Here is an 859,147-nt window from a genome sequence, read left to right as displayed (position 1 = left end):
CAAATTGCGGTGTGTGAAGACGAAACGAACCGAAAGTTCGAGACGCTCAACCGCAACGCACAAACTATCGCATACCCATTCGCTGGAACGTGACCGCAAGGCACGCGCCGGCTACCGAATTTCTTGACGACCATAGAGCATTGGAACCACCTGATCCCATCCCGAACTCAGAAGTGAAACGATGCATCGCCGATGGTAGTGTGGGGTTTCCCCATGTGAGAGTAGGTCATCGTCAAGATTAAATTCCGAAACCCCTATCTGCTGATGCAGGTAGGGGTTTTGTTTTGCCCATCATAAAAGTCTGCGAACGCTCGTAATAAATTTGCACAGTTATTTTCGAGCTGGAGCACTAGAATAGCCCCACCTTAGCTGAGCCTGAGCTGTTTATGCCCGATCCGTCAGACACTGATAGGTTGCCAGATCTTCCTCTGGGCGATTTGGTTGCGTGTCATGAGTGCGACTTGTTGATGCGCAAGCCCCAACTGGCCCATGGCGAAAAAGCCGAGTGCCCCCGCTGCGGTTATGAGCTTTATGCTCACCGGCACAATGTCGTCGAACGCAGTCTTGCGTTGGTGATCGCCGCCCTGCTGTTATATGTGCCGGCCAACTTCTTACCCATCATGCAACTCAATCTGCTTGGGCAGTCCTCCCAGGACACCGTCTGGAGTGGGGTAGTGGGTCTGTTTGATACCGGCATGCAAGGCGTCTCGGTAGTCGTGTTCCTGTGCAGCATGGGCATCCCGTTACTCAAGTTGCTTTGTCAGTTGGCTGTGCTGCTGACCATTCGCCTGGACGTTGGCCGTAGCTACGGTTTGTTGCTGTACCGCATTTATCACCATCTACGGGACTGGGGAATGCTCGAGGTTTACCTCATGGGCGTGCTGGTGGCCATCGTCAAGTTGGCAGACATGGCAGCCATCACCGTAGGCCTTGGCTTGGTGTGTTTCATCAGTTTGTTGCTGGTCCAGGTCTGGCTGGAGGTGGTGATGTCACCGCATCAGATCTGGCAGGCGTTATCAGGAGAAGATGCCCATGCGGGCGATTGATGCCGGCATTCTGGTTTGTACGGAATGCCATGAATTGAATCGGCAGGACGCTGAAGCCGATAAACAAACCTGTACTCGCTGCGGCGCGCTGATCCATCCCCGTCGCCCGAACAGCTTGATGCGAACCTGGGCATTGTTGATCACGGCCGCGATTCTTTATATCCCGGCCAATATGCTGCCGATCATGACTATCAACTCACTGGGCCAGGGCGCCCCGAGCACCATCATGGCCGGCGTCATCGAGTTGGTTCACCACGGCATGATTCCTATCGCCGCCGTGGTGTTCATCGCCAGCATCCTTGTGCCGACCTTCAAGCTGGTGGGCATCGCTTTGTTATTGTTTTCCGTGCAGCGGCACCAGCCCATGTCGGCACGGCAACGCATTCTTATGTACCGTTTCATCGAGTTCATTGGTCGTTGGTCGATGCTGGATATCTTCGTGATCGCCATTCTGGTGGCGGTGGTGAATTTTGGACGGCTCGCCAGTGTCGAAGCCGGTCTCGGCGCGATTGCTTTCGCCAGCGTAGTGATTTTGACAATGATTGCCGCAGTAACCTTCGATCCCCGACTGATTTGGGATAACACGGAGTCGGATAACGACCATGACTGATTTGCCTACCGCTAAAACCCGACCGGCTTCGAACTGGTCAGCCATCTGGGTCTTGCCGCTGATCGCATTGATCATCGGCGGCTGGCTCGGCTGGCGGGCTTATAACGAGACCGGAATCGAGATCACTGTGCGTTTTGAGAGTGGCGAAGGCATCCAGGTCAACAAAACCGAAGTCGTCTACAAAGGGATGACAGTCGGTAAAGTGACGGCGCTTACACTCGACGACGAAGGCAGTTCCAAGGGTGTGGTCGCGACCGTCGAGATGAACAAGGACGTCGAGCAGTACCTCAAGACCGGCACACGTTTCTGGCTGGTCAAGCCGAGCGTGAGTCTGGCCGGGATCACAGGCCTGGAAACCCTGGTTTCGGGTAACTACGTGGCGATCAGTCCGGGTGAAGGCGAGTCGACGCGCAAGTTCAAGGCCCTGGCCGAAGAGCCGCCGCTGTCGGACGCCAAGCCGGGTTTGCACCTGACCATCAAGGCTGACCGGTTGGGGTCGCTGAACCGTGGCAGTCCGGTGTTTTACAAGCAGATCCAGGTCGGTCAGGTGAAAAGCTACCTGCTCTCCGAAGACCAGCGCACTGTGGAAATCAAAGTCTTCATCGAGCCGACCTATGCCAGCCTGGTGCGTAAACACACACGTTTCTGGAACGCCAGTGGCATCAGCATCGATGCCAACCTCTCGGGCGTCAAAGTGCGCAGCGAGTCCCTGGCCAGCATCGTGGCGGGAGGTATCGCGTTTGCCACGCCGGAAAACCGTAAGGACAGCCCACCGACAGACCCAAGCCTGCCGTTTCGTCTGTACGAAGATTTCGATGCCGCTGCCGCGGGGATTCGCGTCAAGGTCAAGCTCAGCGACTTCGAAGGATTGCAGGCTGGCCGTACGCCGGTGATGTACAAGGGTATCCAGGTCGGCAGCCTGAAGACTTTGAAAGTCGATCCTGACCTGTCCAGCGCCAGCGCGGAGTTGACCCTCGATCCGTTGGCCGAAGATTATCTGGTGGCCGGCGCTCAGTTTTGGGTCGTCAAGCCATCGATTTCCCTGGCGGGCATCACTGGCCTGGAGGCGCTGGTCAAGGGCAACTACATTGCCGTACGTCCAGGCGATAAAGGTGGCGCGCCGCAACGCGAGTTCGAAGCCAGGGCGAAGGCGCCGCCGTTGGACCTGCGTTCACCGGGACTGCATTTGGTCCTGTTGACGGAGAACCTCGGATCGCTGGAGGTCGGTAGCCCGATTCTCTACAAGCAGGTCAAGGTCGGATCGGTACAGAGCTACCAGTTTTCCCGCAAGAAAAAACAACTGATCATCGGCGTGCATATCGAGAAGGAATATGAAGGCCTGGTCAACGGTTCGACGCGATTCTGGAACGCCAGCGGCGTTACCCTCACGGGCGGCTTGACCGGCGGGATACAGGTCAAGAGCGAGTCCCTGCAAAGCCTGATGGCCGGCGGGATCGCCTTCGAAACACCGGAACCGAACGTGCCGTTGAAAAGGCGCATCCCACGTTTTCGTTTGCATGCAGATCGTGAAGCCGCACAGCAGAGGGGCACGGTCGTGACGATCAAGGTCGACCGCGCCGATGGTTTGCGCAGCGGTACGCCGGTCCGTTTCAAAGGGCTGGATGTGGGCAAGATCGAAGAGGTCGATCTCAGCGCCGACATGCAATCCGTGTTGCTCACTGCGCGTATCACCGAAGTGCCGGAGCGTATCGCCCGGGTCGGGTCTCAGTTCTGGGTGGTCAAGCCTGAGTTGGGGTTGATGAAGACCTCCAACCTGGAGACGCTGGTCACAGGCCAATACATTGAAGTGCAGCCTTCGGCGAAAAACCTCGGGCCACAAAAAAGCTTCGTGGCCTTGGCCAACCCACCGGAAAGCGCTGTACCCGAAGCGGGGCTGAGCCTGGTGCTGAGTGCGGCCCGCCGTGGTTCGTTGAAGATCGGCGTGCCGGTCACCTATCGCGAGATCACCGTGGGCAAGGTCACCGGTTATGAGTTGGGCCAGACGGCGGACCGTGTGTTGATCCATATCCTGATCGAGCCCAAATATGCGCCACTGGTGCGCAGCGGCACGCGCTTCTGGAACAGCAGTGGCTTCGGTTTGGACTTCGGTCTGTTCAAGGGCGCGACAGTGCGAACCGAGTCGCTTGAAACGCTGATCCAGGGCGGTATTGCGTTCGCAACGCCGGACGGTGAACGAATGGGCAATCCGGCCCGAGCGGAGCAGACCTTCCCGTTGTTCGATAAGTTTGAAGACGAATGGCTGACCTGGGCGCCGAAGATCAGTCTTGGCAAGTAGTTGTGACGCTATCGCGGGCAAGCTCGCTCCCACAGGGATGCAGGATCGTTCATCCAGAGACAGTCCAATGTGGGAGCGAGCTCGCTCGCGATGAGGCCTTCCGTTGCACTGAAGACTCAAAACTAGCGTAATAAAAAAGGCCGCGGTCCATTTGGATCGCGGCCTTTTTCATGCCCGGCTATTCACTTCACACCGGATCCAGCTCCGGCTCATCGGCCTGCACATTCACCGTGGCCTTCACCGCATCGTGACGACGGATGTATTTCCAGTCCGCTTCGTCGATGTAGATGCCGTTCGGGCCGCTGCCGCCTTCCAGGTCGATGGCGACACTGGCGCAGACTTGCGGTTTCACGCTGGCGAGGATCGGCACGAAGCCCAGTTGCAGGCTGGTTTCCAGCAGTGCCGCCTGGTTTTTCTCGTCGATGTCCGCCGCTTCGTCCAGGTAGTAAGGCAGGCGCACGCGGCCGGCCTGTTCGCGGTCCATCAGGTGCAGCAACAAGTACATGTTGGTCAGCGCCTTGATGGTCATGGTGGTGCCGTTGGACGCCGCGCCGTCGATGTCGGTGTGGATCACGGGCTGACCATTGACCTTGGTGATCTCGAACGCCAGTTCGAACAGGTCCTTGAGACCGAGCTGGTTGTGATTCGCCGCCACCAGCCGCGCCAGGTATTCCTTGGCTTCTTCGTTCTTGTTGTCCTGCTCGGCGCTCTGGCTGAGATCGAACACCGACAGCGTCTCGCCTTCCTCGTACTGGCCAGCGCTGTGGATGATCTGGTCGATATGCTTGAGCGCTTCCTTGTTCGGTGCCAGGACGATGCGGAAGCTCTGCAGGTTGGACACCTGACGCTTGTTGATCTCGCGGTTGAACAGCGCCAGTTGGTGCTCGAGGCTGTCGTAGTCGCTGCGGATGTTGCGCAGGGTCCGGGCGATGTCGGTCACGGCGGCACGGCGTGCCTTGCCCAGGGTCAGTGCTTCGTCGGTGCGGTGGGCATAGGCGTTGATCAGCAGTTGCAGGCGCCGCTCCATGTCATCTTCGCTGTCGAACTTGGCCACGCCCTTGAGGCGCACCTGGGCATACAACGCTTCGATCTGGCCATCGACGCGCAGCAGCCCTTGCCAGCTGTCCTGGTAGTCGTTGAGCAGCGGCAGCAGGTTGTCCATGGAGTCGTCGACCGGGTCCATGAACGGCGTGCCGAACGGCAGGTCCGCCGGGAGCAATTGACGACGGCGCAGGGCGTCGTCGAGGGTGCGTTGCTTGGCTTCCATGTCGGCGATCTGCCGGCCCACCAGTTGCAACTTGGCGGACAATTGCTGGACGCGTTCGGTGAAGGCATCGCTGGAGCGCTTGAGTTCGTCCTGGGCGGCTTCCATCTGCGCCAGTTGCTCGAGCTTCTCGCCTTCCTCGGCGCTCAGGGTCTGGCTGCGACGGAAGTCTTCCAGGGCTTTTTGCGCATCGAGGACCTGCTGGTACAGCGCCTCGGTCTGGGTCTTGCTCGCGGCGCGGTCGGCGGCCACGGCTTGTTGGGTCTTGAGCTGCTTGAGTTCTTTTTCCAGACGCTCTTTCTGGTCCCGCAGCGCGGCACGGTCGGCCAGGGCTTGCAGGGCGGGCGGCTCGATGTGGGACAGGTCGATGGACAGTCCCGGCACTTCGAAGCGCTCACCCTTGAAGCCGTCGAGGATCAGCTCCATGGATTTGACCCACTCGCCGTTCTCGTCCAGCGCGATGCCGTGTTCGCCCAGAGGCAGGCTGAACAGGGCGCTGTTGAACAAGCGCATCAGGCGTTCGACATCCTGCTGCGAGAATTCTTCCCGCAGGCGGGCATAGCTGTTGTTGTCGGCGTGATCGAGCTGCTGCTTGACCGACTTCAGGCGTTTTTCCAGGTCCCGCAGGCGCTCTTCCAGGTCTTCGGCGCTGAATTGCCGGGACTGGGCCAGGGCGCCGGCCAGTTCGTCATGGGCGTCCTTGGCGGCGAGCAATTGTTGCTCCAGGACCTTGACGTCGTCCACCAGGGCGAAGCGGTTCTTGAGCACCGCCAGTTCGCCGAGCCAGCGCTGGATGCCGCTGATTTCCCGTTCCAGGCGCATCAGTTCCTGAGTGCTGCCGCGCTGGTCGTTCTGCAAGGCATCCTGTTCGTTGCGGTAGTGCTCGGCCTGGATGGTCAGCTCTTCCTTGCGAGCGCCGGCGTAGTCCGACCAGGTGCCCAGCAACGAGTCGAGCAGTGGCGAAAGGCGATGCAATTTGCCGCGCAGGATATCGCGCTGCTTCACGCCATTGGCCAGGGCTTCAACCAGCGGGCCGGCGGCCACGAGGGAGTTGTAGTCCTGTTCCATGCGACGTACGTCGCGGAAGGCTTCTTCGCACGCGGCAATGTAGTCCACGCTACCGGAGCGCAGGCTGTGTTCGAACGCGTCGAGGAACAGTTGCTTGAGCTTGGCCGCAGTGATTTCGCGCATGTGCAGCAGGTTGATGAACAGCGCGCGGAAGGTCTTGAGGCTTTGCTCGCTGGTGGAGCGCAGCGGGATCAGCGTCAGGTCCAATGGGATTGAGGTGTGCCCACCCACCAGCAGGCGCCGCAGTTCATCCGGCTTGAGCTCGTAGGCCTTGAGGCCTTCGCGTTCCAGGTTGGTGAACAGCTCTTTCTGCCGCAGGCACGTGTCATTTTTCTGATAGTGGGCCAGGTCCAGCTTGCCGGCGTAGGCAAAGAACTGGTGACCGAAACCGCCGCCGGGGCCGCGGCCGACCACACCGATGACGTGCGGGCCGTGGGGCAGAGCGACTTCCACCAGGATGTAGCTGGTGTCCGAGGCAAAGTAGAAACGCCGGGATTGCTCCAGGCTGTACTTGCCGAAGCTCATGTCCGACATGCGCGCCAGGATCGGGAACTGCAAGGCGTTGATCGAGGCGGATTTACCCAGGTTGTTCGCGCCGTACACCGACAGCGGTTCTTCCAGTGGGAACAAGCCAAGGCTGTAGCCGGCGGTGTTCAAAAGGGCAAAGCGGCGGATGCCGTAGCGTTCCTTGCTCATGCGTCGGTCTCCTGTTCTTCGGCAATGGCGCGGGCCAGGGCGTCTTCTTCGCTTTCACCTTCGAATTCGCTGAGGTCCAGCGGATCATCGGTCTGCAGCAGTTTTTCGTCGCTGTCTTCGTCGATCAATACCGGTACCGGCAACGGCAGCACGCTGTGCAGGCTGGCGGCCAGGTCGCGGTCCTGCTGGACCGACAGGCAGACGTCGAGGAAGCGGTGCATCGGCGGCAGGAAGCGGTACACGCCGTTTTCTTCGCTGGCAAAACCCAGTTGGGTCATGCGGCGCATGATTTTTTCTTCCAGCTCTTCCTGGGTCTGTACTTCGGCCTGGATGAACAGGTCGCGGTATTTTTCCAGCAGCGAAGGCAGCTCGTCGCGGCCCAGGCTGCCGCCGTCGAGTACGGCGATCGGGTCGCGGCCCTGGTCGGCCAGGTGCTCGACCAGGATGAAGGTGAACAGGGCCAGGCGCTGGGCGGTCTTGTTCACCGCCGCGGCGGCCAGGTCCGGCACGAAGTAGTAGAAACCCCGGGTATCGCACACCAGTTCGAAGCCCAGGGCCTTGAACAGCGTGCGGTACTGGTCCTGGAAGTTCGACAGTTGCGCGTACAGCTCCGGGTCGCGGCGGCTGACGTGGTAACCCTTGAACAGCTCGCGGAAGATCGGCGCCAGCTGGGACAGTTCGGATAGATCAAGATGCATGGGGGATGCTCGCAGAATCCTCGGCGGCGGTGTCGCCGGCCGAGAGCAGGGCGAAGGAGCGCAGGCTGACCTGATGCTCGTGAGTGTGGTAGTCGCGGCGCTCCAGGCGCTCGCGCTTGAAGCGTTTTTCCCGCGACAGGCGCGAGAACCAGTACAGCAATTCGTCGGTGGCGCCGTCCGGTTCCTGTTCCAGCAGCCAGGTCATCAGGTCCGGCATCGGCAGGGCGTCTTCGCAACGCTCGACCATTTCGCGCACGGTGCGTGGCGCGCGCGGTGCTTCGCCACCCTTGTGGGTCTTGTGAGACTTGGGGAAACGCGCCGGTTTCGGCTCGAAACGGGCCAGGGCATAGACATAGGCTTCGACCTGGCTGGCACTGCCCAGGAAGGTGCTTTGCGGCCGGGTGAACAGCGGCATGGCGGCTTGCGGCACGGCGTCGATGCCTTTGCGTCGAATGGCGGCCAGGGCCAGTGCGGCGCCACGGGTCACGGCGTTGTGGCGGCGAGCCTCCTCGCGCAGCGGCAGGAGCAGTTCCCGGGCATGGCGCAAGGTCAACTGGGCGCTGGTCTGCATCTCGAGGATGCGCGCGTGGGTACGCAGCAGCATGTCGTCGTCCACCAGGTGGCCGAGGCGCTGCTGTTCGGTGAGCATGCGCAACAGCACGTTCTCGACCTTGCGCACGCCTTGCTCGAAGGCGCCGTCGGCGTTCACCAATTGGATCATCGGCTCGACGTATTCGTCCCAGGTCGCCAACACTTCGGCATAGCGTTGACGCAGCGGGATCTGCCGGTCGCTGGTCTTGGCCCGTTCGGCCACGGCCACCAGGGCCTGTTCGTCGTTGGCGAGTTTCTTGAGGACGTCGCGCACGCGCATGTCCAGCAGGCGCAACTGGCGGGCCAGGTCGTTGCCGTCGCGAATGTCGAAGGCGTCCTGGATGTAACCGGCCAGGCGCTCGAGGTGGCGCAGGTAGGCTTCGATTTCCAGGCACAGGCCCAGGCGGTGTTCGCGGCGCAGGTAGGCGAGAAAATCATGGATCTGGGCGTTGAGCTCGAAACGGTTCGGGCTTTTCGCCACCGGTACGAGGATGTCCAGGCGGATCCACACGTCCAGCAGGCTGGTGATGTCCTGGGGCGTGCTGTCCAGTTGTTGGGCGGCCAGCTGTGAACGCAATTCGTTGAGGCTCAGGGTGCCCTGGTCGAAGTGCTCGCACAAAGGTTCCAGCAATGCCCAGTGTTCAGCGAGGGCGCGCAACACGCGCTTGGGTTCGATCATCGCAATGGCCGTCGGGTTGGCAATTAAAAGCGGCGATTGTACTGCATCGAGCCGGTTGCGATTCACCCCTTGGACGGACTGTTGTTCTCTATCGATCAACAATTGCTCCAACAGGGAAGCGATCCGCGTCGAAGGGCGGTAGAATCGCTTCCACTTTCAGTTATCCACAAGTGGCCGACCCTTGCTTATCGAGTCCCGTCGCCGCGCCTATCTGACCGCCATGCAGGTGGTCAACTGGCTGCCGCGTACCGAATTGCCGTTCGCCGCCCCGTCGCGGCCCGAGCTGTTGGAAGCGCCCGAGCCCGAGTACATCGCGCCGGCCATGACGGCACCTGTGGCCAAGACGGTCGCCGAGCCGCCAGCGCCAGCCCCCGAGCGGCCAAAAATCGAAGTGCCGCGCCCGAGCCTGGCCTCGACCCGCACCAATGCCAAGCCGGTGGAGGAGGTGGTCGAGGCGCCGCCCAAGGCTGCCTACGTCGCCCCGCCGCGTTTCGCCCTGCAACTGCTGCGGGCCGGACGTTGCCTGCTGTTGGTGGAGTTGCCCACGGGCGAGCCGTTCCAAAGCCGCGATCCGGCCTACTTGCTGCTCAAGGACATGCTGCGTGCCGCCGGTCTGCCGGACAGCCCGCAAATCATCGGCGAGCCGGTGCGTTGGCCGTTGTTGTCACGCGGCACCATGGACCAGGGGCCGGAAGCGGCGCGGGATTTCGTCCAGGGCTTCGTTTCGGCGCGGCTCGAAGACGAGCCCTGCGTGTGCCTGTGGCTGATCGGCCTGCCAGCGGTGAAGTTTGCCGGCGAGGCGGATGCCGAAGCGTTCAATCGCGAACTGCAGGTCGAAGGCCTGGGCTCGGCCTGGGCGTTGCCCGGGTTGGAACTGTTAATGGAAACGCCACAGCGCAAGGCTGATGTCTGGCAAGCCATGCGCCGGCTGATGGCGCGCTGGAAAGAATCGAATGAGTGACGCTGTATCGTTCCGCCCGATGACCGAGGCGGACCTCGACGCTGTACTGAAAATCGAATACGCGGCCTACAGCCACCCCTGGACCCGCGGGATATTTCTCGACGGGCTGGGCAAATATCAGATCTGGCTGATGTTCGAAGGCCAGCAGCAAGTGGGCCATGGCGTGGTGCAGATCATCCTGGATGAGGCACACCTGCTCAACATTACCGTCAAGCCGGAAAACCAGGGCCGTGGCCTGGGGTTGCGCCTGTTGGAACACCTGATGTCGATTGCCTACAAGGCCGAGGCCCGGGAATGTTTCCTGGAAGTGCGCGACAGCAACCGCACGGCGTTCCGCTTGTATGAGCGCTATGGCTTCAACGAAGTGGGCCGACGCCGGGATTACTACCCGGCGGTGGGTGGGCGCGAGGATGCGGTGGTCATGGCCTGCACCTTGGTGGACTGAAGCGCCGTGACCCCATGTGGGAGCGAGCTTGCTCGCGAAGACGGCGGTACATTTGACATCGATACAAACTGATCCACCGCTATCGCAAGCCAGCTCGCTCTCACAAGGGTTTGTGTTTGATCACAAACTTGATGTACACCACCAGGCCCCTGTGGGAGCGAGCTTGCTCGCGATGGCGATTGCCGGGTCAACGCTTGCCATCCAACGGATCGATATCCGCCATTTCCGCCTCATCCAGCCCGTCGCCCCCGCCAATGTCGTTTTCGTCCACTACGCTCAGGTCCCAGTCGGCTTGACCATCGTCACCCGCTTCGTGGGCATCGCGCGCGCCGTCTTCGCGGATGAGGGTTTCGGGGCTCATGTCGTCGTCGGTCGGTTGGTGATCGTCCGTCGAAGCCCCCGTCATGCCCGCTTCACGCACGCGTTCACGAGGCATCAGCTGTTCGCGTTCGTCTTGCGGCAATTCGTCGCCGATTTTCGCGCTGGGCTGCTCGTCGTCGAACTCCAACTCATGCATGGAACCCATGCGATCTTCATTGTCGTCGATGGGTTCCGGTTGCGTCGCATCGAAAGGGCGTCGTGAATCATTCATGGCAATTCCTCATACTGTGGGCCTTACTGGTGTCGACCGACAGCGCAGCCAGGAATTCCAATGCATCGCCGACGTGACCTCGACCGGCGGTCGTCTGTCACAGTTGCGCACTCTCTATCGAGGCTAGACAGCATGAACGAATTACAAGATCTGATTGATAACAACGCGCGCTGGGCCGATGCGATCAAGCAGGAGGATCCTGACTTTTTCGCCAAGCTGGCTCGTCAGCAAACCCCGGAGTATCTGTGGATCGGCTGTTCCGATGCGCGGGTGCCGGCCAACGAGATCGTCGGCATGCTGCCGGGCGATCTGTTCGTGCACCGCAACGTGGCCAACGTGGTGCTGCACACCGACCTCAACTGCCTGTCGGTGATCCAGTACGCGGTGGACGTGCTCAAGGTCAAACACATCCTGGTCACCGGCCATTATGGCTGTGGCGGCGTGCGCGCCTCGATGCAGGACCGCCAACTGGGCTTGATCGACGGCTGGCTGCGCTCGATTCGCGACCTGTATTACGAGCATCGCGACGCGTTGGGCCAGTTGCCGACCGAAGAAGAACGGGTCGACCGCCTGTGCGAACTCAACGTGATCCAGCAGGTGGCCAACGTCGGCCATACCAGCATCGTGCAGAACGCCTGGCACCGTGGGCAGAAACTGTCGATTCATGGCTGCATCTACGGCATCAAGGACGGACGCTGGAAGAGCCTGGACACCACGATCAGCGGCTTCGAACAGTTGCCGCCGCAGTATCGGTTGCGTCCGGTCGGCGCACCCTGACGCCGGCTCGTCAGTCGCGGTGACACTGACGACGCCAGTGCCGTAGAAAGGTCATTCCCTGCTCATTGGGCGGTTCGTCATAGCCGGTAATCCAGCCATGACAGTTGTACGAACCGCACCGGCAGGCGAACTGTCGGTACAGTTTCTGTTCGGTACTGGCGTAGTCCATCGTCAGGCAGTCGCCTTCATCGATACGGGCCAGTGACCACAGCCACAGTTCGCTCATGTCGAGGAACACATTCGGGTTGCAGGAGTGCAGCAGCAATCCGGCGAAGCGTGGGTCATACATGTGCACGCCCGGCAGGATCTGCAACGTGTGCAGGCGCCGTCGGCTCACCAGCAACCCCGACACCCTGCACATCCTCGTCATGGGCGCGAAGGACTTGCGGGCGATGATGCCCTGGCCGCGCCCGTCGCTCGTCTGGTGCACTTCAAAATCGTGCACAGAGGGATAGCCCAGGCGGGTGCTGAGTTGTTTTTCCGGGTAGATGCAGTCCCGGCGTTGGGAACAGGTGTCATCGCGGATGAACAGGCTCATGACAGTCCTTGTCGGTGATAGACACTCGACTTGCTGGCGCTGGCGATCCTGCCGGCGGTCGTTGAAAAGCTTTTGATAGCTTCTCCCAAGTCGAGGGCCGTATCTACTGTCGAGTCTGACAGGAGCCAAAAGCGCTTTCCCGTGTCAGCGCAAGCTTACGCGGGAAGGCGCCTCAAGGTTTACACCGCCTCGGCAGGCAGCGGCATGGGCACTTTAAGTTGCGGAAGTTGCGACTTGATCGCCGGCGTTTCGCATTTTTTCGCTGCATCTGCTTCGCTCAGCTTGCGCACCGAGGTGTAGAACAACTCGCAGGTCTTTTCCTTTTGCGTGACCTGCCAGGTCTGCGTGCACTGGTTCAGCAGGGTGCTCGGGTCGGTGCCCGGCTTGCTGCCCATGCCGGCTTGCCAGCAGGCGGCGCTCAGGTCCTGGCCCATGACTTTCAAGCCGGCGGCATCGGCCTTGGCTTCGTCACCGTCGTAGTTTTCCTTGTCAGCGGCATACCAGATATAGCTCGGATGGTTGGAGCCCAGCACCGGGACCTTGACCCCCGCGGTCGGCGTGATGGTCGCCAGGCCGAGCACGCCCACAGTCTGCCCGTACTGAGTCTTGATCCAGTTCCGAACGGGCGCTCCGAAGGCCACCATCGGCAATGCGGCGCCGCTGGCGGTTTGGGTGACCTGTGTGACCATGGTGGTCTGGTAATCGTTGAAGTAGCTGTAGAGCCCCTCCAATGTGCTGCCAGCATTGGACGGCGCTGCGATGGGCGCGATGTCGATGATGGTCTGGTAGGCCGGCGTCTGTTCAACGGCAATGCCGTTGACAGTCAGCAGCGTGGCCCAGCGATCAGTGGTCGCCGACTCCAGGTAATCCTGGGCCTGGGTCAGGGAGTAGTCCGGCGGGAAGTGCAGCAACTCGACACTCTTGCGGTTTTCCAGGGCCATGCCCAGCGGCAGGAACAGGTACCAGTTGTAGGACCATTTCTTGTCGCTGTTGAGTTTCGAGGCCCCGTTGTACGCCAGGTCCCCGGCGTCGAGCAGCGCCTTCAGTGGTTGGCCGTAGCTCTTGGGCACGCCGTCGATGCTGGCATAGACCTTATCGTTGTCGATGTTGACCTGGACCTTGGCAGTGTCGTAGCCGTCGCGCTGCACACTTTGGGTCAGGTAATGCTCGACGGTCTGCTCCAGGGTCCAGTCGCGAAAACAAATGACGTTGCAGTTGTTGGGGTAGGCGAAGAGGCGGGTGACGCGCTCGGTGCTGCCCAGCTGTACGTCGATCTTGGTAACGTCGGCGGCGTGGGCGGTGGCGCTCAGGGTAAGGGCGGCAAGAGGAAGTACTGCAAGTTTGAACATGCTCAGATCCTTTTCAGCGTGAGGGACCCTCAAAAGCAGGGCGTATCCATACTGAAACAGACCGAGCCGAAGAAGAAGTGGGCCGATGGAAATATCGGCCCTTTTTTATGGCTTTATGGCATCACTGGCGGCAGATAACTCAATGTTGTCCCCAGCGCCCACAGCAGCGCCAGTACCAGTGGTGTATGCACCAGCAACTGCACGAAGGAAAAACCGATCAAATCCCTCGCCTTCAGCCCCAACACCCCCAACAACGGCAACATGTAGAACGGATTGATGAGGTTGGGCAGCGCTTCGGCGGCGTTGTAGATCTGCACGGCCCAGCCCAGGTGATAGTTCAGGTCGTTGGCCACCTGCATGACGTAGGGCGCTTCGATAATCCACTTGCCGCCGCCGGAAGGAATGAAAAAGCCCAGCACCGCCGAATAGACGCCCATCAGCAAGGCGTAGGTGTCATGGGAGGCGATCTGGACGAAAGAGGTCGAGATATGGTGGGCCAGGGTCTGGGCATCGCTGCCCTTGACCGTGGTCAACAGCGCGGCGATCGAGCCGTACAATGGAAACTGGATCAGCACCCCCGTGGTGGTCGGCACCGCGCGGGCCACGGCGTCGAGGAAGCTGCGCGGCCGCCAGTGCAGCAAGGCGCCCAGCATGATGAACAGGAAGTTATAGGTGTTGAGCCCGGAAATGGCACTGATCGCGGGCTTGGTCGAAAACTCGTGGAATAGCCAGCCGGCGGCCAGCAGTACCAGGGCGATGGTCAGCAGCGGACTGTGCTCCAGCCATTCTCCCGGCCGGGTACGGGGCTGCAACGCCGGCATGCTGAAACTCGGGTCGATCCCGCAAGCGGCGGCGTCACGGGCGCTGTTGGGGCCGGGAGCGGTGGCGTAGGCGACAATCAACGAGATCACGATCAGCGCCAGCAGCATCACGCCCGATTGCCAGAGGAAAATCGTCTGGGTGAACGGAATGACGCCGGTAATCGACAGAATCGAAGGCGGCAGACTGGCCGGGTTGGCCTGCAATTGCGCCGCTGACGAAGACAACCCCAGCGCCCACACCGCGCCCAGGCCCAGGTAGGCGGCGGCACCGGCGGCGCGATAATCCATCTTCAGGTCGGTGCGCCGGGCGAGGGCGCGCACCAGCAAACCGCCAAATACCAATGACAGGCCCCAGTTGAGCAACGACGCGACCATGGAGATCAGCGCTACCCACGCTACCGCGGAGCGACCGTTAGTCGGAATACGCGCCAGGCGATCGATCAACTTGACGGCGGGTGGCGAGCTGGCGACCACGTAACCGCCAATCACCACGAAGGCCATTTGCATGGTGAACGGGATCAGGCTCCAGAAGCCGTCGCCGAACGCCATGGCCGCTGCCGTGGGCGTGGCGCCGATGAATTGCGTCGCCACGGCGACCACCAGCACCGCCAGTGCGGCGAAGACCCAGGAGTCGGGGAACCAGCGCTCGGCGAAACTGGAGCAGCGCAAGGCGAAGCGGGCGGAACGGCTGTCTTCGATGTCAGTGGTCACGGACAATTACCTCGTTTTTATGGTTATGGGTTATTGATGGCGGCAAGGCTTCAAAGGTCAGGGGCAACAGTAGAACAATCCAGTGACCATGGGCGGTTTATCGGGTTCGAGGTCACCCGGGAATATTTTCGCGCTCTTTAGAAAAAAAATGCCGGGCCGATGGCAAGGGAACAGCCAATTAATTGTTCTGCTGTTCCTGGAGCTGCCCATGTTCAACAACCGCCTGAAGCAGGAGCTACTGGCTCTTCGCCAAGAACTGTCCAGCCTTGTGCAAGTCAAGGAAAGCCTGGACCGTGAAATGCTTGGTCTCACCCTGGATGCCGATGGAAGGATTCAATCGGTCAATCAGAATTTCCTCGACGAGATGCACTACAAGAGCCAGGACCTGATCGGCCGGCCTGTGGATGAGTTGGTTCCCGCGTATTTGAAATCCAATGAATTCCAGATTCGCTTCAAGTCGGCGCTGACCCGTGGCGAGCACTTCTCCGGTGCCGTGCGCTTGCTGCGGGGCAATGGCCAGGAGGCCTGGCTGCGTTCGATCCTCCAGCCTGTACGGAATGCCGACGGGCGGATCCGCTTTTTTTCGATGTATGCCAGTGACCTGACCCGCACCATCGAGGCTTCCCGTGAGCATGAAAACCTCATCGGTGCGTTGGTGCGTTCAACGGCGGTGATCGAGTTCGATCTGGGCGGCCACGTACTGACGGCCAACGATCGCTTCCTCAATGCTATGGGCTATAACCTCGCGCAGATCAAGGGCAAGCATCACCGCATGTTTTGTGAGCCCGAGGAGTACAACAGCGCGGACTACCAACAATTCTGGAAGCGGCTGAACAGTGGCGAGTTCGTGGCCGGGCGCTTCAAGCGCATCGACAGCAACGGCCGCGAGGTCTGGCTGGAAGCCTCCTACAACCCGGTGCTCGATGCCAACGAGCGACTGTACAAAGTGGTCAAGTTCGCCACCAACATCACGGACCAGGTCAATCAGGAAAAAGCCGTCGCCGAAGCGGCCAACATTGCCTATAGCACCTCGTTGCAGACCGACAACAGCGCCCAGCGCGGCACGACTGTGGTGACCCAGGCCGTGGATGTGATGCGCGACCTGGCCCGGCACATGCAAACTGCTGGCGAAGGCATCGAGGCGTTGAACGAGCAATCCCTGGTGATCGGCACCATCGTCAAGACCATCAGTGGCATCGCCGAGCAGACTAACCTGCTGGCGCTCAACGCCGCCATCGAAGCGGCCCGGGCCGGCGAGCAAGGGCGGGGCTTTGCGGTGGTGGCCGATGAGGTGCGCCAACTGGCTTCGCGCACCAGCCAGGCGACCGATGAAATCGTCGGCGTGGTCCGCCAGAACCAGGACATGGCCCGCAACGCCGTGGCGCTGATGACCGACGGCCAGCACCAGGCCGAACATGGCCTGGCCCTGGCCGCCGAGGCGGGGACGGTGATCGTCGAGATCCAGGACGGGGCGAAGAAGGTGGTCGATGCCGTGAGCCAGTTTGCCAATCAGTTGTCCACTTAAGTATTTTATTGTTTTTTACATATTAATTATTGTTTTGCGATAATTTAACGGCTATGTTTTGGGCTCCCATATTCTATTGGAGCCTCACATGCATTCGAATCGTCTTGCTCTGTACAGCCAGCGAATGGCCGCCGTCACCCTTGTTCTCATGGTCGCGATGATGGTCGTCAACGCCGTGGCCTGGCTGTATCCTGAAGCGGCCTCTCGATACGGCCTGGGGTTTGCCCTGACCGAGCGGCAGCTGTCGAGCTTGCCTGAAGAGGCGATGCAATTGACGGGGTGGCAGTGCCTGGGTGGGATACTGTTGACGAGCATTCCCTTGCTGGCCCTGGCGGTCGGGCTCACCAACTTGCGCAGGCTCTTCAAGCACTACGCCCAAGGGCAATACTTTTCCACCGCGGCAGCGATTTACCTGGGAAATGCGGGGCGCGCGGTGGCGTTGTGGGTGCTGCTGGACTTCATCTGCGAGCCGTTCCTCAGCTTGCTGGTGACGATCAATGCGCCGGTCGGCCAGCGATTGCTGACCTTCAGTATTACCGCGCCGTCTTTCGTCGCTTTATTTCTGGCCGCCTGTATTGCGATCATTGCCCGGATACTGTCCCAGGCCAGTGAAGTCGATTCAGAAAACAGAACATTCGTTTGAGATTCCCATGCCCATCGTTATTCAACTCGATGTGATGCTGGCCATGCGCAAGGTCAAATCCAAGGACCTTGCTGCAGCAATTGGCATTACTGAAGCCAACCTTTCCTTGTTGAAGCAAGGAAAGGTCAAGGGCATACGCCTGGCGACCCTCGAAGCCATTTGCAGTTATCTGCAATGTCAGCCTGCGGATCTGCTGGTCTATCAGCCCCAGGGCGAGGGCGATCAGTCGCCCAGTGCTTGACCCTCACGCCTTGGATCCGCACCGCCGGCCAACGAGGTTTTCCCTTGCGCATCACGCACCCGGACAATCGCCTGGGTGCCGCTGTTCATATCGATCTCGCTCACCTCATGGCCTTTGTCTTTCAGCGCCTGGATCAGTGCCGGGCTGAATTGGCCCCGCTCCAGTTCGGTAGGGCCGTTGCGGCTGCCGAAGTTGGGAAGGTTGATGGCGGTTTGCGGATCGAGGTCCCAATCCAACAGGCCAATCATGGACTTGGCGACGTATTCGATGATCTGAGAGCCGCCGGGGGAGCCGACAGCAGCCACCAATTCCCCCCGGCGATCAAAGATCAGCGTCGGTGCCATGGACGAGCGCGGGCGTTTGCCGGGCTCGACGCGGTTGGCGACTTTTTGTCCATTCTCTTCGGAAATGAACGAGAAATCGGTCATCTGGTTGTTGAGCATGAAGCCCTGGACCATCAAGTGTGAGCCGAACGCCGATTCCACGGTCGTGGTCATGGACACGGCGCCACCCTGGTCATCCACGGCCACCACTTGCGAGGTGGAAATACGCAGGGGTGAACGGTCCGGGGCGTAGGCCACCTGGATGCCCGGTGGTGTGCCGGGCTTGGCGACGCCCATGCTACGAGGGCCGATCAGGCTGGCGCGGCTGGCCAGGTAGCCAGCATCGACCAAGCCTTTGAGCGGCACGGCGACAAAATTGGGGTCGGCAATGTATTGGGCGCGGTCAGCATAGGCCAGGCGCTCGGCTTCGGCGATCAGGTGCACCGCTTCGGGGGTGGGTTCAATGCCGGCGGGGTTGGCGGTCTTGACGGGTTTCAAAGGCGCGAGGGCCGCATGGCTATCGCGCTGTTCCAGGGCCTGCAACGTCCCGAGGATCTGCGCCACGGCAACCCCGCCCGAAGACGGTGGTGGCATGCCGCAGACTTGCCAGCGCTTGTAGTCGGTGCACAACGCTGGCCGCTCTCGTGCGGTGTAGCCTTGGAGGTCATTGAGCGAAAGACTGCCGGGGTTGGCGTGGTTTTGTACCTTGGCGACGATCTCCTCGGCGATCGGGCCTTTGTACAGCGCATCGGGGCCTTCGCTGGCGATGCGCTTGAGCACGCCGGCCAAGGCTGGATTCTTCAGCACCGTGCCAACTGCCTTCGGGCTGCCATCGGCGTTGAGAAAGTAGGCGGCCATGTCTGGCGAGCCCGGCAAGGACGGATCGGTAGCGATCAACGTGTGCAGGCGGGGGGAAATCGCAAAGCCTTGTTCCGCCAGCGTGATGGCTGGCTCGAACAGCGTCGCCCATTTGAGACGGCCATGTTTGCGATGGGCCAATTCCAGCCCGCGCAACACCCCCGGTGTACCCACGGAGCGACCACCGATCTGGGCGGCGGTAAACGGCATGGGTTTGCCGTCAGCTTGCAGGAAAAGTCTTTCGGTGGCGCCAGCCGGTGCCGTTTCGCGCCCGTCATAGGTACGCACAGCCTTGCCATCCCACAGCACAATGAACGCACCGCCACCGATGCCCGAGGATTGTGGCTCCACCAGGGTCAGCACGGCCTGCATCGCAATCGCCGCGTCGATGGCCGAGCCGCCGCGCCGCAACATCTCCCGCCCGGCCTCGGCCGCCAAAGGATTGGCCGCAGCGGCCATGTGCTTGTCGGCGTAGCGGGTCTGCAGATCGGTACGGAAGCCGGAGACGACCTCCGGTGGGGCGGGCAGTGCCGGTGTCGCTGTGGAGGAGGGTGGCGCCTTACAGGCCGCGAGTGTTAGAGCGACAGCCAGCAGCGAAACGGCTGACAGGCGATGAAGGTTCGGTTTCAGATCTGTAAGCACGTGTCGCTCCATCCGTGGGCTCGGGGTATGGAGATCGACTGTAGCGATGCGAGGCGTGTGGTGCAAATCCACCATGGGCTCGGCACAAGAGGGGAAACCCCTGAAGGAGCTGGTATGTCAGTTGCTTTTTCCCGAGGCATAAAAAAACGGCCTATCTTTCGATAGGCCGTTTTTAGTACTTGGTGGCTACACAGGGACTTGAACCCCGGACCCCAGCATTATGAATGCTATGCTCTAACCAACTGAGCTATGTAGCCAAGTGGCGCGCATTATTCGCCGGTAACGAAGATGTGTCAAGCGTAAATCTGAAATATTTCTCTGCGCTTTCAACCGCTTAACAATCCCCACCGCAAATCCCTGTCAGCTGAGCTGAAATCTCCCTGTGTTGGCGCTCAAGGCCTTGCTTCCCTGACTCAAGGTATCTGCCGCCACGTTCACGGCCCGTGCACCTTCGAGCAAGCGCATGGCCGCCTGGTCGACCTGCTGGATATTGCCGCTGACCTCGTCGGCGGTGCTGGCTTGTTCATCCACGGCAGTGGCGATTTGCGCCAAGGTGTCGGTGACGCTTTGCACGGCGCTGGCAATTTCTCCCAGCCGTTCGCCCAGGCCGGTCACGGCTTCGGCGTCGGTCTGGGCCTGGCCGCAGGCGGCCTCCATCAGGCTGACGGCTTCGTTGACTGTGGCGCGCAGGCTGTCGACAGTGCCGGCAATCTGTTGCGTGGAGGACTGGGTGCGTTGCGACAGGCTGCGCACTTCATCGGCCACCACGGCGAAACCACGGCCCTGTTCCCCGGCGCGAGCCGCTTCGATGGCGGCATTGAGGGCCAGGAGATTGGTCTGCTCGGCCACGCCACGGATGGTATCGACCACCAGTTGGATCTGCTGGCCTTGTTCGCTGACTCGCCCCAGTGCGGCGGCGGTTTCGTTGAGTCGCTGGTTGAGCTGCTGAATGCTCGCCGTGGTGCGCTGGCTGTCACGGCTGCTGTCGGCGGCGATGCGGCGGGTCTGCTGGGCACTATCGGAGGCCTGTTCACAACTCTTGGCCACGCCCTGGGAGGTGGCGGCCAGTTGCGTCGCGGCGGCGGCGATCTGGCTGATTTGCATCTGCTGGGCTTCGACTTCTCCCAAGGCGCCGCTGGAGTGTGTATTGAGGGTGCGCACGGCATTGCTCAACTGCAACGTTTCGTGGTCCACCCCCAGCAGGCTGTTGCGCAACTGCACCACGGCGACGTTGAGGGCGGTGCTGATGGCCGCCAGTTCATCGCGCCCTTGCACCGGCACTTGCAGGCTGAGATTGCCGTCGCGCAGGGCCTCGGCCAGCAGGGTGATGCCGCTGGCGCTGCGCCGGATCGACGCTTGCAGGCACACAAAGAGATACAGCGCCGCCAGCAGCAGGCAGCCCAGCACCGTCGCGACCAGGATGAACTGGCGAATCGCCGAACCCTGGTAGTGATCCAGCCGCGTGTCCAGCGCCACCAGCGATTGTTGCCGCAGGGTCGCCAGATCGGCGAGAAGGGCGTCCATGTGTTTTTCGAAGTCTTCCGGCTTCAGGTTGATGGAGCCGCCGAACACGCCGTCATCCAGCACTTTCAGGCCGGCGTCCAAGTGCTTGAGGCTGCCTTGGAATTGTCCGGCCCAGGTTTGCAAATCGCTGGGCAGGCGGGTTTCCAGCAATGCTCCGGTCTTGACCAGTTGATCCCGGGCGTCACCGATACGGCTGCGCAGGTCCCGCAGTTGCAGGCGACTCTGCAGCGTGAACTGGCCCGACACCACGGAGGCCTGGCCAACGCTGGCCAGGCGGCCGACCCGTTCGATCAGGTCCGGTGTCTGTTGGGTGGAGATCTGGGTCAGCAGATAAGTTTCCAGCCAAGAGGCGAGGGTCAGGCGGTTATCCATGACCATCTGCTCGCGCAACGCCTGCAGGGCGCTGAGGGCCGTGGTGAAGCGGTCGTAGCCATCTGGCCACCAGCCCACGCCGCCCAGGCTTTTCGAATCCAGCCCGTTGAGGCTGGTTTGCAGGGTTTGATAGCGGGTGAGGGTATCGGGTTCGGCCCCTTCGGTTTGCAGGGTATTGGCCAGGTCATTGGCCGCCTGGTTGAGGGTGGGTTGCACGGCTTCGTACGCCGCCATCGCAGCCAGTGTCGCGGGTGTCGGCTGCCGATTGGTCTCGGTGGCACGCCAGCGGGCGGCGCGGTTGCGCTGGGCGGTGAGCAGGTTGTCGAGATTATCCAGTGCCAGCAATTGGCGAACCCCGGCGCGTTCTCCGGAAATCAGGCTGAGTTTGTCGCGATAGTCCTGGCCGATGAGCCACAGGCTGCCCATGAGCGGCAGGATAAAAAGCAGGAACAGCAATTGGAATTTGCGGGCGAAGCCGAAATGCCCCAACAACCTGATTCCCGGTGATAGAAAAGCCTGCATGCCCATACTCCCCTGAACACCCCTGCACTGTTTTTGTGCGTTTTTACACAGTGCAAAAACGGGTGCCCTTTTAAAAGGCCACGAAAGTTTGTCCAAATCGGCTTGGTAGGCCAGCTCTGTAGCGAAACTTCCCATTCTCGGTCTCCTTTGTAAGGAGCCGCGTTGTAGCTCATTAACAAGGCAAGATTCAGACCATGGCGTTGAGCTATCACCTTGGTATTCGACAATTTTTTCAAGGTCGATAGCAAGCTAAGGGGATAGCCTTGTCGCACCGAAAAATGGCACATTGGCGCACCTGCCCCTGTGCACCCTCTGTCGTATGGAAACTCCTATGGCTACCAGCAATACCCAGGCCGCCACCCCATCCGTTGCCGCCCCGGCGCAAAGCAGCCCGTTGGTCATGCGCATCATCGGCGCCGTGGCGCTGGCGCACCTGATCAACGATTTGATCCAGGCAGTGCTGCCGTCGATCTACCCGATGCTCAAGGACAGCTATGGCCTGACCTTCACCCAAGTTGGCCTGATCACCCTGACGTTCCAGTTGACCGCATCTTTGTTGCAGCCCTGGGTCGGCTATCACACGGATCGACATCCCAAGCCCTGGCTGCTGCCGGCCGGGACGGTGTGCACGTTGATCGGCATGGTGATGATGTCCATGGTCGGCAGTTTTGCCTTGATCCTATTGGCGGCGGCATTGATCGGTATCGGCTCGTCGACCTTCCACCCGGAAGCATCGCGGGTGGCACGACTGGCTTCGGGTGGGCGCTACGGGCTGGCGCAATCGACGTTCCAAGTGGGCGGTAACGCCGGCTCGGCCTTCGGCCCGCTGCTGGCGGCGGCAATCATCATTCCCTACGGGCAAGGCAATGTGGCCTGGTTCGGGTTGTTCGCCCTGTTTGCGCTGTTCGTGCTGTACCGCATCAGCCGCTGGTACGCCAACCACTTGAACCTGTTCAAGCTCAAGCAAGGCCAGGCGGCCACCCATGGTCTATCCAAGGGCCGGGTCCTGAGTGCGCTGGTGGTGCTGGGGCTGCTGGTGTTTTCCAAGTACTTCTACATGGCCAGTTTTACCAGCTACTTTACGTTCTACCTGATCGAGAAGTTCGACCTGTCGGTGGCCTCTTCCCAGTTGCACCTGTTCCTGTTCCTCGGTGCAGTGGCGGCGGGGACCTTTTTTGGCGGACCGATTGGCGACCGGATCGGGCGCAAGGCGGTGATCTGGTTCTCGATCCTCGGCGTGGCGCCGTTCACCCTGATCCTGCCTCACGTCGACCTGCTGTGGACCAGCATTCTCAGCGTGGTCATCGGCTTCATCCTCGCTTCGGCGTTCTCGGCTATCGTCGTGTACGCCCAGGAGCTGGTGCCGGGCAATGTCGGGATGATCGCCGGGGTGTTCTTTGGCCTGATGTTCGGTTTCGGCGGGATTGGCGCCGCGCTGCTGGGGCATCTGGCGGACATCCGTGGCATCGAGTATGTGTATTGGTTGTGCTCGTTCCTGCCGTTGTTTGGGGTGTTGGCGATTTTCTTGCCGAGGACTAAAAAAGTCTGATCCGCATCCAGATGGCCGTTTACCAATGAGTGTTGGGTTTTATGCTGAAAAATCTTTTGATCAGGACGGTGACCGCCGCCATGGGTAAGCGTAAACGCAAGACACTGCCGAAGGATTTCGGTCAATTGCTGGAGCAGGCCTCGTTTGCCGAGCTGGTCGCCGTGTTCGATGCGTGCGAGCTTGAAGCCACGGGCGGTTACAGTAAGAGCACCGCGCTGGGCTTTTACAACTGTCCCGACGAACTGGCGCGCTGGCTGGTGGAGCAGGGCGCCGATATCAATGCCCGTGACACTTACCAGCGAACACCCTTGCACCATCGTAGTTCGAGTTGGATCGGGGGTATCGACCTGCTGCTGGATTTGGGTGCCGATATCGAGGCGCAGGATTACCAGGGCTACACGCCGTTGCATGCCGCGGCCAACAGCCACAAAGCCGAGGCCATCGCTGCCCTGATCCGCCGTGGCGCCAATGTCGATGCCAAGAGTCGGCAAGGGCACGGTGTCCTGCATATTGCCCTGGCGACTACCCGCAACGCCGATATCGAGGCCACCGCGACAATCGCCCAGACCCTGTTGGCGGCAGGGCTGCAGCGCGATGAGGGCATGCTCGTTGAAGTGCAGCGCATCGGCCGTGAATTCGAATTTCACCGGGCCTCTTTCAATCCGGACTACCTCGAGGCAACGGATGCTGCCCTGACCTGTCTTTATCGCCTTTTCGACGTCGAGCCCGTTGCTTCTCGCAAGGTTCACGACGGTCAGGCTGCCATCGTCGTGACGGCCAGTGGCTGGCCAGACCAGCATCAACAACTGTGGGAGCTGCTGGTGCCATCCTCGGGCGCCGCAGCGACGGCGCAGGGTGAGGTGATCCGCATCAGTGGCCGTATCTCCCGAGAGATTCACCACAACGGATCGGCCAACTGGGACGCCGATTTCAAAGCGATGTTGGTGGCTCTGGTTGACCATCTGGGCAGCGCCGTGCCCTTGCCTGAGGCCGACCTCGCTGAAGCGAGGGCACTGGCTGCCGTTCTACGGGGTGGCAACGATAACGGCGAGCAGACTGATCGTCTCTGTGAATTGGCCGTGCGTTGGGTGATCGCCAACCCGCAGCCAGTCCCATTGGCAGCGCCTTCCTACGGCAGGTGACGTCAGGATCGAAATAGCCCGGCGTGACACCTCGTGCGTCGGTGCTCATCTGCATGTCGCGCTTGTATTGAATTACGACCAAAGTACTGTTTTGTATAACGCCTAAGTTCGATTTTGTATAAAAGTCGACCGTGTTAATTTGCCGTTGTGGTTATTGGTCTGAATGGATTCTGCGAAATTGTTCAAGCGTGACCCCAGGGTTACTGGAAAAGCAGGGATCGCACATTCTTCCACCTATCGCCCTTACTGCCCTGGCACCTAAGGCCTTCGGTTCTTGATTTGAATACCTCTAGCTGCTTTTCAGGTGGATAGAGCGGATTTACGCCCCAACCTGCCACGTTTCAAATACTTAAAGTGCTGTATCGCTGTGCCCTTTCCAGGCGATTGCCTTGTGGACAGCGTAAACAGCCGTGATCGATTGTTATTTGCCGCGTCGTGCATAAGTTAGAGACCGTCGTCTCTAGCGTTGGCAATAAATAGAATCAGGCAGGGGATGATATGAAGTTCAAGTCATTGCAGGCACGCATTTGTGTCACGGCAGGCATTTGCCTGTTTGTTTCATCCATCAGCCTGGTTGTCTACGGGCTCTTTACCGCTCGGACCAATGAGCAATATGTCGCTTCCGAAGTCTCGGCGCTGGTTGAACAGTCAACGATCCGGGAAATCCAGAACCTGGCCGAGTCCCGTGCCAATGCCATCCAGGTCAAGCTGCAGAATGCCCTGGACGCGGCCCGCACCATGGCCAACACCTTTGCCGCCAGCAAGGCCGCGCAAAGTCCCTTGGCGTTGGGGCGTGAGCAGATCAACAGCGTATTGCTCAGCATCCTCAAGGATAATCCGGACTTCAACGGTACCTACTCTTGCTGGGAACCCAATGCGTTGGACGGCCAGGATCCGGCGTTCCGTAATGCTACCGATGGCAATAATCCCCTGACCGGACGCTTCACGCCTTACTGGACTCGCAGTGCCGACGGTCATGTCGCGGTGCAGCCACTGGTCGAGTATGACTCCCCGGATCGTCATCCCAACGGCGTGCCCAAGGGTGGCTGGTACAGTGGCCCGCGCGACACCCTGAAGGAGAGCGTGCTCGATCCCATTCCCTATGTGGTTCAGGGCAAGAACGTCTGGCTGACCACCCTGTCGGTGCCAATCGTGGCCAACGGCAAGTTCTACGGTGTGGTCGGGGCTGACTTCGATATCGCCTTTATCCAGAAACTTAGCGAACAGATGTCTGCCGAGCTCTACGGCGGCAAAGGCACGGTTTCGATCCTGAGTAACCAGGGCTTGGTGGTCGCGGACAGCCAGCGCACCGACCTGATCGGCCAGCCGATCAAGGCCTTGTTACCCGACTCCTGGGAAAAAGTGCTCAGCGATATCCAGGGCGGTCGGGGTGACGGTCTGCTCAATCCGCAAACCCAGAATATCGAAGTACTGATGCCCATTGCCCTCGGTCGTACGGGCAAGCCCTGGGCGGTGCTGATTCGCTTGCCCAAGGCCGTGGTCATGGCCCAGGCCATCGCCCTGGAGCAGGAGTTGCAAGCGCGCAGCATCAACAACAGCATCTGGCAAGTGTCGGTAGGACTGGGCATTTCCCTGTTGGCGTTGGTCGCCCTCTGGTTCGCCACGGCGAAAATCGTCGGGCCGATCCGCGAGGCCGCGGCGTTGGCCGCCAACATCAGCCTGGGCGATTTCTCGCGCCGCCTGGTGCAGCAATCCGAGGATGAGGTCGGGCAACTGTCTGCCGCACTCAATGACATGTCCGAAAGCCTGCAGCGGCAGGTCAGGGTGGCCGAGCGTATTTCCGAAGGGGATCTGGATTTGGAGGTCCGCTTGTCGTCACCCCACGATACCCTCGGCAAGTCACTGGAGAAGATGGTCAGCAACCTGAACCAGTTGATTTCCGAGGTGCAGACCAGCGCCACCCAGATTACCGGCAGCTCGGCGCAGGTCACCGATCTGAGCCAATCGTTGTCCGATGGTGCGTCGAATTCCGCGTCGTCCATTACCGAAATCAGCGCGGTGATGACGCAAATGGCTGCGCAGACCCGGGACAACGCCGCCAACGCCAAGAAAGCCGATGAGCAATCCCAGGCATCACGGGCCGATGCGGGGGAGAGCGATAAGTTGATGAGCGAACTGATTGCCGCTATGGCCGAAATCGACAACTCGGGAAAGGACATCACCGCGATCATCACCACCATCGACAATATTGCCGCTCAAACCAATCTGTTGGCGCTGAACGCGGCCATCGAAGCCGCCCGGGCGGGTGAGCTGGGGCGCGGTTTTGCCGTCGTCGCCGACGAAGTACGCAGCCTGGCCGCCCGCAGCGCCGAGGCCGCCCAGCAGACGGCGGCATTGATCGCCGATTCATCGAGCAAGACCCAGCGCGGCATGATCATCGCCGGCCGGACCGCCGAATCGCTGAAAAACATCGTTCATGGCACCAGCGCGGTTTCCAACCTGGTTTCGCTGATCTACCAGGCCTCCAGCGAGCAGGCTTCGGGCTTGCAGCAGGCCAGCATCGGCTTGGAACAGATCGATGAAGTGACGCAGAAAAACCAGTCCAACTCACAAGAGTGCGCGGTGGCGGCCAAGGACCTTTCGGAGCGGGCCTCACTGATGCAGCGTGTGCTGGGTCGTTTCAAAGTCAAAAGGGGTTAGTGGTTTTCCAGCCGGCTCCAGGCGAATCTGTAATGTAATGATGCAAAATCCCCGTATCAGCCAATGTTGACGGGGATTTTCTGTTTCAGCGCTTGGCCGGGCTGGTTTGACTGACTGACCGTAAGTGATCGCAATTGCATTGCTTTGACCGATGGGGCCTCGATAACGCTCTTGAGGGTGTACTATCGATATCTGCCCATCGGATATCAGTTAGCCATGTCCACGCTAAGCGAAGAGAGCCGTCAGATCGTAGCTTCTCTGACGCACCGCGTTGGCCCCAACGCTGACATTGCAAAGACCGCCCACGCGATCATTTCAATTTTGCAGGATATAGAGGCGGCCCTCACGCCCGTCATTGGTCAACAAGGCGTTGCTGCGCTTTATCGCCGCAGTTTGCATCTGTGTGGGACCAATCATCCGCGTCTGTCCAGCCCCTGCGACAGGGTGCAGGCCGGCCAGGTGCTGACTGCCCTTAAATCCGTACTCGTTGAGCAAAGCGAGGCCGATGCGCTGTTTTTCGGTGAAATGTTGCTGACCATCTTCTACGAGTTGCTGACCACGCTGATCGGGCCCTCGCTCACCGCACGTTTGCTTCGTGGCGTGTGGGAACCTTCCTTGAGCGACACCCCTTCGCAGGAAAATTCGCCATGAGCACCAAAGTGACTATCAACCGCTTGGCCACCGGCGTGCCAGGACTGGACGAGGTCTTGGGCGGAGGATTGCCGGAGTTTTCGTTCAATCTGATCGCCGGTCCGCCGGGTTGCGGCAAGACCACCCTCGCGCACCAGATGATGTTTGCCCTGGCGACCCCCGAGCGTCCCGCGCTGTTTTTTACCGTGCTGGGCGAGCCGCCACTGAAGATGCTGCGTTATCAGCAGCAGTTCGATTTCTTCGACAGCGAAGCGATCAATCAATCGATCCGTTACGTCAATCTGGCTGACGACACCCTGGCCGGGGACCTGGACGAGGTGCTGCGGCGCATTGTCAGCGAAGTGGAGGCTCACTCCCCGGCGCTGGTGTTCGTTGACTCGTTCCGTTCGGTGGTGCTGGCCAGCCAGACCCAGGACAACCCGAATAACAACCTGCCGCAGTTCGTCCAGCAACTGGGCATGCTGATGACCACCTGGCAGGCCACGACGTTCCTGATCGGCGAGTATTTCACCGAAACCGATACCAACCCGATTTTCACCGTGGCCGATGGGCTGATCTGGCTGCGCCAGAGCGTTCAGCGCAATTCCATGGTGCGCAAGATGGAAATCATGAAGATGCGCGGCCAGCCGACACTGCCGGGCCTGCACACCTTCCGTATTGCCTCGTCGGGGATCAAGGTCTTTGCTCCCGCGGCTTTCAACCCGGTCGAAGCCCCGCTGGAATTCCCCATCAAGCGCCTGGCCATGGGCGTGCCGCAGCTCGATGAAATGCTTGGCGGTGGCTTGCCACGTGGTTATTCGCTGTTAGTGGCGGGCCCGTCCGGTTCGGGCAAGAGCATTCTGGCGGCGTCCTTCCTCGCCGAAGGCGCGCGCAACGGTGAGACCGGTGTGATCGCGGTGTTCGAACAACGTCCCAATCATTCCCAGAACGCCACGCTCGCCAACTTGATTCAATGCGGGAAAGTCGGGCTGGTGGATAGCCGGGCGCCGGACCTGTCCATCGACGAAATCGTGCACCTGCTGCTGGGCGAGATCGCCCGCCTGAACGCGACCCGCGTGGTCATTGATTCGCTGTCGGGCTTCGAGCTGGCGCTGGCGCCGACCTTTCGCGAGGACTTTCGCGAGTCGCTGTCGCGCATGGTCACGGCGTTGACCAGCGCTGGCGTCAGTGTCTTGCTGACCTCGGAGCTGGAAGACCGCTACACCGACTTGCGCTTCAGCCCTTACGGCACGGCCTTTCTCACCGACGCCATCATCGTCCAGCGCTATATTGAAGTGCAGAGCCGTTTATTGCGCATCATGGCGGTGGTCAAGGTGCGGGCCAGCGCCCATTCCGATGAATTACGCCTGTATCGCATCGATGACGGCGGTTTGCAGATCGGTGAAATGTTGCCGGACCAGGAGGGATTGCTCGGCGGCCGGCCTACCCGGCAGCTTGCTGTCACCGACAGTGAATGAGTCAGAATAATGGATGAGGCCAATGGCAAGAATGAGCAAGCGATGGCCACGGTCGCTCGCGAGCTGTTCCTGCTCGGCCAGAAAACCGTCGAGGCGCGGGCGGTGCTGGCGGCGTTGCACAAAGAGCTGAGCGACGCCAACACCCAGCTCGCCGATAAGCAACAGATCGAGCAATTGATCGAGGCCAACCAACAATTGGTGCTAGCGATCCTGTCGGCCCAGTCCGAGGCGCAGAAGCCAAACACCACGCCGGTCGAACAACAGTTGTACCTGGATATGCGCGAAGCCAATGAGCTCCTGGTCATCGCCGCCCTCAGTGCGCAACACCTGAGGACCTCGGCCGAACGCGCGCTAGAGCGTCAACGTAACGTTCTTGCCCTGGTCGCCCATGAATTGCGCAATCCGCTGACCCCTATCAGCATGATTGCCGGCCGACTGGTACGGGTGCCCAGCGAGGAACTGCCGCGCATGCAGAAGGTGATCGAAGCCCAGGTGCGGCATATGTCCCGTTTAGTCGAAGACTTGCTTGACGTCTCTCGCGTCAAGACCGGCAAGCTGCGTCTCGATTGTCAAAGGATCGATCTGCTGCAGGTCATTGATGAGGCCATGGATCTCTGTGAGCCGGTCATGCTCTCCAGGGACTTGCATTTCATTGCCAAACTGCCCGAATGTGCCTTGTCGTTGAACGGCGATCCGGTGCGGCTTGCGCAGATTCTCGGCAATCTGCTGGGCAATGCGGCCAAGTACACCCCGGCAGGTGGCACCGTCGTACTTTCGGTCACCGCCGAAAGCGACACCGTGGAAATAAGCATCCGCGATACCGGCATCGGTATCTCGCCCAAGGCACTGCCGTTCATCTTCGAGCCTTTTGTACAGGATGTTCATGCCATCGGGTTCAATGGCGCGGGCCTGGGCATTGGCCTGACGGTGGTGCGCGAGTTGGTCGAAAGCCACGGCGGCACGGTGATCGGCAAGAGTGCGGGGGATGGGCAGGGTAGCGAGTTCGTGGTGAGGTTGCCGTTGGTGAGTCAACCCACCGGCGAGGAAGGGCTAAAGCACAAGACTTCCGATTGAAAAAGCGGATAATGGCCGCCTATTTTTTGCTCGTTATGCTGGTAATCCCGTATGGAAATCAAGGTCAACTTTCTCGACAACCTTCGACTTGAAGCCAAGTTTGATGACTTTACGGTGGTGGCCGATCAACCTATCCGCTACAAAGGCGATGGCTCGGCCCCCGGGCCGTTCGATTACTTTCTGGCTTCGTCGGCGTTGTGCGCGGCTTACTTTGTGAAGTTGTATTGCCAGACGCGCAATATTCCCACCGAAAACATTCGCCTGTCGCAGAACAATATTGTCGATCCGGAAAATCGCTACAACCAGATCTTCAAGATCCAGGTCGAGCTGCCGGCGGATATCAGTGACAAGGACCGCCAAGGTATTCTGCGTTCCATCGACCGTTGTACGGTGAAGAAGGTCGTGCAAGCCGGGCCTGAGTTTGTCATTGAAGAGGTGGATAACCTCGACGCCGATGCCCAGGCGTTGCTGATGCCCAATTCGGTTTCCCAAGCCGGCACCTATATCGCCGGCAAGGACCTGCCGCTGGAGCAGACCATCGCCAATATGTCGGGTATTTTGGCGGACCTGGGCATGAAGATCGAGATCGCTTCGTGGCGCAATATCGTCCCCAATGTGTGGTCGCTGCATATTCGCGACGCCCACTCGCCGATGTGTTTTACCAATGGCAAGGGCGCGACCAAAGAGAGCGCGCTGGCGTCGGCGTTGGGCGAGTTTATCGAGCGTCTGAACTGCAACTTTTTCTACAACGATCAGTTCTGGGGCGAAGACATCGCCAACGCGGCGTTTGTGCATTACCCGGATGAACGCTGGTTCAAGCCTGGTCGTAAAGATGCGCTGCCGGCGGAAATCCTCGACGAGTACTGCCTGAAAATCTACAACCGCGACGGCGAGCTGCGTGGCTCCCACCTGATCGACACCAACTCGGGTAATGAAGAGCGCGGTATCTGCTCGCTGCCGTACGTACGCCAGTCGGACGGCGAGGTGGTGTATTTTCCGTCCAACCTGATTGAAAACCTGTTCCTGAGCAACGGCATGAGCGCCGGTAACACGCTGGCCGAGGCTCAGGTGCAATGCCTGTCGGAGATTTTCGAGCGCGCGGTCAAACGCGAGATCATCGAAGGTGAATTCGCACTGCCCGATGTACCGGCCAACGTGCTGGCGAAGTATCCGGGAATCATGGCCGGTATTCAGGCGCTGGAAGAGCAGGGGTTCCCCGTCCTGGTCAAGGATGCCTCCCTGGGGGGCGAATTCCCGGTGATGTGCGTCACGTTGATGAACCCGCGTACCGGCGGTGTGTTTGCCTCGTTCGGCGCACACCCGAGCCTGGAAGTGGCGCTGGAACGCAGCCTGACCGAATTGTTGCAGGGCCGCAGTTTCGAAGGCCTCAACGACTTGCCCCAGCCGACGTTCGAAGGTCATGCGGTGACCGAGCCGAATAACTTCGTCGAGCACTTCATCGACTCCAGCGGCGTGGTGTCGTGGCGCTTTTTCAGCGCCAAGTCAGATTACGAATTCGTGGAGTGGGACTTCTCCGGCCAGGGTGAAAACTCGAATGCCGAGGAAGCCGCGACCTTGTTCGGCATTCTCGAAGGCATGGGCAAGGAAGTGTACATGGCGGTCTACGAGCACATCGGCGCGAAAGCGTGCCGTATCCTGGTGCCGGGCTATTCGGAAATCTATCCCGTGGACGATCTGATCTGGGATAACACCAACAAAGCGCTGTTTTTCCGCGCCGACATCCTGAACCTGCATCGCCTCGACGAAGACGAACTGCAAGCGCTGGTGGAGCGTCTGGTGGAAAGCGAGCTGGACGACTACACCGACATCACCACGTTGATCGGCATCGAGTTCGATGACAACACGGCTTGGGGCCAGTTGACGATCCTGGAATTGAAGCTGCTGATCTATCTGGCCTTGCAGCAGTTCGAAGAGGCGAAGGAAGCGGTGGAAACCTTCTTGCAGTACAACGACAACACGGTGGAGCGTGGGTTGTTCTACCAGGCCGTGAATGTGGTGCTGGAGATGAAGCTGGACGAAGACCTGGAACTGGAAGACTACGAGGCCAATTTCCGCCGGATGTTTGGCAACGAACGGATGGATGCGGCGATCGGCTCGGTGGACGGCAGCGTGCGCTTCCATGGCTTGACGCCGACCAGCATGAAGCTGGAGGGGCTCGATAGACACCTGCGCCTGATCGACAGCTACAAAAAACTCCACGCGGCGCGGGCCAATGTGTCGGCTTTATCTTCTGGACTCGCCCCGTCGATTGGCTAAATCCCGGCTCTTGCATGGGTTCGGTTTTTTCCGAACCCCGAGATTCAGTCAAACGGAACGAAATCGCAGGATCTGCGCGCCGTCGAAAGGGTCGATCAGGTAATGAGCATGCACGCCGAACGTATCCTGCAAGCGTTGCGGGGTCAGCACCTCAAGAGGTTTGCCTAGCGCCACCAACCGGCCCCGTTCCAGTACCGCCAGGCGATCACAGGTTAACGCCTGGTTCAGGTCGTGCAGGGCGATGACCGTCGTGACAGGTAGCGCTTGCACAACGTTCAGGATGGCGAGCTGATGCTGGATATCCAAGTGATTGGTGGGTTCGTCCAGCAATAGAATCTGCGGACGTTGAGCCAGGGCCCGAGCGATGTGAACACGCTGGCGTTCACCGCCGGACAGACTGTGCCAGGTGCGGTTTTTCAAGTGCGCCGCATCGACGTCCCACAGCGCCTGCTGGACGATGGCAGCGTCTTCGTGTGACCACGGACTCAAGGCTGACAGCCACGGCGTTCGACCCAAGGCAACGGCATCGAACACGCTGATCGCATCCAGTGTGTCGGCCTGTTGCTCAACCACGGCCAGGGTCTGCGCCACGGTTCGCCGTGCCAGCGTCTTGAGGGGCTGGTTGTTGAGGCGAATGTCGCCCCGGCTGGGGGCGCGCACGCCCGCCAGCAGTTTGAGCAGTGTGGATTTTCCCGAACCGTTGGGCCCGACGAGGCCCAGGGTTTCGCCCCGGCGGATGTCCAGGTGGATATCGTGCAACAACTCGGCGTCGCGCACTTGGAACCCGAGGCCGGAACAACTCAGCACGGAGTCGCCGATAACAGAGCTGACGGCATTCATCGGGCATTGCTCCGACCGATCAGGATCAACGCGAACACCGGAGCGCCCACCAGTGCCGTGATAACGCCGACCGGGATCACTTGGCCTTTGATCAGCGTTCGAGAGAAGACGTCGGCGGCGATCAGAAACACCGCGCCACCCAGCGCACTCGCCGGCAACAGGCGCGCATGCCGGGTGCCCAGCAACAAACGCACGGCATGGGGAATGACCAACCCGACAAAACCGATGGAGCCCACAATCGATACCATCACCGCTGTTACCAGCGCCGCGCAACTGATCAGCAGAAATTGCACCCGGCGTACCGGAATGCCAAGGGAGGCGGCCGAGTCGGCGCCAAAGGTAAAGGCGTCCAGCGCCCGCCGATGCCACAGGCACACCGCGAGACCGATCAATGCCACGGGCACCGACAGCCACACCGACGGCCAACGCACCCCACTGAGATTTCCCAGCAACCAGAACATGATGCCGCGAGCTTGTTCGGAGCTGGCGGACTTGGTAATCAGAAACGCGGTGAGCGCATTGAACAACTGCGAGCCGGCAATGCCGGCCAGGATGATCTGCCCGGTGCCAGCGGGTGAGCGGCTGGCACGGGCCAGCAAAACGACCAAGGCGAACGCGGCAACGGCCCCGATAAAGGCCCCGACCGACAACGAAATCAGCCCCGCCCCAATGCCCAGTAGCGCCACCAGTACCGCGCCTGTCGAGGCGCCGGCGGAGATGCCGAGCAGGTAAGGATCGGCCAACGGGTTACGCAACAGCGATTGCAAGATCACCCCGCAGGTCGCCAGGCCCGCACCGCAGGCCGCCGCCACCAGCGCACGGGTCAGCCGGTAGTTCCAGACGATGCCTTCGTCTATCGGGTCGAGGGCATAACCTGCGGCCCACAGTTTGTTGGCCAGCACCTGGAACACCACATTCGGTTCAATACTCGTTTCACCGATGGCCACACCGACAATCACTGCCAGGAGCAGCGTCATCAACGCCAGCAACGTTCGAATCAGCGTCGAAGTCATTTCGGCAGGTCGTAGCCGCTGATGGCCGTCGCCAGGGTTTCCAGGCCGCCGAACATTCTGATGCTGGCTTGCATGGCCATGGCGTCGAGAATGATGATGCGGTTGTTTTTCACCGCGTCCATATTGCGGGTCACCGGGTCACTGCGCAGAAATTGCAGCTTCTTTTCATGGTCATCAGCCGGAAAGCGTCGGCGGTCCATGCGGGCAATGACCAGGAAGGTCGGATTGGCCTTGGCGATGGTTTCCCAGCCGACGGTCGGCCATTCCTCGTCGGACTCGATCACGTTGCGCACGCCCAGGGTACTGAGCATGAAGTCTGGAACGCCTTTGTGCCCAGCCACATAGGGATCGATATCCAGGCTGGCGCTGGAGAACCAGAACAGCGCGCTCGTCTGCTTCAGATCCTTGGCCTGCACCGTGGCGATAGACTTCGCCAGGCTGGCCTTGAGTTGGGCGTTCAACTGCTGGCCACGCTCTTGTACGTCGAAGATCTCAGCCAGCTGGCTGATGCTCTTGTAGATACTGTCGATGCGAAACGCCTCCAGTCGCGTGCCATCCGCACCGACCAGATTATCCTTGGCCTCGCAGTCGGAGGGCATCAGGTAGGTGGGGATCTTCAGTTCGTGAAACTGCTCGCGGGTACCGACCACGCCTTGGGGGCCGACCGTCCACTCCAGTTCCGCCACCACCAGTTGCGGGCGTTTGCCGATCACCGCCTCGAAGCTCGGCTCGTTATCGGCCAGGCGTTCGATCTTGTCGTTCTGCGCCTGGTATTTCACCGGCACATCGTTGAACCAGAGCGAAGTGCCGACCACTTTGTCGCTCAACCCCATGGCATAGAGCATTTCAGTGCCGGCCTGGCCGATGGTCACGGCGCGACTGGGGGACTGCTCAAAGGTCAGCGTGCTGCCGCAATTCTCGAGGGTCAGGGGATAGTGAGTCGGGGCCGCGTGGGCGAGGCTCGGCAGACCCAGGGCAATGACGAGGGGGGCAAGGCGCGGCAGCAGCATGATGCAAACTCCAGTTGACCGTACACGGAGCAGGGACGGACTGGAAAACACATCATCGAACGCTGCCGCTGAAGCACTGAAGTGCCGATCGGCCCAGTGACGCGCAACGCAAGGATGCCCTTCCCGGACACCCCGCCGGTTAGTGATTGACTTGGCCGGCAGGTCTCCTGACTGATGCGTCATCGCCTGGCTCCAGCCTTCCCGGGGCAATCCCAGTGGCCATTGAGGAGCAGGCTCAGCACCTACAGTTGCGGGGGCAGTTCCGTTTGATGCCATGCGAGCATCTCGGATTCCCTATTAGTCCCGTGGGGGAACCGGCGATCGGCATGGTAGTCGATCAGGGTGTTTATCACCACTCGCCACTGAGGGTCATCTCCTGGCGTCGTGCGATTGCGGGAATGATTTTCGGGAGGTGCGGCATAGCGCCGCTTCTTGCTATTCTGATCGCCCTCTTCATGGACGAACACTGAGACAAGCCATGGCTAACGACACCCCATCACACATCGGGAAGATATTGCTGGGCCTGCTGTTTGCCCTGATTGGTATCGGCCTGTTGAGCATTGCCATCAATCTCATGCTTGAGCGACGCGAGTTTCTCGACCGCGCACAGACCGCCGATGGCATCGTCAGCCACTTGAATGCCGGTGGTTCGCATCCTGAGATCGCCTTCACCACGAGCAGTGGTGAAAAAATCTCCTACCCCCAGGGCGGCTTCATCTTCGGCTATCAGCAGGGTCAGCCGGTGCGGGTGCATTACCTGCCCGAGCAGCCGGCCAACAGCGCCATCGTTGATGACTCGGGCGCGCTGTGGGGCACTTCCGGGGGCCTGGGTCTTATCGGTCTGGTGTTCACGCTTGTCGGTCTGGCAAAAGCTATCCGTCAGCGCGGTCGCGGTGCGGTTCATTCACATAAAGGACTTTAAACGTATGAGCTACAACATCCCGATCCCGGTCAATGAAAGTCGCTGGCAGTATCAGACCGCTAGCGGTGGCGGCCTGACCGTGGTCATGGTGGCGGGCAGCGGCGGTTCGATCATCCTGCGTTCGCCCCAGGGCGAGGACGTCAGCTACCGCTACGGCGGCGTCGGGGTAGGTGCCGGATTTGGCGCGCGGCTGCCGCGTTTCGGCAAGATCAACATCCAGATCAAGGGTAAGAGTGTTGGTGGGGCGGGGGCAGCTGAGGCTTTTCCCAGCACCGGCAAGGTGTTTGTCAGCGACGCGTTGGTCAGTCGCGACCTGACCAGTGACGACATCACCGGGCCTTGCATGTACACCGAAGTCGGGGTGGGCCTGGGAATCGGTGGTTCGGCCACGGCGCTGTTGTTCGGGCTTGATCCCAAGTTGCTGGCGTTGTCGATGGCACTGAGTTCCAACCCGGCGACTTCGCTCATCGCTTCTACCTTGGTCAACCAGCGGTTGGCGAAGTCGGCCAAGGGGGCGGTGGTCATGGCCGGCATGAACGCTGGCCTGCAGGCCGGTGGTGGCGTCGCGGTTTACATAGGCTATCTGTTCTAGCCTGGGGCGAGGCCACGGTGCCGATTAGAAAAAACTGTGCTTCTTCCTGAGGGGAAAGCGCTGTTTTTTTGGGGCTTGTCTTGGATTTTTGGGTTTGTGTGTATATCCGTTTCTGCGGTAACGGCTACTTATGGTTCCGCCCTTACGGCGGCTCACTTTTGAGAAGCGCAAAAGTAAGCAAAACGCTTTAGCCCCACCACTCGGTGCCTCGCCTAGGCTCGGCATGCCCTCTCTCCGGCATTGCTCCGTGGGCCCGCCGCGAAGGGCCATCCATGGCCCAGCGCGGCTATCCCGGCATCCATGCCGGGATGCCCACTCCACAATGCCTGCGTTCGGCCAGCGTGGTTAACGGGGCGCCGAGATCAACGTCCACCGCGAGGCGGCCTTATAGCCGACCTGGTTCTTGATGGGGACCGCGCTTCTCCTGTGGGAGCGGGCTTGCTCGCGAAGGCGATGTCACTGTCGATGAAGATGTTGAAGGGGCTGGCCTCATCGCGAGCAAGCTCGCTCCCACAGGTTTTTTGTGTTGTGTGCAGATGCTGTGAACACCTGGCGAATCCATGTGGGAGCGAGCTTGCTCGCGATAGCGGTAGTTCAGCTACAAAGATGCCGGATGTGCCCCCGTTCTTGCTTTGCTTTGCTTTGCTTTGCTTTAGATCTTGATCTCGATCTCGGCGCCCCATTAACCACGCTGGCCGAACGTAGGTATTGCGCAGTGGGCACCTCGGCATGGATGCCGAGGTAGCCGCGCTGGGCCACGGATGGCCCTTCGCGGCGGCCCACGGAGCAATGCCTACGTTCGGGCATGCCGAGCCTAGGCGAGGCACCGAGTGGTGGGGCAAGAGCGCTTTGGTTACTTTCGCGCTTTTCGAAAGTGACCCGCCGTAAGGGCGGAACCGCCAGCGGCCGTTACCGCAGAAACGGATATACACCCAAACCTAAATCCTGAGAAGAATCAGCGAAGCCAAGCGCCTACAACAAACCACCGGTCGGACTCTGCTGGTGCCAACGAGGGGGCGGCGTGCGAATCCTTATTGCTCTACTAGAGTGACGGGTCCAGCACCCGTTAAAGGATTAACCCATGGCAACCACTGACAGCGCGATGGCAAATACCCATACCGTGAGAACTGGCCCGGGCACTGTCCAGGTCGACCTCACCGGCCAATTCGATGATAACCAGAGCATCATTATCCAGCCGGACGGCAAGATACTGGTCGGAGGCTATACCGAGTACCTGGCATGGGGATACCCCGGGGCGCCGGGCGAGGAGAGCTACGGCTACGAACAGAACCATTCCGTTATCCGCCTGAACGCGGACGGTAGCCTGGACACCAGCTTCCATGAGGGTGGCGTCGACAGCATCCCTGCCGCCATAGCCCCGGCGTCGCGCTACGAGCTGACGGCGGTACAGTCCGATGGCAAGGTGCTTATCGCCATAGCGCTGGACACCGGCGTACAGGTGGAGCGCTTCAACAGCGACGGAACACGCGATGCCACCTTCGGCCAAAACGGCGCTATTACGGTCGACATCAGCCATGACTTCAAGGACATCGACCTGACGGCCAATACCGATGGCACATTCCAGGTCAGCGCCCGCGGGTTTGACCAGGCCACAGTGACCAGGATTGGCAATGACGGCACGTTCGTCGATGGCTTTGGCAACCATGGCGTGCTGACCGTCGACATTCCCGAAGATGCCTACTACAACGGCGGGATTTCTACTGCGGTGCAGGCAGATGGAGGCGTTGTAGTCGGGGCTGCATACAATGCCGTTGCTGGGGGCGATCCGACGTACGCCTTGCAGCGCTTCAACTCCGACGGCCAGCCAGATACCCATTTCGGTGATGGCGGAGTCCTCTACTTGAGCAGCGCCATGGGGTTTGGCGAAGATTCAGTGGTCACCGTACAGGCTGATGGCAAGATCATCGTGATGGGGCATGGCGAAGGCAGCACCTTGGCGACTGTAGCGCGGCTTAACGCTGACGGCTCCTTTGATACCGGCTTTGGCTCCAATGGCACGGTGACCTTCGAGGCCGACACGCCTGTGGCTCTGACGGTACAGGGCGATGGCAAGATCCTGGCTGCCGGCACGAGCAATGGGGACTTCAGCGTCATCCGCTTGAACGCGGATGGCAGTGTGGATAGCCGTTTCGGCAGCCAGGACGGCAAGCTCCATGTGGACGGATATGCCGGTGAAGAAATCTTGCAGGGGACCGATGCTGCCGAAATCATCCACGGCTTGGCGGGTGACGATGTACTCCAAGGCAACGGCGGACGCGACTTTCTGCAAGGTGGCGCTGGCGCTGACATCTTGCGTTTTACCGAACTGAACGACAGTTTCCGCACGGCAACGCAAAACAACAGCGACCGGGTCCAGGACTTCGACGCCGCTGAGGACCGCATCGACCTGATTGCCCTGGGCTTCACCGGCATTGGCGACGGCCATGACGGCACCTTGGCCATCACGGCCAGCGCGGACGGCACTCGCACTTACCTCAAGAGCTACGACGCGGATGACTCCGGGCAACGGTTTGAACTGGCCTTGGACGGCAACCTGGTGGGGCAACTGGACAGCTCCAACCTGGTGTTCACCGCGCCCACTGTTGAAGGTACGTCGGCCAACGATACGATTACCGGTTCTGCCTTGTCGGAAATCATCTATGGCCTGGGCGGCAATGACCGTATCAACGGCGGTGCGGGGGCTGATGTCATTATCGGCGGCGCCGGCGCTGACCGCCTCAACGGCGGGGATAGAAGCGACATTTCGTTGTGGACAGATAACCATCAAAACGACGACGTGTTCCGCTATACCTCTACCGAGGACAGCTACCGCACTGACAACCAGAGCTTTGCCGACCTGATCGAAGGCTTCACGGTTGACGACAGGATCGATGTATCGGCCCTGGGTTATACCGGTTTCGGAGAGGGTACGGGCACTACGTTGGAGATGGTTTACAACAAGGAGCTGGACCGCACTTATCTGAAGGATGCGGAAGCGGACGCACAAGGCCACTGGTTCCAGATCGCGATTGCCGGGGACTGGCGGGAAAACCTTGGAGAAGACGACATGATCTTTGCCCCCGACGGGGAGGTAGGGCTGATTGGGGTTGCCCCGGAGGTCGATCCAGGGCATCTATTGACCTGACGGCCACATGAGAAGTTGCGTGGCAGTGATTGCTGCCACGCCCCGGCAGCTAGCGCCTCCACGCTGAATGGATTCTGGAGATCGAGGCATGCCAGTCATGCACATCACTGGAAGGTGATTTCGTGACCAGTTGCAGATGAAGTGCGCAGTGTACGCAGCCCCAGAAGCACTATCAGCACCATGGCCAGGCCCGCGACAATCGCGACGCCGAACCCTGCCTGCGCGCCATAGACGTCGATGACCAAGCCCGCCAATACGCCGCCGAGCGCCACGCCGATGCTGACACCGGTCGACATCCACGTAAACCCTTCGGTGATCCTGGAAGGCGGAACAATCATCGTACCGAGATTCATGATGATGACCATCGTTGGCGCAAACGACATGCCTGCCAAAAATAGCATTCCGGAAAGGACATAGACGTTCGGTGAAAGAATGGGCAACACAGCAGTGACTGCCGTTACCAGCGAGCCGATAAAAAACTGCTGATCCATCGGCATGGAAACCCTTAAGGCGCCGAACGTCAGGCCTGCGATCAATGAGCCGAGGGCATAGGTTGCCAGGATGAAGCTGGCAGACGCCGGCCAGCCCTGTGCGTTGGCGAAGGCGACAACCGCCACGTCAACGGATCCTCCAATGACGCCCATCGCCAACAGTGCCAGCACGATGGTAGGAACGCCGGGGATAAGCAAGGTCGACCCTGTGCTCCTCGTCGTGCCCACGACCACCTTCGGTTCCGTCTGCCGCTGCATGAGAAACGCCGTCACGCCGACGATCAACAACAAGACCGCAGCAAGGGGTCCGGCTTGGGCGAAAAAACTGATGCTCAAACCAATGGCAAGTGGTGGGCCGATGACAAAGGCTAGTTCAGTTATAACGGTATCCAGGGAAAAGGCTGTGTGTAGCAGTGGCTTGCCACGGAAAAGTTGTATCCAGCGTGCCCTTATCATGGCGGGCATGCTGGGCATCGTGCCCGCCAATGCCGCGAGAATAAAAAGTAGTGTGGCCGGAGCGCTCATATACACGGCAATGATCAGCGCGAGCAGCATACTGGTGCTGAAGGCCGCCAAAGGGGGCAGAACCCGGCGTTGCCCCCGCCGGTCGACAAGTTTCGATACTTGCGGACCGATAAGCGCAGTCGCCAGGGTATAAGTACCGGCGACCGCGCCTGCCAGCCAATAAAGTCCTGTCTGCTGCACCAACATGGTGATGATGCCAATGCCGATCATTGCCTGTGGCAGACGGGCAATGGCGCTCGTCATCACTAGCCCGATGGCGCCCGGGGCGGAGAACAGTTCGCGGTAGGGGTTTGCCATGATGCTTCCTTTATCATGTGACACTGATGAATAACCCGCTGCCTGTGACACAAACTGATGGGGCGGCAAACCGGCGGCTGGTTATTTGAGCACGCCTGCGAATGGGCCGTTATACGTTATTTGGACAGGACAACACGGTACACGTCGCTGCTGTTCAAGCAAACGAAGGCCAGGGGGATCGGGCGACGGATTGATATCGGACGGTTCTGGATTGCAATGAGATGCTCCAACGCAAAAGCCCCGCATCGCGGGGCGATAACGGGGCTTTTTGAATGCTGCGTGGAAGCGGCGTAGCGGGTTAGACGTTAAAGCGGAAGTGCATCACGTCGCCGTCCTTGACGATGTATTCCTTGCCTTCCAGACGCCATTTACCCGCTTCCTTGGCGCCTGCTTCGCCCTTGTACTGGATGAAATCCGAGTAGGCGATGACTTCGGCACGGATGAAGCCTTTTTCGAAGTCAGTGTGGATCACACCGGCGGCTTGCGGTGCGGTGGCACCCACGCGGACGGTCCAGGCGCGCACTTCTTCGACACCGGCGGTGAAGTAGGTCTGCAGGTGAAGCATCTCGTAGCCGGCGCGGATCACGCGGTTCAGGCCAGGCTCTTCCAGGCCCAGGGCCTCGAGGAACATGTCTTTCTCTTCACCGTCGTCCAGCTCGGCGATTTCCGCTTCGATCTTGTTGCAGACCGGAACGACCATGGCGCCTTCTTCCTCGGCAATGGCCTTGACCACGTCCAGGTGCGGGTTGTTCTCGAAACCGTCTTCAGCGACGTTGGCGATGTACATGACCGGCTTGGTGGTCAACAGGTGGAAGCCCTTGATCACCAGTTTCTCGTCGGTGCTCATGTTCTTCATCAGGCTGCGCGCAGGCTTGCCTTCGGTGAAGTGGGCGATCAACTGCTCCAGCAGGCCTTTCTGCACGACTGCGTCCTTGTCGCCGCCCTTGGCGTTGCGGGCAACTTTCTGCAGTTGTTTTTCGCAACTGTCGAGGTCGGCGAAGATCAGTTCCAGGTCGATGATTTCGATGTCGCGTTTCGGGTCGACGCTGTTGGAGACGTGGATCACGTTCTCGTCTTCGAAGCAGCGCACCACGTGGGCGATGGCATCGGTTTCACGGATGTTGGCCAAAAACTTGTTGCCCAGGCCTTCGCCTTTCGACGCGCCAGCCACCAGGCCTGCGATGTCGACGAATTCCATGGTGGTTGGCAGGATGCGCTTGGGGTTGACGATAGCCGCCAAGGCCTCCAGGCGCGGATCGGGCATCGGCACGATGCCGCTGTTCGGCTCGATGGTGCAGAAGGGAAAGTTCTCGGCCGCGATACCGGATTTGGTCAGGGCGTTGAACAGGGTGGACTTGCCGACGTTAGGCAGGCCGACGATGCCGCAATTGAATCCCATGGTGTTTCCCCTCGGATAAGTGTCAGGCCTTCTGGCTGTGCAGGTTTTTCATCGCGCGGTTCCATTCACCGGCGAGAATATCCGGCAGCACGCCGAGGGCAAAGTCGATGCTGGCATCGAGTTTTTCCTGTTCGGCGCGAGGCGCACGACCCAGGACAAAGTTAGAAACCATACTGGCAACGCCCGGGTGGCCGATGCCAAGCCGCAGGCGGTGAAAGGTATTCTGATTACCCAGTTGCGCGATGATGTCGCGCAACCCGTTGTGACCGCCATGGCCGCCGCCTTGCTTGAGCTTGGCAACGCCCGGAGGCAGGTCGAGTTCGTCGTGGGCCACCAGGATTTCTTCAGGCTTGATGCGAAAGAAACCGGCCAATGCCGCCACGGCCTGGCCGCTGCGGTTCATGTAGGTGGTGGGAATCAACAGGCGAACATCCTGACCCTGATGCGAGAAACGCCCGGTCAGGCCGAAATACTTGCGATCGGCTGCCAGGCTGACGCCTTGTGCGTGCGCGATGCGCTCAACAAAAAGGGCCCCTGCGTTATGCCGGGTCTGTTCGTATTCAGCGCCTGGATTTCCCAGGCCAACGATCAGTTTAATGGCAGTCACGATAGGGGCCCTTCCTGGAGTGTGGATAACGATGTCGCAATCAGGCGGTGTTGCGACAGTGGACGAAAATGGCGGATTTACCGTTAAGTAAACTTCGCGTTCTCGCCCGCTGTCTCGCTACGTTCCAGTCCGCGATGTTTCCGGTCACTCCGGCGACAGAGTGAAATTACTCTGCAGCGCCTTCTTCAGTGGCTTCTGGAGCAACACGTGGAGCGTGGACGTTGGCAACAGCCTTGTCATCGCCGTGTGCCAGAGCAACAAACTCAACGCCTTTAGGGGCCTTGAGGTCGGACAGGTGAATGATCGTGCCGACTTCGGCGTCAGCCAGATCGACTTCGATGAATTCAGGCAGGTCTTTCGGCAGGCAGGAAACTTCCAGCTCGGAAGTCACGTGCGAGATCTCGCCGCCTTTCTTGACCGGAGCAGCTTCGTTGATGAAGTGCACTGGAACAACAGCAGTCAGCTTCTGACCGGCAACAACGCGGACGAAGTCAGCGTGCATCACGTGGCCTTTGGCCGGGTGACGCTGCAGGGCTTTGATCACGACGTTTTGCTTGGTGCCGCCAACGTTCAGCTCGATGATGTGGCTGTAGGCCGCTTCGTTTTCGAGCAGTTTGGCAACTTCTTTGGCCAGCATGCTGATGGACTCAGGGGCTTTGTCGCCACCGTAGACTACAGCTGGAACCAGGCTTGCGAGACGACGCAGGCGGCGGCTCGCACCTTTCCCCAGGTCGGAACGCACTTCAGCATTCAGAGTAAAATCGTTCATGTTGTATCTCCAAAATAGCCATGACCGAGTGACGTTTGCGACCAGCGCCAGGCACGGTATGGGCAAAAAAGCCCCGCCCCGACAGGTGATGTCGGGGCGGGGCGCTTTTCGTCAACGAGGTGTCCTGGAAAGGGCAGGGCCCTTAGCGGAACATCGCGCTGATCGATTCTTCATTGCTGATGCGGCGAACCGCTTCGGCAACCACCGGTGCGATATCCAGTTGACGGATACGCGCACAGGCTTGTGCTGCAGCGGACAGCGGAATGGTGTTGGTCACCACCAGCTCGTCCAGCACGGAATTTTCAATGTTCTCGATTGCCCGACCGGACAGCACAGGGTGTGTGCAGTAGGCAAAGACCTTGGCAGCGCCATGCTCTTTCAGGGCCTTGGCCGCGTGGCACAGGGTGCCGGCGGTATCGACCATGTCATCGACCAGGATACAGGTGCGCCCTTCGACGTCGCCGATGATGTGCATCACTTCGGAGTGATTGGCTTTCTCACGGCGTTTGTCGATGATACCCAGATCCACACCCAAGGATTTGGCAACAGCCCGTGCACGCACGACGCCGCCAATGTCCGGGGACACGATCATCAGGTTTTCGAAGCGCTGATCTTCAATATCATCCACCAGGACGGGGGAGCCGTAGATGTTATCCACGGGAATATCGAAGAACCCCTGAATCTGGTCGGCATGCAGATCAACCGTGAGGACACGGTCGATGCCGACTACGGTGAGCATATCAGCCACGACTTTCGCGCTGATGGCCACACGTGCGGAACGCGGACGGCGATCCTGACGGGCATAACCAAAGTAAGGAATAACAGCAGTGATACGAGTAGCCGAGGAACGGCGGAAGGCATCAGCCATCACGACGAGTTCCATCAGGTTATCGTTGGTCGGAGCGCAAGTCGGCTGAATAATGAAGACGTCTTTACCGCGAACGTTTTCATTGATCTCGGCAGTGATTTCGCCGTCGGAAAATTTACCGACAGAAATGTCACCGAGAGGGATATGCAGCTGACGTACGACACGTCGAGCCAGATCGGGGTTGGCGTTCCCCGTAAAGACCATCATCTTGGACACGCGCAGTACCTGAAGGCTGAGGGTATACCTGGATGAGTATAGGAAAATGGCAGGGGCGGCTGGATTCGAACCAACGCATGGCAGGATCAAAACCTGCTGCCTTACCGCTTGGCGACGCCCCTGTATCTGTTGCTGCGAGTGCCCAGCACTCGATTCCTTTTAGAGCAGGTCTTGCAGCTTGCGATGCAACATCGAAACGTTGCTTCCTTTTGCTACAAACCCTGTAAGGGTCTCTGTAAGAAGGGCCGAGACTTTATCAGCTTCAGCTTTGCTTGGGAAGCCCCCAAACACACAACTTCCAGTTCCGGTGAGTTTTGCTTCGGTAAATTTACCTAACAAATTCAAAGCGTTACGAACATCTGGATAACGCCTTGCTACCACCGGTAAGCAGTCATTTCGACTGTTTCCCTTGGGAACGGGGCGCACTTTAATGGGAGGAGAGTTACGTGTCAACAGTGGATCTGAAAAAATTTCTGCTGTACTTACAGATACTTGCGGCACCAGCACCAAGTACCAGGGTTCCTCGGGTTCCACTGGGGTGAGTTTTTCCCCGACGCCCTCGGCGAAAGCGGCGTGGCCACGCACGAAAACCGGCACGTCGGCGCCCAGCGTCAGGCCCAGGGCAGCCAGGCGATCGATGTCCCAGCCAAGCTGCCACAAATGGTTGAGGCCCAATAAAGTTGTCGCCGCATTCGAGCTGCCGCCACCGATGCCGCCGCCCATGGGCAGGATTTTTTCGATCCAGATATCGATGCCCAGCGTACAACCGGATTGCGCCTGGAGTTGTTTCGCGGCCTTGACGATCAGGTTGCTGTCGTGGGGCACGCCTTCGAACTCGGTGTGCAGATGAATCACGCCGTCGTCGCGCACGGCAAAAGTGATGTCGTCGCCGTAGTCCAGGAACTGGAAGATCGTCTGCAACTCGTGGTAGCCGTCCGGACGACGGCCAAGGATGTGCAGCATCAGGTTGAGCTTGGCCGGGGAGGGCAGGGTCAGGCGTGCAGCGGTCATGTCATTGCCCCAGCTTGCGCGGCTGCCATTGCTTGATCACCAGCGTGACGTCGAGGTTGCTGCCGTGCAATTTGATGCGCTCGGGCAGCCAGTAGCCGTTCTGCTGGGCATAGCTGAGGTATTCGATCTGCCAGTCATCCTGTTCCAGGTTGGACAGGCGGCTGTCGGCGTCGAGGGTCAGGCGACTTTTACTGTCCGGTGCCGGCAGCCCGCGAACCCACCAGGTCAGGTGGGAGACCGGCAGTTTCCAGCCCAGCTGTTCTTCCAGCAGCGCTTCGGGGGTTGGGGCTTCGTAGCGTCCCTGATTGGCGACTTCCAGGGAAACCTGGCCCGGCCGGCCCGTCAGGCGGGCCGCGCCGCGACCCAGTGGGCCCGACAGGCGAATGTCGTAGTAATCCTGGCGTTGCAGCCAGAACAGCGTGCCGCTGCCCGAGTCTTTCGGGGCGCGGATGCCGATCTTGCCGTCGATCTGCCAGCCGTCCAGGCCGCTCAGTTGTTGCTTGTGCTCGCGCCACTGGGCCTGGTTGCCCTGGCCCTGGACGGATTCACGGGCGCCGAAGCCCGCGCAACCGGCGAGCAAGGCAATGAAGCTGAAAACGATGAGATGGCGCAAAAACATAATCTTAAAGAGTCTCGGATCCGGTCAGGCGTTTGATGGTGCTGCGCAAGATAGGGCTGTCAGGCTGATCCTTGAGGAATCGGCTCCAGATCTGCCGGGCTTCGCGTTGTTTGCCGTTGGCCCACAGGACCTCGCCCAGGTGAGCGGCGACTTCCTGGTCGGGAAAACGCTCCAGTGCCTGGCGCAACAGGCGTTCGGCTTCGTCGAGATTGCCCAGGCGGAAATTCACCCAGCCAAGGCTGTCGAGTACCGCCGGGTCTTCGGGATTGATCTGGTGGGCCTGTTCGATCAGCACCTTGGCTTCGTCATAGCGGGTGGTGCGATCCGACAAGGTGTAACCGAGGGCATTGAGGGCCATGGCGTTGTCCGGGTCGCGCTGGATGATCAGGCGCAGGTCTTTTTCCATCTGGGCCAGGTCATTGCGTTTTTCCGCCAGCATGGCGCGGGTATACAACAGGTTCAGGTCGTCCGGGTACTGCTTCAAGGCTTGCTGCAGTACGTTCCAGGCCTTGTCGCCCTGATTGTTGGCCGCCAGGGTTTCGGCTTCGATCAGGTACAACTGGATGCCGTAGTCCGGCTGGGAGTCGCGTTGTACCGCGAGGCGGCTCTGGGCATCGGCGGTCTTGCCATTGCTGATCAGGATATCGGCCTGGCGCAACTGCGCCGGCAGATAGTCGTTGCCCGGGCCGACCTGGGCGTACTCGATCAGTGCGCTCTCGGGGTCGTTGCGTTCCTCGGCGATGCGACCCAGGTTCAAATGGGCCGAGTCGACATGGCTTTCCCGGGCGATCAGGTCCTCCAGGTACCCCTTGGCCTCTTCCCAAGCCTTGGCCTCCAGGCAGACCAGCGCCAGGGAATAGCGCAACTCGTCGTCTTCCGGGTATTGCTGGACCAGGCTGGAGAACTCCACCTTGGCGTCGTCCATGCGGTTGTTTTCCACCAGCATGCGGGCGTAGGTGAGGCGCAGGCGTTTGTCGTCCGGGTACTTCTTGATGCTTTTTTCCAGCAGCGGCAAGGCTTCATCGCCGCGGTTCAAGCCTTGCAGCAGGCGAGCACGCAGCAGGATCGGCGCTACTTCGCCGGCTTCCGGCGGGTTGTCTTCCAGCAGGGTGAGGGCGCCCTGGGTGTCGCCATCCTGTTGCAGCAGCAGGGCCTTGCCGAAAATCAGCTGGCCGTTATTCGGGTGGCGCTGCAACAGGCGATCGAAGCTTTTCATCAGGCCGTTGCGGGTTTCCTGATCGGTATCGGCGGCGGACAGCGCCAGGAAGTCGAAATGGGTGTCGCCCTTGCCCAGCAGGACTTTCTCCATGTAGACCATGGAGTCGTCGTAGCGCCCGGCCCGGGCCAGTTGCACGGCGGCGGCGCGCTGCGCTTCCAGGTCATCGGGGGCGTTCCTGGCCCAGATCAGCGCGGTATCGAGCGCGGGCTGGTCGGCGCCCAGGTATTCGGCAATGCGAAATGCCCGTTCGGAGATGCCCGGGTCCTGGGTATTGATGGCCTGGGTCACGTAGTTGTCCAGCGCAATGTCGAAACGATTGCGCTGGCCTGCCAGTTCGGCGCTCAACAGGCTGAAGACGGTTTCTTCGCTGAACGAGCCATAGACCTTGGGTTTTTCAGGGGCCTGCACGCTGTTTTCGACTGGCGGCGTACCGTCCGTCGAAACGGGGGCCATGGACTGGCAGCCGCTGAGCATGGCAAGGGCGAGGAGCAACGCGGAAGATCTATTCATATAGGAAGAGGACGACTAACCTGCGGTCGGATCATCATGACACAAGCCTTGGGTCAAACATAACCGCCCCGTCGATTTACAACCCAGGGCAGGGCGATAGAGATCGAGTGGTTGTTCTGAATCTGACGAAGTAGGACAATTGCCGGCTTCACGTCACCATCAGCGACCTTGAATGGCCTTCCTTGCACTCGGTATTAACCACAAGACTGCTTCAGTAGACGTCCGCGAGCGCGTGGCCTTTACGCCTGAGCAGCTGGTTGAGGCCCTGCAGCAGCTCTGCCGACTCACCGACAGCCGCGAAGCTGCGATCCTCTCCACCTGCAATCGCAGTGAGCTTTATATAGAACAGGATCACGTTTCGGCCGATTCAGTGCTGCGCTGGCTGGCCGAATATCACAACCTGAGTCTTGAAGAGCTGCGCGCCAGCGCCTATGTGCACGAAGACGATGCGGCCGTTCGTCACATGATGCGCGTCGCCTCGGGGCTCGACTCGCTGGTGCTGGGCGAGCCGCAGATTCTCGGCCAGATGAAGTCGGCCTACGCCGTGGCCCGCGAGGCCGGCACCGTCGGCCCGCTGCTGGGGCGCTTGTTCCAGGCCACATTCAATGCCGCCAAGCAGGTGCGCACCGACACCGCCATTGGCGAGAACCCGGTGTCCGTGGCGTTCGCCGCCGTCAGCCTGGCGAAACAGATTTTCAGTGATTTGCAACGCAGCCAGGCGCTGCTGATCGGCGCCGGTGAGACCATCACCCTGGTCGCTCGTCATCTCCATGACCTGGGGGTGAAACGCATTGTCGTCGCCAACCGGACCCTGGAACGGGCCAGCACCCTGGCCGAACAGTTCGGTGCCCATGCGGTGCTGCTGTCGGACATACCCGCCGAACTGGTGCACAGCGACATCGTCATCAGTTCCACCGCCAGCCAGTTGCCGATCCTCGGCAAGGGCGCCGTGGAAAGTGCCCTGAAGCTGCGCAAGCACAAGCCGATTTTCATGGTGGACATCGCCGTTCCCCGGGACATCGAGCCGGAAGTCGGCGAGCTGGACGACGTTTACCTCTATAGCGTCGACGACCTGCACGAGGTGGTGGCCGAGAACCTCAAGAGCCGGCAGGGCGCAGCCCAGGCGGCGGAAGAGATGATCAGCGTTGGTGCCGAGGACTTCATGGTGCGCTTGCGCGAGCTAGCGGCGGTGGATGTGCTCAAGGCCTATCGTCAACAGAGCGAACGCCTGCGCGACGAGGAGCTGCAAAAGGCCCAGCGCCTGCTGGCCAACGGCGGCAGTGCCGAAGAGGTGCTGGTGCAGCTGGCCCGCGGCCTGACCAACAAGTTGCTCCACGCCCCCAGTGTCCAGCTCAAGAAGCTGACTGCCGAAGGCCGCCTCGATGCGCTGGCCATGGCCCAGGAACTCTTTGCCCTCGGTGAGGGCTCACCGGATAGCTTTTCGGATAAAAAACCGCAATGAAAGCGTCACTGCTCAACAAACTGGACATCCTCCAGGACCGTTTCGAAGAATTGACCGCCTTGCTGGGCGATGGCGAAGTCATTGCCGACCAGAACAAATTCCGCACCTATTCCAAGGAATACGCGGAAGTCGAGCCGATTGTCGCCACCTATAAACAGCTGCTTAAAGTACAGGACGACCTCGAAGGCGCCCAGGCGCTGCTCAAGGACAGCGACCCGGACATGCGCGAAATGGCCGTGGAGGAAGTGCGCGAAGCCAAGGAACAGTTGCTCGAACTGGAAAGCAACCTGCAACGCATGCTGCTGCCCAAGGACCCGAATGACGGGCGCAACGTGTTCCTCGAGATCCGTGCCGGTACCGGCGGCGACGAGGCGGCGATTTTTTCCGGCGACCTGTTCCGCATGTATTCGCGTTATGCCGAGCGTCGCGGTTGGCGGGTGGAGATCCTGTCGGAGAACGAAGGCGAACACGGCGGCTATAAAGAAGTCATCGCCCGGGTCGAAGGCGACAATGTCTACGGCAAGCTGAAGTTCGAATCCGGCGCCCACCGCGTGCAGCGCGTGCCGGCCACCGAGTCCCAGGGGCGTATCCACACTTCGGCCTGCACCGTGGCGGTATTGCCCGAACCGGACGAGCAGGAAGCCATCGAGATCAACCCGGCGGACCTGCGGATCGACACCTACCGCTCCTCCGGCGCGGGCGGCCAGCACGTCAACAAGACCGACTCGGCGATCCGCATCACCCACTTGCCCTCGGGCATCGTGGTCGAGTGCCAGGAAGAACGTTCCCAGCACAAGAACCGCGCGCGGGCCATGGCCTGGTTGTCGGCCAAGCTCAACGACCAGCAGACCAGCGCCGCTGCCAATGCCATTGCCAGCGAACGCAAATTGCTGGTGGGCTCGGGCGATCGCTCCGAACGGATCCGTACCTACAACTTCGCCCAGGGCCGGGTCACCGACCATCGCGTCAACCTGACCCTGTATTCCCTGGACGAGATCCTGGCCGGTGGTGTCGATGCGGTCATCGAGCCGTTGCTGGCCGAGTACCAGGCCGACCAGTTGGCGGCGATTGGCGAGTGAGCACAGGTGAATAAATGACCATCATCGCCAGTCTGTTACGCGCCGCCGAGCTGCCGGATTCGCCCACGCCGCGGCTGGACGCCGAGTTGTTGCTGGCCGCTGCCCTGGGCAAGTCCCGCAGCTTCCTGCACACCTGGCCCGAGCGGATCGTGCCCAGCGAGGCGGCGTTGCTGTTCTCCGAATACCTGCGTCGCCGTCGCTCCGGCGAGCCGGTGGCCTACATCCTTGGGCAGCAGGGCTTCTGGAAGCTCGACCTGGAAGTCGCACCCCATACGCTGATCCCGCGTCCCGACACCGAGTTGTTGGTGGAAACCGCATTGGCCTTGCTGCCCGCGACACCGGCCCGGATCCTGGACCTGGGCACCGGCAGCGGCGCGATTGCCCTGGCATTGGCCAGTGAGCGTGCGGCCTGGAATGTCACGGCGGTCGACCGGGTGCTGGAGGCCGTGGCCCTGGCCGAACGCAATCGCCAGCGCCTGGACCTGCGTAATGTCACGGTGTTGAGCAGCCACTGGTTCAGCGCCTTGGAAGGCGAGCGTTTCCAGTTGATCATCAGTAACCCGCCGTACATCGCGGCCAGCGATCCGCACCTGGCCGAGGGCGACGTGCGTTTCGAGCCGACCAGTGCCTTGGTGGCCGGGCCGGACGGGCTCGATGATCTGCGCCAGATCGTGGCCCAGGCGCCGACGCACCTCGAACCGGGTGGCTGGCTGATGCTCGAGCATGGTTACGATCAGGCCGAGGCGATGCGCGACTTGCTGGGCGCCCAAGGATTTGTTGAAGTCCACAGTCGCAAGGATCTGGGGGGGCATGAGCGCATCAGCCTGGGGTGCCTGCCGTGCTGAACGATCAGGAGCTGTTGCGCTACAGCCGGCAGATTCTGTTGCAGCACGTCGACATCGACGGCCAATTGCGTCTCAAGCAAAGTCGCGTGCTGATCATCGGCCTCGGCGGGCTCGGCGCTCCGGTGGCGTTGTACCTGGCGGCCGCTGGCGTGGGCGAGATGCATCTGGCGGATTTCGACAGCGTCGACCTGACCAACCTGCAACGCCAGGTCATTCACGACACCGACAGCGTCGGCCTGAGCAAGGTCGATTCGGCGATGCGGCGCCTGGGGGCGATCAACCCCGAGGTTCGGTTGATGCCTCACCGGTCCGCCATGGACGAAGACAGCCTGGCCGCTGCGGTCGCTGCGGTGGATGTGGTGCTCGACTGCTCGGACAATTTCTCGACCCGCGAGGCGGTAAACGCGGCCTGTGTCGCGGCGGGTAAGCCGCTGGTCAGCGGCGCGGCGATTCGTCTGGAAGGGCAGTTGTCGGTGTTCGATCCGCGTCGCCCTGAAAGCCCTTGCTACCACTGCCTCTACGGCCACGGTAGCGAAGCCGAGCTGACCTGTAGCGAAGCCGGTGTGATCGGGCCGCTGGTGGGGTTGGTGGGCAGTCTGCAAGCCCTTGAAGCCTTGAAGTTGCTGGTCGGTTTCGGTGAGCCGCTGGTGGGGCGCTTGCTGTTGATCGATGCCTTGGGCACGCGATTCAGAGAGCTGCGGGTCAAGCGTGATCCAGGTTGCAGCGTGTGTGGTGATCAACATGAGTAAAGCGCCGGTCGGAGTGCTCGACTCGGGCGTCGGCGGGCTGTCGGTGCTGGGCGAGATCCGTCAGTTGCTGCCCAATGAGTCGCTGCTGTACGTGGCTGACTGTGGGCATATTCCCTACGGTGAGAAAACCCCAGAATACATCCGACAGCGCAGCACGATCATTGCCGACTTTCTCCTGGGCCAGGGCGCCAAGGCGCTGGTGGTGGCCTGCAACACCGCAACGGTCGCGGCCGTTGCCGACCTGCGCCGTGATTTCCCCCACTGGCCGATCGTCGGCATGGAGCCGGCGGTCAAACCGGCGGCCGCCGCGACCCGCAGCGGTATCGTCGGCGTACTGGCGACCACCGGCACCTTGCAGAGCGCCAAGTTCGCCGCCTTGCTCGACCGTTTCGCCACCGATGTGCGCGTGATCACCCAGCCGTGCCCGGGCCTGGTCGAGTTGATCGAAGCGGGGGACCTGCACAGCCAGGCCTTGCATCAACTGCTGCAACATTACGTCGAGCCGTTGCTTGCAGCCGGTTGCGATACGCTGATCCTGGGGTGCACCCACTATCCATTCCTCAAGCCATTGCTCAAGCCAATGATTCCGGCCCACATCAGCCTGATCGACACCGGTGCCGCCGTGGCACGCCAACTTCAACGGCTGTTGGCCGAGCGAGACCTATTGGCCGAAGGGCCGGCCCGCGAGACCGAGTTTTGGACAAGTGCAGATCCGATACATTTTAGAAAAATCCTACCATTGCTATGGCATTCGTCTGGCGTTGTGCGAAGCTTCGAACTGTAAGAAAAACGTGAAAATTGTGTGAAACGGGCTGAACTTCTGTTTTACCGCGGATTTCTATAGCTTTGTCTGTTTGTAACTAAACTAACTAAGTCTGTTCGGAAAGGATGTTCTAATGAAGCGCTTATTCTGCTTTGCCGCGTTTGCGGCTGCATTGCTGGGGCACACTTACACCGCTCAGGCGGCGGGTGTGGAGTTTGGGGTTGGCCAAACTAGCGACTCGACCATGACCTATCGCTTGGGCATGCAGTTCGACTGGGACAAGAGTTGGTGGCAGAGCGATGTCGGTCGCCTGACCGGTTACTGGAGCGGCGCCTATACCTATTGGGAAGGGGACGAAACTTCCAGCAACCATAGCCTGTCGTTCTCGCCCGTATTTGTGTACGAGTTTTCCGGCCAGAACGTGAAGCCTTACATCGAGGCGGGGGTAGGTGTTGCGCTGTTTGCCAACACCGAGGTGGAAACCAACAAGTTGGGCACGGCTTTCCAGTTCGAGGACCGCATCGGTTTCGGCTTGCGCTTCAATGGTGGACATGAAGTGGGCATTCGCGCCACTCACTACTCCAACGCAGGTATCAAGTCGACCAACGACGGTGTGGAAAGCTACGCGCTGCACTACACGATGCCGCTGTAACACCTGACAATTGTGGGAGCGAGCTTGCTCGCGATAGCGATAGACAGCCACCCTGAAGTTGTCTGACCTGCCGCTATCGCGAGCAAGCTCGCTCTCACAGGTTTTTCGCCTACCGATACGCCGTCGCAATGCCCTGGCGCTCTTCCAGGCATTCCGGCGCGCCCATCTCGAACTCGCGGCAGATCAGCGGGCGCTTTTCGTAGATGGTACACATCATGCTGTCGCGATCCAGGGCCGCGCACCAACCGTCGTCGAGCCGCAGCATCACTTCCCCACCCCAATCGTCCGTGTCGATAAAACGCTCCGGGACCCCGGTGTCGGTAATCAGCATCACTTCCAACTGGCAGCAGCACGCCGCGCATGTCGAGCATGTGACGGCCGGTGCCGGGATTTCATGGAGGGGGATGGTTTTCATGGCGCGCAGTGTAAGGCAATCGGCGGCTCAGGGTCGTCCCTTGATCGGATAGCCGTTTTTTGCCTGGCATGAGTCGATGTCGGCCGGCAGGGTTTCGGTGGATGAAGGCAAGGGCCACAGTGCGGTCATGGACGCGATGGGAAGCGCGACTTCCCGGGGGCGTTCGACCAAGTGATCCAGCACATGCCGCGCCGCTTCTTCTGGCGACCAGTGGGCCGGGAATGGGAAACAATCGCCGGGCCCCTGCGATGGGTCATCGTAGCCAGGGTGCACCAATGTCACATCCACGCCCGCAGAGGCCAGCTCTGCCCGCGTCGACTCGAACAGATGGCGGATCCCGCTTCCACCCGCTTCGATGCTCGAGGGCGGCAGATAAGTCGCCGGGCTGGCAATACCCACCAGATGAGGTTGGGTCCCGACGCGCAACAAGGGCATGGCCACTTCGATGCAGAAACTGGCGGCCAGCAGGTTACTGCGCACGATACGCTCGATCAACGTGTGGTCAGTATGCTGTTCGTCAACATACTCAGCCGTTCCAGCATTGAGGATCACCTGATCCAGTGCACCCCATTGCCGGGCGATCTGTTCACCGATCTCGCGCACGGTCTGGCTGTCGGTCAAATTGCCGGGCACGATCAGCACTTGTCCTGGATAACGTACCGAAAGGGTTTCGCACGAGCGGGGCGAGTGTGAACTGACGGCCAGGTGTGCACCTGTCTCGAGTATCGCTTCAGCCAACGAAGCGCCGATTCCGTTGCCGGCCCCGGTAAGCCAATAGCGCCGGGGCAGTCTTAAACCCATGCCGTACTCCTTTCGATTGCCTACCGCTGATACACGACTTTCAGTAGAGTTCGTACGATTAGTACGACTATATGTTATCGGGTAAATATTGCATCCCGCGCCACGGCAATTTCATGTCCGCTAATCGCCCACCCCTTCAACGGCTGCATTCTGTCGCGTCGGCAGGTTTCTGAACGCTGCCAGCGCACGCGCCCTGGACTCGCGCAAATCGACGATCGGTGCCGGATAATCCACTGCGCCAAACAAGCCGCCCTGGCTATTTGGGCTATGGACCTGTTGCCTATCCAGATCGTTCAGTTCAGGTAACCAGTACTTGATGAACAGGCCCTCGCGGTCAAATTTTTCCGACTGGCTCAACGGGTTGAAGATGCGGAACCAAGGCGCCGAGTCGGTGCCGGTGGAGGCGCTCCACTGCCAGCCGCCATTATTGGCGGCCAGGTCGCCGTCGATCAGGTGCTGCATGAAGAAACGCTCGCCTTCACGCCAATCGATCAGCAGGTTCTTGGTCAGGAACATGGCGACCACCATCCGCAAACGGTTGTGCATCCAGCCGGTTTCCAGCAATTGGCGCATGGCCGCATCGATAATCGGCAGGCCGGTGCGTGCCTGTTTCCAGGCCTCCAGTTCGGTGGGGGCCTTGCGCCACGCCAGCGACTCGGTTTCCGGGCGGAACGCGCGGTGGCGCGATACACGTGGATAGCCCACGAGAATGTGTTTATAGAACTCGCGCCAGAGCAATTCATTTATCCAGGTCACGGCGCCGACGCTTCCACTCTCGAATTCACCCCGGTTGGCTTGTAGCGCGGCATGCAGGCACTGACGTGGCGACACCACCCCGGCTACCAGGTAGGCCGAGAGCTGGCTGGTGCCGGGCCGGGCCGGGAAGTCCCGTTCGTGCTGGTAATCGTCGAGGTGCTGGTCGACAAAACTGTCCAGTCGCCGTCGAGCTTCGGTTTCACCGGCGGGCCAGAGGGCACGCAGTGTTTCGCTGGGCGAGGCGAACCCATCGACCTGCGTCGGCACCGGATCGCGGGCAATGCCGGTGCGGGCCTGCTGGAGCGGTGTGGCGACCAGGCTCGGCAGCGAAAAATGCAGACGGTTGTAGCAGACCTTGCGGAACTGACTGAACACCTGGAAATAATTGCCGGTCTTGGTCAGTACGCTGCCAGGCCTGAACAGCAGTTGATCGAGGTGACGGTGAAGCTCGATGCCCTGGTCATTCAACGCACGGGCGACTTCGGTGTCACGCTGCGTTTCATTCAGGCCGTACTCTTCGTTGACATGCACGGCGCCAACGTTCAGTTCGCGACATAGCTTGAGCAGCACGTGCGGCGCCTGGTGCCAATGCGTTGCCTCGCGAATCAAGAGCGGGATGTTCAATTCATCCAGGGCCGTGCTCAATACGCCGAGGTTGCGCAGCCAGAAATCGATCTTGCACGCTGCGTCGTCATGGGCACGCCATTGTTCGGGGCTGGTCAGGTACACCGCCACGCATGGCCCTTGAGCTGCGGCCGCCGCGAGGGCGGTGTTGTCGTGCAGGCGCAAGTCGCTGCGCAGCCAGATCAGTTGCAGGCTGTTTTCCATCTAAAGGAGTTCTCTGCGGCTCAGTTCGCGATGAGCCGATAGCGGGTCTTCGGCCCAGGACAGGTCAATCATCGAAACGCCTGTGGATAACCGGGCGTGGTGGATCGACGCGGCCGGGCCGGCAATGATGATCGGGCAATCGATTCCACCCAGTAGCTTGGGCAGTTGGGACAGGTTGATGGCGTGACTGGAGTACAACAGGACGCCGCGAGCCTTGAGGCGTTCGACCGCCAGGGCCAGTTCGCCTGCCGGTAGCGGGCTGTCGAACACCTCCACCGGGCAATCGGCGCTGCTGGCCAGCCAAGCGGTGAGCCACAGGTGCGGTTCCTGGGGCAAGTCCGAATGATTGACCAGCAACAGTGGCGCGCCGCGCAACTGACGGTTGTTGTGGTAGATCCGGCTGCCAAACTTGCTGCGCAGCCACGAGTACAGGAAGACCCGTTCCAGTTGCGCGCCGAACTGGCCTTGCCAGCGCGAGTGCAGCTCGGCCAGCAACGGCAAGAGCAATTGCTCGCACACGGACCAGGGCGGATACAGCGCCATCGCCTGGTTGACCAGATCATCGATCTGACGCTCGGCAAGTTGCGTCACCGCCAGCACCAACGCGTGGCGCTGACGCTGCCAGTCGTCTTCCGCCGGCTGCATGGGTTCCGTCGCCAGCGGTGGTGTGTCCAGCAACGGCTTGATCTTGCTTACTGCAACGCCACGATCAATCCAAGTGAGGATACTCAGGATCCGTTGCACATGCTCGGCATTGAACAGCCGGTGGCCCTTGGGCGTGCGATGGGGCACGATCAGTCCGTAACGGCGCTCCCAGGCCCGCAGCGTGACGGCGTTGACACCGGTCTGCCGGGCGACTTCGCGTATGGGCAGCCAGCCTTGCGCCAAGGCCTTGGCAAAGTCGGCACCCAGGTCTTCGCGGGCGCTGGAATCGGGGGTGTTTTTCATTAAATGGCGTTTCGCAAACTGAGGTTTTCCGGGTGTGGTTGCAGGTAGACCTGCTGCGCCAGGTAAGGGTCAGGGTGCTGGCGCAGGTGATGCTTGAGCAAAGTTAGCGGCACCACCAAGGGCACAATGCCGAGACGGTATTGCCCGATGAGATGTTGTACCTCCTGCTTGTCCTCGGCATCGATGGCGCGCTTGAGGTAACCGCTCAGATGTTGCAGCACATTGGTATGGGTGCGGCGGGTGGCGCATTTCTTCAAGGCGGCCATCAATGCACTGAAATAGCGTGGGCCCAGTTCATTGGGATCGGCCTTGCCCATGTCGCCCAGCAATTTCCCCAGGGTCTTGTACTGTTCGGGGTTGTGAGCCATGAGCAGGTATTTGTAGCGCGAGTGGAATTCGAGCAGGTCGCGCCGGGTCAGGCCCTGGCGGCGCAAGGGTTGCCAGGCGGCATAGGCAAACACCCGGGTCAGGAAGTTCTCCCGCAGTACCGGGTCGTTGAGGCGACCGTCTTCCTCCACCGGCAGATCGGGATGGCGTTCACAAAAGGCTTGGGCATAGATGCCGCGCCCGCCGCCTTCCTGGGGCACACCGTTATGGTCATAGACCTTGACCCGCTCCAGTCCGCAGGACGGCGATTTCTGCATGAAGATGTAGCCGCAGAGGTCATCCAGTTCCTCGGCCATTTGCTGCCCATAGTCGGCCAATGGCCGGGTCACATCGAGGTCGCGATTCACCGTACCGAGCGCCTCGGGGTGTTCAGGATTGCCCACCAGGCGAATCGGCTCCCGGGGAATGCCCAGGCCGATGGCGACTTCGGGGCACACCGGCACGAAATCGAAGTAATCGATGAGGGTGCGGCTGCACAACGGCGATTGCTTGTGCCCGCCGTTGAAGCGAACTTCGGCACCCATCAGGCAGGCGCTGACGGCGATTCGGGGTTTGGCGATGGCTGCGCTGGGCATGGGCGACCTCTGATGGCTTAATCTTGTACAAGTTTATATTTATGTACAATATTTTCATCATAGGTCCGAATGCACACAAGTCAACCGGATTCATAGAGGGACTGGTGACGTCAGTGGTGCTGCGGGCAGGCTGCTGTCTCTTTCGACAGCAGCGAAGAGCGATGGGTGACGCGTCTACTGCAGGCTTGCGTGCAGGCGGCGTGCAGCCTCCTGGCCGCTGAGCCATGCGCCTTCGACCCGGCCGGACAGGCACCAGTCACCACACACGTACAGCCCCAGGTCGGCATCGGCCAGGGCGCCCCATTCATGGCTGCCGGCGGGGCGGGCATAGAGCCAACGATGGGCCACGCTGAAGCTTGGTGCGGGCATCGCGCTGTGCAGCAGTTCGGCGAAGGCACCGTGCAGGTGTTCGATCACCGCTTCCTTGGACAGGTCGATGTGCTGCCGGCTCCAGTCGCTGGTGGCGTGCAGTACCCAGGTGTCGAGCTTGCTGTCGCGTCCCGGTTTGCTTCGGTTGCGCGCCAGCCAGTCCAAAGGGCTGTCCTGTACGAAGCAGCCTTCCATGGGCGTATCCAGCGCTGCTTCGAAGGCCAGGGCCACAGCCCAGGTCGGGTCCATCTTCACGCCGGCAGCCACGGCGGCCAGCTTCGGTACGGCCGCCAGCAATGCGGTAGCCTGGGGCGCGGGCGTGGCGATCACCACGTGGCCGAAGGGGCCGTGGGTGAAACCTTCCGCGTCCTGCAGATGCCAATGCTCCTGGCCGCGGTACACCTCGGTGATCCGGCAGGAAAACTGCACCTGCAGTTTGTCGAGCAAGGCACGGGTGATGGCGCTCATGCGCGGGGTGCCGACCCAGCGAGTCTGTTCGTCCGGCGATGGGCTCAATTGCCCATTCTGGAAGTTGTAGAGCTGCGGGTTCCATTCCGCGGCCCAGCCGTTGGCTTGCCAGCGCTGGACCTCCGTGACAAAGCGGCGATCGCGGGCAGTGAAGTACTGCGCGCCCATGTCCAGTGCGCCAGCGTCGCTGCGCTTGCTCGACATGCGTCCGCCACTGCCATGGCTTTTATCGAAGAGTTGAACGACATGCCCAGCCTCCGTCAGGGCCTGGGCGGCTGAAAGTCCGGCGATGCCGGTGCCGATGATCGCGATAGGTACAGTCATGAGGGCCTCGTTTACCTTTCTGTACAGACTACGCCGTCGTTTAAACCTGTACAATTCGGGTTTTTGGTATAAGTTTTACCGTTCGCGTTTGGACAGGTTGTCCTATTGTTAAACACAGACCCCGTCCGATACGAAAAATCCCTGCTTATAAAAATAGACTAATGGGCCGGGTAAAACGCGATTCGAGGAACATCTCATGCACATATTGCTGACCGGCGGTACTGGTTTGATCGGGCGTCAGCTCTGCCGCCTCTGGTTGCAGCAGGGACATCGCCTGACGGTTTGGAGCCGCCGCCCCGAAGAGGTGGCGAAAATCTGCGGGACCTCGGTGCGGGGCGTGGCCAAGCTCGACGAAATTGACGAGCCGGTGGACGCGGTGGTCAACCTCGCCGGCGCCCCCATCGCCGACCGCCCCTGGAGCCACAAACGCAAGATGTTGTTGTGGAGCAGTCGTATCACGTTGACGGAAATTTTGCTGGCGTGGCTGGAGCGTTGCGAACAGAAACCGCAGGTGCTGATTTCCGGTTCCGCGGTGGGCTGGTACGGCGACGGTGGTGAGCGTGAATTGACCGAGGAATCGGGACCGGTGAGCGAAGATTTCGCCAGCCAGTTGTGCATCGCCTGGGAAGAAACCGCGCAACGGGCCGAGGCCTTGGGCCTGCGCGTGGTGCTGGTGCGTACCGGTCTGGTTCTGTCCGCCGAGGGCGGCTTTTTGTCGCGGCTGCTGTTGCCATTCAAGCTGGCGCTGGGCGGGCGTATCGGCAATGGTCGGCAGTGGATGCCGTGGGTTCACATTGACGATCAAATCGCCCTGATTGATTTTCTTCTGCATCGCACCGATGCCAGCGGTCCTTATAATGCATGCGCGCCGAACCCGGTGCGCAACCGCGATTTTGCCAAGGCCCTGGGGCGCGTATTGCATCGGCCGGCCGTAGTGCCGATGCCGGAGCTTGCGCTGAAGGTCACGCTGGGGGAGTTGTCCTTGCTGTTGCTTGGCGGCCAGCGCGCCACGCCGGCCCGATTGCAGGCGGCTGGCTTCACATTCCGGTTCACTGATTTGCCTGCGGCCCTGGAAGACTTGTCCAGCCGCCTTTGAAATAGGACGTTGCATGACCGATCACGCGTTGCTTCTGGTGAATCTGGGTTCGCCTGCCTCCACCTCGGTGGCCGATGTGCGCCGCTACCTCAATCAATTCCTGATGGACCCGTATGTCATCGACCTGCCATGGCCGGTGCGGCGCTTGCTGGTGTCGCTGATCCTGATCAAGCGGCCCGAACAGTCGGCCCACGCCTACGCCTCGATCTGGTGGGAGGAAGGATCGCCGTTGGTGGTGCTCAGTCGCCGGCTGCAACAGGCCATGACCGCGCAGTGGACCCAGGGTCCGGTGGAGCTGGCGATGCGTTATGGCGAGCCGTCCATTGAATCGGCGCTGGTGCGGCTGGCGAGTCAGGGGCACAAGAAGATCACGTTGGCGCCGTTGTATCCGCAGTTCGCCGACAGCACCGTGACCACGGTGATCGAGGAGGCCAAGCGGGTCGTACGGGAAAAGAAGCTCAATGTGCAGTTTTCGATCCTCCAACCGTTCTACGATCAGCCCGAATACCTCGACGCCCTGGTGACCAGCGCCAAGCCGTACCTGATGCAGGAGCACGATCATCTGTTGTTGAGTTTCCACGGCTTGCCGGAACGGCACCTGACCAAGCTCGACCCGACGGGATTTCATTGCTTCAAGGATGCCGACTGCTGCAAGAATGCGCCGCCGGAAGTCATGGCGACCTGTTACCGCGCGCAATGCATCCGCACTGCCGAACTGTTTGCCCAACGCATGGGGCTGGCGGATGGCAAATGGTCGGTGTCGTTCCAGTCGCGGTTGGGGCGGGCCAAGTGGATCGAACCCTACACCGAGGCGCGCCTGGAAGAACTGGCCAAAAGCGGCGTGAAGAAAGTGCTGGTGATGTGCCCGGCGTTCGTGGCCGACTGCATTGAAACCCTGGAGGAAATCGGCGATCGCGGTTGCGAGCAGTTCCGCGCGGCAGGGGGGGAGGAGTTGGTGCTGGTGCCTTGCCTCAATGATGAGCCGCAGTGGGCGCAGGCGTTGAGTACTCTCTGCGAACGGGCTCCGATAGCGTTGTGAGGCTCAAGGGCCTCATCGCGAGCAAGCTCGCTCCCACATGGGCTCTGCGGTGTACACAAATGTTGTGACCACCCGAGATCCACTGTGGGAGCGAGCTTGCTCGCGATGGCTGTCAGGCCGACAACAAAGCCTTCAAGCTTGAGTCAGATCAGCGGCTCATCCGCCTTCTTCTGTTTCCAGCCGTCATTGCCCGGCAGCAGCAGGTTCAGCGCGATCGCCACCACCGCGCACAATGCGATGCCTTTGAGGCCGAAGTCGTCCGGACCGGTGCCCGTGCCCACCAGTACGCCGCCAATGCCGAACACCAGCGTCACCGAAACGATCACCAGGTTGCGCGCCTCGCCCAGGTCGATCTTGTGGCGGATCAGCGTATTCATGCCCACCGCCGCAATCGAACCGAACAACAGGCACAGGATCCCGCCCATCACCGGCACCGGGATGCTTTGCAGCAGCGCGCCGAACTTGCCGATGAACGCCAGGCTGATGGCAAAGATCGCCGCCCAGGTCATGATCTTCGGGTTGTAGTTCTTGGTCAGCATCACCGCGCCGGTCACTTCGGCGTAGGTGGTGTTGGGCGGGCCACCGAACAGCCCGGCGGCGGTGGTGGCAATGCCGTCACCCAGCAGGGTGCGGTGCAGGCCGGGTTTTTTCAGGTAGTCGCGACCGGTCACGCTGCCCACGGCAATCACGCCGCCGATGTGCTCGATGGCCGGTGCCAGGGCGACCGGCACGATGAACAGGATCGCCTGCCAATTGAACTCCGGTGCGGTGAAGGCTGGCAGGGCGAACCAGGGGGCGGCGGCGATTTTCGCGGTGTCCACGACCCCGAAGAAAAACGCCATGGCAAAGCCCACCAGCACGCCGGAAATGATCGGCACCAGGCGGAAAATGCCTTTGCCGAACACCGCCACGATCAGGGTGGTGAGCAGGGCCGGCATCGAAATCATCATCGCGGTCTGATAATGAATCAGCTCGGTGCCGTCGCCGGCCTTGCCCATTGCCATGTTGGCGGCAATCGGCGCCATGGCCAGGCCGATGGAAATGATCACCGGACCGATGACCACTGGCGGCAGCAGCCGGTCGATGAACCCGGTGCCCTTGATCTTCACCGCCAGGCCCAGGAAGGTGTAGACGAAACCCGCCGCCATCACCCCACCCATGGTCGCGGCCAGGCCGAACTGGCCTTTGGCGAGTATGATCGGAGTGATGAAGGCAAAGCTCGAGGCCAGGAACACCGGTACCTGGCGCCCGGTGACGAGCTGGAACAGGATCGTTCCCAGGCCGGCGGTGAACAGCGCCACGTTAGGGTCCAGGCCGGTGATCAGCGGCATCAATACCAGCGCGCCGAAGGCGACGAACAGCATCTGTGCGCCTGACAGGACCTGGCGCCAGAGCGGATCGTTGAACTCATCCCGCATGCTCAAGCGTCCTTCTGCTTGGTGCCGAAGATCTTGTCGCCGGCATCGCCCAGGCCCGGGATGATGTAGCCATGTTCGTTGAGTTTCTGGTCGATGGACGCGGTGTAGATGGTCACATCCGGGTGGGCGTCCTGCACGGCCTTGATGCCTTCGGGGGCAGCAACCAGCACCATGGCGCGGATGTCCCGGCAACCGGCCTTTTTCAACAGGTCGATGGTGGCGACCATGGAGCTGCCGGTGGCGAGCATCGGATCGATGATCATCGCCAGGCGCTCGTCGATTTCCGGCACCAGTTTTTCCAGGTAGGTGTGGGCTTGCAGGGTCTGCTCGTTGCGAGCCACGCCCACGGCGCTGACCTTGGCCCCCGGGATCAGGCTCAGCACGCCTTCGAGCATGCCGATACCGGCGCGCAGGATCGGCACCACGGTGATTTTCTTGCCGGCGATTTTCTCGACCTGGACCGTGCCGGCCCAGCCATCGATTTCGTAGGACTCCAGCGGCAGGTCCTTGGTGGCTTCATAGGTGAGCAGGGCACCGACTTCCTGGGCCAGTTCACGGAAGTTCTTCGTGCTGATATCGGCGCGGCGCATCAGGCCGAGTTTGTGTCTGATCAGCGGATGGCGGATCTCGAGGATGGGCATGGGGAAGGCTCCGGCGGCGGGCAAAAAAACCGGCCTAGATTAATCTATCCGAGGGTGTTGTCCTATAGACAATACAGAACGTTAGTCCACAAACGCTTGATCTGGCCGGGCGGGATGCGTACCTTTGCCGGCTTTTCCGAACCCTGCCACCCCTGGAGAGCGCCATGTCCGCTGATCTCGAGCATATCCGTCAAATCATGCGAGAGGCTGACTGCCTGTACACCGAAGCCGAAGTGGAAGCGGCCATCGCCCGTGTCGGTGCGCAAATCAACGAGCAACTGGCCGATGCCAATCCGGTGGTGTTCTGCGTCATGAACGGCGGCCTGATTTTCTCCGGCAAGCTGCTGACCTATCTGAACTTCCCCCTGGAAGCGTCCTACCTGCACGCGACGCGTTATCGCAACGAAACCAGCGGCGGCGACCTGTTCTGGAAAGCCAAGCCGGAAGTTTCGTTCATCGACCGCGATGTGCTGATCATCGACGACATCCTCGACGAAGGTCATACCCTGGGTGCGATCATCGACTTCTGCAAACACGCCGGCGCCCGCGCCGTGCACACCGCCGTGCTGATCGACAAGGACCACGACCGCAAGGCGCGGCCGGACTTGAAAGCCGATTTCGTCGGCCTGCCGTGTATCGACCGCTACATTTTCGGCTACGGCATGGACTACAAAGGTTACTGGCGCAACGCCAATGGCATTTTCGCCGTCAAGGGGATGTAGTCGATGACTCGGCCAAGTTTCCTGGAACAAGCGTTGTTCGATGAATTGGCCGAGAAAGCCGCGGCCAGTCCTCGCGGACGACAGCACCATAATTTCCATGAGATGGATGAGCCGTGCCACCGCATGGCGGTTGGCTTGCAGCCTTGCACCTACATCCCGCCGCACCGTCACCTGAGCGCCGATAAGGCGGAAACCTTGCTGGTGCTCAAGGGGCGGCTGGGGGTGTTGATTTTCGACGAGGCCGGTGCGGTGGTGGACAAGCGCATCCTGCAGGCCGGTGGCGATTGCCTCGGTGTCGACCTGCCGGCCGGTGTGTATCACGGATTGGTGGTGCTGGAAGCCGACAGCTTGATGTTCGAGTGCAAGGCCGGTCCTTACCGGCCCGTGGGCGAGGGCGAACTGGCCCACTGGGCACCCCGCGAGGGCGAGGCGGGCGTGGCCGAGTACCAGGCCTGGATGCGCGCTCAGTTCGACTGAGCACCGAATCAGGCAGGGCAGCGGAGATTTTGTGGCGAGGGAGCTTGCTCCCGCTTGGGGGCTTGGCACCCACCTGCAATTGGGGCTGCTGCGCAGCCCAGCGGGAGCAAGTTCCCTCGCCACAATTCAAGCAAGTCTTGGATGAGCGGTGCTGCCGCCGGCCAACCACTGCTCACTCTTGACCCGCGCCTGCTCCAGGGTCTGCACATAGGCCAATTGCCGCTGTTCGCGATGAATGCCGGCGCGGCGCAGTTTCAGGCGCACCCTGGGCGCGGTCGCCACCAGGATCAGGCCGATGCCGTGCTTGCGGTAATCCTTCAGGATATTTTCAAACGCAGCCAGCGCCGTCATGTCCAGCATGGGCACGGCACTCATTTCCACGACCACCACCCGAACGGCCGGGTCGAACCGGCGCAGCACATCCAGGGCTTTTTCAGCCGCGCCAAAGAACAACGGTCCACGAATGGCGTAGCAGCGAACATGCCCGGGCATGTCCAGCAGGGCCTGGTGAAAATCGCGCGGCAATTCGGCGCTGTCGGTCAATTCGCTCATGCGCTTGATGAACAGCCCGGCGGCCAGCAGCAGGCCGACGGCGACGGCCAGGACCATGTCGAACAGCACCGTCAGGCCCAGGCAGGTCAGCAGCACCAGCACGTCGCTGCGCGGGGCGATGCGCAGGGTGTGCAGCACATGCCCGGCTTCGCTCATGTTCCAGGCGACCATCACCAGTAGCGCGGCCAGTGCGGCCATGGGCAAGTAACTGAACAGCGGCGCCAGCAGCACAATCGCCACCAGCACCACGAGGCTGTGGATGATCGCGGCCAGCGGTGAAAAGGCGCCACTGCGCACATTGGTGGCGCTGCGGGCAATGGCGGCGGTGGCGGTGATGCCACCGAACAGCGGCGCCACCAGGTTGCCCAGGCCCTGGCCCATCAGCTCGGCATTGGGATCGTGCTTGCTGCCGGTCATGCCGTCCGCTACCACCGCGCACAACAGCGATTCGATGGCTCCGAGCATGGCGATGGCGAAGGCGGGCGCCAGCAATTGGCGGATCAGGTCATAGGACAGGATCAACGGATGTCCCTGGCTGTCCGGCAGGTTCCAGGGCCAGTCGAAGCTGGGTAGAAAGGGCGGGATGCCCGGGTGAGCGATGCCATCGATGACGTAGCTGAAACGTTCGCCCAGCGTCGCGATCGGCCATCCGCCGCGCTCCATCGCCAGCCCCAGCAACGTGCCCACCAGCAGCGCCACCAGATGCCCGGGCACCCGTGGCACCCAGCGCGGCCAGACGATCAGCACCGCCAGGCACACGGCCCCGATGGCCCCATCGCCGAGACGGGCACCGGGCAGCGCCACGATCAATTCGCCCAGTTGTTCGATGTAGTGTTTGGCTTGGCCTGCGGTGGTCAGCCCCAGCAGATCCTTCAGTTGCAAAGTGGCGATGACCACGCCGATGCCCGCGGTGAAGCCGAGGATGACCGGATAGGGGATGTACTGGATCAAGCGGCCGGCGCGTATCAGGCCCAGGGCGATCAAGATCAGGCCGGCGAGCATGGTGCACAGCAGCAGGCCGCCGAGGCCGTATTGTTGGGTGATGGGCAGCAGGATCACCACGAACGCCGCTGTCGGCCCGCTCACGTTGAAGCGCGAGCCGCCGGTGAGGGCGATCAGCGGCGCCGCCACCAACACCGTGTACAGGCCGTGCTGTGGCGGCACGCCGACGGCAATCGCCAGGGCCATGGCCAGGGGGATGGCGATGATGCCGACGGTCAGCCCGGCCACCAGGTCGCCGCGCAGGCGTTCCAGGGTGTAGCCGGCACGCCAGGTCTGGCGCCAGGCGGCGAACAACGGTGGGGCGGAGAAAGACATGAATACTCCTCGCAAGGGGGCTGGCACTGGCCGTGGCGAGGGAGCTTGCTCCCGCTCGAGTGCGTAGCGCTCGCAATATCCTGGGGCGGCTGCGCCATCCAGCGGGAGCAAGCTCCCTCGCCACAAAGGCAGGCGCCAGTGAGATCGACGCTGATGGCCTCTTTGAGTATGCCGCGCCCGCTGTCCGGATGTATTGATCCGAATCGCTTATTTTTACTATTCCTGCTCATGCTAGAGTGCCCGGCCAAGATTCTGGAGGTTGTCATGCGTGTATCGATCCGTCGCTGCGCCACTTCACTGTTGATCGCCAGCCTGCCTTTGATGGCCGTGGCCGCGCCGATGCACAGCCAGTTCCTGCCGCCGGATGACCTGGTGGTGCGCCAGGAACAGCCCGAACAGCAACAGTTACTGCAAGTGACCGAGTATTCGGTGGTGCTGGGTAACCAGCGCCAGTCCAACCAGCAACCGATCCCGGTCACTTCGCCCTTGCTGGTCCGTCTCAAGGGCAAGTCTTTGAACAAGGGGGCGACCATCAGCCAGGTGATCCTCAACTTCGACGGCGAAAGCAAAAGCTTGAAGAAACCGGCCTTCGACGAGGCGAGCAAGACCCTGACGCTGTCTTATCCACAGGCCCAGTACCGGGTGGTCATCGATCTGTTGCGCAACAACACGGTCTACGTGCAGTTCCTCACCTACGCCAACGGCCATATCTGGGCCGACCTGCACACCGGCACCGAACGCCCGCGTTGAGCCCTGAGGCCTGCCGGGGGTAAACTGCCCGCCCCGTGAATTGTGCGAGTTGGAGCCGGCAATGCGTAAAGACAAGAAACAAGTGATTGGCGACGAGATTGGCGACGAGCAGATCAAGCTGTTCCTCAATTTCGAACCGGTCGATGCCACTTCGCCGTCGTTGCACAAACTGATCAAGGCCTACCGTGGCCTGCGGGTCGATGATTTCGAGCGCTTCTTGACGTTCTTCGTCGAGGCCGGCCATGACCTCGACGGTAAGGACGAGCACGGCAACGATTTCGTTGCGCTGATCCAGGACCAGCGCAATGCCGAGGAATACATCGAATTGATCAACAAGGCGCGCCGCTGAATTGAACCCCTGTCAACGCTCTTCGGAGCGTTGCATCGTTCGGGCTGATCGCAACTAATTTCTTATTCTGCAAGTTGCTCCGAAAGGTTATGTCACCATTCGAGCTGTTTTGTTTTATTTGAATTTCCATTACTTTTGCGTCGAAGCCAAGTGGCTTTGACGTCATCGTTTAAATGGAGCTGTATTCATCATGGAAGATCAAAAGAAGTGTATCGTCGGGGTGTTGTTGTCCCTGGCGGCGTGTCTGGCAAGTTCAGCTTCCAGTGCGCGGGATGAAATTGTCAATGTTGAAGTCTACAACGCAACCGCCGCCGTCATCGTTCCTGGCAGCGATTTTACCTGGACGCAGAATCCGGCCAATGCAGGCCACAGCTTTTCGATAAACCCGGGCGAGAGCCAGGAATTAACCTACTACCTGCCCCAGTCACGCGCCGAGCGAGAGGCCTTCAGCTATACGCAAGGCAGCCGCACCTGTCATTTCAGCTTTGGACATGTCGCAAGGGCACCGGGCAATGATAAAGAGGCAATGCCTTATCATCGCTGGGTCAAGGCGGAGCCGGCGGGTTCCTGTGTCGCTGAATTGTTTTATGTTGAAGATGATGACGATTATGTCAGTCACGGTGGAACACGCGTCAAATTCAGCATGAACTAACACCGAGGAAATAAAAAAAGCCTCCCGTCTGCACGGGAGGCTTTTTTATATTGACGGCAAGGTATCAGGCGTAACTTTTAGCCTTGCTGTCTTCAACCAACTCCAACGCAATGTTGTTCTGCGCGTTGATCTTGCGATACAGCGCCGCGTCGGTTTCCAGCACTTTTTCCCGGGCCGGGAAGATCTCTGCGAGCTTGCCAGCCCACTCGCCCTTGGCCTTGTCCGGGAAGCAGCGCTCGATCAATTCCAGCATGATCGATACGGTCACCGAAGCACCCGGCGATGCGCCGAGCAGGGCGGCGAGGGTGCCGTCCTTGGCCGCCACCAGTTCGGTGCCGAACTGCAGGACGCCACCTTTCTTCGGGTCTTTCTTGATGATCTGCACCCGTTGGCCGGCCACTTCCAAGCGCCAGTCTTCGGCTTTCGCCTCGGGGTAGAAGCGACGCAGGGATTCCAGGCGCTGCTCCATGGACTGCATCACTTCGCTGATCAGGTACTTGGTCAGGTCCATGTTGTCCCGGGCCACGGCCAGCATCGGGCCGATGTTGCCGGCGCGTACCGACAGCGGCAGGTCCATGAGCGAACCGTGCTTGAGGAACTTGGTGGTGAAACCGGCGTATGGCCCGAACAGCAGGGATTTCTTGCCGTCGACCACGCGGGTGTCCAGGTGCGGCACCGACATTGGCGGCGAGCCCACGGCGGCCTGGCTATAGACCTTGGCCTGATGGTGCTTGACCACTTCCGGGTTGTCGCAACGCAGCCACTGGCCGCTGACCGGGAAGCCACCGAAGCCCTTGCTTTCCTCGATGCCCGAGGCTTGCAGCAGCGGCAAGGCCGCGCCGCCGGCACCGAGGAACACGAACTTGGCGTCGACTTCGCGGGTGCTGCCGGAATTGACGTCCTTGATGCTCACGGTCCAGCCGTTGCCGTTGCGCTTGAGGCCGGTGACGCGCTTGCAGTATTTGACCTGGGTGTCCGGGGCGCTGGTCAGGTGCTTGAGCAACTGATTGGTCAGGGCGCCGAAGTTGACGTCGGTACCGTTCATGACGCGGGTGGCGGCGATGACTTCATCGTCCGGCCGGCCAGGCATCATCAACGGCATCCACTCGGCCATCTGGCCTTTGTCTTCGGTGTATTCCATGTCGGCGAAGGCGTGATGCTGGCGCATCAGCTCGAAGCGCTTCTTCAGGAACGCCACGCCTTTCTCACCCTGTACGAAACTCAGGTGTGGCACCGGGGCGATGAAGGACTTGGAAGAGCCGAACGTGCCTTTCTGGGTCAGGTACGTCCAGAACTGCTTCGACACTTCGAACTGGGTGTTGATGTGCACGGCTTTCTTGATGTCGACCGTGCCGTCGGCCGCCTGGGGCGTGTAGTTGAGCTCACACAGCCCGGCGTGGCCGGTACCGGCGTTGTTCCACGGGTTGGAACTCTCCGCGGCACCGGAGTCCATCAGCTCGACGACTTCCAGCGAGATCGCGGGATCGAGCTCCTTGAGCAGCACGGCCAGGGTGGCACTCATGATGCCGGCCCCTACCAGAACTACATCGACTGCTTCGTTATGCGCCATTTAACGCGTCTCCAAAATCTGCAGCACCAAATTGTCGGCATAGCGGCCAGGAGTGGCGGGGCAGGTCAGTTGCGCCCCAGTTATCCATGGCCAGGATCGCCATGTCCGAATCTTCGCAATTTTTCGCACCTACTGCGGATGCATGCAGCCTGGCCTCAAGAGTCACATGAACTCATTTAAGCGCCGGGCGGGCAATTCGACTTATGGCCGAGACATCCGTTCGTGCAACCAAATCCGTAGCGGACAGGCTTCAGGCGCCGGTTCTCGAGCGATATCCGGTCCTGTGTCGTTGGGCTGTTTCAGACGCTAATGGTGCTTGTTCAGACGCAAAACTCTTCATTTGCTCGCCACACTCTCGTGAAGTTGTGAAAACCCGTTTTTTCACGCTCTTTTGAAGACGTGAACCTCAAAAAAGGGCTGTCCCAGCCTGGCACCGTGCCCGGTTTGGTTGCCCCCATGTAGTACATGACAGGCAAAACAGGCAGACAGCTCAGTGACCGAGCGTAATGACAGCTCTGCAGATTCGCGAAAAGTGGTGATTTGCCTGGAGAACAGCAAGCGCGCCAGCTTCACTCGATCTGTGTGGGCGGCTCTCTGTGGGCGGTGCGGGGTGCCAATACCAGCGCATCAGCGGTGTTGCGAGGCCCGATCAGGAGACGTCCTTATAATCGGGGGGAGATTGTATCGAAGAAACGCAGGGAAATGGTCGTGTTTAATGACTTTTATTAGCCGTCCGGTCAGATGGTCAACAGTTGTCGGTTGCGTGCGCGGGCACGAAGCGGTTGCACGCGGGCGCTGGCGGGCAATGGCTGGTGCAACCAGTTGAGGCGGATTTCGTCGATTTCCACCCAGCCCTCGCCCATCGGTTGCAGGCTGCACTGCTTGAAGGCCTGGCAACGGCCGTTGCGATCGAGCAGGGCGAAGCTGCGGTGATGGGGACGCGGGGTGAACAGGGAAATGAGGAAGCGCATGAGCGGATACCGGGTCAGGAAGCTTGAAGCAAGCCTGACAGCGGGCCATGACATACCGGTGTAAGGACCGTGACAATGGGGTGACAGGAACCGGCAATCACGGCCCGTGTCAGACATTTCAGTATTCATCGTAAGGCGCTAGTTCACTGCGATGGCGCACCGCTATACTGCCGGCCTGTTTGTGCCCGATTCTGGAGAGAAGAGCATGTTGCAACGCCTGTTGTTCGGTTTGATCGCTGTGACCAGTCTGACCCTCGTCGGCTGCGCCCACAGCCCGCAACAACTTAACCCGGAGCCCAAGCTCAATGCCCAACTGGCGCCTGTGGGTCGTGGCCAGCCGGTGGTGGTGCGGGTCGTGGACGGGCGTCCGTCGCCGACCCTCGGCACCCGTGGCGGCCTGTACCCGGAAACCAGCGTGATCACGGTGCAGGGTGCGCAGATCCTGCCCAAGCTGCAGGCCCAGGCTGAAGCCGCGGTGCGTTTGCTGGGCTTCACGCCCACCGCCAACGCCTTGAATGCACCGCAACTGACCGTGACCCTGGCCGAGCTCAAGTACCAGTCGCCCAAGGAAGGCATGTACGTGACCGAAGCCACCATCGGCGCGACCTTCCGCTCCGACGTGCAGAACGCCAACCGCCGCTACAGCGGTCGTTACGGGGCGTCCCTGGACCAGCGCTTCGGCATGGCGCCGAACCAGGACACCAACACCAAGCTGGTCAGCGACGTGTTGAGCGATGCCCTGACCCGGCTGTTCAAGGACCCGACCATTGGCCAGGTGCTGGCTGAGTAAGCATTAAGTCCTGTAACCCTTGTGGGAGCGAGCTTGCTCGCGATAGCGGAGTGTCAGCCATCTCGATGTTGGCTGATCCACCGCTAGCGCGAGCAAGCTCGCTCCCACAGTTTTTCAGGCGGCCTGGGAATAGAATTCCAGCACGCTGATCCCGGTCAGTAGGTCTGTCTCAGGCAGGTCGGCATGTTGATGGCCGCCGAGGGCGCAATACACCAGCCAATGGCGGTCCTGCACATTGAAGGACAGGCTGTCGACGAGGTTCTGCTGTTCGTCGCTTGGGCTGATGAGATAGAGGCGATCCTGGTTTTCGGCGTGGAGCATGACGGGTTCCGTGCGGGTTTGAAGGGCGACAGAGTGGCCTAATCAGATGACGAAACCGTGACGGGGGAAATTAAGCCAAGGCTTGATTGCGGAGCCTGTGGCGAGGGAGCTTGCTCCCGCTGGGCTGCACAGCAGCCCCCGACTAGCGTCTCGGTGTGTCAGGTTAATCGTGCAAGCTTTTTTTGGGACTGCTGCGCAGTCCAGCGGGAGCAAGCTCCCTCGCCACGAAGTCACCAGGCCATTATCCCTGCCGTTCGTTACTGGTCGGAAAAAACGGTGCAGGGCGGCGGGCTTTCGGTAGAATCCGCGCCCTGTTCGTAGGCCACGGGCGTGTCAGTCCTGTCCGTTATCGCTTGAGGTTCGTGATGTCGTTGCATCTGTTTTCGTTGTTCGCTGCCCACCCCGCCAAATTGATCAACCTGCTCGCGTTGCTGTTTGCCTGCCCGGGCGGCTGGGTACTGCACGCGACGCGTCGCCGTGAACAACGGGCGCGAGCCTGCCTGCAAGCACGAAATGGCAATGGCGAGGAGCGCTTCGAAGCATTGTTGGACCTGGCCACCCAGCGCATGAACCGGTTCTTCTATCGGTTCGGCTTTGGCTGCCTGGCGCTGGCGTTGCTGGTGTCGTGGATCAGTACGCAGTTCTGATGAGATAACCGTTTTGATCGGGGCATGGTGGCCTGTGGCGAGGGGATTTATCCCCGCTGGGCTGCGCAGCAGCCCCAAACCCTGACAGCTCGGTAAGTCTGGTCGATCACATCAACCTGATCAGGGCTGCTACGCAGCCCAACGGGGATAAATCCCCTCGCCACAGCAAGCTCCCTCGCCACAGGGAGCCCATGTCCTCAGACCTATCGCTTAAAGCGCCAACCCCGCCTTGACCCGATACTGATTACGTACCGGCGTCGCATATTGCAGCACCAGGAACGGCCGGTGTTCCGGCGGGCAAGCGTGCAGCCGACGCTGCCATTCTTCCTGGGCCTTGGCCAGTTCATCGGCGCCAAACACTTCGGCTGCCGTCGGTACCTGCAACTGCGGGTCGGCGTCGGCCCATTGGGCGTAAGCCAGGTAATGCACCGGGAACAGGCGGTAACCGCCGAGAATCTGCCGGTCCATTTCCAGGGCCAATTGCTTGGTGTCCTCGAACAGCTCGGTGATGGGCGCGGCGAAGTTCACGTGGACCCGGCCCTTGTAGCCGGTGATGCCCTTGGCGATGCTCACGTCATCTTCGCCCGGTGCCTTGGTGTAGGTGCCGGTGGTGGCGCGGATGTACAACTCGCGGGCCTTGGCCTGGTCGCACGGGTCGTATTCGTAGCTGATCGACACCGGCGTGAGGTTCAGCGACTGGATCACCTCGCCGAACGGCTCGTCCTTGCGGCTCATGTGGAACATCTTGAGGATCGCCGATTCGGTCCGGTCGTCACCGTCCTTGGCCCGCCCTTCGGCCTGGGCGATCCAGATCGAGGCGCAGTCGTTGCGGATCGAATGGTTGATGTACGCCGACAGCAACTGGTACGCGGCCATTTTTTCCCGCCGTCCGGTGATGGAGCGGTGCACGATGAAGCTCTTGTTCAGGCGCATCAGGTCGCTGACAAAAGGCTTTTGCAGCAGGTTGTCGCCGATGGCGATGCGCGGCGTCGGCAGGCCGGCGTGGTACACGGCGTAGTTGACGAAGGCCGGGTCCATCACGATATCGCGGTGGTTGGCGATGAACAGGTAGGCGCTGCCGGACTTGAATTGCTCCACGCCGGTGTAGGTCACGCCATCGGTGGCGCGCTCGATGGTGTGGTCGACGTAGAACTCCACCTTGTCCTGCAAAGTGGCGACCGACGTCACACCGGCGAACTCACGGCGCAATCTTTGCGCTATAAGGGGTTTGAGCATCCAGCCGAAGGCGCCGGCCAGGCGTGGGAAGCGGAAGTGGGTGAGGATATCTAGAAACGCCTTGTCGCCGAGCAGCCGTGCCAGCACCGCTGGGACTTCGCTGTCGTCGTAAGGTCGGATGGCATCGAATTCGCCCATCATGCTCTCTTGTTGGAAACGGCTAGGGTAAGTAAAGGTTCGATCGAAAAAACGACGGGGCACGGCCTGGAAGATAAGCCAGACGAAAATAGCCCTGCAAATAGACCGGCGATTATACGCACAAGTCACTTGGGAGACCGCGATGCTGGAGCAGGCTCATTATGATTGTCCCTATTGCGGGGAGAATGTGGAGACAACCGTGGACTTGTCCGGCGGCGACCAGACCTACATCGAGGACTGTCAGGTGTGCTGTCGACCGATCACCTTTGTGCTGCAGGTCCATGGCGAGGAATGGCATCTCGAAGTCTTCAGCGAAAACGAATGATGGGGCGCCCATGCAGCGAATCTACGAACTGGAAAACCTGATGGAAGGCGAGTTGTTGCAAGGGATGCTTGCGAGCGAAGGCATCACGGCGCATCTGGTGGGGCGTGATTTGCTGGGCGGCGCGGGGGAGTTGCCCATGCAGGGCCTGCTGGGGCTGGCGGTGGAGGACGAGCAGGCGCAATACGCCCGTGAGTTGATCGCCGCGTACAATGCCGCGCTGCCGCTGCCCGGCGACGAACCGGACAGCTACCCTGGCACGCTGGTCTGTTAGGCTGGCGGTCGTTCGATCAAGAGTTGTGTTGCCCCATGTGTGGACGTTATGCCCTGTTTCGCTGGAACCCCACCTTTGCGGCCCTGCCCGGTTTTCCCGCCGATCAGAAGGCCCAGTGGAATATTTCGCCCAACGATTCGGTGCTGATACTGCGGGCCGGCGCCGAGGGCCAGCGCGAGCTGGCTCGGGCGCGCTGGGGCCTGACGCCGCCGTGGCTGACCGACCTGTCCCGCACCCCTGCCCACGCCCGGGCCGAAACCGTGGCCGAGCAGCCGATGTTTCGCGAGGCCTTGCGCCTGCGCCGCTGCCTGCTGCCGGCCAACGGCTTTTATGAGTGGCGCGGCGGCACGCGCAAGCGTCCGTACTGGCTGACGCCGGGGGAGGGCTCGTCGTTGTTTTTTGCCGCGATCTGGGAAGCGTATCCGGTGCAGGAGCAGGTGTGGCTGAGCACGGCGGTCATCACCCAGCCGGCGGCGGGCCAGCGCCGGCCGTTGATCCTGGACGAAGAAGGCCAGCGCCTGTGGCTCGACCCGCAGACACCGCTGCATGCCTTGCAAGGGTTGCTGGCAAGCGAGCCGGCGCCACTGCGCGAGCGGGTATTGGCCAATATGGTCAATGATCCGAAGCTCAATGGGCCGGAGTGCTTGACGCCTGCTTGAGTTTTGCGGTGATTGTGCCGGCCTCATCGCGAGCAAGCTCGCTCCCACAGTGGGTTACTGGGGTGTTCACAAAAAATGTGTTCACCGCCTCTCCCTGTGGGAGCGAGCTTGCTCGCGATGGCGTCGTGTCAGTCAACCTACTCGTGATGCGGTTCGCCCAGGAAGGTCAGTGAGGTGAACACGCCGCGGGTGGCCACGTCCTTGTTGTCCTTGAGCGCAATTTCCATCTGCGCCGCGATCACATTCAGGCCCTCGTTGCGCACCAGCACTTTGGCTCGGCCTTCTGCGTCGGTTTCAGTCGAAACCGTGTTCGGCGCGCTGCGGTAGTCGCCCACCAGTTTCACACCGGCCGCCGGTTTGCCATCCAGCAGCACCCGTACCGGCAATGACTGGCCCGGGCCTACGGTCAGCGGGTCGACTTCCGGCAGGATCACGAATTTGATCGGTGCAAGCGTCGGCAGTTTCGCCCCCGGCTCATAGATTGCCAGGCTGTACTTGAACGTCTGGGTCGACTCGATCGCCCCGGGCACTTTGCTGCGGCCTTCGTTGATCCACTTCTTGTCCGCGGTCTGGGACCACATGCCATTGTCCAGCGCCACTGCCAGCACGGCGGGCGGCTTGAGCGGTTGCAGGCGGGCGTGGTCCGGCAGGCGCTCTACGGTGACCGGAATCATCTTGCCGCCCAGGTCATAGGCCCAGGCACCGCTGATTTTCTGCGCCTTGAAGGCATTGTCTTCAGCGCCGTGGCCGTAGATCACTTCGATGTTGCCGCGACGCTGTTCGGTCCACAGGCCATGGGCCGAGGCCTGTGTGGCCAGGAGCAGGCCGAGCAGGGCGAAGGTCTTGGGGTGTTTCATGCCGTTTTTCCTTTTACAGAGCGAGGGTGAGGCTGACGGTGAAGTTGCGTGGCGCGCCGGGGGTGACCCAGTAGTTGCTGTAGGCGCGCTCGTAGTATTTTTCGTCGAAGACGTTATTCAGGTTCAGGCCCACAGTGACGTCGTCGCTGGCCTTGTAATGGGCCAGCAGGTCCACGGTGTGGTAGGCCGGCAATTCGAAATCCTTGCCGGCTTCGCCCGAGCGATCCCCGACATACGTGAACGCCGCGCCGAGATCTGAACCGCGCAGGTGCCCGTCCTGGAACTCGTAGACTCCCAGCACGCTGCCGCTGTGTTTGGCGACGCCGAGGATCCGGCTGCCGCTGGGATTTTCCCGGTCACCCTGGGTCACTTCGGCATCGATGTAGGCATAGGCGCCGATCACGCGCACGGCGTCGGTCACCTGCCCAGTCACTTGCAGGTCGATACCCTGGCTGCGGGCCTTGCCGATGGCGCGGCTGAAGTCGGTCCCGGCGACCGGGCTCAGGACGTTTTCCTTCTCTATATGGAATGCCGCCAGGGTGGTGCTCAGGCGATCGTCGAACCACTCGCTCTTGATCCCCACTTCATAGCCGACCCCTTCCTCGGGATCGAAAGTCTTGCCGCTGGCATCCAGGCCGTTGTTGGGCTTGAACGAGGTGGAGGCGTTGGCGAACAGCCCGACGTCGGGTGTCAATTGATACAACAGACCGGCCCGCTGCGTCAGGGTGTCGTGGCGCTGGCGGCTGGTTTTACCGCGGGTGTGGTCGTCGATGCTCTGCTCGAAATGCTCATAACGCACGCCGAGCATGCCCCGCAGCTTGTCGGTGAAGATGATCTGGTCCTGCAGGTTCAGCGCGCGGCTTTGCACATGTTCGAAAAAGTCTGTGCCGGTCCGAGCACCATTGGGTTTCGGCTGGCCGTAGATTGGGTGATAGATGTCTATGGGATAGGTGATGCCACCGATGCTGGTTACGCGCTCGTTTTTGCGGTAGTCCTCGTATTCGCTGCCGACCAGTAGTTCGTGTTGCCACGGGCCGAGGTCGAACAGGCCGCGTAATTCAAGCTGGGTGATGCTGTCGTGCCAATTGTTCTCGCGCTCGCGATAGCGGCGGTTCACCGTGTGGCCATCGGCGTTCAGCGGGCGCGCTTCAGAGGCGAAGCCCCAGAGTTCACCTTGTTTGTAGTGGCTGGCCAGGCGCAGTTGCCAGGTGTCGTTGAGCTGATGCTCGAGGGCGGCCTGGAGCATGTTGTTGTGATTGTCGATATCGCCGTCGTTGGGTTCGCCCAAAAAGGTCGAACGGGAAACGCCGCTCCAGCGATTGTTCGGGGCGACGATGCCACGGTCGAATGTCGAGCTGTGGCGCACGATTTCGCTTTCCACCAGCAACCGCGTGTCGGGGTTCAACTGCCAACTGATGGAGGGCGCGACGAAGACGCGTTTGCTGTCGACGTGATCGCGAAAGCTGTGATTGTCCTCCACCGCCAGGTTGACCCGCGACAGCAATTGGCCCTCGGCGTCCAGTGGTGTGTTGACATCCAGTGCGGTGCGGTAGCGGTCCCAACTGCCGGCGCTGGTCTGCAGGGTGGTGAAGGCTTCCGGTTGCGGTTTCTTGGTGACAATGTTCACCGTACCGCCGGGATCGCCCCGGCCATACAGGCTGGCGGCGGGGCCCTTGAGCACTTCGATGCGTTCGATGTTCGCGGCGTCCGGCGTGCTCGGATAACCGCGGTTGGCGCTGAAACCGTCCTTGTAGAACTCCGAGGTGGTGAAGCCGCGCACGCTGTATTCGTAGAGCGTCAGGCCGCCGAAGTTGTTCTGCTTCGACACACCACCGGCATATTCCAGGGCCCGCTCGACGCTGGTGCTGCCCAGGTCCTTGAGCACGCTGGCGGGAATTACGCTGATCGATTGCGGGATGTCGCGCAGGGCGGTGTCGGTTTTGGTGGCGCTGGCCGAGCGGGTGGCGCGATAACCCGTGACAGGTCCGGTGGGGGATTCGTAGTCGGACGTCACGGTGATGGCGTCCAGTTCCAGTGACTGGGTTTCTTCGGCGCAGGCCGGATCGCCCAGTAGGCCCAGGGCAAGGCTGGCAGCTGAAATCCGTTTTATGGATGACATGTTATGTTGTTCCAATTTTTAGTATTGAAACAATATAACACTACTAATGAGAATTTATGCTATCTGTATTTTCGGTGGAAACCGAACCGGACACTGTTTTTGGGGGGAGGGAGCCAGCTCCCTCACCATGGGATCTGGGAGGCTTATTGCTCTTCCTTGAGCACCACCGGCGCCGGCGGTGGGCGCAGGCCGATTTCAGCGGTGAGCTTGAGCTCCTTGCCGTTGCGCATGACCTGGATCGTCACCTTGTCGGTGGGCTTGATCCGCGCCACCTGGTTCATCGAGCGGCGGCCATCGCCGGCCGGTTCGCCATCGATGCTCAGGATCACATCGCCCAGTTGCAGGCCGGCCTTCTGCGCCGGACCGTCGCGGAAAATCCCCGCCACCACGATACCGGGCCGCCCGGACAAGCCGAAGGACTCCGCCAGCTCCTGGGTCAGCGGCTGGACTTCAATGCCCAGCCAGCCACGGATCACCTGGCCGTGTTCGATGATCGACTTCATCACCTCCATCGCCAGCTTCACCGGAATGGCGAAACCGATGCCCTGGCTGCCGCCGGACTTGGAGAAGATCGCCGTGTTGATCCCGGTGAGGTTGCCGTTGGCATCCACCAGCGCGCCACCGGAGTTGCCGGGGTTGATCGCGGCGTCGGTCTGGATGAAATCCTCGTAGTTGTTCAGGCCCAGCTGATTGCGCCCGGTGGCGCTGATGATGCCCATGGTCACGGTCTGGCCGACGCCGAACGGGTTGCCGATGGCCAGGGCGACGTCACCGATGCGGATGCTGTCGGAGCGACCGATGGTGATGGCCGGCAGGTTCTTGAGGTCGATCTTCAGCACCGCGAGGTCGGTTTCCGGGTCGCTGCCGATCACCCGGGCCAGGGTTTCACGGCCGTCCTTGAGGGCCACCACGATCTGGTCGGCACCGCTGGTGACGTGGTTGTTGGTCAGGATGTAGCCTTCCGGGCTCATGATCACGCCCGACCCCAGGCTCGACTCCATGCGTTTCTGCTTGGGCGAGTTGTCGCCGAAGAAGCGCCGGAATTGCGGGTCTTCGAACAGCGGATGGCTGGGTTTGTTGATGACCTTGGTGGTGTACAGGTTCACCACGGCCGGCGCGGCGGTGGTCACGGCGTCGGCATAGGACACCGGCCCCTGCTGCACCGCCTTGGTTTGCGGCGCCTGCTGCAGGTTGACGTCGAGGCTCGGCAGGCCGACCCATTCCGGGTAGCGCTGGATAATCAGTAGAGCGACAAGCACGCCGGCCAACAGCGGCCAGCCGGAAAAACGCAGCGCCTTGAGCATTAAGCACGTCCTACAAAGGTTGCAGGCGGTATGAGACCGCCCATAATGTCGCGCATTATACGAGGCCGCGCGCGCCTCTGAACGGGATATTTAGGAGTCTTTTATGGCCGTAGCCCTGAACACCCTGGTTGAAGAAGCGGACCGTTACCTGGCCAGCAGCCGGATCGCCGATTATTGCCCCAACGGCCTGCAGGTCGAAGGCGCGCCCCAGGTGATGCGCATCGTCAGCGGTGTCACCGCCAGCCAGGCGCTGCTCGATGCCGCCGTCGAGGCCGAGGCCGACCTGGTGCTGGTGCATCACGGTTACTTCTGGAAGGGCGAGAACCCTTGCATCACCGGCATGAAACAGCGTCGCCTCAAGACGTTGCTCAAGCATGACATCAGCCTGCTGGCCTATCACTTGCCCCTGGACCTGCACACCGAGGTGGGCAATAACGTGCAGCTGGCCCGCCAGTTGGACATCACCGTCGAGGGACCACTGGATCCGGATAATCCCAAGGTTGTCGGTTTGGTCGGCTCCCTGTCCGAACCAATGACGGCGCGGGATTTCGCGCGCAAGGTCCAGGAAACCCTGGGGCGCGAGCCCTTGCTGATCGAAGGCGGGCAGATGATCCGCCGAGTTGGGTGGTGCACCGGTGGCGGCCAAGGTTATATCGACCAGGCGGTGCTGGCCGGGGTCGACCTGTACCTCAGCGGCGAGGCGTCGGAACAGACCTTCCACAGCGCCCGGGAAAACGGCATCAGCTTCATTGCCGCCGGGCACCATGCGACCGAGCGCTACGGTGTCCAGGCATTGGGCGACTACCTGGCGCGACGGTTTGCCCTGGAGCACATCTTCATCGATTGCCCGAATCCCATCTGACTGCTTGTAACCCCTGTGGGAGCGAGCTTGCTCGCGATGGCGGTGGGTCAGTCAACCTCAGTGCCGACTGATACACTGCCATCGTGAGCAAGCTCGCTCCCACAAAAAGCGGTTGCAATACCCGAACCCCCAGGCATATCCATATGCTGTTTCGATCTAGTTGGCGCCCTGATTAGAAGAGGTCGCTGTGCTAGGATTCCCCGCTCGAACACGGCCCGCTGGCCGTTCATAAGAAAGTTTTCGTGAGTAGCCATGGTCGACAAACTGACGCATCTGAAACAGCTGGAGGCGGAAAGCATCCACATCATCCGCGAGGTGGCCGCCGAGTTCGATAACCCGGTGATGCTGTACTCCATCGGTAAAGACTCCGCCGTGATGCTGCACCTGGCACGCAAGGCGTTCTTCCCGGGCAAGCTGCCGTTTCCGGTGATGCACGTCGACACCCGCTGGAAATTCCAGGAAATGTACAAGTTCCGCGACCGCATGGTCGAGGAACTGGGCCTGGACCTGATCACCCATGTGAACCCGGACGGCGTGGCGCAGGGCATCAACCCGTTCACCCATGGCAGTGCCAAGCACACCGACATCATGAAGACCGAAGGCCTCAAGCAGGCCTTGGACAAATATGGTTTCGACGCCGCGTTCGGCGGTGCCCGTCGCGATGAAGAGAAGTCCCGCGCCAAGGAGCGCGTGTACTCGTTCCGTGACAGCAAGCACCGCTGGGACCCGAAGAACCAGCGTCCGGAGCTGTGGAACGTCTACAACGGCAAGGTCAACAAGGGCGAGTCGATCCGCGTATTCCCGCTCTCGAACTGGACCGAGCTGGACATCTGGCAGTACATCTACCTCGAAGGCATCCCGATCGTGCCGCTGTACTTCGCCGCCGAGCGTGAAGTGATCGAGAAGAACGGCACGCTGATCATGATCGACGACGAGCGCATCCTCGAGCACCTGTCCGACGAAGACAAAGCCCGTATCGTCAAGAAGAAAGTGCGTTTCCGTACCCTTGGCTGCTACCCGTTGACGGGGGCGGTGGAGTCCGAGGCCGAGAGCCTGACGGACATCATTCAGGAAATGCTCCTGACGCGAACTTCCGAGCGCCAGGGCCGGGTCATCGACCACGATGGCGCAGGCTCGATGGAAGATAAAAAACGTCAAGGTTATTTCTAAGGGGCTGTCATGTCGCATCAATCTGATTTGATCAGCGAGGACATCCTCGCCTACCTGGGCCAGCACGAGCGTAAAGAGCTGCTGCGCTTTTTGACCTGCGGTAACGTCGACGACGGCAAGAGCACCCTGATCGGGCGCCTGCTGCACGACTCCAAGATGATCTACGAAGATCACCTGGAAGCCATCACCCGCGATTCGAAGAAAGTCGGCACCACCGGGGACGATATCGACCTGGCGTTGCTGGTCGACGGCCTGCAGGCCGAGCGCGAGCAAGGCATCACCATCGATGTCGCCTACCGCTATTTCTCCACCGCCAAGCGCAAGTTCATTATCGCCGATACCCCGGGCCATGAGCAGTACACCCGCAACATGGCCACCGGTGCCTCCACCTGTGACCTGGCGATCATCCTGGTGGATGCCCGCTACGGTGTGCAGACCCAGACCCGTCGCCACAGCTTCATCGCCTCGTTGCTGGGTATCAAGCATATCGTCGTGGCCATCAACAAGATGGACCTCAAGGACTTCGATCAGGGCGTGTTCGAGTCGATCAAGGCCGACTACCTGAAGTTCGCCGAAGGCTTGAAGATGAAGCCCACCAGCATGCACTTCGTGCCGATGTCGGCCCTCAAGGGCGACAACGTGGTGAACAAGTCCGAGCGTTCGCCGTGGTACACCGGCCAGTCGCTGATGGAAATCCTGGAGACCGTGGAAGTGGCGGGGGACCGCAACTTCACCGACCTGCGTTTCCCGGTGCAGTACGTCAACCGTCCGAACCTGAACTTCCGCGGTTTCGCCGGCACCCTCGCCAGCGGCATCGTGCACAAGGGCGACGAAGTGGTGGTGCTGCCGTCGGGCAAGAGCAGCCGCGTGAAATCCATCGTCACCTTCGAAGGCGAGCTGGAGCATGCCGGTCCAGGCCAGGCGGTCACGCTGACCATGGAAGACGAGATCGACATTTCCCGTGGCGACCTGTTGGTACATGCCGACAACGTGCCGCCGGTCACCGACAGCTTCGAAGCGATGCTGGTGTGGATGGCTGAAGAGCCGATGTTGCCGGGCAAGAAATACGACATCAAGCGCGCCACCAGCTACGTGCCGGGCTCCATTGCCAGCATCGTCAACAAGGTGGATGTGAACACCCTTGAAGAGGGCCCGGCCAGCGCGCTGCAGCTCAACGAAATCGGCAAGGTGAAGATCGCCCTGGATGCGCCGATCGCCCTGGACGGTTACGAAAGCAACCGCACCACCGGCGCATTCATCGTCATCGATCGCCTGACCAACGGCACGGTCGGCGCCGGTATGATCGTCGCCCAGCCGCTGGCCCATGGCAGCAGCACGCACCACGGCAAACTGGCCCACGTGTCGGTGGAAGAACGTGCCCAGCGCTTCGGCCAACAACCGGCCACGGTCTTGTTCAGTGGCCTGTCGGGCGCGGGTAAAAGCACGCTGGCCTATGCGGTTGAGCGTAAGTTGTTCGACTTGGGTCGTGCGGTCTTTGTCCTCGATGGCCAGAACCTGCGCCATGACCTGAACAAGGGCCTGCCCCAGGATCGTGCCGGGCGGACCGAGAACTGGCGCCGTGCGGCGCATGTCGCTCGTCAGTTCAACGAAGCCGGTTTGCTGACCCTCGCCGCGTTCGTTGCACCGAGTGCCGAAGGGCGTGAGCAGGCCAAGGACCTGATCGGCCGTGAGCGTCTGTTGACGGTCTACGTCCAGGCCTCGCCAACAGTGTGTGCCCAGCGTGATCCGCAAGGGCTGTATGCCGCCGCCGGCGACAACATCCCGGGCGAGTCCTTCCCGTATGACGTGCCACTGGATGCCGACCTGGTCATCGACACCCAGGCGCTGACACTGGAAGAGAGCGTCAAGCAGGTGCTGGATCTGCTGCGCAAGCGTGGGGCGATCTAAGGAACGTCGCTGTAAATAAAAAGCCCGCGGATGAGTAATCATCTGCGGGCTTTTTCATTTCCAGAGGGTCGCTCGATCAAATGTGGGAGCGGGCTCGCCCGCGAAGACGGTGGAACATCCAACATCTCCATGAGCTGATCCACCGCTTTCGCGGGCAAGCCCGCTCCCACATGGATTAACGGTGGTCTGGATACTCGCGGTGCATCTGCTCCAGCAACGCATCCTTATCCTGCCATAGCTGGTTGATCCAGCCCTGGAACTCCAGGCGATACGCACCGTCCTGGTCGTAGTTCTTGCCGATGAACTGCGGTGGGATCTTCAGTTCCTGGAAATGCACCACCACTTCACCAACGTTGCCGCAGAGCAAATCCCAGTACCCCGGACGCCCGCCCGGATAATGGATGGTCACGTTGATGATCGACTCCAGTTGCTCACCCATGGCATCGAGCACGAACGCGATGCCACCGGCCTTGGGCTTGAGCAGGTAGCGAAACGGTGACTGCTGTTGGGCATGCTTGCCGTCGGTGAAACGCGTGCCTTCGACGAAGTTGAAAATGCCCACGGGGTTGTTGCGAAACTTCGCGCAAGTCTTGCGAGTGGTTTCCAGGTCCTTGCCTTTCTTTTCCGGGTGCTTTTCCAGGTACGCCTTGGAGTAGCGCTTCATGAACGGGAAGCCCAGGGCCCACCAAGCCAGGCCGATCACCGGGACCCAGATCAGCTCCTGCTTGAGAAAAAACTTCAATGGGCGGATGCGCCGGTTCAGCACGTACTGCAACACCATGATGTCGACCCAGCTCTGGTGGTTGCTGGTGATCAGGTACGAATGCTGGTAGTCCAGACCCTCCAGGCCACTGAGGTGCCAGTGGGTACGGCGCAGCAGGTTCATCCAGGCCTTGTTGTTGCTGATCCACGCCTCGTGGATATGGCCCATCAGCCAGTCGGTGAAGCGTTGGGCAGCGGGGAAGGGCAGCAACAGCTTGAAAATCGCCACGATGAACAGCGGCGTGCAGCAGGCGATGGTGTTCAGCGCCAACAGCAGCGAGGCAATGACGCCGCGCAAAGGGGGAGGCAAGAAGTCCAGCATTTAAATATCCAAAGGTCGGTTGGCGGCTTGGATCGCGGTCAGGGCGATGGTGTACACGATGTCGTCGACCTGGGCGCCGCGGGGCAAGTCGTTCACCGGTTTGCGCAGGCCTTGCAGCATCGGCCCGAGGCTGACGCAATCGGCGCTGCGCTGCACGGCCTTGTGGGTGGTGTTGCCGGTGTTGAGGTCAGGGAAGATGAACACCGTCGCCCGGCCGGCCACTTGGCTGTTGGGTGCCAATTGCCGCGCCACGGTTTCATTGGCGGCGGCGTCGTATTGCAGCGGACCGTCGATCAGCAGGCCATGCTGGGCTTCGTGGGCCAGCAGGGTGGCTTCACGGACTTTTTCCACTTCTTCACCACTGGCCGACTCGCCGCTGGAGTAACTGAGCATCGCCACCCGCGGCGTGATGCCGAACGCGGCGGCCGAGTCGGCGCTTTGCAGGGCGATTTCCGCCAGTTCCGCGGCGCTGGGGTGCGGGTTCATCACGCAGTCGCCGTAGACCAGCACTTCTTCGGGAAACAGCATGAAAAACACCGAGGACACCAGGGAGCAACCCGGCGCGGTCTTGATCAGTTGCAACGCCGGACGGATGGTGTTGGCGGTGGAGTGGATGACCCCGGATACCAGCCCGTCCACTTCATCCAGGGCCAGCATCATGGTGCCGATGACCACAGTGTCTTCCAACTGCTGCTCGGCCATTGGCGCGTTCAGGCTCTTGCTCTTGCGCAACCTCACCATCGGTTCGACATAACGCTCGCGAATCGAATCCGGGTCAAGAATCTCCAGCCCCGGTGGCAGCTCGATGCCTTGGGCGCGGGCCACCGCTTCGACGTCGGCCGGTTTTGCCAGCAACACGCAGCGGGCAATGCCCCGGGCCTGGCAAATCGCGGCCGCCTGGACGGTCAGCGGCTCACTGCCTTCGGGCAGCACGATGCGTTTGTTGGCGGCTTGGGCGCGCTGGATCAACTGATAACGGAACACCGCCGGCGACAAGCGCATTTCCCGCGGGGTGCCGCAGCGCTGGTGCAGCCACTTGGCGTCCAGGTGGCTGGCGACGAAATCGGTGATGATCTCCGCACGTTCGCGGTCATCGATGGGAATTTCCTTGTTCAGGCCGTTGAGCAGGTTGGCGGTGTCATAGGAGCCGGTGCTCACCGACAGCACCGGTAACCCTGCCTGCAAGGCGCCGCGGCACAGGTCCATGATGCGTGGGTCGGGCAGGGTGTCGCTGGTCAGCAGCAGGCCGGCCAGTGGCACGCCGTTGATCGCCGCCAGGCTCACGGCGAGGATGATGTCGTCGCGATCGCCGGGGGTCACCACCAGTACGCCGGGCTTGAGCAGTTCCACCGTGTTGCGCATGGTGCGGGCGCAAATGATGATGTTGCTCATGCGCCGGGTTTCGTAGTCGCCGGCATTGAGCACTTGGGCGCCCATCAGGTCGGCCACGTCGCGGGTGCGCGGGGCGTTGAGTTCGGGACGAAACGGGATGCAACCGAGCAGGCGGAAATCGCCGCTGCGCAGCAGGGGCGAGTGCTCCTTGAGGCGTGCGGAAAACGCCTCCATGCTTTCCTCGGTGCGGACCTTGTTCAGGATCACCCCGAGGACTTTCGGGTCCTTCGGCCCGCCGAACAGCTGCGCCTGCAACTCCACCCGCCCGGAAAGCTCGGTCAGGACTTCGTTCTCCGGCGCCGATACCAGGATGACCTCGGCGTCGAGGCTCTTGGCCAGGTGCAGGTTGACCCGGGCGGCGTAGCTGGCGTTGCGGGTCGGGACCATGCCTTCGACGACCAGCACGTCCTTGCCGATGGCCGCTTGCTGGTAAAGGGTGATGATTTCTTCCAGCAGCTCATCGAGCTGGCCGTCGCCGAGCATGCGCTCGACGTGCGCCAGGCCCAGGGGCTGCGGGGGCTTGAGGCCATGGGTGCGGGCCACCAGCTCAGTGGAACGCTCCGGCCCGGTGTCGCCGGGGTGCGGCTGGGCAATGGGTTTGAAAAAGCCGACTTTCAGCCCGGCCCGTTCAAGAGTACGCACCAGCCCGAGGCTGATGGAGGTCAGACCCACACCAAAATCGGTGGGCGCGATAAAAAAAGTTTGCATGCGGATTCTCTAAAGGAGCATGGCAATGGCGCGGCCTATGTCTGGCCGTCTACCCACAATTCAGACGCCAAGGTTATCGCTAACCGAGCCTTGAGCGCACCAGCCGCAAGCAAAGGGCTGGCCTATTTTTTCAATACGTTGCACAGGGTCCAGCACCCAGGCCCGGGACTGCCAGGGTGGCTGGTGGCGCAGGTGCTGGGTATGGCCGCAGGACAGCTCGGCCACCCAGTGCCCGTCCTCATCCTGACGGAAGCCGGTGACCGTCGGTCTGTTCGAGCAGGCCCGTTTGTCCGGGTTCCGTTCGCTTTCGGGCAAATCCTTGTTTAGACTTGTCCGTTCTTCATTCTTATGCAAAAGGTCTCGCCCCATGCTGATCGCCGCCAATAAGGCTGTCTCCATTGACTATACCCTGACCAACGACGCTGGTGAGGTCATCGACAGCTCTGCCGGCGGCGCTCCGCTGGTCTACCTGCATGGCGCAGGCAACATCATCCCGGGCTTGGAAAAAGCCCTGGAAGGTAAAGCGGTCGGTGACGACCTGAACGTTGCCGTCGAGCCGGAAGACGCTTACGGTGAATACTCCGCCGAACTGGTCAGCACCCTGAGCCGCAGCATGTTCGAAGGTGTGGATGAGCTGGAAGTGGGCATGCAGTTCCACGCTTCGGCGCCCGATGGCCAGATGCAGATCGTCACCATCCGCGACTTGGAAGGCGACGACGTGACCGTTGACGGCAACCACCCGTTGGCTGGCCAGCGCTTGAACTTCAAGGTCAAGATCGTCGACATCCGTGACGCCAGCCAGGAAGAAGTCGCCCATGGTCACGTCCATGGCGAAGGTGGCCATCACCACTGATTTGTGCGCTACGCTCAAGTTGACTGGAGAGGCGCCCTATGGCGCCTTTTTAGTCGCTTGCTGTTAGCATCACCCATGGCTGTTTCGAAAAGATCCGCAAACCTGGAGTTCGTCATGAGTGCTTTCCACGACCTTAAACTCAAAGCCCTGGATGGTCAGGAGCTTGCTCTGGCGCCGTTCAAGGGGCAAGTCGTGCTGGTGGTCAACGTCGCCTCCAAATGTGGCCTGACGCCTCAGTACGCGGCGCTGGAAAATCTTTATCAGCAATACAAGGACAAGGGGTTCAGCGTGCTGGGCCTGCCCTGCAATCAGTTCGCCGGGCAAGAGCCGGGGACCGAGCAGGAAATCCAGGAATTCTGCAGCCTCAACTACGGCGTGACGTTCCCGCTGTCCAGCAAGCTGGACGTGAACGGTCATGATCGCCACCAGTTGTATCGCCTGCTGGCGGGCGAGGGGGCCGAGTTTCCCGGGGACATTACCTGGAACTTCGAAAAATTCCTGCTCGGCAAGGACGGCCGGGTGCTGGCGCGCTTCTCGCCGCGTACGGCGCCGGATGACCCCACGGTGATCCAGGCGATCGAAAAAGCGTTGGGTTGAAAGCCCCGCACTGACCCCCTGTGGCGAGGGGATTTATCCCCGCTGGGCTGCGAAGCAGCCCCAAGAGCAAGCGACTTGCTTAGGCTGACACACCGAGATATCAATTTTAGGGCTGCTGCGCAGCCAGCGGGGATAAATCCCCTCGCCACAAGTTCTGCATCCGGCTGTGCATTCGGTTCAGTCCACCCAATCGCGATCCGTCTGCTCCCTTCTAATCCTTAATCATTCAAATCAATAGTGCTACCCAGCGCTCCCCATGCTCCATATTATCGTCGTCATATCCGATCTGTGACTTCGTCCCGTGGAGTGCCCCATGCCTGCAAAAGCCCTGTTCAAACCCTTCCACCTCGGCGCGTTCGAGTTGCCAACGCGGGTGGTGATGGCGCCGATGACCCGTTCCTTTTCGCCGGGTGGCGTGCCGAACGCCAAGGTGGTCGAGTACTACCGTCGCCGTGCGGCGGCCGGGGTAGGCCTGATCATCACCGAGGGCACGACGGTCGGGCACAAGGCCTCCAACGGTTATCCAAATGTGCCGCATTTCTATGGCGACGCCGCGCTGGCCGGTTGGAAGAAAGTGGTCGATGCGGTGCACGCCGAAGGCGGCAAAATCGTTCCACAGTTGTGGCATGTGGGCAGTGTGCGCCGCATCGGCACCGAGCCGGACGCCAGCGTGCCCGGCTATGGTCCGAGCGAAAAACTCAAGGACGGTCAGGTAGTGGTCCACGGCATGACCCAGGCCGATATCGACGAGGTTATCGCTGCGTTCGCCCAGGCGGCGAAAGACGCCAAGAGCATCGGCATGGATGGGGTGGAAATCCACGGCGCCCACGGCTACCTGGTGGACCAGTTCTTCTGGGAAGGCAGCAACCAGCGCACTGACGGTTATGGCGGCAGCCTGGCCAACCGCTCGCGCTTCGCGATCGAATTGATCCGTGCCGTGCGAGCGGCAGTGGGCGAGGGTTTCCCGATCATTTTCCGCTTCTCCCAATGGAAGCAGCAGGATTACACCGCACGCCTGGTGCAGACCCCCGAAGCCTTGGGCGAATTTCTCAAGCCGTTGTCCGAGGCGGGCGTGGACATTTTCCACTGCTCGACACGGCGCTTCTGGGAGCCGGAGTTCGAAGGCTCCGAGCTGAACCTGGCCGGCTGGACCCGCAAGCTCACCGGCAAGCCCACCATCACCGTCGGCAGCGTCGGCCTGGATGGCGAGTTCCTGCAGTTCATGGTCAACACCGACAAAGTCGCGCAACCGGCCAGCCTGGAAAAGCTGCTGGAGCGTTTGAATAACGATGAGTTCGACCTGGTGGCGGTGGGGCGTGCGTTGCTGGTGGATCCGGACTGGGCGCAAAAAGTCCGTGAAGGGCGGGAGCAGGAGATCTTGCCGTTCAGTCGCGAAGCCTTGATGACATTGGTTTAAGCGACGCCTGATCTGACGCTATCGCGAGCAAGCTCGCTCCCACATTTGATCTGCAGCGAACATGAGTCTGGTGTTCGACAAAGACCCCCCTGTGGGAGCGAGCTTGCTCGCGATGGCGATCTCAATATCGCCGAAGACTCAGCGCACAGTCGGCGCAACAGGCATCACCTGCTCACCCACGCAAACCCCTCGCAGCTGCGCTTCAAATTGCTCGATCACCGCCGCCCAACCCTGGCGACTGGCATGCTGGCGCGCATTGAGCCGCACGCAACGCAAGGTCTCGCGCTCCTCCAGCAGCCAACGGGCGGCATCGCAGAACGCCTCTTCATCCCCCGGCATCGCCAGCACGCCGTTATAGCCGTGGCGAATGTGTTGCGCAGCCGCGGCCTGATCGTAGGCCACCACACCCAGGCCGGACGCCAGCGCCTCCAACACCACGTTACCGAAGGTTTCGGTCAGGCTCGGAAAGACAAACACATCCCCGGACGCATAGTGGCTGGCCAGCGCCTCACCGCGTTGCGAGCCGCAAAAGATCGCCTCGGGCAATTCCTGCTCCAGCTCGGACCGCTGCGGGCCGTCGCCGACCACGACCAGCTTCATCCGTCGTCCCGGAAAAGCGCTGCACAGCGTGTCGAAACTGCGCTTGAGCAGCCCCAGGTTTTTTTCCGGTGCCAGACGTCCGACATGGAGCACGGCGATGTCGTCGTCGCCCAGGCCCCACGTTTCGCGCAGGCTCGACGAGCGCTTGATTGGGTGAAACAGTTGGCTGTCCACGCCGCGGGACAACAACGCCACGCGTTCGAAATGCCGTCGTTCCAGTTCCAGGCGCTGGCTGAGACTGGGCACCAGGGTCAAGCTGGAGCGGTTGTGAAACCAGCGCAGGTAATGGGTGAGCACGCGACTCAACAGCCCGAGGCCGTACTGTTGGGTGTATTGCTGGAAATTGGTGTGGAAACCACTGACCACCGAGATGCCCAGGCGCCGTGCCGCCCGCAGCGCCGACAAACCCAGCGGCCCTTCCGTGGCGATGTAGAGCACGTCCGGACGATGACGTTTCCAGCGCCTGAGCAGCTTGTGCATCGACGCCTGGCCCCACTGCAAACCCGGATAGCCCGGCAGCGGCCAGCCCCGGCACAGCAGCAACTGCTCGTCACCGGCTTGGCGTAAGTCGTCGGCCTGGCGAGGCCGTATCAACTCGACCTGATGCCCGCGGGCGCGCAAGCCGTCGCACAGGCGGCCCAAGGTATTGGCCACGCCATTGATTTCCGGCGGGAAGGTTTCGGTGATCAGGGTAATGTGCAGGGGTGTGGTCATGACCCCAGTGTCGACCGGGGCCATTTCGTCATTGTGACGCCAGGATGATGGATTTGTGACGGCTCAGCCCTGACGGGCCAAGGCAGTCTCGGCGCCTTGCTCGCGCACCCAGAACAAGGTCGCCCCGGCCACCGCTGCTGGCATCATCAGGATGTTCACCACCGGGATCAGCAGCACCAGGTACACGCTGCCGCCAAAACCCAGGCTCTGCCAGCGTTTTTCCCGCAGCCAGGCGAGCATTTCGTTCCAGCCCAGCTTGTGGTTGTCCGCCGGGTAGTCGATGTATTGGATCGCCATCATCCACACGCCGAACAGCAGCCACAGCGGTGCCGCCACCAGATTGACCACAGGAATGAACGACAGCACGAACAATCCCAGGGCGCGGGGCAGGAAATAGCCGAGTTTGCGCGCTTCCCGCCCCAGGGTCCGGGGGATCATGGCAATCAACTCGGCCCAGCTGAAGGCCGGGAAGTCGTCGGTGCCACGGACGACCACTTCGACTTTTTCCGCGAGAAAACCGTTGAACGGCGCGGCGATGATGTTGGCGAGCATGGTGAAGGTAAAGAACACCATCAGCACGACGAGTACCACGAACAGCGGCCAGAGCACATAGCTGAGGAAACTCAGCCACTCAGGCAGCGACGGCATCAGCGTATCGACCCACAGGCTGAATTGATGGCCGGCCAGGTAAATCAATCCGACGAACAGCACCAGGTTGATCGCCAGGGGCAAGAGTACGAACAGACGCAGGCCCGGGCTCAGGACCAGCTTGAGGCCTTCTCGCAAATATTGCGGGCCGGACAGGACGGGGGCGGGCATAGGTGACTCCGAGCGAAGGTGAACGCGCCGACCTTACCGGCTTTACCCAGCGCGGGAAAGCGGCGACATGGCGCGTAACAACCTTTATTGCAGCGAATGCGCCTATTGAAGGGGCCGCTGGGGATAGAGCTCACCTATGAGCTGGATTGTTAAACCGTATTTCCTTAATCTTCGCTGCCTCGATACGCTGCACCCATTCTTTTCCAGGACTGTCGAACCCAAGCCTTCCCCAAGTGCGTCAACGGTCCTTTTTTATTCACGCCGCTCACCCGGCGTTCCGGCCCGTAAGGTCCGGTCAACAGGAGCAGGTCATGTCTGAAGTGCGTCATTCGCGAGTGATTATCCTTGGTTCCGGCCCTGCCGGTTACAGTGCTGCGGTTTATGCGGCCCGTGCCAACCTCAAGCCGCTGCTGATCACCGGCATGCAGGCCGGCGGTCAATTGACCACCACCACCGAAGTCGATAACTGGCCGGGCGATGTCCATGGCCTGACCGGCCCGGCCTTGATGGAGCGCATGAAGGAACACGCCGAGCGCTTCGAGACCGAGATCGTTTTCGACCATATCAATGCCGTGGACTTCGCCGCCAAGCCATACACCCTGACCGGCGACAGCGCGACCTACACCTGCGATGCCCTGATCATCGCCACCGGCGCCAGCGCGCGTTACCTGGGCCTGCCGTCGGAAGAAGCCTTCATGGGCAAAGGTGTGTCGGCTTGCGCCACCTGCGACGGTTTCTTCTACCGCAACAAGCCAGTGGCTGTGGTCGGTGGCGGCAACACCGCGGTCGAGGAAGCGCTGTACCTGGCCAACATCGCCAGCACGGTCACTCTGATCCACCGTCGCGAAACCTTCCGCGCCGAGAAGATCCTGATCGACAAGCTCAACGCCCGCGTCGCCGAAGGCAAGATCATCCTCAAGCTCAACGCGACCCTGGACGAAGTGCTGGGCGACAACATGGGCGTGACCGGTGCCCGCCTGAAGAACAATGACGGCAGCTTTGACGAGATCAAGGTCGACGGCGTCTTCATCGCCATCGGCCACACGCCGAACACCTCGTTGTTCGAAGGCCAGCTGGAGCTCAAGGACGGCTACCTGGTGGTCAAGGGCGGCCGCGACGGCAACGCCACCGCCACCAGCGTCGAAGGTATCTTCGCGGCCGGCGACGTGGCCGACCATGTCTACCGCCAGGCGATCACCTCGGCCGGTGCCGGTTGCATGGCAGCCCTGGATGCCGAGCGTTACCTGGATGGCCTGCAGAACGCTTCGTTCTGATTCATCGGGCATGAAAAAACCGGCTTCGGCCGGTTTTTTCATGCCCGAATACCTGGCGATGTCCCCTTGTGGGAGCGAGCTTGCTCGCGATGGCGGTGCATCAGTCAACATTGATGTCGGCAGACTTGACGCTATCGCGAGCAAGCTCGCTCCCACAGGGTTTCTGGTGCCGTCACATGACAGTACTCAGGCCAGCTTCGCCAGGCACGCCTCCAGAATATCCAACCCCTCTTCCAGCACTGCCGGCTCGGTCGTCAATGGCGCCAGCAGCCGCACGATGTGTCGCGACTTGCCACTGGGCATCAGCAGCAGGCCCGATTCCCGTGCCAGGGCCAGCAGTTGCGTCAATTGTGCCGAGGCCGGAGTGCCGTCGGCGTGGCTCAGCTCGATGCCGCGCATGGCGCCGATGCCGGTCAGGCGGCCCAGGTAGGGACTTAGCCCGCGGCTGCGCCAGGATTCGTAGCGGCTGACGATCGCCTCTTGCTGTTGCACGCCCCAGGCGTGCAGGTTGGCGTCGGTCATTTCGTCCAGGGTCGCCAGCGCGGCGGCGCAGGCGATGGGGTTACCCGAGTAGGTGCCGCCCAGGCCACCCTTGGGCAGGTTGTCCAGCAGCGCCTTGCGTCCCACCACCGCACCGAGGGGCACGCCACCGGCAATGCTTTTGCCCAACAGGATCAGGTCTGGTTCGATGCCCAATCGGGAGAAGGCAAAGCGCTGGCCGGTGCGGCCGAAGCCGGACTGGATCTCATCGATGATCAGCACAATGCCCTTGTCATCACAGAACTGCCGCAGGGCCTGGGCGAAGGACACGTCCATCGCCAGGAAGCCGGCTTCGCCCTGCACCGGTTCGACAATGAAACAGGCCACGTCATTCACATCGATCTCGACGCTGAACAGCCGCTCCATGGCCTTCAAGGTCTCTTCGCAGGTGACGCCGTTGTCCTGGCTGGGGTACGGCAGGTGATACACCGGCCCGGGCAGGACACCGACTTTCTGTTTGTAAGGCGCGACCTTGCCGTTGAGGTTGAGGGTCGCCAGGGTGCGACCGTGAAAGGCACCGTCAAACGCGATCACGGCGGTACGGCCGGTAGCGCCCCGCACGATCTTCAAGGCGTTCTCCGCCGCCTCGGCACCGCTGTTGGTGAGCATGCCGCTGACCGGGTAATCCACCGGGACAAACGCCGCCAGGCGTTCCATCAATTCAATGTAGGGCGCGTGAGGGGCGGCGTTGAATGCGTAGTGAGTCAGCCGCGTAGCCTGTTCGCGGATCGCCTCGACAATGCGCGGATGACAATGGCCGAGGTTCAACACACCAATGCCCCCGACAAAGTCGATGTAGCGTTTGCCGTCAGTGTCCCAGACCTCGGCGTTCCTGCCGTGGCTGAGGCTGACGGGATGCACGATGGAGATCGATTGGCTGATGGTTTCGCTGCTCATGGATGACGGCCCGGATGAAGGAGAAATTTCCGTTATCTAAGCCGCGAGCAGAGGGGCCCGGCAAACGAAATAAAGTTGCCGGGTCAATCTTAAAAGTCGGGATGTGGTGAGGCGCCGCTCACTTGGACTGAGCCTGTGGCGAGGGAGCTTGCTCCCGCTGGGGCGCGAAGCGGCCCTGAAACCTGGCAACCCGGTGTGCCAGGCAAATTGAGTTTGACTGTCTGGGTTTGCTGCGCAGCCCAGCGGGAGCAAGCTCCCTCGCCACAAAAGCGGGCCTCACCACACAGGAAGAGCCGATTAGCGCCGTTGCAGCGGCGGTGCCTCGAACGTCACACCTGCCAGGCCATGGACCATCAGCGCGCGGATGTTGCCATGATCACTGCCTTCGGGCGTGGCCAGTACCGAACGGTAATGTTCGCCGAATGCCAGCAGCGCTTCTTCATCGCTCAAGCCCTCGAGCAGTGCCAGGCCCAGGGTCTTGCACGAGCCTTCGTTCTGCCCGGCGGCGTTTTGCACGCCGCCGTTATTGAAGGCCCGGGGCTGATAATCGTAGCCGGCGGCGATAAAGGCCAGGGTGTCGGCGAAGGTATGTTCGCCGCTCTTGAGGCGGCTACGCAGGGTATTGAGATCAGGCATCGGGTTTTCCTTTGGCGAACGCCGCCTGTTGTTCGGCGCTGGCTTCTTTCTGGTATTGGGCTTTCCATTCTGCGTACGGCATGCCGTAGACCACTTCGCGGGCGTCGTCGAGGCTGACCTCGACCTGACGCTCATCGGCGGCGGCCTTGTACCACTTGGACAGGCAGTTGCGGCAGAAACCGGCGAGGTTCATCAGGTCGATGTTCTGCACATCCTTGCGGCTGTCCAGGTGGGCAACCAGCCGACGGAAAGCGGCGGCTTCGAGTTCGAGGCGTTGTTGGTCGTTCATGGAGGTCTCTGCGAGGCAGCTTCAAGGGGCAAGCTTCAAGCTGCAAGAGTGGATTTGCGGTGGTCAGGCTTGAAGCTTACAGCCTGAGGCTTGCAGCTGCTACGAAGTAGCCCGACTTGCTGCGAGCGTAATCGACACTGATTCGGCGAATCGCAAGGCGTGGGGCTTGTCGACTTCGACTTCGGCGTACAGCACCGACTCGTTGGCCATGACCAGGTCGAGCAATTCCTGGGTCAGGCGTTCGAGCAGGGCGAAGCGGTTGCCTTCCACATGGGCGATGATCGCCTTGGTGATGGTGCGGTAGTTCAGCGCGTGGTCGATGTCGTTGTCGCGCACCGCCTCCTGGGCAGCATAGAGGATGGTCAGGTTGATCAGCACATCCTGCTTGTTGAGGATTTCATCCTCGTTGATGCCAATGAAGGTGCGCAGGCGCAGGTCCTTGACCTTGATGCGTGCCATGGCTGGCTGAAGTTGTGGCATTTACTTGCTCCGTCGAATCAATTGCAGGAACTCCTGGCGCGTGGTGCTGGAATCGCGAAAGGCGCCGAGCATCACCGAGGTGTTCATGGTCGAGTTCTGTTTTTCGACACCGCGCATCATCATGCACATGTGCTGGGCCTCGATCACCACCGCCACGCCAGCGGCCTGTGTGACCTGCTGCACCGCGTCGGCGATTTGCCGGGTCAGGTTCTCCTGGATCTGCAGGCGGCGGGCGAACATGTCCACCAACCGGGCGATCTTCGACAGCCCCAGGACCTTGCCGGTAGGAATATAAGCCACATGGGCCTTGCCGATGAAGGGCAACAGGTGATGTTCGCACAGGGAATAGAGTTCGATGTCGGCGACGATCACCATTTCATCGCTGTCAGAGGCGAACAGCGCGCCGTTGACGATCTGCTCGACGCTTTGTTCATAGCCGTGGCAAAGGTACTGCATGGCCTTGGCGGCACGCACCGGGGTATCGAGCAAACCCTCGCGCTCGGGGTTTTCCCCCAGGCCAATGAGGATCTCGCGGTAGTTCTGGGGCAGGGATAGCGTCATGGTGCATCCTCGAAACAAGGCTATTTGACGTGCCGCCCGCCGTTGACGGTCAGGGTCGTGCCGGTGACATAAGGGTTGTCCAGCAGATAACGCAGGCTCTGGTAGATCACTTCGCTGCCGGGTTCGATACCCAATGCGGACTTGGCCAGGGCCTTGGCGCGGTAAGCCGCGTCGTCTTCGGGGTTGAACAGTAGCAGGGCCGGGGCGATGCCGTTGACCTTGATCGCCGGGGCGAACTTGGCCGCGAACGACAGGGTCAGGCTTTCCAGGCCGGCCTTGGTGGCGCAATAGGCGATATGTCGGGCGCTGCCCTTGCGGGTCACATCATCGCTGATGTGCACGATATCCGCCGGCGTTGAACGCAGCAGCAACTCGGCGCAATGCAGGTTGATCAGGTAAGGTGCAAGCATGTGCACACCGAACATGGCGCTGAAGGCCGCCGATTCGCTGCCAGGCTCCTCGGTCATCCAGGCCGAGGCGTTGTGGACGATGGCTCGCAGCCGGTCGGTGTGCTGCTTGAGTTGTTCGATAAAGGCGAGGATCCCCGTTTCGCTGGAGAAGTCGGCGAACAGCACCACCGCCCCCAGGTCCCGCAACGTTTGCACGCCAGGGCGTTCGGTACGATAGGTCGCGATCACCGGGTGCCCGTCCTCCAGCAAGCGCCGGGCGCAATGCAGGCCGACGCGCTGGGCTGCACCAGTGATCAGGATCGGGGCGGTGGCGCTGGACATGGGACGGCTCGGTTCACGGCAAGAGCAAAACTATAACAGCGACGCGGGGCGCGTCCTATGTACAAAGTCAACCCGGTCGTGACCGGTTGCCCACTGTGGGAGCGAGCTTGCTCGCGATAGCGGTGTGACAGTCAATGAGGATATTGAAGGTCAGGCCGTCATCGCGAGCAAGCTCGTTCCCACAGGATGGCTGTCGAGGCAGGTGGCATCAATGATTGCGCGTAGCCGGCACCGCCCGCTGCGGCGCGCCGTTGAGCCAGTTCGCCAGCAGATGGGTCGACATCGGGATAAACAGGTAGACCATCAGCGGTGTCAGGATGGCGGTGCTGATGAGCACGCGGCTCAACAGGCCCAGTTCGCCCAGCAGTGGTCCCAACAGGAAATTGAACAACAGCGACACGGGAAAGAACGCAAGCCAGATGGCCACGGCCTGTTTCCAGCGTGGCGGCCGCTGGCCGACCGAGCCGAACCAGCCATCGATGCCACGCACCCGATGTTCGGAAGGATGGGCAAACAGATCGCTGCCGCGCCCCAGCCAGGCCGTGCGCGAGGCGGAGTGTTCCCAGGCGTGCAGTGTTTGCTCGTCGGCAAAACGGAAAATGATCTGGAATTCATCGTCCTGGGGCGGTGGCGCGAGTACGCCAGACCCCAGGTAACCTGGGAAATCGGTGGCCAATTGTTCGCCTTCGCGCAACCAGGCAATCAGATCCCGATAGCGTCCATTGGCGACGCGGCGGGCTACCATCAAAGTGACGGGTGAGGTCGACATTATGTATCTCCGTAAGACAGGCGCAATGCTCCGGGTAGGAGGTTTGCGAGGGACGCCCCCGGGGTGGTGGGTTGCGTCTGGTCGCCAAAAAACAGGCAAGGATTATTCCCGATGGCGCTTGAAACAACAAAACCGCACATCTGAATACGTTGTCCTTGTCATGCCGTGCCTTGGAGGGGAAGATAGGATCCAATTTTCCAGTCGGAATTGTCTGCCAAAATGAGCGTAATCACAGAGGATAGCTTTGTTTTCCAGGCAACCGCCTTGAAAAGGGAAGATCTGTTCCCCATTCGTGAAGTCGCGCGCATGACCGGCGTGAATCCCGTGACCCTACGCGCATGGGAGCGGCGCTACGGTTTGATCCAGCCCACCCGCACCGAAAGCGGGCATCGCCTGTACTCGTTGAGCGATATCGAAAAGGTGCGCAGTATCCTGGCGTGGATCGAGCGCGGGGTGGCAGTCAGCAAAGTGGGCAAGATCCTGGCCAAGACCGAGGCGGTGCAACCGGTCTCCACGCTGCTTTCATCCGACCTGGCCAAGGCTGATCACGTTCGCTGGCAGCAACAGGTGGCGGACGCGGTTGGCAACTTTGACGATGTGGAACTGGATCGCGTCTACGGGCAAGTCTTTTCCACCTACACCGTGCCGGTCGTATTTCAGGACATCCTGATGCCGCTTTGGCGACAAATGCTATATCGCCAGCCAGAGTTCGGGCAAATCAGTGAATGGGTGTTTTTCGACGGCTTCCTGCGTTCGCGCATCATCCAGCGGCTTTTGTTCAAGCGCGAAGGTCAGTCGCCGCGGGTCCTGGTCTGCGCTTTGGCCGGCCAGTGCCGTGAGCTGGAGCTGCTGGTCACGGCGCTGTTCCTGTCCAGCGCGGAAGTGGGCGTCAGGGCGCTGTCGATCGGCCTGCCATTCAACGAACTGACCTTGGTGTGCCAGAAGGTCCAGCCGCTGGCCTTGGTGCTGGTTTCCAATCATGCGCCGGTCCCGGACTTGCCCAAGCGCCTGGGCAAATTGGCGCTGAGCCTGGATTGTCCGTTGATGCTGGCCGGTGAAGCATCCGACCTGGTGCAGGAAAGCCTGGCTGGCTCGTCGATCGGTTGCCTGGGTAATGAAGGAACAGTGATGCGCCAGCGCCTGCGTCAATTTCTGGCAGGCAACCTCGACACCTAGAGATGCATGGAGGGGTGGGTGAGGCGATGTTGCTGCAGAATGTACTGGCGCAGGCGCTCAGTCTCGTCCTGGTCATTCTGGTTCAGGTGATAGGCCAGCAAACCTCGATCGGTTTCCCGTTCGAAGCCGCCACGCAACGAAATTCTTTCGTAGCCTGAGGGGCTGAACCACAAGGCAAACTGCTTCGGTGGCTTGGTCCGGCTGCGGTTTTCCAGCAATACACCCTTGCAGGACACTTCGTGGACCCAGAGCGGTCCCGGCTGGCCCTTGATATTTTCCAGCGCCACCGGCTCGTCGAGCGTCAGGCGCCACGGGCGTATCTTCGGTCCGTCTTCGTAGATGCTCGGCACACCCAGGCGCAGGTGCATCGCATGGAATTCGTCTTCCACCAGGTGCAACGGAAACGTCATTTGCTGGTTTTCGAAATTGGCTTGCAGGGTGACCTGCTCATTCGCCGCCAGACGCGTCAACAAGTCACGGATCTGCGACCCACCGTTGACCAGCAAGCTCGACGTGACATCCCGCTCGTTCAACTGCGGGTTATGTTGCATGGTCCGGATGAAATCCAGTTCATCCTGCGTCAGAAGGGCATCGCGCTGCATGGTCGGCTCGAAATGATAATTTACATTTTCACTGGTGATTGTAGTGACTGACCATTAATTCGTGGTTTTGTTTGCACCATTCGTCGCTTCAAGCCGGGCAATCGTTGCCCGGGCTTCGGCCAGCTCCTTTTCCAGCTGGGCGACGCGTTGTTGAGCCTTAACCTGGGTCGTGACGTCTTTTTGCACGCCAACGAAATAGGTATATCCGTCAGCCTGGTTTTTTACCGTGGACAATGACAGCTCATTCCAGAACGGCGTGCCGTCCTTGCGGTAGTTGCGCAGCACTTCTCGACAGGCACCGCCCTCTCGCAAGGCCTTGCGAATCGCCTCCAGGGACGGTTGGTCCCGATCACCTGACTGCAGGAACCGGCAATCCTGGTAAAGGATTTCGTCGCGGTGATAGCCGGTCAGGCGTTCGAAGGCCGGGTTTACGTAGATCAGGATATTGTCTTCGCCTTCTTTTTCGGCGATGACAATCCCGTCGTTGGAAGCATTGATGACCAATTGCATCAATTGAGCGTTGATCATTGGAAAGAGTCCTTCTGAACATCCGTGTTGAACCAACATTCTAGAAGAAATCGAAAGGCTGTCCACTGGCCATTATTGCCGTTGAGAGCCATTCGCAGCCTTGTGGGTGCAACTGTTACTATCCCGGCTCTTTTTTCAGTATCAGGATCAGATTGATGAAAGTCGCCATTCTTTCCGGCTCAGTGTATGGCACCGCCGAAGAAGTCGCCCGGCACGCCGCCAAACTGCTTCGCGACGCGGGCTTTGACGCCTGGCACGACCCTCGTGCGACCCTGGCGGATGTCCAGGCATTCGCGCCAGAAGCCTTGCTGGCGGTGACTTCTACGACCGGCATGGGCGAGCTGCCAGACAGTCTGATGCCGTTGTATTCGACCATCCGCGACCAATTGCCAGGGTTCTTTCGCGGCTTGCCCGGCGCGGTGATTGGCCTGGGCGACGCCAGCTACGGGGATACCTTCTGTGCCGGCGGCGAGCAGATGTGTGAACTGTTCGCCGAACTGGGCGTTCGCGAGCTGCTGCCGATGCTGCGTCTGGATGCCAGCGAAAGCGTCACCCCGGAAACTGACGCCGAGCCGTGGCTGGCTGAGTTGATTGACACGTTGCGGCCTTGAAGCGGGGGGCGCTGACTCGTTTGGCCAGTAAGCTGGCTGCCAATGCAACTACCGCCTCTGAAAGACCTGACTAGACTGAGTTTTCTTGCGTACGACGTTTTGATGACAAGACTCCTATAACAAGAAATCAGAGGTCAGAGCCGTGAGCGTAGCGCCCGTCCAAACGACACTCAGTATCAAGGAACAGGTCAGTGCGGCCGAATGGCAAACCCGGGTGGACCTTGCCGCCTGTTATCGGCTTGTCGCGCTGCATGGCTGGGATGACCTGATCTTCACCCATATTTCCGCGAAGGTCCCCGGCACCGAGGATTTTTTGATCAACCCGTTCGGGTTGATGTTCCATGAAGTCACCGCTTCGAGCCTGGTCAAGGTTGACCAGGCCGGCAACAAGTTGATGGACAGCCCCTACGAGATCAATCCGGCCGGCTACACCATCCACAGCGCGGTGCATGAGGTGCGCCATGATGTGGCTTGTGTGCTGCACACCCACACCGCCGCCGGCGTCGCGGTATCGGCGCAGAAGCAAGGCGTGTTGCCGATCAGCCAACAAGCACTGTTCGTACTGTCGAGCCTTGCCTATCACGCTTACGAAGGGGTGGCCTTGAATCACGAAGAAAAGGCGCGCTTGCAGGCTGACCTTGGCGAAAGCAATTTCCTGATGCTGCACAACCATGGCTTGCTGACATGCGGCGGGACCATCGCCGATACCTTCCTGATGATGTTCACCTTTCAACGAGCCTGTGACATCCAGGTACTGGCCCAGAACGGCGGGGCCGAATTGATTGCCATCGAACCGCAGATTCTGGCCGGCGCCCGGGCGATGATCGCCGGGGTGACCAAAAGCGCCCAAGGCATGGGCGGCGCGCTGGCCTGGCCGGCGTTGCTGCGCAAGCTCGACCAACAAGACACCGGGTATAGAAGCTGATGCTCCTGGCCCAGATTCCCCTGCGTATCTGGCGCCAGCGCAGCCAGACTTTCCTGTTCCGTGGCCACGCCATCCGTTATTGGGTGGCGGGCCAGGGCGAGCCGCTGTTGTTGATCCACGGTTTTCCCACCGCCAGTTGGGATTGGCATTACCTGTGGCAACCCTTGGCGCAACGCTACCGGGTGATCGCGTGCGACATGCTCGGTTTCGGCGATTCCGCCAAACCGATGGAGCACGTCTACAGCCTGCTGGAGCAAGCCGATCTGCAGCAGGCTTTGCTGGCGCATCTGAATGTGAAGGGCGCGGTGCATGTGCTGGCCCACGATTACGGTGACAGCGTGGCCCAGGAATTGCTCGCTCGGCATTACGAAGCACGCATCCACCTTGAGAGTTGTGTCTTTCTCAATGGTGGCCTGTTCCCCGAAACCCACCGCCCGGTATGGGCTCAGAAACTCTTGTTGAGCCCCCTGGGCTGGCTGCTGGGGCGGATGTTCTCCCGGGAAAGCCTAGCCTGCAACTTTCGGCAGATTTTCGGCCCCAGGACCGGCCCTACCGAAAGCGAGCTGGATGACTTCTGGAGCCTGGTGGCGGCTCATCACGGTCCGCGAATCATGCACAAACTCATCGGCTATATTCCCGAACGTCGTGTGCAGCGTGATCGCTGGGTGCTGGCGATGCAGCGCGGCGAAGTGCCGTTGCGGGTGATCGACGGCGCGGTCGATCCGATTTCCGGTGAACACATGGTGGCGCGCTACGAGGCCCTGATCCCGAACCCGGACACGGTGTTGTTGCCCGACATCGGTCATTACCCGCACACCGAGGCACCGGTGCAGGTGCTCAAACATTACCTGGCGTTTCGCGAAGCCATCGCCGCGCCGCGCAGACAAATGGCCTGTACCTGACGACTTGGCATTGAGGAGCGAACCTGTGTGGGAGCGGGCTTGCTCGCGAAGGCGCCAGCACAGCCAACATCCATTCTGACTGGAAGACCGCTTTCGCGAGCAAGCCCGCTCCCACAGTTTTCGGGCGTTTACAAGATTGCGTTCCACTGCAAATCCCTGTGGGAGCGAGCTTGCTCGCGATAGCGGTCCTCCTGCCAACAGGAAAGTCGAATACGCCGCCGTGGCTCGGGCCTGCATCATCCCCCCGCCTTATCGGCCACCATTCACTGCCAATCGTGTTGATTGTGACCGGCCGACAGGTGCCGGACACTCGTGGTCATTGTCCTATCCGCCTGCTGGAGTTCTGCCATGAGTGAGTCTGTGCGTTTCGAAGATAAAGTCGTGATCGTCACGGGAGCCGGCGGTGGCCTGGGGCGCGCCCATGCGTTGCTGTTCGCCAGGCAAGGCGCGAAAGTGCTGGTCAACGATCTTGGCGGTTCGGCGCAAGGGGAAGGGGCCAATGCCTCGGCAGCGGATCGGGTGGTTGCCGAAATCCGCGAGGCGGGCGGCATCGCCGAGGCCAACCACGACTCGGTCACCGATGGCGACAAGCTGGTGCAAAACGCGCTTGATGCGTTCGGTCGCGTCGATGTGGTGGTCAACAATGCCGGGATCCTGCGGGACAAGACATTCCACAAAATGGACGACGCCGATTGGGACCTGGTCTACCGCGTCCATGTCGAGGGTGCCTACAAGGTGACCCGGGCCGCTTGGCCGCACCTGCGTGAGCAAAACTACGGGCGGGTGATCTTCACCGCGTCCACTTCGGGCATCTACGGCAACTTCGGTCAATCCAACTACGGCATGGCCAAGCTCGGCCTTTATGGCCTGACCCGCACCCTGGCCATCGAAGGCCGCAAGAACAACATCCTGGTCAATGCCATCGCCCCCACTGGCGGCACCCGCATGACCGAAGGCCTGATCCCGCCGCAGGTGTTCGAACAACTCAAGCCCGAACTCGTCAGCCCGCTGGTGGTGTACCTGGCCAGCGAGGCCTGCCAGGAAACCTCCGGCTTGTTCGAGGTGGGCGGCGGCTGGATGGGCAAGGTGCGCTGGGAGCGCAGCCTGGGTGCGGGCTTCGACCCGCGCAAAGGGTTTTCGCCCGAAGACGTCGCCGCCCATTGGCAGCAGATCTGCGACTTCGAGGGTGCGGTACACCCGAACGACAATCTGGAAGCGTTGAAGGAAATGATGGCGAATCTGCAACACCACGCCATTTAACGGTTATAGCCCGCGCCTGTTGCTGTCAGCGCAGTAACCGGTTCAGGGAAAATACTTCTTCACCAGGGCCGCCAGGTTCGCGGCGGTCTCGACGTCTATCACACCGTCATACTTGGCCGGGCGAAAGTGCAGCTGAAATGCTCTTACCTGGCGCTGGAAACCTGCACCCGTCGTGGCCGCCGAAGTGTCATAGCCGTATCGTTTGAATAGCCCGACCAATTGTTCGCGAAGAGGAATTCCATTGGCTCGATACGCCTGCATGAATTCTTCTTGAGTGGTGTCATCGAACCATGCACCAATGCCCTTGAGATACAACGCGTGCCAGGGGAACATCGGACCCGGATCGCTCTTGCGCCCGGCGGCGATATCCGAATGCGCCACACATTGACTGGGCTGATGTCCGGGTATCGCTTGAGAATATCCACCGTCAGAAATTCGATCGCCTCGATTTGCTGAGCGTTGTAGGTTATAGCCTTTTTGAACGATAGCTTGTGTTGTTTATTTGCGTTGTCGATAACTCACTGGGAAATAAATCGGAGCGAAATGCTGCGATTGCTTTCAGCGTAACAGTGGGTTTTTTGTGCGCGTAGTTGGATTCTGGCTTTGTTGTAGGACCGGGCGTTTTGATGGATGGAATTAAGCTCATTGGCTGAGCGTCAAGATGCGTAGGCCGATGTCAAATAGCCGCCGAAAACTGTGCAGCGACCATACAAAATTTCACAAGATTTAGGATAAAGATTTTTTGATGAGCAGCGGCCTGATATCTCTTTCAGGGTTTTTTGGTGGTCTTCTTCGAGAAGCAAGCGCATATAAAAGGCCGCGAAAAAAAACAGCGGCCTAGGGGAACCACTGCAAAAAAATCGCAGCGGCGAATGATATATGAAGTATTCGTCGGATCAGGTATGTCTTTTTTCTTTCATGAAATCCGGTGCTTTCCAGTTCGGACCTTTGATGGCGACGGGCCCCTCACCATTTGCGAGTACCCCCTCCTCAAATAACCTTGTATAGGTCCTTAGTAGCTCTCCATTTGCTACAGCCTCAAATCGATAGCGAGCGATCATTCTGTCGAGTGACGGATATGCTAAGCCGATACCGAAAGCAGAGACGATGTCTGTGATCGATTCGTTTTTTACGAGTTGCTCGATAGTGTTCATCAGAATTCTCCTTTCAACAGTCGCTTGTATATTTCTTCCGTTTGCTTTTCAGCCGCCTCGAGCGCTTCCAAGGAATATAGCAATGATTCGCTACTGCCAAGTTTATAGTCCTCTAACGTCGCAGTATGGGCATTGTTCCATTCGGCCGATCCGTTGCTCGGAATGAAGTCATCTGTGAGGCCTTGTGCCCTAAATCTCTCCAGCTCTCTTGTCTCGTGAGTGTAAAAGCGTTTGTCGACATCGGCTATAGCAATTTCGCTTCTCAAAATTCTCTCAAGCCTCTCGATCATCACTTCATTGGCATCAGACTGATCGAGCCGAGCGATGTGCAATTTTACAGCGTCAATTCCCTCCTTAGTGATCGTCGCGCTTCTCCAATCCAAGTCCAGAATAGGCCCGCCAGCCTGCTCCGGGTTAAAGTCGCGCCCACTGTGCTCGCCTTTGGTCGTTGCTCCTTCATAGGGACTACTGAAAACGGTATAGAACGGCTGGATACCCGACTCAATTGGGAATACCGTAATGAATCCACCAAAACTGTAATTATCCAATTCCGGATGTGTATCCATTCGCCCGTCAACAGCCACTGGAGTCGCACCACTGTAGGCAGTAAGGTTTGGTGCGTTCACCGGTAGGTAAGTGGACGCATTACCTGGTCTTGCAATGGGGGTCCAGGTCATCCCGATTGACTCGGTATCCGGGCTGCGGGACCAGTAGAAGTCACCATGTGGATCAAGCGTGGCTAGCCGGACCGGCACTTTGGAAGGTATCGAGGTTCCTGTACTGCCAGCGACGACAAACTCCCGCTTATTGACCGCAGTTCTGGAGCCGATAACGACAGGCAGTTTGATTTCACCCTGTGTCGCTGCGATAGCGTACAAATCATCACTGTTGTCAGGTAGGAGTTCCGCCAGTGGGACGCTTAGGGCGTAAAGATCTCCGTTGCCTAATTGTGATGGATAAAGCAGCGCGGCAAACCCTCCGATAACAGGTGTTGCCACGGCAGAGATAGCTTCGATGACGGCCGGAATTGCCGTACGTAGCATCGTGTTGATTGCCAGGGCGGTTGTCGGACTTATGGCGAGCTCGCCCTTCGAAAAGCTGAATGATGGAGCAGCGGCGACGGTAGGGGTTGATACGGGAAATGTACGAGCGGCGAAGGCTTTTTCACGCGCCTTTTCAGCTTCTGCCAGTTGTCGGGCTTCTGTCGCCGCGACAGCTGCTATCTTTGCTCGTTCTTCCGCTTCACGTAGGGCTTGAGCCACCTTTTGTGCTCTTTCAGCAGCCAAACGCTGCGCTTCTTTTTGCACCTGCTCTTGGGCCTGCACCGCAGCGAGCCATTTGAGTACTTCGACTTGCTGCTGATTCAGCATATTGATGGCTTGGGACAGCAGCCTTGCCTCGTACGCTGCCTTGAGCGATGCAGTCCAGGCTTGTATCGCAATACCGTTCGGGGGGACTAGTCTCTCTAGGGTCAGTGCTTTCGGATAGAACGCCTGTAATGGCTTACTAATTGGATCGACGCCGTAGAAACTATTGGCAAGCGCTGTTTTTTGATGAAATTGGGCGGTTTTTCGCGCCAGCAGTGTGTTGCGTACGCCCAATTCGCGAGCGATTGCCGCTGCGGGGGGAAGAGAGCGTGTCGATCCCTCAAGCCTAATCGCCGCCAGATCGTTCTCGATCGTTTGCGGCAGCCTGCTGAGCTGGGTTTGGTACGTACTTTCTGCAGTTTTGGTGGTGCTCTTCAACCTAAGCAAAACCATTCCAATCGCAGGCTCAAACCCAGCATGGCTATAGTCAGAAAAGCTCTGCGAATTTGAACCGTCACCACCGGTGTCTATATGAGTCCTGCCTATCGAGCGATCCGGTATGCCGCCATGTCCATGATTGGGAGATGGAGAAGAGGAAGGTGGCGTGCGAGGTATACCTCTATCCACAAGGATATTTTTCTCTTGCTGCATATCGAGTTCCTTTCGAATCGAGTCTGAATAGCCAAACCGTCATTCAACACACGCGGTCATTCATGGCTATTTGTGTAATCCCCCATCTTGGGCGACCAAGGAAACTATAAGTTCGATCTCTAAAGGCAGGCAGGTGAGCCTTTCCGACAACAACGTAGGAAACAAGAAGTTTTAACTAGGAAATAACCGCACATAAAAAAGGCCGCTGCAAAAAGCAGCGGCCTAAGCGTGACGTTGCAAAGGAGCTACAAACCAACGTCGATGAACACGGGATGATGGACCGATGCGCCAATCCATCCGAATGACGGTGCGCCAGGCGGGAAGGATGCCGTGGCGACTTGCGCCTGCAGGCCCGTTGCCCTGCAAGCCCGGCCAGCATAGAGATCGAGCCCGACGGGAAACAGCCCGGATCCGGACATGCACCGTTGCAGGGCGCGTAACAGTCGCAGGCCGGGCAGGAATATGCGTGGCGCTGATGGATCATCATCCAGTCCGTCCATGGGGCGCGCAAACGCCCTTCCCGCGGGGGCTGTAATCCTTTTGAGGTACAGCGCGAATACCTCCTTGGTGCGCTTATCGCCCATGGCGTGCGGCAGTAGGGTGAAGCCTCTGTCACTCACCGGGGAAGACGCATGACAACAATAACAATGCGCGCCATCTTCAAGCCGCAGGCGCTGGCCGTCGCGGTGGCCTTGGGTTGCTCTGCCCAGGCGCAGGCCGTTTCATTCAACATTGGCGAGATCGAGGGTCAGTTCGATTCGTCGCTGTCCGTGGGCGCGAGCTGGGGCATGCGCGACGCGGACAAAGACCTGGTCGGCACGGTCAACGGCGGGCGGGGCCAATCCTCCACCGGTGATGACGGACGGCTGAATTTCAAGAAAGGCGAAACCTTTTCCAAAATCTTCAAGGGCCTGCACGACCTCGAGCTCAAGTACGGCGATACCGGTGTGTTCGTGCGCGGCAAGTACTGGTATGACTTCGAGCTCAAGGATGAGGGCCGCGAGTTCAAGGACATCAGCGACAGCAATCGCAAGGAAGGCGCCAAGTCCTCAGGGGCACAGATTCTCGATGCCTTCGTCTATCACAACTATTCCATCGCCGATTTGCCAGGCACCGTGCGCGCCGGCAAGCAGGTGGTCAGTTGGGGGGAAAGCACCTTCATCGGCAACTCCATCAACAGCATCAACCCGGTGGACGTGTCCGCGTTCCGTCGCCCCGGTGCGGAGATCAAGGAAGGCCTGATCCCGGTGAACATGCTGTTCGCCTCCCAAGGCCTGACCGACAAGCTCACCATCGAAGGTTTCTACCAGTTGGAGTGGGATCAGACCGTGGTGGATAACTGCGGCACGTTCTTCGGCAACGACGTGGTGGCCGACGGTTGCACCAGTGGCTACACCGTGGGCAGTCCGGCGATTGCGCCGTTCGTGCCTTTGACCCAGGCATTCGGCCAGGAGATCCAGGTGTCCAGCGAAGGGGTGATCATTCCCCGTGGCGGCGACCGTGACGCCCGCGACTCCGGCCAGTGGGGCACGGCGTTGCGCTGGCTCGGCGATGACACCGAGTACGGCCTGTACTTCATGAACTACCACAGCCGTACGCCTACCGTCGGAACCACCACGGCGGGGCTTTCGACGCTGGCGGCGTTGCCGGGAATGGTCGCGATCGCCAACGGCCTGGCCCCTGGCAGCGGTGCGGGTCTGGCGCAAAGCGTGATGCTGGGCCGTGGTGGGTACTACCTTGAATACCCGGAAGACATCCGCCTGTACGGCGCCAGTTTCTCCACGACGTTGCCCACCGGCACCGCCTGGACCGGGGAAATCAGCTACCGTCCCAACGCGCCGGTGCAGGTCAATACCAACGACCTGACCCTGGCCTTGGTCAACCCGATTGCCGGTGGCGCGGCATCGCCTATCGCGACCGCACCGGGTGCCGACAACACCGGTTATCGGCGTAAGGAAGTGACCCAGGTCCAGAGCACCCTGACGCACTTCTTCGATCAGGTGCTGGGGGCCGATCGCCTGACGCTGGTTGGCGAAGCGGCGGTGGTGCATGTCGGTGGCCTGGAGTCCAAGGACAAGCTGCGTTATGGCCGTGATTCGGTCTATGGCCAATACGGCTTTCAGGGCGACACCGATGGTTTCGTCACCTCGACGTCCTGGGGCTATCGCGCCCGGGCGATCCTCGATTACTCCAACGTGATCGGCGGGGTGAACTTCAAGCCCAACGTGTCCTGGTCCCACGATGTGGCCGGCTATGGCCCCAACGGCCTGTTCAACGAAGGCGCCAAGGCCATCAGCGTTGGTGTCGATGCCGATTACCGCAACACCTACACCGCCAGCTTGAGCTACACCGACTTTTTTGGCGGCGATTACAACGTTCTCGAAGACCGCGATTTCCTCGCGCTGAGCTTCGGCGTGAACTTCTGATCTGGCTGACAAGGAAAACCCAATGCGCAAGATGATCCTGCAATGCGGTGCCCTGGCCTTGAGCCTGCTGGCGGCGAACGTGATGGCGGCGGTTTCGCCGGAGGAAGCGAACAAACTGGGCACCAGTCTCACCCCCATCGGTGCGGAAAAGGCGGGTAACGCCGATGGCTCGATCCCGGCCTGGACCGGCGGCATTGCGAAAAACGCTGGAGCGGTGGACAGCAAGGGTTTCCTGGCGGATCCGTTCGCCAATGAAAAACCATTGTTCACCATCACCGCCGCGACGGTTGACAAGTACAAGGACAAGCTGTCCGAGGGGCAGGTGGCGATGTTCAAGCGCTACCCGGAGACCTACAAGATCCCGGTCTATCCGACCCACCGCAGCGTTTCCCTGCCGCCGGAAATCTACGAGTCGGCCAAGCGCAGTGCGCTCAACGTGGCGTCCATCAACGACGGTAACGGCTTGTCCAACTTCACCGGCAACCGCTACTACGCCTTCCCGATCCCCAAGAACGGCGTGGAAGTCATATGGAACCACATCACCCGTTATCACGGTGGCAACCTGCGACGCATCATTACCCAGGCCACGCCACAGACCAATGGCAGCTTCACGCCGATCCGCTTCGAAGAAGAAATCGCCGTGCCGTTCCTGATCAAGGATGCCGACCCGGAAAAGGCCAGTAACGTGCTGACCTATTTCAAGCAGGAGGTCACCGCCCCGGCACGCCTGGCCGGTAATGTGCTGTTGGTGCACGAAACCCTGGACCAAGTGAAGGAGCCACGCCTGGCCTGGATCTACAACGCCGGCCAGCGCCGTGTGCGTCGTGCCCCGCAAGTAGCCTACGATGGCCCGGGCACCGCCGCCGACGGGTTGCGCACCTCCGACAACTTCGACCTGTTTTCCGGTGCGCCGGACCGCTACGACTGGAAGCTGATCGGCAAGAAGGAAATGTACATCCCGTACAACAGCTACAAGCTCGATTCGCCCAGCCTCAAGTACGACGATGTGATCAAGGCCGGCCACATCAACCAGGACCTGACCCGCTATGAACTGCACCGGGTCTGGGAAGTGGTCGGGACGGTCAAGCCCAGCGAGCGGCACATCTACGCCAAACGCCACATGTACTTCGACGAGGACAGCTGGCAGGCCGCCCTGGTGGACCACTACGACGGTCGCGGCCAACTGTGGCGGGTGGCCGAAGGTCATGCCCAGTTCTACTACGACCATCAGAACCCGGCCTACACCCTGGAGGCGCTCTACGACATCATCGCCGGCCGCTACATCGCGCTGGGGATGAAGAACGAGGAGAAACACAGCTACGAATACGGCTTCGAAGCCCGGGCAGCCGACTATACGCCGGCGGCGCTGCGCTCGACCGGGGTTCGGTAAGGGGCCGACTGTTGGAAAGAGAACGGTGGCGAGGGGATTTATCTGTGGGAGCAAGGCTTGCCCGCGATGGCCGCACCGCAGTCTGAAAGCTGAACCGCGTTATCGTTCATCGCGGGCAAGCCTTGCTCCCACGGTGAATCCTTTCCCCACAAGGTTGTGTCTGACTTGATAATCGTGATCGACCGGCAGCCCCCTCTGCCGGTCGTTTTTTTATGGGTGCCAATCAGCGCGCTGAATACTTCTCCAAAGGTCGGCGACACAGGACTAGGGTGGTGAGATAACAATAAACAGGATCACCCACATGACCGCCATGACTCCGTGTCCGGACCGTCCAGGATTGCTGCCTCGCCTATCCTCGACGCATCTGCCGCGGCGGTCCTTGAGCGAGCCGCTGCTGGCTTCCGAGGCGCGGGTAAAACTGCTCTGCGCGCCGGCGGGCAGCGGCAAGAGTGCGTTGTTCGCCGAGTGCTTCCTGCAAGCGCCCAGTGACTGTCGGTTGCATTGGTTGCCCTTGGGGGGCTCGGCGTTGAGCGCCGCGCAAATGTGCGAGCACCTGGCGCAGACCCTCGGGCTGCCGGTGCTGGATGAAGCGGGTTTGTTGGCCCACCTGGCGCGTTTGCAAACACCCACCTGGTTATTTCTGGACGACTATTGCCGGGTGCCGAATCCCGAGCTGGATCAACTGCTCGACCGTTTATTGAATACCAGCAGCCCGGCATTGCACCTGTGGTTGAATGGCCGCCGCCGCCCCCACTGCAATTGGCCGCGACTGTTGCTCGATGACGAACTGCACGAGTTTGACCCACAGGCATTGTTCTTCACCCCTGATGATATCCAGCCACTGCTTCGTCATCTGCCCGGCCCCCAGGCTGCCCGCACGGCTCGCGAGGTGATTCAGCGCAATGGTGGCTGGTGTGCCGGGGTGCGTATCACCCTGCTTGAGCGCTGCGAATGGGCGCGCAGTCATGCGACACCGGGGAGGCCGGGGACCTTGCTCGACTACCTGGAGTACGAGCTGTTCAGTACGCTGACCCCGGAGCTGGCACAGGCCTGGCGCGTGCTGGCGCATCTGCCGCGGTTCAATGCCCGGCTGTGCGAGCACTTGTTCGGCGACACGGTGGGCGCCCAATGCCTGCCGTTGTTGCTGGAGCTGGGGTGTTTTATCGAGCCGTGGGAGCAGACCTCGGACTGGTTGCAAATCTTCCCGGCCCTGGCCCGGTTGGTGCGTGAAGAGCCCTGGTCCCAGGGGCGCTCCTGGCATCGCCGGGCCTGCCAGTGGTTTGCCGCCGAGCAGGACTGGCAAATGGCGTTCGAGCAAGCCATGTTGGCCGAGGAGTTCGAGACCGCCGTCAGTTTCTTGCAGCATTTGAATTTCGAGCACGTCTTGCAGCGCCGTAACGTGGTGCTGTTGCTGAGCTTGCACGATCAACAAGGCGAAGCGCTGACCCTTGATACGCCGCAGTCGGTGGGGCTGGTCACCGCTGCGCTGTTGTTCGCCGGACGCTTCGATGAGGCATCGACGTGCATCGAGCAACTGGCCAGGTTCCTGCCGCAACCTTCGGCCTGTCGGCAGCGACAGGTGTTGGCAAGGTGGCTGGTCCTGCGCGGCTGGTTGCTGCACCTCTCTGGCGATGGCGAACCGGCGCGCGAACATTTCCTCCAGGCCCAGGCCAGCCTGGAGCCCGAGGCCTGGTCCCAACGGGTGCTGTGCCTGGGTGGGCTGACGCAGCAGGCGTTGCTTGCTGGCGAACTGGCCTCGGCGCAATGGATCAACCGCCAGGCGTTATGCCTGGCGCGTGCGCAGGGTTCGCTGGTCTTTGAAGGATTACTGGAACTGGACCACGCCCAAGTCCTGGAGCAACGCGGCGCGCCGCATCGGGCCGATCATTTGCTGGCCGCCGTCCAGACACTGCTGGATAAACCGGGCCAGGACTTTTCCGCGTTGTTGGGACGGATTGCCTTGCGGCGCGGGCGCCTGGCGCTGCGCATGGGGTTTGAGGAACGGGCCGCCGAGCACTTTCAAACGGGTTTGGAAACGGGCCTGCACAGCCAGGACAAACAGGTGCTCTATGGCTTTCTCGGCAAGGCCTGCCTGGCTGCCAACCAGGGCGACTACGGCGAGGCCTTCATGCATCTGCGCGATGCCGAGCGGATCATGCAGCAGCGCCACATCCCCGACACCGTTTACCGTGGCGTGTTGTTGCAAACCAGCTGCCAGTTCTGGTTGCAACAGGGACGGGCGGAACTGGCCCATGAAGCCTTGACCCGCGTCTTGCGGCATTTTCGCGGACCCCAGGCCAAGCACGCGCCTCCCGCGACCCTGGAGCTTATTGCGCGACTTGAATACCTGCTGGTGCTGGCCGAAGTCTACTTGCAGCGGGCGCAGGCGCCACAGGCGCGCCTGCAGGCCATGATCGCCCAGGCGCAGCACGGTGAAATGCACAGCCTGGAAACCGAACTGCACCTGGTGCTGACGGAGGTCGTCTGGTTGTCCGGCGATCGTGCCCAGGCCCGCTCACTGCTGCAAGAGGGGCTCAAGCGAGTCACCTGCTGGCGGGCCCAGCAAGCGTTGTGCGAACTGCGCTTGCGCCAGCCCGAGTTGTTGCGCTGGGGGCAATCGGCAGAACCGGCCGAGTCGCCCGTCACCGCCGAGGAGACGTTGCTCAGTCATCGCGAGCTGGAGGTCCTGGAACTGATTGCCCAAGGGCATTCAAACCAACAGATAGCCGAACAGTTGTTCATCTCGTTGCACACGGTGAAAACCCATGCGCGTCGAATCCACAGCAAGTTGGGTGTGCAGCGACGTACCCAGGCGGTGGCAAAAGCCAAGGGCATGGGGGTGATGGGTTAGATGCAATGAGTTGAAACTTCACGCACGCTTACACTTGCCTTTTTTACAGTCGGGCGCTGGCCTGTGTATAACGGCCTGACTGAAGTTCAAGTCTCAAGTTGCCGCTTCAGTTGACCGATGCCATGTTGTTGCATCAGGCGCACACCCCATAACGGCTCGAACAGGACGTTCGAGCCTATGAAATGACAAGGATGTCTTATGAATAACCCGTTGTTTTCTTCTCACTCCGAAAGACTTCTAGCACTGAAAAACACGCGCGTGGATTTCGCCGTGCAGCTGCTATTGGATCATTACCTGGAGCCATTGGACGTCAATCCATTCACGGCCTATGTGAATACGTTGATGGACTTCCCCAAGCTCGAAACAGCAACTTCTCGAACGTTATTCGAGGAAACGCTGACCTGGGTTGAAAAGCAAAGCCTGCCAACGTATACGCAAGGAATCAGTAATGTGTTCAACAGGCGTTATTCCTTTGCTGCCGAAGATCGGATAAAGACGCTGGACTTGATCGCATTTGAAAAAATCGTCACAGACATCGTGGCCAGTTTGACGGAAAAACCTGCAATCGATTTATCCCCGCGCCCCCTCAGGCCATTGACCGCCGAGGATGTGCATGGTGCTTTGAAAGTTCATGCGCCCAACATCTATCCGGAGGGCGTGTACGTGACCAGTTTTATTGACCATGGCCTCGGCAGGCGTATGGTGTCGTCTTCCGAGAGGCTGGTTGAGTATCTATTGGGCAATTTCAACAACGATGTGATTCCCTTCCATTCGAAGGGCAGCCACCAAGGCATTTATACCGTCGGCTTCAGCGGGGAAGAGCGCCACCTCCATCCGCAACTGATCACCCCACATCTCAATGATCTAGTGATCAGGATTGTCCCGGATTTCCTGGGCTGATCCTGGACCCGCCTCATACCCCATCCGCCAACTCACGGCCCGGGTCGCCGCCAACAGTCGTTGCGCCGCCGGGCCGTTTTCGTCGGCGTGGAACAACGAGGTCGGGCCGACCACGGTCATCACTGCCTTGACCTCGCCGATCGCATTGAAGACCGGGGCGGACAAGGCGTCCACGCCCGGCATCAGCAAGCCATGCACATGGTGCAGGCCACGGCTGCGAATCTGCTCGCACAGGGTGGCATAGGCGCGATCATCGGCCAGGGCATGGTGCTCGGTGCCTTGTACTTCCTGCTCGCGCAGGCCAACCGTCTCGCGTGCTGGCAGATAAGCGCTGAACACCAGTCCCGTGGACGAGCTGAGCAGCGGCAACACCGAGCCCAGTTGCGTCACCACGGTCACGGCCCGCACGGCGGGCTCGATGCGCACCACGGTCGCGCCATGGTTGCCCCACACCGCCAGGAAGCAGGTTTCGTTCAAGTCATCGCGCAACTCGGCCAGGGGGAGGGCGGCCACTTGCAGCACGTCCATGCCGTTCAACGCGGCCAGGCCCACGCGCAGGGCTTCGCGGCCCAGGCCGTAGTGGTTGGTGGCGGCGTTCTGCTCGGCAAACCCGCTGGCGATCAAGGCCTGCAAGTAGCGATGGACCTTGCTCGCCGGCATCTGCACGTGCTCGGCCAGGCGCGACAATGACGTGGAGGGGGAGAGTTCGGCCAGGGCCTTGAGAATGTCGGTGCCGACTTCGGCCGAGCGGACTTTCTGTTTACCGTTGCTGAGCGGGGTTTCCATGGAGGCGCAGGGTCCAGAGGCGAATGGGCGTCTTTATAGCTTGACGGTCGCTGCCGAGCAAATTACGTTATGCGTAATTGAATTACGATAAAAATAACCCAGTGCGCCTCAACCACTCCGTTGAGTGACAGGCCGCACTCCCAGGAGGCTCCATGAACCTCGATTCCACAACGTCGGACCTGGCTTACCAGTCAGGCTTGGGCAACGAATTTGCCAGCGAAGCCTTGCCCGGCGCCTTGCCCATCGGCCAGAACTCCCCGCAGAAAGCCCCGTACGGTCTCTACGCCGAGTTGTTCTCTGGCACGGCGTTCACCATGGCCCGCAGCGAAGCGCGGCGTACCTGGATGTATCGGATCCGGCCGTCGGCCAATCACCCGGCCTTCACCAAGCTCGAACGGCAATTGGCGGGTGGCCCGCTGGGTGAGGTCACGCCCAATCGCCTGCGCTGGAACCCGCTGGACATTCCCGCCGAGCCCACCGATTTCATCGACGGCCTGGTGTGCATGGCGGCCAATGCCGGCGCGGACAAACCGACCGGTGTCAGCCTTTATCACTACAGGGCCAACCGCTCCATGGAGCGGGTGTTTTTCAATGCCGACGGTGAGTGGCTGATCGTGCCGCAACTGGGACGGCTGCGGATCGCCACCGAACTGGGCGTGCTGGAACTGGCGCCGCTGGAAATCGCCGTACTGCCCCGGGGCCTGAAATTTCGCGTTGAACTGCTCGACCCGCAGGCCCGTGGTTACCTCGCCGAAAACCATGGCGCGCCGCTGCGCCTGCCGGACCTGGGGCCCATCGGCAGCAACGGCCTGGCGAACCCGAGGGATTTCCTGACGCCGGTCGCCCATTACGAGAACCTCGCGCAACCGACCACCGTGGTGCAGAAATTCCTCGGTGAGTTGTGGGGTTGCGAACTGGATCATTCGCCTCTTGACGTGGTGGCCTGGCACGGCAACAACGTGCCGTACAAATATGACCTGCGCCGCTTCAACACGATTGGCACGGTCAGCTTCGATCACCCGGATCCGTCGATTTTCACCGTGCTGACCTCGCCTACCAGTGTCCACGGCTTGGCCAATCTCGACTTCGTGATTTTCCCGCCCCGCTGGATGGTGGCGGAAAACACCTTCCGTCCGCCGTGGTTCCACCGCAACCTGATGAACGAATTCATGGGCCTGATCCAGGGCGCCTACGATGCCAAGGCCGAAGGTTTTCTGCCGGGCGGTACATCCTTGCACAGTTGCATGAGCGCCCATGGCCCGGATGGTGAGACCTGTACCAAGGCCATCAACGCTGATCTTCAGCCGGCGAAAATCGACAACACCATGGCCTTCATGTTCGAGACCAGCCAGGTATTGCGCCCAAGCCGTTTCGCCCTGGACTGCCCGCAACTGCAAACCGACTACGATGCTTGTTGGGCCTCGCTGCCTGTCACGTTCGACCCGACCCGGAGATAACCATGACTCAAAGTTCCCCTGCCCGTAGCTGGGTCGCCAGTGCCAACGGCCACGCCGACTTCCCCTTGCAGAACCTGCCATTGGGTGTCTTCAGCGTCGATGGCGGTGCCTTGCGCTGCGGCGTGGCGATTGGCGAGCGGATTTTCGATCTGCAGGTTGCGCTGCAAGCGGGCTTGTTTGATGGCGCGGCGCAACAAGCCGTCGAAGCCATGGCCGGCGGCCAGTTGAACGGGTTTTTCGACCTGGGCCGCAGCGCCCGGGTTGCCCTGCGTGAACGACTGCTGGAGCTGTTGCGCGAAGACAGTCCGTTGCGCGGCCAAGTTGAAGCCCAGGAGGCGAAGCTGCTGCTCCTCGCTGCCGACTGCCAGATGCACCTGCCGGCCAGGATCAACGACTACACCGATTTCTACGTGGGTATCGAACACGCGCAGAATGTCGGCAAGCTGTTTCGCCCCGATAATCCATTGCTGCCCAACTACAAATACGTGCCCATCGGTTACCACGGTCGCGCTTCGACCATTCGCCCGTCCGGTACCGACGTGCGCCGTCCCAAGGGCCAGACCCTGCCGGCCGGCCAGACCGAACCGACCTTCGGCCCGTGCGCGCGGCTGGACTATGAGCTGGAACTGGGTATCTGGATCGGCAAGGGCAATGCGCTGGGCGAACCGATCCCCATTGGCGATGCCGCCGAGCACATTGGCGGGTTCTGCCTGCTCAACGACTGGTCGGCCCGGGATATCCAGGCCTGGGAATACCAGCCCCTGGGGCCGTTTCTGTCGAAGAGTTTCCTGACCAGCATCTCGCCTTGGGTGGTGACGGCCGAGGCCCTGGAACCGTTCCGCGGCCCGCAACCGGCGCGTCCGCAAGGCGATCCGCAACCGCTGCCGTATCTGCTGGACACGCGTGACCAGGCTGGCGGTGCTTTCGACATCGAGCTGGAAGTCCTGTTACTGACCGAGGCCATGGTCGAGCAGAACCTGCCGGCCCAGCGCCTGACGCTGAGCAACACCCAGTACATGTACTGGACGGTGGCGCAAATGGTCGCGCACCACAGCGTCAACGGCTGCCAGTTGCAGGCCGGCGACCTGTTTGGCTCGGGCACCTTGTCGGGCCCTGAAAACCATCAGTTCGGCAGCCTGCTGGAAATCACCGAAGGCGGTAAGAAACCGATCGAACTGGCGTCTGGCGAAGTGCGCCGATTCCTCGAGGACGGTGACGAAATCATCTTGCGGGCCCGTTGCCGCCGCGAGGGTTTCGCCTCCATCGGTTTCGGCGAGTGCCGGGGCAAGATCCTGCCGGCGCGTTGAGGGGGAGTGCATGGAACTCTATACCTATTACCGCTCCACCTCGTCCTATCGGGTGCGCATTGCGTTGGCACTCAAGGGCCTGGATTACCAGGCCTTGCCTGTCAACTTGATCGCTGCGCCCGGGGGCGAGCATCGCCAGCCGGCCTACCTGGCGATCAACCCCCAGGGCAGGGTGCCGGCGCTGCGTACCGATGAGGGCGCATTGCTGGTGCAATCGCCGGCCATCATCGAGTACCTGGAGGAGCGTTATCCCCAGGTGCCGCTGCTCAGCGCCGACCTGGGGGTGCGCGCCCGCGAGCGGGGGGTCGCCGCGTTGATCGGTTGCGACATTCATCCCCTGCACAACGTCAGCGTGCTCAACCAACTGCGGCAGTGGGGCCACGATGAAGCGCAGGTGACAGAGTGGATCGGGCATTGGATCAGCCAGGGCCTGGCGGCGGTGGAGCAGTTGATTGGCGATGAGGGGTATTGCTTCGGTACCGTGCCGGGGTTGGCGGATGTGTTCTTGATCCCGCAGTTGTACGCTGCCGAGCGGTTCAATGTTTCCTTGCAGGGGTATCCACGGATCCGTCGGGTCGCGGCATTGGCGGCCGGACATCCAGCGTTCCAGCAGGCGCATCCGGCGAAGCAGCCGGATACTCCGGCTTGATATTGCTGTAGGCCGTTCCATCGCCATCGCGAGCAAGCTCGCTCCCACATTTGATTTGCGTACACTGGGATCTACTGTGGGAGCGAGCTTGCTCGCGATAGCGATTCAAAAAGTAACCTGAATCTGCATGCCTGCCACCGCTCAATGCACCACCGAATTCGGCGGCAAATGTCCCAGCCGCTCCGTCAGCCGAATTCGCTGGATCGGATCGTCGCTGAGCATCAGGGCATGCTCCAGGTCGAAACGTTCGGCGTTGGGGCAATCGAGTCGCTGATACAGGCTGGCGCGGGCCAGGTAATCGGCGGCGCTGGCGTTGCCCAGTTCCAGCACCCGTTCGGCGTCGATCAGGGCCGCGATGTAATCGTCGTTCGCCAGATGCAGTTGGCGCAGATTGCGCGACAGGCGCTGCAGCATCTGCATCGGCTCGGCGTTGACCAAGTGCTCCGCCTTGAGCAGCATGTTCGCGCCATATTGGCGTTGTAGCAGTTCCCGGCAGTCATTGGGGTACAACCGGCGCCCACCGCACGGGTCGAGCAGGTGATCGGCACCGGGCACTTTCAACAGGAAATGCCCGGGGAAATTGACACCGACCATCGGAATTTCCAGCCCTCGGGCCAGTTCCAGGGCAATCAGCCCGAGTGCCAGGGGTTGCCCGCGCTTGCGTGCCAGGACCTGGTTCAGCAACGCCGCGCGTGGTCGCAGGGGGGTGAAGTCGTCTTGGGCGAAACCCAGGTCATTGAGCCGTCGCAACAGGGGCTGGCCCAGTTCGCTGACAGGCAGCATCGGCAGGTCATGGCTGACCCGCTGTTGCAGCTCCTTGAAATCCTTCAGCAAGGCCGGGACGTCGACGTCGCGATCATGTTCGGCAGCGATCCACAACGCCGCTTCGAACAGCGCCGGTGGTGAGCGGTGCAGACAGTCAAAAAAGGCTTGGCGCGGTTTCATCGAACTCTCCGGGCTATGCTCCCGTTTTAGCCCTGCCGTGGATTTTCGTCCAGTCTCGAGCAGCCACTGCCACAGGTTATGCCGAAAACGACTGACACCCTGGTGGCTTATTCCGGCGTGCTCCAGCAATTTTCGACTGCACGCCTATACTGGCGAAACAAACAAAAGTGATTCGGGAGCCTTACAATGTTTGCTCTCATGCAAAGCTCCCGCCTTGAATCGCTGCACCTAAGCGTAGACCCGACGACCGGGTTGAAGGCGGTGATTGCTATCCATTGCAGCCGTCCCGGGCCTGCCCTGGGGGGCTGTCGTTATCTTGCCTACCCCGACGACGAAAGTGCCGTGGCAGACGCCGTGCGCCTGGCTCAAGGCATGAGCTACAAGGCGGCGCTGGCCGGTTTGCCCGTGGGCGGCGGGGTCGCGGTGATCATGCGTCCGGCCCATGTCGAGAGTCGGGCGGCGCTGTTCGAAGCCTTTGGTCGTTGTATCGAGCAATTGGACGGGCGCTACATCACGGCCATCGACAGCGGCACGTCGGTGGCCGACATGGATTGCATCGCCCAGCAGACCCGCCATGTCACCAGCACCACGGCTTCGGGAGACCCCGCGCCCCACGCGGCAATGGGCGTCTTTGCCGGGATCCGTGCCACCGCCATGGCCCGTTTGGGCAGCGATAACCTCGAAAGCCTGCGGGTGGCGATCCAGGGGCTGGGCAATGTCGGTTATGCCCTGGCCGAACAGCTGCACGCGGCGGGCGCCGAACTGCTGGTCAGCGACATCGATCCTGGCAAGGTGCAACTGGCCATGGAGCAACTGGGCGCCCATCCGATCGCCAACGACGCGCTGCTCAGCACCCCCTGCGACATCCTCGCCCCCTGCGGCCTGGGCGGAGTGCTCAACAGCCACAGCGTGGCGCAACTGCGCTGCTCGGCCGTTGCCGGCTCGGCCCACAATCAGTTGAGCAGCCTGCAGGTGGCCGACCAGTTGGAAAGGCGCGGGATTCTTTATGCGCCGGACTATGTGATCAACTCCGGCGGGCTGATCTATGTCGCGCTGAAGCATCGCGGCGAAGAACTGTCGACGATCACCGCGCATTTGTCGAAGATCGGTGCCCGGCTCACGGAAGTCTTCGCCCATGCCCAGGCGGAGAAGCGATCACCGGCGCGGGTGGCCGATGAGTTGGCGGAGCGTCTGCTGTACCGCTGAAAATCCAATTGTGGGAGCGAGCTTGCTCGCGATTGCGGCCGTGCATTCAACGTCTTTATCGACCGTCACACCGCTATCGCGAGCAAGCTCGCTCCCACAGTTTTGCTTGCCTTTATTTCTTGCGTTAGGCGTCCTGCCCTTATCCTGCCATTACCTCAGCAGATACACCGGAAAGCATTTACACAAATGCATCACCCGACGTCGGATGTTATCCAGGTGTGCCGCATTGTCCGGTTGTTCCAGCAGGCCGGCGATCAGATCTGCGTCGTTATTACTAAAAGATCGCAGCCTTCGGCAGCTCCTACACGGTTGTTCCATGTGGGAGCTGCCGAAGGCTGCGATCTTTTTTGGTTACTCGTCCGACGGGTTGAGCAGTTCGGACAAAGCGTCCGGCTGGCTCTTGAAAGCCTTGGCGAACACATCCCGATTCTTCGCCATGTAGATCCCGGCTTCTTCGACCTGTTGCTCGCTCAGCGATGGAACGGCTTTTTGCAACACTTCGGCCAGCAATTCGGCGAGCTCCAGCATTTTGTCATGACGGTCAGCTTCGGCTTTATCCATGAACAAGCGCTCCAGATCTCGGCTGCTGCGGTATACCACTTCGACGGCCATTCACCACCTCACATGCCTTCACATTGGTTTGTCTTTGCGACTACTGTATTTATATACAGGCAAAAGAATAAGCGAATCCTGTTGCTTTGGATAGTGGCTTTTTAATGTAGACCGATTTCGGCATGTGAGAGCGAAGCGTGTGGGGGCAAAACTTGTGTGGGAGCAAGGTTTGCTCGCGAAAAGGCCGCATGAAGCGCCCAAAAAGTGCCGGATACCAGCCTATCGCCATCTCACCTTCAGTCGCTGGCCTTTTTTCTGCATGCAGAACAACCGTCACGTCCAACCCGCATCATCCGGTCGAGCCGACCTAAGGAAACTACATCGTGAAAATAAACTGGGCCGAGAACCTGCGCCAGAACGTCCATCAACTGGCCGAGTCCCTGGGAAACCTGTTCGTCGAGACCTTCCACTACCTGGCGCTGTTCGCCATCGGTGCGGTCACCGCGTGGGCGGCGGTGATGGAGTTCTTGCAGATGCTCGAGGCGGGGCACATCAAGATCGACGACATCCTGCTGCTGTTCATCTACCTGGAATTGGGGGCGATGGTCGGGATCTACTTCAAGACCAACCACATGCCCGTACGGTTTCTGATCTACGTGGCGATCACCGCGCTGACGCGCTTACTGATTTCCAACGTTTCCCACCACAGCCCACCCGATCTGGGGATCATCTACCTGTGCGGTGGCATCCTGCTGCTGGCGTTTTCGATCCTGGTGGTGCGCTACGCTTCGTCGCAGTTCCCTTCGGTGAAGATCGAGCACCCGCACCGCAAGGTCGGCGCGGGTTCCAGCGAACATGCCGAAGTGGAGAAGGGTGAGATTTAAAGGCCGGCGGCAGAAGGTGCCGCACCCTGTGCATGCGGTGGTGGCAGCTTGATGTTGTCGCCGCCGGTCATGGCTTCGAGGATGGCCACGGCGCTGTGGCCCTGCTCGATGGCGATGCCGAACTGAATGCTTTGCACCAGGCGCTTGAGCCGTTCCGGGTCGTTGCGTTGCTGGGCGCTGATCATGCGTTTGGCGACGATGCGCCCGCTCTTGGACAGGGTCAGCATGATGCTGCCATCCAGGCCCTGGATACTCAGGTTGATTTGATAGTGCGGCGCAAAAGCGTCGGTAATGATCTGAAAAGGGTTGTCCATGATGCGTCACCGCCTGATTGAACGTGCAGTTGTTGACCGGCCGTGATCGGGATTAGTTCGCAACACCGGACCATCGGCCATTCCATGATCGTGTTCATCTCCAGATTCCTGGGGCCGGGCAGGTCTCAGGATCAAAAGATCGCAGCCTGCGACAGCTCCTACAGGGTGTTAGCAAGTGGCATGCCGGAAAAACCGTCGGACAATGATCCCGGCGCCCAGGCGCCGAACGCTCTGGAATGCGGCTGCCCGTTTCGGGGCAATAACGTGCGGATGTTCGTTGACGGTGCAGGAAGGGAGGCGATTTGCGGCGGGTGGGCAGGGCGGGGCAACTCCCGACATTAACAGTGCCTTTGCCTGTTGTCCGGCTTTATTTGCAAATGGATATTTATATTTTTCCAGGGGTTGAATTGTTCTTCCGCCAGCCCGACTCTGTATTCAAGGGGCCGTTGCATTCACGTCGATGGCCCCCGGCGAGCTAGCTGAAATAAGGGATGAACTATGCAAATCCAAGTCAACAGCGATAACCATATTCAAAGCAGCATCCGACTGGAGGAGTGGGTACGTACTACCATCGAAAGCACGCTCGAACGTTATGAAGAAGACCTGACACGGGTCGAGGTTCATTTGCGGGACGAGAACGGCGACAAACCCGGTCCCCATGACCTGCGTTGCCAGCTCGAAGCAAGGCCAAAGGGCCATCAGCCGATTTCCGTGACACACAAGGCCGATTCGCTGGAACTGGCGATCGAAGGCGCCGCCACCAAGCTTGAAAACGCCTTGGAGCATTTGTTCGGCAAACTGCGCGGCAAGCGCGCTGCCATTGCGGCACCGACCGAATCCGTTGCCTTGGCCGATGCGCTATTGGAAGAAGAATTCCTGGAGAACGAACGGGCCGCACTCAACGGCTGAGCCCGATCGCTTAAAATCACTCACCGAACAAACGGGCCTGCAATTGCAGGCCCGTTTTGCTTTTATCGGTCCGGTGCGGCAAATAAGCCCACTCCTGCATTGATCCTATTCCCCTGTGTGCGGGGCTTGCTCGCGAAAGCGGTGGGTCAGCTTGCGAAGTTGTTGAATGTCCTGACGCCATCGCGAGCAAGCTCGCTCCCACAGAAGGGATTTGTGTCGAATGGTGATTTTGTGACCGCCCCGAGCGAGCTTGCTCGCGATGGCGATAGTCGGGCTAGCGCAAGAACGCCTGTCGATATTCCCCGGGGCTCGCCCCCAGGGTCTGGCGAAAACGGTTGGTGAAGTGGCTGGCGCTGGCAAATCCGCAGGCCAGTGCCACTTCGCCCAACGGTTGTGAGGTGGTGCGCAGCAGGTGTTGCGCGCAAGCCAGGCGCCGGGCCAGTACATACTGATGGGGCGGCAGCCCGAAGCTTTCGCGGAACATCCGCGCGAAGTGGTATTCGGACAATGCGCACAGTGCCGCCAGTTGCCCAAGGCTGATGGCCTCGGCCAGGTGGCTGTCGACGTAATCCACCAGCAACCGTCGCTGGTGAGCCGCCAGGCCGCCTTTGAGGCGAAGCCCCTGGCGCTGGCCAACCTGGCTGAGCAGCAGGTGGTTGAGCAGGTCATGGGCCAGGCTGGTGGTCAGCAGGCGTTCAGCGGGTTCGTCCCAGTTCAGCGCGATCAACTGGCGAAAGCGCTGTGCCTGTTGCGGGTCGTCGAGGAATGTCTCCTCGTGCAGTTGTACTTGCCGTGGTTCGCGGTCCAGTAGCGTGATGCACCCAAGGGCGAATTGTTCAGCGCTGAAATACAGATGGGCGAGGCGAATGTCGCCGTTGATGACCCAGGCCGATTCATGTCCGGCGGGTAGTACGCAGAGTTTGCCCGGCGCCCCTGTGGTATCAGGTCGTTCACGGCGAAACGTACCGGTGCCACCGGCGATGTAGCAGGACAACGTATGGTGGGTCGGCGCCTCGTAGTCCTGGGCGTCGTGATGGTTGCTCCACAAAGCGGCCGCCATGCCGTCCCCGAGCTCGGCGCTATGCTCCAGGCGAGCGTTGGGCGAGCTGTTGAGGGCTTGAAAGACTTGCAGGGTTTGCAGTGTCGGCATGATCGGTTCTCTCCGACTCGAATCCTACTCCGTCGGCCGACCCATGCCAGCCTGCAAACCGATAAAAGCGCAAGTTTACGCAAGTGCGGAAGGGACAACGGCGTGACACTGAGGGTCATTGTCAGGAGTTGTCACCATGAACCTCTCGTTGTACCTGCTTACCGTGCTCATCTGGGGCACCACGTGGATTGCCCTGAAACTGCAGTTGGGCGTTGTCGCCATCCCAGTGTCGATTGTCTATCGCTTTGGCCTCGCGGCCCTGATTCTGTTTGTGATGCTGTTGCTCAGTCGGCGCCTGCAGGTGATGAACCGGCGCGGCCATTTGATTTGCGTTGCCCAGGGCCTGTGTCTGTTCTGCATCAACTTCATGTGTTTCCTCACGGCCAGCCAGTGGATTCCCAGCGGGTTGGTTGCCGTGGTGTTTTCCACCGCCACGCTCTGGAATGCTTTCAATGCCCGGGTGTTTTTCGGCCAGCGGATCGCACGTAACGTGCTGTTGGGTGGCGCCTTGGGGCTGCTGGGATTGGCACTGTTGTTCTGGCCGGAACTGGCCGGCCACAGCGCGAGCCCACAGACGCTGCTGGGGTTAGCATTGGCGTTGCTGGGCACCTTGTGTTTCTCGGCGGGCAACATGCTCTCGAGCCTGCAACAGAAGGCCGGCCTCAAGCCGTTGACCACCAATGCCTGGGGCATGGCTTATGGTGCGGCGATGTTGGCGGTGTGGTGTGTTTTCAACGGCATCCCGTTCGATATGGAATGGAACGCGCGTTACGTCGGCTCGCTGTTGTACCTGGTGATCCCGGGCTCGGTGATCGGCTTTACCGCCTACCTGACGCTGGTGGGGCGCATGGGGCCAGAGCGTGCGGCCTATTGCACCGTGCTGTTCCCGGTGGTGGCGTTGAATGTCTCGGCGTTTGTCGAGGGCTACCAGTGGACAGGGCCGGCATGGGTGGGGTTGGTGCTGGTGATGCTGGGGAACGTGCTGGTGTTCCGCAAGCCGCGGCCGGTGGCGACGAATGTCGCGCTGGGTGCACGTTGAGACAGAACGCCTAGCGATAATCCCGTGGCGAGGGAGCAAGCTCCCTCGCCACGGTGTGTTCCCCCGGGGGCTTTTGCGGAGGATTTATTTCCAGACTTGCGGGTTGACCAGGTTCTGCGGTCGCTCGCCCAACAAGGCACTGCGTAAGTTATCCACAGCAAGATTGGCCATGGCCTCACGGGTTTCGTGAGTCGCCGAGCCAATGTGGGGCAGGGTCACGGCGTTTTTCAGCTGGAACAGCGGCGATTCGGCCAATGGCTCTTTCTCGTAGACATCCAGCCCGGCACCGCGGATGCGGTTGTTCTGCAATGCTTCGATCAGCGCGGGTTCGTCTACCACAGGGCCGCGGGAAATATTGACCAAGATGGCACTCGGCTTCATCAGGCCCAGTTCACGCTGACCGATCAGGTGGCGGGTCTTCTCGCTCAACGGCACCACGAGGCAGACGAAGTCAGCTTCGGCCAGCAATTGGTCCAATTCGCGAAATTGTGCGCCCAACTGGTTTTCCAGTTCGATCTTGCGACTGTTGCCGCTGTAGATAATCGACATGTTGAACCCCAGCCGGCCACGCCGGGCAATGGCTGCGCCGATGTTGCCCATGCCGACGATGCCCAGGGTCTTGCCATGCACGTCGCTGCCGAACAATTGCGGGCCGACCGTCGCTTGCCATTGCCCGGCCTTGGTCCAGGCGTCCAGTTCGGCCACGCGCCGGGCGCTGCTCATCAGCAGGGCGAAGGCCAGGTCGGCGGTGCTTTCGGTGAGCACGTCGGGGGTGTTGGTGAGCATGATCCCGCGTTCATTGAAGTAGGCCAGGTCATAGTTGTCGTAGCCCACCGACACGCTGGAGACCACTTGCAGGTTCGTGGCGCTCTGCAGTTGCTCGCGGCCGAGCTTGCGACCGACACCGATCAGCCCGTGGACGTGAGGCAAGGCTTCGTTGAACTGCGCGTTGATGTCGCCGTTCGACGGGTTGGGGACAATCACTTCGAAGTCCTGGCGCAGGCGTTCGATCATGGGGGGCGTGATACGGCTGAAGGCAAGTACGGTTTTTTTCATCGTGCAAGGCTCATCTGCAGGGAATACCAAGCACGCTAACATTCCTGGTGCGGGTTAGGCGAGAGGGGAGGTGTAATCGCAGCGCCGGCAGTCTTCTGTGGGAGCGAGCTTGCTCGCGATAGCGCCAGCCCAGTCACTCGCAATTGATTGGCAGACCGCTATCGCGAGCAAGCTCGCTCCCACAGGGGATCTCTACACTCAGGCGGCCCGTAGGGAAATGAAGGCGTAGGTAACCGGTGCTTCAGTGACCACCCGCGCGCCGCTGGCCGAGACCTGGTTGGCCACGTCCTCGCCGGACAGGTGGAACTGCCATTCGCCAGCCGCTTGGTCCAACGGCTGCGAGCGGGCTTGATCGATAGCGGCGGCAAACGCCGCCATGTTCGGCAGGTAGGCCGTGAATCCGTCGCCCTTCAACGCCGTCGTGTGGATGCCCAGGGACATGCAGATGCGTTCCTTGATCGCGATCTCCTCACGATCGGCCTGGCGTGAACGCTCGATCAACCGGGCCAGTTCCAGGTCCACCAATTCACCGCCAAGTATCAACTGCGGCCCCGTTTCCCACGACTCCGGTGGGCAATCCTTGGCGGCGGTATCGAGCGGGATGTGTGGATTGATTTCCATGGGATAAATGCGGCACACCAAGGGCCTGCGCTCATAGATGCGGCACAGGTTTTCGTCGTCCAGATTATGGCAACGATCCACGTTATAAGCGGCGAACGTGATCGCCACCAGCGCGTCGCTCGTGCCGCTGCGGACCACTGCCGAGCGTCGTTCGGCATGTTCACGTTGCGCCACCGGAAGGCCGAGGCCATTGGGCAGGAAGGCCTCGACCAGGACAATCACCTGGCCGCCGTCATTGGCCCACATCCTGGCTTCGTCGAGGGTCAGGGGCACGTGATGGCCGGTACAGCATTTACCGCACCCTACGCAGGAAAACGTTGTGTTCATTGATCGACCGAGGGCAATAGGTTGAAAGCGGCGACAGAAAAACGCCGCGATAAGCCCTGAGAAGCAAGTTATGCGCCATTCATCGAGGGGCGTCGGTCGTTCGGATCGAGTCCCATTCGGTGACGAAGGCGGTCCTGGTTTTCTTGCGGTAGAGGCACAACTCGGTGCCGGTTGCGCCTTTCATGTGTTTCTGTGGGTATTGGCCTTGCAGCAACAGAGCGGTGTATCCCACCCGGTCGTCGAATTGCGCGGCGGTGCCGACGGGTTCGGGCTCTTTAAGGCCGCTGGCCTTCAGGCAACTGGCGAGTACTTTTTTGTCGTAGGCGGCCCAGGCGTCGGGGCTGGAAGCCTGAGCCGGAAAGGCCATGGCGGCAGTGAGACCGAGGAGCATCAGCGCAGGGGTTTTCATCAACAATGTCCTTGTTCAGGGGGAACCAGGACAGAAGTATGCCTGAGGTTGGAGCAGTGTTCAGAGGCCGCGAGAATCGCAGCCTCCTGGCGCTCGGCCTGCCTTGCCGCGGGTGGGTATCAGCGCCCTTGTTCGGCGACGGCCTTGGCCGCGGTGATCAGGCACTTGGTCAATTCGGGTGACGAGAATTTGGTGAGTACCCCGTTTGCGCCGGCCAGCCGCGCTTTCTCACTGTTCATGGCGCTGTCGAGCGACGTGTGCAGCAACACGTAGAGGTGAGCGAAGTCCGGTGTTTCGCGCAGGGTCCGGGTGAGGGCGTAGCCGTCCATTTCCGACATTTCGATATCGGAAACGATCAGGTTGATTTCCTGCGCAGTGCCCTGCAGCTCCAGCAGACAGTCGATGGCTTCCTTGGCGCTGCGGGCTGTATGGCATTGCAGACCCAGGTTGCGCAGGGTGTGCACCGATTGCTGCAATGCCACCTGGCTGTCATCGACCACCAGGATCCGGGCGTTGCCCAGGACCTCGGCGTCTTCCATGCTCAGTTCGGTCGGCGCGGTTTCGATCTGCGCCGGTGCGATGCCGTGGATCACCTTTTCGATGTCCAGCACTTGCACCAGCGTACCGTCAACCGAGGTCACGCCGGTGATGAACGCACGCACGCCGCCGGAACCGTAGGGCGGCGGTTTGATGTCGGTGGTCAGGCAATGCACGATCTTGCTCACCGCCTGCACATGCAGGCCCTGTTTGGAACGGCTCACGTCGGTGACGATCAGGCAGCCGCCGTCCGGATCTTCCAGCGGCCGCTCGCCAATGGCGCGGCTCAGGTCGATCACCGACAACGACGTCCCACGCAGGGTGGCGATGCCTTTGACGTGCGGATGGGACTCCGGCAGTTTGGTCAACGGTGGGCAGGGAATGATTTCACTGACCTTGAGCAGGTTGATCGCCATCAGCTTGCCGCTGCGCAAGGTAAACAGCAGAAGCGAAAGTGAATCTGCGCGGGCTTTGTTGGAAGACATAAAAACCTTCTGTGGAAAAAGGTGGGGCGAGCACGAAGATCGCCAAAACAGCTTTTGATATTGGGTTATCGACTTGTCGGGGGCAGGCTTTAGGACGAAAGCTGTCGACAACAGGGATCGTTGTCACAAGATCCCTGTGGTGGGGAGTTTTTGTGGCGAGGGAGCTTGCTCCCGCTCGAGCGCGCAGCGGTCGCCCAATCAACATCGCGCCGCAGCTGATAGGGAGTGCTTCGCACTCCAGCGGGAGCAAGCTCCCTCGCCACGGGAAAGCGCACGGTCGATCACTTCAGCCCCAACCGCCTGGCCATCCGCCCCAGGTTTGCCCGATCCAGCCCCAGTTCCCGGGCGGCGCTGGCCCAGTTGTGCTGGTGACGTTCCAGGCTGGCGGCGATCAAATTGCGTTGGAATTCGTCCACGGCTTCGCGCATGTCTCCCGTCGCGCCCACCCGGGCCGGTGCCGGGCCGGTGGACGATGGGGCAGGGCTATCCACAGGAGCTTGGGGCAAATCCAGGTCCTGGGCGCTGAGGCTGAGGATTTTCGGGCGCGTCGGGCAGCGGCCCAAAGCCTTCAGGGCACTGCGGCCAATCAGGTGTTCCAGTTCGCGTACGTTGCCCGGCCAGTCGTAGGCCAACAGTGCGGCCTGGGCGTCGTTGGTCAGGCGCAGGCTGCCCAGGCCCATGCGTGAACGATTCTGTTCCAGGAAGAAGCCACTGAGCAGCAGTACGTCCCGTCCGCGCTCACGCAGCGCCGGTACCTGCAATGGATACACACTCAAGCGATGGTAGAAGTCGGCCCGATAACGGCCGTTGCGCACTTCTTCGGCGAGGTCGCGATTGGTGGCCGCGATCAGGCGCACGTCGACCCGGTGCTCCTTGTCCGAACCCAGGCGCTGCAGTTGGCCGCTTTGCAACACCCGCAGCAACTTGGCCTGGACAGTCAGGGACAACTCACCCACCTCATCGAGGAACAAGGTGCCGCCGTCGGCCAGTTCGAATTTGCCGCGCCGGTCGTTCGTCGCCCCGGTGAACGCGCCCCGTACGTGGCCGAAGAGTTCACTTTCCACCAGCGTATCCGGCAGGGCGGCACAGTTGAGGCTGATGAGCGGCTGCCCGGCGCGTTTCGACGCGGCATGGATGGCCTGGGCAACCAGTTCCTTGCCCACACCGGTTTCGCCCGTGATCAATACGGTCAGGTCGCTGCCGCCCACCAGCGCGATCTCTTCCACCAGGCGCTTGTGGGCCTTGCTCTGTCCGACCATGTCGCGATGTTGCTGGCCGCTGGCCTGGCGATAGACCTCGGCGCGGCGGTGCTCATCCTCGGCCTTCAAGGCCAGGCGCTCGATGCGTTCGGCGGCGCTGACCGTGGCGGCGGCGAGGCTGGCGAAGGCTTGCAGGGCGCTCAGATCGATGGCTTCGAAGCGTTCCGGGTCCAGCGAATCCAGGGTGAGCAGCCCCCAGGGGCGCTCGTCGACGAACAGCGGACAACCCATGCAGTCATGGACCTCCAAGTGCTCGGCCAACCCCTCGACCAGCCCGTCGTACGGATCGGGCAGGCCGCTGTCGGCGGCGAAGCGGGTGGGCTGCGGGTTCGCCAGCAGCGCTTCGAAGCGTGGGTGTTCGCTGATCCGGAAGCGTCGGCCCAGTGTATCGGTGCTCAACCCGTCCACCGCCAGGGGCACGAGGCAGTCTCCGTCCAGGCGTAGCAGCGCGGCTGCGTCACAGGGCAGCAGCGCCCGCAGGGCGCCCAGCAAGCGCCGATAGCGCTCGCCTTCAGGCAGTTCGCGGGACAGGTCCGCCACCAGGGGCAACAAGGCTGTAAGTAGAGAGGTTGCAGTCATAAAGACTCCATGTAGTCAGAAAGACTATAAAAGGTTCCGTGTCTTTATGACTATTTTTTATTTAACTGATTGAAAAATAACAAAATAAATAATGGCACGGAAACTGATGGTAAGGCTGTAGTTGTTATTCAAGTCCTCGCATGGAGTCACCTTATGCTCAGCCAAGAAGAACGCGCCATCATTCGCTCCACCGTGCCATTGCTTGAAAGCGGTGGTGAAGCGCTGATCACTCACTTCTATCGCATGATGCTGTCCGAATACCCGCAAGTGCGCCCGCTGTTCAACCAGGCTCACCAGGCCAGTGGCGATCAACCCCGTGCGCTGGCCAACGGCGTGTTGATGTATGCGCGGCACATTGACCAGCTCGATCAGTTGGGCGACCTGGTGGCGAAAATCGTCAACAAGCACGTTGCCTTGCAGATCCTGCCGGAACATTACCCGATTGTCGGTGCGTGCCTGCTGCGAGCCATTGCTGAGGTGTTGGGCACAGAGATCGCCACGCCCGAGGTGATTGCGGCGTGGGGCGCTGCCTATAACCAATTGGCCGATATCCTGATCGGTGCCGAAGCCGGCATGTACGACAAGAAGGCCGAGGCACCGGGCGGCTGGCGTGGCGAGCGTGAGTTCATCCTGGCGGCCAAGGTCCAGGAAAGCTCAGAGATCACCTCGTTCTACTTCGAACCGGCGAACAAGGGCCCGATCCTGGTGGCCGAGCCGGGCCAGTACATCGGCATGAAGCTCATCCTCGATGGCGAGGAAGTGCGCCGTAACTATTCGCTGTCGGCCCTGGCGGACAATGGTCAGTATCGGATCAGCGTCAAGCGCGAGCCGGGCGGGCGGGTGTCGAACCATCTGCATCATCATTTCGACGTCGGCAATCGTATCCAGTTGTTCCCGCCGTCCGGGGATTTCTACCTGACCGCCAGCGACAAGCCGCTGGTGCTGATCAGCGGCGGCGTCGGCATCACGCCGACCCTGGCCATGTTGCAGGCGGCACTGCAAACCGAGCGACCGGTGCATTTCATTCACTGTGCACGCAACGGCCGTGCCCATGCCTTCCGCGACTGGATCGACGACTTGGCCAAGCGGCATCCGCAACTCAAGCGCTTCTACTGCTACGACGAAGACGACGGCTTGAGCCCGGCGGCGGATAAGGTGGGACTGCTGAGCCAGGAGCAATTGGCGCAATGGCTGCCGGAGCAGCGTGACCTGGACGCCTATTTCCTTGGGCCGAAGGGTTTCATGGGCGCCGTCAAGCGCCACCTCAAGGCCCTGGGCGTGCCGGATCGGCAGAGCCGCTACGAATTCTTCGGTCCGGCGGCGGCGCTGGAGTAAGGTCGTCGCGGACCGGGAGACCGGGTTGCCTTCATCGCGAGCAAGCTCGCTCCCACAAGGGATTAGCGCTGGACACAACGCCTGTGAACACCGCAAAAAGCTGTGGGAGCGAGCTTGCTCGCGATGGCATTGGCAATTCAACATCAATGCAAGCTGACCCACCGCTATCACGAGCAAGCTCGCTCCCACATGAGATGCGCAGGTCTGGTCGTCAGCACTGATTCTTTTGTGGGAGCGAGCTTGCTCGCGATAGCGGTAGCAGCTCCATCCCTGTCCAACTGTCAGAATTAATCCCTGCTTAACCTTCTTGCGGTCTATTCCCCTTCAATGTCGACGCCCGCTGCTCGTTCACTGTCATGGTCAGCGTGTAGACTTCGATACATCCGAACGCGCACCGGGTGTCGCGAGGCTGCGCGTCGATCCATGCAGACAAAGGGAAACGCAATGAGTGAGGAAATGATGCGGTTAGGCCGTGAGCGGCGCTATCTGGTGCTGCTGGGGCTGATCTGCCTGGCGCTGATTGGCGGTGCGCTGTACATGCAGGTGGCCCTCGGCGAGGCACCGTGCCCGCTGTGTATCTTGCAACGCTATGCGCTGTTGCTGATCGCGATCTTCGCCTTCATCGGCGCCGCCATGCGCACCCGCCGCAGCCTGACGATCTTCGAAGGCCTGGTAGTGCTCTGTGCCCTGGCCGGTGCCGGTGTGGCAGGGCATCACGTGTACACCCAGTTCTTCCCCGCGGTCAGTTGCGGTATCGACGTATTGCAACCGATTGTCGATGACCTGCCGCTGGCCAAAATCTTCCCGCTGGGTTTCCAGGTCGATGGCTTTTGCTCCACCCCCTACCCACCGATTCTGGGCCTGTCCCTGGCGCAATGGGCGCTGGTGGCCTTCGTGCTGACGGCGGTGCTGGTGCCGTTGCTGGTGTCGCGTAACCGCAAAGCACTTCGCTGAATCGCCTCGATGACACGCCCCGGTTCTCTGATGGAGGGCCGGGGCGTTTTACGTTTCACGCTCAAGCCGGAACGACCTTGATCCGAGGCAAGAATGACCTGCGGCAATGTGCGACACGTTGTCACATATCTTGCGGCACTCAGCCTTTGCGAGGGTGATAAAGCACGTTTTCCTGTAACAAAAAAATGTCTGGTTTCGCAACTGGCGTATCGCCTGCAGCAGGCATTTTTAACAGCGGCGCGTCAGACGGCGCAGGCCCCGAAAACTGGGCCCTTGCCGAGCAAAAAACCTCTTGATGAGTCTCCCGAGCTGTCTAAATCGGGCGTAGTAGACCTACGTTTTTTGGGGTTCTTGTTGAGAATTAATTTCGATAACATGCTGGCCCGTTGCAATATCGGCAAGAGATTGTTGCCGGATCGGATAAAAATTATTTCGGGATGAGACATGGTCTACAGCGCGTCACCTCACTACAATCGCCCGCACCGATTTTCCGACCCGGCTCAGACTTGAGCATGAGAGTGGTCGAAGGGCGCCAGCGCCCCATGCGACCCCAGGTGTCGGTGCCTCCAACTACCCGCACCAAATGGAATTGGGCTTGAACTAGGCCTTTTGACCAACGAATAAGAACTCACTGCTGGCCCGGGATGTGTCGAACAGCCGCTGACGTTCGATGGGCAGCCCTTATTCAATCCAAGAAATGCCAACCCTTGGCAGGGTGAAGTGTTGGCGATCAAAACCCAACTGCATTGCGCAAGCTGCTTTAGAGGTCGTGAGATGAGTAAAAACAGGTACCCCCGATTACTAGGCTTGTTGCCGCTGCTCGGCACGTTGCTGCTGGGAGGCTGCAACATGACCTTGCTCGATCCCAAGGGCCAGGTCGGCCTGGATGAACGAAACCTGATCATCACTGCCACACTGCTGATGTTGCTGGTCGTCGTGCCGGTCATCGTCATGACCTTCCTGTTCGCCTGGAAGTACCGCGCAACCAACACCAAGGCCACCTACACGCCGAAATGGTCCCATTCGACCAAGATCGAAGTGGCGGTATGGACCATTCCGGTGCTGATCATCATTGCCCTGGGTTATGTCACCTACAAGTCGACCCATGCCCTGGACCCGTATCGTCCGCTGGACTCCGACGTCAAGCCGATCACCATCGAAGTGGTCTCGATGGACTGGAAGTGGCTGTTCATCTATCCGGAACAAGGCATCGCCACGGTCAACAAGATCGTGTTCCCGGCCCACACGCCGATCAATTTCAAGGTCACCTCCGACACCGTGATGAACTCGTTCTTCATCCCGGGCCTGGGCGGCCAGATCTATGCGATGGCCGGCATGCAGACCAAGCTGCACCTGATCGCCAACCAGAACACTGAACTCGAAGGTATCTCCGCCAACTACAGCGGCGCAGGTTTCACCGGCATGAAGTTCAAAGCGACCGCCACCACCCAGGAAGAATTCGACGCCTGGGTCAACGAAGTGAAGAAGGCACCTAAACAGCTTGAAAAAGCTGAATACGAAGCCCTTTCCAAGCCGAGCCAGAACAACCCAGTCGAACTCTACTCGTCGGTCACGCCGAACCTGTTCCAGACCATCATCGACAAGTATGAAGGGATGAATCCGGGCAAGCCGATGCATCACGAGAAGAAAGAGAAGGAAGTGGCCCACAACATGGAAGGGATGGACATGAGCTCGCATTCAGCTGCCGGGGCAGAGGAGTAAACGATGTTAGGTAAATTAAGTTGGGAAGCGATCCCGTTCCACGAGCCGATTGTCATGGTGACCCTCGCCATCATCGCGCTCGGTGGTCTGGCATTGTTTGCAGGCATCACGTATTTCAAAAAGTGGACCTACCTGTGGACCGAATGGCTGACCTCGGTCGACCACAAGAAAATCGGCGTGATGTACATCATCGTCGCCATGGTCATGCTGCTGCGCGGCTTTGCCGACGCCATCATGATGCGTACCCAGCTGGCCATGGCCACCGAGGGTTCGCCTGGCTACCTGCCGCCTGAACACTATGACCAGATCTTCACCGCCCACGGTGTGATCATGATCATCTTCATGGCGATGCCATTCTTCACCGGCCTGATGAACCTTGCAGTGCCGCTGCAGATCGGCGCGCGCGACGTTGCCTACCCATTCCTGAACTCCCTGAGCTTCTGGCTGCTGGTGTCCGGCGTGGTGCTGATCAACGTTTCCCTGGGTGTTGGCGAGTTCGCCAAGACGGGTTGGGTTGCCTATCCGCCGTTGTCGGGGCTGCAATACAGTCCGGGCGTGGGGGTGGACTACTACATCTGGGCGCTCCAGCTATCCGGGTTGGGGACAACGCTGACGGGGGTCAACTTCCTGGCCACCGTGCTGAAAATGCGTACCCCTGGCATGAAGCTGATGGACATGCCGATCTTCACCTGGACCTGCACCTGGGCCAACGTGCTGATCGTCGCTTCGTTCCCGATCCTCACGGCTACCCTGGCTCTGCTGACGCTTGACCGCTACATGGATTTCCACATTTTCACCAATGAACTGGGTGGAAATCCGATGATGTACGTCAACCTGTTCTGGGCCTGGGGTCACCCTGAGGTGTACATCCTGATCCTGCCGGCGTTCGGTATTTTCTCCGAAGTCATCTCGACCTTCTCCGGCAAGAAGCTGTTTGGCCACCACTCGATGATCTACGCTTCCGGCGCGATCTCGGTATTGGGCTTCATGGTCTGGCTGCACCACTTCTTCACCATGGGTTCGGGTGCCAGCGTCAACGCCTTCTTCGGCCTGGCGACGATGCTGATTTCGATCCCGACGGGGGTGAAGCTGTTCAACTGGCTGTTCACCATCTACCAGGGCCGCCTGCGTTTCACCAGCCACGTGCTGTGGACCCTGGGCTTCATGGTGACCTTCGCCATCGGCGGCATGACCGGCGTACTGCTGGCCATTCCGGGTGCTGACTTCGTGCTGCACAACAGCCTGTTCGTGATCGCACACTTCCATAACGTGATCATCGGCGGCGCCGTGTTCGGCTACATCGCAGGCTTTGCGTTCTACTTCCCGAAAGCGTTCGGCTTCAAGCTGCACGAAGGTTGGGGCAAGGCTGCGTTCTGGTTCTGGATCTCCGGCTTCTTTGTCGCGTTCATGCCGCTCTATGCACTGGGCTTCATGGGCATGACCCGTCGCCTGAACGCTACCACCAACCCTGAGTGGGTGCCGTACCTGTACGTCGCCATGTTCGGCGCGGTGATGATTGCCGTCGGTATCGCCTGCCAGTTGATCCAGCTGTACGTCAGCGTGCGCGATCGCAAGAAGCCGGAAAACATGTGTGAACACGGCGACCCGTGGAATGCCCATACCCTGGAATGGTCGACCTCTTCGCCTCCGCCGTTCTACAACTTTGCCGTGCTGCCAAAAGCAGACGTCATCGACCCGTTCACCGAAGCCAAGGAAGCCGGCACCGCGTACCAGGCTCCGACCAAGTACGAGCCGATCCACATGCCCAACAACACCGCCACCGGTGTGGTCATGGGCGCGCTGTTGACCGTGTTCGGTTTCGCGATGATCTGGCACATCTGGTGGCTGGCCATCGCCAGCCTGGTCGGCACCGTGGTGTATTTCGTGATCCATGCCGCCCGTGACGATCAGGGCTACATGGTGCCGGTGGATGTCATCGAACGCATCGAAGCCGAGCAGCACAAGCGCCTGGTCGCGGCCGGGAAAGTCCCCGCCACTGCCACCCGTGTTGAAACCTCGTTGGAACAGGCTTAAACCATGTCGAACTTAGTGACCAATGTTGGACACGCCCATGGTCATGACCATGGGCACGATGACCATCACCACGACTCGGGCGAGATGACCGTATTCGGTTTCTGGCTCTACCTGATGACCGACTGCATTCTGTTTGCGTCGATCTTCGCGGTATACGCGGTGCTGGTTAACAACGTCGCCGGTGGCCCGTCGGGCCACGAGATCTTCGAACTGCCGTACGTACTGGGCGAAACCGCGCTGCTGCTGTTCAGCTCGATCACCTACGGCTTCGCCATGCTGGCGTTGTTCAAGGGCAAGAAAACCCAGGTACTGGGCTGGCTGGCCATGACCTTCCTGTTCGGTGCCGGCTTCATCGGCATGGAGATCAATGAGTTCCACGTATTGATCTCCGAAGGCTACGGTCCTAGCCGCAGTGGCTTCCTGTCCGGGTTCTTCACCCTGGTCGGTACCCACGGTCTGCACGTGACCAGCGGCCTGATCTGGATGGCGATCATGATGTACCAGGTCCAGAAGAACGGCCTGACTGCCACCAACAAGACGCGCCTGAGCTGCCTGAGCCTGTTCTGGCACTTCCTGGACGTGGTGTGGATCTGCGTATTCACCGTTGTTTATCTGATGGGGACCCTGTAAATGGCTAACGCACATTCCCATGATGGCCATGACGCCGGCCACGGCAGCGTCAAGTCCTACGCCATCGGTTTCATCCTGTCGGTGATCCTGACCGTCATTCCGTTCGGCCTGGTGATGTACCCATCGCTGCCCAAGAGCCTGACCCTGTGGATCATCCTGATCTTCGCCGTGGTCCAGGTATTGGTGCACCTGGTGTACTTCCTGCACCTGGACCGCTCCGCCGCCCAACGTAACAATGTGGTCGCGTTTGTCTTTGCCGCGATCGTGATTGTCCTGCTGGTCGGCCTGTCGTTGTGGATCATGTTCAGCATCCACACCAACATGATGGCGCACTGAGGAAAGTCCGGATGTCCCTGAAGCACTTTATCCAAATCACCAAGCCGGGGATCATTTTCGGTAACGTGCTTTCTGTGGCAGGCGGGTTTTTCCTGGCCTCGAAAGGGCATGTCGATCTGGCCATCTTCCTGGCGGCGATGATCGGCACTTCTCTGGTGGTGGCGTCCGGTTGCGTGTTCAACAACTGCATCGACCGCGACATCGACATCAAGATGGAACGCACCAAGAATCGGGCGCTGGTCCAAGGCCTGATTCCGGTGCAACTGGCCCTGGCATTCGCCACGGTGCTGGGCGTGGCCGGGGTGGCGCTGTTGTACTGGGTGGCCAATCCGTTGGCGGCGTTGTTCGCGGTGATCGGTTTTGTCATCTACGTCGGCCTCTACAGCCTGTACCTCAAGCGCAAGTCGGTCCACGGCACGCTGGTGGGCAGCCTGTCGGGGGCTATGCCGCCGGTGATCGGCTACGTGGCGGTGAGCAACAGCTTCGACATGGCGGCGCTGACGCTGCTGGTGATGTTCAGCCTGTGGCAGATGCCGCACTCCTACGCCATTGCGATCTTCCGCTTCAACGACTACCTGGCGGCCTCGATTCCGGTGCTGCCGGTCAAGCGCGGCATCCGCGTGGCCAAGAAGCACATCCTGCTCTACATCCTGGCCTTCCTGGTGGCAACCTTGATGCTGACCTTCAGCGGCTATGCCGGCATGAGCTACCTCGCCGTCGCCGCCGCCATGGGCATGTACTGGCTGTACATGGCCTGGACCGGCTACAAGGCGGTGGATGACACGGTCTGGGCACGCAAGCTGTTCGTGTTCTCGATCTTCACCATCACCGCCCTGAGCGTCATGATGTCCCTGGACTTCAAAGTGCCGAGTGAGCTGCTGCTGACGTACGCGCCTTAAGCTTCAGATGCTGCATGAAAAAGCCCCGCCTTCGAGAGAAGCGCGGGGCTTTTTGTCTATAAAGGGGCGTGGATTGGCTGTCATTCGTCGCAATAGATTAGGGTTTGTTGAACTGTAAGCAATTTGCCTATAGTTTCTGCCATGCGTACCCTATTTTTTGAAACGACTACGTTCACCGCCACAGTTGGCGATTACCTGGCTGACGATGAATATCGCCTGCTTCAGTCCTATATGTTGCGGCATCCAGAGGTCGGTGACGTCATGCCACGTACCGGCGGCTTCCGTAAGCTGCGCTGGTTCGATGAACGTCGCGGCAAAGGGAAGCGAGGTGGGCTGCGAGTCATCTACTATTGGCTCATGAGTGATCGTCAGTTCTGGATGTTCGCGATTTATGACAAGGACGAGTTGGAAAACCTGACCACCGAGCAAGAGAAGATGCTCAAGCGCGCCATAGAAGCTGAGTTGAAAGTGCGAGGTACCTTATGAAAAAACGTGATCTGTTTGCCGAGATGATACAAGGCGTTGAGGAGATGGCCGCTCATAGGGAGGGCAAGATCACCCTTCGCCAGCTATCGATCGAGGAGAAACCGGTGCCCGAGGTGTCGGCTCAGGAAATCGTGGCATTGCGCGACAAGCTTCGCATGTCTCAAGCCGTTTTCGCCAAGAGCATCAGGACCAGTCCTGGCACCCTTAGGAACTGGGAGCAGGAAAAATCCAAACCCAATGCCCAGGCGGCTTTGTTGATCAAACTGGTCGAGAAGTTTCCAGACATGGTCGAGCGGCTCGGCGCTGTTTGAGGCATTCATACCTCCCCCATGAAAAAGCCCCGCCTTTGAGAGAAGCGCGGGGCTTTTTCATGGGGGTTGCGGGCTGTCGATGTTCCTATGGGAGCGAGCTTGCTCGCGATAGCGGTGGTTCAGCCTGCATGAGTGCTGAATGTGGCGGCCTCATCGCGAGCAAGCTCGCTCCCACAGGGGCCTCGGGTGAGGCTTATTGCTGGGCGATGCTGTAGCCGTCGAAGGCTTTCTGCTGTAGCAACGCAGTGACAATGCCTTTGCGGGTGGCCGGTTGTTCGGTGCCGTCATTGTCCAGGAAGGTTTCGCTTTCCAACTCGGCGTCGTCGCCTTCGCCTATGAAGTTGAAGCCCAGGAACTCGAAGGCTTCGCGGTCGACGTTCGGCTTGGTGCGTGGTGTGCGCAGGGGCAGGGTGACGCTGATGCCGTCCTTGCTGATGACAAACACTTCGGCTTCCTTCTTGGCCCGCGAGGCCTTGCCCTTGCTGCCGCTCGGGTTGCTGATGGCCTGGTGGGTCTGATTCAGCACTTTCAGGGCCAGGCCGTAGACCAGTTCCTGGAACGTCGGATCGTCCTTGTAGCTGGAGAGGATGCGGCTGATCGGGAAGCGGCTGCTCAGGTCTTCCAGGGCCGCGAAGTCGGCGGCTTCGGCGTCCTTGAGCTGTTTGAGCTGGCCCATCAGTTCGTAGGCCTTGTCATCGTCGAAGGCATCGTGGGCCTGACGGATGGCGTTGCGCAGTTCGCGGATCTGGTCGCTTTCGCGGTTCGACTGGAACGCATCGAGGACCATTTCGCTGATGGTTTTGGCCTGGGGCAGATGCTGTGAAAGATTGATGGAGTTTTCGTATTCCGCTTTGGACGACAGGGTGACTACGGATTCAGCGGTGTTGGAATCGGACATTGAAATTTCACTACTTCTGTTAGCGGGATGAGGCGAGAAAGGCATTGAGCTTTTTTCCGGTCGCCTAATCTATTGGACCCGAGCGGTGTTGTCACGGTCGGACCGGCAGCAACTGACCATTTGTTGCCGGTAGCGGCTTTGCGTCTAGCATCAGGCCCATCAAGCGCAACGCGTCGGCGGTCGCGGCGCCACTGGCGGTGTTGTCGAAGATGCACCAGGTCGGTGTGTCGGGGTCGGCTTGCAACGTTTGGGCGAGGCGCTCCAGCCAGGCGTCTTCGTAAGCTGAGTAATAGATCCTTGGCGAACCGTGCAACCGGTAGTAGCGAATGCCAGGCCAGCCAGCGGGTTGATCGCCGCCGGGCAAGGGTGACGGATCTGCGGCGACCCGGCCGATGCACGCCTCATGCAGGATCGTTGCGGCCTGGGGGGCGAGCCAGCTCGGGTGTCGCGGCTCAAGCACCGCATGACCTTGATAACGGTCCCGCAAGGCCTTGAAGAAGACTTCGGCCACGGCCGCCTCGAAGGCCAGCGACGGCGGCAATTGAATCAACAGGCAGCCAAGCTTCTCCCCCAGTTGCGAGCATTGCCCGAGGAATTCATCCATAAGCCCTTCGCAATCGATCAGCCGCCGTTCATGAGTCATCTGCTTGGGCACCTTGACCGAGAAGCGAAAGTCCCCGGCAACGCTGCCGGCCCACTTGGCATACGTGGCGGGGCGGTGCGGGCGGTAGAACGAGCTGTTGATCTCCACAGCGGGAAATCGGCTGCTGTAGCGCTGCAAATGCGTCCCGTCGACAGTAAAGGCCGGCCAATGCTCCCGGGGCAGCGACCAGCCGGCGCAGCCCAGGTAAAGGCATGAGGAGGAGGGAGGTCGAGTTGGCAAGGGCGAAGGCCTGATCGCAAGAGATACAGCCTATGACCGCTGCCAACGCATCATGTCTGCATTCTTTTTTGTGTTTGGGCCGGGGTACCGTTCATTCGCAAATCACATTCTTGCCCGCCATCTTGGAGCGATACAGCGCCTGGTCCGCCCGGTGCAGCAACGCCGAGTGCTGTTCATCCTCCAAGCGCTGCACCACGCCAAAACTCATGGTGATCTGGAAGTCGCCCACCGGCAGCAGATCGGCCAGGCCACGACGAATGCTTTCCGCCAGCAGCCGAGCGTCGGCCAGGGTGGTGTTGGGCAAGATCATGATGAATTCGTCACCGCCCCAGCGCACCAGCAAGTCGCTGCCGCGCTCGCAGCGCTTGACGCTCTGCACCACTTGCACCAGCGCGGCGTCACCGAAGGCGTGGCCGTAGCGATCGTTGATGTCCTTGAAGTCATCGACGTCCATGGCGATCAGCGACAACGGCTCGCGGAAACGCTGTGCGCGCTCACAGGCCAGCGGCAGCGCTTGGTCCAGGCGGTAACGGTTGGCGACCCGCGTCAGGGCATCGGTTTCGGCAAGCCTGCGGTTCTCGTCGAGTTGGAGCTGCAGCTGATGGTTGACCCGGGACAGTTCGCGGGTGCGTTCTTCGATGATGGCTTCCAAGGATTTGTTACGCCGTTCCAATTGTTCGAACAGGCGCTTCTTGTCATCGATGCTGCGATGGGCACCGATCATGCGGGCCACCGTGCCGTCCGGGTTGCGGACGATCACGTAGCCGCGATCCTCAATCCAGATGTAGGACCCGTCGCACATACGGCAACGGTACTCGGCCTGGTAGCGGTGGGATCGTTGCTCCAGGTAGTCGTCGAACAATGCCATGACCCGTGGGTAATCTTCCGGATGGATCACGCTTTCCCAGGTCAGTACGGTGTTGTCCAGTGAATGAGGCAGGTAACCAAGCATCGTGTACCAGCCGGGGTTGCGGTAGACGAAGCCGGTGTTGGCATTCCAGTCCCAGATGCCATCGCTGACCAGTTCCAGGATAGTGTGCAGTACGCCTTCGTCCAGATCGGACAGGTCGAACCGCAGCATGTCGATGTTCGAGGCATCTCCCATCGTCGTTTCCTCATCAGCCTTGATATCAAAATGCTCGTCCAAGGAGGAAGAGTAGCTGATGGGGGGGTGGGGAACTAGCGGCGGATGTTCAGACGGGGTTTGCTTTTGTGGCGAGGGGATTTATCCCCGCTGGGTCGCGTAGCGGCCCCCTCAAAAGTCATCAAACCCGTCATCACCTGCGATGTGAACCGACAGTCTTGGGGTTGCTGCGCAACCCAGCGGGGATAAATCCCCTCGCCACAGCATCATTGGGCTGGGGGTTGGGGTTTGCCCCATTTCTCCAGTGCAAATTCGACAAAACTGCGCAGTTTCGGCAAACGGTAGCGATCCTGCGCGTACATCAGGCTCATCGGTCGATGGGGCAATTGGTAGCCCTGCAGCAACGCCACCAAGTGCCCATCCTTCAGGTCCTGGGCCACCAGGGCATCGGGCAGCATCACCACGCCCATTCCGGCCAGGGCGGCGCGATGCAGGCCCGAGGAGCTGTTGATCAGCATCGGTCCGTTCACCGCCACCTTGATTTCGCCGTCCGGCCCGTTGATGGGCCAGTGATCCTGGGCGAAGCGCCATTCGTCTGCTGCCGAATAGGCGAACGACAGGCAGTCGTGTCGTTGAAGGTCCGCCGGTTGTTTCGGCGTGCCGCGCCGGGCCAGGTAGGCAGGGGAGGCGCAGATGGTCAGGGTGTAGTCCAGCAACGGACGGGCTATCAGTTTCGGGTCGGGATGGCCGAGGCGGATGGCGACGTCGAAGCCATGGTCGAGCAGGTCCAGGCGCTGGTTGGTCAGCACCACGTCGAGCTTGACCTGGGCGAAGCGCTGGCTGAATTCGGCCAGCGCCGGCGAAAGGCGTTCGGTACCAAAGGTCAACGGTGCAGTGATGCGCAGGGTGCCGGTGGGCTCGCCTTGGGTCTGTTCGGCCAGGCGTTCGGAGTCGGCCACCAGCCCCAGTACTTCCAGGCAGCGCTGGTAGTAGGTCGAGCCGAATTCTGTCAGGCGCTGGCGCCGCGTCGTACGGTTGATCAGGCGTACGCCGAGGCGTTGCTCCAGGGCACGAAGATGATTGCCCACCATTGTGGTGGACATTTCGCACGCCTGGCCCGCTGCCGTCAGGCTCCCGGTTTCTACCACCTTCACGTAAACGGTCATTGCCTGGAACAGGTCCATTATCAAGCTCAACTTTTAAATGATTGAAGTAAAGCAGCGTTTATCCAGTCTTGGTGGCTAACCATACTGGAAAAAACCACCCGATGGAGCTTGATGCCATGACCGCTGCCTGCCTGATGACCACCTACCAACCCTTGGCGCTGAATTTCACCCATGGCTTGGGGACGCGCCTGTGGGACCAGGACGGTCGTGAATACCTCGATGCGGTGGCGGGCGTGGCGGTGACCAATGTCGGCCATTCCCACCCGCGGCTGGTGGCCGCCATCAGCGAGCAGGCCGGCCTGCTGTTGCACACCTCCAACCTGTACAGCATCGATTGGCAGCAACGCCTGGCGCAAAAGCTCACCCGGCTGTCGGGGCTGGAGCGGGCGTTTTTCAATAACTCAGGTGCCGAGGCCAACGAAACCGCACTGAAGCTGGCGCGCCTCTACGGCTGGCACAAGGGTATCGAGCAGCCCTTGGTGGTGGTCATGGACAACGCGTTCCATGGGCGCACCTTGGGCACCATGTCCGCCAGTGACGGTCCGTCCGTGCGGCTGGGCTACAACCGGTTGCCGGGGGATTTCATCAAGGTGCCGTTCGGCGATCTCGCGGCGCTGGAACAGATTCAACAGGCTCACGCCGAGCGCATCGTCGCGGTGCTGGTGGAGCCGATCCAGGGTGAAAGCGGTGTGCAACTCGCCCCACCGGGGTACTTCAAGGCTTTGCGGCAGTTGTGCAGTCGGCGCGCCTGGTTGTTGATGCTCGACGAGATCCAGACCGGCATCGGTCGCACCGGCCAATGGTTCGCGTTCCAGCACGAGGGCATCGTGCCGGATGTCATGACCCTGGCCAAAGGCCTGGGCAACGGTGTGCCCATCGGCGCCTGCCTGGCACGGGGCAAGGCTGCCGAGCTGTTTACCCCCGGCAGCCATGGCAGTACGTTCGGCGGCAATCCGCTGGCCTGTCGGGTCGGCTGCACGGTGCTGGACATCATCGAGGAGCAAGCGCTGGTGGATAACGCCAGGCATCAGGGCGAACAATTGTTGAGCCGCTTGCAGACCGAGCTGGCGGACAACCCGAATGTCTTGGCGATTCGCGGCCAGGGCTTGATGATCGGCATCGAACTCAAGCAGCCGGTCCGCGACCTGACCCTTCGCGCCGCCCGGGACCACGGTCTGCTGATCAATGTCACTCGGGGCCAGACCATCCGCCTGCTGCCGCCGCTGACGATTGATGGGCGGGAAGTGGAGATGATCGTCGGGGGCGTGAGCCGCTGTCTGGCGCAGGGCTGAGGCAGCCCGCCCAGACGACGGTTTTTTCTGAAGCAGCCGGGCGAAGCGCAACGCAGCGGGACGGAATTTTTAACGATTGCCGCGTTCCAACGCCTGCCAGAGTCGATTGCCTACGCCCTGGCACTTCAGACTGAAAACCAGGAGCATTCCATGTTCACCTCGCGTCGCTTGATCGTTGTCGCTACTGCTGTGGCCTTGTTGTCCGGCTGTGCGTCGCCTAACCCCTATGACAACCAGGGCCAGGCCTCTACCGAATCGTCGGGCATGAGCAAAACCGCCAAGTACGGCGGCCTCGGTGCGCTGGCGGGGGCGTTGGCCGGTGCGGCCATTGGTCACGATAACCGGGGCAAGGGTGCGTTGATCGGTGCGGCGGTGGTGGGCGCTTCCGCGGCCGGCTACGGTTACTACGCCGACCAGCAGGAAAAGAAACTGCGCGCCAGCATGGCCAATACCGGTGTTGAAGTGCAGCGCCAGGGCGACCAGATCAAGCTGATCATGCCGGGCAACATCACCTTCGCCACCGACTCGGCGAACATCGCGTCCAGCTTCTACCAGCCGCTGAACAACCTGGCCAACTCCCTCAAGGAGTTCAACCAGAACCAGATCGAGATCGTCGGCTACACCGACAGCACTGGCAGCCGCCAGCACAACATGGACCTGTCCCAGCGCCGTGCCCAGAGCGTGGCGACCTACCTGACGTCCCAGGGCGTGAGCGGTGCCAACCTCTCGGCCCGTGGCGCCGGCCCGGACAACCCGGTGGCCAGCAACGCCGACGTCAATGGCCGCGCGCAAAACCGCCGTGTCGAGGTCAACCTCAAGGCGATTCCCGGCCAGCAATACCAGGAGGCGCCGCAGCAGCAGGGGCAGACTTACCAGCAGTACCCATAACGGCTGGGCGGTAAATAAAAAGGGGGGCCATGCACACATGGCCCCCCTTTTTTTGGCTGGCTATCGCCAACCCTGTCTGGTCCGGGGCATGGTTAACCCACACACAACCTGTGGCGAGGGAGCAAGCTCCCTCGCCACAAAGGTGTTCACTTGAGTGATGGGTGGAGGTCAATTCGCCTCTTTCACCGCACTCAAGAACGCACACGTACGTTCCTGCTGCGGGTGCTCGAAGATCTGCGCCGGGGTGCCTTGTTCATGGATCTGTCCCTTGTAGAAGAAGCACACCCGGTCGGCGAATTCCCGGGCGAAGCCCATCTGGTGGGTCACCATCAACATCGTCAGGTTGTGTTCAGCCCCCAGTTTGCGGATCACGTTCAGCACCTCGCCGCACAGCTCCGGGTCGAGCGCCGAGGTCACTTCGTCGAACAGCATCACCTTGGGCCGCATCGCCAGCGCCCGGGCAATCGCCACCCGTTGTTGCTGGCCGCCGGACAACTGCGACGGGTAATGGTCGAGCTTGTTGCCCAGCCCCACCAGTTCCAGCAGGTCAGCGGCGCGCTCCCGGGCTTCTTTCGGGTTCATGCCCAGCACCTGCACCGGCGCCTCGATCACATTCTGCAACGCGGTCATGTGGGGGAACAGGTTGAAGCTCTGGAACACCATGCCGATCTTGCCGCGCACCCGGCGTATGTGTCGGTCGTTGGCCGGTACCAGCACGCCGTTGCGGTTGGACATGTGGGTCAGTGAGTCATCCTCGACGCGGATCTGGCCCTGGTCGATGCCTTCCAGGGTCATCAACACCCGCAGCAGCGTGGACTTGCCCGAGCCGCTGGGACCGATGATCGCGACCTTTTCACCGGGCGCGACATCCAGGTTCAGATGGTCGAGCACCGTGAAACTGCCGTAGCTTTTGGTCACGTCCTGGAAACTCACAATCGGCCGGGACGGTGTCGGAATTTGCATGGCCGGGGCCTCCTGCTGCGACGCCAGCGTGCTGCGCCGGGACAAATCGGTGGGCGTGGACAGAGGTAAAGTCATTAGCGTAGCTCCATGCGCGTTTCAAGGCGCCGTACCAGATAAGCCAAGGCAAGGCTCAGGGCGAGGAAGAACAGACCAACCATGGTGATCGGTTCCAGGTAACGGAAATTCTCCGAACCGATGTTCTTGGCCTGCTGCATGATTTCCACCACGGTGATCGCCGACAGCACCGGCGTGTCCTTGAGCATCGCCACCAGGTAGTTGCCCAGGGGCGGCACGATCGGTCGCAGCGCCTGGGGCAGGATGATGTTGCGGTAGGCGTCGTACGGCGCGATGTTCAACGCCGTCACCGCTTCCCACTGCGCCCGCGGTACCGCGTCGAGGCCGCTGCGATAGACCTCGGCGATGTAGCAGGCGTAGTGCAGGCCGATGCCGAGGATACCGACCTGCATGGCCGTCAGACTCAAGCCGTAGTTGGGCAGCACGTAGTAGAGGAAATACACCTGGATCAGCAACGGCGTGCTGCGGATGAACTCGATCACCGCCGTGGCCGGCCACGACAACCAGAATTTGCGGCTGCGCCGACCAATCGCCAGGAAGAGTCCCAGGACGATCGCGATCAGGAAGCCGATCAAGGTAATGCCCACGGTATTGAGGGAGGCGCGCAGCAGGTCCGGCAGGATGTGCGCGGCGTAGGACCAGTCGAACAGCGTCATGACAAACCTCCACGCATCCGGCCCCGGCTCAGCCGTCGTTCGAGGTGGCGCATGCCGAAGTTGATGGCTTGGGCGAGGATGAAATACAGCACCAGCGCCAGGCTGAAGACCTCCAGGGTCTGGAACGTCGCCTGATCCAACTGGCGCGCCCGGAAGCTCAAGTCGGACAAGGTGATCAGCGACACCAGCGAGGTGTTCTTCAGCAGCTCGATCAACAGGTTGGTGCCCGGTGGAATTGCCGCCAGCAACGCCTGCGGCAGGATGATCCGCTTGAAGCGGGTGAAGGCGCTGAAATTCAACGCCGTGCAGGCTTCGTATTGGCCCTTGGCGACCGAGCTGATGGCGCCGCGCATCACTTCCGCACCGTAGGCGCCAATGTGCAGGCCCAGGCCGACAATGGCCACGGCGTAAGGGCTCAGCTCAATGTTGAAGGGCGGTAGTGGCAGCACGAAGAACAGCCAGAACAATTGCACCAGCAACGAGGTGCCACGAAACACTTCGATGTAGGTGATGGAAAACCAGCGCAACGCCCGCCACGGCGAAAGCCGCCCGAGTGCTGCGAGTACCGCCGCGACAATCGCCAGCAGCGAGCCAAAGAAGGTCACCTGGAGCGTGACCCAGGCCCCTTGTATCAATAACGGAAGTAATTCGCCCATGGTTCGACCCGATCTCCGATGAAGCAGGGAACAGGCATCACGCTCTACGCGTCATGCCCGTTTCGGCACGCCAGTCTTGTCGACTACTGAGCGCAGAGCTCGGCCGCGGTCTTGCTGGTCACGTTGGATTTGTCGAAACCGAATGGCGCAACCGTCTTGAGATGCTCTTCGGAGCCCAGCCACTTTTTCAGCTCGGCATTGACCGCATCGCGCAGGTCTTTGTCTTCTGGGCGGAAGGCCAGGGCGCCATAGCCGATGTGGGACGGGTCGTCCTTGAACGCGGTCATCGCCTCGACTTTTTCACCGCCCTTGCTGGCGAGGCCTTTCATGGTCAGCTGCGTGCCGACGGCAGCGTCCGCACGACCGGCGCGCACCGCTTGCAGTTGTGCGGTGGTGTCGGGGACTTGGAGGATCTGCTCATCCTTGACCCCGGAATCGCGGGCATAAGCCAGGTTCACCGTGCCGGCCATGATTGCCAGTTTCACATCCGGTTGCTTGGCGATGTCTTCATAGCTGTGGAGTTTTTTCGGGTTGCCCTTGGCCACGAGCAGCGCGTCGGGCAACTGGTACTGCGGATCGGTGAACAACACTTGCTTGCAGCGCGCCGGAGTGATGTACATGCCGGCGGCAATCACGTCGAAGCGACCTGCCCGCAGGCCCGGGATCAGCGAACCCCATTCGGTGAGCACGCCATTGACCTGCTTGATGCCCATCCTGGCGAAAATCACCTTGGCGATCTCCGGCGACTCACCGGTGACGGTGCCGTCGGTTTCGGTGAAGGCGAACGGGGTTTCGTTGGCGTAGCCGATCCGAATGCTGCTGTTGCTTTTGACGGTATCCAGGGCAGCCGCTTGAACGCTGCCGGCCAGGCCCAGTACGGCACAGGTCAACAAGAGCCGACGCAAGGGCGCGCAGGTGCTGGGAAGAAAATTGCTCATCGATAAAATCTCCTGTTTCTTGTGGATCCGTCGTTGACGGCTCTGTGGTAGGAGGCAGTGTTACAAGAGCAAAGCGTACAGCGGCGGATCCGGGCGTGGCCTGGAATCGGGAACGGCGCCGGTACAGGTCGATCCGGCTTTTTGTCGGGGCAATGAACCCGCCTGGATGCCGACCTTGAACCGAGCATACAAAAGCCCCGGCATCGATTGCATTGCACTAGGACAATTGCTTTGCCGCGATGGCCGCGCAATGCTGTGCGCACCCCCTACACACGCCGGTTGCAGCTGTCATGGATAAGTGGAAGTCAGCCTTGGACCTCGCCCGCAGCGGTGAATCCAAATACAAGATTCTGGTGCAGGCCATTGCCGACGATATCGAACAGGGCAGCCTGGCCAATGACCAGCGCCTGCCGCCGCAACGGCAGGTGGCCGACGCCATGGGCATCAGCGTGCAGACCGTCACCAACGCGTATAAGGAGCTGGAGCGCCAGGGACTGGTGCGCTGTGAGGTTGGGCGCGGCAGTTTCGTCTCGCGGCGCATGAGCGACCGGGTGGCGACTTACATTCTCGACAGCCCCGAGCGGGCGCTGGTGGATTTTTCCATCACTCGAATCCTGCACACCCGCGAGCATGACCAGGCCTGGCGGGATACCTGCGCGGCGCTGAGCACTGAAGAAGACCAACCGTGGATTCACGCCTTTCGCCCCATCGCCGGTTTTGAATCCCATCGCGAAGCGGCGGCGCAGTGGATCGGCCGGCAAGGGTTGAAAGTCGACCGTAACGATGTGCTGATCACCAACGGCGCGGCCCACGGGATTTTCCTCGCCCTCGCGTCCTTGGCGGGGCCCGACGATGTAGTGCTCTGCGAAGGCTTGACCGACCATGGCGTGATCGGCAATTCCCAGGTGCTGGGCTTCACCCTCAAGGGCCTGGAGATGGACCGCTATGGCATCGACCCGGAACATTTCGAAGACATGTGCAGCAACGAGCGCATCACCGCGCTGGTGTGCACGCCGAACCTGAACAACCCCACCACCAGCCTGATGCCCGACGCCCGCCGCCGGGAAATCGCCGAGATCGCCCGGCGTTTTGGCGTGCACATTATCGAGGACGATGTGTACGGTCCGTTGCTGGACGAGCGCCGGGCGCCGCCCATCAGTCATTACCTGCCGGAGCTGTCGTTCTATTGCACGAGCATGACCAAGTCGGTACTCACGGGGCTGCGCACCGGTTACCTGGTGGTGCCCAAGCGGCTGGCCTTGCGCACCGAAAGCATCCTGCGGGTCAACAGTTGGATGGCCACGCCCATGGTCTCGGAGATCGCCACCCGCTGGATTCGCGATGGCCGCGCCGAGTCGCTGCTGCAGTTGCAACGCCAACTGCTGGCCGGGCGCCAGGCGATGGTCACCGAGTACATGGGCGAGCATCTGCTGGGCCAGCATCCCCACGCCTTGAACGCCTGGATCGGCATCCCGACCCATTGGGAGGTGGACAGTCTGGTGCGGGCGCTGCGGCACAAGCACATCGCCGTGACTTCCCCCGACCCGTTCACCGTGCGCGGCACCCCCAGGCCCCGCGCGGTGCGGGTCTGCGTCGGGGCTGAGTGCAACGATGAGGAAATGCGCCATGCCCTGGCGGGGATGCGGGACATCTTCAACCAGTACCCGCAGATCCATGATTTCTGAAATGCCGAATTTGTGAACACCACATCCCCCTGTGGGAGCGAGCTTGCTCGCGATAGCGGTGTGTCAGCCACCAGAGATGTTGAATGTGAGGGCCCAATCGCGAGCAAGCTCGCTCCCACAGGGGATTGGCTACCGTTCAAGCAAAGTCATTAAATTGCCCTAGTACATTCATCACCGCAATCCAGCCCTCTTAGACTGCGTCCAACACATCCGCTCGGGACGCAGTCATGACAGGGTTGCAGCTTCAGGATATCTACCTCGCTCGCCAGCGTATCGAGTCGCTGGTGCGGCATACGCCTATGGAGCATTCCCCGAGTCTGTCGCGGTTGATGGGCGTGGCGGTGTACCTCAAGCTCGAAGCCCTGCAAATCACCGGCAGCTTCAAGCTGCGCGGGGCGAGCAATGCTGTGGCGCAGCTCAGTCCCGAGCAAAAGACCAAGGGTGTGGTCACGGCTTCGACCGGCAATCACGGTCGGGCGCTCGCCTATGCCGCCTCGCAGCAGGGCGTCAAAGCGATTGTCTGCCTGTCGAACCTGGTCCCGGCCAACAAAGTGCAGGCGATTCGCGATTTGGGCGCCGAGGTGTGCATCGTCGGCCAGTCCCAGGACGATGCCCAGCGTGAAGCCGAACGCATCGCCCGGGAGCAGGGCGCGACCTTTTTGCCGCCTTTCGATCACCCGGCGATCATCGCCGGCCAGGGCACCCTCGGCCTGGAGATCCTCGAGCAGCAACCGGAGGTGGCCCAAGTGCTGGTGCCGTTGTCCGGTGGCGGTCTGTTCGCCGGCGTTGCCCTGGCCCTCAAACGTGCCAGCCCAGCGATCCAGGTCCACGGCATCAGCATGGCCCGAGGTGCGGCGATGCACGCCAGCCTCGTCGCGGGGCAGCCCGTGGACGTCGAAGAGCTGCCGACGCTGGCCGACTCTCTAGGCGGCGGTATCGGCCTGGACAACCGCTACACCTTCGCCATGACCCGACAGCTGCGCGATGACCTGCACCTGCTTTCGGAAGCCTCCATCGCCAATGCCATCCGCCACGCTTATCACCACGAACGCCTGGTGCTCGAAGGCGCTGCGGCAGTGGGCATCGCGGCGCTGCTCGACGGCTTGGTCGAGCCGCGCGGCCCCATCGTTCTGGTGGTCAGCGGGCGCAATGTCGACACCGAACAACATGCCCGTGTGATCGCCGGTGCCAACGCTTGATAACCCGTTAACGGAGCCAGTCATGAGTGAAGTCATCCTATTGAGCGAAGCCGACCTGCGCAGTTGCGTGGCCCTCGACCTGGCCAGCATCGACGCCATCGAGCAGGCCTTCGTATTGTTGGCCACCGCCGCCGTGGCGATGCCGCCGATCCTGCGCTTGGACATTCCCGAGCACAACGGCGAAGTGGATGTGAAAACCGCGTACCTGCCGGGCCTGGAACGCTTCGCCATCAAGGTCAGCCCGGGCTTTTTCGATAATCCCGCGCTCGGCCTGCCCAGCCTCAACGGCATGATGATGCTGCTCTCGGCACGCACCGGTCTGCTGGAAGCCCTGCTGCTGGACAACGGTTACCTCACCGCCGTACGCACCGCGGCGGCCGGGGCGGTGGCAGCGCGTTGCCTGTCTCGTGTGCAAAGCCGCAGCGTCGCGCTGATCGGTGCTGGCGAACAGTCGGCTCTGCAGCTTCAGGCGCTGCGCCTGGTGCGGCCCATCGACGAGGTGCGGGTCTGGGCGCGGGATGCGCAAAAGGCCCAGGCGTTCAGTCAGGCACTGGCGCGTGACAGCGGACTGGCCGTCATGCCATGCGCCTCCATTGACGATGCCCTGGAAGGCGTGGACATCGCCATCACCTGCACCCCCAGTCGCGAGCCGTTGATCCAGGCTCGCCATCTGCACCCCGGCCTGCACATCACGGCGATGGGCTCGGACGCGGAACACAAGAACGAAATTTCCCCGCAAGCCCTGGCGGCCGTCGACTGCTATGTCGCCGATCGCCTGAGCCAGACCCGCGTGCTCGGCGAACTGCACCACGCCCTGGCGGCCGGCACCGTTGGCGATGAGGTCGCGTTGCGGGAGCTGGGCCAGGTGCTGGCGGGGCAGTGGGCCGGGCGTACCGACGAAGCGCAGGTCACCCTGTGCGATCTCACCGGCACCGGCGCCCAGGACACCGCCATCGCCAACCTGGCGTTCGAGCGGGCACGGGCGGCGAGCAAGGGCTTTGCGTTCGGCCGCTAGATCATTTTTCTCATGGGTCATTGAACAGAGGGCAGGTGGATGTCAGAGATCGTCGTCAATCTTCCGTTCCAGCGGGAGGAATATAGCCAACGCCTGGCGAAGGTTCGTGCGGCCATGCAGGCCCAGGGCCTGGAGTTGCTGGTGGTGACCGACCCGTCGAACATGGCCTGGCTCACCGGCTATGACGGCTGGTCGTTCTATGTGCACCAGTGTGTGCTGGTGGCGCTGGAGGGCGAGCCCGTGTGGTTCGGGCGTGGCCAGGATGCCAACGGCGCCAAGCGCACGGTGTTCATGCAGGCCGACAACATCGTCGGCTACCCGGACATCTATGTGCAGGCCCGCGAGCGCCATCCCATGGACTACCTGTCCCGCGAGGTGATCATCGCCCGTGGCTGGGGCGCGCTGAGCATCGGCGTGGAAATGGACAACTATTACTTCAGCGCCGCGGCGTACCTGTCGCTGCAAAAGCATTTGCCCGAGGCAAAACTGGTGGATGCAGTGGGTCTGGTGAACTGGCAGCGAGCGGTCAAATCGCCCCAGGAAATCGCCTACATGCGCATCGCCGCGCGCATCGTCGAAAACATGCACAGCCGGATCCTGGAGCGGATCGAGCCGGGCATGCGCAAGAACGAACTGGTGGCCGAGATCTATAGCAGCGGCATCCTCGGCGTCGATGGCCATGGCGGTGACTATCCGGCCATCGTGCCACTGCTGCCCACTGGCGCCGATGCCAGCGCGCCACACCTGACCTGGGACGATTCGCCGTTCGAACAGGGCGCCGGCACCTTCTTTGAAATCGCCGGTTGCTACAAGCGTTACCACTGCCCGCTCTCGCGCACCATTTACCTGGGCAAGCCACCGCAACATTTCCTCGACGGCGAAAAAGCCGTGGTCGAAGGCATCGCCGCCGGCCTGGATGCGGCCAAGCCGGGCAACACCACGGGCGACATTGCCGTGGCGTTTTTCAAGGTGCTGGAGAAATTCGGCATTCACAAGGACAGCCGTTGCGGCTACCCCATCGGGATCAGTTATCCGCCGGATTGGGGCGAGCGCACCATGAGCCTGCGCCCCGGCGACAACAGCGTGTTGCAGCCGGGCATGACCTTCCACTTCATGCCGGGGCTGTGGATGGACGATTGGGGCCTGGAAATCACCGAAAGCATCCTGATCACCGAGACCGGCGTCGAGACGCTGTGCAACGTGCCTCGTCAACTGTTCGTGAAGGATTGACCCATGCCTGACGTGCCCAACAATCCCATCAGCGCCACGGTCGACTTCAGCCGCGAGGGCGTGCAGCACGGCTTTCTCAAACTGCCGTATTCGCGGGACGATTCTGCCTGGGGCGCCGTGATGATCCCCATCACGGTCATCCAGCGCGGTAGCGGTCCGACGGCGCTGCTCAGCGGTGGCAACCATGGCGATGAATACGAAGGCCCGGTGGCCCTGAGCAAACTGGCCCAGCAACTGACCGCCAACGAAGTCAGTGGGCGGGTGATCATCGTGCCGTTCATGAACACCCCGGCGTTCCATGCCGGGCGCCGGACGTCGCCCATCGACAAGGGCAACCTGAACCGCTGTTTTCCCGGCAGGCCGGATGGCACCGTCACCGAGAAAATCGCCGACTACTTCAATCGCACTTTATTGCCCTTGGCCGACATTGTCCTCGACATTCATTCCGGTGGCCGGACCCTGGATTTCCTGCCGTTCGCCGCCTGCCACGTATTGCCGGATAAACCGCAGCAGGCGCGCTGCGAGGCCGGGATGCTGGCGTTCAACGCGCCGTATTGCATGCGCATGCTGGAGCTGGACGCTGGGGCGATGTACGACACGGCGGCCGAGTCCCAGGGCAAGGTGTTCGTCACCACGGAGCTGGGCGGCGGCGGTTCGTCGACCGCCCGCAGCGTGGCGATTGCCGAGCGTGGGGTGCGCAACCTGCTGATCCACGCTGGCATCCTGCGGGGCACGATCGAGTTGCAGCCGTCGCTGGTGCTCGACATGCCGGACGCCAGTTGTTTCATTGCCAGCGAGCACGACGGTTTGCTGGAAATGTGCCGCGACCTGGGGGAGCACGTGACCCACGGCGAGGTGGTGGCACGGATCTACGACATCACCCGCAGCGGCGTCGCCCCGGTCGAATACCGCGCCGCCCGTAGCGGCCTGCTGGCGGCCCGACACTTTCCCGGGTTGGTGCAGTGTGGCGATACGCTGGCGGTGATTGCGGATGTGTTGGCTTGATGACAGCCAGCCACCAATCCCCTGTGGGAGCGAGCTTGCTCGCGATAGCGGAGTCTCTGAGACGGCGATGTTGAATGTGCGGGCCTCATCGCGAGCAAGCTCGCTCCCACAAAGGCTTGCGTTGAGTCTGAGTTTTTAACTGTCCGGAGCCCTGCCCATGCACAAGCTCGATCGCTACGACCTCAAGATCCTGCAGATCCTCGCCGAGGATGGGCGGATCACCAAGTCGAGCCTGGCCGAGGCCATCAACCTGTCGGTGACGCCGGCCTGGGAGCGGGTGCGCAAGCTGGAAGCGGCGGGCCTGATCGTCGGCTATCGAGCGCAGATCGATTGGGCTGCGGTGTTCAAGCGTCAGCAGGTGCTGGTGGAAATCACCCTGGCCCGGCACACCGCCCAGGACATGCGCCGTTTCGAGCAACGCATGATCGCCGCGCCCGAGGTGGCATTCTGTTACGCCACCGGCGGCGGGGTCGATTACCTGGCGATGATCCAGGCGCCGGACGTCGATGCCTACCAACGCTTCGTCGACCAACTGCTGCTGGAGGACCTGGGCATAGAACGCTATTTCACCTACATCGTCACCAAGACCATCAAGACCGCCGGCGCCTTGCCGGCGGAGCTGGCGCCATCCTCCTGAGCACCACGGAAAACACTTTTTCGCAGGTCGTTTCCAGAAAAAAACCAAGGTCTGCCCCCGCTCAAACACCCGATAACCCAAGCACCGCTGCCCTAGCATGGATTCACGCACACGCTCTGGAGTGAACGTCATGCCTTACCAACATCCGCTGTTGTTCAAAGCGCTCTGCTACATCGATGGCCATTGGGTCCACAGCGACAGTGGCCACAGCGTGGCCGTCCACAACCCTGCCACGCGCACGGTCATCGGCCATGTGCCGATGCTCGATCAGCCACAGATCGTCGCGGCGGTGGACGCGGCGCACCGTGCATTCCCTGCGTGGCGCGAACAGAGCCTGGAGACCCGTGGCGCGATCCTGCGGCGCTGGGCAGCGTTGATCAGCGAACACAGCGAAGACCTCGCGCGCATCCTCAGCCTGGAGCAAGGCAAGCCACTGGCCGAGTCCCGTGGCGAAATTGCCTATGCCGCCAGTTTCATCCCATGGTTCGCCGAAGAGGCTCGGCGCCTGTACGGTCAGAACATCCCCAGCCATATCCAGAATGCGCACCTGGGCACGATCAAGGAGCCGGTGGGTGTCTGCGCGCTGCTCACGCCGTGGAATTTTCCTTCGGCAATGATTACCCGCAAGGCCGCCGCCGCCCTGGCCGCCGGTTGTACGGTGGTGATCAAGCCGGCCCACGAAACGCCTTACTCAGCGTTGGCCCTGGCGCAACTGGCCGAGGAAGCCGGCTTTCCCGCCGGGGTCTTCAATGTGGTCTTGGGTGAGCCGCAAATGGCCATGGAAACCCTGGTCAAGGACCGTCGTGTTCGCTCGGTGAGCTTCACGGGCTCGACTCGGGTCGGCAAGCTGGTGCTGCAGGCGGCGGCCCATGACGTGAAGAAAGTCGCGCTGGAACTGGGCGGCAACGCGCCGTTCATTGTCTGCGCCGATGCCGACCTGGCGCTGGCAGTGAAAGTCGCCGTGGAGGCGAAGTTCCAGACCTCGGGGCAGGACTGCTGCGCGGCCAACCGGATCATGGTGCAGCGTCCGGTCTACCAGGCGTTTCTCACGGGATTTGCCGCGGCGGTGCGGGCCTTGCGAGTCGGCCCGGCCATGGTCGATCAGCAGGAGCAGGCGGTGGACGTGGGCCCGCTGATGCATCAGGCTGCGTTCGACGTGACCGCCGACCGCGTCGCCGATGCCCTGGCCCTGGGCGCGCAACGCCTGGTGGGCGGTGAGGCCCATGCCCTGGGCGGACTGTTCTACCAGCCGACGGTGCTGGCCGACGTCACGCCGCACATGCGCATCTACCGTGAAGAAAACTTCGCGCCCATCGCCGGGGTGATGCCGTTCGACACTCTGGACGAAGCCATCGAAATGGCCAACGACACCGAATACGGGCTGGCGGCCTATATTTGTTCCAACCGCCTGGACGTCATCTATCCGCTGATCCGCCGTCTCGACCACGCCATGGTCGCGGTCAACGGCGTCAAATTCACCGGCCACCCGATTCCCTTCGGTGGCATGAAAGCCTCGGGCCTCGGCCGCGAGGGGGGCAGCGAGGGCTTCGAGCCCTTTGTCGAAACCAAATATTTTTGCCTGCACCATCAAGGCCAGTTCCCAGGAGAGTCCGCATGAGCCAAGCATTCAACACGCTGTTCGAACAAGACCGTGCGCATTTCATGCACCCCTCGACCCACGCTCACGACCATGCCAGCGGCGCGCTCAAGGGGCGGATCATCAAAAGTGCGTCAGGCGTTCGCATTCGCGACCATGAAGGCCGTGAGTTCATCGACGCCTTCGCCGGCCTCTATTGCGTGAACATCGGCTACGGGCGCACCGAGGTGGCCGACGCCATCTACAAACAGGCCAAGGAACTGGCCTACTACCACACCTACGTCGGCCACTCGAGCGAGGCGATCATCGAGCTGTCCAGCCGCATCATGGACTGGGCGCCGGAAGGGATGAAGAAGGTCTATTACGGTTTGTCCGGCTCCGATGCCAACGAGACCCAGGTCAAGCTGGTGCGCTACTACAACAACGTACTGGGTCGGCCGCTGAAGAAAAAAATCATTTCACGGGACCGCGGTTACCATGGCTCAGGCATCATGACCGGCAGCCTGACCGGCCTGGCGACCTTCCACCAACATTTCGATCTGCCGGTGGAAGGGGTCAAGCACACCGTGTGTCCTCACTGGTATCGCAAGGCTCCGGCGGGCATGGACGAGGCAGCGTTCGTGGGTTACTGCGCCGACGAACTGGAAAAAATGATCCTCGCCGAAGGCCCGGACACCGTGGCGGCGTTCATTGGCGAGCCGTTGATGGGCACCGGGGGCATCATCGTTCCTCCCGCCGGTTATTGGGATGCAATCCAGGCCGTGCTGAAAAAATACGACGTGCTGCTGATTGCCGATGAAGTGGTCTGCGCGTTCGGCCGCCTGGGCTCGAAGATGGGCAGCCAGCGCTACGGCATGAAGCCGGACCTGATCACCACCGCCAAAGGCCTGACCAGTGCCTATGCACCGTTGTCGGCGGTGATCATCGGGGAAAAGGTCTGGAGCGTGATTGAAAAAGCCTCCCAGGCCGAAGGTGCCATGGGCCATGGCTGGACCTATTCCGGACACCCGATCTGCGCAGCCGCGGCGTTGGCCAACCTCGACATCCTAGAACGGGAAAACCTTACGGCCAACGCCGAGGACGTTGGCGGTTACCTCAATCGTCGCCTGCGTGAAACGCTTGAGGGGCATCCGCTGGTGGGCGAGGTGCGCGGCGACGGCATGCTGGCGGCGGTTGAGTTCATGGCCGACCGTGAACAGCGTACGGCGTTCGACCCGGCGCTCAAAGTCGGCCCGAAGGTCTCGGCCGCCTGCCTGGAACGCGGCATGATCGCCCGCGCCATGCCCCACGGCGACATCCTGGGCTTCGCCCCGCCCCTGATCCTGACTCGCGAAGATGCGGAACTGATCGTCGACATCACCAAAGAGGCTATCGATCAGGTGGCGGGTGAGGTGTTGGCCTAAGCCCCTTTATTTAAATGTGGGAGCGAGCTTGCTCGCGATAGCGGTCTGTCTGAACCGGTGATGTGGGATGTGCTGCCGTCATCGCGAGCAAGCTCGCTCCCACAGGGAGATTTTCCTGGGCTAAAAAAAGCCCGCCCGATCATGTGATCGGGCGGGCTTTTGGGTGTCGCTCGCAGATTACTTCTTCAAACCGTAATGCTCATCGAGCATGCCGGGCGAATTCGGGGCCTTGGGGGCGTAGTCCCGCGGCGGTTCCTGGATCCCTTTAGGTGGGGTCAGGCGTTCCCGTGGCGTCTGTGCCGCATCGGCTTGCAGGGCGGCCAGCAGGCGCTGGCGAGTCTGCTCGTCCAGGGCCAGGCGATTGGCCCCCTCGGACAAATGATCCTGGACATCCTGGTAGCTCTGGGTGAGTTTTTTCACCAGAGAAGCGGTGCTGTTGAAGTGGGTGACCACTTCATTCTGATAACTGTCGAAACGTTCCTGAATGTCGTCCAGCTGACGTTGCGTGCTGTTGGGCACCGCATTGGGCAGCAGTCGGGCAAGCAGGAATCCAATGGCGACACCGGCAACCAGGGCAAGAGTCGGCAACAACCAAACTAAGAGCGAGTGTTCCACGAGTCCTTCCTCTATAAACGGCTTTGCTTTACGTTAACGGCTCGGACCTGCGCTGTATACCGCGAAGAACATCGCAATCATGCCAGGCACAGACTTTAGCTAGACGAGTCGACCCAATTCGGGGTCACGGAGTTCTTTCCCTTGCTTATGCGCGAAACCCCTGTCGTCATCGATGGCCCTGTGGGCCAACTGGAAGCCTTGTACCTGGACAGCGAGGCCCCCCGTGGCCTGGCGCTGATCTGCCACCCGAACCCGGTGCAAGGCGGGACCATGCTCAACAAAGTGGTCTCGACCCTGCAACGCACTGCCCGTGATGCTGGGCTGGTTACGTTGCGTTTCAATTATCGTGGCGTGGGGGCCAGCGCCGGCACTCATGACATGGGCACCGGCGAAGTGGATGACGCCCAGGCTGTCGCCCAATGGTTGCGTGGAAAATACCCGCAATTGCCCCTGACCCTGTTCGGTTTTTCCTTCGGTGGCTTTGTCGCCGCCAGCCTGGGCGGGCGCCTGGAAGCCCAGGGGCAACCGGTCAAGCACCTGTTCATGGTGGCCCCGGCGGTGATGCGCCTGGACGAGCAATCGCCCTTGCCGACCGGTGGCGAGTTGACCGTGATCCAGCCGGAAACCGACGAAGTGGTCGATCCGCAACTGGTTTACGAATGGTCCGACACGCTCCAACGCCCCCATGAGCTGCTGAAAGTGGCAGAATGCGGACACTTTTTTCATGGCAAGCTGACCGATCTCAAGGATCTGATCCTGCCGCGCCTCTCGAATTGACAGCAGTCTGACAAGCGATAACCCATGACGACGCGTACCCGTATCCTGACCGGCATCACCACCACCGGCACCCCGCACCTGGGCAACTATGCCGGCGCCATCCGTCCGGCGATCCTCGCCAGCCGCGACAGCAACGCCGATTCGTTCTACTTCCTGGCCGACTACCACGCCCTGATCAAGTGCGATGACCCGCTGCGTATCCAGCGTTCGCGCCTGGAGATCGCCGCCACGTGGCTGGCTGGCGGCCTGGACGTGGACCGCGTGACGTTCTATCGCCAGTCAGATATTCCCGAGATTCCGGAACTGACCTGGCTGCTGACCTGCGTTGCGGCCAAGGGCCTGCTCAACCGTGCCCACGCCTACAAGGCCTCGGTGGACAAGAACGTCGAGGCTGGGGAAGACCCGGACGCCGGTGTCACCATGGGCCTCTACAGCTATCCGATCCTCATGGCCGCCGACATCCTGATGTTCAACGCCCACAAGGTCCCGGTCGGTCGCGACCAGATCCAGCACGTGGAAATGGCCCGTGACATTGGCCAGCGCTTCAATCACCTGTTCGGCCAGGGCAAGGAATTCTTCACCATGCCCGAGGCGCTGATCGAAGAAAGCGTGGCCACGCTGCCGGGCCTCGATGGCCGCAAGATGTCCAAGAGCTACGACAACACCATCCCGTTGTTCAGCAGCGCCAAGGACATGAAGGACGCGATCTCGCGGATCGTCACTGACTCCCGTGCCCCGGGCGAAGCCAAGGATCCGGACAATTCGCACCTGTTCACCCTGTTCCAGGCCTTCGCCACTGCCGAACAGTCCGCCGAGTTCCGCAGTGAACTGCTGCAAGGCCTGGGTTGGGGCGAAGCCAAGAACCGCCTGTTCCAGTTGCTCGACAGCGAGCTGGGTGAAGCACGCGAGCGCTATCACCAGTTCATCGAACGTCCGTCGGACCTTGAAGACATCCTGCAACTGGGCGCGAGCAAGGCCCGGGCCGTGGCGACGCCGTTCCTCAACGAACTGCGCGAGGCCGTTGGCCTGCGTTCGTTCGTCAGCCAGGTCCAGGTGGCAACCCAGACCAAAAAGAAAGCGGCCAAGGCGGCACGTTTCGTCAGCTTCCGCGAAGATGACGGCAGTTTCCGTTTCCGCCTGCTTTCTGCCGATGGCGAGCAACTGTTGCTCTCGAACAATTTTGCCGACGGCAAGACCGCAGGGCAGGTGACCAAGCAATTGCAGTCCGGCCAGCCCTTGGACGTACGCAGCGACGACCTGGGTTTCAGCGTCTGGCTCGACGGTGAGTGCGTGGCGAACAGCCCGACCTTCGCCGACAGCGTCGCCCGGGATGCGGCCATCGATGCGCTGCGCGTTGCCCTGACGCCTGCCCAGGACTGATTGCGGCGCGTTACCCGGCCATCGGCCCGAAAAAGGGCCGATTGCCATTCCTCCGGGCCATCGCTACAGTGACGGCCCGTTTTTGTTGCCTTGCTAACGAATATGACGCCCCTAGAACGATATCAAGCTGATCTGAAACGCCCGGAGTTCTTCCACGACGCAGCCCAGGAAACGGCAGTGCGGCATTTGCAGCGCCTGTACGACGACCTGGTCGCGGCCTCGAACAACAAGCCGGGCCTGTTGGGCAAACTGTTCGGCAAGAAAGACCAGGCGCCGGTCAAGGGCCTGTATTTCTGGGGCGGCGTTGGCCGTGGCAAGACCTACCTGGTGGACACCTTCTTCGAAGCGCTGCCGTTCAAGGAAAAGACACGTACGCACTTCCACCGCTTCATGAAGCGTGTGCACGAGGAAATGAAGACCCTGGGAGGCGAGAAGAACCCGCTGACCATCATCGCCAAGCGTTTTTCCGACGAGACCCGGGTGATCTGTTTCGATGAGTTCTTCGTTTCCGACATCACCGACGCCATGATCCTGGGCACTTTGATGGAAGAGCTGTTCAAGAACGGCGTGACCCTGGTCGCCACCTCGAACATCGTGCCGGACGGCCTGTACAAGGACGGCCTGCAGCGGGCGCGGTTCCTGCCGGCCATCGCGCTGATCAAGGAACACACCGAAATCGTCAACGTCGACAGCGGCGTCGACTACCGCCTGCGTCACCTCGAGCAAGCGGAGTTGTTCCACTTTCCGTTGGATGCCGCCGCCGAAGAAAGCCTGCGCAAGAGCTTCCGCGCCCTGACGCCGGAATGCACCCAGGCGGTGGAAAACGATGTGCTGATCATCGAAAACCGCGAGATCCGCGCCATCCGTACCTGTGACGACGTGGCCTGGTTCGACTTCCGCGAACTGTGCGACGGCCCGCGCAGCCAGAACGACTACATCGAACTGGGCAAGATCTTCCACGCCGTGTTGCTCAGCGGCGTCGAGCAGATGAGCGTCACCACCGACGACATCGCCCGTCGCTTCATCAACATGGTCGACGAGTTCTACGACCGTAACGTGAAGCTGATCATTTCGGCCGAAGTCGAACTCAAGGACCTCTACACCGGCGGTCGCCTGACCTTCGAATTCCAGCGGACCTTGAGTCGTTTGCTGGAGATGCAATCCCACGAATTCCTGTCGCGGGCGCATAAGCCGTAGGGCGATTCGCAAAGCAAAAAAAGGCCTGCGATTGCAGGCCTTTTTTTGTACGCTCGAATCAGTCGTTCACTGTAAAACCCTGTGGGAGCGAGCTTGCTCGCGATGGCGTCTTGTCAGTCAACATCAGTGCTGCTGAACCACCGCCATCGCGAGCAAGCTCGCTCCCACAGTGGATCGTTGCCAGCCCCTCGGGCTACGCCGCCTGCTGAAACTGCTGCCGATACTGATTCGGCGACAGGTCGGTATGTTGCCGGAATAACCGTGCGAAAAAGCTCGCGTCGTCGTAGCCGACTTCGTAGCTGATGGTCTTGATGCTCTTGCGGCTGCCGGAGAGCAGGCCCTTGGCGGTTTCGATCCGCAGTCGTTGCAGGTAATGCAGCGGCTTGTCGCCTGTGGCGGTCTGGAAGCGGCGCATGAAATTGCGGATGCTCATGCCATGCTCCCGGGCAACATCCTCGAAGCGGAATTTATCGGCGAAGTGCTCTTCGAGCCATTGCTGGATCTGCAGGATGATCACGTCCTGGTGCAGTTTCTGCCCGCCAAAGCCGATCCGTCCCGGCGAATAGCTGCGTTGCACTTCATACAGGATGTCCCGCGCCACGGCCTGGGCCACGTTGGCGCCGCAGAAGCGTTCAATGAGGTAAATGTAGAGGTCGCAGGCTGAGGTCGCGCCGCCGGCGCAAAACAGGTTGTCGGCGTCGGTCAGGTGCTTGTCCTGGTTCAGGTGCACCTGGGGGAAGCGCTCCTTGAAGGCATTGAAGAAGCGCCAGTAGGTGGTCGCTTCCTTGCCGTCGAGCAGACCGGCCTCGGCCAGCCAGAACACTCCGGTGGCTTCGCCGCAGAGTACCGCGCCGCGAGCGTGTTGTTCGCGCAGCCAGGGCAGTATCTGGGGGTAGCGTTGGCAGAGGCTGGCGAAATCATCCCAGAAGGCCGGCAGGATGATGATGTCGGTGTTTTCCAAGCCACCGTCCACCGGCATGATCACATCGCTGAAGCTGTTCACCGGTTTGCCATCGGGGCTGACCAGCCGGGTTTCAAACGCCGGCGTCAGACCGTGGCCCAGTTGTTTGCCATAGCGCAGGCTGGCCAGGTGGAAAAAATCCTTGGCTTGCATGAGGGTGAAGGCGAAGACCCGGTCGATTGCCAGGATGCTGACGCGCCGCAAGGGCGTGGAGGCGTGCATAGACATAATTCATCTTTTATTTTTATAGGGGAAAGTGGTCACTAGACGGCTGGATCGTCTTATTTTTTGTCGGATGTGTCCAGTGTCCTGTCGTACACCGCAGGCTTAGGCTCTATCGGATAACCACGTCCAACAATAATCAAGGTGAGCCATGATCCCAAGAACACTGTTCAGTCCCGAGCACGAATTGTTCCGCGACAGCGTACGAACCTTCCTCGAAAAAGAAGCTGTGCCGTACCACAGCCAGTGGGAAAAACAGGGGCATGTCGATCGCCAGCTCTGGAACAAGGCGGGGGAGGCGGGCATGTTGTGCTCGCACCTTCCAGAGGCTTATGGCGGGCTGGACGCGGACTTCCTCTACAGCACGGTGGTGATCGAGGAGATCGGCCGCCTGGGGCTGACGGGGATCGGTTTCTCGCTGCATTCCGACATCGTCGCGCCGTACATCCTGCATTACGGCAGTGAGGCGCTGAAACACAAGTACCTGCCGAAGCTGGTGTCCGGCGAAATGGTCACGGCCATCGCCATGACCGAACCGGGCGCCGGTTCCGATCTGCAAGGGGTGAAGACCACGGCGGTGCTGGACGGTGACGAATACGTCATCAACGGCTCCAAGACGTTCATCACCAATGGTTTTCTGGCGGACCTGGTGATTGTGGTCGCCAAGACCGATCCCAAGGCTGGCGCCAAGGGCACCAGCCTGTTCCTGGTGGAGGCGGGCACGCCGGGCTTCGAAAAGGGCAAGCGCCTGGAAAAAGTCGGAATGAAGGCCCAGGACACGTCGGAATTGTTCTTCCAGGATGTCCGCGTGCCGAAGGACAACCTGCTCGGACAGGCCGGAATGGGCTTTGCCTACCTGATGCAAGAGCTCCCCCAGGAGCGCCTGACCGTCGCCATCGGCGGCCTGGCTTCGGCCGAAGCGGCGCTGCAATGGACCCTGGACTACACCCGCGAGCGCAAGGCATTCGGCAAAACCATCGCCGACTTCCAGAACACCCGTTTCAAGCTCGCGGAAATGGCTACCGAAATCCAGATTGGCCGGGTCTTCGTCGACCGCTGCCTGGAGTTGCACCTGCAAGGCAAGCTGGACGTGCCGACGGCGGCGATGGCCAAGTATTGGGGTACCGACCTGCAATGCAAGGTGCTCGACGAGTGCGTGCAGTTGCATGGCGGCTATGGCTTCATGTGGGAATACCCGATTGCCCGGGCGTGGGCGGATGCGCGGGTGCAGCGGATCTATGCCGGGACCAATGAAATCATGAAGGAGATCATTGCGCGGTCGCTTTGATGCGGTGGTGAACTTGGGTCCGCTATCGCGAGCAAGCTCGCTCCCACATGGGGTTCCCGTTACCGCAGAAACCCTGTGGGAGCGAGCTTGCTCGCGATGGGGCCTATGAATCAATCAAGGAGCAGGGTTCGGCTGATCCTTGTGAATCGCCTCGATCCCCGCCAGCACTTCGTCCGACAGCTTCAGGTCGAGGCTGGCGATGTTGCTGTCCAGTTGCTCCAGCGTGGTGGCGCCAATGATGTTGCTGGTCACGAATGGCTGCTGGGTGACGAACGCCAGGGCCATCTGCGCCGGGTCCAGGCCATGTTCGCGGGCCAGGGCCACATAACGGCTGCAGGCCGCTTCCGATTGCGGATTGAAGTAACGCATGAAGCGGCTGTACAGGGTCAGTCGGCCCTTGGCGGGTCGTGCGCCGTTTTCGTATTTGCCCGACAGGAAGCCGAACGCCAGGGGCGAATAAGCCAGTAGGCCGCATTGCTCACGAATGGCGATTTCCGCCAGGCCGACCTCGAAGCTGCGGTTGAGCAGGTTGTACGGGTTCTGGATCGACACCGCCCGCGGCCAGCCACGGGCTTCGGCCAGGGCCAGGAACTTCATGGTGCCCCACGGTGTTTCGTTGGACAGGCCGATATGGCGGATCTTGCCGGCGCGGACCTGCTCGTCCAGGGCTTCGAGGGTTTCCTCCAGCGGCGTGAACGTTTCGTCGGCCTTGTGCTGGTAGCCCAGTTGCCCAAAGAAGTTGGTGCTGCGCTCCGGCCAGTGCAGTTGGTAAAGATCGATCCAGTCGGTCTGCAGGCGCTTGAGGCTGGCGTCCACGGCTTCGACGATGTGCTGACGGTTGTGTTTGAGGTTCTTGTCGCGGATGTAGTCGATGGTGTTGCCGGGACCGGCGATCTTGCTCGCCAGGATCCAGTCGGCACGGTCGCCGCGGCTTTTGAAATAATTGCCGATGTAGCGCTCGGTGGTGGCGTAGGTCTCGGCCTTGGGGGGCACCGGGTACATCTCGGCGGTGTCCATGAAATTGATGCCGGCGCCCTTGGCGCGTTCGATCTGGGCGAAGGCCTCGGCCTCGCTGTTCTGCTCACCCCAGGTCATGGTGCCGAGGCACAGGGCACTCACGCTCAGATCGGTACGGCCTAGCTGGCGATAGTCCATCGGGAACTCCTTGGGCAAAACAATCATAAAAGCAGGTTGAAATATTTTTCGCAATCTGCATAATTGCGCACCTCTTTCTGCAGTGGAAGTGATGCGCCGCCGCCGAAGAATCTTGCCGTTGAACGGACGCGCCGACCCGAGCCCCCGAAAGCGTCTGTATCCGGCTGCCTTTGACTTGTCAAAGTACGCACTATTCAGTAAGATCCGCCGTCTAATTTACAGGGCGGCCCCTGAGGCTATAAAGAATGAAAACTTTTACTGCTAAACCGGAAACAGTAAAGCGCGACTGGTTTGTCGTCGACGCTGCTGGTCAGACCCTGGGTCGTCTGGCCACCGAAATCGCGAGCCGTCTGCGTGGCAAGCACAAGCCTGAGTACACCCCTCACGTTGACACCGGTGACTACATCGTCGTGATCAACGCTGAGCAAGTACGTGTTACTGGCGCTAAAACCACTGACAAAATGTACTACTCCCACTCCGGTTTTCCTGGCGGCATCAAGTCGATCAACTTTGAAAAGCTGATCGCCAAAGCCCCTGAGCGCGTGATCGAGACCGCGGTTAAAGGCATGCTGCCTAAGAACCCACTGGGTCGCGACATGTATCGTAAGCTGAAGGTTTATGCGGGCGCTGCTCACCCTCATACTGCTCAGCAGCCCCAAGAACTGAAGTTTTAACGGAATAGTTCATTATGTCGGCGACTCAAAATTACGGCACTGGCCGTCGCAAGACTGCAACCGCACGCGTTTTCCTGCGTCCGGGCACTGGTAACATCTCCATCAACAACCGCTCCCTGGATAACTTCTTCGGCCGCGAAACTGCCCGCATGGTAGTTCGTCAGCCGCTGGAACTGACCGAGACCGTCGAAAAATTCGACATCTACGTCACTGTTATCGGTGGTGGTGTAAGTGGTCAAGCTGGCGCAATCCGCCACGGCATCACTCGCGCCCTGATGGATTACGACGAGACTCTGCGTGGTGCTCTGCGCAAAGCCGGCTTCGTAACTCGCGATGCTCGCGAAGTTGAACGTAAGAAAGTCGGTCTGCGTAAAGCGCGTAAGCGTCCGCAGTACTCGAAGCGTTAATTTCGCTTCCGCTTTCAAAAGGCGCCCAGTTCCTCACGGAGCTGGGCGTTTTTTTATGGGCAAAAGAATTGCTCTGTGACAACTTGCCACATTCGTAGAGCCCCTATACTACAAGGCTTGGCGGTTTGGCCGCTTGGTAATTACCTTGTCAGAATTGGGGCTTTTCATTACCATTCGGCAAAATTTTTATAAGTTCAGATTTTTACTTAGTAGACGCCTGATCTAACAGGCCACAAAGCTGATGGGAGAGGACTGAATGAGCAATGACGGCGTGAATGCAGGCCGGCGTCGCTTCCTGGTAGCAGCCACATCCGTGGTGGGTGCTGCAGGAGCGGTGGGGGCTGCGGTCCCGTTCGTGGGGTCATGGTTTCCCAGCGCCAAGGCGAAAGCCGCAGGTGCACCGGTGAAAGTGAATGTCAGCAAGATCGAGCCAGGCCAGCAGATGATTGCTGAGTGGCGCGGCCAGCCGGTGTTCATCGTCCGCCGTACAGAGGAAATCCTGGGGAATCTGAAAAAGATCGAGGGTCAGTTGTCCGACCCGTCCTCCAAGAACTCCACGCAACCGACCTATGTCGACCCGCAGACGCGTTCGATCAAGCCAGAGGTCCTGCTGCTGATCGGGATCTGTACGCACCTGGGTTGCTCACCAACGTTCCGCCCTGAAGTGGCGCCTGCCGACCTGGGCAAGGACTGGGTCGGTGGTTATTTCTGCCCTTGCCACGGCTCCCACTACGACCTGGCGGGTCGCGTCTACAAGTCGCAGCCTGCACCTCTGAACCTGCCAGTTCCCCCGCATTCCTATGAGACCGATGACATCATTGTCGTTGGCGTCGATACGGAGAAAGCGTGATGAGCAAATTCATGGATTGGGTTGATGCGCGCTTTCCCGCGACCAAGATGTGGGAAGACCATCTCAGCAAGTACTACGCTCCGAAAAACTTCAACTTCTTCTACTTCTTTGGCTCCCTGGCACTGCTCGTTCTGGTCAACCAGATCGTCACCGGTGTCTGGTTGACCATGAGCTACACCCCGTCGGCGGAAGAAGCGTTTGCCTCCGTCGAATACATCATGCGCGACGTCGAGTACGGCTCGATCCTGCGTCTGTTGCACTCCACTGGCGCTTCGGCGTTCTTCATCGTGGTCTACCTGCACATGTTCCGTGGTCTGCTCTACGGTTCGTACCAGAAGCCTCGTGAGCTGGTGTGGGTCTTCGGCATGCTGATCTACCTGGCGCTGATGGCCGAGGCCTTCATGGGCTACCTGCTGCCGTGGGGCCAGATGTCCTACTGGGGCGCCCAGGTGATCATCTCGCTGTTCGGTGCGATCCCGGTCATCGGTGACGACCTGACCCAGTGGATCCGTGGTGACTACCTGATCTCGGGCATCACCCTGAACCGCTTCTTCGCCCTGCACGTAGTCGCCCTGCCGATCGTGATCCTCGGCCTGGTGGTGCTGCACATCCTGGCGTTGCACGAAGTCGGCTCGAACAACCCGGATGGCGTGGACATCAAGAAACACAAGGACGAGAACGGCGTACCGCTGGATGGCATCGCCTTCCACCCGTACTACACCGTGAAAGACATCGTCGGCGTGGTGGTCTTCCTGTTCATCTTCTGCTCCATCGTGTTCTTCTTCCCGGAAATGGGTGGTTACTTCCTCGAGAAGCCGAACTTCGAGCAGGCGAACGCGTTCAAGACCCCTGAGCACATTGCCCCGGTCTGGTACTTCACGCCGTTCTACGCGATCCTGCGGGCGATCCCGGACAAGCTGCTGGGCGTTATCGCCATGGGCGCGGCCATCGCCGTGCTGTTCGTCCTGCCGTGGCTGGACCGCAGTCCCGTCAAGTCGATGCGCTACAAAGGCTGGCTGAGCAAGATCTGGCTCGTGGTGTTCTGCATCTCGTTCGTGATCCTGGGCGTGTTGGGCGTACTGGCTCCGACTCCGGGACGCACGCTGCTGTCGCAGGTTTGCACCTTCCTGTACTTCGCCTACTTCATTCTGATGCCGTTCTACACCAGGCTCGAGAAGACCAAACCGGTTCCGGAAAGGGTGACTGGCTGATGAAAAAGCTATTTGCTGTACTGATTCTTGCTGCTATGCCTGTACTGTCCTTCGCGGCTGAACACGGTGGTCCGGAGCTGGAAAAAGTCGACATCGACGTTTCCGACAAAGCGGCCATGCAGGACGGCGCACGTACGTTCGCCAACTACTGCATGGGTTGCCACAGTGCCAAGTTCCAGCGCTACGAGCGCGTTGCCGATGACTTGGGCATCCCCCACGAGCTGATGCTCGAGAAGCTTGTGTTCACCGGTGCCAAGCTGGGCGATCACATGAACATCGGCATGCAGCCTGCGGACGCCAAGACCTGGTTCGGCGCCGCGCCGCCGGACCTGACCCTGGTTGCCCGTGTCCGTGGCACCGACTGGCTTTACGGTTACCTGCGTTCGTTCTACGAAGATCCTGCACGTCCTTGGGGCGTGAACAACAAGGTCTTCCCGAACGTCGGCATGCCTAACGTTCTGGTCGGCCTCCAGGGGCGCCAGGTGGTAGGCTGCAAACAGGTTCAGATCGTTGAAGACGGTAAAAAGCAATTCGATCCGCTGACCGGCTCCGCTTTGACCCATGAAGCCTGCGACCAGCTGACCGTATTGCCAAACACCGGCAGCCTGACCCCGGAGCAGTTCGATGAGAAGGTCAAGAACTTGGTGACCTTCCTGGCCTACTCGGCCAACCCGGTGAAGCTGGAGCATCAGCGCATCGGTACCTATGTATTGCTGTACCTGGCGTTCTTCTTCGTATTCGCTTACCTGCTCAAGCGTGAATACTGGAAAGACGTGCATTGATAAAGCTGTAAGCCATTGCTGTTAATCGTGCGCGCCCAAGGGCGTCTCTAGACATGTAACGAGCCTGGCCTGCCAGGCGTTACGGGAGACGCCCTCTGGGCGCGCTCGTTTTTCCGTTTTTCGATAATTTCAACAAGCGAGGAGGATCGCCATGGGCGTGACCAATCGGTTGGCCTGTTACTCCGACCCCGCCGACCACTATTCCCACCGGGTACGCATCGTACTGGCAGAGAAGGGTGTCAGCGCCGAGATCATTTACGTCGAAGCGGGGCGTCAGCCGCCGAAGCTGATCGAAGTGAACCCTTACGGCAGCCTGCCCACATTGGTCGATCGTGACCTGGCATTGTGGGAGTCGACCGTGGTGATGGAATACCTGGATGAGCGTTATCCGCATCCACCCTTGCTGCCGGTTTATCCTGTCGCGCGTGCCAACAGTCGTTTGCTGATCCATCGCATCCAGCGTGACTGGTGCGGGTTAGTGGATCTGATCCTGGATTCCCGGACCAAGGAGCCAGCGCGGGTCGTGGCGCGCAAGGAATTGCGTGAAAGCCTGACGGGCGTATCGCCGCTGTTCGTCGACAAGCCGTTTTTCCTCAGTGAGGAACAAAGTCTGGTGGATTGCTGCCTATTGCCCATACTCTGGCGTTTGCCGATTCTGGGTATCGAACTGCCGCGGCCTGCCAAGCCGCTGCTTGATTATATGGAGCGCCAATTTGCGCGTGAGGCATTCCAGGCGAGTCTGTCTGGTGTCGAACGCGACATGCGCTAAGGCTTAGGGAGCCGCTATGAACTCCAGTCGACCTTATCTGGTCCGCGCGCTCTACGAGTGGATTGTGGACAATGATTGCACCCCGCACATGCTGGTAAACGCCGAGTTTCCATCGGTGCAGGTGCCGCAGGGTTTTGCCAATGATGGGCAGATTGTCCTGAACGTGTCGCCAGCCGCTGTGCGTCACTTGCACATGGATAATGATGCCGTTAGCTTTGAAGGGCGCTTCGGTGGTGTGCCGCACACCTTGTACGTGCCTGTTGCTGCGATTCTGGGGATTTATGCCCGGGAGAATGGCCAGGGCATGGTGTTTGAGCTGGAAGCGCCGCTGGACGGTGAAGAAGAGTTCGAGCCGGATGATGACCTGCCACCACCGGATGACGAGCCGCCGCGGCCTAGTGGTCGGCCTAGTCTTAAGGTGGTGAAGTAGCGGAGCAGGTAATCTGTTCGCTGAGGAAAATGCCCGTGTCGTGAGATGCGGGCATTTTTTTGGCTGTATTCACTGGTGGATTGGTGTGTATATCCGTTTCTGCGGTAATGGCTGCTGGCGGTTCCGCTCTTACAGCGGGTCACTTTTGAAAAGCGCAAAAGCAAAAGCGAGGCGGCCTGGCGGCCAACCTGTCTCCTCCGGCCGTGCCCGCTCCCATTGTGGGAGAGAGCTTGCTCGCGATGGCGTCAGGTCAGAAGCATTGATGTTGGCTGATACACCGCAATCGCGAGCAAGCTCGCTCCCACAGTTGGATTGGGGTGCAGTCGGAGAGACAGGTCGGCTGTCCGACTGCCTCGCTTTGGCTTTCGATCTTGATCTTCGCACCCCCAACCAATCAAAAAAAACGGCGCTCCCCTGTATGAGTGAGCACCGTTTTTTCCAGCCGCATGCGGCCTCAGGAGCCGCGAGTAGCCTCAGTCAATATACTCAAACAACTTGACGATTTTCTGCACGCCGGAAACCCCCTGCACCAGGTTGGTCGCCTGTGCGGCCTCCTGCTTGGTCAGCAGGCCCAGCAGGTAAACGATGCCATTCTCGGTCACAACCTTGATGCGCGAGCCAGGAATGCTGGCGTCAGTGAGCATCTGAGTCTTGATCTTGGTGGTCAGCCACGCGTCGTTCTGGCGCGCCAGCAGCGAGGAGGGTTGCAAGACTTGCAACTCGTTATGCACGGTCTTGACCCGCTGCACGGCGCTGGCTTCCTGCTCGGCCTTGGCCTTGAGGTCGGCGCGTGGGGTCTGGCCGGCCAGCAGTACGACACCGTTGAAGCTGGTGACGACGATGTGCGAGTTGTTGTCCAGGTCCGGGTCGGCCTTGGCGATGTTCACACCGACCTTGGTTTCAATCAGGGAGTCGTCGATCTTGCTGCCGAAGGTGCGGGTGCCGCGGTCGTCTTCAATCGGCTTTTCCCGGCTGGCGTTAACCACCGATGTGCAGCCGCTGATGCCGAGGCATAGGGTCAGGGCCAGAAGGCCTAGGCGATTAGGGGTCATTCTTCACTCCCGAACAGTTGGCTGTCGATCAAGTCGCAAAGGCAGTGGATCGCCAGCAGGTGGACTTCCTGGATACGTGCGGTGACATTGGCCGGTACGCGGATTTCGACGTCTTCGGGCAATAGCAGTGATGCCATGCCACCGCCGTCACGACCGGTCAATGCTACGACAATCATTTCGCGATCATGTGCGGCCTGGATCGCTTGAATAATATTGGCCGAGTTGCCGCTGGTGGAAATCGCCAGCAGCACATCGCCGGGTTGGCCCAGGGCGCGGATCTGTTTGGAGAAGACTTCGTTGTAGCTGTAGTCGTTGGCGATCGAGGTGATCGTCGAACTGTCGGTGGTCAGGGCGATCGCCGGCAGGCTCGGGCGTTCGCGCTCGAAGCGGTTGAGCAGCTCCGATGAGAAATGCTGGGCGTCGCCGGCCGAGCCGCCATTGCCGCACGAAAGCATTTTGCCCTCGTTGAGCAAGGCGTTGACCATCACTTGGCTGGCTTGCTCGATGTGCGGTGCAAGTACGTCCATCGCCTGTTGCTTGGTGTCGATACTGGCCTGAAAAAGCTGGCGAATTCGCGATTGCATGTCCATCTGTGTGACCTTAAGTAGCGCGGCTTATGGGCACAAACATGTGCGGCGCGCAAAGCAAAGAGCAAAAAAGTTAGGTGAAGGTGTCCGGCTCGGCGTGGGCGCTCAACTGTCGAAGGCGTTCTGCAGCCAGTTCAACTGGGCGGCGTCGCTGTCGATGGCAACCACGTCGAAGCGGCAGGGATAATCGGCCCAGCGAGACTCGCGTTGCAGGAAATACTGCGCGGCGAATACCAGCTTCTGGCGCTTGCGCTCGTCAATGCTGTCGAGCGCGCCACCCCATTGGGTATTTTTTCTGTAGCGGACTTCGACGAATACTACTGTATCGCCGTCAAGCATGACCAGATCAAGCTCGCCGCGTTTGCACAACCAGTTCTGCGCCAACAGCCTCAGGCCGTGTTGCTGGAGATGCGCGAGGGCCTGGCCCTCGGCATCCCGTCCGCTTTGCTGGCGTGATCGGTCAGGCATCAGCGCTGGGTGTCCGGCAGGCGCTGCACCTGGCCGTTGACGAACTCGGCCCAAGGCAATTGACGCTGTACGCGCTGGGTGGGCGACACGGCCAGGCTGCCCGACAAACCTTCGATGCGACTGTCTGGCAGTGTCTTGAGCTGGCCCAGGCGCGGTGCCAGGCGATAGGCGTCCGCGCCCATCGCGTACAACCGACCCAGGCTGCCACCCGCCTGGGGCCACTGCGCGGTGACCTGCTTGCGCAGCGGGTCATTGGCGTCGAGCAGCCACGGGGTTTCGCAGAAGCGGATGCCGCTCATGTCGTTGTACTGGTTCTGGTCGCCACTGGCGCTGAACACCGAAGACGTCGCGTAGACCGGCACGTCGCCGGCGTATTGGAAGTTCAGGGTGGGCTTGATCTGCTGGGCCTGCTGCGGTGTCGAGGCCAGGAAGATGAACTCGATGTCCTGGCGACGGGATGGCTGGGCCGCGACCGTGGTGCCAACCGTGCTTTGCAGGCTCTTGGCGCGACCTTCGCTCTGGCGCAACTGGAACATGTCGGCGATCTGCTGGGCCAGTTGGACCGGCTGGTCGACCCGTTCGATCGCGACGATGGTGCCGCCATTGGCCTGCCAATCCTGGCTGAAGGCTTTGAGTACGCGATCGCCCCATTCGCCCTTCGGTACCATGGCGGCGGCGCGGTGCAGGCCATCGGCGCGGGCGCGACGGGACACTTCGCGAGCTTCATCCTCGGGGGCCAGGCCGAACTGGAACAGTTGCGGTGGCCCTTGCTCGCCTTCGCTGTAGTTCAGCGCCAGGGTAGTGATTGGCAATTGCGGGCGGGTGCTGATCTGCTTGACCAAGGGTTTTTCCAGCGGGCCGATGACCAGTTGCACGCCGTCGGCCTGGGCCTTGCGATAGAACTCGTCCATGGAGGTCAGGCTGGCGCTGTCATAGAACTGGATGCTGGGCGGCGTTTGCCCGGCCTGCTGGGCCTGGTAGTGCGCGGCCATGAAACCCTCGCGCAAGGCCTTGGCAACCGCTGCCAACTGGCCACTTTGTGGCAGCAACAGGGCGATCTTGCTCAATGGCTGGCTGGCCAGTTCCTTGAGCTTGACCAGGGGCGTCGGCAGTTGCAGGGCGGCGGGGTGTTTCGGGTTCTGTTCGCGCCAGTGGTCGATGGCCGCCTGCTGCTGTTCCAGGGTGCCGGCGGTCTTGACGGCCTGGGCCAGGCTCAACCAGCCGCCGAGGTCGTCGTTGGAGGCGGGCTGCAACTGGTCGGTGGGCAGTGAGGCGATCAGCGACCAGATGGCTTCGTGGTTTTTCGCCGCGGCGTCTTCCTTCAGCAAGGGCGCGATGAAGATGCGCTCCTTGGCGGCGGCCAGGGTTTGGCCGTCGGCTTCGAGGGCGCGGGCACGGACGGTGCCGGTGCGGGCCTGCTGCTCCACTGGCATTTCGCTCAGGTGTTGCAGGCTTGGGTGGCTCAAGGCGGTGAGCGCAGCCTTGGGCTGGTTGCGGGTCATCGCAAGTTCCGCCGACAGCGTACTGGCAAAAATCTGCTGGCCGGGCTTGAGTTGTTCCATCGGCACTTGTTGCAGGATCTGTGCGGACTGACCGGCATTGCCCTGGCGGTAGGCCAGGTCTGCGGCGCTCAGGCGCAGCAGGGCGGCTTTTTCCGGGGTTTTGCTTTGGGTGGCCTGTTCGAGCAACTGCTCGATACTGGCATCCGGGGTCCGTGGAAGTTCGCCAAGGCTGGACGAGGGCGAGCTGGCGCAGGCCGCCAGGAGGGCAGCGAGGCAGAGGGCGGAGAGCAGCCGCAGGCAAGCGATCATGTAAGTGTTCCTGATACGAGATCAAATTAGCGTCGAATTGTACCCAAGCACTGGCCGGGGCGCGATGTTACTGGTGTGAATCGATCAATTTAGGTATTTCAAAGGGTGCGGCATGCCACAGAAGACGCTACTCACTCAGGCGGCGGCACTAAACCTGTGGCGAGGGGATTTATCCCCGCTGGTCTGCGCAGCGGCCCCAAGACCTCCCGCCTCGGTGTGTCTGGCTGAATGGTTTCCAGTCTTTTTCTGGGGCTGCTGCGCAGACCAGCGGGGATAAATCCCCTCGCCACAATGGCTGATGCGAACAGCTGAGACGGCTGGCACACGCTACAATGGCGGTTTTTACCATCATGAGGTGCGCGTTTTGACTGCTCCAGGTGCTTTGAATTCCGCTGCCGGCTCGCTTTATGTGGTGGCGACGCCCATCGGCAACCTGGACGATATCAGTGCTCGGGCGCTGAAAATCCTGCAGGAGGTTGCACTGATCGCGGCTGAAGACACCCGCCACTCCCAGCGCCTGCTGCAACATTTCGGTATCTCCACGCCGTTGGCGGCCTGTCATGAACACAATGAGCGGGATGAAGGCAGTCGTTTCATTACCCGGCTGTTGGCGGGCGATAACGTTGCGCTGATTTCCGATGCGGGTACGCCGTTGATTTCCGACCCCGGCTATCATCTGGTGCGCCAGGCCCGGGCGGCGGGTATCAGCGTGGTGCCGGTGCCGGGGGCTTGTGCGTTGATCGCGGCGCTGTCGGCAGCAGGCTTGCCGTCCGACCGTTTCATCTTCGAAGGTTTCCTGCCGGCCAAGGCGGTGGGGCGGCGGGCGCGCCTGGAAGCTATAAAGGAAGAACCGCGCACGCTGATCTTCTATGAGGCGCCGCACCGCATTCTGGAGTGCCTGCAGGACATGGAACTGGTGTTCGGTGCCGAACGCCAGGCGCTGCTGGCCCGGGAGTTGACCAAGACCTTTGAAACCCTCAAGGGGCTGCCGTTGGCCGAGCTGCGCGCCTTTGTCGAAAGCGACAGCAACCAGCAACGCGGCGAGTGCGTCGTGCTGGTGGCAGGCTGGACGCCGCCGCAAAGCGAGGACGCCGTCAGCAGCGAAGCGATGCGCGTCCTGAACCTGTTGCTCGAGGAAATGCCCCTCAAGCGCGCCGCGGCCCTTGCGGCGCAGATCACTGGCGAGCGCAAGAATGTGCTGTATCAGGTCGCACTGGAAAAACAGAAAGACCAGTGAAACCGGGACACGGTGCTGGCCTGGGGCTTTTAGCGCTTGTTCTTCAAGCGCTCTACCGTTAACCTTCGCGGCGGAGAGTCGATCGGACAGTCGCTGCCCTCTATGAGAATTAGGGGGGGGAGGAAAGTCCGGGCTCCATAGGGCGAAGTGCCAGGTAATGCCTGGGAGGCGTGAGCCTACGGAAAGTGCCACAGAAAATAACCGCCTAAGCGTTTCGGCGCCGGTAAGGGTGAAAAGGTGCGGTAAGAGCGCACCGCACGGCTGGCAACAGTTCGTGGCTAGGTAAACCCCACTTGGAGCAAGACCAAATAGGGTCCCAAGGCGTGGCCCGCGCTGGGACCGGGTAGGTTGCTAAAGATGTCCAGTGATGGCCATCGTAGACGAATGACTGTTCAAGACAGAACCCGGCTTACAGATCGACTCTCCACCTTTTCCCCTCCTGCCGAAATCACTGGCAGACGCAGTTCCTAATACCAAAAAAATCTTACTCTTAACAAATCACTTTAACTTGTGCGCGCAGTCCCCTGTGCTGCTTCAGGTTGCAGCGAATTTTCCTACGTCAGATTCTTGTTACCCCTCCTGAAACGCTCCTAAATCTCCGATCTATAAGGCTTTTCCTTCATTACGCGCCTTGACGGTGCGGTGGGCGCATTCCTATAGTGTGCGCAAGTGGCGGAAAGTGGCATGAAGTGGGTTTTTTTGAAGGTAAAACGCCAAAAAGTGGAGAAACGCTGACGTGTTTCGCGGAGCTAACGCTATCAGTCTCGATGCAAAAGGCCGGCTCGCCATGCCCAGCCGGTATCGTGACGAGCTCGTTTCGCGAAGTTCAGGGCAGTTAATCGTCACGATCGACGCCGTTGACCCATGTTTGTGTGTTTACCCTCTGGATGAGTGGGAAATCATCGAAACCAAACTGCGCGCACTGCCTTCGCTGCGTGAAGAAAACCGCCGTCTGCAACGCTTGCTGATCGGTAACGCCGTCGACCTCGAGCTCGATGGCAGCGGTCGTTTCCTGGTGCCACCGCGCCTGCGCGAGTACGCCAAGCTGGACAAGCGCGCGATGCTGGTGGGCCAACTGAACAAGTTCCAACTGTGGGACGAAGATGCCTGGAATGCGGTTTCTGCCGCCGACCTTGCTGCTATTCAACAACCGGGCGCCATGCCTGATGAACTGCGTGATTTGATCCTGTGACTATTGATAGCGGCTTTAACCACATCACCGTACTGCTTGACGAAGCCGTCGAGGCTCTCGCCGTACGTCCTGATGGCTGCTATCTGGACGGCACGTTCGGGCGTGGCGGACACAGCCGGCTGATTCTCAGCCAGCTGGGTCCGGACGGCCGGTTGCTGGGGTTCGACAAGGATCCTCAAGCGATTGCCACCGGGCAAGCGCTGGCGGCCGAAGACGGCCGCTTTGTCGTTGTGCAGCGCAGCTTTGCCGAGCTGGGCGCGGAAGTTGCCGAGCGTGGCCTGGCCGGGAAGGTCAGTGGCGTGCTGCTCGATCTGGGTGTGTCGTCGCCACAACTGGACGACCCGGAGCGCGGCTTCAGTTTCCTCAATGACGGTCCGCTGGACATGCGCATGGACCCGTCCCGTGGGATCAGCGCCGCAGAATTCGTCAACACCGCCCCGGTGGAAGAAATCGCCCGTGTCTTCAAGGAATACGGTGAAGAGCGTTTCTCCGGCCGCATGGCCCGCGCCGTGGTCGAGCGCCGTGACATCAAGCCCTTCGAGCGCACCGGCGACCTGGCCGAGGTGTTGAAAGTGGCCAACCCGGCCTGGGAAAAGGGCAAGAACCCGGCGACCCGGGCCTTCCAGGGCTTGCGCATTCACGTCAATAACGAACTGGGCGATCTGGAAGTGGGTCTCGAAGCGGCGCTTGAGGCGCTGGAGATCGGCGGTCGCCTGGTGGTGATCAGCTTCCATTCCCTGGAAGACCGCATCGTCAAGCTGTTCATGCGCAAGCTCGCCAAGGGTGAAGCCGATAACCTGCCGCGCAACCTGCCGGTGCGTTTCGAAGCCTTCGTGCCGAAAATCAAGATCCATGGCAAAGCGCAGTTCGCTTCCGAAGCCGAACTCAAGGCCAACCCACGTGCCCGTAGCGCCGTCATGCGCGTCGCGGAGAAGTTGCGGTGAGCAAGCTCTTCGCCAAGCCCCTGCCCGGCGGCAGCTTTTTCATGCTGCTGTTGTTTATCGGCGTGCTCGTGTCGGCCATCGCCGTGTCCTATAGCGCGCATTGGAACCGGCAGTTGCTCAATACCCTTTATAACGAACTCAGCGTGCGCGACAAGGCGCAGGCCGAGTGGGGTCGGTTGATCCTGGAACAGAGCACTTGGACCGCCCACAGCCGTATCGAAGTCTTGGCCACCGAACAGTTGAAAATGCGCATTCCCGGCGCCGCTGAAGTGCAGATGGTGGCGCCATGATGAAACTCGAAGGGGCGCTGTTCCCGTGGCGGTTTCGTCTGGTCCTGGGCTTGCTCGGGATCATGGTGGCGGCGATTTCGTGGCGCATCATCGACCTGCAGGTCGTCGACCGTGACTTCCTGAAGGGGCAGGGCGATGCCCGCAGTGTGCGGCATATTCCGATCCCGGCTCACCGTGGCCTGATCACCGACCGCAATGGCGAACCCCTGGCCGTGAGTACCCCGGTGACCACCTTGTGGGCCAACGCCAAGGAAATGCAGTTGGCCAAGGAAAAATGGCCGGCCTTGGCCGCCGCCCTCGGGCAGGACCCCAAGGCCCTGGCCGAGCGCCTCGAAGCCCAGGCCAACAAGGAATTCATTTATTTGGTGCGCGGCTTGACGCCCGAGCAGGGCCAGAGCGTGCTCGACTTGAAAGTGCCCGGTGTCTATGGCATCGAAGAGTTCCGGCGTTTCTACCCGGCCGGTGAAGTCACGGCCCACATGGTCGGGTTTACCGACATCGATGACCGGGGCCGGGAAGGCGTCGAACTGGCCTATGACGAATGGCTCGCCGGGGTCGCTGGCAAGCGACAGGTCATCAAGGACCGTCGCGGCAGGCTGATCAAGGATGTCCAAGTCACCAAAAACGCCAAGGCCGGCAAGCCCTTGGCGTTGTCCATTGACCTGCGCCTGCAATACCTGGCCAACCGCGAGCTGCGCAATGCCATCGTCGAGAACGGTGCCAAGGCTGGCAGCCTGGTGATCATGGACGTGAAGACCGGCGAGATCCTGGCGATGGTCAACCAGCCGACCTACAACCCGAACAACCGTCGCAACCTGCAGCCGGCGATGATGCGCAACCGTGCGATGATCGACGTGTTCGAGCCGGGTTCGACCATGAAGGCCGTGTCCATGGCCGCCGCCCTGGAAACCGGGCGCTGGAAGCCGAGCGACACCGTCGAGGTGTACCCGGGCACCCTGCAGATCGGCAAGTACACCATCCGCGACGTGTCCAAGACCGAAGGTCCGGTGCTCGACCTGACCGGCATCCTGATCAACTCCAGTAACGTCGGCATGAGCAAGATCGCCTTCGATATCGGCGGCGAAACGATCTATCGCCTGGCCCAGAAAATCGGCCTCGGCCAGGACACCGGCCTGGGCTTCCCGGGCGAGCGTGTCGGCAACCTGCCGAACTACCGTGACTGGCGCAAGGCTGAAACCGCGACGTTGTCCTACGGCTACGGTGTTTCCGTGACCGCGATCCAGTTGGTCCACGCGTTTTCCGCCCTGGCCAACAACGGCCGCATGGCACCGCTGACCCTGATCAAGACCGACAAGGCGCCGCAGACCACCCAGGTGATCCCGGAAAACGTCGCCAAGACCATGCAGGGCATGCTGCAGCAGGTGATCGAGGCACCGCGCGGTGTCTATCGCGCCCAGGTGCCGGCGTACCACGTGGCAGGCAAATCGGGTACGGCCCGTAAAACCTCCGTGGGCACCAAAGGCTACGCCGAGAATTCCTACCGTTCGTTGTTTGCCGGATTCGGCCCGATGAGCGACCCGCGCTACGCCATCGTCGTGGTCATCGACGAACCAAGCAAGGCGGGTTACTTCGGTGGCCTGGTTTCGGCGCCGGTGTTCAGCAAAGTGATGTCCGGCACCCTGCGCCTGATGAACATTACCCCGGATAACCTGCCGCCGACCCAGCAGGCCAATACCGCACCGGTCGTTCCCTTGAAAGCCGAAGGAGGGCGTGGCTGATGTCCCTGAGCCTGAACAAGATTTTCGCCCACGCCGGTCACGATCTGCTGATTCGTGAATTGGCCCTGGACAGCCGCAATGTACGTGCCGGGGACTTGTTCCTGGCGGTGCCGGGCGCCCGTGTCGATGGCCGTGACCATATCGCAGACGCCTTGAAACGTGGCGCGGCTGCCGTGGCTTATGAAGTGCAAGGCGCAACCGTGCTGCCCATCACTGACGTGCCCTTGATTCCGGTCAAGGGCCTGGCGGCGCAACTGTCGGACATCGCCGGGCGTTTTTATGGCGACCCGAGCCGTCACCTGAACCTGGTGGGCGTGACGGGTACCAACGGCAAGACCAGCGTGACCCAACTGGTGGCCCAGGCGTTGGACCTGCTCGGGCAGCATTGCGGCATTGTCGGCACCTTGGGCAACGGTTTTCATGGCGCGCTGGAAAGCGGCCTGCACACCACGCCGAACCCGATTGCCGTGCAAGCGACCCTGGCGGACCTGAAGAAGGCCGGTGCCAAGGCTGTTGCGATGGAAGTCTCGTCCCATGGCCTGGACCAGGGCCGAGTGACGGCGCTGGCCTTCGATGTGGCGGTGTTGACCAACCTGTCCCGGGACCACCTGGATTACCACGGCACCATGCAGGCCTACGGTGAAGCCAAGGCCAAGCTGTTTGCCTGGAATGATTTGAAATGCCGGGTCATCAACCTCGATGACGAGTTCGGTCGGCAACTGGCCGCCGACAAGCGTGAGTCCCGGTTGATCACCTATAGCCTGGAAGATGCTAGCGCCTACCTTTATATACGTCAGGCGCAGTTCAATGACGAAGGCGTGCGCGCCACGCTGGTCACGCCCCAGGGCGAGCACCACGTACGCAGCACCTTGCTCGGCCGTTTCAACCTGAGCAACGTATTGGCGGCCATCGGCGCCTTGCTCGGCCTGGACTACGCGCTGGACGAAATTCTCAAGGTATTGCCAAAGCTGGAAGGGCCAGCCGGGCGCATGCAGCGCCTGGGCGGTGGGGCGCAACCGTTGGTGGTGGTCGATTACGCCCATACCCCCGACGCGTTGGAAAAAGTCCTCACGGCCCTGCGTCCTCACGCCAAGGGCAAGTTGCTGTGCCTGTTCGGCTGCGGTGGCGATCGCGATCGCGGCAAGCGCCCGTTGATGGCCGAAGTCGTGGAGCGGCTGGCAGACGGTGTGCTGGTCACCGACGACAACCCGCGCAGCGAAGACCCGCTGCGGATTTTCGACGACATCCGCGCCGGTTTTACCGCTGTGGATAACGTCACCTTCGTCGCCGGTCGCGGCCAGGCCATCGCCCAGTTGATCGCCAGCGCTTCGGCGGACGATGTCATCGTCCTGGCGGGCAAGGGCCACGAGGACTATCAGGAAATCAACGGCGAACGCCATGCGTTCTCCGATCTGGTGGAAGCCGATCACGCCCTGACCGCGTGGGAGGTGGCCCATGCTTAAGGCCCTGAAACTCAGCGAACTGACCAACGCCCTGAATGCGCGCCTCATCGCGGCGGACGCCAGCTTCGACGGCGTCAGCATCGACAGCCGGGCCATTGCTCCGGGGCAGCTGTTCGTCGCCCTGGCCGGCCCGCGTTTCGACGGCCACGATTACTTGAACGAAGTCGCCGCCAAAGGGGCGGTCGCGGCACTGGTCGAGCGGGAAGTGACCAACAGTACGCTGCCGCAGTTGCTGGTCGCTGACACCCGTCAGGCCCTGGGCCAACTGGGCGCGTTGAACCGCGCCGGGTTTGACAAGCCGGTGGCGGCCATCACCGGCTCCAGCGGCAAGACCACGGTCAAGGAAATGCTCGCCAGCATCCTGCGCACCCGCGGTCCGGTGCTGGCGACCCGGGGCAACCTGAACAACGACCTCGGCGTGCCGCTGACTCTGCTGGAACTGGCGCCGGAACACAGCGCTGCCGTCATCGAGCTGGGGGCTTCGCGGATCGGCGAGATTGCCTACACCGTGGCCATGACCAAGCCTCACGTGGCGGTGCTCAACAACGCCGGTACTGCCCACGTCGGCGAGTTCGGCGGCCCGGAGAAAATCGTCGAGGCCAAGGGCGAGATCATCGAGGGGCTGGATGCCAATGGCGTCGCCGTGCTGAATCTCGATGACAAGGCTTTTGAAATCTGGAAGACCCGTGCGGGTGAGCGCAAGGTGCTGACCTTTGCCCTGAGCAACCTCGCCGCGAATTTCTATGCCAGCGACCTGGACCGTGATGCCCGCGGTTGCCCGGCCTTCAACCTGCACAGCCCCGACGGCGCCGAGCGGGTCCAATTGAACCTGCTGGGCACCCATAACGTTGCCAACGCCCTGGCCGCCGCGGCTGCCGCCCATGCCCTGGGCGTATCGCTGCCGGGCATCGTCGCCGGGCTGAACGCCGTGCAGCCGGTCAAGGGGCGCTCCGTCGCGCAACTGGCCAGCAACGGCATGCGCGTCATCGACGACACCTACAACGCCAACCCGTCGTCCATGTGCGCGGCCGTGGACATCCTCGCTGGTTTCTCCGGCCGCACCGTGCTGGTGCTGGGGGATATCGGTGAACTGGGCGAATGGGCGCAACAGGGCCATCACGACGTTGGTGCCTATGCACGCGGCAAGGTCGATGCGCTGTATGCGGTCGGTCCGATGATGGCCCATGCGGTCGCCGCGTTCGGTGAACACGCGCGGCATTTCACCACTCAAGCCGAACTGATCCAGGCCCTGGGTGCCGAGCAGGACCCGAACACTACCTTATTGATCAAGGGCTCACGCAGCGCAGCGATGGAAAACATCGTCGCGGCACTGTGCGGCGCCTCCACGGAGAAACATTAATGCTGCTGCTGCTAGCGGAGTACCTGCAACAGTTCCACAAAGGCTTCGCGGTCTTCCAGTACCTGACCCTGCGCGGGATCCTGGGTGTGCTGACCGCGTTGTCGTTGTCGCTGTTCCTGGGCCCGTGGATGATCCGCACCCTGCAGAACCTGCAGATCGGTCAGTCGGTCCGTAACGATGGTCCGCAATCGCACCTGTCCAAATCCGGCACCCCGACCATGGGTGGCGCGTTGATCCTGTCGTCCATCGGCATCAGCACCTTGCTCTGGGCCGACCTGGCGAACCGTTACGTCTGGGTCGTGTTGTTGGTGACTTTGCTCTTCGGTGCCATCGGCTGGGTCGACGACTACCGCAAGGTGATCGAGAAGAACTCCCGTGGGCTGCCAAGCCGCTGGAAATATTTCTGGCAGTCGGTGTTCGGCCTCGGCGCGGCGATCTTTCTTTATATGACCGCCGCCTCGCCGGTGGAAACCACCCTGATCCTGCCGATGCTCAAGGACTACAGCATTCCGTTGGGCGCCGGCTTCATCGTGCTGACCTATCTGGTCATCGTTGGCTCGAGTAACGCAGTCAACCTCACCGACGGCCTCGACGGCCTGGCGATCATGCCGACGGTCATGGTCGGCGGCGCGCTGGGGATCTTCTGCTACCTGTCGGGTAACGTGAAATTCGCTGAATACCTGCTGATCCCCTATGTGCCGGGGGCGGGCGAGCTGATCGTGTTCTGCGGAGCGCTGATCGGTGCCGGCCTGGGCTTTTTGTGGTTCAACACCTACCCGGCGCAAGTCTTCATGGGCGACGTCGGCGCGCTGGCCCTGGGCGCGGCCCTGGGCACCATCGCTGTCATCGTTCGCCAGGAAATCGTCCTGTTCATCATGGGCGGCGTGTTCGTGATGGAGACCCTGTCAGTCGTCATTCAGGTTGCTTCCTTTAAATTGACCGGCCGCCGCGTATTCCGCATGGCGCCGATTCACCACCACTTTGAACTCAAGGGCTGGCCCGAGCCGCGTGTGATCGTCCGTTTCTGGATCATCACCGTGATCTTGGTGCTGATCGGCCTTGCCACCCTGAAGCTGAGGTAGAACGAGTGTCCCTGATCGCTTCTGACCACTTCCGCATCGTTGTCGGCCTCGGCAAGAGCGGCATGTCCCTGGTTCGCTTCCTGGCGAACCGGGGCGTGTCGTTTGCCGTGGCCGATACGCGGGAAAATCCGCCTGAGCTGGCCACGCTGCGCCGTGACTATCCCCAGGTGGACGTGCGTTGTGGCGAGCTGGACGTCGAGTTCCTGTGCCGCGCCGATGAGCTCTACGTGAGCCCTGGCCTGGCCCTGGCGACTCCGGCCCTGCAGGCGGCGGCTGCCCGTGGTGTGAAATTGTCCGGCGATATCGAGTTGTTCGCGCGTAACGCCAAGGCGCCGATCATTGCCATCAGCGGTTCGAACGCCAAGAGCACCGTCACCACCCTGGTGGGCGAGATGGCCGCGGCGGCCGGCAAGCGCGTCGCCGTTGGGGGCAACCTCGGTACACCGGCCCTGGACCTGCTCAGCGACGACGTCGAGTTGTACGTGATGGAGCTGTCGAGCTTCCAGCTGGAGACCACCGACCACCTGGGCGCCGAAGTGGCCACCGTGCTCAACGTCAGCGAAGACCACATGGACCGTTACAGCGGCCTGCCGGCGTATCACCTGGCCAAGCACCGGATCTTCCGTGGGGCCCGGCAAGTGGTGTTCAACCGCCAGGATGCCTTGACCCGTCCGTTGCTGGGCGAGGGCATGCCGTGCTGGTCCTTCGGCCTGGGCGTTCCGGATTTCAAAGGCTTCGGCTTGCGTGAAGAGAATGGCGAGAAATACCTGGCCTTCGAATTCCAGAACCTGATGCCGGTGCGCGAACTGAAGATTCGTGGCGCCCATAACCAGGCCAATGCCCTGGCCGCGTTGGCCCTGGGACATGCGGTCGGCCTGCCGTTCGACGCCATGCTGTCGGCCCTGCGCACGTTTGCCGGTCTCGAGCACCGCTGCCAGTGGGTGCGCGACCTCGATGGCGTGGCCTGGTACAACGACTCCAAGGCTACCAACGTCGGTGCCGCGCTGGCGGCCATCGAAGGGCTGGGGACGGACATCGAAGGCAAGCTCGTGCTGATCGCCGGCGGCGATGGCAAGGGCGCCGACTTCAAGGACCTGCGTGACCCCGTGGCAGCCAACTGCCGTGCCGTGGTGCTGATGGGCCGCGACCGCGAATTGATCGCCCAGGCCCTGGGCGATGCCGTGCCTCTGGTTCGCGTCGGTTCGCTGGACGAGGCGGTGCAGCAATGCCGCGCTCTCGCGCAACCGGGCGACGCGGTGCTGCTGTCACCGGCCTGCGCCAGTTTTGACATGTTCAAGAACTACGAAGAACGCGGGCACCTGTTCGCCCGGGCTGCGGAGGACTTGGCATGAGCCTGATGAATATCATCAAACCGTACCCGTCGCCGTTGATCACCGGGCGCGGCATCGACCTGGATTTCCCGATGCTCGCTGGTTGCCTGGCATTGCTGGGCCTGGGCCTGGTGATGATCACCTCCGCGTCGTCGGAAGTGGCGGCCGTGCAGTCGGGCAACACCCTTTATCACATGATTCGCCACCTCATCTACCTGGTGATCGGCCTGGGCGCGTGCATCGTCACCATGATGGTGCCGATCGCCACCTGGCAGCGCCTGGGCTGGATGATGCTGCTCGGGGCCTTCGGCCTGTTGGTGATGGTGCTGTTGCCGGGCATTGGCCGCGAGGTCAACGGTTCCATGCGTTGGATCGGCTTCAGTTTCTTCAACGTTCAGCCTTCGGAGATCGCCAAGGTCTTCGTGGTGATCTACCTCGCCGGTTACCTGGTGCGTCGCCAGAAGGAAGTGCGCGAGAGCTGGATGGGTTTCTTCAAGCCATTCATCGTGTTGCTGCCCATGGCGGGCCTGCTGCTGATGGAGCCGGACTTCGGCGCCACGGTGGTGATGATGGGCGCGGCGGCGGCGATGCTATTCCTGGGTGGCGTCGGGCTGTTCCGTTTCACCTTGATGGTCGTGCTGGCGGTGGCGGCGGTGACGGTGCTGGTGCAGGCGCAACCGTATCGGATGGCGCGCCTGATCACCTTTACCGACCCGTGGGCCGACCAGTTCGGTTCCGGCTATCAATTGACCCAGGCACTGATTGCCTTCGGTCGCGGCGAATGGTTGGGCGTGGGCCTGGGCAACAGCGTGCAGAAGCAGTTCTACCTGCCGGAAGCCCACACCGACTTCGTGTTCTCGGTCCTGGCCGAGGAACTGGGCGTCGTCGGCTCCCTGTGCACCGTCGCCCTGTTCGTCTTCGTCTGTGTGCGCGGCATGTACATCGGCTTGTGGGCCGAGAAGGCCAAGCAGTTTTTCGCCGCTTACGTGGCGTATGGCTTGTCGTTCCTGTGGATCGGCCAGTTCCTGATCAACATCGGTGTGAACGTCGGGCTGTTGCCGACCAAGGGTCTGACGCTGCCGTTCCTCAGTTATGGCGGCAGTTCCCTGGTGATCTGCTGCGCCTGCCTTGGTTTGTTGCTGCGCATCGAATGGGAGAGCCGAACCCACCTGGGCAGCGAAGAGATGGAATTCCAGGAGAGCGACTTCGCCGAGGAGCCGACTCATGGGCGCTAACGTGCTGATCATGGCGGGCGGTACCGGCGGGCACGTGTTCCCGGCGCTGGCCTGTGCCCGGGAGTTCCAGGCGCGGGGCTACACCGTGCACTGGCTGGGTACGCCGCGAGGGATCGAGAACGAACTGGTGCCTGGCGCCGGCCTCGAACTGCACCGGATCGACGCCAGCGGCCTGCGGGGCAAGGGCAAGTTGTCGTTGCTCAAGGCGCCGCTGATGCTGCTCAAGTCGATCTGGCAGGCGCGAGCGATCATTCGTCGGTTGCGCCCAGTGTGCGTGGTCGGGTTCGGTGGTTATGTGACCGGTCCTGGCGGGGTTGCGGCAAAACTGGCCGGTGTGCCGGTGATCGTTCACGAGCAGAACGCCGTGGCCGGTACCGCCAATCGGTTACTGGTGCCGTTGGCCGCCCGGGTCTGTGAAGCCTTTCCCGACACCTTTACCCTGTCGGGCAGCCGCCGTACCACCGGTAATCCGGTGCGTACCGAGCTGTTCCTGGAGACACCGCGCCCGGCCCTGGCTGGACGCAAGGCGCGTTTGCTGATCCTGGGCGGAAGCCTGGGGGCGGAACCGTTGAACAAATTGCTGCCCGAAGCCTTGTCGCTGGTCGCTCCCGACCTGCGGCCGGAAGTGTTTCACCAGGCTGGCAAAAACCACGATGAAGTGACCGCCGAGCGCTATCGCGCCGCCGGCGTCGAGGCGCAAGTACAGCCTTTCATCAAAGACATGGCCCAAGCCTATGGCTGGGCCGACCTGGTGGTTTGCCGCGCAGGCGCGCTGACCATCAGTGAACTGGCTGCCGCCGGTCTGCCCTCGATGCTGGTGCCTTTGCCCCACGCCATCGACGATCACCAGACCCGTAACGCCGATTATTTGGCCCGTGAAGGCGCTGCCTTCCTGATGCCGCAAAGAACGACTGGCGCCGCGGATCTCGCCGCCCGCCTGACAGAGGTTTTGATGCAGCCGCAACGACTTGAAGACATGGCCCGCGCCGCCCGCCGCCTGGCCAAACCCGATGCCACGGCCCAAGTGGTCGATACCTGCCTGGAGGTGGCCCATGGTTGAGAATCGCAAAGCCATGCCGCAACCGGAAATGCGCCGTATCCGCCGCATCCACTTCGTCGGTATCGGCGGCGTGGGCATGTGCGGGATCGCCGAGGTGTTGCTGAACCTGGGTTACCAGGTCTCGGGTTCCGACCTGAAAGCTTCCCCGGTCACCGAGCGCCTGGAGTCCTTCGGTGCGCAGATCTTTATCGGTCACCGTGCCGAGAACGCCGCCGATGCTGACGTGCTGGTGGTTTCCAGCGCCGTGAACACTTCCAACCCGGAAGTCGCCACCGCCCTGGAGCGCCGTATTCCGGTGGTGCCACGGGCTGAGATGCTCGCCGAGCTGATGCGCTATCGCCATGGCATCGCCGTCGCCGGTACCCACGGCAAAACCACCACCACCAGCCTGATCGCCTCGGTGTTCGCGGCCGGTGGCCTGGACCCGACGTTCGTGATCGGTGGTCGTCTGAATGCCGCGGGCACCAATGCCCAGTTGGGCACCAGCCGCTACCTGATCGCCGAAGCCGACGAGAGCGATGCGAGCTTCCTGCATCTGCAACCGCTGGTGGCCGTGGTGACCAACATCGACGCCGACCACATGGCGACCTACGACGGTGACTTCAACAAACTGAAGAAAACCTTCGTCGAGTTCCTGCACAACCTGCCGTTCTACGGTCTGGCCGTGGTGTGCCTGGACGACCCGGTGGTGCGTGAAATCCTGCCGCTGATCAAGCGTCCGACCGTGACCTACGGCTTTGGCGAAGACGCCGACGTGCGCGCCATCAACGTGCGTCAGCAAGGCATGCAGACGTTCTTCACCGTCTTGCGCCCTGATCGCGAGCCGTTGGACGTGTCGGTGAACATGCCCGGCAACCACAACGTGCTCAATTCCTTGGCCACCATCTGCATCGCCACCGACGAAGGCGTCAGCGATGAAGCCATCGTCCAGGGCCTGTCCGGGTTCCAGGGCGTAGGTCGACGCTTCCAGGTCTATGGCGAACTGCCGGTGGACGGCGGCAACGTGATGCTGGTGGACGACTATGGCCATCATCCGACCGAAGTCGCGGCGGTGATCAAGGCCGTGCGCGGTGGCTGGCCGGAGCGGCGCCTGGTGATGGTCTACCAGCCGCACCGCTATAGCCGTACCCGAGACCTGTATGACGATTTCGTCCAGGTGCTGGCCGACGCCAACGTGCTGCTGTTGATGGAAGTCTACCCGGCCGGTGAAGAACCGATCCCCGGGGCCGACAGCCGCCAGCTGTGCCACAGCATTCGTCAGCGCGGCCAGTTGGACCCGATCTACATCGAACGTGGCGTAGACCTGGCGCCGCTGGTCAAGCCGTTGCTGCGCGCCGGCGACATCCTGCTGTGCCAAGGGGCCGGTGACATCGGTGGCCTGGCCCCGAAACTGTTGAAAAGTCCGTTATTCGCCGGAGCAATCGTGGCCTCCAGCGAGGGGAAATTGAAATGACTGCTGCCTACGCCAACCTGGTCTCGACCCTCGATCCGAAAGCCTTCGGCCGCGTGGCCGTGCTGTTCGGTGGCAAGAGCGCCGAGCGCGAGGTATCCCTCAAGTCCGGCAACGCCGTGCTGCAAGCCTTGCAAAGCGCCGGCGTCGACGCCTTCGGCATCGACGTGGGCGACGATTTCCTGCAGCGCCTGCTGAGCGAAAAGATCGATCGCGCGTTCATCATCCTCCATGGTCGCGGCGGCGAAGACGGCAGCATGCAAGGCCTGCTCGAATGCCTGGGGATCCCCTACACCGGCAGCGGCATCCTGGCATCCGCCCTGGCGATGGACAAACTGCGCACCAAGCAGGTCTGGCACAGCCTCGGTATTCCGACGCCGCGTCACGCTGTGCTGGCGTCCGAGGCCGATTGTATTTCGGCGGCCACGGAACTGGGCTTCCCTTTGATCGTCAAACCGGCCCATGAAGGTTCAAGTATCGGCATGGCGAAAGTGAATTCGCTGCCTGAGTTGACCGCGGCATGGAAGGACGCCAGTTCCTACGATTCGCAAGTGTTGGTCGAACAATGGATCACCGGTCCCGAGTTCACCATCGCCACCCTGCGTGACCAGGTGTTGCCCCCGATTGCGCTGGGTACGCCCCACACGTTCTACGACTACGACGCCAAGTACATCGCCAACGATACCCAGTACCGCATTCCCTGCGGGCTGGATGCTGCCAAGGAAAAAGAACTGATGGACCTCACGGCCAAGGCCTGTGAGGCGCTGGGCATCGCCGGTTGGGGCCGGGCAGACGTGATGCAGGACGCCGATGGGCAGTTCTGGTTCCTGGAAGTCAACACCGCTCCAGGCATGACCGATCACAGCCTGGTACCGATGGCGGCCCGCGCCGCCGGTCTGGATTTCCAGCAACTGGTGCTGTCGATCCTGGCGGCCAGTGTCGGCACTCAAGAGCCAAGAGGTTAAGCCATGCAAGGCGCATCGCTTCGTCATCAGCCATCCGCACCCGGTCGCAAGCCGGTGCCGCGGGGTGCCAGCCGAATGGTGGCCAAAGAGCCGATGTCGGCGCGCTTGCCGAAAGCCAATTTTGGTTTCCTCAAGAGCCTGTTCTGGCCGGTGCTGCTGGTGGCGTTGGGGTTCGGCACCTATGAAGGCGCGCAACGGTTGCTGCCTTATGCCGACCGACCGATCGCCCGGATCAACGTCCAGGGCGACCTGAGCTACATCAGCCAGCAGGCCGTGCAGCAGCGGATCGCCCCGTTCGTCGCGTCGAGTTTCTTCACCATCGACCTGGCGGGCATGCGCACGGAGCTGGAGCAGATGCCCTGGATCGCTCACGCCGAAGTCCGGCGGGTGTGGCCCGACCAGGTGTCGATTCGCCTGGAAGAGCAATTGCCGGTGGCCCGTTGGGGCGACGAGTCGCTGTTGAACAACCAGGGCCAAGCGTTTACGCCGCGAGAACTGGCCAACTATGAACATTTACCACAACTGTTCGGTCCACAGCGGGCCCAGCAGCAAGTGATGCAGCAATACCAGGTGTTGAGCCAGATGTTGCGGCCGTTGGGCTTCTCCATCGCACGCCTGGAATTGCGTGAGCGCGGCAGTTGGTTCCTGACCACTGGCGCGGGCAGCTCGGGGCCGGGCATCGAGCTGTTGCTCGGGCGCGGCAACCTGGTGGAAAAGATGCGCCGCTTCATCGCCATCTATGACAAGACGCTCAAAGAACAGATTACGAACATTGCGCGCATCGATCTGCGCTACGCCAACGGCCTGGCCGTTGGCTGGCGGGAACCTGTAGCGCCGACGACGGCCGAACCCGCCGTCGCGAAGAATTAAGAAGAGGCAGGACCCATGGCAAACGTGCAAAGCGGGAAAATGATCGTCGGTCTCGATATCGGCACTTCCAAGGTGGTGGCGCTGGTAGGCGAAGTCGCGGACGACGGCACGCTGGTCATCGTCGGGATCGGTACACACCCGTCCCGCGGCTTGAAAAAAGGCGTGGTGGTGAACATCGAGTCCACTGTGCAATCGATCCAGCGCGCCATCGAAGAGGCGCAGCTGATGGCCGGTTGCCGGATCCACTCGGCGTTTGTCGGCGTGGCGGGCAATCACATCCGCAGCCTGAACTCCCACGGCATCGTGGCGATTCGTGATCGCGAAGTCAGCTCCGCGGACCTTGAGCGCGTACTCGACGCGGCCCAGGCCGTGGCGATCCCGGCCGACCAGCGTGTGCTGCACACCCTGCCGCAGGATTACGTGATCGATAACCAGGAAGGCGTACGTGAACCCCTGGGCATGTCCGGCGTGCGCCTGGAAGCCAAGGTCCACGTGGTGACCTGTGCGGTGAACGCCGCGCAGAACATCGAGAAATGCGTGCGTCGCTGCGGCCTGGAAATCGACGACATCATCCTCGAGCAACTGGCCTCGGCCTACTCGGTGCTCACCGACGACGAGAAAGAACTGGGCGTATGCCTGGTGGACATCGGCGGCGGCACCACCGACATCGCGATCTTCACTGAAGGCGCGATCCGCCACACGGCCGTGATCCCGATTGCCGGCGACCAGGTGACCAACGACATCGCCATGGCGTTGCGCACCCCGACCCAGTACGCCGAGGAAATCAAGATCCGTTACGCCTGCGCCCTGGCGAAGCTGGCCGGTGCCGGTGAAACCATCAAGGTGCCGAGTGTCGGCGACCGTCCACCGCGCGAACTGTCGCGCCAGGCCCTGGCCGAAGTGGTCGAGCCGCGCTACGACGAGCTGTTCACGCTGATCCAGGCCGAACTGCGTCGCAGCGGCTACGAAGACCTGATCCCGGCCGGCATCGTGCTGACCGGCGGTACGTCGAAGATGGAAGGCGCGGTCGAGCTGGCCGAAGAGATTTTCCACATGCCGGTGCGCCTGGGCGTGCCCCATGGCGTCAAGGGCCTGGATGACGTGGTCCGCAACCCGATCTATTCCACCGGCGTGGGCCTGTTGATGTACGGCCTGCAGAAACAGTCCGACGGGATCTCGTTTTCAGGGATTGGCAGCCGCGACAGCTACAGCAGCGACGAGCCGAAGGCACCGCTGTTCGAGCGGCTCCAGGCTTGGGTCAAGGGCAACTTTTAAACAGTTTCAAAGCTTCACGCGGCAGGTTTCAGGCTTGGCGCTGGAAGACGCAGCAAACGCAGTAGGCGAAAAAAACTAGAGAATGAAAGGAGAGGGAAAATGTTCGAACTCGTAGACAACATCCCCGCTAGCCCGGTTATCAAAGTAATCGGTGTCGGCGGTGGCGGCGGCAACGCTGTCAACCACATGGTCAAGAGCAACATTGAAGGCGTTGAATTCATCTGCGCCAACACTGATGCCCAGGCGCTGAAATCCATCGGCGCGCGGACCATCCTGCAACTGGGCACTGGCGTGACCAAAGGCCTGGGTGCCGGCGCCAACCCTGAGGTCGGTCGTCAGGCCGCTCTCGAAGACCGTGAGCGCATTGCTGAAGTCCTGCAAGGCACCAACATGGTGTTCATCACCACCGGCATGGGCGGCGGCACCGGTACCGGTGCGGCACCAATCATCGCCGAAGTGGCCAAGGAAATGGGGATCCTCACCGTTGCGGTGGTGACCCGTCCGTTCCCTTTCGAAGGCCGCAAGCGTATGCAGATCGCCGACGAAGGTATCCGTCTGCTGTCTGAAAGCGTCGACTCGTTGATCACCATTCCCAACGAGAAGCTGCTGACCATCCTGGGCAAGGACGCAAGCCTGCTGTCGGCTTTCGCTAAGGCTGACGACGTACTGGCCGGTGCCGTTCGCGGTATCTCCGACATCATCAAGCGTCCAGGCATGATCAACGTCGACTTTGCCGACGTACGGACTGTCATGAGCGAAATGGGCATGGCAATGATGGGCACTGGCTGCGCCAGCGGTCCGAACCGTGCTCGCGAGGCCACCGAAGCGGCCATCCGCAACCCGTTGCTCGAAGACGTGAACCTGCAAGGTGCACGCGGCATCCTGGTGAACATCACCGCCGGTCCTGACCTGTCCCTGGGTGAGTACTCCGACGTGGGTAGCATCATCGAAGCCTTCGCTTCCGAGCACGCGATGGTCAAGGTCGGTACCGTTATCGATCCGGACATGCGCGACGAGTTGCACGTGACCGTGGTTGCCACCGGTCTGGGCGCGAAAATCGAGAAGCCTGTGAAGGTCATCGACAACACCGTTCACACCTCCATGGCTTCGCAACCGCAACAACAAGTGGCTGCGCGTCAGGAAGCGCCTGCGGTGAACTACCGTGACCTGGACCGTCCGACCGTCATGCGCAACCAGGCCCAGGCCGGTACTGCGACTGCCGCGAAGATGAATCCGCAAGACGATTTGGATTACCTGGACATCCCGGCTTTCCTGCGTCGTCAGGCCGATTGATGAAATGTATCAGGGGGATACGGGTGATTGGTGTTCAGCAAAGGTCTGGTCTGCTATCATCGCCAGCCTTTGTTGATACCAGTTCGCAATTTGCGCTGAAGCGGCCCATGCCATGATTAAACAACGCACCCTGAAGAATATTATCCGTGCCACAGGTGTCGGCTTGCACTCCGGCGAGAAGGTCTACCTGACCCTCAAGCCCGCGCCTATCGACACCGGCATTGTGTTTTGTCGTGCCGACCTCGACCCTGTGGTGCAGATTCCTGCTCGCGCGGAAAACGTTGGTGAAACCACTATGTCGACCACACTGGTCAACGGTGACACCAAAGTGGATACGGTGGAGCATTTGCTCTCGGCCATGGCTGGCCTGGGCATCGATAACGCCTACGTCGAGCTCTCCGCGTCCGAAGTCCCGATCATGGATGGCAGTGCCGGACCCTTCGTATTCCTGATTCAATCGGCTGGCCTGGAAGAGCAGGACGCAGCCAAGAAGTTCATCCGCATCCTGCGGGAAGTGACAGTGGAAGACGGCGACAAGCGCGCCACTTTCGTCCCTTTCGAAGGTTTCAAGGTGAGCTTCGAGATCGATTTCGATCATCCGGTTTTCCGTGACCGCACCCAGAGTGCAAGCGTGGATTTTTCCAGCACTTCGTTCGTAAAAGAAGTCAGCCGCGCCCGTACCTTTGGTTTCATGAGTGATATCGAGTACCTGCGCAAGCACAACCTCGCACTCGGCGGCAGTGTTGAAAACGCGATCGTGGTCGATTCCGATGGTGTCTTGAACGAAGACGGTCTTCGTTATGAAGACGAATTCGTCAAGCACAAGATCCTCGATGCAATCGGCGACCTCTACCTGCTGGGCAATAGCCTGATTGGTGAGTTCAAGGGCTTCAAGTCCGGCCACGCACTGAACAACCAGTTGCTGCGCAAGTTGATTGAGCAGAAAGATGCTTGGGAAGTCGTGACGTTCGAAGACGCCAGCACCGCACCAATCTCTTACATGCGCCCTGTCGCGGCTGTGTAAGCAAAAAACCTCTCTAGTTTTTAAGGGCTGCCTTTGGGTGGCCTTTTTTTATGGCTGTTTCCTGAGGATCAGCTAAGCCCTGTGGCGAGGGGATTTATCCCCGCTGGGCTGCGAAGCAGCCCCAATGCAGACGACTCAATCAGCCTGGCGCACCGAGTTGCAGTGGGTAGGACTGCTGCGCAGCCCAGCGGGGATAAATCCCCTCGCCACAGAGCGCGCCGTGTCCATAGCCTTTGGGGGTTGCGGTGTTACATTGCGCAGACCACACGGTTGCGTCCGGTGGCCTTGGCCTGGTACAGCGCCTTGTCGGCGGCGAACAAGAGTTGTTCGAGTTCGCCATATGGCCCTTGTGCCCAAGTGGCGATGCCGATACTGACCGTCATGGGCGCTTCCCCCTCGGACACCGGTGGCAGTTGTTCCACCGCGTCGCGAATATGCTGGGCCATGGTGAAGGCGCCAGCGGTGGTGGTTTCCGGCAGCACCACCGAGAACTCCTCACCGCCATAGCGCGCCGCCAGGTCGGCGGGGCGTCGGACATGCTGGCCGATCAATTGCGCCAAGGTGCGCAGGGCCTCGTCACCCTGTTGATGACCATGGCGATCGTTGAACGCCTTGAAATGATCGGCATCGATCATCAGCACAGACAACGGTTGGCCCGAACGTTGGGCGCGCAGCCATTCCTGTTGCAACGTCTCGTCCAGTGTCCGTCGGTTGGCCAGACCCGTGAGGGCGTCGACGGACGCCAGTTGGGCCAATTCCCGTTCAGCTCTGTAACGGCGGCGCAATTCGCGGCGCAGCAGCCAGGTGAGCCAGAGCAAACCGATGCACAGCGCGCCGGTGGCGCCGCTGACCAACAATGCCGTGCGTCGCCATGAGGCGAAGACCTCTTGGGAGGAGAGCGCTACCACGACGATTAATGGCAAGTCGCCCACCTGGGAAAAGGTGTACAGGCGCGGCTTCTGGTCCTGACCGGACACGCTGGTGAAGCTGCCGTTGCCTTCGCGCAGGATGCGCACGAAGTTCGGCCGCTTACTGAAGTCCTTGCCCGTCAGGTCTTCTGCCAAGGGCGGCTCTTGCGCCAATAGAATGCCGTCTCGGCTGACCAAGTTGACTGTGCCGCCATGACCGATGTTCAGGCTCTTGAACAATTGGTTGAAGTAATTCAAACGCATCGCGGCCTCGGCCACGCCCATGAACTCACCCTGGTCGTCGCTCAGTCGATAGCTGAAGCTGATGCGCCAATCTTGCGCGTGACTCCTGGAACGGAACGGGCGACTGATCATCATGCCCAGGCTCGGGTCCTGGACATGGGACTGGAAATACTCCCGGTCGGCGTAATTGCCTTTGCGCGGTTCGACCGAAGCGGAGTCGGCGATGACATCGCCATGCTTGTCGAGCAGCAGGATATCGCCTTTGTAGGGGGCGGCGGTGGCGCGGTCGAACAGCGCCAGATGGCGAATCGTCGGCGAAACGTCTTTCAGGTCGTCGCGTTTGGCGGCGGCGACCAGGCCTTGCAGCGACAGATCGTAGAGTTCCACGTTACGCAGCACATCGGCGTCAATCAATTGCACGATATTGGTCGCCGCACGGGTCGCAGCCTGTTGTGCGGCGGCATGTTCGCGGATCAACAGAAACGTCACGATGCTCAGGATGGCAATGACAACCAGCGAGCTGGCCAGTACGAGTACCCGTTCCGAACGTCTCGAAAGCGGGGTGTTGCCGGGTGTCGCACTGCGCGCGCTCATGGTTCCGATGTCTGCATTGTCATGTGGCTGGGATCCGTCCCAAAGGATTGCAAACCGGCAATGACCCAGATGCTGGCCTTTTGCTGATTGTGCTTGGATCAATGAGAGCGGGCAATCAGTGTTTGCGCAATTACCCGGTAATTAATGAAAGCTGGGGGGCGCGTTCGGACGGTATTCGGATTTTGCTACAGTTGGCTTTCGCCCAGCATTCATTGGCCTGGAAAGATCTGATGATGCGTACGAACCTATGGCGGGAGGGGCGTCAGGCTGGCAAGCGGATCCCGAACGTGTTGGCACCCTGGTCGCTGTGCACAAACACATCGCCACCATGCATCAGTGCAATGGCCTTGACGATGGCCAGCCCCAGCCCATGGTTGGCGCCACTGTTGCTGCGCGAGGCATCGACGCGATAGAACCGTTCGAACAGGCGTGGCAGATGCTCGCCAGCGATCGGTTCGCCGGGGTTGGTGACGGCAAGGGTGATCTGGTCGCCAAGGGCTTCGATGTGCACGTCGATCACTTGCCCGGGCGCGGTGTGCTGCACGGCGTTGCTGAGCAGGTTGATCAGCGCCCGCCGCAGGTGAGCGATCTCGATGTTGGCCTGTGCGTCGCCGCTGACCCGGACCTGGACCTGGGCATCCTCCAGAATGAAGTCCAGGTAATCAAGGGTGGTCGCCACTTCGCCGGCCAGGGATGCGCTGGTCAACTTGGTGGCCTTGCTGCCCTGGTCGGCACTGGCCAGGAACAGCATGTCGTTGATGATCGAGCGCAGCCGCTCCAACTCCTCGAGATTCGATTGCAACACTTCGAAGTAATGTTCAGCCGAACGCCCACGGGTCAGCGCCACCTGGGTCTGGCCGATCAGGTTGGTCAGGGGCGAGCGTAATTCATGGGCGACGTCGGCGTTGAACGACTCCAGCCGCGAGTAAGCCTGTTCGACCCGGTCCAGGGTGGCGTTGAACGAACTGACGAACTGGCTCAGCTCCGGCGGCAAGGGCGACAGTTGCAAGCGCCCGGACAGGCGGGGTGGGGCCAGGCGCCGGGCTTCCTCGGACAGCTTGATCAGCGGTTTGAGACCGATGCGTGCGACCCAGTAGCCCAGCAACGAGGCCAGGAGCACGCCGACAATCGCCAGGCTCACCAGCGCCACCAACAGGCGATGCTGGGTCTGGTAGAAGGTTTCGGTGTCGATGCCGATCATGAAGCGCAGCGGCGGGCGTTGGTCCTTGGCTGGGAATTGGCTCACCAGCACTTTCATCGGGTAATGACGATGGGGCAACGTCAGGTCGCGTTTACCCAGCGGGCCTTGGGCAAAGGTGCGGATCTGCGCATCGGGATCGCCGTATTCAAAGCGCGGATCGTCGCTGACGATCCAAAAATGGATGCGCTTGTCTTCTTCGCCAAGCAATCGCAGCTTGTTGTTGATCTTCACCCAGTGTTCAGGCGTGCCGTAGCGGCCGACGGTGGACTCCAGGACACTGTAGCGGGCATCGAGCTCGGCTTCGGGCAACAGGCCCAGGCCCTTGCCGACCTGTTGGTACAAACCGCCCCCGATCAACAGGAACACCAGCGCCGCCACCAGGGTGAACATGGCGCTCAAGCGCAGGGCGATGCTGTCAGGGACGCTCATCGCTGCGACTCTCCAGCACATAACCCATGCCGCGAATGGTGTGCAGCAACTTCTGTTCGAATGGCCCGTCGAGCTTGGCCCGCAAGCGTTTGATCGCCACTTCCACCACGTTGGCGTCACTGTCGAAGTTGATGTCCCAGACCATTTCGGCAATGGCGGTTTTCGAAAGGATTTCGCCCTGGCGGCGAGCCAGAACGCTGAGCAGGGAGAACTCCTTGGCGGTCAGGTCCAGGCGCTGGCCGGCGCGGGTGGCCTTGCGGCTGATCAGGTCGATCCACAGGTCGGCGATGCTCACCTGCACTGGTTCATGGCCACCGCTGCGGCGGGTCAGGGCTTGCAGGCGGGCCACCAGCTCGAGGAACGAGAAGGGCTTGCCCAAGTAGTCATCGGCCCCGTCGCGCAAGCCCCTGATGCGGTCCTCGACCCGTTCCCGGGCGGTGAGCATGATCACCGGTGTCTGCTTGCGGGCGCGCAAGGCCCGCAGTACGCCGAAGCCGTCCAGGCCCGGCAGCATCACGTCGAGCACGATCACCGCATAGTCGGTTTCCAGGGCCAGGTGCAGCCCTTCGATGCCGTCCGGCGCCACGTCCACGGTGTAGCCCTGTTCGGTCAGGCCGCGGTGCAGGTAGTCCGCGGTTTTTTCTTCGTCTTCGATGATCAGAACGCGCATGGCCCCGCCTCAGTGGTCTGTGCTCGCCAGCGCCGCCGTCGGCGCCGACCCTGGCTGCTGGGCGGGCCGATGGAACACTCGCTCGAGCCACAAGTATATGACCGGTGTCGTGAACAGCGTCAGCGCCTGGCTCACCAACAGGCCGCCCACCACCGCGATGCCCAGGGGCTGACGCAGTTCCGCGCCGGGGCCATAGCCGAGCATCAGCGGCAGGGCACCGAGCAGGGCCGCCAGGGTGGTCATCATGATCGGGCGGAAGCGTGTCAGGCATGCCTGGAAAATCGCCTCCTGGGGGGCTAGCCCTTTGTTGCGCTGGGCGTCGAGGGCGAAGTCGATCATCAGGATGCCGTTCTTCTTGACGATCCCGATCAGCAGCACCAGTCCGATCAGGGCCATGATCGAAAAGTCCTGGCCCAGCAGCCAGAGCATGATCAGCGCGCCGAGGCCGGCCGAGGGCAGGGTGGAGATGATCGTCAACGGGTGCACGAAACTCTCGTAGAGCACGCCGAGAATGATGTACACGGCCACCAGCGCAGCGAGGATCAGCCACGGCTGGCTTGCCAGCGAGCTTTGGAAGGCCTGGGCCGCGCCCTGGAAATTACCGGTGATGGCGGCCGGCATGCCGATTTCGTTCTTCGCCTGGTCGAGCAGGCGCACCGCGTCTCCCAGGGCCACGCCAGGCGCCAGGTTGAACGACAGGTTGGCGGCCGGGAACATGCCGTCGTGGGCAATCGACAGCGGGCCGTTGCTCGGCGCATCGAAGCGGGCCAGGGCCGAGAGCGGCACCATTTCCCCACTCAGGGGCGAACGCAGGTAGAAATACGCCAGGCTTTCGGCCTTGCCCCGCTGCGCGGTATCGAGCTCCAGGATCACGTTGTACTGGTTGGTCTCGGTCTGGAATTCATTGATCTGCCGCTGGCCGAAGGCGTCGTACAGGGCCTGGTCGACATCGGTGGCGGTGAGGCCGAAGCGCGCCGCCGCGCTGCGGTCGATGTTGATGTGGGTGATGCTGCCGCCCAGTTGCAGGTCGTTGGAAATGTCACGGAACGCCGGGTTGCCGCGCAGCTTGTCGGTGAGTTTTTGCGTCCAGGCGTTGAGGCTCGGCCCGTCATTGCTTTTGAGCACGTACTGATACTGGGCGCGGCTGGGACCGGAGCTGAGGTTGATGTCCTGTCCGGCCCTGAGGTACAGCACCACGCCGGGGATTTTCAGCAATTGCGGGCGGATCCGGTCGATGAAGCCGCTGGCCGACACGTCACGCTCGCCCCGGGGCTTGAGGGCGATCCAGAAACGGCCGTTGGCGATGGTCTGGTTGTTGCCCGAGACACCGACGGAGTGGGAGAAGGTCTGTACCGCCGGGTCGGCGGCGACGATGTCGGCCAGGGCCTTGTGCTTGGCCACCATGTCCGGGAACGACACATCGGCGGCGGCTTCGCTGGTGCCCAGCACCAGGCCGGTGTCCTGTACCGGGAAGAAGCCCTTGGGAATGAACACATAGCCCACCACCGCCAGTGACAGGGTCAGGCCGAACACGCCGATCATCAGTTTCTGATGGGCCAGGGCCTTGCGCAGGCCCCGCTCATACCCGCCCAGCAGGCGTTCGCCGAACCCCGCCTTGCCATGGGCGTGATGGACCGGGGCGCGCATGAACAACGCGGCCAGGGTCGGCGCCAACGTGAGGGACACCACCACCGAGATCAGGATGGTCGAGGTGGCGGTCAGGGCGAACTCCTTGAACAGGCGCCCGACCACGCCGCCCATGAATAGCAGCGGAATGAACGCGGCGATCAGCGAGAAGCTGATGGAGACCACGGTAAAGCCGATTTCGCCGGCCCCCTTGATCGCCGCCTCGCGCATGTCGTCGCCGGCCTCCAGGTGTCGGTGGATGTTCTCCACCACCACGATCGCATCGTCCACCACGAACCCTACCGAGATGACGATCGCCACCAGGGTCAGGTTGTTCAGGCTGAAACCCATCACGTACATCAGGGCGAAACTGGCGGTCAGCGACACCCCCAGCACCGCCGAGACGATCAGGGTCGCCGAGAGCTGGCGCAGGAACAACGCCATCACCGCCACCACCAGCAGCACCGCGATCAGCAAGGTGATTTCCACTTCGTGCAGCGAGGCGCGGATGGTCTGGGTGCGGTCGATCAGCACCTTGACCTGCACCGCGGCGGGCAACATGGCTTGCAGGGTAGGCAGGGCCGCCTGGATGCGGTCGACGGTCTCGACGATATTGGCCCCCGGTTGCCGGAAGATCACCAGGTTGACCCCGGGCTCGTTGTCGGCCCAGGCCTGGACGTAGGCGTTTTCCGAGCCGTTGACCACCTTGGCGATGTCCTTGAGGTGGACCGGTGCCCCGTCCCGGTAGGACACGATCAGCTCTCCGTACTCCGCGGGCTTGAACAACTGGTCGTTGGTGGACAGGGTGGAAATGCTCGACTCACCGTACAAGGCGCCCTTGGCCAGGTTGAGGCTGGCCTGTTGGAGCGCCAGGCGAATGTCCGCCAGGGTCAGGCCGATGGCGGCGAGCCGGTCGGCCGAGGCCTGGACCCGGATCGCCGGACGTTGCTGGCCGGTGATGTAGATTTGTCCTACGCCATCGATCTGGCTGATTTGACGGGAGAGCAGGGTTTCGACGTAGTCGCTCAGTTCGGTGCCAGGCATCAGCGTGGAACTGATGCTGAGGATCAGCACCGGGCTGTCGGCGGGGTTGACCTTGCGCCAGGTCGGCAGGTTCGGCATGTCGTTGGGCAGTTTGCCGGCGGCGGTGTTGATCGCCGCCTGCACTTCCTGGGCGGCGGTGTCGATGCTTTTATCGAGGCTGAATTGCAGGATCAGGTTGGTGGAGCCCAGGGCGCTGCTGGAGGTCATCTGGGTAATGCCGGGAATGGCACTGAATTGCACTTCCAGTGGCGTCGCCACCGACGACGCCATGGTTTCGGGGCTGGCCCCGGGCAACTGGGCGTTGACCTGGATAGTCGGGAATTCCGCCTCCGGCAAGGGCGCGACGGGCAGGCGAGGAAACGCGATCACCCCCAGCAGCAACAGGGCGAACGTCAGCAGTACCGTGGCGATGGGGTGGTCGATGCACCACGCCGAAACCGAACCGCGCCCCTTCATGGCTGCGGCTCCGCGGTCTTGGCCAGGGCGGGTGGATCGCTGAGCACCTGGATGTGGCTGCCCGGCTTGAGCCGCGACTGGCCGTCGCTCACCAGTTGGTCGCCGGCGTTCACCCCCTTGATGATGTGCAGGTCGCTGTCCTGGTAAACCATCTCCACCGGCACGCTCTCGACCTTGTCGCCCTTTATGCGGTACACGAAGTGTTGCTCCAGGCCGCGCTGGACCACGGTAGGCGGTACCACCAGGGCGTCCTTGTCGATGGCGGTCTGGATTTTCAGTGTCACCAGTTGCCCCGGCCACAGCCGTTGCGCGGCGTTGTTGAATTCAGCCTTGGCCCGCAGGGTTCCGGTGTTGGCGTTGATCTGGTTGTCGATGAGGCTCAGGCGCCCCTCGCCGAGCAGTTCCCCGGTGGCGCCATCGGCGCCGATATAGGCCTTGACCAAGGCTTGCTCGGGGGCGGCGATCAACCGTTGCAAGGTGGGCAGCATTTGCTGGGGCAGGGAGAACTCCACGGCGATGGGGTCGATCTGCGTCACCGTGAACAGGCCTTCGGCGTCGCTGGTGCGCAGGAAGTTGCCTTCGTCCACATTGCGAATGCCGACGCGACCGCTCACCGGGGAGCGGATCTGGGTGTAGGACAGTTGCACCTGTGCCGAGTCGATAGCCGCCTGGTTGCCCTGGGCGGTCGCCTTGAGCTGGTTGACCAGCGCCTGTTGCTGGTCGTAGGTCTGCTTCGAGACGCCGTCATCGACGCTCAGCAATTTGTAGCGCTTGAGATTGACCTGGGCCACCGCCAGCTGTGCCTGGCTTTCGCCGAGCTGGGCCCGGGCCTGGTCGAGGCTGGCGCGGATCGAGCGGTCGTCGATGGTCGCCAGCAGGTCACCCTTCTTGACCAGTTGCCCTTCCTTGACCAGCAGCCGGGTGAGGATGCCGTCGGTCTGCGGGCGGATCACCACGCTGTGCAGCGACAGCACCGTGCCGATGCCGCTGGCAAAGCGTGGTACATCCTTTTGCATCACGCTGACGGCCCGTACCGGAACGGCGGCGGGAGCGCCGGGCCTGGCGGTCACAGGCTTGAGCACAAACCAGAGGGCGAGGGCCGCCAGGGCGATCAACAGCACGACAATCAGGACAGTTTTTTTCTGGATGCGCATGGATATGAAGGGCCGGTTCGAGACGCAAGAGTTTGAGCTTTCTTATATAGCGTTGCGAGCCGGTCAGGAAGGTGACGGCTAACTGACGGGCTTGTCAGCTTTGTCCCGGCTTGCTGTCGGATGAATGCATATACCGGATGAAACTGCCAGCGTGCGGTGATATCGGGCAGGTATACTGCCGCCTTTCGCGGCTCGCCCTTCGGGCCCGACTTGCATGCATGACCCGGAGCCTTACATGACTTCCCCGACACCTTCGCCCGCGGACGATCTCCCCGGCGGCGAACAGGCCGATTTGCCCGTCAGCGATGTTTCCAGCAGCGAGGACATCAAGGCGGCGATCCCTGCTTTCAAATTCCCGTTCAAACCCGGTGAGCTGGCGGCGGCCAAGGGCGCCGGGCAACAGCCGTGGTACAAGAACGGCGCGAAGAATGGCCATACCAAGACCCCGGGCGCGGCGCCTCCCGGCACGCGGCGTTCCATGGGCAAGCGCTGAATTGCACCTTCAAGCACGGGGACGACTTCAGCTCGTGACCCGTGCGCCTGCCAGGCTGCCACTCAATTCGTAAGCCGTCAGCTCAGCCTGGTGCGCCGCGAGGATTTCCGGCAACGAGCCGCGCAGGTACTCGACCCAGGTCTTGATCTTCGCATCCAGGTATTGGCGCGACGGGTAGATGGCGTAGAGGTTCAGTTCCTGGGAGCGGTAGTTGGGCATGACCCGCACCAGCGTGCCGTTGCGCAAGCCTTCGATGGCCGCATACACCGGCAATACCCCCACGCCCATGCCGCTGGTGATCGCGGTTTTCATCGCATCGGCGGAGTTCACCAGGAACGGTGAGCTGTTGATGGTGACCATCTCTTGGCCTTCCGGGCCGTCGAACACCCATTTTTCCAGCGGGATGACCGGGCTGACCAGGCGCAGGCAAGCGTGGTTGAGCAGGTCGCTGGGTTTTTGCGGGCAGCCGCTGGCTTTCACGTAGGCGGGCGAGGCGCAAACAATGCTGTAGGTGATCCCCAGGCGCTGAGAGACGAAGCCCGAATCCGGCAGTTCGCTGGCGAGCACGATGGAGACGTCGTAGCCCTCGTCTAGGATGTCCGGTACCCGGTTGGCCAGGGTCAGGTCGAAGGTCACGTCTGGATGCGTCTTGCGGTAACGGGCGATGGCGTCGATCACGAAATGCTGGCCGATGCCGGTCATGGTGTGGACCTTCAACTGCCCGGCCGGTCGCGCATGGGCGTCGCTGGCCTCGGCTTCCGCTTCTTCGACGTAAGCCAGGATCTGCTCGCAACGCAGCAAGTAGCGTTTACCCGCCTCGGTCAGGGCAATGCGCCGTGTGGTGCGGTTGAGCAGGCGGGTTTGCAGGTGGGCTTCCAGGTTGGAAACCGCGCGCGAGACGTTGGCTGTGGTGGTATCCATCTGCGCGGCGGCGGCGGTGAAACTGCCGGCTTCGGCCACACAGCTGAACGCGCGCATGTTTTGCAAGGTGTCCATGGAGGGCTCTCTTGGGAGGTGGCAAATTGTGACATGAAGTTACAGAGATGCGGGACCCGACTAATGGATTATCGCGTTAACGGTAACAAAGATTCGCAGAAAGGTCGGCTTATCGCCGGAGAGGGCGATGCCTAGAATTGCCGCCACAGCAGGAGCGGGCCTTGGTGGGTACCTGTGGGAGCGAGCTTGCTCGCGATGAGGTCATCACATTCAACATTTGAAGTGAATGTCTGGACGCCATCGCGAGCAAGCTCGCTCCCACAAGTTTGCATTAACAGGCAGCCATCCTCGTCGTCATGCCCCCCTCAGGAATTTTGCGCAAGTGCCGCGTTGCATCAGCAGAGAGCTGAAGACTCTCAGTGTTTGGGTTTTGACATTAGCCATCAGCGGTTGCGTCGGCACAGGTGGTATTGCGCCGCAAGGCCAGGTATTGCCGGCCAATCAACTGGCGACCGATGCCGCCATCCGCGAGGCCGCACGCGACGCCCACTGGCCCACCCGCCAGTGGTGGCAAGCCTATGGCGATCGGCAACTGGATCGCTGGATCGATCTGGCCGTGCAAGGCAGCCCTGGCCTGGCAGTGGCCGCGGCGCGAGTACGCCAGGCCAAGGCCATGGCCGGCATTGCCGAGGCCGCCGAGTCGTTGCAGATCGATGGCGAGTCGACCCTCAAGCGCCATAACTGGCCCTCCGATCAGTTCTACGGCCCGGGCGAGTTGGCCGACACCACGACCTGGGACAACAATGCTTCCCTGGGCTTGAGTTATGCCCTGGACCTGTGGGGACGTGAGCGCAATGCCAGCGAACGGGCGGTTGACTTGGCCCACGTCAGCGTCGCTGAGGCACGACAGGCGCAACTGGAATTGCAGAACAACATCGTGCGCGCCTACATCCAGTTTTCGTTGCACTACGCCCAGCGCGATATTGTCGTCGCGACCCTGCGCCAACAAGAGCAGATTCTCGACCTGGCGCAGAAGCGTCTGGACGGAGGCATCGGCACCCATTTCGAAGTCAGCCAGGCCCAGGCGCCCCTGCCCGAGACTCATCGCCAACTCGACGCCCTGGATGAGGCCATCGCCTTGAGCCGCAATCAATTGGCGGCCTTGGCGGGCAAGGGACCGGGAGCGGGTGCGCCGTTGCAACGTCCGACCCTGGTCCTCGGCGCGCCCTTGAAGCTGCCGTCGGCCTTGCCTGCCGAGCTGCTTGGCCAGCGTCCGGATGTGGTGGCCGGGCGTTGGCAGGTGGCGGCCCAGGCCCGGGGCATCGATGTGGCCCGGGCCGGCTTCTATCCCAACGTCGACCTGGTGGGAAGCCTCGGTTACATGGCCACCGGTGGCGGGGTGCTGGAGTTTTTGACCGGCAAGAAACTCACCTACAACGTCGGGCCGGCGATCACGTTGCCGATCTTCGATGGCGGACGCCTGCGTTCGCAGTTGGGCGAGGCGGCCGCCGGGTATGACATCGCCGTGGCGCACTACAACCAGACACTGGTAAACGCGCTCAAGAGCATTTCCGATCAGTTGATCCGTCGCGAATCCATGGACAAGCAGCGGGCCTTCGCCGCCGAGTCGGTGGCCGCGGCCCAGCGTACCTACGACATCGCAAAGGTGGCGTTCCAGCGTGGCCTGACGGACTACCTCAATGTGCTCAACGCCCAAAGCCTGCTGTTCAAGCAGCAACAGGTGCAGCAACAGGTGGAAGCGGCGCGCATGAGTGCCCATGCCGATCTGGTGACGGCATTGGGCGGCGGACTGGACTCTGTAGGAGCTGTCGAGTGCAACGAGGCTGCGATCTTTCCCCAGACACTTGAGTCTCAAGCGAAAGATCAAAAGATCAAAAGATCGCAGCCTTCGGCAGCGCCTACACAGCACCTACACAGCGCCGACAAGGCACAACCCAAGCGGGAGCAAGCGCCCTCGCCACGATGCGTAAGCAGCATCCAATGACGCCCTTACTTGCCCCCGCACGCCGGCTGTATCGCCTCGAATGGCGCCGTGGTTTCTTCGACTGGGCCCGCAGCGACGGAGTGACCTGGGTCTATATCTTCAAGGTCCTGTTCGCCGCGTTCCTGACCTTGTGGCTGGCGATGCGCCTGGAATTGCCACAACCGCGCACGGCCATGATCACCGTGTTCATCGTCATGCAGCCCCAGAGCGGGCAGGTGTTCGCCAAGAGCTTCTACCGTTTCCTCGGCACCCTGGCGGGTTCTGCGGTGATGGTGGCGCTGATCGCCCTGTTCGCCCAGAACACCGAGCTGTTCCTTGGCTGCCTGGCGATTTGGGTCGGCATCTGTTCGGCAGGGGCGGCGCGGTATCGTAACTTCCGCGCCTATGGTTTCGTGCTGGCTGGCTACACCGCAGCGATGATCGGCCTGCCGGCCTTGGCCCACCCCGAAGGGGCGTTCATGGCGGCGGTCTGGCGGGTGCTGGAGATTTCCCTGGGAATTCTCTGCTCGACCCTGGTCAGTGCCGCGATCCTGCCGCAAACCGCCAGCGCCGCCATGCGCAACGCCTTGTACCAGCGCTTTGGCGTGTTCGCCCTGTTTGTCACCGACGGCTTGCGCGGACGAAGCAAGCGGGAGGCCTTCGAGGCCGGTAACGTGCGCTTCATCGCCGAAGCCGTCGGCCTGGAGAGCCTGCGTAGCGTGACGGTGTTCGAAGACCCGCACATGCGTCGGCGCAATGGTCGGCTCAGCCGCTTGAACAGCGAATTCATGGGTGTCACCACCCGTTTCAATGCCTTGCACCAATTGCTCGAACGCTTGCGCGGCGGGACGGCGGATCATGTGGTGAACGCCATCAAGCCTGGTTTGCAAAACCTTGCCGAGCTGCTGGACGGCTTTAGCGCGCGGGCCTTGACCGACGCCGACGCAGCGCGGTTGGCGGCGGCGCTGGCGGACTACAAGGCTGACCTGCCGGCCCAGGTACGGCGCTTGCGGGCAGCGTTCCAGGACACCGCGCCAAGCGATGGCGAGCAGTTGGACTTTCATACCGCTTATGAGCTGCTTTATCGCTTTGTCGACGACTTGCACGGCTACGCCCTGACCCATGCCTCCCTGGCCGAGCATCGCCACGAGCGCGAGCGCTGGGACGAACCGTTCGTGCCCCAGACCAACTGGCTGGCCGCCACGGCATCGGGGTTTCGCGCCGCTTTCATCCTGCTGGTCCTGGGCGGCTACTGGGTCGCGACGGCCTGGCCGAGCGGCGCGACCATGACCATGATCGCCGCGGCCACCGTGGGTCTCTCGGCCGCCACCCCGAACCCCAAGCGCATGGCTTTCCAGATGGCCTGCGGTACGTTGTTCGGGGCGCTGGTCGGCTTTGTCGAGATGTTTTTCATTTTCCCGCTGATCGATGGTTTTCCGTTGCTCTGCGTGATGCTCGCCCCCGTCATCATGTTCGGTTCGTTCCTCAGTTCCAGGCCGCAGTACGCCGGGGTCGGGCTGGGGCTGCTGATCTTTTTCTGCACCGGCTCGGTGCCGGACAACCTGACGGTCTACAACCCCTACGCCTTCATCAACGACTACATTGCGATGATCCTTGGCATGTTGGTGTGCGCCGCTGCCGGGGCGATCATCCTGCCGCCCAACAGCCGCTGGTTGTGGCATCGATTGGGGCAGGACCTGCGTGAGCAAGTGGTGTTCGCCATTAGCGGTCGTCTGAAGGGGCTGGCCTCGGGTTTTGAAAGCCGCACCCGCGACCTGCTGCACCAGGCCTACGGTCTGGCGGCGGGGCAACCCCAAGTGCAACGGGACTTGCTGCGCTGGATGTTGGTGGTGCTGGAAGTCGGTCACGCGATTATTGAGTTGCGCAAGGAGCAGGCAACCTTGCCGGTGCATCCGGCATATGCCGAAAGCCAGCCATGGCGCCAGGCGATTCGGGGGATGGGGCGGGCGCTGGTGCGGCTATTCCGCCAGCCGAGCCAGAGCAATCTGGAGCGTGCGTTGGTGGCGGTGGATCATGCCATCGGCCGCGTGCAGGCCACCGACGAACCCTTCGCCCCGCATTTCGACACCTCGGCCCTGCGTCGGGTGAAAAGCTACCTGCATTTCATCCGCACTTCGCTGCTGGATCCGCAATCGCCATTGGCCGGCTATGCCATGGCGCATGCCACATCGCTTCCCCAGGAACCTGAACATGCCCCGTGAGATCGCCTTCCATGGCGTGTACATGCCCACCATGACCCTGATGTTTTTCATCGCCGCCGGCCTGGCCTGGGCCTTGGACCGCTTCCTGTCGGGGTTGGACCTGTACCGTTTCTTCTGGCACCCGGCGTTGTTGCGCCTGAGTCTGTTTACCTGCCTGTTCGGCGCGCTGGCGCTGACGGTCTACCGTTGAGATCGATGCGATGAAAAAGTTTTTCAGCCTGCTGGCGACGCTGTTGGTACTGGCCCTGGCGTTGTGGATCGGCCGTACGCTGTGGGTCCATTACATGAACACGCCCTGGACCCGTGATGGCCGGGTGCGGGCCGACATCATCAATGTGGCCGCCGATGTCAGCGGCGAGGTGGTCGAGGTGTCGGTGCGCGACAACCAGTTGGTGAAAAGGGGCGACTTGTTGATGCGCATCGACCCCGAGCATTACCGCATCGCCGTGAAGCAGGCGCGCTCCCTGGTGGCGTCGCGCAAGGCCACCTGGGAGATGCGCAAGGTCAACGCCCATCGACGTGCCGACTTGGACAGCCTGGTGATTTCCCGGGAAAACCGCGACGACGCCAGCAACATCGCCGACTCGGCCCTGGCCGATTACCAACAGGCCCAGGCCCAATTGGAAGCCGCGGAGCTGAACCTGTCGCGCACCGACGTTCGCGCGGCGGTGGATGGCTACGTCACCAACCTCAACGTGCACCGCGGCGACTATGCGCGCATCGGCGAGGCGAAAATGGCCGTGGTGGACATGCATTCGTTCTGGGTCTACGGCTTCTTCGAAGAGACCAAATTGCCCAAGGTGCGGGTCGGCGATTCGGCGCAGTTGCAGTTGATGAGCGGTGAGATGCTCAAGGGCCATGTGGAAAGTATTTCCCGAGGCATTTACGACCGCGACAACCCCGAAAGCCGCGAACTGATCGCCGATGTGAACCCCACGTTCAACTGGGTTCGCCTGGCCCAGCGAGTGCCGGTGCGCATCCATTTGGATGAAGTGCCGGACGGCGTGCTGCTGGCGGCGGGGATGACTTGCACAGTGGTGGTCGAACCCCATGCCAAGGGCTGAGGCATTGCATCATTTGTGGGGGTGATGGTGAGATTTGGTGTACACCGCAAATCCCCTGTGGGAGCGAGCTTGCTCGCGATAGCGGTGGTTCAGCCGCATCGACGGTGGCAGACACTCCGTCATCGCGAGCAAGCTCGCTCCCACATTTTTCCGGGGGTGATGGTGAGATTTGGTGTACACCGCAAATCCCCTGTGGGAGCGAGCTTGCTCGCGATAGCGGTGGTTCAGCCGCATCGACGGTGGCAGACACTCCGTCATCGCGAGCGAGCTCGCTCCCACAGGAATTGACGTTCAGCCTCGCCACAACCGCAAAAAAGCCAGCGTTGATTACAGCGATTTTCCCAACCCGAACCGCTTCATCAACCCCTTCTCCAGCAACCCTTTGGGCAACACACCCGCCATCAACGGCAGCGCCCGGCTGCCGTTGCCCAGACGCAGCAAGCGGGGTGGCTTGGGTTGTTGAACCGCCTTGAGCAGCGCCGCGGCGAATTCGTGGGCGGGGGTCGGGTTGTCCTGGGAAGCCTTGGCCCGGGCGCGGATGCCATCGCGCAGGGGCCACCAGGGCGATTGTTCGCTGATCAACTGTTCGGCTTCATGGCCGGCATTCTTGGCGAAACTCGAAGCAATGGCGCCAGGCTGCACTTCCATCACGCGGATACCGAACGGTGCCAGTTCCATGCGCAAGGCATCGCTCAAGGCATGCACCGCCGCCTTCGAAGCGCAATAGGCGCCCGCGAATGGCGTGACCAGCACTCCGGAAACGCTGCCGATGTTTACCACCAGCCCCCTGGCCCGACGTAACACCGGGAACAGCGCCCGGGTGACCCCGACGATGGCGAACACGTTGGTTTCGAACTGACGCTGCATGGCCGGCACGCCGCCGTCCAGCAGCGGGCCCATGGCGCCGTAGCCGGCATTGTTGACCAGCACATCCAGGCCGCCACATTGCTGGTTGATCCGCTCACCCAGTTGTTCCAGGGCCTGGCCATCGTTGACGTCCAGTGGCACGGCGGTGAACCCGGCCGTGGCGAGTGTCGCCACGTCTTCAGCCTTGCGCGCCGTGGCCCAGACCTGATAACCCGCGGCCTTGAAGGCATCGGCGAGGGCGCGGCCAATGCCGCTGGAACATCCGGTAATCAACGCAACAGGCATGGCGCGTTCCTTGTGCAAAAAGTTGGGGGAGGGCAATCAGTTGGAAAAGCTACCGTGCAATTGCTCGGCGCGAAACTCCAGGGTCTGCGGGCGATAACCCGGGCGCAGGGGCGGCAGCGGCAGGCAGTCTTGCCAGTCGGCGCCGGCTTGCAATTCGCCTGGGCCATGGTAGCGCGGTGCGTTGTAGGGGCTGTCGGCCAGGTTGATGGTGTCCCCGGGCGCATAGGCCGCGACCCGCCAGCGCAGCTCGATCAGCGGCACGTCGTTGTTGTTTTTCAGGGTCAGCGACAGCGGCCGGTCGGCGGGGCATTGTTCGGGGGCATAGCGCAGGCGCAGTTCCAGGCGCTCCAGTTGTCGGGTTTCGCGGCTTTCCTGCCAGAGCACCCACACGGCGACCAGTCCCAGCCCGATGAAGGCCGCCAGGGAGACCGGCAAGGCCTTGGCCGGGTAGCGCAAGAGCAGGATGAGCCAGGTGATGACCAGCAAAACGCCGATAAGCATGGTGGAAGCCTCCGTTACCGTAGGCACATCCTACCGAAGGGCGCGGGCAATGTTGAAGCAATGATGCCAGGCCATCACTGGCCACAAAAAAAAGCCCCCACCCAACCCACTGCGGATAGGGGACGCAGTGGGCTGGACGGGGGCTTCTTGTACCGCTGATCTTTACTGAACGTTGCCGATCATTACTGGGCGATGGTTTTCACCGAGACGCCGCGTTCGATCGGGGTGGAGCGACCGTAGATGTCTTCGAAACGCTCGATGTCATCTTCGCCCAGGTAGCTGCCGGACTGCACTTCGATGATTTCCAGCGGGATCTTGCCCGGGTTGCGCAGACGGTGCACCGACGCGATCGGGATGTAGGTCGACTGGTTTTCGCAGAGCAGGAACACGTTCTCGTCGCAGGTCACTTCGGCGGTGCCGCTGACCACGATCCAGTGTTCGGCGCGGTGGTGGTGCATCTGCAGCGACAGGCACGCGCCCGGCTTGACCGAGATGTGCTTGACCTGGAAACGACCGCCCATGTCCACCGAGTCATAGGAACCCCACGGACGATAGACCTCGCAGTGGTTCTGGGTTTCGGTGCGGCCCTGTGCGTTGAGGGTGTTGACCATCTGCTTGACGCCTTGGACCTTGTCCTTGTGGGCGATCATCATGGCGTCCTTGGTTTCGACCACCACGATGTTGTCCAGGCCGATCACCGACACCAGCTTGCCGTTGCCGTGGATCATGCAGTTGCGGCTGTCCTGGACGACCACGTCGCCCTTGGTGACGTTGCCGTTGGCGTCCTTGGCATTGACTTCCCACAGCGACGACCAGCAGCCGACATCGCTCCAACCGGCCGACAGTGGGACCACACAGGCGCGCTGGGTCTTTTCCATCACCGCGTAGTCGATGGAGTTGTCCGGGCAGCAGGCGAAGGTGGCTTCGTCGAGGGTAATGGTGTCGGCCGTCTGCTCACTGCGCTCCAGGGTCAGCAGGCAGGTGTCGTAGATGTCCGGATCGTGCTTTTTCAGCTCTTCGAGGAAGCGGCTGGCGCGGAACAGGAACATGCCGCTGTTCCAGAAGTAACCGCCGGCCTCGACGAACTCGGTGGCACGCTTGACGTCGGGTTTTTCGACGAAGTGCGAGACGCGGCTCACGCCTTCGGGCAGCAGCGCATCGTTGGTCGACTTGATGTAGCCATAGCCGGTTTCCGGTTTGGTGGCCGGTACGCCGAACAGCACCATCTCGCCACGCTCGGCGGCCACCGTGGCCAGGGCCAGGGCGCGTTGCAGGGCTTTCTGGTCTTCCAGCACGTGGTCGGCCGGCAGCACCAGCATCAACTCGTCGCGGCCTTCGTTGACCAGCATCATCGCCGTCAGCGCCACGGCCGGTGCGGTGTTGCGCCCGAACGGTTCCATCAGGATGCGCTGGGCTTCGAGCTTACGGTTGGTCAACTGTTCGTTGACGATGAAACGGTGGTCTTTGTTGCAGACCACGATCGGCGTGTCCATGCCTTCGAACACCAGGCGCTCGAGGGTCTGCTGGAACAGGGTGTGTTCACCGGTCAGGGCCAGGAACTGTTTAGGGAATTGCTTGCGCGAAAGCGGCCAAAGACGTGAGCCACTACCACCTGACAAGATCACCGGAATCATGTTTGTTACTCCTTGAAGCGAAATGGTTGTTAGAGCTACTGCGTTCTGTCGTTTCACTCTCTTGTTGTTGTTCCGTACCCGAATGACACCTGTGTCCAGTGTGGGAGCGAGCTTGCTCGCGATGGCGGCGTATCAATCGACATCCATGTTGAATGTCAGATAGCTATCGCGAGCAAGCTCGCTCCCACAGGGCACAGCGTCAGTCAGGAAAACTCATCAGCGGGTCGACACAGGGCGTTTCACCCACACTGGCGACAGGCTGCTGCCCGAACCGGTGACGTACAGCACGGCCGCTTCGCCGCGCTCCAGGGCCACGGGCTTGAGGTCGCCGACTTTCTTGTCGCCTTCGAACAGGGCCAGGGACACTTTCACCGGGTTGATCTCACGTTCGCCACGGCCCTTGGCGGCCACGTTCGGCACCACTTCGGTCTTGCCGTCGGCGGTCTTGAGGGTCAGTGCCTTGTCGCTGAGGTTCTGTACGCGGACCAGGGACTTCTGCTTGTTCTTGAATGGCGGTTCTTCGATCAGTTGCGGCTGCCCAGTGGCGTTGTTGACCAGGGTGTAATAGTGATCGGAGGCCAGTTTCACCGGCACGGTCTGGCTGCCAACCTTGGCGCTGTAGTCGCCACCGGGCATGAAGCTGAAGTCGCTGCTGGCCAGGGGGGCTACGTCGCTGATGTTGGTGCTGCCGACGGTGGCGCTGACTTCGGCGTTGGCGGCGTTATAGACCCGCACGAAGCTCGAGCCTTTTGGCGCGACCGGGCCGTACAGGGCCGAGTCACCGGCAAAGGCGGACAGTGAGAGGGCGCTCATGCTGGCGACGAGGGCAACAGCCTTGAAGGAGCGAGCAGCGAGACGGCGAGGAGTAGTGTTGAAAGTCATGGTGGACCTCTCTTTCAGTTTTGCGCCCGTTCGGGCGTCTCGGATGGGGTGTTGGCGGCTACGTTCTGTTGGCGAGCGCCGGCTTGCTTGAGCTCTGCGACCCACTGTGGGTCGGCGTCGCCGATTTCGTTGTTTACAGGCAGATAACGTTCAGGGAACTCCCAGATCAGCACCTGTGGCGGGCTGTTCTTGAAGGCATCGCTCTTGAGGTAGCTGAGCATTGGCAGAATCGGGCCGTGGCCGTCTTCGGCGTAGTTCACGACGTCGCTGTGCAGGGCTTGCTTGAGTGCACCGACGAAGTTCCAGTTAGGGTTGGCGCTGTAGCTGGTGCCGATCAGGGCCACGGGCACCTGGGCATCGGCGAACAGCGCGTCGTCGCCGGCCGGCTGGTCGTCGGCTTCGCGGGTGTTGCGCTTGACCAGCGGCTCCTGGGCTGGCATCAGGTTTTCGAACAGCGGGTCCAACGGCAGGAACTGGCGCAGGTCGCCCTTGTGGGTGATTTTTTCTGCAGGCTCGGTGACGAAGCGCTGCGGCTCGCCGTTGAGCGGCGCGCGTTCGGCAATGGCCTTGGCCAGGTTCTCGGCAGCGACCTGGGCGCCTTCCGGGGTCCAGTGGGTGTCGGTGCGCAGGAACACTTGCTGGCCGTTCTGCTTGGCCTGTTGCAGCGGGCCAAGCAGGTCAGGGGCGAGGATCTTGTCGGCCGCGACGCGAGCGTGGAAGTCCTGGTAGAGGTTGGTGTGAATGCTGGACGGCTTCACTTCACCCAGGTGCTCCGGATAAAGCCGCGCCTTGGCCGGCACGATCGCCATGACCAGGGTGATGCCTTGTTCCTTGAGCTTCTGGCGCACGCCTTCGACCAGCGCGTAGTTGCCTTGCAGGTTCAGCTCTTCGTTGACGATCGGGTTGAACTCTTCGTCGCTGTACAGCCACTGGTCGCGGCCCAGGACCACGCCTTTGCGGCCTTCGTTGAACAGCTTGTAGTCCAGCGCGGCCCAGATGTTGGTGCCCAGGCGCTTGATCGGGAACTCGTCGTCGTAGTGCGTTTCCACAGCCTTGGCCCAGCGCCCGTTGAGCACGGTCGCGTCGGGGTTGGTGCTGAAGCCGAAGAAGCTGCGCATCGACCACAGGCCCAGCGCTGTCAGGATCGACATGAACAGTGCGATGTAAAAGATGCGTAATGAGCGGGTCATGTTCAGATCCCTCAGAACTGGAAGTAAAGGAACGGCGAGAAGCTTTGCGCCGAAAGTTTGAGAATCGAAGCGATGAACAGCAGCAACACGAGGGTGCGCATCACGTAGCGTGACCAGTCCACGGTCCAATAGGCCGGTTGCACCTGGGCTTCGACACCCACGGTGTAGCCGGGTTCGTGGATCGATGCCGGGTTGTCGCCCGGTACCGCCTTGATCATCCCCGGTTGCGCGGTGGCCGGGCCGTTGGCCTCGGTGGTGACCTCAGGCTTGGCCTTGACTGGCGGACGGTTGGTGTAGAAGTCCCGCAGGCCGAAGAAGGCGAGGGTGACGTAGGCCACCACCAGCGTGGCGATCTGCAGGCCGGTGAGGTTGGCGCGGGTCAGTTCCGACAGCGACCAGTCGCCGAAGCTGAACATGGCGCCGTACATGCGACCGGCCACGTGCAGGTTCTCGGCCCGGAAGATCACCCAGCCCATCACCACCAGCAGGAAGGTCAGCGCCCAGCGGATCGGGTTGATGCTGCGTGGCGTGGTGTTGATGCCCACCGCTTTCTCGATGGCCAGCCACATGCCGTGCCAGGCACCCCAGATCACGTAGGTGATGTTCGCACCGTGCCACAGACCACCGAGCAGCATGGTCAGGAACAGGTTGCGATAGGTCATCAGCGTGCCTTTGCGGTTACCGCCCAGGGTGATGTAGAGGTAGTCACGCAGCCAGGTCGACAGGCTGATGTGCCAGCGGCGCCAGAACTCGGTGATCGACTGGCTGATGTAGGGTTGCTTGAAGTTTTCCATGAAACGGAAACCCATCATCAGGCCCAGGCCGATGGCCATGTCGCTGTAGCCGGAGAAGTCGAAGTACAGCTGCGCGGTGTAGGCCAGTGCACCGAGCCAGGCATCGCCCGTGGTCGGGTTCTGCAAGGCGAAGCAATGGTCGGCCACCACCGCCAGGGTGTCGGCGATGAACACTTTCTTGATGAAGCCCTGCATGAAGCGGGTGCAGCCTTCGGAGAACTTGTCCAGCGTGTGGGTGCGGTTGTTGAACTGGTCGGCCAGGTCGCGGAAACGCAACACGGGGCCGGCGATCAGGTGCGGGAAAATCGCCACGAACGCTGCGAAGTCGATCAGGTTGCGGGTCGCCGGCGTGTCACCGCGATAGACGTCGATGATGTAGCTGATGGACTCGAAGATGTAGAACGAGATCCCGATTGGCAACAACACGTGGGTCAGGATGAACGGGTTGAGACCGAAGCCGGTGATGATGGCGTTGAGGCTGTCCACGCCGAAGTTGGCGTACTTGAAATAGCCCAGGATGGCCAAGTCCACGCCCACGCCGAGCAACAGCCAGCGCTGGGCTGGTTTGGTGCGCACACCGGCGGCACCGACTTTCAGGCCGATCCAGTAGTTCCACAGGGTCACGCCGGCGAACAGCGCGAGGAAGTCCACCCGCCACCAGGCATAGAACACGTAGCTGGCGATCAGCAGCAGCAGGTTGCGATAGCGTTGCCCGCTCAAGTAGTACAAGCCGAGAAAGATCGGCAGGAACAGGAACAGGAACACGTTGGATGAAAATACCATCCCGATCTCTCCATGTTGAATCAACAGTCAAGGGCCAGAGCCCCCCCAAACCCCCCCATGAAACCGGGAGGCTATTGCATTCGAAACAGACCACATTCCCTGTGGAAGCGAGCTTGCTCGCGATGACGGTGGTTCAGTCGACATCCATGGCGAATGTCAGACCGCTATCGCGAGCAAGCTCGCTCCCACAGGGTTTCCCTGCCAGGCAGAGAGTAGGGTGTCAGCTTCCTTTCTCACCTTTATCCCGCGAAGGGTCGTACACCTTGGTCAAGTCCCCGCCGAGGCGGAAGGTCTTGAACGGTTGCATTTCATGCTTGCGCTCCAGCACATCCTCGGTGCAGGTGTAGAGGCTGCAGAACGGTTCGAGCCAGGCGAATTTCGAATCGACCTTCAGGTCTTTCATGTCCTGCTCTTCGCCGTTCTTCTCTTCGAAGATGTCCGGGTCTTTCACCCCGGCCAGCACTCGGTCACCCAGTCGCTTGAGGGCGCCGTTGTTTTCCTGACGCAGGTCCACACCGTTGACCTGGGCGAAGCTGGCGATCATCGCCAACGGCGGCAGGGCATAGTTGTGGTAGGACAGGGCCCGTTGCTTGCGCTTGAGTTCGTTAGGCAGGAAACCGTCGGCATCGACCTGGTTGACGCCGACCTTGTATTCCTTGACAGCCCAGTCGAACAGGTCACGGCGGTTGGTTGCCACGGAGGTGGCCATCACCGACCAGGCGGCCCAGTAGGAGTGGTTGTTGGTCTTGTCCAGCGGCAGGTTGTCCCAGTCGCTGACCACCTGATCGGCCATCCGGCTGAACCAGCCTTCGATCAGTTGCGCCTGCCCCTGGTGGTTGGCCAGTGGGCGCGACTCGGAGAATTTCAGGCGCACATAGGCCGAAGCCATGCTGCCCAGCGCCCATTTGCGCATGGACTTGCCGGTGTGGTTGAAGTCCTTGGACATCAGCGCATCGGCCTGGGCCCAGGCGGTCAGCCAGTTCAGCGTGCATTCCAGCTGCTCGGGGCGGCCGTCACGCATGAACTGCATGACTTGCTTGCTGACGCCACGCTCGATCTTGGTGATGTCGGCGGTGCTGTCGCGGAAGGCTTTTTCCGATTGCACGTTCAACGTCGAGCGGGCCTTGTCGGAGCCCTCGTATTTGCTGCGAAATTGCAGGGAACCGGTGTAGGGCGTCGGCGTGGCGTCGCAACCTTTGGCAGCGTCGCCGGCCTTGACCTTTTCGATCGGTGCGAAATAGCCCTGTGGCGGGCGCAGCGGGGCCGCGGCCTGCGTGGCCCCGGCGAACAGCGCCAGGGTCAGCAGGGAGGGCGCCAGCAGCGTTTTCAACGTTCGGGTGCGCGTGGTACTGGTCATGAGACGAGACCTCATTGTCCGATTTGAGCCGTTTGTTGCCCGGCTTGCGGAGATGCGTTGCGTTTGCAGATTTTCGCTTCGATTTGCAGTGGTTCTTTACCGGCTTCAGGGCCCTGGACTTCAACGGCTAGCAGGTTCTGCGAAGCCCAGTCCTCGTCGGTGCGCAATTGGAAGGCGAAACGTCCGTCGGTGTCGGAGGTATCCGGTTTTTCGATCTTGATATCCTCGTGGCGCCCATTCATGTACCAGAGGGTGGCTTGCAAGGTTTTCACCGAGGTGTCGGCGAAGCGGATGTCGACCTGGTGGCTGCTGTTACGCAGATCCATGTTCTTGCTATTGACCATCAATTCGTTCTTGCCTGGCTTGAGCGCGGTCTTGCTGCTCATGAGTGCCGGCTTGCCTTCGCAACCGTTGTTGTCCAGCAGCGCCATCATCTGGCGGTAGATGGTTTCCTGGTCCAGGCGATACAGCGGCGAGAATTCCCAGATGAGGATTTTCGGCGGGCTCTTCTGGAACTCTTCGCTGCCCAGGTACTGGATCATCGCGCCTTCCAGACCGCCGCCAGGGAAGGCGACGTTGAGGATGTCGGCGCCGATGGCTTCTTCCAGGAAACCGGCAAAGTTGTAGTTCTTGCCGCTGTGACTGGTGCCCACGAGGGTGATCTGCGGGTTGCCGGAATCGCTGAACAGGTCGCCGTCGCCAGCCTCGCCCTTGGGTTCGGTGGTGAACTGGTCCATGTACTGGATCGCATAGCTGGTGCCGCACAGCTGCCCGGCCATGTTGTGCAGGGTACCGGTCTTGCCCATGCGGCCGGACTTCTTGGTCTCGAACTCACGCTTGGGGATGTCGGCGAAGGCCGGGATCTGCTTGACCTTCTCGGCGACGATCTTGGCCGTGCGCTGGGCGCCATACGGTGTCCAGTGCTGGTCGCCACGGAAATAGAAATCGTGGGCTGGCAGCGTCTCAGGCAGGTTTTCGTTGGTCAGCGGCGACAGGTCCGGCACCACATAACCCATCTGGGCGAAGCGGCCGAGCATGGATTTGTAGTTGGTCAGGGCTTTCTCGTAGTCGAAGGCGGCCTTTTCCTGTGGGTTGAGCTTGTTGCGGTTCACCAGGCCCCGGGTCGGCTGGTAGACGATCACCAACTCGACGCCTTTTGCCTTGAACGCATCGTGCAACTGCTGCATGCGCTTGTAGCCGGCGGGGGTGGTGTTGAACTCGGTGCGCAGGTCTTCCTGGGTCCGGAACAGCCAGTCGCCCTGGGCCTGCACCAGCGTGGTGAAGTTCTGCTGGTAGCGCGTGGTGTAGTTCTTCGCGTCATGGGCCGCGGGGCACAGGTTGCAGCACGGTTCGGCGGTGAAGCTCGGTGCCTTGATTTCATCGGCGCGCGCGCCGCTTGCAGCGGCGAGAATGCCGGCAGTCAGGGCGGACAGGCCCAGGAGTTTGATCATTTGTGGGTTCATAAAGGTCATCCTCAGTCCCGCAATTCGGTCTGGCGTTCGACAGGGTCAATCAGCACGGCTTTCTGCTGGCGCACCAGCAGGTCGAGAATTTCATCCTGGCGTTCGCCCAGGATCCCCGTGAAGCTGATGCCGCTGGATTTGGTCGGCGCGAGCATGGACACGCGGTACAGCTCGACGCTCAACGGTGAGTCGATGGACAGCGGGCCACTGCCGTTGGCAGCCAGTTCGCCGCCGACCACGATCAGCGAGACTTCGGCGTCGAACGGGTCGAGCTTGATGTCACGGTCGGTGTCGGACAGGTCCTTGATGTGACCGTAGATACCGGTCAGGCCGTTGGCCATGGACACGTTTTCGTAGAGGCGGATGTTCACGCTGTTACGAATCCGGATGCCGTGGCGGCGATTGCTGATCACCTTGTTGCCCCACAACAGGTTGTCAGCACTCTCATAGAGCGTGATGCCGTCGGTGTGGTTCTTGTAGATCTCGTTGTAAGCGATCAGGTTGTTCACGCTGTTACGGTCGATCACCAGGCCCGAGAGTTTGTTGTCGTAGCTGCGGTTGTTGAAAATGAAGCTGTCGTTGACCTCACGGGAAACAATGATCCCGTGCTTTTTCTTGGTCCCGTAGACGGTGTTGTCGGCGATGATCAGCCGATGGGAACGGTCATGGGGGTCGATGCCGTAGACGATGTTGTCTTTGTACGTGTTGCCCTTGACCACGAAGTCGCGGGTTTCGTAGCAGTAGAAGCCGTACCACATGTCCGAGAACTCGGAACCGATGATCCAGCCGGTCGGTTCCGGACGCTTGAGGACCTTGGCCATGTTCGGCGTGTACTGGGAAATACTCACCCCGTACGACTTACTGTTGGCGTAGCCGAAACTCGCCATCTTGGTGTTGACGATGTAGGTCTCGGTGCCACCCCAGGCCAGCAGGAACGGACGGAATTCCTTGGGCGAGCGGAACGTGGCGGGGCCGTTGTCCTTTTCACGCCAGCCGGTGACCTTGGTATCGCGGATGAACATATGGCCATCGTTGACCAGGAACGAGCCGCCCTCTTGGGACAGGCGCAGTTCCTGGGTCTGTTTGTCGATTTCCAGGATGCCTTTCTGGCCGACCACGATCGGAATCTTTGCCAGGTAGATACCCGGCGAAGTTTCGATGATGTACTTGGGCGCCTTCTTGGCCAGGTCCTTGAGGTTCATGTAGCCGTCGTCGAGGAAGATGGCCTGTGGGATACCGTGCTGACGCACGACCCACTCGGCCATCTTGTTGTCGCCGCCGATGAAGTCCTTCAAGGCGTTTTCCTGCATCATCCGGCGCACGCTGACCTTGCCGGGCTTGGTGCGGACGATTTTTGCCGCGACCGCTTCGGCGGTGTAGCCGGAGAGGTCGGGCAGGGTTGGCTTGGCCAGTTCCAGTGGTGCGGTCGGTGCACTGTTGACGGTGTAGGTCTTGGCCCGTTGCAGTTCCTTGACCACGTTGCCCGGTTTGACCACCGGTTCAACGTTGGCGAACGCCGGCGAGCCGGCCAGCAGCATCGCTGCGACCAACAGGCTGATCGAACCTTTCATCGCCTGGCTGTTCCTGAGGTAGCGGTTCATATCGGGCACTCCCATGGCCATTCGCATCAGAAGCGCCAGATCACGTCGACAAAGGCGCGATGCATGTACGAATCGACCTCTTTGCCGTAGGCGTCGCCTGGCTTGAACACGCCGCCACGAAAGCGCACCAGCGCCGACGGCTCATCAATGGACTGACTCAGCGCGGCCGGCAGCAGGCCTTGCTTGAAGTACTTGGTGACGACCAGGTCGACTTCCTGGCCCAGGTCCTTGTCACCGTCACGCAGCGGCAGGGTCGAGGTGGACAGGATCGCGCCGGTCACGTCATCGGTGTCGTTTTCCACGGCGTTGATGCCGTTGCTGCCCACCGGCTTGTTGCCGTCCACGCGCCAGAACTTGTGGTACACCAGGCTGGCGTCGTATTCGTCACGTAGCTGCCAGGAACCGAACAGGCTGGCGCTCTGGGTGTTGGCCATTTCGCCCCGGAACGCTTCGCCGAAACGGTGGACCCGCGAGCGGGTGCCGGTGAAGTTCGAGCGGTTGCTTTGCAGGCCGTTCTGTTGGTACTCATCGCTGGCGCGGGCATAGGCCGCACCGACTTGCCATTGCGGGTCGAGACGCAAGCGGATACCCAGGTCAGTGGCCCAGCCGTCCACATCGTCGCTGTGCTTGGCTTCTGTCGGGCGCGTGCCGTCGGCGTTGAGTGGGTTGACGGTGTCGCGCTCGCCGCTCATGCCGGTGATGCTGGCCCAGTAGTTGACGGTGTTGGTGTTGCGCCAGTTGTAGGCGTCGCTGTTGGCTTCCAGGCCGAGCCAGGTCAAGTCGCCGTTCTGGGTCTTGTCCAGGGTGTCGGTGGGCTCGCCCGGGGTCGGGTAGTCGAGGCTGCCGTTGTCATGGGAGTGGTGGGCGCGGATACCGGCCCACTGGCCTGGCATCCACTGGTAACCCACGTCGCCGTAGACGTGCATACGATCCTTGTCCTTGGGGGACAATTCCTTGAGGTCGGTGCGGTATTCGCTGAAACGCTCGGCAATGCCGAGGTTGGCCCGCAGCAAGGTGGTGTCGAAGGTCCAGTTCAGGGCTTCGATGTTGGTGTCGCGCCATTGGCCGTCGTCATTGCGCAGGCGTTGGCGACCGAACTTCAACTGCTCGCCCGGGTAGGGGGTCAGGCCGCGGTAGCCGATCCAGAACTCGCGCATGGCCAGGTAGCTTTTCTTGGCTTCGCGATCGCCGCTGTCGGTTTGCTGGGTGCTGCCATCGGACTGCTGCAGGGTGTCGGTCTCGATGATGTCGGAGGACGTCACGGCCTGGGCCATGGCGTAGGCGCTCCAGGCACCGCTTTCGCTTTCACCGTAGACCCAGGGACGCAGGTCCAGGCCGACACCGTTGACGTCGCCACCGCTCTGGGTGCCGAGGTCACGGTCGTCTTCGGACTGGCCGGTAATCTTCACTTCCAGGCCGAAATTCTTGCTCTCGGTCAGTGCCGCCAAGGTCGGGCAGGACCACAGCAGGGCAAACGACAGGCCAATACCAGCCTGCACAAAAGGATTGAGCTTCAAAAGCTTCATAGAGGTTCCTCGCCGTCATCTTCTTTTAGGGCTTGCAGTTCCAGCGTATCGGGGCTCATTGCGCCGCGAATGGCCTGCTCTTGTTGTAGCAGGCGTTGCGCTTGTGCAAGTTGTTCCGGCGGTAATTGTGCTTCGAGGGTTTGGGCAAGCTCGGTGGCTTGCGGGGTGTTCTGCACCTTGGCCAACTGGCTGAACACATAAGCGTTGACCGGGTTGGGCTTGGTGCCCTTGCCCTGGGAGAACAGCTGGGCAATGGCGAAGTCGGCGCTGTTCTGGCCGTTGCGGGCGGCCTTGAGCAGGTGGTCCAGGGCTTTTTGCGAGTACACCTGGCCCAGGTAACCGCGGCGATAGATCTGGCCGAGGTAGTAATCGGCAGCCACTTCGCGGCCAACGGCTTTCTGGAAATGTGCCTCGGCGGCCTTGGCATCGGCCGGAACCCACTTGCCTTCGTAATACAGCTTGCCCAGCAACAGCTCGGCGCGAGGCTGGTCGGCGGCGCGGCCGTTCTCCAGGTATTGCATCATCTTGTCGACGTCCCCCAGTTCCGGGAAGTCGTAGAGCAGTTGCGCCAGGCTGACCCAGGCTGCGGGATAGCCAGGGGCGATGCCTTCGAGCAACGACTGGGCGGTCTTTTCGTCGGTCTTGCCCAGGCTCGCATCGGCCAGGACACGGGCGACGCTGTCCACGCGCTGGGCGGATACGACGCCACGGGCGTGACCGTCCTGCATCTGCTTGAGCAATTCGGCCTGCTGTTCCGGCTGGCCGCGTTTTTGATAGACCGTGGCCAGTTCGACGTAGCAGATGTCCGTGGTCGCCAGCGCGGCTTTGCAGACCTTCTCGACTTCATCCAGATGCTGGTCGTAGGTGCCCTGGGTACGGTAGAGCAGAATCTGCGCCAGGCCCGCTTCCGGGTAGCCGGCGCTGCGCCATTGGCTGATCTGCTGTTGGGCGTTGACGTTCGGGAAGCTGTGGGGATATTGCAGGTACAGCATCGCCAGCGGGATCAGGGTGTTACCTTCTCCGTTGGCGAAGGCTTTCTTCAACAGGCCTTCGGCTTCGTGTTTTTCCGCTTCGGTGGAACCGGGCTTGGCCACCAGCAGGCGACCCAGGCGAGCCTGGGCTCGTGGCGAGATATCGGCCGCGGCGCGGTAAGTCGCCTCGGCTTTTTTCATCTGCTCGGGGTCGCGGCTGTCCACCTGGATGTCGGCCAGGCCCACCTGGGCCTCGCTGTAACCCAGGTCGGCCAGTTGCTGATAGTTCTGCTGTGCCAGCGCCGTGTCGCCGCGCTTGAGCGCTTCGTTGGCCAGGCGCTGGTCGGGCAGGCCGGCGCAACCGGCCAGGCTGACGGCCAAGGCCAGGGCACACAGTGTTCCCATGGGTGAACGAGCTTGCGGCATACCATCCTGACCGCGTGGATCCTTTCGCGAGCAAGCTCGCTCCCACAGGGTCTGTGGGCTGTTCAGGATTTTTATAATGGTCACGGGCATATCCTCGACTTAAATACCGACAGCCATGGCTTTGTCGATCAGCCAGTTCAGGTTCGGGCCACGGTCGCTGGTGACTTCTACCGGACGGCCGGCCAGCGAGCTGTCCAGGGGTTCGTCAGGTTGGATCAGCACACGGATATCGGAGGACAGGTCGGCACTTTTCAGGCTGGTGCTGCTGACGATCTTGCCGGTACGGGTGGTGTCTTCGCCGGCGACCTGGAAGCTGACCGGGGTGCCTGGGCGCACGTCGCCGAACTGGCGATAGGAGAAGCGCGCTTCGACGTTGGCTTCGGTGCCCCGTGGGACCAGTTGGAAGATCACGTCGCCCTTGCTGGCGTACTGGCCGTTGGCGACCAGTTGCTGGGCCACGATGCAGTCGCACGGGGAGGTCAGGGTGCCGGTCATTTGCTTGCCGAACAGCTCCTCGACCTTGGCCGGCTGCAACTGGTTGTCGTCCAGGTGACCCTTGAGCACGTCGAGCATGCTGGTGCTGAAGGTCGCGAGCGGGGCGCCCTTGGCGGCCACGCCGTCGGCCTTGACCAGGCTCTGCACGGTGCCGTCGCGCGGCATGGTGATGGCCATGCCCGGTACGTTCACCAGGCCGGCCTGGGCGTGGCTGACGAAGTACATGCCGTACACCGACTTGAAGATGAAACCGAACGCCGCCAGGCCAACGACGAAGACCCCCAGGCTGAAGGTCACGGCGCGCAGACGACCCATGGCACTCATGCCACCGTTTTCGTCTTTCTGCTTGCGGGCCTTGGTGAAGTTGTCGCGCTGCAGGGTCGCCAGCACGTCACCGACACCGACGATGTCGCCGGCCAGGTGCGAGGTGATGATGTGACGCAGTGTCGAGATGTCCCGCGGCTCCAGGTTCTGGAACTGGCAACCGGTGCGGCCGGTCTGGCGGTCGTAGGAACGGATCTGCAACTCCACGTCCATGGCCAGGCCAAGGTTGTCGATCACGAACTGCAGGCGAGCCTTGTAGGTCTCGCCAACCTTGAGCGGCAGTTGGCCGGCGTTGAAGCACAGCCCACCGGCGGACAGGTCCAGGACCTTGACTTCCATGGGGGTACGGTCGGGACCGAAGAAGCGCAGCTTGGCCGGGATTTTGACCCGGGCATGTTGGCGCTGGGCTTCGGATTCATGCACTACGTTGACATTCACGGCGGTGTTCATAGGGGCGATTTCCTAGTTAATTCATTCAAGTCCGGTCAGACCATCGTCAGCAGCACAGCGACAAAAATGCTGCCGGCGGAGAAGGTCATGGTCCGAGACGACCAAGTGTTGAACCAACGTTGAAAGCTGGCGAGATCACGGGTCAGTGAGGTGGGCTGGCGGGTCCAGGACTGCTGGTCGAGGCGGAAGAACACGTAGATCTTCACCAGGGCCCCGACGATCTGGTTGTAATAGAGAATCGCCGGGTAGGCAGGGCCGATCTTGTGTCCCGAGCACGACAGCAACAGGGTCAGCAGCAACCGGGTGATGCCGATCCACAGCAGGTACACCAGGATGAACGCGGTGCCGTACTTGAAGCTGGCGATCAGTGCCACGGTCAGGCCCAGCAGCGAGGTCCACATCGACACGCGCTGGTCGAACAGCACCACCGAGGTGAACAGGCCCAGACGGCGCATGCCCAGACCCAGTGCCCGGGAGTTCTGCCGCAGGTTGTTGCCGTACCAGCGGAACATCAGCTTGCGGCTGGCCTTGATGAAGCTCTTCTCCGGCGGATGCTCGACGGTGTTGATCGCCGCGTCGGGCACGTAGAAGGTGTCGTAGCCCAGGCGCATCAGGCTGAACCAGCTCGACTTGTCGTCACCGGTCAGGAACTTGAAGCGGCCCAGGCGCCAGTGTTGCAGCGAGTCGCTTTCCACGTCGGCGATGAAGTCCGGGTTGGTGACCACGGTGGCGCGGAACACCGACATGCGCCCGGTCATGGTCAGCACACGCTTGGACAAGGCCATGGAGCACATGTTGATGTGCCGCTGGGCGAAGCGCAGTTTGTGCCACTCGCTCATGATGTAGCCGCCGCGCACTTCGCAGAACTCGTTGGTGGTCAGGCCGCCGACGTTGCCGAACAGCTGGAACCACGGCACGGTCTTGCGCACGACGCCTTCGGCGAGCACGGTGTCGCCATCGATCACGGCGACCACGGCGCGATCGTCCGGCAAGTGGCGGGAGATGGCGCGGAAGCCGTAGGCCAGGCCGTCACGCTTGCCGGTGCCAGGGATACGCACGAAGTCCAGCTTGACCCGCTCAGGCGGGTTCATACGGCTCCAGAGACTCTTGACCAGCAATTCGTCGGACATTTCCACGATGGAGCAGACCACGGTGGTGGGCAGCCCGCAGTCGATGGCCTCGCGGATCACCGAGCCATACACCTGGGCAGTGGTCAGCGCGTCGATCCGGAAGCTGGTGACCATCAGGTACACGTGGGACGGATCCGCCGCCTTGCCCAGCTTGCGGACCTTGCGGCGCAGGTGTGGGTAGACGATGTACAGGAAGATCATGCCGCGCACGAAATGCGTTGCTCCCATGGAGTAACGCCAGATGCCCACGGCGCCGATCAGGAAGATGAAATCCTTGGATTCGGAGTCGAACGTGGACGTGGGCAGCGCCATGGCGATGCCCATCAATAAACTCAAGTAAAACAGCCAACCGGCGGCCTGAAGCAGGCCGTTCTTTAGCCTGTGCATAATCTGCATCCGTCTCTATCTCGGGCGGGCCTTGTGGGCGGCCCGATGGGTTAAGGCAGGCGAAAGGCCGGCCGAGGCATGCCCCGGCCGGCAAACAGACTTACCAGCAGATGCCTTCGGTCCGGCCACTCGGGTTGGTGGCCTTGGACATGAAGCCGACCAGGTCGATGACCTGCTTGCCTTCCGGTACGTTTTCGGTCAGCGCGCGGAACTTCTCGTCGCGGTTACCCAGGATGATGATGTCGGAGCTGTCGATCACCGAGTCGAAGTCGGCGTTGAGCAAGGACGAGACGTGAGGAATCTTCGACTCGATGTAATCCTTGTTCGCACCGTGGACGCGGGCGTATTCGACGTTGCTGTCGTAGATCTTCAGGTCGAAACCCTTGCCGATCAGCATTTCCGCCAATTCCACCAGCGGGCTTTCACGCAGGTCGTCGGTGCCGGCCTTGAAGCTCAGGCCCAACAGGGCGACTTTGCGCTTGTCGTGGCTGGAAACGATGTCGAAGGCGTTCTGCACCTGGGACTCGTTGCTGCGCATCAGCGAGTTGAGCAGCGGCGCTTCCACGTCCAGGGCACCGGCGCGGTAGGTCAGGGCGCGAACATCCTTGGGCAGGCAGGAGCCGCCGAAGGCGAAGCCTGGGCGCATGTAGTACTGGGACAGGTTCAGGGTCTTGTCCTGGCAGACTACGTCCATCACTTCACGACCATCGACGCCGACGGCCTTGGCGATGTTGCCGATCTCGTTGGCGAAGGTCACCTTGGTGGCGTGCCACACGTTGCAGGTGTACTTGATCATCTCGGCGACGGCGATGTCCTTGCGGATGATCGGCGCATCGAGTTCTTCATACAGCGACTGCAGGACGTCACCGGAGGCGGTGTCGAACTCACCGATAACGGTCATCGGCGGCTGGTCGTAGTCTTTGATCGCGGTGCTTTCGCGCAGGAACTCAGGGTTGACCGCGACACCGAAATCGACGCCGGCTTTCTTGCCGGAGCAGTCTTCCAGGATCGGGATCACAACGTTTGCCACGGTGCCCGGCAATACGGTGCTGCGAACTACGATAGTGTGGCGGGTGGTCTTGTCACGCAGGACAAAACCAATCTCGCGGCACACCGCTTCGATGTAGTTCAGTTCCAGATCGCCGTTCTTTTTGCTCGGTGTACCGACGCAGATCATCGACAGGTCAGTATCGCGAATCGCCTCGGCGAAGTTGGTCGTGCCGCGCAGTCGGCCAGTTTGAATGCCTTGCGCCAATAGCTCACCAAGACCAGGTTCAACGATCGGCGATTTACCGGCGTTGATCATGTCGATTTTGTCTTTGGCGACATCCACGCCAACTACATCATGGCCCCGTGCAGACAGGCAACCGGCACATACTGCACCGACGTAACCCAAACCAAATATGCTAATGCGCATCGCATTTACCTCTGTTTTCACGCCATTAAATGGCCGGAGTTAATAGTGTTCAGCGGTCATCGAGCACTCGGAAGTGTGGAATGCAGGCGCCACAGTGCCGTGTGCAGGCATACTTAAGTTCCGAGTGTCTAAATAAGTGCACTCAAGTTGTGCGCAAAGCGGCCTAGTTGTTATGACCTGCCCTGTTATGCAGCCAGTCCCTGTAAATCAAGAACGCTCGTGCAAAAGTCTCTCACCTCTGATCCCTGGCAAAAGCCCACAAAATCAGAAGCTTGTGTGCTCGGGTGAGCACGTTATAGGGGCGCAGCCTTGGCCTTGTAGGGGATAGTAATGGTGCGTTATCTCCTGTCCTTTATAAGATGGATCCAAATAGGCGACCGTTTCGCTAAATTGCCATGACAACTTGGTTACTTCGATCGACGGCCTATGTAAGTCATCTCTTACACGCTCCGTGAGAATCGTTACGGGTGGTATGAGCCGTGCAATTTCACATAGTTCCGATCCGCTCATCGCGATTTTCGAAATTTTTCGAAATATTATCCAAGATGGCACTGCCCTCAATATGATGGCACTTGCCGTTTCATCCTTTGTTAATGGGGAGTTAGGAGGGGTAGATAGTTTTGTGCCACTACGGATAAAAATTTTTGGTGCCACTACGCAAAAAACTGACGAGTGTCGAGTGAAAGAAAAGTTAGTGGGAGAGTAGGGCGATTTATTGACGTCACGAAACTGGCGAAACAGGCGGAGAACTAAGATGACAGATCGGGGCTTGATCGAAGCCCCCGATCAGGGGCGATATAAGGTTATGCCTTATTCGGGAGCGTGATCGCGCAAGAACACTAGTTTGTCCTGGCTCGATTGTTGTGCGTTGAAGCGATAACCCTGAACATCGAATTGGCTGAGTGCCGCAGGGTCGTTGATGCGTTCTTCAATGACGAAACGACTCATCAGGCCTCGGGCTTTTTTGGCGTAGAAGCTGATGATCTTGTACTGGCCGTTTTTCAAGTCGCGGAATTCGGTATCGATGACGCGCGCTTTCAGTGCGCTGCGCTTGACCGCCGAAAAGTATTCATTGGACGCCAGGTTCAGCAGTACGTCGTCGCCTTGGTCGGCCAAGGCTTCGTTCAGCCATTCGCTGATGCGCGTGCCCCAGAAGGCATACAGGTCCTTGCCGCGGGCATTGGCCAGCTTGGTGCCCATCTCCAGGCGATAGGGTTGCATCAGGTCCAGTGGGCGCAGCAGGCCATAGAGGCCGGAGAGCATGCGCAAATGTTGCTGGGCATAGTCGAAGTCGGCTTCGCCAAGGCTTTGCGCATCGAGGCCGGTGTACACGTCACCCTTGAAGGCCAGCAGCGCCTGCTTGGCGTTGGCTGGGGTGAACGCCGGCGTCCAGCTGCCGAATCGCGCGGCATTGAGGCCGCCGATCTTGTCGGAGACGTGCATCAGCTCACTGATTTGTGCTGGCGAGAGTTCGCGCAACTGTTCGATCAGTTCCTGGGAGTGATCCAGGTACTGCGGCTGGGTAAAGCGCGCGGTGGCCGGCGGTGTTTCGTAATCGAGGGTCTTGGCGGGGGAAATCACCATCAGCATGCAATCGTCTCCTTGAAGGTTCGGCGATTCTAGGGGGTTGTCCGGGTGGACTCCAGCTATTGGGGCGATAGGTGATGGGTGGGCGAGCATTGACGGGCTTTTGTGGCGAGGGAGCTGTGGGAGCAAAGCTTGCTCGCGATGAACGATGACGCAGTCTTGCAGATGGACCGTGTCGCCTGCATCGCGAGCAAGCTTTGCTCCCACAGGTCTGCTCCCCAAGTCCACTGACCGCAAGGGTATTGCGCCAGGATCGGCTATGATGCCGCGCGAGTTTCGTTATGGAGACATCCCTTTTGCGTATCGCCCTTCTGCTATCGGCCTGGTTGTTGAGCCTGGGCGCCAGTGCCGCGCCCAACGACGTCGCCACCCTGGACCGTACGACCTGGCCGGAACAACTCACCAGCCCGACGCTGTTCGACGTGGCTTCGCGGGCCGAGATCCTGATGTTCGCCCGGGGCTTGCTGGACGTCGATGCCATGGACGAAATCGCGCTCAAGCAGTACCTGGGGCTGCGCACGGTCAATATGGCCGCGATCGACGCCCTTCGCGCCCGGCTGTGGCAACGGTTGTTGAGCAACTACAACTTTGCCCAGCGCAGTTGCGATCAGGATGCGTCTTTCTGTTATCTGGTCGAGGACATGGCGACCCTGCGTGAAGAGGCCCGCAGGTTCCATCTCGATGACGACTCCTACTACATCAAATGGGCGGCACCGAGTCAGATCTTTCATACGCAATATCGTGATGAACTGCTGCGCAAAGCCGCGCTTTTTCCGCAAACCAGCAGTGAAATCGCCCGTTTTGGCGAATACGAGCGCAACGGCGAGGACATGAACGACCGGCTGTTCCTGTTGACCTTCGACAGCGCCGCCAACGTCGTGCCGGACAACACTCCGTGGCTGACCGAATACCTGCGCAAGGCAAACATGAACGGCACCTTCTTCGTGCTGGGCAAGGACATCCAGGCGCGGCTGGAAGAGCGTTCGGTCAACAGTCTCCAGATGCTGTATGCGGGACAGTGCGTGGGTGTGCAGGGCTGGGAGTTCCGTTCCCACAGCCATTGGCAGGACTGGCAAGACTCGGTCCGGCGCAGTGTCGAGCTGGTCAAGGGCAAGCTGCCCGAGAATTATGTGCCGCTGTTCCGCCCGCCCCAAGGCCAGCGTCGTGGCGATGCCGAAGGATTTTTCCGGCAGCAGGGCCTGCAGGTGGCGCTGTGGGACATCGATCCCCAGGACAGCGGCAATCGGCTCAAGCCTGAGCAAAGCGCCCAGCGTGTGCTGACCCTGATGCTGTTGTGGCGCCACGGGGTGATCAATTTCAACGCCAAGCAGGATGGGGTGAAAACGGCGATGCCCTGGCTCATGGCGCAGACGGCGCAGAGCGGGATCGGTTGGGCGGACTGTCAGGAGGCGTTTCGCTGAAACCGGGAAAGGCCCGGAAACATTGGAGAAGGAGGAAAATCCGGGACACATTCATGACAACCGGACTTCCGACTTTAACGGGGCGACGGCGGTACGCCAAGGGTTATTCGTCACTCTGAAAAATAAACTTCAAAAAAGCGTCAAAGTGCTTTTTCCTGTCATGGTTTTTGGAGTATCAAGAAGTCAGACCGCCGAAACCTGCAACACAGGTGGCGTCTTCCAAGACCCAGATTGTGTGCAGTTCACCTGAATCCTCGCGGGTGAATTCGGTGGCTACCTCGAGGCGCAGCACTGTCACGGTATTGCGTCGAATGGCCCCCACATAGGTGACCGAGTATGGATGACCACGGACGTAGCCCTTCCTCCAACCAGCCAATCCTCTATGTACTCGATACCAACGTATTGATCCACGATCCAAACGCGCTCCTGAACTTCGAAGAACACCACGTCGCCATCCCGATGACCGTGCTTGAGGAGCTGGACAAGCTCAAGAGCGGGCACCACAGCGTTGCGGCCGAATGCCGGCAGGCGATCCGCCTGATCGACAAGACCTTGGGGGATGCTTCCCCGGAAGACGTTGAGCTCGGCGTGCCGATCCAGCGCGGCAAAAGTGGTCCCAAGGGCCTGCTTTCTATCCTGATGAGCAAGCGCACCGAGCCCAACCTGGTGCTGCCTGAACACCTGAACGACAACATCATCATCAACCAGTTGATCGACCTGCACGCGCGCAACAAGGACCAGGCCGTGGTGTTGGTGACCAAAGACATCAACATGCGCCTCAAGGCCCGCGCCTGCGGGATCGCGGCGGAGGACTACAGCACCGACCAACTGGTTGACGACGTTTCGCTGTTGCCCAACGGCTACCACACCATGACCGGCTCCTTCTGGGACCGTGTGAGCAAGGTCGAGACTCGCCAGGACCATGGCCGCACCTGGCACCAGGTGCAACTGATCGACAACCTGCCGGCCGTGCACATCAACGAGTTCATCATCGACGAACAAGGCTTCGTCGGCTGGATCAAGGAAATCCAGGTCGACAAACTGCTGATCCTCGACCTGCACCAGGAACCGCTGCTGCACCAGGAAGCCTGGGGCCTCAAGCCTCGTGACATCTACCAGAGCCTGGCCCTGTTCGCCTTGCTCGACCCGGATATCCACCTGGTCAACCTGTCCGGCGCCGCCGGTTCCGGCAAGACCATCCTGGCCCTGGCCGCCGCCATCGAGCAGACCATGGTCAGCAAGCGCTACCGGCGCATCATCGCCACTCGCAGCGTGCAGGGCCTGGACCAGGAAATCGGTTTCCTGCCCGGCACCGAGGCGGAGAAAATGGAGCCGTGGCTGGGGGCGATCACCGACAACCTCGAAGCCTTGCACATGGATGATGAAAGCACCCATGGCAGTGTCGACTACATCCTCAGCAAAGTGCCGTTGCAGTTCAAATCCCTCAACTACATTCGCGGACGCAGCTTCCAGCAGAGCCTGATCCTGATCGACGAATGCCAGAACCTGACCCCGCACCAGATGAAAACCATCATCACCCGCGCCGGCGCCGGTTCCAAAGTGGTGTGCCTGGGTAACCTGGCGCAGATCGATACCCCTTACTTGTCCGCGACCAGCTCCGGGCTGACCTACCTGACCGAACGCTTCAAGGACTTCCCCAACGGAGTCCACATCACCCTGCAGGGCGTGCCGCGCTCGATCCTGGCCGAATACGCCGAATCCCACCTGTAACCCCAACCCAACCGGGCGGCCTTCAAGCCGCCCGGTTTTTTATGGCTGTACAAAAAAAACCTGTGGGAGCGAGCTTGCTCGCGATGACGGTGTATCAGATAAAAAATAAGTGTCTGACCCACCGCCATCGCGAGCAAGCTCGCTCCCACAAGGTTTTGCGCTGACTTTCGAATCCGATACGCAAGTGGGGTGCGACAATCAACCCTGCCGGAATCTGACCCACAGGTTTACAATCGACATTCCCGATCAGGAGTAACCCTGTGCTGACTCATCTCGATTCCCAAGGTCGCGCCAATATGGTCGACGTGACCGACAAGGCCGTGACGTTCCGTGAAGCCACGGCCGAGGCTTTTGTGCGCATGCTGCCCGCCACGCTGCAGATGATCGTCAGCGGCGGTCACCCCAAGGGCGATGTGTTCGCCGTCGCGCGCATCGCCGGCATCCAGGCTGCCAAGAAAACCAGTGACCTGATTCCGCTCTGCCACCCGCTGCTGCTCACCGGCGTCAAGGTCGAGCTCAACGCCGAGGGCGAGGACCGGGTGCGCATTGTCGCCCGCTGCAAACTGTCGGGACAGACCGGGGTGGAGATGGAGGCCCTCACGGCCGCCAGCGTCGCCGCGCTGACCATCTACGACATGTGCAAGGCCGTCGACCGTGGCATGACCATCGAAGGCGTACGAGTGCTGGAAAAACTCGGCGGCAAGAGCGGCCACTTCCAGGCGGATGCATCATGAACATCACTGTGAAGTTCTTTGCTCGTTACCGTGAAGCGCTCGGCGTGGATTCGGTCAGGGTAGAAGGCGATTTCGCCACGGTCGACGACGTGCGCGTGCTGCTTGCCCAGCGTGACGGTGCCGACGTGCTGAAGGAGCAGAACCTGATGTGCGCACGCAACGAAGACCTGTGCCAGCTCGACGAGCCCCTGGCGGACGGTGACGAAGTGGCGTTCTTTCCTACCGTGACCGGAGGCTGAGCCATGGCGATTCGTGTGCAGTCCGAGCCGTTCGATCCGGGGGTGGAAGTCAACGCGATGCACGCGGCCAATGTCGGCGTGGGGGCGGTGGTGAGCTTCGTCGGTTACGTGCGCGACTTCAATGACGGCCTCGACGTGTCCGGGATGTTCCTGGAGCACTATCCGGGCATGACTGAAAAGGCCTTGGGCAAGATCGCCATCGAAGCCGAGCAGCGCTGGCCGTTGCTCAAGCTGGAAGTGCTGCACCGCATCGGTGCCCTGGAGCCGGGCGAGCCGATAGTCTTCGTCGCGGCCGCCAGTGCTCATCGCCAGGCGGCCTTCGACGCCTGCGCCTTTGTCATGGACTACCTCAAGACCCGCGCGCCGTTCTGGAAAAAGGAAAACACCGTCGACGGCCCGCGCTGGGTTGAAGGGCGGGACAGTGATCATGCGGCGGCGGATCGCTGGAAGCAGTAAGTCCCCTGTTGTTGTTTCGCAAGCCATGAGTCCGTCATCGCGGGCAAGCTCGCTCCCACACTGGATCTTCATGCACCAAGGATCCCCTGTGGGAGCGAGCTTGCTCGCGATGAGGCCATCAGCCACTCATCACATCCCCCTGCCTACCGATTGACGATATGTACATTAAAGTCCAGTATGGATTTATAAGTACAAAACAGATGCGCCCACCTTTCTCTGCCAAACCAACAACAACCCGCGAGAGAACATCATGAGCACACTCCCCCTCATCACCGGCCTGGCCTTGAGCCTGTTGGCCTCCAGCAGCCTGTTCGCCGCGGAGAAAACCTTGCGCATCGGCATCGAGGCGGCTTATCCGCCGTTTGCGTCCAAGACCTCGGAAGGGAAAATCGAGGGGTTCGACTACGACATCGGCAATGCCCTGTGCGCGCAGATGCAGGTCAAGTGCGAATGGATCGAGGGTGAGTTCGACGGGCTGATTCCGTCGCTCAAGGTGAAGAAAATCGACCTGGCGCTGTCGTCCATGACCATCACCGAAGAGCGCAAGAAGTCGGTGGATTTCACTCACAAGTACTACTTCACCTCATCGCGCCTGGTCATGAGGGAAGGGGCGGTGGTCGATGACCAGTACGCCAGCCTCAAGGGCAAGACCGTGGGCGTGCAACGGGCCACCACCACTGACCGCTACGCCACTGAAGTGCTCGAACCCAAGGGTGTGATTATCAAGCGCTACAGCAACAACGAAGAAATCTACATGGACCTGGCGTCCGGTCGCCTGGACGCGATTTTCGCCGATACCATCCCGCTGGAAGACTTCCTGTCGATGCCCCGTGGCAAGGGCTACGCGTTTGTCGGTCCCGAACTCAAGGACCCGAAATACGTCGGTGAGGGCGCCGGTATCGCGGTGCGCAAAGGCAATACCCAACTGGTGGCGGACTTGAACAAGGCCATCGATGGGATTCGGGCCAATGGGAAGTACCAGGAGATCCAGGCCAAGTATTTCAAGTCGGATATCTACGGCGACTGATAAATCGCTATCGCGAGCAAGCTCGCTCCCACAGGGGATTGGTGTCGTACACGATATCTGTGTGCAATGAGATCAAATGTGGGAGCGAGCTTGCTCGCGAAGGCGTCAGCCCAGGCTATACAAATCCTACCCCTTCAACTCCTTCAAATGCTTGTACACCGTTGCCCGCCCCATGTTCAGCACATTGGCCACATAGTTGGACGCGCTCTTGCCCTTGAAGGCGCCTTCGGCATGCAGCGCCAGCACCAGCTCGCGTTTGTGATCGCGGGTCAGCAGGTTCAGGCTCAGCTGACGCTCGCGCATCCAGGCGTGCAGGAAGGTGTTGATCCGCTCCTGCCAGTCATCGCGAAACAGTGAATCCGGCTGGGGAATCAACTTGCCCGGCGACAGGAACAAATCCAACGCGGCCTTGGCATTCTCGAACAGCGAAATATTCAGGTTGATGCACAGCACCGCCAGCGGATGACCGCTGGCATCGTGCAATACGCTGCTGAGGCTGCGGATCTTCTGGCCGTCCCAGTTCAGTTTTTCATACGGCCCGATATTACGTTCGCTGACGTCCTCGCTGAGCATGTCTTCCAAGGACGAATCGTCGCCAATCTCGCGCTTGGACAGGTTGTTGGCGATGTAGTCGACTTTCTGCGTGCGCAGGTCATGCAGCACCACTTCGGCGTGGGGGTAGAACAACGTGGCGATGGCGTCGGCGATGGTGCGGAAGTTTTCCAGCGCCGGATCGGATGGCGAAGCGGTCATGACAGGGCTCCAGGCAGCGTCAGCGCCCCGTGGAACAGGGGCGCGGGAAGTGTGCCGCAATCGTGGCGGTGCGTCACGCCGGTTGGCTCACCCCAAACGCTTGGGGGAGAGCATGGCGCTGCTCAGGCCGAAACGGGCCAGGGCTTCGGGCAGCGGTTCGCCCCGCACCAGCGCCGCGCTGGCCTGGCCCATGGCCGGTGACGTCTGGATGCCGTAGCCGCCCTGGGCCGCTACCCAGAACAGTCCGGGCACCTGTGGATCGAAACCGCACAGCAGATCACCGTCGTGGACGAAACTGCGCAACCCGGCCCAGGTGCGGGTCGGGCGGCGGATGGTCAGGGTGGTGGCTTCTTCGATCTGGTAGATGCCCGTGGCGATGTCCAGCTCCTCCGGCTGAACGTCGTGAGGCTCCACCGGGTCGGCGTTGGCCGGCGAGCCGAGGAACATGCCAGCGTCGGGCTTCATGTAGAAGGATTCGTCCAGGCTCACCAGCATCGGCCAGTCATGGATATCCACGCCTTCGGGGGCGGCGAAGATGAACGCCGCACGCCGCTTGGGTTGCAGCCCCAGCTTCCGGGCGCCAGCCAGGTCGGCCACCTGATCGGCCCAGGCGCCGGCGGCGTTGATCACGATGGGGGCGGTGAAGCGTTGGCTGGCGGTCTTCACCTGCCAAAGTCCCTGGTCGTCGCGGCTCAGGCCCAGCACTTCACTGTCGGTGTGCACTTCACCGCCATTGCGGCGAATACCGCGCAAGTAGCCCTGGTGCAGGGCGTCGGTGTCGATGTCGCAGGCCGTCGGGTCATAGATCGCCCCGTGGACCTTGTCCCGCCGCAGGATCGGCAGCCGCACGCAGGCTTCATCGGCACTGAGCAGTTGCATCTGCGGCACCGTGGCCTTGGCGCTCAGGTACTGGTTGTTCAGCTCGGCCGGGTCGTCGGTGAAATCCACGGTCATTTCGCCCCGTGGACTCAGCAACGGGTGCTCGCAGAAGCCGGCCGGCGGGGTGTCGAAAAAAACCCGGCTGGCCTGGGTCAGCGCCCGCACCTGCGGGGTGCCGTAGGCGGCAGTGTACAGCGCCGCCGAACGTCCGGTGGAGTGATAGGCCGGATGGGATTCGCGTTCGAGCACAATCACCCGGCCGTGGGGCGCCAGCCAGTAACCGGTGGAAGCACCGGCAATGCCGCCGCCGATGATGATGAAGTCTGCTGAGGTCATGAAGCTCTCCTGTAGAGCACATTGCCAGGACTCTGGAAAAACTGTGGGAGCGAGCTTGCTCGCGATGGCGGCCTGAGAGTCGACATCGGCGGTGACTGACCCACCGCCATCGCGAGCAAGCTCGCTCCCACAAGGGAATGTGGTGTGTCAGTTGCGAAGTCGGTACAGCGCATTCGCCAGCGCAACATCCTCCAGCCCCAGGCCGATGGAGCGGAAGAATACGTGGCGTTGGTAGTCGGGACGCGCCACGTGTTCGCTGAGTAATTCAGGCAAGTCGCCGACGATGCGCGATGCCTCCCAGCCGTGCTGTTCGCCGGCGATCAGCATTTCACCGGCCGAGCCCGGGGTGGTCTGACGATAGTCGCAGAACACGTCCATGTCGTTGAGGCGCTGGGGCGGTATTTCGTGGGCGCGTGGGGCATTGGTGCTGATGGAAGTGATCAGCGCCGGTTTGCCCAAAGTCTGTGGGTCGAACACGGCTTTGGCGGACGAAGTGCAGAGCATCACCACATCGGCGTCGTGCAGCGCCGCTTCGAGGGTGTCGGCGATTTGCAGGCGCGGATCCAGGCCGGTGAGCGAGGCACGTTCCTGTGCCGACTTGGTCTTCAAGCCTGGCGAATAGAGGCGGATGCCTTGCCAGTCCCGCAGGTCCTTGACGTAGTGCACGTGCGCCTGGGCCACCGCGCCGCTGCCGATGATCGCCAGGCGCCTGGCGTTGTGCGGGGCAAGGGCATCGACGGCGACGGCGGTGGTGGCGGCGGTACGGGCGGTGGTCAGCTCGGCGGCGTCGCACAGGAGCAGTGGTTGGCCGGTCTGCATCGACATCAGCAAGGTCCAGGCGGTCACCAATGGGCCTTGCTCGCGCACGATATAGGGCGAGGTCTTGACCCCATAGACCTGGTCTTGCGCCAGCACGCCCAGGTAGTTGATGAAGTCCCCGGCGCCTTGGGGAAACACCACCAGTTGCTGGGGTGGCTGCACCGCTTGCCCGGCCGCGAGATCACGAAACAGCTGGCGCAGGATGTGCGGCACGTCGATTTGTCCGAGCAGTTCACGGGCTTGGGCTTGGGTCATCACATAGGGCGTGCTGGACATGGAGGCTCCGGGTGCTTTGTAAACTAATTTGTCCATTATGGACTTTTAGTTTAATCGAGCAATATCCTGGGGCAAAAAAAAGCGCAGCCTGTCCTGGCTGCGCTTTTTGCTCTGGTAGACGATTAAGGGCGCTTGCGCTCGACCGGCCGCAACAGGTGGGTCGGTGGCATTTCACAACTGATTTTGCGCCCCAGCAACGCCTCGATCGACGGCAACTGGTAGGAGTCATCTTCACCGGCGAAGCTGATCGAAACCCCGGCGGCCCCGGCACGCCCGGTACGGCCGATCCGGTGCACGTAGTCGTCCGGGACTTCTGGCAGGGTGAAGTTGATCACGTGGCTGATGCCGTCGATGTGGATGCCGCGACCGGCCACGTCGGTGGCAACCAGTACGCGGATCTTGCCTTCGCGGAAACCTTCGAGGGTCTTGATGCGCTTGTGCTGGGGTACGTCGCCCGAGAGCTGAGCCGCGTTGACGCCATCGCGCACCAGGCGTTCTTCGATGCGTCGCACTTCGTCCTTGCGGTTGGCGAACACCATCACGCGCTCCCAACCGTTGTCGTTGACCAGGTTGTAGAGCAGCTTGTACTTGTCGGCACCGGCGACCGCGTAGATATGTTGCTCGACGTTTTCGCTGGCGACGTTCTCGGCTTCGATCTCGACGATGGCCGGGTCGGTGGTCCACTGCTTCGCCAGGTTCATCACGTCCTCGGTGAAGGTGGCGGAGAACAGCAGGGTCTGTCGTTCGCTTTTGGGTGGGGTCTGGCGAATGATCTGGCGCACTTGCGGGATGAAGCCCATGTCGAGCATGCGGTCGGCTTCGTCCAGTACCATCACTTCGACCATGTCCAGGTGCACGTCGCCGCGCTGGTTGAAGTCCAGCAGACGGCCCGGCGTGGCGACCAGGATGTCGCAATGGCGAGCTTCGAGGTGCTTGAGCTGCTTGTCGAAATCCATGCCGCCCACGAACGTCATGACGTTCAGACCGGTGTATTTGGTCAGGTCGGCGGCGTCCTTGGCGATCTGCACCACCAGCTCGCGGGTCGGCGCGATGATCAGCGCCCGTGGTTCGCCCATGTAACGTTCTTTGGGCGGCGGGGTCTGGAGCAACTGGGTGATGATGGAAATCAGGAACGCGGCGGTCTTGCCGGTGCCGGTCTGGGCGCGACCGATGGCGTCTTTGCCGGCGAGGGTGAAGCCCAGCACCTGCGCCTGGATCGGCGTGCAATATGGGAAACCCAGGTCCTGGATGGCATGCATCAGTTCCGGGGCGAGCTTGAAGTCGTGGAAGCGCGTCTTGCCTTCCTGGGGTTCTACGGCGAAGTCCTCGAGTTTCCAAGCGACGACCGGCGGTTTCGGTGCGCGTTCGCGGCGTGGCCGGGGGGCTTCGTTGCGTGGTGTCTCGGGCTCGGGGGGCGTAACAGGCTGGGCGACGGGTTCTTTTTTCGCCTGTGCGACGGGGGCCGTCCGGCGCGGTTGTTGTGCATCGGTACGGCTCGGGCCGTGGGTCGGTGCAGTGGAGCCAGGCGCGAGTTGCTCGGCCTCGCTTTTACCGAACATCTTCTTGAGTGCTTTGAGCACGGTCATCTCATCGATTGGTTAAGGAATGTACGCCGGCCAGTGTAATGCAAGAAACGGGCGCGGCGTAGTGTGATCGTCAAAGGACCGGCGTGGCGATTGGCCTTTTAGCGCAACCGTTCGGCCAGCCAGGTGCCGATGTCATGAATCTCCTCGGGTAACACTTCGTGGCCCATTGGGTATTCCTGCCATGTCACGGTGACACCATGTTGCTTCAAATACTCTTTCGCGGTCCGGCCCATGGGGTTGAGTACCACTTCGTCGTATTGGCCGTGCAGGGCCAGGACCGGAATGCGTTGCTGGCTGGCCGACAATTGCAGTTCATCGCTGAACGTCGGTGCATAAGTAGACAGCGCGATCACGCCGCCCAGTGGCCCCTGCCATTTCACGAAGGCGGTGTGATAGACCACCGCGCCACCTTGGGAAAAACCGGCGAGGAAAATCCGCGAGGCGTCTATTCCGCTGGCTCGCTGGGTTTCGATCAGGTCGATGACCCGTTGCGCCGAGGCTTCGAGTTGTTGTTCGTCAATGGCCCGCGCCGGGCTCAAGGCGCGAATGTCGTACCAACTGGGCATCTCATAGCCGCCGTTGATCGTTACTGGCTGGGTTGGCGCCTGGGGTAGAACGAAACGAGTGGTGAGCAGTTTTTGCTGCAGCATTTCCGCCACCGGCAGGAAATCAAAACGATCGGCGCCCAGGCCGTGGAGCCAGATAACGCACGCGTCGACAGTGCCGCTGGGCTCGAGAATCAAGGGGTCGGTCATGGTTGTGCTCCAAATCTGTGCGGGCGCGCCCAATCAGTGCGTGATTACAGTGCGTTCCCGGTGCCTCAGTTAATTAGATGTCGCAAAGTTGAAAGTTTTTGTCTTGACGTGTTCTACATGGCCCAAGCGCAGCGGTCTGGTACGGGCTTTGCTATGGGTGTAGCTGAGTGATGATTCTTACGCTGCGCGGTAACACTATCAGTTAGACGCGCCGCATGGGATATCAGAAATCCGGTGATGAATGTTCGCCAATAGCCGCTACGGGCTTCGCGAACGTGAAGGGCTACAGCCCGTTCGGCCGATTGGTGAGGGATGGGCATGACCACTGTTTACGGACATCCTCATTATTAGACTCATAGCGAAGGTCCAGACGTCGGTTGACCCTAAAAAAAGCCAACAAGGGTCGGCAATGCCTCAAAAGGGTGCGACAGGATCCGAGCTCCGACACAACAAGAGCAAAACTGGAGGTTTGAATGAAGTTACTGAAATCCACCCTGGCAATCGTCACTGCAGCAGCAGTACTGGGTGTCAGCGGGTTCGCTCAGGCGGGTGCAACCCTGGATGCCGTGAAGAAGAAAGGTTTTGTGCAATGCGGTGTGAGTGATGGTCTGCCAGGTTTCTCGGTGCCTGATTCGACCGGCAAGATCGTCGGTATCGACGCGGACTTCTGCCGTGCCGTCGCCGCTGCGGTATTCGGCGATGCGACCAAGGTCAAGTTCAGCCAGTTGAACGCCAAGGAGCGCTTCACCGCGCTGCAATCCGGCGAAATCGACATCCTGTCGCGCAACACCACCATGACCAGCTCCCGTGATGCCGGCATGGGCCTGAAATTTCCAGGCTTCATCACTTATTACGATGGTATCGGCTTCCTGGTTAACAACAAGCTGGGCGTCAAGAGTGCCAAGGAACTGGACGGTGCAACCATCTGCATCCAGGCCGGTACCACCACCGAGCTGAACGTTTCCGACTACTTCCGCGGCAACGGCCTGAAATACACCCCGATCACCTTCGACACCTCCGATGAAAGCGCCAAGTCGCTGGAGTCCGGCCGTTGCGACGTGCTGACTTCCGACAAGTCCCAACTGTTCGCCCAGCGCAGCAAGCTGGCTTCGCCGAAGGACTATGTGGTTCTGCCGGAAACCATCTCCAAGGAGCCTCTGGGTCCGGTCGTGCGTAATGGCGATGACGAGTGGCTGGCCGTTGTGCGCTGGACTGGCTATGCCATGCTCAACACTGAAGAAGCCGGTATCTCTTCGAAAAACGTCGAAGCTGAAGCCAAGGCCACCAAGAATCCTGACGTCGCGCGTATGCTCGGTGCAGACGGGGAATACGGCAAGGACCTGAAACTGCCGAAAGACTGGGTCGTGCAGATCGTCAAGCAAGTCGGCAACTACGGTGAAGTGTTCGAGCGTAACCTCGGCAAGGGCACTCCGCTGGAAATCGATCGCGGCCTGAACGCTCTGTGGAACGCTGGCGGCATTCAATACGCACCACCAGTGCGCTGATGGTTCTATCACCCGGTGGGCCAACCACCGGGTGATGTTCTGTTCCATTCCTTGCGGGGCACTTCATGCAAAATTCAATCGGCGCACCTAAGCAGAGGCTCAGCCTCAGCGATCCACGAGTGCGTGCGTGGGTATTTCAGATCGTCACCATCGTGGCGGTTATTTCGCTGGGCTGGTTTCTGTTCGATAACACGCAGACCAACCTCGAGCACCGGGGCATCACTTCCGGTTTCAGCTTCCTGGAGCGCAGTGCCGGTTTTGGCATCGCTCAAACCCTGATCGACTACACCGAGGCGGACAGTTATGCCCGCGTCTTTGTCATCGGGTTGCTCAACACTCTGCTGGTGACGTTCATCGGCGTGATCTTGGCAACAATCCTTGGTTTCATTGTCGGCGTGGCCCGACTGTCGAAAAACTGGATCATCGCCAAAGTGGCAACCGTGTATGTGGAGGTTTTCCGCAACATCCCACCGCTGCTACAGATCCTGTTCTGGTATTTCGCGGTGTTCCTGACCATGCCGGGGCCGCGCAACAGCCATAACTTCGGGGACACCTTCTTTGTCAGCAGCCGCGGCCTGAACATGCCGGCAGCGTTGGTGGCGGAAGGATTCTGGCCGTTCGTGGCCAGTGTCGTGCTGGCGATCGTCGCCATCGTGCTGATGACCCGCTGGGCCAACAAGCGTTTCGAAGCGACCGGCGAGCCGTTCCATAAATTCTGGGTGGGCCTGGCGCTGTTCCTGGTGATCCCTGCGTTGTGCGCGCTGATCTTCGGCGCTCCCGTGCATTGGGAAATGCCGCAGCTCAAGGGCTTCAACTTCGTCGGTGGGTGGGTACTGATTCCCGAGCTGCTGGCCTTGACCCTCGCCTTGACCGTGTACACCGCGGCGTTCATCGCCGAGATCGTGCGCTCGGGCATCAAGTCGGTCAGCCATGGCCAGACCGAGGCGGCTCACTCGCTGGGCCTGCGCAACGGTCCGACCTTGCGCAAGGTGATCATCCCGCAAGCCCTGCGCGTGATTATCCCGCCGTTGACCAGCCAATACCTGAACCTGGCGAAAAACTCTTCGCTGGCGGCCGGTATCGGTTACCCGGAAATGGTTTCGTTGTTTGCCGGTACGGTGCTGAACCAGACCGGGCAGGCCATTGAAGTCATTGCCATCACCATGAGCGTGTACCTGGCGATCAGTATCAGCATTTCCCTGCTGATGAACTGGTACAACAAGCGCATTGCGCTGATCGAGCGGTGAGGAAACGCGCATGACATCCCATACTTTCAAACCTGACATGCCCCCTCCGAGCAACAGCATCGGCGTGGTGGCGTGGATGCGCGCGAACATGTTCTCCAGCTGGCTCAACACCTTGCTGACGTTGTTTGCGTTCTACTTGATCTACCTGGTGGTTCCGCCGATTCTCGATTGGGCGATTCTCGATGCCAACTGGGTCGGCACCACCCAGGCCGACTGCACCAAGGAAGGCGCCTGCTGGGTGTTCATCCAGCAGCGTTTCGGCCAGTTCATGTATGGCTACTACCCGACGGACCTGCGCTGGCGCGTAGACCTGACCGTGTGGTTGGCGGTACTCGGTGTAGCGCCGCTGTTCATCTCGCGCTTCCCGCGCAAGGTGATCTACGGCCTGAGCTTCCTGGTGCTGTACCCGATCATTGCCTGGTGCCTGTTGCACGGCGGAGTGTTCGGCTTGGCCGCGGTGGCAACCAGCCAATGGGGCGGCCTGATGCTGACCCTGGTGATCGCCACCGTCGGTATCGCCGGCGCGCTGCCGCTGGGTATCGTCCTGGCCCTGGGCCGGCGTTCGAACATGCCGGCGATCCGTGTGGTCTGTGTGACCTTCATCGAGTTCTGGCGCGGTGTGCCGTTGATCACGGTGCTGTTCATGTCGTCGGTGATGCTGCCGCTGTTCCTGCCCGAAGGCATGAACTTCGACAAGCTGCTGCGAGCACTGATCGGGGTGATCCTGTTCCAGTCGGCCTATGTGGCCGAAGTGGTGCGTGGCGGCCTGCAAGCCATTCCCAAGGGCCAGTACGAAGCGGCCGCGGCGATGGGCCTGGGGTACTGGCGCAGCATGGGCCTGGTGATTCTGCCGCAAGCTCTGAAGCTGGTGATCCCGGGTATCGTCAACACCTTCATTGCGTTGTTCAAGGACACCAGCCTGGTAATCATTATCGGCCTGTTCGATCTGCTCAACAGCGTGAAACAAGCTGCCGCCGACCCGAAATGGCTGGGCATGGCCACTGAAGGCTATGTGTTCGCCGCCCTGGTGTTCTGGATTTTCTGTTTTGGTATGTCCCGCTATTCCATGCATTTGGAACGCAAGCTGGACACTGGCCACAAGCGTTAGGAGCGTAGTTTATGAGTGAAGCGATCAAACAGCCTGTGAGCCCTGAAGGCATTATTCAGATGCAGGGCGTCAACAAGTGGTACGGCCAGTTCCACGTGTTGAAAGACATCAACCTGAACGTCAAGCAGGGCGAGCGTATCGTGCTGTGCGGCCCGTCGGGCTCCGGCAAGTCCACCACCATCCGCTGCCTCAACCGTCTGGAAGAGCACCAGCAGGGTCGCATCGTGGTCGACGGCGTGGAACTGACCAACGACCTCAAGCAGATCGAAGCGATCCGCCGTGAAGTTGGCATGGTGTTCCAGCACTTCAACCTGTTTCCGCACCTGACCATCCTGCAGAACTGCACCCTGGCACCGATGTGGGTACGCAAGATGCCCAAGCGCAAGGCCGAGGAAATCGCGATGCATTACCTGGAGCGCGTGCGCATTCCAGAGCAGGCGCACAAGTATCCTGGCCAGCTCTCCGGCGGTCAGCAACAGCGTGTGGCCATCGCCCGTGCCCTGTGCATGAAGCCGAAAATCATGTTGTTCGACGAGCCGACCTCGGCCCTCGACCCGGAAATGGTGAAAGAGGTGCTGGACACCATGATCGGCCTGGCCGAAGACGGCATGACCATGCTCTGCGTGACCCACGAAATGGGCTTCGCCCGTACCGTGGCCAACCGCGTGATCTTCATGGACAAAGGTGAAATCGTCGAGCAGGCCGCGCCGAACGACTTCTTCGACAACCCGCAGAACGACCGCACCAAGCTGTTCCTGAGCCAGATTCTGCATTGATCCGGGCTTAGGCAGTGAAACAAACCCGGACGTGTCCGGGTTTGTTTTTAATGGGCCGCTCAGCAAGCCGTGAGGGTCTCGTGTTCCTTGTGTACCGTCGTTTTGAATTGCCGCAAGTCTGCGTCTTCAGCGAAGGCATGGACATCGGCAAGCAAATGCGGATAGCGATCAAGCAGGCGCATCAGCAAGATCACCGCCTTGGGTGGCACTACCTCGCCGCGCTCGTAGCGGGAAAACGCATTGTGTCCACCGCCCGATAGCAGCAGTACCGCTTCCTTTTGCGATAGATGCAGTTTGCGCCGGACACGTTTGATCTCTTCGCCGATCATTCGCCTGGCCGCGTTGACCAGCTCATCACCTGCGTGGTCGTAGCGATCCGAGCAGCTTGAATCGAGCTCGACTTCGCCGCACATCTGACATTCCCAGCCAGACAAGTCATCGACCCGGCGCTCCAGTCCCTTGACGCTCATGGTTTCGCCGCGGCCTTCGAAATGCAACATGCCTTCCGGGGCACCACAGCTGAAGCATTGCTGGTGTTTCATGAGTTTTTCTCCTTGAAGGAAATTACCGGTGGGCCTCCGCTGGGGCGGTACGTCACCTTCAGGTAAATCTGCAGACCGTGTGAATTGGCGTGGTAGACGTCATGCCAGACTCGATGATCGTCATAGGTGGCCATCGATTTGTAGAACTGTTTTCCCTCAAGCCCATGGATGACCTGCTGCATGTCCGAGACGTTTAAACCGAGCGTCCGAGCAGTGTTCTTCGCAGTGCTGGTGAAAGCTTTCCCTTTAAGCCGCCTGACATCTGCCTGTATCGCCGCCAAGGCGTAGTGGGGTGTGTTCTTTTCCATAGAACGGCGTGCCTTGTCCTTAAAATTACCCTCAAAGGGTAATTTTGACTAATCGAAAATCTCGTTTCTTTACCTCCCGTTGTCCCTAGGCGGTTGCCGTCCTACGCGAAGCTGACTAACATGTCAGAAAATTCATCCTATGATTGGATGAAAGGGTGAATTCCATGTCAGACATTTCTCCATTAATTAAGCGATCCCTGGTCGATCAAGCCCTGGACCAACTGCGCCAGCGCATCAGTGATGGCGTGTGGGTCGTGGGCCAGCGTTTGCCCACCGAGCCCGAGTTGGTGGCCGAGCTGGGTATTAGCCGCAACACCGTGCGCGAAGCCATGCGCGTGCTGGCGTTTTCCGGGCTGATCGAGATCCGCCAGGGCGACGGCAGTTATGTACGGGCCACGGTGGACCCGCTCGATACCCTCAAGGTGCTTTCGCGCTGTTCGCTGGACCAGGCCCGGGAAACCCGGCATATCCTCGAAGTCGAGGCCATCGGCCTGGCCGCGCTGCGGCGTACCGAAGATGACTTGCTGGCCTTGCGCAAGGCGCTCCAGGCCAGTGGCGAGCATTACCATGGCGACTTGGAGCATTACATCGCCTGCGACTTGGTGTTCCACCGTCTGCTGGTGGATGCCGCGCACAATCCAACGCTCAGCGAGCTTTATCGTTACTTTTCCAGCGTGATCGGCGCGCAGTTGCGCCAGAGCCTCAATATTGTCCCTCGCCATCAGCATGTGTTCGACCTGCACGTCGACATTCTCGAAGCGGTCGAACGCCAAGACCCGGAGCAGGCCAAGGCCCTGTGCCGGCAGTTGATCAATGAACCCTGAACCCGAGCTTTCCATGTCCCGCGATCTGCTTGCCCCTGCCACCTCGACGGCGTCCAAACGCGCCGCCGAACTCGAAGAACTGTTGATCGACGCCGAAGCCGACGACGCCCAGGTCCAGCAGAGCCAGCCGTTGGTGCGCCGGCCCTGGCTGTTGCTGCTCGGGCTGATCCTGGTGGCGCTGAACCTGCGGCCGGCGTTGTCGAGCATGGCGCCGCTGCTCAGTGAAGTGTCAAAAAGCCTGGGCCTGTCGGCTGCCCAGGCCGGTTTGCTGACCACGTTGCCAGTGCTTTGCCTGGGCCTGTTCGCGCCGCTGGCGCCGGTGCTGGCGCGGCGCTTCGGGGCCGAGCGCGTGGTGCTGGGGATCTTGCTGACACTGGCGGGCGGGATTGTCCTGCGCAGTGCGTTCGGTCAGGTTGGGCTGTTCGCCGGCAGTATCCTGGCCGGTGCGAGCATCGGCGTGATCGGCGTGCTGCTGCCGGGCATCGTCAAGCGTGACTTCGCCAAACAGGCCGGCGCCATGACCGGTGTCTACACCATGGCGCTGTGCCTGGGTGCGGCGATGGCGGCCGGGGCGACAGTGCCGTTGAGCGAGCACCTTGGCCACAGCTGGGCCTTGGGCCTGGGGTTCTGGGTGGTCCCGGCACTGCTGGCCGCGGTGTTCTGGTTGCCGCAAGTGGGCCAGAAACACGGCGCCCATCAGGTGGCGTACCGGGTCCGCGGCTTGCTGCGCGATCCCCTGGCCTGGCAAGTGACCTTGTACATGGGGCTGCAATCGTCCCTGGCCTATATCGTCTTTGGCTGGCTGCCCTCGATCCTGATTGGACGTGGCCTGACCCCGACCCAGGCCGGGCTCGTGCTGTCCGGCTCGGTCATCGTGCAGTTGATCAGCTCCCTCGCGGCACCCTGGCTGGCAACGCGTGGCAAAGACCAGCGCCTGGCCATCGTGGTCGTCATGGTCATGACCCTGGGGGGGCTGTTCGGTTGCCTCTATGCCCCCATCGATGGTTTGTGGGGCTGGGCGATATTGCTGGGCTTGGGGCAGGGCGCAACCTTCAGCCTGGCGCTCACGCTGATCGTGCTGCGTTCGCGGGATGCCCATGTGGCCGCCAACCTGTCCAGCATGGCCCAGGGCTTCGGTTATACGCTGGCGTCGCTGGGGCCTTTCGCGGTGGGGGTGGTCCACGACTTGACCGGTGGCTGGAGTGCCCTCGGCTGGATCTTCGGCCTGGTTGGCCTGGGGGCGATCATCGCGGGCATCGGCGCAGGCCGGGCGCTGTACGTCGGGGTCGAGAGCGAACGAGTCACCGACCTTCGTTGATATCATTTTCATGGCGAATGACGATAGTTTTCCCCGCGTTGGCAGATTATCGTGCAGGCCTACTGAAACGTTTTTCGGAGCCGGTCCATGAGTGATGCCCACAACGCCTTGATCACCCGTTTTTATCAGGCCTTCCAGCGCCTGGACGCTGACGCCATGAGCGCCTGCTACACCGACGACGTGCTGTTCAGCGATCCGGCGTTTGGCGAACTGCGCGGACGCGATGCCGGCGACATGTGGCGCATGTTGACGGCCCGGGCCAAGGACTTTTCCCTGACCTTCGATAACGTGCGCAGCGACGAGCGTACCGGCGGTGCTCACTGGGTGGCGACGTACCTGTTCAGCCAGACCGGCAACATCGTGATCAATGACATCCAGGCGCGCTTCGTATTTCGCGATGGCAAGATCTGCGAGCATCATGACAGCTTCGACCTGTGGCGCTGGTCCCGTCAGGCGTTGGGCGCCAAGGGTCTGCTGCTGGGGTGGACGCCGCTGGTGCGCAACGCCATCAGGGCCCAGGCGGTGAAGGGGTTGCGGGCGTTCCAGGCCAGTCGCTGATAAGATCGCGGCTTGTCTTTGCCCACCTGTTGAACATCTTGTGACGACCGCCGACCTCTCTCCCGATCTGCCTGCGCAAGGTCCCTCCGAAGCGGACAAACCCTGGTTCGTCTACTTGGTGCGGGCCGCCAATGGCTCGCTGTACTGCGGCATCAGTGATGACCCTGTGCGGCGCTTCGCCAAGCATCAAAGCGGCAAGGGCGCGCGCTTCTTCCTGTCTAGCCCGGCAGTGGCCCTGGTGTATACCGAGGCCTGTCGTGACAAGGGCGAGGCCCTGCGCCAGGAGCGACTGATCAAAAAGCTCAAGAAAAGCGCCAAGGAATGCCTGGTGGCCAGTGCGCTGTCGCTTCATCAGCCTGGCTGATAGGCCTTTATCAGGCCGGTAGGCTGGCCCGGTCAGTCGCGCTAAGCTGCAAGACTTCATTCCTGCAGCGGCGAATCTCATGTCAGAGCTGATTCTTCATCATTACCCAACGTCTCCTTTCGCGGAAAAGGCCCGGCTGCTGCTGGGCTTCAAGGGCCTATCCTGGCGTTCGGTGAGCATTCCACCAATGATGCCCAAGCCTGACCTGACGGCACTGACGGGCGGCTATCGCAAGACGCCGGTATTGCAGATTGGTGCGGATATCTATTGCGACACATCCCTGATCGCTCGTCGGCTGGAGCAGGAAAAAGCCTCGCCGGCCCTGTTCCCCGAAGGCCGGGAAATGCTGGCCGCGTCCTTTGCCGCCTGGGCCGACTCGGTGGTGTTTCAGCATGCGGTGAGTCTGGTGTTCCAGCCTGAATCGGTGGCGGTGCGTTTCGCCAAGCTATCGCCTGAAGCCATCAAGGCGTTTATCAGCGACCGCGCCGGGCTGTTCAGTGGCGGTACGACCACACGCTTGCCTGTCGACCAGGCCAAGCACCAGTGGCCGACGATCATGGCGCGCCTGGAGCAGCAGTTGCAGCGCGAGGAGGGCGATTTCCTGTTGGGTGATCCGTCGATTGCCGACTTCGCCATGGCCCATCCGCTGTGGTTCCTCAAGGGCACCCCGGTGACCTCGCCGCTGGTGGACGCGTATCCAGCCGTTTCGACATGGTTGGCACGGGTGCTGGGTTTCGGCCATGGTGCGTCGAGCCAGATAAGTGCCGAAGAAGCCTTGGACGTTGCCCGCAACGCGACACCGCAAGCGCTGCCGGATGAGTCTTTCGAAGAGCCGAACGGGTTCACCTCAGGGCAGCAGGTAACCATCGCCGCGACGGACTATGGCGTTGACCCGGTGGCAGGGGAGTTGTTGTTTGCGGGTAGCGAAGAGTTGATTCTGCGTCGCGAAGATGAGCGTGGCGGGGTGGTACATGTGCACTTTCCGCGGTTCGGGTTTCGGATCGAGGCTCGCTGAGCAACGAATGACCTGTGGGAGCGAGCTTGCTCGCGATGGCGGCGACACATCCAGCATTGATGCAAGCTGACCCACCGCTATCGCGAGCAAGCTTGCTCCCACAGGGGATTTGCGATGATGACTAGCTGGCAGACAACGCCTTGAGAATATTCTCCGGCTCGTACCCACGAATCAACGTGCCGTTCACATCGAGGATCGGAATCCCCCGGCCACCCAGCGCCTCGTAGGCCTTGCGCGCCTCGGTGTCCTTCTCGATATCGAACTCGCGAAACGGCACGCCTTTCTCATCCAGGAACCGTCGGGTGGCCTTGCAGTAGCCGCACCAGTCGGTGGCATACAGCACCACGCGGGCATTGCTGCGAATCTGTTCTGAAACCATCTGCGACGGGTTGAACAGCCGCTCGATCTTGCCCCAGTTCTGGTACGCCGCCACCACCAGCAAGACCAGCAGAACTTTCTTCAGTACCCCACCGAGCATCAATTGCGCCGCTTGAGCTGATCCGTCAGCGACGTCGGCAACCCCTTGATGATCAACGTACCGGCTTCCTCGTCATACTCGATCTTGGAGCCCAGCAAGTGCGCTTCGAAGCTGATGGACAAGCCTTCGGCGCGACCGGTGAAGCGGCGGAACTGGTTGAGGGTGCGTTTATCCGCCGGGATTTCCGGCGACAACCCGTAGTCCTTGTTGCGGATGTGGTCGTAGAAGGCTTTCGGGCGATCTTCGTCGATCAACTCGGACAGTTCTTCCAGGCCCATGGGCTCGCCGAGCTTGGCCTGGCTGCTGGCGTAGTCCACCAGGGTCTTGGTTTTTTCCCGGGCATCGTCTTCCGGCAAGTCTTCGCTTTCGACGAAGTCACTGAAGGCCTTGAGCAGGGTGCGGGTCTCGCCGGGGCCATCGACGCCTTCCTGGCAGCCGATGAAGTCGCGGAAGTACTCCGAGACCTTCTTGCCGTTCTTGCCCTTGATGAACGAGATGTACTGTTTCGATTGCTTGTTGTTCTGCCATTCCGACACGTTGATCCGCGCCGCCAGGTGCAATTGGCCCAGGTCCAGGTGACGGGACGGGGTCACGTCCAACTCATCGGTCACCGCCACGCCTTCGCTGTGGTGCAGCAGGGCGATGGCCAGGTAGTCGGTCATGCCCTGCTGGTAATGCGCGAACAACACGTGGCCGCCCACCGACAGGTTGGACTCTTCCATCAGTTTTTGCAGGTGTTCCACCGCCACTCGACTGAACGCAGTGAAATCCTTCCCGCCGTCCAGGTACTCCTTCAGCCAGCCGCTGAACGGATGCGCCCCGGACTCGGCATGGAAAAAACCCCAGGCCTTGCCTTGCTTGGCGTTATAGCTTTCGTTGAGGTCGGCGAGCATGTTCTCGATGGCCGTGGACTCTGCCAGTTCGGAGTCGCGGGCATGGAGCACGGCAGGGGTGCCGTCGGGTTTTTTGTCGATCAGGTGGACGATGCAATGACGGATCGGCATGGATTTCTCGGCTGATGAAAGAGAGGAGGGCGTGCTCCCCGAAAAAGGCCCAGTGTACCGCAATCACTGGTTTTGGAACCCTGCAAGGGCCCTTTCGGGCCTGTCCGACGGCCTATATGCATTTTTTTAACGTTTTAGCGCAAGAAAGCTGACCAAATGGGTAGCTAGAGGCGGATATTTCAGAGGCGTTGTGCTAGTTTTGCCCGGTCTTACGCGAAGTCACTGCGTTAAGCGTGCATTCAGCATTTGTCAGGTCGAACCAAACCCGGTTTTCGGCATCTATTACCCCGATCCGTCGTGGTGATTGCCGAGGGTGCCTGATCCAGAGAGATCGGGCTCGATGGCTGACACTGCACTCTGCAATCCATATGAATTTGATAGGGAAGGAACACTACATGGCTCTTACTAAAGACCAACTGATCGCTGACATCGCTGAAGCCATCGACGCGCCAAAAACCACCGCGCGTAACGCTTTGGACCAACTGGGCCAAATCGTTGCCGATCAGCTGGAAAACGGCGGCGAAATCACTCTGCCAGGTATCGGCAAGCTGAAAGTCACCGAGCGTCCTGCCCGTACCGGCCGTAACCCTTCGACTGGCGCTGCCATCGAAATCGCTGCCAAGAAAGTGATCAAGCTGGTTGTGGCCAAAGGCCTGACCGACGCGGTCAACAAGTAAGATCGCTAAAAAAACCGTGCCTCGGAGCGATCCGGGCACGGTTTTTTATTGCCTTGGAAAAAGTGGTCTGTGGTGAGGGGATAAAATCCCTTTGCCAAAGCTCCCTCGCCACAGGAGTGGGCGTTATGCCGATTCAGCCCTTACGGACCCAGCGCGCCTGGCGCCAGGCCTGTTGCTGCGCCTCGGTCTGGAAGGTCCAGGCCACGAAACGACTCTGCTTCTGGCCCTGGGACATCTCCACCACGTGGCTGTGCAGCGCCCCAGCTTTTTTCAGCGCTGCCTGAATCGCCGGCAGGTTCGAAGCCTTCGACACCAGCGTACTGAACCACAGCACTTGCTGGGCCAGCTGCGCGCTTTCGCTGATCAGCTGTGTGACGAACCGAGCTTCCCCACCCTCGCACCATAGTTCGGCTGCCTGGCCGCCGAAGTTCAGCACCGGCAGTTTGCGTTTCGGATCGGCCTTGCCCAGCGCCCGCCATTTGCGCTGGCTGCCCTTGGTGGCTTCCTCCAGGGACGCGTGGAACGGTGGATTGCACATGGTCAGGTCGAACCGCTCGGCGTCCTCCAGCAAGCCCAGCAAGATCTGCTTGCGGTTGGCTTGCTGGCGAAGCTGGATAGCCTTGTTCAGCCCGTTGGACTGGACAATGGCCTTTGCCGAGGCGATGGCCGTCGGGTCGATCTCCGAGCCGAGGAAGTGCCAGCGGTAGTCGCTGTAGCCGATCAGCGGATAGACGCAGTTGGCGCCCGTGCCGATGTCCAGCACCTTCACTGCCGCACCCCGAGGGATCTCGCCTTCGTTATGGCTGGCGAGCAAATCGGCGAGGAAATGCACATAGTCGGCGCGGCCGGGCACCGGCGGGCACAGGTAATCGGCCGGAATGTCCCAATGGGCGATGCCATAGAAGGATTTGAGCAGCGCCCGGTTGAACACCCGCACCGCGTCGGGGCTGGCGAAGTCGATGCTTTCCTTGCCATACGGGTTGATGATCACGAACTTGGCCAATTCAGGCGTGGACTTGATCAACGCCGGGAAGTCGTAGCGGCCCTGGTGACGGTTACGCGGGTGCAGGCTGGCCTTCTCTCGCGGCGCCACAGGTTTGGCCTCGGTGGCGGGCTTGGGCTTCTGGCGGACAGGTTTTGGGGAGCGCGGGGCAGTCATGGGCGGGTCGATTCGGGGATGGCTCAAAAAGTGGCGGGTATTGTCCCACATCCAGACTGGTCTTGATGACTGCGCAGTTCAAATGTGGGAGCGAGCTTGCTCGCGATGGCGGCGACACATCCAGCATTGATGCAAGCTGACCCTCCGCTATCGCGAGCAAGCTCGCTCCCACAGGGGGGCTCAGCACGAGTAGGAAAGTGCCAGGCAGAAAAAAGGAGGCCACCAGGGCCTCCCTCTTCAGTGACGAACCGCCGTTACAGGCTGGAGATCCGCGCATGCTGCTCGGCCAGCTTGCCCAGGGCCTGTTCGGCCTCGGCCAGTTTGGCCCGTTCCTTCTCGATGACTTCGGCCGGGGCCTTGTCGACGAAACCGGCGTTGGACAGCTTGCCGCCGACCCGCTGCACTTCGCCTTTGAGGCGCAGGATCTCCTTGTCCAGGCGCGCCAGTTCGGCGGCCTTGTCGATCAGGCCGGCCATCGGCACCAGTACTTCCATCTCGCCGACCAGGGCGGTGGCCGACAGTGGCGCTTCTTCGCCGGCGGCCAGCACCGTCACCGACTCGAGCTTCGCCAGCTTCTTGAGCAGCGCTTCGTTTTCGTTGAGGCGGCGCAGGTCTTCGGCGCTGGCATTCTTCAGGAACAGGGTCAGCGGCTTGCCCGGGCCGATGTTCATTTCGGCGCGGATGTTACGCAGGCCCAGCATGAAGGTCTTGAGCCATTCGATGTCGTCCTCGGCTGCCGGATCGATGCGGGTCTCGTTGGCCACCGGCCACGGTTGCAGCATGATCGTCTTGCCCTGGATGCCCGCCAGCGGTGCGATGCGCTGCCAGATTTCCTCGGTGATGAACGGCATGAACGGATGCGCCAGGCGCAAGGCCACTTCCAGCACGCGAACCAGGGTGCGGCGGGTGCCGCGCTGGCGCTCGACCGGTGCGTTTTCGTCCCACAGCACCGGCTTGGACAGCTCCAGGTACCAGTCGCAGTACTGGTTCCAGATGAACTCGTACAAGGCTTGTGCGGCCAGGTCGAAACGGAACTGGTCCAGTTGGCGGGTCACTTCGGCTTCGGTGCGTTGCAACTGGGAAATGATCCAGCGATCGGCCAGGGTCAGTTCGTAGGCTTCGCCGTTCTGCCCGCAGTCTTCGCCTTTATCCAGCACGTAGCGCGCGGCGTTCCAGATCTTGTTGCAGAAGTTGCGATAGCCTTCGACGCGACCCATGTCGAACTTGATGTCGCGACCGGTGGACGCCAGCGAGCAGAAGGTGAAACGCAGGGCATCGGTGCCGTAGCTGGCGATGCCCTCGGCGAATTCTTCGCGGGTGGCCTTCTCGATCTTCTTCGCCAGTTTCGGCTGCATGAGGCCGGAGGTGCGTTTCTGCACCAGGGTTTCCAGGTCGATGCCGTCGATGATGTCCAGCGGGTCCAGGACGTTGCCCTTGGACTTGGACATCTTCTGGCCCTGGCCGTCGCGCACCAGGCCGTGGACGTAGACCGTCTTGAACGGCACTTGCGGGGTGCCGTCCTCATTCTTCACCAGGTGCATGGTCAGCATGATCATCCGGGCGACCCAGAAGAAAATGATGTCGAAACCGGTGACCAGCACGTCGGTGGAGTGGAATTTCTTCAGGAACTCGGTCTGCTGCGGCCAGCCCAGGGTCGAGAAGGTCCACAGGCCCGAGCTGAACCAGGTGTCGAGGACGTCGTTGTCCTGCGCCAGGGCGATGTCCGGACCGAGGTTGTGCTTGGCGCGGACTTCGGCTTCATCGCGACCGACATAGACCTTGCCCGATTCGTCGTACCAGGCCGGAATGCGATGGCCCCACCACAGCTGACGGCTGATGCACCAATCCTGGATGTCGCGCATCCACGAGAAGTACATGTTTTCGTATTGCTTGGGCACGAACTGGATGCGGCCGTCTTCCACGGCGGCAATCGCCGGCTCGGCCAGCGGCTTGGTGGACACGTACCACTGGTCGGTCAGCCACGGCTCGATGATGGTGCCGGAGCGGTCGCCTTTCGGGACCTTCAGGGCGTGATCGTCGACGCTGACCAGCAGGCCAGCGGCCTCGAATGCCGCGACGATCTGCTTGCGCGCCTCGAAACGGTCCAGGCCGGCGTATTCGGCCGGCAGCGTGCCGTCGACGCTTTCGTTCAGCGTGCCGTCGAGGTTGAACACCTGGGCCGCCGGCAGCACGTTGGCGTTCTTGTCGAAAATGTTCAGCAGCGGCAGGTTGTGGCGCTTGCCGACTTCGTAGTCGTTGAAGTCGTGGGCCGGGGTGATTTTCACGCAGCCGGTGCCGAATTCAGGGTCGCAGTAATCGTCCCCGATGATCGGGATGCGCCGGCCAACCAAAGGCAGTTCCACGAACTTGCCAATCAGGGCCTTGTAGCGCTCATCGTTAGGGTTCACCGCCACGGCGGCATCACCGAGCATGGTTTCCGGGCGTGTGGTGGCGACGATCAAGCAATCCTGGCCTTCGGCGGTCTTGGCGCCGTCGGCCAGGGGGTACTTGAGGTTCCACAGGAAACCTTTCTCGTCGTGGTTCTCCACTTCGAGGTCGGAAATGGCCGTGTGCAACTTGGTGTCCCAGTTGACCAGACGCTTGCCGCGATAGATCAGCCCGTCTTCATGCAGGCGCACGAAGGCTTCCTTCACCGCTTCCGAAAGACCGTCGTCCATGGTGAAGCGCTCGCGGCTCCAGTCCACGGACGAGCCGAGGCGACGGATCTGGCGGCTGATGTTGCCACCGGACTCGTCTTTCCATTCCCAGACTTTCTCGAGGAATTTCTCGCGACCCAGGTCGTGGCGATTCTGGCCTTGGGCTTCGAGGCGGCGTTCTACCAGCATCTGCGTGGCGATACCGGCATGGTCGGTGCCCGGCTGCCACAAGGTGTTGCGGCCTTGCATGCGACGGAAACGGATCAGGGCGTCCATGATCGCGTTGTTGAAGCCGTGGCCCATGTGCAGGCTGCCGGTGACATTCGGCGGCGGGATCATGATGGTGTAGGAATCGCCCGCGCCTTGCGGAGCGAAATAATTCTCGGACTCCCAGGTGTTGTACCAGGAAGTTTCAATGGCGTGCGGCTGGTAGGTCTTATCCATGCGCGGCGGGACCCTATTGGCATTTATTCAGGAAAAGCCGGGAAGTATAGCGGGCGGGGCTGGTGCAAGCCACAAGCTGCGAGCGAGAAGCCGGATGGAGGAGCGCAGTTGAACCCTGTGGGAGCGAGCTTGCTCGCGATGGGGCCGGCACATTCAATACCTATGCAGGCTGAGCCACCGCTATCGCGAGCAAGCTCGCTCCCACAGGAAGTGCAATCAGTCAGGCGTCGGAGGTTACTCGTAGTGGCTCAGCAACCGCTCCATCCGCGCATCCAGCCGGCGCTTGATCTCGGTTTCGATGTGGGGGGCGAAGTCGTCGATGACGTCTTGCATGATCAACTGTGCCGCAGCGCGTAATTCGCGGTCCAGGTGCAGCAGGGCGTCGGGGCCCTTGGCTTCGGCCTTGGCGGCAGGCTCGGGTTCAGGCTGGCCGTTGATCGGATCGAACAGCAGGGGGATCTGCTCGTCATGCACCGGCTCGGGCACGACCGTGTCGGTCAACAGCGGTGGCTGCAGGTTGTCGTCGCCGAGCAACTGGCGGATCGACTCGAGGTCATCCAGCAGGTGCGCGGGCTTTTGTGGCGATTTTGGAGTGTCCATCGTAGGGCTCAGAGTCGCTGTAAACGGTGGTCTTGCAGAGGATAGCCCTGTTCGCGGTAGAAACGGAAACTCTCCCGCGCGGCTTGTCGGATGGCCGGGTCTTCCACCACCACTTCCGCCACACGGGCGAAGCGTTGGGCAAAGGCCGGTACTTTCAGGTCGAGGTTGACCAGCAGGTCCTGGTGCTGGCCGCAGTCATCTCCCAGCCCCAGCACGATCAGCCCCTCGGGTTCGCTTTCGGCCGGGCCGTGGGGCACGAAACTCTCGCCCTTGAACGCCCACAGGCGTGCGTCCAGGTCATCGCGCTGGGCGGCATCGCTGCAATGCAGGTAAATGCGGTGCCCCATGCGCCAGGCTTTTTCGACGAGCTTGCAGGCGAAATCCAGCCGCGCCGACGGATCGGCGCTGGGCAGGATATAGAAATCGACTTTGGTCATTGCGGTTCCTGAGCCGCCGTTGGCGCCACCCGAGGGCGACGCCGACGACGGTCATTGGTGTCAGGCCTTGGCGCGGTCCAGCAGGTACTGGGTCAGCAGGGGCACTGGGCGACCGGTGGCGCCTTTGTCCTTGCCGCCGCTGGTCCAGGCCGTGCCGGCGATGTCCAGGTGCGCCCAGTTCAGGTTCTTGGTGAAGCGCGACAGGAAGCACGCCGCGGTGATGGTCCCGGCTTTCGGGCCGCCGATGTTGGCGATGTCGGCGAACGGGCTGTCCAGTTGTTCCTGGTACTCGTCGAACAACGGCAACTGCCAGGCGCGATCGTCGGCTTGCTGGCCGGCGCTGAGCAATTGGCTGATCAGTTCATCGTTGTTGCCCAGCAGGCCCGAGGTGTGGGCACCGAGGGCGACGACGCAGGCGCCGGTCAGGGTCGCGATGTCGATCACCGCTTGCGGCTTGAAGCGCTCGGAGTAGGTCAGGGCGTCACACAGCACCAGGCGGCCTTCGGCATCGGTGTTGAGGATTTCCACGGTCTGGCCGCTCATGGTGGTGACGATGTCGCCCGGACGCGAGGCCGTGCCGCTGGGCATGTTCTCGGCGCAGGCCAGGATGCACACCAGGTTGATCGGCAGCTGCAGTTCGAGCACGGCGCGCAGGGTGCCGAACACGCTCGCGGCGCCGCCCATGTCGTACTTCATTTCATCCATGCCGGCGCCTGGCTTGAGACTGATGCCGCCGGTGTCGAAGGTGATGCCCTTGCCGACCAGTGCGTATGGCTTCTCGGACTTCTTGCCGCCGTTGTATTGCATGACGATCAGGCGCGGCGGCTGGGCGCTGCCCTGGCCGACGGAGTAGAACGAGCCCATGCCCAGGTCCTTGATCTTCTTTTCGTCGAAGACCTCGACTTTCAGACCCTTGAATTCCTTGCCCAAGGCCTTGGCCTGTTCACCCATGAACGTCGGGTGGCAGATGTTCGGCGGCAGGTTGCCCAGGTCACGGGTGAAGGCCATGCCGTTGGCAATCGCGGTGGCGTGGGTCACGGCGCGCTGGACTTCAGCCTGGGCGGCCTTGATGGTCAGCAGGGTGATTTTCTTCAGGGCGCGGGGTTGGGCTTTCTCGCTCTTGAACTGGTCGAACTGGTATTCGCCGTCCACCAGGGTTTCAGCCAGCAGGCGGTTCTTGCCGTAGCTGTCGCGACCCTTGACCACCAACTCGTCCAACGCCAAGACAGCATCGGTGCCGCCCAGGCCCTTGAGGGTGCCCAACACGCCGGCGATGATTTTACGGAACGGACGGTCGCCCAGTTCGGCGTCCTTGCCCACGCCCACCAGCAGCACCCGATCGGCCTTGAGGTTGGGCAGGCTGTGCAGCAACAGGCTCTGGCCGACCTTGCCGGCCAGGTCGCCGCGCTTGAGCACGGCGCTGATGGCACCGCCGCTCAGGCTGTCGAGCTGGGTGGCGACGACGCCGAGCTTGCGGTTTTCACCGACGGCAACCACCAGCGTGGCGGTTTTCAACGTTTCTGGGCTGACGCTTTTTACAACCAGTTCCATGTCCGGATCCCTGAGTGAATGGTCAAGAGGCCAGGCGCCGACACAATGGCGCGCTGAGCGAGCTTCTTCTATATAAAGAAACGCCGGTGTTTGCCGGCGACAAAGGCCGCAGTTTGAACCTCGGCGCCTGAGCCTGACAACCCTCGACGGCGCTAACTTTTGGCTTTAAGCACCGGTTTAAAGCGTGCGAAGTGACAGGCGCCTCCAATCACAGGATAATGCGGCTCTTTTTTCGGCGGTTCGCGTTGGCGGACCGGCTCGATACGTTTGCTTGTTTGGCCGCCTTAAGGGTTTGTATGAAAAGTCGCCGAGCGGCGATCAGGCAAGGCGAAAACAGGCGAGGAAGCGGAGTTGACTGGCTGTCAATGCGCATTCCGAGCCAGTTTTCAACGCTGCATGATCGTCGCGCAGGCACTTTTCATACAAAACCCAGCCTGACAACCCTGGAGTGTCTGGTGTGATCGTTTTTCGTTATCTATCCCGCGAAGTCCTGCTGACCCTGAGCGCCGTGAGCGCCGTGCTGCTGGTCATCATCATGAGCGGACGCTTCATCAAATACCTTGCCCAGGCGGCCTCCGGCGCCCTGGATCCGGGCTCCCTGTTCCTGATCATGGGGTTCCGCCTGCCGGGCTTCCTGCAACTGATCCTGCCGCTGGGGTTGTTCCTCGGCATTTTGCTGGCCTATGGGCGCCTGTACCTGGACAGCGAAATGACTGTGCTGTCGGCCACGGGCATGAGCCAGCAACGGCTGTTTCGCATGACCCTGTTCCCGGCCACATTGGTGGCGCTGGTGGTGGCCTGGCTGAGCCTGAGCCTGTCGCCCCAGGGCGCCAACCAATTCCAACTGCTGATCAACCAGCAGGACGCCATGACCGAATTCGACACCCTGGTGCCAGGGCGTTTCCAGGCCCTGCGCGACGGTACGCGGGTGACCTACACCGAACAGCTCTCGGATGACCGGATCGACCTGGGCGGCGTCTTCATTACGCAAAAGAACCTGTCTTCGGACACCAAGAAGGACCGTGGCATTTCCGTGCTGGTGGCCGAGAAGGGTCGGCAGGAAATCAACCCAGACGGCAACCGCTACCTGATCCTGCACAATGGCTATCGCTACGATGGCAAGCCGGGGCAGGCCGACTACCGGGCCATCAAGTACGACACCTATGGCGTGCTGTTGCCCAAGCCCGAGGTCAGCGACGAAGTCACCGATCGCGACGCGATGCCGACCGCCAGCCTGCTGGGCAACAAGGACATTCGTGCCCGCACCGAGCTGCAATGGCGCCTGTCGTTGCCGCTGCTGGTGTTCATCGTGACACTCATGGCGGTCCCGTTGTCGCGGGTCAACCCGCGCCAGGGCCGTTTCCTCAAGTTGCTGCCGGCGATTCTCCTGTATATGGCTTACCTGACCATCCTGATTTCCGCCCGCGGCGCCCTGGAGAAGGGCAAGATCCCGCCGGCGCTGGGTTTGTGGTGGGTGCATGGCATCTTCCTGGCCATCGGCCTGGGGTTGCTCTATTGGGAGCCCCTGCGCCTGAAGCTGGCCAGTCGTCGCAGCGCGCTGGAGGTGGCCCGTGGTTAAGCTCGACCGCTACATCGGCAGCAGCGTGTTCATGGCGATCCTCGCGGTGCTGGGGATCATCCTTGGCCTGGCGACCCTGTTTGCCTTCATCGATGAAATGAGCGACGTCAGCGACACCTATACCCTGACGGACGTGGCGAGCTACGTGCTGCTGACCGCGCCTCGGCGCCTGTACGACATGCTGCCGATGGCGGCGCTGATCGGCTGCCTGATCGGCCTGGGCAGTCTGGCCAGCAACAGCGAACTGACCATCATGCGCGCCGCAGGCGTGTCCATTGGTCGGATCGTCTGGGCGGTGATGAAGCCGATGCTGGTGCTGATGCTGGTGGGTGTGTTGATCGGCGAATACATTGCCCCGGCCACCGAGAACACCGCCCAGGCCAACCGTTCCCTGGCCCAGGGCGGCGGTGATGCGCAAAGCGCCAAGCACGGCCTGTGGCACCGCCAGGGCGACGAGTTCATCCACATCAACTCGGTCCAGCCCAATGGCATCCTCTATGGCGTGACCCGCTATCGTTTCGACGACCAGCGGCACATGCTGTCAGCGAGCTTCGCCAAGCGCGCGAATTTCGCCGAGGACCACTGGCAACTGAGTGATGTCACCACCACCCTGTTCCATGACAAACGCACCGAGGTGGTCGCCGCCCCGCAAGAGCGTTGGGACGTGTCGATCAGCCCGCAGTTGCTCAGCACTGTGGTGATGGCGCCGGAGTCGCTGTCGATTACCGGTTTGTGGGGCTATATCCACTACCTGGCGGACCAGGGCCTGAACAATGGCCGCTACTGGCTGGCTTTTTGGGTCAAGGTGTTGCAACCGCTGGTCACCGCCGCCCTGGTGTTGATGGCGATTTCCTTCATTTTCGGCCCGCTGCGTTCGGTGACCCTTGGTCAACGAGTGTTTACCGGCGTGCTGGTGGGCTTCACCTTCCGTATCGCCCAGGATCTGCTGGGGCCGTCGAGCCTGGTGTTTGGTTTCTCGCCGCTGTTTGCGGTGCTGGTCCCCGCGGCTGTCTGCGCGTTGGCCGGGCTCTGGTTGCTGCGCAGGGCGGGTTGACCCCAATTCTTGTGGCGAGCAGGCTTCATGTGGCGAGGGGATTTATCCCCGTTGGACTGCGCAGCAGTCCCCAGCATCCTCCCTGGCGCATCGCCAGGGCTGATAGGTCCAGGGCTGCTTCGCAGCCCAGCGGGGATAAATCCCCTCGCCACAATGGCGTCTGTATCAGGTACAATTCCCGGCTATTTTTCGGCGGGCCATGCCTGCAGCCTTTTTGAGTGTTGATCCGTGAGTGATTTGAGTCATATCCGCAATTTCTCCATCATCGCCCACATTGACCATGGCAAGTCGACGCTGGCTGATCGCTTCATCCAGATGTGCGGCGGCCTGGCCGAGCGTGAAATGGAAGCCCAGGTCCTGGACTCCATGGACCTCGAGCGTGAGCGCGGGATCACCATCAAGGCCCACAGCGTTACTCTCTATTACAAGGCCCGCGACGGCGTCACTTATCAGTTGAACTTCATCGATACCCCGGGCCACGTCGACTTCACCTATGAAGTCAGCCGCTCGCTGGCGGCCTGTGAAGGGGCGTTGCTGGTGGTCGATGCCGGCCAGGGCGTCGAGGCCCAGTCGGTTGCCAACTGCTATACGGCCATCGAGCAGGGTCTGGAAGTCATGCCGGTGCTGAACAAGATCGACCTGCCCCAGGCCGATCCGGACCGCGTGAAGGAAGAAATCGAGAAAATCATCGGCATCGACGCCACCGACGCGGTCACCTGCAGCGCCAAGACCGGCCTGGGCGTGGATGAAGTGCTCGAACGCCTGGTCACCACCATCCCCGCGCCAACCGGCAACATCGAAGATCCGCTGCAAGCGTTGATCATCGACTCCTGGTTCGACAACTACCTGGGCGTGGTCTCCCTGGTTCGCGTGCGCCATGGCCGCGTGAGGAAGGGCGACAAGATCCTGGTCAAGTCCACCGGCAAGATCCACCTGGTGGACAGCGTCGGGGTCTTCAACCCGAAACATACCGCCACCGTCGACCTGAAGGCCGGCGAAGTGGGCTTCATCATCGCCGGCATCAAGGACATCCACGGGGCGCCGGTCGGCGATACCCTGACCTTGAGCTCCACCCCCGACGTCGATGTGCTGCCCGGTTTCAAGCGTATCCAGCCGCAGGTCTACGCCGGCCTGTTCCCGGTCAGCTCCGACGACTTCGAGGATTTCCGCGAAGCCCTGCAAAAGCTGACCCTGAACGACTCGTCCCTGCAATACACCCCGGAAAGCTCCGACGCCCTGGGCTTCGGCTTCCGCTGCGGGTTCCTGGGCATGTTGCACATGGAAATCATCCAGGAGCGCCTGGAGCGCGAGTACGACCTGGACCTGATCACCACGGCGCCGACGGTAATCTTCGAGCTGCTGCTCAAGAACGGCGAAACCCTCTACGTCGACAACCCGTCCAAATTGCCGGACCTGTCGGCCATCGAAGACATGCGCGAGCCGATCGTGCGGGCCAACATCCTTGTGCCTCAAGAGCACCTGGGTAACGTCATTACCCTGTGTATCGAGAAACGCGGCGTACAACACGACATGCTGTTCCTCGGCACGCAGGTCCAGGTGACCTACGACCTGCCGATGAACGAAGTGGTGCTGGACTTCTTCGATCGTCTCAAATCCACCAGTCGCGGCTATGCTTCGCTGGACTATCATTTCGATCGTTACCAATCGGCTAATCTGGTGAAACTGGATGTGCTGATCAACGGTGAGAAAGTCGATGCCCTGGCATTGATCGTGCACCGTGACAACGCGCACTACAAAGGTCGTGCATTGACCGAGAAGATGAAGGAACTGATTCCGCGGCAGATGTTCGATGTGGCAATCCAGGCCGCCATTGGTGGGCAGATTGTGGCGCGTACAACCGTCAAGGCGCTCAGAAAGAACGTATTGGCCAAATGCTACGGCGGCGACGTCAGCCGTAAGCGCAAGCTGTTGGAAAAGCAGAAGGCCGGTAAAAAACGCATGAAGCAGGTCGGTAACGTGGAAATTCCACAGGAAGCCTTCCTTGCGGTGCTCAGGTTGGATAGTTAGGTCCTATGTCGCTAAATTTCCCGCTGTTGCTGGTTATCGCCGTGTTTGTCTGCGGCCTGTTGGCGTTGCTTGATCTGTTGTTCCTGGCGCCTCGGCGCCGGGCGGCCATCGCCTCTTATCAGGGCAGCGTCAGCCAGCCTGATGGTGTGGTGATCGAAAAGCTCAGCAAGGAACCGCTGCTGGTCGAATACGGCAAGTCGTTCTTCCCGGTGCTGTTCATCGTCCTGGTGCTGCGCTCGTTCCTGGTGGAACCGTTCCAGATTCCGTCCGGTTCGATGAAGCCGACCCTGGATGTGGGCGATTTCATTCTGGTGAACAAGTTCTCCTACGGAATCCGCCTGCCGGTGATCGACAAGAAAGTCATCGAGGTGGGTGATCCGCAACGCGGCGATGTCATGGTGTTCCGCTTCCCGAGCGACCCGAACGTCAACTACATCAAGCGCGTGGTCGGCTTGCCAGGCGACACGATCCGCTACACTGCCGACAAGCGTCTGTTCGTCAATGGCGAATCAGTGGCCGAACAATTGCTTGGCTCCGAGCCGGGTACGTTGGGCAGTGCCGAACTCTACCGGGAAAAACTCGGCGAGGCCGAACACCTGATCCGCAAGGAAATGAGCCGCTACCGCGCAACGCCGGACCGTTCGTGGACCGTGCCGGCGGGGCACTATTTCATGATGGGTGACAACCGCGACAACTCCAACGACAGCCGTTACTGGGATGATCCGAACATTCCCAAGGACCTGCTGGGCATGGTCCCGGACCGGAACATCGTCGGCAAGGCCTTTGCGGTCTGGATGAGCTGGCCGGAACCCAAACTCAGCCACCTGCCGAACTTCTCGCGGGTTGGCCTGATCAAGTAATCCCACACGGCGCTGTTGAACACAGCGCCGAATGCTTTTCTGGAGCCTGCACAAGGTTGCCCGGAGGCATGAAGCCAACGATAGTCAGGACGTCATTTTTGAACACAGCGTTAATTGTCCCAAGCCAACGGTGCCTTGCCACCGTGGCGGTGGAATCCAGCCACGAACTCAGCGTGGGTAAACCGTGAGCGTTTCTCTAAGCCGTCTCGAGCGTCAGCTCGGCTACACCTTCAAGGACCCGGACCTGATGCTCCTGGCCCTCACTCACCGCAGTTTTGCCGGGCGCAACAACGAACGCCTGGAATTCCTTGGTGATGCCATCCTCAACTTCGTGGCCGGCGAGGCGCTGTTCGAGCGCTTCCCGCTGGCCCGCGAAGGCCAGTTGTCGCGTTTGCGCGCGCGTTTGGTAAAAGGTGAGACCCTGGCCGTACTGGCCCGTGGTTTCGACCTGGGCGAATACCTGCGCCTGGGCTCCGGTGAATTGAAAAGCGGCGGTTTCCGTCGCGAGTCGATTCTGGCCGATGCCCTGGAAGCGTTGATTGGCGCGATCTACCTGGACTCAGGCATGGACATGGCGCGCGAACGCGTGCTGGCCTGGCTGACTTCAGAGATCGACAGCCTGACGCTGGTGGATACCAACAAGGATCCGAAGACCCGTTTGCAGGAATTCCTGCAATCGCGCAGTTGCGAACTGCCGCGCTACGAAGTGGTGGATATCCAGGGTGAGCCGCATTGCCGAACCTTCTTCGTCGAATGCGAAGTTGTCCTACTGAATGAAAAAAGCCGGGGTCAGGGTGTGAGCCGTCGTATTGCCGAACAGGTAGCGGCCGCCGCAGCACTGATTGCCCTGGGCGTGGAGAATGGCAATGACTGATACAACCGTCACCCGCTGCGGCTATGTCGCCATTGTCGGTCGGCCGAACGTGGGCAAGTCCACGCTGCTGAACCACATCCTGGGCCAGAAACTGGCGATCACCTCGCGCAAGCCCCAGACCACTCGCCACAACATGCTGGGCATCAAGACTGAAGGCGCCGTGCAGGCGATCTACGTCGACACCCCGGGCATGCACAAGGGTGGCGAAAAGGCCTTGAACCGCTACATGAACAAGACTGCCTCGGCGGCGTTGAAAGACGTCGACGTGGTGATCTTCGTGGTCGACCGCACCAAATGGACCGAAGAAGACCAGATGGTCCTCGAGCGTGTCCAGTACGTCACCGGCCCGCTGATCGTGGCACTGAACAAGACCGACCGCATCGAAGACAAGGCTGAACTGATGCCGCACCTGTCCTGGTTGCAGGAACAGTTGCCCAACGCCCAGATCATCCCGATCTCTGCCCAGCACGGCCATAACCTCGACGCGCTGGAGCGGGTGATTGCCGAACACCTGCCGGAAAACGATCATTTCTTCCCTGAAGACCAGATCACCGACCGCAGCAGCCGTTTCCTCGCCGCCGAGCTGGTGCGCGAGAAAATCATGCGGCAGATGGGCGCCGAGCTGCCGTACCAGATCACGGTCGAGATCGAAGAGTTCAAGCAACAGGGCAAGACCCTGCACATTCATGCGCTGATCCTCGTCGAACGTGACGGTCAGAAGAAAATCATCATTGGCGACAAGGGCGAGCGCATCAAGCGCATCGGCACCGAGGCGCGCAAGGACATGGAGCTGCTGTTCGACTCCAAGATCATGCTCAACCTGTGGGTCAAGGTGAAGGGCGGCTGGTCCGATGACGAGCGTGCGCTGCGTTCGTTGGGTTACGGCGACCTCTGATCAGGTGGCTGGATGTACCAAGAACCTTGTGGGAGCGAGCTTGCTCGCGATGAGGGCCTGATATTCAACATGGATGTTGACTGACAGACCGCTATCGCGAGCAAGCTCGCTCCCACATTGGTTTGGGGTTATTGAAAAACTCTGCTCGTCTATTGAGAACTCTGATTTCCATGCCCCCAGCCCAACCCACCGGCCAGCCCGCCTACGTCCTCCACAGCCGCGCCTACCGCGAAAGCAGTGCCCTGGTGGACTTCCTCACGCCCCAAGGGCGGCTGCGGGCGGTGTTGCGGGGCGCGCGGGGCAAAGCCGGCACGCTGGCGCGGCCGTTCGTGCCGCTGGAAGTCGAATTTCGCGGACGGGGCGAGTTGAAGAACGTCGGGCGCATGGAAAGCAACGGCGTCGCCGCCTGGCTCAACGGCGAGGCGTTGTTCAGCGGTTTGTACCTCAATGAATTGCTGATCCGCCTGCTGCCCGCCGAAGATCCTCACCCGGCCGTCTTCGACCACTACGCCGCCACGTTGCTGGCCCTGGCCGAAGGCCGTCCGCTGGAGCCGCTGCTGCGTTCGTTCGAATGGCGGCTGCTGGATGACCTGGGCTATGGTTTCGCCTTGAGCGCCGACCTGCACGGCGCGCCCATCGCCGCCGACGGCCTCTACCGTTTGCAAGTGGATGCCGGCCTGGAGCGGGTCTACCTGCTGCAACCGGGGCTGTTCAATGGCGCCGAGCTGCTGGCCATGGCCGAGGCCGACTGGAGCGCGCCGGGTGCCTTGTCGGCGGCCAAGCGTCTGATGCGCCAAGCCCTGGCCGTGCATCTGGGCGGTCGGCCCCTGGTCAGTCGCGAGCTGTTTCGCAAGCCCTGATCAACCCGTATGCTGTGGGCCGACTATCTGTCCCTTCAGGAGCCTTTTTGTGAGCACCAGCAATCGCATTCTTCTCGGCGTGAACATCGACCATGTCGCCACCCTGCGCCAGGCCCGCGGTACGCGCTACCCGGATCCGGTCAAGGCCGCGCTGGACGCGGAAGAGGCGGGGGCCGACGGCATCACCGTGCACCTGCGTGAAGACCGTCGCCACATCCAGGAGCGCGACGTGCTGCTGCTCAAGGACGTGCTGCAGACCCGCATGAACTTCGAAATGGGCGTGACCGAAGAAATGATGGCGTTCGCTGAGCTCATCCGCCCGGCGCACATCTGCCTGGTGCCGGAGACGCGCCAGGAACTGACCACCGAAGGCGGCCTCGACGTAGCGGGGCAGGAATCGCGGATCAGCCTGGCGGTGGAACGTCTGTCGAAGATCGGTGCCGAGGTATCGCTGTTCATCGATGCCGACGAACGGCAGATCGAAGCGTCCAAGCGGGTCGGCGCCCCGGCCATCGAACTGCACACCGGTCGTTACGCTGATGCCGAAACCCCCACCGACGTGGCTGACGAGCTGCAACGGGTCGCCGATGGCGTTGCCTTTGGCCTGGCCCAGGGCTTGATCGTCAACGCCGGCCATGGCCTGCACTACCACAACGTCGAAGCCGTCGCGGCCATCAAGGGCATCAACGAGCTGAACATCGGCCACGCGCTGGTGGCCCATGCGTTGTTCGTCGGGTTCAAGTCGGCGGTGGCGGAAATGAAAGCGCTGATCCTGGCTGCCGCCAAGTCCTGACCGCAGCCACCATCCCCTGTGGGAGCGAGCTTGCTCGCGATGAGGGCCTGACCTTCAGCATTGATGTTGACTGTCAGTCCGCTATCGCGAGCAAGCTCGCTCCCACAGAGGATGTGGTGACTTAATTAAAGCTGCGGGGATTCCTGGTTCGGCTTGCTCTTGTCCACGCCCGGCACGTGCAGGTTGCCCTCGGCCACCTGGTCGCCTTCGAGCTGTGGCTGCGTGACCCAGGTCAGGATGTCGTAGTAGCGGCGGATGTTCGCCACGAAATGCACCGGTTCGCCGCCCCGGGCGTAGCCGTAGCGGGTCTTGCTGTACCACTGTTTCTGAGACAAGCGTGGCAGGATCTTCTTCACATCCAGCCACTTGTCCGGGTTCAGTCCTTCCTTGGCCGCCAGTTTGCGGGCGTCGTCCAGGTGGCCGCTGCCAACGTTGTAGGCAGCCAGGGCGAACCAGGTGCGGTCGGGCTCCTCGATGCTTTCGTCCAGTTGGTCCTTCATGTAGGCCAGGTACTTGGCGCCGCCCATGATGCTTTGCTTCGGGTCCAGGCGGTTGGACACGCCCATGGCCTGGGCGGTGTTCTGGGTCAGCATCATCAGGCCGCGCACGCCGGTCTTGGACGTGACTGCCGGTTGCCACAGCGACTCCTGATAGCCGATCGCGGCCAGCAGGCGCCAATCGACTTTTTCCTGCTTGGCGTAGGCCTTGAAGTGCTGTTCGTATTTGGGCAGGCGTTGTTGCAGGTGCTGGGCGAACGTGGTGGCGCCCATGTAGCCGAGGACATCGACATGGCCGTAGTAGCGGTCCTTGAGGCGTTGCAGCGTGCCGTTCTTCTGCACTTTGTCGAGGTAGCTGTTGATCTCGTTGAGCAGGCTGTTGTCTTCGCCAGGGGCCACTGCCCAGCTCTGGCTGCGGGCATCGCCGAGGTCGAAGGCCACGCGCACGTTGGGGAAGTACACCTGGTTCATCGCCACTTCGTTGGAGTCCACCAGGGTGAGGTCGATCTGGCCCTCGTCGACCATGCGCAGCAGGTCGACCACTTCAACCGCGTCGGACTCTTCGTATTCGATGCCCGGGTATTGCTGCTTCAACTGTGCCAGTTGTTCGGCGTGGGTGCTGCCCTTGAGCACCATGATCTTCTTGCCCGCCAGGGCCGCTGCGTCGGTGGGGCGAGACTGGCCGTTGCGGTAGATGACCTGCGGGGTGACTTCCAGGTAGGCGTGGGAAAACCGCACCTGCTTCTTGCGCTGTTCGCTGCTGACCAGGCCTGCCGCCGCCAATACCGGGCCGTTGGGCTTGCCGATCTGGCTGAACAGGTCGTCGAGGTTGTCAGCGGTCTCGATCTTCAGCTCCACCCCCAAATCGTCGGCGAAGCGCTTCACCAGCTCGTACTCGAAGCCGGTTTCACCGTTGCGATCCTGGAAGTAGGTGGCAGGGCTGTTTCGGGTAACCACCCGCAGCACGCCATCCTCCTTTACGCGCTCCAGTGTGTTGGGTTTCTCAACACAACCACTGAGCACCAGGAAGAGTCCGGTTGCGATCAGCCATTTGGCATATCGCGGACGCAAAGCCGTTGGGGAAAACATCTGCGCAGTATACGCAAACGGCCCCTACCGCCATATCTCGACAGCAAAAGGCCAGTCTGCTAGCAGTTGCAAAACATGTCCGCAACACCGGCCGGCCGTGGTGTGGCGGGCTTTGTGCCACTGAAAAATATCTCTGCGTGAACCTTGGTATGGGGGCCCAATACCCCCGCATGTGCAAAGACCGACATTCGGCCAGCACCGTGCGTGCCGTTTCGGGTGCCGTTGCCGGCGGTTTAGGCTAGAATGCACGGCCTCAAAGCACACCCCCTTCCCGAGGCTGTCCCGAAGATGTTGATCCTGCGCGGCGCTCCTGCCCTTTCTGCCTTTCGCCACAGCAAACTCCTTGAGCAACTGAGCCAAAAGGTTCCGGCTGTCAGTGGCTTGTATGCTGAATTCGCTCACTTCGCCGAAGTCACCGGCGGTTTGACCGGCGACGAACAGCAGGTGCTCGCGCGCCTTCTGAAGTACGGCCCCAGTGTTCCCGTCCAGGAGCCGGCCGGTCGCCTGTTCCTGGTGCTGCCGCGTTTCGGCACCATTTCGCCGTGGTCGAGCAAGGCCAGCGACATCGCCCGTAATTGCGGTCTGGCGAAGATCCAGCGCCTGGAGCGCGGCATTGCCTTTTATGTCACCGGTGAGTTCAGCGAGGCCGAGGCCCGGTTGATCGCCGAAGGCCTGCATGACCGCATGACCCAAGTCGTGCTGGGCAACCTGGAGCAGGCCGCGGGCCTGTTCAGCCATGCCGAGCCCAAACCGCTGACCGCCATCGATGTGCTGGGCGGCGGCCGCGCCGCGCTGGAAAAAGCCAACGCCGAACTGGGCCTGGCCCTGGCCGAAGACGAGATCGATTACCTGGTCAACGCCTTCCAGGGCTTGAAGCGCAACCCGCACGACATCGAACTGATGATGTTCGCCCAGGCCAACTCCGAGCACTGCCGCCACAAGATTTTCAACGCCAGTTGGGACATTGACGGCCAGAGCCAGGAAAAAAGCCTGTTCGGCATGATCAAGAACACCTATCAGATGCATAACGAAGGTGTGCTGTCGGCCTACAAGGACAACGCGGCGGTGATCGTCGGCAACGTTGCCGGTCGCTTCTACCCGAACCCCGAGACCCGCCAGTACGGTGCGGTCCAGGAGCCGGTGCACATCCTGATGAAGGTCGAGACCCACAACCACCCGACCGCCATTGCGCCGTTCCCGGGTGCGTCCACCGGTTCCGGTGGCGAGATCCGCGACGAAGGCGCCACCGGGCGCGGTGCCAAGCCCAAGGCCGGCCTGACCGGCTTCACCGTGTCGAACCTGCAGATCCCGGGCTTCGAACAGCCGTGGGAAAAGCCCTACGGCAAGCCTGAGCGTATCGTCAACGCCCTCGACATCATGATCGAAGGTCCCCTGGGGGGCGCGGCGTTCAACAACGAATTCGGCCGTCCGGCCCTGACCGGCTACTTCCGTACCTTCGAACAGTCCATCACCACCCCCCGTGGTGAGGAAGTCCGTGGTTACCACAAGCCGATCATGCTCGCGGGTGGCATGGGCAACATCCGCGCCGAACACGTGCAGAAAGGCGAGATCCTGGTCGGCTCCAAGCTGATCGTCCTTGGCGGCCCGGCCATGCTGATCGGCCTGGGTGGCGGCGCGGCGTCCTCCATGGCCACCGGCACCAGCTCGGCCGACCTGGACTTCGCCTCGGTCCAGCGGGAAAACCCGGAAATGGAACGCCGTTGCCAGGAAGTCATCGACCGTTGCTGGCAGTTGGGTGAACACAACCCCATCAGCTTCATCCACGACGTCGGCGCCGGCGGCCTGTCCAACGCCTTCCCGGAGCTGGTCAACGACGGCGGCCGTGGTGGTCGCTTCGAACTGCGCAACATTCCGAACGACGAGCCGGGCATGGCCCCGCACGAAATCTGGAGCAACGAATCCCAGGAACGTTACGTCCTGGCGGTCGGCCCGGCCGACTTCGAACGCTTCCAGGCCATTTGCGAACGTGAACGCTGCCCGTTCGCGGTAGTGGGTGAAGCCACCGCCGAGCCGCAACTGACCGTCACCGACAGCCACTTCGGCAACAGCCCGGTGGACATGCCGCTGGAAGTGTTGCTGGGCAAGGCCCCGCGCATGCACCGTTCGGCGGTTCGCGAAGCGGAGCTGGGCGATGATTTCGATCCGTCCACCCTCGACCTCGCCGAGTCCATCGAGCGGGTGCTGCATCACCCGGCCGTGGCGAGCAAGAGCTTCCTGATCACCATCGGCGACCGCACCATCACCGGCCTCGTGGCCCGTGACCAGATGGTCGGCCCATGGCAGGTGCCGGTGGCCGACGTGGCCGTGACCGCCACCAGCTTCGACGTCTACACCGGCGAAGCCATGGCGATGGGTGAGCGCACGCCGCTGGCGCTGCTGGATGCCCCGGCCTCGGGCCGCATGGCGATCGGCGAGACCCTGACCAACATCGCGGCTTCGCGCATCGGCAAGATTTCCGACATCAAGCTGTCGGCCAACTGGATGTCCGCCGCCGGTCATCCAGGTGAAGACGCCCGCTTGTACGACACCGTCAAGGCCGTCGGCATGGAGCTGTGCCCGGAGCTGGGCATCACCATTCCGGTGGGCAAGGACTCCATGTCCATGGCCACGCGCTGGAACGACGAAGGCGTGGACAAGAGCGTGACCTCGCCGCTGTCGCTGATCGTGACCGGTTTCGCCCCGGTCACCGACATCCGCCAGACCCTGACCCCACAACTGCGCATGGACAAGGGTACCACCGACCTGATCCTGATCGACCTGGGCCGTGGCCAGAACCGCATGGGCGCCTCGATCCTGGCCCAGGTGCACGGCAAGCTCGGCTCGCAAGCGCCGGACGTCGACGATGCCGAAGACCTGAAGGCGTTCTTCGCCGTCATCCAAGGCCTCAACGCCGACGGTCATCTGCTGGCCTACCACGACCGTTCCGACGGTGGTTTGCTGACCACCGTGGTGGAAATGGCCTTCGCCGGGCATTGCGGCCTGAGCCTGACCCTCGACAGCGTGGCCGAGTCCACGGCTGAAATCCCGGCCATCCTGTTCAACGAAGAGTTGGGCGCGGTGATCCAGGTTCGCCAGGACGCTACCCCGGACATCCTCGCCCAGTTCAGCGCCGCCGGCCTGGCCGATTGCGTCTCGGTGATCGGCCAGCCGATCAACAACGCCCATATCAACATCACCTTCAACGGCGACACCGTCTTCGAAGGCCAGCGCCGCCTGTTGCAGCGCCAGTGGGCTGAAACCAGCTACCAGATCCAGCGCCTGCGCGACAACGCCGAGTGTGCCGAGCAGGAATTCGACGCGCTGCTGGAAGAAGACAACCCGGGCCTGAGTGCCAAGCTCAGCTACGACGTCAACCACGACGTGGCGGCGCCCTACATCAAGAAAGGCATTCGCCCACAAGTGGCGGTCCTGCGCGAGCAGGGCGTCAACGGCCAGGTGGAGATGGCGGCGGCGTTCGACCGTGCCGGCTTCAACGCGATCGACGTGCACATGAGCGACATCCTGGCCGGTCGTGTCGACCTGAACGACTTCAAGGGCATGGTCGCCTGCGGCGGTTTCTCCTACGGCGACGTGCTCGGTGCCGGTGAAGGCTGGGCCAAGTCGGCGCTGTTCAACAGTCGCGCCCGCGATGCGTTCCAAGGCTTCTTCGAGCGCACCGACAGTTTCACCCTTGGCGTGTGCAACGGTTGCCAGATGATGTCCAACCTGCACGAGTTGATTCCGGGCAGCGAGTTCTGGCCGCACTTCGTGCGCAACCGTTCCGAGCAGTTCGAAGCGCGCGTGGCGATGGTCCAGGTGCAGGAATCGAACTCGATCTTCCTGCAGGGTATGGCCGGTTCGCGCATGCCGATCGCTATCGCCCACGGCGAAGGCCACGCGGAATTCGAAAGCGAAGAAGCCTTGCTCGAAGCCGACCTGTCCGGTTGCGTGTCGCTGCGTTTTGTCGACAACCACGGCAAGGTCACCGAAACCTACCCGGCCAACCCGAACGGCTCGCCGCGCGGGATCACCGGCCTGACCAGCCGCGACGGCCGTGTCACGATCATGATGCCGCACCCGGAGCGGGTGTTCCGCGCGGTGCAGAACTCGTGGCGTTCGGATGACTGGAACGAAGACGCACCTTGGATGCGCATGTTCCGTAACGCCCGCGTCTGGGTGAACTGAGGCGGTGTACAAGCTCTGCTTCTTCGTCCCGGCCAGCCACGTGGACGAGGTCAAAAGCGCCGTATTCGCTGCCGGTGGCGGGCGAATCGGCGACTATGACCACTGTGCCTGGCAAGTGTTGGGCCTGGGCCAGTTTCGCCCTTTGGACGGCAGCCAGCCGTTCATTGGCGAGGCGGGCCAGGTCGAGCAGGTCGAGGAGTGGAAGGTAGAGCTTGTCGTTGCCGATGAGCTGATTCGTGGGGTGGTGAACGCGCTGAAACAAAACCATCCCTACGAGACGCCAGCGTATGAAGTATGGCGACTGGAGGATTTTTGATCCTTCGCGCGTCGAATGAGGAACCCGCTGATTCAATCAGCGGGTTTTTTGTTTAAGAGCTAAAACCATGCCCGCCAGCGCAAGCCGATTCCCACGTTCCAGTGGATCCAGAAACTGTGGGAGCGAGCCTCCAGGGGCCGAAAATATGTGCTCGACGCCAATGAACTGTGGGAGTGGGCTTGCCCGCGAAGGCGTCGGGTCAGCTTGCATTGATGTTGGATGTACTGGCCTCTTCGCGAGCAAGCCCGCTCCCACAGGGGCTCTACCTAGCCCGTCTATTGATGCCGGTTCTCGAGTCGGCAAGCTTCCTTCTCGATGCCAATGCACTCGACTGGTTCACTGACGCCTTTCTCGAAGCGGCGGGCGTTCATCAATAGGCCTCCTTTGATACCGCCAATAAATGCGAAGGCGCCTTCACGCGAGCCGACGTTAGGTACGGACAAATCTACTGCCACGCTGTTGGGCCTAACTTCATAGACCCAGCCCCCGTTGGCGGCTTCTTGGGTTGCCCAGAACTTGGCTTCGCTATAATCGCTGAATGCCACAACGACCGATTGAGCTAGGGGGGACTCCGGCCAGATCGATTGTCGCAGATTCGGTGTCAGAGAGTTCCAGGCCCGTAGCCCTCGGGCCAGCGCATCCGCTCCCTGCGTGGGATTGATTGTCGTAGAGCCGACTGCCCAGAGGGACTGCTTGTTCGTTATCCATGCCAGGCCCTCCGGAGGCACCACTCGGTTCCACTCGATGGACATTGCAGCGATCTCCAGCCTCGTCTCGCGGCCAGTGGGTTCACGGTAGTTTGGGTTAGTTACGCATTCGGTAAAATCGGGTGCCCGGCAGGCATTTTTGATGAAGCGCCCCTTTACACCGCCTGGGAAGCTGATTTCCTCCTCGCCGGGAAAATGCCCTCCCGATAGCGGCTGATCGACGCCATGGGGGGCATTGAGTTCGTACAGCCATTCGCTGGCGTAGTGCTCGGCGATGGACTTACTGCGCGTTGTGCTGCTGTATATCGATTTTGCGATCCCGCCCCCATGACTGTACCAGTCGTATTTCCATTCATTCTCGGGGAAGCCCACGGCTTTGGGCAGTAGCCCGTCCCGGAAGGCATTGAGGCCTTGACCCGTTGTATCTCCTCGATAGAGCGTATCCATGTCGGTACGCCAGCGTAACGAGGGTACGGTCTTGCGGATATCCACGCTCGAGTCCGCGGTGACCTGCAGCCAGGCCTGATACCAGGGTTCATCTTTCTGCACCGAGTCCTGAGTAGCGGCCCAAGTATTCGGGGCCACTTGCCAGGCGCTTGCCGTTACCACGGCGACAGTCGCCACCCGTACAAAACCGTTGCTTCTACTCATGATTTGGACACCTCAGCTTGAAACGAGGACGCCAATCGAATCACATACTTCGTTACGACATATTCTTCGAATTGACAGTTTAACTACCTGTTGCGCAGTTCGATGGCGCCGCTGGGGTGCGCATCGGTTCACTGTGTGGGGATAAGGATAGTTGACTGTTCTGCGCTGTAACGTCTGATTTTGTAACAAGCGGCTCAGTTGGGTGCATTGGCGAATAATCAGGTTGTGTTGTTGGTTGTAATCCGTCTGGTTTGTCCGTTACCTGTTATTTCTGACAGTTGCTAGGTTCTGCTTGATGACCTTTAATCGAGGGTTTTGTCTTGGAGGCGCTCGCTAAATTTTCGGTTGGGTACAGATCTGGACTTGATGCAACAAGTACCGGCCTCATCGCGAGCAAGCTCGCTCCCACAAGAGGCAGGTGTCGATCACAGGTTTTGTGAACAACCATCCAGCCACTGTGGGAGCGAGCTTGCTCGCGATGAATCGAAAGATGAATACAAAAATCCCGGTAGAACACTGGGCCCGTGGTGAGGGAGCTTGCTTCCGCTGATCCGCGAAGCGGCCCTGGAACTGATGGCGCGGTACGACGAGAAACGCGAATAAACAGCTGAGGGGCTACTGTGCAGCCCAACGGGGATGAATCCCCTCGCCACAGGTGCGGTGGTCTGTCAGACGCACCGAAGTTTCCGACAAGACTTTAGGGTTGTTCCTCGGAAGCGAGGGATCTAGCCTTTGGGTGTCGCTGCCAATTCAGCGACCGGGCTTGACCGACCGAAGAATCACAGGACACCGGCCCGGACAATTTGTCCTGGGCTCCATTTATTTAAGGAGTTTTCCTTTGAAAGATGATTCGGACGTTCGCAAGCCCATATCCACCTTCCCCTACGGCGACTACGCCCCCGAAAAGCTGCAAGAAGCCGCTGACCGTGCGCTGGACCATTACCTCAAACCCGAGGGAGACCCGTCAGAACCCAAGCCCTCCCCACAGTTGTTCACCGTGAGCGATGCTGTCGATACCGAAGTCCTCCTGGCCAACCTCAGCGAAACCCTGGCTTCGGCCAATGCGATGATCAGCGACCTGGCTTTTGATATGGATGGCTCTCGGCGGCATGTGTTGTTGGGGGTGGTTCAGATAATTGAGCTGGGGACACTCCTGGCGGACAAGGCTTTGGATCGGGTAGAGCTTCGGACTTGATGCAACAAGTGCCGGCCTCATCGCGAGCAAGCTCGCTTCCACAAGAGGCAGGTGTCGATCACAGGTTTTGTGAACAACATCCAGCCACTGTGGGAGCGAGCTTGCTCGCGATGAGTCGAAAGACGAATACAAAAATCCCGGCAGAACACTGGCCCCGTGGCGAGGGAGCTTGCTCCCGCTGGGGCCGTAGGAGCTGCCGGAGGCTGCGATCTTTTGATTTTGATCTTTCGCTTGGGATTCAAGTGTCTGGGGAAAGATCGCAGCCTCGTTGCACTCGACAGCTCCTACACAGCGCCTACAACGCAGTCCAGTGGGAGGACGGTGGTGCTAGGCCCCGGCATCGACCTTGCGGCCATGCGTCAGGCCATCCAACGCCTGCCATAACTTCGGTGCCTTTTCCCCCAGCAGTAAGTGCCAGACACCGCCCTCCAACGAGCTCATACCCTGACACCCCAACCCTTTGAGCCGGCTTTCCGACAAGCCCTTGTCATCGGCCAGCCGCACCCGTAGCCGGCTCGTCGCCACGCACTCGAGTTGCAGGACATTGTCCTGGCCTCCGAGGGCGTCCAGCCATTGTTGCGCTTCGGTGCTGGAAAGGGCGGCAGGTGTGGTCGGTGCAGGGACATTCGGCACCGGCGCGGTGACCGGGCGAAGGGAGGAGGGCATCGCCAGGCGGATTTCATCGGCAATGCTGTCGGCCATCGGCCCCACCACCACCTGCAGGCTCCCGCCGTTACCGGGGCGTACCACGGCCATGGCGCCGAGGGCCTTGAGCTGGGCGTCGGACGCCTTGTTGCGATCCACCATGTCCAACCGCAAGCGTGTGGTGCAGGCACCGATGGTGATCAGGTTGTCGGCGCCGCCCAATGCCTGGATGTAGGCCGCGGCCCGCTGGTTTTCGGCGATGGCCGGTTTGTCGCCTGCCGGCACCTCTTCACGCCCCGGGGTTTTCAGGTCGAAGCGGCGGATGCAGAAGTCGAACACCAGGTAATAGATTGCCGCGTAGGCCAGGCCCACCGGGATGACCAACCAGCCGTTGGTGGATTTGCCCCAGCCCAGGACCATGTCGATGAAGCCGCCGGAGAAGGTAAAGCCCAGGTGAATGTCCAGCAGATTGGTCACTGCCATCGATACACCGGTCAGCAGCGCATGGGCCAGGAACAACAGGGGCGCGAGGAACATGAAGGCGAACTCGATCGGCTCGGTGACACCGGTCAGAAACGAGGTCAGCGCCATGGACAGCAGGATCCCACCCATGACCTTGCGCCGCTGGGGCAAGGCATTGCGGTACATCGCCAGGCACGCCGCGGGCAGGCCGAAGAGCATCACCGGGAACATGCCGGTCATGAATTGGCCGCCCTTGGGGTCGCCGGCGAAATAACGGCTCAGGTCACCGGTCACCACCGCACCGGTGGCGGGGTCGGTGAAACTGCCGAAGATGAACCAGGCCATGTTATTGAGGATGTGGTGCAGGCCAGTAACGATCAGCAATCGATTGAACACCCCGAACACGAAGGCGCCGAAACTGCCGCTTTCCATCAGCAAGGCGCCGAAACCGTTGATACCCTGCTGGATCGGCGGCCAGATAAGGCCGAACACCACGCCCAGCCCGACGGCGCTGAAACCGGTGACAATCGGCACGAAGCGCCGGCCACCAAAGAACGCCAGGTATTCCGGCAGCTTGATGTCCTTGAAGCGGTTATACAGCGCCCCCGCCAGCAGGCCGCTGATGATCCCGGCGAGCATGCCCATGTTGATGCTGGCATCGAGCACCTTCAGGGTGGCGATCATCACCAGGTAGCCGATGGCCCCGGCCAACCCCGCCGTACCGTTGTTGTCCCGGGCGAAGCCCACGGCGATGCCGATGGCGAAGATCATCGCCAGGTTGGCGAAAATCGCCTGGCCGGCGTCGTGGATGATGGCGATGTTCAACAGGTCGGTGTCGCCCAGGCGCAGCAACAGGCCGGCGATGGGCAGGATCGCGATGGGCAGCATCAGTGCCCGGCCGAGGCGTTGCAGCCCTTCGATGAAATGCTGGTACATGGCGTCTCTCCCTTTATTGTTCTTCGACGTGGCTCAGCCCAGGGGCCAGTGTTGATGGCAGGCACGGCGTACCGCGAGTGCGCTGCCCAGGTTCAGCAGTTCGCTGCTCAAGCGAGCGCACTGCGCGGCGTCGAGGTGGCGCACGCGGTCCTTGATTTCGCCGATCTGCGGCGGGCTGACCGACAGTTCGCGTACACCCAGGCCGATCAGTACGGGCGTGGCCAACGGGTCCGAGGCCAGGGCCCCGCACACGCCGACCCAACGCCCATGCTTGGCGGCACCGGCACAGGTCTGGGCGATCAGCCGCAGCAGCGCCGGATGCAGGGCATCGACCCGGGCGGCGAGGCCGGCGTGGTCGCGGTCCATGGCCAGGGTGTATTGCGACAGGTCATTGGTGCCAATGGAGAGGAAATCCGCATGTTCGGCCAATTGCTCGGCCAGCAACGCGGCGGCCGGCACTTCGATCATCACCCCCAGTTGCGGGCGTTCGCCCACGCCCAGTTCGGTGCCAAGGGCATCGAGGCGTTGGCGGATGTGCAGCAGTTCGTCGACTTCGGTGACCATGGGCAACAGGATCCGGCAGCGGTCCAGCGGACGGGTTTGCAGCAAGGCGCGCAGTTGCTGGTCGAGCAGATCCGGTCGCACCTGGGCCAGGCGAATGCCCCGCAGGCCCAGTACCGGGTTGGCTTCGCTGGGCAGTGGTAGGTAGTCCAGTTGCTTGTCGCCGCCCACGTCGATGGTGCGAATGATCACCGGCCTGTCGCCCATGGCATCGAGTACGGCTTGATAGGCCTGGCGCTGCTCTTCTTCGTCGGGGGCGGTGTGGCGGTCGACGAAGAGAAATTCGGTGCGCAACAAGCCAACGCCATCGGCACCGTTGGCCAAGCCTGCGCCGGCTTCGGCGCTGGAGGCCACGTTAGCGGCGACTTCCACCTCCACGCCATCGACGGTTCGCGCCGGCGTGTGGGCGAGGGTCTGTTGTTGGGCGCGCAGGGCCGTGCGTCGGCTCTGTGCTTGCTGCACCTGCGCCAGGCGCTCGGCGGTTGGCATGAGTTCGAGGCGGCCACCGTCTGCGTCCAGCACCACTGATTGCCCTGGCGCCTGTGCAAGCAGTGCTTCGCCCAGCGCCACCAGGCACGGCAGGCCTTTGCCCCGGGCCAGGATCGCCACATGGGACGTCGCGCCGCCCTCGACCATGCACACGCCGGCCACGCCTTGGGCGCTGAGTTGCAGCAGGTCCGACGGGGTCAGTTCCTGGGCGGCGACGATGGCGCCCGCCGCGACGTCGAATTGCCAGGCTCCACCGAGTAACGCCCGCAGGACCCGTTGGCGCAAGTCACGCAAGTCGTTGGCGCGCTCGGCCAGCAGCGTGCTGCCCAGTTGTTGCAGGACCTGGCATTGAGCGTCGATGGAACGGCTCCAGGCCTGGGGCGCGGCACTGCCTTGTTCGATGAAGAGGCCGGCGGCATCCAGCAGTACCGGGTCTTCCAGCAGCGCCAGGTGGGCACTGAAGATCGCCTCTTCATCGCGGTGCTGCCTGGCCCGGGCGTGCTCCAGCGTGAGGTGGATCTCGCCACGGACCTGGGCCAGGGCTTCATTCAGGCGTTGTCGCTGGTCTTCGATGGCATGGCCGCCGGTGTCTTGCGGCAATTGAATGCCATTCAACCGAACCAGCGGCCCAGTCACCAGGCCGGGCGCGGCACATACGCCGTGCAACACGCCCGCTTCGGCATTAGCCCGTGGTGGTTCGGGCGGCGGCGCGCTGGCATGGGCGTCTTCCACCAGGGCAGTGGATAAGGTCGCCAGCAAGGCTTGCAGCGCCGCCTCGGCATCGCTGCCCCGGCAACTGACGTGCACGTGCGCCTGTTCGGTGATGGCCAGCCCCATCATGCCCATGACGCTGTCGCAGGAGGCCGACTTGCCACCGAAATGCAGCTGCGAGCGGCTCTTGAAGCCTTGCGCGGTCTGGCGCACCAGGGCTGCCGGGCGGGCGTGAAGACCGCCGCGATGGGCGATGCGGACCTGGCCGAACACTTCAATGCCACAATCCTGTTCGTGATGTTCCGCCTGACCGCCGGTCTTGGCGAGGATGTGCAACAGCGGGTCGCCGACCTTCACCCCTTTGAGCGTGATGGGACGTGCCTGGAAATGCTCGCCGTTGGTGATGACCAGCAGGCTGACCAGGCTCTTGCAGCGCAGCGCCACTTTATCCACGTCATAACGCAGCAACGGCTGGCCATGGCTCACCCGTGCACCTTCCTTGACCAGCATGGAAAACCCGTCGCCTTGCAGCTCGACCGTATCCAGACCCAGGTGCAGCAGCAGTTCGGCGCCATTGTCGGCCCGCAGGGTCACGGCGTGGCCGGTGCGGGCGACGTGGATCACTTCACCGTCGCAAGGCGCATAGAGGGTGTCGTTCAGCGGGTCGATGGCGATCCCATCGCCCATGGCGCCGCTGGCGAACACCGCGTCCGGGACATTGGCGAGGGTGAGCACCGGGCCGCTGAGGGGGGCGCTGAGGATCAGCTCTTTATTGTTGTTGGGCATGGGCTCGCTCTCTTCAGGCTCTTGTTTGAAAAGCAGTCGGATCAGTGTGTACGGGTGACCTTGCTCAGGTGCCGTGGCTGGTCCGGGTCCAGGCCTCGGGCCACGGCCAGGCTCGCGGCCATCGCGTAGAAGCTCTGGATCGCCAGGATCGGGTCCAGGGCCGGGTGTTCGGCGCGGCTCAAGGTCAGGTCGCGTTCGACAATGTCATCAGGTGCCGCCAGCAGGACCCGGGCACCGCGCTGGCGCATGTCCGCGGCCAGGCTCAACACGCCGGCCTGTTCGGCACCGCGCGGGGCGAACACCAGCAGCGGGTAGTCATGATCGATCAGCGCCATGGGCCCATGACGAACTTCGGCACTGCTGAAGGCTTCGGCCTGGATCGCCGAGGTTTCCTTGAACTTGAGCGCCGCTTCCTGGGCGATGGCGAACCCGGCGCCCCGGCCGATCACCATCAACCGCTGACAGTCGCGCAGGGCGTCGACAGCGCTGTGCCAGTCCTGGCGGGCGGCCTCGCGCAGGCCCTCGGGCAGGGCGCCGCCGGCTTCGAGCAACTCGGCGTCAGCTTTCCAGTGGGCCACCAGTCGCGCACTGGCGCTGAGGGTGGCAATGAAGCTCTTGGTCGCGGCGACGCTGCTCTCGACGCCGGCACACAGCGGCACGCTGAATTCACAGGCGGCTTCCAGAGGCGAGTCGGTGGCGTTGACCAGGGCCACGCTCAAGGCGCCACGCTTGCGCAACAAGCGCAGGCTGTTCACCAGGTCCGGGCTCTGTCCCGACTGGGAAAACCCGAACGCCACCTGGCCGCTGACCTTCAGCGGCGCCTGTTGCATGGTCACCACCGACATCGGCAGCGAGGCCACCGGGATGCCCAGCTGCTGCATGGCCAGGTAAGCGAAATAGCTGGCGGCGTGATCGGAGCTGCCGCGGGCGACGGTCATTGCCACTTGCGGTGGCTGGCGGCGCAGGCGTCCGGCGATTTCCTCGAGGACCGGGTCCAGTCGCTGCAACTGGCGCTCGACCGCTTCATGGGAGGCCAGGGCCTCTTCAAGCATTTTGGAAGTCAATGGCTTCTCCTTCGACCATCACGTCGGTCAGGGTCAGGGAACGGTCAAGGCGTACGCAGTCGGCCCAGGCGCCGGGCTGCAGGCGACCGCGCTCGGGCAGGCCGAGGTAGTCGGCGGGAAACTGGGACAGGCGCTGGGAGGCTTCGGCGATGGGTAGGCCGATTTTCACCAGGTTGCGCAGGGCCTGGTCCATGGTCAGGGTGCTGCCGGCCAGGGTGCCATCGGCCAGGCGCACCCCGCCCAGGCACTTGGTCACGGTGTGGCTGCCCAGCTTGTATTCGCCGTCGGGCATGCCGGCGGCGGCGGTGGAGTCGGTGACGCAGTACAGGCATGGGATCGCCCGCAGGGCCACGCGCATGGCGCCGGGATGCACGTGGAGCAAGTCGGGGATCAGCTCGGCATATTGCGCATGGGCCAGGGCCGCGCCGACGATCCCCGGTTCGCGGTGATGCAACGGGCTCATGGCGTTGTACAAATGGGTGAAACTGCTGGCCCCGGCGGCCAACGCCGCGACGCCTTCTTCGTAGCTGCCCAAGGTATGGCCGATCTGCATGCGCACGCCCCGGGCGCTGAGGGCGCGGATCAAGGCATCGTGACCGGCGATTTCCGGGGCGATGGTAATCACTCGGATCGGCGCCAGGGCCAGGTAGCTCTCCACCTCGGCCAGCAGCGCGGTGTGGGCGAAATTCGGTTGCGCGCCCAGTTTTCCAGGGTTGATGTAAGGGCCTTCCAAGTGCACGCCCAAGACCCGGGCGCTGCCGTTCGGACGCCGCTCACAGAACTCGCCGAGGGCCTGCAGCACGCTGGCGATCTCTTCGCTGGGCGCAGTCATGGTCGTGGCCAGCAGCGCGGTGGTACCGAAACGCACGTGGGTGCGGGCGATGGTCTCGAACGCCGAGGCGCCTTGCATGATGTCCTTGCCGCCACCGCCGTGAACGTGCAGGTCGATGAAACCGGGCAGCAGGTAGGGCAGGTCATTGCTGGCCGGATCGCAGGGCTGGCCTTCGATGGACACGACTTTGCCGTGCGCATGGATCAGGCGGCCGCGAACCCAGCCGTCACAGGTGAGGATGTTGTCTTCGGACATGGGAATTCTCTGGTCGTCTAGCGCCGCAGTTCTGCGACAAAGTCGTAGTAGTCGTTGCGGCAATAGGTGTCGGTGACTTCGATGGGGGTGTTGTCTTCCAGGTAGCCGACCCGGGTCATCAGCAACATCGCGGTGCCGGGGGCGATGCCCACCAGGGCGGCGAATTCGTCCGAGGCATTGATGGCCTGGATGTGTTGCAAGGCGCGCACCACCGGCTTGCCGATGCCGTCGAGAAATGCGTAGAGGGAATCGCCCACGGCCTGTGGCTTCGGAATGATCGAGGCGGGCAGGGTGCTCATCTCGATGGCCATGACCGTGTCATCGGCTTTGCGCAAGCGCTTGAGCCGCGCGACCTTGTCGGTGGGCGACAGGCCCAGGCGGATCAGCTCTTCGTGGGTGGGCGGGGTGATGTCCCGCTCCAGCCATTGGGAACCGGGCACAAACCCCTTGAGCCGCAGCATCTCGCTGAAGCCGCTCAGGCGTGACAGCGGCTGTTCCAGGCGCGGGGTAATGAACGTTCCCGAACCCTGGTTGCGGCGGATCAAGCCTTGTTCGAACAGCACTTCCAAAGCCTTGCGGGCGGTGACTCGGGAAATGCCCAGTTGCTCGCTCAAGCTGCGCTCGGACGGCATCGCCTGCTCGGCTTTCCACTGGCCAGCATGAATCGCCGTCTCCAGGTTACGCGCCAATTGCAGGTACAGCGGCGTGGGTTGGGTGTCGTCAGGGCGCAGGGTCAGGATGTCATTCATATCGGTGTCCGATGCGGTTATTGAGTTGTTGTCGCTCGGTAAGTGGGGTGGAAGCTAATACCACTTGAATACCATGTCAACGTCGCTTTCCTGGGTTCCAGAGGCATTGTTAGAAGGTTTTATCGGGGTGGGATTGAAGTGGTATTAGGGGGATGGGATTCGAACGCAAAGATCTTCAGCTGCGACAACGCCTACCGGATGAACTGGTATTCATCTGTAGGCAATTTCTGAAGATGGGATTTTTTGATTTTATTTTTCGATGCTGACGGGCGGTCGTCCGAGGCTACGCAGATGATTGAGTTGGGGGTTTTGGTAGCGAAAGGCCTTGGACCGGGTAGAGCTTCGGCCTTGATGCAATAAGTGCCGGCCTCATCGCGAGCAAGCTCGCTCCCACGGGGGCAGGTGTCGATCCCAGGTTTATGTGCAACACAAAACTACTGTGGGAGCGAGCTTGCTCGCGATGAGGCCAGATCAGGCAACGAAGATTTGATGCTGGGTCAGAGAGCTTTTGTGGCGAGGGAGCTTGCTCCCGCTAGGGCGCGAAGCGGCCTCAAAACCTGACAACCCGGTGTGTCAGGCAAATTGAGTTGTCTGCTTTTGGGGCTGCTTCGCAGCCCAGCGGGGATAAATCCCCTCGCCACAGATAAATCCCCTCACCACAAGGGCTACGGACGAATTTCGATCATCGTGCCATCCGGCACCAGATTCCAGACTTCGCGCATGTCCACATTGCGCATGGCGATGCAGCCATCGGTCCAGTCCAGCGTATGGAACAGCTGTTCAGGGTTTTCTTCCGAATCAGGCGTGCCGTGGATCATGATCATGCCTCCCGGTTCCACGCCTTCGCGCCGGGCGCGGGCGGCGTCGCTGATGTTGGGGTAGGAAATGTGCATCGACAGGTAGAACCGGTCACTGGTCTTGCGCCAGTCGATCCAGTAGAAACCCTCGGGGGTGCGCTTGTCGCCCTCGATCAGCTTGGGGCCTTTCTTGGCGCCCTTGCCCAGGGAAATGCGATAGGTCTTGAGTGGCTTGCCGTCGTTGATCAATTGCAATTGATGGGCGGACTTGAGCACCAGCACTTTTTCGATGACCTTGCCGTTGTAGGTTCCCACCGCGGCGGCCTGGGACACAGCGGTGAACGACAAGCAGAACAGGACAAGCAACCAGCGCATTGAAACGATATCCCTAGAGGTGTTTCGACTGTATGGGTTTTCAGGTGTTGGCCGGCTGAGCCAGCGGCGGGATCGATTCGGATCGCACCGGGTAATCCTCGGCCCGGCGGTCGGCATAGAAATACTCCAGGGTGCGGCCCACCGTACGGAAAGCCAGCTCGTCCCAGGGAATGTCTGCTTCTTCGAACAACTTCACTTCCAGGCTCTCGGGCCCGGCGGCGAAATCCTCGTCCACCAGTTCGGCGCGGAAGAATACATGTACCTGGCTGATATGCGGTACGTCAATCAGCGTATAGATGCTCAAGTTTCGCACCCGGGCGCAAGCTTCTTCGGCGGTTTCCCGTACGGCGGCCTGTTCGATGGTCTCGCCGTTCTCCATGAAACCTGCCGGAAGGGTCCAGTAACCGCGCCGCGGCTCGATGGCACGCCGGCACAACAGGACTTTGCTACCCCAAGTCGGTACGCAACCGGCCACGATGTTGGGGTTCTGGTAATGGATGGCGTGGCAGGTGTCGCAGACAAAGCGCAGGCGCGAGTCGCCTTCGGGTATGCGCTGGGTCACCGGGTTACCGCACTGGCTGCAGAATTTCATGCTTGGGTTCCTGAATGCTGCGCCTATCTTGGCGTGCGCGGGCAGGTGTCGGCAAGTTGTCGTTTCGCGACACGACGCGGTGCGGGGGTTGGGCCGCTTGAATGATTGGTGCATGATGCAAGGTAGCGAATAAATCGAGAAGTCTCATGCTGGACGAGCTACTGCATCGAGTAAGCAACCACACCCCACGCGACCTGCAGGCCGACCGACGTTTCCCTGAAGCCGCGGTACTGGTGCCGATCACCCGCAGTGACGAACCGGAACTGGTACTGACCCTGCGCGCTAGCGGGCTATCGACCCATGGCGGCGAAGTGGCGTTTCCCGGCGGGCGTCGCGACCCGGAAGACCCGGATCTGATCTTCACCGCCCTGCGCGAAGCCGAGGAGGAAATAGGCCTGCCCCCTGGCCTGGTGGAAGTGATCGGCCCCCTCAGCCCGTTGATCTCGCTGCATGGCATCAAGGTCACGCCGTATGTCGGGGTGATTCCGGACTACGTCGAATACCAGGCCAACGATGCCGAGATCGCGGCGGTATTCAGCGTGCCGCTGGAGTTTTTCCGCAAGGATCCACGCGAGCACACGCACCGGATCGATTACCAGGGCCGCAGTTGGTATGTGCCCAGCTATCGGTTTGGCGAGTACAAGATCTGGGGGCTGACGGCGATCATGATCGTCGAACTGGTCAACCTGCTGTACGACGCCGAGATCGACTTGCACACCCCGCCAAAGAGTTTCATCAATACCTGATGCCCCGAGGATTCCCATGAAATACCGCCTGGGCGATGCCCGTGTCGACACCCACCCACAGAGCTGGGTCGCACCCAACGCCACGCTGGTGGGCAAGGTCCGCCTCGAGGAGGGCGCCAATGTCTGGTTCAACGCCGTGCTGCGCGGCGACAACGAGCTGATCCTGATCGGCAAGGACAGCAATGTGCAGGACGGCACGGTGATGCACACCGACATGGGTTATCCACTGACCATCGGCACCGGCGTGACCATCGGCCACAACGCCATGCTCCATGGCTGTACGGTGGGCGACTACAGCCTCATCGGCATCAACGCAGTGATCCTCAACGGCGCGAAGATCGGCAAGCACTGCATCATCGGCGCCAACGCGCTGATTGGCGAAAACAAGGAAATTCCCGACGGCTCGCTGGTGATGGGCTCGCCCGGCAAGGTGGTGCGTGAATTGACCGAAGCCCAGAAGAATATGCTCGTGGCCAGCGCGGCGCACTATGTGCACAATTCCCAGCGCTATGCCCGCGACCTGGCCGAGCAGGAACCATGAGCGCCCCTGAGCGCCCGGTGCCTTCGCCCTGCGTGAACATCTGCGCGCTGGACGATGACGATATCTGCACCGGCTGCCAGCGCACTGTGGCGGAAATCACCCGGTGGAGCCGGATGGACAACGACGAACGGCGCGAGGTCTTGGCGTTGTGCCATGAACGGGCCAAGGCCAGTGGGTTGGTGTGGATGTTGCCGGCCAGGCGGTGATGTCGGAGATGGAACACAACCCCTTGTGGGAGCGAGCTTGCTCGCGATAGCGGTGGTCAGCGCGAGGCACTGTTGAATGTGCCTCCGCCATCGCGAGCAAGCTCGCTCCCACAGGGGATCATGGTGTTTCCTTGAGTCCTATCCACCGATCCAACCCCACCACCCCCAACGCAATCCCGACGAATCCCGCCAGTATCCCTCCGGCATTGATGAACACCTGTGGATAACCCAGGCTCGCCACGTCGATGAAAGGGTAGGGGTAGGCCGCCAGTAAATCCCCCCGCAGCAGGAGATAGGCGAAATAGACCAAGGGGTAAATCATCCACAGCCCGATGTGGCCCAGGCGCAAGCGGCCTTTGGGCACCCACCGCCACCAATAGGCGATGTAGAGCAAGGGCACCACGTCATGCAGTAATTCGTCGGCCACGAACTGCCAGCCTTCGGGTTGCCAGAGGTGGCGCAGAAGCAGGTTGTAGGCCAGGCTGACCAGGGCGATGCTCACGGCGACGCCGCTGCGTACGCTGGGCTGCAGGAACCAGCGGCGGGCCGGGGCTGGGCGAGGGGTCAGCTCCCAGGTCAGGACCACCGCCACCCACAGGTTGGTCAGCACCGTGAAGAAACTGAAGAAACTCACCAACCCGCCCAGCAGGCTCGCCCCCAGTTCCCAGCGCCCCAGCAGGATCAGATACAGCTGGATGCTCAACCCCGCCCAGGCCAGCAGCGCCGTTACCGAAACGAAGCGCTGGCGCAGGGTGAGGCCAGTACCTCTATCAATCCCCACGACGGCTCAGACCGGCCGTTTGGTGCGCATCAACTTGATGTACAGGCGTTCGACTTTTTCTCGCGCCCAAGGGGTCTTGCGCAAGAAGGTCAGGCTCGACTTGATGCTCGGGTCGCTTTTGAAGCAGCGGATATCGATGCGTTCAGCCAGGCCCGACCATTCGTAGTGCTGCACCAGGGCGTTGAGGATCTGCTCCAGCGTCACGCCGTGCAGCGGGTTGTTGTTGGGTTCGGTCATGGGAGGTCTTCGCGCAAAAAAGGGTAAAGCCGCGCACCTTAGCCGAGGTGCTCTTGTGGTGGAAGCATAGCGTTCATCGTGAGGCTCCAGCGCCAGGCGTACTGTTACCAAATCCGAGATGATCCATGTCAACAAAAGCCCTTTCTCAATCTGTAACAGGACATTATCCTTGCGCCGTTTGCTGAAACGCTTCTTTTGTTATGCCCAAGCCTCTGCGTCCAGCTCATTCCTGCTGAAAGAAGTGATGAATGCCCAATGTCCTGATCCTGAAAGACAGCGCTGTCTTGGTGAATTCCTGTGGGAGCGAGCTTGCTCGCGATAACGATTGCACATCCAACATTGAAGCCGACTGACACGCCGCCATCGCGAGCAAGCTCGCTCCCACAGGGATCGCGGCAGCCAATTTGCTTTTTCAACTGAACCATGCCCCTTCAAGATCGTCATCTACAGTGACTACTTGCGCGGGCCTCCTTAAAACATCACGGAGAATCACACTATGAGCACTGAGGGTGCTTTGAGTCGAAGCCGTCTGCTTCCGAGCCTGCTCGGCATTCTGCTTCTATTGATGGGCTTGGCCCTGCTGGCCGGGGGAGTCAAGCTGAGCACGCTTGGCGGCTCGTGGTATTACCTGCTGGCCGGTATTGGCCTGACGCTGACCGGCGTGCTGCTGATCATGGCCCGCCGCGCGGCCCTGGGCTTGTACGCACTGGTGCTGTTCGCCAGCACCGTGTGGGCGCTGTGGGAAGTCGGGCTGGACTGGTGGCAACTGGTGCCGCGCCTGGCGATGCTGTTTGCTCTGGGCATCGTCATGTTGCTGCCGTGGTTCCGTCGCCCGCTGTTGACCGCCGATGCCTCGGCCATGGGCACCCGTGCATTGGGCGCCGCCGTGGTCATCGCCGGTATCGCCGCGCTCGCCAGCCAGTTCACCAACCCGGGTGAGATCAAGGGCCAACTGGACCGCGACAGCGTGCCAGGCATGACCAACACCGCACCGGGCATGCCGGACGGCGACTGGAACTCCTACGGGCGCAGCGCCCACGGCGACCGCTATTCGCCGCTGGCGCAGATCACCCCCGAGAACGTCAGCAAGCTGAAAGAAGCCTGGACCTACCGCACCGGCGACCTGCCAGGGCCGAACGACCCGGGTGAAACCACCGCCGAAAACACCCCGCTGAAGGTCAACGGCATGCTTTATGTGTGCACGCCTCACAGCCAGGTGATTGCCCTGGAGCCTGAAACCGGCAAGGAAATCTGGCGTTTCGATCCGAAGCTTTCCACGCAAAAAGCGGAAAACTTCAAGGGTTGGGCCCACATGACCTGCCGTGGCGTGACCTACCACGATGACGCGGTGTACGCCTCCGCCGAACAGAGCCCCACCGGCACCGCCAGCACCACACCGCCCAGCACCGTCTGCCCGCGGCGGATCTTCCTGCCGACCGCCGATACCCGCCTGATCGCCCTCAACGCCGACACCGGCAAGATGTGCGAAGACTTCGGCGACAAGGGCCAGGTCGACCTGAGCGCCAACATCGGCGGCTTCACGGCCGGCGGTTACTACTCCACCTCGCCACCGGCGGTCACCCAGAACCTGGTGGTGATCGGCGGCCACGTCACCGACAACGTCTCCACCGACGAACCAAGCGGTGTGATCCGTGCCTACGACGTGCACACCGGCAAGCTGGTATGGAACTGGGACAGCGGCAACCCGGACGACACCACGCCGATTGCCGAAGGCCAGACCTACACCCGCAACTCGCCGAACATGTGGTCCATGTTCAGCGTCGATGAAAAACTCGGCATGCTTTACCTGCCGATGGGCAACCAGACCCCCGACCAGTTCGGTGGCATGCGTACCCCGGAGTCGGAAAAGTACGCCGCCGGCCTGACCGCCCTGAACATCGCCACCGGCAAGGTGCGCTGGTACTTCCAGTTCACCCACCATGACCTGTGGGACATGGACGTCGGCGGTCAACCGACCCTGATGGACATGAAGACCGCCGATGGCGTGAAACCCGCCGTCCTGGCGTCGACCAAGCAGGGCAGCATCTACGTGCTGGACCGCAGCAATGGTCAGCCGATCGTGCCGATCAAGGAAATCCCGGTGCCGCAAGGCGCGGTGGAGGGCGACCACACCTCGCCGACCCAACCGATGTCCGACCTGAACTTCGTGCCGCCGGTCCTCAAGGAACGCGACATGTGGGGCGTGACCCCGTTCGACCAGATGTTGTGCCGGATCGACTTCAAGTCGCTGCGTTATGACGGCATGTTCACCCCACCGTCGCTGCAAGGCTCGATCGTCTACCCGGGCAACTTCGGTGTATTCGACTGGGGCGGCATTTCGGTGGACCCGGTGCGCCAGATCGCTTTCGTCAACCCGAGCTACATGGCATTCAAGTCGAAGCTGGTGCCAGCGGCTGAAGTGGCCGGTGGTCCGGGTCGCAAGAGCGAAACCGAAGGCGTGCAGCCGAACAAGGGCGCGCCCTATGGCGTGATCCTCGAAGCGCTACTCTCGCCGATGGGCCTGCCTTGCCAGGCGCCTGCGTGGGGTTATGTCGCGGCGGTGGACCTGACCAACAACAAGACCCTGTGGAAACACAAGAACGGCACCGTGCGCGACAGCTCGCCAGTACCGATCCCGCTGAGCATGGGTGTTCCGAGCCTGGGTGGTACGTTCACCACTGGCAGCGGCCTGGCATTCCTCAGCGGTACGCTGGACCAGTACCTGCGTGCGTATGACGTGAAAAACGGCAAGCAGCTGTGGGAAGGCCGCCTGCCCGCCGGTGCCCAGACCACGCCGATGACCTACACCGGCAAGGACGGCAAGCAATACGTGCTGGTCGTCGCCGGCGGCCATGGCTCCCTGGGGACCAAGCAGGGTGATTATGTGATTGCCTACAAGCTGCCGGATTAAGTCCAACCGACGCTCATGAAAAAGGCGACACCTTGGCGGGTGTCGCCTTTTTTTGTGCCGATGTCAGTCAGGTTAGGCTGCACCCGGCTTTTGTGGCGAGGGGATTTATCCCCGCTGGGCTGCGCAGCAGCCCTAAAACCTGACAACTCGGTGGATCAGAAAGATTGAGGTGACTGCTTTGGGGGGCTGCTTCGCAGCCCATCGGGGATAAATCCCCTCGCCACAGATAAATCCCCTCACCACAGGGGGACTGTATCCCGCCCAGTTTTACAACTCGATCTTCACCGCCTGTGAAGCCCGGGTCGCCTTGGCACGGGCCGCTTCGATGGATTCGTCGCGGGCCAGGGCCACGCCCAGGCGGCGCTGGCCGTTGACTTCCGGTTTACCGAACAGGCGCAGGGCGGTGTCCGGTTCGCTCAGGGCGGCGCCGAGGTTGGCGAACGCGGTCTGGGTCGATTGGCCTTCCACCAGGATCACCGACGACGCCGACGGGCCGAACTGGCGGATCAGCGGGATCGGCAGGCCAAGGATGGCGCGGGCGTGCAGGGCGAACTGCGACAGGTCCTGGGAAATCAGCGTCACCAGGCCGGTGTCGTGGGGGCGTGGCGAGACTTCGCTGAACCACACCTGGTCACCCTTGATGAACAGCTCGACGCCAAACAGGCCACGACCACCCAGGGCCTCGGTCACGGCCTTGGCCACGCGCTCGGATTCAGCCAGGGCCGCCGGGCTCATGGCCTGGGGTTGCCAGGATTCCTGGTAGTCGCCTTTTTCCTGACGGTGGCCGACCGGTGCGCAGAAGGTGGTGCCGCCCACATGACGCACAGTGAGCAGGGTGATTTCATAGTCGAAATCGATAAAGCCTTCGATGATCACCCGGCCCTTGCCGGCGCGGCCACCTTCCTGGGCGTAGTCCCAGGCTTTCTGCACGTCATCGCTGCCGCGCAGCAGGCTCTGGCCCTTGCCCGAGGAGCTCATCACCGGCTTGACCACGCAGGGGAAGCCCAGGGTTTCCACGGCCTTGCGGTAGTCTTCGACGGTGTCGGCGAAGAAGTACGGCGAAGTCGGCAGGCCCAACTCTTCGGCGGCCAGGCGACGGATGCCTTCACGGTTCATGGTCAGCTGTGCGGCGCGAGCGGTGGGGATCACGGTGAAGCCTTCGGCTTCCAGTTCCACCAGGGTCGCAGTGGCGATGGCTTCGATTTCCGGCACGATGAAGTGCGGCTTCTCGGCCTCGATCACCGCACGCAGGGCGGCGCCGTCGAGCATGTTGATCACATGACTGCGGTGGGCCACTTGCATGGCCGGTGCGTTGGCGTAGCGATCCACGGCAATCACCTCGACGCCCAGGCGCTGCAGCTCGATTACCACTTCCTTGCCCAGCTCACCGCTGCCACACAACAAAACGCGGGTCGCGGTGGGCGACAATGGGGTTCCGATACGGGTCATCTGAAGGTCCTCAAACAGGAGCGGATCATCGGGGCGCGCGCCGGGCGAGCTTCCCATGGGGAGAAAGCGCGGCATTTTACATGAACCGCAGGGTTTGGCTTCAGGTGGCGACGGTTTGCTTGCGCAAACGCCAGGCCATGATCAGCCAGACGACCGTAACCCCGGCGAATTTCGAGGCCAGGGCGGTGATCACCACGCCTGGCGTCAGGGCATCGATCAGGCCGAAGAAAATGAAGGTGTCGAGGGGAATGCTCAGGGCCGAACTGATCCACAGCCGATCATGGAGCGGGCGCTTGGTGATCGTGAACACCAGCCAGTCGATGCACTCGGACACGGCGAATGCCGTGGCGCTGGCCAGGGCGATGGTCGGGTCCGAAGTGACGTAGGACAACACCAGCGCCGCCAGCATCGCCACGATGGCACCGTGGCCGAAGCGGGTCTGCACCATGTCCCGCAGGATGAACACCAGCCCACCCCAGGCCGACCAGATGATGTCCAGGTGCGGCGCGGCGGAAAACGCGAAGTTGATCAGCACGACGCTGGCGATGTAGGCGAGGAGGAAGAGCATGGGGCGGAGTCTCTGGTGGGATGTTGGTAAAGCGCTCAAGGACAACGATAGCCCTTATGGTAAGGGCCATTTATCTGTGGAGAGGTACTTATCTGTGGCGAGGGGATTTATCCCCGCTGGGCTGCGAAGCAGTCCCAAAACCAGACAACTCGGTGTATCAGATAAATTGAGGCGGCTGCTTTGGGGGCTGCTGCGCAGCCCAGCGGGGATAAATCCCCTCGCCACAGGGGGCTGTGTTGTCCAGTGGACAGGGTAGTTCAGCCGCCGCCGGTCTCTCAATCCTCCTCACTACCTTCCGCCTTCCAATACCCCACCGCCTTCACAAAGTCCTGGTCCAACCCTTTCTCCTCCAGCAACACCTTGCGGATCTGCCGCGACACCTTGCTCTCGGTCGCGACCCAGGCGTACAGCTTGCCGCCGGGCATTTCCAACTGTTGCACGGTTCGCAGCAGGTTGTCCTGGCGGCCTTCGCGCAATACCCAGATCACGTGGACCTGCGCCGGGCTCTGGAGGATCTGTTGTTCGGCGCCGTTTTCCACTTCCACCACCACCAGGGCCCGTCGGTTCGGCGCCAGGCCTTCGAGGCGGCGGGCGATGGCGGGCAGGGCGGTTTCGTCGCCGACCAGCAGGTAGCTGTCGAAGATGTCCGGCACGATCATCGAGCCCCGGGGCCCGGCGATATTGAGGTATTGCCCGGGTGCGGCCTGGGCCGCCCAGGTCGAGGCCGGGCCGTCGCCGTGGAGCACGAAATCGATGTCCAGCTCCAAGGTGTCCAGGTCATAGCGGCGTGGCGTGTAGTCGCGCATTTCGGGCATCGGGCCCTGGGCTTTGCCCGCGCTGGGGTTGAAGTTATCCAGGGCGGCCTGTTCCTCGGCGTTCTGCGGGAACAGCAATTTCACATGGTCGTCCGTGCCCAGGCTGACAAACCCGGCCAGTTCCGGCCCGCCGACGGTGATGCGGCGCATGCGTGGGGTCAGGTCCACCACCCGCAACACCTGCAGGCGGCGACGCTTGATCTCGTGGCTGACGCGGTGAATGGTGTTTTGATCGTGTTCAGTCATTGCTTGACTCCGAAACTGAGGGACGGGCAGGGCCGTCGACGATGGCTTTGACGGTGTCGTTGAGCAGGCCGCGCACCCGCAGGATTTCTTCCGGGCTCCAGCGGCCCTGATGCATCTGTAGCGCGTCACGCAGGTGACCCACCGCTTCGTGGATCTCGGCAGGCCGATCCTGGTCACGCAGGGTGCGCTTGCTGGTTTCGATGCGCATCCGCACGCCGTCCAGCGCTTCGGCCTGGTCTTGAATGAATAGACGTCCGGCATCGGTCGCGCTGTAACACTTTTTTCCACCCTTGGCGTCGCCGCTGATCATCTTACCCATTTCAAGGTGGGTCAGGGTCGGGTAGATCACGCCGGGGCTGGGGCTGTAGGCCCCGTTGAACATGGACTCGATCTGCCGAATCAGCTCGTAGCCGTGACAGGGTTTCTCGGCAATCAGGGCCAGCAACAGCAATTTCAAGTCGCCGGCGGCGAAAACCCTTGGGCCGCGGCTGCCGCGCTCGCGACCGGGCGGGCGTCGTTCGAAGCCATCCTGACGACCCTGTTCATGAGTGGAAGGGGGATAAAGGACTGTCATGTGTTTGCTCTCTGTTCCGCATAAATAGAACCGAGATATATCTTTGACTTCAGATATATCTTTGGCTATATAGATATGTCTTGAAAGGAAGATATATCTTAGTTGGGGCCTACAAGGAGTGAAGTGTGACCTTACCTGAATCCCTTAAGTTTGCGGGACGAAAACGGGTGGGTGTTGGGAAGTATTAACCGCAACTAGTGGGAATGTGGGAATGCTCTTACATTAAAAGTTACGGTTTATCGAAAAGCGCGTATTTTTCTCTGTGTTGTATGTTCGCTTTACTACAAGCCTATGCGAACTTTCCTGCTTATTTTTAATTAAAGAGCGACGATCATGCACCGGCGTTGAAGGGGCACGCCAAGCTGTATTTGGCCTGCAACTTCAGCCCTTCCCTCTTTATTGCTATGAACAGGTGTTAACAATGCTCATGAAAATCGTAACCGCAGCTTCCCTGACCGCCGCGGCCCTGAGTTCTTCGCTGGCGTTCGCCCTCGATGATGCGCGCTCCTCCATCCACATCACGGCGAATATTCCGACCCAGCAGTTCCACGTGCAGCCACGTGACGCGAACTGGGGTAAGGATGAAACCATGACCTACAACACCGTCAGCGGGACCCTGACGTCGCTGCGCCAGACCTACGACGTGAAGAACACCGAGGGTTCGGTTAACGCCTACATCGAAGGCGGCCCGGCCGCGCTGTACAACGGCAGCGATGCCATCGCCCTGACCACCGCCTTCAACGGCGTCACCCTGACCGGCATGTCCCAGGAAGTGGTGGACGACGCGACCTCCACGCCAGGCACCCAGGCTGACATGACCATCACCCCGGCCAAGCCTCTGGCTACCCAGAACGGCCTGTACACCGCTGACATGACCGTCATCTTCGACGCCATGCCGCGCCCGTAATGCCCTTTGCCGCCCGGTGAGTTCCACCTCGTCCCGGGCAGCGCGACAGGCCTGCCGGCGCTCCCCAGCCGGCCGGCCTGTACCTGGAATGCCTTGATAGCTCGCTGATAATGAGAGTCCCGTTGATGTTTTCGATGACACCCATCGCAGGTGCGCTCGCGCTATTGTTGTGCGCCAATGCATTGGCCGCGCCAACTGCACCCGGTACCACACCCACGAGCCTGCTGTCCCAGGCCAAGGGGTTGCCGGCGGAGTTTGAAGCCCACTTCTTCGATGTGCCGCTCGCGGTTCGTATTGAACTCAATCAACAGTATCTCGGCGAGGCCATGGTGGTCTTGACGCGAGATGATCGTATTACTTTGCTCGAATTCACCGACACCCAGGAAAGTTCGATCAAGGCTGTCGAACGCGAGCAATGGGAACAACGCCTGAAGCAGGGCATCGCACTCGGCGCCTGTGAGACCAATTGCTCGGCGGGGTTGCTGGCCGTGCATTACAGTCTCGAGAATTCCTTGGTGTCGATCCTGACCCAAGACGTCGAGCGCTCGACCGAGCCCCGGCGTTTTTACGACCAGCCCAAAGAGGGCAGCTTCGGTCTTATATTCAATAACCAACTCAATCTCAATGGTGGCCAGGAACAGGACACGGGGGGACGCTACGGCCTCAACGCCAGTTCCAGCGTGGGCAACTGGAGCCAGTCCCTGGACCTTCAGCTCTCGCGCCTTGGCGGGCCGGACGACAAGATTTACCACGCCGTCCACGAGCTCTATACCCAACGGGAGTTGGAAGGACAATTTTTCCGCCTGGGTTATTTCACGCCCAGCTCCGATGGCCTGAACCGTCAGATCCGTTCGTTCGGCGCCAACCCGGACACCGCGCTGGGGGTGATGTTCGGCAGTTCCGACAGCCTGGTCGTCGATAATCCCAAGCCCAGTGTCTACCCCATTTATGTCACCGCCAGCCGTCAGGCGTCGGTGGAGATTTATCGCAGTGGCCTGCTGATCAACACCCAGGCCGTCAGCGCCGGCTTGCAGAGCCTGGACACGCGACCATTGCCCGGCGGTATCTACGAAGTGGAAGTCCGGCTGATCGAGGACGGGCAAACCACCGCCACCAGCCAGGAACTGGTCTACAAACCCAGCAATTGGAGCAGCACGGAAGATCGCTGGCGCTACAACCTGTTCGCCGGCCGGGAAACCCGGTTGTGGAGCAACTGGGACGACCAGCCCTCGGGTTTCACCACGGCGGGCCTCGGCGTCAACTACCTGCTGCACCCACGGGTGATCCTGGGGGGCTCCATGCGCCAGGTGCAGGACAAACTGCAAGTGGGCACTTCAGTGGACTGGACGCTGGCCAGCAGTACCAGCTTGTATGCCAATGTCTACCAGACCCAACAGTACGGCACTGGCATGGACTTGCAGGGCATGTACAGCTATGGCAATGGCAGCGTCGTGGCCAGCCACAACCGCAGTTGGCTGGACACCCGCAACACTTACGAGACCCTGCCGGATGGCACCCGTATCCGCCAGCGCAACGTGTACGTCGGTCAAACCAGCAACTCGTCGCTGTCGGTCAATCATCGCTTGAGCAACAAGACCTCCATCAACGGACGACTGGCCTACAGCGAAGGCAATGTCCAGGGCACGGGCCTGGACCTGGGCTGGACCCAGCGCGGCAAGCTGCGGGGCAGCGATGCCAACTGGCGGTTGTCGGTGTTCGACCGCCCTGGCACTTCGAGTACCAATGACCGGCGTAATCGCGGTGTGGACCTGAGCCTCAGCGTGGCCTTGGGCGGCCCGGGCGAGTACTGGTCGGGCAGCATCGGCACCCGCACCTCCCGCGAGGGCGACCGGGACAACAATGCCTCGCTGACCTATCGCCGCGACCTCCAGGACCACGTGTTGCAAAGCGTCTCCGCCACGGCGCTGGCCGATACCTATGGCGTGGGCCTGTCCGGCCTCGCCAGCTTCAGTACCGACTCGCTCTATGGCGATGGTTTCATCCAGCGCTCGTCCTACAACGACAATCTCACCGGCGGCCTGAACCTCAGCAGCACGGTCGCCGTGGGCGGCCAGAAAGCCGCCTTCACGGGTGTGCCGCAAGGTCGCGGCGCCGGGATGATCGTCGACGTCGAGACCGACCTGGACAACATCGTCCTGCGCGCCGACGACCTGACTGGCGGCAGCACCACGTTGCACCCGGGCCGTAACTTCGTGCCGATCACCGCCTACAAAAACAGCATGGTCACCTTCGACTTCGAGGGCGTCCATCCGCCGGCGGCGAGCATCGAGCCTACACGTACCCGCTATCACCTGAACAAGGGCGGTGTGGACTACCGCAAGGTCAGCGTGATGAAAACCGTGACCGTGCTCGGCCGTCTGCTGGACGAACAGGGCCAGCCGCTCAAGGGCCATCACGTGATCAACCACGCCAGCCGCGGCGTCAGCGAGGTGGACGGGTTCTTCTCCATGGAAATGAATGCCGCGTCCCCGACCCTGGAAGTGCGTTACGGCAACGAGTTGTTCTGCCGCTTCCGCCTCGACCCGGAAACCGCCACCGAGGAAGGCGACGTGTTGATGATCGGCGACCTGCGCTGCACCCCGGACAGTTTGGCTGACAGCTCGCTGGCTGCGACTGACCCGGCGAAGCAGCGCTCATGAGCTGTGGGAGCAAGGCTTGCCCGCGATGAACGATAACACCAACGCACCAGGAGACCGGGGCGCCTGCATCGCGGGCAGGCCTTGCTCCCACGGTGAAGTTTTCCCCAACTTGCAAGGATTCGCATTGATGTATGAGGTTGTATAGATGAAACCTTTTTCGGTAGCCGTGCGCAGCGTGGTTTCGGTGTTGTTGTTTGCTTGCGTGCCGGTGGCCAATGCGCTGAGCCAGGACGTCAGTGCGGTGTTCAGGCCTGACCCTTCGAAGCCTCAAGAGAATACGTTTCTCAATACCACACCCGTCAGTGGTTATTGCGCACAATTTCCGGCGGAATGCCGGACGACAAAGATGTTCAGCATTCGTTTACCGCTGACCGCCGCTTCGGCCGGTCCCATTCAAGCCCTTCATACAAACCATCGGCAAGGTGCGATGTTTAAAGTGCCTGCCAATTGGCGAACATTACAGGTTACCCATGCGGATACGGGAGAGACGGAAACCGTTGAAGTGCGCTGGACCGGTTTCGGTTCGCGATACGAACTTTCCCAGAATGCGGTTGATCTGGTAGGTGGAGGTGTGAGCTTCCTGAGGGCTCATGAAATGTTATGGAGTGCCGGCTGGGTATATGCCGCCTCGCCCTGCCAATACAGTGGGGTAGGGTCTGCTGGTTCGAAGGTCTACACATTTTTCTGGAAGGCTCCGGTAGAAAGCTCTTGTGCCAAAAAGGCTTACTTCTTGATTCCCGAGCTCAGATTTTCCTACCTGGATTTCGCTTACGAGCTTCGTACTCCTAATCCCTTGAAAATGTCGTCCGGGCGATACACCGGTTCGCTGACGTATAGCGTCGGGCCAGGGCAGGACATCGACATGGGTGACATCATGATTCCGAACGATTCCGTGTTCACTCTCAATTTCAAGCTCGACGTCGAACACACCCTCAAGGTCGAGGTACCCCCCGGTGGCAACCGCGTCGAGCTGGTGCCCCAAGAAGGTTGGCAATCCTGGCTCAACAGCGGCCGTAAACCGACGCGACTGTTCCGCGACCAGCGCTTCCATATCTCCGCCTCTTCCCGTTTCAAGATGGGGCTCGAATGTCAGCACATCAGCGGCAATACCTGCGCGATCACCGAAACCGCCACCGGCCATGCCGTGCCAGTGGACGTCAGCGTGACCCTGCCGGATGGCTTGATGGACGCCAGCGGGCAACCGGTCAACCGTCGCCGGCTGTTGCGCGATGGCAGTGGCACCGAGTTGTTCCAGCCCGGCTTATATGTCGACCGCAGGCCGGGAATGCTGCACTTCGAGGTCGGCCGGAGCAGCGTCGAAGAGATGCTGGACGGCGGCGCCACGCGCTATAGCGGCGACGTCACGGTGATCTGGGATTCGGAAGTTTAAGGGCATGGATTGTCCAGCCTGAGGCGAAAGGACGGTGAGGTATCGATGAAACATTTACCGATGGCAGTGCGTAGTGTGGTTTCAGTGGCGTTGTTGGCGTGCGCCTCGACGGCCAGTGCCGCGAACAAAGATATCACCGCAGTCTACAGGCCGGATCCTTCGAAGCCCAATGACAACACCTTCCTCAACACTACGTCACCCTCGGGGTATTGCCAGCTTTTTGCAGCGCTCTGTGAAAGGGAGAAAATCTACAGTGTGCAATTCCTGCTCAAGGCCCACTCGAACGCACCTATCCAGCCGGGACACAGCGATTCGCGACAGGGGGCGATGTTCCATATGCCTGCCACTTGGCGTCCGGCGCTGGTGACGCATACGGGGACCGGTGAAACGGAAATCGTCCAAGTACGCATAGCCGGCATAGGGTCGTACTACCAGCTCCCCGTCAGTGTAATCGACCTGGTCGGTGGCGGCGTGGATATGGGAACCGCCCATTCGAAACTTTGGGGCGGTTCTTCCTGGAAGTATGCCCCTTCGCCCTGTCAATCCTCGGGGCACTCGGGTCTGAATACCCTCGTCTACACATTCTTCTGGAAGACTCCGGTCGAAGGGGTGTGTGCCAAAAGGGCCAGTTACCTGATTCCCAGCATGACTTACCACGGCTTGGACTTTGCCTATGAATTGCGCACACCCAATCCATTGAGAATGTCGTCCGGTCAATACATCGGTTCTGTGTCCTATGGCGTTGGCCCGGGGCAAGACCTGGACATGGGCGACGTCATGATCCCCGATGACTCGGTGCTCACACTCAATTTCAAACTGGATGTGGAGCATGCCCTCAAGGTGGAAGTACCCCCTGGCGGTAACCGGGTTGAGCTGGTGCCCCCGGAAGGCTGGCAGGCCTGGCTGAACAGCGGGAGCAAACCGACGCGTCTGTTTCGTGACCAGAGGTTCCATATCTCAACGTCCTCGCGTTTCAAGATGGCAATCGAGTGCCAGACCATCAGCGCCAATACCTGCGCGATTTCCGAGACTGCCACCGGTCATGCCGTGCCGGTGAACGTCAGCGTGACCCTGCCCGAGGGTTTGACGGATGCCGCAGGGCAACCGGTCGCCCGTCGCCCGTTGTTGCGTGACGGCACTGGTACCGAATCGTTCCAGCCCAATTTCTACGTCGACCGCCGGCCCGGGATGCTGCATTTCGAAGTGGCTCAAGGCAGCGTCGAAGAGATGCTCGGCAGTGGCGCCAAGGCCTACAGCGGCAACGTCACCGTGGTCTGGGATTCGGAAGTTTAAACGGCCTGTCGGCCAGGTTTTTTAGTGAGTTGCGTTAAATGCATGAGGTTGGAAAAGCGATGAAACATCTATTGGCATGGGTTGGACTCTATCTGTTTTGCGGCGTGGCCCAGGCCGGTCCGCAAATCGGCGTCGGGGTGGTCTACGACTACCTGGACGGCAACAAGACCACCTACATGAAGCGGATCTTCAACGGCGGCACGTCCACGGCGTTCGTCAAGGTCAACATCCTGGAGATTATCTACAACGAGGACGGTAGCTATCAGGAAGTGCCGCTGCAGAACCAGGCCAGTGCCCAGGCCAAGGACGGGTTGATGGCCAGCCCGGCGCGGCTGATCGTGCCGGCCAACGGGGTGCAGGGCACGCGCTTGCTGTTCATGGGCAACCGCGACAAGGAACGGTACTTCCGCGTGCGCTTCGTGCCGGTGGTGCCGGAGGCCGAAGACGAGTTCGCCATCAGCAAGGAGGAGCGCGAGGAATACAAGAAGGAGCGCATCGGGGCGGGGGTCAAGGTACTGGCGGGCTACGGCACGGTGTTCTTCGTACGGCCCAAGGACACCCGCTTCGAGACCGTGATCGATGACAGCGCCAATCGCTACCAGATACGCAACAACGGCAACAGCGTGCTGGTGATCGATGAGTTCAAGGACTGCGAAGCGAAGAAAGAGAACGAGTGCCGGCCCACCACCAAGCACCACATCATGGCCGGCCGGACGTTTTCGTTCGACAAGGAGGCGGGGCGCGAATATCGCTTCACGCTGATCGAAGGCAGCGAGCAGAAAAACGTCGAGATCAAAGGTTGACGGTCGCCGTCGCCGAACCGTCGCTGACGCCACAGGTAATCAAAATATGTTCAAGACACTGGTACGCCCCCTCGCACTGAGCGCCCTTATGTTGCCCTGGGTCCAGGCCTGGGGCGCGGTCGAACGGGAAACCTTCGAGGTCTACGTGACCATCCCGACCGCCGACTTTCATGTGGTGCCCCTCGACCCGCAACTGGTCCAGCGCGAACAGCGCTTGCCCTTCAGCACCATCACCGGCGGGCTCAGCCCGTTGCGGGCCACCTACGAGGTGAAAAACACCAACGGCGCCATCGGTGCCCGCCTGGGGGAAGAGGCGTACCTGTCCAATGGACGTGAGCGCATCGATCTGCGGGTGACCTTCAATGGTGTCGTACTGACCCTGGATTCGGCCCAGGTGGTCACGGCCACCGAAGCCCGGCCCGGACGCCAGGTGCCGCTGGAAATTGCCGCCATCAGGCCCGATGACGATTACAAGCCGGGGGACTACTACGGCACGGTGCACATGGTGTTTGACGCCACGGCGCCGTAGGGCGATCGATGCATGGCGAGACTCAGGGAAACACCACAAAAGATCATTGAATCAATACAGACCTTGTGGCGAGGGCGCCAGTAGTGCTGGTGCCGACGCCGCTTCTCTAGAAGTAACGCTGAAGTAAGGTAGCAACATGTTCACGAAACTTGTATCCGCCATGGCCTTGGGTGCTGCGATCTTGAGCCCCGCACTGGTATTCGGAGCGGATGATGCGCGTTCATCCATTCATATCGGGGCCAACATCCCGACACAGCAGTTCTACGTACAACCCCAGGATCCCGAGTTCGGCAAGCACGAGGTCATGCATTACAACCCGCTGAACGACGACTTGGGGGTTTTGCGTCAGATCTTCAATGTGAAGAACTCCGACGGCTCGATTCACGCCTACATCGAGGAAGGCCGGGCATTTCTGTCCAACGGCAACACCATGATTCCGTTGCGAGTCAAGTTCAACGGCGTTCGTCTGGACAACATACCCCGAGAGGTCGTGGATGACCTTTCCTCAACACCCGGCACGCGGGTCGAGATGACCATTCGTACCGATGCCATGCCGGTCCAACACAGGCCAGGCTATTACACCGGTGATTTCACCGTGATCTACGACGCGGTGCCGAGGATCTCCGCTTAACCCACTCTGTTCCTTCACTGCTAAAAAGGTATTTGGCATGTTCAATAAAAATGTAACTGCAATTGCTCTGGGCGCTGTCGCCATGAGCGCCTCACTGGCGTACGCGGCCGATGACGCGCGTTCGTCGATCCATATCTCCGCGAATATTCCGACCCAGCAGTTTCACGTGCAGCCGCGCAATCCGGATTTTGGTAAGGACGAATACATGTATTACGACCCTATCAAGGATGACATGAGTTTTCTGCGCGAGACTTTCGACGTGAAAAACACCGACGGTTCGATCCATGCCTATCTCCCGGCAGGTCAGGCTGCGCTGACGAACGGCCGTGACTACATTCCCCTGCTCGTCAGGTTCAACAATGTCACTTTGTTGGCTACGCCGCTGGAGGTAGTGGATGACGCAACGTCAACGCCGGGGACGCAGGCCGAGATGGTCATCCGGGCGGCGGCCAGGCCGGATCCTACCCAGACAGGCCTATACAACGCCGACTTCACCGTGATCTTCGACGCGGTGCCTCGGGTCAATCCCTGATTCTGTGGCGGCGGGGTGCAGGCGTGCTCTCACATTTCCATAACGATAAAAAAGAGATTTCAACCATGTTCGACAAATTTGTATTCATCGCTGCCCTGGGCGTTGTAGTCCTGGGGCCTTCGTCGGTGTGGGCGGCGGATGACGCACGTTCATCGATCCATATCACCGCGAACATCCCGACCCAGCAGTTCCACGTGCAGCCGCGCAATCCGGATTTTGGCAAGGACGAATACATGTATTACGACCCGGTCAAAAATCATCTGAGCGTCCTGCGCGAGACCTTCGACGTGAAAAACACCGACGGTTCGGTCCATGCCTATCTCCCGGCAGGCCAGGCTTCGCTGACGAACGGCCGTGATTACATTCCCCTGCTCGTCAGGTTCAACAATGTCACTTTGTTGGCTACGCCGCTGGAAGTGGTGGATGACGCTACGTCAACGCCGGGGACGCAAGCTGAGATGGTCATCCAAGCATCATCCTTGCCGCTCCCGGACCAGACAGGCCTATACAACGCCGACTTCACCGTGATCTTCGACGCGGTGCCTCGGGTCAACCCCTGATCTCGGGTCAATTCTGTCTTTGTGGCGAGGGAGCTTGCTCCCGCTGGGTGGCGAAGCCGCCCCCTGCTTTTTTTAGGGGCTAGGCAGGGGTGCGGCTGCTGCGCAGCCGAGCGGGAGCAAGCTCCCTCGCCACAGGTACCTGCCCCAACTTGCCGTGACTCATTGCCCCGCCACCAACGGCTTGCACTGGGTATGGCTTCCCGGTTGCAGGTAGGGGGAGAGAAACGGCGCCATGCCCTTGAGTACTTGTACCGGCAAGGCCGAGGTGAACTTGAAGTTCTGCGCCGACGCGCCTGGTACATAGGCGGTGAGGGTGCCGAAATGGCTGTCGCCGATGTAGAACACGAAGGTGGCGGTGCGGTTGATCGATTTGGAACTGATCACTCGTCCACCGGAGCCGACCGCTTCGATGCGGTTGTCGCCGGTGCCGGTCTTGCCGCCCATGGCCAGCGGCGTGCCGTCGGCCAGCTTGAAACTGCCGGCCACGCGTTTCGCGGTGCCGGCATCCACCACCTGGGACAGCGCCCCGCGCAAGGCCCGGGCCACTTCCACCGGCATCACGCGCTTGCCGTTGTCCGGGTTGTTCACCAGCCGTGTCTCGTAAGGCGTGCCGACGGCGAAGTCGAGGCTGTCCACCCGCAGCGCCGGTTGGCGGATGCCATCGTTGAGGATGGTGCCCACCAGTTCTGCAAGCGCAGCCGGGCGGTCACCGGAGCTGCCGATGGCGGTGGCCAGCGACGGTACCAGGTGGTCGAACGGATAGCCCACTTGCTGCCAGCGCTGGTGGATATCCAGAAAGGCTTCGATTTCCAGCATGGTGCGGATGCGACTGTCGCGGGCGCTCTTGTGCCGGCTCTTGAACAGCCAGCTATAGACTTCCTGGCGCTCGAATTGGCTGGCCTTGACGATCTGGCTGAACTTGGCGTCGGGGTTGTTCAGCAGGTAACCCATCAACCACAAGTCCAGCGGGTGGACCTTGGCGATGAAGCCCTGGTCCGGCAGGTCATAGGCGCCGGGGCCATAGCTTTGGTAGAGCCGTTCGAGGCGTTCGTCGGTGAGTTTTTCGGCGCTCTTGGCCGACTTCAAGTGGGCGCGCACGAAGCGGTTGAAGCTCTCCTGGCTGTCGTTGGGAAAGAAATAGCGGTGTACGGCGGCCAGACGGATAGCGGTAGGGCGCATGCCGTCGAGGAACGTTTCCAGGCGCTGGGCGGTGTCCTTTTTCTGGTATTTCTTCCAGAACCTGAGCAGGAACGAGGTGCCTTCGCGGTCGGCGAACTGGGCCAGGTATTCCTGGCGGCGCGGGTCCTTGTCGTCCTTGAGCAGTTCGGAGCTGTTGTTGGGCCCGGCATAGGTGGCGTAGCGCACCAGGTCGCGCATCAGGCGGATGAACGGCAGGTTGATGGATTCTCGCAAGGCGTCGCGCAGCGTGGGCAGGCGACCGTCGTCTTCCCTGCGGAAGTTGTGGAAGGTGTGCAGCCCGCCGCCGGTAAAGAACGCCTCGCCGGGGCTGGCTGAATAGGTCCGGTCCAGCGCGGCCTCGAGCATCGTCGGCAAGCTGCGGTCGGTGTTCTGGATCAGGTAGTCGACGGCCCAGCGGGAGAGGCGGTCCTGCTCGGCGATTTCGGTTTTCTTCAACGCCGCCGGGGTTTGCTGGGCGTAACGCTCGTGCAGTTCGGCGATGATCTGCAGGTAGGTGGTGAGCACCCGCAACTTGGCGGTGGAGCCCAGTTCCAGCTTGCTGCCTTCGTTGATGTCGAAAGGCTGGTCGGTGCTGTCGGTCTGCACCCGCACGCGCGAGCCATCGGGGGTCAGTTCCAGCAGGGTGAAGCTGTAGCGCACCTGGGTGGTGCTGGTGGGGGTCAGCAGGCGTTCGCCCATCAGGCCGATCTCGGTCGCGAAGGCCGGGTCGGCCAAGCGTTTGAGGTAGTCGGTGGCCTGGGCCTGCAAATCGCTTTGCAAGGTGCTGGTGGCGGACAGGTCGAGGCGATCGAGGTCGTACAGCGGACGATTGAGCAGGGCGGCGAGGCGACTGCGGGCGGCGCTGATGCCTTTGTTGGTTTCGTTGGGCTGCACGGTCGGGTCCTGGACCCAGTCGCGATAGCTGACCTTGCTCGCCAGGGCCGCGGCGGCTAGCGCTGCGTCGATCACGCCGTTCTGTGCCAACAGGCGGATGTGGCTGTCGGTCAGGCGCGCCAGTTCATCGTGGCCCTTGGACAGGTAATGGGAGGGCCGGCGCTGGGCGATCATCAACGACAGCATCTCGCGCAAGGCCAGGCCTTTTTCCGCCAGGCTCTGGGGATCGGTCGCGGTGCTGGCCAAGCGTTCATTGGCCCGATTGAAGTCGGCGCCATACCAGACCCGCAAACCTTCGGCCATGCCGTGGACTTCACCATGTCCCGGCACGGCGGAAAGCGGCACGCTGTTGAGGTAGTCGCGGATGATCCGCTGCCGCGCCTCGAGGGTTTGCGGGCCGGCCTGGTAAGCGCGCACGCTGGCGGAAATCATCTGGCGGATTTTCTCCGCGCCGGACACGGTCAGGCCCTCAGGCGAGTGACGGTATTTCTCCAGTTGTGTGGCCAAGGTGCTGCCCCCGGCGGATTGCCCCGGCAGGTTCAACAGCTTGGCGACCTGCGACCAGGCCGCCATGCCGAAGCGCGGCCAGTCCACGGCCGGGTTGGCCAAGGGTTGCTTGGGGTCGAGCAGAAAACGGTTCTCGATGAACAACAGGCTCTGCACCACCACGGGCGGGATCGCTTCGAAGTTCGCATACAGCTGCTGCGGGTACTTGAACTGATAGACCGGCGCGGCGCGGCAGTCGGTGATGGTCAATCCAGCCTGGATCTTTTCCGCGTAGGGCACGAACAGGCCTTTTTCGACGTAGCCCATCAATGCCGGCGAAAATCGCGCCTGGGCCTGGATGACGTAGTCACGCTTGAGCAGGCGCGGCAGGAACTCCCCCAGCGCGCTGTAGCCCAAGCGCCGGTCGAACGGGCCTGCGCCAGGGTAGACGATGGCATCGCTGGGCCCCGGCTGCACCGAGTAGCTCAGGGACGCGGCATACTTGCTGAGCTCCCGGGCCTGAAACCGCGACGTGCGCATTTCCTTGGCCACTGCGAGGCCGACCACCACCACGATAATCAGCAACAACAACCAGAATGCCCGCCAGCCATGCCGTGCGCGGCGTTTTTTTTGAGGTAAAGGCGCTTCTTCCATACGTTCAGTCGGGACCACAGGTTCATTTGAATCGGTTTGCCACAAAGCGCCCATAGTCGACTGATCCATTAAGCAGATTGATCGGACTTGCTTGAAGCTTAGACGGTGGTTGGCGTGGGGGAGGGGAAATTGTGGGCAACGGTCTGCCCTGGCCAGTAGCATCCCTTTGTGGCGAGGGGATTTATCCCCGCTGGGCTGCGAAGCAGCCCCAATGCAGATAACTCAATTGCCAGATACACCGGGGTGCAATTGGGGGACAGCTTCGCAGTCCAGCGGGGATAAATCCCCTCGCCACAGATAAGTCCCTACGTCACAAGTACTACATAAGCTTCGGAGTATTCGCTCGACCTTCTCAGCGTCGATCAAACAACAGCATGGCTACGCTGCATCCAAACCCTCTCAAAGGAAGCAAGGAATGCATCCACGCCCCAATTCACATCGCTTGCGTCGAGGACGTTATTCGGAACAAGGACGCGCCTACCTGGTGACAGCCGTTACTCATCAGCGCCGTCCTGTTTTTGCCAACTGGAAGGTTGGAAGATTGTTGGTTGCAGAATTCAAATGGGCCCATGATTCTGGCCTGGTGAACTCTTTAGCCTGGGTGGTGATGCCGGATCATTTCCACTGGTTGCTGCAACTCCACGACGGCCATCTGAGTCGTGTCATCGGTGCCACCAAAGCTCGATGCACCCATCGCGTCAATAGCATGACCGAAACCTCTGGTCCGCTTTGGCAAAGCGGCTTTCATGACCGCGCGATTCGTGACAATGAAGAGCTGCGGCACTCCGCCGACTACATCATTGATAATCCGCTGCGGGCTGGGCTGGTGAAATGTATTGGCGATTACCCTCTCTGGGATACTGCCTGGCTTTGAAGTGACTCATGTTGCCTGTCTGGACCGGGGAACATGGATTCCCTGTGCTGAGGAGATGTAGCTGCGGTGGGATTCTGTGGCGAGGGGATTTATCCCCGCTGGGCTGCGAAGCAGCCCCAATACAGGCAACTCGATTGTTCAGAAATACCCGGGCTGCGGTTGAGGGGCTGCTGCGCAGCCCAACGGGGATAAATCCCCTCGCCACAAATAAATCCCCTGCCACAGATAATCCCCATCATAACGGGCAGTGGTGTCCGGAAAGCCTTGCGCTAGAGCCATCGCTCCATGCCAAAACATGACGCTGCACCATCTCTGTGCAATACTCGGCGGCGTTTCCGAGTGACCCGAATCCAAGACAACACCTCTCCAAAAGCCGATTCTGGCGGAGGCTTATCCCTGAATTTCCCTGGTTTTACAGTGAATCTCTCTATCCCTGGCTTTTTATACTGCACGACCCGCTGATCCTGAGGTTGTCGTTCCACAGGACGGTCTGCCCACAAGACAGACCCGGTTTCGGCAAGGCGGCAGGCTTACCGGCCTGTGGCTTTGGACACTCGGTGGCTAATCCAATAACAAGACGAGGTTATCCCTATGCCTGTCGGCAATCATCTGCCCCATGGCGAGACCGCCCAGGGCGGTCCGCTCAAACGTGAGCTCGGCGAGCGGCATATCCGCCTGATGGCGCTTGGCGCCTGCATCGGTGTCGGGCTGTTCCTTGGTTCGGCCAAGGCCATCGAAATGGCCGGCCCGGCGATCATGCTGTCCTACATCATTGGCGGCCTGGCGATCCTGGTGATCATGCGCGCCCTCGGTGAAATGGCCGTGCACAACCCGGTGGCCGGTTCGTTCAGCCGCTATGCCCAGGATTACCTCGGCCCACTGGCAGGTTTCCTGACCGGTTGGAACTACTGGTTCCTGTGGCTGGTGACCTGTGTGGCGGAGATCACCGCCGTGGCGGTGTACATGGGCATCTGGTTCCCCGACGTGCCCCGCTGGATCTGGGCCTTGGCGGCACTGGTCAGCATGGGCTCGATCAACCTGATCGCAGTCAAGGCCTTCGGTGAGTTCGAATTCTGGTTCGCCCTGATCAAGATTGTCACCATCATCGCCATGGTCATCGGCGGCGTCGGCATCATCGCCTTTGGCTTCGGCAACGACGGTGTGGCCCTGGGCATTTCCAACCTCTGGGCCCACGGCGGCTTCATGCCCAACGGCGTGTCCGGCGTGTTGATGTCCCTGCAAATGGTCATGTTCGCCTACTTGGGCGTGGAGATGATCGGCCTGACCGCCGGTGAAGCGAAGAACCCACAGAAAACCATCCCCAACGCCATCGGTTCGGTGTTCTGGCGGATCCTGCTGTTTTACGTCGGCGCGTTGTTCGTGATCCTGTCGATCTACCCGTGGAACGAGATCGGCACCCAGGGCAGCCCGTTCGTGATGACCTTCGAGCGCCTGGGCATCAAGACCGCCGCTGGCATCATCAACTTCGTGGTGATCACCGCCGCACTGTCGTCCTGTAACGGCGGCATCTTCAGCACCGGGCGGATGCTCTACAGCCTGGCGCAGAACGGTCAGGCCCCGGCTGGTTTCGCCAAGACCTCGACCAACGGCGTGCCGCGTCGCGCATTGCTGCTGTCCATCGCCGCGCTGCTGCTGGGCGTGCTGCTCAATTACCTGGTGCCGGAAAAGGTCTTCGTCTGGGTGACCTCCATCGCCACCTTCGGCGCGATCTGGACCTGGGTAATGATCCTGCTGGCCCAGCTCAAATTCCGCAAAAGCTTGAGTGCTTCGGAGCGTGCGGCCTTGAAGTACCGGATGTGGCTGTACCCGGTCAGCTCGTACCTGGCGTTGGCATTTTTGGTGCTGGTGGTGGGGCTGATGGCGTACTTCCCTGATACACGGGTGGCGTTGTATGTCGGTCCGGCGTTCCTGGTGTTGTTGACGGTGTTGTTTTATGTATTCAAGTTGCAGCCGACGGGCGAAACCCACGGCTCGGTGCGGTCAGTGTCGTAAATTAACCGCGATATAAAAGAAAGCCCCGGTCAGTGACTGGGGCTTTTTCATTGAGCTGTGATTGACCGTCCGTCGAAGACTGTAGCTGACCTGTAAGTTCTGACAGTAGACCCGCATCGGACCGCAGTCTAGCTTGGAAGCTTGCCAACAGGGGAATGGCAAGGCACCAAGATGAAAGATCTATCTGCACTGTTGGCGATTGCACGAGTAACCTATGCGAATAACGAAGGTACTTAGCAAAAAAGAGGTGCTATTGTTTTTTACGGTAGCTTCTTTTGTGTACGTATACCCTATTGTTCATGCCGATTACGCCTATGTAGACGATAGTTGGCGGGAAATATTGGCGATCGATGACTGGTGGAGAATTCACGGCAGAGTGCTGGCTGAAGTAGTTACGAAGCTTATGGCGTTTAACAATGCAACCATTAATATTTTCCCGCTTCCATTGTTAATTGCTACTTTTGCATTTGCATGTGCGATGACTAGGCTGACGTTATGGTATTTTCCTCGCCCCGAGTGGACAGCGTGTCTCGTAGTGCTCCCACTGCTCTGTAATCCTTTTTTTTTAGGTAACATTAGTTTTCAATATGATGGGCCGGGTATGATGTTAGCAGTTGTGGCTGCTGTTTTTTCTATAACCTGTCATGTTCGCAATAGTTACCTGCGAGGGTGCGTGTCGGCTATTTTAATAGCGGTGCTGCTAAGTATTTATCAATTGGTGATTACAGTTTTTATTGGGTTGTGCTGTATGGAGTGTTTGTGGAATGTTAGAAATGGAAAGCCGGCGCAGGAAGTGTTGAGAGAAATTGGGTTGCGTGGTTTACAGCTTTTTTTGGGGGGGATTTTTTATTATTTTACCGCTTTCAAACTGACGAGCGATAGGCGCGGTTCGCTGGCAGAGTTCGATTCGCACTGGCTTGGAGAGGTCGTTAGGAAATTTAAGTTCTCTATGGAAAAAGTGTTCGAGTTGATCAACGCCGGAAATGGATTTTTTTCTATTTTAATGGTGATCGTAGCCGGCGTGGGATATGTCCTAGTCATTAAGAATGTTTTAGCACTGGCCGGTGGTAGGGGCGAAAAAATTTTAGTTTTAGGGGCCTGTCTATGCGTACCGCCTGTGCTGATAGTTTGTGTCCCCGGTCCGATGTTATTCGTGCTGGATCCTAATTTGGAAGCGCGGAACTATCTGGGGTTTTCTGTAGTATTGTTTTTTTTGCTGCTGATGAGTCGTGAAGTTTTGGGGCGTGCTGGGTTGCGAATGCTTTTGGTGATACCAGTTTTGGCGATGTATTCGTTTAGTTACGGCTATGGGCAAGTTCTTATCGCAAAAAAAGAGCTTGAGACGGCCATGGCAATGTTTATAGCTTATGACATTATCGCAACAAAAGAATTTCGCAATTCCCCTGTGCTTTATTATATTGAGCCCCCTATTAATGGGAAGTGGTTGCCCAAAGCGCAGGGTGCCATAAATTATATGCCGGCGTTGCGCTACCTTTTGAGCAGCTCCAGTATGGTGCTCCGCCCAAATACTTTACCTCAGTACGGTATTAATAATGTGGTTTCAGAGGGGCGCGCCGCTTTTGATGCGGCGACGGCTGAGGGCAAGACTTATAGGCGGGTGGTAGACAGGAAGTTCTATTCATTTTATGTCACTGAGTCAGGTGATTTTATTGTCATGAAAGATTTAACAGGTTCCGAAGGGTACATTAGGGGATGGTGGCGATAGTCACGCTGCCACTATTTTCTCCGGCTCAAAACTATCCGCCCGAGCCATCTGCCACATCCGCGAATAAAACGCCCCATTGACCTCACCCGTGAGCAATTCCCCCGGTTTCAAAAACACATGCAACTCAGAGAACAACTTGACCTCGGTAGCCGACATCCGCCGCACCAAATGCTTGGGCTGCAATTGCGACGGGTGCTCGAGCCCGGCGGCGGCGAGCATTTCGGCCAGGGCCTTGAGGGTGTTGCGGTGGAAGTTGTAGACCCGCTGGGCCTTGTCCGGGACGACCAGGGCGCGCTGGCGCAGGGTGTCCTGGGTGGCGACGCCGGTGGGGCATTTGTTGGTGTGGCAACTCTGGGACTGGATGCAGCCGATGGCGAACATGAAGCCGCGCGCGGCGTTGGCCCAGTCGGCGCCGATGGCCAGGACGCTGGCGATGTCGAAGGCGCTGACGATCTTGCCACTGGCGCCGAGCTTGATCTTGTCCCGCAGGTTCAGGCCCACCAGGGTGTTGTGCACGAACAACAGGCCCTCGCGCAGCGGCACGCCAATGTGATCGGTGAACTCCACTGGCGCCGCGCCCGTGCCGCCTTCCTTGCCGTCCACCACGATGAAGTCGGGCAGGATCCCGGTTTCCAGCATCGCCTTGGCGATGCCCATGAATTCCCAGGGATGGCCCAGGCAGAATTTGAAGCCCACCGGTTTGCCCCCGGACAGCTCACGCAGTTGCTGAACGAACTGCATCAGTTCGATCGGCGTGGAAAACGCGCTGTGGCATGACGGCGAAATACAGTCCTCACCCATGAGGATGCCACGGGTCTCGGCGATTTCCCGGGTGACCTTGTGCTTGGGCAGGATCCCGCCGTGGCCGGGCTTGGCGCCCTGGCTCATCTTGATTTCGATCATCCGCACCTGCGGGTTCTGTGCCTGGACGGCGAAACGTTCGGGGTCGAAGCGCCCGTCGCTGGTGCGACAGCCAAAATAACCGCTGCCCAGTTCCCAGGTCAGGTCGCCACCGTGTTCACGGTGGTAGGGGCTGATGCTGCCTTCACCGGTGTCATGGGCGAAGTTGCCCAGCTTCGCGCCCTGGTTCAATGCCCGGATGGCATTGGCGCTCAGGGAGCCGAAACTCATGGCCGAGATATTGAACACCGACGCTGAGTACGGCTGCGTGCACTGCGGGCCGCCGACGGTCACGCGAAAACCGCTGGGGTCGCTCAGCGGGGCCGGGCGCATGGAATGGCCGATGAATTCGAAGCCGGTCTGGTACACGTCGATCAAGGTGCCGAACGGTTTGTCGGCGCTTTCGTTCTTGGCCCGGGAGTACACCAGCGAGCGTTGGGCCCGGGAGAAGGGCAGGGCATCGCTGTCGGATTCGAGCAGGTACTGGCGGATCTCCGGGCGGATGCCTTCGACCAGGTAGCGGATATTGCCCAGGATCGGGTAGTTGCGCCGTACGGCATGGCGGCTTTGCAGCAGGTCGAACACCCCCAACAGGCTCAACAGCCCGGTCACCAGCGTAATGGGCCAGAGCCAGTCGTGTTGCAGGAATGGCAGGCTGGCGAGGGTGAAGATGACACAGCCAGCAAAGAAGGCGTAACGACTCAGCAGAGACAGGCTCATACGGTTTCCTTGGGGGAGAGCGATTGGCGAGACATTAGCTTGGAATGCAGCTCCCTTGCCACAGGGGCTGTATGTTGGCTGGAAAAACGAGCGCCGGAAAAACCTGTGGGAGCGAGCTTGCTCGCGATGGCGGTCGCCCACTCGACCCCCGCATTGACTGACCCACCGCTATCGCGAGCAAGCTCGCTCCTACAATTGAATTGGCGGCGATGCTCGGCAGTTGTGGTGAGGGAGCTCGCTCCCACCGTTTGAACCGCCGGGGTGGCTCAGCTCGCCTGCTTCATCTGCCGCAACGGTAACTCCACGCGGAAGGTGGTGCCGACGCCGACTTCGCTGCGTACGGTGATCTCGCCGTTGTGTTTTTTCACGATACCGTAGGACAACGACAGCCCGAGCCCCGTGCCTTGGCCGATGGGTTTGGTGGTGAAGAATGGGTCGAAGATTTTCTGCAGGGTCTCGGGGGGAATGCCCGAGCCGTTGTCCGCCACTTCGATCCAGACGGTTTCTTCACCGACCCCGTTGCGCAGGGTGATGGTGCCGCGTTCGGGACCGATGGCCTGGGCGGCGTTGACGATCAGGTTCATGATCACCTGGTTGATCTGCGACGGCAGGCATTCCACCTCCGGCAAGGGTGTGTATTCCTTGACCACGTCGGCCTTGTACTTGATTTCATTGGCGACGATGTTCAACGTCGAATCCATGCCCTGCTGCAAATTGGCCATCTGCCATTCCTGGCTGGAATCAACGCGGGAGAAGTCCTTCAGGTCCTTGACGATCTGCCCGACCCGGCCAATGCCATCCTTGGATTCCTTGATCAGCAGGGGGATGTCTTCGACCAGGAAGTCCAGCTCCACCTGTTCGCGCAGCTTTCTCAAGTTCACCACCAGCTCCGGCGAGGCGATGGCCTCCTCGGCGCTGCCGTAGGCGGTGAGCATTTCCTGGAGTTTGCCGAAGTAGCCGTCCAGCGCCCCCAGGTTGGAAGAAATGAAGCCGATCGGGTTGTTGATCTCGTGGGCCACCCCGGCCGCCAACTGGCCCAGCGAGGCGAGCTTTTCCGATTGCACCAACTGGGTTTCCAGCATCTTGCGTTCGTCGATCTCCATCTGCAGCAGTTCGCTGGCCTGTCGGAAGGCCTGGGTGCGTTGTTCTACCAGGTCTTCGAGCTTGTTCATTTTCAGTTGCGCGCGAGAGGTCATTTCCCATTTGGTGGTCAGGGTGTTGGCCATCTGCTGGACTTCGATGTTGTCGAACGGCTTCTTCAGGATCAGCAAGCGGTCGTGGCCGTTCAGACGGTCGAGCAATTCATCCCAGGAGTAATCCGAATAGGCGGTGCAAACCACCACTTGCAACTGCGGGTCGCGCTTCCAGAGTTCTTCGATGGTCTTTGCGCCATCCCAGCCTTCGGGCATGCGCATGTCGACAAAGGCCAGGGCATAGGGACGCTCCTTGGCCATGGCCTCCAGCAATTTGCTCAGGCCTTCCTGCCCACCGTAGGCCGAGTCGAGTTCGAACACGGTGGCGGCAGGTTTCGGCGCTTCGCCAAACAGCGCGCTTTCCATGTCCTGCAAATCCGTGTTGCTTTCATCCTCCGGGGTGAGGATCTTGCGAAAATCTTCATGAATGGCGGGTGTATCGTCGATCAACAGGATGCGGCGGTTACTCATGCTGTTCATGGTTCACCTTCTGCAAGTTTCAGGGGCACTTGCAATTGGAATGTCGCCCCTTTGCCTGGCCCCTCACTGTGGGCGGTGAGGTGGCCGTTCATTTCGATGGCCGCCAATGCGCAGCTGTGCAGACCAAAGCCGTGGCCTTCCTTACGCGTGGTAAAACCATGGGCGAAGATGCGCGTCATGTTTTCCTCCGGGATGCCTTCGCCTTCGTCCTTGACGCTGATTTGCAGGGTCTGGCCATCGACGACGGTGGCCTTGAGGGTCATGTTCCGCGCATCGTTGGACACCCCGGCCATGGCGTACTTGGCATTGCTGATCAGGTTGATCAGGATCAGCAGCAAACGGTGCTTGTCGCCCATGATCCGCGGCACGTCGCCGTATTCCTTGATCACCGTAACATGATGGCGGGTCAGGGCGCCGGAGTTCATGCGCAAAGCGTCTTCGAGCAGTTCGCTGACCACCAGGGGCTCGAGCAGGCTGCTGGCGCCAGCATAGGATTGCTGGGTGGAGACGATGTCCTTGATGTGGTCCACGCTCTTGCTCAATTGGGCCAGTTCTTCGGTCAGGCTCTGCTGCTCCGATGCGATGGCCTCCACCAGCTGGTTGAGGTAACCGGGCAGCAACTTGCCCTTGGCGTCCTCGGTGAGGAAGTGTCCGAGGTCATCGGTGTGTTCGTTGATCAATTGCATCGCCTTGCCCAGCCCCAGGGCCTTGCTGCTGCGCAGTTTGCGGCTGACCAGGTCGGCGGAGATGTTCACGCTGTTGAGGACGTTGCCGACGTTGTGCAACACGTTGGTGGCGATTTCCGCCATGCCGGCCTGGCGGGCGGTGTCCATCAACTCGCTCTGGGTGTCCTTGAGCTGGCGGGTACGCTCCTCGACCCGTTGTTCCAGCTCGTCGTTGGCGCTCTGCAGGGCGCTGTTGACTCGATTGATTTCGGCGAAGCTGCGTATCAGGCGAATCGCCAGCCAGATCAGAATCAGCACCAGGAACGTGGCGAACACCAGCAAGTAAATGTGGTTGCGCTCGTATTTGGCGGCGGCTTTTTCCTGGTCTTTCTCGAGCAGGTTGGTGATGGTGTCCAGGCGATCGGCCACGGGGATCGCTTCGATGCCCAGCAATAACTCATTGACCTTTGGCTGTTCGCGCAGGATCACCCCGATGTGTCTGCGCAGGACTTCGATGGAGTTGAGCAACCCCTCAGGCAGGCGTTCCTTGTTGACATCCAACTGGTTCAAGCCCAGCAGGACCTCGGCTGCGATCTCCGGGGAGCTGACCTGGGCGAACTCCATACTGCTGAGCAACAGGTCGTAAGTGTCGATGGCAACGTTCTGCAACTCCAGTTTGTACGTGTCGGGCAGCCGGGCGAACTGGCCCTGGATGTCGTCCTCACCGGTGGGCAGAAAGGCCAGGGAGTTACGCAACACCGCGTTATGGGACTTGAACTGTTCTATCAGGCGGGTTTTTTCCTTGACCAGCTTGAGGTATTCGTCGCGCTGGGCCTCCCAGAGTGACGCTCCGTGGCGTCCCGGTTCCGATTCGATGGCGTCCAGACGCTGCCACAGGCGTGCCATTTCGTGCAGGGGGGAGACCAACGGGTCGTAGTTGTGGGTCAGGGCGATTCGCGACTTGAGGACTTCGTTGTCCCAGATGGCGTCCTGTTGCTTGAGCAGGCGGATCAGGTCACGGGATTCAATGTACGAGGCGGCCTGCTGGGCCCCCGAATTGACGTACATGAACAGCAGGACCGAAGCCAGTAACAGGCCGATGAAGGCAAGACCGAGGCGGCGCAGAGTGGTCATAGGGGCTTGCCCTCCGATTCACCTGTCAGGGTCTTGAGGAACTCGACGATCAGTGTCGTATCGTTCTTGAGAGGCTCACGACCCAGTTGGTACTTGAACATCACCTCCACCGCGTGTTCCAGAGTCGTCGCCGACCCGTCATGGAAATACGGCGCGGTGACGGCCACGTTGCGCAGGCTGGGCACCTTGAAGACCTGGCGGTCCGCTTCATCGCCGGTGATGTTGAAGCGTCCTTCGTCGGCGCGGGTGGGGTTGCCCCGGTCGCCGATGTAGTCACCCATGACGCCGAATTTCTGGAACATGTTGCCGCCGATGTTCACGCCCTGGTGGCAAGCGATGCAGCCGTACTCCTTGAAACGCTGATAACCGAACTTTTCCCGGGGCGTGAGGGCGTCGGTATTGCCCAGCAGGTACTGGTCAAAACGCGAATTGGGTGTTTGCAAGGTGCGTTCGTAGTCGGCCAGGGCGCTCTGGATATTGGGCTTGGTCACGCCATCGGGATAGGCGTCCTTGAAGTCCTTGGCGTAGCCGGGGTCATCGGCGATACGCTTGACCACCGACTCCCAGGTGCTGCCCATTTCCACCGGACTGGTCACGACCTCGTGGACCTGTTCTTCCAACGTATCGACGCGGCCATCCCAGAACTGATGGAAGTTCAGGCCGGCGTTGAACACGGTAGGTGTATTGACCTCCACCGGCTTGCCGTCGAAGCCCAGGGAAAACGGTTTGTCGTCGGCGCCACCCTTGTCCAGGCGATGGCAACTGGCACAGGACAGGGTGTTGTTGACGGATAGCCGTGGGTCATTGAACAGCCGCAGCCCCAACTGGACGCGCTTGGGGTCCAGGGCCGGCACCGGGGGCAGGGGCTTGAGAGGTTCATCCAGGGGGGCGGCGTGAGCGGTTACGCTTGCTCCCACGAGCAGGCCGAGCGCCAGAATCAGTCCATGTAACGCCATGGGATGTTTTCCTTGAAACTTTGGTTGAGGACTCAGTTGTTCACGAAAACGGGTTCTGGCGTTTTTCCCACTCGGTCATCCAATCGGCAAAGGCCTGCGGTTCGACGGCCTTGCTGAAGTAGTAACCCTGGGCTTCCTCGCATTGGTGCTTCTTGAGAAATTCAAGCTGCTCAAGGGTTTCCACCCCTTCGGCGATGATGTGCAGGTTCAGGCTCTTGCCCAGGCTGATGATGGTGCTCACCAGCTTGGCGTCATTGCTATCGATGCTCAGGTCACCGACGAACGACTGGTCGATCTTCAGCACATCCACCGGAAATTTCTGCAAGTAGCTCAGGCTCGAATAGCCGGTGCCGAAATCGTCGATGGCCAGGCGTATCCCCTGTTGTTTGATGGCCTTGAGGATGGCGACCGTGGTATCGATGTTCTGCATCAGTACGCTTTCGGTGATCTCCAGTTCTAACTGTGTCGGGTCCAGGCCGGTTTCCTTGAGGGTGCGGGCGATGCCTTCGACGAAGCCGCGCTGGCGAAAATCGATGGCCGAGATGTTCACCGACAGGCACAGCGGCCGCATGCCCTGGGCTTGCCAACGGCAGGCCTGCTGGCAGGCTTCCTGGAGTACCCATTGGCTCAGCGGCACGATCAAGCCGCTGTCCTCGGCCACCGGAATGAAATCCGCCGGGTAGACCAGGCCATGTTCCGGCCTGTTCCAGCGCACCAACGCCTCGACCCCGACCACCTTGCCGCTCTTGAGATCGAGCTTGGGTTGGTAATGCAGCACGAATTCCTTGCGCTGCAGGGCCAGGCGCAGGCCCGATTCGATGGTCTGTTGCTGCCGTGCCCGGCGGTTCATGTCCTCGGTGAAGAAACGGTAGTCGTTGGGGCCGGTTTCCTTGACGTTGCGCATTGCCGTCTCGGCTTTCTTGATCAGCGCCACGGCGTCGAAGCCGTCGCTCGGGTACACGCTGATGCCCAGGCTCGCGGTGACGCTCAGGTCATGGCCGTCGATAGGCTGGGGGGTGCTGATGGCCGCCAGCAGTTTTTCGGCCACGCCTTTGGTTTGCTGCGCCTCGGCGATGTCCCCCATGATCACCACGAATTCATCGGAACCGTAGCGGAACACCGAATCGGATTCACGCACCACGCTCGCCAGCGCCCGGGCCACGCGCTTGAGCATTTCGTCGCCCACCGGATGGCCCAGCGCGTTGTTGATGCGCTTGAAACGGTCCAGGCCGATGAACATCACCGCCAGTTGGCGGTCGTGCCGACGGCACTGGGCCATGGCCTGGGTCAGGCGATCGCCAAGCAGCATGCTGTTGGGCAACTCGGTGAGCACGTCGTATTGCAGCAGGTGGGACACCTTGAGCAATTCCTGGACGCGCTCTTCGATCGTGCGTTCCAGGCTACGCATTTTCCGCGCCGCGTCCTGGGCCAGTTGCCATTTCCAGGTCATGGCGCTGGCCATCTGGCGGATTTCCAAGGTGTCGAACGGTTTCTTGAGAATCAGCAATTGATCATCGAACTCGATCCGTTCGGACATGGTTTCCCAGGAGTAATCCGAGAAGGCCGTGCACAGGGCGATTTGCAGGCGCGGGTCGGCTTTCCACAATTCTTCGATGGTTTGCAGGCCATCCCAGCCCGGTGGCATGCGCATGTCGGCGAACACCAGCGCATAGGGCTGGCCTTCGGCCTGGGCGCGCTTGACCAGTTCCAGTGCCTCCTCGCCCTGGTAGGCCGAGTCGATCTGAAATTGCAGCCGGCTGACCTGTGGGGTGCCGAACAGCAGGCTTTCGGTGTCGTCCAGCGAGTCATCGCTGCCGGCGCTGGGGCTGAGGATCTTGCGAAAGTCCTGGTGGATCGCCGGCGTGTCGTCCACCACCAGGATCCGCCGGTTGGCAGGCACCGACATGGGGTTCATGGATTGCTCTCCGATAGCTGGCTCGCTGGTCGGGTCCAGTGGTCTGTCGCGGGAATGATCGTGCCGGCCTTGAGCAGTTCGGCGGCCTGGCCGCTGTCGACCACGGTGCTGAAGTAATGCCCCTGGGCCTGCATCGCGCCGCCGCTGGACATCAGTGTGGTGCGTTGCTCCTGGGTCTCGACGCCCTCGGCAATGATCCCGATGCCCACGTCCCGGGCGAAGTTGATGATCGCCCGCAACGTCGTGGCGTTCTCCGGGTCGTCGTTGGCGCTGTCGAGAAAGCGCTGGGCGAGCTTGAGGTGATTGACCCGGTAGGTCTTGAGGTAATCGAACGAGGAATATTCGGTGCCGAAGTCATCGATGGCGATTTGCACGCCCAATTCGCAGAGGCGCGGCAGCACGTCGTTGTGAGTCCACTTGGTCTGGGCCAGGGTGGCTTCGGTGACGTCGAAACGCAGGTCCCAGGGTGCCAGCTCCCAGCGGGCGGTGGTGCGCAGCACGTCGTAGATCAGTTCCGGGCCGGTCTTGAGCTGGGTCAGGGACAGGTCGATGGCGATCACCGGCGGCGCCATGCCCTGGTCGCGCCATTGGCGCATCTGTTGGCAGGCCTGGTCCAGCACCCAATGTCCCAGGCCAATGATGATCCCGGTCTTCTCGGCCGCTGGCATGAAGGCCTCCGGTTCCAGCCAGCCCCGTTGGGGGTGGTTCCAGCGCACCTGCACGCCCATGCCGAGGATCTTGCCGGAGCCGAGGTCGACTTCGGGCAGGTAGTGCAGGTGCAGTTCCTGGTTTTCGATGGCTTGGCGCAGATCGTTGGCCAGGGCGACCCGGTCGGTGACTTCCTGGTTAATTTCCTCATTGTGAAAGTGATACTGGTTGCGACCCTTTTCCTTGGAGCGGTACAGGGCCATGTCGGATTGCGCCATCAGGCTGTCGGCGCTCAGGCTCTGCGGGGTGTACAGGGCGATGCCGATGCTCACCGAGATTCGCACGTCGTTGCCGTCCAGGGAGTACGGCGCCACGAGGGCATCGCGGATCTTGCCCGCCAGCGCGGCGCAGTGGGTCGCTTCATGGACGTCCAGTTGCAGCAGGGCGAATTCGTCGCCGCCCAGGCGCGCCACCACATCGTTTTCCCGGGTACAGGATTTGATGCGGGCGGCGACTTCCTGCAGCAGCAGGTCGCCGATGGGATGGCCCAAGGTGTCGTTGATGCGTTTGAAGTGGTCCAGGTCCAGGTAGAACATGGCAAACGGCGCCGCTCCCCGACGAGCGGCGGCAAAGGCCTGGTGCAGGCGCTCGATCATGGTGGCGCGGTTGGCCAGCCCGGTCAGGCCGTCGGTGCGGGCGAGCAGGGCGATCTTCTCTTCGGCCAGCTTGCGCTCGGTGATGTCGAGGATGATGCCTTCCACTTCCAGCAGCAGGCCCTGGTCGTTGCGCACCGGAATGTAGCGGTTCTCCACCCAGCGGAACGTGTCGTCGCCAGTGCGCATGCGAAACTCGATGGAAGCCCCGGCAGTGTCACGGTCGAGGACGCGGACCATGGCCTCCTGGACTTTGTCCTGGTCGTCGGGATGGATCAGGGTTTGCGCCCAGTCCGGCGCGTTGATCAGTTGCGCCGCGGAATGACCGAACTTGGTGATGTTATGGGAGATGTACATCAACGCGAACGGCGGCTCGCCCCGCAGGCGATAGAGAATGGTCGGGCTGTTCTGCACGATGATGTTGGCGTCGGCCAACTCGCGGGTGCGTTCCTCGACCGCCCGTTCGAGCATGTCCATTTTCAGCGCCGCGTCCTCGGTCATCTGCCATTTGACGGTCAAGGCGCTGGCCATCTGGCGGATCTCGATGGCGTCGAAGGGTTTTTTCAGGATGAGCAGACGGTCGCCCAGTTCGAGGCGCTCGGAAATGTCTTCCCAGGAATAATCCGAGTACGCGGTGCACAGGGCCACTTGCAGCTTGGGGTCGGCGCGCCACAGCCGTTCGATGGTTTCCAGGCCGTCCCAGCCCGGCGGCATGCGCATGTCGATGAACGCCATGGCGAAGGGCTGCCCTTGGGCCAGCGCCGTCTCGACCTTGTTCAACGCTTCCATGCCCTGGAACGCCGAATCGAGCACGAAACTCATGGCGGCAACGGCCACCGGCGCGCCGAACAAAGCCTCTTCGGCGCTGCTCAGGTTGTCTTCGGCGTTCATCTGGGGGCAGAGGATCTTGCGAAAATCCTCATGGATGGTCGGGGTGTCGTCGACGATGAGGATCCGCCGATTGGTTTTATCCAAAGGCAGGCTCATGTCCGTGCACCACTTTGATGCTGACTATAGAACCCTGGGAACATCTGATATCCCTTTCGCTGGCATGAGTAATCGGCCTGTACATGGCCCTTCATGGGGTAGAGCATAGTCGCCTCATCGCGATGCGCTCGGCCACTGATGGCAAATGTGTCGAAATTTTCGCAATCTACTAGCCTGTATTTTGGGGCTAAGGTAGAACGGTTGCCGTGAACAGGAGGGGGTTTCAAATGGAAGATCAATCGCCGGACGTTCCGGTAAAGAAGCCGACGGTGCTGCTCGTCGATGACGAAGAATCGATTCTCAATAGCCTGCGTCGGCTATTGCGCAGCCAGCCGTACGAGATCCTGCTGGCCGACAGTGGCGCCAAGGCCCTGGAGATTCTCAAGGAACGGCCGGTCGACCTGGTGATGACCGACGCGCGCATGCCGAACATGGACGGTGCTACGTTGCTGGCCGAGATCCGCAAGTTGTATCCATCGACGTTGCGTATCCTGCTCACCGGTTATGCCGATGTGGACATGATGACCAAGGCCATCAACGAGGGGCAGCTCTATCGCTACCTCAGCAAGCCCTGGAACGATGAGGAGCTGGTGCAGGCCTTGCGCCAGGCCCTGGCCCACCAGCATTCCGAAAGCGAGCGCCAGCGCCTCGAAGCGCTGAACCGCGAGCAGAACCAGCAACTCAAGACCCTGAACGCCACCCTGGAAAAACGCGTGGCGTCGCGCACCTCCGAGTTGCAGCAGACCGCCGACATGCTCGACCTGGCCTACGACGAGCTCAAGCGCAGTTATGTGACCAGCACCGAGGTGTTTTCGCTGATCGCCAACCTGCGCCTGCCCAAGGCCAAGCAGACCAACCGGCAGATCATCGAGTTGATCAGGGTCTACAGCCGGCTGCATTTCCTCGATGAGTCCACCGACCGCGACCTGACCATGGCCGCGGCGCTCTACAACATCGGCAAGCTGAGCTGGACCGACAATATGATGGTCACGCCCGCCGACTTGCTGCACCACAATGAGCTCGATCTCTATCGGGCCTATCCGAAGCAGAGCGAATCGCTGCTGATGACCCTGGACCCGATGAAGGACGCGGCCCGGATCATCCGCCATCACCAGGAGCGCTGGGACGGCAGCGGTTTCCCAGAGCACCTCAAAGGGGAAGCTATTCCCTTCGGCTCGCGACTGTTGAAACTGGCGGTGGATTTCATCGAGCTGCAGCGCGGGTTGATCCTCGAACGACAGATGAACAGCGACGAAGCGCTGGTCTACATCCGCAAATACGCCGGCAAGCTGTACGACCCGGACATGGTCGAGGACTTCATCAAGGCCTGCGGCGAGTACCTGGAAGACGTGACCTTGTCGGACCCTACGGTGAAGGTCATGTCCACCCGGGAGCTGGCGGCTGGCATGATCCTGGCGCGCAACCTCAACGCCGACAACGGCATGCTGCTGCTCAACGCCGGCAAGGTCCTGAGCGGTCCGCTGGTGGAAAAGCTCATCGCCTTCGAATCGATGGAAGGGGCCCGGTACAGCGTGTTCGTGAAGATCCCCGAAGAACAGGCCGATCCTTCGGCGCCGAAGCCGATGTTGGGGTGATGCGGTTCTGAAGATGCCACTGTTCAAACTGTGGGAGCGAGCTTGCTCGCGATAGCGGAGTGTCAGTGACTGCAGTGTCGACTGACCGGACGCTATCGCGAGCGAGCTCGCTCCCACAGGGGGAATGTGTTGATTTCAGTCCAGCCCAGGCTTTGCCCCTGGGGCTTTGGTCTGTAATCTCCCTGGCATTTTTCTGCCCAAGGCTTTGACTCATCATGACCACTTCCCTCATCCGCATCGCCGCCGCCCTGTTGCTCGGGCCGGACGGGCGAACCCTGCTGGTGCGCAAGCGCGGCACCCGGGCCTTCATGCAGCCGGGGGGCAAGATCGAGGCCCATGAACAACCGTTGCAGGCGCTGGCTCGGGAGCTGGAGGAAGAGCTTGGGTTGCGGATCGACCCGGCCCAGGCCCACCACCTGGGCGTGTTCAGCGCGCCGGCGGCCAACGAACCGGGGTTTATCGTGCAGGCCGAGGTGTTTTTGCTGAACATCGACGCCCCGGTTTCGCCGGCGGCCGAAATCGAAGAGGTGTGCTGGATCGACCCGGCCGGCGACAGCGATCTTGTACTCGCACCGTTGACAGGCGAGGTGATCCTGCCGTTTTATCGAGCGACACACCTCGCCACTTGCTGATTCATGCCTCAAGGACTGACGCCCATGATTCCACTGCCGGACCTGTTGATTTTCGCCGCCGCGGCGTTACTGATGGTGCTGACGCCCGGCCCGAACATGATCTACCTGATTTCCCGTTCGATCTGCCAGGGCCGCAAGGCCGGCGTCACGTCGCTGTTGGGCGTGGTGGCGGGGTTCTTCGTGCACATGTTCGCCGCCGCTGCGGGGCTGACGGCGGTATTCCTGGCGGTGCCCATGGCCTATGAAATGTTGAAGTGGGCTGGCGCGCTGTACCTGTTGTGGCTGGCCTGGCAGGCGGTGAGGCCGGGCGCGCGTTCGCCCTTCGAGGCCCAGCAGTTGCCGGCGGACTCGACACGCAAACTGATCACCATGGGCTTTCTCACCAGTGCGCTGAACCCCAAGATCGCGGTGTTCTATCTGTCGGTGTTCCCGCAGTTCATCAGCCCGGAACACGGTTCGCTGTTCACCCAGAGCATCATCCTCGGGCTGACCCAGATCAGCGTCAGTTTCAGCGTCAACCTGCTGATCGCCCTGTTCGCCGCCGGCATTGCCTCGTGGTTTGTCCACAATCCGCGCTGGCTGGCGGTGCAGCGCTACTTCATGGGGTTTGTCCTCGGTGCCCTGGCGCTGCGCCTGATGCTTGAGCAACGGCGTTCAGCGTGAACATTCGACGCCTGCGGGCCGGCGATGCCCTGGTGTATCGTGAGCTGATGCTCCAGGCGTACGCCTTGCACCCCCAGGCCTTCACCTCCAGCGTCGGCGAACGGGCGAAGTTGCCCATCAACTGGTGGGAGTCACGCCTGGGCAGCCGGCTCGATGTGCTGTTGGGGGCGTTTGTCGAGCAAGAACTGGTCGGTATCGTCGGCCTGGCCCTGGAACCCCGGGAAAAAGCCCGGCACAAGGCGCTGCTGTTCGGTATGTACGTCGCCGACGCACATCGCCATCGGGGCCTCGGCTACCAACTGGTGCAGGCGGCACTCGACGAAGCTCGGCGCCACACCTTCCTGCGCCTGGTGCAACTGACCGTCACCGCGGGCAACGACCCGGCGCTCAAGCTCTACCAGCGCTGCGGTTTCGTCCTGTACGGTCTCGAACCGATGGCGATCCGCGTGGGCGACGAGTACCTCGACAAAATCCACATGTGGCTCGAGCTGTAAACCAATCGGCCATGACTGTTGAGCTTTATTTGTGGCGAGGGGATTTATCCCCGCTGGGCTGCGAAGCAGCCCCCAAACCAGGAGACTCGGTGGGGCCGGAAGATTGAGTTCGCTGCTTTAGGGCCGCTTCGCAGCCCAACGGGGATAAATCCCCTCGCCACAAGGAATGCGCTTCACCGAACGGCACTGACACCGTCGAGTGTGGAAAACGACGTGTCCTTGGCCGTCAGCAAAAAATCGCGCATGTACGGCGCGTCGAGCATGTCGGTGCGCACCGCCGCGTACAGCGTGGCGAACAAACCTTTCTCCCCCAGCCGCTTGGCCTTCACGTAGCCCCGCGAGCTGTATTCATGCAGCGCCCAGTGCGGCATGCCGCAGACGCCACGACCGCTGGCCACCAGTTGCATCATCATCACGGTCAGCTCGGACGTGCGCACTTGGGCCGGTTCGATGTCGGCCGGTTCCAGGAAACGGGTGAAAATGTCCAGCCGGTCGCGCTCCACCGGGTAGGTGATCAGGGTTTCGCTGATCAGGTCCTCGGGCACGATGTAGGGCTTGCCCGCCAACCGATGCTGGTTGGCGACGGCGAGCATCGCTTCGTAGGTGAACAGCGGCACGTACGTGATGCCGGCCAGTTCCAGCGGGTCGGAGGTCACCACCAAATCGAGATCGCCCCGGGCCAAGGCCGGCAAGGGGGCGAAGGCGAAACCCGAGGCCAGGTCCAGCTCGACTTCCGGCCAGGCATCGCGGAACTGGTCGATGGTTGGCATCAACCATTGGAAGCAGCTATGGCACTCGATGGCCATGTGCAGGCGTCCGGCGGTGCCGCCCGCCAAGCGGGCGATGTCCCGTTCAGCACTGCGCAGTAACGGCAGGGCGGCATCGGCCAGTTGCAACAGGCGCAGGCCGGCGCTAGTGAAACGTACGGGCTTGGTCTTGCGTACGAACAACTGCATGCCCAGGCGCTCTTCCAGTTCTTTGAACTGGTGGGAGAGGGCGGACTGGGTCAAGTGCAGGCGTTCGGCGGCTTCGACCAGGCTATCGGCTTCGCGCAGGGCGTGCAGGGTCTTGAGGTGACGGAGTTCAAGCACCGGAGTTGCTCCATGAGTAAAACTTGTGATCAACACGAAAAGGTTGAGTTTGTCTCATGCAGGTCGAGCTGTCGACAATGGCGCCATCTTTTACAGGAGGACGCACACCATGGCCCTGGCCCACACCCTCGGTTTTCCCCGCATCGGCGCCGACCGCGAACTGAAGAAAGCCCTCGAAGCCTACTGGAAGGGCGACCTGGCCCCGGCTGCCTTGCAAACCGTGGGTCGTGAACTGCGGGCGCGGCACTGGCAACTGCAGAAAGACGCCGGCATCGACCTGCTGCCGGTCGGCGACTTTGCCTGGTACGACCAGGTGCTCAGCCACACCTTGACCCTGGGCGCCGTCCCGCAACGTTTCCACGGCACCTTGAATGCCCAGGGTCGGCCGACCCTCGACACCCTGTTCGCCATGGCCCGTGGTGCCACGGCCAGTTGCTGCGGTGCCGAGCGCGGCCAGGCGCAATACGCCCAGGAGCTGACCAAGTGGTTCGACACCAACTACCACTATCTGGTCCCGGAGTTTTCCGCCGACCAGACCTTTGCCCTGAGCTGGGAACAGTTGTTCGACGAAGTGGACGAGGCCCATGCCTTGGGCCATCAGGTCAAACCGGTGATCATCGGCCCGTTGACCTACTTGTGGCTGGGCAAGGCCAAGGGCGAGGCGTTCGACAAGCTCGGCCTGCTGGAGCGCCTGCTGCCGGTCTACGGTGAAATCCTCAACCGCCTCAAGGCCCAGGGCGTGGAGTGGGTGCAGATCGACGAGCCGATCCTCACCCTCGACCTGCCCCTGGCCTGGAGGAGCGCCTTCGAGCGGGCTTATCACATCCTCCAGTACTCGCCGTTGAAAAAACTCGTGGCCACCTATTTCAGTGGCCTGCAAGACAACCTCGGGCTGGCGGTGAGCCTGCCGGTGGACGGCTTGCACATCGACGCGGTACGTGACCCGGAACAACTGGGCCAGGTGCTGGACCGCCTGCCGACCTACAAGATTCTCTCGGTGGGCCTGGTCAACGGTCGCAACGTCTGGCGCTGCGAACTGGAACAGGCGCTGGCGCAATTGCAACCGGCCCAGGAGCGCTTTGGCGACAACCTTTGGGTCAGCACCTCGTGCTCGTTGTTGCACAGCCCGGTGGACCTGGAGCGTGAGGACCGGCTCGACCCCGAACTCAAGAGCTGGCTTGCCTTTGCCGTGCAGAAGTGCGGTGAAGTCGCGGTGCTGCGCGATGCACTGAACGATCCACAGGCACCCGCCGTGCAACAGGCGTTGAGCGACAGCCGCGAGGTGCAGGCCCGTCGCGCCGGCTCGGCGCGCATTCACAAAGCCGAGGTCCAGGCGCGTCTGTCGGCGATCGGGCCACAGGACAGCCAGCGGCATTCGCCGTTTGCCCAGCGCATCGAACGCCAGCGCGCACGCCTGGCGCTGCCGGTCTTTCCTACCACCACCATCGGTTCCTTCCCACAGACTCCGGCCATTCGCCTGGCCCGTCAGGCCTACAAGCAGGGCAAGTTGTCGGCCAACGATTATCAGGACGCCATGCACACCGAGATCCGCCACGCCGTGCAGATCCAGGAACGCCTGGGCCTGGACGTGCTGGTGCACGGTGAAGCCGAACGCAACGACATGGTGGAATACTTTGCCGAGCAACTGGACGGCTACGCCTTCACCCGTTTCGGCTGGGTACAGAGTTACGGCTCACGTTGCGTGAAACCGGCGATCATCTACGGCGACATCAGCCGTCCGAAAGCCATGACCGTCGACTGGATCCGTTACGCGCAAAGCCTGACCGACAAGGTCATGAAAGGCATGCTCACCGGTCCCGTGACCATGCTGATGTGGTCGTTCCCCCGCGAAGACGTGTCGCGCCAGGTCCAGGCCCGACAACTGGCCCTGGCCCTGCGCGACGAGGTGCTGGACCTGGAAAAGGCCGGGATCAAAATCGTGCAGATCGACGAGGCGGCGTTCCGCGAAGGGCTGCCACTGCGTCGCGGGCAATGGCAGCACTACCTGGACTGGGCCGTGGAGGCTTTCCGCTTGTGCGCATCGGGCGTGGGTGATGACACCCAGATCCATACCCACATGTGCTACAGCGAGTTCAATGACGTGATCAAGGCCATCGCCGACCTGGACGCCGATGTCATCACCATCGAGACTTCCCGTTCGGACATGGAGTTGCTGGAAGCATTCGAGGCATTCGACTACCCGAACGACATCGGCCCGGGCGTCTACGACATCCACTCGCCACGGGTGCCGGACACCGCAGAGATGGTTGCGCTGATGAGCAAGGCGGTGAAACGCATCGCCGCCGAGCGGCTGTGGATCAACCCTGACTGCGGGCTGAAGACCCGGGGCTGGCCAGAGACGGAAGCGGCGCTGGTGAACATGGTGGCGGCGGCGCGGCAGTTGCGGAGCCAGTTGGCCTGAGGCCCCACGAGGTTTGCACCTCCCTGTGACCTTGCACCCTGTGGCGAGGGGATTTATCCCCGTTGGGCTGCGAAGCAGCCCTGAAGCCAGGCGCCTTGTTGTATCAGGTGGATTGCGTCCAGCTTTTTCTGGGGCTGCTTCGCAGCCCAGCGGGGATAAATCCCCTCGCCACAAGGGGTAGTATTCGGTTTTATTGCTCCCCTTGACCGGGCAACCATCACCACTCGGCAATCTTCATCAAACTGTCACGCAACTGTGGCAGCGCGCTTGAACAAACTTCATCAGACTCGCGTTCTACTGGGGTTCTGCGTTTCGGTGTTTCTTCATGCGTGTACTTATTTTCCTGGCCGCGTTGTTTTTCGGCCTGCCGTCGATGGCGGCGTCTCGTTGCGATGTCAATGTTGCGACCCAACGGGTCGATCTGGATCAGGTCAGCCTGGCCTACCAGAGCATTGGCCGTGCCTCGGATCCTGCATTGCTGTTGGTGATGGGCCTGGGTGGGCAGTTGATCCATTGGCCGGACGAAGTGGTGGTCGCCCTGTGCGAGCAGGGTTTCCGGGTGATTCGCTACGATAACCGCGATGTCGGCCTGAGCACCTGGCGCCAGACGCCCGGCAGCGCCAACCTGACCTTCGAAGCCCTGCGCTACAAACTCGGCTTGCCCGTGGCCGCGCCCTATACCCTCACCGACATGGCCGACGACGGGCTCGGGCTGATGGACGCGTTGCATGTGCAAAGCTTCCACGTACTGGGCGCGAGCATGGGCGGGATGATCGCCCAGCACATGGCGGCCATGGCGCCTGAGCGGGTTGAAAGCCTGACCCTGATCATGACCAGTTCCAGTGCCGCCGGCTTGCCTGCGCCCAGCGAAAGATTGGTGCAACTGTTGTCCCGGCGCGGTGCTCCGAATCGCGAAATGGCCCTTGAACAGCAGGCCGATCTGCTGGCCGCGTTGGGCAGCCCGATGGTGGTGGATGATCGCCAGGCCTTGCTGCATCAGGCTGCACTGGCCTATGACCGGGCCTTCAACCCCGAAGGCGTGAAGCGCCAGATCATGGCGATCATGGCCGAGCCGAGCCGGGTAGCACTGCTCAATCAACTGCGGGTGCCAACCCTGGTCGTCCACGGCACCGCCGACCCGTTGCTGCCGGTGATGCACGGCGTGCACTTGGCGGCGCACATCCAAGGCAGCCAACTGAAACTGATCCCGGGCCTGGCTCATCGCTTCCAGGACGCGTTCAAGGCGCCGTTGCTGGGGGCGGTGTTGCCGTACCTGCAGCAGCACCGCGAAGACACGTCCCATTGGGCGCAGATCGAACCGGTGCAGGCGCCGAATCTGCTCTGATAACCCTGATGGCTGGCTTTTGTGGCGAGGGAGCAAGCTCCCTCGCCACAGTTTCATTCACCCTCGAATGGGCAGTCGCTACCGCACCTGCGCCTGCGCCACCAACCAGTCCATCAACTCCAGCAACGGCGCCGAGGCCTGGGGCTTGCGCGGGTGCACCAGGTGATAACCCAGCCCGGTCTTGACCTTCAGTTCGAACGGCATCACCAGCCGGCCGGCACTCAGGTCGTCGCCGATCAGCGACCAGTCGCCAATCGCCACGCCCGTGCCCTGGGAGGCCATGGACATCGCCAGGTCCAGGGTTTCGAAATGCTGGCCCTTGCTGACGTGGTTCAAGTGCACATCGGCCGCCGCCAGCCAGGCGTTCCAGTCGCGCTCGTCAAGGGCCGGGTGCAACAGCAAGTGGTGCTGCAGGTCGGCGGGTTCATGCAGCGGCACCGGTCCTTGCAGGGTCGATCGAGAGCAGACAGGCGTTAGCTGTTCATCGAACAGGTGCAGGCACGCCAGCGAGGCATCCGGTGGTGGGCCATAGACCACCGCGGCGTCGAAGGCTTCGCGCTGGAAATCCACGCCGTGCTTGACCGTGGTGGTCAATTCCACCGGCACGTCCGGTCGTTCCTTTTGCCATTGCAACAGGCGCGGCAGCAACCAGCGCATCACACAGGTCGGGGCCTTGAGCTGTAGGGTCTGGCGCTTTTCGCCGATCTGCTGGACCGCTTCGCCGATCAGGCTGAACACCTGCTGCACCCGTGGCAGCCACGCCTGGCCCTCGGCGGTCAGGCTCAGGCCGCGTGCCTGGCGCTGGAACAACGCATAACCCAAGTGATCTTCCAGCCCGGCGATCTGCCGGCTCACCGCGCCCTGGGTGATATGCAGTTGCTCGGCGGCCCGGGTGAAGTTGCAGCATTGGGCCGTGATCAGAAATGTGTGCAGCGCCGGCAACGGGGGGAGTCGTTTCATTTCGATCCAAGCCATGACGTGAGGACATGGCTAGTATGACTTTTTATCCATTGTTGTCGCCATGCCCCGCCCGTTCCAATAACGCCATCTCCAAGACAAAAGGGGCCCGTTCCATGGGCTGCGCGGCCCTTTACCCGACCAGAAAAAGGCAATGGCAATGGCGACGTGCGGCGAAGTATTGGTCAAGTTACTCCAAGCGTATGGCGTGGAGCAGGTGTTCGGCATTCCCGGTGTGCACACCGTCGAGTTGTACCGCGGGCTGGCCCGTTCCAGTATCCGCCATGTGACGCCGCGTCATGAACAGGGCGCAGGTTTCATGGCCGACGGTTACGCCCGGGTCAGCGGTAAGCCCGGCGTGTGTTTCATCATCACCGGTCCGGGCATGACCAACATCACCACCGCCATGGGCCAGGCCTACGCCGATTCGATCCCGATGCTGGTGATCTCCAGCGTGCAGTCGCGCAGCCAGTTGGGCGGCGGTCGTGGCAAGCTGCATGAACTGCCGAACCAGTCTGCGTTGGTAGGCGGTGTCGCGGCGTTTTCCCACACGCTGATGTCCGCCGCCGAATTGCCCGGCGTGCTGGCCCGGGCGTTCGCGGTGTTCCAGGCCGGGCGCCCGCGACCAGTGCACATTGAAATCCCGCTGGACGTTTTGGTCGAAGACGCCAATGCCTTGCTCGCCAGCGTGCCGGTGAATATCAGCCGCGCCGGTGCAGCACCGGCTGCGGTAAAACAAATGGCCGACCTGCTGGCGACGGCTCGGCGGCCTCTGATCCTGGTCGGTGGCGGGGCCATTGACGCGAGGACCGAATTGACCGAACTGGCCGAACGTCTCGGCGCGCCAGTGGCGTTGACCATCAATGCCAAAGGCCTGCTTCCTGCGCGTCATCCGTTGCTGATCGGCTCCACCCAGAGCCTGGTGGCCACCCGTGCGTTGGTGGCCGAGGCGGACGTGGTACTGGCCATCGGCACCGAACTGGCCGAAACCGATTACGACATTACCTTTGCCGGTGGCTTCGAGATTCCCGGTGCGCTGCTGCGCATCGACATCGACCCGGACCAGACCGTGCGCAACTACCCGCCGCACCTGGCGCTGGTGGCCGACGCTGGTGTCGCCGCCCGGGCCCTGCTCGACGAATTGGACCGGCGACCCTTGGCCGAACGCCAAGCCGATTGGGGACCGGCGCGTGCCGCCCGATTGCGCGCGGAGCTTCAAGGCAGTTGGGACGCTGCGACCCGCGCCCAGACCGTGTTTCTCGAGACGGTCTTGCAGACGCTACCGGAGGCGGTGTTCGTCGGCGATTCCACGCAACCGGTGTACACCGGCAACCTGACGTTCAACCCGGAGCAGCCGCGCCGCTGGTTCAATTCCTCCACCGGCTACGGCACCCTTGGCTACGCGTTGCCGGCGGCCATCGGCGCCTGGCTCGGCGGCAAGGACCTGGGCCACGGCCGCCCCGCGGTGGTGTGCCTGATCGGCGACGGCGGGTTGCAGTTCACCCTGCCGGAACTGGCCAGCGCCGTGGAAGCGCGCACACCGGTGATCGTGCTGCTGTGGAATAACCAAGGCTACGAAGAGATCAAGAAATACATGCTCAACCGCGCCATCGAACCGGTAGGGGTGGACATCTACACCCCGGATTTCATCGGCGTCGCCAAGGCCTTGGGCTGCTTTGCCCAAGCCATCGACGATGTGCCGTCGCTGCGTGCCGCGTTGCTGGCGGCCCGCGAGCGGCAGGGACCGACATTGATTGAGATTGACCAGGGTGTTTGGACATCGAAGTGTTGAGGTGTTTTTACTGGCCTCATCGCGAGCAAGCTCGCTCCCACAGGGATCCTTAGTGAACACAGGTTCTCTGTTCACTACAGACTCAGTGTGGGAGCGAGCTTGCTCGCGATGGGGCCCGCCCAGTCAACGCAAAACCCAGGTCAAACGGTCATCCGCAACCGCGCCAGATCTCGCAATGGCGGCGCGCCGAACAATCGGCTGTACTCGCGGCTGAACTGCGAAGGGCTTTCATAACCCACCCGATACCCCGCCGCCGAAGCTTCCAGCCCTTCGGCCAGCATCAGCCGACGAGCTTCCTGCAAGCGCAGTTGCTTCTGGTATTGCAGTGGGCTCATGGCCGTCATGGCCTTGAAGCGGTGATGCAGGGTCGAGACGCTGAGGTTCACTTCCCGGGCCAGGTGATCGATGCGCAGCGGCTGTTCGAAATGGCCGTTGAGCCATTTGATCGCCTGGCTGATGCGATGGCTCTGACTGTTGGCGATGGCGATTTCATACAGCCGATAGCCTTGTGGACTGCGCAGCAGGCGATAGAGGATTTCCCGGCGCACCAAGGGCGCGAGCATGGCGATGTCCTTCGGCGTGTCCAGCAGCCGTGCCAGACGCAGCACAGCGTCGAGCATCGGCGTGTCCAGGCGTTCGACATACAGCCCACGTCCGGCGGGGCGGGTCGGCACGCCCAATGGGCCGGCATCGGCGATCAACGCAGTGATTTCCGCCGGGTCGATGTCCAGGCGCAGGGCCAGGATCGGCTGCTCGGGCGAAACGTCGGCGATGCAACCGCTGAGCGGCATCGAGACCGAGACCACCAGGTAATGGAGCGGATCGTAGTTGAAGAGCTCATCCGCCAGACGCACCTGTTTGCTGCCCTGGGCCATGATGCACAGCGCCGGTTGCGCCAGCACCGGGGCGAATTTGTGCGGCTGGCTGTGCCGCGACAGGTTCAGCGAGCCGATGGCTGTGGCGTAGCTGCCGTCTTCGCTGGTGTTGCGGTCGATGATCGATGCCAGTTCGGCGCGCTGTTGTTCCAGGTACGTGTCCAGCGGGACGTGGGCGTGATCGAGTGGCGACATGCCGGGTTCCTCAGGCGATAGGAGCGATGAACAAAGCTTATGTTTGTGCAAGGCACAGCGGTAGCAACATCCTGTTAAAAGCTTGCCTGATCCTGCACGGCGCAATGGGCCATGACGGGGCAAGGCGGGCGAAACTTGCTTGAAACCTTTTGTTTCAAGTTCACGCCTGGCAACCGGTTCGACGGTGGATTTTGTGCGACCGATGCGCAGGATTGTGCAACGGGTCGGCAGGAATCGACTAACGAAGCTGGCGTCGTGACGCTTAACCTTTGATCCTGTCGCAGCCTGTCCCCGGCTGCACAACGGATTACCTGGGAGGGTTGAACATGACTACACAGATCCCCGTCAGCCACATGGCTTTTGTCCGGGCCCGCAGTGGTTGCTCCAAGCAACTGGGTGCACGCCTGAGCACGCTGATCGCGCCTTCGCGCCAGGCGCCCGGCTGCCTGCACTTTGCCTTGCAGCAATCGCAATGCGACGCTGATTTGTGGCTGGTGTCCGGGCTCTGGGTCAATCAGCCGTCGATGGACGCCTACTTCAACTCACCGGCCATGGCGATTTTCGCCGAGCTGGTGCAAGACCTGGTGGTGAGCAGCCTGGATTTCCACACCTTCAGGGAAGTCTCCGCCGCCCAGGCGACCGAAGGGTGCCGGGCACAGGTACACAAACTGGCCGGTTGAAGGTTTAATGACCGTCATTTTCCACCGCCAGGATGCACAAGAGATGGCACGTAAAGCCTTTGAAACCTTTGAAGCTGTTTCCGCCGTTGTTCCCAAGGAGGGCGGCGGTTACCTCGCCGCCATTGCCACCAAGGCCATCGGCGGCTCAGGTGCGCCACGTTTCAACAAGGTGCTTGAAGACCAGAGCTTCAAGACCGCGACCGAAGCCGATGATGCCGCTGCCGTGCAGCTCACCCATCTCCAGGGTGTCGACGACGAGGGCGGGCTGGTCTGGTAAACCCGTGTCACCTGTTGGGATGACCTACACCTGTGGCGAGGGGATTTATCCCCGCTGGGGCGCGAAGCGGCCCTAAAACCAGTCCAGGCAACTCAGTGTCAGGAAGGTATTGGGGCTGCTCCGCAGCCCAGCGGGGATAAATCCCCTCGCCACAGAGTGTGGTGGGCAAGCTTCTATTTGGGGCGATGCATCTTGAACAACGCCTCAGGCCCCAGTTGGAAATAATCCGCCGGCCCACCCCCGCGCAAAATTGGCTCGGCGGCGGCGGTGTCGTACACCCCATCCTTCAGCAGCCACTGGGCGATATGCACGGCGACCACTTCGCCGAGGATCAGCCAGCTCGGCACCAGCCCTTTGTCCGCCCGCTGCAATTGAATGATCTGTGTGACCTTGCATTCGAAAGACACCGGGCTTTCGGCGACGCGTGGCACCTGGATCACCCGTGATGGGGCGGCCGTCAGGCCCGCCAGTTCGAACTCATTGACCTCTGGGCCGACCATCGCGCAGCTCTGGTTCATCTGCTCGGCGAGTGGGCGGGTGGCCAGGTTCCAGGCGAACTCACCGGTCTGTTCGATGTTGTTCAGGCTGTCTTTGCGCCCGACGCTGGAGAACCCAATGATCGGTGGAATGTAATTGAAGGCGTTGAAGAAACTGTAGGGCGCCAGGTTCAGGCGGCCTTCGCCATCCTGGGACGAAATCCAGCCGATGGGCCGTGGGCCGACGATGGCGTTGAACGGATCGTGGGGCAGGCCGTGGCCGTTGGCGGGTTCGTAGAAGTGGATGTCATCGGGCATTGGGTACAGATCCTGGGATGGATTTTGAAGAGTTCGACGATAGTGCAGGGGGCAGCTGTTTTTGTCAGCACCGAGAACCTTGCGGGAATGGGCTCGCTCGCGAAGGCGCCGGAACATTCAATATTGCTGCAAGTTGGGCCACCGCTTCCGCAAAACCTGCGTCCGCTGTTCTTCTGCATATCCCAAAAACAACTAAGCCCGGCCGAAGCCGGGCTGTGAGAGGGGCTCCGTGGCAATTAGCTGATGGCGGCAGCGCCAGTGCGGTCGAAACCATCTTCAGCGACGGTGGCGCCGTTAGTGCGGTCGAAGCCGTCTTCAGCAACGGTGGCGCCGTTAGTGCGGTCGAAACCATCTTCAGCGACGGTGGCGCCGTTAGTGCGGTCGAAGCCGTCTTCAGCAACGGTGGCGCCGTTAGTGCGGTCGAAGCCGTCTTCAGCGACGGTAGCGCCGTTAGTGCGGTCGAAGCCGTCTTCAGCGACGGTAGCGCCGTTAGTGCGATCGAAGCCGTCTTCAGCGACGGTAGCGCCGTTAGTGCGGTCGAAGCCGTCTTCAGCGACGGTGGCGCCGTTAGTGCGGTCGAAGCCGTCTTCGGCAACGGTGGCACCGTTAGTGCGGTCGAAGCCGTCAGCAGCAAGGGTAGCAGCGCCAGTGCGGTCGTAGCCATCAGCGGCGATGGCCGAGCTGGTGCGGTCGAAACCATCGGCAGCAAAAGTATTGGCGGCCAGTACGGACAGGGTCAGGGCGATGATCAGTTTGGTTTTCATGGTCGTGCTCCAGAATGTTTGGCGTTAGGCGCCTTGGGTGTGGAGTTCATATTACGCTCGCTAATTAGATTAAAAAGCGCAAATAAATGCTAAAAACAATCGATTAAATAGATTGATTGGAAGTTGCCGCAGAACGGTCAATGAGGCCCATTACCGGCGTATCGAACGGCGTTCTGTTGAGGATGAGGATGGAGGTCAGGCATTAACCAGAGATTAATGTCGGATAAATCTTTAGACATGGAACAAAAAAAGGGGCGACCCCGTCAGGTACGCCCCTTTTTGATCCAGCCCTGAAACAGGTGTAAACCTTAGCCAGGACTCGACATGCGACTTGAGATCAGTCGGTCACGATCCGCGAATGCTTACGGGTATCTTTCATGGTGATGTACACCAGCAGCGATACGGCGATGCAGGCCGTCACGTACCAGTAGTAGCCGGTTTCCATGCCGATGCTCTTGAACCACAGGGCGATGTATTCAGCGGTGCCGCCGAAGATCGACACGGTCAGTGCATAGGGCAGGCCGACGCCCAGGGCGCGGATTTCGGTGGGGAACAGCTCGGCTTTCACCACGGCGTTGATCGAGGTGTAGCCGCTGACGATGATCAGCGCCGCCATGATCAGGAAGAACGCGCCCCACCAGGTCTGGATGGTGTGCAGGGTGGTGAGGATCGGCACGGTGAACAGGGTGCCGAGGATGCCAAAGGCGATCAGGATCGGCCGGCGCCCGATCTTGTCCGACAGCCCGCCGATCACCGGTTGCAGGCACATGAACAGGAACAGCGTGGCGGCGGAAATGGTGGTGGAGTCGGAAATGCTCATGCCGACGGTGTTCACCAGGTATTTCTGCATGTAGGTGGTGTAGGTGTAGAACGCCAGCGTGCCGCCCATGGTCAGGCCGACCACGGTCATCAGTTCCTTGGGATGGCGCAGCAAGGTGCGCATGGCGCTTTCCTTGGACTTCTCTTTCTTGGTGAACGACTCGGTTTCTTCCATGCCGCGCCGCAGGTACAGCGCCACGACCGCGCACAGTGCGCCGATGGCGAACGGGATGCGCCAGCCCCAGGCGTACAGCTGCTCGGTGGTGAGGAACTGTTGCAGCACGATCAATACGCCCAAGGCGATGAGCTGGCCGGAAATCAGGGTCACGTACTGGAAGCTGGAGAAGAAGCCGCGACGCTCCTTGGTCGCCATTTCGCTCAGGTAGGTTGCCGAGGTGCCGTACTCGCCCCCCACCGACAGGCCTTGGAGCAGGCGGGCAAACACCAGCAGGATCGGCGCGCCGACGCCGATGGTTTCGTAGCCGGGGCTCAAGGCAATGATCAGCGAGCCGAAGCACATCAGGTACACCGAGGCCATCAACGCACGTTTGCGCCCGGCGCGGTCAGCGTACAGGCCCATCAACCAGCCGCCGATCGGGCGCATCAGGAAACCCACGGCGAAGATCGCGGCGGTGTTGAGCAACTGGGCGGTGGTGTCGCCCTTGGGGAAGAAGACTTTGGCGAAGTACAACGAGAACGCGGCGTAGACGTACCAGTCATACCACTCGACCATGTTGCCGACCGAGCCGCTGAAGATCGATTTGATCCGGCTGGCGGTGGTTCTTTCACGGGCGGGCGCGGCAGCCGACCCAATGGGTAGGGCGTTGGAGTTGTCCATTGAAGGATCCTTCATTTAATTGTTTTTGTGGAGCGCGTGGGAACGCAGCCTGACAGGGCTATAGCAGGAGCTGTGCCAGCGGTTGGAGGGCCGGTCTAGAGGGGTTTGCGGTGTTGAGTGAGCGGAAATCCGCTTGTTTTTGATTGGCGGTGAGCGGGAATCCGCTTATTCGGGGGTGTTTGCTCCGGCCTCATCGCGAGCAGGCTCGCTCCCACTGGGTGATGTGGACACAGGACAAAATTTGGGAGCGAGCTTGCTCGCGATGGCGCCAGTGCAGGCGCCACAGAAACCTACAAAAACATCTCCCGACTCAACCCGTGCCGCTGCATCTTTTCATTGAAGGTGCGGCGTGGCAGTTGCAGTTCTTCGAGCACGGCTTTCACATCACCTTTGTGTCGCGCCAGGGCGGCGCGCAGGCATTGGGCTTCGAAGGCTTCCTGCTGGGCCGCGAGGGACTGGCCAGGCCCCGTCTCCAGGACGGGCAGTTGATCCAACCCCAACACCTGGCGTTCGGCGACGTTGGCCAGTTCCCGCACGTTTCCCGGCCAGTCGTGGCTGAGCAGATGGCCCAACTGCGGGCCGCTCAGGGGCGCGGCGGGGCGGCCCAGGCGTTCGGCGGCGTTGTGGGTGAAGTGTTCGAACAGCAGGGGTATGTCCTCGCGCCGTTCTCGCAGCGGCGGCAGGCGTAGCTCGGCGATGTTCAAGCGATAGGCCAGGTCTTCGCGAAAACGCCCGGCCCGGGCTTCGTCCAGCAGGTCGGGCTTGGTGGCGGCGATGATGCGCAGGTCCACGGCGATGCTCTGGTTGGAGCCCAGGCGTTCGAGCTTCTGTTCCTGCAACACCCGCAGCAACTTGACCTGCTGGGCCAGGGGCATGCTTTCGATTTCGTCGAGAAACAGCGTGCCGCCGTCGGCGTATTCGAGCTTGCCGATGCGCTTGCCCTGGGCGCCGGTGAAGGCGCCGCTTTCGTGGCCGAACAGCTCCGCCTCGAACAGCGGTTCGGGAATGGCCGCGCAGTTCAACGCGACGAAGGGCTTGCTCGCCCTTGGGCCGAAGTCGTGCAGGCAGCGGGCGACCAACTCCTTGCCGCTGCCGGTTTCGCCGCGGATCAATACGTTGACCGGCAGTGCCGCCAGGTCCAGCACTTGGCGCCGCAGGTTTTGCAGCGCACGGGAAACCCCCAGCAGCGTGCCATCGAGGCGGGCGCGAGCGTCGGCCTGTTCATGCAGACGGCGGTTTTCCAGGACCAGGGTGCGCTTGTCCAGCGCCCGGCGCAGGCTGCCGAGCAGGGCTTCGGGGCTGAAGGGTTTTTCCAGGAAGTCGTAGGCACCGTCGCGCATGGCCTCGACGGCCATGGGCACGTCACCGTGGCCGGTCAACAGAATCACCGGCAGGTCCGGGTCGCGGCGGCGTACTTCGGCCAGTAGCTCCAGGCCGCTGAGGCCGGGCATGCGCACGTCGCTGAGGATCACCCCGGGGAAATGCTCCGGCAACCGGGCCAGGCATTCGTCGGCGCGACTGAACAGCTGCACCTGGAACCCCGACAGGCTCAACCATTGTTCGACGGCACTGCGGATGCTGCCTTCGTCATCCACGACCATGACTGAATCAAGCATGCAGTTGTGCCTCCTGATCGATGGGCAAGGTCACGCAGAATACCGCGCCGTTCTCGTGGTTGTCCGCGCTCAGGCGTCCGCCGGATTCATGGATGATTGCAAACGAAACCGCCAGCCCCAAGCCCAGGCCATCGCCCACGGGCTTGGTGGTGAAGAACGGATCGAACACCTGGGTCAGGTGTTCCTGGGCGATGCCGGTGCCGCTGTCGCTGACGGTCAGGCGCCACAATTGGTCATCGGCCTCCAGGCGCACTTCCAGGCGCTTGAGGGGCTGGCCGGCCATGGCATCGAGCGCGTTGCGCAGCAGGTTGATCAACACTTGTTCGAGGCGGATCGCATCGCCGCGCACCCACGCTGGGCGGGTCAAGTGCAACACGGTGCTGACCTGCTCGTCCCGCAGGCGCGTGTCCAGCAATTGCAGCGCCTGGTCCACCACCGCCGCCAGGTCCAGGCGTTCGCGCAGGCCGCTGGGGCTTTTGCGGGCAAACGTCTTCAAGTGGCCGGTGAGGGCGGCCATGCGGGTCAGCATGTCGTCCACCGGCTTGAGGGCCTTATAGGCGTCATCGACCCGACCGTGATCCAGCAGCAAGCGCAGGGTTGCCAATTGCATGCGCTGGGCGGTCAAGGGTTGGTTGATTTCATGGGCCAGGGCTGCCGACATCTGCCCCAGCGCCGCCAGCTTGGCCGATTGCACCAGCCCGTCCTGGGCGGTGCGCAGGTCCCGGGTCCGCTCCTCCACCAGCCGTTCCAGCTCTTCGCGGCTGCGCTGGCGCAACTTTGCCAGGCGCCAGCGCTGGTTGAGAAACAGCAACAGGAACACCAGCGCCAGCCACAACCCGGCGGCGGCGAGCCCGGCGTTGCGCAGGTCCTCGACGGCGATCTGCGGACGGCGCAGCAAGTGCAGGGTCCAGCCTTCGGCGCTCAACGGCAAGGATTCCCACAGGTAATCCGCCGAGCCATCGGGGGCCTCGACCCGGGCCAGGTGGCTGTTGTCGTCGAAGCGTCGCAGCGGTTCATGGGCCAGGGCTTGCAACGGTTGTTTGTCGTATTGGCGGGTGGCCTTGAGTTCGGCGCGGTCGCTGTCGGTCAGCGGCTGCAAGTGGCGATAACGCCAGCCCGGGCGGTTGGCGATGAAGATGATGCCCCGGGCATCGCTGACCAGCAGGGTGTCGCTGCCCTGGCGCCATTCGCGCTCCAGCTCCGGAAATTCCAGCTTCACCACCATCGCGCCAAGGAACTCGCCGTTGTCGCCGGTCACGGCGCTGGAGAGGAAGTACCCCGGGATGCCGCTGGTCACGCCCACCGCATAAAACCGCCCGGTGCCCTGGGTGCGGGTCTGGATGAAATAGGGGCGAAAGCCATAGTTGTGCCCGACATAGCTGCTGGGTAGGCGCCAGTTGCTGGCCGCGACGGCCAGGCCGCTGTGGTCGAGCAGTTCCAAGGTGGATGACTGGGCGGCACCATTGATCTGTTCGAGCTTGCGATTCAACGCATCCTGCTGCGCCGCGCTGACCGGTCCCTTGAGGGCCGAGCGCAACTCCGGATCCAGCGCCAGCACGGCGGGCAGGGCGCGGTAGCGTTCGATCAGGGTGTGCAACGAATTGGCGTACAGTGACAATTGCTGGCTGGCACGGCTGGCATCTTCTTCCAAGGCCTCGCGTTCGGCGTGGCGCACGGCCAGGGTGGCGGCAACCGCCGCGCCGGCGAGGATCAGCAAGGTGTACAACGACAGACGCAAGGTACGGGTGGTCGGCAGCATGCTGGCGTAAACCAGTGGAAAGTCGGGCGGGCACGATAGCATGGCGGTTGCTTCGAGCGATCATGTACTTCAGGCCTGCACCTGATCCTGTGGGAGCGGGCTTGCCCGCGAAGACGCCGGCACATCAACATTGATGCAAGCTGATCCACCGCTTTCGCGAGCAAGCCCGCTCCCACAGGGATCAGTGGTGGATATTAAATATTGTGAGCACAAAAAAAGACCGGTGGGGTTGTTGCCCTCCGGCCTTTTCTATAACGCCACAGTGCGTGTTACTGCACTTCGACCGCCAGGCTGTCACTGATCTTTTTCTGCCAGATGGCAGGGCCGGTGATGTGCACCGACTCGCCTTGGCTATCGACCGCAACGGTCACCGGCATGTCCTTGACCTCGAACTCGTAGATCGCTTCCATGCCCAGTTCAGCGAACGCCAGGACCTTGGATTTGCGGATCGCCTGGGCCACCAGGTAAGCGGCACCGCCGACGGCCATCAGGTAGACGGCCTTGTTGTCCTTGATCGCTTCGATAGCGGTCGGGCCGCGCTCGGATTTGCCGATCATGCCCAACAAGCCTGTCTGCTCGAGGATCTGGCGGGTGAACTTGTCCATCCGCGTGGCGGTGGTCGGGCCGGCCGGGCCGACGACTTCATCGCCTACCGGGTCGACCGGGCCGACGTAGTAGATGAAGCGGCCCTTGAGGTCCACTGGCAAGGTTTCACCCTTGTTCAGCATCTCGACCATGCGCTTGTGCGCCGCGTCGCGGCCGGTGAGCATCTTGCCGTTGAGCAACACGGTTTCGCCCGGCTTCCAGCTTTGCACGTCCTCTGGCGTCAGGGTGTCGAGGTTGACGCGACGAGCCGACGGACCGGCTTCCCAGACGATTTCCGGGTAAGCGTCCAACGGAGGCGCTTCCAGCGACGCCGGGCCGCTGCCGTCGAGCACGAAGTGGGCGTGACGGGTGGCGGCGCAGTTGGGGATCATGCACACCGGCAGGGAGGCGGCGTGGGTCGGGTAGTCCATGATCTTCACGTCGAGCACAGTGGTCAGGCCACCCAGGCCCTGGGCGCCGATGCCCAGTTGGTTGACCTTCTCGAACAGCTCCAGGCGCATCTCTTCGATACGGTTCTGCGGGCCGCGGGCCTTGAGCTCGTGGATGTCGATGGACTCCATCAAGACTTCCTTGGCCATGACCGCGGCTTTCTCGGCGGTGCCGCCGATGCCGATGCCGAGCATGCCCGGTGGGCACCAGCCGGCGCCCATGGTCGGAACGGTTTTGAGCACCCAGTCGACGATGGAATCGGACGGGTTGAGCATGGCCATCTTCGACTTGTTCTCGGAGCCGCCACCCTTGGCCGCCACGTCCACTTCCACGGTGTTGCCCGGGACGATGGAGTAGTGGATGACCGCCGGGGTGTTGTCCTTGGTGTTTTTACGCGCGCCGGCCGGGTCGGCCAGGATGGAAGCGCGCAGAACGTTTTCCGGCAGGTTGTAGGCGCGACGCACGCCCTCGTTGATCATGTCGTCCAGGCTCATGGTCGCGCCATCCCAACGCACGTCCATGCCCACGCGCACGAACACGGTCACGATGCCGGTGTCCTGGCAGATCGGCCGATGGCCGGTGGCGCACATGCGCGAGTTGATCAGGATCTGCGCCATGGAGTCACGGGCCGCCGGCGATTCTTCGCGCAGGTAGGCCTCGTGCATCGCCTGGATGAAATCCACGGGGTGGTAGTAGGAAATGAACTGCAGGGCGTCGGCAACGCTCTGTATCAGGTCATCTTGCTTGATCACGGTCATGAGTCGCGCTCCTCTCTAAAGACGGGAACATTCAATAAGGTGCCGCCCGTTTGGGTGCATCGGTCGACGGACGACACCTCTTAAGGCACGCCGGGCATGCTGGCGCGACGCTAAAAAGGCGCGGCAGTATATCGCAGGCGGGCATCCTGTGGGAGCGAGCGGCCTGTATGGAGGGGGATTTATCTGTGGCGAGGGGATTTATCCCCGCTGGCTGCGAAGCAGCCCCAAAAGACAGATGGGCATTAACCTGACCCACCGCAGTGGCAGCTTTCAGGTCTGCTTCGCAGCCCAGCGGGGATAAATCCCCTCGCCACAGGGGGCATCTGCCAGCACTCAACAATGCGTCAATTGGGCCATTGCTTTGACGCCATTTTTCTGCTCCAGAATTGAATGGTCATTTGCCCTACACGCCACTAAAGTGGCGTCTGGCCTGTAGCGTAGGACGCCTCCTGTCAGTTTCCTTTCCCATGGTGAGTCAACGATTGACCCATAACGCCATTCAACGTCTTTTGCTGAAACGCTTCGCTTTGGCGGCCGCGACGTACGCGCTGGCACTGGTTTTGTTGTGGCTGGCATTTTTCAGTGGGCATTACCTGGACTCGTTGCGCGGTGTCATCATTGGCAGCGTGTTGGTCGTGCTGTGCCAGGCCGGGCTGTTCGCGCTGTTTATCACCGACCGCAACCTGCGCTTCGCCGACCCCAGCCTCACCGAAGTGCAGGTGTTGATCGGCCTGGGCTGGCAGACCTGGATGATGGCGCACCTGGACCAGGCCCGGGGCGTGTTCCTGGTGTTTTATGTGCTGATCCTGCTGTTCGGGCTGTTCCACCTGTCGCGCCGGGCCTTTGTGCGCTGCGCGTCGCTGGTGTTCATCAGCTTCGCCGCGATTACCCTCTGGGACGGTTACTTCTTCAGGCTTCCCGATCCCACCCTGGCCGGGTTGCAGGTGGCCGTGCTGTTTCTGGTGCTGGTGTGGCTGGTGTTTTACGCCCGCTACGTCCAGACCTCACGTCAGCGCATGCGCCAGCGGCGGTTTGCTTTGCAGGCGCACCAGGACACTTTGCGCGGGATGATGCGCCAGCTCGAAGACCTGGTGGCCACCGATGAACTGACCGGGCTGTTCAATCGCCGGCACTTCCTGCGCCTGGCCTCCCGCGAACTCAACACCCTCAGGCCCGGCGTCGCCCATGGCCTGGCCCTGATCGACCTCGACCATTTCAAGCGCATCAACGACCTGCATGGCCATGCCGCGGGCGATCAGGTGCTGCAGGCGTTTGCCGCGGTGGCCACGGCGTGCCTGCGCGAGGGCGATGTACTGGCCCGTTATGGCGGCGAGGAATTCGTCATGCTGCTGCCCGCTTGCGACCCTCACCGCCTGACGGCCTGTTGCGAGCGGTTGCGGCTGGCGTTCACCGAAGTCGAGCTGATCGGCCTGCAGGTCGGTGCCCTCAGCCTGTCGGCGGGCATGACGATGCTGGAAATGGGCGATGACCTGGACAACGCGTTGCAGCGTGCCGACCAGGCCCTGTACCGTGCCAAGCGAGACGGCCGCAATCGTTGCGCCGCCGCCTGGGAGAACGTCGATGCCTGAACTGACAGTCGCCGGTCGGCAATGGACGGTGGCGGCGGGCAGTAACCTGCTGGACGCCTTGAACGGCGCTGGCGTGGCGGTGCCCTACAGTTGCCGCGCCGGGAGCTGCCACGCTTGCCTGGTGCAGTGCGTGGGAGGCGATGTGCGCGACAGCCGCCCCGACGCCTTGAGCCCGACGCAGCGCGACCAGGGTTGGCGGCTGGCCTGCCAATGCCAGGTGGTCGAGGATGTGCGGATCCACACCTTCGACCCGCAACGCGACGGCCAGGCCGCCCAGGTGATGGCGGTGGATTGGCTGGGCGGTGAGGTGCTGCGTCTGCGCGTCACCCCCGAGCGGCCGCTGCGGTATCGGGCCGGGCAGCATCTGGTGCTGTGGACCGGCGAGGTGGCCCGGCCGTATTCCCTGGCGAGCCTGCCCGAAGAAGACCGTTTCCTGGAGTTCCACCTCGATTGTCGCGAGCCCGGCCAGTTCATCGAGGCGGCCCGGCAGATGAAGGCCGGCGACCCGATCCGCCTGGGCGAACTGCGAGGCGGTGCCTTGCACTATGACCTCGACTGGCACGCCAGACCCCTGTGGCTGCTTGCTGCCGGCACGGGTTTGGCGCCGTTGTTCGGCCTCCTGCGCGAAGCCTTGCGCCAGCATCACCAAGGCGCGATTCGCCTTATTCACGTGGCCCATGATACGGCCGGGCATTATCTGGCCAAACCCCTGGCGGCGCTGGCGGCCAAGCATGAAAACCTCTCGGTGGAGCTGCTGACCGCGGCCGAGGCGCCGTCCGCCTTGGCGCAACTGCGGCTTGTTTCCCGGCAAACCCAGGCCTTACTCTGCGGCCATCCCGACCGGGTCGAGGCCTTTGCCAAGCGTTTGTACCTGGCTGGTTTGCCGCGCAATCAACTGCTGGCCGACGTCTTCCTGCCCCGTGGTTGAGCGCTGATTTCCAGACGCGAGACCGATCATGACCGAAACCCTGTTGCTCGACTGTCAACGCGGCCTGCTGACCGTGCGCTTGAACCGCCCGGACAAGAAAAATGCCCTGACCCGGGCCATGTACGGTCAATTGGCCCAAGCCCTGGCGATGGCGGACAACGACCCGCAGATTCGCGCGGTGCTGCTCAGCGGCTCCAGTGACTGCTTCACCGCCGGCAACGACATCGTCGACTTCCTCGAACAGCCACCGAACGACCTCGATAATCCGGTGTTCCAGTTCATGCTCAGCCTGCTCGATTGCCGCAAACCGGTGATCGCCGCCGTGGCCGGACCGGCGGTCGGCATCGGCACCACGTTGCTGCTGCATTGCGACCTGGTCTACGTCAGCCGGGACGCGCGGCTGCGCATGCCGTTCGTCAACCTGGGGCTGTGCCCTGAATTCGGTTCCAGCCTGATCCTGCCGCGGCTGCTGGGCCAGGCCAGGGCTGCGCAATTGTTGCTGTTGGGTGAGGGCTTCAGTGGCGAACAAGCGGTGGCGTGGGGCATTGCCACCGAGGCGCTGGACAGCGGTGAAACGGCACTGGCCAAGGCGCGGGAGGTGGCGTTGCGCTTCGAATCGCTGCCGCCTGACGCGGTGCGCATCAGCAAGCAACTGATGAGGGCGCCGGACCGGGAACTGTTGCGCAAGGTGATTGAAGAAGAGGGCAAGCTGTTCACCCAACGCCTGCGCTCGCCCGAGGCGGTTGCGGCGTTGTCGGGGTTTATCAACAGGCATTGAATTCTGTAGCGCCTGGCCTGGCCCCATCGCGAGCAAGCTCGCTCCCACAGGGGGGGCATGAACACCACAAACCTACTGTGGGAGCGAGCTTGCTCGCGATGGCGGCAGACCAGACCGCACAAACTTCAAGCAAAAACCAAAAAGCCCCACCATTCACATGGCGGGGCTTTTGTTTTTCAGCGCTCGGTCACTCAGACCATCGGGTCGCCAACATGCAGGATTTTCATCCCGTTGGTGCCGCCGATGGTGTGGTAGCTGTCGCCCTTGGTCAGGATGACCCAGTCACCGGTCTGCACGACGCCGCGCTTGACCAGCTCATCCACCGCCGCCTGGCTGACTTCGCCCGGTTGCAGGGCCGCCGGGTCGAACGGCACGGTGTAGACGCCACGGAACATGGCGGCGCGGGCCTGGGTTTCGCGGTGCGGGGAGAACGCGTAGATCGGCACCGAGGAGCGGATGCGCGACATGATCAGCGGCGTGTAGCCACTTTCGGTCAGGGCGATGATCGCCTTCACGCCCGGGAAGTGGTTGGCGGTGTACATCGTCGCCAGTGCGATGCTTTCGTCGCAGCGCTCGAAAGTCTTGCCGATGCGGTGGCTGGAGGTCTTGCTGGTCGGGTGCTTTTCAGCGCCGATGCAAATACGCGCCATGGCTTGCACCGCTTCGAGCGGGTAGAGGCCGGCGGCGCTTTCGGCCGAGAGCATCACGGCGTCGGTGTAGTCGAGCACGGCGTTGGCTACGTCGGACACTTCGGCGCGGGTCGGCATCGGGTTCTGGATCATCGACTCCATCATCTGGGTCGCGACGATCACGGCCTTGTTGTGGCGGCGTGCGTGCAGAATGATTTTCTTCTGGATGCCCACCAGCTCGGCGTCGCCGATTTCCACACCGAGGTCGCCACGGGCCACCATCACGGCGTCGGACGCCTTGATCAGGCCATCGAGGGTTTCGTCATCGGCCACGGCTTCGGCGCGTTCGATCTTGGCCACCAGCCAGGCAGTACCGCCGGCTTCGTCGCGCAGTTGACGGGCATATTCCATATCGGCGGCGTCACGGGGGAAGGACACGGCGAGGTAGTCGACTTCCATTTCCGCGGCCAGCTTGATGTCGGCCTTGTCTTTTTCAGTCAGGGCCGGCGCCGTCAGGCCACCACCGCGACGGTTGATGCCTTTGTGGTCCGACAGCGGGCCGCCGATGGTCACGACGCAGTTCAGTTCGGTGGCGGTGGCGGTTTCGACGCGCATCACCACGCGACCGTCGTCGAGCAGCAGCTCGTCGCCTACGCCGCAATCCTTGACCAGGTCCGGGTAGTCGATGCCGACCACCTGCTGGTTGCCTTCGGTCAACGGATGGCTGGTGGAGAAGGTGAATTTGTCACCGATCTTCAGCTCGATGCGCTTGTTGGCGAATTTGGCGATACGGATTTTCGGGCCTTGCAGGTCACCCAGCAGGGCAACGAAGCGGCCGTGCTTGGCGGCGAGGTCGCGCACCAGCTTGGCACGCGCCTTGTGTTCTTCGGGAGTGCCGTGGGAGAAATTCAGACGGGCAACGTCCAGGCCAGCCAGAATCAGCTGTTCGAGAACTTCCGGCGAATTACTGGCCGGGCCAAGGGTAGCGACGATTTTGGTGCGACGGACGGACATGCAAGACTCCTCAAGTTCAAGCGCCAGCGAAGGCTACTATGCTCTTTGGGTGTAGTCATTGTTCATATGCACTACTTTTTCGTTTGTTTTTCGAAATGAACATTCTTGAAAATTTTCACGCCTTGGATGAACTGCGGTGGAATGACCTGTGGGAGCACAGCTTGCTCGCGATGGCGATCTCGAGTACGCCATCGCGGGCAAGCCTTGCTCCCACAGGCCTTCATTCCCATCCTATAGCTCATCATTCTTCTTGCCAGAGAGACAGCGTCCGGTTCATTTTCAGGCTGAAGATTTTCCCAGCCAGGTCGATACAGGGCTCAAGACAGGAGAACCTCCCATGCGATTCGTGCTTTTTGTTGCCCTGGCCCTGAGCGTCACGGGCTGCACCCGTTGGTCGATGAACCACCACATGAACCTGGCCTACAAGGCCTATGACCGTGGCAATTGCGAGCAGGTCATGCTCGAGTTGTCCAAGGTCGACCGCGCCAGCCGTGCCCGCCGCTACATGCAGCCGGAAGTCTCGATGCTGCGCGGCCAGTGCCTGGAGCGGCAGAAGCTGTTCATCGATGCGGCACAGACTTACCAGTTCATCATCACCCAGTACCCTAACAGCGAATACGCGTTCCGTGCCCGCGCCCGGCTCGAAACCCTGCAGAGCCTGGGCCACTACCCGACCCGTAGCGCCTCGGCCATCCGTCCAGCTTCTTGAACCGCCCGCTGCCCGGCGTGTCGATGAAAATTAATCCATGGGACTGGTTGTCACCTGACCTTGGGCTATATTTGTACAAGTCGTAGTTAGAGCTAGATCTCTACTTTTTAGAAGCACCTGAGACCGGCAGAGGCAGGCCCAAGACGATCGATAGCGTCTGGCACCGGGATTGGGGAGAGCGGGTTCGTTTGGGCTCGTTCCGAAGTGATCGGTCGGCCCTGTGCGTGGCCGCTAAAAAAGCGATACAAGACATGTACAAAGAGCGTCGGATCGAACGGCATCAGTTGCCGTATTTCCTCAGGGTGTTTAACGGTATCAACGACAAGCCTATCGGTTTTCTAGGCAATGTTTCTGAAAATGGGCTGATGCTGATCAGCCAGCTTCCGCTGATGATCGGTGCGGATTTTGACCTGCACCTGAAAATCCCCGCTGATGAGGGGCCACAGCAAAACGTCAAGTTGAAAGCCAGGTGCCTGTGGTGCCAGGAAGACGTGACGCCGATGCATTTCGACGCCGGCTTCAGCGTGACGTGGGCGCCGCCGGAGTACGGGCAACTGGTCAATGCGTTGCGGCAATATTTCAGTTTCTATCCGTTGCCGGAATCGGCTTGAGCATTACGGGCTACCGACTTTGTGGGAGCGAGCTTGCTCGCGATGGCGGCGGTACATTCAATATTGCCGCAAGCTGATCCACCGCTATCGCGAGCAAGCTCGCTCCCACAGGGCTGTCATCTATCCTGTTTCTTACAGGTCATTCGGCCTTCAGCGCTGAACCTTCGCTTCGTTATCCAGCATCCGCTCCAGCAGCAACACCCCCATCTCGCCCATCTGGTGAATCGCCAGGGCCAGGTTGCGCGGGGCGCCTTCCAGATCTTCCGATAAATCCAGGATCAGCGTGCTCACCGAGCAGAAGGTTTCGTAGGTGTGGGCGAGCATGCCTTCGGGGTCGGCGTCGGGGGCGACGATGAAGTAGTCCGGGTGTTTGGCGGTTTTCTGGTCGGGCTGGCCGTTGTTGGGCTTGAGGTAGTAGTCCAGGGCTCTTTGGGCGGCTTCGTCGAGCTTTTCGGGATCGAGGGTTTCGTGGGGGGAAAGCGGGTCGGCTTTCGGGGGATTGGGAGTAGCCTTGAACATAATCGTAATCCTCTGAATGGAGCTGCCACCTACTCGCGACTAAACGAGGGGTGGCGGCTGAACGCAGGTTAGTCGACCGGGAGGAAAACGAAAAACCGGCGCGCCCAAGGGCGCCCTGCGCACAGCCACCATTAAGTACGGGGATAGGGGAACCCGACTCGATGATGCTCATGCACTTCGTTAACCTCCCTGGCGACTAAACCCGATCGCCGGATATCAGCGACGCGAATCAAGTTACGGGGCAAGGCCAAGGTGCACAAGCCGGCGGATTCTGGCGGATCTGTAGTCCGTTGCGCAAGGCGCTGTAGTCACCTGGAGCTTCGCTGGCTCGCTGTAGGACCTAGGCGGTGCCGGCCTTTTTCCAGGCCAGGTATTGGGTCACCAGGTCCGCCCCCAACTCGCTGGGGCGCGAATCCAGGGTTGGCACACCATGGGCGGCCAGTTGCTTATGCAGCTCGGCCCGGGCATTCAAGTAATCCACCGTCCCGCAATAAGCCAAGGCTTCAGGCAGGCTTTGCACCGGCGCCTGGCGCAAGCGGTCGAGGGCTTCTTCCCGCAGGCTGGCCACCAGCACCCGATGCAGTTGCCCCAGCCGTTTCACGGCGGCGAGCAGTTGCGCATCGTCTTCATCCCGCAGGTTGGTCACCAGCACCACCAAGGCCCGGCGTTTTTGCCGGGCCAACAGTTCAGTGACGGCGGCCTGGTAGTCGGCGGGGCGTTGGCTGCTGTCGAGGTCGTACACGGTGTTGAGCAGCACATTGAGCTGGCCGGTGCCTTTGACCGGGGCCAGGTAGCGGCTTTGTTCGCTGGCAAAGGTGCTCAGGCCCACGGCATCGCCCTGGCGCAGGGCGGTATAGCTGAGCAACAGGCATGCGTTGAGGGCGTGGTCGAAGTGCGACAGTTCGCCGTCCTGGCTGCGCATGCGCCGGCCGCAGTCGAGCATGAAGATGATCTGCTGGTCGCGCTCATCTTCGTATTCCCGGGCAATCGGTGTGCGGTGGCGGGCGGTGGCTTTCCAGTCGATCTGGCGCAGGCTGTCGCCCTCGCGAAATTCCCGCAGTTGATGGAATTCCTGGCCCTGGCCACGACGTTGACGCTGGCGGATGCCGAGTTGGCTGAGCCAATTGTCCACCGCCAGCAGTTGCCCGTCGTAGAGCCGGGCGAAGTCCGGGTAGACACGGGTGTGGTCGACGGCCTCCAGCAGGCGTTTGTCGGTCCACAGGCCCAGCGGGCTCGGCAGGTTGGTTTCGCATTGGACGAAGGTGAAGTGACCGCGCTTGAGCGGGCGCAGACGGTAGCCGACTTGGCTGCGCTGGCCGGGTTGCAGCTCGACCGACAGCGGCAAGTTTTCGAAGTCCAGGCCGTCGGGTACATGATCGAAAAGCTGCACCTGCAGCGGCTGGGCAAAGTCATGGCTGATGTCCAACCGCACGTCACCCCAGCGACCCAGGGCCAGGCTCCCAGGCATCTGCCGTTGTAGCCGGGGCGAGGGCAGGCGCCGGACGCGCACCGCGTCGAGCAGCGCCAGGGCCAGTACGGCCAACAGCAACCCCCAGTTGATCGACAGCAGCGTCGCTGGCACCGTCACGCCGAGTGCCCGCAGTGCGCCCAGCACAATGCCGAGGGCCAGCAGCAGCGCGAGCCAGATCAAGAGCAGGCGCGAGGGTTTCATGGGTGCATTCCCCTTGGAGACATGCAGAGCGCGCTTTTGTGGCGAGGGGATTTATCCCCGCTGGGGCGCGCAGCGGCCCCTTGCAGTGTGTCAGACAAAACCAGGGGGCCGCTTCGCAGCCCAGCGGGGATAAATCCCCTCGCCACATTGAGTCCCTCCATCACGAAGTGCGTATTCACAACCGCGGCGCCGGCACTTGATCGAGCAGTTGCCCCAGCACCTGGTCCACCGACAGCCCTTCGATGTCCAGTTCCGGCGCCAGCCGTACCCGATGGCGCAGTACGGCCAAGGCGCAGCCCTTGATGTCGTCCGGCACCACGAACTCGCCGCCGCGTAACAACGCCCGCGCCCGGGCACACCGTACCAGGGCAATCGACGCGCGGGGCCCGGCGCCGAGGGTCAGGCCCGGCCAACTGCGGGTGGTGCGGGCCAGGCGCACGGCGTAGTCGAGCACCTGGTCGTCCATCGGCAGGTCGCTGGCGATGCGTTGCAACGCTTGCACGTCCTTGGCCTGCAGCACCATGCGCAGTGGTTGCACGTCGAGCATGTCGGCACGGGTCGAGCGGCTTACCTGGCGCACCATGTCCAGCTCCTGGTCGGCGTCCGGGTAGTCCATGCGCACCTTGAGCATGAAACGGTCGAGCTCGGCTTCCGGCAGCGGGTAGGTGCCTTCCTGTTCGATAGGGTTCTGGGTGGCCAGCACCATGAACGGCTGGCTGATGGGCAGGGCGCGGCCTTCGAGGGTGACCTGGCGTTCCTGCATGGCTTCGAGCAGCGCGGCCTGGGTCTTGGCCGGGGCGCGGTTGATCTCGTCGGCCAGCAGCAGGTTGGTGAACACCGGGCCCTTGCGCAGCTTGAACTGCTCGGTCTGCAAGTCATACACCGCGTGCCCGGTGACGTCGCTGGGCATCAGGTCGGGGGTGAACTGGATGCGCGCGAACTCGCCGTTGAAACAGCGAGCCAAGGCCCGCACCAGCAACGTCTTGCCCAGCCCGGGAACGCCTTCGAGCAGCACGTGGCCGCCGGCGATCAGTGCCGTGAGCACATCGTCGATCACGCTGGCCTGGCCGACCACCGCCTTGCGCAGCTCGGTGCGGATCGCCTGGGCCAACTGACTGGCGCGCTGGCGCTGTTGGGCGGCGTGGGCCTGGCCGTCGGTAGGTTCGTTCTGTTCAGTCATAAGGCATTCCTGAGAGTTTGCAAATGGACGACCTGGCGGCAGAACTCTGCGCTGGACATACGCTGTTTCGGCCGTGGGCTCAAGGCCTGGCTGATGGCCCGCGTGGGTTGCCGAGTCAGGCGGGCGAGTACTTGCCATTGTTCGGCGACGGCCAGTTGTTCGAAGCCTGGGTGAAGATGGCGGGCCCGGCGCAGCACGTCTTGTTGCAAGGCGTGCAACAGGTGCTGCTGGCCGTTGTGGCGCAGGTGGAAACCGGCGCTGGCCTGTACGTGCTCTTCCAGCTGGCGCCGGGCCTGGGAGGCCGGTGGTTGCAGCGGGCCGTGGCGCACCGCCGAATGCCAGAACCACAGGGCAACCAAGGCCAGCAGTGCCACCAGCGCCTGGGGGAAATAGCGCAGCAACAGGGTCAGCAAGGTGTCGTGGTCGGTATTGAACAGCAAGGTGACGTCCGTGTCGGCGCTCAAATACCAGAGCAGCCAGGCGTTGTCGTACTGGTCGATGGCGTCGTTCTTCCACAGCTCGGCGTCGGTGATCACCGTGATCGTGCCGAGGCCGAGGTTCAATTGCATCATGTGGGTCGACAACGCGCTGTTGGCCCAGGCCTGGGCCAGGTTATGCGGGTCTTCGAGGTGGAAGTCGGTGTCGAAGCTGGCATACGCTGGCGCTTCTTCGTCTTCCAGGTAGAGCTTGGTCAGTTCCGGGTAACGGTCCTTGATCAGTTCGGGCGCGGGCTCCTTGAGGTCTTCGCTCAGCAGTTGGCGCAGGCGCACGCGGTCGAGCAGCAGGTCGCCGCTGCTGCCGGTGTTCTTGTCCCACAAGGCTTCGGCCACAAAGACTAGGCGTCCGCCGGCCCGGGTCCAGTTCATCAACTGTTCGACTTCCCGTGGCGTCATGTGGGTGCGCTCGCCCAGCAACAGCAGGCTATGCTGGCGTGGCTCCAGGGTGGGCAGCACCTCCAGACTGTTGGCGTGCTCGACGTTGATCCCCCGCTGGCGCAGGAACAGTTCGGCGGCCAGGTAAGGGTTGGCCTGTGCTTGCGGGGAGGGGCCGTGCTCGACGACCTCTTCATAGGGCACGGCCTGGGTGTAGAGATAAAAACCGAATGCGCACACCACGGCGGCCAGCACGGCGCCGATCAGCCACCCCGCGTGCCGGCTCATCGAGACGCTCCCGGCCCGAACAACCCGCGCCAGCCGTCACACAGTTCCTGTTGCAGGTGGGGCGGCGGCGGGCGATGCCCATAGGCAATATTCTGCCAATGCAGGGTCAGGCTTTTGCTGAAGCCCAGCAGGTTGTCCTGCTCGAGCTGTTCGACGCGTTGCAGCACCTGGCCTTCGGTGTCGGACGGTTTCAAGGGGATCTTGAAGTCATGATGCAACCGGCTGAGCAGCGCCCGGTACAGCAGGCCCAAGGCCTCACGGGGTTGCGTGGCCCACAGCTGTTCGACGCTGGCGGCGACGTCGGTCGGCAGGCTTTCTTCACGAATATCCAGGCCGAACATATGTGCCGGTGCCGCTTGTTCCACGGGCAGGCGTTGCGTCGACCGCCGATTGACCAGGGCTTTGAGTCGTTCCCGGTAGTGCCAGGCCAGCCAGACGATCGCACCTGCCAGGCAGGCCCATAGCGCGACCTGGATCAGCGCGGCGGCGATGTCGAAGCGTTGGCCGCCGAGCCATTTGAACAGGGCCTTGAGCCAGTTCGGTTTTGCCTCGGTCTGGTCGGTGGGTTCGGCGGTTTCTTCGCCGAAACGATAACGGGTGACGGTCTCCGGGTTCTTGAACGGCGCGGCCTCGAGGATCGCCTTGATACCGGCCCGGGAGGCTTCGCTGGTCAGGGGCTGGTTGAGCAGCCGCGGGCTGTCGGGGGCGTTGGGCTCCTCGTCGGCCCACGCCGGGGGCGCCAGCGGCAGCATCACCAGGGCCAGCAGCAACAATGCCGGGGCCATGCCGCTCAGGCGCTGGCGCAGGCGCCGGAACACCAGTTCGATGTCCCACGCTTCGAGGATCGTGCGCCGGTTCAGGTAGAGGCTGAAGCCGCAGGCGACGTACACCGGCTCCCACAAGATCAGCAGCAGCGGGTAGAGGAAGTTGACCAGGTGTTCGAACCACAACCAGTCGTGCTCGGCTGCTGACACCAGCGTCTCCCAGTCCCATTGCAGTTCGACTTGTTGCGGCACGAACAGATAGAACAGGGCCATCAGGCCGAACCATAGGGCGGTTTCCAGGTGCATGCCGATGATGGTCAACCATTGCGCCGCGCCGCGGTTGCGTTGCAGCAGTACCCGTATGCGTTGCTCCCGCGCCTGACCGGCGAGCCCTTCGAGTTGCACCACCGGCAGCAGGAAGCTGCGGCTCAGGCTCAATCGGCGCCAGGTCAGGCTCGCCAGCAACTGGGGCTTGAGCAGCGCCGGCCATTGGCGCAAGGCCTGCCTCAAGGTGGGGGTTTCACCAAACAGCGCCTTGGAGAGGATGTACAGCGGCAGACGGTCAAAGGCCGGTTTCAACCACCAGAACAGCATCACCACCAGGGACGGTGAGTCCCACAGCAGCAGGGTCAGCAACAGGTACACCGGCAGTGTGATGATCGCCCAACTGGTCATCAGCAAGCGTCGATGCTGCTGGCTCATCAACACGCCAAGGTCCATGGCTTCCCAGGTGGTGCGTGGGCGGATGACGACGGTGGCATCACTCAGGCGCATGGCGGGCCCGTCCGGCAAGCGACAGATAGCTGATGACCAACAGCCACAACAAGCCGCCCACGGTGTATTTGGTGGCGGGCGTTACCGCGCTGGAAGACCAGTAGGCCTCGATGAACGCAGCGATGAGCAGGAACAGCATCACGCCGCCGATCATCAGCACGCTTTTACCCGCCGCGAGCCGCAAGGCCTCGCCTCGGGTGAGGCGTCCCGGGGCGATCAACGCCCAGCCCAGTTGCAGGCCCGCGGCACCGGCCAGGGCGATGGCGGTGAGTTCGAAAGCGCCGTGACCGATCACGAACGACCAGAACGTTCCACCGGAACCGATCTGGGTCAGGTGTCCGGCCACCGCGCCAATGGTCAGGCCATTGAAAAACAGGAAGAACGCGCTCCCCAGCCCAAACATCAAGCCACTGGCGAACGTCTGAAAGGCAATGCCGATGTTGTGCATGATGTAGTAGCCGAACATGACCCAGTCTTCGCTGGCGGCCCGTTCGACCGAGCGCCCCAGGTGCCCGGAGGTCGGGTCATACATGCTGCGGATCTGGCTGATTTCGTCGGCGCCCAACACGCTGTAGACCAGCTCCGGGAACAGATAGACCAGCAGCCCGATGCCGACCAGACTGCCCAGGAACATCAGGCTGGCAGCCAGCACGAAGCGCCATTGCTCACGCACCAGTCGAGGGAAACCGACCAGGATAAAGGCCGAAAGGCTGGCCGATGGTCGGCTGCGATCCCGGTAGAGTTGCTGGTGACCGCGCAGCGCCAGTTGTTGCAGGGTGTCCACCAGCAAGCTGCTGTAGCCCCGGGCCTGGGCCAATGCCAGGTGATGGCAAAGCCGTCGGTAGGCGGCAGGGAAGTCACTGCTCTGGGGTACGTTGCGGCTGCGCTCCAACTGATCGAGTTGCTGGGCCAGGTGCTCCCATTCTCCTTGGTGGCGGCTTTCGAACAGGCTTTGCTTCATGTCGGCCCCAGCAGGCCGCGGGCGATGCCATTGAGTTCGGCGGTGGCGTTCGGCACCTGGACGTTCAGGGGCGCGGCCAGGATCGCGGCCAGTTCGTTGACCCGCGCCTGGGACAGCTCTGCCTGGCGTTCGGCGAAGCCCAGCACGGCGCGTTGCTCATGCAGGTTCAGGGTGAAAGGCGTGCGTATCGGCGGGGCCATGGGCAATGCGGGGCGTTTGACCGGTTGCTCGCGATAGACCACCAGCGTACCGGCCGCGAGATCGCCCAGGCGCTTGAACGCCGGATGCTGCAAGCAGCAGATGGCCCCGAAGGTGTAGCCGAAGGGCAGCATGTCGACGAAACGCAGCAGGTTACGGATCAACGACGCCGACCAGCCGATGGGCCGGCCATCGTCCTGCACCACGCGCAGCCCCATGATCTGCTTGCCGGGAGAACGCCCCTGGTTGAGTACCTCGAACAGCACCATGTACCACCAACTGACGACAAACAGCAGGATGGACCCCAGGCCGAGCCCCAGCTCGCCGAAAAACGCCAGGACCAGGAAAAAAACACCCAGGACCAAGCCGCGTATGCCCAAATCGATGGTGAAGGCGATTGCACGCGGCATCAGCCCCGCCGGGCGCAGTGGCAGGTCGATGCCCTCCGGCGTTTCCACCTGATAACGCGTGTCCAGGGGCGCGGGCAGCGTCGCGTTCCTTTGCAGTGCTGGTGTCTCGAGCATGGGCAACCTGTGATGGGCCGATCCGAACATTCAATCTCGGCCCCGATGCTAGCAGTCTTCGTGCGGGCAAACGATAGAACTGTGCAGGTCATTTCAAGGTTTGCAACAGGATTGAGAAGGCGAACACTGGCTGCATCATCGGGAGGGATTGAACATCGCAGCGATGAGCAGCGGAGTTCAACTGTGGGAGCGAGCTTGCTCGCGATGACGGCAGCCCATTCAATATTGATGCAAGCTGGACCACCGCTATCGCGAGCAAGCTCGCTCCCACATGGGGTCGTGGAACCCCACACTGGCATTCAAAAGTTACAGCACTGCTGGCCGCAGGCAGGTTCGAGCGCCTAGACTTCGCCAGTCTTCAGTTCAGGAACAGCCCGTGACTTCCATCTTCTGGTACGACTACGAAACCACCGGCATCAACCCGCGTTGCGACCGGCCCTTGCAGGTGGCGGGTATCCGTACCGATTTCGAGCTCAATGAAATCGACGAACCGGTGAACCTGTATTGCCGGCCCAGCGATGACATCCTGCCGCACCCGGCGGCCTGTGCGATTACCGGCATCACTCCGACATGCCTGGCCGAAAAAGGCTTGAGCGAAGCCGATTTCATGACCCGTGTCCATGGCCAACTGGCCGCGCCCGGTACTTGTGGCGCCGGCTACAACACCCTGCGTTTCGACGATGAAATGACCCGCTACAGCCTCTATCGGAATTTCTTCGACCCGTACGCACGGGAATGGCAGGGCGGCAACAGTCGCTGGGACTTGATCGATCTGGTGCGCACGGCCTATGCGCTGCGCCCGCAAGGCATTGTCTGGCCCCAGGAGGACGGTCGCGTCAGCCTCAAGCTCGAACGTCTGACTGCCGCCAATGGCATCGATCATGGCCAGGCCCACGATGCGTTGTCGGACGTGCGCGCGACCATCGCCCTGGCCCGCCTGATCCGTCAGCGGCAGCCGCGGCTCTACGACTGGCTGTTCCAGTTGCGCAGCAAGCAGAAGGTGATGGACCAGATCCGCCTGCTGCAGCCGATGGTGCATATTTCCGGTCGCTTCTCGGCGGCGCGCAATTACATCGGAGTGGTATTGCCGTTGGCCTGGCACCCGAAAAACCGCAACGCCCTGATTGTCTGCGACCTGCACCTGGACCCCCAGGGCTTGTTGGACCATGACGCCGAAAGCCTGCGCCAGCGTTTGTATACCCGTCGCGAAGAACTGCTCGAAGGTGAGTTGCCGGTGCCGCTCAAGCTTATCCATATCAACAAATGCCCGGTGGTCGCGCCGTTGTCAGTGCTGCGCGTCGAGGACCAACAGCGGCTGGAGCTGGACATGGAGGGTTATCAACAGCGCGCATTGCGGCTAACTGACGCACAGAAAGTTTGGCAGGATAAACTTCAGGCTATTTATGGCCGCGAGGACTTCACCGCCAGCGAGGATCCCGAGCAACAGTTATACGCGGGCTTCTTGGGCGATCGCGATCGGCGTTTATGTGAACAAGTGCGCATGGCGGATCCGGCGCAATTGGCTCAAACGCAATGGCCTTTCGATGATGAGCGTCTGCCGGAACTATTGTTCCGATATCGTGCACGCAACTTTCCAGACACCTTGAATCCCGAAGAACAGGGGCGCTGGAGAATTTTCTGTCAACAACGTCTGTCCGCCCCGGAATGGGGAGCGCCTAATACCTTGCAAAGTTTTGACGAGGCGATGGGAGAGTGGCTGGCCCTGTCTACGCCGAGGCAGCAAGAAGTACTCGTGGAATGGCAGGGCTACAGCCAGCAATTGCGCAAACGTTTAAGCCTTGAATCGCAATGAGATGAAAAGATAACAGGCATAAAAAAACGCCAGTAATCACTGGCGTTTTTTTGTTCGCAAAGAAGCTTGCGCCGCGGCGAGGCTTAGCCCAGCAGGGTTGCCCAGCCTTCTACCACGTCACCGCCCCACTTGGCTTTCCACTCTTTCAGAGTCTTGTGGTTGCCACCTTTGGTTTCGATGACTTCACCGTTGTGCGGGTTCTTGTATTGCTTAACTTTGCGAGCGCGCTTGGTGCCGGTAGTTTTCACGGCGCCACGTGGGGCTTTGCTCGACTTGGCTTCTGGATCCAGCAGGGCAATGATGTCGCGCAGCGACTTGGAGTATTCGCCCATCAGCGTGCGCAGTTTGCCTTCGAACTCAAGCTCGGTTTGCAGTTTGTCGTCTTGCGACAGGTTTTTCAGGCGAGCTTGCAGTTCTTTGATGGCTTCTTCTGTGGCGCGGTATTCATTGATCAAGGACATGTGGACTACCTTATGTAGGACGCGGGTGACAAGGAGACAGTGCGGCAATAGTAATCAGACAGTTTCATCAAGTAAACATTTAACCGGTGTTTTATTTAATTAATTAGTGCTGCGCCACAAAAACGCCTGTTGCAGTTAAATACCGCGACAGTGTCTTCACATCTGTTCACATATAATCTGCCTTCCCGGGCCTCGCCGGCCATGGCCTGGGACTGTCGACCAGGATCCGGCGTGTCATCGATACTGCAGTTTTGCCGCGCAATGGCTAGAATGGCCGCCTTTGCGAAGTTCTGGAGTTCCCCTAATGCGCACTTTTCGTCTGGTGATTGCTTGCCCGGACCGCGTCGGTATCGTTGCTAAAGTCAGTAACTTTCTGGCGTCCCATAACGGCTGGATCACCGAAGCGAGCCATCACTCGGACAATCAAAGCGGTTGGTTTTTCATGCGTCACGAGATTCGTGCCGACTCGCTGCCCTTCGGCATTGAAGCCTTTCGTGAAGCGTTCGCCCCTATTGCCGAAGAGTTCTCGATGGACTGGCGTATCACCGACACCGCGCAGAAAAAACGCGTGGTGCTGATGGCCAGCCGCGAGTCTCATTGCCTGGCTGACCTGCTGCACCGCTGGCACAGCGATGAGCTCGATTGCGACATCGCCTGTGTGATTTCCAACCATGATGACTTGCGCAGCATGGTGGAATGGCACGGCATCCCGTACTACCACGTGCCGGTCGACCCGCAGGACAAGCATCCGGCGTTCGCCGAGGTCTCGCGTCTGGTCAAGCAGCACGATGCCGAGGTAGTGGTGCTGGCTCGCTACATGCAGATCCTGCCGCCGGCCTTGTGCAGCGAATACGCCCATAAGGTCATCAACATCCACCACAGTTTCCTGCCGTCGTTCGTCGGGGCCAAGCCGTACCACCAGGCGTCGATGCGCGGTGTGAAGCTGATTGGCGCCACCTGTCACTACGTGACCGAAGAGCTGGATGCCGGCCCGATCATCGAGCAGGACGTGGTGCGCGTCAGCCACAGCGACAGCATCGAAGACATGGTGCGTTTCGGCCGTGACGTAGAGAAGATGGTGTTGGCCCGCGGCCTGCGTTATCACCTGGAAGACCGGGTGCTGGTGCACGGCAACAAGACCGTGGTCTTCTGACCGGGTTTGGGGCGCTTGTAGGAGCTGCCGAAGGCTGCGATCCTTTGATTTTCTCTTTAGCTTGAGACTCAAGCGGTAGGGGAAAGATCGCAGCCTCGCTTCGCTCGTCAGCTCCTACAGGCGCAGCCGAGCGGGAGCAATCTCTGGGCACAATGATTCGGGCAACCTTCTTACGAGAGCACGCGCCATGACCGATCCATTGGACAAAGCCACCTCCAAGGCGCCAGCCACCCTGGGCGAGGGCTGCCTCAGCCGCTATGACCCCGACGCGTTGAGCCCGGAGGATGGCACCGAGTTTCCCGACGCCGCGCAATTGTGGGAGCAATTGCATCCCCAGGACGAGCCCGAACAGACGCCGTGACCGGTCAGGCTTGCCTGAGCCTGATCAGCTTCTTGATCAACGGCCGCCCGACCATCAGGAAGAACACCGGCCCGCCGGCCACCAGGTAAAAGTAATAGGTCACTGCCCGCCAGATCAGGATCGCCGCCGCTGCGGTGGACTTGCCCACCATGGGAGCCAGCAGCGCCGCCGACGTCAGCTCGGCCGCCCCGGCACCGCCCGGCAGCAGGCTGAACTGTCCCGCGCTCAAGGACAGCATCTGGATCAGGAAACTCCAGGCCCACTGCAGGTCCGCGCCCAGCCCCTTCAATGCCAGGTACAACACGCTGTAGCGCAGCGCCCAATGCAGGCAGGTCAGGCCGAAGACCTGGAACAGGGTCTGTCGTGGCAATTTCAAGGTGTCGGTGAAGGCCGCGAGGAAGTTCAGGATCTTGCGGCCCCAGCGTCGGCGTGTGGCGGTCTTTACCCGCAAGTGCCGCAGCACACGAGCCCCCAGCAGAATCAGCCGGCGGTGATAACGGGCCACCAGCACGCAGCCGAACAGCCCGCCAAACAATGAAATCGCGCTCAACGCCAGCATCCATTCCAGGCGCTGGCTGAGGTTCTGGAACAGCGCGTAGAACAGAATGCCCACCAAGGCGCAGAGGAAGAACAGCAAGTCGCTCAGTTGGTCCATGGCGAACACCGCGCTGCCATGGGCCGGGCGCACACCGTTGCGCGCCAGCAGAGCCATCAGCGTCAGCGGGCCGCCACTGCCTCCGGGCGTCGCGCACATGGCGAATTCGGTGGACATCACCACGCCCATGCTTTTCCACCCGCCGATGCGCCCACGGTATTCCCCCAGCAGCAGGCGCAGGCGCAGGGAGTTCAAGCCCCAGCACAGCACGATCATGCCGAGCATGGCCAGCAGCAGGGACAGGGGAAAGCGTTGCACCCGCGACCACATTTCCCCGCCGCCGACCAGCAGCGGCACCAACAGCGCCGTGAGCAGGGCGGCGCCCAGCCAGATCAGCCGTTTCATGCGGCGCTGCGGGCCCGCAGCCCCTGGGTTGCCAGCCAGCCGACCTTGGTCATCGGCACGCGACCGTCGTTGAGCAGGCGTTCGAGGGTGCGCAGCCAATAGTCCCGGGAAAATCCGTGGCGCATGTCCACCGGGTGCAGGCCCAGACGAATCACCGGGGCCTGGCGCCAGCGTTGTTCACGCTGGTCGCTGATGACCTTCGACAGGCCACGACGCCAGGCACTGCGGGCACTCCAGACCAGGCCCGGCGCGTCGATGGCGCTGAAGTCGGGCAGGCGATAGAGGTGTTGGGTGTCACTGGTGTAGCTCAGCGGTAATTGGCGCAAGGCTTGGCGTGTGCCTTCGCTCATCAGCCAGGCTGGGGCGACGAAACCTTCCAGCGGCCAATGGTAACGCTCAAAGGTGTCGATCCCGGCGCGCAGGCGGGCGAGGGCGGCGGCCTCGGACAGGTGGTAGAACTCCCCTTCATGGGTATAGACCCGGCGCATGAACCAATCCTTGGGGTGGCGGGCGGCAGGGCCGTCGTCGCAATGATAGTAGCCATGGAGCACCAGCTCGTCGCCGCGCTCGACCCGACGGTCGAGCAGGCGGCGAAAGTCGGGGTGAGCTTCCAAGGCATTGGTGCGGTGGAAGTCCGGCACCACCAGCCATGTCATCGGCACCTGGCCGAGGGCATCCACGGCCTCGACGAAGGGCTGGTAGTCGGGCCAGGTTTGCGGTGCTACGTCATGCAACACCAATAGCACGCTGGGCGAAGAACTCATCGACACGGTCCTCGCCTCAACCATTGGCCAGCAACGGCATTTGTTCGCCGAGCACGGCGTAGTAGTGCCCCAACAAGCTGTTGACCACGGTGTCCCAGGCGTAATGACGCTCCACATGCCGGCGTGCCAGCAGGCCACGGCGTTCGCAGCCTTCGCTGAAAAGTTGCCGCACGGCATTGGCCATGGCTTGCGGATTGTTGGGTGTGCACAGCAGGCCGCAGTCCTCGTGGACGATTTCAGTGAAAGCACCGGCCGCCACCGCCACCACGGGAATACCGCTGGCCATGGCTTCGAGGATCACCAGGCCGAAGGTCTCCTGATCGCCGGCGTGCACCAGGGCATCGGCGCTGGCCATGAGCCGGGCGACTTGCGGCGCCGGGCAGAACTCGTCGACCACCGTGACGTTGTCCGGCACCACGGCGGGCATCGATGAGCCCACCAACAGCAGGTGATAGCGCTCGCCCAGGCGTTTCATGCACTTGAGCAGCACCGGCAGGTTTTTTTCCTTGGAACCGCGACCGGCGAAAATCAGCAGGCGCGCGTCTTCGGCGATACCCAGCTCGGCCCGCAGTTCCGGGTCGCGGGCGGCGGGGGTGAAGGTTTGAAGGTCAACGCCCAAGGGTTGCACATAGACGTTCTTGACCCCCAGCCCGGTCAGCTTGTCGGCCATGACCTGGCTCGGCGCCAGGACCCGGTCGAAATTGCCATACAACTTGCTGACATAGGCTTCGATATTGGGGGTGAACCAGTTGCCCATGCGGTTGCTCACCAACAGCGGCAGGTCGGAGTGATAGAAGCCGATGACGGGCACGTCGAGCTGACGGCGGGCATCCAATGCGGCCCAGGCGGTGAGGTACGGATCGCCGACTTCGATCAGATCCGGTTGCAGATCGCGCAGGACATTGCGCCACGGCGCCAGGCGAAGGGGGAAGCGATAGCCCTTGCCGAACGGCAGCGCAGGGGCTGGCACCTTGTAGATTCCGTCGTGCTCGCTCAAATGCGCGCCGGGGATCAACAGGCTGTGGCGAATACCGGGCCGATCGCCCAGGCGCCGGTGCTTGGCATCCAGATAAGTGCGCACGCCTCCGCTGGCGGGGGCGTAGAACATGGTTATGTCCGCTATATGCACGATGAACGTCCCTCCGGTCTGTGTTCTCCTGTGTTGACCTTTATGAAGAATAGATGTTCGGTTGGGGTTGTGGGGTGGGTGTGCTGCCAGTGGAGTATTGCTGGGTTTGACAGGGCCTCATCGCGAGCAGGCTCGCTCCCGCGGAGATTTGGGGCGGGGCACGGATCCCATGTGGGAGCGAGCTTGCTCGCGATAGGGCCAGCCCAGGTTGGCAGCTATTATTCCTGCTGCCAGGGCCTTAATGCGCCAGGCATGCTTTTATATAAGCGTGCAAAATGGCGTCATATCGCAAACACCACGGGTGACCACATGCCTGACTCATCGCAACTCGTTATCGGTGCCGACCTCAGCGGCCAGCCCATCGCCCAGGCCATGCGCCTGGCGAACCGTCATGGCCTGGTGGCGGGTGCCACCGGGACTGGCAAGACCGTCACCTTGCAACGCCTGGCCGAAATGTTCAGCGATGCCGGCGTGGCGGTGTTCGCGGCGGATATCAAGGGTGACCTGTGCGGCCTGGGTGCTGCCGGCAACCCCCAGGGCAAGATCGCCGAGCGCATCGCCGGCATGCCCTGGCTCAACCACAAGCCCCAGGCTTATCCGGTGACCTTGTGGGATATCCACGGCCAGTCCGGGCATCCACTGCGCACCACCCTGAGTGAGATGGGGCCGTTGTTGATCGGCAGCCTGCTGGAACTCACGGACAGCCAGCAGTCGGCGCTCTATGCCGCGTTCAAGGTGGCCGATCGAGAAGGTCTGTTGTTGCTGGACCTCAAGGACCTGAAGGCGCTGCTCAATCATCTCAAGGACAACCCCGAACTGCTGGGGGACGACGCGGCGCTGATGACCACCGGCTCCAGTCAGGCGCTGCTGCGGCGCTTGTCCACTTTGGAGCAGCAGGGCGCGGACGCGTTGTTCGGCGAGCCGGCGTTGCAGCTCGAAGACATCCTGCAACCGGCCAGCGATGGCCGTGGCCGCATCCACTTGCTCGACGCCAGCCGCCTGGTCCACGAAGCGCCGAAGGTCTACGCGACGTTCCTGCTGTGGCTGCTGGCCGAGCTGTTCGAGCAGTTGCCCGAGCGCGGCGATGCGGACAAGCCGCTGCTGGCGCTGTTCTTCGATGAGGCGCATTTGCTCTTTGCCGGTACGCCCAAGGCTTTGCAGGAGCGCCTGGAGCAAGTGGTGCGCCTGATCCGTTCCAAGGGCGTGGGGGTGTATTTCGTGACCCAGTCGCCGGGCGACTTGCCGGACGATGTGCTCGCCCAGTTAGGGTTGCGCATCCAGCACGGTTTGCGGGCCTTCACGGCCAAGGAACAGAAATCCCTGCGGGCGGTGGCCGACGGGTTTCGGCCCAACCCGCAGTTCGATGCCCTGGCGGTGCTGACCGAGCTGGGCATCGGTGAGGCCCTGGTGGGCACCTTGCAGGAAAAAGGCACGCCGGAAATGGTCCAGCGGGTGCTGGTGGCGCCCCCGCAATCGCGCATCGGGCCGCTGAGCGAGGCCGAGCGCGCCGGGTTGATCGCCAGTTCGGCGCTGCAAGGGCGCTACGACAAGCCCATTGATCGCGAGTCGGCCTACGAAGTGCTGATGGGACGCAAGGGGCTGGAGCCCCAGGCCGAAGCGGTGCCGGGCAAGTCCACCGCCGAAGAACCCAGCTTCACCGAAAAGGCCGGCGAGTTCCTTGGCACGGCAGCCGGCCAGGCGCTCAAATCGGCGATGCGCCAGGCGGCCAATCAACTGGGCCGGCAGCTGGTGCGCGGGTTGATGGGGTCGTTGCTGGGGGGCAGCAAGCGGCGCCGGTAGTCGGGGCCGAGTTGCCCCCTTCGCGAGCAAGCTCGCTCCCACAAGGGACGGCGTTGTACACAAAATAAGTGGCCGCTGCAGTTCCACTGTGGGAGCGAGCTGGCTCGCGAAGGCGGTTTGGCAGGCGAAAAGTGTGCCGGCTGAGCTGCCGCTAACGCGAGCAAGCTCGCTCCCACAAGGGATCGGCGTTGTACACAAAATAAGTGGCCGCTACAGATCCACTGTGGGAGCGAGCTTGCTCGCGATCGCTATATAGCCAACGCCGAAAATCTCAATCCTTGGGCCGCGCATGTGCGGCCAACCGCTCCAGCGCCGCCCGCAGGTTAGGATCGGTGATGCCGTCGGCGGTGGCCTGGATGGTCGCCGCGGCGTCGGTGGACAGATCCAGCGTATGGCCCTTGGCGCCAACCTGGACAGTGGGCGGTTGCACCTTGAACAGGATCCGCGTCAAGTTGGCGAATTCTTCGAACGCCTGGAGTTGGCGCAGCAGGCGTTTTTGCTGGTAGCGCAGGCGCGTAGCCCAGTGGCCGTCGGTGACGATCAACAGCAGGCTGCCTTCGCGCCAGGACGCCACGTGGCAATGCTCGCGCGCGGCCGGTTGCAACTGGCTGTCCAGCAGGCGCTGCAAATGGCCCAGGCGTTTGGCGTGGCCGAAGATGGCTTTCAGCGGCTTGGCTTCGCGCAGCAGAACGGCGGGCGCCTTGGCTGGAAGAGGGCGGAAGGCCATGAATGAATACCGCAAGTGACAGAGGCGCCATGGTAGCAGAAAGCGCCGGACGCGCCTCGACCCTCTCGTCCAGCGGCTTTTGGCTACGCAATCAATGAATAACTTCTGCGCTTTGTGGGTTGAAGTTCGCGCAAAAGCCCTTATTTTAGGGTGGCCCCGTCACAGCGCTGTGCCAGCATCGTGGAATAACGCCACTTTCCTCTCCATCGTTTCCGGGTAGAATGCTCGTTCGCATGCGGCCATGAGGGCTGCACGGGCGACTCATGGGGCCGCCCTCCATCCCTTTAGTGTGGAAGATCCTGCCGATATGTTTGCGCCTTTGTTAAAGAAACTTTTTGGAAGCAAGAACGAGCGTGAAGTCAAGCGCATGCTCAAGACGGTACAGACTGTCAATGCCTTCGAAGAGCAAATGGTGGCCCTTTCGGACGATCAGTTACGCGCCAAGACTGCCGAATTCAAGGACCGCATCGCCAAGGGGGAAACCCTTGACCAGCTCCTGCCCGAAGCCTTTGCGGTCGCCCGTGAAGCCGGCAAGCGGATCATGGGCATGCGCCACTTCGACGTTCAGTTGATCGGCGGCATGACCTTGCACGAAGGCAAGATCGCCGAAATGCGTACCGGTGAGGGCAAGACCCTCGTGGCGACCCTGGGTGTGTACCTCAACGCACTGTCCGGCAAGGGCGTGCACGTGGTGACGGTCAACGACTACCTGGCTCGCCGCGACGCCAACTGGATGCGCCCGCTCTACGAATTCCTCGGCCTGACCGTCGGCGTCGTCACGCCGTTCCAGCCGCCGGAAGAGAAGCGCGCCGCCTATGCCGCCGACATCACCTACGGCACCAACAACGAATTCGGCTTCGACTACCTGCGCGACAACATGGCGTTCAGCATGGAAGAAAAATTCCAGCGTGAACTCAACTTTGCCGTGATCGACGAAGTCGACTCCATTCTCATCGACGAAGCTCGTACCCCGCTGATCATTTCCGGTCAGGCTGAGGACAGCTCCAAGCTGTACATCGAGATCAACAAGCTGATCCCGCAGCTCAAGTTGCACGTCGAAGAAGTCGAAGGCGAAGTGACCCAGCCTGGGCACTACACCATCGACGAGAAGACCCGCCAGGTCGAACTCAACGAGGCCGGTCACCAGTTCATCGAGGAAATGCTCACCCGCGTCGGCTTGCTGGCCGAAGGCGAGAGCCTGTACTCAGCCCATAACCTGGGCCTGCTGACCCACGTCTATGCCGGCCTGCGTGCCCACAAGCTGTTCCATCGCAACGTCGAATACATCGTCCAGGATGGCCAGGTCGTGCTGGTGGACGAACACACCGGCCGTACCATGCCGGGTCGTCGCCTGTCCGAGGGCCTGCACCAGGCCATCGAAGCCAAGGAAGGCCTGAACATCCAGGCCGAGAGCCAGACCCTGGCCTCGACCACCTTCCAGAACTACTTCCGCCTGTACAGCAAGCTGTCCGGCATGACCGGTACCGCCGACACCGAGGCGTTCGAATTCCACCAGATCTACGGCCTGCAAGTGGTGGTGATCCCGCCGAACAAACCGCTGGCCCGTAAGGACTACAACGACCTGGTGTTCCTGACCGCCGAAGAGAAGTACGCGGCGATCATCAACGACATCAAGGAAGGCATGGCCCAGGGCCGTCCGATCCTGGTCGGCACCGCCACCATCGAGACCTCCGAGCACATGTCCGCCTTGCTCAACAAGGAAGGCATCGAGCACAAGGTCCTCAACGCCAAGTTCCACGAGAAGGAAGCCGAGATCATCGCCCAGGCCGGTCGCCCGGGTGCGCTGACCATCGCCACCAACATGGCCGGCCGTGGTACCGACATCCTGCTGGGCGGCAACTGGGAAGTGGAAGTCGCCAGCCTGGAAGACCCGACCCCCGAGCAGATCGCGCAGATCAAGGCCGACTGGCAGAAGCGTCACCAGCAGGTGCTCGAGTCTGGCGGTTTGCAGGTAATCGCCTCCGAGCGTCACGAATCGCGTCGTATCGACAACCAGCTGCGTGGCCGCGCCGGTCGCCAGGGCGACGCCGGTTCCAGCCGTTTCTACCTGTCCCTGGAAGACAGCCTGATGCGCATCTTCGCCTCTGACCGGGTGAAGAACTTCATGAAGGCCCTGGGCATGCAGCCCGGCGAGGCGATCGAGCACCGCATGGTGACCAACGCCATCGAGAAGGCCCAGCGCAAGGTCGAAGGCCGCAACTTCGATATTCGCAAGCAACTGCTCGAGTTCGACGACGTCAACAACGAACAGCGCAAAGTGATCTATCACATGCGTAACAGTTTGTTGGCCGCCGAAAACATTGGCGAAACCATCGCCGATTTCCGCCAGGACGTGCTCAACGCCACCGTCAGCGCCCACATCCCGCCGCAGTCGCTGCCGGAACAGTGGGACGTCGCCGGCCTCGAAGCCGCCTTGCAGAGCGATTTCGGCGTGGCATTGCCGATCCAGCAATGGCTCGACGAAGACGATCACCTGTACGAAGAAACCCTGCGTGAAAAACTGCTGGCCGAACTGATCGCTGCCTACAACGAGAAGGAAGACCAGGCGGGCGCCGAGGCACTGCGCTCCTTCGAGAAACAGATTGTGCTGCGGGTACTGGACGATTTGTGGAAAGACCACCTGTCGACCATGGACCACCTGCGCCACGGTATCCATTTGCGTGGTTACGCCCAGAAGAACCCGAAGCAGGAGTACAAGCGCGAGTCCTACACGCTGTTCTCCGAGTTGCTCGATTCGATCAAGCGCGACTCGATCCGCGTGCTGTCCCACGTACAGGTTCGCCGCGAAGACCCGGCCGAGGAAGAAGCCCGCCTGCGCCAGGAAGCCGAAGCCCTGGCTGCGCGCATGCAGTTCGAGCACGCCGAAGCCCCTGGCCTGGAAGTGGTCGCCGAAGAGGGCGTCGATGTGGATGTCGCCCTGGCGACCGCACCGGTGCGCAACGAGCAGAAGCTGGGCCGTAACGAACTGTGCTATTGCGGTTCGGGCAAGAAATACAAGCATTGCCACGGGCAGATCCAATAAACCCGTTTCAAGGCTGAACCACCCGCGCCGCGACTGGCAGTGGCCTGTGTGGCTAGTGCGTTAGTTCAAGTTCGGATGCCAGAAGTCCATAGCCAAGGCGCTGTGACGAGTCATAGGCCGCTATGGCGAGGAGCAGCAACGCAGGATATGGACTTCTGGCGCCGAAGTTGACTAACAGCACTAGCCATACAGACCACCTTCCGTCGCGGCGTTTTGCCATTTTGATTCGCCGTCCCAATGGGTGCGGCGTCGATAGACATCTAATTTAGGAGCGCATTCATGGCTGTTGGTCTTGGTCCGTTGCCCACGCTGCACCCGGTTGCCGGTTTTGAACTCGGTATTGCCTCGGCGGGCATCAAGCGCCCCGGGCGCAAGGACGTCGTGGTCATGCGTTGCGCCGAAGGCTCGACGGTGGCGGGTGTGTTCACCCTCAACGCCTTTTGCGCCGCGCCGGTCATCCTGGCCAAGCAACGCGTGCAGGGGCCGGTGCGTTACCTGTTGACCAACACCGGTAACGCCAACGCCGGCACCGGCGCGCCAGGCCTGGCCGCCGCCGAGCGCACCTGCGCCAAGCTGGCGGAATTGACCGGCGTCGACGCCAGCCAGGTGCTGCCGTACTCCACCGGCGTGATCGGCGAACCGCTGCCGGTCGAGAAGATTGAAGGCGCGCTGCAAGCCGCCCTGGACGACCTGTCGGAAAACAACTGGGCCGCCGCCGCCACCGGCATCATGACCACCGACACCCTGCCCAAGGGTGCGAGCCGTCAGTTCGAGCATGACGGCGTGACCATCACCGTCACCGGCATCAGCAAAGGCGCTGGCATGATCCGGCCGAACATGGCGACCATGCTCGGCTACATCGCCACCGACGCCAAGGTCTCGCGCCAGGTGCTGCAAGACCTGATGCTCGACGGCGCCAACAAGTCGTTCAACCGCATCACCATCGACGGCGACACCTCCACCAACGACTGCTGCATGTTGATCGCCACCGGCCAGGCCAACCTGCCGGAAATCACCGAGGCCAGCGGCCCGCTGTTCGAAGCCCTGAAACAGGCCGTGTTCGACGTCTGCATGGAAGTGGCCCAGGCTATCGTGCGTGACGGTGAAGGCGCGACCAAGTTCGTGACCGTGCAGGTCAACGGCGGTGGCAATCACCAGGAATGCCTGGACGTCGGCTACACCGTGGCTCATTCGCCGCTGATCAAGACCGCACTGTTCGCCTCCGACCCGAACTGGGGCCGCATCCTCGCCGCCGTCGGCCGGGCCGGCGTGCCTGAGCTGGACGTGAGCAAGATCGACGTGTTCCTCGGCGAAGTCTGCATCGCCAGCCAGGGCGCCCGCGCTGCAACCTACACCGAAGCCCAGGGCGCGGCGGTGATGCAGCAGGAAGAAATCACCATCCGTATCGAGTTGGGGCGGGGTGATTGCAGCGAAACCATCTGGACCACCGACCTGTCCCACGAGTACGTCAAGATCAACGCTGAATACAGGACTTAACAGGTTCGGGACCGAGTTGCTGCCATCGCGAGCAAGCTCGCTCCCACAGGGATTTGCGGGGTGACTGACCGCCGATCCCCTGTGGGAGCGAGCTTGCTCGCGATGGCGGTACAGCCTCTACAAAACCACAAGAAAGGAATCCAGGCATGAGCCTGCACCTGATCATTGGCGACCAACGCATTTCTTCCTGGTCCCTGCGCGGCGCGCTCGCCCTGGCCCTGACCGGCGCGAAGTACACCGAAGAACTGGTCAGGCTCGACCAGCCCGACACCCGCGAAAAACTGCTCAAGTATTCGGCCACGGCCAACGTCCCGTTGCTCAAGACCGAATTCGGCGTGATCGCTGATTCCCTGGCGATTGCCGAATACCTGGCCGAACAGTTCCCGCAGGCCGGTCTCTGGCCCAAGGATGTGGCCGCCCGGGCCCAGGCACGCTCGGCCTGTGCGCAAATGCACAGCGGTTTTTTCGCCATCCGCAGCCACATGCCGTTTGACCTGCTGTGCGATGCACCGCCGTCGCCCATGCCGGCTGAGGTCCAAGTGGAAATCAAGCGGATGCTGGCGCTGTGGGCCGAATGCCGTGCCGCGGCGACCGAGGCCGGTCCCTATCTGTTTGGCCGCGTCAGCCTGGCCGACGCGTTTTTTGCCCCTGTTGCCGTGCGCTTGCGCACTTATCAGGTGAAACTGCCCGAGGTCGATGAGGCCTACGTCGAAACCCTATATCAATGGCCAGCGTTCAAGGCGTGGCAACAAGCTGGCCTGGAGGATACTGCGCGGTGAAACGAGTCCATGTGGCGGCAGCGGTCATCCGCGATGCCGCTGGCAAAATCCTGATCGCCCGACGGGCCGACACCCAGCACCAGGGCGGCCTGTGGGAATTTCCTGGCGGCAAGGTCGAGGCCGACGAATCCGTCGAAACCGCCCTGGCCCGTGAACTCCACGAAGAGCTGGGCATTGTCGTCGACGCCGCCCGGCCGTTGATCAAGGTGCGTCACGATTACCCGGACAAGCAGGTGTTGCTGGATGTCTGGGAAGTCTCGGCGTTCACCGGCGAGCCCCATGGCGCTGAAGGGCAACCGTTGGCCTGGGTGACGGCCCGCGACCTGATGAATCATGAGTTCCCGGCGGCCAATCAGCCGATCGTCGCGGCGGCCCGTTTGCCGGCTGAATACCTGATCACCCCGGAAGGCCTTGAGACGCCGGCCTTGCTGCGCGGCATGCAGAAGGCGATTGCCGGCGGGATCAAGTTGGTCCAGCTACGCGCCCCCAACGGCTACGACCCGCAATACCGCGACTTGGCGGTGGATGCGGCGGGGTTGTGTGCTGGCAAGGCCCAACTGATGCTCAAGGGGCCGTTCGAATGGCTGGGGGATTTTCCTTCTGCTGGTTGGCATATCACTGCCGCACAACTGCGCAAGCATGCCCCGGCCGGTCGACCGTTCGGCAAGGACCGCTGGCTGGCGGCCTCCTGCCATAACGCCGAGGAGCTGTCCCTGGCGCAGCAAATGGACGTGGACTTCGTCACGCTTTCGCCGGTGCAGCCGACTCAGACCCATCCCGATGCACAGCCGTTGGGGTGGGCAGAAGCGGCGCGGTTGATCGAGGGCTTCGACCGGCCGGTTTATCTGTTGGGTGGGGTCGGGCCCGGTGAACGGCAAAAAGCCTGGGAAGCCGGGGCGCAGGGTGTGGCGGGGATTCGGGCGTTTTGGCCAGAAGCTTGAGAATGTGGTGCAGCAGCTGACGCCATCGCGAGCAAGCTCGCTCCCACAGGGGGGCTGTGAACACCGCAGATCCAGTGTGGGAGCGAGCTTGCTCGCGATGGCGGCCTGGACAACTTTCTGATCAGTCCCCAGGCTTGGCCGCCGCTTCCCACAGCACCTCCGCCACTCCTTGCCGCCGGGCAATGACTCGCGCGGCCACGAACAGCAAGTCCGACAACCGATTGATATAGGCCAACCCCGGCCCCGTCAGCGGCTCTACCGCGTTCAATTGCTGACAACGTCGCTCGGCACCGCGGGCAAGGCTGCGGCAGACGTGGGCCTGGGCGATCAGCGTCGAGCCACCGGGCAGGATGAAATTTTCCAGTGGTCCCAATTCCTCGTTCCACACATCGATCGCCGCTTCCAGCCGCTCGATTTCCGCCACGTTCAAGGCTTGGTAGGCTGGCATCGCCAGCTCACCGCCCAGGTCGAACAATCGATGCTGACAAGGCCCCAGCACTTTGCTGACTTCCTTCAGCGCCGGGTACCGGGCCGTTTCGACGGCGAGCCCGGCCAGCAACAAGCCCAACTGACTGTTCAGCGTGTCCACTTCGCCGATGGCCTCGACCCGTGGGTGGTCCTTTGCCACGCGGCGACCATCGCCCAACCCGGTTTCACCTTTGTCGCCGGTGCGGGTGTAAATCTTCGACAGGCGAAAACCCATGCTCAACGCTCCAGTTGTTTGTTTTCCTGCGTCACCATTGAGGTGCCCGTCAGGGGCAGGCGCAGGGTGAAGCAGGTGCCTTGGCCTGGCGCCGACTGCACTTCCATCTGGCCCTTGTGGTTGTTGGTGATGATGAAATACGAGACCGACAGCCCAAGGCCAGTGCCCTGGCCGATCTCCTTGGTGGTGAAGAAGGGCTCGAAGGTGCGCTTGCGCACGTTCTCGCTCATGCCGATGCCGTTGTCCTCGACCTGGATTTCAGCCCATGGAGGATTCAGCCGCGTACGCAGGATAATGCGCCCGGGTTCGCTGTCGTCCTGGCGTTGATGGATCGCCTGGGCGGCGTTTTTCAGCAGGTTGAGCAGCACCTGTTCCAGTTCGTTGGCCGTGCCGGGCACCGGGCCCAAGTTCGGGTCGAACTGACGGATGATCGCTTGGCCTTTGAAGTCGAAGCCGATCGCCAGGTCGAAATCATTACCGGCGATTTCCACCGCCTGGTCGATCAGCGCCGGCAGGTCGCAGGGCGCCATCTGCCGCGTGCTGCGCCGGCTGAAGCTGAGCATGTGGGTGACGATTTTCGCCGCCCGGGCGCCGGCCTGCTGGATGCCGTCGAGCAATTGCGGGATTTCCCGGCTTTCCAGGTAGCGGTTGACCACCGGCAATTCGATGCCCAGTTGCTCGGCCTGTTCAAGGTTCTTGGGCAGTTCCGGTGACAGGCGACGGCGGATGTTCTGCACGTTGTGCAGGATCGCCCCGAGCGGGTTGTTGATCTCATGGGCCATGCCCGCCGCGAGGCCGCCGACCGAGAGCATTTTTTCCGATTGCACCATCATTTCCTCCAGCGACAGGCGCTGGGTGATGTCGTCGATGCGGATCACCACACCCCGCCCGGCGCCGCCCATCAGTGGATAGAACGTCAGGGCGTAATGCCGGGCCTCGTCGTCCTTGGTCCAGGTGACGCGTTCGATCTTGGCCACCGTATGTTGCTCCACAGTCTGCTTGAGCTGGGGCAGGTACGGCTTGAGCGGTTCGAAGGCGAGGAAGATCGGTTGGTTCAGGGCCTCGTCCAGTCGCGTACCGGAGAGGGCGCTGGCTTCCTGGTTCCATTGGGTGACGTAGAGTTGCTCGTCGAGGGCGATGAGGGCCGACGGCATGGAGTCGATGATGCTGTTGAGGTAATTCTGGAAGCCCGTGAGTTTTTTCTCGATCTTGCTGCGCACCTGGACTTCCAGTTCCAGCTTGCGATTGGTATGGCGGGTTTCTTCCGCCAGGCCCTGGGCCTGGTCGTAGGCGGCCTGGGAGTCGTCCCGCGCGCGCTTGAGTTGCTGCTCCCGGGCTTCGATTCGCGAGAGCATGGTATTGAATGCCTCGGCCAGGCTGCCGATCTCATCGTGGTTGCCCCGTGCGGCGCGCAGGGCATAGTTCTCCTCGCGGGTGACCTGGCGGGACAGCTCTTCGAGTTGATGAATCGGTTGGGTGATCAGGCGTTTGATCTGTTGGGCGATGATCAGCCACAGCAACACGCTGAAAATCAGGATGCCGAGGCTGGCGGTCAGGGTGCCGGTGTAGAACGCAGTCGGCAATTCGCTGCTGGCCACCAGCAACAGATGGCCCGGTGTCGTGCCGGGGCGGGGCAGGGTGATGACCTGGTTACTGCGAAACTCATTGGCCTGCCAGGCTTGTATGTTGCGGAAATGGTCCGGCAGCTTGAGCTTTTCGCCCTGTTGCAGTTGTGCCAGGCGATCGCCCTGGCCGTCGTACAACGCCGCCGCCCGTAGCGGTGCGTAGCTGTTGAGCTCGTCGAGCAGGCGCTGGGCGCTTTGTGGCGATTGCAGGGCGTCGGAGATCAGGCTCGGGTTGGCGATCAGTCGACCAATGGTCTGCAGGGCCTGGGGCGCCATGCTTTCCTGGGAGATGTAGTAGGCGGCGCTGATAAAGGTCAGGTTGGCCACCAGCAGGACAGTGGTCAATAACACCAACAGGGCGGCCAGCAGTTTCTGGCCGACCGGGAGGTTTTCAAGGCGCTGGCGCAATGGCATCAGACTCGTCGCTAAGAAGGAACACGAGGGCCAGCGTAGCCGCTGCTCAGTCGCTGGGCAATCCGAGGTTGTCCAAGTGGACAATCAGTCGCTGGCGCAGTTGTTCCAGGTGCGGCACGCTCAGCTCATGGCGCTGGGCAACCTTGCAGGCGTGGCCGAGCAAATAGCTGATTTCGGTACGGCGCCGATTGGCCACATCCTGGTACATCGAGGAGTAATTGGCGGCCGTGGCCTGGATCACCCGTTCGACCTCCGGTTGCAAATCCTCGGCCGCCGCGGGCTGGCCGCACCGTTCGAGCACATCCGTGAGTTCCGCGCACAGGGTCGCCACTTCGCAGTGGTGTTCCAGCAGGCCGCCGTTCTTGCAGTGATGCAGCACGGTCAGTGGATTGATTGCGCAGTTGAGTGCCAGCTTGCGCCAGAGGCGGGTGAGGATGTCGGTGCTCCATTCGTGGGGGATGCCGGCGGCGACCAGGTCGTCCAGCCAGAACGGCGCCACCGGGTGAGCCGGATCGCCCAACCAGGTGTAGCCATGGCCGGCGAATATCACGCGCCAGTCACCGTCGCGGAACGCACCTTCGGTGCTGGAGGCACTGATGCAACGCGCCAGGGGCACGCAATTGGCCACTGCGTCCTGGCTGCCGAGGCCGTTCTGCAACAGGATCAGTTCCGATTCGGCGCTCAGGCGATGGGCCACCGACGTCACCGCCGCTTCCGCGTCGTAGGCCTTGCAAGCCAGCAGCAGGCGCCTGATCGGCTCCGGGCTGTCTGCCGTTTCGCCCGGTACCGGGTAGCACTGCGCCTGGCCCTGTTCCACCAGCGTCAGCCCACCGGCGCCGCGGTAGGCCTGCAAGCGTGCTTCGTTGCGCAGCACCAGTCGCACCGGTAATCCGGCCCGGGCCAGGCGTGTGGCCCACAACGTGCCGAGACTGCCGGCCCCGAGGACATGCCAGGTGGTCGACATCAGTTTTTTACTCGGATTGGCGCAGGCATCTGAGGGCTCGCAGTGTCGGCAGGAAAAGAGCCGTTATAATGAGCCCGATTTTAACCACAAGCCAAGCGCGCGCCGTTGATACTGGCGCGCCTTTTTATTTGGAGAACACTACATGCCGTCATTCGACGTGGTATCCGAACTGGACAAACACGAAGTCACCAACGCGGTTGAAAATGCCGTCAAGGAACTCGACCGTCGTTATGACCTCAAGGGCAAGGGCAGTTTCGAGTTCAAGGAAAAAGACCTGACCGTGAACCTGACCGCCGAGGCCGAGTTCCAGCTCGAGGCGATGATCGAGATCCTCAAGCTGGCGCTGGTCAAGCGCAAGATCGATGTGCAGTGCCTCGAGGTCAAGGACGCTTATGCCTCGGGCAAGCTGATGAAGCAGGAAGCCGTGCTCAAGGAAGGCATCGACAAGGAGCTGGCGAAGAAAATCGTCGCTCATATCAAGGACGCCAAGCTCAAGGTGCAAGCCGCCATCCAGGGCGAGCAGGTGCGGGTCACCGGCAAGAAGCGTGACGACCTGCAGGAAGCCATTGCGGCACTGCGCGGCAAAGAATTCGGCATGCCCCTGCAATTCAATAACTTCCGCGACTGACCCCTGGTTGTCTGCATGTGGCGAGGGGATTTATCCCCGCTGGGCTGCGAAGCAGCCCCCAAAAGCTGATCATGTCCCTGATACACCACGGCGCAGGCTTTAGGGCTGCTCCGCAGCCCAGCGGGGATAAATCCCCTCGCCACAATGTGTTTCGACTGGTCTTTCGCGGTAACAGGAACAAAGGAGAGAAAGATGGACTTGAATGCTGAAGTGGACAACCTGGTCAAGGCTTCCCAGACCTGGATCCCCATGATCATGGAGTACGGCAGCCGTGTGCTGCTCGCTGTCATCACCCTGGCCATCGGCTGGTGGTTGATCAACAAAGTGACGCAGAAACTGGGTGCGCTGCTGGCCCTGCGTAACGCCGATCTGGCGCTGCAAGGGTTCATCAGTACCCTGGCCAACATCATTTTGAAGATACTGTTGATCGTCAGCGTCGCTTCGATGATCGGTGTGGAGACCACTTCGTTCGTCGCCGCCATTGGTGCCGCCGGCCTGGCGATCGGCCTGGCACTGCAAGGCAGCCTGGCGAACTTCGCCGGTGGCGTGCTGATCCTGCTGTTCCGCCCGTTCCGCATCGGTGACTGGATCGAAGCCCAGGGTGTGGCCGGTACGGTCGATAGCATCCAGATCTTCCACACGGTGTTGCGTACCGGTGACAACAAGACCGTCATCGTGCCCAACGGCAATCTCTCCAACGGCATCATCACCAACACCAACCGTCAGCCGACCCGCAAAGTCGTATTTGATGTCGGCGTGGATTACCAGGCGGACCTGCAAAAGGCCCGGGAAGTGTTGCTGGAGTTGGCCAAGGATGAGCGTGTGCTGGCCGATCCGGCACCTGAAGCGGTGATTTCCACCTTGGGCGACAGTTCCATCACGGTGTCGCTGCGTATCTGGGTGAAAACAGCGGATTATTGGAGTGTGATGTTCATGCTCAATGAACAGGCCCGGGACCGTTTGAAAGAGGCGGGTATTGATATTCCGTTTCCACAACGAGTGATTCGGGTCGTTCAGGAAGGGCCAGCGCAATAACGAGTCGACTATATAACTTGGCGCTGAAGTCAGGTTATGTTTAGTTAGCTTGCTATTTAATAAGTTGCATTAAAGCTGACAGTCAATGGACATAAAAAAACCGCTCACCTGATCCAGGTGAGCGGTTTTTTGTTTGTTGCGGGTACGGCTATCGAACTAGCACTGAATTACAAGATGCTCAGTGGGTATTCGATGATCAGACGGGTGTCATTGTTGTCGTTGCCGTTGATGGCGTTATAGTCGCTGTTGGCGCGGTAGAACGCAGCACGTACGCGGAAAGACAGGTCCTTGGCTGGACCGCTTTGCATAACGTACTTGGTTTCGAAGTCCCACTCGTGCTCTTTACCTTCGGAGCCGCCAGTCTCGATGTTGTCACCGGTAACGTAGCGAGTCATGAAGCTCAGGCCAGGTACGCCATAAGTCTTCATGTTCAGGTCGTAGCGAGCCTGCCAGGAGCGCTCGTCCTGACCGTTGAAGTCGGAGTATTGGATGGAGTTGGCGAGGAAGATGGTGCCGCCGCCGTCAACGCCATACACATAGCCGGTGTCACCGGAGGAGCGCTGGTGAGCCAGGGTGAACTTGTGGGCACCGATGGCATAGGCTGCTGCGAGGGACCAGATACGGTTGTCAACGTCGCCGCTGAGTTTCTGGCCCTGATCCTGGCTGTCATAACCGTTGAAGTCGAAGTTCAGGGACTGATCTTCGTTGATCGGCAGGGTGTAGTTCAGGTTGATGTATTTCTTTTTGTAGTGATCTTCAACGTCGGAAGCCGCTACGCCTGCTACGAAATTGTCGGTGAACTGGTAGGTTGCGCCAACGATGTCAGCAGATTTCAGGCCAAGACCGTCATCTCCCATGCCAGTTTGCGAGCTGATGGCGTTGAAATGACCTGCGCTCAACTCCAAGCCTTTGATTTCTTTGCTGGTGATCAGCGTACCGGTGGCAACTTCTGGCAGCAGACGGCTGTCGTCAGTCGAGAAAACCGGGCTGGTGGTGAACTGGTTACCGTATTTCAGAACGGTGTCGGACAGACGGAATTTAACCGCGCCGCCAACCTTCGATTGTGTGTCTTCCAGGTTGCCGTCGCTGTCACGAGCGAACAGACCGTTACCGGCACGACCGCTACCGCCATCGATGCGAACGGTGCCGAATGCGAAGCCGTCAACGCCTACACCAACGGTACCTTGAGTGAAGCCCGACTCGTAAATGGCACGAGCGGCAACACCAGACTCTTCACGATAACTTTGTGAAGTGCTTGGGTTGTTCTTGAAATCACGGTTCATGTACAGCGCACGGGTCAGAACAGTCAAGCTCTGATCTTCAATAAAACCCTTGGATTCCTCTTGGGAGGACGCCACTGCGAACTGCGAAACGCTGGCCGATACAGCCAGTGCGATCATGCTCCACTTCATCACGCGCATCGTGATTTGCTCCTTTGGTTTTTAGAAGAGTACTGCCGTCCCACCTGTTTTTTTATCTGGGCGGCTCTTTCTTTTTGTGTCGGCGCAAACTTATATCACGTCGACATTCTTTGGCGATACTTGCCCATTCAACCTTTCAGCTTCTTTACGACCATGTCGCCAATGGCTCGATCCATGTCGCATTTCAGCTGTTCCGACGCAACCGTATTCACAACTTTGATGTTGTTTTTTCTTTCCGGCATCGGTGTAAAGAGTCCGTCATTACCGCGCTTGAAGCTCCTGTGGGCAGCCTTGCCGCTTTAATTTTTATGTCGACAGGTACTCGCTTCCGGCGAGGCCCTTTGGACAGTGCGGGTATGAATGCAACAAGCATGCTCAAACCCGAATTTCGTTTACATTTTTTTCACATTTCAGCAGTTGACGCGGTGAAACCTCATGAAACCGGGCCCCAAAGGCCTTGTTTTAAATAGGGTTGACGCATGTATGGCTCTCGTGTTTGCCAGTGAAAAACGTGGCAAGACAACCAAAAACGTTACCGGTTCACCCTACCCAGTGAGTAAATCGCGGATGCTTTGTGCACTGAGCGTAGACGCCCTGTGCTGTTTTGGTGCAAAAAAATTTCAGGTTGTACGAAAATCTTACAGCGTCGAGGCTTTGCCTGGGCCCTGGCACGGTCCTTTCGAGACCTTGCCGTGCTGCTTGCGCTGTGTTGGTGCGTCAGCTTGCACAGGTTGATGCTTGTGGTGAAAAAAATCCTTCGCGGGACGGGCATCGGGACGTTGCGCCGTGATCGATCCGGCGTTCGCAGGTATGCTGCGCATCTGTGCCCGATGCAGGCCTGCGGGTCGCTGAGCCGGGCAGAATCGATAACGAGGAGTACGCGCGGTGTTTGCCTTAGATCCACGACTGCAACAAGACACATTGCCCATCGGCGATTTCCCGTTGTGCCGTTTGCTCTTGTCCAACGACGCCAATTACCCGTGGTTCATCCTCGTGCCGCGGCGAGAAAATATCAGCGAATTGTTTCAGTTGGATGACACAGATCAATTACAGCTGTGGAAAGAAACCACGGCGCTGGCCGAAACCCTCAAGGATTCGTTCGATGCCGACAAGATGAACGTTGCAACCTTAGGTAACGTCGTCAGTCAATTGCATATGCATGTCATCGTGCGCAAACGTGATGATGCTGCCTGGCCTGCGCCGGTCTGGGGCAAGCACCCGGCCCAGCCTTATAATGCAGAGCAGGTCTCGGCCATTCGCGAACGGTTGCGAGTGGCCCTGGCCGATGATTTCAAGTTTCTGGAGGGCTGAACCATGAACCTTGAAGAACGCGTAACCGATCTGGAAAGTCGTCTGGCGTTTCAGGATGACACCATCCAGGCATTGAATGATGTGCTGGTAGCGCAGCAGCGGATTGTCGAGCGGCTGCAGCTGCAGATGGCGGCGCTGCTCAAGCGCCAGGAAGAAATGGCCGGACAATTCGAGTCGTTCGAAGAAGAGGCGCCGCCCCCTCACTACTGATGTGGCCGATTGCCGTTTGACGGGCAATAAAAAACCGCGAGCAGCCAGGCTGCATCGCGGTTTTTTTACGCTTGGATCAGCGGCGCGGCAGCGCAGCGATCACGTCTTCGGCCTGCAGGCCTTTGTCGCGGTTCATCACGGAGAATTCCACGCGCTGGCCTTCCACCAGGACGCGATGGCCTTCGCCACGAATGGCCCGGAAATGCACGAAGATGTCATCGCCGGAGTCGCGGGAAATGAAGCCGAACCCTTTGGACGTGTTGAACCACTTCACCGTGCCGGTATCGCGGTTGGACATGTCGTAGTTCTGCGCAGCGGCGGCCGGCGACGACTTCTTGTAGAAGCTGACGGCCAGGTGCAGTGCCACGGCGAGCAGTGACGCGCCCAGGCTGAACAGAATGGCCGGATGACCGCCAATTTCCGGCATGGGCGCCAGCAGTGCCAGGGTTTGGAGGGCTACGGCCAGCACCAGCAGGGCGCTGACAAGGTTTTGCAGTTGGTGACGTGGACCTTTGTTCCAGTAAGGGATGACAGGAGCAAGGGTCAGGTTGAGCAGGCCGAAAAAGGCCAGGTACAGTGCATCGGGGTGTTGCAGGTAAGGTGTGGCTTCGGAACCCAGGCTAGGGATGAAGGACAGCAGCAGGGCAGCTGCGCCCATTAGCAAGTGGACGATTTTCAACATTTTGATTGGCTCACGGTTAAGACAGATCACAAGGAAGAGCGGGTCGGGCACGGTTCGCTTCGAAACAATGAGAGGCGTTGGACACGTACCCGAATCAGCCTATGCGTTACGCCCGGAAAAATAAGCGTAGCGACACACTGCCTATTTAACAGCAAAGCTCGGGCCTTCTCAAACCCGTTACGGGCGCGGACCGCGCTGTTCGTCGGCCAGAAAAGCCCCGTGGCTGCTTGAACGCGCCAGGCAAGCGGCGTTGAATTTCCCAGGTGCCGGAACCGTCGGTCATCCTGGCTTGTCGGTTCTGAAGGGCTGGCAATCTGTCGCAGGCCGTAGGCGGCCAGAACCACTACAGTGGGTAGGGCCGTTGTCGAATTCATCACCTCAGGAGATCAAACCCCATGGCAATTGATATCGGTATCAGTGAAGAAGACCGCAAGTCCATCGTCGACGGGCTTTCGCGCCTGTTGTCGGATACCTACGTGCTGTATCTCAAGACCCACAATTTCCACTGGAACGTCACAGGGCCGATGTTTCGGACCTTGCACCTGATGTTCGAGGAGCAATACAACGAGCTGGCCCTGGCGGTGGACCTGATTGCCGAGCGAATCCGCGCCCTTGGCTTCCCGGCCCCGGGTGCCTACTCGGTGTATGCACGCCTGTCCTCTATCAAGGAAGAGGAAGGCGTGCCTGCTGCCGAAGACATGATCCGGCAACTGGTCGAGGGCCAGGAAGCGGTGACGCGTACGGCCCGTGGCATCTTTCCTTTATTGGACAAGGTCAGCGATGAGCCCACGGCCGACCTGCTGACCCAGCGCATGCAGGTTCACGAAAAGACCGCGTGGATGCTGCGGGCGCTGTTGGAAAACTAATAAGGTGTCGTGGCGAGGGAGCTTGCTCCCGCTGGGCTGCGCGGCGGCCCAAACCCGCCAGACACAGGTCTTACGACTGCTGCGCAGCCGAACGGGAGCAAGCTCCCTCGCCACAAGGGCGATATCGCCTGCACGCTGGGTGTAGGACGGCGTAATTCATCGCTGGCCTTCTGTTGGCTTGTCCTACATCCATGGTCATAAAGTCGTCTGGAACTGGCGATGCCGTTGAGCTTCCATAGAGCCACAGATGGGTTGATCCAACCCAGAGGCTCGTATGGCAAAGGAGTGTCAACGGTATGATTCAAGGAAAAGAACCCGGGGAAGGGCGGTTGGGGCGTTTTCAGCCCATCAGCGTCGACCCGTTCATCCGGGGGTTCGATATGCAACTGGCCCGGCCCTTGGCCCGATCCATTCGCCTGAACGGGTTCGCCACCTGTCTGCGGCTGGAACAGGTCTATTGGGATATCCTCGGTGACATGGCCGAGCTCAACCGCTGCTCCATCAGCACGTTGCTGTCCCATGTGGACAGGGAAGTGCACCTGCGCCATGGCGGGGTGCGCAATTTCAGCGGGCTGGTGCGCGTAGTCTGCGTGGTGCACAGTTTGAAGGAAACCGGGATGGATCATGGTGCGGCGTAGGCGCTGCCGAAGGCTGCGATCTTTTGATCTTGCGCTTGGGACTCAAGTGTCTGGGGCAAGATCGCAGCCTCGTTGCACTCGTCAGCTCCTACATGGCGTTCACTCGGCAATGGCTGTGCGGTCTTACGGCTGCAAAGGCCGCATTTAATGGATATAATCCCGCTCTTTGCCGCAAAGCCCCGCCTTTGCGCGAGTAACCTGATCGCCGAGACAACCCCATGCCGATGTACGACTATCAATGTGCTTCCTGTGGTCATCAGATGGAAGCCATTCAAAAGATCAGCGCGGCACCGCTGGTCGACTGCCCTGCCTGCCAGGCGCCGGAACTGAAAAAGATGCTCTCCATGCCTGGTTTCCGCCTTGGCGGCACGGGCTGGTATGAAACCGACTTCAAGACCGGCGCCAAGAAAAACCTGGCCGGTGGCGACAAAGCTGATTGAGTTGAATACGCGCGAGTTCTTGCACGGGCAGGGCCTCCAACCGAATGTCGAATTACGAGAAGTGAAACCACTACCATGATGCGCAGCCATTATTGCGGCCAACTGAACGAAAGCCTGGAAGGTCAGGAAGTTACTCTTTGCGGATGGGTCCATCGTCGCCGTGACCATGGCGGGGTGATTTTCCTCGATATCCGTGATCGTGAAGGCCTGGCCCAGGTGGTGTTCGATCCGGACCGCGCTGAAACCTTCGCCACCGCCGACCGCGTGCGCAGCGAATACGTCGTCAAGATCACCGGCAAGGTGCGCCTGCGCCCGGCCGGCGCCGGCAACGCCAACATGGCGTCGGGCATGATCGAAGTGCTGGGCTACGAGCTGGAAGTGCTCAACGAGTCGGAAACCCCGCCGTTTCCACTCAACGAATACTCCGACGTGGGCGAGGAAACCCGCCTGCGCTACCGCTTCATCGACCTGCGTCGCCCGGAAATGGCCGAGAAGCTGCGCCTGCGCTCGCGCATGACCACCAGCATCCGTCGTTATCTGGACGAAAACGGCTTCCTTGACGTCGAGACGCCGATCCTGACCCGCGCCACGCCGGAAGGCGCCCGCGACTACCTGGTGCCGAGCCGTACCCACCCCGGCAGCTTCTTCGCCCTGCCGCAGTCGCCACAGCTGTTCAAGCAACTGCTGATGGTGGCCGGGTTCGATCGCTACTACCAGATCGCCAAGTGTTTCCGCGACGAAGACCTGCGTGCCGACCGTCAGCCTGAGTTCACTCAGATCGACATCGAGACCAGCTTCCTCGACGAAAAAGACATCATGGGCCTGACCGAAGGCATGATCCGCAACCTGTTCAAGGAAGTGTTGGGTCTGGAGTTCGGCGAGTTCCCGCACATGACCTTCGAAGAGGCCATGCGCCGCTACGGTTCCGACAAGCCGGACCTGCGTAACCCGCTGGAACTGGTGGACGTGGCCGATCAGCTCAAGGACGTCGAGTTCAAGGTGTTCAGCGGCCCGGCCAACGACCCTAAATGCCGTATCGCGGCCCTGCGTGTTCCAGGCGGCGCCAGCATGCCACGCAAGCAGATCGACGATTACACCAAGTTCGTCGGTATCTACGGTGCCAAGGGCCTGGCGTACATCAAGGTCAACGAGCGCGCCGCCGGTGTCGACGGCTTGCAATCGCCTATTGTAAAAAACATCCCGGAAGCCAACCTCAATGTGATCCTCGATCGCGTGGGTGCGGTTGACGGCGACATCGTGTTCTTCGGCGCCGACAAGGCCAAGATCGTCAGCGAAGCCCTGGGCGCGCTGCGCATCAAGCTGGGCCATGACCTGAAGCTGCTGACGTGCGAGTGGGCACCGATGTGGGTCGTTGACTTCCCGATGTTCGAAGAAAACGACGACGGCAGCTTCTCCGCGCTGCACCACCCGTTCACCGCGCCGAAGTGCTCGCCGCAAGAGTTGGAGGCCAACCCGGCCACCGCTCTGTCGCGCGCCTACGACATGGTCCTGAACGGTACCGAGCTGGGTGGCGGTTCGATCCGTATCCATCGCAAGGAAATGCAACAGGCGGTGTTCCGCCTGCTGGGCATCGACGAAGCCGAGCAGGAAGAGAAGTTCGGCTTCCTGCTGGACGCGCTGAAATACGGTGCACCGCCCCACGGTGGCCTGGCCTTCGGCCTGGACCGCCTGGTGATGCTGATGACCGGCGCCCAGTCGATCCGTGAAGTGATCGCGTTCCCGAAAACCCAGAGCGCGGCCGATGTCATGACCCAGGCGCCGGGCGTGGTGGACGCCAAGGCGTTGCGCGAGTTGCACATTCGTCTGCGTGAACAGCCAAAGGCTGAGTAAGGCTGGCACCTGAGAGGGCGCATCTTCGGATGCGCCTTTTCATTGGGGTCGATATTTCTGATTGCCGGCCACTGCCCACGCGCAGGGCGGGCAATGTTCCAAAGAGAAACGGAGCGAGTTATGGCAGGTCATTCCAAGTGGGCGAACATCAAGCACCGCAAAGAACGTCAGGATGCCAAGAGAGGCAAGATCTTCACTAAGTGGATCCGTGAGCTGACGGTCGCGGCCCGCCAGGGTGGCGGCGATCCGGGTTCCAACCCGCGTCTGCGCCTGGCCCTGGACAAGGCCTTGGGTGCCAACATGAGCCGCGACATCATCGACCGGGCCATCGCCCGTGGCGCCGGTGCGACCGAGGCCGACAACGTTGAAGAGCTGACCTACGAAGGGTATGGCCCGGGCGGCGTGGCGGTGATGGTCGAATGCATGACCGACAACCGCAACCGTACCGCTGCCGCCGTGCGTCACGCGTTCAGCAAATGTGGTGGCAACCTGGGCACCGATGGCTCGGTGGCCTATCTGTTCGAGCGCAAGGGGCAAATCAGCTTCGCCCCGGGCCTCGATGAAGATGCCCTGACGGAAGCGGCCCTGGAGGCCGACGCCGATGACGTGGTCAGCCATGAAGACGGTTCGTTCGACGTGTTCACCTCGTTCGCCAGCTTCTATGCCGTGCGCAATGCCCTGGAGGCGGCCGGTTTCAAGCCCGCCGACGCGGAAATCGTCATGCAGCCGACCACCAGTGCCGAACTGGACCTGGAAGGCGCCGAGAAGGTGCTCAAGCTGATCGACATGCTGGAAGACCTGGATGACGTGCAGAGCGTTTATTCCAACGCCGATATTCCGGAGTCGGTGGCCGAACAGCTGGGCTGATGGGCGTAATGCTGCTCACTTAAGGCCTGTTTGAAATCATTGTGGCGAGGGAGCTTGCTCCGCTGGAGTGCGAAGCACTCCCAAAAAAGGTCTGCTGCGCAGCCCAGCGGGAGCAAGCTCCCTCGCCACGGATCCACTGCAAGTCCTTGATGAGCTGTATCCTCTTGTAACCGCATTACCTTTCGCAGGCGTTATGACTTTAATCCTTGGTATCGACCCAGGTTCGCGCATCACCGGCTACGGTGTGGTTCGCGATACCGGGCGCGGCTGCGTGTACGTCGCCTCTGGTTGCATCCGCACCGGTGCGGGCGAGCTGCATGAGCGCCTGCAGATCGTTTATCGCGGCGTGCGCGAAGTCATCCAGACCTACGGCCCGGTGACCATGGGCATCGAACGGGTCTTCATGGCGCGTAACGCCGATTCGGCCCTGAAGCTGGGGCAGGCCCGGGGCGCGGCCATTGTGGCTGGCGCCGAGGAAAACCTGGAGATCGCCGAGTACACCGCGACCCAGGTCAAGCAGGCGGTCGTCGGTACAGGGGCGGCGAACAAGGAGCAGGTGCAAATGATGGTCATGCACCTGTTGAAACTGGTCAGCAAGCCGCAAATCGACGCCTCCGACGCCCTGGCCATCGCCATTTGCCATGCCCATACCCGTTCCAGTCTGTTGCCTCATGGTCTGGGGACTGCACGCAGTCGTGGCGGGCGCCTGCGTCTCTGATAGCATCAGCGCAATCTTCGTGAGCCCGAGCATCTTGCGCCTGTGTCGTCGGCCTTCTTGCCCGGGCTGTTATTCGCCAGCCCGCGGGCTGGCCAACACCCAAGGATCTGAAACGTGATTGGACGCTTGCGCGGCACCCTGGCTGAAAAACAGCCGCCGCACCTGATTCTGGATGTAAATGGCCTGGGTTATGAGCTGGAAGTGCCCATGACCACGCTGTATCGCTTGCCGTCGGTCGGCGAGCCGCTGACCCTGCACACCCATTTGGTCGTGCGCGAGGATGCGCAGTTACTCTATGGCTTCGTCGGCAAGCGCGAGCGGGATTTCTTCCGCGAGTTGATCCGTCTCAATGGCGTCGGCCCGAAACTGGCCCTGGCCTTGATGTCGAGCCTGGAAGTCGACGAACTGGTGCGCTGCGTGCAGTCCCAGGACACCTCGGCGCTGACCAAGGTGCCGGGGGTGGGCAAGAAAACCGCCGAGCGCCTGCTGGTCGAACTCAAGGATCGCTTCAAGGCCTGGGAGGCGGTGCCGGCGATGTTCGCCTTGGTGCCGAACCAGCCGGACGCGCCGGTGCCGGCGGTCAGCGCCGAAAACGATGCGGTCACCGCGTTGATCTCCCTGGGCTACAAGCCGCAGGAGGCCAGCAAGGCGATTTCCGCCATCAAGGAAAAAGGCCTGAGCACCGAAGACATGATTCGCCGTGCCCTGAAGGGAATGATTTAAGTGATTGAAGCTGACCGTCTGATCGCCGCCACGGGCGCACCCCGTGACCGCGAGGAAATCCAGGACCGCGCGATTCGTCCTGTCAGCCTGGCCGACTACATCGGCCAACCGACCGTGCGCGAGCAGATGGAGCTGTTCATCCAGGCGGCCCGTGGGCGCAGCGAGTCTTTGGACCACACCTTGATCTTCGGCCCGCCGGGCCTGGGCAAGACCACCCTGGCCAACATCATTGCCCAGGAAATGGGTGTCTCGATCAAGAGCACGTCGGGGCCGGTGCTTGAACGGCCGGGCGATCTGGCGGCGTTGCTGACCAACCTTGAGCCCCATGACGTACTCTTCATCGACGAAATCCATCGGTTGTCGCCGATCGTCGAGGAAGTGCTGTACCCGGCCATGGAAGATTTCCAGCTCGACATCATGATTGGCGAAGGGCCGGCGGCGCGCTCCATCAAGCTGGACCTGCCGCCCTTCACCCTGGTGGGCGCCACCACCCGTGCCGGCATGCTGACCAACCCGCTGCGGGACCGTTTCGGTATCGTCCAGCGCCTGGAGTTCTACAACAACGCCGACCTGGCGACGATTGTCAGCCGCTCGGCGGGCATCCTCGGGTTGCCGCTGGACCCCGACGGTGCTTATGAGATCGCCCGGCGTGCCCGGGGTACGCCGCGGATCGCCAACCGTTTGCTGCGCCGGGTCCGGGATTTTGCCGAAGTCCGGGCCAAGGGCCACATCACCAAGCCGATTGCCGACCTGGCGCTGAACCTGCTGGACATCGACGAGCGTGGTTTCGACCATCAGGACCGGCGCCTGCTGCTGACCATGATCGAGAAGTTCGACGGTGGCCCGGTGGGCGTGGACAGTCTGGCGGCGGCCATCAGCGAAGAGCGCCACACGATTGAAGATGTGCTGGAACCGTACCTGATCCAACAGGGCTATATCATGCGCACGCCTCGCGGGCGCGTGGTGACCCGCCATGCTTATCTGCACTTTGGCTTAAACATCCCGACACGAATGGGCGAGATGCCGGTGGTAGACGAATTCCTCGATGCCGTGGACGATTGAACGAGCTCTGTACGCCGACTTTTTTCCGGTTCGTGCTGTCCCAGACGACGCCTGGAGCGTCAATGCGTTCGAGAATGAAAAAACAGTTGCCTGGCCGATTGGCAACCTGAGGAGTAAGCACTAGAGTATGCGCGCGCAAAACGGGCTGGAGTCGTTCGCACATCGCTGTCGCGTTTATTACGAGGACACCGATGCTGGCGGCATCGTCTACTACGTCAATTACCTCAAGTTTATGGAACGGGCTCGAACCGAACGGCTGCGGGAACTGGGTTTTGCCCAATCCGCGCTGGCAGGGGAGGACCTGTTATTCGTCGTGCATTCCAGCGAAGCGCGTTACCACGCGCCGGCGCGACTGGACGACGAACTGGTGGTAAGTGCCGATGTCATCGAATTGAACCGTGTCAGCCTGCGCTTCAAGCAGCAGGTCAGGCGGGCTACGGATAACGTGCTGCTCTGCGAAGGGCAGTTTTTGGTGGCCTGTGTGCGCACCCATAGTTTGAAACCCCGGGCCATTCCCGAAGCTCTACGTGCGGCCTTTGCCGGCGTGAGCGGCGCGGGTACACACTCAGAGCAGGAGATAAAGCGTGGAAGCTAACGTCGTCGACCATTCCTCCATGTGGAGCCTGGTCAGCAATGCCAGCGTCGTGGTGCAACTGGTAATGCTGACCCTGGTAGCCGCATCGGTGACCTCATGGATCATGATCTTTCAGCGCAGCAACATGCTGCGCGCCGGTCGCCGTGCCCTGGAGAGCTTCGAAGAGCGCTTCTGGTCTGGCATCGACCTGTCCAAGCTCTATCGCCAGGCCGGCAGCAACCCGGACCCGGACTCGGGCGTCGAGCAGATCTTCCGGGCCGGCTTCAAGGAGTTCTCTCGCCTGCGCCAGCAGCCGGGCGTCGACCCTGAGGCGGTGATGGAAGGTGTGGCCCGTGCCATGCGCGTCGCCATTTCCCGCGAGGAAGAAAAGCTCGAACAGGGCCTGTCCTTCCTGGCCACCGTTGGTTCGGTCAGCCCGTACATCGGTCTGTTCGGTACCGTGTGGGGGATCATGAACTCCTTCCGTGGCCTGGCTTCCGCCCAGCAAGCGACCCTCGCCACTGTGGCCCCGGGCATCGCCGAGGCACTGATCGCCACCGCCATCGGTCTGTTCGCGGCCATTCCGGCCGTGATCGCCTACAACCGCTTCGCTGCCCGCAGCGAGATGCTGACCGGCCGTTACTACACCTTCGCCGATGAATTCCAGGCGATCCTGCACCGTAAAGTGCACACCAGCGAAGAATAAGCAGGTATTTCCCAATGGCTTTAATCGCTCGAGCCCGAAAAAAGCGCAAGCCGGTCGCCGAGATGAACGTGGTGCCCTACATCGATGTGATGTTGGTGCTGCTGGTCATCTTCATGGTGACCGCGCCCATGCTCAATCAGGGCGTGAAGGTCGATCTGCCCAAGGTTTCCAGCGAAGCCTTGCCGCAGGACAACAACACCCAGGTACTGACCATTTCGATCAAGGCTGACAAGACCTACTACTGGAACCTTGGCAGTGAAGTGGACACCGAGAAGCAGCAGGACCGGGCCATGACCTTGCCGCAGATGACCGATGCGGTGACCAAGATCATTCGTGTCGGCAACGATGCCGGCAAGCGCACGCAAGTCTTCATTCGCGGCGACAAGACCGTCGACTACGGTGCCGTGATGGGGGCCATGGGCGGCCTGCAGAAAGCCGGGGTCGGTAATGTTGGCTTGATCACTGAGGCGCCCTGATGCAGCAACAGCGAGAGCCGTCCGCCTCGGAAAGCTACTTCTGGCCCAGTGTCCTGGCTATCGGCCTGCATGTGCTGGTGTTCGGCATGCTGTTCGTCAGTTTTGCCATGACCCCGGAGTTGCCACCGGCCAAGCCGATCGTGCAGGCGACGTTGTACCAGCTCAAGTCGAAAAGCCAGGCTACGACCCAGACGAACCAGAAGCTTGCCGGTGAGGCGAAGAAATCCGCCGCGCGCCAGACTGAAGTCGAGCAGATGGAACAGAAGAAGGTCGAGCAGGAAGCGATAAAGGCCGCGGAACAAAAGAAAGAGGAAGCGGCTCAAAAGGCCGAGGAAGCCAAGAAGGCCGATGAGGCGAAGAAAGCGGACGAGGCGAAAAAGGCTGACGAAGCCAAGAAAGCCGACGATGCGAAGAAAGCCGAGGCCAAGAAGGCAGAAGAGAAACAATTGGCTGATATAGCCAAGAAGAAGGCCGAAGACGAAGCCAAGAAAGCGGCTGAAGAAGAGGCCAAGAAAGCGGCCGCTGAAGAAGCGAAGAAAAAGATCGTCGAGGACGCCAAGAAGAAAGCGGCCGAAGACGCCAAGAAAAAAGCTGAAGCTGAAGAGGCGAAAAAGAAAGTCGCCGAAGACGCGAAGAAGAAAGCCGCCGCCGACGCCGCCAAGAAAAAGGCCCAGGACGCAGCGCGTAAGTCCGCCGAAGACAAAAAGGCCCAGGCCTTGGCAGATCTGCTTTCCGACACGCCGGAGCGCCAGCAGGCCTTGGCCGATGAGCAGGGTGATGAAGTTGCCGGCAGCTACGATGATCTGATTCGCGCCCGGGCGGCGGAAGGCTGGGCTCGTCCACCTTCGGCGCGCAAAGGCATGACGGTAGTATTGCAAATCGGCATGTTGCCCGACGGTACGGTTACCTCGGTCAGCGTCGCCAAGTCCAGTGGTGACGGTCCGTTCGACGCTTCGGCGGTCGCAGCGGTCAAGAACATTGGGCGTTTGACGGAAATGCAAGGAATGAAACCGAGCGACTTTGCTCCCTATCGTTCATTCAAGATGACATTCACACCTGAGGATCTAGCCTTGTGAGAAACCTTCTTCGATCAATGCTGGTCGTTATCTGCTGCCTGGCAGGGATAGCGGTAGCAGAGGAAAAGAACATCCTGGTCACCAGCGGCAGCGACCGGGCCACCCCGATCGCCGTCGTACCGTTCGGCTGGCAGGGCGGTAACGTCCTGCCGGACGACATGGCGGAAATCATCGGCAACGACCTGCGCAACTCGGGTTACTACGCGCCGATTCCGAAGCAGAACATGATCAGCCTGCCAACCCAGGCCAGCGAAGTCATCTACCGTGACTGGAAGGCCCTGGGCGCCCAGTACATCATGGTCGGCAGCATCGTTCCGGCCGGCGGTCGCCTGCAGGTGCAGTACGCCCTGTTCAACGTCGCCACCGAGCAGCAAGTGCTGACCGGCAGCGTGTCGGGCAGCGTCGATCAGTTGCGCGACATGTCGCACTACATCGCCGACCAGTCGTTCGAGAAACTCACCGGCATCAAGGGCGCGTTCTCCACTCGCATGCTCTACGTGACGGCCGAGCGTTTCTCCGAGAACAACACCCGCTATACCCTGCAGCGTTCCGACTACGACGGCGCGCGTGCGGTGACCTTGCTGCAATCGCGCGAGCCGATCCTGTCGCCGCGCTTCGCCCCCGATGGCAAGCGCATCGCCTATGTCTCGTTCGAGCAGAAGCGTCCGCGTATTTTCGTGCAGCACATCGACACCGGTCGTCGTGAGCAGATCACTAACTTCGAAGGCCTCAACGGCGCACCAGCCTGGTCGCCGGACGGTTCGCGCCTGGCGTTCGTACTGTCCAAGGACGGTAACCCGGACATCTATGTGATGAATCTGGCTTCGCGCTCGATCTCTCGCGTCACCAACGGCCCGGGCATCAACACCGAACCGTTCTGGGGCAAGGATGGCTCGACCATCTACTTCACCTCCGACCGTGGCGGCAAGCCTCAGATCTACAAGACCAGTGCCGGTGGCGGCGGTGCCGAGCGCGTGACGTTCGTCGGTAACTACAACGCCAACCCTAAACTGTCGGCGGACGAAAAGACCCTGGTGATGATCCATCGCCAGGACGGTTTCACCAATTTCAAGGTGGCGGCCCAGGATTTGCAGCGCGGAAGTGTAAAAATCCTCACTGATAGCACTCTGGACGAGTCACCCACTGTTGCGCCCAACGGCACCATGGTAATCTACGCCACCCGCCAGCAGGGCCGGGGAGTCTTGATGCTCGTGTCCATTAATGGACGCGTGAGGCTCCCGCTTCCTACCGCACAAGGCGAAGTCAGAGAACCGTCCTGGTCCCCTTACCTGAACTGACGCGGCGCAATACGTTTTACTTAACACACTGGGGTTCATTAGGAGTTTCACGATGGAAATGCTGAAGTTTGGTAAATTTGCTGCGCTGGCTCTGGCCATGGCTGTAGCTGTAGGTTGCTCGTCCAAAGGCGGCGACAATGCCGGTGAAGGCGCTGTTGATCCAAACGCTGGTTACGGCGCTAACACTGGTGCCGTTGACGGCTCCCTGAGCGAAGAAGCTGCTCTGCGCGCAATCACCACCTTCTACTTCGAATACGACAGCTCGGACCTGAAGCCAGAAGCCATGCGCGCTCTGGACGTTCACGCCAAGGACCTGAAAGCGAACGGCGCTCGCGTTGTTCTGGAAGGCAACACCGACGAACGTGGTACTCGTGAGTACAACATGGCACTGGGCGAGCGTCGTGCGAAAGCCGTTCAGCGCTACCTGGTACTGCAAGGTGTTTCCCCAGCTCAGCTGGAACTGGTTTCCTACGGCGAAGAGCGTCCAGTTGCCACCGGCAACGACGAGCAGTCCTGGGCTCAAAACCGTCGCGTCGAACTGCGTAAGTAATTCGTCATGCGAACGTGCCGTCGTGCTGTAACTGTTCTGGCTCTCAGCCTCGCGCCGCTTGCGGTGTGGGCTGCGGTTCCTGTGGTCGATAACGATGCCGGCTATAACAATAGCGGGAGCAGCTATCCGCCTGCGGGTTACGGTACGAACGGCGCCTATGCCGGGGGAGGGGTTTCGGCCCCTGTCTCGGCACAGGGCCAGCTGTTCAACCAACTGCAGCAAATGCAGGATCAGATCTCGCGCCAACAGGGTGTGATCGAAGAACTGCAAAATGATATTTCGCGCATGAAGCAGGAAAGCCTGGAGCGATACCAGGATCTTGATCGGCGCATAGGATCCGGCGTTGCACCTGCCGCGACTCCTGAGAATTCTCCAACCGGTGGCGACTTGAATGCCCCCGGTGCAGCCGCAGGCGCGGGGGCAGCTGCTCCAGCAGCGCCTGCCGCCGGTGGCGAGCCGGCTGATCCGGCGAAGGAAAAGCTCTATTACGATGCTGCCTTCGACCTGATCAAAGCCAAGGATTTCGACAAAGCCAGCCAGGCCTTTGCCGCTTTCCTGCGCAAATACCCAAACAGCCAGTACGCGGGCAATGCCCAATACTGGCTGGGTGAAGTGAACCTGGCCAAGGGCGACCTGCAAGGTGCCGGCCAGGCGTTCGCCAAGGTTTCGCAACTGTATCCCAAGCACGCCAAGGTGCCGGATTCGCTGTACAAGCTGGCTGACGTGGAGCGCCGTCTCGGTCACGCTGACAAGGTGAAAGGCATTCTGCAGCAGGTGGTGGCCCAATATCCGGGTACATCCGCGGCTCAGTTGGCCCAGCGTGATCTACAGCGCATGTAAGCCGGTTTGACCTGTTTTGAAGAAACCCGCGCCTGTCGCGGGTTTTTTCGTTAGAATTCACGCCCTTTTTTATGAAACACGCTTTTTGGGATCTGCGCGTTGGCGGGGTTCCTTGAAGTGCCTGACGGAGGCGGACAGCCTGTTTAGCTGTTACGCCCGTGGCGACTATGCAAGACACATTGAGAATCACCGAAGTTTTTTACTCGTTGCAGGGTGAAACGCGAACGGCTGGGCTGCCCACGGTATTCGTGCGCCTCACCGGTTGTCCGTTGCGTTGCCAATACTGTGACAGCGCGTACGCCTTCAGTGGCGGCACCGTGCGAACCCTCGACGATATCCTGGAACAAGTGGCCAGTTATCGTCCGCGTTATGTCTGTGTCACGGGCGGCGAGCCCTTGGCGCAACCCAACGCCATCCCCTTGCTCAAGCAGTTGTGTGATGCCGGTTACGAGGTTTCGCTGGAAACCAGCGGTGCCCTGGATATCTCGGCCGTCGACCCGCGTGTCAGCCGCGTTGTGGACCTGAAAACCCCAGGCTCCAAGGAGGCGCACCGCAACCGCTATGAAAATATCGAACTGCTGACGCCCAACGATCAGGTCAAGTTCGTGATCTGTTCGCGGGAGGATTATGACTGGGCCGTGTCCAAGTTGATCCAGTACGGGCTCGACCAGCGGGCCGGCGAAGTGTTGTTGTCGCCGAGTCATCACGATTTGAACGCCCGGGATCTGGCGGATTGGGTGGTGGCGGATAACTTGCCGGTGCGCCTGCAACTGCAGCTGCATAAATATCTTTGGAACGACGAGCCGGGGCGCTGAGATGACTGAACATTCGAACATGGCTGAAAAACGTGCGGTCATCCTGTTGTCCGGTGGCCTGGATTCGGCCACGGTCGTGGCCATGGCTCGTGCCGAAGGCTACCGCTGCTACACCATGAGTTTCGACTATGGCCAGCGCCACCGCGCTGAGTTGCACGCCGCGGAACGGGTTGCCCGGGACTTGGGCGTGGTGGAGCACAAGGTGATCGGCCTGAACCTCAATGGCATCGGTGGCTCGGCCCTGACCGACAGTTCCATCGACGTGCCCGAGGCGCCTAGCGAGGGTATTCCGGTGACGTATGTGCCTGCGCGTAACACGGTGTTTCTTTCCCTGGCGTTGGGGTGGGCCGAAGTGCTGGGCGCCCGTGACATTTTCATTGGCGTCAATGCCGTGGATTATTCCGGCTACCCGGATTGCCGCCCGGAGTTCGTCGAAGCGTTCGAGCGCATGGCCAACCTGGCGACCAAGGCCGGTGTGGAGGGGCAGGGTTTCCGCATCCAGGCGCCGTTGCAGAATCTCAGCAAGGCCGACATCGTCAAGGCGGGCGTGAAGCTTGGCGTGGACTACGGGCTCACCGTTTCCTGCTATCAGGCCGACGATCAGGGCCGCGCTTGCGGCAAATGCGACAGCTGCCGCCTGCGTGCAGAGGGCTTCGCCGCGGCGGGTGTAAGCGATCCAACCCGTTATTTTTGATTTATTTCAAATTAAGTGTTGAATAGTCCTTAGAAATCAGTATTATACGCGCCACCACACAGCGGGTCGTTAGCTCAGTTGGTAGAGCAGTTGGCTTTTAACCAATTGGTCGTAGGTTCGAATCCCACACGACCCACCATTTTTAGCTGTTTTAAAAGTCTGGAAGGCCCACGAAAGTGAGGATTTCCGGATTTTTTTTTGCCTGATGAAAAGTCAGAGTCTGAACCGCTCGACGACTCGAGCGGTTCTCGGCGGATTAAAGCAGGCCGTCCTCGGCACAGACCTTGATGATCTGTTCGCGAAACCAGCTGTTGGCGCTGTCCTGGCTCGGTTTTTCGCTCCACATCATGTCCAGCGTGAAGTTCGGCAGACCTGCCGGTGGGCGACGATGGCTGAACGTGTTTTCGTCGCAGGTCAGCGCTTGAATGCGTCGAGGCAAGGTCAGGATGAAGTCGGTACCGGCGATCATGTTCAATGCCGCTACGTAGCTGTTGGCTCGGGCGACAATTTGGCGGTTATAGCCTTGCCGGGCGAGCCATCCATCGATCATGTTGGTATCGGATGTCCAGGGTGTCGGAAAAACATGCTGGCAGGCGACGAACGTTTCCAGGCTGAACGCCTCTTCCGCCAAAGTGAAGTTCTTATCGACCACACAAACCAGTTCATCTTCCAGTAGTACTTGTGAGCGCAGTCCCTTGACGCCGCGATGGAAGTTCGGGCCGAAACAAATAACCAGATCGAAACGCCCCTCCATCAACTCATCGGCTGGAATGTCCCTGTGGAACTTGGTGATATTAATGATGACTGGGAAGCGGCTGCCAATAAAACGCTTGACCAGCTTGGGCAGAATGAGGAGTTCAAAGTATTCCGGTGCGCAGACATTGAAGGTTATCTCTTTCTGAGTTGGATCGAATGCCGGAATACCAGAATGACATGTGTTTATTATCTTGAGGATACTAAGTATATGAGGGTACATGGCTGTGGCTTTGCTTGTCGGCAACATGCCACTACGGGTATTAACAAAAAGTTCATCTTCGAAGCTCGTGCGCAGCTTCTTCAGGCAATAGCTTACGGTTGACTGGCTGACACACAAGGCTTCGGACACCTCGGTGACGCTGCTCTGCTCGTACACCGCGACAAACACCATCAAGTCCTGCATATCCAGCTTTCTAAGCATATTACTATTAAGCATAAGATCCTTCTTGGCGCATTCCGTTGGCTAGCATCCCCGGTTTTTATGACAGGAACGTTTATTTATATATTAGCGGAAGCAATTTATTTTTTAAATGGCCTGTAGGAAATTTCCCCAATATGCTCGCCTCGCTTTTTGTAGAAATCCTGTACATGGACGGAGGAGGACGATATGCAAATACGTGTCGCGGAAACTAAGACACCGTTATGGGTGCAAGCCACAGAAGTTGTAAGGGATAAGTTTCGCAGTTCTTATTCGGCCTCAGTTGAACCGAATCCGCAGTACTTTGCAGTTACTCAGGATCCGGCCGATCGTATTCTCGCCTGCGCCGGTATTACTTTTGCCGATCACCGGATATTGTTTTCCGAGCAATACCTGACGCAACCTATCGACGAGATTTTGTCCCAGCGTTTCGAGAAAACCATCGAGCGCTCGAACATTGTTGAAATCGGCAACCTGGTCTCCCATCACCTGACGGCCGGAATGATCCTGGTCAATATGATTCCATTGTTGGCCTGGTGCATGGGCGGGCATTACCTGTTGTGCACCGTGACGCCTCGCGTACGGCAAATGATGGAAAGTTGCCAGATCGATTTCGAGCCCCTGCTGACCGCAGACCCAACGCGCCTGGCCGACGACGGCGGCAAGAATTGGGGGAGCTATTACGCCAAGTTGCCCGTCACCGGTTTCATCCGGGTCGACCCGCAACGTTCACGTTTCGCCGCCATGACGCTCAATACCTCGTTCACTCAACTGCCCGGCGACGTCATGGCGAGGGCACAGCCATGAGCGGCGGGTTTATCACTCAGTTGCAACGGGCGTTGCAAGACAATCGCCAGGCCGTCTGTGCGGTTGACTGGTTGGAAGCGGGCAAAGAGTCGGTGACGCTGACCTACGGCGAGCTGGAGCACCGGGCCCTTAACCTGGCGGCCGAACTGCAACGGCGTTTCCCAGAGCCGGCCTATGGCGATCATGTGGTGTTGGGGATTGCGACGCGCAACAGCAGCGACTGGCTGGTCGCCGACCTGGCGTGTCTGTTCGCCGGGATCACCGCGCTGCCTCTGCCGCTGGCGTTCAGCCAATCCCAGGCCGAACACCTGGCATCACGTTGCGATGGATTTCTGGTGGATGCGGCAGGGCAGCGAACGCTGGCTCAGCGTTGGAAGCTGAATTTTCCGGACAATCGCCTGCGCCGCCTCAACGAGCCGGTGATCGAACAACCTTTGCTACGACGGCCGGACGGCGAGGGTGACTGGATCTGCAAGATCATTCACACCTCGGGTACCACCAGCCGGCCAAAGGGGGTGCGCCTGAGCAACCGGGCGGTCGGCGCGGTGCTCGCCTCGCTGCGCCAGAGCATGCCGGTCGGTGCTCATCGTCGTTATCTGTCGCTGGTGCCCCTGAGTCTGCTGCTTGAGCAAGTCACCGCCGCATACCTGCCATTGTTGGCGGGTGGCACGGTGCATTTCCTGTCGTCGGACGAAGCGTTGCTCGGCGAGCCAGGGGCGTCGGCACAGCGGCTGGTCGACTGGATCCTGCGGGTCCAGCCAACGGCCCTGACGGTTCCGCCGGTCATGATCAATCGTTTCCTGGAGCAATTGAACGAAGGGGGCGGGCAGGGCGAGCGGCTGGCGCGTTACCTGCAATCGGGCGCGCATATCACCTGCGGCGGTGCGGCGGTGAGTATCGATGCCCTGCGTGGCTTGGCTGAGCAAGGCATCGAGGTGTACCAGGGCTACGGGCTTTCGGAGAACGCGTCGGTGGTCAGTGTGAACACCTTCGAACAGCAGCGTCTTGGCAGCGTTGGCAAGCCGTTGCCCCATGTCCAGGTGCGCATCGGCGCCGACCATACCATCGAGGTCAAGAGCAGCTCATTGTTCAGCGGTTACTCAGGTACGGACCCGAGTGCCTGTTCCATGTCGGACGACGGCTGGATGGACACCGGTGACCTGGGCGCGCTGGATGCCGATGGCTACCTCTATGTGCACGGGCGCAAGAAGAACGTGATCTGTCTGCCCAATGGCCGCAACGTCAGCCCCGAGCAGGTTGAACTGGAGTACCGCAAATACCCCGGCGTGAGCGACGCCGCGGTGTTTTTTGATGAGCAGCACGGTCTGGTGGCGTTGCTGTGCGTCGAGTCGACACCGGCGCGCGATGAACTGCTCGCCTGGTCGGCGGGGCGCTTCTCCGACATCGAACGCCCGGACCGGCTCTGGTTGCTGACCCAGGACGATCCGTTGCTCGAGCAACTCTACACCGTTACCGGGCGGCCAAAACGCGCCGATATCGCCAGTGTCTTCTCCACTCTGCAAAGGAATGCATCCAATGAGCACACCTGCCTTTCACTTTGAGAACCCGGACATCTCCATCGTTGAGTCGCGCCACTTCGCCAGCCTGGGCAAGGCCGAGTTGTATGAGCTGCTGGGGCATTACGGCGTCGTGCTGTTTCGCAACTGTATTCACAACGCCGAGGATTTCAGTGCCTACGTGAAGCAAAACAGTTCGCGGTTGAGCCTTGACCCAGCCCGGGTCATGGTCGGCGGCGCGGCGCAATTGGTGGACGCCGGGCGCCAGGCGGTTGGCCTGCACTGCGAAAATGGCAACTCACCATTCTGGCCGGACATGACCTGGTTCTATTGCCAGGAAGCACCGCGCAAGGGGTCGCAAACCACCCTGTGTGACGGCGAACGGGTGCTGGAAAAACTGTCCCCAGGCTGCCGCACGTTCTTTGAAGAAAATCCGATTCGTTACAGCCGCACCGTGGCGGGGGAGAAATGGCGCCGGCTGGTCTGTCATTACTCGCCAACGTTGTCGGATCCGGCGGCCGTCGCGATCGAGGACCTGTTGCAGATCATCGGTGACGATCCGCAAACCCTGATTTCCTTCAACCCGGCCGATGACTCGATCCATTACGCCTTCAGCACGTCGGCGATCCTGACGTCCCCTTTCAGCCGGCGTCAGGCCTTTGCCAACAGCATTCTGGGGCCTTCCTTCAACTACGAGGCGCCGGTCATCGATACGGTGGCCGGGCAGCCGATCCCTGCCGAGTTCCTGGCTGAAATCGCTGAGGTTTCTGCCCATTACACCTGCCCGGTTGGCTGGCGTGACCACGACGTGGTGATGATCGATAACCGTCGGGTCATGCACGGTCGGGAAACCATCGTCGACGAGCGTCGACGCATTTTCAACGCCTTGAGCTATCGCTGAGAGCCTTCATGAAAAACAACAAACAGATTATCGGCGGGCAGTACGAGACCTATCTCGACGGCGAGGGTCGGGAGATCATTGACCTGACCGGTGGGTTTGGCTTCCAGGTGCCGTCCGTGATCGAGGCGGTCACCCGCCAGGCAGAGATCATGGGCCTGTCCAATCGGGTGCTGATGTCCGAACCGCTGATTGCCTTGTGCCGACGCCTGGCTGAGCTGCTGCCCGCCCCGCTGGTCAGTTCTTATGTGTGCAGCTCCGGCGACGAAGCGTTCGAGGGGGCCTTGAAGTTGTGCAAAGGGCTCAAGCCCAAAGGCAACACCATCGTGTTCATCCAGGGCGGCGACTACGGCTCGCTGACGTACGGGCGCTGCCTCAATGCCGCGCAAGGTGACCTGGGTGTCCAGGCGTTCCTGGGGTTCAAGCGAGTGGCGATCCGTCACCTGGCTGACCTGGACACGGTGGACTGGAATGATTGCTTCGCGGTGTGCCACAGCAATACCCGCACGGATGCAAACGGCCGGTTGCAATTGCTCGATGCCGATTTGATCGAGCAATTGCATGCTCGCGCGGCAAAGGCGTCGGCACCGGTCATTGCGGTGGATACCCACAGTTGCCTCGGCAGCCTGGGTTCGCTGTTCGGCTTCCAGCGTTATCGTCCGACTCCGGACATCGTTGTACTCGGCGGGTCCCTGGGCGGCAGTGCAATTCCCATCGGCACCTATACCTGCAGCGAACACATGGCCTGGCAGGTTTATGGGCGCAGCAGCCCCGCCAAACACGGCAGTACAACTGCCGGTAATCCCATGGCCTGCGTGGCAGCCCTGGCCGCGCTGGAGTACGTGCAGGCCCACGACTCGCCCCGGCATTGTCAGGAAAACGGCCAGTACCTGGCACAAGCCCTTGCGTCATTGGGGGCTGTGGCCGTCGGCGCCTGGGTCAGCTTGCCGCTGGCTGACGACCTGCAACCGGCCGTGCTGTGCGAGGCGCTTTACCAGCGAGGGGTCTATGTCAGTACGCCCCGTGGCCGCGAAGTCATTTTGCGTTGCCCGATCACTGCACGCCCCGAGCAGATTCAACGTGCCGCACTTATCATCAAGGAGACGTTAAGCCATGTCCTTACTCAGGCCGCATGAACAATTGCTGGACGATTGCCAGCGCCACTGGAGTGCGTCGGCGGCCAAGCTGTATCGCCTTGGCAAGACCACTGTCGAACAGCAGACCGATGGCATCCACGTCACTGACCACACCGGCAAGCGCTTCATCGACTGCGCGTGCAGCTACGGGGTGTTTATCGTCGGGCATCGCAACCCGATGGTGCGTGAGCGGGTGCAGGCGCAATTGAATCAACTGGCCTGGGTGCCGGAAGGCCGGCGCCATCCGCTGCAGGACACCTTGTCCGAGCGACTGTGCCAGTTGGTGTCGGGGGAGTGGGGCGACGTGCAATTCATGGTCTCGGGCGCCGAGGCCGTCGAGCAGAGCCTGCGCTATGTGCTGCGGATCCAGCCTCAACGGCGTGGCATCGTGGTGATGAGCGGCTCCTACCACGGCAAGACCCTGGCGGCGATGAGCATCCTGGGCCAGCAACAGAACCATGGCAGCTATGGCATCGATCCTCCCGAAGTGACCTGCGTGCCCTACGGTGATTTCGCCGCGTTGCAGAAGGCCGTGGGCGAGGGCGTGTGTGCGGTGTACGTCGAGCCGATTCTGGGCGGGGCTCATTTGCAGGTGCCGCCGGTGGGCTACATGGCCAACATTCGGGCCCTGTGCGACGCCACCGGCACCCTGTTGGTGGCCGATGAAATCCAGACCGGTTTCGGTCGCTGCGGCAAATGGTTCGCCGTGCAATACGATGACGTGGTGCCCGACATCATGATCCTCTCCAAGGGCTTGACCGGCGGCTACACCTCGTTTGCCTGTGCCATGTACAGTCAGCGCCTGGTCACCCAGTACCCCCTCAGTGATATCGAGCCGGATACGCGCACCAACGGTGGGCACCCGGTCGCATGCGCATCGGCGCTCGCGGCCATCGATTACATCGAGCAAAACAACCTGGTGGAGCTGTCCCGGGTCAACGGTGGCGTGTTGCGCCACGGCCTGCAACGGTTGGCCCTGCGCTATCCGCACATTGTCGAAGACGTGCCGGGCGTCGGCTTGATGACAGGCCTGCGTTTGCGTGGCTCGGTTTATGAAGCCTTGATGAGCATGGAATTGGGCAAGCGTGGCGTGCATGCCGGGCATTCGATGAATGAGAAGGCCGAACGTCCGGTGCTGCGCTTCTATCCGCCGTTGAATATCGAACCCGAAGCGTTGCGGCATGTTCTGGCGATGATCGAAGAGGCCCTGGAAGCCATCGACCAACGTCCGGCACTGGCGGTAAAGGCGTTTTCCCTGGTGGTGCGCAATATGTATCAGTTGCCCAATAAGTGGTTGCGCAGCAAGGAGGCGTCTTGAGTATGTACAACCCCGACACGCTGACGTTGCGGGAAATGGCCGGTCTGCTGCGCCGGGGCGTGCTGACCAGCGTGACGTTGCTGGAGTTCTACTTGCAACGCATCGCCGAGCGTAACCGGCAGATCAACGCATTGATCCAACTGGCGCCGGTCGAGGAACTGCGGCGCCAGGCCCGAGAGGCGGACGAGATGGCGCGTATCGGCCAGATCAGCGGTCCGCTGCACGGCATTCCCATCACTGTCAAAGACGTCCTCCATGTTCGCGGATTCAAGATGTCCCGCGGCGTGGGGGAACTGATGGGGGAGGTCAGCCAAGAGGACGCGACGGCTGTCGCCCGACTTCGGCAGGCCGGCGCGATCATTCTGGGCATCAGCAATGTGCCGGAACTGTGCATGGCCTTCGAGACCGAGAACCTGATCTACGGGCGCACCCTCAACCCCCACGATCTGCTTCGCTCGGCGGGAGGCAGCAGTGGCGGTGAAGCGGCTGCCATCGCCGCCGGATGCTCGCCAGCGGGGCTGGCGTCCGATGCCTGCGGCAGTGTGCGGATTCCGGCGCATTTCAATGGCATCTGCGGCCTGAAACTGACCCAGGGACGAGTGCCGTTGACCGGCCAGTTCCCCAATGACCGTTCCGGGCTGTTTCACCTGACCTCGGCCTTTGGCGTGATGGGGCGCTATGTCGATGACCTGGCGCTGCTCGGTCCGCTGATCAGCGGTGCCGACGGCCATGATCCAGACACCGTCGATGTGCCGTTCGCTGCCAGCGAGCCCCTGGCCGACCTGCGTATCGCGCTGTTCTCGGCGTCGAGCCGAACCCCCGTCAGCGCGGCGGTGAGCCAGGTGTTGCAGCAGGTCGAACGATGCTTGAGCGCCGTGGTGGCGCAGGTGAGCGAGGTCGCGCCGCCGATGCTCGACGAAGCCTGCGATGTCCTGTGGCGGGTGTTCATCACGGGGGCTGACGCCGGACGCGGCTGGCGGCGTTTGTTCGAGTCCATGAACAAGCGCAGCTTTACCCCGGCGATCGCTCAGTTGCTGGACATGAGCGAGGCCGTGGAGTTGAGCGTGGATGAAGTCAAGCGCGACTGGATCATGATCGATACCTTCCGCTATCAGTTGGCGAAGTTCTTCAAGCAGCACGATCTGTTCATCTGTCCGGTCTTCCCGGATGTCGCGTTCCGCCATGGGGAATCCCTGGAAGACCGCGATCAGTATGCCTTCGTGTTCCCGTTCAGTCTCAGCGGCTCACCCGCGGTGGTGATCCGCGCCGGCGTCGACCCATCCACCGGTATGCCCATCGGCATTCAGATTGTCGGGCCTCACTGGCAAGAGGAACGGTTGTTGGCGGTAGCGGCTTTCCTTGAGCGGGAACTGGAGCGCTGGAGCCCGGTTTCGCCTCGCCCGGTATCGACGTACTGAGGGGACTCAAGCCGTAACGGTTCTGGCGTTACGGCTGCTGACCACCAATGCCAGCATGCCGCCGCCCACCAGCGCAGCACCGATGATCTCGATCATCATCGGTTGCTGTCTGAGCCAGAACCAATTCAGCAGGGTGACGAACAGGGTGTTGAGGTAAACGTAGGAAATCACCGTGGAGGGCGAGATCACCCCGATTGCCCGGTGCAGCAGCCAGAACGTGGCGAGGGTGCCGAACAAGGCCAGGTATACCAGCCAGCCGATGTCCAGCGTCGACAACTGCAGGCCGCTGCGCCACCCGCCGCTGGCCAGGCAGAACACCAGCAGGAACAGCGAACCGAACAGCATGTTCCAGAATGTCATCGCCACCGGATCGCGGCCCTGCAACGCTGTTGCCTTGAAGCGCTGGCTCAGCGGCGAATACAACGCCATCGCCAGGCAACCGGCACCGAACACCAGCACCGGATAAAGCGCCGGCATTTGCCCCGGAGCCGAGCCCTTGAGCGTCAGCAACACCGCACCGACTGCCGCCACCAACATGGGCAGCAGGCGGGTCTTGAGGCTGGGACTGGGCAGCAGGAATACCTCGAAAAACAAGGTCATCAAGGGCACCAGCGTGTACAGCGTCGCGGTGTTGACCGCAGAGGTGTAGCGCAGCGCTTCGAACAACGAACCAAAGTAAGTCGCCAACAGCAGGCCGAGCACGGCGTGGGCCAGCAGGCCCCGGATGGAAATGGGGGAGGTGTTTTTCAGGAGCAGCAGCGGCAGGAACATCAGTGCGGAAAACAGCAGCCGCAGGCCTGTGAGCAGGATCGGGTCGATCGTCTGGCTGACCTGGGCCGCGGCAAAGAACGACGAGGCGATGAGCATTGCCCAAATGAGCATGCCCCAGTGAGCGGCGGCAAAACCGACGTTTTTCATCAAGGTCTTATTCCTGTGTGCGGATCGGAACGTCATGATGGGCAAAACGGTCTGCCGTCATGGGTGAACTGTCAAAACCGGGGCTGCATCGAATGCAGCCCCGGGCGCGAGTGGCCGGTCTTTGACGACTAGCTGATATGCCGCGCGTATTGCTTGGGATTGAAGCGCAGGACCATCAGGAGCATCAACGCCATGACGACGGTGAGCGACCACCAGGCCCATTCGAAGCTGCCCAACTGATCGCGGATCATCCCGGCAATCAATGGCGAGAGCCCGGCGATCAGGTAGCCGATGCCTTGCACGAACGCGGTCAGGCCACCGGCCCGTCGCGGGTTGTCCAAGTGGTCGAGGGACACGATCAAACTCATCGGGAACAGGCCACCGATGCCCAGGCCCAGCAGGCAAGGCCACAACAGGCTGAAGCGTTCCGGGCTGAGGATCAGGCCGCAGAAGCCGCCCATGATCAGGACCAGCAGCACGGCTAGGACCATGCGCTTGTCCTGGCTGCGGTTGGCGATCGCCGGGGTGACGAGGCCGGACAGCACTTCCATGGCCGTGAGGAACCCCAGCAGCAGGCCCGCGTGTTGTTCACTCCAGCCCTTTTCCACGTAGTACGGGGCCAGCCAGGCCAGTACACAGGTGTAGGAGGCGGTGCCCAGGCCGAAGAAAATCGCCAGCAACCAAGCTCGGGAATTGCTGAAGAATGACTCTTGCTGTTGGACAGGGGCTGCGGGTAATGGGGTCACGGCCGAGCGCTGGGCGTACCAGCAACCCAGGGCGACCAACGCCAACAGCGCCCAAATCGCCAGGCCGATGCGCCAACTGCCGGTCTGCGCCAGGACAAACGGCGAAAACGATGCGGCAAGCGCCGCGCCGCCCATGATCGACGTGACATACAGGCCCATGAACAGCGAGACGTTGTCGGCGTAGCGCGACTTGATCAGCGCTGGCATCACCGCCTGGATCAGTGCGATACCGAGTCCGGCCAGCACCGCGCTGATGATCAGCTCGGCCGCGCTGTCCAGGTACAAGCGCGATGCGGTGGCGATACCGATGATCAACAGCGACAGCACAATGGTGCGGTGTTCACCGATGCGCAGGGCGATGCGCATGCCCAGGAACATCGCCAGGCCCATGGCCATGACCGGCAACATGGTCAGCAGCGAGGCCGTGCTGAAGCTCAGGGGGACCTCGCCGCGAATGGCTGACAGCAACGGCCCGACCGCGGCCATCGAGGGCCGCAGGTTCAGCGCCACCAACACGATGCTGACCATCAGCCAGACGGCGTGGGTGCTTGAGGTTCGAACGTTTTCCATAACAGAGCCTTGGTTAACAAAGCGTCATTTAGGCTGGGGTGGCCTGTTATGGGCAAACTGAAAACTGGCGGGGGGTATTGAAAAATTAAATGCTGCAGGTAATGGTAATCAGTGAAGGGATCAGAGTTTTTGTGGCGAGGGGATTTATCCCCGCTGGGCTGCGAAGCAGACCTGAAAAGTATGGACGCAACTTGCCTGACACACCGAGCGCTCAGGCTTGGGGGTTGCTTCGCAACCCAGCGGGGATAAATCCCCTCGCCACACTGTAGCTCACAACCTCTTATTCCATCCCCGGGCTCAACGTCCCCAACCAGGCCACCAACCCCAGGATGACCACCGCCACGGCGAACTCCAGGACCATGCTGCGCCGCAGGGCCTTCACCGCAACCCCGTGCTCGCCGCTCTGTCGGGCCTGTTCCAGCAGCGGGCTCAGGTGAAAACGATTCAGCGCGGCGAACACCAGCATGGCCGCGAACAAGATGAGTTTGAGCGTCAGCAACTGACCGTAGGTGCTGTCGAGCAACCCTGTGACACTGGGGCCGACGATGAACAGATAATTGACCACCCCAGTCACGCTGATGACCACCACGATCACCGCACCGGCGGTTTCGAACCCGGTCAATGTCCGGGCCAGCACCGCCAACGCAGGTTCGGCCTGGCGAAGCTGCAGGGCAAACGCGGCCAAGGCACCGACCCAGCCACCCGCTGCCCACAGGTGCAGGAAGTCGGTGATGAAGTGCCAGTTGCGACGGCTGCCTTCGTCCATGGCGCCGTGCCCTGCCCAAGCCAGTGTCGCCAGCGCTACGGCCCCGGCCAGCGTGACCAGGCCGAGGCTGGCGCTCGGCCAACGGGGATTGAGCGTCACGGCGAAACCGGCCAGCAGCAGCGCCGCCATGCGCAACGTCCAACTCAAGCCGACATCGGTTTGCACGACCATCATTTCAATGTGCGGCCACAGTTCGGCCCACGCCGAAACACCGCTCATGGCCCAGGCCATGCACGCCATGGCCGCCAGGGAGAGCAAGCCCCCCAGCACCGCCGTGATCAACAGCAGCGGCGCGAAAGGCAACTGCACCCCCGAGACCCGCTCCTGGCCTCGCAGGCTATAGAGGCCAAACGCGGCCAGACCGAACAGCAACATCAAATCCAGGTACAAGGCAAAGCGCAGCGCGATGTTGATCGAATCGCTCATCAACTCACTTCACCTTGAATGTGACGTTGCCGGTGATCGGGTGAGTGTCGGACGACACCGCGCGCCACTGGACTTGGTAAGTACCGGTGGTAAGCGGGGCATTCGGCGTGATGACCATGGTTTTCGGGTCATCGCTGCCGGACACCTTGGCCGGCATGGGCATCGGCGAATGCGCCGCCATGCCCGGCATCGCGGTCATCATCAGCTTGGCGCCGGAAAACCGGGTCATCAGGTTTTCGGAAAAGTGCAGCTCGATCTTCGCCGGCGCCGCCCCTTCGGCGCCTTCGGCCGGGGAGGAGGACAGCAGTTTCGGGTGGGCCTGGGCCAGGCCACTGAGCAACAGGCCGGCGGACAAGGCGACGGCGGTTTTGATGAATGACATGCAAGGACTCCTACAGCTCGGTTTTTAGTTTGAGTGGAACAGGTCAGAACCACAGGCGCAGGCCCAGCACCAGGCGCGCTTCGCTGCGGTCTTCGCCTTCTTCGCGGGCGTAGTCGGCGGTGTTGCCGTAGACCCGATTCCAGGTGACGCCAATGTAGGGCGCGAATTCGCGGCGTATTTCGTAGCGCAGCCGCAGGCCGAGCTCGGTGTCTGACAGCCCCGAGCCGACGCCACGGGCGGGATCGTTCTTGCCATAGAAGTTGGCTTCGGCGGTGGGCTGCAGGATCAGGCGGTTGGTCAGCAAGATGTCATAGTCGCCCTCCAGGCGCGCCGCGCTCTGGCCACCTTCGCCGATGAACGCGGTGGCCTCGGCTTCGAAGTTGTAGAGCGCCATGCCTTGCACACCGAAGGCGGCCCAGGTTTGCGGATCGCCTGGCTTGAAGTCCTGGCGCACGCCGGCCACCAGGTCCCACCAGGGGCTGACAGCGTGGCCCCACAGGGCCTGCAATTCGGCTTCTTCGGTCTTGCCGTTGAGGCGTTCACCTTCGGAGCGCAGCCACAAACGGTCGATGTCGCCGCCGATCCAGCCCGAGGCATCCCAGCTCAGGGCGCTGCCGTCATCGGCGTCCTGCCATTCCAGTTGGTCGATGAGGAAAAACGAGTTGATGGCGCTGTCATGCACCGCGTGTCCGCCATGATCCTCGTAGACGGCGGCGCGGTCGGCGGCGGTCAGTGCCGGGATCGGCGTACGGCTGCTGGCCGGCGCTGATTGCATGGGTTCCATGCCCTGCATTGAGTCCATGCCTTGCATCTGGCTGTGGTCCATTCCCGGCATCTGGCTGTGATCCATGCCGGGCATGTCGTTGCTGGCCGCCCAGGTCGAGGTGGTGGCGCCGAGGGCCAGGCTGGCAATGAGTGCGGTGGAGTAGTGAAAAACAGTGGTCATGGTCGGCTCCTCATTCCTGCACCCGAACTTCACGGAACATGCCCATCTCCATGTGAAACAGCAGATGGCAGTGATACGCCCAGCGCCCGAGGGCATCGGCGGTGACCCGGTAGCTGCGCCTGGCGCCCGGTGGCACGTCGATGGTGTGCTTGCGGACCATGAACTGGCCGTTCTCATCCTCCAGGTCGCTCCACATGCCGTGCAGGTGGATGGGGTGGGTCATCATGGTGTCGTTGATCAACACGATGCGCAGTCGCTCGCCGTACTTGAGCAGCAGCGGCGCGGCATCGGCGAACTTCACGCCGTTGAACGACCAGACGAATTTCTCCATGTGCCCGGTCAGGTGCAGCTCGATCGTGCGGCCCGGTTCGCGGCCGTCGGGGTCGGGAAAGGTGCTGCGCAGGTCGGAGTAAGTGAGCACTTTGCGGCCGTTGTCCCTCAGCCCCATGCCCGGGTCATCGAGCTTGGGCTTGACGCTCATGGCCTGCATGTCCACCAGGGGATTGTCTTTCTCGGTGTCGGGGTGCGCGAGCATGCTGTCCATGCCCTGCATGGCACCGTGATCCATACCGGCCATGTCGCCCATGCCCTGCATCTGGCTGTGATCCATGCCTTGCATCGAGCTGTCGTCCATTCCCGCCGTGCCCTGCATCGAGCCATGGTCCATGCCGCTCATTTGCCCCATGCCGCCGTGGTCCATGCCGCTCATGCCCATGTCGTCCATGGTCACCAGGGGCCGAGGGTCCAGGGGCGGCACCGGTGCCGACAGTCCGGCCCTGGTCGCGAGGGTGCCGCGGGCATACCCGGTGCGGTCCATGGACTGGGCGAACAGGGTGTAGGCCTCTTGGATCGGTTCGACGATGACGTCATAGGTTTCGGCCACGGCGATCCGGAACTCATCGACGCTCACCGGTTTGACGTATTGGCCGTCGGACGCAACTACGGTCATCTTCAAGCCGGGAATGCGCACGTCGAAATAGCTCATGGACGAACCGTTGATAAAGCGCAGGCGAAGGCGCTCGCCAGGCTTGAACAGGCCGGTCCAGTTCATGTCCGGCGCCTGGCCGTTCATGAGGTAGGTGTAGGTGGCGCCACTGACGTCGGCCAGGTCGGTGGGGTTCATCTTCATCTCGGCCCACATCTTGCGGTCGGCCACAGTGCTGGCCCAGCCGTTCTTGCCCACGTCGTCGATGAAGTCGCCGACGGTGCGTTTGTTGTAGTTGTAGTAGTCCGACTGTTTCTTGAGCTTGCGCAGGATGTTGGCGGGGTCTTCATCGGTCCAGTCGGTGAGCATCACCACATAGTCCCGTTCGTACTGGAAGGGCTCGGGCTCCCTGGCGTCAATCACCAGCGGGCCGTAGACCCCGGATTGCTCCTGGAAACCGGAATGGCTGTGGTACCAGTAGGTGCCGTTCTGCCGGACCTTGAATTGATACACGTACAGGCCGCCGGGCTCGATGCCTTTGAAACTCAACCCCGGAACGCCGTCCATGTTGGCCGGCAGCAGGATGCCGTGCCAGTGGATGGAGGTGGTGTCCTGCAAGCGATTGCGCACCCGCAGGGTCACGGTGTCGCCTTCACGCCAGCGCAGCAATGGGCCGGGGATGCCGCCGTTGATGGTCTGGGCGGTGCGGGGGCTACCGGTGAAATTGACCGGGCTTTCGCCGATGAACAGGTCGAACTCGGTGCCGCTCAGTACGTTGGGCTGGCCCGGGCCGGTGACTGCCCAGACGGGCGGGCGCCACAAACCCAGGCCGGCGAGGAGGCCACCGGCCGTCAGGCCCTTTACGAAGGTTCGCCGGGAAGTTTTTGTTTGCATGCGATGAAAGTCCGTCAGTCGATTCGCTGCGTGCATGGGAAGTGGTCCCCTGTGCAGGTTTGAGCGAAAGATGACACAGGCGGACGAGGCGAGTGATTACATTTCAGTCAGCTTGGCGGGGCGCGAAGTCGCCCGGCGGGGCACAGGTCAGAATGATCTTTTGCATCGGCGGGATATTCTGTAGCCTTGCCGGCTTCACGCTGTCCCGTGCCTGATTGATACCCACTTTCCCGGCGGTACCCGAGTGGTCCGGAGCCGGGTGTATACTCGACTTTCGCGCTAAACGCGCTTGCAGGTCTTGCGAACATGACGCAAATTTCCGAACGCCTTCTGGTCCAGGCCCACCTCGACGCCAAGCAGCCCAAGCCGCTGACCGCCGAGCAAGAAGCCTGGTACCGCGCCGCCATCGCCGCCGAGCTCAAGGCTCAGGACGCGGTGCTGGTCGCGCATTTCTACTGTGACCCGATCATCCAGGCCCTGGCCGAAGAGACCGGTGGCTGCGTGTCCGACTCCTTGGAAATGGCCCGCTTCGGCAATGCCCACCCGGCCAAGACCGTGGTGGTGGCCGGGGTCAAGTTCATGGGCGAGACCGCCAAGATTCTCAACCCCGAAAAACGCGTGTTGATGCCCACCCTGGAGGCCACCTGCTCCCTGGACCTGGGCTGCCCGGTGGACGAGTTCTCGGCGTTCTGCGACCAGCATCCGGAGCGCACCGTGGTGGTTTATGCCAACACCTCGGCGGCGGTCAAGGCCCGTGCTGACTGGGTGGTGACGTCCAGTTGCGCCCTGGAAATCGTCGAAAGCCTGATGGACAACGGCGAGACGATCATCTGGGGCCCGGACAAGCACCTGGGCACTTACATCCAGCGCAAGACCGGCGCCGACATGTTGCTCTGGGACGGTGCCTGCATCGTCCACGAAGAGTTCAAGTCCAAGCAGTTGGAGGACATGAAGGCGCTGTACCCGGACGCCGCGATCCTGGTGCACCCGGAGTCTCCGACGTCGGTGATCGAGCTGGCGGACGCCGTGGGCTCCACCAGCCAGTTGATCGCCGCGGCCCAGACCCTGCCGAACAAGACGCTGATCGTCGCCACCGACCGGGGTATTTTCTACAAGATGCAGCAGCTATGCCCGGACAAGGTCTTCATCGAAGCCCCTACCGCCGGTAACGGCGCGGCATGCCGCAGTTGCGCGCACTGCCCATGGATGGCCATGAACACCCTGGAGCGCACGCTCAAGAGCCTGCAGGAAGGTGCCAACGAGATCTTCGTCGACCCGGCGCTGATCCCCCAGGCGATTCGCCCGCTCAAGCGCATGCTGGACTTCACCCAGGCGGCGCGGATGAAGCTGGCGGGGAATGCTTGAAACAGAAGAAGATATTGAGACTTGCGAGGCTTTTTTGTGGCGAGGGGATTTATCCCCGCTGGGTCGCGAAGCGGCCCTGAAACCTGACACCACGGAGTATCAGGCTAAACATATGGGGCCGCTTCGCAGCCCAGCGGGGATAAATCCCCTCGCCACAAATGTATTTCAACTTTTCTGATTAGGTGGCTTTACTTGGTCTTCTTGGGAATCCGCACCAGTTGCGTTTCCGAGTAGATGTCATGCCAGCTGCGCTGGCGCTTATCGAACAGCGCCCAGATGAAACCTAACCCCACCAGCAGCAGTGACGCAATCGACACCACGAACCGCAACAGCGCCTGCCACAGACTGATGGCCGTGCCATCGGCGTTCTGTACGCGGATGCACCACACCTGCATGCCCAGGGTCTGGCCATTGTGGGTCCAGAACTTGGCGAAGAAGCCGAACAGCACGAACAGCAGCACGGTGGACAGCAGCGGGTCGCCGTCCAGGGCGCCGGCTTCGGTCAGGGCGCGCATTTTTTCTTCGCCAATGATCGCCATCTGGATCATCTTGTAGGCACCGCTGGTGACGATCAGCAGCGCTGTGCACAGCAAAAAGTCATAAAACATCGCCGCCAGGCGACGGCCCAGGCCGGCGGGGGGAAAGTCGCCCTGGGGCGTGAGCAGGTGTTTCGGCATGATGGCCTCGGCTGAAAAAAGAAGCCATTTTACGGATTTACGCCCATAAAAAAGCCCCTGATATCAATCAGGGGCTTTTTAGTGTGCGAAAGCCTCAGGCCTCGGCTTGAACCTCGTCAGCCTGCATGCCTTTCTGGCCTTGCACGGCAACGAAAGTGACTTTCTGGCCTTCTTTCAGGCTTTTGAAGCCGTTGCCCTGGATGGCGCGGAAATGCACGAACAGGTCCGGACCGCTTTCAGGCGTGATAAAACCAAAACCCTTTTCGTCGTTGAACCACTTGACGGTACCGCTCTGACGTTGAGACATTTTCTTATTTCCTTTGACGCTAAAATTGATGACAGCCTCTTTCGCATGAAAGAGTACTGGGCTGGGTTGCAGGAAAGTAAGAGACGTCGAACGGGATGTAGCGAACTTCATAAGCTACTGCCCAGGTCACGATTCCAAGCGACCCATGCAAACACAGTGACCAAACTCTACGCCAACTTCGAATAAAAAAACAACCCCCCGGAAGGCCCCGTATTTGCTCAGCTAGCCCGCATTTACGCCGCTTGCGGAGCAGGGCTTATTCGATAGGCTAGTTCAATTGTTTGCGACCGTTATAAGGTCGGTTGAATGTCGAAAGATATGCACCTTTTTATGGCGGTTGCGTGACACATTAGTGCACGTATAACGCAACCGCGTTACTTATAGAAACAACCAATCAGCCGCGGTAGTAGCGCTGTGGAACGAATGGCATTTTGCTTACAAGCAAAGGCACCCTTTTCCCACGCACGATGGCCCAGACCGGCGTATCCAGTGCCACATAGGCGCTGTCCAGGTAACCCATCGCCAACGGCGCGCCCAGGGTCGGGCCGAAACCGCCGCTGCACACAGAACCGATGATCTCGCCGGCTTCGTTGACGATCTCCGCGCCTTCACGTACGGGTGTGCGTTCCTGGGGCAGCAGGCCGACGCGTTTGCGCTTCACGCCGCCCTGTTGTTGGGCGAACACGCTCTCGGCGCCGGGGAAACCACCGGCGCGAGCGCCATCGGCACGGCGCACTTTGGAAATGGCCCACAGCAGACTGGCTTCGATCGGCGTCGTCTCGGTGTTCATGTCGTGGCCATACAGGCACAGGCCGGCTTCCAGGCGCAGGGAGTCACGGGCGCCGAGGCCAATGGGCGCGACTTCCGGCTCGGCCAGCAAGGCGCGGGCGAGTTTTTCCGCGTCGGCGGCGGGGACGGAGATTTCGAAACCGTCTTCACCGGTGTAGCCCGAACGGCTGACAAAGCACTCCACGCCCAACAGCGTGACGCGCTGGAACTGCATGAAGGTCATCTTCGCCACGTCCGGCGCCAGGCGGGCGAGCACGGTGACGGCGGCCGGGCCTTGCAGGGCAAGCAGGGCACGGGCTTCGAACAGCGGCTCGATAGTGCACTGATCGCCAATGTGCGCACGCAGGTGAGCCAGGTCGTGTTCCTTGCAGGCGGCGTTGACCACCAGGAACAGCTCGTCATTGCCCAGGTTGGCGACCATCAGGTCGTCAAGGATGCCGCCGTTCTCGTTGGTGAACATGGCGTAGCGCTGCATGCCCACCGGCAGGTCGATGATGTCCACCGGCACCAGGGTTTCCAGGGCCTTGGCGGCGCCTGCGCCGCTCAGGCGGATCTGGCCCATGTGGGACACGTCGAACAGCCCGGCCTGATCGCGGGTGTGCTGGTGTTCCTTCATCACGCCCAGTGGGTACTGCACCGGCATGTCGTAGCCGGCGAACGGCACCATGCGGGCGCCGAGTTCGAGGTGCAGGGCGTGCAGCGGGGTTTTCAACAGTTGTTCGGTGGACATATCAGCTCCTGGAAAATGAGAATGGCACGCGTCAGCATTCGATGATGTTGACCGCCAGACCGCCGCGGGCGGTCTCCTTGTATTTGCTTTTCATGTCGGCGCCGGTCTGGCGCATGGTGCGGATGACTTTGTCGAGGGAGACGAAGTGATGCCCATCGCCGCGCATGGCCATGCGCACCGCGTTGATGGCCTTCACCGAGCCCATGGCGTTGCGTTCGATGCACGGCACCTGTACCAGCCCGCCGATCGGGTCACAGGTCAGGCCGAGGTTGTGTTCCATGCCGATCTCGGCGGCGTTTTCCACTTGCTGCACGGTGCCGCCGAGTACTTCGCACAAGGCGCCGGCGGCCATGGAACAGGCCACGCCGACTTCACCCTGGCAACCGACTTCGGCGCCGGAGATGGAGGCGTTTTCCTTGTACAGGATGCCGATGGCGGCGGCGGTCAGCAGGAACCGCACCACGCCATCCTCGTTGGCCCCGGGAATGAAGCGCATGTAGTAATGCAGCACGGCCGGGACGATGCCCGCCGCGCCATTGGTCGGGGCGGTGACGACGCGCCCGCCATAGGCATTTTCTTCGTTGACGGCCAAGGCATACAGATTGACCCAATCCAGCACCGACAGTGGGTCGCGCAGTGCGGCTTCGGGGTTCTTGCACAACTGGCGGTGCAACGCCGCAGCCCGGCGCTTGACCTTCAGCCCGCCCGGGAGAATCCCTTCGTTGCGACAGCCGGCCGCCACGCAATCCTGCATCACCTGCCAGATCTTCAGCAGGCCGGCGCGGGTCTCGGCTTCGGGGCGCCAGGCGCTTTCGTTGGTCAGCATCACCTGGCTGATGGACAGGCCATAGGTGGTGCAATGGCCCAGCAGATCCTTGGCGCTTTTGAACGGGAAGGTCAGGGGCGTGGCGTCTTCGACGATGCGGTCGGCACCGGCGGCGTCTTCATCCACGACAAAGCCGCCACCGACCGAGTAGTACTCGCGGCTGCGCACTTGCAGCCCGGCGGCATCGAAGGCGCGGAAGATCATGCCGTTGGGGTGAAAGGCCAGCGGCTTGCGGATCATCGCCAAGTGCAGTTTTTCGTTGAATTCAATGGAGTGTTGGCCGAGCAGGTTCAGACGACCGTTGCTGCGGATCTCCTGGAGCCGGGCGTTCACCGTTTCGGTGTCCACGGTGTCGGGATGCTCGCCCTCCAGGCCCAGCAGTACGGCTTTGTCACTGCCGTGGCCCTTGCCGGTGGCACCGAGCGAGCCGTAGAGCTCGACCTTGACGCTGGTAATGCTTTCAAGCAGGTCGTCACGGCGCAGCCCCTCGGCGAAACGGGCAGCGGCACGCATCGGGCCGACGGTATGGGAGCTGGAAGGACCGATACCGATCTTGAACAGGTCGAACACGCTTAACGACATGGTGTTTCTCCGGTTTCTTTTTATGAGGATCGACGGTTATGAAATGGGGCACAGGCTCCTTTGTGGGAGCGAGCTTGCTCGCGATAGCGGAGTGTCAGTCAACATTTCTGTCAGCTGTCACACCGCTATCGCGAGCAAGCTCGCTCCCACAGGGAGATGTGGTTTCCTTGAGAAAGTGACCTTGCACAAGGTTCGCGGTGTTGTTGAGAGGAGCGAGCAAGCCCGCCCCTCCACAGGTCAAGCGTAGCTTTCGATCGACGGGCAGGCGCAGACCAGGTTGCGGTCGCCGAACACGTTGTCGACCCGACCCACCGGCGGCCAGTATTTGCCATCGATCAACGACGCCACCGGGTACACCGCCTGTTCGCGGCTGTAGGGGTGAGTCCACTCGCCGACGAGCTCCGCCGCGGTGTGCGGGGCGTTCTTCAGCGGGTTGTCGTCTTTGTCCAGGCTGCCATTTTCCACCGCGCGGATTTCTTCGCGGATGCAGATCATGGCGTCGCAGAAACGGTCCAGTTCTTCCTTGGATTCGCTTTCGGTCGGTTCGATCATCAACGTGCCGGCCACCGGGAACGACATGGTCGGCGCGTGGAAACCAAAGTCGATCAGGCGTTTGGCCACGTCATCGACACTGATGCCACTGCTGTCCTTGAGCGGACGCAAATCGAGAATGCACTCGTGGGCCACCAGGCCGTTGCTGCCGGAGTAGAGCACTGGGTAGTGTTCTTCCAGGCGACGGGCAATGTAGTTGGCGTTGAGGATCGCCAGTTGCGACGCGCGCTTGAGGCCCGCGCCGCCCATCATGCGGATGTACATCCAGGTGATCGGCAGGATGCTCGCGCTGCCGAACGGCGCCGCGCACACCGCGCCTTCCTTGCGTGCCATGTTGGCATGGCCCGGCAGGAACGGTGCCAGGTGCGATTTGACGCCAATCGGGCCGACGCCCGGGCCGCCACCACCGTGGGGGATGCAGAAGGTCTTGTGCAGGTTCAGGTGCGACACGTCGCCGCCGAACTTGCCCGGCGCGCAGAGGCCGACCATGGCGTTCATGTTGGCGCCGTCGATGTACACCTGGCCGCCGTTGTCATGAATGATGCCGCAGATTTCGCGGATGCCTTCTTCGAATACGCCGTGGGTGGACGGGTAGGTGATCATCAGCGCGGCGAGGTGTTCGCGGTGCTCGATGGCCTTGGCCCGCAGGTCTTCGATGTCGACGTTGCCACGGGCATCGCAGGCGGTCACGACCACGCGCATGCCGGCCATGTTGGCGGTGGCCGGGTTGGTGCCGTGGGCCGAGGACGGGATCAGGCAGATGTCGCGACGGTCTTCGCCACGGCTCTGGTGATAGGCGCGGATCGCCAGCAGGCCGGCGTATTCGCCCTGGGAACCGGCGTTGGGTTGCAGCGACACCGCGTCATAGCCGGTGGCGGCGCAGAGCATGGCTTCCAGCTCGTCGGTCAGTTGCTGGTAGCCAGCGCTTTGCTCGGCCGGAGCGAACGGGTGCAGGGCGCCGAACTCGGCCCAGGTCACCGGGATCATTTCGCTGGCGGCGTTGAGTTTCATGGTGCAGGAACCCAGCGGGATCATGGTGCGATCCAGTGCCAGGTCCTTGTCGGCGAGCTTGCGCAGGTAGCGCATCAGCTCGGTTTCGGAGTGGTAGCGGTTGAACACCGGGTGGCTGAGGATCGCCGATTGGCGCACCAGCTCGGCCGGGATGCGGCTTTGCACGGTGGCGGCCAGCGCCGCGAAGTCCGGCAGTGCCTTGCCGTCGGCCAGTACGCTCCACAGCGCTTCGACGTCAGCTTGGCTGGTGGTCTCGTCCAGGGACAGGCCCAGGCGTTCCGTGTCCACCACACGCAGGTTGATGCGTTGGGCGCGGGCCTTGTCGTGCAGGGCGGCGGTTTGCGCGCCGGTGTGCAGCGTCAGGGTGTCGAAGAAGCTCTCTTGCTCGACGCTCAGGCCCAGCGCGACCAGGCCCTTGGCGAGGATCGCGGTCAGGTGATGGATGCGGTTGGCGATTTGCACCAGGCCTTTGGGGCCGTGGTACACGGCGTACATGCTGGCGATGTTGGCCAACAGCACTTGGGCAGTGCAGATGTTGCTCGTGGCTTTCTCGCGGCGGATGTGTTGCTCGCGGGTCTGCATCGCCAGGCGCAGGGCCGGCTTGCCGAAGCGGTCCACGGAAACACCGACCAGCCGGCCGGGCATGTCGCGCTTGAAGGCGTCCTTGGTGGAGAAGTACGCCGCGTGTGGGCCGCCGAAACCCAGCGGCACACCAAAGCGCTGGGCGCTGCCGATGGCCACGTCGGCACCGAATTCACCCGGCGGGGTCAGCAAGGTCAGGGCCAACAGGTCCGCGGCAACGGCCACCAGGGCGTTGGCGGCGTGGAAGCGTTCGGTCAGTTCGCGGTAGTCGAACAGGTCGCCGTTGCTGGCCGGATATTGCAGCAGCGCGCCGAAGAAGCCGCTGACGTCGCTCAGTTCGCGCTCATCGCCCACCACCACGTCGATGCCCAGGGGCTCGGCACGGGTGCGCAGCACGTCGAGGGTTTGCGGGTGGCTGTGCACGGAGGCGAAGAAGGCGTTGCTGCCCTTGTTCTTGCTCAGGCGCTTGCAGAAGGTCATGGCTTCGGCGGCGGCGGTGGCTTCGTCGAGCAACGAGGCGTTAGCGATCGGCAGGCCGGTGAGGTCGCTGATCAGGGTCTGGAAGTTCAACAGCGCTTCGAGACGGCCCTGGGAAATTTCTGGCTGATACGGGGTGTAGGCCGTGTACCAGGCTGGGTTTTCCAGCAGGTTGCGCAGGATCGGTGCCGGCGTGTGGCAGTTGTAGTAGCCCTGGCCGATGTAGGTCTTGAACAGTTGGTTCTTGCTGGCGATGGCCTTGATCGAGGCCAGTGCGTCGGCTTCGCTCTGGCCGTCGCCCATGTCCAGCACGCTGGTGCCCTTGATGCTTTCCGGGATGACACTGGCGCTCAACGCTTCCAGAGAGTCGTAACCCAGGCGCTCGAGCATGGCTCGCTCGTCGCTGGAACGCGGGCCGATGTGGCGGGCGATGAATTCGTTGGCGGTGCCGAGATTAACGGTCATGGTGCGCTCCTCAGGCTTCGGCGTTGGCTTTGATCAGGCGATCGTAGGCGTCTTGATCCAACAGCTTAGCCACTGCGTCGGCGTCGGTCGGTTTAAAGCGGAAGAACCAGCCTTCGCCCATCGGATCTTCGTTGACCAGTTCCGGGCTGGCGTCGAGTTTGTCGTTCACTTCGAGCACTTCACCGTCCAGGGGCATGTACACACCGCTGGCGGCCTTGACCGACTCCACGGTAGAGGCCTCGGCGCCTTTGTCATAGGCCTGCAATTCAGGCAGTTGCACAAAAACCACGTCGCCCAATGCGTTCTGCGCGAAAGCGGTAATGCCTACGGTGACGCTGCCGTCGGCTTCGGTGCGCAGCCATTCGTGATCTTCAGTGAAACGCAACTCGCTCATGGAAACTCCTGGGGCCAGATTCGTCTGGTGGACGCGAAGAAAGGCGCGGGGGTGGGCCGGCCGAATGTAATACCCATAGCAAGAACGCGGCCAATGTTTATAAGTGCTTATAAATCAACGGATTGATTGATTTTATCGAGGCTCGATTCAATTCGTCTGTAGCGAAATCGCTACAGTCGTACGCCTGGAGAAAATCGTTGTGGGATCAAAGCCTTGTACAGTGCCGGTTAGCGGCAGGTGTATCGATATCATTCCACTGTAGCGCTTTCAGTACAGGTGGAGGTCGTTTTTGGCTTGATTCTGAAACGCAACGCCGGCCCCTTGTGGGAGCGAGCTTGCTCGCGATAGCGGTGGTTCAGTTTGCACTGAGGTGGCTGGCAGTCCCCCAATCGCGAGCAAGCTCGCTCCCACAGGGGCCTACGGCTTCCCGGAAATCCCGTACTTGCGCAATCGATGGGCAATCGCGGTGTGGGAGGTTTGCAGGCGGCTGGCCAACTGGCGGGTGGAGGGGTAGTTGGCGTAGAGGCTTTCGAGCAGGTGCTTCTCGAAGGTTTCCACGGCCTGTTCCAGGCTTTCGACTTCCACATCGCCCTGGCGCGCCACGGAGGTGCCGGCGATGTCCAGGTCGCCGATGTCCACCAGGCTGCTTTCGCAGATGGCGGCGGCGCGGAAGATCACGTTCTGCAGTTGCCGCACGTTGCCCGGCCAGCGGTTGCCCAGCAGCGCCGGATAAGTACCGGGAGCCAGGCGGCAGACCGGGCGCTGGATCTGCGCGCAGGCCTGCTGCATGAAGTAGCGCGCCAGCAGCAGGATGTCCTGGCCGCGTTCACGCAACGGTGGGACTTCGACGTTGAGCACGTTCAGGCGATAGAACAGGTCCTCGCGGAACGAGCCTTCGCTGACCATTTTCTCCAGGTTGCGGTGGGTGGCGCTGAGGATCCGCACGTTGACTTTGACTTCCCGGTCGCCGCCCACCCGGCGGAAGCTGCCATCGTTCAAGAAACGCAGGAGCTTGGCTTGCAGGTACGGCGACATCTCCCCGATTTCATCCAGGAAAACCGTGCCCTGATTCGCCAACTCCATCAGCCCTGGCTTGCCGCCCCGTTGCGCCCCGGTGAAGGCGCCGGGGGCGTAGCCGAACAGCTCGCTTTCCGCCAGGTTCTCCGGCAGCGCGGCGCAGTTCAGGGCCAGGAACGGCGCGCTGTGACGAGCGCTGATGGCGTGGCAGGCACGGGCCACCAGTTCCTTGCCGGTGCCGGTTTCGCCCTGAATCAGCAGCGGTGCATCCAGGGCCGCGACCCGCTGGGCCCGGGCCTTGAGGGTGCGGATCGCCGGGGATTCGCCCAGCAGCGCGTCGAAACCTTCGGCGTGATCGTGGTGCAGGGCTGACAGACGTTCGCCGATGCGATTGGGCTGATAGAGTGTCAGCAGCGCGCCGGCGTCGGTGATGGGCGTGGCGTCCAGCAGCAAGGTCTGGCCATTGAGGGTGACCTCCCGCAATGGCAGGCGGAAACCGTTTTCCAGCAGGGCGCTGAGCAATGCCTCGTCACTGAACAGCTCGGCCACGCTTTCCCCAGCCGGTTCCCGACCGTACAGGGCGATCAGCGCCGGGTTGGCCAGCAATACCTTGCCGACGCTGTCCAAGGCCAGCACCGGGTCGGTCATGGCGGCGAGCAAAGCGTCGAGCTGCAAGTGCCGACGCTGGCCCGGCAGGATGTCCACCACGGTGACCGCCTGCACGCCGCGCACACTGAACAGCGCCTCGCGCAGCTCGTCGAGCACTTGCGGGCTGAGGGTCGGGGCGTCGATATAGACGTTGGGCGGCACCATCTCCACGGCATCCAGGTTGAGATTGCGCCCACCGAGCAAGGCCAGGACTTCCTGGGTGATGCCGACGCGGTCGATGAAACTGACGTGGATACGCATGGGACGGTTTTGGGTTCTGGGATGCGGAGGGTGGCCAGTATGCCTTGGGGCGGGCTGTTGGTGAAATCCTGGGACGGTACTTGAGAAAACTACCTTGGCCCTTGTGGGAGCGAGCTTGCTCGCGATAGCTGAATATCAGTCAACATCTCTGCTGGCTGTCACACCGCTATCGCGAGCAAGCTCGCTCCCACAGGGGGACAGTGGTGAGGCGAATGTTTTCTACAACCCCACATCCCACTCCGGCCTCTCGGGAAACTTCAGCACCAGAAAATCCAGCAGGCTGCGCAGTGCCGAGGGCATGTGTTTGCGTGAGGCGTACACCGCGTACATGTTCATTCGGCGCGGTTCGGCATGGGGCAGCAGACGGATCAGTTCGCCGTTCTTGAGGTGGGCGCCGGCCTGGTAGCTGGGTAGCATGGCCACGCCGGCCCCAGCCATGGTCGCCCGCAGTAGCGTGCTGGCTTCGTTGGTGCTGATGTTGCCCTGCACCGGTACAGAAACCTGCTCGCCGTCCTGCTCGAAATGCCACAGGCTCTTGCCCACATAGGAGTGGGTCAGGCAATTGTGCCGGCTCAATTCCTCGACCCGCTGCGGCGCGGGGTGATCGCGCAAATAGGCGGGGGAGGCGCAGATCACCGAACGGCAGACCGTCAGGCGGCGGGCAATCAGGTTCGGGTCCAGGTCGTTGCTCATGCGGATCGCCAGGTCGATGCGCTCGTCCACCAGGTTCACGGTGCGATCGAGCAATTGCAGGTCGACCCGCACCCCGGGGTATCGCTTGACGTATTCGGCCAGGGCGCTTGCCAGTTGAGCCTGGCCGAACGAAGGGCTGGCACTGATGCGCAGCAGGCCCCGCGGTGTGTCGTCCGCCGTACTGACCGCCGCCTGCATGTCGCCGGACAGCTCCAGCATCTGCCGGCAGCGCGGCAGGATCTCGGAACCTGCGGCCGTCAGGCTCAGCTTGCGGGTGGTGCGGTGCATCAGCCGGGCACCGACCCAATCTTCCAGCTCCGCCAGGTAGCGCGATACCACTGGCCGCGACAGGTCCAGATGCTCGGCCGCCGCCGACTGGCTGCCCAGGTCGAGCACCGTGACGAACACCCGCATTGCTTGTAGACGATCCATGATTTGCCCGATTTCAGAAACAAACTATGTTGGATCATCGCATTTTTTGAAATGAACCAGGTCACTAAGCTCCGTCTTATTCCCTTTCGGGCTTTTGGACAATGGAGCACCCATGACCGCATTCACCCCATTCAAGCGCCTGTTGCTGGCGACCGCATCAATGGCGTTCGCCGCCCACGCCTGGGCCGCGGACCTGACGTTGGACGTCTATAACCCGGGTACGGCGGCGATTTTTCCGGTGACCTCGGTACTGGTCAGCGGCAAGAAGGAGGCGATCCTGGTAGACGCCCAGTTCGGCAAGTCCCAGGCCGCACAAGTGGTGGAAAAAATCCGCGCCAGCGGCAAACAACTGACCACGATTTACATCAGCCACGGCGATCCAGACTACTATTTTGGCCTGGAGACCCTCACCGCCGCGTTCCCTGAGGCCAAGGTGCTGGCGTCGGCGCCGACCGTCGAACACATCAAACACACCATGGACGGCAAACTGAAATACTGGGGGCCGATCCTGAAGACCGATGCGCCGACCAAAGCCATCGTGCCCCAGGTGCTCAAGGGCGACAGCCTGACCCTGGAAGGCCAGCGCTTGCAGGTCGTCGGCCTCGATGGCCCGCAGCCGGACCGCAGTTTCGTGTGGATTCCATCGATCAAGGCGGTGGTTGGCGGTGTCGTGGTGGCCGAGAACCTTCATGTGTGGATGGCCGATACCCAGGCGCCGCAGTCTCACAAGGATTGGCTGGCGACCCTCGCCAATATTGAAAAACTGCAACCGAGTACGGTGATTCCGGGTCACTACCTGGGTGACAGCGCCCGTTCCCTGGCCCCGGTGCGCTTCACCGCCGGTTACATCAAGGCTTTCGACGAAGAAACCGCCAAGGCCAAGGATTCCGCCGCGCTGATCCGTGCCATGAAACTACGCTATCCGGACCTGGGTGAAGACAGCTCCCTGGAGCTCAGTGCCAAGGTGGCGAAGGGCGAGATGAAGTGGTGAATACCGATCTGCGATCGGAGCACCGTTGTGGCGAGGGGATTTATCCCCGCTGGGCCGCGAAGCGGTCCTAAGAAGGCTGACCAAGTTACATCAGGCCTGTGGCATGTGATGCATTTAGGGGACTGCTTCGCAGTCTAACGGGGATAAATCCCCTCGCCACAAGCGCATGTATTTCAACACCGCTAATCACTGGAGAACACCATGAGCAAAATCGCAATCATCGGCGCCACCGGGCGTGCGGGTAGCCAACTGTTGGAAGAGGCCCTGCGCCGTGGTCACAGCGTGACGGCCATTGCCCGCAATACCGCGAAAATCGGCGAAAGGGCCGGAGTGGTCAGCAAGCAGTTGGACGTATTGGACAGCGAGGCCCTGATCGCCGCCATCGACGGGCATGATGTGGTGATCAGTGCCGCGCACTTTGCCAGCGTGCCGGCCGACAAGGTCATCGCACCGGTGAAAGCCGCCGGGGTCAAGCGCTTGCTGGTGGTCGGCGGGGCCGGTTCGTTGCTGCTGCCGGATAACAGCCGGGTGATCGACAGCGACGGCTTCCCGGAGGAATACCTGGCCGAAGCCAGCGCCGGTGCATTGTTCCTGGATGTGCTGCGCAAGGAACAGGACCTGGACTGGACCTTCCTTTCGCCTTCGGCGGAGTTCGTCGAAACCGAGCGCACGGGCCAGTTCCGTGTCGGCAAGGATCACTTGCTGTTCGACGCCGACGGGCGTAGCTGGATCAGCTTCGCCGACTACGCCATTGCGATGATCGATGAAGTGGAAGCGCCGCAGTTTTCGCGGACGCGGTTTACCGTCGGTTATTGAGCCGTAGGTTTTTGTAGGAGCTGTCCAGCGAAGCGAGGCTGCGATCTCTCGATCGTTCGCTAGAGACTCAAGTGCCCAAGCAAAGATCGCAGCCTCGCGCTGCTCGACAGCTCCTGCAGGGATCAGCCGTGAACCCGCACCCAAACGGTGACCAGCACCGTCGCTGCCATCAGCCAGGCGACGGCTGCCACGGCCAATGAGGCTTCGAGGCGCAGGCGGTCGACCATGACGTACAGCGTTGCGAGATAGACGAAGTACGGAATGATCGACCACATGCCAAACACGATGGTGGTCTTCAGATCGTCCACCGAGCGGCCTTTGCCAACGATGTAGTGGGCGATCAGGGCGAAGGTGGGGAACAGCGGCACCAGCCCGGCGATGTAGTAATTCCTGGTCTTGGCCAGCATCGCCAGGATGACCACCACGGCTGCACCCAGCGCCGCCTTGAAAATCAGGTCCACACGTTCACCCTTCGGTTAATGGCTCAGGCCATATTTTTTGACTTTGTCGAACAGCGTGGTCTTGGCCATGCCCAGTTCCTGACTGGCCTGGGTCAGGTTGCCGCCGCTGCGTTGCAGGGCGTCCACCAGCAGGTTGCGCTCGAACGCTTCCACCGCTTCGGCGAAGGCCAGGCCCTGGCTGCCGCTGCTGGCACCAGACCTCTTGAACGCCGGCAGGCCGAGGGCGTAGCGCTCGGCGACGTTGCGCAGTTCGCGCACATTGCCCGGCCAGTCGTGGCTCATCAGGTTCGACAGGGTCTGGTTGTCCAGCTCCGGCACCGTGCGGTCGAAGCGCAGGGACGACTGCTGAAGAAAATGCTCGAACAATTGCAGGATGTCTTCGCGCCGCTCGCGCAGCGGTGGCAGTTCCAAGGTCACCACATTGAGGCGGTAATACAGGTCGCTGCGGAATTGCCCGGACCGGCCCATTTCGTCCAGGTCGGACTTGGTGGCGGCGATCACCCGGCAATCCACCGCCACGCTCTGGTTCGAGCCCAGACGTTCGAGGGTGCGTTCCTGCAACACGCGCAGCAACTTGATTTGCAAGGGCAGGGGCATGCTTTCCACTTCATCGAGAAACAGCGTGCCGCCATCGGCGTGCTCGATCTTGCCGATCCGGCGTTTGCCGGCACCGGTGAAGGCGTTGGCCTCGTGGCCGAAAATCTCGCTTTCGAACAGGTTCTCCGGCAGGCCGCCGCAGTTCAGTGCGACGAACTGCTTGTCGTGGCGCCGGCTGAAATCATGCAGGCAGCGGGCGACCAGTTCCTTGCCGGTGCCGGTTTCGCCTTCGATCAGGACGTTGGCCGAGGTGTCGGCGACGTTGGCGATCAGCGCGCGCAGATGCTGCATGGCCGGCGAGCGGCCAATGATCCGGCCTTCCAGGGAGTCGCGTTCGGCCAGTTGTCGACGCAGTGCGAACACTTCACGGGCCAGGCTGCGCTGTTCCAGGGCGCGACGGGCGACCTCCACCAGGCGCTCGGGGGAGAAGGGTTTCTCCATGAAGTCATAGGCGCCTTTTTGCATGGCCCCGACGGCCATGGAAATGTCGCCGTGGCCGGTGATCAGCACCACCGGCAGGCTGCGATCCCGCGCCTTGAGACGCGTCAGCAGTTCCAGGCCGTCGATGCCCGGCAGCCGAATATCGCTGATGACGATGCCGGCAAAGTTATCGTCGACTCGCTCCAGGGCCTCTTCGGCGCTGCCCACGCCGATGCAGGGAATGTCTTCCAGGCTCAGGGCCTGCTGGCAGCCCAGCAGGACGTGGGGGTCGTCTTCGACGATCAGTACGCTCAGGTCGTGGTTCATAGCGGCTCGGCAGGTGAAAGGCTGACCAACGGTAGATTGAGGACAAACGTAGTGCCACGCTCAAGCGGGTACTCGACGCCCAGGTGTCCACCCGCGGCGGCGGCCAGGCTCGCCGAGAGCGTCAGGCCCAGGCCCAGGCCCTGTTCGCCAGGTTTGGTGGTGAAGAACGGTTCGAACAAATGCTTGCGGGCTTCCGGGTCGATGCCGTGACCATTGTCCCGCACCCGAAGGCGATACTTGCCATCGGCGGCCTGGCCGTCGAGCCACAGTTTCGGCTCGGGTTGCGTTTGCATGGCGTCCAGGGCGTTGCCGATCAGGTTCACCAGGATCTGTTCGAGGCGGGTCTGGTCGATTTGCAATTGGACGTCATCGAAACTGCTGTGGATCTGGATGTCCAGGTTTTCCAGGCGCCCGCCCAGCAATTGCAATGCGGCCTCGACGGCCTTGCCCAGGCTCGCCCGGCCCTGGTCATCGCCGCGCCGGGCGAAGGCGCGCAGGCTGGCGGTGATCCGGCCCATGCGGTCGATCAATTCGTTGATGGTCTTGAGGTTGGTGCTGGCGATGTCCAGCTGGCCGCGCTCCAGGAAGCGTACGGTATTGCCAGACAAGGTGCGCAGCGCCGCCAGCGGCTGGTTGAGTTCATGGGCGATGCTGGTGGACATCTGGCCGATGGCCGCCAATTTACCGGCCTGGACCAGTTCGTCCTGGGCCCGGCGCAAGGTCTCTTCGGCCTGGCGTCGCTCGCGGATCTGGCCCTTGAGTCGTTCGTTGCTGGCGCGCAGGTCGGTGGTGCGTTCGGTAATCCGACGCTCGAGCTGGTTGTTGGCTTCCTGCAAGGCTTCCCGGGCCGCAAGGCGGGTGGCGATGACCTTGCGTCGTTCGTTCCAGGCGATCAGCAGGAACGCCACCAGGGCGAAGGCCACGGCCACCAGGATGCCTTGGTTGATCGCCTGGCGCCGCAGGTCTTCAAGGGGCGTCAGCAGGGTGAAATTCCACGGGGTATCGCTCAAGGGCCGGGTCTGCGACAGGTAGCTGATGGCGCGCTCGTCGGACACCAGTTCGGCGTTGGCCGGGAAGGTCAGCTTCTCCATGCCTTCGGCCAGGCGTTCCCGGGCCAGGGGCACCAGTTCATTGAGCGGGAACCAATAATATTGCAGGCTGCGGGCCAGGCGTTCCTTGGTCTCGTCGCTCAGGGGGCGCACCGACTTGAGCCGTCGCGCCGGGTCGCTGGACAGGATGATGATGCCGTTCTCATCACTGACGAACGCCTCCAGCCGCGCTCTCTGCCAGCGCTCTTCCAAGGCTTCGAGGCGCACCTTGACCACGGCCACGCCAATGATTTTGCCTTGTTGCTCCAAGCCATGGGCCAGATAGTAGCCGGGTTCGCCATTGGTGCTGCCGATGCCGTAGAACCGTCCCGGCTGGCCGCGTACGGCGTTCTGGAAATAGGCGCGGAAGGACAGGTCTTCGCCCAGGTAACTGTCGACATCGCGCCAGTTGCTGGTGGCCATCACCCGACCGGTGGTGTCCATCACGTAGATGGCCCGGCTGCGGCTGCGGCGGTTCAGGCCTTCGAGGTATTCGTTGACGGTCTTGCGATGCTCGGGCGTGGGGTCGTCGAGCAGTTGCGAGACACTCGATTCAAGCTCCAGCAGGCTGGGCAGGTAGGTGTACTTGCTGATTTCGCTCTCGACCGCACGGGCGTGCAGCTCCAGCTGGCGCTCGCCATTCTCGGCCAGGCCACGCACGCCATAGTGTTCGCTGATCCAGAAGCCGAGGTAACCCAGGCCGATCATCAGCGCAATGACCAGCGGCGGCAGGAACAGATGGCGGATCAGGCGGGGTTTCACGGCGAGTGATGGCGGCGCGGCGCGATAGAGGGTGGGGTCGCATTTCATCACAGAAGCCTTGGGTCAACCACAACACAAATCTACAAGCCAACACTGGATCCTTGTGGGAGCGAGCTTGATCGCGATGACTGCTTACCGGCCGACAATAATGTTGACTGACAGTCTGCTATCGCGAGCAAGCTCGCTCCCACAGGATTGGAGCGGTGTTTTTAGTGCTGCAGGATTTTCTCGAGGAAATGCTGCGCGCGTTCGGAGCGGGCACTGATGTCGCCGAAGAACTCTTCTTTCTTGCAGTCTTCGATGATCTGGCCCTGGTCCATGAAAATCACCCGGTTCGCCACTTTGCGGGCGAAGCCCATTTCGTGGGTCACGCACATCATGGTCATGCCTTCGTGGGCCAGTTGCACCATCACGTCGAGCACTTCGTTGACCATTTCCGGGTCAAGGGCCGAGGTCGGTTCGTCAAACAGCATCACCACCGGGTCCATCGCCAGCGCACGGGCAATCGCCACGCGCTGCTGCTGGCCGCCGGAGAGCTGGCCCGGGTGCTTGTGGGCGTGGGCCGAGAGACCGACCCGCTCAAGCAGTTGCAGGCCTTTCTTGGTGGCTTCTTCCTTGCTGCGGCCCAGCACCTTGATCTGCGCGATGGTCAGGTTTTCGGTGATGGTCAGGTGCGGGAACAGTTCGAAATGCTGGAACACCATGCCCACCCGCGAACGCAGTTTCGGCAGGTTGGTCTTCGGGTCGGCGATGGAGGTGCCATCGACCACGATGTCGCCTTTCTGGAACGGTTCCAGGGCGTTCACGCACTTGATCAGCGTGGATTTGCCCGAACCCGATGGCCCGCACACCACCACAACCTCACCCTTGCTGACCTCGGTGCTGCAATTGGTCAGTACCTGGAAGTCCCCATACCACTTGTTGATGTTCTTGATAGAGATCATACGGCGAACCTTTTTTGCAGACGCTTGACCAGCAGCGAGGCGGCAAAGCTGATTGTGAAGTACACGAGACCTGCGATGATCAGGAACTCATTGGAGCGGCCGATGATGTCGCCATTGGCCCGCGAAGCATTGAGGAAGTCCACCAGGCCGACCGTGTAGACCAGCGAGGTGTCCTGAAACAGGATGATGCTCTGTTGCAGCAGCAGCGGGGTCATCTTGCGAAACGCCTGGGGCAGTATGATCAGGCGCATGGTCTGGCCATAGTTCATGCCCAGCGCTTGTGCCGCGCCCATCTGGCCCTTGGGGATCGACTGCACGCCGGCCCGCACGATTTCGCAGAAGTACGCGGCCTCGAACATCATGAACGCCACGACGCAGGAGCCGAACGCACCGATCGGCGTGTCCTCGCCGGTGATCCAGCGCAGCACGAACGGCACCGCCAGGTAGAACCAGGTGATGACCAGCAGCAGCGGAATCGAGCGGAAATAGTTGACGTAGGCGCCCGCGATATTGGAGACCAGCTTGTTGTGGGACAGGCGCATCAGCGCCAGGATTGTCCCCAGGATGATCCCGCCGACGACGCCCAGGGCCATCAGCTTGAGGGTCATCACCATGCCGTTCCACAAGCCGGGAATGGCCGGTATGACGCCAGTGAAATCGAATTCCATCATTTACCCCCCACGGAGATCAGGCCGGGCACCGCGACCTTCTTCTCGACCATGCGCATGAGCAGCATCAGGCTCATGTTCAGGGTGAAGTAGATCAGCGTCGCCAGGGTGAAGGCTTCGAACAGGTTGGCGGAGAACTCGGCGGTCTGCTTGGTCTGCGCGAGCAGCTCCATCAGGCCGATCAGCGAGGCCACGGAGGAGTTCTTGAAGACGTTGAGAAATTCCGAGGTGAGCGGCGGAATGATGATTCGGTAGGCCTGGGGCAGCAGCACGTTCCAGTAGATCTGCGGCAGCTTGAAGCCCATGGCTCGGGCGGCGGATTCCTGGCCGCGGGGCAGCGCCTGGATGCCGGTGCGCACTTGTTCGCAGACCCGGGCGGCGGTGAACAGGCCCAGGCACACCACGACGCTCAGGTAGGCCGAGGTGGTCGGGTTCAGGTCCTGTTTGTACCACTCCTGCATATCGGCGGGCAGCAGGTCCGGCACGAGGAAGTACCAGATGAACAGCTGAACCAGCAGCGGCACATTACGGAAGAGTTCCACATAGCAGGTGGCGATCCCCGACACCAGCCGGTTCGGCACGGTGCGCATCACGCCGAGCACCGAGCCCAGCAGCAGGGCGATGATCCAGGCCACGACGGCGATAGCAATGGTCCAGCCCAGGCCGGCTACGTACCAGTCGAGATAGGTCTCGCTGCCCACGCCGGTGGACTTGAAGAATACGCCCCAGTCCCAGTTGTAATTCATTAGGGTCTCCCCTCAGATCGTTCGATATACAAATGCCCGCCTGGGGAAACTCCGTTCCCGCCCGGCTTGGAGGCCAGGCACACGCGATCGGCTCGACAGCCACCGGTTCGAGTGTTTCCAGATTTGCCAGCAGGGAGTGACCATCCCCTGAAAGGGCCGGGCCCCTTCAGGAGATAAGGTTAGTCAGAAATCAGGATTTCTTGTCGTCAGCCGCTTTATCGGTCGGCTTGGCGATCAGTGCCTTGAGTTCTTCGCTCATCGGGAAGTTCAGGTTCAGGCCTTTTGGCGGAATAGGCTGCATGAACCATTTTTCGTAGATCTTGTTGATCTCGCCCGAAGCGTAGGTGGCCTTGATGGCGTCATCCACGGCCTTTTTGAACGGCTCGTCGCCCTTGCGCATCATGCAGCCGTAGATTTCGTAGGACTGTGGTGTACCGGTCACGGCCCAGTCGTCGGCTTTCTTGGCCTTGGCGGCTTCGCCGGCCAGCAGGGCATCGTCCATCATGAAAGCAACGGCGCGGCCGCCTTCGAGCATCTGGAAGGACTCGCCATGGTCCTTGGCGGAGATGACGTTCATGCCCATTTGCTTGTCGGCGTTCATGGACTTGAGGAGGCGCTCGGACGTGGTGCCGGCGGTGGTCACGACGTTCTTGCCCTTGAGGTCGTCGAAATCCTTGTACTTGGAATCTTTCTTGGTCAGCAGCCGAGTGCCGATCTCGAAGATGCCAACGGAGAAGTCAACCTGCTGCTGACGCTCGACGTTGTTGGTGGTGGAGCCGCACTCCAGGTCCACGGTGCCGTTCTGCACCAGCGGGATACGGGTTTGCGAGGTGACCAGGTTGTACTTGACCTGCAGGTTGGGCAGGTCCAGGTCTTTCTTGATCGCTTCGACGACTTTCAGCTGGATGTCGTGGGAGTAGCCGACCGGCTTGCCGGAAGCGTCCGCGATGTAGGAGAACGGAATGGAAGCGTCGCGATGCCCAAGCGTAATGACGCCGGACTCTTTGATCTTTTTCAGTGTGCCGGTCAGTTCGGCTGCGAAAACCGGAGTACTGATCAGAGCGGCAGCAATGGCTGCGCCCAGGAGATGGGGAACGATACGCATCGATGTTTCCTCGACATTGTTTTTTTTATTTCGGCCGATTCGTCGGCCCTGAGTACTTCGAGATGCCTGGCAGCTCCTGGTGTGTTGGCGTACAGGCATTCGTCTCCAGAAGTGTAGAGCATGACTCGTGCCAGACCAGGGTGGTCTGTTTAACTTGTTGTTTTAGATGGTGATTAATGTTTTGTTTCAGGTTTTAGGCGGACTGTTTTATCCGGTTAGCCGAACTGACTGGCGGGTCGCGTTCGGAAAACCGAATGGCTTGAGCCTGCCCCCGATTCATTGTGGGAGCGAGCTTGCTCGCGATAGCGGTGTGTCAGTCCCATGGATGTTGAATGTGCTGGCCTCATCGCGAGCAAGCTCGCTCCCACAGGGCATCGGTGGACGCCAGATAGCAAAAAGCCCCTGAATCGTTGGATCCAGGGGCTTTGGGTTTTGCAGGATATCCGTCAGGCCGCTTCGATCTTGCGACGGTTGTGCTCGACCTTATCCAAGTACTGCTGCAGCTTCTCCTGCTCGGCCGGGGTGGTGAACAAGCCCAGCTTGCTGCGGCGCCACAGGATGTCCTGGGCATCGACGGCCCACTCGTCGCTGCACAGATAATCGACCTCGCGGGTGTAAAGGCCGGCGCCGAGGTGTTCGCCCAGGTCGCCAAGGTCATGCACGCCTTCGAGCATGCGCCAGGTACGGCTGCCATAGGTGGTGGCCCAGCGGCGGGCGATGTCGGTCGGCAGCCAGTCGAACTTGTCCCGCAACGCCGAGCACAGCGCTTGCGGGGTGGTCATGTTTTCGCCGCCGGGGAGGGCCTCCACGGCGGTCCAGCTTCCGCGCATCTGGGTGAAGTAGGGCGCCAGTTGCGCCATGGCCGATTCTGCCAATTTGCGATAAGTGGTCAGCTTGCCGCCGAACACCGACAGCAAGGGCGCTTCTTCGCCGCCACCGGAAAGCGCCAGGGTGTAGTCCCGGGTGACGGCCGACGGGTTGTCGGATTCGTCGTTGCACAGCGGCCGTACGCCGGAGTAACTGTGCAGGATATCGTCGCGGCCGATCTGCTTCTTGAAGTGGGCGTTGACCACTTTCAACAGGTAATCGGTTTCACCTTCAGTAATCGCTACCTTGGCCGGATCACCGGTGTATTCGCGATCCGTCGTACCGATCAGGGTGAACTGGTTCAGGTACGGAATGGTGAACACGATGCGCTGATCTTCGTTTTGCAGAATGTGCGCATGCTCGCCTTCGTAGAGTTTCGGCACGATCAGGTGGCTGCCCTGGATCAGGCGGATGCCATAGGGCGACTCCAGCTTCAGATCATCGCGAATGAACTTGGCGACCCACGGGCCGGCGGCGTTCACCAGCGCTTTGGCGCGGATAGAAAACAGGCTGCCGTCGGCACGTTCCAGGTGCAAGTGCCACAGGCCTTTGCTGCGGCGGGCATTCACACAGCGGGTGCGGGTGTGGATATGCGCGCCTTTTTCCCGGGCGGCCATGGCGTTGAGTACCACCAGTCGCGCATCGTCGACCCAGCAGTCGGAGTATTCGAAGCCCTTGGTGATCTCACTTTTCAGCGCGCTGTCGGCACCGAACTTCAAACTTTTGGAGCCGGCGAGCTGCTCGCGTTTGCCCAAGTGATCGTAGAGGAACAGGCCGGCGCGAATCATCCAGGCCGGGCGCAGGTGCGGGCGGTGGGGCAACACGAAGCGCATTTGCTTGACGATGTGCGGGGCCTTGGTCAGCAGCACTTCACGCTCGGCCAGCGCTTCGCGCACCAGGCGGAATTCATAATGTTCAAGGTAGCGCAGGCCACCGTGGATCAGCTTGCTGCTGGCCGACGAGGTGTGACTGGCCAGGTCGTCCTTTTCGCAAAGGAACACCGAAAGACCGCGACCGGCAGCGTCCGCGGCAATCCCCACGCCATTGATACCGCCGCCAATGACGGCGACGTCATAGATCTCGGCGAGAGGGGGCGTAGGCAAGGTAGAAGTGGGCATCGGCTGGCCTCGGGTTCTTTTCGTAATATTTGAATTCGAACATAAATGTTCATTTTCGAAAATACTAGCCCATAAAGACAGCAACAGCCAGTCAACTTCGATTGAAAATACTGATCAAAGGAAGCTGAAAGGAAAATTTTCGAACAAAAAAGTTATTGAGCGAGGTGCTTTTGTGGCGAGGGAGCTTGCTCCCGCTCGGCTGCGAAGCAGTCGTAAAACCGGCTGGCGTGGTGTGCCTGAAAGGTCGCGTCAGATCATTGGGGCGGCTCCGCCTCCCAGCGGGAGCAAGCTCCCTCGCCACAGGGTAACGGGGAGAGCGTCAGACCACTTCCAACCGGATCTTGTGCTGGCTCAACAACTGCGCCAGGGCCGGCACCGGTTGCTGGTCGGTCACCAGGCAATCGATCAGGCTGATGGGGCCCAGGCGGACCATGGCATTGCGTCCGAACTTGCTGGAGTCCGCCGCCAACAGCACTTGCCGGGCGTTGGCGATGATGGCTTGGGAGACCCGCACTTCCTGGTAGTCGAAGTCCAGCAGGCTGCCGTCTTCGTCGATACCGCTGATGCCCACCAGGGCGAAGTCGACCTTGAACTGGTTGATGAAGTCGACGCTGGCCTGGCCCACCACGCCGCCGTCACGCCGTACGTTGCCGCCGGCGATCAGGACTTCGAAGTCGTCCTTGGCGCTGAGGATCGAAGCCACGTGCAGGTTGTTGGTGATGACCTTCAGATGGTTGTGATTAAGCAGGGCTCGGGCGATGGATTCGGTGGTGGTGCCGATGTTGATGAACAGCGAGGCGTGATCGGGGATCTGGGCGGCGATGGCTTCGGCGATGCGTTGCTTTTCGTCGCGCATCTGGTCGGCGCGCATGGCGTAGGCGGTGTTTTCCACGCTTGAATCGTAGGCGGCGCCGCCGTGGTAGCGGCGCAGCAGGTTGACTTCCGCCAGTTGGTTGATGTCGCGGCGGATGGTTTGCGGGGTGACGACGAATAACTGCGCCATTTCCTCGATGCTGACATAGCCGCGTTCGCGGACCAGTTCGAGGATTTGCTGCTGGCGGGGAGGCAGATTCATGGGGCTTCCTTTGGGCTGCCGTACAAAATTTGCCCATGATGCCGCAGGAATCCGATCCCGACCAGTTTCAGAACCTTATCAGGCTTATTCAGCGTCTTCGTGGGGCTCCCAATCGCGGGTGCGGCTGACCGCTTTCTGCCAGCCGGCATAGAGTTTTTCTTTCGCCGCCTCGTCCAGTTGCGGTTCGAATTCGCGCTCGATCACCGCTTTGCCGCGCAGTTCTTCCAGGCTGCCCCAGAAGCCGCATGCCAGGCCGGCCAGATATGCCGCACCCAGAGCCGTGGTTTCACGCATTTTCGGCCGCTCGACCTGGGTGCCGAGGATGTCGGCCTGGAACTGCATCAGGAAGTTGTTCGCCACCGCGCCACCGTCGACGCGCAGGGCCCTGAGGCGTTCACCCGAATCCTGTTGCATGGCGTCGAGCACGTCGCGGGTCTGGTAGGCGATCGACTCCAGTGCTGCGCGAATGATGTGATCGACCCGTACGCCGCGGGTCAGGCCAAACAGTGCGCCACGGGCATAAGGGTCCCAATACGGCGCGCCCAGGCCGGTGAAGGCGGGCACCAGGTACACACCGTTGCTGTCCTTGACCTTGTTGGCAAAGTATTCGGTATCCAGGGCGTCGTTGATGATCTTCAGTTCATCGCGCAGCCATTGGACGGTGGAGCCGCCGTTGAATACAGCGCCTTCCAGGGCATAGGCCACTTCGCCGCGGGGGCCGCAGGCGATGGTGGTGAGCATGCCGTGATTGGATTTCACGGCTTTTTTCCCGGTGTTCATCAGCAGGAAGCAGCCGGTGCCGTAGGTGTTTTTCGCCTGCCCCGGCTCCACACACATCTGCCCGAACAGGGCTGCCTGTTGGTCGCCGGCGATGCCGCCGATGGCGATACCGCTTTTGGTACGGCCATAGATTTCCGAGGACGACTTCACTTCCGGGAGCATTTCGCGAGGGATGTCGAGGATCTCGAGCATCTTGGCGTCCCATTCCAACGAGTGAATGTTGAAGAGCAGGGTGCGCGAGGCGTTGGTGTAGTCGGTGACGTGGACCTTGCCACCGGTGAATTTCCAGATCAGCCAGCTATCGACCGTGCCGAACAGCAGCTCACCGTTGCGCGCACGCTCGCGGCTGCCTTCGACGTTGTCCAGGATCCACTTGAGCTTGGTGCCGGAGAAGTACGGGTCGGTGACCAGGCCAGTGGTCTGGCTGATGTATTGCTCGTGGCCGTCGCGCTTGAGCTGTTGGCAGATCTCGGTGCTGCGGCGGCACTGCCAGACGATGGCGTTGTAGATCGGACGGCCGGTGGTCTTGTCCCAGACCACGGTGGTTTCCCGCTGGTTGGTGATGCCGATGGCGGCCACCTGGTCATGATGCAGGCCGGCCTGGGCCAGGGCTTCGACCATGACCGCGCTCTGGGTGGCGAAGATTTCCATCGGGTCGTGTTCGACCCAACCGGCCTGCGGGTAATGCTGGGCGAATTCGCGTTGGGCGGTGCAGACCACATTGGCATCACGGTCGAAAATGATCGCGCGCGAGCTGGTCGTACCCTGGTCGAGGGCAATGATGTAGTTCTTGTTCTGGGTATCGGTCATTTCGATTGCCTCGGGTCTTTCATAAAGGAGACGTAAAAAGAAGCCACGGCGCAGGCTTCGAATGGCAGGGCCTGCGCCGATTGTTTCAGGATGTTCGGGGCTTGCCATCAATGGCCGGTTCTACATCCTTTGTCGCTGTCATGGCGCTGGGCAGGTGACGGGCAATCAACCCGCGATAGGCCGCAGCACCGAGGCACGCACCCACGATCGGCGCAAAAATCGGAACCAGGAAGTACGGGATGTCGCGTCCACCCGTGAGGGAAATTTCACCCCAGCCTGCGAAGAAAGTCATCAGTTTAGGACCGAAGTCCCGCGCCGGGTTCATCGCAAAGCCCGTCAGCGGCCCCATGGAGCTGCCGATCACGGCTATCAGCAGGCCGATCAGCAAGGGTGCCAGTGGGCCGCGGGGCAAGCCGTTGTTGTCGTCGGTCAAGGACATGATCACCCCCATCAGGATGGCGGTGATGATCGCTTCCACGAGGAAGGCTTGGCCAGTGGAGAGTGCCGCGTGAGGGTAGGTGGAGAACACCGAAGCCAGTTCGAGGCTCATTTCGGTGCCACGAACCATGTGCCGGGACTGTTCGAAATCGAAGAATAGATTGCTGTACAGCGTGTAGACCAGCAGCGCGCCGCAGAAAGCGCCGGTCACTTGAGACGCAATATAGAAAGGCAGCTTGCGCTTTTCGAAGTCGGTGAACATGCACAGGGCGATGCTGACGGCGGGGTTGAGGTGGGCACCGGAAATGCCTGCGCTCAGATAGATTGCCATGCTGACACCGACGCCCCAGATGAGGCTGATTTCCCACAAACCGAAGCTCGCACCCGCGACCTTGAGCGCTGCGACGCAGCCGGTGCCGAAGAAAATCAGCAGGCCAGTTCCCAGGAATTCCGCCAGGCATTGGCTGGACAGGGACGGCTGTTGTAAAGCAGTTGTCATTCAAACCTCGGTTTTTTGTTGTTTTGCAGCGCGTTCGATACAGCACGATTGCGCGATTTCCACCGAGGCAGGATCCCCATCCTGATCTCGGGTTGCTGCTTGAGACATGCAATGTGGCTTTCAGTTTCGAAAAAATATAGACAAGAAACGCTGGTGTCAAAGGTCGAAAGTGAACCATTGGTCACATTTCAACTATTCGTGCTGTGAATGACGCTTCCGTTGGCGATGCGTCACCGATACCGGCAGCGCAGCCGCAAAGCCTTTTCAGAGACGATGGCTTAGAATCCGCTCTGTCTTTTTTGATTTCCTTATCAGGAGCGGTCATGACACCCGCATTGGATCTGCTTAAGAAAGTGCGCGCCGAACATCGCATCCACAGTTATGAACACGATCCCAAGGCGGCGTCCTATGGCTTGGAGGCGGCAGAAAAGCTCGGGCTGGATCCGGCGCAGGTGTTCAAGACGTTGTTGGCGGCCAGTGAAAAAGGTGAGCTGTTGGTGGCGGTAGTGCCCGTGGCCGGGAGCCTGGATTTGAAAGGCCTGGCCCACGCCGCCGGCGTGAAGAAGGTCGAGATGGCCGACCCGGCCGCCGCGCAGCGTTCGACCGGTTATTTGCTCGGTGGTATCAGCCCGCTGGGACAGAAGAAGCGTTTGCGCACGTTTATCGACAATTCCGCACAGCCACTCGCCAGTATGTTCGTCAGTGCGGGGCGGCGTGGGTTGGAAGTCGAGTTGGCGCCTTCGGTATTGAAGGAACACACCGGGGCGGTGTTTGCTGATATCGGGCGTGCTTGACAGAGCAGGGTGGCCGCTGCGCAGCCTGTAGGGTGAAAATTCTGCTGATCTGTCACTGGATAATCCGTGCCGCTACACCCCATGCTGGCGCATCAGAAAAATAAGGAGAAGTGCCATGCAGCTTGCGTTTCATCAGGTCGATGCGTTCAGTGACCGGCCGTTCGGCGGTAACCCGGCGATGGTCTATCGGCTCGACGGCTGGCTGGCCGACGACCTGATGCAGAAGATCGCCGCCGAGCATAACCTGGCTGAAACCGCGTTCCTGGTGCGTGAAGGCCAGCATTGGCATATCCGCTGGTTTACCCCCACCACCGAAGTCCCGCTGTGTGGCCACGCCACGTTGGCCAGCGCTTATGTGCTGTTCGAGATCTATCACGAAACCGTCGAGCGCCTGGATTTCATCTGCCGGTCCGGCTCGTTGAGTGTGACGCGTGAGGGTGATCGGTTGTGGTTGGATTTTCCGGCCGTCGTGCCTGCCGAGCTGGGCGTGTCCCTGGCCGTGCAGAGTGCCTTGGGCGTCGAGGCGGTGGATGTGCTGAGTTCCAACGAGTTGTTCGTGGTGCTGGAGTCGGAGCAAGCGGTGCTCGATTGCAAGCCGGACATGGTGGCCCTGGCAAAACTGCCCTGGCCCGGCGCTATCGTCACCGCCCCGGGGAGCAAGCATGATTTTGTCTCGCGCTATTTTGCCCCGGCGATCGGCATCAACGAAGACCCGGTGACCGGCTCGACCCATTGCAGCCTGATTCCCTATTGGTCCAAGCGCCTGGGCAAGCACGGACTGACGGCTTATCAGTGTTCGGCCAGGGGCGGGGCGTTGTTTTGCCGGTTGGAGGGTGAGCGGGTGAAGATCGGCGGGAACGCGACGTTGGTGGCCAGTGGGACGTTGATGCTGCACTCAAACCAATGACCTCAAATGTGGAAGCTTGCTCGCGATAGCGGTGGTTCAGCCTGCACTGATGCTGAATGTGGCTATGTCATCGCGAGCAAGCTCGCTCCCACAGGATTTGTGGATGCAGTCGATTTGTGCCTGTTGCAGATTCCCATGTGGGAGCGAGCTTGCTCGCGATAGCGGTGGTTCAGCCTGCACTGATGCTGAATGTGGCTATGTCATCGCGAGCAAGCTCGCTCTCACAGGATTTGTGGATGCAGTCGATTTGTGCCTATTGCAGATTCCCATGTGGGAGCGAGCTTGCTCGCGATAGCGGTGGTTCAGCCTGCGCTGATGCTGAATGTGGCTATGTCATCGCGAGCAAGCTCGCTCCCACAGGATTTGTGGATGCAGTCGATTTGTGCCTATTGCAGATTCCCATGTGGGAGCGAGCTTGCTCGCGATAGCGGTGGTTCAGCCTGCATCGATGCTGAATGTGTCCACTCCCACAATGATTAGCTGGCCGCGCTGTAGCGTCGCACGCCGCTGTCCACTGGTGGAATATGCGCCGCGGTGCTGCCCGAGGCCTGGAACAGCACCAGGTGCTCAGCCGCCACGCGGATGCCGACGGCGGCGCCGACCTGATGGTCGGCATGGCTGGGGAAGATCGATTCCAGTTGCGCACCTGTGGGTAATTGCAGGCGATACAAGGTTGAAGCACCCAAGAAGGTCTTGCCAACGATTCTGGCGGTGAGCGGGCTGTCCGGGGCGTAGACGATATCGTCGGGCCGCAGCAGCACGTCCACCGCGCCGCCGATGGGCCAGGTGTAGGCCCGGTTGCCGCGCAGGAGGCCCAGCTCGGTCTGTACCGATTCCGGGCTGTCGAGCTGGCCGCGAATGAAGTAGCCCTGGCCAACGAAACTGGCGACAAATGGCGTCAGTGGTTCGTGATACAGGTTGTAAGGTGTATCCCACTGTTCCAGGCGACCTTCCCTGAATACGCCGACATGGTCACTCACGGCGAAGGCTTCTTCCTGATCGTGGGTGACCAGGATCGCGCTGGTGCCGCGGGCCTTGAGAATGTCCCGCACTTCATGGCTGAGCTTGCGGCGCAGCTCGCCATCGAGGTTGGAGAACGGTTCATCGAGCAACAGCAGCTGCGGTTCCGGCGCCAGCGCACGAGCCAGGGCCACGCGTTGCTGTTGGCCGCCGGACAGTTCATGGGGAAAGCGGCTACCCAGGTGTTTCAGGTTGACCAGTTCCAGCAATTCTTCGACGACGCGGTCCTTGTTCGGATGCTTGCGAATGCCGAAGGCAATGTTCTGGGCCACGCTCAGGTGAGGGAACAGGGCGTAGTCCTGGAACACCATGCCGATGCGGCGTTTTTCCGGGGCGAGGGTGAAGCCCGCGCGGGAGATTGTTTCCCCGGCCAACTGGATTTCACCCTCGTGCACCGGTTCGAAGCCGGCAATGGCACGCAAGGTCGTGGTCTTGCCGCACCCGGACGAACCGAGCAGGCAACCGATATCACCGGCATTGAGGTGCAGGTTGAGGTTCTGCACGACCCGCTGGTCCTGATAACCGCAGGCCAGGTTGTGCAAGTTCAGCAGCAGGGCGTGGCTCATGCGTGGTGATACGCCGGCTCGACCAGGAACTCGAGCAAGGCCTTTTGCGCATGCAGGCGATTCTCGGCCTGGTCCCAGGCTACCGAACGCGGGTCATCCAGCAGGTCCATGCTGATCTCCTCGCCACGGTGGGCCGGCAGGCAGTGCATGAACAACACGTCGACATCCGCCAGGTCGAGCAGGGCGCGGTTGACCTGCAATGGCGCGAACAACTCCAGGCGCCTGGCGGTTTCTTCTTCCTGGCCCATGGAGGTCCAGACGTCGGTGCTCACCAGGTGCGCACCGGCCACGGCCTGTTTCGGGTCTCGGACGATGGATACCCGGTCCCCGGCCTTGGCCAGCAACTCGGCATTGGGGTCAAAACCTTCGGGGCAGGCAACGCGCAGTTGGAAGTCGAATTGCATCGCCGCTTCTATATAGCTGTTGCACATGTTGTTGCCGTCGCCGATCCAGGCCACGGTCTTGCCCTGGATCGAGCCACGGTGCTCGAGGAAGGTCTGCATGTCGGCCAGCAACTGGCAGGGGTGCAGGTCGTCGGACAGGCCGTTGATCACCGGTACGCGGGAATGGGCCGCGAACTCGGTCAGGGTGCTGTGGGCAAAGGTACGGATCATCACCGCGTCCAGCATGCTCGACATGACGATGGCGCAATCGCCGATGGGTTCGCCACGGCCCAGTTGGGTATCGCGGGGCGACAGGAAAATCGCCTGGCCGCCCAGTTGGATCATGCCGGCTTCGAAAGAGATGCGGGTGCGGGTCGATGACTTCTCGAAGATCATCCCCAGCACGCGGTTTTTCAAGGGCTCGAACAGTACGCCGCGATTACGCAGGTCCTTGAGCTCCACGCCTCGACGGATCACGCCGAGCAACTCATCGGGCGTGAAATCCATCAGGGAGAGAAAGTGCCTTGCGCTCATGATTGACTACCTTTTTGTAACTGACCGCAGATGCTCAAAGCCTTGTTTAAGGAAAAAACGGGCGAGACCTGCGGCAAAAGCCGCACGGGGCGACGAAATAGGGGAAGGCGCGATCTTATAATTAAATGTCGCGTCTTACCAATAGGGCTACGGTTTTTGGGGATTTCAGCGAAGCCATCACGCGAATGCGATGACGTATTTGAGGCCGGTTTCCTGACTGCAGCGGCCCATTTGTACACTGGCGCTGCTCGGCTTGGCAATCAAGCGCGGCGGGCGCGCCATGGATGGGGGGCGTTTGTGTCGTGGCCTGCGACTCTTGCGCCTGTCTGCTGGTGGTTGTGAAACATTTCCTAATGCAAAGGCCTGGGTTATAAATGAGCCTCAGCGGCACAGGAGCCCGAAATGGATTCGAAAGAGCAACAACTGATGGAATTGCTGGGGCTGACCGCACGCTCGCTGACCCACCTGACGGCATCGGTGACGTCCATGTCATTCGAATTGCTGCGCAGCGAGGATGAAGTGACCAAGGCCGCCGGCCGCCGGATGATCGATCGCATGGCCACGATCAGCAGTGGCCTCGACGAGCATTGGCGATTGATTGGCGAACTGACCGGCGTGCCCATCGCCCAGGAGGAAGTGGAAACCGTCGAGGAAATCCAACTCCTGGCGCCCCCCGAGGGCCCTTGATGGCAGTTCATCGGCGGGCCTGATGTCCGGCAATTCACAGGACGAACGTCGCTGGCGCTGCCGGGAGTCACGCGCCATAGTTTTGTTCCCGCGGCCGAAAGTGCCCGCCACGAACAAAACAGAGACTGGCCATGACCAAGACTCTCCACCACCGTGCGTGCCATCTGTGTGAAGCCATCTGCGGCTTGACCCTTGAAACCACCGAAACCGACGGCCAGGGCCTGGCGATCACCTCGATCAAGGGTGATGCGCTGGACACCTTCAGTCGCGGTCACATCTGCCCCAAGGCAGTGGCCTTGCAAGATATCCAGAACGATCCGGACCGCCTGCGCCAACCCATGCAGCGCATCGGCAACGAATGGCACCCCATCGCCTGGGACGATGCCTTCGCGTTGGTGGCCGCGCGCCTGGCGGATATCCAGGCGCGCCACGGCCAGAATGCGGTGGCGGTCTACCAGGGCAACCCCAGCGTGCATAACTATGGGCTGATGACCCACAGCAACTACTTCCTGGGCCTGTTGAAGACCCGCAGCCGTTTCTCGGCAACCTCGGTGGACCAACTGCCCCATCACCTGACCAGCCACCTGATGTACGGCCACGGCTTGCTACTGCCGATTCCGGACATCGATCACACCGACTTCATGCTGATCCTGGGCGGCAACCCATTGGCCTCCAACGGCAGCATCATGACCGTGCCGGACGTGGAGAAGCGCCTCAAGGCGATCCAGGCCCGTGGCGGCAAAGTGGTGGTGATCGATCCGCGCCGCAGCGAAACGGCGGCGATTGCCGACCAGCATGTCTTCGTGCGCCCCGGTGGTGATGCCGCGTTGCTGTTTGGCTTGCTCAATACCCTGTTCAGCGAAGGCCTGACCCGTGACAGCCATCTGCCGGTGGACGGCCTGGACGAGGTGCGCGCGGCCGTCGCTTCTTTCACGGCTGAAGCGATGAGCCCGCTCTGTGCGGTGCCGGCAGCGCAGATCCGGCAATTGGCCCGGGACTTCGCCGCCGCCCCGTCAGCGGTGTGCTACGGGCGGATGGGGGTGTCGACCCAGGCGTTCGGTACGCTGTGCCACTGGCTGATCCAGGTGATCAACCTGGTGACCGGCAATCTGGATCGGGTGGGTGGTGCGCTGTGCACCGAGCCGGCGGTGGACCTGGTGGCGACCACCTCGGGCGGGCATTTCAATCGTTGGCAGAGCCGGGTGTCCGGGCGTCCCGAATACGCGGGGGAGCTGCCGGTGTCGGCCCTGGCCGAGGAGATGCTCACCGAGGGCGAAGGCCAGATTCGGGCGCTGGTCACCGTGGCCGGCAACCCGGTGTTGTCTACACCCAACGGGCGGCAGTTGGAGCAGGCCCTGGATGGGCTGGAGTTCATGGTCAGCGTCGATCTGTACATCAACGAAACCACCCGCTACGCCGACCTGATCCTGCCCTCGACCTCGGCCCTGGAAAACGATCATTACGACACCACCTTCAACCTGTTCGCGGTGCGCAACGTGACCCGTTTCAACCGGGCGATCCTGCCCAAGCCCGAGGGGGCGCTGCACGACTGGGAAATCTTTGTCGGCCTGGCCAAGGCCTTCGCTGCCCGGACCGGCAAAGAACTCAAGCCGACCATGCCGCCGGCGCAGATGATCGATCTTGGCCTGCGCAGCGGGGCGTATGGCGACGCCTCGCCGCACAAACTGTCCCTGGCGACTTTGTTCGACCATCCCCATGGCATCGACCTCGGCGCACTCAAGCCCAACCTGGCCCCACGCTTGAAAACCGAAAACCAGCGGGTGCAGGCCGCGCCGGCGGTGATTCTCGCCGACCTTGCGCGCTTTGCCGCGTTGCAGGCGCCAGAACCGGATGAGTTGCTGATGATTGGCCGCCGCCATGTGCGCAGCAACAACTCCTGGATGCATAACTTCCATCGACTGGTGAAGGGCAAGCCGCGTCATCAATTGCTGATGCACCCGGATGACCTCGCCTCGCGCGGCCTTGCCGACGGGCAGCGCGTAACGGTCAGTTCGCGGGTGGGGGCCATCGAGGTCGAGGTGCTGGGCAGCCTGGACATGATGAAAGGCGTGGTCAGCCTGCCCCACGGCTGGGGCCATGCCCGGCCGGGCGTGCAGATGACCATTGCCAGTGGGCAGCCGGGCTCCAGCGCCAATGACCTGACCGATGATTGCCAGCTCGATGAGTTGTCCGGCAACGCGGCGCTCAACGGTGTACCGGTGAAGGTGGCGGCTGCGTAGAATTGTCTCTGAGCAGCACGTTCTGCTTTCCGTTACAATGCGCCACCGTGTCGACAACTGACGTCGCAAAGTTTAAGCCGAGGTGCTCCGTGGATATCATCGAAACGATTAAAGACCAGATTGCCAACAACACCATCCTGCTGTACATGAAAGGCTCGCCGAACGCGCCACAATGCGGTTTTTCGGCCAAGGCTGCTCAGGCGGTGATGGCGTGTGGCGAGAAGTTTGCCTACGTGGACATCCTGCAGAACCCGGAAATCCGCGCCAACCTGCCCAAGTACGCCAACTGGCCAACCTTCCCGCAATTGTGGGTGGGCGGTGAGCTGATCGGTGGTAGCGACATCATGACCGAGATGGCCGCCGACGGCTCTTTGCAGGCCACGATCAAGGCTGCGGTAGAACAAGCGTCCGCGAACAAGACCGAAGCCTGATCCAAGGACGTCTGTTCACCACGCCAGTCGTGGTGAACAGAAAACCTTGTGGGAGCGAGCTTGCTCGCGATAGCGCAGTGTCAGTCAGCATTTTTATATCTGACCCACCGCTATCGCGAGCAAGCTCGCTCCCACAGTGGTTTGGGTAGGGCCTGGGACATCCAGGCAATAAAAAGCCCCGCCTCTCGAAAGAGGGCGGGGCTTTTTAGTGGCTTGCTGCCGGGGAAGGTTACTCTTCGCCCATCTGCGATTGCAGGTAGTTCTCAAGACCGACTTTGTCGATCAGGCCCAGTTGGGTTTCCAGCCAGTCGATGTGCTCTTCCTCGGATTCGAGGATGTCTTCCAGCAGTTCACGGCTACCGAAGTCGCCAACGCTTTCGCAGTGGGCAATGGCGGCCTTCAGGTCGGCGTGGCCGGTGCGCTCGATGCGCAGGTCGCACTCGAGCATTTCCCGGGTGTGTTCGCCGATGTGCAACTTGCCCAGGTCCTGGACGTTCGGCAGGCCTTCGAGAAACAGGATGCGCTTGATCAGCTTGTCCGCGTGCTTCATCTCGTCGATGGACTCGTGGTACTCGTGCTTGCCCAGCTTGTTCAGGCCCCAATCCTCGTACATGCGCGCATGCAGGAAGTATTGGTTGATCGCGACCAGCTCATTGGCAAGGATCTTGTTGAGATGCTGGATGACTGTAATGTCGCCTTTCATGATGAGGCCTGCCCTGTAATAGCTGTGTATAGGGCGGAGTTTGAGCTGCGTATTTATCAGTGTCAAACCTAAGTTATTGAATAATAAATGAAAATTAATCGGAATAAGAATGTTTGTGTTCCGCGTCTGGACGCTAAGCATTTGATTTACAGGCATAAAAAAACCGGACATTGAGTCCGGTTCCTTGAAAAGCTGTCTTTACGCGGCAGTAAATTCTACCGGGTAGGGGATCGAGGCCTGTGCTGTTTGCACCTTGGCGAGGGTTTCACGCACTACTTCCTTGGCCAGGCAGGCACATTTGCCGCATTGGCTGGCTACGCCGGTGGCCTGGCGGACTTCGCGATAGCTGCAGCAACCTTCATAGATCGCTTCGCGGATTTGTCCGTCGGTGACGCCAGTGCAGAGGCATACATACATAAGTGAGAACCGTCGCTGGTTGTGACTCAATTGAGATGGATCTTAATGTTAACGAGAATGATTGTCAAAGTGGTTTCTCAAGGTCTTGCGCCAGAGCGATGCCAGGCTGACGAACGGTTTTTTCCTTGGGCAACGAAGGCGGCACGCAGCGGGGCGGCGATTTTTCGATACCACCGAAAAACCGTTGAAGACAGTCCAAATGCGCGGTGTATGATGGTCGGCCCTTGCAAGCGGGTTCGTGTCACAGGGCTGTCGCCTGAGGGTGGCAGGCTGGCCCGGACTTTGTTTTCACGCTAATTACATCAGGAGATATCCAATGAGCGTACTCGTAGGCAAACAAGCCCCTGACTTCACCGTGCCAGCCGTGCTTGGCAACGGCGAAATCGTCGACAGCTTCACCCTGTCCTCGGCCATCAAAGGCAAATACGGCCTGGTGTTCTTCTATCCGCTGGACTTCACCTTCGTCTGCCCATCCGAGCTGATCGCACTGGATCACCGCATGGACGACTTCAAGGCCCGTAACGTTGAAGTGATCGCTGTTTCGATCGACTCGCACTTCACTCACAACGCCTGGCGCAACACCCCGATCAACAATGGCGGTATCGGTCAGGTGAAATACACCATGGCTGCCGACATGAAGCACGAAATCGCCAAGGCCTACGACGTTGAGTCCGAAGGCGGCGTGGCCTTCCGTGGCGCCTTCCTGATCGACGACAAGGGCGTTGTCCGTTCGCAGATCATCAACGACCTGCCGCTGGGCCGTAACATGGAAGAGCTGATCCGTCTGGTCGACGCGCTGCAATTCCACGAAGAGCACGGCGAAGTCTGCCCGGCCAACTGGAAAAAAGGCGACAAGGGCATGACCGCATCGCCTGAAGGCGTTGCCGCTTACCTGGGCGAGCACAGCGACAAGCTGTAAGCGCATCCAGGCATAAAAAAACCGGCCCTCGATGGGCCGGTTTTTTTATGGGTGTTCCAAAGCAGAATACAGTCCTGTGGCGAGGGAGCTTGCTCCCGCTTGAGTGCGCAGCGCTCACAACATCTTGGGGCGGCTACGCCACCCAGCGGGAGCAAGCTCCCTCGCCACACAAGAGCCATACCAGGCTTGTTGTCAGTCGTCGAAATCCTGCCAGCCGCCCATCTCTTTCCACCGGTTGACGATGCCGCAGAACAGTTCGGCGGTCTTCTCGGTGTCGTAGCGGGCCGAGTGCGCCTCACGGCCATCGAAATCGATATCGGCTGCCTGGCACGCCTTGGCCAGGACGGTCTGGCCATACGCCAGGCCCGCCAGGGTCGCGGTGTCGAAGCTGGAGAACGGGTGGAACGGGTTGCGCTTCATGTCCAGGCGCGCGACGGCGGCGTTGAGGAAGCCCAGGTCGAAGCTGCTGTTGTGCCCGACCAGGATCGCGCGCTTGCAACCGTTGGCCTTGAGCGCCTTGCGCACACCACGGAAGATGTCGGTCAGGGCCGTTTCTTCGCTGACCGCCATGCGCAACGGGTGATCGAGCTTGATCCCGGTGAACTCCAGGGCCGCCGCTTCGACGTTGGCGCCTTCGAACGGTTCGACACGGAAGAAATAGGTGTGGTCAGGGAACACAAAGCCTTTTTCGTCCATGCCGATGGTGGTCGCTGCGATTTCCAGCAAGGCGTCTGTGGCGGAATTGAAACCACCGGTTTCTACATCGACGACGACCGGCAGATAACCACGGAACCGCGCGGCCATGGGGTGACGGGCGCCGCCCGAACCACCGTTGCCGTCCAGTTCGTCGTCGAAATGATCTTCACTCACGCGTTTTCCTCCAGCAGGCGCCAGCGCAGTTTTTCACCGGCGCGCAGCGGGATGACGGTCTGCTCGCCGAAGGGCAGGCTGACAGGGGCGGTCCATTCTTCACGGACCAGGGTAATACGGTCGGTGTTCACCGGCAGGCCATAGAAGCGCGGGCCATGCAGGCTGGCGAAGCCTTCGAGTTTTTCCAGCGCATTGCGCTGTTCGAACGCCTCGGCGTACATCTCGATGGCGGCATAGGCGGTGTAGCAGCCGGCGCAACCGCAGGCCGCTTCCTTGGCGTGACGGGCGTGGGGCGCCGAGTCGGTGCCGAGGAAAAACTTGGCGCTGCCGCTGGTGGCGGCGTCCAGCAAGGCTTCCTGGTGGGTATTGCGCTTGAGGATCGGCAGGCAATAGAAGTGCGGCCGGATCCCGCCTACCAGCATGTGGTTGCGGTTGTACAGCAGGTGGTGGGCGGTAATGGTCGCGCCGACGTTGGCCGGGGCCTCGTTGACGAACTGCACGGCATCGCCGGTGGTGATGTGTTCGAATACCACCTTGAGGGTCGGGAAGCGCTCCACGACGCGGCGCATGTGCTCGTCGATGAAGATCTTCTCGCGGTCGAACACATCGACGTCGCCCCGGGTAACCTCACCATGGATCAACAACGGCATGCCGACTTCGGCCATGGCCTCCAGCGCCGGGAAGATCTTGTCGATGCTGGTGACACCGGAATCGGAGTTGGTCGTCGCGCCGGCGGGATACAGCTTGGCGGCATGGACAAAACCGCTGGCCTTGGCGTCGCGAATCTCTTCGGGCTGGGTGCGGTCGGTGAGGTAAAGCACCATCAGCGGTTCGAAGCGGCTGCCAGCTGGGCGCGCGGCGAGGATACGCTGGCGATAGCCATCGGCCTCGGCGGCGTTGCGCACGGGCGGAACCAGGTTAGGCATGATGATTGCGCGCCCGAAGGTGCGCGCGACATCGGCGACGGTATGGGTCAACACAGCACCATCGCGAAGATGAATATGCCAGTCGTCGGGACGCAGCAGGGTCAGGCGGTCGGACATTGGGGGGCTTCCAGGCGGGTCAAACTCTGGGGAATGCTACCGGAAAAGACCGATTCAGGCACCCGCTATCAAGTTCTGCCACAACTTACCGATAGCTCCTACAGGTGTGCCACGAATCCGTGCAGTGCCCCGGACAGGCGTCATGCCCCCAAGCATGCGTCGATCTTTGTATAAAAGTCAGTGGAGCCTCCCGTGCGCCAGCGTTATCTAGCCTTGCTCAGTGTGTTTGCCAGCTTTCCCGCCATGGCGCTCACTTTCCAGACCCGTCTGGAGAGCATTGAGTGGACGGTCGAAGGCGATAAATTCGAGTGCCGGTTGAGCCAGCCGATCACCGACTTCGGCAGCGGCGAGTTCGTGCGTCGGGCGGGCGAGCAGGCCACCTTCAGGCTCAAGGCCTATAATCCGATGCTCGGCGGCGGTTCCGCGACCCTGCTGGCGGCGGCGGCACCCTGGCAACCGGGGCGGGGCGATATCAACCTGGGTTCGGTCAGCATTGGCAGTGGCGATGTATTGTTCAACAGCTCCCAGGTCCAGGCCGGTCGTTTGATCAGCGGGCTGATGGACGGTCGTAGCCCTGTGGTACGACGCAACACCGAGGACGGTCGAGTGTCCGAAGTCCGGTTGCTGCCGGTGCGTTTCAACAAGGCCTTCAGCGATTATCAGAGCTGTGTGGCCAAGTTGCTGCCGAAAAATTTCGAGCAGGTGAAGCAGACCCAGATCGGCTTCCCCGGCGAAGAAGTCGAACTCGATGCCCGGGCCAAGGCCCAGTTGCAGGTGATGCTCGACTTCATCAAGGCCGATCCGAGCGTCAATCATGTCGAGCTTGACGGTCACTCCGACAACAGCGGCAATCGCCTGACCAACCGCGAGCTGTCACGCCGCCGGGCCCTGGCGGTCCAGGATTTCTTCAAGGCCAATGGTTTCCAGGAGTCGCAGATTACCCTGCGCTTCCACGGCGAGCGTTATCCCCTGGTGCCCAACACCAACGCCGCCAACCGGGCCAAGAACCGTCGCGTGGTCGTGCGCCTCGAGCGCGTGGCGGCTAGCGAAGCACCGGCACCCCAGGCTCCCGCCGCGCAGCCCGCACCCGCAGCGGCCCCTGCCAAGGTGCCGGCGCCCACCGCGGCGCCGGCAAAGACACCGGCACCCACGCCCGTCGGAGCGACCGCGCGGACCTCCTGATTCGATTTTGACCGTCGCGCGTTCGACATAATCTGTCGCTTCGTCGTCATAAGCTGTCGCGCCTCTGTAAATTATCCGCGCTGGACGTTAGACTTCACGGCTTTCCGTACAACCCGTGGAGTGATGGCATGGCGGACGTAAACAAGGTCGTTCTGGCGTATTCCGGCGGCCTGGACACTTCGGTGATCCTGAAGTGGCTGCAGGACACTTATAACTGCGAAGTGGTGACCTTCACCGCTGACCTGGGGCAGGGCGAGGAAGTCGAGCCTGCACGCGCCAAGGCTCAGGCCATGGGCGTCAAAGAGATCTACATCGATGACCTGCGCGAAGAGTTCGTCCGCGACTTCGTGTTCCCGATGTTCCGCGCCAACACCGTTTACGAAGGCGAGTACCTGCTGGGTACGTCCATCGCCCGTCCGTTGATTGCCAAGCGCCTGATCGAAATCGCCAACGAAACCGGCGCCGATGCCATTTCCCACGGCGCTACCGGCAAAGGCAACGACCAGGTGCGTTTCGAGCTGGGCGCCTATGCCCTCAAGCCGGGCGTGAAAGTCATTGCCCCGTGGCGTGAATGGGACTTGCTGTCCCGTGAAAAACTGATGGACTACGCCGAGAAGCACGCGATTCCAATCGAGCGTCACGGCAAGAAGAAATCCCCGTACTCGATGGATGCCAACCTGCTGCACATCTCCTATGAAGGCGGCGTGCTGGAAGACACCTGGACCGAGCACGAAGAAGACATGTGGCGCTGGACCGTCTCCCCCGAGAAGGCCCCGGATACCCCGCAATACCTGGAGCTGACCTATCGCAATGGCGATATCGTCGCCCTGGACGGCGTGGAAATGAGTCCGGCCACCGTGCTGGCGACCCTGAACCGCATCGGCGGCGAACACGGCATCGGTCGTCTGGACATCGTCGAGAACCGCTATGTCGGCATGAAGTCCCGCGGCTGCTACGAAACCCCGGGCGGCACCATCATGCTGCGCGCTCACCGGGCGATCGAATCGATCACCCTGGACCGCGAAGTGGCTCACCTCAAGGACGAGCTGATGCCCAAGTACGCCAGCCTGATCTACACCGGCTACTGGTGGAGCCCTGAGCGTCTGATGCTGCAGCAGATGATCGACGCCTCCCAGGCTCACGTGAATGGCGTGGTACGCCTGAAACTGTACAAGGGCAACGTGATCGTCACCGGGCGTAAGTCCGACGAGTCGTTGTTCGACGCTAACATCGCGACCTTCGAAGAAGACGGCGGTGCCTATAACCAGGCCGACGCGGCTGGCTTCATCAAGCTCAATGCCCTGCGCATGCGCATCGCGGCGAACAAGGGTCGCAAGCTGTTCTGACCCTGGCGATAAAAAAACGGCCTGCCTTGAGCAGGCCGTTTTTTTTGCCTTCTGCTTTGCGCGCGCAGCCTATTTGCTGCAGCGCTGCCTCCTGATAGCTCATTCATCCTGCCCGTGGGTTGCAAGGTCTGCGTGGTGGTAAATGACGTATACGACGATGCCGGCGTGCTTCAAATGCTCCGCTCGATGGGTCTCGATCAGGCGCCGGGATTGGCGGCATAGGATGCAAAGGGTGTCCGGCGGCTCATGCCTGGGTCGATGAAGACTGAGCAGTCGCCGCCGTTGGGCCTTGCCCGTCCGGCGTAGCACTCGTTTGCGCCGACAGGTCGCGTCAGCCATGGTCTTTATGAAGTGTTTGCTCTTGCGAAAATCCGAAGGTGAATACAAGGAACGATAATTGAAGTTGAGGGTGATGAAAAAAAGCAGCAATAAATAAAAGGGAAAGCTGATCAGGAACCAGAGGTAATACTCACGGTCCTGGTCATCCAGAAAAGGCAGGGAAATAGCCGCGGACGTTTCGGATAAAGTTGCGAATATGGCGATAAGGGTCATGGGGTTGGTGATGGTCTTCAAAGGTTTGTTCATGGTTAATGCTCATGGAATATTCATGCTCGGCGAGTGGGCTGGAAAAATAATATTGGTGGTTGGCAAGGTGACGCTGAAAACAATCAGGGCTGTCGATATTTTATATCGGAAGCCTGAACGTCTCTTATATATGAGTTTCCGCTGCTGAAGTGAGGCGCGCGAGTTTTAACAGCAAATAATTCAGTTACTCTTTATGAGTGAAGTGATTTGCGATGGCCGGTCCGCAGGCAGGCGTGGCGGTGAAAGAGCGCATTATTCATGGGGGGCGGACTCTCAAGGGCGACCGGTCCTTCTCCGTAAAAAATTCAGGACACATTTTTCCCGGCGGAATTTGTAGGAATTTTCTGTATAGCTTGTAGGTTCTGTCTCTCGGTGCGAGCGGTCGGGGGGGGGCGGCATGCCAAGGTAGAAATGACTAGGCTATTGTGCGTGCTCTAAAAATTCGAACAGCGAAGTTGGATTTGCCCATGAATAAAGTGCTGATCGTGGATGATCATCCCGTCATTCGTCTTGCTGTACGTTTGCTGATGGAGCGTCATGGTTATGAGGTCGTTGCCGAAACCGACAACGGCGTCGATGCGTTACAACTTGCTCGTGAACTTATGCCCGATATCGTCATTCTCGATATCGGTATTCCGAAGCTGGACGGGTTGGAGGTCATTGCCCGTTTGACGGCCATACCTTCGTCAATGAAGGTATTGGTACTGACTTCCCAGGCGCCTGGACATTTTTCAATGCGCTGCATGCAGACAGGGGCGGCCGGGTATGTCTGCAAGCAACAGGACCTTACTGAATTGTTAAGTGCAATCAAGGCAGTACTGTCCGGCTATAGTTACTTTCCCAACCAGGCATTGCACACGGTGCGATCGAGCCTGGGTAATGCCAGTGAGTCCGATATGGTCGATCGGTTGTCGGGACGGGAGATGATGGTCTTGCAGCAACTGGCGCGCGGCAAGACCAACAAGGAAATCGCCGATGGAATGTTCTTGAGCAACAAGACCGTCAGTACTTACAAGACCCGTCTGTTATTGAAGCTCAATGCTCGTTCGCTGGTCGACCTGATCGAGCTGGCGCAGCGCAATGGGTTGGTGTGAGGCTGCTGTCACGCGTACTCAATAAAAAGCCTCCATCAGGGAGGCTTTTACGTGTCAGAGGTCAAAGTCGTAATCGGCCAGTTGCTTCTGTAAACGACGCTCTTCCAGCAGGTTATCGATGGTGCGGCGCTTGCTCAGGTTGGTTTTCGCGACTTCCGGTACGACCGCAGGTTCACCGTCGTCGGCTTCAACGGCGATGAATTCGTCTTCTACATCCAGTTGTTCTTTGCCAGCACTCATGGGTTCGACTCCAGGCTAAGACTGCCATTGGCGCTCCTTATATCGATAAACCACGGGCGGGTAAAAAAGATTTTTTCAATCGATAGATCGATAAAAGCAATAGCGCCTCAATCGTCCGACGTCTTGTGCTTGTATTCGCATAAGTCTTCGATTCGGCAGCTGCCGCAGCGGGGCTTGCGCGCCAGGCAGACGTAGCGTCCATGGAGGATGAGCCAGTGATGGGAGTCCAGCAGGTATTCCTTGGGGACAAACTTCATCAGCTTCTTCTCCACCTCCACCACGTTTTTGCCGGGGGCCAGCCCGGTACGGTTGCTGACGCGGAAAATGTGGGTATCGACCGCCATGGTCAATTGCCGAAACGCGGTATTGAGCACGACGTTGGCGGTTTTGCGGCCGACACCTGGAAGGGCTTCCAGCGCTTCACGGGTTTGCGGGATTTCACTGCCGTGGCGCTCGATCAGCAGGCGGCAGGTTTCGATCACGTTTTTGGCCTTGCTGTTGAACAGGCCGATGGTCTTGATGTACTCGGACAACCCTTCGACGCCCAAGGCGTAGATCGCCTCCGGAGTGTTGGCGACCGGGAACAATTTGGCCGTGGCCTTGTTGACGCCGACGTCGGTGGACTGGGCCGACAGGATGACCGCGATCAGCAACTCGAACGGCGAGGAATAGGCCAGTTCGGTTTTCGGTTCCGGGTTGTCCTCGTGAAAGCGACGGAATATTTCCAGGCGTTTTGCGGCGTTCATGGGCGCGGCGTTTCCTCGGTGGTTGAAGGGGATTTGACTGCCGTCCAGGCCTGTCGGGCCGCCAGCAGCAGCCCGAGCAGAATGAACCCACCCGGGGCGAGCAAGGCCAGGGGGAGACCGCTGCCGATCAGCTCACGCAAGGTGCCCAGGCTGACCATCAAGAGACCGAACACCCCAGCCAGCCTGAGACGTCCAGGCAAGCGAGACTCAACGAACAGACCCGCATGCTCCAACGCCACGCAGCTCAGGGCGATCCAGCCCAGGTAAAGGCTCAGCGGTCGATACAGTTCCAATGCCCAGGCCTGGACGACAAAACCTATGCAGGTGGTCAGCGTAGCGGCCAGCACGATGGCGGCGAGCAGTTGTTGCGGGTCTGTCAGGCGTTGTCGGACAAACCCCATCGCCAAGCCCTGGCAGAAGAAAATCAAGGCCCAGGCCAGCCATAGCACCAGTGCGGCCATCAGCGAATGGCTGGCGCCCACCAGCGGGACGAGCAGCAGGCCGTGTGTCAGGCCCCATGGCTTATTCATTGGCAGGCACTCCCAACGCAGCCTTGTGCTCGTCGAAGTAACGCAGCGCGTCGTGAACCGCTTGGAGCACCGTCCGGGACGTCACCGTTGCGCCGGCCAGTTGATCGAACTGTCCCTGGTCCTTCTTCAGGGCCCAGCCGCTGTCGTCAGGCGCCTGGCGTGATTTGCCGGTGAAGACCTGCATCCAGGTGTTCGGCCAGCCGGCAATCGCCGCGCCCAACCCGGGGGTTTCGGCTTGGCGCAGCGTCTTGACGCCCAGCACCCGGCCCTGTGGATCGATGGCGACCAGCAATTCGATGCTGCCTTCATAGCCGGGCGCCTGGCTACGCAGCAGCACGGCGCTGGGCTGGCCATTGCGGGTCGCCAGATAACCGCCCAGCAGCGTGCTATGGGCCAAGGTTACCGAGGCGGTGAAAACGGGGTGCGCCAACGGCTGATTGTCGTAGAGGTCAGCGGGCAGCACCTCAAGCAAGGTCCTGTTCGCCAACGCTTGCCGCTGGGCCTCGATGCGCCCAGCGGTGCCGAGGTGTGTGAGGTAAGTGGCACTGCTACCGAGGCCGATCAACAGAATCAGGATTGCCACGCCGCCGGGATTCTTCATATCAGTGGCCGCCGTTGTCGCGCCTCGGCAAACCGGTCCAGCGCCGGTACCCCGAGGTTCATCAGCAACACCGCGAACGCCACGCCATCGGGGTAACCACCCCAAGTGCGGATCAGGTAGACCAGCAGCCCCATGCCCGCGCCAAACAGCAGACGGGCGAGAGGAGCCTTGGCGCCAGAGACCGGTTCGGTCGCGATAAAAAACGCGCCGAGCATGGTCGCGCCGCTGAACAGATGGAACAGCGGTGAGCCATGGGAATCGGACCCCGACCCGTTCCAGCACAGCAGGCTGACGATAAACAGGCTCGCCAGCAGGCCCACCGGCGCATGCCAACTGAACACCCGTTGCTGCAACAGAAACAGACCGCCTGCCAGGAAGGCCAGATTGACCCATTCGGCACCGCGGCCACCGAAACGCCCGAACGCCGGATCGCTGGCGAACAGTTCATCGATGGTCAGGCTCGTGTTGGTCCGCAGGCTGTCCAGCGCGGTGGCCCCGGCCCAGGCGTCGGGCGCCGGATGAGTGCCGAACACCTGTTGCAAGCCTTCAAGCAGGCCCAGGCCGTGGGACGCGGGACTCATATAGGCGGGAAACGTCACCAACACCAGGGCATACCCGAGCATCGCGGGGTTGAACGGGTTGCTACCGACGCCGCCCCACAGGTGCTTGCCGAACAGCAAGGCGCAGGCGGCCGCGGTGACGGTCAGCCACCAGGGGCAATACGCCGGCAAGGCCAGGGCCAACAACGTGGCACTGACCAGTGCGCTGCCATCGTTCAGCTCGGGTTTGAGTGGCCGGCGGCGCAAACGCAGCACCCACGCTTCGACCGCCAGCGCGGTGAGGCCGGACAACAGCAGGTTGAGCGCCACGCCCCAGCCCTGGAACCACAGCAACGCCAGCACGCCGGGCAGTGTCGCCAGCAACACCCGCGTCATCGCAGGCCGCAGCCGTTCGTCCACGGGCTCAGGAAGCGGCATGGACATCCACCTGGCGTTCGGCATCCTTCACCGCTTGTTCCAACGCCTGCAGTTGTTCATCCGATGCCGCCGCCGTACGGGCTTTGCTGAGTTCGGCGCGGCGCATCGCCAGTTGGATCTTGGCTCGCTTCAGTTCGGTGCTTTGTGCCGGAGCCGGGGCTGGAGTGGTCGCGGGTGCGGCGTTTTCCAGTTGGCTCAGGGCCTGCTCGGCCGCTTCGAACTGGCGTTGCAGCAGGATCAGTTGCGACTGCTGCTCGAAGGTTGGCGGATGGCCGAACGCTTTCAAGGATTTGTTCAACTGCGCCCGGCTCATGGCCAGGTCAACCTTGGCTTTTTTCAAGGCAGCATCGGCGGTGGCGGCTTTTTGCGCGCGCACGCGTTCCAGTGCGGCTTGTACGGGATCGAGCGGCTGCTCCTGTTCCTTGGCCTGGGCCGCGCGCTGGGTACGGGCCAAGCGCTCTGCCTGGCGCTGTTCTTCTTCGCGGCGCAGGCGCGCATTGCGCTGTTCGAAGCGGCGCCGGGCGTGGTTGCGCTTGGCTGTTCGCGCCTGTTGCTCGGCGGCGCTGAAGGCCAGGCCGCCGACAATCGGCAACACGCTTGCCGTCGGCAGAGGCCGCATTTCGATGCAGTCGACCGGGCAGGGCGCCACGCACAGGTCGCAGCCGGTGCATTCATCGATGAGGACGGTGTGCATCAGCTTGGCCGCGCCTACAATCGCGTCCACGGGACAGGCCTGGATGCACTTGGTGCAACCGATGCATTCAGCTTCGCGGATAAAGGCGATTTGCGCCGGAGCCACGCCGCGGCTGGTGTCCAGTTCCAGCACCGGGATTTTCATCAGCTCGGCCAGGGCCGCGATGGTTTCGCGCCCGCCGGGCGGGCATTTGTTGATCGGCTCGCCCTGGGCGATGCCTTCGGCGTAGGGCTTGCACCCGGGGTGGCCGCACTTGCCGCATTGGGTCTGCGGCAACAGGGCGTCGATACGTTGAATCAGGCTCATGTTTTGACCAGCCCGCGCAATCCGAGAAAGGCCACCGCCATCAGTCCGGCACTGATCAACTGAATCGGCAGGCCCCGAAAAGGCAAGGCAATAGCGTGATTGAAGGTGCGCTGGCGCAAGTCGTCGAACAGGCCCAGCACCAGCCAGAAGCCCAGTCCGGCACCCAGGCTCAGCGCCACGGCGTGGCCCAGGCCTCGGTCTTCCTGACCGTTGAGGAGCGTGACGCCCAGGATGCCGGCGTTGCCGAGCAATAGCGGCCACAACCCATCGAACGGCATTGCTGGCAGCCAGTGAGTCAGCAGGCGCAGCAAGGGCCCGATCAGCAGGATGCTCAAGGACAGCCAGACCAACAGGCGCAGGAATGTCAGATCGGTTGGCACGAGCACCCCATGATCGAGCAGATAGCCCAGGGTGCCGACGATCAGCATCAGGCATGCCGTTGCCAGGCCCAGGGCATGCACCTGCCTTCTGCCGTTGGCCGCCAGCAGCGGATCGACGCCCAGCGGCCAATGCAACACCAGGTTGTTGATCAGGGCAGCGCTGAACAGCGTGAGGACGATTTCGGTCATGGGCGTGTGGGCGACAAAGGGCCTGTTACAAGATTAGGCATTATCCGGCACGTCAGGAGTGCGGGCCAGATATGAAAATCCCACAGGCACCTGCAAGGCGACTGTGGGATCGGTGCAGCACGCGGTCGCGTTACTTGATCCGCTGGCCCGGCTTGGCGCCGCTGTCAGGGCTCAACAGGTAGATTTCCTCGCCACCGGGGCCCGCCGCCATCACCATGCCTTCGGAGATACCGAAGCGCATTTTGCGCGGCTTGAGGTTGGCGATCATCATCGTCAACCGACCTTCGAGCTTGGCCGGGTCCGGGTAGGCACTCTTGATACCGGAGAACACATTGCGTTGCTCATCGCCGATGTCCAGGGTCAGGCGCAACAGCTTGTCGGCCCCTTCAACGGCCTCGGCCTTGACGATCAGCGCCACGCGCAGATCAACGGCGGCGAAAGCGTCGAAGTCGATTTCCGGCGACAACGGATCCTTGGTCAACTCACCGTTGCCGGTCGGGCCACCGGTATCGGTCTGGCTGGCGGCCAGGTCTTCCTTGGAGGCGTCGATCATGGCTTGGACCTTGGTGGCATCGATACGGGTCATCAACGGCTTGAACGCGTTCAACTGATGGTTGCTCAGCAGTGTCTGGTGGTCGTTCCAGGTCAGCGGCGCGACGTTCAGGAACGCCTCCGCATCGGCGGCCAGCAACGGCAGCACCGGCTTGAGGAAGATCACCAACTGGCGGAACAGGTTGATGCCCAAGGCGCAGATGGCCTGGACTTCGTCCTGCTTGCCTTCCTGCTTGGCCAGTGACCACGGGGCCTTGTCGGCGATCCAGGCATTGGCGCGGTCGGCCAGGGCCATGATTTCGCGCATGGCACGGGCAAAGTCGCGGCTCTCGTAGGCATCGGCGATGCTGGGCGCCGCCGCCAGGAAAGCGCCGGTCAGTTCCGGCGCGGCGTTGCCGGCGACCAGGACCCCGGCGTTGCCCTTGTGGATGAACCCGGCGCAACGGCTGGCAATGTTGACGACCTTGCCCACCAGGTCGGAGTTGACCTTCTGCACGAAGTCTTCGAGGTTCAGGTCCAGGTCGTCGACGCCGCGGCCGAGCTTGGCCGCGTAGTAGTAGCGCAGGTATTCCGGAGACAGGTGGTCCAGGTAGGTCCGGGCCTTGATGAAGGTGCCGCGGGACTTGGACATCTTCTGGCCATTGACGGTCAGGTAGCCATGGACGTTGATGCCGGTCGGCTTGCGGAAACCGGCGCCTTCGAGCATGGCGGGCCAGAACAGTGCGTGGAAGTTGACGATGTCCTTGCCGATGAAGTGATACACCTCGGCCGTGGAGTCCTTGCCCCAGAACGCGTCGAAGTCCAGCTCAGGCGTGCGGTCGCAAAGGTTCTTGAAGCTCGCCATGTAGCCGATGGGCGCGTCCAGCCACACATAGAAATACTTGCCGGGCTCGCCGGGGATTTCGAAGCCGAAGTACGGCGCATCGCGGGAAATGTCCCACTCTTGCAGGCCGGCGTCGAGCCATTCGGCGAGCTTGTTGGCCACCGCGTCGTGCAACGTGCCGCTGCGGGTCCAGGTTTGCAGCATCTCCTGGAAATCCGGCAGCTTGAAGAAGAAGTGCTGGGAGTCCCTGAGCACCGGGGTGGCGCCGGAAATCGCCGATTTCGGGTCTTTCAGGTCGGTCGGTGCGTAGGTGGCGCCGCATTTTTCGCAGTTGTCGCCGTACTGGTCCTCGGTGCCGCATTTCGGGCAGGTGCCCTTGATGAAGCGGTCGGCCAGGAACATGTTCTTTTCCGGGTCGAAATACTGGGTGACCGAACGGGTGGCGATGTGCCCGGCGTCACGCAGCTTCAGGTAGATCTGGCTCGACAGCTCACGGTTTTCTTCGGAGTGAGTGGAATGGAAGTTGTCGAAGTTCACCAGGAACTCGGCAAAGTCGGCGCTGTGTTCGGCCTGGACGTTGGCGATCAGTTGTTCCGGGGTGATGCCTTCCTTTTCCGCACGCAGCATGATGGCCGAACCGTGGGCGTCGTCGGCGCAGACATAAATGCACTGGTTGCCGCGATGTTTCTGGAAGCGCGTCCACATATCGGTCTGGATGTATTCCAGCATATGGCCGAGGTGAATCGAACCATTGGCATAGGGCAGGGCGCTGGTGACGAGAATCTTGCGTGGCTCGGACATGGGGCTCGGCTACTTGATGAAACGGAGGTCGGCCACTATAAAGCGCCGGGAAATATATTTCACCCCACCGGCCTGTTTCCGCATGCATCGGTTGGGAACGGCAAAAGGCCTGAGCCAGGCACAATCTGTGGCGAGGGGATTCATCCCCGCTGGACTGCGCAGCAGTCCCAAAACATTCGAACCAGACCAACCTGACTCACCGAGGCGCGAGGTTTTGGGGTTGCTTCGCAACCCAGCGGGGATAAATCCCCTCGCCACAAAGGTGTTCGCCCTGCTGTAATCGGGTCGCCACGCGGGAGCGCTCGGCGTAGGATAGCGGCCTGTTTTTCAAGTCTTGCTATCGGAGTTGCCCATGAGCGCCGTCAACCGCGCAGCGGTGGAAACCGTCCTTCGCCAGTACACCGACCCCTACCTGAACCAGGACCCGGTCAGCGCCGGATGCGTGCGCGCCATCGATATCCAGGGCGATCGCGTCAGTGTCCAGCTGGAAATCGGCTACGCCGCCGACCTGTTCAAGAGCGGCTGGGCGCAGATGCTGCAAATGGCGATCGAAGGCCTGGACGGCGTGACAGCCGCGACGGTCCAGGTCACCAGCGTGATCGCTGCGCATAAGGCCCAGGCGCAGGTGCCGGGGCTGGCCAACGTCAAGAACGTGATCGCCGTGGCCTCGGGCAAGGGCGGCGTGGGCAAGTCCACCACCGCCGCCAACCTGGCCCTGGCCCTGGCCCGTGAAGGGGCGAAGGTCGGGATTCTCGATGCGGACATCTACGGTCCGAGCCAGGGCATCATGTTCGGGATCGCCGAGGGCACCCGGCCCCAGATCAAGGACCAGAAGTGGTTCGTGCCGCTGCAATCCCATGGGGTGGAAGTCATGTCCATGGCCTTCCTGACCGACGACAACACGCCGATGGTCTGGCGCGGACCGATGGTTTCCGGGGCCTTGCTGCAACTGGTCACGCAAACCGCGTGGGGCGACCTGGATTACCTGGTGATCGACATGCCGCCGGGCACCGGCGATATCCAGCTGACCCTGGCGCAGAAAGTCCCGGTGGCCGGTGCGGTGATCGTCACTACCCCCCAGGACCTGGCCCTGCTGGACGCGCGCAAGGGCGTGGAGATGTTCCGCAAGGTGAACATCCCTGTGTTGGGCGTGGTGGAAAACATGGCCGTGCACATCTGCTCCAACTGCGGACATGCCGAGCACCTGTTCGGCGAAGGTGGCGGGGAAAAACTGGCGACCCAGTACGGCGTCGAATTGCTGGCTTCGCTGCCGCTGTCGATGGTGATCCGCGAACAGGCCGACGGCGGTAAACCGACGGTCATCGCCGAACCGGACAGTCAGATCGCCATGGTCTATCAGGAACTGGCCCGCCACGTGGGCGCGCGGATCGTGCTGCAGGAGGCCGCATCACCGGCAATGCCGAACATCACCGTCAGCGACGATTGATAGAGTGAAACCCTATCCACTGTGGGAGCGAGCTTGCTCGCGATAGCGGCGTATCAGTCGCCTCAAGGCTGACTGAACTGACGCTATCGCGAGCAAGCTCGCTCCCACATTTGGTTTGCCGTGACCTTAGATCCGCAACCCGCCATCCATCTCCAGAATCCGACCGGTGTAGTAGTCATTCTCGAAGATATACGCCGCCGAATGGGCGATCTCCTCGGGCTTGCCCATGCGCTTGAGCGGAATCCCCGAGGTCATTTTCTCCAGGGCTTCGGGTTTCATGCCCAGGGTCATCTCGGTTTCGATGAAGCCCGGTGCGATGCCGGCGACACGGATGCCGTAGCGCGCCAGTTCCTTCGCCCAGGTCACGGTGGCGGCGGCCACACCGGCCTTGGCGGCCGAGTAATTGGTCTGGCCGACATTGCCGGCGCGGGAAATCGACGAGATATTGATGATGGCGCCGCTATTCTTCAGCTCGACCATTTTCGCCGCCACTTCACGGGTGCACAGGAACACGCCGGTGAGGTTGACATCGATCACGGCCTGCCACTGGGCCAGGCTCATCTTGGTCATTTCGCCATCCTTGACCTTGAGCAGCAGGCCGTCGCGCAGGATCCCGGCGTTGTTGATCAAGCCGTGGATCGCGCCGAAGTCCTCGGCCACCCGGGCAACCATGTCGATGACCTGATCTTCATTGGCGACATTGCACAGGTAGGCACGGGCCTCGATGCCCTTGGCTGCGCAGGCGGCCACCGCCTGGTCGAGTTTTTCCTGATTGAGGTCCACCAGCGCCAGCTTTGCGCCTTTACCGGCGAAATACTCGGCCATGGAACGACCCAGGCCCTGGCAACCGCCAGTGATAATGATTACTTTGTCAGTGAGTTGCATTCTCATGTCCAGGTGGCGCAGCGATGGAGGGGGACCTGTTGGGAGGCCTCTCGATTTGCGACGGTGTAGCCCGACTGCACACGAGAACTGTCCCCTAGGTGTATCGGAACATTACTCCAGTCGCCTGACCGTTTTCTAGACGGTTTTTATAAAAGGAGTCATAAATTGAGCGTTGAAGCTGCCAAGCATGCCCGGGAACTGCTACTCAAGGAATACCGCGCAATGCTCGCCACTCATTCCAAATCGATGCCCGGCTTTCCGTTCGGCTCCGTCGTACCGTATTGCCTGGACGCACAAGGCTGGCCGCTGATCCTGATCAGCCGCATTGCCCAGCACACTCACAATCTGCAAAAAGACCCCAAGTGTTCGATGCTGGTGGGCGAACGCGGTGCCGAGGATGTGCAGGCCGTGGGGCGCCTGACCTATCTGGCCGAAGCCCGGAAGCTCGAAGACAGCGCCGCCATCGAAGCGGCCGCCGAGCGTTATTACCGCTATTTCCCTGACTCGCAGAACTACCACAAGGCCCATGATTTCGATTTCTGGGTGCTCGAACCGGTGCGCCATCGCTACATCGGCGGCTTTGGCGCCATTCACTGGATCGACCAACTCACCCTGGCCAACCCCTTCGCCGGCAAAGCCGAAGCCAGCATGATCGAACATATGAACGCTGATCACGCCAAAGCCATCGCCCATTACGTGGAGCTGGCCGGCTTGCCGAAAAGCGAACCGGCGCAACTGGTGGGCATCGACAGCGAGGGGATGCATCTGCGCATTGGCCAGGGCCTGCACTGGCTGGCGTTTGCCACGCCTTGCAACACCCCGACACAAGTGCGCGAAGCCTTGGTTTACTTGGCTCACGCCGAGCAATGGCCAAAAAATGCCGAGGCCGACGCTTGAATTCACGAAAGGGCGACGTCATTTAGGGTTTCATAGCAAGGCATTCTTGCGTTGAGGAACCATTTGATGCGCCCTTTTTTGTTGCTCTTTCTGCTGTTCCCGGTGTTGGAGCTGTTCGTATTCGTCAAGGTCAGCGGTGCGATCGGGTTTTTCCCGGCGCTGTTGCTGGTCATTCTCGGCTCGATGCTTGGCGTGTTCGTGCTGCGCATCGCCGGCCTCGCCACGGCATTGCGTGCCCGGGAAAGCCTGAACCGTGGCGAGCTGCCTGCCCAGACCATGCTCGAAGGCCTGATGCTGGCATTGGGTGGCGGCCTGTTGATCCTGCCAGGGTTTATCAGCGACATGCTGGGCCTGGTCATGCTGTTGCCATTCACCCGTCGGCTGCTGGCCAATAAAATGCGCCAGCGCGCCGAAGAGCAGGCGATGCGCCAGCGGGCCTTCGCCGATGACCTGCAGCCCCGTGGCGGGCCGGCTCCGCGAGAACCCCTGGGCCGTGAGCCCAACGTGATCGAAGGCGAATTCGAACATCGCGACCCCAAGTAAAAAACCGCGACACGGCACCTTCGGGTGCCGTGTTCGTTTTTGGCTCCGAGAAGTAAAAAATTTCAGACCCTGCCCTTGTAATCGCCTTGTGCGCCCTTATGTATGGGTCACCGCAAGGTTTCCGGTGGCAACACCGGACAGACTTCCGCGGTTCGCTTGACGAACCGCACCCGGCACAGCCGGATTCGTTAAACCCGCCGGGACTACACCGGCCGATGAAAACCACAATTAGGAGAGATCGACAATGAAGCTTCGTCCTCTGCATGACCGCGTCGTCGTCCGTCGCAGCGAAGAAGAAAAGAAAACCGCTGGCGGTATCGTCCTGCCAGGTTCGGCTGCTGAAAAGCCAAACCAGGGTGAAGTCCTCGCTGTAGGCCCAGGCAAGGCACTGGAAAACGGTGAAGTACGTGCGCTGTCCGTGAAAGTGGGTGACAAGGTTGTGTTCGGCCCTTACTCCGGTAGCAACACTGTGAAAGTTGATGGCGAAGACCTGCTGGTTATCGGCGAGAGCGAAATTCTCGCTGTTGTCGAAGGCTGATTCCCCGCTCATTTTTCCGCGACTACAAAGTATTTAAGGAATATCGATCATGGCTGCTAAAGAAGTTAAATTCGGCGATTCCGCCCGCAAGAAAATGCTCGCCGGTGTCAACGTCCTGGCTGACGCAGTAAAAGCGACCCTGGGCCCGAAAGGCCGTAACGTGATCATCGAGAAGAGCTTCGGCGCTCCGACCATCACCAAGGACGGCGTTTCCGTAGCCAAGGAAATCGAGCTGAAAGATCGCTTCGAAAACATGGGCGCGCAGCTGGTCAAAGACGTGGCCTCCCGTGCCAACGATGACGCCGGTGACGGCACCACCACCGCGACCGTACTGGCTCAGTCGATCGTCAACGAAGGCCTGAAAGCCGTCGCTGCCGGCATGAATCCGATGGACCTCAAGCGCGGCATCGACAAGGCGACCATCGCCATTGTCAAAGAGCTCAAAGCCCTGTCCAAGCCATGCGCTGACACCAAGGCGATCGCTCAGGTCGGCACCATCTCCGCCAACTCCGACAACTCCATCGGCGACATCATTGCCGAAGCCATGGAAAAAGTCGGTAAAGAAGGCGTGATCACCGTTGAAGAAGGCTCGGGCCTGGAAAACGAACTGTCGGTTGTTGAAGGCATGCAGTTCGACCGTGGCTACCTGTCCCCGTACTTCGTCAACAAGCCGGACACCATGACCGCCGAGCTCGACGGCCCGCTGATCCTGCTGGTGGACAAGAAGATTTCCAACATCCGCGAAATGCTGCCCGTGCTGGAAGCTGTTGCCAAAGCCGGCCGCCCACTGCTGATCGTGGCTGAAGACGTTGAAGGCGAAGCCCTGGCGACTCTGGTTGTGAACAACATGCGTGGCATCGTTAAAGTCGCAGCCGTCAAGGCTCCAGGCTTTGGCGACCGTCGCAAGGCCATGCTGCAGGACATCGCCGTACTGACCGGCGGTACCGTCATCTCCGAAGAGATCGGCCTGAGCCTGGAAAGCACCACCCTGGAGCACCTGGGTAACGCCAAGCGCGTGATCCTGTCCAAGGAAAACACCACCGTGATCGACGGTGCCGGCGTCGAGGCTGACATCCAGGCTCGCGTGACCCAGATCCGCGCACAAGTGGCCGAGACTTCGTCCGACTACGACCGTGAAAAACTGCAAGAGCGTCTGGCCAAGCTGTCCGGCGGCGTTGCAGTGATCAAGGTTGGCGCCGGTTCCGAAGTTGAAATGAAAGAGAAGAAAGCCCGCGTTGAAGACGCCCTGCACGCTACCCGCGCAGCCGTCGAAGAAGGCGTGGTACCTGGCGGTGGCGTGGCACTGGTTCGTGCTCTGCAAGCCATCAGCGAACTCAAAGGCGACAACGACGACCAGAACGTGGGCATCCAGTTGCTGCGTCGCGCTGTAGAAGCACCGCTGCGCCAGATCGTTGCCAACTCCGGCGACGAGCCAAGCGTTGTGGTCGACAAGGTCAAGCAGGGTTCGGGTAACTACGGTTACAACGCTGCTACCGGCGAATACGGCGACATGATCGAAATGGGTATCCTGGACCCGGCCAAAGTGACCCGTTCGGCTCTGCAAGCGGCTTCGTCCATTGCCAGCCTGATGATCACCACCGAGGCGATGATCGCTGAAATCAAGGAAGACGCTCCAGCTGGCGGCGGCATGCCAGACATGGGCGGCATGGGTGGCATGGGCGGCATGATGTAAGCCAGCCTTACCCCTGTAGCGAAAAACCCCGCCTGCGAAAGCAAGCGGGGTTTTTTATTGCCTTGGATTCATGACGCGGTACCAACGCCCCTGTGGGAGCGAGCTTGCTCGCGATTACGGTGTGTCAGCCCATACATCCGGCACTGGCCCACCGCTATCGCGAGCAAGCTCGCTCCCACATTGGGATGTGGTTCAGTTCAGGCATTGGCGGGACTGGTTACAGCGACACGCTCAGCAATGGCGGCCGGTCGGTACAGGATGTAGTAGTAACACCCCAGGCAAATCAGCCAACAGAACACCGCCGTCCACACGTTATGGGAAAAGAAGTGCGCCCCTTGCATCATCCGTCCCAGGGAAAACACCGTGCCCAACGTGAGGGCGAGTACCAAGGCCCGGCGGGCCAGGCGCGGACGGCGGTCGCGCAGGACGAAGAACAACGCAAACAATGTGAACCCGGTGGCAGCGTGACCGCCGGGCCAGCAGCGGCCGGGCTTGTCGGTGGCCGGGCGTGGGCTGAGCAGTTCACTGTAGGTTTCCTGGCCGCCGAACTCCTTCAGGCTCCAGGGGCATTGCACCGCCGTCACCGCTTTCATCGGGGTGACGAAGGACGTCGCCAGTGCCAGGGACAGGACCAGGCAACCCAGTTCGCGTTTGAATGGTTTGAGCCGGGCGATGAAAAACGTACCCATGAACCCAAGGATCGCCAGTACGGAGAACGCGATCACCACCTCCTTGGCTCGATCGTGCAGGATGTCCTCCAGAAAAAAACTGTGCCGACCGATGAAACCACCCGCCATCGGGTCGTAAAACAGCTTGGCCACGTCCATGTCCAGTGTGGTCAGTTCCAGCAGCACCAGAATGGCTGCGACAACGGCAGGCAGGCCCAAGGCAACCCGGAAATTCAGCGGCCTGGGAGCGGGGCGGATGGCGGTGGAGACCATGGCAATACCTTTGATGGGAGTTTTCTTAAGCAACGCGTGGCGCAGTCTGGTCTGCGCTGCGTTGGGGCGGCGTGAATGCTGGGTGAAAAACTCGTCAATGACCGTGCAATCCTGTTCCTGGGTGCACTTGGCCTTTGTGGGAGCGAGCTTGCTCGCGAAAACGTCGGCACATTCAACATGGATGGCGGCTGATGCACCGCATTCGCAAGCTCGCTCCCACAGGGGACCTGCGCTGCTACGGCGGATACAACCCTAGCCGTGAGCCACGCTTGGCCGTAAGCTGCGCGGGCCAAGCCAGCCGTTAACTGTGTACGCAGAGGTGCCCATGCGAATTCTATTGGTCGAAGACAACCGCGACATCCTGGCCAACCTGGCCGATTACCTGGGGCTCAAGGGCTACACCGTCGATTGTGCCCAGGACGGTTTGTCGGGGTTGCACCTGGCGGCGACCGAACACTACGACCTGATCGTGCTCGATATCATGCTGCCAGGCATCGACGGCTACACCTTGTGCAAGCGCCTGCGCGAAGACGCCCGGCGCGATACGCCGGTGATCATGCTCACCGCCCGGGATCAGTTGGACGATCGCTTGCAGGGCTTCAAGTCCGGCGCCGATGACTACCTGATCAAACCGTTTGCCTTGTCGGAACTGGCGGCGCGGATCGAAGCCGTCATGCGTCGAGCCCAGGGCGGTGGCCGGCGGGCCTTGCAGGTCGGCGACCTGAGCTACGACCTCGATACCCTTGAAGTGACGCGCGAAGGCAAGCTGCTCAAGCTCAACCCCGTGGGCCTCAAGCTGCTGGCGGTACTGATGCAGAAAAGCCCCCACGTGCTGCGCCGCGAAATCCTCGAGGAAGCGTTGTGGGGCGACGATTGCCCGGACAGTGACAGCTTGCGCAGCCATGTCCATCAACTGCGTCAGGTGATCGACAAACCGTTCGAAAAGCCGTTGTTGCACACCGTGCACGGCGTCGGCTATCGACTGGCCGAGGGCCGCGATGGAGTTTAAGCAAAGTCTTGCCCAACGGATCATCATCGCGTTTGCGCTGATGAGCGCATTGGTGGCCGGTGCGTTCGCCATGGGCATCGTGGCGACGGTCCATTTGGTTGAAGAGAAACTGATTTCCGCCGGGCTTGGCGGTGATTTGCAACGCCTGCTGCTGATGGACAGTGTCTCGGACTGGAACCATCGGCCGGAACCCGACCAGTTGTTTTATTTCAGCGGCGGCCCGGGGGATTTCGAATTGCCCAAGGATCTGCGCCATCTGGAGCGCGGTTTCCACGAGGTGTTTCGCGAGCAGTTGTCCTATCACGCCATGGTCGAGATCGTTGACGGCCGCCACTACGTATTGCTGCAAGACCAGAGCGACTTCGAAGAGCGCGAACGGGTGCTGTTCGCCGTGGTGCTGGTGGGCTTCGTGCTCAGCCTGGCGCTGGCGGTATTCCTGGGTTGGGTCCTGGCACGCCGGGTGATGGCGCCCGTGGTTCGCCTGGCCCGGCAAGTGCGTCATCGCGATCAGTTGCTGGGGCTAGCGCCGCCGCTGGCCCCGGATTATGCCGCCGATGAGGTGGGTGAATTGGCGGTGGCGTTCGACGCCACACTGGGGCGTTTGCGCCAAGCCTTGACCCGTGAGCGGTTGTTTACCAGCGACGTGAGCCACGAGTTGCGCACACCGTTGATGGTCCTGGCGACCTCTTGTGAGTTGCTGTTGGAAAACCCGGCGCTGGACCCGCGCGGTCGTACCCAGGTCGAGCGCATCAATCGGGCCAGTGAAGAGATGCGCGAGCTGGTGCAGACCTTCCTGATGCTCGCCAGGTCCGAGCGTGAAGACAACGGCATGTCGCCTCGGCTGACCCTGGGGCAGGTGGCCGAGAACCTCCTTGGCGTGTGGCGTGCACCCATCGAATCCAAAGGCCTGACGCTGATCTTCGAACCTGGGCAAACCGTCGACACTTTGTATAACGCCACGTTCCTGACGGCCGTGATGGGCAATCTGTTGCGTAACGCCCTGCACTACACCGACCAGGGGTTCATCCGCCTTTCGCTGACCACCACTGGATTTGTGGTCGAGGACAGCGGCGTGGGGATTCCAGAGGAGAAGCGCGAGGCGATGTTCGAGCCGTTCGTGCGCGGAAACGAAAAACGCGGCGAGGGATTGGGATTGGGTTTGTCCCTGGTGCAGCGCATTTGCGAGAACCAGGCTTGGACAGTCAGCCTCAGTACGATGGAGCCCAATGGTTGCCATTTCGAGGTTGAGTTGAATCCAAAGGGCTAAGCCTCTATGCCGAAAAGTCTTGTAAACATTGGAGCGTTTACCTGACTTTATTTTCACAAAGGCATGACATTCCGATTCATAAGGTGGGCCGATCAGTCATCGAGGCCCATCTTATGTCCAAACCCATCAAGCTGGAATTTTCTGAAAAATACGACGAACAGCACGCCAGGGAGTATTTTCATAAGCATCGCCGTGGCTTGAGTCGCCGCCTTTCCAACCAGCGAGACCAGCAACTGGCCCGGCGTGCATTGGCACTTGTCGGAGACCCCGGCCTGGTCCTGGACCTGCCCTGCGGTGCCGGGCGCTTCTGGTCATTGTTGGCCGAAAAACCCAACCGAGTCATCATCGGCGCGGACAATTCCGAGGCCATGCTCAGTACGGCATTGGAGGCTCAAGCGACCGATGTGGTGAAACGGGTACGGCCCTTGCACACTTCTGCGTTCGACATCGCCTTGCCTGATAACGCCGTCGACAGTATTTTTTGTATGCGTTTGTTGCATCACATCGGTGAACCCGCGCATCGACTGGCGATTCTGAAAGAATTCGAGCGTGTCAGTCGTGACAGTGTGATCGTTTCATTGTGGGTCGATGGCAATTTCAAGGCCTGGAAACGCAAGCGTCTGGAGCGCACCCGTGGGCAGAAAGACTACCAGAATCGATTTGTGTTACCGACGGATACAGTAGAAGAAGAGTTTCGACAGGCTGGGTTTCGCATTCAGGAACGGCTGGATTTCCTACCGCTCTATGCCATGTGGCGAGTTTATGTATTACGCAAGAGGTAACAGCATGGTTGTGCAGGCAGTAGAGACAACTGGCATTTCCCGCAACAGCTTCGAACATTTTTGGAACCTGCAAGGTGAGTGGGTGGAAGAACCCAACGTGCGACGTGGCGGTGAAAGCGGCGTGCAGCGGATCAACAGCAACGACGGCGACCTGTTGTATGCCAAGCGTCAAACGGGGCACATTTATCGCAGTTGGTTGCATCCGCTCGGTCGACCGACCGTGCTGCGTGAGCAGGACGCGCTGCTGGCGTTGACCCAGTTGGATGTCCGTGTGCCCGAGTTGATCTTTTGTGGTGCCCAGCGTGACCCCGTCCACAAGTGGCGTGCGCTGTTAGTGACCCATGCGCTGGATGGTTTCGAGGAGATCGAGCATTGGTATGCCGGAGGCGGACGTGAGCGCCATGGCGAAACGGTGCATGATCAAATCCTCCAGGCCCTGGCTGAGAACCTGGCCCGCATGCACAAGGGCCGTTGGCAGCATGGCTGCCTCTACATCAAGCATGTTTTTGTGCGGGTGACAGGGGAGGGCGAAGCGGCCAAGGCCGAAGTGGCCCTGCTGGATCTGGAGAAGTGTCGCCAGCGCCTGACTGCCCGGCGTGCGGCATCCCATGACCTGAAGCAACTGCGGCGCCATTCGTCGTTCAGCGATGCTGATTGGAAAAAACTCGTCTACTTTTATGAGGCGGCGTTTGGCAGCGCTATCAAAGGTTTATAGCCATGAAACTAGAAATTGCTAGAGGTTTGTTTTTAGTCGGAGCCCTGGCAGTTGCGTCGATGGCGGTGGCTGTATGGGAACAGCCACGCTCGCAGATCCTCAGTGCGTCCAGTGCGGGTGCGCATTGTCCCCTGCCGCGTGTGGCAAAGGCGAGCGAGGCTATCCGACCGGACGATGATCTGCTGCTGTTCATGTTCAGCCTGTCCCAAGGGATGAGGCCTCAGAGTTGAACATCACGAAGCCCAAAAGGCCTCGCCTGTGCGAGGCCTTTTTTTTCCTGCCGCAATCTCCAGTCGAGCACTAAAACCTGTGTGAGGGAGCTTGTTCCCGCTGGACCGCGAAGCGGTCCCAATCGATTGGTCAGGTAGCCTTGGCGCATTGACGGCTGCTTCGCAGCCGAGCGGGAGCAAGCTCCCTCGCCACAAAAAACATCCAGTTCCCTTTTGGCTGCCTTCAGGGTTTATCGGGCCTGGCCAGCAGTGTGTAGACGCAGGGCAGCACAAACAGGGTGAACAAGGTGCCAATCGACATGCCCGTGGCGATCACCGTGCCGATGTCGAAGCGGCTCACTGCCCCGGCGCCTGTGGCGAAGATGAGCGGCACCATGCCGAACACCATCGCCGCGGTGGTCATCAGCACCGGTCGCAGACGAATCGATGCGGCTTGTTCCACGGCTTCGCGCGGCGACAGGTTCTGTTCCCTACGCAACTGGTTGGCAAACTCGACAATCAGGATCCCGTGCTTGCTGATCAGACCGATCAGCGTCACCAGGCCCACCTGGGTATAGATGTTCATGCTCGACCAGCCGAGGAACAGCGGAATCAGGGCTCCGCAAATGGACAACGGCACGGTCACCAGAATCACCAGCGGGTCCCGGAAGCTTTCGAACTGCGCGGCCAACACCAGGAAGATAATCGCCAGGGCCAGGGCAAAGGTCACCCACAGCGCGCTGCCCTCCTGTACGAATTGGCGTGAAGCCCCGGCGTAATCGAAGGCGAACCCCACTGGCGCTTCCTCCCGGGCGATCTGGCGGACGGTCTCGATGGCCTCGCCCATGCTCACGATGGGAAAGCCTGAAATCGTCACCGCATTGAGCTGCTGGAACTGGTTCAGTTGTCGCGGTCGCGCCCGGTCGCTGACCTTGATCAGGGTCGATAGCGGTAGCGATTCACCCTTGGCATTTTTCACGTAGTAGTTGTTCAGCCAGTCCGGGTTGTCCCGGAACGGCCGCTCGACCTGGGCGATGACCTTGTAGCTGCGGCCTTCGAGGGTGAAGCGATTGATCTCTGATTCGCCCAGCAGCGTCGCCAGGGTACCGCCCAGGTCCTGCATGGAAACGCCCATCTGGGCGGCCTTGGCGCGATCGATATCCACCACGACTTCTGGCTTGTCGAACGCAAGGTCAATGTCCATGAAGGCGAACTTGCCGGATTCCAATGCGCGCTTTTTGACCCGGTCGGCAACCTCCAGCAGCGTTGCATAGTCCTTCGGAGAGTTGATCACGAACGCGAACGGCAAGCCTTCGCCGGTGCCCGGCAGCGAGGGCAGGTTGAAGCCGAAGATCTGCAAGCCAGGCACGCTTTCCAGCTTGGCCTGGACCTCGGGCAGGATTTCCATCTGGGTGCGGTCGCGTTCGTTCCAGGGCTTGAGCAGGAAGCCGCCGATGCCCGACTGCACGCCGTTATAGCCATTGATCTGGAACGAGGAGTAGTACTCCGGGAACTCCTTGAAAATGGTAATGAAGTGATCGGTATAGGTGTTCAGGTAGTCGAGGTTGGTGGGCTGCGGGGCGTTGGCCATCATGAAGATGATGCCCTGGTCCTCGTCGGGGGCCAGTTCGGACTTGCTGAACATGACCAGCACCGGGATCAGCAGCAGCACGATCACCGCGAACACCAGCACCACCGGCCGGGTGTTGAGCGTGCCATGGAGCATGCGCTGGTAACGGCTCTTCAAGCGTTCGAAGAGCATGTCCAGCCGATGGGCCAGCCCCGAGGGGTTCTCATCATGGCGCAGGAGCAGGGCGCACATCATGGGCGACAGGGTCAAGGCGACGATCCCGGAGATCACCACCGCCCCGGCCAGGGTCAAGGCGAACTCCTTGAACAAGGCGCCCGTCAGGCCCTCGAGCAGGCCGATGGGTGCATACACCGCCGCCAGGGTGATGGTCATCGAGACCACCGGCATGGCGATTTCCCGGGCACCTTCTATCGCGGCGTCGAACGGGGTCTTGCCTTCCTCGATGTGCCGGTGAATGTTCTCCACCACCACGATGGCGTCGTCCACCACCAGGCCGATGGCGAGCACCATGGCCAGCAGCGTCAGCAAGTTCATCGAGTAGCCCATTAGCTGCATGAAGAACATCACGCCGATCATCGACAGCGGGATGGTCACCACCGGGATGACCACCGAACGCAGGGCGCCGAGGAACAGGAACACCACGACGATGACGATCAGCACCGCCTCGAACAGGGTTTTCACCACCTCGTCGAGGGAAGCCTGGATGAACAGGGTGGCGTCGTAGGCGATCTCGGCCTTGAGGTTGGTCGGGAGTTGCGCCTCCATCTCCGGCATGATCTTGCGCACTTCCTTGATCACATCCAGCGGGTTCGCGCCCGGCGTGGCCTTGATCCCGATGTACACCGAAGGCGTGCCACCAAAGGAACTGATGGTGTCGTAGTTCTCGGCGCCCATTTCCACGCGTGCCACGTCCCGCAGCAACACGCGGCTGTCGCCGTCGGTCTTGAGCGGGATCGCCGCGAAGGCCTCGGCGGACTTGAGTTCGGTGTTGGCGTTGATGCTGGTGACGACGTATTCGCCTTTCACTTCACCGGCGGCGGAGAGGAAGTTGTGCTGGCGCACGGCATTGGTCACGTCGGCGGCGGTCAGGCCGAAGCCGGCGAGCTTGACCGGGTCCAGCCACAGGCGCATGGCGAAGACCTGGTTGCCGAGGATTTCCGCCTCGGCCATGCCGGGCAGTGTCGCCAATTTGGGCTGGATCACCCGTGACAGGTAGTCGGTGATCTGCGGGTTGTTCAGTTCCTTGCTGAAGAAGCTGATGTACATCAGTGCCGAGGCATCGGCGGCCTCGCGGCTCAGGACCGGGTCTTCGGCGTCCTGGGGCAGTTGGTTCTTGACCTCGTTGGCCTTGGCCAACAGTTCGGTAAAGAGCCGGTCGCTGTTGGAACCAATGCGGGCGTAGACAGAAATCACCGAGAAATTCTGGCGACTGACCGAGGTCATGTAGTCGATGCCCTCGGCACTGGCCAGGCTCTGCTGCATCGGTTGGGTGATGTAGCCCTGGATGGTCTCGGCGTTGGCCCCGGGGTAGGCCGTGGTCACCGTGATCAGGGCGTTTTCCATTTGTGGATACTGACGCAGGGGCAGCTTGCTCCAGGCCTGGAAGCCCAGCAGTACGATCAACAGGCTGACCACGGTGGCGAGCACCGGGCGGCGGATGAACGGATCGGTAAAAGCCATGGGGGTTCCTTGATCAGTCCGCGCGCGGCGGGCTGTTCTGTTCGGTCAGGGTCTTGTCGTCGCTGATGGCGATCGGCGTACCGTTATCGAGCTTGATCTGGCCGGCGGTCACGACTTGTTCGCCGCTTTGCACGCCTTTGGAAACCAGCACCTGCCCGTCGCGTCGCTCGCCGGTTTCAACGAAACGCCGTTCGGCGATCAGGACCGGCTGGCCCTTGTCGTCTTTCTCGACAGTGCCATCGGCGGCTTTCTTCTGCGTGACCACGTACATGGAATTGCCGTAGAGGGTGTAGGTCACGGCGCTTTCCGGCACGACGATTCCGGCGGCCACTTCCGGCAGGATCACCTGCAGGTTGGCGAACATGCCGGGCAGCAGCTTGCCATCGGGGTTGGCCAGGGTGGCGCGCACCAGCACGTTGCGGGTGCTGTCCTCGACCTTGGGGTTGATTGCGCTGATGATGCCGACGAAGGTCTGCCCGGGGTAGGCCGAGACGCTGACGTTGACCGGCTGGGCAACGGCAAGCCGGGGCACGCTTTGTTCAGGGACGTAGAAGTCCACATACAGGCTGCTGAGGTCTTGCAGGGTGGCAATCACCGTGCCGCTGGCCAGGTAGTCGCCGACATCCACCTGGCGAATGCCGATGGTGCCGCTGAACGGCGCCAGGATGTGTTTCTTGGCCAGCGAGGCCTTGAGCTGGTTGACCGTGGCCTGGTTCTTCTTCAGTTGCGCCGAGAGCCGGTCGAATTCGCCTTTGGAGATCGCCTGGCTGCCCACCAGCTGTCGTCCGCGACCGAAATCCACTTGCGACAGGCCCAGGTCGGCCTCGGCGGTTTCCAGCAGGGCGCTTTCGACTTCGCTGTCCAGCTGCAGGAGCGGCTGACCGACCTTGACCTTTTGCCCGGACTGAAACTGCACCTTCTGCACGGTCCCGGCGATTTCAAGGCTCAGGTCCACCCCTTGCAGCGCCTTCAGACTGCCAACGGTGGGTAGGCGAGCCTGCCAGGGTTGCTGGGCGGCCGTGGCCACGGCGACGCTGACCGGAGGTTTTGGCGCAGAGAACGTCTGGATCTGCTGGTAAACGGAGAAGGCCTTGTAGCCGGCGAGCAACAGCACTACCAGCAGGACAACACCCAACATGATCAGCATGCGGCGTCGCAGCATGTTCCACTTCCTTGGAAAAGAACTGAGAGAAAATACAGATAGGCGGGCACATTACTCCGAGTGTGCGGGCTATTCCAGATGTTGGCGGGCCGGGGGGGCGTGGGACTTTTCCGAAAAATCAGGAAGCTCGGCGCCGATGGGCTTCGCTCCCTTGCTCAGGCCAGATGCAAATGGTTGTCCCAGAGCCCTGCCGGCAGATCCAGCGGTTTTGCAACCAGTTGTGTCTGACGGCAATCGTAATAGCGGCATCGTCCTTGGCCCGACGTCACGACAAAACCGTCGGCCACCGCACCCACGCCGGCACAGTCCGGCAGGGGCGCATCCAGGCGTACCTGGCCACTGTCCAGGTCCCAGATGAAGAAACGATTGCCGCGCGGGGCGGTCAGGGCCACCAGGCGCAGGTCGCTGTGCACAGCGACGCTGGCGGTGTAGTGCCCCATGGCTTGCAATTGTTCTTCGGGCACCGGGAACGCCTGGAACGGTTGGCCCGGCCGTTTGATCGCCACCAGTTCCGACGATTCGTGGGCGGCGCCCATGAACTGTTGGCCGGAGACGATGGTGCCATCACTGGCGATGCCCAAGTGGCGCACGCTGTTCATCGATTGGGCGAGGGTCTCCTTGCTCAGCAGGGTGCCATCGCGTTGCATCAGCACCAGGCTTGGCTCCATGGCGTCGAGGTTCATTTCGACCCGGCTTTCGGCCTCGGTGCGAATGCCGCCATTGGCCACCACCAGCGTCTCACCATCGGGCATCCAGGACACCTGGTGAGGACCGACGCCATGGGTGGGTATCTCGCCGCTGTGCACCAGCCGCTCGCCTTCGAAACGGTACACACCCAACAGGCCGCGCCCCGGGTCGGAGGTGTCGTTCTCGGTGGCGTACAGCCATTCGCCGCTGTTATGGATGACCGCGTGGCCGTAGAAATGCCGGTTCGGCAGCGAGGCGATGGTTTGCAGCAGCGCCCCGTCGCGCAGGTCGATCAAGTAGCTTTCGGTGCCTGGACGACGGGCGACGAACAGCGCAATCGATTGCGTCGGGTGATGGATGATGTCATGGCAGCGTTGGCCGACCTGGGTGGCGAACACCCGCGTGCCGTCCAGCCGATAGCCGACGGCGTAGTGCTTGCCGTCGCCATCGTCCCGTGCCGAAAGCAAGAGTGGGTGCTTGTCCTTTTGCTTGAACAGCGTCCAGCCGCCCAGGGTGACGGCGCCGAGCAGCAAGCTGCCCAGTGCCAGGACCTGACGTCGAAACATGATCAGTCACCGTCGTTGGCATTGAAGCCCAGTTGGATGCCCAGCGCCTTGGCCAGTTCGCCTTCGTGCAGGCGATGGACGACGTTGAGGCTGTCGTACAAATCGTTGAGTTGCTGGCGTCCGGCATCGTCGTTGAGCATTTCGGTCAACGGGCGCTGGCTGCTGGCGAACAGTTTCAAGGAGGCATCGTAGGCGGCGTCGATCTTGTCCGCCAACGGCTTCTGGTCGCTTGGCAGCAGGCCGCGCAGGCCCTTGTTGTCCACGCCGGCCCAGACGGTCCTGGCCGCGCTCAGGCTGGCTTCCAGCCCTTGCAACGACGACTGGCTGCGCCAGGCATCGGCCTGGAATGGCTGAGGTACACCCTTGCTCTGGCGGCCCATCGGCGTGCCGAGTTTTTTCTTCAGCGTGTCCAGGGCCGTGACCTGCACGCGCAGCAGATCGGCGATGGCTTCATGGGAGTCGGCGTAGCGCTGGTTGGGGAACTTGCTCATCTGGGCGAGCATGCCGTCGTTGGCATTCCAGCCCGACAGGATCTCTTCGGCCAGTTGTTTCTGGCGTTCGCCGATGGCGGTGAGCAGCGGGCAGTACTTGGCTTTCTGGGCGCTGTCGGCCATGTCGATTTTCGCGTCGAACAGCAGGTATTCGTAGGCCGAGAGCCCTTGTACGACCACGCTGGACTTGGCCAGGCCGGCGGCGTCGATCTGCGGCTGGCTGTTGACCAATTGCTCGACCTGACGGCCCACCAGGTTTTTCTTGTCCGGCCAGAACTGCACCTGCCAGGCGCGGTTGCCCTCGGCCAGCGGCCCGATCAACAGGGGTTGCAACTCGGCCCAGGCTTTTTGCGCCTTGAGGAAGTCGGCGCGGGCGATGTCCAGGTTTTCCTTGCCTTGGCAGAACGCCAGCGCGCTGGTCGCCAGTTGCCGGTCGGCCTCGACCCAGCGGCTGTAGGTCGGCAGGATCACTTGCTTGGCGATGGCGGCCGAGGTGACGGCTTGCGGGTCCTGGGGCGAGCAGGCACCGAGGGCGAGGGCGGCGAGGCTGGTGAACAACAGCTTGGGACGGAACATGTCAGGCTCCCATTTCTGGAAAAGGCATTTATAGGGAATTCAGAAAGGCCAGCAACGCAGCGCGTTGCTCGGCATTGAACGCTAAAACGTGGCGTTGCGCCGCTTGTGCTTCGCCGCCATGCCACAGCACGGCTTCGAGCAGGTCGCGGGCACGACCGTCATGCAGGAACTGAGTGTGGCCGTTGACGGTTTCGGTCAGGCCAATGCCCCACAGCGGCGGGGTGCGCCAGTCACGGCCGCTGGCCTTGAATTCGCTGCGGTTGTCGGCTAGGCCTTCGCCCATGTCGTGCAGCAGCAGGTCGGTGTAGGGGCGGATGACCTGGTTCGCCAGCTCCGGTTCGGCAGCGTGGGCGGACGTGGTGTATTTCGGTGTGTGGCAAGACTGGCAACCGGCCTGGAAAAACAGATTCTTGCCCGCCAATACCTGGGGAGAATTCACCTCGCGACGGGCCGGCACGGCGAGGTTGCGGCTGTAGAACAACACCAGTCGCAGGATGTTGTCACTGACTTCCGGCTCGCCGTCCGGGCCGTTGCCGCTGGGGGCGCGCTTGCAATCGACCTGGGTCTCGGTGCAATCGTCGAAGGGCCGCAGGCTCGTCGTCAGGCCCATGTCGCCGGAGAACGCATGGACGTTCTGTTGGTTGAGGTTGGGCTGCCCGGCTTTCCAGCCAAACCGTCCAAGTACGGTTTTCTGTTGGGCATCGTCCCAGACCTGGTTGGGACGACCGGCAATGCCGTTGTTTTCACGCACCTGGGTCTCGGCGTTGGCCAGGATGGCTTCGTCGGGGATCGCCTCCAGCAACCCCAGGCCGATCATAGGCGGAGCGACACGGGCGGAAAAACGCGTGTCCGGGTGCATCGGCCCATAGGCCAATTGGGTGATGTGCAGGTTTGGCTTGCGCAGCTCCACGACGGTGCCGTCCTTGAAGCGCACCGGGACGGGGCTGTAATCGACCCGGACCTTGCCTTCGGGAGCGACACCGGGGACGGACATGTCCTGCAACTGCCCACCGTAAACCGGCTCCGGCACCACCCCCAGTTGTTCGATGACCTTGGCGTAGGGCGGCGCATCGGGAATCGACAGGCGCACCAGCATCGACACCGCGCTGGCGGCATCCGGCGCTGGCGGATGACCGCGACCGTCCTTGATGTGGCAGTTCTGGCAGGCGTTGGTGTTGAACAACGGGCCGAGGCCGTCCCGGGCGGTGGTGGTCGAGGGGGCGATCACCCACGGGCTGCGGAAGAAACTGTTGCCGACGCTGAAGTCCACGCGCCGCGAGGGCGGCAGGTTGGCCGAGGGCAGGGAAAAGGCGTTCTGATCGCTCTTGCGAACCGTCGCGGCACCACCGGAGCGGGCTTCACCCGGTTCGGCCTGGGTAAAACGCGGAGCGTCATCGCAGGCACTCAGGCCCAGGGCCATGAACAGTGCACATAAACGAAGAGGCAACGACGGCATCGGGCGACCTGGGAGAGAGGTGAAAAGAGGGCGCAAAGTCTAACAGGGCCGGGGAGTTTGAATAAGAGGAATTATCGTTTGGTTTGTGAAGCCTGCGTGGTTCTGGAGCTACGTAGGAGCTGTCGAGTGCAACGAGGCTGCGATCTTGTCCCAGACAATTGAATCTGGAGTGAAAGATCAAAAGATCGCAGCCTTCGGCAGCTCCTACAGAACTCAGCGGGAGCTTAAGGCTGGACAACAGCCCCCGGCACCAGCGGCAGTTCCAAGGTCGCGACGAACCCACCGTCAGGATGATTGCCCAACACCAGCGCACCACCATGGCGTTCGGCGGCACGACGCGCAATCGCCAGGCCCAGGCCATGACCGGCGGCGGTCTGGCCGGGGGCGCGGTAGAACGGCTCGCCCAATTGACCCAAGTGTTCGGCCTCCACGCCAGGCCCGTGGTCGCGCACGCTGATCAGGATCCGTTCGCCCTGGCGCGCCGCACGCATCTCGATAGGGTGCCCGGTCGGATTGAAGCGCTGGGCGTTACGCAGCAGGTTGTCCACCGCTCGCTCGATCATGGTCGGCCAGCCCTTGAGGCTCAGGTCTGCCTCGGTTTCAAGTTGCACGGTTTGCTCCGGAGACGCCAGTTGTGCATCTTTTTGCAGGGTGAACAGCAAACCATTGAGGTCCACCTCTTCGGCGCTGGCGTTGTCGGCGTCGACCCGGGCCAGGACCAGGATTTCGCTGATCAACGCTTCCAGGCGATCGCATTCGCGGGTCAGGCGTGGCCAGAGTTTTTCACGCTCCTCGGGGCTGGCCCGTTCAGCCAATGCCAGGGCAATGCGCAGCCGGGCCAGGGGCGAGCGCAGTTCGTGGGACACGTCGCGCAGCAGTTGGCGCTGGCTGGCGATCAAGCTTTGCAGGCGCGCGCCCATGCGGTTGAAGTCGGTGGCCAGCACGCCGAACTCGTCTCGTCGGTTGGCCAGCTTGGCGAGGCTGTTCTGCTGGTAGGCGGCCTGGCCCAGGTCATGCACCGCGCCGCGCAGTCGATTCAGCGGACGGGTGATGGAAAGCGTCACCAACAGGCTGAACAAGGTCAGCACCACCAGCGCGATTCCCAATGCACTGAGGGGCCAGAGCAGGCTGCCGCGGTGCCACGCATCCAGCTCGGGATGGGGGATGCGGTAGATGAACAGGTACGTGTCGCCACTTTTGGCGCTGGTGAACTCATCGGTCAGCCGCCGCCAGGGCAGGCGTCGGTCATCGTTTTTCTGTCGGGCTTCGAAGGCCGCGGCACGATGGGGGAAGGTGCCGCGTACTACCGGGTCGCCGCTTTCGTTGAACACCTGGACGTCGATGTGATACTGGCGCTTGCGCTGTTGCAAGATGTCCTGGGCGGCGTCTTCGCCCTGGCTTTCGTAGGTTTGCGTCCACTCTTCGGGCAAGGTATTGAGGCCCGGATGGCGGCTGAGGATCCAGGCGTCCTGGTTCAGCATGTGGCCCATCAGGATCGAAAGTCCTGCGACCAGGGCGATGGCCAACCAGAAACTGGCCAGGATGCGCCAGAACAATGAACGCACGATAAATCCTCGAAAACAAAGAAAGCCCAACGGCGATTGGCCGTTGGGCGGGGACGCTTCAGTGCATTATTGCGCTTTTTGCGGTTGTTGCGCTTTCCAGGCTTTGAACTCAGCCCACTCGGCGCGACGTTCGGCCTGTTTCTTCTGGATCGCGTCGAATTCTTTTTGCTGCTCAGGCTTCAACAAGCCACGGATCTGGGCATCGACTTTCTCATGACGGGCTTCCATTTCGTCTTTCATGGCTTTCTGATCGGCTGGCGACAATTTGGCCAGGTACTTCTCCACCAATTCGCGGCGCTCGTGGCGCTGTTCGCCCATGATCTTGCGGATCTGCTGGCGTTGTTCGTGGCTCAGGTCCAGTTGGCTGTAGGGGCCTTTGTCGTGCATCTGGCCGCCGTGACGCGGGCCGTCCATCGGACCCATCGGGCCGGGGCCTTCGGGCATGGCCATGGCGACGGTCGGCAGGGCGGCAGCGAACATCAAAGCGATAAGGGTCTTGCGCATGGTGTGTCTCCTTGTCTCATTCCCGGTCAGTTCCGGATGTGTGCAGATTACGGAGATCAAGGTCAGCGGCGGTCAGGGGGGCGTAAAGCTTGGGTAAAGACGGTTTGGTGATGAGCTTACAAAACAGTGGACGCAAAAAAATCCGGCGAGGAGATTATTTGTGGCGAGGGGATTTATCCCCGCTGGGCCGCGCAGCGGCCCTCTTGGTTTTATCTGATGCACCGCGGTGGCAGACACATCTGGGGGCGCTTCGCACCCCAGCGGGGATAAATCCCCTCGCCACAAAGGGATCATTTACCCGGTGCAAGCAAGGAATCGTTGCAGTGTTCAGAGGCTGTAGTAATAACCCCGACTACGCAGGGCCACGATGCGCGGGCGGCCGTCGGGGTGGGGGCCGATTTTCTTGCGCAGGTTGCTCACGTGCATGTCGAGGCTGCGGTCGTACAGGGTCAGCTTGCGGCCCAGGGCGAGCTGCGCCAGTTCCTGCTTGTCCAGCGGTTCGCCCGGTTGCTTGAGCAGTGCTTCGAGCAGGCGGCTTTCGGAAACGGTGAGGGTCTGTTCCTGTTCGTCGATGCTGACCACACCACGCACCGGGCTGAAGGTCAGGTCACCCAGTTCGATCTGGCTGGACACGGCCGTCGGGTGGCTGCGACGCAGCACGGCGCGCAGGCGGGCGGTCAGTTCCCGTGGGTCGCAGGGCTTGGCCAGGTAGTCATCGGCACCCAGTTCCAGGCCAAGGATACGGTCCAGCGGCTCACCCCGGGCCGACAGCATCAGCACCGGCAGCTCCGGGTGATCGTTGCGCAGTTGCTTGAGCAGTTCCAGGCCGCTGCCGTCGGGCAGCATCACATCCAGAACCACCGCCGCCGGAGCAGTTTCGGCCAAGGCCTTGCGGGCACTTTGGCCATCGTGACAGGCGCGAACCTGAAACCCTTCCTGGCTCAGCCAACTCACGAGGAGCTCACACAGCTCCTGGTCATCATCTATCAGTAACAGCTCGCTCATGACTCACTCAATTTAGCCATTGCCGACGTTGTCTACGTCCACCGCTGGCAAAGATACCGCAGAGCAAGGCCAATAGCGCTACCCCGGCACCAATGACGAACCATTGCTGTTGATCGGTCAACAGCCGTGGCAGCGGGCTGGCCTGGGCTTCCTTGAGTTGCAGCTTCAGGCGCTGGTTTTCCTGACGCAGCCGGCCCAGCACGGCGCTCTCGCGTGCGCTGTCGGCATTTTGCAGTTGTTTGGCCAACTCTTCACGCTGGCGTTCGCTGTCTTTCAAGCGTTGCTGCAGCTCGGCGATCTGACTGCCGGCGCTCAGGGACAAGGGCGCCGAATGACTTCCCTCGGTGTTTTCCTCGCCATGGGCGGGCGCTCCGAGCGCCAACGAGACCAACAACAGGCACAACGGACCTTTGCGCATTGCAACTCCTGAATTCCAATCGAGATTGGACAGGTTGTCGGCAGGCAAATGAGAAAGATGAGCAACTGGGGGCGATGAGCCCTGAAGGCTCACCGCGCCAGGGGGGATTTACGGCAGGACTTGCTTGAACGGCTTGACCACGACATCGGCATAGACGCCGGCCGCCACGAACGGATCGGCCTTGGCCCAGGCTTGCGCGGCGGCCAATGAGTCGAATTCGGCCACGATCAGGCTGCCGGTGAAGCCCGCGGCGCCTGGGTCATTGCTATCCACCGCCGGGTGCGGGCCGGCCAGCACGATGCGACCTTCGGCCTTGAGCTGTTGCAGGCGCTCCAGGTGTGCCGGGCGCACGGCCAGGCGTTTTTCCAGGGAGTCGGCGACGTCGGTGGCAATGATTGCGTAGAGCATGTCAGTCCTCGGTTTTAGGCGTGGTGGGGTCGGCATCGTGCAGGTGACGGGACAGGTAGATGCCCTGGCCAATCAGGAACAGCAGCGTCATTCCCAGGCTGCCGAAGACCTTAAAGTCGACCCAGTACTCCTGGAACGTGAACGCAACGAACAGGTTGGCGGCACCGCAGAACAGGAAAAACGCGATCCAGGCGATGTTCAATCGGGTCCAGATCAGTTCCGGCAGGTTGATGGCATGGCCCATGATGCGCTTGATCAGCAGTCGGTCGCCGATGAAGTGGCTGCCGATGAACGCGAGGGCGAACAGCCAGTTGACCACCGGGGCTTTCCATTTGAGGAAGGTTTCGCTGTGGAACGCCAGGGTCAGGCTGCCGAAGACAAGGCAGGCGATCAGGGTCAGCCACTGGCTCTTCTCCAGCTTGCGCTGGGACACGAACAGCGCGCCGTAGACCACCAGGGAGCTGATGATCAGCACTGCGGTGGCGCTGTAAATACCGCCTACAGTCAAGGAGTGACCGGCGAAATCGACGGCCCGGGGATCAAGTTTGTAGACGATGAAAAACAGCAGGAGCGGGATGAAGTCGATGAATTGTTTCACAGTGGCAGCCAGAAGCAGGATGTGGCGGCATAATAACAAACATCCTTGGCCGCGATAGGGCCAGCTGATTTGAGGTAACAAACTCTCGTGAATGTTGATTTGCACTGCCATAGCACGGCCTCCGATGGCGCCCTGGCGCCTGCGGTTCTGGTGGCGCGGGCGTTCGAGCACGGCGTGCGAGTCCTGGCCCTGACCGATCACGACACCCTCGAAGGCCTCGACGAGGCCCGCAGCGCCGCCACGGCGCTGGGCATGCAGCTGGTCAACGGGGTCGAATTGTCGTGTACCTGGGGCGGGGCGACCATCCATGTGCTGGGCTATGGTTTCGATGTGAACGCGCCGGCGCTGGTCCAGGCCATTGCACAACTGCGCGACGGCCGCTGGCTGCGGTCCGAAGAGATCAGCCGCAAGCTGGCCCTCAAGGGCATGCCCGGTGCGCTGGACGGCGCCCGGCAGATCCAGCAGGAACTGGGCGACAGCGGCAACGCACCGGCTAGGCCACACTTTGCCGACTGGATGGTGCGCGAGGGGTTCGTCAAGGATCGCGCCGAAGCGTTCCGCAAATGGTTGGGGGCCGGCAAGCTGGGGGACGTCAAGCAGCACTGGCCGACCCTGGAAGAAACCGTCCAGACCCTGCGGGCCGCTGGCGCCTGGGTCAGCCTGGCGCATCCGTGGCACTATGATTTCACCCGCAGCAAGCGCCGCCGCCTGGTCGCCGACTATATTCAAGCAGGGGGCCATGCCATTGAGGTGGTCAACGGCCATCAGCCCGCCGAGCAAGTGGGCAGCTTGGCGATCCTGGCCCGTGAGTTCGGCCTGCTGGTCACCGCCGGCAGTGATTTCCATGGCCCTGGGGGCTGGTCCGAGATCGGCGAATACCGCCCGTTGCCGGAAGATCTGCCACCACTCTGGTGTAGATTCAAACATGATCCCGTTACCACCGCCGTCTGAACAGGTAGAACACGTGAGTCAATTTTTCCAGATTCATCCGGAAAACCCGCAGGCGCGCCTGATCAAACAGGCCGTGGAAATCATTCGGGGTGGTGGCGTGGTGGTCTATCCCACCGACTCGTCCTACGCCATCGGTTGCCAGATCGGCGACAAGAATGCCGTGGAGCGTGTCAGACGCCTGCGTCAACTGGACGACAAGCACAATTTCGCCCTCATCTGCAGCGACCTGTCGCAGTTGGGCCTGTTCGCCAAGATCGACACCGGCACCTTCCGCTTGCTCAAGGCGCATTTGCCGGGGCCCTACACGTTCATTCTCAATGCCACCCGGGAAGTCCCGCGGCTGTTGCTGCACCCGAAAAAGCGCACCATCGGCCTGCGGGTGCCGAGCCATCCCATCGCCCTGGCGCTGCTGGCGGAACTGGGTGAGCCGCTGATGAGCGTGACGCTGATCATGCCCGGCGAGACCGAGCCGTTGACCGATCCCTATGAGATGCGCCAGATCCTCGAGCATCAGGTGGACCTGATCATCGACGGCGGTTTCGGCGGCATGTCGGCGTCCACGGTGATCAACCTGGCCGATGGCGAGCCCCAGGTGGTGCGCGTCGGGTGCGGCGATCCGACGCCGTTCATGGTCGAGGCCTGAATGTCCGCCGTGGAAACCGCCGTGGACAATACCGACAGCCAGGCCGGCGCGCAGCAGGAGTTGCCGTTCGCCATGGTCTATGGCCAGGCGGTCATGGAAATGCCCCTGGACCTGTACATTCCGCCGGATGCGCTGGAAGTGTTTCTCGAAGCCTTCGAGGGCCCGCTTGACCTGCTGCTGTACCTGATCCGTAAACAGAACATCAATATCCTCGACATCCCCGTGGCGGAAATCACCCGCCAGTACATGGGCTACGTCGAGTTGATGCAGTCGGTACGCTTGGAGCTGGCGGCCGAGTACCTGGTGATGGCGGCCATGCTGGCCGAGATCAAGTCGCGGATGCTGCTGCCGCGCTCGGCGGAAGTCGAAGCGGAAGAGGACGACCCGCGGGCCGAGTTGATCCGGCGCTTGCAGGAGTACGAACGCTTCAAGGTCGCCGCCGAAGGCCTCGATGGCTTGAACCGGGTGGGGCGCGATGTGGTGGTGCCCAAGCTCGATGCGCCCGAAGCGCGGGCGCGCAAGTTGCTGCCGGATGTGAGCCTGGAAGAGCTGCTGATGTCCATGGCCGAGGTCCTGCGCCGAGGCGATATGTTTGAAAGTCATCAGGTCAGCCGCGAAGCGCTGTCCACCCGCGAGCGCATGAGCGATGTGCTGGAGCGGCTCAAGGGCGGCGGCTTCGTGCCGTTCGTCGAGCTGTTCACCGCCGAGGAAGGGCGGTTGGGGGTGGTGGTGACGTTTATGGCGGTCTTGGAATTGGTCAAGGAATCCTTGGTCGAGCTGGTGCAGAATGAGCCGTTCGCAGCGATCCACGTGCGGGCACGAGCCGAATAACGAGCAAATCAATGAATCTGACTGAACCCCGCGAGCTGGCCCCCTTGCTTGAAGCTTTCCTGTTGGCCTCGGGAAAGCCCCAATCGATGGAGCGCCTGTTCGAACTCTTCGAAGAAGGTGAGCGACCCGAGCCGGCCGTATTCAAGAAAGCCCTGACGCTGTTGGGCAAGTCCTGCGAAGGACGGGCTTTCGAACTCAAGGAAGTGGCGTCCGGTTATCGCCTGCAGATCCGCGAGAAGTTCGCGCCCTGGGTCGGGCGCCTGTGGGAGGAGCGGCCGCAGCGTTACTCCCGCGCCATGCTCGAAACCATGGCGTTGATCGCCTATCGCCAACCGATCACCCGGGGCGAGATCGAGGATGTACGGGGCGTGGCGGTCAACAGCCATATCGTCAAGACGTTGCTGGAGCGCGAGTGGATCCGCGTCGTCGGCTATCGCGATGTGCCGGGCAAACCCGCGATGTTCGCCACCACCAAGGCCTTTCTCGATCATTTCAACCTGAAGAACCTGGATGACCTGCCGCCCCTGGCCGAACTGCGGGAGCTGGAACCTGAACCGGTGCTGGAGTTCGACGACGTGCCGGTGCCCCAGGGCTTGCAGGAACTGGCGGATGCCAGCGCCGAGCCTGAGGAACCGAAGGAAGAGACCAGTTTCCACTCGTTGTTGCTGGAGCTGGACACCATGGAAGAAGGCCTCAAGACCGATTTCGACGACCTGCTGCGTGAGGGGCCAGGACCTGAAGGCGAGACGAATGATCAGCCGGAGCCCGACGACGTTGAACTTCAAGCCGAGCCTGACCCCGAAGAAGACATCCTCGGCGTTGCCGAAGCCCGGGAAAAACTGCTGGCCGCTGTCGCCGCCCTCGAACCGCGCGAACCCGAGCCTGAATTGAGCGACGAAGAAGCCGAAGCCCGTGCCCTTGCCGAGGCGATCGAGAACGAACGGCGCCAGTTCGACGATTGATCCAACTTGTGCGCAGACCTGAGTGACACACCACCGTCCCCTGTGGGAGCGGGCTTGCCCGCGAAGGCGGTGGGTCAATAACATTGATTGGCCTGACACTCCCTCTTCGCGAGCAAGCTCGCTCCCACAGGGGGCATGCGGTGCATCATGAACTCCACCAAGAATCTCTGCATTGCGCCACCGGTCGGCGGAAAAAGCGCTGAGCCTGGATTGATCAGCTAGTCTCTGATGCGCAATCGCCTTATCAGGCGTATGATTCGCGACCCTTTGGCGATCCCTTCGTCCAAGACCCGTTTTCAAAGCGTCAGGCCAGGCCTGACCCGACCACACCGGGAGGTGCCCAGAATGAAAGACCAAGACCAGAACGACAGCCAGGAAATCGGCCCAGCAGGCGAGAAGCTGCAAAAAGTCCTCGCCCGTATCGGCGTCGGTTCGCGCCGTGACGTGGAAGCCTGGATCACCCAGGGCCGGATCAAGGTCAATGGCAAAGATGCCACCTTGGGCCTGCGTGTCGACATGCACGACGCCATCACCATCGATGGCAAGGTGATCAAGCGCGAAGAGGCCGCCGAAACGGTGCGTCGCGTGATCATGTACAACAAACCCGACGGCGAGATCTGCACCCGCGACGACCCGGAAGGCCGTCCGACCGTGTTCGACAAAATGCCGCGTCCGAAAGAAGGCCGCTGGATCAACATCGGTCGCCTGGACATCAACACCACTGGTTTGCTGATGTTCACCACCGACGGCGAGCTGGCCAACCGTTTGATGCACCCGTCCTATGAGATGGACCGCGAATACGCCGTGCGTGTGCGTGGCGAAGTCGACGACGAGATGATCGAGCGCCTCAAGGCCGGCGTTGTGCTGGAAGACGGCCCGGCGCGTTTCACCGACATCAAGCAGGCGCCCGGCGGCGAAGGCTTCAACCATTGGTACCACTGCGTGGTGATGGAAGGCCGTAACCGTGAAGTGCGGCGTTTGTGGGAATCCCAGGGGCTGGTGGTCAGCCGCCTCAAGCGCGTGCGTTTCGGCCCGGTGTTCCTCAACTCCGACCTGCCGATGGGCCGCTGGCGCGAAATGAGCCAGTACGAAGTCGACATCCTGGCCGCCGAAGTGGGTCTCAAGCCGGTAGCAATGCCGCAGATGACCGCCAAGAGCAAGGACAAGCTGGAGCGGATGCAGCGTAAATCCTCGCGCCCGATGGGCAAGACCGAGCGCGTGCGTACACTGCGTCCGGCTGCTGAAGGTGTGGCGACCGGTCCGCGTCCTTCCCGCGAGCCGCAGATCGAAGGTGAGCGCCCGGCCCGCAAGCCTGCGCCTCGTCAGGACGGTGAGCGTGGCCCACGCACGCCGCGTCCGGCCAATGGTCGGACCGAGCGCGGTGAAGGTCGCGGTGCTCCGGCGGGTCGCGGTACGCCAGTCGCCGATCGCCCGGCCGACACCAAGCGTCCGGCCAAGCCGGCGCCGAAAAAGCGCCCGGGTATCGTCCTGGCCGACCGCGACGCGCCATCGGGCAAGCGCCGTGGTGCACCGGCAGGTTCGGGACAGCGTCCGGGGTTCGGGCGTCGTAAGCCGGAGTGATCGGCAGCCGCCCATGAAAAAAGCCAACTTTCGAGTTGGCTTTTTTTTGCCTGGCTTTAATTGGTGCGGTGCCGGTGGGTCCGCCATCGCGAGCAAGCTCGCTCCCACAGTGGGACGGCGTTGAATGCAAATCTTCCATTCGCTGAAGCCCCCTGTGGGAGCGAGCTTGCTCGCGATGGCGGCATCAGCCTTGCAGAAATCCCAACCTAAAGCACAAACCGCCCATCAAATATCGGCTCATTATCCAGCGCCAGCATACCCTTCTCGAAAATCAGATCCAGGTGATGGCTGCCCTTGGCCCCGCCACCCAGACCCAGGTGCAAGCCGCAGTGGCGCTCCTCGAAACCGGCATTGCGGGCGTACAGGCTCTTGACCCCTTCGTTGGTGCCGATCCCCAGTTCTTCGATGCGGCGATTGGACGGATTGGCGTCCAGGTATTTGTTGAAGTCGTGCTCCAGGCCAGGCACATCGGTGGCGATTTTCTGGATGGTGGAGTCTTCGATCCACAGTTCCAGCGGCGATTGCAACACGCCGTATTTACGTGCGAACGGGATGGTGCTCAGGAATGTGCCGACGAAACTCACCCGGCCATTGATGGTGTCGCTGTGGGTGGCGATTTCGCCTGGGGCCAGGTCGTAGTTGCCGAGGCCGTTGATGTCGGTCCACTTCTTCACGCCGCCCAGGGCTGTGTCGAAATATGAACCGTGGTCATCCTGGAAACTCAGGGTCGTCGCCTGGGACATGCGCCGGATCAGGTGACTGTTGAGCCCGGCTATACGCTGGGGAATCACGCTGAAGGTGTCGTAGAAATAATCGCCGTAGTCCTTGAACAGCAGCGATTTCTTCCAGTTGTCGGCCATCACGCCTTGCAGTGCACGGACAAAGTCCGGGCCGTCGGGACGTGGGTTGGGCAGGGTGGAAGAGTCGTAGAAAAAAATATACAGATCGCTGTCGGCAATGGCCTTGGACAGGCGCTCCGTGGATTCGAGGTCCAGGCGCATGGCGCTGAACCGGAAGGGCGAGCCGCTATCCGCCTGTTCGGCAATGGCGCCGGTCAGCGCTTCGTAGTCAGCGGTATGACCGAGCAACACCTTGGCGGGCTGAATGCCGGCCAGGGCGGGATGGTGTTCGAGGTAGTAAAGGAAATGTGAGATGGCTCGTTGTGTGTCCATGCTTATTCTTCCCTGACAAGTTCATTTAACTTCCCTGACAACCGGCAAAAAGTGGCGGAGTCGACCGGCCGGATCGCCTCCGCCGGGCAGTGCCTACAGAGGCCACATCGCCGTGCCGAACGGAACGACAGCGTCGGCTTGCATCATTTCAACGGCGGCTTCATGGGTTGGGGCTTCAAACCATTCGTCCAGTTGCAGTTCGGTTTCCAAGTCTTTGTCCAGTGCTTGCATAGTGAATCTCCTAGATGACTTTTACGGAAATCAGCGGACCGATTCGGCGAGTGGAAACAGGCCGGCAACGGCACCGCAGAACTTGTCGGCACGATGCCTTGGCAAGTCGCTGAAAACCTAGTCGAGGGTTTTTTGGATTGCAAAAAAATAATTTATTTTTTTTCGTTTGAACTTTTTGTTCCATTTTCATCGGCAGCATTACTCATTCAAAAACAGCTGCCTGGATGTTTTTTTAAATAGGTAGCTACCTACCGTCAATTTGCAGTCAGCCTACGGAAATTTCCTACGTGGAAAGGTTGCGTGACGGGTTGTAAAGAAATGCTGACGAAAAAGGCCGGCCCAGAGGGCCTGAAACGTCGTTTCCCCCAAACGTAAGAGAAAACTTCCGTAAGCCCCGCCCTGCAGGGTTTTCCAAGCCTCTGGCCCGCTTGTTTCGAATCGATGGGCAGGGTGAGATGCGCCCCATGCCTGTCGTGCAGGTGAATAACAAGAAGGAGGCGCAATGAACGCCGCAGCTCAAGTGCATTTCTCCCGTCGTGGCGTTTTTCGCGCTACACCCTTCAGGGGCTCGCAAGGGCCTGGACACTTTTTTGCAGCCACCCGGCACATTCGAGGCGGCCCCATGCAATCCCGGCAAACGACACGCTGATCCGGTGGTGTCTGGCAGCAGGGGGTCAGCGGTGTACAATGCGCCGCGTTTTACTGTGACCCTTCGCGTACCCACGCACTTTCAAGGTTATCCACCTTGTTCACTCCGCCACGCCACAAGCGTGTCGGGTTCGATTTCGTCACAGATAAAAACAAACAGGTGACGCATGACCGTTGTAAAAACGCTGAAGTCCTGGTGCCTGCGCTGGGGTTTGATCGGCGCTGCTTGAGATCCGATTCGAGCGGCAACGTCTAACGAACATCATCAAACCTTGCGTGAGACCCTTTTCATGAGTGGACAAAACTCGCATTCGGGCGAGCTGAAACGCGGCCTGAAAAATCGCCACATTCAACTGATCGCCCTCGGTGGCGCGATCGGCACCGGCCTGTTCCTCGGCTCGGCGGGGGTGCTGAAATCAGCCGGCCCGTCGATGATCCTCGGCTACGCCATCTGCGGCTTCATCGCCTTCATGATCATGCGCCAGTTGGGCGAAATGATCGTCGAAGAGCCCGTCGCCGGGTCCTTCAGCCACTTCGCCCACAAGTACTGGGGCGGTTTCGCCGGCTTCCTGTCGGGTTGGAACTGCTGGATTCTCTACATCCTGGTGGGCATGTCCGAGCTGACCGCGGTCGGCAAGTACATCCATTACTGGGCTCCGGACATCCCTACCTGGGTGTCGGCGGCGGCGTTTTTCATCCTGATCAATGCGATCAACCTGGCCAATGTCAAAGTCTTCGGCGAGGCCGAGTTCTGGTTCGCGATCATCAAGGTCGTGGCGATTGTCGGCATGATTGCCTTGGGCAGCTATTTGCTGGTCAGCGGTCATGGTGGCCCGCAGGCATCGGTGACCAACCTGTGGTCCCATGGTGGGTTCTTCCCCAACGGCGTGAGCGGCCTGGTGATGGCCATGGCGATCATCATGTTCTCCTTCGGTGGCCTGGAAATGCTCGGTTTCACCGCCGCTGAGGCCGATAAACCGAAAACCGTGATCCCCAAGGCCATCAACCAGGTGATCTACCGGATTCTGATTTTCTACATCGGCGCGCTCGTGGTGCTGTTATCCCTGACGCCTTGGGACAGCCTGCTGGCCACCCTCAACGCTTCCGGCGATGCCTACAGCGGCAGCCCGTTCGTGCAGGTGTTCTCGATGCTGGGGAGCAACACCGCTGCCCATATCCTCAATTTCGTGGTGCTGACCGCCGCGTTGTCGGTGTACAACAGCGGCACCTACTGCAACAGCCGCATGTTGCTGGGCATGGCCGAGCAGGGCGATGCGCCCAAGGCCTTGTCCAAGATCGACAAGCGTGGCGTGCCGGTACGTTCGATCCTCGCGTCGGCGGCGGTCACGCTGGTGGCGGTGCTGTTGAACTACCTGGTCCCGCAGCATGCGTTGGAGTTGCTGATGTCGCTGGTGGTCGCGACCCTGGTGATCAACTGGGCGATGATCAGCTACTCGCACTTCAAGTTCCGCCAGCACATGAACCAGACCCGCCAGACGCCATTGTTCAAGGCGCTATGGTATCCGTACGGCAACTACATCTGCCTGGCGTTCGTGGTGTTCATCCTGGGCGTGATGTTGCTCATTCCCGGCATCCAGATCTCGGTGTATGCGATTCCGGTGTGGGTGGTGTTCATGTGGGTGTGCTATCTCATCAAGAACAAGCGCAGTGCGCGGCAGGAGTTAGCCGTGGCGGCTGCCAAGTAAACACGAAACCCTGTGGGAGCGAGCTTGCTCGCGATGGCGATGGGTCAGCAATATCAAGGGTGACTGACACACTGCAATCGCGAGCAAGTTCGCTCCCACAGGAGTTAGGCGTCGCCCTGGGGGATTCGGGGTATTCTGTGGGTCCTGATAGCGGACCCTTTTCCCATGCTGGCGATTTCCAACACTGTGCACATCCCGGACGCCGAGATCGAGCTGACGGCCATCCGCGCCCAGGGGGCTGGGGGGCAGAACGTCAACAAGGTCTCCAGCGCCGTGCATTTGCGCTTCGACATTCCGGCCTCGTCGCTGCCCGAGTTCTACAAGGAGCGGTTGCTGGCCCTGCGCGACAGTCGCATCACCAGCGACGGTGTGCTGATCATCAAGGCCCAACAATACCGCACCCAGGAACAGAACCGTGCCGACGCGCTGGAGCGCTTGTCCGAACTGATCCTCAGCGCCACCAAGGTCGAAAAGAAGCGTCGCCCGACCAAGCCGACCCTGGGTTCGAAAAAGCGTCGCCTGGAATCCAAGACCAAGCGCGGCTCGATCAAGGCCGGGCGCGGCAAAGTGGATTTCTAGTCCTTCTCCCGCGCTTCACGGTACCGGGGCGCCTGCCGGTACAGGTAGACACTCAGTGCCAACCCGCCCAGGGCCGCCAGGGCGGCGAACAGAAAGATCGAAGCAAAGCCGAAGCCGGCGGCAATCGCACCGGCCAGTGGCCCGGTGATCCCCAACGACAAATCAATGAACAGCGAATAGGCGCCCACCGCCGCCCCACGGCTGGAGGCCGGCACCAGGTTGACCGCCTCCACGCCCAGTGCCGGAAACACCAGCGAAAAGCCGAAACCGCTCAACGCCGCGCCCGCCAGGGCCCAGTGGGCATCCGGTGCGAGCCACAACAGCAACAGGCCAAGGGTTTCCACCGACAGACAAGCAATCGCTACGCGAAAGCCGCCCAGACGGTTGATCAGGTTGCCGAACAGCAGGCGCGCGCCGATGAAGCTGGCGCCGAACAGGCTCAGGCACAGTACGGCGTTGTCCCAGTGCTGCGTGGCGTAGTACAGGGTGATGAAGGTCGCGATAGTGCCAAATCCGATGGAGCCCAGGGCCAGGCCGCAGCCGTGTGGCAGCACACGTCCCAACACATGCATGAACGGCAGGCGTTCGCCAGCGACGATGGGCGCCGCGGTTTTGCGCCAGGCCAATGCCAGCCCCAGCAACCCCAGCAAGATGATGCTGACGCCCATGCTCCACAGCCCCAACGCATTGACCAGCCATACCCCCAGCGGCGCACCGATCGCCAGCGCGCCGTAACTGGCGATACCGTTCCAGGAAATCACCTTGGCGGTATTCGCCGCACCGACCCGGCCAATGCCCCAGCCAATCGAACCCGAACCCACTAGGCTTTCGGCACTGCCCAGCACCAGGCGACCGATCAACAGGCTGATCAAACTGAGTGTCGGCAGGTGGGGCGTCCAGGCCGACACGAGCATGAACACACCGCTCAGCCCACAGCCGGCGAGGCCGAACATCACCGCGCGCTTGCTCCCCAGGTTATCGATGATTCGCCCGGCGTAAGGGCGACTGAGCAGGGTGGCCAGGTACTGCACGCTGATCACCAGCCCGGCGATCACCGCGCCGAAACCCAGTTCGCCATGGACGAAACCGGGCAGCACGGCCAGGGGAATGCCGATATTCAGGTAGCCGATGAAGGTGAACAGGACAATGGAAACGACTTGCAGCGTGACCGCCAGGGGGCGCTGGGAATCTGACATGGGAAAGAGGTCCACGGAGCAGCAGGATAGATAGGCTGCTTATGATAACGGCGAGCGTGGCGTCCGGGCGGGGAAAAGTAAAACTATTTGCCCAGTGGTGGTTCAGCTGTCGTGCTGTCCGCTGACCAGGCGCGTGGTGACCAGCGCGGCGATGGCGTTTTCTTCGCTGCCGAAACGGGCCAGCAGGGCCGCTTGTTTCTCGGCGGGAAGGCGGGTCCAGATCTCGACCATTCTCTCGGCGGTGCCGATCAGGACGCTGGCCTGGGTTTCGCTGAAGGGAGGGGTGTCATCGGTCATGGGGGCACTCGGGTTCAGGCAGTGTGGAAAACGCATCTTAGCGCTTTCCACACGGTCTGGTGGTGCGGGTCAATCAGTCTTCGCTGTCGGCCTGGCGGCGTTCAGTGGCTTCCTTGGGCTCGGGTTGCTGGACATCAGGTTGCCCCCCGGCTTGTAGCGTGGTCGTCTGCTCAGTGTCGTGCAGGCTTGGGAAGGGGAGATTAGGGATCTCGTGCATATCGCGCTCCTCGCAAAGTCTGTGGATAGATCTGGTAGATCCGCGCTTTTACAAAGCGTGGGCAGGATACCCCAGGAGAAATGACAAAAAGACTTTTAAATCCTGATGTGCCGACAAAAGGGGTTGTCTGGACAGGTCATGCTCAATAGTCGCGTCGCTTGCGAAACGCCCATCGGCCTGCAATCACGGTAAAGGTCGCTACCAGCGCCACCAGGATCCAGAAGCCCTCGGGATCACCGGCCAGCGGCACGCCGCCGACGTTCATGCCGAAGAAACCGGCAATGATGTTGATGGGCAGCGCCAAAACCGTGACCACTGTCAGGGTGAACAGCGTACGGTTGCTTTGTTCGTTGAGGTTGGCAGCGATCTCTTCCTGCAGCAGCTTGATCCGCTCGCCCAGGGCGGTGAGGTCGTTGATGATCAGGGCAAACTCCTCGGTGGACTTGCGCAGCTCCTTGACGTCCTCCTTCTGCAACCATTGCGGTGGACGGTTGAGCAAGCGCAGCAACGAGCCTGGCTCCAGGGCCAGCAGGCGTTGCAGACGCACCAGCACGCGACGTTGGGCGCCCAACTCGGAACGGTTGGTGGACAGTCGCGAAGAGAGCAGTTGGTCTTCGATCTGGTCGACGCTGAGGCTAGTCTTGCGCACGATCTGGGTCAGCACTTCGCCTTGGTCGCGTAGCAGATGCACGAGCAGTTCCAGCGGTGAGCGAAAGCATTCGCCGGCCTTGACCGATGAGCGCAGCTTGTCGACCGAATGCAAAGGTTGCAGGCGCGCGCTGATGATCAACCGACTGTGCACGCAAACCCACAACGTGGAGACATCCGAGGACACCAGGTTGCTGAGGTTGAACACCACGTCGTTGACCACGGCCAGCAATGCCGAGTCCACATGTTCGATACGGGTCGAGCGTGAACCTTCGTGCAAGGCTTCGAAGAATTCCTCGGGCAGGGCCAGGTGACTTTTCATCCAGCGCTCGCACGCTGCGTGAGCCAGGTTCAGGTGCAGCCAGAGAAACTCATCCGGGTCTTGCGGTTGTTGCAGGCTTCGCAGGGCCTGGGCCGAATCGATCTCCCGGCCACGTTCGCCGGGGCGGAAACGAAAGCCGTAGAGCAGGCCGAACAGGTCCGGGTCGCGGTGGCTTTGATCGATGCTGTGGTTCATGAAGTCTCGCTGGCGGGAAGTGCCTGTTACGGCTACAGGTTCACTTGAGTGACATCATCGCAAGCTTTCTTGATGGTTTTGTGACAGGTGGGTAGCGGGTTTTCACATACGCCAAACAAAAAGCCGCGCAACTCGAAAGTTGCGCGGCTCTTTTTTTGCCGTTGGATCAAGTGTCTTGCTTGTTGCTCAGGACTTTGCCGGTTGTAGCGTCGAAGTCAACGTCAAACTCTTTGCCATCGGCGGTTTTCAGTTCCACTTCATACTCGTAACCGTTGAAGTGGTTATCCAAGTCGGTGTCGGTGATGGTTGCACCTGGGTGCAACTTCAGGGCTTCTGCGTTCATCGATTCCAGGGATTTGATCTTGCCTTCCTTGACCAGTTGCGGAACCTGGTCGATTCGAACGTCAGCCTGGGCCAGGCCAGCGGTGAGGGTCAGGGCGGCAGCGGTGAACAGGGCAGTCAACGTTTTCATAAGTTCTTTCCTTGGTGTCATTAGGGGTGAGTCGTTTAAGTGGGTTCAGATTATCTCTGGCAACTTAATTCACCCTTAATTCGAAAAAAAATTTAAAAACGGGATAAAGCCCATGGGACTAACGCCGCTGTTCCATGGGCATGTTCGGATCAGAAACCGTTCTTCTCCAGCAACTGCGCCAGGCTGCCTGTATCGGGACGCTTGAAGTACTTGAGCAACTCACTGGCCCGATTGGTGAAAATGCCATCGACGCCAGCATCCATCACTTTCTTGAAGTCCACCGGCTCATCCACGGTGTAGACATGCACCAGCAAACCCTGGGCATGGGTGTACTGGTTCATCCACGGCTGCACCAAGTCCGAGTAACTCTGGCTGCCGCCATGGGTCAACGCCGCCGAAGGACCGGTGCCGATGGCCCCGTGAGCCTTGGCATACCGGACCCACTGCTCGAACTCGGCCTTGTCCTTGGGTTCCTGCTTGGCGTAATAGACGGCCTTGTCCGTTTCGCCGGACTCGGCAAAGGTCACCTTGGACTTGGGTTCGATGTTGCCTTCGCCCACCCACAGCAGCAGGATCTTCGGCACCTTCGGCATCTCTTTGTGCAGCAGTTCGAGACTGCTTTTTTCAAAGGTCTGCAAGACCACTTTGCCCTTGCCCTGGCCGACCCCTATGGCGCTTTTTGCGAGCTTGGAGCCGGAGGGGCTCAACCAGCCACGGTCCTGCAACTTGTCCTTGAGGTCACGTTCGATGCCGGGAAACAACTTCGGCTCCTTGGTTTCGATATACAACCCCGGTTTGTGCTGTGGGTTGCCCTCGGCAATGTCGATCACTTCATCGAGGGTGAGGATTTTCAGGCCGGCGAACGAAGGGCGGGCGCGATCCGGGTAGGCGGTGTTGAACCAACTGCCGGCATCGAGGGTTTTGAGTTCCGCCATGGTGAACGCGTTGGCGGTGCTGTCCTTGCGTTCTGGAAACTTGGTGGCGACATCCGTGGTGCGCAGCAGGCTGTCATCATGCAGGACGAACAATACCCCGTCCTTGCTGCGTTGCAGGTCCAGTTCCAGGTAGTCGGCGCCCAGGTCGCGGGCCAGCTTGTAGGCGGCGGCGGTGGATTCCGGCGCGTCGAACGAGGCACCGCGATGGGCGATGACCGCTGGATGAGGAATGCCCAGCTGGGTTGCCAAGGCCTTTGGGCTTGGCGCGTCGTTGGCGTGTGCCGGGCCGAAACCGAGCAGCAGGCTCAACAGCAAGGCGCGATGGGTGAAGGTGACAGGCATGCTCGAGATCCTTTCGTGATTTCAAAGGCTTCTCTTTTAACAATTGATCGCGTTCGGCGCTATCGCCAAACCGACCTAAACCTGCGCAAGGCAATTTTTTCCTCGCCTGGGGCTGCTATGCAGACCATCTGGCTCAGCGATTTCGTGTATTAAAAAGGGTGTGGTCCGGTGTCGATCATTCTGAATATTTACAAGAAAATTCTTGTCTCTTCGTCGATTCACTCGCTGAAACTGCGTGTGCCGCGTAGTTCCCTGGTTTGTCTGGCTTGGCTAAAAAAATCGAGCAATATCGCCTAACGGTTCTAGCAGTGCTTCTGTTTTTTTCGACTCTTACTATGCGCGGCAGAGCGAAACAGCTCGCTTGTATTCTCCATGCCATAGGGATCGACATGAATAATAAAAGAACGTTATGGATAGCTAAGCTCGGGTTTTTATCGTGCATTGCAATTACTGTCCAAGCCCAGACAAAAACAACTGAAGATGTCACGCAGGCCTACGAGTATTTGAGTGTCACGGAACTCAATCAGAGATTGACTGCCAACCGGCTGACTTCGGTGGAGCTGGTGAACTATTTGAATAACCGGATCCAGGCTTTGGATAAGGAGGGTCCTCACCTCAAGGCTGTTCTCGAACTGAATCCTCAGGCCCTGGCAGATGCAGCGTTACGTGACCGTGAGCGTGCAAGCGGTAACGTTCGAGGTCCGCTGCACGGTATACCGGTATTGATCAAGGACAATATCGACACTGCGGACCTGATGCAGACTTCTGCCGGCTCACTGGCGATGGTAGGGATGTCGGCCGCGCAGGACGCATTCGTCATCAAGCAACTACGTGACGCCGGCGCCATTATCCTGGGCAAAACCAACATGAGCGAATGGGCAGGAATGAGGGACTCGAGCGTGCCACGGGGGTGGAGCGGCCGAGGTGGACAAGGGCTCAACCCCCATGTGTTAAGCGCAGGTACCTGTGGCTCCAGCTCCGGCTCGGCAGCTGGTGTGGCTGCGGGTTTTGCACCCCTTTCGGTGGGCACCGAGACCAATGGCTCGATCATCTGCCCTTCCGCTATCAATGGGGTGGTAGGCTTCAAACCCAGCCTTGGGCTGGTGAGTCGCTCGGGTATCGTTCCAATTACGCGGCGGCAGGACACCCCGGGGCCGCTGGCCCGTACGGTTTACGATGTCGCTTTGCTCTTGAACCACTTGGCCGACGCCGATCCAACCGACCCACTTACCGGCAATGCACCGCAAGGCATCGACTACACCAGTGCTTTATCTACCGAGGCGTTGCAAGGAAAACGTATCGGCGTGGTCCTGGATGAAGGTGAGGAACGCCGCGATATTCCTGCGCTATTACCCGTCATGAAGACCATGAAGCGTTCGCAATGTGATTTGGGTCACGGGATGGTGCACGACCTCAGCCCTCACTATTGCGCAGCGGTAAAAACTCTTCAGGACAATGGAGCGACCCTTGTTCCAGTGACTTTGAACATGCCAGGCTTGGGCAACTACGTTCGGGTATTGCTGGCGGGGATGAAGCTCGAACTGCCGGCTTACTTGAATACGCGTAGCGGTTTACCCGTTGCGTCTCTTGAGCAATTGATTGAGTTCAACGAGCAAAATCCGGTGGAAGAAAACTATGGCCAGCAGATGCTTGAGCTAATCAATGCGCAAACATTAAGTGAGGCAGAAGTGGATGCTCTATGGTTGCCGATACAGGCCAGCTTCAAAAGCATGATCGACACCCAATTGCGCAATCATACGCTGGATGCCATGGTGGCCGATTATGACAATGTATCCCAGCCAAGTGCGGCAATCGCAGGCTACCCTATCATCACCGTACCCTCCGGTGTGGAGCTGGACGGTGAGCCAACGTCCATATCGTTTATCGGTACCCTGTGGGAAGACGCCAGGTTGTTGGGTTTTGCCTATGCCTATGAGCAAGCGTCCTTGAAACGGGTTCATCCAACATTCAGACCGTGACGAGGTACTGATTCGATGAGCCGGAAAGTGCCCGGCTCATCAAGCTCATTTAATCCAGGAGGCGACGAATACCTCTGTTGCGGTGCTTTTTCAGCCCGGTCTACGGTAATCTTGACCGCATCAGTTTCCCCGCAGAGGGAAACCTTAACTCCAGCATTCGCTTGCCCTGCGTGTAAACCATCGATCAGACGTCCCGAGGGACGCATCCATGAGGTTTACCATGCGCACCACTTCGACATTCATCTGCCAGGCCGCCGACCAGCTCAAGGGTTTTGTCGGCCTGAACCGCAAGACCGGCCAGTACATCGTACGCTTCAGCGAAGACGCCTTCGGCATGGACGTGGCCGACGACGGCATCATTCCCACCAGCGAATTTGTCTGGGCTCCCGCAGCAGATGGCACCATGGCCCTCAAGCGTGAGCGGATCCAGCTGTTGCTGGACCAGAACATCGACGATCGCATCAACCTCACCGAACCGTTACGGGTGTACATGGCCCGTAGCGATCTACCGGAAATCGTGGCGGTGCGGCAGTTGGTGGAAGGCTGAGCTTGATCCTGAGTTGAACAGAAACCTGTGGGAGCGAGCTTGCTCGCGATATCTGTGGATCAGCCAACATCAACGTGACTGGCATACCGCATCGCGAGCAAGCTCGCTCCCACAAGGATTTGTGTCCTGGCATCAGGTTTGACGTTGGAAGGCATAGTCCCGTTCGACCTTGCACACCCTCGTATGACAATGGGTATACCAGGTGGAACGGCCTCGCTCACGGATCGCGCGGTGTTCGGGATGCTGCTTCCAGGCCAGGATCGCGGCTTCATCGCTCCAATACGACACAGTAATCCCCAAACCATCGTCGCCACGGGCCGATTCGACACCTAAAAATCCGGGCTGCTCCCGGACAAGGGCCAGCATGCGCTCGGCGGCTTCAGCGTAGCCTTGGTCCCCCTCGGTGCGCAGGGAGGTGAAAATCACTGCGTAAGAGTGGGCGCTCATGACATTTTCCTTGCGCAGGCTTCGACAAACGCGCGGACCAGCGGCGGTACCCGGCCCTCCAGCGCAGCTCGTTCAGGCTGGAACAGCGTGGCGACAAAGAACGGATGGTCCTGCAGCTCCACCGCTCGCAGGTCGCCGGCCGAATCCCGGGCGACGGCGTGCAGGCGCTGGCTCAGCAAGTCTTTTTCAAAAGCCGGATTGACCCCGAAGCGGCAATGGTAGCCCTCGAACGCTGCCTGTCGGCCATAGGCCTCGGCAGTCAGCGAGCCCGCCTCGAGCTGAAGGCTGTCGATGGTTTCCACCAAGGCACAGCTCAGCGGCGTCAACAACGCCCGTTCAGCCTCGGGAGAGGTTTCACCATGGACGGCGTCGACCCAGCCCATCACGTGACGGGCATATTCCAGCACGGCATGCTGAAAACCACCGCAGGTGCCCAGGAAAGGGCGACGCTGTTCGCGGGCAAAACGAATGGCCTGCAAGGCGCCGGCTTCGTTTTGGTAGGGGCTGCCGGGCACGCACCAGACACCGTCGAAATCCTCCAGCACAGCGTTGTCGGTAATGAGCGGCGTTGCCAGCCATTGCAGGCGAATGGCATGGCCGGTTTGTGTGCCTGCCAGCTCAAGTGCGAGGGGGATCGCCCGGTGGGCGGTGATGTGTGGGTCGTGGTCGCCGACCAGGGCGATGTTTAACGGGTGCTGTTTTTCCATGGGAGGCTCGCCGCTTGTTGATTCCTGGTGGCCACTATAGATTGGCGTTCACGCAATCAATATTGGCGTTTACCCAAGTGATCAATGCAACAACGCACTATCGTCTGGACTATCCCGATCTGTCCCTGATCCTGGCGCTGGTCCGTGGCGGCTCGTTGGCCCGGGCCGCTCGGCTGCTGCAGGTGGACGTGTCCACGGTGTTTCGTTCGGTACGTCGGCTGGAGGCAGCCCTGGGGCAGCCCTTGTTCGAGAAAAGTCGTTCCGGGTATTTGCCCACGAGCCTGGCCCAGGCATTGGCCGAACAAGCCGAGCGCGCCGAGCAGGCTTTGGAGGCGGCGCGGGTGGGGGTGGAGCAGGGCGGTGAGGTCATCAGCGGGACGGTGCGCCTGACGTGCAGCGATTCGGTCCTGCAAGCGTTGTTGCTACCGGCGCTGGCGCGTTTCATGCCTGCCTATCCAGCGTTGAATCTTGAGTTGAGTACCTCGAACGACTTCGCCAATCTCAGCCGCCGCGATGCCGACATTGCGTTGCGACTGACCCGTACGCCGCCGGAGCACTTGGTTGGTCGCAACCTCGGCAATGTGACGTTCCGGGTATGTGCCGGTGCCACGTACCTGCGCTCGGCGAATGTGGATGACCTGGCCGCCATGACTTGGATCGCGCCGGACGATTTTCTCCCCGATCACCCCACCGTGGCCTGGCGTCGTCAGCATTTACCCGGCGTAGTGCCCGCCTATCGCTGCAACAGCATGCTCTCGGTCACCGAACTGGTGCGGGCTGGTTTGGGGGTGGCGGCGCTGCCAGACTTTCTGATCGACGAAAACCAGGGTCTGATGCCATTCGGTGAACCATTACTGGGATATGACACGGTTCTCTGGCTCCTGACACGTCCGGACTGCCGGGCCTTGCGTTCGGTGGTGACCTTGTTCGATGAATTGGGGCGCAATCTGCGGTGGCGCTGACTTTTAACGCGCAGGCTGTGCATGACTCAAGGGATGATGTCCCCCAACGGTTATAGTGCCTTGAGCACCAGCCCCTGGCAGAGAACATCACGATGACGAAGTCTTCCCAAACCACACCCTCCGCAGCCGTTGACCACTTGCGTTTTCATCGCCCTCACGCCCATCTGGCGCCGACTTTTGGCAATGACCGCTTTGCACTGAGGGCGGAGGCGTTCGCGCGTTTTTTCGGGACGCCGATGTTCCTGGGCGCGCAGACTTTGATCGTGCTGCTGTGGGTCAGCCTGAACCTGATGGGGGTCTTTCACTTCGATGCTTACCCGTTCATCTTGCTGAACCTGGCGTTCAGCCTGCAGTCGGCCTATGCCGCCCCGCTGATTTTGCTGGCGCAAACCCGTCAGGCCGCTCGGGACAAGGCTCAGGCGGAAGCCGATGCGCAACATCGCGAAGCCTTGGCCGTCGCCAACAGCGAGCGACAGGCCCAGGCCGCGCAGAACACGACGCAGTTGCTCCAATTGTTGGAGCAGAACACCCGCCTGACGGAAATGACCAAGGCGTTGACCGAGCGTATCGACAGCTTGACTACCGAAATGCACCAGAAGGTTGTACACAAGCCATCGATGCAGTAGCCCACATCCAGCGGGATGCGCCAGCCAATCAGGCCTGGTAACGACTCAGGAACATGTCGAGGGCCGATTCGATCACCCGGGTCTGTTCCTCCTGGGTCAGGCTCGGTTGCCCCATCGAAACCTGCGGCCAGAAGGCGAACGTCTTGAGCAGCCCATGCATTTGCTGGGCGGCAAATGCCGGCTCCACGGGCTTCAACCGACCATCGGCCTGGGCCTGGCGAATCCAGACCGTCAGGCCTTCTTCACGCTGGCCCATGCGCGACACCATGTCCTGGGCCCGCTCCGGGGAGTGAATCGTTGCGGCGATGGCGATGCGCGCCAGGTCGAGGAAATTCTCGTCCGCCAGCAGGTGCAGCTTGGCTTGCAGCAACGTTTGAAGCTGCTCCCGCAACGGCGTTTGCGAGCTGTAGGGCATGTCCTGTTCTGCGGTAATGCTGTTCCATAACCGATTCAGAATTTCGGCAAACAGTTCTTCCTTGCTCGGGAAATGGTTATACACCGTGCGCTTCGATACGCCGGCAGTCGCCGCGATCTTGTCCATGCTGGTGATCTCGAAACCGCTGCTGCGGAATTCAGCGATCGCGGCCTGGAGAATGGCTTCGCGTTTTCGCTCGGTAAGGCGCTGCGGTACGGTCATGGGCATTCGTCGGTTGAGAGGAGAGAACTTACACTCAGCAGTTTACTTGCTCCCAGCATTCATGCAATCTAGAAACTACACCGAGTGGTGTAGTTTCTGTGTCGAACGGCTGAGCGTGCATGCAACGGCCATCCAGCGTCCCACAACGGCGAAGCGCAATTGCGACGACGTCCTTGGAGTTATCGCACCATGACCATCCCCTCTTTTTCGACCGATAGCCCGTCTGCCCAACATTTATCCCGGCACGAACAGGGCAAGTATCGCAATCACGCCTTCACTCCGCGGCAAGGGTTCGGCACGACCCTGCGCATCATTTGGAACATGACCTTCCACAAGCCGCGCGCTACCCGGCCTGCGGGCGCCATCGAGGTTCAACCGCTGACGCGCGCCGCGTTGCTGGCCGCGCCCAATCACAGCGTCTTCCGTCTCGGCCACTCCACCGTGCTGCTCAAGCTGCGAGACAAATTCTGGCTGACCGACCCGGTGTTCTCCGAACGTGCCTCACCCGTGCAATGGGTCGGCCCCAAGCGTTTTCATCAGCCGCCCATCAGCCTGGAAGAGCTGCCGCCGATTGAAGCGGTGATCCTTTCCCATGATCATTACGACCACCTCGATCATCAGGCCATCCTCAAGCTTGCAGCCAAGACTCGTCACTTCCTGGCCCCCCTTGGCGTGGGTGACACCCTGATCAAATGGGGCGTCGACGCCAGCAAGGTGCGTCAGCTGGATTGGTGGCAAGGCACCGAGGTAGACGGCATCGAATTCATCGCCACGCCCTCCCAGCATTTTTCCGGGCGCGGCCTGTTCGACAGCAACAGTACCTTGTGGGCCTCGTGGGTGATGATCGATGGCGCCACGCGGATTTTCTTCAGCGGCGACACCGGCTACTTCGAGGGTTTCAAACGCATCGGCGAACAATACGGCCCCTTCGACCTGACGCTGATGGAAACCGGCGCCTATAACGTCGATTGGCCCCATGTCCACATGCAGCCGGAGCAGACCCTGCAGGCTCATATCGACCTGAAGGGCCGCTGGCTGCTGCCGATCCACAACGGCACGTTCGACCTGGCGATGCATGCCTGGTATGAACCTTTCGATCGCATCCTGGCCCTGGCCTGGGAACGCAACGTGTGCATCACCACTCCGCAAATGGGCGAAGCATTCACCTTGGCGCAGCCGCAACGTGGCCGCGCCTGGTGGCTGGACGTAGAAACCTCGGCGTACCCGGACCGGGCCGGTATTGCCTAGCACCTGCGCAGTCGGTGTTATTCGATCATCGCGTAATCGGAGCGCCCCATCGGGTCCGGCGTCGCGCCCTTGATGTTCATGCCGCGCCCCGGTGCGAAGCCGGGGAAGAACACCAGGCCCTCGGCCTCCAGGCGAAATGCCAGGGCCAAGCGGGTGACATCGAGCAACTCGCCACCGGCTTCGAAGCGGCGGATGGCTTGGACCGAGACGCCGGATTGCCGGGACAGCTCCTCGACACTCCAGCCCAGCATGGCTCGGGCCTGCGCACTGTGAGCAGGGGTGAATTGATAGACAGCGATGCGTTCCAGGGTGGTTTTGATTGCGAGAGAGGCCATGGGGTGCTCCAAAGCTGTGGGATTCAAAAAATACTGTGTTTTTGTACAGTTGTTTTGAATCCTGATCAATCTCATTTTTTGATCAATGACCGGTGGTCTTCTCCAGCCAGGCGCTCGGAGCGTGACCCAGTACGCGACGGAACATGGTGGAAAACGCAGCGGGGCTTTCGTAGCCCAGGTCCAGGGCTATGCGCGTCACCGAATCCCCTTCGGCCAAACGGGCCAACGCCGCCATGACACACGCCTGTTGCCGCCACTGGCTGAAACTCAGCGCGGTCTGCCGGCTGAACAGGCGATTGAATGAGCGCAGGCTGATATGCAGTTGCGCCGCCCATTGCACGGGCGAGGCATGGGTGTCGGGGTGTTTCAGGAACGTCTGGCACAGGCCGAGCAGGCGCGGGTCTTGGGGCAGTGGAAGGTGCAGCGGCAGATGGGCGCTGCGCAGCAGTTCGTGCAGCAGCAGATCGATCAGCGCGCCATCGCGTCCAGCCTCGTCGTAGTCCGGCGCAAGCTCCACGGCCTCCATCAGCAACTGGCGCATCAAGGGCGACACGCTGATGACCTGGCACCGCGTGTCCATGGCCGTTACCGCCGCCGGTTCGATGTACAGGCTGCGGGTGCTCACGCCCAGCATCAGTACTTCATGGTCGACCCCCGGCGGAATCCAGACTGCTCGTTGCGGCGGCACCACCCAGTTGCCGTCCGCCGTGCCGACCTGCATCACCCCGGTGGCACCGTAGAGCAACTGGGCCCGGCGATGATGGTGCAACGGCAGCAAATGCCCGTGGGGGTAATCGGTGCCAATGGCGACGACGGCTCTGGGTGTGGCATCCAATAAATCGATCGAAGTGTTGCGCATCGAAGGGTGACTCGCGATTGGCGTAAACGCGAACATTATTGGCCGGTTTGCTACAGCGGGCCAACCTTCGCTTACCTATCGTGGACGCCTCCCCATTCCAAGGACTTCCCTGGATGTTCTACGTATTGCTCGCCTGTTTCGGCTGCTTGAGTGGCGTGACCGCCGTGCTGTTTGGGTTCGGCGGTGGTTTTGTCGTGGTGCCGTTGATCTACCGCCTGCTGATGGCTCGCCACGCAGGTGACGTTATCGGTGAGTCGGCGATGCACATCGCCGTGGCCACTTCCACCTGCGTCATGATCGTCAACGCCCTGGTTGCCACTGGAAAACATCACCGCGCCGGTCAGCTGCTTCCTCATTACTTGTGGCCGTTCGGCGGCTTCATCGCCCTGGGCGCGACCCTCGGCGCAACGGCTGCCACCTGGATAAGCGGCGAGATTATCCGCTACGCCTTCATTGCCTACTTGGGCCTGACCATTGTGGACTGCCTGCTGCGCCGAGGTTTTCTGACACGCGCCAGGGATGCCGACCCACGACCTCTGTCGACGATGGAGACGACGTTGGGTGGTACGGCTGTCGGAATCATTGCCACGTTCCTGGGTGTCGGCGGAAGTGTCATGACCGTGCCGCTGCTGCGCCGATGTGGTTTGAACATGTCCCAGGCTACGTCCATGGCCAATCCGCTGAGCCTGCCTGTCGCTCTGGCCGGCACCGTGACCTACATGGCCTTGGCCGCTTTCACCGGAACAGACTTGGGGCCGTGGTTCGTCGGTTATGTCGACTTGCTGGCCTTCGCTGTACTCACGCTCGGCGTGCTATTGGGCATCCGTCTGGCAACGCCGTGGATCGGGCGGATACCGGATCGGCTGCATGCGCGGGTGTATGTGGGGTTGTTGATGCTGGTCATGGGGGGGATGTTGCTCGGGTAGGGGGTTATTGATCCGCCAACCCGGGCGCCTCCCGAATAATAAAGTGGTCCAGGTTCTCGATATTGGCACTGAACACCCCAAACGTCTGGTCGGGTTTTTTCTTGCTTGGCACCTGCTTGAACTCCGGCGTCACGCCATAAAAGAAGCAATACAACGGCGCGTCACTGCCGATGGCGTGCTTGATTTCCTTCAGGAATGCTTTGCGCTTGCGGTAGTTGTCGATCAGCTTCTTGCTTAGGTAAACGTTGACTGAGTAAGGTTTCTTCTTCGCCTCGTCCGCTTGCTTGAACCAGGCCTTTGCTTCGAAATCGATGCGAAAGCTCAGCGTGTAATCCTTGATCTCCTTGATCTTGCCCCAGTAAATCAAACCCTTGTTGTCCTGCAGGTAGTCGATCTTCTTGAAGAACGATCCATAGGGCGCCGTGTGCTCGCCAATCTTCAGCGGCATGCGCTTGAGCAGATCCTTGTTATCGAAATTCGAGACGAAACATTCCACCGGGTGGGCGAAGACACTGGTCTTGTCCGGTGTCGAGTCCTGGGCGGAATGAGTGTCATCACCGTGGGACGATACAGAGAGGGGCGTAGGGCGAGTCGCTTCAACATCCTTCGGCAGATCGGACGGTTGACGCACGTACTGACGCCGAGTCAGCAACAGCTCCGACGGAAAATGCTCTTCGCGGTCGTCATCCGTTTCCGCCTCGTCACTCTGAGCACCCAACCCTGGTGTTTTCGGACTGACATAAGGGCAGCCCTCGATATGCTGGGTCGTTGGTTGGTTCTTGAAATGTGGCGTGCGAATGTAATTGACGTTCTTGGCATTGAACGTCGTCAGCCGATTCTCCTCATCAAACGCCGCCCGACAGGCATCATTGGGGCACTGGAACTGTTCTTTCGCGGAATCGAACGCCACCGTCTCGTCGAAATTCAGATCGCGCACGTCATAGATCGACAGCTTGTCGTCGAGGCTGCGGCAGTAAGCGAGGTCGAATTTCATTGCGGACTCGGGTCCTTGAGGGGGAAAGGATATTAATAGCGGGAGGCGGGGTGGGTTGCACTGATTGTTTTCAACTCAGTGCAAAATCTGCAGCAATACCCCGGCCATGGACAGCACCCGAGACTTTATTGATATCCCCAGCTCGACACCAACCCTGTGGCGAGGGAGCTTGCTCCCGCTGGGCTGCGCAGCAGCCCCCAATTAAGGCAGCGAGCGGGTCGTTCCAGCGTCAAAGCACACAGTCATAAGTGCGGATGTTCTGTCTCAGCGCCGCCAGAAACGAGAAGGCGTTTTCCACCCGCTCGCCCTGGAACTCGTGGTAATAGTTTTCCGGTGTCAGCACAGTGCCGGCGCCGCGTTTGTTGTCGGGGTGCAGGCAGTAGGGGATCGACAGAAAACCACTGTCGAAGGCACTGAGCAGGGCTTCGGACAAGTTGCTGTCGTGGGCCAGGGTGCCTTCGATCAGGCGTTTCGCGCTGCGCAGGACGCGTCCGTGCTCCTGGGAATCGAACGGAATCTGCGGTAAAACGCCGTCGGTGTTCAGGCAATAGTCGCAGTACTCCAGCGCCGCGATATTTTCCTCTACCCGGGGAATGCGCCTTGATTCCACCGGTGTCTTGATGATCACGCGCTGCACACCCGTGGCGCGGATCATCGCCAGCGCATCGCCAGTGATTCGGCAAAAACCGCCAAGCGAGCGCGGGAAGAACCCCATGAACACATAACCGACAAAGTGATAGCTGCCCGGCGCAAAATATTCGGCCGCGAGTTGTTGGAGGGCTGTCACCGCCGCACGATCCTGCACCGGCGAGGTGCCTTGAGCGTAGGAGAACGACAGCGTCTTGATGCCATGGGAGCGCAAGAACAACCCTTCAAGAATATTCAGCGCCACCAGAATCACTGGGTCGCACATCTGTCCCATCATGCAACCGGCGAAGCTTTCGATGTGACTGTTGTCGACGCCGTTGGACAGCACCTGACAGGCTTTCTCCCAGTGCCCGAATGCCTCGCGCAACGGCGTGCGACTGTACGGCAGGCAATAGGAAATCGGCCCGCCCTCGGTGGTGGGCAGACCGACTTCGACCATGCGCTCGAAAATGTGCAACGGGTCGGGCGAACCATGACGAACCTGCACTGGCAGGCGGTAGCGCGCATCGATCTGGTCGATCATGGCACGGGTCTGCGCTGGCGGATGGTTGACGATCGGATAACCGTTGAGCATCGATTCGCTGTCGATGGCCCGTTGCGCTGCTTCAAGATTGTTTACCCGGGTGAACGCATCAAGGGTGATGGTGCACACAGTGTTCGCCCGGCTCGCTGCTGTGGCTTCCAGGCCGGTTTGCATCCGGGCCGGGTCACTGAAGCCCATTCGCGGCTGGAGCACCGGGCCATGAGCGTTGAAGCGTTCAAGAACATGGGTGTTGAAATCGATCATCCTGATCTGCCTTTTTCTGCGAATCGGTAAGGGTGCAACGGGTCAGCGAGCGATCCGTTTCTCCAGGTAATGCTCTGGATACAACTGGGCAGACACCAACTCCTGAAAGGCATCGAAGCTGTTGGCCACGCTGTCGTCGAACACCTCATCGAAACCTGCGGCGCGCAGTGTGTCGCTATGTCGGGCAATGGTCCGAGGATCGTTTTCGGTGCAGATCTTGCCGCCGATATACACCCCGTCGGTGTGTTTGGTTTCGCTACGAATACGCCGCGCGAGTTCAGCGCCTTCGATGTAGCCATGGCCATTGACCGTGCTGACGACAACCATGGCGCTGGCGTGGCGGTTGAGCCGCGCGATCACTTCATCCATGGGCGTGTTCGGTCCCAGATTCTCGACGTTGTAGCCCATGTCCGTGAGTAGGAACTCCATGAACACCAGATTCCAGCTATGGGAGTCCGAAGGCACGGTTGTGAGCAGAGCGGTTTTGCTGAAAGTCATCGTTAAAGTCCCTTTTAAGTTGCTGTCCTGGTTGCGTAGTACGGGAGCGCCCGCTGAAAGTTGCGAAAGTTGGTGGTCACCGAGTTGATGTAGCCCCAGGTCTCGGCGTAGTTGGTGGGAAAGGGTTTGGAACCTTCGATCCTGTCCCGTTCGCGGGCAGTGATGTAGTTCGGCCAGTCTTTGGATCGTGGGCGCCGGTGATGAAAGTCGTGACACGGTGTATCGCCGACCATCACAAACACCCGGACAAACAAGTGGAACGCCAGCATCTTGATCAGCCAAACGCTGATATGGGCGAAGCGTCGAACAGTTCCCGCACCTTCGGGGATGCGCAGTTCTTCGCCGATGAATACGCCGGTGGTGCTCTCGCAAATGAAGTCGATGCCGCGCCGTTCCAGTACGTCCACGCTGGGCCAGGTGTGCTCGGCTGCCAGGCGAAATGTGGTGCTGATGTGGTAGCCGGCGAAGATCGGAATCACCCACGCCACGATGAACAGATCGAAATGGCCCAAGGCTGCCGACAGCAGTGCAAGGCCCGCCCAGAAGACCAACGTCAATGCTGCGACGCGGCGGTTTTCAGCCGTGGCGGTCCCTTTCAATCGGCCCCAGCACGAACGCAGCACGGCCAGTGGCGACAGCGCGGTCGAGACCAGTTTGGTCCACATGCTGGCGATGCTGTCGGACGGTTTCAACCCCACCACACTTTGCAGGTAGGAGAGGGTGTCGTCATCGTCGGTCAGCAGCGTTTTCGAACTGTGATGCAGCGCGTGTTCGCTCTTGTAGGTATCGAAGGGTTTGAGCATCAGGATGCCGGAAATGATTCGGCCGACGGTCATATTGGTCTCGCGCGATTCGAAGACCATGTCATGGGCGCAGTTGTGGCAGATCATCACTTGCATCTGCTTGATGCCACCGGTGGCCAGGACAAAGCCCAGCAGCCACAGGGCAATGCTGGCCTGCGAATAACCGATACCGGCCAACAGCGCGCCGCCGGCTATCAATCCCGCCGACACAACGATATGGTGGAACGGCTTCAGAGGTCGGACTTTATCGAGATCTTCGGGCAGAGGCTTGGCTGTCAGCCAACTCAGAAACGGCTGCATGAACCCTGGAAGGGCGCGCATTGAGTTACGTATCATCCATGTTTCCTCTAGGGTTTTGCTCCATGCAAAAACTGTAACGTGGCCTCTGGATATTTCGAATAGAAATAGGTGGGGATCGATTTTCCATTTTTGGGTATGTCATCGACATGGATTGGGATGATCTGAAGGTTTTTATCTTCGTGGCTAAATCGAACAACGTGACCGAGGCCGGAATCTCGCTCAAGGTTTCGGCCTCGACGGTGTCGCGCAAGATCGCGGCGCTCGAGGAATCGCTCGGTACGGTATTGTTTTCGAAGAAGACCAACGGTTACTTCCTGACTGAAGCGGGAAGAGCGTTGCTGCCATTGGCACTGGAAACGGAAGAGCGTTTCAAACTGATCGAGCGGCAAATGTCGCAGCCGGGTGATCGGATGGCGGGACAGGTGCGCATTGATTGTCCGGAACTAATGGGCACGCACTTGATCATTCCGCAACTCGCGGCACTCCATGCTCAGCACCCCGAAATCAGCTTTGACTTCATTAACTCGGCGGTGTCGTCGAAACTCACGCAGAGCCACAGCGACATCATTATCCGCTTGCGCAGACCGGAGAACGGTAACTTCACCATGCGCCGGGTCGGGACCCTGATGCAGGGACTTTTCTGCTCCCGGGCTTATGCCGATGCCAACGGTCTGCCGGCCGAACCCGCCGACCTCAAGCACCACAGCCTGATCGGCTGGACCGAAGAAATGTCGTATATGCCGCTCGCCCAATGGTTGAGCGAAATGACCGGAGAGCAGAAGCTGTGGATGCGCGTTTCAAACCTGAATGCGCAGCTCAAGGCAGTCGAAGCCGATCTGGGGATTGCCGCGCTACCCGTCTATGTCGGACATCAGTCCGCTCTGTGCCAGGTGTTGGCCAATCACCCTGCTCGCCGCTCGGAAATCTGGTTGTTGCGCAATCAGGCTACCCAGGGTGTGAGCCGCGTTGATCGAGTGGTGGAATATCTGACGGAGCTGTTTCACGGCAAAGCGGTCGGCATGCACTGACGACCGTCTTACCGCGAGGTCATGGCACCAGAATCAATGAACCCTGGGTTTGGCGGTATTGCATGACGCAGTGGGCCTGGGCAGCCAGCGCGAGGGGAAAGCGGGCTATTGCCGGCAAACGAATCGCGCCACTGGCCACTGCTTGCAGCACCCGTTCGGCCGCGTGGGTCAATTCAGCGTCGCCGCCGATGTAGTGCTTCAACGACGGCCGCGTCACATGCAGCGAGCCCATTTGCCCGAGCCGGGACAGGTTGAAATCCGTCACGTCGCCCGAAGCATTGCCAAACAGCACGAGGTGGCCGCGCGGACGCAAACTCGCCAGTGACAGCTCTACGGTATCTTTGCCGATAGAGTCGAACACGACATGGGCGCCTTTGCCATCGGTCAATTCACGGATCGACTCCAGTGTGTCTGGCGCTTCGGCATTGAGGGCCGCGATGCACCCCACATCCAGAACCTGACGGCGTTTGGCTTCGGTCGAAGCGAGACCTATCACGTGTACACCGCGAGCGACCAGCCAGCTTGTGGCAATGCTGCCCACGCCGCCCGCCGCCGCGTGCCATACCACAAAGTCACCAGGCGCCAGCGGCACGCAGCGATGCGTCAGGTATTCGGCCGTCAGCCCTTTGAACATGATGCCCGCCGCGACTTCGCTCGGCACGCCATCGGGCAGGCGTATCGCCCGCGAGGCGCGAACGACCGCGTGACCGGCGTAACTGCCGGTCGAGCTGTCGACGAAGGCCACTCGATCACCGACGGCCAGGCTTTTCACCTGCGATCCACATTCGACGACACGCCCAGCACCTTCCATGCCCAAGCCCCGGGGGAAGGCTGAACCCTCGTCCAGCGCGCCGGAGCGCCGGTGCAGGTCGATGAAGTTCACGCCGGCGGCTTCGATGGCCACAGTGATTTCTTCAGGGCCGGTGGTACGCAGCGGGTATTCGTGCAATTCCATGACGTTGGGTGCCCCGGGGGCGGCGAAGACAATTCCGTGGGTCTGGGTCATGTGAGCCTCCTTAAAGCGGGCCGATGCGCAGGAAAATCCATACAGCAACCGCTATCAGCATCAGGCCGAACGCAGCGTTCTGAAACATCAGCAATTTGGGGCGGGACTGGATCAGTTTCTGCACGGTCGAACCCATCGACACCCAGATGACATGGGAGAAGAAATTCAGTGAAATCAGTGCCGCACTGAGGATCAACACGACAGTGCTGCTGGTCTCGCCGGAAGGCATGAATGTGGAAAACATCACCAGCAACATCACGATCCCTTGCACGTTGCCCAGTTGTATAACAATGCCGTCCCGAAATTGCAGGTGCATGGCCTTGTCGGTGGGCGCTTTCAGTGGACGACGCAACATGCGTATACCCAGCCACAAGATGTAGAGACTGCCCACCACTTGCAGCGCCCATACCAGTGTCGGATTGTTCATCAGCGTGTGATAAAGGCCTAAGCCGACCAGCACGGCGATCAGGAAGTAAGTAATGTCGAGCCCAACGATAAACCGCACCGAACGACGTACACCGCTTTGCGCACCCGACGTCGCCACCATCAAGTTGCCGGGGCCCGCACTCAGGGTCAGCGGAACCATGGTCGATAGCCAAAGCAACCAATTGATGCTGAAAATTTCTTGCATGTTGTCTTCCTTAATCACAACGCGGACTTAACTCCGGCAAGTCTAATTCGCAGTTGCTTCTAAGGTTATAGCGAAGAGCGCAAGGCGGTTTCCCATAAATGGGGGAAGCGTGGTGGGGAGGAGGGCGGTCGCCGTTGCCTTTAGGTGAACCGAGGTTTCGGGAGGGCCAGGGGGAGGGGCAATTGAGGCGATGCCGTTAATACGCAATGATGCTGAGCTTTCGTAGGGTAAAGGTAGCGCGCCTGTCTGGAGTTAAGCGCGGTTTTGGTTCTGTAGAATACAAAAAACCCGTTTTCACGGGTTTTTTTGTTAAGTCGCTGGCGGTTTAGCTCAGGATGTTTCTTTTTGAAATCAATCCCAGCTCAAAGCCCCACCCGTCTGATACTCAATCACTCGCGTCTCAAAGAAGTTCTTCTCTTTCTTCAAGTCCATGATCTCGCTCATCCAAGGGAACGGGTTAGTCGTGCCTGGATACTCTTCTTTCAGACCAATCTGCGACAGGCGACGGTTAGCGATGAACTTGAGGTAGTCCTCCATCATCGCCGCGTTCATGCCCAACACGCCGCGAGGCATGGTGTCGCGGGCGTATTCGATCTCCAGCTGCGTACCCTGCAGGATCATCTGGGTCGCTTCTTCCTTCATCTCGGCATCCCACAGGTGCGGGTTTTCGATCTTGATCTGGTTGATCACGTCGATGCCGAAGTTCAGGTGCATGGATTCGTCGCGCAGGATGTATTGGAACTGCTCGGCGACACCGGTCATTTTGTTGCGGCGGCCCATGGAGAGGATCTGGGTGAAGCCGCAGTAGAAGAAGATGCCTTCCAGGACGCAGTAGTAGGCGATCAGGTTGCGCAGCAGCTCTTTGTCGGTGTCCGGGGTGCCGGTTTCGAACTTCGGATCGGAGATCGAACGGGTGTATTTCAGGCCCCAGGCGGCTTTTTTCGCGACCGATGGGATCTCGTGGTACATGTTGAAGATTTCACCTTCGTCCATGGCCAGCGATTCGATGCAGTACTGGTAGGCGTGGGTGTGGATCGCCTCTTCGAACGCCTGGCGCAGGATGTACTGGCGGCATTCCGGGTTGGTGATCAGGCGGTACACGGCCAGGACCAGGTTGTTGGCAACCAGGGAGTCAGCGGTGGAGAAGAAGCCCAGGTTGCGCATGACGATGCGGCGCTCGTCGTCGGTCAGGCCTTCCGGGTTTTTCCAGAGGGCGATGTCGGCGGTCATGTTGACTTCTTGCGGCATCCAGTGGTTTGCGCAGCCGTCCAGGTACTTCTGCCAGGCCCAGTCGTACTTGAAGGGGACGAGCTGGTTGAGGTCGGCGCGGCAGTTGATCATGCGCTTTTCATCGACGGCGACACGGGCGGAGGCGCCTTCGAGTTCGGCGAGGCCTTCGGCGACGTCGAGTTTGTCGAGGGCGGCCTTGGCGCGAATGATCGCGGCCGAGTCGCTGGCCGTCACGGCCCGGGCTTCGAGGGCGGCGGCACCGCCGGCGCTGTCGAGGCGGTCCATGTTGGCTTCAGAAGCATGGCCGGCGTTGGCGCCTTTTACAGCAACTTCGCCGTCTTCTTTGTCGAATTCGTCCCAGCTCAGCATGACGTGTCGTCTCCTGCGTGAGGGCCAGATGCCCGATGAAGGCCTACTGGCCGCGGTGGATCTTGGAAAAATCGTTTGTTGCAGCAGCTAACGCAGGCAATAAACAGAAAAATGTACGGGTCATTCCGGAGCGGCGGTGAACGCGAGGAGGCGATTGGCCTCTGCGTAGGCTCCAAGTAAGCGTGATCCCCTGTAAGGGAATATTGCAGGCCCGTTTAAGGCGGCATTATAAGGACTTTTTTGCCTACGTGGTGCGGCGAAATAGCTCACAGAAGGGGCGGCGGGTGGCATATCCGCGTGGGAGCGAGGGTTTACAAGGCTTTGGCCGCTTAAGATTTTTTTTGCACGAAGCGGATCGCGGATTTTTTTGATCAAAAAATCAGCGTTTTTTGCGGTTTTGCACTACATGTTGTGTTTGTGGGGCGTTTTTGGTGCCTCCAGACACAACCAGGCCCGAGCGAAATCGGGCCGTGGAAATTGCCAGTTGTGATCAGCCGTTGGAGCAACCGGTCCCCATGACGCTGTAGCGCAGGATGTGGCGCTGGCCCTTGGAGTCGTCGTATTCCATCTTGGCTGGAACCACTTCGCAGACATTGGGGATGTTGCTCATGGAGATGACCTTGGCGATGTCCAGGTGGGTGGAATAGGTGTACTCCTCAATGGCCGGTTTTTGCTGTGCAGCATCGGTCGGGGCCTCATCCGCCATCGCGGTGGCGCACAGGCTGCCGAGGACCAGAACCCATAAAGCTTTCATTTGATTCACCTTTTTTGAGGTCGAGTGGGGCCACGCAACCTTTTTGGGGTTGCGTGTGGAGCAAGTATTGGAAGTTGGATTAACGGCCTTCGTGGGGGCTGTGTTGCGTTAATCGTGTTTGCCGGTTGGCGAGGTGGATTTTAGAGGGTGGGGTTAATCGCAAAAAGACCGGGTTTTGATAAACACTGTTGGTTGATCTGGTAATAATCGCTACAGGTGGTGGGGTTGTCTGTGGCATCTATGTTGGAGGTGCTGCCGTCATCGCGAGCAAGCTCGCTCCCACATTGGATCTGTGGTGTAGGACAAACTGTGGGAGGGGGGCTTGCTCCCACACAGGGAAAAGCCTGGCGGGAGGGGGTTTCAGGTTAGTACCGACATTTTGTAGGGACTTGTTACTACCATCGTCGAATGGTTCTATAGGCCCGCCCCGGGCTACAACGGGACCATACAAAAACAACTATGTCTCCGAGGTAAGAAAGATGAGTGCGGCTTCTCTGTATCCCGTTCGCCCCGAGGTTGCGGCCAGTACGTTGACTGACGAGGCGACCTACAAGGCGATGTATCAGCAGTCGGTCGTCAACCCGGATGGCTTCTGGCGCGAGCAGGCCAAGCGCCTCGACTGGATCAAACCGTTCACCACGGTGAAGCAGACCTCCTTCGACGATCACCATGTCGACATCAAGTGGTTCGCCGACGGCACCTTGAACGTGTCCTACAACTGCCTCGACCGTCACCTGGCCGAGCGCGGCGATCAAATTGCGATTATCTGGGAGGGCGATGACCCGTCCGAGAGCCGCAACATCACCTATCGCGAACTGCACGAAGAAGTCTGCAAGTTCGCCAACGCCCTGCGTGGCCAGGACGTGCATCGCGGCGACGTGGTGACCATCTACATGCCGATGATCCCTGAGGCTGTGGTCGCGATGCTGGCCTGTACCCGGATCGGTGCGATTCACTCGGTGGTGTTCGGCGGTTTCTCCCCCGAAGCACTGGCGGGACGGATCATCGATTGCAAATCCAAAGTGGTGATCACCGCCGACGAAGGCGTTCGCGCCGGCAAGAAAATCCCGCTCAAGGCCAACGTCGATGACGCGCTGACCAACCCGGAAACCAGCAGCATCCAGAAAGTCATCGTGTGCAAGCGCACCGGTGGTGGCATCAAGTGGAACCAGCACCGCGACATCTGGTACGAAGACCTGATGAAAGTGGCCGGCACCGTTTGCGCACCGAAGGAAATGGGCGCCGAAGAAGCGCTGTTCATCCTCTACACCTCTGGCTCTACCGGCAAGCCCAAGGGCGTGCAGCACACCACGGCCGGCTACCTGCTGTATGCAGCGCTGACCCATGAGCGCGTGTTCGACTACAAGCCAGGCGAGGTCTACTGGTGCACCGCCGATGTGGGTTGGGTCACCGGCCACAGCTATATCGTCTACGGCCCGCTGGCCAACGGTGCGACCACGCTGCTGTTCGAAGGCGTGCCGAACTACCCGGACATCACCCGGGTGGCCAAGGTTATCGACAAGCACAAGGTCAGCATCCTCTACACCGCACCGACCGCTATCCGCGCGATGATGGCCTCGGGCACCGCTGCCGTCGAAGGCGCCGATGGCAGCAGCCTGCGCCTGTTGGGTTCGGTGGGCGAGCCGATCAACCCGGAAGCCTGGGATTGGTACTACAAGAATGTCGGCAAGGAACGTTGCCCGATCGTCGACACCTGGTGGCAGACCGAGACCGGTGGCGTGCTGATCAGCCCATTGCCAGGCGCCACGGCGTTGAAGCCAGGTTCGGCCACTCGCCCGTTCTTTGGTGTGGTGCCGGCGCTGGTGGACAACCTCGGCAACCTGATCGAAGGGGCCGCCGAAGGCAACCTGGTGATCCTCGATTCGTGGCCAGGCCAGGCGCGTACGCTGTACGGCGATCATGATCGTTTCGTCGACACCTACTTCAAGACCTTCAGCGGCATGTACTTCACCGGTGACGGCGCCCGTCGCGACGAGGACGGTTATTACTGGATCACCGGTCGAGTGGATGACGTGCTCAACGTGTCCGGCCACCGCATGGGCACGGCCGAGATCGAGAGCGCCATGGTCGCCCACCCGAAAGTCGCCGAAGCGGCGGTGGTGGGTGTGCCGCACGACATCAAGGGGCAGGGCATCTATGTCTACGTCACCCTCAATGCTGGCGAGGAAACCAGCGAGGCCCTGCGCCTGGAACTGAAGAACTGGGTGCGCAAGGAGATCGGTCCGATTGCCTCGCCGGATGTGATCCAGTGGGCACCAGGGCTGCCGAAGACCCGTTCCGGCAAGATCATGCGCCGCATCCTGCGCAAGATCGCCACGGCGGAATACGACGGGTTGGGTGATATCTCCACCCTGGCCGACCCGGGTGTGGTGGCGCACTTGATCGAGACGCACAAGACCATGAACGTTGCCTGACGGCGGTTTGTGACCTCAAGAAGCCCCGCCTGGCATTTGCCTGGCGGGGCTTTTTTTGCGCGTCATATGACCTTTGTGGCGAGGGGATTTATCCCCGCTGGGCTGCGAAGCAGCCCTAAAACCAGGCAACTCGGTGTATCAGGAGGAATCAGTTGGGGATCTTGGGGCCGCTTCGCAGCCCAACGGGGATAAATCCCCTCGCCACAGGTTGGGTGTTCGAACGACCGCGGTGCCTGGCTTTGGGGCTGCTTCACAGCCCGGCGGGAGCAAGCTCCCTCGCCACAGGTTCGGCGGATGAATAAATATCGGCGTTTGAAGTAGGAAGTGTCCGAACGTTACCGGTGTTTCGAAATGTGTAACCAAAGGCGCCACAACGGGGCGATGTGAAACGCGAAGCGCCGTTATAGGGCGGCTGCGGGCGTCTCGGAAAATAAGCCGACACGCTGTGCTTGCCGGATTAGAAGGGTTTGCGAATAATGGGCCCGCTATTTGCAGCATAGATCGGTTTCCCTTCTTTTGCTCTTGCATGAATTTGCGAGGCTGTCAATGTGCTCGAACCGCTTTCTCGGTGCTTCTGTAATTTGTTGTCGCATTGAAGAAATATCGGCTTCGGGCCTGTCGTTAGAATGCCGATCACTCGCTCGTCGTGGCTTGCGTTGAATAAACCGTAAGCTTCCCAGGACGCAGCACCCACGTTCGTTCCACCCATTCGCATATTGGGCTGTTGCTCACTCTGCCGTTTTTGCCCTTTACCGATGGAGTCCCAAGATGAAGAAACTAGTGCTGCTTGGCGCCCTGGCACTGTCCGTGCTGTCCCTGCCGACCTTCGCTGATGAGAAACCCCTGAAGATTGGTATCGAAGCGGCTTACCCTCCGTTCGCCTCGAAAGCCCCGGATGGCAGCATCGTCGGTTTCGACTACGACATCGGCAATGCGCTGTGCGAAGAGATGAAGGTCAAGTGCGTGTGGGTCGAGCAGGAATTCGACGGCCTGATCCCGGCGCTCAAGGTCCGCAAGATCGACGCGATCCTGTCGTCCATGTCCATCACTGAAGATCGCAAGAAGTCCGTTGACTTCACCAACAAGTACTACAACACCCCGGCCCGTCTGGTGATGAAGGCCGGTACCCAGGTCAGCGATAACCTGGCCGAGCTCAAGGGCAAGAACATCGGCGTGCAGCGCGGTTCGATCCACGAGCGTTTCGCCCGTGAAGTCCTGGCCCCGCTGGGTGCCGAGATCAAGCCGTACGGTTCGCAGAACGAAATCTACCTGGACGTCGCCGCCGGCCGCCTCGACGGCACCGTGGCAGACGCTACCCTGTTGGATGACGGCTTCCTCAAGACCGATGCCGGCAAGGGCTTCGCATTTGTAGGTCCAGCCTTCACCGATGAGAAATACTTCGGCGACGGCATCGGTATCGCGGTTCGCAAGGGCGATGCGCTGAAAGACAAGATCAATGGCGCGATCACCGCCATCCGCGAGAATGGCAAATACAAGCAAATCCAGGACAAATACTTCGCCTTCGACATCTACGGCAAGTAACGAAGCCCCGCCACTCGTGCGAAATGGCGCAAGCAACAGGATCTCTGCGGTTTGCGCCATTTTTTCATCCCACTTTCGAGGACCTGAATCATGTTGAAAGGCTACGGGGCTGTCATCCTCGATGGCGCATGGTTGACGCTTGAGCTCGCCTTGTCGTCCATGGCCCTGGCCATCGTCCTGGGTCTGATCGGCGTTGCGTTGCGCCTTTCTCCGGTGCGCTGGCTGGCGTGGCTGGGCGACCTGTATTCCACGGTCATTCGCGGCATCCCCGACCTGGTGCTGATCCTGCTGATTTTCTACGGCGGCCAGGACTTGCTCAATCGCGTTGCGCCGATGCTCGGCTATGACGACTACATCGACCTGAACCCGCTGGCGGCCGGTATCGGCACCCTGGGTTTCATCTTCGGTGCGTACCTGTCGGAGACCTTTCGCGGTGCATTCATGGCGATTCCCAAGGGCCAGGCCGAGGCGGGCATGGCGTATGGCATGAGCGGCTTCCAGGTGTTCTTCCGGGTGCTGGTGCCGCAGATGATTCGCCTGGCGATTCCGGGTTTCACCAACAACTGGCTGGTATTGACCAAGGCCACTGCGCTGATTTCCGTGGTGGGCCTGCAAGACATGATGTTCAAGGCCAAGCAGGCGGCGGATGCCACTCGCGAGCCTTTCACCTTCTTCCTCGCAGTGGCGGCGATGTACCTGGTGATCACCAGTGTCTCGTTGCTGGCGTTGCGTCACCTTGAGAAGCGCTACTCGGTAGGCGTAAGGGCGGCTGATCTATGATCTTCGACTACAACGTCATCTATGAAGCCTTGCCGCTGTATTTCAGTGGCTTGCTGACCACCCTCAAATTGTTGGCCCTGTCGCTGTTCTTCGGCCTGCTGGCGGCGTTGCCCCTGGGATTGATGCGGGTGTCCAAGCAGCCGATCGTCAACATGACGGCCTGGCTCTACACCTACGTGATCCGCGGTACACCGATGCTGGTGCAGCTGTTCCTGATCTACTACGGGCTGGCGCAGTTCGCGATCGTGCGCGAAAGCTTCCTCTGGCCGTGGCTGTCCAGCGCGACGTTCTGTGCGTGCCTGGCGTTTGCCATCAACACCAGCGCCTACACCGCCGAAATCATCGCCGGCAGCCTGCGGGCCACGCCCAATGGTGAGATCGAAGCGGCCAAGGCCATGGGCATGTCGCGCTACAAGCTGTATCGCCGGATCCTGCTACCGTCGGCCTTGCGTCGGGCGCTGCCGCAATACAGCAACGAAGTGATCATGATGTTGCAGACCACCAGCCTGGCCTCCATCGTGACCCTGATCGACATCACCGGCGCGGCGCGCACGGTGAATGCGCAGTATTACTTGCCGTTCGAGGCCTACATCACGGCCGGCGCTTTCTACCTGTGCCTGACCTTCATCTTGGTGCGCCTGTTCAAGCTGGCCGAGCGCCGCTGGCTGGGTTACCTGGCCCCGCGCAAGCACTGATAACGCATCGATCCGATCGACTGCTCAACGACTGACGTTTTGTGAGAACCGACCGCATGTACAAGCTTGAAGTCCAAGACCTGCATAAACGCTATGGCAGTCACGAAGTGCTCAAGGGCGTGTCCCTGAAGGCCGCCGCTGGCGATGTGATCAGCATCATCGGCTCCAGTGGCTCCGGCAAGAGTACCTTCCTGCGTTGCATCAACCTGCTCGAGCAACCCCATGCCGGCAAGATTCTGCTCAACAACGAAGAGCTGAAACTGGTCGCCGGCAAGGATGGCGCCATGAAGGCCGCGGACCCCAAGCAACTGCAGCGCATGCGTTCGCGGCTGTCGATGGTGTTCCAGCATTTCAACCTGTGGTCCCACATGACCGCGCTGGAAAACATCATGGAGGCGCCTGTTCACGTACTGGGCGTGGCCAAGGCTGAAGCGCGGGAAAAGGCCGAACACTATCTGAACAAGGTCGGCGTGGCCCATCGCAAGGATGCCTACCCGGGCCACATGTCCGGCGGCGAGCAGCAGCGCGTGGCGATTGCCCGTGCGCTGGCGATGGAGCCTGAGGTGATGCTGTTCGACGAACCGACCTCGGCGCTGGACCCGGAGCTGGTGGGTGACGTGCTCAAGGTGATGCAGGCCCTGGCCCTGGAAGGTCGGACCATGGTGGTGGTGACTCACGAAATGGGCTTTGCCCGTGAAGTGTCGAACCAACTGGTTTTCCTGCACAAAGGCATCGTCGAAGAAAGCGGCAACCCGCGTGAAGTGCTGGTCAATCCGCAATCGGAGCGCCTGCAACAATTTCTTTCGGGCAGCCTCAAGTAACGCTCCCGTTACGCACCTGATTTGGGGCATGCTGCGCACCGCGCGCCAGATGGTCTAATTTGGTTGCAGCCGCTTTTGGCTTTAACACTGTTTTCGCTTCGGATCGCCCGCCATGACTGCCCATCGAATAGGTTTCCTGATTTGGCCCAGCACTAAAGCCTTGACGCTGGCGCTGGCCGAGGAGGCCTTGCGTGTCGCTCAGCGGGTGCATCCGGATGTGGTCTACGAGCTGTCGTTCTTGCAGGCCGAGCCGCCGGCCGCCGGCGCCTGGCAATTGCCGGGCGAGCCTTGGGCCGGCAAGCTCGAGGGGTTCCAGAAACTGTTCCTGCTGGCCGATGAGCCGCCGACCGCCCTGGCCTCGCCCCTGAGCAGCGCCCTCAAGCAACTGGTGCGTGCCGGTTGCGTGATCGGTGGTTTGTCGGCGGGTGTCTATCCCTTGGCCCAGCTGGGTTTGCTCGACGGTTACCGTGCCGCTGTGCATTGGCGTTGGCAGGATGACTTCTCCGAACGTTTCCCCAAGGTCATCGCCACCAGCCATCTGTTTGACTGGGATCGCGATCGCCTGAGCGCTTGCGGCGGCATGTCGGTGCTGGACCTGTTGCTGGCGGTCCTGGCCCGGGATCACGGTGCGGAACTGGCTGGCGCGGTGTCGGAAGAGTTGGTGGTCGAGCGCATTCGTGAAGGTGGCGAGCGCCAGCGCATCCCCTTGCAGAACCGTCTCGGTTCCAGCCATCCAAAGCTCACCCAGGCAGTGCTGCTGATGGAGGCCAATATCGAAGAGCCGCTGACCACCGACGAAATCGCCCAGCATGTGTGCGTGTCCCGCCGGCAACTGGAGCGGATCTTCAAGCAATACCTCAACCGCGTGCCCAGCCAGTACTACCTGGAGCTGCGCCTGAACAAGGCCCGGCAGATGTTGATGCAGACCAGCAAATCCATCATCCAGATCGGCCTGTCCTGCGGTTTTTCCTCGGGGCCACACTTCTCCAGTGCCTATCGCAATTTCTTCGGCGCCACGCCGCGGGAAGACCGTAACCAGCGACGCAGCAGCAGCCCGTTCGAATTGTCGTCGGTGCCGTCCGAACGGGGCTAAGCGGCAAGGCTGCGGATAGGGCGGTCGACATAAAAAATTGTGGGAGCGAGCTTGCTCGCGATGGCGGGTTATCAGTCGACGCTAATGCCCGCTGAGCCGACGCTATCGCGAGCAAGCTCGCTCCCACAGGTGTTTTGTGTCTGGCAGCGGAAATGTGGACGCAGGCGCCTCAAATCCCTTGGCAACGTTTAAACTGCGCCTTTGCGACGCTATTTGTCGCATTGCCGTAAACCCGCGCAAAACGTGGGTTGGCGCTATAAGAAGTTGTCGCTTGGCGGCAAGGCCGGGCTGAAAACTGTCCTTACAATCCTTACCAAGCCCGCCAGTTCCAGGCGGGTGTTCCTCATCAGGAGACTCCGATGTCCGTTGAGCAAGCCGCGGTACAACGCGCCGATTTCGACCAGGTTATGGTTCCCAACTATGCACCTGCTGCCTTCATACCTGTGCGTGGTGCCGGTTCCCGCGTATGGGACCAATCCGGTCGTGAGTTGATCGACTTTGCTGGCGGTATTGCAGTCAACGTACTGGGCCACGCCCACCCGGCGCTGGTCGGCGCACTGACCGAACAGGCCAACAAGCTGTGGCATGTCTCCAACGTTTTTACCAATGAGCCGGCCCTGCGCCTGGCCCACAAGCTGGTCAATGCGACGTTTGCCGAGCGCGCGTTTTTCTGCAACTCCGGCGCCGAAGCCAACGAGGCCGCCTTCAAGCTGGCCCGTCGCGTTGCGTTCGATCGTTTCGGCAGCGAAAAGTACGAAATCATCGCCGCGCTCAATAGCTTCCACGGTCGCACCCTGTTCACCGTCAACGTCGGCGGGCAGTCGAAGTACTCCGACGGTTTCGGGCCTAAAATTACTGGCATCACCCACGTTCCTTACAACGACCTGGCCGCATTGAAGGCCGCTGTCTCGGACAAGACCTGCGCCGTGGTGCTGGAGCCGATCCAGGGGGAGGGCGGCGTGCTACCGGCCGAGCAGGCCTACCTGCAAGGCGCCCGCGACCTGTGCGATGCCCACGACGCGCTGTTGGTGTTCGACGAAGTGCAGACCGGCATGGGCCGCAGCGGTCATCTGTTCGCCTACATGCATTACGGCGTGGTCCCGGACATCCTCACCAGCGCCAAGAGCCTGGGCGGTGGCTTCCCGATTGCGGCGATGCTCACCACCGAAGCCCTGGCCAAGCACCTGGTCGTCGGCACCCACGGCACCACCTACGGCGGCAACCCGCTGGCCTGCGCAGTGGCCGAAGCGGTGATCGATGTGGTCAATACGCCTGAGGTGCTCGGTGGTGTCAAAACCAAACACGCCAAGTTCAAGGCGCGTCTGGAGCAGATCGGCGAGAAATACGGCCTGTTCACCCAGGTGCGTGGCCTGGGCCTGCTGATCGGTTGTGTGCTGAACGATGCCTGGAAAGGCAAGGCCAAGGACATCTTCAACGCCGCCGAACAGGAAGGCCTGATGATCCTGCAAGCCGGCCCGGACGTGATTCGCTTCGCCCCGAGCCTGGTAGTGGAAGACGCTGACATCGACGCCGGCCTGGACCGCTTCGAGCGCGCCGCGGCGAAGCTGACGCAAGCCTGAGGCTGAAGCCGGACCCCTTGTGGGAGCGAGCTTGCTCGCGATGGCGTCGGACGAGCCAGCATCCATGTTGTCTGACACACCGCTATCGCGAGCAAGCTCGCTCCCACAGGAGTCTTGCAGCGGCTGAAAAATCGCAGACCGCCGCAGATGCAATGCAGACCCGCGTGTTCGTTTAGTTTTTTTCTGTGTATCGACCCCATGGTCGAACCGTTTATTTCAAGTTAAGGAGTGACACCATGCTGGTGATGCGCCCCGCGCAAATGGCTGATCTGGGCGAGGTACAGCGTCTGGCTGCGGACAGTCCGATCGGTGTCACTTCCTTGCCGGATGACGTGGAACGCCTGAGCGACAAGATCGCCGCAAGCGAAGCCTCGTTTGCCGCGGAAGTCAGCTTCAACGGCGAAGAGAGCTATTTCTTCGTCCTCGAAGACACCGCGACCGGCAAGCTGGCGGGCTGTTCGGCCATCGTCGCGTCGGCCGGTTATTCCGAACCGTTCTACAGCTTTCGCAACGAGACCTTCGTTCACGCCTCCCGTGAGCTGAAGATCCACAACAAGATCCACGTGCTCTCCCAATGCCACGACCTGACCGGCAACAGCCTGCTGACCAGTTTCTACGTGGTGCCGGAACTGGTGGGTTCGCCATGGTCGGAACTCAACTCACGGGGGCGGCTGCTGTTCGTCGCCAGCCATCCGGAGCGGTTTGCCGATTCGGTGGTGACCGAGATCGTCGGCTACAGCGATGAGAATGGCGACTCGCCGTTCTGGGACGCCATCGGTCGCAACTTCTTCGACCTCAACTACGCCGCCGCCGAGCGTCTGTGCGGGCTGAAGAGCCGTACCTTCCTCGCCGAGCTGATGCCCCATTACCCGATCTATGTGCCGCTGTTGCCGGATGCCGCCCAGGAAGCCATGGGCCAGGTGCATCCGCGGGCGCAGATCACCTTCGACATCCTGATGCGCGAGGGTTTCGAGACCGATCACTACATCGACATCTTCGACGGTGGCCCGACCCTGCATGCCCGCGTCTCGGGCATCCGCTCGATCGCCCAGAGCCGCGTGGTGCCGGTCAAGATCGGCGAACCGGTCAAGGGCGCCGGCCGCCAATACCTGGTGGCCAATGCCCAGTTGCAGGATTACCGCGCCGTGCTGCTCGAACTCGACTACGCGCCGGGCAAGCCGGTGACCCTGGATATGGAAGCGGCCGAAGCCTTGGGCGTTGGCGAAGGTGCCAGCGTGCGCCTGGTTGCGGTTTAACGCCTTACAGCTGAGTTTCGCGGGTGGCGTGAGCGGCCCGTTTGAGGAGATAGCATGATCGTTCGTCCCGTACGCAGCAGCGATTTACCCGCTCTGATCGCCCTGGCCCGCAGCACGGGCACCGGCCTGACCACCTTGCCGGCCAATGAAGAGCGCCTGGCCCATCGGGTCGGTTGGGCCGAGAAGACTTTTCGCGGCGAAGCCGGGCGCGGCGATGCGGACTACCTGTTCGTGCTCGAAGACGATGACGGTCGCGTGGTGGGCATTTCCGCCATCGCCGGTGCCGTGGGGCTGCGTGAGCCCTGGTACAACTTTCGGGTCGGCCTGACGGTCAGCGCCTCCCAGGAATTGAACATCTATCGGGAAATCCCGACCCTGTTCCTGGCCAACGACCTGACCGGTAATTCCGAGTTGTGCTCGCTGTTCCTCCACGCCGACTACCGCAGTGGCCTCAATGGCCGGATGCTGGCCAAGGCGCGGCTGTTGTTCATCGCCGAGTTCCCGCAGTTGTTCGGCAACAAGATCATTGCCGAGATGCGCGGCATGTCCGACGACAACGGACGTTCGCCGTTCTGGGAAAGCCTGGGCCGGCATTTCTTCAAAATGGAGTTCAGTCAGGCCGACTACCTCACCGGCGTGGGCAACAAGGCGTTCATCGCTGAACTGATGCCCAAGTTCCCGCTGTACACCTGTTTCTTGTCTGAAGATGCTCGGGCCGTGATTGGCCAGGTTCATCCGGATACTGAGCCGGCCTTGTCGATGCTCAAGAGCGAAGGTTTCAGCTATCAGGGTTACGTCGACATCTTCGACGCCGGCCCGGCGGTGGAGTGCGAAACCGGCAAGATCCGCGCGATTCGCGACAGCCAGGCGCTGGTGCTGGCCATCGGCACGCCGGGCGATGACGCCACGCCGTTCCTCATCCATAACCGCAAGTGCGAAGACTGCCGCATCACCGCTGCACCGGCGCGTTTTGCCGCAGGCACCCTGGTGGTCGATCCGCTGACCGCCAAACGTCTTCAACTCAATGCCGGCGATCAGGTGCGTGCCGTTGCGTTGTCCGCTGCCCGGGAGTCGAAATGATGAAGTCGTTGTACATCGCAGGTAGCTGGCTGGAAGGCCAGGGCGACCTTTTTGAGTCGTTGAACCCCGTGACCCAGCAGGTGTTGTGGTCGGGCAACGGCGCCACGGCGGCGCAAGTGGAATCGGCGGTGCAGGCCGCGCGCCAGGCGTTCCCGGATTGGGCGCGGCGCTCGCTGGACGAACGCATCCAGGTGCTGGAAGCTTTTGCCGCGGCCCTGAAAAACCACGCTGACGAACTGGCCCAGTGCATCGGTGAAGAAACCGGCAAGCCGTTGTGGGAAGCGGCGACCGAAGTGACCAGCATGGTCAACAAAGTCGCCATTTCGGTGCAGAGCTACCGCGAGCGGACCGGCGAGAAGAGCGGCCCCCTGGGCGACGCCACCGCCGTGCTGCGCCACAAGCCCCACGGCGTGGTGGCGGTCTTCGGCCCCTACAACTTCCCCGGTCACTTGCCCAACGGTCATATCGTGCCCGCGCTGCTGGCCGGCAACAGCGTGTTGTTCAAGCCGAGCGAGCTGACGCCGAAAGTCGCCGAGCTGACGGTCAAATGCTGGGTCGAGGCCGGTCTGCCGGCGGGTGTGCTGAACCTGCTGCAAGGCGCGCGGGAAACCGGTATCGCCCTGGCGGCGAACCCAGGTATCGACGGGTTGTTTTTCACCGGCTCCAGCCGCACCGGCAATCTGCTGCATCAACAATTTTCCGGGCGCCCGGACAAGATCCTCGCGCTGGAAATGGGCGGTAACAACCCACTGGTGGTGGATGAGGTGGCGGACGTCGATGCGGCGGTCTACACCATCATCCAGTCCGCCTTCATTTCCGCCGGGCAGCGTTGCACCTGTGCGCGCCGCCTGCTGGTGCCGGAAGGTGCCTGGGGCGATGCCTTGCTGGCGCGCCTGGTGGCGGTCAGCTCGACCCTTGAAGTCGGTGCCTTCGACCAGCAACCGGCACCGTTCATGGGCTCGGTGATTTCCCTGGGCGCGGCGAAGGCGCTGATGGATGCACAAAACCATTTGCTGGGCAAAGGCGCCGTGCCGTTGTTGACCATGACCCAGCCGCAGCCCCAGGCGGCCTTGCTGACGCCGGGTATCCTGGATGTGACGGCCGTGGCCGAGCGTCCTGATGAAGAGCTGTTCGGGCCGTTGCTGCAAGTGATCCGCTACCCGGACTTCGCCGCGGCCATCACCGAGGCCAACAATACGCAATATGGCCTGGCCGCCGGGTTGCTGTCCGATTCCCAGGAGCGTTACCAGCAATTCTGGCTGCAGAGCCGTGCCGGTATCGTCAACTGGAACAAACAGCTGACCGGTGCCGCCAGCAGCGCCCCGTTCGGCGGTGTCGGTGCCTCGGGCAACCATCGCGCCAGTGCTTATTACGCGGCCGATTATTGCGCGTACCCGGTGGCTTCCCTGGAGACCCCGAGCCTTGTCATGCCGACTGCCCTGACCCCCGGCGTGAGAATGGTGTGAACCCCGATCGCGAGCAAGCTCGCTCCCACAGGGTCTTGCGCAATCCATGTGGGAGCGAGCTTGCTCGCGAAGGCCGCGATGCGGTTGTTATTTGATGCCTATAAAAAACAGATTCTCGTGGAGCCTCGCTGATGAAATCCTATGAAGTCAACTTTGACGGTCTAGTGGGGCCGACTCATAACTACGGCGGGCTCTCGTACGGCAACGTCGCGTCCCAAAGCAACAGCCAGCAGTCCTCCAACCCCAAGGAAGCGGCGTTGCAGGGTCTGGCGAAAATGAAAGCGCTGATGGACATGGGTTTCCAGCAAGGCGTGCTGGCACCGCAGGAGCGTCCGGACGTGGCGGCCCTGCGCCGGTTGGGTTTTGCCGGCAGTGATGCCCAAGTCATCCAGCAGGCCGCGAAAGAGGCGATGCCGTTGCTGGTCGCCAGTTGCTCGGCCTCCAGCATGTGGGTGGCCAACGCCGCCACGGTCAGCCCGAGCGCCGACACGGCCGATGGTCGCGTGCATTTCACTGCAGCCAACCTGAACTGCAAGTACCACCGCAGCATCGAGCATCCAACCACCAGTCGCGTGCTGGGGGCGATGTTCGCCAACTCGCAGCACTTCGCCCATCACGCCGCCTTGCCGGCGGTGGCGCAGTTCGGCGATGAAGGCGCGGCCAACCACACCCGTTTCTGCCGCGCCTACGGCGAGGCCGGCGTGGAGTTCTTCGTCTTCGGTCGCAGCGCCTTCGACACCCGTTATCCCGCACCGCAGAAATACCCGGCGCGCCAGACCCTGGAAGCGTCCCAGGCCGTTGCCCGCCTGCATGGGCTGAGGGAGGAGGGCGTGGTGTACGCCCAGCAGAATCCGTCGGTGATTGACCAGGGGGTGTTCCACAACGACGTGATCGCGGTGGGCAACGGTGAAGTGCTGTTCTACCACGAGGATGCGTTTCTCGAGACCGACAGGATGTTGGCCGAGTTGAGCAGCAAACTCGCCAAGGTCGGTGGGAAATTTCAGTCGGTGTGTGTGCCGCGTTCGGCGGTGACGGTGGATGATGCAGTGCGCTCCTACCTGTTCAATAGCCAGTTGCTGTCGCGCCCAGACGGCTCGATGCTCTTGATCGTGCCGGAAGAATGCCGCAGCAACGAACGCGTCTGGCAATACCTGCAAGGCCTGACGGGCGCTGGCGGGGTCATTCGCGAAGTGAAGGTCTTCGACCTCAAGCAAAGCATGCAGAACGGTGGCGGCCCGGCGTGCCTGAGATTGCGCGTGGCCCTCAATGAAACCGAGCTGGCGGCCGTCAACCCAGGGGTTATCATGACCGCGCCGTTGTACGATTCGCTGACCCAATGGGTCGAGCGGCACTACCGCGACCGTATGACCGAAAACGATCTGGCTGACCCGCAATTGCTGCTCGAATGCCGTGCGGCACTGGATGAACTGACACAAATCCTTAAACTTGGCGCGGTTTATCCTTTCCAGATCAATTGAAAGCGCGCGCGACCTGACTACAGTCAAAGCAGGGCGCGTTGCCTTATCCCCAGACGAGAACGTAAAGACATGAGCGATACCCTGCAGCTGATCCTTGAAGACACCGACGGCACCCAACTGGAAACCTCCTGCACCCGTGTCGCGGTGATGTGGCAAGGCAAGGAGTTGTGGATCCAGCAGGATGGCCGCGGTCAGTTGCTGATCGGCGTGGACGTCGAGGAAGGGGACGAGGAATACGCCAACCTGTTGTTGCGTCCATTGGCGACCAACCTGGTCAGCCTGCAACTGGAAATGGAACCGGCGGACGTCGGCGACGATGACCATGTCCATGGCCCGGATTGCGGCCACGACCACTAAGGAAACCGCGCCATGCTCGCCCTCGGCAAACTGCTTGAACTGACCCTCGCCGGCCGTGAACCGGCGGAGAAGACTCAACTGACTGTCGAAGGCGTACGGATGCGCTGGTTGAGCGAGGGGGCGCTGGAGGTCAAGCCGCCCGAAGCCCGGGATAACGGCCTGGACCTGCTGCTCTCGGCCGGTATCCACGGCAACGAAACCGCCCCCATCGAATTGCTCGACCGCCTGCTTCACGACATTGCCCGTGGCGACCTGAAACCGCGGGCACGCATTCTGTTCCTGTTCGGCAACCCCGAGGCCATCCGGCGCGGTGAGCGTTTCGTCGAACAGGACGTCAACCGGCTGTTCAACGGTCGCCATGAGCTGAGTGGCGGTGCTGAAGCGCTGCGGGCCTGCGAGTTGGAGCGGCTGGCCGCCAGTTTCTTCAGTCGGCCTGAGCGCAGCCGCCTGCATTACGACCTGCACACCGCTATCCGCGGCTCGAAGATCGAGCAGTTCGCCCTTTACCCATGGAAGGAAGGCCGCGCGCATTCACGCCGTGAGCTGGCACGCTTGCGTGCCGCGGGCATGGAGGCGGTGTTGCTGCAGAACAAGCCGTCCATCGTCTTCAGTGCCTACACCTACGATCAGCTCGGCGCCGAGTCCTTCACCCTGGAGCTGGGCAAGGCCCGGCCATTCGGGCAGAACGACGGGGTCAACGTCAGCCTGCTGGAAACCCGCCTGCAACAGATCATCGAAGGCAACGAGCCTGAGCTGGACGAAGGGCTCGACGGCCTCCAACTGTTCAGCGTGGCGCGGGAAATCATCAAGCACAGCGACAGCTTCCGCCTGAACCTGCCGGCGGATATCGAGAACTTCTCCGAGCTTGAAAAAGGTTATGTGCTGGCCGAGGACATCGCCCAGACCCGCTGGGTGATCGAAGAGGAGGGCGCCCGGATCATCTTCCCGAACCCCAAAGTCAAGAATGGCTTACGGGCCGGGATCCTGATCGTACCGGCGACTGACGAAAACCTGGCCTAAAACCTACACCGAACCATTGTGGGAGCGAGCTTGCTCGCGATAGCGGTGTTCCAGTCAATGTTGCAGGTGACTGGAACACCGCTATCGCGAGCAAGCTCGCTCCCACAGGTTTTTTAGTGGTTTTAGACCGCTACCGCCCGCTGTTCACTGCGACGCAACGCCCGGGTCTTGTGCAAGGTATCGGCGCAAGTCTTCGCCGCTTCCTGGCCCTTGTGCACGAAATGCTCGAAGAAGAATTTCTGATGTTCTTCCCCCGCATGGAAATGATGCGGCGTGAGCACCACCGAGAACACCGGCACTTCGGTTTCCAGCTGCACCTGCATCAGGCCGCTGATGACCGATTGGGCGACGAACTCGTGACGGTAGATGCCCCCGTCCACCACCAGGCCGGCGGCGACGATGCCGGCGTAGCGGCCTGACTTGGCCAGCAGCTTGGCGTGCAGCGGAATCTCGAAGGCGCCGCCGACTTCGAAGAAGTCGATGTCGCTTTCCTGGTAACCCTGGATGATCATTTCGGCGACGAAGCCTTTACGGCTCTGGTCGACGATTTCCTTGTGCCAGCAGGCCTGGATGAACGCGACGCGCTCGCCCGGATGACTTTTGCTTTTGCTGTCGATTGCAGTGGGTTGCATGTTCTGGTTCCTGTTTGTGTGAAAAACAGGGCGTCATGAATCGAAGGGGATTCGAGGGTACGCCGCGTACAAGACAGTCGCAGTCGGCCCTTGGGTGCCAATCCCGTTCTCTCTTCATCCGGACTATGACCGTCGGCCCCGGGATCACACCGGGTCTGCTGACCTTGCCGCCACACCGCAAAAAGCGGTGTACCACCAAGCGCTCGCGGGCTATGCACGTTGCGTGCAATTACCGCCGGTGGGGAATTACACCCCGCCCTGAGAACGTTTTTGCCGCCATGGTTTTTGGCAGCGGAGGATTTTTAACACATAACCTACTGTGGGAGCGAGCTTGCTCGCGATAGCGCCATTGCAGCCAGCATCAAGGCAAGCTGAACCACCGCTATCGCGAGCAAGCTCGCTCCCACAGGAGTTCCGGTTAATCTTCAGGCTTTCCGTCGACCAGGCTTGATTATTCCTGCCCATGCCCGCAGTAATTGCCCTTCGAAAGGGAATTCCCCCACCAGAACCCGAGGCCAGATTCATGAGTGTTATCGATCTTCGCAGCGACACGGTCACCCAACCTACCGCCGGCATGCTGGATGCCATGGCCAGCGCGCCAACCGGCGATGATGTGTATGGCGAAGACCCGACCGTCAATCGCCTCGAAGCCGAACTGGCCGGGCGCCTGGGCTTTGCCGCGGCACTGTTCGTGCCGTCGGGCACCATGAGTAACCTGCTGGGGTTGATGGCCCACTGCGAGCGCGGCGATGAGTACATCGTCGGACAGCAGGCCCACACCTACAAATACGAGGGCGGCGGTGCGGCGGTACTCGGTTCGATCCAGCCTCAGCCCCTCGAGGTGCAGGCGGACGGTTCCCTGGACCTGGCGCATGTCGCCGCGGCGATCAAGCCCGATGACTTTCACTTTGCCCGCACCCGTCTGCTGGCCCTGGAAAACACCATGCAGGGCAAGGTGCTGCCTTTGGAATACCTGGCCCGGGCCCGGCGTTTCACTCAGGAGCATGGCCTGGCCCTGCACCTGGACGGGGCGCGACTGTACAACGCCGCGGTCAAGTTGAATGTCGATGCCCGGCAAATCACGCAACATTTCGATTCGGTATCGGTGTGCCTGTCCAAAGGTCTTGGCGCTCCGGTGGGCTCGGTCCTGTGCGGCAGCGTCGAGTTGATCGGCAAGGCCCGCCGGCTGCGCAAGATGGTCGGTGGCGGCATGCGCCAGGCCGGGATCCTCGCGGCGGCAGGGCTGTATGCCTTGGAACATCAGGTCCAGCGCCTGGCCGATGACCACGCCAATGCTCAGCGGCTTGCCGAGGGTTTGCGTGGTGCGGGGTACGAGGTCGAGCCGGTGCAAACCAACATGGTCTACGTGCAAATGGGCGAGCGGGCCGAGGCGATCAAGGCGTTTGCCGATGAGCGGGGCGTCAAGCTCAGCGCGGCGCCACGCCTGCGAATGGTGACGCACATGGACGTGAGCGCGGCGCAAATCGATCAGGTGATCGCCACTTTCGTCGAATTTTCTCGCCAATGACCCGCTAACCGGGGCAATTGACAGTTTCTATCGTATAAACACGCTGTACCCCACGCGCAGGGCCGATATAATGCGGCCCTTTGCCGTTGCTTCGTCTGTTGACGTTTTGCACAGGCCTTTGGCCGCAGCCTCCGTGGAAGAACCTAATGAAAAGCGCAGAAATCCGTGAAGCCTTCCTTCGCTTCTTCGAAGAGCAAGGCCACACCCGAGTAGCCTCCAGCTCTTTGATTCCGGGCAACGACCCGACCCTGCTGTTCACCAACGCGGGGATGAACCAGTTCAAGGACTGCTTCCTGGGCCAGGAAAAACGTGCCTACACCCGTGCGGTAAGTAGCCAGAAGTGCGTGCGTGCCGGTGGCAAGCACAACGACCTGGAAAACGTCGGCTATACCGCACGTCACCACACGTTCTTCGAAATGCTGGGTAACTTCAGCTTCGGTGACTATTTCAAGCGTGACGCCATCACCTTCGCCTGGACCTTCCTGACGTCCGACAAGTGGCTGAACCTGCCCAAGGAAAAGCTTTGGGTAACGGTCTACGCCACCGACGACGAAGCCTATGACATCTGGACCAAAGAGGTCGGTGTCCCGGCAGAGCGCATGGTGCGCATTGGCGACAACAAAGGCGCGCCATACGCCTCCGATAACTTCTGGACCATGGGCGACACCGGCCCATGTGGCCCTTGCACCGAGATCTTCTACGATCACGGCGCCGACATCTGGGGCGGCCCACCCGGCTCGCCGGAAGAGGACGGCGACCGCTACATCGAGATCTGGAACAACGTGTTCATGCAGTTCAACCGCACCGCCGATGGCGTGTTGCATCCGCTGCCAGCGCCGTCGGTGGACACCGGCATGGGCCTGGAGCGGATCAGTGCGGTGCTGCAGCATGTTCACTCCAACTACGAAATCGACCTGTTCCAGAGCCTGCTGAGCGCGTCGGCCAAGGCGATCGGTTGCACCAACGACAACCAGGCCTCGCTGAAAGTGGTCGCCGACCACATCCGTTCCTGCGGTTTCCTGATTGCCGACGGTGTGCTGCCTTCCAACGAAGGCCGTGGTTATGTGCTGCGCCGGATCATCCGTCGTGCCTGCCGTCACGGTAACAAGCTGGGCGCCAAGGGCAGCTTCTTCTATCAGATCGTCGCGGCATTGGCGGCCGAGATGGGCGACGCCTTCCCGGAGCTCAGGTCCCAGCAGGCGCATATCGAACGCGTGCTCAAGGCTGAAGAAGAGCAATTCGCCAAGACCCTGGAACAAGGCCTGAAGATCCTCGAGCAGGACCTGGCCGAGCTCAAGGGCAACGTGGTTCCGGGCGACGTGGTGTTCAAGCTGTACGACACCTATGGCTTCCCGATGGACCTGACCGGCGACATCGCCCGCGAACGCAACCTGACCCTCGATGAGGAAGGTTTCGAGCGCGAGATGGAAGCCCAGCGGGTGCGTGCGCGTTCCGCCAGCTCCTTTGGCATGGACTACAACAGTCTGGTCAAGGTAGACGTGGCCACCGAGTTCACCGGTTATGCCGGTACTACCGGCTCGGCCAAGATCGTTGCCATCTATAAGGACGGGCAATCGGTCGACATCCTGAGCGAAGGTCAGGAAGGCGTGATCGTGCTGGACAAGACCCCGTTCTACGCCGAGTCCGGCGGCCAGATCGGCGACAGCGGTTACCTGCAGGCGGGCAACTCGCGTTTCGACGTGCGTGACACCACCAAGACCGGCGGCGCGTTCCTGCACCACGGCGTGCTGGCGTCGGGCAGCCTGATGATCGCCGCCCCGGTGGCCGCCCATGTCGACGCCGAGGTGCGCCATGCCACCTCGCTGAACCACTCCGCCACCCATTTGCTGCACGCGGCGTTGCGCCAGGTGCTGGGCGAGCATGTCCAGCAGAAGGGCTCGTTGGTGGACAGTCAGCGCCTGCGCTTTGACTTCAGCCATTTCGAAGCCATCAAGCCTGAGCAACTCAAGGCGCTGGAAGAGATCGTCAACGCCGAGATTCGCAAGAACTCCCCGGTGGAAACCGAAGAGACCGACATCGAGACCGCCAAGCGCAAGGGCGCGATGGCGCTGTTCGGCGAGAAGTACGGCGACAGCGTGCGTGTGCTGAGCATGGGCGACTTCTCTGTTGAACTGTGCGGTGGCATCCACGCCAGCCGGACCGGCGACATCGGCCTGATGAAAATCATCAGTGAAGGTGGCGTGGCATCCGGTGTGCGCCGGATCGAAGCGGTCACCGGCGCCGCGGCCCTGGCGTACCTCAACGCGGCCGAAGAACAACTCAAGGAAGCGGCAACCCTGATCAAGGGCAGTCGCGACAACCTGATCGACAAGCTGTCGGCTGTGCTGGAGCGCAACCGCCTGCTGGAGAAGCAACTCGAGCAGTTGCAGGCCAAGGCCGCCAGCGCCGCGGGCGACGATCTGTCGGCCCAGGCGGTGGACGTCAAGGGCGTGAAGGTGCTGGCCGTGCGTCTGGACGGCCAGGATGGCAAGGCGCTGCTGGCGCTGGTCGATCAACTGAAAAACAAACTCGGCCGCGCAGTGATCCTGCTCGGCAGTGTCCATGAGGAAAAGGTCGTTCTCGTCGCAGGCGTGACCAAAGACCTGACTGGCCAACTCAAGGCCGGTGATTTGATGAAGCAGGCCGCTGCGGCAGTGGGCGGCAAGGGCGGTGGTCGTCCGGACATGGCGCAAGGCGGCGGTACCGACGTCGGCGCCCTGGACGCGGCACTGGCCCAGACCGTTGCATTCGTAGAGCAGGGTATTTAAGGCAGCGTCGCCGGGCTCGTGGTCTAGTGACGAGCCTGGCCGCTGTTTGAGTGATTTATTGGGCGCCCTTCATGGGCAGAGGCGGCTTTGAAATGGCTTTGATCGTACAGAAATTTGGAGGCACCTCGGTCGGCACTGTCGAGAGAATCGAACAAGTCGCCGACAAGGTTAAGAAATTCCGTGAAGCGGGCGATGACCTGGTGGTTGTGCTGTCGGCAATGAGCGGCGAGACCAACCGTCTGATCGATCTGGCCAAGCAAATCAGCGGCGACCAGCAACCGGTTCCCCGTGAGCTGGACGTGATCGTTTCCACTGGCGAGCAGGTGACCATCGCCTTGCTGGCCATGGCGCTGATCAAGCGTGGCGTGCCGGCGGTGTCCTACACCGGCAACCAGGTGCGTATCCTGACGGACAGCGCGCACAACAAAGCGCGTATTCTGCAGATCGACGACCAGAAGATTCGCGGCGACCTGAAGGCTGGCCGTGTCGTGGTTGTCGCCGGTTTCCAGGGCGTGGACGAGCAGGGCAATATCACCACCCTCGGCCGTGGCGGCTCCGACACCACGGGCGTAGCACTGGCGGCGGCTCTCAAGGCTGACGAATGCCAGATCTACACCGATGTGGACGGTGTCTACACCACCGACCCACGGGTGGTGCCTGTGGCCCAGCGCCTGGACAAGATCACGTTCGAAGAAATGCTGGAAATGGCCAGTCTCGGCTCGAAGGTGTTGCAGATCCGGGCGGTCGAATTCGCTGGCAAGTACAACGTTCCGCTGCGCGTTCTGCACAGCTTCAAAGAGGGTCCGGGCACCCTCATTACTATTGATGAAGAGGAATCCATGGAACAGCCGATCATTTCCGGCATCGCTTTCAACCGCGATGAGGCCAAGCTGACCATCCGTGGCGTGCCAGACACCCCCGGCGTGGCGTTCAAGATTCTCGGCCCGATCAGTGCCGCGAACATCGAAGTCGACATGATCGTGCAGAACGTCTCGCACGATAACACCACTGACTTCACCTTCACCGTGCACCGCAACGACTACCAGTCTGCCGAAGCGATTCTGAAAAAGACCGCTGGCGAGATCGGTGCCCGGGAAGTGGTGGGCGATACCAAGATCGCCAAGGTCTCGATCGTCGGTGTCGGCATGCGTTCCCACGCAGGCGTGGCCAGCCGCATGTTCGAATCCCTGGCCAAGGAAAGCATCAACATCCAGATGATCTCTACTTCGGAAATCAAGGTTTCCGTGGTGATCGAAGAGAAGTACCTGGAACTGGCCGTGCGCGCCCTGCACACGGCTTTCGAGCTCGACGCTGCTGCCCAGCAGGGCGAGTAAAGCGTTATCCAGAGGGCGCGGCTGGACCGCGCCCTCTGTTTTTCTGAATGGCGCGTCCCAAAACTGTTCTTTTGCCCGCGCTGGTCAATACTAGGCCTGTAGGCTTCGACCGTTTCGGTTGTAGGTCCAATGCCTTTTTTTTGCAGACTGTTGTCCCTTAAGTGAATTGCGTGAGGAGAAAGGTATGCTGATTCTGACTCGTCGGTGTGCAGAAAGCCTGATTATTGGCGATGGCGAAATCACCGTGACCGTGCTCGGCGTCAAAGGAAACCAAGTGCGTATCGGCGTCAACGCCCCGAAAGAGGTTGCTGTACACCGGGAGGAAATCTACCTGCGTATCAAGAAAGAGAAGGACGACGAACCAAGCCATTAATTTTTATCGATTTTTATGTTTGCAAACGGGGATGAAGGTGGTTAATATACGCCCCGTGTTGCGGAGAGCTGGCCGAGTGGCCGAAGGCGCTCCCCTGCTAAGGGAGTACACCTCAAAAGGGTGTCGGGGGTTCGAATCCCCCGTTCTCCGCCATTATTCGTTTAGTGCGTCAAAACCTGGCTTGATCAGTAAGTGATTGAAATTACTGAAAAAAAGCGCTTTACAAAAGAATTTGACGACCTATAATGCGCGGCAACAAATGCACTCGTAGCTCAGCTGGATAGAGTACTCGGCTACGAACCGAGCGGTCACAGGTTCGAATCCTGTCGAGTGCACCATTTAAGAGTTGTTTGCAGCAATGCAAATAACTTGGCTTCAACCAGTTGTGATCTGGTATAAAACCACAACTTGCACTCGTAGCTCAGCTGGATAGAGTACTCGGCTACGAACCGAGCGGTCACAGGTTCGAATCCTGTCGAGTGCACCAAACACCAAAAAGCCCGCGTTTAACGCGGGCTTTTTGCTGTCTACGATTTGCCTTTCACGCACCCTCTTTCATCGAACACGACCTCTGCGCTGCGACCTTTCTTCGCCTTGTAGGTATACCGTGTGCTCGAATTTCGAATCTTGATTGAGTCTGGCTTGCCCAGGGCGCTCTCGACGTCCTGTTGGCTCATGCCGACGACGATTCGTCGTTCCAGAATGGCATCGCGGCGTTGCCTGGCATCGATGAGGTTCCCGCAGCGGTCCTGGAACTGGCCGACCACGGTCGGCTCCTTGCGTGTGGTTTTGTTGCCGGATGTTTGCCAGCGCTCCGCTTCGGGCATCATCGCCTCGGTCGTCGGCTCGATCGAACCTGGGCTGTAGGGATGGATCTGCTGCAGTGACAGGGCTTCACCCGGGCTGCAACTCAAGGTGGTGAATGTCACGTGCCCCGCGATGCTTTCGCAGCGATGCACGGTTTGCTCGGCGGCCCACAAAGGCAGGCAGGGCAGGCTGGCGAGCAGGAACAGGTAGTGGTTGATGGGCATCCGGTCGTCCTCCTTGACGGTGCAGGAGAACAGGGTAGTCGCCGCATTTCTGTCGAGGCGTGTGTTTTCTTTTCCGGATAAGTCGTCGTAAAGCGCAAGGTTCAGCCTGCGTTCAGGTTTGTCTCGCAAGCGCTTGTTCTTGCCATGATTTTTTAGCGTTTTAAAGCGTCAAGCGGTGTATGATTGCGCCCGTCAGCCCCGCCGGGGCTTTGGAATATCTCCATGGACTTACCCAGTAGTTACTCAATATTTAGTTTTGCCAATCATGAATTAACTGATTGATCCTTCCGGCGTGCTCCACTGCTGGGAGTGGAGTTCGCCTATGACCCAAGTAGAAGTAAAAAAAACGCAGGAAAGCCTTCAGGATCGTCTCGCTCAAGTCGTTGAGCTGCTGCAGCGCCAGCGGGTTGTCGAAGAGCTGACGCATCGCCAGGAAGGCCCGAATCATGACCGGGTCGAGAACCTGGTCCATCGGCAGAATCTCGTCGAGCTGCAACGCAAGCTCGATGATCTGCACTCCGCCGACGTCGCCTATATTCTTGAAGCCTTGCCCCTGGAAGAGCGTCTGACGGTCTGGCAGTTGGTCAAGGCTGATCGAGACGGTGACATCCTGCTCGAAGTGTCGGACTCGGTTCGGGAAACCCTGATCGCCGACATGGATGATCACGAGTTGCTGGCGGCGGCCAAGGAAATGGACGCCGACGAACTCGCCGACCTTGCGCCCGAGCTGCCACGAGACGTCGTCCACGAACTGATGGAAGCCCTCGACGGCCAGCAACGTGAGCGTGTGCGCTCGGCGTTGTCCTATGACGAGGAGCAGGTCGGTGCGTTGATGGACTTCGAGATGGTGACGATCCGCGAGGATGTCAGCCTTGAAGTGGTCTTGCGCTACCTGCGTCGCCTCAAGGAACTGCCTGGTCATACCGACAAGCTTTTCGTGGTCGACTACGACGGCGTGCTCAAGGGCGTGCTGCCCATCAAGCGTTTGCTCGTCAACGACCCGGAAAAGCAGGTGGCCGAGGTCATGGCCAGCGATCCGGTAAGCTTCCACCCGGACGAAGACGCCTACGATGCGGCCCAGGCATTCGAACGTTATGACTTGATTTCTGCACCGGTGGTCGACAAGAACGGCAAGCTGATCGGCCGTCTGACCATCGATGAAATGGTCGACTTGATTCGTGAGGAAAGCGAAAGCGAAGTCCTCAACATGGCCGGTCTGCGCGAAGAAGAAGACATCTTCGCCTCGGTCTGGAAGTCCCTGCGTAACCGTTGGGCCTGGCTGGCGATCAACCTGATCACGGCGTTTGTCGCTTCCCGGGTCATCGGCCTGTTCGAAGGCTCCATCGAGAAGCTGGTGGCGCTGGCGGCGCTGATGCCCATCGTCGCCGGTATTGGCGGCAACTCCGGTAACCAGACCATCACCATGATCGTCCGTGCCATGGCGCTGGACCAGGTCAGCACCGGCAATACATCACGATTGATGCGCAAGGAACTGGCTGTCTCCTTGATCAACGGCGTGATTTGGGGTGGGGTGATTGGTGTCGTGGCTTACCTGCTTTATGGCAGCTGGTCGCTGGGGGTGGTCATGACGGCGGCAATGACGCTCAACCTGCTGCTGGCGGCATTGATGGGGGTCTTGATCCCCATGACCCTGGCCCGCATGGGGCGCGATCCTGCCATGGGTGCCAGCGTCATGATTACCGCTGTGACCGATAGCGGCGGGTTCTTCATTTTCCTGGGATTGGCGACGATTTTCCTGCTCTGATCGCTCATCGAGAAACCCGCCTGTTTGGCGTAAAAAATGTCCACTTAGAAAAAACGGCGCTTCTTTCAGAAAATGGGAAGCGCCGTTTTTTTGAGTTTCTTTCGATTGATGGGGCGCCGAGATCAAGCGTCCAAAGCAAGGCAGGTAGCAGGTCCAGCCGCTATGCAGCGGCACCACCGCTTTCGCGAGCAAGCCCGCTCCCACATGGGTCGTGGGTGTCCACGATATGTGTGCTGTCGTGCATTTCAGCTGAGCCAAACGCCAGGCAAAAAAAAGCCAGCACGAGGCTGGCTTGAGTGTTTTGGCTGTGATCAGGTCGCTTCTGCGGCCATCTCTACGTCATGGGCGATCAGCGAAACGAGAGCGTTCTGCTGACGATGGGAGAGTTGTCGGAAGCGTTGAAGCAGCTCGCGCTCATGCAAAGACAGCTCGGGGCTGTCCAGGCGCATGCTCAGCTCTTCACCCAGTGCGCCTTCCTGAATCAGGCTTTGCTCCAGGCGCGCAATGATTTCAGAGTTCATGCTGCGATGATGATTACGAGCCACCTCGGCAATGCGTTCCCGCATTCCGTCTGGCAGACGCACGACGAACTTGTCAGCCGTACGGCTGGAATAAATTGCCTTTGTCATTGGGCGCATATTTATTTAACCGGTTAGTTCAGGGGAGCGGTTCTCGGGATTGGCCGCAGGATGTCGATAGGACAAGCTCCACTGCCAAATGTTCAACCTGAATTGTTAAGAGGCCCGCATCATGCCTCAAAATTGCCAGATCATTGGCGCCAATTCTGTGACAAATTCTGATCCGGGTAAAGGCGTTATGCCAGCACCTTTCATCAAAAAATGCGGACTGGTTGGAAAAAAACAACAGGTTCGCATTTTGTGACCATCGGATCGTGTCGATGTGCCATACCGTCTGGCGGATAACGGAAATGGACCAAACACACTTGCCGTCCCTGTCTTGTACAGGATAGTGGCAAATGGCCGATTTACTAGGATAAACACGCCAGGGACAGATGAATGGCGGCACGGGGCCAGCCGCTGGGCGTTGTCAGCCTTCCAAGCAGTACCATTTGCCTACACTTAAAAAACAGCGACGACATGACAAAACCAGGGTAGGTCGTTAACATGCCGTCCCGCGCACCACGGTTCTTGTGGTCGACTTGTGTCTCAGTAGCTCAATTGGATAGAGCATCCCCCTCCTAAGGGGAAGGTTGGCAGTTCGAACCTGCCCTGGGACACCATTATAAACAGTGGGTTAGCGCACGTGCCGCTGACTTTTCCTGGTTGCATTGCCCTCTCCAAGTGAACGGCCCCGGTTCGAGCGCGTCGTTCATGCCTCGCACAGCGCCTCATTCCCCCAAGCTGTGACCAACTGCCCATTTTTACCCATTGGTATCGAACATATTTCGGTCACGGGAAACTTTCTCCCCACTCTGCTATCAGACCGTCTCGGTACGTTGTAGGACTTTTCCTTCGTTTCCGATGGATTACGTACCTCATTATTTATCTGTGTCAGTGCCAATGCCGCTTCCGGCTAGCCTGACTCACCGTGTCTTCGATTCAGGCCACAAGGATGTGACATGCAGCCAGCCGCACCCTGCCGAACGCGTAAACCGAGCAGCCCTCGCCGTTGTGGTGACGCCTCCCGTTCATCTGCACAAAACGCCAAGCGTCTCGCGCTGTGGTTGGTGGCGGCGGGGATGACGTGCGCGTGGAGCGCTGCGCAAGCGGCCGGGCCTGAAGACGAACTATTGCGCCAGCAAGAACGCGAGCGGGGGTTGAGGGAGCAACTGGAATCGCGGCCGGACGTGCGCCTGCAGGCGGCACCCGTGGATGAAGGTATCGAGCGCTTGCCTGCCAAGGAGACGCCTTGCTTTGCCATCAATGACATCCGCCTGATCGGCGAGGCGTCGGAAAAATTCCAGTGGGCGTTGCGCGCCGCCAATCCCAAGGATGATCCCGCCATCGGTCGTTGCCTCGGCGGCGGCGGGATCAACCTGACGATGAAACGTATGCAGAATGCGATCATCGAGGCCGGCTACGTCACCACCCGCGTACTCGCCGAAGCCCAGGACTTGAACAGTGGGGTGCTGGTGTTGACCCTGGTGCCAGGGCGCATTCGCGAGATTCGTTTCGAGGAGGGTACCAGCGCCCGCGCCAATGCCTGGAACGCGATGCCGGCCAATCCTGGCGATCTGCTCAACTTGCGCGACATCGAGCAGGCGCTGGAGAACTTCAAGCGCGTGCCGACCGCTGAGGCCGACATCAAGATCGCGCCAGCCCGTGCCGCCGACGCCAGACCCGGTGAGAGCGACGTGGTGATCGCCTGGAGCCAGCGGTTCCCCGCCCGGGTGAGCCTGTCGGTGGACAACTCGGGCAGCAAGAGCACGGGCAAATACCAGGGCAACGTATCGCTGTCCTTGGACAACCTGCTGTCGCTCAACGATTTGTTCTACGCCAGCGTCAACCATGACTTGGGCGGCGGCGAGTCCGGGCACCGCGGTTCCGATGGCAGCACGCTGCATTATTCGCTGCCGTTCGGCTACTGGCAGTTGGGGTTCACCACCAGCGAATACAACTACGAACAGTCTGTTGCCGGCGCTAACCAGACCTATCAGTACCGAGGCGAGAGTCGTAACAATGAGTTGCGTCTGTCACGCCTGCTGTACCGCGACGCCGTCCGCAAGACTACCGCTTGGGGCAGCCTGTGGACGCGCTCGTCGGAGAACTTCATCGACGACACCGAAATCGGCAACCAGAAACGCCGCATGGCCGGCTGGCAGTTGGGGTTGGACCATCGGGAGTTCATTGGCGCTTCGATTCTTGACCTGGGCGTTGCCTATCGTCGCGGCACCGGTGCCCACGACGCGCTCAGGGCACCTGAGGAAGATTTTGACGCTGGTACGTCACGCTCGCAAATCATCACCGCCGATGCTCAATTGCAGGTGCCGTTCCAGGTCGGCGATCAGCGCCTGCGCTACATCGGTGGCTGGCGCGCGCAATGGAACCGTACGCCGTTGGTGCCCCAGGATCGTTTCTCCATCGGCGGGCGCTACAGCGTGCGCGGCTTCGATGGTGAAAACATTCTTTCCGCCGACCGTGGCTGGACCCTGCGCAACGAAATCGGCCTGTCCCTGGGGCAGACCGGCCAGGAGCTCTACACCGGCATCGACTATGGCGAAGTCAGCGGCCAGTCCAGTGAGTTCCTGATCGGCCAGCGCCTGGCGGGGGCCGTGGTGGGTATACGCGGCGGTTACAAGGGCCTGTCCTATGACTGGTCGGTGGGTTCGCCGTTGAAGAAACCCGATGGTTTCGAGACGGCCAACGTGACCAGCGCGTTCACCGTCATCTGGTCATTCTGAGGTGATCCCATGCAGTTCGAGACGCTAGACATTATCGCTCCTGGCCTGATCGACGAACCCTGGAGCGAAGCCGCGGTGTTCGGCTCCGCCACTTGGTTGTGGATGCATTCCAAGGCCCATCGCGATGCGCCGTTGCACACCTTGCCGACGTTGTTGTTGCCGGCGCTCAAGCATCGCCAGTTCGTGCTCGGCTCCGAACACGGCAAGCCGGTGTTCTACCTGTCTTGGCTCAACCTCGACGAGGCGGCAGAGCAACGTTATCTGCGCCAATCGCCGCTGGCGCTGAGCCAAGAGGACTGGAACAGCGGCGAACGTCTCTGGCTCAACGATTGGGTCGCCCCCTTTGGCCACACGGCGGTATTGAGCCGCTTGTTGCAACGTCACCTTTTCATTGATCGCTGCGCCCGTGCCCTCTATCACCGAGGCGACGAGCGTGGCCTGCGGGTCAAGACATTCCAAGGGATCGGGGTCATCCCCGAACAGGCCCAGGCCTGGTTTGCCGCCCACCCGCTGGCAGTCGAAGCGTAACTCCAACCACTGGTCGTGCGGGCAGGCTCCGCAAATGGAATTGCTATGAACAAGCATCTGTACCGAATCGTTTTCAACAAGGCCCGCGGGCTGTTGATGGTCGTGGCCGAGAACGTCACCAGCCAGGTCAAGGCGCCGGGGACCCGCTCCGGGCCGACGACGGGCGCAGCGGCTTGCACGGCGACACTGGGGGCGTTGCGCTTTGCCGTGATGACAGCGATTGGCCTGGTGTCCTTGAGCGTGGCACCGACTTGGGCCGGCACCATCGTCGCTGACCCAGGCGCCCCGGCCGGTCAACGACCGACGGTGATACAAAGCGCCAATGGCACGCCGCAGGTGAATATCCGCGCGCCCAGCGCCGGCGGTGTCTCGCGCAACACCTACAACCAGTTCGATGTCGACAGCCGGGGGGTGATCCTCAACAACGGCACGGGCAACAGCCAGACGAAACTGGGCGGTTGGATCGAAGGCAACCCGATGTTGGGCAATGGCAGCGCGCGGGTCATCCTCAACGAAGTCAACTCCAGCAACCCCAGCCAATTGCGTGGTTACGTCGAGGTCGCCGGCCAGCGCGCCGAAGTGGTCATCGCCAACCCATCCGGCATCACTTGCAACGGTTGCGGCTTCATCAACGCCGACCGGGCCACCCTCAGCACCGGCCGGGCGCAGTTGGAGAACGGTCGCATCACGGGCTACACCGTGCAGGGCGGCGCGATTAATATCGAAGGCAAAGGCCTGGATGCCCGCGAGGCCGACTACACGGACCTGATTGCCCGTTCGGTGCAGGTCAACGCCGGGGTGTGGGCCAACGACTTGAAGGTCACCGCCGGACGTAATCAGGTCAATGCCGACAACACCCAGGCCACGCCGCTGCCAGGCGCCGAGGGAGAAAAACCCACCGTTGCCATCGACGTTGCCAAGCTCGGCGGCATGTATGCCGGGAAGATCATGCTGGTGGGCACGGAGTCTGGCGTGGGTGTGCGCAACGCCGGGCAGATCGGCGCCATGGCTGGCGAGGTGGTGATCAGCGCCGACGGCAAATTGCAAAACCAGGGCGCGATCAGCAGCGCAACGGCGACGCAAATCACTGCCGCCAGCGTTGACAACAGCGGCACGCTCTACGCCAAGGGCGACCTGAGGCTCGACAGCGTCGGTGACATCGACAACAGCGGCACCGTTGCCAGCCAGAACCACACCACGCTCACCGCCAAGACCATTCGCAGCACCAAGGCCTCGAGCCTGGCGGCGGGCGTTGGTGCGGACGGCAAGCTGGGCAAAAGCGGCAACCTCGCGCTGCGGGCCACCACGATCAATGCTCAAGGCCAGAACCTTGCTGGCGGCGATGTCGGCGTCGGGGCCGCTGACCTGGACCTGAGTGGCAGCCAGACCCTGGGCCGCAACGTCACTCTGACGGCCAGTTCCGGCGATGCCAACCTCAGTGGCAGCCAAGTCGATGCGACCCAGGTGCTGACCGCCAAAGCGGCCAAGACCCTGCGCACCGATGGGGCCAAAGTCAGCGCTGGCAACCTGCAATTGAGTGCGCGGGATGTGTCCAATGCCGGCGGTGAACTGGTGCAGACCGGCACCGCCGACACGTCGATCACCGCCGCCGCCACGCTCGACAACAACGGAGGCCGTATTGCCTCCAACGCCAGCAACCTGAAGCTTGGCGCCAATCGCCTCGACAACGGCAACGGCAAGGTCGAGCACGCAGGCAAAGGCACCCTGGACATCCAGGCCAACCAGTTGGCCGGTAGCAAAGGCACCCTGGCGAGCAACGGCAAGTTGAGCGTCAAGGCCAGTGAGGTGGTGGTCGATGACGGCCTGACCCAAGGCCAACAGATCACGCTCGACACCACGACCCTGTCCAACCAACGTGGACGCATTCTCCAGACCGGCGCACAACCGTTGCAGGTCACCGCCCGTGAACGCTTCGACAATCAGGCCGGGCAAGTCAGCGGTCCCGCAGCGGTGGTCTTGAAAGTCGGCACGTTGAACAACCAGGGCGGCAAAGTCCTCGCCACCGATAACGGTGCGTTGACCGTCACGGCCGACAAAGAGATCAATAACGGCGGCGGGACGCTGGCCGGCAGCGGTACGACAAAGATCAGCGGCGAGGCGCTGGATAACACCCAAGGCACGGTGAGTGCCGGCGGTGAGCTGGACGCGACGTTCGATCGCTTGAACAACATCGGTGGCACGCTGGCCGCGACCCAGCGCATGCAGATCATCGCCGGGCAATTGAACAACACCAACGGCGTGCTGGGCTCGGTGAAGTCCGGGTTGCTGGTCAGCGTCTCGGCGGATGCGCTGAACAACAGCGGCGGGCGCCTTGAAGCGCTGGGCGATATCACACTGTCGGCCCAAGGTTTGAATAACCAGAGCGGGGTGATCAGCGGCCAGGCCTTGGACCTGAACAGCCACGGCCTGCTGATGGACAACAGCCAGGGCACGTTGAATGCTGGTGCGACCCTCGACCTGCGCAGCGGTGAGTTACGCAACGCGGCGGGCCTGATCCAGGCCAAGGGCAAGCTGTTCATCGACACCGGCAGCCAGGCGCTGAACAACCTTCAGTCCGGCACCACCCAAGGCATCAGCGGCCAGGACGCGGTGGAAATCCACAGTGCCCATTTCAACAACAGCGCCGGTTTCCTCGGCGCCAAGGGCGCGCTGGTGCTCAAGGCCACCGACCTGACCAACGGCAGCGGCGGCCAGATCATTGGCCAGAAGAGCGTTCAAGTCGAAGGCGCCCGGGTGGATAACCGCGGCGGTCAGTTGCAGGGCCTCGGCGATGTTCAGTTGTCGCTGGGTGAGACGCTCAACAACCAGGGCGGGCTGGTGCGCAGCGCGGGCACCCTGGGCGTGACTGCCGACGTGCTCGACAACAGCGCCACCCAAGGTGCCAACCAGGGGCTCGAAGGTCGCGCCATGAGCCTGGCGCTCAACACCTTCGGCAACCAGGCCGGTGCCGTGCGCGCCGACCAAGGGTTGTCCATCGGCGTCAGCCAAGCGTTGGATAACCAGGGCGGCCTGATTTCCTCGGGGGCCGGCCTGACCATCACCGATCGCGATCCGGCGCAACGTCGCCAGTCGGTTAACAACCTCGACGGGACCTTGCTCGCCGGCAGCCTGTTGTCCCTCAACGCCGCCTATTACGCGGGCACCGGTCGGGCCCTGAGCCTGGGCGACCTGACGTTCAGCCTGCAAAGTGGCCTGGACCTGAGTGGACAGATCCAGGCCAATAACAAGGTTGACCTGAGCACCGATGGAGCTTTCAACAACAGCGGAAAACTGCTGGCAGGCAATCTCCTGCTGGTGCACTCGCAAACGCTGGACAACGCCGCCAACGGCGAGATCAGCGCCGGCCAGGTTCGCCTGAACATCAACGACAGCCTGACCAACCGTGGTCTGATCGACGGCCAGCAAGTGCGTGTGCAAGCGCTGTCGCTCAACAACCTGGGCACCGGGCGCCTGTACGGCGATCGATTGGCGATCGCCACCTCGGCACTGAGCAACCGCGATGAAAACGGTGTCGCCGCGACCATCGCCGCCCGCGAGTCACTGGACATTGGCACCGGCACCCTGGACAACCGCGAACGGGCGCTGATCTTCAGTGCCGGGGACCTCGCCATCGGCGGTGCGCTGAGCGCCACTGACAAGGCCCAGGACCGGGCCCAACTGCTGACCAATGCCAGCGCGACCATCGAGGCCCTCGGCAACCTGTCGCTCGATGTGCAAAGCGTGCGCAACACCAACGAACACTTCAGCACCCAACAGGTGGAAGTCAGCCGCACGGCCTTGCAGGAGTTCCAGCTCAGCGGTTCGCCGAACCGCTACCAGGGCGACCAGATTTCCCTGCGCAACGATGAGGTCCTTTACCTCTACACGCCTGAGGGGCGCAAAGACAACTGGAACCGCTACGACTACACCCGCGTGGTCCAGGAAACACAGATAGCCACCTCGGCTCCGGCGCAGATCCTCTCTGGCGGGACGATGCAGATCAACGCAGGCGATGTGCTCAACGACAAGAGCCGCATCATCGCCGGTGGGTTGTTGCAGGCCAACATTGCCAGCCTGACCAACACCGAATTGACCGGCCAGCGCACCACCACCGACAGTGGCACCGCTACGAATTTCTATCGCATCCAGCGCAAGGGCCGGGACCGTCAAGGAACAGCCGTCACGGCCTACACGCCTGCCCCCTTGATCCAGGACATCACCCTGCAACCGACCGTGTTCGCCCAGAACGCCGCTGGCAACGGGACCGGCACCCAGATCAGTGCCCGCGCCACACAGGGCGTCAGCGAGCAGATCGCCGCCACAGGCACGGTCAGCGCTCCGGTCGACAGGACCTATCAAGTGGCGCCCATCGTTCAGGTCGCGGCCCAAACCACCCTGAACGGCAAGGGCGTGGCCGAGCAGATCCGCAGCGGCGGGCCATCCCTGGCATTGCCGAACAACAGCCTGTTCAATACCAACCCCCAGAGCACCAGCCGCTACCTGGTCGAAACCGACCCGCGTTTTGCCAGCTATCGCACCTGGCTGTCGTCGGACTACATGTTGCAGCGCCTGCAAGTGGACCCGGCATTGACGCAACAACGTCTGGGCGACGGCTTCTATGAGCAGAAGCTGATTCGCGAGCAAGTGGCGCAACTCACCGGCCGGCGTTTCCTCGACGGCTACGCCAATGACGAAGCGCAATACCGTGCCCTGATCGACAACGCCGTGACCGTCGCCAGCCAGTGGCAACTGGTGCCCGGCGTGGCCCTGACCTCCGCGCAGATGGCCCAGTTGACCAGCGACATTGTCTGGCTGGTGCAGAAGCAGGTGACCCTGGCCAACGGTGACACCCGAAACGTGCTGGTGCCGCAAGTGTACGTACGGGTCCAGGAGGGCGACCTCAACGGCTCCGGCGCCCTGATTGCCGGGCAGCAGTTGAACCTGAACATCGCCGGCGACCTGGTCAACAGTGGCAGCCTCGCCGGGCGCAGCGTCATGGCGATCACCGCGCAGAACATCGAGAACCTTGGTGGGCGTATCCAGGCCGACAAGGCATCGCTCACCGCGCGGGAAAACCTCAACAACCTCGGCGGCCTGATCGGTGCCGTGGACAGCCTGTCGGTCAAGGCCGGGCAGGATATCAACGTCATCTCCAGCAGTCGGGACAGCAGCAGTGCCCAAGGCACCCGCACCAACCTGTCGCGGGTCGCCGGGCTGTTCGTCAGCGGCGCCCAGGGCACGATGGGCGTGAGCGCCGGCAACGACCTCAACCTCACCGGGGCCCAGGTGGTCAATGCCGGCAAGGGCGGCAGCACGTTGCTGGAGGCAGGCAAGAACATCAACATGGCCACCGTGGGCGAAGCGCACGAGCAAGGGCTGACCTGGAACAGCAGCAACTGGCGCAAGGACGCCAGCCGGACCGAAGTCGGTTCCCTGGTCCAAGGGCAGGGCGACGTGCGCTTGAGCGCGGGCCAGGACCTCAACGCCCGCGCCGCCCGTGTCACCAGCGAGCAAGGCGCGGTATTCGCCGAGGCCAAGCGCGACGTCAACCTGACCGCCGGCCAGAACTACCAGTTCGCCGATGAAGCGCACAAGGTCAAAGGCAGCAACGGGATGTTCTCCAGCAAGACCACCACCACCCGTGACACGATCAGCCAGACCTCCGTCGAAGGTTCCACCCTGAGCGGCGAGCAGACCTATGTCCAGGCCGGTCGCGACATCAACCTCAAGGGCAGCAACGTGGTGTCCACGACCCAGACGGTTCTGGTGGCGGACAACAACGTCAACATCGAAGCCGACACCGCCAGCAGCAGCGAGCGCCACGACAAGTCCGTGAAGAAAAGCGGCCTGTTCAGCGGCGGTGGCATCGCCGTCACCCTGGGGACCCAGCAACAGAGCGTCAAGGACCTCACCACCGAGCACACGGCTGCGGCCAGCACCGTCGGCTCGACCGCCGGCGATGTGTTGATCGAAGCCGGCAAGGGCTATCGCCAGGTGGGCAGCCAGGTGTCGGCGCCACAAGGCAACATCGACGTCACGGCGCAGACCATCGACGTCGTCGAGGCGCGCAACACCCGCGAACGCGAGCGTGAAACCCTGTTCAAGCAGACCGGGTTCACCCTCACCGTGACCAACCCGGTGATCAGCGCGATCCAGACGTCCCAGCAAATGAAACAGGCCTCGGAAAAAACCGACGACGGGCGCATGAAGGCCCTGGCCGCCGCCACCGCCGTGCTGGCCGCCAACAACGCAGCGACCGCCGTGGCGATGGACCCGGGGTCGGCCGGCGGGATCAACATCAGCCTGTCGCTGGGCACCAAGAAGAACGAAAGCACGACCACTTACACCAGCGACAGCGCGGCCGGCTCGACCATGACCGCCGGCAATGACATCCGCCTGCGCGCCACGGGCGCCGGGGCCGCCAGCAACATCACCGTGCAAGGCAGCGAGATCAAGGCCGGACGCAACGCCAGCCTGCTGGCGGACGGTGACATCAACCTGCTCGCCGCGCGCAATACCGACAAGCAGGAAACCGACAGCAAAGGCAGCAGCGCGAGCATCGGCATCGGCTTTTCCCTGGGTGGCACCCGCAACGGTTTCACCCTGGACCTGGGGGCATCCGGCAGTCGCGGCCAGGCGGATGGCGATGGACTCACCCACACCAATACCCACGTCCAGGCCGGCAACCAGTTGCTGCTGGCCTCCGGCGGCGACACCAACCTCAAAGGCGCGGTGGCCAGCGGCAAACAGGTCTTGGCCGACATCGGCGGCGACCTGAACATCGAAAGCCTGCAAGACACCAACACCTATGTGGTCGATGAGAAGAGCCTGGGCGTTGGCATCAGCCTGTGCATTCCGCCGTTCTGCTACGGCATGAGTTCGGTCAGCGGTGCCAGTGGCAGCTTCGGTGCCACGGATATTGATTCCAACTACGCCAGCGTGACCGAGCAATCGGGCATCAAGGCCGGGGATGACGGCTTCGACATTCGCGTAGGTGGCAACACCGATCTGGTTGGTGGCGTCATCGCCAGCAGCGACAAGGCGGTGCAGGACGGCAAGAACCGCTTGGTCACCGCCAGCCTCACCAGCCGCGACATCAAGAACAAGGCCGAGTACGACGCCAGCACCGTCAGCGTCGGTGGCGGCTATCGCGAAGTCGGCAAGGACCAGCAGGGCAACGCCACCAGCGGCGGCACGAAAACCCCTGGCACCGACTTGCCGAAGAACGATAACGACCTCAGCGCCACCATGCCGATTGCCATCAGTGCCAGCGACGACGCCAGCAGCGTCACCCGCAGCGGCATCAGTGGCGGCACCATCGTCATCAGCAACGACGCCGAGCAACAGAAGCGCACCGGCAAGAATGGCGAGCAAACCGTCGCCAGCCTCAACCGCGATGTCTCCAGCGACCGCGACACCACCAACACGCTCAAGCCGATCTTCGACGAAGACGAAATCCGTGCCGGTTTCGAGATCGTCGGAGCGTTCGCCAACGAGGCCAGCACCTTGCTCGCCAACAAGGCCAAGGAAGTCGACCTCAAGCGCAAACAGGCCGAGGCGGCTCAGGCAGCGGCCCTGGACCCCAACGCCCAACTCACCGACACCGAACGCCTGGCGCTGCTCGGCAACGCTCAGCGCCTCAATGCCGAAGCCAGCGGTATCGCCGACAAGTGGGGCGCGGGCGGTACCTACCGGCAGATCACCACCGCCTTGGTGGGCGCGGCCAGCGGCAACATCAGTGGCGGCAACAGCGCGTTCGTCCAAGGACTGGTGGTCAATTACGTGCAACAGCAGGGCGCCGGCTACATCGGCGACCTGGTGGCGGACGGCAAGCTCACCGAAGGCTCGCCGCTGCACGCCGCCCTGCACGGCATCGTCGCCTGCGCGGGTGCCGCCGCCAGCAGCCAGAGCTGTGGCAGCGGCGCCGCGGGCGCGGCGGCATCGAGCCTGCTCACCGGCCTGTTCTCCGAAGCCAGCCCCGATGAAAGCGAATCCCAGCGTGAAGCCAAGCGCAACCTGATTGTCAGCATTGTCACTGGGCTGGCGGCTACCAGCTCCTCGCTGGACCCGGCCACTGCCACCAGCGCGGCCGGCGCCGCGGTGGACAACAACTGGCTGGCGACCCAGCAATTGGTCCAGGCCGAGAAGGAATACAGCGAGGCCGATGGGCTGCTGGCGAAGGCGCAAGTGATCGCCAAATGGGGGTACATCAACCAGAAGCAAGACGTACTGACCCGCTTCGGCGTGGGCAAGGGCCTGGTGCAGGCGGGCTGGAGCGACGTCGAGGGGCTGGCGCAATTCCTCCTCCATCCGGTTGACGGAATCAACGGCCTCAAAGCCCTGATCAACGACCCCGAGGCCCGCAAGCAGTTCGGCGATGGCGTGGTCAACGAACTCAACGCCAAACTCGACCGTGTGAAAGACGCACTGGAAAACGGTGGTGATGATCGCGCCGTGCAACTGGGCCAGGATATTGGCGAGCTCGTCTGGCAGGTTGGCAGTATTGCTACGGGGGTTGGCGGGGCGGCGAAAGGTGGCGTGGCGCTGGCGAAAGCCGGAATCAAGGTGGGGGCGGAAGGGCTTGAGGCGATGGCCGGCCTGGCCAAGTTCGATAAGCTGGTGGCCCGTGGCGGGCAGTTCAACCCTAACGGTACCCCTCTGATGGATTTCCGGGCTCTTACCAACGCACAAAAGAGCATCGTGGGCGATGTCATGGGCGGCGAGCGGATCAAGTCACTGGTGCCGGGCGCCGAGAAAATTGGTCGGGCGCCGGATATTGGTCAAACCGGTATTGATGATTTGTACAAGGTCGACAAGCCGGGTGTTGATTACCTTGTCGTGGAATACAAGTTTGGCTCGTCTACGTTGAAACCGACCAAGGATGGTTTGCAGATGAGTGATAGCTGGTTACAGGGGACTGCCACAAATTATGATCGTATTTTGGAGTCGGTCAGTGGCAACCGGAAAATGGCTGACAGCATTAGGGATGCATTACAGACCGGCCGGGTTGAAAAGTGGCTGGTTCATACGGACCCCTTCGGAAACGTTACTGTAGGTGTTCTGGATAAAGGTGGGAAGTTCACGGCCGATCCGGTTGCTGCATCCAAACTGTTGGGAGGGATTAAATGATTCGAGCGCCACTGGGAGATTCCCGCTATTGGTCGGAATGGGTTGCGTATGGTGACGAACGTATTGCCAAAACGTTGGAGACCGCGCGTTCCCCTGCGGGCGATCCCGACTACGCGCCACAGTATGTCTACACCATCGCCCAGGACCACTGGCACCAGATGCTAAGTCGCTACTCTGCCGGATGCCCTGTCGCTGAACTGCCGCGTTATTTCCCTGGGCTACTGGATGCCTGGGAAGAGGCAGAACGCCTGGGCGCGCCGGTCTGGACCCCGGAGCAGCAGTTCACCCGTCACAGCTGGCGCGTCAACTACGATCATTACATCGTCTGCTTCTGGCTGGTCGGCCTGGGGTTGGCATTGGACATTCCAGATGATCAATGGCGAAGGCTGCTAGTCCTTATCGGCAACGAAGGCGAGGACGTGCTGCTCGACCGGATCATCGCGAGTCGCAGTCCCGAGCGTAAAGTGGGGGCCGCTCTTCTTTACCCCAAACCCTATGGCCGATTGCTGGCGGCAGTGGATGCGCCGGTGGATACGCAAGCTTCAAAGCTGGAGGCTTTTGTCAGTCACTGGTATCAGGAAATACGCACCGGGGCGAAGTCCGGTTCCGATCCCCAGGCGGTCAGTTACAAGCATCCCTACTGGTACACCTACGGTGACGTGAACTTTGAAGGCGGCGCGTATTTCGGTCGCTGGTGCGTGGAAGCCGTGGCGGCGGTGAAGGCTTTTGGGTTGGATGATTCACAGTGCCTGGGGCTTGAACATTATCCAGGGGATTTATTGAGGCCCGACGGCCCGAGTACACACCCGCTCAGGCAGGACGTTGAAGCGTCTACTGCGGTGGTTGTTGAGAATAAGGTTGGTTTTTGGTCGAAGTTGTTGGGGCGTCGTTAGCGGTTTCGAGCAGGTTTACAGGCCCCTTTTTTCAGTTAAGCAATGACATGCGGAAGGAGGCCGGGGGCAGATGCCTGGCCTCAGGCCGGATAGATTCAACTGTTAGATACTCGATTGATGGTGGACGTCCTGTGATTGTTGATTTTATAAATTCACCTAAAGATGGGAACTGATGAGTGAGCAGGGGCTGTATCAAAAAGTTGGCCAGCTTTTATTGGATGCTGGTCCCTCGGAGGCTCAGAAAATAGTTGTTAGAGCTAGACTTTTTGCAGAGGGCGATGGAGGAAGTTATGAGTTTGATTATTTCGATAAGACAAACCGCTCAAGCTGGTTTGATCCAGACAGCAGGGCTGTGGGAGATTTGACAGAGTTGTTGGTTGAGCTTCGGCGCTATTATGTTGAAAATGGATTGTGCCAAAATGGAAAGGCTTGGTCTTCGTGTGCAGTTACGTTGGATGTAGAGATGATGAAAATTAGTATTGACTACAATTATGATGATTAGGTTTTTTGTGGAGATAGGGACCGAGAATATTGCATTGATAGGAAAGGGGGTAGGTATTATCCAATTGCTCTTTGATAGATCTGTCCCTTTCTTTTCAGTGCTACTCAGAGGAGCGCCGACAAGTTGAGGGATGAAGATTTCCAGTATTTCATCAGCGTGATGGGGGAGGCCACATCTCATCGACAGGTGTCTGACTCCCAAATTGCGAAGTACCGTAAAGTGCTCCCTGACGCGCTGCTTGACTATTGGCAGGAGGAGGGTTGGTGTGGATATGCCAATGGCCTTTTCTGGACAGTGAACCCGGATGATTATAAACATCTGCTCGATATGTGGCTCGCGGGTACTGAGTTTCCACAAATAGATAATTACCACGTTATTGCAAGGAGCGCGTTTGGGACTCTTTATGCTTGGGGGGAGAAATACAATCAGAAAATTGTAGTTTCATGTCCGACGGGGTCTATCGTCGCGTTTATGAATAAGCTGAAAACGCCTAATAAAGATCCGGATCTCGCCCTTCAGACATTTTTCGCTATGTCTGATAAGGAGCGTTATGATCTGGAGGATAATCAAGGTGAGTTTCTATTTGAACGGGCGCTGAAGAAGTTGGGTGCACTTGGCGAGCGTGAGGTCTATGGCTTTGAGCCTGCATTGTTTTTTGGAGGGACGGCTTCGCTGGATCAGTTGGTTAAGTGCAATTTAGAGGTTCACTTAACGATCCTTCGACAGATGCGGTCCTGAGTGAGCACGGTGAGCGGAAGGACGTCGTACTGGTGTAAAAGGAGTGTATCGAAATGGATGAAATCAACGTCCGGCTTGATCGGCACCGTCGTTGGCTTTCCCAGTCGGTAGGCCTGACGGCTCAAGAGCTTGGCTATATCGATGAGGATCTTGCCAGCGACTCATTAAGCGGATTGAACAATGTGGCTGACTCGTTGGGGATGCTGGCGACATATTACGGCATTCGGGGCGAAGTCGCGGTCAGTGATGGAGAGGCTTCTGGTTGGGAAGACGTCTCAAGCTCGATAATGTACCGTTATTGGGCGCTGATGCTCAAAGCCAAGACTTTCTCAAAAACGAGTTTTCTTCAAGGCATCAAAACCGTCCCCAATTTGACTAACCAATTGAGCATTGCTGGATGCTTGCTGGCCGGGTTGATAGTGGCTGATCGTCGAGATCTGGCCACGTCCGTAGCCGATGTGCTGGCCGGAATGCTGACTATCAATGGCGCCGTGGATTCCAGCTATCTTGAACAGCGTCGATTCGAGCCTTTCATGCTCTGGCTTTATTCAGTCTATTCGCAAGGAGAGACGCTTCCAGAGATCAAGTCGATGGATCTGGGGATTTATCAAAACGTGATAGACGAATGGACAGATGAACAAGGGCTGGCTCATGCTCTGGAAGAGCTATGTCAATATCACCTCACCCACGCGGAAGACCGCGGTGGGGCGTGGGACCCTGAATTCAAATATGCGCCTTTCGATTTGTTGCCTGTGGAGGTCCACGCGATTTTCCAGGTCCGACAGCAGCTAGGTTTAACTGCTCCAGCGGTGTCGAGCCCTTTATTGTCCGCAGAGACGGCTGCGCTAGAACACCTGGTTATCATTTCTGATCAGCTTGCTGTCCGGGTGGAGACGGCCTACGAGCGTTTCTTCGGGCTTTAAACGTAGGCGCGACTCTTTTTTCAGTGAAGCAACGACACGCGGTGAGCTGAAATGAAGTATTACTTGTTGCGGGAAGATGTGCGGTTTCCTGAACGCTGGTATTTGGGAGATATAAAGCACTGCAACAACTGGCTCTTCATCGACCCCCCTTCTGAGTACATGGAGCCATGTACTTACGCCCTTGAGGTTCGTGAGGAAGGTGTGAGTCTGGATTTTTCCTTGGCTGGCTATGCCTCTGTGCCGGTCTTGAGTGAAAAAGCCAGGGATGCATTGTTGGGCGTTCCCGACGTTGATGAACCGTATATGAATGTCGTGCTCGAGCCTGTGGCGGTTGCAGGCGAGCAAGCTCATGATCGTTACTATGTGATGATTGTCGAGACCCAATTGGATTGCGTAGACGAATCACGCTCCGCTTACAAAAAATATGAGGTCAATGATCCCGTACGACCTGATCGAGCTGGCGAATACAGCGTTTTTCTGAATCTCGTCATTGATCCTGCCAAGGTCCAGGGAAAACATATTTTTCGTATCAAGAAACACTTGGGGGCATTGATCGTTAGCGAGGACGTGAAGCTTCGGCTGGAGCGTGTGGGTCTCAGAGGCATGCTATTGGAGGGGGTGAATGGTGAGGGTGAAGTTATTTGCTGATTGTTTGAGGGATGAAGCCTGACATCATCCTTTGTGGCGAGGGAGCTTGCTCCCGCTCGGTTGCGCAGCAGCCGCCCAAAAAACAGGTCCGCTGCGCGGCCCAGCGGGAGCAAGCTCCCTCGCCACGGTCTGATGGTCTGCGCTCGGTTTCTCCCACATCTTCCCCTTAACGGAACGCCATCTGCTGCCGATAACCCGATGAGCCGGTTGTCTCCTGCGTTTTGGCTCGCAATGTGCGTCACGACACAGCCAAACCAAGCGATTACTGAAATCCCTTGAACGTTGCTGGCTGGTGGCTATCATCTGCGCGCCTCGGGGTTGTGACACGGCGTTTCGTTGTTATGCCATTGGGTTATTTTCTTACTTGCCTGGACATCCTCGATGCTGGCGTACCACCAAAAAAGTTTTCTGATCGTCGATGATTTCTCGGATTTCCGCAGTTCGATCCGGTCCATGCTGCGTGAGCTGGGCGTCAAGGACGTGGACACCGCCGACACTGGTGAAGTGGCGCTGCGCATGTGCTCGCAGAAGCGTTATGACTTCATCTTGCAGGACTATCACCTGGGCGATGGGCGCAAGAATGGCCAGCAGGTGCTGGAAGACCTGATGGTCGAGAAGCTGATCAGCCATGAAAGTGTGTTTCTCATGGTGACCGCCGAGACCAGCCAGGCGATGGTGCTCAGTGCCCTGGAGCATGAGCCGGATGCCTACCTGACCAAGCCGTTCAACCGCTCCGGCTTGGCCCAGCGGCTGGAGCGGCTTGAGCAGCGCAAGACCCTGCTCAAGCCGATCCTGCAAGCCCTCGATCGCGGCAAGCCGATGGAAGTGCTCAATGCCTGCATCGCCCTGTGCAAGCAGGACCCGCGCTACGGGCCGTTGTGCCTGCGTTATCGGGCCGATGCGTTGCGCGACCTGAATCAGAACGAGGCCCTTGAGCGGCTGTACAACTCCATCATCGCGGATCGCCCGTTGCCGTGGGCCTACGCGGGGCTGGGCAAGTTGATGTTCAAGCGCGGCCAGGTGGGGCAGGCCAAGACCGTTTATGAAAAAGCCCTGAAAGTCTTTCCGATGATGCCGGCGTTGTACGACGGCATGGCCGAAGTGTTGATGGCCGAAGGTGACACCAAGCAGGCGCAACACGTGCTGGAAGAGGCGGTGCGCCTGTCGCCGCTGGCGGTGCGTCGCCAGTCGTTGCTGGGCAAGTTGGCGATGACCAACGAAGACTACGACACGGCTTCCCGGGCTTATCGCCAGGCGGTCGGGCAGGGCGCGCAGTCGCGCTTCAAGGACCCGGAAAGCAACCTCGGCCTGGCCCACGCGCTGATCAGCAAGGGCAGCGAAAAAGGCCTCGATACCCGCACCCGGCTGGAGATCAACACCACCCTCAGCGCCGTGGCGAAGGAGAACCTCAACGACCCGGGGTTGCAGGTCCGGGCGCGGCTGATGAAGGCCACCAGCCTGTTGCTCAACGATGCCGAAACCGCCGAGAAGCTCACCGAACAGGCCTTGCAGCGCCTCGATGGCATGGAGCAGTTCATGAGCGCCGAGGCCGCGTTGCTGGTGGCCAAGCAGTTGCAAATGCTTGGCCAGACCAGCGCCGGGGAGTCGATGCTCAAGAACTGCGCGGAAATCTACGGTGATGACCCGGTGGTGATGCAAGGCATTGCCAAGCTCACCGACGACCCGAACATCCTCAATCAGGGCAACGCCGCCGCCGAGTTGAACCGCGAAGGCGTGCGGGTCTACAAGACCGGCGCATTGCCGGAGGCGCGGGAGCTGTTCCGCCGCGCGCTGAAGATGCAACCGAAGAACATCAGTATTGCCCTGAACATGGCGCAATCGCTGCTGCATGGCACCGACACCAGCGTGGAGTCGGAACTGCTGCAGGAGTGCCGCGCCTGCCTGAAACTGGTGGGCATGATGCCCGACTCCGATGCGCGTTTTGCGCGTTATCAAAAACTGCGAAGCAAGGCATTTGGCGATGAATGACAGCGAACAGGCCCTCGATTTTTCCACGGTGATCGCGTCGACCGTGCACGACATGAAAAACTCCCTGACCTTGCTCATGCAGGCGCATGGGCAATGGCTCGAACGCCTGCCCGAGTCCGAGCGGCAGACCTCGGAGCAGGGCGTCATCGAGTTCGAGTTCGCCCACCTCAATGGCCTCATGGTGCAGTTGCTGGGGCTGTACAAGCTCGGCGTCAACCAGTTGCCGCTGCACCCGGCCTACCACGAGCTGGACGATTTCATCGAGGCGCAACTGGCCGGGCACCAGGATGTGTTCCGCAGCCGCGGAATCATGGCCACCTACGATGTCGATCCCCTCAGCCCCTTGGGCTTTTTCGACCGCGAGCTGGTGGCCTCGGTGCTCGACAACTGCATCAACAACGCCATTCGCCATGCGCGCCAGGCGCTGCTGATCAGTGTGAGTGACGAAGCCGGGCAACTGGTGCTGACCATCAATGACGACGGCGAAGGTTACCCGCCAGAGATGATCGAGCGTCAGGCCGAGTATGTGCAGGGCATCAACCACAGCAGCGGCAGCACCGGGCTGGGTCTGTACTTCGCCGGGCGAATCGCCGGGCTGCACCAGCGTGGCGGCGTGAGCGGGCGGACCGAGATTGCCAATGGCGGTGTGTTGGGCGGCGGGGTGTTCCGGCTTTACTTGCCCTGAACATCCCCTCCATAAATCCTCTGCCACCACAAATCCCCTGTGGGAGCGAGCTTGCTCGCGATAGCGGTGCATCAGTCAACTCAATATTGGCTGGGCCGGCGCTATCGCGAGCAAGCTCGCTCCCACAGTCATATTGCATAAGATTTTAATTGCCTCCGGGCGCTTGATATTCCGAACAGCCGGAGCCTATTTTGTACGGGTTGCCGTTCGCGGCTCGCACATAACAAGGATTGCGTCATGACGACCGATGGCCAGCGTTCACTCGCGCAGCGACTGACGGGCATTGATGAGATTGAATGTGTCACGCCGGATTTGAATGGCGTGCCGCGGGGCAAGGTGATGACCGCCGAAGGTTTCCTCGAAGGGCGGCGGTTGCAGTTGGCGCGGGGTGTGCTGCTGCAATGCATCATGGGCGGTTATCCGCCGTCGCGTTTCTACGGCAGTGATGATGGCGACCTGGCGCTGGTGGCCGACCCGAAACAGATCCACCGCCTGCCCTGGAGCCAACAGCCGCGGGCCCTGGCCATCTGCGACGCCGACGAACTGACCGGTGAAAGCTCCCGGCTCTCGACGCGCGGCCAGCTCAAGGCCGTGGTCGCACGCTATGCCGCCCTTGGCCTGGCGCCGGTGGTGGCGACCGAGCTGGAATTTTTCGTATTCGCCCCCAACTCGGACCCGACCCAGCCGTTCCAGCCGCCGATGGGCCTGGATGGACGTCGCGAAGACGGCCACTCGGCGTTCAGCGTCAGTTCCAACAATGGCCTGCGCCCGTTCTTCAGCGAGGTCTATGCCTGCATGGCGGCGCTGGGCTTGCCGCGCGACACCTTCATGCATGAAATGGGCGTGAGCCAGTTCGAGATCAATCTGCTGCACGGCGACCCGCTGTTGCTGGCCGACCAGACTTTCCTGTTCAAGCACCTGCTCAAGGAAGTGGCCCTCAAGCATGGCCTGACCGTGGTCTGCATGGCCAAGCCCCTGGCCCATACGCCGGGCAGTTCGATGCATATCCACCAGAGCGTCGTCGAGGCGGACAGCGGCCGCAACGTCTTCAGCGACGAAGCGGGCGAACCGACGGCCGCGTTCCGGCATTTCATCGGGGGGCAACAGGCTTGCCTGGCGGACTTCACCGCGTTGTTCGCGCCGAACGTGAATTCCTACCAGCGGTTGTGCCATCCGTTCGCCTCACCGAACAATGCCTGTTGGTCCCATGACAATCGTTCGGCCGGGCTGCGGATTCCCGCCAGTTCACCAGTGGCTCGTCGGGTCGAGAACCGCTTGCCCGGAGCCGATGCCAACCCCTACCTGGCGATTGCCGCCAGCCTGGCTGCCGGTTTGTATGGGATCGAACAGCGCCTGGAGCCGAGCGCGGCGATCCAGGGTGAATTCGAAGTGCCGGATAATCTGTCGCTGCCATGTACCTTGCATGCCGCCCTGGAACGTCTGAAGCGTAGTCATCTGGCGAAGGAACTGTTTGGCACGGAGTTCATCGAAGGCTACATCGCTTCCAAGACCCTGGAGCTGACCAGCTTCTTCGATGAAATCACCCCCTGGGAGCGACGTGTCCTGGCGGCCCAGGCATAAAGAACCGCCGCATTCGGGCTATCTTCAACGGATAGCCACTACTCACCTCAAGGAGCCGCTCGGAACGCCGATGCGCCAAATCTGGAAACCTTTTCGAGCGCTTTATTTCGCCTCGCTGATGATGTTGATCGGCTCGGGCCTCTTGAGTACTTACCTGGCCTTGCGCCTGGCCGCCGACCATGTGGACAGCCTCTGGGTCGGTGCGCTGATGGCCGCCAACTATTTCGGCCTGGTGCTGGGGGGCAAGATCGGCCACCGGCTGATCGCCCGCGTCGGGCACATCCGCGCCTATTCAGCCTGCGCCGGGATCGTAGGGGCGGCGGTGCTGGGCCATGGCCTGGTGGACTGGCTGCCGGCGTGGATCGTGCTGCGGATGATTGTTGGCCTGGGCATGATGTGCCAGTACATGGTCATCGAGAGCTGGCTCAATGAGCAGGCCGATGCCAAGCAACGTGGGGTGGTGTTCAGCGGCTATATGATCGCCTCGTACCTGGGGCTGGTGCTGGGGCAACTGATCCTGGTCATGCACCCGGCCCTGGGCTTGGAGCTGCTGATGCTGGTGGCGCTGTGCTTCGCCCTATGTCTGGTGCCGGTAACGCTGACCCGGAGAATTCACCCGGCGGCGCTGCATCCGGCGCCCATGGAGCCGCGTTTCTTTATCAAGCGTGTGCCGCAGTCGTTGAGCACGGTGTTGGGTTCCGGGCTGATCGTCGGCTCGTTCTATGGTTTGGCACCGCTGTACGCCTCCCAGCAGGGCCTCTCGACCGAGCAGGTCGGTCTGTTCATGGGGAGCTGCATCTTTGCCGGACTGTTGGTGCAGTGGCCGCTGGGCTGGCTGTCTGACCGCTACGACCGGGCGCTGCTGATTCGCTGCTTTGCGCTGGTCCTGGCGATTTGTGCGCTGCCGTTGGCGATCCTGCCGGCGGTGCCGCTGGAGGTGCTGTTCGTCGCCGGGTTCTTCTGTTCGCTGGTGCAGTTCTGTCTGTATCCGCTGGCGGTGGCGTTTTCCAACGACCACGTCGAAGCGGATCGAAGGGTGTCCCTGACCGCGATGCTATTGGTGACCTATGGCGTTGGCGCCAGTATCGGGCCGTTGGTGGCGGGTGTGCTGATGAAGATGTTCGGAAGCCAGATGCTCTACGGCTTTTTCGCCTTCTTCGCCCTGGTGCTGGTGTGGCGGATCCGGCCGAAAGCGGTGACCAACCTGCATCAGGTCGATGACGCACCGCTGCATCACGTGGCGATGCCGGACAGCATGTCGAGTTCGCCTCTGGTGGCGTGCCTCGATCCGCGGGTGGATGAACAAGTGGTGCAGGAGCAGATGCAGGCACCGGCCAGCCCGGAGGTGGAGCCCGAGCCCACCCCTGAGACCGTGGCTGAAGATGACGCCGAGGCGCCTGAGCCCCCCAGCTTTACCCAGGCCAGGCCTTGAAGCGGACATAAAAAAACGGGCAGTCACCGCAAGGGACTGCCCGTTTTTTCATGGCTCGACCATCAGAGGTCGTCTTTATCGAAGCGCCGGGCTTCGCGCTGGAGCTGGTAGACGAACCGCTCGACCTGTCGTTGCACCAGGCCGCTGATGTTGTGGAAGCGTACGCCGGCGAACGTGGTGTTGAATCTTTCTTCGAAATGCAGGTAACGCAGCTCGACCGGGGCGATCATGTTGCCAAACGGCAGGGCCGCGATGAAGCGCTCGTACACCTGGCCCAATTGCAGGCGTTGGGTGATGTCGCCGTCGAAACGCAGCTTGCAACCGGTAGCGGAAATATCCAGCAGCTTGCCCTCCACGGGAGACTTGAGCTTGTCGCCACCCAGTTCAACGCTCACCAGTTGGGCCAGTTTCAGGGCGGCGCGGAAGGCGTTGCGACGCTGGTGGTAGACCACTTCGTCGGGTAGGGCGCCGCGATAGCAGCGACCGTCGCTGGATTCATCGATGGTCAGTGGGCCCTTGCCATCCCAGGCGATGCGCACGCCGTCATGGAAACCTTCGACGCGAAACGGCTCGCCGGCCAGCAGGAAACGCTCGCCGTCCCGGGGAATCATTTCATCCAGGGCGATGGAGTTGGTCTCGCGGTCGACATTGACCAGATAGCTCTGGAAGCGCTGGGTACGTTCATGGAAGGTAATGATCAGCGGGTCGTGGCTATCTTGCAGCATCCGCAGGTTGCCAGAAATTTCCAGGGGCGTGGTGAGGACCTTGGGGGGCTGCGGAGCGTCATCCGCGTTTGAGGCATTGAACACGGTGGGTCAATCTCCAGGCAAAATACGACTACGAATGGCCGGCATTTTGCCAGCATGTATCGCGCGTTGATAGAGCGAAGGCATTGTTCGTTTCATGCCTGGCTGAGCGGACGGTGCTTGACCATTCGGGCCGTCGAACCGCTGGCGTCATACAGCGTCGGGATCTCGCCGCCGTTGAGAATACGCAACTGGTTGGCGGTGGCGGCCTGCTGCATCTGGATCGACTGGCCGTTGCGGGCGTTGGTCGCCTGGCATTGGGCGAGCAGGTCGTTGAGTACTTTGCTCTGGGACCGCAGCTGATCGCCGATGGTCGACTGGGCGGCCAACTGCTCAAGGCCGTCATGACTGGCGGGCAGGTTGAGGCTGGCGAGGATCTCGCTGCGCTTGCGGCCATGCTGGTCGAGCAAGATGATCAGTGCCTGTTTCTGTGCCAGGATAGTTTCCAGCAAAGGCATGTCACGACCGTGCAGTGCCACGGATTCGGCCTGCAATAGCTCCAGCAGTTGTTGCGCTGGAACGAAGTCGTCAATGATCAGTTGCAATAAATGAGTGTCGTGCATGGCTGGCCTTGGGTCTTAGCGTCCAAAAGCCTGGCGCAGGCGGCGGCCTAGCGCTGGGCTTCGAAGTTGAGCAGTTTGCTGGCTACGCGGTTGCTGTCGACTTTGTAGCTGCCATCGGCGATGGCTGCTTTCAACTCGGCCACGCGGGCGTTGTCGACGACAGGTTGATCGCGCAGCTTGTCAGTGAGCTTCTGCAACTGCTGAGCCTCATTGCTGAGGTGTACCGACTCCCCGTTGCTGACCTTTTCGGCTGGCGTGGACACCGGTGCGGATTTGTCGGTTTCGACGGTTTCCTTGGTGGCGCTGGTACGCGTAGTGCCTGTCAGCGGTGAAGAGCTGTTTAAACGATTGAAATCGATGACCATGGTAAAAAACCTCTGGGTATTTGGACGCTTGCCATGTTTTCGGCCATTCCCAAAAAAACTTTAGGCTCATTTATTCAATGAACGTGCGCACGTCTGCGCTTGCCTTTGCGTAAGGCACAGTCTAGGGAACACAGGGATCAAGCGCCAGCTTTCTACCTCCTTTACCGGGTCATTACATCGCCACTTCCACTTGGCCTGGGGCCATCACTTGCGCTTTGATGACGCGCTGGGAATTGAGGTTTTTTACCCGTATCTGTTCACGCATGCCGCCGTTGGACAGGGCCTCGCCGGGCATCCGCACGGCCAGTGAGCCGCTGCGGGCGGTGATGACCACCTGGTCGCCCTTGCGGACCACCTCGGCCTGTTCCAGGTGCACCAGCGTCACGACCTGGTCGGCGACCATTGGTCGGACAAGTTTCTGCCCGATGGCCTGATCGACAGAGGTCAGGAAGCCTTGGGTGATCTGGCTGATGTCCCGTTCGCGCAACATCACGTCCTGGGGCTCGACGATCCCGGCCCGCTTGAGCGGACGCGTGGTGGTGACAATTTCCCGGAACAGGCGCACTTGAGCGGGCACGAACACCGTCCAGGGCGCGGCGCTGTCGCAACGAACCTTCACCGTGACGCGGCCCAGGGGCCGGGCCGGGCTCTCCAGCGAAGCAGTCAATTCCTTGTCACACATGGGCATGCGCAAGCGCGGGTCGAGCTGGTTGACTTCGATTTCGTAACGACCTTCGGTTTGACTGGTTGCCAGGTAGTCTTCTACGGTGAATTCAAGAAAGCCCTGAGTGACGCCGATAAGGAGATCAGGCAAGGTAACCGGAGCCGCCGCAAGGGCAGGACCGCCCGAAGTGAACAGGCAGGCAGCCAGCAGTGCACCGAGCCAGTGGCGGCAGTGAGTGGTCAGGCGTCGAGAAAATGTCGTTTGTGCGTTCATGCCGGTTCAATAGCAAGCCCCGTGCCGTTTAGTGATGAATGCGCGTCGGACACTTTAGCGTTAGGTAGGAGTCAGGGCATGGCGGGAGTAATGGATTCGGTGAACCAGCGCACTCAGCTGGTCGGTCAGAATCGCCTGGAGCTGTTGTTGTTCCGTCTCGACGGCCAACAAATGTACGGGATCAACGTATTCAAGGTCCGCGAGGTGCTGCAATGCCCCAAGCTGACCCTGATGCCCAAATCCAGCCCCGTCGTGTGCGGTGTGGCCAATATCCGGGGTGCGACCATCCCGATTCTCGACCTGGCGATGGCGACCGGTTCCGGTCGGTTGCTGGACCAGAGCAATCCGTTCGTGATCATCACCGAGTACAACACCAAGACCCAGGGGTTCCTGGTGCGCTCGGTGGAGCGCATCGTCAACATGAACTGGGAGGAGATCCATCCACCGCCCAAGGGCACCGGCCGCGACCATTACCTGACGGCAGTGACGCGGGTCGACAACCAGTTGGTGGAAATCATCGACGTGGAGAAGATCCTCGCCGAAGTGGCGCCCACGCCGGAGGCGATTTCTGCGGGGGTGGTGGACGCCGAGACCCAGCACAAGGCGATTTCGCTGCGGGTGCTGACTGTCGATGATTCGTCGGTGGCACGTAAGCAGGTGACCCGTTGCCTGCAAACGGTCGGTGTGGAAGTGGTGGCGTTGAACGATGGGCGGCAGGCGCTGGATTACCTGCGTGCGCTGGTCGACGAGGGCAAGAAGCCCGAAGAGGAGTTCCTGATGATGATCTCCGACATCGAGATGCCGGAGATGGACGGGTACACCCTGACCTCGGAAATCCGCAGTGATCCGCGCATGCAAAAGCTGCACATCATCTTGCATACTTCGTTGTCCGGGGTTTTCAACCAGGCGATGGTCAAGAAGGTCGGTGCCGACGATTTCCTGGCGAAATTCCGTCCCGATGACCTGGCGTCCCGGGTGGTCGATCGGATCAAGGCAGCAGAATAAAGTAAAGGTCGGGTGCGTTGTGCGCCCGGCAAGTCAACACGATGAAAGAGGCGGTATCTTGTCTACGGGTAATTTGGATTTCGAACAGTTCCGGGTCTTCCTGGAAAAAGCCTGTGGCATCTTGCTTGGTGAAAACAAGCAATACCTGGTGTCGAGCCGTCTCAATAAATTGATGGAGCAACAGGGCCTCAAGTCATTGGGCGAGCTTGTGCAGCGTATCCAGACCCAACCGCGCAGCGGCTTGCGCGAGATGGTGGTGGACGCCATGACCACCAACGAAACCCTGTGGTTTCGGGACACCTATCCGTTCGAGGTGCTGAAGAACAAAGTGCTGCCGGCCGCCATCAAGGCCAGCCCTGGTCAGCGCCTGCGGATCTGGTCGGCGGCCTGTTCGTCGGGGCAGGAACCCTATTCGCTGTCGATGTCCATCGATGAGTTCGAACGCTCCAACCTGGGCCAGTTGAAAGGCGGCGTGCAGATCGTTGCCACGGACCTGTCCGGGACCATGCTCAATAACTGCAAGACCGGCGAGTACGACAGCCTGGCCATCGGCCGTGGTTTGTCGCCGGACCGGCTGCAACGCTACTTCGACCCGAAAGGGCCGGGCAAGTGGGTGGTCAAGGCACCGATCAAGAGCCGGGTGGAGTTCCGCTCGTTCAACCTGCTGGACAGCTACGCCAGCCTGGGCAAGTTCGACATCGTGTTTTGCCGCAACGTGCTGATCTACTTCTCCGCCGAAGTGAAGAAAGACATCCTGCTGCGCATCCACGGCACGCTCAAGCCGGGCGGCTACCTGTTCCTTGGCGCCTCCGAGGCGTTGAACGGTTTGCCGGACCATTACCAGATGGTCCAGTGCAGCCCGGGGATCATCTACCAGGCGAAGTGATTGGCCTGGATTGTCAAAAAAAAGCGGAGTCCCAAGGGGCTCCTTTTTTTTGCCTGCCAGCCAGGACCATCTCCTGTGGGAGCGAGCTTGCTCGCGATAGCGGCGGCACATCCAAAATCCATGTCCCTGACAGACCGCTATCGCGAGCAAGCTCGCTCCCACATTTTGACTCGCGTCGCCTGATGAAAGCGGCAGAAAAGCGGCAGAAAAGCGGAAACCCGTTGCCGCTTTTCTGGCATTGCCGCTTTGCCGGTGCCCGCAAAGCCCCGGTTTATGGGGTTTTTGGAAATGGCACGGCGCTTGCTTTAGCCGTTGTACGTACATTCTGGTCACCCAAAGGTTTCCGACATGAGCATCAGCTTCGATAAAGCGCTCGGTATCCACGAACAGGCCCTGAGCTTCCGCGCCCAGCGTGCCGAAGTCCTGGCCAACAACATCGCCAACGCCGACACCCCGAACTACAAGGCGCGGGACCTGGACTTTTCCAAGGTGCTCGCCGAGCAGAACGATAAGGCCAAGAACGGCCACTTCGCCTTGAACATGACCAACAGCCGTCATATCGAAGCCGAAGGCCTGGGTAATGGCGACGAGTCGCTGATGTATCGCACGCCGATGCAGCCGTCGATCGACCAGAACACCGTGGACGCTCAACTGGAACAGTCCAACTACGCGGAAAACTCCGTGAACTTCCAGGCCAGCTTCACCCTGCTCAACAGTAAGTTCAAAGGGCTGGTATCGGCCCTGCGCGGAGAGTAAGCCATGTCGATTGCTAGCGTATTCAACATTGCCGGCAGTGCCATGAGTGCCCAGACCACTCGCCTGAACACCGTCGCCAGTAACATCGCCAACGCCGAGACCGTTTCGTCGAGCATCGACCAGACCTACCGCGCCCGTCACCCGGTATTCGCCACCATGTTCCAGGGTGGCCAGTCCGGCGGCAGCGACTCGCTGTTCCAGGACCAGGAAGCGGCCGGGCAGGGCGTACAGGTGCTTGGCGTGGTCGAAGACCAGAGCAACCTCGAAGCACGTTATGAGCCAAACCATCCGGCTGCGGACGCCAAGGGTTATGTCTATTACCCGAACGTCAACGTCGTCGAAGAAATGGCCGACATGATTTCCGCCAGTCGTTCGTTCCAGACCAACGCCGAAATGATGAACACCGCCAAAGCCATGATGCAGAAGGTCCTGACCCTCGGTCAGTGATAAGGGGCGAGTCACATGAGCGTTACCAACACCACAAGCGGTTTGAGCCTCAACGAGATTCTGGCCAACTCCTCGGTCAAGACCAACAACACCTCCGATACCCTCGGGGCAATGACAGGTGCGGCGACCGGCAAGAAGGAGCTGGGCAAGGATGCGTTCCTGCAACTGCTCGTTACCCAGCTGAAAAACCAGAACCCGCTGGAGCCCCAGGACAACGGTGAGTTCGTTGCCCAGTTGGCGCAGTTCAGCAGCCTGGAAGGCATCACCACTCTCAACGATACCGTGAAAGGTATCGCCGGCAACTACAACTCGTCCCAGGCCTTGCAAGCCTCGTCGCTGGTCGGGCGCTCGGTCATTGCCCCGGGTGACAAGGCTGTGGTCGATACCTCCAAGAGCCTCAACGGCACGGTGGTGGTACCTGCATCGGTGTCCTCTGTCGCGGTCAAGATCGTGGACAAGGACGGCAAGACTGTTCGCACCATTGACCTCGGTAGCCAGAACGCCGGCAACTCGGCCTTCATCTGGGATGGCAAGAACGACGCGGGCACGGTTGTTGAATCGGGCACTTACACCTTCGCGGCCTCGACCACCATCGACGGCAAGGCCACGTCGCTGATCACCAACCTGCCGGCCACGGTCAGCAGCGTGACCATCAGCCAGACAGGCGGCGAGCTGATGCTCAACCTGGCCGGGCTGGGCAGCATTGCCCTGTCCAAAGTACAAACTATTGGTATGTAGAGCCGACTAACCGGCAAAAGGAGTCAACATGTCTTTTAACATCGGCCTTAGCGGTCTCTATGCAGCCAACAAACAGCTGGACGTGACCGGCAATAACATCGCCAACGTGGCGACCACCGGTTTCAAATCGTCCCGCGCGGAATTCGAAGACGTCTACTCGGCCACCAAGCTGGGTTCGGGCAGCAAGACCGTCGGCAACGGCGTGCGCCTGGCCAACGTTTCCCAGCAGTTCGGCCAGGGTGACGTCAACAACACCGGCAACGTGCTGGACATGGGCATCCAGGGCCAGGGCTTCTTTGTCTTGAGCAATGACGGCTCCCTGAGCTACACCCGTGCCGGTACGTTCAAGACCGACAAGGAAGGTTTCATCACCAACAGCGATGGTACTGCGCGTCTGCAGGGCTATGGCGTGGATGCCAACGGCAAGATCCAGAACGGCATCCTGACCGACCTGCGCATCGACACCTCGAACCTGCCGCCGACTGCCACCAGCCTGGTGTCCTCGACGATCAACCTGAACTCGACGGCCACGCCGATCACCGCCGCGTTCAATCCGGCCGACACGGCCACGTTCACCAAGCAATTCACCACCCCGGTCTACGACACCCAGGGCAACCAGCATTCCATGGACCAGTACATGGTCAAGACTTCCGGTAACACCTGGAATGTCTATACCTTGATCGATGGTCGTAACCTAAACGGCACCTTGCCGACCACGACCGGTGCGACTGCGCCGATCCCTTCGACCATGAACTTCGATTCGAGCGGCAAGTTGACCACGGTCACCACTCCGCCAGCGACGGTCAATAGTGATCTGGTACTGACCGGTTGGGTCCCCGGCACCGTGACCAACGGTGTATGGACCGCCAACGGCGCCGCCAGCGCGCCGACCATCACGATCTCCATGGGCAACACCACCCAGTTCAATGCCGACACCGCACGGTCGATCCCGACCCAGAACGGTTACGCCACGGGCCAGATCACCAACCTGACCATCGACGGCAGCGGTGTACTGTTGGCCAACTTCAGCAACAACCAGACCAAGCCGATCGGCCAGCTCGCACTCGCCAGCTTCACCAACGAGCAAGGCCTGCAGCCGGTAGGCGGCACCAGCTGGAAGGAAACCTTCGCCTCGGGCATTCCGGGCTACGACGCGCCACAAACGGGCACCCTGGGTTCGATCGTCTCCAACTCCCTGGAAGAGTCCAACGTCAACCTGACCAACGAACTGGTCGAGCTGATCAAGGCCCAGAGCAACTACCAGGCGAACGCCAAGACCATCTCCACCCAGAGCACCATCATGCAGACCATCATTCAGATGGCCTGATGTCGAGGGTTGCTTGACGGCTGTACAAGGAGCCCCTCGCAAGCGGGGCTTTCTTTTGGGTGAGTATTTTGTGTTGCCTGTTCCGGCCCTCATCGCGAGCAGGGAGGCAGCGGTGTAAGCAGACTTTATGGCTGGCGCAAAAAATCTGTGGGAGCCGAGCTTGCTCGCGATAGCGGTTTGTCAGATGCAGTGATGTTGAATGTGCTGCCGCCATCGCGAGCAAGCTCGGCTCCCACAGAGTTCCAGATGAGGCCAGCCCAGGCGCCGCTTTTCGCCAGGCAAAAGAAAACCCCCGATAAACCAGCGGTCTATCGAGGGCTTCTTTCAGCAGGCGCCTTTACGCGCCTACCGGCTCAGCTTATTGGCAAGCTTCGCAATCCGGCTCATCGATCGCACAGGCCTTTGGCACTGGCGCAGGTCCTGCTGGAGCAGCCAGGACCGAATCGTCACCGTGGTTGCCGCCGCTGGAAACCGCGTTCAGCTTGCCGGTGTTGATGGTCGACTTCTCGGTGCTGGTGGCGGCCAGGGCGCGGAGGTAGTAAGTGGTTTTCAGGCCACGGTACCAAGCCATGCGGTAGGTCACGTCCAGCTTCTTGCCCGAAGCGCCGGCGATGTACAGGTTCAGCGACTGAGCCTGGTCGATCCACTTCTGGCGACGGCTGGCGGCGTCGACGATCCACTTGGTGTCCACTTCGAACGCGGTGGCGTAGAGCGCTTTGAGCTCTTGCGGGATGCGTTCGATCTGTTGCACCGAACCGTCGTAGTACTTCAGGTCGTTGATCATGACCGAGTCCCACAGGCCGCGAGCCTTGAGGTCGCGAACCAGGTACGGGTTGATCACGGTGAATTCGCCCGACAGGTTCGATTTCACATACAGGTTCTGGTAGGTCGGTTCGATCGACTGCGACACGCCAGTGATGTTGGCGATGGTGGCGGTCGGTGCGATGGCCATGATGTTGGAGTTACGGATGCCTTTCTGTACACGGGCGCGAACCGGTGCCCAGTCCAGGGATTCGTTCAGGTCGACGTCGATGTACTTCTGGCCGCGCTGGGCGATCAGGATCTGTTGCGAGTCCAGCGGCAGGATGCCCTGGGACCACAGCGAACCCTGGAACGTCTCATAGGCGCCACGCTCGTCGGCCAGGTCGCAGGAGGCCTGGATCGCGTAGTAGCTGACCGCTTCCATGGACTTGTCGGCGAACTCGACCGCGGCATCGGAACCGTATGGAATGTGCTGCAGGTACAGTGCGTCCTGGAAGCCCATGATGCCCAGGCCGACCGGACGGTGCTTGAAGTTGGAGTTCTTCGCTTGCGGCACCGAGTAGTAGTTGATGTCGATCACGTTGTCGAGCATGCGCACGGCGGTGTTCACGGTGCGTTGCAGCTTGGCGGTGTCCAGCTTGCCGTCGACGATGTGGTTCGGCAGGTTGATCGAGCCCAGGTTGCAGACCGCGATCTCGTCCTTGTTGGTGTTCAGGGTGATCTCGGTGCACAGGTTCGAGCTGTGGACCACGCCCACGTGCTGCTGCGGGCTGCGCAGGTTGCACGGGTCCTTGAAGGTCAGCCATGGGTGGCCGGTTTCGAACAGCATCGAGAGCATCTTGCGCCACAGGTCTTTGGCCTGAACGACTTTGAACAGCTTGATCTTGTTGTACTCGGTCAGGGCTTCGTAGTACTCGTAGCGCTCTTCGAAAGCCTTGCCGGTCAGGTCGTGCAGGTCCGGCACTTCGGATGGCGAGAACAGGGTCCACTTGCCGTCGTCGAAGACGCGCTTCATGAACAGGTCGGGGATCCAGTTGGCGGTGTTCATGTCGTGGGTACGGCGACGGTCATCACCGGTGTTCTTGCGCAGCTCGATGAACTCTTCGATGTCCATGTGCCAGGTTTCCAGGTAGGCACAGACCGCGCCCTTGCGCTTGCCGCCCTGGTTGACCGCAACGGCGGTGTCGTTGACCACTTTGAGGAACGGCACGACGCCCTGGGATTTGCCGTTGGTGCCCTTGATGTACGAGCCCAATGCGCGAACCGGGGTCCAGTCGTTGCCCAGGCCGCCGGCGAATTTCGACAGCATGGCGTTGTCGTGGATGGCGCCGTAGATGCCCGAGAGGTCGTCCGGAACGGTGGTCAGGTAGCAACTCGACAGCTGTGGACGCAGGGTGCCGGCGTTGAACAGGGTCGGGGTCGATGCCATGTAGTCGAAGGACGACAACAGGTTGTAGAACTCGATCGCACGGTCTTCGCGCTGCTTCTCTTCGATGGCCAGGCCCATGGCCACGCGCATGAAGAAGATCTGCGGCAGTTCGAAACGGATACCGTCCTTGTGGATGAAGTAACGGTCGTACAGGGTTTGCAGGCCCAGGTAGGTGAACTGCTGGTCACGCTCGTGGTTGATCGCCTTGCCGAGTTTTTCCAGGTCGAATTCGGCCAGGACCGGGTTCAGCAATTCGAACTCGATACCCTTGGCGACATAAGCGGGCAACGCCTTGGCGTACAGGTCGACCATTTCGTGGTGGGTCGCGCTCTCGGCGACTTCCAGGAAGCTCAGGCCTTCGGCACGCAAGGTGTCCATCAGCAGGCGGGCGGTCACGAAGGAGTAGTTTGGCTCGCGCTCCACCAGGGTCCGGGCGGTCATCACCAACGCGGTGTTGACGTCCTTGAGGGCGACGCCGTCATAGAGGTTCTTCAGGGTTTCGCGCTGGATCAGGTCGCCATCGACTTCTTCCAGGCCTTCGCAGGCCTCGGTGACGATGGTGTTCAGGCGGCCCATGTCCAGCGGCGCCAGGCTGCCGTCGGCGCGTGCGATGCGGATCGAAGGGTGGGCCTGGACCGGTGCGTCGGCCGGGGAGCGGGTGGCACGTTCCTTGGCGCGGGAGTCACGGTAGATCACGTAGTCGCGGGCCACTTTCTGCTCGCCGGCACGCATCAGGGCCAGTTCGACCTGGTCCTGGATTTCTTCGATGTGGATGGTGCCGCCCGAGGGCATGCGACGCTTGAAGGTCGCGGTGACCTGTTCGGTCAGGCGGGCCACGGTGTCGTGGATTCGCGACGAAGCGGCAGCGGTGCCGCCTTCAACTGCGAGAAACGCTTTGGTGATGGCGACGGTGATCTTGTCATCGGTGTAAGGAACGACAGTGCCGTTACGCTTGATCACACGCAGTTGGCCCGGCGCGGTGGCGGACAGATCCGGGCTCGAATCGGCGGCCAGCGGCGCGGTGCCCTGCGGGTTCTCGCGAGTTGTGTCGGTGTGCATGGGTGTCTCCACGTTCTTTATGTTTGTTTGGGCACCATCACGGTGCCCACCGTTCCGTCCTGAAGCACTACAACCGACTGGCGCCGGGCATAACAACTTCGGGACAGTAGGAAGCAGGCGTTTAATGCCGCTTCCATCCGAAGTTCTCAGGTTGCGAGCGAGGCTCGAAACCGGATTGCCGGGGTGGCAGCAATTGACTGCAACACCCGTACCGTTTCGGTCGTTTTCGACCTTGAAACAGCTGCCATCCGCAGGGGCGGTCTGGGCTTGGGGAAATGCGATGTTTCAGTTGGACAGAAGCAAGAAAAGCGCTTGAATTCTCTGCCCGACTTGTGTTTGGTTTTTAGCCTGAAACCCTACATGTAGGGTTTTTTACGCGGCGGGCTACAAGATAATGCGTTTTTGGGGGGTATGCAACGTACTACCTGTGGATAAGCCTGTGCGTAATTTGTGTGCGAAACGTGGAACTGCTCTGTAGGCCGCGACCTAGCTGGAGTGGACCTTTTTTCACCGGTTTCGACGATCCGAAAACAGCCTGAAGGTTTTTTGCGGGCGCGGACCTTACCACATAAAACCCACCCGACCGAAACGCATTTGTCCGCTTGTTTTCTGTGCAGGCGACGTTTATACAATCGGCCCGTGCCTGGGTGTGTTTATCCCCCTTTAACATGACAAAAAGACGGGAAGGCGCAGGACCCAACCTGTGGGAGCGAGCTTGCTCGCGATAGCGTCGGAGCAGCAGCATGGAGGCTGACAGACACACCACCATCGCGAGCAAGCTCGCTCCCACAGGGTTCGTGCTTTTTCAGTGATAGTGGCAACACGCCTCTCCTTATTTAGCTAATCAGCCAAAAGGTCCCCCAGTGGAACAAGAAGCCTGGCAGGTATTGATCGTCGAGGATGACCAGCGTCTGGCCGAGCTGACCCGGGAATACCTCGAAAGCAACGGGTTGTGTGTCGCCATCGAAGGCGACGGTGCGGTGGCGGCGGCGCGGATCATTGCCGAGCAGCCGGACCTGGTGGTCCTCGACCTGATGCTGCCCGGCGAAGACGGCCTGAGCATCTGCCGCAAGGTGCGCGAGCACTACGACGGGCCGATCCTGATGCTCACCGCCCGCACCGACGACACCGACCAGATCCAGGGCCTGGACCTGGGCGCCGATGATTACGTCTGCAAACCGGTTCGCCCGCGCTTGCTATTGGCGCGGATCCAGGCCCTGCTGCGACGCAGCGAGCCGGAGCCGAGCGTGGCGCAGAAGCCGCGGCGCCTGCAATTCGGCCCGCTGGTGGTTGACGACGCCCTGCGCGAAGCCTGGTTGCAGGGCAACGGTATCGAGCTGACCAGCGCCGAATTCGACCTGCTGTGGCTGCTGGTGTCCAATGCCGGGCGCATCCTGTCCCGGGAAGAAATCTTCACCGCCCTGCGCGGCATCGGCTATGACGGCCAGGACCGCTCCATCGACGTGCGTATTTCGCGCATCCGGCCCAAGATCGGCGACGACCCGGATCATCCACGGCTGATCAAGACCATCCGCAGCAAAGGCTACCTGTTCGTCCCCGAAGCTTGCGCAGACTTGGCGCCGTGAATTCGATCTTCCTGCGTATTTATGGCGGCATGTGCGCGGCGCTGGTGCTGGTGGCGGTCCTCGGTGTGCTGGCCCTGCACCTGCTCAACCAGACTCGCGGCGAGCAATACCGCGAGCGCCTGGCCCACGGCACGTTTTCGTTGATGGCCGACAACCTGCGGCCCATGAACGACACCGAGCGCCGCCGGGCGCTGCTGGTGTGGGAGCGCCTGCTGGGTATTCCTCTGGCGGTGCAGACCTTCTCCCAGACCGACCTCGATCTCGGCCAGCGTACCCGCGTACTGCGCGGCCAGGCGTTGGTCGAGCAGACCGGGCCCCATGCGGCAAAAGTCTATCGGCTGGTCAATGAAACCGAACAATTGATGTTGGTCGGGGAAGTCCAGCAGATCAGCGAGCAACTGGCCCGCGCGACCATTTATCTGTTGGCCGACGAACTGGTGCGTTACCCCGTGGCCGAGCAGCCCAAGCGGCTGGCGCAACTGGAGCAGGAAAAAGGGTTTGGCTTCGACCTGCGACTCATGACCGCCGAGCAGGCCGACATGGATGAAGATCAGCGTCGTCGCGTGTCCGAGGGCGATACGGTGATGGCGCTGGGCAAGGGCGGCGATTCCATCCGGGTCTTCGCCGGCATGGTCGGCACCCCGTGGGTCCTGGAGATCGGCCCGTTGTACCAGATGAACCCTTATCCGCCGCAATGGCTGGTGCTGATCGCGGCGCTGGGGTTGAGCCTGATCGGGTTGATCGTCTACCTATTGGTGCGTCAGTTGGAGCGTCGCTTGCGCGGTCTGGAGTCGGCCGCCACCCAGATCGCCCAGGGCAGCCTGGAAACCCGGGTGCCGGCCCGAGGCGCCGACTCGGTCGGGCGATTGGCGGCGGCGTTCAATGGCATGGCTGAGCACTTGCAGCAACTGCTGGCGATCCAGCGCGAACTGGTGCGGGCGGTGTCCCACGAATTGCGCACCCCGGTGGCGCGCCTGCGTTTTGGCCTGGAAATGCTCGGCAGCGCCACCACGCCCCAGGCCCGGGACAAATACCTGGCGGGCATGGACCACGACATCGAAGACCTGGATCGGCTAGTGGACGAAATGCTCACCTACGCACGGCTGGAACAGGGTTCGCCGGCGTTGAATTTTCAGCGGGTGGATCTGGATGCGCTGGTTAATCAGGTGATCGATGAGCTGGGGCCGTTGCGGGCCGGGATCACGGTCGAGCGTGGTCTATGCCTGTCGGCCGCCGATTGCGACGGCGCCTGGGTCGAGGCCGAGCCACGCTTTCTGCATCGTGCCTTGCAGAATCTGGTGGGCAATGCCATGCGCCACGCCCACTCCAAGGTCACGGTCAGCTACCAGGTGGGCCAGCTGCGCTGCCGGGTGGACGTGGAAGATGACGGGCCCGGCGTGCCAGAAGCGGCGTGGGAGCGGATTTTCAAACCCTTCCTGCGCCTGGACGACAGCCGCGCCCGCGCGTCGGGCGGTCATGGGCTGGGGCTGTCGATTGTGCGGCGGATCATCCACTGGCACGATGGCCGGGCGTTGATCGGCAAGAGTAAAAGCCTGGGGGGCGCCTGTTTCAGCCTGAGTTGGCCGAGGCATCAGGACAGGTCTTGAGAGAGGCGGTGCCTGTGCCGGCCTCATCGCGAGCAAGCTCGCTCCCACAGGTTGAACGCATTCCCATGTGGGAGCGAGCTTGCTCGCGATGAGGCCCTCCCAGACACTAAAAACCTCAGGCCCTGATCCCCACCAGGCTCAACAAATGCCCATCCTTCACCCCAAACTGCGCCTGCAGCTCGCTGCCATGGCGCCATTGGGCCGACAGGTCCGTCAGCAAGCGCAGCCGCACCTGCCCGTCGTGTGTCCAGTCCAGCACCTCGGCATGCTCGAAATAAAAACGCTGCCTGACGATGGGGTACAGCGCCTTGAACAAGCTTTCCTTCACTGAAAAGGTCAGGGTCACCAGCAAGGCCTGGTCATCGCGCGTGAGCCGGGTCATGCGCTGCAATTCTGGCGAGGTGAGGATTTCACCGGCCAGGCGCTCGGCGCGCTCGGGGTCGAGCAGGTTTTCCACGTCCATGCCCAAGCCTTGCCAGTGGTCTTTTTTCGCGACGATGGCTGCTGCCCGGCCCGTGCTGTGGGTGATTGAGCCGCTGATATGAGCCGGCCACACCGGAGCGCGGTCTTCGCCGATGGCCGGCACGCAGGCCTGGCCGTCGAGCCGCTGCAACGCCGCCCGGGCGCAGATCCGCCCGGCCAGGAATTCTGCCTGGCGCTTGGCCACCGAACGCTGGATGCTCGCCGGTGGGTCGATGGCGCTGTCGGCAAAATCATTGCCGGTCAGCAGCAGTGGATCAAAGCAGGTGCTCAATAGCACTGTATCGGACAGGGCTTCGGGCAACAGCCATTGATCATCCAGAGGCGTACAGCAGGCGGGCAGGGCGGGGAGTGCGTTCATGCCCGGCATTTTGCCGGGTTGGCTTGGGGCTGGGTAGTGGCGATGGGATTTTCCCTGCCGGGGCCGACCTGTAGGAGCTGCCGAAGGCTGCGATCTTTTGATCTTGATCTTTCGCTCTTGACTCAATTGGCAAGGGAAAGATCGCAGCCTCGTTGCACTCGTCAGCTCCTACAGGTGTGCACAAGAAATCTCTTACAAGGCGTCAGCCAAAGATTTTCTTGAAGAACTTCTGCATGTCCGCCCACGACTTCTCGTCGGCTTCCTTGTTATAACCAATGTCCGGCCCGCCATGTTCGCCGTGGCTCAAACGGTCGGCGTCTGGGTTGCTGAAGCCGTGTTTGGCGCCTTCGAGGCTGACGAATTTATAGTCGGCGCCGGCCTTGTCCATCTCGCTCTTGAACGCGGTGACGTTGTCCTGGGTGACCATGCTGTCCAGCGCACCGTGCTCGACCAGTACCTTGGCCTTGACCCTGCCCGGGGTGGCCGGGGTATTGGTCACCAGCGCGCCGTGGAAGCTCACCACGCCGGCCAGCGGTACACCCTGGCGCGCCGCATCCAGCACCACCTTGCCGCCGAAGCAGTAGCCGATGGCGGCCAGTTTGTCCGGATCGGTCTGGGGTTGTTTTTTCAGCAGGTCCAACCCTGCCTGGAAGCGTGCGCTGGCGGCTTTGCCGTCCTTGAGTGCCGCCTGCATGAAGGCCAGGGCGTCCTTGGGGTGCTCGGTGTTCTTGCCGTCGCCGTACATGTCGATGGCCAGGGCGCTGTAGCCCAGGCCCGCGAGGTCACGGGCGCGACGCTTGGCATAATCGTTCAGCCCCCACCATTCGTGAACCACCACCACGCCCGGGCGCGGGCCTTTGACGGCGTCGTCATAAGCGTAGTAACCGATCAGCTTGGTGCCATCGGCGCTGGTGTAGGGGAGCTCCTGGGTCTGGATGGCGGCGTGGCTCACACCGCTCATGGCCAGAAGTACAACAGCAAGCAGCCTGCGCATGACGGATCTCCTTATAAAAGTGGTCCGCACAGATTAGCCGATTCATTCAGCGCAGGTTCAGAGAACGTTCAAGGGGTGTTCAGGGATCGCTGGTTAACGTGACAGCGACTTCACACACCACCCATGCTTCAAAGGAGCTCGACCATGACTCAGATGAAAAAACTGTTGCTGGCTTTCACCGTGCTGGGCGCCAGCGCCTTGGCCCACGCCGATGACAACTTCGCCAGCCTGACCCTCGGCCAGACCAGCGACAAGGTCAAGAAATCCGACGCCCTGGATGCCAACCTGAACCACCCGAACGCCGACGGCATCATCGGCAAGGACACCACGTATGGCCTGCGCCTGGGCAAGCAGAACGACCAGGGCCGCTACTACGCCACCTACGACAACGTCTCGGGCACCCACAACGGCATCAAATTGCGCCAGGAGAATCTGTTGGGCAGCTACGATGTGTTCCTCCCAGTCACCAGCACGACCAAACTGTTCGGTGGCGGCACGGCGGGACTGACCAAGCTGACCCAGGATTCTCCCGGTTTCAGCCGCGACAGCGACATCGGCTACGCGGTAGGCCTGCAGGGCGGTGTGCTGCAACAAATTTCGCAAAACACCTCGGTTGAACTGGGTTACCGTTACCTGCGCAGCAACGCCAGCACCGAGATGAGCCCGCACGGTGGTGACAAGGTCGGTTCGCTGGACCTGACCAGCAGCGCCCAGACCTACCTGTCCGCCAACTACACGTTCTAAGCGGGCGAGGGTGAGTGTATCCAGCCGGATCGGTCAAAGACGATCCGGCGCCTTTCGTTGAGGTGCGCCGCGCGCGATTGTTTGATTTGCCTGGGGAGAGGCTCCATGAAATTACTGGTCGTCGAAGACGAAGCGCTGTTGCGTCATCACCTGCAAACCCGTCTCACTGACAGCGGCCATGTGGTGCAGGCCGTGGCCAATGCCGAAGAAGCCTTGTATCAGGTTCGCGAATTCAACCATGACCTGGCGGTGATCGACCTGGGCTTGCCGGGCATCAGCGGGCTGGAACTGATCCGCCGGCTGCGCTCGCAGGACAAGACGTTTCCGATCCTGATCCTGACCGCCCGCGGCAACTGGCAGGACAAGGTCGAAGGCCTGGCCGCCGGTGCCGACGACTATGTGGTCAAGCCGTTTCAGTTCGAAGAGCTGGAGGCGCGCTTGAACGCCCTGTTGCGCCGCTCCAGTGGCTTCACCCAGTCGACCATCGTCGCTGGTCCATTGGTGCTGGACCTCAATCGCAAGCAGGCCGTCCTCGATGACGAGCCGCTGGCGCTGACCGCCTACGAATACCGCATCCTCGAGTACCTGATGCGCCATCACCAGCAGGTGGTGGCCAAGGACCGCTTGATGGAGCAGCTCTATCCCGATGACGACGAGCGCGATCCCAATGTCATCGAAGTGCTGGTAGGGCGCCTGCGCCGCAAACTGGAAGCCCCCGCCGGCTTCAAGCCGATCGATACCGTGCGCGGCCTGGGTTACCTGTTCAACGAGCGCTGCCAGTGATTCGTTCGCTTCGGCTGCGGCTGATGCTGGCCGCCATGACCCTGGCGGTGCTGTTCATGCTGGCCTTGTTGCCGGCCATGCAAGGCGCATTCAGCCTGGCGCTGCAGGAATCCATCGAGCAACGCCTGGCCTCGGACGTGACCACGCTGATTTCCGCCGCCCGGGTGGAAAACAACCGCTTGAAGATGCCGACGCAGTTGCCCGATGAGCGCTTCAACCTCGCCGATGCCCGCCTGCTGGGCTACATCTATGATCGAGAGGGCCGGTTGGTCTGGCGGTCCAAGGCCACCCAGGAAGAAAACATCAATTACACGCCGCGCTATGACGGCCAGGGCAACCAGTTCGCCCGCATTCGCGAAAACGACGGCCAGGAGTTCTTTGTCTATGACGTCGAGATCAAGCTGCTCGGTGGTCAGAATGCGGCGTTCAGTATCGTCACCCTGCAGCCGGTTCGTGACTACGAGGTGACCCTGCAGGGCCTGCGGGACAATCTCTACCTGGGTTTTGGCGCGGCCCTGGCGGTGTTGCTGGCGCTGTTGTGGATCGGCCTGACCTGGGGCCTGCGGGCACTGCGGCGGCTGAGCCAGGAGCTGGACGAAATCGAAAGCGGCGCCCGGGAAAGCCTCAGTACCGAGCACCCTCGGGAACTGTTGCGCCTGACCGGTTCCCTCAATCGCTTGCTCCACAGCGAGCGGGAGCAGCGCAGCCGTTATCGCGACTCCCTCGATGACCTGGCCCATAGCCTGAAGACCCCGCTGGCGGTGTTGCAAGGCGTCAGCGAGGACATGGCCCGGCGCCCCGAGGAGCGTGGCCAGGCCTGGGTGCTGCAAACCCAGATCGAACGCATGAGCCAGCAGATCGGCTACCAATTGCAGCGCGCCAGCTTGCGCAAAAGCGGGTTGGTGCGCCATCAGGTGCGCTTGCACCCGGTGCTGCAAAGTCTGTGCGACACGTTGGACAAGGTCTATCGCGACAAGCGGGTCAACGTGAGTTTCGATCTGCCGGAGCACTGCCAGGTGCCGATCGAACAGGGCGCCTTGCTGGAGATGCTCGGCAACCTGCTGGAGAACGCCTATCGACTATGCCTGGGCGAGGTGCGCGTCAGCGTGCACCAGACCCTCGGCGGCACGGAGTTGAGCGTCGAGGACGACGGGCCGGGCGTGCCGCCGGATCAACGTGCGCGGATCCTCCAACGGGGCGAACGGCTGGACCGTCAGCATCCGGGGCAGGGCATTGGCCTGGCGGTGGTCAAGGACATCATCGAAAGTTACGGCGCCCGGTTGACCCTCGGGGATTCAGAGCTGGGCGGGGCGGCGTTCCGGATTCATTTTCCGGTGGTTTGACTGGGGTGTTTTCGGTGTGTTTGCGGGCCTCATCGCGAGCAAGCTCGCTCCCACATTGGATTTTCGGCGCTCACAAATCCGCTGTGGGAGCGAGCTTGCTCGCGATGAGGCCCGTCAGCACGCCACAAAAAACAATCAGGAAATCAGTTCTCCAACTCCCTGTAGGCCCCCGGCGTCAGCCCCGTCCACTTCTTGAACGCCCGGTGAAACGCCGACGGTTCGGAGAAACCCAACTGTTCGGCAATCTGCTGCAACGACAAATCCGCACGCCCCAAGTGGTAGATGGCGATATCCCGCCGCAGCTGATCCTTGAGTTCCTGGAAGCTGGTGCCCTCCTCCCGCAGATGCCGGCGCAAGGTTTGCGGGCTGACGTGCAAGTGAGCGGCGACGGTGTCCAGGTCGGGCCAGTGTGCCGTGTCGCGGCTGAGCAGGCGGCGCAGTTGGGTGCTCAGGCTGTGGCCATCGTCCGGGCGTGACAGCAGGTCGGCGGGGGAGTGTTCGAGGAAATGCTTGAGGGTACGTTCGTCCTGCAACAGCGGCATGTCCAGGTAGCGGCTGTGGAACAGCAGGCTGCTGGCGGGCGCGTCGAACACCAGAGGGTAGGGGAACAATAAGTCGTATTCGGCCCCGTGGGCGGGCTTGGCATAGCCGAAAGTCACCTGCTCCAGGCCTATCCGCTGGCCGATCAGCCAACTGGCGAGGCGATGCCAGACCACCAGCAGGCTTTCAGTCAGGAAGTGATCGGGATCCCACAACGTCGAGTCGTCCAGCACCAGCCGCACCCGTTCGCCTTCGGTTTCCAGCGTCAGGCGTGGGGCGTCGGGGAACAAGCTGTAGAACAACAAGCCGCGCTGAAGGGCCTTGCCCAGGGTCCGACAGTGGATCAACGCGTGGCACATCATGGCAAACGTCCCGGGTTTACTCGCCGCCCGGCCGAATCCCAGGTATTCGTCCTCCATTGCCAGCCACAACGCTTGTAACAGGCGGGCGAACTGCTCCGGCGCAATTCGTGCACGCGGCTCATCCAAAAGCTCGGGGCTGATGCCCAGCTGTTGCAGCAAAGGCAAATAATCGAAGCCTTGCCGACGTGCGCCGCCCAGGGCTGCGCTGGCGAAGTGGCTGGCGATCGTGCGTTGGCGCATGGCAGAAATCCGTCCGTTAAGCGGGCGAATGGTAACAGGGGCTTGAGGCTGGGCAAGGCGGATATCCGCCAAATCCCGGAACGCGGGATGGTCTGTAGGCGGAAATCCGCCACTTATACACTGCGTTTAGTCGCGTGTGGAAACCGCAAGCCCGTCTGCTATACCGGGTGTAGGGCATTTCGCAAAAATGGCACGCGCTTTGCGATGCGTTGGGTAGGTCTGCCCCGTGCAGCCGAAAAAAACAAATCCCTCCAGTGCAGGAGGGTTCGCAATTGAGGTGCCGTGGACGACAGGTGGAAGTCGTCATACGGGACTCTTGAGGAAGGTTTGCCATGACGACTCGTCAGCCACTGTACAAATCCCTGTATTTCCAGGTGATCGTAGCCATTGCCATCGGCATTTTGCTCGGCCACTTCTACCCGCAGACCGGTGTTGCCCTCAAGCCATTCGGCGACGGGTTCATCAAACTGATCAAAATGGTCATCGCCCCCATCATCTTCTGTACCGTCGTCAGTGGTATCGGCGGCATGCAGAACATGAAATCGGTGGGCAAGACCGGCGGCTACGCGCTGCTGTACTTCGAAATCGTTTCCACCATTGCCCTGCTGATCGGTCTGGTCGTGGTCAACGTCGTGCAACCGGGCGCCGGCATGCACATTGACGTATCGACCCTGGACACCAGCAAGATCGCCGGTTTCATCTCGGCCAGTAAAGACCAGAGCATCGTCGCCTTCATCCTCAACGTGATCCCGAACACCATCGTCGGCGCGTTCGCCAACGGCGACATCCTGCAAGTGCTGATGTTCTCGGTGCTCTTCGGCTTCGCCCTGCATCGCCTGGGTGCCTACGGCAAGCCGGTGCTGGACTTCATCGATCGCTTCGCCCACGTGATGTTCATCATCATCAACATGATCATGAAGCTGGCTCCACTGGGTGCATTCGGTGCCATGGCCTTCACCATCGGTGCCTACGGTGTCGGTTCGCTGGTGCAACTGGGCCAGTTGATGATCTGCTTCTACATCACTTGCGTGGTGTTCGTGCTGGTCGTGCTGGGCGCCATCTGCCGCGCCCACGGCTTCAGCGTCATCAAGCTGATCCGTTACATCCGTGAAGAACTGCTGATCGTGCTGGGTACTTCCTCCTCGGAATCGGCCCTGCCGCGCATGCTGATCAAGATGGAGCGCCTGGGTGCCAAGAAATCTGTCGTAGGCCTGGTGATCCCGACTGGCTACTCGTTCAACCTCGACGGTACTTCGATCTACCTGACCATGGCGGCGGTGTTCATTGCCCAGGCCACCGACACCCAGATGGACCTGACTCACCAGATCACCCTGCTGCTGGTGCTGTTGCTGTCGTCCAAAGGTGCTGCTGGCGTGACCGGTAGCGGCTTCATCGTACTGGCGGCCACCCTGTCGGCCGTAGGTCACCTGCCGGTGGCCGGCCTGGCGCTGATCCTGGGTATCGACCGCTTCATGTCCGAAGCACGCGCCCTGACCAACCTGGTGGGCAACGCCGTTGCCACCATCGTGGTTGCCAAGTGGGTCAAGGAGCTGGACGAAGACCAGCTGCAGACCGAGCTGGCTTCCGGTGGTCGCGGTATCTCCGACGTTCGTGAAGATGACGAGCAGATCGCGGCGGCGCAGATTGCAGCGGCTGAGACCTCTGCTCCAGGCACTGTGAAGTAATCTTCAGGCTGCAATGAAAAAACCCGCTTCGGCGGGTTTTTTTATTGGAAGAACTCTTCAGTCGAGGAGGCTTCTGTGGTGAGGGTGCAAGCGCCCTCACCATAAGAGCGCTCACGCTGAGCGCAATGGTCATCCAGACTGGCACCTGCGGTAATTGCCCCACCGCCAGTCCCTGCCTAGTCTCTAACCATTCCCCACTTCGGAGATCACTCATGCAAGGCCCACTGGCATCGCTCAAGGTTCTGGATTTCTCGACCCTGTTGCCTGGCCCGTTCGCCTCGCTGTTGCTGGCAGACATGGGGGCCGAGGTGTTGCGCATCGAGTCGCCGACCCGTCAGGACTTGCTGCGGGTACTGCCGCCCCATGACCAGGGCGTATCGGCCAGCCACGCCTACCTCAACCGCAACAAGCGCAGCCTGGCCCTGGACCTCAAGCAGCCGGAAGCGTTGGAGGTGATCACGCAGTTGCTGGGGGGCTACGACATCCTGCTGGAACAGTTCCGCCCCGGCGTGATGGAGCGGCTGGGCCTGGGATACGAAGCCTTGAAAGCCATCAATCCGCGGCTGATCTACGTGTCGATCACCGGCTACGGTCAGACCGGCCCATATAAGGATCGCGCCGGCCACGACATCAATTACCTGGCCCTGGCGGGGCTGGCCAGCCACACCGGCCGTGCCGACAGCGGGCCGTTGCCGCTGGGCATTCAAGCGGCGGATATCGCCGGTGGTTCATTGCACGGGGTGATCGGACTGTTGGCGGCGGTCATCGCCCGTCAGCAGACCGGTCAGGGCCAGCACCTGGACGTGAGTATGACCGACTGCGTGTTCAGCCTCAACGCCATGGCCGGTGCCGGTTACCTGGCCTGCGGTGTGGAGCCGGGTTGGGAGAACCAGATGCTCAACGGCGGCAGCTTCTACGACTATTACCGTACCCGCGATGGTCGCTGGATGTCGGTAGGCAGCCTGGAACCGGCCTTCATGCAGGCGCTGTGCGAGGCTTTGGGGCGCCCGGAACTGGCGGCCCAGGGGCTGTCGCCCAAGCCTGAACAGCAACACGCCCTGAAGCAGGCGCTGCAAACCGAGTTCGAAAAGCATGATTTTGCCGAGCTTTGCCAACTGTTTGCCGGGATCGATGCCTGCGTCGAGCCAGTGCTGAGCCTGGAGGAAGCTGTCCGGCATCCGCAGTTACAGGCTCGGGAGCTGGTGAAGCAGGTGCCCCGAGGGGATGGTTCGAGCCAGGCGCAGATGGCCTGTCCGTTGCGGTTTTCAGAGGGGCTGCCCGAACCTCGCCATATTGGCGTGGGCCTGGGGGCGCATACGGATCAGGTGTTGGAGGCGTTGGGGTTCAGTGCGCAGCGGATTGCCGAATTGCGCAGGAGCGGGGTGGTCTTATAGGGCCGCAAGGCTGCCATCGCGAGCAAGCTCGCTCCCACACTGAATCTCTGGCGTTCATGGATCCTGTGGGAGCGAGCTTGCTCGCGATGAGGCCAGCCCAGCCACTACAAGAGCATCACTCCACCCGCGTTTCCCCGCTGAACACCAAGGTATTGCGACAGCTACGGCACAAATACCGCCGGCCCTGGCGTACCAGGCTGTGGCGCTGGGCCGAGAACGGGAAGTCGCTGCCATCGCAAGGGCACTTATAGATGTAGCGGGTCACACTGCGGCGTTTGATTTCGTAGGTGTGGCAACGGTTGGGTGGCAGTTCGTACACGCCGCGCATGATCAGTTGCCATTCTTCGCCATGGGGCTGGATGCGTTCGCCAAACAGTTGGTGGGCGATCAGGTGCGCGACTTCGTGGGCGACGGTCTGCTTGAGGAAGTCTTCGGCGTTTTCCCGGTACAACTGTGGGTTGAAGCGCAGCAGGTTTTCATGCAGGTGCGCGACACCGGCCTTCTGGCCACGCAATTTGAAGCTGACCACCGGGCGTTTGAAAGGACGTTTGAAAAAGGATTCGGCTTGTTGGTAACACTCTTCGACGCGGGTATTGAGTTGCTCGAGCATGCTTTACGGGTCTCCAGAAGCCCGAGTATGCCGCAAGCGTCGACCGTTGCGAATCGCCCAGGCGCCCAGTGGTCGTTTCAAACACAGGAAGGCCGCCTTGCGGCGGCCTGTGTTGGCAGATCCTGCTTTTTTATTGGAGGGCATTACTTCAATTGGTATAGACCGGGCCGACGCCCAGCCCCCAGACGATCACAGTGAACGCCATGATGGCCACCAGCACCACCAGGCCGACCGCGAGCACCGAACTGGAAAACAGAAAACCTTCGTCCTGGGGAATGTTCATGAACGTTGGCAGGCCTACATACAACAGATAGACGGTGTAGCAGATTGCCGCCGTGCCGACGATCATCCCCAGCCACATGTGCGGGTAGAGCGCCGCCAGGCCGCCGATGAACAGAGGTGTCGCGGTGTAGGTGGCGAACGCGACGCAACGGGCCAGGCTCGGATTGGCATCGTAGGTGCGGGCCATCCAGTGGATGAAGGCACCCATTACCGCCACACCGCCCAACATGGCCAGGTACGACATGATGGTCATCCACAGCGCGCTTTCCTGCGTGAGCATGACCGGTGGACGATTGCCGATGACCCATCCCACCTGCGTGGTGCCGATGAACGCCGAAACCGCGGGAATGGCCGCCAGGATCAGCGTGTGGGTGAGGTACATGTGGCTGATGCTTTCCTCCTGATCGCCACGGATTTCTTTCCATTCTTGATCAGGGTGGGTAAAGAGCCCCACGACATGATGGATCATAGTCAGTCACTCCTTTGTTATTGCCATCGCCCCCCAACGGAGCGCCTACACGGGCCAAGGTGGCCAAGTAAGTAAAGGTCTGAAATATGTGTGCGACCTTATGTCGCAGTATAGAAAGGAGTTACTCCGAGGGGGATGGGAGGCTTAGAGCAAATCGCGCTGTAGAAAGGAGCGTTAATCGCCGATGAGTCTGTGCACCGCTCCGGCTGGAAAAATTCGGCTGTGGCGAGGGGATTTATCCCCGCTGGGGTGCGAAGCGCCCCCAATCCATTGGCTCCCCAGTAACTCAGTCGTTAATGAGGGGGCTGCTGCGCAGCCCAACGGGGATAAATCCCCTCGCCACAATAGAGCCCGTCATGAGCCTTCGCCGAAAATGGATTTTTTGCGTAAAATGCCGGCCTTTCGTCACACCTCACGGATTTCGCGTCATGGGCACTCTTACGGTCAACCAGAACAAACTGCAAAAGCGCCTGCGCCGCCAGGCCGGTGAGGCGGTCGCCGATTTCAACATGATCGAGGACGGCGACAAGGTCATGGTCTGCCTGTCCGGCGGCAAGGACAGCTATACCTTGCTCGATGTGCTGATGCATTTGCAGAAGGTTGCGCCGATCAAGTTCGACATCGTCGCGGTGAACATGGACCAGAAGCAGCCCGGGTTCCCCGAGCATGTGCTGCCGGCCTATCTCGAGTCGCTGGGCGTGGAATATCACATCGTCGAAAAAGACACCTATTCGGTGGTCAAGGAACTGATTCCCGAAGGCAAGACCACCTGTTCGCTATGCTCGCGCCTGCGGCGCGGAACGCTCTACACCTTTGCCGACGAGATCGGTGCGACCAAGATGGCCCTGGGTCACCATCGCGACGACATCGTCGAGACCTTCTTCCTGAACATGTTCTACAACGGTTCGCTCAAGGCCATGCCGCCCAAGCTGCGGGCCGATGACGGGCGCAACGTGGTGATCCGCCCGCTGGCCTATTGCAGCGAGAAAGACATCCAGGCCTATTCGGATTTCAAACAGTTCCCGATCATCCCCTGCAACCTGTGCGGCTCCCAGGAAAACCTGCAACGCCAGGTGGTCAAGGAGATGCTCCAGGAGTGGGAACGCAAGACCCCGGGCCGTACCGAGAGCATTTTCCGTGGTTTGCAGAACGTCATTCCGTCGCAACTGGCGGACCGCAACCTGTTCGACTTCACCAACCTGCGCATCGACGAAAACGCCACGCCGCGGTTCGTCAACGTGGTGAACCTCTGACGGCGCCAACCGCTCTATTCACGGCGCCAGTGGCTATAAGGGCCACTGGCGCCGTTTTCATTTCCGACCCCAGGAGAGGGCATGCGCGATTACAAGTGGCTGCACGAGTATTGTCTGAACCGCTTCGGTTCGGCGGCTGAACTGGAAGCCCACCTGCCGGTTCCCAAGACCCCGGCGCAACTGCGCAAGATCGGCGACGACCGCTACCTTTCGACCATGGCGCTGCGAGTGTTCCGCGCCGGGCTCAAGCACAGCCTGGTGGACGCCAAGTGGCCGGCGTTCGAAGAGGTGTTCTTCAAGTTCGATCCGGAGAAAGTCGTACTGATGAGCGCCGAGCACCTGGAGCGGTTGATGCAGGACGCGCGGATCATCCGCCACCTGGGCAAGCTCAAGAGCGTGCCGCGCAACGCGCAACTGATATTGGACGTGGCCCATGAAAAGGGCAGCTTTGGCGCACTGGTGGCCGACTGGCCGGTGACCGACATCGTTGGCCTGTGGACCTACCTGAAAAAGCACGGCCATCAACTGGGCGGCCTGTCGGCGCCGCGCTTCTTGCGGATGATGGGCAAGGACACCTTCGTGCCCAGTTATGACGTGGTGGCTGCCCTCAATGCCCAGGACATCATCGACAAAGTCCCCACCAGCCAGCGGGACCTGGCGACGGTGCAGAGTGCCTTCAACCAGTGGCATGAAGAGAGCGGAGGAAGGCCCATGAGCCAGATATCGATGATGCTGGCGTACACCGTGAATCATTGAGACCGCGTTGCGGCCATCGCGAGCAAGCCCGCTCCCACAGGGTGCCATCGAGCCACTGTGGGAGCGAGCTTGCTCGCGATAGCGGTATATCAGGCGACGGAAATCTCGCCTTCCCCCGCCAACCGCCGGTTCAACTGGAACCGCCAGCGCACATACAGCAGGGCCGAGCAGAACACCGCCACGCTCGCCGCCATTTCCAGCACGCCGAACAGCTGACGGTTCGGGTCATAGGCCGCCAGTGCGCCTTTGATGAAGTACAGGTTCACCACGAAGCACATCCATGAGTGTCCACGGGCGCTGCCGCTGAGCATGCCGGGCGCGAGTATCAACAGCGGCACCAGTTCGATCAGCAGAATCACCCAGGGCCGCGCGCCGTGCAGGTCGGCGATCAGCAGGTAGTAGGCGCTGAGCAACCCCACCAGGCCGAAAAAGCACAGCAGGCTGAGGACGCGGGCCAGGCGTACGCGCGGTTCGAGCCATTGGGCGGAAGGCAGGATCTTCGGCTTCTTAGCCACGGCCGTTCTCCAGCAGCAGGGCGGTTTTCGCCAGGCGCAAACCCAAGGCGCGGCACAGGGCGACTTCATGTTCGTTCAAGCCACTTTTACCGTCGGCCCCGGCATGATGGCTCGGACCGTAGGGCGTGCCGCCGCCCTGGGTGTCGATCAGGGCCGATTCGCTGTAGGGCAGGCCGGTGATCAGCATGCCGTGGTGCAACAGCGGCAGCATCATCGACAGCAGGGTGGTTTCCTGGCCGCCGTGCAGGCTCGCGGTGGAGGTGAACACCCCGGCCGGTTTGCCTACCAGTGCGCCGGTCAGCCACAGGTTGCTGGTGCCGTCGAGAAAGTACTTGAGCGGCGCAGCCATGTTGCCGAACCGCGTCGGGCTGCCCAAGGCCAGGCCGGCGCAGTTTTTCAGGTCATCGAGGCTGGCGTAGAGCGGGCCTTGCTCAGGGATGTCCGGGGAAACCGCTTCGCACTCGGCGGAAATCGCCGGTACCGTACGCAGCCTGGCTTCCAGCCCGGCCTGTTCGACACCACGGGCGATCTGCCGGGCCATTTCGTTGGTGGAGCCGCTGCGGCTGTAATACAGCACCAGGATGTACGGCGTGGTCACGGCAGGATCTCCAGAATCTTCTCCGGCGGCCGGCCGATCACGGCCTTTTCACCGGCTTCCAGAATCGGCCGTTCCATGAGTTTCGGGTGGGCGGCGATGGCCGCGATCAACTGGGCCTGGCTCAGGCTTTCGTCGGCCAGGTTCAGGTCTTTGTATTCATCCTCGCCGGTGCGCAGCAATTGCCGGGCGGTGATGCCGAGCTTGCCCAGCAGGCGTTCCAGTTGCGCGGCGTCGAGCGGGGTTTCCAGGTAGCGGACCACGGTGGGCGTCAGGCCGCGGGCCTCCAACAGTTCCAGCGCACCGCGGGATTTCGAGCAGCGCGGGTTGTGATAAAGAGTCAGATCGGTCATGAGCGGGTCGCATCTTGCGTAAGGTGGCGGCTATTCTACTGTGCCGCGAAGTCCCTAGCACCTTAGAGAGGCGACGGGTCGCAGCAGCGTTCACATTCAGACAAGGATTGGTACATGACAAGGCGATTGATGGCGGCACTGACATTCATGGGCATCCTGTTGCTTGCTGGTTGCGGAAACGACTACGGAGTGGACCAGAACGGCCAGGCCATCGACTCGCAGCGGCTGGACAAACAATGGCTGGTGCTCAACTACTGGGCGGAATGGTGTGCGCCGTGCCGCACCGAAATCCCGGAATTCAATGCCTTGGCCGAACAGCTCAAGGGGCGCAACGTCGGTGTATTCGGGGTCAATTTCGACCAGGTGCAGGGCGAAGAACTCAAGAGTGCCAGCGACAAGATGGGGATTCGCTTCACGGTGCTGGCCCGGGATCCGGCCGAGATCTTCGACCTGCCTCGCAGTGAAGGCTTGCCGGTGACTTACATCATCGATAACCGGGGCAAGGTGCGCGAACAGTTGCTGGGGGAGCAGACGGCGGCGGGGGTAATGGCCAAGCTTGAGGCGTTGCAGGCGTTCAAATAATCCCTGTTTTGACAGGTGGGATCCCTTGTGGCGAGGGGATTTATCCCCGTTGGGCTGCGCAGCAGCCCCCTGCGTCCCGTCTGACAAACTGTAGCGGCAAATAGATCTGGGGCCGCTTCGCAGCCCAGCGGGGATAAATCCCCTCGCCACAGGGGATCCATGCCGGATTCAGGATCTTTCCCCGGAGGCCTCAGCCCTCTTCCAGCCACCACCGCAGCGGCTTGCCCTGGGCCGGCCAGAAGCGCATCTGCTCGATGGGCGAGATGTCCCAGCGTTCGACCTTCTCCAAGGCCTGCAAGAAGCGTGTCTCCTGTTCCATCAGCGCCGGGGCGCAGAGCTTGCGGGTGCTGCCGATCTTGCCGAAGCTCAAGCGATGGCCTTCCAGGGTGTAGGGCGCGAACCAGTGGTTGCAGCCGCCGTTGCCGTAGGCCCGGCCGTCATCCCCAAGGGTGATGGTCAGGTGGCTGTAGTCCATCAATGGCCGCTCGCCGATCCATTCCAGGATATAGCTGCGGTTGTGTTGCAACTGCACAGGTTCCGCGGCACACCCCATCAGGCTCATGCCGATCGACGCGGACAGGGCCAAACGTTTCATCAGGCGGCTTCCTGGCATGTCGGGCACAGGTGTTTTTCACCCACGGTGGTCCAGCCCAGTTCGGCGATCCGTGCGCTGGCGGCCGGTTTCTCGGCCTTGACGCCGAGTTTGGCATCGACGGCGAACTCGAAGCTCAGTGCCTTGGCGCAAGCGTCGCAGTTGACCTGCCAGGTATGGATCGCCAGTTCGCCGAACACCGGGCCGGTGGTCATGGCCGTCCATTGGCCCATGGGTTTGAGCAGGTGTCGCACGGTGTCCACCGTCAGACGCATGGACAAATCCTTGCTGCCCTTGAGCGTGACGAGCAGTACATCGTTGGCCTGGATCGAACCGCCATTGCCAGTGACCTGGTAGCGGCCCGGCGCCAGGGCGCGGACTTCGGTCAGGGTGTGCTGCGGGTTCATCAGGGTGTAGCGAAAATCGTGTTCGGCCATGGGTCCTCCAAATAGGCGCGACATGCTAGCACGGGGCATGGCTTGGGATGGTCAACCACGAATCTTGCCGACGAAACTCCACCTCCTGTGGGAGCGAGCTTGCTCGCGATGGCGACGGATCAGTCAGCCTGGATGTCGACTGACAGACCGCTATCGCGAGCAGGCTCGCTCCTACAAGGGGGAATGTTGGTTCAGGTTTAGTGGTCAACCAGGTTCTGCGGCGTGCCGGCCGCCCAGGCCGCGATGTTGTCCAGGGTGGTCATGGCAATCGCCGCCAGGGCTTCATGGGTGAGGAAGGCCTGGTGGGCGGTGATCACCACGTTGGGGAAGGTCAGCAGGCGTGCCAGCACATCGTCTTGCAAGGGCTGGTCGGAGCGGTCCTTGAAGAACAGTTCGGCCTCTTCTTCATAGACATCCAACCCCAAATAGCCCAATTGGCCGCTCTTCAGCGCCTCGATCAGGGCCGGTGTATCCACCAGGCCGCCGCGTCCGGTGTTGATCAACATGGCGCCGCGTTGCATCGACGCCAGGGAGCGGGCGTTGATCAGGTGGCGGCTCTGTTCGTTCAGCGGGCAGTGCAGGCTGATGATCTGCGCCTGCGCCAGCAGTTCATCCAGAGCCAGATAGCGCGCACCCAAGGCTTGCACCTGAGGATTGGGGTACGGGTCGTAAGCCAGTAGCTGACAGCCGAAACCGGCCATGATCCGCGCGAACGTCGCGCCGATCTGCCCGGTACCGATCACGCCGACGGTCTTGCCCACCAGGTCGAACCCCGTCAACCCATGGAGGCTGAAATTGCCATCCCGGGTGCGGTTGTAGGCGCGGTGTAGGCAGCGATTGAGGGCCATGATCAGCGCCACGGCATGTTCGGCCACGGCATGGGGTGAGTAGGCCGGTACGCGGACGATGCTCAAGCCCAGACGCTTGGCGGCGGGCAGGTCGACGTGGTTGTAGCCGGCCGAGCGCAGGGCGATCAGCCGCGTGCCGCCCGCGGCCAGCCGTTCCAGCACCGGGGCGCTCAGGTCATCGTTGATGAAGGCACAGACCACTTCATGCCGTTCGGCCAGGGCCACGGTGTCCAGGTTCAGGCGGGCGGGCTGGAACTGCAACTCGAGGCCGGCGGGCGCCGGGGCTTTGATGAAACTGTCACGGTCGTAGGTCTGGCTGCTGAAAAGAATCGCGCGCATGGGGCCTCCTGGCAAAAAAATACAGTCGGGGTCGGAGCATGGATTTTCAGCGATTCCGATTTCCAGGGTATTGCCCTGGATCAGGCGCTGATACGCGCCTCGCTGGCCAGGCGGTTGATAGCGCGCTCCAGTTCTTCCAGGGCGACGGCAGCCTTGGGGTCCTGTTGCTTGAGCAGGGTTTCGCTGCGCTGGCAGGCCGCCCGCAATTGCGGTACGCCGCAGTAGCGGGTGGCGCCGTGCAGGCGGTGGACCCGTTCGATCAGGGCGTTGTGATCGTTGGCCTCGCTGGCCTGGCGGATCGCTTCGCGGTCGGCTTCCAGGGATGCGAGCAGCATCGCCAGCATATCCGCTGCCAGATCGGCCTTGCCAGCGGCCAGGCGCAAGCCTTCTTCATGATCGAGCACCAGCAGTTCGCTGCCACCCTGGGCATCGCTGTTGCGCTCCGGCGACTGGTTTCGCAGGGCCAGGCCGGTCCATTTGAGCACCACCTGGGCCAGTTGCCGTTCGCTGATGGGCTTGGTCAGGTAGTCGTCCATGCCGCTTTGCAGCAGGGCGCGTTTTTCGTTGGCCATGGCGTGGGCGGTGAGGGCGACGATGGGCAGCGGCGTGCAGTGCCGCTCGCTTTCCCACTGGCGGATCGCCTCGGTGCTCTGGCGACCGTCCATGCCGGGCATCTGCACGTCCATCAACACCAGGTCGAAGGTTTCCTTCTGCACGGCCTTGACCGCCGCGTAACCGCTTTCCACCGCCAGTACCTTGGCGCCCATGTCTTCGAGCAGGGTTTGCACCAGCAGCAGGTTGGCCGGGTTGTCGTCCACGCACAGCACTTTCGGGGCACGGCTGGAAACCGGCTCACTGGGTTCGCTGCGGGGCGGGCGCGGGTTGACCAGGTCGGACAGCGCGCGGCGCAACTTGCGGGTGCAGGCCGGCTTGGCCTGCAACTGACTGTGGGGGTTGGGCACCGAGAGGTGGTACAGAGTCTGTTCCGTGGTGGGGCACAGCACGAGCACTTTGCAGCCCAAGTGCTCAAGGTCCCAGATGTGCTGGTTGAGGCGCTCCGGCGGCATGTCGTTGCTGGTGATGCCCAGCACGGCCAGATCGATCGCCTGGTCGGTCTGGTGGGCGACGGTGATGCCGTTGGTCAGGCTCTCCAGGGTGTTGAACGGCGTCACTTGCAGGCCGCAGTCTTCGAGCTGGTGCTGCAAGGCCTGGCGGGCCAGTTCATGGTTCTCCAGCACCGCTACGCGCCGGCCCAGCAACGGCGGGCCCGGCAGGTCTTCGGCATCGTCGCGGGTCTTGGGCAAGCGCAGGCTGATCCAGAACTCGGAGCCTTCGCCCGGTGTGCTGTCGACGCCGATCTCGCCGCCCATCTGTTCCACCAGGCGCTTGGAGATCACCAGGCCCAAGCCGGTGCCACCCGGTTGTCGGGACAGCGAGTTGTCGGCCTGGCTGAATGCCTGGAACAGCGCCCGCACGTCCTGGTTGGACAGGCCGATACCGGTGTCCTGGATGCTGATGCGCAACTGCACGCTGTCTTCGTGCTCGTCTTCGAGCATGGCCCGGGCGACGATGGTGCCCTCGCGGGTGAACTTGATGGCGTTGCTCACCAGGTTGGTGAGGATCTGCTTGAGGCGCAGCGGATCGCCCACCAGCGACAGCGGCGTGTCCCGGTAGACCAGACTCACCAGTTCCAGCTGCTTGGCGTGGGCGGCCGGGGCGAGGATGGTCAGGGTGTCTTGCAGCAGGTCCCGCAGGTTGAACGGAATGCTGTCGAGCACCAGTTTGCCGGCCTCGATCTTCGAAAAGTCGAGGATCTCGTTGATGATCCCCAGCAGGCTGTCGGCGGATTTCTCGATGGTGCCCAGGTAATCGAGCTGGCGCGGGGTCAGCTCGCTTTTTTGCAACAGGTGGGTAAAGCCGAGAATGCCGTTGAGCGGTGTGCGGATTTCATGGCTCATGTTCGCCAGGAACTCGGACTTGATCCGGCTCGCTTCCAGGGCTTCCTTGCGGGCCAGGTCCAACTCGATGTTCTGGATCTCGATGGTTTCCAGGTTCTGGCGCACGTCTTCGGTGGCCTGGTCGATGCTGTGCTGCAATTCTTCCTGGGCGTTCTGCAAGGTACTGGCCATGCGATTGATGCCCGAGGCCAGTTCATCCAGCTCCTGGCTGCCCAACGGTGGCAGGCGGGTTTCCAGATGACCGTCCTTGAGTTGCGCCACGGCTTGCTTGATCTGGCTCAGCGGGCGGTTGATCGTGCGGCCCATGCGCAGGGCCAGCAGCGCTGTCAGGCACAGGCCGGCGGCGATCAGCAGCAGGCTGGCGAACAGGCTGCGATAGCCGCGCAGCAACATACCGCTGTGGGACAGCTCCAGCTCGACCCAGCCCAGCAGGCGGTCGGCTTCTTCGGGAATCAGTTCGCCCGCCAGGTTGCGGTGTTTGCCGAATACCGGCAGCAGGTAGCGCGTGGCGTCGTTGCCGGTGCGTTGCAGCAGCTGTGCACTGTTGCCTTCCGGTGCCCGGTTGAGCATGGTCGGGCCGGCGTGGGCCAGCGGCGCGCGGTCGGGGGCGAGGAAAGTCACGGCGCGTACGTCCGCTTGCTCGAGGGACTGGGTGGCGATGCGCTCCAGCAGATCGGTGTCCTGGCGGCTCATGGCCGGGGCGACCAACGGGGCCAGTTGCTCGGCGATCATCTCGCCACGTTGCAGCAACTGGGCGTGCAGGTCCGATTGCTGCATCCAGGTGAAATAACCGCCCAGGACCAGCGCCATCAGGCTGGTCGGCAACAGGGTCAGCAACAGCACGCGGCCTTTGATTCCCAGTTTCTTGAGCACACTTGTCTCCTGCATCCAGCGGTCTGATTGAGCTGTGCGCGCATCCGGCACGCACCACCTGCGCAGTGTAGCGATTTGCGGGCGGGCGATCTTCGTAAATTCGTGTCTGCCGTGCATTCGTAGCGCTGGGCAATTGCCCACGGCGATAAACGGTGGTGGCGTCTGGAGTCAATTTTGCGATGACCGGTAGCATTGCGCTCGGCTTATTCCCATAAGCCATAACCACCACACTTTGCGTGATATGGCCGCGCCAGGTTTGCCGGTATGATAGGCGCCCCCGCAGCCCGGATTGCGAATACGCCATGACTTTGCAGTACCCCACCATCGCCGATTGCGTCGGCAACACCCCGCTGGTCCGCTTGCAGCGCTTGCCCGGCGAGACCACTAATACGCTTTTGCTCAAGCTCGAAGGGAATAACCCGGCGGGTTCGGTCAAGGACCGGCCGGCGCTGTCGATGATCACCCGTGGCGAGTTGCGCGGGCAGATCCAGCCTGGCGATACGCTGATCGAGGCGACCTCCGGCAACACGGGTATTGCCTTGGCCATGGCGGCGGCGATCAAGGGCTACAAGATGATCCTGATCATGCCCGACAACTCCAGTGCCGAGCGCAAGGCGGCGATGACGGCCTATGGCGCCGAGTTGCTCCTGGTGACCCAGGAGCAGGGCATGGAAGGTGCCCGGGACCTGGCCGAGCGCATGCAGGCCGAGGGGCGTGGCAAGGTGTTGGATCAGTTCGCCAACGGCGACAATCCCGAGGCCCACTACACCACCACCGGCCCTGAGATCTGGCGCCAGACCGGCGGCACCATCACCCATTTCGTCAGCTCGATGGGCACCACCGGTACCATCATGGGTACCTCGCGCTACCTGAAAGAACAGAACCCGAACGTGCAGATCATCGGCCTGCAACCGATGGAAGGCTCGGCCATCCCCGGCATCCGCCGCTGGCCCGAGGAGTATCTGCCGAAGATCTACCAGGCCGAGCGCGTGGACCGCATCATCGACATGGCCCAGAGCGAGGCCGAGGACGTGACCCGTCGCCTGGCGCGTGAAGAGGGCATCTTCTGCGGCGTGTCTTCGGGCGGTGCCGTGGCGGGGATGTTGCGCCTTTCCAAGGAAGTTGAAAACGCGGTGATCGTCGCGATCATCTGCGACCGTGGCGACCGTTACCTGTCGACCGGCATTTTCGACGCGCCCAACTGATGGCCAAGCAAGAGAGAGGCCTGCGCTTCCAGCCCAGCGGCGGGAGCCGGGCCCCGCAAGTGCCCACCGGTAAAAAGCAGCGCCTGACCATTGAACGCCTGGCCAACGATGGCCGGGGCATTGCGTTTGTCGATGGCCGGACCTGGTTTGTCATCGGTGCCCTGGCCGGCGAAGAGGTCGAGGCGCGGGTGCTCGGTGCTCACGGCAAAGTAGTCGAGGCGCGTACCGAGCGGGTGTTCCTGTCCAGTGATCTGCGTCGTGCGGCGCCGTGCATCCATGCCGGTCGTTGCGGCGGTTGCAGCGTCCAACATTTGCCCCATGACGAACAACTCGCCCTGAAACAGCGCATGCTCGCCGAGCAACTGTCGCGGGTGGCCGCAGTGGAGCCGCAGGAATGGGCGGCACCATTGAGCGGGCCTGAGTTCGGTTATCGGCGTCGCGCCCGCGTGGCGGTGCGCTGGGATCAGAAGGCGAAAAAACTCGAAGTGGGTTTCCGTGCTGTCGGCAGCCAGGACATCGTCGCCATTGGTGATTGCCCGGTGCTGGTACAGCCCTTGCAGCCGATCATGAGTCGCCTGCCAGAGATGCTTCGACGCCTGAGTAAACCCCAGGCGCTGGGGCATGTGGAATTGTTCGCCGGTTCGTCCCTTGCGGTATTGCTGCGCCACATGGCGCCGCTGTCGGAGGCCGACCTGGCGATCCTCAAGGATTTCTGCGCGTTTCACGATGCCCAGTTGTGGTTGCACGGTGCAGGTGAACCGCAACCGGTCGAGCCCGGACAGGCCCTGGGCTTTCGCCTGGATGCCTGGGATCTTGAGCTGGCGTACCGGCCCGGGGATTTCATCCAGGTGAACGCCGGGGTCAACGAGGCGATGATCGCCCAGGCCCTGCAATGGCTGGCGCCGCGCTCCGAGGAGCGGGTGCTGGACCTGTTCTGCGGCCTGGGCAATTTTGCCTTGCCGCTGGCCAAAAGCGTGCGCCAAGTGGTGGCTGTGGAAGGCGTGCAAACCATGGTGGACCGTGCGGCGGCCAATGCCGTCAGCAACAATTTGAATAACACTGCCTTTTTTCAGGCCGATTTATCCCAGCCTCTGGCGGATGCCGAATGGATCGGCGAAGGCTTTTCTGCGGTACTCTTGGACCCACCCCGTGACGGTGCTTTCGAGGTGGTGCGCAAGCTGTCGTCCCTGGGGGCCAAACGGTTGGTTTATGTATCGTGCAACCCGGCAACTTTGGCCCGGGATACGGTCGAACTGATCAAGCAGGGCTACCGGTTAAAACGTGCCGGGATTCTCGATATGTTTCCTCAAACGGCGCATGTCGAGGCCATGGCGTTATTTGAAGCGAGCCAGGATGGCTTGTCCGACTGACCCGTTCGTGCCAACCCGCCACAGCCCTGGGCGGAAACACGGGCAGCGAAGGTCAGCGAAGTTGACGCATTGAATCTGCGTCGTAGGGAAGGTAAGTAAAGATGGTACAGGTGAGAGCACACCAGCCGATCAACACCGACGGCAGTATCAATCTCGAGGCTTGGCTCGATCATGCGGTCAGCGTCGACATGGCACTGGATCGCGAAGCCTTGAAGGCCGCCTGCGAGTTCGCTCGCGAGGCGGAGCAGCAACACAACGCGGCGAAGAACCTGTGGTCCGAAGGCACCTCGAGTTTCCAGACGGGCCTGGAGATCGCCGAAATTCTCGCTGACCTCAAGCTCGACCAGGATTCCCTGGTGGCGGCGGTGCTGTACCGCGGCGTGCGCGAAGGACAGATCCAGCTACCGGTGGTCAGCCAGCGTTTCGGCACCGTGGTGGCCAAGCTGATCGACGGCGTGCTGCGCATGGCCGCTATCAGCGCCAGCCTCAGCCCGCGCCAGTCCATGGTGTTGGGCACCCAGGGCCAGGTGGAAAACCTGCGCAAGATGCTGGTGGCGATGGTCGACGACGTGCGCGTCGCGCTGATCAAGCTGGCCGAGCGCACCTGCGCGATCCGCGCCGTGAAGTCCGCCGATGACGAAAAGCGCAATCGCGTCGCCCGGGAGGTGTTCGACATCTACGCCCCCCTGGCCCATCGTCTGGGCATCGGTCACATCAAGTGGGAGCTGGAGGACCTGTCCTTCCGCTACCTGGAGCCCGACCAATACAAGCAGATCGCCAAGCTGTTGCATGAGCGGCGCCTGGATCGCGAGCGCTTTATCACCGATGTGATGACCCAGTTGCGCGAGGAGTTGCAGGCCACCGGCGTGGAAGCCGACATCAGTGGCCGGGCCAAGCACATCTACTCGATCTGGCGAAAAATGCAGCGCAAGGGCCTGGAATTCAGCCAGATCTACGACGTTCGCGCCGTTCGTGTGCTGGTCCCGGAAATGCGCGACTGCTATACCGCGCTGGGGATCGTCCACACCTTGTGGCGGCACATTCCGAAGGAGTTCGACGACTACATCGCCAACCCCAAGGAAAACGGCTATCGCTCGTTGCACACGGCGGTGATCGGCCCCGAGGGCAAGGTGCTGGAAGTGCAGATCCGCACCCATGCCATGCACGAGGAAGCCGAGCTGGGCGTTTGTGCCCACTGGAAATACAAGGGCACCGACGTCAAGTCCGGGTCCAACCACTACGAAGAGAAAATCTCCTGGCTGCGCCAGGTGCTCGAGTGGCATGAGGAACTGGGTGACATCGGCGGCCTGGCCGAACAGCTGCGCGTGGACATCGAACCGGACCGGGTCTATATATTCACCCCCGACGGCCACGCGATCGACTTGCCCAAGGGCGCGACACCGCTGGACTTCGCCTACCGGGTCCACACCGAGATCGGCCACAACTGCCGTGGCGCCAAGATCAACGGGCGGATCGTGCCGCTCAACTACAGCCTGCAGACCGGCGAGCAGGTCGAGATCATCACCAGCAAGCACGGTACGCCGAGCCGCGACTGGCTGAACCCGAACCTGGGCTACATCACCACATCCCGGGCGCGGGCGAAAATCGTCCATTGGTTCAAGCTGCAGGCCCGCGATCAGAACGTCGCTGCCGGCAAGACCTTGCTCGAGCGTGAACTCGGGCGTCTGGGCCTGCCGCAGGTGGACTTCGACAAGCTGGCCGAAAAAGCCAACATGAAAACCGCCGAGGACATGTTTGCCGCCCTCGGTGCCGGCGATCTGCGCCTTGCACAGTTGGTCAACCTGGCCCAGCAACTGGTGGAACCGGAGCGTGGCAACGAGCAACTGGAGCTGATCCCGCGCAAGGCCACCGGCTACAAACCGGGCAAGCGCGGCGATATCCAGATCCAGGGCGTGGGCAACCTGATGACCCAGATGGCCGGCTGCTGCCAGCCATTGCCGGGGGATGCGATCGTCGGCTACATCACCCAGGGCCGCGGCGTGAGCATTCACCGCCAGGACTGTGCCTCGGTGCTGCAACTGGCCGGTCGCGAGCCGGAGCGGATCATCCAGGTCAGTTGGGGCCCGGTGCCGGTGCTCACCTACCCGGTGGACATCGTCATCCGCGCCTACGACCGATCCGGCCTGCTGCGTGACGTGTCCCAGGTGTTGCTGAACGAGCGGATCAACGTGCTGGCGGTCAATACCCGTTCGAACAAGGAAGACAACACCGCGCTGATGTCCCTGACCATCGAGATTCCGGGGCTGGATGCGCTGGGGCGGTTGCTGGGGCGGATCTCCCAGTTGCCGAACATCATCGAGACCCGGCGTAACCGGACGCCAGGTTAAGCGCAGTCCAAACATGTGGGAGCGAGCTTGCTCGCGATAGCGGTCTATCAGTGACAGAGATGTTGACTGGTGTTCCGTCATCGCGAGCAAGCTCGCTCCCACAGGGCTTTTTTGTGACGGGATGGATTGATGTATAGCCTTGAAGACCTGCTCCACATGATGAACCGCCTGCGGGACCCGCAGTACGGCTGCCCGTGGGACATCAAGCAAACCTACGCCACCATCGTTCCTCATACGCTTGAAGAAGCTTACGAGGTGGCCGATGCAATCGAGCGCGGCGATTTCGATCACTTGCAGGGCGAGTTGGGCGACCTGTTGTTCCAGGTGGTGTATTACAGCCAGTTGGCCCGGGAAGAAAACCGCTTCGAATTCGCCGGCGTGGTCGACAGCATCACCCGCAAGCTGATCCGTCGTCATCCCCATGTGTTTCCTACCGGTGACCTTTATGCCCCGGTGGACATTCCTCGCCTGAGTGAAGAACAGGTCAAGCATCGCTGGGAAGAGATCAAGGCAGAGGAACGAGCCGAGAAAGCCTCGGCGCCCGAACAGTTGTCGTTGCTCGACGATGTGCCGGGTGCGCTGCCGGCGTTGTCCCGTTCGGCGAAATTGCAAAAGCGTGCCGGCCAGGTCGGTTTCGACTGGCCAGGTCCTTTGCCGGTGCTCGACAAGGTCCGGGAGGAACTGGACGAAGTGCTCGAAGCCATGGCCGACGATGATCCGGTCGCCATCAGCGACGAGATTGGCGACCTGCTGTTCAGTGTGGTGAACCTGGCTCGCCATCTGAAAGTCGACCCGGAAAGCGCCCTGCGGGGGGCCAACGGGAAATTCGAGCGGCGGTTCCGATTTATCGAACAGGCATTGCGCGACACCCACCGTCCCATGGAAGATTGCACCCTCGAAGAGTTGGACGCCTTGTGGGGCGAAGCCAAACGTCAGGAAAAGAATTTGCCCAGCTGTGGCTGAGGCCGTTGCCTAAGTGAGTAAGCACCATGAGCCTTTCCCTTCGCGACCAGTTGCTCAAAGCAGGGCTGGTCAACCAAAAGCAGGCCAAGCAGGTCGGCAAAGAGAAACAGAAGCAGCAGCGCCTGGCCCACAAAGGCCAGATCGAACTGGATGATTCCCAGCAGCGTGCCGCCCAGGAAGCCATGGCCGAAAAGGTCAAGCGCGACCAGGAACTCAACCGGCAGCAGCAGGAAAAGGTCGAGCAGAAGGCCCGGGCCGCGCAGATCAAGCAATTGATCGAGGTCTCGCGCCTGCCGAAGCTGACCACTGAGGATTATTACAACTTCGTCGACGACAAGAAGGTCAAGCGCATCTCGGTCAATACGCTGATGCGCAACAAATTGAGCAGTGGCTCCCTGGCGATCGTCCACCATGCCGGCGGCTACGAAGTGATCCCGCGCGAGGCAGCCCTGAAGATCCAGGAACGCGACCCCAAGCGCATCGTCCAGCTCAACACCCAGACCGAAGAAGTGGATGCCGATGATCCGTACGCGGCGTATCAGATTCCTGATGATTTGATGTGGTAAGAGCGGCTCAATGTCGTTGAGCTGAAACACAAAACATGTGGGAGCGAGCTTGCTCGCGATGGCGTCATATCAGTCAATGTCTCTTTCACTGATATACCGCTATCGCGAGCAAGCTCGCTCCCACAGGTTTTTTTATCGTTCAGGATTCTGCCATTTCACGCGAGCGCAGTCGTTCCTCACGCTCCAGCTCAGCCTTGTAGCTATGGGCGTCCGTTTCGGAGTGGAACATCCCCACCAGCAGATCCTGCTGACGCACATCCCAGATCCGGATCCCGGCAGCAATGGCTTCGTGGGACATGTGGGCATCATCACGTTCATTTACTTTCACAGTCATCTTGCAAGCTCCAATCTCTGTTATCTGCAGCAAGGCGTGTGCAGGACTTTGTTATAGATTTGGATAGCGTGCTAAGTAAATGGCCCGGTTCGTTAAGAAGTTTTCATGGAAAGCGCAACAATCCTGCAGGTCAGGCGTTGCGCGGCATTCGGTCGCAGGTGTTGTTCATGAAGAAGATTTCATGTTGCAGGGGTAATTCTCCATGAACACAAAACCTGTGGGAGCGAGCTTGCTCGCGATGGCGGTTTATCCGCGATAAAAATGCTGACTGACACACCGCTATCGCGAGCAAGCTCGCTCCCACAGAGGGTATGTGGTGGGCTTGAAATCCGGGCATTAAAAAGCCCCGCATTTGCGGGGCTTCTCGGTGTTCACTTCGATCAGCTGCCTTTTACAGCCTTGCCGTTGACCGTACCGTCCTGGAGCATGATGTTGTACTCCTTGCCGTCAGTCTCGACCTGTTGCAGGCGCACCAGCAGGTAGTCCCAGTCCTTGGCGAACCAGAGCACGGTGATGCGCTTGCTTTGTGTTGGGTCGCGTACGCGCTCGACCTTGATCGCATCGATCTGTCCGGCCTTGGTGTCGACCTTCTCCGAGCCCAGGACACGGAAGTCGTAGGTATCGACTTCGCCATCATCCACGACCTGATAGCTCATGCTTTTCTTGCCAGCCGCCACGTCATGCTGCAGGGCCAACTGGTACGTGGATTTATCGACCATGCCACGGTTGAGCGGCAGCTTGACCGCGTCACCGCGATCGGTGCCGGTGACCATCTTGGTGTTCCAGTCGAAGTCCAGGTCGGCCTTCTTGGCCTTGCCCAGGCCACCCCGTTCGAAGTGGTAGGACTGTGGCAGCAGGGTGTCCTTGTCCAGGGTCAGGGTGCTTTCTTCGGTCAGGCTGGCGATCATCATCGAAGCCTTGAAGCTCAGCTTCCAGGTGCCGTTGGCCTCCTTGGTCAGGTTGCGCTCGGCGGTGCCGCTCATGGGCAACTGTTTCCAGTCGGCGGTGTAGCTGGCGGAGAACGGTTGAAGTTCTGCGGCCTGTGCCAGGGGCAAGGCAAGCAGAGCGCAAGCGAAGAGCAGGGCGCGACGCATAAAATCTCCTAGTATCGAATCAAATGGCCGCTGGCGGCGAGTAACTGGCCGTCCAGTGAGGCACCGCGATCGTCGAGGGTCAGCCTTCCTTCGGCAAACCAACGCACGGCCATCGGGTAGATCTGGTGCTCGCGGGCGTGAACCCGTTGCGCCAGGCTTTGCGGCGTGTCGTGCAACTCTACCGGTATTACTGCCTGTACGACCAGTGGTCCGCCATCGAGTTCCTCGGTGACGAAGTGCACGGAGCAGCCGTGCTCCGTGTCTCCGGCCTCCAGCGCGCGCTGGTGAGTATGTAACCCTTTGTATTTGGGCAGCAGCGAGGGATGGATATTGAACAGGCGGCCTTGGTAGTGACGCACGAAGCCAGCGCTGAGGATGCGCATGAAGCCAGCGAGCACGACCAGTTGCGGATTGAAGGTGTCGATCTGTTCGATCAGCGCGGCGTCGAAGGCCTCGCGGCCCTCGAACGCCTTGTGATCCAGGACGCGGGTGTCGATGCCCGCGTCCCTGGCACGTTGCAGGCCGTAGGCATCGGCGCGGTTGGAAATCACCGCGCGGATACGGACCGGGCTGTCGCCGGTCCGCGTGCTATCGATCAAGGCCTGCAAGTTACTGCCGGTGCCGGACAGCAGCACCACCACGTCACAGGTTGCGGACATCAGTGTGCCTTAAGGTTTTTCAGCTCGACCTGTGCGGCGCCTTCGGCCGCGGTGGCGATCTGGCCGATGACCCAAGGCTGTTCGCCGGCTTCACGCAGGACGTTCAGGGCCGTCTCGACGTGCTCCTGGGCCACGCAGATGACCATGCCCACGCCGCAGTTCAGCACGCGGTGCATTTCGGTTTCATCGACATTGCCTTTCTCTTGCAGCCAGTCGAATACCGCCGGACGGGTCCAGCTCGCCACGTCGACCACGGCCTGGGCGCCTTTTGGCAGCACGCGCGGGATGTTGTCCAGCAGACCACCACCGGTGATGTGGGCCATGGCCTTGACGGCACCGGTGTCCTTGATCAGCTTGAGCAGCGGCTTGACGTAGATGCGGGTCGGGGCCATCAGCAGGTCGGCCAGTGGCTTGCCGTCGAGCTGGGTGTTTTCGATGTCGGCACCCGAGACTTCGATGATCTTGCGGATCAGCGAGTAGCCGTTGGAGTGCGGGCCGGAGGACGGCAGGGCGAGCAGGGCATCGCCAGCGGCGACTTTCGAGCCGTCGATGATTTCGGCTTTCTCCACGACGCCGACGCAGAAGCCGGCCAGGTCGTAGTCTTCGCCTTCGTACATGCCTGGCATTTCAGCGGTTTCGCCGCCGACCAGGGAGCAGCCGGACAGTTCGCAGCCGGCGCCAATGCCGGTCACGACCTGGGCGGCGGTGTCGACGTTCAGTTTGCCGGTGGCGTAGTAGTCAAGGAAGAACAGCGGCTCGGCACCGCACACCACCAGGTCGTTCACGCACATGGCCACCAGGTCGATGCCGATGCTGTCGTGCTTGTTCAGGTTCAAGGCCAGGCGCAGCTTGGTGCCGACGCCGTCGGTGCCCGAGACCAGAACCGGTTGCTTGTAGCCGGCCGGGATCTCGCAGAGGGCGCCGAAACCGCCCAGGCCGCCCATGACTTCCGGGCGCGCAGTGCGCTTGGCGACGCTCTTGATGCGTTCGACCAATGCTTCACCGGCGTCGATGTCTACACCGGCGTCCTTGTAGCTCAGGGAGGGTTGCTTGCTCATGATCCAGGCCTTTAGGGGGGATTTCTGGGTAACGACCGACCGCCAGGGCCATTGAATAACCGTTGTACGAATTATTCCGGGAGCCCAGCCATTGCCGGTCTGCGAAGGCGCGCGATTTTATCAGGCTTGAGGGGCAGCGGCCATCCTCGCGCCGACGGGCAGGGACATATCCGCGGAAAAAAACCGATATTTCTTATATTGGTACTGCGCAACGCCTCTGTATAAGGTGTAGCGGTAACCGGTTATGGTGATGACCGTGCGAAACTTCCACCGGGCATGTGAATGTTTTGCCGGGTGCTGTGGTCTCAGCCATGCTCAATCTTCTTCACACGGCCTGTTCCAGCCGTTATGTCCGGGAATCTTCCATGCGTTTGTTCAAATTCTTGTCCGTGGGCTGCTTGTCGCTGATCAGCCTGGCGAGCCATGCCGAAACCGTCAATGGCCTCTATCAAGTGCTCGAACCGGTCACCAGCCAGACGCCGGAGGAGCGTAACCAGGCGACGTTGCGCGCCCTGGATACGCTGGTGCTGCGCCTGACCGGCGATGCCAAGGCGGCCCAGAATCCCGGGTTGGCGGCCATCCGCCAGGATCCGCAACAGATCATTCTTCAATATGGCTACGACGCCGGCCCGCCGGAAAGCCTCAAGGTGGATTTCGACCCGGCGAGCACCGACCGGGCATTGCGCTCGGCAGGCTTGTCACTGTGGAGCGCGAACCGGCCATCGATCCTGGGCTGGTGGCTGAACGATTCGGCCGAGGGCTCCAGCCTGGTGGGCGATGGCCAAGCCAGCGCCACGCCGCTGCGGCGTGCCGCGCAGCATCGAGGCCTGGCTTTGCACCTGCCGCTGGCGGATTTGAGCGAGCAGATCGTCGCCACCGCGCCGAACCTGGAAGGCAGCGATCCGGCGCCTTTGCGCGATGCCTCGGAGCGCTACGCGACGGACGCCTTGCTGGCGGTCCATGCCAAGGAAGAGGGCGGGCAGTGGCACGGTACCTGGCGCCTGTGGTTGGGGGACCAGCGTGAGCAGGGCTCTGCCCAGGGCGCCGATCCTGCGACCCTGGCCGATGCGGTCATGCTCGCGGTGAGTCAACGCCTGGCGCCGCGCTTCGTCGCCAAGCCGGGTGTGGCCACAGAACAACTGCTGGAAGTGCAGGGCATGAACCTGGAGCGTTACGCGGCGCTGGGGCGTTTGCTCGAACCGTTCGCTGGGCAGTTGCAGCGGGTCGAAGGGGACCGGATCGTCTATCGGGTCAACGGCAGCGCCGAACAATTGAAGGCTCAGTTGGCCCTGGCAAAACTGCAGGAGGTGCCAGCCGGTGAGGCCATCGCGCCCGTGCCGGTCGCGCCGCCCGCCGCCGATGGCTCGGCCCCGGTGGCAGCGCCTGCGCCAGCACCGGCCGCCAATTTGCGGTTCCGCTGGTAGGTTGTCTTTCTTTATATAGCTAGGAGTGGTTCATGGGCGATACGCGGCGTTGGTTCTGGTTGGGTGGGGTTGCCCTGCTGTTCGCCCTTATCTATTTGCTGCATCCGATCCTCACACCGTTCCTGGTCGCGCTGCTGTTGGCCTATCTGTTCGATCCGGTGGTGGATCGCCTGGAAAAACTCGGCCTGGCGCGTACCTGGGGCGTGGTGGCGGTGTTTGCGCTATTCACACTGATTGTGAGCGCCCTGTTACTGGTGCTGATACCGATGCTCGCCAAGCAACTGGTGCGCCTGTATGAATTGGCGCCGCAGATGCTCGATTGGTTGCAGCACAGCGCGATGCCGTGGGTGCAGTCGAAATTGGGCTTGGCCGACGGTTTCTGGAAGTTCGACAAGGTCAAGGCCGCCATCAGCGAGCACATGGGCCAGACGACCGACATCGTTGGCGTGGTGTTGAGCCAGGCCACGGCCTCGGGCCTGGCGTTGATAGGTTGGCTGGCGAACTTGGTGCTGATTCCGGTGGTGGCTTTCTATCTGCTGCGGGACTGGGACCTGATGATGGCCAAGATCCGCAGCCTGCTGCCGCGTCAGCGCGAAGAACGCATCATGACCCTGACCGGCGAATGCCATGAAGTGTTGGGGGCGTTCGTGCGCGGGCAGTTGCTGGTGATGGTGGCCCTGGGTTTCATCTACGCGGCCGGCTTGATGCTGGTGGGGCTGGAGCTGGGGCTGTTGATCGGCTTGATCGCCGGGCTGGCGGCCATCGTGCCGTACATGGGCTTTGTGATTGGTATCGGTGCGGCGTTGATCGCCGGGTTGTTCCAGTTCGGCGGTGACTTGTACCCGATGGTCGGCATCGTGGCGGTGTTCATGGTCGGGCAGGCCCTGGAGGGCATGGTGCTGACGCCGCTGTTGGTGGGCGACCGCATTGGCCTGCATCCCGTGGCGGTGATCTTTGCGATTCTGGCCGGTGGCGAATTGTTCGGTTTCACCGGCATCCTGCTGGCGCTGCCAGTGGCGGCGGTGATCATGGTGCTGGTGCGGCATATGCACGATCTGTACAAGGATTCGGACATTTATAGCGGCGCTGAAGACCCCGATCTGTAGGGCGAATGACCGGCCAGGTGTCAGGGAAACTGACACCCAGCGCTCTTGTCGCTGCAAACCTTTGATTTTGCTCGTGGTCCGGCGCATTGTGCGGTCCGCGCCACGGGTATAAACTTTGCGCACTTTACACAGAGGCCACTAACGGTTCCTTGGGAACTGTTCAGTCAGCATGAAACCGATTCAGCTGCCCCTAGGTGTGCGTCTGCGTGATGACGCCACCTTTATCAACTACTACCCAGGCGCCAATGCCGCTGCACTCGGCTATGTCGAGCGGCTTTGCGAAGCCGACGCCGGCTGGACCGAAAGCCTGATCTATCTGTGGGGCAAGGACGGGGTAGGGCGCACGCACCTGTTGCAGGCCGCGTGCCTTCGGTTCGAGCAGTTGGGTGAACCTGCTGTTTACCTGCCGTTGGCCGAGTTGCTCGATCGCGGTGTTGAAATCCTCGACAACCTTGAACAGTACGAACTGGTCTGCCTGGACGATCTCCAGGCCGTGGCCGGCAAGGCTGACTGGGAAGAAGCGCTGTTTCATCTGTTCAATCGGCTGCGCGACAGCGGGCGGCGTTTGCTGATAGCCGCCTCGACGTCGCCTCGGGAGCTGCCGGTGAAACTGGCGGATCTCAAATCCCGTCTCACCCTGGCGCTGATTTTCCAGATGCGCCCGTTGTCCGACGAAGACAAACTCCGTGCCTTGCAACTGCGCGCTTCCCGACGTGGCCTGCACCTGACCGACGAAGTCGGGCATTTCATCCTCACCCGTGGCACCCGCAGCATGAGCGCATTGTTCGAGCTGCTCGAGCGCCTCGACCAAGCCTCGCTCCAGGCCCAGCGCAAGCTGACTATTCCTTTTTTGAAAGAAACTTTGGGCTGGTAGAACCGTTGTAAGTAGTGGCTCATGGCCTGTTCTGGGCGCGGCGAAACCCGCGGTCCTGCTGGGTTGCAGGCTGCGTGACGTTCAAAACGGGCTTAAGCGCTTAGATGTAAACGTAAAACCGAGAAGTCACATTTGCATCGATTGAATTTGCAAATGAGGTTGATAGAAGGCATAGTCTCGCCATCTTTACTACTTCAGCCACGGTCGTGCCCATGCTAAATCGCTTCGCACCCCTCGTGCCTCTCGCACTCGTTACCCTGTTGTTCGGTTGCGCTGCCCACTCTCCAGTGTCCCAGCAAGCGCCACAACCACAGGTCCAGAATTCCGTTACCGCCCAGTCTTCCTCCGTTGCGTTCCAGGAAGAAATGGCCTCCGACAAAGAGCTCGCAGCCTTCGCCGGCAGCAAGCCTTACCAGCTTCCAGTACTGGCCGACAGCATCCTGGAACGTGGCATGTCGTTGATCGGTACCCGCTACCGTTTTGGCGGTACTTCTGAAGCCGGCTTCGATTGCAGCGGTTTCATCGGTTACCTGTTCCGCGAAGAGGCTGGCATGAACCTGCCGCGCTCCACCCGCGAAATGATCAACGTGAACGCCCCACTGGTCGCGCGCAATCAGCTGGAGCCCGGTGACCTGCTGTTCTTCAGCACCAACGGTCGTCGCGGTCGTGTCAGCCATGCCGGTATCTACCTGGGCGACAACCAGTTCATCCATTCCAGCAGCCGCCGCAGCGGTGGCGTGCGGATCGACAGCCTGGGCGACAGCTACTGGAGCAAGACCTTCATCGAAGCCAAGCGCGCCCTCGCCATGGCACCAACTGTGGTCACTGCTCGCAAGTAAGCACACAGTTTGTAAGGCAAACTTAAAGTCTTACTTGAAGTTTGCCACATAGCCGCTAGAATCCTTGATCATTGATTGATGGCAATCCGCCTGCGCACTACGCAGGCGGATTTGTTTTCATGCCCACGGCAGAAAAGCCGCATCCAGATCAGGATTGTTCTGCATATGTCGACGTCGGCCCGCCTTGCGCTCATTTTCCTCGCCGCACTGCTCAGTGCGTGCGCCAGCCGTACCCCGCCGCCAGCACCTGTTGTGCGGGCCCCGGTGGTCTTTGCTCCCTCGCAATCTTTTTCGCCGGCCGCCGAAGACGTCCTGTTCCGGGCGCTGGGCCTGGTGGGGACGCCGTACCGCTGGGGCGGCAACACGCCCGATTCGGGCTTCGATTGCAGTGGCTTGATCGGTTATGTGTACCGCGACGCCGCCGGTATTTCCCTGCCGCGCTCCACGCGCGAGATGATCGGCATGCGCGCCCCGGATGTCGGCAAGAATGCCTTGCAGACCGGCGATTTGATTTTCTTCGCCACCAACGGCGGCTCTCAGGTCAGCCATGCCGGGATCTATGTCGGCGAAGGGCGCTTCGTCCACGCGCCGGCCACGGGCGGCACGGTCAAGCTCGACAGCCTGTCCAAGGCCTATTGGCAGAAGGCTTACCTGGGCGCCAAGCGTGTGTTGCAGCCGGAGCATTTGGCGCGTAATCCCTGACCCGGAGATTCAGACCAGCGCAAATCTGTGGCGAGGGGATTTATCCCCGCTGGGGTGCGAAGCAGCCCCAAAGATAGCGGCTTGGATGCGATCGGCCTGAAAATTCGAGATTTCAGGCTTTAGGGCTGCTTCGCAGCCCAACGGGGATAAATCCCCTCGCCACAAGGATAACGGTGTGACCGGTACTATTGACCCGACACCCGCCAAATCTTGTTCCCCACATCATCAGCCACCAACAAACCACCCTGCTTGTCGATCACCACGCCTACTGGGCGGCCCTGGGCTTTTTCGTCGGCATTCAGGAAGCCGGTCAGTACATCCACCGGTTGCCCCACGGGTTTGCCGCCGTTGAACGGTACGAAAATCACTTTATAGCCACTGTGGGGCTTACGGTTCCAGGAGCCGTGCTGACCGACGAAAGCCCCTTCGGTAAACGGTGCAGGCAAGGTGCTGCCTTCGGCGAAGGTCAGACCCAGTGAGGCGGTGTGGGGGCCGACGGCGTAGTCGGGGGCGATGGCCTTGGCCACCAGGGCCGGGTTCTGTGGTTGGACCCGGGCATCGACGTGCTGCCCGTAGTAGCTGTAGGGCCAGCCATAGAACGCGCCGTCCTTGACCGAGGTGATGTAGTCCGGCACCAGGTCGCTACCGATCTCGTCTCGTTCGTTCACCGCCGTCCACAGGGCCCCGCTACGGGGTTCCCAGGCCAGGCCGTTGGGGTTGCGCAGGCCTGAGGCGAAGATCCGGTGATTGCCGCTGGCACGGTCCACTTCCCAGATGGCGGCGCGACCTTCTTCGGCCTCCATGCCATTTTCCGCGACGTTGCTGTTCGAACCGGTGGTGACGTACAGCTTGCTGCCGTCACGGCTGGCGATCACGTTCTTTGTCCAGTGATGGTTGAGGGTGCCGCCCGGCAGGTCGATGACCTTGGTCGGCTGCGCCTTGATCTGTGTGTCACCGTCCTTGTACGGGAAGCGGATCAGTCGGTCGGTGTCGGCCACGTACAGGTCATTGCCCACCAGGGTCATGCCGAACGGCGAATTGAGGTTTTCCAGGAACACCGTACGAGTTTCGGCAATGCCATCGTGGTTGGCATCGCGTAATAGCGTGATGCGGTTGGGGCTGGGCACGCCGGCACCGGCGCGGCCCATGACCTTTTTCATCACCCAGCCACGGATGCCCTTGGAATCGTCCGGTTTGGGTGGGGCGTTGGTTTCGGCCACCAGCACATCGCCATTGGGTAGCACGTAAAGCCAGCGCGGATGATCCAGTCCTTCGGCGAACGCGGCCACTTGCAACCCCTGGGCCGGGGTCGGCTTGGCACCTTGTGGCCAGCCAATGGCTTCGGCGATGTTAACGGTGGGGACCAGCGTCTTGTTCGGTTCAGGCAGTTTCGGCGCGGGACCGGTGCCATCGGAAACCTGCAGGGTGGACGACTCGCCACAGGCGGCAAGTCCGGCGGCGAGGGCGACGATCAGGAGATGAGGTGGCTTGAGCATGCTGACTTCCCTATGAATGCATGAGGTTATTCATAGAGAAGCGCAGACGCACGGATGGTTCAAACTGCGCGCAAAACCTTGTGGGAGCGAGCTTGCTCGCGATGGCGGCATGACAGTCAAGACTGATGTTGCCAGGTGCGCCGCTATCGCGAGCAAGCTCGCTCCCACAGTAATGAGTCAGCCATGGGCCTGTTTGAACAGCACGGCAATGCCTGGATGGTATTGGCCGGCCTCGTTGCGCAACTTGCGATAGGCGTATGGGAAGTACCAGGCCACGGCGCAGGTGTTTTCCTTCTGCAAGTCGTCGATCATGTCCTGCAGCTCTTCGGGCGTGGCGCTTTGCTGGGCTTTTTGCGGCGAGACGAACAGGCAGCCCAGTTTCAGGTCGCTGGCGTAGCTGATGCGCTTGGCATCGCTGGTGGCTTCCGACAGTGGTTGGGTCAGGTTCAGGTTGTTGACCTTGGGCCAGCGTTGGGTGGCCTGGATGAAGGCACGCTCCTCGGTGCTGGCGATGAACAGATCGGCGCTGACGTTGCGTTCGCCTTCCTCATTCTGCTTGCGGGTCGGCGCGTTCTGCAGCGTGACCATCTCGGCCATCCAGGCGGCGGCCGACAGCAAGCTGAGATTGGCTCGTTCATCGAACCAATAGGGGGTGTCGTTATCGCCGCGAACCGCGTTGTAGCGGTCGATACAATCAAACCAACGTTCCAGCACCGGGCGCAGGAACTCCAGTTTTGGATTGCTGATGAGCATGCCTTGCATGTTTTGCCCTCTTGTTCTTGTGATATCGGGTCGTAATGTCGCTTTGATATCACTTGTCGCAGAATCACACAAGATTGGCGTCATTTAATTGATCGGCGCCAATGAGCGCCTCGACAGGCGGCTTTAATTGACGCTCCACCCCCAACCCTCTAACCTTCGCCGCTTGTTTCAGGTGCTCTGTGGCCGCTTGGCCGACAGAGTGAAACAGGGAAGCCGGTGAGTGCATACGAGCCCGGCGCTGCCCCCGCAACGGTAAATGAGTCAACGCTGTGCCTAAGCCACTGTGTCGCATGACATGGGAAGGCGCGCAGCCAGGCGTCACGCCGCTCATGAGCCCGGAGACCGGCCTGATTCATCCAACGGCATCACGGTGGGCGATGCCAGGCTTGTTGCCGTCTTTTTTTGTGCCCCGCCCGCCGTTATCCAATCCCAACGGAGAGCTCCCCATGACCGACACCCCTGATCGCGACGAACGCCACCTGGCGCGCATGCAGCGCAAGAAAGCCGTGATCGACGAGCGCATCGCCAACTCGCCGAATGAATGCGGCTTGCTGTTGGTGCTGACCGGTAACGGCAAGGGCAAGAGCAGCTCGGCGTTCGGCATGCTGGCACGGTCCATGGGCCATGGCCTGCAATGCGGTGTGGTGCAGTTCATCAAGGGGCGCAACAGCACCGGTGAAGAGCTGTTTTTCCGCCGCTTCCCGGAGCAGGTGCGTTTTCATGTCATGGGCGAAGGTTTCACCTGGGAAACCCAGGACCGCCAGCGCGACATCGCCGCCGCCGAAGCCGCCTGGGCCGTATCGCGTCAGTTGCTCAGCGATCCATCCATCGGCCTGGTGGTGCTCGACGAATTGAATATCGCCCTCAAGCACGGTTACCTCGACCTCGATCAGGTGCTCAGCGATCTGCAGGCGCGTCCACCGATGCAGCATGTGGTGGTGACCGGTCGCGGCGCCAAGCCGGAGATGATCGAGCTGGCCGACACCGTGACGGAAATGGGCATGATCAAGCACGCGTTCCAGGCGGGTATCAAGGCGCAGAAAGGCGTCGAACTGTGAGCGATGTGGCCGTGCCCCGCCATTGTCCGGCAGTATTGATCGCAGCGCCGGCCTCGGGGCAAGGCAAGACCACCGTCACCGCGGCGCTGGCCCGCTTGCATCGCAACCAGGGGCGCAAGGTGCGCGTCTTCAAGTGCGGCCCGGACTTTTTGGACCCGATGATCCTCGAGCGGGCCAGTGGTGCGCCGGTTTATCAATTGGACATGTGGATGGTCGGCGAGCAGGAAAGTCGCCGGCTGTTGTGGGAAGCCGCCGCCGAAGCGGACCTGATCCTGATCGAAGGGGTGATGGGGCTGTTCGACGGCACCCCGTCCAGCGCCGATCTGGCGAGGCATTTTGGCGTACCGGTGCTGGCGGTGATCGACGGCACGGCCATGGCCCAGACCTTCGGCGCCTTGGCCCTGGGCCTGGCCCGTTATCAACCGGACCTGCCATTCGCCGGGGTCTTGGCGAACCGGGTCGGCACCTTGCGTCACGCGCAATTGCTCGAAGGCAGCCTGACCGAAGGCCTGCGTTGGTACGGCGCGCTGTCCCGGGAAACCGGCATCGAATTGCCAAGCCGTCATCTCGGGTTGGTCCAGGCCAGTGAATTGAACGATCTCGACCTGCGCCTCGACGCGGCGGCCGATGCCTTGGCCGGTAGTTGCGAAGTGGCGCTGCCGCCAGCGGTCGAATTCGCCGCACCCGAGGTGATCAATCCGCCGCCGTGGCTCGACGGTGTGCGCATCGCCGTGGCCCGTGACGAAGCGTTCGCCTTCACCTATGGCGCAAGCCTTGATCTGCTGCGGGCCATGGGTGCGCAGTTGAGCTTTTTTTCACCGATCCATGACACCGAACTGCCCGAGGCGGACAGTCTTTATCTGCCTGGCGGTTATCCGGAGCTGCACCACGTTGCGCTGGCCCGGAATACGTCGATGCTGGCCGCGATCCGTGCCCACCACGCAGCCGGCAAACCGTTACTCGCCGAATGCGGCGGCATGTTGTACCTGCTCGATTCATTGACCGATGTCGACGGCGTGCGCGCCGAACTGCTGGGTTTGCTGGCCGGCGATGCGCAGATGCAAAAGCGCCTGGCGGCCCTGGCGCTGCAGTCGGTGGATTTGCCGGAAGGCAACCTGCGTGGGCACACCTACCATCATTCCCTGACCAGCACCGAGGTTGAACCGATTGCCCGTGGCCATAGCCCCAATGGTGGGCGAGGGGCGGAGGCGGTTTTCCGGCAGGGGCGGATGACGGCTTCCTATGTACACTTTTATTTCCCGTCGAATCCGCCGGCGATCGCCGCGTTGTTTGCGCCTGACCTTGAGGCCGCCTTCGCGAGCAAGCCCGCTTCCACATTTGATCACCTGAACCCTGTGGGAGCGGGCTTGCTCGCGAAGAGGCCATGACCGACAACGCTTTCTCCCAGACCGAACGCGACGCCATCTACCGCGCCATCGCTGAACGCCGTGACATGCGCCACTTCAGCGGCGGCACGGTCGAACCGGCGTTGCTGCGCCGTCTGCTGGAAGCCGCGCACCAGGCCCCGAGCGTCGGCCTGATGCAGCCGTGGCGATTCATCCGCATCAGCGACCGCGCCTTGCGTGGGCAGATCCGCCAACTGGTGGAGCAGGAACGCATTCGCACCGCGCAGGCCCTGGGCGAGCGCAGCGATGAGTTCATGACGCTCAAGGTCGAAGGCATCGACGATTGTGCCGAAGTGCTGGTGGCGGCATTGATGGAGGATCGCGAGCGGCATATCTTCGGTCGTCGGACCTTGCCGGAAATGGACCTGGCCTCGCTGTCCTGCGCCATCCAGAACCTGTGGCTGGCCTCCCGCGCCGAGGGGCTGGGGATGGGCTGGGTGTCATTGTTCGAACCTCAGGCCCTGGCCGACCTGCTGGGCCTGCCCGCCGGGGCCAAGCCGCTGGCGATCCTTTGCCTGGGCCCGGTGGAGGGGTTTTACCCGGCGCCGATGCTCGCCCTGGAAGGTTGGGCGCAACCGCGTCCGCTCAATGAACTGCTGTATGAAAACCGTTGGGGAGTGAGTCCATGAGCGTGGCGTTGCTCAGTGCTGCCGCGGTGGCGCTGGATGCGCTGTTGGGCGAGCCCCGGCGCTGGCATCCGTTGGTGGCGTTCGGTGGCTTTGCCGATCGCATCGAACAACGTTTCAACTCAGGCGGACGTGGCTGGCGCAGCCACGGGGTGACGGCTTGGGTGATCGCCGTGGTGCCATTGACCTTGCTCGCCACGGCGCTGTCCTGGGCGCCGATGGTGGGCTGGTTGGTGGAGATCCTGGCGTTGTACTGTGCCCTCGGTCTGCGCAGCCTCGGCGAGCATGTCGAGCCGGTGGCGCGGGCATTGCGCAGCGGTGATCTGGAGCAGGCGCGCCAGCGCGTCGGCTACCTGGTCAGTCGCGAGACGGCTGAACTGGATGAAACCGCCGTGGCCCGCGCCGCCACCGAGTCTGTGCTGGAGAACGGCAGCGACGCGGTGTTCGCCGCGCTGTTCTGGTTCGCCGTGGCTGGCGCGCCAGGTGTGGTGCTGTACCGCCTGAGCAATACCCTCGACGCCATGTGGGGCTATCGCAACGAACGCTTCGAGCGCTTCGGCTGGGCGGCGGCCAAGATCGACGATGTGCTCAACTACCTTCCGGCGCGCCTGGTGGCGTTGACCTACGCGCTGCTCGGCAAAACCCGCCTGGCACTCAAGTGCTGGCGCACCCAGGGCCCGACCTGGGACAGCCCCAACGCCGGGCCGGTGATGGCCGCCGGGGCCGGAGCGCTGGGTGTCGAGCTGGGCGGGGCGGCGGTTTACCACGGCGAACTGCACCAACGTCCGCCCTTGGGCGAAGGCGTGCCGGCGAGTGCCGACTCCATTGATCGCGGCTGGCAATTGGTCCAGCGCGGGGTATGGTTGTGGTTGCTGATTCTCTGCCTGGGAGCTGAGTTCTATGCTTGAGCACGGCGGGCGCTTGCGCAACGCAGCCCGGCAATACGGCATTGCCGAAGCCGATTGGCTCGACTTGTCCAGCGGCCTCGCGCCTTGGCCGTTCGACGTTCCGGCGATTCCCCTGCGGGCTTGGGCGCGCCTGCCGGAAACCGATGATGGCTTGGAGCAGGCCGCCTGCGATTACTACGGTGCGTTGAATGTGCTGCCGGTGGCCGGTTCGCAGATGGCCATCCAGCTGTTGCCGCGCCTGCGTCGCAGCGGCAAGGTCGGCGTCTTGTCGCCGTGTTACGCCGAGCACGCCGAAGCCTGGCGCCGCAGCGGCTATATCGTGCGCGAAGTGCTGGAGGCGGAAGTGGATTTCTTCCTCGACAGCCTCGACGTGCTGGTGGTGGTCAATCCGAACAACCCCACGGGCCTGAGCCTGGCGCCCGAGCGTTTGCTGGATTGGCATGCCCGCCTGGCCCAGCGCGGTGGCTGGTTGGTGGTGGATGAAGCGTTCATGGACGTCACACCGGCGCTGAGCCTGGCGGCGTACACCCATCTGGTCGGGCTGATTGTCCTGCGTTCGTTCGGCAAGTTCTTTGGCTTGGCCGGGGTTCGCCTGGGCTTTGTATTGGCCGAACGCCGCTTGCTCAAGTTGCTCGCCGAACAGGTCGGGCCGTGGGCCGTCAGCGGGCCGACCCGGGTGCTGGGCCAGGCGTGCCTGCTGGACAGCGCTGCCCACGCAGACCAGCGTCAACGCTGCGAAGCCACCAGCCAACGCCTGGCGTTGTTGCTCGAACGCCACGGCTTCAAGCCGCAGGGCGGCTGCGGATTGTTCCAATGGCTGGTCACCGAACGTGCCCAGGGGCTTCACGATTTCATGGCCCATCGCGGCATTCTCCTGCGCCTGTTCGTGAACACCAGCAGCCTGCGTTTCGGGCTACCGGCTGACGACAGCGAATTCCTGCGCCTCGAACAAGCCTTCGAGGCCTACGCCAAGGACAACCCATGACCACAGTGATGGTGCAGGGCACCACCTCCGATGCCGGCAAAAGTACCCTGGTCACGGCCTTGTGCCGCTGGGTCAAGCGCCAGGGCGTGGGTGTGGTGCCTTTCAAGCCGCAGAACATGGCCCTCAACAGTGCCGTGACGGCCGACGGCGGCGAAATCGGTCGGGCCCAGGCGGTGCAAGCCCAGGCGGCGGGGCTCGAACCGCACACCGACATGAACCCGGTGCTGCTCAAGCCCAACAGCGACACCGGCGCCCAGGTGATCATCCACGGTCGCGCCGTCACCACCATGAACGCCGTGGCTTATCACGATTACAAAGCGATCGCGATGCAAGCGGTGCTGGCCTCTCACGCGCGCTTGAGCGCGGCCTATCCGGTGGTGATGGTGGAGGGCGCCGGCTCGCCGGCGGAGATCAACCTGCGCGCCGGTGACATCGCCAACATGGGCTTTGCCGAGGCGGTGGACTGCCCGGTGCTGCTGATCGCCGATATCAATCGCGGCGGGGTGTTCGCCCATCTGGTCGGCACGCTGGAGTTGCTTTCCCCCAGCGAGCAGGCGCGAGTGAAGGGCTTCATCATCAACCGTTTTCGTGGCGACATCGCCTTGCTGCAACCGGGCCTGGACTGGCTGGAAGCGCGCACTGGCAAACCGGTGATCGGCGTGTTGCCGTACGTCATGGATCTGCACCTGGAAGCCGAGGATGGCCTTGATCAGCGTCAGATCGACAAGGCCGAGCAAGTGCTGAAAGTGGTGGTGCCGGTCTTGCCGCGCATCAGCAACCACACCGATTTCGATCCGTTGCGCCTGCACCCACAGGTCGACCTGCAATTCGTCGGCCCCGGCCAGCCCATCCCGCCGGCCGACCTGATCATCCTGCCCGGCTCGAAAAGCGTGCGCAGCGACCTGGCCTACCTGCGCGCCAACGGCTGGGCAACGGCGATCGATCGTCACCTGCGTTACGGCGGAAAAGTGCTGGGCATCTGCGGCGGTTTGCAGATGCTTGGCCAGCAGGTCCACGACCCGCTGGGGCTGGAAGGTGCGGCGGGCTCCAGTGCCGGACTGGGGTTGCTGGACTTCGAAACGACCCTGGAACACGAGAAGCAACTGCGCAATGTGCGCGGGCGACTGGCCTTGGAAGCGGCCGAGGTCAGCGGCTATGAGATCCACGCGGGCGTGACCACTGGCCCGGCCCTGGAACAGGCTGCGGTGCGTCTGGAGGATGGCCGTTGCGACGGTGCCCAGAGCCGCGATGGGCAAATTTTCGCCACCTACCTGCACGGGCTGTTCGAGTCGCCCCAGGCCAGCAGCGCGTTGTTGCGTTGGGCTGGGTTGGCGGATGTGCAAACGGTGGATTACCACGGCTTGCGCGAGCGGGACATCGAGCGGTTGGCGGATCTGGTGGAGCGGCATCTGGATACTGGATTGTTGCGTGAGCTTTGTGGGATTTGAGGTGGCTGGGCTGGCCTCATCGCGAGCAAGCTCGCTCCCACATTGGATTTGTGATGACCACAGAATTTATGTACACCCCAGATCAATTGTGGGAGCGAGCTTGCTCGCGATGGCGCCAGTCGCCACACCGCCAAATAAAGGTTAATGACCCATGCTGCAACTGATCCTCGGCGGCGCCCGCTCCGGCAAGAGTCGCCTGGCTGAAAAACTCGCGGCGGACACCGGCTTGCCAGTGACCTACATCGCCACCAGCCAACCCCTGGACGGTGAAATGAACGATCGTGTCGCCCAGCACCGCGCCCGGCGGCCGGCCGAATGGGCGCTGGTGGAGGAGCCCTTGGCCCTGGCCCGGGTGCTGCGGGAAAACGCTGCCCCCGGGCAATGCTTGCTGGTGGATTGCCTGACCCTGTGGCTGACCAACCTTCTGATGCTCGACGCTCCCGAGCAGCTGAACGCCGAGCGCCAAGCGCTGCTGGACAGTCTGGCCGCGCTGCCCGGGGAGATCATTTTTGTCAGCAACGAGACTGGCATGGGTGTCGTGCCGCTGGGTGAGTTGACTCGCCGTTACGTCGATGAAGCCGGTTGGCTGCATCAAGCCTTGGCCGAACGTTGTCAGCGCGTCGTGCTGACCGTCGCGGGCCTGCCCCTGACTCTCAAAGGTACTGCGTTATGAATCATCGCTGGTGGCTGGACCCGTGCAAGCCCGTCGATAACCAAGCGCTGGAACTGGCCGCGGCCCGTCAGCAACAACTGACCAAGCCGGCCGGTTCCCTGGGGCGGCTGGAGTCGGTGGCGGTGCAACTGGCGGGTCTGCAAGGGCAGCTCAAACCGGGCCTGGACCGGTTGTGGATCGCGATTTTCGCCGGCGACCATGGCGTGGTCGCAGAAGGCGTATCGGCTTATCCCCAGGAGGTCACCGGGCAAATGCTGCTCAATTTCGTCAGCGGCGGCGCGGCCATCAGCGTCCTGGCGCGACAACTGGGCGCCTCCCTGGAAGTGGTCGACCTGGGCACCGTCACGCCTGCGCTGGACCTGCCCGGTGTGCGGCACCTGAACCTCGGGCCGGGCACGGCGAATTTCGCCCAGGGCCCGGCAATGACCGTGAAACAGGGCGAGCAAGCCCTGCAAGCCGGGCGCGACAGCGTCGCCCGCGCCATCGCGGCCGGGACGCAATTGTTCATCGGCGGCGAGATGGGCATCGGCAACACCACCGCCGCCAGCGCCCTGGCCTGTGCTTTGCTCGATTGCCCGGTGGCGCATCTGGTCGGGCCGGGCACGGGGTTGGACGCCGCGGGTGTCAGCCGCAAGGCCCAAGTGATCGAACGGGCCCTGGCGTTGCACGCTGCCCAGGGTAACGACCCGTTGCAGACCCTGTTCAACCTCGGCGGTTTTGAAATCGCCGCGTTGGTCGGTGCATACCTGGCCTGTGCCCAGCAAGGCATCGCCGTGCTGGTGGATGGCTTCATCTGCAGCGTCGCGGCCCTGGTGGCGGTGCGCCTCAATCCGACGTGCCGGCCGTGGTTGCTGTTCGCCCATCGCGGCGCCGAACCGGGCCATCGTCACGTGCTGGAAACCCTCGGTGCCGAACCGTTGCTGGATCTCGGCCTGCGCCTGGGCGAGGGCAGTGGCGCGGCGTTGGCGGTGCCGCTGTTGCGCCTGGCGTGTGATCTGCACGGGCAGATGGCGACGTTTGCCGAAGCGGCCGTGGCGGACCGCCCGGCATGACCTTGCGCCTGGACCTGCTGCGTCACGGCGAAACCGAACTGGGTGGCGGCTTGCGCGGCAGCCTCGACGATGCCTTGACGGCCAGGGGCTGGGAGCAGATGCACGGGGCTGTCATAGAGGGCGGGCCTTGGGATCGGCTGGTGAGTTCACCGTTGCAACGTTGCGCCCGTTTCGCCGAGCAACTCGGCGCCCGGCTCGACCTGCCGGTGCATTTGGACAAAGACCTGCAAGAGCTGCACTTCGGCGCCTGGGAAGGTCGCAGCGCAGCGGCCTTGATGGAGACCGACGCCGAGGCGCTGGGTCGGTTCTGGGCCGACCCTTACAGCTTCACACCGCCCGACGGCGAGCCAGTGCTGGAATTTTCCAGACGGGTTCTGGCGGCGGTGGGACGTTTGCACGCGGCCTATGCTGGCCAGCGTATCTTGCTGGTCAGCCACGGCGGCGTGATGCGCTTGTTGCTGGCCCAGGCCCGCGGCCTGCCACGGGAGCAGTTGCTCAATGTCGAAGTCGGCCATGGCGCACTGTTCTCCCTGACCGTGTCGGCAGGTTCAGTGCTCGAAGAGGCGGATTGACCATGTTGCCTTTCTGGATCGCCCTGCAATTTCTCAGCAGCCTGCCGGTGCGCCTGCCTGGCATGCCCGAGCCCGAACAACTGGGGCGTTCGCTGCTGTTCTATCCATTGGTGGGGCTGGTGTTCGGTGCTTTGCTGTGGCTGCTCAATGCACTGCTGCTGGGTGCGCCGTCGCTACTCCACGCCGCGCTGTTGCTGACGGCCTGGGTGTTGCTCAGCGGAGGCCTGCACCTCGACGGCCTGGCCGACAGCGCCGACGCCTGGCTGGGCGGTTTTGGTGACCGCGAACGCACGCTGCTGATCATGAAGGATCCGCGCAGCGGACCCATTGCGGTGATCACCTTGGTGTTGGTGCTGCTGCTCAAGTTCGCCGCGCTGCTGGCGTTGATCGAACAGGGGCAAGCGTTGGCCTTGATCATCGTGCCGGTGCTGGGGCGTGCGGCGTTGCTTGGCTTGTTTCTCAGCACACCTTACGTGCGCGCCGGCGGGTTGGGCCAAGCGCTTGCCGAACATCTGCCCCGGCGCGCGGGTGGATGGGTGTTGTTGGTGTGTGCGTTGGGCTGTGTGCTGGTGGCGGGGTGGCCCGGCGTTTGGGCATTGGCCGTTGCCTTCGCGGTGTTCGTTGGCTTGCGGCGGATGATGCTGCGCAGGCTCGGGGGCTGCACCGGGGATACAGCCGGGGCGTTGCTGGAGTTGCTTGAAATAGCGGTGTTGGTGGGGTTGGGGTGGGTCTGAGTTGACGGGAACGCGATGGTGGGCCGTTTCGGGATTTGAGGGGTCAACCCTTTAACCCACTCACCCGAGCAAACTCCATCAATCCACCGTCATGCCCAAGCCCCAACTTGTCCATGGCGGTGCGTTTTTGTCGGCTGATAGTTTTTTCACTGCGATTGAGCTGGGCTGCAATCTGTCTGCCCGACATCCCGTGCACGAACAGCCTCACCACCTCCAACTCCCGTTCGGAAAGGCTCACCCGGTTGGCGTCCGAGCGCGTGGCGGCCAAGGATTGCCCTCGCAGAAGCTCAAGAAAAGCCGGGCATGCATACTGCCGCCCCTGGGTGACACCGAGGATGGCCTGTTTCAGTTCCATCAAAGGACTGCGTTTATCGAACAAGCCGTTCACACCGGTATTGAGCAAGGCCTGCAACACGGACGGATTGCGTAGCATGGTGATCACGATCAGGGGGCAGGCGCGGTAGTGGCGTTTCAAATAGCCCATCAGGGCTAGGCCGTCCGGGAACTGCCCATCGGGCATCGAATAGTCGCTGATGACCAGGTCGCAAGGGGTGCGCTCCAAGTGCTGGAGCAGTTCATCGGCGTTGCGAGCCTTGGCAACCACTGAAAACCCAGCCCCCGCCAGGACCATTTCGATACCCGTCAGCACGACGGGGTGATCATCGGCAAGGATGATGCGTATAGGGTTGTCCGAAGGAGGCCTGTGCGACACTCGCGTATCGTCACAGGTGCTGAGGCCGAAAATGTCGCGGCATTCGGGCGTGTGGTTCAGATTCATTGCTGCCTCTACAGGGGCCAAGTACATCCCGACCGCTGCTGACAAGCCATCGGAGCGCTCAGATCAAGCCTCGTTCGCGCGCGATTTTTCCCGCGAGATGACGCGAACTGACGCCGAATTTTCGTCGGATGTTGTTGAAGTGATAATTGACGTTGGCCTCGCTGCAATGAACGATCACGGCGATTTCCCAGGAAGATTTGCCGGCCTCGCTCCATTGCAGGAACTCTTTTTCTCGGTTGGTCAGTCGGATTTTCGGTGGTTGCTTGCTATCGGTAGTATGGAAGCGGTCCTGATAGGACGTTGAGTATCCGGAAACAGCGGTGGAGTGATACATGAACGAAATCTCCCATTCATCATCAGTGATGGCGTGGCGGCGGCGGAATCTTCCTACTACTTGATGGTATGGTTCGCACGGCCCTTCTTCAGCCCTTGGGGCTCGAGGCACGGCTTCGTTATAGCTTGATTCAGGCCACCTGAAACCTGTCAGACATTACAGGTGGGTGGACTTTAATGACGAGTCGTCGAAAAGGATGTCAGGCAAGGCACTTGATATTGTGGGAATTTTCACGATTTGCTCGTTCCATCTGTGGCAAGGGGATTTATCCCCGTTGGGCTGAGCAGCAGCCCCATGCAGTCAGCTCTGACACACCGAGGTGCCTGATTTCAGGGGCGCTTGGCGGTGCGACGTTTCGCTAAATCCCCCTCGCCACAAGATTTGTGAGGGCGGATTCCTTGATTTAAATTTGCATTCCACCAAACCCGGGTATATACACGCACTATGCTTCCTTCCCAATGTCTGTGCATCAACCTGCGTCGTGCCGCTCGTGGCGTCAGCAGGTATTACGACGGCGCCCTCGATGGCTTCGGGATCAACGTTGCCCAGTATTCTTTGCTGAGCAACCTGGCGCGCCTGGACCAACCGAGTATTTCCTCCCTGGCCGAGGCCATGGGCCTGGACCGCAGCACCTTGGGGCGCAACCTGCGAGTGCTGGAAGGCGAGGGGTTGGTGAGGCTGGCCGAGGGCGAAGACCTGCGTAACCGCATCGTCGAGCTGACCGAAACCGGGCACGCTCGGCTGGCGGCGGCGCTGCCGGCCTGGGAAGCGGCGCAACAACGATTGATCGATAAGCTGGGCGCCGAGAAGCGCACGGCATTGCTGGCCTTGCTGGACGAATTGGCGTAGTGCCGGTTCGTTCGACTACAAGCGGGTATATACCCGCGAGCGGAGAACAAGAATGACATCGATGTGGCGTACCTGTGGTTGGGTCCTGGTGGGCAGCGCGCTGATCCTGGCGCTGTCCCTGGGCGTGCGGCATGGCTTCGGCCTGTTCCTGTCGCCCATGAGCGCCGAGTTCGGCTGGGGCCGTGGGGTGTTCGCCTTTGCCATCGCCTTGCAGAACCTTATCTGGGGCTTGGCGCAGCCCTTCACTGGCGCGCTGGCCGACCGCTTCGGCGCGGCGAAAGTGGTGCTGATCGGCGGGGTCCTGTATGCCGTCGGCCTGGTATTCATGGGGCTTTCGGATTCTCCTTGGTCGCTGTCGTTGAGTGCGGGGCTGTTGATTGGTATCGGTCTGTCGGGCACGTCGTTCTCGGTGATTCTCGGTGTGGTCGGACGGGCCGTGCCGCCGGAAAAACGCAGCATGGGCATGGGCATCGCCAGTGCCGCCGGTTCCTTCGGCCAGTTCGCCATGTTGCCCGGCACGCTGGGGTTGATCGGCTGGCTCGGTTGGTCGGCGGCGTTGTTGACGCTGGGGCTGCTGGTGGCGCTGATCGTGCCGCTGGTGAGCATGCTCAAGGACGCGCCGTTGCCGGTGGCCGGACATGAACAGACCCTGGCCGAAGCCTTGCGCGAGGCCTGCAGCCATTCCGGGTTCTGGCTGCTGGCGATTGGTTTTTTTGTCTGCGGCTTCCAGGTGGTGTTCATTGGCGTGCATTTGCCGGCGTACCTGGTGGACCAACATCTGCCAGCCAGCGTCGGCACCACCGTGCTGGCCCTGGTCGGGTTGTTTAACATCTTCGGCACCTACACCGCCGGCTGGTTGGGCGGGCGCATGTCCAAGCCACGCCTGTTGACCGGGTTGTACCTGTTGCGGGCCGTGGTGATTGGTTTGTTCCTGTGGCTGCCGGTGACGACCACCACGGCGTACCTGTTTGGCATGGCAATGGGCGTGCTGTGGTTGTCGACCGTGCCGTTGACCAACGGCACGGTAGCGACCCTGTTTGGTGTACGAAATCTGTCGATGTTGGGTGGGATCGTGTTCCTGTTCCACCAGTTGGGCTCGTTCCTCGGTGGTTGGTTGGGCGGGGTGGTGTACGACCGCACCGGCAGCTATGACTTGATCTGGCAGGTGTCGATCCTGCTCAGCCTGTTGGCGGCGGCGTTGAACTGGCCGGTGCGTGAACGACCGGTGGCGCGCCTGCAAGTCCAGGTCGGTGCGGCATGAGTCGCATCGGCCCGTGGTTGATCGCTGCCGGCGCCGGCCTGTTGCTGGCGCTCGCCTGGTGGGGCTGGCACCAGGGCGGGTTGGCCTTGATGCAGTTGGGCATGGGGACGTGTTGAACAATGGACGGCGGCGGGCATGGCAGAGTAACGTCGTGGTCTGACATGCTTTAAGGAAGTACCGACATGTTGATGCGCTGGTTTGCTGTTCCCGCCCTGTTGCTGGCTATGACCGGGCAAGTCTGGGCCGCCGATTGCCCGCCGTTGCTGGAGGGTTCGTTGCCCAAGCTGCGGGCCAAGGAAACCATTGATTTGTGCCAGCGCTTTGCCGGCAAGCCTCTGGTGGTGGTGAACACCGCCAGCTTCTGTGGGTTCGCCCCGCAATTCAAGGGCCTCGAGGCGCTCAACCAGCGCTACAAGGACCAAGGGTTGCAAGTGTTGGGCGTACCGTCCAATGACTTCAAGCAGGAATCCAAGGACGGGGCCGAAACCGCCAAGGTCTGCTACGTCAATTACGGTGTGACCTTCACCATGACTGAACCGCAGCCGGTGCGGGGTGCGGATGCGATACCGCTGTTCAAGCATTTGGCTGAACAATCCGGCGCGCCGAAATGGAATTTCTACAAGTACGTGGTGGACCGCCAGGGAAAGGTGGTTGGCAGTTTTTCCAGCCGGATCAAGCCTGACGATCCCGATTTCATCCAGGCGGTAGAAGCGGCCATCGCCTCCAAACCCTGACGCCTACCACGAAAAAGCCCCGCCTCTTTGCAGAGTGCGGGGCTTTTTTTCGCTTCAGTTGGCGAGGGGTTCAGGTTCGCCGTGAAACATCAGAAGCGGTAGGTTGCACCGACACCGAAACCGTTGGCGCTGTTTTCGTATTTGGCGTTGTAGGACTGGCCGAGGGCATTGCTGCCGCTGACGTTGACTTTTTCTTCCTTGAGGTAGGAATAAGCCACGTCGATGGTCAGGTCGTCGGTCGGGCTCCAGCCGGCGCCCAGGCTGAAGATGGTCCGGTCGCCGGTCGGGATGCGTGGCGAACGGTCCTGGTTGTTGGTCGGTGCCTGGTCGAAGGTCAGGCCGGTACGCAGTACCCACTGCTTGTTCAGCTGGTAGGAGGTACCGATGGCGTAGGCCCAGGTGTCGTGCCAGTTTTGTTCTTCAGTAATGGAACTGAAGAAGCCAGGCGCGAAAGCTCCGCCCGTTGCGGGCGTTACACCGTCGTTGTTCACGGTGATTTCTTTCAGGCGGCTCCAACGCGTCCAGGTGCTGCCCGCGTAGACGGTCCAGGCATCATTGATTTGCTGGGTGACCGAAAAGTCCACCGATTCAGGCGTGGTGATATCCAGCGAAGCATCGTAGCGCGCGCCGTTCAGCAGGCTGGGAGGTGTGCCAGCCCCAGGACTGATTTCGGTGTGGCCTTCGAGCTTGTACTTGACCTTGGAGTGATAGGTCAGGCCGACACGGGTGGTGTCGGTCGCCTGGACCAGCAGGCCGATGTTGTAGCCGTAGCCAATGTCGTCGCCCTTGATCTTCACGCTGCCATCATTCGGTGACAGCGGCGAGGTCAGATCCGATTCCAGGGAGCCGGAAATACGGTTGATGGTCGGGCCGAAACCGATCGATACCTTGTCGTTGAAGGCATAGCTGACGGTTGGCTGGAAAGTGACGACTTTCACTTCGCTCTTGCTGCCGAAGTTGCGGCCCTGGAAGCCATTTTCGTAATCGGTGATCAAGCCAAACGGCGCGTAGACACCCAGGCCGAAAGCCCACTGATCATCGATCGGCTTGACGTAGTAGCCCATCGGAACGCCGGTGAGCGGAACCATGTCGCCCTTGTTGGTGCCGGACTGGGTACCGCTGGCATCGTCGATATCGGTGGAGGCATCGATGGCGGCGAAGCCACCGGTGACTTGCTGACGCTTGAGGCGCGACATGCCGGCAGGGTTGCCAAACACGGTGCTGGCGTCATCGGCAGAGGAGGAACGACCTGCGAAACCAGTGCCCATGCCACTGATGCTTTGTTCGTTCAAGGCAAAGCCACTGGCGAAAAGTTGCGTGGATGCCAAGGTAACGGCAAGGCCAAGGGTGGTTTTGAGCATCATTTTTTTCATTGTTAGAACTCCTGGTGATCACCGGGGCGAAAATTACCAACATTTTCGTTCAAGCGCTATAGCCTGTATGGCTTGATTTAGAGCGGTTTTGTAGGACAATCCGACCAGATTCGCACCCGTTGTAGGAAGTTTCCAAATCTCCCATCAGCAAGCGACCTGATTCAGCGGCGAAACACAGCTTTGCCAGGCGCAGGTGAAATCTCGCAGGCGCCCTTGGGGATGAAAGGTCTGGCGCCAGATGCGGGCCATGCCCAGCAGGTCGTCGGCGTCGGGAAGCGGGGTATTCTGTTCCTCCACCAGCAGCCAGGCGATGGCGGTGGCGTAGCGCAAGTTGACGGTCAATTCCAGGTGCGGGCCGCTGAGAAAGGCATGCTGGCTGGCCAGGCCACGCACCAGGCTGGCCCGTTCCGGATCTCGTGCCAGGTAATGATCCCAGAGGGCCTGGTGGCGGGGCTCGGTAATGCGATACAGGCCATGCCCGCGTCGATCATGCAGGGCTGAACCCAGGGCGGACTGGCTGGCGGCAATGCCCAGCAACAAGGATTCCGCGGTTGCGCTGTGACGCTCAAGGTAGAGGAGCGTCGGGCGGATCACATATCGACACAGTTCGCTGGCAGCGATACCCATAAAACCCTCGAAGTGTGAAAGGGGCGGAGCCTGAAGAGTGTGGGCTTGGCAGCGGTGGATCGGTCCAGGCTCCGCCGGAAGCGGATCATGCCGCTTGACTTGAAGTGTAGTGTCATATTCCCGCTGTAAAGGACTGTTTTTAAAACATCTTCAGCGAATGGTTATAACTGTTATATCCCTTGGTGCTTACGCTGTTTCGCTTAATCGAGAAATTTCGGGCAACAAAAAGCCCCGCTTTCTGGGCGGGGCCTTTGGGGTTTCAGCCTTTCTGGCGTCTCAGGCAACCAGTGCCTGGCGAGTACGCTCGATCACGGCCTGCAGCGGTTCGGCGCTGGAGTACTGGTCGGGGTACAGGCGTTCGCTGTGACGGGCGATGCCGTGTTCGTTGACCAGCGTGAAGCTGAAACAGCCTTTGCGAGCGGCCATGATCAGGCAGTTCATCGGTGCAAAAGCGTTGGTGAGGGTGCGGATAGCATCCTGTGCGTGGATTTGAGTAGACATGTTATGGGTGTTCCTGCAAATGACACGGTTAAGAACCGTGCAACGTTAAAACGTTCCAGTAACGTCGACCACCATTGGTCGAACGAAGAACCCGACTGGAACAAAGCAGCCAGTTTGAGCGCTATACAAGTGCGCGCTTGGGCTGGCAGGTAGGTACTTAGGAGGGCAGGCAACACATCAAGGGCAAAGGTTCTGGGCCCGGGGTGAAGATCCTGATCAATTTTGCAGGCTGGTTCGGTCAGAGTAATGAGCCTGGCAACACCCTTTGCATTCGATCAAAGGCTGTGTTGGCGCAAGATTTACCTGGAAACCATCGAGGGGGTCGGTCTCTTTTTTCGGTGAAGCATCCTTTGGAGGATGGTTGACCGTGGAGATGTGTTCGACCCGGAATTGACTTTCAGCTTGGTACTAACGCTGCGGATACTAACGGATCGAACCCGTGAAGGGAAGGGTGTTGGTTAAAAAATATTCAAGTGGGCACTCAATCGCTGTGGAGGGCATGCCGTAGCACAGGAACCGACGCTTGCAAATGCGCCAACGCCACCGCTGCTGCAATGCACGCCAGAGGTTATCCCCAGCTTTTACCGCCCGTTGTACCAAAAAATCGCAGTGTTATAACCCGTTCAGCTGTTACTTGTGCACACTCGTGGCGCCGCTTGTCACCGAACTGTCATGTCGAAACAATCCGGGGTAGGTGCCTGTATCCAAAATTTAAGTCAATGAAAAACATCGCTTTTTTTTACTGGTGAAAAAATCGTCAGTTTGAGCGCAGGCCCCGTTCCACAGGGCTTTGCGCGAGTTCAGGGGGGGTTGTCCACTGAGTTATCCACAGCTTCTGTGGATTGTCCCAAGCGCTTGCTCTAGCACGGGCGTGCCGGTTTTTTTCGGCTTTACCCGTACGAAAAAAGGAGTAGAGTGGCGCGCCTTCCGATCTGTCCCACAGTGTTTTATGAAGTTTCGCTCAGTATCAAATCCTGTTACCTCCACACCCTCTGGTGTTACCCCACCCAAACGTATGTCGATGCGGGTGGCTGAGTGGCTGCTCGACAGCCCGCGGCTGGGGGACAGCCCCAGCGTCAAGCACCTCGCTGGTCGTTTGCTCAAGCAACCGGCCCGTGAAGGCGTGGTGGCCGCGCAAAGTCGCCTCGGGCAGTTGATGTGCCGAGAATGCGGCAACGCCCGGGATCGACGCATCGGCCACGACCTGCTGCGCCAGGCCGCCCGGGCCGGCGATGATCGTGCCCGCCGGGCCCTCGGTGAAATCGAAGACTGAAAACGAAGACTGCGCTGGGCAACCCCCAGCCGCTTGGTTAACCTTCGGGCTTTATTTGATCGGCAGGAATTGTCATGGCTATGGATTTGACCAGCCTGTTGTTTGGCCTGGCAGGCGCTGCGGTGCCGTTGCTGGCACTGGCCTGGCACCTGCAACGCCAAGCCGCCGCCGCGCAGACCGAACTGGCCCTGCTGGAGGAGCGCCTGGCCACGGCCCACATGGCCCACGATGGCCTCAACGCCCAACTCGATGCCTGCCGCGACGAAATCAGCGATCTGAGCCAGGCCAACGCTGCCAAGCAAGCCGAGCTTGCCGCGGCCTGCCGTGAAGTCGAATTGCTGCAGATCGAGCGCGACAATGCCCGGGATGCGGCACACGCCTGGAACCTCGAACGTGCCAACAAGGAAGCCGAGCTGCGTCGGCTCGATGCCCAGGCGGCGTCGCTGCAGGCCGAACTGCGTGAGCAGCAGGAAAGCCATCAGCAACGCCTGGATGACCTGCAAGGCTCGCGAGACGAGCTGCGGGCGCAGTTCGCCGAGCTTGCCGGGAAGATCTTCGACGAACGTGAGCAGCGTTTCGCCGAAACCAGCCAGCAACGCCTGGGCCAGTTGCTCGATCCGCTGAAGGAACGTATCCAGTCCTTCGAAAAACGCGTTGAAGAAAGTTATCAGGCCGAGGCCCGGGAACGTTTCTCCCTGGGCAAGGAACTGGAGCGTTTGCAACAACTGAACCTGCGCCTGAGCGACGAAGCCACCAACCTCACCCGGGCGCTCAAGGGTCAGAAGACCCAGGGTAACTGGGGCGAACTGATCCTGGAGCGGGTGCTTGAACATGCCGGCCTGGAGAAGGGGCGCGAGTATCAGACCCAGGTCAGCCTCAAGGGGCCGGACGGCGAGCGTTTCCAGCCGGACGTGTTGATTTATCTTCCGGGCGACAAGCAAGTGGTGGTCGATTCCAAGGTCAGCCTCACGGCCTATCAGCAGTACGTGGCCGCTGAAGACGACGCCATCGGCCAACTCGCGCTCAAGCAACATGTGGTGTCGTTGCGTGCCCACGTCAAAGGCTTGGCCGGCAAGGACTACAAACGCCTGGACGGTTTGCACAGCCTGGATTTCGTGTTGCTGTTCGTGCCAATCGAAGCGGCGTTTTCCGCCGCGCTGCAAGCCGAGCCGAACCTGTTCCAGGAAGCTTTCGACCGCAACATCGTGATCGTCAGCCCGACCACGCTGCTGGCGACGCTACGGGTGATCGACAGCTTGTGGAAGCAGGAACGCCAGAGCCAGAACGCCCGGGAAATCGCCGAGCGGGCCGGGTGGCTGTATGACAAGTTCGTCCTGTTCATCCAGGACCTGGACGAGATCGGCAGTCGCTTGCAGCAGTTGGACAAAGCCTACAGTGCGGCGCGCAATAAACTGACAGAAGGGCGTGGCAACCTGATCAGCCGCAGCGAACAGCTCAAGCTGCTCGGCGCCCGGGCCAGCAAGAGTTTGCCCAGTGAATTGCTCGAACGGGCGATGAGCGATGCGGATGGGTTGCCTGAGTTGCCTGAAGAGACGGCAAAAACCCAGGATTGATGAAACCCTTGGGCTTGATGCAAAACCCTGTGGCGAGGGAGCTTGCTCCCGCTGGGCTGCGCAGCAGCCCCTTTTTGTGAGTGCTGTGCACTCAAGCGGGAGCAAGCTCCCTCGCCACAGAGGCCCCTTACATCCCCCGAGTTCCCTACAACGGCAAATGCCGACTCAACAATGCCCGCAACGCCGCCGGCTTCACCGGCTTGGCCAGATAATCCAGGCCCGCCGCATGCACCAGGGCCACCGTCTCGGGGCGGCCATCGGCGCTGATCACCACCCCTGGCACCGGTTCCCCCATGCGCCTGCGCAGCCAAGCCATCAGCTCGGTACCGGTCTCGCCGTCATCCAGATGAAAATCCACCAACGCCAGTTGCGGTCGGCCGCCCTGGGCCAGCCAACGCTCGCATTCCTCGCGGTTGCGCGCCGTCCATACCTGGCAACCCCAGCGCGTCAGCAGGCTGTTCATGCCGATCAGGATGCTGTCTTCGTTATCGACGCACAGCACCTGCGCGCCGCTTGGCAAGTGACCGTTGGGTTCGGCCACGGAGCTCGGCGCGACGGCCTGTGTAGCGGCTATGGGCACGCTGACGCTGAACACGCTGCCGCGCCCCGGCCAGGAGCGTACGCGCAAGGTATGGCCCAGCACGCGGCATAGGCCGTCGGCGATGGCCAGGCCCAGGCCCAGGCCTTTTTCGGCGCGGGTCTGGTGGCTGTCCAGGCGCTTGAACTCTTCGAAAATGACTTGCAGCTTGTCCTCGGCGATGCCCGGTCCGCGGTCCCAGACTTCCAGGCACAATTCGCCGTTGCGCCGGCGTACGCCTAGCAACACCGGGCCCTTGGCGTAGCGGAAAGCGTTGGTCAGGAAGTTCTGCAAAATGCGCCGCAGCAGCTTGATGTCGCTGTCCACCCGCAACTTCGAGCCGCGAACCCGGAACTTCAAGCCTTGTTCCTGGGCCAGGGCCGTGAACTCCGCGCCGAGGGTATCGAGCAGCTCGTTGAGGGCGAAGGGCTTGCGGTCGGGGTTGATCTTGCCGTTTTCCAGGCGAGAGATATCCAGCAAGTCGGTGATCAGGTCTTCAGCCGAGCGCAGTGAACTGTCCAAGTGTTGTACCAGTTGCCGGGCCTCGCTCGGCAAACCGTCGTGCTGGTGGGACAGCGCGGCGGAGAACAGGCGCGCGGCATTGAGCGGTTGCATCAGGTCGTGGCTGACTGCCGCGAGGAACCGGGTCTTGGATTGATAGGCCGCTTCGGCGGTGCTCTTGGCTTCGGTCAGGGCCAGGTTCAGCTGCGACAGTTCCCGGGTGCGTTCCGCCACTCGTTGCTCCAGCCCTTCGTTGGCTTCGGTCAGCGCCTGTGCGGCCTCACGGAAGGCGGTGATGTCGGTGAAACTCATGACGAAACCGCCACCGGGCATCGGGTTGCCGATCAGCTCGATGACCCGGCCGTTGGGGAACAGCCGTTCAGAGGTATGGGCTCGGCCCTGGCGCATCCAGTGCAGGCGCCTGGCGACATGGACTTCCGCCTCGCCCGGCCCGCAGAGGCCACGTTCGGCGTTGTAGCGGATGATGTCGGCAATGGGCCGGCCGACACTGATCAAGCCGTCCGGATACTTGAACAGCTCCAGGTAGCGACGGTTCCACGCCACCAGTCGGAGGGACTGGTCGACCACGCTGATGCCCTGGCTGATGTTCTCGATGGCGCCTTGCAGCAGGGCGCGGTTGAACTGCAGCACTTCCGACGCTTCGTCCGCGATCCGGACCACGTCTTCGAGCTGCATCTCCCGACCTTCGATGGCGGCTTTCACGACCGCGCGTGTCGAAGAGGCACCGAGTACACCGGCCAGCAGGCGTTCGGTGTGGGCGATCCATTCGCTGTCGGCGTTCTGGTTCGGGTTGAAACCTTTGCCCTGGCGGTAGGCGAAGCGAATGAAACTTTGCCGCGCCCGCTCTTCGCCGACGAACCGTGCGGCCAGTTGCAACAGGTCTTCGATGTGCACCGCCAGCATCGAGCGAGGGTTGGGGCGGGCGCTGATTTCCTGGCCGATGAAGCGCCCGGCCTGCCAGTGTTCCGAGACGCGTGTGCGCGACAGCACCGACACCCAGGCGAACAGCGTGAAGTTGCCGGCCAGGGACAGGACCACCCCTTGGGTCAGCGGCGTGATCGGCAGGTTCAAGGGATTGCCGTGCAACCAGGCCAGCCCCGGGAAACTGCTGAGCGACCAGCCCAGGCTGTGGGCGGCAATCGGCAACACCAGGGTGTAGAACCACAGGAAGATCCCCGTGGCGAGGCCGGCGAACACGCCGCGCCGGTTGGCCTGTTTCCAGTACAGCGCGCCGAGCATGGCCGGGGCCAGTTGGGTCACGGCGGCGAAGGCGATCTGGCCGATGGTCGCCAGGCTCGCCGTCGAGCCCAGCAGCCGATAGCTGACATAGGCCAGCAACAGGATGACCACGATGCTGACCCGGCGCACCGAGAGCATCCACTGACGGAACACCTCGAAGGGGCGTTCGGCGTTGTTGCGGCGCAGCAGCCAGGGCAACAGCATGTCGTTGGAGACCATGGTCGACAGCGCCACGCTGGCCACGATCACCATGCCAGTGGCCGCCGAGGCGCCGCCGATGAACGCCAGTACCGCCAGGGCCGGATGGGCCTGGGCCAGCGGCAGGCTGATGACGAACGAGTCCGGCAGCACGGAACTGGGCAGCATCATTTGCCCGGCGAGGGCGATGGGCACCACGAACAGCGCGGCCAGGGCCAGGTAGGCGGGGAATACCCACTTGGCCAGGCGCAGGTCCTGGGGCTCGATGTTTTCCACCACGGTCACGTGGAACTGCCGCGGCAAGCAGATGATCGCCATCATCGCCACCCCGGTCTGCACCACCATGGACGGCCAGTTGATGGTTTCTTTCCAGTATTGCTCCAGCCGTGGCGCGAGCATCGCCTGGTTGAACAGGTCGTCGAAACCGTCGTACAGGCCGTACGTCACGAACGCTCCGACCGCCAGGAAGGCGAACAGCTTGACCAGGGATTCGAAGGCAATCGCCAGCACCATGCCACGGTGGTGTTCGGTGGCGTCCAGGTTGCGGGTACCGAACACGATAGTGAACAGCGCCAGGATCAGCGAGACGATCAGCGCGGTGTCCTGGGCGCGGGTGCCCATGGCGTCGGCACCAGCGCCGATCAGCAGGTTCACGCCGAGCACGATGCCCTTGAGCTGCAAGGCAATGTACGGCAGCACGCCCACCAGGCAGATCAGTGCGACCACCACCGCCAGGGATTGGGACTTGCCGTAGCGGGCGGCGATGAAGTCGGCGATGGAGGTGATGTTCTCCTGTTTGCTGATCATCACCATTTTCTGCAGGACCCACGGCGCCAGTACCAGCAACAGGATCGGCCCGAGGTAGATCGGCAGGAACGACCAGAGTTGTTCGGCGGCCTGGCCCACGGCGCCAAAGAACGTCCAGCTGGTGCAGTACACCGCCAGCGACAGGCTATAGACCCAGGCTCGCACCCGTGGCGGCAGCGGCGTGCTGCGCCGGTCGCCGTAGAAGGCGATGGCGAACATGATGGCCATATAGGCCAGGGCGACAACGGCGATCAGCCCGCTGGACAACGACATGGAAACTCCCGGACAAAGACACCGGGACTTGAGCCCGGCAGGACAGTCTCGCATGCCCGCTCGGGTTCGTCAGTGTCGACCAAGGTCGAGGCGTGGTGGGGTGTCGCAGATGGGTAATGAGGTGTCTGGGCGGGCCTCATCGCGAGCAAGCTCGCTCCCACCTACTGGATCTTCAGCGGACACATCATTTGTGCACGACTCGATCAGTGTGGGAGCGAGCTTGCTCGCGATGACGGTGTTACTGACCCAACGCAATATCCACCAACCGATACAACTCCTCAGCCTCCAACGGCGCAGTGGCAAAGAGAATGCGGAACACCGTCGGGGCCACCACCACATTGATCAGCCGCTCGACGCCCGGGTTGGGTTCACCGGGGTAGCGGTCCAGGATGATCTGCAACTGACGGCTGATGATCCCTACGCAGTACCCGGGGGTAGCGCAGGCCTGAATGTCGCGCATCATGTTACGGCCGGGCTCGGAACTCATTTCGTCCAGGTACTGCTCGGCCCAGGCGCGCAGGTCGCCGCGCAAGCTGCCGGTGTCGGCGGGTTCGCCATCAGGGCGCATACGGGCGATGGCGACGTCGGCCAGCAGTGCCGGCAGATCGCCCCAGCGCCGGTAGATAGTGGACGGCGTGACCCCGGCGCGCGCAGCGATTTGCGGCACGGTCAGTGTGGCGCGGTCCTGCTCTCGCAGCAGGGCGCGGACCGCCGAATGAATCGATTCCTGGACCCGGGCGCTTCGGCCGCCGGGGCGTAAACCTTCTTTAATAGCCATGCGTCAGACCTTAACACAAAGAATTTGCTTTAAGCGCACGCCGGTAGCACACTCCTCAAAAGCAAAAAATTAGCTTTTGCGAATGTTCTTGTGGAGCGTGCCCATGTCCCGTCCAGCTTCGACCCGCGCCAGCCTGATCTTCCTGGCCCTTACCTTGCTCGGTTTTCTCGCCGCGTCCAGCGCGCCGACGCCGTTGTATCACCTCTATCAGGAACAATTACAGTTCTCCCCGGCCGTTCTGACGCTGATTTTCGGCGTATACGCCTTCAGTCTGCTGGCGGCCTTGCTGACGGTGGGGTCGCTGTCGGATTACCTGGGCCGCAAACCGGTGATTTTCGTGGCGCTGTTGCTCAACATATTGGCGATGCTGCTGTTTATCAGCGCCGACAGCGTCGCCTGGTTGATCGGTGCCCGGTTGATCCAGGGGTTCGCCACCGGCATGGCCACCAGTGTATTGGGTGCTGCCTTGCTGGACTTCGACCGTCGCCAAGGCCCATTGATCACCAGCGTTGCGCCGCTGTTGGGCATGGCGTGCGGGGCGCTGGGCTGTGGCCTGCTGGCCGAGTTCGCACCGTTGCCGTTGCAACTGACCTACTGGCTGCTGCTGGGGTTGTTCCTGGCCCAGGCCGTTTACCTCTGGCGCCTGAAAGAAAGCGTCAGCCCGCAAGCGGGTGCCTGGCAGTCCTTGCGTCCGACTTTGCACGTTCCACCCCAGGCGCGGCGAGCCTTGTGGCGGGTCCTGCCACTGGATCTGGCGGCCTGGGCCGTGGGCGGTTTCTACCTGTCACTGGCACCGTCGTTGGTGCGGGCGGCCACCGGATCGACCTCCAATCTGATCGGCGGCGCGCTGGTGGCGGTGTTGACCCTCAGCGGCGCGTTAGCCATCTACCTGTTGCGCAACCAGGAGGCCGACACAATGTTGCGCCCGTCCGCAAGCCTGTTGGTGATCGGTCTGGCATTGGTACTGGTGGCGGTGCATGGCGCCAGCTTGCCGTTGTTCTTCGTCGGCACGCTGGTCACCGGTGGCGGTTTCGGCGCTGGGTTCCTGGGGGCGCTGCGCAGCCTCATGCCGCTGGCGTTGCCCCACGAACGGGCCGGCTTGATGTCGGCGTTCTATGTCCTGAGTTACCTGGCCTTCAGCCTGCCGTCGCTGCTGGCGGGGAACCTGACGCGGGTGTTCGGCTTGATCCCGACGACCGATGGGTATGGCGCCGTGTTGATTGTGCTGTGTGTCGCAGCGCTGTTGGGGTTACGGCAGTCGATAAAACCGCTCAGCGATGGCGTTCGGCCTTGAAACCAGGCATGCAGGTGCCGCTGGCAGTGGGTTAGTCTTGGCACCTCAGTCTTCTTCCGGACGGATCCCTTGAAAATCATCCGCAGTAAATCCTTCATCGGTGACCGTGCCTGGGCGGCGCTGGATATCGCCAACATGAATGGCATCACCACGCGCCTGCACTGGACCGATCAGCCTTATAAATGGCACATCAATGACGGCCAGGAAGTCTTCGTGGTGCTCGATGGGCAAGTGCAGATGTGCTATCGGGAAGAGGGCGTCGAAAAAGCGACCTTGCTGGACGCCGGAGACATTTTCTACGCCTCGGTGGGCACCGAGCATGTAGCCAATCCGTTGGGCGAGGCGAGAGTTCTGGTGATCGAGACTGAGGGCAGTGTCTAACTGTTATCTGTAAAGTAGATAACAGATAGAGAAATTACCCGTTATATAGATATTCGATCCGGCCCTAGCATGGCTCCACCTCATCCGAGGACAGGAGTTCGTCATGACATGTGCTGCAAAAAGCCGCTTTCGGCCCTTGAGCCATTTGCCCAGGCCGATGGAGGCCATTCGTCAATTCACGCCAAACTGGTTTGCCGTGATCATGGGTACCGGTGTGCTGGCGCTGGCCTTGGCGCAATGGCCGGCAGCTATGCCGGGCCTGCACGCTCTGGGCGAAGGGCTGTGGGTGTTCAACACGCTGTTGTTCGTGGTGTTCGCCTTGATGTATACGGCCCGTTGGGTGTTGTTCTTCGACGAAGCACGACGGATTTTCGGCCATTCAACGGTCTCGATGTTTTTCGGCACCATTCCCATGGGGCTGGCGACCCTCATCAACGGCCTTTTGCTGTTTGGTCTGCCGCGCTGGGGCGAGGGCGTGGTAACGGTGGCCGAGGTGTTATGGTGGATCGACGTGGCCATGTCCCTGGCCTGTGGCGTGCTGATTCCCTTCCTGATGTTCACCCGCCAGGAGCACCGGATCGACCAGATGACCGCGGTATGGTTGCTGCCGGTGGTGGCCGCCGAAGTGGCCGCCGCCAGCGGTGGGTTGTTGGCACCGCATCTGGCGGACGTTCATTCGCAAATGATCATGCTGGTCACCAGCTACGTGCTCTGGGCATTTTCCCTACCGGTGGCGTTCAGCATCCTGACGATCCTGCTGTTGCGCATGGCCCTGCACAAGTTGCCTCACGAAAGCATGGCCGCCTCGAGTTGGCTGGCCCTTGGCCCGATCGGCACCGGTGCCCTGGGCATGTTGTTGCTAGGCAGTGATGCGCCCCTGATTTTTGCCGCCAATGGCCTGCCTGGCGTGGGCGAGATCGCCGCCGGGTTGGGGCTGGTGGCCGGTATCACGTTATGGGGCTTTGGGTTCTGGTGGATGTTGATGGCGTTGCTGATCACCGCCCGCTATCTACGTGGCGGCATCCCGTTCAACCTTGGCTGGTGGGGCTTTACCTTCCCATTGGGCGTGTTTGCACTGACCACGCTGAAGTTGGCGGACTTGCTGAAACTGGATTTTTTCAGCGCGTTCGGTGGTGTGCTGGTGGCGATGCTGGCGGTGATGTGGCTGATCGTTGGACGGCGTACGTTGCTAGGTGCCTGGCACGGCGAGTTGTTTGTGTCGCCCTGCATTGCGGGGCTGGCGAAATAATCGCTAAAGACAGGTAATGTGTGGCCTGGATCGAAAAACGTTCATTCCAATAAGCGTCCACGCCACTCAGGAACATGGAAGATGAGTCACCCTTCGCAGTTCACCTTGCTTCGCACGCGGCGTTTCCTGCCGTTCTTCATCACGCAGTCCCTTGGCGCGTTCAACGACAACATTTTCAAGCAGTCGCTGATCCTCGCCATCCTTTACAAATTGACCATCGAGGGGGATCGCTCGATCTGGGTCAACCTCTGCGCGCTGCTGTTTATCCTGCCATTCTTTCTGTTTTCGGCCCTGGCGGGGCAGTTTGGGGAAAAATTCGCCAAGGATGCGTTGATCCGTCTGATCAAGCTCGGCGAAATCGTCATCATGGCGGTAGGCGCGGTGGGCTTTGTGTTCGACCACTTGTCGCTGATGCTGGTGGCGCTGTTCGCCATGGGCACGCATTCGGCGCTGTTCGGTCCGGTGAAGTATTCGATCCTGCCCCAGGCCTTGCGCGAGGAAGAGTTGGTCGGTGGCAACGGCCTGGTGGAGATGGGTACGTTCCTGGCGATCCTGGCCGGCACTATTGGCGCTGGAATCATGATGTCCTCGGCGCATTACGCCCCGGTGGTATCCACCGCGATCATCGGCGTGGCCGTGCTCGGTTACCTGGCCAGTCGCGGCATTCCACGTGCGGCGGCGGCCTCGCCGCAAATGCGCCTGAACTGGAACATCTTCAGCCAATCCTGGGCCACCCTGAAGCTGGGCCTGGGGCAAACCCCGGCGGTGTCCCGTTCGATTGTCGGCAACTCCTGGTTCTGGTTCGTCGGAGCGATCTACCTGACGCAGATCCCGGCCTATGCCAAGGAGTGGATGCACGGCGACGAAACCGTGGTGACCTTGATCCTGACGGTGTTCTCGGTGGGAATCGCGTTGGGTTCGATGCTCTGTGAAAAGCTGTCCGGACGCAAAGTCGAGATCGGCCTGGTGCCGTTCGGCTCGTTCGGGCTCACCGTGTTCGGTCTGTTGCTGTGGTGGCATTCCGGTGGAATTCCCGACAGCGTCGAGGGGCACGGTTGGCTTGAAGTGCTCGGCTTCGGTCACGCCTGGCTGGTGTTGATCGACATCCTTGGCCTGGGTGTGTTCGGTGGCTTCTACATCGTGCCGCTGTACGCATTGATCCAGTCGCGCACGGTGGAGAACGAGCGGGCGCGGGTGATTGCCGCCAACAATATTCTCAACGCGTTGTTCATGGTGGTCTCGGCCATTGTCTCCATCGTCTTGCTGAGCTTGGCCAAGCTGTCGATCCCGCAGTTGTTCCTGGTGGTGTCGTTGCTCAACATCGGCGTCAACGCGTACATCTTCAAGATCGTCCCCGAGTTCAGCATGCGTTTCATGATCTGGCTGCTGAGCCATTCCATGTACCGTGTGGAGCATCGCAACCTGGAGGCGATACCGGATGAAGGGGCTGCGCTGTTGGTCTGCAACCATGTGTCTTTCGTCGATGCCTTGTTGATTGGCGGCGCGGTGCGTCGGCCGATTCGCTTCGTGATGTACTACAAGATCTATAACCTGCCGGTGCTGAATTTCATCTTCCGCACTGCTGGGACCATCCCGATTGCCGGGCGCCAGGAAGACATTCAGATCTACGAAAAAGCCTTCAAGCGAATTGCCCAATACCTGAAGGACGGCGAGCTGGTGTGCATTTTTCCTGAAGGAAAATTGACCGCTGACGGTGAGATCAATGAGTTCAAGAGCGGATTGACGCGCATCCTCCAGGAAACCCCGGTGCCGGTGATTCCCCTGGCGCTGCAGGGTTTGTGGGGCAGTTTCTTCAGCCGCGACCCGGCCAAGGGGCTGTTTCGCCGGTTCTGGTCGCGGGTGACGCTGGTGGCGGGTTCGGCGGTCACGGTAGAGGCGGCAACGCCTTCGAATTTGCAGGTGTTGGTGGGAGACTTGCGCGGCACCGTCCGCTAGGGCGAAAAACTGTGGGAGCGAGCTTGCTCGCGATTGCAATCTGCCTGCTGGCATTGAGGTCACAGGCAGACCGCTATCGCGAGCAAGCTCGCTCCCACAGGTTTATCAGGCGCTGACCTTGAGCCCGATCAACCCCGCAACGATCAACGCCACGCTGGCCAGGCGAACCAGCGCCATTGACTCACCAAACAGAATGATCCCGGCGATCACCGTGCCCACGGCACCGACCCCGGTCCAGATCGCATAGGCGGTACCCAGCGGCAGTTCTTTCATGGCAAGGCCGAGCAGGCCGAGGCTGATTGCCATGGCGGCGATGGTCAGAGCAGTGGGGAGAGGGCGGCTGAAGCCGTCGGTGTACTTCAGGCCGACAGCCCAGCCAACTTCGAACAGGCCGGCAAAAAACAGAATGATCCAGGACATCAAACACCTCATCGATGGATGGGGTCGTCCCCGGATAATGAACGCTAAGGCGTTGCGGGGTCGTCCCCGCGGAGGATGGATAGAGTGCCCATGATCGGGCACTCGATCAAGTCTGCCTTAGTCAGCGGTTTGCCGGGCGGCTAGAGTTTCACGGTCCTGTTTTTCACTCATGCGCCGGAAGTACGTCGAGAGCAAAGCCCCGGAAATGTTGTGCCAGACGCTGAACAGCGCGCTGGGTACTGCCGCCAACGGCGAAAAGTGCGCGCTCGCCAACGCCGCGCCGAGGCCGGAATTCTGCATGCCCACTTCCAGTGCCAGGGATTTGCGCTGGGCCAGTGGCAGCTTGAACAGATGCCCGGTGAAGTAACCCAGCAAAAAACCGAAGCTGTTGTGCAGCATCACCACGGCCATGATCAACAGACCCGATTCGGCAATTTTTGCCTGGCTGGCGGCAACGACGGCGGTGACGATGATGACGATGCTCACCACCGACACCAACGGCAACACCTCCACGGCATGGCGCACCTTGTCCCCCAGCAACCGCTGTGCCACCACGCCCAGCACGATCGGCAGCAGCACCACTTGCAGGATCGACCAGAACAGCTCCATGAATGACACCGGCAGCCAGGCCGAGGCCAGCAGCCAGATCAGTGCCGGGGTCAGCAGCGGTGCGAGCAGGGTAGTGACGGCGGCGATGGCCACCGACAGGGCCAGGTCGCCGCGGGCCAGCCAGGTCATGACATTCGACGAGGTGCCGCTTGGGCAGCAGCCCACCAGAATCACGCCGACGGCAATTTCCGGCGGCAGATGGAAAACCTGGCAGAGCAACCACGCCACACCGGGCATGATCACGAAATGGGCGACCACGCCCAGGGCCACGCGCCAGGGATGGCGTGCGACTTCGGCGAAGTCTTCGAGCTTCAGGGTCAGGCCCATGCCGAACATCACCAGCCCCAGCAGCGGCACGATGGCGCTTTTCAGGCCGATGAACCAAGCGGGTTGCAGAAATGCTACCACCGCGAAAATCAGTACCCAGTAAGCGAAGGTATTGCCGACAAAGCGGCTCAATGCAGCCAGTGCGCGCATGACCTGATCCTTATTATTAAGAACATCCAATACTAATGTGGGAGCGAGCTTGCTCGCGATGGCGGAGTGTCAGTCAACATCTCGGTGGCTGTCATACCGCTATCGCGAGCAAGCTCGCTCCCACAAGGGTAAGCCGTTGCTTTTTAGATCCCCTGCGGAATCTCTTCCCCACCCAACGCTTCGACCAGCGCCGGCAGGAACTCGCCGAACGTCAACATCATCAGCGTGAAGCTGGCGTCCAGCTGGCCGAGGGCTTCGTCGCCACCGTCCTGCTCCGCCTGGTCCTGCAGCAGGTCTTCGAATTTCAGGCGTTTGACCACCATCTTGTCGTCAAGCACGAAGGACAGTTTGTCCTGCCAGGCCAGCGACAGTTGGGTCACCACCTTGCCGGTGTTCAGGTGCAGCTGGATTTCGTCGCTGGTCAGGTCCTGGCGCTTGCAGCGCACGATGCCGCCGTCTTCGTGGGTGTCGCGCAGCTCGCATTCATCCAGCACGAAGAAATCGTCCGCGGCCTTCTGGGTCTTGACCCAGTCGGTCATGGTGGCGGTCGGGGCCATCTTGACCGTCAGCGGGCGAACCGGCAGCGAGCCGATGACTTCGCGCAGGGTGGACAGCAGGTCTTCGGCGCGTTTCGGGCTGGCCGAGTTCACCAGGATCAGGCCCTGTTTCGGCGCGATGGCGGCGAAGGTGGACGAGCGGCGGATGAAGGCACGGGGCAGGAACGCCTGGATGATTTCATCCTTGAGCTGGTCCCGCTCCTTTTTATAGACCTTGCGCATTTGCTCGGCTTCGATCTCTTCGACCTTTTCCTTCAGGGCATCGCGCACGACGCTGCCCGGCAGGATGCGTTCTTCCTTGCGCGCGGCGATCAACAGGAAGTCCTGGCTGACGTGCACCAATGGTGCGTCTTCGCCTTTGCCAAACGGCGCGACGAAACCGTAAGTGGTCAACTCCTGGCTTGCACATGGACGCGCCAGTTTGCTGGCCAGTGCAGTTTCCAACGCCTCGGCATCAAAAGGCAGATCTTGGGTCAGGCGATAGATAAGCAGGTTTTTGAACCACATGGGGTGAGTCTCTCCTTTATACAAAGGGGGGCATTATTCTCTTCGCGGCGCCATAGGCCAACCCTTCGCTAAGCCTTTGGAAGGCCTGAAAAAATTAATTTAAAAAGTGCTTGCCAGCTTAAAGAGCGCTCCGTAGAATGCGCGCCACACCGAAAGCGAAGGGTGATTAGCTCAGCTGGGAGAGCGTCTGCCTTACAAGCAGAATGTCGGCGGTTCGATCCCGTCATCACCCACCATTCGTTCAACGTGTTACGCGCAGCGGTAGTTCAGTCGGTTAGAATACCGGCCTGTCACGCCGGGGGTCGCGGGTTCGAGTCCCGTCCGCTGCGCCATATTCGGTTACCTGGAACACTGAACGCCAGGTCACCACGGAAAGCCCGCTAACGCGGGCTTTTTGCTGTTTGCAGTTCCTGCGGTGTGTGTTGCTCATGTTTTTTTGCTTATTTATCAATTAAATCAGCACTTTACGAAAAACTGTGAGAGAATGCGCCCCGCATCGAAAGTGAAGGGTGATTAGCTCAGCTGGGAGAGCGTCTGCCTTACAAGCAGAATGTCGGCGGTTCGATCCCGTCATCACCCACCAAACTTTCAATGTTACGCGCAGCGGTAGTTCAGTCGGTTAGAATACCGGCCTGTCACGCCGGGGGTCGCGGGTTCGAGTCCCGTCCGCTGCGCCATATTCGGTTTCCTGGCCCACTGAACGCCAGGTCATCCACGAAAAGCCCGCTCAATCGAGCGGGCTTTTTGTTGCCTGTCATTTGGCCGTGCTACTGCTCGGCATTGCGGCTGTGGCGGTAATCACTGACCGCCTCATACACTGCTTTGCGCAAACGGTTGATGCCGCCGATGGGGCGATGGGCCTCAATGCCGAACCACGGGTTGAACGACTGGTTGTCGCAAGCCAGGTTCAGCTTGGGCGTGTCGAAATCCTGGGCCGGCATCTTGATACGCGCCACGGTCTCGAATGGCGCATCACTTTCCTGCCATTCAATACTGGTGTCTTCGATCGGCATGTACTTGCTCGGATCCTGCCGCTGGATCTGCAAGACAAAACACGCCGGCACCCGGTCTGTGGATAACTGCTGATTCAATGCGCTGCGCAAGAAGTTCGGCAGATCCTGGTTCTGAGGAGGCAGGGTATAACTTGGGCAGTTGTCCGGGTCCGGCGCGACGCGAAACTTGGCATTGGCTTCGCCGAATTTGTAAGGCGATACCGAGAAATAAGTCGTCTGGGTCGGGCTGGCTGGAGGCGGTGACAGGGTCGCCAAGGCAATGAACAGATGACGGATCTGCCAGGTGCGCGGGTCCAGGCTCGGAAAGAACGCCATCGCCTTCTTCCCGTCAGCCTGAGCGGCCACATTCTGACGGTACTCGGCGACATCACTGACAAAGAAGTTCGGATGATTGAACATCACGAAATCCTGCTCGCCCTGTGATTGCCGATCAGCGAGCAGTTGCTTGCCCGGCACGTTCAGCAGCTTGATCGCCATCCCCCGTGCATCGCGCAGGCTGTCGAATTGCGGATAAGCGTTGCCGTTGGACAGGCGGATCGTGGCCTGCCAAGTCTTGCCCGGTTCGGCAAACACACCTTGGCGCAACGGTGCCGGCAGGTCGCTCGGCACCTGGACCTCGGCCATGACGCAACCGTGGGCCTTGGCATGGGCGTCGCGAAGGTAACGCGTGCCTTCGCGGTGCTGATCGACGATGCGGATCGCGGTCTGGATGATGTCCTGGGTCATGGCGGCTTCGCCGGGTGCGATCTGTTCCTTGTCCGGGACCGGTCCCTTGTGTTGCCAGGCAAACCAGGCCGTGGACAGGGCCCAGACGAGTAACCCGATACCCAGCAGCCACAGAAGCGTCTTGCCCAGAAAGGCGCCGAGGCGCAGCCAGAGGGTGATCAACATGCCAACATCCTTTTACCGGTGAGGTTCATCATTACAATTGCGACTCCAGTGGCCCGCCCAGCACTTTTAAATACTCCAGCAAGGCCCAGCGTTCCTGCGGTTGCAGCAAGCGGCCGATGACACCGTTACCGCGTTCGCCCGCACGGAATTCATGGCCGCTGTTGTGATTGCCGGTAATCCGGGTGTCGAAGAGAAAACCGTTGGTGAAGGCTTCGGTGCGATAGCCCAGGTGGCGAGGGTCGTATTCGAAGGTGCCTTTATAGAATGTGCTCGCCCGCTCGGCCTGGGGCGACAACAGTTGGTAGATCGTTGGCACCGAGCCGTTGTGCAGGAACGGTGGCGTGGCCCAGACACCCGCCAGTGGCCGGGCCTTGTAGGCGCGCAGTTCACGCACGCCGATGGGCAGGCCGAAACCGTCCAGGGCCGGGCGTTCGACGGGGGTGACACCGGCGTCGCGGTAAGCGCGGTTTTCGACAAAGGCGGTGACGTAGGCCAGGCCTTTGGCGACCGAAAGCTGGCTCAGGTCCAGCGGCTCCGTCGGGGCCGGGTGCAGTTGCACGTCCAGCTTCGCCAGCTCGGCCGGATCCCATTGCAGGCTGGTCAGGTCGAAGCGATGGTCGGCGATGTTATTGGCGGTGCCGGGGTCGGTGCCGATCACCTGCACGGGCAGCATGTGCAATTGCTGCACCGGCCTGTCAGGCCCCTGGACCACTTTGGGCACATGGCAACCGGCGCAGTTTTCGGTGAACAGGGCCCGGCCCTTGGCGGCCAGAGGTTTATCGATCGCGCCCAGTAACGCTTCCGGCCACACGGGCGGCTTGAGCAGTTGCAGGGTCTCTTCGATCTTGTTCAGGTCGCGCACGCGTACGCTGGAGGGATATCGAGCATCGCCCTGCAGCGGTTTACCCTGGGCATCGAAGAAACTCAGTGTGGCGCCTACCCCCAGCGCTTCCCCGACGTTGCGAGCCATCGGTTGCTGGGCTGAGCCGTTCCATTGCACCCAGTCGAACGTCCACATTTCCCACAATTGCGGGTAATCCACCGGCGCGTTGGCCACCCGGTAGTTCTCTGCCGAAATGGCGTCGCCGAAGCTGGCATTGGCGATGCGACCGAAGGCGTCGGTACGCCCTGGGCCTTCTTCGGTGGGGTAGAGGCCGCGGTGGGTATCATTCCAGGCCACTCGCAGGAACGTGTCCAGGGAAGCCTTGAACGCTTTGCGCAGCTCGTCGTGGCGGGCGTCGTAGTCCTTGCCCAGTACTTGGCGGGCGAAGCGTTCGAATTTCCAAGGGTTGTAGTAGGTAGACGCCAGACTGGCGACCAATGCCTGTCCGAAACTGCCACCACGTAGCGTAGGAACACTAGAAGGCAGCACGTGCTGGGCCGAGCCACCATCGATCCGTATCGCCTGACCCTTGAAGCGCAATTCGCCGGTATGGCACGCCGCGCAAGTGATATCCAGGAACTGCTCGGTGCTGCCCGGGTTCTGGTGCCGGGCGAAACCTACCGGCAAGTTGCCGGGATTGCCGGGCGAGGCTTTCTGCGCCGGGTCGATCAGGAAGCCGAAGCGCGCCAGGTACTCCGGCGAAGCGAAGCGTTGTTGCGAAAAGGGCAATTCGAGGGCGGTGAACCAGTCGTAGCGCAGGCCTTTGACCTGGGTGCCCTGGGGTGTGAAGTAATACGTCTGGCGCTCGGCGGCGCTCCATTGATCCAGGTAGTGCACCTGTTCGACGGGCGTATAGAACGGCAAGCGAGGATTGGCGACGTAATAAAGCACCACGGCCACGACGACGATCAGCAGCGCGAGGAGTAGCAACAAAATGCGAGAGAGAAGGCGCACGGTAACGTCCTTGTTTTTTTGATAAACCCTTATGCCTCAGTGCTGCGCGGCGGGCAAGTGGCCATTACCCTTGGCCTGCGGGGGAGCGGCAATGTGTCCCTGTACGTAATGGATGACAGATGCTTCATTTGCCCAAGATTAAAAAGCGTTTGCGGACCTGAACTTATCATCACTTTGTGGCTCACATGCCGGTAGCCATTGGTCGTGGCCGCCTGATAAGCTCGCGGCTTTATTCGATTGCCCTTTAGGCGCATGAACAAGGAAATAGCATGAAACAGCATCGGTTGGCGGCGGCGGTGGCCCTGGTTGGCCTGGTACTCGCGGGTTGCGACTCGCAGACCAGCGTAGAGCTGAAAACCCCGGCGCAGAAAGCTTCCTACGGTATTGGCCTGAACATGGGTAAGAGCCTGGCTCAGGAAGGCATGGATGACCTGGACTCCAAAGCGGTCGCCCAGGGCATCGAAGATGCCGTCGGCAAGAAAGAACAGAAGCTGAAAGACGAAGAACTGGTCGAAGCCTTTGCTGCGCTGCAAAAGCGAGCCGAAGAGCGCATGGCCAAGATGAGCGAAGAGTCGGCAGCCGCTGGCAAGAAATTCCTCGAGGAAAACGGCAAGAAAGCCGGTGTGACCACCACCGCTTCCGGCCTGCAGTACGAAGTAGTCAAGAAAGCCGATGGCCCACAGCCTAAGCCGACCGACGTGGTGACTGTTCACTACACCGGCAAGCTGACCAACGGCACCGTGTTCGACAGCTCCGTCGAGCGTGGCAGCCCGATTGACCTGCCGGTCAGCGGCGTGATCCCGGGTTGGGTCGAAGGCCTGCAACTGATGCACGTCGGCGAGAAGTACAAGCTGTACATCCCGAGCGACCTGGCCTACGGCGCCCAGAGCCCGAGCCCGGCCATCCCGGCCAACTCGGTCCTGGTGTTCGACCTGGAACTGCTGGCGATCAAGGATCCGGCGAAAGAAGACGCAGCCAAGTAATCGCGTCTGCTATAACGACAACGCCTCGCTCATGCGGGGCGTTGTCGCATCTGGGCTACGGCAAATGGCAAAAAAACCGAACGCACGTGACAGGCTACAGTCATAGGCAATACAGGCGCTGTGCTAGACGCAGTCAGCCGGTCAAGTCAATGAAATATTGGGTTTTTTTATGTGAGTAAAAAACGCCCGATCTAAGCCGGGCCCTTATGAAACGGGGGCTTCAGCGGTGAAATGCAGCTCTGTTCACAAGGTTATCCACAATTTGTGTGGATAACATTTCAGTGGGAGAAAAAATGAAGGCCCCGTGGAATTTTGCGCGATTTCTGCCCTTGGCAGGCCGCCTGCTGGCCCGCGGTCGATTACCGACGTTGCTCTTTGCCGTTGCCAGCAAAGGTGCCCGGGAGGGCGGACGGCTGGGCAAGCTCAAGGAGGATCTGCGCCTGTTGCAGGCCTTGTGCCTGGCTTACTGGCGGGGCGAATACCGCGCGGTCAGTGCCAAGTCGATGCTGTCGGTGGTGGCGGGACTCATGTATTTCCTCAGTCCCCTGGACGCGATTCCAGATATCTTGCCGATGTTTGGCATGTTCGACGATATCGCAGTGCTGGCCTGGGTCATGAAAACCCTCGACGTTGAACTCGAGGCGTTCCGCGCCTGGCGTTATCGGCAGTCTCCCGAGAAACTGGCTCAAGTCGAAAGGCTTCCCGATACCCCGGAACAACTCCAGCTCCAAGGCCAGAAAAAGCCCTGATCCCCTGAGAATTCATCACCCCGCGACCTTAGCCAGCATTTAGGATTACACTTCCAAGGAAAAAGGCTGACTCGCTAAGTGTTGTTGTCCTACGGGGTAAACATGGATATTCAAGTAATCACACGTGACGGAGAGCCCGAGTACGCGGTTTTGCCGTGGGATCAGTACCAAGCGTTGTTGAAGGCAGCAGGCATCGATCAAGCTCCGCCGCGGGAAGCGACAGTCCGTCACGCGGCGGCACCCGGCCAGGTTCTCCCTGGCCTGGACCAATTACGCAGTTTGCGCGAAGGGAAGGGCATCGCCATCGAGGCGTTGGCCCGCACGGTAGGTATCAGCCCGTCTTATCTGGCCTTGATCGAGAGCGGCGAGCGACAGCCCGATGCCGCGATTCGGCGCAGTCTGGCCTGGGAGTTGACGGTGCCGGGTTGGAGGGAAGAATCGTGAGCGTACGCATCAGTCGGCAGCATTGGGATGGGTTGTTGGGTGAATTGGACCAGGCGCGTCGCCAACGCCATTTATTGACTTACCGCGCCTTGCTGGAGCGCCTGCAGCTACCCAGTCCGGCCATGCAGACTTTGACCGCGGCCCTTGAACACCTGGCGGCGCTGGACGCCCGGGCAGAACAGCCGCTGCGCAGTTCCCTGGTGATCAGCCAAGGCGCGAGCCGGTTGCCGCGCACGGGCTTCTTCGAATGCGTTGAGCGCCTGGGGCGTTTTTCCGGGCCTTCCGATGGGGTGGCCGCCGCCTCCTGGCACGCTTCGGAAGTGGTCCGGGTGTTTGAATACGAATACCCCGAGTCGGCGGAGGCCTGAGTGCTCTGGCGACTCAAGGCGCGGGTCGGTTATTGGCTGGCGCGCCGGTTGTTTCACTGGTCCTGGTTCGTGCGCCAGGCGCGTGGTTGGGCCTGGCTCGAGGGCCAATTCTCACGCATGGCGAACCTGGGCGACGTCGGTGCGCAAAGTTTCTATGGGCACATCCTCACGTTTCGCGGCCAAGGGCTGGGCGCCCGTGAAGAAGGGGTTCGCCTGCTGCGGCTGGCGGCTCTGGCCGGTGATGGCAAGGCGGCCTACCAGGTCGGCGTGATCAGCCTGGCCGGTACAACCGGCAAGGCACCGGACCCGGTCGAAGCGGCACGTTGGTGGACCCTGGCAGCGAAAGCCGGGCATCCGTTGGCCGAGATCAAGCTCAAGGCACTCGAAGCTCGCGACCGCTAGCGTTATCCACAGGCTATTCGTGATGCAATCGGGCGAATTTAGCGAATCGCCCTACATCCTTTATCCCGTTCCCCTGACTTAATTCCTCCGTCATCCCCGGCACAGTCTCGCGCTCCCTGAGTGCTGCGAGACGCTGCCCATGTTCGACCGTTTTTTCCTGCCGGCCCTTGAGCGAGCCCTGTCCTGATGGAGCAGGTGAACCGTATCGAGCAGGAACTCGACAGCTTCCAGGACACCCTGGCGGTCTACCGCGAGCAACTTGAGCGCTGGTACAGCCGGGCGGCGGACCGGGCCAGCCACGCGGCCGATTTGCCCTCGCTGATGGGCATGGAGCGGCTGATCCGCTTCGGCGACAGCACCACCGTCGTCAGCAGCGGTGACGATGATTTCCTCTCCACGGTCGTCCAGTGCCCCCTGGGTGGGGTGATGACGATCGAGAGCAAGTTCGAGTCGGTGTACGACATCCCGCTGGGCGACATCGTGGTGGATGTGGTGGCGGAGGGCAGCGGCGAGGTCACGCCGGTGACCCTGGACGCCCAGGGAATCGGGACTTTCGAGGGAGAGGCGGGCAAGTCCTATCGGGTCCATGTCCAGGGCGAGGTGTCTCCCGGGCAGATCGAGAAGTTGTTTTCTTCCTACGATGGTTTGACTCGGGATCTGACGGACTGGCTACGGGGTGAGTGGCAAGGCTTCAAGCCGCGATGGGCCCAGCAGTCCTTGGCGACCTCGGCGGCTGCGGTGGGAAACGGGTTGCTCACCGGCAGTTGGGCGGCGCTCGAGGGTGTTTGGGACAGCATCAGCCTACTGTCGGAAATCCTCAAGGATCCTGGTCGGTTTGCAGGGCGATTGGGCGAAAGCGCCAAGCAGTTGGAGGACTTGGCCGAAAAAACGCCGCAGCTGATGGCTAAGCTGCAACTGCTGACCAGCGACGAAGCGGCGCTGTGCCTGTTGGTGCGCACCGCCAGCCTCTGGCTGGAGATGCTGCCGCCCAGCGAAGTCGCCGGCGAAACGGCCGAAGCACTCTCGACTGTGGTGGTGCAGTGCGTGATCGACTTGCTGATCGGCGTGGTCTTGACCTTTGCCGGGGCGGGGGCCGGGATCGCCTACCTGTCGATGCGGTTGGCCAGGCACGGCGCAACCCTGCTGAACGCCGTGCAGCGTTTCGTCAAGGCGATCTTCGCGGTAGTCAACGGCTTCATGGCCTACGTGGACCGCTACAAAACCGTGGCGGCGCGCGGCGTCGCGGCGGGAATAAAAAAAGGCCGGCTGCAACTGCGCTGGGATGCACAGCGCAACACCACGCTGAAAAAACACGAACCCCACGACGACTCCCCGGCCCAATCGAAAAACCCCAACGGCGACAGCGCCGACACCGCGGCCCAGACCCAGACCAGCGGCTGCCCGGTGTCGATGGTCACCGGCGAAGAACTGCTGACCTTGGACGACGGCACCCTCGACGGGCGCTTGCCGTTCGTCTTCACCCGGCTGTACCGCACCAGCGCCGTCGCCCTGGACGTCGGCCTCGGACGCGGCTGGAGCCATGCCCTGGCCCATCGCCTGGAGCTCAAAGGCGAGCAGGTCACCTGGGTCGACCAGGAAAACCGCCGCACGATCTTTCCACTGCCCAACGCCCAGCGTCCGGCGATCCACAACAGCCTGGCCCGGGCGGCCATCTACCTGGGGGCCGCGCCGGACGAACTGATCATCGCCCAGCCCGGGGAAAACGCCCCGTTCCTGCACTTTCGCGACGGCCACCTGATCGCCCTCAGCGACCGCTACGACAACCGCCTGACCGTGCAGCGCAACATCCACGGCGACATCAGCCGCCTGGACAACGGCGCCGGGCGTTCCCTGCGCCTGCGTTACGAACAGCGCCACCTGGTCGCCGTCGACTACCAGAGCTTCCACCCGGCCCTCACCCTCGACGAAGCCTGGCGGACCGAGCAGACGCTGGTCTCCTACCGTTACGACGGACGTTTCCGACTGATCGAAGCGACCAATGCCGCCGGTGAAAGCGAACGCTACGACTACGACGACCAGCACGTCATCCTCCAGCGGCAACTGGCCGGCGGGGCGAGCTTTTACTGGGAGTGGCAAGGCGTCGGGGCGGCGTCCCGCTGCGTGCGGCATTGGGCCTCCTTCGCGCAGATGGACAGCCGCTACACCTGGGGCGAGGACGGCCGTGTCACGGTCCGGCACCTGGACGGCAGCCAGGAAGTGTATGTCCACGACGACCGGGCGCGGCTGGTGCGCAAGGTCGAGCCCGACGGCGGCGAGCACCTCAAGGCCTACGACGAACAGGGCCGCTTGATCGCCGAACAGGACCCGCTGGGGGCGGTCAGCGAATACCGCTACGACGACGTCGGACGGCTGGTGGCGCTGATTCCGCCGGACGAAGCGCCGACGTCCTACGAGTACCGCAACGGTTTCCTGCACGCCCGCTCCCGCGGCAAGGCCGTGTGGACCTATCGCCGCAATGCCCGGGGCGATGTGATCGCGAGCATCGATCCCGACGGCCAGCGTACGGAATATGCCTACGACGCCCATGGGCAATTGCTGGCCAGGTATGACCCGGACGGTGGCGAACATCGTTTCACCTGGAGTCGCCTGGGCCAACTGACCGAAGAGGTCCTGCCCGACGGCGGTCGGCGGTGTTTTGCCTACGACGCCCTGGGGCGTTTGCTCAGTCGTCGGGACGAACACGGCGCCCTCACGCACTACCAATGGGACGCCGTCGGCCGCCTGCTGCAAGTCACCCTGCCCACCGGTGCCACCCGGGCCTGGAGCTACAACGCCTACGGCAAGGTCATCGCCGAGCGCGACGAGCAGGGCCGAACCACCCGCTACGAATACGCCGACGACCTGCACCTGGTCAGCCGCCGCCTGAACCCCGACGGCAGCGAGCTGAAGTACCGCTACGACTCGGCGCGGCTGTTGCTGACCGAGATCGAAAACGAATCCGGCGAACAATATCAGCTGGACTACACGCCCAACGGCTTGATCCGACAGCAAGTCGGCTTCGACGGCCAACGCACCGCCTACGCCTACGACCTCAACGGCCACCTGCTGGAGAAAACCGAGCACGGCGAAGACGGTTCGCAACGGGTCACCCGCTACCAGCGTGACGCGGCCGGGCGATTGCGGATCAAGACCTTGCCCGACGGCCAGGCCATCGACTACCGCTACGACGAACTGGGCCGGCTGGTCCACGTCGACGACGGCAGCGATCATCCGCTGGCCTTTGAATACGACGCCCAGGATCGGCTGGTCACGGAACACCAGGGCTGGGGCACCCTGCGCTATCGCTACGATGCCGGCGGGCGCCTCAACCACCTGCGCCTGCCGGACGACAGCCAGCTCGACTACCACCACGCCCCCGGTGGCGCGCTGACCGCCATCGACCTCAACGGCGCGCGCCTGACCGAACACCGCGTTGACGGCGGCCGCGAACGGCAGCGCCAGCAGGGTCGCTTGCGCAGCGATTACACGTACGACGAACAGGGCCGCCTCAAGGCCCAGACCGTGTGGCAGAACCCCCAGCAGCAACTGTTCTGGCGCGACTATGCCTACAGCCCCCGGGGCAACCTCCAGACCCTTTCCGACCAGCGAAACCGCCGTAGCTACCAGTACGACCCGCTGGATCGCCTGACCCGCATCGACTTTTCCCACAGCGAACCGCCGGAACACTTCAGCCACGACCCGGCCGGCAACTTGCTGATGCAGGACCGCCCCGGCCCGACCACCCTCAAGGGCAACCGCCTGCTGAGGGAGGGCGACCGCCACTACGACTACGACGCCTTCGGCAACCTGATCCGCGAACGCCGCGGCCAGGCCCTGGTCAGCGCCTACCGCTACGACAGCCAACACCGCCTGATCGGCGTCACCGGCGCCGACGGCCGCGAAACGTCCTACCGCTACGACGCCTTCGGCCGACGCATCAGCAAGACCGTGGACGGCCTGACCACGGAATTTTTCTGGCAGGGCGACCAGCTCGTCGCCGAAAACAGCCCGCGCCACCACCGCAGCTACGTCTACGAACCGGGCACCTTCCGCCCACTGGCCCTGCTCGACGGCGAAGGCCCCGACGCCCGCCCGTTCTACTACCACCTCGACCACCTGGGCACGCCCCAGGAACTGACCAACCCCGCCGGCCAGATCGTCTGGACGGCGCGCTACAACGGCTACGGCAAACTCACCGAACTCACCCACGGCGGCGGCGAACAGCTGGAACAACCGCTGCGCTTCCAGGGCCAATACTTCGACCCGGAAAGCGGCCTGCACTACAACCGCCACCGCTACTACAATCCCGAGACCGGCCGCTACCTGACGCCTGATCCGAGCAAGTTGGCGGGTGGGCTCAATGGGTATCGCTACACGGTGAACCCGACGGGATGGGTGGATCCGTTGGGGTTGGTGTGCAAGTGCCCTGGTGATATCGAGGCTGATGGGCCATTCAGCGAGATTGTGCCGGGGGGAGGTTTGGCTGCGCATGAGGCTCGAGGAGGACATTTGATGAAAAAGCATATAGGTCGTTCTGAAGCTCAGTTAAGAAAACGCCTTGATTCAGAGCCACACGTACCTACCGCATCGACATTTCCTGATAGAGCAACGGCGGAGTCGGCGGCCTCCAGCGTCTTAAAAACGAAGAAAAAAGAAATAGATTTTTTTTTGAGTGACGAGTTAGAGAAGTCGCTTCTTCTACAGCAATCTTTCCCTTCTCCTGTTGGGGTCGGCGTTATACGTAAAAGTGGAAAATTGGAATCCCTTTCGGTTGTGACCCTCGTTCTTAGAAAATCTAATAAATCGCCTGTCGGATATAACTTACATACAGGATTCGTCGAAAAAAATGAGAAATAAATACCCGAAACTCTTTCAATTTCTTGGCTGCTATTTCCACCAAGACTGGATGTGCGACTCATCGGACCCTGATGGCATCATCAGAATCTATATAGCGGACTCTGTGCCTCAAAACATTGAAGCTATCAAAGAAGAAATCTCAACGTTGCTTTCAATGAATCTTGACGAAGAAAATTTGAGAGAGTTCATCATGGACAAAATGCCTTGCAACTATTGCTATTGGCTAGACTGGGAGTCTGGTACGGCGTGGTTGAATCACATTGTTGAGATTCTTAGTGGCAATGGTCCAGGTTCTAATGAGCACTAATGTGGTTTGAAATATACGAGTCCCTTCGCTCTATGATTAACTTAATCCACACACCACCAAACCGCTTTTGTGGCGAGGGAGCAAGCTCCCTCGCCACAGGGTTAGCGCCAGGCGTTTGGGCTGTGGTGAATGGGGAGTCCGCTCACACCGACAACCCCAGCGCCACCACAGTCTCCCGCTCCGCCAAACCCTCCACCAAATACACACTCCCCCCCAAAATCTCCTTGGCATGATGCTTGGCCTGGGAAGCCAGCTCAGCCAACTGACTGGCGTCCAATTCCTCACAGGCCTCGGCGCGCAAATGCACCACCCCAATCGACAGCGACAACAACGCAAACTCCTGGCGAATCCCTTGCCGATTCAGTGCGGTAAAGCATCCCGCCTCCAGATGCTCAGGCCGGTAGAAGCGCCGACAATGGGTCTGGAACTCGCTCAGCAATTGGTCCAGGCGCTTGCGCCAATCTTCCGGGCCAAGGACCAGCAGGAAGTCGTCGCCGCCGATGTGGCCGACGAAGTCGCGGCTGGGGTCGATGCGTTCGTTCAGGCATTGGGCCAGACACAGCAGGACTTCGTCGCCGCGGCCGTAGCCGTAGATGTCGTTGAAGGGTTTGAAGCTGTCGATGTCCACGTAGCAGATCACCGATTCCTGCCGCTGTTGCAGCAGGCGGGTGAGGCATTGCTGGATCGGGACGTTGCCCGGCAGCAGGGTCAGTGGGTTGGCGTAGCGGGCCTGTTGGATTTTCAGTTCGGTGATGAGCTTGAGCACGTCGATCACCCGGCCCAGGCCCAGGTAGCCGCCGTTGAGGGTGATGATGAAGTCTTCTTCGATGCGTTGTCGGGCGCGGCTGGTGATCAGGCGGCTGACTTGTTGCAGCGATTGGTTCAACTCCACCGCGAGAAAGTCATCGCTCATCAGCCGGCTGATGGGCTTGCGGGCAAACAGGTCGGTGGCGAAGGGTTTGAGCAAGGCGTCGGAGAGTGAATGGCGATGGACGATGCCGCAGGGCTGGTTCTGATTGTCCAGCACCGCCAGGGAGTTGAGGTTGGCCTGGCGCCGAAACGCTTCCAGCACGGTGGCGGTCGGCGTGTTGTGGGCCATCGCCGGTTGTTCGTTGAGCAGTGCACTGAGGTCGTTGATCTCATCGCTCAGCGCCGCCACGCCGCTGTCCTGCCTGGGCATCAGCGCCCTGGCATCGCGTGACGGTTGTTCCTGGGGGCGGGCCAGCAGATAACCCTGCACCAGGTCGACGCCCATTTCGATCAGCACCGCCAGTTCTTCCGGCAGTTCGATTCCCTCGGCAATCACCTGTGCGCGGGAAGCCCGGGCGATTTTCAGGATCGAGCCCACGAACTCGCGCTTGAGGGCGTCCTGATGGATGCCATCGATGAAATGCCGGTCGATCTTCACATAGTCGGGTCGCAATTCGGACCACAGCCGCAGGCTCGAATAACCGGCGCCGAGGTCGTCCAGGGCAATCGAGAAACCCATGGCCCGGTAGTGATGCAGGGCAGTTTGCAGGAGCTGGAAGTCATCGATAGGGGTCTGTTCGGTCAGTTCGATCACCACCTGGCTGGGAGCGATGCCGAAGTCTTGCAGCAATTGCAGCGTGCGCCCGGTCTGGTGCGCGGATTCCAGCAGGGATTCGGGCGAGACGTTGAGAAACAGCTTGCCCGGCAGTTTTTGCTCGTTGAAGCGTTGGCAGGCGCTGCGGCGGCAGGCCAGCTCCAGCTCGCTGAGGCGTCCGGCCTGGCGCGCCACGCAGAGCAGCGCGATGGGCGAGTGCAGCGGGCTGTTGGAAGGGCCGCGGGTCAAGGCTTCATAGCCCACGATGCGCCGTTCGGAAAGGCAGATGATCGGTTGGAACAGACTGTGCAAACCGCTTTGAGCCAGGATCGAACTCAAGGCACTCAGCTGTTCTGTCGTGGTCATGGCAATCTCTGGCGATAAAAAAAGGACCGGGTGCGGGGCACCCAGTCCTGTATTTCACGACAGACTGATGTCAGTTTGATGACACTCCGACGAGCATCACCATTAAATGGCCATCATCTTAGTGCTTGGCGATCGCCGTGTTGAGTTTCAGGTAATCCAGCAGGATCCGCCCGGTCTCGCTCAGGTAGGCATCGTCTTCCGGCTTGGTTTTCTCCGGCTCGGTGATCAGGTCTTCGTCTTCTTTCTTCAGCTCTTTGAGCGGCTCTTCGCCCTTGGCCTTGCGACGCAGGTTTTCCATGGCCAGTTGCTTGGCCTCGATGTCGGCATGCTGCGCGCGACGGTCGGCTTCGTTGAGAGTGACGGTTTTCTCCATCATCAACTTCTGCGCCAGGGCCAGTTTGTCGCGGATGAACACGAACTCCGCATCCTGGGCCGAGCGCGCGTCATGGTCGGACTTGAGTTGGGCCAGGAACGGCTTGAACGGGTCCACGGCCGGTTTGATCGCCGGCCGGATGGTGTCCCACGGCATGGCTTCGGGCAGGGCGCTTTCACCGATTTCCTTGGTGTCGATGATCGACGGGTAATCGATGTCAGGCAGTACGCCCTGGTGCTGGGTGCTCTGGCCGGACACCCGGTAGAACTTCGCCAGGGTCAGCTTCAGCTCGCCGTGGTTGAGCGGCTGGATGGTCTGCACGGTGCCTTTGCCGAAGGTCTGGCCGCCGATGATCAGTGCGCGGTGATAGTCCTGCATGGCGCCGGCGAAAATCTCCGATGCCGATGCCGACAAACGGTTGACCAGCAAGGCCATCGGCCCCTTGTAGAACGCGCCCGGGTTTTCGTCTTCCAGCACATCCACTCGGCCATCGGCGTTACGCACGAGCACGGTCGGGCCCTTGTCGATGAAGAGGCTGGTCAGCTCGGTGGCTTCCTGCAGGGAACCGCCGCCGTTGTTGCGCAAGTCGATGACCACGCCGTCGACCTTTTCCTTCTGCAGTTCGGTCAGCAGCTTCTTGACGTCGCGAGTGGTGCTCTTGTAGTCCGGATCCCCGGCGCGGAAGGCCTTGAAGTCCAGGTAGAAGGCCGGGATCTCGATGATGCCGAGCTTGTAGTCCTTGCCGTCCTGCTTGAGGTTGAGAACCGACTTCTTCGCCGCCTGTTCTTCCAGTTTCACCGCTTCACGGGTAATGGCCACGATTTTGCTGGTCTGGTCGTTCGGCGCGTTGCTGGCCGGGATGACCTCCAGGCGCACCACCGAGCCTTTCGGGCCGCGGATCAGCTTGACCACTTCGTCGAGGCGCCAGCCGACCACGTCGACCATTTCCTTGTTGCCTTGGGCGACGCCGATGATCTTGTCCGCCGGGCTGACCTGTTTGGTTTTGTCTGCCGGGCCCGCCGGGACCAGGCGCACGATCTTCACCTGGTCGTTGTCGCTCTGCAGCACGGCACCGATGCCTTCCAGGGACAGGCTCATGTTGATGTCGAAGTTTTCCGCGTTATCCGGCGACAGATAGTTGGTGTGCGGGTCGTAGGACATGGCAAAGGTATTGATGTACGCCTGGAAAATGTCCTCGGCGCGGGTCTGGTCCAGGCGCGCCAATTGGTTCTTGTAGCGCTTGGTCAGGGTTTCCTGGATCTGCTTGGGATCCTTGCCGGCGATCTTCATGCGCAGCACTTCGTCCTTGACGCGCTTGCGCCACAGGTCATCGAGTTCGGCTGTGCTTTTGAGCCAAGGGGCGTCCTTGCGGTCGACTTGCAAGGTTTCCTTGGTATTGAAATCGATTTTGTCGACGCCCTTGTTCAGCTCGGCAAGGGCGTAGTCCAGACGCGCCTTCACGCGGTCCAGGTAGCGCTTGTAGATGGTGAACCCGGCGTTCAGGTCGCCGCTCTTGAGGAAGTCGTCGAACTGGGTTTTCCACTTGTCGAATTCGGCGATGTCGCTGGCCAGGAAATAACTGCGCGATGGATCGAGCAGCTTCAAATAGCTGTCATAGATGATGACCGAGCGCGCGTCATCGAGCGGCGGCTTGCTGTAGTGATGGCGCTTGAGCAATTCGACGACGTTAAGGCTGGCAATCACTTCGTCGCGATCGGGCTGAAGCTTGTCCCAGCTGTTGGCCGCGAACGTATCGTTCGACAACGGTAACAGGCCGAGGCCAATGACGAGCGCGAGGGCGGTGCTGGGGAACAGGTGCTTCATGCTGATTCGACGCAGGGACAATTGATAACGCATATTAGGCCGTCTTTGAAGTCGCCGGTTCCATGTGGCCCGGGCGCATAATGCAAGAAAGCCCGGCGTTGAAGCAGCGGGCCCAGTCGAGACTCACTATGGAGGCACCGTGAAAGCATTGCAAGGCGTTGAAGGCCAAGTGGTATGGGCAGATGAGCCGAGCCCGACGTGTGATGTGGGGCAAGTTCGCATCCGTGTGGCGGCCGCCGGCCTGAATCGGGCCGATTTGTTGCAAAAAGCCGGGCTTTACCCGCCGCCACCTGGCGCCAGCCAGGTGTTGGGGTTGGAGTGTTCCGGGGTGATCAGCGAGGTCGGGCCGGGCTCGTCCTGGCAGGTGGGCGACCGGGTTTGTGCGTTGCTGGCCGGCGGTGGGATGGCCGAGGAGGTGGTGGTCGATGGCCGGCATGTGCTGCCGGTGCCAGAGGGCTTGTCCTTGGCTGAAGCGGCCGCGCTGCCTGAGGTCTACAGCACCGCGTGGCTGAATCTGTTCCAGCTGGCGGCGCTCAAACCGGGGGAGAAGGTGCTGCTGCATGCCGGGGCCAGCGGCGTCGGTTCGGCCGCGATCCAGCTGTGCAAGGCGTTTGGCAACCCGTGCTGGGTCAGTGTCGGCTCCGCCGATCGTCTCGCCTATTGCGAGGCCCTGGGCGCCCAGGGCGGGGTGGTACGCACCGATGGCCTGGAGGGTTTGAACGACCTCGGCCCCTTCGACGTGATCCTCGATCCGGTGGGTGGCAGCTACGCAAAACTCAACGTGAAACTTTTGTCAGTTGACGGCCGTTGGGTGTTGATTGGCCTGATGGGCGGGCGCTCGACCGAGCTCGATCTGGCCCAGGTGCTGGGCAAGCGTATCCACCTGCTCGGCTCGACCCTGCGCAGCCGTGACGATCAGTTCAAGGCCGACTTGATCAGTGAGCTGGGGCAACAGGTATGGCCGCTGTTTGCCGACAAGTGCCTGAGCCCGCAGTTGGCCCGGACCTTCGCGATCAAGGACGCCGAAGCAGCGTTCGCGGAGCTGGCGACCAACCAGGTGTCGGGCAAGTTGGTGTTGGTGATTGATGAGAGCCTGAACTGATTCTGCGCAGACCTGTGGGAGCGAGCTTGCTCGCGATAGCAGTGTGACAGTCAACAAAGTTGTTGAGTGTGCGACCGCCATCGCGAGCAAGCTCGCTCCCACGGGACTGCTTATTTCCAGCTATGGACTGGCCACCCGGCCGCTTCGGCATGGGCCTTCAACACCGGGTCCGGGTTCACCACGTGCGGGTGATCGACCTTGAGCAACAACGGCAGGTCGTTGCGCGAGTCGGAATAGAAACTCGCGCCTTCCAGATTCTCCTCCTCGGCATCCAGCCAATCCAGCAGCCGCGCGATCTTGCCTTCACGGTAGGTCAGGGTGCCTACGGTCTTGCCGCTGTACACGCCATGGGCCACTTCAAGCTCGATCGCCAGGATCTCATCGATGCCCAGGCGTTCGGCAATCGGCCTGACCAGATGCGTGCCCGAGGCCGAGATCACCAGGATCCGGTCGCCGGCCTTGCGGTGTTCAGCGATGGTCTTGGTGGCGTCACTGAAGATGATCGGTTCGATGAAGTCTTCCACCCACGGCGCCACCAAGTGCTCGATTTCCTCCGGTGTGCGGCCGATCATCGGTTCCAGGCTGAAGTCCATGTACTCTTCCATGCTTAGCTTGCCGTGGCTGTAGGCGTCCATCAGCTCGTTGTTGCGCCGCATGAACGACTCGGGATCGACCCAGCCCAGGCGACCCATCTGTTCACTCCAGAGGGTGGCGCAGTCGCCGTGGATCAGGGTTTCGTCCAGATCAAAAATTGCCAGGGCCATCAGCGTGTTTCCCTTTTCAAGATCAGCTTCAAAATCAACAAAGCCATCAGGCTACCTCACACAGCGCCGATGGATCGATGGAAAGTGCCAACCGTGCGCCATCGGGATGCAGGTCGGCGGCCGAGCGGTTGAGCACGTCCACCACCAATTCCACGCCACGGGCTTCGACCCGGTAGCGGATGACGTTGCCCAGCAGGCTGTGGCTGCGGATCAGCGCATCGGCCTGGCCGCTGCGGCTCAGCTCGATGGCCTCCGGGCGGATGGCGATGCGACCGTTCACCGGCCGCTGCAGCAGTTTGCTCGCGCTGTCGGCGTCCAGCAGGTTGTAGTTGCCGATGAAGCCGGCGGCAAAGACATCGACTGGCGCAGTGTAAAGGGTTTCGGCATCGCCGCTTTGTACGATCTTTCCCTGGTTCATCAGGAAAATCCGGTCAGACATGGTCAGGGCTTCTTCCTGGTCATGTGTGACGAAAATCGTGGTCAGGCCCAACTCACGCTGGATCTGTCGGATCTGTTCACGCAAGTGCTTGCGAATCCGCGCATCCAGGGCTGACAGCGGCTCGTCCAGCAACAACAGGCGCGGCCGCGTGACCAGGGAGCGGGCGAGGGCGACACGCTGGCATTGGCCGCCGGAGAGTTGATGGGGATAGCGGGCGGCAAAATCGTGCAGCTCCACCAGGCGCAGGATCTCCAGCACGCGCTGGCGACTGTCCGAGGCGTCGACCTTTTGCATGCGCAGGCCGAAGGCGACGTTTTGCTCCACGGTCATGTTCGGGAACAGGGCGTAGCTCTGGAAGACCATGCCGATGCCGCGTTTCTGAGGACTCAGCGGGACGATGTCCTGTCCGTCGAGGATGATCTGGCCGGCATCCACCGCGGTCAGGCCGGCAATGCAGCGCAACAGCGTGGATTTGCCGCAACCGGAAGGGCCGAGCAGGGTGACGAATTCGCCCTTGGCAATCTCGCAGTTGATGTCGCTGAATACCGGGGTGCCGGCATAGCTTTTTTGCAGATGTTGGACGCTGACGTAGCTCATTGGCTTTTGTCCTTGTTCAAGATATTGGCCGCCCAGGTCAGGACCAGTACGAAGAAGAAATAGGAGATCACCAGCGCACTGGTGAAGTGGCCGCTGCTGTTGCGCATGTTGTTCAGGTAGACCTGCAGGGTTTCATAGCGGGTGCCGACGAGGATGTTGGCAAACACGAATTCGCCGAACAGGAACGAGAAGGACAGCAGCAGCGCCACCATCAGGCCCTTGCGCAGGTTCGGCAGCACCACCAGGAACGCGGCCTGGAAAGTGCTGGCGCCAAGCAGTTGAGCGGCGTCCATCAGGTCGCGCAGGTTGATGGCTTGCAGGTTGTTGGTGATCGCCCGGTACATGAACGGCAGGGCGACGGTGAAGTAGCAGCCGATCAGAATCCACGGCGTACCGACCATCGCCAGCGGCCCGGAGCCATAGAGTTGCAACAACCCTACCGACGACACCACGGGCGGCACTGCGAACGGCAGCAGGATGAGAATGTTCATCAGCGCGTCGAGTTTGGGGAAGTGGTAATGCACCACGAACAGTAGCGGCAGGATCAACACCACCGAGAGCACCAGCGCACCGACACAGACCAGCAACGATTGACCGAAGGCGTGGAGAAAGCGCGGATCGCCCCACAACTGCACATACCATTTGAAGGTGAAGCCGCTGGGTAGCACGGTGGCCGACCAACTGCTGGCGATGGAGTAGACCAGCGTGCCGGCCAGGGGCAGCAGCAGGATGGCGAACAGCAGGTACACCACCGCCCGATGATAGAGCCCGACGGAGCCCGGTTCAGCGCGAGACATGGTAGCTCCTCTTGAGCAGCAACTGATGGACGATGGTCACCACGGTCATCAACGCCACCAGCACCACGGCCAGGGCACTGGCCAGGTTCGGGTCGAGGGAAATGTCGCCGGAGACCATGGCGGCGATGCGAATCGGCAGTACGTTGAAGTTACCGGTGGTCAACGCGTAGACCGTAGCGTAGGCGCCGAGGGCGTTGGCCAGCAGGATCACGAAGGTGCCCAGCAGCGCCGGGGTCAGCACTGGCAAGCCGATGTGCCGCCAGAACTGCCAGCCGCTGGCGCCGAGCAACTCGGCGGATTCGCGCCAGTCTTCGCGCAGGGCGTCGAAGGCCGGGTAGAGCAGCAGCACGCCCAGGGGAATCTGGAAGTAGGTGTAGAGAATGATCAGCCCGGTTTTCGAATACAGGTTGAAATCCTCGATGATCCCCGCCTGCTTGAGCATGATCGTGATGCTGCCGTTGAACCCCAGCAAAATGATGAAGGCGAAGGCCAGGGGCACGCCGGCGAAGTTGCTGGTCATGTTGGCGAAGGCATTGACGAAGTTGCGCAGCCGCGAATCCACGCGGCGCAGTGAGTAGCTGCCGAGCACGGCGATGACGATGCCGAACACACTGGACCAGAAGCTGATCTCCAGGCTGTGCTGGATAGCTTGCAGGTAGAACTTGGAACTGAAAATCTTGCTGAAGTTGGCCAAGCCCCAGCCGAACTCTTCCGATTCCAGGCTGTTGACCAGCACCCAGAGCAGCGGGGCGATCTGGAACACGATGAAGAAAATCGCGAAGGGCACCAGGCACAACGCTGCCAGCCATTTGCCGCGCGTCATGGCGTTCACTTGAGTAACTCCTGGCAATAGGGTTTGTCGTGGTCGACGCCGAGCAATTGGCAAATGGTGCCGCACAGCTCGGTCTGCCTTGGCGTGGCAGCGGGATCGAAACTGAAGCTGTCACCCAGGACGAACAGCGGCACTTCCCGTTCTTCGGCCAGCAGGCCGTTGTGGGAGCGGTCGTTGTTCATGCCGTGGTCGGAGGTCACCAGCACCTGGTAACCGGCGTCTAGCCAGGCTTGCAGGTAGACCGCCAGGTTGATGTCGGCCGAGCGGGCGCTGTTGCGGTATTGCGGGGTGTCGAGGCCGTGCTTGTGGCCGGCGTCGTCGATGTTCATCGGGTGCACCAGCAGGAAGTTCGGCAAGTAGCGCTGGCGTAGGTGTTCGGCGTCGGCGAACAGATGGGAATCGGGGTAGTGGTCATTCCAGTAGAAATGCCCGTATTGAATCGGCAGGTCGGGGTTGTCGGTGTGACGGTCGCGACCGGCCACGAAGGGCGAAGCGTTGTAGAGCTCGCTGACCCAGTGGTACGCCGCAGCCGCTGTGCTCAGGCCGGCCTGGGTGGCGTAGTGGAAAATGCTGCGCTGGTTCGACAGGCGCGTGACATTGTTGTGCACGATCCCGCTGTCGATGGGCACGACGCCGGTGAGGATGCATTCGTAGAGTGGGCGGGACAGGGCGGGCAACTCACATTCCAGTTTGTAGAGGGCCGCGCGTCCTGCGCCGACATAAGCCTGCAAATGCCCCATGGCATGCCGGGCGACCTCATGGTTGAGACCGTCGAGCACCACCAGGATGACGTTGTGCTTCATGGATACCAGGACTCCGGATGGAAACCAGAAAGCTCGGACTCACCGCAGATCCAATGTGGAAGCGAGCTTCTGTGGGAGCGAGCTTGCTCGCGATGAAGGCGCCACGGTTCAACAGCAACACCGTGTCATCGTTCATCGCGAGCAAGCTCGCTCCCGCAGGGCCTGCCCCCACCATTGGATTGCCAGTGGATATCCGGGCGGGAGCTAGCGCCTCACTTCATCTCGACGATGACTTGTTCATTCCACGTCTGCGGCAGTGCCTTGGAAGTTTTCTCCCACGCATCCGCATCCTTGATCGGGGTCACGCCTTTGTATTGCTCGTTCGGCAGCAGCTTGGCCTGGACCTCTTCCGGCAGTTTCAGGTGCTCGGCGCGGATCGGACGGGCGTTGCCCTTGGCCAGGTTGATCTGGCCGGCGTCGCTGAAGATGTACTCGCGGGCCAGCTTGGCGGCGTTCGGGTGCTTGGCGTATTTGTTGATGATGGTGGTGTAGCCGGAGATGACCGAGCCGTCGGACGGAATCAGCACGACGTAGTCATCCGGGTTGGCCATCTTGGCCTTGTAGCTCAGGCCGTTGAAGTCCCAGACCACACCGACTTCGACTTCACCTTTTTCCATCGTGGCGATGGTCGGGTTGGCCATGGACAGGCGCCCTTGCTTGGCGATTTCGGCGAACATCAACAGCGCCGGCTGGAGGTTTTTCTCATCGCCGCCGTTGGCCAGGGCCGCCGCCAGCACGCCGTTGGCGGCCTGGGCCGCGGTGCTCACGTCACCGATGGAGACTTTGTACTTGCCGGTCTTCAGGTCAGCCCATTTGGTCGGCACTTCGGAACCGTGCAGCAGCTTCTTGTTGACGATGAAGGCGATGGTGCCGGTGTAGGCCAATGCCCAGTTGCCGTCCTTGTCCTTGGCCCAGGCGGGCACTTGTTCCCAAGTGCTTGGCTTGTAGGGCTGGACCACACCCTGCTTGACCGCGATCGGGCCGAACGCCGCCCCGACGTCGCCGATGTCGGCGCTGGCGTTGTCTTTTTCGGCGGCGAACTTGGCGATTTCCTGGGCCGAGCTCATGTCGGTGTCGATGTGCTTCAAGCCATAGATCTTGGCCAGGTCATCCCAGGTGCCTTTCCAGTTTGCCCAGTCATCGGGCATGCCGACACTGTTGACGGCACCTTCCGCTTTCGCAGCGGCTTCCAACGTTTTCAGATCGGTGTCAGCGGCCATGGCGGCGGTGCATATGGCAATGGTCGAGCCTAACAGTGATGCCAGGAAAAGCTGTTTCATCCGAAGCTCCTATGGGCGTTTTCAACGCTGCGATTGCGGTTGTGTTGGTCTAGGTCAGCAATACCTGAGCCAATGTAGGCGAGCCCTGTGACATTTTGATGTCGGTGTCGGGGGCTCCCGGAAATACCCGGCTCGTGGAGGTTGGCTGCGAATTAAGCGTAGACCATGGTTAAACAGCTGATCTGAAAGGACTTGGCCGTTAATTTGCACGCTGGCACAACGACCGTTCGGCGGCTCTGTCATCTGCCAGTCATGTGCAGTGCCTAGGCTTGCTGGACCCCTAAGCGGATCGATGAAGCCTCGATCCTGCCCCGAAACAGTGCTGGTCTAGTCCAGATAGGTAACGTTGATGCGCATCGATGCAACCAAAGCGGTGACAGCCATCGGACAGGTCCTGCAAGAGCAACTCGACCACGGGTTGCTGGCGCCCGGCAGCAAGTTGCCGGCCGAGCGCAAGCTCAGTGAATTGTTCGGGACCACGCGGATTACTGTGCGCGAGGCGCTGTTGCAGCTCGAAGCCCAGGGGCAGATCTATCGGGAGGAGCGCCGGGGCTGGTTCGTCTCGCCGCCGCGCCTGGCCTACAACCTGATGCAGCGCAGCCATTTCCACGCCATGGTTGAGGCCCAGGGACGTGTGCCTTCTACCCAAGTGATCTCGGCGCGCCTGCAACCGGCGTCGGCGGCCGTGTGTGCCTGGTTGCAACTGCCGGCGCTGTCCAGCGTGATCCAGATCTGCCGCGTGCGCCGTATCGATGAGCGCTTGGTGCTGTACGTGGAGCATTACCTGAACCCGCAATACTTTCCGGACATCCTCGAGTTCGATCTCAACCAGTCCATCACCGAACTGTACGCCCGCCATTACGACCTGCACTACGGCCGGGTGAAGTTCGAAATCGTGCCCACCTCTTTACAACCGGAAGCGGCAGCGGCGTTGAGGGTTTCGGCGGGTAGCCCCGGGCTTCGCATCGCACGGGTCAACTATGACCAGCACCAGCGGCTGATCGACTGCGACCTGGAGTTCTGGCGACACGACGCGATCCATGTCGGGGTGGATGTGCCCGAGCAACCGCCCGCTTGAGGTGAACTCAGGCTGACTCGTTGAGCTTGGCCAGGATCCTGAATAACACGGTGGCGAGGATCAGCAACATGCCGATCCACATGGCGAAGACCCCGACGTTCTTGTCACGGAAGTTGAAGCCGATGGCCAGCAGGATCATGCCGGCGATGATGGGGACCAGCATGGTGTTGAACGCAGACATGGAAACCATGGAGACGGCCTTGTCAGGGGGATAAGGCAAGTCTAGTTGGGGTTTTGTCGGGTTGTGGTGATGTGTGTCACATCACCCGCGATCCTGAGGCGAACACTGTGTGGGAGCAAAGCTTGCTCGCGATGAAGGCGACTCGATTTCTGGAAAAGTCGCATCACCTTCATCGCGGGCAAGCCTTGCTCCCACAGGGTTCATCATGCCTTCGGGGCGGTTATGGCAACTCGCGAGAGGCGTAGAACGCGCTCAGCACCTTCACCAGATGCGCCAGGTCATGGCTGCCGCACAGTTCACGGATCGAATGCATGGCGAAGGTCGGCAGGCCGATGTCCACGGTGCGCACGCCCAGCTGGCTGGCGGTGATCGGGCCGATGGTCGAGCCGCAGCCCATGTCGCTGCGCACCACGAAGCTCTGCACCGGCACTTCTTCGGCCATGCATAGGTGACGGAAGAACCCGGCGGTTTCGCTGTTGGTGGCGTAGCGCTGATTGCTGTTGACCTTGATCACCGGACCGGCGTTGAGCTTGGGGCCGTGGTTGGCGTCGTGCTTATCGGCATAGTTAGGGTGCACGCCGTGGGCGTTGTCCGCCGACACCAGCAGGGATTTCTGAATGGTGCGGACGAACTCTTCACCTTCAGGCAGCAGGCGACGCAGGGTTTGTTCCAGCATCGGGCCGTCGGCGCCACAGGCCGAGCACGAGCCAACTTCTTCGTGATCGTTGCACACCAGTACGCACGTTTCTTCGGTGTCGGCGTTCAGCAAGGCTTGCAGGCCGGCGTAGCACGACAGCAGGTTGTCCAGGCGCGCGCCGGCAATGAAGTCGCCGTGCAGGCCAATGACCGCGGCGCTTTGGGTGTCGTAGAAACTCAACTCGTAATCGAGTACCACGTCCGCATTCAGGCCGTGTTCGCGGGCCAGTTGATCGGTGAGCACGGCACGGAAGTCGACGCGCTCGTCACCGGCGAACTGGGCGAGGATCGGCGGCAGTTCGTTCTGCGGGTTGATGGCCCAGCCCTGGTTGGCTTCGCGATTGAGGTGGATGGCCAGGTTCGGAATCGTGGCGATCGGCGCCTTGAAATCGATCAACTGGCTTTCGACCTTGCCATCGCGGCGGAAGGTCACGCGCCCGGCCAGGGACAGGTCGCGGTCGAACCACGGCGCCAGCAGTGCGCCGCCGTAGACTTCCACACCCAGTTGCCAGAACCCGTGGCGTTGCAGTTCCGGCTGTGGCTTGACTCGCAGGCAAGGGCTGTCGGTGTGGGCGCCGACCAGGCGAATGCCGTCGTGCAGCGGTGAGTTGCGGCCGAGCTTGAAGGCGATGATCGAGGAATCGTTGCGCGTGACGTAGTAGCGACCGTTGGCCTCGGTGGCCCAGGTCTCGCGTTCGTCAAGACGCTGATAGCCGGCCGCCTCCAGGCGCTTGGCCAGGCTGGCGGTGGCATGGAACGGGGTAGGGGAGGCCTTGAGGAAGTCGATCAGGCCTTGGTTCAACTCTGCGCGCATAAGTCACTCCAGACAGCGATGGGCGGGAGTTTACCCCATCGACAGCCTGCGTTGCAGGCCCAATCCCCCGTCGCGGACTGTTCCACGGTCCCGCCATCGATCAGCCCGAGGCCGTGATCCGCTTGCGCAAGTGCGCCATGATCAGGGGCTTGTCTTGCGCCTTGGACGGTTCTGGCAGGTGCTGCGGCCAATGCTCCAGTTGGCCGAACAGCTGTTGCTTGTGCTTCGGGTCCAGGCGAAGGATTTCCCGCGATGCCGAATCCCACCAATGGTGCCGGCAGAGGTTGTAGTAAGGATGCTCCGGTGCCGCGCTGCCATACAGCAGGTCGCGACCGATCCTGTGCAAGGGGCCGCTGTGATTGCGCAACTTCCATTTGATTTTCAGCCGCCGCCAGGCCGACGGGAAAGGCCGGGTGCGCGGAACCTCATGGCAACGCTCCACCAACTGCGCACTGAATGCCTCGCCGTGCTGGGCAAAGAAGTACGCTTGCATGGTGTGGAAGAAGCGCTTCTCGGCGAAGTAGTGATAGACGTGCTTGTTGGTTTCGTTAATGGTCTGGTTGCGCAAGGCGAATGAAATCGCGATCTGTTCGATGGTGTGGATGTCGAAGCCACCTTCGGTCCATTCATCGATCAGCCCGACGGCCTGGGCCAGCAGCGCCCCGTCTTTGTCAGTCACACCGCATAACCCGCTGTTGTAGAGCTTGAAACTGTTGTCCGGGGTGATGCCGTGGGCGCGCAGGCGCGTGCCCAGCTTGAGGTAATCCTCGCGTTTGCAGACGTAGTCCCAGTGGTATTCGAAGCTGTCCATCAGGTACTGCCCTGGCTGGATTTGCTTGAACAGCAGGTCGGGATCGGCGAGGAACAGCGTGTCGGTGTCGACGAACAGCGTCTTCTCCGCCAACGTCAGGCCGGCCGCGATGGCACAGGCCTTGCGCCGGTGAATGTAACCGTTGTTGCCTTGCCACTCGGCCAGCAACTGCGGGCTCAGCGCGAGGGTTTCGACCGGCCAGCCGCGATAATCCTCAGGTCGGTCGGTCAGGATCCTGATGCTGGGCAGGGTCGCCGGATTGCCGTGGGCCAGGGCGGTGAGGATGCTGAACTTGGCTTCGTGGCGATAAGCGTCCTTGTCGCCGTAGATCAGGTAGAGCAATTGGTGGCGGACTTTTTTGACGGGTGTTTCCTGCAAATCAATAACCTGCATGCCAAGCCTTTATCGGATGAAGCCATTTTTCTACGGATCTAGAACGGTGCCGGGCACTCGAAGCGCAGGCGCTCGCCGCTTTGCGGATGGGTGAAGCTCAGCATGCTGGCGTGCAGGCACAGGCGTGGCCAGGCGGCGAGGGCCTGCGGATGGGCGTAGAGCCCGTCGCCCAGCAGCGGGTGACCGATGGACAGCATGTGTACGCGCAATTGGTGCGAGCGCCCGGTGATCGGCGTCAGCTCGACCCGGCACCAGTCGCCGCAACGTTCCAGTACGCGCCAGAAGGTCAGGGCGTGTTTGCCCTGTTCATGGTCCACCACATGCCGGGGTTTGGTCGGCGGGTCGTAGCGCAAGGGCAGGTCGATGCTGCCACTGTCCAGCTCCGGTTGGCCCCAGCACAACGCCGTGTAGGCTTTTTCGGTTTCGCGATCATGAAATTGCCGGGACAGTTCGCGATGGGTGTCCGGGTCACGGGCCAAGAGGATGATGCCGGAGGTTTCCCAGTCCAGTCGGTGCACGATTCGCGCTTCCGGATAGCCGTTTTCCTGCAGGCGGGTGATCAGGCAATCTTTGTTGTCGTCGGCCCGGCCGGGCACGGAAAGCAACAGGGTCGGCTTGTCGACCACCAGGACAGCGGCGTCCTGATGAATGATGCGGATGTTGGACAGGGGCATTGAAAACAGTCTCGTTACAAACGCCAACGGCGGCTCGGGCCCTTCTCAAACCCAAGGGTGGGAGGAGAAGGACCCGAGCCGCCGTGGCTCCCGCCGGGGCGATCAGCGATCCGGCAGGGTGATATTGAGTTCCAGGATCGAGCAGCTGCCCTGGCTTTCCAGCGCCACATGCACGTCATCGCTACCGATGTTGACGTATTTGCGGATCACTTCCACCAGTTCCTTCTGCAAGGCCGGCAGGTAGTCAGGGGTGCTGCGTTGGCCGCGTTCGTGCGCCACGATGATCTGTAGACGCTCTTTCGCGACCGAGGCGGTACTGGGCTTTTTGTTGGCACGAAAGAAGTCAAAAAGGTTCATTACCTACCTCCAAACAGGCGCTCGAAGAAACCTTTCTTCGTTACATCGAGGAAACGATGCTCCACGGTCTTGCCCAGCAGGCGATCGACGGCATCGCTGTATGCCTGGCCGGCATCGCTCTGGTCGTCGAGAATCACCGGCACGCCGGAGTTGGAAGCCTTGAGTACCGCTTGGGATTCCGGGATGACACCCAACAGGGTCACCGCGAGGATTTCCTTGACGTCTTCGACGCCCAGCATCTCGCCATCGCTGACCCGTTGCGGGTTGTAGCGGGTCAGCAGCAGGTGTTCCTTGATCGGCTCTTCGCCCTTCTCGGCGCGGCGGGATTTGCTCGCCAGCAGGCCCAGCATGCGGTCGGAGTCACGGACCGACGACACTTCCGGGTTGGTCACGACAATCGCCTCATCGGCGAAGTACATGGCCAGGTGGGCACCTTTCTCGATACCGGCCGGGGAGTCGCAGACCACGAACTCGAAGTCTTCCTTGAGTTGCATCAGGACTTTTTCCACGCCTTCCTGGGTCAGCGCGTCTTTGTCGCGGGTCTGGCTGGCGGCCAGCACGTAGAGGTTCTCAAGGCGCTTGTCCTTGATCAGGGCCTGTTGCAGGTTCGCTTCGCCGTTGACCACGTTGACGAAGTCGTAGACCACGCGACGCTCGCAACCCATGATCAGGTCCAGGTTACGCAAACCGACGTCGAAGTCGACGATGACTGTCTTGTGGCCGCGCAGAGCGAGGCCGGTACCGATAGCGGCGCTGGTGGTGGTCTTACCCACACCACCCTTGCCGGATGTAACCACGAGAATCTTGGCCAAGGTGTTTCACCCCTAAGGAAAAAGGGACTTTGTCAGCCCCTGAAAAACATCTCTGGAAAACCGTTGCAATTGGACAGGCTTGGCTGGAATCGGCTGTCGGGCGGGGTCTACCTCCGGTAAACACTGCCAGATCCTTTTTCCTACGTCGTTTAAGCCGTTTTCGCTCGTTTTAGAGATGCTTGGAAAATGCGGCAGTATCCGTTAAAGCCGAATGATGTTCAACACGTCGCCCGACAGGCTGATCTGAACGCCGGCCCCCCACAACGGGTCGCGACGCAAATCCTCGGAGACCTTGTACTGCCCGGCGATGGAAACCAGCTCAGCGCTCAATTGCTGACAGAAGATCCTGGCTTTGGTATCACCCTTGACGCCGGCCAGCGCTCGACCGCGCATCGGGCCGTATACATGGATGTTGCCATCGGCCAGAAGTTCCGCCCCCGGGCTGACCGACGACACGATGACCAGATCGCCACCTTGGGCATAAATCTGCTGCCCGCCGCGCACCGGCGAGGTGATGACCCGCGTTGGCTTGATGGTGGGCTCCGGTGGTTTTTCCGGGGCTTTCTTCGCTTCGGCCGGGCTCAGTTCCAGCACGCGCTCCCGGGCGCCGGACGGCGGTAGCACGGGAATGTCCACGGCGATGGCGGCGGCGATGTCTTCGATGCGGCTGGCGCGGATCGCCAGGGTGCGCAGACCGTGCTGGCGGCAAATGCGCATCAGGCCTGGCAGATCCACTGAGCCTTCGCCGGCCGGCAGCTTGTCCAGGGCCAGCACCAGGGGGGCATTGCTGAAGAAGTTCGGGGCCTGGGCGACTTTCGCCGCCAGTTGCCGGTCAAGGCTCTCCAGGTCGTTGCGGGCCAGTTCCAGCACCGTAATGGCGAGCATGCTGCCCTTCAGCTGGAACACGGGATCTTGGTCTAGCGGTTCGGTTTGGCTCATGGTCGGCGTACAACGGCTTGTCACTAAAAGTGCCGAGACTTATAACGAGATCGTCCGCCAGCCGCAACCCGGGTCGAACAATGTAGAATGCGCGGCCCATGTCTTAATGGAAGTTGTAATGGATCGCCCGCGTTTTCGAGCTGCATTTTTTCATCCGCGTTTCTGGCTGCTGTGGTGTGGCCTGGGGCTGTTGTGGCTGATCGTGCAATTGCCTTATCCGTTATTGCTGCGGGTCGGTCGTGCATTGGGGGCGCTGATGTACCGGGTGGCCGGCGACCGACGGCGCATCGCCCGGCGCAACCTGGAACTGTGTTTCCCGCAAAAGACCGCTGCCGAACGCAAGCGGCTGCTCAAGGAAAACTTTGCCTCCACCGGCATCGCCTTTTTCGAAATGGCCATGAGTTGGTGGTGGTCGCGTTCGCGGCTGGCGAAACTGGCCCATGTCGAAGGGCTGGAACATCTCAAGCAGGCCCAGCGCGAGGGCAAGGGCGTGATCCTGATGGCGCTGCATTTCACCACGCTGGAAATCGGCGCGGCCTTGCTCGGCCAGCAGCACACCATCGATGGCATGTACCGCGAGCACAAGAACCCGTTGTTCGACTACATTCAGCGCCGGGGTCGTGAGCGACACAACCTCGATTCCCTGGCGGTGGAGCGTGACGACGTGCGGGGCATGCTCAAGCTGCTGCGGGCCGGGCGGGCGATCTGGTATGCGCCGGACCAGGACTACGGCGCCAAGCAAAGCGTGTTCGTGCCGCTGTTCGGCATCCAGGCAGCGACGGTCACCGCCACCACCAAGTTCGCCCGCCTGGGCAAGGCGCTGGTGGTGCCTTTCACCCAGGAGCGCCTGGCCGATGGCAGCGGTTATCGTCTGGTGATCCAGGCTCCGCTGACGGACTTCCCGGGGGAGACCGAGGAAGCCGATTGCATCCGCATCAATCAATGGGTCGAGCAGTCGGTGCGCGATTGTCCCGAGCAGTACCTCTGGGCCCACCGACGCTTCAAGAGCCGTCCACCGGGCGAGCCCAAGCTGTACGACAAACGCGGCTGAGTTGTTTGATATCACCTTGAGCACGGAGCATTGCGATGACCCCAGCTGAACCGGTTACAGGTTTGATTCTTTCCGGCGGTGGGGCTCGGGCGGCGTATCAAGTGGGGGTATTGGCGGCGATTGCCGAATTGCTGCCCGACGGCGCGGATAACCCGTTTCCGGTGATCGTCGGCACCTCGGCCGGAGCGATCAACGCGGTCAGCCTGGCCAGCGGGGCGATGGATTTCAAGACCGCCATCGAACGGCTGACGGCGTTCTGGCAAGCGGTGCGCAGCCATCAGGTCATGCGCAGCGACTGGCGCGGCGTGCTGGCCCAGGCGACGCGCTTCATCACCCACAGCTTGTTGGGCCTGGGGGCCAAGTTGCCCGTGGCGCTGATCGACAGTTCGCCATTGCGGGAACTGCTCCAGGCCCAGTTCCATGCCTCGGGTATCGAGCTGGCCATCGCCGAGCAGCAACTGCGGGCGGTGGCGGTGACGGCATTCGGTTATGAATCCGGCCAGGCCGTCACTTTCTACCAGGGGCGCGGCACCATCGATGCCTGGCTGCGCCACCGCCGCATCGGTGTGCCGACGCAGTTGTCAGTGGAGCATCTGCTGGCCAGCTCGGCGATTCCGCTCTTGTTCGCGCCGGTCAAGATCGGTCCGCAATACTTTGGCGACGGCGCGGTGCGGCAATCGGCGCCCATCAGCCCGGCCTTGCACCTGGGGGCCAATCGCGTGCTGGTGATCGGCGTCAGTGGCAACCCCCGTGGCGCCGGTGGGCAGGATCCTTCCGAGCGCAGTTACACCGGCCTGCAACCGACCCTGGCGCAGATCGGCGGCCATATGCTCAACAGCACCTTCATCGACAGCCTGGAAAGTGACATCGAGTTGCTTCAACGCTTGAACGGTTTCAGCCACCTGCTGCCCGACGATGTACCGGCCCATGCCCTGGGCGCGGCGCCAGTGGAGGTATTGGTGATTTCGCCAAGCCAGCCCATCGATGAAATCGCCGCTCGCCACCGTCAGGAACTGCCCCGTGCGTTGCGGGTGTTCTTGCGTGGGCCGGGCGCGACCAAGACGAGTGGCGCGGGGGTGTTGAGCTACCTGTTGTTCGAGGCGGGGTATTGCCGCGAGCTGATCGAGTTGGGGCGCCAGGATGCACTGGCGCAGCGCGAGGCGTTGAGCCGGTTCCTGGGGTTGGCTCAGGGATGAGTCCATCTCGAGCCCCTGTGGGAGCGGGCTTGCTCGCGAAAGCGGTGGATCAGCTTGCACTGATATTGAATGTTCAGTCGCCTTCGCGAGCAAGCCCGCTCCCACAGGGGGGGCCTGAGACTGAGTCAGATCAGAAATGGTACTTGAGCAAGAAGCTGGTGTTGCTCTGGTTGGTCTTGAACCCTTCGCTGTCTTCGATCCCGTATTTGTTCTTCCAGTAGTCATACTCCACGCCCACATACAGCTGCTTGGCGCCAAGCTTCAAGGCCTTGCCCAGGTCATATTTGATCTGCGGGTTGATGTGCAGGTTGGCGTGGTAAGTGCCCTTGTCGTTGGTGTCGTTGTCCACCACCCAGTCGATGAAACCGTCGATCAGGATGTCGGAAGAGCCCACCGGTACGGTGTAGGCCCAGGCCGGAGTGATCTGCCAGACGTTGTCGCCGGCGCGCGGGCCTTCGGTCTGGCGGTTGTAGAAGTTCAGCTGGAAGTAGTCGAAGCCGGGAATGGCCAGGTCGAAGCCTGGACCGATCAGGTAGGACTCGTTGTCGCCTTCACCGAACTCATAGGTCATGGCCAGCAGTACATCCTTGATCGGGCCCAGTTCCAGCTTCTGGTCGAAGATCTTGCCGAACGACAGGCGCGGGCTGAACTCGCCGTAGTAGGTATTCGGGCCGGACTGGCTGTCGTCTTGGCCGTTGTAGAAGATCCGGTCGAGGAAGAAGAAGTTGTCCCCGTACTTCCAGGCATCGGCGTGTTCGAAGGTCACGGTCTGCTGGATACGCGGATTGACCTGGAAATCCTTGCCATACAGGTAGGTCAGGCTGTTGTTCTGCCATTGCAACAGGTCGTCGGCCATCGCCTGGCCTGCGACCAGCAAGGATCCTGCGAGTATCAGGCTGGTGCACGTACGTTTCATTCGGTTTGCTCCCAAAGGTAAGTGGTACCGCAATTTTTTTAAGGTCAGCGCTCTGGTGTGGCGCCTTTTCCCATGGATGAAAAAAACATCCGTTCGGTCAGCTTTTTGAGCGTGGCGAATGCTGATAGCAAGCGCTGAGCCAAGTCCGGGAAAAACCGGAAATGGCGTGCCCTGCGGTTTTTTGATCAGTCGGAAAAGCTGTTTTCAGGGGCGCGTCATGTCCGCCAACGCCGCAACAAGTTGGCGGTCTGGTCAGGATCGGAAGGGATTTTGTTGTAGGCCTGCCTCAAACGGCCGCGCAGGATACGGGCTTGCCTTGAAGGGCTCAAGTGCCCTGCAACAGCGCATGGGCGGCGAATTTGGGGCGTGATGGCGGGGGTTGGTCATCGGGTGCTTTCCTCTTGTTTTTATTGTTGAGGCGCAGGCAGTCGCTGACGGGGGACCGGTGGTGTGCCGGTCGACCTGTCAGCGGTATGACGATTAACGGTGTTGGCGCGCGTGGCTCAGTTGGTGCGCGCGCCCTGGTTGATCCACGCGCCGATCAGGTCGCGTTCCTGCTGGGTCATCTGCGTGATGTTGCCCAACGGCATGATCTGGCTGGTCACGGCTTGGGCCTGGATGCGCGCGGCCTGTTGCTGGATCTGCTGCGGCGTGTCGAACATCACCCCGCCCGGCGCGGCGCTGAACAGCGGGCTGGTGGGCTTGGCCGAGTGGCAGACCGAGCAGCGTTCCTGGATCACGCTGTGGACCTTCTCGAACGAGGGGCCCTGGGCGTTGGCGGCCTGAGTGGGTGCCGGTGCGGCCGGGGCGGTCGCCGGTTTCGCGCCGCCACCCACTGCCGTTTCCGGCAACGGTTGGTACTCGATCACGCGGGGCGCCTTGGCCACGTCCGGTGCGCTGGGCATCGGTTTGGGACCCGTGACATAAGCCAGGCAGATCATCGCCAGGGCGCCGACCGGCAGCGTCCAGGCAAACCGGTTGCTGTCATGGCGCGTGTTGAAGTAATGCCGCACCAACACCGCCGCCACGGCGATACCGGCCAGTATCAACCAGTTGTATTGGCTGCCGTAAGTGCTCGGGAAGTGGTTGCTGATCATGATGAACAGCACCGGCAGGGTGAAGTAGTTGTTGTGACGCGAGCGCAGCAGGCCTTTGGCCGGCAACGCAGGATCGGGCGTGCGGTTCTCGGCGATCGCCGCCACCAGCGCGCGCTGGGCCGGCATGATGATGCGGAACACGTTGCCCACCATGATCGTCCCGATGACCGCTCCGACATGCAGGTAGGCACCGCGACCGCTGAACACCTTGCTGAACCCGTAGGCCGCGGCGATCAACAGCACGAACAGGATCAGGCCGAGCAAGGCAGGGCGCTTGCCCAGGGCCGAGTCGCAGAGAAAGGAATAGACGAACCAGCCGACGAACAACGAGCCGATACCCAAGGCGACGCCTTCGGGGCCGCTCAGGCCGCTGCCGGGGGCCAGCAAGTAGACGGTCGGGTTCCAATAGAACACCACGCACAGCAAGGCGATGCCCGACATCCAGGTGAAGTAGGCTTCCCATTTGAACCAGTGCAGGTTGTCCGGCATGGACGGTGGCGCGAGTTTGTATTTTTCCAGGTGGTAGATGCCGCCACCGTGGATCGCCCACAGGTCACCGGCCAGGCCGCTCCTGGGGTTGACGCGATTGAGGTTGTTTTCCAGCCAGACGAAGTAGAACGACGCGCCGATCCAGGCCACGCCAGTGATCATGTGAACCCAGCGCACGCTCAGGTTCAGCCATTCCAGCATATGTGCTTCCACAGTCTTTACCTCTCGCCCGTCACGCTTGTCTGCGCGTGATCGGACCTTCTCTTATTGGTGGGGGGCGAGGATCAAACACTCATCCTCTTTGAAAAAATGCTCATCGCAGTTATTGCCTGTGCCACTGCGATCAACCACCAGGAAGTCATCCCGCTTTTCGATCGTCAGCACCGGGTGGTGCCAGACGCCGCGATGGTAATTAATGCCCTGCCTGCCGTTGGTGACGAAGGCGCGGACCAAGCCTGATACAGGTGCATCGCCAAGTGGCGCGACCACGATCAGAAAGGGGTTGCCGAGCAGCGGAATGAAGGCCTGGCTGCCCAGCGGATGGCGCTCCAGCATGCGTACGGTCAACGGCATGTCCAGCGCGTCGGCGCGGAAGATGCTGATGATCGCCTGATCGTCCGGCGAGGCGGTTTGCACCGTCGCCAGGCGATGGAAGCGCATGGTCGAACCGTTGTTGATCATGAAGTGATCGCTGCCGTCGGTTTCGATCACGTCACCGAACGGGGCGAAGGCTTCTTTGGTCAACGGTTCGATCTTGAGTGTGCGCATGCTGGTCTTCTTACCTTGAATTCTGTGTTGTTTGTTGTGCCGCCATCGCGAGCAAGCTCGCTCCCACAGGGGAATGCATTTCAAATGTGGGAGCGAGCTTGCTCGCGATTTGGGTTCACCCTTATTTCGATACCTTGCCCAACACCCGCAGGCGACTCACGCCACCATCGGGGAACACATTGAGGCGGATGTGGGTGATCGGCCCCAGGGCCTTGATCTGCTCGGCGAAGGTGTGTTCGGCGTGCATCTCCAGCTTCTGGCTCGGCAGCAGTTCGCGCCAGAACAGCGATTGGGTTTCGATCTGGCTGTCGGTGCCACCCTTGACGAACGCGCCCTGGATCGAGCAGCTGTCGGGGTAGTTGCCCTTGAAGTGCAGGGTGTCGACGATGACTTTCTCGACCTCGCCGGCATGGCCCAGGGCGACGATGACCCAGTCATTGCCCGGGGTGCGACGACGGGCGGTTTCCCAGCCATCGCCCATGTTCACGCCACGACCCGGGTTGAGGATATTGCTCATGCGGCCGAAGTGCTCGTCGGAGCAGGCCAGGGCGCGGCCACCATTGAGGGCGGCGGCCAGGTCGATCTGTTCGTTGTCGCCCACGGCCGACCAGTCGCGGTACGGAATGCCGTAGACCCGCAACCGGGCCACGCCGCCATCGGGATAGATGTTGAAGCGCAGGTGGCTGAAGGCCTGGTCGTTGCTGATTTGGTGGTAGTGGTGGCTGTTGCCTTGCAGCTCGACGGCCGACAGCACTTCAGTCCACTGGGTGTTTTCGTCCGGCTCGCCTTCGGTCAGGAAGCAGGCTTCCAAGGAGGCCGACGGTGGGTAGTTGCCGGTGAAGAATGAGGTGTCGATGTCCACGCCCTTGATCGAGCCCGCCACACCCAGGCGGATCACCGCGCTGTCGTAGCCTTCGAAGCGCTTGCGCCGCGATTCCCAGCCGTCCATCCACTTGCCGTTATCATCGAACACGCCCTCCTTCCACACGGCCGGGGTCGGCTGGAACAGGCGGTTGGCGTCGGCGAACCAGTCATCGGTGACCGAGATGATCTTGGTGCCCAGGCGGGCGTCGGCCAGGTTGACGAACTTCTCGAAAGGTACGGCGTAAGCTTTCATTCTTCTTGTCTGCCTTTAAATAAGTTGGCTGGGGATGCTTGCAGGTTCCAGGGTTCAGGACTGCTCGCTAAAGGGTCAGTAATCGGAACAACGCGATCTTGTTGATCTCTGCCAGCGCGCATTTGAATTCGGCGTCTGCCGAATGATGGATGCGCGTTTCGAACGCCGCGAGGATCTGGTGCCGGTTGCTTCCTTTTACCGCCATGATGAAGGGAAACTTGAACTTGGCCTTGTAGGCGTCGTTCAGCTCGGTGAAGCGTTGAAACTCTTCGGCCGTGCATTGGTGAATACCGGCGCCGGCCTGTTCGTTCGTGCTGGCTTCGGTCAGTTGGCCCTGGACGGCGGCTTTGCCGGCCAGGTCCGGGTGAGCGTTGATCAGCGCCAGTTGGCTGGCGTGATCGGCGCTCAACAGGATGTCGCTCATGCGCTGGTGCAGGGTCTCGATCTCGTCGATCGAGGGATCCTGGCCCAGGTCAAACGCCTTTTCGGCGACCCAGGGCGAGTGTTCGTAGATATCGGCAAAAGCCCGGACGAAGGCTTCACGGCTCAAGGTGGAAGGTTTGAGGGTCTGGAAGGCGGTCATTTCGAGGCTCCTGGATTCGAAGCCCCTTGGTACGGGTGGGCCTGCTGCCAGTGGCGGGCGATGTCGACACGACGGCTGAACCAGACGTGTTCATGGCCTTTGACGTATTCGAGGAAGCGCTTGAGGGATGCCAGACGTGCAGGGCGGCCGATCAGCCGGCAATGCAGCCCGATGGAGAGCATCTTCGGCGCCTCGGCACCTTCGGCATACAGCACGTCGAAAGCGTCCTTGAGGTATTGGAAAAAGTCGTCGCCCTTGTTGAAACCCTGCACCTGGGTGAAACGCATGTCGTTGGTGTCGAGGGTGTAGGGGATCACCAGGTGCGGCTTGCCGTTCGGGGTGTTCGGTTCCCAGTAGGGCAGGTCGTCGTCGTAGGTGTCGCTGTCATAGAGGAAACCGCCTTCCTCCATCACCAACCGGCGGGTGTTCGGGCCGGTGCGGCCGGTGTACCAGCCCAGCGGACGCTCGCCAGTGATTTCGGTGAGGATGCGGATCGCTTCGAGCATGTGCTCGCGCTCCTGGGCCTCATCCATGTATTGGTAATCGATCCAGCGATAGCCGTGGCTGCAGATTTCATGACCGGCGGCGACCATGGCGCGAATCACGTCCGGATGACGCTGGGCGGCCATGGCGACGGCGAAAATGGTCAGTGGGATATCGAATTCCTTGAACAGCTTGAGCACCCGCCAGACACCGGCACGGCTGCCATACTCGTACAGCGATTCCATGCTCATGTTGCGCTCGCCCTGCAGCGGTTGCGCGGCGACCATCTCCGAGAGGAACGCTTCGGATTCCTTGTCGCCATGCAGGACGTTACGCTCGCCACCTTCTTCGTAGTTGAGCACGAAGGACAGGGCGATGCGGGCGTTGCCCGGCCACTGGGGATGGGGAGGGTTATTGCCGTAACCGATCAGGTCGCGTGGGTAGTCAGCGCTCACTGCAGTCTTCCTTCTTGTTCGAACCATGTGGGTGGCGCCCTGATGATGAAAATATAGGCTGGCGTCACGACGATGGAATGATTGTATACAACTTTATGTGCGATTTGTAAGCCTGATTTTCTGCATTTTTCACCGCGGCCCCTGGCTAGTCTACACTGCAAGAAACCTGCCCACTTGGTCAATGAATGGTCAGGAGGATCTTGTTTTCATTTGGTTTGCTTGAGGCTGAGGCCGGCGCGCCGTCGCGCAGTCCATGAACGGAATGTTTATTTTTTATTGTGTACAATTTTCTTTTAAAGTGTCTTAATTCTCTCATCGCCGTGGCGTTTCGTGCTCCGAAACGGTGCGGCCTGTCTTTCAACTGATCAGGAGGCGTCGTGCCGGGCTGCCCCGCAGCGAGGCGCGCACAAGCAATGGGACGTTTGACTACTCACGTTTTGGATGCTGCACATGGCTGCCCGGGCAGCGCGATCAAGATCGAGTTGTACCGGGTGGAGGGCTCGCAATTGCAGCTGGTCGCCAGCGCGCAGACCAACAGCGATGGCCGCTGCGATGCACCGTTGCTGCAAGGGGACGACTACCGTTCGGGCGTCTATCAGTTGCAATTTCACGCTGGCGATTACTACCGCGCCCGTGGCGTCCAACTGCCCGATCCGGCGTTCCTGGATGTGGTGGTGCTGCGCTTCGGTATTTCGGCCGAGCAGGAGCATTATCACGTGCCCCTGCTGATTTCGCCTTACGCCTATTCCACCTATCGAGGCAGCTGATCCCCCAAGCAGCTGCCTCTCCTGGAAGCGACTGCGCATGGCGCTTCTTTGGTTTTTCGCCCGCTCACACTGCGGGCTTTTTTTTGCCGCCAGCCTACAGCCTGGCGTTGTCATCCCGAATGATAAAGACAGTGTCCGCGTAACCAGGCCGGATCTGTGAACCGCCCTTTAGCCAGATGATTTTGCCGGCCTGATGGGCGTCCTTGACCGCTTGTGCGGCAGCGTCGCCGACCTGGGTCTCCAGGTTGATGCCGGTGGTGTTGGGATTCATGTGGGTGGGCAGGGAGAGTTTCGGCATGCGAGTGCGATGCAGGCTCATGAAAAATACATACTCATGCCCGGTGCGCCGAAACACCAGCGCCGGAAAGCTATTGAAACTGTTGGGCTCCATGACCGTGTAGCCATTACGCGTCAGGATGCCGGCCATGAAGCGCTTGAGGTCCATCGGCGAGTAGGTCGACATGAAGAAATTCCACTCTCGCGGGAACCGTAGGGGGTCGAAATCCAGCCGATCCAGCCTCCCCGTCGAGGTGGAAATGGGCAGGTCTATCGAACGCGAAGCGCTCGTGATCCCTGAAGAGGTCGGGAGCACGGGCAGCATCAGCAAGGGGTCGGTCCATTGCGGATGGGGCGAGGGAACGGCGTTTTTCCAGCTATGGAAAATCTGCCTCAGTGCGGTCAGGCCCGCAGCGTCGGCGATCGAGGAGCTGTTCGCGAGTTCGAACTGCCTTCTGGCGATATTTTCCAGGGTGACTGTGGTGACCTCGGGAAACACTTCCCTGACATAAGCCGTCAGCGGTTTCTCGAAGGGAAGCCTGGCATCGATCTCCCAATGGTTGTCCGGCGGCACGCGGATTACGCTTCGGGGCTGCTCGTCCGGGGTATGCCTGAGGATGGCCTCCAGCAGGTCAAAATCATAGGCGGGATGGCCAGGTTGCTGGATGTAGGCAATGGGGTAGTCCCGTGCGTCGACACGTGTCACCCGCTTATAGTGAACGTCGCCGATGGTGATGAAGGCCGGCAGGGTGAGCTTTGGCTCGACCCCCCATTCCTTGCGAAAAACCGGGGTGGTTTCCACTGCGACTTCGCTGGAGGGTGGCGCCGTGCGCTGGCGCTTGGGCGCGGGCCCTTCCAGAGGATCATCGTCCGGCACGTTGTAGCGGGTAATGGTGAGCGTGGCGTCGCTGCCGTGGGAAACCTGCCGCCACAGCAGGCTGCCTTCGACTTGTTCCAGGCGGGGGCCGGACGCAACGAGCTCAGCGCTTGAGCGCGCCCGGTAGTTTTGGTCGGCATCGCGCCCCAATAGCACCGTCCCACCTTCGGCAAGTTTGACGTAAGTCCGGGTCCTGAATGTCTGGATCCCGGAGGTCGGGTCCGGGGCCGACAGCATGGGGATCAGCTCGGGGGAAAGGTAATAGTTGTCCAGCGATAGCGAGGCGGGCACATGGGCGATGGCGGCCTGGGAGGTGAGTTCCGCTACCTGGACCACCGTGGGCTGGGCGTCAGCGGCTTCGGTTTGTCGCCCAGGCAACGAGCCGGACGACGAATCGCTGCCATCGACCCTGATGGGGCTCCTGGGCAAGCTTTCGGGTGTGGTATCGCGACTGCCGTGGGGCGTATCGGGAGGCGAAGTTGGAACGTTGGGGCGGGTGTTTTTTCTGGGGCTCATTGACGTTTGCGCTCTTGAATTTGAAAAGTATGGACAATGAATACGTCGTCGCCCGTCGTGTGGATTGACGGGCAACGCGCTGGAAGATGTTCTTGGAAAATCAACGGGCGGGTGCAGTACATATGTATTGCGTCTGCAAGAGACGTTCGCAGCCGCTCGTCAGGGCTAGCTCTGTCTGGAGACGATCTCGCCTGGGGAGAGCAGCCAGCGCCAATGAGGAAGTTCCAGGCCAAAAGTCGGGCTCAGCGCGATGGCCTGCGCAAGCATCAGTGACTTGTTCAACGTCGTGCCTTCGGCCCATTTCACGCACTGTTCGCGCAACAAGCGCAGCGTCTCGTCATCCAGGGGTGGGTTCTGGCTGAGCCCTTCGCGAGCCAGGTCCTGATAAAGGCTGAGATGGTGATCGCACAAGTTGGTTTTTCTTAGCCTCGTTGCGGCGATGGCCCGGGATTCATCGGTATCGAGGGTCCACCGGCGCGCCTTGAGGTGATAACTCAGTGAGCCAGGCGAGCCATCTTTGAGCGCCATGTTGGATACCCTCAGTTGTGCCGATGCTAACCGTGACAATTCCGGGGGCAGGGCGGCTTCGGGATCGACCGGGGGCGAAAAATACCGGCCGTCCAGTGCCGTTACATAGACGCGCTCGAACAGGCTGTCGACTGCATGGACGACCCCCTGGGCCGTGATGACGCGTATCTGGTCGACGAGGTCGTCCTCTGCATAGGCGGGTAGATGAAGGATCGTCGTGCCTATCTGCAGCAGGTTATTGGCCAGTTTGATCTCGACCTCCCCGAGGCGGGTGGCGTCGAGTTCCCAAGTGGATGCCTGGGGCAGTCGGGGATTGGCGCCGGCCAGCGCGCCTGGCGTGGTCAGCCGTAGTGTCATGCCCGGGCTCAGGTGGACAAGGTACGTGGAGCCTTGGCCTGTCAGCACTTCGATACCGGTCTGCTCAACGGCTGGCGTGAGCATCGCGCAAGTGGCCTGGCTGCCCATGGGATGGGGCTTCTTATCCAGGGGCTGGAGAAACGCGTAGTGCTTTCTGGTCGGCGTGAGTGAAAGGGGGGCTTGTGTCTTCCATTGCACCGGATCCTTGTCGATGAATCCCTTATCCAGCAACCGCGCGGGGTCGGGGGTGGGGATGGCCAGGCGGTAGGAGGCGCCGTCGCGCATGATCAGGATAAACGTGTGCTGCGAATCCAATGCGGAAAACGCACGTCGCCCGGTGGTCTTTGTCCGCGCGCTGTAGCGCTCATCGGAACGGGCCAGGTTGTTCAGGACGACACGGCGACTGCCAAAATCCAGGGTGAGACCGCACTCACCATATTTCACCGTGTCCCCTCCGTCTTCCTGGATGACATAGGCGTTGTAGTGAGCTTCGACCCGGGTCAGTTCGCTATGGGCATAGTCCAGGTGAAGCGTGGTGCAATACTCACTTTTCTGTCTCACCTTGAGCGTGGTGAATTCAATCAACCGGGAAACGTAGTAGCTCGTGTCCTTATCGTGGGCCACCCAGCGCTCGCTTCGGTCATTGAGGATGGCCGGGTTCCGGGGGATGCCGTGTTGCACCATGATCGCTTCAATGACGAGGGGGCTGTCGTGCTCCAGCGTCTCCGGCATGTCTGGCACCCAGTGGAAGCCGTCCTTTGTCGTGAAGGTCAGGCGGGTGTTCTGTAATGCTCTTGGATAGTCCGTATCGGCATAGACATTGTTGAGGGTGACTTTGCGTGATTCCCAGTCATTGCCATCGAAGCACGACGTGATCACCAGATTGCCCTGCTCGATCACCCAGCTTTCAATCAGGTCAGCGCGCCAGTCCAGGGAAATGACGCTGCTGCCCATGCCGTCCTCGGTGATCGATACGTGGCCGGGTTTATGGGCGATGACGTAGGCATCGTCCCCGGGCCCGCCGTCGGCGTTGCGGTTGTTGCCGCCGAGAATGAATATCCGGTCGTCTCCCGCGCCGGCCTCGATGAGATCGTTGCCCCGGGACTTGATGATGTTCGCGCCGGCGCTGCCCTTGATGACATGGGTGCCGCCCTCAAGGATTTCCACATGTTCGATGCCTTCAAGAAGCGCGTGTCGATACTGTCCGCTTTCGGTCTTGGGAGCTTCCTGAGTGATGATGGACGCCTGCCCTGCCTCCAGGTCGATGTGATAACCCAGTCGCGGCACCTGGCCATGGCCGGGATTGCCGGCCAGTATCAACGTGTCGTTACCCGAGTCACCGACCAGCCGGTTCGGCGCAGGTACTTCGTCACCTGGGGCAATGGATGTCGAGCCTTCGAAAACGAATACATCGTCTTTCGCGCCGCCCCTCAGCCGCTTGACGCCTGACCCGTAGTGGAAAACGTTCGGCTTGTTTTCAACCCCGAAAACCGTGTCATTGCCGCCGCCGATATACCAACGGATGCCTTTGTGCTCCGCCGCCGCTTCGATGACTGCGCCAGGCGTTTCGAGCGTGACGCCTTGGCGGGCATCAATCCAGTCATCGCTGTCCTTGATTTTCGGGCGCGTGTTCGTTGCCTGATACTTTTCGCCGGTCCACCAGTTCCAGGTGTTGTAGGTCACTCGCTCGAGTTCCACGGTGAATCGACCGTTCACGATCGCCTCGGTGCTGTCTTTCAACGGCCCCTTGAGCAAGTTCAAGGCGTTGGCACGCAGTTGCCTGGTGTGTTCGGCGGTCGCCTTGGCGAGGGTGTAGCGCTCCTGGATATCGTCGTCAGGGCTGATTGTCCAGAAGGCGAACCAACCCGTTCGCAGGCGCTCGTGGGCACTGAGGGTTATGTAGTCGTCGATCTCATCGACCTGGCGAATCGCCCCCCAGACCTGTGACCCGACCACCAGGATAAGCCCGGCGGCAAGGCCCACCGGACCGGCTGAACTGAAGCCCGCCAGTGCGGCCAAGCCGATGGTCAGGGTCATGGCGGCGCTGGTGACGCTCAAGGCGGCGCTGACGTAATGATCGGTGGCCGCTTTGCCACTCGCGTTGGCGGCGGCCTTGAAAGCGTCAACTGCAGAGACGATATCGAAAGGCAGGGTCAACACGCTGGCAATCAGCCCACTCCCCCGGGCCAGTCGAGTCGCGAAGGTGGTTTTCGCGAAATCCCCCAGGGAGCGCTGACCGGCCCGGATCATTTGCGTGGCTTGTCGGGTCACCAGCGCTTCGACGCCCAAGGAAGCCACTTCGGCGGCCACGCTGGCGCCGTTGAACAGGGTCTGGTAGTCGTCCTTGTTGCGGATGGCGTCTTGCAGGCCGCGCAGGCCGCTGTAGATTCCGAAGGCCTGGAGTCCCAGGCCGGTGGGGATGAGGATCTGGCTCTTGGTCTTGTTTACCCAGTTCAGTGAAGTCTGGGCAAACTGATGAGGGTCGAGGCCCTGTGCAGACTTCAGGAGTTTTTCCAGGATATTGTGATAACTGCCCGCTTCAGTCTGTACTGCAAGGTTGGCTCTTAATAATGGGCGCGCAGAGCGTGAGCGTTGGCTGGCTATTTCAAAAAGCAATGTCGGCAGGCGGTAGTCGTTTGCATCGGCGGTCAGTTTTATATGAGTTTCGACATCCGCTGCATTGAACTGCAGTGAGTCCAGGAAAAAACGACTGGCGATGCGAAAGAAACTGTTTTCACCGTTCAATACCTGACCGTCAGTGGTTGCACCCAGTGCATTCAGGGCGGAGCGGGTCACGGCTACGGAGCCGATCTGGAGCGGACCGTAAAGTTTGTCGACGACTTCGAGTTGGGCTTGCCGGTGCTTGTGTTCCGGATTGAGTTGCGATTGATCGGCGACTTTGAAGTCGAGCGTCTCGATCGTATGCTCATTGGCCTGAAAGACAATATCGCTAATGACGACACCCCGGTCGTCAGTAGCGGAAGAGGGCGCTATAAGTTGGGCCATTGTGAACTTCCTTGTTCAACGATGTTTGAATTGGCCCTCTATGTAAGGTGTTTTCCCGAGTGCTGTATATCGATGGGTTGTTGCGATGTTTTGCGAATGCCGCACACAAAGGCATTCGCAAAGCCGAGGGCTCAGTGGGCGGACATTAAGGAGGCTGCACCCGCGCCGCCAAACAGGCCCGCGCTGATGCGATTGAACCAGCTCTGGCCTTTGCCGGTACGCAGATAGCGCGCCGCGCCGTGGGCGCCGAGGCCGTAGGCCAGCTTGCAGAGCAGGTCGAGTACGGTCCAGGTGGCGATCATGATCAGCAGTTGCGGCAGGAAGGGTTGTTCGGCGCTCAAGAACTGCGGCAGGAACGCGGCAAAGAACAGGATGTCCTTCGGATTGCTGGCGCCTAGCACGAAGGCCCGGCCGAACAACGCGCGGAAACGCGGCACCGCGGCGGCCTGGGGCACTTCGGCGCCTTGGGCAGGTTGCCGCGATTGCTGCCAGCTCTGCCAGGCGAGGTAGAACAGATACAGGGCACCGACGATTTTCAGGGCGCTGAACAATTGTTCCGACGCCAGCAGCAACGCACCGAGCCCCAGCGCCGAAGCGCTCAGCAGGCAGATCGACGCGATCACCCCGCCGAGGAATGCCGGATACGAGCGACGCAGGCCATAGTTCAGGCTGTTGCCGATCATCAACAGCGACAGCGGGCCGGGGATGAGGATCACCACCAAGGCGGCGCCACTGAACAACAGCCAGGTTTCCAGATTCATTGCTTTGCTCCTGATGGACAAAAGCCTCACCCAAGGGTGAGGCGGGTGGATACGGTATCGCTTACAAGAAGATGAACTTGGCGATGAAGATCGCGCAGAGCACCCACAGGCTGACGGAGATTTCCTTGTGTTTACCGGTACCGGCCTTGAGAACCACGTAGGTGATGAACCCCAGGGCGATACCGTCGGCGACCGAGAACGTCAGGGGCATCATGATGGCCGTGACGATGGCCGGAATGCTGTCGGTCGGTTCGTCCCATTCGATGTGGGCCATACCACCCATCATCAGCATGGCCACGTAGATCAACGCGCCGGCCGTGGCGTAGGCCGGGATCATCCCGGCCAGCGGCGCGAAGAACATGGCGGCAATAAATAGCACACCGACGGTCACGGCGGTAAGCCCCGTGCGGCCACCGGCGGCCACACCGGCGGCGCTTTCCACGTAGCTGGTCACCGGCGGCACACCGACCATGGCGCCGAATACGCTGGAGGCGCTGTCGGCTTTCAAGGCGCGGGACAGGTTCTCGATCTTGCCATCGGCTTTCACCAGGCCGGCGCGCTGGGCAACGCCCATCAAGGTGCCGGCGGTGTCGAACATGTGCACGAACAGGAAGGCCAGCACCACGCTGATCATGCTGACGTTGAACACACCGGCCACGTCCATCGCCATCCAGGTCGGGGCCAGGCTGGGTGGGGTCGACATGACGCCGTTGTACTGCACCAACCCCAGGCCCCAACCGGCCAGGGTCACGGCGATGATGCTGATCAGGATCGCCCCGAACACGCGGTGGTAACTGAGCACGGCGATCATCAGGAAGCACACCGCAGCCAACAACGGACCGGGCTCACGCAACGAACCGAGCTTGATCAGGGTGGCGGGGCTGTCGACGATGATCCCGGCGGTTTTCAGGCCGATCAGCCCGAGGAACAACCCGACCCCCGCACCCATGGCGAACCGCAGGCTCACCGGAATGCTGTTGAGCAGCCACTCGCGCACCCGTGACAGGGTCAGGATCATGAACAGCACACCGGAAATGAACACTGCGCCCAACGCGGTTTCCCAGTTGTAGCCCATGGTCCCGACCACGGTGTAGGTGAAGAACGCGTTCAGGCCCATGCCCGGTGCCAGGCCCACCGGCCAGTTGGCGTACAGGCCCATCAACAGGCAGCCCAGGGCGGCGGCGATGCAGGTGGCGACGAAGGCGGCACCGTGATCGATGCCGGCGTCGGCCATGATGTTGGGGTTGACGAAGATGATGTAGGCCATGGTGATGAAGGTTGTCAGGCCGGCAATCAGCTCGGTCTTCACCGTGGTGCCATGCAAGCTGAGTTTGAAGAGGCGTTCCAGCCAGCCACTGCGTAGTGGCGGCGAGAGGTCCAGCGTCCGGGCTTCGGGTTTGCGGCTTTCCACAGCGAGTACTCCTCAAGAGTCTTATTGTTATTTCCAGCACCGCAAACGCCTTGGGGTGGCTGCGATGCGCTGAGGCAGGTAAGGCTGGCGAAGTATGTTGACCTTTTGGTCAGGAACTCGCACGAAGCGAATTATGCTTTTGTATACAAATAATGCAAATAATGTTTTCTGTGTTGTCGACGAAATGTCGGGTGATAGGGATATATCGACCTTGCGGGCGCTATCGCGAGGGAGCTCGCTCCCACAATGGGCTTTGGTGAATGCAAGATTTGTGTCTGGCGACGTCCCCTGTGGGAGCGAGCTTGCTCGCGATAGCGTCGGATCAGGCGCCTTCAGTCGCCAGACTTGCCCAGTGCCAGGTTCACCGCCAACCATCCATTCACCGCAGCCTCCCCAGCCTCGGCAAACACCCGCTCCAGCAATTTCACCTGCTCACGCCGCAACGCCTGCTCGAACCGCTCGCCCTCGGCCGTCAGCTCCAACAGCCGCTTACGCTTGTCAGTCTCGGACGCGACGCTGTTCACCAGATGCATTTCCATCAACTGCCGCAACGGCATGTTCAGCGCCTGCTTGCTCACCCCGAGCAGGGCCAGCAATTCCTTCACGCTCAAGGACGGGTAGCGGGCGATGAAAAAAACGATGCGCTGGTGGACCCGACTCAATCCACGACGCTCGAGCATTTCATCGGCCTTGGCAGTGAACGCCTGGTAACCGAAGAAAAACGCTTCCATGGCCATTTGTTGGGAAGTCGGGTTTTTAAGGTCAATCATGTTGACGTATCCAGAGAGGTCGGAGTAATTTCGGTCAATCAGTTTGACTCATTCTTCCAGCGACCCGCTACAGGTGACCCCATGGCTTTTTCCGAACGTGTCTCGCGCCTCAAAAGTTCTTTGATTCGAGAAATCCTCGCGGCGGCGCAGCGCCCTGAAGTGATGTCGTTCGCCGGCGGCCTGCCGGCCGAAGCCATGCTGCCGAAGGTGGAATGGACGGCCATGCCGTTGTCCATGGGCCAGTACGGCATGAGCGAAGGCGAACCGGCCCTGCGCGAAGCCCTGGCGGCCCAGGCGCGGGGGCTGGGTGTGGCCTGTGAGGCGAGTCAGGTGTTGGTGGTCAGCGGCTCCCAGCAAACCCTCGACCTGGCGGCCAAGCTGCACATCGACGTGGGCACTGAAGTGATGCTCGAAGCGCCGACCTACCTGGCGGCGTTGCAGATTTTCCAACTGTTCGGCGCCGACTGCATCACCGTGCCCCTTGAGGCCGACGGCCCAGACCTGCACCAGTTGCGGGCCCGCCTGGAGCAGCATCGGCCAGCGTTCATCTACCTGATTCCGACGTTCCAGAACCCCTCGGCGGTGCGCTACAGCGAAGCCAAGCGCGATGCCGTGGCGGCGCTGCTGGATGAGTTTGGCGTCACCCTGATCGAGGACGAACCCTACCGCGAGCTGACGTTCGATGGCGGCAGTGCCACGCCGATCGTCAGTCGCTTGAAGAAGGCCAGTTGGATCTACACCGGTACCGTGTCGAAAACCCTGTTGCCGGGGCTACGGGTGGGCTACCTGATCGCCAGCCCGGATTTGTTCCCGCACCTGCTGCGGCTCAAGCAGTCGGCGGACCTGCACACCAACCGCATCGGTCAGTGGCAGGCGCTGCAATGGATTGGTACCGAACAGTACCGCAGCCATTTGAGCGAATTGAGGGATTTCTACCGGGACCGTCGCGACCGGTTCCAGGCAGCGTTGCAAAAGCATTTCTCTGATATCGCGGACTGGAACGTGCCCCAGGGCGGGTTGTTTTTCTGGCTGACCCTCAGGCAACCGCTGGACACCCGCACCTTGCTCGCCGCCGCGCTGGCGGCCGACGTTGCGTTCATGCCGGGGGAGCCGTTCTTCCCCGAGCCGGACCTGCATCCGGGGCACTTGCGCTTGAACTTCAGCCACATCGACCCGGCGCGGCTGGATGAAGGGCTCAAGCGGTTGGCGGGGGTGGTGCGGGAGGCGTTGGCTGCAAAAGCGGCTTGATATCAGGGGGCTTTGTGGTGGCTGTCCGGGCCCCATCGCGAGCAAGCTCGCTCCCACAGGGGATTTGTGGATGATTGCAGATTTTCAATCAACACCGGCCCCTGTGGGAGCGAGCTTGCTCGCGATGAGGCCAGTAGTCACAGTAGAAAATGGTCAGGCTGCAGAGAACCGCTTATCCAGATACTCAATGATCACCTTGGAGTCATACATCCAGGTGGTCTCGCCATTTTCTTCAATACGCAGGCACGGCACTTTGATCTTGCCGCCTTGTTCCAGCAGCGTCTGGCGATCCTGGGCGTTGTTTTTCGCATCGCGCAGCGCCACCGGTACGTTGAGGCGGCGCAAGGTGCGGCGGGTCTTCACGCAGAACGGGCAGGCGTGGAACTGATAGAGCGTCAGGCTGCGGGCGGCCTGGTCGACCTGCGCCTGGGCCTCGGCCGGGCGCTGTTTCCTGCTTGGGCGAGTGATGAAGTCGATGAGGATGATGAGCTGGCCCAGGCCAACTCGAAGCGCTTTGACGATCACGGTATTCAGCCTCGCGGCGGGGAAGAGGAGGGCGCGCAGCTTACCTGATTTTTCACCGGCGAAAAAAAACCGGCGATCAATGCCGGTTTTCTTCACGCGACGGGTTACTTGATGAGGCTGAGGAATTCGCTGCGAGTGGCGGCGTTTTCCCGGAACTCGCCGAGCATCACCGAAGTGATCATCGAGGAATTCTGCTTTTCCACACCGCGCATCATCATGCACATGTGCTTGGCCTCGATCACCACCGCCACACCCAGGGCGCCGGTCACTTGCTGGACCGCGTCGGCGATCTGGCGGCTGAGGTTTTCCTGGATCTGCAGGCGCCGCGCATACATGTCGACAATGCGCGCGACTTTCGACAACCCCAGCACCTTGCCGCTCGGGATGTAGGCCACGTGGGCCTTGCCGATGAAAGGCAGCAGGTGGTGTTCGCACAACGAGTACAACTCGATGTCCTTGACCAGCACCATCTCGCTGTTATCGGAGCTGAACAAGGCACCGTTGGTGACTTCTTCCAGCGTTTGTTCATAACCGCGGCAGAGGTACTGCATGGCCTTGGCAGCGCGCTTGGGCGTATCGAGCAGGCCCTCGCGGGAAACGTCCTCGCCCAGTTGGCCGAGAATCGCGGTGTAGTTCTGTTCCAGTGTCACAGAGGCTGATTCCATAAGGGTTTCAGGAGGGTACTTGTTCTGTCTGTACCAATTTTGTACCAATCAAGCTGTTTTCGAGTTTCCCGAGTTCGCCCCAGTCGGTGCTGGAATTGATCCATCGGGCATAGGTCGAGAGCAACATCTGAACGCTGTGACCCAGCTGAGTGGCAATAAATGCAGGGTTCATACCCGCCATGAGGCACATGGTAGCGTATGTGTGTCGGCAGTTGTATTGCCGACGGGCGCGAATCTCCAATTCGGTCAGTGCCGCCTGGAAGTGTTTGTCAGTGACGCTGGACTGCTGGATGAACTCGAAATTTTTCGTGGGTGGGAACACATAGGGCGACTTCTGCTGCTTCCTACGGCTCTGTTTCGCACGTTGCTCGGCGATTTGCTCTGCAACCTCAATGGCGTGCATGGCGCGGCTATTGAGCATCACCTGCCGTTCATTGCGGGTTTTGGTGCGCTCCTCAATCTTATAGTCCGCGACGATCCGACACACGGTGGCTAAGCGTTTCTGTTTGTCTACCTCGTCCCACCGGAGGGCTGCTATCTCGCTAGGGCGCATGCCGGTATAGAAGGCGAACTCGAAGTAAGCCGCATAGATCCGCATCGAATGGTTCAGCGTCTTATATAGGTGTTCGATGATGGCGTTGGCCTCCGCCACCGTGAAGGGGTCGATGGGCTTTTTCGTTTTCACGGGAAGCTCGATGGACTCGACCGGGTTGCGATTGATCAGGCCGTCTTTGACGGCGGTGCTGAACACTGTCGTCAGCCGCTGGATTGCCGAGCGTTTAACGCCCGGCGATTTCCATTCAGTGTTGGCTACAATTTTACGCAATAGCACTGAGGTGATGCCGTCCATGGGCAACAGAGCCAAGTGGGGCATCCAGTACAAATTGAGGGACGCTCGATAGTTCTTGCGTGTGCCTGCTACCACCTCCCGACTGTTTAACCACTCCTGGGCATACTCCCCGAAGCGGGGAGTAGCCGAGTAGGTAGCATAAGTGGAGTTGGGAAACAGCTCGGCATAGCGTTGGTCGTCGAGAACGCCATGCTTGATCAGACTGGTTACGTTAGCGCGTAGATCGGATGCCGCTTTAATGCCTTTCGGTGTCTGGGGATAGGGGAGGGTTTCGCAACGGCGTTGCCCGTTCCAGGTGAAGCGAATCCTGACGGACTGGCCGACAAATTCAACTCCGGTGGGCAATCCCATTGGCTTTCGAGCCATGCCTCATATCTCCTGATGCTGTAATAGATGCGGTTGTCGATGGTGTTCCAGACGCCTTTAGGGATGACCCCTCTGGCGCGTTTGCCCTGCAATGCTCGGCGGGTCGTACCGACCAACTCGGCCATTTTGTCCTCGGGAATCTTGTCCACTTGGTACTGCAGCGGTGGCGGATCCGCTGCGGTGTCGAAGTGCGTATACCCCAAGGCAGGCTGAGCGGGCTGGCGGTTCTGAGCTATCAGCGTGGCTTCAGATGCTTCTGCCCGGCGCAGCCTTTCGTGGGGTATAAGTGCCCCGGCAGTGGCTTGGAAAGAAGCAGTAATGCCTGCTGCTGCGCAGCAGAGGCTGTTATTTACAGGCGCATTGACCCAACTGGCGCTGCGGAGCAAAGCGGACTGGGTTTGAGGGGCGTTCTGTTCCTGCTTCATGCCGCTTTCCTCCGGTGTTCAATAGCGAGTTGGTCCATCAGGCGCTGGTGGTAGGTGAGCCGGGCTTCGGTGGGTGACCACGGCCGGATGCGTTCGGGCGCGGGTTCGATGCCGAGAAGGCAATCCCAGGTGGCCGGGTCGGGTGGCATCAGGTCGCGGCGTTCGGTGGCCAGGGCGATCAGGTCGGCCTGGGTTACGGATGCCGGCAGGTCCTGATCGAGGCGGAAACGGGTGCAAATGCGGTCCCAGATCCAGGCCTCAACGTCCCGGTAGGCACACATCCATTGCTTGAGCGGCCGCACCATGTCGCCGATGTAGGCTTCGGTAGCGTCGTGGAGGAGGGCGGCGAGCTTGTGTTCGGTCGGCACCAGATCCGCAACCAAGCAACTATGCTGGGCCACGCTGTAGAACTCGCGGGTGTGGCCGTTGAAGCGGCACAGGTGAGCCAGCGAGTGAGCAATGTCCCGTGGGTCGATCATGTCGGCGTCGGGCTCGAACAGGTCAAAGCGTTTGCCGGTTTGTGTGAGGATCCAGTTCATGCTGCCTCCTTGACCAGGTCGGCGAGCAGCAGGGCGTTCTGGGTGTCCTTGTGCAACTTGCGCAGGGCGTCGTAGCCGATCAGCAGCGACAGCTGCCGGTCAAACTCTTTGCGGAATCGAGTCACTTCGCGCAGTTCGGCGGTGGCTTTGGCGTGTTGCTGGTACAGCACGCCGGCGTCTTGAGGCGAGAGGCGTAGCATCGGGCTATGACGGCTCATGCTGCGTCCTCCACTTTGACCTGATCCAGCAGAGCGGCCATGCCCAGTGCTTTCTCGCGCAGGTCGAGCGCCTGCTGTGCCTGTGCTTTCGAACTCATGGCGCGGAAGGTGTCAGAGGCCAGCCTCAGTTTTTCGGCGATCTGCATAAGCGTTTGGCGCTCTTGAGGGCCGAAGGCTTGGTTTTCTCTCAGCCGCTTCGCATGGGCTGCGAGGTGCTTGTGATCTGCACGGATGAATTGGAGGGATGCCTCCAGTTCGCGGATGGTCTTGGCGTTGGCGGCTCGTTCGTCGTTCGTGCCCTCTTCGATACCTTCGACGCGGCCGTCAATTAGCCCTCCTCGGTAGCCGGTCCAGTAGATGAGGGCCGCGCCGACTATCAGGCCGATCAATGCGCAGATTTGAATTGCAGTCATGTGGTGTGCTCCTAGTGGGTGGCTGGTGGTGGCAGCCGTTACGGTTAGGCTTCTTCGGTTGCGTCGGCCTGGGCCTTCGCGTGGACTTCATCGGCCCTGTAGGCCTGGATGTCGATCAGTGCCGCGACGTGGCGGATATGCGCGTACTTCGGTGCCTTGCGGCTGCTGTCCAGCGTGGTCACGGGCAGTTGAATGCGGCCGCTGGTGATTTCGGCTGCAAACGACTGCTCGTTGAGGTTGCGGAAGTACTGCACGCGCAGCTTTTCGAGGGGGATAAGCACGTCGCCGAAGGTGCGATACAGCAGCTCGACGGTAGCCGTTTCTGGTGCTGGCATCAGGCGCAGCGGGTTTTGAGGCTGGTTACTCATGAGGCTTTTGGCTCTCCATGCGTTTGTGTCGGGCCGGGTGGTTCCAGGCATTCAGGCAATGGCGTTTGGTCAGCTCGCGCAGATGCTCCGGCACCTCAAGGAGCGCGGCGTTGCGCTCCTCTCGGGTGCGTAGGGCGATGATCTGGCGGGCGTATTCCCTAGGCCACGTCACGGTTGTCTGCCGGGATGGCAGGAAGGTCGAGGCCCAGTTGCTCCGCTAGCCATGGGATGCCGGCCTGCCGAACGCGTGTCGATTGGCTGTACTGCATGCCCAGCGTGTCGTGGTACCAATTGCTATCTTTGACCCGCAGGTACTCACGGTCACGAACGGGGAACGCCGGCAGGTTGCGGTCGGTAAGCAGGCCCTTCTCACGCATGAGTTTGATCAGGGCGGGGCGGGTCAGGCCGAAGTGCTTGGCGGTCTTTTCGAGGTTGCGCTCCATGGCATACCTCCTAAGCTGCGTGCGCGGCGGGTGTCGCCAGCGCAGCCAGGTGGTTGATGGATTCGCAAACCTGCTCGTACATCTCGGCGTCGGTGCCGTACACGGTGAAGCACTTGGTACGTGGGCTTTTGACGCCGATGCTCATGACTACGGTGATGCCCGAGCGTGTACGAGTCCGGTGCACAGCGAGCCGGATCGGCAGTTCAAAACCTAGGTCCAGGTCGATGAACCCACCCGTACAAACCAACCTGAAAACTTGTTCGCGCTGCTGGGTGCTGAAAGCGCCGTACTCGCGTTCGGCATGTCGTTGCAGGTGGGGTTTGCCAGACAGGTCAAAAGGGCCGTTGACGATCTCCTCAATGAAGTCGGCCAGTTTCAAGTGAGTTTTCTTGGTGTTGGGCAGAGTCAGCGTGTGGCGCTCTGAGCCCAGCTCAACGGTGAAGGTGCTGTCCGTCTTGTTGCGTTCAACCTTCAACCGAAATGCCAGTACATCGCGTCGAGGCGTTGACCGTAGGGTGTGATTGAAAGTCCCGCTCAGCTTCACCTGGGCGCTGAGCAATGTCAGTGTGCGGTTGTCGATCAGGAATTTGCTCATGCTGCCCGGCCTCCGTCGTTTGGATCGAAGGAAGTCGGTGCGGTACGGGCATGTTGCTTAGGTTTAGATGGGATGAAGGTGCAGCCGTAGATGCGGGCTAGGCGCCTTACTTCGAAGATGCGGGATAGGTCGGCAACGGCCGGATGGACGTGCAGGGATGCTGTGGTGTGCATGGTTTTGCCTCGCTCTGTGGTGGAAGAGTGAGTTGAATATCAACCAACAGTTGATTTGTGTCAAGCTTGGTTGATGTTCCGCTGCCGCGTACGTTGCGCTACCATCGGTTGATGCCGAAACCGCGAGAGAAGGATTTTTTAAGTGAGCGATGTGGAAGTGGAAGTGGATGATGATCCGGAACGTTTTTGGCGGCTTCCTCCTGGTGACCTCGAAAGAGTTTTAACTGCATTGGAATCTCGATGCAAAGCCGCAAAGATTGATTTACAAGTAGAACGTGACGAGGAAGGAAATGGGGAATACTGCTTTTACTTAAAGTCTGGGCGCGACACTCGTTCGGTTAATATTTGGGACGAGAACGATCTTTTATTATTTGAGCAAGTGGATTTTGAACAATATGTATTTTTAGCCGGTTTGCAGGCAATTTGTAACTATGATAAAGGAACTATTGAGGCGATGGTTGAATTGGCGGGTCCTAATCGATCTGTCCACGCTATAACTCAAAGATTGTTCGGGGTTTCGCTTAGAGATGCTAGAAAGCAGAACCTTAAGTTGAATGTTTCTGTAGAGGACGGTGATCCAATCATAGAGTTTGGCTTTCCGACTGATGCTTTCAGTATTCTAGTCGGTGGTGCCAATACTATCACGCTAAAAATTTTCAATTTGAAAGTTAAGCAGCACGATGAGGCGCTGAACTACATTACAACAGTAGCGAATTCGCTACTGTTTCAGCTGGACTTAATGTCTGATATTCCTTTGGTTTTGAAAAGAGTTGGGTCTATTCACCAGCGTCAATCGAGATTGGATAAAGAAGCGGTACTAACATATCCCAAAGTAGAATTTGATTCAGCGCCTCTCTCTCTCTATTGGTACGGTAGGGGAGCCGTAGGTATGCCTTTGCTCCAGTACCTCGCCTTTTATCAAGTAATTGAGTTTTATTTTCCACGATACTCACAATCCGAGGCTCATAGGAAACTAAAAAGATTACTTAAAAATCCTGCGTTTAGATCCGATCGGGACTCTGATGTGGCTCAGCTGCTGGATGCAATTCACGTAAGCAAGAGTGGCGCATTTGGGGACGAGAGATCTCAATTGCGAGCTGTAATTGACGAGTGTCTGTTCAATGATGAGCTAAAAAAATTCATAACGGCAGATGAAAAACGAATGGAGTTTTTTGCGGTAAAAACTAAATCTATTTATCATAAAATAAATATTATGTCAGAAGATGACATAAAGGCTGATGTCGCAAGGCGTATATATGAGATACGTTGTAAGATTGTACATACTAAATCGGATTCTAGGGATGTTGAGGTAAAGATATTATTACCTTACTCTAAAGAAGCTGAGCAGCTAAGGTTCGATATTGAGCTCATTCAATATGTGGCGCGGCAGGTTCTTATTGCAGGTGGCAGTGCAATTGGCAAGCATTAATAGAAGAAGCTACTCAGGAATAAAAGAACCTACCACTTTTCCGCAGATGTGGGTTTCTTCTGTTATGTCTATTATTGGGTATTGAGGGTTGATAGGTCTTAAAAAAATACGTCCGGCATCTTCTACTAAAACCTTGAACGTGGCTTCGTTGGTGCGCGGTACACGGGCTATAACTCGATCACCAGTATTCGCTTTCAATTCTGGATCAACGAATATAATACATCCGTCCGGATATGTTCTTCCTGGTCCAGGATTTGTCATAGAATCGCCACGCACCTTCAGGGCATACCCGTTGCTGCTGATTGCGACGGGACAAGAAAGCCAAGTGTCTGCATGGTAGGGCTCGTAGTTCGCAATCTCTTCACACCAAGCTCCGGCTTGTACCCACGAGATAAGTGGAACTTTGCCGTACCGCTCAAGCACTGGGCTGACGTTGCTTTCTTTGTTTGAAGGTTCTATATGCACATCGCCGCTTGTCTCCAATTTCTTCGGCATTACCCCGTACTCAAGCCACTCCCTTCGTACCTCGAGCCAAGAGCACAACGCAGCCATACTGTCAGCCTCAGCCATTGCTTCGCCATTGAGCCATTTACTAACCGCTTGTGTAGTTTTCTCGACACCCATTGCTTTGAGCCGCTTATGGATGTCCACACCGCGGCCCCGACCTCGTACGCCAGCGTCATCTAGAGCTTCATGAAGGCGCGAGCTAAAGGCTGCGCGTTGAACATTTTTATCAACCATAGGTTGAGGGTGCCAGAAAGGTTGCACAATAGTCAGTTGATGTTTAATATCAACTGATAGTTGATTATTGGAGATCCCATGTTGAACCCTGACAATTTCCCAAACGCGATAGCGTTCGCCTTTGAGGCTGTGGGCGGTATTGGAGCTGCGGCTAAGGTTTGCGATAGAAGCTGTCAAGCGCTGAACAAGTGGCGCTTGGCGGCAAGTTTGCCTCGCACTGACTACACCGGAGAGACCAAATACGCTCAGCTTTTGGCTAAGGCGGCAAAGAAACAGGGCAATTCATTCGAGGCAGCATGGTTGCTTGATGTGGCCGCTCCTCATAAAACGGCTGCCTAGTTCAGAAAAAAGGCGACCCCAAGGTCGCCCAGTTCCTCCCGGCACGCACCACCACAGCGCTGTCGGGTCGCGATAAACGTAGGCGGGCACACCACATGCTAAACCGCCTCCCTTTACCGCGCTTTCCAAGGCTCGGACGCCTTGGTGTTGCTGCCTTTTCCACCACAGATTAGGCAGCTATTGCGCCAGGGGTGAGCAATGGATTGTTCGCCCCGGCACGGTGCCGGTGTCGATCCCGAAGATCTAGCCGGCGTTTGGGCCCTTTCAAGCCACGCGGCAAATGTATCACCACTGCATGTCGCGCGGCACTGGCAACTTTTAAGGATTAATGCCATGAGCCGAATCGCTCTGAGTTGCGTCGAACGAGCACAGCGGGAAGTCCTGCCGCTCGATCTGGCGCTCTACCACGCCGCACGGGATTACCCAGGCGGCGCCGCTGCAATCGCCGCCACCACCGGCCGAAACTCCACCACGCTGCAGCACAAGCTGTCCCCCACGCACCCCAGCCACTCGGTGAATATCCAAGAGTTTGCCGAGATCCTCGAACTGACCAAGGACAGGCGCATCCTGGATGCGGTACATGCCTTGGTCGGCGATACGATCTGGCACGAACTGTCTGAGGTGTACACCACTGACATGCCGGAAACCCTGACCGTTGGCCTCGCTGAGTATTTCCGGCAGGTGGCCGATCTGGCTGATACCTGGGCCAAGAGCATTGGCGATGGGGTGGTCAGTGATCATGAGTTGGCCGCGATTCGCCTGCAGGTGTTTCGAGGTATTCAAGGGCTGCTGGGGTTGTTCAACCGCGCCACGTACGTCAACCAGACAACGCGGGGTGACGGCCGTGGCTGACATTGCTGATTTCGCTAATGACCTGGTGCAAGAGCGCATTGATCAGGCCCTTGCTGCACGCGCTGCATTCAAGCCGGCGATGTCCAGCCATTCGTTGTTGTTCTGTGAAGGCTGTGGCGGCGTTATCCCCGAAGCGCGCCGTCTGGCTCTGCAGGGCTGCACTCATTGTGTGACGTGCCAGTCATTCAATGAGCTGCGGGAGGCTCGGTATGCTCGATGACGTGCTGAATCAATTTGAGGACTTTGGTCTGGAGCCCGCGCAGCCGCTCGTTTACGGCAAGCTGACTCGATGCAAGACCGCCCTGGATAAAGGCAAAGAGAAAAACGGCTGGTACGTTCTACATGAGCATCGCACGGAGAAGGGAGAGGACCTGATCTTCGGTGCGTTCGGCGACTGGCGGACAGGTGAAACGCAAAAGATCAAGGTAAAGCCCGGGCGGATGACACCTGAGGAGCGTGAAGTCATGCGCGCTCGTCAGGAGGAAGCCAAGCGCAAGGCCGCCGAGAAGGCTGCCAACGCTGCCCGTCGAGCGGCTAACCGCGCTGCTGGGTTGTTTAAACGCATGCCCGAGAAAGGCCGTAGCGCCTATCTGGATCGAAAGCAGATCGTGGGCCTAGGCGTTCGTTATGCCCCGCGCTCCGGCGCGGTTTTGGTGCCCATGCAAAACGCTCGGGACCAGATCGTCGGGCTGCAAGTGATATTCCCCGATAAGCAAGAGGAAACCGGCCGGGACAAGTCTTATTGGCCCTACGGCATGTCGAAAGAGGGGGCTTTTCTTCTGATCGGTCCTCATCCGGAACCGGGTGAGCCGATACTCGAATGTGAGGGGTACGCCACCGGCATTAGCCTGCATATGGCGACCTCACTCACAGTTGCGGTTGCCTTTGATGCGGGCAATTTGCTGGCTGTCGCCAAGATCATGCGTGAGCGTTTTCCTGGGCGCCCGATCATCATCTGTCGTGACGATGACTGGAAGACCAAGCGCCCGAATGGCGAGCCCTGGAACCCAGGTGAAGAGAAGGCCAACAACGCGGCTACGGTTGTGGGTGGTCAGGTAGTCGGCCCGATCTTTTCGGTTGAGCGAGAGGATAAGTGGACCGACTTCAACGACCTACACTGCGCGGAGGGTTTGGAAGCTGTGCGCCGCCAGGTCCTGGCGGTGGTCAAACCTCCTGCAGCAGGTGGTTGGAAAGACCGATTGGCCCGTACAGAAAACGGCATGTTGATTGCCCACATGCAGAACGTAGAGCTGATCCTGAGCAACGACGAACGCTGGGCCGGTGTGATCGGCTTCAGCGCTTTCAGCTCCAAGATCGTCAAGCTGCGTGCTGCCCCGTATGGCGGTGGCGTCGGTGATTGGGCTGACATCGATGACATGCTGGTGATGAAGTGGCTCGCCCAGCAGTACAACTTGCGGGTCAAGGCCAGCAGCGTGATCGAGGCGGTCAGTGTGGTTGCACATGACAACGCTTTTCACCCCGTGCGCAATTACCTCAACGGCCTGGAATGGGACCGAGTGCCCCGGCTTGATACCTGGTTAACCGACATCATGGGCGTTGCCCCTTCGGACTACAGCTCGAAGGTCGGTAAGCGCTGGATGGTCTCGGCGGTCGGCCGGGTGATGCAACCGGGCTGCAAGGCTGACTCGGTGATGATCCTCGAGGGCGCGCAGGGCGCCGGTAAGTCCACGGCCATGTCGGTGCTGGGTGGTGACTGGTTTATGGACACACCTTTCGCCCTGGGCGACAAGGATGGGTTCCAGGCCATTCGCGGCAAGTGGATCGTTGAGCTGGGGGAACTGGACAGCTTTAACAAGGCCGAGTCCACCAAAGCAAAGCAGTTCTTCTCGGCCTCGACAGACACCTACCGCGAGAGCTATGGCCGCAGAACGATGGACGTGCCACGCCAGTGTGTTTTCGTGGGTACGACGAACCAGGATGAGTACCTGAAGGACGCCACGGGCAACCGGCGTTATTGGCCGGTCGCGTGTACCAAGGTGGAGCTGGACAAGCTGCGCGAGATCCGCGATCAGCTGTGGGCCGAGGCGATGTTTTGCTATCAGTCCGGCGATATCTGGTGGGTCAACCGGGAGGAGGCACCGTTGTTCGCCGAGGCCCAGGAAGAGCGCTTTGTGGTGGATGAGTGGGAAGGCCCGATTCTGGATTGGCTCGAGGAGTCTCAAATTGGCGAGACCGCGACCGGCACCGACATTCTGCTGGGGGCTTTGAAACTGGACTTCGGTCACTGGGGCAAACCGGAACAGATGCGGGTTGGGGCGATCATGCACCGGTTGGGTTGGCGCAAGGTCCGGCAGCCAGCTCTGCGAAAAAGCGGTATCAGGCCTTGGGCTTACAAGAAGCCGGAGAACTGGGGCAGGGGAACGAACCTGGAACAGCAGCGGGTCGAGGAGCCATGTTTCGATGATTAAGGAGATCGATGCGCGGCTGCGTAAATGGGCAGAGGATCTGCATTGCGGCCTGAGTGCCGGCGGGCTCGCCGGTGGGAACATGGTCGCCATGATGATGGAGAGTAATGGGCAATTGATTCGAGGCCGACGTGCGTTCCGTGCGCCGTTGGAAGGTTCGCTGGATATCGAGCTGATCGTGACCAAGCATCTGGAACCAGCGCATGAGCAAATCGTGCGAGAGCACTACTGCAACCAGGACTCCGACATGCGCTTGAAGTACGCCCATTGCGGCTGTGGGCGCGATACCTACTATCAGCGTCTGCATGACGCACACCTGTGCATCTATTGGCTGCTGATGGGGATCGCTGCTTGATCCTACCTGCGTCCGTCGCTGTCCTACCGGCTCGCCTTGTCCCACTGCTGTTTGATGCAGTTGGACAAGCGCGGGCCGCGTTGTTGTTGAGCTGTCCTACTGTCCAACCTTCCCGCACGTCCCGCCCATGTGTGAGCGTAGCGGGAACGTATACGCGCCCATGGCGCGCACGCGTGCTCTTAGCTTTTTCTCTTTACGTGAGAGAAGAGGAAATAAGGTAGGACAGCGGGGCAGGCCCCGAATCTAGGCGCCTGTAGCTGTCCCACTTCGATCTAAGGTAGCGGGACAGGCAGGACAGCGCCGCAGGCGCTGGAAGCCGAAATAAAGATATTCGCCGACATTGCCTAGGCGTTCACCAGACATTCACCGGGTGGCATTAAAACAGGCTTGCTGCCACCGGAATCGACCTGTAAAAAGTACTCATCTTCGATAGGTGCGACCGCATAAAGCGGCAGGCACCACACACCAAACCCGGCCCTTGAGCCGGGTTTTTGCGTTTAAGGGGCGGGGTAATGACGAACGAGCAGCAAGCACTGGCAGAGATGCCGATTTGGTTAGTGATTCTCCTGGCCTTGGTCGGTGGCGTATCGGGGGAGATGTGGCGGGCGGACAAGGACGGGGCGCGGGGTTGGGTGTTGTTGAGACGCCTGGCGCTGCGGTCCGGTGCCTGCGTTGTCTGCGGGGTGTCGGCGATGATGCTGATGATCGCCGCCGGCATGTCGCTCTGGACGGCAGGGAGCCTGGGCAGCATCACGGCGATGGCCGGTGCCGATGTAGCCATCGGCCTTTACGAACGCTGGGTGGCCAAGCGACTGGGTGTCACCGAAGCAACAGGCAATGGGGGGTAGGGGGAGGGTAGAGGATTTTTTGGGTCCTCCCCTTGGCCCGCCCCCTACACGGGTTACCGAACTCGCGGTTTCCCTGCAGCTGAGTTTTTTGCAGGGATGTCCGTCTTTTCAAGGGGTTAGCGATGGGTAGGAGAGTCAGCAAAGCTGAACTGAGTGAGATCGTCGGTCGTGATGAACGCACGCTGACCCGATGGCAGAACGACGGGATGCCCGTAATCGAGTTCGGCCTGGGCCGGGGTAACGAAAACCAGTACGACACCGAGGCGGTGATCCAGTGGCTGATGCAACAGGCCGCCCTCAACGGCAAAAAAGAATCCTCTCGTGACCGGCTCGACCGGGTCAGGGCCAATCGTGAAGAGCTGGCGCTGGCCAAGGATTTGGGCGAGGTCGTTATCGCGGCAGACCTGGTCGGACGCTTTGAGGCCATGATCACGGCAGCCAAAGTCGAGTTGCTCAATTCCTTTCCGGATGAGCTGGCCGAACAACTGTCGGCGCGCTACGGCGTTGAAGTTGACGAGCGCCTGATCGCTGACCCCATCGAAACCATCCTGAGGAGGCTGTCAGACTATGACAAGGATGATGCCCAGTCAGATGGAGATTCTGACGAACCGGACGATCCGGAGGGCCCTGAAGAAAACGGCGATTAACGCGCTGCGCGGCGCTTGCCGTAAGTGGGCACCGCCGCCGCGCATGAGCATTATCGAATGGGCGGAAAAATACCGCTGGCTGGCGCCAGAAGAGGCAGCACGCCCCGGCAAATATCGCTTCAACGTCACGCCTCACCTGACCTGGCCCGGCGGCCCTCTGGAGGCGCTGGACGATCCGGCGGTCACCGAGATCGTAGGCCGCAAGTCGGCCCAGGTTGCCTGGACATCGGGCGTTCTCGGTAACGCCCTGGGCAAGTGGATCGACATTGATCCGTCGCCAATCCTGGTGCTGTTTCCCAAGGCCGAAGCCGCTAAGCAGTACGTGGGTGAGAAGCTGGAGCCGATGATCGAGGCGACGCCGCGACTTCGCAAGAAGGTCGATTTGCGCAGCCGCAAGTTGCAGCAGCGCCAGGACTTCAAGCGCTTCCCCGGCGGGTTCCTCAAGATGGTGGGCTCCAACAGCCCGGCCAGCGTGAAATCCACACCGGTACCGCGTGTAGCCATCGAGGAGCCCGACGACTGCAACCTCAACCTGCGCGGGCAGGGCGATAGCATCAAGCTGGCCAAGGAGCGTCTGAAAACCTTTCGCCGCTCCAAGATCATCATCGGCGGTACGCCGACGATCAAAGGTTTGTCAGCCATTGATGCGGAGCTGGAGCTGTCGGACAAGCGCATCGGCTTGGTGACGTGCCACGAATGCGGCCAGGAACATGCGCTGAGCTTCGACAACCTTCATTGCGATGAAGACCCTGAATATCACCACGAGGTCTACGGCAACAAACGGCCGGAGAAGGCGTTCTATTCGTGCCCACATTGCGGCGCGATTTGGGACGACAACCAGAAGAACGCCAACCTCAAGCACGGGCGCTGGCAGGCCACGGCTGAGTTTCGCGGCATCGCCGGTTACATCCTCAACGAGCTGTATGCCACCTTTTGGGGGTCACGCTTCCAGGCGTTGATGGAGAAAAAACTCCAGGCCGAACACGCTGCGGCGCAAGGCAACATCGGTCCGATGATTGCCTTTGTGAACAGCTCGAAGGGCGAAAGCTACGAGTACCAGAGCGATGCGCCGAAGACTGATGAACTGGAGAAGCGTGCCGAGCCGTATGCCGAACTGACAGCGCCGAGGGGCGTGTTGTTGGTCACCGTGGGTGTGGACGTGCAAGGTGATCGTCTGGCGCTGATCATCACCGGATGGGGGCGCGGCGAAGAGTCCTGGCGGCTATATTGGGGCGAGCTACACGGCAACCCAATCGACCCACACGATAGCGTCTGGCAGGAGCTGGACCGGGTCATCGCTCAGCCAATCCCCACCGAGGGCGGCGCGCATTTGGCGGTGTCGGCAGTCAGCATCGACAGCTCGGACGGTAACACCAGCGATGCGGTTTACAGCTACGTCCGTGATCGGCAGCGCTTCAACATCATGGCGATCAAAGGTGCGTCGATTGACAGCCGCGACAAGGAAATCTTCACCAAGCCGCCGCAGTCTGTGGACACCTCCCAGGACAACACCAAAGCGGCGAAATATGGTCTGCGTGTGCACATTGTTGGGACGCACAAGGCCAAGACGCTGATCGATGGCCGTCTGCGCTTGAAGGGGGTTGGGCCGGGGCGCATGCACTGGTACAGCGAGATCCGTTCGGATTACTACGAACAGCTCACCAACGAAGTGCTGGCACCGCATGCGCGTAACCCCAGCAAGATGGTCTGGCAGAAAAAAGCCGGGCGCCGTAACGAAGCCCTGGACTGCGAGGTGTATGCCTTGCACGCCGCACGTAGCCTGAAAACGCATCTGCTACGTGACCACGAGTGGGACCAGTTGGAACAGCAACTGATGCAGCCAACGCTGTTCAACACCGAACAACCGGTCGCACCGGTACCGCGCCGAGTAGTCGCTCGTGGGCGGGGCACCCGCAGTCGAGCGGGCTATTAAGGAAATCAACCATGACTGACGCACAACTGCGCCTAGCTGAAGTTAGGGCGGCAATTTCTGACGTCCTGAAAAAAGGTCAGCGCCTGCGCCGGGCTGATCGCGAGGTCCAGCTGGCGGAGCTCAACAGCTTGCGCCTGCTGGAAAAACAATATGCCGAGCAAGTCGCCAACGAACAGGCGGCGCTGCGTGGTCGAGGCCGAAATCGTGTCTCTTACCTGGGGATTTGATCATGTGGCCATTCAGAAAGCGTGAAGGCCCGGCTGATCTACTGATGCGCGAGGCCATTAAGGTGGCCAGGGCTTCGGTGGACGGCCAGCAGATTGTGGCTCAGGGCGGTGGCGGCGGCGTCGAAACTCGCTGGCGAGGTGCTTCGCGCATGCTGCGCAGCATGGCCAGCTGGATCCCTGGCCTCGGTAGTCCGCGACGAGACTTCAATCAGAGCGAGCGGCGAATGCTGGTGGCCAGGTCCAGGGACGCCATGCGTAACCACCTGATAGCCCGCGCTGCCATCACCCGGTTGCGCACCAATGTCGTGGGCACAGGACTGGTCTGCCGCGCTCAGGTTGATCATGAGGCGTTGGGCCTCACCGAAGCGCAGGCCGACGAACTGAATGGTCGGCTGGACCGGCTTTGGTCTTTGTATGCCGATGATCCAAGGGAGTGTGATGCCGAAGCGACCCTCAATCATTACCAGCTGCAAGCCCTGGTCTTGGTGTCGTCGCTGGTGGCCGGTGATGTGTTGGTTGCCAGCCCGGACCAGGAACGCCCGGGCTGTGTCTTCAGCACGCGACTGCAGTTGATCGAGTCGGATCGGGTCAGCAATCCGAACGGCGGTATGGACCGGGTCAATCTGGTTGACGGCGTTGAGTTCGATTCGCTGGGCGCGCCTGTGGCCTACCACGTCTGTACCGGCTACCCCGGCGAGCATCTGGCCGGCAAGCCACTGAGCTGGGAGCGACTTACCGCGTTCGGTGAGGAGACCGGCCGACGGCGGGTGTTACACGTTCTGGCGGATAAGGAACGTCCAGGTCAGAAGCGTGGAGCTCCGTACCTGGCGCCTGTGCTGGAGCCGTTGCAGAAGCTGGAGCGCTACAGCAGTGCTGAGCTGATGGCCGCTGTGATTTCTGCAATGTTCACGGTGTTCATCAAAAAGAGCTCTGATTTCCCAACCGGCAACCTGCCGATGACTGCGCTGGCGGACGAGCGTCCTGAAGGCGATGACACCACCGATGGCGAGCTGGCACTAGGCGAGGGGGCCGTGATTGACCTTGGCGTTGGTGAAGAGCCAGTCGTGGCTAACCCTGGCCGACCTAACGCCCAGTTCGATCCCTTCTTCACCGCCGTCGTGAAGGAGATCGGCGCTGCCCTGGAGTTGCCACTTGAAGAGCTCTTGCTCCATTACAGCAGCAGCTACAGCGCTGCCCGCGCCGCCATGCTTCAGGCTTGGCGTTTCTACAGTCTGCGTCGTTGGTGGCTCGCCTGTGATTTCTGCCAGCCAAGCCGTGAGCTGATCATCGACGAAGCTGTGGCCAGGGGGCTGATCGACCTACCGGGCTACGGCGACCCAGCCAAGCGCAAGGCCTACTGTCAGGCCATTTGGATCGGTCCGGCCCGTGGGGCGATAGATGAGCTGAAGGAAGCCAACGCGGCCGGTAAGCGCATCGAAATCGGCGTGAGCAACGAGACCCTCGAAACAGCGGCCATGACCGGGGAGCCCTGGCAGCAGGTGTTCCGTCAGCGTGTACGGGAAGTGGAGCAACGCCGCGCTAAAAACCTGCAGGCCCTGCCCAAGGGCGGGCTGGAAAACCCGCCTGACCCCAAATCCGAAGAGGACTGAATATGCCTCGAGCACTTGACCTGGCTGCGTCGCAGCCTTGGCTAATGCTGCCTGACGCCCTGGAAAACTTGCTGACCATCGCCGACCGCATGGGCGATCCGGTGGCCTTGGCGACCCGGCGCGGCGAGCGGCTGGAAGATACCCGCACGGTCACTGTGCGAAACGGCGTGGCAGTGATTCCTGTAACTGGGCCGATCTTTCGCTATGCAAACATCTTCACTGAAATCAGCGGGGCTACCAGCACGCAGGTTTTGGGCACGGACATTCAGCGAGCACTGGACGATCCTAAAGTCCGTTCGATTGTGCTCAACATCGACAGCCCTGGCGGTGTCGCCTCCGGCATCAATGAACTGGCCGAGATGATATTCGCTGGTCGAGAGCGCAAGCGGATCGTGGCGTACATCGGCGGCATTGGGGCGAGCGCTGCGTACTGGATCGCCTCGGCAGCGCACGAGATCGTCATCGACGAAGCCAGTCTGGCCGGAAGCATCGGCGTTGTCGTTGAGGCCGTCGTTGAAAGTGACGCCGCCAATGGTCGCAAACGCTATCAGATCGTCAGCAGCAACGCGCCGAACAAGCGGCCCGATCTCGCAACCGAAGAAGGACGCGCCAAGATCGGCGAAACCGTGAATGCCCTCGGTGAAGTCTTCGTCGGCAAAGTGGCGCGAAACCTGGGCACCGAAGCCGCCAAGGTACCTGCAATGGGTGACTTCGGCGGATTACGCGTAGGAGCCGCCGCTGTTGAATCGGGGCTGGCCCATCGGTTGGGCTCGCTTGAATCCCTCATCACCGAACTGGCCAAACCGGCCATCACTGTCCCTAGGAAAACCACCATGACCACCGTACACACCACGGCGGAGCTGCGTACTGCACTGGCCGCCGGCACTGATCCAAACACCATTGAAATCGCCCAGGCACAACAGCCTGACCTCGGCGCCGTTCGGGCCGAGGGCGCCACTGCCGAGCGCGAGCGCATCAAGGGCATCAACGCGCTGGCCAGCAAAGGTTTCGAGAAGGAAATCGAAGCGGCAATTGATGCAGGAACCACGGTCGAGGCCACTGCCTTGCAATTGTTCAAGGCCGCCCAGGATCGCGGGATCTACCTGTCTGCGATCAAGAGTGATGCGCAGGGCGTGACGGCTACAACCCCAAGCGGTGATGGCAAACAGGGCGAACGCCAAGCCGCCGTCAGTGCAATCGTTGCAGGCGCTTCGCGCCGCTGAACAGGAGACACTCATGAGCAACCCAGAGCGTAAAACCTACCGGCCAAGCTATCTGTCTGCCGGTGACTTTCCCATTGCAATGGACACCGGTGTGATCGCCGCAGGCCAGGCCCTGTTGAGGGGTTCTGTCTTGGGGCAAATCACCAGTTCAAAAGAGTTTGTGCTGTGCAAAGCGGCCGCTGAAGACGGTTCCCAGGCGCCTGCGGCCATCCTCGATGAGGACGTGGATACCACGGACGGGGCCAAGAGCGCGCCCATTCGTTTGACAGGCCAAGTGCTGAGCACCCAGCTCCACCTCGGTGAAGGCCTGACCTTGGCAGCGGCCAAAGCCGCCCTTCGACCTCTCTGCATTTTCATCCGCTGACCGGAGCACCTGATGACCGACATTTTTGACACCCTGACCATGCTCGAAGCCGTCGAGCAGATGAACACGCCTCGTCGCTTCCTGATGAACACTTTCTTCAACGGCGGTAACCCTGTTACTTTCGGGACCGAGGCGGTAACCATCGACATCATCAAAGGCCAGCGCAAGATGGCGCCTTTCGTCCACCCATCGCTGCCCGGCAGTGTTTCGCTGCGCAACGGCTTCAGCTCTGAAACCTACAAGCCACCCTACATCCAGCCCAAGCGCGAGACGCGAGCAGAACAAATCCTCAAGCGTGCTGCCGGCGATAATCCATTCTCCTCGCGGACTCCCCTGGAGCGAGCGGGCGAGCAGCTGGGGCGCGACCTGATCGACCTGGACGACGAGATCACTCGCCGTGAAGAGTGGATGTGCGCTCAGGCGCTGAGCACTGGGCGCGTTCGGGTGCTGGGCGATGGCGTCGATGACACCATCGATTTTCTGATGGAGGACAGCCACAAGATCGTGTTGGGGGCCGGGCGTTGGAACATGGCGGACTCTGATCCCATTGCCAATTTTCGGCAGTGGAAGCGCCAGATTGCTAAGGACTCCGGGCGTACCGGCAACGTCGCTGTGCTCAGTGGCGAAGCCCAGGACGCTTTCCAGCGCAATGAGACAGTATTGAAGCAGCTCAACTCCCGCCGGGTGGACATGGGCGTGATCAAGCCCGAAGAGTTGCCGGATGGTGTGACCTATCTCGGCTATTTGAACGATCCCGGCATCGACCTGTACGTCTATGACGAGTGGTACCTGGACGATGATGGTGATGAACAGCAGATGGTGCCAAGCGGCGGCTTGATGCTGGGCTCGACCTCGACTCGAAACGCGATGCTGTATGGCGCGATCAAGGACATCGAAGCCATTGAAAGTGGCCTGGTCGAAGCGGCCCGTTTCCCTAAAAGCTGGGTCACCCAGGATCCGAGCGCTCGGTGGTTGAAGCTGCAGAGCGCTGCCCTGGCCGGGATGTTGGAGCCCAACGCTTTCGTTTTTGCAAAGGTGGTGTGAGATGGCCGCGAAAGTTGAGTACTACGTAGTCAACGGCAGCGTGCAGGACGGTGCCAAGGTGGTGCGAAAAGGCGAAGTGTACGTTCCGCCCAGCACTGAGATCCGGGATCTGTTGCTCGAAGAAGGCGTCATTGCCAAGCGCGGCAAACTGGAGCCCGGATCCGGCGCCTCGGATGACGGAGATAGCTGATGGCCTTCCGTGACCAGGTGGCAGCGATGGATGCGCAGTTGCTGGATGTCCTGGGCGACGAGGCTCTGGTGGAGGGGCGAGACTTGCCGGTGCCGGGATTCTTCTCGGCGCCCTGGCTGCAACCAAAAGTAGGCAGGATCAACACTGGCGTACGCGAGCCAGTGTTCGCCGTTCGTGTTGTCGACGCTCATCTCATTTCGGATGGCCAGCTCATCACCGTACAGCTGACGCCGGAAGACGGCGGCGGACGCTATGTCGTCGTCAGGCGTGAGCCGGATGGCACTGGCTGGGTCAACTTGATTCTTCGGGAGGTGCGATGAGCGTCGGCAGCCATGTTAAATCCTCGGCCAGCTCCGGTCTGTTCACACTGCACCTTGCGCAAGCCGACAAGGATGCGTTCTCCGACTTTGCTGCGCTTGTTCCGCAGGCCGCCCGTGCAGCTCAACGGCGCGCCCTGAATAAAACGCTTCGTTGGTTGCGTACCCACATTGCGCGAGCGGTTGGCCGACAGGCACGAATTGCTATCGCCGCTGTCCGTCAGCGATTAAAGGCCTACCCGGTTAACTCCAACGAACAAGCGAAGTTGTGGTTCGGCATTAATCCCATTGAGGCCAGTCGCGCTGGGCGGGTACGACAGGGTCGCTCTGGTGTCTCTGTCGCGGGTCGCAAGTATCAGGGGGCTTTCTACAAGACCGTTTATGGCAGCGAACCAGATATCTGGATTCGTACCGCCAGTAAGCATTTCAGAGCTAGCGACTATCCCGACAGTGACGTGTCTGGCGGCGGTGGGCCAAGTTCGGGCTGGATTGCCGAGAACGGTGACCGCTATCCACTGGCCAAAGCCAAGATATCGCTCGACGACGTCCGGCCTCACTTTGAAGACTGGTCGCGTCGTGCGCATCAACGGCTGCTGGAAATTCTGGAGCAGGAAATGAATTTCGAGCTGCAAAAATACTTGAGGAAATCAGCCCATGTCTGAGCCCATTATTCCTCTCGACCAGCTTTACTCTGCCATTGAAGAACAGATCGCCCAGGCCATCCCCGGCTTGGCATACATCTGCACCATGCCCGACATGTTGCAGCACATACCCATCCCCGCTGTTGTGCTTGAGCTGGTCGAGCTGGAGCCTGGCCGGGACCCCGGCACTGGCGAAGTCGGAGTCGAGGCTCGTTTCGAAGCGCGCATCATCGTTGGCAGTGACCACGAGCACTGCCAACAGGTAGCGGCTTTCATCGCGGCTCAGCTGATTATTTTGCTGCGCATGCAGACATGGGGACTGGCGGTCGAACCGGCGGAGTTCATCCAGGCATCACAGGACTGGACCCGGCCAGAGCTCGACAGCTATGCGGTGTGGGTCGTCGAGTGGACCCAGGGTATTTACTTAGGCAAGGAAGAGTGGCCATGGCCGAATCAACCGCCCGGTACCTTGCTCTGGGGCTTCAGCCCTGACACGGGACCTGGCAGCGAAGGGAGCTATCAGCCACCGGAGGAAATGGCATGAGCTACCCCAGCGCGCAGCATGACCGCATGCTGGCCGGCCTGGTCAAGGATTGTTATGTGGTGGCGCTGGATCTGACCGCTTCGCCGCCCGTATGCCGGGTGTCGGACGGGGACTGGGTCAGTGCCTGGGTGCGTTGGCACAGTATCGCAGCCGGCAAAGCCCGCCATTGGCGAGCGCCCAGCATGGGCGAGCAAGGAACCCTGGTCAGTGCTAGCGGGGAAGTGGCGCAGGGTACATTTATCCCCGGTCTGTATGGCAATGCCGGGGCACCGCCGGACAACCGTGACCATGTCGAGGTATGGCGTTTCGATGATGGTGGCTCGCTGGTCTACGACTGGCAGGCCAGCACCTACACTATCACCGTGCCAAGCGGTACCGTGAACGTCAAAGTCGGTGGAACCGAAGTGGTCGTTACCGACAGTGCGGTCAACGCCACTGCAGGCGATATCACCCTGACCGGCAATGTGCAGATCAACGGCCCGCTACGGGTAACGGGTGATATCCACGGCGGCGGAAGCATCGTCGACACCACCGGCAACACGCCGAACCACAAACACTGATTCCGACATTTATCCACAGCCCGCCGCGTGCGGGCTTTTGCGTTTCTGGAGCGAACCTTATGAGCAAACAACGAACAGGGACGGACCGGGCCGTTACCGATGTGAACCCGCTTCAGCCCACACCGACCGGGTCGCCCGAACCCATCGGGCCGGCGCGGGTGTTTCGCGACACCCAGTACACCTCTCGCACGTTGATCATGCCAGACGGCCGTACCGTGCCGGTCATCGCTGGTCAGGTCACAGCCTGCGGTGATGATCAATATGCCTTTCTCAAGGCGCACCCGGATATGCAACAGCTGACGGAGTAATTCCATGATCGGAGTGGACCGTCGCACGGGGCAGCCGCTGTCCGGCCAGGCGCATTTGCGGCAGTCCATTGAGGACATTCTGAGCACGCCCGTCGGCAGCCGCCGCATGCGGCCAGAGTACGGCAGCCAAATGCGTCGCTATGTCGACCTGCCAGTCAACGAGGGCTGGAAGAGCGCAGTTCAGGCCGAGGTCGCTCGTGCCCTGGGGCGTTGGGAGCCCCGTTTGAAGCTTGAGCGTGTCCGGGTCATTGCGGTGGTTGATGGACAAATCACTTTGCAACTGACGGGCTCATACATTGGCGATGGCGTGGTGCTGGAGGTGAACGCATGAGCACTATCGACCTTTCGGCGTTGCCGGCCCCGCAGGTGCTGGAGAGTTTGGATTTTGAGGAGTTGTATCAGGGCGAGCTGGCAACGTTCCGCGAGTACATGGGCGATAACTGGACCGCTTTCCTTGAAAGCGATCCGGTAACCAAACTGTTGGAGTTGGGTGCTTATCGACGCATGCAGAATCGGGCGAGGGTCAATGACGCGGCCAAGGCCCTGTTGCTGGCTCATGCCACGGGTGCCGACCTGGCGCAGCTGGCCGCCAACGTGAACCTTGAGCGCCTGGTCATTCAGGCCGAGGACTTGACCGCCGTGCCGCCAGTAGCCGCGGTGCTGGAAAGCTACGACGCACTGCGCGAGCGTATCCAGCTGAGGTACGAAGGGCTGACCACTGCCGGGCCTCGGAACAGTTACATCCTGCATGCCCGTAACGCCTCGGGTTTGGTGGCAGATGCCACGGCTGAAAGCCCGGCGCCGGCCGAGGTGGTCGTGACGGTACTGTCCCTGGAAGGCGATGGTACGGCCAGCCCCGAGCTGTTGGCCGAAGTGGACGCTTACCTCAACGATGAAGATCGGCGGCCTGTTGCTGATCGGTTGACGGTGCAGGGCGCCGAGATCCTGCCCTACCGAATCGATGCTGTGGTGTACATGGCCGGCACAGGCCCTGAAAACGAGGCAGCGCTTGCCGAGTGTAATGCGCGACTGCAGGCGTGGATCAACCCCCGGCGCCGCTTAGGTGTTGAGGTTGCACGTTCGGCGATTGATGCACAGGTCCACGTCAGCGGCGTGGCCCGGGTCGAGATTCCTGGGTGGGTGGACATACGCCCAACCAAGGCCCAAGCGGCGTGGTGCACGGGTTTCACCATAACGCGGGGTGGCAAATGAAAAGCCTGCTTCCCCTCAACAGCACCCAGCTTGAGCGGGCCATTGAGGCGGCTATCGACGAAACAACGGAGATACCGCTTCGTACTTTGTACGACCCGGACACCTGCCCGGCGCACCTGCTTTACCAATTGGCTTGGGCCTGGTCCGTGGACCGCTGGGACGAGGCGTGGCCCGAAGAGGTCAAGCGCTCGGTGATCCGCTCTTCGTTCTACGTCCACGCCCATAAAGGAACCATCGGGGCTCTGCGCCGGGTGGTGGAACCGTTCGGCTATCTGATAGAGGTAGTCGAGTGGTTCCAGGCCGAGCCGAAGGGTGTGCCGGGGACATTCGCCTTGAAGATCGGTGTTTCCGATGAAGGCATCAGCGAAGAAACCTACAAGGAACTGACATGGCTGATTGATGACGCCCGGCCGGTCAGCCGCCATTTATCTGGTTTGGACATCGTGCTGGAAGCACACCTCGACGCCTTTGTCGGGTTCGCCGTTTATGACGGCGATGAGATCGATGTTTATCCCTGGAGCAATCCCGACATCGACGTAGAGGTGCAGGGATACAGCGGCGTCAGCCATTACATAATCGATGAATTGGATACCTACCCGTATGGTTGATAAGAACACTATTTTTGGCGGCATGCTGACCACATTGGGTGCCAACAAAAAAACCAACTGTGACGCCCTGGGCATTCCCTGGGAGCCTAAGTACATGCTGATCGGGGATGCGAACGGCACCGATCCGGTGCCCAACCCGTCGCAGACCCAGCTGATTAATCAGGTCTACCGCGCCCAGCTCAATCAATTGCGGGTGTCGGAAAAGGACGCGAATATTTTGATCGCGGAGTTAGTGCTACCGCCGGACGTGGGGGGATGGTGGATTCGTGAGCTGGCCCTGGAAGACAAGGACGGGGTTTTCTCTGCCGTCTCCAACGTGGCGCCTAGTTACAAGCCGCTGCTTGAGCAGAACTCTGGCCGTAACCAGGTAGTGCGGATGCACATCATCACCAACGGCACTTCGAACATTCAATTGAAGATTGATCCATCCGTGGTGCTGGCCACCCGCGAATATGTCGATACGAAGATTCAGGAAGAGCTGTACAAGCTCGACAGCAAGCAGTCAGTGCGAGCAGCGACTACGGCCAATATCGCGTTGAGTGGGCTTCAGACAATCGACGGCGTTAGCCTGCTCGCGGGCGACCGGGTGTTGGTGAAGAACCAGACGGCCGCTAAGGATAACGGCATTTACACCGCTGCAGCTTCTGCCTGGCAGCGTGCGCCAGATGCCGACAGCAGTGCCGAAGTGACCTCTGCACTGATTTTGTCAGTCGAGCAAGGTACCACGCAGGGGGATACACGCTGGCAATTGGTTACGGATGGGACGATTATTCTGGGCGCCACGGCGCTGACTTTTCAGAACATCACCCAAGGATTTGCACCGCTCAACTCGCCAGCGCTGATCAATCCAACTGCAAACACTCCAGCGCTGTTCGACAACACTTTGAGAGTTGCTACGACGGAGTTTGTTAAGAAAAACTCCGGAAACCATGCGGCCATTGGTGGTTTGAGCGCGAATACAACTTTGACCAGTGCCAACACGTTTGGCATGTCATACATGCTCAACTCCGCAACCCCTTTCACCGTCACGCTGCCGTTGGCAAGTACTTCGCCTAACGGGGGGGTTGTAAAATTTACCAATGTGTTAACGGCGCCAGTAACGCTAGCCTTGCAGGGCGCTGACTACATGACCGGCATTGATGGGGTGGGGGCTGGGGGGAGCATTGTACTAAAGCAGCGGGATACCATCACCTTGTCGTGTGCCGGGAGCAATGTTTGGTACGCCGAGGACGGGTCTGTGCGGGATGCTCAGTCCACAGCAATTAGATCATTAATTGGCAACTATTCAGGTGTTAGGATTTTAGCTTCTGCGACTACCCTGACAGCGGCTGATGCAGGACTTCTTTGTATTGGATCAGGCGCGCTGGCGGGCTTGGATATCACATTGCCCCAGCTGTCGACGACAGTATCGGGGCAGTCCATTAGTATCTCGGCCGGCGGTGGTGCGTTTAACTTGAAAACCTTTGCTGGTGATCCCGGTATATCAATCGGATTATCTGTTCTTTCAATAATTCCAATCGAAATCTATGAAAGCATCATATTGGTTTCCAACCCTACAGGGTGGAGGGTGATTTCTGGAACTGTACTTAATAAATACTCAGGAATGTTTGCTGCATCTCTCGCTACCAACGGGTATGAGAAGCTTCCAAGTGGGCTGATTCGTCAGTGGTGCAATGGTTCAATCCCGGCAGGGGCTGGCTCTGTCCGCATCACTCTCCCTATTACATTTCCTGGCAACTTGATTGCGTATAGCTTCGGAACCTCGGCTGCGGCTCATTGGGTAACGGGACAGTCGGCGTCGCCTTCTGGCATTGACGTTCTGGCTCGGACAATAAGTGCAGGAGCAGTTGCAATTCCTTCTGGGGTTGTTGGGTACACATTTGAGTGTGTTGGGTACTGAGGAGGAATTATGTTCGCTTCAAAAGCAACTCGCGGCTTCTATGACGCAGCAATCCATACCTCTATGCCGGAAGACGCAGTGGAGCTCCCTGAAGGGCTGCACGCTGAGCTGCTGGCGGGGCAGTCAGAAGGCAAGGTTATTGCCTGGGGCGATGATGGCTTCCCATTGTTGGTTGATCCACCTCCGCCCAGTGATGAAGAGTTGGCTGCTATCGAGCGGGTTTGGCGGGATCAGCGGCTATCTGAAACGGATGGTGTAGTGACGCGTCATCGTGACGAGCAGGAAGAAGGCCAGGAGCCGACATTGAATCCAGCGCAATACGCCGAGCTTCAGGCGTACCGTCGTGCCCTTCGCAACTGGCCGGAAGCGGGGGAGTTCCCGCTTACTGATCACCGCCCACCGACGCCTCTTTGGCTGGCTGGACACATCTAATAACGCCCTGCACTGATGGGGCGTTTTCTTTTCCGCTTCACCACAAACAAGGCCCTGCACTGCGGGGCTTTTTCGTATATGGAGAATCTATGAGCTTCTTTCATGGCGTGACCGTCACGAACGTTGATACCGGTGCTCGTGTCATTGCGTTGCCGTCATCCTCGATCATCGGACTGGTTGACACCTTCGTGCCGGCGCCGGCCTACAGCGCGCAACCGAATGACCTGGTGATGATTACCAACGAACGCGAAGCAGTGGCCGCCTTCGGGCCCGACTCGGCAATGACCAAAGCCTGCCAGGCCATCTACACCCGAGCCAAGGCGGTGATCGTCGCGTGCGGCGTGGCCAAGATCGCGGATCCTGCTGAACAGACCTCGGCCATCATCGGTGGCGTGCAGGCCAACGGTAAGCGCACCGGCCTGCAAGCGCTGCTGGACGGTAAGAGTCGGTTCAACGCACAGCCGCGGCTGCTGGTGACTCCCAAGCACAGCTCGACATTGGCGGTCGGTACGGCCCTGGTTGCGCTGGCGGACAAACTGCGGGGGCTGGCCATCCTCGACGGCCCGAACACCACCGACGAGGCCGTCATGACGTACGCCGAGAACTTCGGCGCCAAGCGGGCGTTTCTGGTTGACCCAGGTGTGCAGTATTGGGACACCACGGCGGACGCCACGGTCGACGCGCCGGGCTCTGCCTGGGTGGCGGGGTTGTTTGCCTGGACCGACAGTGAATACGGCTTCTGGGCTTCGCCTTCGAACAAAGAATTCGTCGGTATCACCGGCACCTCCCGTCCGATTGAGTTTCTGGACGGTGACGAGACCTGCCGGGCCAACCTGCTCAACAACGCCAACATCACCACGATCATCCGTGACGACGGGTTCCGCCTTTGGGGTAACCGCACGCTGTCGAGCGATCCGAAGTGGGCGTTCGTCACTCGCGTACGGACGATGGACATCGTCATGGACGCGATCCTCTACGGCCACAAATGGGCGGTCGACCGCTCGATCACCGCGACTTACATCAAGGACGTGACCGAAGGTTTGCAAGCGTTCATGCGCGACCTGAAAGCCCAAGGCGCAATCATCAACTTTGAAGTGTTTGCCGACCCGGAGCTGAACACGGCCAGCCAGCTGGAGCAGGGCAAGGTGTATTGGAACATCCGCTTCACCGACGTTCCGCCGGCAGAAAACCCCCACTTCCGTGTAGAGGTCACCAATCAATGGCTGACCGAAGTTCTCGACACCGCCGCTTAAGGAGCGACCTCAATGGCAATGATTCCCGAAACCCTGGCGAACTTGAACTTGTTCGTCGACGGCGTCAGCTTCCAGGGCGACGTGCCGAGCCTGACGCTGCCCAAGCTCACGCTCAAGATGGAAGAGCATCGTGGCGGCGGCATGGACGCGCCCGTCGAGCTGGATATGGGCATGGAAAAACAAGAGGCGAACTTCACCACCACGGGCGTGCGCCGTGAGTCGTTGAAGTTCTTCGGCTTGGCCGACGGTACGGCGTTTAACGGTACGTTCCGAGGGGCCTACAAAGGGCTCAAAGGCAAAATCACGCCGGTCATCGTCACCCTGCGCGGCACATTGAAAGAGGTCGACATGGGCGACTGGAAAGCGGGCGACAAGGCCGAAATCAAGCATGCCGTAGGACTGACCTACTACAAGCTCGAAGTGGACGGCCGAACCGTCTACGAGATCGACCCCCTCGGCATGCGCCGAGTGATTAACGGTGTTGATCAACTCGCCGCCCAACGTTCCGCTTTGGGCCTCTGATTTTCATTTGTCCGTCTGCCCAGCGTCTCGCCTGGGCGGCGGCCTCCTGTCTATTTCTAAGGACATAACACTATGAGCGACACCAAAATTCCAAGCTGGATGACCCTAACGGCTGACCGCGTGACTGTGAAGCTGAGCGTACCAAGCGAAGCTAACGGGGTGCGCGTCGATACATTGAGCTTGCGAGCCCCGACTGTGCGCGACCTTCGCAACGCTCGAGAGGCGTTCCCCTCCGACGAAGAAAAACAAGATGAGTACCTGTACACCTCGCTCGCTGAAATCGGAGCGAAGGACTTGGACGCCTTGCTTGTGAAGGACTTCAATCGCTTACAGGCCGGGTATTTTCGCCTGGTGCAGAATGATGAGCTTTGACCAGCAAGTGCAAAAGAAGCTGGCTAAGCGCCTAGCCGTCGAGTTGCATTTCTCTGCCGATGAAATCCTGTCCATGCCGTTCTCCGACATGGTCTGGTGGCTCTCAGACTGAATAAGAGGTAGACGATGGCAAGCAAACTGGCGTTATCGCTGGTGATTGGTGGTGCCGTCAGTTCGACGATGGCGTCTGCCTTCCGTACGGTTGAAGGCCACATCAAAAAGTTGGAGGACAAAGGCAACAAAGCCAAGGTGCTTAAGAGCACCATTGGCGAAACCATCCGCCTGCGCGATGAATGGAAGCGGGCGCACGACAGCGGCACCGCTTCGGCGGATGGTCTGTTGCGCAAGCTCAACGGCAACCTTGATGCCCTGCGCAAGCAGGGCGTGGAAGTGGGCAGGCTGGGGCAGGAGTACCAGCGCCTCGGCCGCGCAGCCAAAGCCGCTGATCTGCAACTCAAGGGTCACCAGCAGCTCGATGCCGGCAAGAAAGGGCTCACGTCGAGCATTGGTCAAGGTGTTGTCGCCACAGGCTTTGCGGCGATTCCCGCCAAGGTAAGCGCTGATTATCAGGCGATCATCCGCGACATTGCGATCAAGGCGGACGTGGCCAACAAGCCACAAGAAACACAACTTAGTCAGACGGTGATTCAGACCCATCGTGATACGGGCATGGCCCGTAACGACGTGGCGGACCTGATCAACCAGTTGGTCGGTGCCGGCATGGACCTTAAGCCCGCGATGGCCTACGCACCATTGGCGGCGAAGTTTTCCGTCGGTCAAGGCGCGTCCGGCGTCGACACGGCCAGCATGATCATGGCGCTGCAGCAGAACGCCAAAATCACCGATCCCAAGATGATGCAACAGGCCCTGGAAGCCATCGCGTTTCAAGGGCAGGCGGGGAGCTTCGAAGCCAGCGACATGGCCCGGTGGTTTCCTCAACTGCTAGCCACCATGGAGAAGAATGGCAGCACCGGCATGGACGCTGTCAGCTCCCTGGGCGCGATGCTTCAAGTCCAGATGAAAACAGCTGGCGGCTCGGACGAAGCGGCGAACAACCTCAAGAACTGGATGGAGAAAATCGGTTCGGGCGATGTGGTCAAGGCGTACAAGGACGCCGGCATCGATTATCAGGCCTCGCTGAATACCGGTATCCAGAAGGGTATGTCAACCCTGGAATCCAGCTTCGCCCTGGCGATGAAATACATTCAGGCGACCGACCCGGCAAAAGCCGCGAAGATGGCCGAAGCCCAGGCCAAGATCAGCAAGGAAACGGATCCGGAGAAGGCCAAGGCAGCGCTCGATGCACTGGAGAAATCCCTGCGTACCGGTGACCTGTTCGCTGACATGCAGGTCAAGGCAGCCCTCACGGCCTACTCGCAAAACAAGTCGCTGTATGAGCAACTGAAAAAGGATTCGCAGTCTTCCGGCGGGATCCTCGACAAGAACCTGGCCGAGCGGCGCGAAACGTCGAAACAGATGTGGGACGAGCTGGGTCAGGCGGTGAGTGATGGCATGCGCAGTGTGGGTGACGCCATCCGCCCGGCGACCGACGCGGTCGCCCAGGGCCTGACTTCAATTGTGCGTGGGCTGACCAAACTTTCGGATGGCTCGCAACCGGTGGTGCTTGGCATTGCTGCCATCACCGCCGGCCTATTGGCCCTCAAGACGGCGGCCAGCGCGGTGAAGATTGGCAAGGGGCTGTACAACATATCGCGTGGCCGGGCGATGGAGCGAGGCGTGGGCGCCCTCGGTAATGCCGCTGCCAAGGCTCCAAAAACCGGTATCAAAACGGTGGACAAGGGCCTGGGTGTGCTCGGCAAACTCATGGGAGGCAGCCTGGACGCTGGTACAGGTGCCGGCAGCGAGCCGCAGCGGGTCTTTGTCGTCAATGCGGATGCTATCGGCAGGGCCAGTTCCAGTGGCCCGGGCACGGACCCTGGTGGCGCTACACGTAGGCGTCAACGTGGCCGCCGTGGTCGTCGTTCAGGCGTGGGGACCATGTCGCGCAGGCGGATAACCGCTCGGGCGCCGAGTGCCCCGGCAGTGGCTGCACCGGCAATGCCATCCTTGCCCAAAGCGTCTGCAGTGTCCGCCTTACCCAAGGCAGCAGCGGTGGCCGCACTCCCAATGGCTGCCGTGGCAGAGGCCGTTCCTGGCGGTTCACTTGGTCAGGCGGTGAAGTCGATAAGAGGGGTGACGCGTCTCTCCAAGCGCATCCCGGGTGGTTCGGTGCTCGATGCGGGAGTGGGGACCTTGGATACCGCACTCAATGCCACGACTCAGGACGAGAAAGCCGAAGGATACGGCGGGGCCGCTGGCGGACTTGCGGGCGCGCTCGCTGGAGGTGCTGCCGGTGCCGCTATTGGTTCGGTGGTGCCGATCATCGGTACCGCCATAGGGGGAGCAATCGGTGCCGCTTTGGGCGGTTTGGGTGGCGAGAGTATCGGCGGCTTCTTGGGTAAGTCCTGGTTTGGCCGTGATGACAAGGCCGAGGACGCAAAGGCCGACAAGCCTGCGGCATCTACTGAAGCGCCGACCAAGCTGCCCGAAGTCGCGAAGGTGGTAGAGCCGACGCCGCCAGTGCCGCCAAAAGTTGAGCAGGCTTTCAGCTTTGCGCCGCACCTTTCCATCACCGTGCAAGGCGATGTGAAAGACCCGGCACAGTTGGTCCGGGAGCTGGAGCCGCATCTGCGTCAGTTGATGGAGTCCTTCTCCCGGGACGTGGCCGCCCGCCAAGCATCGAATCAACTGTTCGATTCCCCTCACGTTTAAGGAGGTGCCATGGCCTACATGGAGCAACTGCAATCGGTGCTCAAATCACTGCTTGCAGCGGGGGAGGCTGGCCGTACCAGTCTCGATGGCATGCTGGGCCCGCTCAATGGTGCAATCAGCGACATGACCGGCGCCGCCTCGGAGCTGGAGGGAGTGCCCTTCATCGGGCCAGCCATCGGTGTCAAGGTGCAGCGGACCATGCGGGCAATCAACGCGGCACAGTCCACGGTGGGCCAGGTGGCGGCCAAGTACAACCAAGCCGTCACCGCAGCTGGCCAAATTCAGGACCGGCTGGGTTCGCTCAAGGAACAGGCGGGCAAAGCGGGAGCAGCGATCAATCGCATCGCCGGCCAGGTAAGCCCATCGTTGAGCAACATCATGCCCACGGGTTCATTTGCTCCCCAGCTGACACCAGCGGCCGAGGCAGTGAAGCCGTTTCCGCACCTGCTGATCATGCAGCCGCTGGAGCCGAACGTGCAGCCGTATTACTTCAACCTGGATACGGCGGCATTCGAGGAGTTACGTCGGCAGACGTCTTTTCGTTGGGCAGGTCAGGAACGTCTGACACGCAGCATCGCACAGCAGGCGGTCGGCCAGGGAGAGGACAAGATCAGCCTCAAGGGTGTGATTTTTCCAGGCTTCAAAGGCGGGCTCAAACAGCTGGACACATTGCGCACCATCGGGCGCCGTCTGCAGCCGGTGAATCTGACCACCGGCTACGGCGAAGTGCTCGGCACTTGGTGCCTGCTCAACATCGAGGAAGAACAAAGCAACCTGCTCGCGGGTGGCATTCCGCGCAAGCAATCCTTTTCACTGGAGTTTGTGAGCTATGGCGACGACCTGCAGAACGTCTGACGGGGATTTGTTGGACACCGTCTGTCAACACTACTACGGCCATTTGAATGGCACGGTGGAGGCCGTGCTTGCCGCCAATCAAGGCCTGGCCGATGAGCCTCAACCGTTTCGTGCTGGTGTGATTATTCTGCTGCCGGATCTGCCGGCACAGACGCTGGAGGATATCCAACTGTGGGATTAACCCGCACCGTCGCACCTTACAAACCCCGCCCCGTGCGGGGTTTCCTTTTTCTGGAGTAAACCCATGAAGCCGACCTTTCGCATTGTCGCGGACGGCAAGGACATCACCGCACTGATTAACGACAGGCTGTTGGATCTGCGCATATCCGACAAGCAGGGCGTGGAGTCGGACGAGTTTGAGTTGCGCATTGATGATCGAGATCAAGCGGTCGCGTTGCCTACACGCGGTGCGCGCATTGAGGTTTACCTGGGGTATGTCGGGCAGGCGCTGACGCGTTTGGGAAAATACACGGTCGACAAGATCGTGGTGTCCGGGCCACCCGATACCATGAGCATTCAGGGCAAGGCCAGTGACATGCGCGGTAGCGGTAAAACCGTGCGTAGTGGCTCGTGGGAAAACGTGTCGTTGCAACAGATAGTGCGCGACGTGTCTGCGCGCAATGGCTGGCAGCCAGTGTGCCCTGTGCTGACGAAGGTGCCCCGTGTCGATCAGCTCAACGAGTCCGATTACAACTTCATCACTCGCCTGGCCAAGCAGTACGACTGCACGGCCAAACTGGCCGACGGCAAGCTGCTAGTGATGCCCCGCCAAGGCGGACAAACCGCGAGCGGCATAAACCTGAGCCCGGTGGTGCTCCAGCGTTCGGACCTGAGTCGGTACCAATTTAGCCTCGGTGATCGCAACGCGCAGAAGGCCGTGCGCACCAAGCATCAAGACAAGAAAAGCGGCGCGCTTAAGGTGGTGGAGCTGGACAACGAGGATCTGCCCGACGGGCTGCCTGCCGTGCATACCGACCGTCATATCTACCCGAACAAATCCGCCGCCGAACAGGCCGCTAAGGCACGGTTGGCCGCGTTCAATCGCAGTACGGCCAGCGTTCGGCTGGAAATGGACGGCCGAGCTGATGTGTTTGCCGAGCGAACAATCATCGTTCATGGCATCAAGCCCGGGCTCGACGGTGAATATCTAGCTGATGCCGTTGAACAGCTGTTTACCCCCAGTGGCTGGACCACTGTCGTCGAATGCAACGGCGGCAAGGAGGGCAAGGCCAATGCCAAGGGCAAGAAAAAGAAGAAGGAAGCCAAGCCAGTCAAGGTTGTCCAGCTGTAGACACACTCAGCAATACCATCAACAACCGCAACCCGCCATCGAGCGGGCTTTTTTTGGAGCCCCCCATGTCTATCACCGAGCAGCAACTACAACGGATCATGCCCAACGCCCGCCGCCAAGCGGGCGTTTTTGTATCGGCGCTGAACGCCGCCATGGCCCACCGACAGATCGATACGCCCAAGCGGCAGGCGGCATTCCTGGCCCAGGTTGGGCATGAGTCCGGCCAACTGCAGTACGTGCGGGAGCTGGGCGGCGATCAGTACCTCAGCAAATACGACACCGGTTCGCTGGCTTCGAAGCTCGGCAACACCCCCGAGCCCGACGGAGATGGCCAGCGCTATCGCGGTCGCGGCTTGATCCAGGTGACGGGGCGCAACAACTACCTGCGCTGCAGCTTGGCGCTGTTCGGTGACGAGCGCCTGTTGCGCACGCCTGAACTACTCGAATTGCCCCAATGGGCGGCCGAGTCGGCTGCATGGTTCTGGTGGGTCAGGGAGCTGAACGTGTTGGCTGATCGTGATGAATTCGAAATGATCACCCGAAAAATCAACGGCGGGCTCAACGGCTTGGCAGATCGTCTGCAGCTATGGGAGCGGGCGAGGGCGCTGCTATGCGTCTCGTCGACCTGATCCCGCTGCAATACCGCGTGCTGGTCGCCGGGCTCCTACTGTGCGCTTTGGTCGCCGTTTCGGCGGCCATCACCTGGACGGTCCAGTGCTGGCGATACGGTCAGCAGCTAGAAAGGCAAGCTCGGCTCCACACCGAAACCCTCAACCAAATCACCCTGGCCTCGGCCGCGCTGCAGCGTACCGAGCAGGACAAGCGCTTGGCCCTGGAACAGCGGCTGGCCGTCAATGACCAAACCCACTATCGAGCCCTAACTGATGCCCAACGTGATCAAGATCGCCTGCGTGATCGCCTCGCTACTGCTGATGTCCGGCTGTCAGTCCTACTCGACGCCACCGATACCGCCAACGGCTGTGCAGTGCCAGCCACCACCGGCGCCGGCCGCGTGGTTCATGGAGCCATACGCGCCCGACTTGACCCAGCGCATGCTCAACGAATTATCGGCATCACCAATGTCGGTGACCGGGGGCTGATAGCCCTGGCAGCCTGTCAGGCCTACGCTAGAGGAGTTTCTACATCGAAGTGAAAGGGAACGACCGGAGTGGACGCCACCGTCAGGCCGGTCGACCTGTATTTACGAACAACTATTCGATTTAGCTGCATCTCTCTTAGTTTGCAGCGTTGAAGCGAAAACAAACGCAGCGATGTATCAAATATGAGACGTCCCGACACTTTTATTTCTAAGCTTACACGGTTAGCGAGATAGCTTTGTTTTAGGGGCATTGAGCCACTATTTACACAAGTAAAAGCTGGAATATTCTTGACGCCTAATATCGGCGGGGCGGCGACATGGATAGGTTGACGAAGGTCGACATAGAGAAAGCCCTGCGCGATCTGCTGCCTGGTTGCACCATTGAGTGCACCACAAGCGCAGACGGAACCGCTTCGCTCTTAGTCGGGGGGCCGGACGGAGAAAGCTTCGCAGTTGTCGGTTTGATTAGAAGCGAATTCCGAGGCGAAGCCGGCTTAAATAAGCTAGCCCGATTTATCGTAGAAGACATCAACATGGCGCGTCGGGGCTTGAAAACTCATCGGGTCCGAAGGCTGTCCCCTGCACCTTCCCTAGGGAGTGCTCCGCCGACGCTGAGTAAGGTCCGGCGATGAGCATTATCGTCTCCCTATGGGATTGTTAATCCACTTCCCGGGGAAGCCGTCCTATCATCGGCCACCGGTCGTGAATCCAGGCGTACTCAGCGGGCGGGGAGGTAGTGACGACGTAGACCCGTCGGTTCTCGTCCTCGCCTAGCACCAGGCATTCCAGCCCGAAGCCTTCGTTCATGTCGAACCAGTGCGACACCCGCTCCCCATCCTTCTCCATGTAGCGCTGCACGAGCCCCAGGGCGCGGTGCGGGTGATACTTCTCCCATCCACCTCGCTCCACCGTCTCCAGCTTTGCCCACCCTCCTGATGGGCCGGTGCCTTTCTCCTCACGGCGCCGCCCCCATCGAACCCACCCGAGGTCGGTCCCGTCTTCAAGCACCACGGGAAACGCAGCCTTGGGGTTCGGGAAGTACACCTTCACCCGCTCATACGCTCTGTTTTTGTCCGCCGCCTCAACTCCGCCGCACATTACGATCCCCTGATTCTGCATTTCTCAGTGGACCCTGGCCATTCACAGGAAGTTTGCTTGAGCATCGAGGCTTTTCGACGAAGCCCAAGCCGTTACAAGGCTCGCAGTCCTCGCGCACGCCGAACTGATCCAGGCACTTCGAGCATTGGACAAACCTTGCCAGCTCCAGCAAAGGCCTGAGCCTCTGCAGGATTTCAACATCACGATTCTCGGTCGCGATCTGGACAACATCGACCATCCATCGATAGGCATCTGGGTCATCAATCGCTTCGTATACCTTGCCCGAGACCATTCGCTTCGTCTCAACCAGGTCGAACTGTCGACCGTCATCCATCGTCAACCTGAGGCCTTCTATGCGTCCGGTAGTTGTTCCGAAGCTGTAGTTGAGGATCAGCCCCGATTTATCCCGGTACACTTTCCCATCGTAGGGACGCAACTTGTCGACACAGCTTTCTTCCAGTCGAAGGATTGAATGAAATATCGTCGCGATCCTTGGGCCGCCGTCCCGGGGTACCACGTCATATCCAAATGCGCCGCGATACATGATTGGATTCGACTGCAGCTCCTCCACAGCGTGCCAGTAAGCGGCGTTTGCCATTTCATCCATTTCTAGCTGCTCCATACGATCAATCAACCCTTCCTCGGTGAGCCGGGCGCTGGCCTCAAGCAGGCTGGATCTGTGGGCTTCAGGACTCTCCATTCGGAATTCGTGATCGTCGAGGGTTGTTCGCCAAAGCTGTAGCCTCAACGCTTTGGCCTGATCAAAGTTCATATTCTGGATCGCTTACAGATTACTGTTTGGATGTACAGTAATTGAGCCTGAAGAATGTCGGCTAGAGGAAGCCGACGAGCCGTAGCGTGGCCGACGAGAGGGGTAGCGAACAGATGGAGTAGCTACGATTCGGAGGCGAACCACGGAGGGTTCTTGATGACATCAGAGGTGCATATTGGATCCCTAGGACAGCCGGTTCAGTTGAACAAGACGTCAGTCCGGAGCCATCAGAACAGCCAGGGCCATCTTGATAAACTCCTCGTTCTGATCGAGCGTAGCCAGGGCGCCCCTGACGTTTGTAGCGACTACAGTTGATCCGTTTAGCTCTATCCAGTTGGTCAACTCCATGATGGCAGCTTCCAAGGCGAGCTGGTTTTCGTTGATCTTGGAAAGCAGAGATGGCAGCAGATCGAGATTTTGCATGGGCACTCCTACGTCGTAGAAATCAGCGTAGCAGTTGGGGAGGGATTTTTGCTCGGCAGGACGCCGGGAGGGGGGAGCATTGTAAAAGAATCCAAGGGGGTAAGCAGGCCCCACAATCGTCGCAGGGCTGCTGCTTCTTACTTTCCGAGCTTCTTTCGAACGTCCGTCACCATCGGACCGACTGCTTTTACGGCAGCTTTGAGCTGATCCTCGGTGACCCCAAATTCTTTTGCCCAGTATTTCAACTCCCAAGCCTCAGATGTGTTCACTCGAGCTCTGTCTTGCGGGCCACGGTTGTGCAGATCATCAGCCATCCTAATTTCCTTCTTTTCGGCCTGGGGCAGTCCAGGCCAGTAAAGAATAGACCACTGATTACAGGATGCTCGTCCGACGTGCCTTTATCCGGTCCGGCCTCTGTAATCGAGGCCGTTGGCGTTGAGCGAGAGCGTGCCACGGGATGTGGAGATCGCTTTAGGTAAGCAGCATGAGCCGAGGCTCTTGGCATATGGGCCTAGTCAGCCGCTGGTCTGAAGATTCCTATGCAAATTGACCGCAAAACTTGTACAAGGTTACTGTATGTTTGTACAGTTTTTGGAAGTGGCGCGTGATGAGCTTTTCAATTCTAGGCCCTATTGCTGAGGGTGGCTTGAAGCTGCCCTTGTGTTCGTTTCGAGTGCCCGCCGGCTTTCCGTCTCCGGCGGCGGACCACATCGAAGCGCACATCTCATTGGATGAGGTTCTGAACATTCGCGCCCCGCATGTCTACCTGGTGTCCATTGCTGGGGAGAGCATGCAGGGCGCTGGGATCTTTGAAGGGGATCTGGCCGTCGTGGATCGTGCGATGGAGCCTGCGCATGGTCACATCGTCGTGGCGCTGCTGAACAACGAACCCGTGTGCAAACGCCTGTGCATCCGTGGGAAGGAGGTGATTCTCCTGTCAGAGAACCCTAAGTACCCATCGAGGTACGTGCTCGAGGGCGATGAACTAGTCATCTGGGGCGTCATCACCTGCAGCGTGCGCAGCCATGTCTAAAGCCCCACCTGTTTTCGCTCTAATCGATTGCAATAGCTTCTACGCCAGTTGCGAAAGAGTGTTCCGCCCAGACTTGGCCCGCGTGCCCATCGTGGTGCTGAGCAACAACGACGGGTGCGTGATCGCACGCAGCTATGACGCCAAGCCCTACGTGAAGATGGGCGAGCCGTATTTCCAGATCAAGCACAAGCTGGAGGAACATGGCATTGTCCCGTTCTCATCGAATTACGCGCTCTATGGCGACATGAGCGAGCGCGTAATGACGCTCATTGAATCGATGGTGCCGGCCGTCGAGGTCTACAGCATCGACGAAGCCTTCGCGGATCTCACCGGCATCGACGGCCGGGATGCCCTTGGCCGCAGGATCCGCAGCCACGTGCTGCGCTGCACCGGTATTCCGGTTGGGGTGGGGATCGCTCACACCAAAACCTTGGCAAAGCTGGCGAACCACACGGCCAAGCGACTGCAGGTGCAAACGGGTGGAGTGGTCGATATCTGCGATCCGTTCAAGCGTGACTGGGTGCTCCGCAACACCGACGTATCCGAAGTCTGGGGCGTCGGTCGCAAGATGAAACTTCATCTGGACTCAATGGATATCAAGACCGCCATGGATCTGGCTAAGGCCGATCCTTGGACGCTGCGCAAGAAGTTCAGCGTGGTGATCGAAAAGACCGCCCGCGAGTTAGACGGCACGCCATGCTTGGAGCTGGACGAGCCAGACCCGCCGAAGCAGGAGATCTGCTGTAGTCGTATGTTCGGTAAGCGGCTCACGGAACTGGCACCGATCAAGGAAGCGGTGGCTACCTACATGATGCGTGCCTCGGAAAAGCTGAGGGCGCAGAGGTCGCTGTGCAAAAAGGTCCGCATCAGCATCCGCACCGGCATGTTCAACCCGGAGGAGGCGAAGTATGCCAGCGGCGTGTTGATTGACCTGCCGTACCCCACCGATGATGTGCGGTTGCTAACCAAGGCAGCGGTAGGCGCGCTCGAACGGATTTACCGACCGGGCTTCAAATACAGCAAGGCTGAGGTGCTGTTGATGAACCTCTGTCAGCAAGGGGAATACACCGACGACCTGTTTGCCACCTCTCAGCCTACCGACGCCATGAAACTAATGGCTGTGTTGGACCGGATCAACGGACGATGGGGCAGAGGGACGCTCCGTGCCGCCAGTGTGCCTGTTAATCCGGACTGGGGGATGCGCCGAGATTTGATGAGCCAAAGCTACACGACAAAAATTGAGCAGTTATGGAAGGTGCATTGCGAATGAATACAGAAGCAAGCTTCGCGGCAGCTTGCGATATAGGCTGTTTATGCATACAGTAAAACGCCAAGCGGACGTAGGTGTCTAGTATCCTCAGCTAGGCTGAATCCGGATGTGCAGAGCCGTGAACGTCGTCTGAAGTCCCTCGGCTATGCAGAAATTATTATCGCTCGTATGATGATGTCTCTTTGATGTCACGTGGAACCAATTGGCGTGGCTTTCCTGTTAGCAAGGAGCACGTATGGAAACGAAAGTAAATTTTGCCATCGTACATGAGTTGGTAAAGGAGCAATATAAGGATATTCAAAATTCTAACATCAGAGATGTCGCCTTTGACTTAACTGTCTCGGCGGTTTCTAAGTTGGTTGAGGGGGCGGTAAATATCTACGGAAAGAAAAATAACAATGCTCACTACGGTACTTTTGCGAAGAAAACCGTGAGTGATTTTCCGAAGGATTTCCATGCATACTTCCTGCGTCCTAATTTGGAAGAGAAGTCATTCATAGAGTTAACTCAGTCTGCAATGGGAGAGCTGCACGCCACCGCGAAACCATTACCAGCAGCCTCTGGTGGTTATATTCTGTTTGTAGATTACGAGAATATTTATGGTCGTTTCTTTCTTATAGCCATGCTCAAAAAGCGTGATGGCCTGAGGTTAAATGAAAGGCTAGAGCCGGAGGAGTTGATTGAACTTGATTTGAATAGTCTTTATCAGGCTGCAAGAATAAATTTCGAGCGCTATGCTAAGTATCAGGCAGCAAATGAAGACGAACGCCTTGAATTGAATTACCTTAGTTTTCTTAGTCAAACCTCGGGGCGGTCAGCCGCCGGATACTTTGTTAGTTCGCTGGGATGCATGGTTGGAAGTGCTTCCGCTCAAGCGACTAAAAATTTAATTTTAGAAAGCACGCAGTTCTTCAGAGAAAGACCAGACTTATATCCGCATAGATTGGCGATGAAAGACGAAGTCCTGCATTACTTGGAAAAAAAGAGAGATTCAGGTGAATCTGTTAAGTTGAGCGAGGTAGAAGCAATCGCAAGACAATTTTTCCCTGCTACATATGAAGGGCAAGCCGATGATTTGGCGAGCGAATTTGTTACTCATCTCAATAGCGAAGCCGTTGGGGTTCCGGTTGAATTCCCGCTCAGCAAAGGCACTCTGCAAAAATACACTCATGTTTCTTTTAAGGCAGATAATTGGCAGTTGAAGTTTGATCGCGACGCTTTGGGAGAGGATGTTAACTCGGAAATTCTTTTTGTGGAAGCAGATCGCAAACTGATTCTAAACAATTTAACGGATGATGCTATCGCGGTTATACGTACCGCAATAGCTGAAAAAAAAGATGAAGGAGTAAAGGATTAATATGGCCTCCTCCGTAAAGTTTGCAAAGGCCTACCGAACATTGGGTAGGCCGAAACTGCAAACCAAAAGTACATTCTGTTTTCGAGCAGAGAAGTATAGTGCGGAGGTTCGCTCAGCTCTGTTCGAGCTTAATGAGTCTCAGGCAGGTCGTTTTGATGAGGTTCTAGTAGATCATCGAGAGATTGATATTGCACGACTTGGATTTATAGATGATTGGTCGGTGTTAGAGTTCACTTACAAGATAAGTAGCGCTGGCGAAGCTGATGTCTATAAAAATTTTGATGGGATGCTGACAGAATGTAAAGCCATTGTGCGTGGCGAATTACCAAAGGAATTATATCTAATTGACGAGGATCTTTGCTCTGAGGATGATGAGCTGGCTGATATTGGGCTGGAAAATCTTAAGTCGCTTTGCAAGTTAATCATATGTCTAGCTGACCTGGCTCATTATCATGACGAGAAATTGAAAGGTGAAGAATACAGATTGGTTTTTGTTGAGGATGATGGGGCTAAAGGTGCTAGAACAATAATCTTACAGCCTGGAATTGACAAAGAGCTTCTGGGGTATAATGTATCATGCCATTTGCTTGAGGCTCTCCTGGAGCAGAACTTTGATAAGAATCCGCATATTGTAAAGGAGCGGTCTATCTTTCGCGCTTCGCTCATTGAATTTGCTAAGGGGCAAGTTGATCCCAGAGAGCGGTTCAGAATGTTGGTATTAAATTGGAGTGTATTTTTAAAGCTGTACAATAATAACTTGGATACGTATTTAAGCGGTTTTTCGTTTCATAAGGCAAAGCAGGAAGTTGGTTCGGCTGAGTTGAGTATCGCCGATCAATTGTCGAAACTTATAAGTGATGTTAGTGGGAAGGTTTTGAGTATTCCTATATCGCTGTTAGCTTTGATCGCCATTGTTAAGGCAGGTAGTAGCTTTGAGAGTGCTGTGCTTGTTTTAGGGGTTACGCTTACTTCGTTTATTATGGCTGAAACAATTTCAGCGCAAAAAATGCAGTTTAATCGGATATCCCACTCTAGAATGCTGCTGTTTTCTGCGCATGAGAAAAAGATAGAAATATATCCTGAAGACCTTCAGAAATATTTGCGCTCAGCCATTCGGGGCCTAAAAAACAATGAGACAGCGTTGGGTCGATCTCTTTTAGCGCTGAGGTGCCTTGTTTGGATTCCATCCGTTGCGGCGGTGACTTTGCATGCATTTATTTATAATGATGAGCTTATTACTTCCTGGCGTATTATAGAGTCAGCTGTAGGAGAATTATCTGGGAAGTTTGCATTGTAGATGCAGGGGCATTTTTAGCGAAGGCCGAAGATCGGGAGCTCAGAATGAACAACGAGTGGGAGCGGTGGTGCCGTGATATACACCGAGTGGTGGATGGCCTAGTCAAAGAGGTTGAGGAGATGAAGCAAGAGCATATCGTTGAGAAGCAGATCAGCGCGTTCATCCAACTCAATGAGAAACTGATGAACAACGCCAATGCGTATACTAATCTGATCATGGTGGCGGGCTACGCTGGCTACTTCGCCTTTTGGTCGACCTTGTCTGGAAAAATACCCGCCTGGCTTTTCAACGCTTGCGGCCTTTCCATCACGCTCTCCCTCACCCTGTTCATCACTTGGGAAATCGTAAAAATGTTTTGGAGCGCCAAACATATGCGAGCGACCCAGGCCATTCTGGCGAAACGGCCACACGCCAGCGTTATTTCCGAATTCGAGAAAGCTTTTCAAGACTTCAGCGCACGCTCGCAAAAGGTCTGGCTCGTGTTCTTAGTTCCGACTGTGGTGAGCGGCATGATCGCAGCTTGCCTTTTGCTCGGGTATTTCTGCCTCAGCCTCGCCGGAGTGATTTCGCCTGCGTAGAGGGCCCATTGGCATTGGCGGCGGAACCACTCACTCATCTCTAGCTGCTCGCTAGGTGGTGGGTGTAATTCTCGCCCAGCCTTGCAGTAGCGGTTGCTAGATATTTGCTACGGGAACGATGAAGACAGCGGAGCTAAGCAGGCGGGACAGAGGGTTCGGCGATAAATCCATCCAATCCATCATTGGTAGCAGGTAGGGTTGCTTTCGTCTCATAGCAGCCCTTGGTGGAGCGCAGCAAACGGCCAAAGCGGACGTTCAGTCTACAAATAAATGCTTTCCCTTTTTTTGGATTTTTTCGACAAAAAATGGCGTTATAGTGGGTTAAGGGCTATTGGTTGCGCGTCCGGCAGATCATCGGCATAAGGAGAAGGTATGGAGAATTTAACTAGGAATCAACATTTTATCTCTCAGTCCGAGCAACGAAGTAATTGCATAGACGAGAGCAGACCAAAGGATAAGCAGCGAATCTACAGATTTGAAATTGCAGATCGAGAAAATAGCATTGTTCGCCTGACCAATTTTGATGGTGTCAAAATCAAGAAGAATCTCTCTTTTGATGATCTTTTTAGTTTTGATGTGAAAAGCTCGTCTCTAAGAAAAAATCTAGAAGATTTCTTTCATAAATTTGAAGCTGATCTGGCTCCCGCCGCTAACATTCTCATTTCCGAGTCAAAGGCCAATTCTGGAGGCAATGTTTTGAAGGGTGCCGCCGAAAAAGTGTTCAAAGCAAAGTTCATGGGATGGATAAGAAACCCATATTCTATTGCTCGAACAATTGATATGTTTAAGGGGGCGGCAGGATTGTATCCAACTGACCCTATCTTGCTAGCTAACTTCTGTGAAATTCGCACGGGAGTCAAGCCTCACTTGGCTGCTGTCTGCGCGGAGTTTGGGGTGACGAGTGATCAGTACTTCCAGTGGCTGGAGATTCTTTTTCTGGCGTTAATGATTCCACCTGGCGGCACAAAAAGTATTTTGGAATCTACCGTCGAGCAGATTGTTGAGTCAAAGGGTCAAATGGGCCATGTAATAGTGGCAACTTTTGACGACGTTGCGGGATGCCGAGTCGCTATACCTGACACAGGTTATCTTCAAGGAACTGAGGATCCCAATCACAATATGTTTCTTTTTAATTTGAACCGAAGTGCATTTGCTTCATTCAATGTCGTGGACTTGTCAAAGCAGACCCTTGTAGAGATCCCATCGCGGATGAAGGGGCAAGTAGACTCATTCAATATGAAATTCTCGGCACAGCATCATCATAATGATATGAAGCTACTTGAGAGATTTAACGTGCTTGCCGCGTATCAAGCCCATTCTCATATTTTTTGTGCCGACCGTCAGGTCTTCGGAATTACTACTATCCAATGAGGAAATAGGGGGCAGACCACCATTATTGAAAACATGCTCTGACCTCAATTCTCCAGGGCGGTTGCCAAACCTGGTGGTGAGGCACCGGCCATTTTCTCCAGAGGATGCTATTGGCCGATTGCTGGCTGACGCGAAGGGCTGCACCGGCCGGAAACTCACGCTGAATGCGCGCAGAGGGATTACGCTCCGCTAACAAAAAGCCCCGCTTGTTGCAGCCGACATGGGGCTTTTGGAATGGGGCGGATCTCGTACCAATTTCTGTACCAGTCATTGCGTTTGAGCGAGAATATTCAGGTAACCCTACGCTCAACCCCCCCGATTTCATTACCTCTTCCCACCAAGCAGAACCCACCCCACATAGCGGTGTAATTCTGTTCCAGAGACATGAAGCTACCTGTGGGATTTTTCGCAAAGGGCAAGGGTACGGTGGCGGACACGGCGCTGCAAGCTCGGCAAGCGAGGGCTATTCGTCGCGGCCTTCCATCATGGTGCGCTTGAGCATCACGTAGACCGCCCCGGCGCCGCCGTGTTTCGCCTGGCAGGAGGTGAACCCCAGCACTTGCGGGTGCTGGCGCAACCAGGTGTTGACGTGGCTCTTGATCATCGGTCGCTTGCCGTCCAGGCGCACGGCTTTGCCATGGGTGACGCGCACGCAGCGGATTTCGAATTTGGTGGCTTCGGCCAGGAACGCCCAAAGGGTTTCCCGGGCCTTTTCGACGCTCATGCCGTGCAGGTCGAGACTGCCTTCGAAGGGGATCTGGCCGACCTTCAGCTTGCGCATCTGGCTTTCCTGGACACCATCGCGGGCCCACATCAACTCGTCTTCCGGCCCGACGTCGATCACGAACTGATCGGACAGTCCGTCCACGGTCGTGGCGTCGGTGCGCACGGTGGCGGCTTGGCGCAGTTTGGCGATTTGCGCGCGATCGGCCTTGGGCTTGCCGGTCTCGGCACGGTCGTGTTTGATCGGTTTTACGCCCTGGATCGCACTTTTGAACAGGGAAAAGTCGTCGTCTTGCATGTCAGCCTCCGCGAAGCCGACCAGTTTACCCAACTCTGGCGGGATCAGGCGCGACAAAACGTCGGGTGGCGGATCAGTCGTGCTTTTTCATCAGGTGTGGAGCCATGGCCAGCTCCAGGGATTGGCGGGCGCGACGGCGGCAGCGGCGCCAGAGCCAGACGCCCAATAGCAATACGACAAGACCGGCTGCCAGGATGATCGCCGAACCCAGCGGGGTGGCATTCAACTCGCCCAGTGCGGGTGGACGGCCCAGCAGGCTGGCCGCACCGGCCATGGCCAGCAGTACACCGAGTGTTGCCAGGAGCGCAGCGATCGCCGCGCCAAAACGAAAACGCCAGTTGCTCGGGCCCTTGGGCCGCAAGCGACGGGCGTCAAAACCATCGGATAACTTCATTCCGACCTTCCTCAATGGGTATCGGCCCTTCGACCGGAAGATATTCGGGTTGTTCCTGAAGGTAGGGCAATTGCGGCAAATGAGAGGCTTTTGCGGATGAGCGGCAGGACGGGCCGCTCATCAAGACGCATCAGGTGAAGTCGCGGGTCAAGGCCAGGGTGGCGAAGTTGTCGGCCATGATCGCCATTTCGGTCTGCTGCACGTGTTCGGCGCTGAGGACGCCGCCCTTGTAAGGCAGGTCGCGGGTGGCGCAGGCGTCTTCCACCAGGGTGCAGCGAAAGCCCAGGTTCTTGGCGGCGCGCACGGTGGTGCTGACACTGGAATGGCTCATGAACCCACACACGATCAGGTCCAGGGGGCCGAAATCTTCCAGGCGCTTTTTCAATTCGGTGCCGTGGAAGGCGCTGGGTAGCAACTTTTCGACCACGGTTTCGTCGCCCTGGGGTTCGAGGCCGGGAATGAATTCTCCGCGTTCGCCTTGTGGATCGAACAGCCCGCCATGGGTGCCCAGGTGGCGCACATGCACGATCGGGCGACCGGCTGCACGGGCCGCGCCGAGCAGTTGCTTGATGTTCGCGACGGCTGCATCCATGCCGCTCAGGGCCAGGGGCCCTGCGAGGTATTCCTTCTGGGCATCGATGATGATCAAGGTCGCTTGACTCAGGTTGGCCGCTGCATAACCACGGCCGCTGAGTTGAAACATCGTTTTTGGAACGGACATTCTGGGGCTCCTTCGAGTGGGGCTTTTGCGACATTGTCCTCTGGCTGAGCGGTTCTGTGAATCGCTTCCATCGCAAGGGCCGCCGTTGCTGGCCTACAGCCTTGTCAAGATGCTCGTCCTGTTCAATAGATGGTGCAAAAAACGGATAAATCCTACGATTGGTCCGGCCCTTTTCGTTCGTCATCATGGCGCGTTTGGGTGGGGCCGCGTTTGGCTGGTAGACTCGCCCGTCGATTTTTCTGGAGTTTGCCGCCGTGATCACTTCCCGTCTCCGTACCCTGCGCGACCATATCCGTTGGGCCGTCAGCCGTTTCCATGGGGAGGATCTGTTTTTCGGCCATGGCACCGACAATGCGTGGGACGAAGCCCGGCAACTGGTGTTGGGCGCGTTGCACCTGCCGTGGGAAATTGCCGATAGCTACCTGGACTGCCGTCTTGAAGACGAAGAGTTGGTCCATGTGCAGCGTCTGCTGCGTCGGCGTATTGCCGAGCGCATCCCGGCGGCTTACCTATTGGGTGAGGCCTGGTTCTGCGGAATGTCGTTCATCGTCGATGAACGCGTGCTCATTCCGCGCTCGCCCATCGGTGAGCTGATCGAAAAGCGTTTTGAGCCTTGGCTGGGCCAGGCGCCGGCACGGATTCTCGATCTGTGCACCGGTTCCGGCTGCATCGGCATTGCCTGTGCCGATGCATTCCCGGAGGCCGAGGTGGTGTTGGCCGACCTGTCGTTCGAAGCACTGGAAGTGGCCAACCAGAACATCGAGCGCCATGGCGTCGATGAGCGCGTGTTCACCGTCCAGGGCGATGGTTTCGACGGTTTGCCGGGGCAGCGTTTCGACCTGATCGTGTCGAACCCACCCTACGTCGATGCAGAAGACTTCGCCGACATGCCGCCGGAATACCAGCACGAACCGGAGCTGGGCCTGGCCTGTGGCGATGATGGCTTGAACCTGGTTCGCCGGATGCTGGCCGAGGCGGCCGATCATCTGACCGAGAAGGGATTGTTGATTGTCGAGGTTGGTAACAGCCAGGTGCACGTCGAGGCGCTGTATCCGGAAGTCGATTTCGCCTGGCTCGACTTCGAGCGCGGCGGTCATGGCGTGTTCATGCTCAGCGCCGAGCAGTGCCGGCAGCACCAGGGGTTGTTCGCTTCGCGGGTTTGATCAGGTCGACGGTGAGCCGCTTTTGTGGCGAGGGGATTTATCCCCGTTGGGCTGCGCAGCAGCCCCCGCAACGTTCCTGATACACCGCGTGGGCAGGTTTGGGGGGCGCTTCGCACCCCAGCGGGGATAAATCCCCTCGCCACAGGGTTGTGAAGTGAGCCGAGCCGCTGACAATCAATGCCGCGTCGCAATCCAGATCAGCAATCCCGCCTGGAACATGGCAAAGGCCACCAGGCAGGTGATGGTGAAGCGCAGGCCGGCGTCTTCGCGCTTGAACTTGGTGACCTTTTCTTCCTGCTGCTTGAGTTTGACTTCCTGTTCCGCCAGGTTCTGCTCGGCTTGTTGCAGCATCTGCGCGGCTTCAAGAATGGTCACGAACTGCAGCTTCTCGGTGTTCCAGTCCCCGACCAAATTGCCAACCTGGGCCGGCTTGATGCTGCCCTTGAGGTGCTGGGCGTCGGCGTAGGCCACCTCGAAACCCTGGGCCTTGAGAAAGCGGTCGCGGCGCAGGCGAGTGTCTTCGTTCAGGGCGTCCTTGTTATCCAGGTCGGAGCCCTCGACCTGATAGGCCGACCAGCGTTTCTTGGCCCAGGTAATGCCTTGGGCCGCGAGGAAACGGCCGATGCCACGATTCAACGGCTCGATTTGCAGGTTTTCCGGCGAAAAGAACAGGCGTTTTTCGACGTGATCGGCCCAGACATCCAGGTGATTCTGTTCCTTGCGCACCCGCTGGTTCGGCAGCTGGATGCTCATGCGCAGCAGGCTGCGTTCCTTGCTGTGGCGCTCGACATAGCTGAACTCGACAAACCGCAGCGGCCGCACCCCGGTGGCGCGGTCGGTCTTGAGCGGCGCCAGGCGGAGCATTTTGTGATGCTCGGTATGCACATCGGCCCACGGCAGCTCCACCGCAGACGAGGCGGGGGCTTCGACAGCGGTGTCGGGGGAAGCTTGAGTTTCAGTCATAACGGCAAAATCCTGTCCAGGCCGGCGGGTCGGTAGCCATTGCGCTATCCGACACCGGGTTATCGGCTGTTTTTGCCAGTACTGAAGCTAAATCGACTAAAACCGCCTAACGCGCGGCTAACGAGTCAATAAAACGCAGAATCCGCGTGCCCAGTTCGGCCGCCAAGGGCAGGTTGGGGTCCTTGTAGGAGGCCAGTTGCCGTTTCACGTCGTTGGGTACGATGCGCATCACGTGGTTCATGCCTTCGATCAGCGCCAGTTCAGCGTCGGGCTTGGCGGCTTTCAACTGCCGGGCATCATCGGCGCTGACCTGGATGTCGTTGCTGCCCTGAATGATCAAGGCTGGCATCTGCAACGCGGCGAAGGCCCGGGCCGGGTCCTGGCGGAACAGCGAGATCAGGTAGGGCTGTACGCTGGGGCGGAAGATGACCTGCAGTTGCGCCGGCACGTTGCTGTCAAGCCGACCGGCCTTGAGACTGTCGAGCAGCTCATTGCTGCGCAGCATCAACGGCGGCGGCAGGCGGTTGCTCAGTTGTTGGCGCAATACCTGGTCGATCGGCCGGGCACTGCCGGACAGCGAAATCACCGCTGCCGCGTTGGCCTGGGGCGCGGCGAGGCTGGCGATCAACGCGCCTTCACTGTGGCCCAGCAGAATCAACGGGCCCAGGCGTGGATCGGCGGCGAGCTTGTGGCTCCAGGCCACGGCATCGGCCACATAGGCCTCGACGCTCAGGTTGCGTTCGTCCGGGGTCGCCGCGAGGCTGGCGGCCACACCACGTTTGTCATAGCGCACGCTGGCGATGTTGTGCCTGGCCAGCACCCAGGCCAGGCGCTTGAGGCTGTCGTTGCGCCCTCCCTCGGGGTTGTTGCCGTCGCGATCCGTAGGACCGGACCCGGAAATGATCAGGACAACCGGCACCGGCGTGTCGGACTTGGGCAGCAACAACGAGCCGAAAAGCTCACCGCTGCCGGTGTCGAGGCTGATGGGGCGTTGCAGCACCGTGGCCTGGGCCAGGCAGGAAAACACGCCGGTAAACAAGGTAAGGCTTAGGGCAAGCAGCTTTAACATCATCACGCCATTGGTTGCGAAGGTGCCGGTTGGACTGGTGGCCACCGATAAGGTTCGAGGATGAACTACGCGGGGAGCCTGCGTATACTGGCGCCCACTACGAATCCAAGGTTGAGTCTCTCAGCGTTTTTCACGGAGCACCCTGCATGTCCGGCAATACCTACGGCAAGCTGTTCACTGTCACCACCGCGGGCGAAAGCCATGGCCCGGCGTTGGTCGCCATTGTCGACGGCTGTCCGCCAGGCCTGGAGATTTCCCTGGACGACCTGCAGCGTGACCTGGACCGCCGCAAGCCCGGCACCAGCCGCCACACCACCCAGCGCCAGGAAGCCGATGAAGTCGAAATCCTTTCCGGCGTGTTCGAAGGGCGCACCACTGGCTGCGCCATCGGCCTGCTGATCCGCAACACCGACCAGAAGTCCAAGGACTACTCGGCCATCAAGGACCTGTTCCGCCCGGCCCACGCCGACTACACCTACCACCACAAATACGGCGAGCGCGACTACCGTGGCGGCGGCCGCAGCTCGGCCCGGGAAACCGCCATGCGCGTGGCGGCCGGGGCGATCGCCAAGAAGTACCTGGCCAGCCAGGGCATCGTCATCCGTGGCTACATGAGCCAGTTGGGGCCCATCGAAATCCCGTTCAAGACCTGGGATTCGGTAGAGCAGAACGCTTTCTTCTGCCCCGATCCGGACAAGGTGCCGGAACTCGAAACCTATATGGACCAACTGCGCCGGGATCAGGATTCGGTCGGTGCGAAGATCACCGTGGTGGCCGAAGGCGTGATGCCGGGCCTGGGCGAGCCGATCTTCGACCGCCTCGACGCCGAGCTGGCCCACGCGCTGATGAGCATCAACGCGGTGAAAGGCGTGGAGATCGGCGCCGGTTTCGCCTGTGTCGCCCAGCGTGGTACCGAGCACCGTGACGAACTGACTCCGGACGGTTTCCTCAGCAACAATGCCGGCGGTATCCTCGGTGGCATTTCCTCGGGCCAGCCGATCGTGGCGCACTTGGCCTTGAAACCGACGTCCAGCATCACCACGCCGGGACGCTCCATCGACATCCATGGCAACCCTGTCGATGTGATCACCAAGGGCCGTCACGACCCGTGCGTCGGCATTCGTGCCACGCCCATCGCTGAGGCGATGATGGCCATCGTGCTAATGGATCACCTGCTGCGTCATCGCGGCCAGAACGCCGACGTCCGCGTCAGCACGCCGGTGCTGGGGCAACTTTGATGGCCGGCCTGCCAGCCGCCGTGGCCTGACGACCATGGCGGCACTGCCGTACTGGCGGCTCTCCAGTTTCTATCTGTTCTATTTCGCTCTGCTCGGTTCGACGGCGCCGTTCCTGGCGCTGTATTTCGATCACCTGGGCTTCAACGCGGCGCGCATCGGTGAGCTGGTGGCGATCCCGATGTTGATGCGCTGCGTGGCGCCGAACATCTGGGGCTGGCTGGGGGATTACACCGGCCGACGCCTGGCGATCGTGCGGTTTGGCGCGATCTGCACGCTGCTGACTTTCTCGCTGATCTTCATCGATAAGAGCTATGCCTGGCTGGCGATGGTCATGGCCTTGCATGCGTTTTTCTGGCACGCGGTGTTGCCGCAGTTCGAAGTCATCACCCTGGCCCACTTGAGCGGGCAGGCCTCGCGCTACAGTCAGGTCCGCCTATGGGGGTCCATCGGTTTCATCATCACCGTGGTCCTACTCGGCCGCTTGTTCGAATGGCTGAGCCTGGACATCTACCCGGTGGCGCTGGTGTTGATCATGGCCGGCATCGTCCTTGCCAGCTTCTGGGTGCCCAACGCCCAGCCATTGCAGGGGCCGCGAGTCGTGGGGGAGGGCTTCCTGCGGCAACTGCGCAACCCTGGCGTGCTGGCGTTCTACACCTGTGTGGGCCTGATGCAGGTGAGCCACGGGCCGTATTACACCTTCCTGACGCTGCACCTCGAACGCCTGGGCTACAGCCGCGGCTTGATCGGGTTGCTCTGGGCGGTCGGTGTGGTGGCGGAAGTTTTGGTCTTCCTGCTGATGAGTCGGATCCTGGCGCGGTTTTCCGTGCGCCGGGTACTGCTGGCGAGTTTCCTGTTGGCGGCGTTGCGCTGGCTGTTGCTGGGCTCGCTGGCCGAGTTTCTCTGGGTGTTGTTGTTCGCCCAAGTGCTGCATGCGGCGACCTTCGGCAGCTTTCACGCCGCGGCCATCCATTTTGTACAACGCAGCTTCGGTCCTCGCCAGCAAGGCCAGGGGCAGGCGCTGTATGCCGCGCTGGCCGGTACGGGCGGGGCCTTGGGCGCGTTGTACTCCGGCTACAGCTGGAACGCCCTGGGCGCCAGTTGGACGTTCAGCCTCGCCAGCCTCGCCGCCTTCGCGGCAGCCGTTATCATTGCGACACGCATGCAAGAGGACCGGCCATGAGCCTTCGAACCATTAATTTGCTGGAGCCATTGTCATGAGCAGCCTGTCCGTTTATCACGTTTCGAGTCCTGACCTTCCGAACAAGGTGTTGACTCATTTTGAGGACATTGCCGCGACCCTGGCTGAACAAGGTGTTCGCTTTGATCGCTGGGAAGCGGCGGCGAAAATTCAGCCTGGGGCCGGTGAGGAGGACATCATTGCGGCTTACCAGGCTCAGATCGATACGTTGATGACTGAGCGGGGTTACGTTGCGGTCGATGTGGTCAGCGTTAGGAGCGATCACACGGAACAGGTCGAGCCGCAGGCTGAGTGGCTTGATGAATATCGCCATAGCCAGGACGAGGTACGATTTTTCGTCAGCGGTCGAGGGTTGTTTAACCTGCACATTGGCGATTATGTCTATGCGGTGCTGTGTGAAAGGAGCGACTTGATAACGGTGCCTGCCGGTACGCCCCATTGGTTTGATGGGGGGGAGCGGCCGCATTTTGTTTCGATCCGTTTGTCTGGCGATTCCCAGGGGGTGGTCGCTGAGTTCACGGGTGATGATATTGCTCGCCGGTTTCCTCGCTTGGAAGACTGATCTGCGTTCAAAAGTGAGCCGCTGTAAGAGCGCAACCGCCAGCGGCTGTTACCGCCGAATGAAGATGCCGCCAATCGCCCGGAACACGGCGGGCTTTTCCAAGGCGCAAAAAAACGGCGCTTCCCATTTCTGAAAGAAGCGCCGTTTTCCAAGTGAACAGCAACGCGAGTTCCCAGCAGACTCAAGCGCTATGGTATGTGGGCAGCGCAAACCGATGCTGACTCTGCAGCAGGGTGATCTGGGGCAACTCGCTGGCTTGTTCAGCCAAGTCGCGACGGATCGCGCTGATCGCCCAGGACAACTGATCGCCCGCGTGCAATTGAGCATACGAAATCGTGCGTTTGAACAGCTTGCCGTCGCTATTACGCAAGGTCAGCAGAATGCCGCCATCCGGGCGGGGCTGGGTGGTCACTTCGTAGTTGGAAAACAGGGATGCAAACTTTTCTTGAATCATGTTCATAGTTGACTGCTCCATGGTGTGGCAAACCGTGGAGGGGTAGTTGCACTGTCTGTGCCAGCCTTTGGCATTGTAAAAAGTGCTTTAAAAACAAGGCGTTATATTTTTGTTCTATTTTCGATTTCGTGCATCTTGCATGAACGGCCATCGTGCATCCTGCATTTTGCGTGGTCGGGCAACGATTTTTGGAACCAAATCGTTTTCCGGCGCTCACGCTTCGCCTGCCTCGGGCAGCAGATACAAAACATTGCAAAAACCGCATGTACAGCGCCGCGACCGCCGGCGTACTTTCGAGCCAAAATCACCGCCAGCCCGATAACAAGAACCGAGACCCACGAGGTCGAACGGGGAAGATCACCATGAGTCGTACACCCAGCGACGCCATCACCTGGGGCATGATGTTGCGCAAGCTGCCGGCCATCGCCAGAGCCGTTCCCCGAATCTTCAAAGGCAGGAAGCTGGCCAATGTCCAGGACCCGACCCAACCTTGTGGCCTGGGCTGGTGTTTCGAACAGGCCACCCGACGCAATCCCGAGGGGCCGGCACTGCTGTGTGGCGATACGGTGTTGAGTTATGCACAGGTCAACGCGCAGGCCAACCGCATCGCCCATTACTTGTTGGCCCAAGGCATCGGCAAGGGCGACTGTGTGGCGGTATTCGTCGAGAACCGGCCGCAGTTGTTGATCAGCGTGCTGGCGATGGCCAAGGTTGGCGCGGTCAGTGCCATGCTCAACACCTCGCAAACCGGCGATGCGCTGGTGCACAGCCTGGCCCTGGTCAACCCGGTCGCGGTGGTGGTCGGGGATGAGCGGGTCGCGGCTTTCAACGATGTGCGAGCGCGTACCGCACTGCCGTTCAACAGCACCTGGTGGCTGGCGGATCAGGACGGCGTCGAGGTCCCGTCCGGTTTCGTCGACCTGATGGCCGGTTGCGAGGGTTACCCGGGCGATAACCCGGCGTGCAGCCGGGAGGTTTTCTGCAACGATCCGTGTTTTTACCTCTACACCTCGGGCACCACCGGACTGCCCAAGGCCGGGGTGTTTCGCCACGGTCGCTGGATGCGCACCTCCACCAGCTTCGGCCTGATCGCCCTGGACATGCAGCCCGACGATGTCGTCTATTGCACCTTGCCGCTGTACCACGCCACTGGTCTGTGCGTGTGTTGGGGGGCGGCGATCTGTGGCGCATCGGGGTTTGCGATTCGACGCAAGTTCAGCGCCAGCCAGTTCTGGAGCGACGTACGCCGTTATCGGGCGACCACACTGGGTTATGTCGGTGAGTTGTGCCGCTACCTGATCGACCAACCCGTCGCTGCCGATGACCGCCACCACGGTGTGAAGAAAATGATCGGCAACGGCCTGCGGCCCGGGGCCTGGGCGGCCTTCAAGACGCGTTTCGGCATCGATCATATCTGCGAGCTGTATGCGGCCAGCGATGGCAATATCGGTTTCACCAATATCCTGAATTTCGACAACACCGTCGGGTTCTCCCTGATGGGGTGGGAATTGGTGCAGTACGACCATGCCAGTGGTCTGCCGTTGCGCAACCTGCAAGGTCGCATGCAAAAAGTCCCCAAGGGCCAACCGGGCCTGCTGCTGGCGCGGATCGACGAGAAGGCGCCACTGGACGGTTACACCGAGCATGCCTTGACCGAAAAAGCCATCTGCCGGGATGTCTTCATGCCGGGGGACCGTTACTTCAACACCGGAGACCTGCTGCGCAACATCGGCTTCGGGCATGGGCAGTTCGTCGATCGTCTCGGCGACACCTATCGCTGGAAAGGCGAAAACGTCTCCACCACGGAGGTCGAGAACGTCTTGCTGCAACACCCGCAGGTGGCCGAGGCGGTGGCTTATGGCGTGGAGATCAATGGCACCAATGGCCGTGCCGGCATGGCGGCGATTACCCCGTCCGAATCCCTGGCGACCCTGGACTTCAGCGAGCTGCTGCAATTCTTGCAATGCAAGTTGCCCGCTTACGCCGTGCCGCTGTTCCTGCGCATCAAGGTGAAGATGGACACCACCGGCACCTTCAAGTACCGCAAGACGCGCCTCAAGGCTGAAGGGTTCGACCCGTGCATCACTGGGGATGAGCCGGTCTATGCCTGGCTGCCGGGGACCGATACGTACGTGCGGGTGGACCGGCAACTCGCGGTGCGGATCCAGGACGGACAACTGCGTTATTGATTCTGGCTATGGCGGGCACAGTGAAAAAAGGGATGACAGCGCCCGGGTCCCTCGGGAAACTAGCCGCTTTGCGAAGAACCGAGTGGAGTTTCCCATGTCCGATACAAGCCGCCAGATGACCCCGGAAGAGGCTGCCGAGTTTGCCGAGCAGGTGTTCAACGTCGCACGCCAGGGCGACGCGGCCATGATGGCCGCGCTCCTGAGCAAGGGCCTGCCGCCCAACCTGCGTAATCACAAGGGCGATACCCTGTTGATGCTGGCCGCTTACCACGGGCATGTGGAAACGGTGAAAGTGCTGCTGGAGCACAAGGCCGATCCGGAAATTCGCAACGACAACGGCCAGAGCCCGATTGCCGGTGCGGCGTTCAAGGGCGACCTGGCAGTGGTCTCGGCGTTGGTGGACGGCGGCGCGCAAGTGGAAGGCGCCTCCTTCGATGGCCGTACCGCCTTGATGATGGCGGCGATGTTCAACCGGGTGGAAATCGTCGACTACCTGATCGGCAAAGGCGCCGACCCGAAAGCCAAGGACGCCAACGGCGTCTCGGCCCTCGATGCCGCCAGGACCATGGGCGCGGTGGACACCACGGCGCAGTTGGAAAAGATGTTGGGCTGATCTTCCTCCGGGGCCGTGATCCTGGAGTGACATTGCTCTTGTGGCGAGGGGATTTATCCCCGCTGGGGCGCGAAGCGGCCCTAAAACCTGACAACTCGCTGTGGCAAGCTGTCTTTAGGGCTGCTTCGCAGCCCAGCGGGGATAAATCCCCTCGCCACAAAAGCTCCGGGGCCACAGGTTCCTGACTCGACCGATGTGATGCGCTATCCTGCCCGCCCTCAAAACACCCTTTGCCACAGGATTCACCCCCATGAAAGCCGCCCTCATCGAACTCATCGGTAAAATCAGCTCCGGCTGCCTCGGCGAGGCGGATATCGTGAAAATCGCTGACGAAGCGGCCCAGGCCTACGCCGATCCGACGGCTTTCCTGACCGCCAACCCCGATATCAACTACGACGATACGTTCCCGATCCCGTTGGGGGAGTGGGTGGTGGTGGGCAGTCTGCCGGACACCGTGCTGTTCCAGGCCGACACCTACGTGGACCTGTTCGAACAGATCGTCGCCTCGTTCGGCCCTGGCGTGGCGTTCAATCTCAAGCCCAAGCAGCTGGCGAAAACCGAAGCCCTGACCGCGCTCAATCGTATCCAGATCCAGATGAGTAGCCTGAACAAGGAAAACGGCGGTTATGTGCTGATGAACTTCAGCCAGTTGCTCGACGATGAATTGCAAATGGTGCTGGTATACGGCAACGACGTGCCGCGGGTGCTGGAGCTGTGCGCCGAAGTCGACATCGCCGCCGCGCCGGCCTTGGAGGCTCTCAAGGTCGCTGTCCACGTCTGACGCAATAAAACGGAACCCTTGCCTGGGGACCGCTATCCTAAGGGTGCCTATCACCATTTGGGAGCGACACCATGGGTTCCACCTTCAACGGCCTGGTCGGCCTGATTATCCTGGCGCTCGATATCTGGGCGATCATCAATGTACTCAAGAGTGGCGCGGAAACCGGGATGAAAATTCTCTGGGTGCTGCTGATCCTGCTGCTACCGGTCCTGGGCCTGATCATCTGGGCGATTGCCGGGCCGCGTGGCAACGTGCGGATTTGACCGCTCCATGAAAATGCCCGGTCGCCTTGAGCGACCGGGCATTTTTTATGCGTGGGGTTTCAGGCCGTGGCCAGGGACGGCTTGCGCGAGGCACTCAGGAAGCGCAGCAAGGCCAACAGCGGGAAGGCGCTGCCGACGATCACCACCCACAACCAGCCGCCGTGCTCGTACACCGCACTGGCAATCGATGAACCGAAGGCGCCGCCGACGAAGATGCTGGTCATGTACAGCGCGTTCAGCCGGCTGCGACTCTTGGCATCGAGGGCGTAGATGGTGCGCTGGCCCAGGACCATGTTCATCTGCACGCAGAAGTCCAGGACCACGCCGGTCACCGCCAGGCCGATCACGCTGTAGAGCGGATGGATGAACGCCGGCAGGAAACTCAGGCTGGCGAACAGCATCGCCAGCAGCGAGGCGTTGCGGGTATGGCCGGCATCCGCCAGGCGACCGGCGATGGGCGCGGCGATGGCACCGATGGCGCCCACCAGGGCGAACAGGGCGATTTCAGTCTGGGACAGGCCATGGTTGCGTGACAGTTCCAGCGGCACGGCAGTCCAGAACAGGCTGAACGTGGCGAACATACAGGCCTGGTAAAACGCCCGTTGACGCAGCTGCGGTTGTTGGCGCAGCAGGGTGCCGAGCGAGCCCAGCAGTTGGCCATAAGAGGCGCTATGGTCGGGCTGGCGCCTGGGCACGGTCAGCGCCAGGACGATGCTGATCGCGGCCATCAATGCGGCGGCGATGATGAACATGGCCCGCCAGCCGAAGTGATCGGCCACGACGCTGGAGACCGGCCGCGCCAGCAGGATCCCGAGCAGCAGGCCGCCCATGATCCCACCGACGACCCGCCCCCGGGATTCCTCCGGCGCCAGGTGCGCGGCCAGCGGAATCAGGACTTGCACCGACACCGAACTGAACCCCACCAGCAGCGAGACCAGCAGAAACACATTCGGCTGGTCAGTGAACGCTGCCCCCAGCAGGCTGGCAATCGCCACCAGCGTGGTGAGAATCATCAGTCGACGGTTCTCCAGCAAGTCACCCAACGGCACCAGGAAAAACAGGCCCAGGGCATAACCGATCTGGGTCAGCGAGACGATCAGGCTGGCCATGGTGCTGCTCAGGCCGACATCGGGTGCGATCAGTTCGATGATGGGTTGGGCGTAGTAGATGTTGGCGACAATGGCGCCGCAGCAGAAGGCGAAAAGCAGGACCATGCCGCGGGTCAGAGGGCTGCCGGGCGAGGTGGGTGAATGAGCACTCATGGCAATCTCATCGATCAATTGAAAGGATGGCGTGAGGCTAAAGACTTGCAGGGCTCAGGAACAGGCTTTGCGGCTGATATCAGACATGCTTGCGGTTGATGATGAACGCATCGGGAGCGCGCTGGCGCTGTCTTTGTGGCGAGGGGATTTATCCCCGTTGGGCTGCGAAGCAGCCCCCAAATGCAGCCGACGCGATTTGTCTGAAACACAGCAGTGTCCGATTTTAGGACTGCTGCGCAGCCCAGCGGGGATAAATCCCCTCGCCACAGGACCGCGCATGACTCATTTGTTTTCTTACTGCCCGCTATAGATCTGGTCGAAAATCCCGCCATCATTGAAGTGGGTCTTCTGCACCGTGCGCCAGTCGCCGAAGGTTTTTTCCACGGACAGGAAGTCCACTTTCGGGAAGCGGTCGGTGTATTTGGCCAGTACTGCCGGGTCCCGTGGGCGCAGGTAGTTGGCGGCGGCGATTTCCTGGCCTTCGGGCGACCACAGGTACTTGAGGTAGGCCTCGGCGGCTTCGCGGGAGCCTTTCTTCTCGACGACTTTGTCGACCACGCTGACCGGTGGCTCGGCTTCGGCGGAAACGCTTGGGTAGATCACTTCGAACTGGTCGCGGCCGAACTCGCGGGCGATCATTTCCGCCTCGTTTTCAAAGGTCACCAGCACGTCGCCGATCTGGTTGGTCATGAAGGTGGTTGTCGCGGCGCGACCGCCAGTGTCCAGGACCGGCGCCTGCTTGAACAGTTTGCCGACGAAGGTCTTGGCCTTGTTCTCGTCACCGCCATTTTTCAGCACGTAACCCCAGGCCGACAGGTAGGTGTAGCGACCGTTGCCGGAGGTTTTCGGGTTGGGCACGATCACCTGCACACCGTCCTTGAGCAGGTCGGGCCAGTCTTTCAGTGCTTTGGGGTTGCCTTTGCGCACGATGAATACCGTCGCCGAGGTGAACGGTGCGCTGTTGTTTGGCAGGCGGGTGACCCAGTTCTCGGGCACCAGTTTGCCATTGTCCGCCAGGGCGTTGATGTCGGTGGCCATGTTCATGGTGATGACATCCGCCGGCAGCCCGTCGATCACCGAGCGCGCCTGCTTGCTGGAGCCGCCGAACGACATTTGTACGGTGATGTTTTCGTTGTGCTCGGCCTGCCAGTGCTTCTGGAAGGCTGCGTTGTAGTCCTTGTAGAAATCGCGCATTACGTCGTAGGAAACGTTAAGCAGGGTCGGGGCGGCGTGGGCCAGACTGCCGAAGGTCAGGCCGGCGGCGAGAAGGGAGGCGCCAAAGAAGTTCTTCACTTACGAATTCCTTTTTATTTGAACGGGGGTTCCGGGCAATTAGCCAGCACACTAGCTGCAAGCCTATAGACCTTCAAGCATCAAAAAGTGCTTTGCTTATTCCAATTTCTTAAACAGTGCATTGCCACAACGGGAGCAGAAAGCGGCGCCGTGGTCGTGGTTGTTTTTGCTGCACACCGGGCAATCGTGCTTGAGCTGGTCACCGCGCATGGCCGTGGCCAGTTCAGCCGTGAAAATACCCGTTGGCACGGCGATGATCGAGTAACCGGTGATCATCACCAGGGACGACACCACTTGGCCCAAGGGCGTCTTGGGCACGATGTCGCCGAAGCCCACGGTGGTCAGTGTCACGATAGCCCAATAGATGCCCTTGGGGATGCTGGTGAAACCGTGCTCGGGGCCTTCGATGACGTACATCAGCGTGCCGAAGACGGTGACCAGGGTCGAGACGCTGACCAGGAACACGATGATTTTCTGCTTGCTCCCGCGCAGTGCCGCCATCAGGTAGTTGGCTTGCTTGAGGTAAGGGCTGAGCTTGAGTACTCGGAAAATCCGCAGCATGCGGATGATCCGAACGATCAGCAGGTATTGGGCATCGCTGTAGTACAGCGCCAGAATCCCCGGCACGATCGCCAGCAAATCCACCAAGCCGTAGAAACTGAAGGCATAGCGCAGCGGCTTGGGCGAGCAGTACAGGCGCAGGCCGTACTCGACGATGAAGATGAACGTGAAGCCCCACTCGATAGCCGCCAGCAGGGCCGCATAGTTTTTGTGCACGCTGTCGATGCTGTCGAGCATCACGATCACCAGGCTGGCGAGAATGATCAACAGCAGAGTGCTGTCGAAGCGCCGGCCGGCCACGGTATCGGTCTGGAAAATGATCACGTAGAGGCGTTCACGCCAGTTGTCGCTGCTTTGCATAATCTTCGCCTGAACCGGAATCAGCGAAGCCTAGGGTGATTGCCCCGTACAGCGCAAGGCGCGATGTCGAGGCTGGCCTGACGCCACGCCCGGCCGGTGGCCTGGATCAGCCAGCAGGCGAGGATGAACGGCGCTGTCAGGGGAGGCAGGCCGAGGGCAGTAAAGCCCGGCGTGAGCATGATCGCCAGGACGATGCCCGTCAGCGGCAGCCATGGGCGGCGCTGTTGGCTGATGGCCAGCGCCACCAGCACCGGGTTGTAGCCGCCCAGCCCCGACAGAGCGGTTGCGTTTTCATGTTGAAACAAGGCGAAGGCCAGGCCGACGGCGGAAGCGAACAATGCCCAAGCGCCGGCGCGCCGGTTGGCCAGCAGCAGACCGGCCGCGATCAGCGCACCGGCCATTGGGTGGCCGAGAAACATGACTTGGCCCAGTCCGCTCAACTGAGCGGCCAGCAGGTTGGGCAGGGTTATTTCAATCGAAGTGGCGAGAGGCGGCGGCGGGGTGAACCCCATCAGCAGCCAAGCCAACCCGACAAAGGGCGCGGTGTAGGCTGGCAGGCAGCGAGGGCCTCGGGTGCGCTTGAGCCATTGCTGGATCAGCATTGCGCTGAGGCCACCCGCGGCGATGATCAACGGTGGCAACAGGACGGACCAGGGCAACGCCAGGCTCAGCAGCAAGCCCAGCAGAATGCCGTTGTAGCTGAACAGCCCGGCTTGCCGGTCGGCCTTGGGGTAACCGCGTCGCTGGGCCGTCAGCAACCCGGCCACCCCGCCGAGCAACGCGCCGCCGAACAGGGCGGGCGCCGTGAGCAGAATCGCCAACAGGCACAGCAGGCCGCACAGCGGATGGCGCTGGAGAAAGACTTGGCTAAAGCCGTTGAGCAGGGCGGTGGCCCAGTCGGGGCAGTGGGTGTTGGGCATGGTAGGTGTGTGTCAGAGGGACCGAGTCGACTTCATCGCGAGCAAGCTCGCTCCCACAAGGGCACCGCAGCCCCTGTGGGAGCGAGCTTGCTCGCGATGAGGCCAGTACAGACGCTAGATCAACGTCTCGATGCGCAGCGAATTGGTCGACCCCGGCTGCCCGAACGGCACGCCCGCGGTAATCAGCAAGGTATCGCCACGCTGGGCCATGCCTTGGGCCTGGGCGATTTCCAGGGCGGTGGAACAGACCTCGTCCACCTGCTTCAACCGGTCATTGACCACCGAGTGCACACCCCAGGCCACCGTCAGGCGGCGGGCGGCCTGCAGGTTCGGCGTGAGGTTGAGGATCGGCACCGTCGGCCGTTCCCGCGCCGCGCGCAGGCTGGAGCTGCCTGATTCGCTGTAGTTCACCAGTACCGCCACCGGCAGGATGCTGCTGATGCGCCGGATCGCGCAGCTGATGGCGTCCGACACCGTGGCCTCGGCTTTCGGTCGGCTGACGTCCAGCTGCGCCTGGTAGTCGGGACCGTTTTCCACTTGGCGGATGATCTTGCTCATCATCTGCACGGCTTCGAGGGGGTAATCCCCTGAAGCGGTTTCCGCCGAGAGCATCACCGCATCGGCCCCCTCGGCCACGGCGTTGGCAACGTCAGTGACTTCGGCGCGGGTGGGCGCCGGGGAAAAGCGCATCGATTCGAGCATCTGGGTGGCCACCACCACCGGTTTGCCCAGGGCACGGCAGGTGCCAATGATGTTTTTCTGAATCTGCGGCACGCTTTCGGCCGGGACTTCGACCCCCAGGTCGCCGCGGGCGACCATGATCGCGTCGCTCAATTCGGCGATTTCCCGCAGTTGGGTCACCGCCGACGGCTTCTCGATCTTCGCCATCAGGAACGCCTTGTTGCCGATCAGCGCGCGAGCCTCGCGGATGTCCTCGGGCCGCTGCACGAACGACAACGCCACCCAGTCCACGCCCAGCTCCAGGCCGAAACTCAGGTCGCGCCGGTCCTTGGCGGTCAACGGGCTCAGGTCGAGCAGGGCCTGGGGCACGTTCACGCCTTTGCGGTCCGACAGCTCGCCGCCGTTGAGCACTTCGGTGTCGATGGCGTCGCGGTGCCTGGCGGTCACGCGCAGGCGCAACTTGCCGTCGTCCAGCAACAGGTCCATGCCCGGCTCGAGAGCCGCGATGATTTCCGGGTGGGGCAGGTTGATGCGGCGCTGGTCACCCGGCGTCGGGTCCAGGTCCAGGCGCAGGGCCTGGCCCCGTTGCAGCAGGACCTTGCCGTCGACGAATTGGCCAACCCGCAGCTTCGGACCTTGCAGGTCCATCAGGATGCCCAGGGGGTCATTGAGCTGCTGCTCGACCTCACGAATCCACTGGTAGCGCTGGGCGTGGTCGGCATGGTCGCCGTGGCTGAAGTTCAGGCGGAAGATGTTCACGCCGGCCTGTACCAACTCGCGGATGTCATCGATGCCTCGGGTGGCGGGGCCGAGGGTCGCGAGGATCTTGACCTTTTTATCAGGCGTCATGTTTGGGGGTCTCGAGGATCAGGATGGCGCGAAAGTCGTTGACGTTGGTGCGGGTCGGTTCGGTGACGATCAGCGCATCCAGGGCGGCGAAGTAGCCGTAGCCATTGTTGTTATCCAACTCGTCGCTGGCGCACAGGCCCAGTTCGGCGGCGCGGCGATAGCTGTCCGGGGTCATGAGGGCGCCGGCGTTGTCTTCGGAACCGTCGATGCCGTCCGTGTCGCCAGCCAACGCGTAGATGCCGGGATAGCCCTTGAGGCTGTCGGTCAGGCTCAGCAGGAATTCGGCATTGCGCCCGCCACGGCCATCGCCGCGCACGGTGACGGTGGTTTCGCCGCCGGAGAGAATCACGCACGGCGCCGCCAGTGGCTGGCCATGCAAGGCGATTTGCCGGGCGATGCCGGCATGGACTTTCGCCACCTCCCGGGATTCGCCTTCCAGGTCGCCGAGGATCAACGGGCTGAAACCGGCTTGGCGAGCCTTCACCGCTGCGGCTTCCAGGGATTGCTGGGGACGGGCGATCAATTGAAAGTGGCTGCGCGCCAGGCTCGGGTCGCCGGGCTTGACGGTTTCCGACGCTGGACTGTGCAGCCAGTCGCGCACCGACGCCGGCACGTCGATGTGGTAGCGCTGGAGAATCGCCAGGGCTTCGGCCGATGTGCTGGGGTCGGCCACCGTGGGGCCGGATGCGATGACCGTGGCCAGGTCACCCGGCACATCGGAAATCGCGTAGGTGTATACCGTCGCCGGCCAGCAGGCCTTGCCCAGGCGCCCGCCCTTGATCGCCGAGAGGTGCTTGCGTACGCAATTCATCTCGCCGATGGTCGCGCCGGACTTGAGCAAGGCTTTGTTGATCGATTGCTTGTCGGCCAGGGTGATGCCTTCGGCTGGCAAGGCGAGCAGGGCGGAGCCGCCGCCGGACAAGAGAAAGATCACCCGGTCGTCTTCGCTGAGATTGCTCACCAGCCCCAGTACTCGCTGGGCCACGGCCAGGCCTGCGGCGTCGGGCACCGGGTGGGCGGCTTCCACCACTTCGATTTTCTGGCAGGGCGCGCCATGGCCGTAGCGGGTCACCACCAGGCCGGACACTTCACCCTGCCAGCAGCGCTCGACCACTTGCGCCATGGCCGCCGCGGCCTTGCCGGCGCCAATGACGATCACCCGGCCGCTGCGGTTGCTGGGCAGGTAGTGTTCAAGGACGTGGTGCGGATGGGCCGCATCGATGGCTGTGGCAAACAGCTCGCGCAGCAGTTGTTGCGGATCGACCGACATGGCGGGCTCCCGGAATTTTTGTTGTTAGACGAGGCGACTCGATCACTTGTGGGAGCGGGCTTGCTCGCGAAAGCGGTGTGTCAGTCAATACTTCAGTGACAGGTCGATTGCTTTCGCGAGCAAGCCCGCTCCCACAGGGTTTTATGGTGGTTCAGTTGTCGCGAATCGAGAAATTGGCCATATGCTCCAACCCCTTGATCAGCGCCGAGTGATCCCAGTTGCTGCCGCCGATGGCCGCGCAGGTGCTGAACACTTGTTGGGCGTTGGCGGTGTTGGGCAGGTTGATGTTCAGTTCCTTGGCGCCTTGCAGGGCCAGGTTCAGGTCCTTCTGGTGCAGGCTGATGCGGAAGCCCGGGTCGAAGGTGCCCTTGATCATGCGTTCGCCGTGCACTTCGAGGATCTTCGACGACGCGAAACCGCCCATCAGTGCTTCACGGACCTTGGCCGGGTCGGCACCGTTTTTCGCGGCGAACAACAACGCTTCGGCCACCGCCTGGATGTTCAGGGCGACGATGATCTGGTTCGCCACTTTGGCGGTCTGGCCATCGCCGTTACCGCCCACCAGGGTAATGTTCTTGCCCATGGCCTGGAACAGCGGCAGGGCGCGCTCGAAGGCGGCGTTGTCGCCACCGACCATGATGCTCAGGGTCGCAGCCTTGGCACCGACTTCACCACCGGAGACCGGGGCATCGAGGTATTGCGCGCCTTTTTCATTGATCTTCGCCGCGAACGCCTTGGTGGCGGTGGGGGAGATCGAACTCATGTCGATCACCACCTTGCCCGCGCCCACGCCCGCCGCCACGCCGTCGGCGCGGAACAGCACGTCGTCGACCTGCGGGGTGTCGGGGACCATGACGATGATGAACTCGGCTTCCTGGGCCACTTCCTTTGGGTTGGCCAACGCCACCGCGCCACCGGCCAGCAGGTCGGTCGGAGCCGCGTCGTGGTGCTGGGACAGGAACAGGCTGTGACCGGCCTTTTGCAGGTTCAGTGCCATGGGGTGGCCCATGATGCCGGTGCCGATGAATCCGATTTTAGCCATGGGAAAATCCTCTTGTTTTTTTGCTACTTCAGGCAAATGGAGAACTGCTTTTCTGTGGGAGCGGGCTTGCTCGCGAAAGCGGTGTATCAGTCACAGATGTGTTGTCTGGCCCACCGCTTTCGCGAGCAAGCCCGCTCCCACAAGGAAAGATCCGGATCAGATCGCGTTATGGGTTTTCAGCCAGCCCAGGCCGGCTTCGGTGGTGGTCAGCGGCTTGTATTCACAGCCGACCCAACCCTGGTAGCCGATGCGGTCCAGGTGTTCGAACAGGAAGCGGTAGTTGATTTCCCCCGTACCCGGCTCGTTGCGGCCCGGGTTGTCCGCCAGTTGCACATGGTTGATCTCACTCAGGTGCGCCGACAGGGTCCGGGCCAGGTCACCTTCCATGATCTGCATGTGGTAGATGTCGTATTGCAGGAACAGGTTGGCGCTGCCCACCTGCTCACGGATCGACAAAGCCTGGGCGGTGTTGTTCAGGTAGAAGCCAGGAATGTCGCGGGTATTGATGGCTTCCATCACCAGCTTGATGCCTTTGGCCTGCAACTTCTCGGCGGCGTATTTCAGGTTGGCGACGAAGGTTTTCTCCACCAGGGTTTCACTGCAGTTCTGTGGACGAATCCCCGACAGGCAGTTGACCTGCGTGTTGCCCAGCACTTGGGCGTAGGCGATGGCCAGGTCGACACCGGCGCGGAATTCCTCGACCCGGTCCGGCAGGCAGGCAATGCCGCGCTCGCCCTTGGCCCAGTCGCCGGCCGGCAGGTTGAACAGCACTTGGGTCAGGCCGTGGGTGTCGAGCAAGGCCTTGAGTTCGGCGGAGCTGTAGTCATAGGGGAACAGGTATTCGACCCCACTGAAGCCAGCCTTGGCGGCGGCTTCGAAACGGGCGAGGAAATCCTGCTCGGTGAACAGCATGGACAGGTTGGCGGCGAAACGCGGCATGGTGGTCTCCTGTAAATATTTATCAGGCCCCCTGTGGGAGCGGGCTTGCTCGCGAAAACGGTGTGTCAGCCGACATCTTTGTTGGAACTGAAACCGTCTTCGCGAGCAAGCCCGCTCCCACACCGGGGGTCAATCGAGCAACGAAATGGCGGTCGGTGCATCGTTGCCCACAAGCGCCAAGTCTTCAAACTCATTGACGGCATTGATCTCGGTGCCCATAGAGATGTTGGTCACCCGCTCCAGGATGATCTCGACGATCACCGGCACCTTGAACTCCTCGATCATCGCTTGGGCCTGGCGCAGTGCCGGTTGGATACCCGCCGGTTCGAACACCCGCAGCGCCTTGCACCCCAGGCCCTCGGCCACGGCAACGTGGTCCACGCCATAGCCGTTGAGTTCCGGGGCGTTGAGGTTGTCAAAGGAGAGCTGCACGCAGTAGTCCATGTCGAACCCGCGCTGGGCCTGGCGAATCAGGCCCAGGTAGGAGTTGTTCACCACCACATGGATGTAGGGCAGCTTGAACTGCGCACCCACCGCCAGTTCTTCGATCATGAACTGGAAATCATAGTCGCCCGACAGCGCCACGACCTTGCGGCTCGGATCGGCCTTGACCACCCCCAGCGCCGCCGGAATGGTCCAGCCCAAGGGTCCGGCCTGGCCGCAGTTGATCCAGTGGCGTGGCTTGTAGACGTGGAGGAATTGCGCTCCGGCGATCTGCGACAGACCGATGGTGCTGACGTAGCAGGTGTCCTTGCCGAACACCTGGTTCATTTCTTCGTACACCCGCTGTGGCTTGACCGGCACGTTGTCGAAGTGGGTCTTGCGCTGCAGGCTGGCCTTGCGTTGCTGGCAGTCCTGCAGCCAGGCGCTGCGGTTTTTCAGCTTGCCGGCGGCTTGCCATTCGCGGGCCACTTCAATGAACACCGTCAGGGCCGAGGCGGCGTCGGAAACGATGCCCAGGTCGGGGGTGAAGACGCGGCCGATCTGCGTCGGCTCGATGTCCACATGAATGAACGTGCGGCCTTCGGTGTAGACGTCCACCGAACCGGTGTGACGGTTGGCCCAGCGGTTACCGACGCCCAGCACCACGTCCGACTTGAGCAAGGTCGCATTGCCGTAGCGGTGGGACGTTTGCAGGCCGACCATGCCAACCATCTGCGGATGATCGTCGGGAATGGTGCCCCAGCCCATCAAGGTGGGGATGACCGGGATACCGGTCAGCTCGGCGAACTCCACCAGCAGATCGCTGGCGTCGGCGTTGATGATGCCACCGCCGGCCACCAGCAATGGACGTTCAGCCTGATTGAGCATGGCCAGGGCTTTCTCGATCTGCACACGGTTGGCCGCGGGTTTGGCCAGCGGAAGCGGTTGATAGGCGTCGATGTCGAACTCGATCTCGGCCATCTGCACGTCGAAGGGCAGGTCGATCAGTACCGGGCCCGGGCGGCCGGAGCGCATCTCGAAGAACGCCTTCTGGAACGCATACGGCACCTGGCCCGGCTCCAGCACGGTGGTTGCCCACTTGGTCACGGGTTTGACGATGCTGGTGATATCCACAGCCTGAAAGTCTTCCTTGTGCATACGGGCGCGGGGGGCTTGCCCGGTGATGCACAGAATCGGAATGGAGTCGGCCGAAGCGCTGTAGAGCCCGGTCACCATATCGGTGCCGGCCGGGCCCGAAGTGCCGATGCATACACCGATATTGCCGGCCTTGGTCCGGGTGTAACCCTCGGCCATGTGCGAGGCGCCTTCAACGTGGCGAGCGAGGACGTGATCGATGCCACCCACCTTCTGCAGGGCGGAGTACAGCGGGTTGATCGCGGCACCCGGGATGCCGAAGGCCGTGTCCACGCCTTCACGGCGCATCACCAGAACGGCGGCTTCGATTGCTCTCATTTTGCTCATGATTTTGTGCCTCTTACGTTTTGTAATTGTATACAAGTGGCTTTGTGCAGAGTGTATTCATGGCGAACGACGCAGGTCAATCCATTTCCTCAAGCACCTGTTTCATTTGTCGGAAGGCCGTTTTGCTGCGGTATTTCATCGGTTATGGTAATCGGTGAAGATTATTGTATACAAAAATATGAATTGTTGTGTTCTATTAGTAGGGTTCGGTTTTGCTTAAGTGAAGCCCGCGAGGCTTTTCCATAACAAAAGAAGGACAGCACCCATGAGCGTTCTAACCTTGAAAATCGCCGTAAACCTGGCCGGGCAAGCCCTTGCCGCCGGTCGTGAAATCAGCGCTGCGCCCTTGACCGTCGCGGTGCTGGACAGTGGCGGACACCTGATTGCCTTGCAGCGCGAAGACGGCGCCAGCCTGCTTCGACCGCAGATCGCCATCGGCAAGGCCTGGGGCGCCATCGCCCTGGGCAAAGGCTCGCGCCTGCTCGCCCAGGACGCCCAACAACGCCCGGCGTTCTTTGCCGCTTTGAATGGGTTGGGACAGGGCAACGTCGTACCGGCCCCGGGTGGGGTATTGATCAGGGATCAGGACGGGAGGGTGCTGGGGGCGATCGGTGTCAGTGGTGATGTTTCGGATGTGGATGAGCAGGTGGCGGTCAGGGCGGTGGAGGCGCTGCAGTTGAGGGCGGATGCGGGGGTGGTCGCTTGATTTTGCGGTGAATGGACCGGCGCCATCGCGAGCAAGCTCGCTCCCACAGGGTTTGATGCTGGACACATAATGTTCGAACACTGCAAAGCCCTGTGGGAGCGGGCTTGCTCGCGAAAGCAATCGTCCAGACACATCCAGCTAAAAGTCTGATCATGATTTTTGCCTCCCGCCGCTAGCCTTTCAGGACTTCACTAAGAAAGGAGGCTATGGAATGCCAGCATACTCAGCTTCGCACCGTCTGCGTATCGGTCGCTATGCGGAGCAAAACCGCATCTACCTACTGACAGCCAACACACTGAAGCGCGAGCCTGTCTTCAAAGATTATGGCTTGGGTAGGATAGTTATCCGTCAGTTCAGGCAGATACAAGAGCAAGGCGTTGCAGACTCCCTGGCCTTTGTCGTTATGCCTGATCATTTTCATTGGTTGATTCAACTGCATCAGGGGTCTTTGGGGCAGTTGATGTGTCAGATGAAATCGATAAGTGCCAAGGCAGTCAATGAGGCGGATAACAGGGTTGGTAGCCTATGGCAGCAGGGCTACCATGACCGAGCTTTGCGCAGGGAAGACAATTTGATCAAGCTCGCTCGCTACGTTGTCGCCAACCCACTGCGAGCACGTTTAGTGAAGCGACTTGGCGAGTATCCCCTGTGGGATGCTATCTGGATTTGACTTGAAATCGAGTTGCCGCCTTCGCGAGCAAGCCCGCTCCCACAGGGATTTGCGGTGTTCACGCATCTAGGTGGGAGCGAGCTTGCTCGCGATTTGAAGGCAACTCGGTCTTCAGTCTGGCTCACACCCCTTCAACACCAACCGAATGATCGTCTGCGCCGCCGCTTCGTAATCCGCTTCATCCAGCTTCGCCTTGCCGGTCACGGCGCTGATCTGCCAGTCGAAATCGGCATAGGTCTGGGTGGCGGCCCAGATGCTGAACATCAGGTGGTTGGGGTCGATGGGGGCGATCTGGCCGCGGTCGATCCAGGTCTGGATGCAGTCGATGTTGTGCCGGGCCTGGGCGTTGAGTTGTTCCACCAGGTCGGGGCTCAGGTGGGGGGCGCCGTGCATGATTTCGCTGGCGAAGACTTTCGAGGCGAAGGGCAGGTCGCGGGAGATGCGGATCTTGGAACGGATGTAGTGGCTCAGCACCTCGCCGGGCACGCCGTCGGCATTGAACGGTGTCGAGGCCTGGAGAATCGGCTCGATGATGCTTTCCAGCACCTCGCGGTAGAGGTTTTCCTTGGATTTGAAGTAGTAGTAGACGTTGGGTTTGGGCAGGCCTGCCTTGGCCGCGATGTCGCTGGTCTTGGTCGCGGCGAAGCCCTTGTCGGCAAATTCTTCGCTGGCGGCACGCAGGATCAATTCTTTGTTGCGCTCGCGGATTGTGCTCATAAACCCAGGGGTTCCTTGCCTGTTCTGGCGGTGGCGCATGGTAGCACCGGCTTCGCGCGGCGCTCAAGAATGCCCAAGGCGCCGCGGCTCGCGGTATGCTGCGCGGCATTATTATTCAAGGAGCCCTCTCCATGGCTGGAAGCAGTTTGCTGGTACTGATCGACGATATCGCCACCGTGCTCGACGATGTCGCGCTGATGACCAAGATGGCCGCCAAGAAAACCGCCGGCGTGCTTGGCGATGACCTGGCACTCAATGCCCAGCAAGTGTCGGGTGTGCGTGCCGAGCGGGAGCTGCCAGTGGTGTGGGCGGTGGCCAAGGGGTCGTTCATCAACAAATTGATCCTGGTGCCGTCGGCGCTGGCGATCAGCGCTTTCGTCCCTTGGTTGGTGACGCCGTTGCTGATGGTGGGTGGCGCTTATTTGTGTTTCGAAGGATTCGAAAAACTCGCCCACAAGTTCCTTCACAGCAAGGCCGAGGATCAGGCCGAACATGCGCAACTGGTCGAGGCGGTGGCGGATCCGGCGGTCGATCTGGTGGCCTTTGAAAAGGACAAGATCAAGGGCGCGGTACGTACCGACTTCATCCTCTCGGCCGAAATCATCGCCATCACCCTCGGCACCGTCGCTGACGCAGCACTGACCCAGCAGGTGATTGTCCTGTCGGGCATCGCCATCGTCATGACCATTGGCGTCTATGGCCTGGTGGCCGGGATCGTCAAGCTCGATGACCTGGGACTCTGGCTGACGCACAAGCCAGGCCAGGCCGCCAAAAGCATCGGCGGTGCGATCCTGAGTGCGGCACCCTACATGATGAAAAGCCTGTCGGTGATCGGCACTGCGGCGATGTTCCTGGTGGGCGGTGGCATCCTGACCCATGGCGTGCCAGTGGTGCATCACTGGATCGAAAGCGTGGCGGCCAGTGCCGGAGGTGCCGGGTTTATCGTGCCGACGTTGCTCAATGCCGTGGCCGGGATCGTTGCAGGGGCGGCGGTGTTGGCGGGGGTGATGGTGGTCGGCAAGGTCTGGAAAGCGCTGAAAGGCTAAGACTGGAAATACAAGACAACTGTGGGAGCGGGCTTGCTCGCGAATGCGATGTATCAGGTGGCATATTCGTCAACTGGTACATCGCATTCGCGAGCAAGCCCGCTCCCACAGGGGGATTTGCATCAGGCGTTGGGTTACTCGGCGATCTGCAACTTGCGCGACTCGGTGTACACGTAACGCACCTTCTCATACTCGAAGGGGGTGTTCAGTTGCCCGTAGCGGAAACTGGTCTGGTAGCGCTTGTCGACGCCGCGCAGGAGTAGCAACTCCGGGTGGTTGGAGCTGACTTCGGAGACGTTCAGGAAGTTGATCGCCGATTCGGCCGTGTAGTCCACCAGCAGGCCCGAGGTGTCGCGCAGGTTCGACGGGCCGAAGATCGGCAGCACGAAATACGCGCCGCCCGGCACGCCATAGAAGCCGAGGGTCTGGCCGAAATCTTCGCTCTGGCGCGGCAGGCCCATGGCGGTGGCTGGGTCCCACAGGCCGGCGATGCCCACGGTGGTGTTGAGCAGCAGTCGCGCCGTGGTTTCCATTGAACGCTTGCCCTTGAGTTGCAGCAGGCTGTTCATCAGGTTCGGCACGTCCCCCAGGTTGTTGAAGAAATTGCTGACCCCGGTGCGCACGAAACCAGGGGTAATGTAGCGATAGCCATCGACGACGGGCAGGAAGACCCATTGGTCGAAGCGGTAGTTGAAGTGATAGACCCGGCGGTTCCAGGATTCCAGCGGGTCATAGACGTTCAACGCGTTGAGGGTCGAGCGCTCGAACTCGCGCTGGTCCAGCCCCGGGTTGAACTTGAGCTTGGTCAGCGGTTCCTTGAAACCGTCCGAATCCACCACCACAGGCGCATTGGCTTTGCTGTTGTCGGCGTGGACCATGCCCGCACTCATTAACGCAGCGATAAGCAGCAGATATTTAGCCACGGAAAAACTCCAGCATGGCGTCGCTGTTGACGCGGTAGTTAAGGTTGCCGCAGTGGCCGCCCAACGGATAAACCGTCAGGCGATCGCCAAAGGTCTTGCGCAGGAAGCCCAGGTCGCCCGGGCCGAGAATGACGTCGTCGGCATTGTGCATGACGGCAATCTTCGGGCTGTCGTGCAGGTAATCCTTCAGCGCGTACAGGCTGACCTGGTCGACCAGTTGCAGCAGGCTGCCGCCGTCGGTGCGCGCGCGCCACATCGGGATCACCTGCTCGGTGAGGTAACAGTCGAAATCGCATTGCAGCGCACGCTTGAGGAACGGCGTCAGGCTGGTGCTTTCGGTGATCGGGAACTTGGGTGGGATGATCAGGCCGCGACGGTTGATCAGGTCCGAGGTGAACGCGATGTCTGCCGCCGAGAAACGGAACGAGGTGCCGATCAACATGGCCATCTGTTCATTGCTCAAGTGCTGCTTGGACTGTTGGAAGTCGTAGAGCAGGGCATCGTTGAGGTCGATGTAGCCTTTTTGCTGGAAGTAACGGGTCAGCTTGTTCAGCACCAGTTCATAGAAGGTCGTGGTGCTGTTGATGCCCTTGACTTCGGTCTGGACCAGTTTGTCCAGGTTAGTGATCGAGGTGTAGAGGTTCACCGGCGGGTTCAGCAGCAGCACTTTCTTGAAATTGAAGCTGCGCCGGGTTTCGTCCAGGTGGGCGACAAAGGCCGCATCCAGGGCGCCGAGGCTGTAGCCGGTCAGGTAGTACTCGGTCACCGGCAGCTTGGGGTTCTGCGCGCGCACGGCCTGCATCACCCGGTACATGTCCTCGGCGTCTTCCTTGGAAATGCCCGGCGTGGCAAAGCGCGAAGCGGCACTCATGAAGTCGAAACTGGTGGGCGAGGACAGCTGCACCACGTGGTAGCCGGCCTTGTAGTAGAGGCGCTTGAGGTATTCGTTGAGGGTACTGTCGTAGCGCGCACCGGTGCCGGCGATCAGGAAGATCAGCGGCGCGGGCTTGTCCTGGGTGGCCATGCGGTAGGTGAGGCTTTTTACCGGCCAGAAGTTGTCCGGCAGGATGAACTCGCGTTCCGGGCGTAGGGTCAGGCTATGGTCCGCCTGATTGATGTCTTCGATCAGCGGTAGCTCCGGACGCAGGTCCGGCGGCGTGGTGGCGATGGTCGCCTCGAACGGGTTGGTCAAGGGGTAGCCATAGCTGGCGGCGTCAATATCTGCCGCCAGCGCGGACGCACTCAGGATAAGGCCGCCGAGGAGGGCAGCGAAGCGCAAGGAACGGAGCATGACTGGATCCCTTAGAGGAAGGTGCCGAATGAAGTTCGCAGCCTATGACCACCGAAGCGGAGCCAAGTGCCATGATGGGCACAAAACAGGCACGGACGGGGTGCGATAGTAGCGGGACGATACACGGTCATGCGCAGTGGCGGCTAGTTATCTGGTATTTGCCGGATTTGGACAGCAAATCTCACGTGTGAGGAGGCGCCAATTGCCTGGAAACAGTAGCTGGCGTTCTGATGTCGTTTCTCGTTGCTTCGACGTCGCAGACAGAGCAGGTTCAGGAGCGGCACAGGTTGATGATCGATCCTGTCAGTACTCCACTGGCGTTCAGACCGGTTTGAGGGCGAGCGTGATGGGGGCGCTGAGCATCATAACTATACGTTGACGCCGTCCGGCATCCGTCGGGCGCAGCACTTTCGGGGAAGTAACGATGAAGATGCGACGACTCTTGGGCGCAGGTGCCGCACTGGTACTGGCCATCAGTTCCACCTTGGCCAGCGCCGAAACCAAAACCCTGAGCATCGGTTACGTTGACGGCTGGTCCGACAGCGTCGCGACCACCCACGTGGCCGCCGAAGTGATCAAGCAAAAACTCGGTTATGACGTGAAGCTGCAAGCGGTCGCGACCGGGATCATGTGGCAAGGTGTGGCCACTGGCAAACTCGACGCAATGTTGTCGGCCTGGCTGCCAGTGACCCACGGCGACTATTGGACCAAGAACAAGGACCAGGTGGTCGATTACGGTCCCAACTTCAAGGACGCAAAAATCGGCTTGATCGTGCCGGAGTACGTCAAGGCCAAGTCGCTCGAGGATCTCAAGACCGACGACTCCTTCAAGAAGCGCATCGTCGGCATCGACGCCGGTTCAGGCGTGATGCTCAAGACCGAACAGGCGATCAAGGATTATGACCTGACCGGTTATCAACTCAAGGCCAGTTCCGGCGCCGGCATGATTGCCGAGCTGACCCGTGCCGAGAAGAAAAACGAATCCATCGCAGTCACCGGTTGGGTGCCGCACTGGATGTTCGCCAAGTGGAAACTGCGCTTCCTGGAAGACCCGAAAGGCGTCTACGGCGCGGCTGAGACTGTAAATAGCATCGGCAGCAAGGAACTGGGCACCAAGGCCCCGGAAGTGGCCGAGTTCCTGAAGAAATTCCAGTGGGCGTCGAAAGACGAGATCGGCGAAGTCATGCTGGCGATCCAGGAAGGCGCCAAGCCGGACGCCGCTGCCAAGGACTGGGTCGCCAAGCACCCGGACCGTGTGAAGGAGTGGACTGGCAAGTAATCGGCCTGGTTTGACTGTTCCGAAACCGCATGACGTTGTGTCATGCGGTTTTTTTGTGCCTGCAAGCTTCCAATGTTGCACATACCCCTGTGGGAGCGGGCTTGCTCGCGAATGCGATCTGTCTATTGGCTATGTGTTGACTGACTCACCGCATTCGCGAGCAAGCCCGCTCCCACAAGGCAATTGCGAAAATTGGCTAAGAACTGGCAAAACCGTCATGTCGTTCTAATACTAAGGTCGTCTGGAACCTGGCCTTGAGCCGCATAGAGTAGGGTTGTTCCAATTAAATCTGTGCTGCGAGGATAAAAACAATGAACGACAGCATTTACCTCTCGATTCAAAACAGCCCGCGCTTCAAGGAGCTGGTGAGAAAAAGGGAAAAGTTCGCCTGGATTCTCTCGGCGATCATGCTTGGTCTGTATTCCGGCTTCATTCTTCTGATCGCCTACGGGCCACACATTCTCGGGGCCAAGATCACGCCTGAGTCCACCATCACCTGGGGTATTCCCATCGGTGTCGGCCTGATTCTCTCGGCCTTCGTCCTGACCGGTATCTACGTGCGACGTGCCAACGGCGAGTTCGACGACCTGAACAATGCGATTCTCAAGGAGGCTCAGCAATGATCCGGCGTCTACTGGCTCTTTTGAGCATCGCGGCGTTCGCACCGGGCGCCTGGGCGGCTGACGCCCTGACCGGTGCCGTGCAGAAACAACCCCTCAACGTCGCGGCTATCCTGATGTTCGTGGCCTTCGTCGGTGCGACTTTATATATCACCTACTGGGCGTCCAAGAAAAACAACTCGGCGGCCGACTATTATGCAGCCGGCGGCAAGATCACCGGCTTCCAGAACGGCCTGGCAATCGCGGGCGACTACATGTCGGCGGCGTCCTTCCTGGGCATTTCCGCGCTGGTGTTCACCTCCGGTTATGACGGCCTGATCTACTCCATCGGCTTCCTGGTGGGCTGGCCGATCATTCTGTTCCTGATCGCCGAACGCCTGCGTAACCTGGGTAAATACACCTTTGCCGACGTGGCGTCCTATCGCCTCGGGCAGACCCAGATCCGCAGTCTGTCCGCCTGCGGCTCGCTGGTGGTGGTGGCGTTCTACCTGATCGCGCAAATGGTCGGTGCCGGCAAGCTGATCCAGCTGCTGTTCGGCCTGGACTACCATGTCGCGGTGATCCTGGTGGGTATCCTGATGTGCCTCTACGTGCTGTTCGGCGGCATGCTGGCCACCACTTGGGTGCAGATCATCAAGGCGGTCTTGCTGCTGTCGGGTGCTTCGTTCATGGCTTTGATGGTCATGAAACACGTCAACTTCGACTTCAACATGCTGTTTGCCGAAGCGGTGAAGGTTCACCCTAAAGGCGAGGCGATCATGAGCCCCGGTGGCTTGGTGAAGGATCCGATCTCGGCCTTCTCCCTGGGCCTGGCGCTGATGTTCGGTACCGCTGGCCTGCCACACATCCTGATGCGCTTCTTCACCGTGAGCGACGCCAAGGAAGCGCGCAAGAGCGTGCTGTATGCCACCGGCTTCATCGGTTACTTCTACATCCTGACCTTCATCATCGGCTTCGGCGCGATCCTGCTGGTCAGCACCAACCCGGCCTTCAAGGACGCGGCGGGTGCCTTGCTGGGCGGTAACAACATGGCGGCGGTGCACCTGTCCAACGCTGTGGGCGGTAGCATCTTCCTGGGCTTTATCTCGGCGGTGGCGTTCGCGACCATCCTGGCGGTGGTAGCGGGCCTGACCCTGGCCGGTGCCTCGGCGGTGTCCCATGACCTGTATGCCAGCGTGATCAAGAAGGGCAAGGCCAACGAGAAGGACGAGATTCGCGTCTCGAAAATCACCACCATCGCCCTTGCGGTGCTGGCGATCGGCCTGGGCATCCTGTTCGAGAAGCAGAACATCGCGTTCATGGTGGGCCTGGCGTTCTCCATCGCGGCGAGCTGCAACTTCCCGGTACTGCTGCTTTCGATGTACTGGAAGAAGCTGACCACCCGTGGCGCCATGGTCGGCGGCTGGCTGGGGCTGGTCAGTGCCGTGGGCCTGATGGTGCTTGGTCCGACCATCTGGGTGCAGATCATGGGTCACGAGAAGGCGATCTTCCCGTACGAGTACCCGGCACTGTTCTCGATGATCATTGCGTTCGTCGGCATCTGGTTCTTCTCCATCACCGACAAGTCGGCTGAAGGCGCAAACGAACGGGCGCTGTTCTTCCCGCAGTTCGTGCGTTCGCAGACTGGCCTGGGGGCGAGTGGGGCGGTTAACCATTGATGTAGCGATAAGTGCTTGAAGAAATACCCTGGTCGAGAGGCTGGGGTATTTTTTTGTGCCGGTTTCAAGGTTGGCAGGTCTGCCGTCATCGCGAGCAAGCTCGCTCCCACAGGGGATCTCCAGTGAGCACGGGCTTTGTATTCACAACAGGTCAACTGTGGGAGCGAGCTTGCTCGCGATGGCGTCGGGTCTGTCAATGCCGCTTCTGGATCAGATGAAAAGAGGCACAAACAAAACAGCCCCCGCTCCTATATAAGAGGCGGGGGCTGTTTCGGTGCGGCTTGAGACCTTGTTACAAGGCAGGCCTTACTTGCGGTCTTCCAACTGAGTGATGTCACGCGACTCGTAGCCGGTGTACAGCTGGCGCGGGCGGCCGATCTTGTAAGGGCTGGAGAGCATTTCCTTCCAGTGGGAGATCCAGCCGACGGTTCGCGCCAGGGCGAAGATCACGGTGAACATGCTGGTTGGAATGCCGATCGCCTTGAGGATGATCCCCGAGTAGAAGTCGACGTTCGGGTACAGCGAGCGCTCGATGAAGTACGGGTCGGTCAGGGCGATCTCTTCCAGGCGCATGGCCAGTTCGAGTTGCGGATCGTTCTTGATCCCCAGTTCCTTGAGCACTTCGTCGCAGGTCTGCTTCATCACGGTGGCGCGCGGGTCGCGGTTCTTGTAGACCCGGTGACCGAAGCCCATCAGCTTGAACGGATCGTTCTTGTCCTTGGCCTTGGCGATGAACTTGTCGATGTTCGAGACATCGCCGATTTCATCGAGCATGGTCAGTACCGCTTCGTTGGCGCCGCCGTGGGCAGGGCCCCAGAGTGCGGCGATACCGGCGGCGATACAGGCGAACGGGTTGGCACCCGAGGAGCCGGCCAGGCGCACGGTGGACGTGGAGGCGTTCTGCTCGTGGTCGGCATGGAGGATGAAGATCCGGTCCATGGCCTTGGCGAGTACCGGGCTGATCGGTTTGATCTCGCACGGGGTGTTGAACATCATATGCAGGAAGTTTTCTGCATAGGTCAGGTCGTTGCGCGGGTACATCATGGGCTGGCCCATGGAGTACTTGTAGACCATGGCTGCCAGGGTCGGCATCTTCGCCACCAGGCGGATCGCGGAGATTTCGCGATGCTGGGGGTTATTGATGTCCAGGGAGTCGTGGTAGAAGGCCGAGAGAGCGCCGACAACACCGCACATGACGGCCATCGGGTGGGCATCGCGACGGAAGCCGTTGAAGAAGGTCTTCAACTGTTCGTGAACCATGGTGTGGTTCTTCACGGTGCTGACGAACTGGGCCTTTTGCTCTGCGGTTGGCAGCTCGCCGTTGAGCAGCAGGTAGCAGGTTTCCAGGTAGTCCGATTTTTCAGCCAGTTGCTCGATCGGGTAGCCGCGGTGCAGCAGGATGCCGTTGTCGCCGTCGATGTAGGTGATTTTCGACTCGCACGAGGCGGTCGACATGAAACCTGGGTCAAAGGTGAAACGGCCCGTGGCCGTCAGGCCCCGTACGTCGATTACATCGGGACCAACGGTGCCGGTTAAAATGGGCAGCTCGACGGGGGCTGCGCCCTCGATGATCAACTGCGCTTTTTTGTCAGCCATGTGGCCTCCTATTAATGCTTGGAATCATCAGACAGACCCCCCACGCAGGGCCCGCACCACTATAGTGAGATAAATCCGAATGTCAATTTGCCTAAAGTCTTGCTCCAGAAGGCTTTAACCGCACTTTTTCCGCGAAATTGCCTGCCGTTTACGCCTTTTGCGCCATATGTGCAATGCGCTATTAGGGGAAGGTGAACGCGTTGTCATTAGTAGCCTAACTGTCTATACTCGGCCACCGACCGCCAGGGGCTTTTGGGCCTGCTTTCTTGGGGGTCGTCACTCCCTGGGTGGTGAGTACCTGACCAGTGCGCGCCCCAACAACTTTGCCCTGATTGTTAGGGGCTCTTCAGTGTGAAAAAAAAGCCGTGAAAAGCCAACGACCTGTAAACCTAGACCTAAGGACCATCAAACTCCCAGTCACTGCTTACACGTCCATTCTTCACCGTATTTCCGGTGTCATCCTCTTCGTCAGCCTGGCCATCATGCTTTATGCATTGGACAAGTCGCTCGATTCGGAAGAAGGCTTCGGTCAGGTGAAAGCGTGTCTGACCAGTCCGCTAGCCAAGCTAGTGATTTGGGGCATCCTGTCCGCCTTGCTGTATCACTTGGTCGCCGGTGTGCGCCACTTGATCATGGACATGGGCATCGGTGAGACGCTGGAAGGCGGCAAGCTGGGCTCGAAAATCATTATCGCCGTGTCTGCGGTGCTGATCGTTCTGGCAGGAGTCTGGATATGGTAACCAACGTCACGAACCTTTCGCGTTCGGGCCTCTACGACTGGATGGCCCAGCGTGTGTCTGCGGTCGTTCTCGCGGCTTACTTCATTTTCCTGATCGGATATGTCGTGGCAAACCCTGGCCTGGGCTATGCCCAATGGCATGAACTGTTCGCAAACAACTGGATGCGTATCTTCAGTCTGCTGGCACTTGTCGCACTGGGCGCTCACGCCTGGGTCGGCATGTGGACCATCGCGACCGACTACCTGACGCCCATGGCGTTCGGCAAGTCGGCGACTGCCGTACGTTTCCTTTTCCAGGCAGTATGCGGCGTTGCGATGTTCGCTTACTTCGTCTGGGGTGTGCAGATTCTCTGGGGTATCTGATCCATGGCTAACATTCCAACGATTTCTTTCGACGCCATCATCATTGGTGGTGGCGGTGCCGGCATGCGCGCAGCGCTGCAACTGGCGCAGGGCGGTCACAAGACTGCCGTGATCACCAAGGTTTTCCCGACGCGTTCGCACACTGTTTCCGCCCAGGGTGGCATCACCTGCGCCATCGCTTCGGCCGACCCGAACGATGACTGGCGCTGGCACATGTACGATACCGTCAAGGGTTCCGACTACATCGGTGACCAGGACGCTATCGAATACATGTGTCAGGAAGGCCCGGCCGCGGTGTTCGAGCTGGACCACATGGGCATGCCCTTCTCGCGTACCGAGCAAGGTCGTATCTACCAGCGTCCGTTCGGTGGCCAGTCCAAGGACTACGGCAAGGGCGGCCAGGCCGCGCGCACTTGCGCGGCGTCCGACCGTACCGGTCACGCACTGCTGCATACCCTGTACCAGGGCAACCTGAAAGCCGGTACCACGTTCCTGAACGAGTACTACGCTGTCGACCTGGTGAAGAACCAGGACGGCGCCTTCGTCGGTGTGATCGCGATCTGCATCGAAACCGGCGAAACCACCTACATCCGTGCCAAGGCCACCGTACTGGCGACCGGCGGTGCAGGCCGCATCTATGCATCCACCACCAATGCCCTGATCAACACCGGTGACGGCGTCGGCATGGCCCTGCGTGCTGGCGTGCCGGTACAAGACATCGAAATGTGGCAGTTCCACCCGACCGGCATCGCCGGCGCCGGTGTACTGGTGACCGAAGGTTGCCGTGGTGAAGGTGGTTACCTGATCAACAAGCACGGCGAGCGTTTCATGGAACGTTATGCGCCGAACGCCAAGGACCTTGCAGGTCGTGACGTTGTGGCTCGTTCGATGGTTAAAGAGATCATCGCCGGCAACGGCTGTGGCCCGAATGGCGACCACGTGATGCTCAAGCTCGATCACCTGGGCGAGGAAGTGCTGCACAGCCGCCTGCCAGGTATCTGCGAGCTGTCCAAGACGTTCGCCCACGTCGACCCGGTCGTCGCGCCGGTTCCAGTGGTTCCAACCTGCCACTATATGATGGGCGGCGTTGCCACCAACATTCACGGCCAGGCGATCACCCAGAACGCCGAAGGCGTGGACGAAATCATCCCTGGCCTGTTCGCAGTGGGTGAAGTGGCGTGCGTATCGGTCCACGGTGCCAACCGCCTGGGCGGCAACTCGCTGCTCGACCTGGTGGTCTTCGGTCGCGCTGCCGGCCTGCACCTGGAGAAAGCGCTGTCCGACGGTATCGAGTATGACGATGCCACCGACGCCAATATCGAAGCGGCTCTGGCACGTCTGTCCGCCCTGAACGAGCGTACCGAAGGCGAGGACGTGGCAACCCTGCGTCGCGAGCTGCAGAACTGCATGCAGAACTACTTCGGTGTGTTCCGTACCGGCGAATACATGCAGAAGGGTATCGCCCAGCTGGCGCAATTGCGTGAACGAATCGCCAACGTGAAGATCAACGATAAGTCGCAGGCGTTCAACACTGCCCGTATCGAAGCGCTGGAATTGCAGAACCTGCTGGAAGTGGCCGAAGCCACCGCCATCGCCGCAGAAGTGCGTAAAGAGTCCCGTGGTGCCCACGCCCGCGAAGACTTCGAAGACCGTGACGACGAAAACTGGCTGTGCCACACCTTGTACTTCCCGGGTGAAAAACGCGTCGCCAAGCGTGCCGTGAACTTCTCGCCGAAGACTGTTCCGACTTTCGAACCAAAAGTCCGGACTTATTAAGGGTGACCGCTATGTTGCAAGTCAGTGTTTATCGCTACAACCCTGATCAGGACGCCGCGCCGTTCATGCAGGACTTCCAGGTCGATACCGGTGGTAAAGACCTGATGGTGCTGGACGTGCTGGCCCTGATCAAAGAGCAGGACGAGGGTTTTTCCTATCGTCGCTCTTGCCGCGAGGGCGTTTGCGGCTCCGACGGCATGAACATCAACGGCAAGAACGGCCTGGCCTGCATCACGCCGCTGTCGGCCGTGGTCAAGGGCAACAAGCTGGTGGTTCGTCCGTTGCCAGGTTTGCCGGTTATCCGTGACCTGGTCGTCGATATGAGCATCTTCTACAAGCAATACGAGAAGGTGAAGCCATTCCTGCAGAACGACACGCCGGCTCCGGCCATCGAGCGTCTGCAGTCTCCGGAAGAGCGTGAAAAGCTCGACGGTCTGTACGAGTGCATCCTGTGCGCTTGCTGCTCGACCTCGTGCCCATCCTTCTGGTGGAACCCGGACAAGTTCCTGGGCCCGGCCGCCCTGCTGCAAGCGTACCGCTTCCTGGCAGACAGCCGTGACACCAAGACGTCCGAGCGTCTGGCTTCGCTGGATGACCCGTTCAGCGTATTCCGCTGCCGCGGGATCATGAACTGCGTCAACGTCTGCCCGAAAGGCCTGAACCCGACTAAGGCCATCGGTCACATTCGTAACATGCTTCTGCAAAGCGGCGTGTGATTCAGCTGCTGTACCCGTAGGACCGTTGTACCCGTAAAGGCCAGGGCGCGGGCTTCAACCCGCGTCTTGGCTATAACCAGAACAGCCGCTCACAAAGCGGCGGTTCTTATTTTGAAGAAATGAGACAAGCAGGGGCATCCGGGCTGGTACCCGGACTATCAGCGTGATCCTAAGTGGCTTGTTTTAGTCGCTGCACTCGGACTTCTGCAAGTTTGCTCGGTGTTTTCGCCGGTGGTGTTCCCCTAATCGAGGGTGACCAAGCATGCAAGAAAGCGTGATGCAGCGCATGTGGAACAGTGCCCACCTCTCCGGTGGTAACGCTGCCTATGTGGAAGAGCTCTACGAGCTCTACCTGCACGACCCTAACGCTGTGCCAGAAGAATGGCGCACCTACTTTCAGAAGCTACCGGCCGACGGTAACTCTGCCACTGATGTTTCGCACTCGACGATTCGCGATCATTTCGTGTTGCTGGCAAAGAACCAGCGCCGCGCTCAACCGGTGTCTGCCGGCAGCGTGAGCTCCGAGCACGAGAAGAAGCAAGTTGAAGTATTGCGACTGATCCAGGCCTACCGGATGCGTGGCCACCAGGCAGCCCAGCTTGACCCGCTGGGGCTGTGGCAGCGTCCTGCACCTGCAGACCTGTCGATCACTCACTACGGCTTGACCAATGCCGACCTTGATACGACCTTCCGTGCCGGCGACCTGTTCATCGGCAAAGAGGAAGCGAGCCTACGCGAAATTCACGAAGCGTTGCAGCAGACATATTGCCGCACCATCGGTGCTGAATTTACGCACATCACCGATTCCGAGCAGCGCCAGTGGTTCCAGCAGCGTCTGGAAAGCGTTCGTGGCCGTCCGACGTACTCCGCCGACATCAAGAGCCACTTGCTCGAGCGCGTCACCGCCGGTGAAGGCCTGGAGAAATACCTGGGCACCAAGTACCCGGGCACCAAGCGTTTCGGCCTGGAAGGCGGCGAAAGCCTGATTCCGATGCTCGACGAGCTGATCCAGCGTTCCGGTTCCTACGGCACCAAGGAAGTCGTCATCGGCATGGCCCACCGTGGCCGCCTGAACGTACTGGTCAACACCTTCGGCAAGAACCCGCGCGAGCTGTTCGACGAGTTCGAAGGCAAGAAGAAGGTCGAGTTGGGTTCCGGTGACGTGAAATACCACCAGGGCTTCTCGTCCAACGTGATGACCACAGGCGGCGAAGTCCACCTGGCCATGGCGTTCAACCCGTCTCACCTGGAAATCGTTTCCCCGGTGGTCGAGGGTTCGGTCCGTGCCCGCCAGGATCGTCGCAACGATCCGACCGGCGAGAAGGTGCTGCCGATTTCCATCCACGGTGACGCGGCATTCGCCGGTCAGGGCGTGGTCATGGAAACCTTCCAGATGTCGCAGACCCGCGGTTTCAAGACCGGCGGCACCGTGCACATCGTGATCAACAACCAGGTTGGCTTCACCATCAGCAACCCGCTGGACTCGCGTTCCACCGAGTACGCGACCGACGTCGCGAAAATGATCCAGGCGCCGATCCTCCATGTGAATGGCGATGATCCGGAAGCCGTGCTGTTCGTGACCCAGCTGGCCATCGACTACCGCATGCAGTACAAGCGCGACGTGGTGATCGACCTGGTCTGCTACCGTCGTCGCGGCCACAACGAGGCCGACGAGCCAAGCGGCACCCAGCCCCTGATGTACCAGCAGATCGCCAAGCAGCGCACCACCCGTGAGCTGTATGCCGAGCGCCTGACTCAGGGCGGTGTTCTGGATGCCGAGCGCGTCCAGGAAAAAGTCGATGAATACCGCAATGCCCTGGACAACGGCCTGCACGTGGTAAAAAGCCTGGTCAAGGAACCGAACAAAGAGCTGTTCGTGGACTGGCGTCCGTATCTGGGCCACGCCTGGACCGCGCGTCACGACACGCGTTTCGACCTCAAGACCTTGCAGGAACTGTCCGCCAAGCTGCTGGAAATCCCGGAAGGCTTCGTGGTTCAGCGCCAGGTCGCGAAGATCTACGAAGACCGGCAGAAGATGCAAGCCGGCGGCCTGCCGATCAACTGGGGTTACGCCGAAACCATGGCGTACGCGACCCTGGCGTTCGAAGGCCACCCGATTCGCATCACCGGCCAGGACGTAGGCCGCGGCACTTTCTCGCACCGCCACGCGGCGCTGCACAACCAGAAAGACGCCAGCACCTACATCCCGCTGCAACACCTGTACAAGGGGCAGCCACGTTTCGACCTGTATGATTCGCTGCTGTCCGAAGAAGCCGTCCTGGCGTTCGAATATGGCTACTCCACCACCGAGCCCAATGCGCTGGTGATCTGGGAGGCCCAGTTCGGCGACTTCGCCAACGGTGCCCAGGTGGTTGTCGACCAGTTCATCACCAGCGGTGAGCACAAGTGGGGCCGTCTCTGCGGTCTGACCATGCTGTTGCCACACGGTTATGAAGGGCAGGGGCCGGAGCACTCTTCGGCACGTCTGGAGCGCTACCTGCAACTGTGCGCCGAGCACAACGTCCAGGTTTGCGTACCGACGACTCCGGCGCAGATCTACCACCTGCTGCGTCGTCAGGTCATCCGTCCGCTGCGCAAGCCGCTGATCGTGCTGACACCGAAGTCGCTGCTGCGTCACAAGCTGGCGATCTCCACGCTCGAGGATCTGGCCGAAGGCTCGTTCCAGACCGTTATTTCGGAAATCGATAACCTGGACGCGGCGAAGGTGACTCGCCTGATCCTGTGCAGCGGCAAGGTCTACTACGATCTGCTGGAAAAACGTCGTGCCGAAGGCCGCGAAGACATCGCCATCGTGCGTATCGAGCAGCTCTATCCGTTCCCGGAAGAAGACCTGATGGAGGCCATCGCGCCTTACACCAACCTCACCCATGTGGTGTGGTGTCAGGAAGAACCGATGAACCAGGGCGCCTGGTACAGCAGCCAGCATCACCTGCGTCGCAGCATCGGCAACCATAACAAGGCCTTGGGCCTGGAATATGCCGGCCGTGATGCTTCCGCTGCACCTGCGTGTGGTTATGCGTCGATGCACGCCGAGCAGCAGGAAAAACTGCTGCAAGATGCTTTCACTGTTTAAGCCTTCGTGCTGACTGAAACCGAATTTTAAGGACCCACAGATAATGGCTATCGAAATCAAAGCCCCGTCATTCCCGGAATCGGTTGCCGATGGCACCGTTGCCACCTGGCACAAGAAACCAGGCGACGCTGTAAAGCGTGACGACCTGATCGTCGACATCGAGACTGACAAAGTCGTTCTGGAAGTGTTGGCCGAAGCTGACGGCGTACTCGGCGCAATCGTTGCCGAAGAGGGCGCTACCGTCCTGTCCAACCAGGTACTGGGCTCGATCGAAGAGGGCGGTGCCGCTGCCCCTGCTCCGGCCGCCGCTGCGGCTCCTGCCGCTGCCCAGGCCGCAGCGCCTGCTGCCGATGGCGAAGACGATCCAGTCGCAGCCCCGGCCGCGCGCAAGATCGCTGAAGAGAACGGCATCAACATCGCTTCCGTTGCCGGCACCGGCAAGGGCGGTCGTGTGACCAAGGAAGACGTGGTGGCAGCCGTTGCCGCCAAGAAAGCCGCGCCAGCCGCCGCACCGGCCAAGCCAGCCGCACCTGCCGCCGCCGCTCCGGTGTTCGCTGCCGGTGATCGCGTTGAAAAACGCGTTCCGATGACCCGCCTGCGTGCCAAGGTTGCCGAGCGTCTGGTTGAAGCACAGTCGAACATGGCGATGCTGACCACCTTCAACGAAGTCGACATGACCGAAGTCATGGCCCTGCGTTCGAAGTACAAGGATCTGTTCGAGAAGTCCCACAACGGCGTACGCCTGGGCTTCATGTCGTTCTTCGTCAAGGCTGCCACCGAAGCGCTGAAACGCTTCCCGGCGGTCAACGCGTCGATCGACGGTTCCGACATCGTCTACCACGGCTACGCCGATATCGGTGTCGCGGTTTCCAGCGACCGTGGCCTGGTGGTTCCGGTCCTGCGCAACGCCGAACTGATGAGCCTGGCCGAAATCGAAGGCGGCATCGCCACCTTCGGCAAGAAGGCCCGTGACGGCAAGCTGTCCATCGAAGAGATGACCGGCGGTACGTTCACCATCACCAACGGTGGTACATTCGGTTCGATGATGTCGACCCCGATCGTCAACCCGCCACAGGCGGCCATCCTGGGCATGCACAACATCCTGCAGCGTCCGATGGCGATCAACGGTCAAGTCGTGATTCGTCCGATGATGTACCTGGCACTGTCCTACGATCACCGCCTGATCGACGGCAAAGAAGCCGTGACGTTCCTGGTCACCATCAAGAACCTGCTTGAAGATCCGGCTCGTCTGCTGCTGGATATCTGATTTTCGCCGCGAGGGCCGGTCTGTCGACCGGCCTCTTGCTGAAACAACCGGTTTCGTCCCTCGACGGTCATCACAAGTGATCGTCCGGTTTGATTCGAAAAGGAATGACTCATGACTCAGAAATTCGACGTGGTAGTGATTGGTGCGGGCCCTGGCGGCTACGTAGCGGCCATCAAGGCTGCGCAACTGGGCCTTACCACTGCCTGCATCGAGAAATACACCGATGGCGAGGGCAAACAGGCCCTCGGCGGTACCTGCCTGAACGTCGGTTGCATTCCTTCCAAGGCGCTGCTGGACAGCTCCTGGAAATACAAGGAAGCGAAAGAAAGCTTCAACGTTCACGGTATCTCTACCGGTGAAGTTAAGATGGACGTCGCCGCGATGGTTGGCCGCAAGGCTGGCATCGTCAAGAACCTGACCAGCGGTGTTGCCACCCTGTTCAAGGCCAACGGCGTGACCTCGATCCAGGGCCACGGCAAGCTGCTGATGGGCAAGAAAGTCGAAGTGACCAAGCCAGACGGCTCGGTTGAAGTGATCGAAGCCGAAAACGTCATCCTGGCGCCAGGCTCGCGTCCGATCGACATTCCGCCGGCTCCGGTCGACCAGAACGTGATCGTCGATTCCACCGGTGCCCTGGAATTCCAGAGCGTACCAAAACGCCTGGGCGTGATCGGCGCCGGCGTGATCGGCCTGGAGCTGGGTTCGGTATGGTCGCGCCTGGGCGCGCAAGTGACCGTCCTGGAAGCCCTCGACACCTTCCTGATGGCCGCCGATGCCGCGGTTTCCAAGGAAGCGCTGAAAACCCTGACCAAACAGGGCCTGGACATCAAGCTGGGCGCTCGCGTGACCGGTTCCAAGGTCAACGGCGAAGAAGTCGTGGTGACCTACACCGACGCCAACGGCGAACAGACCATCACTTTCGACAAGCTGATCGTTGCGGTCGGCCGTCGTCCGGTGACCACCGACCTGCTGGCGGCCGATAGCGGCGTGGAAATCGACGAGCGCGGTTTCATTGCGGTCGATGATCATTGCGCAACCGCCGTACCGGGCGTCTTCGCCATCGGTGACGTGGTCCGCGGCATGATGCTGGCGCACAAGGCATCCGAGGAAGGCATCATGGTCGTCGAGCGCATCAAGGGCCACAAAGCCCAGATGAACTATGACCTGATCCCATCGGTTATCTACACCCACCCGGAAATCGCATGGGTTGGCAAGACCGAGCAGGCCTTGAAAGCCGAAGGCGTTGAAGTTAACGTCGGCACCTTCCCGTTCGCCGCCAGTGGCCGTGCCATGGCAGCCAACGACACCGGTGGTTTCGTGAAAGTCATCGCCGATGCCAAGACGGATCGCGTATTGGGCGTTCACGTGATTGGCCCAAGCGCTGCCGAGCTGGTACAGCAAGGTGCGATCGGTATGGAATTCGGCACCAGCGCTGAAGACCTGGGCATGATGGTCTTCTCCCATCCGACCCTGTCCGAAGCCTTGCACGAAGCGGCCCTGGCCGTAAATGGCGGCGCCATCCACGTGGCTAACCGCAAGAAGCGTTAATAGACAATAAGAAACCACGGCGGTATGGCCCGTCGTGAGCCTTGCGAGCAAGACTCACCGCGGAATATCCGCTGGACGCAGCCTTGCGTAGCGGCACCGGTTCACCGGAACGCTGCGCAAGCAGCAGTCACAGGTGGTGCGGCACCAGAACGGTGCAGCACCGAATGCGCAGTACCTAACGAAGACGGTAATAAGCATGAATCTTCACGAGTATCAGGGTAAGCAGCTGTTCGCTGAATACGGCCTGCCAGTATCCACCGGCTACGCAGTAGACACCCCGGAAGCGGCAGCAGAAGCTTGCGACAAAATCGGCGGCAGCGAATGGGTTGTCAAAGCCCAGGTTCACGCCGGTGGTCGCGGTAAAGCGGGCGGCGTCAAGCTGGTTCGCAGCAAAGAAGACGCCAAAGCCTTCGCACAGCAGTGGCTGGGCAAGCGTCTGGTGACTTACCAGACTGACGCCAACGGTCAGCCAGTCACCAAGATCCTGGTTGAATCGTGCACTGATATCGCTAAAGAGCTGTACCTGGGCGCGGTCGTTGACCGTTCGAGCCGCCGTATCGTGTTCATGGCTTCCACCGAAGGTGGCGTGGACATCGAGAAAATCGCTCACGATACCCCTGAGAAAATCCTCAAGGCCACCATCGATCCACTGGTTGGCGCACAGCCATTCCAGGGCCGCGAGCTGGCATTCCAGCTGGGCCTGGAAGGCAAGCAGGTCACTCAATTCGCCAAGATCTTCGTAGGTCTGGCCAAGCTGTTCCAGGACCACGACCTGGCACTGCTGGAAGTGAACCCGCTGGTGATCAAGGCCGACGGCGACCTGCACTGCCTCGATGCCAAGATCAACATCGACGCCAACGCCATGTACCGTCAGCCTAAGCTGAAGACTTTCCACGATCCGTCGCAAGACGATCCGCGCGAAGCGCACGCTGCCAAGTTCGAACTGAACTACGTAGCCCTGGAAGGCAACATCGGCTGCATGGTCAACGGTGCTGGCCTGGCCATGGGTACCATGGACATCGTCAACCTGCATGGCGGCAAGCCAGCCAACTTCCTCGACGTGGGCGGCGGTGCTACCAAGGAACGCGTTACCGAAGCGTTCAAGATCATCCTGTCCGACACCAACGTCGCCGCAGTACTGGTCAACATCTTCGGCGGCATCGTTCGCTGCGACATGATTGCCGAAGGCATCATCGGCGCCGTGAAAGAAGTCGGCGTGAAAATCCCGGTTGTTGTTCGCCTTGAAGGCAACAACGCTGAGCTGGGCGCTAAAGTACTGGCAGAAAGCGGTTTGAACATCATCGCTGCTACCAGCCTGACCGACGCTGCTCAACAAGTCGTCAAAGCTGCGGAGGGCAAATAATGAGCGTCCTGATCAATAAAGACACCAAGGTTATCTGCCAGGGTATTACCGGTTCGCAAGGTAGTTTCCACACTCAGCAAGCCATCGAATACGGCACCAAGATGGTTGGCGGCGTAACGCCAGGCAAAGGCGGCACCGAGCACCTGGGCCTGCCCGTGTTCAACACCGTGAAAGACGCTGTAGCTGCCACTGGCGCAACCGCCAGCGTGATCTACGTTCCGGCTCCTTTCTGCAAGGACTCCATCCTTGAGGCAGCGTTCGGCGGCATCAAGCTGATCGTCTGCATCACCGAAGGCATCCCGACCATCGACATGCTGGAAGCCAAGGTCAAGTGCGACGAGCTGGGTATCACCCTGATCGGCCCTAACTGCCCAGGTGTGATCACCCCAGGCGAATGCAAGATCGGCATCATGCCAGGTCACATTCACTTGCCAGGCAAGGTCGGTATCGTTTCCCGTTCCGGCACCCTGACCTACGAAGCTGTGAAGCAGACCACTGACGCCGGTTTCGGTCAGTCCACTTGCGTCGGCATCGGCGGTGACCCGATCCCGGGTTCGAACTTCATCGACATCCTGAAGCTGTTCCAGGAAGACCCGAAGACCGAAGCGATCGTCATGATCGGTGAGATCGGCGGTTCGGCTGAAGAAGAAGCGGCTGCCTACATCAAGGCCAACGTGACCAAGCCGGTTGTTTCCTACATTGCAGGTGTGACTGCTCCTCCGGGCAAGCGCATGGGCCATGCTGGCGCAATCATCTCTGGCGGCAAAGGCACTGCAGACGAGAAATTCGCTGCACTGCAAGACGCAGGCGTGAAAACCGTGCGTTCGCTGGCAGACATCGGCAAGGCCCTGGCCGAGCTGACTGGCTGGGAAATGAAGAAGTAAGCTTCGGCTGACCTTTTCGTTCCAGCAACAAAGGCCACCTTCGGGTGGCCTTTGTCGTTTCTGGGTCTCTATGACGTCAGGGGCCTCATCGCGAGCAAGCTCGCTCCCACAGTCGAGCGCAGTTCATTGTGGGAGGGAGCTTGCTCGCGATGACGGAATGACAGTCGCCAACCCATTTACATGCAAAAACGCGACACGGGGACGTCGTGCATCGGATAGTTTGCCCCTTTACAGTGCGTTTTATTGCCAAATTCGTTAGGCTAGCAGCCATTTTTGCGACCGCTGCCCACAAGGAAGCGCCGCGCTAAACGGGTCGGTCCCATACGGATCGGCAGCATTTCCCTCTACCCACGGGGAAATCCCTCTCTAAATTCCGATTCAGTAGTGTGGTTTCCTTAATGAAAGTGTTGAAAGGCCAGGACATCCTGGCGCTTGGTTTCATGACATTTGCCCTGTTCGTCGGGGCCGGCAACATCATCTTCCCGCCTATCGTCGGTTTGCAGTCCGGGCCTCATGTCTGGATGGCGGCGCTGGGCTTTTTGATCACGGCGGTCGGGCTGCCGGTCATCACGGTGGTTGCATTGGCCAAGGTCGGTGGCGCGATGGACGCCTTGAGCAGCCCCATCGGCAAGGTCGCCGGCGGGTTGCTGGCGGCGGTGTGCTACCTGGCCGTCGGCCCGTTGTTCGCCACGCCGCGTACCGCTACCGTTTCGTTCGAAGTCGGTCTGGCGCCATTGACTGGCGAAAGCCCGCTGGCGTTGTTCCTGTATAGCGCCGCGTATTTCCTGCTGGTGTTCTTCATCTCGCTCTACCCGGGCCGGCTGCTGGACACCGTCGGACGTTTCCTCGCTCCCCTGAAGATCATCGCCCTGGCCGTGCTAGGCATCGCCGCGTTTGCCTTGCCGGCCGGCGATATCGGCGTGGCGACCCCCGAATACGTGGCGGCGCCGTTCTCCCAGGGCTTCATCAATGGTTACCTGACCATGGATACCCTGGGCGCATTGGTGTTCGGCATCGTCATCGTCAACGCGATCCGTTCCCGGGGCGTCGAGTCGCCGGCCTTGATCACCCGCTACGCGATCATCGCCGGGCTGATTGCCGGGCTGGGCCTGGCGCTGGTCTACGTCAGCCTGTTCCGCCTCGGTTCGGGCAGCCATGAAGTGGCCATGGGCGCGACCAACGGTGCCGCCGTGCTGCACGCCTATGTGCAACACACCTTCGGCAGCCTGGGCAGCGGTTTCCTGGCGGTGCTGATCTCCCTGGCGTGCCTGGTGACCGCGGTCGGCCTGACCTGCGCCTGCGCCGAGTACTTCAGCCGCGTCCTGCCGCTGTCCTACAAGACCCTGGTGGTGATCCTGGCGGCCTTTTCGCTGCTGGTGTCCAACCTGGGCCTGACCAAGCTGATCGCATTCTCGATTCCGGTCCTCACCGCGATTTACCCGCCGTGCATCGCCCTGGTGGCGTTGAGCTTCTGCAAGGACTTCTGGCATGAGCAGGGGCGCATCGTTGGGCCGGTGATGCTGGTGTCGTTCCTGTTTGGCCTGATCGATGCGCTCAAGGGCGCCGGGCTGGCGGACTGGATGCCGACGCAACTGGCCCACCTGCCACTGAGCGAACAAGGCCTGGCCTGGCTGGTGCCTTCGGTGATGACTTTGGCGGTCGCGGTGGTGTGTGATCGTCTGCTGGGCAAGCGCAGCGAAGCCTTGGCTTAAACAGCTTCAGGCAGATTCATCGGCCACAACCGAAATGCCCCGTATCAATCGATACGGGGCATTTTTTTTGAGTGCCGTGTCTTTTTTCGTGGGCTAACGTCGAAGCAGTGTCTCGAAAGGCTTGCACACAACCTTGTGGGAGCGAGCTTGCTCGCGATAGCGTCGGATCAGCCAGCATCGATGTGTCTGATGGGTCGCAATCGCGAGCAAGCCCGCTCCCACAGGGTTCACCGCGACTATTGCTCCAGCTTTTGTTTTCGTCACACAGGAAATCGAATGTCATTCATCCAAGCCAACCTGATCCATCTGCTTGCCGCCGCCTGGTTCATCATCTGCTGGGCGGGCTACACCCGTTACGCCTCCTGGAAGGCCCGCGATACGGCCTGCCTGGCCAGTGTCATGCACCTGTACCGCGAAGACTGGATGCGTCGCATGCTGCTGCGCGAGAACCGCATCGCCGATGCCAGCGTGATCGGCAACCTGGAGCGCAACGCCTCATTCTTCGCCTCCAGCACGCTGATCATCCTGGCCGGCATCCTGACGGTGCTCGGGGCGTCGGATCGGGCGGTGTCGTTGCTGGCGGACATCCCCATGGTGCAACAGGCTTCCCAGGGCATGGCGGAGGTCAAGTTGCTGTGCCTGGCACTGGTGTTCGTGTATGCGTTCTTCACCTTCAGTTGGTGCATGCGCCAGTACAACTTCGCGGCGGTGCTGATAGGCTCGGCGCCAATGATCGGTGAGCGGCATGTCTCGGAGCAGGAGCGCAAGGCCTTTGCGCTAAGGGCGGCCCGAGTCATTTCCATGGCGGCCAACCAATTCAACTTCGGCCTGCGTTCCTATTATTTCGGCATGACCATGTTGGCGTGGTTCGTCAGCCCCTGGTTATTCATGTTGATGAGTGCTGGCGTGGTGTTTGTGCTGTACCAGCGCGAGTTTCATTCCGATGTGCTGGACGTGATGGTCTATACCCACACGGAAGCACCAGTGCCCGAGGTTGGCAAGGAAACGGCCTGACCGCTTTCCCGAATCGCAGACAAAAGAAAACCCGCACCAGGCGGGTTTTCTTTTACAGCTAAAACCGTATCAGTTGGTTTTAGGCGCGGTAGCAGGCGCTTGTTCCTGCTGAGCAGCTTGGTTCGATTCAGCCTGCTTTTTGGCGGCTTCGGCGTTTTCTTTCGCCGCGTCGTTCACTTTATCCTGTGCTTTGTTCATGTCTTGCTGAGCTTGCTCAGCGTGTTGTGCGGCATCTTGAGCTTTGTCCTCGGATTTTTTATCGCAGGCAGCGAGACCGAGGGAGGCGGCCAACATCAAGGCAATAGCAAAAGTCTTACGCATGGGGTGTTTCTCCTTATGGAAATAACTACTGGCCTTTTGAGCGACACCCCTCAGGTTAAGTTCCTCTTTTGCTACAGATATATAACTTTGCACGGTCGCGGAACTTTAGCGAACACGCCCGTTGCCAGGCCTCTAAACAAACAAGGGCATTGATGGACATGGCTGAAGATCCCATTTTTGAGCGTGCCACACGCTTTTTATCCGCCCTGCGGCATTGCCAGGTGTTGGGCTTGAAGTTGCATAGCGCCAGTCGTGATGGGCTGACGCTCATCCTGCCGTTCAGCCCGCAAATCGTCGGCAATCCCCTGACGGGCATCATCCACGGTGGTGCGTTGACCTCATTGATGGACAGCGCGTGCGGCATGTCGACCTTGTGCGTGTTGCCGCAATTCGAAGTCTGTCCCACCCTCGACCTGCGCATCGACTACATGCACGCCGCCGAGCCCCACAAGGACGTCTACGGCTTCGCTCAATGCTATCGGGTGACCCCGGACGTGATCTTCACCCGGGGTTTCGCCTATCAGGACGACCCCGAGCAACCCATCGCCCATGTGGTGGGCACGTTCATGCGCCTGGGCCAGCATGCCAGGGGCATGGGGAGGGCCAGTCCGATGACTGCCGTGGGCCAGCCATGACCGATACCACCGAGGAACAACTGCGCCGCGCCTGTGAGCAGGGCGACTACGCGCTGCTGCTCGCCGCGATCCCCTATGCCCAGCTCATCGGCGTCGAATGCACGCGCCAGGGCGATGACTGGGTGTTTCGCCTGCCGGCCAACAAGGACAACATTGGTAACCCTTTACTGCCGGCCATCCACGGCGGGGTCATCGCCGGCTTCATGGAGTTGGCGGCCGCCGTTCATCTGTTGATCGCCACCGGCACGCCGGGGGTGCCAAAGATCATCGACTTTTCCCTGGATTACCTGCGCACCGGGCAGTTTCGCGACACCTATGCCAAATGCCAGGTCTGGCGCCAGGGCCGGCGGGTCGCCAATGTCGCGATCACCGCCTGGCAAGATGTCGAGGCCGAACCCATCGCCACCGCCCGGGCGCATTTCAAGATCCAGGAGCCTTCAAAACCGGAACGCCCTTGAAATCATCACCGTTGCCCCCACCTTGAGGACATCCCGCCGCCAATCTCAGCGAGGCGGACACTACCATCCACTTGGAGTTTGATGACCATGAGCGTGGAAACTCAAAAGGAAACCCTGGGCTTCCAGACCGAGGTGAAGCAACTGCTGCACCTGATGATTCACTCGCTGTATTCGAATAAGGAAATTTTCCTTCGCGAGCTGATTTCGAACGCCTCTGACGCTGTCGACAAATTACGTTTCGAAGCCCTTTCCAAGCCTGAACTGCTGGAAGGCGGCGCTGAGCTGAAAATCCGTGTGAGCTTCGACAAGGACGCGAAAACCGTCACCCTCGAAGACAACGGCATCGGCATGAGCCGCGAAGAGGTGATCACGCACCTGGGCACCATCGCCAAGTCTGGCACTGCCGACTTCATGAAGAACCTGTCCGGCGACCAGAAGAAAGATTCCCACCTGATCGGTCAGTTCGGCGTCGGTTTCTATTCCGCGTTCATCGTGGCCGACCAGGTCGAAGTGTTCAGCCGCCGTGCCGGCCTCGCTGCGAGCGAAGGCGTGCACTGGTCGTCCAAGGGCGAGGGCGAGTTTGAAGTCGCCACCGTCGACAAGGCTGATCGCGGCACCCGCATTGTGCTGCACCTCAAGTCTGGCGAAGACGAGTTCGCCGATGGCTGGCGCCTGCGCAACATCATCAAGAAGTACTCCGACCATATCGCGCTGCCCATCGAGCTGCCGAAGGAAGTCACCGCTGCCGAAGGCGAAGAAAAGCCTGAAGTGGAATGGGAAACCGTCAACCGCGCCAGTGCCCTGTGGACCCGTCCGCGCACCGAAGTGAAAGACGAGGAATACCAGGAGTTCTACAAGCACATCGCCCACGACTACGAGAACCCGCTGAGCTGGAGCCATAACAAGGTCGAAGGCAAGCTGGAATACAACTCGCTGCTGTACGTGCCGGCCCGTGCGCCGTTCGATCTGTACCAGCGCGAAGCGCCACGTGGCCTGAAGCTGTACGTGCAGCGTGTGTTCGTGATGGACCAGGCCGAGTCGTTCCTGCCGCTGTACCTGCGCTTCATCAAGGGCGTGGTGGATTCCAACGATTTGTCGCTGAACGTTTCGCGGGAAATCCTGCAGAAAGATCCGATCATCGACTCCATGAAGTCGGCACTGACCAAGCGCGTGCTGGACATGCTGGAAAAACTGGCGAAGAACGAGCCCGAGCAGTACAAGAGCTTCTGGAAAAACTTCGGCCAGGTCATGAAAGAAGGCCCGGCCGAGGACTTCGCCAACAAAGAGAAAATCGCCGGCCTGCTGCGCTTTGCGTCGACCCAGGGTGACGATGGCGAGCAGATCGTTGGCCTGGCCGATTACCTGGCCCGTGCCAAGGAAGGCCAGGACAAGATCTACTACCTGACCGGTGAAACGTATGCACAGGTCAAGAACAGCCCGCACCTGGAAGTCTTCCGCAAGAAAGGCATCGAAGTGCTGCTGCTGACCGACCGCATCGACGAGTGGCTGATGAGCTACCTCAACGAGTTCGACGGCAAGAGCTTCGTCGACGTGGCCCGTGGCGACCTGGACCTCGGCAACCTGGATTCGGAAGAAGACAAGAAAGCCGCCGAAGAAGTCGCCAAGAGCAAGGAAGGCCTGGTCGAGCGGATCAAGACCGCCCTGGGCGATGCTGTCAGTGAAGTGCGCGTCTCGCACCGTCTGACCGACTCTCCGGCGATCCTGGCCATTGGCGAGCAGGACCTCGGTCTGCAGATGCGCCAGATCCTCGAAGCCAGCGGCCAGAAGGTCCCGGATTCCAAGCCGATCTTCGAATTCAACCCGGCCCACCCGCTGGTGGAGAAACTCGACAACGAGCAGAGCGAAGAGCGTTTCGGCGATCTGTCGCACATCCTGTTCGACCAGGCGGCCCTGGCGGCCGGCGACAGCCTGAAGGATCCGGCGGCGTATGTGCGTCGCCTGAACAAGCTGTTGGTTGAACTGTCAGCTTAATCTGACGCAGGAAAGTCCCTTGTGGGAGCGAGCTTGCTCGCGATTTCGGTCCAACATTCAACAGATACGTTGACTGGTCTACCGTTATCGCGAGCAAGCTCGCTCCCACAAGGGCTTCTTGAATGTTTCATCAGGAGGAGTCTGTCATGAGTCAGGTTACGGTTCGTTCGCTGGTCTATCAGATCGACGGTCAAAGTTATGAGGGTCGCCTGACCTTCGACGTCAACCAGCAGGGCCCGCGCCCGGGTTTGCTGATGGCGCCGAACTGGATGGGCGTAGGGGCAGGTGCCGAGGACATCGCCAAGTCGGTGGCGGCCAACGGTTATGTGGTGTTGATCGCCGACTTGTACGGGCAGACGGTGCGCCCGAGCAATGCCGACGAAGCGGGCGCGGCGATGATGCCCCTCAAGAACGACCGGGCCTTGTTGCGCAAGCGCATGCAGGCGGCGTTCGAACAACTGCAGAGCCAGGGTGATGCACAGGTCGACACGGCGAGACTGGCCACGTTCGGCTTCTGCTTCGGAGGTTGCTGCGCCCTGGAACTGGCTCGCAGTGGCGCACCGCTCAAGGCGGCGATCTCCTTCCACGGCACCCTGGATACACCGAACCCGGCCGATGCGCAGAACATCAAGGGCGCGGTGTTGGTGATGCATGGCGCCTCCGACCCGCTGGTGCCGAAAGAGCAGCTACCGGCTTTCGAAGATGAAATGAACGCGGCTGGGGTGGATTGGCAATTGCTGAGCTACGGCGGCGCGGTGCATTCGTTCACCGATCCGCAGGCCAATGTGCCGGGCAAGATGATGTACAACGCCAAGGTCGCCGGACGTGCGTTCCGCTCGATGCATAACTTGCTGGATGAGGTGTTCAAGGGCTGAAGTCGGGTTCTGGATTTGAATCCCCTTGTTGTCTGATATAAGGCCATCGCGAGCAAGCTCGCTCCCACAATGATCCGCTGTGAACGCAAATTCCGTGATCACTCAAATCCGGTGTGGAAGCGAGCTTGCTCGCGATGGCGGCCTGACAAGCAATCCTGAAATCAGGGCAACTCGATCCGCTCGCTTTCCCCAGGCACGGTCGGCCAGTCTCCGGCTGCCCAGCGCCGGCGGGCTTCATCGATCCGGGCCGGGTCGCTGGAGACGAAGTTCCAGTTCATCCGTCGCGGTCCATCCAGTGGCGCGCCACCGAACAGCACGGCATGGCAATCGCTGTCGGCAAACAGCGTCATCTCTTCCCCTGTGGGCAATATCGCCAGGGAATGGGCTTCTACCGGCTCGCCATCCAGCAACGCCTCGCCGCTCAACACATACAGGGCCCGCTCTTCATGCTCGGTGGGAATCAGCAGCGTCGTCGCGGTCTGCAGGTGCAGTTCGGCATACAGCGTGGGCGAGAGCACCGGCACCGGCGATTCCAGGCAAAAGCCTGACCCGGCGATCATGCGGATGCTGACTCCCAGGTTCTCACTGACCGGCAGGCTCTGTGCCGGATGATGGCTGTAGTGTCCCGGGCCTTGTTCGTGGGCTTTGGGTGAGGCCAGCCAGACTTGCAACCCGTGCATGATGAAAGGGCTGCCCAGCAGTGACTCGGGGGTGCGTTCGACGTGGGCGATGGCGCTGCCGGCGGTCATCCAACTGACATCCCCGGCGTCCACCACCTGGTCGGAACCCAGGCTGTCCTTGTGCTGGAGTTTGCCTTCGAACAGGTAGGTGAGGGTGGACAGCCCGATGTGGGGATGTTGCCGGATGTTCATGCCTTTACCGGCCGGATAGGTGGTTTTCAGCATGTGATCGAAAAACACGAAAGGCCCGACGCTGCGGCACTTGGCGGACGGCAGTGGGCGGAGAATCGGCTGGCCTTCGACGTCTTCGGCGCGGGGGCGAACGGTCAGGGGGGTGGTCATGTTGTCTTCCAGGTTGAACAACGGTTGCGCGAAGCATAACCCGTCGCCGGCAGACGCGGCAGATGCGCCTTGAACCCCAGCGGGACGGTGAGGGTCTATGTTGCTCATGGCTTCTGGAGACTGCCCGTGCCTTTGACCCGTCTGATCTTTGCCTGGCTGCTGGTTGTTTCGAGCAGCGGCGCCGCGGCTCGCGAATATGCCTACAGCGATGCGCACCTGCATTACGTCGATTTCTTTCAGGAAACCGCCGGCATGCCCAAGCTGCTCCAGGCGATGGCGGACAATCGCATCGAACATGTGATGATTTCCGGCGTGCCGGTGGCCAAGAAGTGGCATGAGGATGAGCCCAAGCGCCCGCGTTATTACGCCGGTGACGATGCAGACGCCTATTGGTACAGCGCCACCGATGTGATTGTTGCGGCGGCAGTGAGCAAGCTGACCGAGGAGCAACGCCAGCACTTCCATCCTTTCCTATCGGGCTTCAACCCCAACGACAAGAACTCCGCTGCCCACATCCAACGCATGCTCGATCTCTACCCGGGGTTGTGGCAAGGCATCGGCGAAGTCTTCACCCGCCATGACGATCTGACGGCGCTGACCTCGGGCGATACCCCGCGGGCCAACAACGAAGCCATGACCCGGATCTATCACTTGGCGGCCGAGAACGACCTGCCGGTGATGCTGCATTCCAACATCACCTCCAAGCGTGAAAGAAATCCCCTGTACCTGGCGGAAATCGAGGAGCCGTTGCGCAACCACCCCCATACGCGTTTCATCTGGGCCCATGCCGGCACCAGCATGGAAATCCATCGCCACCAGACCCGCTTGGATTTTCTGTTGCCGACCCTGACCCGCATGCTTGAGGCCTATCCCAATCTGTACATCGACCTGTCCTGGAGCCTGCTCACGCCGTACTTGCTGGACGAGGCGGGCAAGCCCCAGGACGAGTGGGTAAAGCTGGTGGAGCGCTTTCCGGAGCGCTTCATGGTGGGCTCGGATGTGGTCGGGCGTTTCAACAAATTGGGTAAGGAGTTGCACAGCTTCGATCCACTCCTCGATGCCTTGCCGGAAGATGTGGCCAGGAAGGTGGCGCGGGATAATTTCCTGGCGGTGTTGTGTGGGAGCAAGGCTTGCCCGCGATGAAGACGACGCCGGTTTCCGGGGAAACGAGGTGCCTGCATCGCGAGCAAGCTCTGCTCCCACAGACCAACATCGCTCTGTCATCAGCCTGTCACTGCGGCGTCATACCCTCGCGCTCATCTCAATCAAGGAGCGCACTATGCACCTCACCCGTTCAAGCGCACTGGTCGCGCTGTTGTTGACCTGCGGCCTGGCACAGGCCGAAGTCCGTGTCGAAGGCCCGGTGGAATACGGCGTCTTCGAAGGGCCGCAAGCCGAGCTGCAATCGGGGGAGCGGGTCCTGCGGCGCAGCAACGAGCAGATCCGCCAGACCGAAAGCGTGCCGGCGAAGCTGGGCACCAAGTTCGGCATGCGTTATCAGTTGGCGGGCAAGGTCGCTGATGATCAACCGTTGACCCTGTTGTACTTCACCCCTGGCATCCGCACCCCCGATGGTGTGCGCCACGACAAGTTCGAAGTCATCCAGAAACTGGTACCCGGCGCGCCTCAGGACGTCATGGCCTATGAATTCACCGAAAGCCACGAAGTGGTGCCGGGGGAGTGGCGGTTCATGGTGTTTCAGGGGGATCGGCTGTTGACGCAGCAGCGGTTTGTGGTGCGCTGAGTCTCATCCCACTGTAGATCTCATGTGGGAGCGGGCTTGCCCGCGAATGCGCAGTGTCAGGCGGTATATTCGTCTGCTGACACACCGCATTCGCGAGCAAGCCCGCTCCCACGGAACCCTGTAGTGGATTGGCAGGCAAAAAAAACGCCCCGAACCAGTCGGGGCGTTTTTTATTGATTTGCTAGGTGCTGGCAAAGGCTGCGATCTTTTCGCTTAAAAGATCGCAGCCTGCGGCAGCTCCTACGCGCCCTGCCAGCGCTTCATCACCAGGGTGGCGTTGGTGCCGCCGAAGCCGAAGCTGTTGCTCATCACGGTATTGATGGTGGCGTCTTCGCGAGTCTTGGTCAGGATAGGCAGGTCGGCCACTTCCGGGTCCAGTTCGTCGATGTTGGCGGAACCGGCCATGAAGTTGCCTTCCATCATCAGCATGCAGTAGATCGCTTCGTGAACGCCGGCGGCGCCCAGGGAGTGACCCGACAGGCTTTTGGTGGAGCTGATGGCCGGGGCCTTGTCGCCGAACACTTCGCGTACACCCTTCATTTCCGCGACGTCGCCGACCGGGGTCGAGGTGCCGTGGGTGTTCAGGTAGTCGATCGGTGCATCGACGGTGGACATGGCCATCTGCATGCAACGCACGGCACCTTCACCGCTTGGCGCGACCATGTCGTAGCCGTCGGAAGTGGCGCCGTAGCCGACGATTTCCGCATAGATCTTCGCGCCACGGGCCAGGGCGTGTTCCAGCTCCTCGACCACCACCATGCCACCACCGCCGGCGATGACGAAGCCGTCACGGTCGGCGTCGTAGGCACGGGAAGCTTTTTCCGGTGTGTCGTTGCGCTTGCTGGACAGGGCGCCCATGGCGTCGAACAGGAACGACTGGCTCCAATGTTCTTCTTCACCGCCACCGGCGAACACGATGTCCTGCTTGCCCATCTGGATCTGTTCCATGGCGGTACCGATGCAATGGGCACTGGTGGCGCAGGCAGAAGCGATAGAGTAGTTCAGGCCCTTGATCTTGAACGGCGTGGCCAGGCAGGCGGAAACGGTGCTGCTCATGGTCCGCGTGACGCGGTAGGGGCCAACGCGCTTGACGCCTTTTTCGCGCAGGATGTCCAGCGCTTCCATCTGGTTCAAGGTGGAGGCACCGCCGGAGCCGGCAATCAGGCCGGTGCGCGGGTTGGAAACCTGCTCTTCGGTCAGGCCGGAGTCAGCGATGGCGTCCTTCATGGCCAGGTAGGCGTAGGCCGCCGCATGGCCGACGAAACGGTAGATCTTGCGATCGATCAGTTCTTCGAGATTGAGGTCAATGGAGCCGGAAACCTGGCTACGCAGACCCATTTCAGCATATTCCGGGTTGAACCGGATGCCAGGGCGACTTGCACGCAGGTTAGCGGAGACGGTCTCTTTGTCATTGCCCAGGCACGATACGATGCCCAGACCAGTGATAACGACGCGGCGCATGCGGATAACCCTTAGAAGTTGTCAGTGGAGGTGAAAACGCCGACCCGGAGGCCTTCGGCGGTGTAGATCTCGCGACCGTCCACGGCAACCGAACCATCGGCAATGGCCATGTTCAGCTTGCCCTTGAGGACGCGTTTGATATGAATGTTATAGGTGATTTTCTTGGCGGTCGGCAGGACCTGACCAAAGAACTTCACTTCGCCCGAACCCAGGGCGCGACCGCGACCCGGCAGGCCTTGCCAGCCGAGGAAGAAACCGACCAGTTGCCACATGGCGTCCAGGCCCAGGCAGCCCGGCATCACCGGGTCACCTTCGAAGTGGCAGGCGAAGAACCACAGGTCCGGAGTGATATCCAGCTCGGCGACCAATTCACCTTTGCCGTACTTGCCACCCTCTTCGCTGATATGGGTGATGCGATCCACCATCAGCATGTTCGGGGCGGGCAGTTGCGCGTTACCTGGGCCGAACAGCTCACCGCGACTGCAGCGCAGCAGGTCTTCCCGGGTAAAGGCGTTTTGTTTGGTCATGCGAGCTCCTCAATAGTCCCATGCGGCAGGGTGGGGCAAATCTTCCCGGCCGATCGAAGCGTTCATGCCTCGAATCGACAGCCTACTCATAGACTATTGCGTTGTAGTGAAAGTCACAGCACACGGGAAATGAATGTACACCTGTGCACTGAAATTTTTATTCAAGCCCCAATCGAGGCTTGTTCGGGTGCCTAAGACTGCCGCACTTTCGCCTTTCACGCCAGTCACAGATGGTCCGGTGAGCGGTTCTAGTTCACCCAGCGCTGCAGAATCTGCTGCAGGTCGTTCCTTTTGAACGGCTTGGCCAGGTAATCGTTCATGCCCGCCGCGAGGCAGGCTTCGCGATCGCCCTGCAAGGCGTTGGCCGTCAGGGCGATAATCGGCACCTCGCCGCAGCCCGGCAACTGACGGATCTGCCGGGTGGCTTCGTAGCCATCGATGATGGGCAAGCGGCAATCCATGAGGATCGCTTCGAAAATCAGGCTTTCGGCGCTGCGTACGGCCTGGGCGCCATCGGTGGCGACGCTGACGGTGAAACCCAGGCTGCGCAGCATGGCTTCGATCACCGTCTGGTTGACCGGATTGTCTTCCACCAGCAACACGTTGCGGCCTTCGCCATCGCCGCTGCCGGTGGGCAGGCGCGGTGCCAGGGGCGGTGGCATCTGGCGCGACAGGGCCAGCGGGATCTCGAGGGTGAACACCGAGCCCTGGCCTTCTTCGCTCTGGGCCCGCAGCGTCCCGCCCATGCGTTCGGCCAGGGTGCGGGCGATCGGCAGGCCCAGACCGGTGCCGCCGTAGCGCCGGGAAATCGAATTGTCGGCCTGCTGGAAGGCGTCGAACATGCGCTCCAGGCTTTCGGCGGGGATACCAATGCCACTGTCGCGTACCGTGCAGGTGAACCACAGCAGTTCGTGGTCCAGGGCCTGCCACTGGCATTGCACGGTGACACGGCCTTGCTCGGTGAATTTCAGCGCGTTGCCGATCAGGTTCACCAGGATCTGCCGTATCCGCGTCGGATCTCCCTGCACCTGCAAGGCCTGCATGTCGTCCGGGACCAGCAGGTCCAGGCCCAGCTTGCGCTGCGCGGCGCTGTGCTGGAACGACTGCGCGCAACTGCCCACCAGTTCGGCCAGGTTGAACGGGATGTGCTCCAATTCCAAGGCCGAGCGTTCGATACGCGAGAAGTCGAGGATGTCGTTGATCACCTTCAGCAGGTGCTCGGTGGATTCAGACGCCAGCGCCGTGTACTCGTGCTGTTCGTCGGTCATGCGAGTGGTTTCCAACAGCTGCAGCATGCCCAGTACGCCGTTCATGGGCGTGCGCAGTTCATGGCTCATCATCGCCAGGAACTCGGACTTGGCGCTGTTGGCTTTTTCCGCTTCCTCGCGGGTCTTGATCAACTGCGCCATGGCCTGGTGCTGTTCGCGGCTGGCTTGTTCCAGACCGTCGGCCAGGTTGTTGATGTGCCGCGACAAGGCCCCCAGTTCGGCATCATCGACGACGGGCAGCGGGGTGCTGTAGTCGCCTTGCTGGATGGCCTTGACCGCGTTGCCGATGTCGCGGATCGGTCGAGACAGGTTGGTCGCCAGCCGGCGCGCCACCAGGAAGGTGAACAGCAGGGCGAACAGTGCCAGGATCGCAGCCTTGAGCAGGATTTCCTGCTGCCGCTGGCTGAAGGCGTCACTGGACATGCCGACGATCACGCGGCCCAGGTAATCTTCGCCGGACGCCTCGACGGCGGTGCTGTTGCCCTGCAGGAAATCATTGTTCAGGGCAATGCGCTGCAGGCGCACCGGGGCCTGGAAGACTTCTATCTGTTGGGCACGGCTGTGGACTTGCTCGGGTTGTTCGACGTACACCAGGACCTTGTCGGTGCTGTCCTGGACCTCCAGGAAGCGCACGTGAGGGGTCGCCAGAGTCGCGGTGAGCAGGCTTTCCAGCACTTCGTTGTTGCCGGAAATGACCCCGTACTCCGTGGCGGGGGCCAGTTGGTTGGCGATCAGTTGCCCGGTGTGATTGAGCTCCTGGCGCAAGTCCTGGATCCGCACGAAGGTAAAGAAGCTGATCAGCAGCACGGTCAGCAGCAGCGCCGGACCGAGGGCGATGAGCTGGGTGCGGGTATTGATGTCCCAACGACGACGCAAGGTCATGGGCGGTGTTCTCCTTCGGCCAACGTTGCCGCGACGGATTCGGCGTCAATCGGTTCGATCCCCAGCGAGCGGGAGACCTGCCGGTTGCCCAGGACTTTGAAACGGTCCGGATACAGCGTGCGCGGCCAGGTCGTGGCGGGGCGGTCGAGCAGGTCGTCGAGAATCGCCAGCCAGTCTTGCTGGTCGCTGTAGGTGCTGGCCAGGCTGCCGGCCTTGACGAATGCCGCGCTGGGCCCGATCAGCGCACGTTGCCGGGCATAGCTGCTGAGCAACAGGTTCTTCACGGTCTTGGGGTTGTACAAATCGGGGTCATCGAGGCCCAGCAGCACGTCGCTCTGGCCCAGCAGGTTCTGCAGGGGACGGCTGTCGCTGGTGTCGTCCCAGCGTTCGCTGACGATCACCAGGCCCAGCGGTGCCGCGGCCTGGCGGATGTCCTTGAGCAGGAATTCACTGTGGGCGTCGTACAGCACACCGACCTGTCGCACCTGCGGCAGGATGGTGCGGATCAGCCGTAATTGTCGCGCCATCGGTGGATCGCTCCACAGCAGGCTCAGATGCGCAGGCGTGGCCTCGCCCAGGCGCTCGCGGGCTTGCTGGCGGCTGATGCGCAGGACCAGGGTGGCCGGGCCCCGGGCGTCTTGCAGCCGCCACTCCAGGCTGGGCAGGTCAAGCAGAACCAGGCGGACATTATCTGGCAACTTGTCCGGCGCCGGCAGGTTGGCCAGCGGCGTAAACCGCACGCTGTCTTCGGGGCGCAGGGCTTTCAGGGCCTGGGTGAAAGACTGCACGCCGGGGCTGTCCTCGGCGCCGGTCAAGAGGATTTCGGCGGCCCGTGCCTGGAGGGTTGTCAGCCAACCGGCAAACACCAGGCACAGGGCCAGCGTCAGGCGGCCATGAAATGGCATCTTGCGAGGGGAGTGCCGGGACATCTAGAACGACAACTCCGCACTGAAGTACACGACATGGCGGGCGTCGTAGCGGTTGTCGACGAAGGTCATGGGCTGGTTGTCCAGGCGCTGCTGCAGGACGCCCGCCAGTTCCAGGCTGGCCTTGCCCAGGGGAATGCGCCGGGCGATGCGGGTGTCCACCCGTTCGAAGCGATAGCCGTTGAGATCGTCGGCGGCGTAATAGAACAGCGCGCTGTTCCAGCCTTGGCCCCAGTCCCTTAGCCAGCCGGCCGAGCCGCTGTTGCGGGCGGTCAGTTGTTCGTCGAGGGGGTTGCTGGCCTGGGCGTCGACATAGGCGTAGGTCAGGCGCAGGCGGTCGGCGCTGGTCATGCGCCAGTCGAACTGGGTCTCGACCCCGGAGAACTGTGATTCGTTGGCGTTGCTGGCAATGTACTGATTGTTGCGCAGCGGCTCGCTGATCATGCCGGTGATTTCGTCATGGAACAGTTTCACATCGACCGCCAGGCCCAGGTCCACGAAGTAACCGTTGTAGCCCAGTTCCCGGGAGCGCATGTGTTCTTGTTCCAGGTTTCCGGGGCCGCGGGTCTGGACGAAGTAACGGGCGCTGTTCTGGCCGAAGGCGGTGGGCTGCAGGTTGGTGACCTGATAGCTCCAGTTGACGTTGTTCTCGAACATGTCCGGCGAGCGCACGGCTTCGGAGTACACCGCCCGCAGGCCATGGCGTGGAGTGATCAGGTAATTGACGGCGATCCGCGGAGTCAGCGAGCTGCCGGTCAGGCGGGTGTCTTCGAACATCGCGCCGCCCTGCAACAGCCAATGCTCGGTGGCCCGCCATTCGAGCTGGCCGAACAGGCGCCAGGTGGTGTCGTCCAGGGTGCCGTTGAAGTACGTCTCCGAGTCGGCCCGGTCGTAGCGATAGTTGGCCCCGGTGACCAGGCGCAGGCTGTCGGACAGGCTTAGGGTGTCCTGGATCTCCAGGTCGTAGCGCGATTCCCGGGCGCTCTGGTCGATATCGCCGCACAGGGTTTGCGAGGCGCCGTTGCGCCACTGATCGAGCACCTGATTGGCCAACGCCTGTTCCTGTGGCGTGCCGGGTGGCGCGCCAGTGCTGGTGTAGCTGGGGATATTGCGCGCCAGCTTCTCGGCATAGTTGGGGTTGAGCTGCCACAGGTCGGTCAGTTGCGGGCTGAAGGACACCTCGGCGTCACAGGCGCGCCAGGTCTGCTGGCGATCCCAGTGCTGGATCGAGCCCTGTACATAAAGGCTGTGATCGGGGTCCAGGTCCAGGTTCCAGCGCAGTGAACCGGCGTAGTCCTTGGCGATGACGTCGGAGTTATCCCCAGCGGCGGTAATCCCGGCAAACACGGGATGATAGGTATAAGGCCGCTGGTTGGTCCCATCCTTGGCGTTCAATTGCCAGTCGATGCTCTGCCGTTCGTCCAGGGTCTGGCTGACGGACAGGTTGAAGCGGTTCAGGCGGCGGCTGTCGCGGTAGTCGGCGCCGTTGCGGTCGCTGTCAAAGCCATCGTCTTCCTGGCCGGACAGCGATAGCCGCAGGTCGCCGCCTTCCCAGCCGCTGCCCTGGCTGGCGTACCAGTCACTGATGCCACGCTGGCCCCGGGTGATTTTCAGCCGGGTGCCGTGGCTGTCGGCCGGGGCGCGGGTGATGATGTTGACCACCGCCATCAGCGCGTTGGCGCCATAACTGACGGTGTTGGGGCCGCGGAAGACTTCGATCCGCTCGATGTCTTCCATGGCCACCGGAATATCGCTCCAGTCCACCGTGGCCAGGCCGGCGCGGTACACCGAGCGGCCGTCGATCAGCACTTGCATGCGGCGGGCTTCGCTGGCGTTGGTGCCATGGTAGTTCACGGCCGCCTGGTTGCCTGTGATGTTGCCGACCATCATGCCCGGCACCAGGCGCAGCAATTCGCTGATGTCCCGGGCACCGCTGGCCTTGATCAACTCGCTGTCGAGCACGGTCATGCTGCCCGGCACCGCCGCTGGCGATTGCTTCAGGCGCGTGGCCGTCAGTACCTGGGGCAGGGGCTGGCTGTCCACGAACAAGTCGTCGGCCAGCACTGGCGGGCTGATGATCAGTGCCAATAGCAGGGACGAACCTGAGCGGGAAGGGCCAACGGACACGGCACAGCCTATGGGAATGGGTGGGTGACGGGCATGTTAACTGAGCTGAACGACTTTTCCATTCACGTTGACAGCATTTTCCTAGGAATTAATGGTCAGCTTCCTACAGCTGGCGGTAATTGTTGCCGGGGCTGGTCGCCATCCGGCCGCTCCGTATAATGCCCCGCATTGCCACTTGGTATGGATGAACGGATTGCATATGACTGAACAGCGCCCGATTGCGGTCCTGGGGGGCGGGAGTTTCGGTACCGCCGTGGCTAACCTGCTGGCCGAGAACGGTCACCCGGTGCGCCAGTGGATGCGTGACCCGGAACAGGCCGAGGCCATCCGGGTCAACCGCGAGAACCCGCGTTACCTCAAGGGCATCAAGATCCGCCCGGAAGTGGTTCCGGTGACTGACTTGCAGGCCACCCTGGAGGGCAGCGACCTGTTTTTCGTCGCCTTGCCGTCCAGTGCCTTGCGCTCGGTGCTGGCGCCCCATGCCGAGCGCTTGAGCGGCAAATTGTTGGTGAGCCTGACCAAGGGCATCGAAGCCCAGACCTTCAAGCTGATGAGCGAGATTCTCGAAGAAATCGCCCCCAAGGCGCGGATCGGTGTGATTTCCGGGCCGAACCTGGCGCGGGAAATCGCCGAGCACGCCTTGACCGCCACGGTGGTCGCCAGCGAGGACGAAGCGCTGTGCCAACGGGTCCAGGCCGCACTCCATGGCCGTACCTTTCGGGTCTACGCCAGCGCCGACCGTTTCGGGGTGGAGCTGGGCGGGGCGCTGAAGAACGTCTATGCCATCATCGCCGGCATGGCGGTGGCGCTGGGCATGGGGGAGAACACCAAGAGCATGCTGATCACTCGCGCGCTGGCGGAAATGACCCGCTTCGCCGTCAGCCAGGGTGCCAATCCGATGACCTTCCTGGGATTGGCCGGGGTGGGCGACCTGATCGTCACCTGTTCCTCGCCCAAGAGCCGCAACTACCAGGTCGGTTTTGCCCTCGGCCAAGGCTTGAGCCTTGACGAGGCCGTGTCGCGCCTGGGTGAAGTGGCCGAAGGGGTCAACACCCTCAAGGTGCTCAAGGCCAAGTCCCAGGAGGCGGGGGTGTATATGCCGCTGGTCGCCGGGTTGCACGCGATTCTGTTCGAAGGGCGCACGCTTGAGCAGGTGATCGAGCTGTTGATGCGTGGCGAACCGAAGACCGACGTCGATTTCATTTCCACCAGCGGTTTCAACTGAACCGCTATTGACCGCAAGCAGGAGCGAGCCATGAACGATCCGCAAGGGCAACCCCAATACGAATCCATCCTGCTGCGTGTGCTGTGGATGGTGGTCTATCTGCTGGTCTGGCAGGTGGCGCAATTCATCCTCGGTGCCGTGGTGCTGGTGCAATTGATTTATCGGCTGATCTACGGCGCGCCCAGCGCCAGCCTGATGAATTTCGGCGACAGCCTGAGCCAGTTCCTGGCGCAGATCGGCCGCTTCGGTACCTTCCACAGCGACCAGAAGCCTTGGCCGTTCGCCGACTGGCCGACCCCACGCACGCCGGAAGGCGAAGCGCCACACGCCGTGGCACCGGCCCCGCATCCCGTCCGCGACGAGGAGCCGAAGCTATGAAACTGTGGGTATTGCGTCACGGTGAGGCAGAGCCCCATGGTGCCCGTCCCGATCCGGAACGGGTCTTGACGGTGCACGGCCGCGAGGAGGTGTTGCTCAGCGCCGGCCGGTTGATGGGCGAGCCGTTGCGGGCCATCTACGCCAGCCCTTATGTGCGTGCCCAGCAGACCGCGCAACTGGTGCGCGAAGCACTGGGGTTCGAACCTGAACTGATCACCGTCGATTGGCTCACGCCGGAGACCCGACCGACGGAGGTGCTAAGGCATCTGGAGGACCAGGACGATGTGCTGCTGGTCAGCCATAACCCATTGGTGGGCAGCTTGCTGGGCTTACTGCAGCACGGCCATCTGCAACAACCCGAGCAAGTGCAAACCGCCGGCCTGGCCGAGCTGGAAGGCGATCTGCCGCTGGCCGGGGCGATGGTGCTCAAGGGCATCAGGCACCCCTGAATAGAACGGTTGCAGGACTGGGCAAGACAACAATCAAACAGGAAGGGCAACGATGAGTCTGTGGCGCACCACCCCCGACATCGAGAAACTGAACGCCGCCGGTAAGAACACCATCAGCGAAGTGCTGGACATTCGGTTCGAGTCCTTCGACGACGAATCCCTGACCGCCAGCATGGTGGTCGATCACCGCACCCATCAGCCATTCGGCCTGCTGCATGGCGGTGCTTCCGTGGTGTTGGCCGAAACGGTCGGCTCCATGGCCGCCTACCTCTGTGTGGACACCAGCAAATTCTATTGCGTGGGCCTGGAGATCAACGCCAACCACCTGCGCGGCGTGCGCAGTGGACGGGTGACGGCCACGGCCCGGGTGGTCCACCTGGGGCGCACCACCCAGGTCTGGGACATCCGCCTGGTCAACGACGAGGGCAAGGTCAACTGCGTGTCGCGCCTGACCATGGCGGTGGTGCCATTGGGTGAGCAGCCGCCGGCGCGTTGAAGCCCTACCTGTGGCGAGGGAGCTTGCTCCCGCTGGGCCGCGAAGCGGCCCCAAACCCACCGACTCGATCAGCCTGAATCATCGAGTGGCCTGATTTTGGGCCTGCTGCGCAGGCCAGCGGGAGCAAGCTCCCTCGCCACGGTGTTCAACATGAAATTCTGTGGTGGTGAGGCTCAACCCCATAGCCCAAGCCCGACTGTCATCATTCCTGTCAGTTACGGTCATTGCCGCGCCGTCGGGTTCTGCGGACAATCTGCCGCAGTTCCCCCAATGGATCGGCTGTCATGTCGCAACAGATTTTTTTCGCCCACGCCAATGGTTTCCCCTCGGCCACTTACGGCAAGCTGTTCGCCGCATTGGCGCCGCAGTACCAGGTCGCGCATCTGGAACTGCACGGCCATGACCCGCGTTTTCCGGTGGACGATAACTGGCACAACCTGGTGGACGAACTGATCCATCACCTGGAGCAGCAACCGGCGCCGGTGTGGGGCGTTGGCCACTCCCTGGGTGGCGTGCTGCACCTGCACGCGGCGTTGCGCTGTCCCCAGTTGTATCGCGGCGTGGTCATGCTCGATTCGCCAGTGCTGACCCGTACCGACCAGTGGGTGATCCTGGCCGCCAAGCGCCTGGGGTTCATCGACCGCCTGACCCCGGCAGGCCGGACGCTGGGGCGGCGTGAGGAGTTCGCTGACCTGGAATCCGCCCGGCAGTATTTTGCCGGCAAGACACTGTTTCGTGGCTTTGACCCGGATTGCTTCGACGCCTACCTGCAACACGGCCTGCAACAAGTCGGCGACCGGCTGCGCCTGCGCTTCGACCCGGCCACGGAGATCAGTATCTACCGCGGCGTGCCGCACACCAGCCCAGGACGGCCCCGCAAGCTCAAGGTGCCGCTGGCGGTGGTGCGCGGCCGGCAGAGTCGCGTGGTGATGCGGCATCACACCCGGTCGGTGGGGCGTATGCTCCATGGCGAATCCCTGAGCATGCCCGGCGGCCATATGTTTCCCCTCGAACGTCCACAAGACACGGCCAACCTGCTCAGGAACCTGTTCCAGCGTTGGGAAGGGCGCAGCGCATGAGCATGGTCGAGGAGGTCCGCCTGAGCCTGCCTCACATCGAGCTGGCGGCTCACTTGTTCGGCCCGGAAGACGGGCTGCCGGTGATTGCCCTGCACGGTTGGCTGGACAACGCCAACAGCTTCGCCCGCCTGGCGCCCAGGCTCGAGGGGCTGCGGGTGATCGCCCTGGACATGGCCGGTCACGGTCATTCCGGGCATCGCCCGCCGGGTGCCAGCTATGCCTTGTGGGACTACGTCCATGATGTGCTGCAAGTGGCCGAACAACTGGGCTTGAAGCGCTTCGCCCTGCTGGGGCATTCCATGGGCGCCATTGTCTCGCTGGTGCTGGCCGGTTCCCTGCCGGAACGGGTGACGCACCTGGGGTTGATCGACGGGGTGATTCCTCCTACAGCCAAAGGCGATAACGCGGCCGAACGCATGGGCATGGCCCTGCAAGCCCAGTTGGATTTGCAGCAAAAACGCAAGCCGGTCTACAAAACCCTCGACCGGGCCATCGAAGCGCGTATGAAGGGGTTGGTAGCGGTCAGCCGCGAGGCCGCCGAGTTGCTGGCCCAGCGCGGCCTGATGCCGGTGCCCGGGGGCTATACCTGGCGCACCGACAACCGCCTGACCCTGCCATCGCCCCTGCGCCTGACCGAGGAGCAGGCCATGGCGTTCGTTGCGCGGGTCGCTTGTCCGGCGCATCTGGTGGTGGCGGCCGATGGCATGCTGGCCCAGCACCCGGAGCTGCTGGAGCGTCTACCCTTCAGTCATGAGCAGTTGCCTGGCGGCCATCATTTGCACCTTAACGATGAGGTTGGTGCCGGGCTTGTAGCAGACTGTTTCAATCGGTTATTCACTGTTCCTTGACTTGCGCCGGGCAACTGTCGAGGCTGAGCGGGTTGAAAGGGAGACAACCATGACAGACCTCTGTTTGCCAGCCTCGCGGTGCATCGGCGACGCCCGTCGCGTCCAAGCGTCCCAGGCCAAGCCGATCCGATGAAATTATCCGTTCACTTACTCGTCCTGCTGGTGCTGGCCTGCTTCAGCCCGGCGTCGTTCGCCGTCGATGTGCCGGGCAGTCGCGACCTGGATCGCGTGCCACGCATGCCCGATGCACAGATCGTCGATTATCGGCAAACCAGCGACCTGGAACGTGTCTACCCCATGGGCTCGATCCGCAAGATCAGCGGCCAGTTGCGCTTTGACGGCCAAGTCGATGCCCGTGGGAATGTCACGTCGGTCACCTATGAGCTGCCGCCGGAACATTCCGCCACCCAGGCCTTTACCGCGGCTCGCGAAGCGTTGCAGAAACAGGGCGCCGAGCTGTTGTTCTGGTGCCAGGCCCGCGATTGCGGCGAAAGCAGCCTGTGGGCCAACGACGTCTTCGGCAACGCCAAGCTCTATGGCGCCGACAACGGCCAGGCCTTCCTGTTGCTGCGCCTGGCGCCGCCCGCGGACAACACGCTGATTGCGCTGTATGCCATCACCCGCGGCAATCGCAAGGCCTACCTGCATGTCGAGCAGTTCGAGGCGAATGCTGCGTTGGGTGACTTGCTGCCGACATCGGCCACCCTGTTGCGCCAGCTCAAGGACACGGGGGTCCTGGACTTGCCGCGTCTTGCCGGTGAACCGGACGACACCTGGTTGCGCCTGTTGTCCCGGGCGCTGAACCTGGACACGGGCCTGCGGGTCAGTATCGCCGGGCCCCGGGCCGAGGACTGGATTGAGGCGCTGGCGGGCCAGGGCGTCCGGGTGGCGCGCATGGAGGCCGCCAGCGGCGAGGCGGCCGGATTGCATCTGGAGTTGCTGCGCTAAGCTGTCTCGGGGCAGTGGTTTCACACCCGTGCCCCGATCCTGTTCATTTTTTCGAGACCCTACATGCTCAATAACGATCGGCTGTTGGTGCAGATCCTGCTCCTGGTGTTGTTCGGCGCAAGCCTCTGGGTCATGGCGCCGTTCTGGTCGGCGCTGTTCTGGGGCGCGGTGCTGGCGTTCGCCAGCTGGCCGTTGATGCGCCTGCTGACCCGCTGGGTCAATGGTCGCGAATCCCTGGCGGCGGCGTTACTGACGGTGGGCTGGATGCTGTTGGTGGCGGTGCCGCTGGTGTGGTTGGGTTTCAACCTGGCCGACCATGTGCGCGATGCCACCGCGTTCATCAGGGACGTCCAAGTCGATGGCTTGCCCGAAGCCCCTGACTGGCTTGCCGCCATCCCCTTGGTGGGCGGGCGGCTGGTGGGCATCTGGAACAGCATCGATCAGCAGGGCGCGGCCATGATGGTGTCCATCAAGCCGTATCTGGGGCAGGTCGGCAACTGGCTGTTGGCGCGCAGTGCGCAGATTGGCGGCGGCATACTCGAACTGACCCTGAGTATTGTGTTCGTGTTCTTTTTCTATCGCGACGGCCCGCGCCTGGCGGCGTTCGTCCATGGGTTGCTGGAACGCCTGATCGGCGACCGTGCCGGTTACTACATCGAACTGGTGGCCGGTACAGTGCAGCGGGTGGTCAACGGCGTGATCGGCACTGCGGCGGCCCAGGCCGTGCTGGCGCTGATCGGCTTCCTGATCGCCGGGGTGCCGGGGGCGCTGGTACTGGGGATCGTCACGTTCCTGTTGAGCCTGATCCCCATGGGACCACCCCTGGTCTGGATCCCCGCCACGGCATGGCTGGTATGGAAGGGGGAATACGGGATGGCGGTGTTCCTCGGCATCTGGGGCACATTCATCATCAGTGGCGTGGACAACGTGCTCAAACCCTACCTGATCAGCCGTGGCGGAAACCTGCCCCTGGTCATCGTGTTGCTGGGGGTGTTCGGCGGGTTGATCGCCTTCGGTTTCATCGGCCTGTTCATCGGCCCGACCTTGTTGGCGGTGGCGTACAGCCTGTTGACGGACTGGAGCAAGAGCCAGGCGCGGTAGTCTGAGTGCCGAGCACTTGTGGCGAGGGAGCTTGCTCCCGCTGGGTTGCGCCGTAGGAGCTGCCGAAGGCTGCGATCTTTTGATCTTTCGCTTGGGACTCAAGTGTCTGGGGAAAGATCGCAGCCTCGTTGCACTCGACAGCTCCTACAGGGGAGATAAGGGCTTAGAGGCGAGGCAGGCTGATCACCGCAGTCAACCCACCCCCCGGCGTTTCTTCCAGGCTCAACTGCCCGCCCAGGCGTTCGGTGGCTTCCCGGGCGATGGTCATGCCCAGGCCGACACCACCGGAGTTGCGATTGCGCGAGCTTTCCAGGCGGAAAAAGGGCTCGAACACCGCCTCGCGTTTGTCCGCCGCAATACCGGGGCCTTGGTCGATGACCCGGATCAATACCTGGTGTTGCTGGTCTTGCAGGGCAATCAAGGCATGGCCGGCGTAGCGCAAGGCGTTGTCGATGAGGTTGTTGAGGCATGAACGCAGTGCCATGGGTTGCACCTGCAGTGGGGCGCAGGTGCCGCTGACTTGCACATCGGCGCCCTGGTCCTGGGCGTTTTCGCTCAATGATTCCACCAAGGCCTGCACGTCCATCCATTGCAGCGCTTCACTGGTGCGCTGTTCGTGCAAGTAGGTCAGGGTGGCATCGAGCATGCCGATCATGTCGTCCAGGTCCTGGCGCATCTGGCCTTGCAGCTTGATGTCATCGATCTGTTCCAGGCGCAGCTTGAGCCGCGAGAGCGGCGTGCGCAGATCATGGGACACCGCGCCAAGCATGCGCGAACGCTGTTGCACCTGCTCTCGAATCCGTTGCTGCATCAGGTTGAACGTATGGGCTGCCTGCCGTGCCTCACGGGGGCCGTTTTCATCCAGCGGCGGGCTGTCGAGGGCTTCGCTCAGGCGCTCGGCGGCATCGCTCAGGCGTTGGATCGGTCGGGTCAGGAGCTTGGCGCCGTACCAGGCCGCGATGATCAGGAACACGAATTGAAAGGTCAGTGGCACCACCGGGCCGCCGAACCAGGGACGCGGACGACGGTTGGGGGGCGGGCCGAAGCGCGGGGGGGCTTCGCCTTGTTGGTTCATTCCTGGCGGTGGCCCGGGGGGCGGCTGGTCGTAATGGAAAAACCAGGCAAAGGCCAGCAGATGCGCCAGGACAATCGCCAATAGCAGCACGCCAAACAGGCGGCCAAACAGAGAGTCCAGGCGCAATCGCATCAACCGATGTCCCGGGCGTCGAACAAGTAGCCTTCACCGCGTACGGTCTTGATCAGTTGGGGGGCCTTGGGATCGTCGCCCAGCTTCTGGCGCAGGCGCGATACCAGCAAGTCGATGCTGCGGTCGAACGCTTCGATGGAGCGGCCGCGAGCCGCGTCCAGCAGTTGTTCGCGGCTGAGCACCCGGCGCGGTCGTTCGATGAAGACCCACAACAGGCGAAACTCGGCATTGGACAGCGGCACCACCAGCCCGTCGACCGAGATCAGTTGGCGCAACACGCTGTTGAGCCGCCAGTTGTCAAAACGGATATTGGCTCGTTGCTCGGTACGGTCGTCACGTACCCGGCGCAGGATTGTCTGGATACGCGCCACCAGTTCCCTGGGTTCGAACGGCTTGGCCATGTAGTCATCAGCGCCCAGTTCCAGGCCAATGATGCGGTCGGTGGGCTCGCAGCGGGCGGTGAGCATCAGGATCGGGATGTCCGATTCGGCACGCAACCAGCGACACAACTGCAAGCCGTCTTCACCCGGCAGCATCAGGTCGAGCACGACCACGTCGAAGTGCTCGGCCTGCATCGCCTGGCGCATGGCCGCGCCATCGGTCACGCCGCTGGCCCGTATGCTGAAACGGGCCAGGTAATCGATCAGCAGCTCGCGGATCGGCACGTCGTCGTCGACGATCAGCGCGTGGGTACTCCAGCGCTTGTCGTCGTCGGACACTTTTTGATTGTCAGAATTTGCAACAGGAGTGTTCTGCATGGATGCATCATCTGCCAGGTAGGCTGCCAACCGTAAAGAAGGCGGCGAGGTGGAGGCTTCAGCATAGGCGTCGTGCCGCGAGGCGTGAAGCGCTGAAAGAGCGGGTTGCGGCGGCGGACGGTAGCGTGTCGACGTGTTGTACGCATGTCATGAATGTATCGGCTTCGACACAAAGGCCGCTATCGTCCATGCTGCTGGAGGGCGATGAGATTTACCGATCATCGGGTCCCGCACGGGCGCTCGTTCCGCTACAATGCGCGCCGATTTCGACTTGCCTGAGAGCCCGCTCATGTCCGCCTGCCAGACGCCCATAATCGTCGCCCTGGATTTCCCCACCCGTGACGCCGCCCTGAAGCTGGCCGACCAATTGGACCCAACGCTTTGCCGGGTCAAAGTCGGCAAGGAACTGTTCACCAGTTGCGCTTCGGAAATTGTCGGGACCCTGCGTGACAAGGGTTTCGAAGTGTTCCTGGACCTGAAGTTCCACGACATTCCCAACACCACCGCCATGGCGGTCAAGGCGGCTGCGGAGATGGGCGTATGGATGGTCAACGTGCATTGTTCCGGTGGCCTGCGCATGATGGCGGCCTGCCGTGAAGTGCTGGATCAGCGCAGCGGCCCGAAACCGTTGCTGATCGGCGTGACCGTGCTGACCAGCATGGAGCGCGAGGACCTGGCCGGGATCGGCCTGGACATCGAGCCTCAGGAGCAGGTGCTGCGGTTGGCGGCGCTGGCGCAGAAGGCCGGCCTGGACGGTCTGGTCTGTTCGGCCCTGGAAGCTGGCGCCCTGAAAGCGGCCCACCCGTCGTTGCAACTGGTGACCCCGGGGATTCGTCCGGCGGGCAGCGCCCAGGACGACCAGCGTCGCATCCTGACCCCGCGTCAGGCACTGGACGCCGGTTCCGACTACCTGGTGATCGGTCGCCCGATCAGCCAGGCCGCCGATCCGGCCCAGGCGCTGGCGGCGGTTGTGGCTGAACTGGCCTGAGCAAACTGATATCCCTTGTGGGAGCGAGCTTGCTCGCGATAGCGGTATGTCAGTCAATAGCAATGTTGACTGACAGGGCCTCATCGCGAGCAAGCTCGCTCCCACAATTGTTTTGTCAGACCTTGAGTACAAGTTTCCCGAAGTTCTCCCCGCTGAACAATTTGCTCAGCGTCTCGGGGAAGGTCTCCAGCCCTTCCACAATGTCTTCCTTGCTCTTGAGCTGCCCCTTGGCCATCCAGCCGGCCATTTCCTGCCCGGCGGCGGCGAACTGGGAGGCGTAGTCCATGACCACGAAACCTTCCATGCGAGCCCGGTTGACCAGCAATGACAGGTAGTTGGCGGGGCCCTTCACCGCTTCCTTGTTGTTGTACTGGCTAATGGCACCGCAAATCACCACGCGGGCCTTGAGGTTCAGGCGGCTGAGCACGGCATCCAGGATGTCGCCCCCGACGTTGTCGAAATACACATCCACGCCTTTGGGGCATTCGCGCTTGAGGCCGGCGTGGACGTCTTCGTTCTTGTAGTCGATGGTGCCGTCGAAACCCAATTCATCGACCAGGAATTTGCATTTGTCGGCACCGCCAGCGATGCCCACCACACGACAGCCTTTGATCTTGGCAATCTGCCCGGCGATGCTCCCCACCGCACCGGCGGCGCCCGACAGCACCACGGTCTCGCCGGCCTTGGGCGCACCGACGTCCAACAGGGCGAAATAAGCGGTCATGCCGGTCATGCCCAGGGCGGACAAATAACGTGGCAGCGGTGCCAGTTTCGGATCGACTTTGTAGAAACCCCTTGGCTCGCCGAGGAAATAATCCTGCACACCCAGGGCACCGTTGACGTAGTCCCCGACCGCGAACCCCGGGTGGTTCGAGTCAATCACTTGGCCGACACCCAGCGCCCGCATCACTTCACCGATGCCCACCGGTGGGATGTAGGACTTGCCTTCGTTCATCCAGCCGCGCATGGCCGGGTCCAGGGACAGGTATTCGTTCTTCACCAGGATCTGGCCGGCTGCCGGCTCGCCCACCGGTACTTGCTGATAGGTGAAAGTCTCGCGGGTCGCGGCGCCTACCGGGCGTTTGGCGAGCAGGAACTGGCGATTGGTCTGGGCAGTCATGGTTGGCACTCAAGATGAATGAAGACTTGTTGATAGACCTTCGAGGGGTTTGCCGCAAGGTTCGCCGTCTCAGCGAATGCACTTCGATCCAACCGAGTGATAGTGCCTCCAGGGCCCTTATCACTGGCGCCCATGAATGCCCAACCGGCATCTGGATAGTGCTGCCGTGCCACGCCTGGCTGTGGCTACACTGGTGCGACCCCGCATTCTTCGAGGAACAGACAATGAGCATGACGTTTTCCGGACAGGTCGCCGTGGTAACCGGCGGCGCCGCCGGCATCGGCCGCGCCACGGCCCAGGCGTTCGCGGCAGAGGGCCTGAAAGTGGTCGTGGCCGACCTGGACGTGGCGGGCGGCGAGCGTACGGTGCAGTCGATTCGCGATGCGGGGGGCGAAGCGGTATTCGTGCGCTGCAACGTGACGCTGGAAAGCGATGTGCAGCAACTGATGGACGAGGTGATCAAGACCTATGGGCGCCTTGACTATGCCTTCAACAACGCCGGGATCGAGATCGAGAAGGGCAAGTTGGCCGACGGTACCCTCGACGAGTTCGACGCGATCATGGGTGTCAATGTGAAGGGTGTCTGGTTGTGCATGAAGTACCAGTTGCCCTTGCTGCTGGCCCAGGGCGGCGGTGCCATCGTCAACACGGCCTCGGTGGCGGGCCTGGGCGCTGCACCGAAGATGAGCATCTATGCTGCCTCCAAGCACGCTGTGATCGGCCTGACCAAATCGGCCGCCATCGAATACGCCAAGAAGAAGATCCGCGTGAATGCGGTCTGTCCGGCGGTGATCGACACCGACATGTTCCGTCGTGCCTACGAGGCGGATCCGAAAAAGGGCGAGTTCGCCAATGCCATGCACCCGGTGGGGCGTATCGGCAAGGTCGAGGAAATCGCCAGCGCCGTGCTCTATTTGTGCAGCGATGGCGCGGCGTTCACCACCGGCCACTCCCTGGCGGTGGACGGCGGCGTCACGGCGTTCTGAGGACGTTTCCCTGAGCTTGTAGGAAGAAGCCCGCACTGGTTGCGGGCTTTTTCTTTGGGCGAGGGAAACATCCTCGGAGCGGCCTATCAATGTGTTTCAAAGGGTGAGAATCGGCGGTTTTGGCGACGTTGTCGTACATCGTTCGCGGGTGGCCTGTGCTTAACTGTTTCCGGAAATAAAACAAACGCTTAGGAGTTTGGTTACTCATGGAGTTGAGAATCGACCGGCAGGCCTTGGTGCCTGTCGTGCAGCAAATCGTCGACGCGCTGACCGGCTGGATCCGACAGGATGCGGTGCAACCGGGGACTCGCCTGCCGTCCGTGCGCCAACTGGCGCGGCAGAACCTGCTCAGCCAGTCCAGCGTCAATGAAGCGTGTGAACGCCTGGTTGCCCAAGGCCTGCTGGCGTCCCGGCATGGCTCCAGCTTTTTTGTCGCGCCAACCCCCGCATCCGGGCCGGGGTGCATCGACCCGGAGCGGCGACAGGATATGCCCGCCGAGGGCGGTGATTCCCCGCCCTGGGCGTTGAAGCTGGGGTGTGGCGGGTTGCCCGAGAGCTGGCGTGAAAGCGATGACCTGGGTTATGCGATCCGGCAGGTCACCCGCACCGATATGGCGGGGTTGTTCAACTACAGCACGTCGCTGGGGCTGCCCGCCCTGCGTGAGCAGCTGTCCAGGCGCCTGAAGCAATTCAATATCGAGGCCGATAAAGACCTGATCCTGACCACCACCGGGGCGACCCATGGGCTGGACCTGATCGTGCGGACACTGTTGCAGCCAGGCGCCTGCGTGGTGGTGGAGAGCCCTGGCTATTCAAGCCTGTTCGACCTGCTCAGGTTGCACAAGATCGACATGATCGAACTGCCCAGGACCCCGCGCGGCCCGGACGTCGATGTGTTGCAAGACTTGTTGGCGACACACCGGCCCAGTGCGCTGTTCGTCAACAGTGCCTGTCACAACCCGACCGGTAGCAACCTGGCTCCGGCCGTGGCCCAGCGGTTGTTGCAACTGACGAAGCAACACGCCGTGCTGGTGATCGAAGACGATGCCTATGGCGACTTCCAGAACTCGGCGCGGACCCGGTTGGCAGCGCTGGATGCCGACGTGGTCTACGTGGGCAGTTTCTCGAAGACCCTGAGCAGTTCGTTGCGCGTCGGTTTCGTGGTGGCCGGACCGTCCATCATCGCGCGCCTGAGCGAGGTCAAAGGCATCACCAGCATGGGTGGGTCGCGGTTCTGCGAGGCGGTGCTTGCCAATCTCTTGGCCAATGGGGCCTATCGCAAACTGGTCCAGCGCCAGCGCCAGCGTTTGGGCGTCGATATGGCGGCGTTGTTGCAGGTGTTGGAAGATGCCGACTGGGAGGTCTTTGGCAAACCGGCCGGCGGGCTTTTCATTTGGGCAAGACCGCCAATCAGTGACTACGCTGGAATACAGCGCCTGGCCAAGCGGTTCGGCGTGTTGTTGTCTTCCCCCACGGCCTTCAGCCCTTCGGGCACCGACAGCGACTGGCTACGGATCAACGTGGCCTATGCCCGTGATCCCAGGGCGTTGGGTTTTTTCCGGGCTGCGGCTCTGGATCGACCTCAAGTGTCCTGAAAACGACGCGGCTGTAGCTTTTTGCCATTATTCCGACGCCAGCATCTTGTGTTGCAGGGCGTCTCGTTGCGAATCTGCAATCAACACACACTGGCAGAGGACTGAGCGCAATGATTTCGGCCGTGCAAGGACGTTTTGCCAACCTGGGTATGGCAAAAAAACTGGGTATCGGATTTGTCCTGGTGCTGCTGTTGACCGCTGTGGTCGCGGCCATCGGCGTCTGGTCGCTGCAGACCATCAGCTATCGCTTCGATGGCCTGAAGCAGATGTCGTCCCTCAACAGCGGGTTGCTCAAGGTCCGGCTGCTTGAGCAGGAGTACGCCTCGCGTTCCGACCCCAAGACGGCCGATGCCCTGCGCCAGGGTGTCGACGGGCTGCTGGCCCTGGCGAACGAACTCAAGGAGCAGTCGCCTGCCAACGTGCCGGTGATGAACGACGTTGAGCAGGCGCTGGGGGCCTATCGCAAGGCATTCGACGAGTTTGTCGGCTTGAGCCAGAGCAAGGACCTTGCGCTGGAAATGGCCAGTTGGTCGGTGTCCAGCGTGGCCAACAACCTCGATGTATTGCAGGCCGGGCTGGCGGATGACGGTACCTATACCTTGAAGGATTCCGAAGGCAAGGAAGGGGCCGAGTTCATCGAGCAGGCCAACCAGATCAGCGAAGTGTCGCGGTTGATGCTACAGGCCATGAATGAAGCGCGGGTTCGTTTGGACCAGAGCCGCAAAGGCAATGTCGAGGGCGCCGGAGAAGGCAGTATCGAACAGGCCGAGCAGGCCATGAAACAGGCCGAAGCGCTCAAGACCACGGTCAAGGACCCGGGTTACCAGACCGTGCTTAATGAAGTGGCCGGGCACATCGTCGGGTTCAACGAGCAACTGGCCGAATACACCGGCTTGTTGGCGAAGGAAAAAATCGTCTACCAGCAACTGCACGAGCGTGCCGACCAAGTGGTGGCGCGGGTCGACCAGGCCTTCAGTGCCGAAGACCATGCCATGCAGACCGAACTGAAGAAGAACTCGCTGCTGATCATCGGTTCGTCGGCCTTGGCGTTGCTGGTGGGATTGATCGCGGCGTGGGTCATCACCCGGCTGATCGTGACGCCGCTGCGCAGTGTCATTCGCGTTGCCCAGCGGATCGCGGCGGGTGACTTGAGCGCCACGGTGGAAGTGACGCGCCGGGACGAGATTGGCCAGTTGATGCAGGCGATGCAACAGATGGGCGCAGGGCTGAGCAGTATCGTCAGCGGTTTGCAGGCCGGGATCGAGCAGTTGGCCAATTCGGCTCAATCGCTGTCGGCTGTGACCGAGCAGACCAACCTGGAAGTCAGCAGCCAGAAAGAGGAAACCGAGCAGGTCGCCACGGCCATGAACCAGATGACGGCCACCGTGCACGATGTGGCGCGCAATGCCGAAGAAGCGGCCCAAGCGGCCCAGACTGCCGATGACAAGGTCGAAAGCGGCCAGCAGGTGGTGCGCCAGAGCATGGTGCGCATCGAACAACTGGCCGATTCGGCCACGTCGGCCAGTTCCAGCATCGAAAGTCTCAGCGCCGAGATCCAGAACATCGGCACGGTGCTGAGTGTGATCAAGAGCGTGGCTGAGCAAACCAACCTGTTGGCCCTCAATGCCGCTATCGAGGCGGCCCGTGCCGGGGAGCAGGGCAGGGGCTTTGCGGTCGTGGCCGATGAGGTGCGGGCCCTGGCCAGGCGCACGCAACAGTCCACCGAGGAAATCGAGCGACTGGTGAGCGCCTTGCGTTCAGCGGCCCAGGCTTCCGTGCAGCAGATCCAGAGCAGTGGCGAGCTGGTGAAGATGGCGGTCAGCGACGCGCTGCAGACCGAGAGCGCGTTGGGCAGCATTGCGGCGGCGGTGTCGTTGATCCAGCAGATGAACCAACAGATCGCCGCGGCAGCCGAGCAGCAGAGCTCGGTGGCCGAAGAGATCAACCGCAGTGTCACCAGCATTCGCGCCAGCGCTGATCAATCGTCCCTGGCGATGCGCGGCAATGCCGCTTCCAGCATCGAGTTGGCGCAGTTGGGGATTGAGCTGAAAGGGATGGTGGGGCATTTCAAGTTGTGACGCAGGGGGCATCCGTTGGGTGCCGCGCCCTATGGGGCTTGTATGAGCTTGTGAGCTGTAGAGCTGTCGAGTGCAACGAGGCTGCGATCTTTCCCCTAACACTTGAGTCTCAAGCGAAAGATCAAAAGATCGCAGCCTCGTTGCACTCGACAGCTCCTACAAGCTCGTACGCTCGCCACGATGAGGCTGCGTTGCCTCAGTCGTAGACCTTCTTCTTCTTCCACTCGTCGTTTATTTCGTCGTCCTTCAAGCCTTCGGTCAACTGATTGACCTCGCCCTCGACCGGCTGGGTACTGGCCAGGACCTGAGCATTGGCGCGGGCCAGGAGTTTCTCCAGATAGGCCAGTTGTTCGGCGTAGACCTGTGGTTCCTGTTGCTTGCGCAGGTACTGAACGCCGCGCTCGAAGGCAAGGCGAGCCTGTCCGGGTTGTTCTTGCTGCAAAGCCTGCTGGCCGAGGTTGTTGAAGAACTCGATGTGCAGCAGCACCAGGATGTGCCGCACTTCACGGATCCAGCGCTTGGCTTCGTTGGGCGGCAGGAAACCGTCCTGGGCGGCGCGGGTGATCTGGCCATGCAAGGCCTCGAGCAGAAAGCGAACGTCCTTTGCCTTGGCTTCGGTCTGGATCGGTGCCGGTGGATTGCTCACCGGGATCGATTCACCCTGGGCAGCCAGCGCGCTCAGTTCATCCAGGCGTGCCTTGACCGCAGAATTGGTTTTCTCCAGGTTCAGCAGGCGCTGGCAGACATTCATCTCGAGGCGCGTCATCAACAACTTCAAGGCAGGGGTCATCAACTGCCCAGGGAAGGTTTCGGTGAGCTCGCCACAGCGACGCATGCGGTCGTTGAGTTCTACCTTGGTGCGGGCCTTTTCCAGCTTGTTGTTTTCCACCACGTGGTTCATGTAGCCAATGGCGATCAACAGAGCGATCCCGGCTACGACGAGCAGGGTGATCATGAGTGGTGTCACCGGTAAGACCTCTTTATTAGGGTACGCATGTCATGAGTGTAGTGGCTTGGCTTTTAAGCGCATAGGCCCGAGCGACGTGATTAGACGGGCGTCGTGCTGTTTTATAGGACGCATGATCGGGTAGGAGCACATTGCCATCATTTGCCGGGCGCGACTATAGCGCCTCGGCGGGCGACAGAATATAGGCGTCAGAGACCGGACGAGCAAAATGTGCCGATCGCCCCTCAAACCGGGCGAAGTCATTGATTTAAATAAATTTATATCTGGGGGTTGACGACCCTTCAATCCATCCATAGAATGCGCGCCACTTACAGCGTAAAGCATTCAGCCAAACGCTCTAAGTAGTGAATGTTGTACGTGTGTCCCCTTCGTCTAGTGGCCTAGGACACCGCCCTTTCACGGCGGTAACAGGGGTTCGAGTCCCCTAGGGGACGCCAATGCGGGAATAGCTCAGTTGGTAGAGCACGACCTTGCCAAGGTCGGGGTCGCGAGTTCGAGTCTCGTTTCCCGCTCCAATTTTAAACAGTGTTGCTTTAGGGCAGCGCTGAGTGAAGCCAGAGCCGACATCTTCGGATGCGGATTTGGGCACTGAAATACACACCATGTGTTTCAGTTAGTGTGTCCCCTTCGTCTAGTGGCCTAGGACACCGCCCTTTCACGGCGGTAACAGGGGTTCGAGTCCCCTAGGGGACGCCATTTGCGGGAATAGCTCAGTTGGTAGAGCACGACCTTGCCAAGGTCGGGGTCGCGAGTTCGAGTCTCGTTTCCCGCTCCAAATTCAAAAAACGCCGCTCATACGAGCGGCGTTTTTTTTATGCGCGTGAAAAGGCCTCGCTGCGCGTATAGGTCTTTAACCGACGATTTTCGTTGTCTGAGGGGGCTTGCCGCCCTTTACCTTAATAATGAAGGCGAAGCGAAAGTACTTCATGCAAAACTTAAGGAAAAACGCTCAGGAAGATTAATAGTTCATTCCTAAAAAAAAGCCCTTCTCCTAACCTTCCAGTATCCATCCTGGAGGTGCACTTATGCTGATTTTTGTTAAATCGATGGTCATTGGGCTGTGCATTGCGGCTCCTGTGGGACCCATTGGGCTGTTGTGCATACAGAGAAGCCTCATGCTTGGCTGGAGAGCCGGTTTCGCAACGGGGCTGGGGGCCGCCACTGCCGATTCGATCTATGGATTCATCGGGGCCCTGGGGGTCACGGCCATCATCGCGACGCTGATCAGCTTCAAACCTTGGTTATGTATTTTTGGCGGACTATTCCTCGCCTACATTGGCTATCAGACAATACGATCGAAGGGTGGCGCGACCGCCATGGCAGGTGAGCGTGCCAACATGTTCAAAGCCTACTCGACCACGCTGTTCCTGACCCTGTCGAACCCCATGACCATCTTGTCGTTTATCGCGATATTTGCCGCGTTGAGTGATGGCATGGCCAGCGACCAAGGCGGCCAGCACGCCTTGCTGCCGATGGTGACCGGTATATTCCTGGGCTCGGCTGCCTGGTGGCTGGGCTTGAGCGGGTTCTCCTCCATTTTCAAGGCACGGGTTGCCGAATCGAAGCTAAGGCTGATCAACTACTTTTCGGGGGCGACCATCACCGTTCTGGGGGCCTACCAGGTCGCCACTGGCGTCATGCTGGCTACGGCAACCTGACCGAGAGCGATGCATGAATAGAGCTCTTACGGCAGTCTGGACTCGACATAGGCCCTGAAGCGGCCTATCGCTTGGGTGACGTCTGGGGCGGTGGCATTGCTGAATGAAAGCCGTACCTGATTAGCCGCCTCATTCGTCAGCGAAAATAAAGTGGTGGGGAATACGATCACCTTGAATTGCTGGGCGCATTCGCGCATTTCAGAGTATCCAAAGGCGAAAGGCAGCTGCAGATTGATGAAGAAGCCGCCTGCCGGCTGATTCCAGCTGACCGTTCTTTGGGCGCCGACCTTGAGTGGGAATTCACACTCAAGGCATTCAAGCATGTGGTTTCTTTTCTTCGTATAGGACAACACCCTGGGTTGGTTCAGCCCTTTCAGCGAGTAATTGTTCTCGATCAGCGAGCCGGCGACGACCGCTTGGCACAGGGCAGGGGTGTTGACGGTGATCAGGCTTTTGGCCTTGCACAATCGGCCACTGAATGACATGACACCGGCGCCCTCCGGCGCGACCACATAACCCATGCGCAAGCCTGGAAAAATCGACTTGGCAAAGGAGCCCAGCAAGAAGACGCGACTGCTGTCGATGGACTTCATGGACGCAATGGCATCGCCTTCGTACCTGAAGTAACGGTAGGCCGTGTCTTCAAGGACGAAAAAATTCTTTTCATTGGCCAAGGAAAGCATGGCTGTCCTGGCGTGATAGGAGAGGCTGTCGGCGGTCGGATTGCTAAAATCCGGAACGGCATACAGTGCTTTGATTTTTTCCCCTCTGGATTCAAGTTCTTCAATGATTCCGCGCAGGGCGATTGGGTCGAGAAAAGCCGCCATGGGGACGGGGACTATTTTTATGCCCAGCAGTTTTGCGATGCCCGTGATCCCGGAAAACACCGGGTCAGGCACCAATAAAATCCCACCGCCTTCAAAAATCGACAGGAGCGTCAAGGTACAGGCTTCTTGGAACCCCAGGCACACCACGATGCTTTCAGGGTTGGAGACTGTTATCCCTTCATCCGCCTGCAAATAGGTGGCGATTGTTTCATTGATGATTCCCGAGGTTTTTCCATATTGGCAAAGCAGCGTCGCCAGTGACTGCCCAGTGCCGGCAACGTGATGTTTGTATCGGGCCAGGCCCCGGTCGATGAGCGACGGGTCGCACTGCTGGTCATCGGGTCGACCGGAGGCCAGTGAAATGGCCTCCGGGTTTTCCTGGGCGATGGAGTTCAGAAGGTGGATGACGTTCAGGAGGGGGTCTTCGAATATCGTGTTTTCGAATGCGCTGGACACTTTTCGCTTCTCCATAAAAAAGCAACGAGCCACTGAAGACTCGTTGCTTGTGATGACACGCTAGGCAGGATCGAGTGAGCTTTTCTGATCGACCTTGCTTTCCATGGTTTCGAATGCCTGGAGCAGGTCCTCCTTGAGGTCTTCAAGATCCTCCAGGCCAAAGCACAATCGAACCAGGCCTTTCTCGATGCCCATGTCCGCTTTTTCCTGATCCGTCATCGAGGCGTGGCTGCCACTGAAGGGCTGGGCGACCATCGAGGTCACGCAGGCCATTCCGGTGCCGGTGCCAAACCATTTGAGCGCGCTGGTGAACGTTTTGTAAAAGGGCACCAGATCGGGCCGAATATCAACAAACACAATGCCGCCATAACCGGTTAATTGCCGACCATCGATGCGTGGGTAATAGACATGCTCGATAAAAGGCAACTCGCGCAGATAGTTGAGCATGCTTGCTGTCGTCTGGCTGTGTTTTTCCATGCGCAGGTTGAACGTCTGCAGGCTTCTGCGCAGCAACCAGGCGCTATTGGGGGTGAGTATCGTGCCTGAATAAAAGCGGCCCTCAAGGAGACGGTTGTATATCGTTTCATTGTTGACCAGCACCAAGCCGCCCATGACATCACTGTGTCCAGAGAAGTATTTGGTGGCGCTGTACAGGGAAATGTCGGCGCCAAAATTCAACGGCTTCTGAAATATCGGTGTGGCCCAGGTATTGTCAACGACCACCAGCGCCTGCGGGTTATGTTGCTTGACGGCCCTGCTGACCGCGTGGATATCGATGTCTTTCAGGAAGGGATTGGTCGGTGTTTCGAAAATGACCATGTCGACGTTCGCCGGCAAGGCCTTCAGCCCCTCTGCCGTGGTGAGATCCAGAATCGTCAGGTGTGCGCCGATACGTGCCGCATAGCGCTGGAACAATTTGTAGGAGCAGCCATAGATGTATTTGTTGATGACCAGCGAAGCCCCCGGTTTCAACAGTTCCAACACCATGTAGATCGCGCTCATCCCGGTGCTGTAGGCCAGGGCATGTTCACTGCCCTCCAGGGACGCGACGACCTGTTCCAGTTCCGTCACGTTGGGGTTGGCTTTCCTTGAGTAGAAGAAGGCCGAGTCAGCGTTGAAAGCGCTGCACTGATAAATAGGCGTTACCGAAGGATGGGCGTCCCGGTCATCCACCTTGATATGAAGTATTTCAGTAGACACTTTCATGCTTGGCTGACCAGTTTGATGACCTGTTCATACATGTTTTGCTTACCCTCGTAACCCACGGTCGGGGTGATGTCATTTTGCGAAATACCAATCTCTTCAATCGATTCTGTCGGGAAGTGGGCCCTGTCGAAGACTTCATGAAGGTTCGAGTTCACGCCGTTGGGGAGCCAGACTTCAGGGCCTGTTTCATCGATGCGAGCCTTGGCAACGATGAATCGATAGCTTTCATGGGGGCGCAAGGTCAGTGATTTCCAATCGCTGTTGTGCCCATCCGTATAATTGCGTCGCAGGTAGACGGTCTGTTCGAAGTCTGCGGTATTGAGCACTTGGGCGTGCAGCGAGACAATGTCTCCGTGCCATTCGAACTTTCGCTTCTCGTAGGCGCTCAACGCGTCTTCGCGCAACTCGACAGGGGCGTTCGCCTGGTGTTCACCCAGCAATTTGAAATGCGCATCATGTCCGCACTGAGAGCAGCATCCTTTGCTGTCCAGTCCGATGATTTCAGCGTTCAAGCCATAACGGGTGACGAGCAGGGCGTTACAGTGGTTGCAACTGGTATTGGTCCCTTCGACGTCATTCACGTTACCCAGGTAGACATGCTCAACGCCCATGCTTCGAGCAACGTCCCGAGCCTTCAGGAGCCTGTCCACAGGCGTACGGATGCTGTTGCTCATCTTGTAATCGGGGTGAAACCTGACGAAGTGCAGCGGTACGTTCGGGCCCAGTTCATCCAGGACCCACTGGCTGATTTTCCTGGCCGTTTCCTCGTCGTCGCTGATGTCGGTCACCATCAAGGTGCTGACCTCGACATATTTGCCGGCGTCATAGACTTTCTTGATACCCGCCAGGACGGGCTCTACCCAGCCGGTGGTGACCTTGCGGTAGTATTCCGGGGAGATGGATTTCAGCGAAATCGAGAAAATATCGATGACCGGCAATAACTCATCAATGGCCTCTTCGCTGATGAAGAATGCCGATTTATAGAGGTTGATTAGGCCCGCTTCCTTGGCCAGCTTTGCTGTGTCGAGGATGAATTCGTGCCAGACAACGGGGTCGTTATACGTCCAGGAAATGACGCGTATGCCGTGCTTGAGTGCGGTTTCCACCACCTGCTCGGGGGTGTAGTAGTAAACGTCCTTGTCGGTGACGTACTTGGCCTGCGATGTCTTCCAGTTATGACAGTAACCGCAGTTGAGCATGCAGCCGATATTACCCAGGGACAAGATCCGCTCCCCCGGGGCAAAGTGGAAAACGGCTTCGGTTTCGATTGTCTCTTCGGTGCTGTGAACGCCTTTACCGTAGTTCAATGTAACGAGCCTGCCCCCACGGTTTCCGCGCACTTTGCAAAAACCTAACTTGCCTTCTTGGATAACACAGTTGCGCGGGGAAAGATGACACTTCACAGCGCCTCCGGGGAGTATTTCTTCCAGTTTTGTCGGGCTGCTTTCCAAGGTCCAGTTTTTATTTTTTGTAGTGTCCATCTTTCACTCCTCATCACGGAAGTTGCCATCAATAGCATCGGTTTAAAAAGTCGAGGCGAAACGATCCTGCCGCCCTGCAGGGCAGTCATAGTTGTAAATTTATTAGTAAGCGGATGAAGCGCTCATCAATCCATAGTTTTTAAGTGCAAAGCGCTTGGCATTCATGTTCATGAACGGTTGAATAAGTGGGCCGATCACCAGCAGAAATGCAATCGTGCCGATACCGAAGGGCCCGCCTAAAAGCCAACCGCTCGAAAAGATGCCGATTTCAATAATCATTTTGGCTTTGGTGAACGACCAGTTCCATTTGGATACCATGGTCAATACCACCAGGTCCATGATCCTGATGCCGATACCGCTCATGATGATCAAGGCGGAGGAATAGGCACACAGCATCAGCCCCGAGCCCAATAACGCGTACTCATTCATTCTGGCGATCAAATACTCCCCGAGCCCCAGCCACGACCAGAGATCGATCAGCAGCCCGGTCAGCGTCGTTGTAATGAAGGGACTTATCGGTGGGTATTTTTTGTTCCAGAGCACCCACCATGTCAGGAAAAACAGCGATACGATAGCCGAGCAAACGCCCATGCCCAGCATGAGTATTCTATCGATCGAGATGATCAGGACATCTAATGGGTCAGTACCCAGTTGGCTGATGATGAAACACTTGGCACCCAACGAAAAGAAACCGACGCCCATCAGGTACATCAGTAACTGATCTTTCTTGAAGTGCCGGAGACTTAGGACTTGCGTGCCAATGTGCTGGACGAGCGGGTGAGGTTTTTTTTCACACTTTTTCTTTTCATCTTCCATGCGAACACCATCCCTGGAGAGAATATTTTATTATGAGTGCGTCACGCTAAAGAGCAGGGCCGTTGATTGCCCGGATTCTTTTCAGGTTTTTCAGGCTGGAAATAGACTAGCGCCATGCTTTATTTTGGTGCATGCTTTTTTTAATGAAAAACGCGGGCTTTTCATTAAAATTTATACTTTTAACCGGGGAAAACGCACATGGATCGTATAGACGTCAAAATCCTGGGTAAGGTACAGGACTGTGGTCGGATTTCCATCACAGACCTTTCCAAGCACGCGGGGCTTTCTATTCCTGCCACCAATGACAGGTTGCGCAAACTTGAAGACTCCGGGGTCATCAAGGGCTATTGCGCTCAGTTAGATCCAACCAAGCTGGGGTATGGCATATCGGCTGTCGTCGGCATCACCACCCTCAAGCCAGCGAAAGCCAAATTGATAGCGACACTCACCGACATACCCGAAGTCGTCGAGTGCCTGCACATCACGGGGAATGACTCCTATCTGATCCGCATCTACGCCAGGTCCATGGCCGAGATCGAGGACATTATTGCGAAAATCAATGCGTACGGTGAGACCCGGACCAGCATTGTCCTGTCCATTCCTATCGAGAGAAGAAAACTCGCCCCGTGAGTCAGGGCGCCTGTCGGGCAGGGGCGGGGGAGTGCTCGATCGACGAGGTCGCTCCCCGGCCATGGGCGTCCGGTCTAGCTCTGGCACGGGCGGGGATGCTTATAGAAAGATGGCGATAACGGTAAAAAATCTTTTAACCCTCAAGGCTGTGTACCAGGTTTTCAATCGCTTCCAGGACAGCCTCATCCGGTGGCTCCGGTGCCGGATGTGTGTTGCGCATCTGGTACGCGAGACGGTATTCACTGGGCGTGCAACTGGCGTATTGCTTGAAGGCGCGAGCGAAGTAGGACGGGTCCTTGAAGCCGGCCTCGTAGCCGATGCTGGTGATGGGCATCTGGCTGTTATCGAGCAGTTCCTTGGCGAAGCTCATGCGTTTGTTCAGCACGTAGTCGGTGAAACCGAGCCCATTGGCTTCCTTGAACACCCGGCTGAAACGAAACGTCGTCATGCCGCAACGCTTGGCCAGGTCGCGCTGATCGATGCTGTCGCGAAAATGCTGGTCGATGTACAGCATGATGTGGCTGAGGGCTTGGTGTTTCTGGTGCCCGGAGGTCAGGCGAATGCTGTCCGGCAAGGTCGGGGAGTGGTCGATCTGTGAGGTCTTTGCTCGACCGTTGGCATTGCGGCGCAGTTCGCACAGTTGCACCACAGCGGTGAGGTAGCGCTTTCTCTCGGCGCCGGACAAGGGCAGCACCATGTATTCCCAGACGCTGGAGCGCATGGCCCACACCGCCAGCTCTTCGGAGTGCTGCACGGTGAACATGGTGATGGGCGTGCCAGGAGCGGTTCGTTTGATTTCCAACAAGCGGCGCAGGCCCGGCGTGTCCGGGCGGTCGAAATGGATGCAGATCATGTCGACCTGCTCCGCGCTGGGCAGCATGGCATTTTTTGCCAGCGTACAGTCGCACGTGTCCTGGAACAGGGAGACGAGTTCCTGGGTGGACCGGTCATGGGTCAGATCGACCCATAACAGCTTTGGCTTTGCAGTCGGATTGGACGGCATAGGACGACTACCCACAGGTGCTTGCTGCCCTTTAGCTAGCAGTATTGCCACTGTGCCATCATTTCGCCGAATAAATTTTTATAAAAGTCCGATCGTTTAGCGCCATCCGTCGTCATGGGACGCCTGTTCGCGTTGCCCAGGCTGGATTTCCCGCCGCGGCGCCTTTCCTGTGCGGCGCAAAAAAATCCTAGCGATGTGCAAAATCCTCCTAACGGCGATGACCACCTGCTGACTAGGGTTGCATCAGGCAGTTCGCAATGTACTGCCCTTGATAAAACAACCCGATGAGGTGTGCGAAATGACTCTTCAAACAATCAAGGCTTCGGTGCTGAAGTTCGCCAAAGATGAAGATGGCCTGACCATTGTGGAATACGCCGTGGCCGGCGGGTTGATCACCGTGTTGGTGGCCGCCGCGTTTGTGCTTCTGGGCGGTGCCGTGAACACCAAGATCCGTGCGCTGTGCCAGGCGGTCAACGGCAACGTTGCCTGCTGACAGCGGCAACTTGCAATGAAGGGGGCACGGTCACTTTCAAGGAAAACCGCTTGCGACTCTTTTGCAGTGAGTACAACGAATCAATCAAATGGACTTCGCGCTGTCCCCTCCAATCAAGTTCGTAACAGTACTTCTGACCCGCGTGAGGTTCATGAAATGACTCGCCAGACAATAAGCACTTCGATCAACAAGTTCGCCAAAGATGAAGACGGCCTGACCATCGTTGAATACGCGGTGGCGGGTGGCTTGATCACGGTGTTGGTAGCGGCGGCCTTCGTCCTTCTGGGCGGCGCCGTGGACACCAAGATCCGGGCGCTGTGCCAGGTCGTCAATAGCAACGTCGCCTGCTAACGAAAATCACCCCAGGGAGACGCATCATGTCCATGGAACTGCTGGTGTCGACGGTACTGCTGCTGGGACTGCTGGGTGTGGCGGTGGTGAGCGATCTGCTTCGCCACCGCATTCCCAACACATTGGTCCTGTTGGGCCTTGCCCTGGGATTGGCCGGCCAGGTGTATACCGGCGGCATTGGCGGCTTGGGTGACAGCCTGTTGGGCATGCTGATCTGTTTCGCGCTGTTCCTGCCTATGTACGCTGTCGGTGGCATGGCCGCCGGTGACGTCAAGCTGATGACCATGGTCGGCAGCTTCCTGCCTTTTCATTACGCACTGTGGGCGGCGCTGTTCAGCCTGATCGCTGGCGGTGTGTGCGGTTTTCTTATCATCCTGGCCCGCGGCCAACTGCTCCAGACCCTGGGACGCTACTGGTTGATTGTACGAGCCCAGTCCTATCTGGCACCGACTTCGAATGAGGTGGCGGGCAAACCCTTTCCCTATTCGATTGCGATCCTGATCGGCACTTTGAACAGCGTTTACTGGCAACTGGTTGCCAGCGGCTGGGGAGTTTAGTCATGCACGTCATCAACGATAGCGATGCCTACCCCAGCGAACGGGAAGCGGTACAACGCCTGGCACCCCAGCCATGCACCATTCGCGACACAGGCCTGACCGACAGTTTCCTGGGTGAGCTGGTGTGCAAGCATCTGCACGACGCCGGTGTGCTGGACATGTCGCGGCTGGTGGAGCGCCTGGCCCTGACCGGCGCGGTGTTGGAGGAAGTCCTGGCGTTCCTGCGCAAGGATGGTCGTGTCGAGGTGCTGGGCCAGTTGGGGCAAGCCGGTGGGCAGACGCTGCGTTATGGCCTCACCGAGCGCGGCCGCAGTTCGGCCCGGGATGCCCTGGCCCGCAGTGGCTACATCGGCGCGGCGCCGTTCCCGGTGAGTACTTACCGCTCGCTGATCAAGATCCAGACCATCCACCACGGCCGCATCACCGCCAAGGACATGAACCAGGCCTTGGCCGGCCTGGTGCTGAGCCAAGGCATGCTCGACCAGTTGGGCGTCGCCCTGAATTCCGGGCGGGCGATCATGATCTACGGGCCGGCGGGCACGGGCAAAACCTATGTCAGCAGCCGATTGATCCGGCTCTTCGCCGAGGCCATCTGGGTGCCCCATGCCATCGTCATCAACGAGTCGGTGATCGAGATCTACGACCCGCAGGTGCACCAGCGCCTGGACGACAATGGCCAAGCGAACAACCTGATGCTCAACGAAGGCATCGACCGCCGGCTGCTGTGCTGCAAACGCCCGATTGTCATCACTGGCGGCGAGCTGAGCATGGAGCAGTTGGACGTGCGCTACGACCCGTTCACCCGGCAATACCAGGCGGCGCTGCAGCTCAAGGCCAGCAACGGCCTGTTCATCATCGATGACATGGGGCGCCAACGCATGGCTCCCGCTGAGTTGCTCAATCGCTGGATCGTGCCCATGGAGGAGAAGCGCGATTTCATCAACCTGGGCGGTGGCCGGCATTGCGAACTGCCGTTCGACCTGGTGCTGGTGTTTTCCACCAACCTCAATCCCCTCGAACTGGCCGACGAGGCCTTCCTGCGGCGCATTGGCTACAAAGTGCAGTTCGGCTACCTCAAGCCCGAGGATTATGAACGCATCTGGCGCCAGGAGTGCGAGCGCCTGGGCATCCCGTATGACCCGCTGTTGGTGCGCCATGTCCTGCAGCGGTTGTATGCAAGCGAAGGCATGCCGCTGGTGCCTTGCCACCCCCGTGACCTGTTGAACATGGCGCTCGACCGCCAGCGTTACCTGGGCAGTTCCGGCCCCCTGTTGCCGCAAGAGCTGGAATGGGCCTGGCACAACTACTTCGTTCAGCTCGACTTCCTTTGATCTGGAGATACCGACATGAGCTCTCGTACGCTTCCGCTGATTGGCGTTTCCCTGGTAATGGGCCTTGGTGCCGCATGGATGGCTGACGCCTGGCTGAGCGCACGACTCAATGCGTCCCCCGATGATCATTTGCGAAGCGTGGTGGTCGCCACGGTGGAAATCCCCTTCGGGCAAATGGTCGAGGCCCAGCAAGTCACCACGGTGCGCATGCCCATGGACACGATCCCGGACGACGCTTTCGATGCCAGCGAACAGGCCGTGGGCAAGATCGCCACCTTCGACATCCTGCGCGGCGACATCGTGCGGGGCGCGCGTCTGAGTGAGCACTTGGGCGGCAGCACTCTGGCTTCGCTGATCGCGCCGGACAAACGCGCCATTTCGGTCCGCGTGGATGATGTGGTCGGCGTGGGTGGCTTTCTCTTGCCGGGCAACCGGGTCGATGTACTGGCGACCAAGACCACCAGCGCCGGCAGCAACAGCGCCACGTCCCGGACCATCCTGGAAAACCTGCGGGTGTTGGCGGTGGACCAGACGGCGGGCACCGACAAGACCCAGCCGGTGGTGGTGCGGGCCGTGACCCTGGAAATGTCGGTCACCGAAGCCGAAGCGCTGGTCACTGCGCAAACCGAAGGCAAGCTGCAACTGGCGCTGCGCAACCCATTGAACCTGGAGAAGAAAGCCGTGGCCGTTGCGCCGCCAGCCCCTGCACCGGTCATGGCCATGGCGGCCGCCCCGTTGCCAAAACCTGTGGTGCAGCGCAGTGCCAAGCCGCAAGGCGGGGCGATCACGCTGATCCGAGGGGTTGAAAGCAGTGTGATCAATGTCCGCTGAGTGACGCCTCCACGCCAGGCCCTTGCGTGGCGATGCCGATCCTCAAACGTTGTAGATGAGGGCTCGATGATGAATGCCAATATCCGGCGCCAGGGAGGGGCGGTGAGTGTACTGATGGTGATCGCGCTGGTAGCGATTTCCATGATGGCGGCCTTGGCCCTGGATGGCGGGCACATGCTGCTGAACAAGACGCGCCTGCAAAATGCGGTGGATGCCGCGGCCTTGGGCGGTGCCAAGACCCTGAGCCAGGTGAGTGGCGGCATCAACATGGCCAGCACCACCCGCGCGGCGGCCCTGGACACGCTGAACAGAAATGCCAACGCCTCAGGCAATACCGAGCTGGCCACCGCGGTCGCCGGCAACCCGGGGGCGTTTGCCGTGGTGGAGCTGTCCAGCAGCGTCTATGGCCCGTTCTCCTATCCCGGGCCTAGCGATGCCAAATACGTGCGGGTGTCGGTGGCCAGTTATCAATTGAACGGGTTTTTCTGGAGCTTCGTGCAAACGATGGGCAGCGCCGGGCTTGGTAATAAGCGCGTGGCGGCGATTGCAACGGCAGGTCCCAGCCCCACCTCGCCTTGTGACCTGGCGCCGCTGATGGTGTGTGGCGATCCCACTCAATACAACCCGGCCGCCGGCAATTTCTGGGGGTATCAATTTGGCGACCTGGAGGTCTTGAAAACGGCGGCGGGGAACACATCGCCCATTGGGCCGGGCAACTTCCAATTGCTCGACTTCGGCTCGGGCGGCAGTGCGGTCCGGGAGGACCTGGCCGGCGGTGGCTCGGTTTGCCGCAGTGTCGGGAGCGACGTCCAGACGGCGCCGGGTAATAAAGCCGGCCCTACTTCCCAAGGCTTGAACACACGCTTCGGTATCTACAACGGCCCGGTCAGTTCTTCGGACTACCCACCGGACCTGGTCACGGCGTCAGGCACCCCGGCGATCACCTACAACGATGCGCTCTCCCAGGCGCAATACAAAGGCAAAGCCGTCTCTTCGAGCAACGGCGATCTTTCGGCAGGCGGCGAGGCGATACAGGACTACAACGACTGGCGGGCCCAGGTCGCCGCCTGTGTGGCGGGGGGCGCCAGCGGCTGCCAAAGCAACGGGGTTTTCGAGCGTCGGATGTTGAAAATCGTGATTGGCGATTGCGCCGGGAAACTGAGCGGCTCGACGTCGATTCCAGTCTTGGGGTTCGGCTGCTACTTCGTCGTGCAGCCGGTGGATGGCGGGGGGGCGGAGTCCATCATCTTTGGCCAGTTCGTCCAGGAGTGCGAAGGCGACAACGTACCCGGTCCTACACCCTCCACCGATGCCGCGCCCGCAGATCATCCAGCTCTACAAAACCTATCTCAACGGCAGCGGCACGCCGAGCACCGACTCGTAGGAGGCGTCATGGGACTTTCTCAGTTCAAACCCGCGCAAGCCCAACAAGGCGTGGCGCTGGTGGAGTTCACCCTGGTGCTGCCGTTGTTGCTGTTGTTGCTGCTGGCCTTCGGTGAGTTCGGACGCATGCTCTACCAGTACAACGTGCTGTTGCAGGCCAGCCGCGATGCCGACCGCTTCGTCGCCAGCCAGGCCTGGAACTCCACCCTTGGCACTGTCGCTTTGGGCAGCACGCTCCTGACCCAGACGAAAAACGTTGCGGTGTATGGCGTGCCCAGCGCGACGGGAACCGCCGTGGTATCAGGCTTGACCACGGCGAATGTGCAGGTCGCCGCCGAGGGCATCGATCATGTGCGCGTCACCATTACCTACACCTTCTGCCCGGTGATTGGCGCGGGCAACTGCACGGGTTCGATCCCGGGTTTTTTCGGCAATGCCATTCCACTGGGCATCCAGTTGGTGGCGACGACTGTCATGAGGGCGCTGTGATGAATCACAAGCACATGCGCGGCACTTACATTGTGGAGTTCTCCTTCGTGGGCTTGCTGGTGTTCATCCTGCTGTTCGGCGTGGTGGAAATGGGCCGGCTGTACTTCACGGTCAATGCGCTGGATGAAGCGGCGCGCCGTGGCGCGCGGTTGGCGGCGGTGTGCAATGTCAGCGATCCGGTGGTCTTGCGCCGGGCCATCTTCAACGCCGCGACGGACGCCGGCACCAGCCAACTGATCAGTAACCTGGCGACCTCGAACCTGGCGCTGACCTACTTGGACGTCAACGGTGCCGTGGTAGCGAACCCCGCCGACACGTCCGGCGCCACCGGCTTTCGAGCCATTCGCTATGTCCGGCTGAGCGTGCAGAACTTTGTTTTCAACCTGTTCATTCCCGGCTTGGGCGTGCCCATTACCTTGCCCACGTTCAGGGCAACCTTGCCACGCGAAAGCCTTGGGCGTCATTCCGATTCCGGGGAGATCACACCATGCTGAACACCAGGGAAAATCCGCTTTCGACCACCACTGGCAGAGCCGGGCTGCGGATACTGATCAGCAGTCGCGATGCTACGTCCCTGCGCGACCTGCAATGTGTCTGCCAGCGCATGCCTGGCCTTGAGGTCAGCACGCGCCTGGTCAGCAACGGCCATGTCGATCCGCTCTACGGCCTGGACCGCATGCCCGACCTGCTGCTGTTGCGCGTCAGCCATCTGTGGCGCGAGGAACTGTCGGCGTTGCTGCAACGGCCCGCCCATGAACGTCCGCCGATGCTGGTGTGCGGTCCCTTGGGCGAGCAAGAGGGCATGCGCCTGGCGATGCAAGCCGGTGCCCGGGATGTGCTGCCCGAACCCATCGCCGACACGGAATTGGTGGCGGCGCTGAATCGCCTGGTGGCGGAAGTCCGTCTGGGCAACGGCAACGAAGGGAAGCTGGTCGCGGTGATCAGCGCCAAGGGCGGCTCCGGTGGAACCCTGGTGGCGTGCAACCTGGCCCAGCAGCTCAGCGCCCGGGCAGGCAATACGCTGTTGCTGGACATGGACCTGCAATTTGGCAGCGTGACCCATTACCTGGATGTGGCGCAGTCCCACAGCCATCTGGAAGTGCTGCAGCAGATCGATGAAATGGACAGTGTCGCGCTGCGGGGTTTTTGCAGCCACTTCAGCCCGACCCTGCACGTCCTGGGAGGCCGGGCCGGTGAGTTGTGCCTGCCCCAGGATGCCCAACCCGAACAGCTCGACGCCCTGTTGCAACTGGCCCGCGCCAGTTATGACTGGGTGGTGGTGGACCTGCCACGGCAGATCGATCACCTCACCGGTTCGGTACTGGAACAGGTGGACCGGGTGTACGTGGTGGTGCAACAGAGCGTCAGCCACCTGCGTGATGCCAGCGCTCTGGTGCGGATCCTTCGCGAAGACCTGGGTGTGCGCGGGGAGCAGTTGCAGATCGTGATCAACCGCTATGACAAAAACGCCGCCGTCAGCCTCAAGGACATCGGCGAGGCCCTGCGCTGCGCGAACCTGTCGAAATTGCCCAATGACTTCAACCTGGTCAGCCAGAGTCAGAACACTGGCGTGCCGTTGGGGCTGCATGCGCCGAAGGCGGCCATCACCGCTGCCCTGCGCGATTTGACCGAAGACCTGGTCGGTCACCAGATGGCCACGGACAAGGGCCTGCTTAAACGTGCCTTCAACCGTTTTTTCGGGGGATGACCCATGATCAGCGACTTTCGTAACCGCTTGCGCAAACAGCCCGCCAAACCTAGCACTTTAGCGGGTGCTCAGCCCGGCGACGGCCTGCCGGACCCGACAGACGCGTTGATGGCCTGGGAGCAGGCCATTCCGGACGTGCTTTACGAAACCCGCAGCCAGGTCACTCCGGTGGAGGCCGAGTGGCGGGAAAAGATCTACCAGCAACTGCTCAAGGTCATGGACCTGTCGTTGCTCGATGCCCTCGAGCAGGCCGAGGCCGCGCGGCAGATCCGCGATATCTGCCAGCGCCTTCTGGAAGAACATTCGGCGCCAGTGAGTACCGTCAGCCGGCAATTGATCATCAAGCAGATCACCGACGAAGTGCTCGGCCTCGGGCCGCTGGAACCGCTGTTGGCCGACCATAGCGTGTCCGACATCCTGGTCAACGGGTTTGCCTCGGTCTATGTCGAGCGCTTCGGCAAGCTGCAACGCACCGACGTGCGTTTTCGCGACGACCAGCATTTGCTGAACATCATCGACCGCATCGTGTCCAGTCTGGGGCGCCGTATCGACGAGTCTTCGCCGTTGGTGGACGCCCGGCTCAAGGACGGTTCGCGGGTCAACGCAATCATTCCACCGCTGGCCATCGATGGCCCGAGCATGTCGATCCGGCGCTTCGCCGTGGACCTGCTCAACACCGACAGCCTGATCCAGGTCGGCACCATGACCCCGGCCATTGCCTTGCTGCTCAAGGCAATTGTGCGCGGGCGTCTGAACGTGCTGATCTCCGGTGGGACCGGCAGTGGCAAGACCACCATGCTCAACGTGCTCTCCAGTTTCATCCCCCATAACGAGCGCATCGTCACCATCGAGGATTCGGCCGAGCTGCAACTGCAGCAGCCCCACGTGGTGCGCCTGGAAACCCGGCCGTCGAACATCGAGGGGCGCGGTGAGGTGAGCCAGCGGGAATTGGTGCGAAACAGCCTGCGCATGCGCCCGGACCGGATTGTCATCGGTGAGGTGCGTGGCGCCGAGGCGATGGACATGCTCACGGCGATGAACACCGGCCACGACGGTTCGCTGACCACCATTCACGCCAACACCGCACGGGATGCGCTGGGGCGAATCGAGAACATGGTGTCGATGACCGGGGCGACATTTCCGATCAAGGCCATGCGTCAACAAATTGCCTCGGCCATCGATGTGGTGATCCAACTGGAGCGTCAAGAAGACGGCAAGCGACGCGTGGTCAGCATGCAAGAGATCAACGGGATGGAAGGGGAGATCATCACGATGACCGAAATTTTCTCCTTCGTGCGCCAGGGCATCGGCGAGCACGGCGAGGTGCTTGGAGAATATCGGCCCAGCGGCATGATCCCGGCCTTCCGCGATGTGCTGGCCAAGCGCGGCATCGAGTTGCCGCTGACCTTGTTTCGCCCTGAGTGGATGGAGGGCCGCACGTCATGAGCAATATCCCCAGTGAGTTCATCCTGATTTTCCTTGGCATGGTGTTCATCGCCGTGTTCCTGCTGTCCCAGGGCGTGGTGGTGCCGGTGTTCGGCGAAGCCGGCAAGATGCGCAAGCGTATTCGCGGGCGCCTTCACGTGCTGGAGAAGGCCAACCACTTGCCCAACATGCAGACCGTGTTGCGGCAGAAATACCTGACGCGCCTTTCACCCCTGGAAGCTCGCCTGGAACAACTGCCGTTCATGGCCAACCTGACGCAACTGATCGAGCAGGCCGGCCATGAATACCGGGCTTATCGGGTCATGCTGCTCGGTCTGGTCCTGGGGGCGGCGGCCGGTGCCTTGGTGCTGATGGTCTCGCCGGTCTGGGGGATGGCGCTGCTGGCGACCTTTGCGCTGACCTGGGCGCCAGTGTTGAAAATCCTGCGTGACCGCAACAAGCGCTTCGCCGCGTTCGAGGAAGGTTTGCCGGATGCGCTGGACGCCATGTGCCGAGCCTTGCGCGCCGGACACCCGTTCAATGAAACCCTGCGTCTGGTCGCCGAGGAGCACAAGGGGCCGGTCGCCCAGGAGTTCGGCATGACGTTCTCCGACATCAACTATGGCAACGACGTGCGCCGGGCCATGCTCGGGCTGCTGGAGCGGATGCCGAGCATGACGGTGATGATGCTGGTGACGTCGATCCTCATCCACCGCGAGACCGGCGGCAACCTGACCGAAGTGCTGGAGCGCTTGAGTCGGCTGATTCGCGGGCGTTTCCGGTTCCAGCGCAAGATCAAGACGTTGTCGGCGGAAGGGCGCATGTCGGCCTGGGTGCTGGTGGCGATCCCGTTCGTGCTGGCGATCGCCATCGTGCTCACCAGCCCCAGCTACATGCCAGTGCTGATCAATGACCCCATAGGACACAAGCTGATCATCGGCGCGTTCTGCGCCATGTTGATCGGGATTTTCTGGATAAGAAAGATCATCCGGATCCAGGTTTAAGCGCTGTTGCGCCAAGAGGTTTCAGTCATGGACTTTTTGCTCGGATTGTTGAGTCGGTTGACCGGCAACGAAGAACTGGCACGGCTGTTGTTCATCGCCGCGATTGGCCTCAGCACGGTGCTGGCGGCCGTCGCGCTCCTGCTCTTGATGCTGGGCCTGCAGGATCCGGTACAGCGGCGCCTGGCGCTGATCAAGCGTGGTTACGCTGGAAGCACGACGGGGCAGGAGGCGCCGGGTAACCTGCAGCTCTTGCTGGAACGGGTCGGCCAACGTTTTGCCTCCACCGACCAGGCCCACACGTCTGCGACCCAGACTTTGCTCACCCACGCCGGTTACCGCTCTGCCTCGGCGGTGCAGATGTATTGGGCGGTGCGCCTGATGCTGCCGCTGTTGCTGGTCGGCATTGCGTTGTTGCTGCTGCCGATGGTCAAGGTTTCAGTGACTATCGGTCTGCTGGCGGTGACCCTCATCGCGGGCATCGGCTGGCTGCTGCCGGCGATCTACGTCGGCAAACGCAAGCAGGCGCGGCAGGGCCGGTTGCGCGCGGCGTTCCCGGATGCACTGGACCTGATGGTGGTCTGCGTCGAGTCGGGCCTGGCCCTGCCCACGACGATTGAACGGGTGGCTGAAGAGATGTCGGTCAGCCAGGTTGAGCTGGCCGAGGAACTGGCGTTGGTCAATGCGCAGATCCGGGCGGGCATCACCAGTACCGAGGCGCTCAAGCAACTGGCCGTGCGCACCGGACTGGAGGATATCCAGGGCCTGGTCAGCCTGCTGGCACAAAGTATCCGTTTCGGCACCAGCGTGGCCGATACCCTGCGGATCTACGCCGATGAGTTTCGCGACCGGCGTACCCAGGCCGCGGAAGAAATGGGCGCCAAGATTGGCACCAAGCTGATCTTCCCGCTGATCTTCTGCCTGTGGCCGAGCTTCTTCCTGGTCGCGATCGGCCCGGCCATGATTGGTGTGTTCAGGGCCTTCGGGAATATGTAGATTCCCCGTGCCCTGCCGCAAGTCCAATGTGGGAGCGAGCCTGCTCGCGATAGTGGTTTGACAGTCAATGACGATGTTGAATGTCAGTCCTCTATCGCGAGCAAGCTCGCTCCCACAAGTGATCGTGGGTGTTCATGAGTCTTGTGTTCAGCACAATTCCATTGTGGGAGCGAGCTTGCTCGCGATAGCGGTGGGTCAGTCAATGAAAGTGTTGAATGTCAGTCCGCCTTCGCGAGCAGGCTCGCTCCTACAAGTGATCCTGGGTGTTCATGAGTCTTGTGCTCAGCACAATTCCATTGTGGGAGCGAGCTTGCTCGCGATAGCGGTGGGTCAGTCGATGAAGATGCTGGCTGTCAGTCCGCCTTCGCGAGCAAGCTCGCTCCCACAAGTGATCTTGGGTGTTCATGAGTCTTGTGTTCAGCACAGTCCCATTGTGGGAGCGAGCTTGCTCGCGATAGCGGTGGGTCAGTCAATGAAGGTGTTGGCTGTCAGTCCGCCTTCGCGAGCAATTCCCCACAGGTTTACTCCTGTGATCTGTCGACCGTTCAAACCAAAAGACCAAAGCCTCCGGGAGTGCCTACATTCGATCCGATGTAGTCACTCCCGGAGGCTGTGGTCTTTCGTTTGCCGCGTGTTTCATTTGCTGCTGGTGATCTCTCCGCCCGAGTCCTGGTCAAAGAACTCCGGGATCGGATAGTTGAAGCTGTTGAGCCAACGCTGCATGGCCATCTCGCGTTCGGCGGCCGAGGCGGTTTGCAGGTTGGTGGAGGCCACCACGCCGCGAATCTGCAGTTGCATCCAGCTCTCGGTGCCTTGTTGTGCGGCCGAGGAGGGACCTGGCTCAATGGCCCAGGCGGCGGTGGACAGGCTCACCATGCACACGATCATCAATTGTTTGGTCATCATTTCTTGTACTCCTCGTAACGCTCTACTTGACCGCGCCGGTTGATGCATCGACGACCTCGGTCAGGTGGTTGGCGGGTGACGTCGCTGCCTGACTGGCCGAACCCCTGATTTTTTCCGCACGGGCTTGGGCATCTGCCACTTGCTGGGGGCTGAGCTTGGCCATGTTCGCGAGCTCGGCGGCCTGCTTCCAGTTGTCCTGGTAAATCAGCAGCGTCACCATGTTGAGCGCGGCCAGGGTGTCGGACTGCTGGAGCTCCATGGCGGTCATGAACTCGAAGCGGGCTTCTGAAATGCGTCGCTGATTGAGGTAGACGACCCCCAGGTCATTACGGATCTTGCCCTCGGTCGGGGCCATTTTCGCGGCGTGTTCGAGGTATTGCGTCGCGGCCGCATTGTCATTCTTGGCAGCCGCCAACTGACCCAGGCCATGTTCACCGTCAGCAGCCAGGCATGTCCCCAGCAGGCTTTTGTACAACGGTTCGGCCTCGTTGCGGCCCATCAGACGCAGTACCCGAGCCTTGCGCAGACGGACCTGGACCAAGTCCTCGGGCAAGCGTTCGAGGTTCGCCAGGCTGGCGTATAAACGGCCCTCGTTGGCCATGTCTTCGGCCATGTTCAAGGCCAGTTCCTGGTCGGCTCCGGGCTTGGCGCAATCGGCCGTGCGTGAAGCCACCACGCCGTTGCTGGCACAACCGGCAAGCATCAAGGTCGCCGCTAATGCGATCACTGTTTTCATGGAATACCCCTTGGCGAACCGTTGGACGTCGCACGCGTTGCACACCCGGCGCCGGCTCATTGGGAAAGCCCACTGCGGTTGTCGAACTCGCCATGTTCGAGGAAGTACATGCGGTAGAAATTCGGGTCGTAATTGCGCAGTTGCTCACCCGGCAAGGTCGGCAGTTGCGCGTCGGCCGCCAACGGTTGGACCAGGTGCGGCGTGACGATCATCAGCAGTTCGCGCTCTTCGCGGTTGATGGAGTTGTCACGAAAGAATGCGCCGAGAATCGGCACGTCGCCCAGCCCTGGAAACTTGTTTACCTGGGCGCTGTTGCGGGTGCTGATCAGGCCGCTGATGACGAAACTTTCGCCATCGGCCAGGGCGATGCTGGTATCGGTACGGCGCACGGTGAGTGCTGGCACCAATGTCCCGGCGATGTTCACCGCGTTGGTGAAATCCAGCTCACTGACTTCCGGTGCCACCTTCAAGGCGATGCGATTCTTGCCGATGACGGTGGGGGTCAGGGTCAGGCGAATACCGAATTCCTTGTACTCGATGGACACATTGTCGCTGCCGGCACTGGGTACCGGGATCGGCACTTCGCCGCCGGCCAGGAAACTCGCGCTCTGCCCGCTGAGGGCCACCAGGCTCGGCCGCGCCAGGGTATAGGCAAAACCGCTGCCTTCCAGAGCGTTGATCATCAACAGGGTCTTACCGGTGGCGAAAGACAGGTTGAACATGTCGTTATTGACCGGCAATGAAGGCCGAACAACACCGCCGATGGTGGGCAAGGTCCTCGGCGAGCCGAACAGGAAATTGCCACGGCTGCCGAAAATCGACGTCGAGGCTTCCTTGAGCTTGGTCCGGCTGACTTCAACGAAACGGATGTCGGTCTGTACCTGGGCGAGCAGCATCGGGTCTTCGGAAGGCATGCTCGCGGCGCCCGTCAGCGCCTCAGTGGCCCGGCCTTTGACAAAGACCATGCTCTGGCGCGGTATTTTCGAACAGTCGGTCCAGACCATCAGGCTGGTGGCGCCGGGCGCCAGGCCCGTGAGGATGAAGGCATCGCTGCCACTGGGTTGCACATCGGCAATTTTCGGGTCGCCGACAGCCAATTTCGTCACGGGGGCGAGGATACGCAATTCGCTCTGGAGCCCTTGGCCGACCTCGAAGGTCGCCGGCAAATTGTCCAGTTGCGAACAATTTGCCGCTGCGGCCTGAGCCGCATCCAGGCCAAGGCCCATCCAGAACAGACCATGAATGAAATGTTTTAAAACGGGGGCGGTGCGCTGGGTCATGAAGTGATCCTCAATAAGAGGCCATCCCTAGGCTTACCATTGCCTCGGATCACTTAAGAGGCCCGGGCTGCCCCTTTCCATCTCGCCAGATCTTTCATGGATGCCGGCTTCAGGCCTCGTCGCTACCAGCAAACGGGCGCATCACTCCGGCCCGACTGAACGACAGGCAGCTTGCGAACAACCTTTCTGAGCCCCGGAACACCCGGGAATGGTCGAGGGCAGTGACAGTATCGATCAGGTCGCTGGGGGCCCTTTTTTGCCGGCCCGTCCTCGCTTGTGTTTCACGTTAGTTCAAGCATGGCAAAGCGCCACGCCCGAGGACAAAAAAATGACTAAAAGCTGACGGAAGGAAAAAACCAATCAAGTCATCGTCAATAATATGTCTTTTTGTGCGGTTTTCGGCTGACGAGTTCACATGGAAAGGATCAGCCGTCCGGCAAAAAGAATCAGCACCACCCCCATGGTCCGCTCGAACCAGTGGCCCATGCGCATGAAGACTTCCCGCACCTTGGCGCTGGAAAAAAACAGCGCCACGACGACAAACCACAATGCATTCACCATGCACATCCAGATCCCATACAACGCCTGGATCTGCAGCGGTGTCGTCGCGCTGATCAAAGTGGTGAAGATCGCCAGGAAAAACAGCGTGGCCTTGGGGTTGGTGGCGTTGGTCAGGAAACCGGTGACAAAGGCCTTGAAGGGCGTTTGTCCGGTAGCAGCCTGTTCGTTGTTCTGTTCTTTTTCCAGGGAAGACTTGGGTTGGCTACGCAGCAGGCTGATGCCCAGGTAGAGAATGTAGGCGCCGCCCACGACCTTGGCGGCGGTCAGTAACCACGCAGTGGTGTGCATCAGCGCGCCGACGCCGAGCAAGGTGTAGATGACATGCACCGAGATGCCGGCACCAATGCCCAGCGCAGTGCAGATACCGACCCATCGGCCGAAGCGAACGCTCTGGCGAATCGTCACGGCGAAATCCGGACCGGGCGCGACCACCGCCAGAAAGTGCAAGGTGGCCAGGGTCAGGAATTCACCAAGGTAGTTGGATAGCATTTCAGCTCCAAAAGGTCAGGGGCGAGGAGTCGCCGCGATAACCGACAAAAAAAGAAAGGCTCAGGCGTGGGGCGGCCACACCGGGGCTGACCGAATGCATGCATCGCGAATTGAACATGATGAAGTCGCCGGGTTGCGGTCGTACTTCCAGGGTTGGGCGGCCGAGCAGGGCGGGGTCGATGCCGTAGCTGTCGCCACGCATTTCATCGAACAGGTCTGGCGAGACATGCTTATCCCACATTTGCAGCGCGCCACCTTCAGCGGGCATGTTGAGGTAGACGTTGCAGGCGAGCTGGGCTTGCAGGCTGTGGGCCTGAAAACTGTCGGGTGCATCCTTGGCGAAAATATCGTGATGGGCCAGGAAGCACACGCCGGGTTTCACCACGCGAGACAGGCCTACGTACATCTTCCGGCCATAAAGGCTTTCCAGGTGTGCTCCCGCCGGCCAGGTTTCGTCGAGCATGCAGCGCAACATGTCGACCGGCGAGGAGTAGGGGGCACAGCGGTTGCGCAGCTCGACGATATTGCGACCGGCCTGGCTGAAGTAGTCCTCGATCAGTGGCGGCTGATTCTCGGCTTCGTAGAAGGCCATGCCGATGCGCCCGATGCTGGGGGCGTTGATATAACCTTCGAAACCGGGGGCAAGGATCTTGTTGCCAATTTCGATGGCCAACGATTGCGACAGGAAGTTTTTCAAACGCACGGCGAGCACTTCGCCATCTATCAGTTTCTTGATGCACCACTGATCGAGGTGCTCGACATCAAGCATCATGAGACAGGTCCGTCTGAATAGGGGGAGGGGCCTGCGAGCGGTTCCTGGTCGCAAGGGCGGCGGGTATCAGCCCACGTGGTAATGCACCGACAACGTGCCTTTCTTTTGCGAAAGCGAGGCGATGGTGACGGCTCCCAGTTCTCGCAGCCGTCGCACATGGGTGCCGCCGCAGCCATAAGCCGTCAGCTCACCGAAACCGACTTCCCGGGTGCCTTGGCGAAGTGCGATCAGGCGAGGCAAGTCTTCGGCGATCCAAGCATCGATGCCCTGCTGGATGATCGATGTGTCCAGCTCCTCGGGACGTTCCCCAGGCTGGAACTGCACACGGCTTTCGCCGGGCCAGTGGTGGGCCTTGATCGGTTTCCAGCCACGGCTTTCGGCAAAATGGCCGATCAGGTGCCCGGCCGAGTGCAGGCGTGAATTCAGCAGCCGCCGCTGCTCATCCACGCGGATCGCGGCCATGCCGGGGGCTACTGGGCGGTCGACGTAATGAATGATCTGTTGCCCGTCCTGAACGACGCGCAGTACTTGGCTGTCGCCGATCCATCCGGTGTCGCAGGGCTGACCGCCGCCCTGGGGGTGGAACAGGGTGGCGCGCAGCACCACGGCGAATTCGTTTTCCAGGGGGCTGCAGTCCAGGACTTCCACGTTGGCCTTGAGGTCATCGCTATGGAAAAAAAGGCGAAGCGTCATGGTCCATACCCACATCAGAAATTGTGACGGGATTATAGGTAGGGTGTAAAAGGGTGATAATCCGTTCAAATTTCAAAGGACTGTTGCGCCATGAGCACAAATCTACCGTTGCCGTTGCTCGCCGAAATGGCGATCTTCGTCAAGGTTGTGGAGACCGGCAGCTTCTCCGAAGCGGCCCGTCAGTCGGGCTCGTCGCCTTCGGCCATCAGCCGCAGCATTTCTCGCCTGGAGAAAGCCCTGGCGACCCGATTGCTGCAGCGCACCACCCGCAAGTTGCGTTTGAGCGATGGCGGGGAAGAGGTGTTCAAGCGCTGCCAGGAGATGGTCGCCGCCGCTCGGTCGGTGATGGAAATCAGCGGCCAGTTCACCCAGGAAGCGGAAGGGCGCATTCGCGTCAGCGTGCCCAAGGCAGTGGGGCGTTTCGTGATTCATCCGCACATGCCTGAATTTTTGCGGCGTTATCCGAAGGTCGATGTGGAGTTGTTCCTGGAGGATCGGCAGGTCGACCTGATTGATGATCACGTCGACTTGGCCATCCGGATTACCGATCAACCATCAGCCGGGCTGGTGGGGCGCCAGCTGCTGACCATTGACCACCTGCTCTGCGCCACGCCGCAATACCTGGCGGAACACGGTGTTCCCACGCATCCCCACGATTTGCTGGAGCACAGTTGCATTTACTTGGGCGAAACGCCCAATGACGCGCGTTGGAAATTCAAGAAAGGCAGCAAGTCGGTCACCGTAGGCGTGCGCGGACGCTACGCGGCCAATCACACGGGGGTGCGGTTGGGGGCGGTCTTGCAGCACATCGGCATCGGTAGCCTGCCGTACTTCACCGCCCGCCATGCCTTGGAACAGGGCTTGATCGTGCAAGTGTTGGCCGACTGGACGTTCCTCGCTTCGTACCACGGTGGCTTGTGGTTGCTGCATTCGCCGACCCGCTACCTGCCACCGAAGCTGCGGGTGTTCATTGATTATCTGGTGGAGTGCCTGGCGAAGGAGCCGACCTTGAACAAGGTGGGGGGAGGGGAGCGTTCCAGCAAGGTCGCGGCGCACTATGAGTTGCCGGAAAGTGATGGGTTGTTCTGACGGGCCTCATCGCGAGCAAGCTCGCTCCCACAGAAGGTCATGATCAACCGCAGCCAGTGTAGGAGCGAGCTTGCTCGCGATGAGGCCCGTCCAGGCAACACACTTCGCAAGACCAAAAAAAGGCCCGCCGGTTTAACCGTGCGGGCCTTTTGCATGACGGATCGCAATCAGTGCTTGCTGTCCTGGTCCGACATCGCCAGCAGTTGCTTTTCCTGGTTCCAGTCGAAAGGCTCGTCGTTTTGCTCGGCTTCGAAACGACGTTCTTCCAGGGCCTGGTACAGGGCGATTTCTTCGTCAGGCATGTAGTGCAGACAATCACCGGCGAAGTACCAGAGCAGGTCGCGAGGCACCAGGTGGGCGATCTGTGGGTAACGGACAATCACTTGGCACAGGAGGTCCTGGCCCAGGTACTGGCTTTCAATCGGGTCGACGGGCAATTGCGCGCGCAACTCGTCGAAGCGCTCCAAGAACAAGGCGTGGCTTTCTTCGGGCACCTGTTCGGCCTCACCCACGGCGACCAGGATGCTGCGCAAGTGGTCAAGCAAGACAAGGTGATCGGCAACGACATTGGACACGAGATAAGTCCTCAAGAGCAAAACGGGCGCAGGAGTATAAAGCCCTTGCGCCCGCTTTTATAGGTTAAGAGCTGTAGGTGAAGAGCTACAGGTGACGGCGTACCTGGCCGTCAGTATCAACGGACCTTGTCTGGCGCCAGCGTCAGTTCGGCCTTGTCGAAATCATCCACGTCGATGACTTTGCGCCGCGCCGCCTCGGCCGCGCGCAAGGTCTGTGCTTCACCGGCTTGCAGCACGCCAGCCTCCAGGGCTGCATCGATAAGAGGTTCGCCAGGCGCCGGATTGAGCTGTCCCTGCTTGAACGCACCGTGCAGTTTCTTGTGCAGCGGATGGGCGGCCGCCAGCAGGTCGGCGGCGTGTTGCAGGGCACCCACCGGATCGTCGGTCGATTGCGGGCGATAGCAACCCTGCAGCAACTCTTCGAGAGTCGGGTCACCCTTGGGCCGGCCGATGACCGCAGCCACCTCGGCGTCGAGCCTGTCGCTCGGGCCCTTGTGACGCCGACCGAAGGGGAATACCACCAGGCGCAACAGGCAACCCAGTACCCGGTTCGGGAAGTTGCTCAGCAATTCATCCAGCGCACGTTCCGACTGTCCGAGGCTTTCCTCCATGGCCCAGGTGAACAGCGGCGTCATGTGGTCCGGCGAATCCAGGTCGTGATAACGCTTGAGCGCGGCGGACGCCAGGTACAGGTTGCTCAAGACGTCGCCCAGGCGGGCCGACAAGCGTTCGCGGCGTTTGAGCTCTCCGCCCAGCAGCATCATGCTCAAGTCCGCTAGCAGCGCGAATGCCGCGGCCTGCCGGTTGAGGGCACGGAAGTAACCCTGGCTCAAGGCATTGCCGGGGGCCCTCTCGAAATGCCCCAGGCCCAGGTTGAGCACCAGGGTGCTGGCGGCGTTGCTGACGGCGAAACCGATGTGCTTGAGCAACAAGGCATCGAACTCGACCAGCGCCTGGTCCTTGTCTTCACGGGTTGCCAGGGCCATTTCCTTGAGGACGAACGGATGGCAGCGAATGGCGCCCTGGCCGAAGATCATCAGGTTGCGCGACAGAATGTTCGCGCCTTCGACCGTAATGAAGATTGGCGCACCTTGCCAACTGCGACCCAGGTAATTGTTCGGGCCCATGATGATGCCCTTGCCGCCATGTACGTCCATGGCGTGGCTGATGCACTCGCGACCGCGCTCGGTCAGGTGGTACTTGAGAATGGCCGACAGCACCGAAGGTTTTTCCCCCAGGTCCACGGCGTTGGCGGTCAGCATGCGTGCCGCGTCCATCAACCAGGCGTTGCCGCCGATGCGCGCCATGGCTTCCTGGATACCTTCGAACGCCGACAACGGTACGTTGAACTGTTCGCGCACCTGGGCGTACTGCCCCGTCACCAGGCTGGTGAACTTCGCAGCGCCGGTGCCCACCGCCGGCAGGGAAATCGAGCGCCCCACCGACAGGCAGTTCATCAGCATCATCCAGCCCTTGCCGAGCATGGCCTGACCGCCGATGAGGAAGTCCAGCGGGATGAACACGTCCTTGCCCCAGTTCGGTCCGTTCATGAACGCGGCGCCCAGGGGCAGGTGACGGCGGCCGATATTCACACCTGGGGTGTCGGTGGGAATCAAGGCGAGGCTGATGCCCAGGTCTTCTTCGTCACCCAGCAGGTGGTCGGGGTCATACGCCTTGAAGGCCAGGCCCAGGAGCGTGGCCACCGGGCCGAGGGTGATGTAGCGTTTTTCCCAGTTCAGGCGCAGGCCGAGGGTTTCCTGGCCCTCCCATTCACCCTTGCAGATGATGCCGGTGTCGGGCATCGCCCCGGCGTCGGAGCCGGCCAGCGGCCCGGTCAGGGCGAAGCAGGGGATATCGTCGCCGCGGGCCAGTCGCGGCAGGTAATGGTCGCGTTGTTCGTCGGTGCCGTAGTGCAGCAGCAGTTCCGCCGGGCCGAGGGAGTTGGGAACCATCACGGTGGAGGCCAGGTCGCCGCTGCGTGTGGCCAGTTTCATCGCGACCTGGGAGTGGGCATAGGCGGAAAAACCCTTGCCGCCATATTCCTTGGGAATGATCAGCGCGAAGAACCCGTGTTCCTTGATATGAGCCCAGGCTTCCGGTGGCAGGTCCATGGCCTGGCCGATCTGCCAGTCGCTGACCATCGCGCAGAGGGCTTCGGTAGGGCCGTCGAGGAACGCCTGCTCTTCCTCGGTCAGTTGCACCTTGGGGTAGGCCAGCAGCAAGTCCCAGTCCGGGCGGCCGCTGAACAGTTCGCCATCCCACCACACCGTGCCGGCATCGATGGCGTCTCGCTCGGTTTCGGACATGGGCGGCAGGGTTTTCTGGAACCAGTCGAACATCGGCGCGCTGAAATACTTGCGGCGCAGGTCCGGTAGCAGCAGGGGGGCCGCGATAGCCGCGAGCACCACCCAGAGGATCAGCATCAGCCAGCCGGGCGCGTGGCTGAAAAAGCCCATGGCCAACAGGTAGACCGCGACGATACCCAGTGCGGGCAGCGGGGCGGTGCGCCGATGCGCCAGCCAGGCGATCCCGACAACCAGGACCAGTATCCACAACAACAGCATATGTAATCCTCCGTGAACCAAGGCAAAACCGACCTTCAGAGCTTAGACGGCATCTGTAAAACCGGCAGTCGGCGCGATGTGATTGATTTCGTGGGAAACCCTGGTTGCATTGCGCCAGTCTGGTTGGCAACAGCCGTGGGAAATCGTTCGTTAACAAGGTGAGAAAACGCCATTGTTTGGCTGGAATGCCGTTATCCCCGTGCCGGGGCTGTGGATAAACTCGAGGCAAGCCCTCCGTAGGAGCTGCCGAAGGCTGCGATCTTTTGATCTTGATCTTGATCTTGATCTTGATCTTGATCTTTCGCTTGCGATTCAACTGTCTGGGACAAGATCGCAGCCTCGTTGCACTCGACAGCTCCTACGCGGGGGTGATTTTTTCCAGAGGCCTTTCCTTTATGCAGCAATATCTGAACCCCGGCCGCTTCATCGACAGCGATCATCCCGCGGTCATCGACTTCGCCGAAACCCACCGCGGCGTCGAGCGCGACCCGCGGGCCCAGGCGGTCAGCCTGTATTACGCCGTGCGCGAGGCGGTGCGCTACAACCCCTATACCTTCAGTCGCGACCCGGCGACCCTGTGCGGCAGTTACGCGCTGGCGGCGAGTGAAAGCTATTGCGTGCCCAAGGCCACCTTGCTGGCCGGCTGCGCCCGGCATTGCGGCATCCCGGCGCGTATCGGTCTGGCGGATGTACGCAACCACCTGTCCACCCCGCGTCTGCTGGAGTTGCTCAGGAGCGACGTGTTCGCCATGCACGGTTATACCGAGCTGTACCTGAACGACCGCTGGGTCAAGGCCACGCCAGCTTTCAACCAGGGCTTGTGCGCGTTGTTCGACGTGGCCCCGCTCGAATTCGACGGTCGCCACGACAGCGTCTTCCACCCGTTCAATCGGCAAGGGGCGAAGCTGATGGAGTACATCACCGACCATGGCCAGTTCGCCGACGTGCCCGAGGTATTCTTCTTCGAACACCTGGAAAAGTGCTACCCGCACCTGTTCGGCGAAGAGCTGCCGCGCTTGCTCGGCGACATGCAGGGCGATTTGAGTCGCGCCTGATCCGGCGTATGCTGCTGCGGCATTTATCCATCGAGGACGCCGTGATGCTGAAGATATGGGGCCGGAAAAATTCATCGAATGTGCGCAAGGCACTATGGTGCGCAGAAGAGTTGGGGCTGGCCTACGAGGCCATCGATGCGGGTGGGGCGTTCGGTGTGGTGGACACGCCCGAGTACCGCGCGAAAAACCCCAACGGCCGCGTGCCGATGATCGAGGACGACGGCTTCGTGCTGTGGGAATCCAACACCATCGTGCGTTACCTGGCGGCCCGTCATGCGTCGGGTTCGGCCTGGTATCCTGCTGACGTACAGGCCCGGGCCCAGGCTGAAAAATGGATGGACTGGACCACGTCCAGCTTTGCCGCACCGTTTCGCACGGTGTTCTGGGGCGTCTTGCGCACCCCGGCCGAACAACAGGATTGGACGGCCATCCATGCGGCGATCAAGGAGTGCGACGATTTGCTGGCGATGGTCGAGCGGACCTTGAGCGAACAGCCTTACCTGTCGGGTGATGAAATCGGCATGGGCGACATTCCCCTGGGCAGTTTCATTTATGCCTGGTTCGAGATGCCCATCCAGCGCGCCGAGCGGCCTGCCGTACAGGCCTGGTACGCGCGGTTGCAGCAGCGCCCGGCCTACCGCAAAGCCGTCATGACCGCGTTGACTTAATACCTACTATCAACACACTTGACTGTACTTGTGCGGCGACGCCAAGCACCATTGCCTTGGTGCGCCGTGTTGCATTGCTCGCCGCCCGCCCTTATCTATTCTTTTCTTCCCTCCCTTCTTGGTGCGTAATCCGATATGAGTTCCGCTCTGTCCATCCGGCAGCTAACCAAAACCTACGGCAACGGTTTCCAGGCCTTGAGTGGTATCGATCTGGACGTCGCCGAAGGTGATTTCTTCGCCTTGCTCGGCCCTAACGGTGCCGGCAAATCCACCACCATCGGCATTCTTTCCACCTTGGTGAACAAGACCAGCGGCACGGTGAACGTCTTTGGCCACGACCTGGATCGCGAGCCCGCAGCCCTCAAACGCTGCATCGGCGTGGTACCCCAGGAATTCAATTTCAACCAGTTCGAAAAGACCTTCGACATCGTCGTGACCCAAGCCGGTTACTACGGTATCCCGCCAAAGATCGCCAACGAGCGCGCCGAGCAGTACCTGACCCAATTGGGTCTGTGGGACAAGCGTGACGTGCCGTCCCGTTCACTGTCCGGCGGCATGAAGCGTCGCCTGATGATCGCCCGCGCGCTGGTGCATGAGCCGCGCCTGCTGATACTCGACGAACCGACCGCTGGCGTGGACATCGAACTGCGTCGCTCGATGTGGAGCTTCCTGACCGAGCTGAACCAGAAAGGCATCACCATCATCCTCACCACCCACTACCTGGAAGAGGCTGAGCAGTTGTGCCGCAACATCGGCATCATCGACCACGGCACCATTGTCGAGAACACCAGCATGCGCCAACTGCTCAGCCAACTGCATGTGGAAACCTTCCTGCTGGACCTGAAACACGACCTGAAGACCGCGCCCCAGCTCATCGGCTATCCGGCCCGCCTGGTGGACAGCCGTACCCTGGAAGTGCAGGTGGACAAAGCCGTGGGCATCACCGGGTTGTTCACCCAACTGGCCCTGCAAAACATTGAAGTGCTGAGCCTGCGCAACAAAACCAATCGCCTCGAGGAGTTGTTCGTGTCCCTGGTGGAGAAGAATCTGGCGAAGGTGGCGGTATGAGCATGAGTTCCGAACTGCGCCCCAACCTCATCGCCCTCAATACCATCGTTTACCGTGAAGTCCGGCGTTTCATGCGGATCTGGCCGCAGACGCTGCTGCCGCCGGCCATCACCATGGTCTTGTACTTCGTGATCTTCGGTAACCTGATCGGCCGGCAGATCGGCGACATGGGTGGCTTCACGTACATGGACTACATCGTGCCGGGGCTGATCATGATGTCGGTGATCACCAACTCCTACGGCAACGTGGTGTCGAGTTTCTTCGGCAGCAAGTTCCAGCGTTCGATCGAAGAGTTGATGGTCTCGCCGGTGTCGCCCCATACGATTCTCATCGGCTACACCTTGGGCGGTGTCCTGCGCGGCCTGGCGGTGGGCCTGATCGTGACCCTGCTGTCGTTGTTCTTCACCGATCTGCAGGTGCATCACCTGGGGGTGACGGTCTTGGTGGTGGTGCTCACGGCCACGATCTTTTCACTGCTGGGGTTCATCAATGCCGTGTTTGCGCGCAACTTTGATGATATTTCAATTATCCCGACGTTCGTGCTCACGCCGCTGACCTACCTGGGCGGGGTGTTCTACTCGATCTCCTTGTTGCCACCGTTCTGGCAGACCGTCTCCCTGGCCAACCCGGTGCTGCACATGGTCAATGCGTTCCGCTACGGCATCCTCGGGGTGTCGGACATCAAGATCAGCATCGCCATCACCTTCATGCTGGTGGCCACCGTGGTGCTCTACATCGGCTGCGCGCGGTTGCTGGTCAGCGGGCGCGGCATGCGCACCTAACCTTTAACCCCTGACCCCTGTGGGAGCGAGCTTGCTCGCGATGACGGCGGCACATTCAGCATCAATGCAAGCTGACCCACCGCTTTCGCGAGCAAGCTCGCTCCCACAGGGGATTTGGGGTGGAAGCAGTCCATGCACCACAAAAAAGGCCTCCATTCCCAGGAGGCCTTTTTTGCATCTCACATCCGGCTTTTCTTGCGCCGCCGCCACTGTCGGGCCACCCACCAGCGCCAGTAACTCATGGTGATGAAGTAGGCCAGGGCGCCGAGCACCAGGCCGGTCACCACCGAGCCCAGCAGGAATGGCTGCCACAAGGTGGATAACTGGCCGCTGATCCATTCCCAGGTCAGTTCTTCGGGCAGTGTCCGGGCAGGCACGTCCATCAGCCAGGCGCCGGTCTGGTAGGTGCAGAAAAACACCGCCGGCATGGTGATCGGATTGGTCAGCCACACCAGGCTCACCGCAATCGGCATATTGCCGCGCACCGTGACGGCCAGCGCGGCGGCCAACAACATCTGCAACGGGATCGGCAAGAACGCGGCAAACAGGCCAACAGCCATCGCCCGGGCCACGGAGTGCCGATTGAGGTGCCAAAGGTTGGGGTCGTGCAGCAAGGTGCCGAGAAAACGTAAGGACTTATGTTCCCGAATGCTCTCTGGGTCTGGCATGTAACGTTTGAATAGGCGCCGGGGCATAGGCTTCTCGGTCGGTTCAACGCAGTAAGGCCGCAAGTATGTCTGGATTCTACGACTGGCAGATTCAGACTTTGTGACAATTGATAACGCCAGGGGTGCCGCTGAGCGTCTATGCCTGAAGAAGGGGCATTCTCAAGGACGGCTTATGCGCACAGGGTTGGTCGCGCTTGCATTGGGGTTGTTGGCCCCGATTTGTTTACCGGCACTGCCGCCGTTGTGGCTGGTGACAGCCATGCCGGTGCTGGCGCTGATGGTGTTGCCGTTTCGAACCTACCCGCTGGGTTTTTTCCTGTTCGGGCTGGCCTGGGCCTGCCTGTCGGCCCAGTGGGCGCTGGACAATCGATTGCCCGCCGCCCTGGACGGAGAAACCCGCTGGGTCGAAGGGCGCGTCGTCGGTTTGCCGCAACAGGGCGACGGCGTGGTGCGCTTCGAGCTGGCCGATGCCCATTCACGTCGTACCCGATTACCGACAACGATGCGCCTCGCCTGGTTCGGGGGGCCGCCCATCAACAGTGGCGAACGATGGCGATTGGCGGTGAAGCTCAAGCGGCCCGCCGGGTTGTTGAATCCACATGGCTTCGACTATGCCGCCTGGTTGTTGAGCCGTGGCGTTGGCGCGACCGGTACCGTCAAGGACGGGCGTCTCCTGCACGCGGCCCGGGGCGCCTGGCGTGACGGGGTGCGCCAAGCGCTGGCACAGGTCGACGCCCACGGCCGTTCCGGCGCGCTGGCGGCATTGGTCCTGGGCGACGGCGGCGGGCTGAGTCGCGAGGACTGGCAGGTTTTGCAAGACACCGGCACCGTCCATTTGCTGGTGATCTCCGGGCAGCACATCGGTCTGCTGGCCGGCCTGGTGTATCTGTTGGTGGCCGGCGCGGCGCGTTATGGCCTGTGGCCGGCAGGGCTGGCGTGGTTGCCCTGGGCCTGCGCGCTGGCCTTTTGCGCCGCCCTGGGCTACGGCTTGCTCGCCGGCTTCGAGGTGCCAGTTCGACGGGCCTGCGCAATGATTGGCCTGGTGTTGCTGTGGCGCTTGCGTTTCAAACAGCCGGATCCGTGGTGGGCATGGCTGCTGGCCTTCGTCGGGGTGCTGGTGTTCGACCCACTCGCCAGCCTGCGGCCAGGGTTCTGGTTGTCATTTGCGGCCGTCGCCATCTTGATGTTCACCTTTGGCGCCCGCCTGGGGCCTTGGCGCTGGTGGAAAACCTGGACCCGTGCCCAGTGGCTGGTTGCGGTCGGCCTGTGTCCGTTGCTGTTGATCGTGGGCTTGCCGGTCAGCCTCAGCGGGCCGCTGGTGAACTTGCTCGCGGTGCCCTGGATCAGCCTGCTGGTCTTGCCGCCAGCGCTGCTCGGCACGGCATTGTTGCCGGTGCCGCTCATCGGCGAAGGCCTGCTGTGGATCGCCGGCGGGTTGCTCGATCTGTTGTTCAAAGGGCTGGGGCTGATTGCCGGCCGAATACCCGCCTGGGTCCCCGTTGCAGTCCCGCCATGGGCCTTGGGCATCGCCGCTTCAGGGGCCTTTTTGCTGCTACTGCCCAAAGGCGTGCCGCTGCGTGTGCTGGGGTGGCCGATGGTGCTGCTGATGATGTTTCCCCCGCGAGAACACCTGCCGCAAGGGCACGCCGAGGTCTGGCAACTGGACGTGGGCCAAGGGCTGGCGGTGCTGGTACGCACCCGGCATCACAGCCTGCTTTACGACGCCGGGCCGCGCTTTGGCGAGGCCGATGTGGGCGAGCGCGTCGTACTGCCAACGTTGCGCAAGCTCGGTGTGCACGGCTTGGACCTGATGCTCCTCAGCCATGCCGACGCCGATCATGCCGGCGGCGCTCAAGCGGTGCGCAATGGGCTGCCGACAATGGAAGTCATCAGCGGTGATCCCACCGCGCTGCCCGATGAACTCCAGGCCGGGCCTTGCGACAGCGGCAGGCGCTGGGAATGGGATGGCGTCGGGTTCGAGCTGTGGCGCTGGGCATCTGCTGTCGAAAGCAACCAGAAGTCCTGCGTCCTGCTGGTGGAGGCCGGCGGCGAACGCCTGCTGTTGACCGGCGATATCGACACCTCTGCCGAGCGTGCCTTGCTCGACGAGGCCCTGGCGCTACCGATCCACTGGCTGGCCGCGCCTCATCACGGCAGTCGCAGTTCGTCGTCGATGGCGTTGTTGTCGCGCCTCAAACCGCACTCGGTGTTGATCTCTCGAGGGCAGGGCAACGCGTTCGGTCATCCCCATCCCCAAGTGATGGCCCGCTATCGCCGCTCGGGCCTGGCGATCTACGACAGCGCCGAGCAGGGCGCCATTCGTCTGCAACTGGGCGCGTTCGAGTTGCCGCGCACCGAGGCCGGTCATCGACGTTACTGGCGCGACCCGCCCGCCGTCGGGCCACCGGGGCAACATTGATCCAGCGCAACCGGCTGATGCGCTTATCGGCGGGGCGGGTCTGCAAGGCGAGTCTGTGTGATAAAGTGGCGCACTTTTTCGAGGGGGCAGTCACTGTGTGGGAATTGGTCAAATCCGGCGGCTGGATGATGTTGCCGATCATTCTGAGTTCCATCGCGGCACTGGGTATCGTTGCCGAACGCCTGTGGACCCTGCGGGCCAGCCGCGTGACTCCGGAGCATCTGCTCGGGCAGGTCTGGGTCTGGATCAAGGACAAGCAGCTGAACAAGGACAAGCTCAAGGAGCTGCGGGCCAGTTCGCCGCTGGGGGAAATCCTCGCCGCGGGCCTGGCGAACTCCAAGCATGGTCGCGAGATCATGAAGGAGTGCATCGAGGAAGCCGCCGCCCGGGTCATCCATGAACTGGAGCGCTATATCAACGCCCTGGGCACCATCGCTGCCATGTCCCCGCTGCTGGGCCTGCTGGGGACGGTGCTGGGCATGATCGACATCTTCAGCGCGTTTACCGGCTCTGGCATGACCACTAACGCCGCGGTGCTGGCCGGGGGGATTTCCAAGGCCCTGATCACCACCGCCGCCGGCCTGATGGTGGGTATTCCGGCGGTGTTCTTCCATCGGTTCCTGCAACGGCGCGTCGACGAGTTGGTCGTTGGCATGGAGCAGGAAGCCATCAAGCTGGTCGAGGTGGTGCAGGGTGACCGTGACGTGGACCTGGCTGGGGGCAAGCAGTGAAATTCCGCCGCAAGCCACGGGAAAACATCGAGATCAACCTTGCCTCGCTGATCGACGTGGTGTTCATCCTGCTGCTGTTTTTCGTCGTGACCACCACGTTCACCCGGGAAACCCAGCTCAAGGTTGAATTGCCGCAAGCCGTCAGCGGCTCGCCGGCCGAAGACCAGCAATTGAAGAACCTGGAAGTCACCATCAGCGCCGAAGGGGCGTTCTCGGTGAATAATCAGTTGCTGCCCAAGAGCGACCTGGCGAGCCTGATCGAGGCCCTGCAGAAAGAATCCGGCGGTGATACCAATCTGCCGCTGTCCATCAGCGCCGACGGCAAGACCCCTCATCAATCGGTGATCACCGCCATGGACGCGGCCGGCAAGCTCGGTTTCAGCCATCTGCGCATGACCACGGTCGAGGCGGCTCCCGCACCCTGATGGCCATGTCCGATCGATTGCTTTCCGCGTGGTACGAAGGCCACCCGGCCCTGACCCTGCTACGACCCCTGGAGTGGTTGTACCGGCGAGTGGTGGTGGGCAAGCGCAAGCGTTTCCTCGCGGGTGAAGGCCAGATCTACCAGCCCCCGGTGCCGTTGGTAGTGGTGGGCAATATCACCGTGGGTGGCACTGGCAAGACGCCGTTGATCCTGTGGCTGATCCAGCACTGCCAGCGCAGTGGCTTGCGAGTCGGGGTGGTCAGCCGGGGCTATGGCGCCAAGCCGCCGCAACTGCCGTGGCGGGTCGCGGCCGAGCAGGGCGCCGATGTCGCTGGAGACGAGCCGCTGTTGATCGTCCAGCGCACGGGCGTGCCGTTGATGATCGACCCCGACCGTAGCCGCGCGGTCCAGGCGCTGCTGGAGGCCGAGCCGCTGGACCTGATCCTGTCCGACGACGGCATGCAGCATTATCGGCTGGCCCGGGACCTTGAGCTGGTGCTGATCGATAGCGCCCGGGGCCTGGGCAACCGGCGTTGCCTGCCCGCCGGGCCATTGCGCGAGCCGGTCGAGCGCCTGCAATCGGTCGACGCCGTGCTGTACAACGGCGCCAGTGCCGACCGCGAAGACGGCTTCGCCTTCCAATTGCGTCCCACCGAACTGGTGAACCTGGCCAGTGGCGAACGCCGCCCCCTCGATCATTTTCCACCCGGCCAAGCCCTGCACGCCGTGGCCGGCATCGGCAACCCCCAGCGTTTCTTCAAGACCCTCGAAACGCTACACTGGCGGCCAATACCGCACGGGTTTGCCGACCATGCCGAATACAGCGCCCAGGCCTTGAACTTCACGCCATCCCTGCCGGTGGTCATGACGGAAAAAGACGCGGTCAAATGCCGTGCCTTCGCCGCGCCCGACTGGTGGTACCTGGCGGTGGACGCCGCGCCGTCGCCGGCCTTCGCGGCCTGGTTCGATACGCAGTTGATGCGCCTGTTGCCGGATCGGCTCTTGCCTTAACACCTTTACCCAGGGGAATTCCATGGACACCAAACTGCTCGATATTCTGGCCTGCCCGGTCTGCAAAGGTCCGCTCAAGCTCAGCGCGGACAAGACCGAACTGATCAGCAAGGGTGCCGGCCTGGCCTACCCGATTCGCGACGGCATCCCGGTGATGCTCGAAAGCGAAGCCCGCACCCTGACCACCGACGAGCGCCTGGATAAATGACCACCGCCTTTACCGTTGTCATTCCGTCGCGTTTCGCCTCGACGCGCCTGCCCGGCAAGCCGTTGCTGTCGATCGCCGGCAAGCCGATGATCCAGCATGTCTGGGAGCAAGCCAGTAAAAGCAGCGCCCAGCGCGTGGTGGTGGCGACTGACGATGCGCGCATCGTCGAGGCCTGCAAAGGCTTTGGCGCCGAGGTCGTGCTGACGCGCGAAGACCATAATTCCGGTACCGATCGCCTGGCGGAGGTCGCGGCGAAGCTCGGTCTTGCCGCCGACGCGATCGTGGTCAATGTACAAGGTGACGAGCCGTTGATCCCGCCGAGCGTGATCGATCAGGTCGCCGCCAACCTCGCGGCCCACACCGAAGCGCGCATGGCCACCCTGGCCGAGCCGATCGAGGATGTGCAGACCCTGTTCAACCCCAACGTGGTCAAGGTGGTCAGCGACCTCAATGGCCTGGCGTTGACCTTCAGCCGTGCGACGTTGCCTTGGGCGCGGGATGCATTCGCCCAAGGTCGCGACGTGATGCCACAAGGCGTGCCGTACCGTCGTCACATCGGCATCTACGCCTACCGCGCCGGCTTCCTCCAGGACTTCGTCGCCTGGGGCCCGTGCTGGCTGGAAAACACTGAAGCCCTGGAACAGCTGCGAGCGCTGTGGCATGGCGTGCGGATCCATGTCGCCGATGCGTTGGTGGCCCCGCCGACCGGTGTCGACACCGCCGAAGACCTCGAGCGCGTTCGCCGCCTGCTGGAGGCCTGATGCGGGTTCTGTTCGTCTGCCTCGGCAATATCTGCCGCTCGCCCACCGCCGAAGGCATCTTGCGCCACAAGTTGCGAGAGGCCGGGCTGGCCGGGCAGGTGGAAGTCGCTTCCGCCGGCACCGGTGACTGGCATGTCGGCAAAGCCCCGGACAAGCGCAGCCAGGCGGCGGCCTTGAAGCGTGGCTATGACTTGTCGGCCCAGCGCGCGCAACAGGTGACGCGCGCCGATTTCGCCGCTTATGACCTGATCCTGGCGATGGACAGCAGCAACCTGCGCAATCTCCAGGCCCTGCAACCGGCCAATGCCAAGGCCGAGCTGGATCTGTTCCTGCGGCGCTACGAAGCCGAACTCGATGACGTGCCGGATCCGTACTACGACGGCGAGCAGGGCTTCGAGCAGGTGTTGGACTTGATCGAGCGGGCCACCGATCGCCTGGTGATCGAATTGAAGGGGCGGTTATGACCTGGCAGGTACGGGCGGGCGTCAGCCTCAAGCCCTTCAACAGTTTTGGCGTGGACGTCAGCGCCCGGTTGTTCGCCGAAGCCCACGACGATGAGGATGTCCGCCAGGCGCTGGCCTATGCCAGGGAGCATGCCGTGCCGTTGCTGGTGATCGGCGGCGGCAGCAACCTGTTGCTGACCGGCGACATCGACGCCTTGGTGCTGCGCATGGCCAGCCAGGGGATCCGCTTGCTCAGCGATGATGGCCAACGGGTGGTGATCGAGGCCGAAGCCGGGGAACCCTGGCATCCCTTCGTCCAACATACGCTGGCGCAAGGTTGGTCGGGCCTGGAAAACCTCAGCCTGATTCCCGGTACCGTAGGCGCGGCACCCATGCAAAACATCGGCGCCTATGGCGTGGAGATCAAGGATGTCTTCGCCGGCCTCACAGCGCTGGATCGCCAGACCGGCGAGCTGAGGGACTTCACCCTTGAAGACTGTCGGTTTGCTTATCGCGACAGCCTGTTCAAACAGCAAGCGGGTCGCTGGTTGATCCTGCGGGTGCGCTTTGCCCTTAGCCGCGCCGCACACTTGCATTTGGAGTACGGCCCGGTCCGCCAGCGATTGACCGAACAGGGCATCGATCAGCCGACGCCCACGGATGTGAGCCGGGCCATTTGCAGCATCCGCAGCGAAAAACTCCCCGACCCGGCCATGCTTGGCAATGCCGGCAGCTTCTTCAAGAACCCACTGGTGCCGGCCACGCACGTGGCGTATCTCAAGCAGCAATACCCTGATCTTGTGGCTTATCCACAGCCCGGAGGGCAGATGAAAATCGCCGCCGGCTGGCTGATCGAACGGGCCGGCTGGAAGGGGGTTCGCGAGGGTGATGCCGGGGTGCACAAGTTGCAGGCGTTGGTGCTGGTCAACTACGGCAATGCCACGGGCCCGCAACTGTTGGACCTGGCCCTGCGCATCCAGAAAGACATTGCCGAACGTTTCCAGGTCGAGCTGGAAATGGAGCCCAATCGGTACTGAGCGCGGCGGGAGCAAAGCTTGCTCGCGATCAACTGACAACGCCCTGCCACAATCACGCACAGATCATTTGTGCAGGATTGTGCAGGGCGTTTTGCTTGATCCTGGGTTAATTTAGTTCGCTAACGATGCGATCATCGCATCCTAAAGGCCCGATGCAGACGCCTGCGTGCGCCGGCATAAGAGAGCCCGATCAGCCTGAGCCAGTCTGCGACAACCGACCTGTTACCTAAGCGGCAGATTGCTCGACCCCATAACTCGATCACTATGCGGGCGTGCCCATGATTACCCTGAAACTCAATGGAAAAGACCATCAACTGGATGTGACCGAGGACATGCCGCTGCTGTGGGCTATCCGGGATGTGGCCGGTTACAACGGCACCAAGTTCGGCTGTGGCCTGGGCCTGTGTGGCGCCTGCACCATCCACATCGACGGCGCCCCGGCGCGCAGTTGCATCACACCCATCGGCTCGGTGAAAGGGCAGGACGTCAGCACCATCGACGGGCTTCATGCCGACCCGGTCGGGCAAATCGTCCAGAAGGCCTGGCTCGACACGGCGGTGGCCCAGTGCGGTTACTGCCAGGGCGGGCAGATCATGTCCGCCACCGCATTGCTCAAGACCAACCCCAACCCGAGCGATGAGCAGATCGAAGAAGCCATGGTCGGCAACATCTGCCGTTGCGGCACGTATAACCGGATCAAGACCGCGATCCGCCAGGCTTCCACTCACCTGAAGGAGGCCAAGGCATGAGCCGCTTGCCCGATGATTTCGTGCTGAGCAACCTCAGCCGCCGTGGTTTCCTCAAGGGTGCGAGCGCCACCGGCGTGCTGGTGCTGGCGGCGACGTGGGGCCTGTCGGATGCCTTTGCCGAGGAAAAGAAATTCGGCGCCGAGGGCATGCCCCATGGCGCGGTCGACGACCCGAAGGTGTACGTCAGCATAGCCACCGATGGCAGCGTGACCGTGGTCTGCAACCGTTCGGAAATGGGCCAGGGCGTGCGCACCAGCCTGAGCATGGTGGTCGCCGACGAACTGGACGCTGACTGGGCGCTCGTCAAGGTCAAGCAGGCGCCGGCCGATGAGGCGCGTTTCGGCAACCAGGACACCGACGGTTCGCGCAGCATGCGTCACTGGTACGAGCCGATGCGCCGTTGCGGGGCTGCCGCCCGGACCATGCTGGAACTGGCCGCTGCCGCACAGTGGAAGGTCCCGGTGGGTGAATGCCATGCCCAACTGCACAAAGTGCTGCACCAGCCGTCGGGACGTGAACTGGGCTATGGAGAGTTGGCCGCCGCCGCCAGTGCCTTGCCGGTGCCGGCCCGTGACAGCTTGCGTCTCAAGCAGCCAGCCGAGTTCCGCTACATCGGCAAGGAAGCAAGCCGGGCCATCGATGGCGCGGACATTGTCAACGGTCGTGCGGTGTTTGGTGCCGATGTGCATTTCGACGGCATGCTCTATGCGGTCATCGCGCGTCCGCCGGTCTATGGCGGCAAGGTCAAGAGCGTGGACAGTAGCGCGGCGCTGAAGGTACCGGGCGTGGTCAAGGTGGTCCAGATAGAGGCACGTCCGCTGCCCTCGGAATTCCAGCCATTGGGCGGCGTAGCAGTGGTGGCGAAGAACACCTGGGCGGCGATCAAGGGCCGCGAGGCGCTGAAAATCCAGTGGGACGACGGCCCGAATGCCGGTTATGACTCCATTGCCTATCGCAAGGAACTGGAAGCGGCCGCCCTCAAGCCTGGAAAAGTCGTGCGCAGCAGCGGTGACCTCGACGATGCGCTGGCCAAGGCTGATTCGACGTTGGAGGCGTCGTATTACTTGCCGCACCTGTCCCAGTCCCCCATGGAACCGATGGTTGCGGTCGCCCGGTTCAAGGACGGCCAATGCGAGGCTTGGGCGCCGAGCCAGGCGCCGCAGGTGACCCGTGAACGTGTCGCCGAACGCCTGGGGATTCCTTTCGAAAAGGTCACGGTGAACATCACGTTGCTGGGCGGCGGTTTCGGACGCAAGTCGAAACCCGACTTTGTCGTCGAAGCGGCGGTCCTCGCCAAGGAATTTCCCGGCCAGGCAATACGGGTGCAATGGACCCGCGAGGACGACATTCATCACTCGTATTTCCATACTGTATCGGCCGAATACCTCAAGGCCGGCCTGAACCAGGACGGTATGCCGTCCGGTTGGCTGCACCGCACCGTAGCGCCGAGCATCACCGCACTGTTCGCACCGGGCATGACTCACGAGGCGCCGTTCGAAATAGGCATGGGCGTGACCAACATGGCCTACGCCATTCCCAACCTGCGTCTGGAAAACCCCGAAGCGGTGGCCCATGCCCGGGTGGGCTGGTATCGCTCGGTGTCGAACATTCCTCACGGCT

The 859,147-nt window shown here is 60.9% G+C and carries 801 protein-coding genes, 15 tRNA genes, 1 rRNA gene, 1 other RNA gene, 9 pseudogenes and 3 riboswitches (1 of these 830 running past the window's edge); of the genes and pseudogenes, 461 read left to right on the top strand and 366 right to left on the bottom strand.

The window, feature by feature from the left end; all coding sequences use genetic code 11:
* Positions 1-122: 122 nt before the first annotated feature.
* From rrf to AB7M32_RS28605, 4 genes are all read left to right on the top strand, one after another.
* Positions 123-238, top strand: a 5S ribosomal RNA gene (gene rrf / locus AB7M32_RS28620).
* A gap of 148 nt (positions 239-386) precedes the next feature.
* Positions 387-1,046, top strand: coding sequence for a paraquat-inducible protein A (locus tag AB7M32_RS28615; protein WP_072412160.1), 660 nt, complete (start codon positions 387-389; stop codon positions 1,044-1,046).
* Positions 1,033-1,656, top strand: a complete 624-nt coding sequence (locus tag AB7M32_RS28610; protein WP_092329273.1) for a paraquat-inducible protein A — start codon at positions 1,033-1,035, stop codon at positions 1,654-1,656. The genes AB7M32_RS28615 and AB7M32_RS28610 overlap by 14 nt, the downstream gene beginning before the upstream one ends.
* Positions 1,649-3,952, top strand: a complete 2,304-nt coding sequence (locus AB7M32_RS28605; protein WP_072412156.1) for a PqiB family protein — start codon at positions 1,649-1,651, stop codon at positions 3,950-3,952. The genes AB7M32_RS28610 and AB7M32_RS28605 overlap by 8 nt, the downstream gene beginning before the upstream one ends.
* 187 nt (positions 3,953-4,139) lie before the next feature.
* Here AB7M32_RS28605 and mksF read toward each other — a convergent pair whose 3' ends face one another.
* From mksF to mksB, 3 genes are read right to left on the bottom strand one after another with little or no spacing between them, the layout of a single operon-like run.
* On the bottom strand, positions 4,140-6,980 hold the full coding sequence (mksF, locus tag AB7M32_RS28600; protein WP_454252080.1) for an Mks condensin complex protein MksF: 2,841 nt from the start codon (positions 6,978-6,980) through the stop codon (positions 4,140-4,142).
* Positions 6,977-7,678, bottom strand: a complete 702-nt coding sequence (gene mksE / locus AB7M32_RS28595) for an Mks condensin complex protein MksE (RefSeq protein ID WP_003205590.1) — start codon at positions 7,676-7,678, stop codon at positions 6,977-6,979. Before mksE ends, mksF begins: the two co-directional genes overlap by 4 nt.
* Positions 7,668-8,948 (bottom strand): Mks condensin complex protein MksB, encoded by a 1,281-nt coding sequence (gene mksB / locus AB7M32_RS28590; protein WP_063325220.1) that lies wholly within the window; start codon positions 8,946-8,948, stop codon positions 7,668-7,670. Before mksB ends, mksE begins: the two co-directional genes overlap by 11 nt.
* Positions 8,949-9,129: 181 nt before the next feature.
* Here mksB and AB7M32_RS28585 point away from each other — a divergent pair, with 181 nt between their 5' ends.
* On the top strand, positions 9,130-9,909 hold the full coding sequence (locus tag AB7M32_RS28585; RefSeq protein ID WP_454252079.1) for an energy transducer TonB: 780 nt from the start codon (positions 9,130-9,132) through the stop codon (positions 9,907-9,909).
* Positions 9,902-10,354 (top strand): ribosomal protein S18-alanine N-acetyltransferase, encoded by a 453-nt coding sequence (gene rimI, locus AB7M32_RS28580; RefSeq protein ID WP_047229376.1) that lies wholly within the window; start codon positions 9,902-9,904, stop codon positions 10,352-10,354. Before AB7M32_RS28585 ends, rimI begins: the two co-directional genes overlap by 8 nt.
* Before the next feature lie 187 nt (positions 10,355-10,541).
* Here rimI and AB7M32_RS28575 read toward each other — a convergent pair whose 3' ends face one another.
* Entirely contained in the window at positions 10,542-10,946 is a 405-nt protein-coding gene (locus AB7M32_RS28575; RefSeq protein WP_072412150.1) for a serine kinase/phosphatase, read from the bottom strand.
* On the opposite strand from AB7M32_RS28575, the gene AB7M32_RS28570 reads away from it, so the two are divergent.
* Entirely contained in the window at positions 10,945-11,073 is a 129-nt protein-coding gene (locus AB7M32_RS28570; protein ID WP_454252078.1) for a hypothetical protein, read from the top strand. The genes AB7M32_RS28575 and AB7M32_RS28570 overlap by 2 nt on opposite strands.
* A gap of 5 nt (positions 11,074-11,078) precedes the next feature.
* The gene (gene can / locus AB7M32_RS28565; protein WP_060740615.1) at positions 11,079-11,723 is read left to right on the top strand and encodes a carbonate dehydratase; all 645 of its coding nucleotides are present in this window, start codon (positions 11,079-11,081) and stop codon (positions 11,721-11,723) included.
* A 10-nt stretch (positions 11,724-11,733) separates the two neighbouring features.
* Here the strand turns inward: can and AB7M32_RS28560 are convergent, their stop codons facing one another.
* The 3 genes from AB7M32_RS28560 to AB7M32_RS28550 all read right to left on the bottom strand — a co-directional run bounded on the left by AB7M32_RS28560 (position 11,734) and on the right by AB7M32_RS28550 (position 15,142).
* Complete coding sequence (locus tag AB7M32_RS28560) at positions 11,734-12,261, bottom strand: lysine methyltransferase (protein WP_454252077.1); 528 nt, start codon at positions 12,259-12,261, stop codon at positions 11,734-11,736.
* Positions 12,262-12,440: 179 nt separating this feature from the next.
* Positions 12,441-13,610: a hypothetical protein gene (locus tag AB7M32_RS28555; protein ID WP_454252076.1), complete on the bottom strand. Its 1,170-nt coding sequence runs from the start codon at positions 13,608-13,610 to the stop codon at positions 12,441-12,443.
* Between the two features lie 113 nt (positions 13,611-13,723).
* On the bottom strand, positions 13,724-15,142 hold the full coding sequence (locus tag AB7M32_RS28550; RefSeq protein WP_454252075.1) for a short-chain fatty acid transporter: 1,419 nt from the start codon (positions 15,140-15,142) through the stop codon (positions 13,724-13,726).
* An 88-nt stretch (positions 15,143-15,230) separates the two neighbouring features.
* Here AB7M32_RS28550 and AB7M32_RS28545 point away from each other — a divergent pair.
* From AB7M32_RS28545 to AB7M32_RS28530, 4 genes and pseudogenes are all read left to right on the top strand, one after another.
* Positions 15,231-16,127: pseudogene (locus AB7M32_RS28545) on the top strand (PAS domain-containing protein); the annotation flags it as partial.
* Between the two features lie 108 nt (positions 16,128-16,235).
* The gene (locus AB7M32_RS28540) at positions 16,236-16,667 is read left to right on the top strand and encodes a methyl-accepting chemotaxis protein (protein ID WP_370873836.1); all 432 of its coding nucleotides are present in this window, start codon (positions 16,236-16,238) and stop codon (positions 16,665-16,667) included.
* A gap of 124 nt (positions 16,668-16,791) precedes the next feature.
* A complete protein-coding gene (locus AB7M32_RS28535) occupies positions 16,792-17,310 on the top strand; it encodes a DUF2975 domain-containing protein (RefSeq protein WP_454252074.1) in 519 nt (172 codons plus the stop codon).
* 7 nt (positions 17,311-17,317) lie between these two features.
* Positions 17,318-17,551: a helix-turn-helix domain-containing protein gene (locus tag AB7M32_RS28530; RefSeq protein ID WP_072412142.1), complete on the top strand. Its 234-nt coding sequence runs from the start codon at positions 17,318-17,320 to the stop codon at positions 17,549-17,551.
* Here the strand turns inward: AB7M32_RS28530 and ggt are convergent.
* The 3 genes from ggt to AB7M32_RS28515 form a co-directional block, all read right to left on the bottom strand.
* Positions 17,533-19,386: a gamma-glutamyltransferase gene (gene ggt / locus AB7M32_RS28525; protein WP_454252073.1), complete on the bottom strand. Its 1,854-nt coding sequence runs from the start codon at positions 19,384-19,386 to the stop codon at positions 17,533-17,535. The two genes, AB7M32_RS28530 and ggt, sit on opposite strands and share 19 nt — an antisense overlap.
* Before the next feature lie 168 nt (positions 19,387-19,554).
* Positions 19,555-19,631 (bottom strand) — tRNA-Met (locus AB7M32_RS28520).
* Between the two features lie 103 nt (positions 19,632-19,734).
* Positions 19,735-21,792 carry a methyl-accepting chemotaxis protein gene (locus AB7M32_RS28515; RefSeq protein WP_454252072.1) on the bottom strand — a complete coding sequence of 686 codons (2,058 nt, stop codon included), beginning with the start codon at positions 21,790-21,792 and terminating at the stop codon, positions 19,735-19,737.
* A 331-nt stretch (positions 21,793-22,123) separates the two neighbouring features.
* On the opposite strand from AB7M32_RS28515, the gene AB7M32_RS28510 reads away from it, so the two are divergent.
* The 8 genes and pseudogenes from AB7M32_RS28510 (at position 22,124) to AB7M32_RS28475 (ending at position 32,603) form a co-directional block, all read left to right on the top strand.
* Positions 22,124-23,341 carry an MFS transporter gene (locus AB7M32_RS28510; RefSeq protein WP_454252071.1) on the top strand — a complete coding sequence of 406 codons (1,218 nt, stop codon included), beginning with the start codon at positions 22,124-22,126 and terminating at the stop codon, positions 23,339-23,341.
* A 41-nt stretch (positions 23,342-23,382) separates the two neighbouring features.
* Positions 23,383-24,483 carry an ankyrin repeat domain-containing protein gene (locus AB7M32_RS28505; protein ID WP_454252070.1) on the top strand — a complete coding sequence of 367 codons (1,101 nt, stop codon included), beginning with the start codon at positions 23,383-23,385 and terminating at the stop codon, positions 24,481-24,483.
* Positions 24,484-24,981: 498 nt separating this feature from the next.
* A pseudogene (locus AB7M32_RS28500) lies at positions 24,982-26,244 on the top strand (PDC sensor domain-containing protein); the annotation flags it as partial.
* On the top strand, positions 26,239-27,144 hold the full coding sequence (locus AB7M32_RS28495) for a methyl-accepting chemotaxis protein (protein ID WP_371857833.1): 906 nt from the start codon (positions 26,239-26,241) through the stop codon (positions 27,142-27,144). The pseudogene AB7M32_RS28500 and the gene AB7M32_RS28495, both read left to right, overlap by 6 nt.
* Positions 27,145-27,360: 216 nt before the next feature.
* Entirely contained in the window at positions 27,361-27,795 is a 435-nt protein-coding gene (locus tag AB7M32_RS28490) for a hypothetical protein (protein ID WP_072412161.1), read from the top strand.
* Positions 27,792-29,252, top strand: a complete 1,461-nt coding sequence (locus AB7M32_RS28485; protein WP_454252069.1) for an RAD55 family ATPase — start codon at positions 27,792-27,794, stop codon at positions 29,250-29,252. The genes AB7M32_RS28490 and AB7M32_RS28485 overlap by 4 nt, the downstream gene beginning before the upstream one ends.
* Positions 29,253-29,261: 9 nt before the next feature.
* Complete coding sequence (locus AB7M32_RS28480; protein ID WP_454252068.1) at positions 29,262-30,326, top strand: sensor histidine kinase; 1,065 nt, start codon at positions 29,262-29,264, stop codon at positions 30,324-30,326.
* Between the two features lie 51 nt (positions 30,327-30,377).
* Positions 30,378-32,603, top strand: coding sequence for an OsmC domain/YcaO domain-containing protein (locus AB7M32_RS28475; protein WP_454252067.1), 2,226 nt, complete (start codon positions 30,378-30,380; stop codon positions 32,601-32,603).
* A gap of 48 nt (positions 32,604-32,651) precedes the next feature.
* Here AB7M32_RS28475 and AB7M32_RS28470 read toward each other — a convergent pair whose 3' ends face one another.
* Genes AB7M32_RS28470 through AB7M32_RS28460 form a run of 3 tightly spaced genes read right to left on the bottom strand, consistent with a single transcriptional unit; the run spans position 32,652 to position 35,466 of the window.
* On the bottom strand, positions 32,652-33,443 hold the full coding sequence (locus AB7M32_RS28470; protein WP_454252066.1) for an ABC transporter ATP-binding protein: 792 nt from the start codon (positions 33,441-33,443) through the stop codon (positions 32,652-32,654).
* Complete coding sequence (locus AB7M32_RS28465; protein WP_454252065.1) at positions 33,440-34,456, bottom strand: FecCD family ABC transporter permease; 1,017 nt, start codon at positions 34,454-34,456, stop codon at positions 33,440-33,442. The genes AB7M32_RS28470 and AB7M32_RS28465 overlap by 4 nt, the downstream gene beginning before the upstream one ends.
* Positions 34,453-35,466, bottom strand: coding sequence for an ABC transporter substrate-binding protein (locus AB7M32_RS28460; protein ID WP_454252064.1), 1,014 nt, complete (start codon positions 35,464-35,466; stop codon positions 34,453-34,455). The genes AB7M32_RS28465 and AB7M32_RS28460 overlap by 4 nt, the downstream gene beginning before the upstream one ends.
* A 140-nt stretch (positions 35,467-35,606) precedes the next feature.
* Positions 35,607-35,800: riboswitch (cobalamin riboswitch) on the bottom strand.
* A 144-nt stretch (positions 35,801-35,944) separates the two neighbouring features.
* On the opposite strand from AB7M32_RS28460, the gene AB7M32_RS28455 reads away from it, so the two are divergent.
* Positions 35,945-36,388, top strand: a complete 444-nt coding sequence (locus AB7M32_RS28455) for a DUF3592 domain-containing protein (RefSeq protein ID WP_454252063.1) — start codon at positions 35,945-35,947, stop codon at positions 36,386-36,388.
* Between the two features lie 4 nt (positions 36,389-36,392).
* Complete coding sequence (locus tag AB7M32_RS28450; protein WP_454252062.1) at positions 36,393-36,980, top strand: hypothetical protein; 588 nt, start codon at positions 36,393-36,395, stop codon at positions 36,978-36,980.
* 672 nt (positions 36,981-37,652) lie between these two features.
* Here the strand turns inward: AB7M32_RS28450 and AB7M32_RS28445 are convergent.
* Positions 37,653-37,739 (bottom strand): annotated as a pseudogene (locus tag AB7M32_RS28445) (nucleoid-structuring protein H-NS); the annotation flags it as partial.
* Positions 37,740-38,061: 322 nt separating this feature from the next.
* Here AB7M32_RS28445 and AB7M32_RS28440 point away from each other — a divergent pair.
* Positions 38,062-40,125, top strand: a complete 2,064-nt coding sequence (locus AB7M32_RS28440; RefSeq protein ID WP_454252061.1) for a calcium-binding protein — start codon at positions 38,062-38,064, stop codon at positions 40,123-40,125.
* 104 nt (positions 40,126-40,229) lie between these two features.
* Here the strand turns inward: AB7M32_RS28440 and AB7M32_RS28435 are convergent, their stop codons facing one another.
* The 9 genes from AB7M32_RS28435 to AB7M32_RS28395 all read right to left on the bottom strand — a co-directional run bounded on the left by AB7M32_RS28435 (position 40,230) and on the right by AB7M32_RS28395 (position 48,656).
* Complete coding sequence (locus AB7M32_RS28435; RefSeq protein WP_454252060.1) at positions 40,230-41,438, bottom strand: MFS transporter; 1,209 nt, start codon at positions 41,436-41,438, stop codon at positions 40,230-40,232.
* A 298-nt stretch (positions 41,439-41,736) separates the two neighbouring features.
* On the bottom strand, positions 41,737-42,837 hold the full coding sequence (gene ychF / locus AB7M32_RS28430) for a redox-regulated ATPase YchF (RefSeq protein WP_060740647.1): 1,101 nt from the start codon (positions 42,835-42,837) through the stop codon (positions 41,737-41,739).
* Positions 42,838-42,859: 22 nt separating this feature from the next.
* The gene (pth, locus tag AB7M32_RS28425) at positions 42,860-43,444 is read right to left on the bottom strand and encodes an aminoacyl-tRNA hydrolase (protein ID WP_003185374.1); all 585 of its coding nucleotides are present in this window, start codon (positions 43,442-43,444) and stop codon (positions 42,860-42,862) included.
* Positions 43,445-43,610: 166 nt separating this feature from the next.
* Positions 43,611-44,213 (bottom strand): 50S ribosomal protein L25/general stress protein Ctc, encoded by a 603-nt coding sequence (locus AB7M32_RS28420; RefSeq protein WP_060740648.1) that lies wholly within the window; start codon positions 44,211-44,213, stop codon positions 43,611-43,613.
* Between the two features lie 142 nt (positions 44,214-44,355).
* Positions 44,356-45,297, bottom strand: a complete 942-nt coding sequence (locus AB7M32_RS28415) for a ribose-phosphate pyrophosphokinase (protein ID WP_003171603.1) — start codon at positions 45,295-45,297, stop codon at positions 44,356-44,358.
* A 47-nt stretch (positions 45,298-45,344) separates the two neighbouring features.
* A tRNA-Gln gene (locus AB7M32_RS28410) sits at positions 45,345-45,419 on the bottom strand.
* Positions 45,420-45,456: 37 nt separating this feature from the next.
* A complete protein-coding gene (ispE, locus tag AB7M32_RS28405; protein WP_103309089.1) occupies positions 45,457-46,308 on the bottom strand; it encodes a 4-(cytidine 5'-diphospho)-2-C-methyl-D-erythritol kinase in 852 nt (283 codons plus the stop codon).
* Position 46,309: 1 nt separating this feature from the next.
* Complete coding sequence (gene lolB, locus AB7M32_RS28400; protein WP_003205525.1) at positions 46,310-46,927, bottom strand: lipoprotein insertase outer membrane protein LolB; 618 nt, start codon at positions 46,925-46,927, stop codon at positions 46,310-46,312.
* Positions 46,928-46,931: 4 nt separating this feature from the next.
* Positions 46,932-48,656 (bottom strand): tetratricopeptide repeat protein, encoded by a 1,725-nt coding sequence (locus tag AB7M32_RS28395; RefSeq protein ID WP_454252059.1) that lies wholly within the window; start codon positions 48,654-48,656, stop codon positions 46,932-46,934.
* A gap of 172 nt (positions 48,657-48,828) precedes the next feature.
* Between AB7M32_RS28395 and hemA the strand changes: the two genes are divergently transcribed.
* The 6 genes from hemA (at position 48,829) to AB7M32_RS28365 (ending at position 54,206) form a co-directional block, all read left to right on the top strand.
* Positions 48,829-50,118: a glutamyl-tRNA reductase gene (gene hemA, locus AB7M32_RS28390; protein WP_072409341.1), complete on the top strand. Its 1,290-nt coding sequence runs from the start codon at positions 48,829-48,831 to the stop codon at positions 50,116-50,118.
* Positions 50,115-51,197 (top strand): peptide chain release factor 1, encoded by a 1,083-nt coding sequence (prfA, locus tag AB7M32_RS28385; protein WP_454252058.1) that lies wholly within the window; start codon positions 50,115-50,117, stop codon positions 51,195-51,197. Before hemA ends, prfA begins: the two co-directional genes overlap by 4 nt.
* 14 nt (positions 51,198-51,211) lie before the next feature.
* Positions 51,212-52,042 carry a peptide chain release factor N(5)-glutamine methyltransferase gene (gene prmC, locus AB7M32_RS28380; protein ID WP_454252057.1) on the top strand — a complete coding sequence of 277 codons (831 nt, stop codon included), beginning with the start codon at positions 51,212-51,214 and terminating at the stop codon, positions 52,040-52,042.
* Entirely contained in the window at positions 52,036-52,791 is a 756-nt protein-coding gene (locus tag AB7M32_RS28375) for a molybdopterin-synthase adenylyltransferase MoeB (RefSeq protein ID WP_454252056.1), read from the top strand. Before prmC ends, AB7M32_RS28375 begins: the two co-directional genes overlap by 7 nt.
* Positions 52,784-53,575, top strand: coding sequence for a glutamate racemase (gene murI / locus AB7M32_RS28370; RefSeq protein WP_454252055.1), 792 nt, complete (start codon positions 52,784-52,786; stop codon positions 53,573-53,575). Before AB7M32_RS28375 ends, murI begins: the two co-directional genes overlap by 8 nt.
* 112 nt (positions 53,576-53,687) lie before the next feature.
* Positions 53,688-54,206, top strand: coding sequence for an acyloxyacyl hydrolase (locus AB7M32_RS28365; RefSeq protein ID WP_092329351.1), 519 nt, complete (start codon positions 53,688-53,690; stop codon positions 54,204-54,206).
* 109 nt (positions 54,207-54,315) lie between these two features.
* Here AB7M32_RS28365 and AB7M32_RS28360 read toward each other — a convergent pair whose 3' ends face one another.
* From AB7M32_RS28360 to AB7M32_RS28335, 6 genes are all read right to left on the bottom strand, one after another.
* Entirely contained in the window at positions 54,316-54,621 is a 306-nt protein-coding gene (locus tag AB7M32_RS28360; protein ID WP_060740657.1) for a YkgJ family cysteine cluster protein, read from the bottom strand.
* 27 nt (positions 54,622-54,648) lie between these two features.
* Positions 54,649-55,422, bottom strand: coding sequence for an SDR family NAD(P)-dependent oxidoreductase (locus AB7M32_RS28355; RefSeq protein ID WP_454252054.1), 774 nt, complete (start codon positions 55,420-55,422; stop codon positions 54,649-54,651).
* A gap of 120 nt (positions 55,423-55,542) precedes the next feature.
* Positions 55,543-56,994 carry a deoxyribodipyrimidine photo-lyase gene (gene phrB, locus AB7M32_RS28350; protein WP_454252211.1) on the bottom strand — a complete coding sequence of 484 codons (1,452 nt, stop codon included), beginning with the start codon at positions 56,992-56,994 and terminating at the stop codon, positions 55,543-55,545.
* 12 nt (positions 56,995-57,006) lie between these two features.
* On the bottom strand, positions 57,007-57,954 hold the full coding sequence (locus AB7M32_RS28345; RefSeq protein WP_454252053.1) for a MerR family transcriptional regulator: 948 nt from the start codon (positions 57,952-57,954) through the stop codon (positions 57,007-57,009).
* The gene (locus AB7M32_RS28340) at positions 57,954-58,916 is read right to left on the bottom strand and encodes a YbgA family protein (RefSeq protein WP_454252052.1); all 963 of its coding nucleotides are present in this window, start codon (positions 58,914-58,916) and stop codon (positions 57,954-57,956) included. The genes AB7M32_RS28345 and AB7M32_RS28340 overlap by 1 nt, the downstream gene beginning before the upstream one ends.
* A 174-nt stretch (positions 58,917-59,090) precedes the next feature.
* Complete coding sequence (locus AB7M32_RS28335) at positions 59,091-60,077, bottom strand: NAD(P)/FAD-dependent oxidoreductase (protein WP_454252051.1); 987 nt, start codon at positions 60,075-60,077, stop codon at positions 59,091-59,093.
* Positions 60,078-60,273: 196 nt separating this feature from the next.
* On the opposite strand from AB7M32_RS28335, the gene AB7M32_RS28330 reads away from it, so the two are divergent.
* Positions 60,274-61,173 carry a TIGR01777 family oxidoreductase gene (locus tag AB7M32_RS28330; RefSeq protein ID WP_454252050.1) on the top strand — a complete coding sequence of 300 codons (900 nt, stop codon included), beginning with the start codon at positions 60,274-60,276 and terminating at the stop codon, positions 61,171-61,173.
* Positions 61,174-61,186: 13 nt separating this feature from the next.
* Positions 61,187-62,212 (top strand): ferrochelatase, encoded by a 1,026-nt coding sequence (hemH, locus tag AB7M32_RS28325; RefSeq protein ID WP_454252049.1) that lies wholly within the window; start codon positions 61,187-61,189, stop codon positions 62,210-62,212.
* A gap of 143 nt (positions 62,213-62,355) precedes the next feature.
* Here the strand turns inward: hemH and AB7M32_RS28320 are convergent, their stop codons facing one another.
* Positions 62,356-63,630 (bottom strand): uracil-xanthine permease family protein, encoded by a 1,275-nt coding sequence (locus AB7M32_RS28320; protein ID WP_407805428.1) that lies wholly within the window; start codon positions 63,628-63,630, stop codon positions 62,356-62,358.
* Between the two features lie 2 nt (positions 63,631-63,632).
* Positions 63,633-64,271 (bottom strand): uracil phosphoribosyltransferase, encoded by a 639-nt coding sequence (gene upp, locus AB7M32_RS28315; protein ID WP_003185330.1) that lies wholly within the window; start codon positions 64,269-64,271, stop codon positions 63,633-63,635.
* A gap of 164 nt (positions 64,272-64,435) precedes the next feature.
* Between upp and AB7M32_RS28310 the strand changes: the two genes are divergently transcribed.
* On the top strand, positions 64,436-64,993 hold the full coding sequence (locus tag AB7M32_RS28310; protein ID WP_053125250.1) for a hypoxanthine-guanine phosphoribosyltransferase: 558 nt from the start codon (positions 64,436-64,438) through the stop codon (positions 64,991-64,993).
* Positions 64,994-64,996: 3 nt separating this feature from the next.
* Positions 64,997-65,470, top strand: coding sequence for a WbuC family cupin fold metalloprotein (locus AB7M32_RS28305; RefSeq protein WP_072409364.1), 474 nt, complete (start codon positions 64,997-64,999; stop codon positions 65,468-65,470).
* 126 nt (positions 65,471-65,596) lie between these two features.
* Here AB7M32_RS28305 and dauA read toward each other — a convergent pair whose 3' ends face one another.
* Entirely contained in the window at positions 65,597-67,339 is a 1,743-nt protein-coding gene (gene dauA, locus AB7M32_RS28300; protein WP_454252048.1) for a C4-dicarboxylic acid transporter DauA, read from the bottom strand.
* Positions 67,340-67,603: 264 nt separating this feature from the next.
* On the opposite strand from dauA, the gene AB7M32_RS28295 reads away from it, so the two are divergent.
* The 3 genes from AB7M32_RS28295 (at position 67,604) to AB7M32_RS28285 (ending at position 69,090) form a co-directional block, all read left to right on the top strand.
* Positions 67,604-68,089, top strand: a complete 486-nt coding sequence (locus AB7M32_RS28295; protein ID WP_072409368.1) for a hypothetical protein — start codon at positions 67,604-67,606, stop codon at positions 68,087-68,089.
* Positions 68,090-68,150: 61 nt separating this feature from the next.
* Positions 68,151-68,438: a PA4642 family protein gene (locus AB7M32_RS28290; protein WP_060740669.1), complete on the top strand. Its 288-nt coding sequence runs from the start codon at positions 68,151-68,153 to the stop codon at positions 68,436-68,438.
* A gap of 190 nt (positions 68,439-68,628) precedes the next feature.
* Positions 68,629-69,090 (top strand): hypothetical protein, encoded by a 462-nt coding sequence (locus AB7M32_RS28285; protein WP_454252047.1) that lies wholly within the window; start codon positions 68,629-68,631, stop codon positions 69,088-69,090.
* Positions 69,091-69,154: 64 nt separating this feature from the next.
* Here the strand turns inward: AB7M32_RS28285 and mqo are convergent, their stop codons facing one another.
* Both mqo and AB7M32_RS28275 read right to left on the bottom strand, forming a co-directional pair.
* Positions 69,155-70,660: a malate dehydrogenase (quinone) gene (gene mqo / locus AB7M32_RS28280; protein ID WP_454252046.1), complete on the bottom strand. Its 1,506-nt coding sequence runs from the start codon at positions 70,658-70,660 to the stop codon at positions 69,155-69,157.
* Positions 70,661-71,397: 737 nt separating this feature from the next.
* Entirely contained in the window at positions 71,398-71,631 is a 234-nt protein-coding gene (locus tag AB7M32_RS28275; protein WP_014340171.1) for a hypothetical protein, read from the bottom strand.
* Positions 71,632-71,836: 205 nt separating this feature from the next.
* Between AB7M32_RS28275 and AB7M32_RS28270 the strand changes: the two genes are divergently transcribed.
* Positions 71,837-72,421 carry a YajG family lipoprotein gene (locus AB7M32_RS28270; protein ID WP_003205489.1) on the top strand — a complete coding sequence of 195 codons (585 nt, stop codon included), beginning with the start codon at positions 71,837-71,839 and terminating at the stop codon, positions 72,419-72,421.
* Positions 72,422-72,535: 114 nt separating this feature from the next.
* Here AB7M32_RS28270 and AB7M32_RS28265 read toward each other — a convergent pair whose 3' ends face one another.
* A complete protein-coding gene (locus tag AB7M32_RS28265; RefSeq protein ID WP_003185312.1) occupies positions 72,536-72,742 on the bottom strand; it encodes a hypothetical protein in 207 nt (68 codons plus the stop codon).
* A gap of 365 nt (positions 72,743-73,107) precedes the next feature.
* On the opposite strand from AB7M32_RS28265, the gene AB7M32_RS28260 reads away from it, so the two are divergent.
* Complete coding sequence (locus AB7M32_RS28260) at positions 73,108-73,389, top strand: hypothetical protein (RefSeq protein ID WP_060740672.1); 282 nt, start codon at positions 73,108-73,110, stop codon at positions 73,387-73,389.
* Positions 73,390-73,599: 210 nt separating this feature from the next.
* On the opposite strand, the gene AB7M32_RS28255 is transcribed toward AB7M32_RS28260, so the two are convergent.
* Positions 73,600-74,766 (bottom strand): 1-acyl-sn-glycerol-3-phosphate acyltransferase, encoded by a 1,167-nt coding sequence (locus AB7M32_RS28255; RefSeq protein ID WP_454252045.1) that lies wholly within the window; start codon positions 74,764-74,766, stop codon positions 73,600-73,602.
* A gap of 139 nt (positions 74,767-74,905) precedes the next feature.
* Here AB7M32_RS28255 and AB7M32_RS28250 point away from each other — a divergent pair, with 139 nt between their 5' ends.
* From AB7M32_RS28250 to AB7M32_RS28240, 3 genes are read left to right on the top strand one after another with little or no spacing between them, the layout of a single operon-like run.
* The gene (locus tag AB7M32_RS28250; protein WP_072409377.1) at positions 74,906-75,088 is read left to right on the top strand and encodes a CPXCG motif-containing cysteine-rich protein; all 183 of its coding nucleotides are present in this window, start codon (positions 74,906-74,908) and stop codon (positions 75,086-75,088) included.
* A 10-nt stretch (positions 75,089-75,098) separates the two neighbouring features.
* Positions 75,099-75,359, top strand: coding sequence for a putative signal transducing protein (locus tag AB7M32_RS28245; protein ID WP_092202539.1), 261 nt, complete (start codon positions 75,099-75,101; stop codon positions 75,357-75,359).
* A gap of 35 nt (positions 75,360-75,394) precedes the next feature.
* Positions 75,395-76,018, top strand: a complete 624-nt coding sequence (locus tag AB7M32_RS28240) for an SOS response-associated peptidase (protein WP_072409381.1) — start codon at positions 75,395-75,397, stop codon at positions 76,016-76,018.
* A gap of 137 nt (positions 76,019-76,155) precedes the next feature.
* On the opposite strand, the gene AB7M32_RS28235 is transcribed toward AB7M32_RS28240, so the two are convergent.
* From AB7M32_RS28235 to algW, 3 genes are all read right to left on the bottom strand, one after another.
* On the bottom strand, positions 76,156-76,875 hold the full coding sequence (locus AB7M32_RS28235) for a DUF4198 domain-containing protein (RefSeq protein ID WP_454252044.1): 720 nt from the start codon (positions 76,873-76,875) through the stop codon (positions 76,156-76,158).
* Positions 76,876-76,888: 13 nt separating this feature from the next.
* A complete protein-coding gene (locus AB7M32_RS28230; protein ID WP_454252043.1) occupies positions 76,889-78,994 on the bottom strand; it encodes a TonB-dependent siderophore receptor in 2,106 nt (701 codons plus the stop codon).
* Positions 78,995-79,137: 143 nt separating this feature from the next.
* Positions 79,138-80,298: a Do family serine endopeptidase AlgW gene (algW, locus tag AB7M32_RS28225; protein ID WP_072344423.1), complete on the bottom strand. Its 1,161-nt coding sequence runs from the start codon at positions 80,296-80,298 to the stop codon at positions 79,138-79,140.
* Between the two features lie 103 nt (positions 80,299-80,401).
* Here algW and AB7M32_RS28220 point away from each other — a divergent pair, with 103 nt between their 5' ends.
* From AB7M32_RS28220 to cysN, 3 genes are all read left to right on the top strand, one after another.
* Positions 80,402-81,160: a Nif3-like dinuclear metal center hexameric protein gene (locus tag AB7M32_RS28220; protein ID WP_454252042.1), complete on the top strand. Its 759-nt coding sequence runs from the start codon at positions 80,402-80,404 to the stop codon at positions 81,158-81,160.
* 252 nt (positions 81,161-81,412) lie between these two features.
* Positions 81,413-82,330, top strand: coding sequence for a sulfate adenylyltransferase subunit CysD (cysD, locus tag AB7M32_RS28215; protein WP_003178041.1), 918 nt, complete (start codon positions 81,413-81,415; stop codon positions 82,328-82,330).
* Between the two features lie 9 nt (positions 82,331-82,339).
* Positions 82,340-84,238, top strand: a complete 1,899-nt coding sequence (gene cysN / locus AB7M32_RS28210; RefSeq protein WP_454252041.1) for a sulfate adenylyltransferase subunit CysN — start codon at positions 82,340-82,342, stop codon at positions 84,236-84,238.
* Positions 84,239-84,413: 175 nt separating this feature from the next.
* On the opposite strand, the gene AB7M32_RS28205 is transcribed toward cysN, so the two are convergent.
* Genes AB7M32_RS28205 through AB7M32_RS28195 form a run of 3 tightly spaced genes read right to left on the bottom strand, consistent with a single transcriptional unit; the run spans position 84,414 to position 87,821 of the window.
* Complete coding sequence (locus AB7M32_RS28205) at positions 84,414-85,322, bottom strand: acyltransferase (protein WP_454252040.1); 909 nt, start codon at positions 85,320-85,322, stop codon at positions 84,414-84,416.
* Positions 85,323-87,422 (bottom strand): phosphate acetyltransferase, encoded by a 2,100-nt coding sequence (pta, locus tag AB7M32_RS28200; RefSeq protein WP_207280950.1) that lies wholly within the window; start codon positions 87,420-87,422, stop codon positions 85,323-85,325.
* A 60-nt stretch (positions 87,423-87,482) separates the two neighbouring features.
* Complete coding sequence (locus AB7M32_RS28195) at positions 87,483-87,821, bottom strand: DUF3565 domain-containing protein (RefSeq protein WP_454252039.1); 339 nt, start codon at positions 87,819-87,821, stop codon at positions 87,483-87,485.
* Between AB7M32_RS28195 and AB7M32_RS28190 the strand changes: the two genes are divergently transcribed.
* The 3 genes from AB7M32_RS28190 (at position 87,790) to AB7M32_RS28180 (ending at position 90,289) form a co-directional block, all read left to right on the top strand.
* Complete coding sequence (locus AB7M32_RS28190; RefSeq protein ID WP_072409396.1) at positions 87,790-88,275, top strand: FKBP-type peptidyl-prolyl cis-trans isomerase; 486 nt, start codon at positions 87,790-87,792, stop codon at positions 88,273-88,275. The two genes, AB7M32_RS28195 and AB7M32_RS28190, sit on opposite strands and share 32 nt — an antisense overlap.
* A 114-nt stretch (positions 88,276-88,389) precedes the next feature.
* Complete coding sequence (locus AB7M32_RS28185) at positions 88,390-88,872, top strand: glutathione peroxidase (protein WP_072409398.1); 483 nt, start codon at positions 88,390-88,392, stop codon at positions 88,870-88,872.
* A gap of 313 nt (positions 88,873-89,185) precedes the next feature.
* Entirely contained in the window at positions 89,186-90,289 is a 1,104-nt protein-coding gene (locus AB7M32_RS28180; RefSeq protein ID WP_072409400.1) for an NADH:flavin oxidoreductase, read from the top strand.
* Positions 90,290-90,427: 138 nt separating this feature from the next.
* Here AB7M32_RS28180 and AB7M32_RS28175 read toward each other — a convergent pair whose 3' ends face one another.
* Positions 90,428-91,627 (bottom strand): glycosyltransferase family 4 protein, encoded by a 1,200-nt coding sequence (locus AB7M32_RS28175; RefSeq protein WP_454252038.1) that lies wholly within the window; start codon positions 91,625-91,627, stop codon positions 90,428-90,430.
* A 39-nt stretch (positions 91,628-91,666) separates the two neighbouring features.
* On the bottom strand, positions 91,667-92,422 hold the full coding sequence (cysZ, locus tag AB7M32_RS28170) for a sulfate transporter CysZ (RefSeq protein ID WP_072409404.1): 756 nt from the start codon (positions 92,420-92,422) through the stop codon (positions 91,667-91,669).
* Between the two features lie 311 nt (positions 92,423-92,733).
* On the opposite strand from cysZ, the gene trxB reads away from it, so the two are divergent.
* Positions 92,734-93,696, top strand: coding sequence for a thioredoxin-disulfide reductase (gene trxB, locus AB7M32_RS28165; protein ID WP_454252037.1), 963 nt, complete (start codon positions 92,734-92,736; stop codon positions 93,694-93,696).
* A 186-nt stretch (positions 93,697-93,882) separates the two neighbouring features.
* On the opposite strand, the gene AB7M32_RS28160 is transcribed toward trxB, so the two are convergent.
* From AB7M32_RS28160 to AB7M32_RS28130, 7 genes are all read right to left on the bottom strand, one after another.
* Entirely contained in the window at positions 93,883-95,133 is a 1,251-nt protein-coding gene (locus tag AB7M32_RS28160) for a 2-aminoadipate transaminase (protein WP_454252036.1), read from the bottom strand.
* A 297-nt stretch (positions 95,134-95,430) separates the two neighbouring features.
* A complete protein-coding gene (locus AB7M32_RS28155; protein WP_454252035.1) occupies positions 95,431-95,769 on the bottom strand; it encodes a HopJ type III effector protein in 339 nt (112 codons plus the stop codon).
* Positions 95,762-96,058, bottom strand: coding sequence for a DUF1244 domain-containing protein (locus AB7M32_RS28150; RefSeq protein ID WP_003205454.1), 297 nt, complete (start codon positions 96,056-96,058; stop codon positions 95,762-95,764). Before AB7M32_RS28150 ends, AB7M32_RS28155 begins: the two co-directional genes overlap by 8 nt.
* 99 nt (positions 96,059-96,157) lie before the next feature.
* On the bottom strand, positions 96,158-96,538 hold the full coding sequence (gene folX / locus AB7M32_RS28145; protein ID WP_025211888.1) for a dihydroneopterin triphosphate 2'-epimerase: 381 nt from the start codon (positions 96,536-96,538) through the stop codon (positions 96,158-96,160).
* Positions 96,539-97,099 (bottom strand): GTP cyclohydrolase I FolE, encoded by a 561-nt coding sequence (folE, locus tag AB7M32_RS28140; RefSeq protein WP_014340148.1) that lies wholly within the window; start codon positions 97,097-97,099, stop codon positions 96,539-96,541.
* 20 nt (positions 97,100-97,119) lie between these two features.
* A complete protein-coding gene (gene folM / locus AB7M32_RS28135) occupies positions 97,120-97,830 on the bottom strand; it encodes a dihydromonapterin reductase (RefSeq protein WP_454252034.1) in 711 nt (236 codons plus the stop codon).
* A gap of 208 nt (positions 97,831-98,038) precedes the next feature.
* On the bottom strand, positions 98,039-98,599 hold the full coding sequence (locus tag AB7M32_RS28130) for an antibiotic biosynthesis monooxygenase (protein WP_454252033.1): 561 nt from the start codon (positions 98,597-98,599) through the stop codon (positions 98,039-98,041).
* Positions 98,600-98,818: 219 nt separating this feature from the next.
* Between AB7M32_RS28130 and AB7M32_RS28125 the strand changes: the two genes are divergently transcribed.
* On the top strand, positions 98,819-99,775 hold the full coding sequence (locus tag AB7M32_RS28125; protein ID WP_454252032.1) for a MerR family transcriptional regulator: 957 nt from the start codon (positions 98,819-98,821) through the stop codon (positions 99,773-99,775).
* On the opposite strand, the gene AB7M32_RS28120 is transcribed toward AB7M32_RS28125, so the two are convergent.
* Together AB7M32_RS28120 and AB7M32_RS28115 are read right to left on the bottom strand one after the other, a co-directional pair.
* Complete coding sequence (locus AB7M32_RS28120; protein WP_072409419.1) at positions 99,772-100,377, bottom strand: hypothetical protein; 606 nt, start codon at positions 100,375-100,377, stop codon at positions 99,772-99,774. The two genes, AB7M32_RS28125 and AB7M32_RS28120, sit on opposite strands and share 4 nt — an antisense overlap.
* A gap of 54 nt (positions 100,378-100,431) precedes the next feature.
* The gene (locus AB7M32_RS28115) at positions 100,432-100,905 is read right to left on the bottom strand and encodes a PAS domain-containing protein (RefSeq protein WP_454252031.1); all 474 of its coding nucleotides are present in this window, start codon (positions 100,903-100,905) and stop codon (positions 100,432-100,434) included.
* Between the two features lie 155 nt (positions 100,906-101,060).
* Between AB7M32_RS28115 and AB7M32_RS28110 the strand changes: the two genes are divergently transcribed.
* The 4 genes from AB7M32_RS28110 (at position 101,061) to AB7M32_RS28095 (ending at position 104,603) form a co-directional block, all read left to right on the top strand.
* A complete protein-coding gene (locus AB7M32_RS28110) occupies positions 101,061-101,516 on the top strand; it encodes a flavodoxin (protein WP_072409423.1) in 456 nt (151 codons plus the stop codon).
* Between the two features lie 142 nt (positions 101,517-101,658).
* Entirely contained in the window at positions 101,659-102,441 is a 783-nt protein-coding gene (locus AB7M32_RS28105; protein ID WP_192262142.1) for a class II aldolase/adducin family protein, read from the top strand.
* A complete protein-coding gene (locus AB7M32_RS28100; RefSeq protein ID WP_454252030.1) occupies positions 102,441-103,343 on the top strand; it encodes an alpha/beta fold hydrolase in 903 nt (300 codons plus the stop codon). The genes AB7M32_RS28105 and AB7M32_RS28100 overlap by 1 nt, the downstream gene beginning before the upstream one ends.
* A gap of 348 nt (positions 103,344-103,691) precedes the next feature.
* Entirely contained in the window at positions 103,692-104,603 is a 912-nt protein-coding gene (locus tag AB7M32_RS28095; RefSeq protein WP_072409429.1) for an SDR family oxidoreductase, read from the top strand.
* Positions 104,604-104,645: 42 nt separating this feature from the next.
* Here the strand turns inward: AB7M32_RS28095 and AB7M32_RS28090 are convergent, their stop codons facing one another.
* From AB7M32_RS28090 to AB7M32_RS28080, 3 genes are all read right to left on the bottom strand, one after another.
* Positions 104,646-104,984 carry a peptidoglycan-binding domain-containing protein gene (locus tag AB7M32_RS28090; RefSeq protein WP_256573800.1) on the bottom strand — a complete coding sequence of 113 codons (339 nt, stop codon included), beginning with the start codon at positions 104,982-104,984 and terminating at the stop codon, positions 104,646-104,648.
* 515 nt (positions 104,985-105,499) lie between these two features.
* On the bottom strand, positions 105,500-105,757 hold the full coding sequence (locus tag AB7M32_RS28085) for an immunity protein (RefSeq protein WP_158457248.1): 258 nt from the start codon (positions 105,755-105,757) through the stop codon (positions 105,500-105,502).
* Positions 105,757-107,715: an S-type pyocin domain-containing protein gene (locus AB7M32_RS28080; protein WP_454252029.1), complete on the bottom strand. Its 1,959-nt coding sequence runs from the start codon at positions 107,713-107,715 to the stop codon at positions 105,757-105,759. Before AB7M32_RS28080 ends, AB7M32_RS28085 begins: the two co-directional genes overlap by 1 nt.
* Before the next feature lie 632 nt (positions 107,716-108,347).
* Between AB7M32_RS28080 and AB7M32_RS28075 the strand changes: the two genes are divergently transcribed.
* The 4 genes from AB7M32_RS28075 to AB7M32_RS28060 all read left to right on the top strand — a co-directional run bounded on the left by AB7M32_RS28075 (position 108,348) and on the right by AB7M32_RS28060 (position 115,282).
* On the top strand, positions 108,348-110,141 hold the full coding sequence (locus AB7M32_RS28075; protein ID WP_072409439.1) for a DUF1302 domain-containing protein: 1,794 nt from the start codon (positions 108,348-108,350) through the stop codon (positions 110,139-110,141).
* Positions 110,142-110,163: 22 nt separating this feature from the next.
* Positions 110,164-111,531, top strand: coding sequence for a DUF1329 domain-containing protein (locus tag AB7M32_RS28070; RefSeq protein ID WP_072409441.1), 1,368 nt, complete (start codon positions 110,164-110,166; stop codon positions 111,529-111,531).
* Between the two features lie 301 nt (positions 111,532-111,832).
* Positions 111,833-114,382, top strand: coding sequence for a LuxR C-terminal-related transcriptional regulator (locus tag AB7M32_RS28065; protein ID WP_454252028.1), 2,550 nt, complete (start codon positions 111,833-111,835; stop codon positions 114,380-114,382).
* A 198-nt stretch (positions 114,383-114,580) separates the two neighbouring features.
* Positions 114,581-115,282: a hypothetical protein gene (locus tag AB7M32_RS28060; protein WP_454252027.1), complete on the top strand. Its 702-nt coding sequence runs from the start codon at positions 114,581-114,583 to the stop codon at positions 115,280-115,282.
* Here AB7M32_RS28060 and AB7M32_RS28055 read toward each other — a convergent pair.
* Positions 115,247-116,068, bottom strand: a complete 822-nt coding sequence (locus AB7M32_RS28055) for an IclR family transcriptional regulator (RefSeq protein ID WP_454252026.1) — start codon at positions 116,066-116,068, stop codon at positions 115,247-115,249. The two genes, AB7M32_RS28060 and AB7M32_RS28055, sit on opposite strands and share 36 nt — an antisense overlap.
* Positions 116,069-116,220: 152 nt before the next feature.
* Here AB7M32_RS28055 and hmgA point away from each other — a divergent pair, with 152 nt between their 5' ends.
* From hmgA to maiA, 3 genes are read left to right on the top strand one after another with little or no spacing between them, the layout of a single operon-like run.
* Complete coding sequence (hmgA, locus tag AB7M32_RS28050) at positions 116,221-117,525, top strand: homogentisate 1,2-dioxygenase (RefSeq protein WP_454252025.1); 1,305 nt, start codon at positions 116,221-116,223, stop codon at positions 117,523-117,525.
* Positions 117,526-117,527: 2 nt separating this feature from the next.
* Complete coding sequence (gene fahA / locus AB7M32_RS28045) at positions 117,528-118,832, top strand: fumarylacetoacetase (RefSeq protein ID WP_454252024.1); 1,305 nt, start codon at positions 117,528-117,530, stop codon at positions 118,830-118,832.
* A gap of 10 nt (positions 118,833-118,842) precedes the next feature.
* Complete coding sequence (gene maiA, locus AB7M32_RS28040) at positions 118,843-119,481, top strand: maleylacetoacetate isomerase (protein ID WP_454252023.1); 639 nt, start codon at positions 118,843-118,845, stop codon at positions 119,479-119,481.
* 141 nt (positions 119,482-119,622) lie between these two features.
* Here the strand turns inward: maiA and AB7M32_RS28035 are convergent, their stop codons facing one another.
* Positions 119,623-120,426 carry a SirB1 family protein gene (locus AB7M32_RS28035; protein ID WP_454252022.1) on the bottom strand — a complete coding sequence of 268 codons (804 nt, stop codon included), beginning with the start codon at positions 120,424-120,426 and terminating at the stop codon, positions 119,623-119,625.
* Between the two features lie 186 nt (positions 120,427-120,612).
* Between AB7M32_RS28035 and AB7M32_RS28030 the strand changes: the two genes are divergently transcribed.
* Positions 120,613-121,632: a Glu/Leu/Phe/Val dehydrogenase family protein gene (locus AB7M32_RS28030; RefSeq protein ID WP_060740711.1), complete on the top strand. Its 1,020-nt coding sequence runs from the start codon at positions 120,613-120,615 to the stop codon at positions 121,630-121,632.
* Positions 121,633-121,983: 351 nt separating this feature from the next.
* On the opposite strand, the gene AB7M32_RS28025 is transcribed toward AB7M32_RS28030, so the two are convergent.
* Complete coding sequence (locus tag AB7M32_RS28025; RefSeq protein WP_003205410.1) at positions 121,984-122,244, bottom strand: YebG family protein; 261 nt, start codon at positions 122,242-122,244, stop codon at positions 121,984-121,986.
* 323 nt (positions 122,245-122,567) lie between these two features.
* Between AB7M32_RS28025 and AB7M32_RS28020 the strand changes: the two genes are divergently transcribed.
* Positions 122,568-123,068 carry a phosphate-starvation-inducible protein PsiE gene (locus AB7M32_RS28020; RefSeq protein WP_053125067.1) on the top strand — a complete coding sequence of 167 codons (501 nt, stop codon included), beginning with the start codon at positions 122,568-122,570 and terminating at the stop codon, positions 123,066-123,068.
* Here AB7M32_RS28020 and AB7M32_RS28015 read toward each other — a convergent pair.
* Complete coding sequence (locus tag AB7M32_RS28015; protein WP_060740718.1) at positions 123,065-123,382, bottom strand: DUF3509 domain-containing protein; 318 nt, start codon at positions 123,380-123,382, stop codon at positions 123,065-123,067. The two genes, AB7M32_RS28020 and AB7M32_RS28015, sit on opposite strands and share 4 nt — an antisense overlap.
* Positions 123,383-123,880: 498 nt before the next feature.
* On the opposite strand from AB7M32_RS28015, the gene AB7M32_RS28010 reads away from it, so the two are divergent.
* A complete protein-coding gene (locus tag AB7M32_RS28010; RefSeq protein ID WP_454252021.1) occupies positions 123,881-124,291 on the top strand; it encodes an HPF/RaiA family ribosome-associated protein in 411 nt (136 codons plus the stop codon).
* 274 nt (positions 124,292-124,565) lie between these two features.
* On the opposite strand, the gene AB7M32_RS28005 is transcribed toward AB7M32_RS28010, so the two are convergent.
* A complete protein-coding gene (locus AB7M32_RS28005; protein WP_454252020.1) occupies positions 124,566-125,441 on the bottom strand; it encodes a helix-turn-helix domain-containing protein in 876 nt (291 codons plus the stop codon).
* Positions 125,442-125,577: 136 nt separating this feature from the next.
* Between AB7M32_RS28005 and AB7M32_RS28000 the strand changes: the two genes are divergently transcribed.
* The gene (locus AB7M32_RS28000; RefSeq protein ID WP_454252019.1) at positions 125,578-126,480 is read left to right on the top strand and encodes a DMT family transporter; all 903 of its coding nucleotides are present in this window, start codon (positions 125,578-125,580) and stop codon (positions 126,478-126,480) included.
* Positions 126,481-126,564: 84 nt separating this feature from the next.
* On the opposite strand, the gene AB7M32_RS27995 is transcribed toward AB7M32_RS28000, so the two are convergent.
* The 5 genes from AB7M32_RS27995 to norR all read right to left on the bottom strand — a co-directional run bounded on the left by AB7M32_RS27995 (position 126,565) and on the right by norR (position 131,753).
* A complete protein-coding gene (locus tag AB7M32_RS27995; protein ID WP_454252018.1) occupies positions 126,565-127,536 on the bottom strand; it encodes a 2-hydroxyacid dehydrogenase in 972 nt (323 codons plus the stop codon).
* A 198-nt stretch (positions 127,537-127,734) separates the two neighbouring features.
* A complete protein-coding gene (locus tag AB7M32_RS27990) occupies positions 127,735-128,484 on the bottom strand; it encodes a YkgJ family cysteine cluster protein (protein WP_454252017.1) in 750 nt (249 codons plus the stop codon).
* Between the two features lie 79 nt (positions 128,485-128,563).
* Positions 128,564-128,893 carry a hypothetical protein gene (locus AB7M32_RS27985; protein WP_454252016.1) on the bottom strand — a complete coding sequence of 110 codons (330 nt, stop codon included), beginning with the start codon at positions 128,891-128,893 and terminating at the stop codon, positions 128,564-128,566.
* 119 nt (positions 128,894-129,012) lie between these two features.
* Positions 129,013-129,915, bottom strand: coding sequence for a chemotaxis protein CheV (locus tag AB7M32_RS27980; protein WP_030139917.1), 903 nt, complete (start codon positions 129,913-129,915; stop codon positions 129,013-129,015).
* A gap of 281 nt (positions 129,916-130,196) precedes the next feature.
* The gene (gene norR, locus AB7M32_RS27975; protein WP_454252015.1) at positions 130,197-131,753 is read right to left on the bottom strand and encodes a nitric oxide reductase transcriptional regulator NorR; all 1,557 of its coding nucleotides are present in this window, start codon (positions 131,751-131,753) and stop codon (positions 130,197-130,199) included.
* A 153-nt stretch (positions 131,754-131,906) separates the two neighbouring features.
* On the opposite strand from norR, the gene hmpA reads away from it, so the two are divergent.
* The 10 genes from hmpA to AB7M32_RS27925 all read left to right on the top strand — a co-directional run bounded on the left by hmpA (position 131,907) and on the right by AB7M32_RS27925 (position 140,460).
* Positions 131,907-133,088, top strand: coding sequence for an NO-inducible flavohemoprotein (gene hmpA / locus AB7M32_RS27970; RefSeq protein WP_454252014.1), 1,182 nt, complete (start codon positions 131,907-131,909; stop codon positions 133,086-133,088).
* A 444-nt stretch (positions 133,089-133,532) separates the two neighbouring features.
* The gene (locus tag AB7M32_RS27965; protein ID WP_072409490.1) at positions 133,533-134,042 is read left to right on the top strand and encodes a disulfide bond formation protein B; all 510 of its coding nucleotides are present in this window, start codon (positions 133,533-133,535) and stop codon (positions 134,040-134,042) included.
* A 93-nt stretch (positions 134,043-134,135) separates the two neighbouring features.
* Positions 134,136-134,483 carry a hypothetical protein gene (locus AB7M32_RS27960; protein ID WP_454252013.1) on the top strand — a complete coding sequence of 116 codons (348 nt, stop codon included), beginning with the start codon at positions 134,136-134,138 and terminating at the stop codon, positions 134,481-134,483.
* A 333-nt stretch (positions 134,484-134,816) separates the two neighbouring features.
* Positions 134,817-135,764 (top strand): ubiquinol oxidase subunit II, encoded by a 948-nt coding sequence (gene cyoA, locus AB7M32_RS27955; RefSeq protein WP_454252012.1) that lies wholly within the window; start codon positions 134,817-134,819, stop codon positions 135,762-135,764.
* Between the two features lie 3 nt (positions 135,765-135,767).
* Positions 135,768-137,798, top strand: a complete 2,031-nt coding sequence (gene cyoB / locus AB7M32_RS27950; protein WP_454252011.1) for a cytochrome o ubiquinol oxidase subunit I — start codon at positions 135,768-135,770, stop codon at positions 137,796-137,798.
* 3 nt (positions 137,799-137,801) lie between these two features.
* Entirely contained in the window at positions 137,802-138,428 is a 627-nt protein-coding gene (locus tag AB7M32_RS27945; protein ID WP_072409496.1) for a cytochrome o ubiquinol oxidase subunit III, read from the top strand.
* Positions 138,429-138,764, top strand: a complete 336-nt coding sequence (gene cyoD, locus AB7M32_RS27940) for a cytochrome o ubiquinol oxidase subunit IV (RefSeq protein ID WP_014340102.1) — start codon at positions 138,429-138,431, stop codon at positions 138,762-138,764. It begins immediately after the preceding gene.
* A gap of 11 nt (positions 138,765-138,775) precedes the next feature.
* Positions 138,776-139,663 carry a heme o synthase gene (gene cyoE / locus AB7M32_RS27935; protein WP_003178131.1) on the top strand — a complete coding sequence of 296 codons (888 nt, stop codon included), beginning with the start codon at positions 138,776-138,778 and terminating at the stop codon, positions 139,661-139,663.
* A 141-nt stretch (positions 139,664-139,804) separates the two neighbouring features.
* Complete coding sequence (locus AB7M32_RS27930; RefSeq protein WP_072409498.1) at positions 139,805-140,149, top strand: toxin; 345 nt, start codon at positions 139,805-139,807, stop codon at positions 140,147-140,149.
* A complete protein-coding gene (locus AB7M32_RS27925; RefSeq protein ID WP_072409500.1) occupies positions 140,146-140,460 on the top strand; it encodes a helix-turn-helix domain-containing protein in 315 nt (104 codons plus the stop codon). Before AB7M32_RS27930 ends, AB7M32_RS27925 begins: the two co-directional genes overlap by 4 nt.
* 193 nt (positions 140,461-140,653) lie before the next feature.
* Here AB7M32_RS27925 and AB7M32_RS27920 read toward each other — a convergent pair whose 3' ends face one another.
* The 4 genes from AB7M32_RS27920 to AB7M32_RS27905 form a co-directional block, all read right to left on the bottom strand.
* On the bottom strand, positions 140,654-141,358 hold the full coding sequence (locus AB7M32_RS27920; protein ID WP_454252010.1) for a hypothetical protein: 705 nt from the start codon (positions 141,356-141,358) through the stop codon (positions 140,654-140,656).
* A 91-nt stretch (positions 141,359-141,449) separates the two neighbouring features.
* Positions 141,450-142,241: a DUF72 domain-containing protein gene (locus tag AB7M32_RS27915; RefSeq protein ID WP_454252009.1), complete on the bottom strand. Its 792-nt coding sequence runs from the start codon at positions 142,239-142,241 to the stop codon at positions 141,450-141,452.
* 91 nt (positions 142,242-142,332) lie between these two features.
* Entirely contained in the window at positions 142,333-143,346 is a 1,014-nt protein-coding gene (locus tag AB7M32_RS27910) for a sensor domain-containing diguanylate cyclase (protein WP_454252008.1), read from the bottom strand.
* 245 nt (positions 143,347-143,591) lie between these two features.
* A complete protein-coding gene (locus tag AB7M32_RS27905; protein ID WP_454252007.1) occupies positions 143,592-144,509 on the bottom strand; it encodes a LysR family transcriptional regulator in 918 nt (305 codons plus the stop codon).
* Positions 144,510-144,607: 98 nt separating this feature from the next.
* Between AB7M32_RS27905 and AB7M32_RS27900 the strand changes: the two genes are divergently transcribed.
* Together AB7M32_RS27900 and AB7M32_RS27895 are read left to right on the top strand one after the other, a co-directional pair.
* Positions 144,608-145,783: an acetylornithine/succinylornithine family transaminase gene (locus tag AB7M32_RS27900; RefSeq protein ID WP_454252006.1), complete on the top strand. Its 1,176-nt coding sequence runs from the start codon at positions 144,608-144,610 to the stop codon at positions 145,781-145,783.
* Positions 145,784-145,933: 150 nt separating this feature from the next.
* Positions 145,934-146,671 carry an OmpA family protein gene (locus tag AB7M32_RS27895; protein ID WP_063324469.1) on the top strand — a complete coding sequence of 246 codons (738 nt, stop codon included), beginning with the start codon at positions 145,934-145,936 and terminating at the stop codon, positions 146,669-146,671.
* A gap of 168 nt (positions 146,672-146,839) precedes the next feature.
* On the opposite strand, the gene ehuA is transcribed toward AB7M32_RS27895, so the two are convergent.
* From ehuA to ehuB, 4 genes are all read right to left on the bottom strand, one after another.
* Positions 146,840-147,709 carry an ectoine/hydroxyectoine ABC transporter ATP-binding protein EhuA gene (gene ehuA, locus AB7M32_RS27890; protein ID WP_454252005.1) on the bottom strand — a complete coding sequence of 290 codons (870 nt, stop codon included), beginning with the start codon at positions 147,707-147,709 and terminating at the stop codon, positions 146,840-146,842.
* Positions 147,709-148,365: an ectoine/hydroxyectoine ABC transporter permease subunit EhuD gene (gene ehuD, locus AB7M32_RS27885; protein ID WP_454252004.1), complete on the bottom strand. Its 657-nt coding sequence runs from the start codon at positions 148,363-148,365 to the stop codon at positions 147,709-147,711. Before ehuD ends, ehuA begins: the two co-directional genes overlap by 1 nt.
* Positions 148,362-149,021 (bottom strand): ectoine/hydroxyectoine ABC transporter permease subunit EhuC, encoded by a 660-nt coding sequence (gene ehuC / locus AB7M32_RS27880; protein ID WP_072409512.1) that lies wholly within the window; start codon positions 149,019-149,021, stop codon positions 148,362-148,364. The genes ehuD and ehuC overlap by 4 nt, the downstream gene beginning before the upstream one ends.
* A gap of 83 nt (positions 149,022-149,104) precedes the next feature.
* A complete protein-coding gene (ehuB, locus tag AB7M32_RS27875) occupies positions 149,105-149,959 on the bottom strand; it encodes an ectoine/hydroxyectoine ABC transporter substrate-binding protein EhuB (protein ID WP_454252003.1) in 855 nt (284 codons plus the stop codon).
* A 290-nt stretch (positions 149,960-150,249) separates the two neighbouring features.
* On the opposite strand from ehuB, the gene ehuR reads away from it, so the two are divergent.
* The 8 genes from ehuR to AB7M32_RS27835 all read left to right on the top strand — a co-directional run bounded on the left by ehuR (position 150,250) and on the right by AB7M32_RS27835 (position 159,730).
* On the top strand, positions 150,250-151,644 hold the full coding sequence (ehuR, locus tag AB7M32_RS27870; RefSeq protein WP_454252002.1) for a MocR-like ectoine utilization transcription factor EhuR: 1,395 nt from the start codon (positions 150,250-150,252) through the stop codon (positions 151,642-151,644).
* Positions 151,645-151,871: 227 nt separating this feature from the next.
* Positions 151,872-152,843 (top strand): hydroxyectoine utilization dehydratase EutB, encoded by a 972-nt coding sequence (gene eutB, locus AB7M32_RS27865; RefSeq protein ID WP_454252001.1) that lies wholly within the window; start codon positions 151,872-151,874, stop codon positions 152,841-152,843.
* A gap of 22 nt (positions 152,844-152,865) precedes the next feature.
* Positions 152,866-153,858 carry a cyclodeaminase gene (locus AB7M32_RS27860; protein WP_454252000.1) on the top strand — a complete coding sequence of 331 codons (993 nt, stop codon included), beginning with the start codon at positions 152,866-152,868 and terminating at the stop codon, positions 153,856-153,858.
* 39 nt (positions 153,859-153,897) lie between these two features.
* Positions 153,898-155,088: an ectoine hydrolase DoeA gene (gene doeA / locus AB7M32_RS27855; protein WP_454251999.1), complete on the top strand. Its 1,191-nt coding sequence runs from the start codon at positions 153,898-153,900 to the stop codon at positions 155,086-155,088.
* A 3-nt stretch (positions 155,089-155,091) separates the two neighbouring features.
* Entirely contained in the window at positions 155,092-156,093 is a 1,002-nt protein-coding gene (gene doeB, locus AB7M32_RS27850) for a N(2)-acetyl-L-2,4-diaminobutanoate deacetylase DoeB (RefSeq protein ID WP_454251998.1), read from the top strand.
* Positions 156,094-156,250: 157 nt separating this feature from the next.
* Positions 156,251-156,730: an Lrp/AsnC family transcriptional regulator gene (locus AB7M32_RS27845; protein WP_072409525.1), complete on the top strand. Its 480-nt coding sequence runs from the start codon at positions 156,251-156,253 to the stop codon at positions 156,728-156,730.
* A 130-nt stretch (positions 156,731-156,860) separates the two neighbouring features.
* Positions 156,861-158,348 (top strand): NAD-dependent succinate-semialdehyde dehydrogenase, encoded by a 1,488-nt coding sequence (locus AB7M32_RS27840; protein WP_454251997.1) that lies wholly within the window; start codon positions 156,861-156,863, stop codon positions 158,346-158,348.
* Entirely contained in the window at positions 158,345-159,730 is a 1,386-nt protein-coding gene (locus tag AB7M32_RS27835; RefSeq protein ID WP_454251996.1) for an aminotransferase, read from the top strand. Before AB7M32_RS27840 ends, AB7M32_RS27835 begins: the two co-directional genes overlap by 4 nt.
* A gap of 177 nt (positions 159,731-159,907) precedes the next feature.
* Here the strand turns inward: AB7M32_RS27835 and AB7M32_RS27830 are convergent, their stop codons facing one another.
* The gene (locus AB7M32_RS27830; protein WP_003205372.1) at positions 159,908-160,345 is read right to left on the bottom strand and encodes a YhcB family protein; all 438 of its coding nucleotides are present in this window, start codon (positions 160,343-160,345) and stop codon (positions 159,908-159,910) included.
* A gap of 147 nt (positions 160,346-160,492) precedes the next feature.
* On the opposite strand from AB7M32_RS27830, the gene AB7M32_RS27825 reads away from it, so the two are divergent.
* The 3 genes from AB7M32_RS27825 (at position 160,493) to zapE (ending at position 163,699) form a co-directional block, all read left to right on the top strand.
* Positions 160,493-161,122 carry an alpha/beta hydrolase gene (locus AB7M32_RS27825; RefSeq protein WP_454252210.1) on the top strand — a complete coding sequence of 210 codons (630 nt, stop codon included), beginning with the start codon at positions 160,493-160,495 and terminating at the stop codon, positions 161,120-161,122.
* 24 nt (positions 161,123-161,146) lie between these two features.
* Entirely contained in the window at positions 161,147-162,502 is a 1,356-nt protein-coding gene (locus tag AB7M32_RS27820; RefSeq protein ID WP_454251995.1) for a tryptophan--tRNA ligase, read from the top strand.
* A 102-nt stretch (positions 162,503-162,604) separates the two neighbouring features.
* Positions 162,605-163,699 carry a cell division protein ZapE gene (gene zapE, locus AB7M32_RS27815; RefSeq protein WP_072409535.1) on the top strand — a complete coding sequence of 365 codons (1,095 nt, stop codon included), beginning with the start codon at positions 162,605-162,607 and terminating at the stop codon, positions 163,697-163,699.
* Positions 163,700-163,892: 193 nt separating this feature from the next.
* On the opposite strand, the gene AB7M32_RS27810 is transcribed toward zapE, so the two are convergent.
* Positions 163,893-164,789 carry a GlxA family transcriptional regulator gene (locus AB7M32_RS27810; protein ID WP_170842279.1) on the bottom strand — a complete coding sequence of 299 codons (897 nt, stop codon included), beginning with the start codon at positions 164,787-164,789 and terminating at the stop codon, positions 163,893-163,895.
* Between the two features lie 244 nt (positions 164,790-165,033).
* Between AB7M32_RS27810 and AB7M32_RS27805 the strand changes: the two genes are divergently transcribed.
* Positions 165,034-166,170: an acyl-CoA dehydrogenase family protein gene (locus AB7M32_RS27805; RefSeq protein ID WP_060740744.1), complete on the top strand. Its 1,137-nt coding sequence runs from the start codon at positions 165,034-165,036 to the stop codon at positions 166,168-166,170.
* A gap of 114 nt (positions 166,171-166,284) precedes the next feature.
* Here AB7M32_RS27805 and AB7M32_RS27800 read toward each other — a convergent pair whose 3' ends face one another.
* The gene (locus AB7M32_RS27800) at positions 166,285-167,325 is read right to left on the bottom strand and encodes an NADP(H)-dependent aldo-keto reductase (RefSeq protein WP_454251994.1); all 1,041 of its coding nucleotides are present in this window, start codon (positions 167,323-167,325) and stop codon (positions 166,285-166,287) included.
* 245 nt (positions 167,326-167,570) lie between these two features.
* Here AB7M32_RS27800 and rplM point away from each other — a divergent pair, with 245 nt between their 5' ends.
* From rplM to AB7M32_RS27765, 7 genes are all read left to right on the top strand, one after another.
* A complete protein-coding gene (rplM, locus tag AB7M32_RS27795; RefSeq protein WP_003205365.1) occupies positions 167,571-167,999 on the top strand; it encodes a 50S ribosomal protein L13 in 429 nt (142 codons plus the stop codon).
* A 14-nt stretch (positions 168,000-168,013) separates the two neighbouring features.
* Entirely contained in the window at positions 168,014-168,406 is a 393-nt protein-coding gene (gene rpsI, locus AB7M32_RS27790; protein ID WP_003205364.1) for a 30S ribosomal protein S9, read from the top strand.
* Positions 168,407-168,662: 256 nt separating this feature from the next.
* Positions 168,663-169,256, top strand: a complete 594-nt coding sequence (petA, locus tag AB7M32_RS27785; protein WP_060740746.1) for a ubiquinol-cytochrome c reductase iron-sulfur subunit — start codon at positions 168,663-168,665, stop codon at positions 169,254-169,256.
* Positions 169,256-170,467, top strand: a complete 1,212-nt coding sequence (locus AB7M32_RS27780) for a cytochrome b (RefSeq protein WP_046063607.1) — start codon at positions 169,256-169,258, stop codon at positions 170,465-170,467. The genes petA and AB7M32_RS27780 overlap by 1 nt, the downstream gene beginning before the upstream one ends.
* Positions 170,467-171,249 (top strand): cytochrome c1, encoded by a 783-nt coding sequence (locus AB7M32_RS27775; RefSeq protein ID WP_072409545.1) that lies wholly within the window; start codon positions 170,467-170,469, stop codon positions 171,247-171,249. The genes AB7M32_RS27780 and AB7M32_RS27775 overlap by 1 nt, the downstream gene beginning before the upstream one ends.
* 151 nt (positions 171,250-171,400) lie before the next feature.
* Complete coding sequence (locus AB7M32_RS27770; protein WP_003178195.1) at positions 171,401-172,018, top strand: glutathione S-transferase N-terminal domain-containing protein; 618 nt, start codon at positions 171,401-171,403, stop codon at positions 172,016-172,018.
* Between the two features lie 16 nt (positions 172,019-172,034).
* Positions 172,035-172,448: a ClpXP protease specificity-enhancing factor gene (locus AB7M32_RS27765; RefSeq protein WP_053124982.1), complete on the top strand. Its 414-nt coding sequence runs from the start codon at positions 172,035-172,037 to the stop codon at positions 172,446-172,448.
* Between the two features lie 473 nt (positions 172,449-172,921).
* Here the strand turns inward: AB7M32_RS27765 and AB7M32_RS27760 are convergent, their stop codons facing one another.
* The 4 genes from AB7M32_RS27760 to AB7M32_RS27745 form a co-directional block, all read right to left on the bottom strand.
* Positions 172,922-173,500 carry a BON domain-containing protein gene (locus AB7M32_RS27760; RefSeq protein ID WP_030139689.1) on the bottom strand — a complete coding sequence of 193 codons (579 nt, stop codon included), beginning with the start codon at positions 173,498-173,500 and terminating at the stop codon, positions 172,922-172,924.
* The gene (locus AB7M32_RS27755) at positions 173,497-174,090 is read right to left on the bottom strand and encodes a phosphoheptose isomerase (protein ID WP_007928463.1); all 594 of its coding nucleotides are present in this window, start codon (positions 174,088-174,090) and stop codon (positions 173,497-173,499) included. Before AB7M32_RS27755 ends, AB7M32_RS27760 begins: the two co-directional genes overlap by 4 nt.
* A gap of 102 nt (positions 174,091-174,192) precedes the next feature.
* Positions 174,193-174,555 carry a YraN family protein gene (locus AB7M32_RS27750; protein ID WP_454251993.1) on the bottom strand — a complete coding sequence of 121 codons (363 nt, stop codon included), beginning with the start codon at positions 174,553-174,555 and terminating at the stop codon, positions 174,193-174,195.
* The gene (locus AB7M32_RS27745; protein WP_454251992.1) at positions 174,555-176,366 is read right to left on the bottom strand and encodes a penicillin-binding protein activator; all 1,812 of its coding nucleotides are present in this window, start codon (positions 176,364-176,366) and stop codon (positions 174,555-174,557) included. Before AB7M32_RS27745 ends, AB7M32_RS27750 begins: the two co-directional genes overlap by 1 nt.
* Before the next feature lie 364 nt (positions 176,367-176,730).
* Here AB7M32_RS27745 and rsmI point away from each other — a divergent pair, with 364 nt between their 5' ends.
* From rsmI to lpxC, 18 genes are all read left to right on the top strand, one after another.
* The gene (gene rsmI, locus AB7M32_RS27740; protein ID WP_454251991.1) at positions 176,731-177,603 is read left to right on the top strand and encodes a 16S rRNA (cytidine(1402)-2'-O)-methyltransferase; all 873 of its coding nucleotides are present in this window, start codon (positions 176,731-176,733) and stop codon (positions 177,601-177,603) included.
* 74 nt (positions 177,604-177,677) lie between these two features.
* Positions 177,678-178,031, top strand: an RNA gene (rnpB, locus tag AB7M32_RS27735) — RNase P RNA component class A.
* A 308-nt stretch (positions 178,032-178,339) separates the two neighbouring features.
* Entirely contained in the window at positions 178,340-178,795 is a 456-nt protein-coding gene (gene mraZ / locus AB7M32_RS27730) for a division/cell wall cluster transcriptional repressor MraZ (RefSeq protein WP_003205355.1), read from the top strand.
* A complete protein-coding gene (gene rsmH, locus AB7M32_RS27725) occupies positions 178,792-179,739 on the top strand; it encodes a 16S rRNA (cytosine(1402)-N(4))-methyltransferase RsmH (protein ID WP_454251990.1) in 948 nt (315 codons plus the stop codon). The genes mraZ and rsmH overlap by 4 nt, the downstream gene beginning before the upstream one ends.
* Positions 179,736-180,029: a cell division protein FtsL gene (gene ftsL, locus AB7M32_RS27720; RefSeq protein WP_003178214.1), complete on the top strand. Its 294-nt coding sequence runs from the start codon at positions 179,736-179,738 to the stop codon at positions 180,027-180,029. Before rsmH ends, ftsL begins: the two co-directional genes overlap by 4 nt.
* Entirely contained in the window at positions 180,029-181,768 is a 1,740-nt protein-coding gene (locus AB7M32_RS27715; protein WP_170842280.1) for a peptidoglycan D,D-transpeptidase FtsI family protein, read from the top strand. Before ftsL ends, AB7M32_RS27715 begins: the two co-directional genes overlap by 1 nt.
* Entirely contained in the window at positions 181,768-183,231 is a 1,464-nt protein-coding gene (locus AB7M32_RS27710; RefSeq protein ID WP_454251989.1) for a UDP-N-acetylmuramoyl-L-alanyl-D-glutamate--2,6-diaminopimelate ligase, read from the top strand. The genes AB7M32_RS27715 and AB7M32_RS27710 overlap by 1 nt, the downstream gene beginning before the upstream one ends.
* Positions 183,224-184,591 (top strand): UDP-N-acetylmuramoyl-tripeptide--D-alanyl-D-alanine ligase, encoded by a 1,368-nt coding sequence (locus tag AB7M32_RS27705; protein WP_454251988.1) that lies wholly within the window; start codon positions 183,224-183,226, stop codon positions 184,589-184,591. Before AB7M32_RS27710 ends, AB7M32_RS27705 begins: the two co-directional genes overlap by 8 nt.
* Positions 184,591-185,673 carry a phospho-N-acetylmuramoyl-pentapeptide-transferase gene (gene mraY / locus AB7M32_RS27700; RefSeq protein ID WP_003205349.1) on the top strand — a complete coding sequence of 361 codons (1,083 nt, stop codon included), beginning with the start codon at positions 184,591-184,593 and terminating at the stop codon, positions 185,671-185,673. The genes AB7M32_RS27705 and mraY overlap by 1 nt, the downstream gene beginning before the upstream one ends.
* A 5-nt stretch (positions 185,674-185,678) precedes the next feature.
* Positions 185,679-187,025 carry a UDP-N-acetylmuramoyl-L-alanine--D-glutamate ligase gene (gene murD / locus AB7M32_RS27695; protein ID WP_454251987.1) on the top strand — a complete coding sequence of 449 codons (1,347 nt, stop codon included), beginning with the start codon at positions 185,679-185,681 and terminating at the stop codon, positions 187,023-187,025.
* Complete coding sequence (gene ftsW / locus AB7M32_RS27690; protein WP_072408884.1) at positions 187,022-188,239, top strand: putative lipid II flippase FtsW; 1,218 nt, start codon at positions 187,022-187,024, stop codon at positions 188,237-188,239. The genes murD and ftsW overlap by 4 nt, the downstream gene beginning before the upstream one ends.
* Positions 188,229-189,299, top strand: coding sequence for an undecaprenyldiphospho-muramoylpentapeptide beta-N-acetylglucosaminyltransferase (gene murG, locus AB7M32_RS27685; RefSeq protein WP_092473154.1), 1,071 nt, complete (start codon positions 188,229-188,231; stop codon positions 189,297-189,299). The genes ftsW and murG overlap by 11 nt, the downstream gene beginning before the upstream one ends.
* Positions 189,292-190,752, top strand: a complete 1,461-nt coding sequence (murC, locus tag AB7M32_RS27680; RefSeq protein WP_060740758.1) for a UDP-N-acetylmuramate--L-alanine ligase — start codon at positions 189,292-189,294, stop codon at positions 190,750-190,752. The genes murG and murC overlap by 8 nt, the downstream gene beginning before the upstream one ends.
* Positions 190,749-191,714, top strand: a complete 966-nt coding sequence (locus AB7M32_RS27675) for a D-alanine--D-alanine ligase (protein WP_072408888.1) — start codon at positions 190,749-190,751, stop codon at positions 191,712-191,714. The genes murC and AB7M32_RS27675 overlap by 4 nt, the downstream gene beginning before the upstream one ends.
* 3 nt (positions 191,715-191,717) lie before the next feature.
* Positions 191,718-192,584, top strand: a complete 867-nt coding sequence (locus AB7M32_RS27670; RefSeq protein ID WP_042729561.1) for a cell division protein FtsQ/DivIB — start codon at positions 191,718-191,720, stop codon at positions 192,582-192,584.
* Positions 192,585-192,599: 15 nt separating this feature from the next.
* Positions 192,600-193,859: a cell division protein FtsA gene (gene ftsA / locus AB7M32_RS27665; protein ID WP_003205342.1), complete on the top strand. Its 1,260-nt coding sequence runs from the start codon at positions 192,600-192,602 to the stop codon at positions 193,857-193,859.
* A gap of 99 nt (positions 193,860-193,958) precedes the next feature.
* The gene (gene ftsZ, locus AB7M32_RS27660; RefSeq protein ID WP_072348503.1) at positions 193,959-195,152 is read left to right on the top strand and encodes a cell division protein FtsZ; all 1,194 of its coding nucleotides are present in this window, start codon (positions 193,959-193,961) and stop codon (positions 195,150-195,152) included.
* 112 nt (positions 195,153-195,264) lie between these two features.
* Entirely contained in the window at positions 195,265-196,176 is a 912-nt protein-coding gene (lpxC, locus tag AB7M32_RS27655) for a UDP-3-O-acyl-N-acetylglucosamine deacetylase (protein WP_003178240.1), read from the top strand.
* 248 nt (positions 196,177-196,424) lie between these two features.
* Here lpxC and AB7M32_RS27650 read toward each other — a convergent pair whose 3' ends face one another.
* The 5 genes from AB7M32_RS27650 to AB7M32_RS27630 all read right to left on the bottom strand — a co-directional run bounded on the left by AB7M32_RS27650 (position 196,425) and on the right by AB7M32_RS27630 (position 204,501).
* Complete coding sequence (locus tag AB7M32_RS27650) at positions 196,425-197,921, bottom strand: sensor domain-containing diguanylate cyclase (protein WP_454251986.1); 1,497 nt, start codon at positions 197,919-197,921, stop codon at positions 196,425-196,427.
* Positions 197,922-198,183: 262 nt separating this feature from the next.
* Positions 198,184-199,551, bottom strand: a complete 1,368-nt coding sequence (locus AB7M32_RS27645) for a heavy metal sensor histidine kinase (RefSeq protein ID WP_454251985.1) — start codon at positions 199,549-199,551, stop codon at positions 198,184-198,186.
* Positions 199,538-200,221 (bottom strand): heavy metal response regulator transcription factor, encoded by a 684-nt coding sequence (locus tag AB7M32_RS27640; RefSeq protein ID WP_454251984.1) that lies wholly within the window; start codon positions 200,219-200,221, stop codon positions 199,538-199,540. The genes AB7M32_RS27645 and AB7M32_RS27640 overlap by 14 nt, the downstream gene beginning before the upstream one ends.
* 9 nt (positions 200,222-200,230) lie before the next feature.
* A complete protein-coding gene (locus AB7M32_RS27635) occupies positions 200,231-203,347 on the bottom strand; it encodes a multidrug efflux RND transporter permease subunit (RefSeq protein ID WP_454251983.1) in 3,117 nt (1,038 codons plus the stop codon).
* A complete protein-coding gene (locus tag AB7M32_RS27630) occupies positions 203,344-204,501 on the bottom strand; it encodes an efflux RND transporter periplasmic adaptor subunit (protein ID WP_454251982.1) in 1,158 nt (385 codons plus the stop codon). The genes AB7M32_RS27635 and AB7M32_RS27630 overlap by 4 nt, the downstream gene beginning before the upstream one ends.
* A gap of 235 nt (positions 204,502-204,736) precedes the next feature.
* On the opposite strand from AB7M32_RS27630, the gene AB7M32_RS27625 reads away from it, so the two are divergent.
* Positions 204,737-204,994, top strand: a complete 258-nt coding sequence (locus AB7M32_RS27625) for a hypothetical protein (RefSeq protein ID WP_060740765.1) — start codon at positions 204,737-204,739, stop codon at positions 204,992-204,994.
* A 27-nt stretch (positions 204,995-205,021) separates the two neighbouring features.
* Here the strand turns inward: AB7M32_RS27625 and AB7M32_RS27620 are convergent, their stop codons facing one another.
* Complete coding sequence (locus tag AB7M32_RS27620) at positions 205,022-205,990, bottom strand: LysR family transcriptional regulator (protein WP_454251981.1); 969 nt, start codon at positions 205,988-205,990, stop codon at positions 205,022-205,024.
* A 322-nt stretch (positions 205,991-206,312) separates the two neighbouring features.
* Between AB7M32_RS27620 and AB7M32_RS27615 the strand changes: the two genes are divergently transcribed.
* From AB7M32_RS27615 to AB7M32_RS27600, 4 genes are read left to right on the top strand one after another with little or no spacing between them, the layout of a single operon-like run.
* Positions 206,313-207,935, top strand: coding sequence for an efflux transporter outer membrane subunit (locus AB7M32_RS27615; protein ID WP_454251980.1), 1,623 nt, complete (start codon positions 206,313-206,315; stop codon positions 207,933-207,935).
* On the top strand, positions 207,932-210,136 hold the full coding sequence (locus tag AB7M32_RS27610; protein WP_454251979.1) for an FUSC family protein: 2,205 nt from the start codon (positions 207,932-207,934) through the stop codon (positions 210,134-210,136). The genes AB7M32_RS27615 and AB7M32_RS27610 overlap by 4 nt, the downstream gene beginning before the upstream one ends.
* Positions 210,126-210,326, top strand: coding sequence for a DUF1656 domain-containing protein (locus tag AB7M32_RS27605; protein ID WP_003205331.1), 201 nt, complete (start codon positions 210,126-210,128; stop codon positions 210,324-210,326). Before AB7M32_RS27610 ends, AB7M32_RS27605 begins: the two co-directional genes overlap by 11 nt.
* A gap of 10 nt (positions 210,327-210,336) precedes the next feature.
* Positions 210,337-211,200, top strand: coding sequence for an efflux RND transporter periplasmic adaptor subunit (locus tag AB7M32_RS27600; RefSeq protein WP_454251978.1), 864 nt, complete (start codon positions 210,337-210,339; stop codon positions 211,198-211,200).
* Positions 211,201-211,527: 327 nt separating this feature from the next.
* Here AB7M32_RS27600 and AB7M32_RS27595 read toward each other — a convergent pair whose 3' ends face one another.
* From AB7M32_RS27595 to AB7M32_RS27530, 14 genes are all read right to left on the bottom strand, one after another.
* Positions 211,528-212,352 carry an SDR family oxidoreductase gene (locus AB7M32_RS27595; protein ID WP_454251977.1) on the bottom strand — a complete coding sequence of 275 codons (825 nt, stop codon included), beginning with the start codon at positions 212,350-212,352 and terminating at the stop codon, positions 211,528-211,530.
* 36 nt (positions 212,353-212,388) lie between these two features.
* Positions 212,389-212,853, bottom strand: coding sequence for a multidrug transporter (locus tag AB7M32_RS27590; protein ID WP_454251976.1), 465 nt, complete (start codon positions 212,851-212,853; stop codon positions 212,389-212,391).
* A 182-nt stretch (positions 212,854-213,035) separates the two neighbouring features.
* A complete protein-coding gene (locus tag AB7M32_RS27585) occupies positions 213,036-214,487 on the bottom strand; it encodes a mannose-1-phosphate guanylyltransferase/mannose-6-phosphate isomerase (protein WP_454251975.1) in 1,452 nt (483 codons plus the stop codon).
* 216 nt (positions 214,488-214,703) lie between these two features.
* A complete protein-coding gene (locus AB7M32_RS27580) occupies positions 214,704-215,369 on the bottom strand; it encodes an alginate O-acetyltransferase AlgF (protein WP_060740772.1) in 666 nt (221 codons plus the stop codon).
* Positions 215,370-215,383: 14 nt separating this feature from the next.
* Entirely contained in the window at positions 215,384-216,559 is a 1,176-nt protein-coding gene (locus AB7M32_RS27575) for an alginate O-acetyltransferase (protein WP_072408909.1), read from the bottom strand.
* Between the two features lie 11 nt (positions 216,560-216,570).
* Positions 216,571-218,136 (bottom strand): MBOAT family O-acyltransferase, encoded by a 1,566-nt coding sequence (locus AB7M32_RS27570; protein WP_454251974.1) that lies wholly within the window; start codon positions 218,134-218,136, stop codon positions 216,571-216,573.
* 220 nt (positions 218,137-218,356) lie between these two features.
* Positions 218,357-219,493 carry a mannuronate-specific alginate lyase gene (locus AB7M32_RS27565; protein ID WP_454251973.1) on the bottom strand — a complete coding sequence of 379 codons (1,137 nt, stop codon included), beginning with the start codon at positions 219,491-219,493 and terminating at the stop codon, positions 218,357-218,359.
* 11 nt (positions 219,494-219,504) lie between these two features.
* A complete protein-coding gene (locus AB7M32_RS27560; RefSeq protein ID WP_454251972.1) occupies positions 219,505-220,956 on the bottom strand; it encodes an alginate O-acetyltransferase in 1,452 nt (483 codons plus the stop codon).
* An 11-nt stretch (positions 220,957-220,967) separates the two neighbouring features.
* On the bottom strand, positions 220,968-222,557 hold the full coding sequence (algG, locus tag AB7M32_RS27555; protein ID WP_192262189.1) for a mannuronan 5-epimerase AlgG: 1,590 nt from the start codon (positions 222,555-222,557) through the stop codon (positions 220,968-220,970).
* A 26-nt stretch (positions 222,558-222,583) separates the two neighbouring features.
* The gene (locus AB7M32_RS27550) at positions 222,584-224,074 is read right to left on the bottom strand and encodes an alginate export family protein (RefSeq protein ID WP_454252209.1); all 1,491 of its coding nucleotides are present in this window, start codon (positions 224,072-224,074) and stop codon (positions 222,584-222,586) included.
* A gap of 5 nt (positions 224,075-224,079) precedes the next feature.
* The gene (gene algK / locus AB7M32_RS27545) at positions 224,080-225,564 is read right to left on the bottom strand and encodes an alginate biosynthesis TPR repeat lipoprotein AlgK (RefSeq protein WP_454251971.1); all 1,485 of its coding nucleotides are present in this window, start codon (positions 225,562-225,564) and stop codon (positions 224,080-224,082) included.
* Positions 225,565-225,579: 15 nt separating this feature from the next.
* A complete protein-coding gene (locus AB7M32_RS27540) occupies positions 225,580-226,749 on the bottom strand; it encodes an HlyD family efflux transporter periplasmic adaptor subunit (RefSeq protein ID WP_454251970.1) in 1,170 nt (389 codons plus the stop codon).
* Positions 226,750-226,784: 35 nt separating this feature from the next.
* Positions 226,785-228,266 carry a mannuronan synthase gene (alg8, locus tag AB7M32_RS27535; RefSeq protein WP_371857816.1) on the bottom strand — a complete coding sequence of 494 codons (1,482 nt, stop codon included), beginning with the start codon at positions 228,264-228,266 and terminating at the stop codon, positions 226,785-226,787.
* 100 nt (positions 228,267-228,366) lie between these two features.
* On the bottom strand, positions 228,367-229,683 hold the full coding sequence (locus AB7M32_RS27530; protein ID WP_053124910.1) for a nucleotide sugar dehydrogenase: 1,317 nt from the start codon (positions 229,681-229,683) through the stop codon (positions 228,367-228,369).
* Between the two features lie 472 nt (positions 229,684-230,155).
* Here AB7M32_RS27530 and AB7M32_RS27525 point away from each other — a divergent pair, with 472 nt between their 5' ends.
* On the top strand, positions 230,156-230,389 hold the full coding sequence (locus tag AB7M32_RS27525) for a hypothetical protein (RefSeq protein WP_139271750.1): 234 nt from the start codon (positions 230,156-230,158) through the stop codon (positions 230,387-230,389).
* A 104-nt stretch (positions 230,390-230,493) separates the two neighbouring features.
* Here AB7M32_RS27525 and yaaA read toward each other — a convergent pair whose 3' ends face one another.
* Complete coding sequence (gene yaaA, locus AB7M32_RS27520) at positions 230,494-231,273, bottom strand: peroxide stress protein YaaA (protein ID WP_072408923.1); 780 nt, start codon at positions 231,271-231,273, stop codon at positions 230,494-230,496.
* 293 nt (positions 231,274-231,566) lie between these two features.
* Between yaaA and AB7M32_RS27515 the strand changes: the two genes are divergently transcribed.
* The 6 genes from AB7M32_RS27515 to AB7M32_RS27490 all read left to right on the top strand — a co-directional run bounded on the left by AB7M32_RS27515 (position 231,567) and on the right by AB7M32_RS27490 (position 236,878).
* Positions 231,567-232,691, top strand: a complete 1,125-nt coding sequence (locus tag AB7M32_RS27515) for a polysaccharide deacetylase family protein (RefSeq protein ID WP_454251969.1) — start codon at positions 231,567-231,569, stop codon at positions 232,689-232,691.
* 336 nt (positions 232,692-233,027) lie between these two features.
* Positions 233,028-234,422 carry a PhoH family protein gene (locus AB7M32_RS27510; protein ID WP_072408927.1) on the top strand — a complete coding sequence of 465 codons (1,395 nt, stop codon included), beginning with the start codon at positions 233,028-233,030 and terminating at the stop codon, positions 234,420-234,422.
* A 260-nt stretch (positions 234,423-234,682) separates the two neighbouring features.
* Positions 234,683-235,156 carry a cyclic pyranopterin monophosphate synthase MoaC gene (moaC, locus tag AB7M32_RS27505; RefSeq protein WP_072408928.1) on the top strand — a complete coding sequence of 158 codons (474 nt, stop codon included), beginning with the start codon at positions 234,683-234,685 and terminating at the stop codon, positions 235,154-235,156.
* Positions 235,153-235,395 carry a MoaD/ThiS family protein gene (locus AB7M32_RS27500; protein WP_454251968.1) on the top strand — a complete coding sequence of 81 codons (243 nt, stop codon included), beginning with the start codon at positions 235,153-235,155 and terminating at the stop codon, positions 235,393-235,395. The genes moaC and AB7M32_RS27500 overlap by 4 nt, the downstream gene beginning before the upstream one ends.
* Positions 235,396-235,398: 3 nt before the next feature.
* Positions 235,399-235,851, top strand: a complete 453-nt coding sequence (gene moaE / locus AB7M32_RS27495; RefSeq protein ID WP_454251967.1) for a molybdopterin synthase catalytic subunit MoaE — start codon at positions 235,399-235,401, stop codon at positions 235,849-235,851.
* 250 nt (positions 235,852-236,101) lie between these two features.
* Positions 236,102-236,878, top strand: a complete 777-nt coding sequence (locus AB7M32_RS27490) for an ABC transporter substrate-binding protein (protein ID WP_454251966.1) — start codon at positions 236,102-236,104, stop codon at positions 236,876-236,878.
* A gap of 126 nt (positions 236,879-237,004) precedes the next feature.
* On the opposite strand, the gene AB7M32_RS27485 is transcribed toward AB7M32_RS27490, so the two are convergent.
* The 5 genes from AB7M32_RS27485 to AB7M32_RS27465 form a co-directional block, all read right to left on the bottom strand.
* Positions 237,005-237,631 (bottom strand): helix-turn-helix transcriptional regulator, encoded by a 627-nt coding sequence (locus AB7M32_RS27485; protein ID WP_454251965.1) that lies wholly within the window; start codon positions 237,629-237,631, stop codon positions 237,005-237,007.
* Positions 237,632-237,718: 87 nt separating this feature from the next.
* Positions 237,719-238,846 carry an NAD(P)/FAD-dependent oxidoreductase gene (locus AB7M32_RS27480; protein WP_454251964.1) on the bottom strand — a complete coding sequence of 376 codons (1,128 nt, stop codon included), beginning with the start codon at positions 238,844-238,846 and terminating at the stop codon, positions 237,719-237,721.
* A gap of 147 nt (positions 238,847-238,993) precedes the next feature.
* A complete protein-coding gene (locus tag AB7M32_RS27475; RefSeq protein ID WP_454251963.1) occupies positions 238,994-239,941 on the bottom strand; it encodes an ornithine cyclodeaminase family protein in 948 nt (315 codons plus the stop codon).
* A gap of 122 nt (positions 239,942-240,063) precedes the next feature.
* The gene (gene rhlB, locus AB7M32_RS27470) at positions 240,064-241,527 is read right to left on the bottom strand and encodes an ATP-dependent RNA helicase RhlB (RefSeq protein ID WP_454251962.1); all 1,464 of its coding nucleotides are present in this window, start codon (positions 241,525-241,527) and stop codon (positions 240,064-240,066) included.
* 98 nt (positions 241,528-241,625) lie between these two features.
* Positions 241,626-242,282, bottom strand: a complete 657-nt coding sequence (locus AB7M32_RS27465) for an alpha/beta hydrolase (RefSeq protein ID WP_454251961.1) — start codon at positions 242,280-242,282, stop codon at positions 241,626-241,628.
* Between the two features lie 473 nt (positions 242,283-242,755).
* Here AB7M32_RS27465 and AB7M32_RS27460 point away from each other — a divergent pair, with 473 nt between their 5' ends.
* From AB7M32_RS27460 to AB7M32_RS27445, 4 genes are all read left to right on the top strand, one after another.
* Complete coding sequence (locus tag AB7M32_RS27460; protein ID WP_072408945.1) at positions 242,756-243,787, top strand: amino acid ABC transporter substrate-binding protein; 1,032 nt, start codon at positions 242,756-242,758, stop codon at positions 243,785-243,787.
* Positions 243,788-243,852: 65 nt separating this feature from the next.
* On the top strand, positions 243,853-245,034 hold the full coding sequence (locus AB7M32_RS27455) for an amino acid ABC transporter permease (RefSeq protein ID WP_092166253.1): 1,182 nt from the start codon (positions 243,853-243,855) through the stop codon (positions 245,032-245,034).
* A 10-nt stretch (positions 245,035-245,044) separates the two neighbouring features.
* A complete protein-coding gene (locus AB7M32_RS27450; protein ID WP_454251960.1) occupies positions 245,045-246,142 on the top strand; it encodes an amino acid ABC transporter permease in 1,098 nt (365 codons plus the stop codon).
* A gap of 11 nt (positions 246,143-246,153) precedes the next feature.
* A complete protein-coding gene (locus tag AB7M32_RS27445) occupies positions 246,154-246,918 on the top strand; it encodes an amino acid ABC transporter ATP-binding protein (protein WP_003178331.1) in 765 nt (254 codons plus the stop codon).
* A gap of 59 nt (positions 246,919-246,977) precedes the next feature.
* Here the strand turns inward: AB7M32_RS27445 and AB7M32_RS27440 are convergent, their stop codons facing one another.
* Positions 246,978-247,460 (bottom strand): type II toxin-antitoxin system MqsA family antitoxin, encoded by a 483-nt coding sequence (locus AB7M32_RS27440; RefSeq protein ID WP_092166255.1) that lies wholly within the window; start codon positions 247,458-247,460, stop codon positions 246,978-246,980.
* Positions 247,457-247,768 (bottom strand): type II toxin-antitoxin system MqsR family toxin, encoded by a 312-nt coding sequence (locus tag AB7M32_RS27435; protein WP_454251959.1) that lies wholly within the window; start codon positions 247,766-247,768, stop codon positions 247,457-247,459. Before AB7M32_RS27435 ends, AB7M32_RS27440 begins: the two co-directional genes overlap by 4 nt.
* 164 nt (positions 247,769-247,932) lie before the next feature.
* Here AB7M32_RS27435 and AB7M32_RS27430 point away from each other — a divergent pair, with 164 nt between their 5' ends.
* The 5 genes from AB7M32_RS27430 (at position 247,933) to AB7M32_RS27410 (ending at position 251,847) form a co-directional block, all read left to right on the top strand.
* On the top strand, positions 247,933-248,592 hold the full coding sequence (locus AB7M32_RS27430; RefSeq protein ID WP_454251958.1) for a FadR/GntR family transcriptional regulator: 660 nt from the start codon (positions 247,933-247,935) through the stop codon (positions 248,590-248,592).
* Positions 248,582-249,910 (top strand): CynX/NimT family MFS transporter, encoded by a 1,329-nt coding sequence (locus tag AB7M32_RS27425; protein ID WP_454251957.1) that lies wholly within the window; start codon positions 248,582-248,584, stop codon positions 249,908-249,910. The genes AB7M32_RS27430 and AB7M32_RS27425 overlap by 11 nt, the downstream gene beginning before the upstream one ends.
* A gap of 87 nt (positions 249,911-249,997) precedes the next feature.
* The gene (locus tag AB7M32_RS27420) at positions 249,998-250,468 is read left to right on the top strand and encodes a nuclear transport factor 2 family protein (RefSeq protein WP_454251956.1); all 471 of its coding nucleotides are present in this window, start codon (positions 249,998-250,000) and stop codon (positions 250,466-250,468) included.
* 40 nt (positions 250,469-250,508) lie between these two features.
* Positions 250,509-250,832, top strand: a complete 324-nt coding sequence (locus AB7M32_RS27415) for a GIY-YIG nuclease family protein (RefSeq protein WP_092204096.1) — start codon at positions 250,509-250,511, stop codon at positions 250,830-250,832.
* Positions 250,833-250,911: 79 nt separating this feature from the next.
* Complete coding sequence (locus AB7M32_RS27410; RefSeq protein WP_454251955.1) at positions 250,912-251,847, top strand: glutathione S-transferase family protein; 936 nt, start codon at positions 250,912-250,914, stop codon at positions 251,845-251,847.
* Positions 251,848-251,968: 121 nt separating this feature from the next.
* Here the strand turns inward: AB7M32_RS27410 and AB7M32_RS27405 are convergent, their stop codons facing one another.
* Together AB7M32_RS27405 and yejK are read right to left on the bottom strand one after the other, a co-directional pair.
* Positions 251,969-252,325 carry a glutaredoxin family protein gene (locus AB7M32_RS27405; protein WP_454251954.1) on the bottom strand — a complete coding sequence of 119 codons (357 nt, stop codon included), beginning with the start codon at positions 252,323-252,325 and terminating at the stop codon, positions 251,969-251,971.
* Entirely contained in the window at positions 252,325-253,329 is a 1,005-nt protein-coding gene (gene yejK / locus AB7M32_RS27400) for a nucleoid-associated protein YejK (protein WP_014340016.1), read from the bottom strand. The genes AB7M32_RS27405 and yejK overlap by 1 nt, the downstream gene beginning before the upstream one ends.
* A gap of 395 nt (positions 253,330-253,724) precedes the next feature.
* Here yejK and AB7M32_RS27395 point away from each other — a divergent pair, with 395 nt between their 5' ends.
* Positions 253,725-254,006 (top strand): HU family DNA-binding protein, encoded by a 282-nt coding sequence (locus AB7M32_RS27395; protein ID WP_007905514.1) that lies wholly within the window; start codon positions 253,725-253,727, stop codon positions 254,004-254,006.
* A gap of 133 nt (positions 254,007-254,139) precedes the next feature.
* Here the strand turns inward: AB7M32_RS27395 and rlmF are convergent, their stop codons facing one another.
* The 5 genes from rlmF to AB7M32_RS27370 all read right to left on the bottom strand — a co-directional run bounded on the left by rlmF (position 254,140) and on the right by AB7M32_RS27370 (position 260,854).
* Positions 254,140-255,165, bottom strand: coding sequence for a 23S rRNA (adenine(1618)-N(6))-methyltransferase RlmF (gene rlmF, locus AB7M32_RS27390; protein ID WP_454251953.1), 1,026 nt, complete (start codon positions 255,163-255,165; stop codon positions 254,140-254,142).
* 254 nt (positions 255,166-255,419) lie between these two features.
* Positions 255,420-258,266 carry a valine--tRNA ligase gene (locus AB7M32_RS27385; RefSeq protein WP_454251952.1) on the bottom strand — a complete coding sequence of 949 codons (2,847 nt, stop codon included), beginning with the start codon at positions 258,264-258,266 and terminating at the stop codon, positions 255,420-255,422.
* Between the two features lie 234 nt (positions 258,267-258,500).
* Positions 258,501-258,866 carry a DNA polymerase III subunit chi gene (locus AB7M32_RS27380; protein ID WP_072408968.1) on the bottom strand — a complete coding sequence of 122 codons (366 nt, stop codon included), beginning with the start codon at positions 258,864-258,866 and terminating at the stop codon, positions 258,501-258,503.
* 8 nt (positions 258,867-258,874) lie between these two features.
* Entirely contained in the window at positions 258,875-259,303 is a 429-nt protein-coding gene (locus tag AB7M32_RS27375; protein WP_072408970.1) for a DNA polymerase III subunit chi, read from the bottom strand.
* Between the two features lie 60 nt (positions 259,304-259,363).
* On the bottom strand, positions 259,364-260,854 hold the full coding sequence (locus AB7M32_RS27370; RefSeq protein WP_454251951.1) for a leucyl aminopeptidase: 1,491 nt from the start codon (positions 260,852-260,854) through the stop codon (positions 259,364-259,366).
* Between the two features lie 457 nt (positions 260,855-261,311).
* On the opposite strand from AB7M32_RS27370, the gene lptF reads away from it, so the two are divergent.
* From lptF to pdxJ, 8 genes are all read left to right on the top strand, one after another.
* Entirely contained in the window at positions 261,312-262,433 is a 1,122-nt protein-coding gene (lptF, locus tag AB7M32_RS27365) for an LPS export ABC transporter permease LptF (RefSeq protein WP_072345612.1), read from the top strand.
* A complete protein-coding gene (gene lptG / locus AB7M32_RS27360; protein ID WP_072408974.1) occupies positions 262,426-263,487 on the top strand; it encodes an LPS export ABC transporter permease LptG in 1,062 nt (353 codons plus the stop codon). Before lptF ends, lptG begins: the two co-directional genes overlap by 8 nt.
* Positions 263,488-263,715: 228 nt before the next feature.
* Positions 263,716-265,515, top strand: coding sequence for a translation elongation factor 4 (gene lepA, locus AB7M32_RS27355; protein WP_192262208.1), 1,800 nt, complete (start codon positions 263,716-263,718; stop codon positions 265,513-265,515).
* A 5-nt stretch (positions 265,516-265,520) separates the two neighbouring features.
* Positions 265,521-266,375 carry a signal peptidase I gene (lepB, locus tag AB7M32_RS27350; protein ID WP_072408976.1) on the top strand — a complete coding sequence of 285 codons (855 nt, stop codon included), beginning with the start codon at positions 265,521-265,523 and terminating at the stop codon, positions 266,373-266,375.
* A 184-nt stretch (positions 266,376-266,559) separates the two neighbouring features.
* Complete coding sequence (gene rnc / locus AB7M32_RS27345; protein ID WP_060740811.1) at positions 266,560-267,249, top strand: ribonuclease III; 690 nt, start codon at positions 266,560-266,562, stop codon at positions 267,247-267,249.
* Positions 267,242-268,144 (top strand): GTPase Era, encoded by a 903-nt coding sequence (gene era / locus AB7M32_RS27340; RefSeq protein WP_072345611.1) that lies wholly within the window; start codon positions 267,242-267,244, stop codon positions 268,142-268,144. Before rnc ends, era begins: the two co-directional genes overlap by 8 nt.
* A gap of 170 nt (positions 268,145-268,314) precedes the next feature.
* On the top strand, positions 268,315-269,004 hold the full coding sequence (gene recO / locus AB7M32_RS27335) for a DNA repair protein RecO (RefSeq protein WP_454251950.1): 690 nt from the start codon (positions 268,315-268,317) through the stop codon (positions 269,002-269,004).
* 49 nt (positions 269,005-269,053) lie between these two features.
* Positions 269,054-269,797, top strand: a complete 744-nt coding sequence (pdxJ, locus tag AB7M32_RS27330; protein WP_072408980.1) for a pyridoxine 5'-phosphate synthase — start codon at positions 269,054-269,056, stop codon at positions 269,795-269,797.
* 125 nt (positions 269,798-269,922) lie between these two features.
* On the opposite strand, the gene mltF is transcribed toward pdxJ, so the two are convergent.
* Positions 269,923-271,383 carry a membrane-bound lytic murein transglycosylase MltF gene (gene mltF, locus AB7M32_RS27325; RefSeq protein ID WP_072408982.1) on the bottom strand — a complete coding sequence of 487 codons (1,461 nt, stop codon included), beginning with the start codon at positions 271,381-271,383 and terminating at the stop codon, positions 269,923-269,925.
* A gap of 288 nt (positions 271,384-271,671) precedes the next feature.
* Between mltF and purL the strand changes: the two genes are divergently transcribed.
* Positions 271,672-275,568, top strand: coding sequence for a phosphoribosylformylglycinamidine synthase (gene purL / locus AB7M32_RS27320; RefSeq protein ID WP_454251949.1), 3,897 nt, complete (start codon positions 271,672-271,674; stop codon positions 275,566-275,568).
* A gap of 4 nt (positions 275,569-275,572) precedes the next feature.
* Positions 275,573-275,884 carry an NGG1p interacting factor NIF3 gene (locus AB7M32_RS27315; RefSeq protein WP_454251948.1) on the top strand — a complete coding sequence of 104 codons (312 nt, stop codon included), beginning with the start codon at positions 275,573-275,575 and terminating at the stop codon, positions 275,882-275,884.
* A 275-nt stretch (positions 275,885-276,159) separates the two neighbouring features.
* Here the strand turns inward: AB7M32_RS27315 and AB7M32_RS27310 are convergent, their stop codons facing one another.
* Entirely contained in the window at positions 276,160-277,242 is a 1,083-nt protein-coding gene (locus AB7M32_RS27310) for a scabin-related ADP-ribosyltransferase (RefSeq protein WP_454251947.1), read from the bottom strand.
* 838 nt (positions 277,243-278,080) lie between these two features.
* Between AB7M32_RS27310 and AB7M32_RS27305 the strand changes: the two genes are divergently transcribed.
* The gene (locus AB7M32_RS27305) at positions 278,081-278,437 is read left to right on the top strand and encodes a DUF6124 family protein (protein WP_454251946.1); all 357 of its coding nucleotides are present in this window, start codon (positions 278,081-278,083) and stop codon (positions 278,435-278,437) included.
* A 327-nt stretch (positions 278,438-278,764) separates the two neighbouring features.
* Here AB7M32_RS27305 and nagE read toward each other — a convergent pair whose 3' ends face one another.
* The 7 genes from nagE to AB7M32_RS27270 form a co-directional block, all read right to left on the bottom strand.
* A complete protein-coding gene (gene nagE, locus AB7M32_RS27300; RefSeq protein ID WP_454251945.1) occupies positions 278,765-280,480 on the bottom strand; it encodes an N-acetylglucosamine-specific PTS transporter subunit IIBC in 1,716 nt (571 codons plus the stop codon).
* A 33-nt stretch (positions 280,481-280,513) separates the two neighbouring features.
* Entirely contained in the window at positions 280,514-283,027 is a 2,514-nt protein-coding gene (ptsP, locus tag AB7M32_RS27295) for a phosphoenolpyruvate--protein phosphotransferase (protein ID WP_454251944.1), read from the bottom strand.
* A 41-nt stretch (positions 283,028-283,068) separates the two neighbouring features.
* Entirely contained in the window at positions 283,069-284,091 is a 1,023-nt protein-coding gene (locus tag AB7M32_RS27290; protein WP_454251943.1) for an SIS domain-containing protein, read from the bottom strand.
* Positions 284,072-285,178: an N-acetylglucosamine-6-phosphate deacetylase gene (nagA, locus tag AB7M32_RS27285; RefSeq protein WP_454251942.1), complete on the bottom strand. Its 1,107-nt coding sequence runs from the start codon at positions 285,176-285,178 to the stop codon at positions 284,072-284,074. Before nagA ends, AB7M32_RS27290 begins: the two co-directional genes overlap by 20 nt.
* Before the next feature lie 17 nt (positions 285,179-285,195).
* Positions 285,196-285,927 carry a GntR family transcriptional regulator gene (locus AB7M32_RS27280; protein WP_454251941.1) on the bottom strand — a complete coding sequence of 244 codons (732 nt, stop codon included), beginning with the start codon at positions 285,925-285,927 and terminating at the stop codon, positions 285,196-285,198.
* A 665-nt stretch (positions 285,928-286,592) separates the two neighbouring features.
* On the bottom strand, positions 286,593-287,099 hold the full coding sequence (locus AB7M32_RS27275) for a L,D-transpeptidase family protein (RefSeq protein ID WP_072409000.1): 507 nt from the start codon (positions 287,097-287,099) through the stop codon (positions 286,593-286,595).
* 40 nt (positions 287,100-287,139) lie between these two features.
* Entirely contained in the window at positions 287,140-287,691 is a 552-nt protein-coding gene (locus AB7M32_RS27270; RefSeq protein ID WP_053186956.1) for an NUDIX hydrolase, read from the bottom strand.
* A gap of 146 nt (positions 287,692-287,837) precedes the next feature.
* Here AB7M32_RS27270 and AB7M32_RS27265 point away from each other — a divergent pair, with 146 nt between their 5' ends.
* From AB7M32_RS27265 to AB7M32_RS27255, 3 genes are read left to right on the top strand one after another with little or no spacing between them, the layout of a single operon-like run.
* Positions 287,838-288,437, top strand: a complete 600-nt coding sequence (locus tag AB7M32_RS27265; protein WP_072409002.1) for a CoA pyrophosphatase — start codon at positions 287,838-287,840, stop codon at positions 288,435-288,437.
* A 16-nt stretch (positions 288,438-288,453) separates the two neighbouring features.
* Positions 288,454-288,978 carry a gamma carbonic anhydrase family protein gene (locus tag AB7M32_RS27260; protein WP_454251940.1) on the top strand — a complete coding sequence of 175 codons (525 nt, stop codon included), beginning with the start codon at positions 288,454-288,456 and terminating at the stop codon, positions 288,976-288,978.
* Positions 288,975-289,184, top strand: a complete 210-nt coding sequence (locus AB7M32_RS27255) for a DUF1289 domain-containing protein (protein ID WP_454251939.1) — start codon at positions 288,975-288,977, stop codon at positions 289,182-289,184. The genes AB7M32_RS27260 and AB7M32_RS27255 overlap by 4 nt, the downstream gene beginning before the upstream one ends.
* A gap of 118 nt (positions 289,185-289,302) precedes the next feature.
* On the opposite strand, the gene AB7M32_RS27250 is transcribed toward AB7M32_RS27255, so the two are convergent.
* Together AB7M32_RS27250 and AB7M32_RS27245 are read right to left on the bottom strand one after the other, a co-directional pair.
* Positions 289,303-289,965 (bottom strand): Pr6Pr family membrane protein, encoded by a 663-nt coding sequence (locus tag AB7M32_RS27250; protein ID WP_454251938.1) that lies wholly within the window; start codon positions 289,963-289,965, stop codon positions 289,303-289,305.
* 6 nt (positions 289,966-289,971) lie between these two features.
* Positions 289,972-290,202 carry a VF530 family protein gene (locus tag AB7M32_RS27245; RefSeq protein ID WP_003205228.1) on the bottom strand — a complete coding sequence of 77 codons (231 nt, stop codon included), beginning with the start codon at positions 290,200-290,202 and terminating at the stop codon, positions 289,972-289,974.
* Positions 290,203-290,698: 496 nt separating this feature from the next.
* Here AB7M32_RS27245 and AB7M32_RS27240 point away from each other — a divergent pair, with 496 nt between their 5' ends.
* Entirely contained in the window at positions 290,699-293,113 is a 2,415-nt protein-coding gene (locus AB7M32_RS27240; RefSeq protein ID WP_454251937.1) for a glucose/quinate/shikimate family membrane-bound PQQ-dependent dehydrogenase, read from the top strand.
* Between the two features lie 267 nt (positions 293,114-293,380).
* Here AB7M32_RS27240 and purT read toward each other — a convergent pair whose 3' ends face one another.
* The 4 genes from purT to AB7M32_RS27220 all read right to left on the bottom strand — a co-directional run bounded on the left by purT (position 293,381) and on the right by AB7M32_RS27220 (position 296,765).
* Positions 293,381-294,562, bottom strand: a complete 1,182-nt coding sequence (gene purT / locus AB7M32_RS27235; protein WP_454251936.1) for a formate-dependent phosphoribosylglycinamide formyltransferase — start codon at positions 294,560-294,562, stop codon at positions 293,381-293,383.
* Positions 294,563-294,662: 100 nt separating this feature from the next.
* Complete coding sequence (locus tag AB7M32_RS27230; RefSeq protein WP_454251935.1) at positions 294,663-295,130, bottom strand: preQ0 transporter; 468 nt, start codon at positions 295,128-295,130, stop codon at positions 294,663-294,665.
* 275 nt (positions 295,131-295,405) lie between these two features.
* Positions 295,406-296,191 (bottom strand): siderophore-interacting protein, encoded by a 786-nt coding sequence (locus AB7M32_RS27225; protein WP_454251934.1) that lies wholly within the window; start codon positions 296,189-296,191, stop codon positions 295,406-295,408.
* The gene (locus AB7M32_RS27220; protein WP_454251933.1) at positions 296,184-296,765 is read right to left on the bottom strand and encodes a PadR family transcriptional regulator; all 582 of its coding nucleotides are present in this window, start codon (positions 296,763-296,765) and stop codon (positions 296,184-296,186) included. Before AB7M32_RS27220 ends, AB7M32_RS27225 begins: the two co-directional genes overlap by 8 nt.
* Before the next feature lie 421 nt (positions 296,766-297,186).
* Here AB7M32_RS27220 and AB7M32_RS27215 point away from each other — a divergent pair, with 421 nt between their 5' ends.
* From AB7M32_RS27215 to AB7M32_RS27175, 9 genes are all read left to right on the top strand, one after another.
* Entirely contained in the window at positions 297,187-297,672 is a 486-nt protein-coding gene (locus tag AB7M32_RS27215) for a CS1 type fimbrial major subunit (RefSeq protein WP_454251932.1), read from the top strand.
* 125 nt (positions 297,673-297,797) lie between these two features.
* Positions 297,798-300,332, top strand: a complete 2,535-nt coding sequence (locus AB7M32_RS27210; protein WP_454251931.1) for a CS1-pili formation C-terminal domain-containing protein — start codon at positions 297,798-297,800, stop codon at positions 300,330-300,332.
* A gap of 145 nt (positions 300,333-300,477) precedes the next feature.
* Positions 300,478-301,722, top strand: coding sequence for a hypothetical protein (locus tag AB7M32_RS27205; protein ID WP_454251930.1), 1,245 nt, complete (start codon positions 300,478-300,480; stop codon positions 301,720-301,722).
* Between the two features lie 60 nt (positions 301,723-301,782).
* Positions 301,783-303,015: a hypothetical protein gene (locus tag AB7M32_RS27200; RefSeq protein ID WP_454251929.1), complete on the top strand. Its 1,233-nt coding sequence runs from the start codon at positions 301,783-301,785 to the stop codon at positions 303,013-303,015.
* Between the two features lie 59 nt (positions 303,016-303,074).
* The gene (locus tag AB7M32_RS27195) at positions 303,075-303,818 is read left to right on the top strand and encodes a pilus assembly protein (protein ID WP_072409026.1); all 744 of its coding nucleotides are present in this window, start codon (positions 303,075-303,077) and stop codon (positions 303,816-303,818) included.
* Positions 303,819-303,864: 46 nt separating this feature from the next.
* Positions 303,865-304,347: a CS1 type fimbrial major subunit gene (locus tag AB7M32_RS27190; protein WP_454251928.1), complete on the top strand. Its 483-nt coding sequence runs from the start codon at positions 303,865-303,867 to the stop codon at positions 304,345-304,347.
* A 136-nt stretch (positions 304,348-304,483) separates the two neighbouring features.
* The gene (locus AB7M32_RS27185) at positions 304,484-304,978 is read left to right on the top strand and encodes a CS1 type fimbrial major subunit (RefSeq protein WP_454251927.1); all 495 of its coding nucleotides are present in this window, start codon (positions 304,484-304,486) and stop codon (positions 304,976-304,978) included.
* Between the two features lie 37 nt (positions 304,979-305,015).
* Complete coding sequence (locus tag AB7M32_RS27180) at positions 305,016-305,510, top strand: CS1 type fimbrial major subunit (protein WP_454251926.1); 495 nt, start codon at positions 305,016-305,018, stop codon at positions 305,508-305,510.
* 65 nt (positions 305,511-305,575) lie between these two features.
* The gene (locus tag AB7M32_RS27175) at positions 305,576-306,070 is read left to right on the top strand and encodes a CS1 type fimbrial major subunit (RefSeq protein ID WP_454251925.1); all 495 of its coding nucleotides are present in this window, start codon (positions 305,576-305,578) and stop codon (positions 306,068-306,070) included.
* A gap of 159 nt (positions 306,071-306,229) precedes the next feature.
* Here AB7M32_RS27175 and AB7M32_RS27170 read toward each other — a convergent pair whose 3' ends face one another.
* Positions 306,230-309,337 (bottom strand): transglycosylase domain-containing protein, encoded by a 3,108-nt coding sequence (locus tag AB7M32_RS27170; RefSeq protein ID WP_454251924.1) that lies wholly within the window; start codon positions 309,335-309,337, stop codon positions 306,230-306,232.
* Positions 309,338-309,698: 361 nt separating this feature from the next.
* Here AB7M32_RS27170 and AB7M32_RS27165 point away from each other — a divergent pair, with 361 nt between their 5' ends.
* From AB7M32_RS27165 to AB7M32_RS27155, 3 genes are all read left to right on the top strand, one after another.
* A complete protein-coding gene (locus AB7M32_RS27165) occupies positions 309,699-310,157 on the top strand; it encodes an REP-associated tyrosine transposase (protein ID WP_454251923.1) in 459 nt (152 codons plus the stop codon).
* Positions 310,158-310,748: 591 nt separating this feature from the next.
* Entirely contained in the window at positions 310,749-312,170 is a 1,422-nt protein-coding gene (locus AB7M32_RS27160; protein WP_454251922.1) for an amino acid permease, read from the top strand.
* Positions 312,171-312,384: 214 nt separating this feature from the next.
* The gene (locus AB7M32_RS27155; protein WP_454251921.1) at positions 312,385-313,896 is read left to right on the top strand and encodes a glucosyltransferase domain-containing protein; all 1,512 of its coding nucleotides are present in this window, start codon (positions 312,385-312,387) and stop codon (positions 313,894-313,896) included.
* On the opposite strand, the gene AB7M32_RS27150 is transcribed toward AB7M32_RS27155, so the two are convergent.
* From AB7M32_RS27150 to AB7M32_RS27115, 8 genes and pseudogenes are all read right to left on the bottom strand, one after another.
* On the bottom strand, positions 313,897-315,516 hold the full coding sequence (locus tag AB7M32_RS27150) for an FMN-binding glutamate synthase family protein (RefSeq protein ID WP_454251920.1): 1,620 nt from the start codon (positions 315,514-315,516) through the stop codon (positions 313,897-313,899).
* Positions 315,517-315,782: 266 nt separating this feature from the next.
* Positions 315,783-316,112, bottom strand: a pseudogene (locus AB7M32_RS27145) (sensor histidine kinase); the annotation flags it as partial.
* A 396-nt stretch (positions 316,113-316,508) separates the two neighbouring features.
* Positions 316,509-316,595 (bottom strand): annotated as a pseudogene (locus AB7M32_RS27140) (hypothetical protein); the annotation flags it as partial.
* Positions 316,596-316,751: 156 nt separating this feature from the next.
* Positions 316,752-316,970 (bottom strand): annotated as a pseudogene (locus tag AB7M32_RS27135) (response regulator); the annotation flags it as partial.
* 215 nt (positions 316,971-317,185) lie between these two features.
* Entirely contained in the window at positions 317,186-318,988 is a 1,803-nt protein-coding gene (locus AB7M32_RS27130; protein ID WP_454251919.1) for a DAHL domain-containing protein, read from the bottom strand.
* Positions 318,985-319,944, bottom strand: coding sequence for a cytochrome-c peroxidase (locus tag AB7M32_RS27125; RefSeq protein WP_454251918.1), 960 nt, complete (start codon positions 319,942-319,944; stop codon positions 318,985-318,987). Before AB7M32_RS27125 ends, AB7M32_RS27130 begins: the two co-directional genes overlap by 4 nt.
* Positions 319,945-319,984: 40 nt before the next feature.
* Positions 319,985-321,859, bottom strand: coding sequence for an EAL domain-containing protein (locus tag AB7M32_RS27120; protein WP_454251917.1), 1,875 nt, complete (start codon positions 321,857-321,859; stop codon positions 319,985-319,987).
* Positions 321,856-324,147, bottom strand: coding sequence for a GGDEF/EAL domain-containing response regulator (locus AB7M32_RS27115; protein ID WP_454251916.1), 2,292 nt, complete (start codon positions 324,145-324,147; stop codon positions 321,856-321,858). Before AB7M32_RS27115 ends, AB7M32_RS27120 begins: the two co-directional genes overlap by 4 nt.
* A gap of 227 nt (positions 324,148-324,374) precedes the next feature.
* Between AB7M32_RS27115 and AB7M32_RS27110 the strand changes: the two genes are divergently transcribed.
* The 4 genes from AB7M32_RS27110 (at position 324,375) to AB7M32_RS27095 (ending at position 327,531) form a co-directional block, all read left to right on the top strand.
* Positions 324,375-325,742, top strand: a complete 1,368-nt coding sequence (locus tag AB7M32_RS27110) for an HD domain-containing phosphohydrolase (RefSeq protein WP_454251915.1) — start codon at positions 324,375-324,377, stop codon at positions 325,740-325,742.
* 215 nt (positions 325,743-325,957) lie between these two features.
* Positions 325,958-326,374 (top strand): NUDIX hydrolase, encoded by a 417-nt coding sequence (locus tag AB7M32_RS27105; protein ID WP_454251914.1) that lies wholly within the window; start codon positions 325,958-325,960, stop codon positions 326,372-326,374.
* A gap of 24 nt (positions 326,375-326,398) precedes the next feature.
* Positions 326,399-327,037 (top strand): LysE family translocator, encoded by a 639-nt coding sequence (locus tag AB7M32_RS27100; RefSeq protein WP_454251913.1) that lies wholly within the window; start codon positions 326,399-326,401, stop codon positions 327,035-327,037.
* Entirely contained in the window at positions 327,034-327,531 is a 498-nt protein-coding gene (locus AB7M32_RS27095) for an N-acetyltransferase family protein (RefSeq protein WP_454251912.1), read from the top strand. Before AB7M32_RS27100 ends, AB7M32_RS27095 begins: the two co-directional genes overlap by 4 nt.
* A 173-nt stretch (positions 327,532-327,704) precedes the next feature.
* On the opposite strand, the gene metR is transcribed toward AB7M32_RS27095, so the two are convergent.
* On the bottom strand, positions 327,705-328,622 hold the full coding sequence (gene metR, locus AB7M32_RS27090; RefSeq protein WP_060740854.1) for a transcriptional regulator MetR: 918 nt from the start codon (positions 328,620-328,622) through the stop codon (positions 327,705-327,707).
* 109 nt (positions 328,623-328,731) lie between these two features.
* Between metR and metE the strand changes: the two genes are divergently transcribed.
* Together metE and AB7M32_RS27080 are read left to right on the top strand one after the other, a co-directional pair.
* Entirely contained in the window at positions 328,732-331,044 is a 2,313-nt protein-coding gene (metE, locus tag AB7M32_RS27085; protein ID WP_454251911.1) for a 5-methyltetrahydropteroyltriglutamate--homocysteine S-methyltransferase, read from the top strand.
* A gap of 325 nt (positions 331,045-331,369) precedes the next feature.
* A complete protein-coding gene (locus tag AB7M32_RS27080) occupies positions 331,370-332,389 on the top strand; it encodes an alpha/beta fold hydrolase (protein ID WP_454251910.1) in 1,020 nt (339 codons plus the stop codon).
* Positions 332,390-332,467: 78 nt separating this feature from the next.
* Here the strand turns inward: AB7M32_RS27080 and AB7M32_RS27075 are convergent, their stop codons facing one another.
* Positions 332,468-333,349 carry a LysR substrate-binding domain-containing protein gene (locus AB7M32_RS27075; RefSeq protein WP_454251909.1) on the bottom strand — a complete coding sequence of 294 codons (882 nt, stop codon included), beginning with the start codon at positions 333,347-333,349 and terminating at the stop codon, positions 332,468-332,470.
* Positions 333,350-333,506: 157 nt separating this feature from the next.
* Between AB7M32_RS27075 and AB7M32_RS27070 the strand changes: the two genes are divergently transcribed.
* Positions 333,507-335,138 (top strand): 5-guanidino-2-oxopentanoate decarboxylase, encoded by a 1,632-nt coding sequence (locus AB7M32_RS27070; protein ID WP_454252208.1) that lies wholly within the window; start codon positions 333,507-333,509, stop codon positions 335,136-335,138.
* A gap of 140 nt (positions 335,139-335,278) precedes the next feature.
* Here the strand turns inward: AB7M32_RS27070 and AB7M32_RS27065 are convergent, their stop codons facing one another.
* Complete coding sequence (locus tag AB7M32_RS27065; RefSeq protein WP_072409064.1) at positions 335,279-336,208, bottom strand: AraC family transcriptional regulator; 930 nt, start codon at positions 336,206-336,208, stop codon at positions 335,279-335,281.
* Positions 336,209-336,534: 326 nt separating this feature from the next.
* Between AB7M32_RS27065 and AB7M32_RS27060 the strand changes: the two genes are divergently transcribed.
* Entirely contained in the window at positions 336,535-336,888 is a 354-nt protein-coding gene (locus AB7M32_RS27060; protein WP_060740859.1) for a putative quinol monooxygenase, read from the top strand.
* A 43-nt stretch (positions 336,889-336,931) separates the two neighbouring features.
* Positions 336,932-337,165 carry a hypothetical protein gene (locus AB7M32_RS27055; RefSeq protein WP_454252207.1) on the top strand — a complete coding sequence of 78 codons (234 nt, stop codon included), beginning with the start codon at positions 336,932-336,934 and terminating at the stop codon, positions 337,163-337,165.
* 173 nt (positions 337,166-337,338) lie between these two features.
* Here the strand turns inward: AB7M32_RS27055 and AB7M32_RS27050 are convergent, their stop codons facing one another.
* The 6 genes from AB7M32_RS27050 to AB7M32_RS27025 form a co-directional block, all read right to left on the bottom strand.
* Complete coding sequence (locus tag AB7M32_RS27050; RefSeq protein WP_092473084.1) at positions 337,339-337,959, bottom strand: flavin reductase family protein; 621 nt, start codon at positions 337,957-337,959, stop codon at positions 337,339-337,341.
* Between the two features lie 236 nt (positions 337,960-338,195).
* Entirely contained in the window at positions 338,196-338,723 is a 528-nt protein-coding gene (locus AB7M32_RS27045) for a heme utilization protein (RefSeq protein WP_454251908.1), read from the bottom strand.
* 337 nt (positions 338,724-339,060) lie between these two features.
* Positions 339,061-340,380, bottom strand: a complete 1,320-nt coding sequence (locus AB7M32_RS27040) for an MFS transporter (RefSeq protein ID WP_454251907.1) — start codon at positions 340,378-340,380, stop codon at positions 339,061-339,063.
* Positions 340,381-340,670: 290 nt separating this feature from the next.
* Positions 340,671-341,996, bottom strand: coding sequence for a sigma-54-dependent transcriptional regulator (locus AB7M32_RS27035; RefSeq protein WP_454251906.1), 1,326 nt, complete (start codon positions 341,994-341,996; stop codon positions 340,671-340,673).
* Positions 341,989-343,755 (bottom strand): sensor histidine kinase, encoded by a 1,767-nt coding sequence (locus tag AB7M32_RS27030; protein ID WP_454251905.1) that lies wholly within the window; start codon positions 343,753-343,755, stop codon positions 341,989-341,991. The genes AB7M32_RS27035 and AB7M32_RS27030 overlap by 8 nt, the downstream gene beginning before the upstream one ends.
* Before the next feature lie 269 nt (positions 343,756-344,024).
* The gene (locus AB7M32_RS27025; protein ID WP_454251904.1) at positions 344,025-345,548 is read right to left on the bottom strand and encodes a fumarate hydratase; all 1,524 of its coding nucleotides are present in this window, start codon (positions 345,546-345,548) and stop codon (positions 344,025-344,027) included.
* A gap of 482 nt (positions 345,549-346,030) precedes the next feature.
* Between AB7M32_RS27025 and AB7M32_RS27020 the strand changes: the two genes are divergently transcribed.
* The 3 genes from AB7M32_RS27020 to AB7M32_RS27010 are packed head-to-tail and all read left to right on the top strand — an operon-like array spanning position 346,031 to position 348,843.
* Positions 346,031-347,137, top strand: coding sequence for a diguanylate cyclase domain-containing protein (locus AB7M32_RS27020; protein WP_454251903.1), 1,107 nt, complete (start codon positions 346,031-346,033; stop codon positions 347,135-347,137).
* Complete coding sequence (locus AB7M32_RS27015; RefSeq protein WP_454251902.1) at positions 347,130-348,065, top strand: iron-sulfur-binding ferredoxin reductase; 936 nt, start codon at positions 347,130-347,132, stop codon at positions 348,063-348,065. The genes AB7M32_RS27020 and AB7M32_RS27015 overlap by 8 nt, the downstream gene beginning before the upstream one ends.
* A gap of 28 nt (positions 348,066-348,093) precedes the next feature.
* Positions 348,094-348,843, top strand: coding sequence for an enoyl-CoA hydratase (locus AB7M32_RS27010; RefSeq protein ID WP_454251901.1), 750 nt, complete (start codon positions 348,094-348,096; stop codon positions 348,841-348,843).
* 191 nt (positions 348,844-349,034) lie between these two features.
* Here the strand turns inward: AB7M32_RS27010 and pyk (AB7M32_RS27005) are convergent, their stop codons facing one another.
* Positions 349,035-350,486: a pyruvate kinase gene (pyk, locus tag AB7M32_RS27005; RefSeq protein WP_210640468.1), complete on the bottom strand. Its 1,452-nt coding sequence runs from the start codon at positions 350,484-350,486 to the stop codon at positions 349,035-349,037.
* 337 nt (positions 350,487-350,823) lie between these two features.
* On the opposite strand from pyk (AB7M32_RS27005), the gene AB7M32_RS27000 reads away from it, so the two are divergent.
* On the top strand, positions 350,824-351,195 hold the full coding sequence (locus AB7M32_RS27000; RefSeq protein WP_207964963.1) for a tetratricopeptide repeat protein: 372 nt from the start codon (positions 350,824-350,826) through the stop codon (positions 351,193-351,195).
* 251 nt (positions 351,196-351,446) lie between these two features.
* The gene (locus tag AB7M32_RS26995) at positions 351,447-351,806 is read left to right on the top strand and encodes a PilZ domain-containing protein (RefSeq protein WP_454252206.1); all 360 of its coding nucleotides are present in this window, start codon (positions 351,447-351,449) and stop codon (positions 351,804-351,806) included.
* A 150-nt stretch (positions 351,807-351,956) separates the two neighbouring features.
* Here the strand turns inward: AB7M32_RS26995 and AB7M32_RS26990 are convergent, their stop codons facing one another.
* The 7 genes from AB7M32_RS26990 to AB7M32_RS26960 all read right to left on the bottom strand — a co-directional run bounded on the left by AB7M32_RS26990 (position 351,957) and on the right by AB7M32_RS26960 (position 359,558).
* Complete coding sequence (locus AB7M32_RS26990; RefSeq protein ID WP_454251900.1) at positions 351,957-352,325, bottom strand: DUF6124 family protein; 369 nt, start codon at positions 352,323-352,325, stop codon at positions 351,957-351,959.
* A gap of 340 nt (positions 352,326-352,665) precedes the next feature.
* Positions 352,666-353,997, bottom strand: coding sequence for a DUF58 domain-containing protein (locus tag AB7M32_RS26985; protein WP_454251899.1), 1,332 nt, complete (start codon positions 353,995-353,997; stop codon positions 352,666-352,668).
* Between the two features lie 175 nt (positions 353,998-354,172).
* On the bottom strand, positions 354,173-355,177 hold the full coding sequence (locus AB7M32_RS26980) for an AAA family ATPase (protein ID WP_092332372.1): 1,005 nt from the start codon (positions 355,175-355,177) through the stop codon (positions 354,173-354,175).
* Positions 355,174-356,337, bottom strand: coding sequence for a DUF4350 domain-containing protein (locus AB7M32_RS26975; protein WP_454251898.1), 1,164 nt, complete (start codon positions 356,335-356,337; stop codon positions 355,174-355,176). Before AB7M32_RS26975 ends, AB7M32_RS26980 begins: the two co-directional genes overlap by 4 nt.
* Positions 356,334-357,875 carry a DUF4129 domain-containing protein gene (locus tag AB7M32_RS26970; RefSeq protein ID WP_454251897.1) on the bottom strand — a complete coding sequence of 514 codons (1,542 nt, stop codon included), beginning with the start codon at positions 357,873-357,875 and terminating at the stop codon, positions 356,334-356,336. The genes AB7M32_RS26975 and AB7M32_RS26970 overlap by 4 nt, the downstream gene beginning before the upstream one ends.
* The gene (locus tag AB7M32_RS26965) at positions 357,862-358,836 is read right to left on the bottom strand and encodes a stage II sporulation protein M (RefSeq protein ID WP_454251896.1); all 975 of its coding nucleotides are present in this window, start codon (positions 358,834-358,836) and stop codon (positions 357,862-357,864) included. Before AB7M32_RS26965 ends, AB7M32_RS26970 begins: the two co-directional genes overlap by 14 nt.
* Positions 358,833-359,558: an RDD family protein gene (locus tag AB7M32_RS26960; RefSeq protein WP_072408825.1), complete on the bottom strand. Its 726-nt coding sequence runs from the start codon at positions 359,556-359,558 to the stop codon at positions 358,833-358,835. The genes AB7M32_RS26965 and AB7M32_RS26960 overlap by 4 nt, the downstream gene beginning before the upstream one ends.
* Positions 359,559-359,934: 376 nt before the next feature.
* Between AB7M32_RS26960 and sbcB the strand changes: the two genes are divergently transcribed.
* Positions 359,935-361,371 (top strand): exodeoxyribonuclease I, encoded by a 1,437-nt coding sequence (sbcB, locus tag AB7M32_RS26955; RefSeq protein WP_454251895.1) that lies wholly within the window; start codon positions 359,935-359,937, stop codon positions 361,369-361,371.
* Between the two features lie 83 nt (positions 361,372-361,454).
* Here the strand turns inward: sbcB and mvaT are convergent, their stop codons facing one another.
* Positions 361,455-361,832: a histone-like nucleoid-structuring protein MvaT gene (gene mvaT, locus AB7M32_RS26950; RefSeq protein ID WP_003205091.1), complete on the bottom strand. Its 378-nt coding sequence runs from the start codon at positions 361,830-361,832 to the stop codon at positions 361,455-361,457.
* A 304-nt stretch (positions 361,833-362,136) separates the two neighbouring features.
* Between mvaT and purU the strand changes: the two genes are divergently transcribed.
* Together purU and AB7M32_RS26940 are read left to right on the top strand one after the other, a co-directional pair.
* Positions 362,137-362,985 carry a formyltetrahydrofolate deformylase gene (gene purU / locus AB7M32_RS26945; RefSeq protein ID WP_060740880.1) on the top strand — a complete coding sequence of 283 codons (849 nt, stop codon included), beginning with the start codon at positions 362,137-362,139 and terminating at the stop codon, positions 362,983-362,985.
* A gap of 187 nt (positions 362,986-363,172) precedes the next feature.
* The gene (locus AB7M32_RS26940; RefSeq protein ID WP_170842278.1) at positions 363,173-363,346 is read left to right on the top strand and encodes a hypothetical protein; all 174 of its coding nucleotides are present in this window, start codon (positions 363,173-363,175) and stop codon (positions 363,344-363,346) included.
* Between the two features lie 4 nt (positions 363,347-363,350).
* Here the strand turns inward: AB7M32_RS26940 and AB7M32_RS26935 are convergent, their stop codons facing one another.
* From AB7M32_RS26935 to AB7M32_RS26925, 3 genes are read right to left on the bottom strand one after another with little or no spacing between them, the layout of a single operon-like run.
* A complete protein-coding gene (locus AB7M32_RS26935; protein WP_454251894.1) occupies positions 363,351-364,346 on the bottom strand; it encodes a lysylphosphatidylglycerol synthase transmembrane domain-containing protein in 996 nt (331 codons plus the stop codon).
* Positions 364,343-365,110: a DUF2334 domain-containing protein gene (locus tag AB7M32_RS26930; protein WP_454251893.1), complete on the bottom strand. Its 768-nt coding sequence runs from the start codon at positions 365,108-365,110 to the stop codon at positions 364,343-364,345. Before AB7M32_RS26930 ends, AB7M32_RS26935 begins: the two co-directional genes overlap by 4 nt.
* A gap of 16 nt (positions 365,111-365,126) precedes the next feature.
* Positions 365,127-366,218 (bottom strand): glycosyltransferase family 4 protein, encoded by a 1,092-nt coding sequence (locus AB7M32_RS26925; protein ID WP_083564522.1) that lies wholly within the window; start codon positions 366,216-366,218, stop codon positions 365,127-365,129.
* Positions 366,219-366,548: 330 nt separating this feature from the next.
* Between AB7M32_RS26925 and AB7M32_RS26920 the strand changes: the two genes are divergently transcribed.
* Positions 366,549-368,039, top strand: a complete 1,491-nt coding sequence (locus AB7M32_RS26920) for a helicase HerA-like domain-containing protein (protein WP_454251892.1) — start codon at positions 366,549-366,551, stop codon at positions 368,037-368,039.
* A 271-nt stretch (positions 368,040-368,310) separates the two neighbouring features.
* On the opposite strand, the gene AB7M32_RS26915 is transcribed toward AB7M32_RS26920, so the two are convergent.
* Positions 368,311-368,766 carry a DUF721 domain-containing protein gene (locus tag AB7M32_RS26915; protein ID WP_003205074.1) on the bottom strand — a complete coding sequence of 152 codons (456 nt, stop codon included), beginning with the start codon at positions 368,764-368,766 and terminating at the stop codon, positions 368,311-368,313.
* 307 nt (positions 368,767-369,073) lie between these two features.
* On the opposite strand from AB7M32_RS26915, the gene secA reads away from it, so the two are divergent.
* The 4 genes from secA (at position 369,074) to AB7M32_RS26895 (ending at position 375,026) form a co-directional block, all read left to right on the top strand.
* Complete coding sequence (gene secA, locus AB7M32_RS26910; RefSeq protein ID WP_454251891.1) at positions 369,074-371,809, top strand: preprotein translocase subunit SecA; 2,736 nt, start codon at positions 369,074-369,076, stop codon at positions 371,807-371,809.
* Positions 371,810-372,088: 279 nt separating this feature from the next.
* Positions 372,089-373,306, top strand: coding sequence for a bifunctional glutamate N-acetyltransferase/amino-acid acetyltransferase ArgJ (argJ, locus tag AB7M32_RS26905; RefSeq protein WP_072408806.1), 1,218 nt, complete (start codon positions 372,089-372,091; stop codon positions 373,304-373,306).
* 146 nt (positions 373,307-373,452) lie between these two features.
* Positions 373,453-374,085, top strand: coding sequence for a glutathione S-transferase family protein (locus AB7M32_RS26900; protein WP_454251890.1), 633 nt, complete (start codon positions 373,453-373,455; stop codon positions 374,083-374,085).
* Complete coding sequence (locus AB7M32_RS26895; RefSeq protein ID WP_454251889.1) at positions 374,082-375,026, top strand: Nudix family hydrolase; 945 nt, start codon at positions 374,082-374,084, stop codon at positions 375,024-375,026. Before AB7M32_RS26900 ends, AB7M32_RS26895 begins: the two co-directional genes overlap by 4 nt.
* 121 nt (positions 375,027-375,147) lie before the next feature.
* Here the strand turns inward: AB7M32_RS26895 and AB7M32_RS26890 are convergent, their stop codons facing one another.
* The 3 genes from AB7M32_RS26890 to AB7M32_RS26880 are packed head-to-tail and all read right to left on the bottom strand — an operon-like array spanning position 375,148 to position 378,732.
* Positions 375,148-375,729 carry a cob(I)yrinic acid a,c-diamide adenosyltransferase gene (locus tag AB7M32_RS26890; RefSeq protein WP_454251888.1) on the bottom strand — a complete coding sequence of 194 codons (582 nt, stop codon included), beginning with the start codon at positions 375,727-375,729 and terminating at the stop codon, positions 375,148-375,150.
* Between the two features lie 2 nt (positions 375,730-375,731).
* The gene (locus AB7M32_RS26885; protein ID WP_072408797.1) at positions 375,732-377,768 is read right to left on the bottom strand and encodes a sensor histidine kinase; all 2,037 of its coding nucleotides are present in this window, start codon (positions 377,766-377,768) and stop codon (positions 375,732-375,734) included.
* Between the two features lie 46 nt (positions 377,769-377,814).
* On the bottom strand, positions 377,815-378,732 hold the full coding sequence (locus tag AB7M32_RS26880; protein WP_454251887.1) for a putative 2-dehydropantoate 2-reductase: 918 nt from the start codon (positions 378,730-378,732) through the stop codon (positions 377,815-377,817).
* Positions 378,733-378,874: 142 nt separating this feature from the next.
* Between AB7M32_RS26880 and AB7M32_RS26875 the strand changes: the two genes are divergently transcribed.
* Positions 378,875-379,360, top strand: coding sequence for a YajQ family cyclic di-GMP-binding protein (locus AB7M32_RS26875; RefSeq protein ID WP_060740892.1), 486 nt, complete (start codon positions 378,875-378,877; stop codon positions 379,358-379,360).
* A 192-nt stretch (positions 379,361-379,552) separates the two neighbouring features.
* Positions 379,553-380,395, top strand: coding sequence for a mechanosensitive ion channel family protein (locus AB7M32_RS26870; RefSeq protein WP_060740893.1), 843 nt, complete (start codon positions 379,553-379,555; stop codon positions 380,393-380,395).
* Positions 380,396-380,562: 167 nt separating this feature from the next.
* Here AB7M32_RS26870 and AB7M32_RS26865 read toward each other — a convergent pair whose 3' ends face one another.
* Entirely contained in the window at positions 380,563-381,816 is a 1,254-nt protein-coding gene (locus tag AB7M32_RS26865; RefSeq protein WP_060740894.1) for an OprD family porin, read from the bottom strand.
* An 885-nt stretch (positions 381,817-382,701) separates the two neighbouring features.
* On the opposite strand from AB7M32_RS26865, the gene AB7M32_RS26860 reads away from it, so the two are divergent.
* Entirely contained in the window at positions 382,702-383,127 is a 426-nt protein-coding gene (locus AB7M32_RS26860) for an HIT domain-containing protein (RefSeq protein ID WP_072408791.1), read from the top strand.
* Positions 383,128-383,130: 3 nt separating this feature from the next.
* The gene (locus AB7M32_RS26855) at positions 383,131-383,337 is read left to right on the top strand and encodes a SlyX family protein (protein WP_072408789.1); all 207 of its coding nucleotides are present in this window, start codon (positions 383,131-383,133) and stop codon (positions 383,335-383,337) included.
* A 76-nt stretch (positions 383,338-383,413) separates the two neighbouring features.
* On the opposite strand, the gene AB7M32_RS26850 is transcribed toward AB7M32_RS26855, so the two are convergent.
* The gene (locus AB7M32_RS26850; RefSeq protein ID WP_454251886.1) at positions 383,414-384,019 is read right to left on the bottom strand and encodes a cold shock domain-containing protein membrane protein; all 606 of its coding nucleotides are present in this window, start codon (positions 384,017-384,019) and stop codon (positions 383,414-383,416) included.
* A 395-nt stretch (positions 384,020-384,414) separates the two neighbouring features.
* On the opposite strand from AB7M32_RS26850, the gene AB7M32_RS26845 reads away from it, so the two are divergent.
* From AB7M32_RS26845 to AB7M32_RS26760, 18 genes are all read left to right on the top strand, one after another.
* Positions 384,415-384,885, top strand: coding sequence for a Dps family protein (locus tag AB7M32_RS26845; protein ID WP_060740897.1), 471 nt, complete (start codon positions 384,415-384,417; stop codon positions 384,883-384,885).
* Between the two features lie 296 nt (positions 384,886-385,181).
* Positions 385,182-385,523 carry a ribbon-helix-helix domain-containing protein gene (locus AB7M32_RS26840; protein WP_060740898.1) on the top strand — a complete coding sequence of 114 codons (342 nt, stop codon included), beginning with the start codon at positions 385,182-385,184 and terminating at the stop codon, positions 385,521-385,523.
* A 218-nt stretch (positions 385,524-385,741) separates the two neighbouring features.
* Positions 385,742-385,963 (top strand): FmdB family zinc ribbon protein, encoded by a 222-nt coding sequence (locus tag AB7M32_RS26835; protein ID WP_003178589.1) that lies wholly within the window; start codon positions 385,742-385,744, stop codon positions 385,961-385,963.
* A 75-nt stretch (positions 385,964-386,038) separates the two neighbouring features.
* Positions 386,039-387,814 carry an aspartate--tRNA ligase gene (gene aspS / locus AB7M32_RS26830; protein WP_072408785.1) on the top strand — a complete coding sequence of 592 codons (1,776 nt, stop codon included), beginning with the start codon at positions 386,039-386,041 and terminating at the stop codon, positions 387,812-387,814.
* A 120-nt stretch (positions 387,815-387,934) separates the two neighbouring features.
* Entirely contained in the window at positions 387,935-388,681 is a 747-nt protein-coding gene (locus AB7M32_RS26825; RefSeq protein ID WP_454251885.1) for a YebC/PmpR family DNA-binding transcriptional regulator, read from the top strand.
* A gap of 193 nt (positions 388,682-388,874) precedes the next feature.
* On the top strand, positions 388,875-389,399 hold the full coding sequence (ruvC, locus tag AB7M32_RS26820; RefSeq protein ID WP_014339919.1) for a crossover junction endodeoxyribonuclease RuvC: 525 nt from the start codon (positions 388,875-388,877) through the stop codon (positions 389,397-389,399).
* Between the two features lie 114 nt (positions 389,400-389,513).
* A complete protein-coding gene (gene ruvA, locus AB7M32_RS26815; RefSeq protein WP_053124616.1) occupies positions 389,514-390,122 on the top strand; it encodes a Holliday junction branch migration protein RuvA in 609 nt (202 codons plus the stop codon).
* A complete protein-coding gene (ruvB, locus tag AB7M32_RS26810) occupies positions 390,123-391,184 on the top strand; it encodes a Holliday junction branch migration DNA helicase RuvB (RefSeq protein ID WP_003178599.1) in 1,062 nt (353 codons plus the stop codon). It begins immediately after the preceding gene.
* A 127-nt stretch (positions 391,185-391,311) separates the two neighbouring features.
* Complete coding sequence (gene ybgC / locus AB7M32_RS26805; RefSeq protein ID WP_003205037.1) at positions 391,312-391,779, top strand: tol-pal system-associated acyl-CoA thioesterase; 468 nt, start codon at positions 391,312-391,314, stop codon at positions 391,777-391,779.
* The gene (tolQ, locus tag AB7M32_RS26800) at positions 391,769-392,464 is read left to right on the top strand and encodes a protein TolQ (protein ID WP_014339916.1); all 696 of its coding nucleotides are present in this window, start codon (positions 391,769-391,771) and stop codon (positions 392,462-392,464) included. Before ybgC ends, tolQ begins: the two co-directional genes overlap by 11 nt.
* 23 nt (positions 392,465-392,487) lie before the next feature.
* A complete protein-coding gene (tolR, locus tag AB7M32_RS26795; RefSeq protein ID WP_161798348.1) occupies positions 392,488-392,940 on the top strand; it encodes a protein TolR in 453 nt (150 codons plus the stop codon).
* A complete protein-coding gene (tolA, locus tag AB7M32_RS26790; protein WP_454251884.1) occupies positions 392,940-394,016 on the top strand; it encodes a cell envelope integrity protein TolA in 1,077 nt (358 codons plus the stop codon). The genes tolR and tolA overlap by 1 nt, the downstream gene beginning before the upstream one ends.
* Positions 394,013-395,314: a Tol-Pal system beta propeller repeat protein TolB gene (gene tolB, locus AB7M32_RS26785; RefSeq protein ID WP_072408782.1), complete on the top strand. Its 1,302-nt coding sequence runs from the start codon at positions 394,013-394,015 to the stop codon at positions 395,312-395,314. Before tolA ends, tolB begins: the two co-directional genes overlap by 4 nt.
* Before the next feature lie 52 nt (positions 395,315-395,366).
* Positions 395,367-395,864: a peptidoglycan-associated lipoprotein Pal gene (gene pal / locus AB7M32_RS26780; RefSeq protein WP_003178634.1), complete on the top strand. Its 498-nt coding sequence runs from the start codon at positions 395,367-395,369 to the stop codon at positions 395,862-395,864.
* Between the two features lie 6 nt (positions 395,865-395,870).
* On the top strand, positions 395,871-396,704 hold the full coding sequence (ybgF, locus tag AB7M32_RS26775; protein ID WP_454251883.1) for a tol-pal system protein YbgF: 834 nt from the start codon (positions 395,871-395,873) through the stop codon (positions 396,702-396,704).
* A gap of 167 nt (positions 396,705-396,871) precedes the next feature.
* A complete protein-coding gene (queE, locus tag AB7M32_RS26770; protein WP_072408778.1) occupies positions 396,872-397,519 on the top strand; it encodes a 7-carboxy-7-deazaguanine synthase QueE in 648 nt (215 codons plus the stop codon).
* A gap of 19 nt (positions 397,520-397,538) precedes the next feature.
* Positions 397,539-398,213, top strand: a complete 675-nt coding sequence (queC, locus tag AB7M32_RS26765) for a 7-cyano-7-deazaguanine synthase QueC (protein WP_170862027.1) — start codon at positions 397,539-397,541, stop codon at positions 398,211-398,213.
* 63 nt (positions 398,214-398,276) lie between these two features.
* Positions 398,277-398,352 (top strand) — tRNA-Lys (locus AB7M32_RS26760).
* Between the two features lie 117 nt (positions 398,353-398,469).
* On the opposite strand, the gene AB7M32_RS26755 is transcribed toward AB7M32_RS26760, so the two are convergent.
* Positions 398,470-399,405 carry a LysR family transcriptional regulator gene (locus AB7M32_RS26755; RefSeq protein ID WP_454251882.1) on the bottom strand — a complete coding sequence of 312 codons (936 nt, stop codon included), beginning with the start codon at positions 399,403-399,405 and terminating at the stop codon, positions 398,470-398,472.
* Positions 399,406-399,576: 171 nt separating this feature from the next.
* Here AB7M32_RS26755 and AB7M32_RS26750 point away from each other — a divergent pair, with 171 nt between their 5' ends.
* Genes AB7M32_RS26750 through AB7M32_RS26725 form a run of 6 tightly spaced genes read left to right on the top strand, consistent with a single transcriptional unit; the run spans position 399,577 to position 406,481 of the window.
* The gene (locus AB7M32_RS26750) at positions 399,577-400,194 is read left to right on the top strand and encodes a thermostable hemolysin (protein ID WP_060740904.1); all 618 of its coding nucleotides are present in this window, start codon (positions 399,577-399,579) and stop codon (positions 400,192-400,194) included.
* Positions 400,191-401,756 carry an AMP-binding protein gene (locus AB7M32_RS26745; protein ID WP_454251881.1) on the top strand — a complete coding sequence of 522 codons (1,566 nt, stop codon included), beginning with the start codon at positions 400,191-400,193 and terminating at the stop codon, positions 401,754-401,756. Before AB7M32_RS26750 ends, AB7M32_RS26745 begins: the two co-directional genes overlap by 4 nt.
* Entirely contained in the window at positions 401,731-402,612 is an 882-nt protein-coding gene (locus AB7M32_RS26740) for a TauD/TfdA family dioxygenase (RefSeq protein ID WP_454251880.1), read from the top strand. The genes AB7M32_RS26745 and AB7M32_RS26740 overlap by 26 nt, the downstream gene beginning before the upstream one ends.
* An 8-nt stretch (positions 402,613-402,620) precedes the next feature.
* Positions 402,621-403,745: an aminotransferase class III-fold pyridoxal phosphate-dependent enzyme gene (locus AB7M32_RS26735; RefSeq protein WP_454251879.1), complete on the top strand. Its 1,125-nt coding sequence runs from the start codon at positions 402,621-402,623 to the stop codon at positions 403,743-403,745.
* Positions 403,723-405,063, top strand: a complete 1,341-nt coding sequence (locus AB7M32_RS26730) for an aspartate aminotransferase family protein (RefSeq protein WP_454251878.1) — start codon at positions 403,723-403,725, stop codon at positions 405,061-405,063. The genes AB7M32_RS26735 and AB7M32_RS26730 overlap by 23 nt, the downstream gene beginning before the upstream one ends.
* A gap of 2 nt (positions 405,064-405,065) precedes the next feature.
* A complete protein-coding gene (locus tag AB7M32_RS26725) occupies positions 405,066-406,481 on the top strand; it encodes an amidase (protein ID WP_454252205.1) in 1,416 nt (471 codons plus the stop codon).
* Between the two features lie 6 nt (positions 406,482-406,487).
* On the opposite strand, the gene AB7M32_RS26720 is transcribed toward AB7M32_RS26725, so the two are convergent.
* The 6 genes from AB7M32_RS26720 to AB7M32_RS26695 all read right to left on the bottom strand — a co-directional run bounded on the left by AB7M32_RS26720 (position 406,488) and on the right by AB7M32_RS26695 (position 413,054).
* Complete coding sequence (locus tag AB7M32_RS26720; RefSeq protein ID WP_413792360.1) at positions 406,488-407,399, bottom strand: DMT family transporter; 912 nt, start codon at positions 407,397-407,399, stop codon at positions 406,488-406,490.
* A gap of 128 nt (positions 407,400-407,527) precedes the next feature.
* Positions 407,528-408,715: a cyanate transporter gene (locus AB7M32_RS26715; protein WP_158456077.1), complete on the bottom strand. Its 1,188-nt coding sequence runs from the start codon at positions 408,713-408,715 to the stop codon at positions 407,528-407,530.
* 280 nt (positions 408,716-408,995) lie between these two features.
* Positions 408,996-409,907, bottom strand: coding sequence for a copper homeostasis membrane protein CopD (gene copD / locus AB7M32_RS26710; protein ID WP_454251877.1), 912 nt, complete (start codon positions 409,905-409,907; stop codon positions 408,996-408,998).
* A 4-nt stretch (positions 409,908-409,911) separates the two neighbouring features.
* A complete protein-coding gene (gene copC, locus AB7M32_RS26705) occupies positions 409,912-410,289 on the bottom strand; it encodes a copper homeostasis periplasmic binding protein CopC (RefSeq protein ID WP_454251876.1) in 378 nt (125 codons plus the stop codon).
* 43 nt (positions 410,290-410,332) lie between these two features.
* Positions 410,333-411,235, bottom strand: a complete 903-nt coding sequence (locus AB7M32_RS26700) for a copper resistance protein B (protein WP_454251875.1) — start codon at positions 411,233-411,235, stop codon at positions 410,333-410,335.
* Positions 411,236-411,245: 10 nt separating this feature from the next.
* The gene (locus AB7M32_RS26695; RefSeq protein ID WP_454251874.1) at positions 411,246-413,054 is read right to left on the bottom strand and encodes a copper resistance system multicopper oxidase; all 1,809 of its coding nucleotides are present in this window, start codon (positions 413,052-413,054) and stop codon (positions 411,246-411,248) included.
* A gap of 306 nt (positions 413,055-413,360) precedes the next feature.
* Between AB7M32_RS26695 and nadA the strand changes: the two genes are divergently transcribed.
* On the top strand, positions 413,361-414,419 hold the full coding sequence (gene nadA, locus AB7M32_RS26690) for a quinolinate synthase NadA (protein ID WP_003205010.1): 1,059 nt from the start codon (positions 413,361-413,363) through the stop codon (positions 414,417-414,419).
* Between the two features lie 188 nt (positions 414,420-414,607).
* On the opposite strand, the gene AB7M32_RS26685 is transcribed toward nadA, so the two are convergent.
* The 8 genes from AB7M32_RS26685 to AB7M32_RS26650 all read right to left on the bottom strand — a co-directional run bounded on the left by AB7M32_RS26685 (position 414,608) and on the right by AB7M32_RS26650 (position 424,862).
* Positions 414,608-415,096 carry an RDD family protein gene (locus tag AB7M32_RS26685; RefSeq protein ID WP_060740916.1) on the bottom strand — a complete coding sequence of 163 codons (489 nt, stop codon included), beginning with the start codon at positions 415,094-415,096 and terminating at the stop codon, positions 414,608-414,610.
* 94 nt (positions 415,097-415,190) lie between these two features.
* Positions 415,191-415,403, bottom strand: coding sequence for a cold-shock protein (locus tag AB7M32_RS26680; protein ID WP_003175786.1), 213 nt, complete (start codon positions 415,401-415,403; stop codon positions 415,191-415,193).
* Positions 415,404-415,797: 394 nt separating this feature from the next.
* Positions 415,798-416,922 carry a glycine cleavage system aminomethyltransferase GcvT gene (gcvT, locus tag AB7M32_RS26675; RefSeq protein ID WP_454251873.1) on the bottom strand — a complete coding sequence of 375 codons (1,125 nt, stop codon included), beginning with the start codon at positions 416,920-416,922 and terminating at the stop codon, positions 415,798-415,800.
* 31 nt (positions 416,923-416,953) lie between these two features.
* Entirely contained in the window at positions 416,954-418,330 is a 1,377-nt protein-coding gene (locus tag AB7M32_RS26670) for an L-serine ammonia-lyase (protein ID WP_454251872.1), read from the bottom strand.
* Between the two features lie 237 nt (positions 418,331-418,567).
* Entirely contained in the window at positions 418,568-421,417 is a 2,850-nt protein-coding gene (gene gcvP, locus AB7M32_RS26665; RefSeq protein WP_454251871.1) for an aminomethyl-transferring glycine dehydrogenase, read from the bottom strand.
* Between the two features lie 10 nt (positions 421,418-421,427).
* The gene (gcvH, locus tag AB7M32_RS26660; protein ID WP_092252034.1) at positions 421,428-421,811 is read right to left on the bottom strand and encodes a glycine cleavage system protein GcvH; all 384 of its coding nucleotides are present in this window, start codon (positions 421,809-421,811) and stop codon (positions 421,428-421,430) included.
* 417 nt (positions 421,812-422,228) lie between these two features.
* Positions 422,229-423,737 (bottom strand): sigma-54-dependent transcriptional regulator, encoded by a 1,509-nt coding sequence (locus AB7M32_RS26655; protein ID WP_454251870.1) that lies wholly within the window; start codon positions 423,735-423,737, stop codon positions 422,229-422,231.
* Between the two features lie 219 nt (positions 423,738-423,956).
* Positions 423,957-424,862, bottom strand: a complete 906-nt coding sequence (locus AB7M32_RS26650; protein ID WP_454251869.1) for a LysR family transcriptional regulator — start codon at positions 424,860-424,862, stop codon at positions 423,957-423,959.
* A 112-nt stretch (positions 424,863-424,974) separates the two neighbouring features.
* Between AB7M32_RS26650 and AB7M32_RS26645 the strand changes: the two genes are divergently transcribed.
* Together AB7M32_RS26645 and AB7M32_RS26640 are read left to right on the top strand one after the other, a co-directional pair.
* Positions 424,975-425,853, top strand: coding sequence for an MBL fold metallo-hydrolase (locus AB7M32_RS26645; protein ID WP_454251868.1), 879 nt, complete (start codon positions 424,975-424,977; stop codon positions 425,851-425,853).
* Positions 425,854-426,054: 201 nt separating this feature from the next.
* Positions 426,055-426,669, top strand: a complete 615-nt coding sequence (locus tag AB7M32_RS26640; RefSeq protein WP_454251867.1) for an NAD(P)-dependent oxidoreductase — start codon at positions 426,055-426,057, stop codon at positions 426,667-426,669.
* A 122-nt stretch (positions 426,670-426,791) separates the two neighbouring features.
* Here AB7M32_RS26640 and AB7M32_RS26635 read toward each other — a convergent pair whose 3' ends face one another.
* From AB7M32_RS26635 to AB7M32_RS26585, 11 genes are all read right to left on the bottom strand, one after another.
* Positions 426,792-427,121, bottom strand: a complete 330-nt coding sequence (locus AB7M32_RS26635; RefSeq protein WP_170842284.1) for a GlpM family protein — start codon at positions 427,119-427,121, stop codon at positions 426,792-426,794.
* A 24-nt stretch (positions 427,122-427,145) separates the two neighbouring features.
* Positions 427,146-428,474, bottom strand: a complete 1,329-nt coding sequence (aauR, locus tag AB7M32_RS26630; protein WP_454251866.1) for a two-component response regulator AauR — start codon at positions 428,472-428,474, stop codon at positions 427,146-427,148.
* Entirely contained in the window at positions 428,471-430,372 is a 1,902-nt protein-coding gene (aauS, locus tag AB7M32_RS26625; RefSeq protein ID WP_454251865.1) for a two-component sensor histidine kinase AauS, read from the bottom strand. The genes aauR and aauS overlap by 4 nt, the downstream gene beginning before the upstream one ends.
* Before the next feature lie 161 nt (positions 430,373-430,533).
* Entirely contained in the window at positions 430,534-431,268 is a 735-nt protein-coding gene (locus AB7M32_RS26620; protein ID WP_003204983.1) for an amino acid ABC transporter ATP-binding protein, read from the bottom strand.
* Positions 431,265-431,936 carry an amino acid ABC transporter permease gene (locus AB7M32_RS26615; protein WP_092166460.1) on the bottom strand — a complete coding sequence of 224 codons (672 nt, stop codon included), beginning with the start codon at positions 431,934-431,936 and terminating at the stop codon, positions 431,265-431,267. Before AB7M32_RS26615 ends, AB7M32_RS26620 begins: the two co-directional genes overlap by 4 nt.
* Positions 431,936-432,682 carry an amino acid ABC transporter permease gene (locus AB7M32_RS26610; RefSeq protein WP_014339891.1) on the bottom strand — a complete coding sequence of 249 codons (747 nt, stop codon included), beginning with the start codon at positions 432,680-432,682 and terminating at the stop codon, positions 431,936-431,938. Before AB7M32_RS26610 ends, AB7M32_RS26615 begins: the two co-directional genes overlap by 1 nt.
* Positions 432,683-432,872: 190 nt before the next feature.
* Positions 432,873-433,787 (bottom strand): glutamate/aspartate ABC transporter substrate-binding protein, encoded by a 915-nt coding sequence (locus AB7M32_RS26605; protein WP_072408724.1) that lies wholly within the window; start codon positions 433,785-433,787, stop codon positions 432,873-432,875.
* A gap of 446 nt (positions 433,788-434,233) precedes the next feature.
* The gene (glpD, locus tag AB7M32_RS26600) at positions 434,234-435,772 is read right to left on the bottom strand and encodes a glycerol-3-phosphate dehydrogenase (RefSeq protein WP_454251864.1); all 1,539 of its coding nucleotides are present in this window, start codon (positions 435,770-435,772) and stop codon (positions 434,234-434,236) included.
* A gap of 319 nt (positions 435,773-436,091) precedes the next feature.
* A complete protein-coding gene (locus AB7M32_RS26595) occupies positions 436,092-436,847 on the bottom strand; it encodes a DeoR/GlpR family transcriptional regulator (RefSeq protein ID WP_003204973.1) in 756 nt (251 codons plus the stop codon).
* An 84-nt stretch (positions 436,848-436,931) separates the two neighbouring features.
* Complete coding sequence (glpK, locus tag AB7M32_RS26590) at positions 436,932-438,437, bottom strand: glycerol kinase GlpK (RefSeq protein WP_092176287.1); 1,506 nt, start codon at positions 438,435-438,437, stop codon at positions 436,932-436,934.
* An 85-nt stretch (positions 438,438-438,522) separates the two neighbouring features.
* Positions 438,523-439,374 (bottom strand): MIP/aquaporin family protein, encoded by an 852-nt coding sequence (locus tag AB7M32_RS26585; RefSeq protein ID WP_454251863.1) that lies wholly within the window; start codon positions 439,372-439,374, stop codon positions 438,523-438,525.
* Positions 439,375-439,697: 323 nt separating this feature from the next.
* Between AB7M32_RS26585 and ybaK the strand changes: the two genes are divergently transcribed.
* On the top strand, positions 439,698-440,168 hold the full coding sequence (gene ybaK / locus AB7M32_RS26580; protein WP_092201538.1) for a Cys-tRNA(Pro) deacylase: 471 nt from the start codon (positions 439,698-439,700) through the stop codon (positions 440,166-440,168).
* A 115-nt stretch (positions 440,169-440,283) separates the two neighbouring features.
* Entirely contained in the window at positions 440,284-441,075 is a 792-nt protein-coding gene (locus AB7M32_RS26575) for a PhzF family phenazine biosynthesis protein (RefSeq protein WP_454251862.1), read from the top strand.
* A 476-nt stretch (positions 441,076-441,551) separates the two neighbouring features.
* Here AB7M32_RS26575 and AB7M32_RS26570 read toward each other — a convergent pair whose 3' ends face one another.
* Positions 441,552-442,661, bottom strand: a complete 1,110-nt coding sequence (locus AB7M32_RS26570) for an ABC transporter ATP-binding protein (RefSeq protein WP_072408713.1) — start codon at positions 442,659-442,661, stop codon at positions 441,552-441,554.
* Positions 442,658-443,578 (bottom strand): ornithine carbamoyltransferase, encoded by a 921-nt coding sequence (argF, locus tag AB7M32_RS26565; RefSeq protein ID WP_158456091.1) that lies wholly within the window; start codon positions 443,576-443,578, stop codon positions 442,658-442,660. Before argF ends, AB7M32_RS26570 begins: the two co-directional genes overlap by 4 nt.
* A 402-nt stretch (positions 443,579-443,980) precedes the next feature.
* On the opposite strand from argF, the gene AB7M32_RS26560 reads away from it, so the two are divergent.
* The 3 genes from AB7M32_RS26560 (at position 443,981) to grxD (ending at position 446,936) form a co-directional block, all read left to right on the top strand.
* A complete protein-coding gene (locus AB7M32_RS26560) occupies positions 443,981-444,265 on the top strand; it encodes a hypothetical protein (RefSeq protein ID WP_072408709.1) in 285 nt (94 codons plus the stop codon).
* A gap of 131 nt (positions 444,266-444,396) precedes the next feature.
* Positions 444,397-446,505, top strand: a complete 2,109-nt coding sequence (locus AB7M32_RS26555; protein ID WP_454251861.1) for a molybdopterin oxidoreductase family protein — start codon at positions 444,397-444,399, stop codon at positions 446,503-446,505.
* Between the two features lie 89 nt (positions 446,506-446,594).
* Positions 446,595-446,936 (top strand): Grx4 family monothiol glutaredoxin, encoded by a 342-nt coding sequence (grxD, locus tag AB7M32_RS26550; RefSeq protein WP_454251860.1) that lies wholly within the window; start codon positions 446,595-446,597, stop codon positions 446,934-446,936.
* Positions 446,937-447,165: 229 nt separating this feature from the next.
* Here grxD and bfr read toward each other — a convergent pair whose 3' ends face one another.
* Together bfr and AB7M32_RS26540 are read right to left on the bottom strand one after the other, a co-directional pair.
* Positions 447,166-447,639 (bottom strand): bacterioferritin, encoded by a 474-nt coding sequence (bfr, locus tag AB7M32_RS26545; protein ID WP_003178701.1) that lies wholly within the window; start codon positions 447,637-447,639, stop codon positions 447,166-447,168.
* Positions 447,640-447,837: 198 nt separating this feature from the next.
* Positions 447,838-448,056, bottom strand: coding sequence for a bacterioferritin-associated ferredoxin (locus tag AB7M32_RS26540; protein WP_003178704.1), 219 nt, complete (start codon positions 448,054-448,056; stop codon positions 447,838-447,840).
* A gap of 316 nt (positions 448,057-448,372) precedes the next feature.
* Between AB7M32_RS26540 and AB7M32_RS26535 the strand changes: the two genes are divergently transcribed.
* Positions 448,373-448,975, top strand: a complete 603-nt coding sequence (locus AB7M32_RS26535; protein ID WP_042729349.1) for a peroxiredoxin — start codon at positions 448,373-448,375, stop codon at positions 448,973-448,975.
* 192 nt (positions 448,976-449,167) lie between these two features.
* On the opposite strand, the gene rnt is transcribed toward AB7M32_RS26535, so the two are convergent.
* Both rnt and pyrC read right to left on the bottom strand, forming a co-directional pair.
* On the bottom strand, positions 449,168-449,845 hold the full coding sequence (rnt, locus tag AB7M32_RS26530; RefSeq protein WP_003204947.1) for a ribonuclease T: 678 nt from the start codon (positions 449,843-449,845) through the stop codon (positions 449,168-449,170).
* Positions 449,842-450,888 (bottom strand): dihydroorotase, encoded by a 1,047-nt coding sequence (gene pyrC / locus AB7M32_RS26525; RefSeq protein ID WP_454251859.1) that lies wholly within the window; start codon positions 450,886-450,888, stop codon positions 449,842-449,844. Before pyrC ends, rnt begins: the two co-directional genes overlap by 4 nt.
* 192 nt (positions 450,889-451,080) lie before the next feature.
* Here pyrC and AB7M32_RS26520 point away from each other — a divergent pair, with 192 nt between their 5' ends.
* Both AB7M32_RS26520 and AB7M32_RS26515 read left to right on the top strand, forming a co-directional pair.
* The gene (locus tag AB7M32_RS26520; protein WP_454251858.1) at positions 451,081-452,070 is read left to right on the top strand and encodes a flagellar protein MotY; all 990 of its coding nucleotides are present in this window, start codon (positions 451,081-451,083) and stop codon (positions 452,068-452,070) included.
* A 128-nt stretch (positions 452,071-452,198) separates the two neighbouring features.
* Positions 452,199-453,416 (top strand): argininosuccinate synthase, encoded by a 1,218-nt coding sequence (locus tag AB7M32_RS26515; RefSeq protein ID WP_003204943.1) that lies wholly within the window; start codon positions 452,199-452,201, stop codon positions 453,414-453,416.
* 309 nt (positions 453,417-453,725) lie between these two features.
* Here the strand turns inward: AB7M32_RS26515 and AB7M32_RS26510 are convergent.
* Positions 453,726-454,001, bottom strand: a pseudogene (locus AB7M32_RS26510) (hypothetical protein); the annotation flags it as partial.
* Positions 454,002-454,468: 467 nt separating this feature from the next.
* Between AB7M32_RS26510 and AB7M32_RS26505 the strand changes: the two are divergent.
* Complete coding sequence (locus tag AB7M32_RS26505; protein ID WP_053124532.1) at positions 454,469-455,095, top strand: response regulator transcription factor; 627 nt, start codon at positions 454,469-454,471, stop codon at positions 455,093-455,095.
* Between the two features lie 54 nt (positions 455,096-455,149).
* Here AB7M32_RS26505 and AB7M32_RS26500 read toward each other — a convergent pair whose 3' ends face one another.
* The 8 genes from AB7M32_RS26500 to metG all read right to left on the bottom strand — a co-directional run bounded on the left by AB7M32_RS26500 (position 455,150) and on the right by metG (position 461,934).
* The gene (locus AB7M32_RS26500) at positions 455,150-455,335 is read right to left on the bottom strand and encodes a PA3496 family putative envelope integrity protein (protein ID WP_072408699.1); all 186 of its coding nucleotides are present in this window, start codon (positions 455,333-455,335) and stop codon (positions 455,150-455,152) included.
* Between the two features lie 107 nt (positions 455,336-455,442).
* On the bottom strand, positions 455,443-456,081 hold the full coding sequence (gene nth, locus AB7M32_RS26495; protein ID WP_053124528.1) for an endonuclease III: 639 nt from the start codon (positions 456,079-456,081) through the stop codon (positions 455,443-455,445).
* The gene (locus AB7M32_RS26490) at positions 456,078-456,611 is read right to left on the bottom strand and encodes an Rnf-Nqr domain containing protein (protein WP_454251857.1); all 534 of its coding nucleotides are present in this window, start codon (positions 456,609-456,611) and stop codon (positions 456,078-456,080) included. The genes nth and AB7M32_RS26490 overlap by 4 nt, the downstream gene beginning before the upstream one ends.
* Positions 456,604-457,212, bottom strand: coding sequence for an RnfABCDGE type electron transport complex subunit G (locus AB7M32_RS26485; RefSeq protein WP_454251856.1), 609 nt, complete (start codon positions 457,210-457,212; stop codon positions 456,604-456,606). The genes AB7M32_RS26490 and AB7M32_RS26485 overlap by 8 nt, the downstream gene beginning before the upstream one ends.
* Entirely contained in the window at positions 457,209-458,189 is a 981-nt protein-coding gene (locus tag AB7M32_RS26480; protein WP_454251855.1) for an RnfABCDGE type electron transport complex subunit D, read from the bottom strand. Before AB7M32_RS26480 ends, AB7M32_RS26485 begins: the two co-directional genes overlap by 4 nt.
* Positions 458,176-459,189: an electron transport complex subunit RsxB gene (gene rsxB, locus AB7M32_RS26475; RefSeq protein WP_454251854.1), complete on the bottom strand. Its 1,014-nt coding sequence runs from the start codon at positions 459,187-459,189 to the stop codon at positions 458,176-458,178. The genes AB7M32_RS26480 and rsxB overlap by 14 nt, the downstream gene beginning before the upstream one ends.
* Positions 459,186-459,758 (bottom strand): Rnf-Nqr domain containing protein, encoded by a 573-nt coding sequence (locus tag AB7M32_RS26470; RefSeq protein ID WP_454251853.1) that lies wholly within the window; start codon positions 459,756-459,758, stop codon positions 459,186-459,188. Before AB7M32_RS26470 ends, rsxB begins: the two co-directional genes overlap by 4 nt.
* 130 nt (positions 459,759-459,888) lie before the next feature.
* Positions 459,889-461,934 (bottom strand): methionine--tRNA ligase, encoded by a 2,046-nt coding sequence (metG, locus tag AB7M32_RS26465; protein WP_454251852.1) that lies wholly within the window; start codon positions 461,932-461,934, stop codon positions 459,889-459,891.
* A gap of 352 nt (positions 461,935-462,286) precedes the next feature.
* Here metG and apbC point away from each other — a divergent pair, with 352 nt between their 5' ends.
* Positions 462,287-463,381: an iron-sulfur cluster carrier protein ApbC gene (gene apbC, locus AB7M32_RS26460; RefSeq protein WP_060740951.1), complete on the top strand. Its 1,095-nt coding sequence runs from the start codon at positions 462,287-462,289 to the stop codon at positions 463,379-463,381.
* 126 nt (positions 463,382-463,507) lie between these two features.
* On the opposite strand, the gene AB7M32_RS26455 is transcribed toward apbC, so the two are convergent.
* A complete protein-coding gene (locus tag AB7M32_RS26455; RefSeq protein ID WP_454251851.1) occupies positions 463,508-464,266 on the bottom strand; it encodes an SDR family oxidoreductase in 759 nt (252 codons plus the stop codon).
* Positions 464,267-464,431: 165 nt separating this feature from the next.
* On the opposite strand from AB7M32_RS26455, the gene AB7M32_RS26450 reads away from it, so the two are divergent.
* From AB7M32_RS26450 to groL, 4 genes are all read left to right on the top strand, one after another.
* Complete coding sequence (locus tag AB7M32_RS26450; RefSeq protein WP_454251850.1) at positions 464,432-465,163, top strand: HugZ family pyridoxamine 5'-phosphate oxidase; 732 nt, start codon at positions 464,432-464,434, stop codon at positions 465,161-465,163.
* A 66-nt stretch (positions 465,164-465,229) separates the two neighbouring features.
* Positions 465,230-465,706 carry an FxsA family protein gene (locus tag AB7M32_RS26445; RefSeq protein ID WP_454251849.1) on the top strand — a complete coding sequence of 159 codons (477 nt, stop codon included), beginning with the start codon at positions 465,230-465,232 and terminating at the stop codon, positions 465,704-465,706.
* Positions 465,707-465,950: 244 nt separating this feature from the next.
* Positions 465,951-466,244 carry a co-chaperone GroES gene (locus AB7M32_RS26440; protein WP_024619193.1) on the top strand — a complete coding sequence of 98 codons (294 nt, stop codon included), beginning with the start codon at positions 465,951-465,953 and terminating at the stop codon, positions 466,242-466,244.
* A 49-nt stretch (positions 466,245-466,293) separates the two neighbouring features.
* Positions 466,294-467,937 carry a chaperonin GroEL gene (gene groL / locus AB7M32_RS26435; RefSeq protein WP_053124505.1) on the top strand — a complete coding sequence of 548 codons (1,644 nt, stop codon included), beginning with the start codon at positions 466,294-466,296 and terminating at the stop codon, positions 467,935-467,937.
* 197 nt (positions 467,938-468,134) lie between these two features.
* Here groL and AB7M32_RS26430 read toward each other — a convergent pair whose 3' ends face one another.
* The gene (locus tag AB7M32_RS26430) at positions 468,135-468,878 is read right to left on the bottom strand and encodes a phosphatase PAP2 family protein (RefSeq protein ID WP_454251848.1); all 744 of its coding nucleotides are present in this window, start codon (positions 468,876-468,878) and stop codon (positions 468,135-468,137) included.
* Between the two features lie 325 nt (positions 468,879-469,203).
* On the opposite strand from AB7M32_RS26430, the gene colR reads away from it, so the two are divergent.
* The 5 genes from colR (at position 469,204) to AB7M32_RS26405 (ending at position 472,881) form a co-directional block, all read left to right on the top strand.
* A complete protein-coding gene (gene colR / locus AB7M32_RS26425) occupies positions 469,204-469,887 on the top strand; it encodes a two-component system response regulator ColR (protein ID WP_024779529.1) in 684 nt (227 codons plus the stop codon).
* On the top strand, positions 469,877-471,154 hold the full coding sequence (locus tag AB7M32_RS26420) for a sensor histidine kinase (RefSeq protein ID WP_454251847.1): 1,278 nt from the start codon (positions 469,877-469,879) through the stop codon (positions 471,152-471,154). The genes colR and AB7M32_RS26420 overlap by 11 nt, the downstream gene beginning before the upstream one ends.
* Positions 471,155-471,267: 113 nt before the next feature.
* On the top strand, positions 471,268-471,936 hold the full coding sequence (locus tag AB7M32_RS26415) for a class I SAM-dependent methyltransferase (RefSeq protein WP_454251846.1): 669 nt from the start codon (positions 471,268-471,270) through the stop codon (positions 471,934-471,936).
* A gap of 4 nt (positions 471,937-471,940) precedes the next feature.
* A complete protein-coding gene (locus tag AB7M32_RS26410; RefSeq protein ID WP_454251845.1) occupies positions 471,941-472,651 on the top strand; it encodes a lipopolysaccharide kinase InaA family protein in 711 nt (236 codons plus the stop codon).
* Positions 472,652-472,653: 2 nt separating this feature from the next.
* Positions 472,654-472,881, top strand: a complete 228-nt coding sequence (locus AB7M32_RS26405) for a hypothetical protein (RefSeq protein ID WP_072408671.1) — start codon at positions 472,654-472,656, stop codon at positions 472,879-472,881.
* Between the two features lie 223 nt (positions 472,882-473,104).
* Here AB7M32_RS26405 and AB7M32_RS26400 read toward each other — a convergent pair whose 3' ends face one another.
* The 11 genes from AB7M32_RS26400 to AB7M32_RS26350 all read right to left on the bottom strand — a co-directional run bounded on the left by AB7M32_RS26400 (position 473,105) and on the right by AB7M32_RS26350 (position 485,567).
* On the bottom strand, positions 473,105-476,131 hold the full coding sequence (locus AB7M32_RS26400) for a multidrug efflux RND transporter permease subunit (protein ID WP_072408669.1): 3,027 nt from the start codon (positions 476,129-476,131) through the stop codon (positions 473,105-473,107).
* 13 nt (positions 476,132-476,144) lie between these two features.
* Complete coding sequence (locus tag AB7M32_RS26395; protein ID WP_454251844.1) at positions 476,145-477,293, bottom strand: efflux RND transporter periplasmic adaptor subunit; 1,149 nt, start codon at positions 477,291-477,293, stop codon at positions 476,145-476,147.
* A gap of 155 nt (positions 477,294-477,448) precedes the next feature.
* Positions 477,449-478,546, bottom strand: coding sequence for a DUF1513 domain-containing protein (locus AB7M32_RS26390; RefSeq protein WP_454251843.1), 1,098 nt, complete (start codon positions 478,544-478,546; stop codon positions 477,449-477,451).
* Positions 478,547-478,548: 2 nt separating this feature from the next.
* Complete coding sequence (locus AB7M32_RS26385; RefSeq protein ID WP_454251842.1) at positions 478,549-479,613, bottom strand: imelysin family protein; 1,065 nt, start codon at positions 479,611-479,613, stop codon at positions 478,549-478,551.
* A 28-nt stretch (positions 479,614-479,641) separates the two neighbouring features.
* Entirely contained in the window at positions 479,642-481,069 is a 1,428-nt protein-coding gene (locus AB7M32_RS26380) for a di-heme oxidoreductase family protein (RefSeq protein WP_454251841.1), read from the bottom strand.
* 224 nt (positions 481,070-481,293) lie between these two features.
* Positions 481,294-482,634 (bottom strand): ATP-binding protein, encoded by a 1,341-nt coding sequence (locus tag AB7M32_RS26375; RefSeq protein WP_454251840.1) that lies wholly within the window; start codon positions 482,632-482,634, stop codon positions 481,294-481,296.
* Between the two features lie 66 nt (positions 482,635-482,700).
* A complete protein-coding gene (locus tag AB7M32_RS26370) occupies positions 482,701-483,138 on the bottom strand; it encodes a Spy/CpxP family protein refolding chaperone (protein ID WP_454251839.1) in 438 nt (145 codons plus the stop codon).
* A 327-nt stretch (positions 483,139-483,465) separates the two neighbouring features.
* Positions 483,466-484,143 (bottom strand): response regulator transcription factor, encoded by a 678-nt coding sequence (locus tag AB7M32_RS26365; RefSeq protein ID WP_181288582.1) that lies wholly within the window; start codon positions 484,141-484,143, stop codon positions 483,466-483,468.
* A gap of 7 nt (positions 484,144-484,150) precedes the next feature.
* The gene (locus tag AB7M32_RS26360) at positions 484,151-484,561 is read right to left on the bottom strand and encodes a translation initiation factor 2 (RefSeq protein ID WP_454251838.1); all 411 of its coding nucleotides are present in this window, start codon (positions 484,559-484,561) and stop codon (positions 484,151-484,153) included.
* Between the two features lie 108 nt (positions 484,562-484,669).
* Complete coding sequence (locus AB7M32_RS26355; RefSeq protein WP_046062580.1) at positions 484,670-484,969, bottom strand: YciI family protein; 300 nt, start codon at positions 484,967-484,969, stop codon at positions 484,670-484,672.
* 1 nt (position 484,970) lies between these two features.
* Complete coding sequence (locus tag AB7M32_RS26350; protein ID WP_003204874.1) at positions 484,971-485,567, bottom strand: septation protein A; 597 nt, start codon at positions 485,565-485,567, stop codon at positions 484,971-484,973.
* An 87-nt stretch (positions 485,568-485,654) separates the two neighbouring features.
* Here AB7M32_RS26350 and AB7M32_RS26345 point away from each other — a divergent pair, with 87 nt between their 5' ends.
* The 5 genes from AB7M32_RS26345 (at position 485,655) to rluB (ending at position 490,535) form a co-directional block, all read left to right on the top strand.
* Positions 485,655-486,518 (top strand): PHP domain-containing protein, encoded by an 864-nt coding sequence (locus AB7M32_RS26345; protein ID WP_072408642.1) that lies wholly within the window; start codon positions 485,655-485,657, stop codon positions 486,516-486,518.
* A gap of 13 nt (positions 486,519-486,531) precedes the next feature.
* Positions 486,532-487,161 (top strand): L-threonylcarbamoyladenylate synthase, encoded by a 630-nt coding sequence (locus tag AB7M32_RS26340; RefSeq protein ID WP_053124883.1) that lies wholly within the window; start codon positions 486,532-486,534, stop codon positions 487,159-487,161.
* A gap of 132 nt (positions 487,162-487,293) precedes the next feature.
* On the top strand, positions 487,294-487,992 hold the full coding sequence (locus AB7M32_RS26335) for a segregation and condensation protein A (protein WP_165826070.1): 699 nt from the start codon (positions 487,294-487,296) through the stop codon (positions 487,990-487,992).
* A gap of 11 nt (positions 487,993-488,003) precedes the next feature.
* A complete protein-coding gene (gene scpB / locus AB7M32_RS26330) occupies positions 488,004-488,954 on the top strand; it encodes an SMC-Scp complex subunit ScpB (RefSeq protein WP_454251837.1) in 951 nt (316 codons plus the stop codon).
* A 345-nt stretch (positions 488,955-489,299) separates the two neighbouring features.
* Positions 489,300-490,535, top strand: a complete 1,236-nt coding sequence (gene rluB, locus AB7M32_RS26325) for a 23S rRNA pseudouridine(2605) synthase RluB (RefSeq protein WP_060740973.1) — start codon at positions 489,300-489,302, stop codon at positions 490,533-490,535.
* A 206-nt stretch (positions 490,536-490,741) separates the two neighbouring features.
* On the opposite strand, the gene AB7M32_RS26320 is transcribed toward rluB, so the two are convergent.
* Positions 490,742-491,707 (bottom strand): M29 family metallopeptidase, encoded by a 966-nt coding sequence (locus AB7M32_RS26320; RefSeq protein ID WP_072408638.1) that lies wholly within the window; start codon positions 491,705-491,707, stop codon positions 490,742-490,744.
* 93 nt (positions 491,708-491,800) lie between these two features.
* Positions 491,801-491,938 carry a hypothetical protein gene (locus tag AB7M32_RS26315; RefSeq protein ID WP_003178782.1) on the bottom strand — a complete coding sequence of 46 codons (138 nt, stop codon included), beginning with the start codon at positions 491,936-491,938 and terminating at the stop codon, positions 491,801-491,803.
* 938 nt (positions 491,939-492,876) lie between these two features.
* Between AB7M32_RS26315 and AB7M32_RS26310 the strand changes: the two genes are divergently transcribed.
* Positions 492,877-494,292, top strand: a complete 1,416-nt coding sequence (locus tag AB7M32_RS26310; protein ID WP_072408637.1) for an amino acid permease — start codon at positions 492,877-492,879, stop codon at positions 494,290-494,292.
* 165 nt (positions 494,293-494,457) lie between these two features.
* Entirely contained in the window at positions 494,458-494,871 is a 414-nt protein-coding gene (gene arfB, locus AB7M32_RS26305; protein ID WP_060740976.1) for an alternative ribosome rescue aminoacyl-tRNA hydrolase ArfB, read from the top strand.
* Here the strand turns inward: arfB and AB7M32_RS26300 are convergent.
* The 6 genes from AB7M32_RS26300 to AB7M32_RS26275 all read right to left on the bottom strand — a co-directional run bounded on the left by AB7M32_RS26300 (position 494,868) and on the right by AB7M32_RS26275 (position 499,495).
* Positions 494,868-496,067, bottom strand: coding sequence for an MFS transporter (locus tag AB7M32_RS26300; RefSeq protein ID WP_060740977.1), 1,200 nt, complete (start codon positions 496,065-496,067; stop codon positions 494,868-494,870). The genes arfB and AB7M32_RS26300 overlap by 4 nt on opposite strands.
* A 102-nt stretch (positions 496,068-496,169) precedes the next feature.
* The gene (locus tag AB7M32_RS26295) at positions 496,170-496,400 is read right to left on the bottom strand and encodes a hypothetical protein (protein WP_072408634.1); all 231 of its coding nucleotides are present in this window, start codon (positions 496,398-496,400) and stop codon (positions 496,170-496,172) included.
* 37 nt (positions 496,401-496,437) lie between these two features.
* Positions 496,438-496,581, bottom strand: a complete 144-nt coding sequence (locus AB7M32_RS26290) for a hypothetical protein (RefSeq protein ID WP_454251836.1) — start codon at positions 496,579-496,581, stop codon at positions 496,438-496,440.
* A gap of 142 nt (positions 496,582-496,723) precedes the next feature.
* A complete protein-coding gene (locus tag AB7M32_RS26285) occupies positions 496,724-497,746 on the bottom strand; it encodes a transporter (protein ID WP_072408633.1) in 1,023 nt (340 codons plus the stop codon).
* 166 nt (positions 497,747-497,912) lie between these two features.
* Positions 497,913-498,218, bottom strand: a complete 306-nt coding sequence (locus AB7M32_RS26280; RefSeq protein WP_060740979.1) for a PepSY domain-containing protein — start codon at positions 498,216-498,218, stop codon at positions 497,913-497,915.
* A gap of 149 nt (positions 498,219-498,367) precedes the next feature.
* Positions 498,368-499,495 carry a glycerophosphodiester phosphodiesterase gene (locus AB7M32_RS26275; protein WP_454251835.1) on the bottom strand — a complete coding sequence of 376 codons (1,128 nt, stop codon included), beginning with the start codon at positions 499,493-499,495 and terminating at the stop codon, positions 498,368-498,370.
* Positions 499,496-499,884: 389 nt separating this feature from the next.
* Between AB7M32_RS26275 and AB7M32_RS26270 the strand changes: the two genes are divergently transcribed.
* Both AB7M32_RS26270 and AB7M32_RS26265 read left to right on the top strand, forming a co-directional pair.
* Positions 499,885-501,474 (top strand): amidase family protein, encoded by a 1,590-nt coding sequence (locus AB7M32_RS26270; protein ID WP_454252204.1) that lies wholly within the window; start codon positions 499,885-499,887, stop codon positions 501,472-501,474.
* A 220-nt stretch (positions 501,475-501,694) separates the two neighbouring features.
* On the top strand, positions 501,695-502,021 hold the full coding sequence (locus AB7M32_RS26265; protein ID WP_072408630.1) for a DUF2025 family protein: 327 nt from the start codon (positions 501,695-501,697) through the stop codon (positions 502,019-502,021).
* Between the two features lie 132 nt (positions 502,022-502,153).
* On the opposite strand, the gene AB7M32_RS26260 is transcribed toward AB7M32_RS26265, so the two are convergent.
* The gene (locus AB7M32_RS26260) at positions 502,154-502,468 is read right to left on the bottom strand and encodes an antibiotic biosynthesis monooxygenase family protein (RefSeq protein WP_072408629.1); all 315 of its coding nucleotides are present in this window, start codon (positions 502,466-502,468) and stop codon (positions 502,154-502,156) included.
* Positions 502,465-503,175 carry a CTP synthase C-terminal region-related (seleno)protein gene (locus tag AB7M32_RS26255; RefSeq protein ID WP_454251834.1) on the bottom strand — a complete coding sequence of 237 codons (711 nt, stop codon included), beginning with the start codon at positions 503,173-503,175 and terminating at the stop codon, positions 502,465-502,467. The genes AB7M32_RS26260 and AB7M32_RS26255 overlap by 4 nt, the downstream gene beginning before the upstream one ends.
* Positions 503,176-503,189: 14 nt before the next feature.
* Here AB7M32_RS26255 and AB7M32_RS26250 point away from each other — a divergent pair, with 14 nt between their 5' ends.
* Positions 503,190-504,137 (top strand): LysR family transcriptional regulator, encoded by a 948-nt coding sequence (locus AB7M32_RS26250; RefSeq protein WP_454251833.1) that lies wholly within the window; start codon positions 503,190-503,192, stop codon positions 504,135-504,137.
* A 92-nt stretch (positions 504,138-504,229) separates the two neighbouring features.
* Positions 504,230-504,763 (top strand): DUF1003 domain-containing protein, encoded by a 534-nt coding sequence (locus tag AB7M32_RS26245; protein ID WP_158456117.1) that lies wholly within the window; start codon positions 504,230-504,232, stop codon positions 504,761-504,763.
* A 28-nt stretch (positions 504,764-504,791) separates the two neighbouring features.
* Here AB7M32_RS26245 and AB7M32_RS26240 read toward each other — a convergent pair whose 3' ends face one another.
* Entirely contained in the window at positions 504,792-505,400 is a 609-nt protein-coding gene (locus AB7M32_RS26240; RefSeq protein WP_072408621.1) for a TetR/AcrR family transcriptional regulator, read from the bottom strand.
* 189 nt (positions 505,401-505,589) lie between these two features.
* On the opposite strand from AB7M32_RS26240, the gene AB7M32_RS26235 reads away from it, so the two are divergent.
* Entirely contained in the window at positions 505,590-506,648 is a 1,059-nt protein-coding gene (locus tag AB7M32_RS26235) for an MBL fold metallo-hydrolase (RefSeq protein WP_072408619.1), read from the top strand.
* A 17-nt stretch (positions 506,649-506,665) separates the two neighbouring features.
* On the opposite strand, the gene AB7M32_RS26230 is transcribed toward AB7M32_RS26235, so the two are convergent.
* Together AB7M32_RS26230 and AB7M32_RS26225 are read right to left on the bottom strand one after the other, a co-directional pair.
* Entirely contained in the window at positions 506,666-506,983 is a 318-nt protein-coding gene (locus AB7M32_RS26230; RefSeq protein WP_003204826.1) for a helix-turn-helix domain-containing protein, read from the bottom strand.
* Between the two features lie 82 nt (positions 506,984-507,065).
* Positions 507,066-507,842, bottom strand: coding sequence for an AraC family transcriptional regulator (locus AB7M32_RS26225; RefSeq protein WP_454251832.1), 777 nt, complete (start codon positions 507,840-507,842; stop codon positions 507,066-507,068).
* 113 nt (positions 507,843-507,955) lie between these two features.
* On the opposite strand from AB7M32_RS26225, the gene AB7M32_RS26220 reads away from it, so the two are divergent.
* Positions 507,956-508,768, top strand: coding sequence for a sulfite exporter TauE/SafE family protein (locus AB7M32_RS26220; RefSeq protein ID WP_454251831.1), 813 nt, complete (start codon positions 507,956-507,958; stop codon positions 508,766-508,768).
* 4 nt (positions 508,769-508,772) lie between these two features.
* On the opposite strand, the gene AB7M32_RS26215 is transcribed toward AB7M32_RS26220, so the two are convergent.
* From AB7M32_RS26215 to AB7M32_RS26200, 4 genes are all read right to left on the bottom strand, one after another.
* Entirely contained in the window at positions 508,773-509,762 is a 990-nt protein-coding gene (locus tag AB7M32_RS26215; RefSeq protein WP_454251830.1) for a hypothetical protein, read from the bottom strand.
* Positions 509,763-509,991: 229 nt separating this feature from the next.
* Positions 509,992-511,197, bottom strand: a complete 1,206-nt coding sequence (locus tag AB7M32_RS26210; RefSeq protein WP_454251829.1) for a methylaspartate mutase — start codon at positions 511,195-511,197, stop codon at positions 509,992-509,994.
* 42 nt (positions 511,198-511,239) lie between these two features.
* Positions 511,240-511,695: a cobalamin B12-binding domain-containing protein gene (locus AB7M32_RS26205; protein ID WP_060740993.1), complete on the bottom strand. Its 456-nt coding sequence runs from the start codon at positions 511,693-511,695 to the stop codon at positions 511,240-511,242.
* 14 nt (positions 511,696-511,709) lie between these two features.
* Positions 511,710-512,834, bottom strand: coding sequence for a fatty acid desaturase (locus tag AB7M32_RS26200; RefSeq protein ID WP_454251828.1), 1,125 nt, complete (start codon positions 512,832-512,834; stop codon positions 511,710-511,712).
* Between the two features lie 110 nt (positions 512,835-512,944).
* Here AB7M32_RS26200 and AB7M32_RS26195 point away from each other — a divergent pair, with 110 nt between their 5' ends.
* On the top strand, positions 512,945-513,826 hold the full coding sequence (locus AB7M32_RS26195; RefSeq protein ID WP_454251827.1) for a LysR family transcriptional regulator: 882 nt from the start codon (positions 512,945-512,947) through the stop codon (positions 513,824-513,826).
* Positions 513,827-513,845: 19 nt separating this feature from the next.
* On the opposite strand, the gene AB7M32_RS26190 is transcribed toward AB7M32_RS26195, so the two are convergent.
* The 4 genes from AB7M32_RS26190 to AB7M32_RS26175 all read right to left on the bottom strand — a co-directional run bounded on the left by AB7M32_RS26190 (position 513,846) and on the right by AB7M32_RS26175 (position 517,816).
* Positions 513,846-514,832, bottom strand: a complete 987-nt coding sequence (locus AB7M32_RS26190) for a quinone oxidoreductase family protein (RefSeq protein ID WP_454251826.1) — start codon at positions 514,830-514,832, stop codon at positions 513,846-513,848.
* 10 nt (positions 514,833-514,842) lie between these two features.
* Positions 514,843-515,463, bottom strand: coding sequence for a LysE family translocator (locus tag AB7M32_RS26185; protein WP_454251825.1), 621 nt, complete (start codon positions 515,461-515,463; stop codon positions 514,843-514,845).
* A 351-nt stretch (positions 515,464-515,814) separates the two neighbouring features.
* On the bottom strand, positions 515,815-517,062 hold the full coding sequence (locus AB7M32_RS26180) for a ribonucleotide-diphosphate reductase subunit beta (RefSeq protein WP_003204812.1): 1,248 nt from the start codon (positions 517,060-517,062) through the stop codon (positions 515,815-515,817).
* A 490-nt stretch (positions 517,063-517,552) separates the two neighbouring features.
* Positions 517,553-517,816 (bottom strand): DUF2790 domain-containing protein, encoded by a 264-nt coding sequence (locus tag AB7M32_RS26175; protein ID WP_454251824.1) that lies wholly within the window; start codon positions 517,814-517,816, stop codon positions 517,553-517,555.
* Between the two features lie 479 nt (positions 517,817-518,295).
* On the opposite strand from AB7M32_RS26175, the gene acs reads away from it, so the two are divergent.
* The 13 genes from acs to astE all read left to right on the top strand — a co-directional run bounded on the left by acs (position 518,296) and on the right by astE (position 533,419).
* The gene (gene acs / locus AB7M32_RS26170) at positions 518,296-520,251 is read left to right on the top strand and encodes an acetate--CoA ligase (RefSeq protein WP_072408614.1); all 1,956 of its coding nucleotides are present in this window, start codon (positions 518,296-518,298) and stop codon (positions 520,249-520,251) included.
* 768 nt (positions 520,252-521,019) lie between these two features.
* Positions 521,020-521,793 carry an ABC transporter substrate-binding protein gene (locus AB7M32_RS26165; protein ID WP_072408612.1) on the top strand — a complete coding sequence of 258 codons (774 nt, stop codon included), beginning with the start codon at positions 521,020-521,022 and terminating at the stop codon, positions 521,791-521,793.
* 90 nt (positions 521,794-521,883) lie between these two features.
* Positions 521,884-522,573, top strand: coding sequence for an ABC transporter permease (locus AB7M32_RS26160; protein ID WP_060741004.1), 690 nt, complete (start codon positions 521,884-521,886; stop codon positions 522,571-522,573).
* A complete protein-coding gene (locus tag AB7M32_RS26155; protein ID WP_060741005.1) occupies positions 522,570-523,268 on the top strand; it encodes an ABC transporter permease in 699 nt (232 codons plus the stop codon). The genes AB7M32_RS26160 and AB7M32_RS26155 overlap by 4 nt, the downstream gene beginning before the upstream one ends.
* Before the next feature lie 56 nt (positions 523,269-523,324).
* Positions 523,325-524,089, top strand: a complete 765-nt coding sequence (locus tag AB7M32_RS26150; RefSeq protein WP_053124413.1) for an ABC transporter ATP-binding protein — start codon at positions 523,325-523,327, stop codon at positions 524,087-524,089.
* Between the two features lie 112 nt (positions 524,090-524,201).
* The gene (locus AB7M32_RS26145; protein ID WP_060741007.1) at positions 524,202-525,182 is read left to right on the top strand and encodes a GlxA family transcriptional regulator; all 981 of its coding nucleotides are present in this window, start codon (positions 524,202-524,204) and stop codon (positions 525,180-525,182) included.
* 359 nt (positions 525,183-525,541) lie between these two features.
* Entirely contained in the window at positions 525,542-526,762 is a 1,221-nt protein-coding gene (locus tag AB7M32_RS26140) for an aspartate aminotransferase family protein (RefSeq protein WP_060741008.1), read from the top strand.
* 236 nt (positions 526,763-526,998) lie between these two features.
* Positions 526,999-528,018, top strand: a complete 1,020-nt coding sequence (gene aruF, locus AB7M32_RS26135) for an arginine/ornithine succinyltransferase subunit alpha (protein ID WP_003178851.1) — start codon at positions 526,999-527,001, stop codon at positions 528,016-528,018.
* A gap of 54 nt (positions 528,019-528,072) precedes the next feature.
* Positions 528,073-529,098 carry an arginine N-succinyltransferase gene (gene astA, locus AB7M32_RS26130; RefSeq protein ID WP_454251823.1) on the top strand — a complete coding sequence of 342 codons (1,026 nt, stop codon included), beginning with the start codon at positions 528,073-528,075 and terminating at the stop codon, positions 529,096-529,098.
* On the top strand, positions 529,095-530,564 hold the full coding sequence (gene astD / locus AB7M32_RS26125) for a succinylglutamate-semialdehyde dehydrogenase (protein WP_454251822.1): 1,470 nt from the start codon (positions 529,095-529,097) through the stop codon (positions 530,562-530,564). Before astA ends, astD begins: the two co-directional genes overlap by 4 nt.
* Positions 530,565-530,695: 131 nt before the next feature.
* Positions 530,696-532,042, top strand: coding sequence for an N-succinylarginine dihydrolase (astB, locus tag AB7M32_RS26120; RefSeq protein ID WP_454251821.1), 1,347 nt, complete (start codon positions 530,696-530,698; stop codon positions 532,040-532,042).
* A 69-nt stretch (positions 532,043-532,111) separates the two neighbouring features.
* Positions 532,112-532,399 (top strand): hypothetical protein, encoded by a 288-nt coding sequence (locus AB7M32_RS26115; protein WP_003178862.1) that lies wholly within the window; start codon positions 532,112-532,114, stop codon positions 532,397-532,399.
* 12 nt (positions 532,400-532,411) lie between these two features.
* Complete coding sequence (gene astE / locus AB7M32_RS26110; RefSeq protein WP_072408600.1) at positions 532,412-533,419, top strand: succinylglutamate desuccinylase; 1,008 nt, start codon at positions 532,412-532,414, stop codon at positions 533,417-533,419.
* Positions 533,420-533,541: 122 nt separating this feature from the next.
* Here astE and AB7M32_RS26105 read toward each other — a convergent pair whose 3' ends face one another.
* A complete protein-coding gene (locus tag AB7M32_RS26105) occupies positions 533,542-534,051 on the bottom strand; it encodes a 6,7-dimethyl-8-ribityllumazine synthase (protein ID WP_024618891.1) in 510 nt (169 codons plus the stop codon).
* Between the two features lie 101 nt (positions 534,052-534,152).
* Positions 534,153-534,321, bottom strand: a riboswitch (FMN riboswitch).
* Between the two features lie 253 nt (positions 534,322-534,574).
* Here AB7M32_RS26105 and ltaE point away from each other — a divergent pair.
* From ltaE to AB7M32_RS26070, 7 genes are all read left to right on the top strand, one after another.
* Positions 534,575-535,579, top strand: a complete 1,005-nt coding sequence (gene ltaE, locus AB7M32_RS26100) for a low-specificity L-threonine aldolase (protein WP_158456125.1) — start codon at positions 534,575-534,577, stop codon at positions 535,577-535,579.
* A gap of 146 nt (positions 535,580-535,725) precedes the next feature.
* On the top strand, positions 535,726-538,347 hold the full coding sequence (gene alaS / locus AB7M32_RS26095) for an alanine--tRNA ligase (protein WP_454251820.1): 2,622 nt from the start codon (positions 535,726-535,728) through the stop codon (positions 538,345-538,347).
* Between the two features lie 92 nt (positions 538,348-538,439).
* Complete coding sequence (locus AB7M32_RS26090) at positions 538,440-539,681, top strand: aspartate kinase (protein ID WP_060741016.1); 1,242 nt, start codon at positions 538,440-538,442, stop codon at positions 539,679-539,681.
* 184 nt (positions 539,682-539,865) lie between these two features.
* Positions 539,866-540,054, top strand: coding sequence for a carbon storage regulator CsrA (csrA, locus tag AB7M32_RS26085; protein WP_003178872.1), 189 nt, complete (start codon positions 539,866-539,868; stop codon positions 540,052-540,054).
* A gap of 62 nt (positions 540,055-540,116) precedes the next feature.
* Positions 540,117-540,207 (top strand) — tRNA-Ser (locus AB7M32_RS26080).
* A 108-nt stretch (positions 540,208-540,315) separates the two neighbouring features.
* Positions 540,316-540,392, top strand: a tRNA-Arg gene (locus AB7M32_RS26075).
* 72 nt (positions 540,393-540,464) lie between these two features.
* Positions 540,465-540,541: transfer RNA gene (locus AB7M32_RS26070), tRNA-Arg, on the top strand.
* A 40-nt stretch (positions 540,542-540,581) separates the two neighbouring features.
* Here AB7M32_RS26070 and AB7M32_RS26065 read toward each other — a convergent pair.
* Positions 540,582-541,085, bottom strand: coding sequence for a cell envelope protein SmpA (locus AB7M32_RS26065; protein WP_454252203.1), 504 nt, complete (start codon positions 541,083-541,085; stop codon positions 540,582-540,584).
* 322 nt (positions 541,086-541,407) lie between these two features.
* On the opposite strand from AB7M32_RS26065, the gene mgtE reads away from it, so the two are divergent.
* Positions 541,408-542,850 (top strand): magnesium transporter, encoded by a 1,443-nt coding sequence (gene mgtE, locus AB7M32_RS26060; RefSeq protein WP_072412261.1) that lies wholly within the window; start codon positions 541,408-541,410, stop codon positions 542,848-542,850.
* A gap of 311 nt (positions 542,851-543,161) precedes the next feature.
* On the opposite strand, the gene AB7M32_RS26055 is transcribed toward mgtE, so the two are convergent.
* Entirely contained in the window at positions 543,162-543,488 is a 327-nt protein-coding gene (locus AB7M32_RS26055; protein ID WP_060741019.1) for an Arc family DNA-binding protein, read from the bottom strand.
* Between the two features lie 525 nt (positions 543,489-544,013).
* Here AB7M32_RS26055 and AB7M32_RS26050 point away from each other — a divergent pair.
* The 13 genes from AB7M32_RS26050 (at position 544,014) to AB7M32_RS25990 (ending at position 565,259) form a co-directional block, all read left to right on the top strand.
* A tRNA-Arg gene (locus AB7M32_RS26050) sits at positions 544,014-544,090 on the top strand.
* Positions 544,091-544,549: 459 nt separating this feature from the next.
* A complete protein-coding gene (locus AB7M32_RS26045; RefSeq protein WP_454251819.1) occupies positions 544,550-546,211 on the top strand; it encodes a ShlB/FhaC/HecB family hemolysin secretion/activation protein in 1,662 nt (553 codons plus the stop codon).
* Positions 546,212-546,220: 9 nt separating this feature from the next.
* Complete coding sequence (locus tag AB7M32_RS26040) at positions 546,221-546,739, top strand: toxin-activating lysine-acyltransferase (RefSeq protein ID WP_060741021.1); 519 nt, start codon at positions 546,221-546,223, stop codon at positions 546,737-546,739.
* Positions 546,740-546,784: 45 nt separating this feature from the next.
* Positions 546,785-555,868 carry a two-partner secretion domain-containing protein gene (locus AB7M32_RS26035; protein ID WP_454251818.1) on the top strand — a complete coding sequence of 3,028 codons (9,084 nt, stop codon included), beginning with the start codon at positions 546,785-546,787 and terminating at the stop codon, positions 555,866-555,868.
* A complete protein-coding gene (locus tag AB7M32_RS26030) occupies positions 555,865-556,761 on the top strand; it encodes a PoNe immunity protein domain-containing protein (protein WP_454251817.1) in 897 nt (298 codons plus the stop codon). Before AB7M32_RS26035 ends, AB7M32_RS26030 begins: the two co-directional genes overlap by 4 nt.
* 172 nt (positions 556,762-556,933) lie before the next feature.
* Positions 556,934-557,263 carry a hypothetical protein gene (locus tag AB7M32_RS26025; RefSeq protein WP_454251816.1) on the top strand — a complete coding sequence of 110 codons (330 nt, stop codon included), beginning with the start codon at positions 556,934-556,936 and terminating at the stop codon, positions 557,261-557,263.
* Positions 557,264-557,386: 123 nt separating this feature from the next.
* A complete protein-coding gene (locus AB7M32_RS26020) occupies positions 557,387-558,001 on the top strand; it encodes a GAD-like domain-containing protein (protein ID WP_454251815.1) in 615 nt (204 codons plus the stop codon).
* A 53-nt stretch (positions 558,002-558,054) separates the two neighbouring features.
* Positions 558,055-558,924, top strand: coding sequence for a hypothetical protein (locus AB7M32_RS26015; protein ID WP_454251814.1), 870 nt, complete (start codon positions 558,055-558,057; stop codon positions 558,922-558,924).
* Positions 558,925-558,975: 51 nt separating this feature from the next.
* On the top strand, positions 558,976-559,572 hold the full coding sequence (locus AB7M32_RS26010) for an imm11 family protein (RefSeq protein ID WP_454251813.1): 597 nt from the start codon (positions 558,976-558,978) through the stop codon (positions 559,570-559,572).
* A gap of 381 nt (positions 559,573-559,953) precedes the next feature.
* Positions 559,954-561,561, top strand: a complete 1,608-nt coding sequence (locus AB7M32_RS26005) for a response regulator (RefSeq protein ID WP_454251812.1) — start codon at positions 559,954-559,956, stop codon at positions 561,559-561,561.
* Complete coding sequence (locus AB7M32_RS26000) at positions 561,554-562,246, top strand: sensor histidine kinase (RefSeq protein ID WP_454251811.1); 693 nt, start codon at positions 561,554-561,556, stop codon at positions 562,244-562,246. The genes AB7M32_RS26005 and AB7M32_RS26000 overlap by 8 nt, the downstream gene beginning before the upstream one ends.
* A gap of 339 nt (positions 562,247-562,585) precedes the next feature.
* Positions 562,586-563,827, top strand: a complete 1,242-nt coding sequence (locus AB7M32_RS25995) for a glutamine synthetase family protein (protein ID WP_454252202.1) — start codon at positions 562,586-562,588, stop codon at positions 563,825-563,827.
* Positions 563,828-563,897: 70 nt separating this feature from the next.
* Positions 563,898-565,259, top strand: coding sequence for an MFS transporter (locus AB7M32_RS25990; RefSeq protein ID WP_454251810.1), 1,362 nt, complete (start codon positions 563,898-563,900; stop codon positions 565,257-565,259).
* Positions 565,260-565,321: 62 nt separating this feature from the next.
* Here the strand turns inward: AB7M32_RS25990 and AB7M32_RS25985 are convergent, their stop codons facing one another.
* From AB7M32_RS25985 to flgA, 4 genes are all read right to left on the bottom strand, one after another.
* Positions 565,322-566,068, bottom strand: coding sequence for a flagellar brake protein (locus AB7M32_RS25985; RefSeq protein WP_072412234.1), 747 nt, complete (start codon positions 566,066-566,068; stop codon positions 565,322-565,324).
* 92 nt (positions 566,069-566,160) lie between these two features.
* Positions 566,161-566,628 carry a flagella synthesis protein FlgN gene (locus tag AB7M32_RS25980; RefSeq protein WP_454251809.1) on the bottom strand — a complete coding sequence of 156 codons (468 nt, stop codon included), beginning with the start codon at positions 566,626-566,628 and terminating at the stop codon, positions 566,161-566,163.
* 47 nt (positions 566,629-566,675) lie between these two features.
* Complete coding sequence (gene flgM, locus AB7M32_RS25975; RefSeq protein ID WP_454251808.1) at positions 566,676-566,993, bottom strand: flagellar biosynthesis anti-sigma factor FlgM; 318 nt, start codon at positions 566,991-566,993, stop codon at positions 566,676-566,678.
* 172 nt (positions 566,994-567,165) lie between these two features.
* Positions 567,166-567,930, bottom strand: coding sequence for a flagellar basal body P-ring formation chaperone FlgA (gene flgA, locus AB7M32_RS25970; protein ID WP_072412228.1), 765 nt, complete (start codon positions 567,928-567,930; stop codon positions 567,166-567,168).
* Between the two features lie 78 nt (positions 567,931-568,008).
* Here flgA and AB7M32_RS25965 point away from each other — a divergent pair, with 78 nt between their 5' ends.
* The 6 genes from AB7M32_RS25965 (at position 568,009) to flgE (ending at position 573,089) form a co-directional block, all read left to right on the top strand.
* A complete protein-coding gene (locus AB7M32_RS25965; protein ID WP_060741036.1) occupies positions 568,009-568,935 on the top strand; it encodes a chemotaxis protein CheV in 927 nt (308 codons plus the stop codon).
* Between the two features lie 58 nt (positions 568,936-568,993).
* Entirely contained in the window at positions 568,994-569,821 is an 828-nt protein-coding gene (gene cheR / locus AB7M32_RS25960) for a protein-glutamate O-methyltransferase CheR (protein ID WP_063324730.1), read from the top strand.
* A 348-nt stretch (positions 569,822-570,169) separates the two neighbouring features.
* Positions 570,170-570,577, top strand: coding sequence for a flagellar basal body rod protein FlgB (flgB, locus tag AB7M32_RS25955; protein ID WP_092205402.1), 408 nt, complete (start codon positions 570,170-570,172; stop codon positions 570,575-570,577).
* Between the two features lie 3 nt (positions 570,578-570,580).
* Entirely contained in the window at positions 570,581-571,024 is a 444-nt protein-coding gene (flgC, locus tag AB7M32_RS25950; protein WP_060741038.1) for a flagellar basal body rod protein FlgC, read from the top strand.
* 15 nt (positions 571,025-571,039) lie between these two features.
* On the top strand, positions 571,040-571,762 hold the full coding sequence (flgD, locus tag AB7M32_RS25945) for a flagellar hook assembly protein FlgD (RefSeq protein WP_454251807.1): 723 nt from the start codon (positions 571,040-571,042) through the stop codon (positions 571,760-571,762).
* Positions 571,763-571,790: 28 nt separating this feature from the next.
* Positions 571,791-573,089: a flagellar hook protein FlgE gene (flgE, locus tag AB7M32_RS25940; protein WP_072412224.1), complete on the top strand. Its 1,299-nt coding sequence runs from the start codon at positions 571,791-571,793 to the stop codon at positions 573,087-573,089.
* 358 nt (positions 573,090-573,447) lie between these two features.
* Here the strand turns inward: flgE and AB7M32_RS25935 are convergent, their stop codons facing one another.
* Positions 573,448-576,339: a ribonucleoside-diphosphate reductase subunit alpha gene (locus tag AB7M32_RS25935; protein WP_060741041.1), complete on the bottom strand. Its 2,892-nt coding sequence runs from the start codon at positions 576,337-576,339 to the stop codon at positions 573,448-573,450.
* 863 nt (positions 576,340-577,202) lie between these two features.
* Between AB7M32_RS25935 and AB7M32_RS25930 the strand changes: the two genes are divergently transcribed.
* Positions 577,203-577,925 (top strand): response regulator, encoded by a 723-nt coding sequence (locus AB7M32_RS25930; RefSeq protein WP_454251806.1) that lies wholly within the window; start codon positions 577,203-577,205, stop codon positions 577,923-577,925.
* The gene (locus AB7M32_RS25925; RefSeq protein ID WP_072412421.1) at positions 577,922-579,532 is read left to right on the top strand and encodes an ATP-binding protein; all 1,611 of its coding nucleotides are present in this window, start codon (positions 577,922-577,924) and stop codon (positions 579,530-579,532) included. Before AB7M32_RS25930 ends, AB7M32_RS25925 begins: the two co-directional genes overlap by 4 nt.
* 115 nt (positions 579,533-579,647) lie before the next feature.
* Here the strand turns inward: AB7M32_RS25925 and AB7M32_RS25920 are convergent, their stop codons facing one another.
* Both AB7M32_RS25920 and AB7M32_RS25915 read right to left on the bottom strand, forming a co-directional pair.
* Complete coding sequence (locus AB7M32_RS25920; RefSeq protein ID WP_454251805.1) at positions 579,648-580,373, bottom strand: 4'-phosphopantetheinyl transferase family protein; 726 nt, start codon at positions 580,371-580,373, stop codon at positions 579,648-579,650.
* A 202-nt stretch (positions 580,374-580,575) separates the two neighbouring features.
* The gene (locus tag AB7M32_RS25915) at positions 580,576-581,367 is read right to left on the bottom strand and encodes a dienelactone hydrolase family protein (RefSeq protein ID WP_454251804.1); all 792 of its coding nucleotides are present in this window, start codon (positions 581,365-581,367) and stop codon (positions 580,576-580,578) included.
* A gap of 144 nt (positions 581,368-581,511) precedes the next feature.
* Here AB7M32_RS25915 and AB7M32_RS25910 point away from each other — a divergent pair, with 144 nt between their 5' ends.
* The 3 genes from AB7M32_RS25910 to AB7M32_RS25900 all read left to right on the top strand — a co-directional run bounded on the left by AB7M32_RS25910 (position 581,512) and on the right by AB7M32_RS25900 (position 584,237).
* Entirely contained in the window at positions 581,512-582,111 is a 600-nt protein-coding gene (locus AB7M32_RS25910) for a hypothetical protein (RefSeq protein ID WP_092169949.1), read from the top strand.
* 105 nt (positions 582,112-582,216) lie between these two features.
* On the top strand, positions 582,217-582,894 hold the full coding sequence (locus tag AB7M32_RS25905; RefSeq protein WP_454251803.1) for a response regulator: 678 nt from the start codon (positions 582,217-582,219) through the stop codon (positions 582,892-582,894).
* Positions 582,891-584,237 carry an ATP-binding protein gene (locus AB7M32_RS25900; RefSeq protein WP_454251802.1) on the top strand — a complete coding sequence of 449 codons (1,347 nt, stop codon included), beginning with the start codon at positions 582,891-582,893 and terminating at the stop codon, positions 584,235-584,237. The genes AB7M32_RS25905 and AB7M32_RS25900 overlap by 4 nt, the downstream gene beginning before the upstream one ends.
* A 143-nt stretch (positions 584,238-584,380) precedes the next feature.
* Here the strand turns inward: AB7M32_RS25900 and AB7M32_RS25895 are convergent, their stop codons facing one another.
* Positions 584,381-585,379: an AraC family transcriptional regulator gene (locus AB7M32_RS25895; protein WP_454251801.1), complete on the bottom strand. Its 999-nt coding sequence runs from the start codon at positions 585,377-585,379 to the stop codon at positions 584,381-584,383.
* Positions 585,380-585,711: 332 nt separating this feature from the next.
* Here AB7M32_RS25895 and AB7M32_RS25890 point away from each other — a divergent pair, with 332 nt between their 5' ends.
* Positions 585,712-587,064: a dicarboxylate/amino acid:cation symporter gene (locus AB7M32_RS25890; protein WP_454251800.1), complete on the top strand. Its 1,353-nt coding sequence runs from the start codon at positions 585,712-585,714 to the stop codon at positions 587,062-587,064.
* Positions 587,065-587,276: 212 nt separating this feature from the next.
* Positions 587,277-588,458, top strand: coding sequence for a CaiB/BaiF CoA transferase family protein (locus AB7M32_RS25885; protein ID WP_454251799.1), 1,182 nt, complete (start codon positions 587,277-587,279; stop codon positions 588,456-588,458).
* A gap of 115 nt (positions 588,459-588,573) precedes the next feature.
* On the opposite strand, the gene AB7M32_RS25880 is transcribed toward AB7M32_RS25885, so the two are convergent.
* Both AB7M32_RS25880 and AB7M32_RS25875 read right to left on the bottom strand, forming a co-directional pair.
* A complete protein-coding gene (locus AB7M32_RS25880) occupies positions 588,574-589,068 on the bottom strand; it encodes a SprT family zinc-dependent metalloprotease (RefSeq protein WP_003204703.1) in 495 nt (164 codons plus the stop codon).
* A 148-nt stretch (positions 589,069-589,216) separates the two neighbouring features.
* The gene (locus AB7M32_RS25875; RefSeq protein WP_039591896.1) at positions 589,217-589,819 is read right to left on the bottom strand and encodes a Yip1 family protein; all 603 of its coding nucleotides are present in this window, start codon (positions 589,817-589,819) and stop codon (positions 589,217-589,219) included.
* A 428-nt stretch (positions 589,820-590,247) separates the two neighbouring features.
* Here AB7M32_RS25875 and ttcA point away from each other — a divergent pair, with 428 nt between their 5' ends.
* Together ttcA and AB7M32_RS25865 are read left to right on the top strand one after the other, a co-directional pair.
* Positions 590,248-591,072: a tRNA 2-thiocytidine(32) synthetase TtcA gene (gene ttcA, locus AB7M32_RS25870; RefSeq protein ID WP_003204698.1), complete on the top strand. Its 825-nt coding sequence runs from the start codon at positions 590,248-590,250 to the stop codon at positions 591,070-591,072.
* Positions 591,073-591,153: 81 nt separating this feature from the next.
* Entirely contained in the window at positions 591,154-591,828 is a 675-nt protein-coding gene (locus AB7M32_RS25865; RefSeq protein ID WP_454251798.1) for a DNA-3-methyladenine glycosylase I, read from the top strand.
* Positions 591,829-591,917: 89 nt separating this feature from the next.
* Here the strand turns inward: AB7M32_RS25865 and AB7M32_RS25860 are convergent, their stop codons facing one another.
* From AB7M32_RS25860 to arsC, 3 genes are read right to left on the bottom strand one after another with little or no spacing between them, the layout of a single operon-like run.
* Positions 591,918-592,343 (bottom strand): DUF2069 domain-containing protein, encoded by a 426-nt coding sequence (locus AB7M32_RS25860; protein WP_454251797.1) that lies wholly within the window; start codon positions 592,341-592,343, stop codon positions 591,918-591,920.
* The gene (gene wrbA, locus AB7M32_RS25855; protein WP_003204695.1) at positions 592,336-592,941 is read right to left on the bottom strand and encodes an NAD(P)H:quinone oxidoreductase; all 606 of its coding nucleotides are present in this window, start codon (positions 592,939-592,941) and stop codon (positions 592,336-592,338) included. The genes AB7M32_RS25860 and wrbA overlap by 8 nt, the downstream gene beginning before the upstream one ends.
* On the bottom strand, positions 592,938-593,291 hold the full coding sequence (gene arsC / locus AB7M32_RS25850; protein WP_072411837.1) for an arsenate reductase (glutaredoxin): 354 nt from the start codon (positions 593,289-593,291) through the stop codon (positions 592,938-592,940). The genes wrbA and arsC overlap by 4 nt, the downstream gene beginning before the upstream one ends.
* A gap of 114 nt (positions 593,292-593,405) precedes the next feature.
* On the opposite strand from arsC, the gene AB7M32_RS25845 reads away from it, so the two are divergent.
* On the top strand, positions 593,406-593,873 hold the full coding sequence (locus AB7M32_RS25845) for a TlpA disulfide reductase family protein (protein WP_060741056.1): 468 nt from the start codon (positions 593,406-593,408) through the stop codon (positions 593,871-593,873).
* 190 nt (positions 593,874-594,063) lie between these two features.
* On the opposite strand, the gene AB7M32_RS25840 is transcribed toward AB7M32_RS25845, so the two are convergent.
* From AB7M32_RS25840 to AB7M32_RS25825, 4 genes are all read right to left on the bottom strand, one after another.
* Positions 594,064-594,468, bottom strand: a complete 405-nt coding sequence (locus AB7M32_RS25840) for an META domain-containing protein (protein WP_060741057.1) — start codon at positions 594,466-594,468, stop codon at positions 594,064-594,066.
* The gene (locus AB7M32_RS25835; RefSeq protein ID WP_092169984.1) at positions 594,468-594,902 is read right to left on the bottom strand and encodes a hypothetical protein; all 435 of its coding nucleotides are present in this window, start codon (positions 594,900-594,902) and stop codon (positions 594,468-594,470) included. Before AB7M32_RS25835 ends, AB7M32_RS25840 begins: the two co-directional genes overlap by 1 nt.
* Before the next feature lie 197 nt (positions 594,903-595,099).
* Positions 595,100-596,089, bottom strand: coding sequence for a 2-hydroxyacid dehydrogenase (locus AB7M32_RS25830; RefSeq protein ID WP_454251796.1), 990 nt, complete (start codon positions 596,087-596,089; stop codon positions 595,100-595,102).
* An 80-nt stretch (positions 596,090-596,169) separates the two neighbouring features.
* Positions 596,170-598,920, bottom strand: a complete 2,751-nt coding sequence (locus AB7M32_RS25825) for a response regulator (protein WP_192261235.1) — start codon at positions 598,918-598,920, stop codon at positions 596,170-596,172.
* A gap of 302 nt (positions 598,921-599,222) precedes the next feature.
* Between AB7M32_RS25825 and cysM the strand changes: the two genes are divergently transcribed.
* The 5 genes from cysM to AB7M32_RS25800 all read left to right on the top strand — a co-directional run bounded on the left by cysM (position 599,223) and on the right by AB7M32_RS25800 (position 605,372).
* Positions 599,223-600,125, top strand: coding sequence for a cysteine synthase CysM (gene cysM / locus AB7M32_RS25820; protein ID WP_454251795.1), 903 nt, complete (start codon positions 599,223-599,225; stop codon positions 600,123-600,125).
* A complete protein-coding gene (gene rlmD, locus AB7M32_RS25815; RefSeq protein ID WP_454251794.1) occupies positions 600,125-601,495 on the top strand; it encodes a 23S rRNA (uracil(1939)-C(5))-methyltransferase RlmD in 1,371 nt (456 codons plus the stop codon). Before cysM ends, rlmD begins: the two co-directional genes overlap by 1 nt.
* Before the next feature lie 101 nt (positions 601,496-601,596).
* A complete protein-coding gene (relA, locus tag AB7M32_RS25810; RefSeq protein ID WP_014339754.1) occupies positions 601,597-603,843 on the top strand; it encodes a GTP diphosphokinase in 2,247 nt (748 codons plus the stop codon).
* Positions 603,844-603,972: 129 nt separating this feature from the next.
* Positions 603,973-604,806, top strand: coding sequence for a nucleoside triphosphate pyrophosphohydrolase (gene mazG, locus AB7M32_RS25805; RefSeq protein WP_454251793.1), 834 nt, complete (start codon positions 603,973-603,975; stop codon positions 604,804-604,806).
* Positions 604,807-604,832: 26 nt separating this feature from the next.
* Positions 604,833-605,372, top strand: a complete 540-nt coding sequence (locus tag AB7M32_RS25800) for a DUF2058 domain-containing protein (RefSeq protein ID WP_053124301.1) — start codon at positions 604,833-604,835, stop codon at positions 605,370-605,372.
* Positions 605,373-605,511: 139 nt separating this feature from the next.
* On the opposite strand, the gene AB7M32_RS25795 is transcribed toward AB7M32_RS25800, so the two are convergent.
* The 4 genes from AB7M32_RS25795 to purM form a co-directional block, all read right to left on the bottom strand.
* Complete coding sequence (locus AB7M32_RS25795; RefSeq protein ID WP_454251792.1) at positions 605,512-605,706, bottom strand: hypothetical protein; 195 nt, start codon at positions 605,704-605,706, stop codon at positions 605,512-605,514.
* Positions 605,707-606,086: 380 nt separating this feature from the next.
* Positions 606,087-606,800: a DUF3108 domain-containing protein gene (locus AB7M32_RS25790; RefSeq protein ID WP_060741064.1), complete on the bottom strand. Its 714-nt coding sequence runs from the start codon at positions 606,798-606,800 to the stop codon at positions 606,087-606,089.
* Between the two features lie 8 nt (positions 606,801-606,808).
* Positions 606,809-607,459: a phosphoribosylglycinamide formyltransferase gene (gene purN / locus AB7M32_RS25785; RefSeq protein ID WP_060741065.1), complete on the bottom strand. Its 651-nt coding sequence runs from the start codon at positions 607,457-607,459 to the stop codon at positions 606,809-606,811.
* A complete protein-coding gene (gene purM / locus AB7M32_RS25780) occupies positions 607,459-608,517 on the bottom strand; it encodes a phosphoribosylformylglycinamidine cyclo-ligase (protein ID WP_003204658.1) in 1,059 nt (352 codons plus the stop codon). Before purM ends, purN begins: the two co-directional genes overlap by 1 nt.
* A 365-nt stretch (positions 608,518-608,882) precedes the next feature.
* Here purM and AB7M32_RS25775 point away from each other — a divergent pair, with 365 nt between their 5' ends.
* The 5 genes from AB7M32_RS25775 (at position 608,883) to AB7M32_RS25755 (ending at position 613,462) form a co-directional block, all read left to right on the top strand.
* On the top strand, positions 608,883-609,941 hold the full coding sequence (locus AB7M32_RS25775) for a DUF2066 domain-containing protein (RefSeq protein ID WP_454251791.1): 1,059 nt from the start codon (positions 608,883-608,885) through the stop codon (positions 609,939-609,941).
* Between the two features lie 32 nt (positions 609,942-609,973).
* A complete protein-coding gene (locus AB7M32_RS25770) occupies positions 609,974-611,047 on the top strand; it encodes an AI-2E family transporter (RefSeq protein WP_454251790.1) in 1,074 nt (357 codons plus the stop codon).
* A 169-nt stretch (positions 611,048-611,216) separates the two neighbouring features.
* Positions 611,217-611,921: a DnaA regulatory inactivator Hda gene (gene hda / locus AB7M32_RS25765; RefSeq protein WP_003178999.1), complete on the top strand. Its 705-nt coding sequence runs from the start codon at positions 611,217-611,219 to the stop codon at positions 611,919-611,921.
* A 212-nt stretch (positions 611,922-612,133) separates the two neighbouring features.
* Positions 612,134-612,760 carry a C40 family peptidase gene (locus AB7M32_RS25760; protein WP_072411813.1) on the top strand — a complete coding sequence of 209 codons (627 nt, stop codon included), beginning with the start codon at positions 612,134-612,136 and terminating at the stop codon, positions 612,758-612,760.
* Positions 612,761-612,925: 165 nt separating this feature from the next.
* Positions 612,926-613,462, top strand: coding sequence for a C40 family peptidase (locus AB7M32_RS25755; RefSeq protein ID WP_060741070.1), 537 nt, complete (start codon positions 612,926-612,928; stop codon positions 613,460-613,462).
* A 185-nt stretch (positions 613,463-613,647) separates the two neighbouring features.
* On the opposite strand, the gene AB7M32_RS25750 is transcribed toward AB7M32_RS25755, so the two are convergent.
* Together AB7M32_RS25750 and AB7M32_RS25745 are read right to left on the bottom strand one after the other, a co-directional pair.
* A complete protein-coding gene (locus AB7M32_RS25750) occupies positions 613,648-614,958 on the bottom strand; it encodes a PQQ-dependent sugar dehydrogenase (RefSeq protein ID WP_454251789.1) in 1,311 nt (436 codons plus the stop codon).
* Between the two features lie 177 nt (positions 614,959-615,135).
* On the bottom strand, positions 615,136-615,720 hold the full coding sequence (locus AB7M32_RS25745) for a hypothetical protein (protein ID WP_072411807.1): 585 nt from the start codon (positions 615,718-615,720) through the stop codon (positions 615,136-615,138).
* 153 nt (positions 615,721-615,873) lie between these two features.
* Positions 615,874-616,085: riboswitch (cobalamin riboswitch) on the top strand.
* 81 nt (positions 616,086-616,166) lie between these two features.
* Here AB7M32_RS25745 and cobO point away from each other — a divergent pair.
* From cobO to AB7M32_RS25695, 10 genes are all read left to right on the top strand, one after another.
* Entirely contained in the window at positions 616,167-616,778 is a 612-nt protein-coding gene (gene cobO, locus AB7M32_RS25740; RefSeq protein WP_454251788.1) for a cob(I)yrinic acid a,c-diamide adenosyltransferase, read from the top strand.
* 5 nt (positions 616,779-616,783) lie between these two features.
* The gene (locus AB7M32_RS25735; protein ID WP_454252201.1) at positions 616,784-618,166 is read left to right on the top strand and encodes a cobyrinate a,c-diamide synthase; all 1,383 of its coding nucleotides are present in this window, start codon (positions 616,784-616,786) and stop codon (positions 618,164-618,166) included.
* A complete protein-coding gene (gene bluB / locus AB7M32_RS25730; protein ID WP_158456151.1) occupies positions 618,163-618,813 on the top strand; it encodes a 5,6-dimethylbenzimidazole synthase in 651 nt (216 codons plus the stop codon). The genes AB7M32_RS25735 and bluB overlap by 4 nt, the downstream gene beginning before the upstream one ends.
* Positions 618,810-619,718: an adenosylcobinamide-phosphate synthase CbiB gene (gene cbiB, locus AB7M32_RS25725; RefSeq protein ID WP_454251787.1), complete on the top strand. Its 909-nt coding sequence runs from the start codon at positions 618,810-618,812 to the stop codon at positions 619,716-619,718. The genes bluB and cbiB overlap by 4 nt, the downstream gene beginning before the upstream one ends.
* Positions 619,711-620,703, top strand: a complete 993-nt coding sequence (cobD, locus tag AB7M32_RS25720) for a threonine-phosphate decarboxylase CobD (protein ID WP_454251786.1) — start codon at positions 619,711-619,713, stop codon at positions 620,701-620,703. Before cbiB ends, cobD begins: the two co-directional genes overlap by 8 nt.
* Complete coding sequence (locus AB7M32_RS25715; RefSeq protein WP_454251785.1) at positions 620,700-622,151, top strand: cobyric acid synthase; 1,452 nt, start codon at positions 620,700-620,702, stop codon at positions 622,149-622,151. The genes cobD and AB7M32_RS25715 overlap by 4 nt, the downstream gene beginning before the upstream one ends.
* A gap of 151 nt (positions 622,152-622,302) precedes the next feature.
* Positions 622,303-622,824 (top strand): bifunctional adenosylcobinamide kinase/adenosylcobinamide-phosphate guanylyltransferase, encoded by a 522-nt coding sequence (cobU, locus tag AB7M32_RS25710; RefSeq protein WP_092204060.1) that lies wholly within the window; start codon positions 622,303-622,305, stop codon positions 622,822-622,824.
* Complete coding sequence (gene cobT / locus AB7M32_RS25705; RefSeq protein ID WP_454251784.1) at positions 622,821-623,876, top strand: nicotinate-nucleotide--dimethylbenzimidazole phosphoribosyltransferase; 1,056 nt, start codon at positions 622,821-622,823, stop codon at positions 623,874-623,876. The genes cobU and cobT overlap by 4 nt, the downstream gene beginning before the upstream one ends.
* Positions 623,873-624,448 (top strand): alpha-ribazole phosphatase family protein, encoded by a 576-nt coding sequence (gene cobC / locus AB7M32_RS25700; protein ID WP_454251783.1) that lies wholly within the window; start codon positions 623,873-623,875, stop codon positions 624,446-624,448. The genes cobT and cobC overlap by 4 nt, the downstream gene beginning before the upstream one ends.
* 2 nt (positions 624,449-624,450) lie before the next feature.
* A complete protein-coding gene (locus AB7M32_RS25695) occupies positions 624,451-625,182 on the top strand; it encodes an adenosylcobinamide-GDP ribazoletransferase (RefSeq protein WP_454251782.1) in 732 nt (243 codons plus the stop codon).
* Positions 625,183-625,225: 43 nt separating this feature from the next.
* On the opposite strand, the gene AB7M32_RS25690 is transcribed toward AB7M32_RS25695, so the two are convergent.
* Both AB7M32_RS25690 and AB7M32_RS25685 read right to left on the bottom strand, forming a co-directional pair.
* Positions 625,226-625,960: a response regulator gene (locus AB7M32_RS25690; RefSeq protein ID WP_454251781.1), complete on the bottom strand. Its 735-nt coding sequence runs from the start codon at positions 625,958-625,960 to the stop codon at positions 625,226-625,228.
* 58 nt (positions 625,961-626,018) lie between these two features.
* Positions 626,019-626,294: a helix-turn-helix transcriptional regulator gene (locus AB7M32_RS25685; RefSeq protein WP_454251780.1), complete on the bottom strand. Its 276-nt coding sequence runs from the start codon at positions 626,292-626,294 to the stop codon at positions 626,019-626,021.
* 444 nt (positions 626,295-626,738) lie between these two features.
* Between AB7M32_RS25685 and AB7M32_RS25680 the strand changes: the two genes are divergently transcribed.
* From AB7M32_RS25680 to AB7M32_RS25670, 3 genes are all read left to right on the top strand, one after another.
* Positions 626,739-627,143, top strand: a complete 405-nt coding sequence (locus AB7M32_RS25680; RefSeq protein ID WP_092204078.1) for a MarR family winged helix-turn-helix transcriptional regulator — start codon at positions 626,739-626,741, stop codon at positions 627,141-627,143.
* A gap of 52 nt (positions 627,144-627,195) precedes the next feature.
* Positions 627,196-628,404 carry an MFS transporter gene (locus AB7M32_RS25675; RefSeq protein WP_454251779.1) on the top strand — a complete coding sequence of 403 codons (1,209 nt, stop codon included), beginning with the start codon at positions 627,196-627,198 and terminating at the stop codon, positions 628,402-628,404.
* 182 nt (positions 628,405-628,586) lie between these two features.
* Positions 628,587-629,138: a glutathione peroxidase gene (locus tag AB7M32_RS25670; RefSeq protein ID WP_454251778.1), complete on the top strand. Its 552-nt coding sequence runs from the start codon at positions 628,587-628,589 to the stop codon at positions 629,136-629,138.
* A gap of 89 nt (positions 629,139-629,227) precedes the next feature.
* On the opposite strand, the gene AB7M32_RS25665 is transcribed toward AB7M32_RS25670, so the two are convergent.
* The 3 genes from AB7M32_RS25665 to AB7M32_RS25655 form a co-directional block, all read right to left on the bottom strand.
* Complete coding sequence (locus AB7M32_RS25665) at positions 629,228-630,511, bottom strand: OmpP1/FadL family transporter (RefSeq protein WP_454251777.1); 1,284 nt, start codon at positions 630,509-630,511, stop codon at positions 629,228-629,230.
* A 144-nt stretch (positions 630,512-630,655) separates the two neighbouring features.
* Positions 630,656-631,138: a hypothetical protein gene (locus tag AB7M32_RS25660; protein WP_454251776.1), complete on the bottom strand. Its 483-nt coding sequence runs from the start codon at positions 631,136-631,138 to the stop codon at positions 630,656-630,658.
* A 276-nt stretch (positions 631,139-631,414) separates the two neighbouring features.
* On the bottom strand, positions 631,415-631,639 hold the full coding sequence (locus tag AB7M32_RS25655) for a hypothetical protein (RefSeq protein WP_003204606.1): 225 nt from the start codon (positions 631,637-631,639) through the stop codon (positions 631,415-631,417).
* A gap of 949 nt (positions 631,640-632,588) precedes the next feature.
* On the opposite strand from AB7M32_RS25655, the gene AB7M32_RS25650 reads away from it, so the two are divergent.
* Together AB7M32_RS25650 and rmuC are read left to right on the top strand one after the other, a co-directional pair.
* Positions 632,589-632,912 carry an SEL1-like repeat protein gene (locus tag AB7M32_RS25650; protein WP_072406575.1) on the top strand — a complete coding sequence of 108 codons (324 nt, stop codon included), beginning with the start codon at positions 632,589-632,591 and terminating at the stop codon, positions 632,910-632,912.
* Between the two features lie 188 nt (positions 632,913-633,100).
* Complete coding sequence (gene rmuC, locus AB7M32_RS25645; protein WP_170866824.1) at positions 633,101-634,486, top strand: DNA recombination protein RmuC; 1,386 nt, start codon at positions 633,101-633,103, stop codon at positions 634,484-634,486.
* A gap of 145 nt (positions 634,487-634,631) precedes the next feature.
* Here rmuC and AB7M32_RS25640 read toward each other — a convergent pair whose 3' ends face one another.
* Together AB7M32_RS25640 and AB7M32_RS25635 are read right to left on the bottom strand one after the other, a co-directional pair.
* Positions 634,632-638,102 (bottom strand): hybrid sensor histidine kinase/response regulator, encoded by a 3,471-nt coding sequence (locus AB7M32_RS25640; protein WP_454251775.1) that lies wholly within the window; start codon positions 638,100-638,102, stop codon positions 634,632-634,634.
* Positions 638,103-638,340: 238 nt separating this feature from the next.
* On the bottom strand, positions 638,341-638,880 hold the full coding sequence (locus AB7M32_RS25635) for a TetR/AcrR family transcriptional regulator (protein ID WP_454251774.1): 540 nt from the start codon (positions 638,878-638,880) through the stop codon (positions 638,341-638,343).
* 103 nt (positions 638,881-638,983) lie between these two features.
* On the opposite strand from AB7M32_RS25635, the gene AB7M32_RS25630 reads away from it, so the two are divergent.
* The 4 genes from AB7M32_RS25630 (at position 638,984) to AB7M32_RS25615 (ending at position 643,760) form a co-directional block, all read left to right on the top strand.
* The gene (locus AB7M32_RS25630) at positions 638,984-640,174 is read left to right on the top strand and encodes an MFS transporter (protein ID WP_454251773.1); all 1,191 of its coding nucleotides are present in this window, start codon (positions 638,984-638,986) and stop codon (positions 640,172-640,174) included.
* A gap of 69 nt (positions 640,175-640,243) precedes the next feature.
* Entirely contained in the window at positions 640,244-640,555 is a 312-nt protein-coding gene (locus AB7M32_RS25625; protein ID WP_454251772.1) for a cupin, read from the top strand.
* A 103-nt stretch (positions 640,556-640,658) separates the two neighbouring features.
* Entirely contained in the window at positions 640,659-641,804 is a 1,146-nt protein-coding gene (locus AB7M32_RS25620; protein WP_454251771.1) for a TDT family transporter, read from the top strand.
* Between the two features lie 81 nt (positions 641,805-641,885).
* Positions 641,886-643,760, top strand: a complete 1,875-nt coding sequence (locus AB7M32_RS25615; RefSeq protein WP_454251770.1) for an MFS transporter — start codon at positions 641,886-641,888, stop codon at positions 643,758-643,760.
* A gap of 105 nt (positions 643,761-643,865) precedes the next feature.
* On the opposite strand, the gene sugE is transcribed toward AB7M32_RS25615, so the two are convergent.
* The 3 genes from sugE to rdgC all read right to left on the bottom strand — a co-directional run bounded on the left by sugE (position 643,866) and on the right by rdgC (position 646,330).
* Positions 643,866-644,180, bottom strand: coding sequence for a quaternary ammonium compound efflux SMR transporter SugE (gene sugE, locus AB7M32_RS25610; protein WP_003204587.1), 315 nt, complete (start codon positions 644,178-644,180; stop codon positions 643,866-643,868).
* 117 nt (positions 644,181-644,297) lie between these two features.
* Entirely contained in the window at positions 644,298-645,266 is a 969-nt protein-coding gene (locus AB7M32_RS25605) for a bile acid:sodium symporter family protein (RefSeq protein WP_106270333.1), read from the bottom strand.
* 143 nt (positions 645,267-645,409) lie between these two features.
* Complete coding sequence (gene rdgC / locus AB7M32_RS25600; RefSeq protein WP_014339706.1) at positions 645,410-646,330, bottom strand: recombination-associated protein RdgC; 921 nt, start codon at positions 646,328-646,330, stop codon at positions 645,410-645,412.
* Between the two features lie 160 nt (positions 646,331-646,490).
* On the opposite strand from rdgC, the gene AB7M32_RS25595 reads away from it, so the two are divergent.
* The 4 genes from AB7M32_RS25595 (at position 646,491) to AB7M32_RS25580 (ending at position 647,007) form a co-directional block, all read left to right on the top strand.
* Positions 646,491-646,566: transfer RNA gene (locus AB7M32_RS25595), tRNA-Val, on the top strand.
* Between the two features lie 19 nt (positions 646,567-646,585).
* Positions 646,586-646,662: transfer RNA gene (locus AB7M32_RS25590), tRNA-Asp, on the top strand.
* Positions 646,663-646,837: 175 nt separating this feature from the next.
* Positions 646,838-646,913, top strand: a tRNA-Val gene (locus AB7M32_RS25585).
* 17 nt (positions 646,914-646,930) lie between these two features.
* Positions 646,931-647,007, top strand: a tRNA-Asp gene (locus AB7M32_RS25580).
* Positions 647,008-647,097: 90 nt separating this feature from the next.
* Here AB7M32_RS25580 and AB7M32_RS25575 read toward each other — a convergent pair.
* Entirely contained in the window at positions 647,098-648,234 is a 1,137-nt protein-coding gene (locus tag AB7M32_RS25575) for a catalase family protein (RefSeq protein WP_454251769.1), read from the bottom strand.
* 31 nt (positions 648,235-648,265) lie between these two features.
* Positions 648,266-650,071: a di-heme-cytochrome C peroxidase gene (locus AB7M32_RS25570; protein WP_454251768.1), complete on the bottom strand. Its 1,806-nt coding sequence runs from the start codon at positions 650,069-650,071 to the stop codon at positions 648,266-648,268.
* A 269-nt stretch (positions 650,072-650,340) separates the two neighbouring features.
* Here AB7M32_RS25570 and AB7M32_RS25565 point away from each other — a divergent pair, with 269 nt between their 5' ends.
* The 7 genes from AB7M32_RS25565 to AB7M32_RS25535 all read left to right on the top strand — a co-directional run bounded on the left by AB7M32_RS25565 (position 650,341) and on the right by AB7M32_RS25535 (position 658,181).
* On the top strand, positions 650,341-651,054 hold the full coding sequence (locus tag AB7M32_RS25565) for an FKBP-type peptidyl-prolyl cis-trans isomerase (RefSeq protein ID WP_003204577.1): 714 nt from the start codon (positions 650,341-650,343) through the stop codon (positions 651,052-651,054).
* A 293-nt stretch (positions 651,055-651,347) separates the two neighbouring features.
* The gene (locus AB7M32_RS25560) at positions 651,348-651,803 is read left to right on the top strand and encodes a YkvA family protein (RefSeq protein ID WP_072406553.1); all 456 of its coding nucleotides are present in this window, start codon (positions 651,348-651,350) and stop codon (positions 651,801-651,803) included.
* Positions 651,804-651,905: 102 nt separating this feature from the next.
* A complete protein-coding gene (locus AB7M32_RS25555; protein ID WP_158456177.1) occupies positions 651,906-652,247 on the top strand; it encodes a helix-turn-helix domain-containing protein in 342 nt (113 codons plus the stop codon).
* The gene (locus AB7M32_RS25550) at positions 652,244-652,615 is read left to right on the top strand and encodes a hypothetical protein (protein ID WP_003179080.1); all 372 of its coding nucleotides are present in this window, start codon (positions 652,244-652,246) and stop codon (positions 652,613-652,615) included. The genes AB7M32_RS25555 and AB7M32_RS25550 overlap by 4 nt, the downstream gene beginning before the upstream one ends.
* Entirely contained in the window at positions 652,616-653,017 is a 402-nt protein-coding gene (locus tag AB7M32_RS25545) for a sel1 repeat family protein (protein WP_454251767.1), read from the top strand. It abuts the gene before it with no gap.
* A gap of 186 nt (positions 653,018-653,203) precedes the next feature.
* Entirely contained in the window at positions 653,204-657,874 is a 4,671-nt protein-coding gene (locus AB7M32_RS25540; RefSeq protein ID WP_454251766.1) for an RHS repeat-associated core domain-containing protein, read from the top strand.
* Positions 657,864-658,181, top strand: coding sequence for a contact-dependent growth inhibition system immunity protein (locus AB7M32_RS25535; protein ID WP_454251765.1), 318 nt, complete (start codon positions 657,864-657,866; stop codon positions 658,179-658,181). Before AB7M32_RS25540 ends, AB7M32_RS25535 begins: the two co-directional genes overlap by 11 nt.
* A gap of 142 nt (positions 658,182-658,323) precedes the next feature.
* On the opposite strand, the gene AB7M32_RS25530 is transcribed toward AB7M32_RS25535, so the two are convergent.
* Together AB7M32_RS25530 and AB7M32_RS25525 are read right to left on the bottom strand one after the other, a co-directional pair.
* On the bottom strand, positions 658,324-660,111 hold the full coding sequence (locus AB7M32_RS25530; RefSeq protein WP_454251764.1) for a bifunctional diguanylate cyclase/phosphodiesterase: 1,788 nt from the start codon (positions 660,109-660,111) through the stop codon (positions 658,324-658,326).
* A gap of 118 nt (positions 660,112-660,229) precedes the next feature.
* On the bottom strand, positions 660,230-662,308 hold the full coding sequence (locus AB7M32_RS25525) for a carboxy terminal-processing peptidase (RefSeq protein ID WP_170866823.1): 2,079 nt from the start codon (positions 662,306-662,308) through the stop codon (positions 660,230-660,232).
* 139 nt (positions 662,309-662,447) lie between these two features.
* Between AB7M32_RS25525 and AB7M32_RS25520 the strand changes: the two genes are divergently transcribed.
* Entirely contained in the window at positions 662,448-663,410 is a 963-nt protein-coding gene (locus AB7M32_RS25520) for a zinc-binding dehydrogenase (protein WP_454251763.1), read from the top strand.
* Between the two features lie 110 nt (positions 663,411-663,520).
* Here the strand turns inward: AB7M32_RS25520 and AB7M32_RS25515 are convergent, their stop codons facing one another.
* The 6 genes from AB7M32_RS25515 to AB7M32_RS25490 form a co-directional block, all read right to left on the bottom strand.
* A complete protein-coding gene (locus AB7M32_RS25515; RefSeq protein WP_454251762.1) occupies positions 663,521-664,174 on the bottom strand; it encodes an HAD family hydrolase in 654 nt (217 codons plus the stop codon).
* 46 nt (positions 664,175-664,220) lie between these two features.
* Positions 664,221-665,210 (bottom strand): ABC transporter ATP-binding protein, encoded by a 990-nt coding sequence (locus tag AB7M32_RS25510; protein ID WP_060741107.1) that lies wholly within the window; start codon positions 665,208-665,210, stop codon positions 664,221-664,223.
* Positions 665,207-666,007 (bottom strand): ABC transporter permease, encoded by an 801-nt coding sequence (locus AB7M32_RS25505; protein ID WP_454251761.1) that lies wholly within the window; start codon positions 666,005-666,007, stop codon positions 665,207-665,209. The genes AB7M32_RS25510 and AB7M32_RS25505 overlap by 4 nt, the downstream gene beginning before the upstream one ends.
* Positions 665,994-666,830, bottom strand: coding sequence for an ABC transporter permease (locus tag AB7M32_RS25500; RefSeq protein ID WP_161951765.1), 837 nt, complete (start codon positions 666,828-666,830; stop codon positions 665,994-665,996). The genes AB7M32_RS25505 and AB7M32_RS25500 overlap by 14 nt, the downstream gene beginning before the upstream one ends.
* 5 nt (positions 666,831-666,835) lie before the next feature.
* The gene (locus AB7M32_RS25495) at positions 666,836-667,642 is read right to left on the bottom strand and encodes an alkaline phosphatase family protein (RefSeq protein ID WP_207282603.1); all 807 of its coding nucleotides are present in this window, start codon (positions 667,640-667,642) and stop codon (positions 666,836-666,838) included.
* Positions 667,643-667,854: 212 nt separating this feature from the next.
* Positions 667,855-668,922 carry an ABC transporter substrate-binding protein gene (locus AB7M32_RS25490; RefSeq protein WP_454251760.1) on the bottom strand — a complete coding sequence of 356 codons (1,068 nt, stop codon included), beginning with the start codon at positions 668,920-668,922 and terminating at the stop codon, positions 667,855-667,857.
* Between the two features lie 349 nt (positions 668,923-669,271).
* Between AB7M32_RS25490 and AB7M32_RS25485 the strand changes: the two genes are divergently transcribed.
* Positions 669,272-670,000 (top strand): UTRA domain-containing protein, encoded by a 729-nt coding sequence (locus AB7M32_RS25485; RefSeq protein ID WP_072406533.1) that lies wholly within the window; start codon positions 669,272-669,274, stop codon positions 669,998-670,000.
* A 7-nt stretch (positions 670,001-670,007) separates the two neighbouring features.
* On the opposite strand, the gene AB7M32_RS25480 is transcribed toward AB7M32_RS25485, so the two are convergent.
* The 7 genes from AB7M32_RS25480 to minC form a co-directional block, all read right to left on the bottom strand.
* On the bottom strand, positions 670,008-670,190 hold the full coding sequence (locus AB7M32_RS25480; protein WP_072406531.1) for a hypothetical protein: 183 nt from the start codon (positions 670,188-670,190) through the stop codon (positions 670,008-670,010).
* A gap of 211 nt (positions 670,191-670,401) precedes the next feature.
* The gene (locus AB7M32_RS25475; RefSeq protein WP_014339686.1) at positions 670,402-671,691 is read right to left on the bottom strand and encodes a M18 family aminopeptidase; all 1,290 of its coding nucleotides are present in this window, start codon (positions 671,689-671,691) and stop codon (positions 670,402-670,404) included.
* A 100-nt stretch (positions 671,692-671,791) separates the two neighbouring features.
* Entirely contained in the window at positions 671,792-672,895 is a 1,104-nt protein-coding gene (locus AB7M32_RS25470; protein WP_454251759.1) for a hypothetical protein, read from the bottom strand.
* Positions 672,896-672,933: 38 nt separating this feature from the next.
* Positions 672,934-673,569, bottom strand: a complete 636-nt coding sequence (locus AB7M32_RS25465; RefSeq protein WP_018612476.1) for an RluA family pseudouridine synthase — start codon at positions 673,567-673,569, stop codon at positions 672,934-672,936.
* Positions 673,570-673,671: 102 nt separating this feature from the next.
* Positions 673,672-673,926 (bottom strand): cell division topological specificity factor MinE, encoded by a 255-nt coding sequence (gene minE, locus AB7M32_RS25460; RefSeq protein ID WP_003179111.1) that lies wholly within the window; start codon positions 673,924-673,926, stop codon positions 673,672-673,674.
* Positions 673,926-674,738, bottom strand: a complete 813-nt coding sequence (gene minD, locus AB7M32_RS25455; protein ID WP_003179114.1) for a septum site-determining protein MinD — start codon at positions 674,736-674,738, stop codon at positions 673,926-673,928. The genes minE and minD overlap by 1 nt, the downstream gene beginning before the upstream one ends.
* A gap of 201 nt (positions 674,739-674,939) precedes the next feature.
* Positions 674,940-675,677, bottom strand: coding sequence for a septum site-determining protein MinC (minC, locus tag AB7M32_RS25450; RefSeq protein WP_092328440.1), 738 nt, complete (start codon positions 675,675-675,677; stop codon positions 674,940-674,942).
* Positions 675,678-675,795: 118 nt separating this feature from the next.
* On the opposite strand from minC, the gene AB7M32_RS25445 reads away from it, so the two are divergent.
* Together AB7M32_RS25445 and AB7M32_RS25440 are read left to right on the top strand one after the other, a co-directional pair.
* The gene (locus tag AB7M32_RS25445) at positions 675,796-676,728 is read left to right on the top strand and encodes a lipid A biosynthesis lauroyl acyltransferase (protein WP_072406523.1); all 933 of its coding nucleotides are present in this window, start codon (positions 675,796-675,798) and stop codon (positions 676,726-676,728) included.
* A 35-nt stretch (positions 676,729-676,763) separates the two neighbouring features.
* A complete protein-coding gene (locus AB7M32_RS25440; RefSeq protein WP_072406521.1) occupies positions 676,764-677,924 on the top strand; it encodes a patatin-like phospholipase family protein in 1,161 nt (386 codons plus the stop codon).
* Positions 677,925-678,054: 130 nt separating this feature from the next.
* Here the strand turns inward: AB7M32_RS25440 and AB7M32_RS25435 are convergent, their stop codons facing one another.
* The 6 genes from AB7M32_RS25435 to puuE form a co-directional block, all read right to left on the bottom strand.
* Positions 678,055-678,840 carry an outer membrane protein OmpK gene (locus AB7M32_RS25435; RefSeq protein ID WP_454251758.1) on the bottom strand — a complete coding sequence of 262 codons (786 nt, stop codon included), beginning with the start codon at positions 678,838-678,840 and terminating at the stop codon, positions 678,055-678,057.
* Positions 678,841-679,343: 503 nt separating this feature from the next.
* Entirely contained in the window at positions 679,344-680,639 is a 1,296-nt protein-coding gene (locus AB7M32_RS25430; RefSeq protein WP_454251757.1) for a urate hydroxylase PuuD, read from the bottom strand.
* Between the two features lie 51 nt (positions 680,640-680,690).
* Positions 680,691-681,194: an ureidoglycolate lyase gene (locus AB7M32_RS25425; protein WP_454251756.1), complete on the bottom strand. Its 504-nt coding sequence runs from the start codon at positions 681,192-681,194 to the stop codon at positions 680,691-680,693.
* 121 nt (positions 681,195-681,315) lie between these two features.
* A complete protein-coding gene (alc, locus tag AB7M32_RS25420) occupies positions 681,316-682,311 on the bottom strand; it encodes an allantoicase (protein ID WP_454251755.1) in 996 nt (331 codons plus the stop codon).
* Between the two features lie 67 nt (positions 682,312-682,378).
* Positions 682,379-682,894 (bottom strand): 2-oxo-4-hydroxy-4-carboxy-5-ureidoimidazoline decarboxylase, encoded by a 516-nt coding sequence (gene uraD / locus AB7M32_RS25415; RefSeq protein WP_072406513.1) that lies wholly within the window; start codon positions 682,892-682,894, stop codon positions 682,379-682,381.
* A complete protein-coding gene (gene puuE / locus AB7M32_RS25410) occupies positions 682,891-683,832 on the bottom strand; it encodes an allantoinase PuuE (protein WP_454251754.1) in 942 nt (313 codons plus the stop codon). The genes uraD and puuE overlap by 4 nt, the downstream gene beginning before the upstream one ends.
* A 413-nt stretch (positions 683,833-684,245) precedes the next feature.
* On the opposite strand from puuE, the gene uraH reads away from it, so the two are divergent.
* On the top strand, positions 684,246-684,599 hold the full coding sequence (gene uraH, locus AB7M32_RS25405) for a hydroxyisourate hydrolase (RefSeq protein WP_072406509.1): 354 nt from the start codon (positions 684,246-684,248) through the stop codon (positions 684,597-684,599).
* A 94-nt stretch (positions 684,600-684,693) separates the two neighbouring features.
* Here uraH and AB7M32_RS25400 read toward each other — a convergent pair whose 3' ends face one another.
* The 5 genes from AB7M32_RS25400 to AB7M32_RS25380 form a co-directional block, all read right to left on the bottom strand.
* Positions 684,694-686,268, bottom strand: coding sequence for a hypothetical protein (locus AB7M32_RS25400; RefSeq protein WP_454251753.1), 1,575 nt, complete (start codon positions 686,266-686,268; stop codon positions 684,694-684,696).
* A 165-nt stretch (positions 686,269-686,433) separates the two neighbouring features.
* A complete protein-coding gene (locus AB7M32_RS25395; RefSeq protein ID WP_454251752.1) occupies positions 686,434-690,159 on the bottom strand; it encodes a calcium-binding protein in 3,726 nt (1,241 codons plus the stop codon).
* A 131-nt stretch (positions 690,160-690,290) separates the two neighbouring features.
* Positions 690,291-690,920: a LysE family translocator gene (locus AB7M32_RS25390; protein ID WP_072406504.1), complete on the bottom strand. Its 630-nt coding sequence runs from the start codon at positions 690,918-690,920 to the stop codon at positions 690,291-690,293.
* Positions 690,921-690,981: 61 nt separating this feature from the next.
* Positions 690,982-692,331, bottom strand: coding sequence for an NCS2 family permease (locus tag AB7M32_RS25385; RefSeq protein ID WP_060741127.1), 1,350 nt, complete (start codon positions 692,329-692,331; stop codon positions 690,982-690,984).
* A gap of 332 nt (positions 692,332-692,663) precedes the next feature.
* The gene (locus AB7M32_RS25380) at positions 692,664-693,101 is read right to left on the bottom strand and encodes a MarR family winged helix-turn-helix transcriptional regulator (RefSeq protein ID WP_060741128.1); all 438 of its coding nucleotides are present in this window, start codon (positions 693,099-693,101) and stop codon (positions 692,664-692,666) included.
* An 81-nt stretch (positions 693,102-693,182) separates the two neighbouring features.
* Between AB7M32_RS25380 and AB7M32_RS25375 the strand changes: the two genes are divergently transcribed.
* Complete coding sequence (locus tag AB7M32_RS25375) at positions 693,183-694,349, top strand: aminotransferase-like domain-containing protein (RefSeq protein ID WP_454251751.1); 1,167 nt, start codon at positions 693,183-693,185, stop codon at positions 694,347-694,349.
* Between the two features lie 153 nt (positions 694,350-694,502).
* Here the strand turns inward: AB7M32_RS25375 and AB7M32_RS25370 are convergent, their stop codons facing one another.
* From AB7M32_RS25370 to AB7M32_RS25320, 11 genes are all read right to left on the bottom strand, one after another.
* On the bottom strand, positions 694,503-694,874 hold the full coding sequence (locus tag AB7M32_RS25370) for a glutathione S-transferase N-terminal domain-containing protein (RefSeq protein WP_454252200.1): 372 nt from the start codon (positions 694,872-694,874) through the stop codon (positions 694,503-694,505).
* 104 nt (positions 694,875-694,978) lie between these two features.
* Complete coding sequence (gene folE, locus AB7M32_RS25365; protein ID WP_010456659.1) at positions 694,979-695,524, bottom strand: GTP cyclohydrolase I FolE; 546 nt, start codon at positions 695,522-695,524, stop codon at positions 694,979-694,981.
* A gap of 22 nt (positions 695,525-695,546) precedes the next feature.
* Entirely contained in the window at positions 695,547-696,695 is a 1,149-nt protein-coding gene (locus tag AB7M32_RS25360) for a tyrosine-type recombinase/integrase (RefSeq protein ID WP_454252199.1), read from the bottom strand.
* Positions 696,596-697,180 (bottom strand): hypothetical protein, encoded by a 585-nt coding sequence (locus tag AB7M32_RS25355; RefSeq protein WP_454251750.1) that lies wholly within the window; start codon positions 697,178-697,180, stop codon positions 696,596-696,598. Before AB7M32_RS25355 ends, AB7M32_RS25360 begins: the two co-directional genes overlap by 100 nt.
* Positions 697,177-697,719, bottom strand: coding sequence for a phosphohydrolase (locus AB7M32_RS25350; RefSeq protein WP_454251749.1), 543 nt, complete (start codon positions 697,717-697,719; stop codon positions 697,177-697,179). The genes AB7M32_RS25355 and AB7M32_RS25350 overlap by 4 nt, the downstream gene beginning before the upstream one ends.
* Complete coding sequence (locus AB7M32_RS25345; protein WP_106271161.1) at positions 697,716-697,937, bottom strand: hypothetical protein; 222 nt, start codon at positions 697,935-697,937, stop codon at positions 697,716-697,718. Before AB7M32_RS25345 ends, AB7M32_RS25350 begins: the two co-directional genes overlap by 4 nt.
* Entirely contained in the window at positions 697,934-698,350 is a 417-nt protein-coding gene (locus tag AB7M32_RS25340; protein WP_454251748.1) for a hypothetical protein, read from the bottom strand. The genes AB7M32_RS25345 and AB7M32_RS25340 overlap by 4 nt, the downstream gene beginning before the upstream one ends.
* A 44-nt stretch (positions 698,351-698,394) precedes the next feature.
* The gene (locus AB7M32_RS25335; RefSeq protein ID WP_454251747.1) at positions 698,395-698,718 is read right to left on the bottom strand and encodes a pyocin activator PrtN family protein; all 324 of its coding nucleotides are present in this window, start codon (positions 698,716-698,718) and stop codon (positions 698,395-698,397) included.
* Positions 698,711-698,890 carry a hypothetical protein gene (locus AB7M32_RS25330; protein WP_232775347.1) on the bottom strand — a complete coding sequence of 60 codons (180 nt, stop codon included), beginning with the start codon at positions 698,888-698,890 and terminating at the stop codon, positions 698,711-698,713. The genes AB7M32_RS25335 and AB7M32_RS25330 overlap by 8 nt, the downstream gene beginning before the upstream one ends.
* Positions 698,877-699,161 carry a phage antirepressor KilAC domain-containing protein gene (locus AB7M32_RS25325; protein WP_072348346.1) on the bottom strand — a complete coding sequence of 95 codons (285 nt, stop codon included), beginning with the start codon at positions 699,159-699,161 and terminating at the stop codon, positions 698,877-698,879. The genes AB7M32_RS25330 and AB7M32_RS25325 overlap by 14 nt, the downstream gene beginning before the upstream one ends.
* Positions 699,162-699,171: 10 nt before the next feature.
* Positions 699,172-699,756 carry a hypothetical protein gene (locus AB7M32_RS25320; protein ID WP_454251746.1) on the bottom strand — a complete coding sequence of 195 codons (585 nt, stop codon included), beginning with the start codon at positions 699,754-699,756 and terminating at the stop codon, positions 699,172-699,174.
* A 315-nt stretch (positions 699,757-700,071) separates the two neighbouring features.
* On the opposite strand from AB7M32_RS25320, the gene AB7M32_RS25315 reads away from it, so the two are divergent.
* On the top strand, positions 700,072-701,358 hold the full coding sequence (locus AB7M32_RS25315) for a hypothetical protein (RefSeq protein WP_454251745.1): 1,287 nt from the start codon (positions 700,072-700,074) through the stop codon (positions 701,356-701,358).
* Positions 701,359-701,367: 9 nt separating this feature from the next.
* On the opposite strand, the gene AB7M32_RS25310 is transcribed toward AB7M32_RS25315, so the two are convergent.
* Entirely contained in the window at positions 701,368-702,099 is a 732-nt protein-coding gene (locus AB7M32_RS25310) for a LexA family protein (protein WP_454252198.1), read from the bottom strand.
* 672 nt (positions 702,100-702,771) lie between these two features.
* Between AB7M32_RS25310 and AB7M32_RS25305 the strand changes: the two genes are divergently transcribed.
* The 33 genes from AB7M32_RS25305 to AB7M32_RS25145 all read left to right on the top strand — a co-directional run bounded on the left by AB7M32_RS25305 (position 702,772) and on the right by AB7M32_RS25145 (position 728,897).
* Complete coding sequence (locus AB7M32_RS25305) at positions 702,772-703,290, top strand: phage regulatory CII family protein (protein WP_177433854.1); 519 nt, start codon at positions 702,772-702,774, stop codon at positions 703,288-703,290.
* Positions 703,283-703,510 carry a TraR/DksA family transcriptional regulator gene (locus AB7M32_RS25300; protein ID WP_271901851.1) on the top strand — a complete coding sequence of 76 codons (228 nt, stop codon included), beginning with the start codon at positions 703,283-703,285 and terminating at the stop codon, positions 703,508-703,510. Before AB7M32_RS25305 ends, AB7M32_RS25300 begins: the two co-directional genes overlap by 8 nt.
* A complete protein-coding gene (locus tag AB7M32_RS25295) occupies positions 703,500-705,719 on the top strand; it encodes a VapE domain-containing protein (protein ID WP_454251744.1) in 2,220 nt (739 codons plus the stop codon). Before AB7M32_RS25300 ends, AB7M32_RS25295 begins: the two co-directional genes overlap by 11 nt.
* A complete protein-coding gene (locus AB7M32_RS25290; RefSeq protein WP_371050064.1) occupies positions 705,712-706,071 on the top strand; it encodes a PA0613 family protein in 360 nt (119 codons plus the stop codon). Before AB7M32_RS25295 ends, AB7M32_RS25290 begins: the two co-directional genes overlap by 8 nt.
* 512 nt (positions 706,072-706,583) lie before the next feature.
* Entirely contained in the window at positions 706,584-706,919 is a 336-nt protein-coding gene (locus AB7M32_RS25285) for a phage holin family protein (protein WP_106271189.1), read from the top strand.
* Between the two features lie 122 nt (positions 706,920-707,041).
* The gene (locus AB7M32_RS25280; protein WP_106271192.1) at positions 707,042-707,566 is read left to right on the top strand and encodes a terminase small subunit; all 525 of its coding nucleotides are present in this window, start codon (positions 707,042-707,044) and stop codon (positions 707,564-707,566) included.
* 43 nt (positions 707,567-707,609) lie between these two features.
* Positions 707,610-709,499, top strand: coding sequence for a phage terminase large subunit family protein (locus AB7M32_RS25275; protein ID WP_454251743.1), 1,890 nt, complete (start codon positions 707,610-707,612; stop codon positions 709,497-709,499).
* 11 nt (positions 709,500-709,510) lie between these two features.
* Positions 709,511-709,726 (top strand): hypothetical protein, encoded by a 216-nt coding sequence (locus tag AB7M32_RS25270; protein WP_072393786.1) that lies wholly within the window; start codon positions 709,511-709,513, stop codon positions 709,724-709,726.
* Positions 709,727-709,728: 2 nt separating this feature from the next.
* Positions 709,729-711,336 (top strand): phage portal protein, encoded by a 1,608-nt coding sequence (locus AB7M32_RS25265; RefSeq protein WP_454251742.1) that lies wholly within the window; start codon positions 709,729-709,731, stop codon positions 711,334-711,336.
* A gap of 2 nt (positions 711,337-711,338) precedes the next feature.
* On the top strand, positions 711,339-712,559 hold the full coding sequence (locus AB7M32_RS25260; RefSeq protein WP_454251741.1) for a S49 family peptidase: 1,221 nt from the start codon (positions 711,339-711,341) through the stop codon (positions 712,557-712,559).
* A 13-nt stretch (positions 712,560-712,572) separates the two neighbouring features.
* Positions 712,573-712,923: a head decoration protein gene (locus tag AB7M32_RS25255; RefSeq protein ID WP_454251740.1), complete on the top strand. Its 351-nt coding sequence runs from the start codon at positions 712,573-712,575 to the stop codon at positions 712,921-712,923.
* 12 nt (positions 712,924-712,935) lie between these two features.
* A complete protein-coding gene (locus AB7M32_RS25250; RefSeq protein ID WP_454251739.1) occupies positions 712,936-713,967 on the top strand; it encodes a major capsid protein in 1,032 nt (343 codons plus the stop codon).
* A 1-nt stretch (position 713,968) separates the two neighbouring features.
* On the top strand, positions 713,969-714,157 hold the full coding sequence (locus AB7M32_RS25245; protein WP_072393772.1) for a hypothetical protein: 189 nt from the start codon (positions 713,969-713,971) through the stop codon (positions 714,155-714,157).
* Positions 714,157-714,477 carry a head-tail joining protein gene (locus AB7M32_RS25240; RefSeq protein WP_454251738.1) on the top strand — a complete coding sequence of 107 codons (321 nt, stop codon included), beginning with the start codon at positions 714,157-714,159 and terminating at the stop codon, positions 714,475-714,477. Before AB7M32_RS25245 ends, AB7M32_RS25240 begins: the two co-directional genes overlap by 1 nt.
* Positions 714,474-715,136, top strand: coding sequence for a hypothetical protein (locus tag AB7M32_RS25235; protein ID WP_454251737.1), 663 nt, complete (start codon positions 714,474-714,476; stop codon positions 715,134-715,136). Before AB7M32_RS25240 ends, AB7M32_RS25235 begins: the two co-directional genes overlap by 4 nt.
* A complete protein-coding gene (locus tag AB7M32_RS25230; RefSeq protein WP_454251736.1) occupies positions 715,129-715,659 on the top strand; it encodes a hypothetical protein in 531 nt (176 codons plus the stop codon). Before AB7M32_RS25235 ends, AB7M32_RS25230 begins: the two co-directional genes overlap by 8 nt.
* Complete coding sequence (locus tag AB7M32_RS25225) at positions 715,656-716,219, top strand: phage baseplate assembly protein V (protein ID WP_454251735.1); 564 nt, start codon at positions 715,656-715,658, stop codon at positions 716,217-716,219. Before AB7M32_RS25230 ends, AB7M32_RS25225 begins: the two co-directional genes overlap by 4 nt.
* Positions 716,220-716,278: 59 nt before the next feature.
* Entirely contained in the window at positions 716,279-716,527 is a 249-nt protein-coding gene (locus tag AB7M32_RS25220; protein ID WP_454251734.1) for a hypothetical protein, read from the top strand.
* 4 nt (positions 716,528-716,531) lie between these two features.
* The gene (locus tag AB7M32_RS25215; protein ID WP_069971005.1) at positions 716,532-716,858 is read left to right on the top strand and encodes a GPW/gp25 family protein; all 327 of its coding nucleotides are present in this window, start codon (positions 716,532-716,534) and stop codon (positions 716,856-716,858) included.
* On the top strand, positions 716,855-717,739 hold the full coding sequence (locus AB7M32_RS25210; RefSeq protein WP_454251733.1) for a baseplate assembly protein: 885 nt from the start codon (positions 716,855-716,857) through the stop codon (positions 717,737-717,739). Before AB7M32_RS25215 ends, AB7M32_RS25210 begins: the two co-directional genes overlap by 4 nt.
* Positions 717,736-718,347 (top strand): phage tail protein I, encoded by a 612-nt coding sequence (locus AB7M32_RS25205; RefSeq protein ID WP_454251732.1) that lies wholly within the window; start codon positions 717,736-717,738, stop codon positions 718,345-718,347. The genes AB7M32_RS25210 and AB7M32_RS25205 overlap by 4 nt, the downstream gene beginning before the upstream one ends.
* Entirely contained in the window at positions 718,340-720,247 is a 1,908-nt protein-coding gene (locus AB7M32_RS25200; RefSeq protein ID WP_454251731.1) for a phage tail protein, read from the top strand. The genes AB7M32_RS25205 and AB7M32_RS25200 overlap by 8 nt, the downstream gene beginning before the upstream one ends.
* 9 nt (positions 720,248-720,256) lie before the next feature.
* Entirely contained in the window at positions 720,257-720,679 is a 423-nt protein-coding gene (locus AB7M32_RS25195; RefSeq protein ID WP_454251730.1) for a phage tail assembly chaperone, read from the top strand.
* 89 nt (positions 720,680-720,768) lie between these two features.
* The gene (locus AB7M32_RS25190; RefSeq protein WP_454251729.1) at positions 720,769-721,932 is read left to right on the top strand and encodes a phage tail sheath subtilisin-like domain-containing protein; all 1,164 of its coding nucleotides are present in this window, start codon (positions 720,769-720,771) and stop codon (positions 721,930-721,932) included.
* Between the two features lie 12 nt (positions 721,933-721,944).
* Positions 721,945-722,454, top strand: coding sequence for a phage major tail tube protein (locus AB7M32_RS25185; RefSeq protein ID WP_454251728.1), 510 nt, complete (start codon positions 721,945-721,947; stop codon positions 722,452-722,454).
* 72 nt (positions 722,455-722,526) lie between these two features.
* A complete protein-coding gene (locus AB7M32_RS25180) occupies positions 722,527-722,826 on the top strand; it encodes a phage tail assembly protein (protein ID WP_454251727.1) in 300 nt (99 codons plus the stop codon).
* Entirely contained in the window at positions 722,813-722,938 is a 126-nt protein-coding gene (locus AB7M32_RS25175) for a hypothetical protein (RefSeq protein WP_454251726.1), read from the top strand. Before AB7M32_RS25180 ends, AB7M32_RS25175 begins: the two co-directional genes overlap by 14 nt.
* 14 nt (positions 722,939-722,952) lie before the next feature.
* The gene (locus AB7M32_RS25170) at positions 722,953-725,598 is read left to right on the top strand and encodes a phage tail tape measure protein (RefSeq protein WP_454251725.1); all 2,646 of its coding nucleotides are present in this window, start codon (positions 722,953-722,955) and stop codon (positions 725,596-725,598) included.
* Positions 725,599-725,607: 9 nt separating this feature from the next.
* Positions 725,608-726,453, top strand: coding sequence for a phage tail protein (locus AB7M32_RS25165; protein WP_454251724.1), 846 nt, complete (start codon positions 725,608-725,610; stop codon positions 726,451-726,453).
* On the top strand, positions 726,428-726,634 hold the full coding sequence (locus AB7M32_RS25160) for a tail protein X (protein ID WP_454251723.1): 207 nt from the start codon (positions 726,428-726,430) through the stop codon (positions 726,632-726,634). Before AB7M32_RS25165 ends, AB7M32_RS25160 begins: the two co-directional genes overlap by 26 nt.
* A gap of 63 nt (positions 726,635-726,697) precedes the next feature.
* Complete coding sequence (locus AB7M32_RS25155) at positions 726,698-727,744, top strand: phage late control D family protein (protein WP_454251722.1); 1,047 nt, start codon at positions 726,698-726,700, stop codon at positions 727,742-727,744.
* 65 nt (positions 727,745-727,809) lie between these two features.
* Positions 727,810-728,373: a glycoside hydrolase family 19 protein gene (locus AB7M32_RS25150; protein WP_454251721.1), complete on the top strand. Its 564-nt coding sequence runs from the start codon at positions 727,810-727,812 to the stop codon at positions 728,371-728,373.
* Positions 728,355-728,897 (top strand): lysis system i-spanin subunit Rz, encoded by a 543-nt coding sequence (locus tag AB7M32_RS25145; RefSeq protein ID WP_454251720.1) that lies wholly within the window; start codon positions 728,355-728,357, stop codon positions 728,895-728,897. Before AB7M32_RS25150 ends, AB7M32_RS25145 begins: the two co-directional genes overlap by 19 nt.
* 603 nt (positions 728,898-729,500) lie before the next feature.
* Here AB7M32_RS25145 and AB7M32_RS25140 read toward each other — a convergent pair.
* The 4 genes from AB7M32_RS25140 to AB7M32_RS25125 form a co-directional block, all read right to left on the bottom strand.
* On the bottom strand, positions 729,501-729,941 hold the full coding sequence (locus tag AB7M32_RS25140) for a hypothetical protein (RefSeq protein ID WP_454251719.1): 441 nt from the start codon (positions 729,939-729,941) through the stop codon (positions 729,501-729,503).
* Positions 729,925-730,713 (bottom strand): hypothetical protein, encoded by a 789-nt coding sequence (locus AB7M32_RS25135; RefSeq protein WP_454251718.1) that lies wholly within the window; start codon positions 730,711-730,713, stop codon positions 729,925-729,927. The genes AB7M32_RS25140 and AB7M32_RS25135 overlap by 17 nt, the downstream gene beginning before the upstream one ends.
* Before the next feature lie 213 nt (positions 730,714-730,926).
* Positions 730,927-731,136 carry a hypothetical protein gene (locus AB7M32_RS25130; protein ID WP_454251717.1) on the bottom strand — a complete coding sequence of 70 codons (210 nt, stop codon included), beginning with the start codon at positions 731,134-731,136 and terminating at the stop codon, positions 730,927-730,929.
* Positions 731,137-731,273: 137 nt separating this feature from the next.
* Positions 731,274-731,450, bottom strand: a complete 177-nt coding sequence (locus AB7M32_RS25125; RefSeq protein ID WP_310365596.1) for a DUF3606 domain-containing protein — start codon at positions 731,448-731,450, stop codon at positions 731,274-731,276.
* A 293-nt stretch (positions 731,451-731,743) separates the two neighbouring features.
* Here AB7M32_RS25125 and AB7M32_RS25120 point away from each other — a divergent pair, with 293 nt between their 5' ends.
* From AB7M32_RS25120 to AB7M32_RS25095, 6 genes are all read left to right on the top strand, one after another.
* Entirely contained in the window at positions 731,744-732,169 is a 426-nt protein-coding gene (locus AB7M32_RS25120; RefSeq protein ID WP_454251716.1) for a LexA family protein, read from the top strand.
* Positions 732,162-733,439, top strand: coding sequence for a translesion error-prone DNA polymerase V subunit UmuC (gene umuC / locus AB7M32_RS25115; RefSeq protein ID WP_454251715.1), 1,278 nt, complete (start codon positions 732,162-732,164; stop codon positions 733,437-733,439). Before AB7M32_RS25120 ends, umuC begins: the two co-directional genes overlap by 8 nt.
* A gap of 235 nt (positions 733,440-733,674) precedes the next feature.
* Positions 733,675-734,796 carry a nucleoid-associated protein gene (locus AB7M32_RS25110; RefSeq protein WP_454251714.1) on the top strand — a complete coding sequence of 374 codons (1,122 nt, stop codon included), beginning with the start codon at positions 733,675-733,677 and terminating at the stop codon, positions 734,794-734,796.
* 1 nt (position 734,797) lies between these two features.
* A complete protein-coding gene (locus AB7M32_RS25105; RefSeq protein ID WP_454251713.1) occupies positions 734,798-736,093 on the top strand; it encodes a hypothetical protein in 1,296 nt (431 codons plus the stop codon).
* A 44-nt stretch (positions 736,094-736,137) separates the two neighbouring features.
* A complete protein-coding gene (locus tag AB7M32_RS25100) occupies positions 736,138-736,671 on the top strand; it encodes a hypothetical protein (protein ID WP_106269845.1) in 534 nt (177 codons plus the stop codon).
* Positions 736,672-737,043: 372 nt separating this feature from the next.
* Positions 737,044-738,042 carry a hypothetical protein gene (locus tag AB7M32_RS25095; protein ID WP_454251712.1) on the top strand — a complete coding sequence of 333 codons (999 nt, stop codon included), beginning with the start codon at positions 737,044-737,046 and terminating at the stop codon, positions 738,040-738,042.
* Between the two features lie 463 nt (positions 738,043-738,505).
* Here AB7M32_RS25095 and AB7M32_RS25090 read toward each other — a convergent pair whose 3' ends face one another.
* From AB7M32_RS25090 to AB7M32_RS25080, 3 genes are all read right to left on the bottom strand, one after another.
* Complete coding sequence (locus AB7M32_RS25090) at positions 738,506-739,063, bottom strand: Smr/MutS family protein (protein WP_003204497.1); 558 nt, start codon at positions 739,061-739,063, stop codon at positions 738,506-738,508.
* A 73-nt stretch (positions 739,064-739,136) separates the two neighbouring features.
* On the bottom strand, positions 739,137-739,457 hold the full coding sequence (locus AB7M32_RS25085; RefSeq protein ID WP_060741130.1) for a hypothetical protein: 321 nt from the start codon (positions 739,455-739,457) through the stop codon (positions 739,137-739,139).
* A gap of 130 nt (positions 739,458-739,587) precedes the next feature.
* Positions 739,588-740,178, bottom strand: a complete 591-nt coding sequence (locus tag AB7M32_RS25080; protein WP_024618514.1) for a cysteine hydrolase family protein — start codon at positions 740,176-740,178, stop codon at positions 739,588-739,590.
* A 254-nt stretch (positions 740,179-740,432) separates the two neighbouring features.
* On the opposite strand from AB7M32_RS25080, the gene prmB reads away from it, so the two are divergent.
* Positions 740,433-741,341 carry a 50S ribosomal protein L3 N(5)-glutamine methyltransferase gene (gene prmB / locus AB7M32_RS25075; RefSeq protein ID WP_454251711.1) on the top strand — a complete coding sequence of 303 codons (909 nt, stop codon included), beginning with the start codon at positions 740,433-740,435 and terminating at the stop codon, positions 741,339-741,341.
* A gap of 174 nt (positions 741,342-741,515) precedes the next feature.
* On the opposite strand, the gene AB7M32_RS25070 is transcribed toward prmB, so the two are convergent.
* The gene (locus AB7M32_RS25070; RefSeq protein ID WP_454251710.1) at positions 741,516-742,304 is read right to left on the bottom strand and encodes a hypothetical protein; all 789 of its coding nucleotides are present in this window, start codon (positions 742,302-742,304) and stop codon (positions 741,516-741,518) included.
* A gap of 106 nt (positions 742,305-742,410) precedes the next feature.
* Entirely contained in the window at positions 742,411-743,376 is a 966-nt protein-coding gene (locus tag AB7M32_RS25065) for an alpha/beta hydrolase (protein WP_454252197.1), read from the bottom strand.
* 143 nt (positions 743,377-743,519) lie between these two features.
* On the opposite strand from AB7M32_RS25065, the gene aroC reads away from it, so the two are divergent.
* Genes aroC through AB7M32_RS25050 form a run of 3 tightly spaced genes read left to right on the top strand, consistent with a single transcriptional unit; the run spans position 743,520 to position 746,371 of the window.
* On the top strand, positions 743,520-744,611 hold the full coding sequence (aroC, locus tag AB7M32_RS25060; RefSeq protein WP_454251709.1) for a chorismate synthase: 1,092 nt from the start codon (positions 743,520-743,522) through the stop codon (positions 744,609-744,611).
* A 34-nt stretch (positions 744,612-744,645) separates the two neighbouring features.
* A complete protein-coding gene (locus AB7M32_RS25055; RefSeq protein WP_454251708.1) occupies positions 744,646-745,791 on the top strand; it encodes an MFS transporter in 1,146 nt (381 codons plus the stop codon).
* Positions 745,792-745,825: 34 nt separating this feature from the next.
* Entirely contained in the window at positions 745,826-746,371 is a 546-nt protein-coding gene (locus tag AB7M32_RS25050) for a 1,2-dihydroxy-3-keto-5-methylthiopentene dioxygenase (RefSeq protein ID WP_454251707.1), read from the top strand.
* A gap of 181 nt (positions 746,372-746,552) precedes the next feature.
* Here the strand turns inward: AB7M32_RS25050 and AB7M32_RS25045 are convergent, their stop codons facing one another.
* On the bottom strand, positions 746,553-746,831 hold the full coding sequence (locus AB7M32_RS25045; protein ID WP_003204481.1) for a DUF3509 domain-containing protein: 279 nt from the start codon (positions 746,829-746,831) through the stop codon (positions 746,553-746,555).
* 356 nt (positions 746,832-747,187) lie between these two features.
* On the opposite strand from AB7M32_RS25045, the gene AB7M32_RS25040 reads away from it, so the two are divergent.
* The 4 genes from AB7M32_RS25040 (at position 747,188) to AB7M32_RS25025 (ending at position 750,671) form a co-directional block, all read left to right on the top strand.
* A complete protein-coding gene (locus AB7M32_RS25040; RefSeq protein WP_454251706.1) occupies positions 747,188-749,014 on the top strand; it encodes a long-chain-acyl-CoA synthetase in 1,827 nt (608 codons plus the stop codon).
* A gap of 94 nt (positions 749,015-749,108) precedes the next feature.
* A complete protein-coding gene (locus AB7M32_RS25035) occupies positions 749,109-749,627 on the top strand; it encodes an ankyrin repeat domain-containing protein (RefSeq protein WP_060741139.1) in 519 nt (172 codons plus the stop codon).
* Positions 749,628-749,877: 250 nt separating this feature from the next.
* On the top strand, positions 749,878-750,408 hold the full coding sequence (locus AB7M32_RS25030; RefSeq protein WP_454251705.1) for a hypothetical protein: 531 nt from the start codon (positions 749,878-749,880) through the stop codon (positions 750,406-750,408).
* A 71-nt stretch (positions 750,409-750,479) separates the two neighbouring features.
* A complete protein-coding gene (locus AB7M32_RS25025; protein ID WP_003204476.1) occupies positions 750,480-750,671 on the top strand; it encodes a PLDc N-terminal domain-containing protein in 192 nt (63 codons plus the stop codon).
* A gap of 59 nt (positions 750,672-750,730) precedes the next feature.
* On the opposite strand, the gene AB7M32_RS25020 is transcribed toward AB7M32_RS25025, so the two are convergent.
* The 9 genes from AB7M32_RS25020 to gcl all read right to left on the bottom strand — a co-directional run bounded on the left by AB7M32_RS25020 (position 750,731) and on the right by gcl (position 761,753).
* On the bottom strand, positions 750,731-751,933 hold the full coding sequence (locus AB7M32_RS25020) for an MFS transporter (protein WP_454251704.1): 1,203 nt from the start codon (positions 751,931-751,933) through the stop codon (positions 750,731-750,733).
* Positions 751,934-752,227: 294 nt separating this feature from the next.
* Positions 752,228-753,226, bottom strand: coding sequence for a sulfate ABC transporter substrate-binding protein (locus AB7M32_RS25015; protein WP_454251703.1), 999 nt, complete (start codon positions 753,224-753,226; stop codon positions 752,228-752,230).
* A 96-nt stretch (positions 753,227-753,322) separates the two neighbouring features.
* The gene (locus AB7M32_RS25010) at positions 753,323-754,147 is read right to left on the bottom strand and encodes an ion transporter (protein ID WP_072406483.1); all 825 of its coding nucleotides are present in this window, start codon (positions 754,145-754,147) and stop codon (positions 753,323-753,325) included.
* Between the two features lie 20 nt (positions 754,148-754,167).
* Complete coding sequence (locus AB7M32_RS25005) at positions 754,168-755,067, bottom strand: urea transporter (RefSeq protein ID WP_454251702.1); 900 nt, start codon at positions 755,065-755,067, stop codon at positions 754,168-754,170.
* Between the two features lie 114 nt (positions 755,068-755,181).
* Positions 755,182-756,597: a pyruvate kinase gene (pyk, locus tag AB7M32_RS25000; protein WP_454251701.1), complete on the bottom strand. Its 1,416-nt coding sequence runs from the start codon at positions 756,595-756,597 to the stop codon at positions 755,182-755,184.
* The gene (locus AB7M32_RS24995) at positions 756,587-757,867 is read right to left on the bottom strand and encodes a glycerate kinase type-2 family protein (protein WP_454251700.1); all 1,281 of its coding nucleotides are present in this window, start codon (positions 757,865-757,867) and stop codon (positions 756,587-756,589) included. The genes pyk (AB7M32_RS25000) and AB7M32_RS24995 overlap by 11 nt, the downstream gene beginning before the upstream one ends.
* A 151-nt stretch (positions 757,868-758,018) precedes the next feature.
* Entirely contained in the window at positions 758,019-758,909 is an 891-nt protein-coding gene (locus AB7M32_RS24990; protein WP_454251699.1) for a 2-hydroxy-3-oxopropionate reductase, read from the bottom strand.
* A gap of 156 nt (positions 758,910-759,065) precedes the next feature.
* Positions 759,066-759,848: a hydroxypyruvate isomerase gene (gene hyi, locus AB7M32_RS24985; RefSeq protein WP_454251698.1), complete on the bottom strand. Its 783-nt coding sequence runs from the start codon at positions 759,846-759,848 to the stop codon at positions 759,066-759,068.
* Positions 759,849-759,977: 129 nt separating this feature from the next.
* Positions 759,978-761,753, bottom strand: a complete 1,776-nt coding sequence (gcl, locus tag AB7M32_RS24980; RefSeq protein ID WP_060741149.1) for a glyoxylate carboligase — start codon at positions 761,751-761,753, stop codon at positions 759,978-759,980.
* A gap of 265 nt (positions 761,754-762,018) precedes the next feature.
* On the opposite strand from gcl, the gene AB7M32_RS24975 reads away from it, so the two are divergent.
* Together AB7M32_RS24975 and AB7M32_RS24970 are read left to right on the top strand one after the other, a co-directional pair.
* Positions 762,019-762,459: a GlcG/HbpS family heme-binding protein gene (locus tag AB7M32_RS24975; protein WP_454251697.1), complete on the top strand. Its 441-nt coding sequence runs from the start codon at positions 762,019-762,021 to the stop codon at positions 762,457-762,459.
* Positions 762,460-762,670: 211 nt separating this feature from the next.
* Entirely contained in the window at positions 762,671-763,129 is a 459-nt protein-coding gene (locus AB7M32_RS24970) for an REP-associated tyrosine transposase (RefSeq protein ID WP_454251696.1), read from the top strand.
* Between the two features lie 111 nt (positions 763,130-763,240).
* Here AB7M32_RS24970 and AB7M32_RS24965 read toward each other — a convergent pair whose 3' ends face one another.
* Positions 763,241-763,846: a TetR/AcrR family transcriptional regulator gene (locus AB7M32_RS24965; protein WP_014339596.1), complete on the bottom strand. Its 606-nt coding sequence runs from the start codon at positions 763,844-763,846 to the stop codon at positions 763,241-763,243.
* Between the two features lie 131 nt (positions 763,847-763,977).
* Between AB7M32_RS24965 and AB7M32_RS24960 the strand changes: the two genes are divergently transcribed.
* Complete coding sequence (locus AB7M32_RS24960; protein ID WP_158457664.1) at positions 763,978-764,892, top strand: DUF808 domain-containing protein; 915 nt, start codon at positions 763,978-763,980, stop codon at positions 764,890-764,892.
* Positions 764,893-765,026: 134 nt separating this feature from the next.
* Here the strand turns inward: AB7M32_RS24960 and AB7M32_RS24955 are convergent, their stop codons facing one another.
* The gene (locus tag AB7M32_RS24955) at positions 765,027-765,815 is read right to left on the bottom strand and encodes an MlaA family lipoprotein (RefSeq protein WP_454251695.1); all 789 of its coding nucleotides are present in this window, start codon (positions 765,813-765,815) and stop codon (positions 765,027-765,029) included.
* Entirely contained in the window at positions 765,808-767,106 is a 1,299-nt protein-coding gene (locus AB7M32_RS24950; RefSeq protein ID WP_060741153.1) for an alpha/beta fold hydrolase, read from the bottom strand. The genes AB7M32_RS24955 and AB7M32_RS24950 overlap by 8 nt, the downstream gene beginning before the upstream one ends.
* 424 nt (positions 767,107-767,530) lie before the next feature.
* Here AB7M32_RS24950 and AB7M32_RS24945 point away from each other — a divergent pair, with 424 nt between their 5' ends.
* The 3 genes from AB7M32_RS24945 to AB7M32_RS24935 all read left to right on the top strand — a co-directional run bounded on the left by AB7M32_RS24945 (position 767,531) and on the right by AB7M32_RS24935 (position 770,663).
* Positions 767,531-768,385, top strand: a complete 855-nt coding sequence (locus AB7M32_RS24945; protein ID WP_072406463.1) for a glycine betaine ABC transporter substrate-binding protein — start codon at positions 767,531-767,533, stop codon at positions 768,383-768,385.
* Between the two features lie 311 nt (positions 768,386-768,696).
* Positions 768,697-769,008: a DUF485 domain-containing protein gene (locus AB7M32_RS24940; protein ID WP_072406462.1), complete on the top strand. Its 312-nt coding sequence runs from the start codon at positions 768,697-768,699 to the stop codon at positions 769,006-769,008.
* The gene (locus AB7M32_RS24935; RefSeq protein ID WP_454251694.1) at positions 769,005-770,663 is read left to right on the top strand and encodes a cation acetate symporter; all 1,659 of its coding nucleotides are present in this window, start codon (positions 769,005-769,007) and stop codon (positions 770,661-770,663) included. Before AB7M32_RS24940 ends, AB7M32_RS24935 begins: the two co-directional genes overlap by 4 nt.
* Positions 770,664-770,969: 306 nt before the next feature.
* Here AB7M32_RS24935 and gltA read toward each other — a convergent pair whose 3' ends face one another.
* A complete protein-coding gene (gltA, locus tag AB7M32_RS24930; protein WP_003204440.1) occupies positions 770,970-772,259 on the bottom strand; it encodes a citrate synthase in 1,290 nt (429 codons plus the stop codon).
* Between the two features lie 365 nt (positions 772,260-772,624).
* Between gltA and sdhC the strand changes: the two genes are divergently transcribed.
* From sdhC to AB7M32_RS24875, 11 genes are all read left to right on the top strand, one after another.
* Positions 772,625-772,999, top strand: a complete 375-nt coding sequence (gene sdhC, locus AB7M32_RS24925) for a succinate dehydrogenase, cytochrome b556 subunit (protein ID WP_003179220.1) — start codon at positions 772,625-772,627, stop codon at positions 772,997-772,999.
* Positions 772,993-773,361 carry a succinate dehydrogenase, hydrophobic membrane anchor protein gene (gene sdhD, locus AB7M32_RS24920; protein WP_003204438.1) on the top strand — a complete coding sequence of 123 codons (369 nt, stop codon included), beginning with the start codon at positions 772,993-772,995 and terminating at the stop codon, positions 773,359-773,361. The genes sdhC and sdhD overlap by 7 nt, the downstream gene beginning before the upstream one ends.
* Positions 773,362-773,364: 3 nt before the next feature.
* Complete coding sequence (gene sdhA / locus AB7M32_RS24915) at positions 773,365-775,137, top strand: succinate dehydrogenase flavoprotein subunit (RefSeq protein ID WP_063324841.1); 1,773 nt, start codon at positions 773,365-773,367, stop codon at positions 775,135-775,137.
* A gap of 11 nt (positions 775,138-775,148) precedes the next feature.
* Positions 775,149-775,853: a succinate dehydrogenase iron-sulfur subunit gene (locus AB7M32_RS24910; RefSeq protein ID WP_053123967.1), complete on the top strand. Its 705-nt coding sequence runs from the start codon at positions 775,149-775,151 to the stop codon at positions 775,851-775,853.
* 262 nt (positions 775,854-776,115) lie between these two features.
* Positions 776,116-778,947 carry a 2-oxoglutarate dehydrogenase E1 component gene (locus AB7M32_RS24905; protein ID WP_454251693.1) on the top strand — a complete coding sequence of 944 codons (2,832 nt, stop codon included), beginning with the start codon at positions 776,116-776,118 and terminating at the stop codon, positions 778,945-778,947.
* 43 nt (positions 778,948-778,990) lie between these two features.
* Complete coding sequence (gene odhB, locus AB7M32_RS24900; protein ID WP_454251692.1) at positions 778,991-780,214, top strand: 2-oxoglutarate dehydrogenase complex dihydrolipoyllysine-residue succinyltransferase; 1,224 nt, start codon at positions 778,991-778,993, stop codon at positions 780,212-780,214.
* A 111-nt stretch (positions 780,215-780,325) separates the two neighbouring features.
* Positions 780,326-781,762, top strand: coding sequence for a dihydrolipoyl dehydrogenase (lpdA, locus tag AB7M32_RS24895; RefSeq protein ID WP_454251691.1), 1,437 nt, complete (start codon positions 780,326-780,328; stop codon positions 781,760-781,762).
* 196 nt (positions 781,763-781,958) lie between these two features.
* Positions 781,959-783,125, top strand: a complete 1,167-nt coding sequence (gene sucC / locus AB7M32_RS24890; protein ID WP_003179235.1) for an ADP-forming succinate--CoA ligase subunit beta — start codon at positions 781,959-781,961, stop codon at positions 783,123-783,125.
* Positions 783,125-784,009, top strand: a complete 885-nt coding sequence (gene sucD / locus AB7M32_RS24885) for a succinate--CoA ligase subunit alpha (RefSeq protein ID WP_003179236.1) — start codon at positions 783,125-783,127, stop codon at positions 784,007-784,009. The genes sucC and sucD overlap by 1 nt, the downstream gene beginning before the upstream one ends.
* A 398-nt stretch (positions 784,010-784,407) precedes the next feature.
* Positions 784,408-785,721: a branched-chain amino acid transport system II carrier protein gene (gene brnQ, locus AB7M32_RS24880; protein WP_454251690.1), complete on the top strand. Its 1,314-nt coding sequence runs from the start codon at positions 784,408-784,410 to the stop codon at positions 785,719-785,721.
* Positions 785,722-785,997: 276 nt separating this feature from the next.
* Positions 785,998-786,735: a DUF599 domain-containing protein gene (locus AB7M32_RS24875; RefSeq protein ID WP_454251689.1), complete on the top strand. Its 738-nt coding sequence runs from the start codon at positions 785,998-786,000 to the stop codon at positions 786,733-786,735.
* A gap of 69 nt (positions 786,736-786,804) precedes the next feature.
* Here the strand turns inward: AB7M32_RS24875 and AB7M32_RS24870 are convergent, their stop codons facing one another.
* Entirely contained in the window at positions 786,805-787,056 is a 252-nt protein-coding gene (locus tag AB7M32_RS24870) for a hypothetical protein (RefSeq protein WP_072406446.1), read from the bottom strand.
* A gap of 158 nt (positions 787,057-787,214) precedes the next feature.
* Between AB7M32_RS24870 and AB7M32_RS24865 the strand changes: the two genes are divergently transcribed.
* The 4 genes from AB7M32_RS24865 to AB7M32_RS24850 all read left to right on the top strand — a co-directional run bounded on the left by AB7M32_RS24865 (position 787,215) and on the right by AB7M32_RS24850 (position 791,016).
* Positions 787,215-787,691, top strand: a complete 477-nt coding sequence (locus tag AB7M32_RS24865; protein WP_454251688.1) for a PaaI family thioesterase — start codon at positions 787,215-787,217, stop codon at positions 787,689-787,691.
* On the top strand, positions 787,688-788,149 hold the full coding sequence (locus AB7M32_RS24860) for a PaaI family thioesterase (protein WP_454251687.1): 462 nt from the start codon (positions 787,688-787,690) through the stop codon (positions 788,147-788,149). The genes AB7M32_RS24865 and AB7M32_RS24860 overlap by 4 nt, the downstream gene beginning before the upstream one ends.
* Positions 788,150-788,236: 87 nt before the next feature.
* Positions 788,237-790,141, top strand: coding sequence for a molecular chaperone HtpG (gene htpG / locus AB7M32_RS24855; protein ID WP_060743152.1), 1,905 nt, complete (start codon positions 788,237-788,239; stop codon positions 790,139-790,141).
* Between the two features lie 146 nt (positions 790,142-790,287).
* Positions 790,288-791,016 carry a dienelactone hydrolase family protein gene (locus AB7M32_RS24850; protein ID WP_454251686.1) on the top strand — a complete coding sequence of 243 codons (729 nt, stop codon included), beginning with the start codon at positions 790,288-790,290 and terminating at the stop codon, positions 791,014-791,016.
* A gap of 161 nt (positions 791,017-791,177) precedes the next feature.
* Here AB7M32_RS24850 and AB7M32_RS24845 read toward each other — a convergent pair whose 3' ends face one another.
* The gene (locus AB7M32_RS24845) at positions 791,178-792,038 is read right to left on the bottom strand and encodes a pirin family protein (protein ID WP_454251685.1); all 861 of its coding nucleotides are present in this window, start codon (positions 792,036-792,038) and stop codon (positions 791,178-791,180) included.
* A 126-nt stretch (positions 792,039-792,164) separates the two neighbouring features.
* Between AB7M32_RS24845 and AB7M32_RS24840 the strand changes: the two genes are divergently transcribed.
* Both AB7M32_RS24840 and AB7M32_RS24835 read left to right on the top strand, forming a co-directional pair.
* Positions 792,165-793,181, top strand: coding sequence for an amidohydrolase family protein (locus AB7M32_RS24840; protein ID WP_454251684.1), 1,017 nt, complete (start codon positions 792,165-792,167; stop codon positions 793,179-793,181).
* A gap of 136 nt (positions 793,182-793,317) precedes the next feature.
* The gene (locus tag AB7M32_RS24835; RefSeq protein WP_018610122.1) at positions 793,318-793,782 is read left to right on the top strand and encodes a DUF3859 domain-containing protein; all 465 of its coding nucleotides are present in this window, start codon (positions 793,318-793,320) and stop codon (positions 793,780-793,782) included.
* 240 nt (positions 793,783-794,022) lie between these two features.
* On the opposite strand, the gene fabB is transcribed toward AB7M32_RS24835, so the two are convergent.
* The 5 genes from fabB to AB7M32_RS24810 all read right to left on the bottom strand — a co-directional run bounded on the left by fabB (position 794,023) and on the right by AB7M32_RS24810 (position 800,973).
* Positions 794,023-795,243: a beta-ketoacyl-ACP synthase I gene (fabB, locus tag AB7M32_RS24830; protein WP_454251683.1), complete on the bottom strand. Its 1,221-nt coding sequence runs from the start codon at positions 795,241-795,243 to the stop codon at positions 794,023-794,025.
* Positions 795,244-795,254: 11 nt separating this feature from the next.
* Positions 795,255-795,770, bottom strand: a complete 516-nt coding sequence (fabA, locus tag AB7M32_RS24825) for a 3-hydroxyacyl-[acyl-carrier-protein] dehydratase FabA (RefSeq protein ID WP_003204400.1) — start codon at positions 795,768-795,770, stop codon at positions 795,255-795,257.
* A 248-nt stretch (positions 795,771-796,018) separates the two neighbouring features.
* Positions 796,019-797,920 (bottom strand): ATP-binding protein, encoded by a 1,902-nt coding sequence (locus AB7M32_RS24820; RefSeq protein WP_072406431.1) that lies wholly within the window; start codon positions 797,918-797,920, stop codon positions 796,019-796,021.
* The gene (locus AB7M32_RS24815; RefSeq protein ID WP_454251682.1) at positions 797,917-798,849 is read right to left on the bottom strand and encodes an ABC transporter substrate-binding protein; all 933 of its coding nucleotides are present in this window, start codon (positions 798,847-798,849) and stop codon (positions 797,917-797,919) included. Before AB7M32_RS24815 ends, AB7M32_RS24820 begins: the two co-directional genes overlap by 4 nt.
* Complete coding sequence (locus tag AB7M32_RS24810; RefSeq protein ID WP_454251681.1) at positions 798,850-800,973, bottom strand: TonB-dependent receptor plug domain-containing protein; 2,124 nt, start codon at positions 800,971-800,973, stop codon at positions 798,850-798,852.
* 199 nt (positions 800,974-801,172) lie between these two features.
* On the opposite strand from AB7M32_RS24810, the gene AB7M32_RS24805 reads away from it, so the two are divergent.
* From AB7M32_RS24805 to AB7M32_RS24770, 8 genes are all read left to right on the top strand, one after another.
* Positions 801,173-802,198, top strand: coding sequence for an NAD(P)H-dependent glycerol-3-phosphate dehydrogenase (locus AB7M32_RS24805; RefSeq protein WP_060741174.1), 1,026 nt, complete (start codon positions 801,173-801,175; stop codon positions 802,196-802,198).
* Between the two features lie 30 nt (positions 802,199-802,228).
* On the top strand, positions 802,229-802,576 hold the full coding sequence (locus tag AB7M32_RS24800) for a DUF4389 domain-containing protein (RefSeq protein WP_053123936.1): 348 nt from the start codon (positions 802,229-802,231) through the stop codon (positions 802,574-802,576).
* The gene (gene sixA / locus AB7M32_RS24795; RefSeq protein WP_454251680.1) at positions 802,573-803,025 is read left to right on the top strand and encodes a phosphohistidine phosphatase SixA; all 453 of its coding nucleotides are present in this window, start codon (positions 802,573-802,575) and stop codon (positions 803,023-803,025) included. Before AB7M32_RS24800 ends, sixA begins: the two co-directional genes overlap by 4 nt.
* Positions 803,026-803,077: 52 nt before the next feature.
* Entirely contained in the window at positions 803,078-803,521 is a 444-nt protein-coding gene (locus AB7M32_RS24790; protein ID WP_454251679.1) for a hotdog fold thioesterase, read from the top strand.
* Positions 803,522-803,805: 284 nt separating this feature from the next.
* On the top strand, positions 803,806-804,600 hold the full coding sequence (locus AB7M32_RS24785) for an alpha/beta fold hydrolase (protein WP_454251678.1): 795 nt from the start codon (positions 803,806-803,808) through the stop codon (positions 804,598-804,600).
* Positions 804,597-805,448 carry an alpha/beta hydrolase gene (locus AB7M32_RS24780; protein WP_454251677.1) on the top strand — a complete coding sequence of 284 codons (852 nt, stop codon included), beginning with the start codon at positions 804,597-804,599 and terminating at the stop codon, positions 805,446-805,448. The genes AB7M32_RS24785 and AB7M32_RS24780 overlap by 4 nt, the downstream gene beginning before the upstream one ends.
* A gap of 129 nt (positions 805,449-805,577) precedes the next feature.
* Positions 805,578-806,396, top strand: a complete 819-nt coding sequence (locus AB7M32_RS24775) for a DUF4892 domain-containing protein (RefSeq protein ID WP_454251676.1) — start codon at positions 805,578-805,580, stop codon at positions 806,394-806,396.
* A gap of 63 nt (positions 806,397-806,459) precedes the next feature.
* Positions 806,460-807,497: an AI-2E family transporter gene (locus AB7M32_RS24770; protein WP_060741180.1), complete on the top strand. Its 1,038-nt coding sequence runs from the start codon at positions 806,460-806,462 to the stop codon at positions 807,495-807,497.
* 163 nt (positions 807,498-807,660) lie between these two features.
* Here the strand turns inward: AB7M32_RS24770 and AB7M32_RS24765 are convergent, their stop codons facing one another.
* Both AB7M32_RS24765 and AB7M32_RS24760 read right to left on the bottom strand, forming a co-directional pair.
* A complete protein-coding gene (locus tag AB7M32_RS24765; RefSeq protein WP_454251675.1) occupies positions 807,661-808,704 on the bottom strand; it encodes a sensor histidine kinase in 1,044 nt (347 codons plus the stop codon).
* Positions 808,704-809,462 carry a response regulator gene (locus AB7M32_RS24760; RefSeq protein WP_454251674.1) on the bottom strand — a complete coding sequence of 253 codons (759 nt, stop codon included), beginning with the start codon at positions 809,460-809,462 and terminating at the stop codon, positions 808,704-808,706. Before AB7M32_RS24760 ends, AB7M32_RS24765 begins: the two co-directional genes overlap by 1 nt.
* 289 nt (positions 809,463-809,751) lie before the next feature.
* Between AB7M32_RS24760 and pyrF the strand changes: the two genes are divergently transcribed.
* Positions 809,752-810,450 (top strand): orotidine-5'-phosphate decarboxylase, encoded by a 699-nt coding sequence (gene pyrF / locus AB7M32_RS24755; protein ID WP_060741184.1) that lies wholly within the window; start codon positions 809,752-809,754, stop codon positions 810,448-810,450.
* 115 nt (positions 810,451-810,565) lie between these two features.
* Here the strand turns inward: pyrF and AB7M32_RS24750 are convergent, their stop codons facing one another.
* The gene (locus AB7M32_RS24750) at positions 810,566-811,570 is read right to left on the bottom strand and encodes an NADP-dependent oxidoreductase (RefSeq protein WP_454251673.1); all 1,005 of its coding nucleotides are present in this window, start codon (positions 811,568-811,570) and stop codon (positions 810,566-810,568) included.
* A 224-nt stretch (positions 811,571-811,794) separates the two neighbouring features.
* On the opposite strand from AB7M32_RS24750, the gene AB7M32_RS24745 reads away from it, so the two are divergent.
* The 4 genes and pseudogenes from AB7M32_RS24745 to AB7M32_RS24730 all read left to right on the top strand — a co-directional run bounded on the left by AB7M32_RS24745 (position 811,795) and on the right by AB7M32_RS24730 (position 816,229).
* Positions 811,795-812,556, top strand: a complete 762-nt coding sequence (locus AB7M32_RS24745; RefSeq protein WP_454251672.1) for an SDR family oxidoreductase — start codon at positions 811,795-811,797, stop codon at positions 812,554-812,556.
* A gap of 206 nt (positions 812,557-812,762) precedes the next feature.
* Complete coding sequence (locus tag AB7M32_RS24740) at positions 812,763-814,151, top strand: aminotransferase-like domain-containing protein (RefSeq protein ID WP_454251671.1); 1,389 nt, start codon at positions 812,763-812,765, stop codon at positions 814,149-814,151.
* Positions 814,152-814,261: 110 nt separating this feature from the next.
* Positions 814,262-815,368, top strand: a pseudogene (locus AB7M32_RS24735) (HAMP domain-containing protein); the annotation flags it as partial.
* Positions 815,348-816,229, top strand: coding sequence for a methyl-accepting chemotaxis protein (locus AB7M32_RS24730; RefSeq protein ID WP_370873828.1), 882 nt, complete (start codon positions 815,348-815,350; stop codon positions 816,227-816,229). The pseudogene AB7M32_RS24735 and the gene AB7M32_RS24730, both read left to right, overlap by 21 nt.
* A 196-nt stretch (positions 816,230-816,425) precedes the next feature.
* Here AB7M32_RS24730 and AB7M32_RS24725 read toward each other — a convergent pair whose 3' ends face one another.
* Complete coding sequence (locus AB7M32_RS24725) at positions 816,426-817,184, bottom strand: hypothetical protein (RefSeq protein WP_072406400.1); 759 nt, start codon at positions 817,182-817,184, stop codon at positions 816,426-816,428.
* Positions 817,185-817,557: 373 nt separating this feature from the next.
* Here AB7M32_RS24725 and AB7M32_RS24720 point away from each other — a divergent pair.
* The 5 genes from AB7M32_RS24720 (at position 817,558) to AB7M32_RS24700 (ending at position 818,854) form a co-directional block, all read left to right on the top strand.
* A tRNA-Glu gene (locus tag AB7M32_RS24720) sits at positions 817,558-817,633 on the top strand.
* 2 nt (positions 817,634-817,635) lie between these two features.
* Positions 817,636-817,711 (top strand) — tRNA-Gly (locus AB7M32_RS24715).
* A 105-nt stretch (positions 817,712-817,816) separates the two neighbouring features.
* Positions 817,817-817,892: transfer RNA gene (locus AB7M32_RS24710), tRNA-Glu, on the top strand.
* 3 nt (positions 817,893-817,895) lie between these two features.
* Positions 817,896-817,971: transfer RNA gene (locus tag AB7M32_RS24705), tRNA-Gly, on the top strand.
* Between the two features lie 250 nt (positions 817,972-818,221).
* Entirely contained in the window at positions 818,222-818,854 is a 633-nt protein-coding gene (locus AB7M32_RS24700; protein WP_454251670.1) for a LysE family translocator, read from the top strand.
* A 26-nt stretch (positions 818,855-818,880) separates the two neighbouring features.
* On the opposite strand, the gene AB7M32_RS24695 is transcribed toward AB7M32_RS24700, so the two are convergent.
* The 4 genes from AB7M32_RS24695 to AB7M32_RS24680 all read right to left on the bottom strand — a co-directional run bounded on the left by AB7M32_RS24695 (position 818,881) and on the right by AB7M32_RS24680 (position 823,640).
* On the bottom strand, positions 818,881-820,137 hold the full coding sequence (locus tag AB7M32_RS24695) for an aminotransferase-like domain-containing protein (protein WP_454251669.1): 1,257 nt from the start codon (positions 820,135-820,137) through the stop codon (positions 818,881-818,883).
* A gap of 60 nt (positions 820,138-820,197) precedes the next feature.
* On the bottom strand, positions 820,198-821,343 hold the full coding sequence (locus tag AB7M32_RS24690) for a trans-sulfuration enzyme family protein (protein WP_454251668.1): 1,146 nt from the start codon (positions 821,341-821,343) through the stop codon (positions 820,198-820,200).
* On the bottom strand, positions 821,340-822,824 hold the full coding sequence (gene amrS / locus AB7M32_RS24685) for an AmmeMemoRadiSam system radical SAM enzyme (protein ID WP_454251667.1): 1,485 nt from the start codon (positions 822,822-822,824) through the stop codon (positions 821,340-821,342). Before amrS ends, AB7M32_RS24690 begins: the two co-directional genes overlap by 4 nt.
* A 102-nt stretch (positions 822,825-822,926) precedes the next feature.
* Positions 822,927-823,640, bottom strand: a complete 714-nt coding sequence (locus AB7M32_RS24680; protein ID WP_454251666.1) for a YczE/YyaS/YitT family protein — start codon at positions 823,638-823,640, stop codon at positions 822,927-822,929.
* Between the two features lie 198 nt (positions 823,641-823,838).
* Here AB7M32_RS24680 and AB7M32_RS24675 point away from each other — a divergent pair, with 198 nt between their 5' ends.
* A complete protein-coding gene (locus AB7M32_RS24675) occupies positions 823,839-824,270 on the top strand; it encodes an Lrp/AsnC family transcriptional regulator (RefSeq protein ID WP_072406390.1) in 432 nt (143 codons plus the stop codon).
* A 133-nt stretch (positions 824,271-824,403) separates the two neighbouring features.
* On the opposite strand, the gene AB7M32_RS24670 is transcribed toward AB7M32_RS24675, so the two are convergent.
* The gene (locus tag AB7M32_RS24670; protein WP_454251665.1) at positions 824,404-825,273 is read right to left on the bottom strand and encodes a response regulator transcription factor; all 870 of its coding nucleotides are present in this window, start codon (positions 825,271-825,273) and stop codon (positions 824,404-824,406) included.
* Between the two features lie 298 nt (positions 825,274-825,571).
* Here AB7M32_RS24670 and AB7M32_RS24665 point away from each other — a divergent pair, with 298 nt between their 5' ends.
* The 12 genes and pseudogenes from AB7M32_RS24665 (at position 825,572) to AB7M32_RS24610 (ending at position 835,838) form a co-directional block, all read left to right on the top strand.
* Positions 825,572-825,766: a Flp family type IVb pilin gene (locus tag AB7M32_RS24665; protein WP_008070254.1), complete on the top strand. Its 195-nt coding sequence runs from the start codon at positions 825,572-825,574 to the stop codon at positions 825,764-825,766.
* A gap of 156 nt (positions 825,767-825,922) precedes the next feature.
* Positions 825,923-826,117, top strand: a complete 195-nt coding sequence (locus tag AB7M32_RS24660; RefSeq protein ID WP_454251664.1) for a Flp family type IVb pilin — start codon at positions 825,923-825,925, stop codon at positions 826,115-826,117.
* 26 nt (positions 826,118-826,143) lie between these two features.
* Positions 826,144-826,674 (top strand): A24 family peptidase, encoded by a 531-nt coding sequence (locus AB7M32_RS24655; protein ID WP_454251663.1) that lies wholly within the window; start codon positions 826,144-826,146, stop codon positions 826,672-826,674.
* 2 nt (positions 826,675-826,676) lie between these two features.
* On the top strand, positions 826,677-828,005 hold the full coding sequence (locus AB7M32_RS24650; protein ID WP_454251662.1) for an AAA family ATPase: 1,329 nt from the start codon (positions 826,677-826,679) through the stop codon (positions 828,003-828,005).
* Between the two features lie 15 nt (positions 828,006-828,020).
* Positions 828,021-828,836, top strand: coding sequence for a Flp pilus assembly protein CpaB (cpaB, locus tag AB7M32_RS24645; RefSeq protein WP_454251661.1), 816 nt, complete (start codon positions 828,021-828,023; stop codon positions 828,834-828,836).
* Positions 828,837-828,902: 66 nt separating this feature from the next.
* Positions 828,903-830,220: pseudogene (locus AB7M32_RS24640) on the top strand (TadE/TadG family type IV pilus assembly protein).
* An 8-nt stretch (positions 830,221-830,228) separates the two neighbouring features.
* A complete protein-coding gene (locus tag AB7M32_RS24635; protein WP_454251660.1) occupies positions 830,229-830,708 on the top strand; it encodes a TadE/TadG family type IV pilus assembly protein in 480 nt (159 codons plus the stop codon).
* On the top strand, positions 830,708-831,202 hold the full coding sequence (locus AB7M32_RS24630) for a TadE family protein (RefSeq protein ID WP_454251659.1): 495 nt from the start codon (positions 830,708-830,710) through the stop codon (positions 831,200-831,202). The genes AB7M32_RS24635 and AB7M32_RS24630 overlap by 1 nt, the downstream gene beginning before the upstream one ends.
* Positions 831,196-832,416 (top strand): AAA family ATPase, encoded by a 1,221-nt coding sequence (locus tag AB7M32_RS24625; protein ID WP_454251658.1) that lies wholly within the window; start codon positions 831,196-831,198, stop codon positions 832,414-832,416. Before AB7M32_RS24630 ends, AB7M32_RS24625 begins: the two co-directional genes overlap by 7 nt.
* A 3-nt stretch (positions 832,417-832,419) precedes the next feature.
* Entirely contained in the window at positions 832,420-833,862 is a 1,443-nt protein-coding gene (locus AB7M32_RS24620; protein WP_454251657.1) for a CpaF family protein, read from the top strand.
* Complete coding sequence (locus AB7M32_RS24615) at positions 833,859-834,845, top strand: type II secretion system F family protein (protein WP_454251656.1); 987 nt, start codon at positions 833,859-833,861, stop codon at positions 834,843-834,845. The genes AB7M32_RS24620 and AB7M32_RS24615 overlap by 4 nt, the downstream gene beginning before the upstream one ends.
* A 27-nt stretch (positions 834,846-834,872) precedes the next feature.
* The gene (locus AB7M32_RS24610; protein WP_454251655.1) at positions 834,873-835,838 is read left to right on the top strand and encodes a type II secretion system F family protein; all 966 of its coding nucleotides are present in this window, start codon (positions 834,873-834,875) and stop codon (positions 835,836-835,838) included.
* Between the two features lie 636 nt (positions 835,839-836,474).
* On the opposite strand, the gene AB7M32_RS24605 is transcribed toward AB7M32_RS24610, so the two are convergent.
* From AB7M32_RS24605 to AB7M32_RS24580, 6 genes are all read right to left on the bottom strand, one after another.
* Positions 836,475-836,744: a DUF3613 domain-containing protein gene (locus AB7M32_RS24605; RefSeq protein ID WP_060741209.1), complete on the bottom strand. Its 270-nt coding sequence runs from the start codon at positions 836,742-836,744 to the stop codon at positions 836,475-836,477.
* A 22-nt stretch (positions 836,745-836,766) separates the two neighbouring features.
* Positions 836,767-837,480, bottom strand: a complete 714-nt coding sequence (locus AB7M32_RS24600) for a hypothetical protein (RefSeq protein ID WP_454251654.1) — start codon at positions 837,478-837,480, stop codon at positions 836,767-836,769.
* Positions 837,481-837,536: 56 nt separating this feature from the next.
* A complete protein-coding gene (locus tag AB7M32_RS24595; protein WP_060741210.1) occupies positions 837,537-838,760 on the bottom strand; it encodes a type II and III secretion system protein family protein in 1,224 nt (407 codons plus the stop codon).
* Between the two features lie 411 nt (positions 838,761-839,171).
* Positions 839,172-839,810 carry a LysE family translocator gene (locus AB7M32_RS24590; protein WP_454251653.1) on the bottom strand — a complete coding sequence of 213 codons (639 nt, stop codon included), beginning with the start codon at positions 839,808-839,810 and terminating at the stop codon, positions 839,172-839,174.
* A 1-nt stretch (position 839,811) separates the two neighbouring features.
* Positions 839,812-840,582 (bottom strand): 2OG-Fe(II) oxygenase, encoded by a 771-nt coding sequence (locus AB7M32_RS24585; RefSeq protein ID WP_454251652.1) that lies wholly within the window; start codon positions 840,580-840,582, stop codon positions 839,812-839,814.
* A gap of 66 nt (positions 840,583-840,648) precedes the next feature.
* Positions 840,649-841,275, bottom strand: coding sequence for an alanyl-tRNA editing protein (locus AB7M32_RS24580; RefSeq protein WP_454251651.1), 627 nt, complete (start codon positions 841,273-841,275; stop codon positions 840,649-840,651).
* A 90-nt stretch (positions 841,276-841,365) separates the two neighbouring features.
* Between AB7M32_RS24580 and AB7M32_RS24575 the strand changes: the two genes are divergently transcribed.
* A complete protein-coding gene (locus AB7M32_RS24575) occupies positions 841,366-842,364 on the top strand; it encodes a LysR family transcriptional regulator (RefSeq protein WP_454251650.1) in 999 nt (332 codons plus the stop codon).
* Positions 842,365-842,531: 167 nt separating this feature from the next.
* Here AB7M32_RS24575 and AB7M32_RS24570 read toward each other — a convergent pair whose 3' ends face one another.
* Positions 842,532-842,939 carry a PA2817 family protein gene (locus AB7M32_RS24570; RefSeq protein ID WP_003204309.1) on the bottom strand — a complete coding sequence of 136 codons (408 nt, stop codon included), beginning with the start codon at positions 842,937-842,939 and terminating at the stop codon, positions 842,532-842,534.
* A gap of 116 nt (positions 842,940-843,055) precedes the next feature.
* Positions 843,056-845,503 (bottom strand): acyl-CoA dehydrogenase, encoded by a 2,448-nt coding sequence (locus tag AB7M32_RS24565; protein ID WP_454251649.1) that lies wholly within the window; start codon positions 845,501-845,503, stop codon positions 843,056-843,058.
* A gap of 395 nt (positions 845,504-845,898) precedes the next feature.
* Between AB7M32_RS24565 and AB7M32_RS24560 the strand changes: the two genes are divergently transcribed.
* The 4 genes from AB7M32_RS24560 (at position 845,899) to AB7M32_RS24545 (ending at position 849,076) form a co-directional block, all read left to right on the top strand.
* On the top strand, positions 845,899-846,558 hold the full coding sequence (locus AB7M32_RS24560; protein WP_454251648.1) for a transglutaminase-like domain-containing protein: 660 nt from the start codon (positions 845,899-845,901) through the stop codon (positions 846,556-846,558).
* Positions 846,559-846,602: 44 nt separating this feature from the next.
* On the top strand, positions 846,603-847,226 hold the full coding sequence (locus AB7M32_RS24555; protein ID WP_454251647.1) for a glutathione S-transferase family protein: 624 nt from the start codon (positions 846,603-846,605) through the stop codon (positions 847,224-847,226).
* A gap of 135 nt (positions 847,227-847,361) precedes the next feature.
* Complete coding sequence (locus AB7M32_RS24550) at positions 847,362-848,294, top strand: ABC transporter ATP-binding protein (RefSeq protein WP_092168464.1); 933 nt, start codon at positions 847,362-847,364, stop codon at positions 848,292-848,294.
* A 2-nt stretch (positions 848,295-848,296) separates the two neighbouring features.
* A complete protein-coding gene (locus AB7M32_RS24545) occupies positions 848,297-849,076 on the top strand; it encodes an ABC transporter permease (protein ID WP_053124195.1) in 780 nt (259 codons plus the stop codon).
* Between the two features lie 179 nt (positions 849,077-849,255).
* Here AB7M32_RS24545 and AB7M32_RS24540 read toward each other — a convergent pair whose 3' ends face one another.
* Positions 849,256-849,771, bottom strand: coding sequence for a DUF2062 domain-containing protein (locus AB7M32_RS24540; protein WP_072406352.1), 516 nt, complete (start codon positions 849,769-849,771; stop codon positions 849,256-849,258).
* A gap of 145 nt (positions 849,772-849,916) precedes the next feature.
* On the opposite strand from AB7M32_RS24540, the gene AB7M32_RS24535 reads away from it, so the two are divergent.
* From AB7M32_RS24535 to AB7M32_RS24490, 10 genes are all read left to right on the top strand, one after another.
* The gene (locus tag AB7M32_RS24535) at positions 849,917-852,163 is read left to right on the top strand and encodes a DNA internalization-related competence protein ComEC/Rec2 (protein WP_454251646.1); all 2,247 of its coding nucleotides are present in this window, start codon (positions 849,917-849,919) and stop codon (positions 852,161-852,163) included.
* A 95-nt stretch (positions 852,164-852,258) separates the two neighbouring features.
* A complete protein-coding gene (locus AB7M32_RS24530; RefSeq protein ID WP_162491247.1) occupies positions 852,259-852,894 on the top strand; it encodes a MotA/TolQ/ExbB proton channel family protein in 636 nt (211 codons plus the stop codon).
* Positions 852,891-853,319 carry an ExbD/TolR family protein gene (locus tag AB7M32_RS24525; protein ID WP_053123850.1) on the top strand — a complete coding sequence of 143 codons (429 nt, stop codon included), beginning with the start codon at positions 852,891-852,893 and terminating at the stop codon, positions 853,317-853,319. The genes AB7M32_RS24530 and AB7M32_RS24525 overlap by 4 nt, the downstream gene beginning before the upstream one ends.
* Positions 853,319-854,329 carry a tetraacyldisaccharide 4'-kinase gene (gene lpxK / locus AB7M32_RS24520; protein ID WP_454251645.1) on the top strand — a complete coding sequence of 337 codons (1,011 nt, stop codon included), beginning with the start codon at positions 853,319-853,321 and terminating at the stop codon, positions 854,327-854,329. The genes AB7M32_RS24525 and lpxK overlap by 1 nt, the downstream gene beginning before the upstream one ends.
* A 22-nt stretch (positions 854,330-854,351) precedes the next feature.
* The gene (locus AB7M32_RS24515) at positions 854,352-854,537 is read left to right on the top strand and encodes a Trm112 family protein (RefSeq protein ID WP_003179363.1); all 186 of its coding nucleotides are present in this window, start codon (positions 854,352-854,354) and stop codon (positions 854,535-854,537) included.
* On the top strand, positions 854,534-855,298 hold the full coding sequence (gene kdsB / locus AB7M32_RS24510) for a 3-deoxy-manno-octulosonate cytidylyltransferase (RefSeq protein WP_454251644.1): 765 nt from the start codon (positions 854,534-854,536) through the stop codon (positions 855,296-855,298). The genes AB7M32_RS24515 and kdsB overlap by 4 nt, the downstream gene beginning before the upstream one ends.
* The gene (locus AB7M32_RS24505) at positions 855,298-855,762 is read left to right on the top strand and encodes a low molecular weight protein-tyrosine-phosphatase (protein WP_072406342.1); all 465 of its coding nucleotides are present in this window, start codon (positions 855,298-855,300) and stop codon (positions 855,760-855,762) included. Before kdsB ends, AB7M32_RS24505 begins: the two co-directional genes overlap by 1 nt.
* Positions 855,759-856,778 (top strand): UDP-N-acetylmuramate dehydrogenase, encoded by a 1,020-nt coding sequence (gene murB, locus AB7M32_RS24500; RefSeq protein WP_454251643.1) that lies wholly within the window; start codon positions 855,759-855,761, stop codon positions 856,776-856,778. The genes AB7M32_RS24505 and murB overlap by 4 nt, the downstream gene beginning before the upstream one ends.
* 278 nt (positions 856,779-857,056) lie before the next feature.
* Entirely contained in the window at positions 857,057-857,527 is a 471-nt protein-coding gene (locus AB7M32_RS24495; RefSeq protein WP_060741221.1) for a (2Fe-2S)-binding protein, read from the top strand.
* On the top strand, positions 857,524-859,147 hold the 5' portion of the coding sequence (locus AB7M32_RS24490; protein ID WP_454251642.1) for a molybdopterin cofactor-binding domain-containing protein. It continues 692 nt past the right edge of the window; the window shows 1,624 of its 2,316 coding nt (coding positions 1-1,624); it begins with the start codon at positions 857,524-857,526; its stop codon lies beyond the right edge, outside the window. Before AB7M32_RS24495 ends, AB7M32_RS24490 begins: the two co-directional genes overlap by 4 nt.

The sequence above is a fragment of the Pseudomonas sp. R151218B TE3479 genome, assembly GCF_053629195.1.
This window is presented reverse-complemented; position numbering and strand designations above follow the sequence as displayed.

What these genes read in the sequence shown, in the direction of transcription:
- AB7M32_RS28615 (WP_072412160.1), top strand. Translation starts at nt 387, where the DNA reads ATGCCCGATCCGTCAGACACTGATAGGTTGCCAGATCTTCCTCTGGGC.
- AB7M32_RS28610 (WP_092329273.1), top strand. Translation starts at nt 1,033, where the DNA reads ATGCGGGCGATTGATGCCGGCATTCTGGTTTGTACGGAATGCCATGAA.
- AB7M32_RS28605 (WP_072412156.1), top strand. Translation starts at nt 1,649, where the DNA reads ATGACTGATTTGCCTACCGCTAAAACCCGACCGGCTTCGAACTGGTCA.
- mksF (WP_454252080.1), bottom strand. Translation starts at nt 6,980, where the DNA reads ATGAGCAAGGAACGCTACGGCATCCGCCGCTTTGCCCTTTTGAACACC.
- mksE (WP_003205590.1), bottom strand. Translation starts at nt 7,678, where the DNA reads ATGCATCTTGATCTATCCGAACTGTCCCAGCTGGCGCCGATCTTCCGC.
- mksB (WP_063325220.1), bottom strand. Translation starts at nt 8,948, where the DNA reads ATGATCGAACCCAAGCGCGTGTTGCGCGCCCTCGCTGAACACTGGGCA.
- rimI (WP_047229376.1), top strand. Translation starts at nt 9,902, where the DNA reads ATGAGTGACGCTGTATCGTTCCGCCCGATGACCGAGGCGGACCTCGAC.
- AB7M32_RS28570 (WP_454252078.1), top strand. Translation starts at nt 10,945, where the DNA reads ATGGCAATTCCTCATACTGTGGGCCTTACTGGTGTCGACCGACAGCGC.
- AB7M32_RS28575 (WP_072412150.1), bottom strand. Translation starts at nt 10,946, where the DNA reads ATGAATGATTCACGACGCCCTTTCGATGCGACGCAACCGGAACCCATC.
- can (WP_060740615.1), top strand. Translation starts at nt 11,079, where the DNA reads ATGAACGAATTACAAGATCTGATTGATAACAACGCGCGCTGGGCCGAT.
- AB7M32_RS28560 (WP_454252077.1), bottom strand. Translation starts at nt 12,261, where the DNA reads ATGAGCCTGTTCATCCGCGATGACACCTGTTCCCAACGCCGGGACTGC.
- AB7M32_RS28555 (WP_454252076.1), bottom strand. Translation starts at nt 13,610, where the DNA reads ATGTTCAAACTTGCAGTACTTCCTCTTGCCGCCCTTACCCTGAGCGCC.
- AB7M32_RS28540 (WP_370873836.1), top strand. Translation starts at nt 16,236, where the DNA reads ATGCGCGACCTGGCCCGGCACATGCAAACTGCTGGCGAAGGCATCGAG.
- AB7M32_RS28535 (WP_454252074.1), top strand. Translation starts at nt 16,792, where the DNA reads ATGGCCGCCGTCACCCTTGTTCTCATGGTCGCGATGATGGTCGTCAAC.
- AB7M32_RS28530 (WP_072412142.1), top strand. Translation starts at nt 17,318, where the DNA reads ATGCCCATCGTTATTCAACTCGATGTGATGCTGGCCATGCGCAAGGTC.
- ggt (WP_454252073.1), bottom strand. Translation starts at nt 19,386, where the DNA reads ATGGAGCGACACGTGCTTACAGATCTGAAACCGAACCTTCATCGCCTG.
- AB7M32_RS28515 (WP_454252072.1), bottom strand. Translation starts at nt 21,792, where the DNA reads ATGCAGGCTTTTCTATCACCGGGAATCAGGTTGTTGGGGCATTTCGGC.
- AB7M32_RS28510 (WP_454252071.1), top strand. Translation starts at nt 22,124, where the DNA reads ATGGCTACCAGCAATACCCAGGCCGCCACCCCATCCGTTGCCGCCCCG.
- AB7M32_RS28505 (WP_454252070.1), top strand. Translation starts at nt 23,383, where the DNA reads ATGCTGAAAAATCTTTTGATCAGGACGGTGACCGCCGCCATGGGTAAG.
- AB7M32_RS28495 (WP_371857833.1), top strand. Translation starts at nt 26,239, where the DNA reads ATGTCCGAAAGCCTGCAGCGGCAGGTCAGGGTGGCCGAGCGTATTTCC.
- AB7M32_RS28490 (WP_072412161.1), top strand. Translation starts at nt 27,361, where the DNA reads ATGTCCACGCTAAGCGAAGAGAGCCGTCAGATCGTAGCTTCTCTGACG.
- AB7M32_RS28485 (WP_454252069.1), top strand. Translation starts at nt 27,792, where the DNA reads ATGAGCACCAAAGTGACTATCAACCGCTTGGCCACCGGCGTGCCAGGA.
- AB7M32_RS28480 (WP_454252068.1), top strand. Translation starts at nt 29,262, where the DNA reads ATGGATGAGGCCAATGGCAAGAATGAGCAAGCGATGGCCACGGTCGCT.
- AB7M32_RS28475 (WP_454252067.1), top strand. Translation starts at nt 30,378, where the DNA reads ATGGAAATCAAGGTCAACTTTCTCGACAACCTTCGACTTGAAGCCAAG.
- AB7M32_RS28470 (WP_454252066.1), bottom strand. Translation starts at nt 33,443, where the DNA reads ATGAATGCCGTCAGCTCTGTTATCGGCGACTCCGTGCTGAGTTGTTCC.
- AB7M32_RS28465 (WP_454252065.1), bottom strand. Translation starts at nt 34,456, where the DNA reads ATGACTTCGACGCTGATTCGAACGTTGCTGGCGTTGATGACGCTGCTC.
- AB7M32_RS28460 (WP_454252064.1), bottom strand. Translation starts at nt 35,466, where the DNA reads ATGCTGCTGCCGCGCCTTGCCCCCCTCGTCATTGCCCTGGGTCTGCCG.
- AB7M32_RS28455 (WP_454252063.1), top strand. Translation starts at nt 35,945, where the DNA reads ATGGCTAACGACACCCCATCACACATCGGGAAGATATTGCTGGGCCTG.
- AB7M32_RS28450 (WP_454252062.1), top strand. Translation starts at nt 36,393, where the DNA reads ATGAGCTACAACATCCCGATCCCGGTCAATGAAAGTCGCTGGCAGTAT.
- AB7M32_RS28440 (WP_454252061.1), top strand. Translation starts at nt 38,062, where the DNA reads ATGGCAACCACTGACAGCGCGATGGCAAATACCCATACCGTGAGAACT.
- AB7M32_RS28435 (WP_454252060.1), bottom strand. Translation starts at nt 41,438, where the DNA reads ATGGCAAACCCCTACCGCGAACTGTTCTCCGCCCCGGGCGCCATCGGG.
- ychF (WP_060740647.1), bottom strand. Translation starts at nt 42,837, where the DNA reads ATGGGATTCAATTGCGGCATCGTCGGCCTGCCTAACGTCGGCAAGTCC.
- AB7M32_RS28420 (WP_060740648.1), bottom strand. Translation starts at nt 44,213, where the DNA reads ATGAACGATTTTACTCTGAATGCTGAAGTGCGTTCCGACCTGGGGAAA.
- ispE (WP_103309089.1), bottom strand. Translation starts at nt 46,308, where the DNA reads ATGACCGCTGCACGCCTGACCCTGCCCTCCCCGGCCAAGCTCAACCTG.
- lolB (WP_003205525.1), bottom strand. Translation starts at nt 46,927, where the DNA reads ATGTTTTTGCGCCATCTCATCGTTTTCAGCTTCATTGCCTTGCTCGCC.
- AB7M32_RS28395 (WP_454252059.1), bottom strand. Translation starts at nt 48,656, where the DNA reads ATGAATAGATCTTCCGCGTTGCTCCTCGCCCTTGCCATGCTCAGCGGC.
- hemA (WP_072409341.1), top strand. Translation starts at nt 48,829, where the DNA reads ATGGCCTTCCTTGCACTCGGTATTAACCACAAGACTGCTTCAGTAGAC.
- prfA (WP_454252058.1), top strand. Translation starts at nt 50,115, where the DNA reads ATGAAAGCGTCACTGCTCAACAAACTGGACATCCTCCAGGACCGTTTC.
- prmC (WP_454252057.1), top strand. Translation starts at nt 51,212, where the DNA reads ATGACCATCATCGCCAGTCTGTTACGCGCCGCCGAGCTGCCGGATTCG.
- murI (WP_454252055.1), top strand. Translation starts at nt 52,784, where the DNA reads ATGAGTAAAGCGCCGGTCGGAGTGCTCGACTCGGGCGTCGGCGGGCTG.
- AB7M32_RS28365 (WP_092329351.1), top strand. Translation starts at nt 53,688, where the DNA reads ATGAAGCGCTTATTCTGCTTTGCCGCGTTTGCGGCTGCATTGCTGGGG.
- AB7M32_RS28360 (WP_060740657.1), bottom strand. Translation starts at nt 54,621, where the DNA reads ATGAAAACCATCCCCCTCCATGAAATCCCGGCACCGGCCGTCACATGC.
- AB7M32_RS28355 (WP_454252054.1), bottom strand. Translation starts at nt 55,422, where the DNA reads ATGGGTTTAAGACTGCCCCGGCGCTATTGGCTTACCGGGGCCGGCAAC.
- AB7M32_RS28345 (WP_454252053.1), bottom strand. Translation starts at nt 57,954, where the DNA reads ATGAAAAACACCCCCGATTCCAGCGCCCGCGAAGACCTGGGTGCCGAC.
- AB7M32_RS28340 (WP_454252052.1), bottom strand. Translation starts at nt 58,916, where the DNA reads ATGCCCAGCGCAGCCATCGCCAAACCCCGAATCGCCGTCAGCGCCTGC.
- AB7M32_RS28335 (WP_454252051.1), bottom strand. Translation starts at nt 60,077, where the DNA reads ATGACTGTACCTATCGCGATCATCGGCACCGGCATCGCCGGACTTTCA.
- AB7M32_RS28330 (WP_454252050.1), top strand. Translation starts at nt 60,274, where the DNA reads ATGCACATATTGCTGACCGGCGGTACTGGTTTGATCGGGCGTCAGCTC.
- hemH (WP_454252049.1), top strand. Translation starts at nt 61,187, where the DNA reads ATGACCGATCACGCGTTGCTTCTGGTGAATCTGGGTTCGCCTGCCTCC.
- AB7M32_RS28320 (WP_407805428.1), bottom strand. Translation starts at nt 63,630, where the DNA reads ATGCGGGATGAGTTCAACGATCCGCTCTGGCGCCAGGTCCTGTCAGGC.
- upp (WP_003185330.1), bottom strand. Translation starts at nt 64,271, where the DNA reads ATGCCCATCCTCGAGATCCGCCATCCGCTGATCAGACACAAACTCGGC.
- AB7M32_RS28310 (WP_053125250.1), top strand. Translation starts at nt 64,436, where the DNA reads ATGTCCGCTGATCTCGAGCATATCCGTCAAATCATGCGAGAGGCTGAC.
- AB7M32_RS28305 (WP_072409364.1), top strand. Translation starts at nt 64,997, where the DNA reads ATGACTCGGCCAAGTTTCCTGGAACAAGCGTTGTTCGATGAATTGGCC.
- dauA (WP_454252048.1), bottom strand. Translation starts at nt 67,339, where the DNA reads ATGTCTTTCTCCGCCCCACCGTTGTTCGCCGCCTGGCGCCAGACCTGG.
- AB7M32_RS28295 (WP_072409368.1), top strand. Translation starts at nt 67,604, where the DNA reads ATGCGTGTATCGATCCGTCGCTGCGCCACTTCACTGTTGATCGCCAGC.
- AB7M32_RS28290 (WP_060740669.1), top strand. Translation starts at nt 68,151, where the DNA reads ATGCGTAAAGACAAGAAACAAGTGATTGGCGACGAGATTGGCGACGAG.
- AB7M32_RS28285 (WP_454252047.1), top strand. Translation starts at nt 68,629, where the DNA reads ATGGAAGATCAAAAGAAGTGTATCGTCGGGGTGTTGTTGTCCCTGGCG.
- mqo (WP_454252046.1), bottom strand. Translation starts at nt 70,660, where the DNA reads ATGGCGCATAACGAAGCAGTCGATGTAGTTCTGGTAGGGGCCGGCATC.
- AB7M32_RS28275 (WP_014340171.1), bottom strand. Translation starts at nt 71,631, where the DNA reads ATGCGCTTCCTCATTTCCCTGTTCACCCCGCGTCCCCATCACCGCAGC.
- AB7M32_RS28270 (WP_003205489.1), top strand. Translation starts at nt 71,837, where the DNA reads ATGTTGCAACGCCTGTTGTTCGGTTTGATCGCTGTGACCAGTCTGACC.
- AB7M32_RS28265 (WP_003185312.1), bottom strand. Translation starts at nt 72,742, where the DNA reads ATGCTCCACGCCGAAAACCAGGATCGCCTCTATCTCATCAGCCCAAGC.
- AB7M32_RS28260 (WP_060740672.1), top strand. Translation starts at nt 73,108, where the DNA reads ATGTCGTTGCATCTGTTTTCGTTGTTCGCTGCCCACCCCGCCAAATTG.
- AB7M32_RS28255 (WP_454252045.1), bottom strand. Translation starts at nt 74,766, where the DNA reads ATGATGGGCGAATTCGATGCCATCCGACCTTACGACGACAGCGAAGTC.
- AB7M32_RS28250 (WP_072409377.1), top strand. Translation starts at nt 74,906, where the DNA reads ATGCTGGAGCAGGCTCATTATGATTGTCCCTATTGCGGGGAGAATGTG.
- AB7M32_RS28245 (WP_092202539.1), top strand. Translation starts at nt 75,099, where the DNA reads ATGCAGCGAATCTACGAACTGGAAAACCTGATGGAAGGCGAGTTGTTG.
- AB7M32_RS28240 (WP_072409381.1), top strand. Translation starts at nt 75,395, where the DNA reads ATGTGTGGACGTTATGCCCTGTTTCGCTGGAACCCCACCTTTGCGGCC.
- AB7M32_RS28235 (WP_454252044.1), bottom strand. Translation starts at nt 76,875, where the DNA reads ATGAAACACCCCAAGACCTTCGCCCTGCTCGGCCTGCTCCTGGCCACA.
- AB7M32_RS28230 (WP_454252043.1), bottom strand. Translation starts at nt 78,994, where the DNA reads ATGTCATCCATAAAACGGATTTCAGCTGCCAGCCTTGCCCTGGGCCTA.
- algW (WP_072344423.1), bottom strand. Translation starts at nt 80,298, where the DNA reads ATGCTCAAGGCGCTGCGTTTTTCCGGCTGGCCGCTGTTGGCCGGCGTG.
- AB7M32_RS28220 (WP_454252042.1), top strand. Translation starts at nt 80,402, where the DNA reads ATGGCCGTAGCCCTGAACACCCTGGTTGAAGAAGCGGACCGTTACCTG.
- cysD (WP_003178041.1), top strand. Translation starts at nt 81,413, where the DNA reads ATGGTCGACAAACTGACGCATCTGAAACAGCTGGAGGCGGAAAGCATC.
- cysN (WP_454252041.1), top strand. Translation starts at nt 82,340, where the DNA reads ATGTCGCATCAATCTGATTTGATCAGCGAGGACATCCTCGCCTACCTG.
- AB7M32_RS28205 (WP_454252040.1), bottom strand. Translation starts at nt 85,322, where the DNA reads ATGCTGGACTTCTTGCCTCCCCCTTTGCGCGGCGTCATTGCCTCGCTG.
- pta (WP_207280950.1), bottom strand. Translation starts at nt 87,422, where the DNA reads ATGCAAACTTTTTTTATCGCGCCCACCGATTTTGGTGTGGGTCTGACC.
- AB7M32_RS28190 (WP_072409396.1), top strand. Translation starts at nt 87,790, where the DNA reads ATGCTGATCGCCGCCAATAAGGCTGTCTCCATTGACTATACCCTGACC.
- AB7M32_RS28195 (WP_454252039.1), bottom strand. Translation starts at nt 87,821, where the DNA reads ATGGAGACAGCCTTATTGGCGGCGATCAGCATGGGGCGAGACCTTTTG.
- AB7M32_RS28185 (WP_072409398.1), top strand. Translation starts at nt 88,390, where the DNA reads ATGAGTGCTTTCCACGACCTTAAACTCAAAGCCCTGGATGGTCAGGAG.
- AB7M32_RS28180 (WP_072409400.1), top strand. Translation starts at nt 89,186, where the DNA reads ATGCCTGCAAAAGCCCTGTTCAAACCCTTCCACCTCGGCGCGTTCGAG.
- AB7M32_RS28175 (WP_454252038.1), bottom strand. Translation starts at nt 91,627, where the DNA reads ATGGCCCCGGTCGACACTGGGGTCATGACCACACCCCTGCACATTACC.
- cysZ (WP_072409404.1), bottom strand. Translation starts at nt 92,422, where the DNA reads ATGCCCGCCCCCGTCCTGTCCGGCCCGCAATATTTGCGAGAAGGCCTC.
- trxB (WP_454252037.1), top strand. Translation starts at nt 92,734, where the DNA reads ATGTCTGAAGTGCGTCATTCGCGAGTGATTATCCTTGGTTCCGGCCCT.
- AB7M32_RS28160 (WP_454252036.1), bottom strand. Translation starts at nt 95,133, where the DNA reads ATGAGCAGCGAAACCATCAGCCAATCGATCTCCATCGTGCATCCCGTC.
- AB7M32_RS28155 (WP_454252035.1), bottom strand. Translation starts at nt 95,769, where the DNA reads ATGCCTGATCTCAATACCCTGCGTAGCCGCCTCAAGAGCGGCGAACAT.
- AB7M32_RS28150 (WP_003205454.1), bottom strand. Translation starts at nt 96,058, where the DNA reads ATGAACGACCAACAACGCCTCGAACTCGAAGCCGCCGCTTTCCGTCGG.
- folX (WP_025211888.1), bottom strand. Translation starts at nt 96,538, where the DNA reads ATGCCACAACTTCAGCCAGCCATGGCACGCATCAAGGTCAAGGACCTG.
- folE (WP_014340148.1), bottom strand. Translation starts at nt 97,099, where the DNA reads ATGACGCTATCCCTGCCCCAGAACTACCGCGAGATCCTCATTGGCCTG.
- folM (WP_454252034.1), bottom strand. Translation starts at nt 97,830, where the DNA reads ATGTCCAGCGCCACCGCCCCGATCCTGATCACTGGTGCAGCCCAGCGC.
- AB7M32_RS28130 (WP_454252033.1), bottom strand. Translation starts at nt 98,599, where the DNA reads ATGTCGACCTCACCCGTCACTTTGATGGTAGCCCGCCGCGTCGCCAAT.
- AB7M32_RS28125 (WP_454252032.1), top strand. Translation starts at nt 98,819, where the DNA reads ATGAGCGTAATCACAGAGGATAGCTTTGTTTTCCAGGCAACCGCCTTG.
- AB7M32_RS28120 (WP_072409419.1), bottom strand. Translation starts at nt 100,377, where the DNA reads ATGCAGCGCGATGCCCTTCTGACGCAGGATGAACTGGATTTCATCCGG.
- AB7M32_RS28115 (WP_454252031.1), bottom strand. Translation starts at nt 100,905, where the DNA reads ATGATCAACGCTCAATTGATGCAATTGGTCATCAATGCTTCCAACGAC.
- AB7M32_RS28110 (WP_072409423.1), top strand. Translation starts at nt 101,061, where the DNA reads ATGAAAGTCGCCATTCTTTCCGGCTCAGTGTATGGCACCGCCGAAGAA.
- AB7M32_RS28100 (WP_454252030.1), top strand. Translation starts at nt 102,441, where the DNA reads ATGCTCCTGGCCCAGATTCCCCTGCGTATCTGGCGCCAGCGCAGCCAG.
- AB7M32_RS28095 (WP_072409429.1), top strand. Translation starts at nt 103,692, where the DNA reads ATGAGTGAGTCTGTGCGTTTCGAAGATAAAGTCGTGATCGTCACGGGA.
- AB7M32_RS28085 (WP_158457248.1), bottom strand. Translation starts at nt 105,757, where the DNA reads ATGAACACTATCGAGCAACTCGTAAAAAACGAATCGATCACAGACATC.
- AB7M32_RS28080 (WP_454252029.1), bottom strand. Translation starts at nt 107,715, where the DNA reads ATGCAGCAAGAGAAAAATATCCTTGTGGATAGAGGTATACCTCGCACG.
- AB7M32_RS28075 (WP_072409439.1), top strand. Translation starts at nt 108,348, where the DNA reads ATGACAACAATAACAATGCGCGCCATCTTCAAGCCGCAGGCGCTGGCC.
- AB7M32_RS28070 (WP_072409441.1), top strand. Translation starts at nt 110,164, where the DNA reads ATGCGCAAGATGATCCTGCAATGCGGTGCCCTGGCCTTGAGCCTGCTG.
- AB7M32_RS28065 (WP_454252028.1), top strand. Translation starts at nt 111,833, where the DNA reads ATGACCGCCATGACTCCGTGTCCGGACCGTCCAGGATTGCTGCCTCGC.
- AB7M32_RS28060 (WP_454252027.1), top strand. Translation starts at nt 114,581, where the DNA reads ATGAATAACCCGTTGTTTTCTTCTCACTCCGAAAGACTTCTAGCACTG.
- AB7M32_RS28055 (WP_454252026.1), bottom strand. Translation starts at nt 116,068, where the DNA reads ATGGAAACCCCGCTCAGCAACGGTAAACAGAAAGTCCGCTCGGCCGAA.
- hmgA (WP_454252025.1), top strand. Translation starts at nt 116,221, where the DNA reads ATGAACCTCGATTCCACAACGTCGGACCTGGCTTACCAGTCAGGCTTG.
- fahA (WP_454252024.1), top strand. Translation starts at nt 117,528, where the DNA reads ATGACTCAAAGTTCCCCTGCCCGTAGCTGGGTCGCCAGTGCCAACGGC.
- maiA (WP_454252023.1), top strand. Translation starts at nt 118,843, where the DNA reads ATGGAACTCTATACCTATTACCGCTCCACCTCGTCCTATCGGGTGCGC.
- AB7M32_RS28035 (WP_454252022.1), bottom strand. Translation starts at nt 120,426, where the DNA reads ATGAAACCGCGCCAAGCCTTTTTTGACTGTCTGCACCGCTCACCACCG.
- AB7M32_RS28030 (WP_060740711.1), top strand. Translation starts at nt 120,613, where the DNA reads ATGTTTGCTCTCATGCAAAGCTCCCGCCTTGAATCGCTGCACCTAAGC.
- AB7M32_RS28025 (WP_003205410.1), bottom strand. Translation starts at nt 122,244, where the DNA reads ATGGCCGTCGAAGTGGTATACCGCAGCAGCCGAGATCTGGAGCGCTTG.
- AB7M32_RS28015 (WP_060740718.1), bottom strand. Translation starts at nt 123,382, where the DNA reads ATGGACAACCCTTTTCAGATCATTACCGACGCTTTTGCGCCGCACTAT.
- AB7M32_RS28010 (WP_454252021.1), top strand. Translation starts at nt 123,881, where the DNA reads ATGCAAATCCAAGTCAACAGCGATAACCATATTCAAAGCAGCATCCGA.
- AB7M32_RS28005 (WP_454252020.1), bottom strand. Translation starts at nt 125,441, where the DNA reads ATGCCGACACTGCAAACCCTGCAAGTCTTTCAAGCCCTCAACAGCTCG.
- AB7M32_RS28000 (WP_454252019.1), top strand. Translation starts at nt 125,578, where the DNA reads ATGAACCTCTCGTTGTACCTGCTTACCGTGCTCATCTGGGGCACCACG.
- AB7M32_RS27995 (WP_454252018.1), bottom strand. Translation starts at nt 127,536, where the DNA reads ATGAAAAAAACCGTACTTGCCTTCAGCCGTATCACGCCCCCCATGATC.
- AB7M32_RS27990 (WP_454252017.1), bottom strand. Translation starts at nt 128,484, where the DNA reads ATGAACACAACGTTTTCCTGCGTAGGGTGCGGTAAATGCTGTACCGGC.
- AB7M32_RS27985 (WP_454252016.1), bottom strand. Translation starts at nt 128,893, where the DNA reads ATGAAAACCCCTGCGCTGATGCTCCTCGGTCTCACTGCCGCCATGGCC.
- AB7M32_RS27980 (WP_030139917.1), bottom strand. Translation starts at nt 129,915, where the DNA reads ATGTCTTCCAACAAAGCCCGCGCAGATTCACTTTCGCTTCTGCTGTTT.
- norR (WP_454252015.1), bottom strand. Translation starts at nt 131,753, where the DNA reads ATGACTGCAACCTCTCTACTTACAGCCTTGTTGCCCCTGGTGGCGGAC.
- hmpA (WP_454252014.1), top strand. Translation starts at nt 131,907, where the DNA reads ATGCTCAGCCAAGAAGAACGCGCCATCATTCGCTCCACCGTGCCATTG.
- AB7M32_RS27965 (WP_072409490.1), top strand. Translation starts at nt 133,533, where the DNA reads ATGAGTGAGGAAATGATGCGGTTAGGCCGTGAGCGGCGCTATCTGGTG.
- AB7M32_RS27960 (WP_454252013.1), top strand. Translation starts at nt 134,136, where the DNA reads ATGACCTGCGGCAATGTGCGACACGTTGTCACATATCTTGCGGCACTC.
- cyoA (WP_454252012.1), top strand. Translation starts at nt 134,817, where the DNA reads ATGAGTAAAAACAGGTACCCCCGATTACTAGGCTTGTTGCCGCTGCTC.
- cyoB (WP_454252011.1), top strand. Translation starts at nt 135,768, where the DNA reads ATGTTAGGTAAATTAAGTTGGGAAGCGATCCCGTTCCACGAGCCGATT.
- AB7M32_RS27945 (WP_072409496.1), top strand. Translation starts at nt 137,802, where the DNA reads ATGTCGAACTTAGTGACCAATGTTGGACACGCCCATGGTCATGACCAT.
- cyoD (WP_014340102.1), top strand. Translation starts at nt 138,429, where the DNA reads ATGGCTAACGCACATTCCCATGATGGCCATGACGCCGGCCACGGCAGC.
- cyoE (WP_003178131.1), top strand. Translation starts at nt 138,776, where the DNA reads ATGTCCCTGAAGCACTTTATCCAAATCACCAAGCCGGGGATCATTTTC.
- AB7M32_RS27930 (WP_072409498.1), top strand. Translation starts at nt 139,805, where the DNA reads ATGCGTACCCTATTTTTTGAAACGACTACGTTCACCGCCACAGTTGGC.
- AB7M32_RS27925 (WP_072409500.1), top strand. Translation starts at nt 140,146, where the DNA reads ATGAAAAAACGTGATCTGTTTGCCGAGATGATACAAGGCGTTGAGGAG.
- AB7M32_RS27920 (WP_454252010.1), bottom strand. Translation starts at nt 141,358, where the DNA reads ATGTCCGATTCCAACACCGCTGAATCCGTAGTCACCCTGTCGTCCAAA.
- AB7M32_RS27910 (WP_454252008.1), bottom strand. Translation starts at nt 143,346, where the DNA reads ATGGGAGATGCCTCGAACATCGACATGCTGCGGTTCGACCTGTCCGAT.
- AB7M32_RS27905 (WP_454252007.1), bottom strand. Translation starts at nt 144,509, where the DNA reads ATGGACCTGTTCCAGGCAATGACCGTTTACGTGAAGGTGGTAGAAACC.
- AB7M32_RS27900 (WP_454252006.1), top strand. Translation starts at nt 144,608, where the DNA reads ATGACCGCTGCCTGCCTGATGACCACCTACCAACCCTTGGCGCTGAAT.
- AB7M32_RS27895 (WP_063324469.1), top strand. Translation starts at nt 145,934, where the DNA reads ATGTTCACCTCGCGTCGCTTGATCGTTGTCGCTACTGCTGTGGCCTTG.
- ehuA (WP_454252005.1), bottom strand. Translation starts at nt 147,709, where the DNA reads ATGACTTTACCTCTGTCCACGCCCACCGATTTGTCCCGGCGCAGCACG.
- ehuD (WP_454252004.1), bottom strand. Translation starts at nt 148,365, where the DNA reads ATGACGCTGTTCGACTGGTCCTACGCCGCGCACATCCTGCCGGACCTG.
- ehuC (WP_072409512.1), bottom strand. Translation starts at nt 149,021, where the DNA reads ATGGGCGAATTACTTCCGTTATTGATACAAGGGGCCTGGGTCACGCTC.
- ehuB (WP_454252003.1), bottom strand. Translation starts at nt 149,959, where the DNA reads ATGAGCAATTTTCTTCCCAGCACCTGCGCGCCCTTGCGTCGGCTCTTG.
- ehuR (WP_454252002.1), top strand. Translation starts at nt 150,250, where the DNA reads ATGGATAAGTGGAAGTCAGCCTTGGACCTCGCCCGCAGCGGTGAATCC.
- eutB (WP_454252001.1), top strand. Translation starts at nt 151,872, where the DNA reads ATGACAGGGTTGCAGCTTCAGGATATCTACCTCGCTCGCCAGCGTATC.
- AB7M32_RS27860 (WP_454252000.1), top strand. Translation starts at nt 152,866, where the DNA reads ATGAGTGAAGTCATCCTATTGAGCGAAGCCGACCTGCGCAGTTGCGTG.
- doeA (WP_454251999.1), top strand. Translation starts at nt 153,898, where the DNA reads ATGTCAGAGATCGTCGTCAATCTTCCGTTCCAGCGGGAGGAATATAGC.
- doeB (WP_454251998.1), top strand. Translation starts at nt 155,092, where the DNA reads ATGCCTGACGTGCCCAACAATCCCATCAGCGCCACGGTCGACTTCAGC.
- AB7M32_RS27845 (WP_072409525.1), top strand. Translation starts at nt 156,251, where the DNA reads ATGCACAAGCTCGATCGCTACGACCTCAAGATCCTGCAGATCCTCGCC.
- AB7M32_RS27840 (WP_454251997.1), top strand. Translation starts at nt 156,861, where the DNA reads ATGCCTTACCAACATCCGCTGTTGTTCAAAGCGCTCTGCTACATCGAT.
- AB7M32_RS27835 (WP_454251996.1), top strand. Translation starts at nt 158,345, where the DNA reads ATGAGCCAAGCATTCAACACGCTGTTCGAACAAGACCGTGCGCATTTC.
- AB7M32_RS27825 (WP_454252210.1), top strand. Translation starts at nt 160,493, where the DNA reads ATGCGCGAAACCCCTGTCGTCATCGATGGCCCTGTGGGCCAACTGGAA.
- AB7M32_RS27820 (WP_454251995.1), top strand. Translation starts at nt 161,147, where the DNA reads ATGACGACGCGTACCCGTATCCTGACCGGCATCACCACCACCGGCACC.
- zapE (WP_072409535.1), top strand. Translation starts at nt 162,605, where the DNA reads ATGACGCCCCTAGAACGATATCAAGCTGATCTGAAACGCCCGGAGTTC.
- AB7M32_RS27805 (WP_060740744.1), top strand. Translation starts at nt 165,034, where the DNA reads ATGATCCCAAGAACACTGTTCAGTCCCGAGCACGAATTGTTCCGCGAC.
- AB7M32_RS27800 (WP_454251994.1), bottom strand. Translation starts at nt 167,325, where the DNA reads ATGGACTATCGCCAGCTAGGCCGTACCGATCTGAGCGTGAGTGCCCTG.
- rplM (WP_003205365.1), top strand. Translation starts at nt 167,571, where the DNA reads ATGAAAACTTTTACTGCTAAACCGGAAACAGTAAAGCGCGACTGGTTT.
- rpsI (WP_003205364.1), top strand. Translation starts at nt 168,014, where the DNA reads ATGTCGGCGACTCAAAATTACGGCACTGGCCGTCGCAAGACTGCAACC.
- petA (WP_060740746.1), top strand. Translation starts at nt 168,663, where the DNA reads ATGAGCAATGACGGCGTGAATGCAGGCCGGCGTCGCTTCCTGGTAGCA.
- AB7M32_RS27780 (WP_046063607.1), top strand. Translation starts at nt 169,256, where the DNA reads ATGAGCAAATTCATGGATTGGGTTGATGCGCGCTTTCCCGCGACCAAG.
- AB7M32_RS27775 (WP_072409545.1), top strand. Translation starts at nt 170,467, where the DNA reads ATGAAAAAGCTATTTGCTGTACTGATTCTTGCTGCTATGCCTGTACTG.
- AB7M32_RS27770 (WP_003178195.1), top strand. Translation starts at nt 171,401, where the DNA reads ATGGGCGTGACCAATCGGTTGGCCTGTTACTCCGACCCCGCCGACCAC.
- AB7M32_RS27765 (WP_053124982.1), top strand. Translation starts at nt 172,035, where the DNA reads ATGAACTCCAGTCGACCTTATCTGGTCCGCGCGCTCTACGAGTGGATT.
- AB7M32_RS27760 (WP_030139689.1), bottom strand. Translation starts at nt 173,500, where the DNA reads ATGACCCCTAATCGCCTAGGCCTTCTGGCCCTGACCCTATGCCTCGGC.
- AB7M32_RS27755 (WP_007928463.1), bottom strand. Translation starts at nt 174,090, where the DNA reads ATGGACATGCAATCGCGAATTCGCCAGCTTTTTCAGGCCAGTATCGAC.
- AB7M32_RS27750 (WP_454251993.1), bottom strand. Translation starts at nt 174,555, where the DNA reads ATGCCTGACCGATCACGCCAGCAAAGCGGACGGGATGCCGAGGGCCAG.
- AB7M32_RS27745 (WP_454251992.1), bottom strand. Translation starts at nt 176,366, where the DNA reads ATGATCGCTTGCCTGCGGCTGCTCTCCGCCCTCTGCCTCGCTGCCCTC.
- AB7M32_RS27715 (WP_170842280.1), top strand. Translation starts at nt 180,029, where the DNA reads ATGAAACTCGAAGGGGCGCTGTTCCCGTGGCGGTTTCGTCTGGTCCTG.
- AB7M32_RS27710 (WP_454251989.1), top strand. Translation starts at nt 181,768, where the DNA reads ATGTCCCTGAGCCTGAACAAGATTTTCGCCCACGCCGGTCACGATCTG.
- AB7M32_RS27705 (WP_454251988.1), top strand. Translation starts at nt 183,224, where the DNA reads ATGCTTAAGGCCCTGAAACTCAGCGAACTGACCAACGCCCTGAATGCG.
- mraY (WP_003205349.1), top strand. Translation starts at nt 184,591, where the DNA reads ATGCTGCTGCTGCTAGCGGAGTACCTGCAACAGTTCCACAAAGGCTTC.
- ftsW (WP_072408884.1), top strand. Translation starts at nt 187,022, where the DNA reads ATGAGCCTGATGAATATCATCAAACCGTACCCGTCGCCGTTGATCACC.
- murG (WP_092473154.1), top strand. Translation starts at nt 188,229, where the DNA reads ATGGGCGCTAACGTGCTGATCATGGCGGGCGGTACCGGCGGGCACGTG.
- murC (WP_060740758.1), top strand. Translation starts at nt 189,292, where the DNA reads ATGGTTGAGAATCGCAAAGCCATGCCGCAACCGGAAATGCGCCGTATC.
- AB7M32_RS27675 (WP_072408888.1), top strand. Translation starts at nt 190,749, where the DNA reads ATGACTGCTGCCTACGCCAACCTGGTCTCGACCCTCGATCCGAAAGCC.
- AB7M32_RS27670 (WP_042729561.1), top strand. Translation starts at nt 191,718, where the DNA reads ATGCAAGGCGCATCGCTTCGTCATCAGCCATCCGCACCCGGTCGCAAG.
- ftsA (WP_003205342.1), top strand. Translation starts at nt 192,600, where the DNA reads ATGGCAAACGTGCAAAGCGGGAAAATGATCGTCGGTCTCGATATCGGC.
- ftsZ (WP_072348503.1), top strand. Translation starts at nt 193,959, where the DNA reads ATGTTCGAACTCGTAGACAACATCCCCGCTAGCCCGGTTATCAAAGTA.
- lpxC (WP_003178240.1), top strand. Translation starts at nt 195,265, where the DNA reads ATGATTAAACAACGCACCCTGAAGAATATTATCCGTGCCACAGGTGTC.
- AB7M32_RS27650 (WP_454251986.1), bottom strand. Translation starts at nt 197,921, where the DNA reads ATGAGCGCGCGCAGTGCGACACCCGGCAACACCCCGCTTTCGAGACGT.
- AB7M32_RS27645 (WP_454251985.1), bottom strand. Translation starts at nt 199,551, where the DNA reads ATGAGCGTCCCTGACAGCATCGCCCTGCGCTTGAGCGCCATGTTCACC.
- AB7M32_RS27640 (WP_454251984.1), bottom strand. Translation starts at nt 200,221, where the DNA reads ATGCGCGTTCTGATCATCGAAGACGAAGAAAAAACCGCGGACTACCTG.
- AB7M32_RS27635 (WP_454251983.1), bottom strand. Translation starts at nt 203,347, where the DNA reads ATGAAGGGGCGCGGTTCGGTTTCGGCGTGGTGCATCGACCACCCCATC.
- AB7M32_RS27630 (WP_454251982.1), bottom strand. Translation starts at nt 204,501, where the DNA reads ATGCGCATCCAGAAAAAAACTGTCCTGATTGTCGTGCTGTTGATCGCC.
- AB7M32_RS27625 (WP_060740765.1), top strand. Translation starts at nt 204,737, where the DNA reads ATGACTTCCCCGACACCTTCGCCCGCGGACGATCTCCCCGGCGGCGAA.
- AB7M32_RS27620 (WP_454251981.1), bottom strand. Translation starts at nt 205,990, where the DNA reads ATGGACACCTTGCAAAACATGCGCGCGTTCAGCTGTGTGGCCGAAGCC.
- AB7M32_RS27610 (WP_454251979.1), top strand. Translation starts at nt 207,932, where the DNA reads ATGACGCCCTTACTTGCCCCCGCACGCCGGCTGTATCGCCTCGAATGG.
- AB7M32_RS27605 (WP_003205331.1), top strand. Translation starts at nt 210,126, where the DNA reads ATGCCCCGTGAGATCGCCTTCCATGGCGTGTACATGCCCACCATGACC.
- AB7M32_RS27600 (WP_454251978.1), top strand. Translation starts at nt 210,337, where the DNA reads ATGAAAAAGTTTTTCAGCCTGCTGGCGACGCTGTTGGTACTGGCCCTG.
- AB7M32_RS27595 (WP_454251977.1), bottom strand. Translation starts at nt 212,352, where the DNA reads ATGCCTGTTGCGTTGATTACCGGATGTTCCAGCGGCATTGGCCGCGCC.
- AB7M32_RS27590 (WP_454251976.1), bottom strand. Translation starts at nt 212,853, where the DNA reads ATGCTTATCGGCGTTTTGCTGGTCATCACCTGGCTCATCCTGCTCTTG.
- AB7M32_RS27585 (WP_454251975.1), bottom strand. Translation starts at nt 214,487, where the DNA reads ATGATTCCGGTGATCTTGTCAGGTGGTAGTGGCTCACGTCTTTGGCCG.
- AB7M32_RS27580 (WP_060740772.1), bottom strand. Translation starts at nt 215,369, where the DNA reads ATGACTTTCAACACTACTCCTCGCCGTCTCGCTGCTCGCTCCTTCAAG.
- AB7M32_RS27575 (WP_072408909.1), bottom strand. Translation starts at nt 216,559, where the DNA reads ATGACCCGCTCATTACGCATCTTTTACATCGCACTGTTCATGTCGATC.
- AB7M32_RS27570 (WP_454251974.1), bottom strand. Translation starts at nt 218,136, where the DNA reads ATGGTATTTTCATCCAACGTGTTCCTGTTCCTGTTCCTGCCGATCTTT.
- AB7M32_RS27565 (WP_454251973.1), bottom strand. Translation starts at nt 219,493, where the DNA reads ATGACCAGTACCACGCGCACCCGAACGTTGAAAACGCTGCTGGCGCCC.
- AB7M32_RS27560 (WP_454251972.1), bottom strand. Translation starts at nt 220,956, where the DNA reads ATGAACCCACAAATGATCAAACTCCTGGGCCTGTCCGCCCTGACTGCC.
- algG (WP_192262189.1), bottom strand. Translation starts at nt 222,557, where the DNA reads ATGAACCGCTACCTCAGGAACAGCCAGGCGATGAAAGGTTCGATCAGC.
- AB7M32_RS27540 (WP_454251970.1), bottom strand. Translation starts at nt 226,749, where the DNA reads ATGAACACCGCCGTGAATGTCAACGTAGTGCATGAATCCGAAGCCCAG.
- alg8 (WP_371857816.1), bottom strand. Translation starts at nt 228,266, where the DNA reads ATGCACAGGCTAAAGAACGGCCTGCTTCAGGCCGCCGGTTGGCTGTTT.
- AB7M32_RS27530 (WP_053124910.1), bottom strand. Translation starts at nt 229,683, where the DNA reads ATGCGCATTAGCATATTTGGTTTGGGTTACGTCGGTGCAGTATGTGCC.
- AB7M32_RS27525 (WP_139271750.1), top strand. Translation starts at nt 230,156, where the DNA reads ATGAGCCGTGCAATTTCACATAGTTCCGATCCGCTCATCGCGATTTTC.
- yaaA (WP_072408923.1), bottom strand. Translation starts at nt 231,273, where the DNA reads ATGCTGATGGTGATTTCCCCCGCCAAGACCCTCGATTACGAAACACCG.
- AB7M32_RS27510 (WP_072408927.1), top strand. Translation starts at nt 233,028, where the DNA reads ATGGATGACCACGGACGTAGCCCTTCCTCCAACCAGCCAATCCTCTAT.
- AB7M32_RS27500 (WP_454251968.1), top strand. Translation starts at nt 235,153, where the DNA reads ATGAACATCACTGTGAAGTTCTTTGCTCGTTACCGTGAAGCGCTCGGC.
- moaE (WP_454251967.1), top strand. Translation starts at nt 235,399, where the DNA reads ATGGCGATTCGTGTGCAGTCCGAGCCGTTCGATCCGGGGGTGGAAGTC.
- AB7M32_RS27490 (WP_454251966.1), top strand. Translation starts at nt 236,102, where the DNA reads ATGAGCACACTCCCCCTCATCACCGGCCTGGCCTTGAGCCTGTTGGCC.
- AB7M32_RS27485 (WP_454251965.1), bottom strand. Translation starts at nt 237,631, where the DNA reads ATGACCGCTTCGCCATCCGATCCGGCGCTGGAAAACTTCCGCACCATC.
- AB7M32_RS27480 (WP_454251964.1), bottom strand. Translation starts at nt 238,846, where the DNA reads ATGACCTCAGCAGACTTCATCATCATCGGCGGCGGCATTGCCGGTGCT.
- AB7M32_RS27475 (WP_454251963.1), bottom strand. Translation starts at nt 239,941, where the DNA reads ATGTCCAGCACGCCCTATGTGATGACCCAAGCCCAAGCCCGTGAACTG.
- rhlB (WP_454251962.1), bottom strand. Translation starts at nt 241,527, where the DNA reads ATGACCGTGCTCAAAGCACTCAAGAAGATGTTCGGTAAAAGCGAGGCC.
- AB7M32_RS27465 (WP_454251961.1), bottom strand. Translation starts at nt 242,282, where the DNA reads ATGACCGACCCCTTGATTCTCGAGCCCAGCGGCACTGTCGACGCGTGC.
- AB7M32_RS27460 (WP_072408945.1), top strand. Translation starts at nt 242,756, where the DNA reads ATGAAGTTACTGAAATCCACCCTGGCAATCGTCACTGCAGCAGCAGTA.
- AB7M32_RS27455 (WP_092166253.1), top strand. Translation starts at nt 243,853, where the DNA reads ATGCAAAATTCAATCGGCGCACCTAAGCAGAGGCTCAGCCTCAGCGAT.
- AB7M32_RS27450 (WP_454251960.1), top strand. Translation starts at nt 245,045, where the DNA reads ATGACATCCCATACTTTCAAACCTGACATGCCCCCTCCGAGCAACAGC.
- AB7M32_RS27445 (WP_003178331.1), top strand. Translation starts at nt 246,154, where the DNA reads ATGAGTGAAGCGATCAAACAGCCTGTGAGCCCTGAAGGCATTATTCAG.
- AB7M32_RS27440 (WP_092166255.1), bottom strand. Translation starts at nt 247,460, where the DNA reads ATGAAACACCAGCAATGCTTCAGCTGTGGTGCCCCGGAAGGCATGTTG.
- AB7M32_RS27435 (WP_454251959.1), bottom strand. Translation starts at nt 247,768, where the DNA reads ATGGAAAAGAACACACCCCACTACGCCTTGGCGGCGATACAGGCAGAT.
- AB7M32_RS27430 (WP_454251958.1), top strand. Translation starts at nt 247,933, where the DNA reads ATGTCAGACATTTCTCCATTAATTAAGCGATCCCTGGTCGATCAAGCC.
- AB7M32_RS27425 (WP_454251957.1), top strand. Translation starts at nt 248,582, where the DNA reads ATGAACCCTGAACCCGAGCTTTCCATGTCCCGCGATCTGCTTGCCCCT.
- AB7M32_RS27420 (WP_454251956.1), top strand. Translation starts at nt 249,998, where the DNA reads ATGAGTGATGCCCACAACGCCTTGATCACCCGTTTTTATCAGGCCTTC.
- AB7M32_RS27410 (WP_454251955.1), top strand. Translation starts at nt 250,912, where the DNA reads ATGTCAGAGCTGATTCTTCATCATTACCCAACGTCTCCTTTCGCGGAA.
- AB7M32_RS27405 (WP_454251954.1), bottom strand. Translation starts at nt 252,325, where the DNA reads ATGCTCGGTGGGGTACTGAAGAAAGTTCTGCTGGTCTTGCTGGTGGTG.
- yejK (WP_014340016.1), bottom strand. Translation starts at nt 253,329, where the DNA reads ATGCCGATCCGTCATTGCATCGTCCACCTGATCGACAAAAAACCCGAC.
- AB7M32_RS27395 (WP_007905514.1), top strand. Translation starts at nt 253,725, where the DNA reads ATGGCTCTTACTAAAGACCAACTGATCGCTGACATCGCTGAAGCCATC.
- rlmF (WP_454251953.1), bottom strand. Translation starts at nt 255,165, where the DNA reads ATGACTGCCCCGCGCTCCCCAAAACCTGTCCGCCAGAAGCCCAAGCCC.
- AB7M32_RS27385 (WP_454251952.1), bottom strand. Translation starts at nt 258,266, where the DNA reads ATGGATAAGACCTACCAGCCGCACGCCATTGAAACTTCCTGGTACAAC.
- AB7M32_RS27380 (WP_072408968.1), bottom strand. Translation starts at nt 258,866, where the DNA reads ATGGACACTCCAAAATCGCCACAAAAGCCCGCGCACCTGCTGGATGAC.
- AB7M32_RS27375 (WP_072408970.1), bottom strand. Translation starts at nt 259,303, where the DNA reads ATGACCAAAGTCGATTTCTATATCCTGCCCAGCGCCGATCCGTCGGCG.
- AB7M32_RS27370 (WP_454251951.1), bottom strand. Translation starts at nt 260,854, where the DNA reads ATGGAACTGGTTGTAAAAAGCGTCAGCCCAGAAACGTTGAAAACCGCC.
- lepB (WP_072408976.1), top strand. Translation starts at nt 265,521, where the DNA reads ATGTCGCTAAATTTCCCGCTGTTGCTGGTTATCGCCGTGTTTGTCTGC.
- era (WP_072345611.1), top strand. Translation starts at nt 267,242, where the DNA reads ATGACTGATACAACCGTCACCCGCTGCGGCTATGTCGCCATTGTCGGT.
- recO (WP_454251950.1), top strand. Translation starts at nt 268,315, where the DNA reads ATGCCCCCAGCCCAACCCACCGGCCAGCCCGCCTACGTCCTCCACAGC.
- mltF (WP_072408982.1), bottom strand. Translation starts at nt 271,383, where the DNA reads ATGTTTTCCCCAACGGCTTTGCGTCCGCGATATGCCAAATGGCTGATC.
- purL (WP_454251949.1), top strand. Translation starts at nt 271,672, where the DNA reads ATGTTGATCCTGCGCGGCGCTCCTGCCCTTTCTGCCTTTCGCCACAGC.
- AB7M32_RS27310 (WP_454251947.1), bottom strand. Translation starts at nt 277,242, where the DNA reads ATGAGTAGAAGCAACGGTTTTGTACGGGTGGCGACTGTCGCCGTGGTA.
- nagE (WP_454251945.1), bottom strand. Translation starts at nt 280,480, where the DNA reads ATGTACCAGCATTTCATCGAAGGGCTGCAACGCCTCGGCCGGGCACTG.
- ptsP (WP_454251944.1), bottom strand. Translation starts at nt 283,027, where the DNA reads ATGCCCAACAACAATAAAGAGCTGATCCTCAGCGCCCCCCTCAGCGGC.
- nagA (WP_454251942.1), bottom strand. Translation starts at nt 285,178, where the DNA reads ATGTCCGAAGACAACATCCTCACCTGTGACGGCTGGGTTCGCGGCCGC.
- AB7M32_RS27280 (WP_454251941.1), bottom strand. Translation starts at nt 285,927, where the DNA reads ATGAATGACATCCTGACCCTGCGCCCTGACGACACCCAACCCACGCCG.
- AB7M32_RS27275 (WP_072409000.1), bottom strand. Translation starts at nt 287,099, where the DNA reads ATGCGCTGGTTGCTTGTCCTGTTCTGCTTGTCGTTCACCGCTGTGTCC.
- AB7M32_RS27270 (WP_053186956.1), bottom strand. Translation starts at nt 287,691, where the DNA reads ATGAAATTCTGCAGCCAGTGCGGTAACCCGGTGACCCAGCGCATACCC.
- AB7M32_RS27265 (WP_072409002.1), top strand. Translation starts at nt 287,838, where the DNA reads ATGCTGGACGAGCTACTGCATCGAGTAAGCAACCACACCCCACGCGAC.
- AB7M32_RS27260 (WP_454251940.1), top strand. Translation starts at nt 288,454, where the DNA reads ATGAAATACCGCCTGGGCGATGCCCGTGTCGACACCCACCCACAGAGC.
- AB7M32_RS27255 (WP_454251939.1), top strand. Translation starts at nt 288,975, where the DNA reads ATGAGCGCCCCTGAGCGCCCGGTGCCTTCGCCCTGCGTGAACATCTGC.
- AB7M32_RS27245 (WP_003205228.1), bottom strand. Translation starts at nt 290,202, where the DNA reads ATGACCGAACCCAACAACAACCCGCTGCACGGCGTGACGCTGGAGCAG.
- AB7M32_RS27240 (WP_454251937.1), top strand. Translation starts at nt 290,699, where the DNA reads ATGAGCACTGAGGGTGCTTTGAGTCGAAGCCGTCTGCTTCCGAGCCTG.
- purT (WP_454251936.1), bottom strand. Translation starts at nt 294,562, where the DNA reads ATGACCCGTATCGGAACCCCATTGTCGCCCACCGCGACCCGCGTTTTG.
- AB7M32_RS27230 (WP_454251935.1), bottom strand. Translation starts at nt 295,130, where the DNA reads ATGCTCTTCCTCCTCGCCTACATCGCCAGCGTCGTGCTGATCAACTTC.
- AB7M32_RS27225 (WP_454251934.1), bottom strand. Translation starts at nt 296,191, where the DNA reads ATGACTGAACACGATCAAAACACCATTCACCGCGTCAGCCACGAGATC.
- AB7M32_RS27220 (WP_454251933.1), bottom strand. Translation starts at nt 296,765, where the DNA reads ATGACAGTCCTTTATCCCCCTTCCACTCATGAACAGGGTCGTCAGGAT.
- AB7M32_RS27215 (WP_454251932.1), top strand. Translation starts at nt 297,187, where the DNA reads ATGCTCATGAAAATCGTAACCGCAGCTTCCCTGACCGCCGCGGCCCTG.
- AB7M32_RS27210 (WP_454251931.1), top strand. Translation starts at nt 297,798, where the DNA reads ATGTTTTCGATGACACCCATCGCAGGTGCGCTCGCGCTATTGTTGTGC.
- AB7M32_RS27205 (WP_454251930.1), top strand. Translation starts at nt 300,478, where the DNA reads ATGAAACCTTTTTCGGTAGCCGTGCGCAGCGTGGTTTCGGTGTTGTTG.
- AB7M32_RS27200 (WP_454251929.1), top strand. Translation starts at nt 301,783, where the DNA reads ATGGCAGTGCGTAGTGTGGTTTCAGTGGCGTTGTTGGCGTGCGCCTCG.
- AB7M32_RS27195 (WP_072409026.1), top strand. Translation starts at nt 303,075, where the DNA reads ATGAAACATCTATTGGCATGGGTTGGACTCTATCTGTTTTGCGGCGTG.
- AB7M32_RS27190 (WP_454251928.1), top strand. Translation starts at nt 303,865, where the DNA reads ATGTTCAAGACACTGGTACGCCCCCTCGCACTGAGCGCCCTTATGTTG.
- AB7M32_RS27185 (WP_454251927.1), top strand. Translation starts at nt 304,484, where the DNA reads ATGTTCACGAAACTTGTATCCGCCATGGCCTTGGGTGCTGCGATCTTG.
- AB7M32_RS27180 (WP_454251926.1), top strand. Translation starts at nt 305,016, where the DNA reads ATGTTCAATAAAAATGTAACTGCAATTGCTCTGGGCGCTGTCGCCATG.
- AB7M32_RS27175 (WP_454251925.1), top strand. Translation starts at nt 305,576, where the DNA reads ATGTTCGACAAATTTGTATTCATCGCTGCCCTGGGCGTTGTAGTCCTG.
- AB7M32_RS27170 (WP_454251924.1), bottom strand. Translation starts at nt 309,337, where the DNA reads ATGGGCGCTTTGTGGCAAACCGATTCAAATGAACCTGTGGTCCCGACT.
- AB7M32_RS27165 (WP_454251923.1), top strand. Translation starts at nt 309,699, where the DNA reads ATGCATCCACGCCCCAATTCACATCGCTTGCGTCGAGGACGTTATTCG.
- AB7M32_RS27160 (WP_454251922.1), top strand. Translation starts at nt 310,749, where the DNA reads ATGCCTGTCGGCAATCATCTGCCCCATGGCGAGACCGCCCAGGGCGGT.
- AB7M32_RS27155 (WP_454251921.1), top strand. Translation starts at nt 312,385, where the DNA reads ATGCGAATAACGAAGGTACTTAGCAAAAAAGAGGTGCTATTGTTTTTT.
- AB7M32_RS27150 (WP_454251920.1), bottom strand. Translation starts at nt 315,516, where the DNA reads ATGAGCCTGTCTCTGCTGAGTCGTTACGCCTTCTTTGCTGGCTGTGTC.
- AB7M32_RS27130 (WP_454251919.1), bottom strand. Translation starts at nt 318,988, where the DNA reads ATGACCACTCTGCGCCGCCTCGGTCTTGCCTTCATCGGCCTGTTACTG.
- AB7M32_RS27125 (WP_454251918.1), bottom strand. Translation starts at nt 319,944, where the DNA reads ATGGCGTTACATGGACTGATTCTGGCGCTCGGCCTGCTCGTGGGAGCA.
- AB7M32_RS27120 (WP_454251917.1), bottom strand. Translation starts at nt 321,859, where the DNA reads ATGAACCCCATGTCGGTGCCTGCCAACCGGCGGATCCTGGTGGTGGAC.
- AB7M32_RS27115 (WP_454251916.1), bottom strand. Translation starts at nt 324,147, where the DNA reads ATGAGCCTGCCTTTGGATAAAACCAATCGGCGGATCCTCATCGTCGAC.
- AB7M32_RS27110 (WP_454251915.1), top strand. Translation starts at nt 324,375, where the DNA reads ATGGAAGATCAATCGCCGGACGTTCCGGTAAAGAAGCCGACGGTGCTG.
- AB7M32_RS27105 (WP_454251914.1), top strand. Translation starts at nt 325,958, where the DNA reads ATGACCACTTCCCTCATCCGCATCGCCGCCGCCCTGTTGCTCGGGCCG.
- AB7M32_RS27100 (WP_454251913.1), top strand. Translation starts at nt 326,399, where the DNA reads ATGATTCCACTGCCGGACCTGTTGATTTTCGCCGCCGCGGCGTTACTG.
- metE (WP_454251911.1), top strand. Translation starts at nt 328,732, where the DNA reads ATGGCCCTGGCCCACACCCTCGGTTTTCCCCGCATCGGCGCCGACCGC.
- AB7M32_RS27080 (WP_454251910.1), top strand. Translation starts at nt 331,370, where the DNA reads ATGCGTGTACTTATTTTCCTGGCCGCGTTGTTTTTCGGCCTGCCGTCG.
- AB7M32_RS27075 (WP_454251909.1), bottom strand. Translation starts at nt 333,349, where the DNA reads ATGAAACGACTCCCCCCGTTGCCGGCGCTGCACACATTTCTGATCACG.
- AB7M32_RS27070 (WP_454252208.1), top strand. Translation starts at nt 333,507, where the DNA reads ATGGCGACGTGCGGCGAAGTATTGGTCAAGTTACTCCAAGCGTATGGC.
- AB7M32_RS27065 (WP_072409064.1), bottom strand. Translation starts at nt 336,208, where the DNA reads ATGTCGCCACTCGATCACGCCCACGTCCCGCTGGACACGTACCTGGAA.
- AB7M32_RS27060 (WP_060740859.1), top strand. Translation starts at nt 336,535, where the DNA reads ATGACTACACAGATCCCCGTCAGCCACATGGCTTTTGTCCGGGCCCGC.
- AB7M32_RS27055 (WP_454252207.1), top strand. Translation starts at nt 336,932, where the DNA reads ATGGCACGTAAAGCCTTTGAAACCTTTGAAGCTGTTTCCGCCGTTGTT.
- AB7M32_RS27050 (WP_092473084.1), bottom strand. Translation starts at nt 337,959, where the DNA reads ATGCCCGATGACATCCACTTCTACGAACCCGCCAACGGCCACGGCCTG.
- AB7M32_RS27045 (WP_454251908.1), bottom strand. Translation starts at nt 338,723, where the DNA reads ATGAAAACCAAACTGATCATCGCCCTGACCCTGTCCGTACTGGCCGCC.
- AB7M32_RS27040 (WP_454251907.1), bottom strand. Translation starts at nt 340,380, where the DNA reads ATGGACAACTCCAACGCCCTACCCATTGGGTCGGCTGCCGCGCCCGCC.
- AB7M32_RS27035 (WP_454251906.1), bottom strand. Translation starts at nt 341,996, where the DNA reads ATGCTTGATTCAGTCATGGTCGTGGATGACGAAGGCAGCATCCGCAGT.
- AB7M32_RS27030 (WP_454251905.1), bottom strand. Translation starts at nt 343,755, where the DNA reads ATGCTGCCGACCACCCGTACCTTGCGTCTGTCGTTGTACACCTTGCTG.
- AB7M32_RS27025 (WP_454251904.1), bottom strand. Translation starts at nt 345,548, where the DNA reads ATGACCGTGATCAAGCAAGATGACCTGATACAGAGCGTTGCCGACGCC.
- AB7M32_RS27015 (WP_454251902.1), top strand. Translation starts at nt 347,130, where the DNA reads ATGCCTGAACTGACAGTCGCCGGTCGGCAATGGACGGTGGCGGCGGGC.
- AB7M32_RS27010 (WP_454251901.1), top strand. Translation starts at nt 348,094, where the DNA reads ATGACCGAAACCCTGTTGCTCGACTGTCAACGCGGCCTGCTGACCGTG.
- pyk (WP_210640468.1), bottom strand. Translation starts at nt 350,486, where the DNA reads ATGTCCGTCCGTCGCACCAAAATCGTCGCTACCCTTGGCCCGGCCAGT.
- AB7M32_RS27000 (WP_207964963.1), top strand. Translation starts at nt 350,824, where the DNA reads ATGCGATTCGTGCTTTTTGTTGCCCTGGCCCTGAGCGTCACGGGCTGC.
- AB7M32_RS26995 (WP_454252206.1), top strand. Translation starts at nt 351,447, where the DNA reads ATGTACAAAGAGCGTCGGATCGAACGGCATCAGTTGCCGTATTTCCTC.
- AB7M32_RS26990 (WP_454251900.1), bottom strand. Translation starts at nt 352,325, where the DNA reads ATGTTCAAGGCTACTCCCAATCCCCCGAAAGCCGACCCGCTTTCCCCC.
- AB7M32_RS26985 (WP_454251899.1), bottom strand. Translation starts at nt 353,997, where the DNA reads ATGAAACCCTCGCGCCTGCTCTTGATCTGGCTCGCGCTGCTGCTGGCC.
- AB7M32_RS26980 (WP_092332372.1), bottom strand. Translation starts at nt 355,177, where the DNA reads ATGACTGAACAGAACGAACCTACCGACGGCCAGGCCCACGCCGCCCAA.
- AB7M32_RS26975 (WP_454251898.1), bottom strand. Translation starts at nt 356,337, where the DNA reads ATGAGCCGGCACGCGGGGTGGCTGATCGGCGCCGTGCTGGCCGCCGTG.
- AB7M32_RS26970 (WP_454251897.1), bottom strand. Translation starts at nt 357,875, where the DNA reads ATGCGCCTGAGTGATGCCACCGTCGTCATCCGCCCACGCACCACCTGG.
- AB7M32_RS26965 (WP_454251896.1), bottom strand. Translation starts at nt 358,836, where the DNA reads ATGAAGCAAAGCCTGTTCGAAAGCCGCCACCAAGGAGAATGGGAGCAC.
- AB7M32_RS26960 (WP_072408825.1), bottom strand. Translation starts at nt 359,558, where the DNA reads ATGCTCGAGACACCAGCACTGCAAAGGAACGCGACGCTGCCCGCGCCC.
- mvaT (WP_003205091.1), bottom strand. Translation starts at nt 361,832, where the DNA reads ATGTCCTTGATCAATGAATACCGCGCCACAGAAGAAGCCATCAAAGAA.
- purU (WP_060740880.1), top strand. Translation starts at nt 362,137, where the DNA reads ATGCGCACTTTTCGTCTGGTGATTGCTTGCCCGGACCGCGTCGGTATC.
- AB7M32_RS26940 (WP_170842278.1), top strand. Translation starts at nt 363,173, where the DNA reads ATGACCGATCCATTGGACAAAGCCACCTCCAAGGCGCCAGCCACCCTG.
- AB7M32_RS26935 (WP_454251894.1), bottom strand. Translation starts at nt 364,346, where the DNA reads ATGAAACGGCTGATCTGGCTGGGCGCCGCCCTGCTCACGGCGCTGTTG.
- AB7M32_RS26930 (WP_454251893.1), bottom strand. Translation starts at nt 365,110, where the DNA reads ATGAGTTCTTCGCCCAGCGTGCTATTGGTGTTGCATGACGTAGCACCG.
- AB7M32_RS26925 (WP_083564522.1), bottom strand. Translation starts at nt 366,218, where the DNA reads ATGTTCTACGCCCCCGCCAGCGGAGGCGTGCGCACTTATCTGGATGCC.
- AB7M32_RS26920 (WP_454251892.1), top strand. Translation starts at nt 366,549, where the DNA reads ATGCCTGACTCATCGCAACTCGTTATCGGTGCCGACCTCAGCGGCCAG.
- AB7M32_RS26915 (WP_003205074.1), bottom strand. Translation starts at nt 368,766, where the DNA reads ATGGCCTTCCGCCCTCTTCCAGCCAAGGCGCCCGCCGTTCTGCTGCGC.
- secA (WP_454251891.1), top strand. Translation starts at nt 369,074, where the DNA reads ATGTTTGCGCCTTTGTTAAAGAAACTTTTTGGAAGCAAGAACGAGCGT.
- argJ (WP_072408806.1), top strand. Translation starts at nt 372,089, where the DNA reads ATGGCTGTTGGTCTTGGTCCGTTGCCCACGCTGCACCCGGTTGCCGGT.
- AB7M32_RS26900 (WP_454251890.1), top strand. Translation starts at nt 373,453, where the DNA reads ATGAGCCTGCACCTGATCATTGGCGACCAACGCATTTCTTCCTGGTCC.
- AB7M32_RS26890 (WP_454251888.1), bottom strand. Translation starts at nt 375,729, where the DNA reads ATGGGTTTTCGCCTGTCGAAGATTTACACCCGCACCGGCGACAAAGGT.
- AB7M32_RS26885 (WP_072408797.1), bottom strand. Translation starts at nt 377,768, where the DNA reads ATGCCATTGCGCCAGCGCCTTGAAAACCTCCCGGTCGGCCAGAAACTG.
- AB7M32_RS26880 (WP_454251887.1), bottom strand. Translation starts at nt 378,732, where the DNA reads ATGTCGACCACCTGGCATGTCCTCGGGGCCGGCAGTCTCGGCACGTTG.
- AB7M32_RS26875 (WP_060740892.1), top strand. Translation starts at nt 378,875, where the DNA reads ATGCCGTCATTCGACGTGGTATCCGAACTGGACAAACACGAAGTCACC.
- AB7M32_RS26870 (WP_060740893.1), top strand. Translation starts at nt 379,553, where the DNA reads ATGGACTTGAATGCTGAAGTGGACAACCTGGTCAAGGCTTCCCAGACC.
- AB7M32_RS26865 (WP_060740894.1), bottom strand. Translation starts at nt 381,816, where the DNA reads ATGCGCGTGATGAAGTGGAGCATGATCGCACTGGCTGTATCGGCCAGC.
- AB7M32_RS26855 (WP_072408789.1), top strand. Translation starts at nt 383,131, where the DNA reads ATGAACCTTGAAGAACGCGTAACCGATCTGGAAAGTCGTCTGGCGTTT.
- AB7M32_RS26850 (WP_454251886.1), bottom strand. Translation starts at nt 384,019, where the DNA reads ATGTTGAAAATCGTCCACTTGCTAATGGGCGCAGCTGCCCTGCTGCTG.
- AB7M32_RS26845 (WP_060740897.1), top strand. Translation starts at nt 384,415, where the DNA reads ATGGCAATTGATATCGGTATCAGTGAAGAAGACCGCAAGTCCATCGTC.
- AB7M32_RS26840 (WP_060740898.1), top strand. Translation starts at nt 385,182, where the DNA reads ATGATTCAAGGAAAAGAACCCGGGGAAGGGCGGTTGGGGCGTTTTCAG.
- AB7M32_RS26835 (WP_003178589.1), top strand. Translation starts at nt 385,742, where the DNA reads ATGCCGATGTACGACTATCAATGTGCTTCCTGTGGTCATCAGATGGAA.
- aspS (WP_072408785.1), top strand. Translation starts at nt 386,039, where the DNA reads ATGATGCGCAGCCATTATTGCGGCCAACTGAACGAAAGCCTGGAAGGT.
- AB7M32_RS26825 (WP_454251885.1), top strand. Translation starts at nt 387,935, where the DNA reads ATGGCAGGTCATTCCAAGTGGGCGAACATCAAGCACCGCAAAGAACGT.
- ruvC (WP_014339919.1), top strand. Translation starts at nt 388,875, where the DNA reads ATGACTTTAATCCTTGGTATCGACCCAGGTTCGCGCATCACCGGCTAC.
- ybgC (WP_003205037.1), top strand. Translation starts at nt 391,312, where the DNA reads ATGCGCGCGCAAAACGGGCTGGAGTCGTTCGCACATCGCTGTCGCGTT.
- tolA (WP_454251884.1), top strand. Translation starts at nt 392,940, where the DNA reads ATGCAGCAACAGCGAGAGCCGTCCGCCTCGGAAAGCTACTTCTGGCCC.
- pal (WP_003178634.1), top strand. Translation starts at nt 395,367, where the DNA reads ATGGAAATGCTGAAGTTTGGTAAATTTGCTGCGCTGGCTCTGGCCATG.
- ybgF (WP_454251883.1), top strand. Translation starts at nt 395,871, where the DNA reads ATGCGAACGTGCCGTCGTGCTGTAACTGTTCTGGCTCTCAGCCTCGCG.
- queE (WP_072408778.1), top strand. Translation starts at nt 396,872, where the DNA reads ATGCAAGACACATTGAGAATCACCGAAGTTTTTTACTCGTTGCAGGGT.
- queC (WP_170862027.1), top strand. Translation starts at nt 397,539, where the DNA reads ATGGCTGAAAAACGTGCGGTCATCCTGTTGTCCGGTGGCCTGGATTCG.
- AB7M32_RS26755 (WP_454251882.1), bottom strand. Translation starts at nt 399,405, where the DNA reads ATGCTTAATAGTAATATGCTTAGAAAGCTGGATATGCAGGACTTGATG.
- AB7M32_RS26750 (WP_060740904.1), top strand. Translation starts at nt 399,577, where the DNA reads ATGCAAATACGTGTCGCGGAAACTAAGACACCGTTATGGGTGCAAGCC.
- AB7M32_RS26745 (WP_454251881.1), top strand. Translation starts at nt 400,191, where the DNA reads ATGAGCGGCGGGTTTATCACTCAGTTGCAACGGGCGTTGCAAGACAAT.
- AB7M32_RS26740 (WP_454251880.1), top strand. Translation starts at nt 401,731, where the DNA reads ATGAGCACACCTGCCTTTCACTTTGAGAACCCGGACATCTCCATCGTT.
- AB7M32_RS26735 (WP_454251879.1), top strand. Translation starts at nt 402,621, where the DNA reads ATGAAAAACAACAAACAGATTATCGGCGGGCAGTACGAGACCTATCTC.
- AB7M32_RS26730 (WP_454251878.1), top strand. Translation starts at nt 403,723, where the DNA reads ATGTCCTTACTCAGGCCGCATGAACAATTGCTGGACGATTGCCAGCGC.
- AB7M32_RS26725 (WP_454252205.1), top strand. Translation starts at nt 405,066, where the DNA reads ATGTACAACCCCGACACGCTGACGTTGCGGGAAATGGCCGGTCTGCTG.
- AB7M32_RS26720 (WP_413792360.1), bottom strand. Translation starts at nt 407,399, where the DNA reads ATGAAAAACGTCGGTTTTGCCGCCGCTCACTGGGGCATGCTCATTTGG.
- AB7M32_RS26715 (WP_158456077.1), bottom strand. Translation starts at nt 408,715, where the DNA reads ATGGAAAACGTTCGAACCTCAAGCACCCACGCCGTCTGGCTGATGGTC.
- copD (WP_454251877.1), bottom strand. Translation starts at nt 409,907, where the DNA reads ATGAGCGATTCGATCAACATCGCGCTGCGCTTTGCCTTGTACCTGGAT.
- copC (WP_454251876.1), bottom strand. Translation starts at nt 410,289, where the DNA reads ATGTCATTCATCAAAACCGCCGTCGCCTTGTCCGCCGGCCTGTTGCTC.
- AB7M32_RS26700 (WP_454251875.1), bottom strand. Translation starts at nt 411,235, where the DNA reads ATGACCACTGTTTTTCACTACTCCACCGCACTCATTGCCAGCCTGGCC.
- AB7M32_RS26695 (WP_454251874.1), bottom strand. Translation starts at nt 413,054, where the DNA reads ATGCAAACAAAAACTTCCCGGCGAACCTTCGTAAAGGGCCTGACGGCC.
- nadA (WP_003205010.1), top strand. Translation starts at nt 413,361, where the DNA reads ATGACGCAAATTTCCGAACGCCTTCTGGTCCAGGCCCACCTCGACGCC.
- AB7M32_RS26685 (WP_060740916.1), bottom strand. Translation starts at nt 415,096, where the DNA reads ATGCCGAAACACCTGCTCACGCCCCAGGGCGACTTTCCCCCCGCCGGC.
- AB7M32_RS26680 (WP_003175786.1), bottom strand. Translation starts at nt 415,403, where the DNA reads ATGTCTCAACGTCAGAGCGGTACCGTCAAGTGGTTCAACGACGAAAAG.
- gcvT (WP_454251873.1), bottom strand. Translation starts at nt 416,922, where the DNA reads ATGTCCACCGAACAACTGTTGAAAACCCCGCTGCACGCCCTGCACCTC.
- AB7M32_RS26670 (WP_454251872.1), bottom strand. Translation starts at nt 418,330, where the DNA reads ATGTCGTTAAGCGTGTTCGACCTGTTCAAGATCGGTATCGGTCCTTCC.
- gcvP (WP_454251871.1), bottom strand. Translation starts at nt 421,417, where the DNA reads ATGACCGTTAATCTCGGCACCGCCAACGAATTCATCGCCCGCCACATC.
- gcvH (WP_092252034.1), bottom strand. Translation starts at nt 421,811, where the DNA reads ATGAGCGAGTTGCGTTTCACTGAAGATCACGAATGGCTGCGCACCGAA.
- AB7M32_RS26655 (WP_454251870.1), bottom strand. Translation starts at nt 423,737, where the DNA reads ATGCGTATCCACGTCAGTTTCATCGACCGCGTCGGCATCACCCAGGAA.
- AB7M32_RS26650 (WP_454251869.1), bottom strand. Translation starts at nt 424,862, where the DNA reads ATGGATCGTCTACAAGCAATGCGGGTGTTCGTCACGGTGCTCGACCTG.
- AB7M32_RS26645 (WP_454251868.1), top strand. Translation starts at nt 424,975, where the DNA reads ATGACCGCATTCACCCCATTCAAGCGCCTGTTGCTGGCGACCGCATCA.
- AB7M32_RS26640 (WP_454251867.1), top strand. Translation starts at nt 426,055, where the DNA reads ATGAGCAAAATCGCAATCATCGGCGCCACCGGGCGTGCGGGTAGCCAA.
- aauR (WP_454251866.1), bottom strand. Translation starts at nt 428,474, where the DNA reads ATGAACCACGACCTGAGCGTACTGATCGTCGAAGACGACCCCCACGTC.
- aauS (WP_454251865.1), bottom strand. Translation starts at nt 430,372, where the DNA reads ATGAAATGCGACCCCACCCTCTATCGCGCCGCGCCGCCATCACTCGCC.
- AB7M32_RS26620 (WP_003204983.1), bottom strand. Translation starts at nt 431,268, where the DNA reads ATGATCTCTATCAAGAACATCAACAAGTGGTATGGGGACTTCCAGGTA.
- AB7M32_RS26615 (WP_092166460.1), bottom strand. Translation starts at nt 431,936, where the DNA reads ATGGAATTCGATTTCACTGGCGTCATACCGGCCATTCCCGGCTTGTGG.
- AB7M32_RS26610 (WP_014339891.1), bottom strand. Translation starts at nt 432,682, where the DNA reads ATGAATTACAACTGGGACTGGGGCGTATTCTTCAAGTCCACCGGCGTG.
- AB7M32_RS26605 (WP_072408724.1), bottom strand. Translation starts at nt 433,787, where the DNA reads ATGCGTATCGTTCCCCATCTCCTGGGCGCAGCCATTGCTGCCGCTCTG.
- glpD (WP_454251864.1), bottom strand. Translation starts at nt 435,772, where the DNA reads ATGCCCACTTCTACCTTGCCTACGCCCCCTCTCGCCGAGATCTATGAC.
- AB7M32_RS26595 (WP_003204973.1), bottom strand. Translation starts at nt 436,847, where the DNA reads ATGAATCTGCCTCCCCGCCAGCAGCAAATCCTCGAACTGGTCCGCGAA.
- glpK (WP_092176287.1), bottom strand. Translation starts at nt 438,437, where the DNA reads ATGACCGATACCCAGAACAAGAACTACATCATTGCCCTCGACCAGGGT.
- AB7M32_RS26585 (WP_454251863.1), bottom strand. Translation starts at nt 439,374, where the DNA reads ATGACAACTGCTTTACAACAGCCGTCCCTGTCCAGCCAATGCCTGGCG.
- ybaK (WP_092201538.1), top strand. Translation starts at nt 439,698, where the DNA reads ATGACACCCGCATTGGATCTGCTTAAGAAAGTGCGCGCCGAACATCGC.
- AB7M32_RS26575 (WP_454251862.1), top strand. Translation starts at nt 440,284, where the DNA reads ATGCAGCTTGCGTTTCATCAGGTCGATGCGTTCAGTGACCGGCCGTTC.
- AB7M32_RS26570 (WP_072408713.1), bottom strand. Translation starts at nt 442,661, where the DNA reads ATGAGCCACGCCCTGCTGCTGAACTTGCACAACCTGGCCTGCGGTTAT.
- argF (WP_158456091.1), bottom strand. Translation starts at nt 443,578, where the DNA reads ATGAGCGCAAGGCACTTTCTCTCCCTGATGGATTTCACGCCCGATGAG.
- AB7M32_RS26560 (WP_072408709.1), top strand. Translation starts at nt 443,981, where the DNA reads ATGGATTCGAAAGAGCAACAACTGATGGAATTGCTGGGGCTGACCGCA.
- AB7M32_RS26555 (WP_454251861.1), top strand. Translation starts at nt 444,397, where the DNA reads ATGACCAAGACTCTCCACCACCGTGCGTGCCATCTGTGTGAAGCCATC.
- bfr (WP_003178701.1), bottom strand. Translation starts at nt 447,639, where the DNA reads ATGAAAGGCGACATTACAGTCATCCAGCATCTCAACAAGATCCTTGCC.
- AB7M32_RS26540 (WP_003178704.1), bottom strand. Translation starts at nt 448,056, where the DNA reads ATGTATGTATGCCTCTGCACTGGCGTCACCGACGGACAAATCCGCGAA.
- AB7M32_RS26535 (WP_042729349.1), top strand. Translation starts at nt 448,373, where the DNA reads ATGAGCGTACTCGTAGGCAAACAAGCCCCTGACTTCACCGTGCCAGCC.
- pyrC (WP_454251859.1), bottom strand. Translation starts at nt 450,888, where the DNA reads ATGTCCGACCGCCTGACCCTGCTGCGTCCCGACGACTGGCATATTCAT.
- AB7M32_RS26515 (WP_003204943.1), top strand. Translation starts at nt 452,199, where the DNA reads ATGGCGGACGTAAACAAGGTCGTTCTGGCGTATTCCGGCGGCCTGGAC.
- AB7M32_RS26505 (WP_053124532.1), top strand. Translation starts at nt 454,469, where the DNA reads ATGAATAAAGTGCTGATCGTGGATGATCATCCCGTCATTCGTCTTGCT.
- AB7M32_RS26500 (WP_072408699.1), bottom strand. Translation starts at nt 455,335, where the DNA reads ATGAGTGCTGGCAAAGAACAACTGGATGTAGAAGACGAATTCATCGCC.
- nth (WP_053124528.1), bottom strand. Translation starts at nt 456,081, where the DNA reads ATGAACGCCGCAAAACGCCTGGAAATATTCCGTCGCTTTCACGAGGAC.
- AB7M32_RS26490 (WP_454251857.1), bottom strand. Translation starts at nt 456,611, where the DNA reads ATGAATAAGCCATGGGGCCTGACACACGGCCTGCTGCTCGTCCCGCTG.
- AB7M32_RS26485 (WP_454251856.1), bottom strand. Translation starts at nt 457,212, where the DNA reads ATGAAGAATCCCGGCGGCGTGGCAATCCTGATTCTGTTGATCGGCCTC.
- AB7M32_RS26480 (WP_454251855.1), bottom strand. Translation starts at nt 458,189, where the DNA reads ATGCCGCTTCCTGAGCCCGTGGACGAACGGCTGCGGCCTGCGATGACG.
- rsxB (WP_454251854.1), bottom strand. Translation starts at nt 459,189, where the DNA reads ATGAGCCTGATTCAACGTATCGACGCCCTGTTGCCGCAGACCCAATGC.
- AB7M32_RS26470 (WP_454251853.1), bottom strand. Translation starts at nt 459,758, where the DNA reads ATGACCGAAATCGTCCTCACGCTGTTCAGCGCTGCCCTGATCAACAAC.
- metG (WP_454251852.1), bottom strand. Translation starts at nt 461,934, where the DNA reads ATGTCCGAGCCACGCAAGATTCTCGTCACCAGCGCCCTGCCCTATGCC.
- apbC (WP_060740951.1), top strand. Translation starts at nt 462,287, where the DNA reads ATGAGCGCCGTCAACCGCGCAGCGGTGGAAACCGTCCTTCGCCAGTAC.
- AB7M32_RS26455 (WP_454251851.1), bottom strand. Translation starts at nt 464,266, where the DNA reads ATGCAACTCACTGACAAAGTAATCATTATCACTGGCGGTTGCCAGGGC.
- AB7M32_RS26445 (WP_454251849.1), top strand. Translation starts at nt 465,230, where the DNA reads ATGCGCCCTTTTTTGTTGCTCTTTCTGCTGTTCCCGGTGTTGGAGCTG.
- AB7M32_RS26440 (WP_024619193.1), top strand. Translation starts at nt 465,951, where the DNA reads ATGAAGCTTCGTCCTCTGCATGACCGCGTCGTCGTCCGTCGCAGCGAA.
- groL (WP_053124505.1), top strand. Translation starts at nt 466,294, where the DNA reads ATGGCTGCTAAAGAAGTTAAATTCGGCGATTCCGCCCGCAAGAAAATG.
- AB7M32_RS26430 (WP_454251848.1), bottom strand. Translation starts at nt 468,878, where the DNA reads ATGGTCTCCACCGCCATCCGCCCCGCTCCCAGGCCGCTGAATTTCCGG.
- colR (WP_024779529.1), top strand. Translation starts at nt 469,204, where the DNA reads ATGCGAATTCTATTGGTCGAAGACAACCGCGACATCCTGGCCAACCTG.
- AB7M32_RS26420 (WP_454251847.1), top strand. Translation starts at nt 469,877, where the DNA reads ATGGAGTTTAAGCAAAGTCTTGCCCAACGGATCATCATCGCGTTTGCG.
- AB7M32_RS26415 (WP_454251846.1), top strand. Translation starts at nt 471,268, where the DNA reads ATGTCCAAACCCATCAAGCTGGAATTTTCTGAAAAATACGACGAACAG.
- AB7M32_RS26410 (WP_454251845.1), top strand. Translation starts at nt 471,941, where the DNA reads ATGGTTGTGCAGGCAGTAGAGACAACTGGCATTTCCCGCAACAGCTTC.
- AB7M32_RS26405 (WP_072408671.1), top strand. Translation starts at nt 472,654, where the DNA reads ATGAAACTAGAAATTGCTAGAGGTTTGTTTTTAGTCGGAGCCCTGGCA.
- AB7M32_RS26400 (WP_072408669.1), bottom strand. Translation starts at nt 476,131, where the DNA reads ATGGCTTTTACCGATCCGTTCATCCGCCGCCCGGTGCTCGCCACCGTG.
- AB7M32_RS26395 (WP_454251844.1), bottom strand. Translation starts at nt 477,293, where the DNA reads ATGCTGCGACGCCGCATGCTGATCATGTTGGGTGTTGTCCTGCTGGTA.
- AB7M32_RS26390 (WP_454251843.1), bottom strand. Translation starts at nt 478,546, where the DNA reads ATGTTTCGACGTCAGGTCCTGGCACTGGGCAGCTTGCTGCTCGGCGCC.
- AB7M32_RS26385 (WP_454251842.1), bottom strand. Translation starts at nt 479,613, where the DNA reads ATGTTCCGTCCCAAGCTGTTGTTCACCAGCCTCGCCGCCCTCGCCCTC.
- AB7M32_RS26380 (WP_454251841.1), bottom strand. Translation starts at nt 481,069, where the DNA reads ATGCCGTCGTTGCCTCTTCGTTTATGTGCACTGTTCATGGCCCTGGGC.
- AB7M32_RS26370 (WP_454251839.1), bottom strand. Translation starts at nt 483,138, where the DNA reads ATGCGCAAGACCCTTATCGCTTTGATGTTCGCTGCCGCCCTGCCGACC.
- AB7M32_RS26365 (WP_181288582.1), bottom strand. Translation starts at nt 484,143, where the DNA reads ATGAGCGAGCTGTTACTGATAGATGATGACCAGGAGCTGTGTGAGCTC.
- AB7M32_RS26360 (WP_454251838.1), bottom strand. Translation starts at nt 484,561, where the DNA reads ATGCGCAAAGGTCCGTTGTGCCTGTTGTTGGTCTCGTTGGCGCTCGGA.
- AB7M32_RS26355 (WP_046062580.1), bottom strand. Translation starts at nt 484,969, where the DNA reads ATGCTCTACGCAATCATTGCCACCGACGTCGCCGACTCCCTGGAAAAA.
- scpB (WP_454251837.1), top strand. Translation starts at nt 488,004, where the DNA reads ATGAATCTGACTGAACCCCGCGAGCTGGCCCCCTTGCTTGAAGCTTTC.
- rluB (WP_060740973.1), top strand. Translation starts at nt 489,300, where the DNA reads ATGAAAGACCAAGACCAGAACGACAGCCAGGAAATCGGCCCAGCAGGC.
- AB7M32_RS26320 (WP_072408638.1), bottom strand. Translation starts at nt 491,707, where the DNA reads ATGGACACACAACGAGCCATCTCACATTTCCTTTACTACCTCGAACAC.
- AB7M32_RS26315 (WP_003178782.1), bottom strand. Translation starts at nt 491,938, where the DNA reads ATGCAAGCACTGGACAAAGACTTGGAAACCGAACTGCAACTGGACGAA.
- AB7M32_RS26310 (WP_072408637.1), top strand. Translation starts at nt 492,877, where the DNA reads ATGAGTGGACAAAACTCGCATTCGGGCGAGCTGAAACGCGGCCTGAAA.
- arfB (WP_060740976.1), top strand. Translation starts at nt 494,458, where the DNA reads ATGCTGGCGATTTCCAACACTGTGCACATCCCGGACGCCGAGATCGAG.
- AB7M32_RS26300 (WP_060740977.1), bottom strand. Translation starts at nt 496,067, where the DNA reads ATGTCAGATTCCCAGCGCCCCCTGGCGGTCACGCTGCAAGTCGTTTCC.
- AB7M32_RS26295 (WP_072408634.1), bottom strand. Translation starts at nt 496,400, where the DNA reads ATGCGTTTTCCACACTGCCTGAACCCGAGTGCCCCCATGACCGATGAC.
- AB7M32_RS26290 (WP_454251836.1), bottom strand. Translation starts at nt 496,581, where the DNA reads ATGCACGAGATCCCTAATCTCCCCTTCCCAAGCCTGCACGACACTGAG.
- AB7M32_RS26285 (WP_072408633.1), bottom strand. Translation starts at nt 497,746, where the DNA reads ATGAACCACAGCATCGATCAAAGCCACCGCGACCCGGACCTGTTCGGC.
- AB7M32_RS26280 (WP_060740979.1), bottom strand. Translation starts at nt 498,218, where the DNA reads ATGAAAACGTTGACTGCCCTGTTCACCGCTGCCGCCCTGACCCTCACC.
- AB7M32_RS26275 (WP_454251835.1), bottom strand. Translation starts at nt 499,495, where the DNA reads ATGCCTGTCACCTTCACCCATCGCGCCTTGCTGTTGAGCCTGCTGCTC.
- AB7M32_RS26270 (WP_454252204.1), top strand. Translation starts at nt 499,885, where the DNA reads ATGAATAATAAAAGAACGTTATGGATAGCTAAGCTCGGGTTTTTATCG.
- AB7M32_RS26265 (WP_072408630.1), top strand. Translation starts at nt 501,695, where the DNA reads ATGCGCACCACTTCGACATTCATCTGCCAGGCCGCCGACCAGCTCAAG.
- AB7M32_RS26260 (WP_072408629.1), bottom strand. Translation starts at nt 502,468, where the DNA reads ATGAGCGCCCACTCTTACGCAGTGATTTTCACCTCCCTGCGCACCGAG.
- AB7M32_RS26255 (WP_454251834.1), bottom strand. Translation starts at nt 503,175, where the DNA reads ATGGAAAAACAGCACCCGTTAAACATCGCCCTGGTCGGCGACCACGAC.
- AB7M32_RS26245 (WP_158456117.1), top strand. Translation starts at nt 504,230, where the DNA reads ATGACGAAGTCTTCCCAAACCACACCCTCCGCAGCCGTTGACCACTTG.
- AB7M32_RS26240 (WP_072408621.1), bottom strand. Translation starts at nt 505,400, where the DNA reads ATGACCGTACCGCAGCGCCTTACCGAGCGAAAACGCGAAGCCATTCTC.
- AB7M32_RS26235 (WP_072408619.1), top strand. Translation starts at nt 505,590, where the DNA reads ATGACCATCCCCTCTTTTTCGACCGATAGCCCGTCTGCCCAACATTTA.
- AB7M32_RS26230 (WP_003204826.1), bottom strand. Translation starts at nt 506,983, where the DNA reads ATGGCCTCTCTCGCAATCAAAACCACCCTGGAACGCATCGCTGTCTAT.
- AB7M32_RS26225 (WP_454251832.1), bottom strand. Translation starts at nt 507,842, where the DNA reads ATGCGCAACACTTCGATCGATTTATTGGATGCCACACCCAGAGCCGTC.
- AB7M32_RS26220 (WP_454251831.1), top strand. Translation starts at nt 507,956, where the DNA reads ATGTTCTACGTATTGCTCGCCTGTTTCGGCTGCTTGAGTGGCGTGACC.
- AB7M32_RS26215 (WP_454251830.1), bottom strand. Translation starts at nt 509,762, where the DNA reads ATGAAATTCGACCTCGCTTACTGCCGCAGCCTCGACGACAAGCTGTCG.
- AB7M32_RS26210 (WP_454251829.1), bottom strand. Translation starts at nt 511,197, where the DNA reads ATGATCGATTTCAACACCCATGTTCTTGAACGCTTCAACGCTCATGGC.
- AB7M32_RS26205 (WP_060740993.1), bottom strand. Translation starts at nt 511,695, where the DNA reads ATGACTTTCAGCAAAACCGCTCTGCTCACAACCGTGCCTTCGGACTCC.
- AB7M32_RS26200 (WP_454251828.1), bottom strand. Translation starts at nt 512,834, where the DNA reads ATGATACGTAACTCAATGCGCGCCCTTCCAGGGTTCATGCAGCCGTTT.
- AB7M32_RS26195 (WP_454251827.1), top strand. Translation starts at nt 512,945, where the DNA reads ATGGATTGGGATGATCTGAAGGTTTTTATCTTCGTGGCTAAATCGAAC.
- AB7M32_RS26190 (WP_454251826.1), bottom strand. Translation starts at nt 514,832, where the DNA reads ATGACCCAGACCCACGGAATTGTCTTCGCCGCCCCCGGGGCACCCAAC.
- AB7M32_RS26185 (WP_454251825.1), bottom strand. Translation starts at nt 515,463, where the DNA reads ATGCAAGAAATTTTCAGCATCAATTGGTTGCTTTGGCTATCGACCATG.
- AB7M32_RS26180 (WP_003204812.1), bottom strand. Translation starts at nt 517,062, where the DNA reads ATGCTGAGCTGGGACGAATTCGACAAAGAAGACGGCGAAGTTGCTGTA.
- AB7M32_RS26175 (WP_454251824.1), bottom strand. Translation starts at nt 517,816, where the DNA reads ATGAAAGCTTTATGGGTTCTGGTCCTCGGCAGCCTGTGCGCCACCGCG.
- acs (WP_072408614.1), top strand. Translation starts at nt 518,296, where the DNA reads ATGAGTGCGGCTTCTCTGTATCCCGTTCGCCCCGAGGTTGCGGCCAGT.
- AB7M32_RS26165 (WP_072408612.1), top strand. Translation starts at nt 521,020, where the DNA reads ATGAAGAAACTAGTGCTGCTTGGCGCCCTGGCACTGTCCGTGCTGTCC.
- AB7M32_RS26160 (WP_060741004.1), top strand. Translation starts at nt 521,884, where the DNA reads ATGTTGAAAGGCTACGGGGCTGTCATCCTCGATGGCGCATGGTTGACG.
- AB7M32_RS26155 (WP_060741005.1), top strand. Translation starts at nt 522,570, where the DNA reads ATGATCTTCGACTACAACGTCATCTATGAAGCCTTGCCGCTGTATTTC.
- AB7M32_RS26150 (WP_053124413.1), top strand. Translation starts at nt 523,325, where the DNA reads ATGTACAAGCTTGAAGTCCAAGACCTGCATAAACGCTATGGCAGTCAC.
- AB7M32_RS26145 (WP_060741007.1), top strand. Translation starts at nt 524,202, where the DNA reads ATGACTGCCCATCGAATAGGTTTCCTGATTTGGCCCAGCACTAAAGCC.
- AB7M32_RS26140 (WP_060741008.1), top strand. Translation starts at nt 525,542, where the DNA reads ATGTCCGTTGAGCAAGCCGCGGTACAACGCGCCGATTTCGACCAGGTT.
- aruF (WP_003178851.1), top strand. Translation starts at nt 526,999, where the DNA reads ATGCTGGTGATGCGCCCCGCGCAAATGGCTGATCTGGGCGAGGTACAG.
- astA (WP_454251823.1), top strand. Translation starts at nt 528,073, where the DNA reads ATGATCGTTCGTCCCGTACGCAGCAGCGATTTACCCGCTCTGATCGCC.
- astD (WP_454251822.1), top strand. Translation starts at nt 529,095, where the DNA reads ATGATGAAGTCGTTGTACATCGCAGGTAGCTGGCTGGAAGGCCAGGGC.
- astB (WP_454251821.1), top strand. Translation starts at nt 530,696, where the DNA reads ATGAAATCCTATGAAGTCAACTTTGACGGTCTAGTGGGGCCGACTCAT.
- AB7M32_RS26115 (WP_003178862.1), top strand. Translation starts at nt 532,112, where the DNA reads ATGAGCGATACCCTGCAGCTGATCCTTGAAGACACCGACGGCACCCAA.
- astE (WP_072408600.1), top strand. Translation starts at nt 532,412, where the DNA reads ATGCTCGCCCTCGGCAAACTGCTTGAACTGACCCTCGCCGGCCGTGAA.
- AB7M32_RS26105 (WP_024618891.1), bottom strand. Translation starts at nt 534,051, where the DNA reads ATGCAACCCACTGCAATCGACAGCAAAAGCAAAAGTCATCCGGGCGAG.
- ltaE (WP_158456125.1), top strand. Translation starts at nt 534,575, where the DNA reads ATGAGTGTTATCGATCTTCGCAGCGACACGGTCACCCAACCTACCGCC.
- alaS (WP_454251820.1), top strand. Translation starts at nt 535,726, where the DNA reads ATGAAAAGCGCAGAAATCCGTGAAGCCTTCCTTCGCTTCTTCGAAGAG.
- AB7M32_RS26090 (WP_060741016.1), top strand. Translation starts at nt 538,440, where the DNA reads ATGGCTTTGATCGTACAGAAATTTGGAGGCACCTCGGTCGGCACTGTC.
- csrA (WP_003178872.1), top strand. Translation starts at nt 539,866, where the DNA reads ATGCTGATTCTGACTCGTCGGTGTGCAGAAAGCCTGATTATTGGCGAT.
- AB7M32_RS26065 (WP_454252203.1), bottom strand. Translation starts at nt 541,085, where the DNA reads ATGCCCATCAACCACTACCTGTTCCTGCTCGCCAGCCTGCCCTGCCTG.
- mgtE (WP_072412261.1), top strand. Translation starts at nt 541,408, where the DNA reads ATGACCCAAGTAGAAGTAAAAAAAACGCAGGAAAGCCTTCAGGATCGT.
- AB7M32_RS26055 (WP_060741019.1), bottom strand. Translation starts at nt 543,488, where the DNA reads ATGCGCCCAATGACAAAGGCAATTTATTCCAGCCGTACGGCTGACAAG.
- AB7M32_RS26045 (WP_454251819.1), top strand. Translation starts at nt 544,550, where the DNA reads ATGACGTGCGCGTGGAGCGCTGCGCAAGCGGCCGGGCCTGAAGACGAA.
- AB7M32_RS26040 (WP_060741021.1), top strand. Translation starts at nt 546,221, where the DNA reads ATGCAGTTCGAGACGCTAGACATTATCGCTCCTGGCCTGATCGACGAA.
- AB7M32_RS26035 (WP_454251818.1), top strand. Translation starts at nt 546,785, where the DNA reads ATGAACAAGCATCTGTACCGAATCGTTTTCAACAAGGCCCGCGGGCTG.
- AB7M32_RS26030 (WP_454251817.1), top strand. Translation starts at nt 555,865, where the DNA reads ATGATTCGAGCGCCACTGGGAGATTCCCGCTATTGGTCGGAATGGGTT.
- AB7M32_RS26025 (WP_454251816.1), top strand. Translation starts at nt 556,934, where the DNA reads ATGAGTGAGCAGGGGCTGTATCAAAAAGTTGGCCAGCTTTTATTGGAT.
- AB7M32_RS26015 (WP_454251814.1), top strand. Translation starts at nt 558,055, where the DNA reads ATGGATGAAATCAACGTCCGGCTTGATCGGCACCGTCGTTGGCTTTCC.
- AB7M32_RS26010 (WP_454251813.1), top strand. Translation starts at nt 558,976, where the DNA reads ATGAAGTATTACTTGTTGCGGGAAGATGTGCGGTTTCCTGAACGCTGG.
- AB7M32_RS26005 (WP_454251812.1), top strand. Translation starts at nt 559,954, where the DNA reads ATGCTGGCGTACCACCAAAAAAGTTTTCTGATCGTCGATGATTTCTCG.
- AB7M32_RS26000 (WP_454251811.1), top strand. Translation starts at nt 561,554, where the DNA reads ATGAATGACAGCGAACAGGCCCTCGATTTTTCCACGGTGATCGCGTCG.
- AB7M32_RS25995 (WP_454252202.1), top strand. Translation starts at nt 562,586, where the DNA reads ATGACCGCCGAAGGTTTCCTCGAAGGGCGGCGGTTGCAGTTGGCGCGG.
- AB7M32_RS25990 (WP_454251810.1), top strand. Translation starts at nt 563,898, where the DNA reads ATGCGCCAAATCTGGAAACCTTTTCGAGCGCTTTATTTCGCCTCGCTG.
- AB7M32_RS25980 (WP_454251809.1), bottom strand. Translation starts at nt 566,628, where the DNA reads ATGCACGACACTCATTTATTGCAACTGATCATTGACGACTTCGTTCCA.
- flgM (WP_454251808.1), bottom strand. Translation starts at nt 566,993, where the DNA reads ATGGTCATCGATTTCAATCGTTTAAACAGCTCTTCACCGCTGACAGGC.
- flgA (WP_072412228.1), bottom strand. Translation starts at nt 567,930, where the DNA reads ATGAACGCACAAACGACATTTTCTCGACGCCTGACCACTCACTGCCGC.
- AB7M32_RS25965 (WP_060741036.1), top strand. Translation starts at nt 568,009, where the DNA reads ATGGCGGGAGTAATGGATTCGGTGAACCAGCGCACTCAGCTGGTCGGT.
- flgB (WP_092205402.1), top strand. Translation starts at nt 570,170, where the DNA reads ATGAGCATCAGCTTCGATAAAGCGCTCGGTATCCACGAACAGGCCCTG.
- flgC (WP_060741038.1), top strand. Translation starts at nt 570,581, where the DNA reads ATGTCGATTGCTAGCGTATTCAACATTGCCGGCAGTGCCATGAGTGCC.
- flgD (WP_454251807.1), top strand. Translation starts at nt 571,040, where the DNA reads ATGAGCGTTACCAACACCACAAGCGGTTTGAGCCTCAACGAGATTCTG.
- flgE (WP_072412224.1), top strand. Translation starts at nt 571,791, where the DNA reads ATGTCTTTTAACATCGGCCTTAGCGGTCTCTATGCAGCCAACAAACAG.
- AB7M32_RS25935 (WP_060741041.1), bottom strand. Translation starts at nt 576,339, where the DNA reads ATGCACACCGACACAACTCGCGAGAACCCGCAGGGCACCGCGCCGCTG.
- AB7M32_RS25920 (WP_454251805.1), bottom strand. Translation starts at nt 580,373, where the DNA reads ATGAACGCACTCCCCGCCCTGCCCGCCTGCTGTACGCCTCTGGATGAT.
- AB7M32_RS25915 (WP_454251804.1), bottom strand. Translation starts at nt 581,367, where the DNA reads ATGCGCAGGCTGCTTGCTGTTGTACTTCTGGCCATGAGCGGTGTGAGC.
- AB7M32_RS25910 (WP_092169949.1), top strand. Translation starts at nt 581,512, where the DNA reads ATGACTCAGATGAAAAAACTGTTGCTGGCTTTCACCGTGCTGGGCGCC.
- AB7M32_RS25905 (WP_454251803.1), top strand. Translation starts at nt 582,217, where the DNA reads ATGAAATTACTGGTCGTCGAAGACGAAGCGCTGTTGCGTCATCACCTG.
- AB7M32_RS25895 (WP_454251801.1), bottom strand. Translation starts at nt 585,379, where the DNA reads ATGCGCCAACGCACGATCGCCAGCCACTTCGCCAGCGCAGCCCTGGGC.
- AB7M32_RS25890 (WP_454251800.1), top strand. Translation starts at nt 585,712, where the DNA reads ATGACGACTCGTCAGCCACTGTACAAATCCCTGTATTTCCAGGTGATC.
- AB7M32_RS25885 (WP_454251799.1), top strand. Translation starts at nt 587,277, where the DNA reads ATGCAAGGCCCACTGGCATCGCTCAAGGTTCTGGATTTCTCGACCCTG.
- AB7M32_RS25880 (WP_003204703.1), bottom strand. Translation starts at nt 589,068, where the DNA reads ATGCTCGAGCAACTCAATACCCGCGTCGAAGAGTGTTACCAACAAGCC.
- AB7M32_RS25875 (WP_039591896.1), bottom strand. Translation starts at nt 589,819, where the DNA reads ATGATCCATCATGTCGTGGGGCTCTTTACCCACCCTGATCAAGAATGG.
- ttcA (WP_003204698.1), top strand. Translation starts at nt 590,248, where the DNA reads ATGGGCACTCTTACGGTCAACCAGAACAAACTGCAAAAGCGCCTGCGC.
- AB7M32_RS25865 (WP_454251798.1), top strand. Translation starts at nt 591,154, where the DNA reads ATGCGCGATTACAAGTGGCTGCACGAGTATTGTCTGAACCGCTTCGGT.
- arsC (WP_072411837.1), bottom strand. Translation starts at nt 593,291, where the DNA reads ATGACCGATCTGACTCTTTATCACAACCCGCGCTGCTCGAAATCCCGC.
- AB7M32_RS25845 (WP_060741056.1), top strand. Translation starts at nt 593,406, where the DNA reads ATGACAAGGCGATTGATGGCGGCACTGACATTCATGGGCATCCTGTTG.
- AB7M32_RS25840 (WP_060741057.1), bottom strand. Translation starts at nt 594,468, where the DNA reads ATGAAACGTTTGGCCCTGTCCGCGTCGATCGGCATGAGCCTGATGGGG.
- AB7M32_RS25835 (WP_092169984.1), bottom strand. Translation starts at nt 594,902, where the DNA reads ATGGCCGAACACGATTTTCGCTACACCCTGATGAACCCGCAGCACACC.
- AB7M32_RS25830 (WP_454251796.1), bottom strand. Translation starts at nt 596,089, where the DNA reads ATGCGCGCGATTCTTTTCAGCAGCCAGACCTACGACCGTGACAGTTTC.
- cysM (WP_454251795.1), top strand. Translation starts at nt 599,223, where the DNA reads ATGACTTTGCAGTACCCCACCATCGCCGATTGCGTCGGCAACACCCCG.
- rlmD (WP_454251794.1), top strand. Translation starts at nt 600,125, where the DNA reads ATGGCCAAGCAAGAGAGAGGCCTGCGCTTCCAGCCCAGCGGCGGGAGC.
- relA (WP_014339754.1), top strand. Translation starts at nt 601,597, where the DNA reads ATGGTACAGGTGAGAGCACACCAGCCGATCAACACCGACGGCAGTATC.
- mazG (WP_454251793.1), top strand. Translation starts at nt 603,973, where the DNA reads ATGTATAGCCTTGAAGACCTGCTCCACATGATGAACCGCCTGCGGGAC.
- AB7M32_RS25800 (WP_053124301.1), top strand. Translation starts at nt 604,833, where the DNA reads ATGAGCCTTTCCCTTCGCGACCAGTTGCTCAAAGCAGGGCTGGTCAAC.
- AB7M32_RS25795 (WP_454251792.1), bottom strand. Translation starts at nt 605,706, where the DNA reads ATGACTGTGAAAGTAAATGAACGTGATGATGCCCACATGTCCCACGAA.
- AB7M32_RS25790 (WP_060741064.1), bottom strand. Translation starts at nt 606,800, where the DNA reads ATGCGTCGCGCCCTGCTCTTCGCTTGCGCTCTGCTTGCCTTGCCCCTG.
- purN (WP_060741065.1), bottom strand. Translation starts at nt 607,459, where the DNA reads ATGTCCGCAACCTGTGACGTGGTGGTGCTGCTGTCCGGCACCGGCAGT.
- purM (WP_003204658.1), bottom strand. Translation starts at nt 608,517, where the DNA reads ATGAGCAAGCAACCCTCCCTGAGCTACAAGGACGCCGGTGTAGACATC.
- AB7M32_RS25775 (WP_454251791.1), top strand. Translation starts at nt 608,883, where the DNA reads ATGCGTTTGTTCAAATTCTTGTCCGTGGGCTGCTTGTCGCTGATCAGC.
- AB7M32_RS25770 (WP_454251790.1), top strand. Translation starts at nt 609,974, where the DNA reads ATGGGCGATACGCGGCGTTGGTTCTGGTTGGGTGGGGTTGCCCTGCTG.
- hda (WP_003178999.1), top strand. Translation starts at nt 611,217, where the DNA reads ATGAAACCGATTCAGCTGCCCCTAGGTGTGCGTCTGCGTGATGACGCC.
- AB7M32_RS25760 (WP_072411813.1), top strand. Translation starts at nt 612,134, where the DNA reads ATGCTAAATCGCTTCGCACCCCTCGTGCCTCTCGCACTCGTTACCCTG.
- AB7M32_RS25755 (WP_060741070.1), top strand. Translation starts at nt 612,926, where the DNA reads ATGTCGACGTCGGCCCGCCTTGCGCTCATTTTCCTCGCCGCACTGCTC.
- AB7M32_RS25750 (WP_454251789.1), bottom strand. Translation starts at nt 614,958, where the DNA reads ATGCTCAAGCCACCTCATCTCCTGATCGTCGCCCTCGCCGCCGGACTT.
- AB7M32_RS25745 (WP_072411807.1), bottom strand. Translation starts at nt 615,720, where the DNA reads ATGCAAGGCATGCTCATCAGCAATCCAAAACTGGAGTTCCTGCGCCCG.
- cobO (WP_454251788.1), top strand. Translation starts at nt 616,167, where the DNA reads ATGACCGACACCCCTGATCGCGACGAACGCCACCTGGCGCGCATGCAG.
- bluB (WP_158456151.1), top strand. Translation starts at nt 618,163, where the DNA reads ATGACCGACAACGCTTTCTCCCAGACCGAACGCGACGCCATCTACCGC.
- cbiB (WP_454251787.1), top strand. Translation starts at nt 618,810, where the DNA reads ATGAGCGTGGCGTTGCTCAGTGCTGCCGCGGTGGCGCTGGATGCGCTG.
- cobD (WP_454251786.1), top strand. Translation starts at nt 619,711, where the DNA reads ATGCTTGAGCACGGCGGGCGCTTGCGCAACGCAGCCCGGCAATACGGC.
- AB7M32_RS25715 (WP_454251785.1), top strand. Translation starts at nt 620,700, where the DNA reads ATGACCACAGTGATGGTGCAGGGCACCACCTCCGATGCCGGCAAAAGT.
- cobU (WP_092204060.1), top strand. Translation starts at nt 622,303, where the DNA reads ATGCTGCAACTGATCCTCGGCGGCGCCCGCTCCGGCAAGAGTCGCCTG.
- cobT (WP_454251784.1), top strand. Translation starts at nt 622,821, where the DNA reads ATGAATCATCGCTGGTGGCTGGACCCGTGCAAGCCCGTCGATAACCAA.
- cobC (WP_454251783.1), top strand. Translation starts at nt 623,873, where the DNA reads ATGACCTTGCGCCTGGACCTGCTGCGTCACGGCGAAACCGAACTGGGT.
- AB7M32_RS25695 (WP_454251782.1), top strand. Translation starts at nt 624,451, where the DNA reads ATGTTGCCTTTCTGGATCGCCCTGCAATTTCTCAGCAGCCTGCCGGTG.
- AB7M32_RS25690 (WP_454251781.1), bottom strand. Translation starts at nt 625,960, where the DNA reads ATGAATCTGAACCACACGCCCGAATGCCGCGACATTTTCGGCCTCAGC.
- AB7M32_RS25685 (WP_454251780.1), bottom strand. Translation starts at nt 626,294, where the DNA reads ATGTATCACTCCACCGCTGTTTCCGGATACTCAACGTCCTATCAGGAC.
- AB7M32_RS25680 (WP_092204078.1), top strand. Translation starts at nt 626,739, where the DNA reads ATGCTTCCTTCCCAATGTCTGTGCATCAACCTGCGTCGTGCCGCTCGT.
- AB7M32_RS25675 (WP_454251779.1), top strand. Translation starts at nt 627,196, where the DNA reads ATGACATCGATGTGGCGTACCTGTGGTTGGGTCCTGGTGGGCAGCGCG.
- AB7M32_RS25670 (WP_454251778.1), top strand. Translation starts at nt 628,587, where the DNA reads ATGTTGATGCGCTGGTTTGCTGTTCCCGCCCTGTTGCTGGCTATGACC.
- AB7M32_RS25665 (WP_454251777.1), bottom strand. Translation starts at nt 630,511, where the DNA reads ATGAAAAAAATGATGCTCAAAACCACCCTTGGCCTTGCCGTTACCTTG.
- AB7M32_RS25660 (WP_454251776.1), bottom strand. Translation starts at nt 631,138, where the DNA reads ATGGGTATCGCTGCCAGCGAACTGTGTCGATATGTGATCCGCCCGACG.
- AB7M32_RS25655 (WP_003204606.1), bottom strand. Translation starts at nt 631,639, where the DNA reads ATGTCTACTCAAATCCACGCACAGGATGCTATCCGCACCCTCACCAAC.
- AB7M32_RS25650 (WP_072406575.1), top strand. Translation starts at nt 632,589, where the DNA reads ATGAAGTTTCGCTCAGTATCAAATCCTGTTACCTCCACACCCTCTGGT.
- AB7M32_RS25640 (WP_454251775.1), bottom strand. Translation starts at nt 638,102, where the DNA reads ATGTCGTTGTCCAGCGGGCTGATCGCCGTTGTCGCCCTGGCCTATATG.
- AB7M32_RS25635 (WP_454251774.1), bottom strand. Translation starts at nt 638,880, where the DNA reads ATGGCTATTAAAGAAGGTTTACGCCCCGGCGGCCGAAGCGCCCGGGTC.
- AB7M32_RS25630 (WP_454251773.1), top strand. Translation starts at nt 638,984, where the DNA reads ATGTCCCGTCCAGCTTCGACCCGCGCCAGCCTGATCTTCCTGGCCCTT.
- AB7M32_RS25620 (WP_454251771.1), top strand. Translation starts at nt 640,659, where the DNA reads ATGACATGTGCTGCAAAAAGCCGCTTTCGGCCCTTGAGCCATTTGCCC.
- AB7M32_RS25615 (WP_454251770.1), top strand. Translation starts at nt 641,886, where the DNA reads ATGAGTCACCCTTCGCAGTTCACCTTGCTTCGCACGCGGCGTTTCCTG.
- sugE (WP_003204587.1), bottom strand. Translation starts at nt 644,180, where the DNA reads ATGTCCTGGATCATTCTGTTTTTTGCCGGCCTGTTCGAAGTTGGCTGG.
- AB7M32_RS25605 (WP_106270333.1), bottom strand. Translation starts at nt 645,266, where the DNA reads ATGCGCGCACTGGCTGCATTGAGCCGCTTTGTCGGCAATACCTTCGCT.
- rdgC (WP_014339706.1), bottom strand. Translation starts at nt 646,330, where the DNA reads ATGTGGTTCAAAAACCTGCTTATCTATCGCCTGACCCAAGATCTGCCT.
- AB7M32_RS25575 (WP_454251769.1), bottom strand. Translation starts at nt 648,234, where the DNA reads ATGTTGATCACCCTCTGGCTGCGCCTCGGCGCCTTTCTGGGCAAGACG.
- AB7M32_RS25565 (WP_003204577.1), top strand. Translation starts at nt 650,341, where the DNA reads ATGAAACAGCATCGGTTGGCGGCGGCGGTGGCCCTGGTTGGCCTGGTA.
- AB7M32_RS25560 (WP_072406553.1), top strand. Translation starts at nt 651,348, where the DNA reads ATGAAGGCCCCGTGGAATTTTGCGCGATTTCTGCCCTTGGCAGGCCGC.
- AB7M32_RS25555 (WP_158456177.1), top strand. Translation starts at nt 651,906, where the DNA reads ATGGATATTCAAGTAATCACACGTGACGGAGAGCCCGAGTACGCGGTT.
- AB7M32_RS25540 (WP_454251766.1), top strand. Translation starts at nt 653,204, where the DNA reads ATGGAGCAGGTGAACCGTATCGAGCAGGAACTCGACAGCTTCCAGGAC.
- AB7M32_RS25535 (WP_454251765.1), top strand. Translation starts at nt 657,864, where the DNA reads ATGAGAAATAAATACCCGAAACTCTTTCAATTTCTTGGCTGCTATTTC.
- AB7M32_RS25530 (WP_454251764.1), bottom strand. Translation starts at nt 660,111, where the DNA reads ATGACCACGACAGAACAGCTGAGTGCCTTGAGTTCGATCCTGGCTCAA.
- AB7M32_RS25525 (WP_170866823.1), bottom strand. Translation starts at nt 662,308, where the DNA reads ATGAAGCACCTGTTCCCCAGCACCGCCCTCGCGCTCGTCATTGGCCTC.
- AB7M32_RS25515 (WP_454251762.1), bottom strand. Translation starts at nt 664,174, where the DNA reads ATGGCCCTGGCAATTTTTGATCTGGACGAAACCCTGATCCACGGCGAC.
- AB7M32_RS25510 (WP_060741107.1), bottom strand. Translation starts at nt 665,210, where the DNA reads ATGAGCTACGTCAGCGTCCAACATCTGCAAAAAAGCTATGCCGGCACC.
- AB7M32_RS25505 (WP_454251761.1), bottom strand. Translation starts at nt 666,007, where the DNA reads ATGTCTCGCGCTGAACCGGGCTCCGTCGGGCTCTATCATCGGGCGGTG.
- AB7M32_RS25500 (WP_161951765.1), bottom strand. Translation starts at nt 666,830, where the DNA reads ATGACGCGCGGCAAATGGCTGGCAGCGTTGTGCCTGGTGCCCTTCGCG.
- AB7M32_RS25495 (WP_207282603.1), bottom strand. Translation starts at nt 667,642, where the DNA reads ATGAAGCACAACGTCATCCTGGTGGTGCTCGACGGTCTCAACCATGAG.
- AB7M32_RS25490 (WP_454251760.1), bottom strand. Translation starts at nt 668,922, where the DNA reads ATGAAACAGCTTTTCCTGGCATCACTGTTAGGCTCGACCATTGCCATA.
- AB7M32_RS25485 (WP_072406533.1), top strand. Translation starts at nt 669,272, where the DNA reads ATGCGCATCGATGCAACCAAAGCGGTGACAGCCATCGGACAGGTCCTG.
- AB7M32_RS25480 (WP_072406531.1), bottom strand. Translation starts at nt 670,190, where the DNA reads ATGGTTTCCATGTCTGCGTTCAACACCATGCTGGTCCCCATCATCGCC.
- AB7M32_RS25475 (WP_014339686.1), bottom strand. Translation starts at nt 671,691, where the DNA reads ATGCGCGCAGAGTTGAACCAAGGCCTGATCGACTTCCTCAAGGCCTCC.
- AB7M32_RS25470 (WP_454251759.1), bottom strand. Translation starts at nt 672,895, where the DNA reads ATGCAGGTTATTGATTTGCAGGAAACACCCGTCAAAAAAGTCCGCCAC.
- AB7M32_RS25465 (WP_018612476.1), bottom strand. Translation starts at nt 673,569, where the DNA reads ATGCCCCTGTCCAACATCCGCATCATTCATCAGGACGCCGCTGTCCTG.
- minE (WP_003179111.1), bottom strand. Translation starts at nt 673,926, where the DNA reads ATGAACCTTTTTGACTTCTTTCGTGCCAACAAAAAGCCCAGTACCGCC.
- minC (WP_092328440.1), bottom strand. Translation starts at nt 675,677, where the DNA reads ATGAGCCAAACCGAACCGCTAGACCAAGATCCCGTGTTCCAGCTGAAG.
- AB7M32_RS25445 (WP_072406523.1), top strand. Translation starts at nt 675,796, where the DNA reads ATGGATCGCCCGCGTTTTCGAGCTGCATTTTTTCATCCGCGTTTCTGG.
- AB7M32_RS25440 (WP_072406521.1), top strand. Translation starts at nt 676,764, where the DNA reads ATGACCCCAGCTGAACCGGTTACAGGTTTGATTCTTTCCGGCGGTGGG.
- AB7M32_RS25435 (WP_454251758.1), bottom strand. Translation starts at nt 678,840, where the DNA reads ATGAAACGTACGTGCACCAGCCTGATACTCGCAGGATCCTTGCTGGTC.
- AB7M32_RS25425 (WP_454251756.1), bottom strand. Translation starts at nt 681,194, where the DNA reads ATGCGCACACTCAAGATCGAACCGTTGACCAAAGAAGCCTTCGCCCCG.
- alc (WP_454251755.1), bottom strand. Translation starts at nt 682,311, where the DNA reads ATGAAAGCTTACGCCGTACCTTTCGAGAAGTTCGTCAACCTGGCCGAC.
- uraD (WP_072406513.1), bottom strand. Translation starts at nt 682,894, where the DNA reads ATGACCGCCTTCCAGACCCTCAAACCTTCCACCTTGAGCCGTGAAGCC.
- uraH (WP_072406509.1), top strand. Translation starts at nt 684,246, where the DNA reads ATGGGACGTTTGACTACTCACGTTTTGGATGCTGCACATGGCTGCCCG.
- AB7M32_RS25400 (WP_454251753.1), bottom strand. Translation starts at nt 686,268, where the DNA reads ATGAGCCCCAGAAAAAACACCCGCCCCAACGTTCCAACTTCGCCTCCC.
- AB7M32_RS25395 (WP_454251752.1), bottom strand. Translation starts at nt 690,159, where the DNA reads ATGGCCCAACTTATAGCGCCCTCTTCCGCTACTGACGACCGGGGTGTC.
- AB7M32_RS25390 (WP_072406504.1), bottom strand. Translation starts at nt 690,920, where the DNA reads ATGAATCTGGAAACCTGGCTGTTGTTCAGTGGCGCCGCCTTGGTGGTG.
- AB7M32_RS25380 (WP_060741128.1), bottom strand. Translation starts at nt 693,101, where the DNA reads ATGATTGACCTTAAAAACCCGACTTCCCAACAAATGGCCATGGAAGCG.
- AB7M32_RS25375 (WP_454251751.1), top strand. Translation starts at nt 693,183, where the DNA reads ATGGCTTTTTCCGAACGTGTCTCGCGCCTCAAAAGTTCTTTGATTCGA.
- AB7M32_RS25355 (WP_454251750.1), bottom strand. Translation starts at nt 697,180, where the DNA reads ATGAAGCAGGAACAGAACGCCCCTCAAACCCAGTCCGCTTTGCTCCGC.
- AB7M32_RS25350 (WP_454251749.1), bottom strand. Translation starts at nt 697,719, where the DNA reads ATGAACTGGATCCTCACACAAACCGGCAAACGCTTTGACCTGTTCGAG.
- AB7M32_RS25345 (WP_106271161.1), bottom strand. Translation starts at nt 697,937, where the DNA reads ATGAGCCGTCATAGCCCGATGCTACGCCTCTCGCCTCAAGACGCCGGC.
- AB7M32_RS25340 (WP_454251748.1), bottom strand. Translation starts at nt 698,350, where the DNA reads ATGACTGCAATTCAAATCTGCGCATTGATCGGCCTGATAGTCGGCGCG.
- AB7M32_RS25335 (WP_454251747.1), bottom strand. Translation starts at nt 698,718, where the DNA reads ATGAGTAACCAGCCTCAAAACCCGCTGCGCCTGATGCCAGCACCAGAA.
- AB7M32_RS25325 (WP_072348346.1), bottom strand. Translation starts at nt 699,161, where the DNA reads ATGGAGCGCAACCTCGAAAAGACCGCCAAGCACTTCGGCCTGACCCGC.
- AB7M32_RS25320 (WP_454251746.1), bottom strand. Translation starts at nt 699,756, where the DNA reads ATGAGCAAATTCCTGATCGACAACCGCACACTGACATTGCTCAGCGCC.
- AB7M32_RS25310 (WP_454252198.1), bottom strand. Translation starts at nt 702,099, where the DNA reads ATGGTTGATAAAAATGTTCAACGCGCAGCCTTTAGCTCGCGCCTTCAT.
- AB7M32_RS25305 (WP_177433854.1), top strand. Translation starts at nt 702,772, where the DNA reads ATGAGCCGAATCGCTCTGAGTTGCGTCGAACGAGCACAGCGGGAAGTC.
- AB7M32_RS25295 (WP_454251744.1), top strand. Translation starts at nt 703,500, where the DNA reads ATGCTCGATGACGTGCTGAATCAATTTGAGGACTTTGGTCTGGAGCCC.
- AB7M32_RS25290 (WP_371050064.1), top strand. Translation starts at nt 705,712, where the DNA reads ATGATTAAGGAGATCGATGCGCGGCTGCGTAAATGGGCAGAGGATCTG.
- AB7M32_RS25285 (WP_106271189.1), top strand. Translation starts at nt 706,584, where the DNA reads ATGACGAACGAGCAGCAAGCACTGGCAGAGATGCCGATTTGGTTAGTG.
- AB7M32_RS25280 (WP_106271192.1), top strand. Translation starts at nt 707,042, where the DNA reads ATGGGTAGGAGAGTCAGCAAAGCTGAACTGAGTGAGATCGTCGGTCGT.
- AB7M32_RS25275 (WP_454251743.1), top strand. Translation starts at nt 707,610, where the DNA reads ATGAGCATTATCGAATGGGCGGAAAAATACCGCTGGCTGGCGCCAGAA.
- AB7M32_RS25270 (WP_072393786.1), top strand. Translation starts at nt 709,511, where the DNA reads ATGACTGACGCACAACTGCGCCTAGCTGAAGTTAGGGCGGCAATTTCT.
- AB7M32_RS25265 (WP_454251742.1), top strand. Translation starts at nt 709,729, where the DNA reads ATGTGGCCATTCAGAAAGCGTGAAGGCCCGGCTGATCTACTGATGCGC.
- AB7M32_RS25260 (WP_454251741.1), top strand. Translation starts at nt 711,339, where the DNA reads ATGCCTCGAGCACTTGACCTGGCTGCGTCGCAGCCTTGGCTAATGCTG.
- AB7M32_RS25255 (WP_454251740.1), top strand. Translation starts at nt 712,573, where the DNA reads ATGAGCAACCCAGAGCGTAAAACCTACCGGCCAAGCTATCTGTCTGCC.
- AB7M32_RS25250 (WP_454251739.1), top strand. Translation starts at nt 712,936, where the DNA reads ATGACCGACATTTTTGACACCCTGACCATGCTCGAAGCCGTCGAGCAG.
- AB7M32_RS25245 (WP_072393772.1), top strand. Translation starts at nt 713,969, where the DNA reads ATGGCCGCGAAAGTTGAGTACTACGTAGTCAACGGCAGCGTGCAGGAC.
- AB7M32_RS25240 (WP_454251738.1), top strand. Translation starts at nt 714,157, where the DNA reads ATGGCCTTCCGTGACCAGGTGGCAGCGATGGATGCGCAGTTGCTGGAT.
- AB7M32_RS25235 (WP_454251737.1), top strand. Translation starts at nt 714,474, where the DNA reads ATGAGCGTCGGCAGCCATGTTAAATCCTCGGCCAGCTCCGGTCTGTTC.
- AB7M32_RS25230 (WP_454251736.1), top strand. Translation starts at nt 715,129, where the DNA reads ATGTCTGAGCCCATTATTCCTCTCGACCAGCTTTACTCTGCCATTGAA.
- AB7M32_RS25225 (WP_454251735.1), top strand. Translation starts at nt 715,656, where the DNA reads ATGAGCTACCCCAGCGCGCAGCATGACCGCATGCTGGCCGGCCTGGTC.
- AB7M32_RS25220 (WP_454251734.1), top strand. Translation starts at nt 716,279, where the DNA reads ATGAGCAAACAACGAACAGGGACGGACCGGGCCGTTACCGATGTGAAC.
- AB7M32_RS25215 (WP_069971005.1), top strand. Translation starts at nt 716,532, where the DNA reads ATGATCGGAGTGGACCGTCGCACGGGGCAGCCGCTGTCCGGCCAGGCG.
- AB7M32_RS25210 (WP_454251733.1), top strand. Translation starts at nt 716,855, where the DNA reads ATGAGCACTATCGACCTTTCGGCGTTGCCGGCCCCGCAGGTGCTGGAG.
- AB7M32_RS25205 (WP_454251732.1), top strand. Translation starts at nt 717,736, where the DNA reads ATGAAAAGCCTGCTTCCCCTCAACAGCACCCAGCTTGAGCGGGCCATT.
- AB7M32_RS25200 (WP_454251731.1), top strand. Translation starts at nt 718,340, where the DNA reads ATGGTTGATAAGAACACTATTTTTGGCGGCATGCTGACCACATTGGGT.
- AB7M32_RS25195 (WP_454251730.1), top strand. Translation starts at nt 720,257, where the DNA reads ATGTTCGCTTCAAAAGCAACTCGCGGCTTCTATGACGCAGCAATCCAT.
- AB7M32_RS25190 (WP_454251729.1), top strand. Translation starts at nt 720,769, where the DNA reads ATGAGCTTCTTTCATGGCGTGACCGTCACGAACGTTGATACCGGTGCT.
- AB7M32_RS25185 (WP_454251728.1), top strand. Translation starts at nt 721,945, where the DNA reads ATGGCAATGATTCCCGAAACCCTGGCGAACTTGAACTTGTTCGTCGAC.
- AB7M32_RS25180 (WP_454251727.1), top strand. Translation starts at nt 722,527, where the DNA reads ATGAGCGACACCAAAATTCCAAGCTGGATGACCCTAACGGCTGACCGC.
- AB7M32_RS25175 (WP_454251726.1), top strand. Translation starts at nt 722,813, where the DNA reads ATGATGAGCTTTGACCAGCAAGTGCAAAAGAAGCTGGCTAAGCGCCTA.
- AB7M32_RS25170 (WP_454251725.1), top strand. Translation starts at nt 722,953, where the DNA reads ATGGCAAGCAAACTGGCGTTATCGCTGGTGATTGGTGGTGCCGTCAGT.
- AB7M32_RS25165 (WP_454251724.1), top strand. Translation starts at nt 725,608, where the DNA reads ATGGCCTACATGGAGCAACTGCAATCGGTGCTCAAATCACTGCTTGCA.
- AB7M32_RS25160 (WP_454251723.1), top strand. Translation starts at nt 726,428, where the DNA reads ATGGCGACGACCTGCAGAACGTCTGACGGGGATTTGTTGGACACCGTC.
- AB7M32_RS25155 (WP_454251722.1), top strand. Translation starts at nt 726,698, where the DNA reads ATGAAGCCGACCTTTCGCATTGTCGCGGACGGCAAGGACATCACCGCA.
- AB7M32_RS25150 (WP_454251721.1), top strand. Translation starts at nt 727,810, where the DNA reads ATGTCTATCACCGAGCAGCAACTACAACGGATCATGCCCAACGCCCGC.
- AB7M32_RS25145 (WP_454251720.1), top strand. Translation starts at nt 728,355, where the DNA reads ATGCGTCTCGTCGACCTGATCCCGCTGCAATACCGCGTGCTGGTCGCC.
- AB7M32_RS25140 (WP_454251719.1), bottom strand. Translation starts at nt 729,941, where the DNA reads ATGTGCGGCGGAGTTGAGGCGGCGGACAAAAACAGAGCGTATGAGCGG.
- AB7M32_RS25135 (WP_454251718.1), bottom strand. Translation starts at nt 730,713, where the DNA reads ATGAACTTTGATCAGGCCAAAGCGTTGAGGCTACAGCTTTGGCGAACA.
- AB7M32_RS25130 (WP_454251717.1), bottom strand. Translation starts at nt 731,136, where the DNA reads ATGCAAAATCTCGATCTGCTGCCATCTCTGCTTTCCAAGATCAACGAA.
- AB7M32_RS25125 (WP_310365596.1), bottom strand. Translation starts at nt 731,450, where the DNA reads ATGGCTGATGATCTGCACAACCGTGGCCCGCAAGACAGAGCTCGAGTG.
- AB7M32_RS25120 (WP_454251716.1), top strand. Translation starts at nt 731,744, where the DNA reads ATGAGCTTTTCAATTCTAGGCCCTATTGCTGAGGGTGGCTTGAAGCTG.
- umuC (WP_454251715.1), top strand. Translation starts at nt 732,162, where the DNA reads ATGTCTAAAGCCCCACCTGTTTTCGCTCTAATCGATTGCAATAGCTTC.
- AB7M32_RS25110 (WP_454251714.1), top strand. Translation starts at nt 733,675, where the DNA reads ATGGAAACGAAAGTAAATTTTGCCATCGTACATGAGTTGGTAAAGGAG.
- AB7M32_RS25105 (WP_454251713.1), top strand. Translation starts at nt 734,798, where the DNA reads ATGGCCTCCTCCGTAAAGTTTGCAAAGGCCTACCGAACATTGGGTAGG.
- AB7M32_RS25100 (WP_106269845.1), top strand. Translation starts at nt 736,138, where the DNA reads ATGAACAACGAGTGGGAGCGGTGGTGCCGTGATATACACCGAGTGGTG.
- AB7M32_RS25095 (WP_454251712.1), top strand. Translation starts at nt 737,044, where the DNA reads ATGGAGAATTTAACTAGGAATCAACATTTTATCTCTCAGTCCGAGCAA.
- AB7M32_RS25090 (WP_003204497.1), bottom strand. Translation starts at nt 739,063, where the DNA reads ATGCAAGACGACGACTTTTCCCTGTTCAAAAGTGCGATCCAGGGCGTA.
- AB7M32_RS25085 (WP_060741130.1), bottom strand. Translation starts at nt 739,457, where the DNA reads ATGAAGTTATCCGATGGTTTTGACGCCCGTCGCTTGCGGCCCAAGGGC.
- AB7M32_RS25080 (WP_024618514.1), bottom strand. Translation starts at nt 740,178, where the DNA reads ATGTCCGTTCCAAAAACGATGTTTCAACTCAGCGGCCGTGGTTATGCA.
- AB7M32_RS25070 (WP_454251710.1), bottom strand. Translation starts at nt 742,304, where the DNA reads ATGACTGAAACTCAAGCTTCCCCCGACACCGCTGTCGAAGCCCCCGCC.
- AB7M32_RS25065 (WP_454252197.1), bottom strand. Translation starts at nt 743,376, where the DNA reads ATGATGTTAAAGCTGCTTGCCCTAAGCCTTACCTTGTTTACCGGCGTG.
- aroC (WP_454251709.1), top strand. Translation starts at nt 743,520, where the DNA reads ATGTCCGGCAATACCTACGGCAAGCTGTTCACTGTCACCACCGCGGGC.
- AB7M32_RS25055 (WP_454251708.1), top strand. Translation starts at nt 744,646, where the DNA reads ATGGCGGCACTGCCGTACTGGCGGCTCTCCAGTTTCTATCTGTTCTAT.
- AB7M32_RS25050 (WP_454251707.1), top strand. Translation starts at nt 745,826, where the DNA reads ATGAGCAGCCTGTCCGTTTATCACGTTTCGAGTCCTGACCTTCCGAAC.
- AB7M32_RS25045 (WP_003204481.1), bottom strand. Translation starts at nt 746,831, where the DNA reads ATGAACATGATTCAAGAAAAGTTTGCATCCCTGTTTTCCAACTACGAA.
- AB7M32_RS25040 (WP_454251706.1), top strand. Translation starts at nt 747,188, where the DNA reads ATGAGTCGTACACCCAGCGACGCCATCACCTGGGGCATGATGTTGCGC.
- AB7M32_RS25035 (WP_060741139.1), top strand. Translation starts at nt 749,109, where the DNA reads ATGTCCGATACAAGCCGCCAGATGACCCCGGAAGAGGCTGCCGAGTTT.
- AB7M32_RS25030 (WP_454251705.1), top strand. Translation starts at nt 749,878, where the DNA reads ATGAAAGCCGCCCTCATCGAACTCATCGGTAAAATCAGCTCCGGCTGC.
- AB7M32_RS25025 (WP_003204476.1), top strand. Translation starts at nt 750,480, where the DNA reads ATGGGTTCCACCTTCAACGGCCTGGTCGGCCTGATTATCCTGGCGCTC.
- AB7M32_RS25020 (WP_454251704.1), bottom strand. Translation starts at nt 751,933, where the DNA reads ATGAGTGCTCATTCACCCACCTCGCCCGGCAGCCCTCTGACCCGCGGC.
- AB7M32_RS25010 (WP_072406483.1), bottom strand. Translation starts at nt 754,147, where the DNA reads ATGCAAAGCAGCGACAACTGGCGTGAACGCCTCTACGTGATCATTTTC.
- AB7M32_RS25005 (WP_454251702.1), bottom strand. Translation starts at nt 755,067, where the DNA reads ATGCCCAACACCCACTGCCCCGACTGGGCCACCGCCCTGCTCAACGGC.
- pyk (WP_454251701.1), bottom strand. Translation starts at nt 756,597, where the DNA reads ATGACGCCTGATAAAAAGGTCAAGATCCTCGCGACCCTCGGCCCCGCC.
- AB7M32_RS24995 (WP_454251700.1), bottom strand. Translation starts at nt 757,867, where the DNA reads ATGTCGGTCGATCCGCAACAACTGCTGCGCGAGCTGTTTGCCACAGCC.
- AB7M32_RS24990 (WP_454251699.1), bottom strand. Translation starts at nt 758,909, where the DNA reads ATGGCTAAAATCGGATTCATCGGCACCGGCATCATGGGCCACCCCATG.
- hyi (WP_454251698.1), bottom strand. Translation starts at nt 759,848, where the DNA reads ATGCCGCGTTTCGCCGCCAACCTGTCCATGCTGTTCACCGAGCAGGAT.
- gcl (WP_060741149.1), bottom strand. Translation starts at nt 761,753, where the DNA reads ATGAGCAAAATGAGAGCAATCGAAGCCGCCGTTCTGGTGATGCGCCGT.
- AB7M32_RS24975 (WP_454251697.1), top strand. Translation starts at nt 762,019, where the DNA reads ATGAGCGTTCTAACCTTGAAAATCGCCGTAAACCTGGCCGGGCAAGCC.
- AB7M32_RS24970 (WP_454251696.1), top strand. Translation starts at nt 762,671, where the DNA reads ATGCCAGCATACTCAGCTTCGCACCGTCTGCGTATCGGTCGCTATGCG.
- AB7M32_RS24965 (WP_014339596.1), bottom strand. Translation starts at nt 763,846, where the DNA reads ATGAGCACAATCCGCGAGCGCAACAAAGAATTGATCCTGCGTGCCGCC.
- AB7M32_RS24960 (WP_158457664.1), top strand. Translation starts at nt 763,978, where the DNA reads ATGGCTGGAAGCAGTTTGCTGGTACTGATCGACGATATCGCCACCGTG.
- AB7M32_RS24950 (WP_060741153.1), bottom strand. Translation starts at nt 767,106, where the DNA reads ATGCTCCGTTCCTTGCGCTTCGCTGCCCTCCTCGGCGGCCTTATCCTG.
- AB7M32_RS24945 (WP_072406463.1), top strand. Translation starts at nt 767,531, where the DNA reads ATGAAGATGCGACGACTCTTGGGCGCAGGTGCCGCACTGGTACTGGCC.
- AB7M32_RS24940 (WP_072406462.1), top strand. Translation starts at nt 768,697, where the DNA reads ATGAACGACAGCATTTACCTCTCGATTCAAAACAGCCCGCGCTTCAAG.
- AB7M32_RS24935 (WP_454251694.1), top strand. Translation starts at nt 769,005, where the DNA reads ATGATCCGGCGTCTACTGGCTCTTTTGAGCATCGCGGCGTTCGCACCG.
- gltA (WP_003204440.1), bottom strand. Translation starts at nt 772,259, where the DNA reads ATGGCTGACAAAAAAGCGCAGTTGATCATCGAGGGCGCAGCCCCCGTC.
- sdhD (WP_003204438.1), top strand. Translation starts at nt 772,993, where the DNA reads ATGGTAACCAACGTCACGAACCTTTCGCGTTCGGGCCTCTACGACTGG.
- sdhA (WP_063324841.1), top strand. Translation starts at nt 773,365, where the DNA reads ATGGCTAACATTCCAACGATTTCTTTCGACGCCATCATCATTGGTGGT.
- AB7M32_RS24910 (WP_053123967.1), top strand. Translation starts at nt 775,149, where the DNA reads ATGTTGCAAGTCAGTGTTTATCGCTACAACCCTGATCAGGACGCCGCG.
- AB7M32_RS24905 (WP_454251693.1), top strand. Translation starts at nt 776,116, where the DNA reads ATGCAAGAAAGCGTGATGCAGCGCATGTGGAACAGTGCCCACCTCTCC.
- odhB (WP_454251692.1), top strand. Translation starts at nt 778,991, where the DNA reads ATGGCTATCGAAATCAAAGCCCCGTCATTCCCGGAATCGGTTGCCGAT.
- lpdA (WP_454251691.1), top strand. Translation starts at nt 780,326, where the DNA reads ATGACTCAGAAATTCGACGTGGTAGTGATTGGTGCGGGCCCTGGCGGC.
- sucC (WP_003179235.1), top strand. Translation starts at nt 781,959, where the DNA reads ATGAATCTTCACGAGTATCAGGGTAAGCAGCTGTTCGCTGAATACGGC.
- sucD (WP_003179236.1), top strand. Translation starts at nt 783,125, where the DNA reads ATGAGCGTCCTGATCAATAAAGACACCAAGGTTATCTGCCAGGGTATT.
- brnQ (WP_454251690.1), top strand. Translation starts at nt 784,408, where the DNA reads ATGAAAGTGTTGAAAGGCCAGGACATCCTGGCGCTTGGTTTCATGACA.
- AB7M32_RS24875 (WP_454251689.1), top strand. Translation starts at nt 785,998, where the DNA reads ATGTCATTCATCCAAGCCAACCTGATCCATCTGCTTGCCGCCGCCTGG.
- AB7M32_RS24870 (WP_072406446.1), bottom strand. Translation starts at nt 787,056, where the DNA reads ATGCGTAAGACTTTTGCTATTGCCTTGATGTTGGCCGCCTCCCTCGGT.
- AB7M32_RS24865 (WP_454251688.1), top strand. Translation starts at nt 787,215, where the DNA reads ATGGCTGAAGATCCCATTTTTGAGCGTGCCACACGCTTTTTATCCGCC.
- AB7M32_RS24860 (WP_454251687.1), top strand. Translation starts at nt 787,688, where the DNA reads ATGACCGATACCACCGAGGAACAACTGCGCCGCGCCTGTGAGCAGGGC.
- htpG (WP_060743152.1), top strand. Translation starts at nt 788,237, where the DNA reads ATGAGCGTGGAAACTCAAAAGGAAACCCTGGGCTTCCAGACCGAGGTG.
- AB7M32_RS24850 (WP_454251686.1), top strand. Translation starts at nt 790,288, where the DNA reads ATGAGTCAGGTTACGGTTCGTTCGCTGGTCTATCAGATCGACGGTCAA.
- AB7M32_RS24845 (WP_454251685.1), bottom strand. Translation starts at nt 792,038, where the DNA reads ATGACCACCCCCCTGACCGTTCGCCCCCGCGCCGAAGACGTCGAAGGC.
- AB7M32_RS24835 (WP_018610122.1), top strand. Translation starts at nt 793,318, where the DNA reads ATGCACCTCACCCGTTCAAGCGCACTGGTCGCGCTGTTGTTGACCTGC.
- fabB (WP_454251683.1), bottom strand. Translation starts at nt 795,243, where the DNA reads ATGCGCCGCGTCGTTATCACTGGTCTGGGCATCGTATCGTGCCTGGGC.
- fabA (WP_003204400.1), bottom strand. Translation starts at nt 795,770, where the DNA reads ATGACCAAACAAAACGCCTTTACCCGGGAAGACCTGCTGCGCTGCAGT.
- AB7M32_RS24820 (WP_072406431.1), bottom strand. Translation starts at nt 797,920, where the DNA reads ATGACCTTGCGTCGTCGTTGGGACATCAATACCCGCACCCAGCTCATC.
- AB7M32_RS24815 (WP_454251682.1), bottom strand. Translation starts at nt 798,849, where the DNA reads ATGTCCCGGCACTCCCCTCGCAAGATGCCATTTCATGGCCGCCTGACG.
- AB7M32_RS24805 (WP_060741174.1), top strand. Translation starts at nt 801,173, where the DNA reads ATGACTGAACAGCGCCCGATTGCGGTCCTGGGGGGCGGGAGTTTCGGT.
- AB7M32_RS24800 (WP_053123936.1), top strand. Translation starts at nt 802,229, where the DNA reads ATGAACGATCCGCAAGGGCAACCCCAATACGAATCCATCCTGCTGCGT.
- sixA (WP_454251680.1), top strand. Translation starts at nt 802,573, where the DNA reads ATGAAACTGTGGGTATTGCGTCACGGTGAGGCAGAGCCCCATGGTGCC.
- AB7M32_RS24790 (WP_454251679.1), top strand. Translation starts at nt 803,078, where the DNA reads ATGAGTCTGTGGCGCACCACCCCCGACATCGAGAAACTGAACGCCGCC.
- AB7M32_RS24785 (WP_454251678.1), top strand. Translation starts at nt 803,806, where the DNA reads ATGTCGCAACAGATTTTTTTCGCCCACGCCAATGGTTTCCCCTCGGCC.
- AB7M32_RS24780 (WP_454251677.1), top strand. Translation starts at nt 804,597, where the DNA reads ATGAGCATGGTCGAGGAGGTCCGCCTGAGCCTGCCTCACATCGAGCTG.
- AB7M32_RS24775 (WP_454251676.1), top strand. Translation starts at nt 805,578, where the DNA reads ATGAAATTATCCGTTCACTTACTCGTCCTGCTGGTGCTGGCCTGCTTC.
- AB7M32_RS24770 (WP_060741180.1), top strand. Translation starts at nt 806,460, where the DNA reads ATGCTCAATAACGATCGGCTGTTGGTGCAGATCCTGCTCCTGGTGTTG.
- AB7M32_RS24765 (WP_454251675.1), bottom strand. Translation starts at nt 808,704, where the DNA reads ATGCGATTGCGCCTGGACTCTCTGTTTGGCCGCCTGTTTGGCGTGCTG.
- AB7M32_RS24760 (WP_454251674.1), bottom strand. Translation starts at nt 809,462, where the DNA reads ATGCAGAACACTCCTGTTGCAAATTCTGACAATCAAAAAGTGTCCGAC.
- pyrF (WP_060741184.1), top strand. Translation starts at nt 809,752, where the DNA reads ATGTCCGCCTGCCAGACGCCCATAATCGTCGCCCTGGATTTCCCCACC.
- AB7M32_RS24750 (WP_454251673.1), bottom strand. Translation starts at nt 811,570, where the DNA reads ATGACTGCCCAGACCAATCGCCAGTTCCTGCTCGCCAAACGCCCGGTA.
- AB7M32_RS24745 (WP_454251672.1), top strand. Translation starts at nt 811,795, where the DNA reads ATGAGCATGACGTTTTCCGGACAGGTCGCCGTGGTAACCGGCGGCGCC.
- AB7M32_RS24740 (WP_454251671.1), top strand. Translation starts at nt 812,763, where the DNA reads ATGGAGTTGAGAATCGACCGGCAGGCCTTGGTGCCTGTCGTGCAGCAA.
- AB7M32_RS24730 (WP_370873828.1), top strand. Translation starts at nt 815,348, where the DNA reads ATGCAGGCGATGCAACAGATGGGCGCAGGGCTGAGCAGTATCGTCAGC.
- AB7M32_RS24725 (WP_072406400.1), bottom strand. Translation starts at nt 817,184, where the DNA reads ATGATCACCCTGCTCGTCGTAGCCGGGATCGCTCTGTTGATCGCCATT.
- AB7M32_RS24700 (WP_454251670.1), top strand. Translation starts at nt 818,222, where the DNA reads ATGCTGATTTTTGTTAAATCGATGGTCATTGGGCTGTGCATTGCGGCT.
- AB7M32_RS24690 (WP_454251668.1), bottom strand. Translation starts at nt 821,343, where the DNA reads ATGAAAGTGTCTACTGAAATACTTCATATCAAGGTGGATGACCGGGAC.
- amrS (WP_454251667.1), bottom strand. Translation starts at nt 822,824, where the DNA reads ATGGACACTACAAAAAATAAAAACTGGACCTTGGAAAGCAGCCCGACA.
- AB7M32_RS24680 (WP_454251666.1), bottom strand. Translation starts at nt 823,640, where the DNA reads ATGGAAGATGAAAAGAAAAAGTGTGAAAAAAAACCTCACCCGCTCGTC.
- AB7M32_RS24675 (WP_072406390.1), top strand. Translation starts at nt 823,839, where the DNA reads ATGGATCGTATAGACGTCAAAATCCTGGGTAAGGTACAGGACTGTGGT.
- AB7M32_RS24670 (WP_454251665.1), bottom strand. Translation starts at nt 825,273, where the DNA reads ATGCCGTCCAATCCGACTGCAAAGCCAAAGCTGTTATGGGTCGATCTG.
- AB7M32_RS24665 (WP_008070254.1), top strand. Translation starts at nt 825,572, where the DNA reads ATGACTCTTCAAACAATCAAGGCTTCGGTGCTGAAGTTCGCCAAAGAT.
- AB7M32_RS24660 (WP_454251664.1), top strand. Translation starts at nt 825,923, where the DNA reads ATGACTCGCCAGACAATAAGCACTTCGATCAACAAGTTCGCCAAAGAT.
- AB7M32_RS24655 (WP_454251663.1), top strand. Translation starts at nt 826,144, where the DNA reads ATGTCCATGGAACTGCTGGTGTCGACGGTACTGCTGCTGGGACTGCTG.
- AB7M32_RS24650 (WP_454251662.1), top strand. Translation starts at nt 826,677, where the DNA reads ATGCACGTCATCAACGATAGCGATGCCTACCCCAGCGAACGGGAAGCG.
- cpaB (WP_454251661.1), top strand. Translation starts at nt 828,021, where the DNA reads ATGAGCTCTCGTACGCTTCCGCTGATTGGCGTTTCCCTGGTAATGGGC.
- AB7M32_RS24635 (WP_454251660.1), top strand. Translation starts at nt 830,229, where the DNA reads ATGGGACTTTCTCAGTTCAAACCCGCGCAAGCCCAACAAGGCGTGGCG.
- AB7M32_RS24630 (WP_454251659.1), top strand. Translation starts at nt 830,708, where the DNA reads ATGAATCACAAGCACATGCGCGGCACTTACATTGTGGAGTTCTCCTTC.
- AB7M32_RS24625 (WP_454251658.1), top strand. Translation starts at nt 831,196, where the DNA reads ATGCTGAACACCAGGGAAAATCCGCTTTCGACCACCACTGGCAGAGCC.
- AB7M32_RS24620 (WP_454251657.1), top strand. Translation starts at nt 832,420, where the DNA reads ATGATCAGCGACTTTCGTAACCGCTTGCGCAAACAGCCCGCCAAACCT.
- AB7M32_RS24615 (WP_454251656.1), top strand. Translation starts at nt 833,859, where the DNA reads ATGAGCAATATCCCCAGTGAGTTCATCCTGATTTTCCTTGGCATGGTG.
- AB7M32_RS24610 (WP_454251655.1), top strand. Translation starts at nt 834,873, where the DNA reads ATGGACTTTTTGCTCGGATTGTTGAGTCGGTTGACCGGCAACGAAGAA.
- AB7M32_RS24605 (WP_060741209.1), bottom strand. Translation starts at nt 836,744, where the DNA reads ATGATGACCAAACAATTGATGATCGTGTGCATGGTGAGCCTGTCCACC.
- AB7M32_RS24600 (WP_454251654.1), bottom strand. Translation starts at nt 837,480, where the DNA reads ATGAAAACAGTGATCGCATTAGCGGCGACCTTGATGCTTGCCGGTTGT.
- AB7M32_RS24595 (WP_060741210.1), bottom strand. Translation starts at nt 838,760, where the DNA reads ATGACCCAGCGCACCGCCCCCGTTTTAAAACATTTCATTCATGGTCTG.
- AB7M32_RS24590 (WP_454251653.1), bottom strand. Translation starts at nt 839,810, where the DNA reads ATGCTATCCAACTACCTTGGTGAATTCCTGACCCTGGCCACCTTGCAC.
- AB7M32_RS24585 (WP_454251652.1), bottom strand. Translation starts at nt 840,582, where the DNA reads ATGATGCTTGATGTCGAGCACCTCGATCAGTGGTGCATCAAGAAACTG.
- AB7M32_RS24580 (WP_454251651.1), bottom strand. Translation starts at nt 841,275, where the DNA reads ATGACGCTTCGCCTTTTTTTCCATAGCGATGACCTCAAGGCCAACGTG.
- AB7M32_RS24575 (WP_454251650.1), top strand. Translation starts at nt 841,366, where the DNA reads ATGAGCACAAATCTACCGTTGCCGTTGCTCGCCGAAATGGCGATCTTC.
- AB7M32_RS24565 (WP_454251649.1), bottom strand. Translation starts at nt 845,503, where the DNA reads ATGCTGTTGTTGTGGATACTGGTCCTGGTTGTCGGGATCGCCTGGCTG.
- AB7M32_RS24560 (WP_454251648.1), top strand. Translation starts at nt 845,899, where the DNA reads ATGCAGCAATATCTGAACCCCGGCCGCTTCATCGACAGCGATCATCCC.
- AB7M32_RS24555 (WP_454251647.1), top strand. Translation starts at nt 846,603, where the DNA reads ATGCTGAAGATATGGGGCCGGAAAAATTCATCGAATGTGCGCAAGGCA.
- AB7M32_RS24550 (WP_092168464.1), top strand. Translation starts at nt 847,362, where the DNA reads ATGAGTTCCGCTCTGTCCATCCGGCAGCTAACCAAAACCTACGGCAAC.
- AB7M32_RS24545 (WP_053124195.1), top strand. Translation starts at nt 848,297, where the DNA reads ATGAGTTCCGAACTGCGCCCCAACCTCATCGCCCTCAATACCATCGTT.
- AB7M32_RS24540 (WP_072406352.1), bottom strand. Translation starts at nt 849,771, where the DNA reads ATGCCCCGGCGCCTATTCAAACGTTACATGCCAGACCCAGAGAGCATT.
- AB7M32_RS24535 (WP_454251646.1), top strand. Translation starts at nt 849,917, where the DNA reads ATGCGCACAGGGTTGGTCGCGCTTGCATTGGGGTTGTTGGCCCCGATT.
- lpxK (WP_454251645.1), top strand. Translation starts at nt 853,319, where the DNA reads ATGGCCATGTCCGATCGATTGCTTTCCGCGTGGTACGAAGGCCACCCG.
- AB7M32_RS24515 (WP_003179363.1), top strand. Translation starts at nt 854,352, where the DNA reads ATGGACACCAAACTGCTCGATATTCTGGCCTGCCCGGTCTGCAAAGGT.
- kdsB (WP_454251644.1), top strand. Translation starts at nt 854,534, where the DNA reads ATGACCACCGCCTTTACCGTTGTCATTCCGTCGCGTTTCGCCTCGACG.
- AB7M32_RS24505 (WP_072406342.1), top strand. Translation starts at nt 855,298, where the DNA reads ATGCGGGTTCTGTTCGTCTGCCTCGGCAATATCTGCCGCTCGCCCACC.
- murB (WP_454251643.1), top strand. Translation starts at nt 855,759, where the DNA reads ATGACCTGGCAGGTACGGGCGGGCGTCAGCCTCAAGCCCTTCAACAGT.
- AB7M32_RS24495 (WP_060741221.1), top strand. Translation starts at nt 857,057, where the DNA reads ATGATTACCCTGAAACTCAATGGAAAAGACCATCAACTGGATGTGACC.